837 protein-coding genes, 6 tRNA genes and 11 pseudogenes (1 of these 854 running past the window's edge) are annotated in these 922746 nt (G+C 65.9%); 495 read left to right on the forward strand and 359 right to left on the reverse strand.

Going from position 1 to position 922746, the window contains the following annotated elements; all coding sequences use genetic code 11:
* Positions 1-12: 12 nt before the first annotated feature.
* The gene (locus LQ955_RS14395) at positions 13-768 is read right to left on the reverse strand and encodes an SDR family NAD(P)-dependent oxidoreductase (protein WP_231025191.1); all 756 of its coding nucleotides are present in this window, start codon (positions 766-768) and stop codon (positions 13-15) included.
* A 120-nt stretch (positions 769-888) separates the two neighbouring features.
* On the opposite strand from LQ955_RS14395, the gene LQ955_RS14400 reads away from it, so the two are divergent.
* Positions 889-1587: a TetR/AcrR family transcriptional regulator gene (locus LQ955_RS14400; RefSeq protein WP_231025192.1), complete on the forward strand. Its 699-nt coding sequence runs from the start codon at positions 889-891 to the stop codon at positions 1585-1587.
* A complete protein-coding gene (locus LQ955_RS14405; protein WP_231025193.1) occupies positions 1584-2873 on the forward strand; it encodes an alpha/beta fold hydrolase in 1290 nt (429 codons plus the stop codon). Before LQ955_RS14400 ends, LQ955_RS14405 begins: the two co-directional genes overlap by 4 nt.
* Before the next feature lie 513 nt (positions 2874-3386).
* Here LQ955_RS14405 and ald read toward each other — a convergent pair.
* Positions 3387-4505, reverse strand: a complete 1119-nt coding sequence (gene ald, locus LQ955_RS14410; protein WP_231025194.1) for an alanine dehydrogenase — start codon at positions 4503-4505, stop codon at positions 3387-3389.
* Between the two features lie 136 nt (positions 4506-4641).
* On the opposite strand from ald, the gene LQ955_RS14415 reads away from it, so the two are divergent.
* Positions 4642-5124, forward strand: a complete 483-nt coding sequence (locus LQ955_RS14415) for an Lrp/AsnC family transcriptional regulator (RefSeq protein ID WP_231025195.1) — start codon at positions 4642-4644, stop codon at positions 5122-5124.
* A gap of 235 nt (positions 5125-5359) precedes the next feature.
* Here the strand turns inward: LQ955_RS14415 and LQ955_RS14420 are convergent, their stop codons facing one another.
* On the reverse strand, positions 5360-6184 hold the full coding sequence (locus tag LQ955_RS14420) for a nucleoside/nucleotide kinase family protein (RefSeq protein ID WP_231025196.1): 825 nt from the start codon (positions 6182-6184) through the stop codon (positions 5360-5362).
* Positions 6185-6452: 268 nt separating this feature from the next.
* On the opposite strand from LQ955_RS14420, the gene LQ955_RS14425 reads away from it, so the two are divergent.
* Positions 6453-7415 carry an HAD family hydrolase gene (locus LQ955_RS14425; RefSeq protein ID WP_231025197.1) on the forward strand — a complete coding sequence of 321 codons (963 nt, stop codon included), beginning with the start codon at positions 6453-6455 and terminating at the stop codon, positions 7413-7415.
* 167 nt (positions 7416-7582) lie between these two features.
* On the opposite strand, the gene LQ955_RS14430 is transcribed toward LQ955_RS14425, so the two are convergent.
* The 5 genes from LQ955_RS14430 to LQ955_RS14450 form a co-directional block, all read right to left on the reverse strand.
* Complete coding sequence (locus tag LQ955_RS14430) at positions 7583-8599, reverse strand: adenosine deaminase (RefSeq protein ID WP_231025198.1); 1017 nt, start codon at positions 8597-8599, stop codon at positions 7583-7585.
* Positions 8600-8846: 247 nt separating this feature from the next.
* A complete protein-coding gene (locus LQ955_RS14435; protein ID WP_231025199.1) occupies positions 8847-10271 on the reverse strand; it encodes an amidohydrolase family protein in 1425 nt (474 codons plus the stop codon).
* Positions 10272-10317: 46 nt separating this feature from the next.
* Entirely contained in the window at positions 10318-10893 is a 576-nt protein-coding gene (locus LQ955_RS14440; RefSeq protein WP_231025200.1) for a cupin domain-containing protein, read from the reverse strand.
* 80 nt (positions 10894-10973) lie between these two features.
* Entirely contained in the window at positions 10974-12398 is a 1425-nt protein-coding gene (locus LQ955_RS14445; protein WP_231025201.1) for an NtaA/DmoA family FMN-dependent monooxygenase, read from the reverse strand.
* A 51-nt stretch (positions 12399-12449) separates the two neighbouring features.
* Positions 12450-13052: a TetR/AcrR family transcriptional regulator gene (locus LQ955_RS14450; protein ID WP_231025202.1), complete on the reverse strand. Its 603-nt coding sequence runs from the start codon at positions 13050-13052 to the stop codon at positions 12450-12452.
* Positions 13053-13250: 198 nt separating this feature from the next.
* Between LQ955_RS14450 and LQ955_RS14455 the strand changes: the two genes are divergently transcribed.
* The 9 genes from LQ955_RS14455 to LQ955_RS14495 all read left to right on the forward strand — a co-directional run bounded on the left by LQ955_RS14455 (position 13251) and on the right by LQ955_RS14495 (position 22296).
* Complete coding sequence (locus LQ955_RS14455; RefSeq protein ID WP_231025203.1) at positions 13251-14393, forward strand: ABC transporter substrate-binding protein; 1143 nt, start codon at positions 13251-13253, stop codon at positions 14391-14393.
* A gap of 79 nt (positions 14394-14472) precedes the next feature.
* The gene (locus LQ955_RS14460; protein WP_313788355.1) at positions 14473-15315 is read left to right on the forward strand and encodes an ABC transporter ATP-binding protein; all 843 of its coding nucleotides are present in this window, start codon (positions 14473-14475) and stop codon (positions 15313-15315) included.
* Positions 15308-16195, forward strand: a complete 888-nt coding sequence (locus LQ955_RS14465) for an ABC transporter permease (protein ID WP_231025204.1) — start codon at positions 15308-15310, stop codon at positions 16193-16195. The genes LQ955_RS14460 and LQ955_RS14465 overlap by 8 nt, the downstream gene beginning before the upstream one ends.
* Positions 16195-17088: an ABC transporter permease gene (locus LQ955_RS14470; RefSeq protein WP_231025205.1), complete on the forward strand. Its 894-nt coding sequence runs from the start codon at positions 16195-16197 to the stop codon at positions 17086-17088. Before LQ955_RS14465 ends, LQ955_RS14470 begins: the two co-directional genes overlap by 1 nt.
* Before the next feature lie 99 nt (positions 17089-17187).
* Complete coding sequence (locus tag LQ955_RS14475) at positions 17188-17958, forward strand: nucleoside phosphorylase (RefSeq protein ID WP_231025206.1); 771 nt, start codon at positions 17188-17190, stop codon at positions 17956-17958.
* Between the two features lie 172 nt (positions 17959-18130).
* Positions 18131-19111 carry a nucleoside hydrolase gene (locus tag LQ955_RS14480; protein ID WP_231025207.1) on the forward strand — a complete coding sequence of 327 codons (981 nt, stop codon included), beginning with the start codon at positions 18131-18133 and terminating at the stop codon, positions 19109-19111.
* On the forward strand, positions 19108-20127 hold the full coding sequence (add, locus tag LQ955_RS14485; RefSeq protein WP_231025208.1) for an adenosine deaminase: 1020 nt from the start codon (positions 19108-19110) through the stop codon (positions 20125-20127). Before LQ955_RS14480 ends, add begins: the two co-directional genes overlap by 4 nt.
* 138 nt (positions 20128-20265) lie before the next feature.
* Positions 20266-20682 carry a hypothetical protein gene (locus LQ955_RS14490; protein ID WP_231025209.1) on the forward strand — a complete coding sequence of 139 codons (417 nt, stop codon included), beginning with the start codon at positions 20266-20268 and terminating at the stop codon, positions 20680-20682.
* Between the two features lie 150 nt (positions 20683-20832).
* Positions 20833-22296: a DUF6421 family protein gene (locus tag LQ955_RS14495; RefSeq protein ID WP_231025210.1), complete on the forward strand. Its 1464-nt coding sequence runs from the start codon at positions 20833-20835 to the stop codon at positions 22294-22296.
* A gap of 24 nt (positions 22297-22320) precedes the next feature.
* On the opposite strand, the gene LQ955_RS14500 is transcribed toward LQ955_RS14495, so the two are convergent.
* Together LQ955_RS14500 and LQ955_RS14505 are read right to left on the reverse strand one after the other, a co-directional pair.
* Positions 22321-22671, reverse strand: coding sequence for a nuclear transport factor 2 family protein (locus LQ955_RS14500; RefSeq protein ID WP_231025211.1), 351 nt, complete (start codon positions 22669-22671; stop codon positions 22321-22323).
* A gap of 140 nt (positions 22672-22811) precedes the next feature.
* Positions 22812-22982, reverse strand: a complete 171-nt coding sequence (locus LQ955_RS14505) for a hypothetical protein (protein WP_231025212.1) — start codon at positions 22980-22982, stop codon at positions 22812-22814.
* A gap of 127 nt (positions 22983-23109) precedes the next feature.
* Between LQ955_RS14505 and LQ955_RS14510 the strand changes: the two genes are divergently transcribed.
* From LQ955_RS14510 to LQ955_RS14520, 3 genes are all read left to right on the forward strand, one after another.
* Complete coding sequence (locus tag LQ955_RS14510) at positions 23110-24213, forward strand: threonine aldolase family protein (RefSeq protein ID WP_390623490.1); 1104 nt, start codon at positions 23110-23112, stop codon at positions 24211-24213.
* Between the two features lie 109 nt (positions 24214-24322).
* Complete coding sequence (locus tag LQ955_RS14515) at positions 24323-24955, forward strand: nitroreductase family protein (RefSeq protein WP_231025214.1); 633 nt, start codon at positions 24323-24325, stop codon at positions 24953-24955.
* 63 nt (positions 24956-25018) lie between these two features.
* The gene (locus tag LQ955_RS14520) at positions 25019-26035 is read left to right on the forward strand and encodes a zinc-binding alcohol dehydrogenase family protein (RefSeq protein WP_231025215.1); all 1017 of its coding nucleotides are present in this window, start codon (positions 25019-25021) and stop codon (positions 26033-26035) included.
* Positions 26036-26040: 5 nt separating this feature from the next.
* On the opposite strand, the gene LQ955_RS14525 is transcribed toward LQ955_RS14520, so the two are convergent.
* Positions 26041-27735, reverse strand: a complete 1695-nt coding sequence (locus LQ955_RS14525; RefSeq protein WP_231025216.1) for a M28 family peptidase — start codon at positions 27733-27735, stop codon at positions 26041-26043.
* 124 nt (positions 27736-27859) lie between these two features.
* Between LQ955_RS14525 and LQ955_RS14530 the strand changes: the two genes are divergently transcribed.
* The gene (locus tag LQ955_RS14530; protein WP_231025217.1) at positions 27860-29038 is read left to right on the forward strand and encodes an aspartate/glutamate racemase family protein; all 1179 of its coding nucleotides are present in this window, start codon (positions 27860-27862) and stop codon (positions 29036-29038) included.
* A gap of 11 nt (positions 29039-29049) precedes the next feature.
* On the opposite strand, the gene LQ955_RS14535 is transcribed toward LQ955_RS14530, so the two are convergent.
* Positions 29050-31221, reverse strand: a complete 2172-nt coding sequence (locus LQ955_RS14535; RefSeq protein WP_231025218.1) for an ATP-dependent Clp protease ATP-binding subunit — start codon at positions 31219-31221, stop codon at positions 29050-29052.
* A gap of 126 nt (positions 31222-31347) precedes the next feature.
* Here LQ955_RS14535 and mptB point away from each other — a divergent pair, with 126 nt between their 5' ends.
* Complete coding sequence (gene mptB, locus LQ955_RS14540) at positions 31348-32997, forward strand: polyprenol phosphomannose-dependent alpha 1,6 mannosyltransferase MptB (protein ID WP_231025219.1); 1650 nt, start codon at positions 31348-31350, stop codon at positions 32995-32997.
* On the opposite strand, the gene LQ955_RS14545 is transcribed toward mptB, so the two are convergent.
* From LQ955_RS14545 to dnaK, 6 genes are all read right to left on the reverse strand, one after another.
* Positions 32936-33814: a Cof-type HAD-IIB family hydrolase gene (locus LQ955_RS14545; protein ID WP_231025220.1), complete on the reverse strand. Its 879-nt coding sequence runs from the start codon at positions 33812-33814 to the stop codon at positions 32936-32938. The genes mptB and LQ955_RS14545 overlap by 62 nt on opposite strands.
* A gap of 116 nt (positions 33815-33930) precedes the next feature.
* Positions 33931-35433, reverse strand: a complete 1503-nt coding sequence (locus LQ955_RS14550; RefSeq protein WP_231025221.1) for a YncE family protein — start codon at positions 35431-35433, stop codon at positions 33931-33933.
* A gap of 58 nt (positions 35434-35491) precedes the next feature.
* Positions 35492-35908: a heat shock protein transcriptional repressor HspR gene (locus tag LQ955_RS14555; RefSeq protein WP_231025222.1), complete on the reverse strand. Its 417-nt coding sequence runs from the start codon at positions 35906-35908 to the stop codon at positions 35492-35494.
* A gap of 87 nt (positions 35909-35995) precedes the next feature.
* Positions 35996-37000, reverse strand: a complete 1005-nt coding sequence (locus LQ955_RS14560; protein WP_231025223.1) for a DnaJ C-terminal domain-containing protein — start codon at positions 36998-37000, stop codon at positions 35996-35998.
* Positions 36993-37706: a nucleotide exchange factor GrpE gene (locus LQ955_RS14565; RefSeq protein WP_231025224.1), complete on the reverse strand. Its 714-nt coding sequence runs from the start codon at positions 37704-37706 to the stop codon at positions 36993-36995. Before LQ955_RS14565 ends, LQ955_RS14560 begins: the two co-directional genes overlap by 8 nt.
* Before the next feature lie 2 nt (positions 37707-37708).
* On the reverse strand, positions 37709-39577 hold the full coding sequence (dnaK, locus tag LQ955_RS14570; RefSeq protein ID WP_231025225.1) for a molecular chaperone DnaK: 1869 nt from the start codon (positions 39575-39577) through the stop codon (positions 37709-37711).
* 204 nt (positions 39578-39781) lie between these two features.
* Between dnaK and LQ955_RS14575 the strand changes: the two genes are divergently transcribed.
* Positions 39782-41113, forward strand: a complete 1332-nt coding sequence (locus LQ955_RS14575) for an MFS transporter (RefSeq protein ID WP_231025226.1) — start codon at positions 39782-39784, stop codon at positions 41111-41113.
* Here the strand turns inward: LQ955_RS14575 and LQ955_RS14580 are convergent.
* The 6 genes from LQ955_RS14580 to LQ955_RS14605 form a co-directional block, all read right to left on the reverse strand.
* A complete protein-coding gene (locus LQ955_RS14580) occupies positions 41103-41969 on the reverse strand; it encodes a prenyltransferase (protein ID WP_231025227.1) in 867 nt (288 codons plus the stop codon). The genes LQ955_RS14575 and LQ955_RS14580 overlap by 11 nt on opposite strands.
* Positions 41966-42283: a lycopene cyclase domain-containing protein gene (locus LQ955_RS14585; RefSeq protein WP_231025228.1), complete on the reverse strand. Its 318-nt coding sequence runs from the start codon at positions 42281-42283 to the stop codon at positions 41966-41968. Before LQ955_RS14585 ends, LQ955_RS14580 begins: the two co-directional genes overlap by 4 nt.
* Positions 42280-42651, reverse strand: a complete 372-nt coding sequence (locus LQ955_RS14590; protein WP_231025229.1) for a lycopene cyclase domain-containing protein — start codon at positions 42649-42651, stop codon at positions 42280-42282. The genes LQ955_RS14585 and LQ955_RS14590 overlap by 4 nt, the downstream gene beginning before the upstream one ends.
* The gene (crtI, locus tag LQ955_RS14595; RefSeq protein ID WP_231028159.1) at positions 42651-44645 is read right to left on the reverse strand and encodes a phytoene desaturase family protein; all 1995 of its coding nucleotides are present in this window, start codon (positions 44643-44645) and stop codon (positions 42651-42653) included. Before crtI ends, LQ955_RS14590 begins: the two co-directional genes overlap by 1 nt.
* Before the next feature lie 101 nt (positions 44646-44746).
* A complete protein-coding gene (locus LQ955_RS14600; protein WP_231025230.1) occupies positions 44747-45676 on the reverse strand; it encodes a phytoene/squalene synthase family protein in 930 nt (309 codons plus the stop codon).
* On the reverse strand, positions 45673-46743 hold the full coding sequence (locus LQ955_RS14605) for a polyprenyl synthetase family protein (protein WP_231025231.1): 1071 nt from the start codon (positions 46741-46743) through the stop codon (positions 45673-45675). The genes LQ955_RS14600 and LQ955_RS14605 overlap by 4 nt, the downstream gene beginning before the upstream one ends.
* 124 nt (positions 46744-46867) lie before the next feature.
* On the opposite strand from LQ955_RS14605, the gene idi reads away from it, so the two are divergent.
* Positions 46868-47407, forward strand: a complete 540-nt coding sequence (gene idi, locus LQ955_RS14610; RefSeq protein ID WP_231025232.1) for an isopentenyl-diphosphate Delta-isomerase — start codon at positions 46868-46870, stop codon at positions 47405-47407.
* On the opposite strand, the gene LQ955_RS14615 is transcribed toward idi, so the two are convergent.
* From LQ955_RS14615 to LQ955_RS14630, 4 genes are all read right to left on the reverse strand, one after another.
* Positions 47388-48032 carry an HAD-IA family hydrolase gene (locus tag LQ955_RS14615; RefSeq protein ID WP_231025233.1) on the reverse strand — a complete coding sequence of 215 codons (645 nt, stop codon included), beginning with the start codon at positions 48030-48032 and terminating at the stop codon, positions 47388-47390. The two genes, idi and LQ955_RS14615, sit on opposite strands and share 20 nt — an antisense overlap.
* A gap of 167 nt (positions 48033-48199) precedes the next feature.
* Positions 48200-49255 carry a hypothetical protein gene (locus LQ955_RS14620; RefSeq protein ID WP_231025234.1) on the reverse strand — a complete coding sequence of 352 codons (1056 nt, stop codon included), beginning with the start codon at positions 49253-49255 and terminating at the stop codon, positions 48200-48202.
* Between the two features lie 59 nt (positions 49256-49314).
* Positions 49315-49923 (reverse strand): dCTP deaminase, encoded by a 609-nt coding sequence (gene dcd, locus LQ955_RS14625; protein WP_231025235.1) that lies wholly within the window; start codon positions 49921-49923, stop codon positions 49315-49317.
* Between the two features lie 366 nt (positions 49924-50289).
* Entirely contained in the window at positions 50290-51870 is a 1581-nt protein-coding gene (locus LQ955_RS14630; RefSeq protein WP_231025236.1) for an FAD-binding oxidoreductase, read from the reverse strand.
* A 698-nt stretch (positions 51871-52568) separates the two neighbouring features.
* Between LQ955_RS14630 and LQ955_RS14635 the strand changes: the two genes are divergently transcribed.
* Entirely contained in the window at positions 52569-54266 is a 1698-nt protein-coding gene (locus tag LQ955_RS14635; protein ID WP_231025237.1) for a phosphatase PAP2 family protein, read from the forward strand.
* 156 nt (positions 54267-54422) lie between these two features.
* Here the strand turns inward: LQ955_RS14635 and LQ955_RS14640 are convergent, their stop codons facing one another.
* Positions 54423-55556: a LysR family transcriptional regulator gene (locus LQ955_RS14640; protein WP_231025238.1), complete on the reverse strand. Its 1134-nt coding sequence runs from the start codon at positions 55554-55556 to the stop codon at positions 54423-54425.
* Between the two features lie 89 nt (positions 55557-55645).
* Here LQ955_RS14640 and LQ955_RS14645 point away from each other — a divergent pair, with 89 nt between their 5' ends.
* A complete protein-coding gene (locus LQ955_RS14645; RefSeq protein ID WP_231025239.1) occupies positions 55646-59146 on the forward strand; it encodes a bifunctional proline dehydrogenase/L-glutamate gamma-semialdehyde dehydrogenase in 3501 nt (1166 codons plus the stop codon).
* A gap of 40 nt (positions 59147-59186) precedes the next feature.
* On the opposite strand, the gene LQ955_RS14650 is transcribed toward LQ955_RS14645, so the two are convergent.
* Together LQ955_RS14650 and LQ955_RS14655 are read right to left on the reverse strand one after the other, a co-directional pair.
* Positions 59187-59759 (reverse strand): helix-turn-helix domain-containing protein, encoded by a 573-nt coding sequence (locus tag LQ955_RS14650; protein ID WP_231025240.1) that lies wholly within the window; start codon positions 59757-59759, stop codon positions 59187-59189.
* A complete protein-coding gene (locus tag LQ955_RS14655) occupies positions 59729-60283 on the reverse strand; it encodes a helix-turn-helix domain-containing protein (RefSeq protein WP_231025241.1) in 555 nt (184 codons plus the stop codon). The genes LQ955_RS14650 and LQ955_RS14655 overlap by 31 nt, the downstream gene beginning before the upstream one ends.
* Positions 60284-60420: 137 nt before the next feature.
* Between LQ955_RS14655 and LQ955_RS14660 the strand changes: the two genes are divergently transcribed.
* The 13 genes from LQ955_RS14660 to LQ955_RS14720 all read left to right on the forward strand — a co-directional run bounded on the left by LQ955_RS14660 (position 60421) and on the right by LQ955_RS14720 (position 76731).
* Positions 60421-60741 (forward strand): antibiotic biosynthesis monooxygenase family protein, encoded by a 321-nt coding sequence (locus LQ955_RS14660; protein ID WP_231025242.1) that lies wholly within the window; start codon positions 60421-60423, stop codon positions 60739-60741.
* A gap of 29 nt (positions 60742-60770) precedes the next feature.
* Positions 60771-62816 (forward strand): hydantoinase/oxoprolinase family protein, encoded by a 2046-nt coding sequence (locus LQ955_RS14665; protein WP_231025243.1) that lies wholly within the window; start codon positions 60771-60773, stop codon positions 62814-62816.
* Between the two features lie 3 nt (positions 62817-62819).
* Positions 62820-64523, forward strand: a complete 1704-nt coding sequence (locus LQ955_RS14670; protein ID WP_231025244.1) for a hydantoinase B/oxoprolinase family protein — start codon at positions 62820-62822, stop codon at positions 64521-64523.
* Between the two features lie 93 nt (positions 64524-64616).
* Complete coding sequence (locus LQ955_RS14675) at positions 64617-65639, forward strand: sugar ABC transporter substrate-binding protein (RefSeq protein ID WP_231025245.1); 1023 nt, start codon at positions 64617-64619, stop codon at positions 65637-65639.
* A gap of 42 nt (positions 65640-65681) precedes the next feature.
* Positions 65682-67208: a sugar ABC transporter ATP-binding protein gene (locus LQ955_RS14680; RefSeq protein ID WP_231025246.1), complete on the forward strand. Its 1527-nt coding sequence runs from the start codon at positions 65682-65684 to the stop codon at positions 67206-67208.
* Positions 67205-68155 carry an ABC transporter permease gene (locus LQ955_RS14685; RefSeq protein WP_231025247.1) on the forward strand — a complete coding sequence of 317 codons (951 nt, stop codon included), beginning with the start codon at positions 67205-67207 and terminating at the stop codon, positions 68153-68155. The genes LQ955_RS14680 and LQ955_RS14685 overlap by 4 nt, the downstream gene beginning before the upstream one ends.
* A gap of 42 nt (positions 68156-68197) precedes the next feature.
* A complete protein-coding gene (locus tag LQ955_RS14690) occupies positions 68198-69430 on the forward strand; it encodes a metal-dependent hydrolase family protein (RefSeq protein WP_231025248.1) in 1233 nt (410 codons plus the stop codon).
* Positions 69427-70341: a dihydrodipicolinate synthase family protein gene (locus tag LQ955_RS14695; RefSeq protein ID WP_231025249.1), complete on the forward strand. Its 915-nt coding sequence runs from the start codon at positions 69427-69429 to the stop codon at positions 70339-70341. The genes LQ955_RS14690 and LQ955_RS14695 overlap by 4 nt, the downstream gene beginning before the upstream one ends.
* The gene (locus LQ955_RS14700; RefSeq protein WP_231025250.1) at positions 70338-71498 is read left to right on the forward strand and encodes an NAD(P)/FAD-dependent oxidoreductase; all 1161 of its coding nucleotides are present in this window, start codon (positions 70338-70340) and stop codon (positions 71496-71498) included. Before LQ955_RS14695 ends, LQ955_RS14700 begins: the two co-directional genes overlap by 4 nt.
* Positions 71495-72586: a (2Fe-2S)-binding protein gene (locus LQ955_RS14705; protein ID WP_231025251.1), complete on the forward strand. Its 1092-nt coding sequence runs from the start codon at positions 71495-71497 to the stop codon at positions 72584-72586. The genes LQ955_RS14700 and LQ955_RS14705 overlap by 4 nt, the downstream gene beginning before the upstream one ends.
* Complete coding sequence (gene hydA, locus LQ955_RS14710) at positions 72586-73968, forward strand: dihydropyrimidinase (protein WP_231025252.1); 1383 nt, start codon at positions 72586-72588, stop codon at positions 73966-73968. Before LQ955_RS14705 ends, hydA begins: the two co-directional genes overlap by 1 nt.
* Before the next feature lie 99 nt (positions 73969-74067).
* A complete protein-coding gene (locus tag LQ955_RS14715) occupies positions 74068-75321 on the forward strand; it encodes an ornithine cyclodeaminase family protein (protein WP_231025253.1) in 1254 nt (417 codons plus the stop codon).
* A 192-nt stretch (positions 75322-75513) separates the two neighbouring features.
* Positions 75514-76731, forward strand: coding sequence for an epoxide hydrolase family protein (locus tag LQ955_RS14720; RefSeq protein WP_231025254.1), 1218 nt, complete (start codon positions 75514-75516; stop codon positions 76729-76731).
* Between the two features lie 96 nt (positions 76732-76827).
* Here the strand turns inward: LQ955_RS14720 and manD are convergent, their stop codons facing one another.
* From manD to LQ955_RS14750, 6 genes are read right to left on the reverse strand one after another with little or no spacing between them, the layout of a single operon-like run.
* Complete coding sequence (gene manD, locus LQ955_RS14725; protein WP_231025255.1) at positions 76828-78066, reverse strand: D-mannonate dehydratase ManD; 1239 nt, start codon at positions 78064-78066, stop codon at positions 76828-76830.
* The gene (locus LQ955_RS14730; protein WP_231025256.1) at positions 78063-79535 is read right to left on the reverse strand and encodes a mannitol dehydrogenase family protein; all 1473 of its coding nucleotides are present in this window, start codon (positions 79533-79535) and stop codon (positions 78063-78065) included. Before LQ955_RS14730 ends, manD begins: the two co-directional genes overlap by 4 nt.
* Positions 79532-81022 carry a glucuronate isomerase gene (locus LQ955_RS14735; protein ID WP_231025257.1) on the reverse strand — a complete coding sequence of 497 codons (1491 nt, stop codon included), beginning with the start codon at positions 81020-81022 and terminating at the stop codon, positions 79532-79534. Before LQ955_RS14735 ends, LQ955_RS14730 begins: the two co-directional genes overlap by 4 nt.
* A 4-nt stretch (positions 81023-81026) precedes the next feature.
* The gene (locus LQ955_RS14740; protein ID WP_231025258.1) at positions 81027-81485 is read right to left on the reverse strand and encodes a hypothetical protein; all 459 of its coding nucleotides are present in this window, start codon (positions 81483-81485) and stop codon (positions 81027-81029) included.
* On the reverse strand, positions 81478-82233 hold the full coding sequence (locus LQ955_RS14745) for an Asp23/Gls24 family envelope stress response protein (protein ID WP_231025259.1): 756 nt from the start codon (positions 82231-82233) through the stop codon (positions 81478-81480). Before LQ955_RS14745 ends, LQ955_RS14740 begins: the two co-directional genes overlap by 8 nt.
* On the reverse strand, positions 82230-82787 hold the full coding sequence (locus LQ955_RS14750) for an RNA polymerase sigma factor (protein ID WP_231025260.1): 558 nt from the start codon (positions 82785-82787) through the stop codon (positions 82230-82232). Before LQ955_RS14750 ends, LQ955_RS14745 begins: the two co-directional genes overlap by 4 nt.
* Positions 82788-82945: 158 nt before the next feature.
* Here LQ955_RS14750 and LQ955_RS14755 point away from each other — a divergent pair, with 158 nt between their 5' ends.
* From LQ955_RS14755 to LQ955_RS14780, 6 genes are all read left to right on the forward strand, one after another.
* A complete protein-coding gene (locus LQ955_RS14755) occupies positions 82946-83395 on the forward strand; it encodes an Asp23/Gls24 family envelope stress response protein (protein ID WP_231025261.1) in 450 nt (149 codons plus the stop codon).
* Positions 83392-83583, forward strand: a complete 192-nt coding sequence (locus LQ955_RS14760; protein WP_231025262.1) for a DUF2273 domain-containing protein — start codon at positions 83392-83394, stop codon at positions 83581-83583. Before LQ955_RS14755 ends, LQ955_RS14760 begins: the two co-directional genes overlap by 4 nt.
* On the forward strand, positions 83580-84032 hold the full coding sequence (locus tag LQ955_RS14765) for a hypothetical protein (protein WP_231025263.1): 453 nt from the start codon (positions 83580-83582) through the stop codon (positions 84030-84032). The genes LQ955_RS14760 and LQ955_RS14765 overlap by 4 nt, the downstream gene beginning before the upstream one ends.
* Entirely contained in the window at positions 84029-84694 is a 666-nt protein-coding gene (locus LQ955_RS14770) for a hypothetical protein (RefSeq protein WP_231025264.1), read from the forward strand. Before LQ955_RS14765 ends, LQ955_RS14770 begins: the two co-directional genes overlap by 4 nt.
* Complete coding sequence (locus LQ955_RS14775) at positions 84691-85296, forward strand: hypothetical protein (RefSeq protein ID WP_231025265.1); 606 nt, start codon at positions 84691-84693, stop codon at positions 85294-85296. The genes LQ955_RS14770 and LQ955_RS14775 overlap by 4 nt, the downstream gene beginning before the upstream one ends.
* Before the next feature lie 171 nt (positions 85297-85467).
* On the forward strand, positions 85468-85611 hold the full coding sequence (locus tag LQ955_RS14780) for a hypothetical protein (protein WP_231025266.1): 144 nt from the start codon (positions 85468-85470) through the stop codon (positions 85609-85611).
* 166 nt (positions 85612-85777) lie between these two features.
* Here LQ955_RS14780 and LQ955_RS14785 read toward each other — a convergent pair whose 3' ends face one another.
* The 17 genes from LQ955_RS14785 to LQ955_RS14865 all read right to left on the reverse strand — a co-directional run bounded on the left by LQ955_RS14785 (position 85778) and on the right by LQ955_RS14865 (position 106029).
* Positions 85778-87868, reverse strand: a complete 2091-nt coding sequence (locus LQ955_RS14785) for an ATP-binding cassette domain-containing protein (RefSeq protein ID WP_231025267.1) — start codon at positions 87866-87868, stop codon at positions 85778-85780.
* Between the two features lie 73 nt (positions 87869-87941).
* Entirely contained in the window at positions 87942-89183 is a 1242-nt protein-coding gene (gene mmsB / locus LQ955_RS14790; protein ID WP_231025268.1) for a multiple monosaccharide ABC transporter permease, read from the reverse strand.
* A complete protein-coding gene (gene mmsA, locus LQ955_RS14795) occupies positions 89183-90715 on the reverse strand; it encodes a multiple monosaccharide ABC transporter ATP-binding protein (RefSeq protein WP_231025269.1) in 1533 nt (510 codons plus the stop codon). Before mmsA ends, mmsB begins: the two co-directional genes overlap by 1 nt.
* A 115-nt stretch (positions 90716-90830) precedes the next feature.
* Complete coding sequence (gene chvE, locus LQ955_RS14800) at positions 90831-91916, reverse strand: multiple monosaccharide ABC transporter substrate-binding protein (protein WP_231028160.1); 1086 nt, start codon at positions 91914-91916, stop codon at positions 90831-90833.
* A 107-nt stretch (positions 91917-92023) separates the two neighbouring features.
* The gene (locus LQ955_RS14805) at positions 92024-92821 is read right to left on the reverse strand and encodes an L-ribulose-5-phosphate 4-epimerase (protein ID WP_255713614.1); all 798 of its coding nucleotides are present in this window, start codon (positions 92819-92821) and stop codon (positions 92024-92026) included.
* Positions 92818-93021 carry a hypothetical protein gene (locus LQ955_RS14810; RefSeq protein ID WP_231025270.1) on the reverse strand — a complete coding sequence of 68 codons (204 nt, stop codon included), beginning with the start codon at positions 93019-93021 and terminating at the stop codon, positions 92818-92820. The genes LQ955_RS14805 and LQ955_RS14810 overlap by 4 nt, the downstream gene beginning before the upstream one ends.
* Before the next feature lie 234 nt (positions 93022-93255).
* A complete protein-coding gene (locus LQ955_RS14815; RefSeq protein ID WP_231028162.1) occupies positions 93256-94272 on the reverse strand; it encodes a LacI family DNA-binding transcriptional regulator in 1017 nt (338 codons plus the stop codon).
* A gap of 173 nt (positions 94273-94445) precedes the next feature.
* Positions 94446-94796 carry a Rossmann-fold NAD(P)-binding domain-containing protein gene (locus LQ955_RS14820; protein WP_231025271.1) on the reverse strand — a complete coding sequence of 117 codons (351 nt, stop codon included), beginning with the start codon at positions 94794-94796 and terminating at the stop codon, positions 94446-94448.
* 245 nt (positions 94797-95041) lie between these two features.
* Positions 95042-96601 carry an FAD-binding oxidoreductase gene (locus tag LQ955_RS14825; protein ID WP_231025272.1) on the reverse strand — a complete coding sequence of 520 codons (1560 nt, stop codon included), beginning with the start codon at positions 96599-96601 and terminating at the stop codon, positions 95042-95044.
* 4 nt (positions 96602-96605) lie between these two features.
* On the reverse strand, positions 96606-96764 hold the full coding sequence (locus tag LQ955_RS14830; protein ID WP_231025273.1) for a hypothetical protein: 159 nt from the start codon (positions 96762-96764) through the stop codon (positions 96606-96608).
* 88 nt (positions 96765-96852) lie between these two features.
* Positions 96853-97926: a ketopantoate reductase family protein gene (locus LQ955_RS14835; RefSeq protein ID WP_231025274.1), complete on the reverse strand. Its 1074-nt coding sequence runs from the start codon at positions 97924-97926 to the stop codon at positions 96853-96855.
* Entirely contained in the window at positions 97923-99827 is a 1905-nt protein-coding gene (locus LQ955_RS14840; RefSeq protein ID WP_231025275.1) for a dipeptide ABC transporter ATP-binding protein, read from the reverse strand. The genes LQ955_RS14835 and LQ955_RS14840 overlap by 4 nt, the downstream gene beginning before the upstream one ends.
* Positions 99824-100804: an ABC transporter permease gene (locus LQ955_RS14845; RefSeq protein WP_231025276.1), complete on the reverse strand. Its 981-nt coding sequence runs from the start codon at positions 100802-100804 to the stop codon at positions 99824-99826. The genes LQ955_RS14840 and LQ955_RS14845 overlap by 4 nt, the downstream gene beginning before the upstream one ends.
* Positions 100805-100901: 97 nt before the next feature.
* Positions 100902-101855 carry an ABC transporter permease gene (locus tag LQ955_RS14850; protein ID WP_231025277.1) on the reverse strand — a complete coding sequence of 318 codons (954 nt, stop codon included), beginning with the start codon at positions 101853-101855 and terminating at the stop codon, positions 100902-100904.
* A 5-nt stretch (positions 101856-101860) separates the two neighbouring features.
* The gene (locus tag LQ955_RS14855; protein ID WP_231025278.1) at positions 101861-103519 is read right to left on the reverse strand and encodes an ABC transporter substrate-binding protein; all 1659 of its coding nucleotides are present in this window, start codon (positions 103517-103519) and stop codon (positions 101861-101863) included.
* Positions 103520-103588: 69 nt separating this feature from the next.
* On the reverse strand, positions 103589-104848 hold the full coding sequence (locus tag LQ955_RS14860; protein ID WP_231025279.1) for an acyl-CoA dehydrogenase family protein: 1260 nt from the start codon (positions 104846-104848) through the stop codon (positions 103589-103591).
* Positions 104845-106029: an LLM class flavin-dependent oxidoreductase gene (locus LQ955_RS14865; protein ID WP_231025280.1), complete on the reverse strand. Its 1185-nt coding sequence runs from the start codon at positions 106027-106029 to the stop codon at positions 104845-104847. Before LQ955_RS14865 ends, LQ955_RS14860 begins: the two co-directional genes overlap by 4 nt.
* 570 nt (positions 106030-106599) lie before the next feature.
* On the opposite strand from LQ955_RS14865, the gene LQ955_RS14870 reads away from it, so the two are divergent.
* Together LQ955_RS14870 and LQ955_RS14875 are read left to right on the forward strand one after the other, a co-directional pair.
* Positions 106600-106971: a hypothetical protein gene (locus LQ955_RS14870; protein WP_231025281.1), complete on the forward strand. Its 372-nt coding sequence runs from the start codon at positions 106600-106602 to the stop codon at positions 106969-106971.
* Positions 106972-107194: 223 nt separating this feature from the next.
* Positions 107195-107605, forward strand: a complete 411-nt coding sequence (locus tag LQ955_RS14875; protein ID WP_231025282.1) for a hypothetical protein — start codon at positions 107195-107197, stop codon at positions 107603-107605.
* A gap of 120 nt (positions 107606-107725) precedes the next feature.
* Here the strand turns inward: LQ955_RS14875 and LQ955_RS14880 are convergent, their stop codons facing one another.
* Positions 107726-108961, reverse strand: a complete 1236-nt coding sequence (locus LQ955_RS14880) for an IS256 family transposase (RefSeq protein ID WP_231028163.1) — start codon at positions 108959-108961, stop codon at positions 107726-107728.
* A gap of 181 nt (positions 108962-109142) precedes the next feature.
* On the opposite strand from LQ955_RS14880, the gene LQ955_RS14885 reads away from it, so the two are divergent.
* The 3 genes from LQ955_RS14885 (at position 109143) to LQ955_RS14895 (ending at position 112552) form a co-directional block, all read left to right on the forward strand.
* Positions 109143-109601, forward strand: coding sequence for a hypothetical protein (locus tag LQ955_RS14885; RefSeq protein ID WP_231025283.1), 459 nt, complete (start codon positions 109143-109145; stop codon positions 109599-109601).
* Positions 109602-110528: 927 nt separating this feature from the next.
* Positions 110529-111527, forward strand: coding sequence for a putative oxygenase MesX (locus LQ955_RS14890; RefSeq protein WP_231025284.1), 999 nt, complete (start codon positions 110529-110531; stop codon positions 111525-111527).
* The gene (locus LQ955_RS14895; protein ID WP_231025285.1) at positions 111524-112552 is read left to right on the forward strand and encodes a methionine synthase; all 1029 of its coding nucleotides are present in this window, start codon (positions 111524-111526) and stop codon (positions 112550-112552) included. Before LQ955_RS14890 ends, LQ955_RS14895 begins: the two co-directional genes overlap by 4 nt.
* On the opposite strand, the gene LQ955_RS14900 is transcribed toward LQ955_RS14895, so the two are convergent.
* The 3 genes from LQ955_RS14900 to LQ955_RS14910 are packed head-to-tail and all read right to left on the reverse strand — an operon-like array spanning position 112549 to position 115667.
* The gene (locus LQ955_RS14900; RefSeq protein ID WP_231025286.1) at positions 112549-113379 is read right to left on the reverse strand and encodes a sulfurtransferase; all 831 of its coding nucleotides are present in this window, start codon (positions 113377-113379) and stop codon (positions 112549-112551) included. The genes LQ955_RS14895 and LQ955_RS14900 overlap by 4 nt on opposite strands.
* A 53-nt stretch (positions 113380-113432) precedes the next feature.
* Positions 113433-114329 carry a LysR family transcriptional regulator gene (locus LQ955_RS14905; protein WP_231025287.1) on the reverse strand — a complete coding sequence of 299 codons (897 nt, stop codon included), beginning with the start codon at positions 114327-114329 and terminating at the stop codon, positions 113433-113435.
* A gap of 12 nt (positions 114330-114341) precedes the next feature.
* Positions 114342-115667 carry an LLM class flavin-dependent oxidoreductase gene (locus LQ955_RS14910; protein ID WP_231025288.1) on the reverse strand — a complete coding sequence of 442 codons (1326 nt, stop codon included), beginning with the start codon at positions 115665-115667 and terminating at the stop codon, positions 114342-114344.
* Between the two features lie 125 nt (positions 115668-115792).
* Between LQ955_RS14910 and LQ955_RS14915 the strand changes: the two genes are divergently transcribed.
* A complete protein-coding gene (locus LQ955_RS14915) occupies positions 115793-117214 on the forward strand; it encodes an O-acetylhomoserine aminocarboxypropyltransferase/cysteine synthase family protein (protein WP_231025289.1) in 1422 nt (473 codons plus the stop codon).
* A gap of 60 nt (positions 117215-117274) precedes the next feature.
* Here the strand turns inward: LQ955_RS14915 and LQ955_RS14920 are convergent, their stop codons facing one another.
* Together LQ955_RS14920 and LQ955_RS14925 are read right to left on the reverse strand one after the other, a co-directional pair.
* Positions 117275-117529 carry a HigA family addiction module antitoxin gene (locus LQ955_RS14920; RefSeq protein ID WP_231025290.1) on the reverse strand — a complete coding sequence of 85 codons (255 nt, stop codon included), beginning with the start codon at positions 117527-117529 and terminating at the stop codon, positions 117275-117277.
* A gap of 16 nt (positions 117530-117545) precedes the next feature.
* Positions 117546-117824: a type II toxin-antitoxin system RelE/ParE family toxin gene (locus LQ955_RS14925; protein ID WP_231025291.1), complete on the reverse strand. Its 279-nt coding sequence runs from the start codon at positions 117822-117824 to the stop codon at positions 117546-117548.
* A 235-nt stretch (positions 117825-118059) separates the two neighbouring features.
* Here LQ955_RS14925 and LQ955_RS14930 point away from each other — a divergent pair, with 235 nt between their 5' ends.
* From LQ955_RS14930 to LQ955_RS14940, 3 genes are read left to right on the forward strand one after another with little or no spacing between them, the layout of a single operon-like run.
* Positions 118060-119832: an MDR family MFS transporter gene (locus LQ955_RS14930; RefSeq protein WP_255713618.1), complete on the forward strand. Its 1773-nt coding sequence runs from the start codon at positions 118060-118062 to the stop codon at positions 119830-119832.
* Positions 119833-119855: 23 nt separating this feature from the next.
* Positions 119856-120302: a MarR family winged helix-turn-helix transcriptional regulator gene (locus LQ955_RS14935; RefSeq protein WP_231025292.1), complete on the forward strand. Its 447-nt coding sequence runs from the start codon at positions 119856-119858 to the stop codon at positions 120300-120302.
* Complete coding sequence (locus LQ955_RS14940) at positions 120302-120961, forward strand: TetR/AcrR family transcriptional regulator (RefSeq protein WP_231025293.1); 660 nt, start codon at positions 120302-120304, stop codon at positions 120959-120961. Before LQ955_RS14935 ends, LQ955_RS14940 begins: the two co-directional genes overlap by 1 nt.
* A 118-nt stretch (positions 120962-121079) precedes the next feature.
* Here the strand turns inward: LQ955_RS14940 and LQ955_RS14945 are convergent, their stop codons facing one another.
* Genes LQ955_RS14945 through LQ955_RS14955 form a run of 3 tightly spaced genes read right to left on the reverse strand, consistent with a single transcriptional unit; the run spans position 121080 to position 123746 of the window.
* A complete protein-coding gene (locus LQ955_RS14945) occupies positions 121080-122252 on the reverse strand; it encodes an acetyl-CoA C-acyltransferase (RefSeq protein WP_231025294.1) in 1173 nt (390 codons plus the stop codon).
* Positions 122249-122977: a CoA transferase subunit B gene (locus tag LQ955_RS14950; RefSeq protein WP_231025295.1), complete on the reverse strand. Its 729-nt coding sequence runs from the start codon at positions 122975-122977 to the stop codon at positions 122249-122251. Before LQ955_RS14950 ends, LQ955_RS14945 begins: the two co-directional genes overlap by 4 nt.
* Before the next feature lie 55 nt (positions 122978-123032).
* Entirely contained in the window at positions 123033-123746 is a 714-nt protein-coding gene (locus tag LQ955_RS14955; RefSeq protein ID WP_231025296.1) for a CoA transferase subunit A, read from the reverse strand.
* A gap of 197 nt (positions 123747-123943) precedes the next feature.
* Here LQ955_RS14955 and LQ955_RS14960 point away from each other — a divergent pair, with 197 nt between their 5' ends.
* Positions 123944-124741, forward strand: coding sequence for an IclR family transcriptional regulator (locus LQ955_RS14960; RefSeq protein ID WP_231025297.1), 798 nt, complete (start codon positions 123944-123946; stop codon positions 124739-124741).
* Between the two features lie 120 nt (positions 124742-124861).
* Here the strand turns inward: LQ955_RS14960 and LQ955_RS14965 are convergent, their stop codons facing one another.
* Complete coding sequence (locus LQ955_RS14965) at positions 124862-126532, reverse strand: GMC family oxidoreductase N-terminal domain-containing protein (RefSeq protein WP_231025298.1); 1671 nt, start codon at positions 126530-126532, stop codon at positions 124862-124864.
* On the reverse strand, positions 126525-127160 hold the full coding sequence (mftR, locus tag LQ955_RS14970; protein ID WP_231025299.1) for a mycofactocin system transcriptional regulator: 636 nt from the start codon (positions 127158-127160) through the stop codon (positions 126525-126527). The genes LQ955_RS14965 and mftR overlap by 8 nt, the downstream gene beginning before the upstream one ends.
* Positions 127161-127305: 145 nt before the next feature.
* Here mftR and mftA point away from each other — a divergent pair, with 145 nt between their 5' ends.
* The 8 genes from mftA (at position 127306) to mftF (ending at position 134675) form a co-directional block, all read left to right on the forward strand.
* Positions 127306-127422, forward strand: coding sequence for a mycofactocin precursor MftA (gene mftA / locus LQ955_RS14975; protein WP_231025300.1), 117 nt, complete (start codon positions 127306-127308; stop codon positions 127420-127422).
* Between the two features lie 28 nt (positions 127423-127450).
* A complete protein-coding gene (gene mftB / locus LQ955_RS14980) occupies positions 127451-127753 on the forward strand; it encodes a mycofactocin biosynthesis chaperone MftB (RefSeq protein WP_231025301.1) in 303 nt (100 codons plus the stop codon).
* Entirely contained in the window at positions 127750-129069 is a 1320-nt protein-coding gene (mftC, locus tag LQ955_RS14985; protein ID WP_231025302.1) for a mycofactocin radical SAM maturase, read from the forward strand. Before mftB ends, mftC begins: the two co-directional genes overlap by 4 nt.
* 6 nt (positions 129070-129075) lie before the next feature.
* A complete protein-coding gene (locus tag LQ955_RS14990; RefSeq protein ID WP_231025303.1) occupies positions 129076-130014 on the forward strand; it encodes an AAA family ATPase in 939 nt (312 codons plus the stop codon).
* A gap of 6 nt (positions 130015-130020) precedes the next feature.
* Positions 130021-131001, forward strand: coding sequence for a vWA domain-containing protein (locus LQ955_RS14995; protein WP_231025304.1), 981 nt, complete (start codon positions 130021-130023; stop codon positions 130999-131001).
* Positions 131002-131080: 79 nt separating this feature from the next.
* Positions 131081-132280: a pre-mycofactocin synthase MftD gene (mftD, locus tag LQ955_RS15000; RefSeq protein ID WP_231025305.1), complete on the forward strand. Its 1200-nt coding sequence runs from the start codon at positions 131081-131083 to the stop codon at positions 132278-132280.
* On the forward strand, positions 132277-133185 hold the full coding sequence (gene mftE / locus LQ955_RS15005) for a mycofactocin biosynthesis peptidyl-dipeptidase MftE (protein WP_231025306.1): 909 nt from the start codon (positions 132277-132279) through the stop codon (positions 133183-133185). Before mftD ends, mftE begins: the two co-directional genes overlap by 4 nt.
* Positions 133182-134675 carry a mycofactocin biosynthesis glycosyltransferase MftF gene (gene mftF / locus LQ955_RS15010; protein WP_231025307.1) on the forward strand — a complete coding sequence of 498 codons (1494 nt, stop codon included), beginning with the start codon at positions 133182-133184 and terminating at the stop codon, positions 134673-134675. Before mftE ends, mftF begins: the two co-directional genes overlap by 4 nt.
* A gap of 236 nt (positions 134676-134911) precedes the next feature.
* Here mftF and LQ955_RS15015 read toward each other — a convergent pair whose 3' ends face one another.
* The 3 genes from LQ955_RS15015 to LQ955_RS15025 form a co-directional block, all read right to left on the reverse strand.
* Complete coding sequence (locus LQ955_RS15015) at positions 134912-136063, reverse strand: NADH:flavin oxidoreductase (protein WP_231025308.1); 1152 nt, start codon at positions 136061-136063, stop codon at positions 134912-134914.
* A gap of 218 nt (positions 136064-136281) precedes the next feature.
* Complete coding sequence (gene fgd, locus LQ955_RS15020) at positions 136282-137283, reverse strand: glucose-6-phosphate dehydrogenase (coenzyme-F420) (RefSeq protein WP_231028165.1); 1002 nt, start codon at positions 137281-137283, stop codon at positions 136282-136284.
* A 109-nt stretch (positions 137284-137392) separates the two neighbouring features.
* Complete coding sequence (locus tag LQ955_RS15025) at positions 137393-138430, reverse strand: alcohol dehydrogenase catalytic domain-containing protein (RefSeq protein ID WP_231025309.1); 1038 nt, start codon at positions 138428-138430, stop codon at positions 137393-137395.
* A gap of 249 nt (positions 138431-138679) precedes the next feature.
* Here LQ955_RS15025 and LQ955_RS15030 point away from each other — a divergent pair, with 249 nt between their 5' ends.
* On the forward strand, positions 138680-139678 hold the full coding sequence (locus LQ955_RS15030; protein WP_231025310.1) for a zinc-binding dehydrogenase: 999 nt from the start codon (positions 138680-138682) through the stop codon (positions 139676-139678).
* Here the strand turns inward: LQ955_RS15030 and LQ955_RS15035 are convergent.
* Positions 139638-140516, reverse strand: coding sequence for an HpcH/HpaI aldolase/citrate lyase family protein (locus LQ955_RS15035; RefSeq protein WP_231025311.1), 879 nt, complete (start codon positions 140514-140516; stop codon positions 139638-139640). The two genes, LQ955_RS15030 and LQ955_RS15035, sit on opposite strands and share 41 nt — an antisense overlap.
* A 114-nt stretch (positions 140517-140630) precedes the next feature.
* Between LQ955_RS15035 and LQ955_RS15040 the strand changes: the two genes are divergently transcribed.
* Together LQ955_RS15040 and LQ955_RS15045 are read left to right on the forward strand one after the other, a co-directional pair.
* Positions 140631-141740: an NAD-dependent epimerase/dehydratase family protein gene (locus tag LQ955_RS15040; protein WP_231025312.1), complete on the forward strand. Its 1110-nt coding sequence runs from the start codon at positions 140631-140633 to the stop codon at positions 141738-141740.
* The gene (locus LQ955_RS15045; protein ID WP_231025313.1) at positions 141737-143026 is read left to right on the forward strand and encodes an MFS transporter; all 1290 of its coding nucleotides are present in this window, start codon (positions 141737-141739) and stop codon (positions 143024-143026) included. Before LQ955_RS15040 ends, LQ955_RS15045 begins: the two co-directional genes overlap by 4 nt.
* A 16-nt stretch (positions 143027-143042) precedes the next feature.
* Here the strand turns inward: LQ955_RS15045 and LQ955_RS15050 are convergent.
* A pseudogene (locus LQ955_RS15050) lies at positions 143043-143267 on the reverse strand (SDR family NAD(P)-dependent oxidoreductase); the annotation flags it as partial.
* 68 nt (positions 143268-143335) lie between these two features.
* On the opposite strand from LQ955_RS15050, the gene LQ955_RS15055 reads away from it, so the two are divergent.
* Entirely contained in the window at positions 143336-144151 is an 816-nt protein-coding gene (locus LQ955_RS15055) for an alpha/beta fold hydrolase (protein WP_231025314.1), read from the forward strand.
* A gap of 69 nt (positions 144152-144220) precedes the next feature.
* Here the strand turns inward: LQ955_RS15055 and LQ955_RS15060 are convergent, their stop codons facing one another.
* The 9 genes from LQ955_RS15060 to LQ955_RS15100 all read right to left on the reverse strand — a co-directional run bounded on the left by LQ955_RS15060 (position 144221) and on the right by LQ955_RS15100 (position 153112).
* A complete protein-coding gene (locus LQ955_RS15060) occupies positions 144221-145033 on the reverse strand; it encodes a crotonase/enoyl-CoA hydratase family protein (RefSeq protein WP_231025315.1) in 813 nt (270 codons plus the stop codon).
* A complete protein-coding gene (locus tag LQ955_RS15065; protein ID WP_231025316.1) occupies positions 145026-146222 on the reverse strand; it encodes an acetyl-CoA C-acetyltransferase in 1197 nt (398 codons plus the stop codon). Before LQ955_RS15065 ends, LQ955_RS15060 begins: the two co-directional genes overlap by 8 nt.
* A gap of 52 nt (positions 146223-146274) precedes the next feature.
* Complete coding sequence (locus LQ955_RS15070) at positions 146275-147039, reverse strand: SDR family NAD(P)-dependent oxidoreductase (protein WP_231025317.1); 765 nt, start codon at positions 147037-147039, stop codon at positions 146275-146277.
* Positions 147040-147110: 71 nt separating this feature from the next.
* Positions 147111-147956, reverse strand: a complete 846-nt coding sequence (locus tag LQ955_RS15075; protein WP_231025318.1) for a mesaconyl-C4 CoA hydratase — start codon at positions 147954-147956, stop codon at positions 147111-147113.
* Between the two features lies 1 nt (position 147957).
* Positions 147958-149202, reverse strand: coding sequence for a cytochrome P450 (locus LQ955_RS15080; RefSeq protein WP_231025319.1), 1245 nt, complete (start codon positions 149200-149202; stop codon positions 147958-147960).
* 11 nt (positions 149203-149213) lie between these two features.
* A complete protein-coding gene (locus LQ955_RS15085) occupies positions 149214-149690 on the reverse strand; it encodes a nuclear transport factor 2 family protein (protein ID WP_231025320.1) in 477 nt (158 codons plus the stop codon).
* 48 nt (positions 149691-149738) lie between these two features.
* Entirely contained in the window at positions 149739-150293 is a 555-nt protein-coding gene (locus LQ955_RS15090) for a hypothetical protein (protein WP_231025321.1), read from the reverse strand.
* A gap of 263 nt (positions 150294-150556) precedes the next feature.
* The gene (locus LQ955_RS15095; protein ID WP_231025322.1) at positions 150557-152110 is read right to left on the reverse strand and encodes an aldehyde dehydrogenase family protein; all 1554 of its coding nucleotides are present in this window, start codon (positions 152108-152110) and stop codon (positions 150557-150559) included.
* A gap of 180 nt (positions 152111-152290) precedes the next feature.
* Positions 152291-153112 (reverse strand): mycofactocin-coupled SDR family oxidoreductase, encoded by an 822-nt coding sequence (locus LQ955_RS15100; RefSeq protein WP_231025323.1) that lies wholly within the window; start codon positions 153110-153112, stop codon positions 152291-152293.
* 246 nt (positions 153113-153358) lie between these two features.
* Here LQ955_RS15100 and LQ955_RS15105 point away from each other — a divergent pair, with 246 nt between their 5' ends.
* From LQ955_RS15105 to LQ955_RS15115, 3 genes are read left to right on the forward strand one after another with little or no spacing between them, the layout of a single operon-like run.
* The gene (locus LQ955_RS15105) at positions 153359-154504 is read left to right on the forward strand and encodes a sugar ABC transporter substrate-binding protein (protein WP_231025324.1); all 1146 of its coding nucleotides are present in this window, start codon (positions 153359-153361) and stop codon (positions 154502-154504) included.
* Positions 154501-156033 carry a sugar ABC transporter ATP-binding protein gene (locus tag LQ955_RS15110; RefSeq protein ID WP_231025325.1) on the forward strand — a complete coding sequence of 511 codons (1533 nt, stop codon included), beginning with the start codon at positions 154501-154503 and terminating at the stop codon, positions 156031-156033. The genes LQ955_RS15105 and LQ955_RS15110 overlap by 4 nt, the downstream gene beginning before the upstream one ends.
* Positions 156030-157055 carry an ABC transporter permease gene (locus LQ955_RS15115; protein ID WP_231025326.1) on the forward strand — a complete coding sequence of 342 codons (1026 nt, stop codon included), beginning with the start codon at positions 156030-156032 and terminating at the stop codon, positions 157053-157055. Before LQ955_RS15110 ends, LQ955_RS15115 begins: the two co-directional genes overlap by 4 nt.
* A gap of 83 nt (positions 157056-157138) precedes the next feature.
* Here the strand turns inward: LQ955_RS15115 and LQ955_RS15120 are convergent, their stop codons facing one another.
* From LQ955_RS15120 to LQ955_RS15160, 9 genes are all read right to left on the reverse strand, one after another.
* Positions 157139-157996, reverse strand: a complete 858-nt coding sequence (locus tag LQ955_RS15120) for an enoyl-CoA hydratase/isomerase family protein (RefSeq protein WP_231025327.1) — start codon at positions 157994-157996, stop codon at positions 157139-157141.
* The gene (locus LQ955_RS15125; protein ID WP_231025328.1) at positions 157989-158699 is read right to left on the reverse strand and encodes an enoyl-CoA hydratase/isomerase family protein; all 711 of its coding nucleotides are present in this window, start codon (positions 158697-158699) and stop codon (positions 157989-157991) included. The genes LQ955_RS15120 and LQ955_RS15125 overlap by 8 nt, the downstream gene beginning before the upstream one ends.
* Positions 158700-158702: 3 nt before the next feature.
* Positions 158703-159671, reverse strand: coding sequence for an enoyl-CoA hydratase/isomerase family protein (locus LQ955_RS15130; protein WP_231025329.1), 969 nt, complete (start codon positions 159669-159671; stop codon positions 158703-158705).
* The gene (locus LQ955_RS15135; RefSeq protein ID WP_231025330.1) at positions 159668-160990 is read right to left on the reverse strand and encodes a CaiB/BaiF CoA transferase family protein; all 1323 of its coding nucleotides are present in this window, start codon (positions 160988-160990) and stop codon (positions 159668-159670) included. The genes LQ955_RS15130 and LQ955_RS15135 overlap by 4 nt, the downstream gene beginning before the upstream one ends.
* Positions 160977-163172 carry an acetate--CoA ligase family protein gene (locus tag LQ955_RS15140; protein WP_231025331.1) on the reverse strand — a complete coding sequence of 732 codons (2196 nt, stop codon included), beginning with the start codon at positions 163170-163172 and terminating at the stop codon, positions 160977-160979. The genes LQ955_RS15135 and LQ955_RS15140 overlap by 14 nt, the downstream gene beginning before the upstream one ends.
* 120 nt (positions 163173-163292) lie before the next feature.
* A complete protein-coding gene (locus tag LQ955_RS15145) occupies positions 163293-164492 on the reverse strand; it encodes an ABC transporter substrate-binding protein (RefSeq protein ID WP_231025332.1) in 1200 nt (399 codons plus the stop codon).
* A gap of 58 nt (positions 164493-164550) precedes the next feature.
* Positions 164551-165273 carry an ABC transporter ATP-binding protein gene (locus LQ955_RS15150; RefSeq protein WP_231025333.1) on the reverse strand — a complete coding sequence of 241 codons (723 nt, stop codon included), beginning with the start codon at positions 165271-165273 and terminating at the stop codon, positions 164551-164553.
* A complete protein-coding gene (locus LQ955_RS15155) occupies positions 165270-167114 on the reverse strand; it encodes a branched-chain amino acid ABC transporter ATP-binding protein/permease (RefSeq protein WP_231025334.1) in 1845 nt (614 codons plus the stop codon). Before LQ955_RS15155 ends, LQ955_RS15150 begins: the two co-directional genes overlap by 4 nt.
* Positions 167111-167977, reverse strand: coding sequence for a branched-chain amino acid ABC transporter permease (locus tag LQ955_RS15160; RefSeq protein ID WP_231025335.1), 867 nt, complete (start codon positions 167975-167977; stop codon positions 167111-167113). Before LQ955_RS15160 ends, LQ955_RS15155 begins: the two co-directional genes overlap by 4 nt.
* A gap of 217 nt (positions 167978-168194) precedes the next feature.
* Here LQ955_RS15160 and LQ955_RS15165 point away from each other — a divergent pair, with 217 nt between their 5' ends.
* From LQ955_RS15165 to LQ955_RS15185, 5 genes are all read left to right on the forward strand, one after another.
* Positions 168195-169394 (forward strand): CoA transferase, encoded by a 1200-nt coding sequence (locus tag LQ955_RS15165; RefSeq protein WP_231025336.1) that lies wholly within the window; start codon positions 168195-168197, stop codon positions 169392-169394.
* Positions 169391-170302, forward strand: coding sequence for an alcohol dehydrogenase catalytic domain-containing protein (locus LQ955_RS15170; protein ID WP_231025337.1), 912 nt, complete (start codon positions 169391-169393; stop codon positions 170300-170302). Before LQ955_RS15165 ends, LQ955_RS15170 begins: the two co-directional genes overlap by 4 nt.
* Positions 170299-170784, forward strand: coding sequence for an HtaA domain-containing protein (locus LQ955_RS15175; protein ID WP_231025338.1), 486 nt, complete (start codon positions 170299-170301; stop codon positions 170782-170784). The genes LQ955_RS15170 and LQ955_RS15175 overlap by 4 nt, the downstream gene beginning before the upstream one ends.
* Before the next feature lie 71 nt (positions 170785-170855).
* Positions 170856-171848 carry a PDR/VanB family oxidoreductase gene (locus LQ955_RS15180; protein WP_231025339.1) on the forward strand — a complete coding sequence of 331 codons (993 nt, stop codon included), beginning with the start codon at positions 170856-170858 and terminating at the stop codon, positions 171846-171848.
* Positions 171849-171972: 124 nt separating this feature from the next.
* Positions 171973-172440, forward strand: coding sequence for a MarR family winged helix-turn-helix transcriptional regulator (locus LQ955_RS15185; RefSeq protein ID WP_231025340.1), 468 nt, complete (start codon positions 171973-171975; stop codon positions 172438-172440).
* Here the strand turns inward: LQ955_RS15185 and LQ955_RS15190 are convergent.
* The 3 genes from LQ955_RS15190 to LQ955_RS15200 form a co-directional block, all read right to left on the reverse strand.
* Entirely contained in the window at positions 172427-173692 is a 1266-nt protein-coding gene (locus tag LQ955_RS15190) for a cytochrome P450 (protein WP_231025341.1), read from the reverse strand. The two genes, LQ955_RS15185 and LQ955_RS15190, sit on opposite strands and share 14 nt — an antisense overlap.
* Positions 173693-173702: 10 nt before the next feature.
* Complete coding sequence (locus LQ955_RS15195) at positions 173703-174230, reverse strand: VOC family protein (protein WP_231025342.1); 528 nt, start codon at positions 174228-174230, stop codon at positions 173703-173705.
* Positions 174231-174301: 71 nt separating this feature from the next.
* Positions 174302-174808: a nuclear transport factor 2 family protein gene (locus LQ955_RS15200; protein ID WP_231025343.1), complete on the reverse strand. Its 507-nt coding sequence runs from the start codon at positions 174806-174808 to the stop codon at positions 174302-174304.
* Positions 174809-174916: 108 nt separating this feature from the next.
* Here LQ955_RS15200 and LQ955_RS15205 point away from each other — a divergent pair, with 108 nt between their 5' ends.
* The 3 genes from LQ955_RS15205 to LQ955_RS15215 all read left to right on the forward strand — a co-directional run bounded on the left by LQ955_RS15205 (position 174917) and on the right by LQ955_RS15215 (position 176791).
* A complete protein-coding gene (locus LQ955_RS15205; protein ID WP_231025344.1) occupies positions 174917-175855 on the forward strand; it encodes a DMT family transporter in 939 nt (312 codons plus the stop codon).
* Between the two features lie 121 nt (positions 175856-175976).
* On the forward strand, positions 175977-176657 hold the full coding sequence (locus LQ955_RS15210) for an enoyl-CoA hydratase/isomerase family protein (RefSeq protein ID WP_231025345.1): 681 nt from the start codon (positions 175977-175979) through the stop codon (positions 176655-176657).
* Between the two features lie 63 nt (positions 176658-176720).
* Positions 176721-176791 (forward strand) — tRNA-Gly (locus tag LQ955_RS15215).
* Between the two features lie 56 nt (positions 176792-176847).
* Here the strand turns inward: LQ955_RS15215 and LQ955_RS15220 are convergent.
* Positions 176848-177546 (reverse strand): FadR/GntR family transcriptional regulator, encoded by a 699-nt coding sequence (locus LQ955_RS15220; protein WP_231025346.1) that lies wholly within the window; start codon positions 177544-177546, stop codon positions 176848-176850.
* A 200-nt stretch (positions 177547-177746) separates the two neighbouring features.
* On the opposite strand from LQ955_RS15220, the gene LQ955_RS15225 reads away from it, so the two are divergent.
* From LQ955_RS15225 to LQ955_RS15240, 4 genes are read left to right on the forward strand one after another with little or no spacing between them, the layout of a single operon-like run.
* On the forward strand, positions 177747-178859 hold the full coding sequence (locus LQ955_RS15225) for an ABC transporter substrate-binding protein (RefSeq protein ID WP_231025347.1): 1113 nt from the start codon (positions 177747-177749) through the stop codon (positions 178857-178859).
* Positions 178859-179575 carry a purine-nucleoside phosphorylase gene (gene deoD / locus LQ955_RS15230; protein ID WP_231025348.1) on the forward strand — a complete coding sequence of 239 codons (717 nt, stop codon included), beginning with the start codon at positions 178859-178861 and terminating at the stop codon, positions 179573-179575. Before LQ955_RS15225 ends, deoD begins: the two co-directional genes overlap by 1 nt.
* The gene (locus LQ955_RS15235) at positions 179572-180990 is read left to right on the forward strand and encodes an amidohydrolase (RefSeq protein WP_231025349.1); all 1419 of its coding nucleotides are present in this window, start codon (positions 179572-179574) and stop codon (positions 180988-180990) included. Before deoD ends, LQ955_RS15235 begins: the two co-directional genes overlap by 4 nt.
* Positions 180991-181049: 59 nt before the next feature.
* Complete coding sequence (locus LQ955_RS15240) at positions 181050-181748, forward strand: helix-turn-helix transcriptional regulator (protein ID WP_231025350.1); 699 nt, start codon at positions 181050-181052, stop codon at positions 181746-181748.
* A 47-nt stretch (positions 181749-181795) separates the two neighbouring features.
* Here LQ955_RS15240 and LQ955_RS15245 read toward each other — a convergent pair whose 3' ends face one another.
* Entirely contained in the window at positions 181796-182224 is a 429-nt protein-coding gene (locus tag LQ955_RS15245) for a VOC family protein (RefSeq protein ID WP_231025351.1), read from the reverse strand.
* A gap of 119 nt (positions 182225-182343) precedes the next feature.
* Between LQ955_RS15245 and LQ955_RS15250 the strand changes: the two genes are divergently transcribed.
* Entirely contained in the window at positions 182344-182916 is a 573-nt protein-coding gene (locus LQ955_RS15250; protein ID WP_231025352.1) for an NADPH-dependent FMN reductase, read from the forward strand.
* A gap of 80 nt (positions 182917-182996) precedes the next feature.
* Here the strand turns inward: LQ955_RS15250 and LQ955_RS15255 are convergent, their stop codons facing one another.
* Positions 182997-183800, reverse strand: coding sequence for an alpha/beta fold hydrolase (locus LQ955_RS15255; protein WP_231025353.1), 804 nt, complete (start codon positions 183798-183800; stop codon positions 182997-182999).
* A gap of 68 nt (positions 183801-183868) precedes the next feature.
* Here LQ955_RS15255 and LQ955_RS15260 point away from each other — a divergent pair, with 68 nt between their 5' ends.
* The 5 genes from LQ955_RS15260 (at position 183869) to LQ955_RS15280 (ending at position 188088) form a co-directional block, all read left to right on the forward strand.
* On the forward strand, positions 183869-184192 hold the full coding sequence (locus tag LQ955_RS15260; RefSeq protein WP_231025354.1) for a hypothetical protein: 324 nt from the start codon (positions 183869-183871) through the stop codon (positions 184190-184192).
* 87 nt (positions 184193-184279) lie between these two features.
* Positions 184280-185275 (forward strand): thioredoxin-disulfide reductase, encoded by a 996-nt coding sequence (trxB, locus tag LQ955_RS15265; protein WP_231025355.1) that lies wholly within the window; start codon positions 184280-184282, stop codon positions 185273-185275.
* A 42-nt stretch (positions 185276-185317) separates the two neighbouring features.
* A complete protein-coding gene (gene trxA / locus LQ955_RS15270) occupies positions 185318-185644 on the forward strand; it encodes a thioredoxin (protein WP_231025356.1) in 327 nt (108 codons plus the stop codon).
* A 156-nt stretch (positions 185645-185800) separates the two neighbouring features.
* Positions 185801-187120, forward strand: coding sequence for an aminotransferase-like domain-containing protein (locus LQ955_RS15275; protein ID WP_231025357.1), 1320 nt, complete (start codon positions 185801-185803; stop codon positions 187118-187120).
* A gap of 2 nt (positions 187121-187122) precedes the next feature.
* The gene (locus LQ955_RS15280) at positions 187123-188088 is read left to right on the forward strand and encodes a D-alanine--D-alanine ligase family protein (protein ID WP_231025358.1); all 966 of its coding nucleotides are present in this window, start codon (positions 187123-187125) and stop codon (positions 188086-188088) included.
* A gap of 272 nt (positions 188089-188360) precedes the next feature.
* On the opposite strand, the gene LQ955_RS15285 is transcribed toward LQ955_RS15280, so the two are convergent.
* The 8 genes from LQ955_RS15285 to rpmH form a co-directional block, all read right to left on the reverse strand.
* Positions 188361-189389: a ParB/RepB/Spo0J family partition protein gene (locus LQ955_RS15285; protein ID WP_231025359.1), complete on the reverse strand. Its 1029-nt coding sequence runs from the start codon at positions 189387-189389 to the stop codon at positions 188361-188363.
* On the reverse strand, positions 189382-190290 hold the full coding sequence (locus tag LQ955_RS15290) for a ParA family protein (RefSeq protein ID WP_304961240.1): 909 nt from the start codon (positions 190288-190290) through the stop codon (positions 189382-189384). Before LQ955_RS15290 ends, LQ955_RS15285 begins: the two co-directional genes overlap by 8 nt.
* A gap of 163 nt (positions 190291-190453) precedes the next feature.
* Positions 190454-191080 (reverse strand): 16S rRNA (guanine(527)-N(7))-methyltransferase RsmG, encoded by a 627-nt coding sequence (rsmG, locus tag LQ955_RS15295; RefSeq protein WP_390623491.1) that lies wholly within the window; start codon positions 191078-191080, stop codon positions 190454-190456.
* A 188-nt stretch (positions 191081-191268) separates the two neighbouring features.
* A complete protein-coding gene (locus tag LQ955_RS15300) occupies positions 191269-191781 on the reverse strand; it encodes a Jag family protein (protein WP_231028166.1) in 513 nt (170 codons plus the stop codon).
* A gap of 71 nt (positions 191782-191852) precedes the next feature.
* Positions 191853-192827 carry a membrane protein insertase YidC gene (gene yidC, locus LQ955_RS15305; protein ID WP_231025362.1) on the reverse strand — a complete coding sequence of 325 codons (975 nt, stop codon included), beginning with the start codon at positions 192825-192827 and terminating at the stop codon, positions 191853-191855.
* Between the two features lie 8 nt (positions 192828-192835).
* Positions 192836-193192: a membrane protein insertion efficiency factor YidD gene (yidD, locus tag LQ955_RS15310; RefSeq protein ID WP_313788356.1), complete on the reverse strand. Its 357-nt coding sequence runs from the start codon at positions 193190-193192 to the stop codon at positions 192836-192838.
* Positions 193189-193551, reverse strand: a complete 363-nt coding sequence (gene rnpA / locus LQ955_RS15315) for a ribonuclease P protein component (protein ID WP_255713620.1) — start codon at positions 193549-193551, stop codon at positions 193189-193191. The genes yidD and rnpA overlap by 4 nt, the downstream gene beginning before the upstream one ends.
* Positions 193552-193576: 25 nt before the next feature.
* Entirely contained in the window at positions 193577-193714 is a 138-nt protein-coding gene (gene rpmH, locus LQ955_RS15320; RefSeq protein WP_055810406.1) for a 50S ribosomal protein L34, read from the reverse strand.
* A 320-nt stretch (positions 193715-194034) separates the two neighbouring features.
* Here rpmH and dnaA point away from each other — a divergent pair, with 320 nt between their 5' ends.
* The 14 genes from dnaA to LQ955_RS20250 all read left to right on the forward strand — a co-directional run bounded on the left by dnaA (position 194035) and on the right by LQ955_RS20250 (position 207978).
* The gene (gene dnaA / locus LQ955_RS15325) at positions 194035-195456 is read left to right on the forward strand and encodes a chromosomal replication initiator protein DnaA (RefSeq protein WP_231025363.1); all 1422 of its coding nucleotides are present in this window, start codon (positions 194035-194037) and stop codon (positions 195454-195456) included.
* 372 nt (positions 195457-195828) lie between these two features.
* Positions 195829-196974, forward strand: coding sequence for a DNA polymerase III subunit beta (gene dnaN / locus LQ955_RS15330; protein ID WP_231025364.1), 1146 nt, complete (start codon positions 195829-195831; stop codon positions 196972-196974).
* 9 nt (positions 196975-196983) lie between these two features.
* Positions 196984-197871, forward strand: a complete 888-nt coding sequence (gene gnd, locus LQ955_RS15335; RefSeq protein ID WP_231025365.1) for a phosphogluconate dehydrogenase (NAD(+)-dependent, decarboxylating) — start codon at positions 196984-196986, stop codon at positions 197869-197871.
* A gap of 9 nt (positions 197872-197880) precedes the next feature.
* Entirely contained in the window at positions 197881-199068 is a 1188-nt protein-coding gene (recF, locus tag LQ955_RS15340) for a DNA replication/repair protein RecF (RefSeq protein WP_231025366.1), read from the forward strand.
* Positions 199061-199579, forward strand: a complete 519-nt coding sequence (locus LQ955_RS15345) for a DUF721 domain-containing protein (RefSeq protein WP_231025367.1) — start codon at positions 199061-199063, stop codon at positions 199577-199579. Before recF ends, LQ955_RS15345 begins: the two co-directional genes overlap by 8 nt.
* A 122-nt stretch (positions 199580-199701) precedes the next feature.
* The gene (gene gyrB / locus LQ955_RS15350; RefSeq protein WP_231025368.1) at positions 199702-201663 is read left to right on the forward strand and encodes a DNA topoisomerase (ATP-hydrolyzing) subunit B; all 1962 of its coding nucleotides are present in this window, start codon (positions 199702-199704) and stop codon (positions 201661-201663) included.
* A 71-nt stretch (positions 201664-201734) separates the two neighbouring features.
* A complete protein-coding gene (gyrA, locus tag LQ955_RS15355) occupies positions 201735-204293 on the forward strand; it encodes a DNA gyrase subunit A (RefSeq protein ID WP_231025369.1) in 2559 nt (852 codons plus the stop codon).
* Entirely contained in the window at positions 204286-204693 is a 408-nt protein-coding gene (locus LQ955_RS15360) for a DUF3566 domain-containing protein (protein WP_231025370.1), read from the forward strand. The genes gyrA and LQ955_RS15360 overlap by 8 nt, the downstream gene beginning before the upstream one ends.
* A 51-nt stretch (positions 204694-204744) precedes the next feature.
* A tRNA-Ile gene (locus LQ955_RS15365) sits at positions 204745-204818 on the forward strand.
* 30 nt (positions 204819-204848) lie between these two features.
* Positions 204849-204921, forward strand: a tRNA-Ala gene (locus LQ955_RS15370).
* A gap of 235 nt (positions 204922-205156) precedes the next feature.
* Positions 205157-205672, forward strand: coding sequence for a DUF3800 domain-containing protein (locus LQ955_RS15375; protein WP_231025371.1), 516 nt, complete (start codon positions 205157-205159; stop codon positions 205670-205672).
* Positions 205673-205720: 48 nt separating this feature from the next.
* Complete coding sequence (gene istA, locus LQ955_RS15380) at positions 205721-206926, forward strand: IS21 family transposase (RefSeq protein WP_231024711.1); 1206 nt, start codon at positions 205721-205723, stop codon at positions 206924-206926.
* Positions 206926-207702, forward strand: a complete 777-nt coding sequence (gene istB / locus LQ955_RS15385) for an IS21-like element helper ATPase IstB (RefSeq protein WP_231028119.1) — start codon at positions 206926-206928, stop codon at positions 207700-207702. Before istA ends, istB begins: the two co-directional genes overlap by 1 nt.
* 87 nt (positions 207703-207789) lie before the next feature.
* Positions 207790-207978: a DUF3800 domain-containing protein gene (locus LQ955_RS20250; RefSeq protein ID WP_390623492.1), complete on the forward strand. Its 189-nt coding sequence runs from the start codon at positions 207790-207792 to the stop codon at positions 207976-207978.
* A gap of 136 nt (positions 207979-208114) precedes the next feature.
* On the opposite strand, the gene LQ955_RS15390 is transcribed toward LQ955_RS20250, so the two are convergent.
* Positions 208115-208636 carry a hypothetical protein gene (locus tag LQ955_RS15390; RefSeq protein ID WP_231025372.1) on the reverse strand — a complete coding sequence of 174 codons (522 nt, stop codon included), beginning with the start codon at positions 208634-208636 and terminating at the stop codon, positions 208115-208117.
* A gap of 142 nt (positions 208637-208778) precedes the next feature.
* On the opposite strand from LQ955_RS15390, the gene LQ955_RS15395 reads away from it, so the two are divergent.
* Positions 208779-209318 (forward strand): peptidylprolyl isomerase, encoded by a 540-nt coding sequence (locus LQ955_RS15395; RefSeq protein WP_231025373.1) that lies wholly within the window; start codon positions 208779-208781, stop codon positions 209316-209318.
* Positions 209319-209556: 238 nt separating this feature from the next.
* Entirely contained in the window at positions 209557-210219 is a 663-nt protein-coding gene (locus LQ955_RS15400) for a rhomboid family intramembrane serine protease (protein WP_231025374.1), read from the forward strand.
* A gap of 110 nt (positions 210220-210329) precedes the next feature.
* Here LQ955_RS15400 and LQ955_RS15405 read toward each other — a convergent pair whose 3' ends face one another.
* On the reverse strand, positions 210330-210572 hold the full coding sequence (locus LQ955_RS15405) for a cell division protein CrgA (protein WP_231025375.1): 243 nt from the start codon (positions 210570-210572) through the stop codon (positions 210330-210332).
* A gap of 96 nt (positions 210573-210668) precedes the next feature.
* Here LQ955_RS15405 and LQ955_RS15410 point away from each other — a divergent pair, with 96 nt between their 5' ends.
* Genes LQ955_RS15410 through LQ955_RS15420 form a run of 3 tightly spaced genes read left to right on the forward strand, consistent with a single transcriptional unit; the run spans position 210669 to position 212457 of the window.
* Positions 210669-211652, forward strand: coding sequence for a class E sortase (locus LQ955_RS15410; RefSeq protein WP_231025376.1), 984 nt, complete (start codon positions 210669-210671; stop codon positions 211650-211652).
* 5 nt (positions 211653-211657) lie between these two features.
* Entirely contained in the window at positions 211658-211819 is a 162-nt protein-coding gene (locus tag LQ955_RS15415) for a hypothetical protein (RefSeq protein ID WP_231025377.1), read from the forward strand.
* Complete coding sequence (locus LQ955_RS15420) at positions 211816-212457, forward strand: anthranilate synthase component II (RefSeq protein WP_231025378.1); 642 nt, start codon at positions 211816-211818, stop codon at positions 212455-212457. The genes LQ955_RS15415 and LQ955_RS15420 overlap by 4 nt, the downstream gene beginning before the upstream one ends.
* Positions 212458-212527: 70 nt before the next feature.
* Here the strand turns inward: LQ955_RS15420 and pknB are convergent, their stop codons facing one another.
* The 7 genes and pseudogenes from pknB to LQ955_RS15465 all read right to left on the reverse strand — a co-directional run.
* Positions 212528-214243, reverse strand: a complete 1716-nt coding sequence (gene pknB, locus LQ955_RS15425; RefSeq protein ID WP_231025379.1) for a Stk1 family PASTA domain-containing Ser/Thr kinase — start codon at positions 214241-214243, stop codon at positions 212528-212530.
* A gap of 43 nt (positions 214244-214286) precedes the next feature.
* Positions 214287-216053, reverse strand: coding sequence for a serine/threonine-protein kinase (locus tag LQ955_RS15430; RefSeq protein ID WP_231025380.1), 1767 nt, complete (start codon positions 216051-216053; stop codon positions 214287-214289).
* Positions 216050-217507, reverse strand: a complete 1458-nt coding sequence (locus tag LQ955_RS15435; RefSeq protein ID WP_231025381.1) for a peptidoglycan D,D-transpeptidase FtsI family protein — start codon at positions 217505-217507, stop codon at positions 216050-216052. The genes LQ955_RS15430 and LQ955_RS15435 overlap by 4 nt, the downstream gene beginning before the upstream one ends.
* Before the next feature lie 4 nt (positions 217508-217511).
* Positions 217512-218939, reverse strand: coding sequence for an FtsW/RodA/SpoVE family cell cycle protein (locus LQ955_RS15440; RefSeq protein ID WP_231025382.1), 1428 nt, complete (start codon positions 218937-218939; stop codon positions 217512-217514).
* On the reverse strand, positions 218936-220276 hold the full coding sequence (locus LQ955_RS15445) for a Stp1/IreP family PP2C-type Ser/Thr phosphatase (protein ID WP_231025383.1): 1341 nt from the start codon (positions 220274-220276) through the stop codon (positions 218936-218938). The genes LQ955_RS15440 and LQ955_RS15445 overlap by 4 nt, the downstream gene beginning before the upstream one ends.
* A gap of 35 nt (positions 220277-220311) precedes the next feature.
* A complete protein-coding gene (locus LQ955_RS20255) occupies positions 220312-221106 on the reverse strand; it encodes an FHA domain-containing protein FhaB/FipA (protein ID WP_449342974.1) in 795 nt (264 codons plus the stop codon).
* Positions 221107-221642: 536 nt separating this feature from the next.
* A pseudogene (locus LQ955_RS15465) lies at positions 221643-222308 on the reverse strand (FhaA domain-containing protein); the annotation flags it as partial.
* A gap of 232 nt (positions 222309-222540) precedes the next feature.
* On the opposite strand from LQ955_RS15465, the gene LQ955_RS15470 reads away from it, so the two are divergent.
* Positions 222541-222627, forward strand: a tRNA-Leu gene (locus tag LQ955_RS15470).
* Between the two features lie 106 nt (positions 222628-222733).
* Here the strand turns inward: LQ955_RS15470 and LQ955_RS15475 are convergent.
* Positions 222734-223846 carry an IS1249 family transposase gene (locus LQ955_RS15475; RefSeq protein ID WP_313788357.1) on the reverse strand — a complete coding sequence of 371 codons (1113 nt, stop codon included), beginning with the start codon at positions 223844-223846 and terminating at the stop codon, positions 222734-222736.
* Between the two features lie 202 nt (positions 223847-224048).
* On the opposite strand from LQ955_RS15475, the gene LQ955_RS15480 reads away from it, so the two are divergent.
* From LQ955_RS15480 to LQ955_RS15490, 3 genes are all read left to right on the forward strand, one after another.
* On the forward strand, positions 224049-224288 hold the full coding sequence (locus tag LQ955_RS15480; RefSeq protein WP_231025385.1) for a helix-turn-helix domain-containing protein: 240 nt from the start codon (positions 224049-224051) through the stop codon (positions 224286-224288).
* Positions 224281-225522: a HipA domain-containing protein gene (locus tag LQ955_RS15485; protein WP_231025386.1), complete on the forward strand. Its 1242-nt coding sequence runs from the start codon at positions 224281-224283 to the stop codon at positions 225520-225522. Before LQ955_RS15480 ends, LQ955_RS15485 begins: the two co-directional genes overlap by 8 nt.
* 105 nt (positions 225523-225627) lie before the next feature.
* The gene (locus LQ955_RS15490) at positions 225628-226311 is read left to right on the forward strand and encodes a hypothetical protein (protein ID WP_231025387.1); all 684 of its coding nucleotides are present in this window, start codon (positions 225628-225630) and stop codon (positions 226309-226311) included.
* A gap of 11 nt (positions 226312-226322) precedes the next feature.
* On the opposite strand, the gene LQ955_RS15495 is transcribed toward LQ955_RS15490, so the two are convergent.
* A complete protein-coding gene (locus LQ955_RS15495; RefSeq protein ID WP_231025388.1) occupies positions 226323-226547 on the reverse strand; it encodes a hypothetical protein in 225 nt (74 codons plus the stop codon).
* Positions 226548-226721: 174 nt separating this feature from the next.
* Here LQ955_RS15495 and LQ955_RS15500 point away from each other — a divergent pair, with 174 nt between their 5' ends.
* Positions 226722-227024, forward strand: coding sequence for a helix-turn-helix domain-containing protein (locus LQ955_RS15500; RefSeq protein WP_231025389.1), 303 nt, complete (start codon positions 226722-226724; stop codon positions 227022-227024).
* A gap of 256 nt (positions 227025-227280) precedes the next feature.
* On the opposite strand, the gene LQ955_RS15505 is transcribed toward LQ955_RS15500, so the two are convergent.
* Positions 227281-228039: an HAD hydrolase-like protein gene (locus tag LQ955_RS15505; protein WP_231025390.1), complete on the reverse strand. Its 759-nt coding sequence runs from the start codon at positions 228037-228039 to the stop codon at positions 227281-227283.
* A gap of 90 nt (positions 228040-228129) precedes the next feature.
* Here LQ955_RS15505 and LQ955_RS15510 point away from each other — a divergent pair, with 90 nt between their 5' ends.
* Positions 228130-229515, forward strand: coding sequence for an SLC13 family permease (locus LQ955_RS15510; RefSeq protein ID WP_231025391.1), 1386 nt, complete (start codon positions 228130-228132; stop codon positions 229513-229515).
* 237 nt (positions 229516-229752) lie between these two features.
* Here the strand turns inward: LQ955_RS15510 and nucS are convergent, their stop codons facing one another.
* Both nucS and LQ955_RS15520 read right to left on the reverse strand, forming a co-directional pair.
* Positions 229753-230448 carry an endonuclease NucS gene (gene nucS, locus LQ955_RS15515; RefSeq protein ID WP_231025392.1) on the reverse strand — a complete coding sequence of 232 codons (696 nt, stop codon included), beginning with the start codon at positions 230446-230448 and terminating at the stop codon, positions 229753-229755.
* Between the two features lie 134 nt (positions 230449-230582).
* Positions 230583-231869 carry an MFS transporter gene (locus tag LQ955_RS15520; protein ID WP_231025393.1) on the reverse strand — a complete coding sequence of 429 codons (1287 nt, stop codon included), beginning with the start codon at positions 231867-231869 and terminating at the stop codon, positions 230583-230585.
* A gap of 162 nt (positions 231870-232031) precedes the next feature.
* Here LQ955_RS15520 and LQ955_RS15525 point away from each other — a divergent pair, with 162 nt between their 5' ends.
* The 4 genes from LQ955_RS15525 to LQ955_RS15540 all read left to right on the forward strand — a co-directional run bounded on the left by LQ955_RS15525 (position 232032) and on the right by LQ955_RS15540 (position 235340).
* Complete coding sequence (locus LQ955_RS15525; RefSeq protein WP_231025394.1) at positions 232032-233114, forward strand: LacI family DNA-binding transcriptional regulator; 1083 nt, start codon at positions 232032-232034, stop codon at positions 233112-233114.
* Positions 233115-233208: 94 nt separating this feature from the next.
* On the forward strand, positions 233209-234198 hold the full coding sequence (locus tag LQ955_RS15530; protein ID WP_231025395.1) for an MBL fold metallo-hydrolase: 990 nt from the start codon (positions 233209-233211) through the stop codon (positions 234196-234198).
* Between the two features lie 120 nt (positions 234199-234318).
* A complete protein-coding gene (locus LQ955_RS15535) occupies positions 234319-234942 on the forward strand; it encodes a nucleotidyltransferase domain-containing protein (RefSeq protein ID WP_231025396.1) in 624 nt (207 codons plus the stop codon).
* Positions 234939-235340 (forward strand): hypothetical protein, encoded by a 402-nt coding sequence (locus tag LQ955_RS15540; RefSeq protein WP_231025397.1) that lies wholly within the window; start codon positions 234939-234941, stop codon positions 235338-235340. The genes LQ955_RS15535 and LQ955_RS15540 overlap by 4 nt, the downstream gene beginning before the upstream one ends.
* An 11-nt stretch (positions 235341-235351) precedes the next feature.
* On the opposite strand, the gene LQ955_RS15545 is transcribed toward LQ955_RS15540, so the two are convergent.
* On the reverse strand, positions 235352-236719 hold the full coding sequence (locus LQ955_RS15545; RefSeq protein ID WP_231025398.1) for an MATE family efflux transporter: 1368 nt from the start codon (positions 236717-236719) through the stop codon (positions 235352-235354).
* Between the two features lie 179 nt (positions 236720-236898).
* Here LQ955_RS15545 and LQ955_RS15550 point away from each other — a divergent pair, with 179 nt between their 5' ends.
* From LQ955_RS15550 to LQ955_RS15560, 3 genes are all read left to right on the forward strand, one after another.
* Positions 236899-238899, forward strand: a complete 2001-nt coding sequence (locus LQ955_RS15550) for a M13 family metallopeptidase (RefSeq protein ID WP_231025399.1) — start codon at positions 236899-236901, stop codon at positions 238897-238899.
* A gap of 8 nt (positions 238900-238907) precedes the next feature.
* Positions 238908-239804: a serine hydrolase gene (locus LQ955_RS15555; RefSeq protein ID WP_231025400.1), complete on the forward strand. Its 897-nt coding sequence runs from the start codon at positions 238908-238910 to the stop codon at positions 239802-239804.
* 100 nt (positions 239805-239904) lie between these two features.
* The gene (locus LQ955_RS15560) at positions 239905-241698 is read left to right on the forward strand and encodes a lamin tail domain-containing protein (RefSeq protein ID WP_231025401.1); all 1794 of its coding nucleotides are present in this window, start codon (positions 239905-239907) and stop codon (positions 241696-241698) included.
* 118 nt (positions 241699-241816) lie between these two features.
* Here LQ955_RS15560 and LQ955_RS15565 read toward each other — a convergent pair whose 3' ends face one another.
* The 3 genes from LQ955_RS15565 to LQ955_RS15575 form a co-directional block, all read right to left on the reverse strand.
* Positions 241817-242248 carry an NUDIX hydrolase gene (locus LQ955_RS15565; protein ID WP_231025402.1) on the reverse strand — a complete coding sequence of 144 codons (432 nt, stop codon included), beginning with the start codon at positions 242246-242248 and terminating at the stop codon, positions 241817-241819.
* Positions 242245-242943, reverse strand: a complete 699-nt coding sequence (locus tag LQ955_RS15570; protein WP_231025403.1) for a GNAT family N-acetyltransferase — start codon at positions 242941-242943, stop codon at positions 242245-242247. The genes LQ955_RS15565 and LQ955_RS15570 overlap by 4 nt, the downstream gene beginning before the upstream one ends.
* A 117-nt stretch (positions 242944-243060) precedes the next feature.
* Complete coding sequence (locus LQ955_RS15575) at positions 243061-244386, reverse strand: glutamyl-tRNA reductase (RefSeq protein WP_231025404.1); 1326 nt, start codon at positions 244384-244386, stop codon at positions 243061-243063.
* A gap of 92 nt (positions 244387-244478) precedes the next feature.
* On the opposite strand from LQ955_RS15575, the gene LQ955_RS15580 reads away from it, so the two are divergent.
* From LQ955_RS15580 to LQ955_RS15635, 12 genes are all read left to right on the forward strand, one after another.
* On the forward strand, positions 244479-245729 hold the full coding sequence (locus LQ955_RS15580) for a uroporphyrinogen decarboxylase (protein ID WP_390623390.1): 1251 nt from the start codon (positions 244479-244481) through the stop codon (positions 245727-245729).
* Positions 245730-245881: 152 nt separating this feature from the next.
* A complete protein-coding gene (locus LQ955_RS15585) occupies positions 245882-247501 on the forward strand; it encodes a protoporphyrinogen/coproporphyrinogen oxidase (protein WP_231025405.1) in 1620 nt (539 codons plus the stop codon).
* 94 nt (positions 247502-247595) lie between these two features.
* Positions 247596-247982 carry a hypothetical protein gene (locus tag LQ955_RS15590; protein ID WP_231025406.1) on the forward strand — a complete coding sequence of 129 codons (387 nt, stop codon included), beginning with the start codon at positions 247596-247598 and terminating at the stop codon, positions 247980-247982.
* Positions 247983-247993: 11 nt separating this feature from the next.
* A complete protein-coding gene (locus LQ955_RS15595) occupies positions 247994-248479 on the forward strand; it encodes a phage holin family protein (protein WP_231025407.1) in 486 nt (161 codons plus the stop codon).
* Positions 248472-248825 carry a DUF3618 domain-containing protein gene (locus LQ955_RS15600; RefSeq protein WP_231025408.1) on the forward strand — a complete coding sequence of 118 codons (354 nt, stop codon included), beginning with the start codon at positions 248472-248474 and terminating at the stop codon, positions 248823-248825. Before LQ955_RS15595 ends, LQ955_RS15600 begins: the two co-directional genes overlap by 8 nt.
* 49 nt (positions 248826-248874) lie before the next feature.
* Entirely contained in the window at positions 248875-249675 is an 801-nt protein-coding gene (hemQ, locus tag LQ955_RS15605; RefSeq protein WP_231025409.1) for a hydrogen peroxide-dependent heme synthase, read from the forward strand.
* 29 nt (positions 249676-249704) lie between these two features.
* Positions 249705-251009 carry a ferrochelatase gene (locus tag LQ955_RS15610; RefSeq protein ID WP_390623494.1) on the forward strand — a complete coding sequence of 435 codons (1305 nt, stop codon included), beginning with the start codon at positions 249705-249707 and terminating at the stop codon, positions 251007-251009.
* A gap of 40 nt (positions 251010-251049) precedes the next feature.
* Entirely contained in the window at positions 251050-252054 is a 1005-nt protein-coding gene (hemC, locus tag LQ955_RS15615) for a hydroxymethylbilane synthase (protein WP_231025410.1), read from the forward strand.
* A complete protein-coding gene (locus LQ955_RS15620; RefSeq protein WP_231025411.1) occupies positions 252054-252845 on the forward strand; it encodes a uroporphyrinogen-III synthase in 792 nt (263 codons plus the stop codon). The genes hemC and LQ955_RS15620 overlap by 1 nt, the downstream gene beginning before the upstream one ends.
* 124 nt (positions 252846-252969) lie before the next feature.
* Positions 252970-253998: a porphobilinogen synthase gene (gene hemB, locus LQ955_RS15625; RefSeq protein ID WP_255713621.1), complete on the forward strand. Its 1029-nt coding sequence runs from the start codon at positions 252970-252972 to the stop codon at positions 253996-253998.
* 22 nt (positions 253999-254020) lie between these two features.
* Entirely contained in the window at positions 254021-255475 is a 1455-nt protein-coding gene (gene hemL, locus LQ955_RS15630) for a glutamate-1-semialdehyde 2,1-aminomutase (RefSeq protein ID WP_231025412.1), read from the forward strand.
* A gap of 4 nt (positions 255476-255479) precedes the next feature.
* Positions 255480-255866, forward strand: a complete 387-nt coding sequence (locus LQ955_RS15635) for a hypothetical protein (RefSeq protein ID WP_231025413.1) — start codon at positions 255480-255482, stop codon at positions 255864-255866.
* An 18-nt stretch (positions 255867-255884) separates the two neighbouring features.
* On the opposite strand, the gene LQ955_RS15640 is transcribed toward LQ955_RS15635, so the two are convergent.
* The 5 genes from LQ955_RS15640 to LQ955_RS15660 all read right to left on the reverse strand — a co-directional run bounded on the left by LQ955_RS15640 (position 255885) and on the right by LQ955_RS15660 (position 264508).
* A complete protein-coding gene (locus LQ955_RS15640; protein WP_231025414.1) occupies positions 255885-259226 on the reverse strand; it encodes a hypothetical protein in 3342 nt (1113 codons plus the stop codon).
* Positions 259227-259229: 3 nt separating this feature from the next.
* Entirely contained in the window at positions 259230-261626 is a 2397-nt protein-coding gene (locus LQ955_RS15645) for a hypothetical protein (protein WP_231025415.1), read from the reverse strand.
* A 72-nt stretch (positions 261627-261698) separates the two neighbouring features.
* The gene (locus LQ955_RS15650) at positions 261699-262676 is read right to left on the reverse strand and encodes an MDR family oxidoreductase (protein WP_231025416.1); all 978 of its coding nucleotides are present in this window, start codon (positions 262674-262676) and stop codon (positions 261699-261701) included.
* Positions 262677-262790: 114 nt separating this feature from the next.
* Positions 262791-263609 carry an ABC transporter permease gene (locus LQ955_RS15655; RefSeq protein WP_231025417.1) on the reverse strand — a complete coding sequence of 273 codons (819 nt, stop codon included), beginning with the start codon at positions 263607-263609 and terminating at the stop codon, positions 262791-262793.
* Positions 263606-264508, reverse strand: a complete 903-nt coding sequence (locus LQ955_RS15660) for an ABC transporter ATP-binding protein (protein ID WP_231025418.1) — start codon at positions 264506-264508, stop codon at positions 263606-263608. Before LQ955_RS15660 ends, LQ955_RS15655 begins: the two co-directional genes overlap by 4 nt.
* A gap of 160 nt (positions 264509-264668) precedes the next feature.
* Between LQ955_RS15660 and LQ955_RS15665 the strand changes: the two genes are divergently transcribed.
* Positions 264669-266426 (forward strand): LssY C-terminal domain-containing protein, encoded by a 1758-nt coding sequence (locus LQ955_RS15665; RefSeq protein WP_231025419.1) that lies wholly within the window; start codon positions 264669-264671, stop codon positions 266424-266426.
* A 215-nt stretch (positions 266427-266641) separates the two neighbouring features.
* On the opposite strand, the gene LQ955_RS15670 is transcribed toward LQ955_RS15665, so the two are convergent.
* Both LQ955_RS15670 and trhO read right to left on the reverse strand, forming a co-directional pair.
* Positions 266642-267427, reverse strand: coding sequence for an isocitrate lyase/PEP mutase family protein (locus LQ955_RS15670; RefSeq protein ID WP_231025420.1), 786 nt, complete (start codon positions 267425-267427; stop codon positions 266642-266644).
* 4 nt (positions 267428-267431) lie between these two features.
* Positions 267432-268406 (reverse strand): oxygen-dependent tRNA uridine(34) hydroxylase TrhO, encoded by a 975-nt coding sequence (trhO, locus tag LQ955_RS15675; RefSeq protein ID WP_231025421.1) that lies wholly within the window; start codon positions 268404-268406, stop codon positions 267432-267434.
* 391 nt (positions 268407-268797) lie between these two features.
* Between trhO and LQ955_RS15680 the strand changes: the two genes are divergently transcribed.
* On the forward strand, positions 268798-270408 hold the full coding sequence (locus LQ955_RS15680) for a hypothetical protein (RefSeq protein ID WP_231025422.1): 1611 nt from the start codon (positions 268798-268800) through the stop codon (positions 270406-270408).
* Between the two features lie 72 nt (positions 270409-270480).
* Here LQ955_RS15680 and LQ955_RS15685 read toward each other — a convergent pair whose 3' ends face one another.
* The 3 genes from LQ955_RS15685 to LQ955_RS15695 are packed head-to-tail and all read right to left on the reverse strand — an operon-like array spanning position 270481 to position 275161.
* The gene (locus tag LQ955_RS15685) at positions 270481-271695 is read right to left on the reverse strand and encodes a magnesium and cobalt transport protein CorA (RefSeq protein ID WP_231025423.1); all 1215 of its coding nucleotides are present in this window, start codon (positions 271693-271695) and stop codon (positions 270481-270483) included.
* On the reverse strand, positions 271692-273560 hold the full coding sequence (locus LQ955_RS15690) for a phytoene desaturase family protein (protein ID WP_231025424.1): 1869 nt from the start codon (positions 273558-273560) through the stop codon (positions 271692-271694). Before LQ955_RS15690 ends, LQ955_RS15685 begins: the two co-directional genes overlap by 4 nt.
* On the reverse strand, positions 273557-275161 hold the full coding sequence (locus LQ955_RS15695; protein WP_231025425.1) for an MDR family MFS transporter: 1605 nt from the start codon (positions 275159-275161) through the stop codon (positions 273557-273559). The genes LQ955_RS15690 and LQ955_RS15695 overlap by 4 nt, the downstream gene beginning before the upstream one ends.
* A 71-nt stretch (positions 275162-275232) precedes the next feature.
* On the opposite strand from LQ955_RS15695, the gene LQ955_RS15700 reads away from it, so the two are divergent.
* The 3 genes from LQ955_RS15700 to LQ955_RS15710 all read left to right on the forward strand — a co-directional run bounded on the left by LQ955_RS15700 (position 275233) and on the right by LQ955_RS15710 (position 277849).
* Complete coding sequence (locus LQ955_RS15700) at positions 275233-276162, forward strand: TetR/AcrR family transcriptional regulator (RefSeq protein WP_231025426.1); 930 nt, start codon at positions 275233-275235, stop codon at positions 276160-276162.
* Between the two features lie 135 nt (positions 276163-276297).
* On the forward strand, positions 276298-277434 hold the full coding sequence (locus LQ955_RS15705; RefSeq protein WP_231025427.1) for a DNA-3-methyladenine glycosylase family protein: 1137 nt from the start codon (positions 276298-276300) through the stop codon (positions 277432-277434).
* A gap of 103 nt (positions 277435-277537) precedes the next feature.
* Positions 277538-277849 carry a helix-turn-helix domain-containing protein gene (locus tag LQ955_RS15710; RefSeq protein WP_231025428.1) on the forward strand — a complete coding sequence of 104 codons (312 nt, stop codon included), beginning with the start codon at positions 277538-277540 and terminating at the stop codon, positions 277847-277849.
* On the opposite strand, the gene LQ955_RS15715 is transcribed toward LQ955_RS15710, so the two are convergent.
* Positions 277816-278280 carry a DUF1990 family protein gene (locus LQ955_RS15715; protein ID WP_231025429.1) on the reverse strand — a complete coding sequence of 155 codons (465 nt, stop codon included), beginning with the start codon at positions 278278-278280 and terminating at the stop codon, positions 277816-277818. The genes LQ955_RS15710 and LQ955_RS15715 overlap by 34 nt on opposite strands.
* A 233-nt stretch (positions 278281-278513) precedes the next feature.
* Here LQ955_RS15715 and LQ955_RS15720 point away from each other — a divergent pair, with 233 nt between their 5' ends.
* On the forward strand, positions 278514-282869 hold the full coding sequence (locus LQ955_RS15720) for a proline dehydrogenase family protein (protein WP_231025430.1): 4356 nt from the start codon (positions 278514-278516) through the stop codon (positions 282867-282869).
* Positions 282870-283043: 174 nt separating this feature from the next.
* Here LQ955_RS15720 and LQ955_RS15725 read toward each other — a convergent pair whose 3' ends face one another.
* Together LQ955_RS15725 and LQ955_RS15730 are read right to left on the reverse strand one after the other, a co-directional pair.
* Entirely contained in the window at positions 283044-283604 is a 561-nt protein-coding gene (locus tag LQ955_RS15725) for a GntR family transcriptional regulator (protein ID WP_231025431.1), read from the reverse strand.
* A 62-nt stretch (positions 283605-283666) separates the two neighbouring features.
* Positions 283667-284095 (reverse strand): Lrp/AsnC family transcriptional regulator, encoded by a 429-nt coding sequence (locus LQ955_RS15730; RefSeq protein WP_231025432.1) that lies wholly within the window; start codon positions 284093-284095, stop codon positions 283667-283669.
* 177 nt (positions 284096-284272) lie between these two features.
* Between LQ955_RS15730 and ddaH the strand changes: the two genes are divergently transcribed.
* The 6 genes from ddaH (at position 284273) to LQ955_RS15760 (ending at position 290886) form a co-directional block, all read left to right on the forward strand.
* A complete protein-coding gene (gene ddaH / locus LQ955_RS15735) occupies positions 284273-285193 on the forward strand; it encodes a dimethylargininase (protein ID WP_390623391.1) in 921 nt (306 codons plus the stop codon).
* Entirely contained in the window at positions 285190-286491 is a 1302-nt protein-coding gene (rocD, locus tag LQ955_RS15740; protein ID WP_231025433.1) for an ornithine--oxo-acid transaminase, read from the forward strand. The genes ddaH and rocD overlap by 4 nt, the downstream gene beginning before the upstream one ends.
* Before the next feature lie 179 nt (positions 286492-286670).
* Entirely contained in the window at positions 286671-288155 is a 1485-nt protein-coding gene (locus tag LQ955_RS15745) for a peptide MFS transporter (protein WP_390623392.1), read from the forward strand.
* 48 nt (positions 288156-288203) lie between these two features.
* A complete protein-coding gene (locus LQ955_RS15750; RefSeq protein ID WP_231025434.1) occupies positions 288204-288893 on the forward strand; it encodes a pentapeptide repeat-containing protein in 690 nt (229 codons plus the stop codon).
* A 50-nt stretch (positions 288894-288943) separates the two neighbouring features.
* A complete protein-coding gene (locus tag LQ955_RS15755; RefSeq protein ID WP_231025435.1) occupies positions 288944-290437 on the forward strand; it encodes an MFS transporter in 1494 nt (497 codons plus the stop codon).
* The gene (locus tag LQ955_RS15760) at positions 290434-290886 is read left to right on the forward strand and encodes a MarR family winged helix-turn-helix transcriptional regulator (protein WP_231025436.1); all 453 of its coding nucleotides are present in this window, start codon (positions 290434-290436) and stop codon (positions 290884-290886) included. Before LQ955_RS15755 ends, LQ955_RS15760 begins: the two co-directional genes overlap by 4 nt.
* A 187-nt stretch (positions 290887-291073) precedes the next feature.
* On the opposite strand, the gene LQ955_RS15765 is transcribed toward LQ955_RS15760, so the two are convergent.
* A complete protein-coding gene (locus LQ955_RS15765) occupies positions 291074-291373 on the reverse strand; it encodes a putative quinol monooxygenase (RefSeq protein WP_231025437.1) in 300 nt (99 codons plus the stop codon).
* A 174-nt stretch (positions 291374-291547) separates the two neighbouring features.
* Here LQ955_RS15765 and LQ955_RS15770 point away from each other — a divergent pair, with 174 nt between their 5' ends.
* A complete protein-coding gene (locus LQ955_RS15770) occupies positions 291548-292486 on the forward strand; it encodes an NADP-dependent oxidoreductase (protein WP_231025438.1) in 939 nt (312 codons plus the stop codon).
* A gap of 889 nt (positions 292487-293375) precedes the next feature.
* Here the strand turns inward: LQ955_RS15770 and LQ955_RS15775 are convergent.
* Positions 293376-293867: an FBP domain-containing protein gene (locus LQ955_RS15775; RefSeq protein WP_231025439.1), complete on the reverse strand. Its 492-nt coding sequence runs from the start codon at positions 293865-293867 to the stop codon at positions 293376-293378.
* 466 nt (positions 293868-294333) lie between these two features.
* Positions 294334-295920: an aminotransferase-like domain-containing protein gene (locus tag LQ955_RS15780; protein WP_231025440.1), complete on the reverse strand. Its 1587-nt coding sequence runs from the start codon at positions 295918-295920 to the stop codon at positions 294334-294336.
* A 127-nt stretch (positions 295921-296047) separates the two neighbouring features.
* Between LQ955_RS15780 and LQ955_RS15785 the strand changes: the two genes are divergently transcribed.
* The 5 genes from LQ955_RS15785 to LQ955_RS20040 all read left to right on the forward strand — a co-directional run bounded on the left by LQ955_RS15785 (position 296048) and on the right by LQ955_RS20040 (position 300197).
* The gene (locus LQ955_RS15785) at positions 296048-296215 is read left to right on the forward strand and encodes a hypothetical protein (protein ID WP_231025441.1); all 168 of its coding nucleotides are present in this window, start codon (positions 296048-296050) and stop codon (positions 296213-296215) included.
* On the forward strand, positions 296212-297138 hold the full coding sequence (locus LQ955_RS15790; RefSeq protein ID WP_231025442.1) for a PhzF family phenazine biosynthesis protein: 927 nt from the start codon (positions 296212-296214) through the stop codon (positions 297136-297138). Before LQ955_RS15785 ends, LQ955_RS15790 begins: the two co-directional genes overlap by 4 nt.
* Before the next feature lie 93 nt (positions 297139-297231).
* Positions 297232-298461 (forward strand): pectinacetylesterase family protein, encoded by a 1230-nt coding sequence (locus LQ955_RS15795; protein ID WP_231025443.1) that lies wholly within the window; start codon positions 297232-297234, stop codon positions 298459-298461.
* A 23-nt stretch (positions 298462-298484) separates the two neighbouring features.
* A complete protein-coding gene (locus LQ955_RS15800; protein WP_231025444.1) occupies positions 298485-299882 on the forward strand; it encodes a M18 family aminopeptidase in 1398 nt (465 codons plus the stop codon).
* Positions 299883-300071: 189 nt separating this feature from the next.
* Entirely contained in the window at positions 300072-300197 is a 126-nt protein-coding gene (locus LQ955_RS20040; protein WP_255713623.1) for a hypothetical protein, read from the forward strand.
* Here the strand turns inward: LQ955_RS20040 and LQ955_RS15805 are convergent.
* On the reverse strand, positions 300183-300554 hold the full coding sequence (locus LQ955_RS15805) for a VOC family protein (protein WP_231025445.1): 372 nt from the start codon (positions 300552-300554) through the stop codon (positions 300183-300185). The genes LQ955_RS20040 and LQ955_RS15805 overlap by 15 nt on opposite strands.
* 60 nt (positions 300555-300614) lie before the next feature.
* Between LQ955_RS15805 and LQ955_RS15810 the strand changes: the two genes are divergently transcribed.
* The 4 genes from LQ955_RS15810 to LQ955_RS15825 are packed head-to-tail and all read left to right on the forward strand — an operon-like array spanning position 300615 to position 304036.
* Positions 300615-301367, forward strand: coding sequence for a helix-turn-helix domain-containing protein (locus LQ955_RS15810; RefSeq protein ID WP_255713624.1), 753 nt, complete (start codon positions 300615-300617; stop codon positions 301365-301367).
* Entirely contained in the window at positions 301364-302329 is a 966-nt protein-coding gene (locus tag LQ955_RS15815) for a hypothetical protein (RefSeq protein ID WP_231025447.1), read from the forward strand. Before LQ955_RS15810 ends, LQ955_RS15815 begins: the two co-directional genes overlap by 4 nt.
* Before the next feature lies 1 nt (position 302330).
* Positions 302331-303599: a glutathionylspermidine synthase family protein gene (locus LQ955_RS15820; protein ID WP_231025448.1), complete on the forward strand. Its 1269-nt coding sequence runs from the start codon at positions 302331-302333 to the stop codon at positions 303597-303599.
* Positions 303596-304036: a hypothetical protein gene (locus LQ955_RS15825; protein ID WP_231025449.1), complete on the forward strand. Its 441-nt coding sequence runs from the start codon at positions 303596-303598 to the stop codon at positions 304034-304036. Before LQ955_RS15820 ends, LQ955_RS15825 begins: the two co-directional genes overlap by 4 nt.
* On the opposite strand, the gene LQ955_RS15830 is transcribed toward LQ955_RS15825, so the two are convergent.
* The gene (locus tag LQ955_RS15830) at positions 304013-305107 is read right to left on the reverse strand and encodes an amidohydrolase family protein (protein ID WP_231025450.1); all 1095 of its coding nucleotides are present in this window, start codon (positions 305105-305107) and stop codon (positions 304013-304015) included. The two genes, LQ955_RS15825 and LQ955_RS15830, sit on opposite strands and share 24 nt — an antisense overlap.
* Before the next feature lie 22 nt (positions 305108-305129).
* A complete protein-coding gene (locus tag LQ955_RS15835; protein ID WP_231025451.1) occupies positions 305130-305759 on the reverse strand; it encodes a VC0807 family protein in 630 nt (209 codons plus the stop codon).
* Positions 305760-305921: 162 nt separating this feature from the next.
* Between LQ955_RS15835 and LQ955_RS15840 the strand changes: the two genes are divergently transcribed.
* The 7 genes and pseudogenes from LQ955_RS15840 (at position 305922) to LQ955_RS15870 (ending at position 313890) form a co-directional block, all read left to right on the forward strand.
* A complete protein-coding gene (locus tag LQ955_RS15840) occupies positions 305922-306362 on the forward strand; it encodes a MarR family winged helix-turn-helix transcriptional regulator (protein WP_231025452.1) in 441 nt (146 codons plus the stop codon).
* A gap of 540 nt (positions 306363-306902) precedes the next feature.
* Positions 306903-307556: a hypothetical protein gene (locus LQ955_RS15845; protein ID WP_231025453.1), complete on the forward strand. Its 654-nt coding sequence runs from the start codon at positions 306903-306905 to the stop codon at positions 307554-307556.
* Between the two features lie 1129 nt (positions 307557-308685).
* Positions 308686-309207 (forward strand): annotated as a pseudogene (locus tag LQ955_RS15850) (transposase); the annotation flags it as partial.
* A 448-nt stretch (positions 309208-309655) separates the two neighbouring features.
* Complete coding sequence (locus LQ955_RS15855) at positions 309656-310159, forward strand: MarR family winged helix-turn-helix transcriptional regulator (protein WP_231025454.1); 504 nt, start codon at positions 309656-309658, stop codon at positions 310157-310159.
* Positions 310160-310269: 110 nt separating this feature from the next.
* Positions 310270-310845: an isochorismatase family protein gene (locus tag LQ955_RS15860; protein ID WP_231025455.1), complete on the forward strand. Its 576-nt coding sequence runs from the start codon at positions 310270-310272 to the stop codon at positions 310843-310845.
* Positions 310842-312398 carry an MFS transporter gene (locus LQ955_RS15865; protein WP_231025456.1) on the forward strand — a complete coding sequence of 519 codons (1557 nt, stop codon included), beginning with the start codon at positions 310842-310844 and terminating at the stop codon, positions 312396-312398. Before LQ955_RS15860 ends, LQ955_RS15865 begins: the two co-directional genes overlap by 4 nt.
* A gap of 133 nt (positions 312399-312531) precedes the next feature.
* Positions 312532-313890 carry a lactonase family protein gene (locus LQ955_RS15870; RefSeq protein WP_231025457.1) on the forward strand — a complete coding sequence of 453 codons (1359 nt, stop codon included), beginning with the start codon at positions 312532-312534 and terminating at the stop codon, positions 313888-313890.
* 261 nt (positions 313891-314151) lie between these two features.
* Here LQ955_RS15870 and LQ955_RS15875 read toward each other — a convergent pair whose 3' ends face one another.
* The 4 genes from LQ955_RS15875 to LQ955_RS15890 all read right to left on the reverse strand — a co-directional run bounded on the left by LQ955_RS15875 (position 314152) and on the right by LQ955_RS15890 (position 318223).
* Positions 314152-315333, reverse strand: a complete 1182-nt coding sequence (locus tag LQ955_RS15875) for a choice-of-anchor D domain-containing protein (protein WP_231025458.1) — start codon at positions 315331-315333, stop codon at positions 314152-314154.
* A gap of 74 nt (positions 315334-315407) precedes the next feature.
* Positions 315408-317018 carry a hypothetical protein gene (locus tag LQ955_RS15880; protein ID WP_231025459.1) on the reverse strand — a complete coding sequence of 537 codons (1611 nt, stop codon included), beginning with the start codon at positions 317016-317018 and terminating at the stop codon, positions 315408-315410.
* A 177-nt stretch (positions 317019-317195) separates the two neighbouring features.
* Complete coding sequence (locus LQ955_RS15885) at positions 317196-317894, reverse strand: SDR family oxidoreductase (RefSeq protein ID WP_231025460.1); 699 nt, start codon at positions 317892-317894, stop codon at positions 317196-317198.
* Between the two features lie 92 nt (positions 317895-317986).
* Complete coding sequence (locus LQ955_RS15890; RefSeq protein WP_231025461.1) at positions 317987-318223, reverse strand: hypothetical protein; 237 nt, start codon at positions 318221-318223, stop codon at positions 317987-317989.
* Positions 318224-318270: 47 nt separating this feature from the next.
* Here LQ955_RS15890 and LQ955_RS15895 point away from each other — a divergent pair, with 47 nt between their 5' ends.
* The 3 genes from LQ955_RS15895 (at position 318271) to LQ955_RS15905 (ending at position 320033) form a co-directional block, all read left to right on the forward strand.
* On the forward strand, positions 318271-318780 hold the full coding sequence (locus LQ955_RS15895) for a MarR family winged helix-turn-helix transcriptional regulator (RefSeq protein WP_231025462.1): 510 nt from the start codon (positions 318271-318273) through the stop codon (positions 318778-318780).
* Between the two features lie 225 nt (positions 318781-319005).
* A complete protein-coding gene (locus LQ955_RS20265; protein ID WP_390623393.1) occupies positions 319006-319596 on the forward strand; it encodes an ArsR/SmtB family transcription factor in 591 nt (196 codons plus the stop codon).
* Positions 319593-320033 carry an SRPBCC family protein gene (locus LQ955_RS15905; protein ID WP_231025463.1) on the forward strand — a complete coding sequence of 147 codons (441 nt, stop codon included), beginning with the start codon at positions 319593-319595 and terminating at the stop codon, positions 320031-320033. Before LQ955_RS20265 ends, LQ955_RS15905 begins: the two co-directional genes overlap by 4 nt.
* Here LQ955_RS15905 and LQ955_RS15910 read toward each other — a convergent pair.
* From LQ955_RS15910 to LQ955_RS15935, 6 genes are all read right to left on the reverse strand, one after another.
* Positions 320030-320398 carry a TraR/DksA family transcriptional regulator gene (locus LQ955_RS15910; RefSeq protein ID WP_231025464.1) on the reverse strand — a complete coding sequence of 123 codons (369 nt, stop codon included), beginning with the start codon at positions 320396-320398 and terminating at the stop codon, positions 320030-320032. The genes LQ955_RS15905 and LQ955_RS15910 overlap by 4 nt on opposite strands.
* 126 nt (positions 320399-320524) lie before the next feature.
* The gene (locus LQ955_RS15915; RefSeq protein WP_231025465.1) at positions 320525-321304 is read right to left on the reverse strand and encodes an HAD-IIB family hydrolase; all 780 of its coding nucleotides are present in this window, start codon (positions 321302-321304) and stop codon (positions 320525-320527) included.
* A 117-nt stretch (positions 321305-321421) separates the two neighbouring features.
* The gene (locus LQ955_RS15920) at positions 321422-323413 is read right to left on the reverse strand and encodes an FUSC family protein (RefSeq protein WP_231025466.1); all 1992 of its coding nucleotides are present in this window, start codon (positions 323411-323413) and stop codon (positions 321422-321424) included.
* A 559-nt stretch (positions 323414-323972) separates the two neighbouring features.
* Positions 323973-325538: a hypothetical protein gene (locus LQ955_RS15925; RefSeq protein WP_231025467.1), complete on the reverse strand. Its 1566-nt coding sequence runs from the start codon at positions 325536-325538 to the stop codon at positions 323973-323975.
* A gap of 478 nt (positions 325539-326016) precedes the next feature.
* The gene (gene murJ / locus LQ955_RS15930; protein ID WP_231025468.1) at positions 326017-327633 is read right to left on the reverse strand and encodes a murein biosynthesis integral membrane protein MurJ; all 1617 of its coding nucleotides are present in this window, start codon (positions 327631-327633) and stop codon (positions 326017-326019) included.
* A complete protein-coding gene (locus LQ955_RS15935; RefSeq protein ID WP_231025469.1) occupies positions 327626-330301 on the reverse strand; it encodes a DUF6049 family protein in 2676 nt (891 codons plus the stop codon). The genes murJ and LQ955_RS15935 overlap by 8 nt, the downstream gene beginning before the upstream one ends.
* 261 nt (positions 330302-330562) lie before the next feature.
* Here LQ955_RS15935 and LQ955_RS15940 point away from each other — a divergent pair, with 261 nt between their 5' ends.
* Positions 330563-331990 carry a CCA tRNA nucleotidyltransferase gene (locus tag LQ955_RS15940; protein WP_231025470.1) on the forward strand — a complete coding sequence of 476 codons (1428 nt, stop codon included), beginning with the start codon at positions 330563-330565 and terminating at the stop codon, positions 331988-331990.
* Here LQ955_RS15940 and LQ955_RS15945 read toward each other — a convergent pair.
* Positions 331987-333060: an inositol-3-phosphate synthase gene (locus LQ955_RS15945; protein ID WP_231025471.1), complete on the reverse strand. Its 1074-nt coding sequence runs from the start codon at positions 333058-333060 to the stop codon at positions 331987-331989. The genes LQ955_RS15940 and LQ955_RS15945 overlap by 4 nt on opposite strands.
* Positions 333061-333115: 55 nt before the next feature.
* Positions 333116-334333 (reverse strand): glycosyltransferase, encoded by a 1218-nt coding sequence (locus tag LQ955_RS15950; RefSeq protein WP_231028174.1) that lies wholly within the window; start codon positions 334331-334333, stop codon positions 333116-333118.
* Between the two features lie 207 nt (positions 334334-334540).
* Between LQ955_RS15950 and rpsF the strand changes: the two are divergent.
* The 7 genes and pseudogenes from rpsF to LQ955_RS15985 form a co-directional block, all read left to right on the forward strand.
* Positions 334541-334870 (forward strand): annotated as a pseudogene (gene rpsF / locus LQ955_RS15955) (30S ribosomal protein S6); the annotation flags it as partial.
* 171 nt (positions 334871-335041) lie between these two features.
* Positions 335042-335575, forward strand: a complete 534-nt coding sequence (locus LQ955_RS15960; protein WP_231025473.1) for a single-stranded DNA-binding protein — start codon at positions 335042-335044, stop codon at positions 335573-335575.
* 33 nt (positions 335576-335608) lie between these two features.
* Positions 335609-335872: a 30S ribosomal protein S18 gene (rpsR, locus tag LQ955_RS15965; RefSeq protein ID WP_104245567.1), complete on the forward strand. Its 264-nt coding sequence runs from the start codon at positions 335609-335611 to the stop codon at positions 335870-335872.
* A gap of 10 nt (positions 335873-335882) precedes the next feature.
* Positions 335883-336335 carry a 50S ribosomal protein L9 gene (rplI, locus tag LQ955_RS15970; protein ID WP_231025474.1) on the forward strand — a complete coding sequence of 151 codons (453 nt, stop codon included), beginning with the start codon at positions 335883-335885 and terminating at the stop codon, positions 336333-336335.
* A gap of 427 nt (positions 336336-336762) precedes the next feature.
* Positions 336763-338139 carry a replicative DNA helicase gene (gene dnaB / locus LQ955_RS15975; protein WP_231025475.1) on the forward strand — a complete coding sequence of 459 codons (1377 nt, stop codon included), beginning with the start codon at positions 336763-336765 and terminating at the stop codon, positions 338137-338139.
* A 430-nt stretch (positions 338140-338569) separates the two neighbouring features.
* Positions 338570-339199, forward strand: coding sequence for a hypothetical protein (locus tag LQ955_RS15980; RefSeq protein ID WP_231025476.1), 630 nt, complete (start codon positions 338570-338572; stop codon positions 339197-339199).
* A complete protein-coding gene (locus LQ955_RS15985; RefSeq protein ID WP_231025477.1) occupies positions 339196-339504 on the forward strand; it encodes a hypothetical protein in 309 nt (102 codons plus the stop codon). The genes LQ955_RS15980 and LQ955_RS15985 overlap by 4 nt, the downstream gene beginning before the upstream one ends.
* A 411-nt stretch (positions 339505-339915) precedes the next feature.
* Here LQ955_RS15985 and purB read toward each other — a convergent pair whose 3' ends face one another.
* The 5 genes and pseudogenes from purB to LQ955_RS16010 form a co-directional block, all read right to left on the reverse strand.
* Positions 339916-341295 carry an adenylosuccinate lyase gene (gene purB / locus LQ955_RS15990; protein ID WP_231025478.1) on the reverse strand — a complete coding sequence of 460 codons (1380 nt, stop codon included), beginning with the start codon at positions 341293-341295 and terminating at the stop codon, positions 339916-339918.
* Between the two features lie 142 nt (positions 341296-341437).
* A pseudogene (locus LQ955_RS15995) lies at positions 341438-341950 on the reverse strand (low molecular weight protein-tyrosine-phosphatase); the annotation flags it as partial.
* Positions 341951-342144: 194 nt separating this feature from the next.
* Positions 342145-342558: a phage holin family protein gene (locus LQ955_RS16000; protein ID WP_231025479.1), complete on the reverse strand. Its 414-nt coding sequence runs from the start codon at positions 342556-342558 to the stop codon at positions 342145-342147.
* A 7-nt stretch (positions 342559-342565) separates the two neighbouring features.
* The gene (locus LQ955_RS16005) at positions 342566-344044 is read right to left on the reverse strand and encodes a nucleotide disphospho-sugar-binding domain-containing protein (protein ID WP_231025480.1); all 1479 of its coding nucleotides are present in this window, start codon (positions 344042-344044) and stop codon (positions 342566-342568) included.
* Entirely contained in the window at positions 344041-346674 is a 2634-nt protein-coding gene (locus tag LQ955_RS16010) for a glycosyltransferase (RefSeq protein WP_231025481.1), read from the reverse strand. The genes LQ955_RS16005 and LQ955_RS16010 overlap by 4 nt, the downstream gene beginning before the upstream one ends.
* A 211-nt stretch (positions 346675-346885) precedes the next feature.
* Here LQ955_RS16010 and LQ955_RS16015 point away from each other — a divergent pair, with 211 nt between their 5' ends.
* The 14 genes from LQ955_RS16015 to LQ955_RS16080 all read left to right on the forward strand — a co-directional run bounded on the left by LQ955_RS16015 (position 346886) and on the right by LQ955_RS16080 (position 359443).
* Positions 346886-347992 carry a histidinol-phosphate transaminase gene (locus LQ955_RS16015; RefSeq protein ID WP_231025482.1) on the forward strand — a complete coding sequence of 369 codons (1107 nt, stop codon included), beginning with the start codon at positions 346886-346888 and terminating at the stop codon, positions 347990-347992.
* Positions 347993-348061: 69 nt separating this feature from the next.
* Positions 348062-349183, forward strand: a complete 1122-nt coding sequence (locus tag LQ955_RS16020) for a thiamine pyrophosphate-dependent dehydrogenase E1 component subunit alpha (RefSeq protein ID WP_231025483.1) — start codon at positions 348062-348064, stop codon at positions 349181-349183.
* Entirely contained in the window at positions 349183-350169 is a 987-nt protein-coding gene (locus LQ955_RS16025; protein ID WP_231025484.1) for an alpha-ketoacid dehydrogenase subunit beta, read from the forward strand. Before LQ955_RS16020 ends, LQ955_RS16025 begins: the two co-directional genes overlap by 1 nt.
* 33 nt (positions 350170-350202) lie before the next feature.
* On the forward strand, positions 350203-351579 hold the full coding sequence (locus tag LQ955_RS16030; protein ID WP_231025485.1) for a dihydrolipoamide acetyltransferase family protein: 1377 nt from the start codon (positions 350203-350205) through the stop codon (positions 351577-351579).
* Between the two features lie 63 nt (positions 351580-351642).
* Entirely contained in the window at positions 351643-352572 is a 930-nt protein-coding gene (locus LQ955_RS16035; protein WP_231025486.1) for a metal ABC transporter solute-binding protein, Zn/Mn family, read from the forward strand.
* Positions 352569-353402 (forward strand): metal ABC transporter ATP-binding protein, encoded by an 834-nt coding sequence (locus tag LQ955_RS16040; protein ID WP_231025487.1) that lies wholly within the window; start codon positions 352569-352571, stop codon positions 353400-353402. The genes LQ955_RS16035 and LQ955_RS16040 overlap by 4 nt, the downstream gene beginning before the upstream one ends.
* The gene (locus tag LQ955_RS16045; protein WP_231025488.1) at positions 353399-354283 is read left to right on the forward strand and encodes a metal ABC transporter permease; all 885 of its coding nucleotides are present in this window, start codon (positions 353399-353401) and stop codon (positions 354281-354283) included. Before LQ955_RS16040 ends, LQ955_RS16045 begins: the two co-directional genes overlap by 4 nt.
* A gap of 10 nt (positions 354284-354293) precedes the next feature.
* A complete protein-coding gene (locus LQ955_RS16050) occupies positions 354294-354716 on the forward strand; it encodes a Fur family transcriptional regulator (protein ID WP_231025489.1) in 423 nt (140 codons plus the stop codon).
* A 173-nt stretch (positions 354717-354889) separates the two neighbouring features.
* Positions 354890-355126: a 50S ribosomal protein L28 gene (gene rpmB / locus LQ955_RS16055; protein WP_188680163.1), complete on the forward strand. Its 237-nt coding sequence runs from the start codon at positions 354890-354892 to the stop codon at positions 355124-355126.
* Entirely contained in the window at positions 355126-355293 is a 168-nt protein-coding gene (rpmG, locus tag LQ955_RS16060) for a 50S ribosomal protein L33 (protein WP_136640251.1), read from the forward strand. Before rpmB ends, rpmG begins: the two co-directional genes overlap by 1 nt.
* Before the next feature lie 3 nt (positions 355294-355296).
* Positions 355297-355602 carry a 30S ribosomal protein S14 gene (gene rpsN, locus LQ955_RS16065; protein ID WP_116416349.1) on the forward strand — a complete coding sequence of 102 codons (306 nt, stop codon included), beginning with the start codon at positions 355297-355299 and terminating at the stop codon, positions 355600-355602.
* 157 nt (positions 355603-355759) lie between these two features.
* A complete protein-coding gene (locus LQ955_RS16070) occupies positions 355760-356047 on the forward strand; it encodes an HU family DNA-binding protein (RefSeq protein WP_231025490.1) in 288 nt (95 codons plus the stop codon).
* 134 nt (positions 356048-356181) lie between these two features.
* Positions 356182-358140 carry a cytochrome c oxidase assembly protein gene (locus LQ955_RS16075; RefSeq protein ID WP_231025491.1) on the forward strand — a complete coding sequence of 653 codons (1959 nt, stop codon included), beginning with the start codon at positions 356182-356184 and terminating at the stop codon, positions 358138-358140.
* A gap of 22 nt (positions 358141-358162) precedes the next feature.
* A complete protein-coding gene (locus tag LQ955_RS16080; protein WP_390623395.1) occupies positions 358163-359443 on the forward strand; it encodes an ATP-dependent DNA helicase in 1281 nt (426 codons plus the stop codon).
* Positions 359444-359501: 58 nt separating this feature from the next.
* Here the strand turns inward: LQ955_RS16080 and LQ955_RS16085 are convergent, their stop codons facing one another.
* From LQ955_RS16085 to LQ955_RS16100, 4 genes are all read right to left on the reverse strand, one after another.
* Positions 359502-360266, reverse strand: a complete 765-nt coding sequence (locus LQ955_RS16085) for an alpha/beta fold hydrolase (protein ID WP_231025493.1) — start codon at positions 360264-360266, stop codon at positions 359502-359504.
* An 84-nt stretch (positions 360267-360350) separates the two neighbouring features.
* Entirely contained in the window at positions 360351-361004 is a 654-nt protein-coding gene (locus LQ955_RS16090; protein ID WP_231025494.1) for a biliverdin-producing heme oxygenase, read from the reverse strand.
* Positions 361005-361033: 29 nt separating this feature from the next.
* A complete protein-coding gene (locus LQ955_RS16095; protein WP_231025495.1) occupies positions 361034-361345 on the reverse strand; it encodes a DUF2470 domain-containing protein in 312 nt (103 codons plus the stop codon).
* Positions 361346-361356: 11 nt separating this feature from the next.
* The gene (locus tag LQ955_RS16100; RefSeq protein ID WP_231028032.1) at positions 361357-362349 is read right to left on the reverse strand and encodes an IS481 family transposase; all 993 of its coding nucleotides are present in this window, start codon (positions 362347-362349) and stop codon (positions 361357-361359) included.
* Between the two features lie 219 nt (positions 362350-362568).
* On the opposite strand from LQ955_RS16100, the gene LQ955_RS16105 reads away from it, so the two are divergent.
* A complete protein-coding gene (locus LQ955_RS16105) occupies positions 362569-363087 on the forward strand; it encodes a DinB family protein (RefSeq protein WP_231025496.1) in 519 nt (172 codons plus the stop codon).
* Positions 363088-363195: 108 nt separating this feature from the next.
* Here LQ955_RS16105 and LQ955_RS16110 read toward each other — a convergent pair whose 3' ends face one another.
* Both LQ955_RS16110 and LQ955_RS16115 read right to left on the reverse strand, forming a co-directional pair.
* Complete coding sequence (locus LQ955_RS16110) at positions 363196-363879, reverse strand: dienelactone hydrolase family protein (RefSeq protein ID WP_231025497.1); 684 nt, start codon at positions 363877-363879, stop codon at positions 363196-363198.
* A complete protein-coding gene (locus LQ955_RS16115; RefSeq protein ID WP_231025498.1) occupies positions 363872-364429 on the reverse strand; it encodes an SRPBCC family protein in 558 nt (185 codons plus the stop codon). The genes LQ955_RS16110 and LQ955_RS16115 overlap by 8 nt, the downstream gene beginning before the upstream one ends.
* 180 nt (positions 364430-364609) lie before the next feature.
* On the opposite strand from LQ955_RS16115, the gene LQ955_RS16120 reads away from it, so the two are divergent.
* Positions 364610-365977 carry an MFS transporter gene (locus LQ955_RS16120; protein WP_231025499.1) on the forward strand — a complete coding sequence of 456 codons (1368 nt, stop codon included), beginning with the start codon at positions 364610-364612 and terminating at the stop codon, positions 365975-365977.
* 5 nt (positions 365978-365982) lie between these two features.
* Here the strand turns inward: LQ955_RS16120 and LQ955_RS16125 are convergent, their stop codons facing one another.
* On the reverse strand, positions 365983-368502 hold the full coding sequence (locus LQ955_RS16125) for a phosphoketolase family protein (protein WP_231025500.1): 2520 nt from the start codon (positions 368500-368502) through the stop codon (positions 365983-365985).
* Between the two features lie 214 nt (positions 368503-368716).
* Here LQ955_RS16125 and LQ955_RS16130 point away from each other — a divergent pair, with 214 nt between their 5' ends.
* The gene (locus LQ955_RS16130) at positions 368717-369670 is read left to right on the forward strand and encodes an IS1595 family transposase (protein WP_231025501.1); all 954 of its coding nucleotides are present in this window, start codon (positions 368717-368719) and stop codon (positions 369668-369670) included.
* A 404-nt stretch (positions 369671-370074) separates the two neighbouring features.
* Positions 370075-370716, forward strand: coding sequence for an alpha-ketoglutarate-dependent dioxygenase AlkB (locus LQ955_RS16135; RefSeq protein ID WP_231025502.1), 642 nt, complete (start codon positions 370075-370077; stop codon positions 370714-370716).
* Positions 370717-371021: 305 nt separating this feature from the next.
* Here LQ955_RS16135 and LQ955_RS16140 read toward each other — a convergent pair whose 3' ends face one another.
* Both LQ955_RS16140 and LQ955_RS16145 read right to left on the reverse strand, forming a co-directional pair.
* Positions 371022-371453 carry a hypothetical protein gene (locus LQ955_RS16140; protein WP_231025503.1) on the reverse strand — a complete coding sequence of 144 codons (432 nt, stop codon included), beginning with the start codon at positions 371451-371453 and terminating at the stop codon, positions 371022-371024.
* A gap of 110 nt (positions 371454-371563) precedes the next feature.
* Complete coding sequence (locus tag LQ955_RS16145) at positions 371564-372076, reverse strand: GNAT family N-acetyltransferase (protein WP_231025504.1); 513 nt, start codon at positions 372074-372076, stop codon at positions 371564-371566.
* Between the two features lie 58 nt (positions 372077-372134).
* On the opposite strand from LQ955_RS16145, the gene LQ955_RS16150 reads away from it, so the two are divergent.
* Both LQ955_RS16150 and LQ955_RS16155 read left to right on the forward strand, forming a co-directional pair.
* Entirely contained in the window at positions 372135-372599 is a 465-nt protein-coding gene (locus LQ955_RS16150; RefSeq protein ID WP_231025505.1) for a GNAT family N-acetyltransferase, read from the forward strand.
* A 265-nt stretch (positions 372600-372864) separates the two neighbouring features.
* A complete protein-coding gene (locus tag LQ955_RS16155) occupies positions 372865-374376 on the forward strand; it encodes an MDR family MFS transporter (protein ID WP_390623495.1) in 1512 nt (503 codons plus the stop codon).
* Between the two features lie 97 nt (positions 374377-374473).
* On the opposite strand, the gene LQ955_RS16160 is transcribed toward LQ955_RS16155, so the two are convergent.
* From LQ955_RS16160 to LQ955_RS16170, 3 genes are all read right to left on the reverse strand, one after another.
* Positions 374474-374887 (reverse strand): hypothetical protein, encoded by a 414-nt coding sequence (locus LQ955_RS16160; RefSeq protein WP_231025506.1) that lies wholly within the window; start codon positions 374885-374887, stop codon positions 374474-374476.
* An 88-nt stretch (positions 374888-374975) separates the two neighbouring features.
* Positions 374976-375704 (reverse strand): alpha/beta hydrolase, encoded by a 729-nt coding sequence (locus LQ955_RS16165; protein ID WP_231025507.1) that lies wholly within the window; start codon positions 375702-375704, stop codon positions 374976-374978.
* A 15-nt stretch (positions 375705-375719) separates the two neighbouring features.
* On the reverse strand, positions 375720-376097 hold the full coding sequence (locus LQ955_RS16170; protein ID WP_231025508.1) for a hypothetical protein: 378 nt from the start codon (positions 376095-376097) through the stop codon (positions 375720-375722).
* A 175-nt stretch (positions 376098-376272) separates the two neighbouring features.
* On the opposite strand from LQ955_RS16170, the gene LQ955_RS16175 reads away from it, so the two are divergent.
* From LQ955_RS16175 to LQ955_RS16190, 4 genes are all read left to right on the forward strand, one after another.
* Complete coding sequence (locus LQ955_RS16175; protein ID WP_231025509.1) at positions 376273-377133, forward strand: DUF1206 domain-containing protein; 861 nt, start codon at positions 376273-376275, stop codon at positions 377131-377133.
* 141 nt (positions 377134-377274) lie between these two features.
* Positions 377275-378228, forward strand: a complete 954-nt coding sequence (locus LQ955_RS16180) for a ketopantoate reductase family protein (RefSeq protein ID WP_231025510.1) — start codon at positions 377275-377277, stop codon at positions 378226-378228.
* Positions 378218-379234: an SLAC1 family transporter gene (locus LQ955_RS16185; RefSeq protein WP_231025511.1), complete on the forward strand. Its 1017-nt coding sequence runs from the start codon at positions 378218-378220 to the stop codon at positions 379232-379234. The genes LQ955_RS16180 and LQ955_RS16185 overlap by 11 nt, the downstream gene beginning before the upstream one ends.
* 31 nt (positions 379235-379265) lie before the next feature.
* Positions 379266-379457 carry a PLDc N-terminal domain-containing protein gene (locus LQ955_RS16190; RefSeq protein ID WP_231025512.1) on the forward strand — a complete coding sequence of 64 codons (192 nt, stop codon included), beginning with the start codon at positions 379266-379268 and terminating at the stop codon, positions 379455-379457.
* Positions 379458-379566: 109 nt separating this feature from the next.
* Here LQ955_RS16190 and LQ955_RS16195 read toward each other — a convergent pair whose 3' ends face one another.
* Positions 379567-379782, reverse strand: a complete 216-nt coding sequence (locus LQ955_RS16195) for a hypothetical protein (protein ID WP_231025513.1) — start codon at positions 379780-379782, stop codon at positions 379567-379569.
* Positions 379783-379925: 143 nt separating this feature from the next.
* Between LQ955_RS16195 and LQ955_RS16200 the strand changes: the two genes are divergently transcribed.
* Positions 379926-380684, forward strand: coding sequence for a DUF2510 domain-containing protein (locus tag LQ955_RS16200; protein WP_231025514.1), 759 nt, complete (start codon positions 379926-379928; stop codon positions 380682-380684).
* 81 nt (positions 380685-380765) lie between these two features.
* On the opposite strand, the gene LQ955_RS16205 is transcribed toward LQ955_RS16200, so the two are convergent.
* Positions 380766-381293, reverse strand: a complete 528-nt coding sequence (locus LQ955_RS16205) for a nucleoside deaminase (protein WP_231025515.1) — start codon at positions 381291-381293, stop codon at positions 380766-380768.
* 68 nt (positions 381294-381361) lie between these two features.
* On the opposite strand from LQ955_RS16205, the gene LQ955_RS16210 reads away from it, so the two are divergent.
* From LQ955_RS16210 to LQ955_RS16225, 4 genes are read left to right on the forward strand one after another with little or no spacing between them, the layout of a single operon-like run.
* Positions 381362-381913: an EXPERA domain-containing protein gene (locus LQ955_RS16210; RefSeq protein WP_231025516.1), complete on the forward strand. Its 552-nt coding sequence runs from the start codon at positions 381362-381364 to the stop codon at positions 381911-381913.
* Between the two features lie 2 nt (positions 381914-381915).
* Positions 381916-384198, forward strand: coding sequence for an MMPL family transporter (locus LQ955_RS16215; protein WP_231025517.1), 2283 nt, complete (start codon positions 381916-381918; stop codon positions 384196-384198).
* A gap of 53 nt (positions 384199-384251) precedes the next feature.
* Entirely contained in the window at positions 384252-384476 is a 225-nt protein-coding gene (locus LQ955_RS16220; RefSeq protein WP_231025518.1) for a type II toxin-antitoxin system VapB family antitoxin, read from the forward strand.
* The gene (locus tag LQ955_RS16225; RefSeq protein ID WP_231025519.1) at positions 384473-384877 is read left to right on the forward strand and encodes a PIN domain-containing protein; all 405 of its coding nucleotides are present in this window, start codon (positions 384473-384475) and stop codon (positions 384875-384877) included. Before LQ955_RS16220 ends, LQ955_RS16225 begins: the two co-directional genes overlap by 4 nt.
* Positions 384878-384991: 114 nt before the next feature.
* Here LQ955_RS16225 and LQ955_RS16230 read toward each other — a convergent pair whose 3' ends face one another.
* Positions 384992-385633 carry a malonic semialdehyde reductase gene (locus LQ955_RS16230; RefSeq protein ID WP_231025520.1) on the reverse strand — a complete coding sequence of 214 codons (642 nt, stop codon included), beginning with the start codon at positions 385631-385633 and terminating at the stop codon, positions 384992-384994.
* A gap of 89 nt (positions 385634-385722) precedes the next feature.
* Between LQ955_RS16230 and LQ955_RS16235 the strand changes: the two genes are divergently transcribed.
* Entirely contained in the window at positions 385723-386187 is a 465-nt protein-coding gene (locus LQ955_RS16235; protein WP_231025521.1) for a winged helix-turn-helix transcriptional regulator, read from the forward strand.
* Positions 386188-386261: 74 nt separating this feature from the next.
* On the opposite strand, the gene LQ955_RS16240 is transcribed toward LQ955_RS16235, so the two are convergent.
* A complete protein-coding gene (locus LQ955_RS16240; RefSeq protein WP_231025522.1) occupies positions 386262-386876 on the reverse strand; it encodes an NADPH-dependent F420 reductase in 615 nt (204 codons plus the stop codon).
* Between the two features lie 136 nt (positions 386877-387012).
* On the opposite strand from LQ955_RS16240, the gene LQ955_RS16245 reads away from it, so the two are divergent.
* The 3 genes from LQ955_RS16245 (at position 387013) to LQ955_RS16255 (ending at position 388829) form a co-directional block, all read left to right on the forward strand.
* Positions 387013-387525, forward strand: a complete 513-nt coding sequence (locus LQ955_RS16245; protein WP_231025523.1) for a MarR family winged helix-turn-helix transcriptional regulator — start codon at positions 387013-387015, stop codon at positions 387523-387525.
* A gap of 75 nt (positions 387526-387600) precedes the next feature.
* Positions 387601-388473, forward strand: coding sequence for an aldo/keto reductase (locus LQ955_RS16250; protein WP_231025524.1), 873 nt, complete (start codon positions 387601-387603; stop codon positions 388471-388473).
* Between the two features lie 116 nt (positions 388474-388589).
* Complete coding sequence (locus LQ955_RS16255; protein ID WP_231025525.1) at positions 388590-388829, forward strand: hypothetical protein; 240 nt, start codon at positions 388590-388592, stop codon at positions 388827-388829.
* Between the two features lie 71 nt (positions 388830-388900).
* Here the strand turns inward: LQ955_RS16255 and LQ955_RS16260 are convergent, their stop codons facing one another.
* Together LQ955_RS16260 and LQ955_RS16265 are read right to left on the reverse strand one after the other, a co-directional pair.
* A complete protein-coding gene (locus tag LQ955_RS16260; RefSeq protein ID WP_231025526.1) occupies positions 388901-389803 on the reverse strand; it encodes a class I SAM-dependent methyltransferase in 903 nt (300 codons plus the stop codon).
* A gap of 173 nt (positions 389804-389976) precedes the next feature.
* Positions 389977-390849: an SDR family oxidoreductase gene (locus LQ955_RS16265; protein ID WP_231025527.1), complete on the reverse strand. Its 873-nt coding sequence runs from the start codon at positions 390847-390849 to the stop codon at positions 389977-389979.
* Between the two features lie 131 nt (positions 390850-390980).
* Here LQ955_RS16265 and LQ955_RS16270 point away from each other — a divergent pair, with 131 nt between their 5' ends.
* Positions 390981-391400, forward strand: a complete 420-nt coding sequence (locus LQ955_RS16270) for a winged helix-turn-helix transcriptional regulator (protein ID WP_231025528.1) — start codon at positions 390981-390983, stop codon at positions 391398-391400.
* On the opposite strand, the gene LQ955_RS16275 is transcribed toward LQ955_RS16270, so the two are convergent.
* From LQ955_RS16275 to LQ955_RS16285, 3 genes are read right to left on the reverse strand one after another with little or no spacing between them, the layout of a single operon-like run.
* A complete protein-coding gene (locus LQ955_RS16275; protein WP_231025529.1) occupies positions 391330-391719 on the reverse strand; it encodes a helix-turn-helix domain-containing protein in 390 nt (129 codons plus the stop codon). The genes LQ955_RS16270 and LQ955_RS16275 overlap by 71 nt on opposite strands.
* Positions 391720-391762: 43 nt before the next feature.
* The gene (locus LQ955_RS16280; protein ID WP_231025530.1) at positions 391763-393019 is read right to left on the reverse strand and encodes an alpha-hydroxy acid oxidase; all 1257 of its coding nucleotides are present in this window, start codon (positions 393017-393019) and stop codon (positions 391763-391765) included.
* Complete coding sequence (locus LQ955_RS16285; RefSeq protein ID WP_231025531.1) at positions 393012-394076, reverse strand: FadR/GntR family transcriptional regulator; 1065 nt, start codon at positions 394074-394076, stop codon at positions 393012-393014. The genes LQ955_RS16280 and LQ955_RS16285 overlap by 8 nt, the downstream gene beginning before the upstream one ends.
* A gap of 154 nt (positions 394077-394230) precedes the next feature.
* Here LQ955_RS16285 and LQ955_RS16290 point away from each other — a divergent pair, with 154 nt between their 5' ends.
* From LQ955_RS16290 to LQ955_RS16385, 20 genes are all read left to right on the forward strand, one after another.
* On the forward strand, positions 394231-395613 hold the full coding sequence (locus LQ955_RS16290) for a bifunctional glycosyltransferase family 2/GtrA family protein (protein WP_231025532.1): 1383 nt from the start codon (positions 394231-394233) through the stop codon (positions 395611-395613).
* Positions 395613-397865, forward strand: coding sequence for an ArnT family glycosyltransferase (locus LQ955_RS16295; RefSeq protein WP_231025533.1), 2253 nt, complete (start codon positions 395613-395615; stop codon positions 397863-397865). The genes LQ955_RS16290 and LQ955_RS16295 overlap by 1 nt, the downstream gene beginning before the upstream one ends.
* 309 nt (positions 397866-398174) lie before the next feature.
* Positions 398175-399041, forward strand: coding sequence for a PfkB family carbohydrate kinase (locus tag LQ955_RS16300; RefSeq protein ID WP_304961244.1), 867 nt, complete (start codon positions 398175-398177; stop codon positions 399039-399041).
* Between the two features lie 429 nt (positions 399042-399470).
* Complete coding sequence (locus LQ955_RS16305; protein ID WP_231025534.1) at positions 399471-400352, forward strand: transketolase; 882 nt, start codon at positions 399471-399473, stop codon at positions 400350-400352.
* Positions 400349-401344: a transketolase family protein gene (locus tag LQ955_RS16310; RefSeq protein WP_231025535.1), complete on the forward strand. Its 996-nt coding sequence runs from the start codon at positions 400349-400351 to the stop codon at positions 401342-401344. Before LQ955_RS16305 ends, LQ955_RS16310 begins: the two co-directional genes overlap by 4 nt.
* Positions 401337-403148, forward strand: coding sequence for an FGGY family carbohydrate kinase (locus tag LQ955_RS16315; protein WP_231025536.1), 1812 nt, complete (start codon positions 401337-401339; stop codon positions 403146-403148). The genes LQ955_RS16310 and LQ955_RS16315 overlap by 8 nt, the downstream gene beginning before the upstream one ends.
* Complete coding sequence (locus tag LQ955_RS16320; protein ID WP_231025537.1) at positions 403145-404134, forward strand: sugar phosphate isomerase/epimerase family protein; 990 nt, start codon at positions 403145-403147, stop codon at positions 404132-404134. The genes LQ955_RS16315 and LQ955_RS16320 overlap by 4 nt, the downstream gene beginning before the upstream one ends.
* A gap of 150 nt (positions 404135-404284) precedes the next feature.
* Positions 404285-405259, forward strand: a complete 975-nt coding sequence (locus LQ955_RS16325; RefSeq protein ID WP_231025538.1) for a sugar-binding transcriptional regulator — start codon at positions 404285-404287, stop codon at positions 405257-405259.
* A gap of 208 nt (positions 405260-405467) precedes the next feature.
* Positions 405468-406313, forward strand: coding sequence for an NAD-dependent epimerase/dehydratase family protein (locus LQ955_RS16330; RefSeq protein ID WP_231025539.1), 846 nt, complete (start codon positions 405468-405470; stop codon positions 406311-406313).
* Between the two features lie 84 nt (positions 406314-406397).
* On the forward strand, positions 406398-407228 hold the full coding sequence (locus tag LQ955_RS16335) for an HpcH/HpaI aldolase family protein (RefSeq protein ID WP_231025540.1): 831 nt from the start codon (positions 406398-406400) through the stop codon (positions 407226-407228).
* 203 nt (positions 407229-407431) lie between these two features.
* Positions 407432-408976: an ABC transporter substrate-binding protein gene (locus tag LQ955_RS16340; protein WP_231025541.1), complete on the forward strand. Its 1545-nt coding sequence runs from the start codon at positions 407432-407434 to the stop codon at positions 408974-408976.
* A gap of 94 nt (positions 408977-409070) precedes the next feature.
* Positions 409071-410033, forward strand: coding sequence for an ABC transporter permease (locus LQ955_RS16345; protein WP_231025542.1), 963 nt, complete (start codon positions 409071-409073; stop codon positions 410031-410033).
* Entirely contained in the window at positions 410026-410886 is an 861-nt protein-coding gene (locus LQ955_RS16350) for an ABC transporter permease (protein ID WP_231025543.1), read from the forward strand. Before LQ955_RS16345 ends, LQ955_RS16350 begins: the two co-directional genes overlap by 8 nt.
* Complete coding sequence (locus tag LQ955_RS16355; protein WP_231025544.1) at positions 410883-411776, forward strand: ABC transporter ATP-binding protein; 894 nt, start codon at positions 410883-410885, stop codon at positions 411774-411776. The genes LQ955_RS16350 and LQ955_RS16355 overlap by 4 nt, the downstream gene beginning before the upstream one ends.
* Positions 411773-412582, forward strand: coding sequence for an ATP-binding cassette domain-containing protein (locus tag LQ955_RS16360; RefSeq protein ID WP_231025545.1), 810 nt, complete (start codon positions 411773-411775; stop codon positions 412580-412582). Before LQ955_RS16355 ends, LQ955_RS16360 begins: the two co-directional genes overlap by 4 nt.
* Positions 412575-414002, forward strand: coding sequence for a neutral/alkaline non-lysosomal ceramidase N-terminal domain-containing protein (locus LQ955_RS16365; RefSeq protein WP_231025546.1), 1428 nt, complete (start codon positions 412575-412577; stop codon positions 414000-414002). Before LQ955_RS16360 ends, LQ955_RS16365 begins: the two co-directional genes overlap by 8 nt.
* Positions 413999-414889 (forward strand): SDR family NAD(P)-dependent oxidoreductase, encoded by an 891-nt coding sequence (locus LQ955_RS16370; protein ID WP_231025547.1) that lies wholly within the window; start codon positions 413999-414001, stop codon positions 414887-414889. The genes LQ955_RS16365 and LQ955_RS16370 overlap by 4 nt, the downstream gene beginning before the upstream one ends.
* The gene (locus LQ955_RS16375; RefSeq protein ID WP_231025548.1) at positions 414886-416598 is read left to right on the forward strand and encodes a dihydroxy-acid dehydratase; all 1713 of its coding nucleotides are present in this window, start codon (positions 414886-414888) and stop codon (positions 416596-416598) included. Before LQ955_RS16370 ends, LQ955_RS16375 begins: the two co-directional genes overlap by 4 nt.
* A gap of 26 nt (positions 416599-416624) precedes the next feature.
* A complete protein-coding gene (locus LQ955_RS16380) occupies positions 416625-417542 on the forward strand; it encodes a dihydrodipicolinate synthase family protein (RefSeq protein WP_231025549.1) in 918 nt (305 codons plus the stop codon).
* A complete protein-coding gene (locus tag LQ955_RS16385) occupies positions 417539-418504 on the forward strand; it encodes an SMP-30/gluconolactonase/LRE family protein (RefSeq protein ID WP_231025550.1) in 966 nt (321 codons plus the stop codon). The genes LQ955_RS16380 and LQ955_RS16385 overlap by 4 nt, the downstream gene beginning before the upstream one ends.
* Positions 418505-418563: 59 nt before the next feature.
* On the opposite strand, the gene LQ955_RS16390 is transcribed toward LQ955_RS16385, so the two are convergent.
* Positions 418564-419358, reverse strand: a complete 795-nt coding sequence (locus LQ955_RS16390) for an IclR family transcriptional regulator (RefSeq protein ID WP_231025551.1) — start codon at positions 419356-419358, stop codon at positions 418564-418566.
* A gap of 96 nt (positions 419359-419454) precedes the next feature.
* Between LQ955_RS16390 and LQ955_RS16395 the strand changes: the two genes are divergently transcribed.
* The gene (locus LQ955_RS16395) at positions 419455-420768 is read left to right on the forward strand and encodes a GNAT family N-acetyltransferase (protein ID WP_231025552.1); all 1314 of its coding nucleotides are present in this window, start codon (positions 419455-419457) and stop codon (positions 420766-420768) included.
* A gap of 15 nt (positions 420769-420783) precedes the next feature.
* On the opposite strand, the gene LQ955_RS16400 is transcribed toward LQ955_RS16395, so the two are convergent.
* The 9 genes from LQ955_RS16400 to LQ955_RS16440 all read right to left on the reverse strand — a co-directional run bounded on the left by LQ955_RS16400 (position 420784) and on the right by LQ955_RS16440 (position 435246).
* Positions 420784-422190 (reverse strand): type II toxin-antitoxin system HipA family toxin, encoded by a 1407-nt coding sequence (locus tag LQ955_RS16400; protein ID WP_231025553.1) that lies wholly within the window; start codon positions 422188-422190, stop codon positions 420784-420786.
* Positions 422190-422411 carry a helix-turn-helix transcriptional regulator gene (locus tag LQ955_RS16405; RefSeq protein WP_231025554.1) on the reverse strand — a complete coding sequence of 74 codons (222 nt, stop codon included), beginning with the start codon at positions 422409-422411 and terminating at the stop codon, positions 422190-422192. The genes LQ955_RS16400 and LQ955_RS16405 overlap by 1 nt, the downstream gene beginning before the upstream one ends.
* A 116-nt stretch (positions 422412-422527) precedes the next feature.
* On the reverse strand, positions 422528-425221 hold the full coding sequence (locus LQ955_RS16410) for an alpha-L-rhamnosidase (protein WP_231025555.1): 2694 nt from the start codon (positions 425219-425221) through the stop codon (positions 422528-422530).
* A 97-nt stretch (positions 425222-425318) separates the two neighbouring features.
* Positions 425319-426959: a rhamnulokinase gene (locus LQ955_RS16415; RefSeq protein ID WP_231025556.1), complete on the reverse strand. Its 1641-nt coding sequence runs from the start codon at positions 426957-426959 to the stop codon at positions 425319-425321.
* 85 nt (positions 426960-427044) lie between these two features.
* On the reverse strand, positions 427045-429081 hold the full coding sequence (locus LQ955_RS16420) for a bifunctional aldolase/short-chain dehydrogenase (protein ID WP_231025557.1): 2037 nt from the start codon (positions 429079-429081) through the stop codon (positions 427045-427047).
* The gene (locus LQ955_RS16425; protein ID WP_231025558.1) at positions 429078-429956 is read right to left on the reverse strand and encodes an aldo/keto reductase; all 879 of its coding nucleotides are present in this window, start codon (positions 429954-429956) and stop codon (positions 429078-429080) included. Before LQ955_RS16425 ends, LQ955_RS16420 begins: the two co-directional genes overlap by 4 nt.
* 4 nt (positions 429957-429960) lie before the next feature.
* Positions 429961-431130, reverse strand: a complete 1170-nt coding sequence (gene rhaI, locus LQ955_RS16430) for an L-rhamnose isomerase (RefSeq protein ID WP_231025559.1) — start codon at positions 431128-431130, stop codon at positions 429961-429963.
* Positions 431127-432593 (reverse strand): L-fucose/L-arabinose isomerase family protein, encoded by a 1467-nt coding sequence (locus LQ955_RS16435; RefSeq protein ID WP_231025560.1) that lies wholly within the window; start codon positions 432591-432593, stop codon positions 431127-431129. The genes rhaI and LQ955_RS16435 overlap by 4 nt, the downstream gene beginning before the upstream one ends.
* A 28-nt stretch (positions 432594-432621) precedes the next feature.
* The gene (locus LQ955_RS16440; RefSeq protein ID WP_231025561.1) at positions 432622-435246 is read right to left on the reverse strand and encodes an alpha-L-rhamnosidase; all 2625 of its coding nucleotides are present in this window, start codon (positions 435244-435246) and stop codon (positions 432622-432624) included.
* A 300-nt stretch (positions 435247-435546) separates the two neighbouring features.
* Between LQ955_RS16440 and LQ955_RS16445 the strand changes: the two genes are divergently transcribed.
* The 11 genes from LQ955_RS16445 (at position 435547) to LQ955_RS16495 (ending at position 450229) form a co-directional block, all read left to right on the forward strand.
* Positions 435547-436458, forward strand: a complete 912-nt coding sequence (locus tag LQ955_RS16445) for a carbohydrate ABC transporter permease (protein ID WP_231025562.1) — start codon at positions 435547-435549, stop codon at positions 436456-436458.
* Positions 436458-437279: a carbohydrate ABC transporter permease gene (locus LQ955_RS16450; RefSeq protein WP_231025563.1), complete on the forward strand. Its 822-nt coding sequence runs from the start codon at positions 436458-436460 to the stop codon at positions 437277-437279. The genes LQ955_RS16445 and LQ955_RS16450 overlap by 1 nt, the downstream gene beginning before the upstream one ends.
* Positions 437280-437344: 65 nt before the next feature.
* Complete coding sequence (locus LQ955_RS16455; protein WP_231025564.1) at positions 437345-438622, forward strand: ABC transporter substrate-binding protein; 1278 nt, start codon at positions 437345-437347, stop codon at positions 438620-438622.
* 122 nt (positions 438623-438744) lie between these two features.
* A complete protein-coding gene (locus LQ955_RS16460) occupies positions 438745-442794 on the forward strand; it encodes a hypothetical protein (protein WP_231025565.1) in 4050 nt (1349 codons plus the stop codon).
* 82 nt (positions 442795-442876) lie between these two features.
* Positions 442877-443938, forward strand: coding sequence for a LacI family DNA-binding transcriptional regulator (locus LQ955_RS16465; RefSeq protein ID WP_231025566.1), 1062 nt, complete (start codon positions 442877-442879; stop codon positions 443936-443938).
* Between the two features lie 47 nt (positions 443939-443985).
* Entirely contained in the window at positions 443986-445806 is a 1821-nt protein-coding gene (locus LQ955_RS16470) for a circularly permuted type 2 ATP-grasp protein (RefSeq protein ID WP_231025567.1), read from the forward strand.
* Complete coding sequence (locus tag LQ955_RS16475) at positions 445800-446732, forward strand: alpha-E domain-containing protein (RefSeq protein WP_231025568.1); 933 nt, start codon at positions 445800-445802, stop codon at positions 446730-446732. Before LQ955_RS16470 ends, LQ955_RS16475 begins: the two co-directional genes overlap by 7 nt.
* Positions 446729-447574, forward strand: coding sequence for a transglutaminase family protein (locus LQ955_RS16480; RefSeq protein ID WP_231025569.1), 846 nt, complete (start codon positions 446729-446731; stop codon positions 447572-447574). The genes LQ955_RS16475 and LQ955_RS16480 overlap by 4 nt, the downstream gene beginning before the upstream one ends.
* A 70-nt stretch (positions 447575-447644) precedes the next feature.
* Positions 447645-448505, forward strand: coding sequence for an alpha/beta hydrolase (locus LQ955_RS16485; RefSeq protein ID WP_231025570.1), 861 nt, complete (start codon positions 447645-447647; stop codon positions 448503-448505).
* Between the two features lie 122 nt (positions 448506-448627).
* Complete coding sequence (locus LQ955_RS16490) at positions 448628-449044, forward strand: hypothetical protein (RefSeq protein WP_231025571.1); 417 nt, start codon at positions 448628-448630, stop codon at positions 449042-449044.
* A gap of 135 nt (positions 449045-449179) precedes the next feature.
* Positions 449180-450229, forward strand: a complete 1050-nt coding sequence (locus LQ955_RS16495; protein ID WP_231025572.1) for a lipoate--protein ligase family protein — start codon at positions 449180-449182, stop codon at positions 450227-450229.
* Between the two features lie 38 nt (positions 450230-450267).
* On the opposite strand, the gene LQ955_RS16500 is transcribed toward LQ955_RS16495, so the two are convergent.
* A complete protein-coding gene (locus LQ955_RS16500; protein WP_231025573.1) occupies positions 450268-450555 on the reverse strand; it encodes a GNAT family N-acetyltransferase in 288 nt (95 codons plus the stop codon).
* Between the two features lie 77 nt (positions 450556-450632).
* Between LQ955_RS16500 and LQ955_RS16505 the strand changes: the two genes are divergently transcribed.
* Complete coding sequence (locus tag LQ955_RS16505) at positions 450633-451505, forward strand: DNA-methyltransferase (RefSeq protein ID WP_231028177.1); 873 nt, start codon at positions 450633-450635, stop codon at positions 451503-451505.
* A gap of 103 nt (positions 451506-451608) precedes the next feature.
* On the opposite strand, the gene LQ955_RS16510 is transcribed toward LQ955_RS16505, so the two are convergent.
* On the reverse strand, positions 451609-453384 hold the full coding sequence (locus LQ955_RS16510; RefSeq protein WP_231028178.1) for an MDR family MFS transporter: 1776 nt from the start codon (positions 453382-453384) through the stop codon (positions 451609-451611).
* A 211-nt stretch (positions 453385-453595) separates the two neighbouring features.
* Between LQ955_RS16510 and LQ955_RS16515 the strand changes: the two genes are divergently transcribed.
* Both LQ955_RS16515 and LQ955_RS16520 read left to right on the forward strand, forming a co-directional pair.
* Positions 453596-454471, forward strand: coding sequence for an amidase domain-containing protein (locus tag LQ955_RS16515; protein WP_231025574.1), 876 nt, complete (start codon positions 453596-453598; stop codon positions 454469-454471).
* Between the two features lie 109 nt (positions 454472-454580).
* On the forward strand, positions 454581-455492 hold the full coding sequence (locus tag LQ955_RS16520) for a M15 family metallopeptidase (RefSeq protein WP_231025575.1): 912 nt from the start codon (positions 454581-454583) through the stop codon (positions 455490-455492).
* Between the two features lie 156 nt (positions 455493-455648).
* Here the strand turns inward: LQ955_RS16520 and pgm are convergent, their stop codons facing one another.
* Entirely contained in the window at positions 455649-457277 is a 1629-nt protein-coding gene (pgm, locus tag LQ955_RS16525; RefSeq protein WP_231025576.1) for a phosphoglucomutase (alpha-D-glucose-1,6-bisphosphate-dependent), read from the reverse strand.
* 151 nt (positions 457278-457428) lie between these two features.
* Here pgm and LQ955_RS16530 point away from each other — a divergent pair, with 151 nt between their 5' ends.
* Both LQ955_RS16530 and pheA read left to right on the forward strand, forming a co-directional pair.
* Positions 457429-457785: a hypothetical protein gene (locus LQ955_RS16530; RefSeq protein WP_231025577.1), complete on the forward strand. Its 357-nt coding sequence runs from the start codon at positions 457429-457431 to the stop codon at positions 457783-457785.
* A gap of 18 nt (positions 457786-457803) precedes the next feature.
* Positions 457804-458799 carry a prephenate dehydratase gene (gene pheA, locus LQ955_RS16535; RefSeq protein WP_231025578.1) on the forward strand — a complete coding sequence of 332 codons (996 nt, stop codon included), beginning with the start codon at positions 457804-457806 and terminating at the stop codon, positions 458797-458799.
* A 194-nt stretch (positions 458800-458993) separates the two neighbouring features.
* On the opposite strand, the pseudogene LQ955_RS20045 reads toward pheA, so the two are convergent.
* A pseudogene (locus LQ955_RS20045) lies at positions 458994-459140 on the reverse strand (putative Ig domain-containing protein); the annotation flags it as partial.
* A 43-nt stretch (positions 459141-459183) separates the two neighbouring features.
* Positions 459184-460158 carry a diacylglycerol/lipid kinase family protein gene (locus tag LQ955_RS16545; RefSeq protein WP_231025579.1) on the reverse strand — a complete coding sequence of 325 codons (975 nt, stop codon included), beginning with the start codon at positions 460156-460158 and terminating at the stop codon, positions 459184-459186.
* Between the two features lie 59 nt (positions 460159-460217).
* Here LQ955_RS16545 and serS point away from each other — a divergent pair, with 59 nt between their 5' ends.
* The 5 genes from serS to LQ955_RS16570 all read left to right on the forward strand — a co-directional run bounded on the left by serS (position 460218) and on the right by LQ955_RS16570 (position 465916).
* Positions 460218-461495: a serine--tRNA ligase gene (gene serS / locus LQ955_RS16550; protein ID WP_231025580.1), complete on the forward strand. Its 1278-nt coding sequence runs from the start codon at positions 460218-460220 to the stop codon at positions 461493-461495.
* Positions 461492-462343 (forward strand): HAD family hydrolase, encoded by an 852-nt coding sequence (locus tag LQ955_RS16555; protein WP_231025581.1) that lies wholly within the window; start codon positions 461492-461494, stop codon positions 462341-462343. The genes serS and LQ955_RS16555 overlap by 4 nt, the downstream gene beginning before the upstream one ends.
* Positions 462344-462441: 98 nt before the next feature.
* Entirely contained in the window at positions 462442-463959 is a 1518-nt protein-coding gene (locus tag LQ955_RS20310) for a virginiamycin B lyase family protein (RefSeq protein ID WP_449342975.1), read from the forward strand.
* A 168-nt stretch (positions 463960-464127) separates the two neighbouring features.
* A complete protein-coding gene (locus LQ955_RS16565) occupies positions 464128-465780 on the forward strand; it encodes a virginiamycin B lyase family protein (protein ID WP_231025583.1) in 1653 nt (550 codons plus the stop codon).
* 51 nt (positions 465781-465831) lie between these two features.
* Positions 465832-465916 (forward strand) — tRNA-Ser (locus LQ955_RS16570).
* 952 nt (positions 465917-466868) lie between these two features.
* On the opposite strand, the gene LQ955_RS16575 is transcribed toward LQ955_RS16570, so the two are convergent.
* Together LQ955_RS16575 and LQ955_RS16580 are read right to left on the reverse strand one after the other, a co-directional pair.
* The gene (locus LQ955_RS16575; RefSeq protein WP_231025584.1) at positions 466869-467180 is read right to left on the reverse strand and encodes a hypothetical protein; all 312 of its coding nucleotides are present in this window, start codon (positions 467178-467180) and stop codon (positions 466869-466871) included.
* A gap of 127 nt (positions 467181-467307) precedes the next feature.
* Positions 467308-467673, reverse strand: a complete 366-nt coding sequence (locus tag LQ955_RS16580) for a DUF4190 domain-containing protein (protein WP_231025585.1) — start codon at positions 467671-467673, stop codon at positions 467308-467310.
* Positions 467674-467830: 157 nt separating this feature from the next.
* Here LQ955_RS16580 and LQ955_RS16585 point away from each other — a divergent pair, with 157 nt between their 5' ends.
* The 3 genes and pseudogenes from LQ955_RS16585 to LQ955_RS16590 all read left to right on the forward strand — a co-directional run bounded on the left by LQ955_RS16585 (position 467831) and on the right by LQ955_RS16590 (position 468710).
* Entirely contained in the window at positions 467831-468271 is a 441-nt protein-coding gene (locus tag LQ955_RS16585; RefSeq protein ID WP_231025586.1) for a hypothetical protein, read from the forward strand.
* Between the two features lie 73 nt (positions 468272-468344).
* Positions 468345-468488: pseudogene (locus LQ955_RS20270) on the forward strand (MauE/DoxX family redox-associated membrane protein); the annotation flags it as partial.
* A gap of 69 nt (positions 468489-468557) precedes the next feature.
* On the forward strand, positions 468558-468710 hold the full coding sequence (locus LQ955_RS16590; RefSeq protein WP_231025587.1) for a hypothetical protein: 153 nt from the start codon (positions 468558-468560) through the stop codon (positions 468708-468710).
* Here the strand turns inward: LQ955_RS16590 and LQ955_RS16595 are convergent.
* A complete protein-coding gene (locus LQ955_RS16595) occupies positions 468707-469351 on the reverse strand; it encodes a hypothetical protein (protein WP_231025588.1) in 645 nt (214 codons plus the stop codon). The two genes, LQ955_RS16590 and LQ955_RS16595, sit on opposite strands and share 4 nt — an antisense overlap.
* A 139-nt stretch (positions 469352-469490) precedes the next feature.
* Positions 469491-470465 carry an AraC family transcriptional regulator gene (locus tag LQ955_RS16600; RefSeq protein WP_313788358.1) on the reverse strand — a complete coding sequence of 325 codons (975 nt, stop codon included), beginning with the start codon at positions 470463-470465 and terminating at the stop codon, positions 469491-469493.
* A 389-nt stretch (positions 470466-470854) separates the two neighbouring features.
* Between LQ955_RS16600 and LQ955_RS16605 the strand changes: the two genes are divergently transcribed.
* The gene (locus tag LQ955_RS16605) at positions 470855-471835 is read left to right on the forward strand and encodes an AraC family transcriptional regulator (protein ID WP_231025589.1); all 981 of its coding nucleotides are present in this window, start codon (positions 470855-470857) and stop codon (positions 471833-471835) included.
* 349 nt (positions 471836-472184) lie between these two features.
* Here LQ955_RS16605 and LQ955_RS16610 read toward each other — a convergent pair whose 3' ends face one another.
* A complete protein-coding gene (locus tag LQ955_RS16610) occupies positions 472185-472853 on the reverse strand; it encodes a sugar transferase (protein WP_313788359.1) in 669 nt (222 codons plus the stop codon).
* 245 nt (positions 472854-473098) lie between these two features.
* Here LQ955_RS16610 and LQ955_RS16615 point away from each other — a divergent pair, with 245 nt between their 5' ends.
* The 3 genes from LQ955_RS16615 (at position 473099) to LQ955_RS16625 (ending at position 475721) form a co-directional block, all read left to right on the forward strand.
* Positions 473099-473569, forward strand: coding sequence for a hypothetical protein (locus LQ955_RS16615; RefSeq protein WP_231025590.1), 471 nt, complete (start codon positions 473099-473101; stop codon positions 473567-473569).
* A gap of 265 nt (positions 473570-473834) precedes the next feature.
* Positions 473835-474512: an HAD family hydrolase gene (locus tag LQ955_RS16620; protein ID WP_231025591.1), complete on the forward strand. Its 678-nt coding sequence runs from the start codon at positions 473835-473837 to the stop codon at positions 474510-474512.
* A 96-nt stretch (positions 474513-474608) separates the two neighbouring features.
* Positions 474609-475721: an LLM class flavin-dependent oxidoreductase gene (locus LQ955_RS16625; RefSeq protein ID WP_231025592.1), complete on the forward strand. Its 1113-nt coding sequence runs from the start codon at positions 474609-474611 to the stop codon at positions 475719-475721.
* 26 nt (positions 475722-475747) lie between these two features.
* Here LQ955_RS16625 and LQ955_RS16630 read toward each other — a convergent pair whose 3' ends face one another.
* The 4 genes from LQ955_RS16630 to LQ955_RS16645 form a co-directional block, all read right to left on the reverse strand.
* Complete coding sequence (locus LQ955_RS16630) at positions 475748-477118, reverse strand: lactonase family protein (protein WP_231025593.1); 1371 nt, start codon at positions 477116-477118, stop codon at positions 475748-475750.
* 153 nt (positions 477119-477271) lie between these two features.
* Positions 477272-479233: a primary-amine oxidase gene (locus LQ955_RS16635; RefSeq protein WP_231025594.1), complete on the reverse strand. Its 1962-nt coding sequence runs from the start codon at positions 479231-479233 to the stop codon at positions 477272-477274.
* On the reverse strand, positions 479230-479967 hold the full coding sequence (locus LQ955_RS16640) for a GntR family transcriptional regulator (protein ID WP_231025595.1): 738 nt from the start codon (positions 479965-479967) through the stop codon (positions 479230-479232). The genes LQ955_RS16635 and LQ955_RS16640 overlap by 4 nt, the downstream gene beginning before the upstream one ends.
* A gap of 41 nt (positions 479968-480008) precedes the next feature.
* Entirely contained in the window at positions 480009-481274 is a 1266-nt protein-coding gene (locus tag LQ955_RS16645) for an aspartate aminotransferase family protein (protein ID WP_231025596.1), read from the reverse strand.
* A 358-nt stretch (positions 481275-481632) separates the two neighbouring features.
* On the opposite strand from LQ955_RS16645, the gene LQ955_RS16650 reads away from it, so the two are divergent.
* From LQ955_RS16650 to LQ955_RS16705, 12 genes are all read left to right on the forward strand, one after another.
* Positions 481633-482619, forward strand: a complete 987-nt coding sequence (locus LQ955_RS16650; RefSeq protein ID WP_231025597.1) for a phosphotransferase — start codon at positions 481633-481635, stop codon at positions 482617-482619.
* Positions 482620-482629: 10 nt separating this feature from the next.
* Entirely contained in the window at positions 482630-484675 is a 2046-nt protein-coding gene (locus tag LQ955_RS16655) for a hydantoinase/oxoprolinase family protein (protein WP_231025598.1), read from the forward strand.
* Positions 484676-484692: 17 nt separating this feature from the next.
* A complete protein-coding gene (locus LQ955_RS16660) occupies positions 484693-486417 on the forward strand; it encodes a hydantoinase B/oxoprolinase family protein (RefSeq protein WP_231025599.1) in 1725 nt (574 codons plus the stop codon).
* Complete coding sequence (locus tag LQ955_RS16665; protein WP_231025600.1) at positions 486417-487652, forward strand: NAD(P)/FAD-dependent oxidoreductase; 1236 nt, start codon at positions 486417-486419, stop codon at positions 487650-487652. The genes LQ955_RS16660 and LQ955_RS16665 overlap by 1 nt, the downstream gene beginning before the upstream one ends.
* Positions 487653-487821: 169 nt before the next feature.
* Positions 487822-488958 carry a substrate-binding domain-containing protein gene (locus tag LQ955_RS16670; protein ID WP_231025601.1) on the forward strand — a complete coding sequence of 379 codons (1137 nt, stop codon included), beginning with the start codon at positions 487822-487824 and terminating at the stop codon, positions 488956-488958.
* A 30-nt stretch (positions 488959-488988) separates the two neighbouring features.
* Complete coding sequence (locus LQ955_RS16675; RefSeq protein WP_231025602.1) at positions 488989-491523, forward strand: ATP-binding cassette domain-containing protein; 2535 nt, start codon at positions 488989-488991, stop codon at positions 491521-491523.
* 12 nt (positions 491524-491535) lie between these two features.
* Complete coding sequence (locus LQ955_RS16680; protein ID WP_231025603.1) at positions 491536-492564, forward strand: ABC transporter permease; 1029 nt, start codon at positions 491536-491538, stop codon at positions 492562-492564.
* Positions 492561-493973, forward strand: coding sequence for an amidase (locus LQ955_RS16685; RefSeq protein WP_231025604.1), 1413 nt, complete (start codon positions 492561-492563; stop codon positions 493971-493973). The genes LQ955_RS16680 and LQ955_RS16685 overlap by 4 nt, the downstream gene beginning before the upstream one ends.
* Positions 493970-494872, forward strand: a complete 903-nt coding sequence (locus LQ955_RS16690) for a hypothetical protein (protein WP_231025605.1) — start codon at positions 493970-493972, stop codon at positions 494870-494872. Before LQ955_RS16685 ends, LQ955_RS16690 begins: the two co-directional genes overlap by 4 nt.
* Positions 494869-495831, forward strand: coding sequence for a choline/ethanolamine kinase family protein (locus LQ955_RS16695; RefSeq protein ID WP_231025606.1), 963 nt, complete (start codon positions 494869-494871; stop codon positions 495829-495831). Before LQ955_RS16690 ends, LQ955_RS16695 begins: the two co-directional genes overlap by 4 nt.
* Before the next feature lie 78 nt (positions 495832-495909).
* Complete coding sequence (locus LQ955_RS16700; protein WP_231025607.1) at positions 495910-496419, forward strand: nuclear transport factor 2 family protein; 510 nt, start codon at positions 495910-495912, stop codon at positions 496417-496419.
* Positions 496420-496426: 7 nt separating this feature from the next.
* On the forward strand, positions 496427-497464 hold the full coding sequence (locus tag LQ955_RS16705; RefSeq protein WP_231025608.1) for a phosphotransferase enzyme family protein: 1038 nt from the start codon (positions 496427-496429) through the stop codon (positions 497462-497464).
* Here the strand turns inward: LQ955_RS16705 and LQ955_RS16710 are convergent.
* Complete coding sequence (locus LQ955_RS16710) at positions 497418-498179, reverse strand: DMT family transporter (RefSeq protein ID WP_231025609.1); 762 nt, start codon at positions 498177-498179, stop codon at positions 497418-497420. The genes LQ955_RS16705 and LQ955_RS16710 overlap by 47 nt on opposite strands.
* A complete protein-coding gene (locus LQ955_RS16715; protein WP_231025610.1) occupies positions 498176-499549 on the reverse strand; it encodes an NtaA/DmoA family FMN-dependent monooxygenase in 1374 nt (457 codons plus the stop codon). Before LQ955_RS16715 ends, LQ955_RS16710 begins: the two co-directional genes overlap by 4 nt.
* 337 nt (positions 499550-499886) lie before the next feature.
* Here LQ955_RS16715 and LQ955_RS16720 point away from each other — a divergent pair, with 337 nt between their 5' ends.
* The 4 genes from LQ955_RS16720 to LQ955_RS16735 all read left to right on the forward strand — a co-directional run bounded on the left by LQ955_RS16720 (position 499887) and on the right by LQ955_RS16735 (position 506513).
* Positions 499887-501380: an NAD-dependent succinate-semialdehyde dehydrogenase gene (locus LQ955_RS16720; RefSeq protein ID WP_231028180.1), complete on the forward strand. Its 1494-nt coding sequence runs from the start codon at positions 499887-499889 to the stop codon at positions 501378-501380.
* A 131-nt stretch (positions 501381-501511) separates the two neighbouring features.
* On the forward strand, positions 501512-502780 hold the full coding sequence (locus LQ955_RS16725; RefSeq protein ID WP_231025611.1) for an S-layer homology domain-containing protein: 1269 nt from the start codon (positions 501512-501514) through the stop codon (positions 502778-502780).
* A gap of 98 nt (positions 502781-502878) precedes the next feature.
* The gene (locus LQ955_RS16730) at positions 502879-505626 is read left to right on the forward strand and encodes an alpha/beta fold hydrolase (RefSeq protein WP_231025612.1); all 2748 of its coding nucleotides are present in this window, start codon (positions 502879-502881) and stop codon (positions 505624-505626) included.
* Positions 505623-506513: an ABC transporter permease subunit gene (locus tag LQ955_RS16735; protein ID WP_231025613.1), complete on the forward strand. Its 891-nt coding sequence runs from the start codon at positions 505623-505625 to the stop codon at positions 506511-506513. The genes LQ955_RS16730 and LQ955_RS16735 overlap by 4 nt, the downstream gene beginning before the upstream one ends.
* Positions 506514-506516: 3 nt before the next feature.
* Here the strand turns inward: LQ955_RS16735 and LQ955_RS16740 are convergent, their stop codons facing one another.
* A complete protein-coding gene (locus tag LQ955_RS16740) occupies positions 506517-507095 on the reverse strand; it encodes an NAD(P)H-dependent oxidoreductase (protein ID WP_231025614.1) in 579 nt (192 codons plus the stop codon).
* 138 nt (positions 507096-507233) lie between these two features.
* Here LQ955_RS16740 and LQ955_RS16745 point away from each other — a divergent pair, with 138 nt between their 5' ends.
* Positions 507234-508223: a GlxA family transcriptional regulator gene (locus LQ955_RS16745; protein WP_231025615.1), complete on the forward strand. Its 990-nt coding sequence runs from the start codon at positions 507234-507236 to the stop codon at positions 508221-508223.
* Here LQ955_RS16745 and LQ955_RS16750 read toward each other — a convergent pair.
* Positions 508202-508831 (reverse strand): TetR/AcrR family transcriptional regulator, encoded by a 630-nt coding sequence (locus tag LQ955_RS16750; protein WP_231025616.1) that lies wholly within the window; start codon positions 508829-508831, stop codon positions 508202-508204. The two genes, LQ955_RS16745 and LQ955_RS16750, sit on opposite strands and share 22 nt — an antisense overlap.
* A gap of 147 nt (positions 508832-508978) precedes the next feature.
* Between LQ955_RS16750 and LQ955_RS16755 the strand changes: the two genes are divergently transcribed.
* From LQ955_RS16755 to LQ955_RS16780, 6 genes are all read left to right on the forward strand, one after another.
* Positions 508979-510475 carry an MFS transporter gene (locus tag LQ955_RS16755; RefSeq protein ID WP_231025617.1) on the forward strand — a complete coding sequence of 499 codons (1497 nt, stop codon included), beginning with the start codon at positions 508979-508981 and terminating at the stop codon, positions 510473-510475.
* A gap of 70 nt (positions 510476-510545) precedes the next feature.
* Positions 510546-510773, forward strand: a complete 228-nt coding sequence (locus LQ955_RS16760; protein WP_231025618.1) for a hypothetical protein — start codon at positions 510546-510548, stop codon at positions 510771-510773.
* Between the two features lie 47 nt (positions 510774-510820).
* A complete protein-coding gene (locus tag LQ955_RS16765; protein WP_231025619.1) occupies positions 510821-511552 on the forward strand; it encodes a TMEM175 family protein in 732 nt (243 codons plus the stop codon).
* 100 nt (positions 511553-511652) lie between these two features.
* Positions 511653-512267, forward strand: a complete 615-nt coding sequence (locus LQ955_RS16770; RefSeq protein WP_231025620.1) for an LOG family protein — start codon at positions 511653-511655, stop codon at positions 512265-512267.
* A gap of 38 nt (positions 512268-512305) precedes the next feature.
* Entirely contained in the window at positions 512306-513427 is a 1122-nt protein-coding gene (locus tag LQ955_RS16775; protein ID WP_231025621.1) for an AI-2E family transporter, read from the forward strand.
* Between the two features lie 23 nt (positions 513428-513450).
* A complete protein-coding gene (locus LQ955_RS16780) occupies positions 513451-513807 on the forward strand; it encodes a VOC family protein (protein ID WP_231025622.1) in 357 nt (118 codons plus the stop codon).
* Positions 513808-513857: 50 nt separating this feature from the next.
* Here the strand turns inward: LQ955_RS16780 and LQ955_RS16785 are convergent, their stop codons facing one another.
* Positions 513858-515423, reverse strand: a complete 1566-nt coding sequence (locus LQ955_RS16785; RefSeq protein ID WP_231025623.1) for a glycoside hydrolase family 43 protein — start codon at positions 515421-515423, stop codon at positions 513858-513860.
* Between the two features lie 16 nt (positions 515424-515439).
* The gene (locus tag LQ955_RS16790; protein ID WP_231025624.1) at positions 515440-516447 is read right to left on the reverse strand and encodes a LacI family DNA-binding transcriptional regulator; all 1008 of its coding nucleotides are present in this window, start codon (positions 516445-516447) and stop codon (positions 515440-515442) included.
* 148 nt (positions 516448-516595) lie between these two features.
* On the opposite strand from LQ955_RS16790, the gene LQ955_RS16795 reads away from it, so the two are divergent.
* From LQ955_RS16795 to LQ955_RS16825, 7 genes are all read left to right on the forward strand, one after another.
* Positions 516596-517882 (forward strand): extracellular solute-binding protein, encoded by a 1287-nt coding sequence (locus LQ955_RS16795; RefSeq protein WP_231025625.1) that lies wholly within the window; start codon positions 516596-516598, stop codon positions 517880-517882.
* A gap of 11 nt (positions 517883-517893) precedes the next feature.
* Positions 517894-518910 (forward strand): carbohydrate ABC transporter permease, encoded by a 1017-nt coding sequence (locus LQ955_RS16800; RefSeq protein WP_231025626.1) that lies wholly within the window; start codon positions 517894-517896, stop codon positions 518908-518910.
* Complete coding sequence (locus tag LQ955_RS16805) at positions 518910-519818, forward strand: carbohydrate ABC transporter permease (RefSeq protein WP_231025627.1); 909 nt, start codon at positions 518910-518912, stop codon at positions 519816-519818. The genes LQ955_RS16800 and LQ955_RS16805 overlap by 1 nt, the downstream gene beginning before the upstream one ends.
* A gap of 4 nt (positions 519819-519822) precedes the next feature.
* Positions 519823-522138, forward strand: a complete 2316-nt coding sequence (locus LQ955_RS16810) for a beta-xylosidase/alpha-l-arabinosidase (RefSeq protein ID WP_449342976.1) — start codon at positions 519823-519825, stop codon at positions 522136-522138.
* A 77-nt stretch (positions 522139-522215) separates the two neighbouring features.
* Entirely contained in the window at positions 522216-523535 is a 1320-nt protein-coding gene (locus LQ955_RS16815) for an alpha/beta hydrolase family protein (protein WP_231025628.1), read from the forward strand.
* 79 nt (positions 523536-523614) lie between these two features.
* Positions 523615-524307 carry an alpha/beta fold hydrolase gene (locus LQ955_RS16820; RefSeq protein ID WP_231025629.1) on the forward strand — a complete coding sequence of 231 codons (693 nt, stop codon included), beginning with the start codon at positions 523615-523617 and terminating at the stop codon, positions 524305-524307.
* A 278-nt stretch (positions 524308-524585) separates the two neighbouring features.
* Positions 524586-526229: an HNH endonuclease signature motif containing protein gene (locus tag LQ955_RS16825; protein WP_231025630.1), complete on the forward strand. Its 1644-nt coding sequence runs from the start codon at positions 524586-524588 to the stop codon at positions 526227-526229.
* Between the two features lie 126 nt (positions 526230-526355).
* Here the strand turns inward: LQ955_RS16825 and LQ955_RS16830 are convergent, their stop codons facing one another.
* Positions 526356-526745, reverse strand: a complete 390-nt coding sequence (locus tag LQ955_RS16830) for a DUF6855 family protein (protein WP_231025631.1) — start codon at positions 526743-526745, stop codon at positions 526356-526358.
* Between the two features lie 85 nt (positions 526746-526830).
* Here LQ955_RS16830 and LQ955_RS16835 point away from each other — a divergent pair, with 85 nt between their 5' ends.
* A complete protein-coding gene (locus LQ955_RS16835) occupies positions 526831-527613 on the forward strand; it encodes a Pr6Pr family membrane protein (RefSeq protein ID WP_231025632.1) in 783 nt (260 codons plus the stop codon).
* On the opposite strand, the gene LQ955_RS16840 is transcribed toward LQ955_RS16835, so the two are convergent.
* Both LQ955_RS16840 and LQ955_RS16845 read right to left on the reverse strand, forming a co-directional pair.
* On the reverse strand, positions 527610-528161 hold the full coding sequence (locus LQ955_RS16840; protein WP_231025633.1) for a YbaK/EbsC family protein: 552 nt from the start codon (positions 528159-528161) through the stop codon (positions 527610-527612). The two genes, LQ955_RS16835 and LQ955_RS16840, sit on opposite strands and share 4 nt — an antisense overlap.
* Positions 528162-528181: 20 nt before the next feature.
* On the reverse strand, positions 528182-528934 hold the full coding sequence (locus tag LQ955_RS16845) for a sulfite exporter TauE/SafE family protein (RefSeq protein WP_231025634.1): 753 nt from the start codon (positions 528932-528934) through the stop codon (positions 528182-528184).
* 59 nt (positions 528935-528993) lie between these two features.
* Between LQ955_RS16845 and LQ955_RS16850 the strand changes: the two genes are divergently transcribed.
* The 9 genes from LQ955_RS16850 (at position 528994) to LQ955_RS16895 (ending at position 537780) form a co-directional block, all read left to right on the forward strand.
* Positions 528994-529728, forward strand: coding sequence for an IclR family transcriptional regulator (locus LQ955_RS16850; protein WP_231025635.1), 735 nt, complete (start codon positions 528994-528996; stop codon positions 529726-529728).
* A 111-nt stretch (positions 529729-529839) separates the two neighbouring features.
* Entirely contained in the window at positions 529840-530637 is a 798-nt protein-coding gene (gene pcaH, locus LQ955_RS16855; protein ID WP_231025636.1) for a protocatechuate 3,4-dioxygenase subunit beta, read from the forward strand.
* Complete coding sequence (gene pcaG, locus LQ955_RS16860; protein WP_231025637.1) at positions 530630-531277, forward strand: protocatechuate 3,4-dioxygenase subunit alpha; 648 nt, start codon at positions 530630-530632, stop codon at positions 531275-531277. The genes pcaH and pcaG overlap by 8 nt, the downstream gene beginning before the upstream one ends.
* Positions 531264-532718, forward strand: coding sequence for a lyase family protein (locus LQ955_RS16865; RefSeq protein WP_231025638.1), 1455 nt, complete (start codon positions 531264-531266; stop codon positions 532716-532718). The genes pcaG and LQ955_RS16865 overlap by 14 nt, the downstream gene beginning before the upstream one ends.
* Positions 532715-533995 carry a bifunctional 3-oxoadipate enol-lactonase/4-carboxymuconolactone decarboxylase PcaDC gene (gene pcaDC, locus LQ955_RS20125; protein WP_313788361.1) on the forward strand — a complete coding sequence of 427 codons (1281 nt, stop codon included), beginning with the start codon at positions 532715-532717 and terminating at the stop codon, positions 533993-533995. The genes LQ955_RS16865 and pcaDC overlap by 4 nt, the downstream gene beginning before the upstream one ends.
* 432 nt (positions 533996-534427) lie before the next feature.
* Positions 534428-535126 (forward strand): 3-oxoacid CoA-transferase subunit A, encoded by a 699-nt coding sequence (locus LQ955_RS16880; RefSeq protein ID WP_231025639.1) that lies wholly within the window; start codon positions 534428-534430, stop codon positions 535124-535126.
* A complete protein-coding gene (locus LQ955_RS16885; protein ID WP_231025640.1) occupies positions 535116-535784 on the forward strand; it encodes a 3-oxoacid CoA-transferase subunit B in 669 nt (222 codons plus the stop codon). The genes LQ955_RS16880 and LQ955_RS16885 overlap by 11 nt, the downstream gene beginning before the upstream one ends.
* Positions 535781-536956, forward strand: coding sequence for a thiolase family protein (locus LQ955_RS16890; protein ID WP_231025641.1), 1176 nt, complete (start codon positions 535781-535783; stop codon positions 536954-536956). The genes LQ955_RS16885 and LQ955_RS16890 overlap by 4 nt, the downstream gene beginning before the upstream one ends.
* 29 nt (positions 536957-536985) lie before the next feature.
* Positions 536986-537780 carry an IclR family transcriptional regulator domain-containing protein gene (locus LQ955_RS16895; RefSeq protein WP_231025642.1) on the forward strand — a complete coding sequence of 265 codons (795 nt, stop codon included), beginning with the start codon at positions 536986-536988 and terminating at the stop codon, positions 537778-537780.
* Between the two features lie 42 nt (positions 537781-537822).
* Here the strand turns inward: LQ955_RS16895 and LQ955_RS16900 are convergent, their stop codons facing one another.
* From LQ955_RS16900 to LQ955_RS16910, 3 genes are read right to left on the reverse strand one after another with little or no spacing between them, the layout of a single operon-like run.
* Positions 537823-538836 carry a phosphotriesterase family protein gene (locus LQ955_RS16900; protein WP_231025643.1) on the reverse strand — a complete coding sequence of 338 codons (1014 nt, stop codon included), beginning with the start codon at positions 538834-538836 and terminating at the stop codon, positions 537823-537825.
* Positions 538833-541124 carry a N,N-dimethylformamidase beta subunit family domain-containing protein gene (locus LQ955_RS16905; RefSeq protein WP_231025644.1) on the reverse strand — a complete coding sequence of 764 codons (2292 nt, stop codon included), beginning with the start codon at positions 541122-541124 and terminating at the stop codon, positions 538833-538835. The genes LQ955_RS16900 and LQ955_RS16905 overlap by 4 nt, the downstream gene beginning before the upstream one ends.
* Positions 541121-541450, reverse strand: a complete 330-nt coding sequence (locus LQ955_RS16910; RefSeq protein WP_231025645.1) for a hypothetical protein — start codon at positions 541448-541450, stop codon at positions 541121-541123. Before LQ955_RS16910 ends, LQ955_RS16905 begins: the two co-directional genes overlap by 4 nt.
* Positions 541451-541518: 68 nt before the next feature.
* Here LQ955_RS16910 and LQ955_RS16915 point away from each other — a divergent pair, with 68 nt between their 5' ends.
* Positions 541519-542544 carry a phosphotriesterase family protein gene (locus LQ955_RS16915; protein ID WP_231025646.1) on the forward strand — a complete coding sequence of 342 codons (1026 nt, stop codon included), beginning with the start codon at positions 541519-541521 and terminating at the stop codon, positions 542542-542544.
* Between the two features lie 73 nt (positions 542545-542617).
* Here the strand turns inward: LQ955_RS16915 and LQ955_RS16920 are convergent, their stop codons facing one another.
* On the reverse strand, positions 542618-542980 hold the full coding sequence (locus LQ955_RS16920; RefSeq protein ID WP_231025647.1) for a cupin domain-containing protein: 363 nt from the start codon (positions 542978-542980) through the stop codon (positions 542618-542620).
* Positions 542981-543119: 139 nt separating this feature from the next.
* On the opposite strand from LQ955_RS16920, the gene LQ955_RS16925 reads away from it, so the two are divergent.
* Entirely contained in the window at positions 543120-544457 is a 1338-nt protein-coding gene (locus LQ955_RS16925) for a Rieske 2Fe-2S domain-containing protein (protein WP_231025648.1), read from the forward strand.
* Complete coding sequence (locus tag LQ955_RS16930) at positions 544450-545988, forward strand: glutamine synthetase family protein (protein WP_231025649.1); 1539 nt, start codon at positions 544450-544452, stop codon at positions 545986-545988. Before LQ955_RS16925 ends, LQ955_RS16930 begins: the two co-directional genes overlap by 8 nt.
* A gap of 43 nt (positions 545989-546031) precedes the next feature.
* Here LQ955_RS16930 and atzF read toward each other — a convergent pair whose 3' ends face one another.
* The 5 genes from atzF to LQ955_RS16955 are packed head-to-tail and all read right to left on the reverse strand — an operon-like array spanning position 546032 to position 550455.
* On the reverse strand, positions 546032-547759 hold the full coding sequence (atzF, locus tag LQ955_RS16935) for an allophanate hydrolase (RefSeq protein ID WP_231025650.1): 1728 nt from the start codon (positions 547757-547759) through the stop codon (positions 546032-546034).
* Entirely contained in the window at positions 547756-548397 is a 642-nt protein-coding gene (locus LQ955_RS16940; protein ID WP_231025651.1) for an urea amidolyase associated protein UAAP2, read from the reverse strand. The genes atzF and LQ955_RS16940 overlap by 4 nt, the downstream gene beginning before the upstream one ends.
* Entirely contained in the window at positions 548394-549254 is an 861-nt protein-coding gene (locus LQ955_RS16945; protein ID WP_231025652.1) for an urea amidolyase associated protein UAAP1, read from the reverse strand. The genes LQ955_RS16940 and LQ955_RS16945 overlap by 4 nt, the downstream gene beginning before the upstream one ends.
* Positions 549251-549910 carry a cysteine hydrolase family protein gene (locus LQ955_RS16950; RefSeq protein WP_231025653.1) on the reverse strand — a complete coding sequence of 220 codons (660 nt, stop codon included), beginning with the start codon at positions 549908-549910 and terminating at the stop codon, positions 549251-549253. Before LQ955_RS16950 ends, LQ955_RS16945 begins: the two co-directional genes overlap by 4 nt.
* 26 nt (positions 549911-549936) lie before the next feature.
* Positions 549937-550455, reverse strand: a complete 519-nt coding sequence (locus LQ955_RS16955) for a RidA family protein (protein WP_231025654.1) — start codon at positions 550453-550455, stop codon at positions 549937-549939.
* A gap of 82 nt (positions 550456-550537) precedes the next feature.
* On the opposite strand from LQ955_RS16955, the gene LQ955_RS16960 reads away from it, so the two are divergent.
* Positions 550538-552136: a gamma-glutamyltransferase gene (locus LQ955_RS16960; protein ID WP_231025655.1), complete on the forward strand. Its 1599-nt coding sequence runs from the start codon at positions 550538-550540 to the stop codon at positions 552134-552136.
* A 79-nt stretch (positions 552137-552215) separates the two neighbouring features.
* Here the strand turns inward: LQ955_RS16960 and LQ955_RS16965 are convergent, their stop codons facing one another.
* Positions 552216-553241 carry an integrase core domain-containing protein gene (locus LQ955_RS16965; RefSeq protein WP_231025656.1) on the reverse strand — a complete coding sequence of 342 codons (1026 nt, stop codon included), beginning with the start codon at positions 553239-553241 and terminating at the stop codon, positions 552216-552218.
* Between the two features lie 109 nt (positions 553242-553350).
* The gene (locus LQ955_RS16970) at positions 553351-554586 is read right to left on the reverse strand and encodes an MFS transporter (protein ID WP_231025657.1); all 1236 of its coding nucleotides are present in this window, start codon (positions 554584-554586) and stop codon (positions 553351-553353) included.
* Between the two features lie 101 nt (positions 554587-554687).
* On the opposite strand from LQ955_RS16970, the gene solA reads away from it, so the two are divergent.
* The gene (gene solA / locus LQ955_RS16975) at positions 554688-557039 is read left to right on the forward strand and encodes an N-methyl-L-tryptophan oxidase (protein ID WP_231025658.1); all 2352 of its coding nucleotides are present in this window, start codon (positions 554688-554690) and stop codon (positions 557037-557039) included.
* A 67-nt stretch (positions 557040-557106) separates the two neighbouring features.
* Here the strand turns inward: solA and LQ955_RS16980 are convergent, their stop codons facing one another.
* Complete coding sequence (locus LQ955_RS16980; protein WP_231025659.1) at positions 557107-557826, reverse strand: GntR family transcriptional regulator; 720 nt, start codon at positions 557824-557826, stop codon at positions 557107-557109.
* A gap of 187 nt (positions 557827-558013) precedes the next feature.
* Here LQ955_RS16980 and LQ955_RS16985 point away from each other — a divergent pair, with 187 nt between their 5' ends.
* The 21 genes from LQ955_RS16985 (at position 558014) to LQ955_RS17085 (ending at position 582318) form a co-directional block, all read left to right on the forward strand.
* Complete coding sequence (locus LQ955_RS16985; protein ID WP_231025660.1) at positions 558014-560071, forward strand: primary-amine oxidase; 2058 nt, start codon at positions 558014-558016, stop codon at positions 560069-560071.
* A complete protein-coding gene (locus LQ955_RS16990) occupies positions 560010-561032 on the forward strand; it encodes a PDR/VanB family oxidoreductase (protein WP_231025661.1) in 1023 nt (340 codons plus the stop codon). The genes LQ955_RS16985 and LQ955_RS16990 overlap by 62 nt, the downstream gene beginning before the upstream one ends.
* Positions 561033-561051: 19 nt before the next feature.
* Positions 561052-561765 carry a hypothetical protein gene (locus tag LQ955_RS16995; protein WP_231025662.1) on the forward strand — a complete coding sequence of 238 codons (714 nt, stop codon included), beginning with the start codon at positions 561052-561054 and terminating at the stop codon, positions 561763-561765.
* Positions 561765-563321 (forward strand): GMC family oxidoreductase, encoded by a 1557-nt coding sequence (locus LQ955_RS17000; protein WP_231025663.1) that lies wholly within the window; start codon positions 561765-561767, stop codon positions 563319-563321. Before LQ955_RS16995 ends, LQ955_RS17000 begins: the two co-directional genes overlap by 1 nt.
* Complete coding sequence (locus LQ955_RS17005) at positions 563318-563746, forward strand: hypothetical protein (RefSeq protein WP_231025664.1); 429 nt, start codon at positions 563318-563320, stop codon at positions 563744-563746. The genes LQ955_RS17000 and LQ955_RS17005 overlap by 4 nt, the downstream gene beginning before the upstream one ends.
* Positions 563743-564138 (forward strand): VOC family protein, encoded by a 396-nt coding sequence (locus LQ955_RS17010; RefSeq protein ID WP_231025665.1) that lies wholly within the window; start codon positions 563743-563745, stop codon positions 564136-564138. Before LQ955_RS17005 ends, LQ955_RS17010 begins: the two co-directional genes overlap by 4 nt.
* Complete coding sequence (locus LQ955_RS17015) at positions 564138-565151, forward strand: aldo/keto reductase (RefSeq protein WP_231028183.1); 1014 nt, start codon at positions 564138-564140, stop codon at positions 565149-565151. Before LQ955_RS17010 ends, LQ955_RS17015 begins: the two co-directional genes overlap by 1 nt.
* 58 nt (positions 565152-565209) lie before the next feature.
* Positions 565210-566967 carry a gamma-glutamyltransferase family protein gene (locus LQ955_RS17020; protein ID WP_231025666.1) on the forward strand — a complete coding sequence of 586 codons (1758 nt, stop codon included), beginning with the start codon at positions 565210-565212 and terminating at the stop codon, positions 566965-566967.
* Positions 566968-566982: 15 nt separating this feature from the next.
* Entirely contained in the window at positions 566983-568377 is a 1395-nt protein-coding gene (locus tag LQ955_RS17025) for an amidohydrolase (RefSeq protein WP_231025667.1), read from the forward strand.
* Positions 568374-569828: an amidase family protein gene (locus tag LQ955_RS17030; RefSeq protein ID WP_231025668.1), complete on the forward strand. Its 1455-nt coding sequence runs from the start codon at positions 568374-568376 to the stop codon at positions 569826-569828. The genes LQ955_RS17025 and LQ955_RS17030 overlap by 4 nt, the downstream gene beginning before the upstream one ends.
* A 108-nt stretch (positions 569829-569936) precedes the next feature.
* Positions 569937-570851 carry an ABC transporter permease gene (locus LQ955_RS17035; RefSeq protein ID WP_231025669.1) on the forward strand — a complete coding sequence of 305 codons (915 nt, stop codon included), beginning with the start codon at positions 569937-569939 and terminating at the stop codon, positions 570849-570851.
* A 4-nt stretch (positions 570852-570855) separates the two neighbouring features.
* A complete protein-coding gene (locus LQ955_RS17040) occupies positions 570856-571701 on the forward strand; it encodes an ABC transporter permease (RefSeq protein WP_231025670.1) in 846 nt (281 codons plus the stop codon).
* The gene (locus LQ955_RS17045) at positions 571698-572768 is read left to right on the forward strand and encodes an ABC transporter ATP-binding protein (protein ID WP_231025671.1); all 1071 of its coding nucleotides are present in this window, start codon (positions 571698-571700) and stop codon (positions 572766-572768) included. Before LQ955_RS17040 ends, LQ955_RS17045 begins: the two co-directional genes overlap by 4 nt.
* Before the next feature lie 12 nt (positions 572769-572780).
* Positions 572781-574235: an aldehyde dehydrogenase family protein gene (locus LQ955_RS17050; protein ID WP_231025672.1), complete on the forward strand. Its 1455-nt coding sequence runs from the start codon at positions 572781-572783 to the stop codon at positions 574233-574235.
* Between the two features lie 127 nt (positions 574236-574362).
* Entirely contained in the window at positions 574363-575478 is a 1116-nt protein-coding gene (locus LQ955_RS17055) for an extracellular solute-binding protein (protein WP_231025673.1), read from the forward strand.
* A gap of 15 nt (positions 575479-575493) precedes the next feature.
* On the forward strand, positions 575494-577128 hold the full coding sequence (locus tag LQ955_RS17060) for an amidohydrolase (protein WP_231025674.1): 1635 nt from the start codon (positions 575494-575496) through the stop codon (positions 577126-577128).
* Between the two features lies 1 nt (position 577129).
* The gene (locus tag LQ955_RS17065; protein ID WP_231025675.1) at positions 577130-578656 is read left to right on the forward strand and encodes a GMC family oxidoreductase; all 1527 of its coding nucleotides are present in this window, start codon (positions 577130-577132) and stop codon (positions 578654-578656) included.
* A gap of 49 nt (positions 578657-578705) precedes the next feature.
* Positions 578706-579551 (forward strand): class II glutamine amidotransferase, encoded by an 846-nt coding sequence (locus LQ955_RS17070; RefSeq protein WP_231025676.1) that lies wholly within the window; start codon positions 578706-578708, stop codon positions 579549-579551.
* 102 nt (positions 579552-579653) lie between these two features.
* Positions 579654-580607 (forward strand): intradiol ring-cleavage dioxygenase, encoded by a 954-nt coding sequence (locus LQ955_RS17075; protein ID WP_231025677.1) that lies wholly within the window; start codon positions 579654-579656, stop codon positions 580605-580607.
* Positions 580608-580682: 75 nt separating this feature from the next.
* Positions 580683-581231, forward strand: a complete 549-nt coding sequence (locus LQ955_RS17080) for a universal stress protein (protein ID WP_231025678.1) — start codon at positions 580683-580685, stop codon at positions 581229-581231.
* A 124-nt stretch (positions 581232-581355) separates the two neighbouring features.
* On the forward strand, positions 581356-582318 hold the full coding sequence (locus LQ955_RS17085) for an ROK family protein (RefSeq protein WP_231025679.1): 963 nt from the start codon (positions 581356-581358) through the stop codon (positions 582316-582318).
* A gap of 89 nt (positions 582319-582407) precedes the next feature.
* Here LQ955_RS17085 and LQ955_RS17090 read toward each other — a convergent pair whose 3' ends face one another.
* The 4 genes from LQ955_RS17090 to LQ955_RS17105 all read right to left on the reverse strand — a co-directional run bounded on the left by LQ955_RS17090 (position 582408) and on the right by LQ955_RS17105 (position 586295).
* Positions 582408-582719, reverse strand: coding sequence for a hypothetical protein (locus LQ955_RS17090; protein ID WP_231025680.1), 312 nt, complete (start codon positions 582717-582719; stop codon positions 582408-582410).
* Positions 582720-582826: 107 nt separating this feature from the next.
* Complete coding sequence (locus tag LQ955_RS17095) at positions 582827-583765, reverse strand: NAD(P)-dependent oxidoreductase (RefSeq protein WP_231025681.1); 939 nt, start codon at positions 583763-583765, stop codon at positions 582827-582829.
* A gap of 156 nt (positions 583766-583921) precedes the next feature.
* On the reverse strand, positions 583922-584872 hold the full coding sequence (locus LQ955_RS17100; protein ID WP_231025682.1) for a ferritin-like domain-containing protein: 951 nt from the start codon (positions 584870-584872) through the stop codon (positions 583922-583924).
* A 112-nt stretch (positions 584873-584984) separates the two neighbouring features.
* Complete coding sequence (locus tag LQ955_RS17105) at positions 584985-586295, reverse strand: LPXTG cell wall anchor domain-containing protein (RefSeq protein ID WP_231025683.1); 1311 nt, start codon at positions 586293-586295, stop codon at positions 584985-584987.
* A gap of 344 nt (positions 586296-586639) precedes the next feature.
* On the opposite strand from LQ955_RS17105, the gene LQ955_RS17110 reads away from it, so the two are divergent.
* The 9 genes from LQ955_RS17110 to LQ955_RS17150 all read left to right on the forward strand — a co-directional run bounded on the left by LQ955_RS17110 (position 586640) and on the right by LQ955_RS17150 (position 601170).
* Positions 586640-593551: a PA14 domain-containing protein gene (locus tag LQ955_RS17110; protein WP_231025684.1), complete on the forward strand. Its 6912-nt coding sequence runs from the start codon at positions 586640-586642 to the stop codon at positions 593549-593551.
* A 1676-nt stretch (positions 593552-595227) separates the two neighbouring features.
* On the forward strand, positions 595228-595872 hold the full coding sequence (locus LQ955_RS17115; protein ID WP_231025685.1) for a hypothetical protein: 645 nt from the start codon (positions 595228-595230) through the stop codon (positions 595870-595872).
* 62 nt (positions 595873-595934) lie between these two features.
* Positions 595935-596342 carry a hypothetical protein gene (locus tag LQ955_RS17120; protein WP_231025686.1) on the forward strand — a complete coding sequence of 136 codons (408 nt, stop codon included), beginning with the start codon at positions 595935-595937 and terminating at the stop codon, positions 596340-596342.
* 537 nt (positions 596343-596879) lie between these two features.
* Positions 596880-597209, forward strand: coding sequence for a hypothetical protein (locus LQ955_RS17125; protein WP_231025687.1), 330 nt, complete (start codon positions 596880-596882; stop codon positions 597207-597209).
* 428 nt (positions 597210-597637) lie between these two features.
* Entirely contained in the window at positions 597638-597880 is a 243-nt protein-coding gene (locus tag LQ955_RS17130) for a hypothetical protein (RefSeq protein WP_231025688.1), read from the forward strand.
* A 297-nt stretch (positions 597881-598177) separates the two neighbouring features.
* Positions 598178-598768, forward strand: a complete 591-nt coding sequence (locus tag LQ955_RS17135) for a hypothetical protein (RefSeq protein WP_231025689.1) — start codon at positions 598178-598180, stop codon at positions 598766-598768.
* 210 nt (positions 598769-598978) lie between these two features.
* Positions 598979-599440 carry a hypothetical protein gene (locus tag LQ955_RS17140; protein ID WP_231025690.1) on the forward strand — a complete coding sequence of 154 codons (462 nt, stop codon included), beginning with the start codon at positions 598979-598981 and terminating at the stop codon, positions 599438-599440.
* A gap of 147 nt (positions 599441-599587) precedes the next feature.
* The gene (locus tag LQ955_RS17145) at positions 599588-600376 is read left to right on the forward strand and encodes a hypothetical protein (RefSeq protein ID WP_231025691.1); all 789 of its coding nucleotides are present in this window, start codon (positions 599588-599590) and stop codon (positions 600374-600376) included.
* Positions 600373-601170 (forward strand): dienelactone hydrolase family protein, encoded by a 798-nt coding sequence (locus tag LQ955_RS17150; RefSeq protein WP_231025692.1) that lies wholly within the window; start codon positions 600373-600375, stop codon positions 601168-601170. The genes LQ955_RS17145 and LQ955_RS17150 overlap by 4 nt, the downstream gene beginning before the upstream one ends.
* A 77-nt stretch (positions 601171-601247) precedes the next feature.
* Here LQ955_RS17150 and LQ955_RS17155 read toward each other — a convergent pair whose 3' ends face one another.
* From LQ955_RS17155 to LQ955_RS17165, 3 genes are all read right to left on the reverse strand, one after another.
* Complete coding sequence (locus tag LQ955_RS17155; protein WP_231025693.1) at positions 601248-602294, reverse strand: MBL fold metallo-hydrolase; 1047 nt, start codon at positions 602292-602294, stop codon at positions 601248-601250.
* A gap of 24 nt (positions 602295-602318) precedes the next feature.
* The gene (locus tag LQ955_RS17160) at positions 602319-603734 is read right to left on the reverse strand and encodes an ion channel protein (protein ID WP_231025694.1); all 1416 of its coding nucleotides are present in this window, start codon (positions 603732-603734) and stop codon (positions 602319-602321) included.
* Between the two features lie 242 nt (positions 603735-603976).
* On the reverse strand, positions 603977-604366 hold the full coding sequence (locus LQ955_RS17165) for an SHOCT domain-containing protein (RefSeq protein ID WP_231025695.1): 390 nt from the start codon (positions 604364-604366) through the stop codon (positions 603977-603979).
* A gap of 107 nt (positions 604367-604473) precedes the next feature.
* Between LQ955_RS17165 and LQ955_RS17170 the strand changes: the two genes are divergently transcribed.
* Both LQ955_RS17170 and LQ955_RS17175 read left to right on the forward strand, forming a co-directional pair.
* Positions 604474-605220, forward strand: a complete 747-nt coding sequence (locus LQ955_RS17170; RefSeq protein ID WP_231025696.1) for a hypothetical protein — start codon at positions 604474-604476, stop codon at positions 605218-605220.
* 76 nt (positions 605221-605296) lie between these two features.
* A tRNA-Ser gene (locus LQ955_RS17175) sits at positions 605297-605386 on the forward strand.
* 341 nt (positions 605387-605727) lie between these two features.
* On the opposite strand, the gene LQ955_RS17180 is transcribed toward LQ955_RS17175, so the two are convergent.
* From LQ955_RS17180 to LQ955_RS17190, 3 genes are all read right to left on the reverse strand, one after another.
* Entirely contained in the window at positions 605728-607473 is a 1746-nt protein-coding gene (locus tag LQ955_RS17180; RefSeq protein ID WP_231025697.1) for a DUF262 domain-containing protein, read from the reverse strand.
* Positions 607474-607604: 131 nt separating this feature from the next.
* Positions 607605-608540, reverse strand: a complete 936-nt coding sequence (locus tag LQ955_RS17185; protein WP_231025698.1) for a hypothetical protein — start codon at positions 608538-608540, stop codon at positions 607605-607607.
* A gap of 59 nt (positions 608541-608599) precedes the next feature.
* A complete protein-coding gene (locus LQ955_RS17190; RefSeq protein ID WP_390623496.1) occupies positions 608600-609562 on the reverse strand; it encodes a DNA methyltransferase in 963 nt (320 codons plus the stop codon).
* Between the two features lie 978 nt (positions 609563-610540).
* Between LQ955_RS17190 and LQ955_RS17195 the strand changes: the two genes are divergently transcribed.
* The gene (locus LQ955_RS17195) at positions 610541-611932 is read left to right on the forward strand and encodes an ApeA N-terminal domain 1-containing protein (RefSeq protein ID WP_231025700.1); all 1392 of its coding nucleotides are present in this window, start codon (positions 610541-610543) and stop codon (positions 611930-611932) included.
* Positions 611933-611987: 55 nt separating this feature from the next.
* Here LQ955_RS17195 and LQ955_RS17200 read toward each other — a convergent pair whose 3' ends face one another.
* Positions 611988-612854: a PIN domain-containing protein gene (locus LQ955_RS17200; protein WP_231025701.1), complete on the reverse strand. Its 867-nt coding sequence runs from the start codon at positions 612852-612854 to the stop codon at positions 611988-611990.
* Positions 612855-614032: 1178 nt separating this feature from the next.
* Here LQ955_RS17200 and LQ955_RS17205 point away from each other — a divergent pair.
* From LQ955_RS17205 to LQ955_RS17215, 3 genes are read left to right on the forward strand one after another with little or no spacing between them, the layout of a single operon-like run.
* On the forward strand, positions 614033-615403 hold the full coding sequence (locus tag LQ955_RS17205) for a hypothetical protein (RefSeq protein WP_231025702.1): 1371 nt from the start codon (positions 614033-614035) through the stop codon (positions 615401-615403).
* Positions 615404-615431: 28 nt separating this feature from the next.
* On the forward strand, positions 615432-616097 hold the full coding sequence (locus tag LQ955_RS17210; protein WP_231025703.1) for a histidine phosphatase family protein: 666 nt from the start codon (positions 615432-615434) through the stop codon (positions 616095-616097).
* The gene (locus LQ955_RS17215) at positions 616094-616738 is read left to right on the forward strand and encodes an AAA family ATPase (RefSeq protein ID WP_231025704.1); all 645 of its coding nucleotides are present in this window, start codon (positions 616094-616096) and stop codon (positions 616736-616738) included. Before LQ955_RS17210 ends, LQ955_RS17215 begins: the two co-directional genes overlap by 4 nt.
* 195 nt (positions 616739-616933) lie before the next feature.
* Here the strand turns inward: LQ955_RS17215 and LQ955_RS17220 are convergent, their stop codons facing one another.
* The 5 genes from LQ955_RS17220 to LQ955_RS17240 all read right to left on the reverse strand — a co-directional run bounded on the left by LQ955_RS17220 (position 616934) and on the right by LQ955_RS17240 (position 620660).
* Positions 616934-617194 (reverse strand): Txe/YoeB family addiction module toxin, encoded by a 261-nt coding sequence (locus tag LQ955_RS17220; RefSeq protein ID WP_231025705.1) that lies wholly within the window; start codon positions 617192-617194, stop codon positions 616934-616936.
* Positions 617191-617442: a type II toxin-antitoxin system Phd/YefM family antitoxin gene (locus LQ955_RS17225; protein WP_231025706.1), complete on the reverse strand. Its 252-nt coding sequence runs from the start codon at positions 617440-617442 to the stop codon at positions 617191-617193. Before LQ955_RS17225 ends, LQ955_RS17220 begins: the two co-directional genes overlap by 4 nt.
* A gap of 163 nt (positions 617443-617605) precedes the next feature.
* A complete protein-coding gene (locus tag LQ955_RS17230) occupies positions 617606-618787 on the reverse strand; it encodes an ABC transporter substrate-binding protein (RefSeq protein ID WP_231025707.1) in 1182 nt (393 codons plus the stop codon).
* Between the two features lie 110 nt (positions 618788-618897).
* On the reverse strand, positions 618898-619542 hold the full coding sequence (locus LQ955_RS17235; protein ID WP_231025708.1) for a flavin reductase family protein: 645 nt from the start codon (positions 619540-619542) through the stop codon (positions 618898-618900).
* Positions 619539-620660, reverse strand: coding sequence for a DUF1989 domain-containing protein (locus LQ955_RS17240; protein ID WP_231025709.1), 1122 nt, complete (start codon positions 620658-620660; stop codon positions 619539-619541). The genes LQ955_RS17235 and LQ955_RS17240 overlap by 4 nt, the downstream gene beginning before the upstream one ends.
* A gap of 108 nt (positions 620661-620768) precedes the next feature.
* Between LQ955_RS17240 and LQ955_RS17245 the strand changes: the two genes are divergently transcribed.
* From LQ955_RS17245 to LQ955_RS17260, 4 genes are all read left to right on the forward strand, one after another.
* Positions 620769-621509: a GntR family transcriptional regulator gene (locus tag LQ955_RS17245; RefSeq protein ID WP_231025710.1), complete on the forward strand. Its 741-nt coding sequence runs from the start codon at positions 620769-620771 to the stop codon at positions 621507-621509.
* A gap of 112 nt (positions 621510-621621) precedes the next feature.
* Positions 621622-622296 (forward strand): FadR/GntR family transcriptional regulator, encoded by a 675-nt coding sequence (locus tag LQ955_RS17250; protein ID WP_231025711.1) that lies wholly within the window; start codon positions 621622-621624, stop codon positions 622294-622296.
* 86 nt (positions 622297-622382) lie between these two features.
* Positions 622383-623291 (forward strand): fumarylacetoacetate hydrolase family protein, encoded by a 909-nt coding sequence (locus LQ955_RS17255; protein ID WP_231025712.1) that lies wholly within the window; start codon positions 622383-622385, stop codon positions 623289-623291.
* On the forward strand, positions 623288-624079 hold the full coding sequence (locus LQ955_RS17260) for an SDR family NAD(P)-dependent oxidoreductase (RefSeq protein ID WP_231025713.1): 792 nt from the start codon (positions 623288-623290) through the stop codon (positions 624077-624079). The genes LQ955_RS17255 and LQ955_RS17260 overlap by 4 nt, the downstream gene beginning before the upstream one ends.
* A gap of 41 nt (positions 624080-624120) precedes the next feature.
* Here LQ955_RS17260 and LQ955_RS17265 read toward each other — a convergent pair whose 3' ends face one another.
* The 6 genes from LQ955_RS17265 to LQ955_RS17290 form a co-directional block, all read right to left on the reverse strand.
* Complete coding sequence (locus LQ955_RS17265; protein ID WP_231025714.1) at positions 624121-625893, reverse strand: ABC transporter ATP-binding protein; 1773 nt, start codon at positions 625891-625893, stop codon at positions 624121-624123.
* 6 nt (positions 625894-625899) lie between these two features.
* Complete coding sequence (locus tag LQ955_RS17270; protein ID WP_231025715.1) at positions 625900-628257, reverse strand: glycosyl hydrolase family 95 catalytic domain-containing protein; 2358 nt, start codon at positions 628255-628257, stop codon at positions 625900-625902.
* Between the two features lie 23 nt (positions 628258-628280).
* Positions 628281-629183: an amidohydrolase family protein gene (locus tag LQ955_RS17275; RefSeq protein WP_231025716.1), complete on the reverse strand. Its 903-nt coding sequence runs from the start codon at positions 629181-629183 to the stop codon at positions 628281-628283.
* Between the two features lies 1 nt (position 629184).
* On the reverse strand, positions 629185-630516 hold the full coding sequence (locus LQ955_RS17280) for an L-fuconate dehydratase (protein ID WP_231025717.1): 1332 nt from the start codon (positions 630514-630516) through the stop codon (positions 629185-629187).
* Positions 630513-631505, reverse strand: coding sequence for an aldo/keto reductase (locus LQ955_RS17285; RefSeq protein WP_231025718.1), 993 nt, complete (start codon positions 631503-631505; stop codon positions 630513-630515). The genes LQ955_RS17280 and LQ955_RS17285 overlap by 4 nt, the downstream gene beginning before the upstream one ends.
* Positions 631506-631707: 202 nt before the next feature.
* Positions 631708-632421, reverse strand: coding sequence for a FadR/GntR family transcriptional regulator (locus LQ955_RS17290; RefSeq protein WP_231025719.1), 714 nt, complete (start codon positions 632419-632421; stop codon positions 631708-631710).
* A 432-nt stretch (positions 632422-632853) separates the two neighbouring features.
* On the opposite strand from LQ955_RS17290, the gene LQ955_RS17295 reads away from it, so the two are divergent.
* From LQ955_RS17295 to LQ955_RS17315, 5 genes are all read left to right on the forward strand, one after another.
* Entirely contained in the window at positions 632854-633633 is a 780-nt protein-coding gene (locus LQ955_RS17295; protein ID WP_231025720.1) for a carbohydrate ABC transporter permease, read from the forward strand.
* An 11-nt stretch (positions 633634-633644) separates the two neighbouring features.
* Positions 633645-634565, forward strand: coding sequence for a carbohydrate ABC transporter permease (locus tag LQ955_RS17300; RefSeq protein ID WP_231025721.1), 921 nt, complete (start codon positions 633645-633647; stop codon positions 634563-634565).
* Positions 634566-634626: 61 nt separating this feature from the next.
* Positions 634627-635865, forward strand: coding sequence for an ABC transporter substrate-binding protein (locus tag LQ955_RS17305; protein ID WP_231025722.1), 1239 nt, complete (start codon positions 634627-634629; stop codon positions 635863-635865).
* Between the two features lie 102 nt (positions 635866-635967).
* Entirely contained in the window at positions 635968-638412 is a 2445-nt protein-coding gene (locus tag LQ955_RS17310; protein WP_231025723.1) for a glycoside hydrolase family 2 protein, read from the forward strand.
* 47 nt (positions 638413-638459) lie between these two features.
* A complete protein-coding gene (locus LQ955_RS17315; RefSeq protein WP_231025724.1) occupies positions 638460-640463 on the forward strand; it encodes a beta-galactosidase in 2004 nt (667 codons plus the stop codon).
* 21 nt (positions 640464-640484) lie between these two features.
* On the opposite strand, the gene LQ955_RS17320 is transcribed toward LQ955_RS17315, so the two are convergent.
* Together LQ955_RS17320 and LQ955_RS17325 are read right to left on the reverse strand one after the other, a co-directional pair.
* On the reverse strand, positions 640485-641909 hold the full coding sequence (locus LQ955_RS17320) for an MFS transporter (protein ID WP_231025725.1): 1425 nt from the start codon (positions 641907-641909) through the stop codon (positions 640485-640487).
* Between the two features lie 161 nt (positions 641910-642070).
* Complete coding sequence (locus tag LQ955_RS17325) at positions 642071-642718, reverse strand: response regulator (RefSeq protein ID WP_231025726.1); 648 nt, start codon at positions 642716-642718, stop codon at positions 642071-642073.
* Positions 642719-642774: 56 nt separating this feature from the next.
* Between LQ955_RS17325 and LQ955_RS17330 the strand changes: the two genes are divergently transcribed.
* Positions 642775-644208, forward strand: a complete 1434-nt coding sequence (locus tag LQ955_RS17330) for a GAF domain-containing sensor histidine kinase (protein WP_231025727.1) — start codon at positions 642775-642777, stop codon at positions 644206-644208.
* 101 nt (positions 644209-644309) lie between these two features.
* Positions 644310-645200, forward strand: a complete 891-nt coding sequence (locus LQ955_RS17335) for an aldolase/citrate lyase family protein (protein WP_231025728.1) — start codon at positions 644310-644312, stop codon at positions 645198-645200.
* Positions 645201-645309: 109 nt separating this feature from the next.
* Here LQ955_RS17335 and LQ955_RS17340 read toward each other — a convergent pair whose 3' ends face one another.
* Positions 645310-646446, reverse strand: coding sequence for an ABC transporter permease (locus LQ955_RS17340; RefSeq protein ID WP_231025729.1), 1137 nt, complete (start codon positions 646444-646446; stop codon positions 645310-645312).
* A gap of 123 nt (positions 646447-646569) precedes the next feature.
* Between LQ955_RS17340 and LQ955_RS20090 the strand changes: the two genes are divergently transcribed.
* Entirely contained in the window at positions 646570-647142 is a 573-nt protein-coding gene (locus LQ955_RS20090; RefSeq protein WP_304961250.1) for a TetR/AcrR family transcriptional regulator, read from the forward strand.
* 26 nt (positions 647143-647168) lie between these two features.
* Here LQ955_RS20090 and LQ955_RS17355 read toward each other — a convergent pair whose 3' ends face one another.
* Positions 647169-648068, reverse strand: a complete 900-nt coding sequence (locus LQ955_RS17355) for a LysR family transcriptional regulator (RefSeq protein ID WP_231025730.1) — start codon at positions 648066-648068, stop codon at positions 647169-647171.
* A gap of 239 nt (positions 648069-648307) precedes the next feature.
* Between LQ955_RS17355 and LQ955_RS17360 the strand changes: the two genes are divergently transcribed.
* From LQ955_RS17360 to LQ955_RS17375, 4 genes are all read left to right on the forward strand, one after another.
* Positions 648308-650314: a flavin-containing monooxygenase gene (locus LQ955_RS17360; protein WP_231025731.1), complete on the forward strand. Its 2007-nt coding sequence runs from the start codon at positions 648308-648310 to the stop codon at positions 650312-650314.
* A 108-nt stretch (positions 650315-650422) separates the two neighbouring features.
* Complete coding sequence (locus LQ955_RS17365; RefSeq protein WP_231025732.1) at positions 650423-651289, forward strand: isocitrate lyase/PEP mutase family protein; 867 nt, start codon at positions 650423-650425, stop codon at positions 651287-651289.
* On the forward strand, positions 651286-652599 hold the full coding sequence (locus tag LQ955_RS17370; protein ID WP_231025733.1) for an amidohydrolase family protein: 1314 nt from the start codon (positions 651286-651288) through the stop codon (positions 652597-652599). Before LQ955_RS17365 ends, LQ955_RS17370 begins: the two co-directional genes overlap by 4 nt.
* Positions 652592-653425, forward strand: coding sequence for an SDR family oxidoreductase (locus LQ955_RS17375; RefSeq protein ID WP_231025734.1), 834 nt, complete (start codon positions 652592-652594; stop codon positions 653423-653425). The genes LQ955_RS17370 and LQ955_RS17375 overlap by 8 nt, the downstream gene beginning before the upstream one ends.
* 96 nt (positions 653426-653521) lie before the next feature.
* On the opposite strand, the gene LQ955_RS17380 is transcribed toward LQ955_RS17375, so the two are convergent.
* From LQ955_RS17380 to LQ955_RS17410, 7 genes are all read right to left on the reverse strand, one after another.
* Entirely contained in the window at positions 653522-654160 is a 639-nt protein-coding gene (locus LQ955_RS17380) for a PaaI family thioesterase (RefSeq protein ID WP_231025735.1), read from the reverse strand.
* Positions 654161-654243: 83 nt separating this feature from the next.
* Positions 654244-655794 carry an AMP-binding protein gene (locus LQ955_RS17385; protein ID WP_231025736.1) on the reverse strand — a complete coding sequence of 517 codons (1551 nt, stop codon included), beginning with the start codon at positions 655792-655794 and terminating at the stop codon, positions 654244-654246.
* Between the two features lie 58 nt (positions 655795-655852).
* On the reverse strand, positions 655853-656998 hold the full coding sequence (locus tag LQ955_RS17390; RefSeq protein WP_231025737.1) for a CaiB/BaiF CoA transferase family protein: 1146 nt from the start codon (positions 656996-656998) through the stop codon (positions 655853-655855).
* 137 nt (positions 656999-657135) lie between these two features.
* Positions 657136-658062, reverse strand: coding sequence for a cytochrome b/b6 domain-containing protein (locus LQ955_RS17395; protein WP_231025738.1), 927 nt, complete (start codon positions 658060-658062; stop codon positions 657136-657138).
* The gene (locus tag LQ955_RS17400) at positions 658063-659025 is read right to left on the reverse strand and encodes an electron transfer flavoprotein subunit alpha/FixB family protein (RefSeq protein ID WP_231025739.1); all 963 of its coding nucleotides are present in this window, start codon (positions 659023-659025) and stop codon (positions 658063-658065) included.
* Between the two features lie 12 nt (positions 659026-659037).
* A complete protein-coding gene (locus LQ955_RS17405; RefSeq protein WP_231025740.1) occupies positions 659038-659817 on the reverse strand; it encodes an electron transfer flavoprotein subunit beta/FixA family protein in 780 nt (259 codons plus the stop codon).
* On the reverse strand, positions 659817-661004 hold the full coding sequence (locus tag LQ955_RS17410; RefSeq protein ID WP_231025741.1) for an acyl-CoA dehydrogenase family protein: 1188 nt from the start codon (positions 661002-661004) through the stop codon (positions 659817-659819). Before LQ955_RS17410 ends, LQ955_RS17405 begins: the two co-directional genes overlap by 1 nt.
* Positions 661005-661174: 170 nt before the next feature.
* On the opposite strand from LQ955_RS17410, the gene LQ955_RS17415 reads away from it, so the two are divergent.
* Both LQ955_RS17415 and LQ955_RS17420 read left to right on the forward strand, forming a co-directional pair.
* On the forward strand, positions 661175-661855 hold the full coding sequence (locus LQ955_RS17415) for a GntR family transcriptional regulator (protein ID WP_231025742.1): 681 nt from the start codon (positions 661175-661177) through the stop codon (positions 661853-661855).
* A gap of 317 nt (positions 661856-662172) precedes the next feature.
* Positions 662173-663660 carry an MFS transporter gene (locus LQ955_RS17420; RefSeq protein ID WP_231025743.1) on the forward strand — a complete coding sequence of 496 codons (1488 nt, stop codon included), beginning with the start codon at positions 662173-662175 and terminating at the stop codon, positions 663658-663660.
* A 97-nt stretch (positions 663661-663757) separates the two neighbouring features.
* Here LQ955_RS17420 and LQ955_RS17425 read toward each other — a convergent pair whose 3' ends face one another.
* The 4 genes from LQ955_RS17425 to LQ955_RS17440 all read right to left on the reverse strand — a co-directional run bounded on the left by LQ955_RS17425 (position 663758) and on the right by LQ955_RS17440 (position 667207).
* Positions 663758-664897, reverse strand: coding sequence for a CaiB/BaiF CoA transferase family protein (locus LQ955_RS17425; RefSeq protein ID WP_231025744.1), 1140 nt, complete (start codon positions 664895-664897; stop codon positions 663758-663760).
* Positions 664894-665730 carry an HpcH/HpaI aldolase/citrate lyase family protein gene (locus LQ955_RS17430; RefSeq protein WP_231025745.1) on the reverse strand — a complete coding sequence of 279 codons (837 nt, stop codon included), beginning with the start codon at positions 665728-665730 and terminating at the stop codon, positions 664894-664896. The genes LQ955_RS17425 and LQ955_RS17430 overlap by 4 nt, the downstream gene beginning before the upstream one ends.
* Positions 665727-666275, reverse strand: a complete 549-nt coding sequence (locus tag LQ955_RS17435; RefSeq protein WP_231025746.1) for a MaoC family dehydratase — start codon at positions 666273-666275, stop codon at positions 665727-665729. The genes LQ955_RS17430 and LQ955_RS17435 overlap by 4 nt, the downstream gene beginning before the upstream one ends.
* 80 nt (positions 666276-666355) lie before the next feature.
* Entirely contained in the window at positions 666356-667207 is an 852-nt protein-coding gene (locus LQ955_RS17440; RefSeq protein WP_231025747.1) for an isocitrate lyase/PEP mutase family protein, read from the reverse strand.
* A 146-nt stretch (positions 667208-667353) separates the two neighbouring features.
* Between LQ955_RS17440 and LQ955_RS17445 the strand changes: the two genes are divergently transcribed.
* The 11 genes from LQ955_RS17445 (at position 667354) to LQ955_RS17495 (ending at position 680251) form a co-directional block, all read left to right on the forward strand.
* Entirely contained in the window at positions 667354-668247 is an 894-nt protein-coding gene (locus LQ955_RS17445; protein ID WP_231025748.1) for a LysR family transcriptional regulator, read from the forward strand.
* Positions 668248-668350: 103 nt separating this feature from the next.
* Positions 668351-669271, forward strand: a complete 921-nt coding sequence (locus tag LQ955_RS17450) for a sigma-70 family RNA polymerase sigma factor (protein WP_231025749.1) — start codon at positions 668351-668353, stop codon at positions 669269-669271.
* Positions 669272-669552: 281 nt separating this feature from the next.
* Positions 669553-670497 carry an alpha/beta hydrolase gene (locus LQ955_RS17455; protein WP_231025750.1) on the forward strand — a complete coding sequence of 315 codons (945 nt, stop codon included), beginning with the start codon at positions 669553-669555 and terminating at the stop codon, positions 670495-670497.
* Positions 670498-670511: 14 nt separating this feature from the next.
* Positions 670512-672158 carry a flavin-containing monooxygenase gene (locus LQ955_RS17460; RefSeq protein ID WP_231025751.1) on the forward strand — a complete coding sequence of 549 codons (1647 nt, stop codon included), beginning with the start codon at positions 670512-670514 and terminating at the stop codon, positions 672156-672158.
* 98 nt (positions 672159-672256) lie between these two features.
* Positions 672257-673093: a mycofactocin-coupled SDR family oxidoreductase gene (locus tag LQ955_RS17465; RefSeq protein ID WP_231025752.1), complete on the forward strand. Its 837-nt coding sequence runs from the start codon at positions 672257-672259 to the stop codon at positions 673091-673093.
* On the forward strand, positions 673093-674568 hold the full coding sequence (locus LQ955_RS17470; RefSeq protein ID WP_231025753.1) for an aldehyde dehydrogenase family protein: 1476 nt from the start codon (positions 673093-673095) through the stop codon (positions 674566-674568). The genes LQ955_RS17465 and LQ955_RS17470 overlap by 1 nt, the downstream gene beginning before the upstream one ends.
* A gap of 62 nt (positions 674569-674630) precedes the next feature.
* Complete coding sequence (locus tag LQ955_RS17475; protein ID WP_231025754.1) at positions 674631-675329, forward strand: hypothetical protein; 699 nt, start codon at positions 674631-674633, stop codon at positions 675327-675329.
* Positions 675330-675453: 124 nt separating this feature from the next.
* On the forward strand, positions 675454-677454 hold the full coding sequence (locus LQ955_RS17480; protein WP_231025755.1) for a flavin-containing monooxygenase: 2001 nt from the start codon (positions 675454-675456) through the stop codon (positions 677452-677454).
* Complete coding sequence (locus LQ955_RS17485; RefSeq protein ID WP_231025756.1) at positions 677451-678302, forward strand: patatin-like phospholipase family protein; 852 nt, start codon at positions 677451-677453, stop codon at positions 678300-678302. Before LQ955_RS17480 ends, LQ955_RS17485 begins: the two co-directional genes overlap by 4 nt.
* Positions 678303-678500: 198 nt before the next feature.
* The gene (locus LQ955_RS17490; protein WP_231025757.1) at positions 678501-679289 is read left to right on the forward strand and encodes an HpcH/HpaI aldolase family protein; all 789 of its coding nucleotides are present in this window, start codon (positions 678501-678503) and stop codon (positions 679287-679289) included.
* Positions 679286-680251: a cyclase family protein gene (locus tag LQ955_RS17495; protein WP_231025758.1), complete on the forward strand. Its 966-nt coding sequence runs from the start codon at positions 679286-679288 to the stop codon at positions 680249-680251. Before LQ955_RS17490 ends, LQ955_RS17495 begins: the two co-directional genes overlap by 4 nt.
* 80 nt (positions 680252-680331) lie before the next feature.
* On the opposite strand, the gene LQ955_RS17500 is transcribed toward LQ955_RS17495, so the two are convergent.
* Together LQ955_RS17500 and LQ955_RS17505 are read right to left on the reverse strand one after the other, a co-directional pair.
* Positions 680332-683556, reverse strand: a complete 3225-nt coding sequence (locus LQ955_RS17500; protein WP_304961251.1) for an MBG domain-containing protein — start codon at positions 683554-683556, stop codon at positions 680332-680334.
* A gap of 87 nt (positions 683557-683643) precedes the next feature.
* Entirely contained in the window at positions 683644-684240 is a 597-nt protein-coding gene (locus LQ955_RS17505) for a TetR/AcrR family transcriptional regulator (protein WP_231025759.1), read from the reverse strand.
* Positions 684241-684345: 105 nt separating this feature from the next.
* Here LQ955_RS17505 and LQ955_RS17510 point away from each other — a divergent pair, with 105 nt between their 5' ends.
* From LQ955_RS17510 to LQ955_RS17520, 3 genes are all read left to right on the forward strand, one after another.
* The gene (locus LQ955_RS17510; protein WP_231025760.1) at positions 684346-685590 is read left to right on the forward strand and encodes an MFS transporter; all 1245 of its coding nucleotides are present in this window, start codon (positions 684346-684348) and stop codon (positions 685588-685590) included.
* Positions 685587-686369, forward strand: a complete 783-nt coding sequence (locus LQ955_RS17515; protein ID WP_231025761.1) for an aldo/keto reductase — start codon at positions 685587-685589, stop codon at positions 686367-686369. The genes LQ955_RS17510 and LQ955_RS17515 overlap by 4 nt, the downstream gene beginning before the upstream one ends.
* Before the next feature lie 61 nt (positions 686370-686430).
* Positions 686431-687405: an aldo/keto reductase gene (locus tag LQ955_RS17520; RefSeq protein WP_231025762.1), complete on the forward strand. Its 975-nt coding sequence runs from the start codon at positions 686431-686433 to the stop codon at positions 687403-687405.
* 1 nt (position 687406) lies between these two features.
* Here the strand turns inward: LQ955_RS17520 and LQ955_RS17525 are convergent, their stop codons facing one another.
* A complete protein-coding gene (locus LQ955_RS17525) occupies positions 687407-688243 on the reverse strand; it encodes an aldo/keto reductase (protein WP_231025763.1) in 837 nt (278 codons plus the stop codon).
* Position 688244: 1 nt separating this feature from the next.
* Positions 688245-688640 (reverse strand): putative quinol monooxygenase, encoded by a 396-nt coding sequence (locus LQ955_RS17530; protein ID WP_231025764.1) that lies wholly within the window; start codon positions 688638-688640, stop codon positions 688245-688247.
* Between the two features lie 225 nt (positions 688641-688865).
* Between LQ955_RS17530 and LQ955_RS17535 the strand changes: the two genes are divergently transcribed.
* From LQ955_RS17535 to LQ955_RS17555, 5 genes are read left to right on the forward strand one after another with little or no spacing between them, the layout of a single operon-like run.
* A complete protein-coding gene (locus LQ955_RS17535; RefSeq protein ID WP_231025765.1) occupies positions 688866-690017 on the forward strand; it encodes a sugar ABC transporter substrate-binding protein in 1152 nt (383 codons plus the stop codon).
* Between the two features lie 53 nt (positions 690018-690070).
* Positions 690071-691588: a sugar ABC transporter ATP-binding protein gene (locus tag LQ955_RS17540; protein ID WP_231025766.1), complete on the forward strand. Its 1518-nt coding sequence runs from the start codon at positions 690071-690073 to the stop codon at positions 691586-691588.
* A 43-nt stretch (positions 691589-691631) separates the two neighbouring features.
* Positions 691632-692672, forward strand: coding sequence for an ABC transporter permease (locus LQ955_RS17545; RefSeq protein ID WP_231025767.1), 1041 nt, complete (start codon positions 691632-691634; stop codon positions 692670-692672).
* 43 nt (positions 692673-692715) lie between these two features.
* The gene (locus tag LQ955_RS17550) at positions 692716-693102 is read left to right on the forward strand and encodes a putative quinol monooxygenase (RefSeq protein ID WP_231025768.1); all 387 of its coding nucleotides are present in this window, start codon (positions 692716-692718) and stop codon (positions 693100-693102) included.
* Positions 693103-693121: 19 nt separating this feature from the next.
* Positions 693122-693487 (forward strand): putative quinol monooxygenase, encoded by a 366-nt coding sequence (locus LQ955_RS17555; protein ID WP_231025769.1) that lies wholly within the window; start codon positions 693122-693124, stop codon positions 693485-693487.
* A 35-nt stretch (positions 693488-693522) separates the two neighbouring features.
* On the opposite strand, the gene LQ955_RS17560 is transcribed toward LQ955_RS17555, so the two are convergent.
* From LQ955_RS17560 to LQ955_RS17585, 6 genes are all read right to left on the reverse strand, one after another.
* The gene (locus LQ955_RS17560) at positions 693523-694461 is read right to left on the reverse strand and encodes a LysR family transcriptional regulator (protein WP_231025770.1); all 939 of its coding nucleotides are present in this window, start codon (positions 694459-694461) and stop codon (positions 693523-693525) included.
* A 52-nt stretch (positions 694462-694513) separates the two neighbouring features.
* Complete coding sequence (locus LQ955_RS17565; RefSeq protein ID WP_231025771.1) at positions 694514-695899, reverse strand: NAD-dependent succinate-semialdehyde dehydrogenase; 1386 nt, start codon at positions 695897-695899, stop codon at positions 694514-694516.
* Complete coding sequence (locus LQ955_RS17570) at positions 695896-696855, reverse strand: fumarylacetoacetate hydrolase family protein (protein WP_231025772.1); 960 nt, start codon at positions 696853-696855, stop codon at positions 695896-695898. Before LQ955_RS17570 ends, LQ955_RS17565 begins: the two co-directional genes overlap by 4 nt.
* Positions 696856-696857: 2 nt before the next feature.
* Positions 696858-697151: a putative quinol monooxygenase gene (locus LQ955_RS17575; RefSeq protein ID WP_231025773.1), complete on the reverse strand. Its 294-nt coding sequence runs from the start codon at positions 697149-697151 to the stop codon at positions 696858-696860.
* A 132-nt stretch (positions 697152-697283) separates the two neighbouring features.
* Positions 697284-697766 (reverse strand): RpiB/LacA/LacB family sugar-phosphate isomerase, encoded by a 483-nt coding sequence (locus tag LQ955_RS17580; protein WP_231025774.1) that lies wholly within the window; start codon positions 697764-697766, stop codon positions 697284-697286.
* Between the two features lie 15 nt (positions 697767-697781).
* A complete protein-coding gene (locus LQ955_RS17585) occupies positions 697782-698915 on the reverse strand; it encodes a VOC family protein (RefSeq protein ID WP_231025775.1) in 1134 nt (377 codons plus the stop codon).
* On the opposite strand from LQ955_RS17585, the gene LQ955_RS17590 reads away from it, so the two are divergent.
* The 5 genes and pseudogenes from LQ955_RS17590 to LQ955_RS17610 all read left to right on the forward strand — a co-directional run bounded on the left by LQ955_RS17590 (position 698899) and on the right by LQ955_RS17610 (position 703575).
* Positions 698899-699786: a LysR family transcriptional regulator gene (locus LQ955_RS17590; protein WP_231025776.1), complete on the forward strand. Its 888-nt coding sequence runs from the start codon at positions 698899-698901 to the stop codon at positions 699784-699786. The two genes, LQ955_RS17585 and LQ955_RS17590, sit on opposite strands and share 17 nt — an antisense overlap.
* Positions 699787-699913: 127 nt before the next feature.
* Positions 699914-701041: pseudogene (locus LQ955_RS17595) on the forward strand (FAD-dependent monooxygenase); the annotation flags it as partial.
* Positions 701042-701106: 65 nt separating this feature from the next.
* Positions 701107-701589: a cupin domain-containing protein gene (locus LQ955_RS17600; RefSeq protein WP_231025778.1), complete on the forward strand. Its 483-nt coding sequence runs from the start codon at positions 701107-701109 to the stop codon at positions 701587-701589.
* A 16-nt stretch (positions 701590-701605) separates the two neighbouring features.
* Positions 701606-702400 (forward strand): SDR family NAD(P)-dependent oxidoreductase, encoded by a 795-nt coding sequence (locus tag LQ955_RS17605; RefSeq protein WP_231025779.1) that lies wholly within the window; start codon positions 701606-701608, stop codon positions 702398-702400.
* A gap of 8 nt (positions 702401-702408) precedes the next feature.
* Positions 702409-703575, forward strand: a complete 1167-nt coding sequence (locus tag LQ955_RS17610) for an alpha/beta hydrolase family protein (RefSeq protein ID WP_231025780.1) — start codon at positions 702409-702411, stop codon at positions 703573-703575.
* A gap of 16 nt (positions 703576-703591) precedes the next feature.
* Here the strand turns inward: LQ955_RS17610 and LQ955_RS17615 are convergent, their stop codons facing one another.
* Together LQ955_RS17615 and LQ955_RS17620 are read right to left on the reverse strand one after the other, a co-directional pair.
* Positions 703592-704257 (reverse strand): hypothetical protein, encoded by a 666-nt coding sequence (locus LQ955_RS17615; protein WP_231025781.1) that lies wholly within the window; start codon positions 704255-704257, stop codon positions 703592-703594.
* Positions 704254-705696, reverse strand: coding sequence for an MFS transporter (locus LQ955_RS17620; protein WP_231025782.1), 1443 nt, complete (start codon positions 705694-705696; stop codon positions 704254-704256). The genes LQ955_RS17615 and LQ955_RS17620 overlap by 4 nt, the downstream gene beginning before the upstream one ends.
* A 222-nt stretch (positions 705697-705918) precedes the next feature.
* Between LQ955_RS17620 and LQ955_RS17625 the strand changes: the two genes are divergently transcribed.
* Both LQ955_RS17625 and LQ955_RS17630 read left to right on the forward strand, forming a co-directional pair.
* Positions 705919-706818: a LysR family transcriptional regulator gene (locus LQ955_RS17625; protein ID WP_231025783.1), complete on the forward strand. Its 900-nt coding sequence runs from the start codon at positions 705919-705921 to the stop codon at positions 706816-706818.
* Positions 706819-706925: 107 nt separating this feature from the next.
* Entirely contained in the window at positions 706926-707765 is an 840-nt protein-coding gene (locus LQ955_RS17630) for an isocitrate lyase/PEP mutase family protein (protein ID WP_231025784.1), read from the forward strand.
* Between the two features lies 1 nt (position 707766).
* Here LQ955_RS17630 and LQ955_RS17635 read toward each other — a convergent pair whose 3' ends face one another.
* The gene (locus LQ955_RS17635; RefSeq protein WP_231025785.1) at positions 707767-708765 is read right to left on the reverse strand and encodes a Gfo/Idh/MocA family protein; all 999 of its coding nucleotides are present in this window, start codon (positions 708763-708765) and stop codon (positions 707767-707769) included.
* A gap of 109 nt (positions 708766-708874) precedes the next feature.
* Here LQ955_RS17635 and LQ955_RS17640 point away from each other — a divergent pair, with 109 nt between their 5' ends.
* Positions 708875-709525 carry a dihydrofolate reductase family protein gene (locus tag LQ955_RS17640; RefSeq protein ID WP_231025786.1) on the forward strand — a complete coding sequence of 217 codons (651 nt, stop codon included), beginning with the start codon at positions 708875-708877 and terminating at the stop codon, positions 709523-709525.
* A 157-nt stretch (positions 709526-709682) separates the two neighbouring features.
* Here the strand turns inward: LQ955_RS17640 and pgi are convergent, their stop codons facing one another.
* The 3 genes from pgi to LQ955_RS17655 form a co-directional block, all read right to left on the reverse strand.
* Entirely contained in the window at positions 709683-711413 is a 1731-nt protein-coding gene (gene pgi, locus LQ955_RS17645) for a glucose-6-phosphate isomerase (RefSeq protein ID WP_231025787.1), read from the reverse strand.
* Between the two features lie 100 nt (positions 711414-711513).
* Positions 711514-712965, reverse strand: a complete 1452-nt coding sequence (locus LQ955_RS17650; RefSeq protein WP_231028186.1) for an ABC transporter permease — start codon at positions 712963-712965, stop codon at positions 711514-711516.
* A 2-nt stretch (positions 712966-712967) separates the two neighbouring features.
* Positions 712968-713714, reverse strand: coding sequence for an ABC transporter ATP-binding protein (locus LQ955_RS17655; RefSeq protein WP_231025788.1), 747 nt, complete (start codon positions 713712-713714; stop codon positions 712968-712970).
* A 288-nt stretch (positions 713715-714002) separates the two neighbouring features.
* Here LQ955_RS17655 and LQ955_RS17660 point away from each other — a divergent pair, with 288 nt between their 5' ends.
* The 4 genes from LQ955_RS17660 to LQ955_RS17675 all read left to right on the forward strand — a co-directional run bounded on the left by LQ955_RS17660 (position 714003) and on the right by LQ955_RS17675 (position 717485).
* Positions 714003-714596, forward strand: a complete 594-nt coding sequence (locus LQ955_RS17660; protein ID WP_231025789.1) for a toxin-antitoxin system HicB family antitoxin — start codon at positions 714003-714005, stop codon at positions 714594-714596.
* Between the two features lie 40 nt (positions 714597-714636).
* Complete coding sequence (locus tag LQ955_RS17665) at positions 714637-715491, forward strand: DUF4097 family beta strand repeat-containing protein (RefSeq protein ID WP_231025790.1); 855 nt, start codon at positions 714637-714639, stop codon at positions 715489-715491.
* Positions 715492-715677: 186 nt separating this feature from the next.
* A complete protein-coding gene (locus LQ955_RS17670) occupies positions 715678-716640 on the forward strand; it encodes an ATP-binding cassette domain-containing protein (RefSeq protein WP_231025791.1) in 963 nt (320 codons plus the stop codon).
* A complete protein-coding gene (locus tag LQ955_RS17675; protein WP_231025792.1) occupies positions 716637-717485 on the forward strand; it encodes an ABC transporter permease in 849 nt (282 codons plus the stop codon). Before LQ955_RS17670 ends, LQ955_RS17675 begins: the two co-directional genes overlap by 4 nt.
* A 134-nt stretch (positions 717486-717619) precedes the next feature.
* Here LQ955_RS17675 and LQ955_RS17680 read toward each other — a convergent pair whose 3' ends face one another.
* A complete protein-coding gene (locus tag LQ955_RS17680; RefSeq protein ID WP_231025793.1) occupies positions 717620-719356 on the reverse strand; it encodes an AMP-binding protein in 1737 nt (578 codons plus the stop codon).
* A 135-nt stretch (positions 719357-719491) separates the two neighbouring features.
* Here LQ955_RS17680 and LQ955_RS17685 point away from each other — a divergent pair, with 135 nt between their 5' ends.
* The 5 genes from LQ955_RS17685 (at position 719492) to LQ955_RS17705 (ending at position 726182) form a co-directional block, all read left to right on the forward strand.
* On the forward strand, positions 719492-720928 hold the full coding sequence (locus tag LQ955_RS17685; RefSeq protein WP_231025794.1) for a flavin monoamine oxidase family protein: 1437 nt from the start codon (positions 719492-719494) through the stop codon (positions 720926-720928).
* Positions 720925-722304, forward strand: a complete 1380-nt coding sequence (locus LQ955_RS17690) for an NAD-dependent succinate-semialdehyde dehydrogenase (RefSeq protein WP_231025795.1) — start codon at positions 720925-720927, stop codon at positions 722302-722304. Before LQ955_RS17685 ends, LQ955_RS17690 begins: the two co-directional genes overlap by 4 nt.
* Positions 722305-722354: 50 nt before the next feature.
* A complete protein-coding gene (locus tag LQ955_RS17695) occupies positions 722355-723884 on the forward strand; it encodes an NAD(P)/FAD-dependent oxidoreductase (RefSeq protein WP_231025796.1) in 1530 nt (509 codons plus the stop codon).
* Between the two features lie 115 nt (positions 723885-723999).
* Positions 724000-724920, forward strand: a complete 921-nt coding sequence (locus LQ955_RS17700; protein ID WP_231025797.1) for an IclR family transcriptional regulator — start codon at positions 724000-724002, stop codon at positions 724918-724920.
* Between the two features lie 77 nt (positions 724921-724997).
* Complete coding sequence (locus tag LQ955_RS17705) at positions 724998-726182, forward strand: 4-hydroxybenzoate 3-monooxygenase (protein WP_231025798.1); 1185 nt, start codon at positions 724998-725000, stop codon at positions 726180-726182.
* 146 nt (positions 726183-726328) lie between these two features.
* Here LQ955_RS17705 and LQ955_RS17710 read toward each other — a convergent pair whose 3' ends face one another.
* Positions 726329-727765 carry an NtaA/DmoA family FMN-dependent monooxygenase gene (locus LQ955_RS17710; protein ID WP_231025799.1) on the reverse strand — a complete coding sequence of 479 codons (1437 nt, stop codon included), beginning with the start codon at positions 727763-727765 and terminating at the stop codon, positions 726329-726331.
* A 14-nt stretch (positions 727766-727779) separates the two neighbouring features.
* Complete coding sequence (locus LQ955_RS17715; protein WP_231025800.1) at positions 727780-728943, reverse strand: ABC transporter substrate-binding protein; 1164 nt, start codon at positions 728941-728943, stop codon at positions 727780-727782.
* Positions 728944-729144: 201 nt separating this feature from the next.
* Between LQ955_RS17715 and LQ955_RS17720 the strand changes: the two genes are divergently transcribed.
* Positions 729145-729708 (forward strand): helix-turn-helix domain-containing protein, encoded by a 564-nt coding sequence (locus tag LQ955_RS17720; protein ID WP_231025801.1) that lies wholly within the window; start codon positions 729145-729147, stop codon positions 729706-729708.
* Positions 729709-729755: 47 nt separating this feature from the next.
* Here LQ955_RS17720 and ppk2 read toward each other — a convergent pair whose 3' ends face one another.
* Positions 729756-730697, reverse strand: a complete 942-nt coding sequence (gene ppk2 / locus LQ955_RS17725) for a polyphosphate kinase 2 (RefSeq protein WP_231025802.1) — start codon at positions 730695-730697, stop codon at positions 729756-729758.
* Between the two features lie 115 nt (positions 730698-730812).
* Here ppk2 and LQ955_RS17730 point away from each other — a divergent pair, with 115 nt between their 5' ends.
* Complete coding sequence (locus LQ955_RS17730; RefSeq protein ID WP_231025803.1) at positions 730813-731169, forward strand: PRC-barrel domain-containing protein; 357 nt, start codon at positions 730813-730815, stop codon at positions 731167-731169.
* A gap of 150 nt (positions 731170-731319) precedes the next feature.
* On the opposite strand, the gene LQ955_RS17735 is transcribed toward LQ955_RS17730, so the two are convergent.
* Together LQ955_RS17735 and LQ955_RS17740 are read right to left on the reverse strand one after the other, a co-directional pair.
* Positions 731320-732096 carry a helix-turn-helix domain-containing protein gene (locus LQ955_RS17735; protein WP_231025804.1) on the reverse strand — a complete coding sequence of 259 codons (777 nt, stop codon included), beginning with the start codon at positions 732094-732096 and terminating at the stop codon, positions 731320-731322.
* Positions 732090-733184 (reverse strand): substrate-binding domain-containing protein, encoded by a 1095-nt coding sequence (locus LQ955_RS17740; protein ID WP_231025805.1) that lies wholly within the window; start codon positions 733182-733184, stop codon positions 732090-732092. Before LQ955_RS17740 ends, LQ955_RS17735 begins: the two co-directional genes overlap by 7 nt.
* A 248-nt stretch (positions 733185-733432) precedes the next feature.
* On the opposite strand from LQ955_RS17740, the gene LQ955_RS17745 reads away from it, so the two are divergent.
* The 8 genes from LQ955_RS17745 to LQ955_RS17780 all read left to right on the forward strand — a co-directional run bounded on the left by LQ955_RS17745 (position 733433) and on the right by LQ955_RS17780 (position 741259).
* Positions 733433-733747 (forward strand): putative quinol monooxygenase, encoded by a 315-nt coding sequence (locus LQ955_RS17745; RefSeq protein ID WP_231025806.1) that lies wholly within the window; start codon positions 733433-733435, stop codon positions 733745-733747.
* Positions 733744-734814, forward strand: coding sequence for a Gfo/Idh/MocA family protein (locus LQ955_RS17750; protein WP_231025807.1), 1071 nt, complete (start codon positions 733744-733746; stop codon positions 734812-734814). Before LQ955_RS17745 ends, LQ955_RS17750 begins: the two co-directional genes overlap by 4 nt.
* Positions 734815-734862: 48 nt before the next feature.
* Positions 734863-736062, forward strand: a complete 1200-nt coding sequence (locus tag LQ955_RS17755) for a Gfo/Idh/MocA family protein (RefSeq protein WP_231025808.1) — start codon at positions 734863-734865, stop codon at positions 736060-736062.
* A gap of 46 nt (positions 736063-736108) precedes the next feature.
* On the forward strand, positions 736109-737134 hold the full coding sequence (locus LQ955_RS17760; RefSeq protein ID WP_231025809.1) for an autoinducer 2 ABC transporter substrate-binding protein: 1026 nt from the start codon (positions 736109-736111) through the stop codon (positions 737132-737134).
* A 72-nt stretch (positions 737135-737206) separates the two neighbouring features.
* Positions 737207-738760: a sugar ABC transporter ATP-binding protein gene (locus LQ955_RS17765; RefSeq protein WP_231025810.1), complete on the forward strand. Its 1554-nt coding sequence runs from the start codon at positions 737207-737209 to the stop codon at positions 738758-738760.
* A gap of 2 nt (positions 738761-738762) precedes the next feature.
* The gene (locus LQ955_RS17770; RefSeq protein WP_231025811.1) at positions 738763-739797 is read left to right on the forward strand and encodes an ABC transporter permease; all 1035 of its coding nucleotides are present in this window, start codon (positions 738763-738765) and stop codon (positions 739795-739797) included.
* Positions 739794-740897 (forward strand): ABC transporter permease, encoded by a 1104-nt coding sequence (locus LQ955_RS17775; RefSeq protein WP_231025812.1) that lies wholly within the window; start codon positions 739794-739796, stop codon positions 740895-740897. Before LQ955_RS17770 ends, LQ955_RS17775 begins: the two co-directional genes overlap by 4 nt.
* Before the next feature lie 89 nt (positions 740898-740986).
* The gene (locus tag LQ955_RS17780; protein WP_231025813.1) at positions 740987-741259 is read left to right on the forward strand and encodes a CPBP family intramembrane glutamic endopeptidase; all 273 of its coding nucleotides are present in this window, start codon (positions 740987-740989) and stop codon (positions 741257-741259) included.
* A gap of 51 nt (positions 741260-741310) precedes the next feature.
* On the opposite strand, the gene LQ955_RS17785 is transcribed toward LQ955_RS17780, so the two are convergent.
* Positions 741311-742141 carry an aldo/keto reductase gene (locus tag LQ955_RS17785; RefSeq protein ID WP_231025814.1) on the reverse strand — a complete coding sequence of 277 codons (831 nt, stop codon included), beginning with the start codon at positions 742139-742141 and terminating at the stop codon, positions 741311-741313.
* A gap of 202 nt (positions 742142-742343) precedes the next feature.
* Here LQ955_RS17785 and LQ955_RS17790 point away from each other — a divergent pair, with 202 nt between their 5' ends.
* Complete coding sequence (locus tag LQ955_RS17790) at positions 742344-743690, forward strand: L-serine ammonia-lyase (RefSeq protein WP_231025815.1); 1347 nt, start codon at positions 742344-742346, stop codon at positions 743688-743690.
* Here the strand turns inward: LQ955_RS17790 and LQ955_RS17795 are convergent.
* The 3 genes from LQ955_RS17795 to msrB form a co-directional block, all read right to left on the reverse strand.
* Positions 743681-743836 (reverse strand): hypothetical protein, encoded by a 156-nt coding sequence (locus LQ955_RS17795; RefSeq protein ID WP_231025816.1) that lies wholly within the window; start codon positions 743834-743836, stop codon positions 743681-743683. The two genes, LQ955_RS17790 and LQ955_RS17795, sit on opposite strands and share 10 nt — an antisense overlap.
* Before the next feature lie 71 nt (positions 743837-743907).
* On the reverse strand, positions 743908-744426 hold the full coding sequence (gene msrA, locus LQ955_RS17800) for a peptide-methionine (S)-S-oxide reductase MsrA (RefSeq protein ID WP_231025817.1): 519 nt from the start codon (positions 744424-744426) through the stop codon (positions 743908-743910).
* A gap of 2 nt (positions 744427-744428) precedes the next feature.
* Positions 744429-744887, reverse strand: a complete 459-nt coding sequence (gene msrB, locus LQ955_RS17805) for a peptide-methionine (R)-S-oxide reductase MsrB (protein WP_231025818.1) — start codon at positions 744885-744887, stop codon at positions 744429-744431.
* A 248-nt stretch (positions 744888-745135) separates the two neighbouring features.
* Between msrB and LQ955_RS17810 the strand changes: the two genes are divergently transcribed.
* Complete coding sequence (locus LQ955_RS17810; protein WP_231025819.1) at positions 745136-746320, forward strand: Fic family protein; 1185 nt, start codon at positions 745136-745138, stop codon at positions 746318-746320.
* Positions 746321-746324: 4 nt separating this feature from the next.
* Here LQ955_RS17810 and LQ955_RS17815 read toward each other — a convergent pair whose 3' ends face one another.
* Complete coding sequence (locus tag LQ955_RS17815) at positions 746325-747536, reverse strand: cupin domain-containing protein (RefSeq protein ID WP_231025820.1); 1212 nt, start codon at positions 747534-747536, stop codon at positions 746325-746327.
* Positions 747537-747828: 292 nt separating this feature from the next.
* Here LQ955_RS17815 and ppsA point away from each other — a divergent pair, with 292 nt between their 5' ends.
* Together ppsA and LQ955_RS17825 are read left to right on the forward strand one after the other, a co-directional pair.
* A complete protein-coding gene (ppsA, locus tag LQ955_RS17820; protein ID WP_231025821.1) occupies positions 747829-750276 on the forward strand; it encodes a phosphoenolpyruvate synthase in 2448 nt (815 codons plus the stop codon).
* A gap of 2 nt (positions 750277-750278) precedes the next feature.
* On the forward strand, positions 750279-750557 hold the full coding sequence (locus LQ955_RS17825) for a hypothetical protein (protein ID WP_231025822.1): 279 nt from the start codon (positions 750279-750281) through the stop codon (positions 750555-750557).
* On the opposite strand, the gene LQ955_RS17830 is transcribed toward LQ955_RS17825, so the two are convergent.
* Positions 750544-751050, reverse strand: a complete 507-nt coding sequence (locus LQ955_RS17830) for a MarR family winged helix-turn-helix transcriptional regulator (protein ID WP_231025823.1) — start codon at positions 751048-751050, stop codon at positions 750544-750546. The genes LQ955_RS17825 and LQ955_RS17830 overlap by 14 nt on opposite strands.
* 59 nt (positions 751051-751109) lie before the next feature.
* Between LQ955_RS17830 and LQ955_RS17835 the strand changes: the two genes are divergently transcribed.
* The 3 genes from LQ955_RS17835 (at position 751110) to LQ955_RS17845 (ending at position 753661) form a co-directional block, all read left to right on the forward strand.
* Positions 751110-752084: a DMT family transporter gene (locus LQ955_RS17835; RefSeq protein WP_231025824.1), complete on the forward strand. Its 975-nt coding sequence runs from the start codon at positions 751110-751112 to the stop codon at positions 752082-752084.
* Positions 752085-752122: 38 nt separating this feature from the next.
* On the forward strand, positions 752123-752494 hold the full coding sequence (locus LQ955_RS17840; protein WP_231025825.1) for a VOC family protein: 372 nt from the start codon (positions 752123-752125) through the stop codon (positions 752492-752494).
* A 105-nt stretch (positions 752495-752599) separates the two neighbouring features.
* Positions 752600-753661: an LLM class flavin-dependent oxidoreductase gene (locus LQ955_RS17845; RefSeq protein ID WP_231025826.1), complete on the forward strand. Its 1062-nt coding sequence runs from the start codon at positions 752600-752602 to the stop codon at positions 753659-753661.
* A gap of 95 nt (positions 753662-753756) precedes the next feature.
* On the opposite strand, the gene LQ955_RS17850 is transcribed toward LQ955_RS17845, so the two are convergent.
* Positions 753757-755196, reverse strand: a complete 1440-nt coding sequence (locus LQ955_RS17850; RefSeq protein ID WP_231025827.1) for an MFS transporter — start codon at positions 755194-755196, stop codon at positions 753757-753759.
* A 249-nt stretch (positions 755197-755445) separates the two neighbouring features.
* On the opposite strand from LQ955_RS17850, the gene LQ955_RS17855 reads away from it, so the two are divergent.
* Positions 755446-755856 carry a (R)-mandelonitrile lyase gene (locus LQ955_RS17855; RefSeq protein ID WP_231025828.1) on the forward strand — a complete coding sequence of 137 codons (411 nt, stop codon included), beginning with the start codon at positions 755446-755448 and terminating at the stop codon, positions 755854-755856.
* A 12-nt stretch (positions 755857-755868) separates the two neighbouring features.
* On the forward strand, positions 755869-756246 hold the full coding sequence (locus LQ955_RS17860) for a DUF2255 family protein (RefSeq protein WP_231025829.1): 378 nt from the start codon (positions 755869-755871) through the stop codon (positions 756244-756246).
* Between the two features lie 201 nt (positions 756247-756447).
* Here LQ955_RS17860 and LQ955_RS17865 read toward each other — a convergent pair whose 3' ends face one another.
* The 3 genes from LQ955_RS17865 to LQ955_RS17875 all read right to left on the reverse strand — a co-directional run bounded on the left by LQ955_RS17865 (position 756448) and on the right by LQ955_RS17875 (position 758598).
* Positions 756448-757347: a helix-turn-helix transcriptional regulator gene (locus LQ955_RS17865; protein WP_231025830.1), complete on the reverse strand. Its 900-nt coding sequence runs from the start codon at positions 757345-757347 to the stop codon at positions 756448-756450.
* A gap of 104 nt (positions 757348-757451) precedes the next feature.
* Positions 757452-758123 (reverse strand): TetR/AcrR family transcriptional regulator, encoded by a 672-nt coding sequence (locus tag LQ955_RS17870; protein ID WP_231025831.1) that lies wholly within the window; start codon positions 758121-758123, stop codon positions 757452-757454.
* 82 nt (positions 758124-758205) lie between these two features.
* Positions 758206-758598 (reverse strand): PPOX class F420-dependent oxidoreductase, encoded by a 393-nt coding sequence (locus LQ955_RS17875; protein ID WP_231025832.1) that lies wholly within the window; start codon positions 758596-758598, stop codon positions 758206-758208.
* Between the two features lie 157 nt (positions 758599-758755).
* On the opposite strand from LQ955_RS17875, the gene LQ955_RS17880 reads away from it, so the two are divergent.
* Both LQ955_RS17880 and LQ955_RS17885 read left to right on the forward strand, forming a co-directional pair.
* A complete protein-coding gene (locus tag LQ955_RS17880) occupies positions 758756-760072 on the forward strand; it encodes an ATP-binding protein (protein ID WP_313788362.1) in 1317 nt (438 codons plus the stop codon).
* Between the two features lie 76 nt (positions 760073-760148).
* Entirely contained in the window at positions 760149-760679 is a 531-nt protein-coding gene (locus LQ955_RS17885) for a methylated-DNA--[protein]-cysteine S-methyltransferase (RefSeq protein WP_231025834.1), read from the forward strand.
* 112 nt (positions 760680-760791) lie between these two features.
* Here the strand turns inward: LQ955_RS17885 and LQ955_RS17890 are convergent, their stop codons facing one another.
* The 6 genes and pseudogenes from LQ955_RS17890 to LQ955_RS17915 form a co-directional block, all read right to left on the reverse strand.
* On the reverse strand, positions 760792-762294 hold the full coding sequence (locus tag LQ955_RS17890; RefSeq protein ID WP_231025835.1) for an NAD-dependent succinate-semialdehyde dehydrogenase: 1503 nt from the start codon (positions 762292-762294) through the stop codon (positions 760792-760794).
* Positions 762291-762521 (reverse strand): annotated as a pseudogene (locus tag LQ955_RS17895) (3,4-dihydroxyphenylacetate 2,3-dioxygenase); the annotation flags it as partial. The pseudogene LQ955_RS17895 and the gene LQ955_RS17890, both read right to left, overlap by 4 nt.
* 45 nt (positions 762522-762566) lie before the next feature.
* Entirely contained in the window at positions 762567-763979 is a 1413-nt protein-coding gene (locus LQ955_RS17900) for a pyridoxal phosphate-dependent decarboxylase family protein (RefSeq protein ID WP_231025836.1), read from the reverse strand.
* 113 nt (positions 763980-764092) lie between these two features.
* Positions 764093-764692 (reverse strand): mismatch-specific DNA-glycosylase, encoded by a 600-nt coding sequence (locus LQ955_RS17905; protein WP_231025837.1) that lies wholly within the window; start codon positions 764690-764692, stop codon positions 764093-764095.
* 19 nt (positions 764693-764711) lie between these two features.
* Entirely contained in the window at positions 764712-765137 is a 426-nt protein-coding gene (locus tag LQ955_RS17910) for a TA system VapC family ribonuclease toxin (protein WP_231025838.1), read from the reverse strand.
* Positions 765134-765382: a hypothetical protein gene (locus LQ955_RS17915; protein ID WP_231025839.1), complete on the reverse strand. Its 249-nt coding sequence runs from the start codon at positions 765380-765382 to the stop codon at positions 765134-765136. The genes LQ955_RS17910 and LQ955_RS17915 overlap by 4 nt, the downstream gene beginning before the upstream one ends.
* A 291-nt stretch (positions 765383-765673) precedes the next feature.
* Between LQ955_RS17915 and LQ955_RS17920 the strand changes: the two genes are divergently transcribed.
* Positions 765674-767962: a transglycosylase domain-containing protein gene (locus tag LQ955_RS17920; protein WP_231025840.1), complete on the forward strand. Its 2289-nt coding sequence runs from the start codon at positions 765674-765676 to the stop codon at positions 767960-767962.
* A gap of 122 nt (positions 767963-768084) precedes the next feature.
* Here LQ955_RS17920 and LQ955_RS17925 read toward each other — a convergent pair whose 3' ends face one another.
* The gene (locus tag LQ955_RS17925) at positions 768085-768891 is read right to left on the reverse strand and encodes a hypothetical protein (RefSeq protein ID WP_231025841.1); all 807 of its coding nucleotides are present in this window, start codon (positions 768889-768891) and stop codon (positions 768085-768087) included.
* A gap of 101 nt (positions 768892-768992) precedes the next feature.
* Here LQ955_RS17925 and LQ955_RS17930 point away from each other — a divergent pair, with 101 nt between their 5' ends.
* On the forward strand, positions 768993-770012 hold the full coding sequence (locus LQ955_RS17930; protein ID WP_231025842.1) for a PHP domain-containing protein: 1020 nt from the start codon (positions 768993-768995) through the stop codon (positions 770010-770012).
* Between the two features lie 154 nt (positions 770013-770166).
* On the opposite strand, the gene LQ955_RS17935 is transcribed toward LQ955_RS17930, so the two are convergent.
* Positions 770167-770934 carry an SDR family oxidoreductase gene (locus LQ955_RS17935; RefSeq protein WP_231025843.1) on the reverse strand — a complete coding sequence of 256 codons (768 nt, stop codon included), beginning with the start codon at positions 770932-770934 and terminating at the stop codon, positions 770167-770169.
* Positions 770935-771006: 72 nt separating this feature from the next.
* Between LQ955_RS17935 and LQ955_RS17940 the strand changes: the two genes are divergently transcribed.
* Positions 771007-771615 carry a TetR/AcrR family transcriptional regulator gene (locus LQ955_RS17940; RefSeq protein WP_231025844.1) on the forward strand — a complete coding sequence of 203 codons (609 nt, stop codon included), beginning with the start codon at positions 771007-771009 and terminating at the stop codon, positions 771613-771615.
* A 131-nt stretch (positions 771616-771746) separates the two neighbouring features.
* On the opposite strand, the gene LQ955_RS17945 is transcribed toward LQ955_RS17940, so the two are convergent.
* Positions 771747-772307 (reverse strand): TetR/AcrR family transcriptional regulator, encoded by a 561-nt coding sequence (locus tag LQ955_RS17945; protein ID WP_231025845.1) that lies wholly within the window; start codon positions 772305-772307, stop codon positions 771747-771749.
* Positions 772308-772417: 110 nt separating this feature from the next.
* Between LQ955_RS17945 and LQ955_RS17950 the strand changes: the two genes are divergently transcribed.
* Together LQ955_RS17950 and LQ955_RS17955 are read left to right on the forward strand one after the other, a co-directional pair.
* Positions 772418-772939: a tautomerase family protein gene (locus LQ955_RS17950; RefSeq protein ID WP_231025846.1), complete on the forward strand. Its 522-nt coding sequence runs from the start codon at positions 772418-772420 to the stop codon at positions 772937-772939.
* A 227-nt stretch (positions 772940-773166) separates the two neighbouring features.
* Positions 773167-774198 (forward strand): isopenicillin N synthase family dioxygenase, encoded by a 1032-nt coding sequence (locus LQ955_RS17955; protein ID WP_231025847.1) that lies wholly within the window; start codon positions 773167-773169, stop codon positions 774196-774198.
* A gap of 32 nt (positions 774199-774230) precedes the next feature.
* On the opposite strand, the gene LQ955_RS17960 is transcribed toward LQ955_RS17955, so the two are convergent.
* Positions 774231-775319: a LysR family transcriptional regulator gene (locus LQ955_RS17960; protein ID WP_231025848.1), complete on the reverse strand. Its 1089-nt coding sequence runs from the start codon at positions 775317-775319 to the stop codon at positions 774231-774233.
* 74 nt (positions 775320-775393) lie between these two features.
* Between LQ955_RS17960 and LQ955_RS17965 the strand changes: the two genes are divergently transcribed.
* Positions 775394-776353, forward strand: coding sequence for a DMT family transporter (locus LQ955_RS17965; RefSeq protein ID WP_231025849.1), 960 nt, complete (start codon positions 775394-775396; stop codon positions 776351-776353).
* 4 nt (positions 776354-776357) lie between these two features.
* Positions 776358-776681, forward strand: coding sequence for a hypothetical protein (locus LQ955_RS17970; RefSeq protein WP_231025850.1), 324 nt, complete (start codon positions 776358-776360; stop codon positions 776679-776681).
* 180 nt (positions 776682-776861) lie between these two features.
* On the opposite strand, the gene sufU is transcribed toward LQ955_RS17970, so the two are convergent.
* From sufU to LQ955_RS17985, 3 genes are all read right to left on the reverse strand, one after another.
* Positions 776862-777305 (reverse strand): Fe-S cluster assembly sulfur transfer protein SufU, encoded by a 444-nt coding sequence (gene sufU / locus LQ955_RS17975; protein ID WP_231025851.1) that lies wholly within the window; start codon positions 777303-777305, stop codon positions 776862-776864.
* Positions 777302-778639 (reverse strand): aminotransferase class V-fold PLP-dependent enzyme, encoded by a 1338-nt coding sequence (locus LQ955_RS17980; protein WP_390623403.1) that lies wholly within the window; start codon positions 778637-778639, stop codon positions 777302-777304. The genes sufU and LQ955_RS17980 overlap by 4 nt, the downstream gene beginning before the upstream one ends.
* A 150-nt stretch (positions 778640-778789) precedes the next feature.
* The gene (locus LQ955_RS17985) at positions 778790-779551 is read right to left on the reverse strand and encodes an META domain-containing protein (protein ID WP_231025853.1); all 762 of its coding nucleotides are present in this window, start codon (positions 779549-779551) and stop codon (positions 778790-778792) included.
* Between the two features lie 180 nt (positions 779552-779731).
* On the opposite strand from LQ955_RS17985, the gene LQ955_RS17990 reads away from it, so the two are divergent.
* A complete protein-coding gene (locus LQ955_RS17990) occupies positions 779732-780388 on the forward strand; it encodes a DUF4865 family protein (RefSeq protein ID WP_231025854.1) in 657 nt (218 codons plus the stop codon).
* Between the two features lie 85 nt (positions 780389-780473).
* On the opposite strand, the gene LQ955_RS17995 is transcribed toward LQ955_RS17990, so the two are convergent.
* Entirely contained in the window at positions 780474-780920 is a 447-nt protein-coding gene (locus tag LQ955_RS17995; protein ID WP_231025855.1) for a YdeI/OmpD-associated family protein, read from the reverse strand.
* A 131-nt stretch (positions 780921-781051) separates the two neighbouring features.
* On the opposite strand from LQ955_RS17995, the gene LQ955_RS18000 reads away from it, so the two are divergent.
* The gene (locus LQ955_RS18000; protein WP_231025856.1) at positions 781052-783364 is read left to right on the forward strand and encodes an acyltransferase family protein; all 2313 of its coding nucleotides are present in this window, start codon (positions 781052-781054) and stop codon (positions 783362-783364) included.
* A 37-nt stretch (positions 783365-783401) separates the two neighbouring features.
* Positions 783402-784328, forward strand: a complete 927-nt coding sequence (locus LQ955_RS18005; protein ID WP_231025857.1) for an AEC family transporter — start codon at positions 783402-783404, stop codon at positions 784326-784328.
* A 64-nt stretch (positions 784329-784392) separates the two neighbouring features.
* Here the strand turns inward: LQ955_RS18005 and LQ955_RS18010 are convergent, their stop codons facing one another.
* Positions 784393-785229: an exodeoxyribonuclease III gene (locus LQ955_RS18010; RefSeq protein ID WP_231025858.1), complete on the reverse strand. Its 837-nt coding sequence runs from the start codon at positions 785227-785229 to the stop codon at positions 784393-784395.
* Positions 785230-785304: 75 nt separating this feature from the next.
* Between LQ955_RS18010 and pyrE the strand changes: the two genes are divergently transcribed.
* From pyrE to LQ955_RS18025, 3 genes are read left to right on the forward strand one after another with little or no spacing between them, the layout of a single operon-like run.
* Positions 785305-785856, forward strand: a complete 552-nt coding sequence (gene pyrE, locus LQ955_RS18015; protein WP_231025859.1) for an orotate phosphoribosyltransferase — start codon at positions 785305-785307, stop codon at positions 785854-785856.
* 5 nt (positions 785857-785861) lie between these two features.
* Positions 785862-786671: a septum formation family protein gene (locus LQ955_RS18020; RefSeq protein WP_231025860.1), complete on the forward strand. Its 810-nt coding sequence runs from the start codon at positions 785862-785864 to the stop codon at positions 786669-786671.
* A 53-nt stretch (positions 786672-786724) separates the two neighbouring features.
* On the forward strand, positions 786725-788746 hold the full coding sequence (locus LQ955_RS18025; protein WP_231025861.1) for a DUF2207 domain-containing protein: 2022 nt from the start codon (positions 786725-786727) through the stop codon (positions 788744-788746).
* 261 nt (positions 788747-789007) lie between these two features.
* Here the strand turns inward: LQ955_RS18025 and LQ955_RS18030 are convergent, their stop codons facing one another.
* Positions 789008-789574 carry a TetR/AcrR family transcriptional regulator gene (locus LQ955_RS18030; RefSeq protein WP_231025862.1) on the reverse strand — a complete coding sequence of 189 codons (567 nt, stop codon included), beginning with the start codon at positions 789572-789574 and terminating at the stop codon, positions 789008-789010.
* Between the two features lie 151 nt (positions 789575-789725).
* Here LQ955_RS18030 and LQ955_RS18035 point away from each other — a divergent pair, with 151 nt between their 5' ends.
* Entirely contained in the window at positions 789726-790454 is a 729-nt protein-coding gene (locus tag LQ955_RS18035; RefSeq protein WP_231025863.1) for an MBL fold metallo-hydrolase, read from the forward strand.
* 232 nt (positions 790455-790686) lie between these two features.
* Here the strand turns inward: LQ955_RS18035 and LQ955_RS18040 are convergent, their stop codons facing one another.
* Both LQ955_RS18040 and LQ955_RS18045 read right to left on the reverse strand, forming a co-directional pair.
* The gene (locus tag LQ955_RS18040) at positions 790687-791487 is read right to left on the reverse strand and encodes an HAD-IIA family hydrolase (RefSeq protein WP_231025864.1); all 801 of its coding nucleotides are present in this window, start codon (positions 791485-791487) and stop codon (positions 790687-790689) included.
* Positions 791488-791652: 165 nt separating this feature from the next.
* Complete coding sequence (locus LQ955_RS18045; protein WP_231025865.1) at positions 791653-792009, reverse strand: hypothetical protein; 357 nt, start codon at positions 792007-792009, stop codon at positions 791653-791655.
* A gap of 100 nt (positions 792010-792109) precedes the next feature.
* On the opposite strand from LQ955_RS18045, the gene LQ955_RS20130 reads away from it, so the two are divergent.
* Together LQ955_RS20130 and LQ955_RS18055 are read left to right on the forward strand one after the other, a co-directional pair.
* The gene (locus LQ955_RS20130) at positions 792110-792997 is read left to right on the forward strand and encodes a metal-dependent transcriptional regulator (protein WP_313788363.1); all 888 of its coding nucleotides are present in this window, start codon (positions 792110-792112) and stop codon (positions 792995-792997) included.
* A complete protein-coding gene (locus LQ955_RS18055; RefSeq protein ID WP_231025866.1) occupies positions 792994-793500 on the forward strand; it encodes a hypothetical protein in 507 nt (168 codons plus the stop codon). Before LQ955_RS20130 ends, LQ955_RS18055 begins: the two co-directional genes overlap by 4 nt.
* 133 nt (positions 793501-793633) lie before the next feature.
* On the opposite strand, the gene LQ955_RS18060 is transcribed toward LQ955_RS18055, so the two are convergent.
* Positions 793634-795109 carry an Nramp family divalent metal transporter gene (locus LQ955_RS18060; RefSeq protein ID WP_231025867.1) on the reverse strand — a complete coding sequence of 492 codons (1476 nt, stop codon included), beginning with the start codon at positions 795107-795109 and terminating at the stop codon, positions 793634-793636.
* A gap of 94 nt (positions 795110-795203) precedes the next feature.
* Between LQ955_RS18060 and LQ955_RS18065 the strand changes: the two genes are divergently transcribed.
* From LQ955_RS18065 to LQ955_RS18110, 10 genes are all read left to right on the forward strand, one after another.
* Entirely contained in the window at positions 795204-795857 is a 654-nt protein-coding gene (locus tag LQ955_RS18065; protein WP_231025868.1) for a TrmH family RNA methyltransferase, read from the forward strand.
* Positions 795858-795885: 28 nt separating this feature from the next.
* Complete coding sequence (locus tag LQ955_RS18070) at positions 795886-797298, forward strand: YncE family protein (RefSeq protein WP_231025869.1); 1413 nt, start codon at positions 795886-795888, stop codon at positions 797296-797298.
* 217 nt (positions 797299-797515) lie between these two features.
* Positions 797516-798904 (forward strand): YncE family protein, encoded by a 1389-nt coding sequence (locus LQ955_RS20095; protein ID WP_304961252.1) that lies wholly within the window; start codon positions 797516-797518, stop codon positions 798902-798904.
* A gap of 160 nt (positions 798905-799064) precedes the next feature.
* The gene (locus tag LQ955_RS18080; RefSeq protein WP_231025870.1) at positions 799065-799871 is read left to right on the forward strand and encodes a L,D-transpeptidase; all 807 of its coding nucleotides are present in this window, start codon (positions 799065-799067) and stop codon (positions 799869-799871) included.
* A 369-nt stretch (positions 799872-800240) separates the two neighbouring features.
* Positions 800241-800579, forward strand: a complete 339-nt coding sequence (locus LQ955_RS18085) for a DMT family transporter (RefSeq protein ID WP_231025871.1) — start codon at positions 800241-800243, stop codon at positions 800577-800579.
* Positions 800580-800594: 15 nt separating this feature from the next.
* The gene (locus LQ955_RS18090; protein ID WP_231025872.1) at positions 800595-802031 is read left to right on the forward strand and encodes an MDR family MFS transporter; all 1437 of its coding nucleotides are present in this window, start codon (positions 800595-800597) and stop codon (positions 802029-802031) included.
* 23 nt (positions 802032-802054) lie between these two features.
* Positions 802055-802996: an ABC transporter ATP-binding protein gene (locus LQ955_RS18095; protein ID WP_231025873.1), complete on the forward strand. Its 942-nt coding sequence runs from the start codon at positions 802055-802057 to the stop codon at positions 802994-802996.
* Positions 802993-803844 carry an ABC transporter permease gene (locus LQ955_RS18100; RefSeq protein WP_231025874.1) on the forward strand — a complete coding sequence of 284 codons (852 nt, stop codon included), beginning with the start codon at positions 802993-802995 and terminating at the stop codon, positions 803842-803844. Before LQ955_RS18095 ends, LQ955_RS18100 begins: the two co-directional genes overlap by 4 nt.
* A 95-nt stretch (positions 803845-803939) precedes the next feature.
* Positions 803940-804998, forward strand: a complete 1059-nt coding sequence (locus tag LQ955_RS18105; protein WP_231025875.1) for an ABC transporter substrate-binding protein — start codon at positions 803940-803942, stop codon at positions 804996-804998.
* A gap of 149 nt (positions 804999-805147) precedes the next feature.
* Positions 805148-806875 carry a molybdopterin-dependent oxidoreductase gene (locus LQ955_RS18110; RefSeq protein ID WP_231025876.1) on the forward strand — a complete coding sequence of 576 codons (1728 nt, stop codon included), beginning with the start codon at positions 805148-805150 and terminating at the stop codon, positions 806873-806875.
* Between the two features lie 606 nt (positions 806876-807481).
* On the opposite strand, the gene LQ955_RS18115 is transcribed toward LQ955_RS18110, so the two are convergent.
* From LQ955_RS18115 to LQ955_RS18150, 8 genes are all read right to left on the reverse strand, one after another.
* Positions 807482-809629: a YhgE/Pip domain-containing protein gene (locus LQ955_RS18115; protein WP_231025877.1), complete on the reverse strand. Its 2148-nt coding sequence runs from the start codon at positions 809627-809629 to the stop codon at positions 807482-807484.
* Positions 809626-810612: a hypothetical protein gene (locus LQ955_RS18120; protein WP_231025878.1), complete on the reverse strand. Its 987-nt coding sequence runs from the start codon at positions 810610-810612 to the stop codon at positions 809626-809628. Before LQ955_RS18120 ends, LQ955_RS18115 begins: the two co-directional genes overlap by 4 nt.
* Positions 810609-811307 carry a TetR/AcrR family transcriptional regulator gene (locus LQ955_RS18125; RefSeq protein WP_231025879.1) on the reverse strand — a complete coding sequence of 233 codons (699 nt, stop codon included), beginning with the start codon at positions 811305-811307 and terminating at the stop codon, positions 810609-810611. Before LQ955_RS18125 ends, LQ955_RS18120 begins: the two co-directional genes overlap by 4 nt.
* Before the next feature lie 73 nt (positions 811308-811380).
* Positions 811381-811779 (reverse strand): type II toxin-antitoxin system VapC family toxin, encoded by a 399-nt coding sequence (locus LQ955_RS18130; protein WP_231025880.1) that lies wholly within the window; start codon positions 811777-811779, stop codon positions 811381-811383.
* Positions 811776-812027 (reverse strand): type II toxin-antitoxin system Phd/YefM family antitoxin, encoded by a 252-nt coding sequence (locus tag LQ955_RS18135; RefSeq protein WP_231025881.1) that lies wholly within the window; start codon positions 812025-812027, stop codon positions 811776-811778. The genes LQ955_RS18130 and LQ955_RS18135 overlap by 4 nt, the downstream gene beginning before the upstream one ends.
* Positions 812028-812108: 81 nt before the next feature.
* The gene (locus LQ955_RS18140) at positions 812109-812294 is read right to left on the reverse strand and encodes a hypothetical protein (protein ID WP_231025882.1); all 186 of its coding nucleotides are present in this window, start codon (positions 812292-812294) and stop codon (positions 812109-812111) included.
* Between the two features lie 102 nt (positions 812295-812396).
* Complete coding sequence (locus LQ955_RS18145) at positions 812397-813104, reverse strand: AfsR/SARP family transcriptional regulator (RefSeq protein ID WP_231025883.1); 708 nt, start codon at positions 813102-813104, stop codon at positions 812397-812399.
* Positions 813105-813282: 178 nt separating this feature from the next.
* The gene (locus LQ955_RS18150) at positions 813283-814614 is read right to left on the reverse strand and encodes a hypothetical protein (protein WP_231025884.1); all 1332 of its coding nucleotides are present in this window, start codon (positions 814612-814614) and stop codon (positions 813283-813285) included.
* A gap of 221 nt (positions 814615-814835) precedes the next feature.
* Here LQ955_RS18150 and LQ955_RS18155 point away from each other — a divergent pair, with 221 nt between their 5' ends.
* Both LQ955_RS18155 and LQ955_RS18160 read left to right on the forward strand, forming a co-directional pair.
* Positions 814836-815300: a DUF3151 domain-containing protein gene (locus LQ955_RS18155; RefSeq protein WP_231025885.1), complete on the forward strand. Its 465-nt coding sequence runs from the start codon at positions 814836-814838 to the stop codon at positions 815298-815300.
* 4 nt (positions 815301-815304) lie between these two features.
* Positions 815305-816606 (forward strand): adenylosuccinate synthase, encoded by a 1302-nt coding sequence (locus tag LQ955_RS18160; protein ID WP_231025886.1) that lies wholly within the window; start codon positions 815305-815307, stop codon positions 816604-816606.
* 73 nt (positions 816607-816679) lie between these two features.
* On the opposite strand, the gene LQ955_RS18165 is transcribed toward LQ955_RS18160, so the two are convergent.
* Complete coding sequence (locus LQ955_RS18165) at positions 816680-817699, reverse strand: IS3 family transposase (protein WP_313788399.1); 1020 nt, start codon at positions 817697-817699, stop codon at positions 816680-816682.
* Between the two features lie 456 nt (positions 817700-818155).
* On the opposite strand from LQ955_RS18165, the gene LQ955_RS18170 reads away from it, so the two are divergent.
* Genes LQ955_RS18170 through LQ955_RS18180 form a run of 3 tightly spaced genes read left to right on the forward strand, consistent with a single transcriptional unit; the run spans position 818156 to position 819958 of the window.
* Positions 818156-818317, forward strand: a complete 162-nt coding sequence (locus LQ955_RS18170) for a hypervirulence associated TUDOR domain-containing protein (RefSeq protein ID WP_231025887.1) — start codon at positions 818156-818158, stop codon at positions 818315-818317.
* A 23-nt stretch (positions 818318-818340) separates the two neighbouring features.
* A complete protein-coding gene (locus tag LQ955_RS18175; RefSeq protein WP_231025888.1) occupies positions 818341-819288 on the forward strand; it encodes a linear amide C-N hydrolase in 948 nt (315 codons plus the stop codon).
* Complete coding sequence (locus LQ955_RS18180; protein ID WP_231025889.1) at positions 819278-819958, forward strand: hypothetical protein; 681 nt, start codon at positions 819278-819280, stop codon at positions 819956-819958. Before LQ955_RS18175 ends, LQ955_RS18180 begins: the two co-directional genes overlap by 11 nt.
* Positions 819959-820033: 75 nt before the next feature.
* Here LQ955_RS18180 and LQ955_RS18185 read toward each other — a convergent pair whose 3' ends face one another.
* Positions 820034-820561 (reverse strand): hypothetical protein, encoded by a 528-nt coding sequence (locus LQ955_RS18185; RefSeq protein WP_231025890.1) that lies wholly within the window; start codon positions 820559-820561, stop codon positions 820034-820036.
* A 232-nt stretch (positions 820562-820793) separates the two neighbouring features.
* Here LQ955_RS18185 and LQ955_RS18190 point away from each other — a divergent pair, with 232 nt between their 5' ends.
* Entirely contained in the window at positions 820794-821402 is a 609-nt protein-coding gene (locus LQ955_RS18190; RefSeq protein WP_231025891.1) for an SRPBCC domain-containing protein, read from the forward strand.
* Positions 821403-821497: 95 nt separating this feature from the next.
* Here the strand turns inward: LQ955_RS18190 and LQ955_RS18195 are convergent, their stop codons facing one another.
* From LQ955_RS18195 to LQ955_RS18205, 3 genes are all read right to left on the reverse strand, one after another.
* Positions 821498-822217 carry a hypothetical protein gene (locus tag LQ955_RS18195; protein WP_231025892.1) on the reverse strand — a complete coding sequence of 240 codons (720 nt, stop codon included), beginning with the start codon at positions 822215-822217 and terminating at the stop codon, positions 821498-821500.
* The gene (locus LQ955_RS18200) at positions 822214-822684 is read right to left on the reverse strand and encodes a GNAT family N-acetyltransferase (protein WP_231025893.1); all 471 of its coding nucleotides are present in this window, start codon (positions 822682-822684) and stop codon (positions 822214-822216) included. The genes LQ955_RS18195 and LQ955_RS18200 overlap by 4 nt, the downstream gene beginning before the upstream one ends.
* 319 nt (positions 822685-823003) lie before the next feature.
* Positions 823004-823612 carry a maleylpyruvate isomerase family mycothiol-dependent enzyme gene (locus LQ955_RS18205; protein ID WP_231025894.1) on the reverse strand — a complete coding sequence of 203 codons (609 nt, stop codon included), beginning with the start codon at positions 823610-823612 and terminating at the stop codon, positions 823004-823006.
* Between the two features lie 61 nt (positions 823613-823673).
* Between LQ955_RS18205 and LQ955_RS18210 the strand changes: the two genes are divergently transcribed.
* From LQ955_RS18210 to LQ955_RS18230, 5 genes are all read left to right on the forward strand, one after another.
* Positions 823674-824093, forward strand: a complete 420-nt coding sequence (locus LQ955_RS18210) for an organic hydroperoxide resistance protein (RefSeq protein WP_231025895.1) — start codon at positions 823674-823676, stop codon at positions 824091-824093.
* 118 nt (positions 824094-824211) lie between these two features.
* Complete coding sequence (locus LQ955_RS18215) at positions 824212-825171, forward strand: DMT family transporter (protein WP_313788364.1); 960 nt, start codon at positions 824212-824214, stop codon at positions 825169-825171.
* Between the two features lie 121 nt (positions 825172-825292).
* Positions 825293-825664, forward strand: a complete 372-nt coding sequence (locus LQ955_RS18220; protein WP_231025896.1) for a chorismate mutase — start codon at positions 825293-825295, stop codon at positions 825662-825664.
* A gap of 69 nt (positions 825665-825733) precedes the next feature.
* Complete coding sequence (locus LQ955_RS18225) at positions 825734-825958, forward strand: ribbon-helix-helix protein, CopG family (protein ID WP_231025897.1); 225 nt, start codon at positions 825734-825736, stop codon at positions 825956-825958.
* A complete protein-coding gene (locus LQ955_RS18230; protein WP_231025898.1) occupies positions 825955-826317 on the forward strand; it encodes a type II toxin-antitoxin system PemK/MazF family toxin in 363 nt (120 codons plus the stop codon). The genes LQ955_RS18225 and LQ955_RS18230 overlap by 4 nt, the downstream gene beginning before the upstream one ends.
* Positions 826318-826328: 11 nt before the next feature.
* Here LQ955_RS18230 and purL read toward each other — a convergent pair whose 3' ends face one another.
* The 5 genes and pseudogenes from purL to purS all read right to left on the reverse strand — a co-directional run.
* Positions 826329-828683 carry a phosphoribosylformylglycinamidine synthase subunit PurL gene (purL, locus tag LQ955_RS18235; protein WP_231028188.1) on the reverse strand — a complete coding sequence of 785 codons (2355 nt, stop codon included), beginning with the start codon at positions 828681-828683 and terminating at the stop codon, positions 826329-826331.
* Between the two features lie 231 nt (positions 828684-828914).
* Positions 828915-829550 carry a DUF559 domain-containing protein gene (locus LQ955_RS18240; RefSeq protein ID WP_231025899.1) on the reverse strand — a complete coding sequence of 212 codons (636 nt, stop codon included), beginning with the start codon at positions 829548-829550 and terminating at the stop codon, positions 828915-828917.
* A 526-nt stretch (positions 829551-830076) separates the two neighbouring features.
* Positions 830077-830220, reverse strand: a complete 144-nt coding sequence (locus LQ955_RS18245; RefSeq protein ID WP_231025900.1) for a hypothetical protein — start codon at positions 830218-830220, stop codon at positions 830077-830079.
* 110 nt (positions 830221-830330) lie between these two features.
* Positions 830331-831044 carry a phosphoribosylformylglycinamidine synthase subunit PurQ gene (gene purQ / locus LQ955_RS18250; protein WP_231025901.1) on the reverse strand — a complete coding sequence of 238 codons (714 nt, stop codon included), beginning with the start codon at positions 831042-831044 and terminating at the stop codon, positions 830331-830333.
* Between the two features lie 149 nt (positions 831045-831193).
* Positions 831194-831433, reverse strand: a pseudogene (purS, locus tag LQ955_RS18255) (phosphoribosylformylglycinamidine synthase subunit PurS); the annotation flags it as partial.
* Between the two features lie 130 nt (positions 831434-831563).
* Between purS and LQ955_RS18260 the strand changes: the two are divergent.
* From LQ955_RS18260 to LQ955_RS18280, 5 genes are all read left to right on the forward strand, one after another.
* Positions 831564-832040 carry a Fur family transcriptional regulator gene (locus LQ955_RS18260; protein ID WP_231025902.1) on the forward strand — a complete coding sequence of 159 codons (477 nt, stop codon included), beginning with the start codon at positions 831564-831566 and terminating at the stop codon, positions 832038-832040.
* Between the two features lie 45 nt (positions 832041-832085).
* Complete coding sequence (locus LQ955_RS18265) at positions 832086-833615, forward strand: catalase (protein ID WP_231025903.1); 1530 nt, start codon at positions 832086-832088, stop codon at positions 833613-833615.
* Between the two features lie 322 nt (positions 833616-833937).
* Positions 833938-834582 (forward strand): PadR family transcriptional regulator, encoded by a 645-nt coding sequence (locus LQ955_RS18270; protein WP_231025904.1) that lies wholly within the window; start codon positions 833938-833940, stop codon positions 834580-834582.
* A gap of 46 nt (positions 834583-834628) precedes the next feature.
* The gene (locus LQ955_RS18275) at positions 834629-836332 is read left to right on the forward strand and encodes a DHA2 family efflux MFS transporter permease subunit (protein WP_231025905.1); all 1704 of its coding nucleotides are present in this window, start codon (positions 834629-834631) and stop codon (positions 836330-836332) included.
* 298 nt (positions 836333-836630) lie between these two features.
* Complete coding sequence (locus LQ955_RS18280; protein WP_231028189.1) at positions 836631-837812, forward strand: mechanosensitive ion channel family protein; 1182 nt, start codon at positions 836631-836633, stop codon at positions 837810-837812.
* A 95-nt stretch (positions 837813-837907) separates the two neighbouring features.
* Here LQ955_RS18280 and LQ955_RS18285 read toward each other — a convergent pair whose 3' ends face one another.
* The 4 genes and pseudogenes from LQ955_RS18285 to LQ955_RS18300 form a co-directional block, all read right to left on the reverse strand.
* Positions 837908-838900 carry an IS481 family transposase gene (locus LQ955_RS18285; RefSeq protein WP_231028190.1) on the reverse strand — a complete coding sequence of 331 codons (993 nt, stop codon included), beginning with the start codon at positions 838898-838900 and terminating at the stop codon, positions 837908-837910.
* A 127-nt stretch (positions 838901-839027) separates the two neighbouring features.
* Positions 839028-839294 (reverse strand): annotated as a pseudogene (locus LQ955_RS18290) (carbohydrate-binding module family 20 domain-containing protein); the annotation flags it as partial.
* A 44-nt stretch (positions 839295-839338) separates the two neighbouring features.
* Positions 839339-840445, reverse strand: a complete 1107-nt coding sequence (locus LQ955_RS18295) for a tyrosine-type recombinase/integrase (RefSeq protein WP_231025906.1) — start codon at positions 840443-840445, stop codon at positions 839339-839341.
* Entirely contained in the window at positions 840445-841215 is a 771-nt protein-coding gene (locus LQ955_RS18300; protein ID WP_231025907.1) for a helix-turn-helix transcriptional regulator, read from the reverse strand. Before LQ955_RS18300 ends, LQ955_RS18295 begins: the two co-directional genes overlap by 1 nt.
* 94 nt (positions 841216-841309) lie before the next feature.
* Between LQ955_RS18300 and LQ955_RS18305 the strand changes: the two genes are divergently transcribed.
* The 19 genes from LQ955_RS18305 (at position 841310) to LQ955_RS18385 (ending at position 851411) form a co-directional block, all read left to right on the forward strand.
* Positions 841310-841501 (forward strand): helix-turn-helix transcriptional regulator, encoded by a 192-nt coding sequence (locus LQ955_RS18305; RefSeq protein ID WP_231025908.1) that lies wholly within the window; start codon positions 841310-841312, stop codon positions 841499-841501.
* Positions 841501-841824 (forward strand): hypothetical protein, encoded by a 324-nt coding sequence (locus tag LQ955_RS18310; RefSeq protein WP_231025909.1) that lies wholly within the window; start codon positions 841501-841503, stop codon positions 841822-841824. Before LQ955_RS18305 ends, LQ955_RS18310 begins: the two co-directional genes overlap by 1 nt.
* Positions 841821-842102: a hypothetical protein gene (locus LQ955_RS18315; RefSeq protein WP_231025910.1), complete on the forward strand. Its 282-nt coding sequence runs from the start codon at positions 841821-841823 to the stop codon at positions 842100-842102. The genes LQ955_RS18310 and LQ955_RS18315 overlap by 4 nt, the downstream gene beginning before the upstream one ends.
* Positions 842099-842896, forward strand: a complete 798-nt coding sequence (locus tag LQ955_RS18320) for a hypothetical protein (RefSeq protein ID WP_231025911.1) — start codon at positions 842099-842101, stop codon at positions 842894-842896. The genes LQ955_RS18315 and LQ955_RS18320 overlap by 4 nt, the downstream gene beginning before the upstream one ends.
* The gene (locus LQ955_RS18325; RefSeq protein ID WP_231025912.1) at positions 842896-843111 is read left to right on the forward strand and encodes a hypothetical protein; all 216 of its coding nucleotides are present in this window, start codon (positions 842896-842898) and stop codon (positions 843109-843111) included. The genes LQ955_RS18320 and LQ955_RS18325 overlap by 1 nt, the downstream gene beginning before the upstream one ends.
* Positions 843108-843314: a hypothetical protein gene (locus LQ955_RS18330; RefSeq protein WP_231025913.1), complete on the forward strand. Its 207-nt coding sequence runs from the start codon at positions 843108-843110 to the stop codon at positions 843312-843314. The genes LQ955_RS18325 and LQ955_RS18330 overlap by 4 nt, the downstream gene beginning before the upstream one ends.
* A 51-nt stretch (positions 843315-843365) precedes the next feature.
* Complete coding sequence (locus LQ955_RS18335) at positions 843366-843866, forward strand: hypothetical protein (protein ID WP_231025914.1); 501 nt, start codon at positions 843366-843368, stop codon at positions 843864-843866.
* A complete protein-coding gene (locus tag LQ955_RS18340; RefSeq protein ID WP_231025915.1) occupies positions 843863-844204 on the forward strand; it encodes a hypothetical protein in 342 nt (113 codons plus the stop codon). Before LQ955_RS18335 ends, LQ955_RS18340 begins: the two co-directional genes overlap by 4 nt.
* A 29-nt stretch (positions 844205-844233) precedes the next feature.
* The gene (locus LQ955_RS18345) at positions 844234-844533 is read left to right on the forward strand and encodes a hypothetical protein (protein WP_231025916.1); all 300 of its coding nucleotides are present in this window, start codon (positions 844234-844236) and stop codon (positions 844531-844533) included.
* Positions 844534-844735: 202 nt separating this feature from the next.
* On the forward strand, positions 844736-845038 hold the full coding sequence (locus tag LQ955_RS20275) for a helix-turn-helix domain-containing protein (RefSeq protein WP_390623497.1): 303 nt from the start codon (positions 844736-844738) through the stop codon (positions 845036-845038).
* Positions 844974-845594: a hypothetical protein gene (locus LQ955_RS18350; protein ID WP_231025917.1), complete on the forward strand. Its 621-nt coding sequence runs from the start codon at positions 844974-844976 to the stop codon at positions 845592-845594. Before LQ955_RS20275 ends, LQ955_RS18350 begins: the two co-directional genes overlap by 65 nt.
* Before the next feature lie 2 nt (positions 845595-845596).
* Complete coding sequence (locus LQ955_RS18355) at positions 845597-845842, forward strand: hypothetical protein (RefSeq protein WP_231025918.1); 246 nt, start codon at positions 845597-845599, stop codon at positions 845840-845842.
* A 2-nt stretch (positions 845843-845844) separates the two neighbouring features.
* Complete coding sequence (locus LQ955_RS18360; protein ID WP_231025919.1) at positions 845845-846249, forward strand: DUF7426 family protein; 405 nt, start codon at positions 845845-845847, stop codon at positions 846247-846249.
* On the forward strand, positions 846210-846338 hold the full coding sequence (locus LQ955_RS20315) for a hypothetical protein (protein ID WP_449342977.1): 129 nt from the start codon (positions 846210-846212) through the stop codon (positions 846336-846338). Before LQ955_RS18360 ends, LQ955_RS20315 begins: the two co-directional genes overlap by 40 nt.
* A complete protein-coding gene (locus LQ955_RS18365) occupies positions 846335-846676 on the forward strand; it encodes a minor capsid protein (protein WP_231025920.1) in 342 nt (113 codons plus the stop codon). Before LQ955_RS20315 ends, LQ955_RS18365 begins: the two co-directional genes overlap by 4 nt.
* Entirely contained in the window at positions 846676-849492 is a 2817-nt protein-coding gene (locus LQ955_RS18370; RefSeq protein WP_231025921.1) for a hypothetical protein, read from the forward strand. The genes LQ955_RS18365 and LQ955_RS18370 overlap by 1 nt, the downstream gene beginning before the upstream one ends.
* A gap of 31 nt (positions 849493-849523) precedes the next feature.
* Complete coding sequence (locus tag LQ955_RS18375; RefSeq protein ID WP_231025922.1) at positions 849524-849970, forward strand: hypothetical protein; 447 nt, start codon at positions 849524-849526, stop codon at positions 849968-849970.
* Positions 849971-849984: 14 nt separating this feature from the next.
* On the forward strand, positions 849985-850776 hold the full coding sequence (locus LQ955_RS18380; RefSeq protein WP_231025923.1) for a hypothetical protein: 792 nt from the start codon (positions 849985-849987) through the stop codon (positions 850774-850776).
* Positions 850777-850811: 35 nt separating this feature from the next.
* A complete protein-coding gene (locus LQ955_RS18385; RefSeq protein WP_231025924.1) occupies positions 850812-851411 on the forward strand; it encodes a hypothetical protein in 600 nt (199 codons plus the stop codon).
* Here the strand turns inward: LQ955_RS18385 and LQ955_RS18390 are convergent.
* Complete coding sequence (locus LQ955_RS18390) at positions 851408-851980, reverse strand: hypothetical protein (RefSeq protein WP_231025925.1); 573 nt, start codon at positions 851978-851980, stop codon at positions 851408-851410. The two genes, LQ955_RS18385 and LQ955_RS18390, sit on opposite strands and share 4 nt — an antisense overlap.
* A 2-nt stretch (positions 851981-851982) precedes the next feature.
* Entirely contained in the window at positions 851983-852486 is a 504-nt protein-coding gene (locus LQ955_RS18395) for a hypothetical protein (protein ID WP_231025926.1), read from the reverse strand.
* Between the two features lie 377 nt (positions 852487-852863).
* On the opposite strand from LQ955_RS18395, the gene LQ955_RS18400 reads away from it, so the two are divergent.
* The 3 genes from LQ955_RS18400 (at position 852864) to LQ955_RS18410 (ending at position 854661) form a co-directional block, all read left to right on the forward strand.
* Positions 852864-853808: a hypothetical protein gene (locus tag LQ955_RS18400; RefSeq protein ID WP_231025927.1), complete on the forward strand. Its 945-nt coding sequence runs from the start codon at positions 852864-852866 to the stop codon at positions 853806-853808.
* Between the two features lie 179 nt (positions 853809-853987).
* Entirely contained in the window at positions 853988-854152 is a 165-nt protein-coding gene (locus LQ955_RS18405; protein ID WP_231025928.1) for a hypothetical protein, read from the forward strand.
* Positions 854153-854220: 68 nt separating this feature from the next.
* Complete coding sequence (locus LQ955_RS18410; protein WP_231025929.1) at positions 854221-854661, forward strand: hypothetical protein; 441 nt, start codon at positions 854221-854223, stop codon at positions 854659-854661.
* Between the two features lie 138 nt (positions 854662-854799).
* Here the strand turns inward: LQ955_RS18410 and LQ955_RS18415 are convergent, their stop codons facing one another.
* The 6 genes from LQ955_RS18415 to LQ955_RS18440 form a co-directional block, all read right to left on the reverse strand.
* On the reverse strand, positions 854800-857199 hold the full coding sequence (locus tag LQ955_RS18415) for a glycoside hydrolase family 15 protein (protein WP_231025930.1): 2400 nt from the start codon (positions 857197-857199) through the stop codon (positions 854800-854802).
* A 109-nt stretch (positions 857200-857308) separates the two neighbouring features.
* Entirely contained in the window at positions 857309-858196 is an 888-nt protein-coding gene (locus tag LQ955_RS18420; RefSeq protein WP_231025931.1) for a VOC family protein, read from the reverse strand.
* Positions 858197-858288: 92 nt separating this feature from the next.
* Complete coding sequence (locus tag LQ955_RS18425; protein WP_231025932.1) at positions 858289-859293, reverse strand: hypothetical protein; 1005 nt, start codon at positions 859291-859293, stop codon at positions 858289-858291.
* 39 nt (positions 859294-859332) lie between these two features.
* Complete coding sequence (locus tag LQ955_RS18430) at positions 859333-860235, reverse strand: heme ABC transporter ATP-binding protein (protein WP_231025933.1); 903 nt, start codon at positions 860233-860235, stop codon at positions 859333-859335.
* Positions 860226-861293 carry a FecCD family ABC transporter permease gene (locus tag LQ955_RS18435; RefSeq protein WP_231025934.1) on the reverse strand — a complete coding sequence of 356 codons (1068 nt, stop codon included), beginning with the start codon at positions 861291-861293 and terminating at the stop codon, positions 860226-860228. Before LQ955_RS18435 ends, LQ955_RS18430 begins: the two co-directional genes overlap by 10 nt.
* Before the next feature lie 83 nt (positions 861294-861376).
* Positions 861377-862564: a heme/hemin ABC transporter substrate-binding protein gene (locus LQ955_RS18440; RefSeq protein ID WP_231025935.1), complete on the reverse strand. Its 1188-nt coding sequence runs from the start codon at positions 862562-862564 to the stop codon at positions 861377-861379.
* Between the two features lie 212 nt (positions 862565-862776).
* Here LQ955_RS18440 and LQ955_RS18445 point away from each other — a divergent pair, with 212 nt between their 5' ends.
* The 3 genes from LQ955_RS18445 to LQ955_RS18455 all read left to right on the forward strand — a co-directional run bounded on the left by LQ955_RS18445 (position 862777) and on the right by LQ955_RS18455 (position 868438).
* Positions 862777-865947 (forward strand): HtaA domain-containing protein, encoded by a 3171-nt coding sequence (locus LQ955_RS18445; protein WP_231025936.1) that lies wholly within the window; start codon positions 862777-862779, stop codon positions 865945-865947.
* A 60-nt stretch (positions 865948-866007) separates the two neighbouring features.
* The gene (locus LQ955_RS18450; RefSeq protein ID WP_231025937.1) at positions 866008-867270 is read left to right on the forward strand and encodes a multidrug effflux MFS transporter; all 1263 of its coding nucleotides are present in this window, start codon (positions 866008-866010) and stop codon (positions 867268-867270) included.
* Between the two features lie 73 nt (positions 867271-867343).
* The gene (locus LQ955_RS18455) at positions 867344-868438 is read left to right on the forward strand and encodes an LLM class flavin-dependent oxidoreductase (RefSeq protein ID WP_231025938.1); all 1095 of its coding nucleotides are present in this window, start codon (positions 867344-867346) and stop codon (positions 868436-868438) included.
* Between the two features lie 212 nt (positions 868439-868650).
* Here LQ955_RS18455 and LQ955_RS18460 read toward each other — a convergent pair whose 3' ends face one another.
* The 5 genes from LQ955_RS18460 to LQ955_RS18480 form a co-directional block, all read right to left on the reverse strand.
* Positions 868651-869085, reverse strand: a complete 435-nt coding sequence (locus LQ955_RS18460) for a hypothetical protein (RefSeq protein WP_231025939.1) — start codon at positions 869083-869085, stop codon at positions 868651-868653.
* Positions 869086-869220: 135 nt separating this feature from the next.
* Positions 869221-870168 (reverse strand): hypothetical protein, encoded by a 948-nt coding sequence (locus LQ955_RS18465; RefSeq protein WP_231025940.1) that lies wholly within the window; start codon positions 870166-870168, stop codon positions 869221-869223.
* 19 nt (positions 870169-870187) lie between these two features.
* The gene (locus LQ955_RS18470) at positions 870188-870625 is read right to left on the reverse strand and encodes a hypothetical protein (protein ID WP_231025941.1); all 438 of its coding nucleotides are present in this window, start codon (positions 870623-870625) and stop codon (positions 870188-870190) included.
* Between the two features lie 153 nt (positions 870626-870778).
* Entirely contained in the window at positions 870779-872236 is a 1458-nt protein-coding gene (gene purF / locus LQ955_RS18475; protein WP_231025942.1) for an amidophosphoribosyltransferase, read from the reverse strand.
* A 175-nt stretch (positions 872237-872411) separates the two neighbouring features.
* Positions 872412-874370 carry an esterase-like activity of phytase family protein gene (locus tag LQ955_RS18480; protein ID WP_231025943.1) on the reverse strand — a complete coding sequence of 653 codons (1959 nt, stop codon included), beginning with the start codon at positions 874368-874370 and terminating at the stop codon, positions 872412-872414.
* A gap of 194 nt (positions 874371-874564) precedes the next feature.
* Between LQ955_RS18480 and purM the strand changes: the two genes are divergently transcribed.
* A complete protein-coding gene (gene purM / locus LQ955_RS18485; RefSeq protein WP_231025944.1) occupies positions 874565-875707 on the forward strand; it encodes a phosphoribosylformylglycinamidine cyclo-ligase in 1143 nt (380 codons plus the stop codon).
* Positions 875708-875813: 106 nt separating this feature from the next.
* Here the strand turns inward: purM and purD are convergent, their stop codons facing one another.
* Entirely contained in the window at positions 875814-878147 is a 2334-nt protein-coding gene (gene purD, locus LQ955_RS18490; protein ID WP_231025945.1) for a phosphoribosylamine--glycine ligase, read from the reverse strand.
* Between the two features lie 456 nt (positions 878148-878603).
* Between purD and LQ955_RS18495 the strand changes: the two genes are divergently transcribed.
* Both LQ955_RS18495 and LQ955_RS18500 read left to right on the forward strand, forming a co-directional pair.
* Complete coding sequence (locus LQ955_RS18495) at positions 878604-879047, forward strand: sterol carrier family protein (RefSeq protein WP_390623498.1); 444 nt, start codon at positions 878604-878606, stop codon at positions 879045-879047.
* Between the two features lie 368 nt (positions 879048-879415).
* Positions 879416-879976 (forward strand): hypothetical protein, encoded by a 561-nt coding sequence (locus tag LQ955_RS18500; protein ID WP_231025946.1) that lies wholly within the window; start codon positions 879416-879418, stop codon positions 879974-879976.
* 244 nt (positions 879977-880220) lie between these two features.
* Here LQ955_RS18500 and LQ955_RS18505 read toward each other — a convergent pair whose 3' ends face one another.
* From LQ955_RS18505 to LQ955_RS18515, 3 genes are all read right to left on the reverse strand, one after another.
* Positions 880221-880451 (reverse strand): DUF3073 domain-containing protein, encoded by a 231-nt coding sequence (locus LQ955_RS18505; RefSeq protein ID WP_231025947.1) that lies wholly within the window; start codon positions 880449-880451, stop codon positions 880221-880223.
* Between the two features lie 143 nt (positions 880452-880594).
* Entirely contained in the window at positions 880595-882760 is a 2166-nt protein-coding gene (locus LQ955_RS18510) for an APC family permease (protein ID WP_390623499.1), read from the reverse strand.
* A 129-nt stretch (positions 882761-882889) separates the two neighbouring features.
* Positions 882890-884083 (reverse strand): hypothetical protein, encoded by a 1194-nt coding sequence (locus tag LQ955_RS18515; RefSeq protein ID WP_231025949.1) that lies wholly within the window; start codon positions 884081-884083, stop codon positions 882890-882892.
* 61 nt (positions 884084-884144) lie between these two features.
* Here LQ955_RS18515 and LQ955_RS18520 point away from each other — a divergent pair, with 61 nt between their 5' ends.
* Entirely contained in the window at positions 884145-885071 is a 927-nt protein-coding gene (locus LQ955_RS18520; RefSeq protein ID WP_231025950.1) for a putative Ig domain-containing protein, read from the forward strand.
* A 162-nt stretch (positions 885072-885233) separates the two neighbouring features.
* Here LQ955_RS18520 and glpK read toward each other — a convergent pair whose 3' ends face one another.
* From glpK to LQ955_RS18535, 3 genes are all read right to left on the reverse strand, one after another.
* The gene (gene glpK / locus LQ955_RS18525; RefSeq protein ID WP_231025951.1) at positions 885234-886754 is read right to left on the reverse strand and encodes a glycerol kinase GlpK; all 1521 of its coding nucleotides are present in this window, start codon (positions 886752-886754) and stop codon (positions 885234-885236) included.
* Positions 886755-886815: 61 nt separating this feature from the next.
* Positions 886816-887583: an MIP/aquaporin family protein gene (locus LQ955_RS18530; protein ID WP_231025952.1), complete on the reverse strand. Its 768-nt coding sequence runs from the start codon at positions 887581-887583 to the stop codon at positions 886816-886818.
* A 185-nt stretch (positions 887584-887768) separates the two neighbouring features.
* A complete protein-coding gene (locus LQ955_RS18535; RefSeq protein WP_231025953.1) occupies positions 887769-889544 on the reverse strand; it encodes a glycerol-3-phosphate dehydrogenase/oxidase in 1776 nt (591 codons plus the stop codon).
* Between the two features lie 174 nt (positions 889545-889718).
* On the opposite strand from LQ955_RS18535, the gene LQ955_RS18540 reads away from it, so the two are divergent.
* A complete protein-coding gene (locus tag LQ955_RS18540) occupies positions 889719-890696 on the forward strand; it encodes a sugar-binding transcriptional regulator (RefSeq protein WP_390623406.1) in 978 nt (325 codons plus the stop codon).
* Positions 890697-890708: 12 nt separating this feature from the next.
* On the opposite strand, the gene LQ955_RS18545 is transcribed toward LQ955_RS18540, so the two are convergent.
* Both LQ955_RS18545 and LQ955_RS18550 read right to left on the reverse strand, forming a co-directional pair.
* Positions 890709-891188, reverse strand: coding sequence for a DUF4262 domain-containing protein (locus LQ955_RS18545; RefSeq protein ID WP_231025954.1), 480 nt, complete (start codon positions 891186-891188; stop codon positions 890709-890711).
* Positions 891189-891374: 186 nt separating this feature from the next.
* A complete protein-coding gene (locus tag LQ955_RS18550) occupies positions 891375-892319 on the reverse strand; it encodes an aldo/keto reductase (RefSeq protein WP_231025955.1) in 945 nt (314 codons plus the stop codon).
* Between the two features lie 137 nt (positions 892320-892456).
* On the opposite strand from LQ955_RS18550, the gene LQ955_RS18555 reads away from it, so the two are divergent.
* The 5 genes from LQ955_RS18555 (at position 892457) to LQ955_RS18575 (ending at position 904483) form a co-directional block, all read left to right on the forward strand.
* Positions 892457-895873, forward strand: coding sequence for an efflux RND transporter permease subunit (locus LQ955_RS18555; protein ID WP_231025956.1), 3417 nt, complete (start codon positions 892457-892459; stop codon positions 895871-895873).
* A 99-nt stretch (positions 895874-895972) separates the two neighbouring features.
* Entirely contained in the window at positions 895973-896593 is a 621-nt protein-coding gene (locus tag LQ955_RS18560; RefSeq protein ID WP_231025957.1) for a TetR/AcrR family transcriptional regulator, read from the forward strand.
* 11 nt (positions 896594-896604) lie between these two features.
* Complete coding sequence (locus tag LQ955_RS18565; protein WP_231025958.1) at positions 896605-899688, forward strand: MMPL family transporter; 3084 nt, start codon at positions 896605-896607, stop codon at positions 899686-899688.
* The gene (locus LQ955_RS18570) at positions 899685-901763 is read left to right on the forward strand and encodes a YhgE/Pip family protein (RefSeq protein WP_231025959.1); all 2079 of its coding nucleotides are present in this window, start codon (positions 899685-899687) and stop codon (positions 901761-901763) included. The genes LQ955_RS18565 and LQ955_RS18570 overlap by 4 nt, the downstream gene beginning before the upstream one ends.
* 284 nt (positions 901764-902047) lie before the next feature.
* Positions 902048-904483 carry a DEAD/DEAH box helicase gene (locus LQ955_RS18575; protein WP_231025960.1) on the forward strand — a complete coding sequence of 812 codons (2436 nt, stop codon included), beginning with the start codon at positions 902048-902050 and terminating at the stop codon, positions 904481-904483.
* Positions 904484-904811: 328 nt separating this feature from the next.
* Here LQ955_RS18575 and LQ955_RS18580 read toward each other — a convergent pair whose 3' ends face one another.
* Complete coding sequence (locus LQ955_RS18580) at positions 904812-905441, reverse strand: TMEM175 family protein (RefSeq protein WP_231025961.1); 630 nt, start codon at positions 905439-905441, stop codon at positions 904812-904814.
* A gap of 98 nt (positions 905442-905539) precedes the next feature.
* On the reverse strand, positions 905540-906448 hold the full coding sequence (locus tag LQ955_RS18585) for an EamA family transporter (protein WP_231025962.1): 909 nt from the start codon (positions 906446-906448) through the stop codon (positions 905540-905542).
* A gap of 153 nt (positions 906449-906601) precedes the next feature.
* Here LQ955_RS18585 and recQ point away from each other — a divergent pair, with 153 nt between their 5' ends.
* The 3 genes from recQ (at position 906602) to LQ955_RS18600 (ending at position 911426) form a co-directional block, all read left to right on the forward strand.
* Positions 906602-908551, forward strand: a complete 1950-nt coding sequence (recQ, locus tag LQ955_RS18590) for a DNA helicase RecQ (RefSeq protein ID WP_231025963.1) — start codon at positions 906602-906604, stop codon at positions 908549-908551.
* A gap of 249 nt (positions 908552-908800) precedes the next feature.
* Entirely contained in the window at positions 908801-910951 is a 2151-nt protein-coding gene (locus tag LQ955_RS18595; RefSeq protein ID WP_231025964.1) for an acyl-CoA dehydrogenase family protein, read from the forward strand.
* 85 nt (positions 910952-911036) lie between these two features.
* Positions 911037-911426, forward strand: coding sequence for a hypothetical protein (locus LQ955_RS18600; protein ID WP_231025965.1), 390 nt, complete (start codon positions 911037-911039; stop codon positions 911424-911426).
* Positions 911427-911453: 27 nt separating this feature from the next.
* On the opposite strand, the gene aqpZ is transcribed toward LQ955_RS18600, so the two are convergent.
* A complete protein-coding gene (gene aqpZ, locus LQ955_RS18605; RefSeq protein WP_231025966.1) occupies positions 911454-912251 on the reverse strand; it encodes an aquaporin Z in 798 nt (265 codons plus the stop codon).
* A gap of 249 nt (positions 912252-912500) precedes the next feature.
* On the opposite strand from aqpZ, the gene LQ955_RS18610 reads away from it, so the two are divergent.
* The 7 genes from LQ955_RS18610 to LQ955_RS18640 all read left to right on the forward strand — a co-directional run bounded on the left by LQ955_RS18610 (position 912501) and on the right by LQ955_RS18640 (position 919067).
* Complete coding sequence (locus LQ955_RS18610) at positions 912501-913496, forward strand: ABC transporter ATP-binding protein (protein WP_231025967.1); 996 nt, start codon at positions 912501-912503, stop codon at positions 913494-913496.
* Complete coding sequence (locus LQ955_RS18615) at positions 913493-914323, forward strand: ABC transporter permease subunit (RefSeq protein WP_231025968.1); 831 nt, start codon at positions 913493-913495, stop codon at positions 914321-914323. Before LQ955_RS18610 ends, LQ955_RS18615 begins: the two co-directional genes overlap by 4 nt.
* Positions 914324-914362: 39 nt before the next feature.
* Positions 914363-915697, forward strand: a complete 1335-nt coding sequence (locus LQ955_RS18620) for a sensor histidine kinase (RefSeq protein WP_231025969.1) — start codon at positions 914363-914365, stop codon at positions 915695-915697.
* On the forward strand, positions 915694-916473 hold the full coding sequence (locus LQ955_RS18625) for a response regulator (RefSeq protein WP_231025970.1): 780 nt from the start codon (positions 915694-915696) through the stop codon (positions 916471-916473). The genes LQ955_RS18620 and LQ955_RS18625 overlap by 4 nt, the downstream gene beginning before the upstream one ends.
* Before the next feature lie 79 nt (positions 916474-916552).
* Positions 916553-916891, forward strand: coding sequence for a hypothetical protein (locus LQ955_RS18630; protein ID WP_231025971.1), 339 nt, complete (start codon positions 916553-916555; stop codon positions 916889-916891).
* A 38-nt stretch (positions 916892-916929) separates the two neighbouring features.
* Positions 916930-917886, forward strand: coding sequence for a prolyl aminopeptidase (pip, locus tag LQ955_RS18635; protein ID WP_231025972.1), 957 nt, complete (start codon positions 916930-916932; stop codon positions 917884-917886).
* Positions 917883-919067 carry a carbohydrate kinase family protein gene (locus LQ955_RS18640; RefSeq protein WP_231025973.1) on the forward strand — a complete coding sequence of 395 codons (1185 nt, stop codon included), beginning with the start codon at positions 917883-917885 and terminating at the stop codon, positions 919065-919067. Before pip ends, LQ955_RS18640 begins: the two co-directional genes overlap by 4 nt.
* A gap of 117 nt (positions 919068-919184) precedes the next feature.
* Here LQ955_RS18640 and LQ955_RS18645 read toward each other — a convergent pair whose 3' ends face one another.
* Positions 919185-920747, reverse strand: coding sequence for a DHA2 family efflux MFS transporter permease subunit (locus LQ955_RS18645; protein ID WP_231025974.1), 1563 nt, complete (start codon positions 920745-920747; stop codon positions 919185-919187).
* 80 nt (positions 920748-920827) lie between these two features.
* Here LQ955_RS18645 and LQ955_RS18650 point away from each other — a divergent pair, with 80 nt between their 5' ends.
* A complete protein-coding gene (locus LQ955_RS18650; protein ID WP_231025975.1) occupies positions 920828-921433 on the forward strand; it encodes a TetR/AcrR family transcriptional regulator in 606 nt (201 codons plus the stop codon).
* Positions 921434-921451: 18 nt separating this feature from the next.
* Here the strand turns inward: LQ955_RS18650 and LQ955_RS18655 are convergent, their stop codons facing one another.
* Positions 921452-922746: the 3' portion of a hypothetical protein gene (locus LQ955_RS18655; RefSeq protein ID WP_231025976.1), read on the reverse strand. The gene runs 253 nt beyond the window's last position; 1295 of the gene's 1548 nt are visible here — the last part of the coding sequence; its start codon lies off the right edge, out of view; it ends in the stop codon at positions 921452-921454.

A 922746-nucleotide genomic window follows, 5' to 3' on the forward strand; every position in this document is an offset into this window, starting at 1 on the left:
ATTACCACATGCTCACTGAGCCGCGTATCCACCATCGACGAGGTGGTAGCTGCCGCTGATGAACGACGCGGCGTCGCTGGCCAGGAAGGCGACCAGAGCGGCGACCTCTTCGGGCTGGCCGAGGCGGCCGAGGGCGTGCTTGGCGGCGAGGGCGGCCTGAACATCCGCATCCATATTGTTGTCGATCAGGGGCGTCTTGATGAAACCGGGGCCCACGGCGTTGGTGCGCACGTTCTGGGCGCCGTACTCGAGCGCAGCGTTCTTGGTGAGGCCGAGCAGGCCGTGCTTGGCGGTGACGTAGGCCGACGACGAGGCGATTCCGACGCTGCCGAGCACCGATGCCATGTTGACGATGGATCCGCCGCCGTTCGCCGCGATGGCCGGCAGTTGCGCTTTGAGGCCGTAGAACACCGAGTTGAGGTTGATCTCGATGACCTTGCGCCAGCTTTCGATCGAGTAGTCGCCGATCGAGGCGGCCTCGCCACCGATTCCGGCGTTGTTCACCGCGATACGCAGGGGCGCGAGGGCATTCGCCGCAACGACACTGGCATCGGCGAACGCCGGGTCGGAGACGTCGCCGACAAGGGCTTCTGCCGTGCCGCCGGCCGCGCGGATCTCATCGACGACGGCCTGCGCGGGCTCCTGTCGAACATCCGTCACCAGCACTGCGGCGCCGTTCGCCGCGAGCTCGAGCGCGACAGCGCGCCCGATACCCGATCCTGCTCCCGTCACGATCGCCGAGCGGCCCGCAACATCGTAAGTAGCCATGATTCTTTGTTCTTCTTTCGGTTGTGAATTCGTTGTCGGCGCTGAAGCGCTCGACACGTTCTATCGTACTCTTGTTATCCGACAACTGTTGTTTATGGCCATGATCGGTACACTGGGCCAATGGATGCTCGCCAGCGCCGCAGCCGCGAGAAGTTGCGCGTCGCCCTCTTCGAGCTGGCCTCGGGGCAGCCGGCGAGCGAACTCACCGTGTCGCAGCTCGCAGCCCTCGCCGGCGTCAACCGCTCGACGTTCTACGAGCACGCCTCCTCGCCTCAGGCGCTGCTCGAAGAGCTGCTTCGTGCCGAGCTCGACGCGGCGCGCCAGCAGTACCTCACCGACATCGCGCCCGGCAATGAGGGGCGAGCGATCTCCGCAGTCACTCGCGCCGTGCTGCTGCACATCGACGAGCACGCGGCGATCTACCGCTTCGGGCTCAGCGAACAGAGTGGCGAGTCGAGTTTGCACGCGCTGCTGAGCGCGCACTTCGAGGCGTCGATCCGGATGCTCGTAGAGACCGGCGCCGTGTCGATTCACGACAGCGCGGCGGGGCCGTCTGGTGCGGCCACGGGCGCGGTGGGCGCGTCTGGTTCGCCCCCCAACACGGCGGCGGCCAGCCCCGCGGGCGCGGCGGGCGCCAAAGCCACCGCCACCGCCGACACGCCTGCGAACCCGTCGCTCGCCGAGTACGCGGCGCGCTACATCTCGAGCGGAACCGTCGGCGTCATCACGGTGTGGCTGAACGGTCCCGAGCCGCGTGACGTCGACGCCGTGCTGCACGCGTACGGGCAGCTGCTGCCGGGGTGGTGGCCGGCGTCGTGAGCGGGCGCGTCGGCGGGTCGCGGCGGGCGAGCCGGGTGCTGCGCGTCGTGGTGATCGTGGTCGTGACACTGCTGGTGTGCATCCTGACCGGCAGTTACTCGTCGATCGAGCGGCGGCTGGTCGAAGGCGCCTACGACAATCTGACCGAGGCGCCGTTCTACGAGCTGCCGAACCCCGTCACGCCCGGCGCGCCCGGCACGCTGGTGCGCTCGGAGCGGCTGCCCGGCGCACCCGATGGCTCGCAGGCGTGGCGCATCATGTACCACTCGACCGATGTGCTGGGGCACGACATTCTGGTCTCGGGGGTGGTGTTGGCGCCGACCGGGGCCGCGCCGGCCGGGGGGCGCACGATCGTGTCGTGGGGGCATCCGACGACCGGCGCGGCCGTGCAGTGCGCCCCGTCGCTGAACGTGGAGCCACCGAGTCTGATGGGGCTGATCGATCCGTTCGGCATCGAGGGCCTCGGCGAGCTGCTCGCGGCCGGGTACGTCGTTGCGGCCACCGATTATTCGGGCATGGGCGTCGCGGGGCCGGATTCGTACCTCATCGGCACGACCGAGGGCAATAACGTTCTGGATGCCGCGCGGGCCGCGCGGCAGCTGCCCGAGACCGGCGCCAACAGCCAGCTGCTGCTCTGGGGGCACTCGCAGGGTGGGCATGCGGTGCTGTTCGCGGCTCAGGATGCCCGAACCTACGCTCCCGAACTCACTCTGCTCGGCGCCGCCGTCGCCGCCCCCGCCACTCAGCTCGGCAACCTGCTGAAGGCCGACATCGGCGACGTGTCGGGAGTCTCGATCGGGTCTTACGCCTTCACCGCATACGCCGCCGTGTACGGTCCGTCGACGCCGGGCGCCACACTGTCGTCGATTCTGACGCCCGCCGGGGTCGCGGCGACACCCTCGATGTACTCGCTCTGCTTGCTCTCACAGAACGCGCAGTTGCACACGGTCGCGGCGCCGCTCATCGGAAACTACCTCTCGGGCGACCCGACCGTGGTGCAGCCCTGGGCGACGCTGCTCGCTTCGAATACACCGGGCGCGACGGCGTCGCCGGTGCCGCTGCTGGTGGCGCAGGGCGCAGACGACACGCTCGTGCGGCCCGCCGACACGGCGTCGTTCGCGCAGTCGGAGTGCTCGCTCGGAGCCTCCGTCACCTACCTCAGCGTGCCCGACACGGGGCACGGGCTCGTGGCGTTCCGTACGCTCACGGTGCTGCTGCCGTGGTTCGCGCACCTCGCCGCCGGCACTCCCCTGCCGCGCGGCGTGCCGGCCCCGCTCACCTGCTGAGCCGCGCGGTGCCGGCGCCGCTCACCGCTCACCTGCCGAGCCGCGCGGGGTGCCGCTCACCTGCTGAGCCACGCGGGGTGCCGGCGCCGCTCACCTGCTGGGCCACGCGGGGTGCCGCTCACCGCTCACCTGCCGCGCATCGCTTCGGACGCCGCGCCTCAGCCATCCCTCCCCGCTGCCTCCACCTCCACTCCCACTCCCTCCACTCCCGACGCACTCGGTTTTGCGCAGAAGCACCCAAGACGCCGCGTTTAGGTGCTTCTCCGCAAAGCGGCTCCGGCGGAAGGTCGACGGGAGGCGGGGAGGGCGCGGGGGCGAGGGGCGAGGGGCGCCGGCGGAGGCGGGCGGGTCGGGCCGAGGGAGCGGACGGGTCTGCCCGAGGGGGCGGGAGGGCGAGGGGCGCCGGCGGAGGCGGGCTGGTCAGGCCGAGGGAGCGGACGGGTCCGCCCGAGGGGGCGGGCGGGTCGGGCGCAGGCGGGTCAGGCGCCTGCGAGGGCGGGCCGGGGCGGCGGGTCAGGCGGCGGCGGCCTCTAGGGGCGGGGTGTAGGGGAGGCCGAGGGCGGAGGCGACGTGCGCGTTGGTGACGGCACCCGAGTGGATGTTCAGGCCGGAGGCGAGGGCGGGATCATCCTGAACCGCCTGCCGCCAGCCCTTCTCGGCGAGCGTGATGACGTACGGCAGTGTCGCATTGGTCAGCGCCGTGGTGGAGGTCTCGGGCACCGCGCCCGGCATGTTCGCGACGCAGTAGTAGATACTGTTGTGCACCTCGAACGTCGGATCGTCGTGGGTGGTGGGGTGGGATCCCTCGAAGCATCCGCCCTGGTCGATGGCAATGTCGACGAGCACCGATCCGGGCTTCATGGCGGCGACCATCGCGTCGGTCACGAGCTTCGGGGCGGCGGCGCCCGGAATGAGCACCGATCCGATGACGAGATCGGCGTCGCGCAGTTGCGCGGCGATCTCATACGCCGACGAGGCGCGGGTCTGAATGTGGCCGCCGAACTGCACCTCGAGCTGGCGCAGGCGCGGAAGCGACACATCGATCACGGTGACGTCGGCGCCCATGCCCAGGGCATCCGCCGCCGCGTGTTCGCCCGCCACACCGCCGCCGATGACGACGACCTTCGCCTTGGGGGTTCCGGGCACGCCGCCGAGCAGGATGCCGCGGCCGCCCGCCGCGCTCATCAAGTGGTACCCGCCGACCTGCACCGAGAGGCGCCCGGCGACCTCGCTCATCGGCTGCAGCAGGGGCAGGCTGCGGTTCGCCAACTGCACGGTCTCGTACGCGATCGCGGTCGTGCCTGAGGCGATGAGTGCGTCGGTGCACTCCCGCGACGCTGCGAGATGCAGGTAGGTGAAGAGCACCTGGCCGGCGCACATGCGGCCGTACTCCTCGGCGATGGGCTCCTTCACCTTGAGCAAGAGGTCGGCCTCGGCCCACACGTCGTCGGCTGTGTCGGCGATACGCGCACCCGCCGAGACATAGTCGTCGTCAGTGATGCGCGAACCGAGACCGGCACCGCTCTGCACGACCACCTCGTGCCCGCGGCGCACCAGCTCGTGCACACCGGCCGGGGTGGCGGCGACGCGCTTCTCGTTGTTCTTGACCTCTGCGGGAATTCCCACCAGCATCGTCGTCTCCGTCTGTTTGCACGAGTCTCTTGGCGTCCATTCTGCAAAATGCTCGTTTCCTGGAGATTAAGTGCGAAGATATTGCTGAAATGCGATGCTTTGCCCGACGATAGTTCGAGAATGGATGCTCAGGGCCATGGTTAGTTCGAAGAATCCACGGGCATCCGCGGCCTGGAGCGACGAGCTCGACGACATCGACACCCAGCTCGTGGCGCTGCTTCGGGCGAATGGACGGATGCCCAACAGCCGTCTCGCCGAAGCCGTCGGCATCGCGCAGTCGACCTGCATTACACGGGTGCGCTCGCTCGAAGACCGCGGCGTCATCACGGGGTACACCGCGCGAACCTCGCCGGCAGCGCTCGGGCTCAGCCTGCAGGCACTCATCAGCGTGAGCATCCGGTCGGGAGCGCGGCGCGGTATCACGGCGTTCAGCACGGAGATCCGGGCGCTGCCGGAGGTGGTGGAGCTGTTCTTCTTGGGCGGGGCGGAAGACTTTGTGATCCACGTCGCGACGCGTGACAGCGACCATCTGAGGGAGTTCGTGGTGTCGAATCTGTCGGCGCACGTCTCGGTTGCCTCGACCCGCACGAGCATCGTGTTCGAGCACGTGGTGAACTGACTCGCGCTCGGTGCGGGGCGGCGTCGGCTCGCGCGGCAGCGGCTGCGGCTGTGAGTGCGAGCGCAGCGCTGCGGCAGCGGCTGCGGGTGTGAGTGCAGCTGCTGCTGCGGGTACGGCGGCGGCGAGCTTGCTCGCGTACGCCGCGCATCAGGAGGGGCGGCTGTTCGTGTCGACTCTCCGCACGAGGCGTGAAATGTCCTGACTGAGCGGCCGGCGGCGATGGCCGCCGCTCTGGTTAGCGAGAAGCTGGAGGCATTCCCGTGACAGCGTCGATCACCAGATCGGCGCCGGATGCGGTGGGTTCGATGAGGGCGGCATTAGCGCCGTCGACGGATTCGGCCCAGCGCCGCGCTTCGGCCTCGGTGCGCCCGAAGCGGGTGTGGCGGGTGACGAGGCGGCGCATCCGTTCGTCTGCAGGGGTGGCGACGAACCAGGATTCGGCGAAGAGGGGACGGGCGAGCGACCAGGGCGGCTCGTCGACGAGTAGGTAGTTGCCTTCGACGACCATGAGGCGGGCATCCGGCGCCACCGCGATCTCGCCGGCGACGGGCTCGTCGATGCGGCGGTCGAAGCCCGGAGCGTAGACGGTGTGGTCGCGCTCGGCGTGCAGGCGGCGCACCAGTGCGAGGTAGCCCCAGCCGTCGAAAGTGTCGATGGCGCCCTTACGATCGTGTCGCCCGAGTGCGTCGAGCGTGGCGTTCGCGAGGTGGAAGCCATCCATCGGCAGGTGCACGGCGATGGGGCCGGCAGGGGCCAGGCCGTCAGAGGGCGGGTCGGCGGCGCGCGGGTCGGCGGGGGCCAGGCCGTTGGGCCGCGGGCCGGCAGGGGCCTGGCCAGCGGCGCGAGAGCCGCGCGGGAGCGGGCCGGCGGCGAGGGGGCCGTCGGCGGGCAGATGCTCGGCCAGCGTATTGACGCGGGCGACGAGTGCGGCGGCGAGGGTGGTCTTGCCCGATCCGGGGCTGCCTGCGATGGCCACGATGATGCGAGGCTCCTGCGGCTGCGACCGCGACTGCTCGCGCATCAGGGCCATGGCGCGTCGGGCCAGGTCGTCGAGGTGCACGGCTTCAGCCTACGGCCACACCCTCCGGCGGGCTTGGCCGCGGTTCGGATTCGTGGGGTGCCACCGCTGGGGCAGAAACGGAGGAGATTTCGAGGGGGTGGGGGCTATAGCCCGGCACCCCCTCGAAATCTCCGCTGTTTTTCGGCGGGACACAACCCGCGCGGCGGCGGGGCGCGACCGGTGTCGCGGCGGGGCGCGAGGCGTGCGACGGCGTGGCGGCGGCGGGACGCGAGGCTGCGGCGGTGCGGCGGTGCGGTTAGATCGAAGCATGGCCGCGACATACACCCACGTGCTGGTGCTCGACTTCGACGGAACGGTCTGCCTCGGCGACGGCCCGGTGTTCGCGTACGCCCGGCTGCTCGACGAGGCGGTACGCGATACGGGTGGCATCGTGCTCGCCACCGTCGAACGGTTTCTGGGCGAGACGGATGCCCGGGCATCCACGGTGCCGCCGGCTAAGACCGCCACGAACGCGACCACCGGCCATGCGCCGGGCACTACCGGCCTTACGCCAAGCTCCACCGACCACGCGCCAGGCCCCACCGACCACGCGCCCAGCTCCACCGACCATGCGCCGAGCCCCGTTAGCGGCACTCCGGGCTCCACAGACCACGCGCCCGGCCCCATCGGCCGCGCACCCGCCTCCACCGAAGCCGCAGCGAACGGCGCGCCTCGGCTGACCTCCGCCGAGGCGCTCGCCCTCGTGGCCGGCAGCGTGGACGGGTACGAAGCGGCCGAACGGCTCGGCCGCGCGCTCGGTGCGACAGACGCACAGCTCGGGGCCGCATACGCCGGCAGCCGCGAGGAGCTGGCGAGCGGCGCGATCGAGACGCACGCACCCGACGGACTCGCCGCACTACTGCTCGGCCTGCCCGGAACGACGCAGGTCGTGCTGGTCACGAACGCTCCCGAGAACGGGGTCACGCAACAGTTGGTGCAGCTGGGGCTCGCCGACTGCTTCGCCGAGCTCGTCACCTCGGCAGGAAAGCCGGCGGGCATGGCGCAGATCGTCGCCCGTCTGCTCGCCCAGAATGAGCTGAGCGAGCATCCGCAGCGCCTGCTCAGCGTCGGCGACATCTGGCGCAACGACCTCGCCCCCGCGACCGGTCTGGGCTGCGCGACGGCGCTCATCGAGCGGCACCCGGCGCCAGCGGATGCCCGGCCCACCTACCGGGCCGACGACATTCGGCGGCTCTACCCGGCTATCGCGGCCTGGGCCGCCACGGGCTGACGCGAACTTCTCGCGCGCCCCCACGCGCCGCCAGCCGCGTGCCGCTCACCATCCACCGCCCGCCGCCCGCCGACTGCCCGCGCATCGCGGGGGAGTTTCGTCGGAGATCCCGCCGCATGTCGACGTATTGCGGGCAGCGTGCCCCAGCTCCGACGAAAGCACCGTGCTTATGCCGCGCGCCCCGCCACCCACTCGGCGATCTGCGTACGCAACTCGGCCTTGCGCGCGGCGGGCGCGAACGATGCCTGCACCGAGTTCATCGCGAGCGCCGCCATCGCCTCGTCGCTGAACCCGAACGTGTCTTGCACCGCCCGATAGTTGTCGCCGATGTAGCCGCCGAAGTACGACGGATCGTCGGAGTTCACGGTGACCAGCAGGCCGGCCTCGAGCATCCGGGGCAATGGATGCTCGGCCATCGTGTCGACTCCGCGCAGCCGCACGGTCGAGAGTGGGCACACCGTGAGCGGAACCTGCTCGCGGCGCAGTCTTTCCACGAGCGCGGGGCTCTGCAGGCTGCGGATTCCGTGGTCGATGCGCTCGCACTTCAGCGCGTCGAGCGAGCCTTCGACGAACTCGGGGCCACCCTCTTCGCCGGCGTGCGCGACGCAGTGCAGGCCGAGGTCGCGGGCCCGAGCGTAGACCTGCTCGAAGAGCTCGGGCGGGTAGCCGACCTCGGTGGAGTCGAGGCCGACCCCGATGATGTCTCCGGCGAGCGCGCGGGATGCGACCGCCTCGAGCGTGGCGAAGGCGCTCTCGACGGGAAGGTCGCGCAAGAAGCACAGGATGAGGCCGCCCGTGATGCCGAATTCGGTGGCCGCATCATCCAGTGCCCGCTTGAGGCCGTCGATGACGGTGTCGATCGCGACGCCCCGGGCGGTATGCGCCTGCGGGTCGAAGAACATCTCGACGTGGCGGAGGCCCTGGCCGTGGGCTTTGGCGAGGTAGGCGGCGGCGAGGTCGTAGAAGTCTTGCTCTTCGCGCAACACCACGCTGCTGGCGAAGTACACGTCGAGAAACGACTGCAGATCGGTGAACTCGAGCCGGCTGCGCAGGTCGTCGACACTCTCGAACGGCACCTCGATGCCGTTGCGTTCGGCGAGCGCGAACACCATTTCGGGCTCGAGCGTGCCTTCGATGTGCAGGTGCAGCTCGGCCTTGGGCAGCTCATACATCGCGTGCGTCATGCTCTCCATTCTCCCCGGTTTCGCGCGTCGCTTTCGGCTGCAAAGCGGCCCTCATTGTGGCGAATATCGACGCGCGAGCAAGAAGTGGCGACGGGGCGGTGGGCGGGCGGTGGCCGGGCGGAGTGGGCGGGGCGGTGTGGATGGGGAGGCGGGGCGGGGAGGACGACGGGGCGCGGGCGCGTCAGACGAAGAGGCGCGACTCGCTAGCCGAAGAGACGGGGCGCGTCAGACGAAGAGACGCGACCCGCTAGCCGAAGAGGCCCGCGGGGCCCGAGGGAGAAGCGGCGGCGACGGAGGCGAGGTAGGCCGAGCGACGCTCGAAGAGACCCGGAACGACGGCACGGGCATCCGCGATGAGTGACGCGAGGTCGGCGGTCACCAGCTCACCGCCCTGAACGAGCACACGACCATCCACCATCGTGAGGTCGACGTCGCTGCCGCGCACCGCGTGCACGAGGTTGTGGTGGATGTTCGCGTACGGGCCCGAGGCGATGATCGGCGTCATGCGGGGCGTGTCGGTGCGCACGGCAATCAGGTCGGCCTTCTTGCCGGGCTCGAGCGACCCGATGATCGGGGAGAGGCCGAGTGCGCGAGCACCGCCCATGGTCGCCATCTGCAGCACGGGCCAGCTGTCCATCGCGGCGGCGTCCATGGTGCGCAGTTTGCCGAGCAGCGAGGCGACCTTCATCTCCTCGAACATGTCGAGGTTGTTGTTCTCTTTCTCTCCGTCGGTGCCGATTCCGACGGCCACCCCTGCGGCGAGATAGTCGGCGACCGGAGCCATGCCGCTGGCGAGCTTCATGTTGCTCACCGGGTTGTGCGAGACGCCCACGCCGCGCCGCGCAATGAGGTCGATCTCGGCCCCATCGAGCCACACAGCGTGCGCGATCATCGCCCGCGGAACATCGAAGAACCCGAGCTTCTCGAGCGCGAACATGGGCCGCGCGCCGTAGCGCGCCTCGAACTCGGCGACCTCGATCTGGCTCTCGCTGCAGTGCGTGTAGAAGCCGGTGTCGTACTTATTCGCGAGCGCGATGGCGCGCTTCTGGCCGGCCTCGTCGGCGTAGAACGGATGCTCGAGCCCCACACACGGGTAGATGCGGCCGCTGGCTCCACCGCCGAGGCCGCTGGCCGCGCCGCCGCCACCCGGTGCGCCGCCCCACTGCTCGAGCATCGTCTCGTTGTCGTCGAGGGTGTCGAAGTAGTCGTAGTCGGGGTGGGCCCCCACATAGTTGACAGTGACGAGGCGGTTGCCGAGGGCATCCGCCGCCCGGGCGCTGCCCTGCATGTAGCGCCACATGTCGACGACCGTGGTCGTGCCTGAGAGCAGGCCTTCGGCGTAGCAGAGCCATGACGCCGCTTCGGCTTCGTGCGGCCGCAGCACACGATGCATCGGGTCGATGTGCAGGCGCAGCCATTCCCACACGGGCAGGTGTTCGGCGGTTCCGCGCAGCACGCCGGAGTGGTGGTGTGCGTTGACGAGCCCGGGCATGAGCAGACGGCCGGGCAGGTCGACGACCTCGGCTTCGGGGTAGGCGACACGAAGAGCAGATGCCGCACCGACGGCCTCGATCTGAGCGCCCCGCACGAGTACAGCGCCGTCGGCGATCACGTCGAGATCCGCGTTCATCGTCACCACGAAGTCGGCGGTCAGCAGCTGATCGGCGGTCACTCGAGGCGCACCTGTCGGGCGGCGCAGGCCTGCGTCGACGAGGAGCTCACTCGGCGAGCATCCACGCGTCGTACGAGAAGCCCGGCGATACGACGCAGCTCACCAGGGTCTCGCCGTCGCCGGGCAAGGTGCGCTGCCAGACCTTCGGCGGTATGACGACCTGCGGATGCTCGTCACGAGCGATATCGCCCCCGAGCGTCATCATCCGAGCGTTCTCACCCGAGAATGCAGGCGCGTCGCCGCTGCCACCGAGCTGGAACATGACGGGGTCGGGGCCGTGCCAGAACCAGATCTCGTCGAATTCGACCCGGTGCCAGGCCGACGCCTCGCCGGACGGCAGAAAGAAGTAGATAGAGGTAGCTGCCGGGCGGGGGCCTGCCGCGGCCGCGCTGCCGTCGCTCACCGAAACGCTCGCCGGCGACGCCCAGGTGCGGCGATACCAGCCGCCTTCGGGGTGCGGCTCAAGCCCGAGGCGCGCGGCCATCGGCGGAACGTCGACCCATTCGATCAGCCGGCCGTCTGCCGTTCGGCGCGCCATGCGGCCCGGGCCGCCTGCTGCCTCAAGACCCGCCGCATCAAGATCCGCGCTCTGGCCGGTCGGCCTACCCCGCTCGTCGATCACGCTTCGCCCCCACCCCTCGCTCGTCTTGGGTCAATCTAACTCTCGCTTGCGTGACAGATGTGTGACTGGCGCCGACCTCATTACTCTGCTATGGGCCCTGCTACCGCAACCGCGGCCGGCGAGATTTTGAAGCGCGTTCCCGGGTGGTCGGCCGAGAGATGAGCACCCGGCCGGCCCAGCATCTGCTCACGCAGACTGCCGTGACCGGGTTCGGCGGGCATCCGGCCGCGTCGGTGCAGCTCGGGCACAACGAGCGTGGCGAAGTCTTCGAGATCAGACGGCGGAAAGATCGGCTCGAGCAAGAAGCCGTCGAGATCGGTGGCATCGATGAGCCGTTCGAGCTCATCGGCCACCTCGGTGGTGCTGCCGACGAGCTGCAGTCCGCGGGTGCCACGGCCGCTGAGCTGGTCGAGAATCTGACGCACGGTCGGGGCCGCGCTGCCGTCTCGGGGAACGAACCGGTCGATGTTGCTCTGCCCCATCTGCCCGATGGGGCCGCCGGCGTCGAGAATCTGAGTGAGGTCGCGGTCGGGGTCGAGCGAGAGCAGGTCGATGCCGGTATTGCCGGCATAGAGCACTGCCACCACTTCATCGGTCTGCATATCGTCGAACTCTTTGCGCAGAGCGACAGCTTCGTCGTGCGTCGGCGCGACTGTGACGGTGAGACCGACGAGAATCTTGAGGGAGTTCGGGTCACGCCCCCACTCGGCGGCCTTCTGCCGAATGTCGGCGACGTTCGCCGCCGTGGCCTCAACGGTCGTGCCCTGCACGAAGACACACTCGGCATTTCGGGCGGCATACGCCCGACCCCGGGCCGACGTTCCGGCCTGAAAGAGCACCGGCGTGCGCTGCGGCGACGGATCCACCGTGAAATACCCCGACGAGCGAAAGTGCTGCCCTGTGAATTCGTGCCGATGCAGCTTGTCGCGATGAGCGAGAATCTGGGCATCCTTATCGCCGACGAAGGCGTCGTCTTCCCACGAGCCCTCCCAGAGCGTCATGGCCAGGTCGAGGTACTCGTCGGCCTGGTCGTAGCGCGCGTCGTGAGCGTTCATGGTCTCGTGGCCGAACAGCTCGGCCACGGTGTTCTGGGAGGCGCCGGTCACGATGTTCCAGCCGATGCGGCCGCCCGTGAGGTGGTCGAGGGTGGCGAAGCGGCGAGCGGTCTGCACCGGATGATCGAGCCCCGTCGAACTCGTCACCACGAAGCCGAGGCGCTCGGTCTCGTGTGCGAGGGCGGCGATCATCAGGGCCGGATCCATCGACGGAAAGTTGATGCCGCCACGAGCCGCCATCTCGGGCAGGTCGCCGCCGATCGACGGAAAACCGAAACCGTCGGCGAAGAACAGAAAGTCGAACCCCGACCGGTCGAGCAGCTTCGCCACGCCGATCCAGTGGTCGAGTTCGTGAAAGCGCAGCGACTCGCTGCGCGGGTGCGGCCAGCTCAAGGTTCCGCCGACTTGGGGGCCGGCGACTTCGAATACTCCGAGGTGAATCTGCTTCATGGCTCCAGTGAACCAAATGGTTCATCGGATCGCCAGTCCGGAAACACAGACTTAATACGACGGTCGATTCTGTAACGCGGACGAGACATCGGCGGCGCGGTCAGACAGCGCACGGGTCGCTTCGCGGGCGGCGCGATCGATGACGGCCGGGTCGCCGCCGGTGAGCAGGGTCGCCTGAAAGCCGCGCCACAGCGCGACGACTTCGTGGGCGAAACGTGTCGCTCGGGCGGGTTCGACGCCGGAGTGCTCGAAGGCAGCTGCGACGTGCTCGATCCATTGGCTGCCGACCTCACCCAAGAAGGCGTCGAAGCGCTGCTGCTCGAACCCGGCAAGGCCGAAGATCTCGAAGAACAGTCGGTGAAACGGCAGGTTCGCCGGGTCGGAGATCGTCTGCCACGCTGCCAGGAGGCGATCATCCAGTGGGCGCGACTCGTCGTCGAGACTGGTGATCACGTGCGCCATCGACGGAAATCGTGTCTCTGCGCCGGCGAGCGCAGCGACGATCAGCTCCTCGCGGCTGCCGAAGTAATACAGCAGCATGCGGTTGTTCGAGTCGACGGTCGCGGCCAGGCTTCGCAGCGTCAGCTGCGTGACGCCGTGCTCGAGTACGTAGTCGACGATGCGCTCGAGCAGAGCCTCCTTCTGATCGGTCATGCGTCGACGCCAGTTCGCTCGGTCATGTATCGACGGTAGTTCATAGGCTTCTGCAGCGAAGGCAACACTCACGAAATGCGGCGGTAACAATCGCGGTCTAGCGTTTCACGGATAAAGCGAACGCGCCGTTACGACGGCGCGAGAAACACAGCACTTCGCTGCACCACACCCTGCGAACCCGATTTGGTTGGAGTTTTCATGAACGCATTCACCCCGCCCCCCGTGATCACCAAGCAGTTCGATCGCCGTGGTTTCTTGCGCATCGGCGGACTCAGCGCCCTGGCCGTCGGCGGCGCCGCCGTTCTGGCCGCGTGCAGCACCGGCTCCTCGACGTCGACCAGCACCTCGGCAGCCACGGGTGCCGCGACCGCAGCACCCGGCAGCCTGGGCACCATCGCCCTGCAGCTCTCATGGATCAAGAACATCGAGTTCGCCGGCGAATACTTCGCCACCGAAAAGGGTTACTACACCGACGCAGGTTTCGAAGCCGTCACCCTGCTCGCCGGTGGCGGCCAGACCGGCGCCGAAGAGGCCCTGCTCTCGGGCCAGGCACTCGTCGGCCTCTCGTCGCCGTCGATCACCGGCCCCTCGGTCGAACAGGGCGCTGCGCTGAAGATCATCGCGTCGACCTACCAGAAGAACCCGTTCTGTCTGCTGTCGCTGGCCGAGAAGACGCCGATCAAGACGGTCGCCGACCTCAAGGGCAAGAAGATCGGCGTGCAGTCCGGCGGCAACCAGACCATCTTCGAGGGCTTCCTCGCCGCGAACGGCCTGACCGACGCCGATGTCACCCTCGTGACCACGCAGTACGACATCTCGCCGCTCGAGACCGGCGCCTACGACGCCCACATGTCGTACACCACCAACGAGCCGATTCTGGCCGCGAAAGACGGCTTTACTCCCGTGGTTCTGGGCTTTGCCGACAACGGGCTTCCGTTCGTCGCCGAGACGTTCACCGTCACGCAAGACACCATCGACAACAAGCGTGACCTGCTCAAGGCGTTCTTGGTCGCCGAGATCAAGGGCTGGACCGACGCGGTGAAAGACCCCGCACAGTCCGCCACCTACGCCGTCACCAAGTACGGCGCAGACCAAGACCTCGACCAGACCGAGCAGACGTCAGAGGCGACGGCGCAGAACGCGCTCATCGTCACTGCCGACGTCAACTCGAACGGTCTGTTCACGATGTCTGACGACCTGATCGCCGAGAACATCAAGTCGCTCACCTCGATGGGCACGACCGTCACGGCCGACCAGCTCTTCGACATGAGCCTGATCAAAGAGGTCTACGCCGAGAACCCCGACCTCATCACCACCTTCACCATCCCCACCGCCTCATAAGCGCCCTTCGGCGAGCCGATGTGGGGGTGCCGCTCGCCGGCATCTCCACATCGCACGAAAAACACAAAAGTCAGGAACCATGGTCACTTCGTCTGTCAGCGCCGCGGTGTTTGCTACAAGCACCCCCGCGGAAACACCGGAACTCGCCACCGGCATCAACATTCAAGGGTTGACCAAGACCTTCTCGATGGGCCGCAAGTCTGTGCAGGCCCTGTCTTCTATCAACTTGGGTACGAAGAAAGACTCGTTCCTCTCCCTGCTCGGCCCGTCTGGCTGCGGTAAGTCGACCATCCTGCGCGTCATCGCCGGGCTTGAGAAGCCCAGTGCCGGCACCGTGATCGTGAACGGCAAGAACGCCAGCGAGATTCAGCGCGGCCATGAGACCGGCATCGCGTTTCAGGATTCGGCACTTCTGCCCTGGCGAACGGTCACCAAGAACATCCGACTGCCCCTCGAAGTGGCCGGAATCACCCCCAAACCCGGTCTTGTCGACGGCCTCATCGATCTCGTCGGCCTGAAGGGCTTCGAGAACGCCAAGCCCGCCCAGCTCTCGGGCGGTATGCGCCAGCGCGTGTCGATCGCCCGCTGCCTCGCCGTCGAACCGACCATCATGCTGCTCGACGAGCCGTTCGGCGCTCTCGACGACATGACCCGGCAGCGGATGAACGTGGAACTGTTGCGCATCTGGGGCGAGAAGCCCGCAACCACCTTGATGGTCACGCACGGAATCAGTGAAGCCGTCTTTCTCTCCGACGTCGTCGCGGTGATGAGTGCGCGGCCCGGACGCATCGCTGAGGTGGTGGAGATCAACCTGCCGAGGCCGAGGCTTCCCGAACTCACGCGCAGCCCCGAATTCCACGCCTACGTCGACCAGATCTCCGAGATTCTCTTCGGTGCGCACGGAACGGTCGAAGATGACTGATCTGCGTGAGCAAGAAACCGAATACGCCGAGAGCCTCGCACTCGGCGCCGAAGAGGCGACCGGCGCGAACCGCCGCTCGTTCTTAGGCTCGTTCAACAAGATGCCGCCCTGGATCGGCGCAGTCATCGGCATCGTCGTCATTCTGATCGTCTGGCAGATCGTAGCCGTGACCGCGTTCTCGGTCACCGGATCGGTGCCACCACCCCTCGAGGTGTTCGCCCAGCTCGTGCACGACCTCACCGACAGCATCTACTGGAACGCCATCGCGGTGACCAGCATGTCGGCGCTCTGGGGCTTCATCTGGGGCAACTTGATCGCCTTCTTCTTGGCGTTCATCGTGCTGCTGATTCCGTGGTTCGAAGGGCTGTCTACTCAGCTCGCTGTGGTGTGCTCGTGCATCCCGTTGACCGCCATCGCGCCGATCGTGACCCTGCTCTCACCGGCCGGCAGCCGCACCACGTCGATCTTCTTGGCGGCGCTCAGCGTGATCTTCACGACCGTCATCGGCACGCTGCTCGGGTTGCGGGCGGCGAGCGAGACACAACTCGACGTCGTCAAGGCGTACGGCGGGTCGAGGTTCACCCAGCTGCGCAAGGTGCGTCTGATCGCCGCTGTGCCGAGCATCCTGGCCGCCCTGAAGCTCGCCGCACCGGCGGCGTTTCTCGGCGCGGTTCTGGGTGAATACTTCTTGCTCGGGGTCGACTCGGGTATCGGCATCCAGCTGCTGGCCGCTCAGGCGACAGCAGCCTCGGTCAAACTCTGGGCGCTGGCGCTGATCTGTGGCGGCATCGCGGGCCTGGCTTACTTCGTGATCGGCCGCATCGGTCACCTCATCACGCCGTGGTCGCAGGGCGACTCGCGCGCCGGAGAGGGCTTCTGATGGCAACCGCAGCTCCCGTTCAGGCACCTATGGTGTCACGCGCGATGGTCAGCGAACAGACCGCAGGCACGATCAGGTACGTCTTTCGGCGCATCGGCACCACCGTTTTGACCATTGCCATCTCGAGCGCCATTCTGGTGATTCTGTGGAGCCTGGCGATTCAGGTTCTGCACGCCAACCCGTTCATCGCGAAGACTCCGGTCGACGTGTTCAACTACCTCTTCGTCGACGCCCCCAAGAGCAAGACCACGGCGGCCGAGAATCGCGAACTCATCTCGGGCTTGCTCTGGGTCACGCTCTTTCACGCGCTGATCGGCTTCATTTTCGGTGTCGGTTCGTCGATCGTCATCTCTGTCGCGTTCACGCTGATTCGGCCGATCGAGTTCATGTTCATGCCCATCGCGATGCTGCTGCGTGTGGTTCCGTTGCTGGCGATGGCTCCGGTGATCTTCTTGATCTTCGGTAACGGGCTCGTCACAGCAGCGTTCATCGGCGGCATCGTGGTGTTCTTCCCGCTACTGGTGAACCTCACACTCGGGTTCCGCTCGGTGAGCGCCCAGTCGGTCGACCTGGTGCGGGTCTACGGCGGAAGCCGCTGGACCATCATGCGCAAGGTCGCCATTCCGACGGCCCTGCCGTACTTCTTCGCCTCGATGCGCATCGCCGTTCCGGGTGCTATCACCGGCGCGATGCTCTACGAGTGGCTGTTCACCTACGAGGGCCTGGGCGCCGCGATCACGACGGCCAAGTCACAGTCGCTCTACAACGAGATCTGGGCCATCGTGGTGGTGATCACGGTGACGTCGATTCTGCTCTACACGATCGCGACCTTCATCGAGACGGCGGTGCTCGCCAAGTGGGGTCCGAACGCCGGCAAGTCGACCGGGCGCTGATACCTCGGGCGCTGATACCTCTCGAGCTCGCCGGCGCCGCCGGGCATCCGTCGCCACATCACGGCGCAGCCTCCACACGCACGACCAGAAAGAACCGTGATGGCACAGATCATCGATAAAGCACAGGCCGGGCAGAATGCGCGGCAGTACCACATCGGCATCGCGCCGGGCGAGGTCGGCACGGTGGCGCTGCTGCCGGGCGACCCGTTCCGAGTTCCGCTGATCGCCGAGTTTCTGACCGACGTCACGGAGGTCGCACACAACCGCGAGCACCGCACCATGACGGGGTTCTACAAGGGCAAGCTCATCACCGCGACCTCGACGGGGATGGGATGCCCGTCGACGGCGATTGCGGTCGAAGAGCTTGCCCGGGTCGGGGTGACCTCGTTCATCCGTGTGGGTTCGTCTGCGGGGCTGCAGCCCGGCGTGAACCCGGGCGACCTGCTGGTGAGCGAAGGGACTCTGCGTAACGACGGCACCACCGCCGCCTACGCCCACCCCGGTTTTCCGGCAGTGCCCGACCTCGAGCTCACGCTGGCGCTGCGTTCTGCGGCACTGGCTCTGCCCGGCGCCGGAACCGACTACGAGGTGCTCAGTGGCATCAACGCTTCGGATGATGCGTTCTACGCCGAGACGCCTGCGTGGATCGCCGAACTGAACTCGCTGGGCATCCTGAACGTCGAGATGGAGTCGTCGGCGCTCTACGTCGTGTCGAGGCTGCGCGGGCTGCGGGCCGGCATGATCTGCGCATGCTCGTCGAACCTCGTCGACGGCACGAGCCTGTACGACCACGACGCCGGGGCGCTCAAGCGCGGCTGGCAGAACAGCATCGTCGCGGCGCTCGACGCGGCCGTGGCGCTCGACCTGTGAGCGGCGAACCCACGTCTGTTGGCCGCGCGGCCTCCGTTGCTCGCGGCCACCTCACGGTCGCCGATTTTGCGCAGATGCACCTAAGACGGGCGCCTTGGGTGCTTCTGCGCAAAGCGGGCGGCGCCGGGCATCCGAAGCCCAGGGTGTCGGGCGGGGCGGGTACGGTGATCGCATGAGCGAAACGACCAGGCGCATCATCGTCGACACCGATACGGGCATCGACGACGCCTTGGCGCTGCTGTACCTGGCGGCGCAGCCCGAGGTGGAGTTCGTGGGCGTGACGGCCGTCTACGGCAACTGCATCACCGAAGACTCGCTGCGCAACATCGCCTACGTGCTGGGGCTGGCGGGGCGCACGGGCATTCCCGTGGCGCGCGGGGCCGCAGCACCGCTGAACGCCGAGCCGCACATCGCTCACTACGTGCACGGCTACGACGGGCTCGGCGACGTGCTCGCCGCCGAGGCGCGGCCGCTGCCCTCGACGCTCGTTTCGCAGAGCGCCGCCGAGTTTCTGGTCGAGCAGGCGCGGGCGCATCCCGGCGAGTTCGAGCTATTGACTCTCGGGCCGCTCACGAACATCGCGCTGGCCCTGCGGGTCGAGCCTCAGCTGCTGACGCTGTTCCGGTCGATCACCATCATGGGCGGCAGCGGGCCCTTCCCCGAACTCGGGCAGAGCGACATGTTCGACGCGAACATCCAGAACGACGCGGATGCAGCGCGGCTGGTGTTCTCGGCCCCGGCGACCCGCCGAGTGATGGTGGGCGTGAACGCCACCGCCCAGGTCGTGACCGACGAGCAAGACATGGTGGCGCTGCACCGCTCGGGAACGGCGACCGGAGTGTTCTCGGCCGACATTCTCGAGTCGTACCTCGACTTCTACCGGCTCGCCTGGGGGCGCCGGGTGAGTCCGGTGCACGATGGGCTCGCCGCCGGGCTGATGCTGCACCCCGAATGGATCGCCTCGAGCGTCACCGGCCCCGCGAACATCACCGACGACGGGTTCACCACCCGTGCCCGCATCATGCAGACGGCCGAGGGACGCACGGTGCCGTGGCCCATCGATGCGGTGCCCGACACGATCGCCGTGACATCCATCGACCCCGCTTTTCACTCCGCATTCATTCACGCACTGATAGGAACCGCACCCCGATGACCGATATCGTGACCGAAACCGAGACCTCTACCCGCGACCTGGCGCTCTTGCCCAAGGGCCATCTGCACCTGCACATGGAGGCGGCCATTCGCGCCGAAAGCCTCCAAGATATGGGCGAGGAGGCAGACATCTACATCGAGATGCCCGATCTGACGCAGACCTACAGCGACTTCACCGCGTTCAGCAACATCTACCGCAGCATGCTCGCCGTGCTCACAACGCCGGCGAACCTCTTTCGGCTCATCGACGAGGCGGTCGAAGACGCCGCGCGTGAAGGTGTCGTGTACGTCGAGTTCGGTGCCAGCCCGCACTTCTACGCCGAGACCTTCGGCTCGACGGAGGATGCCCTGCAGATCATCATCGACACGTGCGCCGCAGCGGGCGAGAAGCACGGCGTCGAGATCGGCCTGATGATCACCATCGACCGCACCAACAGCGTCGAGATCGCGAACGCCTACGCCGAGATCGCCGCCTCGTTCGCGGGTCGGGGCGTGGTGTCGTTGGGGCTCGCGAACGACGAGCGCGGGCATCCAGCAAAAGACTTCGCAGAGGCCTTCGCCATCGGCAAGGCGGCCGGCCTGCTCTCGACGCCGCACGCGGGCGAGCTCGCCGGGCCCGAGCAGGTATGGGAGGCCGTCGAAGCGCTGCACGCCGACCGCATTCTGCACGGCGTGACGAGTGCGCAAGACCCGGCGCTGATGGCGCGGTTGGCCGCCGACGGAATCTGCCTCGACGTGTGCCCCACGTCGAATCTGCTGCTCTCCGTTGTGCCCGAGATCGATGCCCACCCGCTGCGCGTTCTGCTCGAGGCGGGCGTGCGCTGCTCGATCAACGCCGACGACCCGGTGCTGTTCGGGCCGAACATCCTCTCGGAGTACGAGCTGTGCCGCAGCGTGCTCGGGCTGACGGATGCCCAGCTCGCCGCTTGCGCCTGGAGCTCCATCGAGTGCGGCGGCGCCTCGCCCGAGCTCAAGGCGCAGGCCAAGCTCGGCATCGACGCCTGGCTCGCGAGCTGAGCTCTCGAGATCGACTTTGCGAAAGGGGCCCCAAGAATCCGATCTTGGGGGCCTTTTCGCAAAGTGGATTCCGCTCGGGCGGCTCGGGCGGCGGGGGTGAAGGTGCTTTCGCGTAGGCGGGGCACGTAAAATCGGCGGGTGACGAATACCGAGCCTGCACCCTTCGGAAAGAACGACCGGGGCAGCGGAAAGCTGCGCGACTACCAGGGCAGCCTGCTGCCGAAGAACGCACGGGTGACCATTCAGTTGGCCGGGAGCGATCCGCATGCCGAGGTCATTCGCGAGGCGAAGAGCCGAGGCGCCTCGACCATCGAAGCGTTCATCGCCCCGCGCACTGTCGAAGAAGAACGCACGGATGCTCCGATGCCGGTGCGGCTGTTCATCCAGTCGCGCATGACCGACGTCGTGGGCTGGATTCCGCGAGGGCTCGAGGCGCCCGTCATCGACACCCTGAGGCGCCTCGAAGAGCCGGGACGCTCACCTCGCGTGCCCACCGCCATCGTGTCGACGCGTCACGGCCTGCGCGTGAACCTGCTCATCGGCCAAACGCGCTGATCGGCGTCGAAAGCTCCTCGTACGCAGACATTGGGCGCCCGAAAGCGGCGTGGTGCAACAAAGCGGCCAGAACGACACGAAAACACAGCCGTATTTTGCTTAGGGTCGATACACACCCACCAACACTCTCGCGCACGATCGGAGGTTCACATGCACCAGTCCACGTCTCAGCACCCGAAGCCCCAATTCACGAAAGACGCCATCACCGGCGAACCCGAGGTCGTCGAAGACGAGCGCGACGACCGCGACGCGGGCGGCGTGAGCCGGGCATCCGTCTCGCCCGCGTGGGCCACCCTCAAGCAGGCCGTCACGACGCTGCGCGGTTATCAGCGCCCCGACGGCTCCGTCGACCCGCTCGTGTCGGCGCGCAGCCGCGAGGTGCACGAACTGGTCGACACCATCGTCGACAGCCTGCGCGCACTCACCGCCGACTTCGCCCACGACGCCGACTACCTCGCCGCAGCGGTACGCGACTTCGAGCGCTGGGTGAACGACGGCTTCGGTGTTCCCGACTTCTACGATTCGCTGGTGGCCTTTCACCCCGAGGCCGGGCGAGTGGATGGTCGGCGGCACGTCGTCGTCTTTCCCATGTATACGCAGAACGGCAGCTCCGACAAGCTGTTCGAGGCCGTGGCCATGGAGGTCATCTGGCCGTCGTTCGTCGCCGAACTCGAGGCCGGCGACTACTCGAACAAGCTGTTCGTGCCGATCCGGTTTCTCGATTTCACCGACGGGTACGACACCAATTCGGCCGTGCTCTTTCCGGAGACCGTGTCGATGCGCGCCGTTCCGGCGTTCACCTGGGGCGCCATCTTCGCCGACCGCGAGGCTGCGCGTTTTCGCGTCGTGGTGCGCGAAGCCGCAGCGGTCACCCGGCTCGAGCTTCCGGTGGGCGCGCAGCAGCTGCTCGACGACCAGGCGCTGGCCGAAGAGACTTTCGTGATGTGGGATCTCATTCACGACCGCACGCACATGCGCGGCGATCTGCCGTTCGATCCGTTCATGATCAAGCAGCGCATGCCGTACTTCTTGTACACGCTCGAAGAACTGCGCTGCGACCTCACGGCGTTTCGCGAATCGGTGCGCATCGAGCGGTCTAGCGAGGGTGAGTACTCGGCGAAGGCCGTCGAGACGGCCAAGCGAGTACAGTACGCGATTCTGTTCGACCGCATCTTCCGGTTCGCCCTTTCGGGCACTCGCGTGCGCAACTACGACGGGCTCGGCGGCCAGTTGCTGTTCGCCTGGCTGCACCAGCGTCACGTTCTGCACTGGACCGACACCCGTCTCACCATCGACTGGCCCGAGATCGCAGACCAGGTCATCGCTCTCGGTGCCGCCATCGACGACCTGTACTGGCGCTCGATCGACCGGCCGAAGACGGCCCACTGGCTCGCAGCGTACGACCTGGTGTCGTCGGTTGTAACGCCGAATCCGGCCTCGGTGTGGGCGAAGGGCCCGGATGCCCTGCCCCTCGACGGGCCGCCGAAGGGCCTGACCGACGCGGTCTTGCCCGACGAGTTTCCGCTGTCGATGTTCTACGAGGCGCTCGCCAAGAAGATGGGCGACGTCGTGGAGGGTACCTCGGGCATCACTGCGGCTGGCGTCGCGCGCTAGCCGCAGCGCGGGTGCGCTGCGGCGTCAGCCCTGGATGAGCACGCTCGTGATGCGGCCTTCGGCCGTTGTGAACACGAAGCTGCCGCCGCCGTTGTAGCCTTCGCCGCTGACCTTGATCTTCACCTCGAGGCCACCACGGCCATCCGTGGCCGGGCAGGTGCCGAGCACGGCGATGCGGCTGTGCACCCCGATGTTCTCGGCCACGTTCCACTCGGCGATCTTGTCGAGCCCGCGAAACACCCGCCCCCAGTCGTTCAGCACCGCCGCCGGAGCGAAAGCCGCAAGAAAGGCCACGGTGTCTTCGCTGTTGGTTGCGTCGAAGAACGCGCGGATGGCCGGGTCGAGGCCCTGCAGCGTGTCTGTGGTTTCAGGCATGCGTCGAATCTACTGATGTGGTTGGCACGATCAAGCGGTTGACACAAGTCGGCCAGATGAACGCTGTGCGAACTTCTCATCGGCCTAAATACCGGGCGGCCCACCAGGCGCGCGCCGCAGAGGCGGCGGCGCAGGCGTCTTCACGGCGCGAACGTCGACGCCGGCTGGCCGGGGATGTCGGGAGCAGGCCCGGTGACGACGGCGGGTGCGCCGGGCACCACGTGCGAGACCGCGAGCGTCAGCGGCACCAAGATGACCGCGAGAATCGCCAGCGTCACAACGATGAAGATCACGTTCCTGACCCAGCGCATGCGGCGGCCTCCCGGTCTCCACTCTGCACGGTTGCCCGGCAGAAGTACAGTCGCCGCCGCCGAACGCCCGCGCGTTCGCAAACCGGTTGCGCCGAACGCAAGACGCGTGCGCCCCGCCTGCGAGAGACTGGATGCCGTGACCGACGCCGAAACCACCACCTCCCCCCTCGCCTTCGACCCCGCGACGCGCCTGCACGACCCCGCGTGGCGCGGATTCGCGTCGGACAACTATGCCGGCGTGCATCCGCAGGTCATCTCGGCTATCGCCGCCGCGAACGAAGGCCACCAGATCGCGTACGGCGAAGACGCCTACACGGCCAAGCTGCAGGAGGTCGTGAAAGGTCACTTCGGCGACGCGGCAGAGGCGTTCCCGGTCTTTAACGGCACGGGCGCGAACGTGGTCGGCCTGCAGTCGATGCTTCCGCGCTGGGGAGCGGTCGTCTGCACGGCGACCGCGCACATCCATACCGACGAGAACGCCGCGCCCGAGCGGGTGGGCGGGCTCAAGCTGCTCACGGTCGAGACGCCCGACGGCAAGCTCACCCCCGAGCTCGTCGACCGCGAGGCCTGGGGCTGGGGAGACGAGCACCGCGCCCAGCCGCTGGCGGTGTCGATCACGCAGACCACCGAACTCGGCACCTGCTACACGCCCGACGAGGTGAGGGCGATCGCCGAACACGCGCACGCGCACGGCATGACGCTGCACATGGACGGCGCGCGCATCTCGAACGCGGCCGCCTACCTCGGCGTTCCGCTGGCGGCTTTCACGTCAGATGCGGGCGTCGACGTGCTCTCGTACGGCGGCACGAAGAACGGCCTGCTCTACGGCGAGGCGGTCGTGGTACTGAATGAACGGGCATCCGTTGGCCTCACCTACCTGCGCAAGCTCGACATGCAGCTCTCGTCGAAGATGCGATTCGTCTCGGCCCAGCTCATCGCGCTGCTCGGCACCGATCTCTGGCTCGAATCGGCCACCCACTCGAACGCCATGGCGCAGCGTCTGCGCGCCGCGGTCGAACGGATGCCCGGGGTCACCATCACCCGTGACACCCAGTCGAACGCGGTGTTCGCCATCGTGCCGCCCGGGGTGGCCGACGCGCTGCGCGAGACTTTTCGCTTCTATGACTGGAACCCGGCCACCGGTGAGGTGCGCTGGATGTGCGCGTTCGACACCACGGAGTCCGACGTCGACGCCTTCGCGGCGGCCCTCGAAGCACTCTTGCCGCGCTGACGGTACTGACAGGGTTCATGCGGGTGCATGGAATAACGAGCGAGTAGTTTGGTTTAAGCAAACAAGAGGCAATGGCGCCTGATCGAACACCACCGAGAAGGAGCCACCCATGACGCTCACCAACGCCACCACCCCGAGCCCGACGGCCTCGTCGAGCCCGTCGACCACCGGCCGGATCGCCGAAACGAGCGTGCCGATTCTCGACGTGCTCACCGAGCGCTGGAGCCCGCGCTCGTTCGACGTCACCAGCGACATCGCTGAATCGACCCTCACCGCAGCCCTCGAGGCCGCGCGCTGGTCGCCTTCTGCGGCAAATACCCAGCCGTGGAAGTTCATCGTCGCCCGTCGCGGCACCGCCACCTTCGACCTGATCAATGCGAACCTAATGGGCTTCAACCAGGCCTGGACCCCGAACGCCAGCGTACTGATCGTCGCCATCGCCGAGGTCATCGACGAAGACGGAAAGCCCCGCCGCTGGGCTCAGTACGACCTCGGCCAGGCCGTGGCGCACCTCTCGGTGCAGGCTCACGCCGATGGATTGCACGTGCACCAGATGGGCGGCATCGAGGTCGAGGCCCTGCGCGAGACGTTCGGACTCGGCGAGCGCTGGGAGCCGATGACCGTCACCGCGCTCGGCGTTGTCGCCCCCGCCGACGCCCTGCCCGACGAGAAGTCGCGCGAACGCGAGCTCGCTCCCCGCTCGCGCAAGTCGCTCGACGAGATCATCGCCGTCAACGACTGATCCGTCACCGGAGGCCGCCGTCAAGCGATGGTTTCGGCCCGCTCGACCCGCCATGCTGGAGTCATGACTGACGACACCATGTGGGCCATCGGCGCCTACCGCGGACTGCCGATTGACGACCCCGCGAGCCTCCAAGACCTCCGGATGCCCGTTCCCGAGCTGCGCGAACATGACCTTCTGGTCGAGGTTCTCGCTGTCTCGGTGAATCCGGTCGACGTGAAGTCGCGCGCTGCGCTCGAGCCGAGCGACGAACCTACCGTTCTGGGCTATGACGCTGCCGGTATCGTGAGCAAGATCGGCTCGGCCGTCACGCTGTTCGCGCCCGGCGACCACGTCTTCTACGCCGGCTCGAACGACCGGGCCGGCTCGAACGCGCAGTTTCAGGCCGTCGATGAGCGCATCGTGGGCCGCAAACCCGCGTCGATCCCGTTCATCGACGCGGCCGCGCTGCCGCTCACCTCTCTCACCGCGTGGGAGACGCTCTTCGAACGGTTCGGGTTGACGTCAGAGAGCACGGGCACCCTCTTCGTGGTCGGCGCGACCGGCGGGGTCGGGCTCGTGATGCTGCAACTGGCCGAGGCACTGCTGCCGGGCATCCGGGTCATTGCAACGGCGCACGGAGAGGATGCCGTACAGCACGTCACCGAACTGGGAGCCGAGGCCACCGTCGACCATCACGCCGACCTCGAACCGCAGCTGCGGGCGCTCGCTCCCGACGGCGTCGAGTACCTCTTCACGTCGAAGTCGAAGGGGCAGATCGACCTGTACGCGGCTGTCGTCGCAACCGGCGGCCACATCGTCGCCATCGACGACGAACACCAAGACCTGTACGCGCTCAAGTCGAAGAGCATCGCCTGGCACTGGGAGTTCATGTTCGCCAAGCCCACGCAGCAGGCTCCCGACTTGATCACTCAGCACGAGGCGCTCAACGCGGTGGCCGACCTCGTCGACTCCGGGCGGATGCTCTCCACGGCGTCAGACCGCCTGGCGCCGCTCGACGCCGCGACTCTGCGTCGAGCTCACGCCCTCGTCGAAGGCGCAGGCACTCGCGGCAAGGTCGTCGTCGCTCTGCACGACTGACCCCGCTACGACGTACCGGTTTTCTTTTTCATTCGAACAGGCAGAAGCGCCAGCAGAAGCCCCGCTGCCACCAGAAGCGCGCCGAACGGCGCCCCCGTGCGCATCAGCTCACCCGAACCTGTGGCGGCAAGGTGAGTCTTCGCCTGGGCGGAGTCGACGGGCGCGGAATCCGCACGTGCAGCGGCGGTCGGCGTCGTCGTCGGCATCGGCGTTGCGGTCGGGGCCGGGGTCGGCTGCGCGCCGTTGATCGCCGACGTATCGTTCGCCAGCTCACCGACAACGGTCGCGATGGCGCCGCTCATAATGCCCAGAGCCTGCTTGTTCACCTTCGAGACGGTGTCGTTCGGCGTGTGATAGTTCGGGTCATGCGGCATGCCCGCGGTTCCGCCGAACAGCACTGCCTCTTTCGCGGTCTTGACCTCGTCGGCCCCGGTGAACAGGCCCGAGGCGGGGATTCCGGCCGTGATGAAGCCCTCGTAGTCGCTTCGCCCGTCGAAGGCGGTGTCGATCCAGGGCTGTCCGGCCTGGTCGAAGTAGTCGGTGAACGCTTTCTCGGTGGCGATCGATCCCGGCGGAATCGGAACGCCGTCGGGCGCCTTGTACGTCGACTCATCGGCGTCGTACACGCTGATGATGTAGTTCGGCGAGGCCACCATGTCGAAGTTCAGGTAGGTCGCGATGTGGCCGATCTCGGCCGGATCGTTCTTCTTCAGGTCATCGACATAGTGCGTCGAGCCCACCAGCCCCGCCTCTTCGCCGCCCCACCACGCGAAGCGCACCCGGTTGGTCAGTGGTCCGGCCGCCGCAAGCTGCACGGCCGTCTCGAGAATGGCCGCGGATCCGCTGCCGTTGTCGTTGATGCCCGGGCCTTCTGACACCGAGTCGAGGTGCGCGCCGACCATCACCGTGTTGTCTGGATTTCCGGTCGGTGTGTCGGCGATGATGTTGAACGAGTCGATCACCGTGACCTTCTCGCCCACGCGCAGCGACACCGTGACCGGCCCGTCGCCCAGTGCCGACGTGATGGCCGCGCCCTCCTGCTGGCTGACGCCGACCATCGGAACGTATCCCGATCCACCCTGAGCGAGACTGCCGCCGATGGTGCCACGGGTGTTGTTGTACACGATGACGGCCGCGGCGCCCGCACCGGCCGCGGCGAGGTTCTTGGCCGCGTAGGTGCATCCTCCGCGGCTGACGACGGCGACTCGACCCGAGACATTCACGCCCGCCCAGTCGTCGGCCGAGCATCCGGTGGCCGTCGCTGGCTCGACGGCCTGCACGCCGACAATCCCCGCATCAGGAGTGCTCGGGCTGAGCTTCAACGGTGCGCCGACCACGGCGAGCGGATGCCCGCCCGAATCGGTGAGCGTCAACGCATAGGTGTCGACGCTCTCGGTGAACTGGAACGGCTGGCGTCTCGGCGTGTACCCGGCCGCCGTCAAGACGCCCTCGATGTAGTCCCCGCTGGCGGTGTAACCCGAGGTTCCGATGGCGCGGTTGCCGCCGTTCGCATCGGCGATCGTCTGCAGCGCATCGAGGCGGCCCATGATGCCGCCGACGGTCACGCTGCTTCGCAGCGCCGCCACGTCGATGCCCGATGTCGCTGTCGCGCCGGCCGACAGCGGGCCAGCCGCCACTCCCAGGCACAGCACGACGATGCCGGTACCCGATGCGACGATCGCGCGGCGCCGTCTTGCCATCCGACACTCCCCCTGTGAACTCCTGATGTCGATGACGTTAGCGCACGGACCGCTCCAACGCCCCCACCCAGCGGGCAGAACGAGCAGACCGCTCAATCGAGCATTCCTGAGCTATAATCGACTTATGACTGGTGAGCCGTCGACGATCGGCGGGCACTTTCTCGATGCCGACGCGCGCAATGTCGTCTTCATCGCGCCGAACGACGAGCCCTTCGATACTGAGCGGCTGATGGCAGCGAGTTGGCAGACCGCACATCCGTCGACCATCGTGGGCGCCGCGCCTGCGTCGACCCTGCATCGCGCCGACGGCGAAATGCTCTTTCGCACGCAGACTGTTTTGCTCGCCGAAGGCGGTGCAAGAACGGGCCGGGCGGTCGAGTACAACAGACACTCCACACCGATCATCGACATTCCCGCCTGTGGTCGATTATTCGAGCGACTCCTGAACAGGCCGCTCGATTCGACTCAATTCGACGTCTCGGCGGTGGTGGCCGCCGAGATGCTACTCGCCCAAGGTTTTGGGGCGACCGTACGGCCGGTCTCGGTTATCGGCTCGGGAACATTCATCGTCGGCACGACCCCTTTCGGCGAATTGCCATATACCGAGATCGATCAACTCGAGGTAACGATCGTGCTCCCTGGAAGCGACGTTCGGCTCGGCGACTCCGCACTGGCGTCGCATTCCTCGCGCGGATACCCCGACACGGCGATCTTCTGCGCGATGACGGGGTCGGGCAGCGTCGATGCGTGGAGCCGTCACCCTCACCGCTCGGCGAGCCTGCTGGCAGAGACCATCGAACGGCTCGAGCAGCGGGCAGCGCGGCACAGCGCGTATGTGCTCGGAGTAGCAACGCGTCCCTCCGAAGTGCGGTCGAACTCACTCCGGCCGCGAAGTCACCCACCGCATCCTGTCGTGACGATCGCCGAGGGAGCTGCTACGACGGTCGAACTGCTCGGTCGGAGTGCGGCGTTTCTCACCGCCTCCGATGGCGAAGCGGGCGCGACGCGAGCTCTGCTGGCGACGATTCGGCCGAATACCGAGCATCGAGTGCTCTCGCTCGGATCGCGACTTTCATCGTGCATGCTCGAGCCGGCCTCGATTGCCGAGCGCCTGGAGCAGCTGTGTCACGAAGCGCTTGCCGACGGCAGCTTCGACGCCGTCGTTCTTGCGAGCCCCGGGCTCTATCCGTTGGTGCAACCACTACGCAACAGCCTGGGGGTCACCGTCATCGATGGCGTGGCCGCCGGCATCGCACTGGCCGAGAGCATTCTCACCCTCAACCGCCTCACCGACGACGGGTAAGAGGTTCGGCGTCAGTCGTCGAGCACGAGGTCGGCGGCGGCCGGAGCGACCGTGAGGCCCGAGCCGTCGGCGGCGAGACCCACGTAGACCGTCTGGCCGTCGCGAATGGTGCCGCTGAGCAGCGCCATCGAGAGGCGGTCGTCGATCTCGTGCTGCATGAGTCGGCGCAGGGGCCGGGCTCCGTACACGGGATCGTACCCGCGGTCTGCAAGCCAGGCCCGGGCATCCGGAGTCACTGCCAGCGACAGCCCGCGCTCGGAGACTCGGCGCGCGAGACGGTCGACATAGAGCGACACGATCTGCGAGAGATCGTCGTGAGAGAGTGCCGAGAACACCACGATGTCGTCGAGCCGGTTGATGAACTCAGGTTTGAACGACTGGCGCACGATCTGCATGACGAGCTCTTCTTTCGAGGCGTCGGAGAGCGATTGGTCGACCAGGTACTGCGAGCCGAGGTTCGAGGTCAGAATCAGAATGGTGTTTCTGAAGTCGACCGTACGACCCTGCCCATCGGTCAGCCGCCCGTCGTCGAGCACCTGCAACAGCACGTCGAACACCTCGGGGTGGGCCTTCTCGATCTCGTCCATCAGCACCACCGAGTAGGGGCGGCGGCGCACCGCCTCGGTCAGCTGACCACCCTGCTCGTACCCGATGTAGCCGGGAGGAGCGCCGAGCAGCCGAGCCACCGAGTGCTTCTCGCCGTACTCGCTCATGTCGATGCGGATCATCGCCCGCTCGTCGTCGAACAAGAACTCGGCGAGCGCCTTGGCCAGCTCGGTCTTGCCGACACCGGTCGGGCCCAAGAACATGAACGAGCCTGTGGGCCTGTTCGGGTCTGAGATTCCGGCACGGGTGCGACGAACCGCGTCGGCAACGGCGCGAACCGCGGCCTTCTGGCCGATCAGCCGCTTGCCCAGCTCGTTCTCGAGGTTCAGCAGTTTCTCGGTCTCTCCCTGGGTGAGGCGGTCGACCGGAATACCCGTCCAGGCCGCGATCACGGCGGCGATCTCCGAATCCGTGACCTGGTCGCTCACCATCCGCTCGACGTCAGGGTTCTGTTCCGCGCTTTCGGCCTCGCGCAACTCACGCTCGATCACGGGAATCTCGCCGTACAACAACTTGGATGCCCGCTCGAGGTTACCCTCACGCTGCGCCTTCTCGGCTGCCATGCGTGCGGCGTCGAGCCTTGTCTTGAGTTCACCGACGCGGTTGAGCACCGCGCGTTCGCGATCCCAGCGCTCTTGCAGAATGCCGAGCTCCGCCTGGCGCGCGGCCAGATCGGATCGCAGCTTCTCGAGCCGCAGCTTGCTCGCGTCGTCTTTCTCTTTTTTCAGGGCGAGCTCTTCGAGCTTCAGCCGGTCGACACTGCGGCGCAGCTCGTCGATCTCGACGGGGGCCGAGTCGATCTCCATGCGCAGGCGCGAAGCCGCTTCGTCGATGAGGTCGATGGCTTTGTCGGGCAGCTGACGGCCCGTGATGTAGCGGTTCGACAGCGAGGCGGCGGCGACCAGCGCGGCGTCGGCGATCGACACCTTGTGGTGCGCCTCATAACGCTCTTTCAGCCCGCGCAGAATGGCGATGGTGTCTTCGACAGACGGCTCGCCCACGAATACCTGCTGAAAACGGCGCTCGAGCGCGGCGTCTTTCTCGATGAACTCGCGGTACTCGTCGAGCGTGGTCGCGCCGATGAGACGCAGTTCGCCGCGGGCCAACATGGGCTTGAGCATGTTGGAGGCCGCGACAGACCCTTCGCCGCCGCCCGCACCCATCAGCGTGTGCAACTCGTCGACGAAAGTGATGATCTGGCCGTCGGCATCGTTGATCTCTTTGAGCACGGCCTTCAGCCGCTCTTCGAACTCGCCGCGGTACTTCGCACCGGCGACCAGGGCGGCGAGGTCGAGCGAGACGAGCTGCTTGCCCTTCAGCGAATCGGCGACGTCGCCCGCGACGATGCGCTGAGCGAGCCCCTCGACCACGGCCGTCTTGCCGACGCCGGGCTCGCCGATGAGCACGGGGTTGTTCTTGGTGCGCCGGGTCAGCACCTGACTGACGCGGCGGATCTCGGCGTCTCGACCGATGACGGGGTCGAGCTTGCCGCTGGCGGCGATCTCGGTGAGATTGACGCCGTACTTCTCAAGAGCGCTCTGCTGCTCTTCATTCTGCTGACCGCTTTGCGGCTGCATCTGGGTTGCACCTTTCGTGAAAAACTTGAGTCGACCTAACTCAAGTTTAGCGAAAACGCTGGCCCTCCGCCACTATTTACCGCACGGTCATGCCCTTAACAGGTGGTACCTCATAGAGTATTTACAGTGAAGAGTATTTTGAGGCGAGAATTGGGCTCACCGCTCATTCTGGGGCTGGTGGCTTCGCTCTTCATCGCGCTCGGTTCGCTGGGGGTCGGCTGGATCGGTCCCGGATCCAACGTGCTCAGCTGGCCCGTGATCAGCACGTTGCGCTCGAGCGACGTGGCGGGCTACATCCTGTCGATCGTGGTCATCGCCGCGAGCATCCTGCTCATCATCGCCTGGCTGAAGCTCGGCGTTCAGTTGCGCAACGAGCCTGCGGAGGGGCTGCGCCGGGTCATCACGGCCTCGGTCGCCTGGGCCGTGCCGCTGGCGTGTTCCGTTCCGCTCTACACCCGTGACATGTTCGCGTACGTGGCGCAGGGCCGGTTGATGCTCGCCGGGTTCAACCCGTACAACGACGCCGTCTCTGCGCTTCCCGGCTGGTTCAACATCGGGGTCGATCCGATGTGGGCGAACGCCAAGACCCCGTACGGGCCGCTCTTTCTCTGGATCGAACAGATGATCATGGGCGCGGTCAACACGTCTCCCATCACCGCAATCGCCCTGTTCCGGTTGATCGCCGTCGCCAGCGTCGTCGCGACCGCGTTCTTCGCGTATCGCATCGCCCGCCTGCGTGGCGTCGAACCGGCCAAGGTGCTCTGGCTGGTCGCGGCCAGCCCGCTCATCATGTTCAACTTCGTGGTCGGTGGCCACAACGACGCGCTCATGCTCGGACTTTTGGTAGCAGGCATTTACTACGCACTGAAGAAGCACCCGATCGTCGCGACGCTGCTGGTCACGGCCGCCATCGGCGTGAAACCGATCGCCCTGCTCGCGCTTCCGGTCGTGGGAATCATCTGGGCCGGCCAGAACCGCACCCTGCGCAGCACGATCAAGTACTGGCTCGCCTCCTTCGTGCTCTCGGCAGCTGTTCTCGGCGTGCTGGGCTGGATCACGAACGTCGGATTCGGCTGGGTCTTCACGCTCGCCACGCCCGGCTCCGTGCAGCACTGGTACGCGCCGGTGAGCATCGTCACCGGCGCCTTCGGCGGCACGCTCGACGCGCTGGGACTCGACAGCACCATGACGGTCGAGGTCATCAAGCTCATGGCGCTCGGGCTCATGGTCGTCTTCGTGGCCTGGATTATGTTCACCATGCGCAAGATCGACCCGCTCATGCGCCTCGCCCTGGCCTTCGCCGCCGCAGTGCTGTCGTCGACGGTCATCCATCCTTGGTACGCCGCCTGGGTCATCGTGCTGTTCGCGCTGGTGGGTCTCAAAGAGGGCATTCAGACGCACCTCGTCGTCGCCGGCTCGATCTTCTTCGCGTCGCTCAGCATCGCGGAGACCATGGACATTCCCGACGCCGTTCAGGGCGATGTGGTCTCGCAGATCATTCGCAATGCCATCATCAGTGCCGGCGCCGTGGCGCTGATCTTCGCGTACTGCCTCCACGAAGACCTGTCGTTGCCGCGATTCTTGCGCCGCCTGCGCGGCCTCTGGCAGCAGCGAGCGGATGCCCGTGCGGCTCTTCGCGCTCAGAGTGCTCCAGCATTCACGGGCGTCACGCGCGGCTCCGCAGACCGCCGAGAGACCGCCGAAGTTCGAGGGGTCAGAGACCCAGCTTCTGAACCCAGTACGACAGAAACGCCGCGCCCGCCTCGTCGTGGATGAGGTCGCCCTCGACGATGACCTGGTACGGGCGTTCGAGCAGGCCGTCGGCGGGCCGAACATCCACGTGAGCTACGTCGTAGCCGGCCGCGTGCAGATAGTCGGCCATCTTGTAGTCGCTGCGTGAGTCGCCGACCGAACGCCAGACGTGCGGAACCTCGCCGTGTTCGACGAAGTAGCTGAGCGCGCGTTCAGCGCCACGGTCTTTGTCGAGAGTCACCGATTCGACATCTGACGAGATGATCGTGGGGTCGATGCGATAGGGCACGTCGCCCGCGGCATTCGGTACCTCGCGATCACCGTATCGCGCACCGAGTCCGTGCTCGACCAGGGCGTCGAAGGCGGCCTCGTTGTAGAGCGGTTGCTGCTGCTGAAAGACCGCCGCGTCGACCTCGTGCCGCTGCTCCACCGACACCATCGCCCGTTTGGTGTTGTCGAAGAACATCGTCTCAGCGAATCGCTCGTCGACCACCCGGCGAATCTCGTCGGCGAAGTACTGCGGCAGGGCGACGGTGTTGTCGACCTCGACCGGCCCCGCACCCTGCGGCCCCATGGTGAACCAGACCGCGCCCTTTTCGCAGACCACGAACATCCGCCCGCCCGCGGCGAGCGCATCGGCGAGGCCCGCGGCCATCAGGGGCACCACGACCTGCTCGCGCACGAAGGTGTCGCTGCGCCCGGTGATGAAGGCGATCGGCACGCCGGCGGCGACCAGCTTCACTAGGTCGCCCGGAATGCTCGGCTGCACGATCGATCGGGTCACCGGCGAGGCGATCGGACCGTCGATGTCGAGAAGAAGTCCGAGGGGCGCAATCGTCATGCCCCCATTCTCGCAGGCGCGTTCTGCCAGTCCTGACAGACGCGTGGCCCGTCATCACGCAAACGATCAGACTGCCGCGCTCACTGCGTCGACCATGACTCGAACGTCAACGCCGCTTAGCCGTCCACGCGGGGTAGATGGCCGTCGGAAGTGCCAGCCGGGCCTCCGGTCGGAATCGGCGAGGGCGGAGATGGCGTGGGCGTGGGCGTGGGAGCCTCGGCGACATCGATCGTGAACCTGCATGTCGCAGCCGGGTCGACGGTGTTATCGGCCGACACCGTGAACGTGAAATGGCCCGCCTTCTGAGGCGTTCCAGACAACACCCCGCTCGACGAGAGCACGAGCCCGGGCGGAAGGTCTGTGGCTGGGGCGCTGAAAGACGGTGTCGGCGTACCGCTCGCCGCGATCGTCACGCCGACGTAGGCGATACCAACACTTCCGGAGGGAAGCGGGCCGGCAGGAGTGGTGATCGTCGGGCTCGTCTCGTTCTGAAGCACCGACACTGTGCCAGCTTCGTGATTGGCTACGTATGCGCGACCGTTCGTCGGATCGGCAGCGACGCCCCAGGCCCCGTCTCCCGACGAGACATGAGGGATCACTGACGTCACCGAGGTGCCAGCACCAGAAGTGTCGATCACTGAGACGGTACTGGCGCCCCCAGACACGCCGAAACCGAAGTTCGTCACGTACGCTCGGTTGAGAACGGGATCGACTGCAATGCCGGTCGGGTCGTAGCCAATGCTTGCCGGGCCGTTGGGAATGACTTTCAGCACCGTGGTTCCCGAACTCGCCGTGTCGATGACCGAGACTGTACCGTCGACATTGTTCGCCACATAGGCTCGATTGTGGCTCTCGTCGACGGCGACACCCCACGGTCCACGCCCGATGCTCTGAGCGCCGGCCGGGATGACGTTGATGACCGACGCGCCCGCGCCAGACGTATCGATGACCGATACCGTGCCGTCGAGGTTATTGGTCACGTACGCACGACTGTGCACGGAGTCGATAGCGACACCGGCGGGGAAGCTCCCGATGCCGTTAGCCGCGTGTGGAATGACGGCAGTGACTGCGGTGCCGGCACCCGACGTGTCGATGACCGAGACTGTACCGTCGACGTTGTTGGTCACATAGGCACGACTGTGCGCCACGTCTACAGCGATGGCGTCTGCGCCCGCGCCGATACTCGTCGGCCCGTGGGCGATGACGGCGGTCACCGACGTTCCGTTACCTGTTGTGTCGATCACGGAGACGGTTCCGTCGGTGTAATTCGATACATACGCCCGGTTGTGCACACTGTCGATTGCGACCCCGGTAGGCGAGGTACCGATGCTTGTCGCGCCAGACGGAATGACCGCGACGACAGCCCGGCCAGCCCCTCTGGTGTCGATCACGCTAACGGTGTTACTGAGGTAATTCGTCACGTACGCGCGGCCGTGCGCCGAATCCACAGCGATAAATGACGAACCGCTGCCGATGCTCGTCGCACCATGCGCAATGACTCCCGCGACGACCGTGCGCGACGCAGCCTGAGCCGAACTGACCGCGCCGAACGCTATGAGTGCGATCACGCTTACGCCCGCCACGATCTGTGCACCGCGAGTCTTCTGAGAAACCTTCATTGTCGAAGAATACTCGATATCTGTTCCGCGCGCCAATTGAGTAGTCGCACTGGATCTCTCAGGGGCGCCAGACCACGACTTCAGTGCGGCGCTGGGTGCGGGAGCCGCTGCGCAGCGAGACAGCGCCGCCCTCGGTGCCGGCCGCGAAGACCCGGCGACCGGGGCGGGTGAGAAGCTCGTCGGCGAGGGCGCTCTCGAGCTCGCGCACGCGGGTGGCGAGCTGCTGGTTGAGGTTCTCGAGGTCGAGAATGCGCCTGATGCCCTCCAGCGAGATGCCCTCGGCACCCAGCCGCGCTATCTCACGCAACTGCATCACGTCGCGCAACGAGTACCTTCGCGACTTGCCTGCGGTGCGCTTCGGAATCACGAGCCCGAGACGGTCGTACTGCCGCAGCGTCTGCGGGTGCATCTCGGCCAGCTCGGCAGCGACAGCAATGGCGAACAGGGGGGCCTCTTCATTCACGGGAATGCTCATGGTGCCCTCCTGTTCGCCCTTCGCCGGCTGGTTCGCCGGGTTCCGGATGCTCGGCGGTGCCAGCACGGCGACCGCCCTCGTCCATTTCTACTCGTGTGCTTTCGCGAGCAGTTCGGCCCGCGGATTCTCGTTCGGTTCGAGCGCGTGGAAGGCCTCGAGGGCCTCGCGCGCCTCATCTGACAGGTGCGACGGAACCGCGACCTGCACGACGGCGAGCAAGTCGCCCGTGCCCTTCGCTGTTTCGACGCCCCGGCCTTTGACGCGCAGAACGCGCCCACTGGGGGTGCCCGCGGCAACCCGCAGCTTCACGGGGTCGCCTCCCAGCGTCGGAACCTCGATGGTCGCACCGAGCGTCGCCTCGACGAACGTGACCGGCACGTTCACTCGCAGGTTGAGCCCGTCGCGCTCGAAGACCGGGTGCTTGCGCACCGATACTGTTAGCACGATGTCGCCGGTCTCGCCGCCGTCGGGGCTCTTCTCGCCCTTGCCGCGCAGCTTGATCTTCTGCCCGTCGGAGACGCCGGCGGGAATCTTCACCGTGATGGTGCCACCTTCAGACGTCTGCAGCTTGATGGTGTCGCCCTTGGTGGCGGTGACGAAGTCGACCGTCGTGCGGGCGCTGATGTCGCGCCCCCTGGTCGGCCCGCCGAAACCGCGAAAGCCGCCGCTGGGTTGTCCGAAGCCTTGGCTGCCGCCGAACATGCCGCCGAGCAGGTCGTCGTAACCGGCCTGCTGATACGAGTAGTTGGCGTTGCTCGCGCCGCCGCCCCGGGCTCCGCCACCACCGAACATGCCGCCGAAGACGTCTTCGAACCCGCCCGACTGGCCCTGGCCACCCGCCGTGAAGCGAGCACCAGAACCCATCGCGCGAATCTGGTCGTACTCTTTGCGCTGTTCGGGGTCGGAGAGAACCGAATTGGCCTCGCTGATCTCCTTGAACTTCGCTTCGGCCGATGCGTCACCGGGGTTGGAGTCCGGGTGAAACTGCCGCGCCAGCTTTCGATACTGCTTCTTCAGGTCGGCCTCGGTGACGTCTTTCGACACCCCGAGCACCTTGTAGAAGTCTTTATCGAACCAATCCTGGCTAGCCATTCGGCACCGCTACGACGACTTTGGCCGCACGGAGCAATGACGACCCGAGGTAATACCCCGTCTCGACCACATCTGCCACGGTCTCGATCTGCACATCAGCGCTGGGCTGCTGAAAGATCGCCTCGTGGATCTGCGGGTCGAACATGTCGCCCTTGGCGCCGAACGGCGTCAGGCCGAAGCGTTCGACGCCGACCCGCAGCTTCGCCACGATGGAGACGAACGGACCCTCGGCGAGGTCGCCGTGCTTTTCGGCACGGTCGAAGTCGTCGAGAACCGGCAGCAGAACCTTGACCACTTCGCCGACCGTGCGCTCACGCTCGATCTCGCGGTTGGCCTCGGTGCGCTTACGGTAGTTCGCGTACTCGGCGGTCACCCGCTGCAAGTCGGCCAGACGCTCGGCAGCCAGGTCGGAGTCCTGGGTCTCACCGGCACTCACGGCCTCGAGAAAACTGAGGTCGTCGTCATTCAACTCGCCCTCGCCCACGGTCTCACCTTCTCCTGCTGCTTCGGAATAACCTTCGTCGTCGTCTTCGGCAGTGTGCGTCTCGACATCGGGGCCTTCGGCCTCGATGAACTCCGCGTCACTGACTGACTCACCCGTCACCGGGTCTGTTGCATCTGCACCAGACCCGGTCGGGTTCTGCAAGCCGTCAGACTCCTCGTCGCCGTGGTTGTTACCGCCATGCTTTGATTCGTCTTCGGCCATTGTTACTTCTGCTCTTTCGACTCTTCGTCGTCGACAACTTCTGCGTCAACAATATCCTCGTCAGAGGGTGCCTCTTCTGCGGGCTGCTCACCGGCAGACGCCGCAGCGGCCTCTTCGGCCTGCGAGTTGGCGTAGATGGCCTGGCCGAGCTTCGACTGGCTCTCGTTGAGCTTGTCGAACGCGGTCTTGACCGCCTCGTCGTCGTCGCCTGCGAGGGCGCTCTTCAGTGCATCCACATCGGCCTGCACCTCGGTCTTGACGTCTTCGGGCAGCTTGTCTTCGTTGTCTTTGATCAGCTTGTCGATGGAGTACGCGAGCTGCTCGCTGGTGTTGCGAACCTCTGCGGCCTCACGGCGCTTCTTGTCTTCGGCCGCGTGCTCTTCGCCTTCGCGAACCATGCGGGCGATGTCGTCTTTCGACAGGCTCGAACCACCGGTGATGGTGATCGTCTGCTCTTTGCCGGTGCCCTTGTCTTTCGCAGACACCTGCACGATGCCGTTGGCGTCGATGTCGAAGGTGACCTCGACCTGCGGAATACCCCGCGGAGCCGGCGCGATGCCGGTCAACTCGAACGTACCGAGGTTCTTGTTGTCACGAGTGAACTCACGCTCGCCCTGAAAGACCTGAATGGCCACCGACGGCTGGTTGTCGTCTGCGGTCGTGAAGGTCTCGCTGCGCTTGGTGGGAATGGCGGTGTTGCGATCGATGAGCTTGGTCATGATGCCGCCCTTGGTCTCGATGCCGAGCGACAGCGGGGTGACGTCGATGAGCAGAACGTCTTTACGCTCGCCCTTCAGCACGCCGGCCTGCAGTGCGGCACCGACTGCCACGACCTCGTCGGGGTTGACACCCTTGTTCGGCTCGCGGCCACCGGTCAGCTTCTTGACCAGAGCGACGACGGCGGGCATACGAGTGGAGCCACCGACGAGAACGACGTGCGAGATGTCGGCGACCGAAACACCGGCCTCCTTGATGACGTCTTGGAACGGCTTCTCGGTGCGGGCCAGCAGGTCAGCGGTGAGCTCTTCGAACTTGGCGCGGCTGAGAGTCTCGTCGAGGTTCGCCGGGCCGCTCTCGGTGAGCGAGAGGTAGGGCAGCTGGATGCTCGTCGAAAGTGACCCCGACAGCTCCTTCTTCGCCTGCTCTGCGGCCTCCTTGAGGCGCTGCTTGGCGATCTTGTCGTTCGAGACGTCGACACCGGTCGAGTCTTTGAAGCGCTTGACCAGGTAGTCCACGATGCGCTGATCCCAGTCGTCGCCACCGAGGCGGTTGTCGCCCGCGGTGGAACGAACCTGAATGGTGCTGAAGTCGTCGTCTTTGCCCACTTCGAGCAAGCTCACGTCGAAGGTACCGCCACCGAGGTCGAAGACCAGAATGAGCTCGTCTTCTTTACCCTTGTCGAGGCCGTACGCGAGCGCGGCAGCCGTCGGCTCGTTGATGATGCGCAGAACGTTCAGACCCGCGATCTCGCCGGCCTCTTTCGTGGCGTGACGCTCGGCGTCGCCGAAGTAGGCGGGCACGGTGATGACGGCGTCGGTGACCTTGTCACCGAGGTACGACTCTGCGTCGCGCTTGAGCTTGGCGAGAATACGCGCCGAGATCTCTTGCGGGGTGTACTTCTTGTCGTCGATGGCGACAGTCCAGTCGGTGCCGATGTGGCGCTTCACACTGGAGATGGTGCGGTCGACGTTGGTGACGGCCTGGCGCTTCGCGGTCTCACCGACGAGCACCTCGCCGTCTTTGGTGAACGCGACGACAGACGGAGTGGTACGAAAACCCTCCGCGTTGGCGATGACGGTGGGTTCTCCACCTTCGAGCACGGATACAACCGAGTTGGTGGTTCCGAGGTCGATTCCTACGGCACGAGCCATGTGCTTTACTCCTTCTTGGCCTGACGGCCGGCTAAAGATGCATCAGACTCAGGCGTTGTCAACCCGATGGGCCTAACGTTGAGTCTTATAGGCTCAAGTTTACTCGGGCATCCGCTGGTGTCAAGTCGAAATGCTAAAACTTGAGTGTTATCGACTCAACTTTCAATACACCTCCGGTTTACCCCCCGCCGGTACTGTGTGCTCATGACAGCAACGGCGGCAGAATCGGCTGAGCCCACCACCATCATTCCGCGTTCGCGCGTGCTCGCGTGGGGCCTGTGGGATTGGGGCAGCGCCGCCCTGAACGCAGTGGCGACCACGTTCGTCTTCACCGTGTACCTCACCGGCAACAGCACCAGCCACCCGTTCGGCGACGAGACCTTCGTGTCGGCACAACTCGGCTGGACGCTGGGAGTCGCCGGGCTGTTGGTTGCCCTCCTGGCACCCATCACCGGGCAGCGCTCCGACGCGTCGGGGCGGCGCAAGTTCTGGCTGGCGGTGAACAGCTACATCGTCGTGGTGATTCTCGCCCTGATGTTCTTCGTGCAGGCGTCGCCGAACTACCTCTGGCTCGGCTTGCTGCTGCTGGCAGCCGGCACGCTGTTCTTCGAGTTCGCGCAGGTGAACTACAACGCGATGCTCTCGAGCGTTTCGACCCGGCGCACCATCGGCAAGGTCAGCGGCTTCGGCTGGTCGATGGGCTATTTCGGCGGCATCGTGCTGCTGCTGATCGTGTACTTCGGCTTCATCCACCCGGATGTCGGGCTGTTCGGTGTGACGAGCGCGAACGGGCTCTCGGTGCGGGTGTCGATGCTGATCGCGGCCATCTGGTTCGGCATCTTCGCGTTGCCGGTTCTGCTCGCGGTTCCCGAATATCACGCGCCCGCCGCGGTCGCGCGCAAAAAGGTCAGCTTCTTCGCCTCGTATGCCCGGCTCGGCCGCGACATCGCCCGGCTCTGGCGCGAGAGCCGGCAGACGCTCTACTTTCTGATCGCCAGCGCGGTGTTTCGGGATGGCCTCACCGGCGTCTTCACGTTCGGCGGCGTGCTGGCTGCCGGCACCTTCGGCTTCTCGCCCTCCGAGGTGATCGTGTTCGCCATCGCGGCCAACGTCACCGCCGGCATCTCGACCGTGGTGGTCGGCCGGCTGGATGACCGGGTCGGCCCGAAGCCGGTGATCGTCGCCGCGCTGATCGGGCTGGTGATCTGCGGTCTGGCCGTGTTCTTCTTGCACGACGCCGGGCAGACCGCGTTCTGGATCTTCGGGCTCGCGCTGTGCCTGTTCGTCGGCCCCGCGCAGTCGGCTTCGCGGTCGTTCTTGGCCCGCATGATTCCGGCGGGCCGTGAGGGCGAGATCTTCGGCCTCTACGCGACCACCGGCAAGGCGGCCACGTTCCTCGCGCCGACCGCTTTCGCCATCTTCGTGTCGATCGGCGGCGCGCAGTATTGGGGCATCCTCGGCATCGTGCTGGTGATCGCCGTCGGGCTCGCCGTGCTCATTCCGGTTTCGGCGAAGGCGATCCGCATCAACTCGTGAGCAGCCAGTACCAGATGAGCAAGAGGGTCACGACAAAACCCGTGATGAAGTTCAGGTAGAGAAAACGGCGCCATCCGCGGTTGGCGTGTTCGGCATCCGCATCGGTGATCGACCAGAACGGCAGCACGCTGGCGGCGTAGGGCAGCGCGAGTAGCCCGGCGATCGGGCCGGGCCAGGCGGTGAACAGCATGAGGATGCCCGCGAGAAGGTACGCGGCGAAGGCGAATCGCACGGTCATCCGGCCGCCGATGACCGTGGCGATGGAGGCGATGCCACCCTCACGGTCGGCCACGATGTCTTGCACAGCACCGAAGGCGTGGCTGGCCATGCCCCATAGAAAGTACCCCACGAGCAGGGCCCACAGTGCCGGGGTGAAGGTGGCGCCGGCGAGCACCAGGCCGTAGACGGCGGGGCTCACGAAGTGGGTGCTCGAGGTGAGCGAATCGACGAATGGGCGCTCTTTGAAGCGCAGTCGCGGGGCGCTGTAGGCGATGACGGCGAACACGCTGACGGCGAGCACCAGCCACGACAGCGGCGAGCCGACGATGACGAGGTAGACCAGAAACGGGATGTTCGTGGCGGCCGCCGCGATGAGAATGGGCCGGTGCAGGCGCTTGCTGAGCACCGCACCCTCGACGCCGCCCTTGCGGGGGTTTCGCAGGTCTGACTCGTAGTCGAACACGTCGTTGATGCCGTACATGGCGAGGTTGTAGGGAATCAGAAAGTAGAGAGTGCCGAGAACGAAAGTGAGGTCGACCTCGCGGGTGGTGAGCAGGTAGCCGGCGGCGAACGGAAACGCCGTGTTCACCCACGACAGCGGCCGCGACGACAGCAGTACCTCGCCGAGCTTGCTCATTTTCTCTCCCTGCGGCTGCCGTCGCGGGCGGGCAACAGCGCCCAGAGAGCGGGCAGCAGAAGCACCGCGCCCAACGCGTAGGCGAAGTCTTCGAGCGGGGCGACGCCGATGAAGACGCCCGAGATGAGGGCGCGGTTGTATCCCACCAGGCCGATCGAGATCATCACGTTGTCGAAGACGGCGGTGATGACGAGCAGGATGATCGCGGTGACCACGAGCGGCAGAATCCGTGGGCGACGGCGAACGATGCGGGCGACGACCGCCAGCAGAACGGCGGCGGCGAGAAAGAAGGCGTTCAGGCCCCAGTAGGTCATGCGTCGCCGCCGGGGGTGCGCGAATTCGTGCCGGTGCTGGTGGTCGCGCCCGTTCGGCGGCTGCCGATCATGCGGCTCACCGCGGCGAACAGGTTCATCGTGAGGTAGCAGAGCAGGGTCAAGAAGAAGAGCTCTTCGAGCGGCAGCTCGTGGCCGACGAGGATGCCCGTCATGAACGAGGTCTCGCCGCGAAAGAAGATGCCCAGGCCGATGCCCGACACGTCCCAGGCGAGAAAAAACAGCACCCCGACCACCAGCACGATGGCTGCCCGGCGAGCGTCGGCCCAGAAGAAGAGGCGAAACCGGCGGTCGAGCGCGACCATTCCGGTGAGCGCCACGAGCAGGCCGAGCAGGTAGAGCACGGCCATCAGGCGGAGTCGGGGGTGGCGGAGGTGGGGGTGGCGGCCGAGTCGGGCGCCGCCGCAGGCGGGGTGGGGGTGGCCGGCGCGGCGGAGGGCGGCTGGTCTGGCGCGGGACGCGGCGAGAGCGGGGGCTCGGGCAGGGCCGTGGTGGAGGTGTCGCCGCGCAGGCGCTTGATCACGAGCTCGGCGCTGATGAGGCACATCGGCAGGCCGATGCCCGGAATCGTCGATCCGCCGGCGTAATAGAGGCCCTGCACCTTCTTACTCACGTTTCCGGCGCGGAAGAAGGCGCTCTGGCCGAGGGTGTGGGCGGGGCCGAGGGCCGTGCCGTTCCAGGCGTTGAGATCGGAGGCGAAGTCGGCGGGGCCCACTGTGCGGCGCACCGTGATGCGCGAGACGAGGTCGGGAACGCCCGCCCAGCTCGCGATCTGCGCGATCGCTTCGTCGGCGATGGCTTCGACCTGGGGGGAGCCCGTGCCGTTTTCGCCGCCGTGTCCGATGCCTGGATCCGCCGGAATCGGCACGAGCACGAACAGGTTCTCAGAACCCTCGGGTGCCACCGAGGCATCCGTCGCGCTCGGGCGGCAGACGTAGATGGAGGCGGGGCTCGGCACCGACGTCTCGCCGCGCTTGCCCAGGCCGGCGATTCCCGTCTTGCCGAAGATCTTCGTGAAGTCTTCTTTCCAGCTCTTCGTGAAGAACAGCGTGTGGTGCAGCAGCTCCGGCAGCTCGCCGCTGACCCCCAAGTAGATGAGCACGGCGCTCGGGCCGGCCGTTTTCTTCGCCCAGTAGCTCGCCGGGTAGGTCTGCAGTTCGGGCAGCAGCATCGTCGTCTCGACATGCTCGAGGTCGGCCGCGGCGACCACGATGTCGGCGTCGAGCGAGTGCGCCGTTCCCGCGTCATCGAGATACTGGATGCCCGAAACGCGGGCCGGTACCGCACGGCTCTTCGTGGTGCCCTCGCCCCCGGTCGTCGACCCCGCCGTTGTGCTCGCAGCGGACCCTGCCGGGCCCCCCGAACTCGAGCCGCCCGCGACCGCCGGCTGCGTCGTGGACGCAGCACCGCCGTGCCGCACTGCGTCGTACTCGACCTCGCCCTCGAGCACGCGGCGCAGCTCGTCACGGTCGATGACGTTCGTATCGAATTCGTGCGTGTCGTAGTCGTAGGGTCCGGGAGCGGGCACCGGAGGTGCTGCCGCCACCGCCTCTGCCTCGTCGTCGGTCGTCACGATGCGGCTCACGGCGGCGCCCGTCACGATTTCGACGCCGGCCTCGATGGCCAGCTGCGTGATGGTCTCGATCACGCGGTTGAGCCCGCCCTGCGGATAGAGCACCCCGTCATCGAGGTCGAGGTGGCTCATCAGGTGATACATGCTCGGTGTGGAATACGGCGACGAACCCAAGAACACGGCCGGGTACCCCAAGATCTGAAGCAGCCGGGGATCGCGTACCGTTCGCCCAGCAAAGCTGTTGAGCGACTCGACCAGCAACCGAACTAGGCGCGGCGACCGCCGGGCGACGGGACCCTTGAGCAACGGGCGCAGGTCTTCGAAAGTGGAGTAGAGGAAATATTCCTTGGCGAGCATGTACGTCTCGGCTGCCGAGTCGAGATACCCCGCCATGCGCACGCCGGAGCCGGGCTCGAGCGACTCGAAGAGCTCGAGATTCTCATCACGTGACGCCGCGATGTCGATGGCGTTGTGTTCGTCTTGAAAGTGCACACGATAGCCGGGGTCGAGCTTCTGCAGGTCGAGTTGATCGGCCGCCGTGGTGCCCATCAAGCGGTAGAAATGGTCGAACACCTCGGGCATGAGGTACCACGAGGGCCCGGTGTCGAAGCGAAAGCCGTCTTTCTCCCACAGGCCGGCGCGGCCGCCCACCTGGTCGCGCTTTTCGACAACGGTGACGCGGTAGCCCTCGCGCGCCAACAGGCCGGCTGCCGCTAGACCACTGATGCCGGCACCGATCACGACGGCGTGCGGCTTCGCGCCCCCCAGCATCGAATCGAACGACGACTCGGGGCCCGTGGCCTCGGCGAACTCCGTCAGCCGCGTGATCTCGACGGTTTCTGCGTCGTCGAACGGCATCTCGTCGTCGGGGTTCACACGGGCTCCTTGGTCGGGGGATGGTTCGGGTGGCCGGGTGCCAGGTGCTGCGGGGGCTGTCTTGGCAGCCGACCTGCGGCGGCCGAGGCCGCAATGCGCAGCTTCACGGGGTTGGGCACCCTGATGCGCGTCTCGGCCAGCACCGAGGCCGGTGTCGACCGCAACCTCGTGGTGAGTTCATCGAACAACCCCTGAGCGAGGGCGACCGCCCGTCTGCTGGATGCTGGCAGATCGTGCAGCACCGCACGGGCGATGCGCAGGTCGTTGTCGATGTCGTCGAGGATGGCCGACTTCGCCCCCTCGCTGAAGGTAGCGACGTTGACCCCGGGAAAGTAACTGCGCCCGAGCCCCGCGAAGTCGGCCGAGAGATCGCGCAAGAAGTTGATCTTCTGGAACGCGGCGCCGAGGTGCCGGGCTCCGTCGACGAGAGCGGCCCGCCGGGCATCCGGAACTATATGCCCGCGCAGGAATGCAGCCAGGCACATCAGCCCCACCACCTCTGCAGAGCCGTACACGTAGCGGTCGAAGCTCTCGGGCGTGTGCTCGATCTCGGTCAGGTCGGCGCGCATCGAAGCGAAGAACGGCGCCACAAGCTCGGCTCCGAAACACACCTCGCGGGCGGTCAGGGCGAAGGCGTGCACGACGAGGTTCGTGCTGTAGCCGACCTCGATCGCTTCGAGCGTCTCAGCCTCGAGGGTGTCGAGCAGCCGGGCTATCGCCGAGGGCGAGAGCGACGCCGAGGCGGCAACCCCGTCGACCACTTCGTCGGCCAGGCGCACCAGGGCGTAGATGTTCTCGACATGCTGCCGCACGTCTCTGCCGAGCAGCCGCGAGGCCAGGCCGAACGAGGTGGAGTACCGATGGATGACGATGCTCGCGGTCTCGGCGGCGACCATGTCGTACAGCGAGCGGGCAGCAGACGTCATCGCACCCTGTCGAGAACTGAGTCGAGCACCGGGCGGAATTCGTCGCGAACCGTGTCGGGCAGGGCGGGCGAGTCGAGCTCGGCCAGCGCCTTGGTGCCGAAGTCACGCGCAAGGCCCTCGGCATAGGCTCGGGCACCGCACTCTTCGAGTTCCCGGCGCACCACCCCGGCCTGGGCGCGGGTCAGGTCGGGCAGCCCGAGCCAGCGGGAGATCTCGATCCACTCGGGGCGACCCGACGCGTACGCGATGAGCACGGTGCGTTTGCCCTCACGCAGGTCGCCGATGGTCGTCTTGCCGGTGGCGGCTTCGTCGCCGAAGACGCCGAGCAGATCATCCACTATTTGGTAGGCGATGCCCACGTAGCTGCCGAACGCCGCAAGCGACCGCACCGCGTCGTCGGATGCCCCGGCGAGCACGGCGCCGGCTTCGAGCGGGGCCTGGAACGAGTAGACGGCCGTCTTCAGCCGCTCCATGTCGACCACTTCGTCGACCGTGGGCATGGACTTGAGCTGAGAGAAGTCGACGTCGACGAGTTCTCCCGCCGCCGAGGCGAACATGGCTTCGTCGAAGATGTCATGCAGCCGCTGGCGCATCGCGTCGGCGACGCCGGCCTTGTCGATCATGCGGAAGGCGTTGAACAGTGCCAGGTCGCCCGCGATGACGGCCACCGAGAGCCCGCGGTGTTCGGCCGCGGGCACCGGAATACCCGCGGTCTGCGCGAAGTCGCGGTAGACGCCTGAGACGTTGACGCCACCACGGCGAATGAAGTCGCGATCGATGACGTCGTCGTGCACGATGAGCGCCGTGTGCAGCAGCTCGAATGCGGCGCCGATGTGCGCCGCGGCTTCGTAATCCGTTCCGCCGAGCGACTCGTAGGCCCCCATGACCATCGACGGCCGAAAGCGCTTGCCGCCCGAGGTGTTGCGCTCGAGGGTCTGCCACAGCGTCAGGTATTGCGAGCCGACCGCTTCGGCCCGCACCTTCGAGAGGGCGAAGAAGCGATCGAGCACAGCGTCGACCTGGTTCTGCCTGCGCTCTGCGGCAACCGCAAGGTCTGAAGGGTCCACAGTGCGAGCGTAACCCACGAGACTCGAACTGAGCGGGAGGCGGTCAAGCCCTTGCAATGGCGGCGCCGACCTGCTGTGCTGGATGGTAATGCTCAGCAGGCTGTCTAATCGCGAGAGGAGCCTCATGACGCTGGTACGAGAACAAGTGGTGCTTCTTTCCGAAGACGGCGAGCCCATCGGGGTGGCCGACAAGGCGCTGGTGCACACGGCAAATACCCCGTTGCACCTGGCCTTTTCGTGTCACGTGTTCAACGAGGCGGGGCGCATTCTGGTGACGCGACGAGCGCTGGCGAAGCGCACGTGGCCGGGCGTCTGGACCAATTCTTTCTGCGGGCATCCGGCACCCGGCGAAGCCATCGCCTCGGCGGTGAGTCGCCGCGCTGCCGCCGAACTCGGGGTCAGGTTGGCCACGGTCGAGCTCGCGCTGCCCGACTTTCGCTATCGCGCCGTCGACGCATCCGGGGTCGTCGAGAACGAGATCTGCCCCGTGTACATCGCCACGGTGACGGATGCCTTGCTGCCCAACCCCGACGAAGTGGCCGAGACGCAGTGGGTCGAGCTCGACGCATTGCTCACCGCCATCGAGACCACGCCGTGGGCGTTCAGCCCGTGGCTCACACTGCAGCTGCCGCAGCTGGTCGCGCTTACGGCGCTGTCAGCGTAAAGCCCTGCGCCGTGAGAGTGACGACGACCTCCGAGAGGCGGTCGACCACGAGGTCGGCGTCGAGTTCTGCGCGAGTGTGAGTGCCGACCACGGCGACGGTGAAACATCCGGCCGACTTCGCCGCGGCGAGCCCAGCCGGGGCGTCTTCGAAGACCACGCAGTCGTGCGGGTCGACCCCGAGGCGCCGGGCGCCTTCGAGAAACGGGTCGGGGTGGGGCTTGCCGCGAGAGGTGTCGTCGATGGTGACGACGGTGCGGGGCGCCGGGATGCCCGACCCCGCGATACGCGCGGCCGCGAGCCGGCGCGTGCACGAGGTCACGATGGCCCGGCGCTCGTCGGGAAGGGCCGCCAGTAGTTCGGTGGCGCCGTCGAGCACGAGGATGTCGTCGACGTCGGCCAGCTCGAGCTGCTCGACCCGTTCGAACGCCTCCTCCACCTGCTCGGGCGGCACGAGCGCCTCGATGATCTGGCGCGCAGGGCGGCCGTGCATGCCGACGCGGAAGGAGGGATCCATCTGCCACTCCTCGCCCCAGCGGGTCCACGACCGGTCTACGGCAGGGGTGGAGTCGATGAGGGTGCCGTCCATGTCGAACAGGGCGGCGGCGAAGGATCGGGTGGTGGTCACCCTTCGAGGCTATCGCGGCAGGGTGGGGCGGGGGCGCGGAGGTGGGCGGGCGGGCGGGCGGCGGCGCGAACGGGTGATGGTGCGTCGATGCATGGCGGCGGGGCACGAGTGGGGGCGGGTGACGCGCGCGTGACTCGTCACCCGGCGGGCTACGCGCGCGCCACGCGTCAGCCGGCGGGCTGGGAGGAAGGGGGGTTGGTGACGGCGAGTGCGAAGGTGCCGTCGGTGTTCCAGGTGGCGGCGAAGTGCACGACCGTCACGAGCTGCGATCCCGACCGCGGGTTGAGGTTCGTCGAACTCGTCACACCCGCCTGCAGCCCGTTGCTGAGGGTGAGCAGCACGCTCTGGCAGGTCTCGCCGAAGTCGGCATCGCCGCCGAACACGACCAGGCAGATGCGTCCGTCGGGGGAGAGGGCGGCGTAGGCGGAGCCGGGGGTGTACTGACCGCGGCTCAGCAGCCGGTAGGTGGATTCGACGGTGTCGCCCGGAATCGCGACGGCCGGATGATCGGCCGCCGTCTGCGCGACGGTGAAGATGAGCGCGGGCGACATGGCGGCGCTACCTCCCAGCGGCGACCGCGAGGAGCCGTCTGAGCCGAAGCGCTCTGAACCGCTCCCCGTGGCACTCGTGGGGTCGGGATCGCTCGTGACCGATTGTGTGGCGTTCGAGTACTTGGTGCTCGCTCCGTCGCTGTTCAGGGCGCCGGATCCCGAGGGCCCGTAGCCCAGGCCCGTGCTGTCGCCGGCCGCCCCGACCCCGGCGGAATTCGCCGAGTCGCCGCCGATGCCGTACGAGCTCGAGGCGCCCGTGCTCCTGCCGTTGCCGGCCAGCCCTGTGCCCGTGCCGCCGGTGCCGCCGCTGCTGCCGCTGCCGCTACCCGAGCCGCCGCTGGGCGCGCCGCTCGGCGACGCCGACGCCGAGCCCGCGAGTGAGCCGCCCGGCCCTCCCGAAGTGGCGTAGGCGGTCACGCCGAAACCGATCAGAACGGCGACGGCGGCCGTGATGGCGGTGGTGCGAAGAATCCTGAGGCGTCGCAGACGCTCGGCAGCGCGGCGCGCGCGGCGCTCGGCGTCTGCCGACGAGCGGGCTTCGGCCGCGCGGTGAGCAACGACGGCGTCAGCGGCGAGCTGTTCGAGGGTGGCGAGGGCGAGCATCCGCTCGTCGTCGGAGCTGTCTCGGGCATACGCCACCCGTTTCAGGCGGGCGGCGTCGGCTTCGGGCACTCACCCATTGTCTCTCGGGCTGCCGACGCGCAACCCCGGCGTCGCGTTTTCGCGTCGCGCTAGTCGTGGCCGCCCAGCGTCGGCTGGTCTCCCGAGACGTCGGTGCGGTGAAAGTTGAGGTGCGAACGCGAGGCGGTCGGGCCGCGCTGGCCCTGGTAGCGCGAGCTGTACTGAGTAGACCCGTACGGATGCTCGGCGGGAGACGAGAGCTGAAAGAAGCACAGCTGGCCGATCTTCATTCCGGGCCAGAGCTTGATGGGCAGGGTCGCGACGTTCGACAGCTCGAGCGTGACGTGCCCAGAGAACCCGGGGTCGATGAATCCGGCGGTGGAATGTGTGAGCAGGCCCAACCGGCCGAGCGAACTCTTGCCCTCGAGGCGGGCCGCGATGTCGTCGGGCAGGGTGACCTGCTCGAACGTCGAGCCGAGCACGAACTCGCCGGGGTGCAGGATGAACGGCTCGTCGCTCTTGGCCTCGATGAGCCGGGTCAGCTCGGGCTGATCTTCTGCCGGGTCGATGAAGGGGTACTTGTGGTTGTCGAAGAGGCGAAAGAAGCGGTCGAGTCGCACGTCGACGCTCGACGGCTGAACCATGGCGGGCTCGTAGGGAGCCAGCCCGACGCGCCCGCTCTCGAGTTCTGTTCTGATGTCGCGGTCACTGAGAAGCACGGCGCCAGCTTACCTTTCGCCCCGCGCGGTGCGGTGGCCTCGGCGTCCTCGGCAGCCTCGGCAGCCGGCCGGCGGGCATCGCGGTGCGGTGTGTTGCGTCGCGCATCGGGCTCGAGGCGAGCATCCGCGGTACTTTGGCACGCCCGCTGTGGTTCGAACTACCGCAGACGCGCCCAACTACCGCGCCGACGGGCGTCGTGGTGCGTCGGGCTCGAGGGGAGCATCCGCGGTGCTTTGGCACGCCCGCGGTACTTTGGCACACGCGCGGTACTTTGGTGCGCGCGCGGTGGTTCGAACTACCGCAGATGCGCCCAACTGCCGCGCCGGCGCCGAAGTACAGCGCCGGCGCGAACGGGGGCGGCGAACTCAGAACGACTGGGGCTGGGTGAAGAGGCCGTGCGGGTCGTACTGCTGCTTGAGCTGGGTGAGGCGAGGCAGGTTGGCGCCGAAGTAGGCGGTGGTGGCGTCGGGAACGGTGGCGTCGCAATAGTTCACGTAGGCCCAGTTCTGCCAGTGGTTCGTCATGGTGGTGCGAAAGCCGCGAACGTAGGCGTCAAAGGGCGCCGGGTCTGCTCCGACGGCGAAGGTCGCGGTGTACTGCACCGTCATCAGGGCTTTTCGGTGCACGAAAGCGGTGGCGCTCGGGTCGATCGTCGCCACGACGCCGCCCAGGGCATCCATCGAGATGCCGCCCTCGGTCATGCCCGAAACGTTCTGCGCCGCGTTCACCTGGGCGATGAGGTCGCTGATACCCGAGGCGTCGAGGGTCGTGTAGCCGATGTTGGATGTTCCCGACGAGGGTTCGCGGGTGAGCGACCCGCCCGGGCCGGTGTTGCACTGCGCGATGGGGGTGTTCTGGCAGCCGGCCTCGATCATCATCGCGTCGACGTACGTGTGATGGAACGACTGGTTCGTGCTGGGCGACGCACTGACCCCAGTGAGCAGAGGGGCGATCTGGGTGGAGAGGTCGCCCTGGTCGCCGATCCAGGTTCCGGAGACCGAGACGCTGGGGTCGCCCTGGTGCGTCTCGCCGCCCAGCAGCTTCAGGGTCGACCAGAGGTTGTTGTCGGCGCTCGGCGCCCAGGTCTGCCAGGCCGCGATGACGTCGGCGGCGGCCGACCAGGGCCACTCGACGTACCACGTGGTGACGGGAGGAGCCGCCTGCGTGGTGAAGGTGAGGCCGGTGACGATGCCGAGCTGCCCGCCCCCGCCGCCCTGGCAGGCCCAGAACAGGTCGGCGTCGGTCGTCGCGCTCGTTTCGTGCACGGTGCCGTCTGCGGTGACGATCTCGACGCCGGTGAGCTGGTCGCAGGCGAGGCCGAAGGCGCGCACGAGCACGCCGACTCCCCCGCCCAGGGTGAGGCCGGTGACGCCGACTGTCGCGCAGGATCCGCCCGCGATGGCCCGGCCCGCGTTGCCGACCGTGTTGTAGACCTGGGCGAGGGATGCGCCGGCCCCCACCTGCACGGTGGATTGGTCTTGGCTGAGCGTCACGTCGGTGAGAGTCGCCGTGCTGATGACGAACGAGGGCGCAACACCGGAACCGGCGGCGCCGCCCGCCGACCAGCCCTCGTAGTTGTGTCCGCCAGCGCGCATGGCAAGGGGCAGAGCGTATTTCGTGGCGAACGCCAGCCCCGCGGCGACATCTGCCGCCGAACTCGCCTGCAGGATGCCCAGCGGCTGTGCGTCGTCATAACGCGGATTCTCCGTGGGCTTCACGCTGCCGTAGGCCGCATCAGCCGGCAGCACGACCGTGCCTTTCACCTGGGCCTGGAGCGCTGCCCAGTCGGGCGGGCCGGCGGGGGTCTGTGTCGGCGTGCCTGTGGGGGTGCCGGTGGGGCTGCCGGTCGGCTGCGGGCCGGGGCTCGAGCACGCGGCGAGCAACGATGCGGCCGCGACCGAGCTGCCGGCCGTGAGCAGAAACTGCCGGCGTGAGAGGGGGCTCATGCAGGCCAGCCTAGGGCGAGCGGGGGTCGGGCGCGGGGAAGGGGGAGAAGGTGGCGGAGTGGCGGCGGGCGGCGCGGTGGGGTAGCGCGGCGGCGGCACGGGGTGGCGCGGCGCGGTGGTGCCGTGCCGTGGGGGGGACGGCGGCTGCGCGGTGCTGGAGCGCGGCGGGGGTCGCTCGGTGGGGTCGCTCGGGGTGTCTCGCGGTGGCGGCAGCCCGAAACAGCGGAGAATTCGAGGGGGTGGAGGCTATTGGGCGGTACGGTCCCGGATTCTCCGCTGTTTTCGACGGGCCACGCGGTCGGGGCGCACGTGGCGGGCGGCGGGCTCGCGCGGTGGGGTGGCACGATGGCGCGGTGAGGTCGCGCGGCGGGCGGGGTGGCGGGCGGCGAGTGGCTACGGCGGCGGCAGCGCGAAACAGCGGAGAATTCAAGGGGGTAGCGGCTATTGGGCGGTACGGTCCCGGATTCTCCGCTGTTTTCGACGGGCCACGCGGTCGGGGCGCACGTGGCGGGCGGCGGGGTCGCGCGGTGGGGTGGCACGATGGCGCGGCACGATGGCGCCGTGAGGTCGCGCGGCGGGGCGGGGTGGCGGGCGGCGTAGACACAGGGCCAGCAGCGGCACCGGCGCATGACCCCCGTTAAGGTGCCAGACACCTGCGGTTCGCCTGGGCGACAACCGGGGCGAATAGCGTCGCGGGCATGCGTCTTTCACCCTCTAAACGAGTTGTTGCGCCGATCGCTGCGGCCGCAGCCCTGGCCCTGTTCGTCGGCATTCCTTCCGCGGCCAACGCCGCGGCCCCTTACCCGAGCGACCCCACCTCGCCGAACAGCACCGTTCCGAACCTCATTACTCTGCTCGGCGGCTACAACGCTTTGTGGCAGTCGAGCGGAACGAACGATCTGCACGGCACCGTCAAAGACGCCGACGTCTTAGCGCAGAACGACAAGCTCGCCGTGTGGATCAACACCAACGCAACCGCCGACGAGCAGTTCAAGGCCCTGCAAGACGCGGAGTACGAGAACGCCACGAACACCGCCTACGACCAGTCGATCACCATCTCGACGGCCCTCGGCTCGGTGCTCGGCCCGCTGTACGTCAGCGGCCGACAGAGCGACGCGCTTCCGCTCACCAGCGCCCTCATCAACAGCTCGAACGGAACCAGCGGCGCCTACGTCGGCACCAGCGCTGCGAAGGCGAACTTCAGCTACCCGCGGCCGTATCTCCCGACCGACCCGGCCACGCCCGCAGTAGCCGGCGACGCCGCCAGCTGTGCACCAGACCTCGAGAACGCCTCGTCGCTCACCAGCAATCGTGTCGGCCAGCCGTACGCGAGCGCCACGGGCAACCTCTCGATCGTGCGCGTGGCGCCGACCACAGACACCACGGGCGAGTTCTCGTCTAACGACGTCGCTCTCGACGCGGGATACGGCACAGCGGGCATCTGCACGGGCGGGTCGTTTCCGAGCGGACACACCACCACGGCCTACCAGGCGGGAATCACGCTCGCCACGCTGCTGCCTGAGCTCGCTCCGGAGATCTTGACCCGGGCATCCGAAGCCGGAAACAGCCGCATCGTGCTCGGCGTGCACTACCCGATCGACATCATGGGTGGTCGCATCGACGGCGAGGCCGCGCTTGCAGCGCGCTGGTCTGACGAGCAGTACCGCACCGAGGTGCTGGAGCCGGCCCGCGCCGAGCTCGTGAGCTACCTCGAGCAGAAGTGCGGCAATACGCTCGCCGCGTGCATCTCGAGCGAGTCGGCGTATTCGTCGAACCCGTACGGCGGTAAGGCGATTCCGGGTGGCACGGCGCAGATCGTCACCGACCGGGTATCCGCTGTGTCGGTGTATACCGAGCGTGAGACCTACGGGCTGCCGCAAAGCGGTGCGACCGGCCTGGCCGCGTCGGTGCCGGCCGGCGCGTCGAATCTGTTGCTCACGACCTTTCCGACGCTGACGGATGCCCAGCGAACCTCGGTGCTCGCGCAGACCGAGATCGCGTCGGGGTATCCGCTCGACCAGTCGCAAACGGCCGACGGATCGTGGCAGCGACTCAACCTCGCGGCTGCCACCAGCGCGACGGTGTCTCTCGCGGCCGACGGGGCCGTGACGGTGACGTCGACCGGGGGTCAGGCGGCGGTTGTGGCGGCGCCCACGCCCACGCCGACGCCCACGCCTTCTGCCTCGGGCTCGGCCTCTGCGTCACCGTCGGCCAGCGCGGCTCCGGTTGCGGCCGGATCGGGATCGGGATCGGGCTCGGGCTCTTCTGGGTCGCTGGCGAACACCGGTGTCGACGCGGTGCCCGCGGTGGCGCTGAGCGCCGGTGCCCTGGCCCTCGGCGGTCTGGCGTTCGCGTTCGCCACGATGGCCCGTCGCCGCCGCGCCGCGAAGCGCTAGAGCCCCAGGCGCCAGGCGCCGAGCCACCAGAATGCAACGAGCGCGATACTTCCGGACGAGATGAGCCGTTTCAACGGTCGCTCTCGTCCGGAAACCTCGCACTCGGGAGGGGGGCGATCAGCAGGGCAGCTGGGAAGCAGGGCAGCTGGCGATGGGTCAGAACCGCGCGGCAGACTGCTCGAGGGCGGAGCGCACGGCCTCGACGGCCGGCGACTGCAGCCCGGCTTCGCGCTGGGCGGTGAAGATGGTGCGGTGCGGATGCCCGGCGAGCGCCAGCAGCGTGCAACTCACTTCACGCCCCGCCCAGAGCAGATTCGGCAGCAAGGCAACGGCGTTGCCCGACTCGACGAGGCGGATGTGCGTCTGCAGATCTGCGGTCTCGTAACGCACATCGGGCTCGAAGCCGGCCGAGCGGCAGAGCTGTTCGGCGAAGTGGCGAGAGGCTGTTCCGGCGGGTTCCATGACCCAGGCTCGGCCCCGGGCATGCTGAATCGAGGTGAGCGCAGGTTCGAAGTCGGCGTCAGTCGCAGGGGCAGTGATGGCAGTGGCCGTGCGGCCCGGCGCCGCCACGACCCCGTGGCCGGGTGACTCGGCAAAGGGGGCCGGTTCGCGAGCCGTGAGCTCAGGCGTCAGCCCAACCGCAAGTGGACGCGCGGCCGCACCCACACGCGAAGCCGCAGGCCCAGGCACACGCGAAGCCGCAGGCCCAGGCACACGCACAGCCACAGGTACGGATACGCGCCCAGACGCAGGCCGGGCCGGCGGCACCGCCAGCATGATCTCGTCTGAGGTGAGGTCACGGCGGTGCAGTCCGGGCAACCAGGCGACCGAGTGCGCGGGATACTGCTCGGCGATGACCAGGTCGAAGTCGCGGGCCCAGGTTTCATGCAGGGCTTCTTCGGGCTCCTTCTGCACCATCTCGACCCTGACCTCGGGGTGCTGTTCGGCCATGCGCAACAGTGCCTCGGGCATCAGCGCGAGGGCCGCCGATTGGAAGACCGCGACCCGCACGCGACCCCGGATGGTCGTGTGCGACGCCTGCAATTCGGTTTCAGCTCGCTCGAGCACGTCGGCGAGCTCGCCCGCGGCCCGCACGAGAATGTCGGCCTGCGGCGTGAGCTGTACCCGGCGGCCGACCTTTCGGAACAGCGTCGTGCCCGCCTCTTTCTCAAGCAAGGTGAGCTGCTGCGAAACCGCCGACGGACTGTACTTCAGCGATTCGGCGACCGCGGCCATGGTGCCGCGGATCGACAGCTCGCGCAGCAGTTCGAGGCGGTGCGGGTCGAGCATCCGGCTCTCCTCATACGTCAGCTGAGTTGATGAATATGCGTAAGAAACGTTCGCTTTTGCTGATGTCAGCTTAGACGAATACTGGGTGCATGACTGATGTAGCCGATGCGCTCGTGACTGTGACAGACAACGCCGCCCTCACCGACGCGACGACTGCGCTCGTCAGGCGGTGGCTGAGCGAGGCTTCTGACATTCCGGTCGACACCGCGGGCGCCCGGCTCGCCGGCGTGCTGAAAGACCCGGCCGGCCTCGACTTCACCGTCGGCTTCGTCGACGGAGTCGTGCGCCCCGAAGACTTGCGGGTCGCCGCGGCAGCGCTGCGGTCGATCGCACCGAACGTTCCGGCGTTCTTGCCGCTGCCGATGCGTGCAGCGGTCAGGCTGGGTGGCACAATGGCTCCGCTGTTGCCGGGAGTCGTGGTACCGATTGCCCGCCGCGTGCTGCGCAACATGGTCGGCCACCTCGTGATCGACGCGACCGACGCGAAACTCGGCCCGGCCATCGGCAAGATCAAGAAGAACGGCGTGCGACTCAACGTCAACCTGCTCGGCGAAGCCGTACTGGGCAAAAAAGAGGCGCGACGACGCCTCGACGGCACCCTGCGCCTGCTCGGCCGCGACGACATCGACTATGTGTCGATCAAGGTCTCGTCGACCGTCGCTCCGCACAACCCGTGGGCCTTCGACGAGTCGGTCACCGACATCGTGCGCGAGTTGACCCCGCTCTTCGCCCGGGCGGCGGCGGCCAGCCCGGCCAAGTTCATCAACCTCGACATGGAGGAGTACAAAGACCTCGACCTCACCATCGCGGTCTTCACGCAGATTCTCGACCTGCCGCAGTTCACCCACCTGGAGGCCGGAATCGTGCTGCAGGCCTACCTGCCCGACGCTCTCTCGGCCATGCAGCGCCTGCAGAGCTGGAGCGCCGCACGCCGAGAGCGTGGGGGTGCGGCCATCAAGGTGCGGCTGGTGAAGGGCGCCAACCTGCCGATGGAGCAGGTCGAGGCATCCCTTCACGGCTGGCCGCTGGCCACCTGGGGCACGAAGCAAGACACCGACACGAACTACAAACGAGTGCTGCACTACGCGTTGCAGCCGGCCCACATCGTGAACGTACGGGTCGGCGTGGCCGGTCACAACCTCTTCGATATCGCCTACTCGTGGCTGCTGGCCGGGCAACGCGGCGTGCGCGAGGGCATCGAATACGAGATGCTGCTCGGCATGGCGCAGGGGCAAGCCGAGGCGGTTCGCCGCGAGGTCGGGTCGCTGCTGCTGTACACGCCCGTCGTCTCGCCACGAGAGTTCGACGTGGCGATCGCGTACCTGATTCGCCGCCTCGAAGAAGGCGCGTCGAGCGAGAACTTCATGTCGGCGGTGTTCGAGCTGTCGCAGAATGAGGGCCTGTTCGAACGAGAGCGCCAGCGTTTTCTGGCGTCGGTAGCGGCACTGGATGATCGCACGCCCGACCCGCACCGCGTCACCTCTCGGTATGCGGCTGTACCCGCGCCGGGCTTCGGCTCGTTCGAGAACACCTCGGACACCGACCCCGCGGTTGCCGCGAACCGCTCGTGGGGCGAGGCGGCGCTGACTCGTTCGCGCACCTCTGTGCTGGGCGTCTCGACCATCGACGACGCCCGGGTCGGTGATGCCGCCGCGCTCGACGAGGCCATCGCCGACACGCATGCGTCGAGCAGTTCGTGGGCCGCGCTCTCGGGCGACGAGCGTGCCGAGGTGTTGCACCGCATCGGCGACGAACTCGAGTCGCGCCGCGCCGACCTGCTCGAGGTGATGGCGGCCGAGGCAGGCAAGACGCTCGATCAGGCCGACCCCGAGGTGTCGGAGGCGATCGATTTTGCGCACTACTACGCCGAGTCGGCGCGTGAGCTCGACGCGGTCGACGGCGCCGAGTTCTCGCCTGCGGCCGTGACGCTTGTCACCCCGCCCTGGAACTTTCCGGTCGCCATTCCCGCCGGCGGCGCCCTCGCTGCGCTTGCCGCCGGCTCGGCCGTGCTCTTCAAGCCGGCCGCACTCACCGAGCGCTGTGGAGCCCTGATCGCCGAGGCCGCCTGGGCGGCGGGGGTGCCCCGTGACGTGCTGCGGCTGATTCAGCTCGACGAGCAGACCCTCGGGCGTTCGCTCGTCTCCGACCCGCGCATCGATCGCGTCATTCTGACCGGCGCGTACGAGACGGCCGAGCTGTTCCGCTCGTTCCGGCACGACCTGCCGCTGCTGGCCGAGACCAGCGGAAAAAACGCCATCATCGTGACCCCGTCTGCCGACCTCGACCTCGCCGTGAAAGACGTCGTCGCCTCGGCCTTCGGGCACGCCGGCCAGAAGTGCTCGGCTGCGTCGCTCGTGATTCTCGTGGGCTCTGTCGCGACGTCTGCGCGCTTTCGCGCGCAACTGCTCGACGCGGTTGCCTCGCTCACCGTCGGGTACCCGGCCGACTCGGGCACGCGCATGGGCCCGCTGATCGAGCCCGCCGCTGGAAAACTGCTCACCGGCCTCACTGAACTCGGTGCGGGCGAGCAGTGGTTGCTGAAACCCCGCAAGCTCGACTCGACCGGCCGTCTCTGGAGCCCGGGCATTCGCAGCGGCGTCGCTCGCGGATCGGCTTTTCATCGTGTTGAATATTTCGGGCCTCTTCTCGGAATCATGACCGCCGCCACCCTCGACGAGGCGATCGCATTGGTCAATGATGTCGACTACGGGCTCACCTCCGGCCTGCATTCCCTCGAACCTGTGGAGATCTCGCGCTGGTTGTCGACTGTGCAATCAGGCAACCTCTACGTGAACCGCGGGATCACCGGTGCCATCGTTCGCCGGCAGCCCTTCGGCGGCTGGAAGAAGTCGTCGGTCGGAGCCGGAACCAAGGCCGGCGGCCCGAACTATCTCGTGGGGCTCGGAACCTGGCGACCGACGGTGTCGACCGCGGCCGGCCGTGAGGTGTCGTCGCCAGCCGTGCAACGGCTCATCGCGGCGGTCATTCCTCGCCTCGGCGACGACCTCGGTGCGGGCGCCGCCCTCGACGCAACCACAGCCCCCGGCGCCGCAGCCGCCTACCTGCGCCGCGCGGTTCGCAGCGACGCAGCGGCCTGGCACGACTCCTTCGGGGTGGCCCGCGACGTGTCGGGGCTGTCGGCCGAGCGCAACGTCTTTCGCTACCTCCCTGTCGAAGAGCCCGTGCTCATCCGCCGTGCCGCGGGCGAGCCTGCCGTCTCGCTCGTGCGCGTGGTCGCCGCCGGCGCCCTCGCCGGGGCACGGATGATCGTGTCGACGTCTTCAGACGACACCGTCGACCCGGGCATCCTCACCGCCCTGCGCGAACTCTGCGAAGCCGTCGTCGTGGAGAACGACGAGTCGTGGCTCACCCGAGTCGCGCGAACCCACGTTTCGCGAGTTCGACTGCTCGGGGCATCCGCTTCATCGGTGACCGCGGTCACGGGCGGTCGCCCCGACCTCGCAGTGTACGACCAACCGGCAACCGAGGCCGGGCGCCTCGAGCTGCTGCCGTTCTTGCGCGAGCAGGCGATCGCGATCACCGCGCACCGCTTCGGCACCCCCGACCACCTCACCGACGCTCTGCTCTAGCCAGCGCCTGCATGAGCCGCGACCGCTCTCGAGGTGCTCGCTAGAACTGCTGCGCCGGTGCCGTCGCCCAGAGCAGCCGAGCGGGCCCGAGAGCGCGAGCCGAGGCCGAGTGCGGCGTGCGAGCGTCGAGCGCATCTTCGGGCCCTAGTTCGTAGACCACGGCGTCGATACTCACCACCACGCTGCCCTCCAGCACGAAGACGAACAGGTCACGCGCGCCCGGCGGCAGCGAGAACTCGATTGAACCCGCATCGGCGAGCGCCTCGGCGAAGACCTCGAGCTGCAGCATCGGGTGAGAGAGCTTCGCCGCCTCACCGGGTTCGACCGGAATGCGCGACGTCTGAATGACCAAGCGGTCTTCGTCGCGGGTCAGCTCGGCCAGCGAGGTACGAAGCGCCGTGGCAATGCGTGCGAGTACGGGGAGAGACGCCAGCGTCTGGCCGTTTTCGATGTTCGAGAGGTGCGAGACCGACATGCCGGCGAGTTGCGCCGCCTGGCTGAGCGTGAGATTCGCCGCTTTACGCTGCGCCCGCACGGCTTCGCCGATTCGTACGGCGAGGCGTGTCTTCTCGCCGGGTTCGCCTATCGAATCAGTGCCGGCGATACGAGCCATAAGAGTTCCGTTTCTGAGTCGACGATGAGCTTGTGGTCGGGGTGGGGTGAATAGTGGATGCACTCCCCCGGACCGAGGTGATACTCCTTCTGGCCGAACAACACGGTCACCTGGCCCCGCAGAATCACGGCGAATCGTTCCCCATAATGCAGGTACGTGCCGCCGTTCTCCGTTTGAAAGAGCACGTGCCGAAGCGCGGTATACGACGGGTTGTCGAACCGCGACGACAAGATCTTGTAGCTCTCGGCACTGTCAGACGAGATCATCAGTCGGTTGACGTCGTTGGCGCGGTGCACCACCACAGCCGGCTTCTCTTCTTCGGGAAAGAACGCCGACACGTCGGCGCCCAGCACGGCGGCGATCACCGAAAGCGCGCTGATGCTCGGAATGATCGATCCGTTCTCGATGCCCGAGAGAAAGCCCTCACTACACGCGGCGCTCGTACCGAGTTCTGCGAGGGTGAGCCCCCGATTCTTGCGGAGTTCTTTCAGGCGCGGACCGATGTTCGTGAGTATCCAGTCCACGCACTCCGACCTTTCGTTTCCAGTACATTTCGCTCGGGTAAAACGAGGGTTACGTATAGCGAAATTCTTCTAGGTTTTCTTATTTGCGATGTTACTTTGCGAATAGAGAAAAAATTACCACGACCGAGAGTGCTCCCATGATCCGTTCTTTTCTTTACCTTAACGTTCAGCCCGGCAAGCGAAACGACCTACTCGAGTGGTACCGCGAGGTGGGCTCGCTCGAGAAGGCCGTCGAACTCGCCGGCTGCAGAGGCACCGAGATGTACTTCGTTCCCGAAGACGAGAACCTCGTGCTCGTCACCGCCCTCTGGGCCGACAGTGACGGTTATCAGGGCTGGGTCGAGAACCCCTGGCGCCAATCGCTCTCCGCGGGCCTCAGCGAGTTTCTCGACGCCGAGTTTGCTCCGGATGCCCGGGGTTACGTCTACGAAAGTGTTCTCTCGGCTCCCACCGACTGACCCGCCGCGCAATCGACGAAAGATCTGAAATGGCAAAATACCGCGTCTCTATGGACATCGGCGGAACCTTCACCGACGTCATCGCCTTCAACGAAGAAACCGGCGCCTACTCGGCCGGCAAGGCGTCCACCACACCCGACGACCTGACCCGCGGCGTCTTCGCCGGCCTTGCCCAGGTCGTCGACTCGCCCGAAGACATCTCCTTCATCGTGCACGGCACGACCCAGGGCCTGAACGCATTTCTGCAGCGTCGCGGCGAGAAGGTCTTGCTCCTTGCGACCGAGGGTGCCGGCGACATCTACCAGATCGCCCGCGGTCACCGCACCCGGCTCTACGACGTGCGCTACCGCAAGCCCGAACCGCTGGTCAGCCGCGCCGACACGGTGGAGATCGGCGGTCGCCTGGGCCCCGACGGCTCCGTGCGCACCCCGCTCGACGTCGAGCAGATTCGTGCGGCCGCCCGGCGCTTCAGCGCCGAAGGGTTCGGTGCGATCGCCGTCGGCCTGCTGTTCAGCTACGTCAACCCCGATCACGAACTCGACGTCGAACGCATTCTGCGCGACGAACTCGGGCCCGACGTGCAGATCACCCTCTCGCACCAGGTCGCCCGCGAGTGGCGCGAGTACGAGCGCACCTCGTCGGCGGTCATCGACGCCTACACCGCACCGATCGTGCGCCGTTACCTCACCAACCTGCAGGCCGAAATGCTCAACCGCGGCCTGTCGGTGACCCTGCACGTGATGCAGTCCTCCGGCGGCATCATCAACGCGAACTCGGCTCGCGAGATGACACTGCAGACCCTCTTCTCAGGGCCTGTCGGCGGTGCGGTGGGCGGTGTGGCCCTCTCGGAACGCCTCCGCAAACCGAATCTCATCGGCGTCGACATGGGCGGCACCTCGTTCGACATCAGTCTGGTGGTCGACGGTAAGCCCGACGTGAGCAACGAAACCGAGCTCGAAGGGTTTCCGTTGCTCATGCCGGTGGTGAACATCCATACCATCGGCGCCGGCGGCGGCTCCATCGCCTACGCCGAGTCTGGCGGCCTGCGCGTCGGCCCCGAGAGCGCGGGCGCCAACCCCGGCCCGGCGAGCTACATGCGCGGCGGAACCAAGCCCACCGTGACCGATGCCAACCTCGTTCTCGGCCGCGTCGACCCGACCTGGTTCGCCGGCGGAACCATGACCCTCGACAGCACCGCGGCCGAGACCGCGGTCGGCACGCTCGCCGACACCCTCGGCCTCGACCTGGTGCGCATGGCCGAAGGCATCTGCGATGTGGCCAACGCCAAGATGGCTCAGGCCATTCGCAACATCACCGTCGAACGCGGCATCGAACCTCGCGACTTCTCGCTGGTCGCCTTCGGCGGTGCCGGCCCGATGCACGCCGTGTTCCTCGCTCGCGAGCTCGAGATCGGCGAGGTCATCGTGCCGCCGTTCCCCGGCGCGTTCTCGGCGTGGGGCATGCTCGAAACCGAGGTACGCCGCGACTTCTCGCAGTCGTATTACGGTGCCCTCGCGGCTGCCGACCCCGGCGAACTGGATGCACTGCTCACCCGCATGGCGAGCGATGGCGTCGCCGCGCTCGAGTCAGACGGTCTCGACGCCGAGGCGATTCGGCTCGAATACTCCCTCGACATGCGTTACATGGGGCAGGAGTACACCCTGACCATTCCGATCGGCGAAGACGTGGCACCTACCCAGCCCGACTTCGTCGCAGCGGCCTCCGAGCGCTTCGACACGGCGCACGCCGGTCGCTTCGGGCATTCCAACCCCGGAGCACCGGTGGAGGTCGTGACCCTGCGAGTCGCAGCGTTCGGTCAAATGGAACGGCCCACGCCGGCGCCGACCCATGCGACCACCGACACGAGCTACCCATTCGAGACCCGCGACATCGTGTTCGACAAGGCGGTGTACCCCACCCCGGTCATCCGCCGCGACGTTCTGAAGCCCGGGATGCTCGTCGAGGGGCCGGCCGTCATCGTGGAACAGACGGCGACCACCGTGCTGCCACCCCACACCAGATTGAGCGTCGACCCGCTCGGTTCGCTCGTCATCGCCGTCGACAAGGAGGCCTGAGTCATGTCAACCACCATCGCAACAGCACCCACCAGCACCATCGACCCCATCACCACCGAGATCATCAGATCGGCGCTCAATTCAGCCGCCGACGAGATGAACTCCACGCTCATCCGCTCGGCGTACACGCCCGTCATCTACGAGATGAAAGATTGCGCGGTCGGGCTGCTCGACGAGAACCACAAGACGCTCGGCCAGTCTGCGGGCCTGCCCATCTTCTTGGGCAACCTCGAGATCGTCACCGAGTACACCGAGGCTCTCTACGGTCGCGAGGTGTGGAAAGAGGGCGATGTATGGATCGTCAACGACTCCTATATCGCCGGCACCCACCTGCACGACATGACGGTGTTCGGGCCGGTCTTCGCCGACGGTGTGCTCTCGGGCTTCTCGACCTGCCGGGCGCACTGGCTCGACGTCGGTGGTAAAGACGTGGGCTCGACGATGGATTCCGTCGATATCTACCAGGAGGGTCTTCGCGTGGGCGCCCTCAAGGTGATGTCGGCCGGGGAGCTCGTGCCCGACGTGGTCGACCTGCTCACTCGCAACAGCCGCTTCTCCTACCCCGCCCGCGGCGACCTGTTCGCACAGATCGCCTGCGTGAAGACGGGCCAAGACCGACTCGGCCGCATCATTCAGAAGTTCGGTCACGAGACGGTGTCGGCGGCCCGCGACGCGATCTTCGCCCAGACCGCTCGATTCGAGCAGGCCGTGATTGCAAGCGTGCCCGACGGCGAGTACTTCGCCGAGGGCACGATCGACAGCGACGGCAACGGATCAGACCCGAAGTGGGTTCGCGTGAAAGTCATCGTCGACGGCCAGAACATGATCATCGACCTCACCGAGAGCGACGACATGGCCGCCGGTCCCGTGAACTGCGGCGCCTCGCAGGCCATCTCGGCCGCACGGGTCGTCTACAAGCTGCTGATCAACCCTGACAACCCGGTCGACGGCGGCTCGTTCAGCACCCTCGACGTGATCGTGCGCGACGGCTCGATGCTCGGGGCCATCGAGCCCGCGCCGTGCGAGTTCTATTTCAGCCCCCTCGGTCTGCTCATCGACCTCACCATCAAGGCACTCGCGCCGGTGATTCCCGACCGCGCCGCGGCCGCGTCGTTCGGCGACTCGATGATTCTCGGCCTCGCCGGGGTGGATCCGCGCACCGGCTCGCCCTTTCTCATCCACGAGCCGACCGTGGGCGGCTGGGGCGCCTGGGAGACCGGCGACGGGCAAGACGGGCTCATCAACAGCGTGAATGGATCGCTGAAAGACATGGCCATCGAGATCATCGAGACCAAGTACCCGATCCACATGCTGAAGTACGGCTTTCGTCCGGACTCGGGTGGCGCCGGCGAGTTCCGCGGCGGCAACGGCGTCGAGCGAAAGTACCTGCTCGAGGTCGACAGTGCACTGCTGTCGCTGTGGTTCGAGCGTTCGATCACACCCGCCTGGGGCCTGAACGGCGGACACGACGCCACCCCGCCGGTGGTCGTCGTGAACGAGGGCCGCGACGACGAGCGCACCATGCTCAAGGTCAACGCGCTCCGGGTCAAGCGCGGCGACGTCATCACCACTCGAACGGGAGGCGGCGGCGGGTACGGCGACCCGAAGAACCGCAGCCGCGCCCTCATCGAACGCGACCTTCTCAACGGCCAGCTGACTGCTGCCGGCGCCGTCGAGAAATACGGCTACACCGCATCCCCTGAATAGCACCGCCCCTTCGAATAGCACCACCCCTTCGAAATAGCACCACCCCTTCGCACCATCCCTCTCCAGCACCACCCGACTGAAAGAGATGCACTGATGAGAACTCGAACACTGAAGAAGATCGCCGTCACGGCGATCGCTCTGGGAGCGGTTGTGGGCCTCGCGGCCTGCTCCACTCCCGAGACCTCGGCCAGCAGCACCAGCTCGAGCACGGGCAGCGCCGACACCGCCGGCAAGATCGCCTTCTTCGGCTTCTCTGCGGCGAACTCGTTCGCACAGGCCAGCTTCACGGGCATCCAGAACTACGCGAAAGCGAACAACGCCTCGGCGACGTTCCTCGACGGCAACTTCGACTCGGCCACCCAGGTTCAGCAGATTCAAGACGCCACCACCTCGGGTCAGTACAACGTGTTCATCGTTCAGGCCAATGACGGCACCGCGGTCATTCCGGCCGTGCAGGCCGCGATCGCCAAGGGCATCACCGTCGTCGCCGAATTCACCCCGGTCGGCACCAAGTACGACACCTCGGAGTCTCAGGTGCCGGGCATGTACTACGTCGGCGATGTCATCACGAAGAACGGTGCGGCCCTCGGCCAGATGGGCCTCTCGGCCTGCGCCGGAATCAGCCCGTGCACCGTGGCGTACCTGCAGGGCAACGCCGCGCTTCCGCTCGACAACGCCCGCACCACAGCAGTGGTGAACGCCCTTCAGGCCGGCGGCGCAACCGTGGTGAGCAACTTCACCGGCGGCTACACCGCTGACACCGGGCGCACGGCAGCACAGGATCTGCTGCAGGCCGACCCGAACGTGAACGTGATCATCGGGTCGAGCCAGGCGATCGCCGGTGTGCAGTCGGTTCTCCCGGCCGGCAGCACCGTCAAGCTGATCGGAAACGGCAGCTCGACACAGGCCATCACGGCCGTGCAGAACGGCACCTGGTTCGGCACGTACGACATTCCCGAGGGCGAAGCGGCTGCACTTGCCGCCAAGGTCGGCCTCAGCGTTCTGCGCGGCGGCACCGAGCCCACCGGAATCGACACGGGCGACACCCTGACAGACGCACATCGCATCGGCACGAAAGACACCCTGGTGGGCGTGGTCGGCGACTACAGCGACTGACCCAGCCACACGGCCGACTCGAGCACCTGAGACGAGAACGACATGAACGACGAGTTTCTGCGCATCGACAACATCACCAAGTCGTACGGTGGCAACACCGTGCTGCATGGAGTGTCGCTGAGCTTCCGCACCGGGCAGGTCTACGGCATTCTCGGTGAGAACGGTGCCGGCAAGTCGACTCTGATCAAGATCATCTCGGGCCTCGAGTCGGCCGAAAGCGGAACCATCACGGTCGACGCCGAGACGGTTCACTTCGGTGCCCCGCGCGACGCTCTCGCGCGGGGCATCTCGGTCATCACGCAAGAACAGACCCTCGTACTCGACCGGTCGGTCGCCGAGAACGTGATGCTCGGCCACCTCGACCGAAAGTTCGGCTTCGTCAGCGAACGGGCCACCCGCAAACGCTTCGACGAGCTGCGCGACCGGGTCGGGTTCACGGGCCTCAAGGCCGGTACTCCGGTGCGTTCGCTCTCGATCGCCACCCGCCAGCAGGTCGAGATTCTGCGGGCCATCGCCCACGGTTCGCGATTGATCATCATGGACGAGCCCACCGCGATTCTCTCGAGTGTCGAAACCGAGCAGTTGCTCGCCCTCATCCGGCGGCTAGCGTCGACCGGAATCGTCATTCTGCTCATCTCGCACTTTCTCGAAGACGTGCTGGCCGTGGCGAACGAGGTGACCGTGCTGCGTGACGGCACGGTCACCTTCTCGGGGCCAGCCGAAGGTCAGACGACGCAGACTCTCACCCGGCACATGGTCGGCCGCTTCGTCGACGCCGACCACCGCGAACCAGCCCCTGCGCCCGCCGACGCACCCGTGCGACTGGATGTTCGGGGCATCACCCGCTCCGACGGAATCGGCCCCGTATCGCTCTCGGTGCGGGCCGGAGAGATCGTGGGAATGGCGGGCCTCATCGGCTCCGGACGCACGGAGGTCGCGCGGGCGATCTTCGGGGTCGACCATTCGACCGCGGGCGAGGTGTGGCTTGACGGCGAGCGGCTGAAGCTCTCGACTCCGCGCGAAGCCATTCGCCGGGGGATGGCCATGGTGACAGAGAACCGTAAAGAAGATGGATTGTCGCTCATCCACTCCATTCGCGAGAACGCCACCATCATCGTTCGCCGAAGGTATTCGCGTGCGGGCCTTCGAACGGTGGGCAAAGAGAAGGCGGCCGTCACCGTCGCCACCAAGCTCACCGAGGTGAAAGCGTCATCGATAGAACAGCCGGTGTGGACGCTCTCGGGCGGAAACCAGCAGAAGGTGCTCTTCACCCGCTGGACCATGAAGCAGCCCGGCGTGCTGATTGTCGATGAGCCCACCCGCGGCGTCGACGTGGGTGCAAAAGCTCAGATTCATCAACTGATCAGAGACCTGGCCGCGCAGGGCATCGCCGTGCTGGTCATCTCGTCAGAAATCGAAGAGGTCATGGGGCTTTCGCACCGCCTTCTCGTCATGCGTACCGGGCGCGTCGTCAACGAATTCCGTTGGGGCGAAGCCGACCGGCAACAGGTCATCGAAGCCGCCTTCGGCGGCGTGCCAGCACCAGCAGGGGAAGGCGAAACACTATGAACGGCCTCGTTACGCGACTGAAGGCGAACGCCCGCGACTACGGCATCGTCTTCACCGCCATCGCGCTGGTGATCATCTTGTCGACCACCACTACGACCTTCTTCACCCAGCAGAACCTCGTGAATCTCTTCGACCAGATGGTGGTCGTGGGCATTCTGGCCTGTGCGGTCACCATCGCCATGATCGCCGGGGTCATCGACCTCTCGATGAGCGCCATTGCGGCGGTCAGCGCCATCATCGGCGCCACCGCGATGAACGCCTTCGGTATCGGGCCCGGCGTCGTGGTCGCCATTCTGGTGGGTGTCGCCCTCGGCGCGTTCAACGGGCTCGCGGTCACCTACGGCAAGGTCAACGCCTTCATCGCAACTCTGGCCACCGGCATGATGTTCCGCGGCTTCGCCGTGGTCATCACGGGCGGGCAGATCGTGGCCATCAACAACCCGGCTATCGCCGACCTCTCCAAGCGAGGGCCGATACTCAACATCACCTGGGCGTCGTGGGTGCTTCTGCTTGTCGTTCTGATCACGGGAATCATGCTCTGGCGTTCCGTCTACGGTCGAACGCTCTATGCCGTCGGCGGCAACCCCGCCGCCGCGCGCATCTCGGGAATCAGCGTGGGCTGGGCGCAGACGAGTGCCTTCATGATCTCGGGCGGTCTCTCGGCTATCGCCGGCGTGGTTCTCGCGTCGCGCTCGGTGTCGGCGCAACCGAGCATGGGCACCGGGCTCGAATTCACCGCCATCGCCGCCGCTGTCATCGGCGGCGTGAGTTTCGCGGGTGGCCAGGGCGCCATCTGGCGGGCCATTCTCGGTGTTTTTCTGTTGCAGATGATCGCCAACGGTTTCAACCTGCTGGGCCTGCCGACCACCTTTCAGCAGGTGGTACAGGGGCTCCTCATCCTGGTGGCGGTGGCGGTCGACCAGCTCATCCGCCGCCGAAAGAGTTAGCGCGTCGTCTTCTGCCCTTCCGTACTCGATCTAAGGAACACCGTGACCGCTTCACTGCTCATCACCGACGCGCTCGTATACAGCGGGCCCGATACCGAACCCTACGAGGCGAGCATTCGCATCGATGACGGGTCGATCACCGAGATCAGCCCGGGCAGGTTCTCTGCGGGCGGCACCGACCCGGGCATCCCGAGCCTGAACGCTGCCGGGCGGTTTCTGATGCCGGGCCTCATCGATGCCCACTTTCACGCCTACGCCGACACGCTCGATGGCCTCGCACAATCGGCGCAGCCGCTGAGTCTGTCGGGAATCGCGGGCGCCCGCCGGCTGACCCGCGCTTTGCGGCGCGGCTTCACGACCGTGCGCGACGTGGCCGGCGGCGACATGGGCATTGCAAAGGCCATCAACACCAAACTGTTCGCCTCGCCGCGGTACCTCTATACCGGACCCGCACTCAGCCAGACGGGCGGGCACGGCGACCAGCGCCCCGGCGACCTCGACATCTGCGTGCACGGCACACACGTCGGCCGTGTCGTCGACGGAGTCGAGGATGTTCGGCTCGCCGTGCGCGAAGCGTTCCGTGCCGGCGCAACCGCCATCAAGCTCATGACAAGCGGCGGCGTGCTATCCCCCTCCGACCCGCTCGAGAACGCGCAGTTCAGCGCAGACGAGATCAGGGCCGCCGTCGACGAAGCGACCCGCCGCGGCACCTACGTCGCCGCTCACTCGTATTCGCCTGCCTCGATCACCCATTCGATCACGAACGGAGTGCGCTCGATCGAGCACGGCAACCTACTCGACGAAACGACCGCACAGCTGATGGTCGAGTACAACGCCTATCTCGTGCCCACTCTCATCACCTATGACAGCATGGCCCGCCGTGGGGTCTCACTCGGGCTGCCCGACTATGCCTACGAGAAGAACAAGCTCGTTCTCGAAGCCGGGCAGCGCGCGATCGAGATCGCCAGGAATGCGGGGGTGCCGATCGGCTGGGGCAGCGACCTGCTCGGCGACCTCGAAGAAGAGCAGCTCAACGGGCTGCGCCTGCACCTCGAGGTGGAGACAGTCGGCAACACCATCGACTCCATCACCCGGGTGAATGCAGATCTGCTGAACCGGCCCGATCTGGGCCGCATCGAGGTCGGATGCCTCGCCGACCTCGTGCTGCTCGAGCAGAATCCGAACGAGACGCCGCAGGCACTCTGGAACCTCGTCGACCGCACGGTGATCCAGTCGGGAAGCGTGTTCGACCCCTATGAAAGGACTCAGCTGTGAGCGATCTCACCCCCTGGCGCGGTTACTGGCCGGCCGCGACCACCCCGTTCCAGAAGGCGGGCGCCCTCGACGAGGTCGCCTGGGGTGAGCAGATCGACCTCTACACGTCGTTCGGCGTGCACGGGGTTCTGGTGAACGGCAGCTCGGGTGAGTGGTTTTCGCAGACTGTCGCCGAGCGCAAGAGGGTCGCCGAGGTCGCGGTGGAGCACGTGAACGGCGCGTATCCGGTTGTCGTCGGCTGCAGCACCTTCACACCTGACGCTGTGGTCGAGCTGGCTGATCACGCCGCTGCCGCGGGCGCCGACGGCGTGCTCTTCACCCCTCCGCCGTACGCCGCGCCGAGCGAGCGCGAGATCTTCTTGTTCTACGAAGAAGTCGCTGCTCGAACCAATATTCCGATAATGGTATATAACTGGCCTCGCGGCATTTCGCTCGACATGTCGCGAGAACTACTGGGCAGGCTCGCCCGGCTCGATGGCGTCGTGTCGATCAAAGACAGCACGCCCGACTACGGCAGGCACCTCGAGACTCTGGCAGCGCTGGGCACGGAATCGGTCTTCTTCGCCAACTACATCAGCCGTCTCGGCATCGGCGTGATGTCGGAACTCGGTGGCAGCGGCAGCATCGAGGGAGGCGCTCTCTGCGCCGCCGAAGGCATCGCGTTCTTCAACAGCTTCTGGGCCGGCGACCTCGAGGCAGCGAGAATGCACGCAACGGTTTACGAAGCGCAACTCGCGTCGTTCATCGGATACAACTTCGGCGGTCGCTTCGGCTCACAGATTCCGCAGATCAAGGCGGCGATGCGCATGTTGGGGCAGCCCGGCGGATACAGCCGGCGCCCGTACCAGGAACTCGACGAGGCCGGCCTCGCGGGGCTGCGCGCCAACCTCGTGGCGCAACACCTGCTGTGACCACCTCGGTGCTGATTGTGGGTGCGGGCATCGTCGGATGCTCGGCTGCCCACTACCTCGCCGCCCGGGGTGTCTCGGTGACCGTGCTCGACGCGGGCGCCATCGGTGGGCAGGCCTCCACCCAGACGGCCGGCAACCTGCACTTTCAGCTCAGCTACACGGCGATGAAAGGATCCAAGGCAGAGTTCGAGCAGCACACCAAAATACTCGAGCTCAACCTCGACGCCAATCGGCGCTGGCGCGAGCTTGCCACCGACTTTTCCGGCGCCATCGACATCACCCAGAACGGCGGCGTGGTGGTCGCTGAGACCGACGGCGATCGTGACGCTCTACGGCAGAAGAGCGAGCTGGAGCGCCGCGCGGGCTTTACCACCACCTACCTCGACCGGGAAGAGCTCGCCGAGCGGGTTCCCGAGGTCTCCGACACGATCGTGGGCGGCTCGTGGCATGCCGACGAGGGCTGGGTGAACGCGCGCACGGTGTGTTACGAGCTGGCCCGCCGGGCCGAATTCGACGGAGCGCAGTTCGTTCTGAACTCGTTCGTCACGGGCATCCGGCGCCGAGGCGGCAGCTGGGCGGTGCGCGCCGGCGATCGGAGCTTCGTCGCCGACACGATCATCGTCGCGGCCGGAGCATGGACGCAGAAGGTCGCGGCGCTCGCCGACGCCGTTGTTCCCATGCATGCTTCCGCACTCACGATGAGCGTGTCGAACTCGTCCCCGCCCATCATGTCGCGGCTGGTGATGCACGCATCACGGCCGCTTTCACTGAAGCAGGTCTCGTCGGGCAACGTGATGATCGGCGGGGGCAGACGGGCGACCTTGCTCGAAGCCGCGTCGCCACTGGGCTGGTCGACGGAACCGGTGCTCGAGAGCATCGTAGGCGGCATCGACGACTGCGGGCGGGTGGTTCCGGCCGCGCGGGGGCTGTCGGTCATCCGCTCGTGGCAGGGGCTGCTCGGCTCGCCGGCCGACGAGATTCCGGTGATCGGCGAGGTTCCCGGGCGGCCCGGGATGATCGTGGCGGTCGCCGGGCACACCGGATACACCCTCGGACCCAGCTGCGGCTGGGCCGCGGCGCAAATCGCCATGCGCGAGCGCACCGACGTCGACGCTGCTCGTTTCACTCCGAGCCGTTTCGCGGGGGCGAGTGCATGAGCGGCGCACTGAATGCTGATGTGGTCATCGTCGGGGCCGGACACGCTGGGCGCGCGGCGGCATCGTGGTTGTGGAATGCCGGGCTGCGGGTGATCGTGGTCGATGAGTCGGCGGCGCCAGCGGAGCCGCCGCGCGCAGGGCGGCGGAAGCCGCACACGGTACGGTGGCCGAGTACGGGGCCGGTGCACCCGCCGACACGTCGGCCGGTTCGATATGCGTCGGCGGTCTGGGCGGTCGAGCGCACCGACGGAGCCTTCACCGTGCATGTTTCGCGGGCGGGGGTCGGGGTCCAGACCGGGACCGGGACCGGGTTCGGGCGAGAGGTCATCGTGTGCCGAGCCGTGCTCATTGCGACGGGGAGCGCAGAGGTGCCGATGCTCGGCGGTGGGTCGTCGAGGCGAAGCGCCGCGAGTCATCTGGCCCGCGCTACCGGATGCGCGGCAACCTACGACGACCTGCGTGGCGGCTGGGTGGTCGGCCACGATCGCTACCAGCGCACCACAGTGGCCGGAATCTCTGTGGCCGGCGATGTCTGCGGTCTCCGGAGCCCCCGTGGCGCAGAACTGCAGGGTCGACTCGCCGCCATCTCCCTCGCGCGCGGCCTGACGGGGCGAGCCCACACGGCGGCCGAGCGACGAACGCGCGCTTCACTCGGCCGACGGGCCCTGCTGACTCGAGGCCCGCTTTCAACCCTCATGCGCAGACGATCGCGCATGTCGGCTCAAGACCGCGCCGGCTCCGTGCCGGGCGACGCCATCGTGTGCCGGTGTGAGGGCATCACGCTCGGGCAACTGGATGCTCGCCTCGAAGGCGTGCCGGGCATCCAGAACCTCCGCGATGTGAAGCTCGCGACCCGTGCCGGAATGGGCGGGTGCCAAGGCACCTTCTGCGAGCCGCTGCTCAGAGAATTGTGCGCCGGGAGGGTGCCGGGGCACGCCACGCTCGCCGGGGTCGACCCGGGTGGCCTCACGCCGCGCATCCCCGTGCGGCCGCTGCCGATAGGCGGCGAGGTCGTCGAGGGTGTCAGCCGATCATCCACTGCGCGCGACATCACCCCCACTAGCTCCCCACTGAAAGGCTCTCGCTGATGCAACGAACACTTCTCTCTGGCGGCCAGGTCGTGAATTCCGCCTCGACGCAGACCGCCGACGTACTCATCGAAGACGGCCGCATCGTCGCCGTGGGCGAGCTGGCGGGCGTCGTCGGCGAGAACTGCGAGCGCATCGACGTGCGCGGCAAGCTTCTCGTGCCGGGCGGCGTCGACGTGCACACTCATCTCGAGTCGCCGCTGAACGGGGCCCCGACAGCCGACGATTTCGAGTCGGGAACGATTGCCGCAGCCTGCGGCGGCACCACCACCATCGTCGACTTCGCGGCCCAGGTGAAAGGCCAGACCCTGCTCGACGCGCTCGAGGTGCATCACGACAAGGCTCGCGGCAAGGCAGTGATCGACTACGGGTTTCACATGTGCGTCACCGACCTGGTGAGCGGCAAGCTCGACGAGTTCGCCGAGGTAGTGCAGAGCGGCGTGAGCAGCTTCAAGGTGTTCATGGCCTACCGCGGAACGCTGATGGTGAACGACGGCGAGCTCTTCGATGTGCTGCGCACGGCGGGGCGCCTCGGTGGCCAGGTGTGCGTTCACGCCGAGAACGGCGACGTGATCGACCGGCTCGCCTCCGACCTCGTTGCCGAGGGTAAGACCGGCCCGAAGTCACACCTTCTCTCCAGGCCGCCGGAGACCGAAGTCGAAGCAGTCGTTCGAGCGATCGCCATCGCAGACATGGCCGACGCACCCATCTATTTCGTGCACCTCTCCACCCAGGGCTCGGTCGAGGCAGTCGCCGAGGCGCGCTACCGCAATGCGAGTGTCGCCGGCGAGACGTGCACGCACTATCTCACGCTCGATCCGTCGCTGTACGACCAGCCCGGGTTCAAGGCGGGCGAGGTGGTTCTGACACCGCCGCTGCGCGAGAAAGTGCATCGCGATGCCCTGTGGCGCGGCCTCAACACGGGAGACGTGAGCGTCGTCAGCTCCGACCACTGCCCCTACTGCCTCGCCGAGAAAGAGCGCCTCGGAGCCCACGACTTTCGCGAGATCCCCAACGGCGGCCCCGGCATCGAGCACCGCATGAGCCTGCTGTACGGCGAGGGCGTGCGCGGCGAGCGCATCACCCTCGAGAAGTACGTGGAGCTCACGTCGGCGGCCCCCGCGAAGCAGTTCGGGCTCTACCCGAAGAAGGGCGTCATCGCCGCCGGGTCTGACGCCGACATCGTGGTGCTCGATCCTGCCGGCGAGACCACGATCAGCGCCGCGACTCAGAACCAGAGACTTGACTACACGCCGTACGAGGGCTGGGTGTTACCGGGTCGAATCGAGCAGGTGTTCTCCCGGGGAGATCTGATCGCAGCATCCGGAACCTATGTGGGCGCGCGCGGGCGGGGAAACTACCTGCCGCGGGCGACGGTGTGATGCCGGAACCGCTGGCGCTGCTGTCGTCGCGGCAGAAGTCGCGGTCATGTCATCTGTCATCGCTGTCATGGCTGTCATCGCTGAGCTGCTGAGCCTCCGGTGCTGTTACTGAGCGCGAGCGACGTCGCCGAGCTTCTCACCCTCGACGCCGTCTTCGAGGCGACGCGTGAAGCAGCGATCGCGCACAGCGAGTTTCGCACGCAGCGAATCGCCCGAACCGCGCTTCAGCTGCTGGCGCGCGGTCGCTCTGAGAACGCGGCGCGGCCCGCGACACCGGATGCCCGGGGCGAACTGCTGGTCATGCCCGAGGTCGTCGATCAGAGCGTGTTCGCGGTGAAGACCTGGCATTCGTTCGAGCATTCGTTCGAGCATTCGGTCGCGGGTTCGGGCGTACGTTCGGGCGTACGTTCTGGCGCGGGTTCTGGCGCGGGTTCTGCATCGCGGCTCGCGCAGACGGGTTCGCTCATCTACCTGATCGACGGCGAGTCAGGCGAGCAGGCGATTCTCGACGGCTCGCAGATCACCGACTGGCGAACGGGAGCGTTGTCTGGTCTCGCGGCGACACTTTACGCGCCCGAGAATTCACGCCGGCTCGCCGTCATCGGCACGGGTCGCCAGGCACGCAGCCAGGCGCTCGCACTGGTGCACGCCGTGCCGACGCTCGAATGGGTAAGTGTGTGGTCACGGTCACCCAGGCGACGAGAAGACTTCGCGGCGCGGCTGACCCGCGACCTCGCCGAGATGTCGGCCGCGGGGTCTCGCCCGGTCGCAGTGACGGTCACGGCAGCCAATTCGGCGCCCAAAGCTGTCATCGGGGCTGACATCGTGGTCGCCGCTACCACCTCCACCCGGCCTGTCGTCATCGACGCCTGGCTCGCGGGCCCGGTTCTCGTCTGCGGCGTGGGCAGCCACTCGATCACCGCGGCCGAGATCGACCCGCGCGCAGTCGCCCGAGCCGACACGGTGGTGGTGGACACCATCGCGGGTGCCGTCGATACCTCGGGCGACATCTCGCTCGCCATCGCGCGGCATGGACTCGACCGGGCGCGGGTGGTGGAGCTCGGGGCAGTGCTGGGTGCGGTCGGCGGCGTTGAGGCCGGCGGCGGCGAAGGCGTCGGCGGCCGGGGCGTCGGCGGTGAGAGCAGCGACGTTGGTGTCGGTGTCGGTGCCAGTTCCGGTGTCGGTGCCGACGGCGAATCTGCGGCAACTCGCGCTGGCCACGCCCGGCGCGACGGAATGACCGTCTTCAAGAGCGTCGGCTTCGCGGCGGCCGACGTGGCTGTCGCTGCCGCGGTGACTCGCCTCGCCGTCGCTCGCGGCGCGGGAACGCGAATCGAGTTGTCGGCACAGTAAGAGGCGCCGAACGAGCACGACGCGAGAGATCGGGTCTGGGCTGAAGGATGTCTCGCCACCTCATTCACTTACCCAATTCGCTCGAAGTGGCGAGACATTCTCATATTATTCATTGCCGGAGGATGCGTCAACACTGGTGAAGGCTCGCCCTTCAGGACAAGAAACGTCCTATTTGCGCGCGAGGCTGTGACCATGACGAACACAGACATCGTTCCCTTCAGCATCGCGATCGCGCAGGCCGAGCTGGATGACCTGCAGTACCGCCTCGACCACGCCCGGTTCGAGCCACCGCTGCCCGGCACCGAACCCGGCACCGAACCCGGCACCGACCGCGGCCCCGACGCGTCCGCCACCGACGACTGGAGCACCGGCGTGCCCGTGGCCTACCTGCGCGAGCTCGTCGACTACTGGCGCACGCACTACGACTGGCGCGCCGAAGAGGCGAAGCTCAATACGTTCGAGCAGTTCACGACGGTGATCGAGGGGCAGAGCATCCACTTTCTGCACGTGCGGTCGGGCGAACCGGATGCCGTGGCCCTCGTTCTGACGCACGGCTGGCCCGGCTCGTTCGTCGAGTTTCTCGACCTTGTCGGGCCGCTGACCGACCCGGTGGCGCACGGTGGCAGGGCAGAGGATGCGTTCGACGTGGTGATCCCGAGCATCCCGGGGTTCGGTTTTTCGAGCCCCGTCACCGGGCCGAACTGGGGCACCGAGCGTATTGCGGGCGCCTGGCTCGAGCTGATGACGCGGCTCGGCTACGAGCGGTTCGGGGTTCAGGGCGGCGACCTCGGCTCGGCTATCTCGCCCGAGATCGCGCGGCTGGCGCCCGACCGCGTGATCGGCGTGCACGTCAACGGGTCGCTCGGGATGCCCGTGTGGGCGGTGAGCGACGAGGAGAAGGCCTCACTCACCGAGCTCGAGCGCGACCGGGTGGCGCGGGTCGAGGCGTTCATGCGTGAGGAGTACGGGTACATCTCTATTCAGTCGACACGGCCGCAGACCCTCGGCGCCGGGCTCACCGACTCGCCCGTGGGGCAGCTGGCGTGGATCGTCGACAAGTTTCGCGAATGGACTTTTCCGCGCGCGGCGCTGCCCGACGCCGTTGTCGGCCGCGACAGGCTGCTGACCAACGTGATGCTGTACTGGCTGACGCGCACCGGCGGGTCGGCGGCGTGGATCGGCTACGCCCAGCTGGCCGCATGGGGTGCAGCCAAGGCCGTCTCGGGGGTTCCGACCGCGGGGTTGATGCTCGCGCACGACGTAGGCATTCGGCGTTACGCCGAGCGGGAGAACCGCATCACGCGCTGGACCGACGTCGACGTGGGCGGCCACTTCGCCGCACTCGAGCAGCCGGGCATCCTCGTCGACGACCTGCGCGCCTTCTTCGCCCCGCTACGAGCGAGCCGATAGAGAGTCCACCGCCAGCCATCACGCTCGACGGCCTGCCGGGACGCCCGGCGGGGACGGGCGAAGCCAGAAATAAACACCACGGGCGAAGCCAGAAATTTACCAGTCGTGCACGGTGCCATCCGCCAAGCGATTGTACGGCAGGTAAGCCTTCACGTAGGGGTATTTGCCCGCTTCATCCACATCGAGCGAGACGCCGAGACCCGGCTCGGAGCCCGGGTGCAGAAAGCCGTCTTCGAACGTGAACGATTGCTCGAAGACGGCATCCGTTTTCGCTCCGTGCTTCATGTACTCCTGAATGCCGAAGTTGTGGATGGCCAGGCCGAGGTGCATTGCGGCCGCCATACCGACCGGCGAGACATCCGTCGGGCCGTGCATGCCCGACTTGATCTGGTATTGCGAGGCGTATTCGAGCAGCTTCTTGAGGTGCGTGATGCCGCCGGTGTGCGTGACGGCGCTGCGCACGTAATCGATGAGCTGCTCGCGGATGATCAACTGGTAGTCCCAGATGGTGTTGAAGATCTCACCGATGGCCAGCGGCGTAGTTGTGTGCTGGCGCACGAGCCGCAGCGCCTCCTGGTTCTCGGCGGGGGTGCAGTCTTCGAGCCAGAACAGGTCGTAGGGCTCGAGCGACTTGCCGAGCTGCGCGGCCTGAATGGGCGTCATGCGGTGGTGACCGTCGTGCAGCAGCGGAAGCTCGGGCCCGAACTCGTTGCGCACCGCCTCGAACACGGTGGGAACGTGGCGAAGGTAGCTGCGGGTGTCCCAGTCTTCTTCGGCGGGCAGCGCGCCGCGCTGGGCGGGCTCGTGGTCGTAGCGCACGCCCGAGTTGGCCTCGTAGGTCGCGTTCGAGGCGATGCCGTAGATCGACTTTAGGCCGGGCACTCCGGTCTGCACCCGAATCGCGCGGTACCCCTGCTCTTGGTGGTCGCGAATCGAGTCGAAGAGCTCGTCGGTGGTCTTGCCCGAGGCGTGTCCGTAGGCGAGCAGGCCGGTTCGGGATGCCCCACCGAGCAGTTGGTAGAGGGGCATGCCGGCCGCTTTGGCCTTGATGTCCCACAGTGCCACGTCGACCGCGGCGATGGCGGCCATCGTCACAGGGCCGCGCCGCCAGTAGGCGCTGCGGTACAAGAACTGCCAGGTGTCTTCGATGCGGCTCGCATCGCGCCCGATCAGCAGCGGCACGATGTACTCGGTGAGGTACGTGACCACGGCGAGCTCGCGGCCGTTGAGCGTGGCATCGCCGAGGCCGGTCAGGCCGTCGTCGGTGGAGAGTTTCAGGGTGACGAAGTTACGATCGGGGCTGGTGACGATCACTTCTGCTTTGTCGATGATCATGGGTTCTCCTTCTGCGACAGGCTCTGCCACGTCGCTTCGCTGCGGTCGACCAGATTGAGGAACGAGGAGTCGCCGCCGAGCGCCGCGTCGAGCGCCGTCACCGCCTCGACGGTCGACAGCGATTCGGCGATCTCGCCGCTGTGACGCGACCAGGCCAGCCACGCACCGACGGCGTTCGCGCAGGCGGCTGCAGGATGCCCGGCAGCACGCTCGCGCTCGGCCACCGGTAAAACGCGCAACTGCAGCTTCGTGGCCGCGTTCTGGCCGATCTGCTCGAGGTGGTGCTCGATGCGCGGGTTCTCAAAGCGCTCGAGCAGGGCCGCGCGGTAGGTGTCGAGGTCGAGGTCGGGGCTCGAGGTGGCGGTGAGGTGGCGGGCATCCTCGTTCCAGAGCGCTTCGACGGCCTCACGGCAGACCGGGTCGAGCACGGCTTGGGCGACGGTTGCGTGACCGCGGAGGCGGCCCGCGGCTGCGAGCAGCGTGTGGGCGCCGTTGAGCATCCACAGTTTTCGGTTCTCCCACGGCTCGATATCGTCGACGAAGCGAGCGCCGGCGGTATGCCAGGCCGGTCGCCCGGCGGGAAAGTCGCCGCTCAGCACCCAGTCGGTGAAGGGCTCGGTGACGACGGGGGCGTCGTCGATCCAGCCGGTGGCGCGGGTGACGTCGGCGCGGTCGGCCGGGGCGCTGCGTGGAGTGATGCGGTCGACGGAGGTGGAGACGAACGAGACGTTCTCGCGCATCCAGTCGCGCAGCGGTTCGGCGTTGCCGGCGGCCATGGCGGCGGCGACCGCCGCGGCGAGCTCCTCGAGCGCCGCGCGCACGACGCTCCCGTTCCCCGGGATGTTGTCACACGGCACGATAGCAATCGGCGACCCTCCCCCGCGCCGCCGCGCCTCGAGCCCCACCAGAACCCGCCCCAACGCCGTGCGCACCTCGCCGAGCCCGTCGACTTTGCGAAAAGGGCCGTTCCCGACGAGGTTTGGGGATCTTTTCGCAAAGTCGACGGAGAAGAGCCGGGTGAGTTCGTTGATGTCGTGGCGCACGTCTTCGGCGGCGAGGTTCAGGCGGGAATCGGGGCGGAGGTGGTAGGCCGATTCGGTGATGGTGAGGGTGAGCACGGCCACCGCGGGCGACGCGAGCAGGCGGATGAACGTGAGCAGGTCGCCGCCGGTGTGGGCTTCGACGATGCTGTCTACCACCTCGAAGCGGTCGGTTTCGGCGCCGCGCACGATGAGGGTGTAGAGGCCGTCTTGGGCTTCTAGCGCGCCGGCGAGGGCGGTCGAGTGGCCGGTGAAGGCGGCAATTCCCCACTCGGCGGCGTCGTCGGCCCGCGCGGTGTACCAGGCCTGGTGGGCGCGGTGGAACGCTCCGAGCCCGAGATGCACGAGGCGCACGGGCGGCTTCTGCCGGGCGTCACCCCGCTCAGCACGAGCAGCTCGAGTCAGAAGGGTGGGTGTGACGTCGCTCACAGCTTGAACACCGCCCGCGGAATCGTGGTCACCAGGTCGCGCACGATGGTCTCTGCCGCAGAACGCGTGATGCGGCCCTCGTGCACGAGTCGGGCCACGAACCCGGCATCCACTCGGCGAGCCGTGTCGTGGCGGGCCGGAATCGACAAGAACGCACGAGTGTCGTCGATGAAACCGGATGACCGGTAGAACCCGGCCGTCTCGGTGGTTGCGGCGCGAAACCGCGTCATGGCGTCGGGCGCATCGAGAAACCACCACGGAGCCCCGATGTACACGCTCGGATAGAACCCGGCCAGCGGCGCGATCTCGCGCGAGTATGTGGTCTCGTCGACCGTGAAGAGCACGAGATGAAGGCTCGGCTCGAGGCCGTATTTCTCGAGCAGGGGGCGGAGTCCGCGCGTGAACGTGGTGGCTACGGGGATGTCGTGACCTGTGTCGGGCCCGAAGCGGTTGAAGGTCGCCGTGCTGTGGTTGCGCAGCACCCCGGCGTGCAGGGTCATGACGAGGCCGTCGTCGACGCTCATCCGGGCCGACTGAAGCAGCATGTGGCCGCGGAAGACCCGCCGCTCGCCGGCATCGGCCGTGCCGGCCAGGGCCGCCTGAAACAGACGCTCGGCCTCGACGGCATCAAGATCGACGGTGAACGGCTCGAGCACTCCGTGGTCGGCAGAGACGGCTCCGTGCTCGATGAAGTACCGGCGGCGCTGTTCGAGAGCGCCGAGGTAGCCGGCGAACGTGGCGGAAGCGCCGGTGCGGGCGAGCAGGGTGGCGACTCCCTCGGCGAACCCGCGGGCATCCGGGTCGAGGTAGCGGTCGGGCCGGAACGTGGGCGCCACGGCCCCGAACTCCGCGCTGCCGCCTGCGCTGCCACCCGCGCCACCTCGCGGGCCACCGCCCGGCGCGCCGCCAGCCGACCCGGCGCCGAACCCCGCCGCACCGAACCCCGCGGCGCGCAGCGCATCGTGCTGGTCGAGTTCGTCGAGCGGATCGTCGGTAGTGGCCAGAAACTCGATGCCGAACTGGTCGAACAGCGCCCGCGGCAGAAACGCGGGCGAGGCGAGCCGCTCAGCGACCTGGTCATAGATCGTGTCGGCCGTCTCGGCGCTCACCTCGAGTTCGATGCCCAGCACCCCGGTGAGCTCCTCGTCGAGCCAGTACCCCGACGCGGTGCCGGCGAACAGCTGCCAGTTCGAGGCCAGCAGGCGCCAGGCCTCGCGCGGGTCGAAGTGGATGCCGCCCACGCCGAGCGCGCCGAGGTCGACGCCGGCGGCATGCAGCAGGCGCGTGACGTAGTGGTCGTGCGTGACGAAGAGCTCGGCCGCGTTGGCGAACGCACGATTCTCGGCGAGCAGCCGGGCCGGAACGTGTCCGTGCGGCGAGATGATCGGCAGCCCGCTCACGCTGTCGTAGAGTTCGCGGGCGGTTCGCCGAAGGGCAGGATCGCTCGGCAGAAGCCGGTCTGGGTCGCGACGCTGCGAGAGGTACACGCGTCTAGCCGACCATGCCGATGCGCACGGTGATGTGAGCGGGCAGCGCGCCGATCGAGGCGAGGTACTCCCGAACCGCTTCGTGTGCCGCCTGTGCGGTCTCCCGCGCCGACGAGTCGACGCCGACACCGATCACCGCGGTGACGGTGGTGACCGCGGCGCCGGAGCCGGCGCCAGCGCCGGCGGGGTCGGCGGGGTCGGGGTCGGCCGGGTCGGTGGCGCCAGCGGTATAGGCGGCGGCGGTCGCATCCCCGGCCTCCGTCGCGGCGGCGTCCGCAACGACCAGCGATACCGACACCAGGGAAGGCACTTCGACCAGGGTGGTCGCGGCGAGCACCCGGCCCACCACCGCTGCCGGCAGAGAGGCGCTGGGATACACCGCCACCACACCCGGAACGGAATGCAGCAGATCTTGCAGCGCCTGAGCAACAGCCCGGCTCGGTGTCTCGACGGCGTCAGACATCGGCACTCCCCTCAACATCGGCCCGGGCATCCGGAGCCGCCGGCTGCACGTCGTGCACCGTGACGTCGACCGCGATCACGTTGAGGCGGGTATGCCGGGCCAGATCGGCCAGAATCGCCTGCCGAACGACCTCGGCCGTCTGCCGGATACTCTGCCCCCACAACACGCTGGCATCGACTTCGACCACCACGGGTTCGCCGGCAACGGTGACGTCGCCGACGAACCGGCAGCGCCCGATGAACAGCCCGGGTACGCGGTCGCCCGCGGCGCGCACGATGGCCCGCACCGCGCCCTCGGTGATGACGAGGTTCGACGTCGTCGACTCTGCCTCGAGCAGCGGAATGTCGCGCCCGGCACGGGCCTGCAGGCTGATCTGGTTCAGGATGCCCGAGACCCACCCCTCGTCGACCCCCGACTGCGACGCCTCGTCGTCGGCGGCCAGCTGAGCGGTCAGCGCACGCAGTCGGGCGATCGCCGCGAGCGCGATCTGGCAGCCCGCGGAGTCGTCGATCGAGGCGTCGGGCGGCGTGAGACCGGCGTCGTAGTAGTCCGCGAGTTCATCGATGGTGTGGCCGTTGAGGTCGGCGCTGGTGAGCTCGAGACCGCCCAGCACGAGCGCGTCGTCGGCGGGAAGGCCTGTGTCGGCGGGAAGGCCGGTGCCGGCGGGAAGGCCGGTGCCGGCGGGCACACCGGGCACGCCGACGGCGCCGAGGCTCTCGGGAGGGGTCTGGTCGTTGATCGGGGTCATCGCCATGCCTCCATCTCTGAGATCACGCGCTTTCGCGCCCGTGACAATAAGCCTCGCACCGTGCTGACCGGCAGGCCGAGCTCGTCGGCGATGTCGTCGTAACTGTAACCCGCGACCTCCTTCATCAGCCAACACTGGCGCTGCTGCTCGGGCAGACGGGCGAGCACACGCGAGAGCTCGGACTGCACGGCGTGGTGCTCGGCGACGGCCTCTGGCGAGTGCTGAACGGGCGCCGGCAGAGCGCGGCCGGTCGAGGAGTCGAGCTCGTCGTGCGGGTGCCGGGCACGAATGCGGTCGAGGGCCTTGCGGTTGACGATGCGCATCATCCAGCTCTTCACGACGCCCGGATCAGACAGCGAGGGCAATTGCTGCCAGGCCGTGATGAAGGCGGCCTGAACAACGTCGTCGACCTCATCGGTCGATTGGAGCATCCGCCCCGCGTAGCCGCGCATGAGGCCGGCGTAACGACGCACCAGAACCTCGAACGCACGAACGTCACCGTCTGCGGCGCGACCAGCGAGAGTTCGGTCGTCGGCGTCGGAGATCGGTGCCACCCGCCACCGCCTCTCACGAAACGCGGCAGAGGAACAGCCGCACTTCAACACAACTCTTGCACCGAGCGTGACGAATGCCCTACTGACCGCGTCTTACTGGCAACACCCCATCATCGCCCATCACCGTGGGCCGATCAATACAGTTCAGGAGCACCATCATGGCGAACACGTCAAGCACCCCCGTTGCATCCACCCCCCTCGGCACGCCGCTCGACTCGCAGACCACCTTCGGCAAGACCGTGATCAACGACAGCGTCGTGGCGAAGGTCGCCGGCATTGCGGCCCGCGAGGCATCCGGAGTGCACGCCCTCGGCGGCGGCGCGGCTCGCGCGCTCGGCGCCATTCGCGGCGTCATCGGCAACACCGACCTGTCGCAGGGCATCAGCGTCGAGGTCGGCGAAACCCAGGTCGCGGTCGACGTCGCCATCGTCGCCGAGTACCCGGTTCCGCTGCAGGTCGTGGCGGCGGATGTTCGGGCCGCCGTTATTTCTGCCGTCGAGACCATCATCGGCATGGAGGTCACCGAGGTCAACGTGACCGTGAACGACGTGTACATCGCCAGCGAAGACAACAGCAGCGACGACCAGGGCGAGGCGCGAGTCCAGTGACCGCCACGAAGTTCGGCATCATCATCGGGGCGGTTCTCGCCCTGGTCTGGATCATCTTCGGCTTCTGGGCGTTCTTCTTCGTGTTGATCGCCATGATCGTCGGAGCCGTCATCGGCCGATTCGTCGATGGCAAACTCGACGTCGGCACTCTCGTCGGAGCGTTCCAAGGGAAACGCTCCTCGTCGTGACGGCCGCGCAAGGCGCGGTCGCGCGTGGCGTGCCGTTCGGCGGAGCGCTCGGACGCGCCCCCGGTGACACAGTCGGGCGCGGGGCCGAAAACGCTCTCGACCGCGCTGGTTCGCGCGGGCGCACCCGCGTCACGTCGAAGGCCATCACCCGAGTCGCGACCGCGCTCGGCGCCGAGGCACTCGACGTCGCCATCCGCAGCGTGAGCGTGCGTTTAAGCGACGACAACGGGATGCTCGCGGTCACGGTTTCGGGGCCCATCAGGGTATCCGCGCTGAATGACCTGGTCGACGCCGCAGTGGTGTCGCCCGGAGAAACGATCCTCGAGCGCTGCGAACGGGCGCAATCGCACATTCGAGAGGTCACCTCGGCATTGACCGGCGCGAGCATTTCGCGGGTCACCGTTCACCTCACCGGTATCGAAACCACCCAGAAGGAGCGCGTGAAGTGAGCGCCACAACTCCGAGCGAGGTCAGAACTCCCAGAGCTCCCGCGGCGAACACCAGCTCGCACTCGCCCGCCGCCGAGAACAGCGCGGGCACAGCACGGTTGTACCGCCGGGTCGCCCGGCGCGAAACGCACTCGCCGCGGTCGACGGTCGCCATCGTGCTCGCTGTGCTCGTGCTGCTGTTCTTCGTGTACGGCGGCACCGAGATCGTGCTCAACATGCTCGGGCTGCGCGCGCTCGTCGCGAGCCCGACGCAGGTGGCCGACGCCATCGGCGCCGCGACCACCGACGACAGCGGCACCGTGCTCGCCGTGGGTATCGCCGCAGCGGTCATCGGCCTGGTCTTCGTGCTGATCGGCCTCACCGGCGCCAGGCGCGCCAGGCATCTGCTGCCGGATGATCGATCCGTCGTCGTGGTCGACAACGAGGTCATCGCCTCCGCCGTCGCCCGGCACGCCTCGCTCGCCGGCGAAGTCGACCCCGACAACACCCTCGTCACCGTGACGCATCGCCGGGCTCAGGTTCGGCTGACGCCGTCGTCCGGGCATCCGGTCGACCGTGCGGCGGTCGTCGCGGCCGCAGAGCGCGAGCTCGCCACCGCGCAGTACCAGCCCGCGATCTCGGCGAGCGTTCAGATCGCCAGCCAAGGAAAGGTCGGAGCATGAACAGCACCAATCGCGGTGCGAACCGCCTCGTGATCATCGTGTTCGGCCTGGTGCTGATGGCGCTCGGGGCGGCAGCTATTCTCGCCGCGACGCCGACCGTCGTTCGTGACAACTGGGCCTCGGGGTACGCGTCGACACGCTCGACGATCGTCTCGTGGCTGCAGCAGACGCCGCTGAACGGGCCCGGCACGAGCTGGCTCTGGCTGATCGGTCTCGCCGCTCTCGTGGTGGTCGGGGTGCTGCTCGTGCTCTTCATCACGCGGCAGGGGCGCGGGCACACGGGCCTGCTCTACTCGCAGACGCCGTCGTCGGCTGGCCAAACCCTCGTCGACGCCGCGGTCGCGGAGCGGGCGCTCGGCGATTCCCTGCGCGACCGTCCTGAGTTCGTCACGTCGAACGTGTCGACATACCGGGTCTCGCGGCAGCCGATGCTCAAGATCTCGGTCACGTGCCGTCGCGGTGTTTCACCGCGCGATGCGGTGGCGGTCGTGACGGGCCGCCTGCGCGCCTTCGACGCCTTGTTCGGCCAGACGACTCCCGCGCTCATCCAGGTGAGCGGCGGCTTCCGCGCACGCACCACCCGCGCGACCCGCATCGGCTGACGCCCGCCGGGTCGCCCGCGTAGCCCAACCTCCCGGCAACACAAAAAGTAGGAGGATTCGACACCGTGACGGCAATAGGCCGACACCGTGTCGAATCCTCCTCTTTTCTCGAAGCCATGGCCGGGGGATCGTGAGAGAATTGACACTTCCCGAATCGAAGCAGGCCCTACCGTGAGTTACACCCCACCCGAAGAGCCCGGCGAACCGGGCCAGCGCAAGAAGCCGTCGAACGGGCGCATCGCGGTGTGGGTGGGTGTCGCCGCTGTTGGGCTCTACTTTCTCATCTCGGGCATCATCGGTATCGTCACCCACTGATGCGCGGTAGTTCGGCGCCACCGCGGTAGTTCGGCGCCACCGCGGTAGTTCGAAAGGGTGCGGATGCGCCCAACTACCGCATCTGCACGGCGGCGAGTCGAGACACCGAACCGGCTAGGCCAGGGGGTTGGGACAACCGGCTAGGCCAGGGGGTTGGGACAACCGGCTAGGCCAGCGGGCGGATCATGGTCGCCAGCAGGTTCTGCGGCGACGCGTCGAGGGTCGAGATCTCGGCCGTGATGCGGCCGTCGACCATCGTGTAGACGCGGGTGGTCATGACCAGCAGCTCCTCGATGTCGGCCGACACGAGAAGAACCGCCGTACCCGAGGCCGCCAACTGCACGATGAGGTCACGCAGCTGCAACGCGGCATCCGGCGCGACACCCCGCGTCGGATGATCGAGAACGACGACCTTGGGCCGGCGCTCGGGCGGCTGGTCGAGCCAGATCTCGAGCGCCTCGCGCGAGCGGGAGCCGGGCCCGCCGCTCACGCCGCTCACGCCGCCCGCCCCGGCGGCACCCGAGCCTCCGCGCCCGCTACGGCGAGCGCCCCCGAACTCCGCGATGGCATCAGCGCTGGAATCGGTGGCCGACGGCTCAGCGTCGAGGTCGTCCAGTCCGGGGCCCGCACCATCGGCGCCGTCGGCCCCGCCGGTAACCCGCGCACCACCACGCGCACCACCGGCACCACCACGCGCACCATCTGCATCGCCGACACCACGCGCACCGCCGCTCCCACCGGCACCCCGCGCACCATCGGCATCGCCGACACCACGCGCACCGCCGACACCACCACGCCCCCCGCCAGCCCCGCCGACGCCACCCACCGCATCGCCGACACCCCGCGCACCGCCGACCCCGCCAACACCACGCGCATCGCCGGCCCCGCCGACATCACCACGCCCACCGCCGGCCCCGCCAGCACCACTCCGCGCACCACCGACAGCACCCCGCCCGCCGCCCGCCCCGCCGAGACCACCCGCCGCATCGCCGCTGCCGGGCATCCGCGCCCCCCGCACGATGTCGGAGATGCCCCCGAGCCTGAACGCGGGCGCCGCCGTGCGGTAGTCGCGTTTGCGATCAATCAGCCCGAGGCGCGCCAGCCGCGCCAGGGTCGACGGCGAGATGCTTGAGGGCAGGCCGCCGAGCAATCCGAGGTCATACGTGGTGTTGGAGTCGGTCGCGAGGCTGAGGCCGGCCGCGATCGACTCCGCCGGGCTGCGCGCGGCGAACGGATGCCCGCCCAGCAGAATCTCGCCCGACACCGCCGGCCCGTACGACCGCCCGAACAGGCTCAGGGCGAGCTCGCTGATTCCCGAGCCGTCGAGCCCCGCGAGCCCCACGATCTCGCTGGCCCGAACCGTGAGCGACACGTCGCGCACCACGGCGAGCGCAGGGTCGAGCGGATGAAACGCCGACCACCCCCGCACATCGAGCACCACGGGCCCCGGCTCGATCGACTCGTGCCGAATGCGGCGCACCACGTGGATGTTCGTGGTCATGTACCCCACCAGCCGCGCTTCGACGGCCGCAGCCTCAGCCCCCGAATCCTCGAGCCCACCACCACCGCCCGCCACCCGCAGCGTCTCCACCGCGCTCCCCCGCGAGAGCACCGTGATCGACCCCGCCACCCGCAGCAGCATGTCCGCCCGGTAGGTCGCCACGACCACCGTGACGCCCGCGGCCGCCAGCCCCGCGATACCGCGTGCGACGAGGGCGAGCCCCCGGGCATCCAACCCGCTGAACGGCTCGTCGATGAGCACGATGCGCCGCCCCGCCACCAGCGCGCGTGCGAGTTCGATCACCCGTCGCTCGCCCGCGTCGAGGTCACCCGCGGGCTTGCGCACCGGCACGGCCGGCAGCCCGAGGCGGGCGAGCAAGGCGCCCGACTCGGCGTACATGCGGCCGAACCGAACGATGCCGCCGAACGACTTCTCGCGCCCCAGAAACACGTTCTCGGCCACCGACAGATGCGGCACGATGCTGGGCTCACCACGCACCACAGCGACGCCGGCCGCCTCTGCGGCAGCATGCCCCGCGAACGACACGGCGACCCCGTCGATCTCGAGCCGCCCCGCCGTCAGGGGCAAGTACCCGCCGATGACCGCGAGCAGCTCCGACGCTCCCGACAGGTTCTCGCCGAGCACCCCGTGCACGCCGCCGCGTGCCACCTCGAACGACACAGAACGGATGCCCGTGCCCGCACTCGACCGGGCTGAGATCGAACTCAGCCGCAGTGAGAGCGGGGGCACGGGCATCCGTTCAGGCTAAACGAAACGCGGCAGATACGCAGAGGCAAACACAGATGCACCGCAAAGCGAACGCAACCGCCTACCGACCACCCGACCGCCGCTTGTTGTACACGTCGAACGCCACGGCGAGCAGCAGCACCAGACCCTTGACCGCCTGCTGCCACTCGATGCCGATGCCCATGATCGACATACCGTTGTTCAGCACACCGATGATCAGACCACCGACAATCGCGCCGCCGATCGTTCCGACGCCGCCCGTCACCGCCGCACCACCGATGAACGCCGCCGAGATGGCTTCGAGCTCGAAGCCGTCACCGGCTTTCGGCCCGGCCAGGTTCAGACGAGCCGTGAACACCAGACCGGCAAGCCCCGCGAGAAAGCCCATGTTCACGAACAGCCAGAACGTCACGATGCGGGTCTTGATGCCCGAGAGCTCCGCCGCGTGCAAGTTGCCGCCGATGGCGTAGATGTGCCGGCCGAACACCGAACGGTTCATCACGATGCCGTAGATCAGAATGAGAACCGCGAGCACGATCAGGGTGACCGGGATGCCCTTGAAAGTGGCCAGAGCGTACGCGAACAGCAGCACGGCGGCGGTCACGAGCACCAATTTGGCAATGAACCAGCCGAGCGGCTCCACGGCCTGACCGTAACTCTGGCGCCCCCGTCGCGTGCGGATCGACTGCACCACCAGCACCACGATCGCAATGATTGCGACACCGATGGTGAGCGGGTCGACCTGCAGCTTGCCGAAGACGTCGGTGATGAATCCGTTGCCCAATGCCCGGTAGAAGTCGGGGAACGAACCGATGTTCTGGTTGCCGAGCACCACAAGCGTGAGTCCGCGGAAGATGAGCATGCCGGCCAGCGTCACGATGAACGCCGGTATGCCCACGTAGGCGATCCAGAAGCCCTGCCAGGCTCCCACCAGGGCGCCGATCGCGAGCGACAGCACAATGGCGAGCCAGGCCGGCAGCCCCATGCTGACCGCGAACACACCCGAGAGCGCCCCGACGAAGGCGGCGACCGACCCGACCGACAGGTCGATGTGGCCCGCCACGATGACCATCACCATACCGATGGCCAGAATCAGGATGTAGCCGTTCTGAACGATGAGGTTCGACACGTTCTGCGGCCGCAACAGCACGCCGTTCGTGAGGATCTCGAACACCACCACGACCAGAATCAGCGCGATGAAGATGCCGTTCTTGCCCAGGTCTGACAGAACATGGCTGAGCGAACGGGTGAACTTGTTGTCGACCGGGTTGACCCGGCCGCCGGCGGCAGTGTCGTCTGCCGGCTTCGTCTCGAGATCGGACATCAGATTCGTTCCTTTTCCATGGTCATGTACTTGATGAGCGTTTCGGGGGTGGCCTCGGCGATGGGCACCTCACCGGTGATGCGGCCCTCGGCGATGGCGTAGATGCGGTCGCAGATGCCGAGCAACTCGGGCAGCTCGCTCGAGATCACGATGACGCCCTTGCCCTCGGCGGCCAGCCGGTTGATGATCGTGTAGATCTCGTACTTCGCGCCCACGTCGATGCCGCGGGTCGGCTCGTCGAGAATCAGCACGTCGGGGTCGGAGTAGATCCACTTGCTCAGCACGACCTTCTGCTGGTTGCCGCCACTGAGCTTGCCGACCTTCGAGAGCACCGAGGGCGCCTTGATGTTCATCGACTTTCGGTAGCCGTCGGCGACCTCGTACTCCTTGTTGTCGTCGACCAGACCGCCGCGCTCGAGCTTCTTCAGCGAAGCCATCGAGATGTTGCGCTTGATGTCTTCGATGAGGTTGAGCCCGTAGAACTTGCGGTCTTCGGTGGCGTAGGCGAGCCCGTTGGCGATGGCCTCCGACACCGTGCGGGTCTTGATCTCCACGCCGTGTTTGAACACCTGCCCCGAGATCTTGGTGCCGTACGACCGCCCGAACAGGCTCATCGCGAACTCGGTACGGCCGGCGCCCATGAGGCCCGCGATGCCGACGATCTCGCCGCGCTTCACGTTCAGATTGACGTTGTCGACCATGATTCGCGAGGGGTCTTGCGGGTGGTACGCCGTCCAGTTCTCGACGCGCAAGATCTCCTCGCCGATGTGCGGGGTGTGGTCGGGGTACCGGTGCTCGAGGTCACGGCCCACCATGTCTTTGATGATGCGCTCTTCGGTCACATCGAGCTTCGGAATGGTCTCGATGGCCTTGCCGTCGCGAATGACGGTGACCGTGTCCGAGATCTTCTTGATCTCGTTGAGCTTGTGGCTGATGATGATCGACGTGATGTTCTGGCCCTTGAGCGAGAGAATCAGGTCGAGCAGATGATCGCTGTCTTCGTCGTTGAGGGCGGCGGTCGGTTCATCCAGAATCAGCAGCTTCACCCGCTTCGAGAGGGCCTTCGCGATCTCGACGAGCTGCTGCTTGCCCACGCCGAGGTCGAGCACCTTCGTGGTGGGGTTCTCCCGCAGGCCGACACGCGCGAGCAGCTTGGAGGCCTCGGTGTTGGTCTTGTTCCAGTCGATCAGGCCGAACGGGCCCTTGATCTCGTTGTTCAGAAAGATGTTCTCGGCGATCGACAGGTAGGGGCTGAGCGCGAGCTCTTGGTGGATGATCACGATGCCCTTGGCCTCGCTGTCGCGGATGTCGCGGAACTCGACCGTCTCGTTCTCGAAGACGATGTCGCCGTCGTAGGTACCGAACGGGTAGACGCCGCTGAGCACCTTCATGAGGGTCGATTTGCCCGCGCCGTTCTCACCGCAGATCGCGTGCACTTCACCGCGAGCGACGTCGAGGGTGACGGCCTGCAGGGCTTTGACGCCCGGAAAGGTCTTGGTGATGTTACGCATTTCCAGAATATTGGTGGTCACAATATGTCTCCTTCAATGGTGTAGCTGCGGATGGTGTGGATGTTCGGGTCCGAGAATGCCGGCCCGCCCGTTCGACGGGTCGGGCCGGCACGCTCAGTGAGTGGGTTCGGGCTGACTAGCCGTTGACCTGTGCCGCGGTGTAGTAGCCACCGTCGATCAGCACGCTCTGAATGTTGTCTTTCGTCACGACGACCGGCTGCAGCAGCTGCGAGGGAACGACCTTCACGCCGTTGTCGTAGGTCTTGGTGTCGTTCGTCTCCGGCGTTCCACCGGTCAGCAGGGCGGTTGCCATGCCCACAGCGACCTTCGCGAGCTCGCGAGTGTCTTTGTAGATGGTGGAGTACTGCTCGCCCGCATTGATGGCCTTGACCGAGTCGAGCTCGGCGTCCTGACCCGTGATGATGGGGATGTCGGCCGTGGTGTACCCGGCCGAGGTGAGAGCCGAGATGATTCCTCGCGAGAGACCGTCATAGGGCGAGAGAACGCCGTTGACCTTGGATCCGTCGGAGTACGTCGACGTGAGGATGTTCTCCATGCGGGCCTGGGCGGTAGCCGGATCCCAGCGCAGTGTCGCCACCGTGTTGAAGTCGGTCTGACCGCTCTTCACGACGATGGTGCCGTCGGCGATGTAGGGCTTGAGGGTCTCCATGGCGCCGTTGAAGAAGAACGTCGCGTTGTTGTCGTCGGGGCTGCCGGCGAACAGTTCGACGTTGAACGGGCCCTTCGTGCCGGTCTTGTTGCCGGTCGCGTCGAGAACACCGAGCCCGGTGAGCAGCGAGGTGGCCTGCTGAACGCCAACCTTCTCGTTGTCGAACGTGGCGTAGTAATCGACGTTCGGCGAGTTGCGAATCAGGCGGTCATAGGCGATGACGGGAATGTCGTTGTCTTTGGCGTTCTGCAGCGTGTTGGTGAGCGTCGTGCCGTCGATCGAGGCGATGATCAGGGCTTTTGCGCCCTTGGTGATCATGTTCTCGATCTGGCTGACCTGGGTGGGAATGTCGTCTTCTGCGTACTCGAGGTCGACGGTGTAGCCGGCCGCTTCGAGCTGCTTCTTGATGTTGTCGCCGTCAGCGATCCAGCGCTCGGACGACTTGGTGGGCATCGCGACGCCGATGAGGCTGCCGTCGCCGGCGGCTGCTGCGCCGCTCGAGGAGGTTCCCGATGAGGAGCCGCCCGCGCATCCGGCCAGTGAGACCACCATGGCCCCGGCGGCCAGAAGTGAAAGTACGAATTTTTTCTTCACTGTGTGTCCTTTTCTGTGTGTGAATGACTTCGTTGTCAGCAGGTGTGCTGTGGTGAAGGTGTTTCTCATTCCACCGGCGTCGCGCGTTTGCGGGGCCGGGGGGCTTTTTTCGCGCCGATCGGCGCAAAGGTCGTGGTTTCGCCGGGAGGCGAAGCGGAGGGCGAGCTGAGGGCGGGCGGCACCCGCGCGTAGAGCGCGTCGATCGTCGACACCGCCAGCGGAACGGGCTCGCCGAGCTGGCGCGAGATGTGCACGGTTCGAGCGGAATCTTCGGCCAAGACCGCGCGTCGCACGGCCCGCTTCGCCGTGGAGCCGACCGTGAAGACGCCGTGGTTCTGCAGCAGCACGGCCCGCGACCGCTGAGCGGTCAGCACAGCGACGAGCGACGAACCGATGGCGACGCCGTCGACGAGTGCCAGCGGGTCGGCTTCGGCCAGCGGAGCCACCGGAATCTGGCCGCCGAACTCGTCGGCCATGGCGGTGAGCACACACGGAACCGCCTCTCCCCGCGCCGCCCAGGCCGTGGCGTAGGTGGAGTGCGTGTGCACGACCCCGCCGATCTCGGGAAGATGCCGGTAGAGGTACGCGTGCGCCGAGGTGACGGCGGTTGGGGCACGCTGGCTGCCGAGCGTGTTCACCACCACGTCGCCGTCGAGGTCGCACAGAATCATGTTCTCGGGGCTCAGCTCGTCGTAGCTCACGTCGGTCGGCTTGATGACGAACAGGTCGGCGCCGGGCACGCGTGACGACACCGATCCGCTCGTCCAGACGACCAGTCCGTAGCGCACCAGTTCGTCGTGCAGGCGTGCCACTTCGGCGCGCATGCGGGCGATGGCGACCTCGATCTCTGCTCCGAAGTTCACGCCGTCACCTCGCGGTGGGTATGCGTGGCCGCTGCCGCTGGCGGCACCGCGAGCGGCGCAGAGGTCGGCGAGTGGATGCCCGCCAGAACCACCGCGAAAGGAGCGACCAGCCCGTGGCCACCAACGAGCCGGCCGCCGTCGAAACCAGATTCGGCGGTCACGCCGACGGAGTTCTGGCTGTGAGCGAAAACGACATTCACGCGTCAAACTCCTTTGTCTGGTCGGGTCTGGGCAGCACAAATCAACCGCTGTGCGGTGTCGATGCCATCCGATTGTGACTTTCATGTGAACGGTCACATCGGGCTGCCCTTATGGTGCCCCACGTTCGCCGAACATGTCAACCCGGGCTTCAGTCACGTTTTGGTAACCGCGCGAAAACGCGCCGCCGGGCATCCATTCGCCGACGGCGAAGCCGACTGGTCGCCCCGAAAGGCTCAGAAGATCGGCGGGGCGGTGCTGCCACGAACGATGAGATCAGGCACGAGGCCGGGTTGCGCGGCGATCTGATCGTCGAGAGTGCCCAGCAGCAGGGCGATGGCCCGGCGGCCGAGTTCGGCGAAATCCTGCCGAACCGTGGTGAGCGGAGGCCAGAAGTGCGCCGACTCGGGAATGTCGTCGAAACCCACGACGCTCACGTCGCGCGGCACGTCGAGCCCGGCCTCGCGAATGGCGTGGATGAGCCCCAGCGCCATCTGGTCGTTCGACGAGAAGATGGCCGTGAAGTCGCGCACCCGCAGCAACTCGCGGCCGGCGTAGTAGCCGAACTCGGCCGTCCAGTCGCCGAGAATCGGCGCGGTCGCGGCGACATCGCGGTCAGACATCTCCGAGAGAAAGCCGTGCATGCGCGCTTCGGCCTCGATCCAGTCCTGCGGGCCGGCGAGGTGGTAGATGTTGCGATGTCCGAGGTCGATGAGGTGCCGGGTGGCGAGGCGCGCGCCAGTGATCTGGTCGACCGAAAGCGCGTTCTGCGAGGCCACAGTGCTCTGCAGCGTGACGAACGGCAGCGAGATGTTCATGTCGTGGAACGTCTCGAACACGCGCACCTGCGGCGCGATCACCACGAGACCTTCGACCGCCTGGTCGAGCAGGTGATTGAGGCCGCGCTCGATCGAGTCGCGATCCGTGCCGTCGAGGTTGACCGTGTTGACGAAGTATCCCTCGGCGCGCGCGGCCTGCTCCAGAGCCTGGATGCTCGACGCGGGCCCGTACATCGACGCCGCCGACGCCAGCACTCCGATGGTCTGCGACCGGCTCGTGACGAGCACGCGGGCGGCGCGGTTGGGGCGGTACTGCAGATCATCCATCACCTGCTGCACACGGGCTCGGGTCTCGACCCGAATGCTCGGGTGGTCGTTCAGAACCCGCGAGACGGTCTGGTGCGAGACCCCGGCGAGCCGTGCGACATCACGGATGCTCGGCGCTCGGCCCGCCCGCGACTCGTCTGCCACGATCTGCTCGTTCTCGTTCGGAGCCGCAAGGAGCGACTCGGTTCGTGCGTGCTGATGACGCCGCGTGCGCCAATGTGCACGGTCACATCGCGGTGAAACCCATTATGGCGCGGGTCGCCGACCCACGCGAACACCCAGCATGTTACTGTCACATTTCTCAGAAATCGATGTGACAGTCACATTTGCGCCAGCCACCAGCGAAAACGGAGGAGCATTCGATACCGTGGGCCGCGGAGCGCGTCACGCCCTCGAATGCTCCTCTGTTTCTGCGAGCAGGGCCTGCGACAAGGCCCACAGGCGGCGAGCAGCACCGAGGTGGCGGCGCCCTGCTCGACCGTCTTCACCGAGACCCCAGTGGTTCCTGCCGGATCGAACGTGGCGGGCGGCAGAGCCAGGTGGCGGCTCAGGTTGGTCGCCGCGATGCGCCCGGGGTTCAGTGCGTTCACCACGATGCCGTCGGCCCCCCAGCGCCACGCGGCTTCGACGGCGAAGAAGATGTTCGCGGTCTTCGACTGGCTGTACGCCACCCACGGGTCATACGGGGTGCGCGCGAAGTCGACGTCGACGTGATGATGGCGATCGGCGGCGTGACTCCCATCTCGCAGCACGAGAACCAGCGCGAACTCGCCACCCGCCTCATCGACATCGTCATCGCCGGGCTGGCGGCCCGCTAACGGTGGACAAATAAGGAAATACTGCCTGCCGCGCCACCTGCGGGCTCGCCGCCGCGTATTTCCTTAGTTATCGACGGCAACCATCGACCGCGTCGAGCCTAGATGGCCTTGCCGGGGTTGAGGATGCCGTTCGGGTCGAACAGGGTTTTGACCTCGCGCATGAGCTGCCGGGCATCCGCCCCCACCTCGCGCTCGACCCAGCCGCGCTTGAGCAGACCGATACCGTGTTCGCCCGTGAGCGTTCCGCCCAGTCTGAGCGCGAGCTCGAACAGCTCGTCGGCGGCGGCCTGCGCCTCGGGCGGCACGGTCGTCACCGCGACGCCCCGCGCCCCGGGAATCAGAATGATCGGATGCACGTTTCCGTCGCCGGCGTGCGCAAAAGCGTAGATCTCGACCCCGGTACGTGCCGAGATCTCGGCCACGCCTTCGAACGCCTCGGCGAGCCGCGAGCGCGGCACCGCGATGTCTTCGATGAGCGCCCAACCTCGCGCCTCGATGGCCGGCAGCGCATCGCGGCGTGCGGCCGACAAGGCGGCGGCGGTTGCCGGATCGTCGCTGGTCTCGACCGAGAGCGCGGTGCGGCGCAGCACCTCGGCGACCACGTCGATCTCTTCGAGCGCGCCGAATCCGTCGGTCTGCACGAGCAGAAATGCTCCGCCACGGGCCGCCAGATCGGTACCGCGAAGGTCGTCGATGGCCCCGAGCGTCTTGCCGTCGACGAGCTCCACGACGCTCGGCCGCACGCCCGCTGTCGCCAGGGCGACGGATGCCCGTGCCGCCGTCGCCACGGAATCGAAGAAGGCCGCCGCCGTCGCCTGCGCGATCGGTCGCGGCAGCAGGCGCACGGTCGCGCCGACCACCACGCCCAGAGTGCCCTCGGAGCCGACGAAGAGCGAAAGCAGGTCGTAGCCGACCACGCCCTTGACGGTTCCGGGGCCGAGATGCAGCTGCCGACCATCGGCCAGCACCACGTCGAGCGCCAGTACGGCGTCACGCGTCACGCCGTACTTCGCGCCCCGCAGACCGCCGGCGTTCGTGGCGATGTTGCCGCCCACCGTCGAGAGCTCGACGCTGCCGGGGTCGGGAGCGAAAAAGAGGCCGTGGGCGGCCGCGGCCCGGTCGAGATCGGCCGTGATGACCCCCGGCTCGACATACGCGGTGCCGTCGACGGGGTTGATTTCGCGAATCGCGTTCAGCGCGCTGAGGTCGAGCACGATCTCCCCCGCTCCCGCAACGGCGCCGCCCGTGAGACCCGATCCGGAGCCGCGCGTCACCACGGGCACGCGGTGCGCGTTCGCGAAGGTGAGGGTAGCGACGACGTCGTCGACCGAGTGCGCGTACACGACGGCTGCCGGATGCCCGGCTCCCGCCGTGCCGGAGCGGTCACTTGCGACGGCAGCGGTCTGCTCCGCGCCGACAGACGCCGACGAGACGGACTCGAGCAGCAGCTGAAGGGTGGCCGCGTCGATCGGTGAGGCGTGAGCGGCGGCGGGGTCGGCATGGTCCGCGACGGCGACGGCGACGGCGCCGGCGTCAGCCTCGGCCACGGTGCCAGCGGCGGCATCGGTCACAGCGGCAGCGGCGGCATCGTTGGCCTCGGCGGGGCCGCCTGCGGCGGGCACGTCTTCGAGCAGTTCTGGCGAGGGCAACGTCGTCACACCGTCACGCTACCGTCTCTGTCGCGACAGCGCGCGGTACCACGGGCGCCACGGGCGCCACTGGCCCCACGGGCACGACGAGGGTGCCGCGGGCGGCGATGCCCTCTGGCCCGTTCCATTCCGCCACGCGCACCGGACTCTGCACCGCTACATCATTCGTCATGCTGACATTCTCTTTCTCAACTACTCCATCGAGCTACGAGTTTGGGCCGGTGCTGAGCCGCTTCACCGACACAAACTCGTAGCTCGATTCAGGTCAGGGCTTCGGCGACGGGCTCGCGAGCAAACGCAGGCACGGGCTCGCGAGCAAGCGCAGGCACCGGCGCTGCCGCTGCGGCATAGAGCTCGGCGATCGGCACGCGCCCGGGGGCAGCGCCGTCGCGGGATTCGGCACCCAGAAGGCGCTGCAGCCGCTCGTTGAGCGGAGCATCCACCCCGGCCAGCCGCGCCGCCAGCACGACTTCGCCGTTGAGGTAGTCCACCTCGCTCGAGGCGCCGCGCGCAAAGCTCTGCCAGGTCGACAGGCGGCCGAGGGTGTGCCCGGGCACCGGCTCGACCGTGAGCGAGCGACTGTTACTGCCCGCTGCGGTCACCGCCGCAGCATCCGGAACCGCCACCCCCGCGGCCGCCAGCACCGCCGTCGCCTCTGCGACCACGAGCTTGCGCGCCTCGGCACGTTCCGCATCGCTCGCGTCGAGCACATCGAGCCCGTTGACCACGTTGCCGAGCAGTTTGCGCGCCTTCCAGGCGCGAATGTCGTGCACGCTGCGCACGTCGTAACCGGCGCTCAGAAGGTCGGCGACGTACCGCTCTTGCTCGTCATCTGCACGCGGATACCGCCCGAGCCATGCCACACCCACCGTCGGATACGACGGTGAGACGACCTCGCCCGGCGACAGATAGCTCGCCGCGATGCCGATCGAAACCCCGTACACCCGAGCGAACCGGCGCAGCGCCAGGTCTTCGGTGCTGAGGCCGTTCTGAAAGGTCAGAATGGGCAGATCGGCACCGAGCAGCGTGGTCTCACCGTTGGCATCGAGCACGGGCAGCCAGGCCCACGTGCTGAGAACCGCCTCGGCATCTTGGGTCTTCGTCGCCAGTACGAGTACGTCGTCGTGCCGCAGCTCGAGCTCGTCGGGCGAGCCGACCACGGCCACCGGCACGGTCTCGGTGACGGCCGGCCGACGCACGGTCAGCCCACGGCTCCGGATGCTCGCGAGATTCTCACCGCGTGCAACGAGTACGGCGTCGATACCCGCGAGGTGCAGCTGGGCGGCGAGGGTCGCGCCGATCGCGCCCGCCCCGATGACAACGTACCGCGTCATGATGGGACCTCCTCACGTGAATCGGTAGGTGCCGACGCGGTGCCCGACGCCACGCCGGAAGAAGCCGCGGAAGACGTGGCCGCGGCGACCGACGCTGTGCCGGAAGAAACGGCGCGAGACGTGGCCGCGGCGACACCGTCCCTCGCCGGCGCTACGGCCGTCGACCGCCCGGGAATCGCGTCGAGCAGCGCCTTCGTGTAGTCGCTCTGCGGGTTCGCGAACACGTCGATGGTGGCACCCTGCTCCACCAGCACCCCGCGGTTGAGCACGGCGACCCGATGGGCCAGCTGGGCTACGACCGCGAGGTCATGCGAAATGAACAGGTAGCTGAGCCCGAGCTCGTCTTGCAGCGTGGCCAGCAGCGTCAGAATCTGCTCTTGCACCGACACGTCGAGCGCCGACACCGGCTCGTCGAGAAACACCAGGTCGGGCTTCAGCGCAAGTGCCCGCGCAATGGCGACTCGCTGGCGCTGCCCGCCCGAGAGCTCGGCGGGGCGGCGGTCGGCGAAGGCAGTCGGCAATGCGACCTGATCGAGCAGTTCGCGCAGGCGGGCCGAGCGGGATGCCCGATCCCCCACGCCGAACGACACGAGTGGCTCGAGAATCGACTGCCCGACCGTGAACTTGGGGTCGAGCGACGAGAACGGATTCTGATGCACGAGCTGAAACCGCTTGCGCAACGGACGCAGCTCGCGCCAGCCCGCGTCGGTGATGTCGACGCCTTCGAACAGCACTCGGCCGGCTGTGGGTTTCTCGAGCCCCAGCGCGACACGCAGCGTGGTGGTCTTGCCCGACCCCGACTCGCCGACCAGCCCGACGGTCTGGCCCGCGGGTACATCGATCGACACCGAGTCGATCGCCCGGAACGTACGCTGCCCCTCAGGTGAGCGCGGCAGCCGGTAATCTTTCGTGACTCCGACGATCGAGAGAATCGGCGTGGCCGTCTCGGCGGCATCGGCAGCGGCAACGGCGGCAGGCGCGCCCGCGCGGTCGGCGACCGCAGCCGAACCGCCCGCATGCCTAATCTTCACCCGCCCGTCGCTGCTCAGCCCCGGCGCCGCGGCGATCAGCCGCCGTGTGTAGTCCTCTGCCGGCGCCACCAGAATCTCGGCCGGCCGGCCCTGCTCCACCACGCGGCCGCCCTGCATCACCAGCACCCGGTCGGCGCGGTCGGCCGCGACACCCAGGTCGTGCGTGATGATGAGCAGCGAAATGCCGCGATCCCGAACCAGCGACTGCAGGTGGTCGAGAATGCGCTTCTGCACGGTGACATCGAGCGCGCTGGTCGGCTCGTCGGCCACGATCAGCTGCGGCCGCCCGGCCAAGGCGATGGCGATCAGCACCCGCTGCCGCATGCCGCCCGACAGCTCGTGCGGGTATTGCCGTGCCCGAAGTACGGGGTTGTCGAGGCCTGCCGCTTCGAGCACCTCCACCACTTCGGAGTCGAGCGAGCGCTTCGGCACGTCTCCGCGGCGGCGAACCGCCTCGGCCACCTGCGGCCCGATGCGCAGCGTCGGGTTGAGGGCGACCATCGGGTCTTGCGGTACAAGCCCGATCACGCGGCCCCGGATGCTCCGCAGCACCTTCTCTGACGCGTGGGTCGTGTCGGCGCCATCGATGCGGATCGACCCGCCCGACACCTCTCCGCCGCTCGGCAGCAGCCCGAGCAGGGCGTTCGCCGTGGTGCTCTTTCCCGAACCGGACTCGCCCACGATCGCGACCGTCTCGCCCGCGGCGATGGCCAGCGTCAGGTCGGAGACGGCGGCAGACTTGCGCCCCTCGCGGCTATACGTCACCGAGAGATTGGTGATCTCGACGATGGGCGTCTGCCGGGCATCCGGAGCGGTGACGACACCTTTCGAATCCGCGAGCCGAGGCACGCCAGTCACCTGCGCGCTCATCGCTGCAGCTCCTCGATCGACTTCGAGATGTGGTTCAGGCTGAACACCACGAGCCCGACGAAGAGCCCGGGCAGCAGACTCAGCCACGGCGAGGTGATCAAGAAGTTGCGCCCGTTCGCGATCAGCGTGCCCCACTCGGCCGCGGGCGGAGCCGCACCGAAGCCCAAGAAGCTCAGCGCGGAGATGGCCAGAATCGCCACACCGAAGTCGAGCACGGCGAGCACGAACACCGGCCCCCACGAGTTCGGCAGAATGTGCCGCACCAGAATGCGCAACCACGACGCGCCGCCGGTGCGAGCAGCCTCGATGTACGGCAGATTCTTCACCTTCAGCACCTCGGAGCGGGTGATGCGGGCGAACCCGGGCACGATGCCCACTGCGACCGCGATCGAGATGGGTATCGTTCCGAAGCCAAGCGCAGTCACGATGACCAGAGCCAGCAGCAGACGCGGAATGGCCAGCATCACGTCGACGAAGCGCATGAAGATCACGTCGATCCAGCCGCCGAAGAAGCCGGTCACCACGCCGAGAGCAAGGCCCACGATGATGGCGATCGCCACCGCGGCGAGCGTCGCCTGAATGGTGAGCGTCGACCCGTACAGCACCCGGGTGAACAGGTCGCGACCCAGTTCGTCGGTGCCGAACAGGTGCGCGAGACTCGGCGCCTTCAGCTTGTCGACCGGAACCGTCGCATACGGGTCGTAGTGGGTGAACACGAACGGAAAGACCGCCGAGATGATCACGAAGACGATGAGCAGTATCGCGACGACCAGTCCCGGCCGGCGAAGCACTCGGCGTGCGGTGTAGGCGAATCGCTCGCGCCTGGCGCTGCGAGCGGCGACCGGATGCCCGGCCTTCGCCGCGCGCTCAGCATCGCTCGCCGCGCTCTCGCCCGGTGCATCCGGAGCGTCGTGAGGCGCAAAGGTGCGCTCCTCAGCCTCTTCGAGACTGGTGGTGAAGGCGGTATCGAGTGCCATGGTGTGCCTTTCGACAGTGGGTCGAGGTGCGGGAGGTCGAGTTACGGTGGGCCGAACTGCGGAGGGTCGAGCTGCGAGAAGCCGGGGGTCGAACAGATCAGGTGACGCGCTGCCCGTGCACGATGCGAGGGTCGAGCAGCGGATAGATGAGGTCGATCACGAGGTTGACGACCACGAACAAGGCGGCAGCCATCACGACGATGGCCTGCACCACCGGAATGTCTTGCGCCAGCACCGACTCCTGCGCCAGCTCGCCGATGCCGTTGCGAGTGAACACCGTCTCGGCGACCACCGCTTCGGTGAGTGTCGCCCCGAGCAGCAACCCGAGCAGGGTCAGCGCGGGCAGTGCCGCATTGCGGAAGGCGTGCTTCCACTGGATGACCGAACGTGACAGCCCCTTGGCCCGGGCCGTGACGACATACGGTTCGGCCAGCGCGTCTTCGAGGCTGCGGGTCAGCACCTGAGCGAGCAGGGCCGCCGTCGGAATCGCCATCATGATCGAGGGCAGCACCAGCGACTGCGGGCCCTTGTCGCCGGTAGCCGGAAACCAGCGCAGCTGAAAAGCGAACACCTGAATGAGCAGCAGGCCCACGAAGAACGGCGGCAGCGAGACGCCGATGGAGGGCAACCGAGAAAGAGCGACCTTCAGCCACTTGACGCGGGCGAACACCGCGAGGGATGCCGTACCCACGCCGAGCACGATGGCCAGTGCCACGGCAGAGGCGCCGAGTGCGAGCGTCGACGGCAGCCGTTGCGAGAGCAGCTGCGTCACCGGAACGTTCTTCGAAATGGACTCACCGAAGTTGCCCGTCACGAAATTGAACAGCTGCGTGAAGTACTGCACGTACACCGGCTGGTCGAGACCGTACTGGTGCTTGAGGCTGGCCAGCTGCTCGGGGCTGACCTGGGTCACGTCGACGTTCCCGGCCGCGAGCAGCAGCTGTACCGGATCGCTCGGCAGGAGGTAGAGCACGATGAAGGTCACCGTGTAAGCCGCCCACAGAACGAGCACCGCCTGCAATACGCGGCCGGAAACGTAACGTGCGTACATGATTTCTACTGCTCCAACCAGATGTCGTTCGCGCGGAGGAACGCCTCAGAGGTGAAGGCGAAGCCGTGCACCTTCGGCGAGACCGCCGAGACCTGGAGGCGCTCGTAGAGCGGGAAGGTCACACCCGCGGTGATGAGCGTCTTCTGCAGATCGGCGTAGGCGGCGGCACGCTGCGTGTCGTCGGTCGTCTGCAGTCCCTTGGCGAAGTCCGCGCTGATCGTCGCAGCGGTTGCCGCGTCTTGGCTGTTGACCGCGGTGGGGGCCTTGGTCAGGGCCTGGTCGAAGACAGAACCCAGCACGCTCGGATCGGCCCTCGTGTAGTACGTGCCCACCAGGTCGTAGTCGCCGGCGGCGGTCTTCTGCGTGTACTGAGCGGTGGTGACCACGTCGAGAGTGAGGTCGATACCGGCCTGCTTCAACTGGTCTTGCAGCAGCTGGTCGCCGGCTCCGCTCGTGGTGAGCGGTTCATCCAGTGTCAGCTTCTGACCGTTCTTGTAGCGGTACCCGTCGGGGCCGACGGCCCAGCCGGCCTGGTCGAGCAGTTTCTTCGCACCGTCGAGGTCGAAGGCCAGCAGGCTCGACTCGTCGGTGGCGAACGGCGTGGTCGACTCGACCGGGCTCTTCACCACGGGGTAGTCCGCCCAGAACACGGTGGAGGCGTAGGTCGGCCGATCGATGGCCTTCTGCAGCGCCTGGCGAACCAGCGGGTCGGAAAGCGGCTTGGTGCCGGTGATGTTCGAGGTCAGCACGTAGCTGATGCCGGGCAGCGCGCGGGTCTCGATGGTGTCGCCGGCCGCCTTTAGCACCTGCTGGTCGGCGTCGGAGATCGGCAGTCGCGGCCAGGCGATGTCGATCTGGCCGCTCGACAGCTCGCCGTTACGAACGCTGTCTTCCTTGATGTAGGTGACATCGATCGCGTCGAGGTAGGCGGCGCCCTCGTTCTTCACCAGGCTCGACGGCCACGCATAGTCGGCACGCTTCGTCAGGTGCGCGCTCGTTGCGGCGGTGTAGTTGTCGAGCGTGAACGCACCCGAGCCGATGATCGCCCCGGCGCAGCGCGCCTCGGGGGTCTCCTGGTAGGTCTTCGGGGCCAGGATCGCCAGCGTCGTCGTGGAGGTCGCCTGCAAGAAGGCCGCGTTCGGCGTCTTGAAGTTCACTTGCACGTGGGTCGGGTCGATCACCGTGGTCGAGTCGTAGCCGGCGAGGTAGCTGACGCCGAGCAGCGACTTGGCGCCGAGGGCGTAGGTCGCATCCAGGGCCGTCTTCACCGCGGTGGCGTCGAACTTCTCGCCGTCGCTGAATGTGACGCCGTCGCGCAGGGTGAAGGTGAACTGGGTGGCGTTGTCGTTCGTGGTCCAGCTGGTGGCCAGCCACGGCACGATCTTGCCGGTGTCGGGGTCTTGGTCGGTGAGCGAGTCGGCGATCTGGCGGTCGATGGAGCGCGACTCGATCCAGTACACCTGGTTCGGGTCGATGCAGCCCTGCTGGTCGTCCCAGAAGGCGAGCTTGAGGGTGCCGCCGGCCACCGGGGTCGCGGTGTCGCCGGTCGACGAGGCGTCAGACGACGACCCCGAGCATCCGGTCAGTGCGGTGAGGGCTGCGATCGTGACGACGCTGGCGGCGACCGCCCAGCGACGTTTCAGTCGGAGTGGATTAAACGACATGGTTCTGTGATTTTCCTTGCTGTGGAGTGGACAGGTGGTGCTGGTGAGCAGGCGTCGGCGCGGAGCGCGTCAGACGACCGGAGAAACGTACGAGGCGAGAACGCGCTTGCCGGCGATCAGCAGAGCGGCGTCGTCTTGCGGGGGGTGCACCCGCGAGCACAACACGTCGCGCAGGTGGCGCTCGAGCGGATTGTTGCGGGTGAGGCCCGGGTTGCCCAGGGCGCCGACCGCGGTCTGCACGGCAGTAATAGAGGAGCGGGTGATGATGAGCTTCGCGAGCAGCGAGCGCTGCAGGGCATCCTGATCGCCTTGGTCGATGCGCGATGCGAGGCCGTAGAGCACTTCTTCGGCCTGCACCAGCTGCGCCTCGATCTCGCCGGCGATCGACTGGATGCGCTCAGTCGTGGCGATCGGCCGCCCGAGCGAGCTCGGAACCCGCTCGTTGGTGAAGGTCGTGAAGAACTTCTGCGCGGCGCGGGCGACGCCGAGGTAGAGAGCGCTGATCGAGAGGCCGATGCCGCCGGATCCGCCCTTCTCGTTCGGCGCCTTCGACAGGGGCACACCACGGAAGTTCTCGAACGGAACCTCGACGTTCGTGTAGATGATGTCGTGCGTGCTCGTGGCGCGGAGGCCCAGGTGATCCCAGGTCTTCACGATCTCGATTCCCGGCGTGCCCGCGGGAACGATGACGTGGCCGATCAGCGGGTCTTCGTCATCGGTGGCGGCCCAGACCGCGTGATAGACGAGCCCCTCAGAGCCGGTGCCGAAGCCCTTGTGACCGTTGAGCAGCCAGCCGGTGTCGGTGCGCTCGACGCGTGTGGCGGGCAGGCCGCCGCGGGCCGGAGCGCCCAATTCGGGTTCGGCGCGGATGGCGTTGACCAGCGACGGGCGCTCGAGCGATTCGGCGACGAGCCGCTCATAGACGCCGGCGGGCCAGAGTCCGCGGTCGGCTTCGACGCCGCCGGTCGCCGCGGTCGACTGCGCCTGAAAGACGTGCTGAAAGACCGTCATCGCCGTCAGCAGGGCGACCGACGGGTCACCCTCGCCGAGCGCCTGAAAAACGCGGGCGAACTCGCTGCTCGACACGTTGCGGCCGCCGTAGACCTCGCCGATGCCGAGTCGTAGCAGCCCGGCATCGTGCACGACCTGGATTCCCGCCCAGGGAAAATCGCCGGTGCGGTCGTATTCGGCAGCGGTCTCGGCGAGTTTCGCGGTCACCGCGGCGAGGGCTGCGGGGCTGGTGTCGACGGGCGGCAAGAGTGTTTCTGCGCCGGTGCTCTGCTGGGCATCCGCCCGGCCGTCACCCGGCCGCGATTCGAGCAGGGTCATGACCGAACGCTCGCTTCTGCCAGCGCAACGCTGCCTTCGGCGAGACCGCCGAGGTGCTCGGCCTGCAGCGAGCCCTTCTGGCCCGTGCGTTCGCGGTGCGCGAGCTCTTCGCGCACCAGGGGGATGACGTAGCGGCCATAGTCGACCGCGTCGTTGAGGTTGTCGTAGCCGCGGATCGAGATGAGGTCGGCGCCGAGGTCGACGTAGTCGAGAATCGCCGCGGCCACCGTCTCGGGTGTGCCGACGAGAGCGGTCGAGGCGCCCTGAGCTCCCGTGGCCGTCGCGGTCGGAGTCCAGAGAGCGCGGTCGTGCAGGTCTCCGCCGGCCGCGATGTTCAGCAGGCGCTGCGAGCCGACGTTGGCCGGCGCGTTGCCCGTGGGCACCTGGCGCCAGAGCGAACCCTTACTGGTTCCGCCTGTGGCCCGCTCCTGCAGAATCGAGAGCGTGTTGTGCGCCTTCTCCCAGGCGAGCTCCTCGGTCGGCGCGATGATCGGACGGAACGTCACCCAGGTGCGCGGCGTATCGGTACGACCGGCGAGACGGGACTGCTCCGCGACGCGGTCGATCTGCTCCTGCGTCTCTTTCAGTGGCTCGCCCCAGAGCCCGAAGATGTCGCCGAGCGCTCCTCCGACCCGGTAGGCGTCAGCGGATGATCCGCCCACCGAGATCGGAATCGTACCGTTCACCGGCCGGACCACCGACACGAAATCCTCGAACGAGTAATACGTGCCCTTGTGGTCGAAGCGCTCGGTGTTGTTCCACACCTTGCGGAGAATCTGGATGTACTCCTCCTGCCGCGCGTACCGCTCGGTCTTGTTCAGGCGGTCACCCTCCCGCGCCTGCTCCGCGTCACTGCCGCCTGCGATGAAGTGCACCACGGCCCGGCCGTTGCTCAGCTGATCGAGCGTCGCCAACGCCTTCGCGGCCACCGTCGGGTAGATCGTGTTCGGGCGCAGAGCGATGATCGGCTTGATGCGCTCGGTGTACTGCGTGACCGCCGCGGCGATGGTGAACGGGTCGTGGCCCGGCGAACCGTAGGGCACCAGCGTGTAATCGAAGCCGCCGTCTTCGAGAATGCGCGAGTAACGCTTCAGGTAGACGGGGTCGAGCCGAAAGTCATTGACGCCATTGATCTCGTTGGCGGCGTTGACGTTGATGGCGCTGATGAATTCGACAGACATGGGTGTGCTTTCTGATGGGGGCCGGCGGGGCAGATGCCGAAAACGGCAGAGAGAACAAACGTGGCAACGAGCCGCGTCAGTGCGGGAGAGAGGTGAGGGTGATCAGGCGGCGAAGCTCGAGCGGAGCCTCAGGCTGCTGAACACAGACAGGAACATCGACACGCGACGCTCCCGCTCAGCATTCGTGCGCGCATCATCGACTCAGCCGCAACGGGCGAGGTTTCGAGAGCGATCACGGACATAACCCCAAAACTACTTCGCAGTCCCAAAGGGCGTCCAACTGTATTACCTAATGTGAATCGATCAGCCCCAGCGATGGTTCGCCGCCGCCGTCTCTCCATCGATCGTGCACTTGATCTTCCTCGCGCAGACGCTTATTCTCTTTCGGGGGGCAAAAACAACAAATAGTCGCTTTTGCCATGATTGGTTTCGGGGCTCTGTTAATGGCGTTAATGGCGCACGTTCGCTCTCTTGTCGTGACCGCACTGACGGATCTCACTGTCAGCATGGAAACAGCGTCACGAGGAAGAGTCCAAGCAACCACACCTCGATCACTTGGGATCTCGGGCAATGAGCATAGGTGCTGAATCTCCCGAGCTTGTTGGCATTGACCTCGAAGACAGCTCTGTACTGAACGTCGAGTCGTTCCCATCGAATGTATGGATCTCGTTCGACTTCGTGCTCACCGAGGAACATCCAAGTTACGCGCCGCCCGACACTGATTCCCAGTTCTGCTTTAGACGAGGCAGAATTGTGTTCCACGGCGTTACGCATTGCGATTGGTCGCGTCAGGGAGAGTTAGTACCAGCACGAGACGCCAACAATGAAATCGACTACGGCCATCTCGATGAGTTTTCAAATCAAGGTAAGCGGTACTCGGTTTCGGGCGAGTTCGGTGCAATGAAAATCGACGCTGATCGCTTTGAGGTCGAGCTTGAGTGATTTAGCGACTGATTCTGATAGGTCGAGTAAACCGTCTACGGTCTTCTGCCGCTTCTATGCGCGATTAGTTCAGCTGCCCGCGATACTCCGTCCGACGAAGCCCAAGAAATGGGTCTGATGGACAGAATTCTGTTCAGTTCGATACGGGCGGGACCAGGGTTATCTTCAACGAAGACAACCCTTGGCGTAGTGCCGCATACTACCCCGGTAAATGAGGTGCGCAATGGGTGACAACACGCTCGACAACGTCATGGTGAGCCTTTCCGATACGCGCGAGATCAGGTTATCGAAGCTCTTAAGTGCGTGGAGTCAGCATGTCGAGCGATTGCGAAATGAAGTCATGACAAGTAATTCGGATTCCTCTTGGACCCCGCACGACCTTGTTGCTGCGCTGATTTTACGAGATCGAGTCTCTGATGCGCTCAACGAATTTCCCCTTCTTTCTGACGCCGCCAACGCAGCCGGACTAACTGCGGCTGATCGGGTCTTCAAGGCGATCACGATTGAAGATCCCGATGAACTGGTGGTCAGCTTCGCTTCGAAACAACGTCCTGCTCAGTGGTGGTGGAGCCGCTTGCCAAAGAGCGGTTCGATAAGGGACGATCTCGTGGCATTCGGCAGGAATTTTACGTAGAACAGTGATGAGCCCTGCTGGATTTGAGGTATGAGCAGGGGTCCGGAATGGCAATGAGATCAGGTCACGTCCCGTTGTGTGGTGGAGTTTCTCGACACCGTGCGGGGATCAATTCATTGATTATGCGGCAGCGAGTTCTGGGATAACAACCACCTCCTCGACCTCGTTGAGTGTGGTGTCGAGTTCCTTCATTGAGGCTTCGGAAAAGTAGCGTCGCTCGCCGGCTTCCCATTCGTCGTGCTGCTCGACGAGGACAGATCCGGCGAGGCGGAGCATCGCTGCTGGGTTCGGGAACACGCCGACGACGTCGGTGCGGCGTTTGATTTCTTTGTTCACCCGTTCCAGCGGGTTCGTGGACCAGATCTGACGCCAATGCTTCGGCGGGAAGCTCGCGAACGCGAGCAGGTCCGGGCGGGCGTCGTTCAGCATCGTCGCGACTTTCGGGTGGGAGCGTTCCAGCATTTTCGTGACCTCGTCGAACTGGCCGTTCACGTGCTCTTTGTCGGGTTGGGCGAAGATCGTGCGAATGATCGAGCCAACCATCTCCTGCGATCCTTTCGGGATCACCGCGAGCACGTTGCGCATGAAATGCACCCGGCACCGCTGCCACGACGCACCCTGCACCGTCACGGTGATCGCCTTGATCAGGCCGGCGTGCGCGTCGGAGATCACGAGCCTCACGCCGTTCAGGCCGCGGGCTTTCAGGCCGCGGAGGAACTCGGTCCAGAATGCCTCGTTTTCGCTGTCACCGACGTCGAAACCGAGGACTTCACGGTGCCCGTCAGCGGCGACACCGACCGCGACAACGATCGCCTGTGACACGACCCGATGATTCACGCGTGCTTTGCAATAGGTTGCGTCGAGGAACACGTACGGGTACGCCTGCCCGGCAAGGTCGCGGTCCCGGAACGCAGCGACCTCGGCATCGAGGTCAGCGCAGATGCGTGACACCTCCGATTTCGATATCCCGGTGTCGGCGCCGAGCGCTTTGACGAGATCGTCGACCTTTCGGGTCGAGACGCCGTGCAGGTACGCCTCCATCACGACTGCGAACAGTGCCTGATCAACCCGTCGGCGGCGTTCCAGCAGCGACGGGAAGAACGTGCCCGCCCGCAGCTTTGGGATCTTCAGCTGCAGATCCCCAGCCGTTGTGCTCAGCAGGCGTTGCCGGACCCCGTTTCGTTGCGTGACCCGATCGGTACTGCGTTCGTAGGGTCCGGCGCCGATGAACGCGGCAGCTTCCGCGTCGATCAGCTCTTGGTACAGCGTTTCGGTCGCGACCCTGACCCGGTCGCTGACATCAGTGAGTTTCAGTTGGCCAAGCAGCTCGAGCAAGGCAGAATTATCCAGAGCCATCGTGCGTGAGTCCATTCCATGAGTAGCTTTAGTCGGTGCTCATCGACCATCGCACGATGGCTCACCACGTCGACAACACGACGCTCAGCTAGCCAAAAATTCCACCACCCACGGGGACGCAACCTGAGATCACCAACGCTGGACAGAATTCATCACCCTTCCTCAAGTGAAAGGTGAACATATGGACATGGGATTTTCGGCACTCGAGATTCGAGATGGTTCGCTGCTCTTTCTTGAAAAGTTCGAGACCACCGCTGGCGACGACCTGACCACTTTGATCGGTGACACCGATCGAAGTGTCTGGGCGGACGGAGGAACTACTGACCCCGCGGCTTGGTTCAACTGGATCAGATGCCTGTGGCTGATGAAGGGGATATCCAGCGTGTGGAAGGGCGGTCAGAAGGTAGAAGTGCAAACCGATACCGGAGATCTGGCCGTCTTAGAGTGGCTGCCGTGTAGGAATACCGACTGGCCGCCGGGATACGATGCGGTGGCTGTAGGGCGTCCGTTTACAGAGCTATCGGGATTTGAAATGTTTGTTTCCGCTTTGCGAGAATTTGACTCACGCGGAACCGCCGGAGGGATTAAGCAATTCCGGTCAAACCTTTCCGATTCGGGGTGGCCCTCGGTCCACTTGTAGATCGGGTTTGCGAAGGGAAGCGTAGCTCGCCCAGAACAGTGAGCGCGCCGGGGACAACCCGTTAGATGCGCAAACTTTTCACGGTTTACCACGCCTATTTCTACGAAACTGATGGTTGGGATACCAGGTAAATGACGGGCTCAAAGATAGCGATAGAGCAATGGTCTTCGGTAGAGGATCGCCCCTATGAGAACCTCTTGCCTATAGTTTCTGCGCTTGTGGGGAAGGGCAATGAGGTCATTGGGCAAGATTTCGTTCTGAACAAAAGTGGCTGGATCTGTCAGCTCAAGCGTGAAGTAGACACCGAATTCGTAAGAAGAACGTTTGCCCTTCCACCAAACATCGAGGTCGGGCCATACGACGCAATCTTGGATCGATTTTCATGGTCAGTGATTCAAGGTCCGAGGGCACTTGAACTCATGCGAATACGATGACCACCGATTTTCGGGATGCTTCAGGCAACGCCCGGGATCACCGAATGTTGAATCGGAATCTAAACCACCCACATTGAGCCGGCGTCTTCGACCGCAGCGGAACGCATCCGTTCCTAAGACCCACGAAGGCGACGCTTTCGTATCCTTTGAGATATCTCGGGGCGGCTCCCTGGCAGCGAACACCTGGGGTGGCTACAAAGTAGATATCGACATCCAAACTGGAGAGGTTAGGGGCTCCACGTTTGTCAAGTAGCCAGCAATGCTCGACGGCCCAAGAAGGCCAATAAGGTGGAAAGAGGGGCTCTGGCCCGTCATGGGTCGAAATGTTACGGGCCACGACTTGTGAACTGGCCTCGCAGACGGTTACTGTCGGGGGGATCGCAGCACGACGCGAAGCCTTGCGCCCGGGTGAAGAACACCGGGCACGCGCTGCGGCTCCCTGAACAACAATTCAGCGGGCCGCTTTGGCTCGCCCGAACAGAATCGGTCTGTCGTGCATCTAGCATTCTCACTTGAGAGCACTCGTTTCGACGAGAACTATCGCCCCCGCAGCGATACGCGCATTACGACGAACTTCGCCAACCTCGCCCGGGGCGAGAATCGTGAACAGAACCTGCGCAGCGCGCTGACGATGATCGACAACCGGATGAACGATCTCGCCTCGTCGGAGAACGAAAGCGGCGATCGATACTCGCTCGAACTCGACATTATCTCTGTGAGCGTCGAATTCGATGGCAGTCTCGACGCGCTGCCGCTGATCGAGGTACTGCAGACGACGATCGTGGACCACCGATCCGGCGAACGTGTGCCGGGCATCGTGGGCAACAATTTCTCGTCGTACGTGCGGGACTACGACTTCAGCGTTTTGCTCCCCGAGTACACGAGTCAATTCGGGCCCGGCCTCCCCGACGACTTCGGAGACCTGCACGGAAACCTGTTCAAGAGCTTCGTGCGCTCCGACTGCTACGCGCAGCATTTCGCCAAGCCGCCCGTCATCTGCCTGAGTGTCTCCACCAGCAAGACATACCACCGCACCGAGAACCAGCACCCGATTCTGGGCGTCGAGTATCGGCAGAGCGAGTACTCCCAGACAGACGCGTACTTTGCGAAGATGGGATTGCAGGTGCGCTTCTTCATGCCGCCGAACAGCGTGGCGCCTTTGGCGTTCTACCACCTCGGCGATCTGCTCGGCGACTACACCGACCTCGAGCTGGCCTCCACGATCAGCACGATGGAGACATTTCAGAAGATCTACAGGCCAGAGATTTACAACGCGAACTCCGCGGCAGGGGAGTCGTATCGGCCGAGCCTTCACAATCCGGATTTTTCGGCGATGCCGATCGACTACGACCGGGAAGAGCGCAGCCGACTGGGGCTCGAGCAGGGCAGGTTCGCCGACGAGCACTTCATCACGCCGCACAAGGCAGCCCTCGAACAATGGTCGACTGACTTCGCGCTGCATTATCTCGATCTGCAAGGAGAACGGCTGTGAACAAGCTTCTTCCCACCTCAACGGCCGGCAGCCTGCCCAAGCCCTCGTGGCTCGCGCAGCCCGAGACTCTCTGGTCACCCTGGGAGCTGCACGATGAGCAGTTGGCCGAGGGCAAGAAGGATGCCCTGCGGCTCTCTTTGGCAGACCAGCGCGAGGCCGGCATCGACATTGTGAGCGACGGCGAACAGACCCGCCAGCACTTCGTCACCACCTTCATCGAGCACCTCGGCGGAGTGGATTTCGAGAGACGTGAGACGGTCAGAATCCGCAATCGTTATGACGCCTCCGTGCCGACGGTGGTCGGCGCTGTGACCCGCGAGCGGCCGGTCTTCGTCGACGATGCTCGGTTTCTTCGCGAGCACACCGACCAGCCCATCAAGTGGGCCCTCCCCGGTCCGATGACCATGATCGACACCCTCTACGACGCTCATTACCGCAGTCGCGAGAAGCTGGCCTGGGAATTCGCCGCCATCCTCAATGAGGAGGCCAAAGAGTTGCAGGCCGCTGGCGTCGACATCATCCAGTTCGACGAGCCCTCCTTCAATGTCTTCTTCGACGAAGTGAACGACTGGGGCGTCGCCACTCTGGAGAGGGCCATCGAAGGGCTCACCTGCGAGACAGCCGTGCACGTCTGCTACGGCTATGGCATCAAGGCGAATACGGATTGGAAGCAGACTCTGGGCCAAGAGTGGCGTCAATACGAAAAGATCTTCCCCAAGATTCAGGCGTCGGGTATCGACATCGTCTCGCTCGAGTGCCAGCACTCGCACGTGCCGATGGACCTCATCGAGCTCATCCGGGGCAAGAAGGTGATGGTCGGGGCTATCGACGTGGCGACCACCACCATCGAGACGCCCGAAGAGGTGGCCGATACTCTGCGTGAGTCACTTCAGTTCGTCGACGCCGACAAGCTCTACCCCTCCACCAATTGCGGAATGGCACCCCTGCCCCGGGGCGTCGCGCGAGCCAAGCTCACGGCGCTCGGAGCAGGGGCAGAGATCGTTCGAAACGAGCTCTCCGCTTAGGCGCCGGTGGCGACGGGTCGGTCTGGGGTGTTCGACCAGGCCGACCACGAGCCGGGGAACAGGGCGGGCTTGAAGCCCGCGAGAGTCAGAGCCACCGCGTCGGCCGCTGCCGTGACACCCGAGCCGCAGTAGACGCCCACCGGGGCATCCGGTCGCACGCCCGCCGCCACGAACTGCGCACGCAGCTCGTCGGCCGGTAAGAAGTGCCCGTTCGCGTCGACATTCGCGGTCGCCGGCGCATTGAAAGCCCCGGGAATGTGGCCGGCCCGCGGGTCGATCGGCTCGACGTCGCCGCGGAATCGCTCCGGGGCGCGGGCGTCGAGCAGCACGCCCACCTCGGGGAAGGCCGCGGCCTCGTCGATGGTGAGCGTCGGCAGCGAGCCGTACTCGAGTGTCACGTTTCCGGGCGTGACGTTCGACTCGCCCGACTCGAGCTCGTAGCCCGCGCCGGTCCAGGCGCGCAGCGAGCCGTCGAGCAGCTTCACATCGGCGATGCCGGCGTTGGTCAGCAGCCACCAAGCCCGGGCTGACGAGAGGTTCTTGAGGTCGTCGTAGACCACGACCGTGTCGCCGTCGTTGATGCCCCAGCTGCGGGCGGCAGCCTGCAGGTCGGCGATCTCGGGCACCGGATGCCGGCCCTCGGCCGGTTCGCCGTGCCGGGCGAGCTCGGTGTCGAGATCGACATATACCGCTGTGGGAATGTGCCCTTCGAGGTAGAGCGGATGCCCGGCGGGGCCGCCAAGGCGCCAGCGAACGTCGAGCACCCGAACGGGTGCGCCCGAGTCGATCAGCGACTTCAGTTCTTCGGCGGTGGTGAGAATCGACATGGTGCTCCTTCTATACAGGTTCGATGGGAGAGGGGTAGACAGCGAACGGGTGATCAGAACGACGACGGATGAATAGAGACCAGGGGCGGCGGCGCCACCGTGTGCGTGGCGAAGAACTCTTCGAGGGCCACCAGCGCCACCTGCTCGATCTCCACGTCGAGCCCGCGCCGCGTTGCGAGCCGCAGCGTCATCATCCCCAGCGACGGCAGGTCACGCCGAACGATGAGCCCGTCAGGTGGATGCCCGGCGTTCGGCATCGCGGCAACGCCGAGCCCCGCACGGGCCGCCGCGATGACGCCCTCCAGACTCGTCGACTCGGCGACCACGGTAACGGTGCGCCCGTGTGCCGTCAGCACCTCGAGCGCGCGCTGGCGCATTCCGCAGGGCGCGACGTAGGCGACGAGTGGCCACTCGTCGGAATCGGTCGGCGGCGACCATCCGGGGGCCGAGTACCAGTCGAGCGGCAGAGTGCCCACCGGGCTGCCGGGAGCATCGGGAGACAGGCCGAGCACGATCGCCAGGTCGATGGCGCCGCGAGCCACCGCGTCTTCCATCTGCGTCGAGCGATCGATCAGAAACTGCACCTTTCTGTCGGGAAAGGCGTCGCGCATCGTCTCGAGCAGCTGCGGCAGAATCTGGTCTGCGGCCGTCTCGGTCGAACCGATCACGATGGTGCGCTCGTGCGACACATCGAGACTGAGCAACGCATCGTCGTGCACGGTGAGAATCCGCCGGGCCTGCACCAGCAGCCGATCGCCCGCGGCGGTGAATGCCGCCTGACGCCCGGCCTTCTCAACGAGAGTCTGGCCGAGCTTGCGCTCGAGCAGCCGCACATGCTGGCTCACCGTGGGCTGGCTGAGGTGCAGCGCCGAGGCCGCGCGGCCGAATCCGCCGCAATCCGCGATCGCGACGAAGGTGCGCAGCTGCACGATGTCGAGGCTGTCGGCCACTAGACGCACATCCTAGAAGTCCTGAAGATTGGCGCGCAGGCCGCCACCGCCGAAGGAGTCACGCAGGATGCCACGGCCTCGCAGTTCGGGAACGACCTCGTCGAGCATCCGGTGCAGGGTGACGGGGTGCAAGTCGCCGTTGATGATGAAGCCGTCGTTGTCGGCGGTCTCGCCGAGCCCCTCCACGAAGTCGGCGAACTGGGCGGCGGTGCCGACGAAGCCCGAGCCGTCGGAGAGCCTGCCTTTTCGGGCCTTGCGAGTGGCGATCTGCCGCAGCGTGTCGTTCTCGAGATCGCCGCCGCGACCCACCAGGTTGTTGATGGTGCCCTGCGACACGTGCGGGGCGAAGACGCCCGGGCCGAGGGGGCGGTCGAGGTCGAGCACCGTCAGGTCGGTCTCGAGATCGCTCGACTGCGCCGCCAGCACGCTGACGAGCACCTCGTCAGACGGATGCTCGGACTCGAGCACCAGCCGGTCGACTTCTGCGTCGCTGTCGACGATCTCCGGCTTGATCACGAACAGAATCTTGATGTCTGACGGTCGCCGACCGTGCGCCACCGCCGAGTCGTGGATCTTCTGGCGATAGGCCCGCACGCTCTCGGTGTCGAGCGACGCGAGCGCCAGTTGCACATCGCTCTGGTGTCCGGCGAACGCCAGCCCGCGGCCCGATCCGCCGGGCGAGACCACCACCGGGTCGCCGACACCCTCGTCGAAGGGCAGCGCGTTGAGCGGGCCGTCCAGGGTGAAGTACTCGCCCTCGTGGTGAAAGGCGTCGAGCTTCGAGGCGTCGGCGAACTGGCCGGTGGCCTGGTCGCCGAGGTAGGCGCCCTCGCCCCAGCTGTGCCAGAGCCGGCGGATGACGCTCAACCACTCTTCGGCACGATCGTACGCCGCGTCGTGGCCGAGCTCGTCGAGGCCGAAGTGTCGTGCGCTCTTCACATCGGTGACGACGTTGACGCCGAAGCGGTTCGAGCTCAGGTGCGCAAGCGTGGCGAACTGCCGCGCTGCGACGTACGGCGGGTAGGCGCCGGCGTTCACGGTCGGTGCGACACCGAGGTGGGATGTCGCGGCGAACAGGTAGGGCGCGAGCAGCAACGGGTCGTGCTTGGGGCCGCCATAGGCCGAGTTGACGCGCAGATTCAGCGTTTCGGGCGAGCCGAGCGAAAGCGCGTCTTCGATGATGAGCAGATCGAACCCCGCCTGCTCGAGCTCACGCGCGGACTGCTGGTAGATGTCGGGGCGCTGCCAGGCGTAGTTCCAGCGGTAGTCGGCGCGCCCCCACGCTTGTGGTCCGAAGCCACGACCGAAGAACCAGCCGAAGTGTTGCAGGTGTGCCATGCATCTCAGTCTGTTCGACTCTGGGCTGCACTCGCGCCAATGTTTCGTTGTGTGAATTCGCGACTGGGTGTTGCGGCCATACCCCCGTAGCGTTGCCCAATCGAGAAAGAGCACGGAAACGAACAATGACCACCACCCAGCAGGCCTACGGCGAAGACAATTTCGGGTTCAGCACCGAGCAGGTGCACGCCGGCGAGATCACCGGCGGCGACTTCGGAGCACGAATCACCCCGATCTACCTGACGGCCGGGTTCGTTTTCGACTCCTTCGACCACGCCCAGCAGCGCTTCGCGGGCGAAGACGGCGGACTGGTCTACACGCGCTACGCCAACCCGACGAATCAGGCCGTCGAGGCCAAGCTGACCGCGCTCGAACACGGAGTGGATTCGCTGCTCGTGGCCAGCGGACAGGCAGCGATCACCGTCGCCCTGCTCGGCATACTGAAGTCGGGTGACCACTTTCTCTCGACCCCGAGCCTCTACGAGGGCTCGAAAACGCTCTTTCGCGAGAACTTCGAGCGCTTCGGCATCGAGGTCGAGTTCGTCACCGACCCACACGACCTCGACGAGTGGAAGCGCCGCGTGCGCCCCAACACCCGCGCCATCTACGGCGAGACCATTCCGAACCCGAAAAACGACCTGATCGACATCGACCTCGTTGCCGGCTTCGCACGCGAACAGGGCCTGCCGTTCGTCATCGACAGCACGGCGTCGACGCCCTACCTCATCAGGCCCATCGAGCACGGCGCGAACATCGTCGTGCACTCGGCGAGCAAGTTCTTGAGCGGCCACGGCGCCTCGCTCGCGGGCGTCGTTGTCGACGGCGGAAACTTCGATTGGGCACGCTACCCCGAGAAGTTCCCGCAGTTCTCCACGCCGACAGACGGCGAGGGCAGCCCGACGCTGGTCGAGCGCTTCGGCGCCAAGGCCTACCTCGAGTACACCCGCAGCATCATCGCCGGCCGCCTCGGCCCCACACTCTCGCCGCTGAACGCCTTTCTGCTGCAGCAGGGGCTCGAGACCCTCTCGCTGCGGGTCGAACGGCACTGCCGCAACTCCCTCGCCGTCGCGACCTGGCTCGAGCAGCAGCCCGAGGTGCTCTCGGTCGACTACCCGGGACTAGCGTCGAATCCCTCGCACGCCATCGCGGTGAAACACTATCCTCGCGGCACCGGCTCGGTGTTCGGGTTCACGCTGCGCGGCGGTCTCGACGACGCTCGCACGGTCATCGACGCGGTCGAGTTGTTCAGCCGCATGTCGCACATGGGCGACGTTCGATCGCTCATTCTGCACCCCGGCACGACCTCCCACGCTCACCTCAGCGAGACGCAAAGACTCGAGCTGGGCATCCACCCCGGCCTCGTGCGCCTCTCGATCGGGCTCGAAGACGAAGCCGACCTCATCGACGACCTCGAGCGCGCCTTCGCCGCCCTTCGGCGCACGGATGCTCTGCTCGAGCGCGCGCAGTCCGTCCTCCCGACGCCCTCCGCCGCCGCCCCCGTGCGCACTCCCGTGGCTCCAGCTCCCACCCCGCAAAGCGCGTTCTGACGCCTCGCGTTCACGTGCGCTCCGTTTCGCGTTCGTGTGCGCGCAGTTTCGGGTGTCGAGTCAGCTCGCTTTGGCGCGCGCCTGTTCGAGGTCATACCGCATCTGCATCTTCAGCCACAGCTCGGCGGTGCCAATGTGGTTCGCTTCGAGGGTCAGCGCGAGCTTGGTGCTGATGCTCGCATGACCGTTGAGCACTCGCGAAAGCGCGGGGCGAGACATACCTAGCTTCAACGCCGCCTCCACGACGGTCAGCCCGAGCCCTTCTTCACCCAGCTGCTCGGCAAGCACTTCGCCCGGATGCGGCCTGTTGTGCATCGTCACATTCTCCTCTTCAGTGATAGTCCAAATAGTCCACGAGAATCACATCCTCGTCATCGAAAGCAAAGATCACCCGCCAGTTGCCATTCACCCTCACAGAGAACATTCCGGCCAGCTCTCCCTTCAACGGGTGAAGGTCGAAGGCAGGCAAGTCGGCACCGGCGGGTGTGGCCGCGTCATCGAGAGTCGCGAGAATCAATCGCAACCTTCTCGCATGCTGCGGCACGATTCCCTTTGCAGACCCTGTCGCGTAGAACACGGCAAGACCTTTGTGAGCAAAGCTCTTGATCACCTGACTACTGTAACGCGTAACGGCACGGAGTACCACCCCGTCGCGCGTTTGTCGGCAGACGAACGTCTTCAAGAATCACTTTTTCCTCCAGTCAGGCGCCAAGGCCCGATCCTTTCAGTTATTTGGGTATTCCTCATCTTATGATGCCGTGAAGGTGCCGACAGAATGGAGAAGCGGTTGGTTGATGCGCGTCAATTAACTCCTTATAGTTGACGCAGATCAATTAGGGAGCATAGTGGCGACAGACATCACCGAGACCGTGAACGAACCGGAACTCGCGGCTAAGACGAGGCGACAGGTTCTCGTGCCGCTGTCGGGACTGCTGCTGGGCATGTTCGTCGCGCTGCTGGCCAGCACGGTCGTCTCGAGTTCGCTGCCGAAGATCATCGGCGACCTCGGCGGAACGCAGTCGGGTTACACCTGGGTGGTCACGGCCACGCTGCTCGCCACGACGGTGAGCACGCCGATCTGGGGCAAGCTCGCCGACCTGACGAACCGCAAGCTGCTCATTCAGCTCTCGCTGGTCATCTTCGTCGTCGGTTCGGGGCTCGCGGGCCTCTCGCAGAGCACGGAGATGCTCATCTTCTTCCGCGTGCTGCAGGGTCTGGGCGCCGGCGGTCTGACCGCTCTCGTTCAAGTGGTGATGGCCGACATCATCCCGCCCCGTGAGCGCGGGCGCTACATGGGCCTGCTCGGTGCGGTGATGGCCGTCGCAACAGTCGGCGGTCCGCTGCTGGGCGGCGTGATCACCGACTCGGCCGGCTGGCGGTGGAACTTCTACATCTCGGTGCCCTTCGCGGTCGTGGCGATCATCCTGCTGCAGAAAACGCTGCACCTGCCGACCGTGCGCCGCAAGGTGACCATCGACTACCTCGGCGCTGTGCTCATCGCCGGGGGCGTCTCGTTGTTGCTGATCTGGATCACCTTGGCCGGCAACAACTTCGAGTGGGGCTCGGTCACGAGCATCGCCATGGTGGCCGGAGCGGTGGTGCTGCTCGCCGCGGCCGTGGTCGTCGAACTCAAGGTCAAAGAGCCGATCATCCCGATGACCCTGTTCAAGAACCGCACTTTCTACCTCGCCGTCATCGCCAGCATCTCTGTGGGCGTCGCCATGTTCGGCACCTCGGTCTTTCTCAGCCAGTACATGCAGCTCGCCCGCGGCAAGACGCCGACCGAGTCGGGTCTGCTCACCATTCCCATGATCGGTGGCGTGCTGGTTTCGTCGGTCATCATCGGTCAGGTCATCAGCCGCACCGGCAAGTGGAAGCGCTACATGGTGGCGGGCTCGATTCTGCTCACCATCGGTCTCGCCCTCATGGGCACGATCCGTTACGACACGAGCTTCGTTTTGGTGGGCGTCTACATGTTCGTAATGGGAGCCGGCGTCGGCATGGTGATGCAGAACCTCGTTCTCATCGTACAGAACGCAGTGGATGCCCGGCAGATCGGCACCGCAAGCGCCTCCGTCGCGTTCTTCCGCAGCCTCGGCGGCACCATCGGAGTGTCGGTGATGGGCGCGGTGCTCGGTTCGCGCATCACCACGCTCGTGACCCAGGGGTTGGCGAACATCGGAATCGACCCCTCCCAGCTGGGCAGCAGCGGAAGCATCCCCGAGCTCAGCACGCTGCCCGCGCCGATTCGAACGGTTGTCGAGTCGGCGTACGGCGAGGGCATCGGAGATGTCTTCTTGCTCGCTGTTCCGCTGGCGCTCATCTCGATCGTCGCCATCGCCTTTCTGCCCAACCTGAAGCTCGGCAACAAGACTTCGGTCGAACAGCTCGCCGAGCAAGAGTCGGTCGCCGAGATGCTCATCGCGGCGAGCGGGGCCGAGGTCGCCGGCGACACCACGAGCGAGGCGCTGCTCGACGAGTACGACACTGCACCGACATCCGCTTCGCCGCAGACAGCAGGAGGCGCGTCAGCTGCCGGTGCCGCTGCCGCTGCACCCGACTCCCGACGAGCCGCGCGAGCAGCGGAAGCGACGGGCGGCAGTCAGGAACGTTCCTGATGCTGGCGCCTACGATGGGGGTCGTGGAGCCGAAAATACGCAGCGAGGCCATCGGTTCGATCGAAGACGCCATCGGCCGACTCATCCGAACCGTACGCACGAATCTGAGCGACAACGCTTCGGCGTTCGCGCCGGGCTTGACACCGAGCGCGTATTCGATCATGAGCGTCATCGATCGGATGCATCCCGTCACTCCGGCGGCGATCATCGAGGCCACCCGTATCGACAAGAGTCTGGTGAGCCGCCAGCTGAGAATCCTGAAAGACGGCGGCTTCATCACCAGTGCGCCCGATCCGCACGACCGCCGAGCAGATCTCTTCTCGCCGACACCCGACGCTGGTGCTCGATTCGCCGAGATCCGGTCGCAGAACCGGGCACGGTTCGCCAGCGGATTCGATAGCTGGAGCGAAGACGAGCTCACCACCTTCGCGACCCTGCTCGACAAGTTCATGGGCAGGGCGGAGAACTGATGGTGACCGCACCCGCAGCCCCTGCTTCTGGCGAGAGAGCCGTCGACGATCTGGCCCCCGCGCCGCCCTCGTTGCGGGAGCGAAAGAAGCGCGAGACTCGGCTCGCCATTCACGAATCCGCCTTGCGTCTGGTGGCCGAAAACGGCGTCGAGGGGGCGTCTGTCGACGCCATCTGCTCAGAAGCCGGCGTCTCGGGCCGCACGTTCTTCAACTATTACCCGTCGAAGTTCGCCGCCATCGTGGGCATCGGCGCCGTGCAGATCAGCGACGCCCAGCGCGCGGAGTTCTTACGCGGTGCCGGCGAAAAGAATCTGATGCGTGACCTCTGCCGGTTGATGGCTCAGCTGAGCGAGAGCAGCGGCGACCTGGCTGGAGAGTCGCGCGACAATGCTCGCGCCGACCGCCAGACGCTGCGTGAACTGCTCACCCGCAGGCCCGAGCTCGTGCCCGGGTTGTTCACCATGATGCTCGATCTGCGCCACCAGTTCATCGAACTCGCCACACTTCGAACCAGCCCCGACCGCGCCCGGTTCGCCACCTCGTTGCTCATGGCGGCGCTCATCTGCTCGCTCGACACCCCGCTCGACCCTCGCGTCGACAACCTCGAGCACTGGCTCTTCGATGCCGTGCACACCATGCAGGGCATCGACAACTCCTGACAGCGACCTCTTCGGACGAGAGGAGCCGCCGCGGCGGTCGCTTTCGTCCGAATCGGTCGCTCTCGCGGGCGGCGCGGCGCGTGGTGCGCGGGCGGCGCGGGGGCGGGGGCGGGGCGGGTCAGAGGGACTGCAGGATGACCGCGGAACCCTGTCCGCCGCCGCCGCAGATGCCGGCGGCACCCACCGAGCCGGATCCGAGAGCGGCGAGCCGCCGGGCAAGGTGACCCACGATGCGCGTACCGGAGGCTCCGATGGGGTGACCCAGGGCGATAGCGCCGCCATGGGCGTTCACAATGGATTCGTCGACCCCGAGCATCCGCGTCGATTGAACCGAAACGGCGGCGAACGCCTCGTTGATCTCGACCGCCGTCAGGTCAGACGTTTCGAATGACGTCTTCGCCAGCGCGGCCGTGATGGCATTCGCGGGCTGCGCGTGCAACGTCACGTCGGGGCCCGCGACAAACGCGTGGGCCAGCACGCGCGCGATCGGCGTGACACCGAGGCGTTCGGCTGCCGCCTCGCTCATCAGCACGATGGCGGCGGCGCCGTCGGTGATCTGCGACGAGCTGCCGGCGGTGATGGTTCCCGATGCGCCGAACGCCGGCCGCAGACCGGCAAGCGATTCGGGCGTCGTGTCGGCGCGCAGCCCGTCGTCGGCCGATACCGTGGTGGTGCCCTTGCGTCCGACGATCTCGAACGGAGCGATCTCGCCGGCGAGAAACTCGGTACTGGCCGCGAGAGTCTGGTGGGAGCGTGCCGCCCAGGCGTCTTGGTCGGCACGGGTGATCGCAAGGCCCTCGTTGCGCTCTTCGGTCGAGAGGCCCATCGAGCGCTTCTCGAAGGCGTCGGTGAGCCCGTCGTGCTCCATGGTGTCGATGAACTCGATCGCACCGTACTTCTGGCCCGCGCGCGAGCCCGACCAGGCGTGCGGGGCGAGCGTCATCGACTCCTGGCCTGCCGCGACGACCACATCCGCCTCCCCCGCGTTGATGAGACGCACGGCGTTGACCACGGCCTCCATGCCTGAGAGGCACACGGCGTTGAGGGTGATGGCCGGTACGGTCAGCGGGATGCCCGCGCCCACGGCCGACTGACGCGCCGGGTTCTGGCCCGCCCCGCCTTGCAGGACCTGCCCGGCGAACACCATCTGCACAGCCGAGGCCTCGACCCCGGCCGCGGCGAGCGCCGCCCGGATGGCGTGGGCACCCAGCTCGGTCGCCGGAATCGACGCGAACACGCCGTTGAACTTCACGAACGGCGTGCGTGCGTAGCCCACGATGACGGCGGTCATCGGGCCACCGCCGGTGCGACGCCGGTGTTCGAGTCGGCTGCAAAACGGGCATCCATACCGCCCGCCGGGCCCGAAACCCCGACCTCACCGTCGAGCTCGACCGTGAACGGCGCGCCCGTCTTCTGCTCGAGCTCGTCGAGAGTGACACCGGGCGCAACGGCACGCAACACGAGACCGTTGGGGGTCACGTCGAACACCGCGAGGTCGCTGATGATGCGCTGCACCACCTTGGCGCCGGTGAGCGGCAGGTCGCACTTCGCGACGATCTTGGCTGAGCCGTCTTTGGCGTTGTGCTCGGTGATCACAATCACGCGGGGAGTTCCGGCGACGAGATCCATCGCGCCGCCCATGCCCTTCACGAGCTTGCCCGGAATGGTCCAGTTGGCGAGGTCGCCGTTGGCCGCGACCTGCAGGGCACCGAGAATGGCGATCTGTACGTGGCCACCGCGAATCATCGAGAACGAGGTGGCCGAGTCGAAGAAGCTGCCACCATCGACGAGGGTCACCGTCTGCTTGCCGGCGTTCACGAGGTCGGCGTCTTCTTCGCCTTCGAACGGAAACGGACCCATGCCGAGCAGACCGTTCTCGCTCTGCAGGGTGACGGTCACGCCGTCGGGGAGGTGGTTGGCGACCATCGTCGGAATGCCGATTCCGAGGTTGACGTATTCGCCGTCGTGCAGCTCTTGGGCGGCGATTGCCGCCATCTCATCGCGTGACCACGCCATGGTTTTGCTCTCTTTCGTTGTCGTTCGCGGGGAAGGTGCGCGGGTCGGCTGCGTGTCAGCCGGCGACCGCGACGCGCGGTCTGACGGTTCGCTGTTCGATCTCTTTGACCCGGTCGGTGGCCTGCACCAGGCGCTGAACGAAGATGCCCGGGGTGACGATGATGTTCGGGTCGATCCATCCGCCGTGCACGATCTCTTCGGCCTCAGCGATGGTCACCCGGCCCGCGGTTGCGACGTTCGGGTTGAAGTTGCGGGCCGCGTGGCGGTAGATCAGATTGCCGGATTCGTCGGCCCGGTACGCATGCACGAGGGCGATGTCGGCGACGATGCCGCGCTCGAGCACATACGTCTCCCCGTCGAACTCGTGCAGCTCTTTGCCCTCGGCCACGGGGGTGCCGACGCCCGTCTTCGTATAGAACCCGGCGATGCCCGCCCCGCCCGCCCGAAGGCGTTCGGCGAGCGTGCCCTGCGGCACGAACTCCACGTCGAGTTCGCCGCTGAGGTACTGCTGGGCGAACAGCTTGTTCTCGCCGACGTACGAGGCGAGCACCTTGCTCACCTGGTGGTTCTCGAGCAGAATGCCCAAGCCCTTTCCGTCGACGCCCATGTTGTTCGACACGATGGTGAGCCCGGTCGCGCCGCTGTCACGCACCGCTTCGATCAGGTCGTAGGGGTTTCCGCTCAGGCCGAAACCCCCGACCGCGATCGTCGCACCGTCGTGAATGACGTCGCGCACGGCATCCGCTGCGCTCTGCCAGATCTGCGTCATCTGCACTCCTTCGTGTGTGGCCCGAACAGCTGCCCAGAAAGTGGGCAGCCCTCGATGCTCTCGTGAACATACGCGCGCGCAGTCACGCCGGTCAACGGATGCCCGCCCAAGTGTTTGCAGTGTGGGCGAACTTCGAGGCACCGTCCGTAATATGGACACATCGAGGACATATCTGAGCCCGCCGAAGGAGATCACCGATGGCCCAAGCACTGCAAGGAGCTCAGATGATCGCGCGCGCCGGGCTCGTTCTGCGTGCCGTCAGCGCGCGTATGCCCGACGGAGTCTCCACGGCCGACGTGGCTCGCGACACGGCGCTTGCTCGCCCGACGGCTCATCGGCTGCTCGCTTCGCTGGCGGCCGAAGGGTTTCTCGACCTCGACAGCGCTCGGGGTCGCTGGTTTCTCGGCCCAGAACTGTTTCTGATGGGATCGCTCGCGGCCGAGCGCTATGACATGACCGACCTCGCGCGTGACAGCGTGGAACTCTTGGCACGCGAGACCGGCGAGAGCGCCTTTCTTTCGGCCCGCCGCGGATACGAAACCGTGTGCGTGACGCGGGTCGAGGGCAGTTTTCCCGTGCGATCGCACGTGCTGTACGAAGGCGTTCGGTTTCCGCTGGGCGTGGCATCCGCAGGCCTGGCGATCGTGTCGTTCTTGTCGCCGGCCGAGATCGACACCTATCTTGCGGGCGACCCGCTCGTCGAGCGCTGGGGCGAACCGCACTCGGCAGCCGCGCTGCGCAAGCGGATCGCCGAGACGCGCTCCCTCGGTTACGCCGTCAACCCGGCCTTGATCGTCGAGGGCAGCTGGGGCATGGGCGCCGCCATCTTCGACGACTCCGGCCGCCCGATCTGGGCGCTCAGCCTCACCGGCATCGAATCCCGTTTCGCCGCCCACCGCCGCCCCCAGCTCGGCAAGCTCCTGCTCGAGCAGGCCCACCTCGTGACCCGCCGCCTCACCACCCGCGCCGTCTCCTTCACCCCGCCCCGCCGCTAGGCCCCTCGTCTCACACACTTCCCCAACGTTGATGAGGCCGTTATGGCGCGAGTGAGGCGCCTATAGCGACCTCAAGATGGGCGTAACGGCCTCACCTTCGCGCGTGCCGCTCCTCGTTGTTCAGAGGCCGCGGGCCATGAACGAGGCGACGAGTTCGCCGATGAGCACGGCGGTAGCGGCGGGGCCGCGCAGGGGGGCCGTGGGCAAGATGGAGGTGTCGGCGACACGCAATCCCGTGACGCCGTAGACGCGGCCGTACTGGTCGACGACCGCGAGGGGGTCGGATTCCGCACCCATCTTCGCGCTGCTGCACAGGTGGATCGCGGTGCCGAGGTGCCCGAGCATCCACTCGTTCAGCCGTGCGTCGTCGTCGAGCAGGGCCGAATCGAGTTCGGTGAGCGAGCGAAAGACGTGCGAGAACGGCCGCGAGCGCAGCAGGGCGACGGCCGTGCGCACGCCTTCGCGCATGCGGGTGAGGTCGTCGTCGGTCGAGAGGTAGTTGTAGTCGATGCGCGGAGAGACGGCCGGGTCTGCCGAGACGAGGGAGATCGAACCGCGCGACGTCTCGTCTTGCACCGCGACCAGCAGCGCGAGGTCGTTGCGGTGCGCGAACTGTGACGCGAATCGGCGCAAAGAGACACCGCGCATGGCCCGCGCAGACCGCAGCGGGTGCCGCAGAAAGCCGCGCGCGCCCGAGAGAACCGCCCACGAGCTGCCGGTGAGCAAGAACCCGGTCGGCTTGATCATCGGCAAGATCTCGATGTCACCTCCGCTCGCCCCGGCACCGGCCGCGCCAGTCCCGGCCGCCTGAAAGTTGAGGCAGTCGGCGAGCGACTGGCTGGTGCGGTAGTCGACCACACCCCGCCGAGGCTGCCAGCCCACCGAGACCTCCGGATGATCGCAGAACTCCGCCCCGACCCCGGCCCTGTCGGCGACCACCGTGATGCCGAAATCGTCGAGTTGCGCACGCGGCCCGATGCCCGACAGCAGCAGCAGGTGGGGAGATTTCACGCCACCGGCGCTCAACACGATCTCGCGCCCCCGAATCACGCGAACGGATGCGCCCTGCTCGACCTCCACCCCCACCGCCCGAGTGCCCTCGAAGACCACCCGCCGCACGAACGAGTCGCCCTGCACCGTGAGGTTCGGGCGCCCGAACACCGGTTCGATGTAGGCGATGCCGGTGTTGCGCCGCACCCCGTCGATGACGTTCATCGGCACAGGGCCGTACCCGGGCATCCCCTGATCGTTCTTGTCGGGCTCGCCGCGAAACCCCAACTCTGCGGTTGCTGCCGCGAACGCACGCGTCGCCGGGTTGCTCTGATCGGGGCGGCGAATCGCCATCGGGCCCGCGTCGCCGTGCACGGCTGTGGCGCCGTAGTCGAGGTCGTTTTCGAGTTTCTGGTAGAACGGCAGAACCTTCTCGTACGCCCACTCGTCGTTGCCGCCGGCGCTCCAGCGCTCGAAGTCTTCGCGCCGAGCCCTGATGAAATAACCGCCGTTCACGCTCGACGACCCGCCGAGAATCTTGCCGCGCGCAATGGAGTACGGCAGCTTCGGGGTGAGAAACCCGGTGAACGACCAGTTGTTCGCGTGCCCCGGCATGGCACCCTCGACGGTTCCCCCATCGAGCAACGAGGGGGGAAAGTCGCTCGCCGTACGCGGCACCGGGCCCGCCTCGAGCAGCAGCACCGATCGGCCCGCGTCTTCGCTCAGGCGGGCGGCCAGCGGAGCGCCCGCAGCGCCCGCGCCGACGACGATGACGTCGTAGACCGCGGGCCCATCACTCATCGAACGACGCGACGCGCTTCGAGACGAACGCCACGGCGATGGCTTCGTACGATTTCTCCATCAGCTCGTCGAGCTGGGACTCGTCGTCTCGCAGCCACGCCTCGTAGGCAGCGAGAGACGCGCCCAGAAGCGCCCAGCCGATGGCCTGCGGAGTGAGGTCGTCGGGGGCGAGCCCCATTCGGGCCGCGGCGTATTCGGCGATCACGTGTCGCCAGGCCTCATAGCGCAGCGCCGCGTGCGCCACAAGGGTCGGCACCGTCAGCAAGAGCGTCATGCGCCGACGGTGGTAGGCGACCTCGTCGTACGGCAGGTGGTTGAAGTGGATGACGGCCATTCGTAACGCGTCGATCAGCGCCACGTCATTCGGAATCTGGTCGAGATAACGACGCATCTGCTCGAGTTGCGACTCGAAGTCGCCCCATGGCACATCGTTCTTCGACACGAAATACCGAAAGAACGTGCGCCGCCCGATTCCGGCCGCTACCGCGATGTCGTCGACCGTCACCGACTCGAATCCGCGCTCGATGAAGAGGGTGAGTGCAACGTGGCTGATCTCCGCCTGCGATGTCGACGGCTGCCGCCCCGAGCGCGGCTTGACGACCACTGACTCTGAGCCCGACGACGACATGTTCTCTCCCCGGCCACCTTGTCGGCCTTCCCTCTTATTATCGCTCTTATCGAGATTGCTCTTCCATTCGGCACTCGGTGCCAGTACAGTGATTTTTGTCACAGCTAGACGCCCAATGAAGTCCGTTCGACATGAGGAGAATCCCATGAACAGCAGTGAAGCCGTAACAGCCGAACCCACCACCGAGACGGTCGACGAAGTCATCGAGTCTGATTCGCTGGTCGAAGAGGTCTCGATCGACGGTATGTGCGGCGTCTACTAAGCCGTTCACCGTGCCCCCCGTACTCGCAGTGTCTATCGATTTAGACAGCGCGTGGGATCTGCATCCGCAGGTCTCGGTCAGGCCCGAACCATTCGGCGCCTTGCTGTACCACTTCGGTACCCGCAAACTGTCGTTCCTGAAAGACCGCACGCTGTTGGCGGTCGTTCAGTCTCTGGCCGACTCGCCTTCTGTGCGTGCGGCCTGTGTCACTGCCGGCGTCTCTGACGCCGACCTGCCCAAATATGCACGGGCGCTCGACACGCTCGTCATCTCGTCAATGGTTATCCAAAGACCGGTCGTTGAACCACCGGTCGCCGAAAGGGCCTCATGACAATCCTGGATGCACGTCCCGAAGCACAGGTGGGCACGAAGCAGTCTTTCGGCCGCACCCCCGCGCCCGCCTCGGCAGACACGCCGAAGCCCGGTCGTCTCGTCGACCTCTTCGAATACGGCCTGGACTCCCCGATCTGCCTCACCTGGGAGCTCACCTACGCGTGCAATCTCTCGTGCTCGCACTGCCTGTCGAGCTCTGGCCGTCGTGATCCGCGCGAGCTGACCACCGAAGAGGCGAAGGGTGTCATCGACGAGTTCGAGCGCATGCAGGTGTTCTACGTGAACATCGGTGGCGGCGAGCCCACCATTCGGCCCGACTTCTGGGAACTCGTCGACTACGCCTCCGAACACCATGTCGGCGTCAAGTTCTCGACGAACGGCGTGAAGATCAGCCCCGAGATCGCCCAGCGCCTCGTGAACAGCGACTACGTCGACGTGCAGATCTCTCTCGACGGCGCGACCGCCGACGTCAACGACTACGTACGCGGCCCCGGCTCGTACGACACCGCGATGCGGGCGATGCAGAACCTGTACGACGCGGGCTTCGAGAACTTCAAGATCTCGGTCGTCTGCACCCGGCAGAACATTCCCCAGCTCGACGAGTTCAAGGCCATCGCCGACAAGTACAAGGCGCAGCTGCGCCTCACGCGGCTGCGTCCATCCGGTCGCGGCGCCGACGTGTGGGACGACCTGCACCCCCTGCCCGAGCAGCAGAAAGAGCTCTACAACTGGCTCGTCGCGCACGGCGAAGGCGTGCTCACCGGTGACTCGTTCTTCCACCTCTCCGCCTACGGTGACGCCCTGCCGGGTCTGAACCTCTGCGGCGCCGGTCGCGTCGTGTGCCTCATCGACCCCGTTGGCGATGTGTACGCCTGCCCGTTCGCGATTCACGAAGAGTTTCTCGCCGGCAACGTGCGCTCCGAAGGCGGATTCCAAGAGGTCTGGCGCAACTCCGAACTCTTCGCGCGGCTGCGCAACCCGCAGACCGGCGGTGCGTGCACCTCGTGCTCGTTCTTCGACTCCTGCCGCGGCGGCTGCATGGCCGCCAAGTTCTTCACCGGGCTGCCGCTCGACGGGCCCGACCCGGAGTGCGTGCGCGGCTTCGGCGAAGACGCGCTTACCAAGCGCAAGGAGATCGACAGCATCCCGAAGCCCGACGGCGACCACTCGCACAGCACCGTTCGCGGCCCACGCCGAGACGGCAAGCCCGTCACGAAGTCGCGGCCCGTCAACCTCACCCTCTCGCTGCGGCGCCCCGAAGCGCCACCGGTCAGCGCCTGCGAAATCGACCCCCTCGCCGGATTCCGGCCGTAAGAAGACATGTCTGAACTCGAATCCGTCGACGAACTCGCCCCGATCGACGTCTCTGCAACGCGCGCCCGAGTCGCCGCGCACCTCGTCGGCCGCGAGCGTGAACTCGAGTTGACGCTCGCTGCCGTCGCCGCGGGTCGTGACATCGTGCTCGAAGGCCCACCCGGCACGAGCAAGACCACGATGCTCAAGGCCATCACCGAAGAGTGGGGCATTCCGCTGCTCTTCGTCGAGGGCAACGCCGACCTGACACCCGCGAAGCTCGTCGGGCACCACAACCCCGCCCGAGTGCTGCGCGAAGACTACAACGCCGACAACTTCGTCGCCGGCCCGCTCGTCGAGGCCATGCGAGACGGCGGATTCCTCTACATCGAAGAGTTCAACCGCGCCCCCGAAGACACGCTGAACACCTTGCTGACCGCCATGGCCGACCGCGCGATTGCCATTCCGCGCGTCGGCACCGTCATCGCCAAGCCGACATTCCGCGTCATCGCGTCGATGAACCCCTACGACAACGTCGGAACGACCCGCCTCTCGACCAGCGTGCACGACCGGCTCAACCGACTGGCGGTCGACTACCAAGACGCGGCTGCCGAAGAGGGAATCGTGCGCCTTCGCACCGGTGCGAGCGGCCCGCTCGCCGACCGGCTCATTCCCGACGCCGTCGCCGTGACGCGCATGACCCGTGAACATCAGGATGTTCGGCAGGGCTCGAGCGTACGAGGAGCCATCGACTGCGTGCTGGTCGGGCTGCAGCTCGCCGAACTGCGCGGCATTGTCGACCCGACCGACGAGCGCTACACCGAACTCGTCTACGACGCGATGATTCTGTCGCTCTCCGGGCGCATCCATCTCGACGAGTCGGTCGAGCTGACGCCCGAAGCTGTGCTGCGCGAGATTTGGGAAGACCACTTCATTCTGCTTCCCGCCGCAGCCGATCCCGGCTGAAGAGAAGTGGCCCTCGATTCCCCCATCACCCGTAAATCGGGGATGGGCAAAGCGCGCACTCTGCGCCCGCTGACACGCAAGCCGAAGAAGCTCGACGCGGAACCGACCGTGTTCGAGGCGAAGCCCGGTGCCGGTGGTCCCGTCTTTCGCGCGGCGAAGCAGGGAGCATCCGCCGCCAAGGGCTCGACCCGCGGCTCGGCCGACCCGACGTCGACCGACGACGAGGGCGAACTCGAGCTGGCCGTCGCGGCCGAAGTGCCCACCGATTCGAGCGCACGCGCACTCGCACGTCAGATCACCGCACGCCTGGCGATTCCTCGGCCGAAAAAGAACGCGCAGGCCAAGCGCGGAGCCGGGTCGCTCGCCAGCCTGCCGTACCGCGGCGGGTCAGATGAGATCGACCTCGACAAGACGATCGAGTTGCTCGCCGAGCATCCGGTGCCCGACGACGAAGACATCATCGTGCGCGACCGAGTTCGCACGAAGCGCTCCGTTGTGCTCGCCGTGGATGTCTCGGGCTCGATGAAGGGCGACCGCTTGCAGTCCGCAGCGGCCACCGTCGGCGCCGTTGCGGCCGAGCTGCAGAAGGATGCGCTCTCGGTGATCGCCTTCTGGTCAGACGCAGCCGTGCTGCTGAACCTCGGGCAGCCCGTCAAGCCGATGGAGCTGCTCGACTCGATACTGCGGATGCCCGCCCGCGGCCTCACGAACGTGTCGTTCCCTCTCGAGCTCGCCGCCCGCCAGCTTTCCCGGGTGCCGGCTCGGGATGCCCGGGTGATTCTCTTGTCGGACTGCGTGCACAACGCCGGCCCCGACCCGCGCATCATCGCGGCACGACTGCCCCGGCTCGACGTGCTCATCGACGTGAGCGCCGAGAAAGACGTCGAGCTCGGTCGCGAACTCGCTTCTGCAGGGCACGGCACCGCCCGGCTGGTGCACAACTATCGCGATGTGGCGCCGGCGCTCAGCGCCATCTTCCATTCCTGACTCGAGCCGTCTCTAACGCCCGAGTCACCCACCATTTCAGACCCGAACACAGCACACGAATACAAGGAGACACGACCACATGGCTAAGAACGCCTGGTTCGAAACCGTTGCCGAAGCGCAGCGGCGCGCGAAGAAGAGACTGCCCAGCTCGGTGTACGGCGCCCTCGTCGCCGGCTCGGAGAAGGGCATCACGTACAACGACAACATGAAGGCGTTCTCGCAGATCGGGCTCGCCCCGCACGTCGCCGGGCACAAGGCCGAACGCGACCTGAGCACGACGGTGATGGGCATTCCGATCTCGCTGCCCGTCATCATCTCGCCCACCGGCGTGCAGGCGGTGCACCCCGACGGCGAGGTGGCGGTGGCCCGGGCATCCGCCAACCGCGGCACCATCATGGGGCTGAGCTCGTTCGCGTCGAAGCCCGTCGAGGCGGTCGCCGAAGCGAACCCGAACACCTTCTTTCAGATGTACTGGAGCGGTTCTCGCGACGCCATGGTGCAGCGCATGGAGCGGGCGAAGGCGGCCGGCGCCAAGGGCCTCATCTCGACCCTCGACTGGTCGTTCTCGAACGGGCGCGACTGGGGCAGCCCCACCATCCCTGAGCGCATGAGCCTCAAAACGGCGATCTCGTTCGCCCCGAACGTGCTGCCGCACCCGAAGTGGCTGCTCACCTTCGCGAAGTCGGGCCGCATTCCCGACCTCACTGCCCCGAACCTCACCCCTCCTGGTGGCGAGGCCCCGACCTTCTTCGGCGCCTACTATGAGTGGATGCAGACCCCGCCGCCCTCCTGGGAAGACGTGGCCTGGCTGCGCGAGACCTGGGGCGGCCCGTTCATGCTGAAGGGTGTCTCGCGGGTCGACGACGCTCACCGCGCGGTCGATGCCGGCGTGACGGCGATCTCGGTCTCGAACCACGGTGGCAACAACCTCGACGCCACCCCCGCCACCATTCGGGTGCTGCCGTCGGTCGCTAACGCGGTCGGCGACCAGATCGAGGTGCTGCTCGATGGCGGAATCCGCCGCGGCAGCGACGTCGCCAAGGCACTCGCCCTCGGCGCCCGCGCCGTGATGATCGGCCGCGCCTACCTCTGGGGCCTCGCCGCCAACGGCCAGGCCGGTGTTGAAAACGTCTTCGACATTCTGCGCGGCGGTCTCGACTCGGCCGTGCTCGGGCTCGGCCACTCGAACATTCACGAACTCAACCCCGAAGACCTCGTGATTCCGTTCGACTTCGAGAAGACGCTCGGCGGGTCGCACCCGCTCATCCCCGCGAAGTGAGCGAAGTCGGCCGGCGCGATCTGGCAACCCTCTCGGTGACGACGCTCGGCGTCGGCACCCCGGGGGTGGCGGATGCCCGGCCGACCGTGCTCGTTCCGACCGGGTCGACCGAGCAACACGGGCCGCACCTGCCGTTCGCCACCGACACCGTGATCGCGGCGGCGGTGGCGAGCGCCGTGGCCGAGCGGCTCAACACGTCGGCGGACGCGGAGGGTGCCGCCGGGTCTAGTGCTTCGGTGTCTGGTGCCTCAGCATCTGGTGCCTCAGCATCTGGTGCCTCAGCATCTGGTGCCGCCGCATCCGGCGCTTGGGCGCCTGGCGCCTCGCATTTTGTCGTCGCCCCAGCGCTGCCCTACGGCGCGAGCGGCGAGCACCAGCCGTTCGCCGGAACCGTGTCGATCGGCCACGACGCCTTGAAGGTCGTTCTGGTCGAACTGGTACGCTCGCTCTCGACGTGGGCGGGGCGCATCGTGTTCGTCAACGGGCACGGCGGCAATGTTCCTTCGCTCATGGAGGCCGTCATGGCCATGATCGGCGAGCAGCACAGCGTCTCGTGGGTGACCTGCAGCGCTCCCCTGGCCCAGTCGCCCATCGATCCCGCCACCGATTCGCACGCGGGCCGCATCGAGACGTCGCTGCTTCTGCACCTCGCGCCGAGCACGGTCGACATGGCCCTCGCGGTGCCGGGCAACACCGATACTCTCGGCACTCTGCTGCCCATCATGCGCACCGGCGGAGTTGCGGCCGTCTCGCCCAACGGGGTACTCGGCGACCCGACCAACGCCACTGCGGCAGAGGGTGCCCAGTTCTTCGAAGCGATCGTGTCATCGGTAACCGACCTGATCGCCGGCGGCGCGACGGATGCCCGCGGGCGCCTCATCGCACGGCAGAGCACCCCCGCGTGAGCGTGCCACCCGCGCCGGCCGTCGCGTCTGCTCTGCCGCTCGGCTTCACCGTCGCACTGAACCACCGCGTTCGCGTCAGAGAGAACGGCCGCGTGCTCATCGGCGGATCGCCGACCCGAGTGCTGTACCTCACCGAGGCGGCTCAGCGCCTCTTCGTGGGCCGTCGCCTCGCGGTGTCGAGTGCCGCTTCCCGCACGTTGGTCAACCGGCTGCTCGACGCGGCGATGGCCGAGCCCATCGAAGAGACGCTTCCGGAGTTCGGCGACGACGACTTCACCTGGGTCGTTCCGGTGCGCGACCGGCCTGCCGCGCTCGAGCGGCTGCTGCAGAGCCTCGGCCACGGGCATCCGGTGGTCGTCGTCGACGACGACTCGAAAGAACCGGCGGCCGTCGAAGAGGTGGCTCGGGGGTTCGGCGCGCGCTATCTGCATCTCGACGTCAATGTCGGGCCCGGCGGTGCGCGCAACGCTGGCCTCGCCGTGGTCGAGACACGGTTCGTCGGGTTCGTCGACTCCGACATCGTGATCGAGCCGGGGGCCGCCGAGATCTTGCTCAAGCACTTCGTCGATGACCACGTCGCTCTCGCTTGCCCGCGCGTGCTCGCGCTGCCCGAACCGGGCGGAACCGGCTGGATCGCCCTCTACGAAGAGGCCCGCTCGTCGCTCGACCTGGGTCGCCGGCCGGCCACCGTGCGACCGCGCTCCGAGGTCTCGTGGGTGCCGAGCGCGTGCCTGGTGGCGCGCGTGGCCGCGATCGACGGTGGCCGTGGCCGGGACAGTGGCCTTGGCACCGGCCGTGGCACCGAAACCGACGGGGCCGACTCGACAGCGGGCTTCGCCGCCGGGCTGCGCGTCGGCGAAGACGTCGACCTCGTCTGGCGCCTGGCCGAAGCCGGCTGGCGCGTGCGCTACGAACCCGCTGCCACCGTGCGCCACGAACACCGCACCGAACTCGGCGACTGGATGCTGCGCAAAGCGGTGTACGGCACCGGGTCGCTCGAGCTCGGCCGTCGTCATCCGCACGACATCGCCCCGGTCATCCTGGCGCCCTGGAGCGCCGCCCTCGTCGCCGCCGTACTCGCCCAGCGCCGCTGGTCGCTGCCCGTCGCTGCCGGTCTTTTCGTGTATGCCGCCGTCGGCATACGTCGCAAACTCGGCAGCAGCAGCCACCCGACCCGTCTCGCCATCACCCTCACCGCGCAGGGCACATCAGCCGCGCTCTCGCAGGGAATGGCCCTGCTGCTGCGGCACTGGTGGCCGCTCACCCTCGTCGGCTGTCTCTTCTCGAAGCGTCTGCGCCGCGCGGCGGTCGTCGCGGGCGTGGTCGACGCCGCCATCGAGTGGGTGCGAACGGATGCCCGGCTCGACCCCCTGCGCTTCGCTCTCGCCCGCCGGCTCGACGACCTCGCCTATGGCGGAGGAGTGTGGTTGAGCGCCATCAGGGGCCGCTCGGCCCGCGCCCTGCTGCCCGACATTCGCCGCAAGCGCTGACCCGCAAGCCGTATCGGGGCGCTGACCCGCCCCGACAGTCGCCCGGCCGGCTTCCCGCCACGCGCCCGTCATGGTCAAACAGCATCGGGGGCTTCGGTCGGAGACCAGCGGCTATATCCACGTATTGCGCGCATGTGCACTCTGCTCCGACCGAAGCCCCATGGAGTCACGGCCGGGGTGGGGTGACGGCGACGACTTACGACCGCCGGCAACGGCCGGCGGCCGACGGCGTGCTGTCAGTACAGCGTCGCCTCGTGCTCCTTCTCATACGCGCGGATGTCGCCCACCCGGCCGGCCCGCAGCTTCTCGGTGAACTCGGGGTCGGAGAGCACTGCGCGACCGAGCGCGACGAGGTCGAATTCGCCCCGCTCGAACAACTCCACCAGCGGCGCGATCGACAGCGAAGGCTGACGGTCGTCGCTCGCCTCCATGAAGGCACCGGCGACACCGACCGAGCCGAGGGCGATGGTCGGCAGGCCGGTGAGGTGCTTCGTCCAGCCGGCGAGGGTGCGGTCTGATCCGTCGAACTCAGGAAGCCAATAGCGCCGGGTCGAGGCGTGCAGCAGAGTCACGCCGGCGTCGACGAGGGGCGTGAGAATCTCGTCGAGCTCGGCTGCCGTCTCGGCGATGCGGGCATCGTAGTGCCCGCCCTTCCACTGCGAGAACCGAAAGTCGATGGGGTAGTCGGGCCCGACCTCGGCGCGAATGGCTGAGATGACTTCGGCCGCGAGCCGGGTTCGTCCAGACGTCTCACCGCCGAACCGGTCGGAGCGCCGGTTGGTCGCCGACCACAGAAACTGGTCGAGCAGGTAGCCGTGTGCCCCGTGCAGCTCGACGCCGTCGAAGCCGACCCGCTGGGCATCCACCGCGGCCCGAACGAACGAGGCGATGATCTCGTCGATGTCGGCGGCCGTGGCCACCTCGCCGCGCGGCTGGCCGTTGGCCGAGAGAGCCGACGGGCTGATGATCGGGGCGCTCGGGTTCAGCGGCGACTGCTGCGAACGAGTGACGCCGAGGTGCCAGAGCTGCGGAAAGATGCTGCCGCCGGCGGCGTGCACCGCGTCGACGACGACCTTCCAGCCCGCGAGCGCTTCATCGCCGTAGAACAGCGGAATGCGGTCGCTCGACCCGGCAGACGGATGATCGATGTAGGTGCCCTCGGTGACGATCAGCCCGAGGTGCGGGGCCCGGCGCGCGTAGTACTGCACCACGTCGTCACCCGGAATGCCGTTCGGCGACTGCGCCCGAGTCATGGGCGCCATCACGAACCGGTTCGACAGGCTGAGCTCCCCCGAGCGGAACGGGCTGAACAGCGGCGCGGGGTCGGTGTCGTCGAGAAGCGTGTGGATGATCGGTTCGGTGCCTGTGGCTGGTTCGGTTGTCGTCATAATGATGCGAACCCGCCGCCCGCGCCAGAGATTCCCCGAGGTTTCGGCGCGAGCGCGGTGGTTCGGCGCAGGCGCGGTGTTTCGGCGCCAGCGCGGTGGTTCGAACTACCGCGCACGCGCCGAAGTACCGCACCTGCGCCAAACCACCGCGCTTGCGGGCGACGGGCTCAGACCCGCGAAAGCCAGAGGGTCCACGAAAGTCAGTGGGCCCGCGAGGGTCAGAGGGCGCGCAGCAGGGGGGCGAGGTCGCGCTCGAACTGGGTCGCGAAGCGTTCTTGGTCGGCACCGGGTCCGTGGAAGACGAGGTGGTTGAAACCTGCGTCGACGTAAGGCTTGATCTGGGCGAGGGCGTCATCGGGGTTCGATACGACGATCCAGCGCTTCGCAACCTGCTCGATGGGCAGCGCGTCGGCCGCCTTCTCCATCTCGATGGGGTCTTCGATGTCGTGCTTCTGCTCGGGCGAGAGTGACAGCGGGGCCCAGAACCGGGTGTTCTGCAGGGCGGCGTCGGGGTCGGTGTCGTACGAGAGCTTGATCTCGATCATCCGGTCAATGTCGGAGTCGGTTCGCTCGGCCTGGGCCAGCCCCTCGGCGACCGCGGGGAGAAGCTTCTCGGTGTAGAGCTCCATGCCTTTACCCGAGGTGCAGATGAAGCCGTCGCCCGCGCGCCCGGCGTACCGCGCCACGACCGGGCCGCCGGCCGCGATGTAGATCGGCACGCCGCCCTCTGGCACGTCGTAGATGCTCGCGCCCACCGTGTGGAAGTATTCGCCCTCGTAGTCGACACGCTCGCCGGTCCAGAGTGCGCGCATGAGGTCGACCGCCTCACGCAGGCGCGCGAAGCGCTGCTTGAAGTCGGGCCATTCGCCCACGAAGCCGGTGGCGATCTCGTTGAGCGCCTCGCCCGTGCCGATGCCGAGCATCACGCGGTCGGGGTACAGGCAGGCGAGAGTGGCAAAGGCCTGCGCGATGACCGCGGGGTTGTAGCGGAACGTCGGTGTCAAGACCGATGTACCGAGCTGGATGCTCGTGGTGCGCTCGCCCACGGCCGCGAGCCAGGCGAGCGAGAACGGGGCATGCCCACCCTCGTGCCGCCAGGGCTGAAAGTGGTCGCTCACGGTTACACTGTCGAAGCCGTGTTTCTCGGCCTGCACCCCGATTTCGACAAGTTCTCGCGGGCCGAACTGTTCGGCAGATGCCTTGAGACCGAGTTTCACGATGCGCGACTCCTTTGTAGATGGCGACTCTTCACTCTACCGAACGGGTCTGACGACCGGCCCGGCCCGGGCCGGTCGACCGGGCGGATGCACCGTGCGCGGACGCACCGCGTCACGGCTGCACCAGCACCTTGAGTGCCGAGCGGTCATCCATCGCCCGATAACCCGCCAAAACCTCGTCGATCGAAACCGTGCGGTCGAAAACGCGGCCCGGCTCGATGCGCCCCTCGAGCACGTCGGGCAGCGCGGCCTCGATGTACGCACGAACGGGCGCGGGGCCCCCGGTGAGGGTGATGTTCGCGCCGAACAGGGCGTTCCAGCCCACGGGAGCGCGGTTGTACTGCGGAACACCGACGCGCGAGATCACGCCGCCCGGGCGCACGATGCCGTAGGCCTGCTCGTACGCCGGCATGAGGCCGACCGCCTCGAGCACGATGTGGCTGCCCTCGCCCCCGGTGAGCTCCCGCACGGCGGCAACACCCTCTTCACCGCGCTCGGAGACAACATCGGTGGCACCGAACTCGACACCGAGATCAGTGCGGGCGGTGTGCCGGCCCATCAGAATGATACGTTCGGCGCCCAGCCGCTTCGAGGCGAGCACCGCCGAGAGCCCCACGGCGCCATCTCCGATCACCGTGACCGTCTTGCCCGGCTCGACCCGCCCCTGGCGAGCGGCATGGTACCCGGTGAGGTACACGTCAGAGAGAGTGAGCAGCGAGGGGTAGAGCGCCTCATCGACGGCAGCCGGGACTTTCACCAGCGAACCGTCGGCCTGCGGTACCCGAATAGCCTCGGCCTGACCGCCGCCGACACCGCGGGCGCCGTAGTACCCACCGTGCGGGCACGAGGTCTGCACGCCTTCCCGGCAGAAGACGCAGGTGTTGTCTTGATACGTGAACGGAGCGATGACGAAGTCGCCCGCCTTCACGGTCGACACCGAGCCGCCGACCTCTTCGACCACTCCGATGTACTCGTGGCCCATCGGCTTCGGGTACCGCAGATCTTGCGCGGTGTGGAACGGATGCAGATCTGACCCGCAGATGCAGGCGAGCGTCACGCGCACAATCGCATCGGTGGGCTGCTGGATGATCGGGTCGGGCACGCTCTCGACACGAACATCGCCGACACCGTACAGATAAGTCGCTCTCATCCCCCCAGTTTTGCAGACGGTGCTGCCACCCGTTGTGGCGCGACCGACCGCCTCGCACCTCCTCGGGTGGCTTCCGCACGATCGACTTTGCAAAAAAGCCCCCAAAGACGCGCGGAAAGGGGCTTTTTCGCCAACTGGATCGAGACTTGCGAGAGGCTACGGCACCGGCTGAACATGGTTGACTAGTTCGGAACGGGAGAGGGAGGGAGTGGGAGAGAAAGAGGGAGAGGGAGGGAGGGGTTGCCGAGAATGCTGAAGCGGACGATGCGGGCCGCGCGCCTGCTGCCCGGCGCAACGAGGCTGACCATCGGCGACGTTGCGGTGCCGGTGGTGCGGCCGGGCTGGGTTCTGCTCGAGGTGCGGGCGGCCGGGCTGTGCCATACCGACATCCATGTCATGCACGGTGTCGAGTTCAGCACGAAGCGCGGAGCCGACTACGCGATCAAGCGCCCGCTGATTCTCGGGCACGAGGTGGCCGGCATCGTTGTCGAGGTCGGATCCGGCGACGACGCCGCACTCCTCGGCACACGGATGGCCGCGGGCGGCTGGGCCGGGCCGAGCACCACCCCGGGCATGCACTTCGACGGCGGTTTCGCGTCGTACTGCCTCATTCCGCGGGGCAAACTGGTGCCCATTCCCGACGCCGTCGACTTCGATGCCGCGGCCGTCGCCACCGACTCCATCAAGACCGCATACACCGCCGTGCGCCGAACCGCCGGGGTGCGGTCGGGCGAGAACGTCGGCATCATCGGGCTCGGCGGCCTCGGCATGAGCGCGCTGAGAACGGCGGTTCTGCTCGGCGCCAGGGCGTACGGAGTCGACATCAGCGCAGCCCGCCGCGACGCCGCTCGAGCAGCGGGGGCCACCGACTGCTTCGAGAGTGTCGACGAACTCACCGACGCGGGAGGAGTCGGTGTCGACGCCATCGTCGACTTCGTCGGCGGCGAGACCACTGCCGCCGCGGTCGAAGCGGTGAACGAGAACGGACGCGTGGTGCTCGTCGGCCTGGGCGACACCAGCCTCACGATCGACCCGCGTGCCCTCGTGCTCGGCCGCAAGTCGCTGATCGGCTCACTCGGGTCGCAGAACACGGCGGATTTTGTGGCCGTACTCGATGAACTCGGCCGCGCGAACCTGACCCCCGAGATCGAGGTCATACCGTTCGACGACCTCAACGCCGGCTACGACAGGCTGAGCAGGGGCGAGGTCAGTGGCCGGCTTGTCGTGCATCCGCCGCAGCCTGCCTGAGCAGGATGCCCTTCGCCCGCTCGGTGACGGGGCGATCGACGAGTTGACCCCGCACCTGAGCCGCCCCACCTTCTGCGGCGAGCACCTCGGTCGCCCAGGCGACCTGGTCGACGGTGGGCGCGAAGCCCGCCGCAATCGGCTCGAGCTGGGCCGGATGGATCGCGAGCATGCCCCCGAATCCATTTCGCCGGGCGCGTGCCGCAGCGGTGCGCACCTTCTCGCCGTCGGTGATCTCTGTCGACGGAGACTCGACGGGAGCAGACCCGTCGCCCAGCCGGCCGGCCAGCACGAGGCGGTCGCGCGCGTGATCGAGCACAGAGGAGTCGGGCTCCGCCCCCACATCGAGCGCGAAGTCGAGGGCACCGAAGGCCAGCCGAGTCAGCCCGGGAATCGCCGCGATCTGCTCGGCGGCGGCCACCCCGCGCGCACTCTCGATCAGCGCGATGAGGGCGAGTTCGACCGGCAGTCGCCGGCGCAGATCGTGCAGCGCAACGGGGTCTTCGGCCTTGGCGACCATGAGCCCGCTCAGGCCGTGACCCGTGAGCATCGTCAGGGAGAGCAGCGCGGTGATCTGGGCTTCGAAGAGCGGCGAGCCCGACGGATGCACGCGCACCAGTGCCACGATGTCGGCCTGCTCGTGTGCAGGCCGAGCCGAGAGGGTCGACACCGTGTTCGCCAAAGCAGCATCGGCGTTCGCCGGGGCGACGGCGTCTTCGAGATCGACGATCACCGCGTCGGCACCCGCAGACGCGGCCTTGACGAAGCGGTCGGGCCGATCGCCCGGTACGAACAAGAAGGTCACAGCATCGCGAGGATGCACGTGGAAGGAGTGCTTCACGTAACTACTATACATAGCTAACTATTTTCATTAGATTACAGAGCGAGCACTCATCGGGGAGTGCTTCTGCGCATTCGACAGGGGTGCGCAGTGCAGACGAAGAGGTGAACAGCAGTGGGTCGATCTGTCGTGGTGGTCGGAGCCAGCGGGCTCATCGGCAGTGCTGCTGTTCGGGAATTCGCCGACAACGGCTGGCACGTCACCGCCGTCTCACGTCGACGGCCCAACGTGCCGGCCCAGACCCCGTACATCCACCTCCCGCTCGATCTGCTCGATTCGACCGCAACCGCCGAGGCTCTGAAGGGTCTGGCGCCGGTATCGCACCTCGTCTACGCCGCCGCCTTCGAGAAGCCCGGTCTGGTTGCCGGATGGTCGGATCCCGAGCAGATGCAGACGAATCTGCTCATGCTGCAGAACGTGCTCGGGCCGCTCACCGCCGCCGGAAGCCTCGAGCATGTCACTACCATGCAGGGAACGAAGGCGTACGGGGTGCACCTGCATGCCATCCCGATTCCCGCGCGAGAGCGGTATGCACGTGACGACCACGCCAATTTCTACTGGCTGCAAGAAGACCTTCTGAAGAGTTCGGCCGCCCAGAACGGATTCGGCTACACGATCTTTCGGCCGGTGCAAGTGGTCGGACCCGCCTACGGCGTGGCCTACAGCACCCCTCCGGTGATCGGCGCCTACGCCGCGATCTGCCGCGAGGAGGGGCTGCCGTTCGGCTTTCCGGGTGGCAACATCAACCCCGTTCGGCAGTCGGTCGACGTCGAACTCGTCGCGCAGGCGATTCGCTGGGCAGCCGATGCGCCCACCGCACGGGGCCAGCACTTCAACCTCACCAACGGCGAAGTGTTCTCGTGGCAAGAGCTCTGGCCCTCGTTCGCCGAGGTGTTCGGCATAGAGGCGGCAGAGCCCAGCCCCGTGAGTCTTGGCCGCTTTCTGCCCGAACACGCCGAGACGTGGAACCGCATCGTGCGGCGCTACGACCTTCAACCACTGTCGATTCTCGACGTGGTCGGCAAGTCGCACCTGTATGCCGACTACACCTTCGGCTTCGGGGTCGAGACCCAGCCACCCCCTTCTCTCGTGAGCACTGTCGCGGTGAAACAGGCCGGCTTCGGCGAGGTACGCGACACCGAGGCCGTGTACCGCAACGCGCTCGAGTCGCTGATCGCGCAGCGAGTGCTGCCGGGCATCCACCCGCTTTCTGCCGGGAGATGACCGAGCCCGGCGCGGCGGTCTCACCCGACACGCCCCGACCGCTCGGTCCGATACTGCGCCAGCTGACCCCCTCGGTCTTTCTGCCCGCGATGATCTACGAGATCGGCAATGGCGCGATCGCCCCGATCGTGGCACTCACGGCCGTCGGGCTCGGTGCCTCGCCGGCGCTGGCCGCACTCGTCGTGGGATTCTTGGGAATCGGGCGGGTTCTCGGCGACATTCCGGCGTCGTGGCTGGCCGAGCGCATCGGTGATCGGCGGGCGATGGTGGTCGCCGCGTCTCTTGAGACCGTGGCGCTGCTCGGCTGCTTCTTCAGCCCCTCCATCGCCCTCTTCGCTCTGGCGCTGTTGATCTCCGGCATGGCGACCGCCACGTTCTACCTCGCCCGGCAGTCGTATCTGGCCGATGTCGTCGCCGTGGCACACCGGGCCAGGGCCATGTCGACGCTGGGCGGTTCGCACCGCATCGGGCTCTTCATCGGGCCGTTCATCGGGGCGCTCTTCGTGGGAACCTTCGGTCTCTCCAGTGCGTACCTCGTGGCCATCGGGGCGACCATAGCGGCGGCGGTACTGCTGCTCTCGATCGCAGACCTCGAGCCGCCGAGCCATACCGCCGCCGTGCGTGCAGACAAGTCGACCCGGGCCGTGCTGTTCGAGCACCGCCTCGTCTTCTCCACCCTGGGAGCGACCATGATCGGCTGCGGCGCAGTGCTGGCCGCGCGGCAGACCGTCGTGCCGCTCTGGGCCGAACACCTCGGCATCGGGCCGGCAGAAACGAGCCTTATCTTCGGCACCGCCGGCGCCGTGGAGATCGTGCTCTTCTACCCCGCCGGCAAGGTCGCCGATCGGTTCGGCCGGCTCGCCGTGGCTCTGCCCTGGATGATCGTGCTCGGTGCCGCGATCGTCGCCGTTCCCTTCACGGTGGGCCCCCTCTCGCTCACCGTGGTCGCCATCGTTATGAGCATCGGCAGCGGAATCGGCGCAGGCACCATCATGACGCTCGGCGCCGACGTGGCTCCGCTCATCGGGCGCCTGCGTTTCATCGGCATCTGGCGAGTACTCAGCGATTCGGGGTTCGCGGCCGGCCCCGCCGTGCTGTCACTGATCGCCGTCACGACCTCGCTCGCCGCCGGCATCGTGGTCATCGGTTCGGTCGGGCTGGGGGCAGCGGTTGCGCTGCGCGTGTTCGTGCCGCGGCACACCGACACGCGCCCCTCTCAGCCGCCGCGGACGCCGCGACCTCCCCAACCGCGGCCGCCGCAACCGCCACCCGAGCTGCTCGACTGATGCGGCCGCCGAGCTGCTGGCGTGCCGTCGCGACCGCTGCGACGCAGTCGTTCGGGTCGGCCAGGTCGGCGGTGAACACCGAAACGTCGGCGCCGAGATCGCTCGCCTGGCGAGCTACGTCGGCCAGGGCATCCGCGTTGCGGTCGACGAGTACGAGGCGCGGGGCGGGTTCGCGTGCGGCCAGCAGCGCGGTCGCACGCCCGACGCCACTCGCGGCGCCAGTGATCAACAGTCGTGTCATTCGGGCTAACCCTGCTTTCGTCCGTTGAGATACTACACCTAGCTAACTAATATCTGTAGGCTGGTCATATGCCCTTTCTGAAGACCAACGGCGGCGAGATCTACTACGAGAGCAGCGGAGAACGCGAGAACCCGGCGCTCGTGCTGCTGCACGCGGGCGTTGCGACGCTTCGCATGTGGGATGCCCAGGTCGACGACCTGGCAGCCGACCACTTCGTGCTGCGGTTCGACTCGCGCGGCTACGGCCGCACCACGAGCGACGAGAATCCCTATCGTGAGCACGACGACACGATCGCGCTGCTCGACCACCTCGGCATCGCCTCGGCGACGCTCATCGGCGCGTCGAGGGGCGGCATGATCGCGGTCAATACTGCCCTCGAGCATCCCAATCGGGTAGCCGGGGTCGTCACGATCGGGTCGGGCATCGAGGGGTTCCCGGCGACCACATTCACCCCAGAAGAGCTCGCGTGCTTCGAACAGATCGCCGCCCTCAAAGCGGCAGACGACACAGCGGCAGCGAAGGAGGCGGAGCGTCGGCTCTGGGCCTTCGGCCTCGACCGCCGCGCCGAAGAACTCGACCCCGGCTTCATCGCGCTCGTCGCCGAGCTCGATCGCCCGAACCTCGAGCGAGCAGCCGAACGGCTCACCGCCCTGCCGCTGGAACCCTCGGCCTACAGCCGGCTCGAGACCCTCGCGGCACCGGTTCTGGTGACTGTGGGCGACTTCGATGTATCGCGCATGAACATCATCGCCCGCGCCCTCGTGCAGACTCTGCCTCAGGCCGAGGCCGCCCACTTCGCGCACTCGGCCCACCTGCCGAGCGTCGAAGAGCCGGCGGAGTTCTTACGCGTGCTGCGTAGCTGGCTGGGCCGCCACGCGCTCTGAGCCGGCTTACGAGGGCCGGGCTAGACGCGAGCGAGCTGGCGGTCGAGCCAGGCCAGTGTGCAGGCCGCCTCAGCGCGCCTGCCAGACCGGCGGCCGCTTCTCGACAAAGGCCTGCGCACCTTCCACCGCGTCTGCCGAAGCGAAGATCTCAGCCACCGTCTGATCGATGTCGACCCACGGCTCGTCGCGCCAGGCCGACTGATTCGCCCCCTCGTAGACGAGGCGTTTCGTCGCCTGAACGGCCAGCGGCGCATTCGCCGCCATCACCTCGGCCAGCGCGAGCGCAACGTCGACGTGAGTGCCGACCGGCGCGACCTCGTTCACGAGCCCCCACCTCTCGGCGACCTCCGCCGAGACCGGCTGGCCCGTGAGCAGCATACGCAGCGCGACCTTCTGCGGAATCTGCTGCGCAATACGCGGCACACCGCCACCCGCGGCGAACAGCCCTCGCGTGACCTCGGGCAGGCCGAGCCTGGCGCCCTCTTCGGCGACCACCAGATCGCAGGCCAGCGCGATCTCGAGCCCACCGCCGAGCGCGAACCCGTGCACCGCGGCGATGATCGGTTTGGCCGAGAAGTGCCGCACGAATCCGGCGAACCCCCACTCGGCGTGCTCGGGCGGAATCAAGCCCTCACCCGCACCGAGGGCCTTCAGGTCTTGACCGGCGCAGAACGCTTTGCCCGCGCCGGTGATCACGCCCACCCGCAGGTCGTCGTTCTCGTTCAGCAGCTCGACAGCGGCACCGAGCGCCGCCGCGAGCTCGTAGTTCACCGCATTACGCGCCTCGGGCCGGTTCAGCGTGATCAGCAAAACGTGCCCGCGGCGTTCGGCTCGAACGACTCCGTCGAGCAACACCCCCGATTCACCGGCCTGGTCAGTCATTCGCCTTCTCCTTCGGCACACGGATGATCAGGGCATCCCCTTGGCCCCCACCGCCGCAGAGTGCGGCCGCGCCGACTCCTCCGCCGCGCCGCTTCAGCTCGAGCGCCAATGTGAGCAGAATGCGGGCACCCGACATTCCGATCGGATGCCCGATCGCGATCGCTCCGCCGTTGACATTCACCCGGTCGAGATCGATTCCAAGCTGCGCCGACGACGCGAGTGCGACCGCGGCGAACGCCTCGTTGATCTCGATGAGGTCGAGATCTGACGGGTCGATGCCCTCTCTCGTGCAGGCGAGAGCGATGGCGTTCGCCGGCTGCGACTGCAGACTCGAATCGGGGCCGGCGACCATTCCGTGCGAGCCGATCTCCGCCAGCCAGGCGATTCCCTGGGCCTCGGCCGCGTCTTTGTCCATGATGATAAGGGCACAAGCGCCGTCGGAGATGGGCGACGCATTTCCGGCCGTGATGGTGCCGTTCGGCCGAAACGCCGGGCGCAGAGTACCGAGCGTGCTGACGGTCGTCTCGGGCCGAATGCTTTCGTCGCGGCTGACGAGAATCGCATCGCCCTTGCGCTGCGGCACCGACACCGGCACGACCTCGTCGTCGAACAACCCGTTCTGCCAGGCAGCGGCTGCGCGCTGATGCGAGGCGGCCGAGAAGGCGTCTTGCGATTCTCGGCTCACCGGATCGTCGTCGTTGACCCGCTCAGTGAGCAGGCCCATCGCCTCATCGGTGAACGAGTCTTCGAGCCCGTCGATCGCCATGTGGTCGACCATCGTGATCTCGCCGAACTTGGTGCCCGTGCGCGACCCTTTCAGAAGATGCGGCGCGCGTGTCATCGACTCTTGACCCCCTGCGACGATCACCTCGAAGTCACCCGTGCGAATGAATTGGTCGGCCATGATGACGGCCTGGATGCCCGACAGACACACCTTGCTCACTGTGGTCGAGGGCACCGACATGCTCACCCCGCCCTTTTGTGCGGCCTGCCGCGCCGGCAACTGACCGGCCCCGGCGGTGAGCACTTGGCCCATGATGACGTACTCGACGGCGGAGGCGGGAACCGCGGCGCGTTCGAGAGCGGCCGTGATGGCGATTCCGCCGAGGTCGGCGGCGTCGAACGACGAGAGGCCGCCGAGCAGCTTTCCGATGGGGGTGCGCGCCCCCGCCACGATGACGGAACTCATTGTTGTACCTCTTTCACTTCGATCCTTCGCGAAACCGTGGGCCGATCGGTGCTCACTGCGGGGCCATGCGCAAGGCGCCGTCGAGCCGAATCGTCTCGCCGTTGATGTAGTCGTGCTGGGCGATCATCAGCACGAGCTTCGCGTATTCCTCCGGCCGGGCGAGGCGATGCGGAAAGGGCACTCCGGCGGCAAGGGAGGCGTTGACCTCTTCGCCGAGCGCGGCCAGCAGAGGAGTGTCGACGATTCCGGGTGCGATCGTATTGACCCGGATGCCGTACCGGGCCAGGTCACGCGCGGCCGGGAGGGTCATGGCGATCACGCCGCCCTTCGAGGCCGCATACGCGATCTGGCCGATCTGGCCCTCGTAGCCGGCGATCGACGCCGTATTCACGATCAGGCCACGCTGGCCGTCTTCGTCGGGTTCGGCACGGGCGATGACCTCCGCCGCGAGCCGAAGAACATTGAACGTGCCGACGAGATTGATAGAGATGGTCTTCTCGAACAGACCGAGCTCGTGGGCGCCCTTCGACGAAATGATGCGCCGAGCCGGCGCGATTCCCGCACAATTCACCGCAAGCCGAAGTGGCGGATCGGTGGCACCGATGGTCGACAGCGCCGCGAGAACCGCTTCTTCGCTGGTGACGTCGGCGCCGACCAACCGGATGCCCGCACGGTTCTTGCCCGCATGTGCCTCCACTGCGCTGGGCAGGTCGAGCCCGATCACCGACGCACCCTCTGCTGCGAGTGCCGCGGCGGTCGCCGCGCCCAACCCCGATGCAGCGCCTGTCACCAGCGCAGTGATTCCCGAGATCTGCATGATTTCTCCGTTTCGTTAGTGCTGTGACGTCGTTAGTGCTGTGACGTCAGTCGAGTGTGAGTGCGGTGGCGTCAGTTCACTGCGGTGACGTCACCGCGAGCCACGAACGTACCGCAATCATCGACGACCCGTACGCTCGCGTTACCATCGTCATCGGTCGGTTCGCCGACGGTCAAGATCTGTGCGCCGGTCGCCGGCTTGAGCAGCCGGTACGCGAACTCGTGGCCGATCAGTTCGGTGCCGCGAGCGCCCAGAGCCGCCGCCATGAGCAGAATCTGCAGCGGCCCATGGATCACGAGCCCCGCATGCCCCTCCGACTTCGCAAACGCCTCGTCGTAGTGGATGCGATGCGAATTCGACGTGTACATCGAGAACAGGAACAGCGCGACGGGGTCGGCCGCGAACCGAAGCTCCTCCGAGAGCAGCGCCGGGGCGGGGGCTGCCGGCTCATCGCGCGCGACTCGTGGCACTCCTGCCCGGGCATTCGTCGGCGCGGCCGACAGCGGCCGATAGACGATGTCGTGCTCCTCGCTCACGACGAGTTCACCGTTCTGCGCGAATTCGTGGCGCACGGTCACGAAGGTCAGCGGGCCCGACGAGCCGACCTTCTCGACGGTCTTCACCACCCGGCTCGTCTTGGTCGTCTCCACGCCGAACGCCAACGGGCGCACGTGCTGGGTGCGGCCCCCGGCGAACATGCGCGAGTGGGGCGTCTTCGGCGGCTCGGGCATTCCGTGCAACGGATGCCCGTCGACACCGAGTTCGTCTCTGCGCCACCGATCAAGGAGGTAGATGGCGTGCCACATCGGCGGCAGGCCCTCGCGGACATCGCCGAGTTCAACACCGAGAAGCGCCCCGAGCGCGACGGCCGGTTGTACCTGCAGCACCCCCGTGTGCGTCACAACTCCCGAGGTCATCTCAGAGCACGACTCGCAGCTCTTGGGGGGCCCGCATCTTGACACCCTCTTCGACCGGCACAAAACCGTCGGCAAGGCGCATGTCAGGAAAACGGTCGAGCAGCGCGTTCACGCCGATCTCGAGCTCGTTCTTCGCCAGCATCGCTCCGACGCAGGCGTGCACGCCGAAGCCGAACGCGAAGTGCTCGCCCGAACCGCTGAACGCCTTATCGTGCTTGAAGTCGGTGCGGTACGGATCGAACGTCTCTGCGTGTTCGAAGCGACGCTCGTCGCGGTTCGCCGACGCCATCACGAGGTGCACCAACGAGCCCGCCGGAATGGCGACTCCCTGAACTTCGACATCTTCTGAGACGACACGGCCATTCATCTGCGACGGCGGCGTGACTCGAAGCGTCTCACTGATCACCGGAGTCACGAGGGAACGGTCATCCCGAACCGCCTCGAAGAACGACCGATCGGTCAGAATGTGCCGAAAGATGCTGCCGAAAGTCTTGTCGGTCGTCTCGGCGCCCGCGTTGAGCAGTTGCGTGGCGTGCGTCTTCACCTCTTCGTCAGAGAGTCTTTCGCCTTCGACCTCTGCCGTGGCCAGGGTAGAAATGAGGTCGGTACCGGGGTTCGCCCGGCGTTGCTGGATGATCGGGTCGAGGTATTCGCGCAGCTCGACCCGAGCCTGAATACCGTTGCTGTGCACCTCGGGGTCTTTCGTGAGGTTGGCCAAGAAGGCGATCATGTGCCCGTACCAGCCGAGAAATTTGCTCTCGTCTTCTTTCGGCAGGTCGAGCATCGCCATGATCACCGAGACCGGCAGGTGGTGCGCGAAGTCTTCGAGAAGGTCGACCTCTTTGCCCGGTTCCATGGTCTCGATCAGCCCGTCGACGGTGTTCTGTACACCGCCGTCGAGAATCTGCCTGACGTTGCCTCTGATCAGGGGCATCCAGCTCTCAAGGCCCTCGCCCTTGAAGTTCGGGCTCACCAGCGCACGCTTGCGGGCGTGCTCACGACCTTCGAGCTGCAGCAGGCTGCGGCCGAACACCGGCTCGAGCTGCCACTCGTAGTTTCGCGAGGTGAAGACCGGGTTGCGATACGCCGCAGCGACGTCGGCGTGACGAGTGATCAAGAACGACTCGGTGCTCTCGTCGTAGTGCACGGGGTCGTCGGCGCGCAGCGCGCGGTAGACGGCGTACGGATCGGCCGATCCCTCTGGCGAGAGAAGAAGAGGAACGTTCGATGCAGTGATCGTAGACATGATCTCTCGATTCAGAACGCTGGCAGAAGCTGGATGTCTTCGCCGGCGCTGACGAACCAGCGCGTGACGTGGCGCTTGAAGAAACGCCACTTACCGTCGGCGCGGCGCTCGTACTCGTCGTCGTACGTGGCAGCGACGAAGCTGACCTTGCCGTCGTGGTGCTCGCAGATGGCGAAGCAGTCACTGCGCCCGGTGGCGGTGTCGGGCGAGGTGAACTCGACGACGTGGTTGGTGGTCCAGTGGTTCGTCGTCTTCCACGCGGCGTCGATGACCACGAGCGACTGCCGGATTCCCTCGGTGTTGAAGAAGTCACCTCGGCCGCCCGGAATCAGGTACGAGGCGTCGTCGTGCCAGAGCGTCATGAATTTCTCGACGTTCTGGCGATCGACGCCCTCGCAATACGCCGCCACCAGTGCGCTCAACTCGGTGCGGCTTTCGATCTCGTCGATGCGCTGCTCGAGAGACTTCTGTGCGGTCGTGGTGGTCATCTTCATACTCCCTTGTATTAAGCGGTGGTGCGTAGCAGGCGCGTCAGATCAGCGCAGGCGGTCGGGGTAGTCGGCGGGCAGGTCTTCGGCCGGCAGCGGTTCGATGTGGGCATCCACAACATAGCGGTCTTCGCCGAGCGCCTTGCCCTCGTCGTTGAACTTCCAGAAGACCACCGTGCGGCCGGCCAGCATGTAGTGGCGGCTGCTGTCGTCGTCTGCGTCGACAAAGCCGAGCTCTTTGGCGACGGCGGCGGTGAGAATCTGGCGGTACGAGCCGTCAGACATGATCTCGTCGTCGGAGATCATCAGGCGGTCTTTGATCGATTCGATGACATACGAACCGCTCTCGACCATGTGCTCGTAGTTCTCGACGACGGCCTTCATTCCCTTGGGCCCGGTGTCGCCGAGCACATTGTTGAACACGCCGAATTCGTGGTACTGCGGGTCTTCGCAGAGCGACGGGATGACCAGCGAGAGGTCGGCGATGACTTCACCCTTGGCGTGCAGAACGACCGCATCGAGCTGGCGGCGCTGACGCTCGTTCTGCGCCTTGTGCATGTGCGGTTCGTAGCTCTTGTAGGTGAGACTTGCGTCGAAATTCATCTTTGAATACTTCCATTAGAGAGAAACCCGAAGGGTTCCTCGAACCGGATTCGTAGGGGGCGGCTTCTCGAGTTCGAGTGCCGCCTTCTTGAGATACGTTACTATGTGAACTAATTTGAATCAAGCCGGATCGGCAGTTGTTTTGCGGCCTTTTCTGCGAAGTCGCGACGGCCGCGCGACGACCGCAGACAGCGGCGCCGAACGACAGTGTCGGCCCGCCGCAGAGGCAGGGCCGACACTGTGTTCATCACGTGCAGAGACGCTCAGCTCGCGTCGCGAGGAGTGCCGAGCACCAGCCCATACTTCGCAAGGCGCGAACCCTGGGTCGAGACGCTGAGCAGAATCGTCTTCTCTTCGGTGTAGTCGTTCATCGCAGACGAGCCGAGTTCGCGGCCGACACCGCTCTGCTTGTAACCGCCGAAAGGGTACTTCGATGTCGCGCAGTGAAAGTCGTTGATCCAGATGGAACCGGCTTCGATCTGACGTGCGACGGCCAGGGCCTTCTCGATGTCTTCGCTCCAGATGCCTGCGGAGAGCCCGTACTCGGTGTCGTTCGCGATCTCGATCGCCTGCTCGAGCGAGTCGTACTTGATGACCGTCAGCACCGGACCGAAGATCTCTTCACGCGCGATCTTCATGTCGTTGGTCGCGTCGACGAAAATCGTGGGCTCGACATAGTAGCCGTTCGCGAACTGCTCCCCTTCGGGAACGCCGCCGCCGATGACGACGCGCGCGCCGTCGGCTTTTCCCGATTCGATGTACGCCAGAACGCGCTTGCGCTGGTGATCGCTCACCAACGGGCCGACGTCGGTCAGGGGGTCGAGCGTGTCGCCCAGTCGCATCGTCTTGACTCGGGCAATGAGTCGGCTCACGAACTCGTCGTGAATCGACTCCGGCAGCAGCAGCCGCGTTCCCGACTCGCACGCCTGACCGGAGTGCATCATGAACGCCCAGATCGACCCATCGACGGCCGCGTCGAGATCAGCGTCTTCGAGAATGATGTTCGGGCCCTTGCCTCCGAGCTCGAGCACGACGGGCTTCAGGCGGGCGGCAGCGGCGGCCATCACCGTGCGGCCGGTGGCCGTCGAACCCGTGAACGAAACGTGTGAAACGTCTTTGTGCTCGGTGAGGTAGCTGCCGACATCTCTGCCCTCGCCCGTCACCACATTGAACACGCCGTCGGGAAGACCGGCGTCAGAGAGCGCCTTGGCCAGCTCCAGTCCCGTCACCGGCGTCTTCTCGTCGACCTTCAGCACGACGGAGTTACCGGCCGCCAGGGCCGGGATGGCCTTCCAGATCGCGAGCGCGGTCGGAGTGTTCCACGGCACGATGCCGAGGCAGACGCCGATCGGCTCGCGGCGCAGAATGCCCACGGCGAGCATCGGCTCCAAGACGGGCCCGGGGCGTTCCCACTCGAAGCGGCGCAGGTCTGCTGCGAACTGCCGGGTGTCTGCCACCGGCGAGTAGACACCGAACACGGCGCCCAAGCGCACGGGGATGCCCGATTCCTTTGTCGTCAGCACAGAGAGTTCGTCGATGCGTGCTTCCCATGCCGAGGCGAAACGCTCGAGCACGTCGGCGCGCTGTGCCGGCGACTGGTTCTTCCAGACGCCCGACTCGAACGACTCTTTGGCGGCCTTCACTGCGGCATCTGCGTGCTCGCGATTGCCTTTCGCTGCGGTGGCTACCAGTTCACCCGTTGCCGGGTCGATGATCGTGTAGCGTTCGTCGCTGTCTACCCACTGGCCGCCGATGAACAGCGGGTAATGCTTGATCTGCTGAGAGTCGAGGCTGGTCTCGGCTGTTTCAGACGTCATTGTCATGTGAATCCCTCACTCGTGATCTGGGTGTTCTACCAAGAGACGGGCCTCCGCTCGGAGACCGTCCCAGTCATCCTTTACCACGTGAACCAATCTGTCAACGAGTTCGTCGAATTAACAGCAAGAGCGCGCCCGGAGCTACCCGGACGCGCTCTTGTCAGAACTCGCGACAGCGTGTTACTTCACGCTGAATCCGGCGTCGACCGGAAGCGAGATACCCGTCACGTAGCGGCCATCGTCGCTGACGAGAAAGAGAATCGCGTTGCTGATGTCGACCGGGTCGACCATGCCGATGGGCATGAGGTTCGCGGCAGAGGCGACTCCCGCGGGGTTCTCTTCCATCCACCGGCCGAGGGCGTCGTTCAAGATCATGCCCGTTGCCACACCGGTGGGGTGCACCGCATTCACTCGAATGTTGTGAGGAGAGAGCCAGTTGGCGTACGTGCGCATCAGACCCACGACGCCGTGTTTCGCGGCGGCGTAACCGAGCCCTGCCGGGGATCCGTCTCCGCCTCGGCCCGACGACCCCTGGGTCGAACTCGTGAGCACGATGGCGCCGCCGGCATCGCGCGCGACCATGTCGGGAGCGATGAGGCTGATCGTGTTCCACACGCCGACGAGGTTCACGTCGATCACGTCGCGAAAGATCTCTTCGGGTGAGAAGTCTTTAACGCCGTGGTGAATGATGCCGGCGTTCGGCAGCACGATGTCGACGGGGCCGAGCTCGGCGACGCCCGCCTCATAGACGGCCTTGAGTGCGGGCTTATCGCGAACATCCGCCTGCCGGGCGTAGATGCGTCGGTCGAGGGCCTCGACCAGGCGAACGGTCTCGGCCAGGTCTTCCGGCGTCGAGAGCGGGTAGGGCACCGATGCGATCGGCGCGGCGATGTCGACAGCGATGATGTCGGCGCCCTCTTGCGCGAGACGGATCGCGTGGCTTCGGCCCTGGCCGCGCCCGGCGCCGGTGATGAAGGCGACTTTGCCGTCAAGTTTTCCCATGATGTCGTTCTCTCTCTTTCGTGAGGTAGGCGAACTGGGTCGAATCTGAGTCTTCAGTGATCCAGCCGGTGACGAAACGCTACACCATGCAAACTAATTTATTTCAGGTTGATTTCAACGTGAAAGCATCGATAGACAAATTTAGTGAACATGGTGTAGCTTCGCGCTTACCGATTGCGCGATGACGACCTTCGGGTCTGCTCGCGAACGGCCACATCACCCTTTCCCCTTCGAAAGTAGGAAGCAATGAAGCTTCACAGCAAATGGCTCTTTGTGAGCGCCGCCGTGATCGCCGTTATGGCGGTCTCCGGTTGCAGCTCAGGAGACGACACCACCGCGAACGCCGGCAGTTCTGCCGCCACGGGCGGCAATCCGAATGCCGCAGCTGCGGCAGCGTACGTCGCTCAGGTCGAGGCATCGCCGACCGGCATCGGCTACAACTCGCCGATCACCGGCACAGCGCCGACCGGCATCAACGCGGCGATTCTCGAAAACAGCACTGCGGTCAACCAGCGCACAGACCAAGAGCTGGAGCACGCGCTGAAAGACCTGGGCTGGAACTACACCGTCGTGCCCATCGGCAATGGCGCTGAAGACCCCGCGACAGCGTTCGATCAAGCCCTCGACGCCAAGCCCGACATCGTGTTCTACTCGGGCTACAGCAGCGCACAGTTCAGCGCCCAGCTCGCCCGGGCCGGCCAGATGGGCGTCAAGGCAGTTGCCAGCTGCATCAACGACCCCGCCACCTCAGTGCTCATCGGCGTGGTATGCGACCCGGCCTCCCGAGACCTGTCGGCCAAGGCCACTGCTTCGTATATCGCCGCCCACGGAACCGGCAGCGACCACGTTCAGCTGTACGTTTCGTCGACCTTCCCCATCGATCAGGCCTACGGCGAAAGCTTTCAGAAATGGATGACGCAGCTCTGCCCGGGCTGTGAGGTCACCTCGAACAGCTTTCAGATCAGCGACATCGGCACCAAACTGCCCGGCGACGTGGTCAGTGCGGTTCAGCGTGATCCGAAGACCAACTATGTGATCTTCTGCTTCGGTGACGCGATGACCGGCGTCGTGCCCGCGCTCGATGCCGTCGGACTCACCAGCCAGGTGACGCTCGGTGGGGGTATCCCGGGAACAGAGCAATATGCCAGGCTCAAGGCCGGTGACAGTGACTTCTGGTTCCAAGACAACACGCCGTGGATCTCGTACCGCTTCGCCGACATCGCTGTTCGCAACCTGTTGGGCGAAGACACAGGCGTCGTGACGAACGCACCTTTGGTCAGCCAGCTGCTGACCAAAGACAACATCAACACGGCCGTGTTCAGCTCTGATGGCTACTGGCTCGGCTACAACGGGTACAACGCCGATTACCTGAAGCAGTGGGGCTTGAAGTGACACTCGGCACCGCTGTCGAGCCGGCTCTCGCCGTCTCTGGCTTGACGAAGACCTTCGGCGGCTCCCGCGCCCTCGCTGACTTCTCGGTCGAGATCGCGCCCGGCGAGATCCATGCGCTCGTCGGCGAGAACGGCTCCGGCAAGTCGACCTTCGTGAAGTTGCTCTCTGGGCTATACACGCCCGACAGCGGTGCCACCATCACGGTCGGGGGCCAGCCGCTTCAGGCTGGCGACCCGGCCGCGTCGCACGACGCCGGGCTGCGGTTCGTACACCAGGATCTCGGCCTGATCGCCGAACTCGACTCAGCCGAGAACCTCGCGTTGGGGGTGGGTTACGGAACAAAACTCGGTCGCCCCATTCGCTGGCGCAAGCAGTATCGCGCCGCTCAGATCGCCCTGGGCGCTCTCGGATACGACATCGACGTGCGGCTGCCGCTGTCGAAACTGACCCCGAGCGAGAGAACCGCGATCGCCATTGCGCGAGCCACGGCCGTGAAACCCGGGTCCGACCAGCCCCGGCTTCTTGTTCTCGACGAACCGACGGTGAACCTGCCCGGCCCAGAGGCAGACCGGCTGTTCGAGTTGATGTACAAGCTCCGCGACGCGGGGCTGGCGATCATCTTCATCTCGCACCATTTCGACGAGATCTTTCGGGTGGCCTCGAAAGTCACCGTGCTGCGCGACGGGCGCAGAATCGCCACCGAACCCATCGAGAATCTGACACATACCGGCCTCGTCGAGATGATGCTCGGCCGAAGTGTCGAAGAGCTCGAACTGGACTTTGTCGACTCTGTCGGGGATCCGGTCTTGAGCATCGACGACCTGGCCGGGGGTTCCGTCAGCGACTTCACCATGACGCTCCGTGCAGGCGAGGTCGTCGGCATCGCCGGCATCACCGGCTCCGGCCGCGAAGACGTGGCCCGGCTCGTTTCGGGCGATGCCGACCACCAAGGTCGCATCGCGGTGAACACGTCGGCGCTGCCGTCTGGCGATCCGCACGCGGCCATCTCCGCGGGTGTCGTCGCGGTGCACGCCAATCGGCAAGCGAGCTCGACCATTCCGCAGCACACGATTCGTGAGAACCTCACCATCGCAGGTCTGGGCCAGTACCTGCGGGCGGGCCGCATCAACACTCGAGCAGAGAAGGCAGATGTTGCTCGCCTCATGGAGGTGTTCGACATCCGCCCCCGGCAATCCGAGAAAGAGATCGGTCTTCTGTCGGGCGGCAACCAGCAGAAGGTCATGATCGCCAGGGCGTTGCGATTAAAGCCCACGGTTCTGGTGCTCGATGAACCGACCCAGGGTGTCGACGTCGGCGCGCAGGCCGCGATCCATCGTCTCATCGTCGATGCCGCGAACGACGGCATGGCCGTACTGGTGTGCAGCTCAGTGAGCGAAGAACTGGCCACTCTCTGTGACCGAGTTCTCGTCATGAACGGCGGGTCGGTGAGTGCTGAACTGCACCGCCCGCTGAACCCCGATCAAATAACCGCATCCACGCTCAACCGGCAGAAAACCAAGACGAAATGACATCGAACACGACAGTGAGCTCGCCGAAATCGCAGAGTCCACTTCCCCAGCCCACCCCGCTTCCCGAGCAATCGACAAAACGCCGATTCTCGTTCGGGTTCGACCGGTTCAGCGGCATCTACATCTTGGTCGCGCTGATCATCATCTACAGCATCTTGTTGCCGAGCACCTTTCCCACACGGCAGACCTTCGTCGGTGTGGCGGGCGACCAAGCAGTGACGGCCATCGTCGCTCTCGCCTTGATCGTGCCCTTGGCGGCAGGCGTGTTCGACCTCTCGGTCGCCGCGCTGCTGGGGGCTACGGTCGCCTTTGTCGTCTGGCTCCAGGCTCACGGTTTCGACCCCGTCTCCTCGATCGTGATCGCGGTGGCGGCAGGGCTTGTGATCGGCATCGTGAATGCGTTCGTCGTGGTCAAGCTGCGGGTGAACTCGTTCATTGCCACGCTCGGCATGAGCAGCATTCTGGCCGCGGCCGCCTACTGGCTCACCGACGGCCGAACCATCGTCGAGGGCATCGCGCCGTCGTTTCTCACCCTCGGGCGCAACCAACTGCTCGGCGTGCCACTGCCCGTGTGGTACCTGCTCGTCATCGCGCTCGTGCTCTGGTACGTCTTGGAGTTCACCTCGTTCGGCCGTTTTCTCTACGCGACCGGCGCCAATCCGCGCGCATCGCGACTGGCCGGCGTGCGCACCGATCGCCTCGTGGTGCAGTCGCTGCTGATCTCGGCCCTGCTCGCCTCGGTCGCCGGAGTGATTCTGGCGGCAAAGGTCGGTGTCGCAAGCCCCGAGATCGGGCCGTCGTACTTGCTGCCCGGTTTTGCAGCTGCCTTCTTGGGCTCGACGCAGATCAAGCCGGGGCGGGTCAACGTGCTCGGCACCATCGTCGCGGTCTACCTGCTCGCGGTCGGCGTCAAAGGCCTGCAACTGCTCGGCGCAGAGAACTACCTGAGCAGCCTGTTCAATGGCATCGCGCTGATCGTCGCGGTCGCTTTGGCGGCACGTTCGAGTCGCCAGAAAGAGTAGCCCGACGCTCCCGCCACAGGAAAAGGGGAAGAGCACGCCACTCGGCTGCTCTTCCCCTCCTTTTCTGTGCTCCCGCGTAGCAGTTACCGTTCGCCGCGCGACGACTTCAGTGCGGACTCGGCGCCCTCGGCCCGAAGCTCGCGCAAGAAGTTGTACTCGTCGGGCTGAAAGTGAATGTTGCTGAGCGACGCGCTGACGACCGTGGTCGCCGCGAACGACAGATCTATGCCCATCTTGGCCAGCGACGCGAAGACCGCGTACTTCTCACTCACGATTCCGTCGCGCATGATCGATGCGCACATCGTCGCGAGCTCCTCGACTTTGGCGCTGCGGTCGGCAGCAGAACCTGTCCAGTCGATCAGGCCGTACGACAGGGCATCCTGAGCAGACCAGTTCAGACCGAGGAACATGAGATCTTTCGCGCGCTTGAGGCCCACCAGGGCGATCAGCAGCGACAGGTCACCGTCGGCGCCCACGTTGCGCCACCGCGGGTTGCCGAAGCGGGCATCGTCTGAGGCGACAACGAGGTCGGCGCAGAGCGCGAAGTACAGCCCGGTTTCGAGGCAGTCGCCCTTTGCCTCGACAATGGTGACCTTGCGGCATTTCAGCAGCCGCGAATACAGCCCCTTCGGCCCCCACCAGTTCTCGTCGAGCGCGATGAGCCTTGCCCGCTGACTCGGATGCTTCTTCACCGAGCCGCCCGGGGCGTCGAGGTACTGCCGCCACACTTCGTCGGGATCCCACCCAGAACTCAGATCGTCGCCGACCGAGCTGAGAACGACGACCTTGATGTCGTCGTCGCTCTCGACCTGGTCGAGATAGCCGCAGATCGCGGCCGCCATCGGTGCGTCTATGGCATTGCGCGCCTCGGGCCGCCGCAGCGTGATTCGGGCGATGTGCGCCGCGCGATCGAGGTCGAGGGTGACGCGCGATTCACTCATGGGTTTCACCGTGACTCACGAGCAGACCCGCCGAGTAGAAGCTCGCCATGTCGAATTCCCTTCCGACGCCCGACGCATCGAGCACCGCTTGTTGAAGCATTTTGGTCATGACCACCCCGTCGAGCGGCATCAGTGCGGCCGATGCCGCCATGTCGAGCGCGGCAGAGGCGAGCCGGTCGCGGTCGACGACCCGGTTGACGAGCCCGAAGGCGTCGGCCTGCGCGGCGTCGATGGCGTAATCGCGAATGAGCCAGGCCTTCGCTCTGTTGAGCCGTATGGTCAGCGCCGCGAGCACGAAGTTGGCTTCCGGATGCTCGGCGAACGGTGACGCGAAGGTCGCGTCATGCGCCGCCACCGTGAGGTCTGACGAGAGCACCAGCAGGCTGCCGGCACCCGAACACTCTCCCGCCACCTCGGTGAGAATCACCTTCTTCGAAAACGTCATGCTCTGATAGAGAGCTGACGCGCCGGAGACAGTGCGGCTCCAGTCGGTGAAGATGAGCGCGGGGTCGGGGTCGGGTGCGAGCTGAGCGGGCGCGAAGTCCCCTCTGCTGCGCAGAACGATCACCTTGACGAAGTCGTTGTCAGAAAGGTCGACCACGGCATTCCGCAACGCAGTGGTGAAGGCGATGTCGCCGCGGTTCAGCGGCGAGAAGTCGTCGACCTCGATGATGCCGATCCAGTTGTCGATCGTGATGTCCACGGGTCAACTCCTCTCTACAGCGACGGGTGCGGATGCTGCGGGCGCCGCGGCTGGGGCCGACGCCGACACCGTTTTTGTCACCCGCGGGTCTGCCGCGCCCTGCCGCTTCTTGTCGGCGTCGAGCGCGCCGCCCACGCCTACCTCTTTGGCGGTCTTCCAGAAGTCCAGTTCGTCGGGCGCGGTCTGCAGAAAGTGCGAAACGAGGAGACCGGTGATCGACGGCACGCTCGTGTCCATCACGCCCTCGGCAGCCTTTATGCGGGCCTTGAGATAGAGCAGCTTCTGCAGTGGCTTGGCGGCGATCTCTTCAGCGACACGGCGCGCCGCCTCACCGAGGTCGGCGGCCGAGGCGGTCTGATGAACCAGCCCGAGGTCTTTCGCCTCGATTCCGGTCATCGGCATCGCCGTGAATCCGGTTCGCCTCGCGGCCTTCGTGCCGAGAATGCGGTTGATGTGCACGCTGGCCACGGCACCGGCCGGGCCGAGAAAGCGGGCCTCGAGGGCGCCGATCTTGGCGTCGTCGCTCGCGATCACCACGTCGCACTTGCACGCGATCATGAAGTACGCGGCGGCGGCGCAATAGCCGTGGATCTGGGCAATCGTCACCTTCGATGAACGAGAGATGGCCTGGCTGAAGCCGAGCCTGCCCCACGCCATGTCGGCACCGTATCGGTAGCCCACATTCAGGGTGCGCCGGCGTTCGTGCGGTCGGCGTTGACCCCATTCTTCGTTGATCTCGTTGCCGCTGCAGAACGAGCGGCCGTTGCCGCGAAAGACGATGACCTTCACATCGGTGTCGGTCTCCGCCTCGGCCATGAGATCGGTGATGCGGTCGCGCATGGGCACGCTCATCGCATTGTGCTTCTCGGGCCGATTCAGAGTGATCGTCGCCACGCCCGTCTGCCGGTCGACCTCATACAGCACGAGGCCGGGTGCGGCCGCGATGCTCTGTTCCGTGCCGTAGCGCGTCATCGTTTTTCTCCTGACTCGGCGTCGTCTGTATAAACCTCGATGATGCCCCGGCTCACAAGGTCGCCGATTTGGTCACGACTGAGGCCGGCGATGAGCAGTTCTTCCACGGTGTCTTCGCCGAGTTCGGGCGTCTGCGCACCGACTCTTCCAGGCGTGCGCTCGAGGTGAAAGGGCAAACCCACGGTCTTGACCGTGCCCCATTTTCGATCGGGCTGCTCGACGATGTAACCGTTCGCCAGGGCATCCGGATCGTCGGCCAGGTCGAGAAAGCTGTTCACCGGGGCGACCGGAACACCATTGGCCCGCAGAATCTCGACCCACTCATCACGGCCCTTGGTCAGAAACGTCTCTTCGATCAGCGGCTCGAGAATGTCGCGCTGCTTCTCTCTGATGCGGCTCTTCGCGAACCGCTCGTCGTCGTACAAGTCTTGCCTGCCGAGCGCGGTGGTCAGGTGCACCCACAGTTTCTGATCGGTGGCTGCGATGACGAGCCATTTGTCGTCGCCGGCTTTGAAGGCGCCAGAGGTCGAGGTGACCCGATTACCGCCCAGTCTGAACACCGTATCTTGATCGAGAGCGATGGTGACCTCGGCCGTGTGCAGACCGATAGCCGCCCCCATCAGCGATGCGTCGACCCGCTGGCCCTCGCCGGTGCGCTCACGCACGAAGAGCGCGGTGAGCACCGCCATCGCGAGGTACATCCCGCCTGCGGTATCGGCCAGCCCGCGGGTGGCAAGCCGCGGCTCGCCGTCGAGACCGCGGTTGAAATCAGAGACGCCCGAAACCGCCTGAGCGACCATGTCGAACATGGGTTCTGCCGCGTTCGGCCCGTAGGGCCCGTAGCCCGAAGCCGCTGCGAAGATGACCTTCGGATTCACGGCGCGCACCTGGTCGTAGCCGAGCCCCAACCGCTCCATCACCCCGGGGCGGAAGTTCTCGATGACCACGTCACACGTCGCAGCCAGCTTCAAGATGAGCTCGCGGCCCTCGTCGGTGGTGATATCCACCGCCATGGAACGTTTGCCCCGGTTGAGGCTGTGAAAGAAGCCGCCGAACCCGGCCGGCGACAACCGCAGCCGCCTGTCCCACTCCCCGCCGGGGCGTTCCACCTTCACGACTTCGGCGCCGAGATCGGCGAAGATTCGTGTGGCGTAGGGTCCCTGCATAAAGCGGGTGAAGTCGAGTACACGGATGCCGTCGAGCGCTCCCGCCGGCAGCGTGTTCGGTGGCGTCGCTGTCGACTGCTCCGTCTTCGTCTGCTCTGTCTTCGTGGATTCAGTCTTCGCGGACTCTGTGATCCTGGGCTCAGTGGTCGTCACTGTCGGCCTCCGTCGCATCGATCGTGGAGACGAGCACATCGAGGCTTTCGACAACGCCATTGCTGATGCGCAACGGGTTCACCTCGAGTGCCTCGAGTTGGCCGCCGAGCGAGAGCGCGGCGCGGCTGATGGCCAGAATGCTCTCGCTGAGCGCATCGAGATCGACTGCCGCCGTTCCTCGAGCCCCCTTCAGAAGCGCCGATCCCTTGAGCTCATTGAGCATCTCCACGATGTCAGACGCGACCACCGGAAGAACCCGGATGCTGCTGTCTTTCAGCGTCTCGACCCAGATTCCGCCGAGCGCCACCGTGAGTACCGGTCCGAACGTCGGGTCGACGGTGACGCCGACCAGCAGCTCGAGCCCGGGTTCGCGCATCGGAGACACCAGCACGCCGCGAATGTCGGCGCCCGGAACGTTCGTGGTCGACGAGCGGATGATGCGGCCGAAGGCCGACCGCGCGGCATCCGCATCGGTCACACCGAGCACCACCCCGCCGACGTCGGACTTGTGCGGAATGTCTCTCGAGCACACCTTCATCGCCACCGGGCCGCCCATCTCGGCGACCGCGCGGGCCGCATCGTCGGCCGTCGTGACGAGTCGGGCGGGCACCATGGGCACACCTGCCGCTTCGAGCAGGTCGCGACCGGATGCCTCGTCCCACGTTCCAGCCGGCACACTCGCGCTCTCGCTGAGGGGCAGTTCGAGGGATCCTTCGCGCCCGAGAATGCTCTCGCTCTGGTCGATCCAGCGCATCATGTACCCGATCGACGACATCGCGAGGTCGACACCCGGCAAGAGGTAGATGCCGTTGTTCTGCAGCAGGTCTCGCGGGTATTCGTGCACATCGAGCGCCGTATTCGACGAGAAGAAGATGGGGACCGGTGACGCCTTCGCAATCTGCCCGATGATCTCCATGCGGCTCTCGATGAAGACGGGATCGCTGGGCTTGACCGGCGGCAGGGGGGTCATCATGGTGAACATGAAGTCGATGCCCGAGTCTTCGGCCGCGATCTCCATCAGGTCGTCTTCGGCCTTGGTGTGCCGCGGGCGCTCACGGGCGTGGCCGAAGCCGGTGGTGTCGAGGGGGTTGAGGGTCGAGGCGAACGGCGGCAGCATCTCGCGCAGCCGATCGACGGTGTCCTGCTGCCACTCCGGCAGAGGCAGATCGTGGTTGCTCGCGAGATCGGCGATCACGTTGCATCCGCCTCCCGACGACGTGACGACACCCATGCGCCTGCCCCGAGGCCGGCGATCGGTGTAGCCCAGCAGCCCGACCGTCGAAACGAGTTCTTCGAGGCTCTCGACACGCACGATTCCGGCCTGCTTGAAGGCGGCATCGACGACGGCATCGTTGGTCGCCATCGCTCCGGTGTGCGCCATGGCCGAGCGCATGCCCTCTTCACTTCGACCGGCCTTGTAGGCGACGATCGGTTTGCCCGCCTCGAGCGCACGGTGTGCCACCTCGATGAATCGGTCGGGGTCACGCACCGTCTCGAGAAAGAGAGCGATGGATTTCGTCGACTCGTCGCCGACGAGATAGTCGAGAACGTCGAGCGTGTTCATCACCGCCGAGTTGCCGAGCGAAGCCCACGTGCTGACGCCCACGGCATGGGCCTGGGCGAATTCGTAGGTCGCCCGCGAGATCGAGCCGCTCTCGAAGACGGCGCTGACCGGGCCGGCGACGGGAGCGTAATGCGACGCGACCGCCCACGGCGCGATGCCGAGCGTGCCGTTGATGAAGCCGATGGTATTCGGGCCCATGATCGTGATGTCGAGTTCTTCTGCCGCACGCTGCAACTCGAACTGTCGCAGCTGCCCCTCTTCGCCCGCCTCACCGTAACCGGCGGCGAGAACCACAGCATTGTGGATGCCCGCGGCCGCTGCGTCTTCGAGAATCTCGATGACCCGGCCGGGCCCGACCATGATGTAGGCCATGTCGACCGGCTCGGCGAGATCGCGGAGCGTCGCAACCGTTCTGTGCCCGAAGAGCTCGGGGTACTTCGGATGCACGAAGCAGAGTTTGTCGACCCCGCCGCCCAGTCGCAGACTGTTCATGAGGTTGATCGCCCAGCTCGAGCTGTTCGAAGCGCCGACGATGGCGATGCTGCGCGGTTCGAGAAATGCCCGGATTCGATCCGGCGTGACGAGCGCTCTGCGAGCGGTGAGTTCAGCGACGGCCATGACGGCCTCCTTACGGTGATTATGCTGTGGTCCAGAATTAGTTTACCAGGTTCATCAATTCAGGTGAAGAAAGCCCGCCTCGACTTTCTGTGACGAGGCGGGCTTACACCGGTCGTGCGGTTATGGCTTGAAGGCCACGAGCAACTGCGTCGACGGGTCGTACTTCAACGTCACCATCTCGTCTTTGAACGCCTGCGTGCTGTTCGCAAACGACATGGTGCCGCCCTCTTTGCCCGAGACGCCTTCGAAGGGAGCGATTCCTTTGAGAGCGGCGCTCAGAGCGTCACCGTCGGTGGAACCCTTGGTCACGTCGAGGGCCTTGGCCAAGAACGTGAATCCGTCGTAGGTCTCGCCGGCCGCCTCAGAGAGACCGCCTGCCGCCTGGGCTGCAGTTCCGCCGTTTGCGGCCGCGTACTTCGCTGCGAAGTCGGCGTAGAGGGGTTTGTCGGGTTGCTTGTTCTGAATGCTGTACACGGGAATGGTCTTGTACGCGTCACCGCCGATGCGAAGAGCATCGGGAGCGACGGGAGACGAGAACCCGATGAGGGGAACCACGAGCCCTTGCTCGTTCATGGTCTTCACCATCAGACCCGCGTCAGCGGCCGACGACCCGACGATGATGACACCGTCGGGCTTCTCTCCAGCCATCGTCGCCACGGTCGACGAGAGATCGGTGGCATTCAGGGTGTAGCCGACGGGAGCGAGCGCGTTCACGCCCTTCGCCTTCAGCGCCTGGTCGATCGGATCTGACAGGGTCGAGCCCGACGGTGAGTCATCATGCACGACGAGCACATTCTTCAGCCCGAGGTCAGAGGCGGCTTGGGCCATCTGGTTGGGGTAGTCGGACTGCACGTGATCCGTGCGGAAGACATACTGCGAACCGTCGGTCAACGCGGGCGAGATCGTCGACGTCGACATGAAGACGATCTTGCGCGGATCGGTCAGTTGCCGAATCGCCAGACCCTCGATGGTCGTGTATGCACCGGCGACGATCTCGGCGCCATCGACAGTGAGGGCGCGTTGTGTCACCTGGGCTGAAGCATCAGCGGTGAGTTGGTCGTCGTAGGTCTTCAGCACGAGTTCGCGACCGCCGGCGCCGCCTTTGGCGTTGATCTCGTTGACGGCAAGCGTGGCCGCGTTGACCATCTGCTCTGCCGTCGCCTTGTTACCGCTGGTCAACGGAACGGGGAATGCCACGACAAGCGGCTTACCGGTGAAGGTGCCGCCGGAGGAGCTCGACGTCGAGCCTCCCCCGCTGCAGCCGGCCAGAAGCAGCGCAGCGGCGACGGCAATCGCTGCTGGTGCGATCAATTTCTTCATTTTCACTCTTTTCTCGAATAGGTAGGGCGTTTGGTGCGATGTGAAGTTGTGGCCGGGCCTACCCGAAGTAGGCCGAGTTGAGCGCGGCGCCGGTCAGGGCATCCGGAACGCCTTCGGCCGAAATACGGCCCTCGCGCAGAACGATCATTCGCGAGCAGGCGCGCGCGACGCGTTCGCTGTTCTGCTCGACGATCAGCATCGACATGCCCCGTTCGCGCAGCGCCCCGAACGACTGGTAGATGCGATCGATGATGAGCGGCGCCAAACCGAGCGACGGCTCGTCGAGCAGTAACAGCTTCGGGTTCTGCACGATGGCGCGCGAGACCGAGAGCATCTGCTGCTCTCCGCCGGAGAGCAGACCCGCGAGTTGGTCTTTTCGCTCGAGCAGAACGGGAAACAGTTCGTAGATGAGATCGCGCACCTCAGCCAGCCGCTTGCGCACCTCGGCCGGGCGCAGCAACATGGTCGAAAGCTGCAGGTTCTCATCGACCGTCAGCGGGCGGATGACCCGGTGGCCCTCGGGCAGAACCACGATGCCTCTGCGGGCGAGCGACGCCGTTCCGGCACCGGCGATGTCGGCGCCTTCGAAGAGGATTCGACCGGAACTCGGCTTCAGCGCGCCGCTGATCGACGACATCAGCGTCGATTTGCCAGCACCGTTCATCCCGACCAGACCGACGACCTCACCCGCGCCCACGGTTAGGGAGATCTCGCGCAGCACCGGGCTGTGGCGCCCATACGCGACGGTGATGTTCTGAACCTCGAGCAGTGGCGTTGTCACTGTGGCACTCCTAGGTAGGCAGAGATGACTTCGTCTTGCGCGAAGACCTCGGCGGGGGCGCCGTGGGCGATGATCTTGCCGGTCTGCAAGACGTAGATGCGATCGCAGGCGGCGTTGATGAGCGGCAGGTTGTGGTCGACGAGCAGAACGCCGATCTCACGCTCGGAGAGCATTCGCACAATGGCCGCGACTTCGTCGCGCTCGAACTCGGTGAGTCCGGCGCCCGGCTCGTCGAGCAGCAAGAACGACGGTTCGAGCATTAGATTGCGGGCGATCTCGATCATGCGCAGCACGCCGTAGGGCTGAGCGCCCGCGGGATGCTCGGCTCGCCCTGCGATATTGAAGTCGGCGAGCAATTCCATCGCCCGGCCCCTGATGCGCTCGTCGTCGTGTCGCGCCCGGGGCGAGTAGATCGTCTGACCGAACGCACTCGCCTTCGCTCGCCCGTCACCGCCCAGCATGACGTTCTCGATGACCGAGAGGTCGGGAATGTACTTCGGGCTCTGAAAGGTGCGCCCGATTCCCCGGCGAACGATCTCTGCCTGGCGCTTGCCGATCAGCTCCACGCCGTCGAGCTGAATCGAGCCGCCCGACGTCGGCACATCGCCCGTCGCCGTATTGAGCAGCGTGGTCTTGCCGGCCCCATTCGGGCCGATGAGACCCACGACCTCGCCCGTCGAGACCTGAACGCTGGCATGATCGACCGCGGTGTTGCCGCCGAAACGCACACTCACGTCGTTCAGGGTGAGGTGCCGTACCTGACCGGTCCGCTCGGTGAGCACAAGCCTGCCGGCGCGATCGATACCCGAGACGGCCTCTGCAGACCCGGCCGGCGCATCGGGCGCCGAGACGGTCGGCTCGACGCGCCCGATGCGGCCCTTGACCCGGGCCCAGAGATCGCTGAACGCACCCGCGATACCGCCGCGAGTCAGAATCACGAGCACGAGAATGCCGATGCCGTAGATGAGGTCTTGCGCCGAGCTGGTGGCCAGCGAGAGTTCGTCCATCACGACGAGGGCGGCGACACCGAACAGCGGGCCCCAGAAGTATCCGGCGCCTCCCAGGATGACCGCGAGCAGCAGCGCGATCAGTCGGGTGAAGCTGAAGGTGTCCAAGTCCATCACCAGCTGAAAGTGCGCGAAGAGAACGCCCGCGAGCCCCGCTAGCGCACCAGAGAGCGCAAAGGCCACGAGTCGGGTGGAACTCGACGAGATGCCCACAGCCGAGAGGATGCGCGGACCCTCCCGCAAGGCCGTGAACTTGCGGCGCATTGCCGAGTGCTGAATGCGGAGCATCAGTTCGAAAACCAGCCACGCAAACACGGCGACGAGCCAGTAATAGGCGGGCAGGCCGCCGATCAGCAGAACTCCGAAGAAGCTCGGCGAGGGAATCAAGAAGATACCGATGGTTCCACCGCTGAAGTCTTTCCAGTTCACCACGACCTCGGCCAAGGCGAGTGCGAAGGCCAACGTCTGAATGGCGAGAAAGACCTCACTCAGTCTGCGAGTCGGCAGCGCCACCAAGACCGAGAGGCCTGTCGTCACCGCTACGGCGAGCATGAGGGCGATCCAGAAGTTCAAACCGAACTTGACCTCGAGAAACACGCTGGTGAATGCGCCGAGCCCGTACGTCATCACCAGCGCCATGTTGAAGATGCCGGCATACCCGTAGATCAGGTTGAACGCCACCGTCAAGATGTAGGCGATGAGCGCAGCGCTGGCGATGTGCACCAGGTACGCGTTGCCCGAAACGATCAAGCCGATCAGAACGAGCACGACGGGTGCGGCGATCCGCAAGGTGGCAGGGCCCCGCAAGCGGCGGGTCACGGTTGCGGTGGTCATACTCGTTCCGCCGTTCCTCTGAAGGTGAAGAGGCCGTTGGGCCGAAAGATGAGAACGACCGTGAGCACAATGAACAGGGCCGTGAGTTGCAATCCGGGGCCGACGAACGTATCCATCGCAGTCACCGCCGCACCGGCGACGACGGCACCGCCGACCGCGCTGAACAGCGAGTTGAGCCCGCCGATGACCGCACCGACCAAAGAGAACAGCAGCAGAGTCGGTGCGACTTCGACAGAGACGCTGGCCAGGCTGGCCTGAAACATGCCTCCGATCGCTAGGCAGATGCCGGCGACCACCCAGGCGAGCAGCTGAAACCGGCTTCCGCGGATGCCGTAGATCGCGGCGAGTTCCTTGTCGTGCGAGACCGCCGTCAGCGATCGGCCGACGAGAGTTCGATCGAGCAGAAACCAGAGCACCAGAAGCAGCACCGCCGCGAGCACGATGACGAGAATCCGCTGGGTGGCGGTGCGATAGCCGAAGATGTCGACCGTGCCCGAGATCCAGGGCTGCACCACGGTCGGCGCTCCGCCGAAGATCGTGCGTGTGACGAAATTGAGAATCAGGCCGACACCGAGCGAAGCGAGCGTGAGGCCGATCGGCGAGACTCCGCGACGCTGCGCGGGCCGAATGGCGACGTAATAGGTGATGGTGCCGACGACTCCGCCGGCGATGAGGGTGAGCAGTGCGCCGATGAGCGAATTCGTGGCGGCAGTCCACGAAGCGCAGGCGGCAGCTGCGAAGATGGCAACGTATCCCGCGCCGAAATTCACCACACCGCCGACGCGATAGACAAGACTCACCGAGGCCACCATCGGCACGAGCACAGCTGAGGCGGATAGCACGGCGATCAAAAAGACGATCATCGAGACTCACTCCCTTGTAAGTACAAAAATACATAACAACGACAATAGTTAGCGTTGTTAAGTGTTACGAAGCAACCTACATCAATCGCACCGACGTCACTAGTGACGACGAAGCTTTTTTGCCGGTGCTACACGAGAGAAATTCGTCTCGACAGCCCCGGCGACATAAAGTTAACCTAGTATACGAATAGTTCATTGCGACACAAGGAGGTTTCTCGTGGACTCAGCGCAGCGGCCACGCACAGGCCCGCTCAGCGACCTGCACATCATCGATGTGTCGACGTATGTCGCGGGCCCCTCGGCCACACTGACCCTGGCGCAAATGGGGGCCGATGTCATTCGTATCGATCCTCTTGGCGGCGCACCCGACACCCGCCGCATGCCGCTCGCCCGCGATGGCAGCAGTCTCTATTGGGCGGGCCTGAACCGCGGCAAGCGGTCTGTCGAACTCGACCTTCGTTCGGAAGAGGGTAAAGACACGGTGCGTCGGCTTCTGGCGACCGAGGGCGAGGGGCGCGGCATCGTCATCACCAACGCGGTCGGCCAAGACTGGCTGTCGTACGATCAGCTTCGGCACACCAGATCCGACCTCATTCACGTTCAGCTCAACGGGCGCAGCGACGGCTCTTCGGCGGTCGACTACACCCTCAACGCAGAGACGGGCCTGCCGCTCATCACCGGCCCGGTGGGTACGAGTCTCGCGGTCAACCACGTTCTGCCGGCCTGGGATCTTCTGGCTGGCCGGCAGGCCGCGCTGGCGATACTCGCGGCGGAGCGCGCTCGAGCGAAAACCGGGCTCGGGCAATCGATCAGCGTCACTCTCGCCGACATTGCCGCAACGACGCTGGCCCAGCTCGGCTACGTGGCCGACGTCGTGCTGAACAACGCGGAACGCAAGCGAGAAGGCAATTCGCTCTATGGCACGTACGGCGCAGATTTCACCACAATCGACGGCGGCCGATTCATGATCGTCGCCCTCACCGGCCGGCATTGGCGCGGCCTGGTCGCACTGACCGGCGTCGAAAACGCCGTCGCCGGCATCGAATCGAGTCTGGCCATCGACTTCGGCGACGATGAGGTGCGCTACACCTATCGTGATCTCGCCTCGGCACTCTTCGCCCCGTGGTTCGCCGCGCGCAGCAGCGCTGAGACTCGGGCCCAGCTGGCCGCGAGCGCCGTGCTCTGGAGCGAGTACCGCACGGTTCGCGAGATGGCCATCGCGCCCGACGGGCTCGTTCGGCAGAGCACGCTCTTCGACGATGTCGACCACCCGGGCATCGGGGTCTACCCCGTGCCGCGGCAGGCAGCGACGATGAGCGGATGGTCGGCGGCACCCGCAACACCCGCCGCCTCGATCGGTCAGCACACCGAAGAAGTTCTCGCCGAATGGCTCGACTCCCAGAAGATAGGCCGGTGACCGTTGTGCGTGCCGTGCAATTCGACTTTCCCGGTGGCCGCGAGACGCTCCGTTACCGCGAAGCCCCCGAGCCCGAACTGGCCTCCGGCGAGGTCTTGGTTCGTTTCGAGGCCTCGGCCGTGAACCCGGCCGACCTCAAGATCAGCGGCGGCAGCATCGCGCCGCGTGCCGGAACGTCGCCGTACACACTGGGCTGGGACATCGTCGGCACGATAGAGCGGCGTGCTGACGGTGCTGAGACGTTCGAGGTGGGCGACAGGGTCGTCGGCATGGTGAGAATGGCTTCGACCGGGCGCGGTACGTGGTCGCAATTCGTCGCGGTGCCCGCCGCATCCATCACCCTGGCACCTGCGGCCATCGAGCCGGCCGTGCTCGCCCAGCTGCCTCTCGTCGGCCTCACTGCCCTGAAGGCGATCGAAAAACTGGCGCCGTCGGCCGGCGACCGGGTTCTCGTGGTCGGCGCCGGCGGAGCGGTGGGCGGCTGCACGGTGCAAATGCTCGCCCGCCTCGGGGTCGAGTGCCATGCCCTCGTGCGCACACCCGAGCAGGCAGAGCAGCTCCGCACGAACCCGTCGATCGCAGCCGTCTACTGTGGCGAGGCCCCTGCCGATTCTTTCCATTCGATCATCGACGCCGCGGGAATCGATGCCTCCGCTGCCGTGCGGGCCGGCGGTACCTATATAACGTGCGTGCCGGGAACCCTGCCTGATCAGCTCGAGTCGAAGGGTGCGGCCGGAGCGACGGCGATCGTGCCCGAATCGGGTTCTCAGATTGCGCTCTTGCTCGACCATCTCGCAGACGGCAGTCTGCACCTGCAGAATCCCGACATCTTTCGACTCGACGATTTCGAAGCCGCGCTCACCTCGTTTGCGAGCCGCACCGGCCGCCGCACGGTACTCGTCGCATGACCGGGCCGACGGCGATTCGCCTCGACTGGGCAATCAAGCAGAGTTTTCTCGAATACGTGTCTGGTCTCGACGATGGCGAGATCAGCGCCGCAGAACCAGCGACCGTCACGGGCCTCGGGCCGTTCTCGTTCACCGCCGAGGCAGACCAGCGCCTCGACATCGCCACCGGATTCGGTGTTCTTCGATTCCGCGGCCGCGCGGTCGTGAGCGGGCACTTCGGAATGATGAGTGTCACCATCACCGACCCCTGGGTGCAGATCGATGGCGATGGCGCCGCACTGACGATTCCCGACCCAGACCGCGATCCCGCCTCGGGCAAGCGCATCGAGATCGTGCGTCTGGCCGTCGAGGAGCCCTTTGCGCCGCAGGGCTTCACGGGCATCCCCTCGACCCTCACGGTAGAGGCGATCGGCGTCTTCAACGGGCAATACCAAAGCGGCACCGAGATGGATCCGGTCACGATCGTCTTTGCGACGCCGTGATGACCGACACGCGCACGACAGGGGCGCCGCGCCCCACTCCACACATTTTCGTCACATCGGAGGTACTAACAATGGCAACCCAGTCTGACCACGTCGTCGAGCGTGAGGCGCCGAACGACCCCAACGCCCGGCTTTCGCTCGTGGTCGAAGGGCGCACCGTTGAGGCAGATCGAGTCGTCTCGCTGACTCTGGTCGACCCGTCGGGCGCCAGCCTGCCGCGATGGACGCCCGGCTCCCACATCGATCTGCATCTCGGCGACGATCTGATTCGTCAGTACTCTCTGTCGTCGAGCACCTCCGACACCGAGAAGTGGCGCGTCAGCATTCTCAAAGAGGTCGACGGGGGTGGCGGCTCGCACGCCGTGCACGAGACCATCGCCGTCGGGTCGCCGGTCACCGTGAGCCTGCCTCGAAACAACTTCGTGCTGCAGCCCTCGAAGAACTACGTGTTCGTCGCCGGCGGCATCGGCATTACTCCCATCGTTCCGATGATCGAATCCGCAGAGCAGAGTGCCGCGAACTGGAACCTGGTCTACGCCGGGCGCACGCGCTCATCGATGGCATTCGTCGAAGACCTGGCCCATCACGGCGAGAAGGTCAGATTCGTCACCGGCGACACCGACGGCCGGCTGGATTTCGCCGCCTACTTCGCCGAGGTGCAGCCCGACACGCTGGTCTATGCCTGCGGGCCGGAGTCGTTGCTCACGGCGCTCGAGGCCGCAACCGCGCACTGGCCCGTCGACAGCCTGCACACCGAACGATTTGTCGGCAAAGAGATCGACGAATCGGCGGATGTCGACTTCGAGGTCGAATTCGCCGACAGCGGTCTGACGCTCACCATTCCAGCCGGGCGCTCGATTCTCGACATCGCAGAAGAGAACGACCTGCCGGTGATCTCCTCCTGCGGTGAGGGCACGTGCGGCACCTGCGAAACCGTGGTTCTGGCCGGGCTGCCCGACCATCGCGACTCGATTCTGACCGACAGCGAGAAAGCCGCGAACAAGTCGATGTTCATTTGCGTGTCGCGTTCGGTTGGGGGATGCCCGTTGAAGCTCGATCTCTAAAATTGCACACCACATGAACAACTCCGTATATTGTTGCCATACTTGCGCGGCCAAGCAGGCCCGCCACAACAGTGAGCCGAACACCTATGAACTCTGGCATCGTCTTCACCTCGGGCAGCGCCCGATGACGTCTGGCTCTGTTCCCGACGATTCCCCCGTCTCACAGACGAACCTGATTCGGCTGCGAATGGCGCTCGGCCGGCTGGGGCGCCTGCTGCGCCAGCAGAACAACGATGGCCTGCCCTACGCGCTCATCTCGCTCATCATGACGATTCACCGGCTCGAACCGGTCACAGCGAAAGAGCTGGCCGAGAGCGAGGGCGTCACACCGCCCGCGGTCACGCGTTCCCTCAATCGCCTGTTCGAGCTCGGTCTCATCTCTCGCGAAGAGGTCGCGACCGACCGGCGTGCTCAGTCGATTCGTCTGGCAGACCTGGGCGAGGCGAAGCGCATCGAACTCCTCGAAAAGCGAGAGATCTGGCTCACCGAGCACATCGACCAGCTCTCACCCGACGAGATCACCAAGTTGATCGACGCTCTGCCGGCACTCGAGAAGCTCACCAGCCTGCAGGTCACCGTCATCGAGCGTTGAGCACCAGCGGCAGCGTCAGGGGCGTACGAAGCGAGCGGCCACCCCACTCGAACGGCTGCTCGGCGAGCTGAGCATCGGGAAAACGCTCCGCCATCTGCCGGAACAACGCGACCGCCTCCATGCGCGCAAGACCGGCGCCGAGACACGAGTGGGTGCCCATGCCGAAACCGATGTGCATGCGGCTCTCTCTGCGCTGAATGTCGAGCGAATCGGGGTTCGTGAACACCGACGGGTCGCGGTTCGCCGCCGCGAGCACGCCGATGACGGTGTCGCCGACCTCGATCTGCACGCCGTCGATCTCTCGAGCCTGCGCTGCGACATAGGGCAAGAAGTGCGCCGGTGTGACGAAGCGGGTCAGTTCCTCGACCGCCTTCACGGCCAGGTCGGGTTCTGCGACGAGCGCCTCCCACTGATCGCGGTTGGTGAGCAGACTCAGCATTCCGATCGTGAGCAGATTGCTGGTGGTCTCGTGCCCGGCGAAGATCATCAGAGCGACCATCGCCTTCGACTCGTCGTGGGTCATCGCTCCGGAGCGCTCCGAGTCGATCAGCGCCGCGATGAGGCCGGTTGTCGCACCGGATGCCCGCTGCCTCTCGAGCAGCGATTCGATGTAGTCCATCAGCCCCCTGTAGGCGTCGGCCCCCTCTAGGGCGGACTCCTCGGAATCGGCGTTGAACTTGTTCTCGGCGATACGTTTCGCCCACTCGTGAATCTGCTCGAGATCGCCCAGAGGAATACCCAGCAGGTCGCCGAGCACCGTCAGCGGAAGCGTGTACGCGAAGCGCTTGAAGTCGACGACACCGTCGACCGCAGCCAGCTCGTCGAGCCCCTGAGTGACCCGCGCCGTGACCTTCTCCTCCATCTCGGCCTTCAGCGAGCGCAGGGCGAACGGGGGTTGAACCAGGGCCTTGATGCGCGGATGGTCGGGCGGATCCAGTCGCACCAGCTGCTGAAACTCCTGATCGAGCACAGCATCGAAGGCGTCGCGCCCTTCGACGGAGAAGCGCTCGCGCGCCTCTTCGTAACGCTGAGAGTGCTTCGTCGCGGCTCTGCTGTAGAGCAGATTGTCGTCTCCGAGCAGCTCTCGAACGTCTTTGTACCGGCTCAGCACCACGGCGTCGCTCAGCCGCCAGACCGGATGCTCGTCGCGCAACTGGTTCCAGGTGGGAAACGGATCCGCGAGCATCTCCGCATCGCCGGCGAGCAGCAGCTGCACGCGCTCCTGCAAAGGAAGATCGACCTTGTTCGTCATAGTGACGACCTCAGACCGTCTTCGCAGGCAGTACGAACGGGTTCTCGAACGGCACGCCATTCGCCTCGGCCGCTTCGCGAATCCAGTCGCCGATCTCTGCGGCGATTTCGTGCGAGACGAGCTCGATCCACATGCCGGGCGCGTCGTCGTTGTAGTGGAACGTGGCGCGGGCGATGCCCCCGTTCTCGTCGATGCCAGAAAGCTCTCGCCGGTAGCCACGCGATTCGAGGTCTGCCGCTGCGCCGACGAGGTCATCCGTGAAGTAGCCGAGATGGTGCACGTACCGGCCGCCGGTCAGGTTGAGGTAGGGCGACGCGTCGATCTGCTCGAGCAGTTCGATGTAGTGCGGGCCCTGCAGGGAGTAGGTGAAGCGCACCTCGCGCCCGACAACCCCATCGGGGCACAGCAGCGGCACCGTCGAGGTGCGGGGCGGTGCCCACAGCAGGTCGAGCGCAGGGCCCATCCGATCCATCGCCTTTTGCAGATCATCGACGATGATTCCGGTGTGATAGAGCTTCAGCATCGGCTTTGATGACATGGCTTCCTCCAGTGAAAAGCATGCGCCCGAAACGGCGTCACACAAATACTACACATAGCTAACTAGTTCTTCTACTGCGCTATCGTGCTCTCGGCGAAGAGGGCATACGACCGGTCGTCTGGCAGCCGGGCGCTGCTCTCGCCGATCGTGATGTCGGCGACAATCTGCTCGTACACGAAGTCGCGCCGGTAGAAGCGGCTGTCGATGGCCCAGCGGCCGTCGCGCTTCGACAACGCATCGAGATAACGACCGTAGACGCTGCGCACGATGAAGTCGTCGCCCTCCTGACGAATGAGGGTGGCGTTGACGTAGGTCTCGCTCGCGGCGTGGTCGCCGTTCACTTCGATCGTGTAATTCGACATCTGATGATGGCTCGTCACGAGAGTGCGGTTGTATTCGTTCAGCCAGTCGATGAGGTCGTGGCCGGAGCCGGTGAAAATGCCAGGCCCGTAGTCGCCCACACCGTCTTCGTGAAAAATCGAGTAGCCGATCTCGTTGTCGACCCGATCCATGGCGCGAAAGTAGCGGAGCAACACGTTCTGTATTTCTTGCTGCGCAATCACATCGTCGAGAGTCATCACAGAGTCCTTTCGTCATTGTAAGGAGGGAGTTCCCCGGCCTAGCATATGACTACTTTACCAAGCTAACTAATGAAAGTAGGATGTTCGGCGGAGGTTGATTGCATCGTGGCACGTATCCCCGGGGCGTGGCCGAACGTACTGCGCTTCGCAGCGATGGTGCTCGTTTGGGGCTCGAGCTTTCTGCTGATCAAACTGTCGCTCGGGGCCTTTTCGGTGCCGCAGATCGCCCTGCTGCGCGTGTTCTTCGGCGCCACCGTGCTGGGCATCATCATGCTGACGACTCGCCGCAGACTGCCGCGCAGCCGCCGATTGTGGGGGCACATGGCCGTCGTCGGGGCCGCGCAGTGCGGGCTTCCCTTCATCATGACGGCCTGGTCGGGGCAGTATCTGCCGAGCAGCCTGTCGAGCATCTTCAATGCCATCGCCCCGACGATGACTGTCGCCTTCACCCCTCTGCTGCTGAAAAGCGAGCGCCTGACTCGAGTGCAGGTACTGGGCGTGGTCATCGGCATCGTGGGGGTGCTGGTCTTGATCGGTCCCTGGCGGTTTCTCGATCTGTCACACCTGGCCGATACGCTTCCGGCACAGCTGGTCATGCTCTGTTCCGCTACGGTTTACGCGTTCGGTCTGGTGTACATGCGCCGTTTCGTCTCGGTGTCAGGCCACGATGCCGTCACCATCTCGTTCCTGCAAGTCTCACTGGCCTCGCTTCCGCTGCTCATCCTGATTCCCGCGGCGGTCACGGTCTCGGTCACCTTCAGCCTGGTGCCGGTCGGGGCGATCCTGATTCTGGGCTGCATCGGCACCGGGGTCGCCTACATCTGGAACACGCGCATCGTGCGGGACTGGGGTGCAACGAGGGCCTCGACGGTCACCTACCTGATGCCGATGGTCGGCGTCATTCTGGGCGTCGTGGTGCTCGGCGAAACGATCGACTGGAACGAGCCGATCGGGGGCGCGCTGATTCTCGCGGGCGTGGTCACCAGTCAGCTCGGTGCCGCGCACCGCCGCGCGGTCGGCGTCTCTTCGCCCGTCGTCACGTGACGCCCATCGCCCGCCGGAGCCGATCGGCCGCTAGAAGCCCAGCCCCTGCAGCAGCTCGAGGCCGCGCTCGGCCCAGGCGGCATCAGCATGCTGTGTCGCTCGCGGCGCTACGATGTCGGGCATGCACCTCGACAAAGCCGGGTCGGTCTTCATTTTGCGACTCGATGAGACAGAGAACCGATTCAACGTGGAGTGGGTCGCCGAGTTCATGCGCCTGTTCGACACAGTCGAAGCACAACCGGGCCGCAAGGCACTTGTGACGGCCGGCGTTGGTAAGTTCTGGTCGAACGGTCTTGATCTCGACGGGGTGCTCGCGAATCCCGAGAGCGCCGGTGCGCTCGCCTCCGTCGTGCACGAGATGCTCGCGCGGGTTCTGAGCGGCAATCTTGTGACGATCGCGGCCATCCAAGGCCATGCGTTCGCGGCCGGGGCGATGCTCGCGCTGGCACACGACTACCGTGTCATGCGCGCAGATCGTGGCTACCTCTGTCTGCCCGAGGTCGACATCAAGATTCCCTTCACCACCGGAATGACCGCCCTGCTCACCAGCAAGCTGACCCCGAACGTCGCTCGCGACGCCATGGTGACCGGGCGCCGCTATGCAGCCGAAGCGGCGCTGGCGGCCGGACTCGTCGACGAAGTCTCGAACGAGTCAGAGCTGGTCGACCGCGCGGTGGAACTCGCCGAGTCGCTTGCCGACAAAGATTCGAGAACCGTCGCCGCCATCAAGTCAACGCTCTACGCCGAGCCGCTGCGGGCTCTGCGGCAAAGCGATGGCAACGCGCTCGACCTGCCCCGCTGATTTTCCCGCGACGCCGGAACGAGGCCCGCGACCGCACTGCTATTCTTGAAGCGCTTCACACATGCGGATGTAGTTCAATGGCAGAACTTCAGCTTCCCAAGCTGATAGCGCGGGTTCGATTCCCGTCATCCGCTCCGAAACAGCCGGGCAGCGATCATCCACTGCCCCGCTACACCCGAGCGCAGCCGAATCAGGCGTCGGCGATCATTCCACGCACGCTGACGAGATGCTCGATCATCAGCCGCTCGGCATCGGCGACGCGACCGCCTTCGACGGCCTCGTAGATCGCGAGGTGCTCGTCGTGGGCGAGACGCCGTGCCTTCTTCGTGCGGTGGGAGTCGATTTCGACGTCGCTGGTCCACTCCATGGTCATGGCGTGCAGGCGAGCGATGAGCAGATTGCCCGAGGCCTGCGCGAGAAGCGAGTGAAACCGCAACGACTGCTCGAGTGAGGCCGATGGGGTGAGGTCTTGTGCCGTGGTAGCGAGATTGTCACGCAGCTGGGCGAGGCTGGCACGCGTTGCGCGAAGGGCTGCAAGGCCGGCAGCACGCGGCTCGATGAGCTCGCGCAGTTCGGTTGCGTCGCGCAGGTGCCCAGGCGCGATGAGGGTGTCGAGGTTCGCCAGCTCATCGGCGGCCGTCGTCGGGCCGAGCACGGTGGTTCCGCGACCCTGCTCGCGGGAGATGAGGCGGCGGGATTCGAGTTCGCGCAACGCTTCACGAAGGGAATTGCGAGAGACGCCGAGCTGAGTCGCCATCTCTCGTTCGGGCGGCAGTCGCTCACCGGGAGTGAGCTCACCGCTCGTGATGAGCGCTTCGAGCCGCTGCACGATCGACATGCTCACGCTGCGCGACTCGTGCTCGATCGTGAACGAGACCTTGCCTGCCACTCTGCACCTCCGTCGATCGAGTCTAGTGGGCATGGGCCACTCAAGTGGTAGTACCAAAGGGCCAATGTTTCGGGCGGATTTCGGGGCCGTAACCACTGTGAAACCATCTGCGGCCACGACGGCTGTCACGCGATCGCAGTGGCTACTATCGAAAATAGGTAGGGCCAATGATCCAATTTGCACAAACTCCTGGAGGAATCATGTCGTCGTCGTTTCAGGCCGGAAAGAATCTGGTCGACCGCCGCGGTTTTCTGCGCATGGCCGGACTCACCGGAATCGCCGTCGGTGGAGCCGCGGTGCTCGCCGCCTGCAGTTCGCCGAGCTCAACGTCGGTAGCGGGGTCGGCCACGGCCTCCGGCGCGGCGAACTACGGCACGATCGCCTTGCAGTTCTCGTGGATCAAGAACATCGAATTCTCGGGCGAGTATTTCGCAACCGAGAAGGGCTATTACACCGACGCGGGCTTCGACGCCGTGACGCTGCTCGCGGGCGGCAGCCAGACTACCGCTGAGTCGGTGGTTCTCTCGGGCCAGGCACTGGTCGGGCTCTCGTCTCCATCGATCACCGCACCCTCGATCATCAATGAGCAGGCCCCGCTCAAGATCATCGGCGCCACGTACCAGAAGAATCCGTTCTGCCTGCTCTCCCTCAAGGAGAAGACTCCCATCGCCACAGTCGCCGATCTGAAGGGCAAGACGGTGGCGGTGAATCCTGGTGCCGACGGAATCTTCAAGGGCTTTCTCACCGCGAACGGCCTGTCGAGCTCCGACGTCACGATGGTCGCCGCGCAGTACAGCGCGAGCATCATCGAGACCGGTGGCGCCGACGCCTATCTGGCCTATGTGAACGACGAGCCCTACTTGGTGCAGGCCGACGGCTTCACCCCGGTCATCCTGTCGCTCGCCGACAACGGACTGCCGTTGGTGGCCGAGACTTTCACCGTGACTCAAGACTCGATCGACACGAAACGCGACCTGCTGAAGGCGTTCTTGGTCGCCGAGATCAAAGGCTGGACCGACGCCATCAAAGACCCCAATCAGTCGGCCGACTATGCGGTCAACAAGTACGGCAAAGACCAAGGCCTCGACCTGGCCGAGCAAGTGAAAGAGGCAAACGGCCAGATTCCGGTCGTCGTCACGGCCGAGACCGACACGAACGGACTATTCACCATGTCGGACGCCCTCATCAAGGCGAACATCGACGCACTCGGGGCAATGGGTTACACCATCGCAGCTACCGATCTCTTCGACCTGACCCTGCTCAAAGAGGTCTATGCCGAAAACCCGTCGCTCATCGTTCCGCTGGCGAGCTGATGCCGACTCCGCATATCGAGGCCGCCGCCGGAGACTTCGCACCGACCGTGCTCATGCCAGGCGACCCGCGCCGAGCGAAACGCATCGCAGAGACATTCTTCGACGCCCCCCGACTGGTCACCGAGGTGCGCGGCATTCTCGGCTACACCGGCACGTACGAGGGGATGCCCGTTTCGGTGCTCGCGTCGGGCATGGGCATGCCGTCGATGACCATCTACGCCACCGAACTCGTTCGCGAGTACGGCGCCCGCACGCTCATCCGCGTCGGCACCGCCGGGGCCCTGCAGCCCGATATCGGCCTGGGCGGCATCATCGCAGCATCGGCAGCCCACACTGACTCCAGCATGAGTCAGCTCCGGATCCCCGGGGTGAACTTCAGCCACAGCCCCTCCTTCGCGCTGCTGCGCGGCGCCGCAGACGTGGCGGATGAGGCGGGTCTCACCCTGCACGTCGGCCCGGTCTTCAGCACCGACCACTTCTATCTGCAGCGCCCGGGGCTCATCGAGGCACTCACGGCGCACGGGGTGCTGGGCGTCGACATGGAGGCGGCGGCGCTCTATGCCGTCGCCTCCAGCGAAGGCGTGCGCGCGCTCGCTCTGCTCACGGCCAGTGATTCGTTCGTGACAGGCGACGTCATGACTCCCGAAGAGCGCGAGACGGTCTTCGAGAACACCGTGCGTTGCGCTCTGGGTGCCGCGCAGGCGGTCGCCGCGTGACCGGTGCCGACGCCGATGCCGCTGGCGACGCCGCCGCCGACCCGGGTGGCAGCTCGACCCCGGTCACCGCCGATCTGGTCATCGCCGATCTGGTCATCGAAGACGTCACCGCGCTGGTCCACGGTGTCGACGGGGCCATCTCGTTTCTCGATCACGCCACCATCGTCGTGACGAACGGTGCAATCGCGTCGGTGTCCGCGGGGGTACCCGCAGGTTCGGTGGCCGCGACCGAGCGCATTCGGGCATCCGGCCGCCTGGCGATGCCGGGCTTCATCAATTGCCACACGCATTCGCCGATGGTGATGTTTCGGGGCGCTGCCGAAGACATTCCCATCGAACGGTGGTTCAACGACTTCATCTGGCCGATGGAGGTGAACATGACCGACGACGACGTCGAGGTGGCGGCACGCCTGGCTGCGGCCGAAATGATCCAGTCGGGGGTGACGACGTTCGCCGATCACTACTTCTCGATGCCCACCATCGCGCGCGTGGTCGACGAGACGGGCCTGCGGGCCAACCTCGGCTCCACATTCTTCTCATCTGACAGCACCGGCCTCGAAACGTCGCTCGACTTCGCCCTGACCCACCGAGGCGCTGCCGGCGGCCGCATCACGACTTCGCTCGCCCCGCACGCGCCCTACACGGTCACCGACGCCGACCTCGCCCTGACCGCCGCAGCCGCACTCGCGAACGACCTGATGATTCACGTGCACGCCGGCGAGACGCGCAAACAAACGCACCAGACCCGCGACCGGCGCGGAAAGACGCCGGTCCAGATTCTCGCCGACACGGGAATTCTGCATGCCCGAACCCTCATCGCCCACGGAATCGGCATCATGCCCGAAGATTCCGTGGCGCTGCTCGCCGCCGCCGACCACGTGGGCGTCGCCACGGCGCCGCGCGGATATCTGAAAGAGACCGCCGACACCACCCCCGTGCGGCTGCTGGAATCCCTCGGGGTCGCGGTGGGCCTCGGCACCGATGGCGCCGCCTCGAACAACACGCTCGACGTCTGGGAATCGATGACCTTTCTCACCCTGGTGCAGAAGGCCTTCGAAGGTGACCCCACCTGGCTCACCTCAGAGCACGCTCTGCGCATCGCAACCCTCGGCAGCGCCCGCGCGATCGGCCTCGCCGGCGTGATCGGCTCGCTCGCCCCGGGTCACCGCGCCGATATCGTTCTGGTCGATCTCGACAACGCTCGCAGCCAGCCCATTCACTCGATGGCGAACACCATTGTGCATGCCGCGCGCTCGTCTGACGTGGTCACCACCATCGTCGACGGGCGCATCTTGATGCTCGAACGGCAACTGACGACCATCGACCTGCCCGCGGTGATCGCCGACCTACGGCCGCGCCTCGACCGTCTTACCGAGCGCGACCACGGCGAGTCTCTGCAGAGCTACGGCATCTGACTCGGTGCCGTGCCGCCTGAGCTCGGCACCAGTCGCATCACCCGGCTAGCGTTGACGGTGTGAATCGTACCGCCCGGCTCTACGCCATCGTCGAGCAGTTGCGCGCCGTGGCACCCCGGCCGCGCAGCGCCCGCTGGCTCGCCGAGCGCTTCGAGGTGAGCCAGCGCACCATCGAACGCGATGTCAGCGCCCTGCAGCAGTCGGGCACCCCCATCTGGGCCGAGCCGGGCCGCACCGGCGGGTACTGTCTCGACTCCGGCCGCACACTGCCGCCGATCAACTTCACTCCCGATGAGGCCGTGGCGCTCACGGTCGGGCTCCGGATGCTCGAAGACTCGCCCTTTCGTGCCGCAGGCCTTTCGGCGCTGCAGAAGGTGGTCACGGCCATGCATCCGGCCGATGCGGCGTCGGCGCGCGACTTGGCCGAGCGCATCCATCTGCTCGGGGACGGGCATCCGGTGCCCGGAGTTCCCCGGAACGTAGCCGACGCGCTCTCGACCGGGCACGTGCTGCGCATCGACTACGTCGACAAGTCGGGCGGCGCCACCCAGCGCGACATCGAACCGCTCGGCTACGTCGGCTCAGGCGCGCACTGGTATCTGCTGGCCTGGTGCCGCCTGCGCGACGGCATCCGCGCGTTTCGCATCGACCGCATCGGGGACGTCTTCGTGCTGGCAGAAACGCCCGCGCCACGCACGCTGAGCGCCACAGACCTCGAGATACCGTTCGGGGTGCTCACGCGACTCGATCTCGACTAGCCGGGTGGCCACGCCGCCGGCTCGCCGCGTCGCCGAGGTGCCCGCCGTCAGCGTTGCACCGCGAACTTCGCCACCGCCTCAGGCGACACCGGCGTGAAGAAATTCACCAGTGTTCCATCGGGGTCGCGCACCAGCAGCGAGCGGTTTCCCCACGGCATGGTCGTCGGCACTGTCACCACGTCAGAGACCCAGACGCGGAGCTGTTCGTAGAGGGCATCGACGTCGTCGACGAGAAACTCGATGATGGCGGTGTGGTTGTCGGCCGGCCTCGCCGCACCCGGCCCGAACAGCCCCACGGTGCGGGTGCTGCCGATGGCCAGAGTGCCGCTGGCCACACCGCCTTCTGTGCCGGTCGTCGTGCGCACCTCGGCGAAATCGTCGGTCGACCAGGTCGCCGTCGTCTGCAGCGCCCGCTCGTAAAAGGCCACAAGGGCGGCGACGTTGTCGGTGATGAGTCGAATCGAGACGAGATTCATGAACGTAAACCTTTCGCAGAGCTGTCGAGAACCTCTCGACACGCTCCAGTCTCTCGGCCCGCCGCGACAACCCCCTGTCGGTGTTTTGCGGCAACTATGCTGCTGACTGGAGGTACAACATGGTGAAACTGATGATCGTGGTCGGCAGCGTGCGCCCCGGCCGGGTCGGTCTGCCGATCGCCGAGTGGGTCGCCGAGGCCGCCCGAACGCACGGCGGTTTCGACGTCGACTTCTGCGACCTGGCCGAGCTCGCCCTGCCGTTCATGGATGAACCGAAGCACCCCCGCCTGCACGACTACCAGCACGAGCACACCAAGGCCTGGAGCGCCCGAGTCGCCGCCACCGAGGCCTTCATCTTCGTCACGCCAGAGTACAACTACAGCTTCTCGCCCGCGCTCAAGAACGCGATCGACTACCTTTTTCGGGAGTGGCACCGCAAACCCGTCGCCTGCGTGACCTACGGCGGAGCATCCAGCGGCACCCGTGCCGTGGCGGCCCTGCGCCCGGTGATGGCGGCGACCGGCATGGTCAACGCAATGGCCGGCATCGAGATCGGTTTCGTCGCCACCCACATGCACGAGGGCGCCTTCGAGCCGACGGATGCCCATTCCGCCGCCCTGGCGGCCGTCTTCGCCGAGCTGGCCATCCTGGCCCCCGAACTCGCCGCCCTGCGCACCAGACTCTTCGGCTGACGCACCGACCGCCGTGCGCCCATGAGGTCGTTACGACACTCGTGAGGCCGTTACACCGACCTCATTTGGGCACCGCAGTCTCAGGAGTCACGTACGCGGGCGAGAAACTCCTGAACGGGCTCGATGACGCCCGCCGAGGGGCGCAGCGTGCTGCCGTGGTCGCGCCCGGGCAACGGCACGAATGACGCGTGCGGCATGAGCTGCGCGGCCCGTTCCGAGTCGCGAAAGGCTCGCCGATCTTCCGTACCGGCCAGCAGCAGCGTCGGCGTCTGCACGTGAGCGAGCCGCTCTTCGACGAGGCCCTGCTCGACCTCCACCTGCCGAAAGTACGCCTGAATGGCCACCGCGTCGTTCGCCAAGAACGCTGCTGTGGTCGCCGGGTCGATCGGCCGCCCCGACGCGTCACCCCAGCCGTCGAGAAACGCCTGCATGCCCCCGGTGCCGAGTGCTTCGTCGTATCCCTCGAAGAACAGCTTGCCCACGCTGCCACCGGGAGCCCGGTACGAGCCGCCGGCCGAAACGAACGAGCGCAGACGCTCGGGGTGCTGATCGGCAAGAGAGAACCCGGCCCGCGCCCCAAACGAGTACCCGAAATAGTGCGCCGAGTGGATGCCCGCCGCAGCGAACACGGCCAGCAGGTCGCCCACCACCAACTCCATGCGGTACGCGCTCTGCTCGTGTGGCTTGCCGCTCAGCCCGTGCCCCCGCAGATCGACGAGAATCAGGCGGTACTCCTCGCGCAGCGCCTTCACGTACCCGAGGCCGCGCCAGATCGCCCGCGACAACCCCGAACCGTGCACCAGAACGAGCGGAATACCGTCGGCCAGACCCGCCTCCGTATAGGCGATTCGGGTGTTATCGACAGGATTGAAGGCTTCGCTCACCCCTCAATTTTGCCGCGTCGAGGCAGAGACCCTCGCCAGATCGCCGTTACTCGGTCAGAATGAGCACCATGACCGCAGAAAGTGATTTCGCCTCGATTGCCGACGATCTGGCTCCGGCCGGTGTCGTGCTGGGCCAGATGTTCGGCGCGAAGGCGCTGTACTTCAACGGCAAGGCACTCGGCTGCCTGCTGAGGAGCAACAACGCGGTCTTCAAGCTGGGGCGAGCATCCGCTGCCCACGCGGCAGCGCTCACAATTGAGGGCGCGACGCTGTTCTACCCCGGCGGTGGAACGAGGGCTTTCAAAGACTGGGTTCAGGTGCCAGAAGCGCAGTCGCAACACTGGCCCGAGTTAGCTGAACTTGCGCTGAATGCGGCCACAGCAACCCCCTGACGGCCGGAATACCGGGCGGTTAGTATTGGTTGAACGCTGCAGAGACAAAATACCGGCGCTCTCACGCCGCATACGAGGAGCTTGTCGATGAGACAAATAATCATCATTGGGTCTGGCCCCGCAGGGTTCACTGCAGCCGTTTATGCCGCTCGTGCCGGTCTGCAGCCTCTGCTCATCGCCTCGAGCGTCGAGGCCGGCGGCGAGCTCATGAAGACCACCGAGGTTGAGAACTTTCCCGGTTTTCCCGAAGGCATTCAGGGCCCCGAGCTGATGACCAAGCTCCAAGAGCAGGCTGAGAAGTTCGGCACCGAGGTGCTGCTCGACGACGTGACCGCTGTCGACTTCTCGGGCGACATCAAGAAGGTCTCTACCGGCTACAGCGGCGAGTTCGAAGCCCAAGCCGTGATCTTCGCCACCGGATCGGCGTACCGCAAGCTCGGCCTCGACGACGAAGAGCGTCTGTCGGGCCGCGGCGTCTCGTGGTGTGCCACCTGCGACGGGTTCTTCTTCAAGAAGAAGACCATTGCCGTGATCGGTGGTGGCGACTCCGCCATGGAAGAGGCGACCTTCCTCACCCGCTTCGCCGACAAGGTGTACCTCATTCACCGCAAAGACTCGCTGCGGGCATCCAAAATCATGCAAGAGCGTGCGTTCGCGAACGACAAGATCGAATTCGTCTTCAACTCCGCTGTCGTCGGCATCAACGGCGAGAACACCGTCGAAAGCCTCACGCTCGAGAACACCGTGACGGGTGAGACCAGCCAACTGGATGTTCAGGGGCTCTTCGTGGCCATCGGCAACGACCCGCGCACCCACCTGGTGCACGGCCAGCTCGACCTCACGGCCGCCGGAACCATCGCGGTTCAGGGCCGCTCGTCGAAGACGAACGTCGCCGGGGTATTCGCCGCCGGTGACGTCATCGACGACACCTACCGTCAGGCCGCTACGGCCGCCGCTTCGGGCACGGTCGCCGCACTGGATGCCGAGCACTACCTCGCGGGTTTAGCTGAGGCCGGCGCCATCGCCGAGCTGCGCGACGCCGAGCACGAGATCAGCCTCGTCGAAGCAATCGCAACCCGCTGAGCACACTTTTCACCCACCTGAAGATTTGAGAAAAGAGAAACTATGTCAAACGCAAAGGCAGTAACCGACTCGAGCTTCGACGCCGACGTCATCAACTCCGAAGACACCATCATGGTCGACTTCTGGGCCGAATGGTGCGGCCCCTGCCGCGCCGTCTCGCCCATTCTCGACCAGATCGCCGAAGAGCACTCCGACAAGATCAAGATCGTGAAGCTCAACGTCGACGACAACCCGCAGATCGCTGCGAAGTACCAGATCACCTCGATTCCCGCCATGAAGGTCTTCCGTGGCGGCGAGGTCGTCAAGACCATCATCGGCGCGAAGCCGAAGGCTGCCCTCGAGCACGACCTGGCCGACTACCTGGCCTAGAGCTCGACGAAGTCGGGGTCCGGGCCGAAAGGCTCGGGCCCTTTTTCTTTGCACTCTGTGCCGCACGCCGCAGCACACTCGGCTGTCCCGTCAGCCGAACTCAGACCCCTCCCCATATTCGATAGCATGTAATTTCGCCTCTTTCTGGAAGTGCACGTGAGCAGCCAAACGACCCCGAACCCCGGTACGAACCTCGACCCCTGGTACGACAACTACGCCGACCGAGCCGCCGGCCTCTCTGTCTCCGAAGTTCGGGCCCTGTTCGCCGTCGCCTCTCGCCCCGAGGTCGTTTCGCTAGCCGGTGGCATGCCCGCCGTCTCCGCCCTGCCGCAAGACCTCGTGGTCACGGCCATGAACCGCGTCATGCGCGACGAGGGCTCTATTGCGCTGCAATACGGATCGGGCCAAGGCGTGCCACGATTGCGCGAACACATTCTCGAAGTGATGGCTATGGAGGGCATCCGGGGCAGCGTCGACGACGTCGTCGTCACCACCGGGTCACAGCAGGCGCTCGATCTCATCACCAAGCTCTTCATCAACCCCGGCGATGTCATTCTCGCCGAGGCCCCGAGTTACGTGGGCGCCATCGGAGTGTTCCGCTCGTACCAGGCCGATATTCAGCACGTGCTCATGGATGACGACGGCTTGATTCCGGATGCCCTGCGTGAAGCCATCACGCGAGAGAAGTCGCTCGGCAAATCCATCAAGTTTCTCTACACGATCCCCAATTTCCACAACCCGGCCGGTGTGACTCTCACCGCCGCCCGGCGCACGGAGATTCTACAAATCTGCCGGTCAGAGGGCATTTTGGTGCTCGAAGACAACCCCTACGGGTTGCTCTACTTCGACGAAGCACCCCCCGTGCCAATGCGCAGCACCGAAGACGAGGGCGTCGTCTACCTCGGCTCGTTCTCGAAGACTTTCGCCCCCGGCTTCCGGGTTGGCTGGGCGATCGCCCCGCACGCCATCCGCGAGAAGCTCGTACTCGCCGCCGAGTCTGCCATTCTCTGCCCCAGCGCCTTCAGCCAGCTCGTCATCTCGGAATACCTCGAAACGGCTGATTGGCGTGCGCAGGTCAACACGTTCCGCGGGGTGTACGAAGAGCGCAAGAACACCATGGTCGCGGCGCTGAAAGAGTACCTGCCCGATCTGCACCACACGAACCCGAACGGCGGATTCTACGTCTGGCTCACCTTGCCCGACTTTCTCGACACCAAGCAGATGCTTCCTCGCGCCGTCAAAGAGCTGGTCGCCTATACCCCGGGCACGGCGTTCTACGCCGACGGCGGCGGGCGCAACAAAATGCGGTTGTCGTTCTGCTACCCCACTCCCGAACAGATCAGGGTGGGCATCCGTCGCCTGACTACTGTCATCAACGGCGAGATCGACCTGCTCGAGACCTTTCACGAGACCGGGCCCCTGCAGACCATCCGCTCGACCCGCTCGTTCTCTGCCCCACCACCAGACATGGACTGACAATGACCGATTCTTCGCCCGCCCGCACCGTCGTCGTACTCGCCGGGGGCATCTCGCACGAACGTGAAGTCTCACTGCGCTCCGGCCGTCGCGTGGCCGACAGCCTGTTGCAGCGTGGTCACCGGGTCATCATGCGCGAGCCCGACAGCTCGCTGCTGAGCTTTCTCGCCGACACCGACGCAGACATCGTCTGGCCTGCCCTGCACGGTGCCAGCGGAGAAGACGGCTCACTTCGGGCCCTGATGGATGCCCAGGGCATTGCCTACGTCGGTTCACAGTCGGCGGCGGCACAGCTCGCCTGGCACAAACCGACCGCGAAGGTTCTCGTCTCCCGCGCGGGGTTCGCCACACCCGACTCGATCACCCTGCCCCGCGAGACATTCCGCGAACTCGGGGCCTCGCAGGTGCTCGACGGCGTGATCCGACACCTCGGCACACCCCTGGTCGTGAAGCCGGCGATGGGTGGGTCTGCACAGGGCGTCACCGTTGTCGAGTCTGCCGACGAGCTTCCGCGTGCGGTCGTCGATGCTTACACGTATGGCGAGACGGCGCTCATCGAGCGCAAGGTTCTCGGCACAGAGATCTCGGTCGGCGTACTCGACACCGGCGAGGGCCCGACCGCCCTTCCAGCAGTCGAAATCGTGCCGCGATCAGGGGTTTATTCTTACGAAGCGCGCTACAACGCCGGCGAGACACAGTTCTACACGCCGGCCAGACTGGATGATCGGGCAGCTGCCGCGGCCGCCGAAGCCGCGCTGGGCATCCACGCCGCGCTCGGGCTGCGGCACATCTCGCGCGTCGACCTCATCGTCGACGCCGAGGGCACGCCGTGGTTTCTCGAAGTGAACGTGCTGCCGGGTCTGACCGAGACGTCGCTCGTGCCGCAAGGAATCGTCGCGGCTGGACTCGACCTCGGCGCGGTCTACGAGGCGCTCGGCGAGGCCGCCATCCGCGACGCCCGGGCGTAGCTCGCTCCGCGCGGGTTTCGCTCGGCGAGAGAACCCTCTGCGGCCGAGAGATGCCGTTTGGCTGGCTTCTCTCGTCTCCTCCGGCTTCTCTCGCGCCCTCCTCGCCACGCTCGGGCTGGATGCGCGGGAGCGCGACCTTTCCGGACGAGACGAGCCGCCCCGCCTATCGCGTTCGTCCGAAAGACTCGCTCTCGCCGAGTCCTGCACGTGAAAACCACGGGTCCAGCGCAGGACGTCGCCGCAGGATGCCCGACCCGACCGGCCGGCTCGATCTACTCGAACCGCGGCCGCCGTCCCGCCGCAGCCGAGTTCGCCGTGTCGTTGCCGCCACGCGCGCCGAATCCCTCGTCGCCGAGCTCGCCCAGAATGCGGTTGAGATCTTGAATCGTCGCAAAATCGATGACGATCTGGCCTCGCGTCGCCCCGAGACTCACCCTCACTCGGGTGTTGAGCCGATCGCCCAAGCGTTCCGCGATCTCGTCGAGGTGATCGTTGCGGCGGCCTGCCGTAGGCCTCACCCGCTTCGCCTTCGGGGCTCGGGATGCCGCGGCCTCCGCCGCGCGAACAGACAGGTCCTCGTTGACGATCTTGTCAGCGAGCCGCGCCATCTCGTCCGCATCGACTACGGACAAGATCGCTCGAGCGTGGCCGGCGCTCAGCACACCGGCGGCCACGCGCTTCTGCACCGACGTCGGCAGCTTCAGCAGCCTGATCGTGTTCGTAATCTGCGGTCGTGAGCGGCCGATTCGACCGGCAAGCTCCTCCTGCGTGATGCTGAAGTCCTCAAGCAACTGCTGGTAGGCCGAGGCCTCTTCCAACGGATTCAGCTGTGATCGGTGAAGGTTCTCGAGAAGGGCGTCGCGCAGCATGTTCTCGTCCGCGGTTTCCTTGATGACAGCAGGGATCGTGGCCAGTCCGAGCTCCTTCGTCGCCCGGAGGCGCCGTTCACCCATCACCAGTTCGTACCGCTGCACCGCAGAATCCTCGCCCGCGTCGCTGGTCTCGCGCGGCAGCTCCCGCACGACGATCGGCTGGAGAACGCCGACTTCGCGAATGGACTTCACCAATTCCGCGAGATCGTCTGCGTCGAACTCTGTGCGGGGTTGCTTCGCGTTGGGCACAATCAGGTTCGGATCGATGCTCGCCAACTTCGCACCAGGAACGGAGACGAGTTCCGTCTCACCCGCACCTCTCTCGGCGAAGAAGATGTCGACGGGGCTTCCACCTCGGGTATCGTCGACTGTCGTCGGGATCAGAGCGCCGATGCCGCGACCGAGTCCGGTGCGCTTGGGGTTAGCCATGTGATTGAGCTCCTTTTCGTGCCATTTCCGATGCTGCTTCAAGATAAGAAAGTGAGCCGGTCGACTGCGGGTCGTAACTGATGACGGTCTGGCCGTAACTCGGAGCCTCCGAAATGCGCACAGAACGAGGGATGATCGACGTCAACGTCTGATCGGGAAAGTGGTCGCGAACATCGTCTGCGACCTGGGCGGCAAGCCGGGTTCGTCCGTCATACATCGTGAGCAAGATCGTCGAAACGGCCAACGTGGGATTCAAGTGTCGCTCGATCAGTGAGATGTTCGAGAGCAACTGACTCAAACCCTCGAGCGCGTAATATTCGCACTGAATGGGGATCAGCACCTCTCGGGCCGCCACGAACGCGTTGATCGTGAGTAGGCCCAGAGACGGCGGGCAGTCGATGAACACGTAGTCGTACGGGGATCCGGACTGTTGCTCACGCACTAGGTATCGGTCGAGACTCTTCCGCAGTCGCACCTCTCGCGCTACGAGGGGAACGAGCTCGATCTCCGCCCCCGCGAGATGGATGGTCGCCGGAACACAGTAGAGGGCGTCGAATTCGAGACTCTTCTGTACCACATCGTGCATCTCTGCGTCGCGAACGAGAACGTCGTACACACTCAAGATCTCCGCCCGGTGGTCGATGCCGAGCGCCGTGGACGCATTTCCTTGCGGGTCCAGGTCAATCACGAGCACCTTCGCACCAGATTTCGCAAACGCGGCGGCGAGATTGACCGTTGTGGTGGTCTTGCCTACTCCACCCTTCTGGTTTGCGACGGTGAAGACGCGGACTTCCGCTGGCCGGGGGAATTCCGCGGCGGCTATCGCCTTTCTCCGCTTCGACAGCTCGGTGATCTCTCTCATCAGAGGAGACTCATCGAATCCAGTCGTGTCTTTCGTCATACACTCTCTCTTTGCGGATGTTTCACGTGAAACTTTACGGACGCCCCGCCATCGAATGCCGTCGCCACACGCCACCGTACGATCCGACCATTCGCAGCCCGGTTACGGCACTCGCAACCACAAGCAACGAGTCGAACCGCTCAGGATGTTTCGGGGCCCGACTTCAGCCCACTGTTGCCCGAATCACGCGGGTTGTGTCGTCAACCAAACCTACCCCGAGCTCAACGACCTCAACGTCACTCAGTCGGTATTTTCGGATGGCGGTCTGAGCAGACTCGATCTCTCTCTCCGCACCTGTACCCTTCATCAAGACGAGTTCGCCGCCCTTCCGAACCAGCGGCGCACACATCGGGATCAGCTTGGCGAACGCGCTCACCGCACGAGCCGTGAGCTGATCGAGTCCGATCTCTGGGGACACATCTTGAGCTCGCGCCCGCAGCACCTCCACGTTCTCGAGCTTCAACTCGGCACTTTGATCTTTGAGCCACTTCACCCGTCGCTCCATCGGCTCGATCAGAACGAAATCAACATCGGGGCGAGCGATCGCTAACACAAGGCCCGGCAACCCTGCTCCACTGCCGACGTCGCCTACCCGGCCTACACGCAACAGAGAAGCCAACAGGGCACTGTTGACGATGTGCCTACTCCACAATCGAGGAAGTTCAAGCGGCCCGATCAGGCCGAATTCCTCACCGTGTTTCGCGAGGTTGTGGGTGAACTGTCGTGCCACTGGCAGCTGCGCACCGAAGAGCTCCGCCGCCACAGCCGGCTCGGGCTCGAGCTGCCGCAGGATCGCCTCGTAGTCCGGGCGCACGCCAGCAGTACCAGCGGTCGCCTCGTCGGGCTGTGCAGGCTTAGAAGTCATGGTGTAGGCAATCCAACCTCGGTGCGTGTTTCACGTGAAACATTCGGCTCTCGGTCGACAGCAGCCGTTCTGGCACGTCAGCAGCCGATCTAGCGGACAACGGCCGTCCGACGCTAGGAAGCAGAAACGACCGTGTGACGATCGCGCCCATCGCCCTCTGACGCCGAAACATAACCACGAGCGGCCACCAAGTCGTGCACAACCTTGCGCTCGTACGACGACATCGGCTCCAACGAAACCGACGAAGAGACACCGGACTCGATGCGCTCGATCGCCTTCTCTACCAGCCGTGACAGCTCGGCTTCGCGAATCTGTCGGCTGCCACCAACGTCGAGGATTAGACGGGAGAAGCCGCCCGTCTTCGTCTGAACGGCCAGCCGGGTCAACTCCTGCAGCGCCTGAACGGTGTCGGGGTTCGAGAGAAGCCGCAGGTTACTGTCTTCCGAAGAATTCACAGATACATAAGCGCGGCCCGCCCGCGCATCGATATCGATGTCTCCGTCGAGATCACAGATATCCAGCAACTCTTCGATGTAATCCGCGGCGATGTCACCCTCGTCTTCGAGGGATTCAGAACGCGCGGGAACCTCCGAAGCAGATTCAGACTCGCCCGTGTTCGACTCCACGACGTCGCCGCTCTCGTTCACAGACTCTTCGGATACCCACTGCTCCGTGGGGGTGATCTGGCTCACGTCACTCACTTCTTCTCACCTTGCTTCTTTGCTCGATTCTTGCTCACAGGCTGTTGGCGCTGTGTGGGTTTCGGGGTCTCGATGACGACATGATTGATACTGCCATCGGCAGCCGTGTCGATATTGAGCTTGCCCTTCTTAGCCAGCCGGATCTCGCGGGCCTTCGCCGCTTCACTGCCGGGCGTAGGCATGTTTCGAATGACCAGGAACTGCTGACCCATGGTCCAGAGGTTCGACGTCAACCAGTAGAACATGACACCGAGCGGAAAGCTGAAGCCCGAGAACGCGAAGACCAACGGAAGGATGTACAGCAGAATGCGCTGCTGACGGAACATCGGGCTGTTCTTCGCCTCAGGCGACTGGTTACGCGACATGATCTGAAGCTGGGTGATGAACTGCGAGCCCGTCATCAGAACGACCATCACCACAGCGATGACCATGACCGCGACGTCACCGGTCTGCGTGGCCTGCTGAAAGCTCTCGTGCAGGGGAGCGATGCCGAAGAGCTTGGCGTTACCGAACTGCTGGGCCAGGCCGGCGTTCAGCGGGCCGACGCCGGCGTTACCTTTTTGGGCGTCGTTCAGCACGGAAAACAGCGAGAAGAAGATCGGCATCTGCAACAGCAGAGGAAGACACGAACTCAGAGGATTCGTGCCCGTACGTTTATACAACTCCATCGTCTCTCGCGACATGGCCTCGCGCGAGAACTGGTCTTTCTTGCCCTTGTACTTATCCTGAATTTTCTTCAGTTGTGGCGCGACCTCGAGCATCTTGCGCTGGCTCTTGATCTGCCGCACGAACACCGGAATCAGGGCGGCCCGAATGACGAGCACCATGCCGACGATAGCCAGCACCCAGGTAATACCCGCCGCCGGGTCAAGACCGATCCAGCTCCAGAACGCGTGGAAAGCGACGAGTAGAAGCTCCACCACCCACTTGATGGGCCACAGGATCGTACTGATAAAGCCGGGGATGTCCATGTTTCGGGCTAGCCCTTTCTTTGGCTGTTGGCTACGACGAAACCGAATCTGGTGACACGGAAGTAGTTGTGAGGCGCTGGGGGAGCGTCATCGACGCCACCGGCAGACCAGGGGTTACATCTGAGAATGCGGTATGAACCCAGGAGAATGCCGAGAACGAGCCCGCGCTGCTGAATCGCCTGCAGCGTGTACGACGAACACGACGGGTAATAACGACAGACATCTCCGTACAAAGGCGAGATCGTCGCTCGATACCCTCGCAAGATCAGAACGGCGATATTGCGTGGAACCAAGAACAACCACCACGCCACCGATCTCAGCCAGTGGATGCCCGGCCGCACCGACGCGAGAGAAAGAGCCGTCATGACGACTCGATGCTCGACGAAGACGTGAGCAACGACGACTTGATCAACGCTTTGCCTAAATCATTGCTCAATTGCGCATACGAGGCCGTAGCCGCGTTCGGAAGAGCTCGGATGACGACATCCGCACCGGGAGCAACATCGACACGAACCGCGTAGCATGCGGCCTTGAGCCGTCGCCGAATGCGATTGCGCACCACGGCGTTACCGACCTGCTTCGACACGATGAATCCGAAGCGGGTGTCGTCGCTACCGGTTCGACGAACGTAAACCACGCCAGTAGGAACGGTGAACCTGGCACCTCGACGCACAGCAGCGCGGTAATCGTCTGCTGTTGTCACACGCGCGTTCTGAGCCAGCACCAGCTGCGGAATCAGTAAAGCGGGATTACGCGGAGAGTTCGGTGCGGCCCTTACGGCGACGCGCCGACAGAATCGAGCGGCCGGCACGCGTACGCATGCGCAGACGGAAGCCGTGCACCTTAGCGCGACGACGGTTGTTCGGCTGGAAGGTTCTCTTGCTCATTTTTTGTCTCCGTGCCCAGCAGTGAGCGCCGGGAAGCTTCATTAGGTGTGCCGATGCACACAGGTCAACTGATTAAAACTACGGCTTTGAATGCGAATGGTCAAACTCCACGCGCCCAAACGCACAATTATCCACAGTCAGCACTCAGCGGGGTGTTATGACACGCGGACAGGGGAGACAATGAACTTGATCTCACTCGTGCCAGTCACTAGCTTAGATCCCTAGGTTTGTGACAGTGATGTGGGGAAGCGGTCACGCACGTTCTTCGTTCCTCTTTCCCGTATCCACACGGTAGACCTTTGCTTTTTGACAGGAGTTCCATGGCCGACGATCCCGGTTCACCGGAAGCCAACTGGCGCACGGTTCTCCAGACTCTGTCGACCGACGAGCGCATCACACCGCAGTTGCACGGATTTCTCGGGCTCGTCGTGCCGAAAGGCATCATGGCCGGGTCGTTCTACCTCGAGGTTCCGAACGACCTCACCCGCGGGATGCTCGAACAGCGCATTCGCGTTCCGCTGCTGTCGGCACTGGGCAAACTCGATGACTCGTACGGAGTCACGAACTTCGCCGTGGTGGTCAACCCCGACATCGGGGGCGACGATTACTTGCAGCCGGCGGAAATCATCGAGGTGCTGCCCCCCGTCATACCCGACACCAGCCCCATCCAGGAGACAGTCGGTCCGCTTCGCAACAACGACACTCGGCTGAACCCGAAATACAGTTTCGACAACTTCGTCATCGGCGGCTCTAACCGGTTCGCCCACGCGGCCGCCGTAGCCGTGGCCGAAGCACCCGCGAAGGCCTACAACCCGCTCTTCATCTACGGTGACTCGGGCCTCGGCAAGACTCATCTTCTCCATGCCATCGGTCACTACGCCATGAGTCTGTATCCGGGCGTTCGTGTGCGTTACGTCAGCTCCGAAGAATTCACGAACGACTTCATCAACTCGATCGCCAACAACCGCGGGGCGGCCTTTCACTCCCGGTACCGAGACATCGACCTGTTGCTCATCGACGACATCCAGTTCTTACAGGGCAAAGCCGAAACGCAAGAGGCGTTCTTTCATACCTTCAACACTCTTCACGATCACAACAAACAAGTGGTCATTACGAGCGACCTTCCGCCGAAGCACCTCACCGGTTTCGAAGATCGCATGCGCACGCGGTTCGAGTGGGGACTGATAACAGATGTTCAGACCCCCGACCTCGAAACGCGCATCGCCATTCTGCGCAAGAAGGCGCAGAGCGAAAAACTGCAGGTACCCGACGAGATCCTCGAGTACATGGCCTCGAAGGTGTCGTCGAACGTACGCGAGCTCGAGGGCACCCTCATCCGTGTCACCGCGTACGCCAGTCTCACCCGCAACCCGGTCGATCTCGCGCTCGTACAGACTGTGCTCAAAGACCTGATCACGCTCGACGACGACAATGTCATCGCACCGGTCGACATCATCGGGCACACCGCCGAGTACTTCAAGCTGTCGGTCGACGACCTCTACGGCTCCTCGCGGTCGCAAGCCATCGCTACGGCCCGCCAGATAGCCATGTACCTCTGCCGCGAGCTGACCAGCCTTTCTCTGCCGAAGATCGGGCAGTTGTTCGGTGGGCGCGACCACACCACGGTCATGTACGCGAACAACAAGATCGGCAAGCTGATGACCGAGAAGCGCTCTATCTACAACCAGGTCACGGAGATCAGCACTCGCATCAAGCACAATCAGCGCTACAAAGGCGTCTGACGTTCGGCGAATAACACCGATTCGGGAGTTTCCACACAGTGTGCACAAGCCTGTGCATAACTGGCCCCGAAGTGTTGATCGAATGTGCAGAGCTGTTAGCGAAGCGATCGACTGGAGTTCTGCACATGCTCGTAATTACAAAAAGTTTGCACGTGGTTTCTACATCTCACACCGTTGTAGTTCCAGCGTGATTACAGTGATTTCGAGCAGTTGTGCACATATCCACGTCGGTTAAGAACATTAATCATTAATCTCTCTCTTCATCGATCGATAACTTTTGCACCTGAGCAATCGGGCGACACAACACGTCCAGCACGACCCCGGGCTACCGGATAGCATTGACCGACAATTACGTTCAAACTGAGGTGACGCGTGAAGTTCCAAGCCAACAGAGACGTTTTCAGCGAAGCCGTGTCATTCGCCGTCAAGCTTCTGCCGCAGCGAACCACACTGCCGATTCTGAGCGGTGTTCTCATCGAAGCCAGCGGAGACGGGCTGACACTCTCGTCGTTCGACTACGAGGTCTCGTCGCAGACTCAGATCACGGCCGATGTCGAAGAACCCGGGCGTGTGCTCGTCTCCGGCCGGCTGCTCTCTGACATCGCGAACCGTCTGCCGAACGCCCCGGTGCGCTTCTACACCGAAGACACCCACATCATCGTCACAGCCGGCTCGGCGAAGTTCACCCTTCTGAACATGCCTGTCGAGGAATATCCGAGCCTCCCGATCGTCTCCGAAGAATCGGGCCTACTCAAGGCCGAAGACTTCTCTGCCGCTATCGCGCAGGTCGCCGTTGCTGCGTCGCGTGACGACGTGACGCCCGTGATCACCGGTGTGCAGCTCGAGATCTCCGACAACAGCCTCTCGCTCGTCGCGACCGACCGGTACCGCGTCGCGGTGCGCAACATCGACTGGGATTCCGGTACCTCCGACATCACGGCGGCGACGGCCCTCGTTCCGGCTCGTACGCTGCAGGAGATCGGCAAGACGTTCGGAAACAGCGGCACGATCTCCGTCGCCATCACGAATACCGACGAGCGCGAGCTCATCGCCTTCAAAGCAGACCGAAAGACAGTGACGTCTCTGCTCATCAAAGGCAACTTTCCGCCCGTCAAGAGACTGTTTCCTGAGACCGTCGACAACTACGCCGTCATCAACACTGCTGACCTCATCGAAGCGACGAGACGTGTGTCTCTGGTGCTCGAACGTGAAGCAGCGCTGCGGTTCACGTTCACGATCGACGGTGTGACGCTCGAAGCGATCGGATCCGAGCAGGCACAGGCCTCCGAATCGATCGACGCACTCTTGACCGGAACCGACACCGTCGTCTCGCTGAAACCACAGTTCTTGCTCGATGGCCTCGGCGCGGTGCACTCGGAATACGTTCGCATCTCGTTCACGAAGACCGACAACCCCAACAAGCCGGGCCCGGTACTCATCACGAGTCAGTCGTCGAAAGATCAGCCTGGCTCAGACGATTACAAGTACCTTCTTCAACCCAATCTGTTGCTTCGTTAGGAGATCATTGTGAACCTCGGACTCATCGGCCTCGGCAAAATGGGCAACAACATGCGCGAGCGCCTGCGTAAGGGCGGCATCGACGTCGTGGGCTACGACAGCAATCCGGCGGTCAGCGACGTCGCCGATCTGGCTGCACTTGCTGCAGCTCTGCCTACTCCGCGCATCGTGTGGGTCATGGTTCCGTCGGGCGCCATCACCGATTCGGTGATCACCGAGCTCGCCGGTGTTCTCGAAGACGGTGACCTCATCATCGACGGCGGCAACTCGCGATTCACCGAAGACTTCAAACACGCCGAGCAGCTCGCTCCCCAGGGCATCAGTTTTGTCGATGCGGGGGTCTCCGGTGGTATCTGGGGTCTCGTCAACGGTTACGGCCTGATGGTCGGCGGCAAGCAAGAAGACGTCGAGCGCGCCATGCCCATCTTCGACGTGCTTCGACCCGAGGGCCCGCGTGCCGAAGGATTCGTGCACGTCGGTGAGGTCGGCGCCGGTCACTACGCGAAAATGGTGCACAACGGCATCGAGTATGCGTTGATGCAGGCCTACGCCGAGGGCTACGAACTGCTCGACACCAAGAAAGACATCATCAAAGATGTCACCGGAACGTTCAAAGCTTGGCAGCGTGGCACCGTCGTGCGCTCCTGGCTTCTGGAGCTACTCGTCAAGGCGCTCGAAGAAGATCCGGAATTCGACGACATCGAAGGTTATGTCGACGACTCGGGCGAGGGCCGCTGGACCATCGAAGAGGCGATCGAGAATGCCGTTCCGGTGCCGACCATCAGTGCATCCATTTTTGCCCGGTTCGTTTCACGCCAGAAAGACTCCCCGGCGATGAAGGCCGTCGCCGCTCTGCGCAACCAGTTCGGTGGTCACGCAGTGAAAAAGGTCGACTAGCCCAACACGATGCTGGTTCGTCATCTCAGCCTGACCGACTACCGCAACTACGCCTCAGCCGAGGTGGCCCTGCGGCCGGGTGCCAACCTCTTCGTCGGTAGCAACGGGCAGGGTAAGACGAACCTCGTCGAGGCACTCGGCTACCTGAGCACGCTCGGTTCGCATCGAGTGTCGGGTGATCGGGCGCTGATTCGAAGCACGGAGCAGTCCGCGATCATCCGTGCTCGGTTGGAGAACCAGGGTCGGGAGCTGTTGGTCGAGGTGCAGATCAATCGCGACGCGGCCAACCGCGCCCAGGTGAATCGTTCCGTGGTGAAGGTGCGCGAAATTCCGCGCTACTTCTCGAGCGTGCTTTTCGCCCCCGAAGACCTGGCGCTCGTGCGCGGTGAGCCGTCGGGCCGGCGTCGGTTTCTCGACCAATTGCTCGTGGCACGTATTCCGCGCCTTGCGGGCGTGATGACCGATTACGAGCGTGTGCTGAAGCAGCGCAACACCCTGCTGAAGTCGGCGAGGTCGTCGGGACTCAAAGGGGCGCAGTTGACAACGCTCGACATCTGGGACGAACGACTCGTCGCACTCGGTTCCGAGATCATCGTGGAGCGCGAAGCGTTGGTCGGCCGATTGCGGCCGCACGTCGAATCCGCCTACCTGGCTGTGGCGGGTGCCGACCATTCGCCCCGGCTTGCTGTTCGATTGAGTATTCTAGGCACGCTGGTCGACGACGATGACAGTGCTCCGACGGAATCCCTCGATGTGGTTCCGTCGGGTTCTCTTTCTGACAGGTCTGATGTCGAACAGCAGTTCCGCGCCGCGCTGGTGCGGGTTCGCCGCCAGGAGCTCGATCGTGGCATCACGTTGAGCGGGCCGCACCGCGACGATGTCTATTTCGAATTGAACGGCCTGCCGGCCAAGGGATACGCGAGCCACGGCGAATCGTGGTCGTTCGCTCTTGCAGTGAAACTGGCGTCGGCCGAGTTATTGCGCACCGACTCGGTCACGGGCGACCCCGTGGTCATCCTCGACGACGTGTTCGCCGAGCTCGATGCGGCGAGGCGATCCAGACTCGCGATGGCCGTCGGCGACTACGAACAGGTTCTGATCACGTCGGCGGTGTTCGACGATGTTCCCGAACAACTCACCGCACATACGGTGCACATCTCGGCTGGCACGATCGTCGACGAGGCTGTTGATGCCTGACCTGATGCCTGACGAGACCCCGGCACCACCACTGAGCGAATCACGTTCGGTCTATCTGCGTTTCAAACGGGTCTTCGGCGACGCCTCGGCCACCGTTCGGCCCAACGCGCGCAAGAATCGCGCACCCGCCGGTGAATCGGTGCCCTACGGGCTGGGCCGCGACCCCAAGGGCATCAGTTCGGTCATGGATGGTCTCACCAACGATCTGGGCTGGTCGGGGTCACTGGCGAAGTCCGATCTGATGCTCGCCTGGCGCGAGATAGCCGGTGACGAGACGGCGGAGCACAGTCATCCGACAGAAATAACGGACTCCGTTTTGAGTGTTCAGTGTGATTCCACAGCGTGGGCAACACAATTGCGATTGATGCGTTCGATGATCATGACGCGCATCGCGAACGAGTACCCGGAAGCGGGCATCCAATCGATTCGGTTTCTGGCACCAGACGCTCCCTCGTGGAAAAGAGGTTCCAGATCAATTCCAGGGCGGGGTCCACGCGATACTTACGGCTGACAAGGCAAAACAGGTCACCCTACCGAAATAAAGCCCGCAGAACGCCCGCAAAGCGACCGAATGGGGTGGATGTTTGGTAGAATAAAGGGTCGCCCTTTCCGTGCTTTGGAGCCAAATAATCTATGACATCCCCACTAGACCAGTCTGACTCCGAAGACGAATACGGCGCAGATGCGATCCAGATTCTCGAGGGTCTCGAGGCGGTTCGCAAACGCCCCGGAATGTACATCGGGTCGACCGGCCCCCGGGGCCTGCATCACCTTGTCTACGAGGTCGTCGACAACTCGGTCGATGAAGCGCTCGCGGGCTATTGCGACACCATTCTCGTCACCATGCGCAAAGACGGCGGCATCCGTGTCGTCGACAACGGCCGAGGTATTCCGGTCGATCTGAATGTCAGCCAGAACAAGTCGACGGTAGAGGTCGTGCTCACGATTCTGCACGCCGGCGGAAAGTTCGGTGGTGGCGGGTATTCCGTGTCGGGTGGACTGCACGGCGTGGGCATCTCCGTGGTGAACGCCCTCTCGTCCGAACTCGACGTCGAGGTTCGCCGACAGGGTCACGTGTGGCGGCAGAGCTACAAGCACGGCGTTCCGCAGGCACCGCTGTCGCAAGACGAGGTCTCGACCGAGACCGGTACGACCACCACGTTCTGGCCCAGCGCCGAGACGTTCGAGACCGTCGAGTTCGATTACGAGACCCTGCGCGCGCGGTTCCAGCAGATGGCGTTCTTGAACAAGGGCCTGCGCATCACACTCACCGACGAGCGCGGCGAAGAAGACGTGGTCGTCAGTTATCTCTATGAGAAGGGTCTCGTCGACTATGTCGAGTACCTGAACCGTGCCAAGAAGAACGAACTCGTGCACGACGAGGTCATCTCGTTCGAGAGCGAAGACACCGATCGTAAGATCTCGCTCGAAGTGGCGATGCAGTGGACGAACGGGTACACCGAAAGCGTTCACACCTACGCCAACACCATCAACACTCACGAGGGCGGAACGCACGAAGAAGGTTTTCGTGCTGCACTCACGTCGTTGGTGAACCGCTACGCGCGGGAGAAGAGCATCCTGAAGGAGAAAGACGAGAACCTCAGCGGCGACGACGTTCGTGAGGGTCTGACCGCGGTGGTCTCGGTGAAGCTCGCCGAGCCACAGTTCGAGGGCCAGACTAAGACGAAGCTCGGCAACACCGAGGCCAAGGCGTTCGTTCAGCGTGTCGCCGGTAAAGAACTCGCCGACTGGTTCGACCGTAACCCCACGCAGGCGCGCGACATCATCCGTAAGGCCATCCAGGCGTCGCAGGCTCGCATGGCTGCCCGCAAGGCTCGCGAACAGACCCGTCGTAAGGGCCTGCTCGAAGGCGGCGGCATGCCGGGCAAGCTCAAAGACTGCTCGAGCCGCGACCCCGCGAAGAGCGAGATCTTCATCGTGGAGGGTGACTCGGCCGGCGGGTCGGCCATTCAGGGCCGAAACCCCGAGACCCAGGCCATCCTGCCTTTGCGCGGCAAGATCTTGAACGTCGAGAAGGCCCGGCTCGACCGCGCCCTCGGCAACAACGAGGTTCAGGCGATGATCACGGCGTTCGGCGCCGGTATCGGCGAAGACTTCAACCCCGATAAGGCGAGATACCACAAGATCGTCTTGATGGCAGATGCCGACGTCGACGGTCAGCACATCACCACGCTGCTGCTGACCCTGGTGTTCCGGTACATGCGCCCGCTCATCGAGCTCGGTTACGTGTACCTCGCCATGCCGCCGCTGTACCGCTTGAAGTGGACGAACGCGCCGCACGAGTACGTGTACTCCGATACCGAGCGCGACGCTCTGCTCGAGCACGGTGCTGCGGCCGGCAAGCGCATTCCGAAAGAGAACGGCATTCAGCGCTACAAGGGTCTGGGCGAGATGGACTACCGCGAGCTCTGGGACACCACGATGGACCCCGACACCCGCACGCTGCGCCAGATCACGCTCGACGATGCTGCTGCGGCCGACGAGATATTCTCCACGCTCATGGGTGAAGATGTCGAGTCTCGGCGCAACTTCATCCAGAAGAACGCGAAAGACGTTCGGTTCCTCGACATTTAGGCGCAGATGGCGAACGGTCGCGTTGCTGCGACCCCGGGCATCCCGTGCACTTCAACGACAGATAGAGAACGATGACTGACGAAACCCCCACCGGCGACCAGCAGGCACCCGACTCGAGCGGCGCCATCACCGACCGCATCGAGCAGGTCGACCTGCAGCTCGAGATGCAGCGCTCGTACCTCGACTACGCGATGAGTGTGATCGTGGGGCGCGCGCTTCCGGATGTTCGTGACGGCCTGAAGCCAGTGCACCGTCGTGTGATCTACGCGATGTACGACGGCGGTTACCGGCCCGACCGGGCCTTTTCGAAGTCGGCTCGTGTCGTCGGCGAGGTCATGGGGCAGTTCCACCCGCACGGTGACACCTCGATCTACGATGCACTGGTGCGCCTCATCCAGCCGTGGAGCCTGCGCTACCCGCTCGCTCTCGGCCAGGGCAACTTCGGTTCTGCCGGCAACGATGGCGCAGCCGCGCCGCGATACACCGAGACCAAGATGGCTCCCCTCGCGCTCGAGATGGTGCGTGACATTCAAGAAGAGACCGTCGACTTTCAAGACAACTACGACGGCCGCACGCTCGAGCCTGTCGTGCTGCCGGCCCGCTTTCCGAACCTGCTGGTCAACGGGTCGGTGGGTATCGCGGTGGGCATGGCCACGAACATCCCGCCGCACAACCTGCGTGAGGTCGCAGCCGGCGCCATCTGGTACCTCGAAAACCCCGACGCCACGCGCGAAGAGCTGCAAGACGCGCTGATCCAGCGCATCAAGGGCCCCGATTTTCCGACCGGTGCCCAAATACTTGGGGTCAAGGGCATCCACGATGCCTATCGCACGGGTCGCGGGTCGATCACGATGCGCGCTGTCGTCAGTGTCGAAGAGCTACAGGGGCGCACCTGCCTCGTGGTGACCGAGCTGCCGTACCAGGTGAACCCCGACAATTTGGCGATCAAGATCGCCGAATTGGTGAAAGACGGCAAGGTCGCCGGTATCGCCGACATTCGCGACGAGACGTCAGGTCGAACGGGTCAGCGACTCGTCATCGTGCTCAAGCGCGACGCCGTGGCCAAGGTGGTGCTGAACAACCTCTACAAGCACACCTCGTTGCAAGAGAACTTCGGCGCGAACATGCTGGCGATCGTCGACGGCATTCCGCGTACGCTGCCGATCGACGGTTTCATCTCCGAGTGGGTCGCTCACCAGATCGACGTCATCGTTCGGCGCACCCAGTTTCGGCTGCGTGAGGCCGAAGAGCGCATGCACATCTTGCGCGGGTATCTCAAGGCACTGGATGCTCTCGATGAGGTCATCGCGCTCATCCGTCGTTCAGACACCGTCGACGACGCCCGAACGGGCCTCATGGCGCTGCTCGAGATCGACGAGATCCAGTCGGATGCGATTCTTACCATGCAGCTGCGCCGTCTTGCGGCGCTCGAGCGCCAGAAGATCCACGACGAAGCTGATGCACTGCAGGTCAAGATCGACGAGTTCCACGTGATTCTGGGCAGCCCGGCGCGTCAGCGCGAGATTATCGTCGAAGAGCTCACCGAGATCGCCACGAAGTTCGGTGACGACCGGCGCACCGAGATCATGTTCGGGTTCGACGGCGATATGAACGTCGAAGACCTCATCCCGGAAGAAGAGATGGTGGTGACGGTCACGCGCGGCGGCTACATCAAGCGCACGCGTAGCGACAACTACCGCAGTCAGCACCGCGGTGGTAAGGGCGTCAAGGGCGCCCAGCTGCGCGCAGACGACGTCGTCGAACACTTCTTCGTGACGACCACGCATCATTGGCTGCTGTTCTTCACGAACAAGGGGCGCGTCTACCGCGCCAAGGCGTACGAGCTGCAAGAGGCGGGTCGCGATGCGAAGGGCCAGCATGTTGCAAACCTGCTTGCGCTCGCGCCCGACGAGCAGATCGCGCAGATTCTCGACATTCGCGACTACAAGGCGGCGACCTACTTGGTGCTCGCCACTCGCGAGGGGTTGCTGAAGAAGACGGCGCTGAGCGAGTACGACACGAATCGCTCGGGTGGCATCATCGCGATCAACCTGCGTGAAGACGATGAGCTCGTCTCTGCGCTGCTGGTCGAAGAAGATTCGGATGTTCTGCTCGTCTCCAAGCTGGGCATGTCGATTCGCTTCACCGCGTCGAACGAGTCGTTGCGCCCGATGGGCCGGTCGACGGCGGGCGTGATCGGCATGAAGTTCCGCGAAGACGATTACCTGCTCGACGCTTCGGTCGTGTCAGAGGCCGGTTTCGTGTTCGTGGTGACCGAAGGCGGGTACGCCAAGCGCACGTCAGTCGACCAATACCGCGTTCAGGGCCGTGGTGGTCTCGGCATCAAGGTGGCGAAACTGCAGGAGGAGCGCGGCGAGCTCGCCGGCTCGCTCATCGTCGACGAGGACGACGAGGTCTTGGTGGTTCTTGCCAGCGGCAAGGTGGTACGCTCTGCCGTGGCCGAAGTCCCGGCTAAAGGCCGAGACACCATGGGTGTTGTCTTTGCACGATTTGCCGATGAAGATCGCATTATCGCGCTGGCCAAAAACACCGAACGCACCGTAGTTTCGGAAGACTCTGCCGAGGTAGAGCCCTCGGAAGATGCCGGAGAGGAAACCATCGATGAGTAATGTGGCCGAAAAACTCGCCAAGAAGTCATCTAGACCCGCCCAGACCAAGCAGGTGCGCCTGCGTCTGGTGTACGTCGACTTCTGGTCGATTCTGAAGCTGTCATTCCTCTGGTCGATCATTCTCGGCATCATCACGGTCGTGGCGGCGTTCCTGATCTGGTCGTTGCTGAACCAGACGGGCGTGTTCAACTCGATCAACAGCGTTCTCACAGAAATCGCAGGCCAGGGCAACTTCAACCTGAACGACTTCGCTTCGCTCGGCCAGGTCATGGGCTTTGCGGTGATCGTCGCGATTCTCGACGTGATTGTGATCACCGCGCTCGGCGCGATCGCAGCGGTTCTTTACAACCTCACGGTGAAAATCACCGGCGGAGTCATGCTCGGTTTTACGAACAAGTAGGTTGTGGGTAAGATAACAAGGTTGCGATTTACGGTTGCAACAGCCCACCACGGGGGTATAGCTCAGGCGGTTAGAGCGCTTCACTGATAATGAAGAGGTCCCAGGTTCAAGTCCTGGTACCCCCACGAAAGGTTTCCACAAGAAACCTTTCACCCGGGGCCTTAGCTCAATTGGTAGAGCGCCTGCTTTGCAAGCAGGAGGTCAGGAGTTCGATTCTCCTAGGCTCCACTGTGTTTATTTCTGGCTTCGCCCGTCCCTGCCGGGTGAACGCTGCGAAAAGCCGACCGAGCGCGGTCGCTCGGCTTTTCGCCTATCGGGGTTGACGTTCTTCGTGTGTTAGTTTTCTGGCTTCGCCCGTCCCTGCCAGGCGAACGCTGCGGGAAACCAACCCAGCGCGGTCTCTCAGGTTCTCACCTTCCGCCCTCTTGATAGGGCTAGAGCGAGATTCCTGAGAAGATTAGGAATGCTCGTTTCTTACGTCGATGAGTCTTATAGCGATGACTTCTACTTCATTGCTGCCGCAATCGCGCCTCGCGAGACCTGGGAGCGTGTAGCGAAGTCATTCGTTGAGATTCGAGGTGCGACTGCGCGACTCCACGGGACTGCACTGGACATCGAGTTGCACGGACACGAATTGATGGGAGGGAAGGGTGAGTGGACGATACTACGCGGACGTCATCGAGAAGCGGCGGGCGTGTATTTGGCTGCGCTCAAGATATGTCGAGTAGAGGGAGTGAAGTATGTGTTTCGGGGGGTCGATCTTGTGCGCCTGCGTAAGCGCTACGCGAAACCGGCCGCACCCCACGGCATAGTCTTCGGCCACCTTCTCGAACGTATTGATGACTACGCCAAGCGGCTCAACGAAGACGACAAAGTTATTGTCATAGCAGACGAGATCGCGACACAGGCAGTGCACCAAAAAGAATTTGAGTCATACACGCTGACGGGAACTCCCGGCTACCGTGTCGGCGACGCTTGAAAACTGAACAGTAGCGACGTTTGAAAAGTGAACACTCACGATTGGAGAGTGATCACTTTGGAGGATTGGGCGTTGATTCGTCGTCTGGCAGCGGATGGGGTTCCGAAGGCGCGGATCGCAGCGCAGTTGGGTATCTCGCGGACCACGGTCGTGAAGGCGGTGGCGTCGGAATCGTCACCGAAGTACGAGCGGGCACCGGCCGTGACGTCGTTCAGCGGGTTCGAGGATCGGGTGCGGTCTCTGCTGCAGGATGTTCCCTCGATGCCCGCGACAGTGATCGCGGAGCGGGTGGGCTGGCCGGGGTCGATCACCTGGTTCCGACAGAACGTGGCCAGGTTGCGGCCGGAGTATCGGCCGATCGATCCCGCGGACCGACTGCTGTACGACGCCGGCGATCAGGCGCAGTGCGATCTATGGTTCCCGCCGGCCGAGGTGCCAACGCAGGGCCGGACAGCGCCGTTACCGGTGTTGGTGATCGTGGCCTCGCACTCGAGGTTCATCACGGCACGGATGCTGCCCTCGCGGACGACACCGGACCTCGTCGCCGGGATGTGGTCTTTGCTCGCGGAGCAACTCGGCGCGGTACCTCGGCGACTGATCTGGGACAACGAGGCTGGCATCGGCCGCCGGAACAAACTCGCCGAGGGAGTGACAGGGTTCACCGGGGCGTTAGCGACGAGGATCGTGCAGCTGAAACCATTTGATCCCGAGTCCAAGGGCATCGTCGAACGCGCCAACGGATACCTCGAAACGTCGTTCCTCCCCGGCCGACGCTTCGCATCACCGGATGACTTCAACCGACAGCTGACCGAGTGGCTGCCACGCGCGAACAACCGGAAAGTGCGGTCGTTGAACGCACGCCCGGTCGACCTGATCAGTAACGATCGGGCCCGGATGCTGCCATTGCCGCCCGTCGTCCCGACGTTGGGGCATCAGAACCGGGTCCGGCTCGGCCGCGACTACTATGTGAGCATCGCAGGGAATGACTACTCCGTCGACCCGACAGCATCAGGCCGGATGATCGATATCCGCGCCGATCTATCGCACGTCACGGTGCGGCAAGGCGATCGGCTGGTGGCCTCACACGATCGCGAATGGGGCTCCGGGATTATCGTGACGGCACCAGAGCATGTTCAGACCGCAGCGCGGCTGCGTGCGGAGTTCCAACAACCCAGGCCCTCGGGCTCCGAGGAACTCGAGCTCGTGCGTGACCTCGCCGATTACGATCGTGCGTTCGGGATCGAGGTCGCGTGATGGACGACGCTACGAAACAGATCGTGCACCTCGCGACCGCGTTGAAAGCACCTCGGATCAGAGACGCCGCCAGCAGGCTCGCCGATCATGCTCGCGACGCGAGCTGGAGCTATGAGGAATACCTTGCCGCGGTTCTTGACCGGGAAGTCGCGGCGAGGAACGCGTCCGGCGCGCAGCTCAGAATCCGTGCCGCGGGGTTCCCTGCACACAAAACGATCGAGGACTTCTCGTTCGAGCATCAGCCAGGGATCCGCCGTGACCAGATCACCCCGCTCGCTGCGGGCGGCTACCTCACCGAAGCTCGGAACGTCGTGCTCCTCGGGCCGCCCGGAACAGGGAAAACCCACATCGCGATCGCGTTGGGCGTCGCGGCCGCCGGACATGGTCATCGTGTGTTGTTCGCGACCGCGACCGAATGGGTCACCCGCCTGCAAGACACCCACCGGGCCGGGAAGCTGCCCGACGAACTCAAACGGCTCCGCCGCTACGGGCTGATCATCGTCGATGAAGTCGGCTATCTGCCCTTCGAGCAAGACGCAGCGAACTTGTTCTTCCAGCTCGTGTCCTCCCGCTACGAACACGCGTCGCTGATCCTGACCAGCAACCTCACCTTCGCCAAATGGGGTGACGTCTTCGGGGACCAGGCCGTCGCAGCAGCGATGATCGATCGAATCGTGCACCACGCCGACGTACTCACACTGAAAGGCGCGAGCTACCGACTCAAGAACGCAGGCATCGACACACTGCCGTCTGTCAAAGCCGAAACACGCAGCTAAACTACCGCCACACCGTTCACTTTTCGAACGTCACAATGGCCCAGTTTTAGACCGTCGCCGACATACCGCTCGAACCGGCTCTCACGCATCGCTACCCCTATCCACTTCACGTCGTCGAGGACCAGCGCAGGGTTGCAGGCCGCCGACCTTGCCGCATATTTTCATCATCGCCGCTGCACTAAGGAGGAGCACCATCCCGCTGCGCGCGCGACGATGGCGAGACTGGCTCAGGAAGTCAGTCCGGCCACAGTTCATGATTGGGTATGGCTGCCCTGAAGGTGAGGGCTCGCGTTCTGGAGTCAGATAAGAACCAGAGATTGTTAAGAAACTAGGGCCCCGCAAATGCGGGGCCCTAGGCTGGCGACGTACCGAAGTACGGCCCGTCGTGCTAAAAAGCATACACTCCCAAGTGTTAGGAAGCGGGGGGAGTGTCTAGCTCGTCTTCGCTGATCCAGAGCTCGTCGTCGGCGCGGAAGGTCTGCCAGACGGCGTAACCGATGCCGGCAGCGGCTACGACGCCTGCGGCAATGGCGAAGTAGAGGCCGATCGAGTGGCCCTTCTTGACGGGGGCAGGCGGCTGCAAGCGCGCGAGGGCGCCCTTGACGAAGGCGTTCTCTGACACGCCGAGAGCGGCAGCGGCAGAACCGACGCTGCCGCCGACTGCGGGGAAGACATTAGAGCGGAGCTTGGTGCGAACCTGGTCGCTGGCGTGCTTCGCCGATGCGACGTTGCGGGCTGCGTTCTGTGCGAACTGGCTCGAAGCGGCTTGTACGCGAGGAACGACCTCTTCTTTGGTCAGCGCTGCTGCCTGGAGCTTCGCCTCGGCGGCGACATGGTTGGCGCGGGCGAGGATCTCCTGCTGGTCGAGCCACAGTTCTCCTGCGCTCTTGCGCAGGCGCTTGAGCGCCTTCGTGCGCTTACGGGTGAGACTCATAGAAACCTCCATCGGCTGAGAACGGCGTTCGCCTCAATCTTGCCATGCTATTGCGCAGGCCCGCGCATTCGCATGCTGACTATCGGCTATCTTTACGCTGAGGCTCGACTGAGTGCAACCCGCCATGTGTGAGAATTGAGGCATGGCCAAGCACACCCACGTCGCAACGCTCCACACGAACCTCGGCGACATCACCGTCAACCTCTACGGCAACCACGCACCAAAGACCGTCAGCAACTTCGTCGGGCTCGCGACGGGCGAGCGCGAATGGACCGACCCGAAGACGGGTGCGGCCACCACGGCGAAGCTGTACGACGGCAGCATCTTTCACCGCATCATTCCCGGGTTCATGATTCAGGGCGGCGACCCGCTCGGCAACGGCACGGGTGGTCCCGGTTACCGTTTCAACGACGAGATCAGCCCTGAACTCACCTTCGCGGAGCCCTACATTCTGGCCATGGCCAACGCGGGCATCCAGGGCGGCCAGGGAACCAACGGTTCGCAGTTCTTCATCACCGTCGGCGCGACCCCGTGGCTGCAGGCGAAGCACACGATCTTCGGCGAAGTCGCTGACGACTCGTCGAAGCGCATCGTCGACAAGCTGGCCGCCGTGGCGACCGACTCGTACGACCGGCCGCTCGACGCCGTTGTCATCGAGAGCGTCGACATCACCGAAGCCTGATCTTCGCTTTGAGTCAGCCGTTGCCGAGGTGAGCTACACCGACACGTCACAGAACTACTGCTACCGTCACCCCGACCGGCAGAGTTTTGTGCTGTGCCAGCGGTGCGGCCGAACGATCTGTCCGCAGTGCCAAGTTCAGGCTGCGGTCGGCGTGCACTGTGTCGAGTGCGCTCGGTCTGATCGCAACGAGCAGCAGTACAGCCGGCCGCCTCGACTGGTTCGTGCCGCCAGGGCGACGGTGCGATCATCCACCGCCCCGGTCGTGACGTACGCCATCATGGGCGTCACGGTGCTGATTTTTCTGCTCCAGCTCATCCCCGGGCTCGGCGTGACGAATGCGCTGCTGTACGCGCCTGTGTACACGCAGAGCGGATCGGGCTTTCCGTTCGAACCGTGGCGCATGCTCACCTATGCGTTCGTGCACACGCCGTTCACCATCAGCAATCCGTTCAGCATTCTGCACATCGCACTGAACATGTACTCGCTGTTCATCTTCGGGCGTGTACTCGAGCCGATCATCGGGCGCTGGCGCTTCGGCGTGCTGTACGCGCTGTCGGCGATCGGCGGTGCGGTAGCCGTGGATTACCTGTCAGGCCCGCTCACACCGGTCATCGGCGCATCGGGCGCGATCTTCGGCCTGATGGCTGCGACGTTCATGGTCGCGCGCAAGATGGGCGGCGGCGGAATGCAGCAGCTCGTCGTTCTGGTGGTGCTGAACCTGGCGATCGGTTTCTTCGTTCCGGGTATCGCCTGGCAGGCGCACGTCGGCGGGCTGCTGTTCGGGGCGCTCATCGGGCTGATCATGATGGAGACACGCCAACGTCGTCAGCAGACGATGCAATACCTGCTTCTGGTCGGAGTTGCGCTGCTCATCGTGGTGCTCACGGTCGTGCACGCCTGAAAGTTATGCACAGGGTTATTCACACTGGGGATAATTACATCGGTGTAATTGCCGTGTTGGCCTGAGTTGGTGCGGATCACTCGCTACGAGCGATTGCTGGGCGACTGACGTCAGCGCCAGCGAGTGGTCATGAGAAAGCCCACAAAGGCCACGCCGAAGCCGATGAGGATGTTCCAGCTGCCCAGATCGGGAATGGGGAACGTGCCCTGGCTGACGTAGAAAACGATGATCCAGGCGAGGCCGATGAGCATGAAGCCGAACATCACGGGCTTGTACCACACGGGGTTCGGTGTGGATTCGTCGCTCGAACGTTGAACGACTTGCTGGGAAGATCGGGTCTTGTCGCGGGCCATGCCGACGATTCTAGCTGGGAATGCTGCACAGACGTTCAAAGACGGCGTGAAGTAGCCTGTTAGTAACTCAGCTTCGCGTTACCTTCGTCTTCTACTATGGATGCCGTGCCAGAGATTCCCTCACCTTCTGATGAACCGCCGACACGGCGGTCACTGCGTCATGCCCGCGAGCAGCAGGCCGCCCGTGGATCGGAAGAGCCGGCGGCCGAAGACCTCTTTGCAGACGACGCGGCCACCGAAGCGCAGGAGTCTGAATCTGGCGATTCGCCCTCTGCCAATTCACCCTCTGGCGATTCGCCGAAGCCCGCCAAAGGCGGATCGGTCGTGCGCTCGGTCATCGGTATCGCGGGCGAGGTGCTCATCACGGCCGGGGTTCTGGTTTTTCTCTTTCTCGGCTGGCAGCTGTGGATTCAGGGCATCGCTCTGAACAGCGCCCAGACGAGTGAGGCTTCCGGGCTGTCGCAGAGCTGGAGTGCATCCACTGTCGGCCCGACCGCCCCCGAACCATCTCCCGCGGCCACGGCGGGAGCCGGCTCCCCGACGACCCCGGTCGGCGGGGGTTCTGCGCCCGTGGTCATGACCGCCCCGGCAGAGACGTCGCAGTTCGCCGTGCTCTATGTTCCGCGGTTCGGTGCCGACTACAAACGCACCATCAGCCAGGGGGTCGACGCCAAGACGGTGCTCAACGCCGGCGGTGCGGGTCATTACGAGCAGAGTCAGATGCCGGGTGACATGGGTAACTTCGCCATCGCCGCCCATCGTGATGGCTGGGGCAGCCCGTTCATCAAGATCAACGAGCTTCAGGTCGGCGACCCCATCTATGTAGAAACCCAAGACGGCTGGTACACCTACCGCTTTCGTGATCTCGAGTACGTGAGTCCCGACGGCGTCGACGTGCTGAGCGCCGTGCCGCAGGCTCCGGATGCCGCACCCACTGATCGGCTCATAACACTGACAAGCTGCAACCCTCTCTACATCGCGTCGGAGCGCATCATCGCCTACGGAGTGCTCGAGTCGTTCACCCCGCGAAGTGATGGGGCGCCGGCCGCGATCGCCGGGCTCACCGGAAAGGGGGCCTGAGGCTGATGTACGGCGCGTTATGGCGGGTTTTGCCCGGGCCGGTGTGGCTTCGCATCGTGATTCTGCTGGTTGCTCTGGCGGTGCTGCTCTTTGTGCTGTCGACGTGGATCTTTCCCTGGGTCGACGGGGTGTTGACCCCGAGCCAACCCGTTACGGTTAACCAATGACCCGCGTACTCGTGATCGACAACTACGACAGTTTCGTCTACACCCTGAACGGCTATCTTCACCAGCTCGGGGCAGAGACCACGGTGTTGCGCAACGACGCTTTCAGTGCCGACGACGCCGTCGCGGCGTTGGCCGACTACGACGCGGTGCTGATCTCGCCCGGGCCGGGCAAGCCGTCGGAGGCCGGGGTGTCGATTGCGATGGTGCGCGCGGCGCTCGAGACGCAGACTCCGCTGCTCGGCGTGTGCCTCGGGCATCAGGCCATTGCGGAGGCCATGGGTGCGACGGTCACCAATGCCGAAGAGCTGATGCACGGCAAGACCAGCGTCATTGTGCACGACCAGAGCGCCTTCTACGACGGCGTTGCCCAGAACTTCACCGCGACCCGCTACCACTCGCTCGCTGTCGTCGACGGCACGGTTCCGGCGACGCTCGTGGTGACGTCTCGTACCGAGGGCGGCGTCATCATGGGCCTGCGGCACGAAAGCGCTCCGATTTATGGCGTGCAGTTTCATCCCGAGTCGGTGCTGACCGAGGGCGGATACCAGATGCTCGCGAACTGGCTCGCGGTGGCGGGGCTCGCGTCGGCCAAAGAAGCGGCCGTTTCGCTGAGCCCGCTCATGAGCGCGGCCGGCTGATCGGTCTGGCGCACGTCGTACCGGCTGGGCGAAATCCCGTTGAGCCGAGTCCCGTTGAGCTGAATCCCGCTTACTTGGCGGTGCAGTACTTGAGGTCGATGCTCGACTTCTGCGGTTGGTCGCCGGCCTCGAGAGACTGGTACGTGACCTGCGTGCCGGTGAACGGGGTGAGGGCAGCACAGGCCGTCTCGGTATCGGTGTCAGACGTGACAGTGAGACTGAGCCCGGTGAGCGTGGACTGCGCGAGGTCGAGGGGCTGACCGACCACCGACGGCACGGTCACCAGGCCATTCGAGACCACGAAATTGATGGTGTCGCCGACGAAGCTCTGGCTGCCGGCCGCGGGTGACGTACTGATGATCACGTCGGCCGGCACGGTGGGCGAGTTCTGTTTTGTAGTCGAGCCGATGACCAGGCCCAGGGCCGTCAGTTTGGTACTCGCGTCGGCCACCGTCGTGGCCGAGACATCGGGTAACGTCACCGCCTGCTTTCCGGTCGAGACGTACACACTGATCAGCGTCTGCGTCTGAACGATGGTTCCCGACGGCGGGTCGGTGTTGATGACGTCGCCGGCAGGGATGGTCGGGTCTGTCTTGTCGAACCGCTGCGTAACGAGATTCAGCTGCTGCAGGGTCGAGTTAGCGCTGTCGTAGGTCTGACCGGTGACCACGGGAACCTGCCGTGAGGTGACCGGGATGATCGTGGTCTCGCGCAGACTGAACACCCAGAACAGGATGGCGACGAGAATGACGGCCACGCTGGCGATGCCCGCCCAGATCCAGATGACGGGCGGGCGCGACTGAGTCTTAACGGCATAGTCGTCGTCGCCTGCGAGCTGGGTGAGCGCGGAATCCGACCCGGCCGAGAGAGTCGGCGGGGCACCGAACAGCGACGCCTGAAAGTCTTCGGCGGGCAACCGCTTAGACGGGATCTTGCCGGCGCCGGCGATCTCCAAATCGGTCTTGAAGTCGGCGGCACTCTGAAAGCGAGCGAAGCGGTCTTTGGCGAGAGCGTGGGCCACGACCTGGTCGAGAGCGGGCGAGACCTTCGGGTTCACCGAGCTGGGCGCGACGGGCGCCTCGCTGACGTGCTGGTACGCCACGGCGACCGGCGTCTCGCCACGGAACGGCGCGCGCCCGGTGAGGAGCTCGAACAACACGATGCCGGTCGAGTAGAGGTCGGTACGGGCATCCACCGACTCGCCCCGCGCCTGCTCGGGCGAGAAGTACTGCGCCGTACCGAGAATCGCGGTGGTCTGAGCGACCGTCGCAGACGAGTCGGAGATGGCGCGGGCGATGCCGAAATCCATCACCTTGACCTGGCCCGAGTTGGTGAGCATGATGTTGCCGGGCTTGATGTCGCGGTGAACGACCCCGGCGCGGTGCGAGTACTCGAGCGCCGTGAGAATGCCGTCGGTGATGCGCACGGCTTCGGCGGGGTCGACCGGGCCCTGGCGTATCAGGTCTTTGAGCAGGATGCCCTGCACGAACTCCATGACAATGAAGGGCACGATCGCTTCGGCGCCGCCGGGCTCGATGACACGCTCTTCGCCGGCGTCGAAAACCCGCACGATGGTCGGATGCGCCATGCGTGACGCGGCCTGCGCCTCTTGCCGAAAGCGGGTGCGAAAGATGGGGTCGCCTGCGAGCGACGACTTCAACAGCTTGATCGCCACCTGCCGGCCGAGTCGCTCGTCACGGCCGACGTATACGTTCGACATGCCCCCGCGCCCGATGATGTCACCAATGCGGTATCGCCCTGCGAGGAGGCGATTGTCATCGGTCACGGTGAAACTCCTGGAGAAGGGTTGCGGGCGGTCGGAGAGCGGGTTACGGAGTGGCGGAGGGGCTCGGGCTGACAGACGGTGTGACCGCCGTGACGGACAGCGACAGCGCGGGTGACGACGCCGACTGCAGGCCCGACGAGGCGCCCGATGCGGTGCAGGTCACCTTGTACGACACGTTGATCGTCTGCGCGGTGGCCGGAGCGATGAGCGTGGCCTGCGGATTCGCACCCGGCGCAACCGCCACGGTCGCCGACCCGGGGTCGAGGTCGTAGCTCGAGAGGCTGTAACCCGACGGGCAGCTGTAGGCGGACCAGCTCACCACGAAGGTCGAGTTGGTCGTCACCTTCGCCGGAGTCGCGGTGGGCGTCGAGGTCGGAGCGGGCGGCGCGACTGTTGCACCGTAGACCGTGAGGTCGATGGTGGTGCCCTTCGCGACGTTGCCGACCGGGCTCGCCTGGTAGACGACGTCGACCATGTCGGCGCTCGGTGCCGCGTTCTTCGTGACCCGGTTGGCGCCGAGACCCTGCTGCTGCAGAACAGCGGATGCCGCATCGAACGTCTTGCCGATCAGGTCTTTCTCGTTCACGATGACGGTGTTCGGCGTAGCCGTCGGGGTGGGCGTGGGTGTCGGAGTGGGTGTCGGCGACGGGGTCGACGAGGTGGTGGCGCTCGAGGTCGGCGTGGCCGTTCCCTTGTTGCTCGTGGCAAGCGCCACGATGGTGCCGATGAGCACGAGCGCGAGAATGATGATCAAGACGATGAGCGGCCAGGTCCACGGGCTGCGCTTCTTCTTCACGGGCTCGGGTTCGCCGCCCTCACCTTCGGGGGGAACGAGTGCTGCGGTGGGCGGCCCGGATGCTCCGCCCGAGGTTCCGAGTACGGTGGTGGCCTGCGTGGGGTCTGCCGCCGTCGGCATGAGAACCGTTGCGGTGGCCGGGGGCAGACCGTGGCCACCCAGCACGGCAGGAACAGCCGCGGCGGCCAGAGCGATGTCACCCTGACGCAGCGCGCTGGCCGCGCGAGCCAGAGCTGCCGTCGACGTGGGGCGGTCGGCCGGCTTCTTGGCGATGCACGACATGACCAGGTTGCGCACCGGTTCGGCGATGGTGATGGGCAGCTCGGGCGGGGTGTCGTTGATCTGCGCCATGGCGATGGCGACCTGCGATTCGCCGCTGAACGGGCGCTTGCCCGCAAGACATTCGTACGCGACGATGCCGAGCGAGTAGATGTCGGTGGTCGACGACGCCGACTGGCCGCTGGCCTGCTCGGGCGAGAGGTACTGCACGGTGCCCATGACCTGGCCGGTCGCGGTGAGCGGAACCTGGTCGGCGATGCGGGCGATTCCGAAGTCGGTGATCTTGACCCGGCCATCCGGTGTGATGAGCAGGTTGCCCGGCTTGATGTCGCGGTGCACAAGACCGGCGTTATGCGCGGCCTGCAGAGCCGAGGCCGTCTGCGCGATGATGTCGAGCACTCGGTCGGTCGAGAGCACGTGCTCGCGCTCGAGGATGACCGACAGCGCTTCGCCCGGAACGAGCTCCATCACCAGGTAGGCACTGCCCTCTTCTTCGCCGTAGTCGAAGACGTTGGCGATGCCTTCGTGATTGACGAGGGCGGCGTGCCGGGCTTCGGCGCGAAAACGCTCGAGAAACCCGGGGTCGCCGAGGTATTCGTCTTTCAAGATCTTGATGGCGACATTGCGGCCGATCACAAGGTCGGTCGCCTGCCAGACTTCGCCCATGCCACCGATTGCGATACGAGTCGACAACTCGTACCTTCCCCCGAAGGTGAGCCCTGCTGTGGGTCTCATTTATTCAGCACCGCCTCAAGTACTTTTTTGGCGATCGGGGCGGCAACGGTGTTGCCCGACCCTGATTGCCCCAGTTTGCCGCCATTTTGAACCACCACTGCGACGGCAACCTGGGGGTTGTCTGCAGGGGCGAAACCTGTGAACCAGAGGGTGTACGGATCGCCCGTCCCGTTCTCCGCAGTTCCTGTCTTACCGGCCACACTGACTCCATCTATTCTTGCATTAGTCGCCGCGCCGGAATTGACAGCCTCGACCATCCACGACGAAAGTGTCGAAGCTGTTATAGAAGTGATGGGCGTGCTGAGCGTTTTCGCCTGAAATTGCTGCAAGACGGTGAGGTCGGGCGCCGAAATCGTGTCGACCAGGTTCGGCTGCATGATCACACCGCCGTTGGCCACCGCCATCGATTGCTCGACGATCTGCATCGGCGACGACCGTACGTTCGCCTGACCGAACGACGACAGCGCGAGTTGCGCTGGGTCGTCTTTCAGCGGCGGAAACTGGCTGGCCTCGACAGGGATGGGCGAATCGAAGCTCGAGTTGTAGCCGTAGGCGTTCGCCATGTCGGTGAGGTTCTTCTGGCCCATCATGACGCCCAGCTCGGCCATCGGAATGTTGCACGAGAGCACGAAGGCCGTCTCGATCGAAACCGTGTCTCCGGGGCCGCAGGTTCCGCCGCCGGCGTTCGAGACGACGTGATCGCTGCCCGGCAGCTGGTATCCCGACAGGTTCGGCAGCTGGGTGTTGCCGGGCAGACCGGCGTTCTGCAGCGCTGCCGACGACGTGACGATCTTGAACGTCGAGCCGGGCGGGTCGAGGTTTCCGTCGAGGGTGCGGTTGATGAGCGGCTGCGCCGGATCGGTGTTCAGGGTGTTGTAGGTCTTGATGACCTCGTCGGTGTCGTGCACCGCGAGGGTGTTCGGGTCGTAGTCGGGTTTCGAGACCATCGCGAGAATGCGCCCCGTTTTCGGCTCGACGGCGATCACGGCTCCCTGCTGGTCGCCGAGCGCGTCGTACGCGGCCTGCTGGATGGCCGGGTCGATGGTGAGCTCGACCGATGCTCCTTGCGGGTTCTGGCCCGTCACGATGCTGTTGAGCTGGCTCAAGAACTGCGACCCCGACGTTCCGGCGAGTTCGTCGTTGAGGGCGGCCTCGATGCCGGTGGAGCCCTGGTCGAGCGTGTAGTAGCCGGTCACCGCGCTGTACAGCGGCCCGTTCGTGTAGGTGCGCTGGTACTTGTACTGATCGTCAGAGGGCACCGACTGGGCGATGGGCTGACCGGCGACGAGAATCGGACCGCGCTGCTTCGAGTAACTCGCGTAGATGGTTCGAGCGTTGCGCGAATCGTTGGCCAGGGCATCCGCTGAGAAGAACTGGATGGTCGTGACCGACAAGAAGAGGGCGGCGAACATGGCCAGAATGACGATGGTCACCCGCTTGAGTTCACGATTCATAGCTCTACACCACCAGCCTTGGCTGACTGCGAACTGTGTCTGACAGTCGTAAGAGCAGGGCCACGATGATCCAGTTCGCCACCAGCGACGAGCCGCCCGCAGCCAAGAACGGCGTTGTGAGACCGGTGAGCGGAATCACACGGGTGACGCCGCCGATGACGATGAAGCACTGCAGCGCGACCACGAACGTGAGCCCGACGCCGAGCAGCCGGCCGAAGTCGTCGGTGCCGGCGAAGCTGATGCGCAGGCCGCGCGCGATGAAAAGCAGGTAGAGGCACAGAATGACGAACAGGCCGGCCATGCCGAGTTCTTCGCCGAGGCTGGCGATGATGTAGTCGCTCTGCGCGAGGGGTGTGATGCTCGGGCTGCCCTGGCCCAGCCCGGTTCCGATGAGGCCGCCGTTGGCGAGCCCGAACAGCCCTTGTACGAGCTGGTAACTGCCGCCGATGGCGTCGTAGTTGACAGGATCGAACGGGTTGAGCCAGTTGGCGAAACGGTCGTTGACGTAGGTCAGCACCTGGCTGGCGATGAGCGCGCCGCCGAGGAATAGAACAAAGCCGATGATCACCCAGCTGAGCCGAGCGGTCGCGACGTACAGCATGACCACGAAAAGCCCGAAGTAGAGCAGGGCGGTGCCGAGGTCGTGCTGAAAGATGATGACGGCCATGGATGCCGCCCAGATGACGAGAATCGGTCCGAGGTCGCGGGCACGCGGAAAACGCATGCCGAGAAACTTGCGGCCGACCATCGACAGGCTGTCTCGGCGCGACACGAGGTAACCGGCAAAGAAGATGGCCAGCGCGATCTTCGCGATCTCACCGGGCTGAAAAGAGAACGGGCCGATGCCGATCCAGACGCGGGCGCCGTACACCTCTTTGCCGATGCCGGGCAGAATCGGCAACAGCAGCAGAACGCCCGAGATCACCATGAAGACGTAGGTGTAGCGCTGCAGCACCCGATGGTTGCGCAAGAACACGATCACCAGCAGGGCGATGATGATGGCGACGGCGCTCCACACGACCTGGCGCTCCGAGGTGCTGTCCCAGCCGGTGGCGCCCTGCTCGATGTCGATGCGGTAGATCTCGGCGATGCCGATGCCGTTCAGCAGAGTGGCGATCGGCAGGATGAACGGATCGGCGTTGGGGGCGACGAAGCGCAGCGCGATGTGCATGCCGATGACGAGCACCGAAAGGCCGACCCCGAGCAGAGCGACCTGCCCGAAATCCACCACGCCCTGGGCACCGAGTTGCACCATGACAACGGCTGCGCCATTGATGACGCACGCGAACAGCAGCAGAAAGAGCTCGAGGTTGCGCAGTTTCTCGGGTACTCGGATGCGACGGAGGGGACGGGCATCCGGTTTCTGAACGGGCGACGCCGTGGTCAGCGCGTCGACCCCGCCGGCGTTGTTCATCGCAGCATTGTTGGTCATGGGGCCACCGCCGTGGGCGTCGGGGTGGGCGTGGGTTTCGGTTTCGGCGTTGCAGTGGGGGTCGGGGTGGTCAGGTCGCCCGTCGGCGGCACACCGGTGATGACGGCGTTCTGCAGCCGCTCGACCACGGCCTGAGCCCCGGCGACCGAGTCTGCGCTGATGGTCGAGGCGACCTGGGTCTGGGTATACGCGGGCAGGGTGTTGACCGCGATGCCTGTGTCTTCGTAGACGTGCGAGAGGGTGATCGGGCCGAGGGATTGCTGAATGCCTCGGTAGATGGCCACGTTTCCGTTCGATTCGCCCACGAAGTAGCGCGTCTGCGTGTAGTTGTAGCCGATGAGCAGGCCGGCCACGATGGCGATCAGCGCGATGATGCTGCCGATCAGCCAGGTGAGCTTGCGGCGCCGGCTGCGACGGCGGTCTTCGTCGATGAGTTCGTCGAGATAGTCGTCGCTCTGCGCCTCGAAGTGGCTGGGCTGGGCGAGGCCCGTGGTGCGCGGGTGCAGCCATCCGGTTGGCGTTCGCGAGGCACGGCGCCCCGGGGCGGCATCGAAGGCGATAGGGCGTGATGCTGCACCGACCGTTTGAGCGATGTAGGTGCTGCCGGTGAACGACTCGCTGATGTCGACGATGACAACCGTGACGTTGTCGGGCGCGCCGTGATCGAGGGCCTCTTTCACCAGCAGATCTGCGACGGCCTGCGGCGACGGATTCTCGGCGAGAGCGGCGGCGATGTCGTCGTTCTCGACCACGCCGGTGAGGCCGTCGGAGCAGAGCAGCCAGCGGTCGTTCGGCCGGGTATCCATCACCTGCAGATCGACGTCGGGCGTCGAATCCACGTCGCCCAGCACGCGCATCAGCACAGAGCGACGCGGATGCACCTTCGCCTCTTCAGCCGTGATGCGCCCGTTGTCGACCAGGCGCTGCACGAAGGTGTGGTCGGTGGTGATCTGGGTGAGTTTGCCGTCGCGGTAACGGTAGATGCGCGAGTCGCCGATGTGCGCGAGCGCGACGCTGTGGCCGACACGCACGAGTGCGCTGAGCGTGGTGCCCATTCCGGTGAGCTCCGGATGCTCGTAGACGGCCTCGGCCAGAATCGCGTTCGCGCTGACGATGGCCTCCTGCAGCGCGAACTCGGCGTCGACGGCCGAGCTGTACTCGCCGTCGATCTCGAGCAGTTTGTTCAGCGCGAGGGCGCTGGCGACGTCGCCGCCGGCGTGGCCGCCCATGCCGTCGGCCACGGCGAACAACGACTGGCCGGCATAACCGGAGTCCTGGTTGTTCGAGCGCACCTTGCCGACATGCGACACGGCTGCGCTTTCAGTGACTAACGCCATCGTCTGTTCTCTGTTCCCGGCCGCGTCGCGTACCGTCAGCGCCGCAATTCAAAACTGGTGGCACCAATTTTGATGGGCGTGTTGAGCGGAACGGGAGTGGGTTGGGTGACGCGCTTACCGTCAAGAAAAGTGCCGTTGGTCGAGTCGAGGTCTTGAATGACCCACTCGTTGTTCCAGTTGAGCAGGCGCGCGTGATGCGTGCTGGTGTAGTCGTCGCGGATGACCACGCTCGAGTCGGTCGAACGGCCGATGGTGAGCGGGTCGACGCCGAGAGCGATCTCGGTGCCGCTCTTGACCCCGGAGGTGATGATGAGCCTGTGGGCATTGCTGGTGGTGGCTCGCGGATGCACGCCGGCACTCGAGCCCTCGAGTGGTGTGAACACCGGCACCTTCGACTGCGGGGCCGGGGTGACCGGATGCGGGTCGCTGAGCGGTTTCGCCGTGGCAGCCGCGCCGACGATGAGGCCGGTGAAGCCGCCGGGGGCCTGAGAGGCCGGGGCACCTGCTGCTGCGCCAGCCGCGCCTGCTGCGGCGCCGACTGCTGGGGCGCCGACTGCTGGGGCTCCGGCGTGGCTGGATGAGCGTGCGCCGGCCGATGCTGCGCTCGCGTTCGGAGCTCCGGAGCTGACTGCCGCGCCTGCGGCGGCGGCGCCGCTCTGCACGTTGGTGCCGGATGCTTGTGCCGGAACGCCCGCGTTCGCCGGGTCGCGGAGTTTGCGCACCCGCTGACCGAAGAGGTCGGAGCGCATGGCATAGACGATCACGAAAACGAAGACCCACAGCAGGGCGAGAAAGCCGAACCGCAGAATGAGCAGGGTGAGTTCGCTCATAGATTCCACCGGAATCCACCGGGCTCGGGCGGCTTCTTGTCGTCAGAGCTGACGCGGGGTGCGGGTTTTTCGGTGGGCGAGGCTGCGGCAGGGGTGGCTGCTGCGGGTGCGGAGGGCGCTGCGGGCGCAGGTGCGGGCTTGGCTGCGCGGCGCGCGGGGGCGGGCTTTGCGCGCCGACGTGCGGCGGGGGGCTGCTCCTGCTCGTGCTCGTGGTGCTGCAGCGGCTGCGGCTGCTCCGCCGAGCCGGCAGGCTGTGCGCTCGGCGAGGGCTGCTGCGCGGGGGCTTCTGACGCAGCCGGCTGCTGCGGTGCGGGGCTTTGTGCGAGGGGGTCGGGGTCGGGCATCCGCTCGGCCGCGGCCGGGGAGGGGGCCGGGGGTGCCGACGCTGCTGAAGGTGCATCGGCTTGAGCGGGCGAGACGGGCGCCGCGGCTGCAGCGTGCGGGGGAAAGACCGGGGCGGCCGCAGGGTTGCCCGGGGCGGAGAAGAGGGAGGGGGCCGCGGCCGCGGCGTGGGCGGAGCCCTGCGGAGGGGCGCTTGCCGACTGGGCGAGCACACGGAAGACAACGCGGGTGCGGCCGATCTGAATGACAGAGTCGGGCGTGAGAATCGAGCGGCTGAGCGGCTGCCCGTTGAGCTGGGATCCGTTGGTCGAGTCGAGGTCGCGGGCTTCGGCGTTCTTGCCGTCCCACAGAATCTCGAGGTGTTTGCGCGAGATTCCGGTGTCTTCGACCGTGATGTCGGCCTCGCGGCCGCGCCCGATGATGGTGCGGCCCGTCGTGAGAGGGTGGCGCTTGCCGGCGACGTCGAGCACAGGAACCCAGGTGACGTCGCGCTGGATGGTCGAACTGTCGATCTCGAGAACGCCGGTGCTGAGCTTCGGGTCTTCGACGAGCCCGACGCTGAGCCCGCCCGCGAACTGAAAGCCCTGGTCGGCGGAGTGCTTCTGCACGATGCCCGTGAGGTCGTCGATGAGAGTGGGGCCGAGCGCCGCCATGCGCTGAAAATCGGCCGGAGCCAACCGCACGTCGAAGCTGTTGGGTACGAGTATGCGGTCGCGCGAGACGATCGCGGCCTTCGTGTCGAGCTCGCGCTTCAGCGCCGAGCCGATCTCTACCGGCTGCAGCCCCGAACGAAAGGTCTTGGCGAACGCACCGTTGACGGCGCGCTCGAGACCCTTCTCGAAGTTGTCCAGGATTCCCACACGTCTCCCATATTCTGTGTGATTCTGTGCCAGATCTGCGTGTACCGGCGCATCGTCTTGCACTAGGCGCCGGCATGGATGCTAAGACAGATGTTACTGGCCGCAGGTGTAAATTGAGTGCGGCGTGACTCTAGCACCCCTTATTCAGGGGCAGCTTGGTGTGGGATTCGGTTCAGCTTATGTTCGGCCCGGTTTCGCATTCTGTGCCGTCGGTGCTAATCTCGCTGAGTTGGCGCGAGTGGCGGAATTGGTAGACGCGCACGGTTCAGGTCCGTGTGTTCGTAAGGACGTGGGGGTTCAAGTCCCCCTTCGCGCACCAGCAGTAAGGCCCCTGGCCGGGTATCCCGGTCGGGGGTCTTTGTCATTTGCTCGCGTCGATTCCGCCGCGGGTTATAGGCAAGATCGTGTGGATGGGTTCGGGCGTGTCATGATCGTCCTGCCCAGCCTGCGCGGGTCCAGAGGCCTTCTTCGGCGTTGAGTCCGGTGTCGTAGAGGGTTGGCGTATCGGGCTCCTCGGCTGATTCGGGGGTCGGGTGTGTGGGGTTCGCGGTGTGCTGGTTGGCGTGGCTGAGGGCGTCGTTGATGCTGAGTTCGTGCAGGGTCAGGTACCACTCGGCGGCGCGTTTCATGTGGGGTTCGGTCATGCCGCGGTGGGCTCGGAGTCTGGCGCGGATTTGGGCGTTGATGCCGCCCTCGAGTGGGCTCGTGGTGCGCGGGTTGCCGTAGGTCACGTAGGTGAAGAGGGTGCCGTCTTTTGTGACGCGTGCGAGGAGTTGCCATGCTTTCCGGAGTCGTTCGTGGGTGAACCAGAACTTCCCGTCCCGGATCACGGTGCGTTCTTTGGTGAGGTGCCCGAAGGCCTGCCACCACTGATCCAGCTGTACCCGCCATTGAATGGCGTCATCGGTGGTGTGCACTTTAGAGAGTGCTTTGGAGAGGCCGAGCAGGGCGCGGCCGGCGTCGGTTCGGGGTTTGAAGGTCAGGTGCCGGCTGATGTTCATTTGGATGTGGAACAGGCAGCGTTGATGTTTCGTCTCTGGCCAACACTTCCTGATCGCTGATGGCAGGCCGGTGCCGCCGTCGGACACGATCACCGCAGGGGCGGGGATCTGCTGCAGGAGCGCTGTCCAGGCGGCGACGGATTCGCTTCCGCACCATTGCCAGCCGAGGACGTCGAGTTGGTCACTGACCGCGATGAGGAGGCACCAGGTGCCGACCCAGAGCCCATCGACGAGGATCGCGTGATGTGTTTTCGTCGATGGGCCGAGGGTGGGTTGGATATCCCAGCACCAGGCTGTCTCGTACCGGAACGACCGGCCCGTGCTGGTGTCGCCGAGCCGTGGTTGCGGCTCATTGCTGCTGAGCCATTCCAGGAACCGGCGCAGCTGCTCCCGCCTGGTCACGTCCGGTCGTTTGCGAACTGCAGACGAGCCGCAGTTCGGGCATCGCCAGCGCTGAGTGCCAGCCGCGGTGCGGCCGTTCTTCACCAGCACGGTTGCGCATATCACACAGGTCGTCGTGTTCGAGGGAAAAGCCACACCCAAGGGTGCCCGACCATAACAACCCCCGATTCAGCCCGGAACCACGCGGCTAAACACCAATCCCATCCACACGTTTCCGCCTATAACCCTCCGCCGCGCAGCCAGACTACGAAATTCACATCAAGAGCCATGACTACGATATCGTAGTCATGATGACAGATGAGGATTTTGTAGTCAGCAAACGCCGAGGAGGACTGGAATGCTCAGGGGCACGATCAACAGCCCAGACGAGTTGGGCCGAATGCTGCAGCAAGGGCGTCTGCTGAAGGGACTCACTCAGCGCGAGCTGGCGCAGGAGCTGCATGTCACCCAGCGGTACATCCACGAGATGGAATCGGGAAAGCCGACGTTGTACGCCGATCGGCTGTTCGACTTCATCAGGGCGACGGGTCTCACCTTGGCTGTCGAGATAGACGAAGGCGAAGATGCGGATGGCTGACCTTGTCGTCGAGTTTTATGGTGTCGAAGTCGGGCATCTTGTGGGGAGGGACTCGCGCACATTCGACTTCGAATTCAGTCGCGCGGCGTTCGATCACTTCGAGTTGGGGAGCAGCATCCTTTCGGAAGCGGTGCCGCTCGCGCGCATTCAGAACAGGGCGCGAGCGGGTCGGCGAAGAAATTTCTTTGCCGAGCTCCTGCCCGAAGGCGAACTGCTCGAATACATGGCGGCTGAGGCCGGTGTGTTCTCGTTCGATGTGATCTCGTTGCTGGCGCAATTCGGGCGGGATGTCGCCGGGGCGCTCGAGATTTACGACCCGGAGAGGCCCGGAGAGCCGCGGACACCGATGGCGGTGCCTTTGACCGCAGACGGGGTAGGAGCGCTGTTGAACGATGTGCGACGAAGTCCGTTGGGCAATCGTAAGTTCTACGGCAAGTCATCGCTCGGCGGAGTTCAGCAGAAAATCGTTCTCGCGTTGATCGACGGTGTATGGAATCAGGTCATAGACGGGCATCCATCGACCCACATTCTGAAAACTGCACCAATAGATCAGCCCACGGTTATTTTCGACGAGGAATACGCCTCGCGAATCTGCCGCGAAGTAGGCATCTCGTCATTCACGGCGGAGATTATCGACTTTGCTGGTACATCGGCGCTGGTTATCGAACGGTACGATCGTTCGTCAGCCAGCCCGACCGGTCGCATTCATCAAGAAGACATGAATCAGGCGCTGGGCGCGAGCCGCAACGAGAAATACCAAGAGCTCGGCGGCAAGGTCAGTCTTGCGAGAATCGCCTCCGTCTTCGCAAAACGAAGAGACGCCGAGTCGCTTCGACGCTTGCACGCGCTCAATGTCGTTTCGCTCGCCGTCGGCAATCTCGATCTCCACGCGAAGAACGTCTCGATGGTGCATCCGTTCGGAGCTCCGGCCTCACTTGCGCCTGCGTACGACGTCGTGCCGCTCGCGCATCATGACAATGACGGGCGAGTGGCGCTCGCGGTGAATGGCAAGTACCGGCATTCCGAGATCACCCTTCTCGATGCCGCAGCAGAAGCGACGGCGTGGGGGCTCGCTGATGCCGAGAGCATCGCGCGGGACGTTGTGCGCCGAGTGCTCGAGGTCACCGAAGTCGAGGTTCCTGACGATCGAAGCCACCCGGGGCTGATCTCAGACATCAGGCGATTCTGCTCAAACCTGCTGGATAGGCGGGGTGCGGGCAGTCGCCGAGACTGAACGGGACAAACGCTGCAAGACGCGGGTGTCAGCGGTGGACACGATAGTAGAAAGATGAAGCAAACTCGACATACTCCGAAATCATCGCAGAACGAACCTCTGCGGGTGAGCGTCGTCGTCTCGGCGCGGGAACGGCGAGACAGGGCCGCTCAGCTCGCTCTCTCGCTACTGGGCCTCGTGATTGCAATCTGCGCGCTTTATCTGTCGTTCGCTTCGAATTCGACCGCAGAGGCCTCGCTTCAGAAGTCTGATCAGTCGCTTGCCGTCGCGTTAGATTCCGCCCAGCGATATCAGCTCAGCGAGTCGTTCAGCGGCTGCTTTTTCGGTATGTCATTCAGCACTCAGATGGGGCCGATCGCGCCGGGAGAGATTCGACCTTCCACTAATGGTGCCGACCGGTGGGTTGTGCTGACGAACACGGGGCGACTCCCGGTCTCTATTCTGGGGATCACTGCTCAGATGACTGTTTCCGGTCAAACCGTCGAGGTCGGGTACTCCTTCTTGCCATTGTCGACGGCCGGTTCACTTGAACCCCAGACCGGGCCGATCTACCTTGAGCCGAGCCAAGCGGTCGCGTTGCATACGGCGCTGGAGGTGCCGGGTAACAGCAATGCGGTGAAACGCTATGCGTACCTCCTCGCCGACGCGACCAGCGACCCGATCGAGCCGAAGATGACTGCCGGAGCCGGTGAAGTGCCTGCCGCTTTGGCGGGCGATTTCGCCAGACTGGGTGCCAGCAACTTCGACGCCTGCAGGCTGACTGACGCTCGCCCGAAGCCAGACAACTAGGCGATGTGACGTCAGGTGCGCAGGGTGAAGTAGTAGAGGAAGGCACCGAACGCGGCGAACATGCCGCCGAAGGCCGCGATGGCTCCGCCGAGCAGGGCCGTGAAGATGGAGCCGGTGGCGAAGACCAGGCCGAGGGTGAGCACGAGGAGTCCGAACGCCATGATGAGAAAGCCCCACGAGAGCAGGGTGGCGTACGCGGGGCGGCGCGGGGTGAGAACGGATTCTTCGTCGGTCATGACGCCGAGCTTACCGGCGGGCATCCGTTGGGCGGTACGGGAGGTCGCGCGGCAACGGCGGGTGGATGCTCGGTGGCCGATTACCGAGCGCAATACATTTGACATACCTGAGGTGTAAAAGCAATGGGTATGTGCACTCTGGCAGGCGAACATTGCGGCAAGTAGTCATGAGGTATGGCTGATCCGCATTCCGAGGCGTCGCGCATCGTTGGCGAACGCATCCGTGCCACCCGCCAGAAGCTCGGGCTGAGCCAAGAAGATGTCGCCGAGCTGTCGGAGATGCATGTCACGAACGTGGGCAAGATCGAGCGGGGCCAGTCGAATCCGAGCCTGTCGACGCTGGTGGCGCTCGCCGCGGCGTTGAATGCCGACCCCGGAGTGTGGGTCGCGGGGCTGACGGGGGCGATGATCCCCGGGCGCACACATCAACTCAGCGCGGCAGAGCTCATTCGCGAACGCAGGTTGCGCGGGGCCTGAGCCGGGCGACCGGATGCTCGGCGAGCGTTCGGGGCGGGCATCCGGTCTCGCCTGGTGCACCGCGCCGGACGCCGGTAGGCATCACCGTCAATCGCCCTCGCCCTCGCGTTTGCGCAGAAGCACCTCTGCAGCAGGTTTTGGGTGCTTCTGCGCAAACTCGATCGAGGTGAGCGCCCACCATTCGTGCGGCTGGGGAGCACGGCGGCGGGAGCCGCGGCAGAACTAGAGCAGCACGGCGGCGGGAGCCGCGAAAGAGCTAGAGGAGCAGGGCGCGGAGCTGGTCGACCGAGTGCACGATGGCGATGGCGCCGGCGGCCTCGGCGGGAGATCCGTAGCCCCACTCCACCATGATGGGCGGGATGCCGTGTTCGGCGGCGCCCTCCATGTCGTGCATGCGGTCGCCGACGAGCACCAGATTCGAGAGGTCGACGTGGGCCGCGCGCAGGCGGGTGAGGGCTTCGTCGATGACGTCGGCCTTGGCGCTGCGGGTCTCGTCTTCGCTGGCTCCGGTGATGACGGCGAAGCACTGGGCGAGGTCGAGGTGGTCGAGAATGCGATTGGCCTGCACCTCTGACTTCGAGGTGGTGATGGCGAGCGGGATGCCCGCGGCGTGCAGCTGGCGCACGAGCCCGACCATGCCGGGGAAGGTGACCGCGTCGTCTTGCGGCCCCTCGCTCGCGGCGAGCCCGCGGTAGACGAGCAGGGCTTTCTGGGCCTCGGATTCGTCCATGCCGGCGACGAGCTCGAAGCCTTCGAGAATGGGCGGACCGACGAAGTGCACGAGGTCGGCAGGCGCGGGTACCGGGTAGCCCATGGCGAGCAGAGTGCGAGACAGGCGGCCGATGATGCCGGGGGCGGAGTCGGTGATGGTTCCGTCGAGGTCGAAGAGGATGCACGACCACGGCTTGTGCGGGCCGGCGGGCGCGGGTGCGGGCGCGGGTGCGCCGGCTGCGGGCTGCGCGCCGGCTGCGGCCGCGCTCTCGGGTGCGACGTGGGTCTCGGGTGAGCTAGTCATTTGGCGCAATTCTAGAGGGCGGGTGTTACGAGTTCGTTCACGTGGCAAGGGGTGAGATTCGCGGGGCGGCCGCGTGTAGTGTGCACTCTTATGCAAATGGGCTCCGCGGGCGGCGACAGCGACGCTCCTGACCGCGCTGACCTGCGCGCGGGTGGCGGCGCTGACGCGCGCTCGGGTGGCGGCGATGGTGCGCGCGCGGGCGGGGGCGACGGTGTGCGTGCGAGCGGCGGCGGTGGCGCGCGCGCGGGCGACGGCAGCGGTGTGCTCGCGGCCGGCAGCGGCAGTGGCGGCCGCACGCGCCGCGTGACGCCCGGCCGGGTGTTCGTTGGGGCGCTCGTACTTGTTGCTGCGGTCGTGGTGGTCACGGGCATCCTGCCGCCCGCCTCGTCGGTCGCGCTCGCCGAGCGGGTGGGGCCGGTGCTCGGATTCGTCGTGGCGATCACGGTGGTCACCGAGTTGGCGGCCGATGCCGGGCTGTTCTCGGTGGTCTCCGACCGGCTTGCCGCGTGGGGTCGCGGTCGGGTGTGGATGCTCTGGGTCTTTGTGCTCGTTCTGGCAACCGTGAGCACGCTGTTCTTGTCGCTCGACACCACCGCGGTGCTGGTGACGCCCGTGGTGGTGCTGCTCGCTCTCAATGCGGGCATTTCGCCGATTCCGTTCGCCGTGGCGACGGTGTGGCTGGCGAATACGGCATCGCTGCTGTTGCCGATCTCGAACCTGACGAATCTGCTCGCGGCCGAGCAGATGTCGGGGGGATCGCCGGCCGGGTTCGTCGCGGTCGTATGGGCGCCGGCGCTGGTGGGAATCGTGGTGCCGGTGGTGTTGCTCTCGCTGTTGTTCCGCAGGCGGCTGCGCGGCGCGTTCACCGTACCGGCCGCGACGGCGGTGCGTGACCGGCGGCTGCTGGTGGTCGCGGGCGTTGTCGTGCTGGTGCTGTTGCCGCTGCTCGTGTCGGGTCTGCCGGTGTGGATTCCCGCCACGGCCGGCGCCGTGGTGCTGGTTCTGGCGTTCGTGCTGCGGCGGCGGTTCGAGCCGCTGACGTGGCGGCTGGTTCCGTGGTCGCCGGTGGCGATCGCGGCGGGGCTGTTCGTGATCGTCGAGGCGGCGCAGGTACACGGACTGTCGACGCTCGTCGGCAGCGTCGCGGGTTCCGGCTCCTCTTTCTTTGCGCTGCTGCAGCTCTCGGGCCTCGGGATGCTCGCGGCCAACGGCATCAACAACCTGCCGGCGTACCTCGTGCTCGAGCCGGCTGCCGCGGGTTCGTCGGTTCGGCTCGCCGCGCTGCTGATCGGGGTCAATCTGGGGCCGCTGATCACGCCGTGGGCGTCGCTGGCGACCCTGCTCTGGCATCAGCGCGTGACGTCGCTCGGGGTCACGGTGTCGTGGCCGCGCTTCATGCTCTTCGGTGCGCTCGCCGTGGTCGTGACGGTGCCCCTCGCGGTTCTGGCGCTGTGGCTGGCCTCGGGCACTCCGTAGCTGCCGGCGGCGGCGAGTTAGACGAGGTCAGCTGACGGCGGCGACCGGACTTTTGCGCAAAACGGTATCGATTGAACGCGGCGACCGCGCTCGTCGCGTTCAATGAGGGTAGCGGCCAAGGGGTGGGATCGATCATCTAGTCGCAATGCTGCGCCGTCCCCACCGGGCCCCTCCACCCGCCGCAAGCGGCGCGCGGAGCCTCCGGCCGGCGTGGGCCCAGAGGCGGCGGCGCACCAATCAGAACAGCATCGAATCCGAATTGTCTAGGCCGCGCATCGCGTCGTAGTCGAGCAGGAGGGTGCGGATGCCGCGGTCGTGCGCTAGCGTGCGGGCCTGCGGCTTGATCTCCTGGGCGGCGAAGATGCCGGTCACGGGGGCGAGGTGCGGGTCGCGGTTCATCAGCTCGAGGTAGCGGGTGAGCTGTTCGACCCCGTCGATGTCGCCGCGGCGCTTGAGTTCGACGGCGACGGCGGCGCCGCTGGCGTCGCGGGCGAGGATGTCGACTGGGCCGATGGCGGTCATGTACTCGCGGCGCACGAGGGTATGGCCTTCGCCGAGCAACTCGATTTGCTCGGCGAGCAGCTTCTGCAGGTGGGCCTCGACGCCGTCCTTCACGAGCCCCGGGTCGACCCCGAGATCGTGCGACGTGTCGGTGTATACCTCGTGAATCGACACCACGAGAAGATCAGCCGTTTTCGCGTGGGTGACCTTCCAGAGTTGGGTGATGCCGGCATCCCGTTGTTCCTCGTCGGGTTCGATCACCTGCAGGGTGCACGGCGGACTCATCCAGTTGAGCGGTTTATAGGAGCCGCCGTCGGAGTGCACCAAGATGCTGCCGTCGTTCTTCAGCATGAGCAGCCGGGTGGCGAGCGGCAGGTGCGCGCTCAGCCTCCCCGCGTAATCCACGGCACATTTCGCTATAACAAGTCGCACCCACCGAGTTTATGCACACCAAGCGAGGTCGGCAGAATGCGGCGACCGCGCTCGTCGCATTCTGCGTGCTCGGCGCACCAAGAATCGCCGATCCAGTTCTGCCCGCAGTGCGCCGCAGAGGCGGCGGCGCACAATCAAGCGCTGAATCTGCCGGTGCGCTCGCGGGCAGCGGGGGCCGCGAGCGCGGCGAGCACGAGCAGAACGAGCACCACGAAAAGGGCGTTCAGGATGCCGAAGTGCTGGCCGAGAAAGCCGAGCAGCGGGGGCCCGGCCAGAAACGCGATGTAACCGATGATCGCGACGGCACTGACCCGGGCGGCGGCGGTTTTCGGGTCGTCTGAGGCCGCCGAGATTCCCACGGGAAACCCGAGCGATGCGCCGATTCCCCACAGCGCGGCACCGATCATGGCCGTGGGCAGACCGGGCGCCAGGATGAACGCGAGCAACCCGATCGCCCCCACCAGAGCTGAGATGCGCAGCACCGGCACCCGCCCGAACCGGTCGAGAACGGGGCCGCCCGCGATGCGGCCGACGGTCATCGCCACGACGAACACGCCGAACATCAGCGCGCCGGTGGTGTTGTCTTCGTGGTGGCCGTCGACGGTGGCGAGCGCGATCCAGTCGTTTGCTGAGCCTTCGGCGAACGCCATACCGAGGATGATCAACCCGATCAAGAGCAGCCGGGTATCGGCCCACACTGAGAGCGACTCTTTCACGCGCATCCGGAACGGAGTCTTGGCGCTGGTGGAGGGGTCTTCGACGTCGACGGTCTGCGGGATGAACCGCACGACGATGACGCCGGCGACCACGATCAGCACGGCCATGAGCCCGAGGTTCCAGCTCACGGGGACGTTGAGGGCGGATGCCGCGGCCCCGAGCCCGGCTCCGACCACGGTGCCGAAGCTGAAGAAGGCGTGCATGAGCGGCATGAGTGTGCGGCCGATGGCGCGCTCGCTTGCGGCGCCCTCCACGTTCATCTGTACGTCGAGCGATCCGTTGCCGAACCCGAAGATGGCCAGAAAGAGGGTGGCGAGCGCGGGCTCGGGAAGGATCGCGGCGCTGATTCCGACCCCGGCGAGGCCGACGGCGGCGATGGTGAGCGAGAAGACGATGCCGCGCCGCGGGCCGAATGCGGCCAAGATCTGCGGGGCGACGACAAGCCCGATGATCGACCCGATCGACAGGCCCAGGATGACCAGGCCGACCGCTGCGGTGTCGAGATGCAGTTGATCGCGCACGGCCGGCAGGCGTGCAACCCAGGTTGCCATCGACAGGCCGCTCAGAGCGAAGATGATGAAGACGGCGTTGCGCCAGGCGATGAGGTGGCGCGGCGTCGATGCCGGAGTGCTCGGAGTGCTCACCGCGGTCGCGTCGGCATCGGGCGCCCCGAGGGGTGGGCGGGCATCCGCGGGCTGGGGCATGGTGCATCCTGAGTCTTCGAGTGGGGGCCGGCCAGAATCGAATCGATTCGATCGGTGTGCACTACGCTATTCGATGTGAGTGCACAGAATCAACCTCACGCGGCGAAAGCAGCGAAAGCGGCGCATGCGGCGAGTGCAGCGAGAGCGGCGAACACGGGCCAGGTGACCCACACGGCCCGGTCGACCCTGGCCGACGTCGCGAAGCGAGCCGGGGTATCGGGCTCGACGGCCTCGCTCGCGTTCAGCGGCGGATCCATCTCGGTTGCCACGCGCGAGCGCGTCATGACGGCGGCTCGCGAACTCAACTATTCGGGCCCCGACCCGCGGGCGCGGTCGCTGCGGCAGGGGCGCTCGGGCATCGTCGGGGTGATCATCGAAGATCGGGTGTTGAACTCGTTCCGCGACCCGATGACGCTCGCCGCGCTCGACGGCATCTCGCAAGAGTTGGGCGAGGGCAGCGGGATGCTCTTACTCACCGCTGTCGGAGATGGAGAGTCGACCATCCAGAGTGCCGTCTTCGACGCGGCCATCTTCATGGGCTGCAGCCCGCACCTGGCGCGGTCGATCGAGATCATGCGGCAGCGCAACATTCCGATGGTGGCCATCGAGGGGCAGGCGTTCGACGGCGTTCTGGCGGTGAGTCTTGACAATCGTGAGGCCGCTCGGCAGATCGCGCAGGTGGTGCGTGATTTCGGGCACACCCGCGTGGCCACGGTGACCCTTCCGCTCGATGCGCTGCGGTCGCTGCGCTCTCTCGACGACGAGATCGTGGCAACTGCGACCACGGCCGTGTCGATCGACCGGCTCGAAGGTGCGCGCGACGTCTTTCCGGGCATCGAGGGTGTCGTCGCCGCGAGTTCGTCGAGCGAAGACGGCCGTGAGGCGGGATTGCGCCTGTTGGCCGGGCCAGACCTGCTCGCGGCCCCGGCGTCGAGCCGGCCGACCGCGATTCTGGCGCAGAGCGATCTGCTCGCCGTCGGCGTGATTCGCGCGGCCGAGCAACTCGGGCTCGCGGTTCCGGGCGACCTTACGGTCGTGGGCTTCGACGGGGCCCGCATCGAGGGATTCAGCGACTACGAGCTCACTACGATGAAGCAGCCCGCCACCGAGAAGGGCCGGGCGGCAGGTGCTGCGGTCACGGCGCTGCTGGCGGGCGAGCCGGCGGCAGACGTGTCGTTCGCGTCGGTGCTGCGCATGGGCAATACGGCGGGGCCGGTTCCCGTCGCCTCTCTTGCGATTTCGTAGGAGAATCGGCAAGGGTGCCGGGCTATAGACGCCTGACCGTCGATATCTCCTCCGAAATTCAGCGACTGGTCGTGCCCGCGTAGGCTCCTTACTTATGCAGCTCACCATTCTCGGATCCGCTACGCCGTACCCCGTGCCCGGCAACGCGTGCTCGGGGTACCTGCTGCAGGGCGGCGCGACTTCCCTCTGGATCGACGCCGGTACCGGCACGCTCGCCGAGCTGCAGCGGCACATCGCTCTCACCGACCTCGACGCCATCTTCATCTCGCATCGGCACGCCGACCATACGGCTGACCTGCTCGTGGCGTACTACGCGCTGCGGTTCAGCTCGCTGTGGGGTGGCGCGGCTGGGTCTGGGGTTGCGGCTGGGGCTGGGGTTGCGGCTGGGGCTCGGTCTGGGTCTGCGGCTGGGGCTGTGTCTGGTTCTGGCGCTGCGTCGCAGTCGCACGCGCGGCGCCGCATCCGCGTGTTCGGGCCGGAGGCGCTGGCCGAGCGCCTGGCCGAATTCCTGGGTCCGGATGCTCTGCAGGGCCTGCACGAGGTATTCGACTTCACCGAAATGAGCGGGTGGGCAGACGCCGTCGTGGGCGACCTGGCCCTCTCGTGGGGCCCGGTCTCGCACGGAGTCCCTGCGTTCGCGCTCACCGCGACCGGGCCCGCCGGTGCGTCGATCGGCTCAAGCTCAGCCGTCGCTTCCAGCGACACTGCGACGCTCAGCGACGCCGGTGCCGCTGCGCCCTCGAGCGACCGTGTCGGCGGCACTTCGCCGTACACCACCCCCGTCCTCACCTCGACCTTCACGTACTCGGGCGACACCGCACCGTGCACCTCGCTCGTCGAGATGGCCGAAGAGTCGAGCGTGCTGCTCTGCGAGGTCGGCTACAACCGCGACGCCCTCGGCGAGCCGGCCGTGCACCACACTCCCGAAGACGCCGGTCGCACCGCGACCGCCGCCGGAGTCTCCACGATCATCCTGACCCACGTCGCCGACGACCTCGCCCCCGCCGACGCTGCCCGCCGTGCCGCCGCCCACTTCGCCGGCACCATCGAGCTCGCGACTCCCGGACGCGCCTTCGCCCTCTGACCTCACTCGCGCGATCGCTCAGGCGAGAGTGCACTTCAAGTTTTATAGACGAGCGCACACTTTTCTAGACAACCGTCAACTTAAGTGTAACGATGGAACTCGAGCGCGGGAGGAGACGACATGCGACTCCAGAATCCGTTTGCGGCTGTCAGCACGACGGGGCTTGACTCTCAAGTGCTGACCGTGTTGGCTAGAATTGAGCAGTATTTGACTATTGCTCAGATTCATCAACTGTTACCCGAGGAAGGTTCGACGCAAGGGGTGCGCAACACGGTAGTTCGTCTGACCGAGCAAGGAACTCTGCTTGAACGTGCCACGGGCCGCAGCGTCGCCTATGCGTTCAATCGGGATCACTTGTTGGCCGATGCAGTGCTTCGTATTGCCAACGCGAAGAGTGAGCTGGTCGACCGAATGCGCGAGAGCATCGCCGAATGGGAGTTTGCGCCGCTGACGGTCAAGATCTTCGGGTCGGCAGCTCGAAATGACATGCGTTCGGAGAGCGACATCGACGTGCTCATCGTCGCCGCAGATTCGGTGAGCGAAGTCGTGTTGGAGGCGTCAGTCGGCAGGTTCGCATCGCTGGCGAGCCGGTGGACCGGCAATGACGTGCGCCCGCTGGTGTACCGCAGTTCAGAAGTGGGTCCGGCCAGCATTTTCACTTCGATTCTCGAGCACAGCATCGATGTTTCGGGAGAACCGACGTGGCTTCGTAGGCACGTTCGAAAGGAACGTACGGCGGCGTGAACCCGCGAAGCTCGAAAATCAGAACGATCATCGCGGACAAGGCGGTGCAGCAGGGCCGGCTCGCGAAGGCCCGACAGTTCATGCTCGTGGCAGATGAAGCTCGGGAACTCTCCGACGGAGATGGCGTTTCCGACGCCGCTGTGACGCTCTACGTCCACGCTGGCATCGCCGCGGCCGATGCGATTTGCGCTGGCGCCCTCGGCAGGCATGCTCACGGTCAAGACCACCAAGATGCGATTGCGTTGCTCGCCTCAGTCGACAAGCAGGCAGCTACTTCTCTGAGCGTTCCGCTGGGCATGAAGACACGCGCCGGTTACGGGCACGATCCGATAAGCGAAACAAACCTGACCCGCGCCGAACGTGCTGCGCGGTCGCTGGTAGAGAACGCTTCGCTGTAATCCTCAGCGCGTCAGCGCGAAGCGCCGCTGAGCATCCACCGATCCCCGCGAGCCCGCAGCCCCAGCGTGAGCGCCCGCGCGCCCATGTAGCCGTACCCGAAGGCGGCCCAGAGCCAGACGAGCGCAGCGTCTCCGGGCGGGTGAAAGAGCACCACGAGAGCCAGCAGCGGCGCGTAACACGCGATGTTCACGAGACCGGTGAGCGCGAGGTACCGGGCGTCGCCGGCGCCGATGAGCACTCCGTCGAGCACGAACACGTACCCGGCGAGCGGGATGCCGACGGCCATGGTGAGCACCGTGACCGTGAGCGCGTGCTGCACCTCGGCGCTCGGCGAGAACACCGGCCCGAGCAGCGGCGCGATGAGCGCGAGCCCGGCGCCGAGCACGAACCCCGAACCCAGGCCCCACCGAATGAGCCGCCGCGTCACCAGCGCAACGCGCGGGGCATCGCCGGCACCGAGCCCGTGGCCGATCATCGCCTGCCCGGCGATGGCGAGAGCATCCAGTATGAATGCCAGGGTCGAGAACACGGTCAGCGCGATTTGAAAGGCCCCGAGCTGCGCCACGCCGAACGTCGCCGCTACCGCGACCGTCGCAAGCATCGCTGCCCGCAGACTCAGGGTCCGGATGAACAGCCACCCACCCGACGAGGCGGCCGAACTCACGCCGTCGAGCCCCGGCCGCAGCCGGGCACCGGATGCCCGTGCGGCCCGCACCGCAATGACGATGTAGACCGCCGCCATCGCCCACTGCGCCACCACGGTTCCGGCCGCAGAGCCTACGATGCCCCAGCCGAGCCCGTAGATGAACACCGCGTTGAGGCCGGCGTTCGCGGCGAATCCTGAGACGGCGACGACGAGTGGCGTGCGGGTGTTCTGCAGCCCGCGCAGCAGTCCGGTCGCCGCGATGACGAGCAGCATGGCGGGGATTCCGGCGAGCGAGATGTGCAGGTACGTGACGGCGTCGGCAGCGACGAGCGGATCGTTCGTGAAGAGGCCGACCACGCCGCCCGAGCCGAGCAACCCGAGCGCGACCACCACGATGCCGAGCCCGAGGGCGAGCCACATGCCGTCGATGCCGGCGCGGATGGCCCCGGTTCGATCGCCAGCCCCGAGCCGGCGCGCGACGGCCGGCGTGGTGGCGTAGGCGAGAAACACCAGCAGCCCGATGGCGGTCTGGATGATCGCACTCGCGATGCCGAGCGCCGCCAGCGGTACCTCGCCCAGGTGCCCCACGAGGGCAGTATCCGTCAGCAGAAACAGCGGCTCGGCGACGAGCGCGCCCAGCGCGGGCCCGGCCAGCCGCAGGATGTCCCGGTCGAGCTCCCGGCGCAAGCCCCGCGCGGCGCCGTGGCTTCGTGCTGGCGGCTTCTCGGGCATCCCTTCACCGTACCCCCGCCCCCTCGTGCCGGAACTCCCTCCTCGACTTTGCGAAAAGGCCCCCAAAAACCAGCGGATGGGGGCCTTTTCGCAAAGTCGATTGCGGGGAGGGCGAGGAAGAGGGGAGGGGGGCAGGAGGCACCCAGCCAGATGTCTGGAGGGCTGGGTAGGGTTGGGATATGACCAACTCGGGTATCGATACCGCAGATTTTGACTCCAACACCCGCGCGCAAGACGACCTGTTCCGGCACGTCAACGGAAAGTGGCTCGCCGAGACGCCCATCCCCGACGACAAGGCGCGCTGGGGCTCGTTCTACGAGCTGGCCGAGGCCGCCGAGAAGGCCGTGCAAGAGATCATCGTCGAGGCGCAAGACGCCCCAGAGGGCAGCGAAGAGCGCAAGTTCGGCGACCTCTATACGAGCTTCATGAACGAAGAGCGCATCGAAGAGCTCGGCACCACGCCCATCGACGGGCAGCTCGCGCTGGTTGACTCCATCGAAAGCGTCGAAGACCTGGTTCGTACCGTCGGCCGGCTCGAACGCCAGGGCGTCGGCGGGTTCTTCGGCACGTTCGTCGACAACGACCCGGGAAACCCCGAGCGCTACCTCGTCTTTCTGAACCAGGGCGGCATCTCGCTTCCCAACGAGAGCTACTACCGCGAAGACAAATTCGCCGAAATCCGTGTCGCCTACCTCGCACACGTGCAGCGGATGTTCGAACTCACCGGCGCAGGCGTTGGCGCCGAAGCGGGCGAGGGCAGCGCCCCGCTGCGAGCCCAGAACGTCTTCGACCTCGAGACCGCCATCGCCGCGCACCACTGGGACAACGTTCGCACCCGCGACGCCCAGGCCACCTACAACCTGCTCTCGTGGGCCGACCTGCTCGCCCTCTACGAAGGATCGAAGCCCGAAGGCGCCCCCGCCGGCGCCCTCACGCTCTGGCGCGACGCACTGGATGCCCCGGCCGGCGTCTTCGACGAGATCGTCGTTCGCGAGCCGAGCTTCATCGAGGGCCTGGCAGAGCTCGTCACCGAAGACCGCCTCGAGCAGTGGAAAGACTGGCTCTCGTGGAAGGTCATCCACGGCGCCGCGGCACTGCTGCCCGCCGCGTTCGTCGAGGAGAACTTCGACTTCTACGGCCGCACCCTCACCGGCACCCCCTCGATGCGCGACCGCTGGAAGCGCGGCGTCTCGCTCGTGGAGGGCGCCATGGGTGAGGCCGTGGGCCGCATCTACGTCGAACGCTACTTTCCGTCGACGGCGAAAGCTGCGATGGATGTTCTGGTGGCCAACCTCATCGAGGCCTACCGCCAGTCGATCACCGACCTGTCGTGGATGACACCCGAGACCCGCAAACGCGCCCTCGAGAAGCTCGACAAGTTCACGCCGAAGATCGGCTTCCCGGTGAAGTGGCGCGACTACTCGGCCCTTGCGCTCGACGCCGAGAGCCTGTTCGCGAACGTGCGCGCCACGAGCGAGTTCGAGTTTCAGCGCGAGCTCGGCAAGGTGGGCAAGCCACTCGACCGCGACGAGTGGTTCATGACGCCGCAGACCATCAACGCGTACTACAACCCCGGGTTCAACGAGATTGTGTTCCCCGCCGCGATTCTGCAGTACCCGTTCTTCGACGAGACACGAGATGCCGCGGCCAACTACGGCGCCATCGGCGCCGTGATCGGCCACGAGATCGGGCACGGGTTCGACGACCAGGGTTCGCGGTTCGACGGCGACGGGCGATTGACGGACTGGTGGACATCCGAAGACCGTGAAGCGTTCGAAAAGCTGACCGCTTCGCTCATCGAGCAGTACAACGCCCTCGCTCCCGCGCAGGTACCCGACCAGCACGTGAACGGTGCATTGACGATCGGTGAGAACATTGGCGATCTCGGGGGGCTTGGCATAGCGTGGAAGGCGTACTTGATCTCACTCGACGGCGAAGAGCCGCCGGTGATCGACGGTATGACCGGTGCCCAGCGGTTCTTCTTGTCGTGGGCGCAGGCCTGGCAGCAGAAGTCGCGCGATGAAGAGGTGATTCGCTTGCTGGCGATCGATCCGCACTCGCCGAACGAGTTTCGCTGCAACCAGATCGTGCGCAACATCGGCGAGTTCTACGAGGCCTTCGATGTTGTCGACAGCGACAAGCTCTGGCTGCCCGAAGACGAGCGCGTCACCATTTGGTGAACACCCCCATGCGAAAGAATCGGCGAAGTGATCGGCCTGACCTGCCCAGCGGCCGCAGGTCGGCGCAGACCCATGACACCGACACCTTTCGGCGGGGATTCGTCTCGCTGACGAAGCTCGCCCTGTCGGGTGTGCAGATCACGGCATCGGCCATCGACGTGTCGACCGAGAAGGTGCTGTTCTCCATCGACGACCACCTCTCGGTGCCCACGGCCGGGCTCGGAAAAGTGCTGCTGCTTATCGAGGTGGCGGCCCGGCTGACCCAGCGCGACCCCTCGGCGCACGGGCTCATGGAGCGCACCGTGGCCGACTCGGCCGCCGACATGGGGCTGTGGCAGCACCTGCAGGTTCCGACGCTGCCGATCGGCGACCTGGCGGTGCTAGTCGGGGCGACGAGCGACAATCTGGCGACCAACGTGCTGCTGCGGCGAATCGGGCTCGACGCTGTGCGGGCTCGCGGCGAGGCGCTCGGGCTGTCGCGAACGTTTCTGCTCGACACGGTGCGCGATTTTCGCGGGCCGGATGACGCACCGCACTTCTCCGTCGGTTCGGCCCGCGAGCTCGCGACCCTGTTCCGCAACCTGGCTGAGGGGCACGTTGTCGACGTCGCCACGAGTCAGCAGGTGCTCGCCTGGCTCGGGCTGGGATCCGACCTGTCGATGGTGTCGAGCGCGTTCGGGCTCGACCCTCTGTCGCACCTGCACTCGGACCACGGGCTGCTGCTCGTTAATAAGTCCGGGTCGGGCCCGGGCATCCGGTCGGAAGCGGGAGTGCTGCGCGGCCCGCGGGCGAGTGTCGCCTACGCCGTGACCATGCGTTTCAACGACGAGGAGCTGACGGGCCGGCTCGCGGTGCTCGACGGCATGCGCACGCTGGGCACCGACATTCTGGAGTACGTGTACTGATGCTCCGCGCGCCGCGCTCCCGTATCGCATCGCGGTGACGCAGCTCTTCAGCGTGCGTTAACCTCGCGTTCGCCGCGCCGCGACACAGTAGACGAAGCCTGTGAAGGCTCACATCGTCTACCGCTCCCCGAAGGGCCGAAACCACATGACACACACCTGGCGGCCGAAAACGGCCGTGCTCGCCTCGCTGGCTCTGGCCGTTCCGCTGCTCGCCGCGCTTTCACCCGTTGCCGCCACGTCTGCCACGGCGGCCACCCCGCTGCCTTCCCTCGTTGTGAACGAGGTCGACGCAAGCGGCGTTCCGCAAGACTGGATCGAGCTGAAGAACGTCGGCGCCGCTCCCGTCGACGCCTCGGGGCTCGTGCTCAAAGACAACAAAAACGATGACCGTTATGAGATTGCGGCCGGCACGATCATCCCGGCCGGTGGCTACGCGAGTTTCGACGTGGCGGACTCCTTCGGTCTCGGCAAGGGCGGCGACGCCGCGCGGCTCTACCTGAACGACGGCACCACCCTGGTCGACGGATTCACCTGGGCCTCGGATGCCGCGCCCGCGACCTGGGGCCGCTGCCCCGACGGCACCGGCGCCTTCGCCGTCACGAAGACGGGTACGAAGGGTGCCGCGAACGACTGCGCCACCACGACCCCGCCCCCGACTGACCCGACGACTCCGACAGTTCCGGATGCCCTGCAGTGGCCGGGCAGCGCCGATGTCAGCACAGCAAACGTGCAGAACTTCTTCGGCAGCAACATGAGCGGCCTGAGCTACGAACTCGGCGCGAACGGCAGCCCCGACACGCTCTGGGCCGTTCAGAATGGCGGCGGTGACGGAGACGTCTCGAAGCTCCCGGGTGGCCCGACCACGTCGGCCATGTACCGCCTGCAGAAGAGCGGCGACAACTGGGTTCCCGCCACCGACAACGGCTGGGGTCTCGGAAAGACGCTCCACTACACCGACGGCACCGGCAACGTCGACGCCGAGGGTGTGGTGCACACCGACGCCGGAACGTTCGTCTCATCCGAGCGCGACAACGCCAACAACAAGATCAGCCGGCCGGCAGTGCTGCGGTACGACACCTCGGCGGCCGGTACCTCGCTCACGGCAGCTGTCGAGTGGAACCTCGTATCAGACCTGCCTACCGTCGGAGCGAACCTGGGACTCGAGGGCATTGCGTACGTTCCCGATTCGTACCTCACCTCGAAGGGATTCGTCGATGAGAAGACGGGCGCGGTCTACAACCCCGCCACGTATGCGAACCACGGTGACGGCCTCTACTTCGTGGGGCTCGAAGGCACCGGATCGATCTACGCCTACGCGCTCGATCAGACCGACGGTTCGAAGTTCACGCGGGTCGCCACGATCGAAAGCGGATTCCCGTCGATTATGGAGGTGCAGTACGACCCCGAGAAGGCGGCAATCTGGGCGGTCTGCGACAACACCTGCGGCGGCCAGTTCGCTGTTCTCGATGTCGCGCAGACCGGATCCGACGCGGGTCACTTCGCCGTGACCACGGTGTACAACCGCCCGGCCGGCCTCGGTGACTTCAACAACGAGGGTTTCGTGACCGCGCCCCAGGCACTGTGCGTGAATGGCGTCAAGCCCGTCATCTGGGCCGACGACGATCAAGACGACGGCTACTCGTTGCGCGAGGGCACCATCGACTGCGTCGTCGCCGTCGTGACCGATCCGACGGATCCGACCACCACGCCGACGGCTCCTGCTGGTGCAGGCTCGACCGGATCGGGCTCGACCGGTGCGGCAACCGGCACGACCGGGGCCGCGCACTTGGCGAACACGGGCGCGCAGCCGGTGGTTCCGGCAGCGGTAGCACTGTTCGTGCTGCTGGCCGGCGCGGGTGCGCTGATCGTGCGGCGGCGGCGCGCTCGGGCCTGACGCCCGGGGCCTGCGCCGAAGCCGGCCGCCGCGGATAACTGAGGACATAGGGCCCGCCATCTCTATCTGTGGCGCGGTGGCGAGTATCTCCTCAATTATCCGCGGCCCTGCCGGCAGTTCAGTCGATGAGGCCGAGTTCTGCGAGGCGGCGCAGCGTCTCGACGCCGGCCGGCGGGCAGCGGAACGCATCGGCCGACGTGACCCAGTGCACGGCGTCGACCTCGGCAGAGGGCGTGGGGTCGTCGGGCGTGGTCGCTTCGAACAACGTCATCTCGACCATCCGCCCCTCCGGTTCGCCGTGGGCCTGCACGCGCACGGTGAACAGGCTCCGGATGCTCTGCTCATCAAGCACGACGGCGACCTCTTCGCGGCTTTCGCGCACCACTGCCTCGACCGGGGTCTCTCCCGTGTCGATCTTGCCGCCGGGAAGGAACAGCACGTCGCGCCCACGGGCCGTCACCATGAGCATCCGCCGCTCGCGGATGAGCACGAGGGCGGCGACGCGGATGGGCGGCAGTGCTGCGGCGCCGCCGGACGCGGGCGTGGTCATGCGCGCTGCGCTCGGCGGGCAGTCCATTCGTTGCGCAGAATCGCGAAGATGGCGGTGTCGGCGAAAGCGCCCTTGGTGAAGATGTCTTCGCGAAAGTGCGCCTCCTGGCGCATTCCGAGGCGTTTGGCCAGCGCGGCGGAGGCATCGTTGCGGGGGTCGAGGTCGGCGGTGACCCGGTGGGCGTCGAGTTCGGTGAAGGCGAAGTCGAGCATCCGTTCGGCGGCTTCGGTGGCGTAACCCCTGTGCTGAAAGTCGGGGTGGAAGGCCCAGCCGAGCTCGGCCTGTTTGTTCGCGACGCTGCGCAGAAACACGGTGAGGTCGCCGATGACGCGGCCGGGGGTAGTCTCGCCGGGGCCGGAGTTGGTGGCGCCGGCGGCGGTAGCGGTAGTGACGCTGCTGGTGGTGGCGCCGGCGGGGCCTCCCGCGATGCCCGTGTCGTCGGCGCGCAGGCTCGGTTCGCCGGGAAGAACCACGGCCAGCACGAGAATGTCGTTGTCGTGCTCGAGGCTCGTCATCGGCAGCCGGCGGGCCAGATGCTCGCGCGACTGTTCGCGGGTGCGCAGCTCCCAGAGCATGAACTCCACGACCTCGGGGAGGCTCTGATACGCGTACACGTCGTCGAGATCGGTCTCCGTGAAGGGCCGCAACACCAGCCGCTCGGTGTGAATCGGTTCGGTGACGGTGACCTTCGGCATGCTCTCAGTCTACGAAAACGTCGAGGCGCGGTACTTCGGCGCACGCGCGGTAGTTCGAAAGGGTGCGGTTGCGCCGAACGTGCGCGCATTCGAGGGCGCCCGGGCCGGGCCGATCGGCTAGGCGGTGGCTGAGTCGGCGCCCGGGTGCGCCGCGCGCTCGGCGGCGCCGAGCTGAGCCACGGGCGCGACCGGCGCCTCGGGGGTGACACCGAAGAGCGCGGTGAGTGCGGCGGTGAACGACTCGCCCTCGCCGGCACGCGCGAGTTCACGCGCGCGAACCGAAGGGGTGTGCAGCAGCACCCCGACGAGGTGCCGCAGCGCGGCCTCGGTCTCGGGGGTGTGGTCACCGCGATCGTGGGCGCGGGTGATCTCGGCGTCGAGCACGTCGAAGAAGTGCGAGCGCAGTGCGACGACGGAGGGCGTAACCGCGGCCTCCGTTCGGGCGGCGGTGAACTCGGCGGCGGCCTCGTCGACCATGGCCCGGGCGCTCTCGGTCGACGCGAATTCGTCGATGGGGGCGTGCAGGCTGATCGTCTCGAGGTCGAGCAGCTCGACGCCGGGCAGGTGCGCGACCGCGGCGTCGACGTTGCGGGGCATACCGAGGTCGATCACGAGGCGGCGCTGCAGGGCATCCGCTGCCCGGCCGGCGGCGACGAAGTGCGAGCTCGTCAGCACGACGGTGGGCGATTGGCTGGCGGTGACGATGATGTCGCTGTTCGCGATGGTCGAGACGAGTTCGTCGTCGAAGACCTGGGCGATGTCGTGGCGGGCGGCGAACGGCGCGATGCGGGCCGTGGGCGAGTAGACGGTCACGTCGGTGACGCCGCGCTCCTGCAGGGCGAGCAGGCTGACCCGTGCGTACTTTCCGGTGCCGACGAGAAGCACCCGGGCCTGCGCCCAATCGGTGACGCGACTTTCGGCCAGCTCGAGGGCGAGGCGAACGAGTGAACGGCCCGCTGCGCCGACACCCGTCTTCGTCTTGACGTCGCGCGAGGTGTGGGATGCCCGCTGAAAGAGCCGCTCGAGCGCCGACGATGTGGTGCCTTCGACGCGTGCGGTCTGCAGTGCGCGGCGTACCTGGCCGGCGATCTCGTCCTCGCCGACGACGACGGATTCGAGCCCGCTCGACACCGAGAACAGGTGCTCGGCGACGGCATCGCCCGACAACACAGTGACGGCGACGTCGACATCGGCCGGGTCGACATCGGAGGCGGCGCTCACGGCGTCGATGACCTCGCGGGCGGCAACCGCGCAGCCGGCGGTCAGCGGTTCGTCGACATCGAGGTAGGCCTCGAAGCGGTTACAGGTGGCCAGCAGCACGGCACCCTGGATGAAATCGCTGTTCTCAACAAGAGAAGGAGCGACAGACGGTGCGCCGATAGAGAGCTTCTCGAGAAGAGTGAAGCTCGCGTTGCGATGGCTCGCAGTCAGGCAGATCAGCACCAACTCATACTAATAGCGTTTGCGTGTTTATTTGACGTGATGTAGAACCACTCAGATTCGTGCGTGCAGAAAACTTTGACACACTGTATGGCGTGACTTCAGACACAGCACTCGCCCGCGACATCTCAGCGCTTCCCGAAGCGCATCCGTTGCAGAGCGGCCGAACATCCGCGAGCCCGCTCATCACCACCTACCAGGGGGTGCGCGGCGACGTGACCCCGGTGTGGTTCATGCGGCAGGCTGGGCGCTCGCTGCCCGAGTACCGCGAGTTGCGGGTGGGCACCGAGATGCTCGATGCCTGCCTGAATCCTGAGCTGGCCAGCGAGATCACGTTGCAGCCGGTGCGCCGGCACGGGGTAGATGCGGCCGTCTTCTTCAGCGACATCGTGGTGCCGATGAAGCTCGCCGGGGTCGATGTGAGCATCGTTCCGGGGCGCGGGCCGGTGCTCGGGCATCCGGTGCGAACGGCGGCGGATGTTCGTGCGCTGCCTCCTCTCGACGAAGCCGCCCTGGCGCCGATCTCCGAGGCGGTCGCGTTGACCGTCGCTGCCCTGGGTGACACGCCCCTCGTCGGTTTCGCGGGAGCCCCGTTCACCCTGGCTGCGTATCTCGTCGAGGGTGGTCCGTCGAAGGATCACCTCGCCGCCCGCACCCTCATGCACGCCGACCCCGCGGCCTGGGCGGAGCTCATGGAGTGGACCGCGACCATTACGGGCGCATTCTTGCGGGCGCAGATTCTCGCGGGTGCCAGCGCCGCGCAGCTGTTCGACTCGTGGGCGGGGGCGCTGTCGCTGGCGGATTACACGTCGAAGGTGGCGCCGGCATCTGCCGCTGCGCTGTCGAGTGTGCACGGGCTGACGTATACGGCGTCGGGATTCGGCGCGACGGGTTCTGCCGGCACGAGTGATCCGGCCGCGCGGGCTTCGGCACGCGCATCCGGAACCGCGGGCGGCCCCGGCGCGGGTGGCTCCGGCGCGAGCGGCCCCGGCGCGTCACCCGTGACTACACGTACCGTGCCCATCGTGCACTTCGGCGTCGGAACGGGCGAACTGCTGAAGGCGATGCACGAGGTCGGCGCCGACGTCGTGGGCGTCGATTACCGCATTCCGCTCGATGAGGCATCGCGCCGGCTCGGCGGCGACGTCGTGGTGCAGGGCAACATCGACCCCGCTCTGCTGGCAGCTCCGTGGCCGGTGCTCGAGGCGCACGTTCGCGACGTGCTCGAGCGCGGAAAAGCGGCCCCGGCGCACGTGCTGAACCTCGGCCACGGTGTTCCTCCCGAGACCGACCCCGCTGTGCTCACCCGCCTTGTCGAGTTCGTACACTCCTCTCCCCTCACCTGACTCATGCCCGCTCGCACCCCTCGCTCTTTCGTTCGCGCGTCGAATTTGGCTGTAATGGCGGGCGCTTTCCGTACATTTTCGACGCGCGAAGCGGGTTCGGGAGCCGGCCCGGGAGCAGGTCCCGGAGCAGGAGCAGGAGCAGGAGCACGAGCGTGAGCGTGGGTGGCACTGTGCGCAAGAGCGTGGTGGTGGTCGGCGCGGGAGTCGGCGGGCTGGTGGCAGCGCGGGAGCTGGCGCGCAGCGGGTTCGCCGTGACGGTCATCGACGGGGCGGCGACCGCGGGAGGGTGCGTGGCGACACATTCCGTTGCGGGCATACGTCTCGATAGTGGAGCCGAGAGCTTCGCGACACGGGGCGGCACAGTGGCCGACTACCTCGCCGAACTGGGGCTCGGCGACCGTCTCGTGACGCCGAACATCCGCGGTGCCTGGCTGCAGCTGCAGGGCAAGGCCGCTCCGCTGCCGAAGAACACGCTGCTGGGCATCCCAGGCGTTCCGCTGGCGACGGATGTTCGGGTGATTCTGGGCTGGTCGGGCGCGATCCGCGCCCAGCTCGACCGCGTGCTGCCCTTTGTGCGCGTTCGTAAAGAGGCAGACCTCGGCGACCTCGTGCGCCGCCGCATGGGCCGGAAGGTGCTCGACCGCCTGGTCGCGCCGGTCGTCTCTGGCGTGCACTCCGCCCACCCCGACCTGGTGGATGTTCAGGCTGTCGCCCCCGGACTCACCACCGCCATGACGAATCAGGGCTCGCTTTCGGGTGCGGTGATGTCGCTGCTGGCGCGCCGCGGCCAGGCCCCCGCCGACGCCGCCGATCCTGCCGGGGGCGGCCGCCCGGCGCCCGGCTCCGCGGTCGGCGGCATCGACGGCGGAATGTATGGGCTCGTCGAAGCCCTCGTCGCGGACTGCGAGCGCCTGGGCGTCAACCTCCAGCTGGGCGTGGGCGTCGAAAGTGTGCGGCGGGTCGAACTCGCTCGTCCGCGTGCCGCAGAGCAGAGCGCGTCGCCCGAAGAGGCGGCTGCCGCCGGCTCTGCCGCTGACGCTGATACTGGCGCCGCCGAATGGATGACCGTACTCACCGACGGCAGCGTGCTCGGTTCGCACGGGGTGATGATCGCGGCCGGCTTCCGTTCCGCCCTCGACCTGCTGCGAACGATCGCCGATGCCGGGACGAAGCCCTCCGTCGAGGCTCGCCTGAGCGGCGAGGCCCCGCTCGACACGGATCGCGCTGATCTCGCAGCCGTCACCCGCACCGAGCGGTGGCCGGGCTCGAGCGCGGTGACCCTCGCCACGATCGTGCTCGACTCCCCCGAACTCGACGCGGCGCCCCGCGGAACCGGCGTTCTCGTGGCCGAAGACGTGACGAACGTGGCGGCCAAGGCGCTGACGCACGCCACCGCGAAGTGGCCGTGGCTCGCGCGAAACGCGCAGGCCGAGCATCCGCACCGCCACGTGCTGCGCCTCTCGTACGGTCGCGGCGGTCAGCCGGCTCCGCCCGTCAGTCTCGCCCAGGCCCTCGCCGACGCGAGCACACTGCTCGGCATTCCGCTCGGCGATGGCCAGGTGCGCGGCTTCGCCCTCACCGACTGGCGAGACTCGCTTGCGTTCGCGACGGCCGGCCACCGCGCGCGGGTCGACGGGCTGGTCGAGGCGGTGCACGGGCATCCGGGGCTCGAGGTCTGCGGAGCCTGGATTTCGGGAACCGGGCTGGCCTATGTCATCGATGGAGCACGCGTCAAGGCCCGGGAGCTCTCGCACCGGTTGACCAGCTCATAGGGCTACGATTTATCTGGAGAGTTGGCGTAACCCCTGCGGTCACGCCCTCTCGAAAGCGTCACAACGAGCGACTCAACGACTGATTGGAGTAATCATGCGCGGAAAGCTGCTTTTCGTGGTCGGCCTGGGTGCGGGCTACGTTCTCGGAACACGAGCCGGCCGCCAGCGGTACGAGCAGATCAAAGCCGGTGCCGACAAGGTCTGGTCGTCGCAGCCCGTTCAGGCCGGTGTGGGCCAGGTGCAGGGTTTTGCCAACCAGCAGGTCGACAAACTCTCGGGCAAGCTCGCCGATCAGATTCGCAAGGTGCTCGGGCAGCTGCTGGGTCTCGACAAGGGCAGCGTCGAGGTGACCGTGGTCGCCAAGCGCCCGGCGCGCCCGACCAACGGCGGGGCCGCGACGACGAATGGCAGCGCCGTGGTGACCGGTGTCGACGGTGACGCCGCGCACACTCCCCCGGTTTCGACCACGGTCGCCGAGTAATCGGCAGCGACATGGCTGACACGCGCAGTACGGATTCGGCCGCACCGGGCCAGCCGAGCACCGGGGGCGACACGCGTCGTACCCGGCCTCATACGAACAATCCGAAGACCAAGCAGTCGCTGGCCGAACTGGTCACCGCGCTGCCCGGACTAGTGACGGCTCTTGTCAAAGACGAGATCGCGCTGCTCAAGGCCGAGGTCATCAGCCGGCTCACCAAACTCGGCGTCGGCGCGGGTCTCATCGTGGCCGCGCTGTTTTTGCTGTTCTTCGTGTTCGCGGTACTGGTTGCAGCCGCCGTTCTCGGCATCGCCACTGCACTGCCGGCCTGGCTGGCCGCCCTCATCGTGGCCGCCGGGCTCTTCGTCATCGCGGCGATTCTGATTCTCGTGGGTGTGCTCTCGATCAAACGCGGCATCCCCCCGGTGCCCGAAGAGTCGATCACGAGCCTCAAGAAAGACCTGAACGCCGTCAAGGGACTGGGTGAGACGCATGAGTGACCACGAAGCACCACTCGACGCACCCCTCGGAGCAGCGTCGAAAGCCGCGGCCGCAGGGCTGAAGAAGAACCAGCCGCCCGCTCCCGAGAAGCCCGCCGACACGCGCACACGCGACCAGATCAAGCTCGACGTGGTGAAGAACCGCAAAGACCTCTCTGACACGCTCGACGCCATCGAGTTCAAGCTGAACGTGCCCAAGCAGGCTCGCTTCGCAGCAACACGAGTCACCGAGAAGTTCGAAGAGCTCAAGCGGGAGAATCCCGCTGTTCTCGTCGCCGGGGCTGCCGCTGCGGCGGCGGTATTGGGCGGCGTTGTATGGCTGGGCATCCGCGCCGTTCGGCGCTGAGCGCCTGACAACGGCCGGCAGGCGTGCCTCTCGGCCAAGAAAGAAGAACATGACAGACCCGACACCCGATCGGGCGCAGAGCCCCGCCGACTCGAACGATTCTGCCGGCGCAGTCGCTGACGGCGCTGCACTGCAGCCGTCGTCGATCGCCTCGACCAGCGAACCCCTCGGCGACACCGTCACCGCCTACACGCTCTGGGCCGTCTTTCGCCGCAACCCCGGTTCGACACAGTTCTTCGACGGGTACGACGTTCCGTCGATCGTCGAAGAGCTCGACGGTGCCGTGCTGAGCATCGAGAGCGAAGAGGTCACTCTGCGCGGCTGGTATGACGTGTCGGGCCTGCGCAGCGACGCCGACCTCATGGTGTGGATTCACGGCGAGACGCCAGAGACCCTGCAGTGGGCGCTGCGCCAGCTGCGCCGCACGGCATTGCTGAAGGGTCTGCTGCCGGTGTGGAACGCCATGGGCGTGCACCGCGACGCCGAGTTCAACAAACGCCACATGCCCTCGTTCATGCTCGGCAAGCCCCCGCAGAGCTGGGTCACGGTGTACCCGTTCGTGCGTTCGTACGAGTGGTACCTGCTGCCCGAGGCCGAGCGCAGCCAGATGCTGCGCGACCACGGCATGAAGGGCGCCGCGTTTCGCACCACGCTCGCCAACACCGTCGCCAGCTTCGCGCTGGGCGACTACGAGTGGATTCTCGCGCTCGAAGACGACGATCTGCTGAACCTGGTCGACATGATGCGTGATCTTCGCCAGACGGATGCTCGGCGGCACGTGCGCGAAGAAGTGCCCTTCTTCACCGGCCGCCGCATCGGCACCGCCGAAATCGTCGAGGTGTTGCAGTGAGTGATCTGCCCGGCGTGGCCGACACCGGAATCACTGCCGCGCCCGCTTTCGCTACGGCGCAGACCCCGGCTGAGGCCGTCGAGGCCGCCGGTACCGCCGCCGTCGTTCGCGGCGCCACTGCTGCAGCCGCATCGGGCCCCGAGCACGTCGAGGTTCCGACGGCCTACGACGCGATTCTGCTCGCCTCGTTCGGCGGCCCCGAGGGCCAAGACGACGTCATTCCCTTCTTGCGCAACGTCACGCGTGGCCGCGGAATCCCCGACGAGCGTCTCGAAGAGGTCGCCCATCACTACCGCGCGTTCGGCGGCATCAGCCCCATCAACGAGCAGAACCGCGAGCTGAAGGCCGCGCTCGAGGCCGAGCTCGCCTCGCGCGGCATCGACCTGCCGGTGCTCTGGGGCAATCGCAACTGGGCACCCTACCTGCCGGCTGCGCTGACTGAGGCGCACGAACGCGGCTTCACGAAGCTCATCGCCATCGGCACCAGCGCTTACAGCTCGTACTCGAGCTGCCGACAGTACCGCGAAGACTACGCCAAGGCTCTCGACGAGACCGGGCTGAACGGGGTGCTGCAGATCGACAAGGTGCGGCAGTTCTTCGATCACCCGGGGTTCGTCTCGCCGTTCATCGACGGGGTTGCTGCGGCGTTCGACGAGATCGAACAGGCCGTGCCCGGCATCGACCTGGCCACCGAGGTCGAGGTGCTGTTCTCGACGCACTCGATTCCGATGGCCGATGCCGAACGGTCGGGGCCGCGCGAGCGCGGGTTCGGCGAGGGCGGGGCCTACGAGGCTCAGCACCGGGCGGTTGCCGAGGTGGTGATGGCTGCGGTGGGCGCCGGGCGGGCATCCAGCCGCCCGGCATCGGCCGAAGGCGCTGCGGTGCGCGACGCCGACGTGGCCACCGCGGAGAGCGGACTGCCGCAGTGGCAGCTGGTGTTCCAGTCGCGCAGCGGGCCGCCTACGCAGCCGTGGCTCGAGCCCGACGTGAACGACGTGATCGCCGGCTTGCCGGCACGGGGCATCCGTGCCGTGGTGATCGTGCCGCTCGGTTTTGTGAGCGACCACATGGAGGTGAAATGGGATCTCGACCGGGAAGCCACCGACACTGCCGCAGATAACGATTTGTACAGTGTTCGGGTACCGACGCCCGGAGTGCATCGCGAGTACGTCAGCGGCCTGATTGACTTGGTTCTCGAACGAGTGAACGGCGTGCCCACCGCCGAACGCCCCGCTCTCACGGCCCTCGGTCCGTGGTACGACGTCTGCCGCTCGGGCTGCTGCGAGAACGTTCGCCTCGGCTTCAAACCGGCCCTCGCGGGGTTGACCCCGTAAGCTCTACAGATTTGCACCCCAACCGAATCGCTCGAAAGTCATGACCCGAACCTTACGAATCGCCACCCGGGGCAGTGCCCTCGCTCTTGCCCAGACCGGCATGATCGCGGCAGAGCTGACCCGGCTTACCGGTGTCGAGGTGCAGATCACAGTGGTGACGACCGAGGGTGATACCTCACGGGCATCCCTCGCCAGCATCGGCGGCACCGGAGTGTTCGCCAGCGCGCTTCGCGCCGCCCTCGTCGCGGGCGAAGCCGACCTGGTGGTGCACTCGCTGAAAGACCTGCCGACCGCGCCGTACCCGGGGTTGCGGCTCGCCGCGGTTCCGTCTCGTGAAGACCCGCGTGACGCGCTCATCTCGCAAGGCGGCCTGACTCTCGACGAGCTGCCGAAGGGCTGCCGCATCGGAACGGGTTCACCCCGCCGGGTCGCTCAGCTATTGAGTCTGCGACCGGATGCCACGGTTGTGGACATTAGAGGTAATGTCGACACCAGGCTGGCAAAGGTGTCGAGCGGGGAACTTGATGCCGTGGTGCTTGCTGCCGCTGGTCTCACCAGACTGGGCAGGCTCGACGCTGTCACCGAGTTCTTCGATCTTGCACTGTGGCCGACCGCACCGGGCCAGGGCGCACTGGCACTTGAAGCGCGCGAGGAGGACAGCATTCCCGAGTTGGTCATGATCGACGATGCAGACACGCGTCTCTCGATAACCGCCGAGCGCGCCGTTCTCGCCGCGCTCGAAGCCGGATGCACGGCTCCCATCGGGGCGAACGCCACCGTGACGCGCCCCGCCTTCTCTTCTTCTGCGTTCGAGCTCACTCTGACGGCTGCGGTGTACAGCGCCGACGGCGAAGAGGAGCTCGGCAGCAGCCAGTCGGTTCGGCTCGGCGGAGCGCTCGCCGAGGCGGTGGCCGGCGCCGGGCTCGCCGACCCGAGCGCGGCCTTCGCTGCGCAGGTCGAAGCGGCAGAAGCGCTCGGTCGCGCGGTCGCCGCACAATTGCTCGATGACGGCGCCGCAGAGCTCGCCGAGTTGGGGGCGCGCTGATGTCGATCTCGACGAACACGTCACCCACACCGAAACCGCTGCAGGGCTGGCGCGTGCTCGTGCCGCGCGGTGGGCCCTGGGGGCACGGTGTCGCGAGCGATCTGCGCCGATTCGGGGCGACCCCGATCGTGGCTCCGCTCATCAACTTCGCGCCGACCGACGACGCTCCGGCGCTCGAGAATGCTCTGCAGCGACTGGCTGCGGGCGATTTCGACTGGCTCACGGTGACGAGTGCCACCACTGTCGATGTGCTTTCGGCACACCGGGCAGAGGTTCCGGCATCCACTCGCATCGCCGCCGTCGGCGAGACGACCGCGGCCGCCTTGACGGTAGCCGGCTACAAGGTCGACCTGGTTCCGCTCGAAGACAACTCGGCGAAGGGGCTGCTCTCAGAGATGAAGCAGTTCGAAGAGGCCGGGGCGTCGCTTCGTATTCTCACGTTGCGCAGCGAACTGGCGAAGCCGGTGCTGACGAACGGGCTCATCAAGCGCGGGCACTCCGTGGAGTCGGTGATCGCGTATCGCACCATCGGTGTGCCGGTCGACCCGAACATTCGCGAAGAGATCGCGGCGGGGTTCATCCGGGCGATTCTGGTCACGTCGGGTTCGGTCGCCGAACAGGTACAACTGCAGCTCGGGCCGATTCCCGAAGGCACTATCGTCGCGTGCATCGGGCCGGTGACGGCTCAGGATGCCCGTGCCTACGGCCTGCGCGTCGACGTCATCGCCGAGGAACGCACCGCCGAGTCGCTCATCGCGTCTGTCATCCAGGCGGCGCTGCAGTCGCGCTGACGCGCTGATCCGCTGATCCGCAAGCCTTCTTCCTCCTCTCGCCCCGCGCCGTCTTCGTAGCTCGATTGAGCTGGCGGCGGAGGCGCGGACGGAGAGTTCAGCGGGGGCGCGTAGGGTTTAACGCATGAGTTCTCTTGGTTCCGGGCGCGGTGGGTTCGATGGCGGGCGGAGCTGGAACTCCAGCGTGCGGCCGCGGCGGCTGCGGGCGACTCCGGCGATGCGGCGACTCGTTGCCGAGACACGGTTGAACCCCGCCGAGCTGGTGCTGCCCCTTTTTGTTCGGCAGGGCGACGAGCCGCGTGCGCTCAGCTCGATGCCGGGCATCCTGCAGCACACCACCGAGAGCGTGCGGGCTGCCGTGAATGAGGCTGCCGATCTGGGGCTCGGCGGCGTGATGCTGTTCGGGGTTCCCGACGAGAAAGACGCTATCGGATCAGGCGCGACCGACCCCGACGGCATCTTGAACGAGGCCACCCGGGTGGTCGTCGCCGAGGTGGGCGACGCGCTCGTGGTGCAGACCGACCTCTGCCTCGACGAATTCACCGACCACGGGCACTGTGGTGTGCTCGACGCCGAGGGGCGCGTCGACAACGATGCCACCCTGCTGCGCTACCGCGACATGGCGCTCGCGCAGGCCGAAGCCGGCTCGGAGCTGCTGGGGCTCTCGGGCATGATGGACGGCCAGGTGGCCGCCGTGCGCGATGCGCTCGACTCCGAGGGCTTCACCAATACCGCGATTCTCGCCTACTCGGCCAAGTACGCCTCGGCGTTCTACGGGCCTTTTCGCGAAGCGGTCGGCTCATCGCTGCGCGGCGACCGCAAGTCATACCAGCAAGACCCGGCCAACCGGCGCGAGGGTCTCTACGAGACTCAGCTCGACCTCGAGCAGGGCGCCGACATCGTGATGGTGAAGCCCGCGATGAGCTACCTCGACGTACTGGCCGACGTGGCGGCGATGTCGCCCGTTCCCGTGTGGGCCTACCAGGTGTCGGGCGAGTACGCGATGATCGAAGCCGCGGCAGCGAACGGCTGGATCGATCGGGAGCGCGCCGTCTTCGAGTCGGTCACGAGCATCCGCCGCGCCGGGGCCGACGTGGTGCTGACGTACTTCGCGCCCGAGATCGCTCGCGCGCTGCGCGAACCGCTGGCGTGATGGTGTCGGAAAGGAATTGAACGTGTCTGAGTCCGATGTGTTGTTCGCCAGAGCGAACGTTTCGATACCGGGCGGCGTCAACTCGCCCGTGCGGGCCTTTCGTTCGGTGGGCGGAACACCGCGGTTCATGGTGTCGGCCCGTGGCGCGTACATCACCGACGCCGATGGGGTCGAATACGTCGACCTGGTGAACTCGTGGGGGCCGGCGATTCTCGGCCACGCGCATCCGGAGGTCGTTGCTGCGGTTCAGGATGCCGCAGCGCGAGGCCTCTCGTTCGGCGCCTCGACTCCCGCTGAGACCGAGCTCGCTGAAGCCGTTCGGGCCCGCATGTCGGTGGCTGGTCTCGCCCCCGTGGAGAAGGTTCGACTGGTGTCGACCGGTACCGAAGCAACGATGACGGCCATCCGTCTGGCACGAGGATTCACCGGCCGCGACCTGCTCGTCAAGTTCGCCGGGCACTATCACGGGCATTCGGATTCGCTGCTCGCCGAGGCGGGATCGGGCCTGGCCACGCTCGCGATGCCCGCGTCGGCCGGGGTCACCGCGGCGACGGCCGCCCAGACGCTGGTGCTGCCGTACAACGATCTCGATGCCGTGCGCGAGGTGTTCGCCGCGCATCCGGGTCGTATCGCAGCCGTTATCACCGAGGCTGCGGCCGCGAACATGGGCGTGGTCGCGCCCGACGCCGCCTTCAATGCGACGCTCGCGGACATCGTGCACGAGAACGGTGCGCTGCTCATTCTCGACGAGGTGCTCACCGGGTTCCGGGTGGGGCCGGCGGGGTGGTGGGGGCTCGAGGTGACGGGCCGGTCGCTCGGTGCGTCGGTGTCGTCTGGTGGCGGGACGGATGCCCGGCGTGCAGCCGCGAGCGCGAGCGGAGCGTCGACTCCCTCGGCCGGCGCAAACGCGCGCGACCTGGGCGGCGAGCTGCCCTACAGCCCCGACCTGTTCACATTCGGAAAGGTCATCGGCGGCGGCATGCCACTTGCCGCGCTCGGTGGCCGGGCCGACGTGATGGACTACCTTGCTCCGGTCGGTCCGGTGTACCAGGCAGGCACGCTCTCGGGTAACCCGGTGGCCGTCGCCGCGGGGCTCGCCACCCTGCGCCTGGCCGATGAGGCTGTTTATGCGAAGCTCGACAGTGCGGCATCCACTGTCTCGAACGCCGTGTCGGAGGCGTTGACCGCCGAGGGCGTGGCGCACTCGGTGCAGCGCGCCGGCAATTTGTTCAGCTTCGCGTTCGGCGAGTTCGCGGGCGGGGCGGGGCCCCGCACGTACGCTCAGGTGCAGGGCCAGGAGTCGTTCCGCTACGCGCCGTTCTTTCACCACATGCTCGACGCGGGCGTCTCGCTTCCGCCCTCGGTCTTCGAGGCGTGGTTCGTGTCGGCGGCACTCGACGATTCGGCCATCGATCGTATCGTCTCGGCGCTTCCGGGCGCGGCTCGTTCCGCTCGCGAGGTTTCCCAGGCAGGATAGGGGCATGGCAGTTCTGTTCGTGCACCCCGATCGTTTAGAGATCAGGCTGACGCGAGCCGAAAAGCTCATGTCGCTCAGGCGCAGCGATATCGAGGTACCGCTGGAGAGCATCCGGTCGGCCGCGCTGACCGACGACCCGTGGGTGTGGGTGCGCGGAATCCGGGCGCCGGGCACCGCGATTCCGCTCACGCTGGCCGTCGGGTCGTGGAAGTACCACGACGGCAAAGACTTTCTGCTCATCAAAGGCACGCGAACGTCGGTGGTGATCGACCTCGAGAACGCGGAGTTCTCGCGCATCATCGTCACCACGAAGCATTCGCTGACGCTGCTGCGGGCCCTGCGCCTGCCACCGTTGGAGTCGGCGGGAGCGACGCAGATCGTCGCCGACTGACGCTCAGGCGGCTGGTGCTCAAACGGCTGCGGTGGCAGTGGCTGCGGTGGCGGGCGCGGCGGTTGCGGGCGCGAGAGGGGCGGCCGCGAGGCTGGCTGGCGCGAGGGTGGCTGGCGCGAGGGTGGCGCGCCGATCATCCGTCGCGGTCGTGTGCTCCACCTCGCCTGACGGGCCCGCTGTGGTTGCTAGCGACACTTCGGTAGATGCGCCGACTTCAGTTGGCTGGCGCAGTTGGCTCGACGGGCGAGCTTTCGGAGCTGCCCGCGCCTCGAGCGCCGTCAGCGCCTTCAGCTCACGCGACACCACCTCGGCGGCCGCCCGGTCTGCGGTCAGCAGCTCGACACTGCGCCGGTATTCTGCGTGAGCCTCGCTGCTGCGACCGGCCCCGGTGAGCATTCGCGCCGTGAAGAGACGAACCAGGCCGGCGGATGACCGCTCCCCCAGCCGCTCGTAGAGGCGCGCCGACCGCCGCGCCATCGCCAGCGCTTCGGCATCGTGCCCCAGGGCATCCAGCCCGTGCGCTTTGGATTCGGTGATGCTTGCGACGAGCGTGTCGAGGTCGAAGGCGTGCTCGTCGGCGACCGCGATCGCCTCATCGAACGTGTACAAGCCGTCGGGTTGCCCGAACTCGCACTGCGCTTGGCCGAGCAGGTGCAGGGCGTCGACGAGCTCCCACGGGGCGTCGAGTTGACGTGCTTGCGTCACCGTCTCGTGCAGCACCTCGATGCAGCTGTCGTCGGCCGAGTCGAGCAGCAGTCGCCCCAGCGCCAGGCCGAGCCGCACGCAAGCCCGAGTGTCGTGAGCCGTCGCGGCGCGCGTGAGGGCAGCGCTCCAGCAGCAGTAGGCGAGCTCGTCGTCGTCGGCTTGCCGGTAGGCGTGCCCGAGCCAATAGAGAACCTCGCTCAGCTCGGAGTCCGAACAGTGCGCTCGCACGCTGCTCTCGAGCACGCTGTCGAGTTCGATGGCCGCGTCGGCTCCGTTGCCGGCCGTGATCAGCGCCCGCGCGAGGCGAAAACGGATGACGCGGGTCTCGGGGTGGTTGATGCGATCGGCCTCGATGACCGCGTGCCGCCAGGCCTCGGCCACCCCCGCCTGAACGCCGAGCTCTTCGAGCAAGAGGGCGAGTCGGCTGCAGGCGTCGATGACCCCGCGGCTGTACCCCAGCTCGAGGTAGAGCGACAGCGCGCGGTCGGCGTCGGCGATGCCGGCGTTCAGCTGGGAGAGGCCGTGACCGGCGGCGGCCCGGAGCAGAAGCGCATTGGCCCGGGTCGCCCGGTCGAGGGTGTGTCGCAACAGCCGATTCGTGGTCGCTCTCAGCCCGTCGAAGTTGTTCTCGGCGAGCTGGGCGTGTGCGAGCAGCACCAACGGACGCTGCACGTCGTGGTTGTCGGGGTCATGGCCGCAGAGCCTCACGGCGGTGAGCATGAATTCGGCGGCCTCTGCGGCGCGGCCCTGCCGGAGTCGCAGCGCCGCGAGGGCGTTCAGGATGCACACCTCTGCTTCGGCATCGAGATGCGCCTTGCGCGCAGAATTCAGTGCGTGTTCCAGGGTGCCCGAACCGGTCGCCTGGTCGGCGCCGAAGAGCGGTAGCCCGACCTGCAGCTCGACCTCGGCCAGGTCGAGGCGTTCGTCTGCGATGAGTACATCCGCGCGGAGCCCCGCAAGCCGTTCGGCTTTCTCGGTGTTGTGGTTGTTCAGCGCGAGGCTTATCTCGAGCGCGTAGAGGGCGGCTTCGGTGCGGCGGCGGTACCGGTCGCCGTCGGCGTGCGCGCCGGCGTGGTCGATGGGGTCAGCGCCTGCACGGGCGGTGGTGTTCGCGCCCGAAAGGGCGTCGAAGCGGGCTGTGGGGTCTGAGTCTGCACGGTCGTCTGTGTCTGTGTCTGTGTCCGTGTCCGTGTCCGTGTCCGTGTCCGTGATGCGAGATTCGGTGTCGAGTGCCTCGTGTGCCAGACGGATGGCCGTCGCAGCACCCTGTGCGTCTTCTACGGTCGCTCGTTCGCGCGCCAGCAACAGCCAGATTCCACTGGTGGGCGCGTGTCCCGATACTTCGTCTCGTGGAAATGCCGCGAACGGAACGCATGACGAGTCGGCGCTCGCGACATCGATCGGTTCGGCGACGAAAGAAACGTGCGCGGGAGTCGGGAGACTCAGCGCACTCCCTGGGCTTCCCGGTGTCGCTCTCGCTAAGCGCGCCTGCACGGCAGGCCGCAGCGGAATGGCATGCGGGGGGTCTGCGTGAATCCGATCTCCGAACGCGTGGTTGCCGTTGCGCTCGTCGAATTCCACCGCGATGCGTGTCGCCGCGCGACGGCACAGGGGCGCAAGGGCGGCGGCGGTGAGCGATGCGTCGAAACGGTCATCCGCTGCCAGCATTTCGCACAGCCCGCCGAGGGCGCCGGGGGTCGGTTTCGGGCCGGTGATGGCCGACGGGCGGATGATCGTGTCGCCGCCTCCCGCCGCAACCATCGCCTCGAGCAGCGCTGCCATTGCCGAAAGCATCTCGGCCTGTGCGGCGGCGTTGAGCGGATCAAAACCGAGCCAGCCGAAGTGTCGTTCGAGTAGCGTTCGGCCTTCGTCGAGGTCGTGGGTCATGCGGCAATAGTCGATGTGCCGGGCGATCAGGCCCAGGTAGCGCGGGTTGGTGCGGATGAGGGCGTAACCGAGCTGATGCGAACGGGCGGCCTTTTTCGGCTGACCGGCTCGCAGGTAGGCCAGAAGGCTTCTCGCGTACGAAAGTTCTGGTTCGTGAGTGCACGACTGTGCGTCGTCGAAGAGCAGGTCGTAGACGTGGGCGGCGTCGTCGTACCGGCCGTGCTCCATCAGCGCCGTCGCTCGTTCGCTCTGCCGGCACGTCAGACACGGGGAATAGTCGTCGAGCCCGACCTCTGCGAGCCTGCGCTCAGCCGTACGCCGATCGGCCTCGGTTCCGATGAGGCGGGCGACTCTGACTTGGGCGAAGCGAAGGCAGCTCAACCCCTGGCCGTTTCGCTCGAGCATCGACCTCAGGGTCGCGAGAGACTCCACGATGACGTCGAGGTCGAATTCGGGGCTTGAGGCAACCGCTTCGGGAATAGTGGTGAGCTCCCAAAGCAGGTCGAGAGTGTCGATCTGCGCCGGAAAGCGTTTCGGGTCGGAGACGTGCTTCGCGAGACACCAGTCGGCGGCCTCGAGCCTGGTCTCGGTCTCACCGCCGAGTGTCGCCGCCGAAATCAGCCGGAGTCGAGCGGAGTAGGCGAGTTGGTCGGCGTCGATCGTCTCGGCGATCGAGATCGCTTCGGCGAGCAGCAGACGTTCCAAAGCGCCGGCTCGCAGGCCATCGGAGGCGGCAAGCAGTCGCGCAGCGTGTTCTTCGGGCTGCATTGCTCAGTACGGCAGCCGGCCGAGCGTTCGGCCGGGGCTCCAGGTCGAACGCTCGGCCGAAATGGCGGGCGGGGCGGAGGCCGACGGTTGAGAGCTCGGTTCGGGCGGCGGCGTCAGCGTCGGTTTCGGCGCAGGCGTCGCGGTGGGAGAGGCGGCCGCGGGTCGTTCCGGGGCGGATGATTGGGGTCGGCCAGGCAGCACGGTAGGCGTGGATGTGTTGGGCGGTGTGAGTGGGGCGGCGGGGGTGGATGTGCTGGGCCGAGTGGGCGAGACGGGGGTGGATGTGCTGGGCCGAGTGGGCGAGACGGGGGTGGTTGTGCTGGGCCATGCGGATGAGCCGGCCCGTGTGGAGGTGTCGGGCTGGGCGCCATCGACGATCATGGCGGGGCTCGATGCAGACTCCGTCGCCATCACGCCGCCCACCACGGCAGCGGCCACCGTCGCGGTGCCATTTGCGACCGCGGCCGATGTGATCAGCGCAGTGGCGCCGCTCGCGGACGGCCCAGCAGCCACGGCCGACGTGACCACGCCGGCCGCAGGAGCCGCGCCCGACGTGACTCCGCCGGATGCGGGAGCCAGGGCCGACGCGACCGCATCGCCTCGAAGGGCAGCCTGCTGCGCGGCCGGAGAGAGCGTATCGACGAGGATGCTGCGGCCAGGGTAGTTCGACACCGCGGAGCAGAGGCGTTCGAGCAGGCCCGCTGCGAAGGTGAGACGCCAGAGAACGGCGAGCGCCAGCGTGCCGACGACGATGGTGACCGGCAAGAGCCAGTGCAGGCGCGCGCCTGGAACGGCAACCGCATCGACCGCCGTGGCCGCACCGAAGAACCATCTCGCCACGGGCGAGCCCGCAGCCGCGACCGCGACCGTGCACGAAACGGCGACAGCGATACCGCCGATGCTCAATGCCAGCGTGCCCGCCGCCGACACCGGCAGCAGCAGCCAGCGCAGCGCGGTGCCGAGCAGAAGGCAGGCCGCGACGAGAGCCAGCCCGACGCCCCCGAGGCCGACCTCGACGAATGCCGACGGCGGGGCGCCCGCCACGAAGGAGGCGAATCCGTTCGCTGCGGCGTTGGGAAGGGCATCCGCTGCGCCGTTCGACAAGACTGCGCCGTTCGGCGCGACTGCACCGCTCGACGGGAACAGAGCCGACCAGCTCGCGGGCAGAGTGACGAAGCGGCCGAAGACCCACGCGCCACCGAAGCCCAGAAGTGCGAGCACCGCCCCGCCGGCCAACAGCGCGAACCGCGTCGAGAGCAGATCAAGCCTCAGGCGGGCGACCGCCATGCCTGCGAGGTAGAGGCAGACCCACGGCAGAAGGGTGGCGAACCCGTTGGTCACCGGGGTTTGTGAGTTCTGAAAGACGACCATTGCGGCGGTGGGTGTGACAAGCGCGCACGCCCCGGCGATGGTGAAGAGCAGCGTCGACCCGCATCGTGCGAAGGCCAGCTCGGCGAGCGTGAGCAGACCGATGTAGATCAGCAGGCCCCCGGCGAAGAGTGCGGCTGGCACGCTCAGCGCCACCACGAGCGCGAAATGTGCCGGTGGTGCGGGGCTCGATGGCGTGAGCGAGAGCCCTTGCCACGCGCCGGAGCCGAACCGCCCGACGAGATACCCGGCGGTGAGCACGCCGAATCCACTGAGCAAGAAGATCACCGAGCGGGCGAGCGTGCGAAGTCGTGCGCGCAGTTGCGGCACGCCGTCGAGGCCCTCGTATCCGCCCGACAGAAGGCTCGCCGATGCTCCCGCGACGAGGGCGAAGACGACGCCGGCGAGCACCAACAGGCTACCGCTGCCCCAGAGCGTGGGCCAGGTGGAGGGTTCGAGGAGCTGGATGCCGGTGGCAGGGCTGCCGCTCGCGCCGGAGACGCACAGTGCGGCGAGACCCGCGACCAACAGAACAACGCCGAAACCCCGGGCCGTGTCGATGCCGATCACCCGGCCGGCGTCGCCGAAGAGCCGCCTCATCACGGCACTGCCCTGCGCTTTCGCTGCGGATCGCCGCTCAGCGGGGTGCCCGAGGTCAGGATGCCCGGCATCAGCGGCGGCGAAATCAAGAGAGCGAGCGGCTGAACGAGGCTCCGTGGACCGAGTCTCTACGGTGCGAGGTTCTACAGTGCGAGGTTCTGTCGCCCGAGGATCTGCGGTCGCACCGGGTGCGACTGCGTCGTCGCGACGAACTGCGGCGTCGCGACGAACTGCGGCTTCGCGAAGAACTGCGGCTTCGCCACCGGCACCCGGCAGCTTTGCCACGCCCACGGAGTACACGCCACCGGAGTACGAGCCGCCCGAGCCGCCCGACCCACCCGACGCGCCGTTCGCCTGGCCGTTCGCCGGCGCGCTCGCCTGGCGACGCACGCCACCAGACGCGGCGCTGCGGTGCACAAACGATACCGCCATGCCTGAACTCCTCGAATAAACAACTCTCGAGAAATCATCATAGCCGAGGTTTACTCAGCACAAGCCATGGAGTTACCGACGAACGTCGATAACGGTGCGCCCCCGCACGCGGCCGGCGAGAATCTCCGCACCGGCGCCGATCACGTCGCTCAGCCCGATGGTGGTCGTCATCGAGTCCAGCAGCTCTCCGTCGAGTTCGGCGGCCAGTGCTGCCCAGGCGCGCTCGCGCAGGTCGAGCGGAGCCTCTACCGAGTTCGCGCCCGACAGCGTCACCGCGCGCAGGATGAACGGCATCACCGTCACGGGCAGGTCGGCACCCTGTGCGAGGCCGCAGCTCACCACGATTCCGCCGTAGTTCGTCTGGGCGAGCACGTTCGCGAGGGTCGCGCTACCTACCGAATCGATGGCGGCCACCCAGCGCGCCTTCTGCAGCGGTTTGCCGAGCTCGCCGAACTCCGCGCGGTCGATCACGGCGCTCGCACCGAGTCTGCGCAGGTAGTCGCCGTGCTCGTCGGCGCGCCCGGTCGAGGCGGTCACCGCATATCCGCGTCCCGTCAGCAGCGCGACGGCGACCGACCCGACTCCACCCGCTGCTCCAGTGACCAGCACGTCGCCGTCGGCGGGGTGGATGCCCGCCCGCTCGATGGCCAGAACGCCGATCATCGCGGTGAAGCCGGCCGTACCGATGGCGGCGGCCCGCTGCGGGGTGAGGCCTTCGGGCAGGTGGATCAGAGCATCCGCTCGCACCCGGGCCCGCTCTGCAAAACCGCCGAACGCGCGTTCACCCATGCCGTCGCCGTTCAGCAGCACGCGGTCGCCCGGCGAGAAGCGAGGCGATGACGATGTTGCGACGACGCCCACGACGTCGATTCCGGGGATGAGTGGCCAGGTGCGAACGACACCGCGGCTGCCCGACAGAGCGAGTCCGTCTTTGTAATTCAGGCTCGAGTACTCGACATCGATCGTGACCTCCCCCGGTTGCAGAAAGTCGTCGTCGACCTCCCTGATCTCGGCGGGCACACCTTCATCGACCACGATCGCACGAACCATGCCTCCACCCTACGGTGCACGCACGCGAGGGAATCCACTTCGCGAAAAAGCCCCTATTCCGTCACGTTTGGGGGCTTTTTCGCGAAGTCGATCGCGAGTCGGAAGGGGGGAGGGTCAGGTGACGTCGCGCCGCCAGGAGGTGAAGTAGCCCAAGACCGCCGCCACGACGGCGTAGGCGGCGAGCACGAGAGCGCCCTGCCACCAGTCGAGCGCTACAAGAGTGGGTGCCGAGAGGGAGTAGAAGCTCGACCCGACCAGGGCGTCGCTCGCCGAACCCGGCAAGAACTTGCCGATCGACGCGCTCCAGTCGGTGAGACCTGACGCGAAGCGCAGAATCGGCTCCACGAACTGGGTGAATGCCAACACGATCACGATGGCCGCGACCTGGCTCGGAATAAGGGCTCCGAGCCCCACGCCGACCGCGCACCACAGCGCCATGGCGAGAACGGCGCGGGCGACGAGAGCCCAGATGCTCGACGAGCCGAGCTGCGCATCTTGGCCGAATACCGCCATGATGCCCGACCCGGCGCCCACCGAGCCGATCATGGCGAAGACGCCGAACAGCGCACCGAACACGAAGAGCGCCACGAGCTTGGCCACCAGGATGCGCCCGCGCTTGGGCGTGGCCAAGAAGGTGGGCGTCAGCGTCTTGTGCCGAAACTCGCCCGTGGTCACCAGGGCGCCGAGCAGAACGGGAAAGACGTAGCCGATGGATGATCCGAAGCTGTAGATCAGCGGTGCACGCTGGGCGTCGCTGATCTGCGGTGCGCGTGCGGCACCGCCCGAACCCGTGCCGACGACACCGAGAATCGCCGTGAGACCGCCGGCGACGAGCGCGACGTAGGCGACCATGATGATCGCGAGGATCCACCACAGCCGCGTGGTGGTGACCTTCGTGAATTCGGCGTGGATCGCCCTCCCGAACGACCTCACAGCGCCCCCTCCTCGCCGACGAGTGCCAGAAACGAATCCTCGAGCCCGGCGTGCTTTTGCGAGAGCGAGCTGAGCGGGATGCCCGCGGCGAAGGCGATTCGGCCGATTTCGGTAGCGTCGGCGTTGTCGACGATCACGCCGCCGCGCAGGCTGCGGAACGCGTATCCGGCGGCCTGAAGAGCCCAGCCGAGCCCCTCGCGATTGGGTGAATCGACGATCACTTGTTTGCTCTCGACCATGTCGAGGCTGGCGAGCGTGCCGCGATGCACGAGTTTTCCATGCGCGATGATGACCACTTCGTCGACGCTCTGCTGCACTTCGGAGAGCAGGTGCGAGCTCACGAGCACAGTTCGCCCCTCGGCGGCGAGCTGCCGCAAGAAGAGGCGGATCCAGCGGATGCCCTCCGGGTCGAGCCCGTTGATGGGCTCGTCGAGCACCAGAACACCGGGGTCGCCGAGCAGCGCATACGCCAGGCCGAGCCGCTGTCGCATGCCGAGCGAGTATCCGCCGACGCGGCGATTGCCGTAGCTCTCGAGTCCGACCTGCTCGAGCACGAGGCCGACGCGCGCTCGCGGCAACCCGGCGGCCTGGGCGTAGACCCGCAGGTGGTCTGCGGCCGTTCGGCCGGGGTGGAAGCTGGCCGCCTCGAGCGCCGCCCCCACCGTTCGCAGCGGCGACGAGAGGTTGCGGTAGGTCGTGCCGCCGAAGGTCGCCGATCCGCTCGTCGGGGTCACGAGCCCCAACAGTATGCGCAGGCTGGTGGTTTTTCCGGCGCCGTTGGGGCCGAGAAACCCGGTGATCTGGCCGGGCTCGACCGAGAACGAGAGGTCGGAGACGGCCTCGACGGAGCCGAAACGCTTGGTGACGTTGGTGAACTCGATGGTGACGCTTTCGGCCATCTCGTCCTTTCAGTAACCTGCGGATGATTGCCCACCAGCCTATGCCCAGGCCATGCCGTGAGCGGCATATTTCGCAGTGGATGCTCGGGGTGGCCGTTCGGGTTGCTTCTCGGGTTGGCATCTCGTCGCGATTCGTGCCCGCGTGCTTTACGGTTAACGCATGGCGGGAAGCGTTCTCGATGAGGCAGGCAGGGCGTCCGAGCCCGCGCCCGAGACCGCGGTCGAGGCCGAGCTGGCGACGCAGGTGGCGAACCCCGGGCATCCGGAGCCTGCGGCGACTGCCGATGCCGCGCTTGCCGACGCCGCGACTGCCGATGCCGGGGTCGGCGCTGTCGCTGCGACTGCCGCCGGGCATCCACTCTCGGCGCCGCACATCGAGCCGCTGGAACGAAAGGCGCCGACGCCGTTCGACCCCGCCGTGGCCTCCGCGTCTCTTGCGCCCGCCCTGCCCCCGAAGAGAGATCGGCGCGAGCGGCTCATCGCCACGTTCGACAACGTCTTCTTCTTTCTGGGCGCGGCGGCTGCCGCCTGGCTGGCCTATCTGGTGTTGTCGCAGTCGTTCAGCCACGGCCTCGAGTACCTGTGGTTTCTGATCGTCTTCTATGCCGTGCTCGCGTACTTGTTGCTGCCGCGGCTGCACAGCATGCTGACGCACATCTACGTTCCCGACTACTTCATCGGGCGTGCGCGCACGAACGAGGGGCTGCTCGGCGACCCCGTGAACCTCTCGCTGTTCGGGTCGGAGGCGCAGTTGCACACCGCGATGCTCGCCGCAGGCTGGCACCGTGCAGACGAGGTCGGCTTTCGCAGCGCGCTGCGTATCGTGACGTCGACGCTCACGCGGCGCAGTTACTCCGATGCGCCGGTGAGCCCGTTGTACCTGTTCGGCCAGATCCAAGACTTCACTTACCAGCAAGAGGTCGACGGCAACCCGGCAAAGCGCCACCACGTGCGGTTCTGGAAGACGCCGGAGGGCTGGCTGCTGCCCGGCGGGTACGAAGCCGAGTGGATGGCCGCCGGAACCTACGACCGCAACGTCGGTATTTCGCTGTTCACCTTGCAGGTGACGCACCGCATCGAACGCGAGACCGACCGCGAACGCGACCACATCGTCACCACGCTGCGCGATGCGAACCCCGAGGGCGTGTTCACGGTCATCCGTAACTTCTCGACCGGTTATCACGCGGTGAACGGCGGTGGTGACGCCATCACGACTGACGGTGACCTGCCGATCGTCGACCTGCGCGGGGTGCCGGTGTCGGCCGAGGGCGCCGCCAGCGCCGAAGAAGTGGATGCCGCACCGCTGCCCGCGGACGCGTCGCTGCTCGGGCAGGTCGTGCTCACCACGGCTCGCGACTCGGCGTCTTCGAACCGGGTGAAGCGGCCCATCTCCATCTATCTGAGCTACCTGCTGATGATCATCCGCGGTGCGATCGGCGCCGGATCGGTGATCGCGGTATTTGCGGACTGGGCGGATTCCGTGGCGTCGGTCAGAATCGAGTTGCCGTCGGGAGCGGGTGTCGACGCCGACCAGCTGGCCGACATCGCCGTGTGGATCATCGTCGGACTGGCCTCGGCGGCGTTCATCGGGTACATCGTGCTCGCGCAGCTCGTGTTCGTGGGGTACAACTGGGCGCGCTTCTTGGTGATGACGCTCAGCCTCATCACGGTGGCCGGTGTCGCGGTCGATTTCGTGAACCGTCAGGCCGATCTCACCCTCGCGACGGGCCTGATCAACCTCACGTTCGACATTCTGGTGCTCTTCGCCCTATCGAGCGCGGATGCCCGCGTCTTCACCCGGGAGCGCCGCCTGCGCCGCAAGGCGCGTCGCGCCGCCCGCGCTGCGACCGCTCTGGCGGCGGGCGCTGCCGCTTCTGCCGCGGGGCAGGGCCAGCCGCCCGCGATCGCCGCGCGCTGACGCCGCGCAGTGACGCCGCGCGCTGACGCCGCGCACTGACGCCGCGCAGTCTGGCTGCGTGCTGACCCCCGCACCCTCGTTGCGCTGACTCTTCCCGTACTCGTTGCGCGCTGCCCGCGTTTGTCGCGGGTCGCACACTTCGGCGCAACCGCTACGGCTCGAGCAGCCGCGGAAGCTCCGAACTGCGCGTGCGCGAGGCGCCCCGCGCACTCACGTCAGTTGAGCGCGCGGGCGTTGTCGGGGAGGGCGCCGCCGCCGTAGAGCGAGACCGCGAGGTCGGCGAGGGCGGTGAGGGCGACTCGCTGGGTCCAGGGGCCGTAGGAGATGCGGGCGACGCCGAGGGTCTGCAGGGCGGCGGGGGAAAGCGACCCGGGAACGCCGATCACGCTGATGCGCTGTGGGCCGATTCCCTCCACTAGTCGTTCGACCGTGGGGGCGTCGAGCTTGCCGGGCACGAAGACGCAGGCGGCGCCGGCGTCGAGAAACGCGCGCCCCCGCTCGATGGCGTCGGCCACGACCTCGTCGTGCGGCCGAGACCCGGCGCGCAGAAAGGCGTCGGTGCGGGCGTTGAGCACGAAGTTCACGCCCTCCGCCCGGCCGGCGGCGACCACGGCGGAGACTGCAGCCACCGAATCGGCGAGCGGCTTCATCTGGTCTTCGAGGTTGGCGCCGACGATTCCGACGCCGATGGCTTTGCGCGCAGTTTCGCCGGGGGCGCCGTACCCCGCTTCGAGGTCTGCGCTGACCGGCAGGCTCGTTGCGGCGGCGATGCGGCCGATCATGTCGATCATCAGCTCGACGGGAATCTGCTCGCCGTCTTCGTAGCCGTAGAGCGCGGCGATACTGTGGCTGGCGGTGGCGAGCGCAGTGGTCTCGGAGATGTCGGCGACGGCCTTGGCGCTCACCACATCCCACACGTTCACGACAGAGAGAATCTCGGGCGAGGTGTGCAGTCGAAGCAGTTCGTCGGCCTTGTGCTGAAGCGAGGGAGTGGTGTTCATGCCTTCAGCCTAGGTTCGTGCGGGCCGCCACGGCAGGGTTGTCCGCTGTATCTGTGTGAAACTCGCACACGGGCTCAGCTGTGGAGGAACAGTCTTCGCACACGACGAGCTGCGTACGGCACGACGAGTCACTGCAGTTGCGCATACGGCTCGTGGCCGCAGAACAGCGGTAACAGGCACCGATGACACGGGCATTCGGTGTGAAATCGAGCGCCATACGTTCGTCGAACACGTACAACGAGCCCTGCCAGAGCCCGGCGTCGCCGAAGGTCTCGCCGTAGCGAACGATTCCGCCGTCGAGCTGGTAGACGTTCGAGAACCCACGCGCCACCATCAGCGACGAGAGCACCTCGCAGCGGATGCCTCCGGTGCAGTACGTGACGACGGGTTTGGATTTGAGGTGGTCGTATTTTCCGCTGTCTAGTTCGGCCACGAACTCGCGGGTGTTGGCCACGTCGGGCACTACGGCGCCTTCGAAGCGGCCGATCTCGGCCTCGAAGGAGTTGCGTCCGTCGAAGAAGACGACTTCGTCGTCGGCCTGCCTCTGTTGCTCGACAAGCGCGTGCAGTTCTGCCGGTGAGAGTTTGGTGCCGCCGCCGACGACTCCGCGGGCATCCACCTGCAACTCGTCGGGGGCGCCGAAGCTCACGATCTCGTCGCGTACTCGCACGCTGAGGCGCGGAAAGTCGGCCGAGAGTCCCTGCGGTGCGGCGGGCGTGGCAGTCGCGGCGTCGAAGCCGGTGCCTTCGCTCCACTTCACGTCGAGGTTCTTGAAGGCGGGGTACTCGCGGGTCTTGCGCAGGTAGGTCTTGACCGCATCGAGCTCGCCGCCGAGCGTGCCGTTGATGCCCTGCGTCGAGATCAGGATGCGGCCGCGCAGTCCCAGCGACTCGCACAGGTCGCGCTGCCAGAGGCGCAGCGCGTCGGGGTCGGGCAGCGGGGCGAACACGTAGTACAGGATGATCTTGGGTACCGCCATGCGGCGATTTTACCCGTGGCGCCTGGGTGTGTGCGGGGCGGCTGGGTGCGGCCGGCAGGTGCGGGCGGGGGGGATGCCCGGCGGTACCGCTTCGCGGCGGGGGGATGCCCGGCGGCACCGTCTCGCCGGAGAAATGTAGGAGATTCCGCACCCGTGAGCCGCATACGCTTGGGCGGGGTCGAATGCTTCTACGTTTTCGCCATCGGGCAGCGGCGCCTCCGTGCGGACACGGCAGCAGCTGCTCGGCTGCCGAGTTGCGAACCACACTCAATTAAGTGATGATTCCTCAATGGCGTCAATAATCAAGCACACGTTCCGGGCTCGAGCCGCATCGTTTTCAGCAGGCTCGGTGGGATGGAGCCCTCGACTCAGGGTCACTCTTCAGGGGCCCGTGCCCGCCGGTGCAAGCATTGTGTGGGCAGCCGCCCGGTCGGACGAGCCTCTGTGGTTCGAGCATCGGGTCGCTGTTCCTGAGCTTGCCGAATCCCAGACGACGACCGTCGACCTCCAGCATTGGGAGGTCGACGGTGATCTGGTGATGGCCGACTCGGTATTCCTTTCGCTGCAGCTCGTTTCCGAGCTCGAAGGCGTCGTTGAGTTGTTGCCCCACGGGTTTCTGGCCGTCGATGCCATCACCGGAGAGCATCGCTTCGCCGTCGACAACGACTGGCTCCTAACCACGGCCTTCGTGGCACTCGACGTGGTCGACGAGTTCGACGCGCCCAAGCTCGCGGTGACGATGTTCCTTAAAGGCGCGGTCGATGCCTACCAGCTCGAGGCGCACTGCTTCTACAACGGCGCTCGGTTCGCCGCGGCATCAGACGTCGAAACGCGATACACGTTCACCGCGAGCGACGGATCCGTCGTGGGGCAGGAGGTGGTCGCCGAATTCGATGCCGTGCGCGGCTGGAACAACCTCAGCGACTCGGGCTGGGGTGGCGACTGGCACCTGCTCGACGCGAACGACGGTCAGTACGAGGTGAAGCTGCTGCGCGATTCGCGGGTGGCGCGGGTGGTGGCCTTCACGGTGCAGGGTGGGCGCATCGTGGTGCCTGAATCCGGCGCCGAGACCGCGGCCTGGGGCGCCGACTCGTCTGCGATGCGCGGCGTGGAGTTCTCGCCCGAATTCGGTGCGGTCATCGTGCTGGACGCTTCGGTGCACGGCGACCTCGACGGCGATTGGAGTGCGGGAAGTTCGCCCGTGTTCTACGCCGTATCGGCCGGGCCGCAGGCGAGCATCGACGACGTGTACGCCCAGCGTGTCGAGCGCCCGAAGCCTTCGCTCGCAGCGCTCGACGACGAAACCGCGCGGGCTTTGCAGGCCTACCTCGACCGGGTCGAGCGACTCCTCGCCACCTGGGAGGCAGACCTGATCGGCGCAGACCTGATCGGTGCCGAAGGTCCGTTCGACTACTCCCAGGTGCTGGCGGCCGAAGCGGTGCTGCGCGAACGACCCGGATACGACGAGCTGGCCGCGGCCGTGCATCACGTGCCCGACGCGCACGAGGTCGATCGGGCTTTCGCTCTCTCGCCGAGCGCGGGTGAGCCCGTAGACGCGTCTAGCCAGCCGTGCACGCTGGGCGCTCTGCGCGACCGGATGCTCGCCCTCTTCGCCGCCGCCGAAACGCGCGTCTCGGCCGCAGCAGGTGCAGAAGACGACGAGCTCGCGCCCTACCGCTCACTGCTCTCGGGCGACAAGCTCTCCCTCTTCGAGGACCACCCGGCGAACAGCTTCGTTTATACGACGATCGGCGGCCGGATCATGCGCACCCCCGAAGAGGTCGCCGAAGCCGAGTACTGGTTCTTCGAAGGGCCGACCGACGTGCCGAGCACCGCCACCGTCGAGGGTGTCGACGTGCGTGTCACCGTGCGCGGCTGGCGTGTGCGTGGCTGGCGATTCGCCGACGACGGCATCATTGTCGGCGCCGTGGAATTCTCGGGTGTTGGCCAGACGGCCCCCTCGTCGGCCTTTCGTTTCGCGCCTCCGCCGACGAAAACGTAGGAGATTTGGCACCCGGGGGCGCTATACCCCGGGGTGGCGGCGATCCTCCTATGTTTTTCGTGGGCGGCGCAGCTAGAGCCAGCCGCGGCGCTTGAAGACGAAGTAGAGCCCGACGCCCGAGGCGAGCATGAGGGCGAGGGCGAAGGGGTAGCCGAGAAACCACTTGAGCTCGGGCATGTTGGTGAAGTTCATGCCGTAGATGGCCGCCACGAGGGTGGGCGCGAATAAGACGGCGGCCCAGGAGGAGATCTTCTTGACCTGCTCGCCCTGGGCGAGGCTGGTCTCGGTCATGCGGGTCATCTCGTCGTTCTGCTTTTGGGCGATGAGGGTCGAATGCACGGTGAGGGCGTTCTGGAGCAGGGTTCTGAACGATTCCGAGCGGTCGATGACGCGCAAGACGTGGTCGAGCACGTCGCGCAGGTGACGTTTGACCTCGAGCACCCCGAGGTCGGAATGCGCGCGTGAGTCTTCGTCGAGTACCTTCTCGTCGGCGGCGGCACGGGAATGCTCGGCGGAGGCCGATGCCGAGTCGCTCTGCCGAGCATCCGGTGCACCGCCGACGGCGCCCGGCGCACCGCTGAAGGCGCCCGGCGCGCCGGCCTCGTCGAGCCCCTCGAGCAGGCGCCGCAGAATCTCTTCGAGCGGATGCGTCGCGCGCTGAAACTCGATGACCTCGCGCAACAGGTCGTAGATGCGCCGCGAGACTTCGCGGTCTCCGCTGAAGAGCTGGTCTTCGATCTCATCGATGTCGTTCTCGAGCCCGGCGATGACGGGCGCGTAGTCGTCCACGATGAGGTCCATGATGCCGTAGAGAATCATTCGCGGTCCGCCGGAGAGAAGCTCCGGATGCTCCTCCAACCGCTTTCGAACGGCCCCGATGTCGGGAAAATCACCGTGCTTCACCGAGACCACGAAGTCGGGCCCCATGAACACGTGCACCTCGCTGAACTTCACCTTCTCGACGTCGTCGAGGTATTTCGCGGGACGCAGCACGACGAACAGCGTCTCGCCGTAACGCTCGAGCTTGGAGCGCTGGTGCCCGGTCAGCGCGTCGGTCACGGCGAGATGGTGCAGGCTGAGCTCGTCGGCGACGGCCTGGAGCTCGGCACGATCGGGGTGCACCATGTCGATCCACGCGACGCCGTGGTGCTCGCGCATCACCTCGAAGGTCTCGTCGAGCGTGCGCGGTTCGGCGGTGCGCTTTCCGTCGACGTAGACGGCGTTGTCGGTGATGCTCGAGTCTGACTTTGTCGCTTCTGTGGGCGCGTTGGGCTTGGTGTCGGTCATTCGGGGTGCTCCTCTTCGGTGTCTCCCCCGGCGGCGGTCGCGGCGAGTGGATGCGCGGCTGCCCCTGTGCCGCCGAGCGGGCGGTGTTCTAGCCCCCGCTGCTCGAGCACCGCCATCGCGGCGTTGTGCCCACCGAGGGCGCTGACCGCTCCGCCGCGCCGGGCGCCGGATCCGCACAGCAGCAGCTGCGGGTGCGCCGTAGCGACTCCCCAGCGCTCGGCGGCGGAGTCGAGGGGCGCGTCGTCATCGACGAAGGGCCACGACAGCGGTCCGTGAAAGATGTTGCCGCCGGGCATCCGCAACGCCTCTTCGATGTCGAGGGTCGTCTTGGTTTCGATGCACGGTTCGCCGTTGGCGCCCAGCAGCAGGCAGTCTTCGATCGGCTCGGCGAGCACGCTGTCGAGCGAGGCGAGCACGGCGGCCTGCGCCGTAGCCCGAAAAGCGCCGGGTGCGTCGACGCCCTCCGCAGCAGCAGCGGCAGCGGTCGCGGCCAGGCGATGCGGAACCTGCAGCGCGAAGACGGTGAGTGTCTGGGCTCCGGCGGCCTGCAACTCGGGCGACAGGATGCTCGGGTCGGCCAGTGAGTGCGCATAGATCTCGCACGGCAGCGGGTTCGGCAGTCGCCCTGCGGCCGCCTCGTCGTACGCGGCATCGAGCTGGGTGTACGTCTCGTTGATGTGGAACGTTCCACCGAAGGCCTGCTCGGGCGTCACCCGTGCGTCGCGCAGTCGCGGCAGCCGCGCGAGCAGCAGGTTCACCTTCACCTGGGCGCCCTCGGGCGCCTTCGGCACCGGTAGGGCACCGGATGCTCCGCCGGCCTCGAGCAGCCGGTTCAGTTCGAGCGGGGCGACGTTGGCCAGCACGGTGGTGGCGTGGAGGGTGTGCTCGGCGTGATCCAGAACGTAACGAACTTCGGGTGAGGCGGTGGGGCCGCCCGAGTGGGTCGAGGGTTCGCCGGCGGCAGCGGAACCGCTCGAGGTCGGCGCCCCCGGTACCGTACCGCCGGGCATCCGCACCGTCGGCACGGTACCGCCGGGCATCCGCGCGCCCGGTACCGCGCCGCCGACCATCGTCACCGCCGTCACCTCGGCGCCGGTGACGATGGTCGCGCCCGCCTTGAGCGCGACCCGGCGCAATTCGTCGGTGACGGTGCCCATGCCGCCGATGGGAATGTTCCACGAGCCGTCGCCCTGGCCGATGAGGTGGTAGAGAAAGCAGATGTTCTGCTGCAGGTCGGGGTCGTCGAGGCGGGCGAAGGTTCCGATGAGGGCGTCGGTAGCGATCACGCCGCGCACCACGTCGTTCTGCAGGTGGCGCGTGATGATCTCGCCGATGGGGCGCTCGATCATGGCGTGCCAGGTGTTGTCGGCTCCGACGAGTTCGCGGGCATCCGATCGCCGGCGCAGCGGCTCGGTGAGTGTGGGCCAGAGCTTCTCGGTGAGGTCGCGGCAGTGGCGGTAGAACTCGTGAAAGAGGTCTGCGTCGTCGCCGGCGCCGATGCCGGTGAACGACTCGCGGGTCGCCTCGAGGTCGGCCGTGTCGATCAGCAGTGCACGGGCGGGGTCGCCGGGCACGGGCGTGTACGACGAGTAGCGGCGTTCGGCGAAGGCGAGGTCGAGCCCGAGGTCGTCGATGATCTGCTGCGGCAACAGGCTCACCAGGTACGAGTAGCGCGAGAGGCGGGCATCCACCCCGGCGAAGGGAGCCGTCGAGACGGCCGCGCCGCCGGTGGTGGGCAGGCGCTCGAGCACGGTGACGGCGAGCCCGGCGCGGGCGAGGTAGGCCGCCGCAGCGAGGCCGTTGTGGCCGCCGCCGACGATGACGATGTCGGTCGCGGCGCTCTCGGGCGGCTGCTCTGCGTTCACCCCTTGAGCATAGGACTCGAATCCTGTGCGGCAGGGGTGGGCGTCGGCCGGGTTGACACGACGGGCTCGGCGGGCAGTGCTGGCGCCGGGTTGGCCTGCGTCGGCAGCTCGGGTTGCTCGGGTTGCGCGGGCTGCGCAGGCCGCCCTGGCCGGCCGGGCAGCGCGAACGACAGCGCCATCGCCAGCACCGTGAACCCGATCGCCCACCAGAACGCCTGGTCGAACGCCGACGCCAGAGCTGCAGTGCCCGGTCCGGCCGCCGCGCCGCCCGTTACGCCGCTGCCGCCAGCACCGCTGCTGCCACCGGCCGCCGCGACCGCCGTCTCGAGAATCACCGCGAGCACCGCAACACCCACGGCCCCGCCGATCTGCGTCGCGATGCGGGTCAGGATGCTCGCATGAGGCACCTCGTGTCGTTCGAGCCCGATGAAGGCCACCGCCATCAGCGGAATCGTCACCGCTCCCAGCCCGAACCCGCGCAGCAGCAGCGCACCCATCAGCACCCATTCGTTCGTTGTGGCGCCAGAAAGCGCGAACGGAACCGTCGCAAGACCTACGATGGCGAACCCGACGAAGGTGACCGCCCGGGCGCCAATGCGATCGGTGAGGCGGCCCGCGAGGGAACGGCTGAAGAACGTTCCGATGCCTTGCGGCACCAGCAGCAGGCCGGCCCCGAGCGCGTCGAGTCCGCGTACCTCCTGCCAGTACAGCGGAAGCAGAAGCATCGCGCCGTACAGCGAGGCGCCCGAGAGAAAGAGGAGGGCGGAGGCGGAGGCGACCGGGCGGTGTCGGAACAGCCGAACATCCACCAGCGCCCGCTCGCCGCGCCGGGTGGCCGTCATGGCGAACGCCACCAGCAGCGCGGCGCCCGCGATCAGCGGAATCAGCACGTCGGCGCGGGCGAAGGCACCCGGCTGGCTGACGTTCGAGAGGGCGTACAGCACCCCGACCAGCCCGGGAGACAGCAGCACCAGCCCGACGAGGTCAAGACGAATGGGCGTGGGCCGGGCATCCTTCGGCAGCATTCGCCAGGCGAGGATGAACCCCACCACACAGAACGGAACGTTCACCCAGAACAACCATCGCCAGTCGAGCGAGTTCAGGATGAGCCCTCCGAGCACCGGGCCGAGCACGGGACCCAGTACGGCCGGCAGACTGACGGCCGACATGATGCGGCCGAGGTTCTTTCCGTTGGCGGCCTGCATCACGAGCGTCGACATGAGGGGCAGCATCACCCCGCCGCCGATGCCTTGCAGAACGCGGAAGGCGATGAGGCTCTCGGCGCTCCAGGCCAGGCTGCAGAGAATGGAGCCGATCATGAACACGGTGAGGGCGAACATCCAGAGCCGCTTGCCGCCGAATCGGCTCTGACCCCAGCCGACGAGCGGAATCGTGACGCCGAGCGCGAGCAGGTACCCGGTGCTCACCCACTGGATGGTCGCGACCGAGGTATTGAGTTCGCGGGCGAGGGTCGGCAGGGCGACGCTCACGATGGTGGTGTCGAAGATGACCGCCATGGCGCCGACGATGACGACGGTGGCAATGCGGATGACCGCGGGATCGATGCGGTCGCGCTCGGGTTTCGCTGCTGCTGTGCTCATCGGGTGCCTTTCTTAAGGTACAGGCGTGTATCTTCTGGCGCCAGCGTAGCGGGGCGCGATAAGATGCACAAGTGAGTCTTGATGCGAGTGCCCGGCGTGGGGCTGTGGCGGCGGTGGGGACGGCTGAGGCTGGGCGGGCCGAGCCCGCGCAGGCCGCCGACGCCACTGAGCCTGCCGACGCCGCGGAGCATGCCGACGCCGCGGAGCACGCCGTGCCCGCGCAGGCTGCCGACGCCGACGAGCCCGCCGCGCCCGCCGAGCGTGCGCAGGCTGCCGACGCCGCGGAGTACGCCGTGCCCGCGCAGGCTGAATACGTGGCGCCTGCCGAGCCTATGCAGGCGCCCGACGCTGCGGAGCCCGCCGAGCCTACGCAGGCGCCCGACGCTGCGGAACCCCCCGAGCCGGCACGCCGCCGCCGCGGCCAAGAACTCGAAGACGCCCTGCTCGAGGCCGCGTGGCTGCAGCTCGTCGACGGCGGCTACGGATCGTTCACCGTCGACGCCGTCGCCGATCTGGCCGGAACCAGCCGCCCGGTGCTCTACCGGCGCTGGCCCGACCGTGAGGCGCTCGCGCTCGCCGCGATCCGGCATGCCTTCGAGCAGGCCGATCGCCCCGACTTCGACACCGGATCGCTGCGTGGCGACCTCATCGCCTACCTGAGCTACGCGAACGACACACGTCTCGAGTTCGCTGCCGTCGTGAGCGCCCAGCTCGGCTCGTTCTATCGCGACACCGGAACGAGCATGGCCGACCTGCGCACCTTTCTGCTCGGCGACAGCGCCGGCTCGGTGATGGATGTGATTCTCGCCCGCGCCGCGGCCCGAGGCGAGGTCGATCTCGCGCGCATCACGCCGCGTGTCGCCGCTGTTGCGTTCGATCTCTTTCGTCACGAGGCACTGATGACCATGAAGCCGGTGCCGCAGCCGGCGATGCTCGCCATCGTCGACGACATCTTCTTGCCTCTGGTGCTGTTGCCCGGTGCGGCCGCCCGCGCCAACTGAGGCTGATGTGACACGACTGCGGTCGTCATAGCTGGCTCACTCAGGCCGTGACTACCTCAACTGGGGCTTGGGATGGGGCTCGGGCGGGGCGGGCGAGCGCGACTGTCAGGGGAACGATCTAGTCTGCTGAACACGATGGATGCCCTGCTCGAGTCGCCCGCGCCACTGACCACGACGTACCTGTCGTCGCGCGCGCTCAACGTGCGACAGACGGTCGGGCCGCTGCTGCGCGGTGCGACGGAGCCGACCATGCGCCTGACGCCGAACGGGTTCTGGCGCGTGATGCGTACGCCCGACGGGCCCGCGACGCTGCGTGTCGAGGTGGGAGGTTCCGGTGCGGGTGCGAGTGAGAGTGCGAATGCGGGTGCGAGTGAGGGTGCGAATGCGGGTGCGAGTGTTGGTGCAAGCGCGGGTGCGGGTGCGCCGGCGATGGCCGAGGGCGCGCATCACGCGCGCGTCGTGCACGCCTCGGCCTGGGGCGAAGGCGCCGAGTGGGTGCTCGATGCGCTGCCCGCGTTGCTCGGGCACGGCGACTCGTGGAACGACCTCGACCTGTCGCGCGTGCCACTGCTGGCCGAGGTGCGCCGCCGCAACCCGGGCATGTGGCTGACCCGCACGTCGTTGGTGTTCGAGTCGCTCGTGCCGAGCATCCTGGAGCAGAAGGTGACCACCGTCGAAGCTCGCCGATCGTGGCATTACCTGCTGCGAAAGTTCGGCGAGCCTGCGCCGGGGCCGGCGCCTGAGGGAATGCGCGTGCAGCCGTCAGCGCGCGGCTGGGCCATGATTCCGTCGTGGGAGTGGCACCGGGCCGGCGTCGGCCCCGACCGCTCGCGCGCGATCGTGATGGCGGCGGCCGTCGTGGCGAGCCTCGACCGCCTGGGCGCCGCCTCGCCCGCGGTGTCGCGCGACACCAACGTGCCCGACGGCGAACTGCCTGGCGAGCTGCCTGGCGGCGCGGCGTCGACCGGCGGCCCTTTCGCCGACGTGCTCGAGAAACTGCAGACCCTGCACGGCGTCGGCCCGTGGACGGCCGCGGAGACGAGCCAGCGTTCGCACGGGCATCCGGATGCCGTGAGCGTCGGCGACTACCACCTCGCGGCCCACGTCGGCTGGGTTCTCGTCGGAAAGCCCGTCGACGACGACGGCATGCTCGAGCTGCTCGAGCCCTGGCGCGGGCAGCGGCAGCGCATCGTGCGGCTCATCCTCGCCAGCGGCATCGCCAAACCGCGCTTCGGGCCCCGCGCGACCATCCAAGACCACCGCGGGCACTGAGAGAAGCGAGCAAAACGATGCTTGGCGCCGCCGTCGACGTTGACGGAATATGTGTTGAGTCACATAGTGGGGAGAATGGAAGCATTCGGCACCCGGAGATCACATGGTCAAGCAATTCGATGAACTCGCCCAGCGGGCGAAGGCCGGTTGGTCGAGCGACACGCACGACGTCCACGCCACCACGTCTGCCGAATTCTCTGCGCGGGTAAGCGAACAGGTTGAACTCGGGGCCGAGATCGCGTCGGCGCGCAAGGCGCTTTCGCTCAGTCAGGCTGCGTTGTCGGAGTTGTGCGGCATCCAGCAAGCGGAGATCAGCCGAATCGAGCGCGGCGTCGGCAACCCCACCGCCGCAACTCTTCTTCGCCTTGCGGATGCGCTCGGTCAGCGCCTTACGTTGGTCTCGCTCGCAGGCTGACGGCGGGCAATGGCCAGCAGGTTCCGGCGAAGCACCCGGCCCAGGGCTACTCGTGCCAGCGGGCCAGCGGCGCGCATCCACCAGGCCGCGGGGCGCCAGACCACGCGGATGACCACGCGCACCTGGCCGGTGGAGTTCTGTTCGACGTGGTAGCTCTTCCATCCGAGCTGCGGATGCCCGGTCAGGGCCACGTGCGAGAAGCCGGCCTTCGTGGGGGTGTCGGTCACCTCGTAGACGCGGCAGATCACCCGGGGCCGAAGCGGCCCGAACGGAATGCGGAACACCGACACGGCGCCCAGCTCGACCCGCGGCGGAACGTCGACGAACACGAAGCCCGAACCGCGCTGCACCTGCCACGTGAAAAGCGCTTCGCGGGCGAACCCGAAGAACGCGGCCGTGTTCGGCGCCAGGTTCTCGATTGCGGGCCTCATTCGGCCATTGTCTCAGGCGCTGCGCCGAGGGTCGGCATGCAAAAACAGAGGGGATTCGGGGGTGGTGCAGCGTATGAGGCCGTTGAGGTGCAGATTCTCCTCTTTTTCGGCACCGAGTCTCTCGAGGGCAACGCGCTGGTGGTTCGGGCTGACGGTGCGGTTGGGCGGAGACACTCCGCGCCTGGGGTGTGGATGACCGGGGTTCTCGGTCGCGTGCGGGATAGTGTCGAAGCATGGTCGACGTGGCACACGAACCCGCCTCGGAGGGGTCCCCGAACGACTCCGGGCTGGCGCCTCGGATAGTGGACTCGGTGGCCACTCCCGTGGCCGGTGACTCCAGCCCCGACGCCACCCAGGTGATTGAACCGCTGCCCGCCGATCCCGACGCGACGCAGGTGATCGAACCGCTTGACCCCGAGTTCTTGGCCTCGGGTGCGGGCGAGGAGTCGGCGGATGACGCCGCAGACGCGACCGTCAGCAACTTCGCCCCCGCCGCCGATGCCCCCGCCGCCGACCCCGCCAGCGCCGACACCGCCGCCAGAGACGCCGCCGACCCTGCGGCCGCTGATGCTGACGCCGACCCCGCCGCCGACCCCGGCCTCGCCGGCCTCGGCACCGCCGCCGTGGTGCTGGCCCGCCGCTGGCTGGCCGAGAGCGCCGACGCCCCCGTCGACGAGTCGGCCGCCCGTCTCGCCGGGGTGCTCAAAGACCCGAACGGGCTCGCCTTCACGGTGGGCTTCGTCGACGGCGTCGCCCGGCCCGACGACGCGGTGGTCGCCGGCAAGAACCTCGAGCAGCTCGCCGCCATCACGCCCGAGTTTCTGCCCCCGCACCTGCGCAGGGCCATCCGACTGGGCGGATCGCTCGGTGAGGCGCTGCCCTGGGTGGTCGTTCCCACGTCGAAGCGGGTGCTGCGCCGCATGGTCGGGCACCTCATCGCCGACGCGAGCCCGCACAAGCTCGGCAAGGCCATCGCGGCACTGCGAGCCGATGGCGCGCGCCTCAACCTCAACCTGCTCGGCGAGGCGGTGCTCGGCGAGCGCGAGGCGCAGAACCGCCTCGCCGGAACCCTCGAACTGCTCGCCCGCGACGACGTCGACTACGTGTCGGTTAAGCTTTCGTCGATCGCTGCCGACCTGTCGCTGTGGGCGTTCGACGAGACGGTCGAGCGGGTCGCGAACAGCCTCGTTCCGCTCTACACGCTCGCGCTGCCCGGCGGCGGCAGTGCATCCGGTGCGCCCGGCGGCCGCCGAGCATCCACTTCTCCCGCCAAGTTCATCAATCTCGATATGGAGGAGTACGCCGACCTCGACCTCACGATCGCGGTGTTCGAGAGGGTGCTCGAGCGCCCGCAGTTCCAGCACCTCGACGCCGGAATCGTGCTGCAGGCGTACCTGCCCGACGCGCTCTCCGCGATGCAACGCCTGCAAACGTGGGCGGCAGCACGCGTCGCGAACGGCGGGGCGCCCATCAAGGTGCGGCTCGTGAAGGGTGCGAACCTCGCCATGGAACGTGTCGATGCGATCATCCACGGCTGGCCCCTGGCCACTTGGGGCAGCAAAGAAGAGACCGACACGAACTACAAGCGCGTGCTGAACTGGGCGCTGACGCGCGACCGAACGGATGCAGTACAGATCGGCATTGCCGGCCACAACCTGTTCGACATCGCCTTCGCCTGGCTGCTCGCCGAGCGCCGTGGCGTAACCGACCGAATCGACTTCGAGATGCTGCTCGGCATGGCCACCGGGCAGGCGGACGCGGTACGCCGCCAGGTCGGCGGGCTGCTGCTGTATACGCCCGTGGTACATCCGCGGGAGTTCAACGTGGCCATCAACTACCTCGTGCGCCGCCTCGAAGAGAACGCCAGCGACGAGAACTTCATGTCGGCCGTGTTCGACATCGGCACCGACCAACCGGCGTTCAACCGCGAGCGCGACCGGTTTCTCGCGTCGCTGGCCGCACTTGAGGCCGAGCTGGCGGAGGCTGCGCCGGGCGAGGTGGATGCTCGGGCCGAGGCGGCGCTGGGCGAAGTGGATGCCCGGGGCAAGGTCGCGCCCGGCGAGGTGGATGCCCGGGGTGGCGCGGAAACCGGCGAAGTGGATGCTCACGCTGAGCCCGAACCTGAGCCTGAGCCTGAGCCTGAGCCCGAACCGGCGCCCGAACCCGCCGTCCCGCTCCCCCGCCGAACCCAGAACCGCGCCAACCCCGACACGCTCACGGCCCCGCCCCGCGGCGAGTTCGCGAACACTCCCGACACCGACCCGAGCCTGCCGGCGAACCGGGAGTGGGCGCGGCACATTCTGTCGCGCGTGCCCACCTCGCGGCTCGGGGACGACACCATCGCGGGCGCCCTGTACGCCGATCCCGAGCTGCTCGACGCCGTCATCGAGCGCACCGCCGAGGCCGGCCGCAGCTGGGGAGCGCGCCCTGCAGAAGAGCGCGCCGCCGCTCTGCGCCGCGCCGGGCTCGCGCTCGAGGCCAACCGTGATCTGCTGCTCGAAGTGATGGCGAGCGAGACCGGCAAGACCCTCGCCGAGGGCGATCCCGAGGTCAGCGAGGCCGTGGACTTCGCCCGCTACTACAGCGTGCAGGCGACCGAACTCGAGCAGGTCGACGGCGCGACCTTCGTGCCCCCGACGCTTATCGTGGTGGCTCCGCCGTGGAACTTTCCGGTCTCGATTCCGACGGGCGGAGTGCTCGCTGCGCTCGCCGCGGGGGCGGGTGTCGTGTTCAAGCCGGCCCCCCAGGCGCGCCGCTCGGCGGCGGTCATCGCCGAATCGCTTTGGGAAGCGGGCATCCCGCGCGACCTGCTGACCCTGGTGGATCTCGACGAGAACGACCTCGGCCGGCACCTCATCACGCATCCGCTGGTCGACCGCGTGATTCTGACCGGTTCGTACGACACGGCGGCGCTGTTCCGATCGTGGCGGCCCGACCTGCCGCTGCTGGCCGAGACCAGCGGAAAGAACGCCATCATCGTCACGCCGAGCGCCGACCTCGATCTCGCCGCCGAAGATGTGGTGAAGAGCGCGTTCGGGCACGCCGGACAGAAGTGCTCGGCCGCGAGCCTCGTGATTCTCGTCGGGTCGGTCGCCCGCTCGGCACGGTTCAAGAACCAGCTCGTCGACGCGGTCAGCTCGCTTCGCGTCGGGTATCCCATCGACCCCGCCGCGCAGATGGGCCCGCTGATCGAGCCCGCGGCCGGCACGCTGCTGGATGCCCTGACCACCCTCGGGCCGGGCGAACAGTGGCTCGTGCAGCCGCGGTCACTCGACGAGACGGGCCGCCTGTGGTCTCCGGGCGTGCGCACGGGGGTCGCCCCGGGGTCGGCGTTCCACCGCACGGAATACTTCGGGCCCGTGCTCGGCATCATGCACGCTCCCACCCTCGCGGCGGCGGTGGAGCTGCAGAACGCCGGCGAATTCGGGCTCACCGCGGGCATCCACTCGCTCGATGCGAGCGAGATCGACCAGTGGCTCGCGAGCGTCGAGGCGGGCAACCTGTACGTGAACCGTTCGATCACCGGCGCGGTCGTGCGGCGCCAGCCGTTCGGCGGCTGGAAGCGCTCGGCCGTCGGATCCGGAGCCAAGGCGGGCGGCCCGAACTACCTCGTGCACCTCGGCTCGTGGGTCGACGAACCCGGGCAGGCGGGCGACGACATCAGCCTCGCCCCGCTTGCTCCCACGGTCGCCGCTCTGCTCGAGGCATCGACCGGCGGTCTCGACTGGCAGCAGTTCGAGGTGGTGCGCCGCGCGGCCGTCGGCGACGAGGATGCCTGGCAGAACTTCTTTGCGCCCACCGATGTGTCGGCGCTCGGGGTCGAGCGCAATGTGCTGCGGTATCGGCCGCTTCCGGTGCTCGTGCGGCTCTCGGAGGGGCAGCCGCTCGGGTCGCTCGTGCGGGTGCTGGCCGCGGCGACGCGCGCGGGTGCGCCGCTCGTGCTGAGCACGGCGCTGAAACTGCCGCGTCCGCTGCGCGCCCTGCTCAAGGAGCGCCGCGTGAAGGTGTTCGTCGAGAGTGACGCGGAGTGGCTGGCGCGGGCGTCCGCCGCGTTCGGGCCTGCAGCGCGGGGTGATGCCGGCGCGGCCGGTGGGGCTACTTCGGCGGCCGCGGTCGGGGCGCGCACGTTTGGCGCATCCGCGCCCGCCCGAGCAGGCGCGGATGCGCCGAACTCCGGCGTGTCGCGAGGCGGGCGTGGGCGAGACGGGCAGGCCGGCAGACCGGGTGCGGCGGGTGACGGCGTCGACTTCGGCATCGGCTCGGGAGTAGCGGGCGACGGGCTCGGGCTCGACGGCGAACTCGTGCCGGAACGCATCGCCACCGTCGGCGGCGACCTCTCCGACTCAGCCGGCCTCGGGGCGGCCGTCGGCTCGTCGCCCGTGACGCGCATCCGGATGATCGGGGGAGACCCGGTGGCCCTCGCTGCCGCCCTCGGCGGAAGCCCCGACGTGGCGGTCTACGCCGGCGAGGTCACCCGTTCTGCGCGCATCGAGCTGCTGCCGTTCGTGCGCGAGCAGGCCGTCAGCATCACCAACCACCGCTTCGGCAACCCGAGCCCGCTCGCCGCGGGCATCCTGCCCCTCGAGTAGTCCCTGCCCGCTGGTGCGGCCCGCATCCCGTGCCCGAGCACGCTGCACGCTGCACGCTGCACGCTGCCCGAATCCGCGGTAGTTCGGCGCTTCCGCGGTAGTTCGAACCACCGCGAAAGCGCCAAAACACCGCGCATCCCCGGGGCGGAAAGGGGGAGGGGTCACGGGGGCGCATCAGGAGGGTGGCGCGGCCCGCAGGGCGGCCTCGACGAAGGCCAGGGCATCCGTATCGGCGACACCGAGCTCGCGGATGCGCGCGGCGAAGGTGAGCGCCGCCGCCTGGGCCTGGCGCGCCGGGCCCTCCCCGACGGGGGCGACGGTGGTGCCGTTGCGTCCGCGGGTTATGACGATCTCGTCGCGCTCGAGCTCGCGGTAGACCTTCGCCACGGTGTTGGGCGCCAATCCGAGAGCGTCTGCCAGGGCGCGCACGGCGGGCAGGCGGATGCCCGGCGCGAGTTCACCGCCTGACACCGCCTGCACGATCTGCGCCCGCAGCTGCTCTGACGCGGGGGTACGGGGTTGGGCATCCACACTCACCCGAACTGCACCCACCAGCGTCGTGGACGCGACCTCGGCTGCCGTGCCCGCCGCGGTCTTACCGCCTGTCGTGCCCGCCGCGGTCTTACCGGCTGCCGTGCCTGCCGCGGTCCTACCGCCTGTCGTGCCCGCCGCGACCCTGCCGCCCGGAGTGACCGCAGCACTCACCGCGCTCTCGCTGTCACCCGTGACGCTCACGGCGCCCCCGCTCTGCCACCGCCGCCGCCAACTGCCGCCTCCACCACCCGCGCCGCGCGTGGTCAGCGCTTGATGAGGTTCGACAGCACGATGGCGCTGCGGGTGTGATCCACGTTCGGAGCGATGCGAACCCGTTCAAGTGCCAGCTCGAGGCTCGGAATGTCTCGCGAACGCATGTGCACGATGGCGTCGGCGCTGCCGGTCACGGTTCCGGCGTCGACGACCTCGGGCACGCCCGAGAGAATGCGCTTGAGCTCGGCGGGGGCGACCGTGCCGCGGCAGAAGAGTTCGACGTACGCTTCGGTCACCTTGCCGTCGAGCGACGTGTCGAGTTGCACGGTGAAACCGCGGATGATTCCGTCGGAGATGAGCTTGTCGATGCGGCGTTTCACCGCAGATGCGGAGAGCCCGATGACCTGCCCGATGTCACCGTAACCGGTGCGCGCGTTGAGTTTGAGCAGGTCGATGATGCGAAAGTCGAGATTATCCACTGGGCGAGCATACGCCGCTTTCTTGCAGCAGGAGACATTCTGCGCACTTTTTCAGCGCACAACGCTCGACTATTGACATATCCGGCGTGTAACACTATTAGCGGCGTGCTCCCCGGGAGCCAAGTAGGACAGTGTCCGCCATCCACCCCACAGCTTCATAAGCGCAGGAGGATGCCAATGTCTACCCCGTTCACCGCAACCGTCTCACCGGTTTCACCCGCTGCCGACGCAGCCACCGGCCCCGCTGCCGAAGCAGCCACCGGCACGGCCGAGCGCCGCGCCAGCCCGCACACGTACCTGATGTGCCGCCCCGACTACTTCACGGTGACCTACAAGATCAATCCGTGGATGGATCCGGCGATCCCCACCGACACGAGCCTGGCGCTGCGGCAGTGGCAGGAACTGTACAAGACCTATATCGCCCTCGGCCACACCGTCGAGCTCATCGACCAGATCGAGGGCCTGCCCGACATGGTCTACTCGGCCAACGGCGGCTTCATCATCGACAACATCGCCTACGGCGCGAGCTTCACGCATCCCGAGCGGCAGGCAGAGGGCCCCGCGTACATGCGCTGGTTCGCCGAGCACGGCTACGACGTGCGCGAGCCCGCCAACGTCAACGAGGGCGAGGGCGACTTCATGCTCGTCGGCGACACGATCCTCGCCGGCACGGGCTTTCGCAGTGCATCCGATTCGCACGCCGAAGTGGCCCGCATCTACGGCCGCGAGGTCGTCACGCTGAACCTCGTCAACCCGAACTTCTACCACCTCGACACCGCGATCGCCGTGCTCAATGAGGGCGCCGGCGAGGCTCCGGATGCCGCGACCATCGCCTACCTGCCGAGTGCCTTCGACGCCGCGAGCCGCGCAGAACTCGAGCGGCGCTACCCCGACGCGATTCTGGTGAGCGAGACCGACGCCGGCGTGCTCGGGCTCAACTCGATCAGCGACGGATACAACGTGGTCATCGCCTCCCGCGCCACCGGCTTCGAGGCGCAGTTGCGAGAGCGCGGCTACAACCCCATCGGCGTCGACCTCAGCGAGCTTCTGCTCGGCGGCGGCGGAGTGAAGTGCTGCACCTTGGAGCTGCGCCGATGACTGCCGCACGCACGGAGAGCCCGGCCGCGGGCATCCACTCGTCGGGTGAGAACGCCGCGACCCCTAGTGACTCGTTCGTGGAGGGGTCGGTGGGGATCACCGACGAGGCCATCGCCCGCGAAGAAGCCCACGCGGCCCACAACTATCACCCCCTGCCCATCGTGGTGGAGTCGGGTGACGGCGCGTGGGTGACCGCCATTGACGGCCGCCGTTACCTCGACTGCCTCGCCGCCTACTCGGCGGTGAACTTCGGGCACTCGAACCCGGTGCTGCTGGAGGCGGCTCGCGCGCAGCTCGGCCGCATCACGCTCACCTCGCGCGCCTTCCACAACGACCAGCTCGGTCCGTTCGTGGAGGCGCTTGCCGAGCTCGCCGGCAAAGACATGGTGCTGCCCATGAACACGGGCGCCGAGGCCGTCGAATCCGGGCTGAAGGTCGCGCGCGCCTGGGGATACCGCGTGAAAGGCGTGCCCGACGGGCTGGCGAACATCATCGTGGCCGACGGCAACTTTCACGGTCGAACGATCTCGATCGTGAGCTTCAGCGACGACCCGACGGCGCGCGACGGCTTCGGGCCGTTCACGCCGGGGTTCCGCTCCGTTCCCTACGGAGACGCCGACGCGCTCGCTGCCGCCATCGACGAGAACACCGTCGCCGTGCTGCTCGAGCCGATTCAGGGCGAGGCCGGCATCATCGTGCCGCCCGCCTCGTACCTGCCTGCTGTGCGCGACATCTGCACGGCGAACAACGTGCTCATGATCGCCGACGAGATCCAGTCGGGCCTCGGCCGCACCGGAGCGACCTTCGCCTGCGACCGGGTCGGCGTCGTGCCCGACCTGTACCTGCTCGGCAAGGCACTCGGCGGCGGCATCGTGCCCGTGTCGGCTGTGGTCGGCAACGCCGACATCCTCGGTGTTCTGCAGCCCGGCGAACACGGATCCACCTTCGGCGGCAACCCCCTCGCCGCAGCCGTCGGCCGCGCCGTGGTCGACATGCTCGCCACCGGAGAGTACCAAGAGCGAGCGGATGCCCTGGGCCAGCGTCTCGCGGCGCGCCTGACGGCGCTTCTGGGTCACGGGGTCGTCGCCGTGCGCACCGCCGGGCTCTGGGCCGGAATCGACATCGATCCCGCCCTCGCTACCGGCCGTGAGGTCTGCGAACTGCTCATGCAGCGCGGCGTGCTCGCCAAAGACACTCACGGTTCGACCATCCGTCTCGCCCCGCCTCTCGTGGTCTCCCCCGAAGACCTCGACTGGGCCGTAGACCAACTCGAGGCCGTGCTGGCCACCCTCCGCTGAGCGGGCGAATCGACTTTGCTGAAAAGCACCTAAAAGCGGGCCGGGGAGGTGCTTTTTCGCAAAGTGGATGGTCGATCTGGAGTGCGCCCAGCGTTGGTAGCGGGATAAAGAAGACAGCGATTATCTAGTCGCCCCGTGCGCCGCAGGGGCGGCGGCGCACAAATGGATACAGTGACCGGGTGAGCAACGTAGACACGGGGATCAAGGTCGACGACGAGCGACCCGCGGGTAACGGGAAGACGTTCTTCGGGCAGCCGCGGCAGCTCGCGAGCATCTTCGGGGTCGAGGCGTGGGAGAGGTTCTCGTTCTACGGCATGCAGGGCATCCTGCTGCTCTACCTGTTCTACCCCGCGTCGCAGGGCGGCCTCGGTATTCCGAAAGACACCGCGACCGGAATCCTCGGCGCGTACGGCGGCGCCGTGTACCTCTCGACCATCCTCGGCGCGTGGCTGGCCGACCGCATTCTCGGCTCCGAACGTGTGCTGTTCTTCGCCGCCGTACTCATCATGCTCGGCCACATCGCGCTCGCGGCTCTGCCGGGCGGCGGCGGTGTGGCGGTCGGTCTGATCTGTATCGCCATCGGTTCCGGTGGCCTCAAGGCCAACGCGACCTCCATCGTCGGCACCCTTTACGCAGCGGATGATCCGCGGCGCGACGCCGGATTCTCGCTGTTCTACCTGGGCATCAACCTCGGCGCCTTCGTGGGGCCGCTGCTCACCGGCCTCGCCCAGACCACTTGGGGCTTTCACGTCGGCTTCGCGCTCGCCGCCGTCGGCATGGCCATCGGACTCCTCCAGTACAGCTTCGGCCGCAAGAACCTGCCGAAGGTGGCGAGCGTGGTTCCCAACCCGTTGCCGGCAGACCGTCGTCGTCGGGTCATCATCGTCGGGGTCATCGCGGTGGTCATCATCGTCATCGCCGTTGTGACCGGGGTGCTGAACGTGAACAACCTCGTCACCGTGGTCATCGCCGTGACACTGATTGCTGCGATCGCCTATTTCGCGATCATCCTGAGCAGCAAGAAGATCACGAAGACCGAGCGCAGTCGCGTCTTGGCTTTCATTCCGCTGTTCATCACGAGCGTCGCCTTCTGGTCGCTCTACCAGCAGCAGTTCACGGTTGTCACCCTCTACGCCGACAGCCAGCTGAACCTCGATCTGTTCGGCTGGCAGATGCCGGTGCCGTGGGTGCAGTCGATCAACCCGATCTTCATCATCATCTTGTCGGGAGTGTTCGCCGCCATCTGGACCAAGCTGGGCAACCGCCAGCCGCTCACTCCGTTGAAGTTTGCGGGTGGAGCGATCGTGATGGGCATCGCCTTCTTGTTGTTTCTCCCGTTCGCCAACGGCGGCCCGGCATCGACCCCTTTGCTCGCGCTGGTAGGCATCTTGCTGGTGTTCACCATCGCCGAACTGCTGATCTCGCCGGTCGGCCTCTCGATCTCGACCAAGCTGGCCCCGCAGGTCTACCGCACGCAGATGGTGGCGCTGTTCTTTCTGTCGGTGGCGCTCGGCACCGCCATCTCGGGCCAGCTCGCCTCGTTCTACGACCCGAACAACCAGGTGCCCTATTTCGGCATTCTGGGCGCCATCGCCATCGTCGTGGGTCTGCTGCTCGCCGCGATCACGCCGTTCGTGCGGCGCCTCATGGCGGGCGTTCGGTAGCGCAGCGCGCGTCACCCCGCCCCGGGCATCCGGTCGTAGGCTGAACGCATGCCACCGAAGAAGCCTGCGGGTCGCGGCACCGCGGGTACCGCCTCGCCCACGATCGACTTCGTCGAGCCGAGACCCGAACGGCTCAGCGCCGGTGATCCCGAAGGTCTGCTGGCCGGCGACTACCGCGAGGGCGAGCTGTTCGAGGGCGCCGACCTGAGCGAGTACGACCTCGCCGGATGCTCGTTTCTCGAGTGCCGGTTCGACTCCGTGACTCTGACCGACGCCGAGCTGCGCGGCAGTCGTTTCATCGAGAGCGTCTTCGTCTCGACGTTCGCGCAGAGCCTCAAGGCGGCCCGCACCACCTGGCGCGACGTGCGTTTCGACAGCCCCCGCTGGGGTTCGGCCGAACTCTTCGACAGCGAGCTGGAATCGGTGCACCTGCACGGCGGAAAGATCGACTACCTCAACCTGCGCGGCTCCCGCCTGACGAACGTGATCGTCGAGAACTGCACGATCGGCGACCTCGATCTCGGCGGATTCACGGGCGATCGGGTGGCGTTTGTGAACTGCCGCATCCAGACCCTCGATGTGACGCGGGCACGGTGCCTCAACGTCGACCTGCGCAGTTCGGAGTTCGACGCCATCCACGGCATCGCGGGTCTCGCGGGCGCCACGATCGACGATGCCCAGCTGTCGCTGCTGGCTCCCCTGCTCGCCGACCACGTGGGCCTGCGCGTCGAGCCGTGACGGCCGGCCCGCCATTTGACTCTGGATAGTTAACACATCACAATAGTTGTGTGACTACAAGTATAAGAGCGACCCCGACCGGATCCGGTGACGATGTCGGCGTCGATGCGGCACGACCCGATCGCCGCCTCACTACGCCGAAGGGCCTGATTCTCGGCATCTGCTGCCTGAGCCTGTTCATCGTGTCGATGGACGCGACGATCGTGAACGTGGCCCTGCCGTCGATCGGCACCGATCTGAACGCGTCGGTCTCCGACCTGCAGTGGATCGTGGATGCCTACACCCTCACCATCGCGAGTTTTCTGCTGCTGTCGGGCTCCACCGCAGACCGGCTGGGTCGGCGCCGCGTGTTTCAGGTGGGCCTCGCCGTGTTCAGTCTGGGGTCGCTGCTGTGCAGCATCGCCCCGAGCATCGGCTTTCTCATCGGCGCCCGCGTGCTGCAGGGGCTCGGCGGGTCGATGCTGAACCCGGTGGCCATGTCGATCATCACGAATACCTTCACGATTCCCAAGCAGCGGGCTCGCGCCGTCGGCATCTGGGGTGCGGTCGTCGGTGTGTCGATGGCCTTCGGGCCGATCGTGGGGGGCGCGCTGACGCAGACCGTGGGATGGCGTTCGGTGTTCTGGGTGAACGTTCCGGTGGGCATCGCCGCGATCATCCTGTGTGCCGTCTTCGTGCCGGAGTCGAAGGCGGCGAAGGTGCGCACGTTCGATCCGCTGGGCCAGCTTTTTGTTCTCGTCGCCCTCTTCTCGCTCGTCTTCGGGCTCATCGAAGCGCCGCGGCAGGGCTGGGATTCGCCGCTCATTCTCGGGCTCTTTGTGCTTTCGGGCGTTGCGGTTGCGCTGTTCATCCGGCACGCCCGCCGGGTCGCTGAGCCGCTGATCGATGTCAGATTCTTTCGCAGCTTTCCGTTCACGGCCGCGACTCTCACGGCCGTCACCGCGTACTCGGCGTACGGCGGCTTCTTGTTCATCAACGCGCTCTACCTGCAAGACGTGCGCGGGTTCTCGGCCTTCGATACGGGCCTGCACATGCTGCCGCTCGCCATCGCGACGCTCATCGCCTCGCTGCTTTCGGGGCGGCTGGTCGGGCGGTTCGGAACGCGCCCGTCGCTCATCATCGCCGGGTCGCTCATCACGCTGGGGTCGCTCACGCTGACCCTTTTGACTCCGGTCACCCCCGAGTGGACGCTTGTCGTGTCGTATGTGCTTTTCGGCCTCGGTTTCGGGGCGATCAACGCGCCCATCACGACCACAGCCGTGTCGGGAATGCCCCGCGCGCAGGCGGGTGTGGCCGCAGGGGTCGCCTCTACGGCCCGGCAGAGCGGCATCTCGCTCGGCGTCGCGCTCGCCGGAACGGTGACCGCCGCCGGCGCGAGTGCGGTGTTAGGCGCGCCGTTCGTGTTGTCGACGCACGTGTTCTGGTTCATCTGTGTCGGATGCGGCGTCGCCATACTGGCACTCGGCATCGCGGCGACCACCAAATGGGCGCGCGCGACGACCGAACGCATCGGTCACCTGCTGCAAGAGCCGAGCGCATCGTGAGCCGCGAGGTCACTCCCGCCGACGAGGTGTGGTCGGCGCTGATGAACCTCACCACGCACAATCTGCGCGAGTGGCGCAAGGCGGTGAGCGACGAACTCGACCTGCCGTTCGGCCGGGTGCGCGTGCTGCGCCGGCTTGGCGAGCGCCCGATGGGGATGAAGGAGCTGGCCGAGGCCTCGGGCATCGACGCTCCGGCTGCGACCGTGGCGGTGAACGACCTCGAGCGCAACGGACTGGTCGAGCGCCTGATCGACCCCGCGAACCGCCGCGCCAAGACGGTGTCGCTGACGGCGGCCGGGGTGGATGCTCTGGCCCGGGTCGATCGGGTGCGTCCTGCCGCGCCGCCCGCGTTCGCCGCCCTCGACGAGGCTGACCTCGAGGCGCTGCAGGGCATCCTCGATCGCGTGGAGCGCCATGCCGCGGTGGATGCGCCTGCCGCCGGGCGCTAGCGGCGCCGTTGGCGTGGGGATCGGGTCGCCTCGTCGCCTCGCCGTCCCGGGGCGGGTCGCCGCCTCGTCGCCTCAGGTCGTCGCCTCGCCGCCTCGGGTCGGCTCAGCGGGTGCTTCGGTCGGAGATCCCGCAGTATGGCGACGTATTGCGCGCATGTGAACCCTGCTCCGACCCAAGCGACATCGATCAGGCGCCGAGGCCGCCCACGACCTCGAAGGCGAGTGACGTCATGTCTCCGGTGAGCATCGGGCGGGCATCCGCTATCGCCGCCTGAACCGACGGCAGCTGCAGCGACGCCGCGTGGGCCTCGTCGCTCACCCAGCGTTCGCTGACGTAGACGACGTCGGGATCGGCGGCGTTGGTGCCGACGAGGTACTGCAGGCAGCCGAGTTCTGCCAGGGCGGATTGGTCGGTGAGCAGCAGGCGAATGACGTCGTCGCGGCGGCCGGGTTGTGTGCGCAGGGTGGCGGTGTAGCTGAAGGTCATGGGTTCCAGCATGTCGGGTCTGGCCTGGGAGCGGAAGCGGCTGCAGCGATCGCTCCCTGTGCGATTGGCCTCCTCGGAGCCGCACAATTCTCCACAGAGCATGGTGCCATCGAGTTGTGCACAGATTGCTCCGCTAGCTGAGAGTCGGGCAGACGAGTGGGTACCGTTGAGGGCATGAAAGCAATGATTTTCGAGACGTATGGCGGCCCCGAGGTTCTGCACGAGGCCGAGGTACCGACACCCGAGCTGAAACCGGGGCAGGTCTTGGTGCGGGTGCGCCTCGCGGCAGTGAACCCGTACGACCTCAAGCTGCGGTCGGGTGCAATGCAGCAGAACGTGCATCCGACGTTTCCCGTGATTCCGGGCAGTGAATTGGCCGGTGTCGTTGCGGCAGTAGGGCCTGCTCTCAAGTCGAGCGTCGTCGAGTCGACCGTCTGGCCGCCGCTGCAGGTCGGTGATGCGGTGTTCGGCTGGGGCGTAGGTGGCTCTTACGCCGAGTTCAGCGCGGCGAAAGCTGTCATTCGTAAACCAGAAGACCTGCACTGGGAAACGGCCGCCTCCCTCGTGGTGGCGGGCGCGACGGCGCTGCGATGCCTGCGGCAGCTCGCCGTCACCAGCGGCGAGACTCTGCTCGTGCACGGAGGGGCAGGCGCGGTCGGCTCGGCCGCCGTGCAGATCGCCGTTCACGAGGGCATTACGGTCATCGCGACCTGCAGCGAACGCGACGCCGAAATCGTGCGCGAGTTCGGCGCCCACCCCGTGCGTTACGGCGAAGGGTTCGTCGAGCGTGTGCGCGAACTCGCACCCGACGGGGTCGATGCGGTGCTCGACACAGCCGGCGCCGGAACGCTGCCCGGTTCGATCGAACTCGCCGGCGGGGTCGATCGAGTGCTGACGATCGCCGATACCGCCGCCTTCGCTCTCGGGGTCACGTTCTCGGGCGGTGGCGCGGGCGAGCAGACTCCGGATGTTCTGCAGAAGATCGCCGACCTAGCGCTGTCAGGCGTGCTCACCCCGCCCCCGACTCGGCACTTCCCCCTGACCGAGGCGGCGCAGGCGCAGGCGGCACTGGCCGCCGGCGGTTTTAGGGGAAAAACCCTGCTCGACGTCTAGCTCGACGCGCGTCGTCTGTCGTCTGTCGTCTGCCGTGCGCTGCGTGCCGTTCCCGGCGAGTCGCGTCGTACCCCGCGAGTCGCGTCGTACCTCGGAGTAGCGAATCGTGTAGCACCCCGTTCGTCGTGCGCTGAGTGCCGTCCCCGCGAGTCGCGTCGTGCCCCGCGAGTCGCGCCGCACGTCATGCGCCGCCCGTCGAAAGCGATAGCTGCGGACGAGGGCGACAGGTGCGCTGGTCGCTCTCGTCCCGCCGCCGCCGAGGGCGACACTTGCGGACGAGAGCGAGGGGTGCGCTGGTCGCTCTCGTCCGTATCGGTCGCGCTCGCCGCGCGAGGCGGCGGCCAAGGTCCCGGCCCCGCCGCCCGCCCTTCGGCCGCCCCCGTGCGGCCGTCACCCCGCGCCCCCGACCCGCCCCCGCACCCGACCCGCCCCCGCCCTCGCCCTTCGGCCGCGCTACGTGCCGTCCCCGTGAGTCGAGCCGCGCGTCGCGTCGTACGCCGCGCGTCGAGGGCCGCCCGTCGAAAGCGGTAGCTGCGGACGAGGGCGACAGGTGCGCTGACCGCCCTCGTCCGCGCCGCCGCCGAGAGCGACACTTTCGGACGAGAGCGAGGGGTGCGCTGGTCGCTCTCGTCCGAATCTGTCGCGTTCGCCGCGCGAGGCGGCGGGCACGCCCCCCCCGCCCCCGTGCCGCCGTCAACCCGTGCCGCCGTCACGCCGCGACCACGACCTGCCCCTGGCCGCGCTTCGTGCCGTGTTCGCGAGTCGAGCCACGCGTCGCGTCGTACGCCGCGCGTCGAGTGCCGCCCGTCGAAAGCGATAGCTGCGGACGAGTGCGACAGGTGCGCTGGTCGCTCTCGTCCGAATCTGTCGCGTTCGCCGCGGGCAGGCGTCAGGCGCCGTCGCGCACGTCGCGCACGAAGTTCTGCACGTGCATCCGCAGTGCCTCGATGCGGTGCTGCCGCGCAGCCTCGACGTCGAAGCCGATGTAGGCGACCGGCGGCCGTTTGCGCACGTTCGCCGAGCACTCGAAGTGCGAGCAGACCAGGGTTCCGATGGTGTTTCCGTTGCGGCCCGCCTGCCCGGCGCGCTTGGCGGCGAAGAGCACCACGTCGTTGGGCAGCAGCACGTCTTCGCACCAGGCGCACTGCGGTCGCGACCGCACTTTTCCGTCGGACTGCCGGAGCACGATGCCCATCGGCACCCCGTCGAGGTGTGTGAAAACGTAGCCGAGGCCCGGAATCTTGGCATCACGCCAGCCGAGGTAGTCCAGCTTGTCCCAATTGAGGGTGGAGAGCTCGGGCGGCAGGCTCAGGTTGGTTCGTTCCTTCAGCGATGCGTTGACGAACGACGTGCGAATTTCTTGTTCGGTCAGGGGGAGCATGATTGTGATTCCTCGTCAGTTGGCCAGCCCGCCGGCAGTGGATGCTCGGGTCGAGGCTGTTCCGAATATGTACGGCGCGCTTGCACAACCCGTCGGGGTGCGGTGCGCAGACGTCGTTACGGCACGAATAGTGCGATGCGAGCCGTACGACGCGAACAGATCGGGTGACGCGCTACCTGCCGCCGGCGAAGAAGGCGCCGACGACCCCCTGACGCCCCGAGGGCTGACGAAGAGCGGTAGCTGGTTTCACGCCAGCAACTATACGCCCGCTCGCCCAGCGGATTCACGGAAGAGCGCCCGCGACCGTCTGTCCCCCCGGCCCTGCGCCCGTGCCCGTCTGTCGCCCGGCCCGGCAGGCCCTGTGCCCGCGAGCCGCGCGGGCCATGCAGACGAGTGGATCGCCGGCCCGCGCGCACCGGAACCGTACCGCACCCAGCCCGACCCTAGCCCGCCGGGCACGCTGGGCTCAGATCATGTCTGCGAAAGCCGGCAACTCGGCCGAGAGCGCCAAGCCGGAGATGTCGCGCCAGGCGAGCTGTAGAGCATCCACTGCCCGTGAGGTTTCGACGGGCAGCAGATTGATCGGCAGGCGCAAGAAGCGCTCGAAGGCTCCGTCGATGCCGAACCGTGGGCCGGCGGTGATGAGTACACCGCGCGTGCGAGCCGCGAGAACGAGTTGCGAACTCGCAGGTCGGCCGAGGTTCACCCAGGCGCACAGTCCGCCATCGACCCGCGGAACCTGCCATTCGGGCAGGGCGTCGGCCAGCGCGCCGAACAGCGCGTCGCGCCCGGTGCGAAGCTCGGCCTGGCGCAGAGGAAGCAGCTGCGCGGTCTGCGGCACGAGATTCGCGGCGACGAGCTGCTCGAAGATGGGCGTGCCGATGTCGCTCGAGGCACGGGTGCCGAGCAGGCGGCGGATGAGGGGGCGGGATGCCCGGATCCAGCCGATGCGCAACCCGCCCCAGAACGTCTTGCTGGTCGAGCCGAGGGTGATGACGTCGCCGAATGTGGCGAGCGGCGCGGGGCGTTCGGGCGCGATGCTGCGGGTGTCGGACTTGCCGGCGGATTCGGCGCCGCCCGTAACGCTGCCGCTGAGGGAGCTGCCTCTGCCGCCGCGGGAGCTGCCCCCGAAGCCGACACCGTGGACGCGACCACCGGGCTCGTCGATCGTCAGCTCGGCCGTGGTCTCGTCGGCGACGAGCACCGTGCCACTGCGCTCGGCCGCCGCGACCAGCCGACGGCGCAGGTCGTTGCTCATCGATGCCCCCGTGGGATTCTGGTAGTCGGGCATCAGATAGGCGAGGGTGGGTGCGGTGCGCTCGAAGGCCTGAAACAGCGCCTCTTCGTGCCAGCCGCCGGTGTCGCCGCCCGCGCCCCCGCTGGCCCCGCCGCCCGCACCCGCCGCCGTCACTGAAACCGGAACCAGCCGAGCGCCGGCCGCGATCAGCGTGTCGGCCGCATGCGGATACGTCGGCGTCTCGACGATCACCCGATCACCCCGCGTGATCAGCGTGCGGGCGATGAGCGTCAGCGCCTGCAACGCACCGCTGGTCACCATGATCTCGTCGGCCTGCGTCGGCAGGCCGCGCTCGGTGTACCGATCGGCGATGGCCTGGCGCAGCTGCGGCAACCCGAGCGGCTCGTACCCGAGGGTCGCGAGGTAGGGCCCGATCTGCGTGGCGGCCTGCTGCATCGCCGCATCCACCCCCGCCAACGCCGGCAGCGCGGCCTGGGTGAAGTTGATGACGCCGGTGCTCACGGGCTGCTCGACACTCTCGACCGCCGGGTTCTTCGCGATGCTGCCTGAGCCGCGCACGCTCTGCAGATATCCGGATGCCCGCAGCTCGGCATAGGCGGCCCCGATCGTGCTGCGGCTCAGGCCCAGCCTCTCGCTCAGTTCACGTTCGGCGGGCAGACGGCTACCGCCCGGAACACGCCCGTCGGCGATGAGCAGCCCGATGCGGTCGGCGAGGGCCTGATAGGCGGTGCCCTCGGTCTTCCACTCGCCCAGCATGGCGTCGAGAGCTCGGGCAGACAGGTGAAGGGCGGTCATGCGACCAGTTTACGCGGATTGGTCTGTTGACGCCAGGCCAATTCTGCAATTGGATTGGCTTTATCGACGTTGGACTGGTGTTCGACCGGCATGCTCGAACGGAATCGGGCGAATGGAGTGAGTGGTGATGGTGTTCTTGGTTATTCTCGGCCTGATTGGTCTGGCCGGTATTGGAGCGACGTTCTACGCGATCGCCCGTGACGGATACGCCCCGGCTCGAACGCGTGACGCCGCCTTCTATCGGTCGACTTTCGACTACTCTGCAGATCACACGACGAAAGAGACCGCCAAATGAGCGACCCGACCATCCGCCCGTTCGCCCAGGTAGACGTCTTCACGAGCGTGCCGTACCGCGGAAATCCGCTGGCCGTCGTGCTCGACGGCACCGGCCTCGACGACGAGCAGTTGGCTCGGTTCGCCAACTGGACCAATCTCTCTGAGACCACATTCATTTTGCCGCCCACCCCTGAGGGCGCTGCGGCGGGCGCGGACTACCGCGTTCGTATCTTCACCGTGAACACCGAGCTGCCGTTCGCCGGGCACCCCACACTCGGCACGGCGCACGCGTGGCTCGAAGCCGGCGGCGTGCCTCGAGACGCCGACACCATCGTGCAGGAGTGCGAGATCGGCCTCATCCCGATCAAGCGCGACGGGTCGCGCCTCGCGTTCGGCGCGCCGCCGCTGCGTCGCAGCGGAGCCATCGGCGATGCTGACCTCGCCCGAATCGCCGGCGTTCTCGGCATCACGGTCGACGACATCGTGGACTCGAACTGGATCGACAACGGGCCCGGCTGGTCGGGCATCCTGTTGCGGTCGGCCGAGGCTGTGCTGGCGCTCGAGCCCGACTTTGCGGCGCTGAACGGGCAGTCGATCGGCGTGGTGGGGCCGTACCCCGCGGCGCGATCGGGTGCATCGGGCGCATCGGCCGGCGCGGGCGGCGCGAGCGGCGCGGGCGCGCAGGGTGCAGCCGAGCATCCGCAGTTCGAGGTGCGCGGATTCGCCGGGGCCGCCCAAGTGAGCGAAGACCCCGTCACCGGCAGCCTCAACGCCGGCCTCGGGCAGTGGATGATCGGGGCAGGCCACGCCCCGTCGACCTACCTCGCGGGCCAGGGCTCACGCCTCGGTCGCGACGGCCGCATTCACATCGCCGAGCTCGACGGCCAGGTCTGGGTCGGTGGCGACACCGTGACGTGCATACGGGGAACCGTGCGGTTGTAGCCCCGTTGCGGAGTGAGCTGCGAGTTCTGGTGGGCTGGGCGGGCGACCACCCACCAGAACTCGCAGCTCGATGGCGCGTGCGATGATGAAAGCGTGACATCCGAGCCCCGAGCCGACAGCGACGACGCGACGAAGCCGCGCAGCAGCAGCACCCGGCGGCGGGTCGTGAACGTGGTGGCCGCGGTCGTGGCGAGCATCGTCATCATCGCGGTGATCGCCGTCGCGGTGGGTGGGCTGTTCCTCATTCGGCCGGGTTCCGTGTCGACGCTGAGCGCCGCCACCACGGGGCAGTGGAGCAAAGTCACCCTGCCGCAGCCCGCCGAGAACGGCGACGGCTCGCCGTACGACATCTACGTGAAGCCCGGCTCGAGCAAGAATCTCATCATCTTCTTCGGCGACGGCGGCCTCAGCTGGAACGAATCCACCGCCGTTCAGCCTGTCACCCTCGGCTCGAGCATCTTCGGCGGCGGCAACTTCTTCTCGCCCAACGTTCCGTTCTACGTAGCGAATACCTTCGGCGGAGTGCTCTCGAACGAAGCCCGCAATCCGTTCGCCGACTGGACCACCGTGTACGTTCCCACCACCACCGGCGACCTCGGCATCGGCGACGCCACCGCCAAGTTCATCGTGAGCAGTGGTAGCGGTACCAACGGCCCGAAGACCGTGACTGCGCGGTTCAACGGATACAACAACTCCTCGGCCGCCCTCGACTGGGTGTATCAGAACGTGGCGGCACCCGGCAAGGTCATGGTGGCCGGCGGCGGCACCGGAGGGTTGACGGCATCCTTCTGGCTCAGCAAGGTGGGTGACCACTACTCGTCGGCTGCGTTGTACGAGTACTCCGACAGCGCGTACTACGCCGCGACCCAGCTCAGCGACGTGATCGACCCCGTGTGGGAGGCGAAGTTCGAGCAGCGCTTCGGCTTCACGTTGAGCAGGGCTCCGCTGAAAGACGCGGTGACGTTCAACACGGCCCGCTTCGGCGACCGGCTCACGACGCTGATCTCGCAGACGCTGCTCGACAAGACCGACGCGACCTTCTCGGCAGACCTCGACGACGGCTATTACACCGTTCAGGCCGGCTCCGACTGGAACTACAGCATGAAGCAGACCATGCGCGCCCTGCTCGGCGCCGACCAGCCGCCGGGCCTCTTTCTCACGGACTACGGCGCGAACCAGTACGGCGAGACGGCGCACATTCTCTCCACCAACCCGAGCTTCTGGCTCGCAACGCAAGACGGCGTGGCGCTCGACCAGTGGCTCGCGTCGGCCGTCATCAACGACGACGCCCGCAATGCAGGGGTCGACTACCTCTACCACTAGAACGTGCGTGGTTGACTGGGCAGATGGATGCCGCACCAGACACTGACCGTTACACCGACGACTTCGCCGCCTTCATTTCCGCGTCGCCCTCGTCGTACCACGCCGCCGCCGAAGCGGGCCGTCAGCTCGCCGCGGCCGGATTCGCGCGGCTCGTCGAAACCGAGGAATGGCCTGAGCCGGCCAGAGCCGGCGGGGCGGGCCCGCGCGGCTTCTACGTCATCCGCGACGGCGCCATCGTCGCCTGGATCGTGCCGGCCGGGTCAACGGCATCCACTCCCTTTCGCATCCTCGGCGCCCACACCGACTCGCCCGGCTTCAAGCTCAAGCCCAAACCCACCATCGGCGCCTACGGCTGGCTGCAGGCCGGCGTCGAGATCTACGGCGGCCCCCTGCTGAACTCCTGGCTCGACCGCGAGCTCGAGCTCGCCGGCCGCCTCGTCACGCGCGACGGCGCCGAGCACCTGGTACGCACCGGGCCGTTCTTGCGCATACCGCAGCTGGCCATCCACCTCGACCGCGACGCCAACAACGGTCTCACCCTCGACCGTCAACGCCACACCACCCCCGTCTTCGGCGTCGGCAACGCCTCGCAGGCCGATCTGGTCGACCACCTCGCGCGCCTGACCGGCGTCGACGGGCTGACCGGCGAGGATGTCGCGGGCTATGACCTGCTCACCGCCGACACCGCGGCTCCGCGGCGCTTCGGCCTCCACGAGAAGCTCTTCGCGGCGGGCCGCATGGACAACCTCTCTTCGGTCTTCGCCGGCCTCCGTGCGCTGCTCGCCACGTTTGCTTCGGCCGCGTCGACGCCCTCACCGGCACCTGCCTCAGGCGGGGTGGATGCCGGGCCGGCGGATGCCCAGCCGCCCATCAGCGTTCTCGCCGCGTTCGACCACGAAGAACTCGGCTCCGAGTCGCGGTCGGGAGCGAGCGGGCCGCTGCTCGACGACATCCTCACCCGAATCGCTGGATCGCTCGGCGCCACCACCGAGCAACGCCTGCGCGCCTACGCCGGCTCGTGGTGCTTGTCGGCCGACGCGGGTCATGCCGTGCATCCGAATTACCCGGAGAAGCACGACCCGGTGAACCGTCCGATCGCCGGTGGCGGGCCGCTGCTGAAGATCAACGCCAACCAGCGCTACGCAACGGATGCGCAGGGTGCGGCTCTGTGGGCAGCCTCGTGCGCTCAGACCGGAGTGACGTACCAGGAGTTCGTGTCGAACAACGCGGTTCCCTGCGGCTCGACCATCGGCCCGCTCACTGCGACGCGCCTCGGTATTCGCACGGTCGACGTGGGGGTGCCCCTGCTCTCGATGCACTCGGCGCGCGAGCTCGCCCACGTGGATGATCTGGCCGCCCTCGCGACGGTCGCGACGGCCTTTTTCGCGCCCGCGGCGCCCGGCGCGCTCACCGCCGGCTGATCTTGCGGCTTTAGCCGGCTGAGGTGTTGCTTTGAGCGGGCACGCATTTGCATGCACATTCATCAAAATGTCCCCGTTTATGTGGACTGCTTAATAGCGAGCGAATCCCTAGGCTGATCGGGCGGGGAGAGACCTAGACCCAGTTTGCCGCCGCGGCGATCGAAGTATGGCCAATGGGGGATGTCGCGCGTGACGGAACAAGGCGAAGGGCCACAGCGCCGCTTTCGGGCACCCCGCTACCTTCCGCAACTATTGACCATCGGGGTGTTCGTGCTTGCGGCCGTCGTGGCCTACCTGCTCTTAGAGATGCGCTGACGGCGGCACAGCCGTCGGCACTACGAGGCACCACTCGTTGCCCTCCGGGTCGAGCAGCACCTGGAACGAGCCGGCGGTGTCGCTGTGGATGCCGCCGGTGCGGAGGGCGCCGAGGCGTTCCGCTTCGGTGATGGCGGGGCCCAGATCATCCACTCGCACGTCGAGGTGTACCCGGTTCTTCACCGTCTTCGCCTCGGGAACCTTCTGAAACGACACCTGCGAGAAGCCGGGCGGCAGAATGTACCACCAGGCGTCGTCACGCCCCGTCGGTTCGCCGCCCAGGATGCCCGCCCAGAACGTCGCGAGCGCTCGCGGGTCGGCGCAGTCGAACACCACTTCGTCGATGACTCCGATCACGCTTCGAGCCTAGCTGCGTCTCGCAATTGCGGATGCGCAAAGTAGTCTAGACTAATCCTCATGACGGCCGCCGAGACGATTCGAACTGTGAGAGCCCTTAATGGCCTCACGCGCACTCAACTTGCGCACATGGCCGACGTATCTCCCTCGACAGTCACCAGAATCGAAGCCGGCCAACTGGATCCCACCTATTCGATGTGGGAGAAGCTCCTGAACGCTGCGGGCTATCGGGCGGGTGTGACGATCGAGTCCGTCGCCGACATCTGTGCAGTGGCTGCCGCCCGTGAGATGCTCACGGGCGCGAGTTTCGAGCTCCCCGAAACCGGGCCGTGGAGGGAACGGTGGCAGAGGGCGGGTTTGTCTGGCGCAAGATTCGTACCAGAGATCGCTCTGCAGGCGGCAGCGGCTAGTCCGCTTCGAAGTCGCCCGGGTATGCGCACCGCCACGTACGACAGGTCGTGGCAACAGATCGTGCGCGACTTTCGGGCCAACCATGTGCAGTATGCGATGAGCGGGCTGAACGCTGCTGAGGGGGGAGATCGGTGGTCTGGCTCCACTTCACCCGTGATCTACGTCGAGAATGTTTCGAAGGCTTTCGAAGTGGCGTCGCTCACGACGCCCTCGCCGGGGGAGCAGGTTCTGACCATCCTGCCGTTTGACGAGGTGTCGAGGCGGGGTGTGTGGAGAGACGCCGCTGACTTCAGCTGGGTCGACCGTATTCAAGCTCTTATCGATTCCTATGGCGGTCCGGGCCGCATGGCCGACAACGCAGACGCGATCGCCGAACGAATCGGAAGAGAACTCGCTGCATGACCGATATCGGGAGTGCTGACTACGGCGCTCAGCGGTTCTCTCAGGATTCCGGGGAGGGCGCGTCGGCATCTCACTTTCGATTCGGCGCCGAACTCGTGCAATCGCGGAAATTGCTGCTTGAGGTCTTGACAGCCTTTGAGGGGCAGAAGGAGGCGCTCACTGTCATCGGCGCGCACGCGGTGTTCGAGCGCGTCAAGCACATGACCGGCGATCTCGCCATGGATAGCACACGCGACGCCGATGTCGCTGTGCTGCCGCAGCTTGTGACAGCCGTGCCGCAAGTCGGAGAAGTGATGGCATCGCTCGGTCTCGAGCTGGCTTCGCCTTCGCGTCCCGGCGTTTGGGGGCGCAGTAGTGATTCTCGAGGTGACCTGCACGGTCGACTCACGATCGACCTCATTGCGCCGGCCGCCCTCGCGGGTAACGGGCGCCGAGCGGCGAGAATCGAAGGTGAGCACGGCAAGAACAGCGTGTCGAAGACTGCTGGTGTAGAACTCGTGCTGGTCGACCGAAGCCTTTTGACTCTGGAATCATTCGACACCAGTGGTGCGAGCGCAGAGGTGTACGTCGCGGGGGTCGCCGCCTTGCTCTGCGCGAAGGCGTACAAGTTGCATGATCGGCTGAATGCGCGCGAATTGGTCCGCAAGCCCGATCGGCTCAGACCCAAAGACGCGGGTGACATGTGGCGACTCATGAAGGTGAGCGCGGGGGCAGCCGTTCGCGCCACCTTTGATGAGGCAGCTGCAGACCCGCGCATCGGTGAAGCGGTGGCATTGGGCGCTCAGCACCTGAACGAACTTGCGACGAATCGAGCCTGGCTGCCTCAACTCGCCGTACTCCACCTTCGAGACACGTACAACGAAAAAGCGGTACGCGGGGTCATCGACGAATGGATTGGTGCGTTCGGCCGCGCAGAGCAAACGTCGCAGGCTGCTGGCCGTCCATCGGGCACAATAGGGTGAAATGAAGAGAGTGACGAGCGAGCCGCGCCCGAACTGGCGCGAGCGATGCGACGAAGTCGGGTTCAGCTTCTACGACCTAGAGTCAGAAGGCGGCAGGCCCTACTGGAACGAGGCGGCGGCCTACAGCTTCACGAGCGCCGAGATCGACACTCTCGAGACTGCGACCCAAGAGCTCTTCGACCGCTGCATGGAGGCCGTCGAGGTCATCGTGCGGGCCGGCCGGTTCGCCGAATTCGGCATTCCTCCGCGCTTTCATGAGCTGGTGCGCGCCTCGTGGGATGACGATGACCCCACGGTTTATGGGCGGTTCGATCTCATCATCGATGCGGCGGGCATCCCGAAGCTGCTCGAGTTCAACGCCGATACGCCGACCTCGCTCGTCGAGACCGCGGCCGCTCAGTGGCAGTGGCTCGAAGAGGTGCGCGGCCCCGAGGCCGACCAGTTCAACAGCCTGCACGAGCAGCTCATCGAACAGTGGATGCACATCCGCACGGCTCGTTGGGGAGTGGCCGCCGGCGCCAGGCTGCACCTCGCGTCGCTGCACGACAGCGGAGACGGCGAGCTCATCGTCGAAGACTTCGACACCGTGGCCTACATGGCCGAGACGGCGAAGGCGGCGGGGTTTGACCCGAAGCTCATCTTCGTCGAAGACATCACGTACAGCGTCGACAGGTCGAGTTTTCTCGATGGCGACGGGGAGATCATCCAGCACATCTTCAAGCTGTACCCGTGGGAGTGGATGATCAACGAGCAGTTCGCCGGATTCCTTCTGCCGAGACGCGGCACCACGAACTGGGTCGAACCCCTGTGGAAGCTCTTGCTCAGCAACAAGCAGTTGCTCGTCGTCTTGTGGGAGCTGTTCCCCGGGCATCCGAATCTGTTGCCTGCGTACGCCTCGGCCTCGCCGCTCGCGGGCCGCGCGTACGTCAGCAAGCCGCGCCTCGGCCGCGAAGGAGCCAACGTGACGATCGTCGATACTGATGGTGCGGTGCTCGAGCAGCAGCCCGGCGGCTACGGCGAGGAGGGGTTCGTGTATCAGCAGCGCGCCGACACCGTGACGATCGATGGCAAGAATGTCGTCATCGGCAGCTGGGTGGTCGGCGAAACACCAGCCGGCATTGACATTCGCGAGACCTCGAGCCTGATCACCGGAGACCTCGCCGAGTTCGTACCGCACTTCATCGAGGACGCCCTCGACGCCGCTCTCGACGACGAAGAGGATGCTCGCGACAGACCGCTCGGCAGCCGCGACAACAGGGCCGCCGAATGACCCGCCGCCACGCCGGCTCCGGCTCGGTCACCGTGACGGGCATCGCCCGAACTCACCGCACGGCTAGCGCGGGTAGCGCGAGTCGCGCGGGGCTCACCCGTGGCGCCAGTGCGCTCTCGATCGCCGCCGTAGCCGTGCTGCTTGCGGGCTGCGCCACCAGCGATGACGGTGTTGTTCTCGAGGGCGCTGACGGCAACAACTACGTGGTTCCCGACGGAGCGGAACGGCCCCAGTACGCCACCCGTGAAGACTGCATCGCCGACGTGACCGAGCAGATCGCCAAGCTCCAGGCCGAGGGCGAATCCATCGGCGACGACCCGAACACCCTCTGCGAGGAGTCGAGCCGCTACCCGGTCGGGCATGTTGGTAACCCGCGTTATACGAATAGGTTGAGTTCCGGCAGCGGAGGCTCCTCAGTGACCGTCTGGTTTGCGTGAAACAATGCGGGTGCCGTCGATCCAGACGCCTTGAATGTTCCGTGTCGCTTGGATATCGGCCGTTGGGTCGCCGTTAACGAGGAGAAGATCGGCTCTTTTTCCGGCCGCGATAACACCGCGGTCGCAGAGTTTGAATTCTCTCGTGGTGAGGCTGGTCGAAGCAGCCAGGGCCTGAGTGGGGCTGAGTCCGGCGGCGACGAGGAGGGCGAGTTCGTCGTGGGCGGAGGATCCGTGTTTGGGCATGAATGGTGTCGCGGGTGCCGAGTTGGCGTCGGTGCCCATCAGAATCGTGACTCCGGCGGAGTGCAGCGCCCGTACGGAGTCTCGGGCGTGTTCGTAGGTGAGGGTGGGACGCATGCTGGCGATGCCGTGCATCATGGTCAGCGTGGGTATGACCACGGTGTTGGCGGTCCGTAGACGTTGCACCAGGTCATTGTCGAGTACCGCGTCCAGCGGTGCGTGCGTGATGATGTCTACACCTGCGTCCAGCGCAACCCGGTAGGCGCCGGTCGTGACGGAATGGGCGATGACGAGTAGTCCGCGGTCGTGGGCGGCCGTGACGATGGCGTCAACGGTTGGTTGGTCCATGCCCTCGGGTGGTGCTGCTTCGGTGATGATCTTGATGTAGTCGGATCCTTCGGCGAAGCGTAGTTCGACGAAGCGGCGGCCCTCGTCGGGTGTGATGACGATTCCGTCGACCGGGAATCCTGGAATTCTGGCGTGGTTGCCGCCGGGACCGACGGCGGGGATGCCGGCGCTGCGGATCTGAGCTACGCCTTTTTCGTGGCGCATTCGGTCCACGAACGCGACAGGCCAAGCTGCCATGTCCAGCCCGGTTGTAACGCCCCAGTGAGCGAGTTGCGCGAGGTCGTCTCGGGCGCGGGTGTGCATGTGGGCGTCGATGAGGCCGGGCAGGAGCGTGCATCCTGTTCCGTCGATGGTTTCGTCTGCATGCAGCGATTTGCCGGTGCCCGTCAGGTCGAGGCGGCCGCTTTCGTTGATCGCGACGCGCTGAGGGTGTGTGAGGCTGCTTCCGGTGAAGAAGTGGACGTTGTCGATGACGGTAGTCATGCGAGCTGCGCTTTCTGTTGGGTCACTGCATCGCCGGTTGGGCGTGGCGGGAGCGGAAGAGTCGGATGATTCCGATGGCGCCGCCGACAAGGATGATGGCGCCAACCGCCCTGCTGGCCTGTGCGAAGGATGCTGTCGGAAGATATAGCGCCATCAAGGTGATGGCGGTGGCGTGGGCGACGAGCACCAGGCCGGCGATAAGTGTCACGAGCCGCAGCGACTTGGTCAGCGCAGCCGTCTTGACCGGATCAGCACTGGTTGTGTCAGGAGTGTCGTTTCTGGAGGTGAACCGGAAGATCGTGTTGCCAAGAGGTTTGCCGACGGCCACTGAGACGAGAAGGATCAGGCCTGCAGGGCCTGTCAGCAATGCCTCCTGGAGTTTGAGTACGAACTGGTTCTCTCCGGTGAGTACGTAGACGATCAGCATGACAACGAATGAGACAACCGCGATCAGCCCGATCGGATCGAGCCGACGTGTTCGTATCAGTTCGATGAGAGTGAAGACGGCCGGAATCGCGGCACCGATTACCAGGGCGATCGTGTAGCCGCCGACATACGGGGGCAAGAATACGAATACGAGGGTCGGTACGACAAGATTGACGACGACGCTCAGTACGATGCGCCACAGTCGGTCGCGACGAGTCAGGTTCATAATGTTCCTCCAAAGAGAGCAAGCCTAGATGTCTTTCCAGATTGCTTTCTCAAAAGGTATAGTGTGTGAGGATCGCCGTCAAGAGGAACCAGGTAGAGGATGATCGCCAGGGATGCACGAGAGGGTTACATTGATCCCCTCGTGGCCCAGATTGCTGGGTCAATGGCCGAGCTGACGCCAGGGTCGTTCGAGCTCACCCGTCAGATAGCCCGGCTCGCCGGAATGCTCGAGGGCGTGCTGCAACCGCAACTCGCGAACGCCGGCCTCACCCGAGCTGAGTACGACATCTTGGGCACGCTCAAAGCCACCGCCCCCGACTATCGCCTGCGGCCAACCGACCTCAGCCGACGTGCGATCCTAACCTCGGGCGGCACCAGCAACGCAATTCGCCGTCTCGAGGAGCGCGCCCTCATCAGCCGCGCGAAGGACAGTGAAGACGCCCGAAGCAGCTGGATTCAGCTCACCCCAGAAGGGCGCACACTAATCGACTCCACGCTCGCCGCCGTGTCACGCGGCGCATCTACGCTATTCCATCCGGCCGCGCACCTGCTCCCACAATCGAACCAGGCCCTGGCCGACGTGATCGCAGCGTTGGCCCAATAGCTGACGTGAGCCGCGACCTCTCATGCGAAAGGATTTGTAACCGGCAGAATTTCGCGTATCGCTTCGATGTGCCCAGCCGCCCTCACTTCACCGCCCTCAGAGTATCGAACATATGTTCGAGTAACCAGCCGGTCCGTCTGGCATGAAGCAGGCCGCTTCGCGCGCTTGGTCAGTCGAGGAACGCAGATCTAAGAATCCGCGTGTGAAAGGTCTTGCTTGCCGCCGCAAATGGGTGTATCCATTTGCGTATCCCATCGACGTCGGTGGGCCAGCACACAGTAGCTTTGGGGGCCGACACTGAGTGCTTTCTCTTTTTCTGACCGCGCATTTTATTCTCCAACAGTCCGGGCTACTGAGTCTGTGCTGCCCGTCAAGGCATTGCCAGCTCCGCCGCCGCCCAATGCTTCCGGCCCCCTCAACCTCAGTCACCCGGCGCAGTCCGGTGACCACAGTGCATGCTGGTGGTATTGGGGCGGGAACCCTAACAGCCAGGGAATCACCTGCACGGTGAATTTCTAATCGCGACGAAGTTAGGAATCGATGATGAATAAGAAGACTTCAGAATTTCTCCGCAACTCACTGACGCTGCGCATTGGCGTCGCGGCCGCCGTCGCAATTGGCGCTATCGGCGCAGTCAACGTGGTCTCAGCAAGCGCCAGCCCTGCAGTCGTCCCCAGTGCGGCCCCAGTTAGTCCGGCATCAGCAGGAGAGTTCACGACCACAGTTTTCGGGTCGCCGGTCGCTGTCACAGACAAACTTCCCGACATTATTGACGGCGATTCGATCGGAACGGCAGGCATTCAACAGTCGTCTGTGAGGTTCCTCGGCACAAAATCCGGATCTAGCTACTGGACTGCGCTAGGGCAAGCCGACGAAATATGCCTTGTGGCATTCGTGTCGACCGACGATGTCGCGAGTTCAGCGTGCGCGTCGCCTTCGACATTCAACGCGCAAGGTGTCGGGCTACGACTGTTCGGTCCAACCCAGGGCACTGAAGGCTATCTCGTCCCGGACGCCTCGGCGCTCAAGGGGGCAGCGCTGGTGGCGGTAGTTCCGAATCTGGTCACTATCGACCCTCTCGCAACCGCTGCCACACGTGCGTCGACTACGGTTTCAGGGAGCAAATTCCAGCTAACTCTGCTGCCTCCAGCCGCGGCCAGTGAACTGCCAGCGAAGTTCAAGGCAGCAGACTGAGGACCATGAGATTTCGGCTCGCGATCGCGCTCGTCGCCTGTTTGGGTGCAACCGCACTCAGTGGTTGCACCCAAACTACAAATACACCGACTTCATCATCGCCTGCTCCCAGCACGTCCGCGGAAACAAACGTCGGCGTTATCCTTGAAAACTGGCTCAGGAGCGTAGGGGGCGATGATTTAGAGACGTTCTGCGGGCTCACAACCGTGGACGGCACCAATGATGATAAGTCGAGGTGTGAAAATGCTCTCTCGACGATACGGGCCAACACTGATGCGTCGCAGACCGACTATGGAATGGCAACCGTGGACACTCTAATTGTGCAAGGCGACACGGCCAGTATCTCAGGCCAAGCCGTGCACCTCCCCGCGGGCTCTACGGCAGTGCTAAAACCGCCCTATGTCCTCCAGCGCCAGGCCGGCGCGACACAAGGGGTCTGGCGAGTAGTAGTCGATTCGGGACAAGTCTCAGCTACCAATTAATTACGGCGTGGAGCTTGCCGGTCTGATCGAGACAATACGCAGAGGTCGCTAACGCGACAAAGCCTGCGGCGTCAGTGGCCCATGCGCCTTTGTCGATGAGCGCTTGGTGGCTGAGCTCCAGCCGGAGTCTCCCGGTTGCTCCAGGCAGCGCAGACCTGAGCGCCGCTACGTCGGAGCGAGTCATCCTGCCAAGCATGAAATGAACTGATCGCCCTGACTGATTTGAAGAATTGGGTTTCGGGCAGGGTCGGATGGGTACCCGCGCAAACGGTTAGCGCGAGCGCGTTGACCGCGACCAGAGCGATTGCAATACGTCGTCTCATCGTTCCCCGTCGTGATTCTGGGCGCGGAAAGCGCGGAGGGAGTTAGATTCGCCTGCACGAAAGGGCAAAAAACCCGCGGTATTCCGCGTGATGCAGGGTGCCGCGTAGCGGCTCAGAATTCTTTGAGCGCGTAGCGCGCCTGGTCGGCCGGCTGACCGAGAATGTCGGCGTGTCGGCTTTGCATACTGTCAGGCCCCGTCTGCATGATGGGTGCAGGAGAGCCCCGCGGGAGTCTGGCGGGGAAGCTGATTTGTGGGTTAGGGTCTGCTGAGCTTTTTGTTGACTGTTTTCCTTGTTACGCGGCCACGCTGACCGCGTTCTTGGATGAAGGAGGTGACAGGGCGCGCGCCAATGCGTTCGCCCGGCCATCCAGGGCATCCACGATCGAAGGAACGCGCGTTCTGGGCGGTCATCGCGACGGGTGTGTTACCGACCGAGGCTGGTGTCGCTATCGGCGTGTCTCCGGTCGCGGGCTCGCGATGGTTCCGAGAATCAGGCGGTATGTCGCCTTATTCCTGGCCCGCGCCGTCGGGCCGTTACTTGTCATTAGCGGAACGCGAGGAGATCGCCATCCAGAAGGCGTTAGGCAAGGGCGTTCGTCAGATCGCAGCGGTTCTCGGGCGTAACCCCTCGACGATCTCTCGTGAGTTGCGACGAAACGCGGCGACTCGCGGCGGGAAACTCGACTATCGGGCATCCGTCGCGCAATGGAAAGCCGAGCTGTTTGCCAAACGACCAAAGCTCGCCAAGCTGGCCGCGAATCAGCGCCTGCGCACATACGTTGAGGAACGTCTTGCGGGTGGTGTCGAGCGTCCCGACGGGACGTTCGTGCGTGGCCCTGGCACAGGATGTCTAACCCCGGGTTAAATGGAGGTTCTTGATTCCCTGGAAGGGTAAGAATCGTGCCTGCGATGAAGAAGTATCCGCCCGAGTTGAAAGAGCGGGCTATCCGGTTGGTTTTGGACTCCGTTGACGAGAACGGTGGCCGTCGTGGAGCCTTTGAAATCGATTGCGGGCAAGCACCCGTCGGTCGGCTGACTCAATAATTTCGAAACCCATCACTCTGTCTGACGGAGGAGTGATAAACGTTGAGTTCCCTGCAGGCAACCAGGTGGCGATTTTCAAGGTCTCGGATTTGAGTTCCTGAAGTTGGACTGCTCAGGACGGGAGCCTCTGACCAGCCCCGTGTTAGATGCATCGTTGGGGGAAGTGTCTCGCGATTTCTGCCTGCACGGTCGGCAAAAATGAACAGATAACTGTACAGATAGCTGCATAGTTGTGTTAGCCTGGGGCCATGAGCAAGCCAGCCGACACTTCGGGTTCCGCAACGGCAGCCGCCCCGCTTGCCCCGCACGCCGCACCCGCGCAGGTGGAGCACGACACAACAGCCAGCGAGCTGCGGGTCGTGCTCGGCCAGCTGACGCGGCGCCTGCGCGAGCAGGGCAATGGAGGCAGCGACTACACGCATTCGCAGGGCAGTGCCCTGCTGAGGCTCGAGCGCGAAGGGCCGCAGACCATCAGCGACCTTGCAAGAGCCGAAGGCGTGAGGCCGCAGTCGATGGCGGCAATCGTTCAATTCTTGCTCGAGGCAGGGTACATCGAAGGTTCGCCCGACCCGAAAGATGGGCGCAAGACGCTGCTTTCCATCACCGACGAGGCCCGCGCCAAGTTCGCGAGTGGGCGTCTCGCGAAAGAAGATTGGCTCTTTCGCACCATCAGAACCACGTTCACGGACGACGAGCGGCAGGCGCTCGCCACGAGCATCCCGTTGCTGCGGCGTCTCGCCACGTCGCCCTGACGCAAAGGCGTCTCGCCACGTCGCCCTAGCCGCCACCAGGCTGCCTTGCCCGATCTTTCGGGCGGCTTCGCCATGCCCGAAAACTACTTCATACAACACAAGGAGCCCCCATGCCCATCACCGCCCTCGACGAACGTACCGCCCTCATCGTGATCGACCTGCAGGCCGGAATCGTGAAGATGCCGGTCATCCATCCCATCGACGAGGTCATCGCGCGTTCGGCCGCGCTCGCCACGGAGTTTCGCCGCCGCGGCCTGCCGGTCGTTCTCGTGAGCGTCGACGGCCGGCCCGGTGGGCGCACCGACGTCAACGGCGGCAGCGCGGGCACACCTTCGGCTTTTCCGGCCGATTGGCTTCCGCTTGTCGACGAGCTCGACCCGCAGCCTACGGACATTCGCGTCACGAAGCAGACGGGCAGCGCGTTCGTCAACACGGGCCTCGACGAGAAACTGAAGCAGCTCGGCGTCACCCAGGTGGTCGTCACGGGAGTCTCGACCAGCAACGGGGTCGAATCGACGGCGCTGTACGCGTTCAATCACGGCTACCACGTCACGATCCCGACGGATGCCGTGACCGACGGAAGCGCAGAATCCCACTCCTACTCGGTCGGCACCCGCTTCCCGCGCATCGCCGAAACCGGCACCACCGACGAGGTGCTTGCACTGCTCGCCAGCGCCCGCTCATGAGCTCGCCCGTCGGGCCGTCGGGGCCCGCGGCAGCGAACGACGCCGAGGTGAATGCTCGCCCAGCCTCCGCAGCAGGAGCCCACCCGGAAACTGCGACACCAGACGATCGCGGCGGCGGAGCGGCACCGGATACGCCTACCGTGCCAGGAACCGCCTCGGGGCCCACCCCGGTTGCTGCGCCGCCCACTCCGCCCACCAAGCCCTTCGGCTGGCGCTTCACCGCACCCCTGCTGCTCGGCAGCACCCTCAACCCGATCAACTCGTCGATGCTCGCCACCGGGCTCGTTTCGATCGGCCTCGACTTCCACACCGGCCCCGGCCAGACCGCCACGCTCATCTCGGTGCTCTACCTCTGCAGCGCCATCATGCAGCCCACCATGGGCAAACTCTCGACGCTCTTCGGGCCCCGCCGGGTGTTTCTGGCGGGCATCATCATTCTGTTCGTGGCGGGCGTGATCGGTGCCACGGCGCCCGCGTTCGGCGTTCTCGTGATCTCGCGCGCCCTCATCGGCATCGGCACCTCGGCCGCCTACCCCACCGCCATGGCTCTCGTGCGCCGTCGCGCCGACAGCGTCAACATGGGCGTGCCGACCCGGGTGCTCGGCAACTTCTCGATCGCCGCGCAGATCACCACGGTGTTCGGCCTGCCGCTCGGCGGTGTGCTCGCCGGAACCTTCGGCTGGCGTGCGCTGTTCTTCGTGAACATTCCCCTGGCACTCGTCACGTTCGTGCTCACTCTGGTCGGCGTGGCGAAAGACGAGCGGATGCCGCGCAGCAGCCGAGGCTCGATCCTTCGCGCGGTGGATGTGCCGGGCATCCTGCTGTTCGCCGGTGCAGTCACGAGCGGGCTGCTGTTTCTCGGCAGCCTGGCGTCGCCCACGTGGTGGCTGCTGCCGGTGGTGGTCGTGGTGCTGGCGGCGTTCTTGCTGTGGGAGCGCCGAGCATCCAGCCCTCTGATCGACGTGCGGATGCTCGGGGCCAACCGTCCGCTGCAGAGAACGTATCTGCGGCAGACGCTCGTTTCACTGGGCATCTACTCGACCCTGTACGGCACGAGTCAGTGGATGGAGCAGTCCGCCGGCCTCACTCCCACCGAGGTGGGGCTCGTGCTGCTGCCGCTCTCGGGCTTGAGCATCATCATCGCGCGGGTCGTGTCGCGCCGGGGCTGGGTGCGCTGGCCGCTCATTCTCGCGGGTGTCGCGCTGCTGCTTTCGGCGCTGGTGATGCTGTTCGTCACGGGGTCGTCGGGCATCCTGGTGCTCATCGGCATGTCGCTGCTGCTCGGTTTCGTGAACGGATTCAGCGGATTCGCCAACCAGGCCGCCCTGTACACGCAGGCGCCGGCGGGCGAGATCGCGGTCGCGTCGGGGCTGTACCGCACGTTCGCCTACATCGGAGCGATCTTCTCCTCGAGCCTCATCAGCATCACCTTCGGTGCCGAGGCGACGGATGCCGGGTTGCACGTCTTGGCGTGGGTGCTCGGCGGTATCGGGGCTCTCGTGCTGCTGCTCGCCGTGTTCGACCGCGCCATTCCCGCGGTGGCGGCCAAGTAGCTGCTGCCGCGCCCGCGCTGCTGGTGAGAGAAGCCGGGACGGACGAGAGAAGCCGGTGCAAGGGCTTCTCTCGTCTCGACAGTCTTCTCTCGGTGGCGCTGAGGCCGAGGTGGGCTACTGGCAGGATGGAGGCATGGAGCCTTCGCGCGAGATCTGGGTCGGAACGTACACGACTGATTCGGGGCGTGATGGGGTCGGGATCGGGGCGCTGCGCCTGAGCTCAGGTGGCGCGGTGCGCGCAGATGCAGCCGTGAACGGTGTGCCTGCCACGGTCGCCGGAGATGGCGCCACCGGCTCGGCAGGCGCGACCGTCGAGGTGGGCGGAGATGCCGTGACTGGCGCCGCTGCCTCGCCAGGCGTGATCGCCGCGGTGGCCGGAGATGCCGTCACTGGCATCACCGCCTCGACCGGCGTGACCGCCGAGTGGCTCGGCCGGGCGGTGGAGGCTCCGTCGCCCTCGTTTGTGGCCGTGCATCCATCGCTGCCCATCGTCTACGCGGTCGCCGAGCGCGCCGAAACCGTTGCCGCCTATCGCCGCGTCGATGCGAGCGTGGCCGGTGGCGTCGGCGCCGGTGACACCAGCGCAACCGAGAGCGTCAGAGAACCCACCGGTGTGCCGCAGCTCGAGCCGTTCGGCGAGCCGTGGCCAGCGGGCGCGGCCGTCTGCCACATTTCCGTCGACCCGCAAGGCCGATACGCCGTCGCCTGCTGCTGGGGCGACGGCCAGGTGGTGCTCTACGAGCTCGACTCCGACGGCGCCATCGTCGATCGTTTCGTCGGCACTCCCGCGACCGACCCGCACGCTGAGGCCGCCGCTGCCGAGGCAGATGTGGCCGGGATGCTCGCCCGCACCGGCTTCGCTGCGCGCACCAGTCGCGCGCATTGTTCTCTCGTGCTGCCCGACGGCCGCATCATGACCACCGACCTCGGCTTCGACCTCGTGCGCGTCTGGACGTTCGTTCCCGGCGCCGGCCTCGCCCTCGACCACGAACTCGAGCTGCCGTTCTGGTCGGGCCCGCGGCACCTCGTGGCGCACCCCAACGGATCCGTGCTCATCGTCACCGAGTACTCCGTCGAGGTCGTCGTGCTCACGCCGCAACCCGCCGGCAGCGCGGAGCCCGCGGCCTCGGGCCTGCCCCGGTACACGGTTGCCCAGATCTCACCTGCGACCGCCCGGGGCGCCCGACCACTCGACGGTGGCGCCGAGATCGCCCTCAGCGATGACGCCCGTTTCGTGTACGTGACGGTACGCGGGTCGAACAGCGTCACGACTCTGCGAGTGGATGATCGGGGTCACGTGCATCCGCTCGCCGATCTCTCGACCGGGGGCGACTGGCCCCGTCATCACGTCGTGCTGGGTTCCGCACTGCTCATCGCCCACGAACGCTCGAGCCAGGTCACCCTCTTCGCCCTGGATGCGTCTTCAGGCCTCCCGTCGGGCCCCACCCAGCAACTCGCCGTCGAGGCCCCCACCGCCCTGATTCCCGCCTGACACCCCGCGGAACCTGCTCGCCGGGGCCGGTTGGCTGGGGGTGCTCGACATCGATCCTCGATTGCGCAAACCACCCGCTGGTCGCGCTCGGATCGCTCCGAGCCCGACAGCGGGAGCCGAATGACCGCGAGCCCGGCCTCGTGGGGAGAAGCCGGGCTCGCGGAGTCGGGATGGCGTCGAACGGCGGTGACCGCTGGGTGGTCGCGCCGGTTCTGGCGGAGGGATTTCTGGCGGAAGAGGCTCTGGCGGGGCGCCTTACCTCTACCGGCGGCGGCCGCGTTGCACGGAGCGGCGGTACGCCAGCGCGAGCAGAAGCACGGCGGCTCCGAGCGACGTCGCCGCCGCCCCGATGAGTACCGGGCTCTGCGTGGCGAGGCCCGTGCTCGCGAGCTGTGCGTCGGCGCTCGAAGACCCGCCGGTTCCGCCGCCGCTACCGCCGATGCCCGCGCTGCTTCCGGTTCCGGTTCCGGTTCCGCTGCCGCCCGAGCCCGCCCCACCTGACCCGCCGGTGCCCGGCGTCGGGGTCGGAGTGGCCGTCGGGGGAGCAGTGGGCGGACTCGTCGGAGGCGACGTCGGCGGAACGACAGCCGTCGCCGCCCCGGTCAGAGCTGTCTCGACGATCACGCTCGGCGGCTCGGGATCGTTCGTGGCCTGCGTACCGACGATTCTGAGCACTCCCGACATTGTCTCCTCGCCCGCCGGTGCGTATGTCAGATCGAATGTCGCCGAAGCGCCGGGGATATAGTCGGCTCCTGCATCTCCGAATGACGAGTTTGAGATGGTGACGTCAGGTATCGGCGTGCCCGATGTATTCACGACCGAGATGCCACTGTTCTTGAATCGAAGCGGGATGATGCCGTCGTTGACCAGAGTGATCGTCTGGGTGGTCGATTTGCCGACAGTTACCGACCCGAAGTGCACCGGGGCGCCGACGATTTCGAAGTGCGCAGGGTCGGTCGCGAGCGACTGGCCCTGGAAGCTGAGTACAAGGGAGATCGGCGTATCAGTGTGGTCGGCATCGGTGACCGCGACGGTGATGTCTTGCCGGGAGTTGGTGCCAGCCGAGGGAGCAGTGTACGAGACCGTGAAGCTGGCGACTCCGAGATGATGCACGCGGTCGGTAGAGCTGAACGTGAAGTTGCCGGCCGTGAAAGGAGTGGTGAGCAGCCCCAGCGTCGACGGATCGATTCGAATGTCGTCGTCACCCGTGTTCAGCAGGTCGAAGCGCTGGGTGACCACCGTGCCTTGCTTTACCGCACCGAAGTCGGTGTGGCCCGAAGCGACGGCGATGTCGAATGGGGCCGCCTGAGCGGGCGTTGCGACACCGACGACGGCAGCAGCGATCGCTGTGACACCGAGAAGTACGGCCGCGGGCCGTGCGACGCCGCGCGCCCGCAATACACGAGGGGACGAGCGTCGCCATAGTCGAGAGAGAAGAGCCATGCGATCCGCACTTTCGGTTCGTAAGTTGGTGAGCTTACGTCACGATAGTACAAAGGCGAACTTTACTCAAATAGCTACTTCGCGCGGGGAGGCTCGCCCCCGTCGGAGATGACTTCGGTGTCGCGTTCCGCGATCACGAGCGTGTCTGCGTCGCCAGCCGCAGCCTCCGGAACCACTTCGGCCAGAGCATCCACCCGCCCCTCCGCCGCAACCTCCTCCGCCGCACTCGCAGCCACCGCCTCCGAGGGAGTCAACTTGTCGGCCGGCACCAGCTCATCGACCGGCCGCTGCAGCAACTCCACCAGAATCAGCACGATGACGGCGCCGAAGAGGGTCCAGAAGATGCCCGCGGGCGTGATCGGCCGGTTCAGCAGAATGATGAGCGCCCCGATCACCGCCACCGCGGCCCGGATGACGTAGCGCAGCTTGTAGACCCATTCGCCGAACACGCCCGTCGTGAATCCGCGAGACGCCGCGGCACCACGCAACCACGCGGCGCCCGACGCCGCCAGCGAACGGAGCGCTCGAGGCGCACGATACGGCCCCGCAAGCCAGCCCACGACAGCCACCACCACCGCGAGCACAGCGATTGCCGTCGCACTGCTCGACACCAGCGAGAGAATGTGCGTGTAGAGCGTGTCGGCGACATCGCTCGGTATGTACGTCGGAGACACCGCCCCGATGAAGATGATGTGCCCGATCGCGACCCCCGACGCCGTGGCGATCATCGCCAGAGCGAGCGCCACCGCGGCCCAGATCAGCGCAAGCGACCGCCGCCGCGCCACGAGAACGCCCGCGATCAAGAACAGCAGAGCGATCCACGGCAGCCAGGATCCTACGGCGATCGCCAGGTTGTAACCGAGCTGCGCCTGCACGACCGAATCCGATTGGGCGATCACGATCGTCTGATTGATGTCGGGAATCTGCGCCGCGAACGTCACCCCGCGATCGACGAGCACCTGTTTCACCTGGGCGATGATCGGCCCGAGGGCGATTCCGACCTGCCCGTTGCCGTCGATGGTGAGCGCCGAATTCGGGTTGTTCTGCATCGCAGAGATGAGCTGATCGTGACTGGTGGTGAGCGCCTGCCGCCACACGTCCGCGAACGCATCCGACTGAACGAACGCACTCACTGCGTTCGTCATGACGCTCCGGATGCCGTTGGCCGCCACTCCCTTGAACGAATCCAGTGCCGTGGTCGCTGCCGGCCCCAGACCGAGGCCTGAGATCGAGTCGAACACGTCAGAGGTGAGCTTGTCGATGTCGATCTTCTGGTCGATCGCTGACACCACCTCGGTGGTCACGTAGGCCTGCACGGCAGGATCCTTGGCGAGCGGAGCGAAGGTATCGACGAACGTCGTGGTGTCGGCGAGCTGCAGCTTGGCCCAGTTCGCCACAATAGCGACGGGCGAGAGCAGCGCGCCGATGAGGATGAGCACGGTCGCGAGCAGGGTCCAGCCGCGACCGCGCGGCTTGCGCACGCGCGGCTCACCAGAGCCGGAACCGCCGCCCCGGGCATCCGGAACCGCCGCCTGCACCGAGGCGACCTGCAACTCGTCGCGCAACGTGGTGTTCTCGTCGCGCAGTTGCTCGACGAGCTGCTCGAGTTGCGCCTTCGTCAGCTGTGCCATGTGTGCCGCCCCGTTCTGCCCCGCACCGCACGACTGCGATCGGCGGCTGCTCACTTGAACAGTATCGCCAAGGCGACGGCGGGCGGGAGAGAAAAGTCACACGTCATCCGAAGCGGATGATCGCCGGCGGCGGCGCCGGGCGAAGTGGATGCTCGGGGTGTGGCCGCGCCGGCGAAGTGGATGCTCGGGGTGTGGCCGCGCCCGGCGAAGCGGATGCCCGCCGCTTACGTCTTACGCGAACTGCGGGTACAGCGCCTCGATCGGTGCGGCGAGCCCGCGCTTCACATCGGTCGAGATCTGGTCGGCCAGCACCTCGAGCTCTCCCGCCTCAAGTCCGTCGTACGCCGCCGAGACGATGTCGGCCGGGTCGCTCTTCGCGGCGTCGATGCCGGCCGTCATGGGGGTGTCGGCGTAGCCGAGGTGCAGCCCGGTGACCTGCGTGCCCTGCGGCGCGAGCTCGATGCGCAGCGAGTTCGTCGCCGACCAGAACGCCGCCTTCGAGGCGCTGTAGGCGCCGGCCAGGCCGATCCAGCTGAGCACGGAGTGCACGTCGACGAACGCCCCGCCGCCGTTGGCGCCGACCACAGGAGCGAACCCGCGCGCGACGTTCAGCGCGCCGAAGAAGTTGGTCTCCATGATGCGCCGGATCTCGCTCATCTCGCCCGTGGCGATGGGCGCGTTGCCCGAGACGCCGGCGTTGTTGATGACGATCGTGGTGTCAGCGGCCGCGGCTGCTGCGGCGGCGACGGATGCCTCGTCGGTCACATCGAGCGCCAGCGCAACGACGCGCTCGTCACCCCAGTCGCGCGGCGAACGGGCGGTGGCATACACCTTGACCGCTCCGCGGGCGAGGGCCTGGGTGACGAACTGGATGCCCAGGCCTCCGTTCGCTCCGGTGACGAGAACGGTTGCGCCTGCGAGTGATGTCATTGGTTGCTCCTGAGTCGTGGGGTGAGGATGTTGCTCACACTCGACAACCGTTCCACCTGACTTGGATATTCCCACTCAGGCGGAATTCTGCCTCAGGGGCAATAAAGCTGTGTGCGCACGCCCGAACGGTCGACGTCGTGCAGCGACATCGGCTGCCCGCAGAGCGGACACGCCCCGGCTTGGGCCCGGCGCGCCTTCGACTCGGCGGACTCGGTGTCGATCGGCCCGAGGGGCGGCGGGCCGAGGTAGGGAAAGAGGCGTTTGTTGAGCCAGTTGCCGACACCCCCGGCCTCTCGTATGGTGACCTTATGCGTTTTGTTCGTGCCCATATGATTAGTGTACTAACTAAATGCTTCGACCAGAAGGGTTTGAACAAATGACCGACGCCCAGGCGGCAGCGAACGATGCGACGGCAGCGAACGATGCGACGGCGCCTGCCCCCGTGGCCGCCGAGCCGAACATCCTCGCGCTCGAGAACCAGGTGTGCTTCGCGCTGGCCATCGCCGCTCGCAACGTGATCTCGCTGTACCGTCCGCTGCTCGAGCCGCTCGGGCTGACGCATCCGCAGTACCTCGTGATGCTCGCGCTCTGGCAGCAGAGCCCGCGCTCGGTGCGCAACCTCGCCACGGCGCTAAGTCTCGAGCCGGCGACGCTGTCGCCGCTGCTCAAGCGGCTCGAGGTTGCCGGTTACGTGACTCGTGAGCGCAGCTCGTCAGACGAGCGGATGCTCGACCTCACCCTCACGCCCGCCGGAGCCGCCCTGCGCGACACCGCGCTCACCATTCCGCCGCGCGTGGCCTCGGCGCTGAACATGAGCGTGCCCGACCTCGAGCACCTGCGCACCGTGCTGCACGGCGTGATCGCCGCGACATCCTCGCCCCTGTAGCCCGCCCCGCTGCCTCCTCCGCCTGACGCTGCCCCTCCGCCTGCGCAACTCTCCCGGGTTGCATTTTGCGCAGAAGCACCCATGGGCGGCGTCTTAGGTGCTTCTGCGCAAACCCGATAACGATCCAGGCCGGTTGATGGGCGCGGGTTGACTGGCGGGTCGGGGAGCGAGTATATTCAACTCAGCGGTATAGAACTAAGTAGTTGAATACGGAGGGAGCCGAACATGCCGACCGACCAGTTGAGCCGCACGTTCGCGGCTCTCGCCGACCCCACTCGGCGCGCCATGCTGTCACGCCTCACTCGGGGCGAGGCGACCGTGGGTCAGCTCGCAGAACCGTTCGACCTCACGTTCGCCGCCGTCTCGAAGCACCTACGCGTTCTCGAGCACGCCGGGCTCGTCAGTCGCGGCCGCGATGCGCAGTACCGTCCGGCACAACTGGATGCTCGTCCGCTCGCCGCCGCATCCGGCTGGATCGGCGACTACGCCCAGTTCTGGCACGACAGCTTCGACACCCTGGGCGACTACCTCGGCCGCCTGCAAGGCTCCCCTGCTCCGGGCGAGGCGCCCGCCGCGCACGCCGTTCCGGCAGCGCTGGTCCCAGCTGCGCCAGCTGCGCCAGCTGTCCGAGCTGCGCCGACCTCCGCGCCCGCCCTTCTCGCTCCCGCCGCGCCAGCCCCGCCCCCCGCCGCGCCAACCACTTCCGCCACCCCGACCGCGCCAACCACCCCAGCCACCCGCGCCACCCGCGCCACCCCCGCCACCCCTTCGACCACCCCCACCAGCCGCACCCACCCCAGAGGAGACCACTCATGACCGCCGGAATCACCATCACCCGCACCTTCGCCGCTCCGCGCGACCTCGTCTACGCCATGTGGACCACCCCCGAGCACTTCTCCGTGTGGTTCGGCACCGATGCCGTGGAGATCCCGCTCGACTCCGTGGCCATGAACGTCGAGGTGGGCGGCGACTGGAAGGCCACCATGCACCTGCCCGACGGAAACCAGATCAACTGGGTCGGAGAGTACCTCGAGGTCGATCCGCCCGCGCGCCTCGCCTTCACCATGACCGACGACCCGTCGAACCCGGCCCGTGAGCCCGTCACTGTGACCCTCGTGGAGGTCGACGGCGGCACCGAGATGACCATGACGCAGAGCGGCGGCAACATCACCGAAGAGCAGTACGCCCAGACCATCGTGGGCTACAACGCCTTCTTCGACGTCATGCAAAAGCTGCTCGCTGCGCAGGTTTAGGTCTGGCGGGCGCAGGTGATGCAGAGCTCGGCTGCGGGCAGGGCATCCAATCTGTCGGGGGCGATCGGCTGACCGCACCGGATGCACGTGCCGAACGTTCCCGCAGCGACGCGCTCGAGGGCGCCCTCCACGGATGCCGCACGAGCCTCCAGCTCGGTGCTCAGCCCGCTGATTCGCGACCACTCCGATGACAGCGTCGGACCCTCCGGGTCGTGCTCGTCGTCGGCATCCGACCCGCTTCGGGCTGCGCGCACGTCGTCGAGCGACCCGGCCATTCGCGCTGCCGCAGCCGTGATCTCGGTGCGCTGCCGGTGTAGTGCTCGTTCGAGTGCGGCGAGCTGGGCATCCGTGAGTCGTTCGGCCATGACCCCGGTAATGCTACGCCCGTGCCCCGTGCCCCGTGCCCCGTGCCCCGTGCCCCGTGCCCCGCCCGCCGCCACCGACGCGCTGGCATGGAGCGAGCGCCTGTTCAAGGCGCCCGCCGCCACCGCCTACGAGGCGGCCGCAGCCGCCTGCAGCTCGGGGATGAGCTTCTCGAGGTACGCCGCCGTGTCGTGCCAGCCTTCGACCGCGACGCACTCCACGCCCAGCACCTTGACCGGATAGTCGTTGCCGTCGGGGTCGAGTCGATCGCCCACGAAGATCATGTCGTCGAGTGAAATGCCGGTCAGGTCGGCCAGCTTCTTCATGCCGTAGGCCTTGTCGATGCCCTGCCGAGTGATGTCGACCGACGTCGACCCGCCCGAGCGCACCTCGAGGTCGGGCAGCTCGGCCTGAGCCGCCTCGCGCAGGGTGTTCTTCTTGACCCCGGTCGGATCCCACGCCGTCTTATCGGCCACCGGCGCCTGCTGGCCGAGGGCCGAGAACGTGATCTGCGAGCCGCGGTCTTCGAGGATCGGGCCCCAGGTCTTGGTCTCCCAGTAGCCGAGCTCGCGGGCGACGCGCTCGACCACCTCGAGGGCGCGAGACTTTTCGTCGTCGGTGAGGTTCTGGGCGTAGATCTGATTCCACGCGCCGTCTTCGTAGCGGTAGTACTGAGTGCCGCACGTCGGCATGAGATGCAGTCGCTCGAGGGCTTCGTCGCTGGCGCCTTGCAGGTTGTCGATGACCTGCATTTCGAACTGGGCGATCTGGCCGCCTGAGATCACGCACACCTCGACGACGCCGAGCAGTCGTACGAGGATTTCGGCCATTGCGGGGTCGAGTGGCGATTTCGACGGAGCGAGGGTGTCATCGAGGTCGAAGGCAACCAGCCGGGGGAGGGTCGTCACGAATGTGTCCTGTCGTGTTCATTCTGGCGCCGCTCATCTTCGCGGCGCGGTCGTCGCGGTTTCGTACCAGGGTATTCGACCTCGCCCTCCAGCGCGATTCGACGGGCGGGGCGGGGGTCAGGCCTGCACGAGATCGTCGACGAGCAGGGCACGTACCGTGCCGACCGCCGCCAACGCTGCGGCCGTTCCTCTCGGCGCCGCCTCGCCCGAGACGGGATCGGCACGCGGAGTGCTGGCGAGGGCCCGGCGCGCCTCGCCCACCGCGCGGGCGAGCGCTCTGAGCCGGGCTCGGGCGACCGGATGCCCGCCCTCCGCCATGAGCGCAACGAAGCCCGATACCAGCGGCTCCAGCCCCGCCACCGCGTCGATGAGGTCCGCCTGGTGCGTGCCGTGCGTAACCCGCGAGCTGCGAGGGCTCACACCGATGCCGCCGCCGGTTCCCTCGACGGTGCCGCCAACAAGGCCCATGCCCCCGCCGCCCTCGGAACCCCGCCGCCTGCCGGGCAGGCCCGCAACGAACCGCCGGTGCACGCGCACGACGCGGGCGACCTGCTCCAGGCGCTCGAGTTCGGCCGAGAAACGCTCCAGCGCGGCGGAGCGTTCCGCGGGTTCGCTGCGCGGGTGAACGACCGTCGAGAGTTCGGAGAGGGCATCCGCGAGCCGTCGCCTGACGACGGCCTCCGTGCGAACGGGCAGCACGAACCACGACGCGAGCACCCCGCAGAGGGCGCCCACGACGATGGCCACCACGCGCTCGCCGAGCGTCACCCCGGTCGTGAGCGCCGTGACGCCCGCCGTGACGCCCGCTGCGGCGCCGGTCGCCCCCTGCACCAGTGTCAGGATCACCGTGACCGCCGCCGCCCAGAACGCGTAGTTCACGTCGCGCAGCCACAGTCCGAAAAAGAGCATCGTGAAGACCGCGAGCGTGATCAGGGTGCCGTCGGCGTGGCTGAAATCGGTGTTCGAGGCCGTGATGCTCTCGGTCAGCGCGACGGCAGCTACGGTTCCGGCGATCGCTCCGGCGACCCGCAGGATGCTCTTGTACACAACATCGCCGCGCCCGCGATTGCCCGCGCACACGATGAACGCCGTGAGCACCACCCACCCCCAGTGATCGGGAAACACCAGAATCCCCACCACGAACGCCGCCGTGAGCGCGACCGCTAGTTGCACGGCCATGCGTGTGCTCGCAGGCATCCTGTTGCTCGCGGGCGTGCTGTTGCTCGCCGGCGTGCGCCGGGGTTCGGATGCCCGGCCGCCGCCCCCAGCGCCCGGCGCCGTCGAGCGGCCCGCGCCGGCTGCCGCGTTCGTCGAGCGCCCACCGCCCTCGGCCGCCGCGGGAGTGGCCCGGGGTGTCGTGCGCGCGTCGCGTGGCTCGGGGCTGGTCGTCGCTGCTCCGGAGCCTGCCGCCGCGTCCTCGCCCACGCCGCGCGCAGCGGGGTCGGTGTCCTCCGCGTCGGATACACCCTCCCGGCCTCCGCCCGCGCCGCGCTGCGCGGCCGCATCGAGCACGTCGTCGGGCATACCGTCGGCACGGGCATCCAGCCGCACCGCGGCATCGGCGTCGGGCCGGGGCAGCAGGCCGGTGAGCCGCGCCAGCGCTTGAGCGATCTCCACCCAGCCCACCGCGACGACCGCCGCCACGACTCCGGCGGCCAGCGCCAGCCACGGAGACAGCGTGCTCGGAAGCCGCACCGGCACCACAAGCACCGCCATCAGCGGCAACGACACGACCGATCCGAGGCGAGATGCGACGGGCCCGTACCGCCGCACCCACACGGACAGCGACAGCACCACCACAAAGACGGCGGCCCCGACCGGAAACGCCGAGCGAAAGAGCCACGCCACCCCCGTCGCGGCGACCGAGATGAGCGGGATGCTCGCGAACCGCAGCACGCGCACACGCCGGCGCGCCTGCGCGGAGAGGCCCCGGGCGGGCCTGCTGTCGCTGCGAGAGAAGGTGATGGCGAGCACCGCGGCGAGCACGGCGGGCGTGACGCCGATGCCGAGCGGGATCCCGCCGACCCAGAGCGTGAGGAAACTCGCCACAACGGCCGCCATCGTCACCGCGGCCCGGCGCAACAGCAGCAGCCGCGGATCGAACGACATTCGGCTCCGCACCCCGCTCACGACGGGAATCTTACGCCGCTACCCGCCTGCGGGTACTGCACGTGTTCGGCTCAGGCCGCATTCCCCGCCCCCGCCCCCGCGCCCGCGCCCGCCCCGCCACCTACCGCCCTACCGCCATCGAGCGTTTTCTCGATGCAAGAGCCGCCCGGGTGCCGTCTCGCGCACTTTGGAGCACACCGCGCGCACTTCGGATCAACCGCGCGCGCTCGAGCAGGCGCGCATGCGCCGAACTGCGCGCACCCCTCTCGCTCACGGATTCGGCCGACCCTCTTCCGACCCTCTTCCGACCTGCTGCCGGGCGGACCCCCTGCCGAGCCGTGTACTCAGTCGCCCGCTTCCGGGCCGACTACCGAGCCGCGCACAGGGCTGAACCGCTACCGAACCGCTACCGAACCGCTACCGGGCCGAGCCACCACCGGGCCGGTACCGGGCCGAGACGCCTGCGGGGCCGACCCGCTACGACCCGCGCCCGGGGTCGATCGCTACCGAACCGAGTTCGGGCTGACCAGCTACCGGGCCGCGCAAGAGGCCGACCCGCTCAATCGGCGAGTAGCACGAACGGAACGCGACCCGACGCGACCCCGTTCACCTGAACCTCGAGGGCGTGCTCGCCGGGGTGGTACACGCGCGTGGTGATGCGTCTGAACGAGTGGCGGCGCGCATAGCTGACCCGCTCGCCGGGGGCGAGCGTGGTGGTGGCGAGCTTGAAGACCTTTGCGGTCTGGGTTCCGTTGGCCTTGCGGTGCTGCACGATGTAGTCGATCACCAGGGTCGCGGGCGTGGCCGTGGTGTTCTCGAGGGTGACCGAGAACGGCAGCTCGCCCCCGATGGCGACCTCGGCGACGCCAACCCGCGCGGGCTCAGCGGTGCCGCCACCCGCGATGTCGTGTGATGCCCCTTCCGCTGCGGTCCGACTCGCTGCGGCCCGACTCGCCACCGCTCCTCCCGCCGCGCCGCCATCCGCACCCGCGCCGTCGATGCCCGCGCCGGCACCTGCGCCGTCGACCACCGCGCCGGCACCTGCGCCGTCGACCACCGCGCCGGCACCTGCGCCGTCGACCACCACGCCGAGCACCGGCCCCACCACCGTGACACCGTGCTGTGGATCGAAACCGAACAGGGCGAGCGTCGGCCCGTGCCCCTTCTTCACGAGGGAACGCAGCCCGTGCCGAACCACCCGGGCCGTGTTCTCGTCGGGAGCGAGCATCCACTCGGCCGCGACCTGCGCCGCAAGGTCGGGGCTCTGCCGGCTGAGATCGTTGAGGTGGTTGGCGACCGAGCGGCGCACGTAGTCGCTCTCATCGCGGTACATGGCAGAAATGATCGGCACGGTCGCGTATGGGTCGGCGAGCAACGCGGGCACCCTCTTCGCCCACGGCAGGAACGACCGCGTACCTTCGCTGGCCAGCCGCCGCACGTGCGGGTCGGGGCTCGTCACCCAGCTCTGGATGATCGGCAGCGCCCGCGCCAGATCGGCCTGCAGCAGCGGGCGAATCGCGAACTCCGCCGTGAGCCGAGGTGTCAGCGCCGCCAGCAGCTCGAGCGCCGCGTCGAAGTCGCGGTCGGCGGCCAGCGGCGACCCGTCGCCCGCCGTGGAGCCCTTGGCGTCGATGCGTGCCGCGCGGATTGGCCCGGCGACGGCCGCGTTACCCGTGGAGCCCTGGTTGCCGGTGCGTGCCGCGCGGATTGGCCCGGCGACGGCCGCGTTACCCGTGGAGCCCTGGTTGCCGGTGCGTGCTGCGCGCGAAGGCCCATGACCGGCCGCGCCGGGGGCCCCGCTCGCGGCAGGCGCCCGGCTTTCGAGCGTGCGGGCGGTCACGGCCTCGGTGATGGGCCAGATCATCCACCCCGTGAATCGCGCGTCACCCATCGCCCCGCGCACCACGGCGTCGAACTCGGCCGCCGACCCCGGAACGTCGGCGAGCAGCGCGTCTTTCAGCAGGTCGCTGCGCTCGCGCAGGGCGAGCGGGGTCGGCGCATCGGCCGCGAGTGCCGGGCGGCATGACTCCAACGCGGCGAATGGATGCCCGGGGCGAACCCCGTCGAGCACGTCGATGAGTCGCGAGAGCACGTCGGGCCCGAGGAGTTCGTCAGCGGTTGGCACCCACCCATCCTGCCGCGCACCCCCGACACTCGCTCGCGGAACGCGCCCGTTCGCTCCTCAGCCCTCGCGCGCAAGGACTCGCCGAGGGAGAACGGTCGGAGCTCAGCGAAGCTGTCGACGTATTGCGCGCATACTGGCTCAGCTCCGACGGAGGCGACGGGCGGGGGCGGCCCCCGCCCCGCCCCCGCGCTCCCGGCGACCACACGACGACCCCGCCGCGCCGCGCGCAGCCCTCGCGCGCAAGGACTCGCCGAGGGAGAACGGTCGGAGCTCAGCCAAGCAGTCGACGTATTGCGCGCATACTGGCTCAGCTCCGACGGAGGCGACGGGCGACGGGCGGCACCCGCCCCCCCGCGCTCCCGGGATCGCGGAGACCACACGACGACCCCGTCGCGCCGTCGCACCGTCGCACCGTCGCGCGCCGCTACCGCCGCTACCGCCGCACCACCGTGCAAGCCCCGCACCGACGCGCGCGCCGCTACCGCCGCCGCACCCGCGCCAGGATCGGCCCGACCGCGTCGCTGAGCTCCGACGACCGCAGCACTCGCAACGCCACCGCGTAAACCGCCGCCATCACGGCCCCGATGACCACCATCGCCACGATCGCCTGAATGCGCCCTGACAGCGCGAACCCGGTGTCGGATGCCCCACCAAACAGCACGAACACCACGACACCGGCGGCCGACGCCGGAACAGCTGCCAGGGCATCCTTCGCGAAGCTCACAATCGTGCGGCGAGCGTTGCCCGAAAGCTTTCGCCTGATCAGCACTGCGATCAGAATCGTCTGCAGAATGCCCGCCAGCGAGAGCATCAGCGCCACACCCACGCCACGCCACTCGACGGGTACGACGAACAGCACCACCAGAGCGCCCGCACTGAACACGATGCCCTGAAACAGCGTCGTGAAGAACGGCGTGCGCGTGTCGCCCAGCGCGAAGAACGCGCGCTGCAGCACGAACAGTATCGAGAACGCCGGCAGCCCGATCACGAACGCGATGAGTACATCGCCGATGGCCGCCGCCCCCGCCGTCGAATCGATGATGACGCGCCCGAACGGGTACGCCACCACCACCAGCACAATCGCCGCGAGAACCATCATCACGGTGATCTGCCGGATGCTCGCCGACACATCAGCCCGCACCTTCGCCAGGTCGCCCCCGGCCGCGTTCTCGCTCATCCGCGTGAAGTACGCGGTCGCGATCGACACCGCGATCACCGAGTGCGGCAGCATGAAGATCAACCACGCATTTCCCAGCACGGCGACGGATGCATCGGAGTCGGTCGATGCCGTAGCGACAACGTTCGTCTCCACGAACCCGGCCGCGGTAGTCACCAGGATCATTCCGAACGACCACCCCGCGATGCGGCCGGTCGCCCCGAGGTTGACGCCCCGCCAGCGGAAGTCCGGCCGATACGTCAGCCCGACCCGACGCCAGAATGCGAACAGAATGAGGCCCTGCAGGGCGATTCCGAGCGTTGCGGTTCCGGCGAGCAGGGCGATCGACGAAGGCGTCCACCAGCTGATCGACCGGAGCCCGTTCGGGTCGGCGCCGTAAACGCCGATGAACACGATCAGGCCGGTCAGGGCCACGATGTTGTTCAAGATCGGCGCCAGCGTGAACGGGCCGAACGAATTACGCGCGTTCAGCACCTCGCCGAGGATCGTGTAGACGCCGTAGAAGAAGATCTGCGGCAGACACCAATACGCGAACGCCGTTGCCAACGCGGCCTGGTCTGCAGGAAGTGCGTGAGCCGTGATCGAGACGAGGAACGGTGCCAGAATCGTAGCGATGACCGTGGTCACGGCCAGCAGCAGCAGCGAGATCGTGACGAGCTTGTTGATGTAGCCGCGCCCGCCGTCGGCGTGCAGAGCGCTGCGCACGATCTGCGGCACGAGTACCGCGCTGAGCGCACCGCCCGCCACGATGACATAGATCGTGTTCGGCAGCTGATTGCCGATGGCGAACATGTTGCCCGAAATGAACACGCCGATCGCCTGCGCCAGCACGATCGCTTTCAAGAAGCCCAGGATGCGCGAGGCGACGGTTCCCGACGCGAGCAGTGTGCTCGACCGCGCTATGCTCCGCTCAGCCATCGCGTCCGTCTCGCTCGTCGCCCGCGGCGGAGTCGTTGCCGTCGTTCCCAGCGTCGTCCGCGACATCCGTGCCACCGCCGGTGGCCGCTGTGTCGGCTGTGGCGCCGGTCGCCGCGGCCTCAGCATCGCCACCCGCGCCACCCGCGCTACCCTCCGCCGCCGCAGCCCGCCGCGCCCGCAGCCGCTTCCGCACCTGCCGCACGACGCCGAACGCCAGCAGCAGCACCGCGAGAATGCCGATCACGAGGGTGCCGATGCCCTCCCAATCGGCGCTCACGTTGATCTGCAGCGGCTCGGCCTGGCTCACCAGCACGCCGTTCTTGTTGTACAGCTGCAGCCCCAGCTCGACCTGACCCGTCGCGACAGCGGCCTTCACCGGAACCTTCGCCGTCTTCTGCGAGTGCGCCTCGATGGTCACGTCGATGCTGCTCGGCTCCACCACGAGCCGCCCGTTCGAGGCCGTCACGTTCAGCGTCACCGTGACGGCCTGGTCGAGGTCGTTACTGATCGGCACCGGAACATCGCCGTTCGTCGCCAACAGATTCACCGTGCTGCCGTCGACGATCTGAACCGACGTCAGGGTCGTGCTCGCCGCCTTGTCGTAGCCCGCGATCGCTGCCGCCGCTTTGTCGCTGTCGTCGAGCCACGATTGCGCGAGCACCGTCAGAAGGCTCGCCCGCTGCTTGCCCGTAATCAGCTCGGGCTCGTCGATCACCGGCGCGAAGTCGCTCACCTGGTGCTCGGCCGTGAGCATCGACGAGACCGCGGCGACCCGATCGGGCGACTCCGGGCTGTCGACCAGCGTCACGCCGGCCGTCTGCGGCGCCGTCAGAACATCGGCGAGCGGAACCTCCGCCGCCCACGGCAGCGTCTCGACCGTATCGAGCGTGTGGGTGACGGCGAAGGTCGATGAGGGGGCCGATCGTCCGAGGCTCGCAACGAGCGCCGGGGCAGTGCCGCCGGCCTGTGCGGTGATGATGGCGAGCTCGGCCGAGACCTCTGCCAGGGCAGCGTCACGAGGAGCCTGGGTCGGCGCGCCCACGGCGTTCTGCAGGGCATCCGTCAGCTGAGCGTCAGCCACGATCACGTTCGACGAACCGATGGTGGTCGGCGCATTCGGCGTCGCGCCCGCCTCTGGCGTGCTCACGTTCGTCGAGCTCAGGATGCTCGTGCCGAGCCCGCTGGCGGCGAAGTACTCGAGGTCGCCGGTGCTCACCGTGCCCGAGGCGGGCCAGGCGATGTCGGTGCGGGTGTAGTTCCACGCGGTGAGGTCGGCGAAGGTCGGCAGCGCTCCCGCCGCGGGGGAGGAGGTGGAGGTGGGGGCGGGGGTGGCCGCGCCCGGGGCGCTCGCCGCGCCCGTCGAACCGGCGGAGCCGGCCGCGCCCGTCGAACCCGCCGCGCCGGCCGCCGGAGCGAGCGGATCGATCGAGCTCACCTGCCCCGGCAGTGCGAACGGATCGGGCGACGGCAGCGTCTGAAAATTCGTCTGACTCAGCGCATAGTCGAACGAGGTCGGTGCGAGCAGCGCCGGCGCCCCGGCTGCCCGCTGCACCGCGAGATCGGCATCGGCGTAGGCGAGCTCGAAGGTCGGATTCGCCGCCGCCGCCAGCTTCGCCAGCCAGTTCAACGCCGACTGGGGGGCGGCGGTGCCGAGCACCCTGATCGAGACGATCACCAGGGGGTCGATGGCGAGCGTGACCGGTCGACCGATGACCCCGTCGAGCTTCGTGGTGAGCACTCCGCCGGGTGCGGTGTCGGCGGCGAGCTGCGTCGCCGTGAGCAGCCCGGAGCTCGACGGCGGCACCGTCAGCGGCATGATCAGTCCGATCGTGGCCCCCGTTGCCGGAGCACCCACCGACCACGTGACGACGCTGGTGCTCCACACGCCGCTCGCCAGCGTGTCGGCCCCCAGGGCCAATCCGGTGCCGGTTGCGGTAGCCGAAGCGAGCGCCTCGATTCCGTATGCGCCCCAGGCGCCGAGCGCCAGCTGGGCGGCGGGAATGGATGCTCGCAGCGTCGCTGTCGTTCCGGGCGCGATCCCGGGGCTGACCACGTCGACGGCCACGGTGTTGGCGCCCTGCACGGGCGCGGGCTGGGCGGACGCCGTGGATGCCGCCGAACCCGTCTCGCCCGACGTCGCGGCCGGCGACGGGGTACTGGTCGCCGCGTCTTGCGCACCTTCGGCCGTCGTCGTGGCCGCGTCGCCCTCAGCCGTCGAGCTCGCCCCGAGCCACGTCGACAATTCGGCGCGCGTCGACAGCTGTGTGCGATCGAGCCACACGTGCACGATCGTGGCGGGCACCACCTCGGCGGTGTTGTTGCTCAGTGTGACCGTCAGTCCGAGGTCTTGGCCGGCCGCGAGCGTACCTCCGTTATCGGGAGCGAGCGCAAGCGTGAGCGCCCCCGGCGTGGCCGCTTCGGTGCTGCCGGGCGTCGGCGTGGGGGTCGTATCGGCGTTCGCCGCGAGCGGGGAGCCGAGCATCCCGAGCAGCATCACGATCAGCCCGACGACGGCGATCGACCCCGCCCGCAGCCGTCGCGCTTCGCGCGCTGAGGCACCCGAACGGGCTGCTCTGCGCGACTGAGGTCGGCCGATTCCACCCGCCACGATCGGCCAGAACGGATGTTCGGGGCCGCGGCCGGCGCCCGAAATACCCGACCGCTCCATACCTGCGATTGTAAGGGCTCCCGCCTGTGAAGCCGGATTGCGCTTGCGCCGCGCGCCCGCGTGGTCGGCGGAACGCGGCGACCGCGCTCGTCGCGTTCCGCGTCTGGGCCCACGCCTCCCGGAGGCTCCAAGCGCCGCTCTCGGCGGTTGGAGTGGGGGGTGGGGAGAGCGGCCAATGCGTCGGATCGAGCATCCAGTCGCACAGTGCGCCGCAGCGGCGGCGGCGCACTAATAAACACAGGGCTGCCGTAAAGTAACGGGGTGCGTTCGGTAGTGGAATCAATGAAGGCCCTGGCCGACCTGGCGGCCCAGCCGCCGGTCTCTGCGGTGGCGCGCGCGTTCGCCGCCGCCGGGCACGAGCTCGCCCTCGTCGGTGGACCGGTGCGCGATGCATTTCTCGGCCGGCCGGTGCACGACCTCGACCTCACCACCGACGCCACGCCCGACCAGATTCTGAAGATCATCGCCCCCCTCGCCGATGCCCACTGGGACATCGGCCGGGCCTACGGAACCATCGGCGCGCGCATCGGCGGCGAGACCGTGGAGATCACCACGTACCGTTCCGACGTGTACGACCAGGTCACTCGTAAGCCCTCGGTCGAGTTCGGCACCTCACTCGAGGCCGATCTGCTGCGCCGCGACTTCACCGTGAACGCCCTCGCCCTCAAGCTGCCCGAGCTCGTACTCGTCGACCCCTCGGGCGGCATGGACGATCTGCTCACCGGCACCCTCCGAACCCCGTCTACGCCCGAGGTCTCGTTCGGCGACGACCCCCTGCGCATGCTGCGCGCCGTGCGCTTCACCGCGCAACTCGGCTTCGAGGTCGATGACGAGACCCGGCATGCGCTCACCGACATGGCCGAGCGCATCACCATCATCTCGGCCGAGCGGGTCAACGAAGAGCTGAGCAAGCTGCTGCGCTCGCCGTCGCCCCGCCGCGGCATCGAGCTTCTCGTCGACTCCGGCCTTGCCGAATTCGTGCTGCCCGAGATTCCCGCGCTGCGTCTCGAGACCGACGAGCACCACCACCACAAAGACGTCTACCAGCACAGCCTCACCGTGCTCGAACAGGCCATCGACCTCGAGAACGAGCGGCACCCCGGCGAAGCCCCCGACCTCACCTTGCGTCTCGCCGCGCTGCTGCACGACATCGGAAAACCCGCCACCCGCAAGCTCGAGCCCGGCGGAGTCGTGTCGTTCTACCACCACGATCTCGTCGGAGCGAAGCTCGCCAAGAAGCGCCTGCGCGCCCTCCGCTACGACAACGACACCATCGCCGATGTGTCGCGTCTCATCGAGCTGCACCTGCGCTTCTTCGGCTACACCGACGGCGCCTGGACCGACTCTGCCGTGCGCCGCTACGTTCGCGACGCCGGCCCCCTGCTCGAGCGACTGCACATGCTCGTGCGAGCCGACGTCACCACGCGCAACCGCCGCAAGTCCGATCAGCTGGCGTTCGCATACGACGACCTCGAAGACCGCATCGCCCAGCTCGCCGAGCAAGAAGAACTCGACTCGACCAGACCCGATCTCGACGGCGAACAGATCATGAGCATCCTGAACCTGAAGCCCTCCCGTGAGGTCGGCCAGGCCTACACGTTCCTGCTCGAACTGCGTCTCGAAGAGGGCCCCCTCGGCGAAGAAGAGGCCACCCGCCGCCTCCTCGCGTGGTGGGAATCGCGCTCTTAGGCCGAGTGCTCGGCTATGAAATCCTCGAGTGCAGTGCGCGCCACGTCGTCGGGCAGCTGCACCGCGGGGCTCTTCATGAAGTAGGCCGACGCCGCCTCGAGCGGCCCGCCGAGCCCCGCGGCCCGCGCAATCGCGGCAGCCCGAACCGCGTCGATCACCACTCCGGCCGAGTTCGGCGAATCCCACACCTCGAGCTTGTATTCCAGGCTGATCGGCGCATTGCCGAAGCCGTGGCCCTCGAGCCGCACGAAGGCGAACTTACGGTCATCCAGCCAGGGAACATGGTCGCTCGGGCCGATGTGCACGTCACGCTCGGGCAGGTCGATGTCGATGTTGCTCGTCACCGCCTGCGTCTTCGAGATCTTCTTGGACTGCAGCCGCTTGCGTTCGAGCATGTTCTTGAAGTCCATGTTGCCGCCCACGTTCAGCTGATACGTGTGGTCGATGGTGATTCCGCGACTCTCGAGCAGCCGGGCGAGCACCCGGTGCGTGATGGTGGCGCCCACCTGGCTCTTGATGTCGTCGCCCACGATCGGCAGACCCGCATCGCGGAATCGGGATGCCCAAACAGGGTCGCTCGCAATGAACACGGGCACGGCGTTCACAAACGCGACCCCCGCGTCGATGGCGGCCTGTGCGTAGAACCGCACCGCGTCTTCAGACCCCACCGGCAGGTAGCAGACCAGCACGTCGGCACCGGATGATCGAAGCTCGCCCACCACGTCGACGACGGGCGCCTCCGACTCTTCAACGAGTTCGCGGTAGTACTCGCCGAGCCCATCGAACGTGGGCCCGCGCTGCACGGTGACGCCGGTCGGAGCGACCTCTGCGAACTTCAGGGTGTTGTTCTCGCTCGCCCAGATGGCGTCGGCCAGGTCGGCGCCGACCTTCAGGGCATCAACATCGAAGGCGGCCACGAACTCGAGATCTCCCACGTGGTGCGGGCCGAACTGCACATGCATGAGACCGGGCACGGGATGATCGAGCGGGGCGTCGCGGTAGAACGTCACCCCTTGAATCAGCGAATTCGCGCAGTTCCCGACTCCAGCGATGGCGACTTTGACACTCATCTAAAACACTCTCTCGACTACAAAATCTCTCGACGTGAAGATAACGGATGTAATGCTATGCCGTGAGCTGGTTGTAGAGCGCAAGGGTCGTATCGGCTGTGACGTGCCAACTGTGTTGAGATCCGTATTCCGCCGCCGAAGCCGACAGACGTGCGAGCGCACCGGGCGTGGTGAGCAGGTGTGTCACAACGCGGGCCCAGCGCACCGGGTCGCGGTCGTCGAGCAACACCCCGCTGACTCCGTCGAAAACCGAGACCGCCATGCCTGACGTTCGGGTACTGACGACGGGCGTTCCCGACGCGGCAGCTTCGAGCGCCACCAGACCGAACGTCTCGCTGTGCGACGTCAGCAGCAACAGCGACGCCTGGCGCATCAGCTCGGCGACCTGGGCTCGCGTCTGCGGCCCGGCGAACTCCACCCACTCCGCGACCTGCAGCTGCGCGGCCAGCGTTACCAGGCCGTCCGCATACGACTCTTCTCCCGGGGTAGGGCTGCCCGCAATGACGAGCATCGGGCGTACGGCCCGGTCGATGGCAGCAACGGCGCGGATCGCCAGCTCGTACCCCTTCAACGGCTGGATGCGGCCGATGGCCAGCAAAAAGGGCTCCCGGGCCGAGTCGCCTTCGCCGACGCCGTGCTCGTTCGTGACGCGGTCGCCGGCGTACGCAGGGCGCTCGGGATGGAACAGCGCAGTATCGACGCCCGGCGAGATCACGTGCATCCGTTCGGGCCGCGCGCCGTACTCGGCCTCGATCGCCGCACGCTCGGCCGGAGTAGACACGATCGTCGCGGCCGAGCGCGTCACCAGAAGCCGCTCGGCGTTCAGGCGCGCCTGAGGTTCTGGGCGATCATCCGCCCCGCGTTCGACGTTCTTCAGCGCCGCCACCGTGTGCAGGCTCTGAATGTGCGGGCAATGGTTCATGGTGGCGACAGGCAGAGCGGCGAGCCCCGACAGCCAATAGTGCGAGTGCAGCACGTCGAACCGCGGCAGCGCCGCGAGGGCGGACTGAAAGCGGCCGACGATGGGCGGCAGGTCTTCTTTGAGCAGTTCGTGCGGCGGCCCGGCGTCGAGAAACCGCACAGGCACGCCGGCCCGGGTGCGCTGGATCTCGGGTTGCTCGGGGCTCGTGCGCCGCGTGAGAAGCTCGACCTCGACACCCCGCTCGGCCAGAGCTTCGGCGAGGGCGACGACGTAGACGTTCAAGCCGCCCGCGTCTCCGATGCCGGGCGCGGCCAGCGGCGACGTGTGCAGCGAAACCAGGCCAACGCGCATCGCACTCACGCTGACACTCTAAGGGTTGAAACTCTCTCAACGACGCTTTTGTTATCGGGTCGGGTCTGTTAGGCTCTCTAGGTTGTCTACGCCCAGTGGGGTTCTCCCACCGCGGGCGCAGACGTATGCACACACCCTCCTGCTACAGAACGTCTGTAGCCGATCTAGTCCAAAGGAGGTGGGTTAGTGACGCATCAGTACGAACTCATGGTCATCCTCGATCCAGAAATCGACGAGCGCACCGTGGCTCCGAGCCTCGACAAGTTCCTCAACGTCATCCGCAAAGATGGTGGCACTGTCGACAACGTCGACATCTGGGGCCGACGTCGCCTGGCTTACGAGATCAACAAGAAGACCGAGGGCATCTACGCCGTCGTGAAGCTGACCGCTACGTCGGAATCCACTGTGGAGCTCGACCGCCAGCTGAAGCTCTCCGAAGCCGTCATGCGCACCAAGGTGCTGCGTGCCGAAGAGGCCATCGCTCAGGTCGCAGCAGAGTCGAAGCGTAAAGAAGAGAAGGCTGCCCGTGCGGCTGCCAACCCGAAGGCGTCGGCACCCAAGGCTGCTTCCGCTTCGGCACCTAAGGCAGCCGCCGCCCCTGCGGCTGCGGCATCGGCACCCGTCGCTCCTGCCGCTCGCGCTGCAGCTGCCGTCAGTGCCGCTCCGAAGGCGCCTGCTGCTGCCGCAACGGCTGCCGAGTAGTCGCTCATGGCTGGCGAAACCGTAATCACCGTGGTCGGTAACCTCACCGGCGACCCCGAGCTGCGTTACACGCAGAACGGGCTGGCGGTTGCCAACTTCACCATCGCTTCCACTCCTCGCACGTTCGATCGTGCGTCGAACGACTGGAAAGATGGCGAAGCACTGTTTCTTCGCGCAAGCGTGTGGCGTGAATTCGCCGAGCACGTCGCCGGATCGCTCACGAAGGGTGCCCGTGTCGTTGCGACCGGTCGCCTGCGTCAGCGTTCCTACGAGACGAAAGAGGGCGAAAAGCGCACCTCGATCGAACTCGAGGTCGACGAGATCGGCCCTAGCCTCCGGTACGCCACGGCCCAGGTGACGCGTGCGTCGTCGGGTGCGGCATCCGGTGGCCGTGGCCAGTTCGGCGGCGGCAACGGCGGCGGCGGCCAAGTAGCCGGCGGCGACGAGCCGTGGGCAGCGAGCGCTCCCGCGTCGGCCACCAGCGGTGGCGGCGACGTGTGGAACACGCCCGGCAGCTACAGCGACGAAACCCCCTTCTAAACTTCACCATTTTCAGAAAGCAGAACAACAACCATGGCAGGAAAGAGCAGCGGCGACCGCCGCAAGCCGATCCGCAAGGGGAAAGACGGTAAGAACGCCGCCCCCGCGAAGTCGATTCGCGTCGGCGTGATCGATTACAAAGACGTCAACACCCTTCGCAAGTTCATCTCCGAGCGCGGAAAGATTCGCGCCCGTCGTATCACCGGCGTTTCCGTTCAGGAGCAGCGCCTCATTGCCCGTGCAGTCAAGAACGCTCGCGAGATGGCCCTGCTGCCATACGCAGGCTCGGGCCGGTAGGAGCTAAACCATGTCAAAACTCATTCTCACCCACGAGGTCACTGGCCTCGGATCAGCCGGTGACGTCGTCGAGGTCAAGAACGGCTTCGCCCGTAACTACCTGATTCCTCAGGGCTTCGCCGTGACCTGGAGCCGCGGTGGCGAAAAGCAGATCGAATCGATCAAAGCCGCTCGCGTCGCTCGTGAGCTCGCGACCATCGAAGAGGCCCAGCACCTCAAGCAGGTTCTCGAGAACAACACCGTCAAGCTCGCCATCAAGGCCGGCAAAGAGGGTCGCCTGTTCGGTTCGGTCAAGACCGGTGACATCGCTGACGCGGTGTCGGCTGCCGGCTTCGGCCAGGTCGACAAGCGCAAGATCGAGATCACCTCGCCCATCAAGTCCGTAGGAACCCACGAGGCATCGGTTCGTCTTCGTGACGACCTGAGCGCGACCATCACCATTCAGGTGGTTGCAGCTAAGTAGTAGTACCTGCATTTATTGATGCGCCGCCGCTACTGCGGCGCATCGCACGGGGAGTCCCGGCGCTCTACCAAGCGCTGGGGCTCCCCTTCTTTGTGCCGAAAGTCAAGTGTTTTGTGCACAGGTCGTTATGGATTTGTGAACATTCAAGTGCGTGTCTAAACATCCACTTATCAACAGCCTGTGACAAAGTAAATGTGCTGGTCAGAAACACAGTCGGCGTGAAAAGATTTCCTGTTTCCACATCTCATTCCACAGGTTCTGCACAAGACGCGCGGCGTTTCTCCGATTTAGTGCACAGAGTTATGCACAGGGTGATTTGGCACACCTCGCCCGTCCTTTCTAGTCTTAGGCAGCTTGCCCCCCGACCGGGGCTGCGCCAGCAGTGTCGGTGGCGAATGCGAGTCTGTTCACAACTGAAGGAGTACGGGTGTCAATTGCTCATCTCGGCCTGACCGGCGACCAGCGCGGCGGCACTGAGAGCCGCGGGCACGAGCGCACCCCTCCGCACGATCTGCTCGCCGAACAGAGTGCCATCGGCGGCATGCTGCTCAGCAAAGACGCCGTCGCCGACGTCGTCGAGGTGGTTCGGGGCGCCGACTACTACATTCCCAAGCACGAGCTCGTCTTCGACGCCATTCTCAACCTCTACTCGCACGGCGAGCCGACCGATGTCATCGCGGTCACCGACGAGCTGACCAAAACGGGCGAGCTGTCGCGCGCCGGCGGTGCGGAATACCTGCATACGCTGACGAGCCTGGTGCCCACAGCCGCGAACGCGGGCTACTACGCCTCCATCGTCGCCGAGAAGGCGATTCTGCGCCGCCTCGTCGAGGCCGGCACGCGCATCGTGCAGATGGGCTACGCCAGCGAGGGCGAGGTCATGGACCTCGTGAACAACGCCCAGGCCGAGATCTACGCCGTCAACGGCAACACCGAGACAGAAGACTACGTGCCGCTCACCACGGCCGTGAACGCTGCCATCGACGAGATCGAAGCCGCGAAAGGCCGCGAAGGCCAGATGACGGGTGTGCCGACCGGATTCGCCGAACTCGACTCGCTCACAAATGGGCTGCACCCCGGCCAGCTCATCATCGTCGCCGCCCGCCCCGCCCTCGGCAAGTCGACGCTCGCACTCGACTTCGCCCGCGCCGCGTCGATCAAGCACGACATGCCCTCGATCTTCTTCTCGCTCGAAATGGGCCGCAGCGAGATCGCCATGCGCCTGCTGTCGGCCGAGTCGTCGATTCCGCTGCAGAGCATGCGCAAGGGCACCATCGAGAACCAAGACTGGACCAAGATCGCCGCCACCCGCGGCCGCATCAACGACGCGCCGCTCTACATCGACGACAGCCCCAACATGACGCTCGTCGAAATCCGTGCGAAGTGCCGCCGGCTGAAGCAGCGCGTGGGGCTCAAGATGGTCATCATCGACTACCTGCAGCTCATGACCTCCGGCAAGCGCGTCGAGTCGCGCCAGCAAGAGGTGAGCGAGTTCTCCCGTGCCCTGAAGCTCATGGCGAAAGAGCTGCAGGTGCCCGTCATCGCGCTCTCCCAGCTCAACCGTGGCCCCGAGCAGCGCGCCGACAAGAAGCCGGCGCTCTCAGACCTGCGCGAATCGGGTTCGCTCGAGCAAGACGCCGACATGGTCATCCTGCTGCATCGCGAGAGCGCCTACGAAAAAGACAACCCCCGCGCCGGCGAGGCCGACCTCATCGTGGCCAAGCACCGCAACGGCCCGACGGCCACGGTCACCGTCGGCTTCCACGGTCACTTCTCCCGCTTTGCGGATATGCCCCGCGCGTAGCGCGCGGCATATCCGCGCGGTGTTTATTTGTGCGCCGCCGCTTCTGGGCCCACGCCGGCCGGAGGCTCCGCGCGCCGCTTGCGGCGGGTGGAGGGGCCCGGTGGGGACGGCGCACCGTGCGACTGGATGCTCGCTCCGCCGTTCTGGCCGCTACCGACACGGAACGCGGCGAGCGCGGTCGCCGCGTTCCGTCGATTCCGGGGGCGCGGTGCGATTGGATGCCACCCGCCATCCTTCTCGCGCCGCCTTTCGTGAGAGCGGTGGCTGCGGACGAGAGATGCCGGTGCAACAGCATCTCTCGTCCGGAAGAGTCGCTATCGCGGTCGGATGCCGCAGGGTGGAGCCATCGGGATGGTGGTAGGCGAGGCGGCGGACCGGGCGCAGGCACCCAGCTAACGCGCCGTACAATGGAGGGTCAGCAAGCAACGGAATGAGGCCGCTTCTCTTGAGCGTCGAGCGTGAACACGCGCCGGGCCGCTCGCCCTACTGGGGCGTACCCGTGGCCCGGGCGATCCCGGCCTTCGTGGTCGCCGCCTACCTCACGTTCACCGAGAACCACTCGCCGCAGGTGGGGCTCTTCGTGTTCGGCGCCTACGCCGTCGTCGAGTCGTTGTTCGTCGCCGTTCTGTCGGCGCGCTTCGTCACGGGGCGGGTCACGCGGCGAATGTTCATCGCTCAGGGTGTCGTCGGCTTCATCATCGGGGTCGTCGCGCTGGTGTTCAACGCCGGCGGAACCCCCTTCTTTCTCTACACGGTCACGCTGTTCGCGGCCCTCACCGGGTTTCTCGAGCTGTACAGCGGCCTGCGCGTGCGTTCGTCACGGGCATCCGATTCGGCCGTCGACAAGCTCGCGGCCAAAGACTGGATCGCCGCCGGCGCTTTCACGGCTCTGCTGGCTCTCGTGTTTCTGATCATTCCGCTCGATGTGGTGACAGCGGTCGGCCTCTTCGGCGGCTACGCCGTGATGCTCGGCATCTACCTCGTCATCGGCGGACTCTCGCTGCGCTGGGGCCCGACACCAGCGGCACCCACCTCGCTGAGCCAAGAATCGACATCGTGACCGAACCCGTGCAACCTGTTCCGCCGACCCGCAAAGAGATCCTCAAGCCGGTCGAGCTCATCGTCATCTCGCTCATTCTGGGTCTGTTCGTGGGCCTCGCCGTGCTGCTGTCGACCCGCCAGCCGCTGCTCGCGCTGGTGTTCTTCGGCATCGCGTTCATCGTGTCGCTCGTCGTGATCGCCATGTTCACCCTCACCTTTAAGCCGAACGCCGCCGAGCAGCAAGAGCTGAACGATGACGGTGACGGCAGTCCCGGATCCGGCACCCCTCGCCCCTACCTCGGCCCAGGGCCGAAGGGGCACTGAGTTTATTTGTGCGCCGCCGCCTCTGCGGCGCACGGTGCGACTGGATCTTCGTGTCGAGGTTTTGGCCGCTACCAGCGCTGAACGCGACGAGCGTGGTCGCCGCGTTCAGCTGATTTCGTGTTGTGCGCCGCCGCTTCTGCGGCGCACTGTGCGACTGGATCTTCGTGTCGAGGTTTTGGCCGCTACCAGCGCTGAACGCGACGAGCGTGGTCGCCGCGTTCAGCTGACCTCGGTTGGTGCGCCGCCGCTGCCGCGCCGGAATAGTGGCCCCTTTGGCGCTCGCCCACTTTGCGCAGAAGCACGTTTGGGCGCGATTTTAGGTGCATCTGCGCAAACTCGACGGGAGTGAGGGACGCGCGGTCCGGGGGAGCGCGCCGGGCGGGGCGCAGCACAACGGCGCCCTGAGTACACCTACAGAATGTAGTCCACGAGCGAGCCGGCGATCCCCGTGTACGTCGAAGGCGTGAGCGCGATCAGGCGCGCCTTCGCCTCGTCGCCGATGTCGAGGCCGGAGACGAACGCGACGAGGTCGGCCTGGCCGATCTTCTTGCCCCGGGTGAGGTCTTTCAGCAGCGCATAAGGGTCGGTGATGGAGCTGCGCCCCGCCGTGATCTCGGCGCGCACGACGGTCTGGATGGCTTCGCCCAGAATCTCCCAGTTGTCGTCGAGGTCGGCGGCCAGAAGAGCGCTGTTCAGCGAGATCGAGCCGAGCCCACCGCGGATGTTGTCGAGCGCGAGCAGCGAATGCCCGAGAGCGACCCCGATGTTGCGTTGCGTGCTCGAATCGGTGAGGTCCCGCTGCAACCGCGACGTCACGAGAGTCTGCGACAGCGAGTCGAGCAGCGCGCTCGACAGCTCGAGGTTCGCCTCGGCGTTCTCAAAGCGGATCGGGTTGATCTTGTGCGGCATGGTCGACGACCCCGTCGCCCCTGCCACCGGAATCTGGGCGAAGTAGCCGAGCGAGATGTAGGTCCAGATGTCGGTGCACAGATTGTGCAGCACGCGGTTGGCATGTGCAATGCGCGAGTACAGCTCGGCCTGCCAATCGTGCGACTCGATCTGCGTCGTGAGCGGGTTCCAGGTGAGCCCGAGCGACGTTACGAACTCCGCCGAGATACCAGGCCAGTCGAGCGACGCGTCAGCCGCGAGGTGCGCGGCGAAGGTTCCGGTGGCGCCGCTGAACTTCGCCAAGTACTCCGTCGACGAGATCTGCGCCACGATGCGCTCGAGCCGGTACACGAACACCGCGAGTTCCTTGCCCATAGTGGTGGGCGTCGCGGGTTGGCCGTGGGTGCGCGCCAGCATCGGCTGGTCGCGGTAGAGCACGGCCTGCCGCCGCAGTTCTTCGATGACGAGGGTGAGGGCGGGCATCCATACGCCCGTCACCGCCTCGCGAATCGTCAGCGCATACGAGAGGTTGTTGATGTCTTCGCTGGTCGCCGCGAAGTGCGTCAGTTCGGCGACCTCGGTGAGGCCGAGTGACTCGAGCCGATTGCGCACGAGGTATTCGACGGCCTTCACATCGTGCCGCGTCACCGCCTCGAGTGCCGCGAGCTCGTCGATCTCGGGCTGCCCGAACGACGAGGCCAGGTGCCGCAGGCTGCGAATCTGCTCGTCGGTCAGCGGCGCCGACCCCGCGAAGGAGCGCCCGGTGAGGGAGATGAGCCACTCGACTTCGACCTGCACTCGGGCGCGGTTGAGCCCCGCCTCAGAAAGGTACTCGCCGAGGGCACTCACAGCGGGGCGGTAGCGGCCGTCGAGCGGGCTGAGCGGTTGGGGGGGCAGTGACATGGTTCTAAGCTCCGAGACTGGTTTCGCCGGGGCGGGCGGTCGGTGTGGGCAAAGGTGCCTGAGGGGCTTGTGCGAGGTGCGACGGCAGCCGAACTGCAGGCTCGTCTGCCTGCGGCTGCAGGATGCCCGGGGCCTCGTTATGGCGTAACGCCGGCTCGAGCTGGCCATACAGAGCGCGGCAGCTGCGCTCGACCGAGCCGAGCACCTCGTCGAACATCGCGCTGTCGGCATAGTAGGGGTCGGGAACGTCGAGCACTCCGCCGCCGTCGGGGTCGAAGCTCGCCAACAGCCTGATCTTCGACCGATCGGCATCGGTGTGCGCCCAGGCCCGAACGACACGTTCGTGGCTGCGATCGAGCACAATCACCAGGTCGAGTTCGTCGAACCATGCCGGATCGAACTGCCGCGCCCGATGCGACTGCCCGTCGTAGCCGCGCTTGTGCAGGGCCTCGATGGTGCGCGGATCGGCCTTCTCGCCGACGTGCCAGTCTCCGGTGCCCGCAGACGTGACGACGATGCGGTCGTCGAGCCCGCCCCGGCGCACGAGGTCGCGCAACACGACCTCTGCCATGGGCGAGCGGCAGATGTTGCCCGTGCACACCATGCTCACGCGAAACACGCCGTCATTCGGCGAGGATCGCGTGGGGGTGGGCATGGCTCCAGTCTATTTTGTGCGGAGAGCCCCGTTGGTGTGCCGCGAAAACGGCGGAGATCTCGACACGGTGGCGGTGTATAGCGCTTACCGGGTCGAAATCTCCGCTGCTTTCAGCGCTGACGAAGCCCCGTGGTGGTGGCGATGGGCCAGCGCGGCGGCTGCCCCGTGGGTTGCCGCGAGGGCCGCCCCGCGGGCTACCGTCGGCCGCTCGAGTGGCCGACGCGGAAGATGGCCTTCAGGATGGCACCGATGATGGCGCTCAGAATCGCCAGAACGAGGGCGCCGAGAATGGCCGACCAGAAGAAGCTGTCGACCTTCAGGCCGAACCCGAACCATCCGGTCACCCAGCTGGCCAGCTCGAGCAGAAACGCGTTGACGATCAGCGAGATGAGGCCGAGCGTCAGAATGTACAGCGGAAACGCCACGATACGTATCGCGGTGCCGATGATGCCGTTGACGATGCCGAAGACCAGCGCCACGAAAAGTAATGTCACGACCCGAGCGAAGTCGTTGTCGGCATAGGGAACCAGCGTGACGCCCGTGACGATCAGAGTCGTGAGCCAGAGCGCGATGGCGTTGGTGACGAGGGAGACGAGAAAGCGGGCCATGCCTCAACTATGGCAGGTGCGCGGTGGGCGGCATAGTGCCGATCGTGGGCCCGTGCTCGAGGCCCGGCGGCCACCCCGATTCCGGATCCGCCTCCGAATTCGGCTCCAGTTCGAACTCCGACGCCGGTTCGAGGCCCGACCCCGGCCTCGGCTCCGACCCCGACTCCGACGGCGACGCCCGAACCCAAGCCTCTGCACCCGTCACGAACGAGTACGCTCGCGCCGGCCCCGGGTTGAACTGCAACGTGGCCCCCAGCGCCTTCGCGACCGCCGGGGCGAGTCCGCCCAGAATGCGCACGATCGACTCCCGCAGCTCGGTCGACGTGGCGGTGTTGGGGTCGAGCGCCTCACCGAGCCCGCAGACCTCGATCGCCCGCGCCCCGGCGAACTGGTCGGTCGAGAAGGGCAGCACAAGCAACGGAACTCCGGCGCTCGCCGCCTCGGTCACACTGTTGTTGCCGCCGTGCGTCACAGCCAGCTGAGCCTGTTGCAGCAGCGTCACCTGAGGCAGGTAGGCGCGTACAAGCCACCCCGAGGGCACATCGGCGAAGGCGGCGGGGTCGGAGCTGCCGGTCGCGAGGGCGACACGCACGGGCAGGTCGCGCAGAGCATCTACGACTCGCAGCAGCACATCGGTGCGCTCCGAGAGAAAGCTGCCGAAGCTCACGTACACGAGCGGCGTGCTCTCGCGCAGGAGCCATTCGTCGACCTCCGGGTCGAACGCTTCGGCGCGCACGGCCGAGCCCAGAAAGACATGCGGCGAAAGCAGGGCTGTGCGTTCAGGCTCGTGCAGGGCCTCAGGGTAGTTCAGCAACAGCACGTCACCGACCTCGGCAAATGCGTCGCGAGAGGGCGGCAGGCTGTCATTCAGTTCGGCGAGAGCGGCATTCCACTGCCGAGTGAACTCGTCGCGCACGTTTTCATTGACGCTTCGCAAGTGCGCGATGTCACTGGCCGAGGGGCTGAACGCTTCTGGCCAGGCGGGTGGATGCCCGTAGACCTCGTCACCGACAGGCAGGGCCGACGGATGCCCGAGTACAACATCGGCGTACGCGATGCCTGCGGCGCGCAGGCCCAGCCGTGCCCCGAACGCGAGGTGATCCACGAGGATCTGGTCGGGCGCGACCTCGTTCACCACAGCCTGAACTCGGCGCGCGTTCTCCACAGGATCGAACAAAAGGTCGGTGCTGCGGGCTTCGGCCTGGAATCGTAGGGTCTCGATCATTCCCACCCGGGTCGCATCGAAGAACCCTCGAAGGGCGTCGTCTTCGCCCTTCGGCTGCTCGTCGGCGCGAATGACGCCCGGGTTCGATCCCCGACCCAATTGGAGGTTTATTCGTGAATACCCGAAGCTCTCGACGATCGACGCCGTCGCGGGGCCCGTCGCAACGACCACCCGCTCGCCAGCGTCGCGCCACGCTGTCGCGAGGGTCGCCAAGGGCAGCAGGTGTGAGGCGTAGTCCGGGCTGATGACCAGCAGCGTCACGACTCGGATCCGTTCGCCAGTGCGGAGAAGTGCGTGTGCTCAGGCCTGTGTTGCGTGGCGGCCGTTCGGTAGACGTCTGCGAGAGCGGTCGACATGGCGCCGATCGTGAATCGATCGCGAACGAGGGCTTGTGCCTGTTCGACGCGGGCAGCGTCGGCACCGAGTTCGAGCAAGGGATTCACGCCGGCGAGCGCGAGGGCGTCGTGCATGCCGCGCCGCACTCCTGCCGTGGTTCGTGTGTCGACCAAGAACCCGGTGGTGCCGTCGGCCACATAGGTGGCCGGCCCGCCGCCATTCGGAGCGATCACCACCAAGCCGGTCGCCAGCGCCTCGAGCAGCGCGATTCCGAACTCCTCCTTGACACTGCCGCACACGTAGATGCCGCCGGGGGCGCTCAACCCCGGGCGCCCGAAGCGCACCGCGGCGAGCCAGCGCGCCACGACGTCGTTCGGGCGATGGCCGGCGAGCAGCAGGCCGGCCCGGGCATCCGGATGCTCGGTGAGGGTCTGCTCGATTCGATCGAGTTGACCGCGTTCGTCTGCCGACGGGTTGCGAAGATCTCCGCCCACGATGAGCAGGTTGCTCGTCGAGCTCAGCACGGCGTCGCTCGCCCACGACTCCACGATGGTGGCCATGCCCTTCACCGGGTGCAGCCGGCCCACGCTGATCGCCAGGGGGAGGCCGCGCCGGGCGGGAGGCAGGCCGGTGAGCAGCGCGCCGAGGGCCGTGAAGGCGTCGCGGCCGGTGCGCTGCTCGGTGCGGGGGTTGGTCCGCAGTTCGGGGCGCTGCTCGGCCGCTGCGGTGGATTCGGCCCGCGTTTCGCCCTGAGTTTCGGCCCGCGATTCGGCCTGCGCTTGGGCGAGCGCCTCGGTGACCACCGAGACGTCGATGCCCTCCGGCACGACGGTGTAACGGCCCGCGTCTGCCGCGATGTCGATGCCGAGCAGCCCTTCGAGGTCGCCCGCCAGGTCGGGGCGCGGAAAGAGCACTTTCTGGTCGGCCTGTGCGGCCAGCTGCGCCACGAGGTACGCCCGGTACCAATAGTGCTCACGCGCATCGGCCTCGCCGAATGTGCCTCGGGTCAGGGTTCCGGCCATGTCGAGAGCGTGGATCACCGCGTGCGGGTCGGGTGCCAGGGTGAAGACGACCGGAATGCCCAGTCGCGTGGCGACGGTCGCGGCGGCAAGGCTGCCGACATCGGCCATGCGCAGATGCAGAACATCTACGGGGCCGAGTGCGAGAAGCGCGCGCCGGATGCCTCGCTCCGCCGCCACTCTCGCCGGCCACGCGCGGGCCGAGGGCAGGGGTTCGGCGAGCAGCGGAATCGGAGCGAACACGTGGTGCGGTTCGGTGCTGCCCGTGCTGCCCGTGCTGCCCGTGCTGCCGGCGCTGATGCCGCTAGTTCTGCCGACGTCGCCGGTGCCGCCGCTGCTGCCGAGGATGCGGATGCCGCCAGCAGTGCGGCTGCCAGCGGTGCCGGTGCCGACGCTCGTGTCTTGAGCCGCGATCGCGCCGCCACCTGCTCCGTCGCCGACGCTTGCGCCGAACCCCATTCCCTCTGCATCCGGCAGCGCAGCGAGCGCAGCTGCGGCCGAACCTCGCGACATGGTGATGACCCGGGCGATCTGCGGGCTCGCGACGAGGGCGTCACCGAGCCGCACGAGCAATGTGGCAATGCCGCCGTTGTCGCCGGCACCCGACTGTGTCAGCTCACGATCGATATCGGCGTGCAGAAAGAGTTGCGCCACGGTGAGCCCGCGTTTGTCTTCCGCAGACGCGCGGCCGACAGCGGAACGCACACGCTCCGGCGGGTTCAGCCAGAGTTCAATGTCGTATGCGGCGAGTCGAGCGACGTCGCCGAGCGCGCCCGGTTCGTCGATGTAGCGCTGCACCGTGCGCAGCGCGGCGTTATCGGTCGTGCGATCGGCCAGCGCGGCCAGCGCGGCACAGCGAACCGTGACGTCTTCGTGTTCGTCTGTGGCGAGAGCCACCAGCACTCGACCGGCGACCCGCCCGGAGACGAGACCCAGCGTCTCTGCCAGCCGTGCACGAGACCCGTCTGCATCCGCCGCGCCCGCCCCCGCCCCAGACACCGATCCCGCAACCAGCGCGCCCTCGAGAGTCAGCGCCACATGGTCGGGCGCCGTTGTGGCCCAGTGCTGCAGCGTCGACTGAGCAAGTGCGCCCGTGAATCCGCCGGCGCAAACGGCTCCGACGAGCCGCGCAATGGCGTCGAGCCGCGGCAGGCGCTCGGCCATGGCCCACGCCGCGTGTTCGCGTACGAAGGCGCGATCGTCAGAGAGCAGGTTGGAGAGGGCGATCTCAGCCGCGTCGTCGAAGATCCGCGCCAGTGCGTGAATGGCCGCGATGCCCGTCACCGTGTCTGAGGGGTCGCCCACCATCGCGAGCAGGGCTGCGACCGACCGGTCGCCGAAACGATCGACCGAGTCAGCAAAACGCTTGGCGGCACGCATCGCATCGACAATGAACGGCGTCGTGTGCAGGTCTGCAAGCGCGCTCTGCTGCTGCGGGGAGGAGTGGATGGTCATGCGGGGTGTGCCTCGAATCGTGGGGTCGAGCGCGCCGAAGCGGTCGTCGTTCGTCGTCGCCGCGGCACCAACTCTTGGCACCCGCGGTTTCAGGGGTTCGGAGCACTCGCCGCAGTGGCTTGCCCGCGCCGCGGAGTTCAGGCCGGGGTCCGGGGCCTGACTGATCAGTGCGGCTGAACCCTATTGAATTCGGTCGCCGAAATCGGGGCAATCCCTTGACAGGGGGCCAGCCGTGCCGACCAGGCGGGTCGATCCCCTCGAACCGCGCAGCCGGGTGAAATAAGATGACCGGATGACCGCGCCCGACTCACCCCCGATCAAACTGCGCCCGGAGATCATGGCCCTCCCTCCCTACCGGCAGGGTAAGGCGGTCGAAGGCGGGTTCAAGCTGTCGTCGAACGAGAATCCTTTTCCACCGCTGCCGGGCGTGCTCGCGGCTGCAAACGAAGCCGCCGAGACTCTGCACCGTTACCCGAACGGGTTCGCTCCCGAGTTGTCGGCCCGACTGGCCGAGCGGTTCGGCGTCGCGCTCGAGCAGGTCATCGTCGGTGCCGGGTCGGTCTCGTTGCTGGCCCAGCTCGTCATCGCCGCGGCGGGCGCCGGCGACGAAGTCGTCTACTCGTGGCGATCGTTCGAGGCGTACCCACTCTTGCCGCCGATGAGCGGGGCCACGAGCATCCAGGTGCCGAACCTGCCCGACCATCGGCATGACCTGCCTGCGATGGCGGCGGCGGTCACCGATCGAACCCGGCTCCTCATCGTCTGCACGCCGAACAACCCCACCAGCACCATCGTGACCAAGGCCGAGTTCGCGGACTTCATGTCGCAGTTGCCGAGCGACCTGCTCGTCATTCTCGATGAGGCATATACCGAGTTCGTGACCGATCCCGACGCGGTCGACGGCAAAGAACTGGTCGGGCAGTACCCGAACCTCGTCGTGCTGCGCACGTTCTCGAAGGCCTACGGGCTGGCCGGTCTGCGTATCGGGTACGGCATCGGCCCGGTCAGCGTGATCGACGCGGCGCGCAGCGCGAGCATTCCTCTGGCGGTCACGAATCACGCCCAGCTCGCCGCTATGGCCTCGCTCGATGTCGAAGACGAGCTCCTCGAACGCGTCGGCCACATTGCAGCTTTGCGCACCACCATCGTGCAGGGACTCGCCGAGCAGGGCTGGCAGGTTCCCGACCCGCAGGGCAACTTCGTCTGGCTGCCTACGGGTGATTTCACCGACGAGGCGGCCGCCATTCTGGTCAGTCACGGAATTATGGCCCGACCTTTTCACCCCGACGGAATCCGTATTTCGATCGGTGAGCGCGATTCAGTGGAGAAACTCCTGTCATCTACACAAGAGATTGTTCAGAACCTCTCAAAGAGAGGTCTCTCCCAGCCGATACGTTAGAAGCTGGCACGGAGTCAGAACCATGCACAGCACCGAAGCATGCACAGCGATAGAAGTAAGAGGCAGCCAGTGGCAGAGCGAACTCCCGCGGTTCAGTTTCTTTCGATCGACGGAAAATTCGCTCCGAACGAGGCGGCCGAGCAATACCTGCCCTACCTCGCCCATCTGACCGAGAGTGATCACCAGCAGTTCTATCGCGACATGGCGATCACTCGCCGGTTCGACGAAGAGTGCACGAATCTGCAGCGTCAGGGCCAAATGGGTCTGTGGCCGCCGAGTCACGGGCAGGAGGCCGCGCAGGTCGGCTCGGCTCGCGCAGCACGATCTCAAGACGTGCTGTTTCCGACCTACCGCGAGCACGCCGTCGCGCTGGTTCGCGGCGTCGACATTCTCGACATCGTGCAAGTGATGCGCGGCACCAGCCTGGGCGGCTGGAACCCGAACGACCCGAAGAACGGCAATTTTCGCAACTACACGCTCGTCATCGGGTCGCAGACGCTGCACGCCACCGGCTACGCGATGGGTGTCGCTTTCGACGGCGCGGTCGGTACGGGCGACCCTGAGGTCGACACCGCGGTCATGGTCTATTTCGGGGACGGCTCGACGAGTCAGGGCGACGTGAGCGAATCGTTCGTCTTCGCGGCGTCGAACCAGACGCCGCAGGTGTTCTTCTTGCAGAACAATCAGTGGGCGATCTCGGTGCCGGTCTCGACTCAGTCGCGCATACCCCTCTATTTGCGCGCACAGGGGTTCGGAATCCCGAGCGTGCAGATCGACGGCAACGATGTGCTGGCCAGCTATGCCGCCAGCAAGAAGCACCTCGACGAGGCGCGCTCGGGCGAGGGGCCGGCCATGATCGAGGCGCTGACGTATCGCATCGGTGCACACACCACGTCAGACGACCCCACTCGTTACCAGACGCCCGAGCAACTGGCGCATTGGGTCGCGCGTGATCCGATCATCCGCTTCGAGAGCTACCTGCGCTCGCAGGGTGCGCCCGAGCAGTTCTTCGCCGATACCGTCGTCGAAGCGAACGACTTCGCGGCCGATCTGCGGCACCGCACGCTGGCCCTCGAGGCTCCGACGCTGGCGTCGATGTTCGAGAACGTCTATGCCGAGCCGCATCCGCTGACCAGCGATCAGCTCGCCTGGCTCGACGCCTACGAACTCTCGCTTCGAGAGGGAGTCTGATGGCCGCGTCAGTCGAAGAGCTGCCCCTCGCCAAAGCTCTGAACGCCGGCCTGCGCGCCGCGATGGCGACGGATGACCGTGTTCTGCTGATGGGCGAAGACATCGGTACCCTTGGCGGCGTTTTTCGCGTCACCGAGGGTCTGCAAGACGAGTTCGGAAAGAAGCGGGTGCTCGACACCCCGCTCGCCGAGTCCGGAATCGTCGGAACGGCGATCGGCCTCGCCATGCGTGGTTATCGGCCGGTCTGCGAGATTCAGTTCGACGGGTTCATCTTTCCCGCGTTCGACCAGATCACAAGCCAATTGGCCAAGCTGACGAACCGAACGGCAGGCGCCGTGCACATGCCCGTCGTCATTCGGGTGCCCTACGGCGGCCACATCGGTGCCGTCGAGCACCATCAGGAGAGCCCCGAAGCCTATTTCGCTCACACCGCGGGACTGCGAGTGGTGAGCCCGAGCACGCCGAACGACGCGTACTGGATGATTCAGGAAGCTATTGCTTCTGACGACCCGGTGATGTTCTTCGAGCCCAAGAGCCGATACTGGCCGAAGGGCCCTGTCGACTTCACGTCGAGCGCGGCACCGCTGCACGCGACCCGCGTGGTGCGCACCGGAACCGATGTGACGCTGCTCGCGCACGGGGCCATGGTCTCGACGCTCCTGCAGGCCGCCCAGGTCGCTGCCGACGAGGGAGTGAGCGTCGAGGTGCTCGACCTGCGATCGCTGAGCCCTGTCGACTTTGGCCCGATCATCTCGTCGGTCGAGAAGACCGGCCGTCTCATCGTCTGCCAAGAGGCACCGGGCTTTGTCAGCGTGGGGTCAGAGATTGCCGCTACGGTCGCTGAACGGGCGTTCTTCTCCCTCCAGTCGCCGGTGCTGCGTGTTTCGGGTTTCGATACGCCCTACCCGGCCTCGAAGATCGAGACGTTCTACCTGCCAGACGCCGACCGCGTGCTCGATGCGATCGACCGCTCACTCGCCTACTGATACGCGCTTCTTCACCCAGAGAGCTGGAGCTCCATGAGAGAATCACTGTTCTTACTTCCCGATGTCGGCGAGGGTCTGACCGAAGCCGAGATCGTCACGTGGCGGGTCGCGGCAGGCGACACCATCGAGATCAATCAGGTCATCGTCGAGATCGAGACCGCTAAGTCGCTCGTCGAGCTGCCCTCGCCCTACGAGGGTGTCGTGCGCGAGATTCTGGTGGGCGAAGGCAACACGGTCGAGGTCGGCACCCCGATCATCCGCGTCGCCAATGAGGCCGAGGGCGGCGTCGAAGAGGCCGAGATTCCGCAGGTCGTCGCCGAGGTTGCCGCGACGGTCGTGCACGAACCAGAAAGCCTGCCCGGCGCTGTTCTCGTGGGCTACGGCAGCAAAGGTCACGTCACGAGCCGCCGCCGATCGCGACTGGTTCCCCCGGTGGGTCTCGCGGCGGGCACCGACGTAGCTCGCGCAGGGCTCACCGCCACCGCTCCGACCTCGGGGGCACCGGTCGCTAGCCGCCCGGTCGGGCACTCGTCGCCGGTGCTCACCGGGCTGCCGATCATTGCGAAGCCGCCCATTCGCAAGCTGGCCAAAGACCTCGACGTCAGTCTGGCCGAAGTCACCCCGACCGGCCCGATCGGCGACATCACCCGTGAAGACGTGGTCAGGCACGCTTCGCAGGCCAAGGTGTTCCACAACGTCGAGACCCCGCAGTGGGCGGATGTTCGTGAAGAACGAATCCCGGTGAAGGGCGTTCGCAAGCAGATCGCCAAGTCGATGGTGACCAGCGCTTTCACCGCTCCGCACGTGAGTCTGTTCGTCGATGTCGACGCCACGCGCACCATGGAATTCGTGAAGCGGCTGAAGAACTCCGCCGACTTCGCAGGCGTCAAAGTGTCACCGCTCCTGATCATCGCGAAGGCCATCATCTGGGCGGTTCGGCGTAACCCGATGGTGAATTCGGCGTGGACCGATCGCGAGATCATCGTGCGCAATTACGTGAATCTCGGTGTAGCGGCGGCGACTCCGCGCGGGCTGCTCGTTCCGAATGTCAAAGAGGCGCAAGCGATGACGCTGCTCGAGCTCGCCTCTGCGCTGGAGTCGTTGACGCTGACCGCGCGCGAGGGCCGCACGAGCCCCACCGACATGGCCGACGGAACAATCACCATCACCAACATCGGCGTTTTCGGCATGGACACCGGCACGCCCATCCTGAACCCCGGCGAAGTGGCCATCGTCGCTCTCGGAACCATCAAACAGCGCCCGTGGGTCGTCGACGGCGAAGTGCGCCCCCGCTTCGTCACGACTCTCGGTGCCAGCTTCGATCACCGAGTGGTCGACGGCGACGTGGCGAGCCGCTTTCTGGCGGATGTCGCGGCCATCGTCGAAGAGCCGGCGCTCTTGCTCGACTAGGTACCGCTTGTCGAGCGGCTAACGCTTTTGACAATCATTATCAATAAGCCCTAGCATCGGAGGGTGCTCACCCGACTCTCCCTCCCTTCAGCTGTTCTGGTCTCTGCCGCGCTTCTGGCCGGGCTGGCCGGCTGCGCTGGTGCCTCTGCCACGGCCGAGACAGGCGGCAGCCCCGGCGCGACCATCAGCGTCGTGGCCTCGACCGACGTCTACGGTGACATCGCCGCTCAGATCGGCGGCGATCGGGTCTCGGTCACGTCGCTCATCGACGATCCGAACAAAGACCCGCACGAATACCAGGCGAGCGGCCAGAACCAGCTTGCGGTCTCGAAAGCTGACATCGTCATCGAGAACGGTGCCGGGTACGACGACTTCATCGACTCGATGCGCTCGAGCGCGAAGAACCCCGACGTGGTCGTGCTGAACGCTGCGAAGCTCTCTGGCTTCGATCTCGAACCTGCCGACGGAGACTTCAACGAGCACCTCTGGTACGACTTTGCGACCGTGCAGAAGGTTTCGACCGCTCTCACCGACGCACTCAGCCGAATCGACCCGAGCGACGCCGCGACGTTCGCCGCAAACGCCGCGACGTTCGCCTCGGGGCTCGATGGGCTGACGGCCACCGAGTCAGACCTGAAGGTCACCGCGGCAGGCCGAGGCGTTCTCATCACCGAGCCGGTACCGCTTTACATGCTCGCCGCGATCGGCATGGTGAACCGAACACCCGAGGCCTTCAGCAGGGCCGTCGAAAACGACTCCGATGCTCCGCCCGACGTTCTGGCGGCGACGACCGGCCTGCTTGCCGCGCACCAGGTCGCGATTCTCGTCTACAACTCGCAGACCAGCGGTGCACAGACCGACGCCGTGCTCGCCGCGGCCGCGGCGGCGTCGATTCCCGTCGTGCCGGTGACCGAGACCCTGCCCGCCGGCGACACCTACCTCTCGTGGATGACGCAGAACCTCGCCGCCCTGAAAGTTGCTCTGACCACATGACCGCCGCCGACTCTGACAATCTGCTGGCCGGGCAGCCCGTTCTGCGGCTCGCCGACGCCTCACTCGCCTTCGGTTCACGCACGCTCTGGAGCAACCTGAACCTGCGGGTCTCGGCGGGAGAGTTCATCGCCGTCATCGGGGCGAACGGATCGGGCAAGACCAGCCTCTTGAAGGTCATTCTGGGGCAGCAAGAGCTTTCCAGCGGAACGGTCGAGTTTCTCGGGGCGCCCGTGTCGCGAGGCAACAGGCGTATCGGCTACATTCCTCAGCAGAAGCTCGCCGACGATGGAACGCCGCTTCGCGCGCGTGACCTGGTGGGTCTCAGCCTCACCGGGCATCGCTTCGGTTTTCCGTGGCCGTCGCGTCGCCGCCGTGAGCAGGTCGACTCGCTGCTCGACTCGGTGGGCGCCACCGCGTACGGCAACGTCTCCATCTCGCACCTCTCGGGAGGCGAGCAGCAGCGGCTGCGCGTCGGGCAAGCGCTCGCCGGTGACCCGGCGCTGTTGCTCTGCGACGAACCGCTGCTTTCGCTCGACCTCAACTATCAACGTGCCGTCAGCGAACTCATCGACGCTCAGCGGCGCGAACGCGAGCTGGGCGTGCTGTTCGTGACCCACGACATCAACCCCGTGCTGGGTATGGTCGATCGGGTGCTGTACCTGGCCGGCGGCCGCTTTCGCATCGGTACACCCGACGAGGTCTTGCGTTCGTCAGTGTTGAGTGAGCTCTACGGTTCGCCGGTCGACGTCATTCGTTCGCAGGGTCGTGTCATCGTGGTCGGAACGCCCGACGGCCCGCACGAGCATCCCGACGCCGGAGACGCAGCATGACGGGCGACCTGTGGTCGCAGATCTTCAATTTCGACAACTACGGCGAACTTTTCGTACTGCTGCAGAACTCGATCATCGCTGGCGCCGTGCTCGGCGTCGTCGGCGGCCTGATCGGCGTTTTTGTGATGTCTCGCGACATGGCGTTCGCTGTGCACGGCATCAGTGAACTCTCGTTCGCCGGGGCATCCGCAGGTCTGCTCTTCGGCGTCGGGGTGGTGGAGGGTTCGATTCTGGGATCTCTGGTCGCGGCCGCCGTCATCGGCCTGCTGGGTGCTCGGGCCCGTGACCGCAACTCGATCATTGCCGTGCTGATGCCGTTCGGGCTGGGCCTCGGAATACTCTGTCTGTCGCTGTACCCCGGTCGCACCGCGAACAAATTCGGGTTGCTCACCGGCCAGATCGTGGCGGTCGACGACCCGCGGCTCAACTCGCTGATCGCCATCTCGATCGTCGTCGTGATCGGCCTCGCCGTCGTCTGGCGGCCACTGATGTTCGCGAGCGTCGATGCCGACGTTGCGTCGGCCCGCGGCATCCCGACGCGGTTTCTTTCGCTGTACTTCATGCTGCTGCTCGGGCTCGCTGTCGCGGTGTCAGTGCAGATCGTCGGCTCGCTGCTGGTCTTGTCGATTCTCGTCACCCCGGCCGCGGCCGCCCTGCGGCTGTCTTCGTCGCCCGTGCTGGTGCCCCTGCTCAGCACGATCTTCGCGGTGGTCTCGCTCGTGGGGGGCATCATGCTGGCTCTGGGCGGGTCGATTCCGATCAGCCCGTATGTCACGACCATCTCGTTTCTGATCTACGTGGTCTGTCGGGTCATCGGGGGGCGGCGAAGTCGGCGGGGCAATACAGGGCGAACCGCCGCCATAATGCCCGTGAAAGGCTAAAATCATGGTCATGCAACGCAACACGTGGCAGCGCGAAGCCGTGCGTTCTGCCCTCGATACACAGATGGGCTTCGTCAGCGCTCAGAGTCTGCATTCGAAATTGCGGGGTTCAGGATCGCACATCGGTCTCGCTACGGTCTACCGCGCGCTGGGAGACCTGGCGAGCGAGGGTCAGGCCGATTCGTTGCAGTCGCCCGAGGGTGAGAACCTCTACCGCGCGTGCTCGACCGGGCATCACCATCACTTGATCTGCCGCAGTTGTGGCCTCGCCGTCGAGATCGAGGCAGACGACGTCGAAGCGTGGGCGAAAAAGGTCGCCAGCCTGCACGGTTTCACGCAGGCGGAGCATGTCGTCGACGTGTTCGGATACTGTTCATCGTGTGTGGCGCCGTCGCCCGAAACGGCTGCGAACCCCGTCAGCGCGCGGAAGTAGCGCCCGCCCAGCTTGCGTAAGCCCCCTGCGTCACGTAGCATTGGACGCTGATCGAGTGGTATCTCCACTCGCATGTACGCAAACCCTCCCTTCTTCTGTTTCGGGAGAGTTGTGCGTGCCGACAAGAAAACTTGGGTAGGGCATTTCAGCCCTACGGTAATTGGAGGAAAACCATGGCCGCAGTGTGCCAGGTGACCGGAGCCGTTCCTGGCTTCGGGCACAACATTTCGCACTCGCACCGACGCACCAAGCGTCGTTTCGACCCGAATGTACAGAAGAAGACCTACTACGTTCCGTCACTTCGACGCAACGTCAACCTGACGCTTTCGGCTAAGGGCATCAAGGTCATCGATGCTCGTGGCATCGAGGCCGTCGTCAAAGAGATCCAGGCACGCGGGGTGAAGCTCTAATGGCAAAGGCACAAGACGTACGCCCGATCATCAAGCTCCGCTCGACCGCCGGAACCGGGTACACCTACGTGACCCGCAAGAACCGTCGTAACGACCCCGACCGCCTCGTGCTGAAGAAGTACGACCCGGTCATCCGCAAGCACGTCGACTTCAGAGAGGAGCGGTAACACATGGCTAAGACAAGCAAGATCGCAAAGAACGAGCAGCGCAAGGTCATTGTCGCTCGCTGGGCAACCAAGCGCCTGGAGCTGAAGAAGGCTCTCGTCGACATCAACGGAACCGACGAGTCGCGTGAAGCAGCTCGTGTCGGTCTGCAGAAGCTTCCCCGTGACGCTTCGCCGGTGCGCGTGCGCAACCGCGACGCTGTCGACGGCCGCCCCCGCGGTCACCTCTCGAACTTCGGCATCTCGCGTGTTCGTTTTCGTGAAATGGCTCACCGGGGCGAGTTGCCGGGCATTACGAAGTCAAGCTGGTAGGTTACCCTCGGTCGCCTGAGCGCGCCAGCCCTCCCTCGGAAGGGTCGGTCGCCCAGGCGAAATGTGGCCTCTCGGGCCATGCCGTGCTTTACTGCTTCACTGAGAACTACAAAAAATTTGCTGCCTCTGCAGCAGGATGGTCCGAGGAGGACACTAAATGGCTGATAAGTCACTCAACAAGACCGAGCTCGTCGCTGCCGTCGCCGCCGCGTCTGGCCAGACCCAGACCGCTGTCAACGAGGTGCTCGACTCCTTGTTCACCACTCTCGCCGACTCGGTGTCGAACGGCGTGAAGGTCACCATCCCGGGCTGGCTCGCCGTCGAGCGCACCTCGCGTGCCGCTCGCACCGGTCGCAACCCGCAAACCGGCGAGGCCATTCAGATCGCCGCCGGCAACTCGGTGAAGATCAGCGCAGGCAGCAAGCTCAAGGCTGCCGTCAAGTAGTTCTGCTTTTCGAGAAGGGGATTCCGGCTTCGGCCGGGATCCCCTTCTTTTTTGCACAGCCGGAGCACACCCGGCGTTATGCACAGATGGCCGCTCGGGCGGGCTTCCCAGGCAGGCTGACGTAGGGTTGACGGGTGCCAAAAGTCATTCGCATCGTGGGGCCCGCCGCCCTGGTGGCGGTGGCTTTCGTCGCGCTCATCTTCGGCCTGCAGTACGGCGGCGGCGCCACCGCGTTGCTGCTCGAAGACCCGGGCCCCCTGGTGCGCTTCGGGCTGCCGATCGCTACCCTGTTCGTCAACCTCAGCGCCTCCTTGACCATCGGGGCGCTTCTGCTCGCGGTGTTCGTGCTGCGAAACGACAAGCCCGAATTCGCTCGCGCCCTCGACGTGGCGGCAGCGGGGGCCGCGCTGCTCACCGTATCGGCCGCCATCACCGGTTTCTTGAGCTTCTTGAACGTGACCGCATCGTCGGCGAGTCTGGACTCGAAGTTCGGTCAGATTCTCGGTCAGTTTCTCAGTGACGTGCCGCTCGGCCAGGCCTGGCTCGAAACCACTCTCATCGCTGCGGCGGTCACCGTGCTGTGTTTCGCCGTGAGAAATCTCACAGGCCTCGTCTTCGTGGGCGTGCTCGCGGTCATCGCCCTGGTGCCCATGGCCCAGCAGGGGCACGCTGCGGGCACCGACGGCCATGACGCAGCGATCACCGCTTTGTTCTTGCATCTCTTGTTCGCTGCGGTCTGGCTCGGTGGACTGCTGACCCTCGCGCTTCTGTCGCGGCAGCTCGACAATGCGCGGCTGGTCGAAGCGGTTTCGCGGTACTCGACCGTTGCGCTGGTCTGCTTCATCGTCGTAGCGACCTCGGGGTACGTGAGCGCCGAGCTGCGAATCGGTTCGCTTGATCGGCTGCTCACGCCGTACGGAATCCTCGTTCTCATCAAGGTGGCGGCCCTTATTGTGCTGGGGCTCATCGGCGCGATGTACCGACGGCTGCTCATTCGGCGGCTGAACGACGGTCGTGGGCGTGCGGTGTTCTGGCGCATCGTCGTTGCCGAACTCGTGTTCATGGGCGTCGCATCGGGTGTCGCGGTGGCGTTGGCTCGCACGGCCACGCCCATTCCCGAAGTGCTGCCGAGCAGCCCGACGCCCGCAGAGATCATCACTGGGTCACCGCTGCCCCCCGAGCTGACTTTCGCGAGCTATTTCACGCAGTGGAACTTCGACCTGCTCTGGCTGCTCATCTGCGGTTTCGGAATCTTCTTCTACATCGCCGGAGTGGTTCGGCTGCACCGCCGCGGCGACAAATGGCCGATCTACCGCACCGTTCTGTGGATAGCCGGCATGCTGTTGTTGTTCTACGTCACCAACGGCTTCATGAACGTGTACGAGAAGTACCTGTTCAGCGTGCACATGATGGGCCACATGGTTCTCGCCATGATGATTCCCATCTTGCTCGTCTCTGCCGGGCCCATCACTCTCGCCATGCGTGCCATCAAGAAGCGTAACGACGGCACCCGCGGCGCTCGCGAATGGCTGCTGCTCGCCGTGCATTCGAGGGTCGGCGAGTTCTTAGCCAATCCCATCGTGGCCGCTGTGCTCTTTGCGAGCAGCCTCATCGTGTTCTACTACTCACCTCTCTTCCGGTGGGCCACAACCGACCACATCGGGCACGAGTGGATGATCGTGCACTTCTTGATCGTCGGCTACCTCTTTGCGCAGGCCCTCATCGGCATCGACCCGGTGAAGCGCAAACTGCCGTATCCGTTCAAGCTGCTGCTTTTGCTCGGCACCATGGCCTTCCACGCCTTCTTCGGGTTGACGCTCATGACGGGCTCGGGACTACTGCTCGCCGATTGGTATGGCTCCATGGGGCGCGCCTGGGGCGTCAGCGCCATTGCAGACCAACAAGCCGGCGGCGGCATTGCGTGGAGCATCGGAGAGATTCCGACCGTTATTCTGGCAATCGTGGTGGCCATCCAGTGGAGCAGAAACGATACGAAAGAGACCAAACGTCTCGACCGCAACGCCGACCGCACGCACGACGCCGAGTTGAACGATTACAACGCGATGCTGCAGCGGCTCGACAAGACGCGATGAGCGGCGCGGCAGAACCGGCGGGGTGGGCATCGTGGCGAGGGTAGGCGCTCCCGAGCTCTCTGCTGAGCAGAAGCGTGTCTTCGACCTCATCGAGGGCACGAAGAGCCATGTCTTCGTCACGGGCCGGGCGGGTACCGGAAAATCCACCCTGCTGAACCACTTGGCGTGGAACACCGAGAAACAGCTCGTCATCTCTGCCCCGACCGGGGTCGCCGCGCTGAATGTGGGTGGGCAGACCATCCACTCGCTCTTTCGGTTGCCGATCGGCGTCATCGCCGACCACGACATCGAGCAGGGCGGCGACGTGCGCAAACTGCTCAACACCATCGACACGCTTGTCATCGACGAGGTATCGATGGTGAACGCCGACCTCATGGACGCGATGGACCGCAGCCTGCGTCAGGCGCGGCAGCGGCCCCTCGAGGCGTTCGGCGGAGTTCAGGTGGTGCTGTTCGGCGACCCCTACCAGCTCGCGCCGGTGCCGGGCGATTCCGATGAGCGGGCGTATTTCAGCGATCACTACTCGTCGATGTGGTTCTTCGACGCCAAAGTATGGCGCGAGGCGACGCTCAACATCGTCGAGCTCACCGAGATTCATCGGCAGCACGACGACCAGTTCAAGTTCATGCTGAATGCGGTGCGGCAGGGCATGGTCACCAAAGAGATCGCCGACGTTCTGAACGGCGCCGGCGCGCGAACACCGCCGACCGACGGAACGATCACTCTCGCGACGCGAAACGACTCCGTCAACCGCATCAATGCCGAAGCGCTCAAGCGGCTCAAGGGGCCCGTGAAGACGGCGAAGGCTCAGGTTTCCGGCGACTTCGGTGGTCGGGCGTTTCCGGCCGACGAGAACCTCGAGCTGAAGGCGGGCGCTCAGGTGATGTTCTTGCGCAACGACTCAGACCAGCGCTGGGTGAATGGCACGGTGGGAACCGTGACGAAGATCTCCGGTTCTGTCTGGGTCGAGGTCGAGGGTGAGGTGCACGAGGTCGAGCCCGTGAGTTGGGAAAAGTACAAGTACAACTACTCTCAGACGAGCAAGCAGCTGACCAAAGACGTGGTGGGGGAGTTCACGCAGTTTCCTCTGCGGTTGGCCTGGGCGGTGACCATCCACAAGTCTCAGGGCAAGACGTACGACTCGGCGATTGTCGACCTGGGCTCCCGGGTGTTCAGTTCGGGGCAGACCTACGTGGCGCTCAGCAGGCTCACGTCTCTCGAGGGTCTCTACCTGACGAGGCCGTTGCGCCCGTCAGACATCATCGTCGATGCGAACGTACAGAGGTTCATGCGGCGCGGTTGAGCCGGGCATCCGCTGGCGACCAGTCGTTCAGGCGGCGCACCGACGAGTGCGAGATGCGTCAGGCGGTCGCCGCGACCGCGGCCACCACGGCCTCTGCCAACTCGTCGGGCCGTGAGAACTGCGGCCAGTGGCCCGTGAGCAGCTCGACGACCGTCAGAGCGTTGAGTTTTGTCAGTTCGGCGAGAAACGGTGCGCCCTGCTCGGCATAGTCGTTCAGCTGAGCTGCCGTGAGTGTGCACGTGATCACCGTCGACGGAATGTCGAAGCGGCGCGGGTCGCTGACCGCCTGCAGGTCTTTCGACACACGGCTGGGCTCGGCGATGGCGTTCGCCCTGAACTCCTCGAGCAGCTTGGGAGTGAGGCCGACGAGTTCGTCGGGGTCGAAGAACTCCCAGGCCGGCAAAGGCATTTCGCCGCCGACCTCGGGAATGTTCGGATTGATGGCGAGACCCGCGGCGAGCGGGCCGCTGTCGACGTAGACGATGCGTGCGATTCGGGTGGGGCGCTGGTCGGCGGCCGCGTAACTGATGGGGCCGCCACCGCTGTGGCCGACGAGAACGATGTCGGCCGCGGTGCGGTCGACGCTTCCGTCGTGGTCGAATGTGTCTGCCGCCGGGTGCCCGCCCGTGCCTACGGCATCGATGGCGGCGACAACGGCCGCCACCTGGTCGGCGAGCGTTATGCCGCTGCGGTCGGCATCGGCCGATTCGAGCCCGGGCAACGTCAACGCGTGCACCGAATGCCCGGCGTCGACGAGTGCCGCTGAGACCGGTGACCATGACCAGGCGCCCAGCCAGAATCCCGGAACCAAGATGACGTTCATGGTCGTCCCCGCTTACTGTCTGTGTCGCCCATCGGCTGCGCTGCTTACCGACTGCGCCGCCTGACGACTGCGCTGCCTGTCGAGCTATGCCGCGGCCGCTGCTTTGGCGTCGGCCAGGTCGATGAACAGCTCTGTGTTGAAACGATACGCCTCGATGACCTCGTCGATGACCCGGTCGCGTTCGTCGGCGCTCCAGCCGACGGCGTCGAGTTGCGCACGGTAGGTCTCTTTGAATTCGCGTGGCTTCGCTATGTCGGCGAAGAGGTAGAAGCCCACGCCGTTGGTCTCGAACCCGAACTGACGCTGCATGAGAGTGCGGATGACCTGGCCACCCGACAGGTCGCCGAGGTAACGCGTGTAGTGGTGTGCGATGAAGCCGCCGGGCCAGCGTTCGCCCACCTCGTTGATGCGCGCCACGTACCGCGCCGTCGTGTTCAGCGGGGTGATCTGTTCGAGCCAGTCGTCACCGATCAGAAACCGCAGGTCTTCACGAATCGCGGGCAGCCGGGTGAGTTTGGGCGAGATGAACGGGGCGGCCGTGGGGTCGTCTGCCATCTTCTCGGCCGCGGATTCGATGGCCTCGTAGATGAAGTAGTGCTGCGCGACGAGCGCAATGTAGTCGTCGCGGCTCCCCCTGCCGCTCATGAGATCGCTCATGAAGCCGGCCCCTTCGCTCTCGCCGTGGCCAGACCACGTGCGCTCGCGCAGGGCCTGCGAGAAGGGGATCACATTCGACACGTCGGCTCCTAGGTAAGTGTACCCTAACCTTACTCGACGCCGTGGCGGGGCGGAAGACCGAGGGCTGCGCTCGCCGAATCGTAGAGGGCGACGATCTGCTGCCGAATCTCAGCGCGGGACTCTATGGCGCCGGCAGGCCACGGGATGACGATCTGGGTGCTCTCGTCTTCGGGCACGAGCCAGGCGCTCCAGGTCGCGCCCACCGAGTCGAGGTCGATCATCTCGGCGCGTTCGGCATCGGGAGCACCGAACGCGCGAACGATGACGAGGTTGTCTTCGGGGTGGTCGTTGTTCATGTGCGCGAGTATCGCGCCGACGACGTCGGCAGAGAAAGTGGTCATGGCAACACACCCTAGCTGTACTGCTCAGGGAGGTTGGTTAACCGGCTGATGGGTGGGTGGCTTCCGATGGCGGTGTGGGGTCTGTGGTGATTGTATTCATGGAGCCATGCGGGGAGGGCGTTTCGGCGCGCGGTTTCGGTGGGGTAGAACCGTTTGTAGGCCCACCCGTCGGCGAGGGTGCGGTGGAATCGTTCGATCTTCCCGTTCGTTTGGGGCCGGTACGGCCGGGTCTTTTTCGGTGTGATCCCGAGTTCCGCGCAGGTATCGCGCCAGAGATGCGACTTGTACGCTGACCCGTTGTCGGAGAGCACTCGTTGCACAGTGACGCCGCGGACGGCGAACCAGGACACCGCCCGCTGCAGCACGGCCACGGCGGTGGCGGCGGTTTCATCGGCGTGGATCTCGGCGTACGCGACCCGGGAGTGGTCATCGATCACGGTGTGCACGAACTCTTTCCCCGGCCGGGGTTCATAACGAGCATCTCTGACAATCCCGACGGTAGCGGCCCGGTTCCGGCGACCTTGCTGCCGGCCAACGTATCGGTGCCCGCCCCCGTCAGGAATGTTGCCGAACTTCGTGACATCGACGTGGATCAACGAGCCCGGAGTGTCATGTTCGTAGCGGCGGACGACCTCACCGGTGTGTTTATCGATGTAGCCGAGCCGGTTCAGCCGACACCGCACGAGAACGGCGTGCACTGTTGATGCTGGCATCCCGAGCTTCGCGCCGATCGCGACCGGGCCCAGGCGCTGCTTCCACCGCAGATGCCCAATTTTCCGCACGAGCTGCTGCCGGGTCCTGGTTGGGCTGTAGTGCGGACGAGAAGAACGATCCACGACACCCGCTGCGCCCATCGCCGCGTATCTGTCGGCCCAACGCTTCGCCGTAGGCCAGGAAACATTGAATTGCGCCGCGGCATGAGCGACGGGCCAGCCGTCATCGATTATCAGGCGCGCGATGCGGAGACGGTGACGTGGGGTGAGAGCTGCGTTAGCGTGAGACACGAGGGCCCTTTCAGGTCGGTAAGTGGTTGACTGAGCAACTCCACTTTCGCCCCGGGGGCCCTCACCCCATTCCAACAACTACAGCGAGTCGTCACACCGAATCAACCAACCTCCCTGAGCAGTACACCTAGCCGGGCATCCGCGACCCTGGCAGGTTTACGCGGAACGCTGGCGAGAATTCGCGGGGCTCGCCCCCGAGGTTCTTTCTATGCTGTTGAGATGGTTATCGTTCCCGACACAAAAAACTGGACCTGGGTTCTCGAGCGGGCCTGCCCCGAGTGCGGCTTCGACTCCTCGGCGACGGCGGCAATCGACGTGCCGCGTCTCACTCGCGAGAACGCAGCGGCCTGGCCGGCCGTGCTCAAGCGCGCCGACGTCGCGGTGCGGCCCGACGCCGAGACCTGGTCAGCCCTCGAATACGGGGCCCACGTGCGCGACGTGTTCCGCATCTTCGCGGGACGACTCGCTCTGATGCTCGCCGAAGACGACCCCGAGTTCGCCAACTGGGATCAGGATGCGACCGCCGTCGAAGAGCGCTACAACGAGCAAGACCCGGCTGTTGTCGCAGCCCAGCTCGTCGAGGCGGCCGAGTCGCTGGCCTCGGCGTTCGAGCGTGTGCCCGATGGTCAGTGGGGCCGCACCGGGCGCCGCAGCGACGGATCCGGTTTCACCGTCGACACCTTGGCGCGCTACTACATTCACGACCCCGTGCATCACCTCTTCGACGTGCACCGCTGACTCTGATCCGGTGCCCGGCGCCGGTCTGCGGCGCCGGTCTGCGCCGTCGAGCTACGGAATCGGGCGGGTGCGGCGGGCGACGACCCGCCCGATTCCGCAGCTCGACGGCTATTCTTCGAGTTGCTCCTGCAGAAAGTAAGTCGAGCGGGCGAAGGCGAGAGCTGCGGCGTTCTTGTCGAGCCGGTCGAGCAGGGTGGCGTTGGCGAAAAAGCTCGAGGTTCCAACGTAGGTGTGCCGGCTGACCGGCGTGCCCATCTCCTTCAGGCGGCTCACGAACGAATCCGCCGGATGCCCGACGCCCCACTCGCCGTTTTCGCTGTAGTTGAGCAGCACGGGGCAGGGCACGATGCCCGGCTCGTCGTCGCCGAGGCCGGCGCAGTAGGCGATGACCGCGTCGACCGAACCCGACTGCGCCAACCTCAGAGCGAGCCAGCCGCCCACCTCGAAACCGAGAAGCCCGACCTTCGTGCTCTGACTCTGGATGCTCGCGTCGGGTGCCCCGTCGAAGCCGTGCCCGCGCCCCAACTCGACGGCGTCTTCGAGAGCGGCCAGCGCGAAGCCGATGTCGATGCCGCCCCGCAACTCGTCGGCCCCCTCGGCCTCGATGGTGGCTAGACCGTTGAAGAGGTCGGGCACGACGACGTAGAAATCACGACTGGCCAGTGCCGTTGCGTACGACTCGAGGTAGGGCAAGCGCCCGAAGCTGTCGTGCACGACGACTACCGAAGGGTTTCCCGGTGTTCCGAAGGTCAGTGGCCAGCTCGGCGACGGAATGTCGATGAACTCAGGCACTCTCGCGCTCCGCGCCGTCGGCCCGGCGTTCGTCGACGATGGCGGCCAGTACGTTGCGCATCGATCGTCGCATGTACCGCATCCAGAGCGGGCCGATCAGCCGCCGAACGACGAACGTGCGCCCCGGCAGAGGGCGGTAGGCGTAGGCCCACGTGATGCGGGTGCGGCCGGTGGTGCCGGGCGCGTAGGTCCAGCGGGCCGTCGCGTCAGAGACGATGTGGCTCAGTAGACCCGTGAATTTGGTGACGTCGTAGTCGAAGTAGCCGGTCGAGGCTTCGCCGGGCGGCGTTGTCTCGTGGGCGCTGTGCGGGCGAACGTACCGCACGATCTCTTCGCGAAAGGTGCCCCCGTCTGAGAGACGCACCGTTCGCGAATCGCCGATGCGGTCGTACGTCTCGCCATGATTCTCCGCTGAGGTGACGGCGGGAAGCACCCCGGCGAATCCGGTGAAGAGCGTGCTGTCGTCGCGCGGCACCACCACGTCGAAGGCGAACCGTGGCTCAGAGAAGCTCACGCCCACGACGGTGAACAGAACCGGCTTCGGTTGCATAAGTGAGGCTCTCCGCGAGGGGTCGAATCAGTACATCCACTCTACGACGTACCGCTCGGCAGTGTGTTTTCGGGTTGCAGGGCGCCCTCGCGCCGCGGGCGCGTCGCCTAAACTAGAGGCGTCGACCCCGAGCAGCCGGCGAGCATTCTCGCCTTCGATGGTCGGCCAGTGAGGTTCAGCGTGTCTTCTGCGCGCATTCGTTTCTTCGGCTCGTACGCCGACATTCTGCGGGTCCCCGGTTCGGTGCAGTTCGTCGCGGCCGGCTGGCTCGGCCGCATTCTGCGCTCGACGTCGGGCATAGCCACGATTCTGCTGGTCGCGGGCCAGACCGGCAGCTTCGCCCTCGCGGGTGCCGTCGCCGGAACCATCGTGCTCGGCATCGCCGTCGGTGGCCCGCTGTGGTCGAGGGCGGTGGATGCCCGGGGCCAGCGTCTCATCGTGCCGTTCAGCCTGGCGGCTACCCTGGTCGCGGCCGCCGCGCTGGTGACGACCGTGCTGCTCGGCGCCCCCGTCGCGACCTGGTTCGTGTCGGCGTTCGCCCTCGGAGCGGTGTCGATCGACATGGGATCACTCGTTCGTGCACGCTGGCGCTACCTGCTGTCGGCCCCTGCCGAGCAGCACACCTCCCTCGCGCTCGAATCGGTGAGCGACGAACTCGTGTTCGTGGTCGGCCCGCCGGTGGTCACACTCGTCGCGGCGACGGCCGGTACCGTGGTGGGTTTCGCGGCCGGAGTGCTGGCGACGCTGGTGGGTGGCTTCTGGCTGTGGTCGCAGAAGAAGACCACGCCACCGGTGCGCGGGCGCCGCGTCACCGACGCCGTGGTCGGCGCCCAGTCCGCGAACAATGCGCCGTCTGCGGTCGGCGCCCTAGCCGCGATCGACCCCGCGGCCGCGATCGGCTCCTCGTCTGCGCAGGGTCGTCGCCGCTTGCGCCTGCCGTCTGGCGTTGCACCCCTGTTGCCCATCTACCTGGCGGTCGGGGTCGTCTTCGCGTCGATCGATGTCGGCGCCGTGGGGGTTTCGCGTGAGGCCGGGCAGACCTGGCTCGCAGGAGTCATTCTCGCTGTCTTCGCCGTCGGCAGCGTCGTGGCAGGCTTCGCGTTCGGTCCGCTCAGCGCCCACTGGGCACCGACCACGCGAGTGCTGGTCAGTACGGTGGCCTATGCCGTGGTGGTGCCGAGCCTGCTGTTCTTTCACACACCGGCCGTGGTCGCCAGTCTGATCTTCGTGGCCGGGCTGGTCACAACTCCGGTTCTCATCTCCGGCACGTCGCTCATCGCGTCACGAGTCGACGAGTCGCGGCTGACCGAAGCGCTCACCTGGCCGTCGATCGGTCTATCGCTCGGAGTCACCGTGGGCGGCGCCATCACCGGCATTGCCATCGACGGCGGCTCCGCGTTCAGTGCGTTCGTCGTGTCGGCGTGCGCTGCCGCCGCCGTCGGTCTCTTCGGGCTGGTGCATGCGGCGATCTGGCGCCGCCGAGCATCCGCCGTTGGGCTGGCTGCGGAGGCGTCAGATGATGTCGCTGCCGACGCAACGGCTCCCTGAGCGGGTCACACGTTGTCACCCCCGGTATCGTCGGCCGTCGTGCTCTGCTGCGAGAGGCCCGTTCCGTTCGATCGAGACCAGCTCCAGTCGGCCACGATGGGGATGTCTTCGCCATGCTCGCGCGTATATGCCCGTGCGCGCATACGGGCGTCTTGCATCTCTTGCCGCAGTTCGGCGGCCACCACGGCGAGGCCGGGCACGCGATCGATGACATCCATCACGAGGTGATACCTGTCGAGGTCGTTCAGCATCACCATGTCGAACGGCGTCGTGGTTGTGCCCTCCTCTTTGTAGCCGCTCACGTGCAGGTTGACATGCCCCGTGCGGCGGTACGTAAGCCGATGGATGAGCGACGGGTACCCGTGATAGGCGAAAACTACGGGCTTGTCGGTGGTGAAGATGGTGTCGAACTCCTTGTCGGCGAGACCGTGCGGATGCTCGCTGGCCGACTGCAGCCGCATGAGGTCGATCACGTTCACGACCCGCACCTTCAGCTGCGGGAGGTGCTCGCGTAACAGAGCGGCCGCGGCGAGTGTCTCGAGTGCGGGCACGTCTCCGGCGCAGGCGAGCACCACGTCGGGTTCTTCGCCGGCGACCTCTGTGCCCGCCCACGGCCAGATGCCGAGTCCGCGAGTGCAGTGCGCGACGGCCTCAGGCATCGTGAGCCAGTTCGGGGCCGGCTGCTTTCCGGCGACGACCACGTTGATGTAGTCGACCGAGCGCAGGCAGTGGTCGTACGTGCTGAGCAGGGTGTTCGCGTCGACCGGCAGGTAGACCCGCACGACGTCGGCCTTCTTGTTGACCATGTGGTCGATGAAGCCGGGGTCTTGGTGGCTGAAGCCGTTGTGGTCTTGCCGCCAGACGTGAGACGAGAGCAGGTAGTTCAACGAGGAGATGGAGCGGCGCCACGGAATGGTACGTGAGACCTTCAGCCACTTGGCGTGCTGGTTCGCCATCGAGTCGATGATGTGAATGAACGCCTCGTAACAGTTGAACAGGCCGTGCCGGCCGGTCAGCAGATACCCTTCGAGCCAGCCTTCGCACTGATGCTCCGAGAGCATCTCCATCACCCTGCCGGCGCGGGCGAGGTGCTCGTCGATCGGCCAGATGGCCGAGTTCCACTGCTTCTCGGTGCTCTTGTAGACCCCTTGCAACCGATTGGAGGCGGTTTCATCGGGGCCGAAGATACGAAAGTTGTCGGGGTTCTTCTCGATGACGTCGGCGAGCCAATCGCCCAGCACCTTCGTGGCCGAGTCGTCGGTGGCACCCGGGCTCGGCACGTCGACCCCGTAGTCGCGAAAGTCGGGTAGATCGAGTTCGCGCCGCAACAGGCCCCCGTTCGCGAAGGGAGTGGCGCTCATGCGCAGCTCACCGCGTGGTGCCAGGTCGGTGATGAAGTCGAAGGGTGCCCCGCTCTCGTCGAAGAGCTCTTCGGGCTTGTACTTCTTCAGCCAGTCTTCGAGAATGCGCGTGTGCGCTTCGGTGTCGCGGGCATTCGCCAGCGGAACCTGGTGCGCGCGCCAGGTGTTCTCGACGGGCAGGCCGTCGATCTCCTTCGGGCAGGTCCAGCCTTTCGGAGTGCGCAAGATGATCATGGGCCACCGAGCTGTGCCGGTGAGACTGCCGTCTGCGGCCTGGCGTTTGATCTCGGCGATCTCGTTGAGCACCTCGTCGAGCGTTTCAGCCATGCGCTGGTGCACGAGCAGGGGATCTTCGTCGTCGAAACCGCCGGAGACGATGTGCGGGTTGTGCCCGTAGCCCCGCATGAGGTCGAGCAGTTCGTCTTCGGGGATGCGCGCCAGAACAGTCGGGTTGGCGATCTTGTAGCCGTTCAGATGCAGAATCGGCAGTACGACGCCGTCTTGAGCGGCGTCGAGAAACTTGTTCGAGTGCCAGCTCGTCGCCAGCGGGCCGGTCTCGGCCTCGCCGTCGCCGATGACGCACGCCACCAACAGGTTCGGGTTGTCGAAGGCAGCGCCGTAGGCGTGGCTGAGCGAGTATCCGAGCTCACCGCCCTCGTGAATCGAGCCCGGCGTCTCGGGCGAGTCGTGGCTGGGAATGCCGCCGGGAAACGAGAACTGCCGAAAGAGCCGCCGCATGCCCTCTTCGTTTTTGCCGATGGGGGAGTAGACCTCGGAGTACGTGCCGTCGAGGTAAGCGTTCGCCACCATGCCAGGACCACCATGCCCCGGGCCGGTGACGTAGAGCGTAGCCTGTTCGCGCTGCTGAATGATGCGGTTGAGGTGCGCGTAGACGAAGTTCAGGCCCGGCGTGGTGCCCCAGTGCCCGAGCAAGCGAGGCTTGATGTCGTCGCGACTCAGGGGCTCTTTCAGCAGCGGATTGTCGAGCAGGTAGATCTGCCCGATAGAGAGGTAGTTGGCTGCGCGCCACCAGGCGTTGACCCTCTGCAGTTCTTCGCCTTCGAGTCGTTCTGGGGCCCGAACGGGCCACGGCTGCGACGCTCCGTGTGACGTCTGAGCCTCGATGCCGTCAAAGGTCGTCGAGACCTCGGCTGTGTCTGTCATGACTGAACCCTCCTGTGTGCGGGCAGTGCCCACTCGGCATGGTCTATCTGCCTCAGCCTAGGCATGCCGCCTGGTAGAGGCCAGAGGCGCAATGGTGTCGAGCAGGCCAACACCGCTTGAACACACGAATGAGGCTCGGTGCGCGTCGAGGGCGATTGAAGAGAACATCGAACATATGTACTGGGTATCTGCTTGGGTGAAGTAACCTTTGAGTATGGCTGAACATTCGGGCCCGTTGCCTGGTGTGGACTATCCAGGAACATTTCCTGAATTCCAGGAGTGGTTCTCGACCGAGCGGGGTTGTTTTGATTTCCTCGCTGGTTTGCGGTGGCCGGGTGGGTTCGTGTGCCCGAAGTGCGATGCGACTAAGTTTTGGCGCACGGGCGACGGGTTGTGGATGTGTCGGGTCTGTCAGCGGCGCACGTCGGTGACGGCGGGCACGCTCTTTGATCGCACTCGTACGCCGTTGCAGACCTGGTTCGCTGCGGCGTGGTTCATCACGGCGCAGAAGAACGGGGTCTCGGCTCTCGGGTTGCAGCGGGTGTTGGGGTTGAAGTCGTATGAGACGGCGTGGGCGTGGATGCATAAGTTCCGGCGTGCGATGGTGATCCCGGGCCGTGATGTACTCACGGGCACGGTCGAGGTCGATGAGACCTTCGTCGGCGGCATCAGCCGCGGCAACGCGGGCCGTTCCTCGTCCAAGCTCGGTGTGATGGTTGCCGCGGAAATGCTCGGCCCCAGAAAACTCGGCCGAATCCGGTTGGAGCCGACACTGAAAGAACCGCTCGCGCTCGTCACGTTCGCCACGCGTACCGTCGAGCCGGGGTCGAGGATCAAAACGGACGGCGCGAGAGAGTTACGCCGGCTGTCGGGGCTGGGCTATCAGCATGATTACTACACGCAGCTCGGTGGTACGAAACCTGCGCATGTTGACCTGCCCGGGGTGCATATCGTTGCGTCGTTGTTGAAGCGTTGGTTGCAGGGAACACTGCAATATGGGGCATCCTCTGATCACCTCGCGTACTACCTGGACGAGTTCACATTCCGCTTCAACCGGCGTTCCGCGAAAAACAGGGGCCTGCTGTTCTACCGGCTGATGAGCCAGGCGGTGAACACCGAACCCCACCCGCTGCCCAGCCTCGTTAGCGATCAACCCCTCTGGGAGTGAATCGAGCGATGCACTCGCTACATTCGGCGGTGCCCATTCATGACGCGAAGTACAACCCTGGCCAACGTCCACGCTGCAACAGGGATTGCAATGGCAAAAGGAAGCCCGAAGGTGATCGCAGCTTGGATATCACTCTTCATGGCAGAGTCCGGTAGAAAGTGCACAACAACTGAGAAGATCAATACGGGCGTGAAGACCCACCAGAATGCCGATCGCGACCGATGGAGAATTCGATACCAGCGATCTCGTCCAGCCGCCCTTGACACCGCCGACTTTTTTGCATCCTCAATCGCAGAAGATCGCCAAGCATTCATTGCTTCATCATAGTTGAGTGATTATCATTACGTTTGCTTCACCTAAGCAGATACCCAGTACATATGTTCGAAACTCGCTAGAGTCGGAGTATGAATCTCGCGTATCAAATGTCGTTGTTCGACGAACCCGGCGCCGCGCCAGAACTGCAACCTCTCGGCGGCACGGTCGAACGGGTCGAGCTCGGTGAAGGAGCGTGGCTCGACGTGCGGCCCGGCTGGGTGACCAACTCCGACGAACTGTTCGAGCGCCTCGCGTTGCAGGTGCCGTGGAAGGCAGATGCGCGGCCGATGTACGACAAGGTGGTTGCTGTGCCGCGACTGGTTTCGTGGTTCGGCCCGCGCGACTCGTTTCCTGACGGTCTGCTCGATCGTGCGCAAGACGATCTCAACGACCACTATGGTCGCCCGAAAGACCAGGTCTTCGAAACCGCGGGGCTGTGTTTCTACCGCACGGGAGACGACAGCGTCGCCTGGCACGGCGACCGGGTCGGCAGACTGATCGACCGCGACACCATGGTGGCGATCGTCTCGGTGGGAGCCGAGCGAACTCTCTCGCTTCGGCCGAAGGGCGGGGGTGAGGTGCGCCGGTTCGTGGTGAGCCACGGTGACCTGGTGGTGATGGGCGGCAGCTGCCAGCGCACGCACGAGCACGCGATTCTGAAGACCAAGCAGGCGGTGGGTCCGCGCATCAGCATTCAGTTCCGGCCGCACTGGAAGCGCCTCGGCGCGTAGTCGTCGGCAAGGGCGTGGCGTTGCGTGCGCATGTGCGGCGGCGAGCACGCGCCGTCGCGAGTCATTGCCGTGCGTTTCAGCGGAGATATCGACCCCGTCGGCGCCACATAGCCTCACCAGGTCGAATTCTCCTACGTTTTGCGCCTGCACCACGGCGCCGAGGTGCCGGCGCGGGTAGTGCCGACGCAGGCTCCGACCACGCGGGTAGCGCCCCCGCAGGCCGTGCCCACGCGCGCTCCGCCGACGCAGACGGTGCCGCTTGAGGCCGTGCCGCCCGGGACCGTGCCGCGTCGGGCCGAGCCGCATCAGGCCGCCGCCCGCAGCTCGGCCGGACGCAGCACTCGTACGCCGCGCGAATGGCACAACAGCTGCGCCCGGAGCGGAATGCCGCGCCGTTCGCAGTGCTCGGCGAAGGCGGCCGCCCAGCGGGCGTCTGTGGGGGTGGGTGAACCGCGGCCCTGCCGCTCCCACACCGTGACGAGCTGGCTGCCGCCGCGGTCGAAGAGCATTCCGGCTGCGAATGCGGCGAGATTGTCGACCTCGAGCTCGGTGGGCTCTGGCCTCAGGTCGTCACACGGAATCGCGACGGGCAGCTGGCGTTCGTCGGAGTCGAGGAGCAGGAGCCATACCTGGCTGCGGCACGCCGGCCCCATGCACGAGAGCACCCGTTTTTCGAGGAGGCGGTCGGTGGTGAGCGGTTCGCTGAGCGGATCTTCGGTGGTGGTGAGAGTTGTCATGCGTCGATGTTCGGCCACGGGCATCCGCTCGCCGGCCGTTGGGCCGCCGATTGTGGAGAACTCGCCGTGATCGACGGTTGTGTACAACGACGACTACCGTGTGCGACCGGTCAGAGCGGCTTGCGCATCTCCATCTCACGCTGATGCGGGTTCAGAATGTAGGGAAACAGTCGCCCGGTCGCCACGTAACCGCGTCGTTCGTACGCGGCGATCGCTCGCGCGTTCTGGCTGTGCACGTGCAGAGTCAATGTGCTGGAATGCCCGCGCGCCCACTCTTCGATGCCCTGCATCAAGGCGTCGGTGACCCCGCGCTCTGTTCCGCGGTAGTCGGGCGAGACGTAGACGCCCACGAGCATCGGGCCCGCTGTGCGATCGATGTACCCGCCCATGGTGCCTACCCAACGGTCACCGGCAGCAGTGTCGATGGCGGCGAGATTCGCGCCGGTTCCTGTGGTTCCGCGGCCGCCGCGCTCGCGCCAGTACTGCTCGCCCTGCAGCTTTGCAGATTCGAGGGTGTCACCGAATGCGATCGGAGTGTCGGCCAGCATCTCGAGGCGCAGCGCGCGTACATCGACCCAGTCTTCGGCCGTCGTGGGGCGAACGATGATGTCAGCGAGACGCACGTCTTGAGCCTACGCGTACGAGACAAAGTGAACCGCGAGGGTGCGAGACAATTGAGTGGTGAGCATTTCGATCGAGCGGGCAGAGTGGTACGATGCTGACGGCGAGAGGCTGCGGCAGGCTCAGCGTGACGAGCTCGACAACCGGTATGGCGCCGATACCGAACCGGGAACGAAGCCATCGGCCGACGACATCGAAGTCTTTCTGATCGCCCGCACCGAAGACGGTGCCGCCGTCGGTTGCGGTGCCCTGCGACTGCTTGCTCAAGGTGCAGCCGAGATCAAACGGATGTTCGTGGTGCCGGCCGCGCGCGGCACCGGAGTCTCGACGCGCATTCTGGCCGCCCTCGAGGCCGAAGCGGTGGCGCGAGGCATCGCGGTGCTGCGCTTAGAGACCGGGCCGGCCCAGCCCGACGCGGTGCGGTTCTATGAGCGCGAGCAGTATGTGCCCATTCCTTGTTTCGGCTACTACGCGGACTCGCCGCAGTCGCTCTGCTACGAGCGCCGTCTCGAGCAGGCGAGCTAGGCAGGCGAGCTAGGCGGGCATCCGCTAGCGCACAAAGGTCTCGCGCGCTAATGTGAACAGCGTACACATGAGGAACGGTCGACGTTGTCGGTGGTCTGAGGTAACGTCTGCCGCAACCAGAAGTTCATGTTCGCGGCGGAATAATGCCGCGCATCCCGCGCTTTGACCCAGCACGGGCTATCCCTCCCCTTCATCGCTTGCATCGACAGGAGCCACGTTGGCCGACGACACACTCCCCGACACCCGGGCTGCACACGAGATTCGCATCGCGAGCGAAGCGCCGACCGAGGTCTTCGTCGACGAAACCCCGGCGGCCTCTTCAACATCGACTGCGGCCGGTCTCGATGCGCAGAACAAGCTCGATGCGCGCAACAAGCTGGTCATCGGCATTCTGCTGGTGAGCACGTTCGTCGTCATTCTCAACGAGACGATCATGAGCGTGGCTCTGCCCAAACTCATGTCGAGTCTCGACATTCCCGCCGAGCAGGCGCAGTGGGTGACGACCGCGTTCATGCTCACGATGGCCGTCGTGATTCCCATCACCGGCTTTCTCTTGCAGCGCTTCAATACCAAGCCGGTCTATGTCGCGGCGATGACCCTGTTCAGCATCGGCACCTTGCTCGCCGCCAGCGCACCCGGCTTCGAAATGCTCATTGTGGGCCGGGTGGTTCAGGCGTGCGGCACGGCCATCATGATGCCTCTGCTGATGACGACCGTCATGACGCTGGTTCCGCCGTCGTCGCGAGGCCGCACCATGGGTAATATCTCGATCGTCATCTCGGTGGCGCCGGCAATCGGCCCGACCATCTCCGGCCTGATTCTGAGCGTGCTCGACTGGCGCTGGATGTTCTGGCTCGTTCTGCCCATCGCCCTCGCGGCGCTTGTACTTGGTGCGCTTCGCATTCCGAACGTGACGACGCCGCGCAAGGCGCCCTTCGATGTGCTTTCGGTCATCCTGTCGGCCTTCGGTTTCGGCGGTCTGGTGTACGGGCTCACCACCATTGGCGGGGGCAGTGCGGTGGGGTGGATGCCCGGCTGGGCCCCGCTCGCCATCGGGCTCGTGGCGCTCGCCCTGTTCGTGCTGCGCCAGCTGCAGTTGCAGCGTAGCGACCGCGCTCTGCTCGACCTGCGCACGTTCACGTCGAAGAACTTCACGCTGTCGATCATCATGTTCGCAATCAGCATGATGGCGCTGTTCGGCACCCTCATTCTGCTGCCGCTGTACCTACAGAACGTGCTCGGCCTCAGCACCCTGTCGACCGGCTTGCTGCTGTTGCCCGGTGGGCTTGTGATGGGGGCGTTGGCGCCGCTGGTGGGCCGCATCTACGACAAACGCGGGCCGAGCATCCTGCTCATCCCCGGCGCTTTCGTGGTGAGTGCGGTGTTGTGGTGCCTCACCATGGTGACCCCGACCACTCCGGTGTGGATGGTGCTGGTCGCCCACGTGGTGCTCAGCGTCGGCCTCGCGCTGCTGTTCACTCCGCTCTTCACCGCCAGTCTCGGCTCGCTGAAGCCGGCGCTGTACTCGCACGGCTCTGCCGTGGTCGGAACGGTGCAACAGGTGGCGGGCGCCGCGGGCACGGCGTTGTTCGTGACGATCATGACCACGCGGGCGACGACGCTCGTGGTGTCGGGCGATTCGCCGGTCGTGGCGCAGACCGACGGAATCGCAGCGGCGTTTCTCGTAGGGGCGATCATCTCGGTTGCCGCGATCGTCGTGGCGTTCTTCGTGCGCAAGCCGGCCGATGTAGAAGGCGGCGTGCCGGTCGGGCACTAACACGTCGCCAAGCATCAACACGTCGCCAAGCATCGACGCGTCGTCGGGCGCGGTCACGCGGTGTCACGCGATCATGCCATCGGGCTGTCGCCGAGCCCTAGATGCTCGCCAGCGCGTCGCGGTCTGGGCGGAAGGTCACGAAGCTGCGCAGGGTGCTGATCGGGTCGTCGGTCGCTGCCGCGGCCCGCATGATGAGGCCTGCCTCGTCGTCGTCGAGTTGTTCGCTGAGCACCGGCCCGGCCACCTGTTCGCCCGAATCGGTGAGCACGGTGAGAATCACGAGGCGTAGGCCTGTCTCGTGCACGGCTCGAGAGAGGTAACCGATGAGGGTTCCTGACCCGAGTCTCGTGCCGACGACGTCAGCGGCTTCGGGTCGCTCGGTTTCGCTGAGCAGCACGGCGCCGGCGCTGGGCCGACCCGGTGGCGCAGCGATGTCGATGGCCTCGCCTCGCCGATTACTGAACTCGAAGACCCGTGTCTCGCTGCGGTAATTCACTCTGATCGATTGCATGCCTTACCCCTCCTAAAAGTACCCCCCGAATGGGAGACACGAGAAGAAGCGATTCATTACGCGAAAGCGCAAGAAAACTTCAGAGGGCTCACGTCGAAGGGCGCGCGCAGGCGACCAGAACACGCGCCAATTCGTCGGGAATCGACAGCGCAGACAGGTGTCCGCCGTCGACAACGACCGGCTCGATGCCAAGCCGATCTCGACTTTGCCGTTGCATGAAGGGCAGCGGAAAGAGCCGGTCGTATCGACCCGCGATGACCCGTACATCCACCGCAGGCCAGGCCGCGGCCTTCCACGCAGAGGCGAAGATGTTCTCGCTTTGCACGGGCTCCGCACGCGCAAACGCCTCCGCGGTGACCTCGGCGGGCACATCGTGAAAGAAGATCTCCCGCGCGTCGAATTCGGCGTCGATCGGCCGCCCCTCGCTCGCAGCGTACTCGGCGGTCGCTTCTCCCTGGTCGGTAGCTGCCCACCACGCACCCGCCGTCTCGCCGGGCGCGGGAATCATCGCGGCGACGAAGATGAGCAGCCGAACATCCACTCGCTCGCAGACCAGCACGCCGGTGAAGCCGCCGAGCGACTGGCACACCACGACGAGGTCGTCGTCGAGCGGATGCCCGGCGGCGCTGCCCAGCGAACGATGCTCCTCGACCGCCCGAACCACCGCATCCGCGTAGTCATCGAATGTTGCGTCATCGTCGGCCGCGGGAAGGTCGGGCGTGACGACGCCGAAACCCGCCTGCCGAAGAAGCGGCGCGACTCGGTGCCAGTACCAGGCCTCACCTCCCGCGCCGGGGATCAGCGCGAAAGTGGTCATGCCCGGGCGGCGTCGCTAGGCGAAGATGCGGAAGTTCGCCGAGATGCGGTTGACGGGCATGTAAAGCGCGAGCAGCGGAACCAGAATGCGCAGCGTGTACGTCATCACCAAGATCTGGCCGAAATCGGCGATGGCGAACAGCCCGATGGCGATGAGGCCGAAGAACAGGGCGCGAACGGCGGTACGAGCCCAATCGATGAGGAGCATCGAGAACCCGACGGAGAGCAGCACCAGCCCGGTATCGACGACGAAGGCGCCGGCCTGGGGGTCTGTCACGAGGTGCGCGATGCTGAACAGCACGATGGCGACGGCCCACATGAGCACGAACGTGAGACCGGCGAGTGGCTTCGGCAGCGGCTTACCCGGAGCCTTGTCGATGATGTTGGTTACCACGCGTGTTGCTCCTCTGGTCTCGCACCTGTGCCGCTACGGCCGTGTTCGCTCTGCACAACGACGAATGCACTGTGCACGAACACAACCAGCCTAGAGCCTGGTGGCGCGCGTGGCATACGCCCGGGCATCCTGCAACCCCCGAAGTCTCTTTCCCGGTCGCAACTACGCTGAATGGATGACCGGCTCCTCTGCCACGAAAGCCGCCGATACGGCCCGAAACAGCACCGCTCTGCGGCTTCTCGCTCGGCTCGGATACGCCGTGAACGGCCTGCTTCACGTGCTCATCGGCATCATCGCCATCTCGATCGCCGTCTCGTCGGGAGGCGGCGCGAACGGGTCGGCCGGCTCGTCGGGTACATCGGGCGGCACCGAGGCCGATCAGTCGGGGGCGCTGTCGCAGCTCGCGTCGAACCCCGCCGGCGTCGTGTTGCTCTGGGTGATCGTCGTCGGGCTGTTCGCGCTCGGCCTGTGGCAGATCGTGCAGGGCTTTCTCGTTCGCCAGAGCGACGCGAAGAAACGCTGGGGCAAGCGCGCCTCAGAATTCGGCAAGGCCGTAGCCTATCTCGCGATCGGTGTCACAGCGCTGACCTTCGCGCTGGGCGGCAGCAAGAGTTCTTCGAGCAGCAGTCAGAGCGCGAGCGCTCAGCTCATTGCGACGCCGGGCGGGGTGATTCTGCTGGTGGTGATCGGTCTCGTGGTGTTCGGAATCGGCGTGTTCTTCGTGGTGCGGGGAGCGACGAAGAAGTTCACTAAAGACCTCACTGTTCCCGCCGGCGCGACCGGTCGCGCTGTGGTCGGTCTCGGAGTGGGCGGATACATTGCCAAGGGCGTCGCGCTGGCGGTCGTCGGCGTGCTGTTCGTCGTCGCCGCTTTCACGCTCGATCCGTCGAAGGCGAGCGGAATGGATGGCGCTCTGATGGCACTCGCGGCGCTGCCGTTCGGCATGGTCATCCTGATTGTGGTGGGCGCGGGCCTCATCGCGTATGGGCTCTATCTGGGTGCCCGGGCGCGGTGGGGTGACCTCGAAGCGAGCTGATCGGCGACTGTAATGGTCGGCGGGCGTGCTGGTCGGCGCCCGCGCTGGTGGCCGGCGGTGCTGGTCGGCGGCCGCGCTTGTTCGCCCCTGCTGATTCGTGGCGTGCGGTAGCGTTCATTCCAGCGAAGGGAAGGGTGTGCCGTGCGCATTCTGATTGTGGGAGCGGGCGCCGTCGGCGGCTTCTTCGGCGCAAAACTCGTCGACGCCGGGCGTGATGTCACGTTTCTGGTGCGCGAGTCGCGCGCTCAGCAGCTCGCCCGCGACGGGTTGCGCATCCGCCCGTTCGAGGGCGACGAGTCGACTCTCGAGGTTCGCACGATCACTGCTTCGCAGCTCGCCGGCGGCCCGGCCGAAGGCGCTGGGCGTGACAGCTTCGACGTGATTCTGCTTTCGGTCAAGGCGTACGCCCTCGAGCAGGCTCTCGACGACATCGCCCCCGCCGTGAGCGACTCGACCGTCATTCTGCCGGTGCTGAACGGAATGCGGCATCTCGACATGCTGCGCGATCGGTTCGGTGCCGCGCGCGTCTGCGGCGGGCTCTGCCTCGTGGCGACTCAGCTCGACTCCGATGGTGCTGTTCGTCAGGTCGGCCCGGGTGCGTCCCTGTCGTATGGAGAGTTCGACGGGTCGCGAAGCGACCGGATGCTCGCGGTAGATGCCGCGTTCGCCGACGCGGGTTTTCGCGCCACTCTGTCGAGCACCATCGAGCACGACATGTGGGAGAAGTGGATGCTGCTGGCCGCCGGCGGCGCGCTGACCACGTTGTTGCGGGGAACCGTGGGCGAGATCGTGGCGGCGCCGGGCGGAGTGGCCGCTGCCACGTCGATCGTCGAAGAGACCTTCGCTGTGGCGTCGGCCGCGGGGTTCGCGCCGCGCGAGGCGGCCCGGCGGCGCACGCTGGCGACGCTCACCGAGGCTGGCTCGTCGTTCGCGACCTCGATGTTCCGCGATCTTCGTCAGGGCCGCGATGTCGAGGCCGACCAGATCGTCGGCGACCTGGTCGCGCGGGGGCAGGCGCGGGGTGCGGCGGTGCCGATACTCGAGCTCGCATACGCGGGTCTCGTCGTGTATCGCGAGTCCCGTCATGTCGGCTGACCGCCCCCGCGGGCGCATCGGCCGGGTGCGAAACGCTCGACGGCGACCGCGCGGCCTCGGTCTCAACCTGTTCGCGGTGCCGCTCGGCCTGGCCGGCCTCGGCGGAGCCTGGACCGCCGGCGCAACGCTGCTGGGTGCACCGACGTGGCCCTCCGAGCTGCTGTTCGCGGTCGCGGGCGTGATCTGGGTCGTCTTCTCGGTCACGTACATCGTCGAAGGTTCGGTGCGCTACGGGGCCTTTCGGGCCGATCTCACGCACCCAGGCATCGGGCCCTTCGCCTCGTACATACCGGTCGTGGGCATCGTTCTGGCGACGCACTACGGGCAATACGTTCCGGCCGCGGCGCCCTGGATCATGGGCGTGCTCGTCGCGGCTTTGGGCACCGTAGCCGCTCAGCTCTTCGCGCACTGGATCGTCGGTGACCTGCACATCGACTCGCTGCATCCGGGTTACTTCTTGCCCGTGGTGGCCGGCGCGTTCATCGCGAGCATCGGCCTGAGCAGCGTCGGGGCGCACGAGGCCGCGGTCGCGGCCTTCGGAGTCGGCGTCTTCTTCTGGCTGGTCGTCGGCACCGTAGTGACCGGGCGCTTGATGACACGAAGTCAGCTGCCGGATGCGGTCAAGCCGACCCTGGCCGTACTGCTGGCCCCACCGGCGACCGGCGGAATCGCCTGGTTCGCGGCATCCGGTGGCGTGTCAGGGCCCATCGAGTTCGCTTTCGCCGGGGTGGTGGTGATGATGCTTCTCGTGCAGATCGTGCTGCTGCCGGAGTACCGCAAGATCGCCTTCAGCCTGGCCTTCTGGGCCTTCACCTTTCCGGCGGCGTCGGCAGCGAACTTCTCCGTGCGCTGGTTTGCAGCCTCACCTTTCGCGGGCTGGCAGGCCGTGGCGTGGGTTGTGCTGGGGGTGGCGAGCGCCATCATCCTGGCGATTGCCGCCCGGTCGATCGTTTTCGTCGTGGCCGCGCGTCGGGCCAGGCGGTCGGGTCTAGCTACAATGACGTGACGCGCTACCCGAGCGCAGAATGGGGTGCCCTGTGGAACCGATCTCCGCCTCTATCTTCAGCATCATCTTTTTCATCATCTTCATCGTGACCATCGTTTCAATCGTGCGAAACCCGAATCATGGCGCGTTCGGCAAGTTCATCTGGTTTCTGGTCGCCTTCTTCCTCAGCGTGCTCGGCTCGATTCTCTGGCTCGTCTTCGGTCGCGGTCGCGTGCGCCGCTGACGCTCACGTTTACGCTGAAAGAGCGGAGAATTCGAGCGGGTACCGCCGTATAGCGCTTGCCGTATCGGAATCTCCGCTGTTCTGCGACGACCGCCGCCGGGAGCGAACGTCAGGGGTGTTGCTGCGCGGCGCGACGGGCGAGCATCCGGGGCGCCAGCCAGACGAGGGCGATCGTGCCGACGACGGCGCGCACCGCGGCGAACGCCAGCACCCACCAGCCCACGGGGCGGCCGCTCGCCAGAAGCGCGACAGCGATGAGCGCCAGCGCGACATCGGCCGCGTACGGCACTTTCAGCCAGAACAGCAGGCGTTTGGCGGGGTCCATGCGTCTATCTTCGCTCCGGATGCCCGGGTCGGGGCCTTGCGTCGGCCGATGCACAGCGATTTCGTACTAGCATCCGCAGAAGAAACTTCCGCAACAGCGTCTCGCAGCCTGCCGGGCAGACGACACTTCGCAAAGGACTGCGCATGAGCGACAACTCACAGATCAACCCCGCACAGATCAACCCCGCACAGATCAACCCCGCACAGATCAACCCCGCACAGCCCAACCCGTTCGAGCCCAACCGCGGCGCGGCGGCCGTCGGCTGGTATCCCGATGGCGCAACGCCCGGCGTGCTTCGCTGGTGGAATGGCGTTTCGTGGACGGAGCACACGCAAAGTGTTGTCGCCGCTTCGCCGTACCCCGCAGCCGTATACCCGCCCTCCGCTGGGTACCAGACGGCGCAGACGCCCCAGGTCGCCCCCGGAACGTCGCCCTACACGCCGTTCATCTGGGCGATCGCGCTGCTGCCGGTGTTGTCGTTGATCGGTTTCGCCGCCTGGGATCCTTCGGGATTCGTCGACTCGATCGTCGCGCAGTCTGCTCGTAGTGCGACCACAGGTTCGCGTCTCGGAGCCAACGCGGCGATTTACGCGAATCTCGGGCCCGGCTATGGCATCACGGTTGCCATCAGCTGGCTGTCGTACGCGGCAACCGTCATTCTTGCGTACTTCGATTTCCGTCGGCTTGGCCGGCGCGGCTATGCACGGCGCTTTCACTGGGCGTGGAGCTTTCTCGGGCCGATTGTCTATCTCATCGGCCGCTCGGTGGTCGTCCGCTCACAGGTCGGCCGCGGCCTGGCCATTCTCTGGATCTACATCGGGATCGAAGTGCTCAGCGTGGCGATTTTCACCACGCGTTTGATCATTGCGTTCGTGGCGGCCGCGCCTCTGATGCAGCGCTGACGCCGCGAGCCGGAGCGCTGACGCCGCGAGCCGGAGCCCCACCGGTGTGCGGCCCCCGCGCCGCATGAGGCGGGTGCCCGCTCAGCCCCAGAAGCCCTCGTGCGCCACGCGAGCCTCGGCCGAGATCGCGGGGCCGACGACGGTGATCGGGCGCTGCCCCGCGTTCAATACGATGCGGCTGTCGATCGACATGGTGGGGTTTTCGGGGTTGTCGCCCGTGAGTTCGTGCAGCTCGGCTTCCGACATGGCGAAGACGACCCGGCCGATTCCCGACCAGTAGATGGCGCCGGAGCACATGGCGCAGGGTTCGCAGCTCGTGTACAGCGAGTAATCGCCGAGGCGCTCCGCTCCGATCTCGCGCCAGGCGAGGCGCACCAGGTTCGTCTCGGCGTGGCCGGTGCAGTCGTTCTCGGTGTTGACCGTGTTCTCGGCCGACAGAACGACGACGCCGTCGGGGTCTGTAAGCACCGCGCCGAAGGGGTGGTTGCCGGCTTCGACGGCACTTTTCGAGACCGCAATGGCCTCGCGAAGCAGAGCCAGGTCGGCCTCGGTCGGGGCGGGCGAGGCGTGCGCGTCGGGTGAGGGCGTCGGGTTCTGCTGTGAGGTCATGAACGACAGCGTAGGGCCACGCCCCGGGCATCCGTGACCCGCCGACACGGAATCGGTAGCATGAGGGTGTGTCAGAGACCAGCACCCCGGTTGCGGCCGCCGTGAGTTCGGCGACCACCGCGAAGCCTGCCTCACTGCCGCTGGCGAAGCGCCCGTTCGACATCGTCTTCGTGGTGTTCTTCTCGATCTTCTTCGTGACCTGCCTGATCAGCGACGCGATTCCGACGCTCGGCATCGCTCAGACACCGGATGCTCCGCTCATCTTCGCGCAGTGGAACTACGCCTACTCCTCGGCCAACGACCCGCTGTTTCTGCACCCGCCGTTCTGGATGCGCATCGTGACAGGCCTGTCGGCTTTCGTGTACATGCCATTCTACGTGCTGCTCGTGCTGGCGTTCATTCGTCGCTGGAACTGGATCCAGCTGCCCGCCGTGATCTACGCGACCATGATCGCAGCCCTCACCGGCATCGTGGTGTTCGGCGTCGAATTCTTCGGCGAACCCGAGTGGCGCACGCCGCATCCGGGAGTTTTTCTGCTCTACAACGGCGCGTATGTGCTGATTCCGTTACTGTTGCTCATTCGCATGCGCAAGCCTCTGCCGTTCACCAGAAAGTTCTGACTATGAAGGCGCTGCCTCCCCGTTGGTTGCGCATTCTGCTGCCGCTCGTCGTCGTCGGAATCTGGATCTTCATCTCGTCGCAGGGCGGACCGACCTTCGGCACGATCAGCGAGGTCACGAACAACGACCAGAGTTCGTATCTGCCGGCCAGTGCGGAGTCGACGAAGGTGCAGTCGTTGCAGACGCAGTTCTTCGGCTCTGACACCGTGCCCGCGATCGTGCTCTACACAAGCGAGGCGACCATCACGCCGGCAGAACAGGCCTCGGTCGCGAGCGATTTGTCGGCGATCGGCGAGATCGCGGGCATCCAGAGCGTTTCGCCGGCGGTACCGTCGACCGACGGGCACGCGCTTCAAGCATTCGTCGCAGTCGACTCGAGTGCCGACGGATCGACCGTGGTCGCCGATATGCGGTCGGTGCTGTCGAACGACCCGATCGCCGGGCTGACGTCGTACGTGACCGGTCCGGCTGCGCTGGGCGCGGACTTCGGGGCCGGGTTCGCCGGAATCGACGGCATCCTGCTGCTCGTTGCGCTCGCCGCCGTGTTCGTGATTCTGCTGATCGTCTACCGTTCGCTGCTGCTGCCGGTCATCGTGCTGCTCACCAGTGCGTTCGCTCTGACGGGCAGCATTCTGCTGGTGTACGCGGTCGCGAAAGCCGGCTGGGTGACGGTGACCGGGCAGAGCCGGGGCATTCTGGCGATTCTGGCGATCGGAGCCGCTACCGATTACTCGCTGCTCATCGTGTCGCGCTATCGAGAGGCGCTGCGGTTCGAACCCAGCGCCTGGCGGGCCATGACGATCGCGCTGCGGCGCGCTGCCGAGCCGGTAGCGGCGTCGGCTGCGACCGTGATTCTCGCGGTGCTCTGCCTGCTCTTCTCCGACCTCAACTCGAACAAGGGGCTCGGGCCCGTGGCGGCCATCGCCATCGCGTTCTCATTCTTGGCGGCGATGACGGCGCTGCCTGCCATGCTGCTGCTCGCGGGTCGGGCGGCGTTCTGGCCGTTCATGCCGAAGGCGATCGTTGCCGCGCCCGGCGACGGGTTGCCGTCGGCGTCGGCGGCTCCGGATGCCCGGGGGGCCGCTGCTCTGGGCACCCTCGATGGCGCTGCCGGTGCCGTCTCGCCCGCGAGCGTTGCGCCGCCCACCCCGGCCGTACCCGCCGCCGCGCCGCGCATCGCTGGACTCTGGGGTGCCGTCGGCCGCCTCATCGCCCGCCGCCCCCGCGTCACCTGGATCGTCACGGCCGTGCTCCTCGGCGTCTTCAGCCTCGGTCTGCTGCAGCTCAGCGCGAGCGGCGTGCCGCAGACCGACCTGCTGCTCTCGCAGTCTCAATCGGTCGATGGGCAGAAGGCGCTCGCCCAGCACTTCGACGCGGGCAGCGGGAGCCCCGTGGTCGTGGTCACTCCGCAGTCGCAGGCGGATGCGACGCTCGCCGCGGTTTCGGCCATGGCGGGGCTCACCAACGCGTTCGTGTACAGCGGGTCACAGGGTGGGGGCGCGACGAGTGCCGCATCCGGTGCCCCCACCGCGCCGCCGGTCGTGGTCGACGGCCAGGTTCTCATCGAGGCCACCCTCACCGACGCACCCGACTCCGACGCGGCGCAGAACGTGGTGGTCGACCTGCGCAACACTCTCGCGACGGCATCGCCGGGTTCACTCGTGGGCGGCCAGACCGCCCTGAGCCTCGACACCAATACGACCGCTCAGCGCGACCTGGCCACGATCATCCCGATCGTCTTGCTGGTGATTCTCGTGATTCTGATGCTCTTGCTGCGGGCGATCGTCGCGCCGCTGCTGCTGATCGCAACCGTCGTGCTCTCTTACTCGGCCACGCTCGGCATCTCGGCGGTCGTCTTCAACCACGTGTTCGATTTCGCTGGCGCCGACCCGTCGGTTCCGCTGTTCGGGTTCGTCTTCCTAGTGGCCCTCGGCGTCGACTACAACATCTTTCTCATGACGCGAGTGCGCGAGGAATCGATGCTGCACGGCACCCGCCCGGGCATCCTGCGCGGCCTCGCCGCCACTGGAGGCGTGATCACCTCGGCCGGTATCGTGCTGGCGGCGACGTTCGCAGCGCTCGGGGTTGTGCCGATTCTGTTTCTCGTGCAGATCGCGTTCATCGTGGCGTTCGGCGTGCTGCTCGACACGTTCATCGTGCGCTCGCTGCTCGTTCCGGCGCTCGCCTACGACATCGGCGCCCGCATCTGGTGGCCGTCGAAGCTCGCGCGCACCTCGGGTTCGCATCACGTGAAGCCCCACGCCCAGCAGCCGCCCGCGAGGTGACTCGGCAGCCACCGCGTTATATACTGCTCTATATAGGGGAAGGTGATTGAGGAATGACCGTGACATCCATAGACATCAACCCCGCCGAGCTCAAGGTCGCCCGAGAACTCGTCGGAGCCGCCAGCAATAAAGAGACAGTCGACATCGCACTGAAGACGCTTATTGCGATCCGGAGGCAGCCCGCCGTCGTGAACCGAATTATTACGCGCACCTTTACAGACGACGAGCTCGACAGCGCTGCGAACGTGCCAAGCGGTTTATCGAGCCCCGCGGCTTGAGTACGTATCTCGTCGACAACAGCATCTGGATGAAGGCGGGTCGCAGCCGAAACATAGCCACGCGGCTGGTGGAGCTGTCGCCACGTCACCTCATTATCACCTGCCCGCCGCAGGTACTCGAGTACTGTCACTCTGCGCGGAGCCCGGCCGAATATCTCGAGTTGCGTGCCGATATGGATGAACTGCTGACCGCTTTTGTTCACCCCGACGCGACTGCCGCGCTGGATATTCAGCAGTCATTGTGGATGACCGGGCGCCCGCGAGCCGCGGCTGCCTTCGACTGTCTGATCGCGGCATACGCCGTGGTCAACGATGCCGTCGTATTGAACAGCGATCGTGATTTCGGGCACATAGCGGATGCCCTGGGTGGGCGTCTTCGCCAGGAGTACATTGCCGAGTAGCCGCGCCGCGTTCGTCAGCTGGCTGATACCTGAAACGGAGGAGATTTCGACAGGGTGCCGGGCAATAGCCCTCACCCCATCGAAAACTCCTACGAAATCACGCCAGCCGCGCGGCTAGGCCCAGCGCACCACGTCGGAGTGGTCGAGACGCGGCAGGCGGTCGCGAAAAGCGCCCTCGCCGGGGTGACCGATGTTCACGACGAGAATGGTGCGCCACGGGCTGTCGCCGAAGAACTCGGTGTCGATGGCGTCTTTGTTGTAGCCGAGCATCGGCCCGGCGGCGAGGCCGAGGGCGCGCACCGCGAGAATGAAGTAGCCGGCTTGCAGCGCCGAGTTGAACTGCGCCGAGTTCGTGCGCGCTTCTTCGTTGGCCTCGAACATGTCGGTCATCGGCGCGGCCATCGCCTCGGGCAGAACGTTCGGCAGTTGCGTGTGAAAGCGCGAGTCGAGAGCAAGCACGGCCACGGCGGGTGCCGCAGCGGTCTTGGCCTTGTTGCCCTCGTTCATGTGGTCAACGAGCCTGGCGCGACCCTCGGGGCTGTTCACGTAGAGAACACGCAGCGGCTGAAAGTTCGCCGAGGTGGGGGCCCAGCGCGCGAGCTCCCAGATCTCGGCCAATTCGGTCTCGGTGACGGGTGTCTCGGCGAACGCATGCGCGGTGTGCGCCTCGGTGAACAGGGCTGCGCGTGCGGCAGCGTCGAGCGGGGTCAGCGCGCCCGTTCGGTCGAATTCGGGGGCTTCTGCGAGGTCGGTCACGTTTACTCCTTAGAAGTGTGTCACTAGTAAAAACAAAGTAACTACACACAACCTAGCACCTGGCCTGTGCGACTTGGTACACTCGAAGAATGAACATCCGTTCGGCAGCATTCGAGCGCATCGACGCGCCGGTCACGCTGGCCGCGGCGCCCACGGCGGCTTCTTCGGCGGCGCCCTCGCACGAGCCCCGCGCCTGTGACGGCGCCCTCGTGCGGGCGTTCGGTTTTCTCGGCAAGCGCTGGAACGGCGTCATTCTGGGCACGCTCGCCGGCGGACCCATGAGCTTCAGCCAGCTGCGCCGCGGTGTCAACGGCATCAGCGATTCCGTGCTCTCTGAGCGTCTCAGCGAACTCGCGGGCGCGGGCCTCATCTCCCGGGCAGTGGATGCCGGACCCCCCGTCACCGTGTCATACCGTCTTGCCGCTTCGGGCGAGGCGCTGCTGCCGGCAATGAAGGCGCTCACCATGTGGGCCCGCGAGAACATTCCGGCCGACGAGCAAGTGGATGCACGGGCATCCACTCACCCGAAGGCAACCGAGCGAGCCGTTCAGTAGCTCGGTGCGCGTAGGCGCGACTCGCTCGGCCGGCGCGACTCACCGGCCGGCGCGACTCTCTCGGCCAGTGCGACTCACTCGGCCAGTGCGAATCCGCTGGTCCATGACGTCGCGCCGCCTGCGGCGAGGGTGAGCTGCAGAAAGCCGAGCGCCTCGAGCTCGTGCGCCCGCTTGAGCGACCCCGCGTCGACCGACTTGAGTCCGGCGTCAGAAACGATGCCCGCCAAGAGCGCCTTCGAGTTTGCGTCGTCACCGGCGATCAGCACGGTGGTTCGCTCGCCGCCGACCGACTTGGTGCTGAGGGTGCTGGCGAAATTCGTATTGAACGCCTTGAGAACGTGCGAAGCGGGGACGAGTGCGGCGATCTCGGCAGCGGCCGAACCGCCGACGGGAACGACCAGCGCGTCGAACGTCTCGAAATCGAGCGGGTTGGTGAGGTCGACCACGGTCTTTCCGTCGAGCTGGCCCGCGTAGGTCGAGAGTACGTCGCCGACGGCGCCGTACGGCAGTGCCAGAATCACGATCTCGCCCGTGATGGCGTCCCCGATGGTGCCGGCGACGGCTCCGTCGACCACGGCAGCGGCCGCTGCGTCGCGAGTCAGAATCTGCACGGCGTGGCCTCCGGCGAGGGAGAGAGCCGCGATCGCGCTGCCCATGTTGCCTGCTCCGATGATGGTGATGTTCGTCATGATGTGCTCCAGGTGTGCGGACGCCGGCAGTCGCCGGTAGCTTCCGGCTTCGGTTGAGGCATCCAATTTAGTTGTTGATACAACTAACGTACTTTCGAACAGTTGTTGCGTCAAGTAAATGGCGTAGAATGCTGGAATGGCAGATGGAGCGACAGACCGCACGGGCGACGGCGGAGTGCGTTGGCTGACGCCCGAGCAGCAGCGCGCGTGGAAGAAGTTCATCTCGGTCGTCGAACTGCTGCCCGGCGTGCTCGACACGCAGCTGCAACACGACGCAGATCTGACGCACTTCGAGTACTTCACCCTCGCGATGCTCTCGGAGGCGCCGAATCGCACCTTACGCATGACCGCGCTCGCCTCGCTCACGAACGCGACACTGCCCCGGCTCTCGCACGTCGCTACCCGACTGGAGAAGCGCGGATACCTCGAGCGCTCGCCGTGCCCCGAAGATCGCCGGGCGACGAACGCGTTTCTCACAGATGCGGGTTTCGAGAAAGTTCGCACAACCGCCCCCGGGCACGTCTCGACGGTTCTGGCCAATGTCATCGACCCGCTCACCCCCGAAGACATCAGTGATTTCGACCGAATCATGAGTCGGATGCTCGCAAAATTAGACCCGGACGACCGGTTTCAGGCGAAAAACGAATAAAGCCGATCGGCGTAACGTTCTGGGTAAGCGAACCGCTCACGGATTCGCCCTAGCCCATTCGAAAGAAGACACGTTATGACTTCGACCACTACAACGCCTGCTGCCGCCGCTGGAACCTTCGACATCGGCGGTGACCTCACCGTGAACCGGCTCGGTTACGGAACGATGCAGCTCACCGGTTACGGGGTGTGGGGCTGGCCCGATGACCACGACGGAGCCGTGGCTGTTCTGCGTCGCGCTGTCGAGCTCGGCGTGAACCTCATCGATACGGCCGACGTGTACGGTCCGTATGTCACCGATGCGTTCATCCGTGAGGCCCTGTACCCCTACGCCGAAGGTCTGACCATCGCCACGAAGGTGGGATTCACGCGACAGGGTCCGAACGAATGGATTCCGGTCGGGCGCCCCGAGTACCTCCGTCAGCAGACCGAACTCAACCTGCGCAACCTCGGGGTCGATCGCATCGACCTGCTGCAGTTGCATCGTGTCGACTCGAAGGTGCCGCTCGAAGACCAGATCGGCGAGCTGAAGAAGCTGCAAGACGAGGGCAAGATCCGCCACATCGGCCTCTCCGAGGTGAACGTCGACCAGGTCGAGGCCGCCCGGGCGATCGCCGAGATCGCCTCGGTACAGAACTTGTTCAACCTGACGAACCGGTCTGCCGAAGACGTGCTGACCTATTCAGAGGCGAACGGCATCGCGTTCATCCCATGGTTTCCGCTGGCAACCGGCAAGCTCGCCGGCGAGGGTTCGCCGCTCGCCGAGATCGCGGCCCAGCACGGCAGCTCGCCCAGCCAGCTCGCACTCGCGTGGCTGCTGCGCCGTTCGCCCGTCATCCTGCCGATTCCGGGAACGTCGTCGGTCGAGCACGTCGAAGACAACATCGCTGCTGCGGCCATAGAACTCAGCGACGACGAGTACGCTGCACTCGACGCGTTGGGCGCTTAGGCGCGCAGGTGCTTAGGTACGCTGTCTCGGCAGCACGCGAGACGGGTGTCAAGGGGTTTTCGCCCTCGCCCGTGAGTAGCAGAATGAAGTCAATACTTTGATGGGAGCCATTGGTCATGCGCGGTAAAGTCACGTTCGTTTTTCTGGTCATCGTCGCCTTCTTGGCATACGTGCTCGGCGCGAAAGCAGGCAAGGCGCGGTACAAGGAGATCAGCACGGCGGTCAACAGCTTCTGGAACGACCCGCAGGTGAAGAAGGCGCGCGTCCGCGCGCTGAAGAGCGCCAAGCAGGCGACTGCAGACGCAACGAAGGCCGCCGAGAAAGCAGCGAAGAAGGCCTCGAAGCGTCTCGGCTGAGCGTCTGGGCGAGTGTCTCGGTTAAGCGACTGGGCGAGTGTCTCAGTTGAGCGCCTGGGCGAGCGTCTCGGTCACGCCCTCCGAGCGAGCGTGACTCGCGTCTCGTACGGCATGAGGTAGCTCGTGCGCCCGGCCAGTTGAGGGTGCGTGTCGAGAAGTTGAGCGACGCGCTCGAGCATCGCGTCGCGCTCAGCGGGCTGCATTGCGATCACGTAGCTGCGCGAGGTGATCATCGCAAACAGCTGGTCGCGGCTCAGCTCGTTGTCCCAGCCGAAACGAGCGTGCTCGAACGCCACCATGGGTGGGTCGATCGACGGGCTGATCGTGTCGTACTCTTCTGCGCCCGACGCCCCCATGATGTCGCTGAGGCGTGCGACCCAGTCCACGGTGTTGTCGCGCATGTTCCAGACCAGCGCGAGCACACCGTCTGCCTTCAGCACGCGAGCAACTTCGGCCGAAGCCGTCGGCACGTCGACCCAGTGCCAAGCCTGCGCGAACGTCACGAGGTCGGCGCTGGCGTCAGGCAGGGGCATGTGCTCGGCGGTGCCGCTCACCGCGACAACCGACGGAAGATTACCCGCGAGCGTCTGGCGCATCACGGCGTCTGGTTCTACGGCGGTGACCGCGAGACCCCGCGAGACCAGAGATGCGGTGAACTTTCCGGTTCCGGCGCCCACGTCGACGACGGCCAGTGGATGCTCGGCTAGACCCGGCGCCGCGGTGTACCCCTGCGTCGCATGACCCGTCTCGGCATGACCGGGCTCGGCGAGCGGGAATCGGGATCCTGCGGGTGAACCGCCGGGAGCGGCGTCATCCGGCGGGGCGACCACGGGTTCGGTGTCGGCGGGTGAACTGCCGGGAGTGGCCTGCGCGAGCATCCACTCGACCGCCGCGTCAGGGTAGCCAGGCCGGCCGCGCTCGTAATCGCTGACGTTCTGCCCGAACGAAAGGGCGTGGGTGGTATCGCGAGCCATAGTGCCTCCAAGCGGCGCGGCCCGATGGCCGGCGGCCACTCCCAGTCTACGAAGCCGCCCCCGATTCGAGCCCCGTGCGCTGCCCGGGCCGCTCGCGACCTGGCGCGCCCGCCACCCTGGCGCGCCCGCCACCCCGGCCCGTCCGCAGCGCAGCCCAGCCCGGGGCCAGCGCCCTACAGGTACTCGCGCAGGGTGTCGGCGAGCGGGGTGGTGGGCCGGCCGATGAGGCGCGAGAGGTCGTCGCCCGAAGAGTCGAGCAGGCCATCGCGGATGTTCGCGTCGAGGTTGGTGAGAAACCAGATCGTGCCGTCGTCGAGCCCTGCCTCGCGCAGAATCGCGGCGTGCTCTTCGGTAGAGACCGAGTTGTAGGCGATCTCGCGCCCCAGCAGGTCGGTGACAACGGCCGCGAACTCGGTGCCGGTCCAGGCGACGTCGCCGTTGAGTTCGTACACCTTCCCGAGCGCGCCCGGGGTGGTGATGACGGCCGCGATCGCGTCGCCGTAGTCCGCGCGCGAGGCGCTCGCGACGCGGCCCTCACCGGTGCTGGCGAGGTAGACGCCCGACTCGACGACCTGCGGCAGCGAGCGGCCGTAGTTCTCGTTGTACCAGTTGTTGCGCAGCACCGTGTGGGCGACGCCCGACTGCTGCAAGTACTCCTCGGTGGCCTTGTGCTCCGGCGCCAGAATCAAGGCGCTGCTGTCGGCGTGCGGTGCACTCGTGTAGACGATGTGGGTGATTCCTGCGGCCTTGGCGGCGTCGATGGCGGCGGCGTGCAGCGGAACACGGTTTCCCGGCTCGCTGGTCGACACCAGCACCAAGATGTCGGCGCCCGCGAACGCGGGGATGAGGGTGTCGGGCTCGGCGAAGTCGAGAACGGCGGTGCGTACGCCGAGCTGCTGCAGGGCATCCACTTTCTCTGCGCTGCGACCGGCGGCGACGATGTTCGACGCGGAGACGCCGCGGGTCAGTAGCCCGTCGATCGCGGCGCGGCCGAGGCCGCCTGTTGCTCCGGTGACAACGATGGTGGGGGTGGGGTAATCGGTCATGATTTTCGTCTCTCGGTTCTTCGAACGGGTGCTCGCCGAGGTTTCACGGCGGCGGTTTCATGAATGCCAACTCAGCGTAGCCGCGAGTGCTTCCCAGTGGGAGGTACCCACTATTAGGTAAGCTGCTTACCATGACGATCACCGCTCCCGCCCAGACGGCCCGCGACCGCGTCGGGTCGGTGCTCGGCCCGACCTGGCCCGAGGGCACGGCGAACGTCTTCTCGTCCGCGTGCCCGAGCCGAACGGTACTCGATCACATCACCAGCAAATGGGGTGTGCTCATCATCGTCGCCCTGGCAGATGAGACGCTGCGGTGGGGCGAACTGCGCCGAACGATCGACGGAATCAGCGAGAAGATGCTGGCGCAGACCCTGCGCGTGCTCGAGAACGACGGCCTCGTGCTGCGCACGGTACACGGCACGGTTCCGCCGCGGGTCGACTATCGGCTCACCGATCTCGGCCGCGATCTCTGCGAGAACCTCATTTCGCTTCTGGGGTGGGTGTCTCAGAACGCTGCCGCAATCGTTTCGACTCCTCGAGGTAATGCATAGCGTCTGCCAGGCGAAACCGTCGGTGAGTTCCGCGATATTCGACCGGAATCGTGCCGTTGTTGGCAAGGCGCAGCAGATACGTGGCTGAGATGCCGATGAGTTCGGCGGCCTGCGAGGTCGTCAAGAGCGTGTCGGTCGAAGCGACCACCACCGCGTGACCCTCGGCGAGGCGATCGAGCAGGTCGAGCACGGCGTCGAGCGCGGGCTCCGGTAGTTCGCGCTTGCCCAGGGCGGTGCGGATGCCCGGCAGCCCCGCCGCGAGCCGAGTACTTTCGGCGCTCGACAGTGCGGCGGTCGCGCGCTCATTCAGTGCTGGCATGCCTCCACGCTACCCCGGGCATCCGGTCGTCGCGTGGACACCGTCAGACGAGTTCGGCGGCCGCGGCTCGAGCACGCGGGATGAGCCGCTCGAGCTGAGTGACGTGCTCGGGGGTGAGTTCTTCGAGCGAGTTCACACCGAGCAGGCGCATCGTGCGCACGATCTGTTCGGAGAGAATCTGGATCATGCGGTCGACACCCTCGCGCCCGCCCGCCATCAGCCCGTAGAGGTAGGCGCGGCCGACCAGCGTGAAGCGGGCGCCCAGCGCCACTGCGGCCACGATGTCGGCGCCCGACATGATGCCCGTATCGAGGTGCACCTCGTATTCGTTTCCGACCTCCCGAACCACTTCGGGCAGCAAGTGGAAAGGAATCGGCGCACGGTCGAGCTGGCGCCCACCGTGATTCGAGAGCACGATGCCGTCGACGCCGAGATCGGCGAGCCGACGGGCATCCGCCACGTTCTGCACACCCTTGACGACCACCTTGCCGGGCCATTGCGCCTTGATCCAGGCGAGGTCGTCGAAGGTCACGGTGGGGTCGAACATCGAGTCGAGCAGCTCGCCGACGGTGCCCGACCAGCGGTCGAGCGAGGCGAAGGCGAGGGGCTCGGTGGTGAGAAAGTTGATCCACCATTCGGGCCGGGGAATCGCGTTGATCACGGTGCCGAGCGTCAACTGTGGCGGAATCGAGAAGCCGTTTCGCTTGTCACGCAGCCGCGCGCCGGCCACGGGCACGTCGACCGTCACGAGCAGGGTATCGAAACCGGCGGCCGCGGCCCTGTCGACCAGGGCCATCGAACGGTCGCGATCTTTCCACATGTACAGCTGAAACCAGTTGCGGCCGTTCGGGTTGGCTGCTTTCACGTCTTCGATGGCGGTGGTGCCCATCGTCGACAGCGAGAACGGGATGCCCGCGGCCGCCGCGGCCGAGGCGCCGGCGATCTCTCCCTCGCTCTGCATCATGCGCGTGAAGCCCGTCGGTGCGATACCGAACGGCATCGAAACGGGCGCTCCGAGCACATCCCACCCGGTGTTCACCGTCGAGACGTCGCGCAGAATGGCGGGGTTGAACTGAATGTCTTCGAACGCCTGCCGGGCACGCGCCAGGCTGATCTCGCCCTCGGCGGCGCCTTCGGTGTAGTCGAACGCGGCCTTCGGCGTGCGGCGCTTGGCGATGTCGCGCAGGTCCGCGATGGTCAGCGCGCCAGCCAGGCGGCGCCGCTTGGCGTTGAGGTCGGGAGTCTTGAACTGCATCAGGGGCGCAAGGTCGCGCACTTTCGGAATGCGACGGTCAACCATGGGTCGTGCCTTTCGTGGGTGGTTCGGGGGAGTCTGTGGGGTGCGGATGCACGGGGTCGGCCGCGAGCTGCGAGTGGTCGGCATAGGCCTCTGCGTTGGCCTCGAGACGCGGATGCACGGCCTCCGCGTCGGCCGCGACCTGCGGATGCCCGAACCCCGCTTCGGCGTAATACCCGGTGATGTGGCTGTTCACCGCGGCGCGCGCGGCGGCCGAGTCACCGGATTCGATCGCCGCAACGATCGCGCGGTGCTCCCGCTTGAGGCGTGCCGCGGTGGCCTGCCACGAGGTGAGGTTGGCCACGCCCGCGATGGAGTAGCTCTCGATGGAGTCGCGCAGGCCCGTCATGGTGGCGGCGATCACCTGGTTTCCGGCCGCCATGGCGAGGGAGAAGTGAAACTGGGCGTCGAGCGCGAGAAACTCGGGCGGTGCGGGGTCGCCGGCCTCCATCGCATCGAGTAGTTCGAGCGCTGGAGAGAGGTCGGGCATCCGCTCGCCCGTTGTAGTCGGGGGTGGGGCCGACGCATTCGCTGCCGCGCCCGCCACCGGCTCGGCCCGTCGCGCGCCCGCCACCGGCTCGGCCCGTCGCGCGCCCGCCACCGACTCGGCCCGTCGCGCGCCCGCCACCGACTCGGCGAGTTGCGCGGCGATGGCGGTCTCGAGGATGAGCCGCGTGCTCACGACGTCATCGACCCGAAAGCCCTGCGCCGCGACCTGCAGACGGATGAGCGACGACATACCGCCGGAGGGGCGGGCGATGATGATGGCGCCCGACTCCGGCCCCGATCCCGTCTGGGTGCGCAGCAGCCCGAGAACTTCGAGCACACGCAGCGCTTCGCGAACGGATGATCTGCCGACGCCGAGCTCGGTCGCCAGAGTGCGTTCGGAGGGCAGGTGGTCGCCGGGCAGCAGAGTGCCGGCCAGCAGTTCGCGTTCGATGTGGGCGAGCACGTCTTCCCAGGCACGCGTTGCTGCGCGGGCCACCGGTGCGGTCGTGACGGATGGCGTCGGGGCCGAGATGGTGCCGGTTGTGGGGGTCAGGGCGTTCACCTCGATCATCCATTCGTTGCTCGCGAGGCCATGCGTGTGGTCAGACCACTGTGGTCAGACCACACGTTACCCCAGAATGCTTGCTGAGCCAACCCTCAGGTGCCATAGACGACTCATAGCAAAACGACAGAGCCCCGTGAGTTCGCCGGGCGAGAGTAGCAACATGAACCCGCAGCAAGCCACACTCGCTCTCGATGTTGTCGTGCCGGTCTATAACGAGCAGGTCGCCCTCGAGCCCAGCATCCGCCGCCTCACGGCCTACCTCACCGAGTCGATGTCGGTGCCGTGGCAGGTCACAATCGCCGACAATGCGAGCGTCGACGCCACCCCAGAGATCGCGGATGCGCTCGCCGCCGAGATCGCCGAAGTGCGCGTGGTGCACACCCAGCGCAAGGGGCGCGGTCATGCGCTCAAGCTCGCCTGGGGGTCGTCGGATGCCCGGGTGCTCGCCTACGTCGACGTCGATCTTTCGACCGACCTCGCTGCGCTGCCGCCGCTTGTCGCGCCGCTGCTCTCGGGGCATTCCGATGTGGCGATCGGCACTCGGCTCTCACGGTCGTCGCGGGTGGTTCGCGGCGGCAAGCGCGAATTCATCTCGCGCAGTTACAACGTGCTGCTGCACGGCATGCTCGGGGTGACATTTTCTGACGCGCAGTGCGGGTTTAAGGCCATCCGGGCGGATGTCGCGGCTGTGCTCTTGCCGCTGGTGCACGATGACGCCTGGTTCTTCGACACCGAGTTGCTGGTCATCGCGCAGCGGTCTGGCCTGCGCATCCACGAGGTTCCCGTCGACTGGATCGACGACCTCGACTCCCGCGTCGACATCGTGCCGACCATCAAGCAAGACCTGCGCGGAGTGTTCCGGGTCGGGCGTGACCTGGCTCGCGGCGTGATCCCGGTGCAGTCGGTGTACGCCGAGCTCGGGCGGTCGCCGATCGGGCGGGTCGCGCGGCCGTCGTTCCTCGGTCAGGTGGTGCGGTTCTGCATCGTCGGCGGGCTCTCGACGGTGGTTTACGCGCTGCTGTACCTGCTGTTTCAGGGGGCACTGGGAGCGCAAGCTGCCAACTTCAGCGCACTGCTCATCACGACCATTGCGAATACCTGGGCGAACCGACGGTTTACGTTCGCGATTCGAGGGCCCGAGCGTGCTGCCGTGCACCAGTTTCAGGGGCTGACCGTCTTCGGCATCGCCTGGGCCATCACGTCGGGTTCGCTGCTGGCGCTGAACGCCTTTGCGCCAGGGGCACCGACCATCGTGGAGCTCATCGTGCTGACGGTGGCGAACCTCGTGGCGACCGTGCTGCGGTTCGTTCTGTTGCGGCGCTGGGTGTTCCGGGCGCCGCGGGCTGCGTCGCCGGATGTCTCGCACCTCTCCTCCACATCGGGGCAGGAGCCCGAAGTTTCCACAATCGGCCGTGGTTCGTCTGCCCCCGACCTCGGTGACAGCGAGACTCGTCGGCAGGCGACGTCGTCTGGCCCGACTTCTTCGCAGACCGCCTCCTCACCTTCCTCAGCCGCCCCCTCGCAGAAAGCCACCGCCGCCTGATGACCACAAGCACTCTTCCGAATCCCGCTGCCCCGGGCATCCCCGGCGCAGCCGGCACGCCTGTGCTCGTCGGCGGTTCGAACGTCGGCAATTCGAACGTCGGCGGTCGCGCGCGCGGCTTTGGTCGCTGGCTCATCCGGGGTAACGCCGCTCATCCCGCCTGGGAACGCCCCGCGTTTCTCGGCCTCATTCTGCTGACGGCTCTCGCGTACCTCTGGAACCTCTCGGTGAGCGGCTACGCGAACGAGTTCTACAGCGCCGCGGTGCAAGCCGGGTCGCAGAACTGGGAGGCGTTCCTCTTCGGTTCGTCTGACGCGGGCAACTCCATCACGGTCGACAAGCCACCGGCCAGCCTCTGGCTGATGTCGCTCTCTGTTCGGCTGTTCGGGCTCAGTTCGTTTGCGATTCTGCTGCCCGAGGCGCTCATGGGGGTCGCCACGGTCATCCTCGTCTACCTCATCGTGCGCCGTCACTTCTCCCCCGGCGCGGCCCTGCTGGCAGGCGGTGTTCTCGCCAGTACTCCGGTCGCGGCGTTGATGTTCCGCTTCAACAACCCCGATGCGCTGCTGGTGCTCTTGCTCACGGCGTCGGTGTACTTCACCCTGCGCGCCATCGAGAGCGGAAAGATGCGCTGGCTGCTCTTGGCCGGGGCGATGATCGGGTTCGGCTTTCTCACCAAACAGCTGCAGGCCTTCGTGCTTCTGCCTCCGCTCGCAGTGGCGTACGCCTGGGCGGCGCCGGTGAAGTTCGGCAAACGGCTTCTGCATCTGCTCGGCGCGCTCGCGGCCGTCATCGTGTCTGCCGGGTGGTGGGTCGCCCTCGTCGAGCTCGTGCCAGCATCGATGCGGCCTTACGTGGGCGGCTCGCAGAACAACGACTTTCTCGAGCTGACGTTCGGTTACAACGGATTCGGCCGCCTCACCGGCGCCGAGACAGGCAGCGTCACCGGCGGTGGAGGTACTGCTGTCGGCGGCGGCCAATGGGGAGCGACGGGAATCACCAGGCTGCTCGACGGCGAGTTCGGCGGCCAGATCGCCTGGCTCATCCCGGCCGCGCTTGTGCTCATGGTCGTGTCGTTCGTGCTGCTGCGCAGGCAGAAGCGAACGGATGCCCGGCGAGCCATCTTCGTCATGTTCGGCGGCTGGCTGGTTCTCACCGGGTTGCTCTTCAGCTACATGGCCGGCATCTTTCACGCGTATTACACCGTCGCCCTGGCGCCCGCAATCGCCGGGCTTGTCGGGGCGGGCGCCGTGCTGCTCTGGAACACCCGGCGATACCTGTGGGCGCGCTTGCTGTCTGCCGCGCTCGTTCTGACGACCGGCATCTGGGCGTTCTCGCTGCTGACCCGTGCGGCGGACTGGCTGCCATGGCTCAAGTTCGTGGTTCTGGTGCTCTCGATCGTTAGCGCGGGGCTGCTAGTGGTGCGCTGGAAGTGGCGCCCGCTGCGCATCACCACCATCGTGGTGTCACTCGTCGCCGTGCTTCTGGCGCCGACCGCGTACACGCTTCAGACGATTTCGACGGCGCACACCGGATCGCTGCCGACGGCGGGGCCGGCGGTGGCCTCGTCGACCGGATTCGGCGGCGGAGGCGGGTTCGGCCGCGCCGGTGGAACCGGAGCGCGGGGGGCGAACGGGCAGGCTGGCGCGCAGGGCGGTACCCGAACTGGCGGTGGAGCGCCTCCCGGGTTCGGGCAACAGGGCGCCGGGCAGGCGCCCGGGGCGGGTACTGGTACTGGCGCTGGCACGGGCACTGGTACGGGGAATGGCGCGACAGGCGGTACGGGCACGGGAACGACTGGCGGTACGGGTACGGGTACGGGAGCGACCGGCGGCCGCTTCGGCGGCGGTGGCGGATTCGCGGCCGGCGGTGGCGGGCTCTTGGGCGGCGCGACCGTCAGCTCTGCACTGAGTTCGTTGCTCGCGGCCGACGCGTCGAACTACACCTGGGCCGCCGCGACGGTCGGCTCGCAGAACGCGGCGAGCTACCAGCTCGCGAGCCAGGCGGCGGTCATGCCGCTCGGCGGGTTCAACGGAAGCGACCCGTCCCCGACCCTCGAGCAGTTCGAGCAGTACGTGGCGCAGGGCAAGATCCACTACTTCGTCTCGTCGGGTACGATCGGCGCCTCGAACGGCGGCAGCTCCGACGCCTCGCAGATCGCGAGCTGGGTGGCGTCGAACTTCACGGCGACGACTGTCGGCGGCACGACCGTCTACGACCTGACGGCGGGTGCAGCCTCGGCGACGAGCTGATGCACTGACCTGCACGGCCGCCTCGGGCCGGGCGGGGCGGGGCGGCGGCGCGACACCCGTCGAGTTTGCGCAGAAGCACCGAACGAGCGGCGGTTGGGTGCTTCTGCGCAGAACCGATGAACGGATGAACGGATGGGCGGATGAAGGGGTGAGCGGATGAACGGGAGTTCGGTTTCGGGCGTGCGCGGGTAGGCTGGCGGCAGTGCCGTGGAGGGTGATCGTGCGCGCGAGAGGGCGTGCACGTGGCTGCTGCAGCCGCGCATGATCCTGTGCGAGAAGCGCGGCGCCGCGCGACGAAAGGGGCCGCAGGTGGGCCGGGTGTTTGTGGTGGGGTCGGTGAACGTCGATTCCGTGGTGCGAGTGGTGCGGCATCCACTGCCCGGAGAAACCGTGCGCGGGTCAGACCTCGAGACGTTCTGGGGTGGCAAGGGAGCGAACCAGGCCGTGGCGGCCGCCGAAGCCGGAGCCGAGGTGGTCTTCGTCGGTCGAGTCGGCGACGACACCGAGGGCGAGTCTTATCGCCGCAGGCTCGCGTCGCGTTCGGTCGACGTGCGATCTCTCACTGTCACCCGCGGAGTCACCACCGGGCACGCCATGATCGCCGTCGACGAATCCGGCGAGAACACCATCATCGTGTCCCCGGGGGCGAACGCGAGAGTCTCCTTCGACGATCTCGAGGTTCTGCGCGGGTCAGGTGGCCTCGACACCACTGATACCGCCTACGACTCCGAGCCCTCGGGCCTGACCGCAGAAGACGTGCTGCTCGTTTCGCTCGAGCTCGATCTCGAGGTCGTTGCAGCGGCGGTGCGAATCGCCGCGGATGCTCGCGCACGAGTCGTGCTCAACCTCGCGCCGTTCGCGTTGCTGTCCGCCGACGTGCTGGCAATGGCCGACCCCGTGGTGGTGAACGAACTCGAGGCAGACGAACTGCGGGCATCCGCAGCCGACCTTCCCTCGCTGCTCGTCACCCTCGGTTCCGCGGGCTCGCGCTGGGGCGAGGTGTCGGTCGCATCCGCTCCTGCCGAGACGGTGGTCGACACGACCGGCGCCGGAGACACCTACTGCGGAACTCTCGCCGCGCGCCTCGCCGCCGGCGACTCGCGCGCGCAGGCCATGCACGCGGCCAGCGCGGCCGCCGGCCGCTCTGTCTCCTGGCTCGGCGCCCAGCCCGCCTGACATGCAGCCCGCCTGACATCAGCCCGCCTGACGCCCGTCAGAACGAGACCGTGATCACGCCGCCCGAGCAGCGCCGCCCGATCGCCGCACTTGTATGCGAACTATCTCGAAGTGGCGATGTACAACGTGACAAGCCCTTGATCTTGGCGTGAAGGCCCTGGTTGCTGCTTGTACCGCGCCGTAACGGGCGCGTCACCCCGAGCATCTCGGCAGGTATTGAGGTACATCTTGCCGAATTGAGCCGCTTGTAGCGACCTCGATTGCGGCGTAACGGCCTCACTCGGAGTGCGGTGGGCCGCCGGGCGTTGACACAGAGGCCGAATGCTGTCACGATTGAGTATGTTCGATCAGTAGTGAATAGATATGCAAGGCGAACATCAGGAACACGAACACACAACCCCGACAGGCACGAGAAGGAACCCCAACCGCATGTTGACCACAGACCCAGCCCAGGTCGAGCAGTGGCGCGAACTGCGCGACCGCGTCGAGAACGCGTCGAGCGCCGTCGAGCGTGACGCCGAGCTCGCCGGTTCCGCCAGGCGCACCCGCCGCAGCGTTGTGAACATGATCTCGCGTGCGGGCCTCGGGCACATCGGTGGCGACTTCTCGGTGACCGACATTCTCACCACGCTGTTCGACTACACCCTGCGCATTGACCCGGCTGATCCGGGCAAGGCCGGGCGCGACCGGTTCATCCTCAGCAAAGGGCACTGCGCGGCAGCGCTTTACTCGACCCTCGCCTTCAGCGGGTATTTCGACCCGGCTGAGCTGTCGACATTCATGGCTCCGCTCAGTGCTCTGAACGGGCATCCGAATCGCAACAAAGTACCGGGCGTCGAAACCAACACCGGCCCGCTCGGCCACGGGCTACCCGTCGCCGTCGGGCAGGCCATCGCGGCAAAACTCACGGGCAGCGGCGCTCGAGTATTCGTGGTGATGGGCGACGGAGAGATGCAAGAGGGCAGCAACTGGGAGGCGCTCATGTCGGCCTCGCAGTACAAGCTCGACAATCTCGTCGCCATCGTCGACCGCAATCGCCTGCAGCAGGGCGCGCGCACCGAAGAGACGAACGCGCTCGATCCGCTCGACGAGAAGCTCGCGTCGTTCGGTTGCGAGGTGCGCATCGCCGACGGGCACGACTACGCCTCGCTCATCGCCGCTTTCGCCCCGTCGACCACCGGCAAACCGGTCGCTGTGATCGCCAACACCATCAAGGGCAAGGGCGTTTCGTTCATCGAAGACCGCGTCGAGTGGCACCACAAAGTGCCGTCGGCCGAGCAGGTTCGCCTGGCATTGGAGGAGCTCGCGTGAGCATCGAAACAACACAGCAGGTGCAGACCGAGGCAGAGCGCCTCGCCGCCGCCCCGACGTATGACAACCGCACCGCCTTCGCCGACGAGCTCATTCAGCTGGCACGACAGGATGCCCGCATTGTCGCCGTGTGCAACGACTCCGTCGGCTCCTCCAACCTCACAGCCTTCCGCGACGAATTTCCCGATCGGCTCATCAACGTGGGTATCGCCGAACAAGACATGGTGGGCGTCGGAGCAGGTCTGGCCAGCTCGGGCCTCATCCCGTTCGTGTGTGGCGCTTCGCCGTTCCTCACCGGCCGCTCGCTCGAGCAGGTGAAGGCCGACATCGCCTACAGCCAGCACCCGGTCATCCTCTGCGGAATGAGCCCGGGTATGGCCTACGGCGAACTCGGCCCGACACACCATTCGGTCGAAGACCTGTCGTGGCTGCGCGCCCTGCCGGGGCTCGACATCGTGGTACCGGCCGATCGGCAGCAGACCCGGCAGGCCGTGCAGGCAGCCGTCTCGAACCCGCGGCCCACGTTCATCCGCGTCGGCCGGCACAAGGTGCCCGATGTGTCTATCGAGGGTGCGCCGCTGGTGCGTGGCGAATTCCAGACGTTGCGCGACGGGCGTGACGTCACACTGATCGCCACCGGAACCCTGGTGTCTCGTGCTCTGGTTGCTGCTGCCGAGCTCGAGGCCGCGGGTGTCAGCGTGCGCGTGCTGAACGCGTCGTACATCGCGCCGCTCGACGTCGCGGCGATCGCCGCTGCGGCGCGCGAGACGAGTGCCATCGTGACCGCCGAAGAAGCGAACATCGCGGGTGGTCTCGGCGCCGCTGTCGCGGGCGTCGTCAGCCAGCTCGAACGCGGTGCGCGGGTGCCGCTGCGTATTCTGGGACTCACCGAGTTCGCGCCGACCGGCAGCACCGACTTCTTGCTCGAGTACTTCAATTTGACCGCGACCCACCTCGTCACCGCTGCCAGGGAGGCGCTTGCCGATGCCTGAAGCCGGGTCGCGCGACACTGAGGTCGCGCCGCCGACCGTTCGTGCCGGCGCGGGCCGGGACGAGCTCGGCCAGGACGGCGCGAGCCGCGACGAGGTGAGCCGCGACGTCGTGATCGCCATCGATCAAGGCACGAGCTCCACCAAGGCGATCGCCCTCGACCGCACCGGTCGGGTCATCGCCAGCGCTTCGGTTCCGCTCGACCAGTCGCATCCGGAGCCCGGCTGGGTCGAGCAAGATGCCCGTCAGCTGCTTGCGAGCGTGCACCAGGCCCTCGCCGACATCGGTGCAGCCCTGGCTGCGGCGGCCGCGAGTGAAGCGCGCCCGGGTGAAAGTGGCCACGACGCGGGCGCTTCGGGAGAAGCCCGCACCGCCGGCAACCGAGTCGCCGCGCTCGCGCTCTCGAACCAGCGCGAGTCCGCCCTCATCTGGAGCACCGTCACCGGCGAACCCCTCGGCCCCGTGCTCGGCTGGCAAGACCGCCGAACGATCGCTGCGGCCCAAGACATCGCGGCGGCCGGATACGGCGATCGTGTGCGCGAAATCACCGGTCTGCCGCTCGACCCGATGTTTTCGGCGCTCAAGTTCGCTTGGCTGCTCGACGAGGTCGACCCCAACCGATCACGTTCGCGCGCCGGTGAGATCGCGCTGGGCACGGTCGACGCGTTTCTGCTGTTCACGCTGACGGGCGAGCACCGCATCGAACTCGGCAACGCCAGCCGCACTCAGTTGCTCGACCTCGCGACGCTCGAATGGAGTCCCGAGCTGCTCTCGCTCTTTCGCATTCCGCGCGAGGCGCTGCCGAGAATCGCGGCGTCGAACGAGCCCTCGGCGCCGGTACGCGGGGTGGATGCTCTGCCCTTTGGCACCCGCTTTCACGCCGTTCTCGGCGACAGCCACGCGGCGCTCTTCGGCCACGGCGCCCGCGAACCCGGGGCGGTGAAGGTCACACTGGGCACCGGATCGTCGATCATGGGGCTCCTTCCTTCTCCCGCGGCCCCTTCTCCTGCGGCAGCCGGCCTCGTCACCACCGTTGCGTGGGGGGCGCCGGATGCACGGCTCGCGTTCGAGGGCAACATCCTCTCCAGCGGGTCCACCGTCACCTGGCTCGCCGACCTCTTCGGCATCACCCCCGCCGACGTCTTTTCGCTAGCAGCGACCACGCCGCTCGCTCCCGACGACGGCGTCGACCTCGTGCCTGCCTTCGCCGGCCTCGGCGCGCCCTGGTGGGACGAGTCGGCCCGGGCCGTGATCACAGGTTTCGATCTCGGCGCGGGTCGCGAGCAGCTCGCGCGCGCGGCCGTCGAGTCGATCGTTCTGCAGGTCGAAGATGTGCTCTCGGCAGCAGAGGCGAGCCGCGATCGCTTCGACACCATCGTGATCGACGGCGGCCCCGCCGCGAACGACGATCTCGCCCAACTGCTTGCCGACCTCACGCAGCGCCGGGTCGAGCGGCCGTCGGTCGCCGGGCTGTCCGCCCTCGGTGCGGCTCATCTCGCGGGAATCGCCGCCGGGGTCTTCACCGACGAAGAAGTACTTGCGTTCGACCGCGGCAGCACCACCTTCGTGCCACAGGTTAGCGCGGCGCACGCGGCATCCCGCCGGGCACGCTGGCTCGACGCCGTGGGCCTCGCCCGATCATCCGGTGTCCGCACCTCCAGTGCCCGCACGTCGACTGAGCCGGCCCCTCGGTCGAGTCGGAGCCAGCACCCGGCATCGAGCCCGAGCCAAGACCAGGCACCGAGCCCGAGCAGCGACCCCAGCGTCTCACACCACCCGTTTCCGATGAAAGAGAGCACCCCATGACAAGCAACCAGAAGTACGGGGCCGGCATCTGGCACTTCGCCACCTACGTCGACCGCTACGCCACCGACGGCTACGGCGAACCGCGCAGTGTGATCGATGCCATCGACATCGCCGGTCAGGTGCGCGACCTCTCGGTGGTCGACCTCAACTACCCCTACTTCGGCGGCGAGTTCACCAACGAGCAGGTCAAAGAGGCACTCGACCGCAACAACCTGGGCGTCATCGGCATCACGCCCGAAATGTACACGCGCGAGTTCGCCAAGGGCGCGTTCACCAACCCCGACCCGGGCGTGCGGCGCCGCGCGAACGAGCTCATCAATGAGGCAGCCGACGTCGTGCGCTTCTTCGGCGCCGACTACGTGAAGCTCTGGCCCGGTCAAGACGGCTGGGACTACCCGTTCCAGGTCGACCACGGTGCGCTCTGGAAGAACTCGCTCGACGGCGTCGGCCAACTCGCCAGCGAGAACCCCGACCTCAAGTTCGTCATCGAGTACAAGCCGCGCGAGCCGCGCGTGCACATGAGCTTCGACTCCGTATCGCGCACGCTGCTCGGCATCGAGAAGATCGGGCTGCCGAACGTGGGCATTCTGCTCGACTTCGGCCACGCGCTCTTCGGCGGCGAATCGCCGGCGGATTCGGCTCAGCTCGCCATCGACTACGGGCGCCTGTTCGGCATGGACGTCAACGACAACCTGCGCCAGTGGGACGACGACATGGTCGCCGGCACCGTTCACCCCATCGAGCTGTTCGAGTTCTTCTACACGCTGCGCAAGAACAACTGGGAGGGCGTCTGGCAGCTCGATCAATTTCCGTTCCGTGAAGACAGCGTGCAAGCGGCGAACCACGCCATCGACTTCTTGAAGGCGGCCGACCGCGGGCTCGAGAAGCTCGACTTCGCGGCCATCCAGGCGGCGCAAGACAACCACGATTCGCTCACCGCGCTGGCCCTGGCGCAGCAGGCACTCTTCTCGAGCTACGCCGAGTAGGCTCGCGATTTCTGCGGAGAATTCGAGGGGGTGGGCCGCATACGGCGGTGCCCCCTCGAAATCTCCTCCGTTTTGTCGGCGTGACGGCGGGCCCGCCGTCCGAACCGACACGGTGACGGCGGCAAGAGCGCGCGAATGTACTCTGTGAGCATGACCTTCGATCGCGCCGCGGCCTCTCGGCTGCCCGTCGATCGCCTTTCGTTGCTCACCAAGATCGCGCGCATGTACCACGAGCAGGGCCTTCGCCAGCCCGAGATCGCCGAGCGGCTGCACATCTCGCAGTCACGGGTGTCGCGGTTCTTGAAGGAGGCCGTCACGCTCGGCATCGTGCGCACGATCGTCGTGGCACCCGAGGGCGTGCATTCCGAGCTCGAAGACGCGGTTCGGGCGAAATACGATCTCGCCGACGTGGTGGTCGCCGACGAAGCGCCGACCGAACAGGGCTTGCTCGCCTCACTCGGCAGTGCCGGTGCCGCCTACCTCGAGACCACGCTCACGGGCAATGACCAAGTCGGCATCTCGTCGTGGTCGTCGACGCTGCTCGCCACGGTCGACGCGATGGCTCCGCGCACGGTTCGCACGGCATCCAGCGTGGTGCAGGTGCTCGGCGGGGTCGGCAATGCCACCGTGCAGATTCAGGCGACACGACTCGCCGATCGTCTGGCGGGCGTGACGGGTGCGAAGCCCATCTTCTTTCCGGCTCCCGGCATCGTCGGCAGCGCGGCAGCCCGTGATGCCCTTCTCGCCGACAAATACATCGCGCAGGCCGTGGCGGCCTGGCCCTCGCTCACGACGCTGCTGGTCGGAATCGGCAGTCTCGAGCCGTCGACCCTGCTGCAGAGCTCGGGTAACGCGGTGACACCGGATGATCAGCAGCAGTTGCGCGCATCCGGAGCTGTCGGCGACGTCTGCCTGCGCTTCTTCGACGCCGACGGTGCCCTGGTTCAGACCGACCTGCACGACCGGGTTCTCGGCATCTCGGTCGATGAATTGCGTGCGATTCCCCGCACCATCGGCATCGCCGGCGGCGAGCGTAAACACGAGGCCATCCGCGCCGCTGCCCGCGGCGGCTGGATCGACGTACTCATCACCGACGTCGCCACCGCCCGCTTTCTCGCCGCCTGACCCGTCCACCTATCGCGAGAGCGATGCTTGCGGACGAGAAGAGCCGCCGCGGCGGTCGCTCTCGACCGGAAAAGTCGCTCTCGAGGCGGCGCGAGCGGCGCGGGGCGGGGAGCGGCGCGGCGCGGGCACTCGGGGTGAGAGAATTGAAACGTGTCACAGCGACGTGCGAAGGCTGCGACCCACGATCATCCACTACCGAGGAGAGACAGTGCGTATTGCAGTAACCGGCGGATCAGGAAAGCTCGGCTCGACCGTCGTCGCGTATCTGCGCGAAGCGGGTCACGAGGTGTTCAACCTCGACGTGAAGGGCGCCCGTGAGTACGGCACGATCCGCGTCGATTTCACGAACTACGGCGAAACGGTCGATGCGCTGATGGGCGTGAACGACCGCTACGACGGGCTGGATGCCCTGGTGCACTTGGCCGCGATACCGGCGCCGAGCATCCTCAGCGATGTCGCGACCTTCGACAACAACATGGTGTCGACCTTTCATGTGCTGCAGGGCGCCAAGCGTGCCGGAATCAAGAACATCGTGGTCGCCTCGAGCGAGACTGTTCTGGGGCTGCCGTTCGACGTGCCGCCGCCCTACATTCCGGTCGACGAGGAGTATCCCGCCCGCCCCGAGAGCGTCTATTCGCTCACGAAGCACCTCGAAGAGCAGCTGGAGATCGAGCTCACGCGCTGGGATCCCGACCTGAAGATCGTGGCCTTGCGCTTCTCGAACGTGATGTACGACGAGGACTACGCCGAGTTCCCCTCGTTCGACGCCGATGCCCGCGCCCGCAAGTGGAACATGTGGGGCTACATCGACTCGCGCGACGGCGCCCAAGCCGTCTTGAAGGCTCTCGAATGGAACGGAAAGGGCTTCGAGCGCTTCATCATCGCGGCTGCTGACACCGTGATGAGCCGCTCGAACGCGGAGCTGGTGGCCGAGGTCTTTCCCGACACGCCTATTCGCGGCGAACTCGGCGAGAACACCACGCTGCTGTCGATCACGAAGGCGCGCCGGGTGCTCGGGTACGATCCGCAGCATTCGTGGCGCGACGTTCAGTAGAGGAGAATTTGGTGATAGCGACCGCAGTGCGGTAATACAGAACACATCTGCCCCGTCTAGCGCGAAGAGAAAGCTGTGTCTGTAATGACCGATGACTACCTGGATTCCCGGCCGCGACACTGGCGCGAATGGGCTCAGCGCCCGGCGTTCGGGCTCTGGAGCTGCACCGATTCGCTCAGCGACATCGGCATGCTCGCGGGCGTCGGATTCGATTACCTCTGCGTTGATCTGCAGCATGGCATGCTCGCCCCCGCCGATCTGCGGCACGCATCACGACTGCTCAAGCCGACCTTCACCACCTGTGTCTCCCGGGTGGCCTGGAACAGGCCCGAGCTGATTATGCAGGCATTCGACTTCGGCGCCGAGCTCGTGATCGTTCCGATGGTGGATTCGGCCGAAGCGGCAGCAGCGGCCGTCGAGTGCGCCGCGTACCCGAGTGTTTCGGCGCCGAGCAGCGGCAGAGCTCCGACGAATGGCGGGGCGCGCAGCTGGGGCCCGCTCTGGCCCGACACGACGCTGCTGCCCGATGCTGCCAATTCTGCAGTCGGCTGCCTGGTCATGGTCGAAACCGCACTGGCGCTCGAGAACCTCGACGAGATCGCCGCAACACCCGGTCTGGCCGGCATCTATATCGGGCCTAACGACCTCGCCCTCAGTCTTGGGTTCGGGCGTTCGACCTACCTCGACGAGCCCGCCATCCACGATGCCCTCGATCGTGTTGCGGTGGCCTGCCGCTCGAATGGCATCATCGCAGCTCTGCACTGCTCGTCGCCCGAGATGGCAAAATACTGGGCTGACCGGGGGTTTTCTATGCTTACGAGCGGCACTGACACGTCTCTATTCGCGACAGCGGTATCGTCGCTCGCGTCTGCCCTTCGGGGCGAGCAGGTGGGTGCGCCTTCCGGGGGATATTAGACGATCATGCTCTGGTGATGAGGCCTCCCGTTTCGAGCGGGGGGCCTCATGCATTTGTATCCAACAGATTAAATCTGTCGCGAATGTCGATTTCAGCTTGTGCACCGCGCGGTCGCTGAGCACAATGATCTGTAGAACAGAATCCAGTTCTGTAATACCGAACTTACCCTCCTGAAATTCTCCTCTCTGAAAGGCGACAGCCCATGACGCGTGTAGTACACAAACACCGACTGCGAGCAGCAGCCGGCCTGGTTCTGGTGGGCGCGCTAGCGCTGACCGGATGCTCTGCCGGCGGCTCGGCGAGCAGCACTTCTTCTGCCGCGAGTTCGGTGCTCACCGTCGGTGCCTCGTCGGGCATTCCCCAGCTGAACCCCGCCATCCGAACCTTCGCGTTCGAGGAGACACTGTTTCCGCTGCTCTGGACGGGCCTGACGAAGTGGGACGCGGCCGGCAAGATCCAGCCCGACCTCGCGGCGAGCTGGACCAGCAACACCGACGCCACCTCGTGGACCTTCAGACTGAACCCGGGCGCCAAGTTCTCTGACGGTTCCGCCCTCGACGCCCAGGCTGTCGTCGACACGTTCAACTACTACCTCGACCCGTCGACTGCCACACAGGAGTCGAACAAGCTCGCCACGATCTCGTCGGTCACGGCCGTCGACCCGACCACGGTGCAGTTCACGCTCAAGGCGGCGAACGCGTTCCTTCCCGAGTCGATCACGGGGGTGCGAATGATCAAAGTGAGCGATCTCGCCGACATCAACTCCAAGCCCATCACCTCCGGCCCCTACACGGTGTCGGCTTTCACGCCGGACAGCACCGTGACCATGGTGCAGAACCCCGACTACTGGGGCACGCCCGCCAAGGTGAAAGAGATCGACCTCGTGAAGACGGCGGATTCGACGTCGGCTACCACGAGCATCCGCTCGGGTGACATCAACGTGCTGGCGGGGCTCGCGCTCTCTGACGTGTCGTCGTTCAACGGTGACAGCTCTGTGACGCTGGTCAAGCCGCAGAGTCTCAGCCAGGCGGTGACGTGGGAGGTCGACATGACCAGCGCTCCGTTCAACAATCTCGCCGCACGGCAGGCGCTCGCCTACGCGACCGACCGCGCCACGATTCTGAAGACGGCGTACTACGGTCAAGGTGTCGTTTCAGACACGAACACCATGCTCGCGCCGGACAACCCCTTCCACGCCACCGACCTGCAGTCGTACCCGTACGACCTCGACAAGGCTAAAGCGCTGTTCGCTCAGGCCGGTGTCACCGATGGATCGACGCTGACATGGTGGAGTGCATCCGCCTTTCCCGAGCAGGCGGCTGCCGGCCAGATTCTGCAGGCGTCGCTTGCGAAGATCGGCATCAAGCTCGACATTCAGACGAACGACACGGCGACGTGGGCCGCGAAGTTCTACCCCGCGGGGCAGAGCTACCCGGGTTACATCATCGCGAACTATCAGTCCGTACCTGCCTCACCGGCGTTCTCGATGAACTTCTTGCTCTCGGGTCGCTGCGAGTGCAATTGGAACAGCACCGCCTACGACGCTGCCTTCGCCTCTGCGATCGCGACGACCGACACCGCTGCTCAACAGGCCGACTGGGATGCCGCACAGAAGCTCGAGAATGAAGAGGTGCCACTGATCACACCCGTCATCTCGGCTCCGGTCGCCGCGACCTCGTCGAGCGTCTCGGGCGTCTGGCTCGAGGGTGGCGGACAGGTTCATCTCGAAGACGCCAGCGTCAACTAGCAACGAACTACTTCTTCGGGGTGTTCGGCGCCTACCCAAGGCCGAACACCCCGAAGAAGTCTCCCCTTCAACACTCCCGAGAGGAGACGCCGAGATGGCCAGAGCCGTACTCGCCCGCGTCGGCTGGAGCATCGTCATCGTGCTGGCCAGCACGGTGCTCGTTTTCGTGATTCTGCGCGTTCTGCCGGGCGACCCGGTGCTCGCACGCCTCGGCGCAAGCACTCAGATCGACCAGGCCACCCTGCAGCAGTTGCGCGAGCAGGCCGGCTTGACCGGCCCCCTCTATCAGCAGTACCTCACCTGGCTGTTTCACGCTCTCGGTGGCAACCTCGGCTCGTCGTACTTCAGCCAGCAGCCCGTCACTGACCTCATCGTGGCACGGCTGCCCGTGACGCTCGAGGTCACCGCGATTGCGGTGCTGTTCACTCTGATCATCTCGATTCCGCTCGCAGTCTGGGCGGCGGCGCAACCGAACTCGCCGGCCAACCGCATCATCGGCCTGGCCACGTCGGTCGGCATGGCGGTTCCAGTGTTCATCATCGGCATCGTTCTCATTCTGATTTTCTCGCTCGGGCTGCACCTTCTGCCAGCTCGCGGTTATGTCGCGTTCAGCGCCGATCCGGCCGAGAACCTCACCCTCATGTTCTTACCGGCGCTCACGCTCGCCCTGGTCGCTTCGCCTCAGCTCGCCCGCTTCTTGCGAGCATCGATGCTTGATCTCTGGCAGGCGGATTTCGTGCGCACCGCCGAAGGCAAGGGTGCCCCGAACCGCGTCGTGGTCGTGCGACACATTCTGCGGAATGCGCTCGTGCCGTTTCTCATTCGGCTCGGCGTCATCGTGGGTTACACCCTCGGCGGGGTCGTCGTCGTCGAGTACATCTTCGGCCTACCGGGGCTCGGATCGCTGGCTATCGATTCCGCCAACAAGCGCGACTACGCAGTGCTGCAGGGCGTGGTGCTCGTGATCGTCGTGCTGTTCATCCTGACCACCCTGGTCGTCGACCTGGTGCATCGCCTCGTCGACCCGCGACTACGAAAGCAGGCTGTTCGTGGCTAGTGTTCCTGTGCGACTCGTGCCTTCTGGGCGGTCGAAGGTGATGCGCTTCATCGCGCGCATTCCTGTCTCGGGGTGGGTCGTGATCGCGATCATCCTGCTCTGCTTTCTGGGCCCGCTCGTCATACCGTTCGGGCCGAACGACCTCGGAGTGGGTGAACCCTTCGAGACGCCGAGCGCCGCGCACTGGTTCGGCACCGACGACCTCGGCCGTGACCTGCTCGTTCGAGTGCTCGCGGGTGGTCAGATCTCGCTGACGGTCGGCATTGGTGCCACCGCGCTGAGCCTGATCGTCGGGCTGATCTGGGGCACGACCGCCGCCGCGTACGGCGGCTGGGTCGACACCGTACTCATGCGCACGGGCGACGCTGTGATGGCGATTCCGCAGATTCTGTTTGCGCTCGTCTGCGTCGCCGCCTTTCACCCCAGCGTCACCTCGATGACCCTCGTCATCGGACTGCTGCTCGCACCGACCACGGCGCGACTCGTGCGCAGTACGGCTGTCTCCGAGCTCACCAGCGACTACGTCACCGCCGCCCGGGCCACCGGAGCCGGCCGTGGGCGCATCATCTCGGTCGAGGTGCTGCCCAACATCGTTCCGCCTGTGCTCGTGCAGGCGGCCACGAACCTCGTCGAGGCGATCATGCTCGAGGCGACCCTGAGTTTCGTCGGCCTCGGCATCCAGCCGCCGGATGCCTCGTGGGGAACCTTGCTGCTGCAGGGCTACGCCAAGATGTACAACTCGATCTGGTTCATGGTGTTTCCGGCGGCGGCCATCATCGTGACGCTGGTCGCCCTCACTCTGCTGAGTGAACGACTCGGAGCGATGTTCGATCTGAAAGAGGTGGGCGAATGACCGGGAAGCCGGCAGTCTCCGTTCGTGACCTGGTGGTGTCGGTGCCGACCAGAACAGGTGTGCGCGACCTCGTCGACGGCATCTCGTTCGACGTTCTGCCCGGCCGAGTGCTCGGCATCGTCGGGGAGTCGGGAAGCGGCAAGTCGTTGACCGCACTGAGTCTGATGCGACTGCACCGCGCGCCGGTCGCCATTCGGTCGGGTTCGATCACGGTCGCCGGCGACGATGTGCTGGCTATGAGCAGAAAACGGTTGAACCGCTATCGCGGCACGTCGACCGCCATGATCTATCAGAACCCGATGTCGTCGCTGAACCCCGTTCTGACCGTCGGCGCGCAGGTCGCCGAGGCTGTGCGGCTGCACTCGAAGCTCGACCGGGCTGCGGCGCGCAGAAGGGTTGAAGAGCTGTTCGCAAGCGTCGGCATCGATCGGCCGGCCGAACGGTACGACCTCTACCCGTTCGAGATGTCGGGCGGAATGCTGCAGCGCGTCGTCATCGCGATGGCGATGAGTGGCAGCCCCTCGTTACTGATCGCTGATGAGGCCACCACTGCGCTCGACGTCACCACGCAGGAGACGGTTCTCGACCTGCTGCGATCGCTCGTCGACGGCCGGCAGATGGCCATGGTATTCATCACGCACGACCTCGCTGTGGCGTCGGAGTTCTGCGACGACATCCAGGTGATGTTCGCCGGCCGCATCGTCGAGCGGGGCACCGCCGAGCAGATTTTCACGAACCCGCTGCACCCCTACACGCAGGGACTGGTTGGTTCGCTCTGCACCCTCGACATGCCGCTCGATCGCCCGATCACCACGATGCCGGCCGACATCAGAGCGCTGAGCGAGACGATCGCGCCTATCGACCACGCCACACTGGGAGCCCGCGCATGACGAACGATCTCGTACCCGCCCCCGTCATCGTGGCCGAGGACCTTCAGCTGACCTTCGCCCAGGGCAAGCGGATGACCCGTGCCATGGATCACGTCAGCTTCACTGTCGAGCGCGGCACGACACTTGCCCTCGTGGGGCAGTCAGGCAGTGGCAAGACCACCACGGCTCGCACCATTCTCGGTCTGCAGCGCCCCGACAGCGGAGTGGTTCGCGTCTGCGGCCAAGAGGTGCACGCGCTGAAGCCCGCTGAGCTGCAGAAGCTCCGCCGGCGCATGCAGGTCGTGTTGCAAGACCCGTTCGGTCAGCTGAATCGTCGCCACACGGTGCAACGCATCATTGAGGGGCCGATGGTCGCACACGGTTACCTCGATGCCCCCGGGCGTAAGCAGCGGGCCACAGACCTGGCAGATGCCGTGGGCCTCACGCTCGCTCAGCTGGGCCGCAAGCCGCAGGAGCTGTCGGGCGGCCAGTGCCAACGTGTCGCCATCGCCCGGGCGCTCGCTGTGAATCCCGAAGTCGTGGTGCTCGACGAGGCCGTCTCGGCGCTCGACGTATCGGTGCGGGCTCAGATTCTGAATCTGCTCAGCCAGCTGCAGCGTGACATCGGGCTCACCTATCTCTTCATCACGCACGACCTGGCCGTGGCGCGGTACATGTCGCACAACATCGCGGTGATGAACGCGGGCCGCATCGTCGAGTACGCCCCGCGCGAGCAACTCTTCGCCGACCCGCAAGACCCGTACACGCGGGCGTTGCTCGCCGCCATTCCCCAGGGAATCCACCGAAAGGGGCTCGCCGATGTATGAGTCTTCCGCGCCGATACTGCAGGATGCCCGCCCGAGCGTCTCTTCGTTCACCCCGCGTGAATCGGCGATCGTCGTCGGCACGGCGGTCGTGGATATCACTCCTCCCGTGGGCATCAGGGCGCACAATTGGGGAGCGGCGCGCATCGGTCACGCCACCGGAGTGCACCGCCCTCTGACTGCCAGCGCTCTCGCTCTGCACGACACGGCCGCAGGCGCCTGGCGGTACATCGTGACGGCCGATCTCGGCTGGTGGCACAGCATCGCCGTGTATGCCGGGGTATTCGACCCGATCGCGGCAGCCCTCGACGCCACCGATCAGACCCTGCTGCTGCATCTGGTGCACACGCACGCCGGCCCGTCGCTTGCTGAGGGAGAACTCGGTCTACCCGGCAGCGAACTGGTCGAGCCGTACCGCGAACGCCTCGTCGAGCAGATCGTCGAGGCGTGCCGGGCCGCTCGCGAGGCAGCCGCCCCGCAGGTCGTGACCTGGGCCTATGGGCATTGCGACATGGCGGTCAATCGTGAGTTCGCCTGCGGTGACCGCGAGGTGCTCGCTTTCAATCCGACACGGACGGCTGACGACACCGTGGCGGTCGGTCGCGTCTCCGACTCCTCGGGGGCTGTCACGGCGGTGCTGGTCAACTATGCCTGCCACCCCACGACCCTAGCCCACGAGAACTCGCTGCTCTCGCCCGACTTCATCGGGGCGACCCGAGAACTCGTCGAACGCGTCACCGGGGCATCCTGCTTCTTCTTTCAAGGTGCCTCAGGCGATCTTTCGCCGCGCGAGCAGTACTCACCCGGCACCGACCTCGCCGACCGGCACGGTCGCTCCCTCGGTCACGCGGTGCTGTCGACTCTCGAGACGATGTCGGCGCCCTCGACTCGGCTCGAGTTCGCCGGAGTCGTCGAGTCGGGCGCCCCGCTCGGAATCTGGTACGCCGAGCCGGCGGAGGCGAACTCCGAGCAGGTGTTCCTGTCGGGCAGTGTCGAGCTGGAGTGCCGCCCGGTCGTGAGTGCGGCCGAGCTCGCCGAGCGCTGGGCGGGCATCGATCCGCTCGCGGCTCAGGAGCGCATCGCGCGCTCGCAACGCCTCGCCGACGGCTACCGCACCGGGCTGACCGCCGAGCATCCGGTGTGGGTGTGGCAGCTGGGCGACGCCGTTTTCGTCGCTCAACCCGGTGAAGCATTCTCGAAGCTGCAGCTCGAGCTGCGCGAGCGCTTCGCTGACCGGATGATCGTGGTGCTCAACCTCACGAACGGACCAGGCTTCATGTACCTTCCCCCGACCCAGACCTACGACGTCGACTCCTACCAGGTGTGGCAGACCTTGCTCGCCCGCGGAGGACTCGAGCGCGTCATCGCCTTCGCGTCCGACCTCATCGAGACGCTCCCCGCCCCGCGCCCGGTGCTCGCATGACGGCCGCAAAGGTCGCCGTCGTCACCGGCGCGGCAGGCGGCATCGGCCGGGCAATCGCCGAAGACCTGGCCCTGCACGGCTGGGCGCTGGTGCTCGTCGACACGAATGAACTCGAACTGAGCGCCGCCGAAGAAGAATTCGGTCGCCTCACGCGAGTCGCGGCCGTGGTCGGCGACGTCGCAGAGCGCGCAACTCATGTTCGCGCCGCCGACGCGGCAGCGACGCTCGGCGCGCTCGTCGGCTGGGTCAACTGCGCGGGAATCACCATTCGTGAACCTCTGCACGCCGTCACGGCATCGGTCGCCGAGCGCGTCATCGGGGTCAACCAGTTCGGCACACTGTGGGGCACAAGTGTGGCGCTCGAGCGGATGCTCGAAGCAAGCGAAGCCACGGAGACCGCTGCGGACGCCGATTCCGCCGAATCCTCTTCCGCCGTTGCCCCCGCCAACGCCGCCCGCCGCCGCACCCGTGGTGCCATCGTCAATATGTCGTCGGTGCACGCCCACAGCTCCTACGCCGAGTTCGCCGTCTACGAGATGACCAAGGCGGCTATCGAGGCCCTGACGCGCAACGCTGCCATCGCCTATGGAGCGCAGGGCATCCGGGTCAATGCGGTGGCGCCCGGAGCCGTCATGACTCCCGCGCTCGAGGCCTCGTTCGCGTCGGCCCCAGACCCGGCGGGCGCCCGGCAGGATCTCGCCGACAAGAGCGCACTCGGCCGTATCGCCGACGCGAGTGAAATCGCATCGGTGGTGAGGTTTCTGCTCTCTGACGACGCCTCGTATGTCACGGGTCAGTCGATTCTGATCGACGGCGGCTGGGCATCCATTCTCGGTCGTGACTCGACCGACCCGAGCAGGCGCCGCACCTCAGGAGGTTCCGAATGACGTTTCGAAGCAGGGCCTGGATCGACGGCGATGACGAGGTTGCGATGTCGCACCGGGTCGCCCTGCGCCTCGACGACGTCGACCGCGGCAAGCCCGTGGTGGGCATCGCCGACACCGCCAGTGCGCTGAACCCGTGCAACATCGGGTTCACCCGGCTCATCCCCGAGATCGAGCGCGGAATCCGCGATGCCGGCGGAGTGCCGGCCCGGTTTCCCGTGATGTCGCTCGGCGAAGACCTCATGAAGCCGAGCGCAATGCTCTACCGCAACCTCGTCGCGATGGAGCTCGAAGAGACGGTGCGCGCCAACCCGCTCGACGGCGTGGTCTACCTCGCCAACTGCGACAAGAGCGTTCCGGCCTCGATCATGGCGGCCGTCACGACAGATCTCCCCTCGTTGCTGCTGCTCGGCGGCGCTCGCTCTGCTCCGCTGTTCAACGGCAAACCGCTCGGAACGGGCACCGATCTCTGGCGTGCGCTCGACGAACGCCGTGCCGGGCGAATGGACGACCAGCAGTGGCTCGGCCTCGAACGCACTCTCTCGTGCACCGGCCCCGGTGCCTGCAACACCATGGGCACGGCATCGACGATGGCCATTCTCACCGAGGTGCTCGGCATGAGCCTGCCGGGAACGGCCGGGCTGGCCGCCGTCGGTGACGAACTCATGGTCGCCGCCTACCAGACCGGCGTCGCTGTGACGCAGGCTGTGCTGGCCGACGAACGGCCGGCGTCGCGCCTCACGCAGGTCTCGCTCGACAACGCGATCCGCACCCTTGCGGCGGTGGCGGGGTCGACGAACGCGGTCATCCATTTGGCGGCGATCGCGGGCCGACTCGGCCTCGATGCCGGGTTGGAGCGCATGGATGCTCTGTGGCACGACATCGATCTGCTGGCCGATGTCGAGCCGAGCGGAACTGGCCTCATCCACGACTTTCGTCGAGACGGCGGAGTTCCGGCGCTCGTGGCGGCACTCGGCGACCAGTTCGATACCAGCGCCCGGTCGGGCGACGGTCGAGCCTGGGCTGTGGCCGCGGCATCCGCCCCCCAGCCGACGGGTGTGATTCACTCGCGCACAGACCCGGTGGCGAGCGGCCCGACGCTGGCCGCAGTTTTCGGCTCGCTCGCCCCGACCGGTGCCGTTATCAAGACCGCCGCAGCGACCTCGAGTCTGCTCAGCCACACCGGGCGCGCTCTGGTCTTCGACGACTACGCCGACATGCGCGAGCGACTGGATGATGAATCCCTCGTCGTGACCGCCGAAGACGTCATCGTGGTGCGCACCTGTGGCCCGGTCGGCGTGCCGGGAATGCCGGAGTGGGGCATGGCACCCCTTCCGAAGCGGCTCGTCGAGCAGGGCGTCACCGATATGGTGCGCATCAGCGACGGGCGCATGAGCGGAACCAGTTTCGGCACCGTGGTCTTGCACGTCTCGCCGGAGTCGGCGGTTGGGGGCCCGTTGGCGCTCGTCGAAGACGGCGACCTGATCGAGCTCGATGTCGTGACGCGTCGTCTCTCGCTTCTCGTCGACGAGAGCGAACTCGAGCGCCGCCGTGCCGAATGGCGACCATCGCCGCCGCGACACCTGCGCGGCTGGCCGAAACTCTATGCCGAGCATGTGCAGCAGGCACCCGACGGGTGCGATCTCGACTTTCTGGCGGCACCGTCGCCCGAAACCCGACGCTTCATCGAGCCCGTCGTCGGCCGCTCGTGAACACCTCAATGAATGGAGCAACACCCATGACACAGCCCACGCCGATTCGGGGAGTGCTGCCCGTGGTGCAAACACTCTTCGACGACACGGGAGCCATCGATTCTGCGGCGATGGTCGGCGAGCTCACGTGGGTGCTCGACCAGGGGGTCGCGGGGCTCACCACCGGCATGGTCAGCGAGATCTTGCGCCTCACCGAGGGCGAGCGCCGGGAGCTGAGTGAGGTCGTCGTCGGTGTCGCTCGCGACCGCGGGGCGCTCAGCATCGTCAGCGCGGGCGCCGAAAGCACCCGAACCGCGGTCGCCCATGCGCGTCATGCCGAGTCGATCGGTGCCGATGCCGTCATGGCGATTCCGCCTATCTCGGTAGCGCTCGACGACAGCGAGACCTTCGCCTATTTCGCGGCGATCGCCGACGCGACCACCATCGGGCTGGTCGTGCAAGACGCGAGCGGATACGTGGGGCGGCCCCTGAGCATCGAGGTGCAGGTCGAACTCTTCGAGCGCTACAGCGACCGCATCTACTTCAAACCGGAGGCCGCGCCGATCGGCCCACGCTTGTCGGAGCTGCGCAATGCGACCGGCGGCGAAGCACGGGCCTTCGAGGGTTCGGGCGGCGCCGCGCTCATCGACAGCTACCGGCGCGGCATCGTCGGCACCATGCCGGGCACCGAGGTGTGCTGGGGAATCCAGCGCATGTGGCGCGCCGTGACCGAGGGTGATTGGGCGGTGGCGTACGCGATCAGCGGTCCGTTGAACGCGATGGTCAGCCTGCAGACCAGCATCGACACCTATGTGGCCATCGAGAAGCACCTGCTCGTGCGGCAGGGTGTCATCGCGTCTGAGGCAGCACGGCGCCCGCTCAGTTTTGTGATCGACGGCGAGACGCGGGCCGAGGTCGATCGGCTGTTCGATCAGCTGAAGGTCGTCGCACTGGAGCATGCGTGACATCTTCGGCGCGTGAGCTTCGTACGGATGCTCGCACCTGGTTCGTGACGGCCGCCGACCTGGTGGGCCCGGCTGTGCAGGCGCTGGTGGCTCGGGTGGCAAGCCCTGTAGGCGCCCGTTCGTCGGCGCTCGGCGAATCGCCGTTCTGGGACCACCGCGACGAGACGCTGTATTGGGTCGACATCGTCGGCGGCCGGTTGTGTGCCTGGTCTGGTGCGGGAGATCCGATAGAACGTCTCACAGGATGCGCCGGAATGAGCCTCGTTCGCGGTGCGAGTGACCAGAGCGGCACGGCGCTGTTGATCGCCGCACCCACGGGTGTCTCGGTGATCGGCGGCAAAGGCATCATCGAGTATGGGCGCCCGGCTTCGATGGCTGCGCAACTGCGTTTCAACGACGGCGAGTGCGACGCGTTCGGCCGCCTGTGGATCGGAACCCTCGATGACGAGGCCGCGGAGCCGGGTCGCCTCTACTCGCTCGACCCCGACGGTGGCTGGCTCGAGCACCTCCGTGACCTCGACTGCCCGAACGGAATCGGCTGGAACCCCGACGGCGTGGTCATGTATCTCGTCGAGTCGGTGAGCCGGCGAATCCTCACGGCCGATTTCGACGTGCAGACGGGCAGCCCGTCGCGGTGGCGCGTCGCCGTTCAGTTCGACCCGGCGGGGCCCTTGCCCGACGGCCTCACCATGACGGTCGACGGCGCACTGTGGGTCGCCTTCTGGGGCGGCTCCTGCCTCGTGCTTCTCGATGCGGAGGCGGGTCGTGTGCTCTCGCGCGTCGAGGTACCCACCCCGCTCGTCACGTCGACCGTCGCGGCGCGCGGCGGTATCGAGATGTTCGTGACGACCGCACGGGCTCCGGATGCGCGCCCTGACGACCTCGCGGCCGGTCGCCTCTACCGCTTCAGCTCACCGGTCGCGGGTGCCGCACAGCACCGCTTCGGCAGTCGGAGCGCTTAGCGCAGAAGTGGCGCGGGGGGCAACTGGAACGCCCGGCACGGTCAGAACGGTCAGAACGGTCAGAACGAGACGGGCTGAAGCCGCTGCTCGACGCGCGACGCGTGCTCGCGGACGAGCTCCGCGACACTCGCCGGGTTCTCCTGCAGCACCCCGATCTTCACCCCGGTGACGCTGATCGCGGCGAAAGGACGGCCGTCTGCATCCCGAATCGGCGCCGCGATGCAGATGATGCCTTCGGCGTCTTCTTCGTCGTCGGTGGCGTAGCCGCGCTCGCGCGACACCTTCAAGTCGGCCAGATAGGCGTCGACCGTCGTGAGAGTCTTCGCGGTGTTGGCGGGCATGCCGATCTCTTCGAGATATCGCCGCACTTCATCGTCGGGCAGCACCGACATGAGCGCCTTGCCGAGTCCCGAACGGTGCGGCCACTCCTTCTCGCCGAGCCGCAGGTCGAGGCGAACGGAGTCGGGAGCATCCACTCGCGCCACCGCGACGGCCCAACCGTGGTCGAGCACCGCGACCCGAGCGGTGAGGCGGGTGTCTTTCGACAGCGACCGCAGCTCGGGCAGGCACACGTCGGCGACGGTGGTCTGGGTTGCTGCGTGCTGGCCGAGGCGCACCAGCGAGAGACCGAGCCGGTAGTTGCGGTTCTGCGTTCCGGTGGGGTCGGTGGTGACGACGCCGAACGAGGCAAGCGTCTGCAGCAGGGCGAATGTGCTGCTCTTGGACATCTTCATCTGCTGGGCGAGATCGGTGAGGCTCATGCCGCTCGTACCGGCTTGCTTTTCGAGCAGCTGCAGAAGCGTCATCGCCTTAGCGACACTCTTGACCACGTATTTCGGATCGGGCTCTGCCACGAATTCTCCAGATCATCGTTCGGTGACACAGAACATTTCAACATCTCAACTTAGCGAACATTGCGGGCGTGATGGGCTGACGCGAAGAATAGGCGCATGCCAGACGCCCGCCCAGCTACACGATTCACCATCGAACGGATCGCCATCCCGACTGATCTCGACGCAGAGGATGCCCGTGACTTCGTGGCCTCGGTCGAAGTGCGCAACGCGAGCGAATGCCGCGCCTACGGCACCGAGGAGGTCGCCAACCCCGCGGCGGAGCTGCTGCCGCAGTGGAACGATCCCTTCGCTCCCAAAGCGGTATGGGTGGCCAGGCTCGACGACGGCGGTGACAGCAGTGCTCGCAGCGGCGGCGGCAGCGACAGCGGCGGCGGCAGGGTCGACGGAGGCGCCGGCGGGGGCAGGGGAGGCGCCGGCCGCATCGTGGCGCGCGCCGTGCACGAGTCGCAGCTCGGCAGCGAAAGCGACATCGGCTGGATCGACATCGACGTGCATCCGCAGTTCGAGCAGCGCGGCATCGGCCGGGCGCTCGCCGAAACCGTCGAGCGGTACGCCCGCTCCCTCGGCCAGCAGCGGCTGATCTGTTACGCCGTCTCGCCGCCGGAGCCCCGGGCCGCGGCCGCCCCGGTTCAGACCGGGCCACCCGCGTTAGGCTCGGCTCCGACTGGGTCGTCTGCGTCAGGCCTGGGCTCGTCCGCGCCACCCGCGTTAGGCCCGGCGCCAGCCGCGCCACCCGCGCCAGGCCGCACGGTCGTGCCGCCGACCGGCTTCGGCTCCGTGCCCGCGAACAACCGCGAAGTGCGCTTCTTGCTGGCTCGCGGCTACCGTCTGGAGCAGGTCGAGCGCGCCAGCCGCTTCGCCCTGCCGGCCGATCCCGCGACGCTCGCAGCCCGACGCGCCGAGGCTCAGAGCGCGGCCGGCCCCGGCTACCGCGTGCACTCCTGGGCGGGCGCGACCGCGGCATCCTGGCTCGACGACCTCGCCTGGCTGCGCACTCGCATGTCGACGGATGCTCCCAGCGCCGGCCTCGACGAACCCGAAGACGTATGGAACGCCGACCGTCTGGCCGCCGATGAGCAGCGGGCTGCGGCTGCCACCCGAACCACGCTGACGTCGGTCGTCGAGCATGTTCCGTCGGGCCGGCTCGTCGCGTTCACCCAGCTTGCGGTTCCGAACGACGTGTCACGCGCGGTGGGCCAAGAAGACACTCTCGTTCTGCGTGAACACCGCGGCCATCGCCTCGGCATGCTGCTCAAGACCGCGAACCTCGAGTTTCTCGAAGACACGGCTCCCGGGCATCCTTCTGTTCTCACCTGGAACGCCGAAGAGAACCGCCCCATGCTCGACGTCAACGAGGCCGTCGGCTTCGCCCCCCTCGGCTACGAGGGCGCCTGGCGCCTCGACCTCTGACGGAGGCTCTTAGCGTCAGTTGCTCGGCTGCTTCGAGGCGAAGCGGCCCCCGTTGCCGCTGAGACCGACGTTCTTACGCCGCGGCTGCGTTATCGCCCGTGCCTCCGGCCGAAGATGCGCGGCGAGCGAACGCGAGGTGGTCGCGTGGATCTTCGGTAACAGCTCGGCACTTCGGCGTGCGACTGAGTCAGTCAGCCGGGCCGCGAAGTCACGATCATCACGTTTGAGACGAGATGCCGAGGCTGCGGCGGAGAAAGCGTCGGCAACGCTTTCGCAGAGCTCGATCATTCGTTCGCGAACGACGTCTGTATCGAGCGAGATGCCCGTCGCTTCGCGAAGAATGTGTCGCGGCTCGATCTCATGCACGCGATAGCGCCCCGCCATCGACATAGCGAGCTTCACCTTTCGGGCGGGCAGGTCGTCGTAGGGGAGTGAACTCGCGACGTCGTAGAGCGGCGCGAGGGTCGTGCCCCGCGCGGTGTGCAGGAGCGAGTAGTTCTTTGCGTGTGCATCGGTGCCAGAGATGATCCAGTTGAAAATGTTCGCATCGAAGAATCTGCGGAGGGCGTCATCGCGGCTGCTGCGGTTCACAGCACGTCGAATAAGGTCTGCGGTTGTTGTAATGCCTGGTCCGCCCTCGTTCTGGTACTTCAGGGCAGGGTGGATTCCCGCCGCCTGCAAGACGTCTTCCTGATGAATACGATTGATGTGCCCATCTGCGAAATCGCGGTCATATCGTTCGATCACGATCGCACTCTCGCCGCCGAAATCGTGTATCTCAGACTTTGCGGCGTTCAGGCCGAGTTGTGTGGCCGCCACTAGACAGAGGTGCTCGTCCACGTCTTGGTGGGAGAATCCCGCCACGCCCGGCTTCACGATATGTGTCGTGGGTTCACCGCCCCAGGGCAGTCGCCAGCCGTCGGCGTCTCGGAGCAGGGCGAACTTCGCTTGCGCTCCGGCCAGGCTGAAGTTGCCGTCGTGAAGCGACGGCACAAGCCACGCGAGTGGATCGCCGTGCATAGCGCGAAGATGAGCCGCGATGACGCGGTCATCGAGCGGGTCTGAGCCGCCAGCCGCGTCGAGAACCGTTTCGTCGACTTCTGAAAGCTGTACGGCACCGGCGGTGTCGAGCCCGACGTGGCGCAGCAGCGAAAGCGCGTTGCGCGGATTCGCCCCGAACATCTCGCCCCAACGAACCAGTACCGCGCTGTTGTCGGGCAGCAGGCCCCACAGAAAATTCTCGGGGGCGGTGCCTGTGTGCACCTTTCGCGACTTGGGGAGTGATTCTGAAAGTTGGAGACGCCCGCTCGCTTCGCGCCACTCATCGTCGAATTCGAAACTGATTGCGCCGTCTGTTTGGCGAAACCAACCCACACGAAAGCCGTGCAGATACGCGGTGAGTTGTGTGACAGACCGCGCCATTATTGGTCGTCTCGACTGAGGTCAGGGGTGAGCTTCAACACCTCGAGCAGCGCCAGAACGGTATCGAGTCGAGCGACCGGGGCGCTGGCGCCGGACTCGAAATTGACAAGCCACTGTCGGCTCTTACCGAGCGCGTTGGTGACCTCAGCCTGGGTCAGGCCGAGCTCCAGGCGCCTATCGCGCGCAATATTCGCCCAATCGCGTGCCTCGTCGGCGATCACGGCCCCGCCTCTCCCTTGTCATGTCCGTCAAGTCTGACATGGCGGGTGATGTCCGTCAAACCTGACATCGCGCCTCATGTCCGCCACAGCTGACTCTTGCGGCTGGCGGGCTCGCGTCACAGGGCGGCAGTGAACGAGTGGATGCCCGGGCCGACGTGCAGCAGACGACCATCGGGCAGGTCGACGGTGGCCGTCGCGCCGATGGGCACTGTCACGTCGACCGACAGCGTGCCCGCCGCGAGCGACCAGGAGATGGACGCCTCGCCGTACGGCGTCTCATGACGAGCCGACGCGCGGGTGAGGCCGCCACCGGGCCGCGGCCGGAACGAAATCGAACGGTAGCCCGGCGCGGCGGGGGCCAGGCCGGCGACGACACGATGCAGCCAGTCGGCGACGGCGCCCAGGGCGTAGTGGTTGAAGGAGGTCATCTCGCCCGGGTTGACGGTGCCGTCGGCCAGCTGGCTGTCCCAGCGCTCCCAGATCGTGGTCGCGCCGTTCACGACGGTGTAGAGCCACGACGGGCAGTCCTGTTCGAGCAGCAGATCGTACGCCCGCGATACGTTGCCCGTGTCGGTCAGCGCGTCGGAGACGACCGGAGTGCCGGCGAACCCGGTTGCGATGCGGTTGCCCGCTGCGGCGACGAGTTCCGACAGGCGCGCCCCGGCACCCGCCAGCTGTGTCTCGGAAGGGAGCAGGTCGAACTCGATCGCCAGCGAATACGCGGTCTGGGCGTCGGAGGTGAGTCGGCCATCCGCAAGCACGTACTCAGCGGCGAAGGCGGCGCGCACCTGCGCGGCCAGCGCGAAATAGTGTGTGGCGTCAGACGTGAGCCCCAGCACCTCGGCCGATTTTGCCAGGTGAAGGGCCGACCAGGCGAAATACGCCGTCGCGACGAGGTAGCGGTCGGTCAAGGCATCGGCGGGGTCGTGCGGCGGGGCGGCCGGATCGAGCCAGTCGCCGAGTTGAGAGCCCGAGTTCCAGAGGTGGGAGGGCCCGGCGAGCCGGTCGACGAGGTCGACCCACTTTTTCGCGCTGTCGTATTGCGCGGCAAGCACTCCCTCGTCGCCGAAGCGCTCGTAGAGCACCCACGGCGTGAGCACGGCGACGTCGCCCCAGACCGCGCCGGGTCGAATCGGGGTCCACATCTCGCCGCCCGGAATCACCGGCACGTACCAGGGCACCGTGCCGTCTTCGAGCTGCTCGGCGGCCACGTCGCGCAGCCACGACGAAAGCATGCCTGAACAGTCATATAAGAAGGAGGCGGTCGGCGCGAAGACCTGGATGTCGCCCGTCCAGCCCAGACGTTCGTCGCGCTGGGGGCAGTCGGTGGGAATGTCGACGAAGTTGCTGCGCGTGCTCCAGACCACGTTCTCGTGCAGCCGGTCGACCAGCGGGTCGGAACTCTCGAACCACCCGGTGCGCTGCATATCGGTGTGATAGACGCGAGCAACGATGTCGCCCGCCGCCAGCTCGCCCGGCCATCCTGTCACCTCCGCATAGCGAAAACCGTGGATGGTGAAGCGCGGCTCCCACACCTCTTCGCCCTCGCCCGAGAGGATGTACGTGTCTTCGGCCGCGGCGCCCCGAAGCGGGCGGCGGTATAGCTCGCCGTTCTGGAGGACTTCGGCGTGACGCAGGGTGATGACGTCACCGCGCGATCCCTTCACCCGAATGCGCAGACGCCCCGAGAAGTTCTGCCCGAAGTCGAGAATGGTCGCCCCGCGCTTCGTCGTTGTGGTCACCGGCGACAGCTCCTCCGTGCAGCGCACCGGCGGCCCTTGCGGAGCGACAAGCACCGACGCGTCGTGCGGTGCAACCGCCACGGGCGAGAACTCACTGGCGTCGAATCCGGCCCGCGACCATCCGGCCACGGAGATGCGTGCGTCGTACGTCTCGCCGTTGTAGAGCTCGGTCGCGAGCATCGGACCGAACCCTGCTTGCCACGACCCGTCGGTAACGATCGACTGCATGCTTCCATCGGCATATGTCACTTCGAGCTGCGCAACGAGCGCGATGTCGGTGCCGTAGAGATTGCGGTGGCCGCCGTTGAATCCGTACCGACCGCGGTACCAGCCGTCGGCCAGCCAGGAGCCGATGGCGTTGGCGCCGGCCTCGAGCTGCGAGGTGACGTCGTAGGTGTAATAGCGCAGGCGTTCGCCGTAGACGGTCCAGCCGGGGCTCAGGGCGTCATCGCCGACGCGGGTGCCGTTGATCTCGACCTCGTAGAGTCCGTGGGCTGTCACATAGAGCCGCGCCGAAGCGATGTCGTCGTCGAGCACGAACTCGCGTCGGACCAGTGGCGGGCGCCGATCGGCGTCGGGGTCTTCGGGCCAGGCGGGGCCGACGGCGAGAGCCGTCCAGTCGGAGGGCTGCAGCAGCCCGGCTTCGACGACGCCTGGAGCCGACCACTCTGACGCGACGGCTTCCGCGGCGCGAAGCGCGGTGTTGCCACCCTCGCCGACGTGCTCACGGGCATCCGCGTTCTCGGGGTCGGCCGGGGTGCCGTGACCGAACTCGGCGCCGCTGCCCCCACCCCAGACACGCACCCGTACGGCGGCGCGCTGCCGCGAGACGAGCGGACCCGCGGCGGCGGGCCACCGCACGAGCACCGATTCCGCGGATTCGACGCGCCCGGTCGACACGGTCTCGCCGCCTCGCTCGACCGAGATCTCGTAGGCGGATTGCACCCAGCCGGCCTCGCCGGTGATCTTCCACGAGAGCCTCGGTTCGGGCTCGCCGATGCCGAGTGCGCTGTTTCTGCTCGCTGAGTTGTGGTGTTCGAACGTGGGGGCGGCGACGGTCACCGTCATGGTGTCTCCTCGGGGGTCTGGGTATCGGGGTCGTTCTGCGCGTCAGGTGAGATCACGATAAGCCGTCCGACAGCACTTCTTTCGTCGGCTGCGATGGCTAGCGGCGGGCAGCGGGGACGTAGCGGCGGGGCTCGAAGGTCGAGGCAACGAGAGCGCGCATGCTCTCGAGAGTGCCGCCGATCATCCCGGCCGCTCGGCCCTGCACGAGCACGTTGCCGAGGGCGGTCGCCTCGACCGGGCCGGCGAGAACGGTTCGGCCGGTTCGGTCGGCGGTGAGCTGGCAGAGCAGGGTGTTGAGCGATCCGCCGCCGACGATGTGGATGGTCGTGATGCGCTTGCCCGTGAGCTCTTCGGCCTGCGCAATGGTGGCCGCGTAGTCGGCCGCGAGGCTCTCGATGATGGTGCGGGTGAACTCCGCGGGGGAGTGCGGAGCGGGCATCCCGTGCTCGGTGAACCATGCTGCGATGCGGGCGGGCATGTCGCCGGGCGGCAGAAACCTGTCGTCGCCGGTGTCGAATGTCGCGACGGAGCTGCCGGCGCCGGCTCCTACGCCTGACCCCGCGCCGGAGACGGCCGCCGCCTGAGCGAGAAGCGTGGCGAGGTCGATGGCGGAGCCCGATTCGCGCTCCCAGGTGCGCACCGACTCCGAGAGCAGCCAGAGCCCCGAGACGTTCTTCAGGTACCGAACGCGGCCGTCGACCCCGCCTTCGTTGGTGAAGTTCGCGGCCCGCCCGGCCTCGCTGATCACCGGATGCTCGAGCTCGACTCCCACGAGCGACCACGTTCCACTGGAGATGTAGGCGAAGTCGTCGCCCGTCGCCGGAACCGCCACCACGGCCGACGCGGTATCGTGCGATCCCACGGCGACCACGTTCAGCTCGCCCGAACGTGAGCCCGATCCGGAATCTCCCGCCGCGCCGAGCCCGAGCTCGTTCGCCACCTCCGGCAGCACCGAGCCCAGCACCTGCCCCGGCTCGATGAGCGCCGGCAGCAGCGACGCGGGGATGCCGACGCGTTCGAGCAGTGCGGTATCCCACCGCCGCGCATTCGGGTCGAGCAGCCCCGTGGTCGAGGCGTTCGTGATCTCGGTGCGCAGCTGCCCGGTGAGCCAGTACCCCAGCAGGTCGGGAATCAGCAGCATGCGGTCTGCCACCGCGAGGTCTCCGGATGCCCGGTCGGCAGCCAGCTGAAACACGGTGTTGAACGGCAGATGTTGCAGCCCGTTGCGCGAGTAGAGCTCGTCGGCGCTGATCAGCTGCCGCACGGCCTCGACGCCGGCCGCGGTGCGGTCGTCGCGGTAGTTGTAGGGGGACCCGAGCATCCGCCCGCCGCGCAGCAGCGCGTAGTCGACGGCCCACGAGTCGATGCCGATCGACGCAATCTCGGGCTCGTCGTGCACGGCGGTGCGCAGCCCCTCAACCACGTTGCGGTACAGCTCGAGAATGTTCGACCGCAGCCCGTACCGTGCCTCGCCGCCGCCCCCGTTCCCCCTGCTGCCCGAGAGCGACGGTTGCGGACGAGAGCGACCGGTGCGCGGGTCGCTCTCGTCCGATTGTGTCGCACTCGCGCCGGAAGCCTCGAGCGAGGCCTCGGGCGAGCCCTCGAGTACTCGCACGGGGGTGTTCGGAAAGCGATGAACGGCGCGCAGCTCGAGGGTGCCGGTGCCGACGTGCCCCGCCATCACCCGCCCGCTGGTCGCCCCCAGATCGACCGCCGCAACACTCCCGGCGCGGGTCATCGACTTCTCGAAATGTGCTGCAAAACCGGTGCTTTTGGGGCCTTTTCGAGAAGTCGATCGCCAGGCAGGCGTGCGGAGAGGTTCGTCATCGCAGGAAGGCGGCGGCAACGCCGGCGTCGACGGGGATGTGCAGGCCCGTGGTGTGGGTGAGGTCGTGGCCGGTGAGTACGGCGACGGCGTTCGCCACGTGCTCGGGCAGTACTTCGCGGCCGAGAATCGTGCGCTTGGCGTAGTACGCGCCGAGCTCCTCTTCGGGCACGCCGTACACGGCGGCGCGCTTGGCGCCCCAGCCGCCGGAGAAGATGCCGGATCCGCGTACGACGCCGTCGGGGTTGATGCCGTTCACCTTCACGCCGTGCTCGCCGAGTTCGACGGCGAGCAACCGCACTTGGTGCGCCTGGTCGGCCTTGGCCGCCGAGTACGCGATGTTGTTCGGGCCGGCGAACACCGAGTTCTTCGACGAGATGTAGATGATGTCGCCGCCCATCTGCTGGTCGATGAGCACACGAGCTGCGGCGCGAGACACCATGAACGACCCCTTGGCCATCACGTTGTGCTGCAAATCCCAGTCGGCGTCGGTGGTCTCGAGCAGCGGCTTCGACAGCGACAGTCCGGCGTTGTTCACCACGAGGTCGAGCCCGCCGAACTGCAGCACTGTCGCGTCGATGGCGGCCTGTATCTCCGAAGCCGAGGTGACGTTGGCCTGTACGCCGATGGCGACATCGGTCGAGCCGAGTTCTGCCGCGGCATCCTGAGCCTTCTGCAGGTCGAGGTCGGCGATCACGACGCACGCGCCCTCGGCGGCGAGCCGGGTGGCGATGGCTTTGCCGATTCCGGATGCCGCACCGGTCACCAGCGCGACACGGGTCGCGTGCGACTTCGGCGCAGGCAAACGCTGCAGCTTGGCCTCTTCGAGCGCCCAGTACTCGATACGGAACTTCTCGGCCTCGTCGATCGGCGCGTACGCCGAGAGCGACTCAGCGCCGCGCATCACATTGATGGCGTTGATGTAGAACTCGCCGGCGACCCGCGCGGTCTGCTTGTTCGCGCCGTACGAGAACATTCCGACTCCCGGAATGAGCACGATCGCCGGGTCGGCGCCGCGCATCGCGGGCGAGCCCTCGACCTTGTTGCGGTCGTAATACGCCGCGTAGTCGAGCCGGTACTCAGCGTGCAGTTGCTTCAGCCGCGCGATCGAATCCTCGACCGAGGCGTCAGCGGGCAGGTCGAGAATCAGCGGTTTGACCTTCGTGCGCAAGAAGTGGTCGGGGCACGAAGTGCCCAACGCTCCGAGCCGCGGATGCTCGGCAGAACCCAAGAAGTCGAGTACCACTGACGCATCAGTGAACGAGCCCACCATCGGGCGGTCGACCGACGCCAGCCCGCGAATGGTCGGGGCCAGAGCCGCGGCCTTCGCGCGCCGCTCGGCCTCGGGCAGCGCGCCGTAGCCGTCGAGCGCCGGACCGAAAGGCAGGTCGCGCCCGTTCGCCTCGATGTAGGCGGCAGCGGTGTTGATGATCCAGAGGCTGTTCGCCTCGGCCTCGTCGCTGGTGTCACCCCAGGCCGTGATGCCGTGGCCGCCGAGAATGCACCCGATAGCCGAGGGATTCGCCGTCTTGATCGCCGCGATGTCGAGCCCGAGCTGAAAACCGGGCCGGCGCCACGGCACCCACACCACCCTCGAACCGAAGATCTTCGCGGTGAGTTCTTCGCCGTCTGCGGCCGTGGCGATGGCGATGCCGGAATCCGGATGCAGGTGGTCGACGTGCTTCGCATCGACGAGGCCGTGCATGGCGGTGTCGATCGACGGTGCCGCCCCGCCCTTGCCGAACAGGGTGTAGTCGAACGCGGCGACCATCTCGTCTTCACGCTCGACGCCCGGATAGACGTTCACCAGCGAACGCAGCCGGTCGACGCGCAACACGGCCAGGCCTTGCTCCTTCAGCGTGCCGAGGTCGCCGCCGGAGCCCTTCACCCACATCAGTTCGACGTCTTCACCCGTCACGGGGTCTTTCGAAAGCCCCTTCGCCGACGTGTTGCCGCCGGCGTAGTTCGTGTTCTTCGGGTCAGAGCCGAGCCGGTTCGAGCGAGCGATCAGCTCTGCAGCGGTGGGGTTCGTCATGAGGGGAGTTCCTGTTTCTGTGAAGTGGGTTGGAGAAGCTCAGCCAGCTCGCGCTCGAGCGTCGGCCAGCAGTCAGAGGGAAGGGCGAGCGACGCGGCCGCTGCCGAGTCGGTGATGGTGGCCGGCGAGGTCGAGCCGACCACCGGCACGAGCACGGGGGATTGATGTTGCAACCAGGCCAGCCAGAGCTGCTGGGGTGAGATGCCGAGCGAGTCGGCGATGGCGAGCGACTCCGGAAACACGTCGCGTGAGCCTGCCAGGCCCCGCTCTGACTTCAGGGGCGAGTAGGCGAAGTACGTCATCCCGAGCGCGGTCGCCTGCTCGAGCACCGGCCGGTCATCCTGCCGAAACGGCGAGAAGCTGTTCTCGACGGCGTCGAGCGGCGCCTCGGCGAGCGCGCGAGACAGGAGTTCTGTGTCGACGTTCGACACTCCGATGCGCTCGATCTTGCCCTCGGCCTGCAGCTCGGCGATGGCGCCGATGCTCTCTTCGATCGGCACTCGGGCGTCGGGCTTGTGCAGGAGAAAGACGTCGAGACGATCTACCCCGAGGGCGTCGAGACTGCTCTCGACGTCGGCCCGCAGTGCCGCGGGGCTGCCGTCTTCTGCCCAGACGTCGTGCGACAAGCGGTAGTGACCACCCTTGGTGACGACGGTGATGTGCTGGGCATCCAACCGCTCGCTGCCGTACGCGACAAGGGCGCGGGCGATCAGCTTCTCGTTATGCGCGCCGTCGTCGACGGTCGTGTAGGCGCGGGCAGTGTCGATGACGCGCACCCCCGCGTCGAGGGCGGCGTGAATCGTGGCGATCGACCGAGGCTCATTCGCGTGAGCATCATCGGTGATCGACCACGAGGCGCCGCCCACTGCGATCACGAGGTCAGGCTCCCCAGCTCGACTGCGTGCCGCCGATACGATTCTCGGCGATGGCTTTCTGGTACCCGGATTCGGCGTACGCCTTCATCGGGTCGGTCGGCAGGCCGCGGCCCTCGCGCCAGGCGGCGAGGTCGGGGCGCACGTCGGTGTAGAACGCATCCATCAAGATGCCATTGGCCAGCATGACGTCTTCGGCGTTCTGAGCGGCGTCGAGTGCTTCGGTGTCGACGATCAGCGCGCGGGCCGTCATCTCTTGCACGTTGAGCACCGAGCGGATCTGCCCGGGAATCTTGTCTTCGACGTTGTGGCACTGGTCGAGCATGAACGCCACCGGCGAACCGGGGCCGTAGCCGCCACCGCGCACGACCTCGAACAGAATACGGAACAGCTGGAACGGGTCGGAAGCCCCCACGATGAGGTCGTCGTCGGCGTAGAAGCGCGAGTTGAAGTCGAACGAGCCGAGCTTGCCGAGGCGCAACAGCTGCATCACGATGAACTCGATGTTCGTGCCGGGGGCGTGGTGGCCGGTGTCGAGGCAGACCATCGCCTTGTCGCCGAGCGCCGAAACCTGGGCATAGGAGGTTCCCCAGTCGGGAATGTCGGTGTGGTAGAACGCCGGCTCGAAAAACTTGTACTCGAGCACGAGGCGCTGTTCGTCGCCGAGGCGGTCGTAGATCTTCTGCAGCGACTCGGCGAGTCGGTCTTGCCGGGCACGCAGGTCGCCCTGGCCCGGGTAGTTCGTGCCGTCGGCGAGCCAGATCTTGAGGTCGCGCGAGCCGGTCGCATCCATTACATCGATGCACTCGAAGTGGTGGTCGATGGCCTTCTGCCGGATGGCCGGGTCGATGTGCGTCAGGCTGCCGAACTTGTACGCGTCGTCTTGGAACGTGTTCGAGTTCACCGTGCCGAGCGAGACGCCGAGGTCTGCGGCGGTCTGCTTCAGGGCGACGTAGTCGTCGACCTTGTCCCACGGAATGTGCAGCGCGACCACCGGGGCGAGCCCCGTCAGCCGGTGCACCTGGGCGGCGTCGGCCAGCTTCTCCTGAATGGTGCGCGGGGTTCCGGGCGTGCTGAACACCTTGAACCGGGTGCCGGAGTTGCCGAACGCCCATGACGGCAGCTCGATGGCCTGCGGCTCGAGCTGGCTGAGTACGGTGCTGCTGAGGGTGCTCATAGGGGTGTTCCTTCTGTATTCACGGTGACTTGACGAAATTCGATGCCGAGCAGGCTCGCGGCGGCGCGAAAGTCTGCTGCGCGGTGCCCCACGGCGAGGGCCCAATGGTGGTCGGTGCCGGTGGCGCTCCAGGCGTCGACCCACTCACCGGGGTCGCAGCCGAAGTCGACACGCGACGTAGTGTTTCCGATGGCGAGCAGCGGCCCGGGCACGACGGTGCCCTCTGAGGCGACGAAGACGTACTCGCCGCCCGGGTCTTGGCCCACCCCGAACAGGGTGACCGGCCCGTGGTTCACGTCGAACTCGACGCTCACCCCGTAGCCGCGCTTGCCGTGGTAGACGCCGAGCCCGCGCAGCAGCGGGTCGCGAGAGCTGATGGCGAGGTGAGCCGGGCCGTCGTGGCCCATCTCGACTACGTTGTCGAAGAAGTTGAGCGCCTGAATCTCGGTGAACGATCCGCCCGCGCCGAGGGCGTGTGAGGCGAGCATCGCGATGCTGGTGCGCAATTCGTACTCGCCGACGGCCGGTAGCCCGCGGGCGGTGAGCAAGGATGCCCCCAGAATCATTCCCGCACCAAGACGTTCGTGCAGTTCGCCGCCGAGACCCCGGTGGTAGTAGGCGAGGGAGTCGAGGTCAAAATCCTCTACCAGGCGGTCGAGCCCGACAGACACCTTGGCTCCCCACGCGAAGTCGTCGTCGTTCACGGAATCATCAAGGGTGAAGACCTCACGGGCCAGCGCCATGCGATCGGCGACCTGGGCATCCGTCACCTCGTCGACCCGCACGCGCAGGTCGTCGAACTCGAGAATCTCGATGTGCGACCCGAACGTGGTCGACACCGTCGTGAGGTCGGTCGAAACATCCAGCATTCCCGGGTAGAGGTGGCCCATGAGGCCGTGCCGAGCGTTCGAGAGTCGCGCCTTCACGCCGGCGGCGTGCACCCAGCGCTCGATGCGCAACCAGGCCGACTCTTGCTTCAGGTACCCCGAAACGGAACGAAACGGGATGCCCGCCCGACGGAACACGTTGGCGACCTCGGGCACCGGGCACTGGCCGCAGTAGGCAAGCCACTTTCCGGTGTCGAAGTTGGCGTGATCCATGGCCTCGGTGGGCTGCAGGTCGATGACCAGCACCGGCGTCTTCGAGCGCTGCGCGATCGGCAGCACCATCGAGCTGGTGAGGTAGGTCGACAAGAACATCACGATGAGGTCGCAGTCGGCCACGCGCAGCTTCTCGGCGGCGACGAGGCTCTCGGGGGCATCCGAGACGAAACCCGCGTCGACCACCTCGGCGTCGAGGGCATTGAACCGGTCGGTGATGTAGGCCGCCGAGAGCTTCAGCTGCGGCAGCAGGTCGGGAAACTGGGGCCAGTAGGTGCCGAGACCCCCCGACACCAGGCCGATGCGCGTCTTGCGGCGCTCGAACGGCACTAGTGCGGGGTGCAGGGGGTTTGCAGTAGACATGAGCTTTTCTGGTGGAATCGGGCGCGGGTCAGCCGACGAGCTCGGCAGCGCGCAGAACAGACGTGAACTGGTGACGGCCCGAGAGCACCTCGACGGTCTCGCCGCCGGGAACGACTACGGTCGCCACCGCGCCCGGCGGAACCTCGATGTCGAGAGTGAAGTCAGAACCCTCGAGCTGCCAGGCGCTCGAGATGCGGCCGCGCACGCTGTCGTAGTGCGCCGAGGCGGAGGTGAGCGAGCCGCCGACCCGCGGAGCGATGACGAGCCGTTCGTACGCGACCGAATCGGGCGCCTGGTCGATGCCCGCGACGTAGCGGTAGAGCCACTCGCCGACCGAGCCGAGCGAATAGTGGTTGAAGGAGTTCATCTCCACCGACTGGAAGCCGGCGTGCTCGGTCCAGCCATCCCAGCGCTCCCAGATGGTGGTTGCACCCTGGCGAACCGAGTACAGCCACGAGGGGTACCGGTCGGTCTCGAGCAGGGCATAGGCCAGATCGTCGCGACCGATCTCGCTGAGCACGGGGCAGAGCAGCGAGACGCCGACGAACCCGGTGGTCAGCAGCCCGTCGTGTGCTTCGATCGCCTCGACGAGGTGATGCTTGGCTGCCTCGCGCTGTTCGCCCTCGACCAGGTCGAACGCGAGAGCAAGCAGGTAGTCGGTCTGGGTGTCGCCCTCGAGGCGGCCGTCTTCACCGGTGAACGTCTCGCTGAAGACCGTCTTGATGCGCGCCGTGAGGTCGGCGTAGTGCTCGGCATCGGCGGTCTTGCCGAGGGCGGCGGCCGACTTCGCCACGAGCTCGGCGGAGTGCGCGAAGTACGCCGTTGCCATCAGGGGGCGCGGGGTGAGCGCGTCGATCTGCAGCCAGTCGCCGTAGTGGTTGCCCACGCGCTTGGTCCAGATGAGGTTCGGGTTGTGCTTCTCGACGAAGTCGACCCAGCGGGTCATCGACTCGTACGAGGTCTCGAGCAGACGCCGGTCGCCGTACACCTTGTAGAGGTGCCAGGGGATGATCACTCCCGCGTCGGCCCAGGCGGGTGCGCCGTCGTAGAAGAACTGCGAGACCACGGGGGCCACGTCGGGGAACGATCCTTCGGCCGATTGGGCCCCCCGAACATCCGCGAGCCAGCGGGTGAAGAAGGCGGCGACGTCGGCGTTGAGGGCGGCGGTGGGCAAGAAGACCTGGGCGTCGGCCATCCAGCCGAGGCGTTCGTCGCGCTGCGGGCAGTCGGTGGGCAGCCCCGCGAAGTTGCCGCGCTGGCCCCAGCGGATGTTGCTGATGAGCTGGTTGACGTCGGCGCTCGAGGTGGTGATCTCGCCGGCCGGCGGGGTGGCGCTCGACAGGACGCGGGCGGTGACCTTGTCGAGTGCGGCGGGCTTGCTCAGCCCGTCGATCTCGAGGTAACGAAAGCCGTGCATGGTGAATGTCGGCTCGAACACGTTCTCGTCGGCACCGGCCGACACGTACACATCGCGCTGCTGGGCTGTGCGCAGATTCGCTGTGTAGAGCTCGTCGTTCTCGAGCACCTCGCCGTGGCGCAGGATGATCGACTGATCGGCAGCGAGAGCGCCGAGGTCGACGCGCACCCGCCCCACCAGGTTCTGGCCGAAGTCGTAGAGCGCGCGGCCGTGGGCATCGATGACGACGGACTTCGCCGACACCTCGTCGATGACCTCGATGGGGGCGTCGACCTCGGCGATGAAGGTGGCGAAGTCGTTCTCGCGGGTGGCCGCCGGGGCCCAGCCCGACGAGGTGTCGTAGCCGGGGCTGGTCCAGTCGCCGAGGTCACGACGGGCATCCACGTATTCGCCCATGAGCAGGTCGGTGTAGTGGATGCGGCCGTTCGCGGTCTGCCACTCGTCGTCAGACGTGATGGTCGAGGTCGAGCCGTCGTCGTAGGTGATCTCGAGCTGAGCCCAGGCCTCAGGCGAGACGCCGTAGTGGTTGCCCTGGCGGCGTGCGTCGAATCCCACGTAGCCCGACCACCAGCCGTCGGCCAGCAGGATGCCCAGGGCATTGTCGCCCTCGTGCAACTCGTTCGTGACGTCGTAGGACTGGTACTGCAGGCGCTGGGTGTACTCGGTCCAGCCGGGGGCGAGTTCGGCGGTGCCGAGGCGCTTGCCGTTGAGGTGCGCCGTGTAGATGCCGTGTGCGGTTGCGTAGAGCCGGGCGCGGGCGACGCCGGGCTTGACCGTGAACGAACGGCGCAGGTGGGCGGCCGGCGGAACGTGGCGCACCGCCGTGGGAATGTCGTCGTCTTGCGGCGGGTCGAACTCGCGTTCGGGGGCGTCGTAGGTGTTGTCGACGGCGACCCAGAGGCCGGCGAAATCGGTGGGGCTGAGCAGGGCCGTCTCGAACCACGACGACGCGGCTTCTAACTCGTCGCCGTGTTCGTCGCGCAGCTCGAGAACCCAGGTGTACCGGGTGCGAGAGGCGAGTTCGCCCTCGTAGGCGACACTGTTCTGGGTCGGAGAGATCCAACCGGATGACCACGAAGAGCCCTGGTCGCTCGACACCGTGAGGCGGGCCGCCGTGGCGTTCGCGCCAGCTGTTTCGCTGCGCAGACGCCAGCTGAAGCGGGGCTCGAGTGTATCGATGCCAAGGGGCGTCTCGCGGTACTCAGTGCGCAGATCGTAGGCCTGAAGAGAGCTCATTGTGCGTTGTGATCCTTCATCGTCGAATGCAGGTCTACCTTGACTCTGCACGACAACAATTATCACAATCGAAACGTTTCACAAAGCTCGGACAGAAAAATGATGGCCGACTTGTTATCTGATTCGACTCGGTAATCGGCGCAATAATCCCCGTAAACACGGGCATGTCGATTTCCAAAGTCTCGATTGAGGTGCAATCTCTGGCTCGGACTTGACTATTCGAGCATCCCCTGCGTAAGTTGTGCAGAGTTCAAAACTGAAACGAATCACAGACGATTTACAAACGACGAGGAGGTCGTAATGGCGTTAGACCGACCCGTACGGCGGCGCAAAGGCGGCATCGATCTGAATCACAGGCGCGGCCTCTGGCTGTTCTTGGTACCTGCTGCAGCGATCTACATCTTCATCGTTCTCTACCCGAGCATTCAGGGCGCGGCCCTGTCGTTCACCGATTGGAACGGGCTCGACCCGGTTAAGAACTTCATCGGCTTCGACAATTATGTGAAGCTCTTTCACGACCCCAAGGCACTCGCGTCGGTGTGGCACACACTGATCATCGCCTTCACGATCACCATCGTGCAGAACCTCGTCGGCCTGCTTCTCGCACTCGGTGTCAACTCGAAGATCAAGTCGCGCAACGTACTGCGCGTGGTCTTCTTCGCCCCCGCCGTGATCACCCCGGTGGCGACCGGTTACCTCTGGCAGAACCTGCTCGGCCAAAAGGGCGCGGTCAACGAATTCTTCGGCTTCTTCGGCATTCCGCCGGTTACCTGGCTCGGCAATCAGAGCACCGCGATCTGGGCCATCTGCGTGGTCATCATCTGGCAGTTCGCCGGGTACTCGATGGTCATCTTTCTCGCCAACTTGCAGGGCATTCCGCAGGAGGTCATCGAAGCCTCGATGGTCGACGGCGCCGGCCCCATCCGCCGCTTCTGGAGCATCATTCGGCCAGAGCTCGCTCCGTCGCTCACCATCAACCTCATGCTGTCGATCATCGGCGGTCTGAAGATCTTCGACCAAGTCTGGGTCATGACAGGAGGCGGGCCGGGTGGATCCACGGAGACCATGTCGACCTTCCTCTACAAGAACGCCTTCCAGTTCGGCGACTTCGCCTACGGCATCGCGATCGCTGTGGTTCTGGCCATTCTGGTGGGCATCATCTCCGGCGGGCAGTTCGTCATTCTCGGCCGCCAGAATCGTGGGAGTAAGTAATGCAGCGCTATACCTGGAAAACGGGCATCCTCGAAGCCGTGATGATTCTCACGGCGATCATCTTCTTCATTCCGCTGTACGTGCTCATCGTCACCTCGCTCAAGGAGCCGAACGACCCGACGGGCTCCCTCGCCCTGCCGGCGAAGTTCACCCTGCAGAACTTCGCCGACGCGTGGAATCAGGGTCACCTCGGCAATGCTCTCGGCAACAGCGCCATCGTCACCATCTGCAGCGTCGTGGTTCTCATCGTGTTCTCGTCGCTCGCGGCCTACCCCCTGGCTCGCATCACTCGTACCTGGTCGAAGCTGGCGTTCTTCGGATTTCTGATCGGCCTGCTGCTGCCGTTTCAGCTCGCGCTCATTCCGCTCTACCAGACCATGCGCGACCTGCACCTGCTCGGCACGGTCTGGGCACTCGTGCTCTTCTACGCCGGTCTGCAGATGCCGTTCTCGATCTTCTTGTACACCAGCTTCTTGCGGGCACTGCCGATCGAGTACGAAGAGGCGGCCGCCATCGACGGTGCCGGCCTGCTCACGACGTTCTGGCGCATTCTCTTTCCGCTGCTGCGGCCGATCACCGGCACCGTGGCCATCTTGAACGTGATCACGATCTGGAACGACTTCTTAACGCCGCTGCTGTATCTCAGCGGTAGCGGGCAGCAGACGGTTCCCGTGGCGATCTACGCGTTCGTCGGCCAGTACGTGTCGCAGTGGAACCTCGTGTTCGCCGGCCTCATCATCAGCATCTTCCCGATTCTGCTTGTGTACTTCCTGCTGCAGAAGACGGTCATTCAAGGCTTCGCCAGCGGCCTCAAAGGCTAAACCCGCACGGCGAGAACGGCTCGGGCTTTTTGTTCGGGCACCCCCACCACAAAGGAGACAATCACATGCGCTACAAAGTAGTAGGCGCCCTAGCGGCGAGCACTCTGCTCGTCGCTGGTCTGGCGGCCTGTTCGAACGACACCGGCAGTTCCTCGGGCTCCGGTGGCTCCAGCACCGTCACCTGGGCACTTCTGACGAGTGAAAAGCCCGCGGCCGACCTCGTCAAGGCGGCGTACGAAAAGGCGAACCCCGGTGTGACGATCAACTACACCATCTCTGACGTCGACAACTACCAGACCACTACCCGCACGCAGCTCTCGAGCGGCACCGCACCCGACGTGATCTACACGTGGGCCGGCGACGGCAACCCGATGGCGATGACCGTCGTTCAGAAGGCCGGCCTCATCGTCGACCTGTCGAACGAGCCCTTCGCCTCGAAGATCCCCTCGGGAATCGCGCCGGTCACCTCGATCGACGGCAAGACCTACGTCGCACCGATCACGTTCTCAGGCATCGGCGCCGCCTACAACCAGACGGCGATGGATGCCGCGGGTCTGAAGGCACCCACCACCTGGACCGAGCTGTTGGCGTTCTGCGGCTCGGCGAAGTCGATGGGTAAGTCGGCCTTCGCGCTGGCCGCGGGTACCCCGTGGAACACGCAGCTGATTCCTTATGCGCTGACCCCGACCCTGGTGTACGGCCCGAACCCCGACTTCGCAGCTCAGATGTCGGCCGGCAAGGCCACGTTCGCCGACAGCGAGTGGAAGACCGCCTTCGACAAGTACAAGCAGATGCAAGACGCTGGCTGCTTCCAAGACGGTGACCTCGGTACGTCGTATGAAGACGCGCTGAAGCTCGTCGCCACTGGTGATGCCTTCGGCTCGGTGCAGGTCAACTCGTCGATCGCCGCTATGCAGCAAGACGCCGCGAGCGGAACGCAGTTCTCCTACCTGCCGATGCCTGCCAACGATGACGCGACTTCAACGCGGATGGCCGGTGCCGTGGGTGCCTCCTACGCGGTGAACGCTGCTTCGAAGAACAAAGACGCCGCGATCAAGTTCGTCGACTGGCTCGCGTCTGACGAGGGTTCGACGGTGTATGCAACGGCTGTCGCCGGTATCCCCGCCATTCCGAGCACGACCTTCAAGGCCGACCCGCTGCTGGCTACGTTCATCAAGTACCAGACCGACGGCAAGACCGACCCGTTCATGGATCAGCTCTGGCCGAACTCGAAGGTGCAGCAGGTTCACTTCGAGGTTCTGCAGCAGCTGCTGGCCGGAACGTTGAGCTCTGAAGACGCGCTCAAGCAGATGGATGCCGCCTACGCCGAGGGCGAAGGCTAAGTCTCCACCCGGGAGGGCCTGGCTCGAGGTTCGAGCTGGGCCCTCCTTTTTCATACCCAGGCACAACCCCTCTTTTCATACCCAGACACACCCCATCGGCAGAAAGAAGCACTGTTTCACCCATGTCTGAAGACCTCGTTCGTCGCTTCGAAAACCCAGACCTGTCTTACGGCCCCGTACCCCTGTGGTGGTGGAGCGGCGAGAAACTCGACTCCACTCGGTTGCGCTGGCAGATGCAACAGCTCGTCGATCAGAACGTTCGCCAGGCCGTGGTGATGAACCTGGCCCCGACGGGTCCGCTCTACGGCGCCCTGGCCGACGACCCCGCCTTCATGTCTGACGAGTGGTGGACCATCTTCGAGCGGGCCTGCGTCGACGCCGACGAGCTCGGTTTTCAGATCTGGCTTTACGACCAGATCGGCTTCTCGGGCGCGAACATTCAGGGCCACCTGGTGGCCGCAGATCCGACCCTCGCGGGCCAGGCTCTCGGTCAGGTTCGCATCGACGTGTCGGGTGACGTGAGTCTCGCCGCCCCTGAGGGGTCTGTCGCGCTCGGCGCCTGGTACATCGCGCCCGGCTCGGCGACCTCGACGCCGGTCACGTTGCGCGGAAACGGTGCCACGTATGCCGCCGACGGCGGAGAGCTCGTGGTCGCCTTCGTCGCGACCCGCGGCTTCGACTACTTCTCACGCAAGGCCTCGGCCGCGCTCATCGACGCCGTGTTCGGCGCCTACTCGCGCCACGTCGGCCAGTGGTTCGGCACGGCCATCGGCGGGGTGTTCCAAGACGAGCTGCCGGATATGCCCAGCTGGTCATCCACCTTCGCCGCCGAGTTCGAGGCGGCGAACGCCTACTCGGTGCTCGAACTTCTTCCTGCCCTCTGGGGCGACCCGCTCTTCGAGGGCGCCACGCGCGACGCAGGAACCGTTCGTGTGGACTACCACCGCACCCGCGCGCGCCTCGGCGAAGAGGCGTTCTTCACCCCACTCGCCGAATGGCTGAAAGGCGCCGGGCTCGAGTGCGGCTTCGACCAGCAGACCCCGGCGCGCGAAGGCGACCCCGCCGGTGCCACCCGGCTCTACGGCGACTATCTCGCCACGCACTCGCAGTACGGCATTCCCGGCAGCGACCACTGGGGCGATTCCAAGATCCACAGCTCGATGGCGCACGCCAACGGTCACGAGCGCGTCTGGATCGAGTCGTTCCACTCCTCAGGCTGGGGCGGAACCCTCGAAGAGACCTATGACTGGCTGAGCCCCTACTTTCGCCGCGGCGCCAACCTCTACGACCCGCATGCGGTGTACTACTCCACGCGGTCGGGCTGGTTCGAGTGGGCTCCGCCGTCGACGTGCTGGCGGCAGCCGTACTGGCCGGCCTACGGGGAGTTCGCGCTGGCGATCGCCCGCGTGTCGTCGACCCTCACCATGGGGCAGCACCGGGCATCCACTGTGCTGTTCTACCCGACCGAAAGCGCGCAATTCGATGTGACGGTGGATGGTCGTGACCTCGGCGAGGCCCGGTCGACGGCGCACTACCACCAGTTGAACGGCGCCACCTCGTGGTTCGCCGAGCGACGCGGACTTCTCGAGAGCGCCGGCGTCGACTACGACATTCTGGGCAGCGACACCGTTGCACACGCGGCCATCGAAGCCGACGCGGCCGGTGGTGCCGAGCTTCTCATCGGTTCGGGCCGATTCAGAAACGTCGTGCTGCCGGATGTTCGGGTGCTGTCGGTCGCGACCGCCCGAGTACTGCTCGACTTCGCTGCGGCGGGCGGCGTCATCGTGGCCAGCGGCGAGACGCCGAGCGTGTTCACGAACGGCGACGCGGCTTCGACCGCTGCCGTCACACTGGGATTCGCCGCGGCCCTTTCGGCTGGTTCGATAGCGGTTGTCGCCGACACCGCCGAGGTCGCGGGTGCGCTCGCCGACTCGGTGGTCACCGTGCGTGCCGACGCTCCCACGATGCTGCGCTCGGTGGGCGACGCCCACCTCATCGCCCTCATCGCCCACGACGAAGAGACCGGAACGGTGCAGCCCTTGCTGCCCGGCTTCGAAGATTCGGCGTGGATCGAAGGCGGCGGCAGCTTCAACTGGAAGGTCTACTGGCACGACCTGAGCACAAAGGGCTACACCTTCGTGCCGCCCACAGGCCGAACGTTCACTGCAACGGTCTCCGGTCTCGGTGCGGGCGACCTCACCGTGCAGCAGTGGGATGCGCGCACCGGCAAGCGCTATGCGGTGCCGTTTACCCGCTCGGCCGGCGAGATCACTGTCACCAGCGAGTTCAGCAGCGGTTCGGTCGAGTTTCTGGTGATCGCGCCAGAGCTGCCCGAGCCGACGGGCAAGCGCACCGGCGACGTTCTCGACACGCTGGCGCTCGATGGAGCGTGGCGCGTACAGGCCGAATCGACGCTCGACAACCAGTGGGGCGACGTGGGTCCGGTCGCTGAGACCGGGGTGATTCCCGTGCAGGTGTGGGAGTTCATTCACGAGACCGACGAGCCCGGTGCGGTGAGCGGGCAGAAGGTGACGGCCACGTTCGGGCCGTTCGCCGATGTTGCCGGCCCGATCGACGCCGCGGGCGCTGCCGGTGCTGCCGGTGCCGCGCCCGAGTGGAAGCCGGCCGTCTGGTCGCTCTCCCGCGGCATTCAGAACGACGTGATTCACGACGAGAGCCTCGGTCCGAACGGCTACGTGCCCGAAGAGTTCGTGAGCTTTCCCGACACCACGGCCGGCGAGGTCTACCGGCTGCGCACTACCATCGCGGTGCCCGAAGGCCCGGCGCTCACTCTGGTGGTCGGCAGCAACGCCGTGCGCCGGGTGCTGCTCGACGGTCTCGAGGCGCCGGTGGTCGGCGCGGGCTACCTCAGCCACACCCCTGTTTCGCCGAACGACAGCCTCGAACTCGAGATCGAGCTCACCTCGGTGGTCGACGGAACCGTGCGCCTGTCTTTTGCGCTCACGTCAGACACCGAGGCGTACCAGCGCCCCGAGTGGATCGTGGCGACCGACCCGTTCTCACGCTCGACCGGCGTCAGCTTCGAGACGACCTTCGAGGTCGACGCGCAGGCGCTCGCCGAGGGCGGGCTCGACACACGCATCCAGGTGTCGAGCGAGGCCCCCACGATCATCCTGGTCAACGGCGTCGAGGTAGGCCGTCAAGGTGATTTCGACCCGTACAGCGTCAAGCGATTCACCCGGGTTCACCCGTACGACCTCGCAACCGTTCTGCGCGGCGGGCTCAATTCCATCGTCGTGAACTGCGTCGACGTGGGGCGGCCGGTCGCCATTCGGGTCGATTCGGTTCCCGCTGCCGACGCCGGTCTGGGGCTGGCCACCACGCTCGACTGGGCGATGACTCGCGAGGGTCTGCCGGCGCCGTTCGGGCTGCGGCTCGCCCAGTACGAAGACCCGCGCTACGGCTGCATCGTGCCGCGCCCGCATCCCTTGCAGGCCGCGACGTGGCTTGAGACCGAGGCGGCGAGTAGCACGGTCGTGCCGTTGGTTCCGGATGCCCGGGCGGCAGCCGGGCGCACAGAACGCCTGACGTTCGACGTGCCGGTGGGCGCCACCCGGGTCACCGTGCCCACCGTGGTTCCCTTCGAGGTGGCGGCGACTTCGGTTGCGGCCTCGACAGCGAGCTCGGTCGAGCGTTCGGGCAACACGCTCGTCTTCAGCGCCCCGGCCGAACCCGGCACCGAACTGACGCTCGTCTTCGCGCCCGCCGACGGCCGCCGGGGCGGGGCTCTGCTCGACGCCGCGCTCACGGTCGAGACCGCTGAGGCAACGGCCGACCTGGTGCCCTGGCACGAACTCGGCCTCGGCTCGCTGGGCGGTGCGGTGCACTATCGCCGCACGGTCGACTGGAAGCCGGGGGCCGCAGACGCCCGCGCCGTTCTCGATCTCGGAATCGTGCGGGGCACGGCGAGTGTCTCGGTCGACGGTGAGCTCGTGCAGACGCTGTTCGCGGCGCCCTTCACGGTCGACCTCACCGACGCGCTCAGCGCAGAGGCGACGCATGACGTGACCGTGACGGTTCGCGGCACGCTTGCGCCCTACATGCAGTACGCTTCCCCCACGTCGGCTGTGATGGCGGGTCAGACCGTACACGGTCTGTTCGGGCCCGTGGTGTTGCAGACGCATGGGGTGGCGGTTACGGCGGGCTCGTAGCACCTCGACGAAGTCGGCATAAGCAGTATCCAGCAACAAATGAAACGTGTAACACTACAGCCAGAGTGAGGAGGGCCGGCAGATGGCCGCAGTGAATGTGCGCGATGTCGCCGCGTTGGCGGGCGTTTCGCTCGGTACGGTGTCGAACGCGCTCAACCGGCCCTCCCGCGTTTCACCAGACACGTTGTCGCGTGTTCAAGACGCGATCGACAAGCTCGGATTCGTACGCAACGACGCTGCCCGGCAGCTGCGGGCGGGCCGCAGTCGCAGCATCGGGCTCGTGGTGCTCGACATCGGCAACCCCTTCTTCACCGACCTGGCCGAAGGGGCTGAAGACCGGGCATCCGAAGCCGGCTTCGCGCTGTTGCTGGCCAACAGTCACGGCAACGCGACGCGGGAGACGGCCCACCTCGAGCTATTCGAAGAGCAGCGCGTGCGCGGCATGCTCATTTCGCCGGTGGCCGAGATCTGGCCGCAGTTGAAGCGGCTGCGCTCGCGCAACATTCCGAGCGTGCTGGTCGACCGGGCCATCTCCGACTCGTCGTTCTCGTCGGTATCGGTCGACGACGTCGCCGGGGGAGAGCTGGCGGTCGCCCACCTTCTGGCCATCGGGCGCCGGCACATCGCGTTCGTGGGCGGCCCCACGCGCATCCGCCAGGTCTCCGATCGTCTCGAGGGCGCCGGCCGCGCCATCGGCGGCACCAACGGCGCCACGCTCGAAGTTCTCGGCACCCAGCGACTGACCGTGCTCGAGGGGCGACGCATCGGCGAGCTCATCTCGAACCGGGCACCGGCCGACCGCCCGGACGGCATCTTCGCCGCCAACGACCTGCTCGCGACCGGCATCCTGCAGGGTCTTACCATGTTGCACCGTCTCAAGGTGCCCGACGACATCGCCCTCATCGGTTACGACGACATCGCCTTCGCTTCGGCGACCGTGGTGCCGCTCACGTCGATCCGCCAGCCCAGCGGCATGCTCGGGCGCACGGCCGTCGACCTCTTGCTCGCCGAGTCAGAAGAAGCGGATGCCCGTGAAACCCACGAACCGCAGCAGATTCTCTTCTCGCCCGAACTCGTCGTGCGCCAGTCGACAGGCGCCGTCTCTGCCACCGAGCAGGCGACGGTCGGCGCCGCTGTTTCGTGAGACGCGTCAGAAACACACCGGCAACACGTCCCCGCTAGGCTCGCACCATGGTTGACCTGTTCGCCGGCTATGGCGCCACTCTCTTGCCCCGAAAGCCGATCAAGGGGGCGAGCGCGTACGACGAAATGTTCCCGGAGCCCGACTCGTCGTCTCCGGTCGAAGCGCGCGCGGCGTATAAAGACATCTACAACGCTCTGGCACGAATGACGCAAGAAGAACTGCGTGGGCGCACCGACGCGCTCGCCAGCTCATACCTTGCGCAGGGCGTGACCTTCGACTTCGCCGGAGAGGAACGGCCCTTTCCACTCGACGCCGTTCCGCGGGTCATCGAACAGAAGGAATGGGTCGACGTCGAGAAGGGCATCAAGCAGCGCGTGCTGGCGCTCGAGGCCTTTCTCGCCGACATCTACGGTGCGCAGAACGCCATCCGTGACGGGGTCATTCCCGCGGGGCTGGTCAGTTCATCCAGTCACTTTCACCGTGAGGCCGCGGGCATCGTCTCGGCGAACGGCGTGCGCATCCAGGTGTCGGGCATCGACCTCATTCGCGACGAGAAGGGCGGCTGGCGCGTACTCGAAGACAATGTGCGCGTGCCCTCGGGCGTGAGTTACGTCATCTCTAACCGCCGCGTGATGGCGCAGACGCTGCCCGAACTCTTCGTGTCGATGCGGGTGCGGCCCGTGGGCGACTACCCCAACAAGCTGCTTCAGGCGTTGCGCGCGGCAGCTCCCGAGGGCGTCGAAGACCCCAACGTGGTGGTGCTGACTCCGGGCGTCTACAACTCGGCCTACTTCGAGCACACGCTGCTCGCCCGGCTGATGGGCATCGAGCTCGTCGAGGGCCGCGACCTGTTCTGCAGTGGCGGCCGGGTGTGGATGCGCACGACGGCAGGTCCCACACGCGTCGACGTGATCTACCGCCGCGTCGACGACGAGTTTCTCGACCCATTGCAGTTCAGGGCCGATTCGATGCTGGGCTCGCCGGGCATCCTGCTCGCCGCCCGACTCGGCAACGTCACCATCGCCAACGCGGTCGGCAACGGAGTCGCAGACGACAAGCTCGTCTACACCTACCTACCCGACCTGATCAGGTATTACCTGTCAGAAGAACCCCTGATCGCCAACGTCGACACCTGGCGGCTCGAAGACCCGGGAGCGCTCGAAGAGGTGCTCGACCGGCTCGACGAGCTCGTGGTGAAGCCGGTCGACGGATCCGGCGGTAAGGGGCTCGTGGTGGGCCCGGCCGCCTCGCCGAAAGAGCTCGAAGCGCTGCGCAAGCGGCTGATCAAAGACCCGCGGGGGTGGATAGCGCAGCCGGTCATCCAGTTGTCGACCATTCCGACACTGGTCGAAGACGGCATGCGGCCGCGCCACGCCGACCTGCGCCCGTTCGCGGTGAACGACGGCAAAGACGTCTGGGTGCTGCCCGGCGGTCTCACCCGCGTGGCGCTGCCCGAGGGTGAGCTCGTGGTGAACTCGTCGCAGGGCGGCGGGTCGAAAGACACCTGGGTCGTGGGGTTCGCCGGCGGCTTCTCGCCGGTCGACGGCACCGCGGTGATCGCCCAGAACATTCAGGGGCTCGTTGCCGACCAGGCCGCCAACACCCAGGCCATCCCGATGGTCAAGCACGTGCCCGACCAGTCCCCCTACGACAAGCCGCGCTCGCACCAAGACCAGCAAGAGCAGCAGCAACAGCAGCGCAGCCCCCTCGCGCTCGGTCTCCCCCTCCCTCTCCCCCTCCCCCTCCCCCTCCCGCGCGCCCTAGGCGGCGAGAGCGACGCTTTCGGACGAGAGCGACCGCCCCGCCCGTCGCGCTCGTCCGCAAAGGTCGCGCTCGGCAACACCGAAGGCGAGGCGGGCGCATGCTGAGCCGCATCGCGGAGTCGCTGTTCTGGATCGGGCGCTACATCGAGCGCAGCGACGGCACCGCCCGCATTCTCGACGTGCACCTGCAATTGCTGCTCGAAGACCCGTGGATCGAAGAGAACCTGGCCTGCCGCTCGCTGCTCGCGGTGATGGGCAGCGACATCCCCCCGGATGATCATGAACTGACCCGCGCAGATGTGCTCGCTATTCTGGCCGTCGACCGCACCCAGCCGGCGTCGATCGCGTACTCGCTCGGCGCCGCCCGCGAGAACGCCCGCCGGGCTCGTGAGATCGTGTCGACCGAGCTGTGGGAGTGCCTCAACACCACTCGCGCCCGTATGCCGCGCAAGATCGCCGTGGAGAAGACGCACGAGTTCTTCGCGTGGGTGCGCGAGCGTTCGGCGCTCGCCGTGGGCATTCAGGAGTCGGCTGCTTCGCGCGACGAGGCCTGGCACTTCTTCACTCTCGGGCGCTCGCTCGAGCGCGCCGACATGACGGCCCGGCTGCTCGCAACCCGCAGCCTCACCGAGGCGAGCGGGCCCTCGTGGACCACGATTCTTCGCTCCTGCGGGGCCTACGAGTCGTACCTGCGCACCTACCGCGGCGTGCCCAGCGCCCGTAACGCCGCCGAGTTCCTTCTTCTCGACAGGCTCTTTCCCCGCTCGATTCTGTTCTCGGTGACCCGCGCCGAACAGAGTCTTCGCGACATCGAACCCCGCAACACCCGGCTCGCGGTGACGGATCAGGCGCAGCGCCTGCTCGGCCAGATCCGCAGCCAACTGGAGTACCGACCGATCATGGACATACTGCACGACCTGCCGCACCAGATGGATCTCGTGCAGGAGGCGACCAGCGAGGCCTCCGAGGCCATTCGCCAGCGCTACTTTCCCACCAACACCGCTCCGAGCTGGGTGGGTGAGCACGTATGACCCGCCTGCGCATCAAGCACGTCACCGGGTACCGCTACGAGGGCGAGGTCGCCGCGTCGTACAACGAGGCGCGCATGCTGCCGGTCTCGAGCGAGGGCCAGTTCGTGCTGTTCTCGAACCTCGACATCACGCCGCTGTCGTCGAACCACTCGTACCTCGACTACTGGGGCACCCGGGTGTCGTCTTTCGAGGTGCTGACTCCGCACGCAGAATTGTCGCTCACGGCCAACTCGCTGATCGAGGTGCGGCCCCGCGAGCATCCGTCGCACCAGCTGTCGTGGGACGACCTGGCCGTCGACTCTGCGAAGGTCACCTCGACCGTCGAGCAGATCAAGCAGACGAAGCTGACCGACCCGCCAGCCGAGGTCGCCGCGCTCGCTTCGGAGATCGCGAACGGATTCAACAACCCGTGCGAGGCCGCGCTCGAGATCTGCACCGAGATCGGGCGCCAGGTCGAGTACATGACCGGCGTCACGGGTGTGCACACCAACGCTCGCGAGGCCTGGGTCGAGAAGCGCGGCGTCTGCCAAGACATCACGCACATCGCCCTCGGCGCGCTGCGGTCGGTCGGCATTCCGGCGCGGTATGTGTCGGGGTACCTGCATCCGAAGCCCTCGGCGCCCATCGGCGAGACGGTCACGGGCGAATCGCACGCCTGGGTGGAGTGGTTCTGCGGTGAATGGCGGGGCTTCGACCCCACGAACCAGATCGACATCGGCGACCGGCACGTCACCGTCGGGCGGGGGCGCGACTACAACGATGTCGCGCCGTTGCGCGGGGTGTACGCGGGGCCGTTCGGGTCGCGGTTGTTCGTGAAGGTGGAGATCACGCGCGAGGCGTGATCTCGTAGCACAGATCGAGACGCGCGGTGACAGGTGAAGCGCTCTCAGAAGTGTGAGGCATGATGGGGGAGTGCCAACATTCATCGACGAATCCGGCGTAGCAATCACCTACTACGTCTGGGCCGTCGAGCGGCCGCGTGGCATCGTGCAGATTTCGCACGGACTCGGCGAATACGCCTCCCGTTACGCTCCCCTCGCCCGTGATCTCAACGAAGCGGGCTACACGGTCTACGCGAACGACCACCGTGGCCACGGCCAGACGGGGCTCGATCAGCACGCCGGCGACCACAGCCAGCTGGGGCGTCTCGGGCCTGGAGGTCTGCGAGCGACCATCGCGGGCATCCGTCAGTTCACCGAACTCATTCGCGCGAAGCACCCCGGCATGCCCATCGTTCTGCTCGGCCAGAGCTGGGGTTCGCTCATGGTGCAGAAACTCATCAACACCTCATCGGCCGGGTACGCGGGCGCCGTGCTCGTCGGCACGGCGTACCGGATGCCCGGGTCGATGGATGGCGGAGACCTCAGCCGCAGGCACCGCCCCGCGGGCGGCGGCGGTCACGGCTACGAGTGGCTGAGCCGCGACGTCTCTGTGCAGACCGCGGCCGCGGCCGACGAGCTCATGTTCGAGGCCAAAGTTCTCAAACTCTTCGGTGTGCGTGACGGGCTGCGCCTGTTCGGGCGCCCCGCATCGTCGTTCGCCACCGACATCCCCATTCTCATCCTGGCCGGATCCGACGACATTCTCGGCGGCGAGCGCAGCGTTCTGAAGCTCGCCGACGCCTACCGCCGACGCGGCCAGCTGCACGACGTCACCGTGAAGGTCTACCCGGATGCCCGCCACGAAGTCTTGAACGAGCTCAACCGCGACGAGGTCGTCGCCGACCTGATCGCCTGGCTCGACCACCGCCTCGTGCTCCCCGCCCAGCGCTGACCCCGCTTTTTCTGCGATTTCGCTGAACAGGCGTAAGGGAACGCCGAGCTTCAACTCTCTTTCGGTGAGCGCAAACGTGCGCCCGATGCCCTCGGCATCCACTCAACCGAAAGAAGTTTCTCGTGAATCTCAAACAGTCCGTTTCTCGTCTCGCCGTGTGCTCCGCTGTGGCCGTCGGCCTCTTCGTCTCCGTCGGCACGGCAGCCGCTGCCCACGCCGAGACCGATCCCAACAACCAGCCGGCCCAAGTCGAGACCGCCGGCACCGACAGCGGCATGTTCGGTATGCACAGTGGCGGGGACGGCTATGACACGTGGGGTAGCTACGACGGCGGAGCTCCAACTGTCGATGCGGGAGACCTCCCTTCAGATCTGCAGGCGTACTTCGGTTCAGAGGGCTACATCAGTGGCGACAACCAATACGGCTACACCCGCACTGACCGCACCGATGTCACCGTCGGTGACCTCGAGCAGCTTCAGGTTTACAAAGCGAACTGCTCGATCGATGCTTACGACCGGTCGATCCAGTGTGACAACTGACAACGGCCTCGCCGAGGCCTTCAGGTTGCGCAGAAGCACCTAAAATGCCGCCGGGAGGTGCTTCTGCGCAAAACGGACGACGGGGTGCGACGGGCGCAGGGGTGCGGGGGTGTGGGGCGTGGTTAGGCTGGGGGGATGCATGGTGAATACAAGGTGCCGGGCGGAAAGCTCGTGGTGGTCGACCTCGATGTGGTCGACCAGAAGCTGGCGAACTTTCGGCTGGCGGGCGACTTCTTTCTCGAGCCCGACAGTGCGCTCGACGATATCAACGCCGCAGTGAACGGTTTGGCGGCCGACAGCGATGCGGCTTCAATCGCCGCCGCGATCAAGGCCGCGCTGCCGAAGGATGCCTCGTTGCTGGGCTTCTCGGCCGAAGGCGTCGCCGTGGCCATCCGGCGATCGCTCGCCAAGGCCACGAGCTGGCGGGATTACGACTGGCAGATCATCCACTCGAAAGCCGTACCGCCCGTCATGCAGATGGCGCTGGATGAGGTGCTGGCGGTCGAGGTGGGCGAGGGGCGCCGGCAGCCGACGCTGCGCATCTGGGAATGGGATGAACCGGCCGTCGTCATCGGCAGTTTTCAGTCGCTCAAGAACGAGGTCGACCCCGAGAACGCCAAGAAGTACGGTTTCGACGTGGTGCGCCGGGTCAGCGGCGGCGGCGCCATGTTCATGGAAGCCGGGTCGGTGGTCACATACTCGATCTACGCGCCGGCCGATCTCGTGCAGGGCCTGAGCTTCGCTGATTCGTACGCGTTTCTCGACGAATGGGTGCTGGTGGCGCTGAAGTCGCTGGGCATCGACGCGACTTACGTTCCGCTGAACGACATCGCGAGCCCCACCGGAAAGATCGGCGGCGCGGCGCAGAAGCGCCTCGGTAACGGCGCAGTGCTGCACCACGTCACCATGAGCTACGACATCGATGGCGACAAGATGGTGCAGGTGCTGCGCATCGGTCGCGAGAAGATGAGCGACAAGGGCACCAAGTCGGCAGCCAAACGTGTCGACCCGTTGCGCAGCCAGACCGGCCTCAGCCGGGGCGAGATCATCGACCGGATGATCGCGACCTTCACGTCGCTCTACGGAGCCACCCCCGGCGACATCACCGACGACGAGTACGCCAAGGCCGAGCAACTCGTGCGAGAGAAGTTCGGCACCCGCGAGTGGATCGAGCGCGTTCCCTAACCCGCACGCTCGTGTCTGAGAGCAGGAGCACGCACGCCTCAGCCGCGCTCGACCAGCTCGTGGTATTCGGTGTGGGTGTTGATCCACTCGGCCACATACGGGCATTGCGCCACGACTTTGAGCCCGGTCGAGGTACGTACGTCTTCGAGCGCACCCTGCACGAGCACACCGGCGATACCTTCGTGCCGCTGCGCCGGATCCACCTCGGTATGCGTGAAGACGATCTCATCGCCGTGCAGGCGGTAGTCGACGAGCCCGGCCTCGACGCCGTCTTTCAGCAGAACATATCGGCTCTTGTCGGGCTGATTCTGAATCTCGGTACTCATGATGACCCGACAGTACGCCTCACCCCTGGGTGGTGCCAGCACATTCGTGGGGCTGTCACAATGAAAGAATGCCTGCTATGCCGCCCGCCTCCAAACGGGTTCCGGATGCCCAGCAGCACGGCGCCGGGGGCCGCATCATCCAGGCGAACAACCTCGACGTTCTGCCCACCCTCGCCAGTGGGTCGGTGACGCTCATCTACTTGGATCCGCCGTTCAACACCGGCCGCGTGCAACGGCGTCAGGGCACGACGGCGGTTCGGGCATCCGCCGGTACCGGCTCGATCACCGGATTCAAGGGCAACAGCTACGAGCGCATCAAGGGCGACCTGCTGCGCTACGACGACGTCTTCGAGAACTACTGGGAGTTTCTCGAGCCCCGCCTGCTCGAGGCCTGGCGCCTGCTCGCCGACGACGGAACCCTCTACCTGCACCTGGACTACCGCGAAGCGCACTACGCGAAGGTGCTGCTCGACGCTCTGTTCGGGCGCGAGAGCTTCTTGAACGAGATCATCTGGGCCTACGACTACGGCGCGAAAGCCAAGACGCGCTGGCCCACGAAGCACGACACGATTCTGGTCTACGTGAAGAACCCCGATGCCTACTATTTCGACTCGGCGACCGTCGACCGCGAGCCGTACATGGCTCCCGGCCTGGTGACGCCTGAGCGTGCCGCGCGCGGAAAGCTGCCCACCGACGTGTGGTGGCACACCATCGTGTCACCGACCGGACGCGAGAAGACCGGCTACCCCACGCAGAAGCCCGAGGGCATTCTGCGCCGCATCGTGCAGGCGTCGTCGCGCGAGGGCGACCTCGTGCTCGACTTCTTCGCCGGCAGCGGCACCACGGGCGCCGTCGCGTCGGCCCTCGGCCGCCGCTTCGTGCTCGTCGACCAGAACCCCGAAGCCATAGCCGTCATGCGCCGCCGCCTGCCCGCTGCTGCCTTCGAGTAGCAGCCCCCGCGGCCATCCGGTCTCGCATCGATAGGGCGATATCTCTCCGAAAGCAGGCGCTTTAGGAGAGATCGTGCCCTATCGATCGGGTAGAACGGGTGGCTCAGCCGTGGCGAGGGCGCCGTGGAGACTCTGCACCGATCGAGTCGATCGTGATCGAGGCCGGATCCGTCTGCTCCGACGACGTGCCCGGCTCGATCATCGCGCCGGCCAGGTTCGCCGCGGCGAGTGCTTCGGCGGCCAGAACGTCGTCACGGGCATCCAGATCGCTCGCCTCTTGCATGGCCGACTTGGCGCGCAGCGGCGGGGCCTTGAGGAACAGCGCGAGCACGAAGGCGACCACGACGACGGCCAGCGTGATCCAGAACACGGCGGCGATCGCATACGCGAAGCCAGAGAGGAACGGGAACGCCAGGCGTGGGTCGATCACGTTCAAGAACGCCGTGTCGCCGTTCAGCGCGTTGCCGATGGCCGTGAGGTCTTGGGTCTGAATCCAGCCCAGAATCTGCGTGTTCGCGGGGTTCGACTGCACCGCCGGGTCTTGCGCCGCGGCCGCGATGCCCGCTTGTGTCGACGGCCACGAGAACGCATCGGCCACGGTCGTGGGCAGTCGGGTGAAGATGAACGAGAACACCACCGCCGTGCCCAGCGTTCCACCGATGGAGCGGAAGAAGGTCGACGACGATGTAGCTACACCGATGTCGCGGGGCCCCACGGAGTTCTGCGACGCGATGGTGAGCGTCTGCATCATCTGGCCGAGCCCGAGGCCGATGACGAACATGCCGAGCATGACGTACCAGAGGTCTTTGTCGACGGTGAGGAACGTCATCATGAAGAACCCGACCGCCATCAGCGCGGTGCCGATCACCGGGAACTTCTTGTACCGACCCGTGCGCGCGATCAGCTGCCCCGACACGATCGAGGCGATCATGAGCCCCAAGATCATCGGCAGCATCAAGAAGCCCGACGCGGTGGGCGTCGCGCCTTTCACGATCTGCAGGTACAGCGGAATCGTGAGCAGCGCGCCGAACATGCCGAAGCCAACGAGCACACCCAGAATCGTCGCCACCGAGAACGTCGACGACTTGAACAGCTTCAACGGAATCAGCGCGTCGTCGCCCATCCTGCGCTCGATGAGAATGAAGACGATGATTCCCACGCCGGAGAGCACGTAGCAGAGCCAGGCGCCGCCCGAACCCCAGCCCCACTCCCGGCCCTGTTCGGCGATGAGCAGCAGCGGAACGAGGGCCAGAATCACGGCGGCGGCACCGAACCAGTCGATGCGAACATGGTCACGTTTCGTGTGCGGCAGGTGCAGGTTCTTCAACACGATGGCCAGCGCCACGATGCCGATCGGAATGTTGATCAAGAACACCCAGCGCCAGCCGGTGATGAACAGAATCTCGTTCGAGCCCGAGAGCAGACCACCCAGCAGCGGGCCGATGACGCTGGCGATACCGAAGGTCGCCAAGAAGTAGCCCTGGTACTTCGCCCGCTCGCGCGGAGCGAGCATGTCGCCCATGATGGCGAGCGGCAGCGCCATGAGGCCACCGGCGCCCAGGCCCTGCAGGCCGCGGAAGACCGCGAGCTCGTACATCGACGTCGAGAGGCCCGCGAGCAGCGACCCCACCAAGAAGATGGTGATGGCGATGATGAACAGCGGCCGGCGGCCGAAGATGTCCGAGAGCTTGCCGTAGATCGGCGTCGAGATGGTCGACATGATGAGATAGGCCGTGGTCACCCACGCCTGCAGGCTCAGCCCGTGCAGGTCGTCGGAGATCGTTCGCATCGACGTTCCGACGATGGTCTGGTCGAGAGCCCCCAAGAACATGCCGGCCATCAAGGCCACGATGATCACCAAGATCTGCCGGTGATTCATCACCCCGCCGGCATCTTTGATCTGCTGGGCTCGGGCCTTACCCGTAGTTGATGCGCGCGACATAGTGTTCCTGACCTGGCAAAACGGCACATTGGATGACCGAGACAAAAGTTTGCGGTGACTGCAAAGTTACACCCGCCGAAACTTCGCTGCAAGCCGACTGACACCTCCTCCTTAGCTCGCTCATAGGCAGTCGTGATGGTCTGGATCGGTGATAACAACCCGTCGAGCATTCCTTACCCTGGCCGCCGGATCGGGGCTGATGGCGCTGGCCGGCTGCGCGGCGCTGAGCGCGCAGGGCGAGACGAAGGCCCTGTCGACCCCCACGATGACTCCCACCCCGCAGGTCACCGCGGCGAGCGTCGCGGTCGGGTCGCTCTGCGGGGGAACGACGGTGAGCCTGACCGGCCAGGTGCTGACCGACGTGGTGTCGGTTGCGGTCGGGGCGAACCCCGCGACATCCGTCACCGTCGTCGACGACAACACGGTCAGCTTCGTCACCCCCGCGGCGGTCGACTACCAGCCCGCGAACGCCGCGATCACCCTCACGAAGGCCGACGGATCCGTCGTCGACAGCACCAAGCAGTTCTCCTATGAGGCCGTGACGCCGGTCGACAAGCAGCTGCAGTACGCCTTCACCTACTGGCAGAACTACAACCTCGCCGACTGGGGAATCTTCAGCGACAACGACTGCGGCAACTTCGTGAACCAGACCCTGGTCGCCCGCGGCTGGGCGCAGAACGACGACTGGTACAGCGACTACGTCTCCGACGGCGACTACAGCCTGAGCTGGATTCGCGGCACCGAGATGGACGACTACCTCGCCTCCCGCAGCGACACCACGCGGCTCGAGCTCGCCGATCGCGCCGCGTTGACGGTGGGCGACGTGGTGATGTTCGACTGGGACCCGCAGAACGACAACGGCCCCGACCACACCATGGTGGTCTCCCGCCTCGACACCAACGTCGACGGAACCATCGCCGTGAAGCTCGTCGGCCACACCGTCGATGCGCAGTTCCGCGACCTCGACACGGCCATCACGGTCGACAACCCCGGCGGAACGGCGCACTTCTACCACCTGGCCTGAGCCGCGGCCGCGGGCGCGGGCGCGGGCGCCTGAGCCTGGTGTCCGCTCGGCTGAGTCGGGTGCGCGGCCGCTGAGCCGGGCATCCACCCGCCTCGCCTACACTGGGCGGGTGTCGAATTCGCCCACGCCAACCCCCGGTCGGGCACCGGATGCTCGGCCCACCAGCACCGCACGCCGTGTCATGGCGGCCTCACTCGTGGTCATCGTGGTCGCGCTGCTCGTCGGCGTCACGGTCATCGCGGTGAAGTTTCTCGGCCCGCAGCAGCTCGCCGCGGTGACCGCGAGCTCGTCGCCCTCGGCCGCCGCGACGCCTACTGCGTCACCGACTTCGTCGCCGCCGCCGACCGCGACCTCGACAGCCGTTCCGAGCCCCACGCCGACTCCTACACCCGCGGGCTTCAACAAGAGCCAGTACTCGATAGACGACCCGAACAGCATCTGGGTCGTCGTGAACAAGCTGCGTCCGATCGCCGACGGGGCCGACTTCGTGCCGCCGAACCTCGAGAAGATTCCGCCGAACATGCAGAATCCGTTCGGGCATAGCCTTCGCACCGACACCATCGACGCCCTGCAGAAGATGTTCGACGCAGACCAGGCCGAAATCGGCACGACACTCGTTGCTCAGAGCGGCTACCGCTCGTTCAGTTCGCAGACGGACGGCTACAACGGGTACGTGCAGTCCCTCGGCCAGGCTGGTGCAGATGCGACGAGCGCGCGGCCTGGCTTCAGCGAACATCAAACCGGGCTGGCCATCGACATTCTCGACACCACCGGCGGATGCTCGACCGACGGAACGTGCTTCGGAGACACGTCGTCGGGCAAGTGGCTTGCAGCTAACGCGTACCGATTCGGGTTCATCCTGCGCTACCCCGCCGACAAGACCGCGGTCACCGGGTACGAGTACGAGCCCTGGCACTTCCGCTACGTGGGAGTCGACCTCGCGACCGAGATGCACAACACCGGCATCGAAACGCTCGAGGAGTTCTTCGGGCTGCCGCCCGCGCCCGACTACGCCGGCTGACGCGGGCACCGAGGCCCGGGCATCCGGTGGCCGACGCCGCCTGAGTACCCCGGGCATTCGCTGCCCTCGGCGCACTCGCGCGTCGCTGTGTGCCGCAAAGCGATGGGGATTGCGGCCAAAAACGATGCGCGACAAGCGCGAGTCGGGTGGCGCGACTCAGGCGGAGCCGAGCGCCGCGTCGACGATGAGCTTCGCCTCAGCCTGCACCTGCTTCAGGTGCTCGGACCCGAGAAACGACTCGGCGTAGATCTTGTACACGTCTTCGGTGCCCGACGGGCGCGCGGCGAACCAGGCGTGCTCGGTGGTGACTTTCACTCCACCGACGGGTGCGTCGTTGCCGGGCGCGCGGCTGAGCTTCGCGGTGATCGGCTCACCGGCCAAGGTATCGGCGGGAATGTCGGAGCCGTCGAGCTTGGCGAGCTGCGCCTTCTGCGCCTTGGTTGCCGCGGCGTCGATGCGCTCGTACACCGGGTCGCCGAATTGCTCGACGAGCGCCGCATAGTGCTGCGACGGGGTCTTGCCGGTGACGGCCAGAATCTCGGAGGCGAGCAGGGCGAGAATGATGCCGTCTTTGTCGGTGGTCCAGACGCTGCCGTCGAACCGCAGGAACGAGGCGCCCGCCGACTCCTCGCCACCGAAGGCGACGCTCCCGTCAATGAGGCCGGGCACGAACCACTTGAAGCCCACGGGCACTTCCCAGAGCCGGCGGCCGATCGAGGTCGCAACCCGGTCGATCATGGAACTGGAGACGAGGGTCTTGCCGATCGCGGCATCCGGTCGCCAGTCGGTGCGGTTCTCGTACAGGTACTGAATCGCCACGGCGAGGTAGTGGTTCGGGTTCATGATGCCGGCGTCGGGGGTGACCACGCCGTGCCGGTCGGCATCCGCATCGTTTCCGGTCGAGATGTCGTAGTCGTGGCGGCGCGCCACCAGGGAGGCCATGGCGTAGGGCGACGAGCAGTCCATGCGGATCTTGCCGTCCCAGTCGAGCGTCATGAACGCCCACTGCGGGTCGACGGTGGTGTTGACCACGTCGAGGTTGAGCCCGTACCGGTCGCGAATGAGCTCCCAGTACTCCACGCTCGCGCCGCCGAGTGGGTCGGCACCGATGTGGATGCCCGACTCGGCGATCTTCGTCATGTCGATCACTCGCGAGAGGTCGCTGACGTAGTTCTCGCGAAAGTCGTAGGTGTCGCTCGGTATGGCCTCGCCGCGCAGCACGTCGACGAGGTCGGCGGCGATGATCTCGTTGGCCCGCGCGGCGATCCAGCTGGTGGCGTCGGAGTCGGCCGGCCCGCCGTGCGGCGGGTTGTACTTGAATCCGCCGTCGCGCGGCGGGTTGTGGCTCGGAGTGATGACGATGCCGTCGGCCTGGTCGACGTGGCCGGTCTCGGGGTGGTTGTAGCGCAGAATGGCGTGCGATACGGCGGGGGTCGGGGTCCACGAGCCGCGCGAATCCGTCCATACCGTCACGCCGTTCGCGTTCAGCACCTCGAGCGCGGTGTCTTCTGCGGGCTTCGACAGCCCGTGCGTGTCGCGGCCGATGAACAGCGGACCGGTGACACCCTGCGTCGCGCGGTACTCCACGATGGCCTGCGTGATGGCCAGGATGTGCGTCTCGTTGAATGCGGTGTCGAGCGAGCTGCCGCGGTGCCCGCTCGTGCCGAAGATCACCTTCTGTTCGGGGTTCGTCACGTCGGGCTTGAGCTCGTAATACGCGCCGACGAGCGCATCGATGTCGACTAGATCTTCGGGTAGGGCCTGCAGCCCGGCGCGCTCGTTCATGCCCCAAGTCTGGCACTTCGTGGCTCCTGCGCGCAGGCACTTGCGCAGCCTGAGAATTTGGCGCATTCGCCGTAATAATTCGGCCGAATTCGCCTCTCTGTATGTGTCGGGCGCAAACGTGCCCATCGAACTTGTCACCGAGGAGAATTGCGTGAACACATCATCCAACCGACTTCGCCGCCTAGCGGCGTCAGCGCTCGTCGCTCTGTCTCTGGCAGGCGGCCTCGCCATGGCCGGCTCGACCGCCGCGAACGCGCAGGGTGCGATTCCGTGCATGCGTGATGGCAACGGCGTGTGCCATGGTTACGGATCCAGTGGGGGCGGCGCATCGAGCGATCCGTGGGTGGCCAACCTGTTCTACGACGTGTATGGCAGCTACAACAACGTCTACGCGCGAAAGAACGGCAGCGACGTCGACCAGACGTACGCGAACTACCTCGCCAGCAACCTCCACTTCAAGAGCTGCAACGTCAAACCGGGCTTCAGCAAGCTCGCCTTCTGCAACTAGTGCCTTAGGCTCGGGGGCATGCCTGAAGTGCCCGAAAACGCCACCGGGGCGCAGACGCCCCACGCCGAGAATGCCGCGCCCGCCACCGACACATACAGCTACCTCGGCCCCACCGGCACGTTCACCGAAGCGGCACTCGCGCAGGTGCCCGAGGCGCGCGGCAAGGTCTGGCGCAGCGTCAACAACGTGGGCGAGGCGCTCGACGACGTGACGAGTGGGCGCAGCGTGGCCGCCATGATCGCCATCGAGAACTCGGTGGAGGGAGGGGTCAGCGCCACGCAAGATGCGCTGGCGAACATCCCGAACCTGCGCATCGTCGGCGAGTATCTCGTGAAGGTGCAGTTCGCGCTGGTGGCCCGGCCCGGCATCGAGCTCGCAGACGTGCATGTGGTGAACGCGCATCCGGTCGCCTATGCGCAGTGCCGCAGTTGGCTGGAGACGAATCTGCCGACGCACGGGCACATTCCGTCGACGTCGAACGTCGCCAGCGCCTCGAGCCTGTTCGAGAGCGATCTGGCCGACGCGGCCATTGCGCCGCCGAACATCGTCGACCATTACGACGTCACGGTGCTCGCCGACAACATCGGCGACAACCAGAACGCCGTGACGCGCTTCGTGCTGGTGGGGCGCAATTCGGCGCTGCCTGCACCGACGGGAGCCGACAAGACGAGCATCATCGCCGAGCTGCCGGAAGACCGTTCGGGTGCGCTGCTCGAACTGCTCGAGCAGTTCTCGACGCGTGGGGTGAACCTCAGCCTGCTGCAGTCACGCCCCATCGGCGACGCCCTCGGCCGGTACCGATTCGTCATCGATGCCGACGGGCACGTGCTGGATGAACGGGTTGCCGACGCCCTGCTGGGCGTGCGGCGGTTCAGCCCGAACGTCATCTTCTTGGGCTCGTACCCTCGGGCCGACCGGGCTCCGGTCGAGTACGTCGAGCGGTACGACGACGAGGTGTTCATCGAGGCCCGGGACTGGCTGCGGTCGCTCATCTCGGGCGAGCCCGACGCCTGAGCCGGGCATCCGGCCGCCGCGTCGCCCGGGCTGGGCATCCGCCCGCGCCCCGACGCCGAAAACAGCGGAGAATTCGAGGGGGCAAGCGCTACGGGCCGGTACCGTGTCGAAATCTCCGCTGTTTTCGGGCCACGGCCGCGAAACCGCCGTGGCCTTTGCCGGTAGCTGTCGCCGCTGGAGTCGGTGACCGTGACGGTGTAGTCGCGGGCATCCGTGCCCTCTGAAGTCGCAGCAGAAATGCGGAAGGTATAGAAGCCTGCGGCGGTCGGGGTGCCCGAGATGACCCCGCTGACCTTATCGAGGGTGAGCCCGACCGGCAGCCGCCCACCGGCCAGCGTGAACTGGGTGGCCGCAGGCGCGGCCGCAGACCCGCCGGCCGCAGACTCAGACCCGAACCTTCAGCGCCCCCGGGTCGACCCACACGTGGATGGCGCTCGCCGCGCCGAAGGAGTCGCCGTCGAGCTGTATCTCTTGCGGCTTCTCGAGCTTCAGCCGCAGGTCGCGCCCGCGACGGTAGACGACGTCGTCGACGTCGGGCGACCAGTCGATGAGCTTGCGCCCGGCGGCCGAGCGGCGCAGCACTCCGTTCTCGATGGTCACCTTGTTCCAGACGCGCACCCAGCCCAGCGCGCCCTTCGGCCTGATGGCGAGAAAGTCGAGCACCCCATCGTCGGGCTTGGCGTCGGGAATGAGCAGGATGCCCCCCGGCAGAATTCCGCAATTGCCGGCCATCACCGAGTGAGCGCTGACGCTGCGCCAGCCCTCGCCGTCGATGCTGACCTTCATCTTGACGGCTTGCAGCTCGGGCAGTGCGCGCATGGTTCCGCCAATGTAGGCCAGCCAGCCGAACGCCTTCTTCATCCGCGGGTTGGTTTTCGCGATCATCTTCGCGTCGATGCCGAGCCCGCTGATCACCAGAAAGACGTGCGTCGACTGCCCACCGCCGGGTCGGTCGATCTCGATCAGGCCCAGGTCGATCGAACGGTCGTAACCGCTGAACATCAGGTCGATCGCCGCGTCGAAGTTGAGCGAGATCGACAGATTGCGGGCAAGGAGGTTGCCGGTTCCCGACGCGAGTAACGCGAGAGGAACATCCGTTCCGCGCAGCGCCTCGGCGACGGCGCGCACGGTTCCGTCGCCGCCCGCGGCCATGACGACGTTCGCTCCGCCCTTCACCGCCTCTGCCGTGAGCAGTTGACCGGCATCGTCGATGGTGGTTTCGAACCACTGCGTCTCGCCCCAGCCGTGCTCAGCAGCGCGGGCCGCGACCGTCTCTTTCAGCTTGTCGATGTCGACCTTGAGTGGGTTGTAGACGACGGCGGCATGCCTGTCGGCCTCTGATTCCCCTGCGGCGGTCACATTTTCAAAGGTACGGCATCCGCGCGGGCCCTCCGGCGCGGTTGGCTAGGATTGTTCAGGTGATCGATCCCGTTCTTCTCCGCGAAAACCCCGAAGCCATCAAGCACTCCCAGGCGGCGCGGGGCGCGTCGACGGCGCTGGTCGATGAGGCACTTCTGGCCGATGCCGAGCGCCGGGCATCCATTACCGACTTCGAGAACCTGCGTGCCTCGCAGAACACCTTCGGCAAACGCGTCGCGCAGGCCGCCAAAGAAGAGAAGAAGGCCTTGGTTGCCGAGGCCCAGTCGCTGGCCGCCGAGGTCAAAGCCGCGAGCCAGCGGGCGACGGATGCCGAGCAGGCCTTTCTCGCCATCACGGGCCGCATCGCCAACCCCATCATCGACGGCGTTCCCGCCGGCGGCGAAGAGAACTTCGTCACGCTGCGCGAGGTCGGTCAGCGCCCGACGTTCGACTTCGAGCCGCGCGACCACGTCGAGCTCGGAGAGCTGCTCGGCGCTTTCGACCTGCAGCGCGGCGCCAAGGTCAGCGGCGCGCGCTTCTACTTCTTGACCGGAATCGGCGCCCGCCTCGAGCTCGCGCTCATGAACATGGCCCTGAACAAGGCGCTCGAGAACGGATTCACCCCGCTCATCACGCCAACGCTGGTGCGCCCCGAGATCATGCGCGGCACCGGGTTCTTGAACGAGCACGCCGACGAGATCTACTACCTGCCGGCCGATGACCTCTACCTCACGGGTACGAGCGAGGTGGCGCTCGCCGGGTTCCACTCCGACGAGATTCTCGACCTCACCGAAGGCCCGCTGCGGTATGCGGGCTGGTCGACGTGTTACCGCCGTGAGGCGGGGTCTGGCGGAAAAGATACGCGGGGCATCCTGCGCGTGCATCAGTTCAACAAGCTCGAGATGTTCACCTACGTGCTGCCCGAGAACGCCGAGGCAGAGCACCAGAAGCTGCTCAGCTACCAAGAAGACATGCTCACCGCGCTCGGCCTCAACTACCGCGTCATCGATGTTGCGGCCGGCGACCTCGGCTCTTCGGCCGCGCGCAAATTCGATATCGAAGCCTGGGTGCCCACCCAGGGCACCTACCGCGAGCTCACCTCCACCTCGAACTGCACCACATACCAGGCACGGCGACTGGATGCCCGCTACCGCACCGAATCGGGCAAAACCGCCCCGGTCGCCACCCTCAACGGCACCCTCGCGACTACGCGCTGGATCGTCGCCATTCTCGAAACCCACCAGCGGGCCGACGGATCGGTGGTGGTTCCCGAACCCCTGCGCCCCTACCTGGGCGGCCTCGAGGTCATGGAGCCACTGACGGGGCGGCGCCCGTGAGCCCCGACGCGCCGGCCGACGCCGAGGCCGCTGCCGGGCATCCCGTCGCCGACCCCTGGCTCATCACCCTCGACATCGACGGCACGATTCTGCACGAAGACGGCTCGATCTCCGAGGCCGTCATCGACCAGGTCGCCCGGCTCTCGGGCCTCGGCCACGAGATCATGCTCGCCACGGGCCGCTCGGTCGCCGCCACACTTCCGGTGCTCGACCTGCTCGGCATCACTCCCACCTACGTGGTCTGCTCGAACGGCGCCATCACGCTGCAGCGCGACACGGATGCTCCGCTCGGCTATCGGCGAGAGATCGTCGAAACGTTCAACCCCGGGCCGGTGCTGACGCAGATCCGCGGCTTTCTGGCCAACGCGCACTACGCCGTCGAAGACGAAGAGGGCTACTTTCGCTACACCGGAGAGTTTCCGTCGACCTCGATGGGCGTCGGCGGTGAGCAGGTACCATTCGAAGATCTGCTCGACATCGACGCGACGCGAGTCGTCGTCATCTCGCCCGGCCACGACATGGAGGACTTTCTCGCCGTCGTCGAGAGCATGGGCCTGCACCGCGTCTCATACTCCATCGGCTGGACGGCCTGGCTCGACATCGCCCCCGACGGCGTCAACAAGTCGACCTCGCTCGAGCGCGTGCGGGCGCTGCTGGGCATCCCGACTTCCCGACTGCTCGCGGTCGGCGACGGTCGCAACGACATCGAGATGCTGCTCTGGGCGGGAGCGGATGGTCGTTCGGTCGCCATGGGCCAGTCGCCCGACGACGTTGCGGCGGCCGCCACGGAGGTCACCGCCTCGGTCTATGACGACGGTCTCGCGAAGGCGCTCGCACAGCTCTTGTGACGCCGCTTTGAGACTTCCTCGTTAATGAGGTACGCTCACTCGGTGGCTAGAACCTCACCCGGAGGTTGCGCTCGAGCCACGCGGCCGAAAGCTCACCCATGAAACGATTTGCGCTTGTTCTGGCGCCCGCATGCGCTCTTTTGCTCGCTTCGACCATATTCGGTGCGTCGGCAGCATTTGCGGTCCCGGTCACTCAGGACCCGCTCGCGACCGTTGGTGTGGGGTCGAGCCCACGCAGCATTGCGGTGGGTCCGAACGGAGATTTCTACACCGCGAATTTCGGCTCGAGCGGCATCGCTGGGTTCGATGCGACCGGCGAAAATACACTCGGTTACGAGCAATTGGGCCCGGGACGGGCTCCGGCCGGAATCGCGCGTGACAGTCATGGAGCGCTGTGGACAGCGAATTCAGGCACGCACTCCGTGTCGCAGTATATTTCTGGACACTCACACCCAGATGAATTCGATCTGGGCGGAGCGATTCGACCTGCTGCAATAGCGATCGACCAGTCTGACAACGTTTACACCGCAGATGCCGGCGGCGATTCCGTATCGAAGATCTCCCCATCGGCGGGGGTTATTCTCGGCGACTGGGCGCATCTCGAGGCCAATGCTGCCCCCAAAGGAATCGTCACAGACTCACTCGGAAACGTCTATACAGCCAACACTGGAAACGGTACCGTCTCGAAGATTACTCCGCTTGGAGTCGTCTCCGAGCGGTTCGCCGTATTCTCGCCCGGCGATGGCCCTGACGCGATCACCGTAGACAGTCACGGGATGCTCTATGTGGCTAACTACACGGCTGGCTCTGTGGTGAAGATCGACTCTTCAAAATCCGCTGGGGCCAACATCGTCACGACATTCAGTCTCGCACCGGACGCGCGCCCGATGGGTATCGCCGTCGACTCTCGTGACAACGTGTATGTCAGCGAATCCGGCACGAACGAAGTCGCCCTCATTCCGGCGGGGAGCACGAGTGCCCCGGCGACTATCATGACGTTGGCAAGCAATGCGGGTGCGTCGGGTATCGCGGTTTCATCGACGAACGAGGTTCTGGTCACAGGATTTGGCTCCGGCACGGTTTCGTCGCTCGATCTCGCACCGGCGATCACCACTGCGACCGTGCCCGACACGGCGGTCGGCGTAGCATACTCGTCATCGATAGCGGGCACTGGCGTCGACCCTCTCGGCTTCAATTCCGACGATCTGCCCGCTTGGTTGCATCTAGACGGAGAAACAGGGGCGCTCACGGGCACCCCGACGACGGCGGGTCCGGTGTCGTTCACTGTCATCCTGGGCAGTCCGGCGGGGCCAGCGGCAGTGAAAGAATTCAGCTTCACGGTCAACGCCGCCGCTACGGGTGGGCCGGGTGGTTCGACCGGCGCCGGAGGCTCCGGGGGAGCGGGAGGATCCGCGGGTACCGGGTCCGGTGGCTCGGCCGCAACGGGCGGCGGCGCGGTCGGCGCCAATAGCACCGGAATCACGACCGGCGCTGCGACACTCGCGCACACCGGTGCCAGCGCATCGACGGCGCTCGTAACCGGTGGAGCGGCCGCAGTCGTGCTCCTGGCGGGCCTTCTGCTGGCAGGGATACGTCGCCGGCTCAACCGCGCCTGACCTGCAACGGCGCGCCTGAACTCCGCGGTGCGCCTGAACTCTGTACCGCGACGAGCAGGTCGCGACGCGCCGAGTGAAAATACCTGATCCGTTGTAATACCTGAGATATGCTCACCCCTATTCGGGGGGCAATGAGGCCGTTTTCGGCCTGATCTAAGGGGTAACACAATGATCAAGTTCAGGTATCTATCTATCATTCCGGTCGCCGCACTCGCGGTCACCGTCACAGGCGCCGGAGCCTTCGCGTTGCCGGTCGTCGCAGGGCCGGTCATCTCGACAGGCTCTGGCACAGCTCCGGCTGCCATCACCATGGGCGACGGCGGCGAGTTCTTCACGGCGAACGGCAACGGCACTCTGTCGTCATTCGCCGCCGACGGCTCGGCCGGCGCCTTCGCACCGGTCGTGCTGGGCGCTGGCACTGCGCCGACCGCCCTCACGTTCACCGCCGCCGGTGTCATCGTCACGGCCAACTTCGGCAACCACACCGTCAGTCGCTACAAACCCGGGGTCGACACGACTCCCAGAACGTACAACTTGGGTCCGAACACCGATGCCTGGGGCGTCACCCACGACGCAGCCGGCAACATCTTCACCGCCAATACCATCGGCGATTCCATCTCGAAGATCTCGGCGACCGGTGTCTTGACGGTCGAGTACGCCAGTCTCGGCACCACCATCGCTCCCAGGGGAATCGTGGCCGACGCGGCCGGTGACGTGTTCACCGCGAACTTCGCCAGCAGCACGGTTTCAGAGGTTACGGCATCCGGAACCGTCATCGCCACCTTCGCCGAGCTCGACCCCTGGTCAGCGCCCACCGCAATCACCATCGATTCGCACGGAATGCTCTACGTGGCCAACGTCGGCCACAACACGGTCACCAAGGTCGACTCGTCCAAACCGGTCGGCAGTAACGTCGTCGCGACCTACGCGTTGCCTGCCGGCTCGGAGCCCTGCGCCATCGTCACCGACGTCGCCGACAATGTCTACATCGCGAACGCCGACGGTGACTCGGTCAGCGTGATCGCGTCGGGCGCCACGACCGCAGAGCTGTTGCAGCAATTCGACAACGGCTCGGGTCTCACGGGCCTGGCGGTGACTCCGGATGCCCGGCTGCTCGTCACCGCGTCGACCGGCTCGAGCATCCACTCTCTGACCCTCGCGGCCGGCCTTGCTCCGAAAACGCTGCCCACCGCGGCGGTCGGGGTGCCGTACCACGCGACACTCTCGCCCACCGGGGTCGGCGCCGTCACGGTTTCGGCTCGGGGATCCTGGCCCGCGTGGCTCACCCTGGACTCCTCGACGGGAGAACTCGGGGGAGTGCCGCCGGCCGATGCCCCCGCTTCACTTGCCGTCTCTGCGGTCGCGTCGAGTGCGCTCGGCGTGAGCGCCGCGCAGCAGTTCAGCATCGACATCCGCGGAGGGAGTGGGGCCGGCACGCCTACGCCCACCCCTACGCCCACCCCTACGCCGACCCCGACGAGCACGCCGACCCCCACGCCGACGGCTAGCCCGACAAGCACGCCGACACCGACGCCCTCCGCAACGCCGACGCCGACCCCGACGCCTTCTTCGAGCGCATCCCCGGCACCGCGCACGACTCCTGACCCGACCTCGCGCCCTGCCCCCAACGCCGTCGGCGCGGGCGGAAATTCAGGCCCGGGCTCAAGCGGCTCAGACCCTTCCGGTGGCACCCGCGGCGCAGCCCGCACTCTCGCCAGCACGGGTTCCGACCCGACCGGTTTGATCCTCGCCCTGATCGTGGCCGACGCCTGCATCGTCATCGGCCTGACCATTCGAATTCTTCGGAGGCGCATCCGCTAAGATCGGAGCTTGTTCGGCCGCGCTCGTCTTCGGATCAGCGCGACCGAGCAAGGAGGGCTGTCCGAGTGGCCGATGGAGCCAGTCTTGAAAACTGGTGGGCGGAAACGTCTCGTGAGTTCGAATCTCACGCCCTCCGCAGTGAAACCCCTGGTCAGAGCGCTATTTGTGCTGCCCGTGCCTACATCTGAAAATTATCGCGTCCGCATCGACGGCAATCTCGAGACACTGCAGTCGTCACCGCAGGGTCTGACGACCTCGGCTCCCCAATCGTTTACTCGGGTCCGAAATGCTGCGAGTGAGGATGATCCGTTAGAGGATTCACGGACTCGGGGTCACTGGCAGGGGTGGCGGCCGGTGCCAGCGCGGTCGTCGGATCTGTTGATGATGTTGTCGGGGCTTGAGGGCGACCTGCTATCTGGGGAATGCAGCTGTCGAGCTCGCGCTGGCGGTAGTCCACATTGCCACCCCAGTCGCAATCGCAGCTATCACGATGACCGCTCCTACTGCCCCGAAAACGGCACCCTTCGTTGGAAGCTTCCGGGTTGCTGACATCAACTGCCCACCGGTCACACCACACACCGGTAGCGGGGTTGTGTGTGCACCAGGCCATCCGGCTGCGGATATGCCCGCTGACGTGGGGCGCCCTGCCTGAATGTAGGCCAGGTATCCCCCTGCGCCTGCGACGCCGGTTACAAGTGGCAATAAGACAAGCACCAGCATCGAGCTGACGTGATCGGCATCCTCGAATACCACTACATGGTCGTGCTCACAGACAACGAGATGCGCGTCGATGAGAGCCGCGTTCTTGGAAGACAACTTGTCAAGCGTGTACGCAGCGAAAAACCCGATCACCCAAGCACATGCAGGATCGTGCGACTTCTTCAAGCGCGCCTGCACCCAGGCTGTTCGGAGCCCTTCTTTCGCCCTGCTGACCAACGCGGAGACCGAGTTCGCCGAGAGACCGAGCAGCGGCCTTATCTCGCGCAGCATCATCGCTTCGATCTCGGAGTACCAGAGCACCTCATGCCACCGCCTCGGCAAGCCTCGCACTGGTCGCTCGGCCCTCGCTCGAGCCAATCCGTAGCAGCTTATGCGCCGGTAGCCGGCGGGAGCGAGCCCGTGGGTCGCGTTGCGGTGACGGCCACGATCTCGGCGTTGAGGCTGTCAAGGAACGTCACGAGCCCGACGAGTCGACGTTGATCGGGCACGAGGCCTGTGACGCGGGTGAACCCGTCTCTAGCGTCGGCGGTGAACTCGGGATAGGCGCCCAGCAGATAGCTCCGCAGCGTCCCGACGACGACAACTTCGATGTTGCGAGCGAACAGGCTCGTAGCTGGTGTGAAGCGGTGGTAGCTTCGAATGTCGATTACTCGCTCGTTCTCTGTGCGCCGAGTGGTCATTACGTCAGCTTTCTAGGGCACGTACGGTGCGTACCCTCATCCGGTAGACGCGTCAGCTCCGTTTTTGTGACGCAACCGGGTACGCATTTGTCGTCCGCGCGCTTGACGGCCCGAACAATCTCGTGCCTCAGCCGGTGAAGATGCTCGACGCGGCCACGGCAGGTGATGAGGTGAGGCCGGCGACGAACAGAAGAACGGCAATCAGAATACCGAGGGCCACTCCGACATACCCGATAAACGTGCCTGCGACTGCGAACGAGTAGCCCCGCGAGCCGGTTCGTCTGATCCGTCGGAGCGCGATGTGGCCAACGATCACGGCGCACACGGGTAAGACGAACGAGCAAACGAGAGAAACGATCGCGAGCACGTTCATCGGGGGGTGCGTGGTCGGCAGGTAGGGGTTATGCACGTTTCTGGCGAGTGCCGGGTCGAAAGGCGGCGGGGGCGGGAGCTCTGGCGTGCAGCCAGGTGCGGCCGCGCTCGATTCGGTCATGGTGCTCCAATGAGTCGGTCGCTGAGGTGGGTGGTTTCATCACTCAGTGATGAGACGGTCGAGGGGGCAGAATGTGACGCCGATGGGTCACTGTTTCGCTGATCGAGGCCCGACCTGCTTGAAGGCCGGCACTCTCGGCGCGCTCACAACTCAGGCTGTGGTGCTCGGCAACAAGGGGGCCCTGCTGTTCGCTGGTGCTTTGGGTCTAGACAGCCGAAACTGCGACCTGACCGTGTTCAAGCCGGCGTACACCTCGATCGTGACCAGCGCGACGCTGACGATGAGCGATGGCACTACTTACACTGGCACGGGGCTCGGTACCGGAACGGGAACCTTTGGTCAGCTCGGAGCGCTCCCGGGCAGCTTCCTGTTCAACAATATTCATTTCCCGAACGGTGCCTACCTAGCCAACAGCAACCCGGTAAGACCAACGAAGATCAGCGTGATCGTAAACGTGATCCTGATTGGGCTACCGGGTCTGATCTCGATCACCTGCCCGGTGGTTCTGACATGGAACTTGAGCGTGTTCGGCGTCGGCACAGTGATCTTCGGCGCGGGTACGATCAACTACACCGGCACAGCCACACCGGCATCCTAGAAGCGCTACGACAGGATGTGGCTCGTGGTTCGGCGCCTCTGCGGGGGTTTGGTGGTCGGTCTCTCTTGTCGCGACGGGGTTGCTTGTTGCGCTCACCGTATTGGTAGCACGCGTGCTGATTCGAGCAGACGAGGTGAGCTGCAACTGTTTCGGCGCACGTGAGACTGTGACACGTCGCACGTTCGTTCGGAATGCAGTCCTTAGCGCAGCCGGGATCATGCTACTCATCAGCCCGCCAAGTGGGCCATCACCACTTGTCACGGCCCTGGGAACGAATCCTGCGCTGGTGGTGGGTGTGTTCCTGGCCGCAGGCGTCGCTGTGCTGCTGACGGTGTTCTCGCGCAGCGCCCAGAACGATGGATTTCCGGGGCCGCGATCACCCGGCACTGAGGTGCTGGAGATCCCGGCCGTGAGCCTCTTCGACGGCAACAACGCTTAGGGGTGCGGGGCGTCGGTGAGGATCACGTTGGTGTTGTTGATGGTTGCCGGGTTTCGGATGAGCACGACCGGGGTCGAGTTGACTGTCGCGTAGCGCTGAGTGATGACGGTCTGGCCGGCGTAGTAGGGGCTGCTAGAGCGGAAGTAGAAGTTGATCGGGATGTTCGTGGTCGAACCTGTCGCAACCACGGCACCGGTGTAGGTGGATTTGTACACTCGGTAAGTCACACCACTGACCACCCGCGTGGCGCCGGTGTTGGCCAGCGTCGACCACGACGGGTTACTGCCGGGAAGCGCCGTGAAGGTGGGTGCGGGCCAGCCCACTGAGATGAGCACTTCGATGTAGACGCCTGCGACGCTGTCGCCGGCTGACGTTCCCGTGACGCGTAGGTATTGAACGGCAGCGCTGGAGCTGCTGGCGTCATATTGGAGTGCACCGGTCGCGGTCTGGCCTTGAGCGGTCGGGTACCAGCCGACACCGAAGCTTGACTCGATGGCATAGCTCGGAGGAACGACCGACGCGGCGGCCATGGGTGCGGCGACAGCGATCGCGACGACAGGAATCGACCACGCAGCAGCTTTGGTTACTTGTCGTCGGGTGAGGTCGTCAGCTGATTTTGGGATGCTGTGTTCGTTGTCCATGTATTTCTTCCTCTTTCTGATGAATAGTTCGGGGGTCGGTTGTTAGAACGGGCGTCGTGGTGAGTGGTGAAGAACCGACACCCGTGGCTCGGTGCGAGTTCGCCAGTGAATTGCGGCAGGTTCCGAGCATCTGATTCGGTCATCCGAGGAGCCTCTCGCTGCCGGCGTTGAGGGCACGGAGATTATCGCGGTATTCAGATACTGTCTGGCCGTGCACTGTCAGAAACCGTGCTCTCAATGCCGCAGTGGACGCGAAACCGGTGCGTGCCGCGATCAATGGCAGCGTCAGCCGCTTCATCGGCGGGGTTTCGATGAGGCGTGTGGCCTCAACGATTCGAGCGTTTGCGATCTCCTTCGCGACCGACGTATCAGCGTCGCTGAACGAGCGTTGCAAACTCCGCAGCGAGCAGTGCAGCTCTTGGGCCATTCGAGTCGGGCTCAGCAGAGGGTCATCGGCCCGGCGAATGATGAGATCCATAGCTCTCGCGCGAAGGCCTGCGCTCGCTTCAGTCGGCTCGAGCTCGAAACCGAACGTCTCGAGCAACAAGCCGGTGACCAATTCGTTGAGGGTGCGTTCGATGATGGTCGCTGAGTTGCCCGAGGTCGGATTCGACGCACGAATGATGGTCGCTGCAAACGCCAAGACCGCGGAGTCGAGGCCGGTGGCACTGGGGGCGATGAGCGGGCCGTCTGCGACTCGAATACCTCGATTTCTGATCACGCTGGGAGGTATCCCGATCACGAGAGTGGATACGTCAGCGTCGTTCTGGCCGGCGAGGCTGTTCCGGCTCGTGCTGAGGAACGCGTTGCCTGGGCTCAGCTGGACGGTCTCGCCGAAGCGCGCAGCCACGGTCAGCCCACCACTGAGCAGGAAGCCGAGCTGGTAGTCGAGATGCGGGCCTCGCTCGGCGGGCTCGATCATCATGGGGCTATGTGAGGTCTGCGTGATCGAGGTTTCACCGAATATCGCACGGCGGGCTTCAAACCGGAATGGCACACGGGTGGACACGTAAGTCCCGGCAAACCGAGTCGACGGAACGTCGGCATGGGGGCCAGCTTCCGCTATGCGGTCGAGGATGTGATGCATCTGCGGAACGGAGAGTGGTTTCCACATTGCCGTGCATACTCCTTACCGAATTCGTGATGTCATTTCGCGCCGAGGCCATGACCTCGCGACACAATCTGGCATGTGAAATCTGCCCAGGTCCGGGGTTTCTCGGAGGTTGGCAGATAGCAAAGCCACATCCGTCACGATTCGGCACCTCGCCCGAAGACCGGCCATGCAGGGCACGTGCGGCCGTGTCTCATCGGACGGAGTATTCGTGGACACATTGACTGCACGAGCACTGGCCCGGGCCCTCTGATGGCACGTTGGTTCAGGAAACGAGAACACAGAACGCCCACAGCTATACCGACGCCTAGCAGGGTCGGACGAGTGGAGGAATAATGGTGTTGAGCGCGGACGAGTCGTGGGGACTTCGATCGCATGAAGCGGGGTCGCCGGTGCCTGAATCGCAAGACGAGCAATTCGGACCGCGTCTTCCGGTTCACGTCGACGCCTCGGGCCGCGCGGGTATTTCCGCGCTGGCCTGGCATTCACTGATCATCACCGAGCATCCCGACGCATTCCGATCGACGGTAACCGTCGCGGTCTACCCGTCGCTTTCGGTCACCCGAATCCTGCAGACACCGGTGCGCGTCGAACGCTCGCAGCAGATCACCGATTCGATCAGGGTCGGTACCATCTTTTGCTTCCTTCGCGCCGGCAGGCTCACGGCCGAACAGGGTGGAAACACGGTGCGGATGAGCGCCGGTAGTCTGGTGGTGCTCAGCGGATACCAGCCCTATGTGCTCACATCGGAGACATCAGTCGATATGACGCAAGTGCTGATCTCCCGCGGCAACCTTGTCACCTTCGGGGCGGCCGACTATCGCGGCGGCGTGCGCGAACTACCCCGCACCACCCTGGCGCGCTCAACCTACCAATTTCTCTCGACGTTCACCGACGACCTGCCACACCCGGAGACGGCGACGGGCACGTCGTCTGAGCAGGCGTTGCGAGCGATGCTCGCCGGCATACTCAACGACGCCTCTGAGACGAGAACGGTCACTGCAGCAGCAGATGTGGCGCGCTCCGTGCACGTGACCGACTACATCAACACCCACAGCCGCGACGCGACACTGTCGCCAGATACTGTCGCGGCCGCGTTGAATGTCTCACTCCGTCAGGTGCAACGCGATCTCGCGTCGTCGAACAGCACCTTCACCGAAAAGGTCAGAGCGCGCCGGCTGCGCGACGCCATCGACCTGCTCCGCGATCCGAGCTGGGCCGGCACGACTCTCGACGTCATCGCCGCGACCACGGGGTTCGGTACTCTGTCTCGCATGCGGCGGGCGTTCCAGGCCGTGCACAGCAGCACACCGCAGTCTTTCCGGGCGAACATACCGCCCACCGGCAACGCTGGGATCAGTTCTCCGTTCTGACGCCGGGCTCGGGCTGCAGCTGCTCTCAACCAGTGCCGGCACGGTATCGCGTCAATTTCGTCGCTGGTTTCTGCCATGGTGCCGACAACGTCGTTCGATGGCTGCCGGTGGACGTTAGCGTGAACCCGTCACGATCGTGCCAACCGGAACGTTCCACGCAACCGGCTTTGGCGATTCGTGCTAGGCGGATCACACCGATTCGTGAAGGCAGGGCACGTCGGATTCGGGTTCCGGTGCCCTGCTCTACCGCCCCCGATCCGCGGCAAGGCTCTCTGTTGGCTACCTCAGTCGGCCGCAGGAGTGTGACCAAAATGCAGGCGCGTCGCTGACATTCTGAATCTGGTGGCCGTCAGTACGCTCCGCGACCGCCGAGCACGGCGCGGGCCGTCTTGGCGAGGATGCGCGCGTCGGTGCGAAGTGACTGCGTTTCGACGTACAGCAGATCTAGTCGAACTGACTCCTCCCAACTCAGTGTCGATCTGCCGCTCACCTGCCAAAGCCCGGTCAGTCCAGGCTTGACATGGAACCGGCGGTGCACGTGCGGCTCATAATGTTCGACCTCGGACCGGAGCGGTGGGCGCGGCCCTACGAACGACATATCCCCCCGAAGCACGTTGACCAACTGTGGAAGTTCGTCAATCGAGTAACGGCGGAGGAACCGGCCCACACTCGTGATCCGCGGGTCATGCGTCATTTTGAACAGCACCGAGTTGCCCGCCGAGGCGTCCGCTGTGCGCTCCCGCGCGCTCTCCAGGTCGCCCAGCCTCGCTTCGGCGTCAACGACCATCGTGCGGAACTTCAGCATCGAGAAGGAGCGACCGTGCAAACCAACTCGGCGTTGCCGGAACAGCACCGGCCCATCACTGCTTGTTTTCACCGCAACCGCGGTCACAGCGAAGACAGGCGCCAATCCAATCAAGAGCAGCAACGCTGCAACAGAGTCGGTCGCCGACCGCGCCACAGCGACTCGCTGCGGGGTGTAGTTGGTGGTGACGCTCTGATGGGCGATGTCGGGCATCCGGTAAGCCTGCCTATTCTTCGTGCCCCGGTTCGGGTAACCAGATTCCAGCACCGAGAAAAGCTACCGCCGTACATGGTGCTTCGGTCACGCTTGGCGCGGAATGGGACTCAACGCGGCAGATTCCAGAACCTACTGTTCTGCGCCCGCGCTAGATCAGCGTCACGAATCGAACAAAACCGCGTCCTTCCTGTCGAGCAGCTACCCGGCCCTCAGCCACCTCGAAGATCGGAAGTCCCCACTCCATGAACCCTTTCCTCTCCCTACTCCCGGTCGGCGTCATCGGCGCCGCCGTGCTCGTCGGGCTATTGGTCGGGCTCGCAGTCGCCAAGAGTCCGTTGAAGCGAAGCCAACACAGAACCCGAACGGTGCTGGTCAAAGCAGTCATCAACGCAGGCCGCACCGCTGCACGGTGGCCGACACTCAACGAGGGCGAACGTAGCGCCGCCAAGAACCAGGCAGCGCGTCTCGACTTCATGGTCCGGGTGTCAGGTCTCCGCGGCGCGAACACAGTTGCTTCCTGGACGAGGCACAAGCTCAGCCAGATTCGCCGAGACGCAATGAATGGTCACCCTGACGAAGACCTGTTGGCCGACTTCGAAACGCAGCTCAGCGCATGGCACCAGCATCCAAGCCGCCGGACGGCGCTATTCCGCGACTACGTCGAACTCTGGGAACGCACAGCGATCGGCCTGGAATTGGACGTGCGGCTCTAATTATCCGAGCGCCACCGCACTGGCGTCTTTACTGTCTCCAGATCACGGCCTCGAATAGCGACGATGTCAAGCTCTTCGAAGGTAGCAACGCCTTAGTCGCGCGAATCATTGACGATGGTCGAGAAGAAGAGCTATGGCACGTCGCAAGTCGGCAGTCACCGGCGGCCAGCGCCAGTAACAAGCCATTCATCAGGCCGAGGCGCGCTGTTACTCTGCGGAAACGTCTGCGCGCAGACGTCATCGAGCGAGCCGTCAGAATGAGTGGATGAACGGTTCCGAGGTTTCGCCCGAGCGTCGCACTCCTGCAGCGGTGCTCTGGGACATGGACGGCACCATCGTCGACACCGAAGAGTATTGGACGCAGGCTGCAGAAGAGATCGTTCGCGCGTGGGTGCCGGGCGGGCATCCTCGTCTCGCCAACACTCTGGTGGGAATGAGCCTGCCCGACGGGGCTGCCGCGCTGCAGCGGCTGGGGGTACCGCTCAGTATTGACGAGATTGTGCAGGCGCAGTTGCAGCTCGTCATCGAGAAGGTCACGCGTCACGGTCTCGTGTGGCGGCCCGGTGCGCGTGAGCTTCTTGCCGAGTTGAACAGCGCCGGAACGCCGCTGGCGCTCGTCACGATGTCGTTTCAGGCGTTCACCGAGCTGGTGGTCGCGGCGCTTCCAGAAAACACGTTCGCTGCCCTGGTTTCGGGCGATCTGGTCGAGCACGGCAAGCCGCATGCCGAGCCGTATCTGGTGGCCGCGAGGATGCTCGGGGTCGAGCCGGGCGACTGCGTCGCCATCGAGGATTCGCCGATCGGCCTCGAGTCGGCGCGGGCGGCGGGGGTTTCGACCATCGGGGTTGCGTGTTACGTGAATCTCGACGGTTCCGACGCCGATGCGCTGTGGAGCACACTGCTCGGGCGGGGTCTGGAAGACCTGAGATTGCCGCTCGAATAAGGCCGGAAACAAACCATTCATGGAACAGGAAAGCACGTTAACACCGCGGAAACGTGCGAGGCCGGGTCGCCTTCGATGCCCCAGGATACTGAAGAGATGAACGCGATTTTCAGCGACAACAAGCTCAAGTTGGGTCTTTTCGGCACGAACGGCGGCGCCACGCTGTCGAAGGTGCCCGAGGTTTGGCGGCCCACCTGGAAGCAGATCGTCGAGACCGCCGTTCTGGCCGATCGGGCCGGCTTCGAGGCCCAGCTCGCCTACGCGCGTTGGAAGGGCTACATTCCCGGCGACCCCACGCAGGGCCCAGGAATCGTGATGGATCCGTTCACGTGGGCGGCGGGGCTCTCTCAGCTCACAAGCTATTCGACACTGATCGCGACGACGCATGCCACGACGATGCACCCGATCACCGCCGCGAAGCAGACTGCGACCCTCGACCACATGTCGAATGGTCGGTTTGCGCTCAATATCGTCGGTGGCTGGAACAAGCTCGAACTCGACATGTTCGGCACCCCCATCAAGGAGCACGACGCTCGTTATGAAGAGCTCGACGAGTGGTGGGCGATCCTGAAGAAGCTCTGGACTTCAGAAGACGAGTTCGACTTCGACGGCGAGTACTTCACGATCGTCGAGGGGATGTCGCGGCCGCAGCCCTTGCAGAAGCCGCACCCGCCCATTCTTAACGCGGGCGGCTCACCCCGAGGAATGCGCTTCGCAACAGAGCACGCCGACGTGTGCTTTGTCATTCCACAGGTCGGCGCGCTCGACAAGGTGCGCGGTCAAGTCGACGCCTACAAGAACGCCGCGCGCGAGCACGGCCGCGAGGTGCAGGTGTGGACCTACTGCGCCGTCTCGCAGCGCGATACCCGCCAAGAGGCCGAAGACTACCTGCACTATTTCGCCGTCGAAATGGAAGAGACTGAGCTCGTCGACGCCTGGTCGGCGGGCCTTCTCGCCCAGACGAAAATCGTCGACCCCGCCGTGATGAGTGAGTATCGCCAGCGTTTCGCGGCCGGTTCGGGCGGCCCCATTCTGGTCGGTGACGCCGTCGACATCGCCGATCAGATGCAAGAACTTAACGAGCTGGGCATCGACGGCATTCTGCTCACCTGGCCCGACTTCTCTGACGGGGTCAAGCGCATCGTGGCCGAGGGCGGCGTGCTCGCTGAGCTCGAGCGCCGCGGTCTTCGCCAGCCCTTCCGCGGCTGAGCGCGCCGCGCTGGATTAGTTGTCGGCTATCCGCTCACGGTAGGCAGGTGGCCAGTTGGTGCTCCGGGATTTTGCGTGGGAGTTGCGGTCGGTGTCGTAGTGGGCGGGGTGGTTGGGACCGGAGTCACTGTGAGCATCATCTGTTGCGTTGCGGCAGGGTCAACCTGATTGCGTGCGACCACGTCAAACGCATAGGTGCCGGGTGCGGCCGTGATCATGCCCGTAATCAAGCCCGTTATGGAGTTAATCTGCAGGCCTTGAGGCAGCTGGGTTCCGGTCGCCGGAACGAGGCTGAATGTCGCTGCAGGTGTACCGGTGGCTTGAACCTGGTGGCTGATGCTGGATCCTTGCATGACTGACGGTAGGGTCGCCGACGATGTGATGGTCGGAGCGGTTGGGGTCGAGAACGAGGTGACGGTTCCATCGACGGAGTTGATCACGAACCCGGTATGGATCGTGGGGTCGATCGCAATCCCGGTCGGGCTGTCTCCTGTTCCAAATGTTTGAGGTGGTGTTGGGCCGCCAAACTGGTTGATGGTGTTGTCGCCGAGGTTGGATGAGTAAACCGTGCCGGTGTTGGGGTCCACGGCAACACCGACGGGATTCTTCCCGGCGTTCGTGAATGTTACTTTCGCCACCGAGGCCGAGGAGTCGTACTGGGCAACGGTCTTGTCGAGATTGTCGGTGATGTAGGCGATGTGGGTTTTCTCGTTGATGGCAACGCGTACCGGGTGGTCGCCGGCGATGTGCTCGGCGATCTCAGGTGTAAGTGAGGTGTTGCCGTCGAATTGGGACACGATCGAGTCTGAGGTGCTGACCGCGATGACCTCATGGGTACTGGAGTCCACGGCGATACCGCTCGGGCCGTTGCCCAGAGTAGCAATGTTGGTCAACTTAACGGCCCCGGTTGTCGCAGTACCGTCGAATTTCACAACCTTAGCGTCGACCTCGCACGCGACGAAGACAAAATGCGTGCTTTGATCGACCGCGATGAACTGCGGAGACTTCCCGACGTGTAGCACGCGGGGTGCGGCTGACAGGTCGCCTCCGTCGAACACTGAAACGCTGTTGTCGAATGAATTCGCTACGAAAACGGAATGTGTTGAGGTGTCGACAGCGACGCCAATTGGCTCCGCGCCAACTGCGGTGGTCGTCACTTTGGGTGAGGCTTGGTCACCATCGAAGGAGGAAATGGTACCGTCCGCACGGTTCACGACATAAACGGTGTGCGTGCCGGGATCCACCGCTATCGAGGCAGGCGCCGAGCCGACGGTTACTGACGCAGGTGGTGCAGCTTGGGCGGAGTTGTCCGTGACAAGGAGGAGCGCCGCCGCTATCGCCGCAGTGGCGCCGATCGCTGCCGCGCGAGAAGTGAGAGAAAGTCGATAATGTGACATTTGTCTACTATATCTCAACAAATGAGGAATACTAGCGGTCTTAACTCGGGGCCTTCGCTCAAATAAAATCGCGACGAGACCACACGCGCGTGGTTGTCCCAAACGATCCTCTACTTCGAGACGGACGCGTGGCCCGCTGCATCGCCAGCCTTGTCAGGGGTGCGGATGCCCGTGGCCGGCGCCGTGGCCGTGGTGCGCGTGCGATCCGCCCGCCTCTGGCGCATTCAGCGCGGGGTTGAAGTCGAAGAAGCCGACGGGCTTCAGGGTGAAGCCGGCGTAGTCGACGGGCATGATGGGCCAGTCTTCGGTGCGCGGAAAGTGGGTGAGCCCGAAGGTGTGCCAGAGCACGACGTCTTCTCCGTCGAGCGGGCGGTCGCCGGCCGTGTAGCCGAGCAGGCCCTCGTTTCCGGGGCTCTGGTTGGGAAATTCGCCGGCCGACCAGCGCTGCGTCTTGTCGTATTGCGTCACCCAGAGGTGGTGCTGGGCGAACGAGGCGCGGTTGGCGATCGTGCTGGAGGGATCCGCCAGCAGCGCAGGCATTCCCTGCGGAAAGAGCCCGTACGCCACGTTCTCTCCGACGTAGTTCTGTTTGTCGGGGTTGCTCACGATCCAGTGCCTGAATTTCAGGTTGTCGGCGTCACGGCAGGCGGTGAGTTCGCTGGTCAGGCGCGTGCGCTGCGGGCGGAAAGCGTTGCCGTGCTCGTTGCCGGGCCCACGTGGCACGCGCACGGCATCCACTTCGTCGACGACGTTGCGGTCACCGTCGACGGCGAAGTCGAGGCGTGCAGAGAAGAGGTGCTGGTGGTACGAGGCGCCGAGGCCGGGTGCCATGTGAGTGGTGTAGCCGCCGGGCCGGTAGGCCGACGTGAACACGACGCCGGTCGCCTTGGCCTCGAGCTGAATCGTGCCGTCGAGGGAGAGGTACCAGTAGAACCCGTAGTCGTAGTTGCCGATGGTCACGAAGAACGAAATGACAAGGCGGCGCTGCCGGCGCGTCTCGTTCATTCCGTTGAACAGGTCGGTGTGCTTCCACAGCACTCCGAAGTCTTCTTCGTGAATGCAGATCGCGTTGGTGATGAGCCGCGGGTTTCCGGTCTCGTCGGCGACAGTTACATCGACGTAGGTGATGTCGCCCAGGCAGTCGCAGCCGAGTTCGAGCGAGTTGGTGTACCGGCCGAAGATGTATTCGCCCTGGTCGAAGTAGTTGATCCAGAACCGGGCGGGGGCGGGGTCGCCGTAGGGCACGACCATCTCGGGAATGGATGCTCGGTGCAACACAGGGCGAAGAGCCTCCCCCTCGCGAAACCCCACTTGGTGCAGAATCATGCCCTCGCGCACGTCGAAGCCGAAACGCAGCTCCCAATCGGCCCACTGGATCTTGTTGCCCTCGATGGTGAAGCTCGGCCCCTCGGGCTGGCTGATTTCGATCGGCTTGAGGTCGGTGCGTGCAGGCTTGCCGAAGGGCGGCGCGTTCCATTCGCCGCGCTGCTCGGGTACCGGCAGCACCTCGGAATCCACGACCTCGAACACCTCGCCCGTGGTCATGTCGACGTGCGCGACGACCCCGTCGATCGGGTGGGCCCAGGGCAGGTCGTGCTCGTCGAGCTGCAGAAAGCCGAGCACCCGGCACAGGCGCCGGCCCTCTTCGTTCGGCCGGCCGAAGTTGCCCGCCGAAAGAGGAACAGCCCTAACCCTTTCAGGGTCGATGCCCCGCCTGCCGAGCGCCGCGCGCCACTCGTCGCTGGCGAGCAGCCACCCCTCGACCTCGGCGAACTCCTCGTCGAGAATGCCGGGCTGGCCTTCGGTGACGGGGTTGATCGTGCGCTGAGAGACGAGCGTAGACGTCGTGACGTCGACCTCGATGACAGTGCCGATTCCGGTGGCGCGTTCGAGCAGCACGGCCGCGATCATCCGCCCGACGACTGCACCGGGTGTACCCGCCTCGAACGCGCGAAGCTCAGCCTTCGACGGCTCGACCAGCCCGACGTAGGCGAACCGGGTACTGGGCATCAGCAAGCCGGCTTCGGCTGCCGTGACGCGCAGAACGTCGATGTCGCTCGCTTCGAGCAGGGCGAGCGGATGCCCGGCGTGAACCTCGCTCGTCGGCTCGCTCACGAGCGGGTTGCCCGCTTCCAGCGGGCGCCCAGCCGCTGCATCTGAATGCGCGTGCGGTCTGATCGGAAGAGGTCGTGCGCGAACTCCATGACGGCACCGTTCGTGGCTGTCGTCGTGCGCCAGATCTGAAAGACGGGGGTGCCGATTTCGATGTCGAGCACCGATGCCGCATACGAAGCCGCGGCCGCCAGATCGATGGTCTCGTGCGCCTCTGCAGTCTCGAGCCCGTAGTCGTCGCGCAGCACGTCGTAGAGCGATTCGGTCAGATCGTGCTGCAGCAGCCCGGGAACGAGGTCGGCCGGAATCACGGCCGTGTCGAGTGACCACGGAATGTCGTTCGCGTCGCGTCGGCGCACGAGACGAATCACGTTACTGCTCTCGGAGAGCCGCAGCGCCCGCTGCTCGTCGGGTGCGGCCAGCCCGACCATCGCGCGCAAGACGGTGGTCGTGCACCGGAATCCCTGCTGGCGCAGCATTCCGGGCACCCCGACGATGGTGTTCAGATTGCGCTCGATACGCCCGTCGGAGACGAAGATGCCGCCCTGGCTGCCCATCGCGCGGCGAATCTCGTCGTCGGCCTCCATCACCTCGAGGGCGGCTCGCAGGGCGGAGCGCGGTTCGTTCAGGCGCTCGGCGAGTTCTCGCTCGCTGCCCAGCCTTTCGCCCGGATGCAGTTCGAGTCGACGGATTTCTCTGCGAATCCGTGTGACTATTTCGCCGGTTCGCGTTTCCATGTTCGCAACATCATACGTTGGGCCCATCTGAGCGACACTTGTCATGAACCGACCTCGGTGAGTACCTCGTCGAGCGCGGTCACGAACCACTCGATGTCGGGCTGCTGGAAGGCCAGCGTCGGCCGAATCTTCAACACATTGCCGTACGGCCCGGCCACCGACGTGAGCACTCCACGAAAACGGAGCCCCTCGATGACGTCGAGCGCGAGTGGGCCTGCGGGCGACTTCGACTCACGGTCGAGCACCAGCTCGATGCCGGTGTACTGACCGGCGCCGCGCACGTCGCCGATCGCCTCGTGGGTCTCGGCCAGCGTGGCGAGCGCTGCCCGCAATTCGCCGCCGACCAGACGAGCGCGCTCTTGCAAGCCTTCTTCTCTGATGATGTCGAGCACGGCTTGCGCGGCCGCAATCGAGACGGGCGTGCCGCCGAACGTGTTGAAGTAGGGAATCTTCGTGCTGAATGCCTCGAGCACATCGGGTCGGGCCGCCATGCCCGAGATGGGCATGCCGTTGCCCATCGGCTTGCCCATGGTCACGATGTCGGGCACGACGCCGTGACGCTCGAAGCCCCAGAAGGCGTCTCCGGTGCGGGCGAATCCGGGTTGCACTTCGTCGGCGATGAAGACGCCGCCATTCAGGTGCACGACGTCGATGGCCTGCTTCAGCATTCCCGGCTCGCCGGCGAAGACCCCGTCTGACGAGAAGATGGAGTCGGCGAGCAGCCCGGCGAAAACGATTCCATCGGCGCGCATCGCGTCGATGGTCTGCTGCAGTGACTCGGCGAATCGCGCCCCCACTTCTGCTTCGCTGTACGGGGGGCGGTACGCGTCGGGCGGGGCGACGGTTCGTGCGTGCGGGTCGAGGGCTTGAGCGTTGCCCAGGGCGGGGGAGTGCGCACTCGTCAGCTCGGTATTGCCGTGGTACGACTCTCTCGACAGAATGATGCCGGTGCCGCCCGTGTAGGCGCGCGCCACTCTGATCGCCAGATCGTTGGCTTCCGATCCGGTGCACATGAACATGATCTGACTGATCTCGTCGGGCATCGTGGTCAGCAGGTCGTCGGCGTAATCGACCAGGCCGGCGCTCAAATAGCGCGTATGAGTATTGAGCGTCGCGGCCTGCTCGCTGATCGCGGCGACGACGCGGGGGTGGCTGTGGCCCACACTCGGAACGTTGTTGTACATATCGAGGTACTTGTTGCCGTCGGCGTCCCAGAGGTAGGCGCCCGACCCGCGCACCAGATGCACGGGGTTGCGGTAGAACAATCGGTACGAAGCGCCGAGGGTTGCCTCGCGTCTGTCGGTCATTTCGCGAGTCGTTTCAGACAGAGCAGCCGAGTGCTCCGAGCGAAAGCTGTTCATGTCCATGATTGACGACCGGGTCACCATTGGCGGCTCCGTTTCTCTCTGACCGGCACGATTCTTGAGGTCGTGCGGCAAACAAATGAGGGTCTGGATGACCCTCATGACTATCGTCGTTGGTCTGCCTCGCTCGGGTGCTGCCGCATGTTTCATGCGTGTTACAGGGCCGCGTCGGGGAGTGAATGGTTTATTTCGCATGTAAACCACGGGTAAAAACACCCGTTCGGGCGGTATCGCCCTTCGACCCGCAACCTACAGTCGGTTACACCCCACAACCTCACCCCCTCGAAGGAGGCGATCCACTATGTCTGCATCCGTTGAACTCACACCAGAAATCGCCGCCGAGCGCCTCGAAGAGGCAATGGCTCGCTTCGTTGGAACGGTTGACTGGCACGCCGAGACCCTCGCCGCCGGCTTGACCAACCGCAGCTGGATCGTGCGTATAGAAGGAGCAGACCCGGTCGTCGCGCAGTCGCTGATGGATGCAGACGGCGCACGAAGCATCGGAATCGACCGTGAGCGTCAGTACGCCGCCGCCGATCTGGCCGCGTCGCTCGGCATCGCACCACGGATGCTCGTGCGATACCTCGACCTCGGAGTCGTCATCTCGGAATTCGTCGTCGGCACCACGTTCTTCGACGCGACAGAGCTTCGCCCTCGCGCCATCGTCGACATCGCTCGCTCGTTGCGCACACTGCACGCCGTAGAGCCCGACCCGAGGTTCGAGAACGACATCACGGTGCCGATGTCGGGAACGCGGCTCATTCGCGAACGCGCCCGATCGGCCAACCCGCAGATGTTCGCCGAATTCTCGTGGGCCATCGACCCGATCGAGACCGTCGAAGAGCTCTACCGCGGCCGCGACCTCTGCCTGCTGCACAACGATCTCACGGACGGCAACATTCTGGTCGGCCCGGTCACCCGCCTGGTCGACTGGGAGTACTGCGGGCTCGGTGACCCTTACTCCGATCTCGGCGACTTCGCCGGCAAGTGCGAGCTCAGCGTCGACGAAGAGCTCGTGCTCATCGAGCACTACCAGGGTGAATACGACTGGCAGGTGCACGCCTGGCTGAGGCTGTACCGCTATATCAACGTGGTGCGCGAAGCCCTGTGGGGCATCCGTATGACCGAGATCGGCAAGTCGGAATCGGATTACGACGCCTACGCCCGCTTTCGCTTCGCGCAAGTAGGCGACTACATCGGCGGCGCCGAGTTCAGCTGGGCCGTCGAGTCGCTGCGTGCGGGTCTCGACCTGGCCGCCGAATCACCCTCTTCTCCCCGTCAGAAATAGGAGCGACACCATGGCACAGCGTTTGGGAATCGACGTCGGAGGCACGTTCACCGATGTCGTTGTGGTCAAAGACGATGGCACCGTTGCGGTCGAGAAGGTTCCGTCTACGCCGGGCGACCCATCGCAGGGCATCTTCGACGGCGTTCGTAAGATCGAGGCCAGCCGGGGCATTGTTCCAGCAGACATCACCATCTTCGCCCAGGGCTCGACCGTTGCGACCAACGCGCTGCTCGAGTTCAAACTTCCGAAAACCGCACTGATCGTGACCGCCGGCTTCGCCGACGTGCTCGAGATCGGCGACCAGGTGCGCATCGACGCCTTCGACTTGCGTGTCGACCGGCCGGCTTCGTACGTCACGCGTGACATGGTGTTCGAGATCGAAGAGCGTGTCGACCGCCTCGGCAACGTCATCACCGAGATGACCGATGAAGCGGTCGATGCTGCTATCGATGCCGTCGTCGCTTCGGGGGCCGAAGCGCTGGCCGTGTGTTTTCTCTTCAGCTTTCGAAACCCCGAGCACGAGCAGCGCGTCGCCGAGCGGATGCGCGAGCGTGCGCCCGGCGTCGAAGTGGCCATTTCGAGCTCCGTCGCACCTGAGCTCGGCGAGTACGGCAGAGCGAACACCACCGCCGTCAGCGCGACCCTGCAGCCGCTCATCGCCCGCTACATGAACCGCATCGTGCAGGGGTGTGCCGAGGTCGGACTCACCAGCCCTACCTACGTCATGCAGTCCAACGGCGGCGTCATGTCGATCGGCGAGGCGGCCGAGAACGCACACCGCATGGTGCTCTCCGGCCCCGCGGGCGGCGTGCTGGCGGCGACGAAGGTGGCCGGCACCTCGGGCCAGCGCAACTTGATCACGTTCGACATGGGCGGCACGTCGACCGACATCGCGCTCATCGCCGATGCGAAGGCCACTCTGGTGCGCCAGACCGAGTTCGATCACAAGCCGCTGCTGGTGCCGCAGTTCGACATTCACACCATCGGGTCTGGCGGCGGTTCGCTGGCCCGGGTCGACGAGTCGGGCCTGTTGCGCGTCGGTCCCGAGAGCGCAGGCGCCCAGCCGGGCCCCGCGTCATACGGACGCGGAGGCACGAGGCCGACGACGACCGACGCTCAGGTCGTGCTGGGCCGTGTCGATCCCGACCGCTTTCTGGGCGGCGAGATGAAGCTCGATCTCGAAGCAGCGCGCACGGCAGTGCAAGTGCACATCGCCGACCTTCTCGATGTCAGCGTCGAAGAGGCCGCCCTGGGTATCTTGCAGGTCGCCGACACCGTCATGGCGAAGGGCGTACGCGTCGTGAGCGTCAACCGCGGCTTCGACCCGCGCGACTTTCACGTTCTGCCGTTCGGCGGGGCAGGCCCCATGCACGCAGCGAGCGTCGCGCAGGCGGTCGGCGCGGTCGGCGTGCTCGTTCCGCAGAACCCGGGCATCTTCTCGGCTCTCGGTATGGCCGGTGCCGACCTCAAATACGACTACACCCAGGTCATCGACGAAGCCGTACTGAACCTCGACATCGAGTCGTTGCAGAGCGTCATCGAATCGCTCATCGAGAAGTCGGAGACGCGGCTGCTTCCGGCCGGCGCCGAGCAGATCGTGCACGTTCGCCAGGCACGCATGCGATACGCCTGGCAAGACAACGACCTGGTCGTGCCGTTCATCGGCGACACCCTTACCGAGACCGTTGTGGCCGACGCCGTCGATGAGTTCCACCGCCGGCACCAGTTCGAGTTCGGCCACAGCGACCCCGAGGGCCTCGTCGAGATCGCGGCCGTCGGCATCGAGTCGACCGGTCTGCTTCTCGAGGTCAACCTCGGCGGGGGCGACGGGTCGGGTGTCTACACCGCAGAGACCGATGTCGTGAGACCGGTCTACTTCGAAGAGACCAAGTGGGTCGATACGCCCATCTTCGAGCGGGCATCCCTTCTGCCCGGAGCATTCATCGAAGGCCCGGCCATTATCGAGGAGCGCGAGGCCACGACCGTCGTGCCGCCCTTCTCCACCGCCGAGGTCGATCGCCACCTCAACATCGCCATCACGTTCGTTCAGCACTAGGCCGAAGGAGAGAAATCATGAGCATGCTCGCCGAAAGCGTCTCGTCAGGCGTCACCGCCTACCCCTGGAAGACCGATGCCATCACCACCGAGGTGGTGCGCCACGCCCTTGAGACCATCGCCGATGAGATGGGCACGCAACTGCGCCGCACCGCGCTCAGCGTCGTGATCAAAGACATGCGCGACTACGCCTGCGCCGTCATGGACAGTCAGGCGCATCTGCTGGCGACCAACCTGACTCTGCCGACCCTGCTCGCGTCGATGCAGCCCGCGTTGGCCGTGTGCATCGAGAAGTGGGGCGCCGACATCCACCCCGGCGACGTGTTCATCACCAACCACCCGTACAAAGGCTGCGCGCACTCCAACGACGTGCAGATCTTCGTGCCCGGCTTCGACGCAGAAGGCGAGCTGCTGGGCTTCACGGGAACCATCGCTCATCACGCTGACTGGGGCGGAACCGTTCCCGGAACCGTTCAGTCGGCAGCCCTGAGCGTGTTCGAAGAGGGTGTGCTCTTTCCGGCCCTCAAGCTCGAATTCGCCGGAGTGGTGAACACCACGATCTACGACATCATCGGGGCGAACACTCGCTACCCGTCGCAGAACTTCGGTGACCTGCGCGGGCAGGTCGCTGCGGCACGGGCCGGCGCACGGCGCCTCGAAGAGCTCTTCGCGAAGTACGGCACCGAGCGTGCGAACCTGGCCTGCGACGACCTGCTCGGGTACACCGAGATGCGCACTCGCCGGGCGATCGAGCGGCTGCCCGATGGCGTCTACACGGCAGACGGCTACCTCGACGACGACGGGGTCAACCGCGGAACGCCCGTGCGCATCGCCATCTCGGTCACCGTTTCGGGCGACGAGATGGTCTTCGACTTCGAGGGCACCGACCCGCAGATGCGCAGCGGCATGAACGTGCCGTGGGCGACCACGCTGTCGGGAATCCAATATGCCGCTCACTGCATACTTCCCGCCGACATTCCGTTCAACGGCGGCTGCAACGCACCGCTCACAGTGAAGGCCCCGCTCGGTTCGCTGCTCAACCCCACGATGCCCGCCGCCGTGGGCGCACGGCACATCACCTCGCAGCGCATGGCATCGGTCATCACGAAGGCACTCGTACCGATCGCACCCGAGCGCACCAGCGCCGAATGGTCGGTGGGCTGGCCCTGCTTGTTCGCCGAATCGTGGTCGCCCAAGACCGGCGAGGGCGTGGCGGTGCTGCTCAACCAGGGCGGCGGCGCCGGGGCGAAGAGCACCGGAGACGGCGCCGACGGCCTCGACCCGCACATGTCGAACTGCGTACTCGTGTCGGCAGAAGCTGTCGAGTCGGGCTATATGCTCCGCGTCGAACGGATGGAGCTCGTCGCCGACTCGGGCGGCGCCGGAGCCTACCGCGGCGGTCTCGGTATTCGCGGCGACTACCGCAACATCTCCGACAAGACGATGTACGCCCGCACCGAGGTCGAGCAGAACACCGAAGCGTTTCTTCCCCAGGGGCTCGACGGGGGCGCGGTCGGGTCGAAGACCTCGTCGACGATGTTCGACGCCGAGGGCGTCGAGACCGTTGTTCCGCCGAAGGAGACCACCTACCTCAAGCCGGGCGAGATTCTGAGCCTGCGCGCCGGCGGTGGCGCCGGCTACGGCGACCCGAAGGCCCGCCCGCGCGAGCTCACGCTGCGCGACCTCGAATTGAAGAAGATCACGGCAGAGGCTGCGGCAGCGATTTACGGAGTCGTGGCCTGATGACCGAATCGTTCGATTGCCAATACCTCATTGTCGGTGCGGGGGTGTGGGGAACATCCATCGCCTACCACCTGGCCGAGCTGGGCGCGACCGATGTCGTCGTCATCGAGCAGTGGGATGTGGCTGACGGCAGCAGTTGGGCGGCCGCCGGCTTCGTCGGGCAGATTCGTCACCTGCCGAGCGACGTCGAGATGGTGCGGTATTCGGCCGAGTTGTATGCCGGCCTCGAGGCGGATTACGCCGGCAGCATCGGCTGGGGCGGCGAAGGCAGCCTGCGGCTGAGCTTCACCCCCGAGCGCACCGCAGAATTCACCGAGCTCGTGAGTCTCGCGCAAGCGCACGGGGTGGATGCCCGGCTGGTGTCGCGCGCCGAGGCCGCCGAGCTGGCGCCGACCATGGCTCTCGACGGCGTCGAAAGCGCCATCTGGGTGCCGACCGACGCCTCGGTCGTGCCGGAACGTCTCGCTCGAGCACTGGCCGGACTAGCCCAGCAGAGCGGCGTGCGTCTGCTTACCGGAGTGGTCGCACAGCGCTTTCGGATGGGCAGTGACGGAGTCGAGGCGCTCGAAACAGTGTCGGGCGATATCAGAGCCGAGCACTACATCGTCGCGTCGGGAATGTTCACTCCGCTGCTCATCGGTACCGCAGGCCTCGGCTTTCCGATCCTGGGCCGCCAGGCGAACTACGTGGTCAGCAACCTGGTGCCCGAAAGCCGCCTGCGGCCCATGCCCACCGTTCGCATGCCCGACCTGCAGATGTACGCCAGAGCCAACGACTCGCGTATCGCTGTCGGGGCCACGCGAAGCGCCCCCACGTACGAACTCTCCGAGAAGATACCCCGCGAGCGTCGCTTTCACATCAATGTCGTGAGCGATCTCGGGGGTGCGGTTCAGGATGCCCAGCGGCTCATTCCCGCCCTCGAAGAGTTCGGGCTGAGTCACGCGATGAAGGCATGGGAGTCGGCGACGCCCGATTCTCGATTCATCGCCGGTCAAACCGTGGTACCCCAGATCTGGGTCGTCGCGGGCGGCCAGGGTTATGGAATCGCTGCCGCCGGGGGTCTCGGCCGCGCGCTGGCCCGATCGCTCACCGGTACCGACCCCGGCATCGACATGACGCCGTACGCGCCGGGTCGATTCGGCTCGCAGACCCGTGCCCTCGACGGGGCCGGACTCGAAGAACTGAGGCAGAGGCGTACCGATCGGTATGCCATCGCCTCGGTAGTCGCCAGCTGACGAGACTACCCACTCGTCAGTGTTCTATCGCTCCACCGCTCCATAGCCCCACCGCTCCATAGCCACACGGCTCTACAACTCCACCGTTCTACAGCCCCACCGCTCCATCCGTTCCACCCGATATGCGATGTACCCGAAATGCACCTCACAGCGAAAGGTAATGAACATCATGCGGAAACGAAATCTACTCATCGGGGCGGCGGCACTCGCCAGCGCCGTTCTGGTTCTGTCGGGGTGTGCGCCGAGCAGCTCCACGAGCGCCGGCTCTACCAGCGTCGCATCCAGTGCAGAAGCCACGGCGCCCACCGACTCGACCGAGGGTTACGACATCACCAAGCTCTGCGGCACCGACCCGATCAAGGTCGCGCTGCTCGATGGTGCCGGTGGTCACACCTGGCGCAACATCAACCTCGAAGAAGCCAAGGTCGAGGCCGCGAAATGCCCGAACGTCACGCTCTCGTATGCTGACGCAGGCGGTGACGCCTCGAAGATGAACTCCAACATTCAGGGCTTCGTCGCCCAGGGGTACAACGTGATTCTCGACATCGCGGACTTCGGCACTGCCGAGCTTCCGGCGCTTCGGGCGGCGACCAAGGCCGGCGTTACGACGATCGTCTACTACAACGCACTCGAAGGCACCCCCGGCGTCGACTACACCGAGAACGTGACCCTCGACAGCGAGGGCATGGGTGAGGCGCAAGGCGCCTGGATCGCTGCGAACGCCAAACCCGGAAACGTGGTGGTGCTCGGTGGCCCCGCGACCTGCTCCTCGTGTCAGGCGCTCTACGACGGAGTCGCAAAGGCTCTCGCGGGCAACTCGAAGTTCACCGTTCTCGGTGACGGCAAGGTGACGGCGACCGACTACGACCCGACGAAGGCCCAGCAGGCCGTTGCAGGGTTGCTCGCCAGCTCGGGCAACATCACCGCCGTTGCGGGCGACTACGGCGTGATCGCCGATGACGCACTGAAGGCGTTCGCGGCTGCGGGTGCTCCGGCTCCCGTGCTGGCCACGGCCAACGGTCAGAACTCGCAGTACTGCGACTGGGCGACGTCGAACGCTGCAGGAACGGGCTACCCGTTCGCTTCATGGGAGGGCGGCCTCACGGTCGTCAAGGTGGCGCTGCGCGCCGGTCTCGCCGACTACAACAAGATCGACGACCCGGAGCCCAAGGTCATTCTGCTGAACAAGCTGATCGACACCCAGGCCGGAGTGAACCCGCCGGCGTGCGACACGACTCTGCCCGACGATGCAGACATGTTCAGCGGTCTCACGCCCGCGCAGATCAAAGAAGCCGTCAAAGGCTGATCGTCTAACACAACAGTACGAGGAGAGCACATGACAACCATCGACTCGACTCAGCCCTCTGCGGTGCCGGCGCACTCCGCCGGCACCGCGGCAGGGCAGTACCGACTGCAACTTCTCGGCGTCAGCAAGTCGTTCGGGCCGGTGCAGGCGTTACGAGACGTCACGCTCGAAGTTCGTTCCGGTGAGGTGCACGGCCTGATCGGCGAGAATGGCGCGGGCAAGTCCACGCTCATGGCGGTGGCCTCTGGTGCTCTCAAGCCCGATGTCGGTTCTGTCGTCATCGACGGGGCCGAGATCGACGACGACCCGTCGTTGGCGCGGTCGCTCGGGCTCGCCATCGTGCGGCAGCATCCTGCGCTGTTCCCCGAACTCACGGTGGCAGACAACCTGCTCTTCGGCGCCACAGAGTCGGAGCGCAAGAAGATTCAGAACCTGCACCAGTGGGCAAGGGAGTGCATCAACGCGTGGGATGACCGGCCCGACATCGATACTCGTGCGCGGGTGTCGACGCTGAACCCCGAGCAGAAATTCGTGCTCGAAATCAGCCGGGCGCTCTTCGAACGGCCGCGCGTTCTCGTTCTCGACGAGCCCTCTGAGCACCTCGGTGCCGAGGGTGTCGACAGGCTCTTCGACAAGGTCAGAGAGCTCGCGGCCGAGGGCAGTGCGGTCGTCTACATCTCGCATCGCATCCGCGAGATCAGAGACATCTCGGACCGCGTCACCGTCTTGCGCGACGGGGTGAACCGCGGCACACGTACGACCGCAGAACTGAGCGAAGCCGAGATCGTCAGCCTGATCATCGGCCGTTCGCTGGGGGCGACTTTTCCTGAAAAGCCGCCGGCGTCGACCTTCGATTCGCTCACACCGAACCTGGTCGTGAAGAATCTGACGGGTGCCCAGTTCACCGATGTGAGCTTCGAGATAAAGCCCGGCGAGATCATCGGCTTCGCCGGAATCGACGACAACGGGCAAGCCGATATCGCCCGGGCTCTGGCCGGCCTCGAATCGTCGACAGGCACGGTGAGCGTCGGTGGTCGAAAGGCCACCACGCGCACCCCGACGACCGCCGTGCGCAGCGGCATCGCCTACATTCCGGCGGATCGCCAGAAAGAGGGCATTTTCGCCGATCTCTCGGTGCGCTTCAACTCCATGGTTCGCGGCATCGACCAGATCGCGAAGTTCGGGTTCTTCTCGGCGACGACCGAAAAGGAGACGGCGCGGCAGGCTCTCGCTCAATACTCCGTCAAAGCGGCATCTCCCGAAGCCCCGATGACGTCGCTCTCCGGCGGAAACCAGCAGAAGGTCGTGATGACCGGAGCCCTGCTGGCAAAGCCTTCGGTCATCGTGGCCGATCAGCCCACGCAGGGCGTCGATGTCGGCGCCAAGGCCGAGATCTACGCGCACCTGCGCTCCATCGCCCGGGGCGGCAGCAGCGTACTCGTGCTGTCGTCAGACAATACCGAGATCGCGGGAATCTGCGACCGGGTCTACGTGATCTCGCGTGGCCAGATCGTCTCGACGATCGTGGGCGGTGATGTTCGTGAAGAGACCATCACCGACGCCGTGCTCCGAGCGGAATCACGTCGCGAGCATGTGCGGCGCTCGCCGGCTCGCTGGAGCCGACTGCTCGACAACGACCTGACTCCCACGCCGATCTTGGCGGTGCTGATCATCGCCCTTGCCGTGTTCACGCAGTTTCAGAACGACAACTACCTCTCGACGCGCAACATCACGTCGGTGCTGTCGATCGCCGCGGTGCTCGCTGTCGTGACAGCCGGGCAGAGTGTCGTGATGATGCGCGGCGGCATCGATCTGTCGGTCGGCGCGGTCATGAGCATGACGACGGTGATCGGATCTTTCTACATCATCAAAGACGGTGGCGTCGCCTATTCGATCGTCGCCTTCGTCATCATCGCTGTGATGTGCATTTTGACCGGCTTGGCGAACTGGGCGCTGATAGATCGGCTGAAGGTGCCCGCGGTGCTCGCGACCTTCGGCACCTGGACGTTTCTGGCGGCGATCGCACAGATCATGCGGCCGACGCCGGGTGGTCTGATCTCGACAGACGTGGTCGATGCTCTCTCGCAGAACTTCGGCATCATCCCGATCGCCCTCATCGTGGCCGTCATCGTCATCGTGCTGCTCGAACTCTGGCGAAGCCGCACCTGGAGCGGTAAGCGTCTGCTCGCGGCGGGCAACGACCCGACGACGGCGGGCCGGCTCGGCATCAGTGGGTCGCGCACGGCGCTGTTCAGTTACGTGATCTGCTCGCTTCTCGCGGGTCTGGCCGGAGTGCTGCTGATCGGTCAGGTCGGCAGCGGCGACCCGACCAGTGGTGAGGCCTTCACGCTGCAGAGCGTCGCGGCAGCGGTGGTGGGCGGCGTCAGTCTCTTCGGTGGGCGCGGCAGTTTCATCGCCGCGTTCGTCGCCACGATTCTGCTGACCCAGGTGCGCACCGTGACCTCGTTCTTGAATCTGAGTCAGGCCTGGCAAGACATACTGTTGGCCCTGGTAACGGTAGGCGCGGTGTTCGTCTACTCGATACTTCGACGCACTCGCGCCTAAGGAGAAGTGACCATGAGTACACCAACTCTTGAAAGCACCACCACGACGACGGTCAGCGAGCCGAAGCGACAGCGCACGGTTTCGCCGTACATCTGGGTCTGGGTGGGCGTTGTGCTCGTCTACCTGCTCACTCTCGTTGTGACGCCCAACCAGGCTTCGCTCACTGGTCTGAGTGCCGCAACGCCCTACATCGGCCTGCTCGCCTTCGCCGCCGTGGGTCAGTCGCTGGTGATCATGCAGCGGGGCATCGACTTCTCGGTCGTCTCGGTGATCATTCTGACCGGCATGATTCTCGGCAAGCTGTCGACAAGTGGAATGAACCCGATTCTCGCCATTGTCATCACGCTGGCGATCGGTGCGGTCATTGGTCTGGTGAACGGCTTGGTCGTGGTCTACCTGCGGCTGACTCCGCTGGTCGCCACTCTCGCCGCCAACGGGTTGTACTTGGGCATCGCCATTCTGCTCAGCTCGGGCGCTCCCGTTCCGGTGACCCACGAACTCGAGGACTTCGCGGATTCGACGTGGTTCGGGGTGTCGCCGATTCTGCTCATCGCCATTGTCTTCGTGGCGATTCTCGTGGTGCTGATGAACCGCACCGTGCTCGGGCGCAGGTTCATCGCCTCCGGAGCCAACCCCTTGGGCGCACGTGCCGCCGGCATCGCGGTCAATCGTTACGCGCTCACCGGGTACTCGGCCGCCGGGTTCTGCTACGCAGCGACCGGTGTGCTGATCTCCTCGTATGTCGGCGACTCGCGGCTGACCATGGCAAGCGACTACCTGATGACCTCCATCGCAGCGGTGATCATCGGAGGAACGGTGCTCACCGGCGGCCGAGGCAGCTTGGTGGCGACGTTCGGCGGCGCGGTGTTCATGACACTGCTGGGCCAGTTCGTTCTCGCGGCGGGCGTCTCTCCGGCCGTGCAGATGCTCATCGAGGCGATCGTGTTCATCGCAGCGATCACCCTTCCGACCGCCCTGATCAGGGCTCGACGACGCCGAGCGGTGGCCGTTCCGGTTGCCGTGCCCGCGACCACGTCATGACCGACCTTCGGGTCGACCTGACCAGAGCATCGGCTACCGATCTCGGTGCGCTCTACCGCACCGGCCAGGCTTCGCCGATCGATGCGACAGAACAGGTGCTCGCGGTCGCCCGCATCGCCGGCGAGCGGCACAACGCCGTCTCTGAGCTGAACGAGCAGGGGGCGCGAGCCGCGGCCGAGGCCAGCGCTGCGCGGTGGAGAGCCGGGCATCCGCTCAGCGAACTCGACGGCATACCGGTGTCGGTGAAAGACAGCTTTCACGTCACCGGGCTGGCTCGCCGGCACGGAAGTGCCGTGCACGAGCCCGTGACCAGCACGAGCGACAGCGCTCCGGTGCGGCGGATCGTTGCGGCCGGCGGAATCGTGATCGCGAAGACGACCATGCCCGACTTCGGCATGCTCGGCTCGGGAATCAGCAGCGCGTACGGAACGGTGACTAACCCGTGGAATCCGGCGATGACGCCGGGCGGATCGAGCTCAGGAGCAGGTGTGCTGCTCGCCACGGGAGCGGGCCCGCTCTCACTCGGCACCGACATCGCCGGGTCGGTACGACTCCCCGCTGCTCACTGCGGGCTGGTCGGCTTCAAGCCCACCCAGGGGCGCATCGGCTACGCGCCGGCGAGCACCGTGCGAAGTGCCGGCCCGCTCGCTCGCACCGTCGACGACCTCGGGTTGGTGCTGCGCGTGGTCGGCAGACCCGATGCGGCCGACATCTTCTCTCTGCCAGGCGTCTACGAGAGCAGCAGCGATCGCTTCGACCCGGCGGGCCTTCGTGTCGGTCTGGTCACCTCGATGGGAATCGGCATGGCTCCCGGCCGGGAAGAAGCGGATGCCGCACAGGCCGTCGCCCGCATGTTCTCGGTTGCGGGCACGAGCGTCGAGCCGGTCGCCATCGGTCTCGACGGTCGCGACGATCGCGCGTTGCGAACCGTGTTCGCCATGCGTGGTGCGCTCGAACTCCACGGAGTCTCGGCCGAGCGCAGGGGCCTGCTGCCGCCGTCGATCGCCGAACTCATCGAACCGACCTACGATCTTTCGGCCCTCGCCTACGCTCGCGCGCTCGATCGAGTCGAGGTCGGGCGCGAGACGGTACGGTCGGCGCTCGCCGCGTTTGATCTGATCATCACTCCCGCCGTCTCAGTTGCCGCGTTTGCGGCCGAACTGCCGGCACCCGCGGGCGCCGAGTCGACGCTGGCCCACGCACAGTTTCTCGCGTGGTTCAACCAGACCGGTCAGCCTGCGGGGGTGGTGCCGCTCGGTCTGAACGAAGAGGGAATGCCCATCGGCGCCCAGCTCGTCGGCCAGCGCGGACACGACGCGCTTGTCATTGCCGCGATGCGCTGGGTGGAGTCGAACACGTCGCCCTTGCCGTTCCCCTTCATCGGCTCGACGAGCGGCGGCGACGAATGACAGCCGTGCGCTGGGAGACCACCGACATCGTCGCGGGCGGGCCGGGCTGGTGGTCGGGAAACTCCGTTATCGACGCCGGCGTGCGCGATGGCACGCACCTGATTCGCAAGACGCCGCGTGAGCATCTCGGGCTCATCGTCACCGATCCCGGTGCGCAATTGCGCCTGAAAGTAGCTCTGGATGCCTCGGGCTTGGGCCCGGCGGTGATCGAGCTCGACGACGTGCCGGAGGGCGCCGCCGGCGCAGACCATGCCATCGTCATGGAAGATCTGCGGCCCAGCCATCGCGTCGCAACGCTCGGGCGGTTGGCGGCACCCGGCCTGGTCGATCGTGTCATCGACGCGCATCGCGCCGTCGCAGACCTGCAGCTCGACCTGCCGACGCTGAACATCTTCGATGAGCTGCGTCGGTTGCAGGCGGTTGTGGCGGCCGAGGGCAGCAGCGCTCCGGCAGATTCGGCGGCGATCGAGGCCGCTGTCGCCTCGCTGGAGGCGACCTTGCCGGCAGACCAGCTTGTTGCTTCGCTCGGCGATGCGACCGCGGGAAACCACCTCATCGCAGACGACGGCGAATCGATCAGCCTGGTGGGCGGCACTCTCGCCTGCGTTCTCGACCGGCGGCACTTGGCGGGCATCCTGCTGGCCGAATTCGGCTGGTTCTGCGGCGACCCTCACGACATCGTCGAGCGAGCATTGGGCTCGACGGATGCAGACGACTTTCGTTCGGCCGTGCGGTACTCCCTTCTCGAAGACCTGCGCTGGGGGTACATCTCGCGCATCGCGACGGCACGCAATGCCGACGACTCGTTCGTCTCGAGCTTGTACGGCATGTGGCGGGTGCGCCGCGCGATGTTCACCATGTCGCAACCCGGATTCGACGACTGGAGGCGGGCAGCGTGATCACCGAACGCGCCGACCGCGCCGCACAGAAGAGCACCGAGTGGCACCGTCTCGATTCGCCTGAGCTGGCGCAGCTGCTGCCCGGCCTGCCTGAGTGGCCGTGGGCCGGGCGTCTGGCGCTCAGCCCCATCGGCGGTGGCCTCAACAACCTGAATTGGCGGCTTCAGGTCGAAGACGGCAGCGAATACTTTCTGAAGGTTCCGGGTGCCGGAACCGAGCTGTTCGTCGACCGTCGGCTCGCAAACGAGGCCGCCGTCAGCGCCTCGACCGCGGGAATCGCGCCACCGGTCGCCTACTTCGATCTGGGCTCTGGCATCGAGGTCACCGGCTTTCTCGCGGGTTACCGATCGCTCACCGAGATCGAAGTCTCGACGACCGATTTCATCTTCGAGGTGGTGGCGACCCTGAAGAAACTGCATGCACGCCCCCTGCTCTCTGGCACGCACACGGCGTTCGACGTGATCAGAGAGAGTCTCGACGGGGTGCGGTCGGCATCCATCGTTCTGCCCCGCTGGGCAGAAGACGTGATCGGTGCATGGTTCGACGCCGAGGCGGCCATCACGGCTGCGGGGTTCGACCTCGCGCCCTGCCACAACGATCCGAACTTTCCGAACTTCATGCACTCGCCGGGGCGTTCGCTGCAGCTCGTCGACTACGAATACTCCGCCAACAACGACCCGACCTATGAACTCGGGGGCGTTCTCGGGTTCTACGGGCTGCACGACCGCACCCGCCGGGCCCTGCTCGAGGAGTACTACGGGGTCTACACCGCCGCGGCCGAGGCCCGTATGTGGTTGATGACCGTCGGATTGCTCACTCGTTTCGGACTGTGGGCGGCGATGTACGCCCACACCCGAGATGCCGACTACGACTACCAGAAATACGGGCTCGTCTACTTCTCGTATGCGGCCGCGATCGTTCGCGACCCGCGCTGGCCCTCGTGGCTCGCTCAGGTATGACGCCGAGAACTCTTGCAACGACCGGAAATCACAACAGATCGAATCGCCACAGAACTCATCACAGAACGGAGAAGACCCATGGCAGAGAAGACCATCGAAGAGCGCCTTCAGGTACTCGAAGATCGCGAGGCCATCGCGCGACTGAGCTACGACTACGGGTTGCTGTGCGACACGGGCTACCCGGTGCAGCAGATCGTGGACATGTTCACCGACGATGGCGCGTGGGTGAGCAACATTCTCGGCGAGTTCTACGGCAAGGCCGAGCTGACTTCGTACTACACGAACATCCCGACCATCCAGGTCTGGGCTCGGCACCACCTCGTCAACCCGGTGATCGATGTCGACGGCGACGAAGCGACCTGCCGCTTCTTCATGGATGTGGTCTCGACCCAGGCCGGGCGTGACGGCGCGCCGAACGTGCCCATCATCTTGACGGCGACCGAGCACGTGTCGCTGCGACGAACCCCGGAGGGGTGGCGCTTCGTTCGCTTCGACGTCGACATTCACCAGATGTCGTCGCTCGAGAAGGGCTGGGTCGCAGAACCGTATTACATCGACCCCGCGCTGTCCGGTCCGAGCCAGGGGTAACCAGATCATGGAACAAGTGACCTCGCCCATGGCGATCTTCGATGCGGTTCAGCGCGGTGGTGCCGCGCCCGACTGGGTGCGCGACGGCGTCGACCGGGCGTGGCTGGGCGGTAACGGGCATCCGGATGTCCGGCTCATCGCCGTCTCAGAGAACGCGACGTTTCGCGTGCTGATCGACGGTGTTCCGAGCATGGTCGTGCGGCTCAGCCAGCCCGGCTACGTGGGCGACCCGGCCAACGTGCGCAGCGAACTGCAGTGGATCGAAGCGATCGCCGCCGAGACCGCCATCGACACGCCGGCCCCGATTCGCGGCACCAACGGCGAACTGGTGCAGTTTCTCACCTCGCCCGACGGGCGCGAGTGGATGACCGTGGCCTTCGAATTCGTGACGGGCCGCATTCTCGAAGAGGACACCGACCTGGTTCCGTACTTCGCCCCGATCGGTGCGGCGACCGCTGTTCTGCACCAGCACGCGCGAGGGTGGACGAAGCCTGCCGGCTTCGTGCGATTCGACTGGACGCTCGATGACATGGTCGGCGAGAACGCTCGCTGGGGCAGCTGGGAACGCGCCGCGCTGACCGACGCCGACCGCGAGGTGCTGCGCCGCGCGCAGACTCAGGCGCTCGGCGTGCTCGCCGACCTGGGCCCCGCGGTGCTCGAGCGGGGGCTGATTCACGCCGATCTGCGGCCGTCGAACATCATGATCGAGGGCGACGCCCTCACCATCATCGACTTCGACGACAGCGGCTTCGGCTTCTATCTCTACGACTTCGCCGCCGCACTCACCTTCTACGAGCACCTGCCAGAGGCCACCCGAATGGCCGCGAGCTGGCTCGAGGGCTACGCCCAGGTGTCGCCGCTGACTCGCCCGCAACTCGAGGCCGCCGCCGCTCTCTCTCAGATTCGGCGCCTGACCATGCTCGGCTGGAGTACAACACACCGCGAGGATTCGCTGCCGCCCGATCTGTGGAACGCGAACCTGCCGGGCACCGTCGAGGTCAGCGCGCGGTATCTGCAGACGCCACTCTGGCTGGTCGAGGCCTGACGCCGGCCGCCGTCGTGCGCAGCGAGGCGAGCAGAATGCCCCCTGCCACGACGGCGATGCCGATCCATCCCGCGGCGGTGATGCGCTCGCCGAGCACGAGCACGGCGAGGATCGCCGCGACTGCGGGGTCAGAGAGCGAGAACGTGGTGGCGAGGCTGGCCGGCACTAGCCGCAGGCCCTTCGCGTACAAGATGTACGCGGCACACACGGGTAGAAGAGCGAAGTAGAGACCCACCGCGAAGGCGTTCCAGCTCATCACCAGAGGTGCCCCCAGGGCGAACATGAGTGGCACGAGGATGATCGATCCGCCGCCGAATAGGGCACCCATGGCCGCCGTGGGCGAGGCCCCGAGCGCCATCAAGCGGCGGGACGAGTATGCCTGGAACGTGTAGGCGAGCCCCGCCGCGGTGGCCAGGGCGATGGCCACCGGCAGGTTCGTGGCCGGGGCCTCGGCCGAGCGTGAGCTGCCGAACGCGAGCAGTGCAACGCCGATGATCGCGACGATGGTGCCGGCCAGCCAGGGGAGCGAGAGACGTTTACCGTCGAGCGTGCGTTCGACAAGTGCGGCGAAGACGGGGGCTGAGCCGAGCGACACCACGGTGCAGGTCGCGATGGAGCCGAAGGTCAGACTGGCGTAGAACAGCAAGGGGTACCCCGCGATGCACGCCGACCCCACCACGACCCACAGCAGGCCGGCCAGGGGAGCCCGTGTCACACTGTGACCGCCTTGTACGCCGCTGCAGGGTGCGACTCGGCGATGCGCGTGTGGCCGGCGCCGAAGATGTTCTCGCGCAGCGTTGTTCCTTCGTACTCCGTGCGGTAGCGTCCGCGCCGCTGCAGCTCGGGCACGACGAGGTCGCGAAAGTCGGTGGCGCTGCCGGGGTAGAGAAACGAGCGCAGCAAGAAGCCGTCGAGGTCGAACTCGTCCATCCACTGCTCCAGCAGGTCGGCGACGTGCACCGGGTCACCGACGGCGACCATCTTCTCGGCAGCCAGGTCTTTCACGTGGTCGAGCAGGTCGCCGATGGTCCACTCCGGCCCTCTGGCGTACGTGGCCGTCTCTTCGCGCAGGCCGTCTTCGGCCAGCGCGTCGATGACGAGTTTGTCGCGCGGGTGCTTCAGCGGGTCGAAGCCGTTGAGGGCGTTCTCATGTGCGAGATAACCGTCGACTTTGGTGAACTTCTCGAACTCGGCGAGCTTCTGCCGCGCCTCCTCCTCTGTCTTGCCGACGATGATGCCGCAATACGCCAGCACCTTGAGGTCGTCGCGGCCGCGGCCGAATCCCGCCGCCTTCGCGCGCAGGTCTGCGATCGACGCGCGAAATGCATCGTCTTCGCGGTTGATCATGAACGAGACCTCGGCGTGTTTGCCCGCGAACTCCCGGCCCCGGGTCGACATGCCGGCCTGAAAGATCACCGGTGTGCGCTGGATGCTCGGATCCCACAGCGCCGGGCCCGACGACGAGTAGTGTTCGCCCACGTGATCGATGCGGCGCACCTTCGAGGGGTCGATGTACTCTTGCGACTCGCGATCGGCGATGACGGCGTCGTCGTCCCACGAGCTCTCCCAGAGCTTGTAGCAGACCTCCATGAAGTCTTCGCTGCGGTTATAGCGATCGCGGCTGAGACCGGCGTCGACGCCGAAGTTCTCTTCGGCATTCTTCAGAAACGACATCACGACGTTCCAGCCGGCGCGGCCGTCGGTGATGTGATCCATGGTGGCCATGCGCCGGGCGTGGCCGAAGGGCGGCTCGAACGTCGTCGAGATGGTCGTGGCCCAGCCGAGATTCGTCGTCGCGGTCATCGCGGCGGCGGCGACGAGTAACGGGTCGAGCACGGGTACGTGCATGCCCTCGCGCAGCGATACCTCGATCGAACCGGTGTACGAGTCGGCGATTCCGAGGCCGTCGGCGAAGAACAGGGCATCCATTTTCGCCTCTTCGCAGATGCGCCCGAGCTCTTGCCAGAATGAGACCTCGCGAAACCGGTGCTTCTGGCTCTCGGGGTGCGCCCACAGGCCGTAGTCATTGTGCGCAAGGGTGGGCATGGTCAGCAGGCTGACATGGATCTGTCGTTTGGCGTTCACTCTCGATATCCATTCTTTTCTGGGAATGCGGATACGCGAGTCGGGGAAGGTGAACGGTTCAGTATGGGCACAACACGACCAGCTGCGCACCGGAATTCCGCCGAATTTACACATCAGAAACCATCTCGTGTGCGCGAAACAAGCCATTAACCGGGCCCGCGCGGCCGTTAACACGAATGAAACGTGGCGGCCCAGCGCCGCCCGGTCGAGCGTTCAGACTTGAGGCACGTGGGTCGGGGGATCTGCACATGAACGAAATGACAGGAGCCTCTGCATGAGCACTATCGACGTGAGCGCCGTCGGCGCGAGCACGATCGCCGACGTACCCGGCAACGGGATGCTCGACCAGCCAGACCCGTCGGCGCTTGCCGCCTCGCAGCGCGTGCTCGACGAGCTTGTGCCGGGGCTGCGCATTGCGGGCGCTCTGGTCTCGGGTGACAGGAACACGTTTGCTGTGGCCGACCCGGCGACAGCACAGCCCATTGCTGCCGTCGTCGATGGCACGCCCGACGACGCGCTCGATGCCGTGGCCGTCGCCTACGAGTCCGGTCGCGCGTGGGCAGCAACCAGCACCCGCCACCGCAGTGACGTGCTGCACCGTGCCTACGCGATCATGATCGAGCAGCGCGAGGCGCTCGCCCTGCTCATCACCCGAGAGATGGGCAAACCGCTCGCCGAGGCGCGCGGTGAAGTCACCTACGCCGCGGACTACGTGCGCTGGTACGCCGAAGAGGCGTTGCGGCCCTCGGGTACCTCGCGGCCCGGCCCCGAGGGTGACGTTCGACTGCTCACCTCGCGTGCGCCGGTCGGAACGTGCTTGCTCATCACGCCCTGGAACTTTCCCATGGCGATGGCCACGCGCAAGATCGCGCCGGCGCTCGCTGCAGGATGCTCGGTGATACTCAAACCGGCGGATCTGACGCCGCTGACGAGCCTTCTCGTCGCCGATATCTTTCAGCAGGCGGGCGTTCCCGACGGCCTGATCAACGTGATCACCACGACAGATGCCGCCGCCCTGAGCCGCGCGGTGATGGCCGATCCGCGCGTTCGCAAGGTGTCGTTCACCGGTTCGACGCCCGTCGGCCGCACTCTTCTCGCGCAGGCCTCGCCGAACGTGCTCAAGACATCGATGGAACTGGGCGGCAATGCGCCCTTTCTCGTGTTCGACGACGCCGATCTCGACCGGGCCGTCGAGGGCGCGATGGTCGCGAAGCTGCGTAATGGCGGCCAATCGTGCACCGCTGCGAATCGTTTTCTCGTGCAAGAGGGCATCGCCGACGCCTTCGTCGAGGCGTTCAGCGAGCGGATGAGCCGTGTCGTCGTCGGAAACGGACTCGCCGCAGGCGTTGAGCTCGGCCCCGTCATCGATGAGCGCGCGCTCGACAAGTGCCGTCGCCTCGTTGCTGACGCCGTCGCTCGCGGCGCTCGTGTCGTGACCGGCGGTCACGCCCTCGAATCGGAGGGGTGGTTCTTCGAGCCGACGGTGGTCGTCGATGCGCCTGATTCGGCTGAGATAGCTCACACCGAAGTCTTCGGCCCCGTTGCATCCATTTCTCGATTCAGCACCCAGGGCGAGGCCATCGACCGGGCGAACGACACTCCGTTCGGCCTGTCGGCCTATGTCTTCACGCGCGATCTCGACCGTGCTTTCACGGTGGCCGAACGGCTGGAGACGGGCATGGTCGGCCTCAATCAGGGCCTGGTGTCGAATGTCGCTGCACCGTTCGGCGGCACGAAGCACTCCGGTCTCGGTCGCGAGGGCGGAGCTGAGGGGCTCGAGGAGTACCAAGACGTGCGATACTTCGCCCTCAACCGGCGCGAGACCGCCTGATCGCTCGCGCCGCTGCCGATGGATGAAGGTGCGCTCGCCCTCCTGTACGAGAGCGGCGGTCGTGCGGTCATCACTCGGGCTCTGCTGTCGCCGTTATGGTAGAACTCACATGAAACCTCCGAGGGGCAGTTGTGAAACGTAAGACACTCATCGTTGTGGCGACGGTGGCCGCGATGACCGTTATCGGCTCGCAGCTGGGCGCTTCGGCACTCCCTGCCCCGACGAGCTATACGATCAGCGGCCACGTGACGCTCGGCACCCAGTCGGCCGGAGCCGGGCAAGCGACAGTGACGTTCCTCACCGGAACGGTGAGCGGCGAGTACCTGCACGAGGTACCGACCGATGCATCCGGCAATTTCTCTTTTCAGCTCCCCTTGCGAACGCCGTTCATCTACGAGGTCGAGAACACGGGCCCGGGCAACTACGTTCCGTACTATTCGGCGCCCCTCGTGTGGCCGTGGTGCGCGCGCACCGACTGGATCGATCCGACCGGCGACATGACGGGCCTCGACGCCACGCTCTCACCAGGCAGCGCGATCGTCGGCACCGTCACGAACGCGGCCGGCAAGCCTCTCGGTGATGTGGAGGTATCGGCCCAAGATCGGACGAGCTGTGTCTCGCCGCAGGGTACACTGCTCGGCTCACGCATCGATGCCTCGAATACCGATGAGACGGGCACATACCAGTTGCGAAACCTGGCCCCGTCGACAACGTTCGACGTTCTGTTCTGGGACGACAGCGGTGTCTACGGGTCGCAGTCCATCCGTACTTCTACCGGAGCGAAGGGTGAGTCGACGACCTTTCACATGGTGCTCGGTGATTCCGCTTTCGCCGATGTGACCGACCCGACCGCGACCTTCTACCCGTACATCCAGTGGATGGCCGCGAAGGGCCTCTCGACCGGAAGCACAAACCCCGCCGGCGGCAAACCGCTCTTCGAGCCTCTCGACCCGATCTCCCGGCAGGCCTTTGCCGCGTTCCTCTACCGTTACTCGGGTCAGTCTTTCACCCCGCCTGCGACCCAGACGTTCGCCGATGTGACGCCGTCGAATCCGTTCTATACGGCCATCGAATGGATGTCAGCCGAGGGCATCTCCACGGGCACCCTTCAGCCCAGCGGCAAACCGCTCTTCGAGCCCGACGCGAACATCTCCCGGCAAGCGACCGCCGCGTTTCTCGGCCGATACGCCGGAATCGCGGCCACACCGCCAACGAATCAGGTGTTCGCCGACGTGCCGGACAACGCCACTTTCGCAAACGCGATCGACTGGATGGGCGAGCAGCACATTTCCACCGGCACGCCGCAGGGCGCAGGACTCCCGCTCTTCAAGCCCACCGACGATGTCACTCGTCAAGAGGTCGCCGCTTTTCTCTATCGTTACGACGGGCTGGCCGGCTAGCAACGGTAAAGGCGCCCGGTCTCGACGGTTCGGCCGATTCTAGGGTGCTATGTTGGGCCGACTGGAGGAGCCTCCAGGTGTTCCGCTGAGTGCAGGGGATGGGCATCGTGCGCCAGGGTCGTGTCGTTGCCGGTCGACGGCGGCCGCGCCCGCGCTTACTCGCCGTAGCGGCGAGTGCCGCTGCCAGCGCTCTTCTTGCACTGTGCGTCGGCGCGTCGCCGGCGGCGGCCGTGACTGCCGCATCCGCTGCCGGGGGCGACGCGTCAGGGGCGTCAGCGGTGAGTGCGGCCGTGAGTGCGGCCGTGAGTGCGGCCGTGATAACCGCCGCACCAGAGGTGCGCTCCTTCTTCGTGCCCGTACCCGAGTCTCCCGGCAGCAGCAGCACCATTCAGCTCGACGCCGACCTCTATACGCCGGCCGAGACGCCGGCGCCGGCGGTGCTGCTCGCGCATGGGTTCGGCCAGACCAAGACCGACCTCGCTCCCGAGGCGAAAGAGCTGCAAGACGCGGGCTATGTGGTGCTGACGTACACCGCGCGTGGGTTCGGCCAGTCGGGCGGATCGATCGGGCTCGACTCGCTCGACGGCGAGGTTCCGGATGCCCGGGCTCTCGTCGACGTTCTCGCGAGTGAACCGGCGGTGCAGAAGGTCGACGGCGACCCGGTCGTCGGCGCGGTCGGCGGGTCGTACGGGGGCGCTCTCGCCCTCATGCTCGGGGCGACGGATCCACGTATCGACACCGTGGTGGCCGCCATCACGTGGAACGATCTGGCGCAGGCGCTCGTGCCGAGCTCGGCGGGCAGTGTCGTCGGCGGCAGCGGCGGCGCCACGGCAGCAACGCCTGGCCGCGACTTCAAGTCGGGCTGGGCGTCTCGGCTCTTCGGCGCCGGCATCAACGCCTCGAGTCCCTGTGGGCGGTTCACGGCCCAGTTCTGCGCGCTCTACCAGAACCTGATCACTGGAGGGCAGCCGAGCGCTGCCGATCTGGCCCTGCTGCAGCGCTCCTCGCCGTCGACCGTGCTCTCTGGCATGCGCGCACCGACCCTGCTGTTGCAGGGCCTGCAAGACAACCTGTTCGGCCTCGACCAGGCCGATGCGAATGAACGGCAGATCGCGGCAGCCGGGGCGCCGGTTCAGGTGCAGTGGTTCAACGGAGGCCACGACGGCGGCGGCATCGCGGGCACCGACACGATCATCCAGTCGTGGCTCGCAAGCCATCTGAAGGCGAACGAGCCCGTGCCGTCGACGTTCAGCTATGCGGTGCCGCCGAGCGCCACGACCTTCGCCCAGACGATCACCGCGGCGAGCTACCCGGGGCTGAGCGGATCGGGCCAGAGCGGATCGGCCCAGAGCGGATCGGCCCAGAGCGGATCGGCCTCAAGCGGGCAGATCACCCTTTCGGGCGCCGAGGCCACGATCGTGAATCCGCCCGGTGGGCAGCCTGCCGCGGTCACCGGGCTTCCCGGGCTCGACACCAGCAGCGTGGCGGGCCGAACCGCTGTGGGGCTGCTGGGCGCGGGCAATCCGCCGGCCGAGCAGGCGTCGTTCGTCTCTGCCCCCTTCGCTGCGGCGGCCGTGCTCGCGGGTGCAGCGACCGTGCGCGTACATGTGGCGCCGACGTCATCGACGCCGCCGGGCGAAGCGCTGCTGTACGCGCAGCTCTCGGTGAGCAGCGGAGACGCGGTGCGTGTGCTGCCCGGCGGGGTGGCGCCGATCAGCGTTCCCCTGACGGCCGCGGGCGCCGATATCGACGTGACCCTGCCCGCGACGGCGTACAACTTCACTCCGGGTGATCGATTGACGCTGACCATTCGTACGACCGACTCGCAATTCGAGGGAGCGGCGACTCCGGCCGCCTACACGGTTGCGGTTACCGGGCCGCTCAGCCTGCCGGCCGTGGCGCCCACGGCCACCGACCAGAGCGAGGGCCGACCAGACCTCGGGGTTCTGATCGGCATCGCGGCGACGCTGTTGGTGGCCATCGCGCTGATCGTGGTCGCCGTGGTGCGCAGTCGGCGCGACGCGAGTTCGACTCCGGATGCTCGCCGCACGCCGGCTGGCGGCGCCCCCACTGACACCGGCCTGGCTCCCGCTGCACTCGCTGAACGAGCACCCTCTGCCGAGCCACCGCCTCTGCAGATCCACGGCCTCAGCAAACGCTTCCGCTCCGGTTTTCTCGCGGTCGACGACGTGTCGTTCACCGTCGAACGCGGACAGGTGCTCGGCCTGCTCGGCGAGAACGGTGCCGGCAAGACCACCACGCTGCGCATGGTGGTCGGCCTCCTCCGCCCGGATTCCGGCAGCGCAACAGCGTTCGGCCAGGTCATCAGCCCCGGATCTCCGGTGCTGGCGCGGGTCGGCTGCTTCATCGAAGGCCCCGGATTTCTGCCCCACCTGTCGGGCCGCCGCAACCTCGAGCTGTACTGGGCGGCCACCGGTCGCCCGCGGGCAGAGGCGCACTTCGACGAGGCGCTCGCGGTCGCCGACCTCGGGGGCGCACTCGCCAAGCCCGTACGGGGTTACAGCCAGGGCATGCGGCAGCGCTTGGCCATCGCGCAGGCCATGCTCGGGATGCCCGATCTGCTCGTTCTCGACGAGCCGACCAATGGGCTCGATCCGCCGCAGATCACCGCCCTGCGCGGCGTGCTGCGGCGCTATGCCGAGTCTGGTCGAACGGTGATCGTCTCGTCGCACCTGCTCGGCGAGGTAGAGCTCACCTGCACCCACGTGGTCGTCATGACGCACGGCCGCGTGGTCGCCGCGGGCACGGTGGCCGATGTCGCCGGCGCCGGTCACCTCGAAGAAGCGTTTCTTTCTCTCATCGGAGCTACGGAGCCGTCGGCATGAGCGCGCACGACATCGTGAACACGAACGCTGGCAACGAGGCATCCGCTGCCCGGCGTCGACCGCGAACCACGATGCCCTTCCGGGTCGAGCTGGCGCGCCAGCTCAGTCAGTGGCGGGTGCGAATTGTGCTGCTCATTCTCGTGCTGATACCCGTCATCGTGCGAATCGCCCTGCTCATCGGCGGGCCGCCCACCACCAGCAGCAACAGCAATTCGGCGACCACTCTCGTCGCCCTCGCGCAGGTGAGCGGCGGCACGTTCGCCGCTTTCGTGCTGCAGCTGACTCAGGGGTTTCTCGTCACGCTCATCGCGGCCCTGCTCTATGGCGACATGATCGCGGGCGAAGCGTCGCGCTCAACCCTGAAGTACCTGTTGACGATTCCGGTGCCGCGGATGCGGCTACTCGCGGTGAAGGTCGCCGTCGCCTCGACCCTTCTGCTGGCCGGGCTCGCCGCGTTGACGGTGGTCGCTCTCGTCGTGGGGGTGTTCTCGTACGGGCCCGGCGGAATCCAGGTTCCGGGTGGCCCCGAGCTCGCGCTCGGCGATTCGATCGGCCGCCTCGCCCTGTCGACGGCGACCGGCGCCTCGGGCCTGCTCTGGGCGGCCGGGCTCGGCACCCTGCTGACAGTGGTGGCCAACAGCCCGCTCGCGGCGGCCGGGGGAGTCGTGCTCGCCTCGATTCTGTCGCGGCTGCTCGACTCGATTCCGACGCTCGGCGACCTGCGCATCGTCTTGCCGACGCACTACTCCACCGCGTTCGCGCAGTTCTTGACGGCACCGACCGATCTCGCTCCGGTGGCGGATTCGGTGCTTTCGGGGCTGATCTGGGCGGTAGTGCTCGGAACACTCGCCGCCTGGTGGTTCAGCCGCAAAGACATCTCGGGCTGATCGTCACGCGGCGGCGGCCTCGGCAGTAGTGGCGGCAGCAGCGGCGGCGGATTCTTCGCCCGCCTCCTGCAGAAGCAGCTGGAACGCGGCCGTCACGTCGACCAGCTGCTCGTCGCTGACGTCTCGTGCACCGTGAATCACCAGGGGAGTCGCCCAGGTCATTCCGAGCCGGTGCGCCGTTGCCTTGAGGGGCGCGAGAATGGCCTCGTACTCGAAGCTGTGCAGCTGGCCGGGGTGGTAGCCCGCTTCGGCCCCGCCGGTGGTGGTGACCACGCGCAATGTCTTGCCGGTGAGTGCTCCGGCGCCGCCGGTTCCGTAGGCCCAGCCGCGCGCGAGCACGTCGTCCATCCACGCTTTCAGCACGGCCGGTGGCGAGTACCAGTAGGTGGGGTAGAGCAGAACGACGTCGGTCGCGGCGCTGAGCGCCTGCTGCTCGGCGCGAATGTCGAACGTGCCGTCGGTGCGCAGCTCCGAGAGGATGCGCACATCGACGTCGGGCACCACCCGAGCCGCGGCGACGAGAGCCGCGTTGAGGTGAGAGGTGCTGAGGTCGGGGTGTCCGACGATCAGAGCTGTTGACATTCTGCTTCCTTCTGGGTCGTTGTCATCACGAGGATGCTCTGCAATTCTGCTCCCGGGCGCGCGGGTGCACTACGTTTCGGCGTGCCGCGTGACGCTCAGATCCTGCCGAGATCGATGCCGATACCGTAGGCTCGCGACGTGGCCACGCATGCTCGGCCCCCGCGACGCGTGGGCATACTCGCTCACGACGACGTCACGATGATCGACATCGCCGGGCCCGCCGACGTGTTCTCGCACGCGAATAGTTTCGGCGCCGACTACGAGACGGTGCTCGTCTCGCCCGACGGCGCCGACGCGGTCATGTCGAACGGATTGGTGCTGCGCGTCGGTGTGGCGGCGGCCGATGTCGCCGGCCTCGACACGGTGATCGTTCCCGGCGCTTATGGCATGGTCGGGCATCCGTTCGTCCCCGAGCTCGTGGCTGCCGTCGACCAGCTGACCGCCCTCTCGGCCCGCGTCGCCTCGGTTTGCACGGGGTCTTTTCTCCTAGCCGAAATCGGGATGCTCAACCACCGCAAGGCCACAACACACTGGACGCAGCTGCAGCGGTTCCGTGCTCGGTTTCCGGCCGTCGACGTTCAAGACGACGTTCTCTACGTTCGAGACGGCACCATCACGACGGCCGCCGGAATCGGCTCGGGGCTCGACCTCGCGCTCACCTTCGTCGAAGACGACTACGGGCCAGATCTGGCGCGAAAGGTCGCGCGCCAGATGCTGATCTTCACGCAGCGCCCGGGTGGGGTGTCGCAGTTCGCCGCCGCCTCCCGTTTCGCGCCAACGGAGAACCGCCCGCTTCGTGCCCTGATCGATGCGGTCGTCTCCGATCCGGCTGCCGACCACTCTGTGGCGGCGATGGCTCGCCGCTCGCATGTCAGCCCGCGGCAGCTGGCTCGCCTGTTCCACGAGGAACTGGCCGTCACCCCGGCGCGCTACGTCGAGACGGTTCGGCTCGAGGCTGCGCAGATGTTTCTGCAGCGTGGGCTCACCGTGCAGGCAGCAGCTGAACTGTCGGGCCTCGGCAGCGACCAGACCCTGCGCCGAGTGTTTCTCAGCCGCCTCGGTTACACCCCGTCGGTTTATGCCGAGCGCACCGGCTCGGTTTCGAGTCAGCCGGCGAGCAGGGCCTGAAAGACCTGGCCGAGCGGGCCGGACAGGTCGTCGGCGCCGGCGGAGGCGACCGGCTGCACGGCGGCCGAGGTGCGCAGCATCACAACACCGAGCATGGTCGCGATGGCGAGCTGAGCGCGCAGCAGAATCGGTGCGGTGGTCGGGTCGTCGGCGCGCCAGCCGGCGGCCGCGGCCAGCTGCTGGGTGAAGTGCTCCATAGTTCTGCGGCGAATGCGGTCGGCGTTCTCATCGCCCGAAGAGCGAAGGAGCAACAGCAACTGCAGCGGGTCGTCGCCGTCGGGTGCGTTCACGACGTGCTCGATCAGGCTCTCGATCACCTCGGCGATGTTGGATGGCCGGTCGGGAGCACGGGTCTGAGTGTCGAGTTCGTCTGAGGTGCGCAGCATGCACGCCTCGAACAGGCCCTCTTTCGACACGAAATAGCGGTTGATCAGCGCGACGTTGACTCCCGCATCCGCCGCGATCTGCCGCACTGTGGTGGCCCGATAGCCGTCGGTTGCGAACCGGCGGCGGGCCGCGCGCACCAGGGCGCGCCGGGTCGCTGCGGCGTCGCGCCCCGAGCGGATCAGTTCATCGTCGGCGCTCGGTGCGGTGTCAGAGAGTGTCATCGTTGACCCCAATGTCTCGTTGCTCATGGATCTCGCCTTCCCCGTGTATTTTACCCGCTCTGAGCGAGAAGTAAACCCATGTTGACATCGCAGGTCGGGTAAGGAATACTCGTCAAGTCAGCGACTGCTTACATCACGAGGAGACCCATGTCTGCGACTACCCAGAACCCCGCAACGGGGTCGATTTCGACTCAGCCGGGCGAGACCGCGAAGGCGCCACGCGCGCGCGGAACCGCAATCATCTTGTTCCTCTCGCTCGGCGGGCTCTCGTTCGCCGTTCTTCAGTCGCTCGTCGCCCCGGCGCTGAGCACGATCGGCAACGATCTCGGCGTCACGACGAGCGACGCGAGCTGGGTGCTCACGGCGTACCTGCTCTCTGCGTCGGTGCTGACCCCGATTCTCGGGCGCCTCGGCGATATGGTCGGCAAGCGCAAGATCATGATCATCGTGCTCTCGCTGCTCTTGGTGGGTACGGTGCTCGCGGCCCTCGCGCCGAACCTCGGCGTGCTGATCATTGCGCGCATTCTGCAGGGTGCCGCCGGCGCGGTCATGCCGCTCTCGATCGGTATCGTTCGCGACGAGCTGCCGAAGGATCGCGTCAGCGTGACGATCGGCTTGCTCTCGGCCATCTTCGGAATCGGGGCGGGCGTCGGCATCGTTGCGGCCGGCCCGATCGTCGAGGCGTTGTCGTGGCACTGGCTGTTCTGGCTGCCGGCGATTCTGGTCGTGATTGCGCTGCTGGGTGCCATCTTCGGTATTCCCGAGTCGCCGGTGCGCACACCCGGTCGTCTCGATATTGCCGGTACGGGCATCCTCTCGGTCGGGTTGGTCTCGCTGCTGCTGGCCATCAGCGAGGGCGAGAAGTGGGGCTGGGGTGACGGCAAGACGATCGGCCTCATCGTGCTCGGGGCCGTTGCGCTCATCGTGTTCGTCTTCGTCGAGTTGCGCGTGAAAGAGCCGCTGATCGACGTGCGGCTGTTCAAGCACCGCGGAGTCTGGACGGCGCACGTGGTGGCTCTGGCCTTCGGTTTCGCGATGTTCGGCACGTTCATCCTGGTGCCGACCCTGCTGCAGCTGCCGACGGTTCTCGGTTACGGATTCGGCAAGAGTGTCAGCGAGGCCGGGCTCTACCTGCTGCCGACCGTCGTGGCGATGGTCGTCGCCGGTGTGGTGGCGGGCATGCTGATCCGCCGTATCGGGCCGAAGATTCCGATGCTCATCGGTGGTGTCGCGGTGACGATCGCCTTCCTCCTTCCTGCGCTCGGTCACAACGAGAGCTGGCAGATTCTGCTCTCGGGCGTGCTCACCGGTATCGGCATCGGCATGGCACTCGCCGCGTGTTCGAACGCGATCGTCGAGGCGGTGCCCGCCAAGCAGACCGGTGAGGCGATCAGCGCGAACACGGTCATCCGTACGGTCGGTAGCAGCATCGGTACGGCTGTGATCGCTGCGCTCATCTCGTCGAACGTGTCGGCGCAGGGTGCTCCGCTCGATCAGGCATTCACGATCGGATTCTGGGTCTCGGCCGGAGTCGGTGTTCTCGCTATTCTCGCGGCGCTGGTCGCGCCGGGCGTGCGTGCGCGCCGCCGTGAAGCCGCAGAGGCCGGGGTCGACGACTTCGAAGAGCTCGCTGCGCACGCCTGACATCGCGCCGGCTTGAAATCGGGCCCGCCGTGCCGACGGTGGGCCCGAAGCCTTTTGTAGGATCAACAGCATGGATGATCCCACGCAGGAGCAGCTCGAGTCATCAAACAAGCTGCAGAAGCGAACCGTCGGCGACGAGATCCGGTTCTACGTGAAGAACGTGCGCGAGCACTGGCCCGCGGTCGTCGAGCAGCACCCCGACGCCGCCGGGCACGAAGCCTGGTTCACGCGAGACGGAAAGTTCCACGCCACGCACAACCAGTTGCGCCGCGACGCCATGCTCGGCGGAATCGTCTAGGCGCGTTCGCGGCCCGGCGCGGCTCGGTGAGGCGAAGGCGGTATCGCATGATGGATGCTCGGCGGAAGTCGTGGCGTGCGCGTGCCGTGCGGCGCGGCTCTCAACCCGGCCGCGACCCGGTCGAGCAGGCCCCCCTCGGGCAACCCGGCAGAGTCGACTCCGAGCGTGACCTCGGCCGCCTCGTCACCTTCACCGACGCGGTCGTCGCCATCGCGATCACCCTGATCGTGCTGCCGCTGGTCGAGTCGGCTCGTGAACACGCGACCGAGCCGGCCATCGACTACCTGCGGTCGGATGCCCTGAACATCATGGCCGCGGCCCTGAGTTTTGTCGTCATCGCCACCTTCTGGAAGCAGCACCACCGGCTCTACAAACACGTCGAAGTTCCGACTCGGGGCCTCGTGAACGCGAACCTGCTGTGGCTTGCCGGCATCATCTTTCTGCCCGTGCCGTCGGTGCTGACGCTGGGCAATCCCGACGCCGACGCCCTCGGCTCGGCCATCTACGTCTTCACGATTCTGATCTCGCAAGTGGGGGTGCGCATCCAGGAGCTTCTGCTCGTGCGCGGCGACTGTTTCGAGCCGGGCTTCGCCCCCGTCTCGCGCTACCTCTGGGCGCACTGGATCACGGTCGCCCTGACCGTCGTAGCGCTCGGCCTCACCATCGCCTTTCCCAACCTCGGCCCGTTCACTCTCGTGCTTCTGCTCTTCTCGCGCCCCATCAATGCGGCGGTGCGTCGCGGCCAGACCGCCGTCGAGCGCGAGCGTCGCATCCTCTGACTCCGGATGCCCGCTCCTCACCCCTGCCGCGGCGGCGAGGTTGCCCTTTCGGCTGAAAGACTAGAGGCACCGCTGCAACGTGCCCCCGGAGGCTCTGACGATGACCGAAACAGATCGATTGCGCACGATCGCCGTGTTCTGCGGCTCGAGTGCCGGCAACGACCCCGTCTACCTCGAGGCCGCGCGTCACGTGGGAACGACCCTCGCCGAGCAGGGCATCGGGGTTGTCTACGGCGGTGGTCACGTGGGCCTGATGGGCGCGGTGGCAGATTCGGCGCTCGCGGCCGGCGGCCACGTCACAGGAGTGATTCCGCAGTCGTTGCACGACCGTGAGGTTGTGAACGACACCGTCTCCGAGCTGTTCATTGTCGACAGCATGCACGAGCGCAAACTGCTGATGGCCGAGAAGTCCGATGCGTTTCTCGCCCTGCCCGGCGGGCCGGGCACTCTCGAAGAGATCACGGAACAGTGGACCTGGGCGCAGCTGGGCATCCATCAGAAGCCCTGCGGGTTTCTGAACGTGGCCGGCTACTACGACCCGCTCATCACGCTGGTCGAGACCATGCGCGAGCGCGGTTTCACGCACCCGCGGTACACCCGGATGCTGCACTTCTCCGAATCGATCGAAGACCTTCTGACCGTCTTTCGCGACTACGAGCCGCCCGAGCGGGTACAGGCGTCGCCCGGCGACGAGATGAGCCGAGCAACGCCGTGAGCCGAGCGATGCCGTGAGCCAGCGGCTACCTTAGGGGAATGAGCCAAGCCGACGCCGACAGCGATCCGCCCCCAGCCGGCAACGGTCTCGCGCCCGCAACCCGGGTGCTGCTGACGCTCGGCGGCGCGGTCCTGCTGATCGCGGGGCTCTCGCTCGGCCGGGAGGTCGTCGGCCCGTTCGTGCTTGCGGCCGTGCTGGTGATCATCGTGCATCCGCTTCGCAAACCGCTCGAACGCCGGGGAGCACCGTCGTGGCTCGCCACAACGGTGGTGATCGCCGCCGCTTTTCTGATTCTCGCGGTGATGATCGCCCTTCTGCTGCTGGCCGCGGCGCAATTCGTCTCGCTGCTGCGGTCGAGCACGGGCCAGCTCTCGACGTTGCTGAGTACCGTCAGCACTTCACTGCAGGGCCTGGGAATCGACTCCTCCGACCTCACCGCGGCGGGCGGATCGCTCAACCCCGATACGATCCTGGGCTTCGCAAAATCGATCGGTGGGGCCGTTCTCGGCGTTGCGACGGCGTTCTTCTTCATCCTGGTCTACGTCATCTTCATGGCTGCCGACGCGGCGCAGTATTCGCGCATTCCCGACACCTTCGCGAGGCGAAAGTCGGCGGTCATCGCGTCGATGACGGGCTACACCAGCAACGTGCGCCGTTACTTCGTCGTGAATGCCATCTTCGGCCTCGTCGTGGCCGTGCTCGACGGAATCCTGCTGATTGCTCTCGGGGTTCCCGGCGCGCTCATCTGGACCATTCTGGCCTTCGTCACCAATTTCATCCCCAACATCGGCTTCGTTCTCGGCCTGATTCCCGCCGCCGTTTTCGCTCTGCTTTTCGGGGGCTGGGTCGCCGCCCTCATCGTGGTCGCCGGGTACTGCATCATCAACGTCATCATGCAAGAACTCATTCAGCCCAAGTTCGTGAGCGACGCCGTGAATCTCTCGCTCACCCTGACCTTCGTGAGCGTGATCTTCTGGTCGTTCGTCATCGGCCCGCTCGGGGCGATTCTCGGTGTTCCGCTCACGCTGTTCGTGCGAGAACTACTGATCGGCACCGACCCGGCGGCGGCCTGGCCGCGGTGGCTCACCGGTGACCGCCGGGCGGTGGATGATCGGGTCAGCCTCTCGCCAGGCGACGACGCCGCGCATCCGGCTGCATAATTGTTCGAACCGGGAGGTCGACCATGACAGTGACAGCAATCGGCGGGCTGTTCTTTCGCAGCCGCGACCCCGAGGCGCGTGCGGCCTGGTACCGCGAGCATCTCGGCATCGAGGCCGGCCAGACCGACGTCTGGCAGCAAGAAGCCGGGCCCACTGTGTTCGCCCCGTTCCCGGCCGACACCGACTACTTCGCGGCCGACCAACCGTTCATGCTGAACCTGCGCGTGACCGAACTGGATGCCCTGGCCACCGCCTTGGCCGCCTCGGGCATCGCTGTCGAACGCCGCCCCGAATGGAGCGCCACCGAGTACGGCAGTTTCGCGCGCATCCACGACCCCGAGGGCCTGCCCATCGAGCTGTGGGAGCCGCCGGCGGCCTGAGCCGCAGGTCGACGCCACCTCGTGCCACAGCTCGACCCGTCGCGGCGCCTTCAAGCGGGCCGCGGCTCCGGATGCACGGTCAGAGTGACGCGGTCGACATCGAGGTAGCCGCCGCCGGTTCCCACCGCGAACGGACCTACCCACACGCCCACGAATCCACGGGCGGGGTCTGGCACCAACGCGCTGAGGTCGGCTTCGGCGAGCGTCGCCCCGTCTATGGTGATGTGCGCCGACAGGCCGCGAACCTCGATGCCGAGCTCGACGCGACGGCCCGCCAAGCCGGGCGCTTCGGCTAGTGCGGTGACCTCGCCGGCGCGAGCCGAGCGGCTGAGCACAGCGCCTGAATCGTCGACGCTCACCTCGAGAAACGCTTGTTCGCTCGTTCTCAGCAGCAGGCCCCCGCGAACGCCGCTGCTGTCCGCCGGAACCTCGACGACGGCGGTGATGTCGACATTCTCGGCCGGCAAGCGCCTGCCCAGAAACGACTGAGCGGTGAGCGAACCCGGTTCTGCGCCGGCGCTCAGCCGCACGTGCCCGGGGCGGGCGTCACGACGCGCGAACGACGACGGATGCCGCCCGACCCCGTTCCACGCACCATCGAGCCCGGCGCCATCCCCGGCGCCCCCGAAGTCGTCGTCGAACACCGTCTGCCGCGGCGCCTGGTCGGGTAGCCCCGGCCCGTCGTTGACGAAGTGCACGCGCCCGTCACCGGTGGCGAACACGGGGCGCCGGTCTTGCCAGTCGACCGGCACGAGGTAGGTCTGGCGGCCGAGGAGCCCGTCGCGACCATCCACGGGCCGCGTTGCGAGCACGGTCGCCCACGTTCGGCCGCTCGTGTCGTCGACAAGATCGGCGTGGCCGACCGAGGCGATGGGGGCTTGCTCACCGAGGTCGCGGTGGGTGAGGCGCGGGTTGGCCGGGTCACCTCTGTAGGGGCCGGTGATCTGGTCGGCGTAGGCGACGCAGACCGCGTGATCGCGGGCCGTTCCGCCCTCGGCTGCCACGAGCATCCACCCGCCGCCCGGCCGCGGAACCAGGTGCGGACCCTCGGCCCAGACCGCCCCGACGAGCGCGCCCTGCCAGAGCACGATGGGCGTCGACACGGGCTGCAGAGAGTCGGCGTCGAGCTCGACCAGCCAGACGTCGGTCTGCCCCGGCCACTGCGGGTTCGGCGCCGGCTGGGTTCCGGTCAGCCAGACCCGGCCGTCGTCGAAGGTGAGCGAGGGGTCGAATCCGCCGACGCCGTCGATCCACACCGGGTCAGACCACGGCCCGGCCGCTTCGACCGCCGTGACCACGAAGTGGCCGGTGCGACCGCCCCACGAACCGTCGTCGGGGCCGACCACGGTGCACACGACGAAGAAGCGCTCGCCGTCATGGCGGATGGTCGGGGCGAACAGTCCGCACGAACCGGGCAGCCCAGCGAGGTCGAGTTGGCCCGGCCGCTCGATGGCGTGCCCGAGCGGCGCCCAGTCGACGAGATTCGTCGAAACGTGAATCGGCAGCCCTGGTAGGTACTCGAAGGTCGAGGTCACGAGGTAGAACTCAGCGCCGACCCGGCATACGCTCGGGTCGGGATGGCAGCCGGGCAGAATCGGATTGAGATAGCGGCCCACACGGGCTCCTTTCGGTTTAGCGGTGCCCCACCCGCGGCGGTGCGGTGGTGGCGCGACGAACGAGTTTGGTCGGCAGCAGCACGTGGGTCGCCGAGAGCGGCTCCCCGGCCATCAGCGCGGTGAGCATTTTGGCCGCCGTCTGGCCGATGCTCTGCATGGGCTGACGAACGGTGGTGAGCGGCACGGCGAGTCGCGAGGCTTCTGGCACGTCGTCGAAGCCGACCACCGAGAGATCGCCCGGCACATCGAGCCCGAGGTGCCTTGCCACCTCGATGATCGAGATGGCCGAGAGGTCGTTCGCCGCGAACACCGCGGTGGGGCGGTTACGCTGCGCCAGGAGTTCACTCGCGGCATCCCGCGCGGTCGCCGCGTCGTAGAAGCCCACACGCACCAGTGTCGGGTCAAAAGGGATGCCGGCGGCCGAGAGCGCATCGCGATAGCCGGCATCGCGCAATCTCGACGACTTGAGGTCGGGTCGCCCGGCGACGAATCCGATGCGGCGATGCCCGAGCCCGATGAGATACGCCGTGGCCTCGTGTGCGCCGCCGCGGCTGTCGGCCTCGACAGTCGGAAGATCGGCGCGCCCGGTGTGGGGGTCGACGGCCACGATCGGCACGTCGGCCGTGACGTTGACCACGGTGGGGGTCACCATGATGGCGCCGTCGATCAGCGTGCCGCTCAGACGACTCAGCGAACGCCTCTCCCAGCCTTCGCCGTCGCCCTGCCGCGATCCGCTATAGGCGAGCAGGTCGTAGCGCGATTCGCGCAGCCCCACCGCGACGCCCTTGAGAATCTCGGCGCTGAACGGCTCGAAGTCAGCGACCAGCACCCCGATGACTCCCGTTCTGCGTGACCGCATGCTGCTGGCAATGAGGCTAGATTCGTAGCCGAGATCAGCGACGACTTCGAGTACACGCACCGCCGTATCGGGCGCGACGCCGTACCGCCCGTTGACCGCCTTAGAGACGGTCGCGACAGAGACGCCGGCCGCCGCAGCGACGTCGTGAATCGTTGCTCGCACCATGGTGAGGCCGACACTACCTGTACGAAAAGGTTTTCGAAAAGGGTTTCGAAAACGTTTGACGAAGTTTGTTATCGCTTGCAACATTAACCACGCCCAGCATCCGTACACCGACGGGTGCGACTCAACGAAGAGATTGGTTGCACATCACATGAGATTCACAAAGGTCGTCGCGGGTTCCGCGGCGGTGCTCCTCGGCCTGCTTGCGCTGAGCGGATGCTCGTCGTCGGGCTCACCGAGCGCAAGCGGCGGCGATGTCACTCTGACGTTCTGGCACAACTCCACCACGGGGGCCGGAAAGCAGTACTGGGAAGACACCGCCGCCGCGTTCGAGAAGCTGCACCCGAACGTCAAGATCGAGATTCAGGCCGTTCAGAACGAAGAGATGGACGGCAAGCTGCAGACCGCGCTGAACTCCGGCGACGCCCCCGACATCTTCATGGCACGCGGCGGTGGCAAGCTCGCCGACGTGGTGAAGGCGGGTCAGGCCATGGACATCACCAGCGGCATCAGCGACGCCTCCAAGTCGGCGGTCGGCAACTCGCTCTCTGCCTTCGCCATCGACGGCAAGAACTACGGGATGCCGGTCGCGGTACTGCCTTCTGGCATCTTCTACTCGTCCGACCTCTTCACGAAGGCCGGCATCACCACCCCACCGACCACCATCGACGGCCTCGAAAAGGCGGATGCCCAGCTCACCGCCGCCGGAATCGACCCCATTGCGGTCGGCGCTAAAGACGCCTGGCCCGCAGCGCACTGGTACTACAACTTCGCCTTGCGCGCCTGCTCGCAAGACGTGCTCAACGCCGCCGCAGAGAGTCGCAAGTTCGACGACCCGTGCTGGCTGACCGCGGGCAAGAACCTGCAGGCATTCATCAACACCAACCCCTTCAACGACGGCTTCCTGACCACCGCGGCCCAGCAGGGCGCCGGATCGTCGGCCGGTCTGCTTGCCAACCACCAAGCGAGCATGGAGCTGATGGGCGCGTGGGATCCGGGTGTCATCGCTTCTCTCACGCCCGACACGAAACCGCTCTCCGATCTCAAGTGGTTCCCCTTCCCCGATGTTCCGGGTGGTGCGGGTGAATCCGGTGCCATGATGGGCGGCGTCGACGGATTCTCGTGCTGGGTGAATGCGCCCAAAGAATGTGTCGACTTCTTGAACTTCATGGTCGAGAAGTCGAACCAGGAGGCCTATGCCACGGCGTTCCAGACCCTTCCCGCCTCGCAAGACGCACAGAGTGTCGTCACCGACCCCGCGCTGAAAGACGTGCTGGCCGCCTACAACAAGGCGCCCTACGTCTCGGTCTGGCTCGACACGCTCTACGGCCAGAGCGTCGGTAACGCGCTCAACGTCGCCGTCGTCGACATGTTCGCCGGCAAGGGCGATGCGCAGGGCATCGTGGATGCCGTGAACGCCGCGGCCGCGAAGTCGTAGGAGCCCCGCAGATGGCATTTCTCCGCGAAGACACGCAGACCACCGCGATTGCACCGGGGAACTCCGGCCCGGCAGGGGTGAGCGCTACCGCGCCCGCCCCTGCCGGGCCGCGGCGGCGCACCCGGTCGAAGTGGCCCGCGCGCGGCGAACTCGCGCTGCTGCTCGGCCCGGCGCTGATCGTGTTCATCGCGTTCGTGCTGCTGCCGGTCGCTCTCGCCGCGTATTACGGATTCTTCAGCTGGTCGGGTTATGGGCCGGCGACCGATTTCATCGGATTGCGCAACTATGTGACGATTCTGACCGACCCCGATTTTCACCAGGCGCTCTCGCACAACGCCTTCATCGTGGTGATGTCTCTCGTCGTTCAGGGCCCCATTGCCATCGGCGTCGCGTTGCTGCTGAACCGAAAGCTGCGGTTCCAGTCGCTCATCCGGGTGCTGATCTTCGTGCCGTATGTCATCTCCGAGGTCGTCGTGGGGCTCGGCTGGAGCCTCATGCTCCAGTCCAACGGCGCCGTGAACGACCTGCTCGACAAGGTCGGGCTCGGTGCGCTCGCCACCGACTGGCTCTCGAACCCGAGCATCGCGATCTGGACGCTGCTGGTGATCATCACGTGGAAATACGTGGGATTCGCGGTGATTCTGTTTCTCGCCGGGCTGCAGGGAATCCCCGAAGAGATCACCGAGGCTGCAACGATCGACGGCGCGAGCTACTGGCAGATCCAGCGGCACATCGTTCTTCCGCTGATGGGGCCGACCGTGCGCATCTGGGCCTTCTTGTCGATCATCGGGTCGCTGCAGCTGTTCGATCTCGTCTGGATCATCTGGGGGCAGTACGTCGCCTCCACCGCGGGCACCTCGACCATGGCCACCTACATGGTGGCTAACGGACGCAACGCCGGCAGCTACGGGTACGGCAGCGCCGTCGCCGTGGTCATCTTTCTCATCTCGCTCATCGTCGCGCTGGTCTATCAGCGCTTCGTGCTGCGCCGCGACACCGCCGGCGCGATCACTGGAGGCAACATCTGATGGCTATCGCCGCATCGATCGAGACCGGCGGGCGCCGGGCGGGCGCCGGGGCGCCTGTAGCAGCGCCGAAACCCAAAGACTCCAGAAATCGTGGCCGGCGTGCACCGGTCACCATCTACTTCGTCGCTCTGATCGTGGTGGGGCTGATGCTGGCCCCGGTGGCCTACATCATTCTCGGGGGGTTCCGATCGAACTCCGAGATCACGGTCGACCCGTCAGGACTGCCGGGAACGTGGCACTGGTCTAACTACACCGACGTGCTCTCGAGCCCCTCGTTCTGGACGCAGGTCGGCAACTCCGGCATCGCCGCGGTGGCCACCACCGGGTTCGTCGTGGCGCTCGGCCTGATGGCCGCTTTCGCGCTCTCGCGCTACGCGTTCCGCGGGCGCGGCGCTGTTTACGCACTCTTCACCGCCGGGCTGATGTTCCCTCTTACGGTTGCCATCACCCCGCTCTACATCTTGGTGCGCACGCTCGGCCTGATGAATTCGCTCGGCGGCGTCATCGTTCCGCAGATCGCCTTCGCGCTGCCCATGACCATCATCATTCTGGTGCCGTTTCTCTCGGCCATTCCGAACGAATTGCAAGAGGCTGCCGCGATCGACGGCCTCGGCCGCCTCGGCTTCTTCTGGCGAATGGTGCTTCGGCTTTCTTTGCCGGGGGTGATCACCGTGGGCATCCTCGCGTTCATCGGCAGCTGGAACGCCTACATGCTGCCGCTGTTCATCTTGAACAACGAGGCCGCCTACACGCTGCCGCTCGGCACGCAGGCCTTCGCCTCTCAATACGCGGTCGACACGGCGAAGGTTCTTGCCTTCACCTCGTTGTCGATGATTCCCGCCCTCATCTTCTTCAGTCTGTTCGAACGCCGCATCGTCGGCGGGCTCACCGGCGCGGTCAAGGGCTGAGCGCGTGAGCATCGAACAGACCGAAAGTGCCGTCGAGGCATCCGGTGTCTCTGACCGCGTGCGCGCACTGGTCGCCGACATGACCCTCGACGAAAAACTCGCTCAGCTCGTGGGGTTCTGGGTCGACCAGGGTGATGAGGTCGTCGCCCCGATGGCCGGTGAGAGGGTGGTCTCGACCCGGTACGAGGATGCCACGGCGAACGGCATCGGCCACCTCACCCGGGTCTACGGAACCCGGCCCGTCGACCCGGTCGAGCGCGCGAACTGGCTGTGGAACGAGCAGCGGCGCCTGCAGACAGAGACCCGCCTGGGCATCCCCGCCCTCGTTCACGAAGAGTGCCTCACCGGCCTCGCTGCGTGGAAGGCGGCGACCTTTCCGACTCCGCTCGCCTGGGGCGCCGCATTCGACCCCGAGCTGGTAGAGCGAATGGGTGCCGCGATCGGCCGATCGATGCGGCAGCTCGGCGTGCATCAGGGTCTCGCGCCGGTGCTCGACGTGATTCGCGACCCGCGCTGGGGGCGGGTCGACGAGTGCATCGCCGAAGACCCGTACGTCGTCGGCACCATCGGCACGGCTTATGTGCAGGGCCTGCAGGGCGAGGGTGTGCACGCCACGCTCAAGCACTTCGTCGGTTACTCCGCCTCGCAGGCGGGGCGAAACCACGCGCCGGTGCACATCGGTCGGCGCGAGTTCGAAGACGTCTTTCTGCCGCCGTTCGAGATGGCGGTTCGGCTCGGCGGCGTGCGGTCGGTGATGAATTCGTATTCGGAGATCGACGGTGTTCCCTTGGCCGCAGCGCCCGAAGTTCTCACCGGCATCTTGCGCGAGCGCTGGGGTTTCGACGGCGTCGTCGTCTCCGACTACTTCGCGGTGGCCTTTCTGCAGAGCATGCACGCTGTCGCTTCCGATCGAGGACACGCGGCCCAGCTCGCCCTCGAGGCGGGCATCGATGTCGAGCTACCCAGCGGCGATACCTATCTCGAACCTCTCGCCGAACGCGTGCGTGAGGGGCTGGTGCCCGAGGCTCTCGTCGATCGTGCGGTGCTTCGGGTGCTGGCGCAGAAAGAGGAGCTCGGGCTGCTCGACGCCCGCTTCGACGAGCCGCCCACGCACATCGATCTCGACGACGCCGAACATCGCGCCATCGCGCGCGAGCTCGCCGAAGAGTCGGTCGTGCTGCTCTCGAACGACGGCCTGTTGCCGCTCGGCGAACCCGCACGCATCGCCCTGATCGGCCCGAACGCCGACAGCGCCGAAGCGCTCATGGGCTGTTACTCCTTCGCCAACCATGTTCTCGCCCACCACCCGGGAACGCCGTTCGGTTTCGAGATTCCCACGATTCTCGAGGCGTTCGGCGCCCGGTATCCCGGTGCGGTCATCACCAGCGCCGACGGATGCTCGGTCGAAGGTTTCGACGCAAGCGGCATCGCCGCCGCGGTCGACGCCGCGCGGGCGAGCGACGTCGCGATCGTCGTCGTCGGCGACCGCGCGGGGCTGTTCGGGCGAGGAACGGTCGGCGAAGGCAACGACGTCGAATCGCTCGAGCTGCCGGGCATCCAGCGGCAGCTGGTCGAGGCCGTCGTCGCGTCGGGTACCCCCGTGGTGATGGTCGTGCTCTCCGGTCGCCCCTACGCCATCGGCTGGGCTCTCGACGGGCCTCATGCTCCGGCTGCTGTCGTGCAGTCGTTCTTTCCCGGCGAAGAGGGTGCCACGGCTATCGCTGCCGTTCTGGCGGGTGACGTGGTGCCCTCGGGTCACCTGCCGGTCTCGCTGCCCCGGTCGGCAGGCGCCGAACCGTTCAGCTACCTGCACCCGATTCTCGGGGGCCCGAGCGAGGTGACCAGCGCGGACAGTACTCCGGCGCGACCCTTCGGCTTCGGGCTCAGCTATACGACCTTCGAGCGCACCGAGCTGTTCGTCGACCCCGAGGTGCCGACCGACGGCACCATCTCAGCGACCGTGCGCGTGCGCAATACCGGCAACCGGGCTGCAACCGATCTCGTTCAGCTTTACGGGCACGATGTACTCGGCAGCATCACGCGCCCGGTCGCACAGCTGCTCGGCTATCAGCGGGTGCAGCTGGCGCCGGGCGAGGAGGCCGTTGTGCGATTCGAGGTGCCCGCGGCTCTGCTCGCCTTCACCGACCGGAATTTCGAGAAGGTCGTGGAGCCGGGGCAGGTCGACCTGTGGGTCGGCGGGTCGTGTGTCGACGAGCAGACTCGGGCGTCGTTCGTGCTGACGGGGGCCGTGCATCCGGTCGCCGGCGAGCTGCCGGCGGTCACGGGCGTGACGGTGGTGCGCGCCGCGGTCAGGGTGTGACGCGCGCGGGCGGGCAGTGGAGTCTGTGTTGGCGCCGCGTAGGTGACAGGTCGCTGTCGCGCTGCCAGAGTTGATGCATGAACGCCGTCACGAACAGCTTCTCTGCAAATCCCGACTACGACTTCGAGATTCGCACCGCCCTGGGGCATGCCGTCGAGGGTGCATCGGAGCCCGGCGAGGTGCTGGCGGCGACCGCAGGCATCAAGAAAGGCGACCACAAGGGCTGGTTCGGGGCCTGGAACGGTCTCGCGACGCGAACGCTCGCCACGGCACGGGCGGCGGATGCTGCGGGGCATCGGGTGAGCGCTGCCCAGGCGTATCTGCGGGCATCCGCCTACTTCGGCGTGGCCGTCGACGCCATCAGCGCCCTCGACGACACGACCGCGCTCGGTCCGACGTTCGCCAGCCAGCGGGCGGCGTGGAACTCGTTCGTCGACAACGCTTCGGTCGAGGTCGAGCGGGTCGAGATTCCGTACGAGTCGGCGACGCTGCCGGGGTACTTCTTTCGGTCGGGGGCTGGGGCTGGTGTTGCTGCCGTTGCTGGGGCTGGGGCGGCTGCCGGTGCTGCTGCGCCTGCTGGCTCCGCCGAGGCTGCCGCCGCGCCTGCTTCGGCCGCTGCCGCGCCGACGCTGGTCGCCGTCAACGGCAGCGACGGCTCGCTGGCTTCACTCTGGGCATCCACTGTGTCGGCTGCACTGAAGCGCGGCTACAACGTACTCATGTTCGACGGCCCGGGGCAGCAGTCGCAGCTCTTCGACCGCGGCATTCCGTTTCGCCCCGACTGGGAGAACGTGCTCACGCCGGTGTTCGATTTCGTGGCGGCTCAGGCGGGCGTCGATCCGAGCCGCATCGCCGTCTACGGAATCAGCCAGGGGGGATACTGGGTTCCGCGCGCGATCGCGTTCGAGCACCGCTTCGCCGCGGCGATCGCCGACCCCGGCGTGGTCGACGTCTCCTCCTCGTGGATGGGGCACCTACCCAAGAGTCTCACCAAACTGCTCGACGAGAAGCAGAACGAGAAGTTCGACAGAGAAATGGCTTTCGGCCTGAAGTTCTCGCCCGAATCGGCTCGCACCTGGAACTTTCGGACCCGGCCCTACGCCACGACCGGGTACGCCGAGACGCTCGACGCCGTGCGAGCGTATAACGTCGCCGACCTCGCCGCGCAGATCACAACCCCGCTGCTCATCACCGACCCCGAGGGCGAGCAGTTCTGGCCGGGACAGTCGGAGCAACTCGCAGCGCTGACGCCTGGCGTGTCGACGATCATCCACTTCACCGCGGCCGAGGGCGCGAGCGGGCACTGTCAGCCGCTCGCCCGCACGCTCACGGCCGAGCGGATGTTCGACTGGCTCGACGAGAGGCTTGCGGCGCGGCGCGGCGCTGAGCTGAGCTGAGCTGAGTTGAGTTGAGTTGAGCTGCGTCGGCTCGAGCCGAGGTGTGGTGCCGGAATGACGCCGGGTGCACACTGAAGTCATGTCGACTTACGTTCTGGTTCCGGGAGCCTGCCACGGCGGCTGGTGGTACGACGATCTCGTCGCAGAGCTTCGCGCACGTGGTCATGAGGCCGAGGCCGTCACGCTTGCAGGGCTCGAGGTCACGGCGGGTGCGGGTGGGTCCGATGCGGGTGGCGATTCCAGTGCAGTGAACCTCACGACTCATATCGACCAGGTAGGTCGTGTCGTCGAGCGTGCCGCGGCCGATGCGGCAGAGGGCGTGGTTCTCGTCGGCCACAGCTATGCCGGAACCGTGATCACGGCGGTCGCCGACAGGATGCCCGGGGCGGTGCGCGCGCTGGTCTACCTTGATGCGTTTGTGCCCGAAGACGGTGACAGCTGCTACAGCATGACGAACGATGAACAGCGCGCGTGGTACATCGAGGGCTCGGGGCGTACCGGTCTCGCCGTCGACCCGCTGCCGTTCTTCGATGAGCGTGCGCGGCCGCATCCGCTCGCCTCGCTGGTGCAGCAGGTCTCGCTGTCGGGTTCCTGGGCCGCGGTGCCGACGAAGGTCTACGCCGCGGCCGAGTGGCCTGGCGAGTCTCCGTTCGCGTCGTCGATCGCTCGGGTGCAGGCGGATCCGGTCTGGGACTTCTACCGCTGGGCGACCCGCCACAACGTGATGCACGATGGGCCCGCGCGCGTACTGGAGCTGTTGCTGCCGCTGTGAGGAGATCTGAAATATCGCGCTAGTTTGCCGTGTCTCGACCAACAGATCGTTGATTGGCGAAAATATCGGCTACCAACCGCCTCGGGGAGGTGACTTGTCGGGTCTCCGTGTCGGTAGGTGCTGATATTTATGGTGGTGCGGTAGGTCGCTTGGTGGCAAGCCCGGCAGGGCGCGGCAGCCCGGGATGCTTCGGGGTGGGTGTTTTCGGGGTGCGAATTCCCGTGGTTCGGAGCCACTTTGTTAGTGAGAATACCTCGGGATTGTGGTATGATCGGTCTATGCCCGCAACACCCCCTCCGCCCACCAGCAGCCCGGCCGGCAGCACCGACCGTGCTGCTGACGAGCATGTTCGGGTGTCGTTGGGTGTGCTGTTAGCGGAGGCAGTCGCGGCGTGTGGTGAGTGTGGGGTGTTCCGGGCTGCCGCGCCCTGCGGGCTTGCCGACGAAGAATTATTGGCCGGTCTGGTTGCGGTGGAGCGGCTAGGCAGGCTGGTGGACGGGTTGCGTACGCAGGTGGCTGGGGATATCGCCGACCGGAGCAGACACGAGCTGGGGGAGGAGTCACTCGCACGCAAACAGGGGTTCGCGAACGCCGTCGAACTGATCGTGGCCAGCACCTCGGTGTCACGGTCGACGGCTCGGGCGCGAACGAAGCTCGGTGGGCAGGTGCTGCCGTCGGTTGTGGTCGGGATGCCGGTCCCGTCGAGGTTCCCGGAGGTCGAAGACGCTCTACGGTCGGGTCTGATCGGTATCGATACCGCAGAAGCGATCGTTCGCCCGCTGGGGGAGGCTGCCCCGAACTGCGGCACCGAGGAGATCCGTGCGGTCGAACGGCAACTCGTGCAGTGGGCTATCGACGGTATCGGTGGGGTGGGGTTCGGTGCGGATGATATTCGCGGCCTCGCAGTCCGGGCCAGAGAGTCGCTCGACGCGGACGGTGCCGAACCCCGATACAAGGACTTGGAAGCGAAACGCGGTCTGACGTTCTCGAACACCCGCTCAGGCTGTGTCCGTGTGAACGGGGTGCTGACGCCGGAACAGGGCGGGGTATGGATGGCTGTTGATCACGCGATCTCCAGCCCCCGAGTTGCCGGCCACGTCTCCTTCGACCCCGGCACACCCAGCGCCAACGCCGACGCCGATGCCGGAGCCGACGCTGGAGCCGATGCTGGAGCCGGCACCCTCGCCCTCGCCCTCGCCACCGCCACCGCCACCGCCACGGCCACCGATGCTGCCGCTGAGGCGGTAGCGGTCGATACGCGTACGCTGCCGCAGCGGCGGGTGGACGTGTTCACCGAGGTCATCCGGCTCGCGGCGGGGTTGTCGGGGATGCCGCTGATCAATGGTGCCCGGCCGGTGCTGAACATTCACGCGACCCTCGAGGATGTTGTCAGTGGGCGTGGGGTGGGCTGGATCGATGGCATCGACGAACCCGTGCCCGCGTCCGTGGTCGCGCAGACCCTCTGCCACGCCGACATCGTCACGACCGTGTTCGGTGTGCACGGGGAAGTGCTGCACCTGGGGAAGGCGAAGCGGTTTTTCAGTGCAGCGCAGAACCGGGCGTTGGCGAACCGTGACGGCGGGTGCGTGTGGAAGGGCTGTAACCGACCACCGCAGTTCTGCGAGAGCCACCATGTCGTGGACTGGAAAGACGACACCTACGCACCCGGTGTGACGGATGTGTGTAACGGGGCGTTGCTGTGCAAGTTCCACCACAACCACCTCCACACCGCCGACTGGAAACTCGTCATGGTCGACGGGGTGCCACATCTGATCCCACCGAAATGGGTCGACCATCAACAACGACCACAACGGTGCCGACAAACATCAGACCGCCTCAACAACCCTGACCCGCCGACGGTATTCAACCCACGAAGACGCGACAGCACACCCATGCGCCCCAGATTCACCGACGCCGAATAGCCGCCGCACGCCGGACGCCGGACGCCGCCGCCGCATGCCGGACGCCGCGCCGCCGCCGCATGCCGGACGCCGCGCCGCCTCCGGCCGCCGCACGCCGCGCCCCGACGCCCGACGCCACCTGTTGAGCTACAGCGCGCGCACCGAGTTGTTGCGCGGGGTGTGTGTGAGTTCGGCGCGACCCAGGTGCTCGAGCAAGGGCGGCAGGTACATGCCGAAACGACCTCGGTATCCCTTGCGCAGGCCGTACCAGCCGCCGACGGGGTTGGCTTCCGACCGTCCCCACGCCTCGACGGTGCCTTCGGCGGCGGGTTTCTGTTCATCCGCGGCGCCTAGCGGCACCCACTCGGCTTGCTCGACGAGCCAGGCGTGCAGGTCGTCGATCGCACGGGCCTGGTACTTCAGCTGCGTCGAGCCGACCTGGCAGACCAGTTCGTCGCCGGCGATATACATGACGTAGTTCGACGAGCCGGGAGCCGTGGTGAGCTGCCAGGGATCGTCTTTGGTTCCTTCGGCCACGAGAGCGCCTCCTCTAGGTGATGGTTGCACCCTATCGCTCGCGCGTCAGCCCCGCAGAGAATTCTTCTCCGCTAGCGTTAGGTGCATGACTACCGGGGGCAACGGGGCAGTAGCAAGCGGCAATGAGCGAACCCAGACCGGGCGAACCCAGGCCGGCCGCATCTGGTTCGGCGCGATCGCCGTGGTCGTCGCGTTCTCGCTGGTGGTGCAGCTCATTCTGATCTTCACGGGTGGCCAAGACGCGAACTCCGGGTCGAACGGAACGGGCGAAAGCCTGGCGACGCGACTCGTGCGGCTGTTCAGCTTCTTCACGATTCAGAGCAACCTGTTCGTGCTCGGCACGTCGATTGTGCTGGCGCTGAACCCTGCGCGTAACGGTCGGGTGTGGCGGGTGCTGCGAGTGGATGCTCTGCTCGGCATCATCATCACCGGACTGGTCTACGAGACCATCCTCGCGCCGCTGGTGCATCTCACCGGGTGGGCGCTGGTGGCGACGATCGGCTTCCATTACATCTCGCCGTGGGCGACCTTGATCGGCTGGCTGCTGTTCGGGCCGCGTCCGCGCATTCCCTGGACGGCGACGGCGTGGGCCTTCGTCTGGCCGGTGCTCTGGCTGGTTTACACGTTCGTGCACGGAGCGGTGACGGGGTGGTACCCGTATCCGTTCCTCGACGTCGATACGATCGGGTTCGGTGATTCCGCACGCAATTCCGCGGTCATCCTGCTGATCGGCGTTCTGATCGCCGCGTTACTGACGGTGATCGATCACCGACTGCGCGCGGTGCCGACCGAACCGGCGGCTACGGCAGCTACGGCGGGTACGGCGGGTACGGCGGCTACCAACCGGGACGGGGCCGCGAAGCCCTAATCGACCGGAATCGGATTCGCCAGACCCTCGACGAACTGCACGCCGGGTAGGCGCTCGAGCAGACGACCGGGCAGCAGAATCTTCGAGCGCCGCATTCCCGAGCCGATGATGACCGCAGGTTCGTCGCCGACGCGGCTGTCGACGTAGACCGGCCAGGCGGCGGGCAGGCCGATGGGGGTGATGCCGCCGTACTCCATGCTCGTCAGTTCGACGGCTTGCTCCATGGGCAGAAACGATGCCTTGCGAACATCCAGCAGTCGCTTGAGGGAGCCGTTCACGTCGGCGCGGGTGCTCGCCAGAATGACGCACGCCGCGATCTTTTCGAGACCTTCGCGCCGCCCGCCGACGATGACGCAGTTCGCGAGCCAGTTCTGCTCGAGGTCGAACGCCTCGCGAGTCGCGGCGGTGTCGGAGATTGCGGGATCGATCTCGACCACCGCGACGTCGTCGAGCAGGCCGAGGTCGGTCAGAACGGCCAGGGTCGGTGCCGCGAGAAGGTCGGTGCGTGTCGAAGCGGGAACGCCGGTCAAGGTGCCGAGAGTGATCACCGATCCAGCGTAATCCCGTGTCAGTGCTCGACGAACAACCACACTGCCAGAGCGAGACCGCACGCCGCGATGAGCACGCGCAGAACGGCGGCCGGCACTCGCCGTGCGACCGACGGCCCGATCAATCCGCCGATCACCGCGCCGATGCCGAGCGGCCAGACCGCGGGCCACACGACCGTTCCGACGACGGCGAAGAGGATGGCCGGCAGAATGTCGGAGGCGACGAGAATGACGTTCTTCAGCGCGTTCGCCCGGTGCAGCACCGGTTCTTTGCTGAGCAGCAGCAGCGCGATCATCAGAATGCCCGACCCGGCACCGAAGTACCCGTTGTACACCGCCACTCCGGCGCCGGCGGCGCCGATCGCCGCGCGACTCGCGGGTGCACCGCGCCTCGCCTGCCAGCGCGCGATGGCTGGTTGCAGCAGCAGAATGACCGATCCGGCCGCGACGAGAAACGGCACGACGCTGTCGAAAACGCTGCTCGGAGTGACGACCAGCAGAACCGCGCCACCGAGCGAGAACAGCACGGTGGGCGGCAGCCACGTTCGTAGCGTGCCGGAGTGCCCCACGATGTCGGGCCCGGCTCGCAACGCCGAGCTGAATCCGCTGCCGAGCAACGCGACCGAATTGGTGACGTTCGCCGCGAGCGGCGGGATGCCCACCGCCAACAGCGCCGGATACGCGACCAGCGACGTGATACCCCCGGCGGTGCCGATGATGCCCGCGACGACCCCGGCCTCGAGGAGAAAGAACCACTCGGTCGCCGTCTGCATACCCCCACCCTGCCAGACCTGCGTTACCGTGGAGGCGTGAGCAGCAGGGAGGCAGCGCCGTGACCGACGGCCTGCTCGTGCGCGCCGCGAGTGTGCTGCGTGTGTTCAGTTCCACGCGGCCGAGCCTCACCCTCACTGAGATCTGCGCCCTGGCGGGCCTGCCCCGTTCGACGACCCAACGACTGCTGATGCAGTTGCTCGATGTGGGGCTGCTGACCCGGGCCGACGACCGGTACACGATCTCGACCGCGCTCTGGGAGATCGGCGAGCTCGCGCCGGTCAGCCTGAACTTGCGCGAACGAGCGCTGCCGTACCTGAACCGGCTCTACGAGGCAACGGGAGAGAATGTGCATCTCGCGGTGCTCGACGGATTCGACGCGCTCTACGTCGCTCGTGTGGTGGGCCCGAATGCGGTGCCGACGGTGAGCCGCATGGGTGGCCGGCATCCGCTGCACACCACCGGCGTCGGAAAAGCGCTGCTCGCGTTGCAGAACGAGGAGTTCCTGATGGCGTTCTTCGCCCGGCAGCTCGAAGCGCCGACGATGTACTCGATCACGTCGCAAAGCGCACTGCGCGCCGAGCTGGAGGCGATCGTGCGTGACGGCTACAGCCGAACGAGCCAGGAGATGACCCTCGGCAATGTCTCGTTAGCCGTTCCGATCACGACGGGCCCGCAGCTTCCCCTGGCCGCCGTGGGTGTTGTCACGCACCTGACGCGCTCGAATCCGAGCCGCATGATTCCGTTGCTGAAGAAGGTGGCTGCAGAGATCTCGGAGCAGTTGCGCGACGGGTGAATCCCGCTCAGTGTGCTCCCGCTCAGCAGGATTCCCGCTCAGTGGGATTGTTTCCTTGTTCGTCAGCGATGCGCCTGACACTCTGACGCTACCAACCGTCAAAGGGGACCGATGCCAAACGAAACTCCGGATCCACCGCACCTCGCGAGCCAATCCACCATCTCGGCCGAGATCGCCGCGATCAGCGCGCAGGCGAAGGCCGCAACCGCCGCAGGTACGCCGCCCGAACTGCAGGCCCGGCGCGACTACCCGCCGTACCGCAGCTCAACGCTGCGGCATCCGACGCACGCTCTGGTGAAAGTCGATCCCGAAGAGATCGAGCGCACATCGCCGGCTTTCGGGCACACCGACGTCGACGACTACGAGGCCGACCTGACCGTTCAGCATTCCGGCGAACCGCTCGGTGAACGCATCATCGTGACGGGCAAGGTGCTCGACGGCGAGGGACGCCCGGTGCGCAACCAGCTGCTCGAGATCTGGCAGGCCAACGCGTCGGGTCGTTACGTGCACAAGCGCGACCAGCACCCCGCGCCGCTCGATCCGAACTTCACCGGCGTCGGCCGCGTGATCACGGGCGACGACGGCAGCTACCGGCTGGTCACCATCAAGCCGGGCGCGTACCCGTGGAAGAACCACACGAACGCCTGGCGACCGGCGCACATCCACTTCTCGCTGTTCGGTACCGCGTTCACGCAGCGGCTGGTGACGCAGATGTACTTTCCGGGCGATCCGCTGTTCGCGCTCGACCCGATCTACCAGTCCGTGGTCGACCCCGCGGCCCAGCAGCGCATGGTGTCGCAGTACGACCACGACGTGAGCGTGCCCGAATGGGCCATCGGATATCGCTGGAACATCGTGCTCACCGGCCCGAAACAGACGTGGATGGAGCAGGATGATGACCATGAGTGAGCAGACTGCGGACAGCACGGCGGTGCCAGAGACGGTGGCAGAGCCGGCCCCCGCGGAGTTCGTGCAGACGCCCTCGCAGACCGTCGGCCCGTTCTTCGGTTACGCCCTGCCCTACGACGGTGGCGGCGACATTGTGAACCGCGTGAATCCGGTCGCCATCAGAGTGCACGGGCGAGTGTTCGACGGCGCCGGCGTCGGGGTTCCGGATGCCCTGATCGAGCTGTGGCAGCCCGATGAGTCCGGGCGCATCAGCGACGAACTCGGCAGCCGCGAACGAGACGGTTACACCTTCACCGGCTTCGGCCGCACCCCGACCACGCGGGCCGGCGACTACACCTTCACCACCGTCAAGCCGGGCGCGGTCGCCGGTGCCGACTCGGGCGCCCCCGCGTACGCGCTGGTCACGGTCTTCGCGCGCGGGCTGCTGTACCACCTGTTCACTCGCGTCTACTTCATCGACGAGGAGGCGCTGAGCGATCAGGCCGCGTTCGACGCGCTCGTCGAGGCGGATCCGCTGCTGAAGTCGGTCGACCCCGGCCGCCGCGCGACACTCATCGCGGTCGCCGACGGGGCCGATTCGTACCGGTTCGACATTCACCTGCAAGGAGAGAGCGAAACGGTGTTTCTTGACTTCGACTGACCTGCTCGATCCACTCGGGGTCAACGGCGCCGCCGACGAGATCACCGGTGACGAGGCCTGGCTGCGGGCCCTGGTTGCGGCCGAGGTCGCTCTGAGCCGGGCGCTTGTCGCGGCCGACCTGGCCCCCGAGTGGATGCTCGGGGTCGCGGCCGCGCTGAACGACACATCGTGGCTCGACCTGCCGGCGCTCGCCGCGGCCGGGCGCTCGGGCGGAAACCCGGTCATCCCGCTGGTGAAGCTGTTGCAGGCGCGGGCCGAAGGGCTGCACGCCGGTGCGGGCGAGTATGTGCACGTCGGCGCGACCAGCCAAGACATCATCGATACCGCCGCGATGCTCGTCTCCGCGAGAACTCTCGAGGCCGTTCGCGAACACCTCGTCGGTCTCGGCGGCGGTCTCGCCGCTCTCGCTGACACGCATCGGCGCACGCCGCAGGCCGGCAGAACGCTCGGCCAGCACGCCTCACCCACCAGCTTCGGTTTTGTCGTCGCCGGCTGGCTCGACGCCGTCTCGACGCTCATCGAGCGGGTCGCGGATGCCCGTTCCGGGCTTCCGGCCTCGCTCGCCGGTGCCGTCGGAACCCTGTCTGTTCTGAGTCAGGTCGCCGCCGAGCGCCTGCCCGGGCATCCCTCGGTCGACACCGTCGTGTCGACCTACGCGCGCGAGCTCGGGCTGGCCGCGCCGCGCATCAGCTGGCACTCCGACCGGTTGCCGATCGTCGAAGTGGGCTCGGTACTGGCAGCGGCGACGGGCGTGGCCGGATCGATCGGCGCCGCGGTGGCCGAGTTGTCGCGCACCGAGATCGGCGAGCTCGGCGAAGGACTGGCCGAGGGGCAGGGCGGTTCGTCGGCCATGCCGCACAAGCGCAATCCGGTCGGATCGGTGCTGATCGTGGCGGCCGCTCGGCAGACCCCGGGACTGCTCTCGACGCTCTATGGCAGTCTGCTCGTCGAAGACCAGCGCGCCATCGGCGGCTGGCATGCGGAATGGCAGACCCTGCGCGAGCTGCAGCGGCATGCCCTGTCGAGCGTCGCCGCCGCGGATGCTCTGATCGACGGCCTGCACGTCGACGCCCGGCGCATGCGCGCGAACCTCGACCTGACACACGGGCTGCTCTACTCCGAGCGTGTGTCGGCCCTGCTCGCCGAGCGCATCGGGCGTGCGCGCGCGTTCGAACTGGTTCGACAGGCGTCGGCGGCGGTATCGGCTTCGGCGCCCCTGAGCGCTGTGCTCGACCAGCAGCTCGCCGCCGAGGGTTTCGCGCCCGACGATTCGGTGCGTGTCGCCGTGCGTAGTGCCTTTGACGCCGACTCGTTCGTCGACCAGACCTCGCCGGCCATCGATCGAGTGCTCGCGCGTTTCACGGAGGTCACAGCGACCTCACCCGTCACAGCGACCTCACCCGTCACAGCGACCTCACCCGCCAAGGAGACCCAGTCATGACCGTTCCCGTTCTGCGTTGTTCCGTGCATCCGGTCGCCAGTGGTGCGCCGAATGCCGAGCTGCTCGTGCTCGGCCCGTCTCTGGGAACGACCACGTCGCTGTGGTCCCCGGCGCTGGCCGAGCTCTCGCAGAACTATCGGGTGCTGAGGTACGACCTGCCGGGTCACGGCGACAGCCCGGCGGCCACAGAGCCGTTTTCGTTCGCCGAGCTGGCGGAGGCGGTGCTGGCCTTGGTCGATGCGGTCGGCGGTGGGTCGTTCCACTATGCCGGCGTTTCGATGGGCGGTGGTATCGGGCTGCAGCTGGCGGCTGACCACGCTGGTCGCCTGCGCAGTGTGAGCGTCATCTGCTCGGGCGCCAAGTTCGGCGTGACCGACGGATGGATCACTCGTGCGGCTCAAACCCGCGCGAGCGGTACGGCCTCACTCGTGGGAATCAGTGCCGAACGCTGGTTCGCGCCCGGGTTTCTGCAGCGCGACCCGGCGCACGGAACACGCGCTCTGAACGAACTGCTCGACATCGATGACGAGTCGTACGCGCTGTGCTGCGATGCGCTCGGGGTGTTCGACCTGCGCGATCGGGTGGCCGACATCTCGGTGCCGGCGCTGTGCGTCGGGGGCGAGTTCGACGTCGCAACGCCGCCCGAGGGCGTGCAAGACCTCGCCGCCGAACTCGGTGCGGCCTACGTACTCGTCGCCGATGCGGGGCACCTGCCCGCGCTCGAGCGGCCGGCCGAGGTGGCGGCGGCGGTGCTCGGCCTCGTCGATGCGGTGGTCGCCGGTGGCGTCGCGGGTGGCGTCGCAGGTGGCACAGTGGCAGCCGGCACGGGCGTGGTCTTGCCCGGCGCTTTCGCAACTACGCCCGCCACCTCGCCCGCTGGCACCTCGCCCCTTGCGACGGGTGCCGAGATCTACGACGCCGGAATGATCGTGCGGCGCGAGGTGCTCGGCGACACGCACGTCGACGCCGCCAACGCGAAGATCACGCCAGAGACGGCCGACTTTCAGAACTTCATCACCCGCTACGCCTGGGGCGAGATCTGGACCCGCCCCGGCCTCGACCGCCGCACCCGCAGCTTTCTCACCCTCGCCTGTCTCGTCACCGGCGGTCACGAGTCCGAGCTCCGGATGCACGTGCGTGCCGCCCTCACGAACGGGCTCACCCGCGCCGAAATCGCCGAGGCCCTGCTGCACACCGCCATCTACGCGGGCGTTCCCGCCGCCAACTCCGCCCTCGCCGCCGCCCGCGAGACCTTCGCCGCCCTCGACGCCGAGTAGCCCACCGCACCCCGCCGCCGCCTCACCGCACCCCCCACCCCACCCCATCCCGCCCCCGCCCCCGCTTCACCGCACCCCCCCGCCCCGCCCCCGCCTCACCCCATCCCGCCCCCGCCGCCTCACCGCACCCCCCACCCCATCCCGCCCCCACCCCGCCCCACTCGGTGAGAGCGAGTGTTTCGGACGAGATGAGGCGCCGCGGCGGTCGCTCTCGTCCGGAGATGTCGCGCTCGCGCGAGAGATGGGCGCGCGGGGGCGGGGAGAGGGGGCGGGGAGAGAGGGGGGTGCGGGTGGCGGGGTAGCGAGACGGAGCGTATGATCGAGATACGAACTTTGGTTCGAATGGCGAACATGAGCGAGAGGGTGCGAACGGGCATCCGCTGCCGGGCGAACAGACCAACAGATGAACGGGCGAGAGGGCGAAGGAGCGCGATGATCTCGAAGATCAGCGAGAGTGCGGCGGCGGCGCTCGCCGACATTGCCGACGGGGCGACCATCATGATCGGCGGGTTCGGTCTTGCCGGCCAGCCCGTTCAGCTCATCGACGCTCTGCTCGAGCAGGGGGCGAGCGACCTGACCGTGGTGAGCAACAACGCGGGCAACGGCGATACGGGGCTTGCCGCGCTGATCGGCTCGAAGCGCGTGAAGAAGATCATCTGCTCGTTTCCGCGGCAAGTCGATTCGTACATCTTCGACGGGCTGTACCGCGCGGGCGAGATCGAGCTCGAACTGGTGCCGCAGGGTAACCTCGCCGAGCGCATCCGGGCTGCGGGCGCCGGCATCGGGGCGTTCTTCACGCCGACCGGATTCGGCACCACCCTCGCCGAGGGCAAAGAGACGCGGGTCATCGACGGGCGCGACTATGTGCTCGAGCATCCGATCTTCGCCGACTTCGCGCTCATCAGCGCCTACCGCGCCGACCGGCTCGGCAACCTGACCTACCGCAAGACCTCCCGCAACTTCGGCCCCATCATGGCCAGCGCCGCCGCCGTGAGCGTGGCGCAGGTCGACCGCATCGTGCCGCTCGGCGACCTCGACCCCGAAGCGGTCGTCACACCCGGCATCTTCGTGAACCGCGTCGTCGAAACGGGCGACCGCTTCGAGAGAGAGGAATGGGCCGATGTCCGGTAACTCCTGGAGCCGCGCCGAGATCGCGGAACGCCTCGCCCAAGACATTCCCGACGGGGCATATATGAATCTGGGCATCGGATTGCCCACGCTCGTCTCGAACTATCTGCCGAGCGATCGCGAGATCATTTTGCACACCGAGAACGGGATGCTCGGCATGGGCCCCGAGGCCGCAGCCGGCCACATCGACCCCGACCTCGTCAACGCCGGCAAGATTCCGGTCACCGAGCTGCCCGGCGCCTCGTACTTTCACCACGGAGACTCCTTCGGCATGATGCGCGGCGGCCACCTCGACGTGTGTGTGCTCGGGGCGTTCCAGGTGTCGCAGACCGGCGACCTCGCCAACTGGAGCACGGGCGCGCCCGATGCTATTCCGGCGGTCGGCGGCGCGATGGATCTCGCTATCGGCGCCAAGAGCGTCTACGTGATGATGGAGCTCGCGTCGAAGAGCGGCGCCTCGAAGCTCGTCGACGTGTGCACCTACCCGGTGACCGGCATCGGCTGCGTCACGCGCCTCTACACCGACCGGGCCATCTTCGACCTCGGCCCCGACGGAGCGACGGTCATCGAGCTGGTCGGCGACACGACCGTCGACGAATTGCGCGAGCTCACGGGCCTCGCGCTCAGTACTTCGCTCGCTAGCCTGAAAGGCGCATCATGACCGGCAGTTTCATCTTTGACGGCATTCGTACTCCCATCGGTCGTTTCGGTAAGTCGTTGGCTGGGGTGCGGCCGGATGATCTGGCCGCTCATGTGGTGAAATCGCTCGTTGAGCGCCACGCAGACCTCGACCCGGCGAGGATCGACGACGTTATCTTCGGTGACGCGAACGCGGCCGGTGAAGATAACCGTGACGTGGCGCGGATGGCGTCTCTGCTCGCGGGGCTGCCCACATCCGTTCCCGGTGTCACCGTGAACCGGCTGTGCGGCTCGGGGCTCGAGTCGGCGATTCAGGCTTCGCGGGCGGTTGAGGTCGGTGATGCCGATCTGATTCTGGCGGGCGGTGTGGAGTCGATGAGTCGTGCGCCGTGGGTGTTGTTGAAGCCCGAGCGTGCGTATCCTGCGGGTTCGGAGACGTTGCACTCGACCACGTTGGGCTGGCGGATGATCAACCCGAACATGCCCGCCGAATGGACCGTACCGCTCGGTGAGACGGCGGAGATTCTCGCGGACCGGTACAGCATCAGTCGTGAGCAGCAAGACGCGTTCGCGGTGCGTTCGCATCAGCGTGCGGCGGCGGCGTGGGATGCCGGTGTGTACGACGACGAGATCGTCACCGTGCCCGGTACGACGCTGACCCGTGACGAGGGGATCCGTGCCGATGCGTCGTTGGAGGCTCTCGCGGGGCTGAAGCCGGCGTTCCGGCCGGCGGATGTCGGCACCGTGACGGCAGGCAACTCGTCGCCGTTGAACGATGGTGCGGCGGCGATGTTCATTGGTGCGGAGGGTGCGCTCGAGGGTGAACCGTTGGCGCGGATCGTGTCGCGGGCGGTCGCGGGCAATGATCCGAACATTTTCGGTATCGCACCCGTCGAGGCGGCGAACAAGGCGCTCGCCCGGGCGGGTAAGACGTGGGCCGATGTCGATGTGGTGGAGTTGAATGAGGCGTTCGCGGCGCAGTCGTTGGCGTGCCTGCAGTTGTGGCCGGAGCTCGACCCCGAGATTGTGAACATCGACGGTGGGGCTATTGCTATCGGGCATCCGCTTGGCGCGTCGGGCGCACGTATTCTGTTGCACCTCGCTCGTGCGCTCGAGCGCCGTGGCGGTGGGGTCGGGGTGGCCGCGATCTGCATCGGCGTGGGCCAGGGCCTCGCCGTGGTGCTCGAACGCTGAGCATGCGCCCCTGCCGTTAGCATGAAGCCGTGACGCCCGCCGAGATCGACCCGCCCGAGCCGAGCGACCAATACGTGCAGTCACTCGTTCGCGGGCTCAGCGTGATCCGGGTGTTCGACGCCGATCACGCCGAGATGACTCTGTCAGAGATCGCGGCGCTCACGAAGCTGACCCGGGCCACCGCACGCCGCTTTCTGCTGACGCTGGTCGAGGTCGGCTACATGCAGACGGATGGTCGGTTGTTCTCGTTGACGCCGAGAGTGCTCGAGCTGGGCTTCAGCTATTTGTCGGCGCTCGGACTGCCCGAGATTGCGCAACCCTCCCTCGAACAGCTCTCGCGCACGACCGGCGAATCGAGTTCGGCGTCGGTGCTCGACGGCGACGACATCGTCTACGTGGCCCGCGTCGCCGTGCGGCGCATCATGAGCGTCTCGATCAGCGTCGGCACCCGCTTTCCGGCGTACACGACCTCGATGGGGCGCGTGCTGCTGGCCGGTCTGGCACCGGATGCCCTGCAGCAGCACCTCGACTCTCTGGTGTTCGAGGCGAAGACCCCGCACTCGGTTCGCGACCGAGCCACCCTCGAGGCGCAGCTCGCCGAGGTGCATTCGCAGGGGTATGCCATCATCGACCAGGAACTCGAGCTCGGGCTGCGCTCCATTGCGGTGCCGGTGACCTCGGCCGGCACCACAGTGGCGGCGGTGAACGTGTCGGTCTCGGCGGGAACCTTCACGGTCGAGCAGATGCGTGAACGCCTGCTGCCGCCGTTGCTCCGAGCCGCAGGCGATATCGGCGCCGGGCTTGACGTCGCCTCTCGGCGCTAGATCCTCGCCGTTAGTTCCTCGCCGCTAGTTACCAGCCGGTTGCTACTCGCCGAACAGCACCCGCCGCGGGTTGTCGGTGTGAATGTGGTGCAGCACCTCCGCGTCGATGCCGGCGGCCACGGCGCGCTCGGCGAACTCCTCGAAGACGAAGGTGAGCCCCGGGCCGCCGAGCGCGGCCTGCTGGTGGCGCTCGCTGACATCGTTCGAGAGCAGCAGCTTGTCGGCGTATCCGAGGTCGACGAGCGTCTTGAAGTAGTCCACACGCCGCTGCAATTCGTGCTCGGCGACGTGGCCACCCGCTTTGCAGGCCATCATGCAGTCGTACTGAACGTAGACGCCGCGGCGCAGCAGATCGATGGAGTACTCGACGTTCTTCACCGTGTCGGAGTGCCCGACCACGATGCGCTCGGGCTCGACTCCTTCGGCGGTGAGAATGTCGATCTGCGCCTCGCCCGTGGCGAAGGTCGGGGCGTGGGTCGACACCATGCGGCCGGTCTCGCGGGCGGCGCGGCCCGCGGCGCGAAACGATCGCTCTTCCTGAGCGGTGATGTACGGCAGGTTCGAGGCGATCTCGCCCAGAAAACCAGCGCGGATGCCCGTTCCCGGTATCTCGTCGAGAATGTCGGCGATCAGAAAGTCGGCCATCTCGCTCGTCGAGGTTCGGTCGAACCATGCGGTGTCGAAGTAATCGCAGAAGTAGTGGCCCGTGCCGAGCACCACGTTCACTCCCGTGGCCCGCGAGAGTTCGGCGGTGGCGAGCACGTTGGCCACCGAGCGAGAGCCGGTCACCGGGTTCTGCCGAAGCTGCGCCTGATCTTTCGTGTAGTAGATCGGTGCCGCGAAGTTGCTCAGCTCGCCGTTGGTCATGTCGAAGAGGGTGCTGCCCCCCGCCTCGGCGAAGCGGCGCAGATCTGCCTCACGCTCCTGCCACACCGTCATGTACCCGCCGCGGGACTCGGTCGGCGTCATGTTGATGAACACGTGTTCGTGCGTCAGCGTCACACCCAGGTCTGCCGGAGCGAGGGGCCCGGTCGCCGATTCGATGTCGATGCTCACGGGGCCAGCACCTCGCCGCCCGAGACGAAACGGTCGAACACATTGCCGAGCAACACCGAGACGTCGTTGCCGTAGTTCTCGTTGACGAGTGATCCGGCGAAGGCGATGGAGCCCACCGAGAACACCGCGCCGCCATTCTCGCGCGGCACGAGCACCAGGTCGGAATGCACCTTGGGGTTACGGCGCCCACCGAGCACCCGGCTGGTCATGTTGAAGTTCTCGCGCGCCTCGAGCACGTCGTCGGAGTGTCCGACAGAGGTCGCGAGCACCACGGCATCGTCGGCGGTGCCGTGCAACGGATTCGCCGCGTCGATCTCGAGCCCTGCCGCGCCACCGGAGGTTCCGTAGGCGCCGAAGTCGCGGTTGTGCACCCCGTCGAAGACCCACGCTGCGGGCGAGGTCTCGTCGACGAGCATCCGGTACCCGGCAGAGCCCGAGGTCTTGCCGGCCGCGACGAAGCCGACGCCGAAGGTCTTCTGCGGTGGGCGGCCACCGAAGCGCCAGATTCCGCCCTGCTGGCCGGTGAAGCTGAGGTGGTATTCGCCGGCGGGGGCAAGCCAAGCCTGCGTGCCGCCCCAGCGGCGGATCTCGACGACCTGCTCGTCTTCGGGGTCGAACCCGGTGACCCAGTACATGCCGTTGCCGCCCATGTACATGACCCGGCCGCCGCCAGCGACGTAGGTCTCGTAGGCCTCGAGAATCTGCCGAGATGCATACTCGGGGTGGGTACCGGTCAAGACCGTCTTGTAACGCGACAGCAGCTCGGCCCCCTCGCGGTGCAGGTCGAGATCGGTCACGATGTCGACGGTACGACCGGTGGCGTCGAGCCAGTCGATCAGCTGCAGGTCGCCGGTGAACTGCCAGACGGGCCCGTCGTGGTTGTAGACGGTCGCGCGCATGGTGAGAATCGGCCGGCGCCAGCTCGAGAAGCAGACCCCGTGACCGTCGGAGTGGCCCTCGTACATCGAGAGGCCGAGCTCGCGGTGCGAGTTGCGGTACATCCACCACTTGTCCATCACCGGCACGGCCTGGTCCCACACCTGGGTGCGCGGGCTGTCGACGCCGACGTGGTCGTTCGCGTAGGCGAGGTACGAGTTCGTCGGCAGCACGAGCACGGCGTCGTTGGTCGTCACGCCGAGCGGCGGGCGCACGATGAGCGGAACACGGTCTTCGAGTCCGTCGTTGTCGCGCAGCACTAGGGCGTACACGCCACTGGGCAGATCGTCGGGTACGACGAACGACGCTTGAGACTCCCAGCCGCAGTCGGTCATGTCGGTGCGGTGAAAGTGGATGGCCGAGTACTGATCGGGCACGTAGCGAAAGTCGAACGTGTCGCCGTTCCAGCTCGAGCCGATGACCCCGCGTGTCGGGTGGTTGACGCTGGTGCCGTGGCGCTCGTTGCCGCTCACGTCGTGAATGTGGCTGGGCTTGCTGACCCCGGCGTGGGTGATCTCGTTCGCCAGGTTCCACGCGGCGACGACCTTCGGATGCCCGGTCAGCTCGGCCACGGACTCCGTGCTCGAGGCTCCGGCGGTCGTCGGTACGGCCGCCGCCACCAGCACCGGGTTCTCGATGACGCCGTCGAGGCTGTCTTGCGGAAACCGGCCTTCGGCCAGCCACGACGCGCCCCAGAGCAGGGGTGCGTCGAGAGCCCAGGCCGGTTCGCCGTCGAAGAGATTCGTCACCGACGGAATGGCCGGCACGCCGGAGACAACTCGGTTGCTCTCGAAGGTGCCGGCGGGGTCGACCACGAGGGCGACAGTGGATGCCACGGGGTCGACGGTCGCGCGGGCGGTGTACCAGCATCCATTGGTCAGCAGCACCGTCGTGGTGGCCGTGACCAGACCCGCCGACGTCGCCAGAGTGAATTCGAGAGCGCCCGCCGGAGTGATGCCGAGCGACCAGCCCGCATCGCCCGAGTCGGAGCGCTGGGCGAGCAGGGTCTGGGCCTCGTGCCCGACATAGGTGGGCATGAAGGTGAGCGCGAGGGTGAGGCCGTCGGAGTAGTCGTCGTTCGGCGAGGCCGGTACGTTCACGTACGAGCCGACCGCGCTGGGCTGGTCGAGAGCGACGCCAGAGAGCTGGCCGAAGCCGTCGACGAGCTGCTCACGGCGTTCGACGCCCGCACTCGGAATCTCGAGAGCGTAGAGGCGCACGAGGTCGGCGGTCCAGGTCTCACCCGTCGCACTCACAAAGAGCTGCACGGTGTCCCCGGGTTTAGCCGACACGACGTCGGTGTAGCCCATCAGGCCGCTGGGAACGAGGATCTCGCTTTCGGGGGAGCTCATGCGAGGGCACCATAGTCTTTCAGTCGAAGGCGGAAGACGGCGTGTTCGGCTTCGCCGCGGGTGGCGTAGACCGTCGCCGGGTAAAGCAGCACGGGGGAGCCGCCGGGCTCGTCGACGCGTGTGCCGAGCAGAAAGCCGTCGGCGGTTTCGAGAACGATGTACCGCGGCAACTCGCTGTCGGGGCTGCGGCGCAGAAAGTCGAGCACCTCGACCATGTCGGGCGACTGCGGGCCGAACGGCCGCTGTCGTTGCTCCTCGAGAAGTTCGTCGGTCACGAGTGGTTTCACTCGATTCTCGAGAATGTACTTGTCGTTTTCAGAGAGCACTGCTTATCTCCACCGGGTCTGCGGATCCTGCTCGGCTAGCAGGATCCATTCGAGTATATATTGGATCCATGATTGAAACTGTGCTCGGCCCGATTCCTGGCCACTCGCTCGGGGTGACTTCGATGCACGACCATGTGCTGGCGGACTCGTCGCGGTTGCAGCGTGCCGGTACGCTGCCGGCCCCCGCCGATGAGCGGGTCACCATGCAGAACCTCGGCTACCTGCGCTGGAACCAGCTCGCCTTCGCAGACAACCTGCGTCTCGACGATGTGCAGATCGCGATCGATGAGTTCGGCGGCGCGGTCGCTGTCGGGCAGCAGGCCGTCGTCGATTCGACCTGCTGGGGGCTCGGGCCCGATCATGCCGGGCTGCCGGCGATTGCACGGGCGTCGGGGATGACGATCGTGAGTTCGTACGGTGCGTACATTCCGCGAACGTTACCACCGCACATCGCCGCAATGAGCGAGAAGGAACTCGAGGCCGATCTTCTGGCGGCACTCACCGATCATGTGCCAGGAACGAATTTTAAGGCCGGCATCATCGGCATCATGGGTACAAGCGGCACGGTGGCCGACGACGAGAAAGCGCAGCTGAGGGCGGCCGCCCGTGCGGCGCTGCACGCTGGTGCAGCGGTGACCGTTCGGCTCGATCAGCACGAACGGCCGGGGATCGACGTGCTCGACCTCCTCGCGGCCGAGGGTCTCGACGCGTCGCGTGTGGTCTTCACGAACGCAGACGAATTCATGGATGCCGAGTACTGGACCGCATTGAGCGCCGCAGGGGCGGTGCTCGAGATGTGCTTCGGCACCGAGGCGGGGCAGCGGGGGCGTGTTGAGAACCCCTCTGACCACGAGCGCATCGACTTCTTCGTGGACTTCGTCGGCGGGCATCCGCTGAGCAGACACACGCTGGGCGGCTCGAACTGGACCAAGACCCAGCAGCGACACTATGGCGGCTACGGCAACGAGCACCTTCTGGCGCGCATCGTGCCGGAGCTGGCCGACCGGGGAGTCTCGCGCGAGCGGCTCGACCAGATGCTCGTGGGTGAGCCCCGGCTGCTGCTCGACCGCGATGCGGTGCTGGCCGCCGGCTGAGACGAGGGCCGGGTCGAAGGCTCGGTCGAAAGCCCGGTCGGCGGCCAGCGCGGCGGCCAGTTCGGCAGCATCGTCAGGGCTTGTAGACGACGTACACCTTGCGCAGGGTTTCGTGAATGGTCCACACGCCCTTCCAGCCCACGGGGAAGTAGGCGGCGGTGCCCGCCACGATTTCGGCCGGCTCTCCGCCGTCTTCGAGCGCGGTCATGTGCCCCGACACGACGTGGATGATCTCGCCGCGGTTCGAGAAGTCCCAGCGGGAGACGCCGGGCTCGCACTCCCAGATGCCCGAGATGATCTTCTTGTCGTCGGTGGTGAACTCGACTTTGCTGCGCACGAGAATGTCGCCGCTGAGCGGTTCGGCGCCGGGCAGGGCGAGCAATCGTTCGGCGAGATCGGCGGCGGGCGTCTGAGCGGGGTCGTAGGTGAGCGTCATAAGAAAATCTCCAACCAGTTGGTGGATCCGAGCGAAGAGATTTCGGATCCAGATTCCTCGAATGTGGCTACAACCGCATCCGTATGACAAGATTGTATCCAAGAACCACTACTTTGGATTCACTTGCTGGAGGCTTGACGTGCTGAGACCTGAAGAGAACGACCTTCTGACCCAGACAGGCCCGGGAACACCGCTCGGGCAGATGATGCGCGCCTATTGGCAGCCCGTCGCCCTCGTATCGGAGATGCCCGAAGAGCGCCCGGTGAAGGCCGTGCGCATCATGAGCGAAGACCTGGTGCTGTTCAAGCGCGAGGGTGGCTGGGCGCTGACGAGCCGGTTCTGCGCGCATCGCGGGGTCGACCTGTCGTACGGCCGCCTCGAAGACGGCGGCCTGCGCTGCCTCTACCACGGCTGGTTGTACGGGCCCGATGGCCGGTGCAAAGAGCAGCCCGCCGAGCCGCCGCACAGCAAGTTCATCGACAAGATCCGCATTTCGTCGTACACCTGCGAAGAGCGCAACGGCATCATCTTCGCCTACCTCGGCGCCGGCGACCCGCCGCCCTTTCCCGCTTTCGACTGCTTCGACGCGCCCGACGAATACACCTTCGCCTTCAAGGGCCTCTGGGAGTGCAACTGGCTGCAGGGCGTCGAGGGCGGAATCGACCCGTCGCACGTGTCGTTTTTGCACCGCTTCATTCAAGAAGACCCCCGCGAGGTCTACGGCCAGCAGTTCAGCGAAGAGGTCGAGGGCACCGGCAAGAAGCTGTCGATGCTCGTCGGCGAGAGCTACCGGCCCGACATCGAGGTCGAGAGTGCAGAGCACGGCTTGCGCGTCTTCGCCATTCGCCAGCTCACCGAACAGATGAAGCACGTTCGGGTCACCAACCTGATGTTCCCCAATGCGTTCGTGGTGCCGTTCGGCAACACGAAGGTGTTCACGCAGTGGCACGTTCCGATCGACGACAACAACCACTACTGGTTCATGGTGCTCTACGACTTCGCCGAGAAGACCGACAAAGAGACGCTGCTCGCCCAGCGCATCTCCGAGGTCACGCTGCCCGATTACCGCCCGATTCGCAATCGCTCGAACAACTGGGGCTTCGACGCCACCGAGCAGAAGGAGCTCACCTTCACGGGTATGGGCCTCGACATCAACGTGCACGACCAGTGGGCTGTCGAGAGCATGGGCCCGATCCAAGACCGCACGGTCGAGCGCCTCGGCGTGAGCGACCGCGCCGTGACGGCGAACCGCCGCCTGCTGCTGAGGGCGCTCGAACAGTTCGAAGCGGGCAACCCGCTGCCCGCGCATCCGATCGACGACGTGCAGGCGAAGAGCTTCGTCGGCCCGCTCGCCGTCGACACGATCGCGCCCACCGAGGGCTGGCAGGAGCACTGGCGGCTGAAGGAGCAGGAGCGCCGCGCCGCGTCGCCGTGGGCCGCCCAGTCGTCGACCGAAGTGGAGTCTGTCGATGCGTAACGTGGATGAACGGGCCGTCGCCGAGGGCGGCGGGGGCATCACCGCGCGGCCCATGCTCGCCTCTGAGCGAGGGGGCTTCATCGACCGGCACGACCTGTGGAGCGAGGCCCAGTATGCCGCCGCCGGCCAGTTGCGCCGCGTGGTCGACGAGGTCGGCATCGAGCTCATTCGCATCTCGTTCGTCGACCAGCACGGGGTGCTGCGCGGCAAGACCGTGACGCGGGATGCCCTGCCGGGCGCCCTGCGATCGGGTATCACCGCACCGTCGTCACTGCTGCTGAAAGACTCGTCGGGCAAGTCGGCGTACGCCGTGTTCGAGGCCGACCCCGGTGTGGGAACCCGCGGCTTCGCCGGCGCCGGAGACATCGTTCTCGTGCCAGACCCCACCACGTTCCGCGTCGTGCCGTGGGCTCCCAAAACGGCGTCGCTGCTGTGCGACCTGCGGTTTCCCGACGGCTCAGAGGTGCCGTACTGCACGCGGAGCATTCTGCGTCGCGCCGTCGACGTGCTGGCCGAGGAGGGGTACGCCCTCACCGTGGGTGCAGAACTCGAGTTCCACGTCTTTCGGGCCGTGGATGTCGGTGTGCAGCCCGGGCAGATCGGCAAGCCGGGGGCACCCGGCGAGGCGCCCACCGTGGCCCCGGTGTCGCCGGGCTCGCAGTTGCTGCACGAAGAGACGCTCGACAGCCTCGACGACCTCGTGCAGGCGCTGAACCACAACCTGAATCTGCTCGACCTGCCGTTGCGCTCGATCGAGCTCGAATTCGGGCCCAACCAGCTCGAGATCACCATGGCGCCGGGGGATGCCCGCGAGGTCGCCGATGCGGTCGTGCTGGCCCGCACGGCCATCCGTCAGGTCTGTCGTCGTCTGGGGTATCACGCCACCTTCATGTCGAGGCCCCAGGGTGCCGAAACGGCCTCTGTCGGATGGCACTTGCACCAGTCGCTCACCTCGACCGAGACCGGGGCGTCGGTGTTTCCGCCCTCGGAGGCGGCCTACGACGAGCACGGTCGAGTGCTTTCGGAGACCGGCCTGTTCTATCTGGCCGGTCTGCTCGAGCACGCCCACGCCACGGCACCGTTCACGACTCCGACCGTCAACGGCTACAAGAGATACCAGCCGTTCTCGCTCGCACCCGACCGGGTGGTGTGGGGCATCGACAACAAGGGCGCCATGATTCGGGCCATCGGCCGGCCGGGCGACGCGGCTTCTCGCCTCGAGAACCGGTCGGGAGAACCCGCAGCGAACCCGTACCTCTATATCGCCTCGCAGATCGCGGCCGGGCTCGACGGAATCAATCGCCAGCTCGAACCCGCCGCGGCATCCGAGAACCCGTATTCGTCCGACGCCGTTCGGCTGCCGCGAACGCTCGGGGTCGCACTCGACGCGCTCGAAGGCGACTCGTACCTGCGTTCGTTCTTCGGCGCGGATGTGATCCAGTGGTATCTGACGCTCAAGCGCAGCGAGTTCGACCGCTACCAGGCGGCCGTGACCGACTGGGAGCAGCGCGAGTACTTCACCATGATGTGAGCGCGGCGTGCCGGCGCCGGCGCTCGCCGGCGCGCGGGCGATGTTATGCGCCGCGTCGCTTCCAATCACCAGAAGCGATGACCGGCTTGCCGACGGTCGCCTGCTGCTCGCAGAGGTAGCCGAGCACCTCGGCACCATCGTCGAGCGTGACCCAGCCGAATCCGAGCGGAGGCCGGCTCTCGGCCAGCAGCGTGGCGATCGCGGTTTCGGGAACACGCCAGAGCTCGCCGGTCACCACGGAGTCTCCGCCGTCTTTGACCATGCCGGGTCGGTGCAGGGCGTCTTCGAGATCGAAGAGTGTATAGCCGGGGGCGGTGCGTCTGACTCCGGCAGAGACAGCGCCCAGCCGGGTCAGCCGGCCGTTCGCCGGCATACCGGAACGGTGCGCGCCGACCACGAACAGCTCGCGCCCGCGGGTGACGCGGAGCGCAGCTCCGGCCCCGACCCCGACCCCGACCACGGCCTGCAGGTCGCGGGCGACGTCGAACGCTACCCGGTCGGCGAATTCGCGAGCCAACACCATCGCGCCGACGTTCTCTGCGGGCTCGCCCGAATCGATCGGAATCGCCGCTGCGGGGTAACCGAACAGGTTGCAGAAGTTCGTGAACGATCCCAGCCGGGAGTTCACGGCGATCGGTGCCGCGGCGACTTCGGCGAGGGTCGGGTGGTGTGTCGTGGTGGGCAGGAACAACACGTCGGCTTCGCCGAACGCCGCCTGGGCCTCGGCCCGCAATCCGCGGAGGGTCTCGATGTCACCGGCCAGCCGGTGGGCCGGCAGGTCGCCGGCGCCGCGGATGATCGACGCGACGATCTCGTCGGTCTCGCCCGGGTGCGCCTCAACGAACGCACCGACCGCTGTGTAGCGTTCCGCGACAAAGGCGCCGTCGTAGAGCAGCCGGGCCGCTTCGAGAAACGGCGTGAGGTCGATCTCGACCACCCGGTAGCCCGGGTCGTCGCGCAGCCGTGAAACCGCGAGATCGAACGCCGTGCGCCAGAGCTCACTGAGGGCCACCAGATCGGCCGCCCGGGGAACGGCCACGACGACGGGGGTCTGCGCCGCTCCGAGGGGGGCCCACTCGGGAAAAGCGCGACTGAACGGATCCGCCGCATCGGGTCCGGCCATCACGTCGAGCACCAATGAGGCGAGGTCGAAGGAGGTGCTGAAGACGGTCGGGCAGTCCAGGCTGCGGCACGCCGGCACAACCCCGGTCGTCGGAACGATTCCGGTGCTCGCCTTGAGACCGACGATGCCCTGCAGGGCCGCGGGAACCCGGCCCGACCCGGCCGTGTCGGTGCCGAGCGCGAAGTCGACGAGCCCGAGAGCCACGGCGACGGCCGATCCCGACGACGAGCCGCCCGAAATGCGATCCGGATGCACGGCAGAGCGAACCGCGCCGTAGGGGCTGCGGGTTCCGACCAATCCGGTGGCGAACTGGTCGAGGTTGGTCTTGCCCATGACCACCGCGCCTGCGGCGCGCAGCCGGGCGACCACCGTCGCGTCAGCGGCGGGCGAGAAGGCGAAGGCCGGGCATCCTGCTGTCGTCGCAAGACCGGCGACGTCGATGTTGTCTTTCACCGCGAAGAGCAGACCGGCAAGCGGCAGGCGCTCTCCGGCCTCGACCCGAGCGATCTGGCGCGATATCTCCGCCTGAACCTCGGCTTCTGGGCGCAGCGAGATGAAGATCTCCGGGCGATCGGCGGCGGCTATTCGGGCGTAGGCGACAGCGACATGGTGCTGCAGGGCCCCGCCCAATGCGCTGCGTCTGTTCACGAGCCGGCGGTGACGATGATACGCACCGGAGTCGGATCGAACCCGTTGCACGGATTGTTGATCTGCGGGCAGTTCGAGATGAGCACCAGCACGTCGCGCTCGGCGCGCAGCGTCAGGCTCTTTCCGGGCGCCGAGAGCCCGTCGACGATGCCGAGTTCGCCGTTCGGTTCGACGGGAACGTTCATGTACCAGTTGATGTTGCTGACCAGGTCGCGTTTGCCGAGGCCCCATCGTGCCCCCTCGGCGAGAAAGTTCTCGACGCAGGCATGCTGCGGAACGGTGTGATGCCCGTACCGCAGCGAGTTGGACTCCTTGCTGCACGCGCCGCCGATGGTGTCGTGGCGCCCCACCTCGTCGTGCGTCACGGTCATCAGCGGTGCCGAGGCGTTGTCGAGCAGAACCGAGCCGGTGGTCAGGAAGATGTTGCCCTGCCCGGCGATCGTCTCGGCGGCTCCATAACGCAGCGCCGCGTCGTGAGCGTCGTAGACCAAGAAGTCGACGGCCTGGTTACCCTCGAGATCGATGATGGTCAGCGACGACCCGGCCGTGACATGAGCCGAGTACGGCGCTCGTGCGGCGACGGTACGGTCATCCAGCACCGTCGCGGAGGCCAGTCGCGCTGGCAGATCGTCGTTCATCGAAGGCCTCCTCTGGCACCGAGATAGTCGAGAGTGTTCGCGTAGGCGCGGGCTGCCTCGGGGGCGGTTTCGGCGACGGCGGAGAGATCGTCGTAACCGACGGCTGAGCCGGCCCAGGCTCGCACTTTGACAGGTGAATTCGAATACAGCTCGCGGCCGTCGAGCGGATGAGCGGCGTTGGCGATGAGCGCCACGACCGGCAGCTCGATTTGCAGTTGTACGCGTGCACCCGCTCCGGCCGATCCGGTGAAGCGCACCGTGCCGTCGGGGTCGACGGTCGTGCCCTGAAAGAACGTGACCCCGGTGTGGATGTCGCGGGGCTGCAGCCCGTGCTTGGCGGCCGCGAGAATGAGCAGCTCCCGCCCCGCCGGGGTGGCGCTCTGCGCGGCGCCATCGCCGTAGCGCCGGGTATTGCCCCGCAGGGTGGAGGCGCCGGCGAAGGCATCGTGATGGCCCGAGGTGTCGGCGACGATGGTCGCCAGCGCCCGCCCGCGGTCGGAGAGCAGCACGCTGCCCGCGGCGAGGTACGCCTGCCACTGCACCTTGAGGGTGTCGGCCACGTTGAGGCGCTCGCTCGTCTCGTCGCGGTTGAAAAGCAGCAGATGCGCAGCCGCATCGCCGTCGAGATCGGTCAGCTCGAGCACGGTGCCGCGGTCGAGCACGGCGGTGGTGTAGTTGCCGGCCGCGACGGTTTCGGCGAGCATCCGGTCACCCGGTGCGATAGCGGCGGCCCAGTCGGGTGCCCGTCGCGCCGGAACGGTGGGCATCTCGTCGGCGACGGTGCCGCCCTGCGCCCGAGCATGCAGCCGGGCGCCGGCGGGCGACGACGTGCTGCTGGCCGGCTGCGCGGTCGTCACGCGCCGGCCCCGGCGGGAGTGCTGAGTGCGGCCGGTGCGGCGAGCACGGCCGGTGCCGGTGCCGGCAGCGTGTCGAGCCACTCGTTGACGCCGTCGCTGGTCACCAGCGCATCGCGCTGCAGGTACTCGATGGCCTCGAGGGCCGCGGTGTGCGCGCGCTCCGAGGAGCCGCCGACACAGTCTGCGATGACACGCACGCGGTAATCGTGCTGGTGGGCATCCACGGCCGTGTAGTGGATGCAGACGTCGGTCAGCCCGCCGACGAGCAGCAGAGTGTCGGCCTTGTAGGCCTTCAGTACGATCTCGAGTTCTGTACCGAAGAAGGCCGAGTAGCGACGCTTGCGAATGACGAATTCGCTCGGCCGGGGTGCGAGCCACGGGGCGAGTTCGGTCTCGTTCCAGCCTTCGATGCAGTGCGGGCCCTCGGCGCCGTCGAGTTCGCGGCCGATGTCGATGAGGTCGGGCTTGTGCACTTCTTGAATGAAGACGACGGGCACCCCCAGCTCGCGGCACCGTGCGATGAGCGCCGCGACCTTGGGGCGACGGCCCTCCCGGCCCGACATGTGTGGAATCTCGGTGCGCGACTCGTCGAGGGGCGTACTGCCGCCCTGAATGTCGACGACGATGAGAACGGGGGTGCCGACGATGTCGATCATGATGCTCCTAGGTTCGGTTCTGGCAGTCAGGTGGCCGGGTGCGGGTGCGAGTGCGGGTGGGCTTCGAGTTCGACCCAGAGCTCGAAGCAGTTGCCGCGCGAGAGGCTCGCGACGCCGATGGATGCCCGGCCGGCGACTCCCGCAGCTCTGCCGAACACGTCGATGAAGAGTTCGCTGGCCCCGTCAGAGACGAGGTGCAGGTCTTCGAAGTCGTCGTTCGTGCGCAGAAAGCACAGGTTGCGCCCGATCGCCTTGACCTCGTCGAGCGAGCCCAGCGCGAGGCGCATCAAGCCGAGGGCGTTGATCGCCGAGAGGCGAGCGGCGGCGTAGCCTTGCTCGATGCTCAGGTCGACACCGAAGCGGCCCGGGTTCAGGCGGTTGCCCTCGCGGTCTTCGGGCGTGACGCCGCTCAGCAGAACAAGATCGCCGACACGGTGAAAGCCCTTGACCATGCCGTAGCGGCCGCCGTAGACCGGGTTGGCGTAGTCGGGAATCGAGAGTCCCAGCTCGAGCACGCGTTGCTCGGGGGTTTTCGGGTCAGACAATAGTTCGCTCCTGCTGGTGTCTCATACTGGACGTACGCATCCAATCTTATCATTTGTGGATCCAATCTTGAGGACGTCGACCATGACCCCATCGCCCGAGGCTCAGCCCGAGCCCCTCGTTACGCACCGCCGTGTCGCGCTGGCCGCGCCGCACTACCTCGCCACTCGGCTCGGCGAGCAGGTCATCCGCGAGGGCGGTGGCGCTGTCGAGGCCGCTCTCACGGCGGCGGTTGCTCTGACGGTGGTCTACCCGCATCAATCCTCCCTCGGCGGCGATCTGGTCGCGTTGGTTCGCGACCCCGCGGGCCGCGTCGCGTCGTACATCTCGGTGGGGCGCACCGCGCAGGGTCTCGACGCGGCGGCGGTGCCCCGAATGGATGATCGCATCGCCGGTCGCGGAGCGCACACCGTTACCGTTCCCGGTGTGGTCGCCGGCTGGGTGGCGATTGCGGGGGAGCGCTTTGCGCCGGCCCTTGCGCGCGCGTTCGAGCGGGCATCCGTTCTCGCTCGCGACGGGTTCGAGGTGTCGCCGGGGCTTGCGCGAGCGCTCGCCGATACGTGGCCGATCGTCGGGGCAGACGCCGGCATGAGGCAGGTGTTCGGCCGAGCTGCGGTCGGCGCCGGCGGCGACGCCTCCGCCGAACCGCTGCGGGCCGGCGACCGTCTGGTTCAGCCGCAGCTCGCCGACGTGCTCGAACTCTTGGCCCGCGACCCGCTCTCGTTCTACACGGGCGAGGTCGCTGAGCGGGTCGCATCCGCCCTCGCCGAGGCGGGCAGCGCGCTCACGCTCACCGATCTGGCACAACACGCGGTCGACACGAGCCCGGCGCTCAGTGCGGTCGCCGACGGAATCCGGTGGTCGGTTGCGCCCCCGCCCAGCCAGGGCATCGCCTTTCTGGCCGTGCAGAGTGCCCGGGCATCCGCACCCGCCGTTTCGCTCGTCGACCGTTCGGTGCTCGAATTGTCGATGCTCGCCGCATCGGTTCGTGATGCCCGGCTGGGCGATCCGGCGTGGGCCGGAGGGCCCGATGCGCTTACTCTCGACGGCTACCTGCGTGACATGGCACGTGCTGCCGGGGCCCTCGATCTCGCCGTCGAGCGACCGTCGGGCGACACGGCCGGAATCACGGCGCAGGACTCCGACGGCTGGTCGGTCAGCATCGTGCAGAGCGTCTACCAGACTTTCGGTTCGGGCGTCTGCGACCCGGGCACGGGCATCGTCTTTCACAACAGGGGTGCTGCGTTCAGCCTCGAACCCGGGCATCCCGGTGCCCTGGCCGCGGGGCGCAGGCCCCCGCACACCCTCACGCCCGTGCTCGGCGCGGCCCCGAACGGTGACGTGCTCGCGCTCGCCTGCCAAGGCGGGCGCGCCCAGCCCTGGATTCTGGCGCAACTCAGTGCCGACCTGACCGACAGCGACATCCCCATCGAAACCACGCTCGCCCGCGACCGCTTCGTGTTCGGAGGCCGCGACATCGGCGAGCCGGGCCCGACGATCGCGGTCGAGTCGGCAGACGTTCCCGACGACGTTCGTGAGGTGGCCGAACGGTGGGGGTGGCGCACCCACGCACTCGGCGAGCAGGTCGACGTCGCCGGTCACGTGCAGGTGACGCGGATGCTCGGTGGCACCCTCTCGGCCGGCACCGACCCCCGCGCCGACGGTCTTGCCGTGGTTTCCTGACGCTCGTCTCGATCCACTTCGCGAAAAAGCCCCTAACTTTGCGTTGTGATGTCTCAGGACGTTGCTGACAATTGATGTCTCATGACCCTGCTGACGGTTCGGGTTTTTTGCTGTTGGGGTGGGTGTTCGTTATGCGGTGGCCGAGTTTGCCGTTGCCGAGGTAAGTGTCTGGTGCGGCGAGTGGGTGTGTCGCGATGAGAGTTCCGTGGGGTGTTTTCATGCCGAGGGATTGGTGCGGGCGGTGTTCGTTATAGAGCAAGTCGAATTGGTCAAGGAGGAGCTGTAGCTCGGTTAGGTCGTTCGCAGGTTGTCGGGCAGCGAGCCATCGGGCGAGGGTCGAGTGTCCGCGTTCGTTCTTGCCTTGGGTTTGTGGGTGGGCGATGGAGGAGGCGATAGTTTGCACGCCGAGGCTGCGCATCAGGGCGGTGAGTTCGCCCGTCCATCCGCGACGTGAGGGGTTCAACGCGTTCCCGTTATCGGTGAGTAGTCGTTGGGGTATGCCGTGCCGGGCCATACCGATAGTGACGACTCTGACGGCATCCTGGGCGTTCTCGGACCGGGCAGCGAGGGACGCGATCTGGTATCGGGCATGGTCGTCGTTGAGTTGAAAGATCGCTACGATCAGGCCGCTGGCGAGCGTGTAGTCCGTCGCGTCGAGCTGCCACAGCTCGTTCGGGGCCGCGTATTCGAAACGGATGAAGGTCCCTTTCGGACGTTTCTTCGGTTGCGCCGTCACGACTCCGTTCCGGGTGAAGATCCGGGCCAGCGTCGCCCGTGACGGCGCCTGAATGCCGAGCTTTTCAAGCTCGTACTTCACAGAGATCGGGCCGTTGTCCCAGCCCTCCCCAGCGAGCCGGGCACGAGCCTCGAGGGCCAGCCGCTCGATCAGCTCGGAGACCTTCGCCGGCGACGTCTTCGGCCGACTCGAGCGCGCCACGAGCGCGTCCGGGAGACCGGCCCCAGCAATGTGTTTCCGAGTGGCGTAGAACCACTCCCTGGACACGCCGTGTTCCCGGCAGAACCGGCTCACCGCACCCCGGGGTGCGTCGTCGGGCCACGAGGCAATAATCAGGCGGAGATCGGTACGGGACGCATCGTGACTCATACCCCGATCGTCCAGCCCCACCCCACGAACTGTCAGCAAGGTCCTGAGACATAACTGTCAGCAAGGTCCCGAGACCGAAGTGTCAGATAACCAAAGAGACTTCACACCCCTAACTTTGCGTGTTTGGGGGCTTTTTCGCGAAATGGATCGTGCGGGAGGCGCGCCGCGAGGCCACGATGACGATGACGAGGCCGACAAGTTGCAGGGCGGCGGCGGCGAGGAAGGCCGCCGAGCTGCTGATCTCTGAGGTCAGGATGCCTCCGTAGAGCGAGCCGACCGCGGTGCCGAGCGAGGTGAAGGTGCCGAAGATGCCGAGGCCCGTACCGCGGCGGGCCGGCGCCAGGTCTTCGGAGGCGAGCATGGTGAGCGCCGGGTACAGCGGGGCGAAAGCGAAGCCGAGAATCACGGCGGCCGCGGCCGCGACGGCGAACGTGTCGGCCACGGCGAGAAGCACCAAGGCGACAGCGAGAAGCACGAGGGAGTACCCCGAGGTGCGCAGTGCGCCGAGTCGATCGGTGATGGAGCCGATCAGCAGCCGCGCGCCGATGACGCTCACGCCGAAGACGGTGAAGACGCTCGCCGCACCGAAGAGACCGCTGGCGGCGATGCCCCGCGACTGCAGGTGAATGATCAGAAAGGTGAGAATCAGGCCCTCGGCCGACCATGACAGCGCCGAGACCACGCCGGGCAGCGCCACGACCTTCAGCGCGGCGGTCCACTCGCTCATTCGTTCTCGCCCGGTCATCCGTTTCGCCGCCCGCGGCTCGATCTCGGGCGAACGAACGGGCGCAAGGGCGAGAACGGAGAGGCCTAGCAGGGCGGCGCAGGCGAGCCAGATGCCGGCGAACGAGGCGGTGTCGTACGCCGCCTGACCCAGCTGGGGCCCGACGGCGAGACCGATCCAGACTCCGATTCCGTAGAGGCTGAGGGCACGACCTCGGTCGTTCTTGGCGGTGGTCGAGACCACCCAGGCGGCGCAGATGGTGTTCACGGCGGCGCCGACGATGCCGAACAGCGATCGGCTGATCGTGGCCATCGGCAGCGAGAAGGCCACCAGCATGAGCAGAATGCCGAGGGTGCCGACAATGATCGCGACGATGAGGGTGGTCTTGTACCCCCAACGGTCTGCGAGCGTGCCGACGAGCGGCTGACTGGCGAGTCCGACGATCGACCCGATGCTGATCACGAGCCCCGTGGCGGTGGCGTCGCCGCCCAGCTGAGAGTGGATGAACAGCGGCAGTAGTGGCGTCGCTGCGCCACTCGACACCGCGATGAGGGTGGAGACCACCACGAGCAGCCAGAATCGACGCCCGAGGGCCCCGGAGGGGGTGAAATGTGACGTCATGAGGGGAAATTGAACCCCGATACGGTCATTTGGGATCCAAAATGCTAGTGTTCGTATCCATACGGTCATCATGACGGCAGAAACGGTAGGAGTCCAATCACATGCACCACTTGAACGCTGCCGGTGCTTCGATCCCGACGAAGGCTGTGCTCGAGGGTGTGATTTCGCACCTCACGCTCGAAGCTGAGATCGGCGGATACGCCGCAGCCGCCGCCCGGGCGACGGCTCTGCAGGCCGTCTACGGCAGCATCGCGCGGCTGATCAACGCGCATCCCGACGAGGTGGCGCTCGTCGAGAGTGCGACCGTGGGATGGCAGCGACTGCTCGATTCCCTGCGGCTCGAACGTGGTGCGCGAGTGCTCGCCACGCGCTCGACCTACGTCAGCATGGCGCTCAATCTGCTGGAGCTGGAGCGCAGCCGAGGCATTCAGGTCGAGATTCTGCCGAACGATGAGTCGGGCGGTGTTGATCTCGACGCCCTCGAAAAGGCCCTCACGCGGCCGGCCGCCTTTGTCACCGCGTCGCACGTGCCCACGTCGTCGGGGCTCGTCGAACCCGTCGCGGCGATCGGGGCGCTTGCGCGAGCCGCGGGGGTTCCGTTCATTCTCGATGCGACGCAGTCGGTCGGTCAGTTGCCGATCGACGTCGAGGCCATCAATGCCGACGCCCTGTTCGCGACCGGCCGCAAGTTCTTGCGTGCGCCGCGCGGCACCGGCTTCTTGTACGTCTCACCGCGCTTCGACGGTCTGCTGCATCCGCTGGCACCGGATGTTCGTGCCACCGACTGGACAGGCGAACGCTCGTACACGTACCCCACCTCCGCGCTGCGCTTCGAGACCTGGGAAGCGTCTCACGCGCTGCGCCTTGGTCTCGGCACGGCGGCCGATGAGCTCGAGTTGCTCGGTGTTGATGTCGTCTCGGACTATGTGGGGCAGCTTGCGCGTCTCATGCGAGAGCGCCTTCGAGACATTCCCGGGGTCGTCGTGACCGATCCGCCTGCGGCAGACGGCAGCGCTATTGTGACTTTCGTGCTCTCTTCGGAACAACCGCAGCAGACGGCGAAGCGGCTGAGCGCCGCCGACGTGCACACGCTCGCGGTGCCCGCGACTCACGGCCAGTGGGATCTGGGTGCTCGCGGCCTCGAGCGGGTCGTACGGGCATCCGTTCACACCTACAACGGCCTCAGCGACATCGACGCTCTCGAGGCGGTCGTGCGCGAAGGCGCGCCGGGCGCAGCCCGGCCGGCGACCGTCATCGCTCTGGCCCCGGCGCCGGGGGTGGTGGATCCGGCCGTTTCGCCGGCGGCGAGCACGGCGAATGCGGCGAGCCAACGCCTCGCGGGTTCGGCCCGCACGGCCGACGTCGTGGTCATCGGGGCCGGAATCTACGGCCGATCGACGGCGTGGGCGCTCGCTCGAAAAGGGCAGTCGGTCATTCAGCTCGAGCAGTTCGGGCCGACGCACACCGAAGGCTCCTCGCACGGTGAGACGCGCATGATCCGCCGGGCCTACCCCAACCCCATCTGGGACGAGCTCGTGACGGGTGCGTATGCAGCCTGGACCGATCTCAGCGCGGCGGCGCAGACCGAGCTCGTCTCGATCACCGGCGGTGTCTTCTCTCGGCCGGCGAGTACGACGCCCGGCATGCGCGGGCCCGGAACGCGCCCGATCTCGGCCGACGAGGCGGCACAGCTGTATCCGTCGCTGCGTGTTCCCGAGGGGAACGAGAGTCTGTACGACCCCGCCGCGGGCATCTTGCGCGCCAGTGCCGCGATGACCGCTCTGTCGACCCTCGGTGCCGCTGCCGGAGTGCAGACCCTCTTCGACACCAGGGTGCTCTCGTGGAGCGAGTCGTCGTCGGGCGTGGTCGTCACGACGAGCGAGGGGGAGATCCATGCCGCCAAGCTCGTCGTCTGCGCCGGGCCGTGGACGAGCGCGCTGGTGCCGGAGTTCGACTCTCAGCTCACCGTGACGCGCATCGTCAACGCATACATCGGTTCCTCGGTGCCGGCCGCCGCAGCGCCGCCGAACCTGGGCGTGTTCTCGGTGGAGACTGGCGACGCTGGGCTGCTCTACGGCTTCTCGGCCTTCGAGGGCCGAGGCATCAAGGTCGGTCTTGACGATGGTCCGGTCGATGATCTGACCGCTGCCAAGCGCCCGGTGTCGGTCGAGGAGCAGAATCTGCTGCGCACTCTCGTGCGGCGTTACGTGCCCGCCGCCGACGGCGCGGTCGAGGATTCGCTCTCGTGCCGGTACACCATGGCGCCGAACAGCCGCTTCGCCGTGGGTGCCGTTCCGGGCCGCGAGAACGTGCTGATCGCGGCCGCGTGCTCAGGCCACGGCTTCAAGTTCGGCCCGGTGCTGGGAGAAGCGCTGGCGGATCTCACCGTGGGAGTGCCTCGACCCGACACCGCTTTTCTCGCGCCCGAGCAGATGCTGAGCCCGGCCGGCTGATTCGCCGCGAGGGTGCCCGGCCCCACCGCGAAGGATGCCAGATCCCGCCGCGAAGGGTGCCCGGCGGTCAGCCCGTGAAGACGGTCGAGGAGCGCCGCTCGTACCAGTGCGCGATCTGCTCGCCGGCACTGATGACATGGGCGCGCATCTCGGCTCTCGCCGCGGCCGTGTCGCCATTCGCCAGTGCTTCGACGATGCGGCCGTGTTCGCGATAGTTCTCGTCGCGATGACGGGGATCGTTCTGCAGAACCAGGGCCGACACGTTGCGGGGAAAGGTCTCGTTGATCTCGTTGATGGCGCGGGTCAGGCGCAGGTTCGCCGAGGCCGTGTAGATCAAGGTGTGGAACCGGTCGTTCTCGCCGCCCTGCGCCGGCAGGCCGTCGCGGCCCTCGGCCTGCGCGAGCGAACGCTGGTACATCTCGTCGTTGACCACCCGCAGCTGGGCGATCTCGTCGTCGGTGACCCGAGATACGGCACGCTCGGCGGCGAGGGCTTCGAGTTCGGCGCGCACCTCGTAAGCCTCGCGCACCTCCCACGGTGCGGGCACGCGAACCACCGCACCACGGTTGGGTACGACCTCGATCAGGCCACCGACCTGCAGCTGGCGCAGCGCTTCGCGCACCGGAGTGCGGCTGACGCCGAACGATTGGGCGAGTTCTGCCTGCCGCAATTGGGCACCGATCGGAATCTCTCCCGACATGATGAGGGCGCGGATGCGCGAAGCGGTCTCGTCGACCAGGGCATTGCCTGACGCGGGCACCGATGGCGGCGTAGTCGTCGATGTCATCTGACGGGTTTCTCCTCACCCCAAGAACACTCGGGACACAATAGAAGCCCCTTTGGATACGACCGTATCAGGTGGCGGCTGCTCCCTGACCGACCAACTCCCCAAAACGAGGGTGTCGAGGTGTGGATACAGAAATGTTATTATGGGATCCAATTGACACTGAACGATAAACCGGAGCCCGTTCCTCATGACAGACACTCACCAGCTGACACCCACGTCGAAGACTCACCCTCTCGACCCGATCACGGCAGGTGAGATGAGCTCGGCGATCGCGCTGCTCAGGAAGGATGATCGGCTCAGCCCGCTCGTGCGGTTCTGGGGTGCGACCCTCGACGAGAACCACGCCCGGGCTGTGCTGGCCGAAACGGAGCAGCCGGGCATCCGCAAGCTGCAGATCGTCGCCATCGACAGCGGAAACCGTGCGGCGTGGGAGGTCGACGTGTGGCTCGGCGGTGCGCACGAGCGCCTGGAGTGGAAGGAGATCGACTTTCGGCGCCCGGGAATCACCTCCGAAGAGGCGCGGGCCGCGGCGCATGCGTGTCGAGAGAGCCCGGAATTCCAGGCCGTGATGGCCAAGCGGGGCGTCACCGACATGTCGTCGCTCGTCATCGACGCGGAGTCGATGGGCGGATTCGTGCCCGAGAAGTACGCCGACCGCCGCGTGACGTGGGGAACCGTGTGGTACCGCACCAGCATCGAAGACAACGCGTACGCTCGGCCGGTTCAGGGCGTCGTGCCGATCATCGACATGACCACGATGGAGATTCTCGAGGTCGAAGACCACGGCGTGGTGCCGATCTCCGACGAGGCCGGAGGTATCGAGCCGGGCGATTGGGGAGACGACCGACCCGGTCTGAAGGCGCTCGACATCGTGCAGCCCGAGGGGCCGAGCTTCGACGTCGACGGTCATGCCGTCACGTGGCAGGGCTGGAGCTTTCGAGTGGGGTTCACTCATCGTGAGGGTCTCGTGCTGTACGACCTTGCCTTCAAGGGCCGTTCGGTGCTGAAGCGCGCGGCGTGCAACGAGATGTACGTGCCTTACCTCGATTCGAATGCAACGCAGTACCGCAAGAATTTCTTCGACTGGGGCGAGTACGGCGCCGGCCCGCTCACGAACTCGCTGGAGCAGGGCTGCGACTGCCTCGGTGTCATCCGCTACCTCGACGGAATCGTGCTCGGTGGCGACGGCTCACCGCGCACCATTCCGCAGGCGATCTGCATGCACGAAGAAGACGACAGCGTGCTCTGGAAGCACATGGATCTGCGCCGCGACGTGGGCCAGGTGCGGCGCTCGCGCCGGCTCGTGATCTCGAACTTTCAGACCGTGGCGAACTACGACTACGGCTTCTACTGGTCGCTCTATCAAGACGGCCGTATCGAGCTCGAGGTGAAGCTCACCGGCATGCTCTCGGCCTCGGGCTTCGAAGACGGTGACGAGGTGCGTTATGGCCGCGTCGTGTCGAAGAACGTGCAGACGCCGACGCACCAGCACTACTTCGGAATCCGTCTCGACGCGGCGGTCGACGGAGAGAAGAACCGGCTGGTCGAAGAGCATGCAGAGGGCGAGACCGACGAATCCCTCGACCCGTACGGCAACGCGGTACGCAACGTGCGGGTTCCGCTGCTGAGCGAGAGTGTCGCGGCGCAGCGGGTCGATCCCTCGATTGCGCGGCGCTGGCGCATCGAGAGCGCGGATGCGGTCAATCGCTACGGTGAGCCGACCGCCTACCGGCTGAGCCTGCCCAACACCGTGCGCTCGTACAGCCGCCCGGGTTCGGTGATGGCCAGGCGTGCGCCGTTCATCCACCAGCACCTGTGGGCCACCCAGGCAGACCCGAGCGAGAACTTCATCGGCGGGCAGTACCCGAACAACGCCGAACCCGGCGAAGACGGGGTGCACGTCTGGCAAGAGCAGAATCGCTCGCTCGACGGCGAAGAGATCGTGCTCTGGGCGGTTATCGGCACCCATCATTTTCCGCGCCCGGAGCAGTGGCCGGTGATGCCGGTGGATCACGTCGGGCTGTCGCTCGAGCCCGACGGGTTCTTCGACCGCAACCCCGCGATGGACATCGCCGCGCCGGCGCACGGCGCGCATGGTGCGCACGGCGCCGACAGGTGCGCGCACGACGCGTCGAGCCACGCCGGGCACGATCATGCCGGGCACGACAACGTTGGGCACGACCATGCAGGCCAGGACCACTCAAGCCACGACCACGCCGCCGGCGGGCACGACGGTGGCCACTAACGCCGAGGTCGCCGCCCGTCTCGTCACCGTGACGGGCCGGCGTCAAGAGAGTTCGCGGGTCGTCTCGCTCACCGTTCGGGCGACCGGCGGCGGGTTGCTGCCCGAGTGGCAACCCGGCGCCCACGTGGCCGTCGAGATTCCCGACGGCTCGGTGCGGCACTATTCGCTCTCGGGCTGGCCCGGGCAGCGTAACGAGTACCGCATCGCGGTTCTGCACGAGCCCGACGGGCGCGGCGGCTCGACGTATCTGGCCGAGAACGTCGCCGTCGGCGACACTCTCACCCTGCGCCAGACGGCGAACCATTTCGCTCTCACCCCCGCTTCCGAGTACCTCTTCATCGCCGGCGGCATCGGCATCACCCCGCTGCTGCCGATGATCTACGCGGCCGAGGCGCAGGGCAAGCCGTGGCGACTGGTCTACTACGGGTCGTCGCGCGAGCATATGGCCTTTCTCTCCGAGCTCGCGGTCTTCGGCGACCGGGTCGAGATCGTCGCGAAAGACGAGGCGCCTGCCGCCTCGACGCGCGTCGAGGCTCTTGTGGAATCGGTCGCGCCGTCGACGCAGGTCTATCTCTGCGGCCCGCAGCGCCTGCTCGATGCCGCACGGGAGGCGATGGCGACGCAGGGCACCGCGGGGCGGCTGCGCTTCGAGCTCTTCGAGGCCCCCGACGCGGCGGCAGAGGCCGTCGACGACGGGTCGTTCGAAGTGCACCTTCAAACGTCAGACCTCACGGTCACGGTCGGGCCGGAGCAGAGCATCCTCGAGGCCGTTCGCGAGGTGGGCATCGACGTGCTGAGCGACTGCGAAGAGGGCATCTGCGGCAGCTGCGAGACCGCGGTGGTGTCGGGTGAGGTCGACCACCGTGACTATGTGCTCACGCAGCAGGAGAAAGATGAGAACCGCTGTTTGATGATCTGCGTGTCGCGTGCGGCGTGCCCGATTCTCACCCTCGCCTTGTGAGTGCCGTCGGGTGAGCGCGATGGATGCCCTCTCTGCCTTCTCCGTTCTTTTCGCCGTGACGGCGGCAGTGCTCGCCGTCTGCGCGGCCATGCAGGCCCCGATGACTCGACGCTCGAGGTCGGCCTTGCTCGTGCCCGCCGCGGTGATGGCGCTCGCGATGGCCGACTCGGCGCGCGGCGCAGAGGCGTCGATGGCGGCGGCAGGATGGTCGGCGGTGCTCATCGCGACCGCCTTCGTCTCGCTGGCCGCCGCCCGCAGGCCGTCGCCCGAACGTCATGTCATCGTGCACCGTGCGCTGCTGTCGATTCTGATGGCCGGGTTGCTGCTCGTGGCTGCCCCCGGTACGAGCTCGGCGGTCACGGGTATTGCCGGTGCACACGCCGGGATGAGCTCCGCCGGTTCGTCGTTCGCCTCACCGGTCTCGACCCTCGACGCGATGTTGGTACTGGTGCTGGGCGGAGGAGTGGCGGTCTGCTCGGGCTATTGTGTGCGTGAGATCGTGCGGGCGCGCACCTCGCGCACCTCGCGCACCGCCCGCACCTCGCGCACTCTGCATACCTCGCGCACTCCGCATACCCCGCGCACAGTGCGGGTCGCGACGATCGCGGCGAGTACCCCACTCGCGCACCGCGGCGGCACCGTGGCGCTCGCCGAAGTCTCGTTCATGACGCTCTCGGTGATCACGATGGCCGGCATGGCTGCGACCGCCCTCGTTGCGGGAATGTCGATGTAATGCACGAGACTGCAGATGTCGTCATCGTCGGCGCGGGCCCGAGCGGTGCGGTCGCCGCGCTGCGGCTGGCGCAGGCGGGGCTCGACGTGCTCTGCCTCGAACAGGGCGACTGGCCGCCGCAGAGTGGGGTCGGTGCGTCGCAGCAGTGGGAGCTCGCCGGCCGTGGGCCGGCCCACTTCAGCCCCAACCGCCGGGCGACCCCGACAGACTTCGCCATCGACGACCGCGACTCCGACATCGACGTATTGAACTACACGGGGGTCGGCGGGGGAACAGTGCTGTGGGGCGCGCAGTGGGAACGGTTTCTGCCCTCCGACTTTCGGGTGCGCACCCTCGACGGTGTCGCCGACGACTGGCCGCTCAGCTTCGACGATTTCGCTCCGTACTACGCGCGGCTCGATCGGCAATTCGGGGTGGCAGCAGAGCCCGGAGATCCCGCCTTTCCGCTCGGCGGCGACGCGCCATACCCGGCGCTGCCGATCATGCCCCTCGGCGAGAAGATCGCCCGCGCCCACAATCGGCTCGGCTGGCACTGGTGGCCCGGCCCGAATGCCGTCGGCACTCCAGAGCAGATGGCGGATGCCCGGGCCAACGGCTACCCGCCGAGCCTTCGTGCCCGCGTCGGCGACACGCACTGGCCGCTGGCCGTCGCCGCCGGTGCGAACCTGCGCACAGGCGCAGCGGTGCAACGAGTGCTGCTCGACCGGGCAGACCACGCCACCGGAGTGCTCTGGCGTTCGCGCGACGGCCGCGAACACACGGTCGCCGCCGGCACGGTGCTTCTGGCGGCCGGAGGTATCGGCACGCCGCGGCTGTTGCTGGCCTCGGCCGGCGCCGAGCATCCGCAGGGCCTCGGAAACAGCTCGGGGCTCGTCGGCCGGCGCCTCATGCTGCACCCCTTCACGCGCGTGGTCGGCCTGTTCGACGAGCCCTTCGACGAGGTGCAGGGGTATTGGGGGCAGCTCGTGCACAGCCTCGAATTCGCCGAGACAGACCGCTCGCGCGGCTTCGTGCGCGGCACGAAGTGGAATCTCGGGCAGGGTTTCGGGCCGGTGGTGGCGGCGCTTCATCCGTGGCCCGACGCGCAGAGCTGGGGCCCGGCCGTCGCCGAGCACGTGCGGCGTTGGTCGGGTCGGGCCGGCATCTGGGGCATCACCGCCGACGACCTGCCCGACGAGAACAACCGCGTCGAGCTCGACCCCGTGCGGTGCGCGGCTGACGGGTTACCCGTGCCGGTCATTCGCTACACCGCGCCGGCAGATGCGCTGCGGGCGCTCGCCTACAGCACCGAGCGCGCAGCCGAATCGATGCGCGAGGCGGGAGCGACAGAGGTTCTGACCACGGGGCCACTGCGCGGGTTCGGCTGGCATCAGCTCGGTACGGCCCGAATGGGCGATGATTCGGCGTCGTCGGTCGTCACCAGCGAGGGGCGACTGCATGACGTGCCCAACGTGCTGGTGATCGACGCGAGCGTGTTCGTGACAGGCTCGTCGCTGAACCCCACCTTGACCAGCTCGGCGTTCGCGCTGCGTGCGGCAGAACGGATGCTCGCATGACAGTCGTCACGCTGCGCAGCCGTGTGGCGGCCGTTCTCATCCCCGCCGGCGCCCGACTCGTCGGGGCCGGGGAACTCGACATCGATGCCCGTATCGGCGCCGTGCTCACGGCCATTCCGGCGCTGGTCGCTCCGTTCGACCGGGCGCTTGCGACGGTCGCGGCCGCTGCGGGGGCGGGGGCGGGGGCCGCGGCGGCCGAGTCGCTCTCGCCGGCCCTCGCCGCGCTCGAACGAAGCGACCCGGCGGCCTTCGCCGCCCTGCGCGAGGTGACCGTCATCGCGTGGGCGACCAGCGACGACGTGCAGCACGCTCTCCCGCTCGCGCCCCGAGTGCCGCTCGACGTCGAGCGCTGGCGGGCATCCGACGACCTGCTCGACCCTGTACGCCGACGAGGCGCCATCTGGCGCAGAGAAGAGCCGTTATGAAAGCCGCCAAAGCCGGAATCGACCTGGGTATTGTCGTGACCGATCACGAACCGATGCTCGCCTTCTATTCGGGGGTGCTCGGCCTCGAGGTCGTCGGCGAACGCACCACGGGGTGGGGAACGATGGTCGAGCTCGCCTTCGGCGAGACAGTGCTGCGGCTGTTGAAGCCCGCAGCCGACGCCGCACCCTCTGACGGAGGCATGCTCGCGGTGACCGGCTTTCGTTACCTCACCTTTCCGATCGAACCCGGTGATTTCGACGCCACCCTCGCAGCCTGTGTCGCTGCCGGGGCGCCGGTCACGAGCGCCGAAATGCGTGCCGGGGAGGTGCGCTTCGTCATCGTGGCCGATCCCGAAGGCAATAGCGTCGAGCTGCTGAGCCGGGGCGCGTGATGCAGACGCGCGCGCTCGGCCGCACGGGTATGCAGGTCACCCCGCTGAGTCTCGGAGCCATGATGTTCGGGCCGACCGGCAATGCCGATCGCGAGGAGTGCGTCACGATCATCCACCGTGCGCTCGATGCCGGTATCAACTGCATCGACACGGCCGACCTGTACTCGCGGGGCGAATCCGAGCGCATCGTGGGGCAGGCCCTCGCCGGTGGCCGGCGGCAGAACGTGGTGCTGTCGACGAAGTTCCACGGGCCGATGGGCGACGACCCGAACATGCGCGGGGCGTCGCGCCGCTGGATCGCCCGCGCGGTCGAAGACAGCCTGACCCGGCTCGGTACCGACTACCTCGACGTGTACTACGTGCACCGGCCCGATGCCGACACCGACTTCGACGAGACGCTCGGTGCGCTGAGCGACCTTGTGCACAGCGGCAAGATCCGGGCGATCGGCACCTCCACGTTCGCACCGTCGGCCATCGTCGAGGGCCAATGGATCGCCGAGCATCGCGGCCGTGAACGCGTGCTGGTGGAGCAGCCGCCGTACTCGCTGCTGACGCGCGGCGTCGAAGCGGAGGTCTTGCCGGTGTGCGCCGAGTTAGGTCTCGGTGTCACGGTCTGGGGCCCGCTGGCCGGCGGTTGGCTCTCGGGTCGCGCGGTGCCCACCGACTCGTCGCGGGCCGCACGTTTTCCCGACCGGTGGGATCCGTCCGTGCCCGCCAACGCCGCCAAGCTGCGGGCGGTGGATGCCCTGGCCACTCTCGCCGCGGAGGCAGGGCTTTCGCTCATCCACCTGGCCCTCGCCTTCGTGCTCGAGCACCCGGCGGTGACCTCGGCGCTCATCGGGCCGCGCACCCTGCAGCACCTCGAGAGTCAGCTCGGGGCAGCGGAGGTTCGGCTCAGCACCGATGTGCTCGACGCCATCGACACGATCGTGGCGCCCGGCACCACGTTCAACCCCGCCGATCTCGGTGTCGACGTGCCGGGCCTCGCCGTCGCGGCGCGCCGCCGCCGGTGATCACGATCAGATTGGATCCAAAGTTGGGTAGGAGTGGATCCAAGATGTAGGATGAGGCATGACCGAATCGCCCGCCACTCACGAATGGTTAGCCCCGCGTAAGACGCTGTACGGCACGAAGCACGCCGTCTCATCGGGGCACTACCTGGCGTCGGCGGCCGCGTTCGCCATTCTCGAAGCGGGCGGCAACGCGGTCGATGCCGGATGCTGCGCGGGCATGGCGCTCGCAATTCTGCATGCCGATGAGGTCAACTTCGCGGGCGTGGCGCCCATCATGATCCGTCTCGCCGACGGCACCACGGTGAGCCTCGACGGGCTCGGCGTGTGGCCGGCGAGCATTCCGGCCGACCTGTTCATGACCGATTACGACGGAACCATTCCCACCGGCATCTTGCGCACGGTCGTGCCGGCGGCGCCCGACGCCTGGATCACGGCGCTACGCGATTACGGCACCCTGAGTTTCGCGCAGGTCGCCGAGGCGTCGATCCGGCTGGCCCGAGACGGGTTCGCGGCCTTCGAACTGCTGGTCGAGGGCATCTCGAAGCGGCACCGCGGGTATCGCAAATGGCCCGCCAACGAGGCCATCTACCTGCCGGGCGGCGAAGCACCGGCGATCGGGGATCGGTTCGTGCAGACCGACCTCGCCCGCAGCATCCAGCTGATGGCTGACGCGGAGACCGCCGTGCTTGCCGAGGCTCACGCTGACGGCGACGTGGATGCCCGGCTCGCCGGCCTCGAAGCGGCCCGCGCCGTGTTCTACGACGGCGAGCTCTCCGAGATGATCGTGAACTACCACGAGCAGAACGGCGGCTACCTCAGCCGCGACGATCTGAAGTCGTTCCGCAGTCGGTACGAGAAGGTCTACTCGACCACCTGGCGCGACCTCGAACTGCTGACCTGCGGGCCGTGGTGCCAGGGGCCGAGCCTCGCTCAGGCGCTGCTGATTCTGGAGGAGGTGGGGCTCGACGGGCTCGAACACAACAGCCCCGAATACATTCACACCGTGGTCGAGGCGCTCAAGGGCGTCTTCAGCGATCGGGAACATCTGTACGGCGACCCCGCCTTCGTCGACGTCGACATCGACCGGCTGCTGTCGACCGAGCACGCGGCGGCGCGCGCCGCACAGATCGACCCCGCACGCGCGAACCCGGGGCTGCCCGACCTCATCTTCGGTACGCCGCAACCGCTGCCGGAGCCGCAGTCGTACGACGAAATACCCATCGTCGGCGAGGGCGGCACCTCGTATGTCTGCGTGGTCGATCAGTGGGGCAACGCCTTCTCGGCGACACCGTCGGATGGAGCATCCACCTCTCCCGTCATCCCTGGAACCGGCTTCGTTCCGTCGTTGCGCGGGTTGCAGTCGCGGCCCGATCCGAAGCACCCGTCGGGTGTCGCCCCGGGCAAACGGCCGCGGCTCACGCCGAACCCGGCGATCGTCGTCACGGCCGACGGATCGGTGATGCCGTTCGGCTGCCCGGGCGGCGACATGCAGGTGCAGGCCATGCTGCAGGTGTTTCTCAACTACTTTCACTTCGGCATGGAGCTGCAAGAGGCCGTGAACGCGCCGCGATTCTCGACCTGGAGCTTTCCGAACTCGTTCGCCCCCTTCGACTATCTGCCCTCGCGGCTCATTCTCGAAGACCGTTTCGCCGACGAGACCATCGCCAGCCTCCAAGCCAAGGGGCACGACGTGCGACGCTGGCCGGCGTATACCCGAGAGGCAGCCGCTGTGGAGGCGATTCTGAAGAACGCTGCCACCGGATTTCTCGAAGCCGCCGCCGACCCGCGTCAGCCCGCCACCGCCTACGTCGCCTGAGCAGAAGGGCCTTTCATGCCTGTCGTCCCCGAATTCGACTCCACCCCCGCTGCCTACCGCATCGTGGCGGGAGCCGTGCGCACGATGAACCCCGAGCAGCCGACGGCCGCGGCCCTCGCGCTCCGAGGCGACCGCATCGTGGCGGTCGGCTCGCTGGCCGAGGCCACGGCGGCGTGCCCCGTCGGCACCCCGGTCGAAGACTTCGGCGACGCCACGATACTGCCGGGCTTCACCGACGCCCACCTGCACATGCAGCGCGGCGGTCTGAAGCTGCTGCTCGAGATGGGTGATGCCGAGCACAGCCTCGACGACTTCATCGCGGTGATGAACGAGACCGGGCTGAAGTCCAGCCCCGGTGACGACGTCGAACCGACGATGGATGCCCGGCTGACCGGCCTGCGCCGCATTCAGCCGTTGCTGCACTCGCTCGGTTTCACGGGCATCATCGACCCCGCGGCGACCGACCTCGAGCTCGCGGGCTACGAGCGCGCCTATGCCGAGGGTGTGCTCACGATGCGGGTTCTGGCCATGCCGTATCCGAACGTCGGAGACGCAGACAACCCCACGATCGACGCCGCCATCGAGCGATTGCGAGGGGTGGGCATCCGCACCGGTTTCGGCGACGATATGTTGCGCATCGGCGGCATCAAGATCTACTTCGACGGCGAGGGCATGAAGGGGGAGGCTTTGCTGCCCGAGCCGTGGCCGGAATCGGGCGAGGTCGGGGTGCAGCGTATTCCGACTGCTGACTTCGAGAAGCTCGTGGAGTTCTGCGCGGCCAACGGCTGGTCGGTCGGCGTGCACGCTGTCGGTGGCGCGGCAAGTGCCGCCGTGGTGCGAGCGTTCGAGAAGGCCGATGCGATCAGCCCCATCGCCGGGCGGCAGTGGCAGGTCATCCATGCCTATCTCGAGACGAGCGATGACACCATGACACGCGCGGCCGCGATCGGCGCCGTGGCCAGTGTTCAGGCGTCGATCGCGCTGCGCAATGCTGCGGGGCTGGTCGGCAAACTAGGCTCCCGAGCGGAGCGCGTGAACCCGCTCCGCTCGTGGATCGACTCCGGCGCCGTGGTGGCGCTGGGGTCGGACGGACCGTTTTTTCCGTTCGACCCGCGCGAACTCATGTGGTCGGCGATCACACGCCGCATGCGCGGCCGCGACGAGCAGTTCGCGCCCGACGAGGCCATCACCGCCGAAGAGGCGCTGCGCGGCTATACCGTGAACTCGGCGATCGCGGCGTTCGCGGGCGACCGGCGAGGCCGGCTCGTGCCGGGATGGCTCGCCGACTTCACCGTGAGCGACGCCGATCCGCTCGCGGTGGAGCCCGAGCAATTGCTCACCGCCCGCACCCTGCACACCACGGTCGGCGGCCGCACCGTGTTCACCGCGGCTACAGCACCGCGCTCGTGATCGACACCTCGGTCTGCGAGCTGTCTGCCGTCGATCAGGAGCGGGCGCTGCGGCGCGGCAGCATCACGGCCGTGGGTCTGATGGCGGCCTTTCTCGAGCGCATCGCGTGGCTGAACCCGGCGATCAACGCCATCGTCTCGCTCGACGTCGATCGGGCGATCGAGTCGGCAGAGAAGGCCGACGCCGCGGCGGCCGGCGGTGAACCGCTCGGCCTGCTGCACGGTCTGCCGCTGGCCGTGAAAGACCTCATGGATACCGCGGGCCTGCGCACCACGTACGGTTCGCCGATCTACGCAGACCACGTGCCGACGACAGACAGCCTGCTCGCCCAGCGACTGCGCGACGCCGGCGGTCTGATCATTGCAAAGACGAACGTGCCCGAATTCGGGGCCGGCTCGCACACCTTCAACCCGGTGTTCGGCGTCACGCGCAATCCGTACGACCTCGGCCGATCGGCCGGCGGCTCGAGCGGGGGAGCGGGGGCAGCGCTCGCGGCGCGCCTGCTGCCGGTCGCCGACGGCTCAGATCTCGGCGGTAGCATTCGCAACCCGGCCTCGTTCGCCAATCTGTTCGGTCTGCGCCCCACCGCCGGGCGCGTGGCGTCGGCCCGGCCCGGCAACGCTTACGACCCCGCTTCTGTGCTCGGGCCTCTCGCCCGCAGCGTCGAAGACCTCGCCCTGCTGTTCGATGCGATCGCCGGGCCAGATGATCGGGCACCGCTTTCGCTCGCCGACGAGCGGCCGTTCTCCGGCCGGCCCGCGATCAGCCTGCGGGGCGCGCGTGTCGCCTTCTCGTACGATGTCGGCGGGCTCCCGGTCGAGGCTTCGGTGCTTTCGGTGATGCAGCAGGTGCGCGTGCGCCTCGAGGCAGAAGGAGCCGAGGTCACCGACGTCGAGCTTCCGCTTGCCGACGCCGACTTCGTGTTCGAGACCTTTCGATCGCTCGAGTTCTTCGACGAGCACCGAGAACACCTCGCGCAGCACGCGCAGCTGGTGAAGCGGGCCGTGCGGGATGACGCGGGCTGGGGAGCAGCGCTGACGATAGACGACATCACCCGTGCCGGCACCGCACGCACCAGCTTGTATAGGGGAATGCAGACGCTTTTCGGCAGGTTCGACCTCGTGGTCGCCCCCACCTCGCAGGTGACCCCCTTCGACGCCGACATCGAATACCCGACCGAGATTGCAGGCCAAGCGCTCGACCGGTATTACGAATGGCAGCGCTCGTGCAGTCGAATCACCGCGACCGGCATGCCGGTGCTGGCGGCGCCGGGCGGATTCACCGACGACGGGCTGCCGGTGGGCATCCAGTTCGTCGGCCCTGCTCGCGCGGAAGCCAGGTTGATCGGGTACGGTGTCTCGTGGCAGCGGGCCATCGCCGACGTGCTGGCTCGAAAGCCCACCTTCAGAAGCGCACGGGCGAAGCGCCAGAACCCGCACAGTCAGCGTTAACGAGTACGAAACATCGCCGTAACGTTATCGGATCCAGAGTTATATAGATTGGATCCAAGTTGCGACGGGCCCGTCGCAACGAGACTCCCTCGAAGGAGGATAACTCTCGTGAGTGTCTCAGCTGCTGTGCTCCCCGAAGTGCTACCGCGTGCCGAGATCGAACCGCCCGTCGCCGGACCGACCCGTCGTCGGCTCGCACGTATTCCCGGTTCGAAGGCCGAGCGACGCTGGCTGCTCTGGCCGCCGCTGATCTTCTTCATCGTCGCCCTGCTGCTGCCGATGATCGCCCTGGTCGGCCAAGCGCTCAACGGTAAGAAGGGCAACGCCTTCGCCGAAGCGCTGTCGATGTCGTCGTTCACCGATGCCGTTGTGCGCACCGTGCTTCTCGCGGCGATCGTCACCGTCATCACAGTGATCGTCGGGTATGTCTACGCCATGGGTGTGGCGACCGCGCCGAACTGGCTGAAGGCCGTTCTGATGGCGGGGCTGCTGCTGTCGCTCTGGACCTCGATCATGGTGCGTTCGTTCGGCTGGATGCTCATCGAGTTGCCTAAGGGCGCCATCTACTGGTTCATGGGCCTGTTCGGTCTGGCCGACAAGCCGCTCGAGCTCTACCAGACGACCTTGGCGATGTACCCGGCCATGGTCGCCGTGATGCTGCCGTTCGCGGTGCTTCCTCTGCTCTCTGCCATCAACGGACTCGACCGCGAGCAGCTGAACGCCGCCACCGTCTTCGGTGCCGGCCCGCTGCTGACTTTTCGCAAGGTGATTCTGCCCTCGGTCGCACCGGCCGCCATCAGCGGCGGAGTACTCGTCTTCGTAATGTCGCTCGGCTTCTACGTCACGCCGCTGCTGCTGGGCGGGCCGAAGAACATGACCGTTTCGGTGATCATCAACACTCAGCTCAACACGGCGAATCGGCCAGACCTGGCAGCGGCCATGAGCATCTTGCTCGTGGGCGGAACGATCGTGATCTACCTGATCGCCGACAAGTTGTTCAACGTGAGCGAGAAGTGGGGCTGAGCCGATGACCGATGTTTCTCTGCGGCGGGCGATCGGCCCGTTCCGCTCGCCCCTCTTGATTCTCGCGATTCTCGCGAGCCTGCTGTTTTTCATTCCTTTCTTCGTCGTCATCGCTACCTCGTGGACGAGCGGGTCGTTCCTGCTGTTTCCGCCCACGGGCTTCTCGCTGCAGTGGTACGAATCGGTGATCGGCGACAAGCTCTGGACCGACCCGTTCAAGCTGTCGCTACTGGTCTCGCTCATCTCGACGGTCATCGCCGTCGTACTCGGCACCCTCGGTGCCCTCGCACTGCGGCGCATCCGAAGCCGAACCGGTGCCCGGCTGCTTCGCACCATGTTCATCGTGCCGATGGCGCTGCCGCCCGTCGCGTACGCCGTCGGCCTCTACTCGGTCAACAGCACTGTGCGTATCTTCAAGCCCACCCTGACCGCGATGATCGTCGGCGAGGCGTTGCTCGTCATGCCGTACGTCTTCGTTCTGGTCTCGACCGCGCTCGGCAACAGCGACCCCGCTCTGCGGCCGGCGGCCGCCACGCTCGGTGCATCGTGGCCGTTGATTCTGTGGCGGGTCGAACTGCCCCCGGTGCTGCCGAACATTCTCGCCGGCGCCGTCTTCGCGTTCAGCGTCGCCTTCGACGAAGTCGTGCTGCCGGTGTTCCTCACGCCGGTGGGTCAGGTCACTCTGCCGCTCAAGATGCTCACCGCATCACAAGAGGCATTCTCGCCACAGCTCACGGCGGCCTCGACCCTCATTTCGCTGCTCGCCCTGATCGTGCTGGGCGGCGTGAACCTGTTCTCCAACCGACGTGCCCGACGGGCACGCGCTAGCGCAAAGGCGAAACTCGCATGACCGTCGCTCTCTCGATTCAGGATGTTCGGGTCACCCTCGGCCACAACGAGATACTCAAGGGTGTCAGCCTCGATGCTGCGCCCGGCGAGTTCGTCACGCTGCTGGGCGCGAGCGGCAGCGGCAAGTCGACGTTGCTCAACGTCATCGCCGGGCTTCAGGCGGTGAACGGCGGGCACGTCACGTTCGACAGCAAGAACGTCGAGAAGATGCCGCCGCGCAAGCGCAAGGTCGGCGTGGTGTTTCAGTCGTATGCGCTCTTTCCGCACATGACCGTCGGTGAGAACATCGGTTTTCCGCTGCTGGCGGCCAAACGCCCGGCCGCCGAACGGCGTCGGGTCGCGCAAGAGATGCTCGACCTCGTGCAACTCTCGCCGATGATCGACCGCGAGCCTGCTTCGCTCTCGGGCGGCCAGCGTCAGCGCGTCGCGCTGGCCCGTGCGCTCGCGTCGAACCCGGGCATCCTGTTGCTCGACGAGCCGATGGCCGCACTCGACAAGCAGTTGCGCGAGCAGATGCAGGTCGAGATCAAGCGCATTCAGCAGCAGGTCGGCATCACCACCCTGTCGGTGACGCACGACCAGGCCGAGGCGATGACCATGTCAGACCGGGTCGCCATTATGCACGAGGGCCAATTCGTGCAGGTCGATACTCCGGAAGACCTCTATCGTAAGCCGATCAATATCTACGTCGCCGGCTTCTTGGGGGAGGCGAACCTGTTCCCCACGGTCGGCCGCGATCTGCTGCCCGATGGAGTGCGTGCCGGCCAGACGGGCACCGCGGTCATCCGGCCCGAAGACCTGGCCGTCATCGACTCCGGTGTGTCGACCAGCCGCTGGGTGGTCGAAGGCCAGCTGCGCATCCTGAGTTTTCAGGGCAACCGATTCCGCCTCGAGCTCACCACTCCGAGCGGAAACCGCATCGTCTGCTCGCTTCCGCCGCACGCCGACGTGACCGGTCTCGTGCCCGGTTCGACCGTTCGGCTCGGCTGCGTCGACCCCGACCGCATCCACATCATCTCCACCACCGAAACCCGCGAGATCGTGCCCGCTCTGGAGCACGCCGCATAACAAAGGAACATCATGCGCAACACCCTTCCCGCCTTGGCCGACGCCCAGCAGCTGTTCATCGACGGGAGGTGGGTGCAGGCGGAGGGCCGTGAGCTCTTCGATGTCATCGATCCGGCGACCGAAGCGCTGCTGACTCAGGCGGTTCAGGCGACGGCCGCGGACGTCGACGCGGCCGTCGCCGCCGCTCACCGTGCGTTCGTCGATCGGCGCTGGAGCGGGCTGGCTCCCGTCGACCGCTCACGCATCATGACGCGTATCGCCGACCTGATCGAGCTGAACGTCGAAGAGCTCGCCGTTCTCGAAACCAGAGACAACGGCAAGCCCATCGAACGCTCGCGGGCCGACACGCAGAACGCAGCCAACGCGTTCCGCTACTTCGCGGGTGCACCGAGCCGACTGGTCGGCAAAGTGATTCCCATCGACGGCGGCGCGAACCTCGCCCACACGCTCATCGAGCCCGTGGGTGTTGCGGCGCTGATTCTGCCCTGGAACTTTCCCATCATGACGGGCAGCTTCAAGATCGCGCCCGCTTTGGCCGCCGGATGCCCCGTGGTGGTCAAACCCGCCGAACAGACTCCGCTCACCATGCTGCGGCTGGCGCAACTGATCAGCGAGGCGGGAGTTCCCGACGGGGTGTTCAACGTGCTGACGGGTGACGGTCGCGTGGGCGCGGCGCTCACCGAGCATCCGGATGTCGCGAAGATCTCGTTCACCGGATCGACGCTGGTCGGCGGCATCGTGGCGCAGGCGGCGGCGAAGTCGTTCAAGCGCGTCACGCTCGAACTCGGCGGCAAGAGCCCGAACATCATCTTCGCCGATGCCGATCTCGACTTCGCCGTCGCCACCGCCATGCGGGCCTCGTTCGGCCACTCCGGTCAGATGTGCACGGCGGGCAGTCGCCTGCTGGTTCAGCGCTCGGTTCTCGAGGAGGTCACCGCGCGGCTGAAGACGGCCGTCTCGAACGTGCGCATGGGCGACGGGCTCGCTGGTGGCATCTCGGTCGGCCCTCTTGTGTCAGAAGAGCAGCGCCAGCAGGTGCTCGGGTACATCGAGGCGGGCAAGTCTGACGGCGCGACGCTGGTCGTCGGCGGAGAGGCGCCGGAAGGGCCGGGGTATTACGTTCAGCCGACTCTGTTCACCGGAGTGCGCAACGACATGGTGATCGCCCAGGAGGAGATCTTCGGGCCGGTCGTCGGCGTCATTCCGTTCGACGACGAGGCCGACGCCGTTCGCATCGCCAACGACACCCGCTACGGGCTCGCTGCGGCGGTCTGGACGACGGATCTCGCCCGCGCTCATCGCATGGCCGCCGCGATTCGCGTGGGCACCGTGTGGATCAACACGTACAACATCTTCGATGCCGCGCTGCCCTTCGGCGGAGTCAAAGAATCGGGCCTGGGGCGCGACCTCGGTGACGACGCGCTGCTCGCGTTCACGGAAACAAAGGGCGTCGTTATCGCTTTGTAATACAGATTTGTTCAAAACGGATCCATAAATTGGACTTAGGATCCCAAACCCAATAATGTGGATCCAAATTGTTCAAGTGACAATCCGCGGCCACACCTGCGCCGCGATAACCCGGGAAAGGGACGCCATGCCTGCAGCATTCGTACGCACCACCCGCACCACAGCCCGACGCCGCCGGCGCGGGATCGTCGCCGCCGCGATTTTCGCGGTCGGCGCCCTCGCTTTGTCTGCCTGTTCGAGCGACGGTAACGCGGCGGTCTCTACCGCAGCCGGTTCGTCGAGCGCGGCCGCCCTCAGCGGCCAGGTCGTCTGGGCCGACTACGGCGGACCGACGAACAAGGCGCGCTACACCTCGTACTTCGACGACTTCACCGCTTCGACCGGAGTGTCCGTCACGTCGGAGGTGATCAACGACGCCACGATGAACACCATGCTCACCGGCGGCGAGGGTGAATACGACGCCATGCACGTGGGCCTCGACAGCGTTTACAAGTACCAAGACAACCTGCAGCAATTGCCTGCCGGTACAACGCTCGACGACGCTATTCCCTCTGACATCAACCAGTACGCCTTCGGCACCTTCATCGTCGGTCACGCTCAGGGGTACCTGACCAGCACCTTCCCGAACGGCGGCCCGAAGACCTGGGCGGACTTCTTCGACACCAAGAAGTTCCCCGGAAAGCGCGCGTGGCCGGGCAGCCCCGGCAGCTACGACAGCACGTGTGAAGTTGCACTGCTCGCCGACGGCGTGGCGCCGGCCGACCTCTACCCGCTCGACCTCGCTCGTTGTGACAAGAAGATGGACACGATCAAGGACGACATGGTGTTCTACACCTCGTACCCCGAGATCCAGACCCTGCTCGCCTCAGGCACCGCTGCGATCGCGATGGGCCCGAGCGGCCAGTTCGCGGCACTGCGCAACTCCGGTCAAGATGTGACCGTTTCGTGGGATCAGGCCATCGCCTCACCGAACACCATCACCATTCCGAAGACCGCGCCCGACAAGGCCAACATCTTCGCTCTGGCGCAGGCGATGAGCGACCCGAAGGCGCAAGCTGCCTTCGCGAAGCTCACGAACTACGGCCCCGGAAACACGAAGGCGTTCGACTACATGGATCAAACGACGAAAGACAACGTCGTGAACTCTCCGTCGCACACGAACATCGTGTTCCAGAATTCCAAAGCGAGAGCGGCCCAGACCGACGAACTGCTGGCGAATTACACCAAGTGGCTCGGCCAGTAGCACCACGCTGAACACATGCCCTCGACACCTCCCTCCGAAGACGAACTGACCCTGGTTCTCGGGTCGATCAGAACGCAAGACCCTGATCGGCCCCAGGCCTCGGCCATGCTCGTCCGCGGTGACCGGATCGTCGCGATCGGCTCTCTCGCCGACGTGGCCCCGGCAGGTGTCGAGGGCATTCGTGTGCACCACGCCATCGGTACCGTGGTGCCCGGATTCATCGACTCGCACGTGCACACCATGATCGTCGGGCTCGAACGGCGCCGGCTCACGGTTTCGGAGGCCGGCTCGATCGCCGAGGTGGTCGAACTCATTCGTCTTTACCTCGCGGCGAATCCCGATCTCGACTGGGCCGTGATCGGCGCACACTTTCACGAAGAAGACCTCGCCGACGGTCGACTGCCGAACCGCCACGATCTCGACGCGGTGTCGGGAGGTGTCGCGCTCTATCTCGACCGGCGCACCCACGACGCCATCGTCAACACTGAGGCGCTGCGCCGTGCCGGGATCACGGCCGAGACGCCCGACCCGGAAGGCGCCTCGATCGAGCGGGAGGCCGACGGGCATCCGTCGGGCATCTTGATCGAACGACCGGCCGCCGACCTGGTCTTCTCGCAGATTCCTGCCCTCACACCGGAGGAGATGCGGGTAGCGCTTCTCGAGGCGCAGAGCTATCTGCATTCGCTCGGCATCGTCGGCGCCAGCGAGCCGGGGCTGGTAGCTGCCGAGATCGCTGCCTACCAGAACCTGTGGGCCGAAGGGCTGCTGTCACTGCGCACGATGGCCATGCCGCTCGGCGACACCTCTCTTGCGCCGGACACGTTCATGGACGGTCTCGAGGGCCTCGGTGTACGAACCGGTTTCGGCGACGAGACGTTGAAGGTCGGCCCGCTCAAGATCTACCTCGACGGCACGGGTGGCTTCAGCACGGCGCTCCTCTCGCGCGACTGGCCCGGGCTCCCCGGTTATCACGGCACTCAGGTATGCCCGCCAGAGACGTTTCGGGGCCTCGTCGACCGGTGCGCCGCCGGAGGCTGGTCGGTTGCGGTGCATGCCGTCGGTGACGAAGCCGTGCGTTTCGCCCTCGAGTGTTTCGCCGAGGCCGACAAGCGCCGGCCGATCGCGCCCTTGCGATTCTCGATCATGCACGGCTATCTCTGGCCCAGCCACGAGAGCATGGCCGAAGCTGCGCGGCTCGGTGTGACCCTGTCGACACAACCCGCCATGCAGTGGCGGGTCGGCGCGGGCATCCAGCACCGGTTCGGCCAGATCGCCGAAGACACCGCGCCGCTTCGCGACTGGTTCGACGCCGGCGTCGAGGTGGCCGCCGGCTCTGACGGCCCCGATTTTCTGATGGCGCCGCTCTTCGGTATGTGGCAGGCCAGGTCGCGTCGGGTGCGCGGGCTGGATGCTCCGCTCGGCCCCGCGCAGGCGGTGACGGCCGAAGAGGCTTTCGCCATGTACACGACTTCGGGCGCACGTTATGCGTACGCCGAAAACTCCCGGGGGCGCTTGGCACCCGGATACCTCGCCGACTGGGTCGAGCTCGCGCTCGACCCGGTGACGGCCACACTAGACGAACTCGAAGAGAAGAAGGAGCATGCCGTGAAGCGGACTGTTGTGGGCGGACGTGTTGTTTATGGCCAGTGAGATGAGCGAGCCCGTGCTGCCGGCCGAAGCCGAGTACATCGTCATCGGGGGTGGAACCGCCGGTAACGTGGTCGCCGCGCGACTGGCCGACGACGGCGCCGACGTGCTGGTGCTGGAGGCCGGCCCCGATTTCGGCCCGTTCGGTTCGGCCGACTGGCCCGCCGATATTCTCGACGCCACCCGCCTCGGCCACAGCAACGACTGGGGCTACGATTCGGGCGATACCCTGCCCGAGAAGGTCGCCTTCGAGCGGGCCCGCGCCATCGGCGGAAGCTCGGACTTCAACGGAACCACTCAGACCTGGGGCCACCGGCTCGACTACGACGGCTGGGCGGCCGCCGGAAACGACGGCTGGTCGAGCGACGACCTCACGCCGCTGTTCGACGAGGGCACTCGAAAGATGCGGGTGAAGCGGTACACGGCCGCCGAACTCACGCCGTGGCAGTACGCCTGGTACGACGGAGGCACCGAGATCGGGCTGCCGAAGCTCGAGACGCTCAACAACCTCGACGAGACGGTCGGATTCGCCCCCGAAGACAACAACATCGTCGACGGAATCCGGTACAACACCGCGTTCGCGTACCTCGATCCGGTGCGGGCGCTGCCGAACATCCGCATCGTCGGTGAGGCCCACGTCGCCCGCGTGCTCATCGAACACGGCGCGGTCGTCGGCGTCGAAGTGCACTGGCGTGGTGACGTTCACATCGTGCGTTCGAACAAGGTCGTCGTCGCGGGCGGGGCGTACAACTCGCCGCAGGTGCTGCAGCGTTCAGGCCTCGGGCCGGCGGCGGTGTTGAGCGGGTTCGAAATCCCGGTCATCCAGCAGCTGGCGGGCGTCGGCGAGAACCTTCACGATCAGCCGTTCGCGCTGATGAGCTGGGCGGGCAGCGACCGTATGGAGGCCGACATGCAGAAGCTGCGTGACACCGGCTGGGCGCCCGACGAGCAGGCCATGGCCAAGGCTGCGTCGAGCTTCGATCCCGACGTGTTCGACATGCACTTTCTGCCCTACAGCCCGAGCCACCTCTTCAACCGCAAACGCTGGAGCTGCGGCGTCGGGGCGCTGCTGCCGGAGTCTCGCGGCTACGTGCGCATCACGAGCCGCGACCCCGAGGCGAAACCCGTGATCGATCACCGCTTTCTGAGCGACCCCGAGGGTCAGGATGCCCGCGTGCTCGCCGAGGGAATGCAGCAGTTGCGCGCCATCGCCGGAGCCCCGCGGAATGCCGCACTGTTCGGTGCGGAGATCTATCCGGGCCCGGAGGTGGGCAGCTACGAGGCGCTCGTCGCCCACGTGAATGCGAACCCCGACAACTACTGGCACCCGGTGGGCACCTGCAAGATGGGGCCGGCGAGCGACCCGACGGCTGTCGTCGACAACCGCGGAAAGGTACACGGCATCGAAGGGTGCTGGGTGGCCGACGCGTCGATCATGCCGCGCATTCCCCGCGCGACGACCGCGATGCCGGTCGTCGTCATCGGTGAACGGATCGCCGCCTTTCTGCTCGAAGATCGGAAGGCGCGCTGACGAGCCCTGATGGCGCGGGCGGCTGACCGTGTCGAGAATGCTCGCCGTCGTGAGCGCCGAGCCCCTCGGGCTCGAGGCGGCGGTCGGGCCGCAGATCGCCCATGACTTCGAGGCGCTTTCGGCACTGCACGCCGACGGCTGGGGTGAGGCGTGGCTCAGTGACGACACGCCCCCCGGCGTGCGGGGCCGAGTTCGGCTCGACCGCTACGCCGACCGGTCTGCCGACCGCTCTGCCGGTCTGCCGACGGGTTGCGCCGCCGATCGTTCTGCCGCCGGCGACGGGCCCGCGAGCCGGGCCCGGCTGCTGTACCTGCGCTTCGCCAGTCGTGGGTCTGCCGTCGAGCGGGCGAACGTTCAGCCCTTCGTCGCGTCTGGGCTGGCCTTCGCTCACAACGGCGCCCTGCCGCGACCGGATGCCCTGCGAAAGTTGCTCACCCCCGAAAGCAGCGCCGGCCTGACGGGTACGACCGACAGCGAGCTGTACTTCGCGCGGCTCCGAGAGCACGTGGCTCGCGGCGACGGCGCTCGAGCTGCTCTCGCCGCGGCGATCAGGCAAACGGTCGCTGAGCTGCGTGGGCTCTACCCCGAGGCCTGCCTCAATACGATGCTGCTCTCACCCGACGCCCTCTTCGTGGTGCAGTCGGCCGGCTCTGTTCCCGTGCCCCTGGGGGCCTTCGCCGCTCGCGGCGCGGCCGGCGAGAGCCTGCCACCCGAGCACGACCACCGCTACAACAGGCTGGCGTGGTGTCGACGCCCGCCCGCTGGGCCGACTCGTACCGGCTCTGTGGTGGTGGCGACGGCGGGCGTGAACACGCAACGCTGGCTCCATTTCACCGAGAACACCGTCACGGTCTTTCCGTTCGATCAGAGCGAGCCACGCACCTCCGACCTCTGACGGCCCTTTTCGCTTTCATTGGAAGCTCAAAGAATGTGCCAAGTGCGCAGATAGCCGGGTGGGGTGTTCTGGGTAGACGCGATTCTGAGAAGAGGTACAGAAATGTCCGAACGAAACCGACCCGGCCCGGCCGAACCCGAGCAGCGCGACGACGCCGAGCAGCGCGACGACGCCGAGTGGCGCGACGCCGACGGCAACGAGATCGATGAAGACGACCGGGGTCTCGTCTACGACATCCGCACCCTCGTGAACCGGCGCCGGGCTCTCGGCCTCTTCGGCGGAGTCGCGATGGTTTCGCTGCTCGCGGCGTGCGCCACCGATTCGTCGTCGGCGAGCTCGACCGGCGCAGCCACAGCCACGGGCACGGCGACGGCGACGCCGACGCCGAGTGCGTCGAGCTCGGCGAGTGCGAGCGCCACTGCGACCGCCGATCTCACCGAGGTGCCCGATGAGACGGCCGGTCCGTACCCGGGTGACGGGTCGAACGGCGTGAACGTGCTCGACGATTCGGGAATCGTGCGCAGCGACATCCGCTCGAGTTTCGGGTCGTCGACGACGACCGCCCCGGGGGTGCCGCTGAACATCCAGCTGACCGTGCGCGACGTCTCCACCGGCAACGCCCTCGCGGGTGCGGCCGTGTATCTCTGGCACTGCAACCGTGACGGGGAGTATTCGCTCTACGGCTCGGGAGTCACGAACGAGAACTATTTGCGTGGCGTGCAGCAGGTCGATGCGAACGGAACCGTGACCTTCACCTCGATCTACCCGGCCGCCTACTCGGGGCGCTGGCCGCACATCCACTTCGAGGTGTACAAAGACGTCGCAACGGCGGTGGCCTCGGGGCCCATCGTCAAGACCTCGCAGATCGCGATGCCCAAAGAGGCCTGCGACCTGGTCTACGCGACGACAGGATACGAGCAGAGCGTGCGCAACCTGGCCTCGACCAGTCTCGCGAGCGACAACGTCTTCGGCAACGACAGCGGTATCCACCAGATCGCGAGCATGTCAGGATCGGTCGCCGCCGGCTATACGGCAGCTCTCACCATCGGGGTGTGACCGAGGCCTCGTCTGTGCGAACTGCCCCTTGTACCGGGCGGATGCGCGTGACAGGCTCGCATCAGAAGGAACACCATGAACGCTTCACTCTCGCCCGACGCTGCGGCAGACGGCGGTGCATCCAGTGCACCTGTGATCGTCGTGGGAGTCTCGCCGCACGTGCCGAATGCTGTGCTGGAACAGGCCGTCGTGTTCGCGGCGCACTTCGCAGCGATTCTGGTCTTCGTTTACGTCGATGCGGGCCGTTACGTCGTCGCGGTCGGTGCTGACGGCGTCGAACTCACCGAGCCGATCGACCCCGACCTCGGTGACGACGAGGCGCAGGGTTTTCCTGCCGAGTTACGCGTTCGTCTCGAGAAGAGTTGCGCCGACGCCGGCCTGCCGTGGCGAACGGCCGTGTCTGCGGGTGACCCTGCCGACGCGCTCGACCGCGCCGCGCAGGCACTGGATGCGGTTGCGATCGTGGTGGGAACGCACCGCGCCAGCATGCGGTCGACCGTGGCCGAGTTCTTCACCGGCTCGGTCGCCGTGCACCTCGCCCACCGGCAGGCTCGCCCGGTGATCGTGGTTCCCGTGGTGGTCGCGGCGTCGAACGACGCGCTTCCGTGGGTGACCGAGGGGTGACCGAGTTCTGATCTGCTCCGGCCATCCGGGCGACGGGAGTCGGTAGAGTCGGGTAGCCGGAAACGTGGTCGGCGGCGTGGTCGGCAACACGGTCGGCGACGGGTTCAGGCGCGAAGGGGCAAGCGTGACGGCAGAGCAGGGTGAGGCGGTTCTCGCCATCGACCTCGGTGGAACGAAGGTCGAGGCGGCAGTCGTCTGGGCCGACGGCAGCATCGCCGACGGCACCCGGCATCGTGCGCCGACGGGCGCCGACCGTACCCGTGAGCAGATCGGCGACTCGATCGCCGAGGTCATCGCACGCGCTCTCGCCGCTTCGCCGGCACCGGTCGTCGGTGTCGGCATCGGCTCGGCCGGCCCGGTGTCGCTCGCTCACGGCACCATTGCTCCGGTGAACATGGTCGCCCTGCACGGCTTCGACCTGATGGGCTTCGTGCGCGCACAGGTCGACCTCGGCCGACCGGATGCTCTGCCCATCGTTCTGCGCCTCGACGGCACTTGCATCGCCCTCGCCGAGCACTGGCTCGGCGCCAATGCCGGCATCGACGACTGCATGGCCATGGTCGTGTCGACCGGTGTCGGTGGGGGAATCGTCTCGGGCGGGCGCCTCGTGGCGGGCAACAGCGGCAACGCGGGGCACATCGGCCAGCTGCAGGTCGCGCGCTTCAGTGGAGTGCACGGTGACCCCTCGCACACGCTCGAAGCGCTGGCCTCCGGCCCGCGGTCGGTGGCCTGGGCGCAGGGTCAGGGCTGGGGCGGAACCACGGGTGAGGATCTCGCTCGCGACTACGCCGCCGGCAATGAGGTAGCGGTGGCGGCGGTGCACCGCTCGGCGGCGGCGGTCGGTGAGGCGATTGCCAGTGCATCCACTCTTCTCGACCTGAAGCAGGTCGCCATCGGTGGGGGCTTCTCGCGCGTCTCGGCCGACTACGTCGAACTCGTGGCGGCCGCGGCCCGCTCGGCGGCCTTCCTCGGTTACGCCGCCGACGTGCGCGTGGTTCGGGCGGCCCTGGGCGACGACTCCCCGCTCATCGGTGCGGCCGCCCTCGTCTTTCGCGCCGACGTGGTCGCGTCTGCTCCCGCGCCGTGAAAACGGCGGAGATTCCGGCCCGGTGCCCGGCTATAGCGACTGCCCTGGCGAAATCTCCGCCGTTTTCGCGCGGGGGCGGCAGGCGGGGGTCAGGCGGTGCCGATGAAGGAGCGCAGCTCGCCCGCGACTTCGGCGACGTCGGTGTCGCGGGCCTCGGCGAGGCGGCTGATGAGCCACGAAGTGAGCACGATCGAGGCGCCCACGAGGTCGCTGGCATCGATGATCGAGTCGGGGTGGCGCTCGCCGTCGTAGGTCTCGAGGTCGTCGGGCTCGACGAGTAGGGCGAGCGCGAGGTCGAGGGCGAGCCGGTTCTCGTCGTCGCTCTTGTCGGGGCTCTGCGACACGACCGCGTCGAGCAGCACGGACGCCGCGAGGCGTCCGGATTCGGGCATCGCAGCCATGTGTTCCCCTTCACAGAGTTGCATTTTCGTTCGAGTCGGTGCACGCGCTCTCACCCATTATGGCACCACCTCGGGGGGCGAAATGTGCCGAGGAGGCCGGCGTTACCTCAGGTGACGCGATTTGTGAGTTCGCCACCGGTTCGCAGCGCCCGCACGTTCTCGAGCACGAGCCGGCTGGCCCCCTGAGGCCGCCCGCCAGCGATGTGCGGGGTCAGAATGACTCCGGGCGTCTCCCAGAGCGGGGAGTCGGCGGGCAGCGGTTCGGTCTTTGTGACGTCGAGCGCGGCGACGCGCAGGCGGCCATCCGTCAGCGCCGCGATCAGAGCAGTTTCGTCAACCGTTGCACCCCGCCCGGCGTTCACGAAGACCGCCCCCGGCTTCAGGGCGGCGAAGAATGCGGCGTCGTACGTGTCACGCGTTTCGGGCGAGCCGGGCAGCAGCGACACGAGCACGTCGGTTCTGCCGAGCAGATCGCCTAGAGCATCCGCTGCCACCACGTCGAAGCCGTAACGGATGCCCGCGGTGTGCGCTACTCCGGTCACGTCGGCCCCGAGCATCCGGAGCAGCGGCGCGAGCCGGCCCGCGATGGAGCCGAAGCCCCACACCACCACGGTGGCGCCGTCGAGCGTGAAGTGCTGATGCGTGCCGGGGGCGGCCTGCGCTCGGGCGTAGTCCGAGAGCCAGGTGTGCTGCTGCTGCGCCTCGAAGAGTTCATCGAAGCGGCGTACTGCGGCGAGGATGAGCGCGAGGGTGTGCTCGGCGACGGGCCCGTCGTGCAACGAGCGGCCCGAGGCGATGGCCACATCGTCGCCGAATCCCGCAGCGACGACCGCGTCGGGCCCGGCGGCGAGGGTCTGCACGAGCCGCAGCTTGTGCAACCTCGCAGCGGCGTCGGCGAGGTTGTCGGCGCTGTTGTTCCAGGCGATGAGCACTTCGGCGTCGAGCTGCCCGTCGTCGAAGGGCTCGCTCGGGTCGTAACCGACCACCTCGAGGTCGGGGTCAGCGGCGAGGTCGAGGGTTGTGGAGGTGGGCACGAGAATCTTCATTCCGTTCAGCCTAGCGAGGGGGGGGGCGGTCGCGCGGTGGCGCTCAGGTTGCGGATCGCGAAGGAGGGCCCCACCATCGGTGAGGCCCTCCTTCGTCGAGGTGCCGGCTAGCGCGAGGTGCCGGCTAGCGCGAGGTGCCGCTAGAGCGAGGTGCCGCTAGCGCGAGGCGGCGGCCCCGCCGCTGGTGTTCAGCGTGCCGTTGACGCCGCCCGGAAAGAATCCGCCGCTGGTGACCGCGTTCGGGTTCAGGTACGCGATGTTCAGCACCTGACCCGGAGTGCGGCTGAAGGTGATGCCGTTCTTGTCGGTCGGTACCAGGTTCGCGACGCCGTTGATGGTGATGCCCTGGTCGAGGTCGGTGGATCCGTCGAGGCTGTCACGGGCATCCGAGATCTTGTTGGCGATTCCCTGCGCCTCGACGCCCTGTGCATAGAGGGTCGTACGCACGATGCCGGCGTGGTACGCCTCCACCGAGAGGATGCCCGCAGCGGCTTCGAGGTAGGTCTTGTTGGTGATCAGCGGTGCCGCTCCTTTATATGCGGTGACTCCGACGTCTTCGAAGATGAAGGCGCCGAGCAGAAAGTGCAGATCGTCGGCGTACGGGTCGAACGTCTGACCGGCCGTGATCACGCCGGCCGCCATTGCTGCGGCCGTGAAGGCGTCGGAGATGTTGATCGCCGGCCGAGCCACGGCAGCCGAACCGAGGGCGGCACGCAAGAACGCGACGTGGGCTTTCTCGTCGGCGGCGATCTCGGCCGCATACGCCTTGACGGCTGGAATCTGAAAGTCGACCTGCCGGCCGCCGGTGACGGCTCCGGGGGTGCCTTTGCCCCCGATGAGGCTCGACGGCAGGCCCGATCCGGTGACGGCCCGCAGGTAGAACTCGGCTTCGAGGTATTCGAGGTTCAGCGCGAAGTTGAGAATCGAGCCGTCGCTGATCGGCGCGGCCGCGGCCTGGGTGACCGCGGCGGCGCCCATGGCGGGCAGCAGCACAGCGGCTCCCACGCCGGCGGCACCGAGTCCGGCCGCCGTCAGCAGAGCGCGGCGGTCGAGCTTGGTTTCGGCGCTTCGGTTGATGGCGTTGGTGATGAATTTATCGTCGAACATGATTGCTCCAGAATGTTGTTGTTTCGCGATGCTCCTGCGCGAGCATCCTTGTCAGGATTCGTTCTGCGGGGATTCGATCGGTACAGCAGTGAAACGGATGAAGCGGGTCTGGCTAGACGTTGGCCTTGCGACGCCGGGCGAGGAACAGACCTGCGCCAGCGAGAAGCAGAACTCCCGCGATCGACCCCATGCCCACGCCGTCGAGTCCGGTCGAGGCGAGCTGGCTGGTGTTCGAACCCGTGCCGGTGCTGCCGGTAGTCGAACCCGCACCGGCGGCCGTGGTGGTCGTCGGAGTCGGGGTAGGCGTGGGCGTCGGATCGGCGGTCACGGCGAACGTCGCGGTGCTGGTGCGAGCAGAGCGAACCCCGGTCAGCGTCACGGTGTAGGTTCCGGCGGCCGCACTGGCCGGCAGAATCAGGGTATCGGCGTAGCTGCCATCTGTTTCGGCGGCGAACAGCTGGTCGGGGCGCGTGCCGCCGAGCGTCACAGGGGCGCCCGACGGATCTGTCACGGCGAGCGTGAGCTCTTCAGAGGGGCTGTAACCGGCGGCCGTCAGGGCGACTCCGGCCGCGGCGCTCGCCGTGACCGTCTCCGTGGTCGGGGCGAGGGTCAGGCTCAGCGGAATGAGCGGCACGGGGGGCGTCGCGAAGAAGAACGCTACGGCCTGCCGGGTCGCGCCGGGCAGCTCGTTACCGTCGGCATCGGTCTGGTAGACCAGCACGCGAACACCGTCGAACGGGCTCTCAGAGGTCGCGGTGCCGCCGCCGGGTTCGTAGTCACTGAAGTCTGTGGTGATGCTGAAGGTGCCGTCGGCGAGAATCGTTCCCGTTCCGGCGGTGTCGTTGTGACCCGAGCGCCCGGTGTACTGAATCTCTACGGTGCTGCCGGGTGTGCCGGTGCCCTCGAAGGTCGGCGTAGCGCTGTCGACAGTGCTGCCCACTTCGGGCGACGTCACCGCGAACGGAGTCAGCGGCACGGCCGGGTTCGCGAGCGTGAACGTGACGGGCACGGTGCTGACCACGGTGGCCGCATCGTCGTCGGTGACCTCTTCGACAGCCACGGTGACAACGGTCTGGCCGGGTGCCAGGTCGCCGAAGTTCGCGGTCGTCGACCAATTGCCCGAGGCATCCACATCGGCCCCGCCGAACACGGCGGGCTGGTCGGGGCCGCTGACACCCGTGTAGAGAATCTGCACGGTGTCACCGGCGGCGAGGCCTGCGCCGGCAAAACCGACGAGGTTCGGCACACCGCCGTCGGGCACATTCGTGTCACCGTTCGCCGGTGTCGTCACCGAGAACGCGTCTGCAGCGAACGCAGCGGGTGCGAACGCGAGGGCCGGAACGACGGCGATCGAGGCGGATGCACCCACGATCATCAGGCGGGTGAACAGCTTTTGGGGGCGCGGCAGAGATCTCTCTCGCATCGGGGGCTCCTGGGTTTGTAGGCGACAAAGGAAGAAGCGCCCCCTGCGACGGCGGCTCACTGCTGAAGGTATCCCAGAAGCTGTGAATTGTCGATGGAATTCTCACGATCGGGCGAGCGGATACTCGGAGAGGCCCCTTCGCAAAGGGGGTGTGTCTCGCGCCGTTCTCGTGATTTGCTTTAATGAGACTTGCTCGACTAGTGTCTCTTTCGGGGGTCGGCCGTGTTATCGGCAGGTCGCTTCGAGTGCGGGGTTCTGTGCCGGTGTTGTCGGGGTTTGGCGTTTCTCGGTCTGTCTTTTCTGGGGTGCTGTCTGTTGTTGTGGCGACAGGCTTGATTGTCGGCGTGGCGGTGCCTGCACAGGCCGACGACGACTCGACGGGTGGTGCGGGGGCGTCGTCGCAGCCGGTCGCGCCGGTTGAAGATTCGGCGGCTCCTGTTGCGGTGCCCGCGCAAGTGCCATCGACCGAGGTGTCGGATTCGCCGACGGATTCTGCGGCTCAAGAGGTGACTCCGGCTCCGGTCACTGACCCGTCTGACCCGTCTGGGGCGGCCGGCGCGTCTGGCGCATCTCCCTTGGGCGGCGGGGTTTTCGACCCGGATGGTAAGCCGATCGTGGGGTCGGATGAGTTCTCGACGACATACGCGGCTGGTCCGGCGGGATCGAGGGTGACGGTCGTGTCTGCGGCGCCGGTGAATGTGCAGGATGAGTCGGGTGCGTGGGTGCCGATTCAGACCGACCTGCAGTCGACGGGTGCGTGGGGGTGGCTGGGGCAGGGCGGTGCGACGGTGCGGGCGCATCCGTTGCATCCGGTGTTCTCGCAGTACGCGTCTGACCAGAACGTGCTGAGTGCGACCAAGAACGGGCACACGATCGGGTTCACTCTTTCGGGCGCGGCGCAGAGTGTGTTGCGGCGGGATGTGTCGCCGTGGTATGAGACGAAGAATCATCTCGAGTACGAGAACGTGTTTCCGGGTACCGATTTGACGTATGACGTGACGGATTCGGCTGTGAAGGAGGTCATGCGGCTGGATGCTCGGCCCGCTACGACGCCGACGTGGACGTGGGTGGTCGATGCGCCGGGGCTTGTGGCGACGAACGACACCGATGGTGGCATTACCTTCTCGGACTCCACTGGTGCGCCAGCGTTTTCGATTCCGGCGCCGGTGATGTGGGACTCCTCGGGCGTTGACGGGCAGAAAGGCGACGCGTACGCGGCGGCGCACCTGGCGCTGCTGCAGGAGGGCGACCACTATCTGGTGAGTGTGCAACCGGATGCCGCGTGGCTGAGTGACCCGGCGCGGGTGTTCCCGGTGTCGGTGGATCCGACGCTGGGTTCGAGTGACAGTGATTCGGAGCTGGCCTACAAGTCGAATGGTCTGACGAACACGAACAATCACGCGTGGGTCGGTAACTCGAACAACGGCGGCGTGTGGCGCACGATCGTTCACTACAACTACGAGCAGTTCTTCGGTAAGCAGGTGCTGCAGGCGCAGATCGGTGTGACGGGTGTCAGCACGGGGTATAGCGGCGACGCGTACACGGGCGGTATTTTCACGGTGCGGTGTCACGGCTTCGATTGCGCGGGTGACAGTGTCGGTGCGTTGAATGTCGGGGCCGGTGGTGGGGCGACGGATCCGTCGGACGCTCGCCTCTCGAGCACGATCGCGGGGTGGGTGCGTAACCATAACTCGGGCTACGAGCTCATGCTCGGCGGTGACGAGACCCCAGACACGTACACGTTGAAGGTCATGGATACGGCCCTGTATGTGTGGTGGAAGGATTACCCGACCACGGGAAGCACGCCGTCGCCGGCGAATGGTGCGACGAATCAGTCGTTCATTCCGACCCTGCAGGTATCAGGGGCGACAGACCCGGAGGGCACGGGGTTGGCGTATTACTACCGGTTGGGTACGAACCCGAACCCGGAGGTCTCGCCGATCATCGACACGGGCTGGATCTCGAACTCGTCGTTCCAAGTGCCGAACAGTTATCTGCCGCCGAACACGACGTATTACTGGAAAGACTATGTTCACGACGGGTACGACGGGTGGTTAGGCGGTTCCGGGCTGGCGTGGTCGCCGGTCTATAGCTTCACGACGGCGAATCCGGCTGTGCCGTCGAAGGCGTCGGCGGTGCCTGTCGATAAGGCGATCGTGACGACGACGCAGCCGACGTTTAGCGTCGCGGCGGCGGTGCATCCGAACGGGTTGGCGTTCACGTACGCGTTCCGGGTGACGACCTCGGCCGATGCGTCGTCGGGTCAGGTGCTGCAATCCGGCTGGCAGTCGGGTACGTCGTGGACTCCGCCAGACGCGACGTCGTTGCAGGACGGCTCTACGTATTGGTGGTCGGTGCTCACGAAAGACAGTGCGGGGCAGTGGGGCCCGCAGTGGGTGAACAGTTTCACGATCAATAAGCGGGTCGGTTCCGGCGGCCCGTCGCCTGTTGATAGTGCGGGGCCGGTGTCGGTGAATTTGGCGAACGGTAACGTGAACATGCAGTTCACCTCGCCAACGGTCTCGACTGTTGGCGGGCCGATGGGGATGTCGTTCAGTTACAACTCTCAGGCCCCGTCGAACGCGGGCCTTACGGGTAAGTACTACAACGCGAACTTCACCGGCCCGGCGACGGCCACGTCGTTCGATATGACGGGTAAGCAGCCGGTGTTGACCCGCACGGATCCGGCGATCAATTTCAACTGGGGTACCGGTTCGCCGTCCGCGGGAATGGTCGACAAAGACCACTTCATGGTCGATTGGTCGGGCTTCATCAAATCGCCCGACTCTCCGGCAGCCGCTTACCAGATCGGATTCCTGCGCGACGACGGGGTCAAGGTCTGGGTGAACTCGGGCCTGCTCATCGACAGCTGGAACGATGCGTCGGAGACGAGCTGGGGTGCGGGCACATGGTTGTCGACGACGCCGGTGCCGATTCATGTGCAGTACTTCGAAGACACCGGCGGCGCGGCCCTGAACCTCATGGCCCGCCCGGTGGGGAGTACCGGGTCGGGGTTCGTGATCCCGTCCTCCTGGTACCAGAAGAGCATCGATACGCTGCCGACAGGGTGGTCGTCATCGACCCCGCTCGCGGGCCCTTCCGGGTTCTACTCCTCAGCGCAGGTCGACGAGGGCTCCGTGGTGCTCACCGATGCGGGCGGGGCGAAGCACTCTTACGCGAAGAAATCTGCTGGCGGGTACACGCCGCCTGCGGGGGAGAACGGCATCCTCACCGTCGACGGGAGCGGCCAGGTGTCGTTGACCGATGAGGCGGGCACCGTCTATCTGTTCAACAAAGACGGCAAAGTTTCGCAGGTCTCCTCGCCTGACGACGTGAAGCACCCGGCCGCGCCGGTGGTGTCGTTCCGATCATCCACGGGCGCGGTCGATACGATCAGCGACCGGCTCTCCGCCGTGTCAGGTTCGTCGCCTGTTACGTACTCGCGGCAGGTGAAGTTCGTGTACACCACCGACACGCCAGCATCGGTCGGGATGGCGGCGGCTGATCAGGTCTCGGGGCGGGCGTGCAAGACGGATCCGTCGTCGTTCACGGTCTCCGCCAAACTGATCACCGGCCCGCTGCTGTGCCGCATCATCTACCCCGGGCATGTCGCCGGAGCCGCAGACATGACCGATATCGAGTACGACACCAACGGCAACCTGATCCGCATCACGAACCCCGGTAACGCGCAGACCTCGTTCTCGTACGACGCGGCGGGTCGGGTCGTGACCGTCAGGAACGTGCTCGGTAACGACTGGCTGCTCGCCGACACCAGCCGCACCCCGACGAACGCGAACCGCACCGACATTACTTATGACACCAAAGGCAGGGCGATCCAGGTCGCTTTGCCCGCCCCTGACGGGGTGACCGCGGCCGATAAGCCGACGAAGAAATACACCTACGGCGACACCCTGACCGCACCGGTCGCGAACACGACCTACGTCGACGTCGTGACCTACACGACCGGCGCGACAGGCACCCCACTGACCGGTTCCGTCGTCGGTTCGGGGCATGCGCAAACGGTGACGTATGACGCCGCGTACCGCACGCTGACATCGACCTCGGCGTCGGGGCTCGTCTCCTCGGCGGTGTGGAACGCGAAAGACGAGACCCTGTCGGCGACGAACGCGCAGGGCCTCGAGTCGACGACGTTGTACGACTCGCAGGATCGGGTGACCGACACCTACGGGCCTGCGGTCGCGTCGTGTTTCGCCGCGGACCGCACCCCCACGAGCGCCTGCACGTCGTCGACGGCGCACTCGCACACCGGTATCGATGAGGGCCTGAACAGCCTCAACGTCGGGTACTACACGAACGGTTCCCTCTCGGGGGTGCCGGCCGCGTATGGTCTTGGCGTCGGTGGCGCGGGAGGCAGCATCGTCAGAAACTGGGGCACCACGCTGCCCGACCGGGCCATCACCTCCGCCGTGTGGTCGGCGAACCTCACCGGCACGATCACGTTCCCGCAGACCGGTACGTACGCGTTCCAGACCTACGCCGACGACGGCACCAAAATCTGGATCGACAACACCCTCCTCGTCGACAACTTCGTTCTGTCAGGCGATCACTGGTCACCCGTCGGGTGGATCACTGCCACCGCGGGCCAGACCCTCCCGATCCGGGTGGGCTACGAGAACGCCGGCGGTTCGAACGCCCACCTCGAGCTGCTCTGGGCCACCCCTTCAACCTCGCTGGCCGCGATCCCCGGGTCTGCGATGAAACCGAACTACGGCCTCACCACCTCGACCACAACCTCCGACTCGGCCCCGACCGGAATAACCGGCATCAGCAACGCGCAAGTTCCCTCGCTGACCACATCCACCAGCTACGGATCCTCGCCGTGGCTGGGCCAGGCCGCATCGACCAGCGTCGACCCGGCCGGCCTGAACCTCACCACACAGACCGCATACGAGACATCCACGGCCGGGTACCAACGCAGGGTCAGCTCGAAACTTCCCGCAGCAGTCGCTTCCGGCGCTGCGAACGCGGCGACAACGTATGGGTATTACTCCGACCAGTCGGGTTACGAAACCTCGTTCAGCCCGGCGCTGACCACCCCGGTATGCGGTGTACCCCTCGGCACCAAGCAGTGGGGCATGCCGATGACGACCACCACCCCAACCCCCGGCACGGGCACTCCGATCACGTCTCGGGTCGTGTACGACGCACTCGGCAGGGTCGCGGGCACCAAAGCGTCGACCGACACCGACTGGCAATGCACCACCTACGATTCGCGTTCGCGGGTGACATCCGTTGCCTATCCCGCGTACGGCGGCCAGCCCGCCCGTACTGTCACCACGAGTTACGCGGTCGGCGGCAACCCGCTCGCCGGCAGCGTGACCGACAACTCCATCGCGGCGACAACAACGAACGCGGGCACGATCAGCACCTCGATCGATCTGCTGGGCAGGCAAGTCAGCTACACCGACGTGTGGAATACCGTTACCACGCCGACATACAACGCACTCGGTCAGGTCACGAAAACTGTTATCGCAGCGAACAGCTCGTCCGCGACGACGACAGAAGAATTCACCTACGACATCGAGGGCAGGGTCACGCAGCAGAAAGACAACGGGGCCGTCATCGCCACCCCGACCTACGGCACCGCCGCGGGTGTGACCCTCGGCCAGGTCACCGCCGTGTCCTACCCCTCCGGTGTTGGCGGCGCTGGCAACGGCTCGAGCGTTGCCATCACCAGAGATCCGAACACGGGCGCTACGACTGGTGAGGCGTGGGCGTTCCCGACCGGGCAGCCCGGCGTCACCGACACGGTGATCCGTTCGCAATCGGGCAGGATCCTCCGAGACAGCACGCAGGATGGCACGGCGGCAGTGCAAGACACCACGTACTCCTACGACGCCGCAGGCCGCTTGGTCACGGCCCTCCTTCCGGGACACACGCTCACCTATCGGTACGCGGCGTCGGGTGGTTGCGGTGTGAACGTGAAGGCCGGCATGGACGGCAACCGCACCTCCAGCACCGATGTTGCCGCTGGTCTCACCACGACGAACACCTACTGTTACGACAACGCCGACCGCCTCACCTCGTCAACCGTCACCTCGCCCGCCGCAGGGGCGAATCCGGTCAGCGCCGGCATGACGCCCGCGCAGCTTGCCTATGACAGTAACGGCAACACCACGACACTCTCGGACCAGACCCTCGGCTACGACGCCACTAACCGGCACATGAGCACCGCCCTCGCCTCCGGCACCACCATCACCTATGCGCGTGACGCGACCGACCGTGTCATCTCCCGCACCACGGTGGTGCCCGGCACGGGCCCAGGCACCGGAACCTCCACCGTCTACTACCTCTACGACGCGGGCGGTTCCCCCGTGATGGTGAAAGACGGCGCCGGTAGCCCCTCGAGGATGCTCGCCCTTCCCGGCGGCGTCAGCGTGGTGGTTCCCCCGGCGGGTGACCAGTCGTGGTCGTACCCGAACATCCACGGCGACATCATCGTCACCGCCAACCAGGCTGGCACCCGCTCTGCGCAATACCGATACGACCCCTTCGGCCAACCCATCACCCCCGCCGGAGTCATCGGCACCACCACCGCAGACGACACCGTACCGTCCAACCTCCCCGGCACCGCCGACTACGGCTGGCTAGGCAGCGCCGACAAGCTGTACGAGCACGAAGGCAGCACCGCGACCATCGAAATGGGCGCCCGCCAATACGTCCCCGCCCTCGGCCGCTTCCTCGGCACCGACGCCGTCGAGGACGGCAACTCCAACGCCTACAACTACCCCAACGACCCCATCAACAAAACCGACCTCAGCGGCAATCGCCAAGACTGCGGTTCGACCTGCAGTCCCGCGGCCGTTATGGCTGGATTGGCCGTCGGTTCTAGCCCTTTGGCTACCTCGCTGAGGAACGGACCGGTAGCCAAAGAGCGACTGAAGGAATCGCTCGAGGGCCCCTATTCCTTGCCGAACCCAAAGTTCATCTCGGGTGCAATCAACCTGGTCTGGGGCGGTTACAAGGTGTTAGTCGGATTGGAAGTAATTGCCTACGGCGTGGCGGCCGATGCAACAATCGTTGGAATACCGATTGGCGGGGCTGCCGATGTGGTTGGGGGCTACAACATATTAACCGGTGGATTTCGCATGCTTCGCGGGGCAAATCAGCTAAGCGATGCCTTTAGCGAGCCGGAAGTGGTCGAGGAAGATCGACTCAAGTATGGTCTTGACATCTTCTGGGGCATCTCTCCGAATTTTGACAAGATCGAGAACTTCCTCGGAGGCTTATATTGAAACCAATTGACTTGGGCGTTCTCGGCACCGTTGTCTTTCTGCTCATCCGCGGAGTCCTGATGTGGGTCCTTGTTCCGCTTGGCGTAGTTATCTGGCTCGTAAGCTCTCCGTATTTGCTGTGGCGCGGGGCAGGGCTAGGTCGGTTCTTGGGGTGGTTAGACGCCAACTTTATCGTTCTGCTCTTGCGCACACTCTTGCGGCCATTCGCTGATTCGGAGCTACCCCGTTGGATTCCGTTCAGGGACATCAGGTTAGTCAGGCACCGGATCGGACTCGCGGGGCCCTGGAAGCCGGCGCGCTGATGGGAAGTGCTAACCAAGGCGGTCCCGTGAGCCGCGTACCTGGTCGCGGCCGGCAAATTATCGGGCCACGACCCTGGTCCAGGAGATGACCTCTCTCCATACGCCGGCGCGTATGGAGAGTACAGTCCGGCCTCCAATGCTGGACCCGGAGGTTGGGTGCAGGAGCCCAATCCGGCAGCTCGGCGTCGAGAGGTTACACGTTTTGAGCGGCTGGGTAATCGCGAAATCGGAGGAGACAAAACGTCATGACAGCTTCAAATTGGGCGGGTCTCATCGTGGGGGTCGTCGTAGTCCTTGGAGGATTCTTGCTAGCGCGATTTCGCGAACAGTATGCGAAGTTCAACGCGACATCGCAGAGATTTTTTGGCCCCGTAGGTCGCCCGGCCGCACGGGCCTCTACTCCTGGACTTTATCTCGTTTTAGGGATCTTGATCATGGCTTTTGGCGTTGCGATTGGAGTCGGAAGTGTCGTCACGGCCAACCAGTAATGACGTTCGGCTACACGACAGCAGCTCCAGCGCCATTCTGTTCGCGGTGGGGGGTTGCTCGTCATTTAGTTCCGAGGCTTCGTACCGCTTGATCAATGCGGCTCCGTCTCCATACCTCGACAACAGCGGCACCGTGGATGTTACAACGACCGCGACGTCTGTGAAGTTTGTGGTGACCGGCTTCTTCGGCGGCCCAGGATCTACGATCACCTTCACTCCCGTCGCAGCGAATGGCCAGATATATCTACAGCAGGACGCTTGGGTCACCAGGTCGGACTTCGCCGTGGTAGAAGGCGTCCTTCTCAACGGGGCTCAAGGAAAGTGGAGTGAGCAAGCTCAGAACCTAAGGATCCTTCTTGGTCAATAAAGATAGGCGAGCGCGATCAGACAGTGCGGTTTCACCCGCGCTACCTAAGTTCCTACTGTTGTGCGGGGGCGCCGTTTGCGGGGTCATGGCGGGAATTTGCTTCGGGCTCCTGATCGTCTATTCCGATCCATACGCACAGAAGACGCCTGGTACGTCACTCATTTACGCGATCATCAACGCCTTGATACTGGGATTCGCAGGCGCCTTCGCGGGATGGATCGTTGGGCTATTGACGTATTTCGTTCAGCGGCCGATCTCCCACCTCCGAGCCAACAGCGTGGTCGGAGCCTTATTGGTTGCCGGATCATCTGCGCTAATCACCGCTGGAGCATTCCTACTCGGGGAAGCGATTTTCCCCGGGTTGGGGCCGTTCGGGTACGTCGGCGGAATTCTCGTCGCAGGAGATTTTCTGATTGTCGCGACTCTGGTTTTCGTCAAGCAGCCGGGGTGTTAACCATGGTGGATCGTAAAAGTCGGTGTTTCGGCTTGTCAGTGAAGCGCAGAGTGGCGATTCCCGGGATGCTGATCAATCTCGGCGTCATCGTCGCGTACCTGGGCGGTGTGCTATTCGTCTGTCTTCGACTACTGAGAGCCGCTTCCGATGGCCGAGAGGGTGTCGCCGTATGGACTGCCGCGGTGATCGTGGTCATCGGCGCGGGAACACTGTTTGCGTTCCTCGTGCCGCTCCTGCGACGAAACCGCAAGTTGAGGCGACGCCATCCGGAGTCGCTGGTCTTTACGGCGCTCCTCGAGGGACCGACCCGAGCTGGTCTCAATCAGATTGCGGCGACACGAGGTGAAAGTTCATTTCCGCCACGTGGCGGATATCCATGGCTCTCAGTTCTCGTCGATCGAGGCGGAGTAAGCATTCGGGGAACCACTTCGACAAATCTGAGCGACCCAGACGTCTACCTACCCGTCGAGGTCATCACGGCTGTCGACGTGTCAAAGTTTCGTAGCGTGGGAGTGATCGAATCCGGAGTGCTGCTGAGCTATCGGGGCGCCGATGGCCTGACTGCTCAGCTGGTCATTCGCCCGGCCTCTCGAATCTTCTGCCTTTTGTCGGGGTCGGGGAGCCGTGCAGCGAAACGCCTGCGTGTGCGCATCGAGGAAACCCTTGGGTTGTGCTCGCCAAGCGAGGGGGGAACTCGATCATGGGATTGAGCTGGAAGATAAATGAGCACGCACACGTTCGTCTTAGGTCCCGGCTCGTTCCCTATTCCGCTGTGGCCGGAACCTTGCTCGCTGCACTGCTGGGATTTCTGCAGGTAGCCAACACGTTCACCCCGGATAACGCGAAGCTCTTCTTAGGCTACGCAGTCATCTTTGGCGCGCTCTGTGCGCCGTTGGGACTACTTTCCGGCCTCGTTGCCGGCATCTTTGCGGGTCTTGTCTTCACGCGGGTTCGCCCATTGCGGCGCTCCTATCGTGAGTTCGTCGTCGTGTCAGGATCGCTGATTGTTGGCAACGTGCCAGGTCTTATCGCCGCGATTTGGCTATCCGGGATCTTCGCACTAGAGACGAAGTCTCCGTCAGGGCTTCTTACTGTGGAATTGATCTTCGCGACAATGAGCCTCGCCGTAGGAGGTGCGGTTTGGGTGCGAAGAAATGAAACGTCTCTCAACAAGAGCTAATGGCTACTCCGACGCGCACTCTCTTCGGAGGGTTGTGTTGAAACCAGTGCACTTGGGTGTTCTCGGCACCGTCGTCTTTCTGCTCATCCGCGGAGTCCTGCTGTGGGCCCTTATTCCCCTTGGCGCAGTTGTCTGGCTCGTAAGCTCTCCGTATTTGCTCTGGCGTGGAGCAGGGCTAGGTCGGTTCTTGGGGTGGTTGGACGCCAACTTTGTCGTCTTGCTTGTGCGCACACTCTTACGGCCATTCGCCGATTCGGAGTTACTCCGTTGGATTCCGTTCAGGGACATCAGGTTAGTCAGGCACAGGATCGGACCTCGCGGGGCCCGGGAGGCCGGCACGCCTATGGGAAGTGCTACCCAAGGCGGTCGCGTGAGCCGCGTACCTGATCGCGGCCGGCAAATCATCGGGCCCGGACCCTGGTCCAGGAGACGACCGCGCTTCATACGACGCTTTTCCCCAGATGCACTGGTCGAGTTTCGCCGGAATAACGGCCAGCTACCTGACCCGCTGGACGTTCGAAGCAGAGGTATCGGTTGATGCCAAATCAAAGAAAGAGATTTTTGCGTCTGTGGGCCGTCATCGGATTAGCAGCGCTGAGCACCGTTCTGTCGACTACTGCCCTGTACGCAGGCGGCAACCTGAGCGTCCTCTTGCTGTCAGCCATTCTCGTTTTTCCCTTCAGCCCTTTCCCGCTGATTGTCATTTTCTTCCTTTCGGTACCCCTGATATTGATCTTCGGACAGACGACTGGCCTAGTTCTCCTTCTTCTATTTCTTTTCGCAGCGAACCTGCTCGCCGCCGGGCTCCAGCTCGTGCTCTTACATGCGGTACGCAAGCGCTGGATGAAAGCTCGGTCGAAGTTGTGAGCATCATGAAGCGCTTCGATCGAGACCCGCCGCAGTACACGACGACCGGATGCAACGCGTCTTCATCACCAACGTGCCGAATGAGTTCTGACTAGTGCGAAGCTGTTCGGCTCGCAGAAACGGAGGATGCCATGGTTCTAATCGGAATCATAAAAATTGCCATTGGTTTGGTTGTGTTGGCTATCAGCATCGCGGTCTACCGACATCGGAAGTTCATAGCGAACGCAAACGCAACCGCTCTCACGAACTTTTTCGGCAAGCTCGGTGCTGCACCTGCGAAGGCCTCAACGCCAAAATGGATTGGATTTACCTCGATAGGTGCAATGATCGTTGGCTCAATATTCATCATCCAAGGAATATCCAACCTTGTCTCCTAACTACGGATTCCTGTCGTCGCGTAGCTGGAGTCCTATCGATGGAGCGCCTGGATGATTAGCGGTAACTGGACAGGACTCGTTGCTGGCATTCTCATCGTGCTCGCCGGGATCGTCATGGTCTTTGGTCGGAAAAGGGTTGCTAAGTGGAATGCGGAGCAGCTTCGTGCTTCCCGTGCGCCGACCCGCGAGGCGGCTGCGAAAAACTCGACGCCCGAGCGTTTTTTGCTCATAGGGATCGGCTTCATCGTCTTCGGTGGCGTCACCGCGTGGTCCTGCATCGTAGCCTTACGGTGAACCCGTCGGGCCACGTAGATTCAGGGCACAGGGTGACAGATCTCTATCCACGGCTACGGTCATCACGACAATCCTCGTCGTCGACAACGTTGAATCGTAGTGGGGAGACTGCTGAAGGATCTCGGCGTAGCGAAATCAGCGCTCAGCGCAAGCATCGTGGTGAGTTTGAACAAAGGACTCGCATGCAGATAAGCCACGTTCCGATGCTCGTTGGCGGAATCGTCCTGGTCATATCAAGCGTCCTGATCATTCGCCCGGCCTCGCCGGTGCCGGTCTTCCAGGATAAGGATCATTGACATGACCGCATTCAGGCGAATCATCTGGTGCCTCTTGGCAGTAGCCGTATTGGGTTTGGTTGTTAGGGCAATCGCCAGTCCCGATCCGGGTTCCGTTGGTACTTTTTCGAGTCTCCTTGGAGCGCTCGGATTAGTTGCTCTCGTCGTCGTCGCGGCCGCTGCAGGGTCGTCAATCAGAATTGCATCACAAAACCGGTCGCTGGAAGACCTTAAGGCGACGACGCGTTCACCGTTCGGATTCGTAGCGCGTCTCAGGTCTGAGACATACACGACGATCAAGGCGTCGAGGGCGGCCTTGAAAAGGCCGATTGGCTCGAGTGCTCTCAACGTCGTAGCGTCCGAAGAAGCTCTCGAAATGTATTGGCCTTTCCGGTCCTCGCCGCAGCAACATTTTTTATCGCTGGCGTGGGACGACATTGTCCAGATTTCGTCGATTCGCCATTCGCTTTTGTTACCTGGCGAGATCGTAATTTTCGTCTCTGATTTCGTGGAACCCATCAGCCTGCTTGTCGTGTCTAGGTCACTTGTGAGGCGCCAGTCAGAAATTGATCAAGTAGTGGCTACGCTCAAGACTTTTGTGCACACCCATTAGGTCGTCTCTCAGGCGGAGGAGTGCTTGCGTTCGCATGAGTTCAATTCGCGACTGGGGAAGCACTTCCGCACATACACATGACGAGGAGCTTGAGAAGGCGGGGAAACGCCTTCACCGCCATCCGGGTGGTCGACGGCGGCTTCTATTGCTGGGCTCGCCGACAGAGGGAGCTTGTCCGCGAAGTGCGAATGGTAATAGAGGAGGTGGCGCGTGGCACGAGTCCTGATTCCAGGTAGGTCGGCGGGCGCGCTGGCCGTGACGCAAAACACTCTCGCCTGCATGACGTTGACTCTTTACGCTGCTCTGATCTTCGCCTTCATTCTCGATGCACAAAACTACAAGCCGCTCGGGTTGATCGTCGTCTTCTTTTTCCTCATTTCGGGGGCGTTGTGCGGGTTTGCGACGCTCATTCTGAGCGTCGTTGTTTCCTACCGAGCATCGAATGAGATCAGCTATGGGTATACGACGCTACCGAGGCGAAACCGACACGTTGAACAGCTCGATCCTGCGACCGGGCGAACAATAAGCGCAGCCGGAGAACCGTTTCTCGACTCCGCAACTAGTAGGCAACGCATTGCTTCGGGGTTTGATTTGTCTGCTGACGGGCGCGCGCCAATCATTCCGGCGTACACAAGCACCCGCCGGTCTTGGTGCAGTATGTGGCGACCGTGATCTCTGCCCTCGGCGCGATTCTCGTCGTGCTTGTCAGGCTGGGGATCATGTGACCATCAACAGAACCCGTCATGCTCTAGATTCGACCGGGACCTGCCCAAGTAGGCTTGCCAGGGGCACAGAAACACCTCGAGTGAAAGTCAGGCGATGAGCGACGACAAGGCGGGCAAGCGCGAGAACGCTGCGCGGCAGGCCGCCGACAAGGCCGCGAATAAGAAGGCCGCGCGTCAGAAGGCGAAGCGCGAAAAGGCGGCTCGCGCGGCGTCGAAGAGCGCTTCGAAGAACACAGCGAAAAGCACCTCGAAGAAGGGCGCCAGCAAGCGCGCCCGGCGCTCGTACTTTCCCGTGGATGCCCCCACCGTCGCCCGGGCGGTAGAAGAGGGCGTGCTCATGTCACGCACGGCCCTCACGATGGCCACGATGAACCACATCATCATCGGCGCCGTGCGAGACAAGGTCGACTACGACTCCGCCGAGGTGCGCCGGTTCGTCGAGGCCGAGTTGCATTCGCTCGCGCTCGAGCAGGCGGGGCTGGCCGAGCACATGAAGAACCTGCAGCTGGAGTTTCCGCCCATGCCGAAGAAGTCGCGCACGGTCGCCGACTACCAGTGGCTCACGCAGCGAAGAGTCACGTACTCGGCACTCTCCTCTGAACTCGCGCAGCTGCAGCACGACGACGCCTTTCTCGACGAGGCGGTCGACGCGTCGCAGAAGTGGGCGTGGTCGGAGCTGAGCCGTGCCATCGAAGGCCAGCTGGATGTCACGGCCGACCTGCGCTCCTCGCCCGACTATGCCGCCGAACGCGAAGAGCGTATGCGCGAGCTGCGTGAGGTCGACCTCGCCGCGCTGATCGCCGCGGCCGAACTGGATGCTGCTGCCGGCCCTCTCACGATAACGCCAGAGCCGAAGCGCAAGCAGGGCAGAATGGAGCCATGACCGCACCGTTCGCTGCGCCCCTGTCTGAACCCCTCGAATCACTGCTCGCTGCGCAGCCTGAGAACGATCCGGTCTCGGCGCAGGCGGTCGCGTTCCGCGCGGGTGACGTCGATTTCGGGTCGTTCGTGGCGAGGCCGAGCGACGATAGCGCCACGGCAGAATTACGGCCGGCCGTGCTCATCATCTCGGACTGGTCGGGGCTCAACGACCACGCGCGGGCGCGGGCCGTCATGCTCGCCCGGCTCGGGTACATCGCCATGGCGGGCGACGTTTACGGCGGCGGGGTTCAGCTGCCGCCCAATGAGGCCGGCCCCGCGGCCGGAAAGTTCTACGGCGACCCCGAGCTGTTCCGCGCGCGCATGCTCGCCAACCTCGAACAGGTGCGCTCGCTGCCCGGGGTCGATCCTGACCGCATCGCGGTGATGGGGTACTGCTTCGGCGGATCCGGATCGCTCGAGCTCGTCCGTACCGGAGTAGAGCTGGCGGGCGTGGTCAGCTTTCACGGGCGGCTGCAGTCGGGCATCCGCGCCGGCCTGGGTGACGTGCGCACACCGATTCTCCTGCTGACCGGGGCGAACGACCCCGTGGTTCCCGACGACTCGGTCATCGATTTCGAGAACGAGATGCGCGAGGCCGAGGCTCCCGACTGGCAGGTGGTGAGCTACAGCGGAGCGATGCACGCGTTCACCATGCCCGAGGCGAACGCTCCGGATCACGGTGCCACGTTCAACGCCCGCGCGAACGAGCGCTCATGGCAGGCCATGCGGGCGTTCTTCGACGAGATCTTCGCCTGACGCTGACACTGACGCTGACGCTGACGCTGACGCTGACGCTGACGCTGACGCTGACGCTGACGCTGATACTGCGGCGCTCAGCGCGCCCGCTCCATGTGCCACGCGGTCTGCGCCAGCGCCGACCGCAGCATCGGCCCCTGGAGGTTGTTCCAGCCGGCGGTCCAGTGCAGTCGTGACGCGACGCTCCACACCGAGGCGGACGGGTCGTCGGCCAGTACCGCTGCCGCCTCGCGTGATCGGCGCAGGTGGTGCTCGGCGAGCTCGGCCCGCCGCTCGGCAAGCCCGGTGAACCGGTATCCGTGGCCCGGCAGAACCTCGTAGTCGTCGTAGATCGCGATGGTGTCGAGCGCCTCGAGGTAGTCGGTGACCGGGTTGCTGGGCGTCTGGGCGCCGAGCCCCAGGCCCGAGAAGATGGTCGGCAGCACGTGGTCTCCGGTGAAGAGCACCTTCTCGCCCGGCAGCGCGAGGCAGACCGATCCGCTCGTGTGCCCGGGCGTCAGAACGACCCGGATGCCCGTCGAATCGGTGCCGAGGCCGTCGCCGGGATGGGTGCCGAGGCCGTCGCCGGGATGGTCGCCGAGGTCGATGCCGAGATCGTCGCCCTCATCCAGCAGCACATCGGACTGCAGCGGAGCCTCAACAGGCGCGGACTCAGCCTCGGCGCCGAAGTTCACGTCGAGTTCGGCTCGCCGATCATCCGGAACCCCCCACGAATCGACCTGCACGCGCGCCGCGCGAAGCGCCTCGCGCGGGTCGACATTGAGGGCGAGCTGGTCGATGCGCGAGAGCTGCAGCCGCGCGGGGGTTTGTGCGCGATAGCGCGCGGCCATTCCGATGTGATCGCGGTGCAGATGGGTGATGGTGACCGAGACGACGCGCGAGGGTGAACTGCCGAGGTGTTCGAGCGCGTCGAGCACACGCTGCCAGTTCTCGTCGGAATCCCAGCCCGGGTCGATGACGTGCACGCCCCCCGACACGTCGACGACCAGGTAGCTCAACACGACCGGCAGATGTTTCATCGGCATCGCCAGTGGCAGCGCCCACACGTTGGGTCTCACCTGTTCGAACGGGGCCAGCGTGCCGGCCCCCTCGGCCTCGAAAAGTGCTGTGCTGGTTGCTTTCACGCCTCGCCTCTCTGCACAAGCACTCTACGCCGAGCCACCCGCGGCGACCGCCCCACTGCCGCTCGCTGGGGCCCCCACCGTGTCGCCAGGTACGTACTTGCCCAGCATCTCCGGTGCCCGCGACACCATCAACCACACCGGCAGAATGACCACGCAGAGCAGCCCGAGTATCGTGACGTCGCCCACGACGCCCACCGCGACGAACAGCGCCAGCCAGCCGTCGCGAGCAACGGCGAGAACGACCCCGAGCACCCCGCCGGCGATCGCCAGCGTCACCGGGATGCCGGGGAACAGCGCGCTCGCCATGAGCCCGACCGCCACCCCGATGAACACCGAAGGAAAGATGCGGCCACCGCGAAAACCGGCAGCCGCGGCAATGACAAGTGCGGCCGCCTTGACCAGCGTGATGACCGTCAGCTGGCCGAAATCGTAGTTGCCCCGATCATCTACCAGCGTCGCCATCTGACTCAGCCCCTTGAACAGGGTGATCTGGCCGCCGATCGCGCCGAGCACACCCAAGATGATTCCGCCGAGAGTCACATACACAATCGGGTACTTGAGTGAGTGAAAGAACCGGTGGATGTGCGGAAACACGAACACCATCACCAGCCCGAGCACGGTGGCTGCCACCGCGACCCCGAGTGCTTCGACGAAGTAGATCGGCTGCATGTCGCCCAGCTTGGGCACGTTCACCGTGAGCGAGGTTCCGCCGAGAAATCCCATGGTGAGGGCGCCCGCTCCGGCGGCTGCCAGGGGCAGAAAGAGGCGATCCCACAGCGCGCCACCCGATTTCAGGGCGGCGACCACCCCGGTGAACAGCAAGGCCGCGGCGACGGGGGTGCCGAACAGGGCCCCGATGGTTCCGGCCGCTGTCATGAGCAGAATGAGGTCGGCGGGCACCTTCGGCATGAGGCGCGCGAGCAGCGCAACCAGCACGGCGGTGTTGATGGCGATGATCGGGTTCTCGGGCCCGAGGCTCACGCCGCCGGCCAGCGCGAGCACCGTCACGAGAATCAGGCTCGGGATGACCGCGAGCTTCAACGGCGGAGCGATCAGTTCGGTCGTGGCGGAGTCACGCGCGCCGTGGCCGGGTACGAGCCAAATCACCAGACCGATCGCGACACCCGACAGCGTGAGGATCGTGAAGATGAACCAGCCGTTGTCGGGGTTCAGGCCCGTCGCTGCGGGAAACGTCGACCAGACGTAGTGCTCGAGCCGGTCTGACACCCACTCCAGCGCCCACAAGATCAGCGCGGAGACGACCCCGATGATGACGGCAGGAATCGCCAACAGGGCCAGGGTGCGAATCGGGGGTACGCCCGCCGCGTTCGGGGCTGCCGCAGTGCCGGCGGAACCCCGTGCATCCGGTGCCGCAGTCTGCGGCTGGGCGTGCGGCTCTGATTTCGGCTCTTCGTGCGGCGCCGGCTCGGTCGTGCTCATCTGCCCCTCGATCCCGAGTGCGTGATCGCCCGCACCTGAGTTGAACTTTAGGGCATCGGTGCGCGCCGATTCGGTTTCACGACGTCAGTCCTACTGAAGGGATGATTCGCTTGCTGCCGCGTTGACGTGCCGCCTCGACGACTCCACACTCTGGAGTAGTCCTCTACCAGTCGGGATCCGTCGTGAGCAGTGTCGCCCGTTTCGCCCTTGGTACCCGTGCCGAAGCGATCGGGTGCCCGGATTCAGGCCTTCGGCGTGCCAGAAAGCGCGTGCGCCTTGAGGCTCTCGTACTCGGCCTGAGTGATAGCGCCGGAGTCGAGCAGCGTCTTGGCCTTTGCGATGTCGTCAGTCGGAGTCGTGCCCGCGACCTGGCGAATGTAGCTATCCGCGGCCGACTGGGCCTGCTGCTGAGCCTTCTGCGACCGTTCGGCCATGCCTCGGCCGCGCGCGATCAGGTACACCAGAGCGGTCAAGAACGGCACGAAGATCAGGAACAGAACCCAGATCGCCTTGAACCAGCCGTTCAGCTTGTGGTCGCGAAAAAGGTCTCCGATGATCGCGAAAAGCGCGAACAGGTATGCGATGAACGCGAACGACCAGAAGAACGTCTCGACGATGCCCCAGAAATCCATGAACGTAACCCTCTCTGCATGCGGCCGACCCCACGGGCTGCCTTTCAGGCTCGAATCTAGCGTATTCACGACTCCTCCCGCCCGCCCTCGTAACGTAAGGAACAACCATGACCGATTCACCCGAACAACGCCCCGCTGAACCTGCGCCTGAGTCCGCTTCTGCGTCGGCTGCTGGGCCTGCTTCTGGGCCCGCCTCTGCGCCTGCAGTTGCGCCTCCTTCTGCACCCGCGCCGCAGCCCGGCGTCAGCCGTGGACTCTTGATCGCGGTCGCTGTTATCGTCGTCGTTCTGGCATTCGGCGCATCCTTTCTCGGCGCGTCTCTGGCCAACCGCAGCGCCACGGTCGCCGAACCTGCTGCGGTCACGGTCACCCCGACCGCCGAGCCCAGCATCAGCGCCGATGAGGCCGCCGTGATCGCCGAGGTGCTTCCGGCGGGTGCGGATGTTCGGGCCGGAACAGGCACGCCCGCTGCGACTGCTGGCGCCGACGGTGACGTCTACATCGACATCTCGAATGCGAACGTCTACATCAACCGCGACGGATCGTGGGTTCTCGCGGGCAACATTCGCACCTCGGCGGCAGAGAACCTCGCGGGGGCCGATGGCGCCGCGGGGGCCGATGGCACACACGGTACCGACGGTGCCACGGGTGCGACCGGCGCCACTGGCGCGACCGGCGCTCCGGGTGCGACCGGTGCCGCAGGTGCCCCGGGAACCAGCGTCGCACTCGGCACGGGAGCCCCGACGCCGAAAACCTGCACCACCGACGGTGACATCTACGTCGACACTCTCGTTCCGACCTTCTACGACTGCACCGCAGGTGTCTGGACGAGCTTCGGCCCCGCCGCCGAGTAGCCGCCCCGACCCGATGGGCGCCGGCGATATAACGTCGGCGCTCATTCGGCTATGATTGCTGAGGTTGTAAAACCAAGGAGCTGTCGCATAGTTCGGCCTAGTGCACCACCCTGCTAAGGTGGAGTGCCCTTAATGGGCACCGTGGGTTCAAATCCCACCGGCTCCGCTCGTAAAATGCCTGATCAGGGCGCCGGTTCGTGCTCACACGGTCGAGTCTGCCCGCAACTCAACCACTTCATGTGATTCATTCGCTTGTTTGATCGCGACCAGGCTGTGCATCTCGGGGCTCTGGCTCCGCGGCTCGGCGAGATCAATTCTTGTGTCTCAAGAAGTCCTCTGGGTGAGCGTGAGACGCGCCGGTCTACGAGACGAGATTTCGAGACATCAGCACCGGCCCAATCTCGGGTGACTTTACCGCGAAGATCAGGTGCCCCCGATGACTCATAATCCATTAGGTTTTCGAGACAGCCCGCAACAACTAGAACGTAGCGCGAACCGCGCTGCTTGTCATTTGGGGTCGCGCGGCCAACACAGAATGGCAAGTGCCGCCAGACCACTTTGACGATCGGCGATGCTCTTTTCGGTCCAGTCTGCCCAGACTGACGCCTCGTTAGTTAACTCAATAGATGACGACGCCAAAATGGGCTGCTTCGCTGCCCAAGCCTTGTTCCCAATTCGGGCGTTCTTCCCCCTCTGAAGCAGGGCATGATTTCCCACCCGATCGACCCAAAGCTTCTTGCCGTCGGCAGTGAAGGACGGCCACTCCGCTTGTTTCGCGTTCTTGGGGAGAATGTGCTCCAGATTAACCGCGTCAACGTCCGCGTTCACGACCAGTTCAGGGTCAAAGTCACCCCTCTTTTGAAGCTCAAGCGCTCGGAGAAGGTAACGCGAAAGCTTGGCCGTCGTTTTCCATTCAGCAAACTCAGCTCGGAATAGTTCATCGGAGGGAATGAGCGATCCGATCTTTGTCTTGGTTAGCAACTCCGCCGTCGAGGTAACGGATTTTTTGCGGACCTCTAAAGCCGCTTCACAGAACGCCGCCTCAGCCACACCTCCACTCAAGCTCCCTGCGCACAACATACGCACAGACCACGAAACGAGAGTGGTCATGAACTTCTCGATTTCCTTCGTCGAGAATGTCGGAATGACGGCCATAATGAGTGGCCGATAGCGTTCGATTTGTAGGTCAGCGATCACATCAGCAGCATTGGCTACTTTCGCTGAATAATCTCCCCAGAAGTCACTATCGGAGTGCAAGATGGCGTAATAGAGTCTCGATGCGGTCTCAAGCTCCAGGGTGAATTGCACGGCGGACGCCGAGTCGAACACGATGCTCTTCAGCTTGCGATAGACGTCACGTTCACGAACGAGACCATACTTTGAACTGAGCAGATGGCGGGCAAAGTTAGTGAAGGATTGATTTCCCACTTTCTCGATCCCCAGGTTACTGAGTGTGAGGCTCCAGTTTTTTTGTACCTCCGCCAGGCGCTGGTCACCCGCTTGGCTGAACAGATAGTTTTTGAGCAGGTCGGCGACCGTTAGATCAGCGCCTCTATCGTTCAGCGTTTCGAAGATCGAGAAGGCGTCTGACTCGCTGGGCACGGTGATTGCGACGACCTGCACTTGCTTGTCGAGCCACGTCTCGAGTTCCGCGAGCTTCGGCTCCCAACTGGTGCCGTGTGCCTTTGCGAACTCGTCGACGCGATCTCGCAAATACAAATATGCAGATTCGATGAGGTTCTGGCTGAACCCGACCGGCGTGACGTCCTGCCTTCGCACAACCCGGTTCTCGTAAAACTCTCGGTCGTCGGTATTGAGGATCAATTTTGGTTGGTCCTTTTTTGCTACCTTGTCGTACTTTCCGAGGTAATCGGATTGAGTCGATGCCGCTGCGGCCGGCTCGCCGCCGGACTCACATTTGTCGCGAATCGCTGCCAACAGCAGCGATGCAGTGGCGAGACGCTGTTGCCCGTCGATGATCAAGTCACGACCAGCCCCACCGACTCCATCCGCGGCAATCACGACCGTTCCCAAGAAATAGCCGGCCTGATTGTTGAAACTTGCGTTCAGGTCTTCCCAGAATTCCACGACTTGGAACTTGTCGTCGGGGCCGATGCTGGAGGCTGCGTCTTTCTGGGCAGTAACCCACGAATAGGAACGCTGATAGATCGGGACAGCGAGAGATCGAGTACGTAAGAGCTCGGCAACGCCGAGGGCCTTGTAGTCTAAGAAGTTTTCTTGAGGCACAACCACGAGAACTCCTACCGTTTCGGTAACGACCTACCCGACAATAGCGCTTCTGGTAGTTCATTCGCTTTCGTTCAAAGGCGGTTAGGGGGCCCCGTAGACCCTTCGCACCTCGGCCCCGCCTGTCCCGTAAGAAGTCATGACGCGGAGTCACCCTCGACTGGGCCACCTTCAACTAACTCAGTGAGACGGCGCAAGACGGCCACAAATTCGCTTTCGCGAAAGGAGTCGCGGATCGTGCTTGTTCTCGTCAACGCGCGGCCGATCGCGGCATCGACGTCACCCGAACTTGCGTTGTCCGAGTATGTCTTGAAGAAGGACACCCAATGTTTGGCCTCTATGCCCGCAACGACAGTGCCGAGCATCTGTTCGCAATAGTCCTTCATAAGGCCGGGCACGCGGGCTATCCGGCCGAAATTGCCGCCGCCGTCGTTCTTCGGCTTGTCCGACATGTTCGTCTTACCCGCAGGGTATGGGACGACGTCTGGCGGGGAGGTGATGCCATTGTCGCCTGTAGCTTTCGAACCTCTCAGATTCTCCCAGTAGTGGTTTCGAAGGTCTGCAGCGTGCTGGGCCTGTTCGATGAATGGCTCGTACACGACAGGAACTCCTGAGAGCACGTTTGAGAGCCGCCACGGAACCACTACCAGCAAGTCGTATGGCGTCGCTGCGTTTCGGGTCGCCGTATAGCGGAACGAGGGTTCTCCTTCTTTGCTGAGCAGGTACCAGCCCTTTAGTTCGATCCCGAGCACTGGTGATGGCTCGCCTGCCGATCGGCTCACCAGGCGAACGTCGGGGAAGGACTGACTCGAACGTTCGAACCCGTACTCGTCCCATTCGTTGTCGGGGTCCCACACCCCGCGGATTCGATTCAACGTCGAGACAGTCTGGACCTCAATCGTGCCGCCCAGAACGCTGTTCAATGAGAACAGGTCGCCTGCCTCGAGCCCCTCGATGGAGGTTGTGGTCTGGAAATAGATCGGGAGGGACAACAAGGCATCGCGAACGTTGCCGACCAGCTTCTCGCGCTTTGGGTCGTCGCCCGGGAACTCGACTCTGGTTGGCCTGGCCACAGTTGCTGCGTGAACTGCCGGCGGCAACACTGAATTGGACGCGGCAGCGTCCGATCCAGTCACGCGTTCACCGCTGTCAGTACCGTCGAACTATTTGCGGCAGCGCGTAACCGGCCTTCGGCAAGATCCTGGAATGACTTGTGGATCTCGGCTACGTAAGCGCGACGGCCAAGAGTTACTGCCGCTACTGACGCGGACGCCAGGCCCCCGAATGGTTCCCAAACAACGTCTCCAGCGTTGGTGACGGCCCCGACTTGTCGTTCCATGAATTCGAGCGGTTTTTGATTCAGGTGCGCGGCGGAAGCGAGAGAGGGGTTGTGAACGCGTGGCGCAGACCGCTCCATGTTCCCCTTAACCCGTTCTGAATCGTGCAAAGAAGGACGCGACCACACGTTTGTAAGCCCGTGTGCGTGATTCCATGTATATCGAAGGGCGTCCCACTCGGGCGCAGTCACTGCGTTTTCTCCGTCGATGGAGAAATATGGGCGGCCATCGCGGTTACCGTGTTCGAGCGCGTACGCGGCCAGTTTTTCGACCATGGCGCCTGGTGGCCAATACCACAGCCAGTCCTGAGTCAAATATTTCCGAGTCGCCGCGTTCTTCACCCCGCATGCCTCGTTCGCACGATTGAGCGCGAGGCCCGCGCGCTGCCATTCGTGCCTCAACCAAACTTTCGGGCTCATCGGCCCTTCGGGTGCGTCGATCATGAATCGCCGCTGGTACAGAACCAAGACCTCCGACACAACGGGCATGCGCCGAATGGTCTTGCCGTTGACGTTCCCAGCGATGTGGGATACACCCTTATCCCAGGTGATGGTCTGCACGTACTCCCAACCGTGAGCAACTAGCAGTGGGTGGACTGTTGCCCAGCCGATCTCGGTATTCCAGAACCACAGGGTGCTCGCCGGGGTGGCAGCCATATCCCAGGCCGCGACGTGAGGGCGGTACCAATCGACGAGGTCATCTACGCCAGTGGTGTCTCCGTGAAACCCACGGACCCCATACGCACCGTCTGAGATGATCGTGGCGGGCGCCGGCCATGACGAATACGCCTACAGGACGTTCCCTCGATACAGTTCGAAAGGTTCTCTTAGATTCACGACTACCACCTAATTAGAGTAGCGACGAAGCACCGGCGTTAGGCGGCCCGGCTCGCCGCCACATTGATGTGACCTGGGCTAAGGGGCGGGTCTGTGGAACTAGGACCGATTTTCGGCTCAGCGGGTGAGGCGAGTGCCACAGCCTACGCAAATCACGGCGCTGAGGGTGCAGTCTCGACCACAGCCATTCCAATCCCTGCAGGTGTGACACTCTTCCTTATCGTGCTCACTGCCCGCAGCTTTCCAGCACCCGTTGCAAATCCACGAACCCCCACTATTTCTCCACGGCGGTGCGTGCTTTTGACTCCGGAGGTGGAACGGATCGATTACGTGGTAAGAACCCCACGATGTGTAAAGGCTGCCGCCAGACTCAACGTGCAGACGATGCTGCTCGTACTCGGCGCTGATCCAATCAAGCTCAGCTTGGGCTGCGGCATGTTTGCCCAACGCTGCTTCGAATGCGTCCGCGTCGACGAGCCACCGGTTGCCGATTTTCAGGATCGGCACACTCGTAGATTGGCCTCCGACGAGCTGCCGGGTATCGCCGAAGTCTGCTTGACCCCGCCGCTGAGCTGCGCTACGCCACCAGTCGTAAGAATTACGCGGTGAGCCAGGCTGTCGTTGAAACCGTTCTAAGGCATCGCGCAACGGAATCGTTGTGAGGCCACCAGACACCAAGCCCATCGCTTCATCCAATCGTTTCGCCAAGCATAGATTCTGCGTCCGACACTGACGGGGCACAGACCTCACCGGGCAATGGGCCCTCATGGGTGATCTTCGAATTCTTTTCGGACATCCTGCTTCGGGTGAGAGTCGCTGACGTCAGTCCGCCGGCGATTCCTTCTTGTGCATCACACCTGCCAAACTCACTACAAATGAGAAAATGATTGGAGCGCAACTGTGCAGCGCTTATACGGTCTGTGGTGGGAGCCCGGCAGCAACGACAAGGTACCCGGCGTCCTCACGGTGCACGACGACGGTGGCGGCGAACTCGAACTGGTCGGTGGCTTCGTACTGCGCGAATTCGAGGAACCCGTGCCTGGCATAACTACCTGGCCTAACAAGCGCCGTGATACTCCTGTGCTTCTCGGCGACGCCGACGGGAAGCGAATCACGCTCGTCAACTGTATTCCCACTTTGACCCGAGGCGGACTCGGCGATACCCCAACGTTTCAACGGTTCCTAAGTGACCAGGTACTGATCGGCGCCTGGCTCGAGGCTCGAGACGAGCCCGCCTTTCGTGACGCCTACATCAGACTTGAAAACCTCACCGCGTGGAGCGCACTCAAGTCACTCTCTTACACCGTGGATCGATCGAAGGAGAATGGTTCAACAGCCACCATTCGGCCAAGCGAAGAGGAATCCGTCGAGGTCGACGGGTGGAAATACACGTTATCGATGTCGGAGCGAGGTTTTCGGTACATGCGCACACGGCAGACCACCACTGTGTCAGGCGACGTCACTGCACGAGTCGTCGTACAGCCGCCCGACGGCACGTCAATGATGGAGATCAACCACCGCGTTCACGAGCTTTCAGACCTACTAACCCTAGCGACGGGTAAACCGAGCGGACTCATCTCGCTCACTTTGACGCACATGGAAGCCGATGAGTGGACAGAACCACGAGGGTCGGACACTACTATCCACAAACTTCCCATCCCGGTCGAGGTGTTCGGCCGACGCATCTACGACGCGTCTCCAGACGAGCCGGCACACCCGACCCACGAATTCCGCTTCACACTTGACGACATGCCTTTCGCAGAACTGATGCCACGATGGCTGAAGATCCGACGTGAAAGCCCCGCCGCCTGCAACGTGTACTTCGGTTCTGAATACGCGCCTGCCACATACACCGAGATGCGCTTGTTTTCGATGGCGGTCTCCGCCGAGGCGCTGCATCGTTCGTCCTTCGGCGAGAAAGGCGCCGACGCTTCCGACAGCTTCGTCACTGAAGCACGCAGCATCATCAAGAAGTCGTTCGAAAAGGGACCCCTCCGCGAGTGGGTGTTGCAACGCACGCAACCTGGAGCAACTTTCAAGGAACGAATGCACTACCTCGCCGCGGTACCCGATGCCCAGGCTGTTGCAACCCTGATACCCGACATCCCAGACTGGGCTCGGAAGCTGACCGCAGCTAGAAACGGTGTGGCACACAACGCTGGAGAAAAAATTACCCCCGAGGCCAACCGGCTTTTTGCACAAACACGCAATCTAATCGCGCTCGTCATGATGAGCCGGCTCGGGTTGCCCGCTGCGACCCAGCTCCGGGCGGCGACCGAAACCATGCTCTAATCGCCCAGGGCGTTGATCCTCGTTGTGCCGTTGACTTGAAGTGGTGCAAGCGTTGTTAAAGATCATCGTGGATAGGGCTGAAAGCAGTAAGGCCCGACTTCCGAGCTCGGAACAACATCGCCTGATCGTAGGTCGCCAGGGCGACGTTCTTAGCGTAAGCCTGAAGTTCTAACGCGCGATCGATGATTTCGAGGTCCGCGCTGTGGAGCCGGATATGGTCTGACTCGTCGATCAACAGAGTCGCATAAAGGTTGACTGACTCCACGCCTGAGCCGATCGTCTCCAGGGTGGTGAAGGTCGACTGGCCCGTGAATTCGCGGTCGAGCATCTTCAGTGCTGTGCGAGCAAGCGCACGCGCTTGCAGCTTGTCGCCATTCACATACATTGCGTTGTTGCTGTTCTTGAGTCGATCTAGCTCTTCCACCACGATTATCGGAATAGCTAGTGCGACTCCTTCGTGCGGGAACGCATCTACTGCACCATGCCAGGGGACGCTAGCAAGGTCCCCCGAATGCCGGAGAAGCGTATTCGTGTCGAGCACTATCGCCTGTTGGGCGGCGCCCGCCATTCCGAACTGGTTGATGGCCCACGATTGTGATCTTCGCCTTATCGAGTCGGCGGCAGCCTCGAAATCAGCTATCCGTTCCTGAACCTCCAGGGTGACGATCCCGACCAAAACTTGGCCACCAACTGCAGAAGTGTTCACAGAAAGAAGGGACCAGTACCTTTGGGTGGTAATTAGCGAGTCCACTGACGACGGAGTGATATAGCTTGCTAGCACGCGCGCGTGTCGAGTTGCCCACTCTTGATACTCGCTGATCACCCTGCCGCCGCCCCCGAGCACGTTATTTGCTTCTCGCAGAGCTTCGGCAATCGCCTCGAGCAGTGACGTGGCCCGGATTCCCGGGCGAAGTTGAATCATATTTAGACCGTAGCGTTACCCAGACGTCATCGAGCCAGCTCATTCCGAGACATGTCTAGTCCGGGAATGGCGGCTCATCTCCGTAAATCGCTGACGCCACCCGACGAGACGCCGCCATTCCTGCACGTCTGGACGAACTGGATGGGCTGCCAATTCGAGCCGAATTCGTCGATCGGTAGACAACTCGATCTCGAATGATCGTGCCGGCGTAACGGCCAGCTGGATCGAACACCCGACCGCCGCGAATGCGGCCAAGGTAGATGCCCGAACGTGAAAACAACCGGTCGCCGTCCCGCTTGAGCGGTCGGCCCTGTTTCGTATATAGACGTTCCATTCTACGATCATGCTCCTGGCCACCGACACCCCTCAGACGTCGCGTGCTGTCGGGCCTTTAGTAGTGCCTGCCGTTTCGTATTTATTGTGAATCATGAAATCAGGCTCTTGACATAATCCCCGGTATCGGGCCTTCAACTGTGTGGTCTGATTGCGGTGATGACGGACCATACGTCAAGTGCTCCTGAATGCCCTACCTTTGTCGGCGACGATGAGTGGGAGGCGGCGCTGCTCACGCGGCGGTGCCGGCCGCTCTCGCGGGTTTGGTTTGCTCCGCTGCCTGAGACGTCCGGCTGGGTGAACCGTCCCGGTTTTCATACCGACATTTGAAGCATAGTATCGCCGTCCGTAGTGCTCGAGGCTGTGAAACTCGAGGTAGATGTGCAGCCGGTCGTTGTTGTGCCCGTCGAACGGTGATCCTTTGGCTATTGCTTCGTTCTTATGCAACCCCATCGCGGTTTCCGCGGCGGCGTTGACATATCCTCGTATGAAGCTGGTCGGGATCAGCCGGTCAACTCGGGGGCCAAATCGAAGATTCGTGGCGGCGTCGATTGCGGCCTTGTTCGAATGCAAATTCAGCGGATCACTGTATCGACGCATGGGCACCTGCTCCGGCCGAACTCGTCTTCGGGGTTGGAGCCGGATCTAGCGCGGCGAGGACAGGGCTGCGCGGGAGCTCCGAATCCTGATCACGCTCGTCTTATCACCTTCGTCTGTGTCGAATTGCGTCGGCACGTCAAATAGATTTCTTGACGACGTGGGGTGAAAAAAGCCATCATGATCGTTGGTGTGCCACGAGGCAATCGGATCTCCTCGGGCGGAGAACTTCGAAGCCGGAGGTAATAATGCAACGCTCTGACGCGGTGCTCTTCTCTGCGGCACACGGCTTCTACAATTTCGCTGTTTCGCGCAACACTTTCGACCGCAGCCTCTATTACAACTTGCTGCTGCAACCCGCACTCGCCATACCCGATCACTACTTTCTGCAAAAGTCATGGGTAGGAGCTCACCTCACCGAATACCGTAGCCGAGACTCGTGGATCGAGGTCGGGCTTCGTGGCGGATTCATTCAGCCCTACTTCAGGCGAGAAGGCAGCTCTTTGACATCCCTGCTTTCCGAGATGGAACGGACGGATCGGCGAGGGTTTGACGATGCCGCCGAAGATATCGCCGACCGGTTAGACCGGACTTCGTTTCAGCCACTTCACTGGTCCTCAGGGACTAACTCGAAGACCTTTGGAAGTTCGCTTCAACGGTTTCTCGCTTACGACGAACCACCGGCTCTGGAATTTCAGGCCGACCCCGCCGATTTCAGAGGGTTCTGGTCGCGGAGCCGAGAATGGATTAGCGAGGAGCTCGACAGTGCAGCAGAGCGATCGTCCGGATTGCTGCAAGGCGACGGTATTCTCCTCAGTCAGCTGATACAAGTCGCTGGCGAACGCTTGCTGGGACCGGACTGCGGACGAATTTCGAGTGTGGATGCGTTACTCACGTTGGTGCGTGAACGGGTCGGATACCAAGCGGCGCAGGATCTCAGGGTCTACCTGACTTGCGCTTGCGAACTTTACAACCGAAGCTTGGCCGACACGATCCTGACCGCGCCGGGTAGCCCGAGGTGGAGCTACTACGTCGCCGCGATGGACCTCTGGCTGGACGATGTTTCAACTATCCAGGAGGACATTGACCAGGAGGACCCCGAATCCCCGCATGTCTTCGATGTTTCAATTCAGCTGCCTCATGTCCAGCATCTCCGAAACGTCAGCGGCGACACATTGCTCGCAATCCGGAAGACAGCAGCTTGCGAACGCTACCTCGAGTCTTTGGCGTATTGGCGGTCAGCTCCGAAGAACCAAACGCTTCAGAACGAGCTCGTAGAAACCCTCCATCGCTACACGATGGAGATCAAGAAGCTCGTCGGAAAAGAGGTCGGAGCTTTTGCGCTGAAGCCGCAATTCATATCGAACGCCATCGATGTCAGTCGGGTATTCAAAAAAGTTCCGAATGTGCTTCAGGGCTTTCTCGCGGTCTCCGTACCAACAACCAGCGCTGCCGCAGCCAGCGGACTCGCTTCCCCCTACCTGCCTGCTGGCCTTGCCACTCTTTTCGCGCTGCAAACCATCGTCAAGAATCGATCCCCAGCGCAATCTGTGGAGATAATGCTGTCCGATCTAGACGGAGCCAGAATGTACCCCGACGTGACCATCAGTCGCGCATAATTTGATTCTGACTGACGCGACCTCGACGATGACGATTGCACGCCTGACATCCCAGACCACGGAACTCATTCTCGTGCGTCACGCAGCCAGTACGCGGGCACAGGTCGGCATCTGGGGCAGGCTTTATGATGCTCCCCTCGCCGAGGGGTTTGAGTCTCAGATGGCCTTAACGCGAAGTAAGGCCGACTTGCAATTCTTGAGCCGAGACCGGATTATTTCCTCGCCTCTTCGGCGATGTCTCGAGACTGCCGCCTTCATCTTTCCTGGAACGGCGCCAGAGGTAGTTCCAGAATTTCGGGCATTTCACTCCGGAGATTTTGAGGCGGTAAGCGAGTCGTTCATCCAGCTCAACTACCCTGAGTACCTCGACATGACATTTCGGGGCAGGTTCTTGAACCCGAGACACGGCGAGGAGAGCATCGAAGCTCAGGTAAGACGCATTGCTCGCGGACTCGCGCGCGTCCTTGCCGATCACGACACAACTATAGTGATTGTTACTCATTATAGTTGTTTGAACATCATCGCCAACCTCGGTGTTCGGAACTGGGATATCAATAGCCATGCCGATGGCAAATACGACGTTGCCCTGGGTTCCTACTTCCGGCTCACTATTGATCCGGTGGCGGTTCTCAGTGACATTGAAGATCAACTGGCGGATGTCAGCGATGAGTACACAGAAGGGTTGTCACTATGACGGTGGATGAGTTGTTCGAGAGTCCTAGTCGGAAGTTCGTCGTGTTCGAGGGGTACGACGGTTCCGGCAAGTCGACCTTGATAAATGCCCTCGTCTCGTCCGAAGCGACCGGGTCGGTTCGGGTCGTGGGTCGGAAGAAAGAGTCGGAGCTCGTGGAGATCGCGAAGGTGTTGGAGCGAGACGATCTCCGGCCGGATCCGCGCGCTGAGATGCTTCTCCGAATTGCGGTGGAGGTGGAGCGACTGAACATTATTTCACGATCGCTGCTGACGCATGATGTTGTCGTGTGCGACCGAGGGCCGATCAGCATGATCGCCTGGTTTAGATACTTGGAGGTCCCTTCCAAGGCGTATGAAGGGCTCCTCGAAGAACTCTGGAGCTTTTACCGCGACTCGGTCACGGTCGTGTGCCGGGCAGATTTCGCTACATGCTGGCAGCGCTCGTCTGGCAGATTAGGTCAATCCCGCAAAGACCGACTAGGTGAGGACGCTAACCGGCGCTTCTTTGACCAGTATCAAGAGACCGTCACGTCCTCGGGCGCGTCGATCGCATTGATCGACATTGACACCGTGAATGCGGATGTCTCTACATCGCTGGACGAGGTACTCGAAGCGATGAGATCAAACGGCATTACTTCATAGGCGGTCTGCAACGTTTTTGAGCGAGGCGACTGGGCAACGGCTGCGTTTTGCACGCACGCAGTTGTTCTGGCGATGTACAGCCTCTCAGGCATTCACTCCGACCACATGCAGCTTAAAGTCTTGAGGCTCATTTGCGCTGATAATCTATATTACGTCTCCATTGCGGAGAATCCGCGACGGTCGTGCGAGCAATGCCTAGTAGTGATCGCGGGCCTGGAGGATGACGATGTGGTTGTCTGTGACGTAGTAGACGAGCCGGTTTGCGTCGTCGATGCGCCGGGACCAGGCACCGCTGAGGATGTGTTTCAGAGGTTCGGGTTTGCCGATGCCCGCGAACGGATCGCGGAGCGTGTCCGCGATGAGTTGATTGATCCGCTTCAGCGTCTTTCGATCCTGGGTCTGCCAGTAGACGTAGTCTTCCCACCCGTGTGCGTCAAAGGCTAACTCGCGGCTCACGCGTCAAGGAGGTCGTGCTTTTCGAACTCGCCTCGCCTGGCGCGCTCGATTGATTCGAGCAAGCGTTCCGCATTTGCTGGGTTGCGCAGCAGGTAAGCGGTCTCGGTCATGGCGTCGTAGTCGTCTTTCGACATGAGCACAGCGTTGCCATGCTTGGATACAACTTCGACGGCCGTGTGATCGTCGTTGACTTGCTGAATGAGCCCGAACAAGGTCTTACGTGCTTCCGTCGCGGTCAATGCGGTCATGGTGTCTCCAAAAGTAATGTACTGAATAGCGTACCACTCAGTGTGATGTGCTAGGTCGGCTTAGTTCTAGGCTTCAAATCTCACCGGCGCACGACAACCCCCGCACATCCCCGTGAATACAGGGAAGTGCGGGGGTTGTCGCTCTCGCGCTGAGGGCTCGGCCTCAGAAGCCGATCGAGGGGTCGATGAACTTGTTCGTCACGATCGCATCGGGTGTAAGCCCCGGAGCAACCGCTTTGCCTTGTGCCGCGAAGAGTGGCGTCGTGATGTCGATGATCTTCTGCACGCGGTCGAGGTCGAAGTTGCCGACGGTCTTGTCTGCACCGTCGCCGACCAGGCCGAGGTCGACCTGGGCCTTGGCCGAGTAGGCGGCGACACCGGCGCTGTAGACCCATCCGTTGTTGAACTCGCTGACCGCTTTCACGATGAGGTCGTTCGTGGCGGCGGGGTCTTTGTAGTAGTCGACGGTTGCCTGCTGGAGCACGGGAACGAGCTTCGTGAGGCACGGTGACATTTTGTCGAGGTCTCCGGTGCGAATCGAGAGAGCCGATGCGTAGATCGGGTATCCGGCGTCATTGATGAGTTGGAAGGCGACCGGTTTGTCCCACGCATCGACCTCGTGCTGGTACACGTAGGGCTCGACGGTCGCGAAGCCCTGCTGGGCATCCTTACCGCCCGCGGCCACGAAGTTGGCGGGCGTGCCGTCGTAGCTGCCGTCGACGTTGGCTGCTTTGAGGATTCCGCTGCCGGTCAGGTAGTCCATATAGGTGGCGCCGCCGAAGTAGCGCACGACGGCGTCGGTCTTGCCGAGGTCGGCGATGGTCTTGACGTTGGGGTAGGTGGCCGGATCCCACATGATGATCTGCGGCCCGACCTCGAACGGAGCGAACACTGCGGTGGTCGGTTGGTCGGCAGAGAGCTGAACGGCCTCGTCGGTGTTCGCGTAGCCGAGGGTGATGGTCGGATCCGCGTATTGCTGGCTCGTCACAGATTGGAACCCGATCGCGGGCCCGCCGGAGCGCACCTCGACATTCACGCCGGTGTATGCACCGCTGGCGTAGAGCGGGCCGGAGACAGCCTTCTTGTTCGAGTCGATGACGGCGCCGGGGCCGATCAGCTGATAGAGGTCGCCCTGCTCGGCTTCGGGGTTCCAGTCGGTCTGAATGACGATGTTCGCCGGGCAGACGCCGGAGAGATCGACGGCGCCGATGGCAGCGTCAGAGGTGGCGGAAGCGGATCCTGCGGGCGTGGCGCTTGTTGCGCAGGCGCTGAGAGCGACGGATGACGCGAGTAGCACCGCAGCTGCGGCCGATGCGCGCAGGAGGGGTGTGCGGGTGGTGCGCATGGTGGGGCTCCTTTGGGTGGGGGTGGTCTCGGTGGTGGTAGTAGTGGCGACGGTGGTGGGCAAGGAGTCGAGCGGTTCGCGCCGCGGTGTCGCGTGCTGATGCGGATGTGTCAGAGGCGGTCGATAATCGTCGTCGCCGAGGCGCTTCGCGAGCCGTCGTGATCGATCAGAAATCTGTCGCGGGTCGTCGTATAGAAGCTGGCGCCGAAGCGCGCGACCGGAAAGTACTGTGACAGGTTCACTCGCCAGAGGTCGGTATCGATCAGGTCGTCTCTCGTGTGCAGCGAAACGATTCGGCCGATGAAGATTTCGCGGCTGGTCGTTTCGATTTTCTCGTGCAGCACACACTCGAATGCGACCGGAGCCGACTGGATGGTGGGAGCGGAGACGACACGTGAGGCGATGGTGCCGAGGCCGACGGCATCGAGTTCGCTCGTTCCGTGCGGCATGGTCTCGCTGCACCGGTCCGCGGTGTGGGCGAGGGCCTCGTCGACCATGTGCACGACGAACTCGTTTGTGAGGTCGATGTTCTGCGCGGTGTCTTTCTGACCGCCTCCTGCGGTTCTGTTGAGACTGATGAGCAGCAACGGGGGTTCTTCGCCGAGCATGCAGAACATGCTGAACGGGGCGGCGTTGACGACCAGGTCGGCGTCGACGGTGGTGACGAAGGCGATCGGACGCGGCACGATGAGGCTGGCCATCAGCTTGTATCGTTCGTACTCGCCGATCTTGTCGAAGTCGATGTCCATGGTCATGCCGAGTGTGCCGTGGCCCACCATGCGAAGACGACGTCGCGAAGCGCATCGCCCGCAGTGAGGTAGAGGTCGCGGCGCCAGAGCGTGTCGAGTCTGCGGTGCGTTTCTTCGTCGAGAATGACTTGCAGCTCGTCGTAGACGATGGGGTCGTTCGTGAATGCCGGCACGTATGACTCGTCGCGGGCCAGTTCGCGGTCGAGACGGATGTTCGGCTGCCTGAATTGTGCCGGAGTGCGCTGGGTGTCATAGGCCAGGAGTTCGGGTACGGCATCCAGATCGGCGCTCGAGGCCTGAAATCGCTGGATCTTCAGGGGTTTGATCGCGAAGTTGCTCGTCTTCATCACGTCGGCACCGCAGACATTCGGTACGGCCAGCACATCCATGACGGCGAGGAGCTCGACGTAGTCGCCGGCGACCGATGCCTGGCGGCCGATGCGGGGCAGGCCGTCGACGACTTCAGTGCTCATGAAGAAGTTGAAGGAGTCGTGCACGTCGTCGGGCGTGAGGCCGTATTCTCGCTGCGCTTCGGCCTGGATGTCTGCGCAGTTTGTGTGGGCTGCGTAGCCGTACACCGTCTCATAGAGGTTCGCGCTGCAGCGAGGAAACACGACATCGTTGCAGTGCGCCGTGTCGGTGAGCAGGTACATCATTGCGCGTTCGCGCGGGGGAGACGACCACAGGAAATCGCCGGCACCTGGATTGATGCCGTGCAGAGTGCGTGTGCGGCCGGTGTGGAAGAACTCGCGATAGTCGTGCAGATTGAAGCAGTTGAAATCTACGCACTGCGCCCCGGCGATCTGCTCGATGCGCAGCACCTCGCCGGCGGCGACCTCGATCGCCTTGCCCGTTCCCGGTCGCAACACGAACTCGTCGAGCAGCAATCGGGTCGATCGCTCGGTCGCAGAAAGCCGGCTTCGCCACTCGAATGGGCGACCCGACACCGAGGGCACGGTCAGCGTGCTGAACTCGCCCGAGGAGGTCTCTGCGACGGCGCGTCGCACCAGCAGGTCGATGGAGGGGGCTTCGCCTACGGCGACCGAGCGCGTCAGCAATGCTCGTTGCTGCTGATTCAGCGAGACGGTAACGGTGGGAGAAGTGGATTGAAGCGCAGAGTGCATGGTTTCAGTATGCACTATCGACGGTTTCGGTATACGTAAACACCATGTTTCGCATACGTTACGAACAGAATTCGTCGACGAAAGTCGCTGCGTCGGTAGACTGGTCGGGTGCCCTCAGCCTTCTCCGCAGACCACGACGCCAGCCGTGCATCCGATTCGACGCTGCGATCGCGCCGAAGTGCCTCTGCTTACTCCGCGCTGCGCGAGGCCATCATGGAGAACGCACTGAAGCCGGGTATGAAACTGCCCGAAGAAGACCTGGGAACGCACTTCGGCGTCAGCCGAACACTCATTCGCGCGGCGCTCGCCCAGCTATCCCTCGAAGGCCTCGTCGACATCGGCAAGACCAAATCGGCGACCGTCGCGCAACCGACGAAGGCTGACGCGCTCGAGGCCTTCGAGGTGCGGCGTGCGCTCGAACGCGAGGTGTGCCGGTTGGTCGCGAATCGCTGGAACGCGGAGATGGGCGAGACTCTCGCAGCCCATCTCGCTGCAGAGAAGGCTGCATCAGACGAGCACAATCACAAGGTGTCGATCAGGCTCGGCGCGGAGTTTCACATTCTGCTCGCCGACATGGCCGGCAATGCTCTGCTGCGCCGGTACCTCTTCGAAGTCGTCGGGCGAACGACCCTCATCCTCGCCGTCTACGGCCAGGCTCACCCACAGCAAGACAGCCTCGACGAACACATTCTGCTGGTCGAAGCCCTCGGCCGAGGCGATTCGGCCGCGGCCGAGGCGATCGTCGACGCGCACATCCAATCGGTCGAAGACCGTGCTCTCGGCGGAGCCGACTCCGACGAGTCCCCGCAACTCGCCGAAATTCTCAGCCGGTACTCGAGACCGAGCTAGGCGCACTCATGCGACTGTTCCGGGTGCGCAGAGATCGGATGTAAGCCCGTCTGTTGACTCCATCGCGCGGTTTCGGCGGCTGGGCCGAGACAGCGCGGAATAAGATGCGCTCATGGCAGTGACAGACGAAGCGATCGCCCGCATTCGTGAGATGGTCGTGCAGGGCGAGCTGCGGCCCGGCGATCGGCTGCCGCCGGAGAAAGAACTGAGCGAGCGGCTGGGGCTCTCGCGCAACTCGTTGCGCGAAGCTGTGAAGGCCCTCGAACTCATTCGGGTACTCGACGTGCGGCGCGGCGACGGCACCTATGTCACCAGTCTCGAGCCCGGGCTGTTGCTCGAGGCAGTGCAATTCGTCGTCGACCTGCATCAAGACCAGTCGGTGCTCGAGCTTTTCGAGGTTCGCCGAATTCTCGAGACCTCGGCGGCGGCGCTCGCCGCGCAGCGCATGACCGTCGAGAACATCGAGCACCTGCGGGCGTCGGTTTCGGAGGCCGCTGGGTTCGACAAGGTCAACGACCTCGTGGCGCACGATCTCGATTTTCATCGACGCATCGCGGAGGCCAGCGGCAACACGTACCTCTCCACCCTGCTCGAGGCGCTGAGCAGCAAGACCGTTCGAGCCCGCCTCTGGCGCGGAATCACCGAAGAGAACGCTGCCAGCCGCACTCTGTCGGAACATGAAGGCATCGTGCGTGCGATCCACGCGCGAGACACCGAACTCGCTCGCGCATTGACCACCGCGCACATTGCCGGCATCGAGGGGTGGATCCGGCGCTCACTCGGCTGAGCGATCTCGACCGATTGGTATCTCGTGCAGCCTAAACATAGGATGTCTTTCAGAACCTCAGAGCACAGCTCACCAGAAAGTCAGGTATGAAACTTCTGCGACTCGGTCCTGTCGGCCACGAAATCCCCGTCGTCGTCGATGACAACGGCGTTCCCTTCGTTCTCAGTTCGCTCACCGCCGATATCGACGGGGCGTTCCTCGCCCGCGGCGGCATCGACGAGGTGGCCCGAGCACTCGCTGCCGGCTCGCTCGAACGGCTCGGCGATCCGGCTGACGGCAGCGTGCTTCGCGTGGGCGCGCCGATCGCCCGGCCCTCCGCCGTGATCTGCATCGGAATGAACTACGCCGCCCATGCGGCGGAGTCGGGCTCCCTGCCGCCGAAAGACCTCGTTATCTTCTTCAAACACCCGAATACCGTGGTCGGCCCGTTCGACACCGTGCTGATTCCGCCGGGCTCGACGAAGACCGACTGGGAGGTCGAACTCGCCGTCGTCATCGGCCGTCGTGCACGGTACCTCAGCAGTCCCGCCGAAGCGCTCGACGTCATTGCCGGCTTCGCCGTCTCGAACGATGTCTCTGAGCGGGAGTACCAGATCGAGATCTCGGGTGGTCAGTGGAGCAAGGGCAAAAGCGCAGAGTCGTTCAACCCGCTCGGCCCATGGCTCGTGCCCGTCAGCGAGATCGGCGACGGTTCCGGCCTGCGCATCAGCTCGACCGTCAACGGCGAGCCGCGGCAGGATTCGTCGACCAGCGACCTCATCGTCGGGGTGGCCGAGATCGTCTACCAGCTCAGTCAGTTCATGGTGCTCGAGCCGGGTGATCTCATCAACACCGGCACGCCCGAGGGTGTCGCGCTCTCCGGCCGGTTCGACTACTTGGCGGCGGGCGACGTGTTCGAGTGCACGATCGAGAAGCTCGGCACGCAGCGCCAGCCCATCGCGCAGGGCCAGCCCATCGCGCAGGGCCAGCCCATCGTGCAGGGGAAGGCATCATGAGCGAAAGCACGCAATTCTCAACCGAATCCGCATCGGGCGGCGGCAGTTATCACGGGTTGATCGCTGCGGTCACGGGCGGGGCATCCGGTCTCGGCAAAGCCATCGCCGAAGAACTGCACCGCCGCGGGGCCCGAGTGTTCTGTCTCGACCTGAACGCCGACGCCGTCGAGGCGCCGCTCACGGGTGTGACGTGCAACATCGGAGAAAGGGCCAGCGTCGAGGCGGCTATCGCCGAGGTCGTCGCTGCGGCGGGCCAGCTCGACATCGTTATTGCGAACGCGGGCATCGGCGCCCAGGGCGACATCGAAGCCAACGACGACGACGAGTGGATGCGCGTGCTCAACATCAACGTGATCGGATCAGCTCGAACCGTGCGTGCCGCCATGCCGCATCTTCGCCAGTCGAAGCACGGCGCCATCGTCTTCACCTCCTCGATCGCGGCGTGGGCCGGCCTGCCTCAACGGGCCCTCTATTCGGCGTCGAAAGGCGCGATCTCGGCCATGACCCTCGCCGTGGCTACCGACTGCCTGCCGCTCGGCATTCGGGTGAACGCCGTGGCGCCGGGCACCGCCGACACGCCCTGGGTGGGCCGCCTGCTCGATTCGGCGGCGAACCCCGAAGCCGAACGGGCCGCCCTCGAGAGCCGGCAGCCGACGGGTCGCCTGGTTCAGCCGAGCGAGGTCGCGGAGGCCGTGGCGTACCTCGCGTCGCCGACCTCCGCAAGCACCAACGGCGTCATTCTGGCCGTCGACGGCGGCATGTACTCGTTACGACCGCGCACAGCATAGGCGGGGTTCGGCGAGTTCGAAACAGCGCGGCGTCTCGTCGGTCAGGCAGACTGCACGTGATGCAGCCGGCGGTAGCGGCCATCGCGGCTCAGCAGTTCGGTGTGCGAACCGATTTCTGCGATGCGGCCGTTCTCCATCACGACGATTCGGTCGGCCGAGCGAATGGTCGACAGGCGATGCGCGACAACGAGGGTCGTTCTGTCTCTCATCAGTCGCTGCAGCGCGTCTTGAATTTTCACCTCTGATTCGGAGTCGAGCGCCGACGTCGCTTCGTCGAGAAGCAGCAGGCGCGGGTCTCGGATGAGTGCCCGGGCGATCGAGAGTCGTTGCCGCTGACCCCCGGAGAGCAGCGCTCCCCGCTCGCCGACGATCGTGTCTGCCCCTTTGGGCAGCGCGTCGACGAATTCGGCGGCATTCGCATTCACCAACGCATCGCGAACCCGTTGGGGCGATACATCCGGCAGACCATAGGTCACGTTGTCTAACACCGTTCCCTCGAACAGCACCGATTCTTGGGGCACGACAGAGACGAACCGGCGCACTGTTCGCAGATCGAGAGTCTCCATGTCGGCTCCGTCGAGGTAGACGTGGCCACGTGTCGGTCTTATGAATCCGAGAACCAGGTTGAGCATGGTCGACTTGCCCGACCCCGACGACCCTACGAGGGCGATGGTCTCGCCGGCCCGGATTTCCAGATCGATGTCGCGAAGTGCTGCGGTGCCCTCGTCGCCGTAGTGAAAGGTGACGCCGCGCAGCGAAACGTTTCCGTCGAACGATTCCACCTGAGCTTTTCCGTCGTTTTTCTCGAGGTCGGGGTCTTGCATCACCTCGGCTATCGATCGTGCGGATTCGGTTCCTCGCGCGATGACCGGCAGCACCATCAAGATGTTCGTCAATGACCCTGTCAGCAGAGCGAAATATGAGCTCAGCAAGACGACTTGGCCCGCAGTGATGGGCACGGTCTTGCTGATCGCGAGCCACGCAGCGAGAACAAGACAGCCAAAACCCAGTGTCTGGAATGCGATCCACGAGAGCGCGGAGAACTTGCTATTGAGCACGTCGAGTTTGAACCCGGCCCGCTGAACGCTCTCGGCGCTCGTGGCGACTCGGTCTCGCGCGACGCCCTCCAGCCCGTGCGCGCGGGTGATCGGCATCAGCGTCGCCATTTCGCTGACTCGCACAGAGAGGTGTTCGACTTCTTTTCGAAAATCTTCGTTGGTGCCGGCGCTTCGGCGTTGGAGTGTTCGCCGCAGCATCAGGGCGAGAGGGATGGTCAGCGCGTAGATCGGCAAGAATGCCGGCACGTTGATCGCTGTCATCACGAGAGCGCCGATGAGCACCGTCGTGGCCGAAAAGATCGGTTGGTGGGCCTGCTGCAGCATGAGCTCGATGTTCTCGACGTCACGCACCACTTTGGTATGGATGATCGCCGAATTCGCCCGACTGTGAAACCCGATCGACAGCAGCTGCAGACGCCCCGTCAATTCGTTTCTCAAGTGTGACCCGACCCCGCGAACGGCGCCCATGAACAGGCGGGTGTAGCCGACATGACCGGGGTAGTTCTGAATCACCGCGACGACCCCGACGATCGTCCAGGCCACCAGCGACCGGGTCGGGCCGCCCGCGACGACGATGTCGATCACGCTCGCGGTGACGACGGGCATGATCCAGACCGGCGAATCTTTCACGACGAAGACCAGCATCGACAGCAGAACCCGAGCCCGGTTCGGCTTCAGCAGTCGAACCACCGACATCATCGGGTGGTCGGGGTCGATCAGTTCGGCTTCTCGGGGCGACCCTTGTGCACGAGACATCGCTTCTCAGACCTGCGGCTCAAGTCGATAGGAGTCGCCGGCTGACGCCAGCCACGACACGCGCCGCCGCCCCGGCGGAGCCAGCAGTGGCGTCGCGGCGACGGCGCCCTCGAGTGCGTCAGACACCACGATCGGCTCGATCGTCGCCGGTAGATCGAGAATCAGCGGCCCATCATGCCGCGTGCGTACGACGACGGAGACCAGCTCGTGATCAGCCCACTGCACGTCGACCTCGTTTCCTCCGCGGGCACGGATGCCGTGGATGCTGCCGGTCGGCCACGACTTCGGAATCGCCTTCAGCACACTGATCGTTCCGTCATGACTCTGCACAATGAGTTCGGCGATTCCGGCGATCGCACCGAGATTCCCGTCGATCTGAAAGATCTGACCACCGGGCCAATCGGGGTGCGGGTGCAGATCGAGCAGCGACGCGGAACTCAGCTTCGTGAGCAAGGTATCGATCGACCGTTCCGCCAGGTCGGCGTCACGCAGTCGGGCGGCGAGGCAGAGTATCCAGGCCTGACTCCAGCCCGTGTATCCGCTTCCGTGCTCGAGACGCGCCCGCAACGAGCGGCGAGCGGCCTCAAAATCGTCGGGGGTCTCTATTTCGGTGATCCGGGTGCCCGGAAAGAGGCCATAGAGGTGTGAGAGGTGACGGTGGCCGGGTTCCGAGGGCACCAGGCCACCGTCGCCCCACTCGAGCAGAGTGCCGTCGGAGCCGATGCGCGCGGGAGCGACACCGGGCAGGGTGAGGCGCACTCGCTCGACCAGGGCCGGGTCGGCTTCGGGAGTGGCCGAGGCCAGCGCCAGGTAGTGGGTGAAGAGTTCGTAGACGAGCTCTTGGTCCATTGCGCTGCCTGCGGTGACACTCGCGGTCACGCCGCCGACGGTGAACGGATGCTCGGGCGACGTCGATGGGCTGAAGACCATTCCGCGGTCGTCGGTGCTCACCAGCATGCCGAGGGCGAAGCGGATGATCGCTTCGAACGTCTCGAGCGTTCGGGCATCGGCGGCCGGCGCCTTCGTCTCGAAGGCCAGGTTGTCCCACGTGTGCGCGCACAGCCAGAGCAGGGCCGACGGCCAGTTCGACCACTGCGGACGACCGGCTACGGGCGCACTCCAGCGCCAGATGTCGGTGTTGTGGTGCGTGGTTGCTCCGTTCAGACCGTAATACTCCATGGCCGAGTCCGTGCCGCGAACCGCCAGGTCGTGAATCAGTTCGAGCAGGGGCTCGTGAAGGTCGGAGAGCCCCGTTAGTTCAGCACCCCAGTAGTTCATCTGGGTATTGATGTTGGTCGTGAAGTTCGAGCTCCAGCCCGGCCGAACATCCACATTCCAGATGCCCTGCAGGTTGGCGGCAACAGTTCCGGGGCGCGAACTCGATATCAAGAGGTAGCGTCCGAAGTGAAAGAACAGCTCTGCCTGGGCGGCGGCCGCCGTCTTCGAGGTCGACAGATCAAGATCGACCCGGTCGAACAACTGTCGGTACTCCGAGCTGTGGCGCTCGCGGAGTTCGTCGATCGACCGCTCGCGGGCGCGGGCGACCCGTTCGAATGCCCGTGCCGCAAGATCGTCGAGTGCGGCGCTCGGCCGTTCGTCGTAACCGCGATACCCGGTCTCGACCGCGGCAATAAGCCGAGTTTCGCCGTCGTTCACCCTCTCGACGATGACGCAGACAGCGAATCCCATGCCCGCGTCGACGAGCCCATCGGCATCCGGTGGGTCGGTGGCGTAACGAACGGCGTCGGGCTCGTCGATGTAGTTCGGCAGAACCGAGGCCGGCGCGCGGCCCGTGACGGTCATGAGGTGTGCGCCGCCATCCATTCGGTGCGTGATCTCTGTGTGCAGGTGTGGGCTGTCGAAGCTCGGTGGGCTCCACGAAGCGGATGCTCCGCTCACCGTCGCCACAAGCACGCCGTCGGGTGCCGAGACGAACGATTCGAGCGAAACCAGCCCGACGGCGGTCGAATACTGCGTGGTCGAGATGGCGTCGGCCACGTTCAGAACACGCTGATAGTCCGCACCCGGAGCTACGCCGTCAGACGCGTAGTCCCAGAGCAGCCCTCCCACCGGCTGATACGACTGCGTCCAGCCGTCGCTTTGCAGGTCGACGGCAGCCGCATCGGCGGCTCGATAGTCGCATCGGGCGATCGCCGCACGAGTGGAGGCGAGTCGTGCAGCGCCGTTGCCGGAATTCGAGGGGTTCGTGGGCCCCCCAGACCACAAGGTGTCTGCATTGAGGTCGAACCGCTCTTGTCGCGGTGTGCCGTAAACCGCCGCGCCGGTCGAACCATTTCCCAGAAGAAACGAGTCGACGAACAACTCTGCGGGCGAACTAAGAGCAATGCGATAGCGGTGTGCCATGGCCGTAAGATCCTGTGTGTTTTCTAGAGGGTCGGAAGAGAGGATTCGGCGCGGGAACTGCTCACCGCGCTGGCGAGACGTTTCGGGTCGATCGAGTAGAACCGCGCGGCGGTTCCGCCGGTGAGTTGTTCGCGCTCGGTCGGGCTCAGCTCGCTGAACAGGCCCGACAGAGCCTGCCAGACCCGGTCGTAACCGCCCGCAGTCAGCGAGATCGGCCAGTCGCTTCCGAACATCAATCGCTCGGGCCCGAACACCTCGACCGCGCGCCAGAAATAGGGTCTGATCGACTCGGAGGTCCACTCCTGAGGCGCTCCCGCAGAGGAATAGAGACCAGAGACTTTTGCGAACACCTGAGGGCTCGCGGCCGCCTTCTCGATCAAAGTCCACCACGGCTCTCGATCGTCGCGCCCGATCGGTGGTTTCGCGAGATGATCGATCACCACCTGCAATGCGGGCGAGCGACGAACCAGTTCAGCTACGAGCATCACGTGCTGGGGCAGCACGGCGGGCAGATCGAAGGTCAGGCCGTGGTCGGCGAGAACGTCGAGGCTCGCAGTCACCCGATCGTCGAGCAGCCAGGCGGGATCGGGGTTGTCGTGAATCAAATTCCGCACGCCGACGATGGTCGGATCGGCGGCGAATTCCTCTGCGAGCTCACGGGTGCGACGGGGGTCGTCGAGCGGCGCGAAAGCGACTATTCCGACGATTCCCGGGTGCTGGGTCGCGGCCTCCCGCATGAGCGCCGTGTCTTCGTCGTTGTCGGCCGATTGAACGAGAACGGTCGCTTCGATGCCCGCGCGCTTGCGAGCCGCACCGAGTTCACCGAATCCGAACGGCCGATCAATCGACGCCAGGTCGGAGCCGAGCCAGTCATACCGGGCACGCCCGGGATCCCAAATGTGTTGGTGGGAATCGATGACGACCATGTCACACGGCTATCTCTGCTGCTAGGGGGTGGGCGGCCCGCATCCAATACTCGCCGTTCGGGTAGGAATATTCTTCTACCGACTCGGCCCACATCTCGGCACTGTAGCCGGGAGCGGTAGGGATGACGTACGAACCGTTCGCGACGATACAGGGTTCGACGAAGTGTTCGTGCAGATGATCGACGAATTCCGTGACCCGATTCTCGAGCGTGCCCGAAACGCATACGTAGTCGAAGATCGAGAGGTGCTGCACGAGTTCGCAGAGACCGACGCCGCCGGCGTGCGGACAGACGGGCACGCCGAACTTCCAGGCCATGAGGTAGACCCCGACGATCTCATTGATGCTGGCAAGCCGAGCCGAGTCGAGCTGGCAGAAGTCGATCGCCTCAGCTTGGAACATCTGCTTGAACAGCACGCGGTTCATGCCGTGCTCGCCCGTGGCGACGCCGATCGGAGCGACCGCACGCCGGATCGCAGCGTGCCCGAGAATATCGTCGGGGCTGGTGGGCTCCTCGATCCACAATGGCTTGAACTCTGCAAGCGACTTCATCCATTCGATGGCTTCTGGAACATCCCACACCTGATTCGCGTCGATCATGAGATCGGCATCCCACCCGATGACGTCGCGAGCGATGCGCAATCGCCGAACGTCGTCAGCCTTATTCGCACCGACCTTGACCTTGAAATGGCGATACCCCTCATCGACGGCTTCCTGAAGCAGCCTTCTGAGCTTCTCGTCGCTGTAGCCGAGCCAGCCGGCACTCGTCGTGTAACACGGGTAGCCGCCGTTGGCTTCTAGAACGGCGATGCGACTGGCTCGACCCGATTGCTTCTCGGTGAGAATCGCCACCGCTTCTTCGCGCGTCAAGGCGTCGGAGAGATAGCTGAGGTCGGTGGCGTCGACGAGTTGCTCGGGCGACATCTCGGCGAGCAGGCGCCAGAGCGGCTTGCCGGCGACGCGTGCCGCGAGATCCCACACCGCGTTCATCACGGCTGCGGTCGCCAGATGAACGACCCCCTTCTCGGGCCCGAGCCAGCGAAGCTGCGAGTCGCCTTGCATCGTGCGATAGGTCGCACCGAGGTCGCCGACAAGCTCCTCGACCGTGCGCCCGACCAGGGGGATTCCTCGCTGACGGGCCGCCTCTACGCACAGATCGTTGCCCCGACCGATGGTGAACGTGAAACCGTACCCCGAGATCGTCGGATCATCGGTGTGGATCACCACATACGCCGCGGAGTAGTCACCGTCTTTGTTCATGGCGTCAGAACCGTCCGCGCTGAGCGAGGTCGGAAACCTGACGTCGTGAGCCGTCACGGCGATGATGGTGGTCATGCTGCTCCTGAAGTAGAAAGTGGTAGGGAGATGAGGTCGCGCTCGGCGAGCGCATCCCAGAGTTCCTGGGGTGCCGTGACCGATCCGCGCGCGGCGTTCTCGCGAACTTGTTCTGCCGATCGAGCTCCGAGAACCGTCGAGACGACCACGGGGTGCAATCGCGCGAAGGCGACGGCGGCCTCAGCAAGGGAGAGATCGAATTCTGCGCAGACGGCTGCGATGGTGTTGGCGCGCTGAGTGATCTCCGCCGGTGCAGGGGCATAGTTGAAGTGATCCCCTGGCTCCGCATGCGAGCGGGCAAGGATTCCCGAATTGTAGACGCCGGCCGAAACGATTCCGACACCCCGACTCTCGGCGACGGGAAAGAGGTCGAACCACGCGCTCTGATTCAACAGCGTGTTGCAGCCCGCCACCATGACGAGGTCGATATCGCTCTGGCGAATGAACTCCGCGGGCATCGCGCTCTGATTCATGCCGACTCCGATTGCTCGCACCACGCCTTGATCGCGCAGTTCGAGCAACGCTCCGACCCCGGTCGTCGATGCTTCGGGCCAATGGTCATCGGGATCGTGCAGGTAAGCGATGTCGATGCGATCCAGACCGAGCCTGCTGAGGCTCTGCTCGATCGAGCGCAGAACACCGTCTCGGCTGAAATCCCATTCGCGAACCATCGTCGCGGCAACGTCGAAGCCTTCATCGTCGGTCCGCCGCCCGTCATCGCGACTCGGCACCAGCAGGCGGCCGACCTTGGTCGATACCACGTACTCGTCGCGCGGAAAACTCGCGAGCGCCTCGCCGAGACGGCGTTCCGAGAGCCCGAGGCCGTAGTGCGGGGCCGAATCGAAATAGCGAATGCCGGCGTTCCAGGCGGCGGCGACAACGGCATGCGACTGTTCGTCACTGATGGCACCGAACAGATTGCCCAGCTGCGCAGTGCCGAGTCCCTGTTCGGTCAGCCTCAGGTCACCCCGCGTCGTTCGCTGTCGCATAGCCCACTCCAAGAATCACTCAGCCGCATCAATACATTAGATCAATTACTTCGATTGACGCGCACTTTCGGCTGTGATTCATGACTATACCCTCAATAGTCAGATGAATGAAGAAGAAATGAGTGAGCGCTGGGCGCTCCCGGTCCGCTGAGGGTGACTCGGAGAGTGATCGAACGAGATGCGCGAGTGATGTGCGCCCGTGTCAGGTGCTCGGTGAACCGGCGGCTTTGTCTTGAAGAAAATCTTCGACGGCGTAGAGGTGAGAAGCCATACGGATTCTGGCTCCCTCGGCATCGTGTTTCTGAAGCGCGGCGAGAATGGCCCTGTGCTCCGCCCGCGTGGCCTGCACTGCCCCATCCTCAGAAATCGCTCGCCAGAGCCGGTCGCGAATCGTGCGGCTCGCCAGCGCTTCGATGAGGGATTCCAGCACTGAATTTCCACTCGCTCGCGCGATGAGGCGATGGAAGGCGATGTCGGCGTCCATCATGTGTTCGTAGTCGATCTCGGCCATGGGATCGGTGATCGTCTCTTCCATGCCGCTGAGAAGATGGCCCGCTGCCGCCAAGTCGGCTTCGCTTATACGCGTGGCTGCCTGAAACGCCGCTTCCGACTCCAGAACCCGACGCACGGTCTGCAGATTCGCGCCGGCTTCTGGCGACTGCAATTCGACCGCAAAGCTCATCGGCGCGAGAAGCATGCCGGGATCGAGTGAGGTGACATAGGTGCCGTCACCTTGCCGCGTCTCGAGCACACCCATGATCGCCAGCGCGCGCACTCCCTCTCGCAGAGAACCTCGCGAGACGCCGAGCTCCGAAGCGAGGTCTTTCTCGATCGGCAGACGGGCACCGGCCGAGAGCCGACCGCTGGTGATCATGTCTTTGACGCCGGCGACGACGATGTCTGTTTGGCTCAACATCTGACCAGTTTAGGCTTGCAGAGGATCCAATCCGCTCCGTCAGACAAATTGATCCAATGTATTTGCCGTGGTCATAAGATCATATGAATGACCACAATAATTCGGCGGCATCCTGCTCTTCTGGGGTGCAATTGCAGGACGGCGGCGAAAAAGATTAGATGAATTGCTTGCGGGCGGGTGTGCGGCTTGCTAGCCTGACGTCAGAAAGTTCATGGCGCAAGGAGGCGACGCGTGTCAATAGCGAGTAAGCGACCACCAACGCTAGTGGGTTCAGTCGGAGTATCTGGCGCAGTGGGTGTGCGAGGCAAGCGGTCGGTGATCCGCTACTGGCGTGAGTATGTTTCGATCGCGCCATTTTTTGTGGTGTTCCTGGCCTTTTCCATTATCCCACTGGGTTTTGCTGTCTGGCTCAGCACCCAGAAATGGGATGGGTTGGGGCAACCCCAATACGTCGGGTTGGCTCAATGGGAGCGGCTTTTCACCACCGGTGACTTCTGGTACGCGGCCGGCAACACCTTCCTGATCTTTGCGCTCGGCATGATTCCGGTCGTGATCGGTGCGCTGATCGCAGCGGTGGTGCTTTCACAGCCGCGGCTTCGGGGGCGAGCGTTCTATCAGTCGGCGTTCTTCCTGCCGCAGGTCACCTCGCTGGTTGTTGTGGCGGTCGTATTCCAGGCGCTCTTCAGCACTCGGTTCGGACTCGTGAACGCGGTCGCCAAGTTTTTCGGGCTCGCCCAACTCGATTGGCTCACCAACCCGTGGGGTATTCGAATCGTCATAGCGCTCATGATCATCTGGCGGGGATTCGGCTACTTCTTGGTTGTCTTCATGGCCGGGCTCACTGCTATCGATACATCATTGTTCGAAGCCGCACGCATGGACGGAGCCGGTCCGCTGCGAATGTTCTCGTCAGTGACCGTTCCGCTTCTGCGGCCGACGCTGATCTTCGTCGCTTTGACAGGCACCATCTCCGGGCTGCAGATCTTCACTGAGCCGCAGTTGCTCTTCAGCGGAACCGGAGGTCCGGGCCAAGCAGGGCTCACCATGATGCTTCTGCAGTATCAGTATCTGGGCGGTCCGGGCGTCACAGCGGCAACGGCTCCGGTGCACACCGATCTCGGCTATGCAACCGTCATCGGCTGGGCGATCTTTCTCATTCTCATCGGAATCGCCGCGATTAACGCCCGACTCCTCCGAAGCTCCAACGACTAAGGGAATTGCTCATGAGTGCACTAACGACAACCCCGCCCGTCGACGTTCAGCCGCCCGCGCCGCAGGAAAAGAAGCCGCAATCTGTTCAGAAGATTCGACGGCACTCCCGGCCCGGGGTCGGGCGGGTGAGCACGCACGTCATCTTGATCTTCGGGGTGATCGTCTTCGCGTTTCCGTTCTACTGGCTCGTGGTCATGGCGACGAGTTCGACCAGCGATATGTTCTCGTTCCCGCCACGTCTGATCCCGGGCGATCAGTTCTTCGCCAACTTCGCAAAGGTGCTCGAAGGCTCCGACTTCTGGCATTCCTTCTTCAACTCCGTCTGGCTCACCATTGTCGTATCTGGTACGCAGCTCTTTCTCGCTGCCCTGGCGGGCTATGTGTTCGCGAAGCGCAAATTCCCCGGGCGTAACCGGCTGTTCGCGGCTCTGCTCATCACGCTCGTACTTCCCACTGGAGTATCCCTCGTGCCGAACTACGAGATCTATTCGCAGTTAGGGTGGCTGAACACCTTCTGGCCGCTGATCATCCCCACAGCCGTCACGGCGTTCGGAGTCTTCTGGATGCGCCAGTCGGCATCGGCGGCGATTCCCGATGAAGTCATCGACGCCGCGGGCATCGACGGGGCCGGATTCTTTCGCACCTTCTGGAGCATCGGCCTCCCGTCGATGAGGCCTGCCCTTGTCGGCCTGGGGATCTTCCAAGTGATGTGGACGTGGAACGACTACCTCTGGCCTCTGCTTGTTCTGGGAGACCCGTCGCAATTCACGCTTCCCATCGCAATCCAGCAATTGAATGGAAACTACGGGTCGGTCGACTACTCCGTCGTCATGGCAGGCACTCTCGTCGCCACAATTCCGCTTATCGCGCTCTTCCTCTTTCTGAGGCGGACGATTCTCGAGAACGTCGCCGGGGGCGCGGTCAAAGGCTAAGGCGTTCTCACCAAACAAACCTCGGCACGCAGCAGTGCTGAAACCTAGAAGGGTATAGAAAATGCATTCACATCTCAGACGATTCGGCGCGCTCGCGGTCAGCGGTGCGTTACTCGTCACGCTCGCCGCGTGCAGCGGATCCAGCGGTGGCTCGTCGTCGAGCAATGACATCGAGATTTGGTATCGACCGGGCTCGCTGCCCACCGCCTCGATCAACGGCGTTCAAGCGCAGTTCCCGCAGGCGAATATCAAGCTCGTCAAGACGCCCGACGTCGATACGAAACTCCAGTCCGCACTGCGAACCAACTCGGGCATCCCCGACATCGCGGTGGCGAACATTTTCGTTCTCGCTTCGGCATCTGACAAGTTCGCCAATGTCGATGACTACGGATTCAAAGACGTCGCTGACCAGTACCTGGGTTGGAAGGTGACGGCAGCGCAAGACTCGACCGGGCGTCAAATCGGCATCCCCATCGACATCGGGCCGGAAGGTTTCTTCTATCGTGCTGACAAATTCGCTGCAGCAGGCCTGCCCACAGACCCGGCGCAGGTGAGTGCGCTGGTTTCTACCTGGGATGGTTACGAAGCCACCGCGAAGAAGCTCACCGATGCAACAGGATCGTTCGCGTGCGATTCGGCCGGTGCATCCATCTATACCCCCGCGGTGTTCGCACAGGGGTACTACTACTACGTCGACAAGCAGCCGGCGCCGGCCGATCCGATCAACAAAGATGCCTTCACGAAGGCCATCGCGGCGGGCGAGAACGGTTTGTGCCTGAACGCAGAACCGTACTCGACCGACTGGAGCGCCGGCATAGCGCAAGGCACGATGGCCGGCTTCGTCGGCCCTGCGTATGAGGCAGCTCTCATTCCGCCCGCAGGCGGCGACGGTTCGGGGCAATGGCGGGTTGCGAACGCTCCGGGCGGCCCGTCTGCCCAGCAGGGGTCGAACATCTCAGTGTTCAAGGCGTCGAAGAACCCGACGCTGGCAACCCAGATCGCAGAATGGATGACCAACCCCACCAACCAGGCCGCGGGGTACAGCGCTGACGGGCTCTTTCCCTCCACCCCGAGCTCGTACACGATGTCGCAGATGCAGACGCCTGACCCGTTCTACGGGGGCCAGGTGACATCGACACTCTTCGCGTCCGTCGCCCAGGCAGCACCGACCGTGTTTCAGGGCCCCAGCTCGACGGTCATGCAGTCAGCATTCTCCACTGCACTGACTGACGGGATAACGAATAAGCAGAGCGCCGACGATGCCTTCGCCGCTGGGCTAGCGAAAGCCACAGCTCAGTAGACACCGCATAGCGCAAAGCAAGGGGGTGGAGCGGCTCCGCTATCAGGGCCGCCCACCCCTCTCGCCTGCTCTACGAGGCTCACGAACACGCAAGGAAATTCAGTGACCGAAACACCCTCTCGTCGAAAAGAACTGCTCAATCGCTCGTGGAAGTTCACGTACGGCAGCCCCGCCGACGCGGTCGAGCCGGCGTTCGACGACGGAGCGTGGTTCGACGTAGGGATTCCGCACTCCTTCGGCATTCCCTACTTCATGCAGACCGAGTTCTATGTCGGCTGGGGAATGTACCGCCGACAGTTGCACATCGGCGACGCCGACCTCGAGAAGCGGGTAGCGCTGGAGTTTCAGGGCGTCTTCCAAGACGCTGAAGTCTTCGTGAACGGTGTGAGCGCCGCCCGTCATCTGGGCGGATACACCGCATTCGAGGTGGATGTGACGGAACTGCTGATCGCCGGCGAGAACGTGATCGCGGTGCGCGTCAGTAACGAGTGGAATGCGAGGCTTGCGCCGCGGGCCGGGGAGCACGTTTTCAACGGCGGAATCTACCGCGACGTGAGTCTGATCGTCTCCGATCCCGTGCACATCGCGTGGTACGGCACGTCGATCACGACGGTGTCGCTCGATTCGGGTTCTGCTCGCCTTTCGATCGAGACTGAGATCGAGAACGAGACCGCCGAGCATTTCAGGGGAGTGCTCCTCGGGCACGTGTCAGATGGGGATGGCAACGTTGTCGCAACGGTCGCCTCTGACTGCGAGGTTGGCCCGGGATGCTCGGTGAAAGTGCATCAAGACCTGGCACTCGATGGTGTCTTGCCGTGGCATCCCGATCACCCGTATCTTTACCAGCTCGACCAAGCGATCGAAGACGACGACCGTGCGGTAGACACGGCGGTGACCGAGTTCGGCGTGCGCACCATTGAATTCACGAGTGATCGCGGCTTTTTTCTGAACGGTGAGCATGTGTGGATCAACGGAGCGAATGTGCACCAGGATCACGCGGGCTGGGGTGACGCCGTCACGCACACGGCGATGGCGCGCGACGTTTCTCTGATCAAGCAGGCGGGAATGAACTTCATCAGGGGTTCGCACTATCCGCATCACGAACATTTCGCGACTGAGTGCGACGGGCAAGGCATGCTGTTCTGGTCTGAACTGCCGTTCTGGGGCATCGGCGGAGCGAACGCCGAGGGCTTCTGGAATGCCAGCGCCTACCCGATCGTCGAAGCTGATCGCGAAGAATTCGAGCAGAGCTGCAAGCGTGCGCTCGCCGAAATGATCAGGGTGAATCGTAATCACCCCAGCGTCGTTGTCTGGAGCACCGGCAATGAGGTGTTCTTCAGCGACGACAGCGTCATCCCCGAAGCCAAGAACCTGACACGAGAGCTCGTTGAACTGGCGCACGCCATCGACCCCAGCCGACCCGCTGCCGTCGGTGGAGCTCAACGGCGAGACTTCGACGCGCTGGGCGACCTCGCCGGATACAACGGTGACGGCGCCGCGCTGTTTCACAACCCGCCGTGGCCGAACATCGTCTCGGAATACGGCAGTGCCATCGAATCCGGTTCAGGAAGCTACTCAGACCGCTACACCGACGGGGTCGAGGTGCCGCACGAGTGGCGCTCGGGCATTGTGCTGTGGTGCGGCTTTCATCACGGAAGCATCGTGCCCGAAATGGGCTCGATGGGCTTCATTGATTACTATCGACGCCCCTTGCGCTCGTGGTACTGGTACAGAAACGAACATCGAGCAATCGAGCCGCCCGTGTGGCCGGAGCCCGGCACGGCCGTGTCGATCGCCCTCACAACAGATCGCGGCGAGATCTCGACCGACGGCACAGAAGACTGCGTGATCGGGGTCGAATTCCTCGATCGGAACGGAATCGTGGTGACCGAGGAGCGCTCAGTCACGATCGAGGTCGTCGAAGGCGGGGGAGTGTTCGCGACCGGACCGACGATCACGCTTTCGCCGAGCGACAACGGAATACGAGAGGGTCGCGGCGCGGTGGAGTTTCGCTCCTACTACGCGGGAATCAACAGGCTTCGGGCTCGTGTCGACGGCCTTCCGGCTGCAGAACTGACCGTCGTCGCGCACGGCGGTGAAAAGTGGAGCGGTCAAGCTCGAAACATCGCAACCGGCCCCCCGACCCGAATCGGGCTACGGGCGGATGCCTCGTCACGCGTGCTTTCAGAGAAGCGACCGGTTTTCAGCAGCGGGGCAAGAAGCGATCGGCCGGCGAACCTCGTCACCGATGCCAGCGACCCGCGGGGATGGATAAGCATCGACGCACTCCCCGGTTCATGGTTGCGTGTTGATCTCGAAGGGGTATGGAATATCCACGGTATCGCCATCGACTTCGTCGGCGACCAGCACGTGCCCTACCGGGTCGAGACGGTGAACGTCTCAGACGACCGCACTGTCGTGGCGCGGTCGGTGGCGCGACAAGGATCGGTGAACCATATCCTTGCGGGCGAAGTCGCACGGTCGGTGATCGTGACGTTTCCCGAGGCGGCAACCGAAGTGGCGTACATCAGCATCGAAGGTAGTTGACCGGCTCACGCCGGAGACTCACTCGTCAACACGAAGAAAGAGACAGCATGCCAATCTGGTTCGGCGGGGACTACAACCCCGAGCAATGGCCATCAGATGTGTGGGCCGAAGACGTCACCCTGATGCAGCGCGCAGGCGTCACGATGGCCACGGTCGGGGTCTTTTCGTGGGCGAAGCTCGAGCCCCGAGAAGGGGAGTTCGAGTTCGGCTGGCTCGATGAGGTGCTCGATGGGCTGCATGCCGGCGGTATTCGTGTCGATCTGGCTACGGCCACCGCTTCTCCGCCGCCCTGGCTCACGCACGCCTATCCCGAGGTACTGCCGGTCACCGCAGAGGGAGTGACGCTCGGGGGCGGTTCCCGGCAGCAGTATTCGCCCTCGTCGCCGGTCTACCGGCGCTTCGCGACGCGGCTTGTTCGCCAACTCGCCGAGCGTTACGGCGAACATCCTGCGCTCGAGATGTGGCACATCGGCAACGAGTACGGCTGTCATGTGTCGCACGACTACTCCGACGTGGCAGCGGCCGCCTTCAGGCTCTGGCTGCAGGAGAAATACGGCGACATCGGCGCACTCAACTTCGCCTGGGGCACGGGGTTCTGGTCACAGCAGTACGCAGACTTCGAAGAGATCTACCCGCCGCGCGCGGCACCCACCTACCTCAACCCCACACAACTGCTCGACTTCGATCGATTCTCGTCGCGTCAGCTGCTCGAGTGTTATCTCGACGAAAAGCGGATTCTGCGAGAATTGACGCCGCAGATTCCCGTGACAACCAACTTCATGGGGTTCTTCAAGGGTGCGGACTACTGGGAATGGGCGCCCCACGTCGACATCGTCAGCAACGACAACTATCCCGACCCTGCCGACCCGGAATCGTCGCAGACGGCCGCCATGGTGTGCGACCTCATGCGATCGCTCGGCGGAGGTGCTCCGTGGATTCTGATGGAACAGGCGACCAGTGCCGTCAACTGGCGAACGAGCAACGCGCCCAAGAGGCCGCATCACATGCGTGCGGGGTCGTATCAGGCCGTGGCGCGCGGAGCAGACGGGATTCTGTTCTTTCAGTGGAGACAGTCGGTTGCCGGTGCCGAGAAGTTCCACTCGGCACTGCTGCCGCACGCGGGCCCGCAAACGAGAGTCTTTCGAGAGGTGGAGGAGCTCGGAGCCGAACTCGCCGGTCTCGGCGAGGTACTCGGCAGTCGCCTTACGGCACACGTCGCAATCGTCTTCGACTGGGCCAGCTGGTGGTCGCTGGAACAAGAGGCAACGCCCGCCGATATCGACTATGTGAAGCACGTGTTCTCGTGGTACCGCGAGCTTCTGCGCAGAAACGTCGCTGTCGACTTCGTGAAGCCCGGCGCATCCGTTGACGGGTACAAGGCCGTGCTGGTGCCCGCGCTTTTCGCAGCGAGCACGAGCGATCTCGCGGTCTTGTCAGACTATGCCGAGCACGGCGGCAACCTTCTCGTCACCTTCCAGTCCGGAATAACCGACGAGAACCTGCACATCACCGAAGGCGGCTACCTGGGGTCGTTGCAGAAGACGCTCGGCATCACGGTCGAAGAGTTCGCGCCTCTCGCAAGCGCCGATCCGAATGCACCGGTCGAGTCGGTCATCGAAGGAGAGATCTCAGGATCCGTCGCGGTCTGGCGCGAATACCTTCACGCCGATGACGCTCAGATACTGGCCTCGTTCGTCGACGATCTGGCCGGCTGGCCCGCGATCACTCGACGACAGACCGCCGAGGGAACTGCCTGGTACGTCGGTACCTGGCCCTCTGCGGCTGTCATCGAGTCCATCGTGGGTGCGCTGCTTGAAACGGCGGGCGTCGACGGTGTGTTGGATCCCGTACCCGGCCTCGAAGCGGTGCGCCGAGGTGAGTTGGTCTTCGCTCTCAACCACGGATGGTCGCCCGTTGAGCTCTCTCTCAGCGGAACGGACATCCTCTCTCCCGGAGGGGCCGGAGGGGCCGGAGGGGCCGAAGGCACGAAGCATGCGCTCGAGGCGCAGGGTGTCGCCATTGTCGTGCCCGCGGCGGAGGTGGCGGGATAACACCCGATTCGCGAAATCGGCCTACTCGGCTACGAGCGAATCGGGCATGGGCTGCGAACGTTCCCCCGCAAGCTCGGCGATGCGCGCTCGTCGTGCTGCGACCACGCCGACGCGCGGGCCGAGGGCTGCGATGATGCCGAACAGTACGACGAGCAGAATGAACCACGTGAACACGCCCTCGACCGCGAACGCCGTGAAGATCACGCCGATCAAGAGTGAGTTGATGATGCCGCCGAGCCGGGCGAATCCATTGGAGAATCCTGTTCCCACGGCGCGGATCTCCGTGGGGAAGATCTCGGTGGCGTAGGTGGCGACACCGCTGGCGATGACCGCCGTAGCGAGAGAATTGACGATGCCCGCGAGAATGATGACGACGACGGAATCGATGTATCCCATAGCGGCGAATGTGACGGCGACGACAATTGCGCAGCCCACGAGGAGCCACTTGCGTTCGAATCGGTCGATGATGAACAGCCCGATGACGCCTCCCGCTATTCCCGCGAACGTGAGAATGAACGTGATGCCGAGCGCACTCGCCGCAGGGTAGCCACGCTCGATCAGGATCGTGGGCAGCCACTGGCCGACTCCCGCCTGAAGCGAAAGCATAAGAAAGAAGAGACCGGTTGCGATGAGCGTGCGACGAATGAATCGCGGCTTGAAGATCGCCCATAGTGACGATTTGGTTGCTGTCTTGACCTCTTCTACGATCGGTTCCGGCAGCGTCACCTGGGGGTGGGCGGCCTGAAACTGCCGTTCGAACTTCGCCACGAGGCGTTCAGCTTCGTCGCTGCGGCCCCGAGAGGCCAGCCATCGTGGCGACTCCGGCAAGACCTTTATCGCGATCGCTGCCACGATGATGCCCAGCCCACCGGCCACGAACACCAGATGCCACATTCCGGCTGGCACCACCACGAGTGAGAAGCCCACGATGAGCGGAGCGCCGATCGTGCCGACCGTCAGTACGGTCGCCATCATGCGCCCACGGAACGACTTCGGAAAGAGCTCGTTCACCAGAACGTAGAGAATCGCGCTTGTGGCGGCGATCCCGACGCCAGTCAGTACTCGAGTGATGGCGAGCACCTCGAAGTTGGGGGCGATTGCCGAGCCGAGCGAGCCGAGCGAGAACGTCGCAACGGCGACGAGGATGACGGTCTTTCGGCCGAAGCGATCGGCGAGGCGGCCTCCCACGATCGCGCCGACGAACATGCCCACATAGACCATCGACGTGAGAACGCCGAGCGACTCGAGGCTGAGACCCCAGGCTGCCCGGATGCTCGACGCGACGAGCGAGTACGCCGAGAGATCGATGACGTCGAAGGCGAAGAGGGCGGCGAGAATCACCGCAATCGCGCGATGAGACTTTGTGAGATGCGAGAGACGATCGATCCGGGCTCCGATGCGGAGTGCTTGATTATGGTTGTCTGTCGTTGGAGCGGCAGCGGTCATGGGGGCCTCCTTGCCCTTCTGGCGGATTTTCGACGGCGCGAGCAGCACGCAGCTCGGACCTCGTTGTTGCAATGCTGTCGTGGATCCGGAGAGATTCTCGACTGTCAGACGTCGCGAACCTCACGAGACGAATGTCTCGGTTCAGGTGTTGTCGGCGAGGCTCAGGCCTGGTCGTTACCGCGCCCGCCATCGAGGGCCCAGAGGGCCAGCTGGATGCGAGACTCGAATCCCAGTTTGCCGAGAACATGGCTCACGTGGGTTCGCGCCGTGCGTTCGCTGATGAACAGCTCGTGGGCGATGTCGAGGTTCGACATGCCTTGCGCCACGAGGGTCACGACCTCGCGTTCGCGCGGAGTCAACGACGGCACGTCGGGGTCGAGGCTGCCTTGCGCGAGCTGAACGGCGAGTTCGGGATCGACGTACTGTCGACCGTTTGCGGCCGCGCGGATCGCTTCGAGAATGCTGTCGGGGCGAGCGGATTTCTTGACGTACCCGGCGGCGTCGAGGTCGAAGGCGCGGCGCACTCGCTCCGAGTCTCCGTATGCGCTGAGAACGATGACGCGTGGCGGATGCGAGAGCGATTTCACCTGCTGAAGCAAGTCGAATCCGCTCAATGCGGGCATCATGAGATCGGTCAGCAGAACGTCGACGCCGTTGCTCTCGTCGAGAGAGATCAGGTCGCGAATCGCGACGTGCCCGTCGCCCGTCTCGCCGACGATAGCCACGTCGGCCGCGGTGTCGAGAAACGCGCTCAGCCCGCGCCGAACGATCTCATGGTCGTCCACCAGGTAGACGCGGATATGCGGCATGGCAACCTCGGTCTCTGCGCTCAACGCCGTCAGGCGTTCTGATGCACAATAGCCGTATGGCCGACCGCCCGCATAATCGCTTCAGCACGCCGGGCGCCGAGGCGTGCGTCGATCGCGAGGGCCGGTTGATCGGGGGCGACCCTCGTGCCTTCGACCTCGTGAGAGGCCGGGGTAGCACCGTGAAAGTACCGGATGCAGGCCGCACCGGCTGGGCGATCGACATCGATTCCCGAACGGCGGTCGAGATCCGCCCGTGCGTCGACGGGTTCGTGTTGTCGGAGTACGTGGATGTCGCGACCGAGCTCAGTGCCGACGATCTCGATCGGGCGGACTCGGCGAACCTCATCGCCGTCACCCAGACCACCGGTCTTGATGCGGCGGTTCGCATGATGTGCTCCGACTACGCGCGCGCGACGAGCTTGGTGGCGCCGACGCTCGTGCTGATCGACCGTGATGGCAGCCCCACGTTCGCCGGCGGCCTTGTCGCCTCACACGAAGCACTGGCTGCAATGGAGCGCGCTCGTCGAAATGGGGCGCCGATGGTGATTTGGCAGGCATTTCAAGAAAATCGTGTGATTCTCGACCCGAACTGGTTCGAGGTGGCGCGCAGCGACAAGCGGTTCGCCCCGGTGAGCGACTTGTTCGGCGTCAATTCGCGGGGCGGAACCTTCATCGCGATTCCCTTGCGTATCGATCACCGACCGGTCGGTGTGCTGTCGGCGATCCATCAGCCCGGCGAGCAGCTGACGGCGTCGAGACTGATGGAGTTCTGCCTGCTCGCCGACCGCATGATGCTCGCGATGAGGTACTCGGAGGCGATTCGCCGTTCTCGTGCACTCGGGGCCAACGAAGAACGGTCGCGCATCCATGAGAATCTGCATGCCACCGTCGCTCAAGACGCGTTCGTTCTCTCGCTCGAAGTCGCCAGGGTCAACGCCGTGGCCGACGAGCCGACTCGTGCCCAACTGGTGAACCTCGATGCGATGTCGGAGCAATTGCTCACCGACGTTCGAGCCGTTATCGACGATGCCCACGTCACCGAGACGGGCGCAGACATCACCGCTCGAGTGGGTGTGCTCGTTCACGAGGCGAGAACTCGATCGTCTGCGACCGTCGAGGTCGAGATGGATGTCGAATGGAGCGGTCTCAGCTCCCGATTCGGTGATGACATCATTCGAATCATCGCGGAGGGCCTGCGGAATGCGGTGAAGCATGGCGCGCCCTCAGAGATCGCGCTTCGGGTGCGGCTGGAGCGAGACACGGGCTTGCTCCGGCTGACGATCGTCGACCGCGGCGACGGCTTGCGCAGCTCCCCGCAGTCCACAGGGGTCGGTTTGAGCCTTGTGCGCAGGCTGGTCGAACAGCGGGGCGGAACCGTCACGGCAAAGTTCGATAGCGGCGGAGGGCGCCTGGCTGTCGCCGTGCCGGCTGAGTACGAGTCTGAATGGGCCGTCGCCCAGCGGTTCTTAGAACGTTCGCGCAAACCCTGACGAGAATCGCGACAATTGTCGCGCACGGGGTACGTCAGAGCGCCGATTTGCTCACGCGCGATTCCTGGAATGGTCGAGAGTGAATATACAAAGGAGTACCTATGGCATCGCCCGCGCGCGTGAATCCACTCATCGATCTTCTCGAAGACGACAAACCCATCTTCTGCTTGTGGGTGAACTATTACGGGGTGGGAACCGACTATCAAGCCGCAACCGCCATTCAGGCGAATCCGAATTACGACTTCATTCTTTACGACCTCGAACACCAGCCCTACAACCTCGATCAGCTGCGAGGGTTCCTTCAAGATCTGCTCGACCCTGCGACCATCGAAGCGAACGGTCGCCGAGCGATCAAGCCGGTCATCCCGAGGCTCCCGGCTGCTGGGCGTGAGCTCAATCAGTGGGTCATCAAGCAGGTGCTCGACACCGGTGTCGCGGGGCTCATGTTCCCGCACATCGAAACCGCAGAAGAGGCCCTGCACGCTGTGGCTGCGGCCCGCTACGCCCAGCGACCGGATGCCGCGGACTTCGAGCCGGAGGGTAAGCGCGGCTACAGCCCCGCCGTACCCGCCCGCTACTGGGGCCTGAACCAATTCGAGTACGAATTGAAGAGCGATATCTGGGGTCTTGACCCCGACGGCAACCTGCTTCTCATCTTCATCATCGAGAGCTACCGCGGGGTCGAGAACGTGCGCGAAATCGCGAAGGCTCTGACTGACGCCGGTGTCAAGGCGATTCTCTGGGCCGGCGGTGGCGATCTCGCGCTCTCTTACGGCGAGCCGGTTTACGGCGGCGATGCTCCCCGCACCGATGCCGGAATCGACGCCATCCTGGCCGCGGGCAAGGAGTTCGGTCTGCCCGTCGGCATGAACGGCTACCTAGACGCCCAGTCGGACTTCGACAAGGGCGCTCGCGCCTTCTTCACAGTGGGGCCGGCCTCCTTGGGAGTGGCGCCGCTTTCTGAAGAGGCCCGAAAGGCGCTCGGCCGTTGAGCACCTTCGACGGCGGGCATCGATAGCACTGCGACGCAGCTGGATGCCCGCGAGTTCTTCTTCGCGGCATCCAGCTGCATCAGACCGACCTTGTGGCCTCGACGAGTGACTAGCTGCCTGCACCCACTACCTCGGCGTGCCGATGTTCTTCGGACGTAGCGCTTTCGGCGCTGGTGGGGAGCGCCTCCGCGGTGCGCTCGGCTGTCGCCTTGCGCACACCGAGTACGGCCGAGAACCCCAGAGTGATGAGCAGCCAGATGCCGAGGTGGGAGAGCCAGGGCCACACGTTAGCGCCACCGAAGTAGATGATCGATCTGATCGGTTCCATCGCGGCCGACCCCACCCAGAACGAATGCACGCCCTGCCAGAACCCGGGAAGGAAGTACTGCGGTATCGCCCCGCCTGAGCTCGGGAAGTTGAGAAAGATCACCAGAGTCATCACGAGGAAGATGGCAGCCTGACCCAGCAACTGGTTCGCGACGATCGTGATAGCCCCGACCGTGAAGGTATACACCGCGGCGATGGCGAGCACTGCGGCGATCGCGCCGAAGCCGACACCGTAGCTGCCGACGAAAATGCTCGAGAGACCGAAGACGATCGCCGGCACGGCGACCGCGGTTGCACCCAGAAGCGTGTAGCGGTTGCGGAGCTTCATTTTCGGCGCGACCTGATAGAACACCGTCATGGTGAGGTATCCGCCGATGGTGCAGATGATGAACAGATAGAACAAAGCGGTGCCGGTGCTGTCGTTCGACGAGAGCGGTGCAAGGTCATCGATCGTAGCGGTGGTCCCCAGCTGCTGGGCGATTTGCTGACCGACCCGCTCGACCGTCGCGGTCTGCACCCCGCCTGCGCCTGACGCGATGTGGATCGTCACCGTGGGCCCGATTTCGATGGCGCCGATGGCATCACGATTCATGATGGAATCTACGGCTTCGGTGACCGAGGCTGTCGTAGTGATGGTGAACGCGTCACCGCTCTGCTGCAGAATTCCGTCTTCGATCGCCGATGTCTGGGCCTGCTGGCCCACGATGATCAGCGGAGCATTCACGGGGTGAGGGGCGTGGAATGCGCTGACATAGCAGATCGTGAACATCACGATGAAGAAGAGCGGCAGAATGAGCCCGCTCGCAATGGTGACCCACTTCGGTGACGATTTGGGCGGCGTGACCGCCTCGGCGAAAGACTCATCGACCGGATCGAGATCGACCTTATCGTGGCGCGGGGCGGATGGAGTTAGTGTCATGTGCTGATCCTTTGGCAGTGTTCACGTGGAATTTCGATAAAGTGGCGACGCTGCCTGGATCAAGTGTCATCGTTGATTACACTTTTGTCAACATTGATTACACTCATCGCGAGAGGAGGCCCAGTGTCTAAAGCGAACGAGACCCCATTCGATAGATCGTTCTACGTCAAGAAAGCGATTCGCGAGGCGGCGGCTGAGCTCTTCGTGAGAGACGGGTACGCTGCGACGGGGATCCGCGACATTGCGGCGACGGCAGGAACAGACCCGGCCCTTGTCATTCGGCACTTCGGGTCGAAAGAGGCTCTGTTCCTGGCGACGATGACAGTCGGCTCGACGTTCGGCGACATCATGGCCGGCCCTATCGACGACCTCGGTGTGCGGCTCGTGCAGTATCTGCTGAGCGAGGCAGGAACGACGGCCATCCGCGGTGTCTTCGTGGCGCTGACCCGCGCTTCAGACCGGCCAGAGGTCAAGGCTCAGTTGCAGAACAGTGTTCAGCAGGCATTTATTACGCCTATCGCGTCTCGGCTCGATACGGCCGACGGAGAGCTGAGGGCAATGCTGTTCGGCGCGCAAGTGGCAGGGCTGATGAGTGCACTGTGGGTGCACGAAGATCCGCGTTTGGCCCGTGCAAGCACCTCGAGCATCGTCGCCCTGTACGGAGGCTCCTTGCAGCAGCTGCTCGACGCGCCGTAGTCACTCATCGTCTACGGCGTGGGCGGCTAGAGATCGAGCGGCGTGACGAAGCGCTTGCGCGCGAGCTCGAGGATCGGGCCGAGATCGCTGTCTCGATCGCGATTCACCCGCCAGCAGAGGTAGGTGATCGCGTGCTCCGCCGCCGAGTGGAGCGGCCGAATGACGACACCGTCGCCGGCGAGGTATTTGTGCCAGGGGGCGCTCGGGTTCGCGAGGGTGAGGCAGCATGATCCTCCCTCGGCGATGATGGCCGGGATTCCGCCGATGATGTCGGAACTCACCGGCACGACCTCCCTGATGTTTCGGAGGTACTCAGCGAGCTGAGGGGCGGTGGGGTCTGCGCCGGGTTGGGCCAGCAGACGAAGTCCGTCGAGGTCGCCCGGGCTGACAGAGGTGAGTCGCGAGTACTTGGGTTCGTCAGGCAGCGCCATTCCCGGTTCTTCTCGCAGCACGGCAAGATAGTCGAGACGACGGTCTTCGCTTCGCCGATTGACCAGACCGAACGCGAGCCTTCCGCTCACGATCTGGTCCATCTGCACAAACGAGTCGAGGGGCTCGAGGCGCACGTCGGCAGTCGGCTCGATCTCGTGGATGACCTCGTCGATGAGGGCCCGGGTCAGTTCCGGAGGAACCGATCGAATTCCGACGTTCAGTTCGACGTGCCCGCGTATCCGTCTTCGCGCCTCGCGCTGCATCTCGTCGACGTTCTCGAGTATGCGTGACGCATACGGAAGCAATGACAGCCCCAAGGGGGTCAACTCGACTTTTCTGGTCGCGCGAATGAACAAGGCACCCCCCAGTTCGCTTTCGAACTGCTGGATGCTGCGACTGAGCGGTGAGGCGGAGATGTTGAGATTCTCCGCTGCCCGAGAGAAATTCAAGGTCTGTGCCACAGCGAGAAAGTGCCTGATGTGACGAAGTTCCATGTGGGCAGTATGGCGAACTGCCGCCGGGTATGCAATGAATCCTTCGGTTACCGGGGCGCACCACGTCAGGGCGAATTTCTCGTCAGATATTATCTATTGGTGAATAGGCGCTGTAAATACTGAGGTGTGCTGTCGGTCTTCTGGTAATTGATGAAAGTCAATAAGATATATTAGTCATCACACAGACCTCGTCCTGCTCGAAATGAGAAGGGCAGAGGCGCTCAACGAAGAGGAGAAGCATGTCTCAAGGCGCCATCCGTTCAGAGTTCACCCACAACGTCGCCCGTTCGGTGATCGACGCTGAAGAGTTCAGAGAGCATGCACAATCGGCCAGCACCGCGCAGCTGCTGCTCGTGGCGGTGCATGTCACCGCCGATCCGACGCTGCTCGATCGTTATGAGAATCGTGTGGGCAGGCCGGCCGCCCTTCCCCTGGGTGGCGTGGTGCCTGCGCCGGTGCCCGCCGAAGCCGGGGTGCGGGAAGAACTGTTGCAGTTGCTCGAAGAGACGCTGACGAGCCACGAACAGCCGGAATATCTGGCGGTGCCCAGTCGCGAAGACTTCTCTCGCATGAGCACGGTCGCGGTGGGAAAGCCCATCAAGCAGACCCAGATCGACATGAACCTCGAGCAGGCCGGGTTCGTTCCGGATGCACGAAGCATCGAGCCGACGAAGAATCCGCCCAAGACGCTGAACCTCGCCATCATCGGTGCGGGAATGACGGGCATCGACGCCGCCGTCAAAGCGACGGATCGTGGCTTCGAATGGGAGATCTTCGCGATGGATTCTGGCATCGGCGGTTTGTGGTGGTCCCAGACGTATCCGGGCGTCGCAGTCGACACGCCGTGTGTCTACTACTCGTTGTCGTGGGAGGTCACGCCCGACTGGAGCAGGCACTATCCGCTCGGAGCGGAGTACAGTGCCTACCTTCAGAACATCGCAAAGAAATACGAGCTCGAGAAGCACATCAATTTCAACTCGGAGATCACTCGCATGGAGTGGCTCGAGGCAGATCAGGTATGGGAGCTCACCGTCTTCTCGACGGTCGACCACACCAGTCGAAAAGTTCGTGCGGCGGCCGTGCTCACCGCCGCCGGCCACCTGAATCGGCCGAACTATCCGCAGGTGATCGGTCGTGAAGACTTCGCAGGCGAGTCCATCCACACGGCCGAGTGGCGCGATGTGTCGCTCGAGGGCAAACGGGTCGGTGTCGTCGGCGTAGGAGCAGCAGGCGTACAGGTCATCTCGGCGATTGCGCCGAAGGTCGGCGACCTGACGGTCTTCCAGCGCCAGCCGGTCTGGTTGTCGCAGAACACCATGGGCGATGGCGCGGTGAGCGACAGTGAGCGGTGGTTGCGGCGTCACCTGCCCTACTACCTGCACTGGGCGAGGCTCTCGCTCTTCGCTGGGGTGAACTCGATCAGCCACCTGATGAATGAAGTCGACCTCACTTGGATGTCGGAACATGACACGTCTATCTCCGAGATCAACGAGATGGTGCGGCAGGCCTGTCTGCGCTACATCGACGAGGCGTTCGGCGAGGATTCCGAGCTGGCGAAGAAGGTCACTCCCGACTTTCCGTATGGCGGCAAGCGCCCCGTACGCGACCCGGGCGACGACCGCCCCGGCGGCTACTACTGGGCGCTCAAGCAACCGCACGTGCAGCTCGAGACCTCTGGTCTCGCGCGCGTCGTTCCGGAGGGCATCCTTACGGCCGACGGCGTCGTTCATGAGCTGGATGTGATCATCTGGGCGACGGGCATGACCCTCGACTTTCTCGCACCCGTCGAGATCGTGGGCCTCGATGGCGTCACGCTCCGAGAAGCGTGGGAGGACTACCTGCACCCGCGCGCGTATCTCGGTGGCATGGTTCCCGGCTTTCCGAACCTGTTCGTCAACGACGGCCCGCACACCGGTGTTGCCAATGGCGGCGCGGGGCACAACTTCATGGCAGAGACCGTGAACCATTTCATCTTCGAGGCGTTGCAGCTCGCCGTCGAGAACCAGGCGACGTCGATCGAGGTCACGCAACAGGCGTACGACGCGCACACCGCCGAGCTCGAAGAGAAGATGTCGCACTTGATCTGGATGCACGACGACAAGGCCAACACCTATTACCGCAATCCCGCAGGCTATGTCATCTTGCCGAGCCCGTTCTTGCCGGAGGATTACTGGACGAGGTCACGCAAACCCGACCCCTCGGCGTTCGTGCTTCGGGAGGCGAGCGACGCCGAAGCCGCCGCTTGATTGCGTCTCTATGAGCAATAAAGAGTGGTCAAATCGGTCGTGGATTATTGCCATTGGCAGTCATAGAGTCAAGACAGAACCAAACCACAGAGAAAGCGAATTCCCTCAATGTCGAGTCCACTCAGAGACCTGATCGCCCTTCACAAACCTCTCGTCGCACCGTCGATCTACGACGGCATCTCGGCGGCAGTACTCCGCGACACCGGCTTCTCGGCCGCCTATGTCGGCAGCTATGCCACGGGCGCCACGAAGTATGCCGTTCCCGACATCGGCTACATCGGTGTCGAAGACATGGCCGACCAGATTCGGCGATTGGCCCCTATCGCGAACGTACCGCTCATCGTTGATGGCGAAGGCGGCTGGGGCAATCCCCTGCACGTCGCCCGCTCCATCAAGATACTCGAGCGCGCCGGGGCGGCCGCCATTCACATCGAAGATCACGAGTTCGGCAAGCACATCGTGATGAACCCGCGCATCATTCCCGTCGGCAAGGCCGTCGACAAGATCAAGGCCGCGGTGGATGCCCGTGAATCCGAAGATCTGATGATCATCGCTCGCACGGATTCGCCCGGAACCGAGGGTGCCGAGGCCGCTCTCGATCGCCTGTTCGCGTACGAGCAGGCGGGGGCAGACGGACTGTTCTACGCGGGCATACCCGACGCCGCGGTGCAAGGGCGCCTCAAGGCAGAGAGCAACGTGCCGATCTTCGGTGTCGACTTTCCGGGCCAGAGCGCAGAAGAACTCGGCAACCTGATCGACGTCGTGTTGTACTACGGCATCTCGCACCTCGTGACACGGGCTGCTCTGCAGCGCGCATTCACCGTGCTCGCCACCGAGGGCTCCACGGTCAGCCTCGAAGAGGAGCTGGGTGGCATTCCGGGAATCATCGGCTTCGACGACTTCTTGGGCGTACCTGCCGCTCGAGTGAAGGCTGGCCAGTACGGCCTGCTCGACGAGGAGGGTTCGGCGAAATGACGAAGAACTCTTCCACCCTGTTTTTCGGGGCGAATGTCATCGTCGGCGATGGTTCGGATCCTGTCGAAGGCACCGCTCTGCTCGTGAAGAACGGTCTGATCGTGGGCTCGGGCAGCGTCTCGAACCTGGCGGTTCCCGACGATGTCGAGCGAGTGGATCTCACGGGGTCGACCATCATGCCGACCATCGTCAACCCGCACATCCACGCCGGCTATCTGAAGGGCGCCTCGACCGAAGCGGTGAACTTCTCCCGCGAGAACATCCTCGACCACCTTCGGAGGTTCGTCTACTACGGCGTGAGTGTCGTGCAGTCGCTGGGAACAGACCGTGACGATATCGAACTCACGATCAGGAATGAACAGCGTTCTGGGGCCTTGAACGATCCCGAACTCGCGTTGCTGTTCAGCGCGTCCAGGGGAATCGCGGCTCCGACACCCGGGCAGGAGAACGGCGGCGCCTTCTTCGCCCCCGACGCGATTTTGGAGGCGGCGACACCCGAACAGGGTCGCGAGCACGTGCGATTGCTGGTCGAGAAGAACCCCGACGTCATAAAGTTCTGGGTCGACGATCGCAACGGCACGAAGGTCAAGATGACCCCCGATGTCTACGCCGCGATCATCGATGAAGCCCATCTGCTGGGCAAGAAGGTCATCGCCCACATCTACGAGCTCGACGATGCCAAGGGCGTCGTGCGCGCCGGCGTCGACGGAACGGCTCACATGGTGCGCGCTCCCGGCCCGGATGAGGAATTGCTCGCGCTGATGACCGCGAATGACTCGTTCGTTTTCACGTCGATGAGCATTCAGAAGATGATGGTCGACGGTGACGGCTGGCTGGATGATGCTGCCCTCGCCGAGACAGTGGATGCGGCAACACGCCAGAGCTTCAAAGCCATGATCGGCCAGGCGTCGCCAGAGATCGCAACCATGATGACCTCGGGTTACCGTGTGCTCGAGGCGGGTCTGCTGCAGTACCACAACGCTGGAGTGCGAGTTCTGCTCTCGGGTGACACCGGAGTCATCTCGCAATTTCCGGGATTCGCCGAGCACCGCGAGCTCGAAGCCATGGTGCTCGCGGGCATGCCAGCGGCCGACGCAATCGTGTCTGCAACTCTTCTGCCCGCGCAGATGCTCGGCCTCGACGACCGCGGGTCGCTCGAGGTCGGTAAGCGCGCCGACTTCATCGTGCTCGAGGCGAATCCGCTCGACGATATTTCGAACACCAAGAGGATCGCCGACGTGTACATCGCCGGCTCGAAGATAGACCGCGGCGCACTGCGCGCGGGTTTTCAGGAGGAACACCATGTCTAAACCAGTTCTCGTTGTCATCGGAGCGGGCGGGATGGGCGCTGCTATCGCCCGCCGGCTCGGCTTCGGAAAAACGCTCGTTCTCGCCGATTTCGCCGAGGCTCCGCTGCAGCGACTCACGGAATCGATGCGCGGCGACGGTTACGATGCCATCGCACAGACGGTGAATGTCAGCGACCGCGAGTCGGTAGCCGCACTCGCTGAGGTCGCGGCCGGCCTCGGGCCGGTCACGGGCGTCGCCCACACCGCTGGGCTCTCACCGGAGCAGGCTCCCGTTGCTGCGATTCTCGCCGTCGATCTGGTCGGCGTCGCAATTGTGCTCGACGAATTCCAGCACGTCATTGCCGAAGGTGGCGCTGGTGTCGTGATCTCCAGCATGGGCGGTCACATGGGCAACTATCCGGTCGAGGTGCAGCAGGCGCTTGCCGCGACTCCGACAGATGAACTGCTGAATCTGCCGTTCCTCGCTGCAGACGTTCTGACGAACGCCGGCGCGGCCTACTCCATCGCGAAGCGAGCGAACCAGCTGCGGGTAACGGCTGCGGCCGCGACGTGGGGCGAGCGGGGTGCGCGAATCAACTCGATCAGCCCCGGCATCATCTCGACGCCGATGGGACAGCTCGAACTGGCAGGCGCCGGCGGCGCAGGCATGCGGGCGATGCTCGAGGCCTCGGCGACGAAGCGACTCGGTACTCCTGAAGACATTGCGAACGCGACGGAGTTCTTGCTCGACCCGCGATCCAGTTTCATCACCGGCACAGATATTCTCGTCGACGGCGGAGTCATCTCTGCGCTTCGTTCCGGCTTGCTCACCATCCCTGGGGTGTGAGGCAAGAAGCACACCAGCAACCAGACGCACGAAAACGAAGGGGCTTCCCGACACGATGTCGGGAGGCCCCTTCGTTGTTCGATCGCGTGGCTCGGGTCAGCTCGCCGGCGTGCTCATCGCATCCATCTGTGCCTGACCGACCTCGATGAAGAGCCCGTCGGCTTCGGCAAGCAGGAGGTCATCGAGATATAGACCCGCCCACGCGCTGATCTTGCGTCCGTCGCGGCCCAGGCAGCGAGCCTCGATGCGCAGGTTTGTTCGCAGGGGAGTCGGCTTGCGGTATCGAATAGTGAGGGTGCCCGTAAGCGCACCCATATCTGCCACGAAGTTGGCCATGCCGAGCGAGTCGTCGAGCGCAGCGGCTACGTACCCGCCATGCACCAAGCGGGGCGGCCCCTCGTATTCCTGCGCGAAATTCACGGTTCCGCGAATCTCGCGAGGGCCACCCTCGGGGCCGTCGACCACCTCCATCAGAACAGGTGGGGCAAGCGGATTGAACGCGCCTGAGACGGGATTCGACGCGAAATAGCGAAGCGGCGACATTGCGACGCGTTCGGATTCGGCGCTCCCGGCGAGATCTGCGATCGTCTGTTCGAGCTGGGTCAGGGCACTGCGAGCCCCTTCGTCTGAGAACCTGCCTGAATTAGCGAGACCGATCAATTGCCGAATCGTCGCGGCCAGTCGGGCACTGGTGCTGTCTGCGAGGTCGGGTGTGAGGGGGCCGAGTTCAACCATTCGATGTCTCTTTTCGGGCTATGGATTCGTGCACGTGGGGATCTTTCTCTTCAGAGTGCGTCGACGGTTCCGAACCGAACTCACTAGGCGAGCGCGTTCGGGCGATCCGCCCAATAGGCGTCGCGAAGCAGTCGTTTGTACAGTTTGCCGGTCGCAAGCCGAGGAAGCTCGTCGACGAAGTCGACGCTGCGAGGGAGCTTGAATCGGGCGAGCTTCTGGGCGCAGAAGGCGATCAGTTCCTTTTCCAGCTCAGGGCCCGCTTCGACTCCGGGGACGACCTCGATCACCGCCTTGACCTCTTCGCCGAAGTCGTCGTTAGGCACGCCGATCACCGCGGCATCCATGACTTTCGGATGGGTGATCAACAGGTTCTCAATCTCTTGGGGGTAGATGTTGACGCCGCCCGAGATGATCATGAAGCTCTGTCTGTCGGTGAAGTACATGTATCCGTCGGCGTCGAAGTACCCGATGTCGCCCGCGGTGGCCATCTGCCCGGTCGGGTCGTACGCTGCGGCGGTCTTCTCCGGATCGCCGAAGTACTCGAAGTCGGCGCCGGGGTACCAGATGACCCCGGGCGTTCCCGGCGGCAGTGCGTTTCCTTCTTCGTCGAGAATCACCGGATCGCCGAAGAGCGGCCTGCCGACGGTGCCTGGATGAGCGAGCCACTCCTCGCTGTTGCACGTGTACATGCCCATGCCCTCCGTGGTTCCCGCGTATTCCACGATGATGGGGCCGAGCCATTCGATCATCGCGTATTTCACGGGCACGGGGCACGGCGCTGCGGCGTGGATGACGAACTCGAGCGACGACACATCTGCCGCGGTGCGCACCTCGTCCGGCAACTTCAGAAGGCGGGTGAACATGGTCGGTACGACCTGCGAGTGAGTGACGTGGTATTTCTCGATCAACTCGAGAAAGAACGCCGCGTCGAACTTCTCCATGATGACCGATGTCGCGCCCAGCCGAATGGCGGCGGCGACGCTCGATTGCGGCGACGAGTGGTACAGAGGCGCAGGGTTCAGGTACACCATGCCCTCGCGAAACCCCCAGCGGTCGACCGCGAAGCTGAGTGCGGTCTTCTGGTCGTCGCCAGGCCCGGCGTCGACCAAGCCGCGGTATATGCCCTTCGGGCGGCCTGTTGTACCCGACGAATACAACATCGCCTGCCCCATGCGCTCGTGCTCGATCGGCGTTGTCGGGAACGGTTCGATGGCTTCTTCGTAGCGTTCGAACCCGGGAACGTCGTTCACCGCGTCGACGATGAGCCAACGCTCCACAGCGGGGCAGAGCGCCGGAAGCTGCACAGCCACCTCGAGCTTGGCTGCCGACGTGATCACGACCTTTGCGAGACAGTCGTTGATGATGAAGGCGGCCTCGTCGGGCGACAGAAACGAATTGACCAGCGTGTAATAGAGACCGCTGCGTTCGGCGGCACCTTCGCATTCGAAAAGTCGGGCATTGTTCTCCATGAAGTACGCGACATGGTCGGCGTATTCCAGGCCCGATTGCTCGAACAGGTGGGCGAGCCGGTTCGAGTTCGCTTCATACTCGCCGTACGTGACGGTCCGCCCGCTTTTCGCCATGATGATGGCAGGTCGGTCGGCAAATTCCAGTGCGTCTTTTCCAGGGTACATATCTGCTTATTCCTCTTTGAATGTGGCGGTGATGTAGAGCTAGGTCGGGTGCGCTTTGTTACCGGATCGCTCCAGAACGGCGAAGTTCAGCGATTTCGGGCTGCGTGAATCCCCACTCGGCGAGTGCCTCGTCGCCGTGCTGGCCGGGGTTGGGCGGTGGCCTGCGAATCGAGCTCGGAGTGGCGCTGAATCGAGGCGCCGGCGAGGGCTGCACGACGCCAGACACTTCGGTGAAAGTCTGTCGATGCACGATGTGCGCGTTCTGCGGCGCCTCGGCCATCGACAGCACGGGAACCACGCAGGCATCGGCCTCGGCGAAAAGTTGCGTCCATTCGTCGCGCGTCTTGCTCAGGAACGTCGAGGCGAACAGCTTCTTCATCTCGGGCCACGCCCGGCCATCCATCTGTTTCGGCAGTGTCGCCTCGTCGAGGCGTAACACCGCAAGCAGGTTGGAGTAGAACTTGGGCTCAACGGCTCCGACTGCCATGTATCGGCCGTCGGCGGTCTCATAGACCTCGTAGAAGTGCGCTCCGGTGTCAAGGATGTTAGTTCCTCGCGGCCCCCGCCACATGCCCATGTTCTTGATGCTGTGCATCATGGTCATGAGAATCGCGGATCCGTCGACCATCGCGGCGTCGACGACTTGACCTCGGCCGGTTCGCTGAGCGCTGATGATGGCGGCCAGCATGCCGAACGCGAGCAGCATTCCACCACCGCCGAAGTCTCCGACGAGGTTGAGCGGGGGAGTGGGCGCCTGCCCTGCTCTGCCGATCGGTTCGAGGGCCCCGGCTACCGCGATGTAATCGATGTCGTGGCCCCCGAACTCGGCCAACGGTCCGTCTTGGCCCCAGCCGGTCATGCGCCCGTAGACAAGCTTCGGGTTTCGAGCGAGACATTCTGCCGGCCCGAGACCGAGCCGTTCGACGACACCGGGCCGGAAGCCCTCCATCACGCCGTCTGCGCGGCTGATCACGTCGAGTGCCAACTCGACGCCTTCGGGCGTCTTGAGATCGATCGCAACGGAACGGCGCCCCCTATTGAGCATGTCGGGATGAGCGTCTTCTCGGGGCGGATACGTCGCCTTGTCTGCCCGGTCTATGAGCAAGACGTCGGCCCCGGCATCGGCGAGCATCATTCCGGCGAAGGGGGCGGGGCCCAGACCTGAGATCTCGACGATCTTGATGCCTTCAAGTGCTCCGCTCACTCGTGCGCCGCGGTTACTCGGAAGGAGGATTCGATCACGGGATGCTCCTTTGCATATGCGGACGATCTCAGCGCGGGCGATCGTGGGCCCGGCTGATCGTCTAAGTATATTATACTTTCTATATTAATCAACTCACCCTAGCGCCGGACCGAGCCGGTTCTGCCTGCCACCGACGTGAGAATCGACGGCCGCGCGGCCACCCAGGCCAGGGCCATCACGACGATCGACGCGGCGAAGATGCCGAAGCCCCACCAGGACTGGTCGTCGCGCCCGGCGTACATGTGGTTCAGGTTGCGTAACGCGCCGGTGGCGAGAACCAGGGTCACGTGCACGATGACGAATACAACGAAGGCGATCATGACGGGAAAGTGCACGGCACGCGCTGCTGTGATGGGATACGCCTTCTCGATGCTGTGAAACCGCGCGGCTAGCCCTGGCGCCATTCGAATCCCGGTGAGCAACGCCAGCGGCGCGGCAATGAAGACGATGAAAAAATACGACAACGTCTGCAGCGCGTTGTAGTTCACCCAGCCGTCTTCGGTCGGCCAATTCAACGATGCATACTGGATGCCCGCCGAGATGGCGTTGGGAAAGATGTTCCAGTTCGTCGGCACGATGCGCACCCACTGACCGGTCGCGAAGATGAGTGCGAAGAAGACGATTCCGTTCACCACCCACAGGCTGTCCATGCTCAGATGCAGCCACAGAGGCAGCGAGATGCGAACGGGAGGGTTCTTGGTCTTCACGAGACCGGAATTGTTTCGGGTCCAGTACGCTCGCGGGCGCTTCGTCGTGCGCACTTGCCAGCCGGTACGCACAATGAAGAGAAGAAAGAACGCGTTCAAGAAGTGTTGCCACTGCAACCACGCAGGGAAGCCCACCGGAGACCCTGCGGGGAGCCCGGATTCCCCTGGATAGTCGATGAGGAACGATGCTCCTGCCGGCGACGAACGAAAGACGTTCGCGAATACCACGATCACCGCGAGTGCCGCGAGTGCGACCGGAACGATCCAGGTGAGGCGAAACCATCGGCTCTGCCTGAACCGCGACCAGAGGTCTGCCATTCAGCTCTTCCTCGCGTTCACCGCTTCGATCAACTGCGGCACCACGCTGAAGAGGTCGCCGACCACACCGAAGTCCGACACGTCGAAGATCGGCGAGTTCGCGTCTTTGTTGATGGCGACGATCGTCTTCGCGCTTTGCATTCCGGCCTTGTGCTGAATGGCCCCAGAGATGCCCAGCGCGACGTAGAGATTCGGCGAGACCGTGACTCCGGTTTGTCCGACTTGCATCGAGTGGTCGACGTAACCGGCGTCGACTGCCGCGCGTGAAGCCCCGACAGCCCCGCCAAGGGCGTCTGCCAGTTGCTCGACCAGCGAGAACTTCTCACGCGATCCGAGTCCGCGCCCGCCAGAGACGACGATGTCGGCTGCCTGCAGACCGGGCCGGGTGGATGATCCGCCCTTCTCGTGACGCGCCGCGACACTCGTAGTCGGGGCTGTGTCCGACGATGTGTCGAGCGAATGAACGCGCGCGACCACAGCCGGCAGCGTGTTGTCGATCGAGTGTGGCCGCAGCGAGATGACGGAAATACCCTTCGCCGTTCGGGTGGTGACGAGGTAGGCCCCGCCGAACGCCTGTTGGTTCACGGTGGCGTCGCTCTCGATTCCGACCACGTCGGCGTGGTAGGCGCCGGCCAGCCGCACCGCGATGCGCGCGCCGATCTCGCGACCGTCGATGGAGTTGCTCACGACGATCGCGGCAACTGATCCTGCGGCTGCCGCTGCCGCAGCGAGTGCCGCGACCTGGGTGGTCACGAGCGTCGCACCCGCGTTGGAGATCTCGGCAACGTAGACCGTCGAAGCGCCCAGCGCCCCGAGGGCGTCGGCGAGTGAGGCAGAGGAGCCCGGTTCGCCGACGACCACGGCGGCGGGTTCGCCGAGAAGTGCGGCGGCGGCCAGCAGTTCAGACGAACCGCTGTCGGGAAGCCCGCCGGCCAGTTCGATGAGCGCAAATGACTGTGACAAGAAAATCGTCTCCTAGATGAGTTTTGCTGCGGCGAGATAGTCGGCGAGTTGCCTCGCGCCGGTGCCGTCGTCGGTGATGATCGTGCCGGTCGTACGCGCCGGCTTTTTTTGCACGCTCTGCACCACAGACCACGCATTGTCGCCGCCGACTTCGTGGGGGGCGATACCCAGATCTGCGATCGTCACCGTCGAGACCGGCTTCTTTCTCGCAGCCCGGATGCCCTTGAAATTCGGAAAGCGGGCTTCGGCGATCTGTTCCGTGACCGAGACGACGGCGGGCAGCAGCGCGCTGACCTCGACGTGTCCGCCCGATGTGATGCGTTCGCCGCTCACGACCGCTCCATGAACGTGCAAGGTGCGAACGAAGGTCACCTGCGCGTAGTTCAGGCGTTCGGCGAGCATTGCCGAAAGGGCTCCAGTTCGGCCATCCGTCGACTCGTTTCCCGCGATGACGAGGTCGAATCCGTGCGGAGAAAGCGCGGCGGCGATGGTGAGCGAGGTTTGCACGGCGTCTGACCCGACGAGTGCATCGTCGAGAATGTGGATACCCGAGTCGGCGCCCATCGCGAGTGCCTTGCGAATCGTGTCGACAGCCTGGGCCGGACCCATGGTGACCACGGTCACGGTACTGCCCGCATTGGCCTCGGCGACGAGGAGTGCAGCTTCGACCGCCTTCTCGTCGATCTCGTCGATGACCACGTCTGCGGAGCGTACGACGCGTTTCGTCGTGGTATCGATGACGCGATCTTCCCAGGTGTCGGGTACCTCTTTGACGAGTACCGCGATCTTCATCAGAGACCCCCGCGCGAGATGAGCTGTTGGGTGATGACGTTGCGCTGAATCTCGTTCGTGCCCTCGCCCACGATCATCAGAGGCGCATCTCTGAAGTACCGTTCGACGTCGTACTCCGTGGAGTACCCGTTTCCACCGTGAATGCGGATGGCATTCAGGGTGATCTCCATCGCCGCCTCCGAGGCGAAGAGCTTCGCCATCCCGGCCTCGAGATCACTGCGCGCGCCGCTGTCATAGCGGGCGGCGGCGTACTTGGTGAGCTGTCGAGCGGCGGTCAGCTTTGTCGCCATGTCGGCGAGGTAATTGCTGATCGACTGGTGTTCCCACAGCTTCTTTCCGAACGTCTCACGCTCTTGGGCGTATCGCAGTGAGTCTTCGAAGGCTGCGGTGGCGACACCGAGAGCTCGAGAAGCGACCTGGATCCGGCCGGTCTCGAGTCCCTTCATCATCTGCCCGAACCCCTTGCCGGGAACCGCTCCGAGAATCGCATCGGCCGAGATGCGATAGTCGCTGAACGAGAGCTCGACGGCTTCGACGCCCTTGTATCCGAGTTTGGGGAGGTTGCTAGACACGGAGAGGCCCTCGCCATGGGTGGCCAAGACGATGGACATGCCCTTGTACGGTGGATTCGCCGCCGCGTCGGTCTTGCACAACAGCGCGATCACGTCAGAGCGCCGGCCGTTCGAGATCCAGGTCTTTGCTCCATTGATGACCAGATCGTCACCATCGCGGCGCGCGATGGTGCTCATCGCCTGCAGATCAGAACCGCCGTCAGGTTCGGTCAAGGCCATCGTGGCGCGGATCTCGCCGGTGGCCATCTTGGGCAGATAGTGCTCTTTCTGCGCTTCGGTGCCATAGATCGTCAGCAGTTTCGCCACCACGGTGTGGCCGCCCATCGCCCCAGCCAAGCTCATCCAGCCACGCGCGAGCTGCTCGGTGACATCGACATAACACCCCATCGAGACAGGCATTCCGCCGTATTCTTCAGGCACGGCCAGACCGAAGATGCCGATCTGCCTCATCTGCTCGATCCACTTCTCGGGATACTCGTTGCGGTGCTCCATCTCGCGCACCGTTGGCTTCACTTCGCGGTCGATGAACTCCTTGACCGTGGCTACGAGAAGAGCCTCGTCTTCTTCGTTCGCGCTGAGTTCCTCCGCCGAGCGTTCGTCCACTAGTCCGGTCATTTGGGTCTACTCCTTAGGGGGCGAATCGGTTTATATAGAATATATTAGGACATTTTCGCATCCGCCGTGCGCATTCCTGCCGAATTCTCTCGAGCAAACAAGCGCATGTCGTCGGGGCGCTGCGGTCGAGCGGGCGGCATCACGCGATACTCTGTGCTCAGGAGGATGATGTGACTTTTCAGCCACAGAGCGTAGGTAGTCGCTCGCAGCTGAGCGACGATGCGTCTGCGTACGTTCGAAACCTGATCATGTCGGGGCGGCTGCTTCCGGGCGATTCGGTTCGACCAGAAACCATCGGCGAAGCTCTGGGTATTTCGACGACACCTGCTCGGGAGTCTCTGCAGGCACTGCGCGTCGAAGGTTTTCTCTATCTGTATCCACGGCGCGGTTTCATCGTCGCCCCGCTCACGGGCCAAGATATTCGCGACTTGTTCACGGCCCACGCGTTGATCGCAGGGGAGCTCGCTGCGCGGGCGACCGATCGCGCGACGCCTGATCAGATCGCTGAACTCGAGGCTCTGCACCACGAACTTCTCGCCGCCGCTCGCCGTCGCGACCTGGTCGTGCTCGAAGAGAAGAACCACGCCTTTCATCGCCAGATCAATAAGATCGCCGATGCCCGCAAGATCTCGTGGGTATTGGGCCTGATCGGGCGGTACGTTCCGCATCTGTTCTACTCGCAGATCGAAGGCTGGCCGGCGACGACGACGAAAGACCACTCCGAGATACTCGGTGCGATCACCTCGGGTAACCGAGAGTCGGCTCGAGCGGCCATGGCAGACCACATCGTGCATTCCGGCGAACTCCTCGCGACGGAATTCGATCTTCGTTCGGCTGCCGGCGAGAAGTGACCGCTTAGCGGTGTGACGCTCGTCGAATCGGCGACGCATCGTTCTCGAGAGCGCGGTCATCGGGCGGCGGCAAACGCGCATCCGGACTATTTCGGCAATGCACCGTGCGCGATTCGGTCGTGGACGTGACGCGCTGCAGCTTCTAACGTCAAGAATTACCGGCGAGCGCAACGTGGCCGTCGGTATGGCTTCAGCAAACACGCTTCCCTTCTGCATATAATTTGCATAATATATCTTAATCGATCCGACTGCGCCGCGGCGCCACCGTCGGATGACACATCTCGAACCGCTCTCCAACAACGTAGTTAGGACAGTTCATGACATCTCTGACCCCACCGCCTTCGGTGAAACTCAGGCCGTACGCAGTGATCGTCGCCATCTTCATGGTGATCGAATTCACTGGCGTTTTCGAACAGGTCATGGTCTACACGGCCATTCCGACCCTGATGAAAGCGTTCCAACTCGATGCCGCTGCCATTTCCTGGGCGGTCACGGTCTTTCTTCTCGTGGGTGCCGGCACAGCAGCCATTGCGGGACGACTCGGTGACATTTACGGCCGAAAGAAGGTGCTCGTCGCTCTGATGATCATCTCTGCTGTCGGCTCCATCATCAGCATCATCGCAGGCAACTTCGAAGGCATTCTCGTCGGCCGGGCGCTTCAAGGTACCAGTGCCGCCCTCTTCCCGCTGTTGGCTGGAATCGCGCGAGAGACCGTGCCCGCACCGCGGGTGCCTGTGCTCATCAGCCTGACGACTGGTGTGTCTATCATCGGTGGTTCGCTTGCGGCCCTCGCGGCCGGCATCCTGCTCGACACCAGCGGCTGGCACAGCATCTTCGTGGCTTCGGGAATTCTGGCCATCATCGCGCTGCTTGTCGCCCTCGGTCTGCCGCGATCTGTTGTCTCAACCGAGCCTCGCGCTCGGCTCGACATTCTGGGGGCAGTCGTCATGGCCCCCGCCATCGCGGCGATTCTCTTCGGGGTGAACACGGCGCGCTCCCAAGGAGCGAGTGCCCTGGTCATCGGATTGATCGGCATCGGCGCTATTCTCTTCGCCTTCTGGATCGTCTGGGAACTGCGCATCAAGAACCCGATGTTCAACCTTCGCCTGTTCAAGCGGCGCTCGCTGGTGCTCACCCTGGTCGCGACGGCGGCCGCCGGTCTCGGCATCTTCGCGGCGACCGCCCTGATCACTCCGATCCTTCAGCAGAGCCCCGCATCGCTTCCCGTGGGGCTCGGCCTCACGCCGACGGAGGCCGGCCTGTACGGCCTGATCTCGGGAGTCCTCGGGTTTGCTCTCTCGCCGGTAGGCGGACGGATCGCCAGCAAGTTCGGCGCCAAGGTCACCTTGGCGCTCGGCTTCGGAATTGCCATCATCGGCAGCGTTCTGTTCATCTTCTCGGTTCACAGCCTGCCCCTGTCGATCGTCGCCGTCGTGGTGACAGGTCTGGGAACGGCGCTGATTCTGGTCGGTATTCCGAACATCATCGTCGAGCTGGTGTCAGCCAGTGACACCAGTGAGGCCGTCGGCCTGATCTTCTCGGTCGGTCGCACGCTGTTCGCCGCTATCGGCACGGCCATCGTCGGTATCATTCTGGCCTCGAGCACAGTACCGGGAACGACGGCACCCTCGGTCGCGGCCTGGAATTCGACCCTCATCTACGTGATCATCACTGCGGTCATCGGCCTCATCGTGACCATCATCATTCGCAAGGTGAAGCCGATGGATCAGCGCGGCACGGTTGTGGAAGCCGTCGCCGAAGTGCAAGCTGAGGCCGCGTCCGAGAATCCCGTCATCTCGCACTAGCTGGGCACAGCACAAGGGCCCTTCTGCTCTCTTTCATCATGAGGAGCGCAAGGGCCCTTGTGCGTGCGAGTTTGCAGCTCGTCGTGATTCGACTTCGTCAGTCTCTGCTGAGCTCATCGAGCACGCGGTCGGTGTCTTCGCCGAGCGCGGGCACCTTGCCCATGCGGTACTCGAAGTCTGCCGTCGTAACGGGAGGGATGAGCGACCGGATCGCACCGGCCGAGGTTTCGACATTCTGCCAGCGGTTTCGCTCTGCGAGCTGTGGATGCTCGGCGAACCCCCTCATATCGCGAAGCGCGGCGTTCGCGATGCCCGCCGAGTCGAGGCGTGCGAGTATCTGCTCCGACGACAGACCGCGGAACACGGACTCGATCTGGCGGTGAAGCGCGGGGCGGTTCGTTACCCTGAGGGTGTTCGAGAGGAAGAGATCGTTCGCCGCGACATCCGGTGCATGCAACACTGTCTCGCAGAAGGCGCGCCACTCTCGCTCGTTCTGAATTCCGAAGAACACTGTGCCGTCGGCGGTGGGAAACGGCCCGTATGGCGCGATGGTAGCGTGCTGTGCCCCGCTGCGGGGCTGCTGGGTGCCACCGTATTCTGCGTAGAAGTAGGGTTGAGCCATCCACTCGCCGAGTGCCTCGAGCATCGAGATCTCGAGCGTCGAACCCGCACCGGTGATCGAACGCTGGATGATCGCCGTGAGGATTCCGGAGTAGGCGTACATTCCCGCGGCGATGTCGGCGATCGAAATGCCGGCCTTCGCCGGTGCTTCTGGAGTTCCGGTCACGCTGAGAAAGCCGGCCTCGCATTGAATCAGCAAGTCGTAGGCTTTCTTGTTCTCGTACGAGCCGCCTCGCCCGTATCCCGAGATCGAGGTGTGAATCAGACGGGGGTTGAGCTCTCGGGCTTCGGCCGGCCCCAGGCCGAGGCGCTCGACGGCGCCGGGGGCGAGGTTCTGTACGAAGACATCTGCCCGCGATACGAGCTTCTTCAGAGCGCTCTGCCCCGAGTCGGATTTGAGGTCGAGAACGACGCTCTCTTTTCCGCGGTTCAGCCAGACGAAGTAGCTCGCCAGACCTCGAACGCTGGTGTCATAACCACGCGCGAAATCGCCGGTATCGCGCTCGATCTTGATGACTCTCGCACCGAGATCTGCCAACTGACGCGTGGCGAAGGGAGCTGCGACGGCCTGTTCGATCGATACGACGGTGATGCCGGCGAGGGGGAGTCCGTTCATGAGGCGGCTCGCGCGAGCAGCTTGCGGGCGCGCTCCACGACGGGCCGGTCGACGAGTTGGCCGTCGACTTGCGATGCGCCCGATCCTGCCGTGACAACCGCCTCTGCCCAGCGCACCTGTTCGGGAGTGGGCGCGAACGACTCTCTGATGAGGGGTAGTTGGCGAGGATGGATGGCGAGCATGCCGCCGAAGCCCATGTCGTTCGCGCGTCGAGCCAGGGCGCGCACGGCGACTGCGTCAGAGATCTCGACCGAGGGCGACTCGAGAGGGCCCGGCAACTGCGCCACACGAGACGCCAGCACGAGCTGAGCGCGGGCGAAGACACTTGTCTCGCTGTCGGGGCTCGCACCGACATCGAGCGAGAAGTCGACCGCACCGAAGGCGAGTCTGGTGACGCCGGCAACGGAGGCGATGCTCGCAACGGCGGCAAGCCCTCTCGCCGATTCGATCAGCGGTATGACGCTGAGTTCGGCGGGCAGCAGTCTGCGCATACGAGCAACGTGCTCGGCACTCTCGGCCTTCGCGAGAACGATTCCGAGCAGTCGATGAAGCGGTGACGAAACGAGTTGTTCGATGGCTGCAAGATCGGCCGAGAGCCGCTCGCTGGCGTCGGGGCTGATGCGCACAAGGGCGGGCGGATGCTCGGCTTCGGTCAGGGCCGCGATGGTGTTCGCGCGTGCCGCCGGTGCCGACTCGCTCGCAACGGCGTCTTCCCAGTCGATGATCACGACATCGGCGAGCGAGTGCGCCGCTTTGAGAAAACGTTCCGGCCGGTCGCCGGGAACGAAGAGAAAGGAGATGGCTGACGCGACATCCACCAGCGTGTCGCTCACCTGTCGTTGGCCAGGTGCATCTCGGCCAACGACGATTCATCGGGCCGGTTGCCTTCAAGATGCGGACCGAAACCCTGACGGTACACCATGAACGTGCGCTGGTAGCGGATGACCACGACGCCGTGCTGGTTGTAGCCCTCTGTGCCCACTTTGACGATTCCGAGAGTGGGTTTCGAGCCCGACGGGCGAACCGACAAGACGGTCGATCGTGAATAGATCGTGTCGCCTTCGAACACCGGGGCGGGCAGTCGAACCTCGTCCCAACCGAGGTTGGCGTAGACGTTGAACGAGAGGTCGATAGTCGATTGCCCCGTGACCAGCGCCAGAACGAACGTCGAGTTCATCAGGGGCAGCTTGTATTCGGTCTGCTTGGCGAATTCGGCATCCAAGTGAGTCTTCGACGTGTTCTGCGTCACGAGCGTGAACCACTGATTATCGGTCGTGGTCAGCGTGCGTGCCATCGGGTGATAGTAGATATCGCCGACCGTGAAGTCTTCGAAGTATCGACCTTCCCAACCGATGACGACTCTCATTGCTTCAGACACTGCTGACTCCCTTGTTCGATGCGGTGTCCTCATAATATATTATGTTTGATAGGGGACTCGCATCCTCGGAGCGACAGGTCTCAGTCGAGCAGCCCGTATTTCGCGGCGTTCTCGCGGGCATCCGGAATGCCCAAAAAGTCGTCGTAGCCGACGATTCCCGCGATTCCGCCGAACCCCTCTTCGAGCGCGACGGCGGAATCGTCGCGAGCCAAGGTGCTGAAGGCGTTTCGGAGCCCCTGAGTGGCGGCCATATGCCCGATCGCGTAATAGAGCACGACGTCGACGCCCGAGGCGAACTGGTCGGCGTTGGTGAGCCCTGGAAAATTGGTGTTGAACAAGGGCACTCGACGTTCTGCGTTGAGTCTGAGGCGCGACGGCTCGTCGAGCATTCCAGCGACGAAAATTCCATCGGCGCCGGCCTCTTGATAGGCCAGAACCCGGTCGACGGCCGCCTCAGGGCCTTCGCTGCCTGACGAGTCTGTGCGGGCGATGATCATGAACTCATCGGATGCCCGGGCGTCGAGCGCCGACTTGATCTTATCGACGGCGGCCTTCGTCGAGATGACGCGGGGCTTAGCCGTGATGTGCTTGCCGAAGTCATGGTCTTCGATGTGGGTCGCAGCGGCCCCGGCCCGCTCGAGAATTCTCACCGAGCGCGCGACGTGAAGGGGATTGCCCCAGCCGCCTTCGCCGTCGACGATGATCGGTACGTCGGCGACGGGGGCGAGACGTCGGACTTGGTCGGCCATGTCGTCGACACCGATGTACCCGATGTCGGGGAGCCCGTACTTGGTGGCACCTGTGCCGTAACTGCCGATGTACGCAGCTTCGAATCCGAATTCTTTGAGCACGAGAGCAGAGATCCCGTCGTAGATCGACGGAGCGACGACGGGTTTGCGTGAGGCGATGAGGTCTCTGAGAGACGCAGCCATGAGAGCGACCTTTCTTGTGGCGTTTATGGGTGATCACCGCTGACCATCCCTGACCACAGGAGTATTCAGACTCTAGGAGTCCTTCGATTCAGAGTCCACGACCAAGATCGGGTGCGATTAGAACACATCGGGTCATAATGGTGCGTATGGACGTACGTCACCTCCGACATTTTCTCGCCGTAGCAGAGGCGCTCAACTATTCGCGCGCTGCTGAGCGATTGATGATGGCGGCATCTCCGCTGAGTCGCAGCATCCAGCAACTGGAGTTGGAGATCGGCGGGGCGCTGTTCGTTCGCGGCACTCGCAAGGTGGCGCTCACCCCGCTGGGCATCGCGTTGGTTCCCCACGCAGAGAAGACAATTGCCGACATGGACGCCCTGCGCCGGGAGATGAATAAGCGCCTGCAGGGTTTTGCCGAATACTACGTCGGAATCAGATCGGTGCCGTCGGAACTCATCACGGGTCTGATCGGGGTGGTCAAGCGGGTCGACCCCTCCGCATCGGTACGCCTCGAGTCCCTCGACTCTTTCGCTCAGATGGACAGGCTGATCAACGGCAAGCTGACGTTCGGGCTCGTCAATCGGCGAGTGGATGACCGTCGACTCGACTACTGGGAGGTGCTGCGCGAGACACCGGCGCTCGCCCTGCCCAATCGACCTGAATACGCAGAGCTCGAAGAGGTTCGGCCCGAGAACTTGCGGGGGCTTCGTCTTCTGCTGCAGCCCGGCACCGCACCGTTCGGCAGTGAATTCGATCCGTATCGGGAGACCGTGACGGAACTGGTTCCCGTCGAGACCGAAATCATCGGGGGTCTTTCGGCGATGATCGCGGCCGGGGATTCGTGTTGTTTCACGATGGCGAGCCCGAAATCGCCCTGGTACAAATACCTCGCCGGCGACGATGTCATTATTCGGCCTCTGGCAGACTCTCCGAAGTCGTCGACGTATTTGGTCTGGCGGAGCGACCGTGACACCGAGAACGACCTCGGGCCGACGATCAGCGCAGCTCGCGATTACTTCGATCAGCCCGTCGAGAATTGAGGTAGTCAGACCTGTTGGGCAATAGTCTGCCGCTCAAACGGTCGTAGACACGGCCTGATCTGACGATTATCGTCACAGATGGTCGTATTGGAAGGAAGCCGCAATGGGCTCATTCAGTAGTCCGATGCAGGGGGGCGTCGTTTCTGAACTGGCGTCGAATGCCAGAGCGTTCCCGGTTCTGTCTCGAAGCGAAGTCGCCGAACTGGCTACGGCGATCGACGTCGGACTTCTCGCTCGCGAGCGCCTTGAGACGTCGATCGAACTCGACGATCGTGATCGAAGCGACCTCGCCACGCTGGTTTCGCTCGGTCATACGGCCTTCATTCGGCTGATGCACTGCAACCTCAGACTCGTCGTTTCGATCGCCGCCCCCTTCGCCCGGCTCGGCGTGCCGCTCGGCGACCTGGTCCAGGGTGGCAACATCGGCCTGCTGAACGCGGTCTGGCGGTTCGATCACAGCAAAGGCTTTGCCTTTTCTACGTACGCGACATGGTGGGTGCGCAAGGCGATCAGCGACGAGATATCGGCAGCACGCATCATCCGGCTTCCGCATAATGCCCAGGTGCGGTTGGCGCAACTGACCCGCACTGAGGAGTATCTCGAAAGCGAACTGGGAAGGGCGCCGCGGGATATCGAAGTCGCCGACGATCTCGGAATGGATCTTGTGCGGCTGAAAGACTTTCGTTCGGCCGTGCGTGAACCGAACTCCCTCAACACCCTCATCGAGGGAACAGACATCGAGGTGGGCCAGATTCTGGTCGACCGCAACTCCCCGTCCCCTGAAGGTCTCGCCGAGACTCAGGAGATGACCGACGTCATTCGTTCGGCTGTGAAGACCCTCGCGCGCGACGAGAGTGCAGTGCTCGAGATGCTCTACGGGCTCGATGGCTCGGATCCTTTGTCGTATCTGACGACGGCTGATGTGCTCGGCGTGGCCCCTCGCGACGTTCGACGGCTGGAGTCGATTTCGCTCGCCAAGCTCGCGCATCCGAGCAGACGAGCTGTGTACAAAGATCTGGTCTGAATCGAATTTCGCGATGCTCTTAGCCGAAATGTGTTTCTTTCATTGACGGGACTATTAGTTCGGTGCATACTGGCTGCTATAAGAGCTTGAATCGACTAGTTGCGCATCAATGATCAGCTGCGGACCCCGTCGAATCGGCAAAAAATCCCCCAGATTATCTGCCCTGAATCGTATCGATGGAAAAAATTCGGGTTCAGTAGGCGCGCACCGTCGCGCGTCTCCGTAGGGCAGATGTCTTCTCACAGCACGACTAAAAGTCTCTGTTGACGAAAGGTCCATACGTGGCACTCGACCAAGCAACCACCCAATTCCTGACCCAAATGGCCCAGTTCGGCGGAAAACCGCTCGAACAAATGACTCCCGCTGAGGCGCGTGCGGGAGAACCGATGATGGCGTCGATGTTCGGCGCCGGCGCTGACATGGTGCGTGTCGAGAACACCGTTCTCGACACGGCTGACGGCGATCGGTTCAGGGTACGCACTCTCGTTCCACACGAACACCCACGCGGCGTCATTCTCTACCTGCACGGCGGCGGCTGGGTCGTCGGCAGCATCGACCTCTACGACGCGGTCGCCCGATCTATCGCTGCAGCGACCGGATATGCCGTGGTGCTCGCCGACTATCGCAAGGCGCCCGAGCATCCGTACCCGGCGCCGGTGGATGATGCGTGGCAAGCTCTTGGCTGGGTCTCAGACCACCTCGAGGCGATCGCCGGCGGCGTGGTGCCGCTGGTCGTGGCCGGCGACAGCGCAGGGGGCAATCTCGCCGCAGTGATCAGCCAGCGCGCTCGCGACGAGGAAGGTCCTGCCATCGCGGCTCAGGTTCTGATCTATCCCGTCACCGATGCCGATCTCGATCGGCCGTCGTACGTCGATCCCGCCAATCAGCTCGCCCTCACGCGGGCCAGCATGGCGTGGTTCTGGGATCACTACGCGGCCGAGGAACTGCGCGCAAACGCAGATGCCAGCCCGTTGCGGGCGTCGAACCTGGCGGATCTGCCCCCGGCGATCATTCTGCAAGCGTCAGACGATGTGCTGCGCAGCGAGGGCGAGGCCTATGCCGCCGCGCTCGAATCAGCCGGAGTGCCGGTGCGCCGACAGGTCTTCGACGGCCAGATGCACGGGTTCTTTCACATGGTCAACATTCTCCCGGCCAGCGCAGACGCTGTCGGCTATCTGGCCGAGTCGCTCGAATTGACGCTCGTTCCAACCACCGCGAAGAACTGAAGGGACTCATCATCATGCAAAAAGGCACGCGTAACGATTCCGTCGTCGATGCAGTCATTGTCGGTGCGGGTTTCGCCGGAATGTACCAGCTGCACAAGCTGCGCAAGCTCGGCCTTCGCTCGAGGATTGTCGAAAAGGCGGCGGGGGTGGGCGGCACGTGGTATTGGAACCGCTACCCGGGGTGCCGATGTGACATTCCGAGCCTGTTCTACACGGTCTCGTACACACCAGAGATCAACGACGAGTGGAGCTGGCCTGAGCGATTCGGCACTCACGCCGCGATCAGGGAGTACATGGAGGAGATCGCCCGGCGCGAAGACATGCTGAAAGACATCTCGTTCAGCACCGTACTCACGGGCGCCACGTGGAACGACGAGACATCGCGTTGGACTTCGGTGACCGATTCCGGCGAAGAGATCGAGTCGCGGTACCTCATTCTCGCGACGGGTGCCCTGAGTGAATCCCGTGTGCCGGCGATTCCCGGACTCGACGGCTTCGAAGGGCGCTGGTTTCACACGGGCCGCTGGCCGCACGAGGAGATCGATTTCACCGGTCGACGGGTCGCACTCATCGGCACGGGTTCGACGGGAGTGCAGACGCTTCCCGTCGTCGCCGAACAGGCGGCAGAGGTTCTCGTGATCCAGCGCATGCCTAAGTTCGTTTTGCCCGCGGTCAACGTAGCGGTCAGCGAAGAAGAGGCCAGGCCGGTCAAGGATGCCTACCCGGTGCTGCGTGCCATGGCCAGGCGTGGTGACTACGGAACGCCCTTCCCTGTGCCGACCACCAATCTGCTCGACTACCACGGCGACGAGCTGCAGGCCTACTTGGAGGAGCGCTGGAACGCCGGAGACATCGGCGGGTTCGTCACCTATTTCGCCGACCACCTCGGGCTCAAAGTTCAGGAGGTCAACGACATCGTCGCCGACTTCTGCCGGGGCAAGATCCGTGAAATCGTCGAAGACCCTGCGACCGCAGAAGCTCTCGTGCCGTACGGCTACCCCATCGGCATCAACCGCATCATCGTCGGTACGAACTACTACGAGACCTACAACCGTGACAATGTCACGCTGCACAGCGTCGTGAACGATCCGATCGTCGAGATCACAGCGCACAGCATCAAGACCGAGAATGCGGAATTCGAGGTCGACGACATCATCTTCGCGACCGGATACGACGGGTTGACCGGTAGCTTCACGTCGATCGATGCTCGCGGCCGCTCGGGCGTCTCCATCAAGGAGAACTGGGCTGACGGACCGAAGACCTACCTCGGCATGCAGATGAGCGACTTCCCGAACCTCTTCCTCATCACCGCGCCCGGTGGTCCGTCGGTGTTGTCGAACGTCATCACCACGACTGAACAGAGCATCGACTTCATCTGCGGTCTGATCGAACACGCCGAAAGCGTGCACGCCGACACGATCGAGGTGGATGCGCATTCGGAGGCAGAGTGGATGGATCACGTGGCCGACGTCGCCCAGGAATCGCTCTACCGGTTCGCGGCGAATGCCAACTCCTGGTACACCGGCTCGAATGTGCCCGGAAAGAAGATCGTCTTCATGCCGTATGCCGGTGGGGTCGGCCGTTTCGAGTCGGTACTCGAAGAGGTCGCCGCAGACGACTACCGCGGTTTCCACCTCGAGGGTGCAGAAGTCTCCGCCTGAAGAAACGGATCGAGGAGCGATCGCACGGCCACCACGGGTCGAAGGCACCGCAAACCACACACCGAGCGATTCGTCGCACGAAATAAAGGAGGCTCGCAATGGGGCGAGTAGAAGGAAAAATCGCACTGATCACAGGAGCGGCACGAGGGCAGGGCCGCAGCCACGCCCTGCGACTCGCCCAGGAGGGGGCAGACATCATCGCCCTCGACATTTGCGATCAGATCGACAGCGTGCCATACGGCATGGGAACCTCGGATGATCTTGCCGAGACTGTTCGGCAGATCGAGGCGCTCGACCGGCGAATCGTCGCCAGTCAGGCCGATGTGCGTGACTACGGCTCCGTCAAGGCGGCGATCGATGCCGGCGTTGCGCAGCTCGGGGGCATCGACATCGTCAGCGCGAACGCGGGCATCTTCAGCTACGCGTCGCTGGATGAGCTGCCCGAACAGCAGTGGCAAGACATGATCGACGTGAACCTGACCGGGGTGTGGCACACGGTCAAGGCGGCCGTGCCGCACCTGCGAGCCGGCGGTAAGGGCGGATCCATCATTTTGACCAGCTCGGTCGCCGGAATCCGCTCCGGCCAGCACATCGGTCACTATGCTGCAGCGAAGCACGGCGTGATCGGATTGATGAAGACCTTCGCCCTCGAACTCGGCGCCGAGAGCATCCGGGTCAATTCGGTGCACCCCACCTCGGTGAACACCGACATGATCATGAACCAGGCGACCTACGACCTGTTCGCTCCCGACCTGCCACCCGAGGAACGCACCAAAGAGAACGTCGCGCCACGGATGGGTGCGGGGAACATTCTGCCCACACCGTGGGTCGAAGCGGTCGATATCTCGAACGCCGTGTTGTTCCTCGCGTCAGACGAATCACGCTTCATCACCGGTGTGCAATTGCCGATCGATGCAGGAGCGCTGATCAGCTGATGAGTATCGCTGTGGATCACATCGAAGCCAAGACGTCGCTTCCAGAACCCGGCCAGCTGATCGGCGGCGAATGGGTCACCACAACCACCGGCGAGAGCCTGCGGCGCGTCGATCCCTCGACCAACGAGCTGCTGCTGGAGTTTCCGGCCGCGGGGCAGAAAGAGGTCGACGATGCGGTGCGAGCCGCACGCCTTGCCTTCCCCGCATGGAAGCGAACTCCCGTCAATGAGCGGCGCGGCATCCTGCTGACCATCGCCCGGTTGCTCAGCGAGAGCGACGAGCAGATGAAGACGATCGTGGCTCTGGAGACGGGCAGCCCACGCTCGGTCTTCTCCGTCGCCCCGGCGGTGGACTGGTGGGAGTACTACGCGGGCTGGGCCGATAAGTTCGCCGGCGAGCTGAACCACGGCTATCCCGGCCGGTCGCTCAGCTACACCCGATACGAACCATACGGCGTGATCGGAGCGCTGATCCCGTGGAACGGGCCGCTCAATGTCGCCGCGATGAAACTCGCCCCGGCGCTGGCGGCCGGCAACTGCGTCGTTCTGAAGACGCCGGAGCTGAGCCCGTTCGCCGTGATGCGACTCGCGCAGATCTGCGCCGAAGCCGGACTGCCGGCCGGCGTTCTGGGCGTGCTCAACGGTGGCCGCTCGGTCTCGAAGGCGATCATCGATCACCCTGACGTGAAGAAGGTGTCATTCACCGGCGGCCCGTCGACCGGCACCCAGATCATGGCGCGCGCCGCCGAGACGCTGACTCCCGTTGTCATGGAGCTCGGTGGCAAGTCTGCGAACCTGATCTTCGCCGATGCCGACCTCGACAGCGCCACCCTCATGTCGACGATGATGGGTGCTGTGCTCGGTGCGGGCCAGGGATGCCTCTTCCCGACCCGGCTGCTCGTGCAAGACACGGTATACGACGACGTGATCGCCCGGGTGCAGGCCATCGCCGAGAACGCGCCGCTGGGCGATCCGCTCGATCTGACGAAAGTGATGGGTCCGGTCATCGGTGAGGTGGCGTTCGACCGCATCATGGACTACATCGAGATTGCGCGAAACGACGGCTCGAGTCGGCTCGTGACCGGCGGAAAGCGTGTCGGCGGCGACCTGCAGAACGGGTTCTTCATCGAACCGACGATCTTCGCCGACGTCGATAACAGCAGTCGCATCGCTCAGGAGGAGATCTTCGGCCCGGTGCTCAGCGTGATCAAGTTCCACGACGAGGCGGAGGCGGTGAGTATCGCAAACGACAGCACGTTCGGCCTCGGCGCCTATCTGCACACGCAAGACGTGGCGCGCGCGCACCGTGTCGCCGATGATCTCGACGCGGGTTGGGTCGGCATCAATTCGTTCCCGCCCCTGAATCCCACCTCGCCGTTCGGCGGCGTCAAGTCGAGCGGCTTCGGGCGAGAGGGCGGTCGCGCCGGCATAGAGGAGTATGTGCACCACAAGAGCATCAGCGTGCCGATCGACTGATGAGTGCTCGGCTATCGTCTCACTCACCGTGTGTGCCGATAGCCGAGCCCTATCATTGAGCCATGGCAGACGACGGCGACGAATCGGAGCGCTCGGCGCCCGGGTTTCTTCCGGCCACCGCCTACGCCGTTCTGGGCGTTCTCTCGGTGCATCACGAGGAACTGACGCCGTCGGAGATCAAGGTGCGGGCTTATTGGGACTTCCGGAACTTCTACTGGTCGCCCGCGGTGAGTCACATTCGCCGGGAGCTCGCGCGCCTGCTCGAGCTCGGGCTGGTCGAGCAACGCGCGGTGGACCTCAGCAAGGATCGCATTACGCATCTGTACCAGAGCACGCCCGAAGGCGATCGAGCGCTGGCCCACTGGGTTTCTGAGAGCCCCGTCAGTGAAACCGTCGTCGTCAAGAACTCCGTGCTCTTGAAGGTGTACTTCGCCGACAGCGAGTCTGCGCCGGCGGCCCTGGCTGTCATCGACGCCCGTTTGACCGAGGTCGACGAGGCGATTCGCACAACGCAGTGGGGTCATCGTCGAATGGTCGAGCTCGGTATGTCCGAGAATCCTGCGCTCCTTTTTCCGCGGGCGGTCAACGACCACATGCTTCGTGCGCTCTACTTCGAACAGGGCAACCTTCGACAGCTTCGAGACACCATCGTCGGTTTCGACGCTGAGGCGTTCAGCCACGACGAGACGATCAAACGCCTTCCGATTCGGCCGCGCCGAGAGCCGATCGATGAGAAGGAAGGCCCGGCCGCCTCGGAGTGACCGCGCTGACCCGACATGATGCTTTTGAACCGAGCTTCATATATAATGTTTAATGTCGTGCCTCGAAGTGCTGTCGAGATTGTGGGGCACTCGCGCGGTCGCTCAACGAAGAGGAGAAGCATTCATGATCACATCGAGACTCAGCTCGGAGTTCACTCACACGGTGAAGAAGTCCGTGGTGTCGGCGGAAGAGCTGCGCGCGAACGCGGCCGAAGCACCGGAGTATCTGTTGTTGCTGTCCGCGGTACACGCCACTGGCGACGTTTCGCTGCTCGACCGCTTCGAGTCGCGTGTCGGCGTGCCGATCAGCTTGGGATTCGTAGCGAGCGCGGGCGGCGCCTCGGCCGAGCCGGGCGTGCGTGAGGAACTCCTGCAGATTCTCGAGGATGCGCTGACCCGCGAGGATCAGCCCGAGTACCTCGGCGCCGAAGACCGTGCGTTGTTCGAGCGGATGCAAGACATTGCCGTCGGATTCCCGGTCAACCGCGCGCACACGGACATGAACCTCGAGCAGGGCGGGTGGGTACCGGATGGCCGGTACGTCAGCCCGACCAAGTCGGCGCCTGCGGGCTTCAAGGTCGCGATCATCGGCGCTGGCATGACGGGTATCGATGCGGCGGTGAAGGCCACCGACCGCGGCATCGAGTGGGAGCTGTTCGAGAAGGCGTCGGGGGTGGGCGGCTTGTGGTGGTCTTCCCGGTACCCTGGCGTGGCCGTCGATACCCCGAGCGTCATCTACTCGTTGTCGTGGAACGTCACACCCGACTGGAGCAAGCACTTTCCGCTCGGCAAGGAGTACCGGGCCTATCTCACCCAGATCGCCGAGAAGTTCGAGCTGGAGAAGCACATTTCGTTCAACTCGGAGGTCACCCGAATGGTGTGGCTCGAGCAGGAGCAGCTCTGGGAACTCACGGTGCTGTCGACAGACAACTCCAGCCGTACCGTGCGCGTCAATGCGGTCATCGGTGGGGCAGGGCACCTGTGCCGCCCGAATTACCCGAACGTCGAAGGCATCGAAGATTTCGCGGGGCAGTCACTGCACACCGCGACCTGGATCGACGATGTCTCTCTCCAGGGCAAGCGTGTCGGCGTCGTCGGGGTCGGCGCGGCCGGGGTGCAGGTGATTTCGTCGATTGCGACCGAGGTCGATCACCTGACGGTCTTTCAGCGTCAGCCCGTCTGGCTCGGGCGCAATCAGCGCGGCGACGGTCTGGTCAGTAACAGCGAGCGGTGGCTGCGTCGCCACGTGCCGTACTACCTGCACTGGGCGCGCACCTCTGGGTTCATCCAGTCCAACGCGCTCGTCGGCGCCATGAACAGGGTCGATCTCGACTGGATGGCAGAGCATCCGGATTCCATCTCGGAATGGAACGCGATGGCTCGCCAGGCCGGCCTCGACTACATCAACGACACGTTCGGCGATTCGGAACTCGGAAAGGCGGTGACTCCCGACTTTCCGTTCGCAGGCAAACGTCCGGTAGGCGATCCGGGCGGTGACGGCCCTGGCGGGTACTACTGGGCGCTCAAGCAAGACCACGTCGACCTTGAGCTCTCGAGCATCGCGCGCGTCGTTCCCGAAGGAATTGTGACGGCTGACGGCACGCTGCACGAGCTCGACGTGATCGTGTGGGCGACGGGTCAGCTGTTCGACTTCATGTCGCCGGTCGAGATCGTCGGTCGCGACGGTGTGACGCTGCGGGAGAAGTGGGAGGACTACCTGCGCCCGCGCACGTTCTTCGGCGGATCGATTGCAGGATTCCCGAACTTCTTCATGAACGACGGGCCGCACACCGGCGTGGCGAATGGCGGTGGTGGGCACAACTTCATGACCGAGACGGTGAATCACTTCATCTTCGAATCGCTGCAGTTGCTCATCGAGAACGACGCGACCTCGATCGAGGTGACGGAGGAGGCCTACGACGCACATACGGAGGCGCTCGAAGAGCAGATGTCTCACCTCATCTGGTCGCACGATACGAAGGCGAACACCTATTACCGCAACGCGCGCGGGTACGTCGTGCTGCCGAGCCCCTTCGAGGTGAGCGATTACTGGCGTCGGTCTCGTGAGCCCCAGGCGGCGGACTTCTCGCTGCGTTCGTCGGCCGACGCGGAAGTCGCAGCGTGAGCGACACGACGCGCGTCGTGATTCTCGGTGGCGGCGGAGTGGTCGGAATCGCGTGGGAGATCGGCGTGCTGGCCGGCCTCAAAGAAGCCGGCATCGATCTCGCCCAGCACACGGACGCTCTCATCGGAACGTCAGCCGGATCGTTCGCGGCGACGCTGATCGCGAGCACGGCCGACCTCGAAGAACGCTACCAGGCGCAGTTCGGCCCGGCCGAGAACGAGGTCAGCGCCACGATGGCCCCCGAAGTTCAACAGAAGTACCAAGAGGCCTACATGGCCAACTACGGGCAAGCCATCCCTCTTGCCAAAGCGTTCGGTGACATCGCCAAGACGGCCGAGACGATCAGCACAGACCTGCGCACCAGCGTCGTGGCGACCCGTCTCGGCATCAACGACTGGCCGGACAACGACCTCCTGCGCATGACGTCGATCGACGCCGACACGGGCGAACTCGTACTGCTCGACCGGCACTCCGGACTCTCGATCGTCGAAGCCGCGAGCGCGACAGGTGCGGTTCCCGGAATCTGGCCGATGGTCGTGGCCGGGGGGCGCAACTGGATCGACGGCGGCATGATCTCAGCCGCCAATGCACAGTTGGGCTCGGGCTACGACCGTGTGCTCGTCATCGCACCGGTGGCCGAGACGAACGGTGGTTTCGACTCCGTCGAAGCGGCCGCCGAGAAACTCCGCGCATCGGCCACGGTCGTGACGATCACGCTCGACGACCAGGCGAAGGAGACGATCGGCACGAACTTTCTCAACCCCGAGTTCCGCGCAATCGGTGCCGAAGCAGGGCGCGCCCACGCACTCCGGGCCGCCGATGAGGTGCGCGCGACCTGGCTTGCGTAGCGCGTCGAGAGGCAATCGAGACAAATGACCGATGTTCGAACGCCAGGAGTTTGTGAGTCTGGACGTATCGCGATTGCGCACAGGAGCGCTTTCGGCGATGCGATCAGAGTACGCAATTCCGCTTAAGGAGATAACGCCGTGTCCAACATTCATCGTCGAATCAGAACAAAATTGGAGTCGGGCGGTAACGCGTTCGGAGTGACGATTCAGTTACCCAGCGCCGACGCGGTCGAGCTGGTGGGGCTCACTGGTTACGACTTCGCCTGGATCGACGCAGAGCACGGGACTCTCGATCTCAGCGACATCAACGCGCTCATTCGTGCGGCCGACGCGGTCGACATCGACGCGATCGTGCGCGTGCCCGACCACAACCCCTCGTTCATCCAGCGCGTCTTAGACGCGGGCGCCACCGGCATCATGGCTCCGCACATCCGTACGCTCGAGGATGCTCGGGCCATCGTTGCAGCCGCGAAATTTTCGCCCGAAGGAATCCGGGGCGCCTGCCCGTCGACGCGTGGCGTTGGTCACCTGGCGCTCGATTGGAAGAAGACGTACCGCACAGCCAACGACGATGTTCTCGTGTTCGGCCTGATCGAAGACATCGAAGGCGTCGAGAACGTCGAATCGATTGCGAAGGAGTCCGGCCTCGACGGGCTGGTCTTCGGGCCGTTCGACCTCTCGATGGCACTGGGACTCGAGGGCGATGTGGCGCATCCGCAGATCGAGGCGATGCACACTCGCGTCATCGAGGCCGCCCGTGATGCGGGAATCCAGTACATCGCCATTCCGAGCTGGGAGTTCGGGGGATACGAAAAGCTCATCGCCAACGGGGTGCGCATGTTCAACGTCACCGGAGATCGCGGCGCCCTGTACATGTCGTTCATGGGTGCGCTGGCCGAATCCCGCGCCAAGATCGCCGAACAGACCACCATCGCCGAGCAGCCGAAGGCCGCAGAGCAGACCGACCTGGTAGGAGCAAACCGATGACCATCTCGACACCTGTGACCACACCCACCCAAGACGAGGTCATCGGCTACATCGACTCGTTGTCGAACTGGGGCCGATGGGGCGAAGACGACCGTCTCGGCACCCTCAACCTGATCACCCCCGAGGCCCGAATCCGCGCTGCGCAACTCGTAAAAGACGGTACGGTCGTTTCTCTGTCTCGCAACATCGATCCCGACGACGCCGATCCGCTGGGCACGGGGTTGGCTGTCGTGCAGCGGTTCATGGGAATCGGCGAAGCCGAGCACCACATGGGCAAGGGAACGGTGCGCTTCGACGGCGTCACCGAATACGTCGGCATCGCCGCGCACGGATCGAACACGCACCTCGACGGGCTCGCGCACTATTCGTGGGACGGCAAGAACTACAACGGTTTCGGTGCCGATCAGATCACGTCGATCGGGGGCTCGAAAGCGCTCTCGGTGCATCACGCGAGCGACGGCATCGTGACGCGGGGCGTGCTGCTCGACATCCCTGCTCTGCACGGGGTGCCGTGGCTGCAGCCGAGCCATGCGATCACGCCCGAAGAGCTGCTTGCCGCGGAAGAACGCCAGGGCGTCACGGTCGGTTCCGGCGATGCGCTTCTCGTGCACACCGGTCACGCCGCGCGTACGTACGCTGAGGGCCCGAACTCGCCCCGTAATCCGAATCAGCCGGGCTTGCAGGCGGCGTGCCTCCCGTTTCTGCGTGAGCGAGATGTCGCTGTGATCGGCGGCGATGCGATTCAGGATGTTCAGCCCTCGGGCTACGGACTCGACATGTTGCGCCCCATCCACACCGTCGGCCTCGTCGCGCTCGGTCTGTGGCTGATCGACAACATGGAGCTCACTGATCTCGCGGCGAAAGTCACAGAGACCGGCCGGTCGGAGTTCTTCTTCGCCATGCTGCCGTGGCGCATGGTCGGGGTGACCTCGAGCGCGACGAACCCCATCGCCCTCTTCTAATCTGAACGCCACACCCCGCCCCCTCCACACCCAGCCCCCTCCACAGGCCGGTCGTGGAGCGGGCGGGGTGTGGCGTTTTGCTAGGGCGTACGGCGTCGACGAGCGCGGGTGAACACGACTGCGCTGGTTCCGAACGCCGCAGCGCTCAGGGCGAGAAGCAGGAGCGAGAGCGGGGGAGCGGTACGACCGGTAGCCGCGAGAGACTGCGCGTGGCCGCCGAGCGATGAGGTGCCGTCGGAGCCCGCTGTTACGTCGGCAGGCGGTGAGCCTCCGCCAGACGCGCCGCTGCCCGATCCGCTACCGCCGGCCGCCGCGCCGCCACCCGGGTCGCCCGGCGCGGTCGTGCCCGCGGCATCCTGAACCGTCAGCGTGCCGGCCACGTAGTACGGCGCGTAGTCGGGGTTCGAAAACCCTGAGCAGGTTGTGGCATCGGGGTAGGTGCCGGCAGGGGTTGCGGGGGTGGCGTCGACGGTGCAGGTCACGGTGAGGCCGAGCGATTCGGGAGTGTCGCTGCCGATGAAGGGGGAGTACTCCGGCGTGATCGTTGGTGGCGCGGATCCTTGCTCCATCGAGACATCGGGCGCCAGAACCTCGATCGGCGTCGGCGTGACCGTCACGAAGGTGGCCGCTGAGAACACGCGCCCCTCGGAGGGCGTGTCGCCCGTCGCGTTGTAGACCAGTGCCTTATAGAAGGTGCGATCGATGCTTACGCGCGCGTGCACCACGTACTGCGACGACTGCGCGAGCGGAATGGCCGTGTAGGTCACGTCGTCACGCGAGGAGTACCACTGGTAGCGCACCTCGGGGTTGCCGGAGGCGGTCACGCGCAGAGTTCGCTGCTCACCCGACTCGATCGAGAGCCGGCCGCCGAATGAATCGACAGCGGGCGCGTACTTCTCGACCGCAATGGTCTGTGAAACGCGCTCGGCGGGTGGGTACAACCCCGATCCGGCCTGGTCTGCGTACACCGTGCAGGTGCCTGCGAAGGGGGTAGAGACGTCAGACGCGAACGACACCAGGCCGTCGGGCGCCACCGTGCACCAGGAGGCGCTCGACGCGTCGGCCTGGAACACGACAGGTTGACCGGATGCTCCTCCCGTCGCCTCGGCGCTGTAGACGTCGCCCACATGTGCCAGGTCAGGGGCGTCGCTCGTGAACGTGATCACCTGCGCGGCAGCCGCAACCACGAGCGTGCCCGGTCGGTAGTCGATGTCGTAGTGCGGCGAGCTCTGGCCGGTGCAGGTTATCGCGTAACGTCCGGCGGGGAGGTCGGGACCGGCTGCCAGTGATGTCGAGCACAACAGGGTGCCCTGCAGGGAGCCGGGCCCGTCGCCGAGCCGGAAGCCTTCGTCGCCCGCGCCGTAACTCGCGGTGAACTCGGGCGCCTCCGTGCCGAATGCCATCGTCTTGTCGTCGGCCGTCACGACGAGCCGCGCCTTCGTCACGGTGAGTACCGCGATGTTCGACTGGGTCGTGCCGTGCCCGTTCGAAAAGAGCACCCGAAACCGTGTGCCCGACGGCGTATCTGCCGGGGGCTGATAGCTGCCTGCGGTGGCGCCCGGAATGTCGGTGAAGGGGGTGTTCGTGTCGGCCGACACCTGCCACTGCGAGGCCGGATCCGGATTCGAGACGGCGGCCGCGCGCAGAACGGGCGGTTGGTCTCCGTAGACGATGGTGGCCGACTGCGGCTGGGCGACGACCACCGGCATCGTGATTGCTTCGACCGTCTGGTCGAGCGGCGAACTCGTGCTCGGCTGAAAGATCTCGGTGCGCGAGGTGAAGCCGCTGAAGGCCGCCGTCACCTGGTAGACGGTCGGTGCGAGATAGGGGTAGGCCACCGTGGCGAATCCGTTGACCACGGATGCCGTGCCGAGCGGAATGACCGTCGACGGGCTGAACTGCGGTCGCGCGGTGAAGGTGACGGTGCCACCGTTCGGGTGCTCCGCCCTGGTGTCTCGGACTTCGGCGGTGAACGTCACTGTGTCGCCACGCAGCGCCGGATTCGGTGTCGACGATAACAGGGTTGCGGTGGCCGAGGTGAAGAACGGCGTCACCGTGTGGGTCGCCGATGCCGAACTCGCCTGGAACACCGCCTCGCTCGTATCGACACCGCTGTAGGTCGCGGTCAGCGTCGTGTCGCCGACCGGAAGTGTATCGAGGGCGAAGCTCGCGGTGCCGGCGGCCACCGTGGCGCTGAGCACGGCGCGGCCCGGAATCTGCAGCTGCACGGTGCCGCCCGTGGCCGGTGCTCCGCTTGTGCTCTGCACGTGCACGGTGGCGGTGAGGTCGTCGGAAGGCAGGCTCGGGTCGGGAGACACGCTCACCGTGGTCACCGTCGGGTAGATCGGCGCGACCACCACAGACGCGGCGCCGGCGTCGGTCGAACCGTTGAGCAGGGTGCCGGAGGGATGGTCGGGGGTGGGTGCCGCGGTCGGGATGTACGGGGGCAGGTAGTTGGATCCGCCTCCGCCCCCGCCCGAACCGCCGTTCTGGCCGCCGCCCCCTCCGCCCCCGCCGTAGAACCCCGATCCACCCGATCCGCCGACCGTGAACGTGCCCACCAGTCGCGCGTTGCCGGCGGCGCCCCCGGTGAGGTAGCTGCCCGCGCCGCCGGGGGTGCCCGGATCGCCAACCGCACGATGGCCCGCGGCGCCCCCGTTGCCGCCGCTCGTTGCCGTGCCGGCGCTGCCGCCCGCGCCGTCTTGGCGGTCGTTGTCTCCGCCGTCGGCGCCGTTCTGGCCCGCGGCCCCTCCCGCGCCGCCGTGGCTGTCTCCGTTGAAATCGCCGCCGCCTCCGCCCCCGCCGCCACCACCCGCAACGGCAAGCAGGGCCGACGTCGGGAATTCAGACGCCGGATGCGCGCCCCCCGGGCAGTACGGAGACGGATCGATGTTCGACACGAACGATCCGCGCCCACCGAGACTCTGGCCCGCCGGCTCCCCCTCAGAGGTGGCCATCAACGCCGACGCCGCAGCGAGCCACAACTGCTGGCCGGGCTGCACCGGCACCACCGCCTGCACGATTCCGGCGTCGCCGCCCGTGCCGCCCGCAGCCGAAAACGCGTGACCCGCGGCCCCCTTCTGCCCGACGACCGTCATGCGCACGAACGTCACCCCGGCGGGCACCGTGATCGTCGAGCTGGCGCAGGCGGCGGTCGAAGTCGGGTCGGCTGGCGAGCTCGGCTCAGCAGCATCCGCTCGCACCGCGGGCAGCGACGCGAGCAGACCCACGGCGAGCGTCACCGAGAACGCGAGGGTCAGCGCACGGGCGCGGCGGCCGGCACGAACGGCGGCGGTTCTGGGCATGGTTCATCGTCGCAGACTCTGGGCTGCGGCGCCTTCGCAATACGGGCTGACGAGCGTGCGGTGAAACCAATCAGCACGCAACCGCGTTTACGGGCGTGGTGTCGGGGCGAGGGCGCGCCGGGCCAGCTCGACGAGATGAGCGCGGTACTGGGCGCGTAGTTCGTCGTTCACCTCGGTGCCCATCACCATCTGGGTGATCTGGGGTGCCGCGACGAACCAGCTGACCAGGCTGATGAGGCTCATGACCACGAAGCGGGGGTCGAGTGTGCTGTCGATCGCGCCGACCGCCTGGGCGTCTGCAACGGCTTTCACCTTGTCGGCGTAGTGCTCGGTGCGGGCAGCGCGGTGGGGAATGGCGTCGAAGGAGAAATGCGCGGTCTCGTGCTGCACGAGCTGCAGCACGTCGGGATTCGCGACCATGAAGTCGAAAAGGTCGCCGATATAGTCGCCCACTCGCTCGGGATGCAGTTCGACGGCCTCGGCAAGGTCGGTGAGCCGTTGCTGAAGAACTTTGGCGAACAGTTCTTCTTTGTTGCCGAAGTAGCTGTAGATGAGGGACTTGTTGGCTTCGGCCGCTTCGGCAATACGATCCACCCGTGCGCCGGCGATTCCCTCTGCGGCGAATTCCGCGACCGCGGCGTCGAAAATGCGTTGGGTGGTTTTTGTTCTGTCGTACGGTGGCACGGTCACCATCCTCTCAGCGCTGGGGAATTTCTCGACCAATCGGGAACAAATCTACTCGGATCTGATTATAACTAACGAGTTGTTTTTAATTGTAGGGTGGATGGTATGAGTGAACTAGCGGCTGACCAGGGCTGGACGAGAAGACTTCTTGTTCTCTCCATAACCGCAGCGGTGGCAGTGAGCGTGATCTACCTGCCGCAATCGCTGTTGACGAACCTCGCGGCGAATCTGGGTGTGCCGACAAGTCTCGCAAGCGTCGTCGCGACGACCGTGCAGGTCGGGTATGCGCTCGGCATTCTGCTGCTCGTGCCCCTCGCCGACCGCGTGCATCCTCGGCGCCAGGTGACAGTGCAGTCGATCATCCTCGCTGCTGCGCTCGTCGCCTCAGCGCTGATGCCCGAGGTCGTGAGTGTCGCCATCGGGTTCTTGATCGTCGGCCTCGTGGCCAACATTGCACAGGTCATCATTCCCGCGGCAGGCAGGCTCTCGCCTGCATCGCGCAAAGGGGCGACGACGGGCACGCTTGTCGGTGCTCTACTGATCGGCATCTTCGGCGGCCGAATCGTCGCCAGCCTTCTTGTCGGGGCCATCGGCTGGCGCTGGGTGATTATCATCTTCGCGGCCCTCGTGCTCGTTATGCTCCCCTTTGCACGACGGGCACTGGATGCCCCGCTCCCGCTCGAGGGAGCGCCTCGCAGCTACGGCCGACTGCTTCTGTCGACGCTGGCACTCGCTCGGCGCAGTCCGACGCTCGTTCAGTCGGCGATCATGCAGTTCTTCGTCTTCGCTACCTTCAACTCGATCTGGACCGTCATGGTCTTGCATCTCACGGCCGCTCCGTTCGGGTGGAGCGTTCTGGCCGCGGGCCTCTTCGGTCTCGTTGGTCTTGCGGCCGGCATCGTCACCCCGTTCAGCGGTCGTTTCATCGACCGGTTCGGCGCGCTTCCGGTAGCCGGCGGGTTTCTCGCACTGATGCTCGTCAGCGTCGTGCTGACGATCTTCGATTCGAGCAACATCATCTTCTTCGCTATCACCGTGTTCTTCGCGACGTGGGCGAATCAGTCGATTCAGTCGGCGAACCAGAGCCGGGTGCTGCAGACGAATCCCGGCGCTTCGGCGCAGGCCAACACTCTGTTCATGTTCTTCGTGTTCCTCGGTGGTTCCGTCGGCGCGCTGCTCGGCCCGATCGCGTTCGCTGCCGGCGGTATGACACGGGTCGCCGAACAGGGAACCGTCTTCGTGCTGATCGCCGCTCTCACCTGGATGATCACGACCCTCGTGTCACGACGCGGGGCGCGCACGAGCCAGGAGCCGATGAACGGCCAGAATAAGAAGGGCGCAACCGCATGACCTCGACAACGACCCCGATCATGCTGAACTCCGGTGCAGCGATGCCGCCGATCGGCTTCGGCTGCTGGCAGGTCGGTCGCGCCGCGATCGCCGAAGCAGCACGGGCCGGCTACCGGGCCTTCGACACCGCAACGTTCTACGGCAACGAGAAACAGGTCGGCCAGGCGATCGGTGACGCGGGCCTGGCCCGCGCAGATGTCTTCGTGACCACAAAAGTGTGGCGCAATGACATGGGGTACGCGGGCACGCTGAAGGCCTACGACACCTCGCGGCGCCTTCTTGGTGTGGAGTCGGTCGACCTCTACCTCATCCACTGGCCGCAACCCGACGACAAGCTCGTCACCGAGACCTGGCGTGCGATGGAGCACCTGCTCGATCGGGGTGAGGTGAAATCGATCGGAGTCTCGAATTTCGAGGAATCCGATCTCGACCTGCTCGCGCGGCACTCCGACGTCGTTCCGGCTGTCAATCAGATAGAACTGCATCCACTGCGCCAGCGAAAGCGGCTCGTCGCCGCCAATACGGCCCGCGGAATCGTCACGACGGCATGGTCACCGCTCGGCCAGGGCGGCCCCGTTCTGCGCAACCCGGAGCTGAAGAGTGTTGCCGCCGCCCACGGCGTCAGCGTCGCGCAGGTCGTGCTGCGGTGGATGCTGCAGAAGCAGATCGTCACCATTCCCCGCTCGGGCAATGCCGAACGCATTGCCCAGAACATCGATCTCGACGGCTTCGAGCTGTCGCCCGCCGAGGTCGCCCGCATCGACGCCCTTGCGAACTGAAGCTCCACTGCACGCGAGAGTCTCACCCCACCCCGCCTCATCCCTCACGAAAGGACTCACCATGAGCACCACGCCCACAACCGCGACACGAGCACGTATCGGCACTTCAGACCTCGAGGTATTCCCGCTGGCCCTCGGCGCGAACACCTTCGGGTGGACGTCGGACGCCGCGTCGTCAGAGCTCGTGCTGAATGCGTTCGTCGAAGGCGGAGGCAACTTCATCGATACCGCCGACAGCTACTCTGCCTGGGTACCGGGCAACACGGGCGGGGAATCTGAGAGCATCATCGGCACTTGGATGACCGGCAGAGGCAACCGCTCCGATGTTGTCATCGGCACCAAGGTGAGCCAGCACCCCAGCTTCAAGGGTCTCTCCGCGGCCAACATCGCCCGGGCATCCGATGCCTCGCTGAAGCGTCTCGGCACCGACTACATCGACCTGTACTACGCCCACTTCGACGACGAAACCGTGCCGCTGACCGAAACTGTCGAAGCGTTCAACGCTCTCGTGGTCGCCGGTAAGGTTCGATTCGTCGGTCTCTCGAACTACAGCGCCGCCCGAGTCGCCGAATGGATCACGATTGCCGAGTTGCGCGGCTACGCTCTGCCGGTGGCGTTGCAGCCGCACTACAACCTCGTACACCGTCGACAGTTCGAGGGAGAACTCGCTTCGGTCAGTGCCAGCCATGAACTCGGCGTCGTTCCGTATTTCTCCCTCGCCAGCGGTTTTCTGACGGGAAAGTACCGCACGCGTGACGACTTCGCCGGCACCGCTCGCGAGAAAATGGTCGGCCCGTATTTCAGCGACGAGGGACTTGCTGTCGTCGACACGCTCGCGCAGATCGCCGCGGCACACGACGTGGCGATGAGTTCGGTCGCCCTCGCCTGGCTACGCAGCCAGCCACAGGTGGTTGCCCCGATCGCCAGCGCGCGCACGCTCGAACAGCTGCCTGATCTGATGGCATCGGCGACCCTCGGTCTGAGCGACGCCGAACTCGTTCAGCTCGACACCGTTTCGGCGCGAGTGCCGGCGTGAGTCAGACGCGAGCGCGAAGGTCGAAGAGGCCACCGGCGTAAGGCCGATTGAGGTCGTCGATACGAACCAGCTCGTCGGCCGCGAGTTCGAATCCGTCGAGGTCGATGTTCTGCGAGATTCGGCTCGGCGTGTTCGATCGGGGCACCGCGATCAGGTGCGACTGCCTCATCCAGCGCAGCACGACTTGCGCGACGGTCACCCCGTGTGTTGCCGCGATCTGCAGCAGTGTCGGGTCTGTGAGCACCTCGTTCCGAAAGAACGATCCGTTGCCCCCCAGCGGTGACCAGGCAGAAGTGGCGATTCCGCGCGCCGCGTTCACAGAGACCAGATCCGGCCGCTGCTGTAAGGGGTGAAGCAAGATCTGGTTCACGGCCGGCGTGACGTCGAAGTGCGAAGCCAACAGATCGAGATCGGATTCTTCGAAGTTCGAGACCCCGATGGAGTTCACTTTGCCTTGTTCGAGCAGCTTTTCCATCGCCTTCCAGGTCTCGGTGGTCATGCGTTCGTCCCATTGCGGCCAGTGAATGAGGTAGAGGTCGATGACATCGACACCGAGATGGGTGCGCGAGGTCTCCCAGGCAGAAAACGTGCCTTCATACGACATGTCGGGGCGCGCGATCTTGGTGGTCAGAAACATCTCGGCCGGGTTCATGCCCGCCTCCAGGATGCCCGCAGCGACCTCGGCCTCGTTGAAGTAGAAGGTCGCTGTATCGAACGCGCGGTACCCGGCGCGTGCCGCCGCCGCCACACCCTCGCGGCCGACTTCCCAGGTTCCGAAGCCGAGGAGCGGCATCCGCTCGCCGGAGTTCAGCGTGACCTCGGCACCGTGATCTGCCATCTCAGCCCGCCCAGACAACCGCGTGAAGCCGGATGGATTCGTCTTTCGGCACGAATGCTCGGTGCTCGAGACTCATGACGTATTCCGACTGGTGATAGAACTCGTACGTCACCTCGAGGCCAGGAAGCATCTCGGGTGTGAACAGTTTCTCTGGATTCGCCTCGAAGTACGCGATGCGGCTGCGGTGATGGCTGTCGTAGATTTCGGCTGACTCCCACAGCTCGGTGATGACCACGACGTCGGGTCGCCCCGGCGCCTGCAGAGTCTCGTAAAAGAGGCAACCAGGCTCCTCGCGCGAGCGCTCGGCGGTCTCGATGAGATCGGTGATGAAGGCGTCGCGCGGGCCGACGAATTTCGTCAGGTCGAACGTGACGATAACTCTGATGTGATGTGCCATCAATCTCCATTGCTCGAAAGGCTCACGCTGCTGTGAGTTCACTCTATGTGCCGTGAACCACGCGAAAACAGCCGCTCACACCGATACCTACCATCAGAAAAAAGAACCATCGCGTTTTTGCGCCCGATGGTCTACTGATAACGCGTTAGCAGGAAAGCTAACCGAAATTATCGGCAACGGAGCCAGTTCACTGCGGTTCCGGCCACCTCACAGCGGGAGACCAGAGTGAAAACAAGAAAGATCTTGACGATTGCCAGCGCGACGATAGCAGCGGCGCTTCTCGTCACCGGATGCGGCACCACCTCGACATCGTCGAGCACAGCGTCGACGGGCCCGACTTCGGCCGAGGCCAAGGCGGCGTTGGCAACCGCCTACGCAGGCCAACTCGGAACGTTCCCCACCGAACCCGTGTCGGTGACCCCGGGAATCAACCTGTTCATCATGTCGTGCGGGCAGTCCCAGCCCGGCTGTGCGCTTCCGACGGCCGCGATGGAGGAGGCGGGTAAGGCCATCGGATGGAACGTGACCGTCGTCGACGGGCAACTCAACCCGACGGGCTTCGCCACGGCCATCGGACAGGCGGTCAGCGGTGGAGCGAACGTGTTGATTCCTGTGGGCATCAACTGCAGCAGCGCGCAGCAGGCGTTCATCGCGGCGAAGGCCGCGGGAGTGATCGTCGTCGGCGGCGGTGGATCGGATGACTGCGTTGCGCCAGACGGCCAGCCGGTGTGGACGTCTGAACTCATCGCGTTGCCAGACACCACGCTGAAGCAGTATTGGGAGCTACAAGGCAGGTTGCAGGCCGACTATCTCATCGGCGCTACCAACGGTACGGCGCAGGTGCTCTCGTTGAACTTCACTGACGAAGGCTGGGGAAAGTGGATCACCGACGCGTTCACGAAAGAACTCGCGACGTGCTCCGGGTGCTCGATCGTGTCGACCCTCGACTTGTCGAACAATGATTTCGGGTCGGGAACAGCGGCACAGAAGTTCTCGACTGCACTTCTCGGCGCGCCGTCTGCGACGGCCATCCAAGTGCCCGTCGACGGGTGGATGCCCGGGGGACTCGCCGCAGCGGTCGTGCAGTCCGGTCGGCAGGGCAGCCTGACCGTGATCGGAACGAATGGTGGCGCCGGCAACTACGATCTGATCCGCTCGGACAAGGGCCAGACGGCGACAATCGGCGTGCCGACCGATCGATCATCGTGGGCCTCGGTCGACACCGCCGCGCGGGTCGTCGCGAAGCAGCAGATCGTGCCGGAAGGGTTGGGAGTCCAGGCCGTAGACGCCACCCACAACCTGCCGCCCGAGGGTGAGAGCTACGAGGGTGTCACCGACTTCAAAGCGCTCTACCTCAAGCTCTGGGGCAAGGGCTGACCAGTCGAAACCCGGAAGGGGCGGCCGCCACTGTGCCGGCCGCCCCTTCGCGGGTGTCTCAGCTCGCACTAGACCTGCACGACCTGACCAAGCACTTCGGCGGTACACGAGCACTTGAAGGGGCCGAGCTGACGGTTCGACCCGGAACGGTGCATGCGCTTCTCGGCGGCAATGGATCGGGCAAGAGCACGTTGATCAAGATTCTCGCCGGAGTGTATGAGGCGGATGCGGGCTCACTGAGCATTTTCGGTCAGACCCATGCCCTTTCGGCGTACCGACCGGCCACGGCCCACGCCGCAGGTCTTCGGTTTGTGCACCAGGATGTCGGGCTGTTCGACGAGCTGTCGGTTGCCGAGAACTTTGCGCTCGATGCCGGATACCCGACCGGCCGGTTCGGTGGCGTGAAATGGAAGGCACTGAACGAACACGTTCGAGGGGTGCTGGCTGAGTACGAACTCGATCTCGACCCGACGACATCTATTCATGCGCTGTCGGCCGCCGACAGAATCATGGTGGCAATTGCCAGAGCGCTTCAGGATGCCTCGGGGGACCGACTGATTCTTGTTCTCGACGAGCCGACCGCCAGCCTTCCCGAGCACGAGTCCACTCTCTTACTGAACCGCATCAGGAGGCTCGCCGATGCAGGTCAGACGATCATCATCGTCAGCCACCGGCTGAACGAGATTCGGGCCGTCGCAACGGATTACACCGTGCTGCGAGACGGCACGACGGCCGGCACTCTGGTCGACGCGCATCCCTCTGACGACACCTTGATCACGATGATGGCCGGTCGGTCGCTCACCGCATTGCGCCCGCAGCCCGCCCCGCAGGCAGCCACCGAGCAATTGGTCAGGCTGCAAGGCATCTGGGTGGGTCCGCTGCGCGGAATCAACCTCACCGTCGACGTCGGGGAGATCGTCGGAATAGCCGGGCTCTCCGGCTCCGGCCGCTCGACGATTCTGCGAACCCTCTTCGGGCAGATACGTGCCGATTCGGGTGAAATCTTTTATAAAGGAGTGCCCTTCAGACCCGCCCGCATCGAGGCGGCCGTACGAAGCGGCATCGCCCTCGTTCCAGAGGATCGCGGCCGGGAGGCGGCGTTCGCCGACTTGGACGTCATCGACAACCTCTCTGTCAGTGTGTTGCGGCGGTATTGGCGCCGTCGTGGCATGGCTAACGGGCGAGCGCGTCGAGACGCTCTGGCGCTCATTCAGGAGTTCGGAGTCAAGGTTCGGGGCCCCGAGGCGATGTTCTCGTCGATGTCGGGCGGCAATCAACAGAAGGTCATTCTGGCTCGCTGGATGCAGCGAAATCCTGACCTGCTGCTTCTCGACGAGCCCACTCAGGGAGTAGACGTGATGTCTCGAGCCGACATCTATGCGTCGATCCGACAGGCCGCTCAGACCGGATGCTCGGTCATGATCGCGTCATCAGACGTCAATGAACTCAACGCGCTCTGCGATCGAGTGCTGGTGCTGCGAGACGGCGTGGTGGGCGACGTGCTGAGGGCCGGGCGCATGGACCCAGAAGAGATCTCGGCCCTGATCATCAAGCAACCCGTCACTCCATGACAACCGACTCACCACTTACCACGTACCGGGCAGGGAAAATCCAATGAACGATGTGAAAGAAATGCCGACCTCGACCGCTGAGGTCTCGAAGCCAGAATCGCCCGCCTCCGCCGGGCGGCGACCGCAGAGATCGTTCGTGATCTTCGCTGAGCGGTATGCGCTGTTGATTCTCACGCTGCTGCTCGTCGTCTTCTTCTCCGTCATTCCGGCGACCCACGGCTTGTTCGCAACCGTGGCCAACCTGAATGTCGTTCTGGGCAGCCAGACCGTCTACGCGCTCATCGCGATCGCGGCACTCTTTCCGCTTCTCTGTGGGTATTTCGACTTCTCTGTGGGCACCGTATCGGCGGTCTCGACGACGCTCGCCGCGGGTCTCATGTCGAAGAACGACGTTCCGCTCGGGCTGGCGATCGTCATCAGCTTGGTCGTCGGAGTCGGAATCGGCTTTGTGAACGGCCTCTTCGTCGTGCGATTCAAGCTCAACCCCTTCGTCAGCACTCTCGGCATGGCCACCCTGCTGGGCGGGGGCATTCAGTGGTACACAGGCGGCGCGACGATTTTTTCGGGAATCGCACCCGCTCTCACCGACTTCGGGGCGGCTACGCTCTTCGGAATTCCGGTGGTGGTCTACGCCGTCGCCGTGGTGGCGCTCGTTGCCTGGTATGTCACCCGGCAGACGCCCTTCGGCCGTTCGCTTTATGCCATCGGGTCGAATCCGACGTCAGCCACGCTCGTCGGTCTGCGAGTGACCCGCAACGTCTGGGCGACGTTCATGATCTCTGGTGGCGTTGCCGCCTTCTCGGGCATCATTCTGCTCGCTCGAACGGGCAGTGCGACGGCAGACAGCGGAATCAGTCTTCTCTTCCCCGCTCTTGCGGCCGTATTCTTGGGCACGACCGCCATCAATCCGGGCTTCTTCAATGTGTGGGGAACGATCATCGGCGCTCTGTTCGTGGCCGTGGCGGTGAGTGGTCTTACGCTCAGCGGCGCGCAGAGCTGGGTCTCGCCCGTCTTCAACGGGGCGGCCCTCTTAGCAGCGGTCGGTCTGTCGTCGTACCTGCGCAAGAGACGACTGGCCGGATGATGAGTTCAATGGAACGACCGCGGTACATAGATAGAGGAGTGAGATGACTGAACCACGAGTGCGAGTCTTCGTGTTCGTCGACCTGTCTGAGGTGGAGGGGGGCGCAGCAGACGCCTTTCTGCAGAACTCGCTGACCCAGAACGCGGCACTGCTCGCGCAACGAAGAGGGTGCCTCGAATACGAGACGTTCCAATCGCTCACCGAGCCTCGTCACCTGCATGTCACGGAGCTCTGGGAGTCCGTGGCGGCGTACGACGAGCATTGGGCTGCCCAGCAAGCCGAATTCGCCGAGCGCAAAGGTTTGCCGCCGCGGATAGAGGGCATTCGCGTCAGTTTCGAGTTTTACCAGCAACAACTGATGCAGTACACGGGAGAGCACTGGGTGAGTGTCGACGATTCACGTCGTTCGAACTCGATCTGGTGGCCGTGAGCGAGAGAAGAGAGAAACAATGACTGATCAGATCAGGGTGTTGGTGGCCGTTGACTTGCGCGACGTCGATGCTGCCGTTGCCGAGCAGATGACGGCCCAGGTCAGCGACGCCAACCGAGAACGTTCGCACCGTGCAGGGTGCCTGCAGTACGAAACGTATCGGTCGGCCAGCAATGCCGATCACGTTCACATCGTCGAGCTGTGGGAGTCGATGGAGGCCTTCGACGCTCACTGGAGAGTGCAGAGCGCGAGCACCACGCCCGAACCTCCAGCGGGCATCCGTATCGAGACCGAATTCTACAAACGACAGGTCATGGAGAGCTCTGCAGGGCACTGGCAGTCGATCGATCCCCAGGGGCGTTCCGCGATCATCCGGTGGCCGTGACTGACGTACGCAGCGCCTGGCCCGAAAGGGCGTGGCTAGGCGCTGAGTTCGTCGCCGTTGGGGAACTCGACGATCTCTGCTGCCTCGCGCAATACGCCCACAAGCCATTTCAGGGCAGGATCGGCTGACTTCGAGGGGTGCCAATGTGCTGCCTCGACGAGGGTGGCCGGCGACAGCGGTGTGTCGACGATGGCCAGGTTGAGCAGGTCGAGATACCGCAGGGCGAGGCGCTCGGGTACATAGGCGATGAGGTCGGTACCGCTGACCATGAAGGGAACCAGCAAGAACCCCTGAACGCTGACGGCGACCCGCACGGTGAGGCCTGCACCAGACATCATCTCGTCGACGTGCGTGAGGGTGCTCTCGCCGAAGTTGCTGATGACGTGACTGAGCTCCGAAAGGTCGTCGAGAGTAAAGGCACCGCCGCGGATGCGCGGATTGTTGGCACTCGCGATACAGACGAATCGATCGGTGAAGAGCGAGCTGCGCGTGCCCGGAACGCCTCGGCCGGTGCCGACGATGATGAGATCCCGGCGCAACAGATCGTTCGTACTGACCACCTGCGTGGTCGGCAGCGCCTCGAATTCGACACTTGTGCCGGGCGCCTGTTCGGCTAGCAGCGAGAACAGGGGCCGGGTGATCTCTGAGAGCACGTAATCCGACGATGAGATCAGGAATCGCCGCGTGCTCGAGAGCGGGTCGAAGGTCGGCAGCACGTCGAGCGTACGCTCGATTTCGATCATCGCTTCGTGCACGATCTCCTGCATCGCTGCGGCCTTCGGAGTGAGCTCGTAACTGCGGCCGACGCGCACCAACAACGCATCGTCGAACTGTTGGCGCAGACGTGCGAGAGCACCGCTCACTGCGGGTTGCGTCATTCCGATTCGGTCACCGGCGCGCGTGAGATTGCGGTCGATGAGAATGGCGTCGAGCACAACGATCAAGTTCGCGTCGACACGCTTCAGGTCGGTCACGTACCAGTCCTCATCGTTGAACTCCTGGCGCCGATTCTAGCGGAACCGGCCCTCACGACGGCATGGCGCCGGCCCACACCGCCCGCACGTTCATGAATTCGTGAATACCCTCGATCGAGAGTTCGCGGCCGTAGCCTGAAAGCTTGACGCCGCCAAAGGGCAGCCGCGGGTCTGACACGACGACGCTGTTGACAAAGAGCGCCCCCGAGTGGATTCCGCGCCCGAGATCGAGCCCAGCCTGCATATCGGCTGTCCATATGCTGGCGGCCAGACCGTACGGAGTATCGTCGGCGAGCTCGATGGCGTGGGCCGCAGAATTGGCCCGCACCAGGGCGAGCACCGGACCGAAGGTCTCTTCTCTGAAGACGGGCATGTCGGGGGTCACGTCGGCGAGCACGGTCGGAGCGTAATAGTTGCCCTCGCCTTCGAGCCGGTATCCGCCGGTCAGCACTCGAGCGCCCATTGCGACCGATTCATCGACTTGTCTCGCGATGTCGTCGACGAACCCCTTCTTGGCCAGCGGGCCGAACTGGGTGGCGTTGTCGAGGGGGTCACCGATTCGCAGCGACTCGACGGCCGGTACGATCATCCGTTCGAAATCGTCGATGACCGCGCCTTCGACGATGAACCGTTTGGCGCACAGGCAGCTCTGGCCGGTGTTGACGAAGCGAGCGCGTACGGCCAGCGGGATGATCGCCTCGACATCGGCGTCGGCCAGAATCACGAACGGGTCTGAGCCGCCGAGCTCGAGCACGGTCTTCTTGAGGGCACGGCCGGCCGCTTCGGCTACCGATGCGCCGGCGGCTTCGCTGCCGGTCAGGGTCACGGCTGCTATCCGATCGTCGGCGATCAGCTCGTTCACCATCGAATGTTCGCCCAGGACGAGGGTCGTGAAGAGGTGGGCCGGAAAGCCGGCGCGCTCGAAGAGGCTCTGCAGTGCGAGCGCGGCGCCCGTGACGTTCGAGGCGTGCTTCAAGAGCCCGCCGTTGCCGGCGAGCAGCGCGGGCGCGGCGAAGCGTACGACTTGCCAGTAGGGAAAGTTCCAGGGCATCACGGCGAGTATGACGCCGATCGGCTCATAAGCGACGAACGAGCGCACGGCCTCGGTCGAGACCTCTTTCGGTGAGAGGAATTCGTCGGCGTGGTCTGCGTAGTAGTCGCACGTCACCGCACACTTGAGTACTTCGCCGCGAGCTTCGGTGATGGGTTTGCCCATCTCCCGGCTGATCACCGTGGCGTGATCGTCGACCTCGTCGCGGAGGAGACGGGCCGCGACACGCAGCCGGTCGGCCCGACTCGCGATGGTGGTGTCTCGCCATTGCCTTTGAGCGGCCACAGACTGATCGAGCAGGCCGTCGAGGTCGTGCCGGGCGAGCGTCGGGTACGAACGGATGACCGAACCGGTGCTCGGATCGACGGTGGTGATGGTTGCGCTCACGCGATGTCCTCTGGTTTGCGGCGCCGGGCGGCCGGCACGGCGACCCCCGTGCTCGACTGCGGTGTTATGCGGTTCGTGATGGTACCCAGGCCCTCGACGGTCATGCTCACGACGTCTCCGACTTTCAGCGGCCGAGGGCTCTGAGTGCCGGTACGCCCCCACAGCTCGGCGAGTGCGCCGCCGCCGCAGGTTCCCGTTGCAAGCACGTCGCCGGCACCGACCAAGGCTCCACGCGACGCGTGTGAGACGAGCTCTTCGAACGACCAGCCCATATTCGCGAGGCTGTCGCTGCCGATGACGGTGCCGTTCACGGAGACGCTCATCGCGAGGTTCAGGCGATCGTTCGAGCGAAAAGAATCGAGCTCGTCGGCGCTCGTGATCCACGGGCCCATCGTGTTCGCGAAGTCTTTGCCTTTCGAAGGCCCCAGATTCACTTGCATCTCACGCCGCTGAATGTCTCGCGCCGACCAGTCGTTGAAGATGGCATAGCCGACGATGTGCTCACGGGCCTGTTCGGGCGTGACATCCCGCGCCGCCTTTCCGATGATGGCCGCCACTTCGAGTTCGAAATCGAGTGCCTTCGTGAGCGGCGGCATCGGAATGTCGTCGTTGGGCCCAGTGAGTGACCACGGGTTCATGAACAGAAACGCCGGCGCTTCATACCAGGCATCGGCGACTCCGGCCTGACCGGAGACGCTCTTCGACACACCGACGACGTGCTCCTCGAATGCGACAAAGTCTCGCATCGCGCGCGGCTGGATGGTCGGCAGCAGCCGCACGTCGGCCAGCGGTGCACGGTGTTGCCTTCCGGCAGTGGCCTCGGCGAAGTCGCGCTCCTCTTTCGGTAGGGCGAGGATGGCGAGGGGGTCAGTGCCGTCGGGGAGCGAGTGCAGGTGCCCGTGCCTGACGATGCCGACGTGCTCGAATCCGTTGTGTTCGTAGCGTGCGATCTTCATGGCTAGACGTCGAGGGTCTCGTAGATCTCCCGTACGCGCGATTCGAGCTCGGGAATGGCCTTGCCGAGTGCGTGCTCGATGAAATGGTCGTAGGTCGCGTGCGCTGCGAAGGCATCGGCATCTTTGTAGACCTCGAAGATGCGAAAGACGTTCGGCACGGCCGGGTCGACGTAGGACTGATAGTAGATGTTGCCTGGCTCGGTGCGGGTGGCGGGGGAGAGCTGAGCGATTGCTTCACTCACGATCTCCTCGCTTCCTGGCTTCACGGTCCAGATTGCGTTGCAGACGAATGCCATGATGCTTCCTTTCAAAGAAGACGACGTTGTTCCTACGGAAACTTCATTCAGGTTATGGGTGGGATCGTGGGCTGGTGCATTGCGAGACTGCATGGCTGCTATTGGCGATCGCTCGTGGCGCGCAGCCGGGAATCAGGCGATCGCCCAGCCCTCGATGGTGCCGGCCGACTCGTACTCGGCCGTGTAGATGATGCGGCGCACATCGTCTGCGTCGACGAGAAAAGGGCTGCTCAGAAAGGCTTCGACGATGGCCGTCGAGAGAGCGGAATTCGTGAGCTCGACGCCGATGGCGAGCACGTTGGCGTCGGCATGGGCGCGGGCCAGAATCGCGGTTTCGGGGCTGGTGGCGAGCACGGCCCGCACTCCAGCCACTTTGTTCGCCACGATCGCCTCGCCTGCGCCGGTTGCACCGACGACAACTCCGCGCACGTCGATGCCGCGGTCTTCGTCTTCGACGACGGCCTGCGCACAGGCAATGGCGTACGCGGGGTAGTCGTCACCGTGGTCGAAGGTCTCGGCGCCGTGGTAGACGACGTCGCCTTCGCGCTCGAGGCGCTCGATGAGCGAGTGGGCGAAAGCGAAGCCGGCCGAATCGGCCGAGAGATGAATGCGCACGATATTTCTCCTGGCTCAGACGGGCGGCGCTACGAAAAGACCGGCATCGACATCGTTGAATGATTCGCGGGCGACGTACTCATTCATCTCGTTCGCGGTGCCCCACTGGTCTTGGGTGTGAACGTTGTCGACGTCGAGAATGCTCGGATGCCACGCATCTTCATCTTCGATCGTGGCGAGTTCTGTCGTGTACTCGATGGTGTTGCCCTGCGGGTCGATGAAATACGCAAAGGTATTGTCGCCGGCATTGTGGCGACCCGGCCCCCACACCATGCGGGCTCCGGAACGGAGGATCTTGCCGGTGCCGCGCATCCATTCTTCGATGCCCCGCATTTCGAACGAAGCGTGGTGCAACGACGCGTGCGGACCCCGTGCGATGGCGAACGAATGATGGTGATCGTTGCAGCGCATGAAGTACATCAGATCGCCCATGGTCTTGCTGTTCAAGGTGTCTGACAGCGCGAATGCCAGTCTCTCCTCGTAAAAGGTGCGTGTGGCTTCGGGATTGGTGGAGTTCACGACCACGTGCGACAGGCGTACCGGAACGGGTTCGCGCGCTTCGATCTTGCGATGCGGCCGAACCGCGACGTCGGAGGAGATCTCGATGGTGCGGCCGTCGATGTCGAAGAATCGAAAGCCATAACCGCCGCCCGGCTGGCTGAGGGCTCGTGGCTCGTGAACGATCTGCACGCCCGCCTCTGCCAGGTTTGCAGCGAGACGATCGACGTCGCTCGCGCTGGCTGCGCCGAACGAGATCAGGTCGATGCGCTTCGTGCCCTTGCGAATTCGCAGAATGTACTGTTCAGGCGAACCCTCGGCTGCGAGGTACACCGTATCGTCGCTGCGAGAGACCTCGGTCAGGCCCCAGTGACGGGTGAAGAAGTCGACCTCTCGCTCGAGTTCGGGCACCGCCAGGGCCAGATAACGCAGATGGGTGATGAGACGTTCGGTCATGTAGTGCTCCTCGGTAGCCGGTCTGCTCCTCTGCAGACCCGCCGCTTCGAAACTAGGCGTGCAGCGTCGCGGCGAAAAATCTGCGTTTCGCATACCAGCCATGCCGATCGAGTTCGTCGGGCCGCCCGGAGTGCGCATCAGCGGTGGATAAGATGTCGCCCGAGGCAAAGGAGCGTCAATGAATCTCGCAAGCAAAGACCTCAATCTGCTCGTGGCACTGCGGGCGCTTCTCGAAGAGGCGAACGTGACTCGCGCTGGTGATCGGCTTCAGGTCGGGCAGTCGGCGATGAGCGTTTCGCTTTCGCGGCTACGACTGCAGTACAACGATGAACTGCTCGTGCGTGTCGGCAGGGACTACGAATTGACCCCGCTCGCCAGACTGTTGCTGCCCCAGGTTCAGCGCACCGTGCCGTTGATCGAGCAGGCCCTGGGCAGTGAAGGGCCGTTCGACGCGGCCAACTCGAGGCGCACTTTCGTCATTCAGCTCACCGACTACGCCGCACTCGAGTTGCGCGACTTGTTCAACCGGGTGCTTGCCGCCGCGCCAGGGGTGCGTATCGACATACTGCCGCTGCCCGAGCAGCCGACCTCCAGCGAGAAAGAGTTGCTGAAGAACGACTTCATCGCTGCCGTTCCCGGCATCGGCATCGATGGCGACAGTGCGGTGTTGTTCACCGATCACTACACCTGTCTCGTCGACCGTAACAACCCTGCCCTCGTCGACGGAAAGCTCTCGTGGGAGGCCTTCACGGCTCTTCCGCAGGTGGTCTGCGACTTCGGCCAGGCACATCACACCCCGGCCGATCGTCGTCTGCGCGAGCTGGGGTTCGCGCGTCAGCCCCGCGTCACGACGACGAGTTTCGTCACGGTTCCCTCGATCGTCTCGGGTACAGACCTCGTCGGTGTGATTCCGCGCCGTCTCGCCGATCGGCTCGGTGCTTCGACCGGCACGGTCGGAGTGGATGCCCCCTTCGGGGCGGTCGAGATCATCGAGACGCTGTGGTGGCACCCCAGCAAGTCGCACGATCTCGGTCACAAATGGTTCCGTGAAACGCTGCAAGGGTGAGATACCCGCGCTGATCCACGGGTATGCGAAGAGCGCATAGTTGCCATCGTAGAAATCCGGTTCCGCCGATACTCCGCCTCCCCTAGCGTCGTTCCAGCAGCAGAGTCGTGCAGAAGCGGAATGGAGACGGCCAACGATGCCCGTGAAAAAAGTACTCGTCATTGGCGGGGGAGTGACCGGAACGGTCGCTGCGGCGGCACTCGCCCAACGGGGAGTCGAGGTGACCCTCATCGAGATCTACCCGCGCTGGTCGCGCGCCGGGCACGGCATCACCGTTCACGGCAACGCCCTGCTCGCCCTTCAGAGCATCGGCGTCGCCGAGGCGGTCATCTCGCGTGGGGTGCCGTTCAACAACATCGTGATCGGCGATGCGGGCGGCGCAATTGTCGCCGTCGTGCCGACACCGCACACAGGCGGGGCCGCTCTGCCGGCAACCCTCGGAACCCTCCGTTCCGACCTTCAGGCGGTGCTCGTCGAGCGGATCGACGAGCTGGGTGTCGACGTTCGGCTCGGTACGACGGCGACCTCGTTCACTGACACGGGTGATGCCGTGGAAGTGCAGTTCTCGACGGGCGACCGTGATTCGTACGATCTCGTCGTCGCGGCGGATGGCATCAAGTCGAGCACCCGCGAGTATCTCGGCATTCCGGAGCGACAGGCTCCGAGCGGCATGGGTATTTGGCGATTCGTCACCGCTCGCACGCCAGAGATGTCGTCGTCTGCCGTGTACTACGGTGGTCCGCACTTCAAGGCCGGGTACGCACCGATCTCCGAAACCGAGTGTTATGCCTATGTGCTGACCGATCCGCAACTCGTGGTCGGCGAGCGCACTGACACCGAAATGCTCAGCGAACTGCTGGCGTCGTACCACGGTGTGTGGGACCACGTCAGATCGGGCGTCGATGCTGACACGTTCGTCAACTACCAGCCGATCGAATGGCTGAACGTCGAAGGCCCGTGGCATCGCGGCAGAGTCATTGCCATCGGCGACGCCGTGCACGCCTGCCCTCCGCTCATCGCTCAGGGCGCTGCGATGTGTGCGGAAGACGCGGTGCTGCTCGCCGAATACGTCACCCGTGACGGCGACATCGACGTGCTTCTCGCCGAGTTCGAGGCCCGACGCAAACCGCGTGTGAAGACGGTGGTCGACAGCTCGATGAAGATGGTCGACTGGGAGCTGCATCCCGATCTGCCGGACTCAGACGCGCCGGGGCTCATGGCGTCGTCGCTGCAGCTGATATCGGCGCCGGCGTGAGCGCGCTGCCCGAGGGCACGATTCCGCGTCGGGTCGTGACTGGGCATGACTCCGAAGGCGTGTCGGTGGTTCTATCAGACGGGCCCGTGCCGGTTCACCGAGTGATGCCGCAAGACGGCGTCGGATTCTATGAGATCTGGCAGACCGATGTCATGCCGGCGCCGATCGACCCGATCGAAACGTCAGAACCCACCGAGCGGTCGCTCACGGTACCCCCCGGTGCCAACGGAACAAAGATTCGCATCAACGAATTCTTTCCCGGGCACGTCGGCGAGAACAATCTTCAGTCGCCCGTACACCGCACGGAGTCGATCGACTACGGAATCGTGCTCGAGGGGGAGATCGTGCTCGCCCTCGACGAGAGTGAGGTCACTCTTCGCGCCGGCGATGTGGTCATCCAACGGGGCACCGTGCACGCCTGGGCCAACCGAACCGACCGCGTCGCCCGGGTGGCATTTATTCTCATCGACGGCGCCTTTCAGAGCGAACTGCTCGAATTGCTCCCAGGGGTACGCGACGGGGTCATGCGCAATGGCCCCCACGACTGAGAGCCGGCATCACGTCATGAACCAACCGATTTCACTTCCCGGGCTGACCGGCAAGATCGTCGTGATCACCGGCGCGGCAGGAGGGCAGGGTGCAGCAGAGGCCCTTGTGCTGGCAGCGAGCGGTGCACACGTCATTGCCACCGACGTCGCCGAGGAGGCGCCCTCTTCGTTGCAGCATCGCTCGGCCGGCCTCGCTGGCACCATCGACTACCTCCGGCTCGACGTCGTGAGCGAGGGCGACTGGGCCCTGCTCGCGGCCGGCTTAGGTCGCGTGGACGGCTTGGTGAACAACGCAGGTGTGCCGTTCCGCGCGAGATTGGGTGAGATCGACCTCGCGGACTGGAATCGCGTGCTCGCAATCAACCTGACCGGACCGATGCTGGGCATCCAGGCTCTGTCGCCGCTGATGACGCGTGGTGCATCCATCGTCAACGTGGGATCGTCGGCCGCGCTGACCCCGCACCATACCGTCGCGTACACCGCAAGCAAGTGGGGTCTGCGCGGCCTGAGCGCCGTTGCGACGACCGAGTTCGGTCATCGCGGCATCCGCACCAACATCGTGCACCCCGGTTACATCGAGACGCCGATGATGGCGAACGCTTCGACGGCGATGACGGCAGCGCAGCTCGCCCTCACTCCACTCGAACGCACGGGGGAGCCCGAAGAGGTCGCAGCAGTGGTCGCCTTTCTGCTCTCGGATGCGGCGTCATACGTTTCGGGCGCAGAGATTCCGATCGACGGCGGCTACACCTCATCGAGGGGAATCAAATACATGTCAGACACGATCGCTGCGGCGACCGCACAGAAGTAAGGCAATCGATGTTCGAATATTTTCCCGGAAACTACGTCTGGAATCTCTCCGTCGTCGCCACTCTCAACAATGGCGGATTCATCGATGAGGTCGACCGCGCGTGCAAACCGGTGCTGCAGGCCTCGCAGAATGGCGATGACGCGGGCACCGAGGAACTCTATGCGTCGTGGGAGGCGGTGGCTAACCGGCTCACTGATTCCGCTCGAGCCGATGAGTCCGACGGGCGAGCGATCGCCGCCGCCGACAAATACTATCGGGCCAGCCTCTACACCTCTCAGGCGGAACGGCTGCAATCGCCGCAGTGGCCGGGGCGGAATGCCGCGTACCAGAAGTCGATCGATCTGCTCTTGAAGCACGTCGAGCTCAGTGGCAAGAACCTGCGACCTGTCGAGATACCGTTCGAAGGGGCCTCGTTTCCTGCGTACTTCGTTGCGGCCGAAGCGCTCGACGGCCAGCCGGCTCCCGTCATCATCCAATGGAACGGGCTCGATTCGACCAAAGAGATGATGTATTACTCCGGGTTCTCTGCAGAACTCGCTCGGCGCGGCATTTCGACGCTGATGGTCGACACGCCCGGCACGGGCGAGGCGCTTCGACTGCGGGGTCTCACCTCACGCTTCGATACCGAGGTGTGGGCGGCCGCCTGCATCGATGTTCTCGAGACGATGCCCGAGGTCGACCCCGACCAGATCGGTATCGTCGGGTGGTCGCTCGGGGGATACTACGCGCCCCGAGCGGCCGCCTTCGAAAAGCGTCTGAAGCTGGTCGTCGCATGGGGTGCCAACCACGATTGGGGGGAGGTTCAGCGCGGGCGACTCAATCGAGAGGGCGAGAATCCCGTTCCGCACTATTGGGATCACGTGCGCTGGGTGTGGGGCGCCGACTCGATGGCTGAATTTCTGGCGATCGCCGACGAGGTATCGCTTGACGGTGTCGTGGAGAAGATAACCGTTCCGTTTCTCATCACGCACGGAGCCAACGACCGTCAGATCAACGTGAAGTATGCCCAGCGCAGTTACGACCAGGCCGTGAACTCACCGGAACGCGCGCTGCGCATCTTCGCCGATCCCGAAGGGGGAACGGAACACATCAGCATCGACAACATGCCTGTGGTCTCGGCGTACATCGCCGACTGGATCGCCGACACCTTTCGTGCTCAGCGCCACCCGTTATGACGCGCCCACGAGGCGTCTAGCCTCCGAGCTCAGCCGTCGAAAGGCGCTTCGCGGGAGTGAGCGCGATCTCCTTCATATAGGCGTTGATGCTTTCCAGTCGCACGCGCTGGGGGTCCCCGTAGTAGTCTTTCTGGCCCTCGGACATGAACGACGAAAAGTCGTTCTGCTCAGTCGTGAATGCCCAGGTGAAGACATTCGACAAACGATCGGCGACCGCGAAAAGCAAAGCGAACCGGTATTTCTCGCGAACGGCGGCGACTTCTCGCCACACCTCGAGAAACTCGTTCCAGTCGCCTTGGATGCTGTAGCGGCGCATGATCGTCATCTTCGACAGCGTCTCGTCGTCGGCTGTCGGCAGATGCTCAGCGACCACCGCCGTAACCTCGACACCCGAAGCGTGAGGTGCGAGTCGTTCGCTCAGTGTCGAAAGGGTGATCGCTGCTGCGGCCGGGTCTGCCACGCGCCACAGGCTGGTGTGGATGCGGCGCGCACCCGTGTCACTGGCCCGATTCTCGTTGAGGTTGTACACGAGGCCGGTGCCGGTTTCGAGATAGGCGTCGAGCAGTTCGGCTCCGTCAGCGACGTGCGAGGCGGCATCCTGACCCCAGGACTCACCGAACTGCTCTTCGTGGCCTGGCCGCACCGAGATGTTGCGGAGCAGCAACAGATCATTTGCCGTCACTGGCCGACCTTGCTGGTGGTTGTCGGGCCGTGAGCCTCGGCCCGGTTCTCGAGTATTTCTTCTTGCACTTCGGCGATCGCCTCGATCACCTCGCCGCGCTGATCCATCGGCTTCACCTTACGAATGAAGAGAGTGACGACCAGGGCCAGCAGCGCGGTAGCGCCGATGTAGGCGAGTACCGTCGCCCAGGCCGAGTAGGTGGGCGCTGTCGTTCCGGGCACGACCGACGAGGCCAGCAGAATGCCGACAACTGTCGTGCCGACGGCGCTGAAGAGCGTGCGCGCTACCTGGTAGACGATGCCGATGGCCTCACCGGTGTTCTGGGGTGGCACGACCTCGACGATGAGGTTAGGCAGACCGACGAGAATAAGCGACGTACCGACCCCGGTGAAGATCGTCGCGATCACGGCCAGCGGCAGGTTGTGCACCGCGACAAGGAACCCGGCGAAGCCGATGAGCGCGACGATGATGCCGATAGCGAGCGTGATCTTGGCGCCGTATTTCGCGGCCACCTTCCCGCCGATCGGCGAGAGAATGAATCCGATGATTCCGGTGACCAGCCCATAAAGGCCTGCGACGGTGGGGGTCAGCCCCAAGCCCACCGGCATGCTCGTCTTTCCCTGCATGAGGATCGGGTTCAGCAGCGCTCCAGCTCCGAACACGCCGAGCCCTATGAAGGCGGTGGTCACAAGCACGAGCGTGAGTGCTCGTTGCTTGAAGAGGCGCAGGTTGAACATCGGGTTCTTGATGCGCAACTCCCACACGATCCAGAAGGCGATCAGCGCCAGGCCGATGACGATCAGAACAATGGCGAACGGTGTCATGCCCGACCGGGACGAGTTGAACGCGAAGAGTATGGCAGCGACCGCCGGAGCGAGCACGACGGCGCCGACGATATCGAATCGAGTGCGTTCGAACGGCGTGACGATCGACCGGGGCAGACCGGTCGCGGCAGCAAGTGCGCACAACGCGAGTACTCCAGAAGCGAGAAACATCACGCGCCAGTCGCCGAGGTCGAGCAGCACTCCCGCCACCAGGGCGCCGACAGAGCCGGCGATGGATGCTGTGCCCGTCGTGATTGCGATCAACACGGGCACGCGGGGAGCAGGGACGACTTCGCGGGCGATGCCCACCAGCAACGGAAAGAGCGCGGCGCTGGTACCCTGCAGCGCACGACCGATCAGAATGCCTTCGAAGTTTCCGAAGACCACGCTGATCACCGAGCCCGCGGCAGAGATCGCCATCATGATGATGAGAATCTTTTTTCGCCCGTAGATGTCGCCGAGCCGCCCAGAGATCGCGGCCGTTGCTGCGCCCACGAGGAGAAAAACGGTGATCACCCAAGAGATAGTGGCGGTGTCGATATTGAAGACCCCCATGAGGGTCGGAATCGCGGTGTACACCATCACCTGTTCGAAGATGCCGGTGGCTTCGATCAAGATGAAAATGGCGACAATAACCGCGTAGGGCCTGACTTTCACGGGTGGTAAAAGGGCAGAGGCAGACATCGTTATCTTCCTGTTCAGTTGGGTGCGGGGCGTGCCGAGGGCCGTGAGATTGGTTCACCTCGGTGCAGTATTCAGACACTAGAGGTCGGGCATAGGCGAAGTCCACGACCGAATTGCGCGGGTATTGCGCTGAAATAGGTCATGATTTGAATCATGGATGTTCGACACCTTCGTCATTTCTTGGCCGTTGCTGAGACTCTCAACTACACCCGTGCGGCCGAGAATCTCGTGATGGCCGCCTCGCCTTTGAGTCGCAGCATCCAGCAGCTCGAACTCGAGATCGGTGGAACGCTGTTCGCCAGAGGAACCCGCAAAGTCGAGCTCACCCCGCTCGGCATTGCACTCGTTCCCTATGCCGAGAAGACGCTGGCCGACTTAGACGCACTTCGTCGCGAAATGACCCGAAGGCTGCAGGGTCACCGCGAGTTCGATGTCGGATTACGATCGCTGCCGCTCGAGTTGACGAATGCGTTCATCGCCGATGTGGTCAAGGCGGTCGAGCCCGAAGCGGTGGTGCGCTTGCATCCGCTCGAGTCCTACGCTCAGATGGAGCGCATCCTGAATGGGCGATTGGCGTTCGGCCTGGTGAACAGACGAGTGGATGATCGTCGGCTGGAGTATTGGGAGCTCTTGCGGGAGACGCCCGCGATCGCCCTGCCCGACATCCCGAGGTTCAGCGAGCTGACGGAGGTCACACCCCACGATCTGGTCGGGATCCGGTTGCTCATGCAGCCGGGGGCCGGATCGTTCAGCCCAGAGACGCAATTGTTCGCCGATGCGGCGGCCGAACTCGTACCCGTCGAGGCGGAGATCGTGGGAGGTCTCTCCGCGATGATCTCTGCCGGAGACTCCTGTTGCCTGACGTTGGCGAACCCCTCATCCCCCTGGCACAAGTACCTCTCCGGCGACGGCGTGGTCATACGTCCACTCGCCGGCGTTCCGGCAAAGGCGTCGACCTATCTGACGTGGCGCACCGACCGAGACGTTGAGGCCGACTTGACCCCCGTCATCGAGGCTGCGCGAGAGTACTTTGCCGAGCCGTGGGAGTTCTAGTCGCCGATTGCGACTCTGATTGCACTAATGACGGGCCGAATGTGTCGTAGACGAGCGTCGAACATGCCGTTAGCGTCGTAATCGAATTCCGCGAAAGGAACGCCGCAATGGTGCGCACACTTCAAGACGTTATCGCCAGCAACTCTCCCCTGATCGTTCCCTCGATCTACGACGGCATCTCTGCGCTTCTCGTGCGCGAACTCGAGTTCGACGCAGCGTACATCGGCAGCTACGCCACGGGTGCGACGAAGTACGCAGTGCCGGATATCGGGTACATCGGGCTCGAAGACATGGCTGACCAAGTGCGCCGACTCGCCCCGATAGCCGGTGTTCCGGTGATCGTCGATGGCGAGGGGGGCTGGGGTAATCCGCTGCACGTCGCCCGCTCGATCCGCGTTCTCGAGCGTGCCGGTGCCGCCGCTACCCACATCGAAGATCATGAGTTCGGCAAACACCTGAGCCGGAATTCACGCATTCTGCCCGTGGGCCAGACGGTCGACAAACTCAAGGCGGCGCTCGATGCCAGGGAGTCGGAGTCGTTCATGATCATCGCGCGCAGCGATTCACCGGGAACGGAGGGCCCGACCGCGGCGGTCGACCGCCTTCTGGCCTACCAGGAGGCCGGCGCCGATGGCCTCTTCGTCGCGGGGTTCCTCGACGAAGATTCTCACCGCCGGCTGAGGGCCGAGAGCACCGTGCCGATCTTCCAGCCCGACTTTCCGCAGCACAGCGCCGCCGACCACGCCGCGCAAAGTGCAGACGTGGTGATTTACTACGGCGTCACTCACATTGCAGCCAAAGCCGGCATGAAGAACGCGCTCGAGACGCTGAAGCGCGAATCGTCGACGATCGCCATCGAACGTGAGCTCAGTGTGGGCGGATTCGACGAATTCCTCGGCATTGAGGATGCTCGCGTTCGCGCCCGCGCGTACGACCTCATCGATTGACTCACTCCGAGGGGTATCGAAGCCCGATCTCAGCTCGAATGCGGTCGAGGGTGCGCATCACCCCGAGAGTGTCGGCCCACGGAACGACGTCGCTCTCGGTGCGACCGCGCTCGAGCTGTTCGTGCACGTGCAGCACCTCGTAGCGGAGGCCCGCGCCGACGATCGGTGTCTCAAGACGCCGAGTGTCGAGAACGCCCATCTCATCCGTCGTGTGAACAACCGTGACCGAGGTCGGTGCGTGGTGGGGGAGCGGCAGCTGAATGAATCCGTTCGTTCCGTAGATCGTCGCGGTGTTGTCGAGCAGTGTCGTCATCGATGATCGCACCGTGGCCAGACCTCGGTCGAAGGCGAGCACCGCCGCCGTGTCGAGGTCGATGCCACCGCTGCCGAAGACGGTGGTCGCGGTGAGAGTGCGGGGCTCTCCGAGAAGCCATCGCGAAAGCTGCACCGGGTAGAAGCCCATGTCGAGCAGTGTTCCACCGCCGGCGTCGAGGTCGTGCATCCGGTTGGGGATGCCCGGAGTCTGCGGCACGGCGAAGCCGAAGTTGGCATCGAGCCCGACGACGTCGCCGATCTCGCCGGCATCGACGAGCGCTCGCAGTGTTTGATAAGCCGGAAGAAAGCGCGACCAGATGGCTTCCATCACGAAGACGCCTCGTGCCTGCGCGGCATCGACGATGTCGCGAGCTTCTCGTTCGTTGAGGGCGAAGGGCTTCTCGAGCAGAACATGTTTGCCTGCGTGGATGTACCGCAGAGCAGCCGCGCGGTGTGCGGTATGGGGGGAAGCCACGTAGACGATGTCGATTTCGCTGTCGTCTGCCAGCTGTTTGCCTGACGCGTATCGCTGAGGGATGCCGAACTCGTCGCCGAAGCGAGCGGCGGATTCGGCGGTTCGGGAGGCGACCGCGGCCAACTCGGCGTCGGGTACCTCTGCGAGGGCGGCGGCGAACTGGTGTGCGATCGATCCTGTCGCTGAGATGCCCCACCGTACGCGTGTCATTCCGAAGAGCGTATACCCGTTCGGTTTTGGTGTCGCACCATTTTGCGCCTTGCCACCCGCGGCGGCGGCTGTAGGGTTTTGTGAAGCGGGCCAGCAGCGAGGAGTGACGATGTCGTCAGTACGGGTACACAATTTCTCTATTTCTCTCGACGGCTACGGCACCGGCGAGGGGCAGAGCATCGACGCGCCGTTCGGGCACGCCGGAATGCGCCTGAACGAGTGGGCGTTCGGCACTCGCACCTTTCGTGACATGCTCGCTCCCGGCGAAGGCGGCGGCTCGTACGGGGTCGACGAGGCGTTCGCCAGCAACTGGGCCGAGGGCATCGGCGTCGAGATCATGGGCCGCAACAAGTTCAGCCCGTACCGCGGGCCGATGGATGAGGCGTGGCAGGGCTGGTGGGGCGAGAACCCACCCTTTCACACGCCGGTCATCGTTCTGACGCACCACCCGCGGCCGCCGCTCGAACTCGGGGGCGGCAACACCTTCTTCTTCGTGGATGCGGATGCACCGACGGCACTTGCGCAGGCGCGCGAACTCGCGGGCGACCTCGACATCAGAATCGGCGGCGGGGTCGACACCGTGCGCCAGTTTCTCGCAGCCGACCTCATCGACCGCATGCACCTCGTGGTGGTTCCGATCGTGCTCGGGCGCGGGGAGAATCTGTGGCAGGGGCTTGAAGGCATTGAAGCGCGCTTCGACATCGAGTCGACGCCGTCGCCCAGCGGTGTCACGCATCTCACCTTCACCCGCCGCGCCTGAGTCGCGCGGGCATCCTGCGCCGCGAGGGCGACTCTTCCGGACGAGATGAGCCGCCGGGGCGGCCGCTCTCGTCCGGAAGAGTCGCTTTCGCGATGAGGCGGGGCGGAGGCGGGGCGGGGGCGGGGCGGGGGCGGGGAGGGAGGGTGCGAGCGGCGGGCTACGCGCCGCGCAGGGCGAGGTAGGCGGCGATGAGGGACTTGGTGGACGCGTCTTGTGAGGCGAGGGCATCCGCATCGCCCGCCACCGCGGGGGTGACCTGCAGGGCGAGCTGCTTGCCGAGCTCGACGCCCCACTGGTCGAACGAGTCGATGCCCCAGATGGTTCCCTCGGTGAACACGATGTGCTCGTAGAGGGCGATGAGCTGGCCCACGACGCTCGGCGTGAGCGCGGGCGCGAGGATGCTCGTGGTGGGCTTGTTGCCGGTGAACACCCGAGCGGGTACGACTGCTTCGGCGGTACCCTCGGCGCGCACCTCGTCGGCGGTCTTGCCGAACGCGAGGGCCTTGGTTTGGGCGAAGAAGTTCGCCATGAAGAGGTCGTGCACGTCTTGCCCGGGCTTCACGGCGTGCCCGTCGCCCGTGTTGTCTTTCAGCGGATGCGCGGGGTTCGCCACGGCGATGAAGTCCGCTGGAATGAGCCGCGTGCCCTGGTGGATGAGCTGGTAGAAGGCGTGCTGGCCGTTCGTGCCCGGCTCGCCCCAGAAGATCTCGCCGGTGTCGCTGGTGACGGGGGAGCCGTCCCAGCGAACGCTCTTGCCGTTCGACTCCATGGTGAGCTGCTGCAGATAGGCCGGAAAACGGTGCAGGTACTGCGCATACGGCAGCACCGCGTGGCTCTGAGCGCCGAGAAAGTTGGTGTACCACACGTTCAACAGCCCCATCAGCACGGGCACGTTCCGCTCGAGGGGGGTGGTGCGCATGTGCTCGTCGATGGCGTGAAAGCCCGCGAGAAAGTCGCGCCAGTTGTCGGGGCCGATGGCGATGACCACCGAGGTGCCGATGGCCGAGTCGACCGAGTAGCGGCCGCCCACCCAGTCCCAGAAGCCGAAAGCATTCTCGGGATCGATGCCGAACGCTGCCACCTTGTCGAGCGCGGTCGACACGGCGACGAAGTGCTTCGCCACGGCGTTCGTGCGATCATCCTCGCTGTCGGAGATGGCGCCGGATGCGCCAAGCCGCTCCCAGAGCCACTGCCGAGCCAGGCGGGCGTTCGTGAGGGTCTCGAGGGTGCCGAAGGTCTTCGACGCCACAATGAAGAGCGTGGTCTCGGGGTCGAGATCGGCCGTCTTCTCGTAGATGTCGCTCGGGTCGATGTTCGAGACGAAACGGCACTGGATGCCCGCCTGCACATACGGCTTCAAAGCCTCGTAGACCATGACGGGCCCGAGATCCGACCCACCGATGCCGATGTTGACGACCGTCTCGATGCGTTTGCCCGTGACGCCGACCCATTCGCCCGACCGCACCTTCTCGGCGAAGGTGAATACCTTGTCGAGGGTTTTGTGTACCTGGGCGTCGATGTCTTCGCCGTCGACAACGAACCCGAGCGGCGGCACCAGCCCTTCGCCGTCTTTCGGGCGGCGGAGGGCGGTGTGCAGAACGGCGCGGTCTTCGGTGACGTTGATGTGTTCGCCCGCGATCATCGCCTCGTACCGGCCGGCGACGTCGGCGTCTTTCGCGAGCTGAAGGAGCAGGCCCAGAACCTCTTCGGTCAGCAGCGACTTCGACAGGTCGACCGTGAGATCGGCGGCCTGAAAGGTGTACGTCGAGGCGCGCGAGGCGTCGGCGTCGAACCAGCCGCGCAGGTCGGGCTCGAAGTGGTCGGCGATGCCGGCCAACTGCTTCCAGGCGTCGGTTGAGGTGGAATCGAGAGGAACGGATTCGGTCATGAAACTCTCCTTGACGCCGGCGCGGTGGTGGCCGTTCCCACCTTATTACCTGACCGGCCCCTTACACGGGCCCTTGTACCTGAGCCACGTATTCGACGGGTCAGTCGAAGCTCCGCAACGCCTCGGCGGGGGCAATCCTGCTGGCTCGCCTGCCGGGCAGAACCGACACCAGCACCGAGAAGAGCAGCGTTGCGCCGAGAATGATCACAACGAACCAGGGCGAGATGACCGGCGGCATGAATCCCCGAACACCGAACGTGGCATTGGCGCCCACGAAACCGTAGAGAACACCGAGCAACAGACCCAGCACTGCGCCGATGCTCGACACGATGAGACTCTCGGCCACGATCATCCGCCTCGCCTGCCGTGCCGTCAGGCCCACCGAGCGCAGCACCGCGATCTCGCGACGGCGTTGGATGACCGACAGGGTGAGCGTGCTGGCGAGCCCGATGGCGGCGACGAGCACCGAGAACGAGGTGAGAATGTAGACCACGGTGAGCATCGCGGTGATGCCCTGCGACACCTGCTGCAGTTCTGCGGCGTCGCCGAAGTAGTCGCGCAACTGGGTGATGTACATGTCGCCCGCCACCGTGAACATGGTGATCAGCGTGATGCCGATCACCACGGCGACGATGCTGCGCGCGGTGCGCATCGCATCCAGCCGCAGGTTCGCGCCTGCCAGAACGAGTTCGCCGCGGCCTGTTGCGCCGCGGCCTCCCTCGTTTCGGCCCCCCTCGCCTCGCGCGGCAGTCCGGGTGATGAGCCCGGCGGCGACGACAATGAGCGGCGCTGTGAAGGCCGGTGCGCCGAGAACGATGCCGAGAATCGACAGGGTGCCGCCCGGAAAGGCGACCACCAGACCGATCGGAGAGGCGAGACCCGCGATCAGGCCCAGCGCGAGAAAGACGAGCCCCGCAACGAAGAGGGCGATTCCCCAGCGGCGCCGGCGGCGCGTGACCTCGGTCGGCTGTCGCCTGCTTTCGGCCACGCTGTGGGTGGCCTCGACGGGCGAGACGCTCGCGACGCGCTTGGCGCCGGCCGCCGCAGCGAGCGTCGAGACCACGAGACAGACGACAGCGGGAACAACGAAGACCTGCCCGGCCGGAACGAAGACGAGGTGCGCATCTGTGCTCGCGTTCAGTATGGCGATCGCGGCCAGCGCAAGCGCGACTCCGGCGGCCACGCCCACCACGCCCCCCGCTATGCCGACGGCGAGTCCGTCGATTCGGGATGCCCGGCGAACCTGGCGCGAGGTGGCGCCGACCAGGCGCAGCAGCGCAATGTCGCGGATGCGCCCTGCGTACACGGCCTGGAACGTGCCCGAGATCACGATGGCAGCGGTGAGCACGGCGATTCCGAGAAAGGCCGCGCCGACCGAGGTGAGTGCGACCCGCACCACGCCGTCGTCGTCGAGTCCCGTGTTCTGCAGTGCGCGCACGAAGACCTCGATCGATTCGAGCAGGAGAACGGCGAACGCAGCGACCACGGCGACCACGGCGACGCTCGCCGCATAGCGGCCCGCCGATACGCGCAGCTCTCGCAGCGCCCACATTCTCACGAGGCGCCGCCCACCGTGCGCCGGGCGATCTGTTCGGTGGTTCCGCCGGCCCAGTCGTCAACAATCACGCCGTCGTTCATGAGCACCACGCGGTGTGCATAACTGGCGGCGCCGGGGTCGTGGGTGATGAGCACCACGGTCTGCCCATACTCGGTCGGGGCCGAGCGCAACAGGCTGAGAACCTCACTGCTCGACACGCTGTCGAGCGCGCCCGTCGGTTCGTCGGCGAAGATCACGGCAGGGCGCGTCGCCAGCGCTCGGGCGATCGCCACCCGCTGTTGCTGCCCGCCCGAGAGCTGCTGCGGGCGGTGGTCGACCCGGTCGCCGAGGCCGAGTCGCTCGACCACGAGGTCGATCCAGTGCGTCGTTTCGGCGTCGATGCGCGAACCGGCCAGCAGAAACGGCAAGCGGATGTTCTCGATGGCCGAAAGCGCGGGCAACAGGTTGAACGACTGAAACACGAATCCCATCCGTTCGCGTCGCAGAATGGTGAGCTGTTCATCTGGCAGCCCGGTGATCTGCTGCTCGCCGAGCCACACGCGCCCAGCGGTGGGAACGTCGAGCCCGGCCAGCATCTGCAGCAGGGTCGACTTGCCCGAACCCGACGGCCCCATGATCGCGGTCACCTGGCCCTCGGCTATCTCGAGGTCGACCTGCCGCAGCGCGTGCACCGGCGAAGCGTCGTCGCCGAACGTCTTGGTCAGGCCTCGAGCGGTCACAGCGGCACGGGAAACTGATGTCATGCCTGCCACTGTATGAAGTGGCTGGCGGTAGCGGATCGTGCTGCAGAACACCCTTTGCGCCCGCTCATCGGCACGCCATCGTCCCCCGGTGCTACTTTCTTCGTGCCACTGCCCTCGTCGAGCTACGAGTTTGTGCGGGTGGCGCGCCTGCTCACCCGCACAAACTCGTAGCTCGAATGAAGGCGGAGTCGACGATGGGGTCGGCGCGCGTGCGGATGCGCGGACCGGGATCGATCGCCGCGAAATTCGCGCTTGACTATGACACCGCAGTGGTGTCATAGTGGTGTCATGGAATTGGAACGATACGTCGCCGAGCTTCGTCAGCAGTTGGCCTCCGCCGCCGCCAGCGGGGGAGAGGCCACTCGGGCGCTCGCCGAGCAGCTCAGTTTTTCGCTCGATGCGGCAACGCGGCTGGTGTTGCTCGAAGCGCTCAGTGAAGCAGCGGGCGAGATTACGCGCGAGATCGCCCCGGGATCGGTCGAAGTGCGGCTGCGCGGGCGCGATCCGGAGTTCGCGGTATCGGTGGCCAGTCAGCCTGTGTTCGCCGAACGTTCGGCGGGTGTGTCGAATGCAACGTCACCGGATGCCGCATTCGGGGTGGCGACACCACTTGTGACACCACGCGATGTCGAACCCGCTCTCGAGGCGTCGCAGCCCGACGGGATCGGGGCAGACCTGAGAGACGACGTTTCGACGTCGCGCACCACGCTGCGACTGCCCGACCAGCTGAAGGGGCGAGTCGAAAAGGCTGCCGCCCACGAAGGGCTCTCGCTCAACACCTGGCTGGTGCGGGCGATCGCCGATGCGCTCGAGCCGAAGGCGCGCCGCGGCGCTCAAAAAGAGAGCCGATCGAACAACTCCTTCACCGGCTGGGCTCGCTGACCGGGCCCTCCCCTCCGACTACGCACGAAAGAAGATGCTCATGATCGTCTACGACACACCCCGCCCCATCGACGTCTCTGTGACCCTCGGGGTCGGCGACATCGAACTCACCGCCTCCGACCGCATCGACACTCTGGTCGAGGTGGCACCCAGCCGCCCCGGCCGGGCCGGCGACATCTCGCTCGCGAAGGAGGCGACCGTGCGCTTCGACGGCGGCCGCCTGACCGTCGTCGTTCCGAAGCGGCTCAATCTATTCGGGCCCGGCGACTCCGTCGATGTGCGTATCGAGCTGCCGAGCGGGTCGACCGCCACGCTCGTCTGCGCGTACGGCGGCGTGCGAACGCGCGGCAGGCTCGGCGACAGCGACATCACCGCCTCGTACGGTCGCGTGCAGGTCGCGAGCACAGGGTCGCTGCGGCTCAAGGCACCCTATGGCGAGGTCGAGATCAACGAGGTCGCGGGTGACCTCGACCTGACGGCCGGGCACGCGCGGCTGCAGATCGCACGCATCGTCGGCCGGGCGAACATCCGCGGGTCGCACGGTGACATCGAGCTGGGTACTGTCGGCGGCGATGTGGATGCTCGCACCTCGGGTGCGGTGACCATCGGATGCCCGGGGGGCAACGTCTCGATTCGAACCGCCTATGGCGCCCTGCGCATCCGCGAGGTCGGCACGGGAACGGTGCGGCTCGAGAACGGCTACGCCGGCATCGAGGTTGGGGTGCCGACCGGTACCGCCGCCTGGATCGATGCCGCCTCGAAGCAGGGCATCGTGCGCAACGAGCTCACCAGCGAGAACGGCCCCGAGGGTGCCGAACGCACCGTCGAGCTGAGGTTGCGGGCGAACTACGGCGACATTCTCATCCACCGTGCGGAGCCGGCCCGGGTGAGCTGACCCGCGCCGCGCCGCGCCGCGCTCTGCGACACCCGCGCCTTACCCGGGCGCAACAATCCATCGCGTGCCCGACCGGGCGCGACGATCTACCGCGCCCCAACCAGGGCGTCGCTCTACCGCGCCCAACCGGGGCGTCGCTCCACCGCGCCCAATCGCGCGCGACGATCCACGAAGAAGGGAACAGCAATGACCACGGCCATCCAGACCCGCGCCCTGCGCAAGAGCTTCGGGTCGCAGACCGTGCTCGACGGAATCGATCTCGACGTAGAAGAAGGCAGCGTCTTCGCCCTGCTCGGCCCGAACGGGGCCGGCAAGACGACCGCGGTGCACATCCTCTCGACGTTGCTGCCGCCCGATGCGGGCACGGCAACCGTCGGCGGACGAGACGTGACAACCGACGCCGACGCCGTTCGCGGGCTCATCGGGCTCACCGGACAGTTCGCCGCCGTCGACGGCCTGCTCACCGGCGAAGAGAACCTCATGCTCATGGCCCGGCTGCGCCACCTCGGCGCCACGGCGGCCAAGCACCGCGTGGCCGAGCTGCTCGACCAGTTCGACCTGACCGACGCCGCGCGCAAGCCGCTCGCCACCTACTCCGGAGGCATGCGCCGCCGCCTCGACCTCGCCATGACGCTCGTCGGCGACCCCCGGGTGATCTTTCTCGACGAGCCCACCACCGGCCTCGATCCGCGCTCGCGGCAGACCATGTGGAACATCGTGCGCGACCTCGTAGCGCGCGGCGTGACCATCTTTCTCACCACCCAGTACCTCGACGAGGCCGACGAGCTCGCTTCACGCATCGCGGTGCTCGACGGCGGGCGCATCGTGGCGACCGGCACACCCGACGAGCTCAAGCGCCGCATCCCCGGTGGCCACGTGCTGCTCGCCTTCGAGACTCCGGATGCCCTGACCTCCGCCGCGCGCCTGCTGAACCTTTCGGCGAACGACGATGAAGCCCAGCGCGCCGAACTCGAGCTGAGAGTGCCCATCACGAACGACGAGGTCGGAACGGTACGCCGCGTACTCGCCCTGCTCGACGGCGGCGGGGTGCCGCTCGAGGGGCTCTCCATCCATACGCCCGACCTCGACGACGTGTTCTTCGCCCTCACCGGCCAACCCGCTACGACGCTCACAACGGAGGCATCATGACCACTCTCACGAGCACAGGCACTGTGCGAAACACCGTCGCCGACTCGACCACCATGCTGCGCCGCAATCTGCTGCACATGGTGCGGTACCCCGGGCTCACGGGGTTCGTGATCGGTATTCCGGTCATCCTTCTGCTGATGTTCGTGTACGTCTTCGGCGGCACGCTGGGGGCAGGCCTGTCGCCTGACGTCATCGGTGTCAGTGCGGCCGGCGGCGGAGGTGGCGGAGGCGGAGCCGTGCAGCAGTACCTCGCGTATGTGCTGCCGGGCATCCTGTTCATCGGCATCGCGGGCATCGCCAATGGTGCGTCGATCGGCGTCGCCATGGACATGACCGAGGGCATCGTCGCCCGGTTTCGCTCCATGGCCATCTCGCGCACGGCCGTGCTGACCGGGCACGTGCTCGGCAACACGATTCAGGGCCTGCTGGTGTCGGTGATTCTCATCGGCGCGGCACTGCTGATGGGATTGCGCCCGACCGCGAGCCCGCTGGGCTGGCTGGGTATCGCGGCGATTGTGGCGCTGGTCAGTTTCGCGGTGTCGTGGCTGGGAGTGGCGCTCGGGGTCTCGGCCAAGACGGTCGAATCGGCGAGCAATACGCCCATGGTGCTGTTGTTGCTGGTCTTTCTCGGCAGCGGGTTCGTGCCTGCGAGTTCGATGCCCGGCTGGCTGCAGGGTTTCGCTCAGTACCAGCCGTTCACGACCTTCATCGAGACGGTGCGGGCACTGATGTTCGGCGCCGACCCGGGGCTGAATCTGTGGCTCGCACTGGGCTGGGCCGTGCTGCTCGGGGTAGTCGGCTACGTCTGGGCGCGAACGATGTACGTGCGCAGGTCGGTGCGCTGAGCGCTCCCCTCGCCACCGTCGCCGTCTCATGGCGGGCAACGCCGGCGACTTTGCGAAAAGGCCCCCAAGAAGTGTCGTTTAGGGCCTTTTGCGCAAAGTCGAATACCTCCGCGTGGCGCGGGAGCGAATCCCGCTCAGTGCCGCCACTCCGTGCTGATCGCTTCGCCGCGGTCGAAGGCCGCTTGCTCGCGCTCGCGCAACTCCACCCGGCGGATCTTGCCCGAGATGGTTTTCGGCAGCTCGAAGAACTCGATGCGGCGTACCCGCTCGAACGACGAGAGCTGGGCGTGCGAGTGCGCGAAGATGACCTCGGCCGTCGCAGCGTCGGGCGCCCAGCCCTCGGCAAGGGCGACGTAGGCCTTCACGACGCTGTGCCGCGTCGCATCCGGAGCCGGCACGACGGCAGACTCTGCAACGGCGGGATGCTGCAGCAGCACACTCTCGACCTCGAAGGGTGAGATCTTGAAGTCGGACGACTTGAAGATGTCGTCGGTGCGGCCGACGAACGTGATCGTGCCGTCGTCGGCGAGCACCGCGACGTCGCCGGTGTGAAAGTACCCGCCTGCCCGCGAGGCGGCCGTTCGTTCGTCGTCGTTCAGGTAGCCCGACATGAGATTCGCGGGCTCGACGCTGAGATCGAGGCAGATCTCGCCCGTCGCGGCAGGCGCCCCGGTGAGCGGGTCGACGATCGCGATGGCGACGCCGGGAAGCGCCCGGCCCATGGCACCCGGCACGACCTCGCCGCCGGGCGGGTTGGCGATGAGCGCGGTGGTCTCGGTCTGTCCGTAGCCGTCGCGGATGGTCAGCCCCCACGCCTCTTCGACGGCGGCGATGACGCCGGGGTTCAGCGGCTCGCCGGCCGAGAGGGCCTCGTGCAGTGCCCGCGGTTTTGTGCCGAGATCACTCTGGATGAGCATCCGCCACACCGTGGGCGGCGCGCAGAAGGTCGTCACCCGGTGCTGGTCGAGTCGCTCACGCAGGGCGACCGGATCGAAGCGGCCGTAGTTGTAGATGAACACCGTCGCCTCGGCGTTGAACGGTGCGAAAAAGCAGCTCCAGGCGTGTTTTCCCCAGCCCGGCGAACTGATGGCGAGGTGCACATCATTCGGGCCGATGCCCAGCCAATACAGGGTCGAAAGGTGGCCGACGGGGTAGGAGGCCTGGGTGTGCACGACCATTTTGGGCTTCGAGGTGGTGCCCGAGGTGAAGTAGATGAGGCTCGGGTCGGAGGTATCGACGGTGACCGAAGGCGCGATGCCGAGGCCCTCGAGCGAGTCGTCGTAGTCGAGCCAGCCGTCGGGGAGTGCGGTCTTGCGAGTGCCGTCGCCGGCGCCCGGACGGCCGACGCTGACGCTCGGACGGCCGTCGTTCGCTCCGACGACGATGCGCTCGAAGTCGCCCTCGACGCCCGTGAATCGGTCGATCACCGAGACGTCGGCGATCACGTGGCTCACACCCCCGCGCACCAGTCGGTCGTCGAGATCGGCCGGCGAGAGCAGGGTGGTGGTCGGCAGGATGACCGCTCCCAGCTTCATGATGGCCAGCATCGACTCCCACAGCTCGACCCGGTTGCCGAGCATCAGCATCACGTGGTCACCCTGCTGCACCCCGACGCTGTCGAGCCACGCTGCGACCTCGTCGCTGCGCCAGCGCAACTGGTCATAGCTGACCTTCGTCTCGCTGCCGTCTTCTTCGACGATGTGCAGGGCGAGGCGTTCGTTGCCGACGGCGATGGCATCGAACCAGTCGATAGCCCAGTTGAAGTGCGGCCCGACGTCTGGCCACTCGAAGGCCGCAGTGGCGGCTGCCGCAGCAGTGCGGTGCTCGAGCAGGGTATTTCGGGCGGCCCGGAAGGTCTCGGTCGCGTTCATTCCCTCAGTCTGGCGCACCGTGGCTGGGAAAAAAGCCGAGGCGTGGAGCCGGTGCTATCGAAAAGCTCCGTATTGATGGCAGAATGTAAGCGAATCCGTCGCCGTGATGGCGCAGAAGCTACGAAATGAGTTGTCATGCAGCGATTACACCGTGACGTCGTGATTGTCGGCGCGGGAGCGACGGGGCTGACCGCCGCCGTGCAGTTGCAGCAAGCAGGGCTTTCGGTTGTGGTGCTCGAAGCGCGCGACCGGGTCGGCGGTCGTGTCTGGACCAACGCTATCGACGGGCAGATGTACGAGATCGGCGGCCAGTGGGTCTCGCCCGACCAGACGGCGCTGCTCGAGACCCTCGACGAACTCGGACTCGGTACCTACTCGCGTTTTCGTGACGGCGAGAGCGTGTACGTCGGGCCCGACGGCGTGGCGAAGCGGTTCACGGGCGACATCTTTCCGGCAAGCCCGCACTCCAGGGCCGAGATCGAGCGACTGATCGGTCTGCTCGACGAACTCGTCGCCGAGATCGATCCGGCGGCGCCGTGGCAGCACCCCCGGGCATCCGAGTTCGACCACATCTCGTTCGCGGGCTGGCTCGAGCAGCACAGCGACGACGACGAGGCGCGCAAGAACGTCGCTCTCTTCATCGCCGACGCCATGCTCACGAAGCCGGCGCACTCGTTCTCACTGCTGCAGGCGCTGCTGATGGCCGCCAGTGCCGGCAGCTTCAGCCACCTCGTCGATGCGGACTTCATTCTCGATAAACGTGTCATCGGCGGCCTGCAACAGGTGCCGCTGAAGCTGGCCGAACAGCTGCCGCCCGACGATCTGCGGCTCGGGCAGGCGGTGCGGGGCATCCGCTGGTCGTCGGCCGCGCTCGCCGATGACGCGCTCGCCGCAGAGGGAGGTGACGCTGGGCCGGTGGAGGTGTACACCGATGATCTGACCGTCGTCGCGCGCCGGGTGATCGTGGCCGTGCCGCCGAACCTGTACAACCGCATCGAGTACACACCGAACCTGCCGCGCCTTCGCCAGCAGTTGCAGCAGCACCAGTCGCTCGGTCTGGTGATCAAGGTGCACGCCAGCTACGAGACACCGTTCTGGCGCGAAGACGGGCTTTCGGGCACCGCGTTCAGCCCGTACCAGGTGGTGCATGAGGCCTACGACAATTCCAACTACGGCGAGACCCGCGGCACGCTCGTCGGGTTCGTCTCCGACGAGAAGGCCGACGCGGTGTTCCGGATGCCCGTGGCCGAGCGCAGGCAGAGCATCCTGAACTCGCTCGCCGCCTACTACGGGCCGCGCGCGCTCGACCCGGTCGTCTACTACGAGAGCGACTGGGCCGCAGAGGAGTGGACGCAGGGCGCCTACGCCGCGAGCTTCGATCTCGGCGGGCTCACCCGCTACGGGGCGCTGCAGCTCGAGCCCGTGGGGCCGCTGCGCTTCGGTTCGAGCGACCTCGCCGCCGAAGGCTACCAGCACGTCGACGGGGCTATCCGCGTGGGGCGCCGCCTCGCCGCTGAGACCATCACCAGCCTTGAGTCAAGCGCATCCACTGCCGAAGGAGACACCGAATGAGCCACTACGCCGTCATCAATCCCGCCACGGGCGAGACTGTCGCCGAATACCCGACCATCACCGATGAGGCGCTGCAGCAGGCCATCACCTCGGCCTCCGCCGCCTACGAGAGCTGGTCGCGAAAGGTCGCTGTCGGCGACCGTGCCGCGCTGATCGCCCGCGTGGCGGCGCTGCACACCGAACGCCGCCTGCAGCTGGCCGAGATCGTGGTGCGTGAGGTCGGCAAGCCGCTCGACCAGGCGCTGGGCGAAGTCGACTTCGCAGCGGCGATCTACCAGTACTACGCCGACAACGGCGCGGACTTTCTGGCCGACGAGCCGATCGAGCTCTCTGACGGCGATGGTTCGGCGTTCATCCGTCGCGGCGGTCTCGGCGTGCTGCTGGGCATCATGCCCTGGAACTTTCCGTACTACCAGGTGGCGCGCTTCGCCGGGCCGAACATCGTGGCTGGCAACACCATTCTGCTGAAGCACGCGCCGCAGTGCCCCGAGTCGGCCGCGGCCATCGCGCAGATCTTCGACGACGCCGAATCCGAGCTCGGCGCGCACGACTCGGTGTACGTGAACATCTACGCCAGCAACGAGCAGATCGCCACCGTCATCGCGGATGCCCGTGTGCAGGGTGTCTCGGTGACGGGCTCCGAGCGGGCCGGGGCCGCCGTGGCCGCGCTCGCGGGCAAGCACCTCAAGAAGGTCGTGCTCGAGCTGGGCGGGTCGGATCCGTTCATTCTGCTCTCGACCGACGACCTCGACACCGCCGTGCAAGACGCGGTGAACGCGCGGCTCGACAACAACGGCCAGTCGTGCAACGCCGCGAAACGGTTCATCGTCATCGACTCGCTGTACGACGAGTTCGCGGCGAAGTTCACGTCGCTGTTCACCGCTGCGCAGCCGACCGACCCGATGGCGGAGGGCACGCTGCTCGGCCCGCTCTCTTCAGCCGCAGCGACCGATCGGCTCGAGGAGCAGCTCGGGCGGGCCGTGTCGCAGGGTGCGACAGTGCTGGCGTCGGGAACCCCCTCGGGTAACTTCTTTCCGCCCGCGGTGCTCGCCGACGTCACCCCGCAGATGGATGCCTATCGCGAGGAGTTCTTCGGCCCGGTTGCGGCTCTGTACCGCGTGCCCTCGGAGGAGGCAGCCGTTGCCCTCGCCAACGACACTCCGTTCGGGCTCGGCTCGTACGTCTACACCACCGACCCCGAACAGGCGCTGCGGGTGGCCGACGGCATCGACGCGGGCATGGTGTGGATCAACCTCGTGCTCGGCGACGCCGCAGAACTGCCGTTCGGCGGTGTGAAGCGCTCGGGTTCGGGCCGCGAGATGGGCCGGTTCGCCATGGAGGAATTCGTGAACAAGAAGCTCATTCGTATCGCCTGATCCGGGCATCCGCTCGCCCCGGGCGGCCGCGTCACCCAACGGAGAACCCGATGAGACCCACCCACGACGCTGCGGCACACGACACCGTCTTCGAGCGGCAGCGCCCCGCTGCGGCAGCTGTTGAGCAGGCGCTGGCGGGAGCCCGGCGCAGCGCGTTCTGGCTCGACGACATCGCGCTCTCGCGCACCCGCTTCGAGGCGCTGCGGCACACGATCGACGCCGACCTCGTGATCGTCGGCGGCGGGTACACCGGGCTCTGGTCGGCACTCCGAGCGCTCGAACGGCAACCGGATGCCCGTGTGGTCGTGCTCGAAGCGGGCCGTGTCGGCTGGGCGGCGTCGGGCCGTAACGGCGGATTCTGCGAGGCCAGCATCACTCACGGCGACGAGAACGGCGAGAACCGCTGGCCAGACGAGATGCAAACCCTGCGGCGCCTCGGCGACGAGAACCTCGATGCCATCGAACAGACGGTGGCCCGGTACGGCATGAAGTGCGACTTCGAACGCACCGGAACGCTGACCGTGGCAATCGAGCCGCACCAGGTCGACTGGGTGCAGGGTGACGGTTTTCTCGACGAGGCGGCCGTGCGGGCGGAGGTCGCGTCGCCGACCTACCTCGCCGGGTCGTGGAACATGCGGTCGACGGCCCTCGTGCATCCGGCGAAACTCGTGACCGAGCTCGCTCGTGTGGTCACCGAGCGGGGCGGGCAGATCTTCGAGGGCTCGCGCGTGGTCGGCCTCGGCGGCGCCGGTCGACGTGCCGGACAGTCGGCCGCGGGTGCGTGGGATCCCGCGGGTGCGTCGGGTACCGCGGGTGCGTCGGCTGCGTCGGCTGCGTCGGGTGCCTCGCCCGGCAGCGTCACCGTGCGAACCGCGAGCGGCGGCACCGTTCGCGCCGCGCGCGCCGTTCTCGCGACCAACGTCTTTCCGTCGTTGCTGAAGCGCAACCGCGGCATGACCGTGCCTGTCTACGACTACGCGCTGATGACCGAGCCGCTCAGCGACCACCAGCTCGCCTCGATCGGCTGGTCGAATCGGCAGGGAATCGCCGATCTGGCGAACCAGTTCCACTACTACCGGCTGAGCGCCGACAACCGTATTCTGTTCGGCGGCTACGACGCGGTCTACCATTTCGGCAGCAAGGTCCGGCCCTCGTACGAAGAACGGGCTTCGAGCTATTCGACCCTCGCGAGTCACTTTCTCACCACGTTTCCGCAGCTGACGGGCATCCGGTTCGCCAACGCCTGGGCGGGGCCGATCGACACCTCGACGCGGTTCTGCGCCTTTTTCGGCACCGCACGCGGTGGCAGCGTCGCCTACGCGGCCGGATTCACGGGTCTCGGTGTCGGAGCGAGCCGGTTCGCGGCCGACGTGGTGCTCGACCTGCTCTCGGGTCAGCCGACGGAACGCACCGAGTTGCGCATGGTGCGTGAGCGGCCGCTGCCCTTTCCGCCCGAACCGGCCGCCTCGATCGGCATCAACCTGACCCGCTGGTCGCTCGACCGGGCCGACCACCGGGCCGGCAAGCGAAACCTGCTGCTGCGCTCGCTCGATGCCGTGGGGCTGGGGTTCGATTCGTGAGCGCGGGCCCCCGCAAAACAGCGGAGATTTCGCGAGCGTAAGCCGTATACGGGCCCACGGTGTCGGATTCTCCGCTGTTTTGACGGAGGCCTGCCCCGCCGCGTTAGCATGTGCCGTGGCCAACGAACACGACAGCCGCTCGGTCGCGAGCAAGCTCTTCGCGATTCTCGACGCCTTCGACGCGCCGCAGCCCACGGGTGGTGGGGCCTCGTGTGCGGCGCCCCGCGTGGCCGCCGCACACGCATCGGCCGCCGCACACGCGTCGGCCACCTCGCGCGCGGCGGCCAGCGCGCGACCGTCGACAGCAGCGGACCCAGCCGCGACCCCGCCGCGGGCCGCCCCCGCCCCCGCCCCCGCCGCCACCCTCACCCTGACCGCCATCGCCGAGCGCGCCCGCCTGCCGCTCTCCACCGCTCACCGCCTCGTCGCCGAGTGGGTCGCCTGGGGCGGCCTCGTGCGCGACGACGACGGCCGTTACTCGCTCGGCCTGCGCCTCTGGGAGCTCGGCGTGCAGACCCCGCCGGCCCGCGACCTGCGCGCGACCGCGCTGCCCTACCTCGAAGACCTCTTCGAGGCCACCCACGAACACGTTCACCTCGCCATACTCGACGGTCGCGACGCCCTCTACCTCGAAAAGCTCACGGGCCACGACGCGGTACCCGTCATCTCGCGGGTCGGTGCCCGCCTGCCGTTGCATTCGACTGGTGTCGGCCTCGTTCTGCTGGCATACGCCCCCGCCGACGTCATCAACGGGTACCTGGATGCCCCGCTCGCCGGCTTTCTGCCGAACACTGTCACCTCGGCAGAGCAGCTGCGCCGCCGCCTCGCCGAGGTGCGGGCGACCGGAATCGCCCAGATGCGCGACGAGATGACCCCCGGCTCGTCGTCGACCGCGGCACCCGTGCGCGACCGCACCGGTGCTGTCGTCGGCGCCGTCTCCGTGGTGATCCGCACCACCGACTCGTCGCCTCACCAGAACGAGGCCGTCGTTCGCCTCGCCGCGCGCGGCATCAGTCGCGCCCTCGGCTTCCGCTGAGTGGAAGCAAGCCCCACGGCGGCGGGCACGCAGGAGAAGATGACGATCATCCTGTCACCGTCGCTAGGGAACACACCATGCCCCACCTCACCACCCGCGTCGCCATCGTCGGCGCCGGCCCCGCCGGACTGCTGCTCGGCTGGTCGCTGCACCGGGCCGGCATCGACTTCGTCATTGTCGAGAACCGCGACCGCGACTACGTGCTCGGCCGTATTCGCGCCGGCGTGCTCGAGCAGGGTTCGGTCGAGACGCTCGAGCGGCTCGGCGTCGGTGCCGGGGTGCAGGCGAACGGCATGGTGCACAACGGCATCTACCTGCAGTACTCCGGCGAGCGGCACCACATCGACTTCACCGAACTGCTCGGCCGCACGGTCACGATCTACGGCCAGCAGGCGGTGGTGCACGATCTGGTCGAGGCGCATGACGGCGCGGGCACGCCCGTCTTCTACGACGCGAACGACGTCGCGGTGCACGACCTCACCGGGTCGCCTTCGCTGACCTTCGAGCACGACGGTCAGCCGTACACGGTGAACGCCGACTTCATCGTGGGGGCCGACGGCTTTCACGGCGTGTGCCGCCAGTCGGTGCCGGCGGATGCCCTGCAGAGCTACGAGCGGGAATACCCTTTCGCCTGGCTGGGCATTCTGGCCGATGTCGCACCGTCGACCGACGAGCTCATCTACGCCTTGCACGACGACGGATTCGCCATGCACTCGATGCGCTCGCACACCGTGTCGCGGCTCTACGTGCAGGTCGACCCCGCCGACGACATCGCGAACTGGTCGGATGCCCGCATCTGGGACGCCCTGCACACCCGTCTCGCCGTGCCGGGCTGGACCCTCGACGAAGGCCCCATCACCGAGAAATCCATTCTGCCGATGCGCAGCTTCGTCGTCTCGACGCTGCAGTACGGGTCGCTCTTTCTCGTCGGCGACGCGGGTCACATCGTGCCGCCCACCGGAGCGAAGGGGCTCAACTCGGCGATGTCTGACGTCTCGCAGCTGAGTGCCGCGCTGGTGTCGCACTACGCAGGCACCGATACGCTGCTCGCGGCGTACAGCTCCACCGCGCTGTCTCGGCAGTGGAAGGTGCAGCAGTTCTCCCAGTGGATGACCGACCTGCTGCACAAGCGCCCCGAAACCGATGCCGCGGGAGCCTTCGACTACCGCAGCCAGCTCGGCCGGCTCGACTACGTCACGCACTCCACCGAAGCGAAGCGCTCGCTCGCCGAGCAGTACACCGGCCTGCGTCTCGACGTCTAGCCGGTGCCGCACCCGCGGCTAGCCTGCGCCGTGCCTGCGGTGGCCGTCACCCGCGCTCGTGCGACCACGGCGCCGAGTTGAGGGTTCTGTACCCACCTCAACTCGGCGCCGAGGTCTCACGAGACACGGGCAACGTAACGCTACGCTCAGGCCACTTCGAGGCTCTCGGGCTGCCGGTCATCCGTTGCCGCAGCACCCGCACCCGCGACATCCGCACCGCCCGCGCGGTGTGAAGCGCCCGTGTGCTCGGCCGGCAGCCGCTTGTGACCCTCGCCGAAGAGGTGCTCGCGCAGCGTGGTGCCCTCGAGCGACTCCTTCGCGAGCCCCCGTGCGCGGAACTCGGGCAGCAGCAGGTCGATGTAGTCGTCGTAGCTGCCCGGCACCAGGTAGGGCTGAATAGCGAACCCGTCGGCCCCGGTCGCCTCGATGAACTCCTCGACCTGGTCGGCGATCTGCGTGGGCGAGCCGACGAAGATCGTGCCGTTGACCCCGTTACGCCGGTAGTCCTCGATGATCTCGCCGACCGTTGCGGGAGCGACATCGTCAGAGCCGGCGAACCGTTCGACGCTGCTCTGCCCCTGCTCGGTGCGTACGCCGCCGAGGGGTTTGTCGGGATCCATCGCGAGCAGGTCGATACCCGTGAGCGTGGCGTAGAACGCCGCAGCCGACTCCTTGGTCGAGTAGCTCAGCATCACCTCACGCTTGGCCAGCGCTTCTTCTTCGGTCGGCGCCGTGACGAATCCCGCGCCGATCAAGAACTTGATCGAATCGGCGGCCCGGCCGTAGCCGACGGCACGCCGCCGAATGTCGGCGATGTTCGCCGCGACATGCACCGGGTCTCCGCCGGCGAGAAACACCGCTTCGGCGTAGCGAGCGGCGAAGTCCTTGCCAGGACCTGACGTGCCGGCCTGCACCAGCAGAGGAGTGCGCTGCGGCGACGGCGGAACCGTCAAGAACCCGTCCGACTTGAAGTACGGCCCGTCGTGATGGGTTTCGTGCAGCTTCGTCGAGTCGGCATAGACGCCACTCTCTTTGTCGATCACGAGCGCGTCATCTTCCCACGACCCCTCCCACAGCTTCAGCGACAGCTGCAGGTGGTCGTCGGCGATCTCGTATCGCTTGTCGTGGGGAATCATGGTCTCACCGAACAGGCGAGCGGATGCCGCTTGGCCCGATCCCGTCACGATGTTCCAGCCGATGCGGCCCTTCGTGAGGTGGTCGAGTGTGGCGTACCGGCGGGTCAGCGACTGCGGTTTCTCGGTGGTGGTCGAGGCCGTCACGACGATTCCGAGGTTCTTCGTCGCCGCGGCGATGGCCGACACGAGCACCAGCGGATCCGCCGCCCCGATGTTCGCGTCTGACACCCTGATGTCGAAGAACCGGTCGGAGGCGTCGGGCGCGCCGTAGGCGTCGGCGAAGAAGAGAAAGTCGAAGCCCGCCTCATCGAATTTCTTGCCGAGCTCGACCCAGTGGTCGACATCGAGGTAGTGCGTGGAGGTGTTCTCGGGGTGTCGCCAGCTGCCGTAGCTCGTGCCTGCCGGGCCGAGCTGCTGAAAGATGGCCAGGGTCAGGGGTTTTGTCATGGTGCGGGGCCTTTCTATTTGCCGAAACCGATGGACTGGTCGATGAACTGGTTCGTATAGATGTCTGACGCAGCGAGCCCGCTCTTCGCCGTGACGCCTTCGCCTGCCAGAATCGGCGTCACGATGCTGATCATCTTGGTGACCCGGGCATCGTCGAAGTCGCCGACGTAGCCGTTCGTGCCGTCGCTCGCGATGTTCAGAGTGCGCACCTCTTTCGCCGCATAGTCGGCGACATCGGCTCCGTATACCCAGCCGGTGTTGTACTGGGTCACCAGGTTCTGAATCAGCGCGTTCGTGGCAGCCGGGTTGGTGTAGTAATCCACGTCGGCCTGCTGCAGAACCGGCACGAGCTTGCTCAGGCACGCCGAATCAGTGCTGAGGTCGCCCGTGCGAACGGCCAGGGAGTTCGCGTAGCTCGGCCAGCCGGCGTCGGCGAACAGCTGGAAGTCGACGGGTTTGTCCCATGCGGCGATGTCGTGAGCGTAGGTGTACGGCTCCGAGGTCGCGTATCCGGTCTGGCCGGATTTGCCGCCGTCTGCGACGAAGTTGCCTGCCGTGCCGTCGTAGTTCTTCGTGATCTGGCTCGCCGGGTAGAGACCGGATGCCGACATCCAATCGACGCCGACGGAACCGTCAGACGCGATGAGGTTGGCGCCGGTCTTGGCGAGGTCGCTGATCGTCTTCACATTCGGGTACGTCGCAGGATCCCAGAGAACGACGCTCGGGTCGACGTCGAACTGGGCGAAGACGGCAGTGGTCGGCAGGGTGGACGAATCCTGGATTGCTTCGGCGGTGTCGACGTAGCCGAGCATGATGCTCGGGTCGGCGTACATCTGCGCGCTCGCGGTCTGGTAGCCGATGGCGGGGCCGCCTGTTCTGATCTCCACGTTGACTCCGGTGGGGAGTCCTTTGCTGTAGAGAGGCCCCGAGACGATCTTCTTCGAGGCATCGATCGTGGGGTTCGGGCCAAGCAGCTGGTAGAGCGTTCCGTGCTCGGATTCAGGGTTCCAGTTGGTCTGAATGACCACGGTCGCCGGGCACGAACCCGACAGGTCGACGGCCCCAGCAGCCGCCGTCTCGGCGGGTGCCGCCGAGCTGCTGCTCGCGCAGCCTGACAGGGCGATTCCGGCTAAACTGACAAGGCCCACCAGGGCCGCGAGTTGTTTTCTCTTTTTCACAGGACCACGTCTTTCGTAAAGAGGGAAGGCGACACCGTACCGATGCAGCGATTTTTACGGGGTAAACATTTGCTACGGTAGGTGCTGGTCGTTGCATCGCGATTTCTCGCATGTTTCGAGCGGGTAACCAGTTGTGAGGAGATTCAGCTGAGCGAGGCAGTCGGCCGTAATACGGTGCCCCTCGACCACGATGCGGTGGTCATGGGCGAGCTGATCAGAGCCCGGCGCAAGCACAAGGGGCTGACCCTCAAAGAGCTCGCCGTGCTGTCGGGGCTGTCGCATCCGTTCATCAGCCTGGTCGAACGCGGTCGAGCCCGGCCGAGTCTGCCGTCGTTCGCCAGTCTCGCCCGTGCCCTCGACACCACACCGGTCGATCTGCTCGCGGCCCTGAACCCGCCTCCCAGCTCTGCCGGGCATCCGGAGCTGGTCACGGTCACCCGCAGCTCGTCACGTGCGCCTAGCTACGGCAACGGCTCGGGTCAGCTGCTGATCTCTGCGCCGGGCCGGGTGCGAATGATGGAGGTGCACTCGGAGGGGGTGCCGACGGAGCTGCGGCTCAGTCATGACGATGTCGACGAATACCTCTACATTCTCGAGGGCAGCATCGAAGCGCACGTAGATGATCAGCGGCACGTTCTCGGTGTCGGCGACACGATTCGGGTGCCCGCCGGCAGCCTGCACAACTGGTGGACGAGCGACGGGCAGCCGTACCGCCTGCTCATGACGAGCGTCAGCGTCGAGAAGGCCTCAGGCGAGGCCGGCTGAGGTGAGGCCGAGTTCGATCGGCACCGGTCGGTGCCGGAGCCGACGGCTCAGGCGGCCGAACCGGCCGGCGTCGTGGCCGATCCGCTCTCACCGCGCTCGTACACCTGCGCCGCCGACCCGACGATCTTGGCGTCGGGTGTCGACACGACGAGTGCATCTTTGTTCTCGTAGTCGAAGAGCGAGAGCACGTGCCGCATGGCCTCGAGCCGGGCGCGCTTCTTGTCGTTGCTCTTCACCACAGTCCACGGGGCGGTGTCGGTGTCGGTTGCGGCGAACATGGCCTCTTTCGCGGCCGTGTAGGTGCCCCATTTGTCGAGCGAGGCGATGTCCATGGGGGACAGCTTCCATTGCCGCACAGGGTCGACCTGCCGAATGGCGAAGCGAGTGCGTTGTTCGTCGGCCGACACTGAGAACCAGAACTTGATGAGGTCGATGCCGTCGCCCACGAGCATCCGTTCGAAGGCCGGGGTCTGGCGCATGAACTCGTCGTACTGCTCATCGGTGCAGAAGCCCATGACACGCTCGACCCCGGCGCGGTTGTACCACGACCGGTCGAACAGCACGATCTCGCCGACCGCCGGCAGGTGCTGCACGTAGCGCTGAAAGTACCACTGGGTCTGCTCGCGCTCACTCGGCTTCTCGAGCGCAACGGTGCGCGCCCCGCGCGGGTTGAGGTGCTCGGTGAAGCGTTTGATCGTGCCGCCTTTTCCGGCTGCGTCGCGGCCTTCGAACACGATGACGAGGCGTCTGCCGTGCGCCTTGACCCAGTTCTGCAGCTTCAACAGCTCGATTTGCAGCAGCCGCTTGACGAGCTCGTACTCGTCGCGGTCCATGCGGTAGTCGTACGGGTAGCCCTCTCGCCAGGTGTCGATCGCCGCGCCGTCGCGGTCGACCAGCACGGGGTCGTCGTCGTCATTGTCGAGCACGGTGAATCCGAGCACGTCACTCAGATCGGGGGCAGGCAGATACGAGTTTTCGCTGTTCGTCACGATGCCGCATCCTAAAGGCCTCTGGTGACGAGCAGGTGAACAGGCACGCGGTGCCGCTCGGCTGAGCTAGCGTGGAGGCAGCAGCCGGGGTGCCCTGGCAGAGACGGGGTACCGGATGTTCGATGCAGAGAACCTACGCGACTGGATCGGCCTCGCCGTGGTCGACCAGAAAGACGACAAGATCGGCACGCTCGAGAGCGTGTACTTCGACACCTCCGCCGATGTGCCGTCGTTCGCGACCGTCAAGGTGGGTATTCTGAGCGGTCAGAAGCTGGTGTTCGTGCCGCTCGCCGGCGCTCTGGTGGCGCCCAAACATGTCAAGGTGATGTTCGACAAGAAGAAGGTCAAAGAGGCGCCGTCGATCGCTACCGACGGCGAGCTCGACGCCGCCAGCGAGCCGGGGGTGTTCGCCTACTACGACCTGGCCTACGAGACCGGTTCGGGCGGCGAGCGTCGCCTCGGCCGCCGCTGAGCGCGCCCGCCCGCGCCGCCGCCCGCCCCGCCCAGGCTTCGGTTCCGCGGTGGTTTGGCGCCCGCGCGGTAGTTCGAACTACCGCGCGTGCGCCGAAACACCGCGCCTGCGCCGAAACACCGCGCGGGCGCGGGGGGCGGCGAGAGCCGCTTACGGCGCGGCGGCGTCGGGGGTGGTGATGCCCTCGGCGATCGCCTGGAAGGCGAGGGCCGCCTGCCGCACGGCCGCCGCGAGGCGGCTCACTCCTTCAGCGTCGAACTGGTCGGCGGGCACGGTGGCGGTGACGGCGCCGAGCAGCGTGGCGCCCACGGTGATCGGGTACGCGATTTCTGCACCGCGTTCGGAGCGCAGGTTGCTCATGGTGAGGTCGCCGTTGCTCCGCGCGAGCCGCGATTGTGTGCGGGAGATCTCGGCGAGGCCCGCGTCGTCATTGGTCAGCATTCCCGAGAACGCGTCGAAGTGGGCGCGCAGGTCTGCTGCAGAGATGCCGGCGAGAAGAGCGAGCCCTGCGCTGCTCGAAACGAGCGCGAGCCGGCGCCCCGGGCGCGGGGTGAGCGGAATGTTGAGCCGCCCGTGTCGCACCGCCAGACACAGCACTTCGTCGCAATAGAGCGCATCGAACGTGACAGTGACGCCCGCCAGATCGTCGATCTTGTCACACGTCGCGACAAAATCGTCGATGATCGGAATGCCCGCGGTGAAGCCCGTCGCCGCCTGACTGAGCGCGCGCCCGAGAATGAGCCGCCCGTCGGGCTGCCGACGCAGAAAGTGCTCTTGCTCGAGGCTCGAGCAGAGGTCTGAGCCCGAGCTTCTGGCTATTCCCGTGCGATCGGAGATGTCAGAGACAGTGGATGCCCCGTGCTGGGCCACATGCTCCAGGATCGCCACCGCTCGCGGTATCGCCGGTGAGCGCACCGTTTCTACCACGGCTCGTACTCCTTCGCGTTCTCGGCCGACACGATCTCGCTCGGCAGCAGCACCGTTCCATGTGCGGGCTGAAACCCGGAGCACAGGGCGATGCCGAGCCGGAAGGCCGACGCCACCAACGCCGTCGGGCTCTGGCTCGACGTGCTGACGTGCAGGCTGCCGTCGACGATCTTCTTCACGATGTCGGCCGAGCCGTCGACGCTCGAGATCTTGGGGGAGCGCCCCGCGCGTTCGCTCGCCGCGGCGACGCCCACCGAGGTGGGGTCGTTCACCGCGAAGAAGGCGTCGATATTCGGATGCTCGGCCAGAATCTCACTGGCGACACGCTCGCTGCTGACGCTGTCGTTGTTCGCCCGGCCGTAGGCCACGACCGACAACTGCGGATACGACCGCAGCGCCTCTCGAAACCCCTCGACCCGGTCGGCGATAGCGGTGACCGGCATGCCGTCGACGATGGCGATGCGCGCGGGGCGGGTGAAGGTGCGCCCGAGATAGCGGGCCGCCAAGGCGCCGGCCAGCGAGTTGTCGGTGGTGATGGCGAGGTCGGCGCCGATCGCGTTGGCGTTGATAGCAACCACCGGGATTCCCGCTTCTCGCGCTCCGGCGGTGGCCTCTTCCAGCCCGTGCGAGGTCACCGGGTCGACGATGACCAGATCGACGCCGCTGGCGACATAGGCGTCGATCTGTCGCGCCTGAACGGCGGTGTCGTAGTCGGCCGATTCGGCCACGAGCTGGATTCCGCGTTGCGCCGCCTCGAGCCGCGCTGCGCGCAGCTCGGCCAGGTAGAAGTCGTTCGTCACCGACGGCACGGTCAGGCCGATTCGTCGCACGAGCGGCGTTTGCGCGCCCACGGCGGCCCCCAGTTCGACCGCTGCAACACCCAGCCAGTAGCGACCGTCGGTTCCGCGGCTGAAAATCCGGTCGGCGGCCAAGGCCTGGCAGATGCCCATGACGCTGCTCTTCGGCGCGCCGATCGCCTTGGTGATCTCGGAAAGGCTGAGGGGGCGCGGCGATGCGCTCACGACTCGCAGAATGGCGGCAGCCCGCCCGATGGCGGGAACGCGAGCGGAACCGTGCGCCTGAGCCATACCCTCCCCGCCTTCGTGGATGCGGCTCCCGACGTGCCAGGGGTTGCCAGCTATAGGCATCTCACGAGCCCCCACAACGATACATGTTCGTCTTCCTTGACATTCCGATTCGCGCCCGTCTACAGTGGTGTCGTTCCACCACACGAACAGTAGAACGATATATGAAACAGCTCAGAAAAACAAGATCTCGCCCGCCAGCGAGAATCCGGGCGCTGCGACCAGCGCCGCCACGAGAAACAGAGGAATCAATGACGAAGCCCGGCTGCACCCTCACCGCCACGCTGCAGGCCAAGCCTGAACGGCGTGAAGAATTGCGCGATCTGCTCGAGTCGTTCGTGCCGAAGTCGCGCTCAGAAGACGGCTGCATCGAATACGTGCTGCAGGTCAGCGACGAAGACGAGAACACCTTCATGTTCTATGAGAACTGGGTGTCGAAAGACCACCTCGACCGCCACATGGCGCTGCCGTACCAGCTGGAGTGGTTCGAGCGTCAGCCCGAACTGCTCGCGGCCCCGGCCCGCATGCACTTCTACACGCTCGTCACCGACTACGCACGCGCGTGAGTTCTGACGTGACGACGGTCGTGGATGCCCAGCACTCCGTTCCCGCTCTGACGGGTACGGTGCGCTGGGGTGTGCTCGGCTCGGCGTGGATCAACGAGGTGGCTATTCCGGGCATCCTGCGGGCGCCGAATGCCACGCTCGCCGCTGTTTCGAGCCGTCGGCCCGAGCAGGCGCAGCTCGACGCCGAGCGTTGGGGTGCCGAGAAGGCCTACAGCTCTTATGACGAGCTGCTGGCAGACCCCACGATCGACGCCGTTTATATTCCGGTGCCGAACGCCCTGCACGTCGAGTGGACCGTCAAGGCGCTGCAGGCCGGCAAGCACGTGCTGTGCGAGAAGCCGCTCGCTCTGGGGCTGGCCGAGGCCGAGCTCGTCGCGGCCGCGGCTGCCGAAGCCGATCGTTACGTGCTCGAGGCCTTCATGTACCGCTTCGCACCGCGCTGGCACCGTGCCGCAGAGATCGTGGCAGAGGGGCTCATCGGCGAACCTCGTGTCGCCCGCCTGTCGATGGGATTCAAGCAGTTCTACGAGGGTTACAACATAAGGTTCGATCCGGCGCAGGGCGGCGGCGTGATCTGGGACATGGGCTGCTACGTCGTGAACAAGTCGCGCATGATCTTCGGGCGCGAGCCTGTCTCGGTGTCGGCAACCGCGTTCACTCGGCCCGGCGAGAACGTCGAGACCACGGCGAACATCGTGCTCGACTTCGGCAACGGCCAGAGCTCGGTGTGCAACGTGTCGTTCGACTACATCAACACCTTCAGTCTCGACGAGATCGTCGGCACCGATGGCTGGGTGAACATGCCCGGTACCGGTATGCGCGGTGAGCCCTACTCCCAGTTGCAGTGGTATCGCTGGGACGACGAGCTGTTCATCGACGGAGCGGTTCCGGTCGTCGAGACATTCGAGTTCAGCGACAACTTCGAACTCGAGGTGCAGCACCTGAGCGAAGCCATTCTCGCCGGTCACGCACCGAAGTACGGCGCAGCGGATGCCCTGGCCAACGCCCGCGTTCTCAACGCCGTCTTCACCTCCATCGCCGAAAAACGGCTCGTCGAGCTCGGCTGAGCCGGGCCGAACACCCCCACCCCACCCCGACGACAAGGATGTCGAACAATGTTGACCTTTGACCCCAGTGGCAAACCCGAGCTGGGTATCGGCATGGTCGGTCACGGTTTCATGGGCGCCGCGCACTCGCACGGCTGGCGCAGCGCGCCGCACTTTTTCGACCTGCCGTTCCGTCCGAAGCTCGTGGCGCTGGCCGGCCGTAGCCCCGCCGCTCTCGAGCGTGCGGCGGCCCAGTACGGCTGGGCATCCACGACCACCGATTGGCGAAGTCTGCTCGAGCGCGACGACATTCAGGTCATCGACATCTGCGCGCAAGGCGACGCCCACGCCGAGATCGCGATCGCTGCGCTCGAGGCTGGAAAGCACGTGCTCTGCGAGAAGCCGCTCGCCAATACCGCGGCCGAAGCCGAGACCATGGTGGCTGCCGCAGCGGCGGCCGCGCCGCACGGAGTCATCGCGCGGGTGGGCTTCACCTATCGTTTTGTACCCGCGGTGTGGCTCGCGCACGACCTCATCGCACAGGGGCGTATCGGGGCGATCCGTCAGGTGCGGGCGCAGTACCTGCAAGACTGGCTCGCCGACGACCTCACGCCGATGAGCTGGCGACTCGACAAGGCGCAGGCGGGGTCGGGCGCGCTGGGTGACATCGGCGCGCACATCGTCGACCTGGCCCAGTTTCTGACCGGCGAGCAGATCACGGCGGTCGCCGGCTCGCTGCACACGTTCGTCACACATCGCCCCGCCGCGAGCGAGAACGCCCGCGCCCTCGGCGGCAGAGGCGCGGAAGACGCCCCGAAGCTGCCGGTGACCGTCGACGACACGGCCGTGTTCACGGCTCGGTTCGAGGGCGGGGCCCTCGGAACGTTCGAGGCGACGCGCATGGCGACGGGTCGCCGCAACGTGCTGCGCATCGAGGTGAACGGCACCACCGGGTCGGTCGCCTTCGACTACGACGACTCGTCGGCGCTGCAGTACTACTCCGCCGCAGACGACAGTCTCACGCAAGGGTTTCGGCGCATTCATGCGACTGGCCCCGATCATCCCTTCGCCGAAGCCTGGTGGCCCGCGGGGCACGGGCTCGGCTACGACCACGGTTTCGTTCACGAAATCGCCCGGTTCGTCGACGACATCGCCGATGGCGGCTCGCGAACCCCCACCTTCTCAGAGGGACTGCACGTTCAGCGTGTGCTCGAAGCGGTCGAACGCAGTTCGGCCGACGAGTCGCGCTGGAGCGCTCTCGCCTTCTGATACCCACACAGTCAGAATTCACCAAGAGATAAAGGAAACAGGTTCAATGAAGATCCAGAAGAAACTCACGATCGGGGCGGCGGCAACGCTTGCGCTGGCGGTCGCCCTCACCGGCTGCACCTCGAAGAACGCCAGTTCGGCGTCGAGCACCGGCGGCAGCGACAAGATCACGGTCGCGTTCGTGCCCAAGCTGCAGGGCATTCCGATTTTCGAGGCGATGGATGCCGGTGGCAAGGCCGGCGCGTCCACCCTCGGCAGCACGTGGCTGTACCAGGGTGCCACCTCTGACGACGCGGCCCAGCAGGCCGACATCGTGCGCGGCTTCATCCAGCAGAAGGTCAGCGCCATCATCGTGGCGCCGAACGACCCCGATTCGATCGCGCCCGTGCTGAAAGAGGCACAAGACGCGGGCATCAAGGTGCTCACGTCAGACACCGACGCTCCCAATTCCGTGCGCCAGGTGTTCGTCGCCCAGGCCAGCGACAAGGGCATCGGCGACGCGCTGTCAGACCAGCTGGCCACCGCCATGGGCGGCTCGGGAGAGTACGCCATCGTGTCGTGCGGTGAGACGGCCAACAACCTCAACGCCTGGATCGCCGAAGAGAAGTCGTACATCGGCGCGAACCACCCCGACATGACTCTCGTCGACACCGTGTTCGCCGGCGAAGACCAGGCCAAGAGCGCTCAGATGGCCACCGACCTCATCAACGCGCACCCGAACCTGAAGGGCATCATCGGCGAGTGCACCACCTCGGCACCGGGCGTGGCGCAGGCCGTTCGTGACGCCGGAAAGATCGGCGTCGTGCACACCGTGGGCGTCGGCACTCCGACCACCATGAAGCCGTATCTCGCCGACGGCTCGTCCTCGGCCTCGGTTCTCTGGGATGCCACGGCCCTCGGCAACCTCGCGAACTGGGCGGCTGTTCAGCTCGCCCAGGGCAAGACGTTCGCCGCAACCAACAACGTCAGCACCGACCTTCCTGCCGTCGCCTACGACGACAGCACCAAGACGCTGCTGCTCGGGCCGCCGCTGATCATCACGACGGCCAACGTCGACCAGTTCAACTACTAGTCCGGTCAACGACTAGTCCGTTCATCCACCTGCCCGTTCACACCTGAACGGCACGACCCGAAGAAGGGCGACATGGAACTCGAAGCTGAATCGATCGACGGGCGAGTGGATGCTGCGGCCTCCCCACCCCGATTGAAAATGTCAGGCATCTCCAAGCGATACGGAGCCGTGCGTGCCATTCGTGAGGCCGACATCACCGTGCGCCCGGGTACCGTGCACGCGCTGGTCGGCGAGAACGGCGCGGGCAAGTCGACGCTCATCAAAATCCTGTCGGGGGCGGAAGCCCCCGACACGGGTTCGATCGAGATCGACGGGGTCGCACAGGCCATCGCGACGACCTCTGATGCGATGGCTCTCGGAATCGCCACGGTGTATCAAGAACCGCAGCTGTTCGCCGAGCTCAGCGTCGCAGAGAACATCTTTCTGGGCCGGGAGATCCGAAAGGGCGGCCGTGTCGACTGGCGGGCGCAGTACGAGCGTGTCGCCGAGCTGCTCGCGCTGATCGGGCTGCCCGCGCGATTCGCGACCGAGCTCGTGGGTGACCTCTCGATCGCCGAACAGCAGCAGGTGTCGATTGCGAAGGCCCTGGCCAACGAGGCGCGCATTCTGATTCTCGACGAACCGTCGGCGATTCTCACCGACGCCGAGATCGAGTTGCTGTTTCTCGTCGTGCGAACGCTGGTGAGCCGGGGAGTCTCGGTGATCTACATCTCGCACCGTCTCGACGAACTCATGAAGATCGCCGACGAGGTGACCGTGATGCGTGACGGTCGCACGGTGTCGACGCACCCCATCGAAGATCTGAGCGTGCGGCAGATCGCCGAGCTCATGGTGGGCGGCATTCTGAACGACGAGCGAGCCGAGCGCGAGACGGCGCCCGGCGACGTGCGGCTGAAGCTGACCGATCTCGCGCTCGGCCGCCGCTTCAATGGGGTGAATGTGTCGGTGCGAACCGCCGAGATCGTGGCCCTGTACGGACTCGTGGGCTCGGGTGTCGCCGACATCGCGAACACCATCTTCGGCATGGCTCGCGCCACGGGTGGTTCGATCGAACTCGACGGCGTCGCCATCGCCCCGTCGTCACCGCGCGCGGCCCAGAAGCTCGGCATCGCGTACCTGCCGGCGAACCGCAAGAAAGAGGGCATGTTCTCCTTTCAATCGATTGCCTTCAATATCTCTGCGGGGCACCTGCGGCTGTTGAGCACTCTCGGCATCTGGGTCGATACCGGCCGGGAGAAGAAGGTCGCGTCGGAGATGATCACGCGGCTCGCCATCAAGACCCCGAACCAGCGTCAGGCCGTGGGGGCACTTTCAGGCGGAAACGCGCAGAAGGTCATCCTGGCCCGTCAGCTCGTCGAGCGACCCCGGCTGCTGATTCTCGCCGAGCCGACGCAGGGTGTCGACATCGGCGCGAAAGAAGAGATCCACCGGCTGATCGTCGAGCTGGCCGAAGCGGGTACCGCCGTTCTCGTGGTCACGAGCGATCTGCCGGAGGCGCTCCGGGTGGCCGACCGCCTGATCGTGGTGCGCGGCGGTAAGACGACGGTCGAATTCGACAATTCGGCGACGCAGGTCGATGTGCTCGCCGCCGCGGCAGGTTCTGCCACCGAAGAACTGAGGAACTGAACATGACGACTCTGCTCGAGCGCCCCGACGCCCCGCCTACTCCGCCCGCGCCTTCGCGCACCCGAAAGCGCATTCTGCCGCGCGCGGTGTCGGGCCAGGAGTGGATTCTGCTCGGCGTCATCGCCGCACTCTGGATCGCCCTCGGCGCTTTCACCCCCGCGTTTCTTTCGGCGAACTCGATTCAGCCGCTCTTCGCCTACGTCACGCCGATCTGCCTGATCGGCATCGGAATGACGATCGTCATCACCACGGGCGGCATCGACGTGTCGGTCGCGGGCATGCTGCTCGTCTGTGCGGTCGTGACGGCGAAACTGCTCGTCGATGTGGGCGTCTCGCTCGGGGTGGCGGTTGCCGTCTCGGTGCTGCTCGGGGCGTTTCTCGGGCTGCTGAACGGGTTGCTGATCGCCTACGGGCGGGTGCATCCGATCATCATCACGTTCGGTACCGCCAACATCTTTCTGTTCATCGGGCTCACGGTGTTCGACTCGAAGGTGATCAACGGGCTGCCTTCGACGCTCGAGTGGTTCGGGCGGGGCGAGGCCGGGCGCACGCTCGGGTTGCCGCACGCGTTCGTTCTGACGATCATCCTCGTGGCCATCGCCTGGTGGTGCATGCGGCACACGGTGATCGGCCGGCACTTCTATGCCATCGGCGGTGACCCCACGGCCGCTCGGCTCGCGGGAGTCAAAGTCGAACGGCTCACGGTCATCGCCTATGTCACGACGGGAGCGATGGTGGGGCTCGCGGCCGTCATCACGCTGGCCAGCGGCACCTCGACGCTCGAACCGTCGGTCGGTGCCGGTCAGGAGCTTGCGGTGATCGCCGCCGTCGTCATTGGCGGCACGTCGATTCTCGGCGGTCGCGGCTCGGTGTTCGGCACACTGCTGGGTGCGATTCTCGTGCAGACCGTGTCGTCGGGGGTCACCCAGCTCGGCTGGCCGTCGCAGCTCAGCGAGCTCTTCGTCGGGGTGTTTATCATCATCGCCGTCGGCACCGACATACTTCGCCAGCGAGCCAGAAAAGGAAAACGGCTATGACTAACACGCTCACCGATCGGGCCGCGACGAAGCACCCCGAACCGAACACTCCGACCGAGCGAGAGGGTCTGCCCGCGCGCATCGTTCGGCTGATTCTCACGCAGCGCATCGTGTTGCTCGGCCTGCTGCTGGTGATTCTGCTGGTGGTGATGTTCTCGCTCGACGCGGCCGGTCAGCTCAGCGGATCGTTCGACACCGACTACCTCGCGTCGTCGCTCATCAACGTGGTGCCACTCGCAATGCTTGCGGTGGCCGAGATGGTGGTGATCGTCAGCGGCCGTGGCGGCATCGACCTGTCGGTCGGCGCGATCGTCTCGCTGGCGGGCATGGTGTTCGGGTTGTCGTATGGCGAGTGGGGGTGGCCGATCTGGCTGGCGATCATCGTCGCGGTCGCTTTCGGCGGCCTCTGCGGTGCGGTGAACGGGTTCTTGATCGCCTACCTGGGCTTCCCCGCTCTGATTGCGACCCTGGCGACGTTCTATGCCTACAAATCGCTGGCGCTGGTGATCAATAACCAGGCGCCCGTGAACACCAAGCCGATTCAAGACCTGTACTCGTCGGCCCAGGCGGTGCAGCTGCCGATCATCGGCGAGTACATTCCGAACTTTCCGCTCGGGCTCTTCACCTTCTTGATTCCTACGCTGCTCGTCGCCTGGCTGCTCATCACCAAGACCACCTACGGTCGGCGGCTCTTCGCCATCGGCACGAACGACGTGGCGGCGAAGTGGGCGGGCATGAACGTGGCCTCGACCAGGGCTCGGGCCTACGTCATCTCGGGGTTGCTCTCGGGTCTGGTCTCGGTCGTGACGGTCGCCCAGTTCGCCTCGGCCAGGCCGGATTCCGGTGTCTCGGGCAATGGCATGGCCCTCCCGGCGATCACCATCGCGGTGCTCGGTGGCGTGGCGATCACGGGGGGAATCGGGCGCATCTCGGGGCTCGTGCTGGCCAGCCTGCTCATCGTCTGGCTGAACGCCGGCCTGCTGCTGCTCATCGCTGGCAACGCCAGCGGGCGGTACCAGCTGCTCGCTCTCGGCGCAGTGCTCGTGTTCGCGGCCGTGCTCAACGGCATCACCAGCCGAAGATACAGCGGCGCGAAGTAGCAGGCGTGTCTAGCACGTGAGTCGCTCGTCGTCGGCATGCAATGCTCGACCGGCGCCCGCCCTGCGGTGCCGACGGAGATGAGGCGAGCGTGACCGAGAAACGAGACCTGCACCGTGACGATCGCTTCGGGCGTCAGCTCGAGCGCCGCGACGCGCGTGACTTTCCGTTCTACAACGGGCAGCCGGTCGAGGTGGCGACCTGGAAGTGGATGGGCATCGGCGTCGCGCGGCTGGTGCTGACGCTGGCCTTCATTCGCACGAAGAACATTCTGGTGTCGACCGGCGCGCACATTCTGAACGACTGGGGTGGGTTCACGTTCGCATTGCTGACCGGTCTAGCGGCCGCGGGGGCGACCCGCTGAGCCGGCCGGCCGCCGCGGGCGCGCCCTGCTGAGCCGGGTCGGTCGCCCGACCTACTGCTCTTCGTGCACTCGAGGGTCGCCGCCGAGGCGGCCGCGGGAGAGCGACGAGATCGCGGCGAGGTCGTCAGGGCTCAGCTCGAACGAGAAGAGGTCGAGGTTCTGCGCTTGTCTGGCGGCGTCCGCGCTCTTCGGAATCGGAATCGAGTTCAGCTGAACGTGCCAGCGCAGCACGGCCTGTGCGGGCGAGACGCCGAGTCGGCTCGCTACGTCTACGACGACGGCTTCTTCGAGGATTCCCTTGCCCTGACCCAGCGGGCTCCACGCCTCGGTGGCAATGCCGGCAGCAGTGTGAAACGCCCGCAGTTCGTGTTGCGGAAAGTACGGATGCAGCTCCACCTGGTTGACCGCCGGGAGTACCCCCGTTTCATCCGCGAGCCTCGTGAGGTGATCTTCGGTGAAGTTCGAGACCCCGATCGAGCGGATGAGGCCGTCTTTCTGCAGCGCGATCATCGCGCGCCAGGAGTCGACGTAGCGGTCCACGCTCGGGTTCGGCCAGTGAATCAGGTAGAGATCGACGTACTCGAGACCGAGCCGTTCGCGTGACTCGGTGAATGACGCGATGGTCGAATCGAACCCCTGGTGCCGCCCGGGCAGCTTGGTGGCGATCTGGATGCTCGAGCGCACTTCGCCCGATTCGGCGAACCCCCGCCCGACCCCCTTCTCGTTGCCGTAGTTGTACGCCGAATCGATGAGTGTGTACCCGGAGGAGATGGCACCGGCGACCGCCGGCTCCACTGCACGGTCGTCGAGTGGGTAGGTGCCGAATCCGACGGAGGGCAGCGAGTTCCCGTCGTTGAGAGCGATTGTGGGAACGGTGGTCATGACATGGTCTCCTGGCACTGGCTGGGTCATCGGCAGAGCTGCACGATTGTGTTTCATATTTCGTATTAACTATCGAAATATGACTCGATAAGGCTAGCCAACTCGCCGGTCGGCCGTCAAGGCGCCGCTCACGTGAGCGGCGCCGGAGTCAGTGCTACCGTGACCTGATGACCTCGAGCACCGCTGCAGAGTCGGCGAAACCATGACCGGCATCTACGTCTCTGCCCTCGACCTGTTCTCCATCGGTATCGGGCCGTCGAGCTCACACACGGTCGGGCCCATGCGGGCGGGGCGGATGTTCGTGGACGAGCTCGCCGCATGCGGCCTGTCGCGCTCCTTCGACCGCCTGACGTGCACGTTGCACGGCTCTCTCGGTGCGACCGGCATCGGGCACGGCACGCCCGACGCCGTGATCGCGGGGTTGCGCGGGCGGGTGCCCGAGACGTGTGATCCTGCCGAGGTGCACGGGTCGTGGGAGGAGCTGGGGCAGGGCGAGACGCTCTCGGTGGCCGGCGTGCCGCTGACCCGCCACGACATCGTGTTCGAGCCGTTCGCGCGGGGGTACGGGCATCCGAATGCCCTGACGCTGACGGCAGAGCACGAGGGCGTGACGCTGCTGACGCGCACGTATCTGTCGATCGGCGGCGGTTTTGTGCTCACGGCGGATGCCGCCCCCGAGGCCTCCGCTCTGCCGGCACACGTGCCGCTCTCGGCGTACGCGAACGCAGACGGCCTGCTGCGAGAGGCGCAGGGTCGCTCGATCGCGGCCGTCGCTCTCGACGACGAGTTGCAGATGTTCGGTCGTGACGCGGTCGACGAGGGTCTCGACGCGATCTGGGCCGCGATGAGCGCGTGCGTGCGTGCGGGACTGTCGACGCGGGGCGGTCTTCCGGGTGGACTCGGCGTCACACGTCGGGCAGCGGATGCTCATGACCAGCTGTCACGTCGGCCCCTCGGCTCCGTGTCGGCCGACGAGTGGGTGGCCGTCTACGCGATGGCGGTGAACGAGGAGAACGCTGCCGGTGGCCGGGTCGTCACGGCCCCGACGAACGGTGCAGCGGGCGTCGTACCGGCGGTGCTGTACCACCTCGTGCACGAGGGTGCGTCTGACGCGGACATCCGGTGCTTTCTGCTCACCGCTTCGGCGATCGGCTCGATCGTCAAAGCCAACGCTTCGATCTCGGGAGCAGAGGCGGGCTGCCAGGGCGAAGTCGGCACCGCGTGCGCCATGGCGGCCGGCGGCCTGTGCGCCGTCTGGGGCGGCACCCCGGAGCAGGTGGAGAACGCCGCCGAGATCGCCATGGAACACCACCTCGGCCTGACCTGCGACCCGGTCGGCGGGCTGGTGCAGATTCCGTGCATCGAGCGCAATGCGGTCGCCGCGTCGACCGCTCTTACGGCCGCGCGCATCGCCCTGCTCGGCGACGGGCACCACGTCGTGTCGCTCGATACCGTGATCGAGACGATGCGCCAGACCGGCAACGATATGTCGTCGCGCTACAAAGAGACGTCAACCGGCGGCCTTGCCGTCAACGTGCCCTACTGCTGACGCCGCTCGTCGCAGATCTGCGCGCGAATGTGAACGGGGTCAGACCGCTGGGGCATCTTCGTCGGCCACGGGGCGCCCACGTTCTTCGCCATCGGTATCGCGCTGAAGAACGAGGAGTAACCGAGAATCGGCAGGCCAAATGACAATCGCGCCGAACCCTGAGTGAGCGGTTCGGCGCGATGCGTGTAGTGCGGTGAAGCGGATGCTCGGGTCAGCGTCAGCTGGTGAGCTGCTCTTCGCGGTGCGGGAGCTTCCAGCCCGGGCGCACGTAGTGGCAGGTGTAGCCGTAGGGATCTTTCTCCAGGTAGTCCTGGTGCTCCTCTTCGGCCTCCCAGAAGGCGCCCGCGGGCTCGACCTCGGTGACGACCGTGCCGGGCCAGATACCCGAGGCGTTCACATCGGCGATGGTGTCGAGCGCCACGCGCTTCTGCTCATCGGTGGTGTAGAAGATGGCCGAGCGGTAGCTGCGGCCGACGTCGTTGCCCTGACGGTTCTTGGTCGACGGGTCGTGAATCTGAAAGAAGAACTCGAGCAGGTCACGGTAGGAGATGAGCGCGGGGTCGAACTCGATCTCCACGGCCTCGGCGTGGTCGCCGTGGTTGCGGTACGTGGCATTCGGAGTGTCGCCACCCGAGTAGCCCACGCGAGTGGAAAGCACTCCCGGGCGACGGCGCAGCAGCTGCTGCGCACCCCAGAAACATCCGCCGGCGAGAATTGCGGTTTCAGTCGTTGCCATGATTAGGACTCCTTGGTGTCGAACAGGCTGGTGTAGTCACCGTAGCCCTGGGCCTCGAGCGAGCCTCGGGGGATGAACCGCAGGGCGGCGGAGTTGATGCAGTAGCGCAGGCCGCCCTCGGCGACGGGGCCGTCGTCGAAAAGGTGACCGAGGTGGCTGTCGCCGTTGGCCGAACGCACCTCGGTGCGCACCATGCCGTAGCTCTTGTCGTCGCGGCGAACCACGTTCGCGGAGTTGATGGGGCGGGTGAAGCTCGGCCATCCGGAGCGGCTGTCGTACTTGTCGGTGGAGGCGAACAGGGGCTCGCCCGAGACGATGTCGACGTAGATGCCGTCTTCGTGGTTGTCCCAGAATTCGCCGGTGAAGGCGGGCTCGGTGGCGCTCTGCTGGGTGACCGCGAACTGCTCGGGGGTGAGCTGAGAAATCGCGGTGAGGTCTTTACGGTACTCGGTGGTAGTCATAGAGTCTGGCTCCTTGAGGATTGCGCCGCTGGCTGCGGCGGTCATTGATTACAACCACGAAGGGGTGCAAATAGTTCCCGCTGACGCGGGCCGTCGGTAGGAATTCGGCCTGTTCTCTCTCGTGAAGCGTTGCCCGATTCGGCCATTCGTCGAATACTGGCAAACTTGAATCACCGTTGTCTGCATTCAAGTAGAACGCGATTCGCTTGAATTACACTCTTGTTAGTTCAAGTTAACTTGGGAGCGAAATGGATGTCGAGCGTCTCGGACAAAGCTCGCTAGGAGACCTCGTGCCGATCAGTGGCACCGACCGGGCTACTGGTGGCAGCTTCAGTCATTTCGCCTTCGTAGCCCGCCCCCTCGCAGAGGAGCCGCAGCTGACTAATGAAACCTGGCGCGCTGTCTCAAGAGCCAATCACGCATTGGGTCGCCTTCAACAGGGTTCTTTGATCGTCAAGAATCCAAGCATTCTGCGGCAACCGACTTTACGGCGGGAAGCGCAGAGTACGTCTGCGCTCGAAGGCACGTTCGCGCCGCTAGAAGAAGTGCTCGCGGCGAACGTGATAGACCAACCCAACAGGTCTCTCGCCCTGCGAGAAGTTTTGAACTACGTGCACGCAGCCGAAATTGCGTTCGATTCGCTTGCAGAGGGAAGGCCCATAACCGTCGGCCTCATCGAGGATCTGCATGCACAGCTAGTAGCGGGAACCGCAGCAGACACGAGTGATGCCGGAAGGATTCGCTCGATTCAGGTGGCTATCGGCACGCAAGGTGGTGGGATCGATCAAGCACGGTTCATTCCTATGCCGCCGGGGACCACTCTCAAGGCAGCGTTCGGTGATCTCGTAGAGTGGATTCGCCGAAGTGAGAACGACGTAACCGATCGAGATCCGCTGGTCGCTGCGGCCATGACGCACTATCAGTTTGAGACAATTCATCCTTTCAACGACGGTAACGGGCGGCTCGGACGACTGCTCATTGTGCTTCAGCTCCTGCAAGATCACGCGTTGACCGAACCCTTGCTCAGTGTCTCACCGTGGTTCGAAGCTCGACGAAGCCAATATCAAGACGCGCTCGCCGAGGTCAGCATGACTGGAGACTGGAATGCGTGGGTCACGTTTTTCGCGCACGGTCTTGAGGCTTCGGCAATCGACACCGCGCGGCGGCTCGAGTCGCTGTTGGCTGTCCAGCAGCATTACCACGACGTACTTCGTGACGCGAAGGCTCGTGGCATTGTTCGCGATATCGTCGATTATCTGATTGCATCCCCGTACGTCAGCATTCGAAACCTCGCCGACCTGACAGGGGCGACTTATCAAGCTGCCAGCACGGCCGCGAATAAGCTCGTCGACCTTGGAATTCTCGAAGAGACATTCAGCCAGAACGTGCGAGTCTTCCGTGCAAACGAGGTTCTGGCGGCGATCTTGCAGTAGCACGTCAGCGTATCGGGGTGATTCCCTGGGTGTCGCGGGGGAAGCTAGCGAGCACCTCTTCGGGAATGTTGAGGTGCGCCGAGACGAGCGCCGGGGGCAGGTGGGCGAGCCAGTTCGCCAGCGAGACTTCTTCGTAGTGATCGCTCTTGAAGGTCTCGATGTAAATGAGCTGTTCGTCGCCGGTGTTCTCGACGTAGTGGCCGAAGTTGCGGCCCACAACCCCCACGTCGCCGGCCCGGAAGTCGGTGGTATTGGCGTGCGGCCCGGTGTTGAAGACGGTCATGCGGCCCTGGCCTTTGAGGTAGTACTGCCACTCGTCGGCGTTCGGGTGCCAGTGCAGCTCGCGCATCGAGCCCGGCTCGAGCACGGTGAGGGCGGCCGCGACGGTCTTCGAGGCTGGAAAGTTCGTGCTGTCGGCGATCTTGATGCTGCCGCCACTGTTCTGGCGCACGGGCTCCGAGCGAGAGAGGCGGAAGATGACCGCCTCGGTGGCCCCCCAGGTGACCCCGGCGGCGGCCTGATCGGCCTCGAGGCTGCCGGGTTCGTCGCCCGGAAAGATCCACAGATTGTGCAACGGGATGTCCGCGAACACCTCCTGGGCCACGCCGAAGTTCTTCGCCAGAACTTCGGGCGGGGTGTGCGCGAACCAGTCGGTGAGCAGCAGGGTGTTGCTCTCGGACTGCGCACCGTCGTCGAACGCGAGCACGAACTCGGCGCCGTCGGGGCCCAGGCCCTGCAGCGAGTGCGGCAGGCCGGCCGGAAAGAACCAGAGGTCGCCCTCTTCGACATCGTCGACGCTCGGCAGACCGGTGCGGCTGAGGGTCGTAACGCGGCACTTTCCACGGGTCATGATGGCCCACTCCGCGGTCTGGTGCCAGTGCAGCTCGCGGATGCCGCCTGCCTCGAGGTACATGTTCACGCCGGCGATCTCGTCGGAGATGGCGAAATCCTGCTGGGTGAGCTCCCGCGCCCAGCCGCCACGCTGCACGCGACGGGGCGAGATGTTGAACGACGACCAGAAGAACGGTTGGGTGCTGATATCGGTGGCCGGGGCATCCATCTGGTTGGGGAACTGGCTCTCGATCACCGGATTCTGCGGGCCGGTCATCGTGGTGCTGGCGGCGTCGTCCGCGGTGTTGATCTCACCCTCTTGGGGCAGGTCGGGGTCGCCGAAGACGGGCGTTTCGTGGTGAGCGGGGGTGTCGTTCGATTCCATGCCTCCATGAAACCGCTGACACCGCATCGCGCGCTAGATGCGCAGCTGCTCCTGGCAGAACCACTTTCGGCGCTCGGCGGCGCGAGGATGTTCGGCTTGTCGCTCTCGACCGGCAAAACTGGCCCCGTCGTCTGAGAGGCGCGCAAGAAAGTGTGCTGAAGCTTTTCGCATTGACAAGAACGGCGATTCTTTCCCCGGGCCCACCTCATTATCTTGACGTCGAGAGAGCGAAGATCGAAAGGCGAACACCAGTCGCATACCCCCCCCACACCCTTCACGAAAGGTCTCGCCAATGTCTGCCGATATTCTGTGGCTCTCTGATGTGCGTCTCGACGATGTTCCCTCTGTCGGTGGCAAGAATGCCTCGCTGGGCGAACTCATTCACAATCTCTCGGCGGCCGGAGTCAAGGTGCCGACGGGATTCGCCACGACGGCAGATGCCTTTCGCCGGTTCTTGTCGACGACGGGCCTCGAAGACCGCATCGCCGAAGTGCTCATCGGGCTCGACGCCGAAGACACCGAGGCTCTCGCGAAGGCGGGGGCGAGCATCCGCGCCGACATCATGGCGACTCCGCTGCCCGAAGACATCGAGGCGTCGCTGCGCGCGTACTACGCGGCGCTGACCGTGGACGAGAGCCCCGAGCATCCGGTGTCGTGGGCGATTCGTTCGAGTGCGACGGCCGAAGACCTGCCGGATGCGTCGTTCGCGGGGCAGCAGGAGACGTTCTTGAACATCCGCGGTATCGACAATGTGCTGCAGGCCGTGCACGAGGTGTTCGCGTCGTTGTACACCGACCGGGCGATTTCGTACCGCGTGCATCAGGGTTTTGTGCACGCGGAGGTTGCGCTGTCGGTGGGGGTGCAGCGGATGGTGCGTTCCGACCTTGCCGCGTCGGGTGTGATGTTCACGCTCGATACGGAGTCGGGGTACGACGGTGCGGTTCTCATCACCTCGGCGTACGGGCTGGGTGAGGGCGTGGTTCAGGGTGCGGTGAACCCTGACGAGTTCACGGTGTACAAAGCGGCGCTCGCGGCGGGCAAGCCGGCCATTTTGAAGCGCACCGCCGGGGCGAAGGCCACGAAGATGATCTACACGGCCGACGCTGCGGTGGGCCGCACGGTCGAGTTCGTGCCGGTGCCGGCCGACGAGGCGCGGATGTTCAGCCTCACCGACGACGAGATCGAGACCCTGGCCCGGCACGCTGTGGCGATCGAGAAGCACTACGGGCGCCCGATGGATATCGAGTGGGCCAAAGACGGTGTCGACGGGCAGCTGTACATCGTGCAGGCTCGCCCCGAGACCGTGATCACGCGGCGCACGGGCCGTACCGAGCGGTTCCACCTGGATGCCCGCGGCACGGTTGTGGCCGAGGGGCGCGCCATCGGGCACAAGATCGGTGCGGGGCCGGTGCGGGTGCTGACCTCCATCGCCGACATGCACCAGTTCCAGACCGGTGACGTGCTCGTGGCCGACATGACCGATCCCGACTGGGAGCCGATCATGAAGCGCGCCTCGGCGATCGTCACGAACCGCGGCGGGCGCACCTGCCACGCCGCGATCATCGCCCGCGAGCTCGGGGTGCCGGCGGTGGTCGGCACGGGTGACGGTACGCTCAGGCTCGTCGACGGGCAAGACGTCACGGTGTCGTGCAGCGAGGGTGAGACGGGGTACGTATACGACGGCATTCTCGACTACACACTCGAGCACGTGGAGCAGGGTGATCTGCCCGAGATTCCCGTGTCGGTCATGATGAACGTGGGCACGCCCGAGCAGGCGTTCACGTTCGCGCAGACCCCGAACGACGGGGTCGGGCTGGCACGGCTGGAGTTCATCATCAACCGGCAGATCGGCATCCACCCGAAGGCGCTGCTCGCAACGGGCGACGAAGCGGCCGAGCTGGGGCAGGATGTCGCGGCGGTGATCGCCGAGCGCATCGCGCCCTACGCCTCTGCAGAAGACTTCTTCGTGAAGCGGGTCGCGGAGGGCGTCTCGACCATCGCGGCGGCGTTCTGGCCGAACCCGGTGATCGTGCGCATGTCGGACTTCAAGTCGAACGAGTACGCGAACCTCGTGGGCGGCACGACGTACGAGCCCGAAGAAGAGAACCCGATGATCGGGTTCCGCGGGGCATCCCGGTACGTCTCGCCGGAATTCAGGGAGTGCTTCGACCTCGAATGCCGGGCCCTGAAGTACGTGCGCGACGAGATGGGTCTCACGAACGTCAAGATCATGATTCCGTTCGTGCGTACCGTGTCAGAGGCCGCTGGTGTGATCGCCGCGCTCGGTGAGAACGGGCTGGCGCGCGGGCAGAATGCGTTGCAGGTCGTGATGATGTGCGAGGTGCCCTCGAACGCGCTGCTCGCCGACCAGTTCTTGGACCACTTCGACGGGTTCTCGATCGGGTCGAACGACCTCACCCAGCTCACGCTCGGTGTCGACCGCGACTCCGCCGTCATGGCCGGCTCGTTCGACGAACGCGACCCCGCGGTGAAGCGGCTACTCAGCATGGCCATCGAGGCGTGCCTGGCTCGCGGCAAATACGTCGGTATCTGCGGGCAGGGGCCCAGCGATCATCCGGATTTCGCCGAATGGCTCATGGAACAGGGCATCGGCTCGATCTCACTCAACCCCGACACCGTCGTACAGACCTGGCAACGGCTCGCTTCGCTGCCTGCGGCCACCCACCCCATCACGCCCGGCCACGTTCCGGCCGAGCTCACCGCGACTTCGGCGGAGTAGAGGTGGCATCGGCGGTGGTACGAAACACGCGCAAGTTCTGGCAGGGGTGGCAGTTGCTCAGCCGGCACCCCGAGGGCGCGACGCATCGGCAACGGCCTCTGGCTGCCGGATGCCTCGTCGCAACCTGCGCGGCCGCGGCCGACGAACACGTGACCGTCACCGAGGGAGGCCTGCCGATTCGCTTCGCGGTGTGCCGCGAACACTGCTACGACATCAGGTGGAACGCGCTCGAGCCCACCACCGCGCGCGACCGCATGCGCAGCATGATCAGCCTCGCCTAGGCGGCTCGTAGAGCGCGAGCCAGCGGGTGAGTGTGGTCTCGAGTGAGGTGCGGTCGGCGGCGCTCAGCTGGTCGACGAGGCGGCGCTCGTTGGCCATGTGGTCGGTGAAGGCGGCGTCGATCACGCTGACACCGCGCGGGGTCAGCGCCACGACCCGGCGGCGCCCGTCGCCATCGGCGTTGCGGCGCTCCACGAGTCCGGCGGCCGCGAGGCGGTCGAGCCGCTTCGTCATGGCGCCGGTGGTGACCATCGTGTGTTCGGCCAGTTCGCCGGGAGCCCGCTCGTAGGGAGCGCCGGCACGGCGTAGCGCCGCGAGCACATCGAACTCGCCCTCGCCGAGGCCGTGCTTCTCATAGACCGCCGTCAGCTCGGTCGTCAGGTGTGCGGCGAGCCGGTGCAGGCGGCCGATGACGCCCTGCGGGGTCACGTCGAGGTCGGGGCGCTCGCGCTGCCAATCGTGCTGAATGCGCGCGACGCGATCGAGTTCCGTCATGACTCGACTATAGCTTCCCAGGAAGGTATAGTCGCTTCCATGGAAGCTATATGGGCGCGATGAACTCTGATCGTTCGCGGTACAAGTGGATGCTCGTCACAGCGATCGCGCCCGTGGCGTGGGGTTCGAACTACTTTGTGACTCGCCAGTTTCTGCCGCTCGATCATCCGCTGTGGGGTGCGGTCATCCGCGCTCTGCCGGCGGGGATCCTGCTGCTCGCCCTCACCCGATCGCGCCCGCGCGGCTCGTGGTACCTCAAGTCGCTCGTGCTCGGCACGCTCAACGTGGGGGCGTTCTTCGTGCTGATCTACCTCGCGTCGCAGCTGCTGCCGTCGAGTGTGGCGTCGACCATCATGGCCACCTCGGCCGCCGTACTGCTGTTGCTGGCGTGGCCGATGCTCGGCGACCGGCCGACGGTGCTGCCGGTGGTCGGTGCGGTTGTCGGGTTCGCCGGTGTGGTGGTGATGCTGCTCGGCGGTGGTGGCAGCATCAACCCGCTCGGCGTGGTTGCGTCGTTGAGTGCGATGGTGCTCTCCTCGGTGGGCTTCATTCTCACCAAGAAGTGGGCGGTCGGGCAGAAGACGCTCGCCATCACCTCGTGGCAGCTCATCGCCGGTGGGCTGCTGGTGCTGCCCGTCGCGCTGATCGTGGAGGGTGGGCCGCCGTCGATAACGCCCACTGCGGCGATCGGCTTCGCCTACGTGACCGTTGTTGCCACGGCGCTCGCGTTCGTGGCATGGTTCACCGGTTTGCGGCACCTGCCGGCGGGCACGGTCGGGCTCGTCGGGCTGCTCAACCCGGTGACGGGCGTGCTGCTCGGCACCCTCGTGGCGGGCGAGGTCTTCGGCTGGCGGCAGGCGGTGGGCACGGCGCTGGTGCTGGCCGGGGTTCTGATCGGGCAGCGTCGTCGCGCAGCCCGATCCGCTCTCGCCGTGCCCGCCCCCTCCACCTTTCGCGCCCCCTCCACCGGCATCGAGAGGGCGATTTCTCTCCCAAGATCTGCGCTTTCGGAGAGAAATCGCCCTCACGATTGACCGGAGCTGGGCGCGGGCATGCGACTTATACTCGAGGCATGATCGGCACACTCGACGTCGTAGTACTGGACTGCCCCGACCCGGCCGCGCTCGCTGCGTTCTACGCCGAGCTGCTCGGACTCGAGAAAGTGGTCGAAGACGCGGACTGGGTCGAGCTGGTGGGGTCTGGGCCCGGTGACAGCCGGCCGATCGTGGCATTTCAGCGGGTCGACGACTACACCGCGCCGCAGTGGCCGGGTCAGGCGGTGCCGCAGCAGATGCATTTCGATGTCAAAGTCGACGACCTCGACGTGGGCGAGCGGCAGGTTCTCGACATCGGGGCGACCGCGACGGGTTCGGGTGGGGAGACTTTTCGGGTGTATCTCGACCCGGCCGGGCATCCGTTCTGCCTGATCAACCCGAAGGACTGACCCTGATGACCGCCGCGGTGGCGACGAGCTTCCTGCCGCTGTTCACGGCGGGCGGATGATCGGGGCGCACTCGTCGCGCCTGTAGCGTTATAGCGAGAGGTGACCATGACTGACGCTGCACGCCCGCTCACGCGGCTCGGATTCTTGACGATCGGCCTGTTCGACCCCGCGGACCCCTCGGGCGGACACGAGAGCACGCTGCGCATCATCGAGCTCGGCGAACAGCTCGGCTTCGACAGCGCGTGGTTGCGCGACCGGCACCTGCAGTACGGCATCTCGTCGCCGGTGGCCGTGCTCGCCGCCGCGACGCAGCGAACGAGCCGCATCGAGCTCGGCACGGCGGTGATTCCGCTCGGGCTCGAGAATCCGTTCCGGCTCGCCGAAGACCTCTCGACGGTCGACGTGCTGAGCGGCGGCCGGCTGAATCCGGGCGTGAGCGTCGGGCCGCCGATGCACTACGACGCTCTCAAAGAGCACCTTTACCCCGACTCGTGGGCGGCAGAGAACTTCACGTACGAGCGGGTCGAGCGGCTGCTCGCGGCGGTGCGCGGCGACGCCATGAGCACTTTCGAAGGAACCCAGGGAATCGAGACGTTCTCCACGAGCATCCAGCCGCATGCCGCCGGCCTGATCGACCGCATCTGGTACGGCGCCGGCAGCCTCTCGTCGGCCGCCTGGGCCGGCGAGCACGGGCTCAACCTGCTGAGCAGCAGCGTGATCAAGGCCGAAGAAGACGACGACTTCGCGCGTATTCAAGCCGCGCAGATCGCGCTGTTCCGGTCGAAGCACCCGCTGGGGGAGGCCGCGCGGGCCTCGCAGGGGCTGGTGGTGATTCCGACCGATACTGCGACGCCCGAGCAACGAGCCAAATACCACGCCTACGCCGAGAGCCGCTTCGCGCGCACGACCAGCCCGCAGGGCCCCGCCCGTATGCTCTTCGCGCCCGACATCGTCGGCTCGAGCGAGCAGCTGGCGGATGCCCTGCGAGCCCACGCCGGATTCTGCAGTGTCGATGAGGTGGTCTTCGCCCTGCCGTTCAGCTTCGAGCACGACGACTACGTGCAGATTCTCACCGACATGGCCACCCGCCTCGGCCCGCTGCTCGGCTGGAGCCCGCGCCCGAGCCCGAGCTCGCACCCGAGCCCGAGCCCGAGCTCGCACCGCTGACCGGACCTTGCGCCCGTTACAACCAACTTCGCGCGTCGAGTTCTGCCGCACAGCGACGCTGTAAGCGGCAAAACTCGACGCGCGAGATGGCAGAGCTAGAGCGCGACGGGGTCGAGCTCGGCGATTTCGGTGGCCTCGGCTTGGGAGACCTTGACGGTGGGGGAGAGCAGGGCGATCACGATGTTCGCCGCAGCGAAGACCGCGGCGACCAGCAGGCCGAACTGGAAGCCGTCGACCGCCGCAGCGACGGGAGCAGTGCCGCCGGCCATCGCATCTGCGATGTGCGAGGTCGCCAGCGTCGTGATCACCGCGAGCCCGAGCGCGCCGCCGACCTGGTAGCCGGCGTTCAGAACACCGGATGCCGCACCGGCGTCATCACGATGCACCTTCGATTGCGCCGCCACTTGGGCCGGAACACCCATCGCGGTGATGCCGAGGCCGAACAGCACCAGCCCGGGCAGCAGGCTCGTGGCGTAGGCGTCGGTCGCGTCGGCGCGGGAGAGCAGCAGTAGTCCGACCACGCTGATGAGCGCCGCCACAATCTGCACCGGTCGCGTGCCGAACGTCGTCACGAAGCGTGAGGCCGCGACGGCGCCCACGATGGCGGCGATGCCCATCGGCAGAAAGGCAAGCCCGGTGTCGAGCGCCGAGAGCCCGCGCACCTGCTGAAAGAAGATCGCGGTGAGAAAGAACATCGAGAGGAACCCGGCGCTGTTCAACCCGAGCGCGACGACCGAGAGCGACAGGCTGCGCGTGCGGAACAACCGCAGCGGAATCAGCGGCGCGGCCGACCGCGACTCGACGAACACGAACGCACCGAGCAGCAGCACGCCGCCAGCGAGCAACCCGATCACCTCGATCGACCCCCAGCCGAGCGGTTCGGCGCGGATGACGCCGAGCATAATGGCGAGCAGTCCGGCTGTGCTGAGCACAGCGCCGGCCACGTCGAAGGTGCGGCGACCGGTGGTCTCGGCGCGACTCTCCCGCACGATGAGGAATGCCGCGATGACAACAAGCACGCCGATCGGCACGTTCACCAAGAACACCCAGCGCCAGCTGAGTGCGTCGACCAGAACGCCGCCGAGAATAGCGCCCAGGGTGCCGCCGAGTCCGGCGAGCCCGCCCCACACACCGAGCGCGATGTTGCGGCGCCGGCCGTGCTCGAACGTGACCATCAGGATGGTCAGGGCCGAGGCCGAGAGCATCGCTCCGCCGAGGCCCTGCACACCGCGGAAGACGATCAACTCGAGCGGCGACGTCGCCAGCCCCGCCGCGAGCGACGAGAGGGCGAACACGATGAGTCCGGCGACGAAGACGCGCCGCCGCCCGATGAGGTCGGCCGAGCGGCCGCCCAGCAGCAGAAAACCACCGAAGATCAGGGTGTATGCGCTGATGACCCACTGCAGATCATCCGGAGCGAAGTTCAGGTCGGTCTGCATGTTCGGCAGTGCGACGTTCACAATCGTCACGTCGAGCACCACCATGAACTGCGCGATCGCGAGCACCACCAGGGTGCTCCAGGGGCTGCGTCTCATTGTTCGTCCTTCTTCCAGCCGAGGCTTCCAGTAGAGCTATGCGGCGTACGCTTACGTCGTACATTTACAACGTACATGTGCAGCGTATAGGAATGCAAGACGAACGAGCAAGACGGCGACGCAAGGGGGCACTGCCGGTACCCGTAACGACCGGAACTCCCGCACGTGCTCGAGATGCCGTGAAATGGTTCGTGCCAGCAAACAATTCGTGCCAGCAAACAATTCGGCTAGTAAACAAGGAGTACAAGAATGAGCACAGCCCAGCAGTCGAAGACCCCGACCGTCAAAGGCCCCGCCGAGTGGTTCAGCGGCGATGTGTATTTCAACGCCTACTACGCGGGCCGGGAGCCGTCGCGTGTTCGGCTCAATCTCGTGCGCTTCACTCCGGGCGCGCATACCGCCTGGCACAAGCATGCCGTCGGCCAGACGCTGCACGTGACCGAGGGTTTCGGCTACGTGCAGTCGCGGGGTGAAGAGCTCATCGAACTGCACCCCGGCGACACCGTCTTCACGCCGGCCGGTGAGTGGCACTGGCACGGGGCGACCGCCGACAACTTCATGTGCCACCTCGCGCTCTGGGAGGCGCCTGCGCCCGAGGGCGGCGAACCCGAAACGGTGTGGGGCGACAAACTGACAGACGCAGAATATCCGGCGGAGTAGGAGACTGTAGCAATGGCATCCTGGACCACGAACGAACTGCGGCAAATCGATGCGGCGACCGAACTGCGAGTCGCTTCGCAGCGGCCGGATGGATCGTTTCGGCCTTACACGACCATCTGGCACACCACGCTCGGTGACGCGCTGTTCATCCGCTCGGCACACGGGCCCGAGAACGGCTGGTTTCGGCGCGCTCTGGCGAGCGGCGTGGGGCGCATCAGCGCGGGCGGCGTCGAGAAAGATGTGACCTTCGAGCTCGCCGATGCGTCGGTCAGGGCCGAGCTCGATGCCGCGCTGCACGCCAAGTACGACCGGTTCGGGCCGGGACCGATCGCGGCGATCACGGGCGACGATGTGCTCGAAACGACGCTGCGCGTGATGCCGCGCGACTGACTGCCCGGCGGCGCGGCGGGCGGCGCGGCGGCGGCCCAGGTGATCGGAAGGCGGCGAGGCGGTGCGGGTGGCGGCGCGGGAGGCGGCGCGGCGGCGGCCCGGGCGACCGGCGCGCGGCAAGAGCGACCGGCGCGCGGCAAGAGCGACCGGCATGCGGCAAAGTCAGGAGCCGAGCATCCGCGGTCGTCGCCGCTGGCGACGTCAGAGTGCTTGTGCCTCGCGCTCGGCCTCGGCGCCCTCGGCGGCCCCGGTCGTCTGCTGAGTGGCAGCCCACGACGCCAGCACTTTGAGCGCGTCGGCGGTCGGCGACCCGGCGGGCGCGGTGTAGACGTTCATCACCAGGCCGGGCTCGCTCGGCAGCTCCAGCGACTCGAAGTTCAGGTCGAGGTCGCCGACCACCGGGTGATGGATGCGCTTGACCCCACTGCGGTGATGCATGACGTCTCGCGACGCCCAGCGCTGGCGAAAGACCTCGCTCTGCGTCGACAGCTCGCCGATGAGGTTGATGAGCTGGGGGTCATGCGGGTGGCGGCCCGCCTCCAGCCGCAGCATCGCGGCCGCGTCGTTGGCGATCTGGTCGTAGTCGCGCCAGAACTGCCGCGCCGCGGGGTTCAGATAGGTGAAGCGGGTGGTGTTCACCGGGCGCCGCGGGTCGTCGAACACCGGGGAGTAGAGCGCTCGGCCCATCGTGTTCGACGCGAGAATGTCGTGGCGTGCGTTGCGAACCCAGGCCGGGGCATCCGATACCGCTTCGAGCACCTGGAGCACGGCGGGTCGAACCGACGCAGCGGGGCGCTGCCGTGGCACCCGCACCGGTGTGGCCGCACGGGCCAGATCGAAGAGGTACTCGCGCTCGGCCTCGTCGAGCCGCAACGTGCGGGCCAGCGCATCGAGAACGCTCTCTGAGGCTCCGGCGAGGCCGCCGCGCTCGAGGCGAACGTAGTAGTCGACCGAGACGCCGGTGAGCATCGCGACCTCTTCGCGGCGCAGCCCCGGCACCCGGCGATTGCCGCCGTACGCCGGCAGCCCCGCCTGCTCGGGAGTGATGCGGGCGCGACGAGAACTCAAGAACTCGCGGATCTCCGAACGCGTTTCAGCCATGAGTCCACGCTAAGCCTTCGCGTCGTGAAGCGGGAGGCACTGCGACTACCTGCCAGCCGGTCGGCGAGAGGCCGACGCTCGAGCTGCGACGCGGCTCGACGTGGCTACGCGGGCTGGATGCCCCGGGTGCCGGCCACGAGAAAGTCGATGCCGCGCGCGAAGTACACCTCTTCGCTCGGGCAGAACAAGAAGAACTCGGTCGACTCGAGCAGGGTTGGGTACTTCTTCGGGTCCATCGACTCGAGCGTCGCCCGCTTCGTGCGAAGCTCGGCGTCACGGGCGTCGACATCGAGCCGCTTGTCGTGACCGGGCTCCATGGCGACGAGTTCGACGATCGAGCAGAGCAAAAACATTCCCGTCTGTGCGGCTTCGGCCGGTGAGAACCGGGCAGAACGCAGCAGCGCGATCACTCGCTCGGCGATGGCGAGGCCCGGCTCCGACTTCATGATGCGTGACGGCACCATCTCAGCGGCGAGCGGATGCCCGCGCAAGGCCTCGAGCAGCGCGACGAGTACGGCGCGCAAATCGGCATCCCACGCGGCGACCGGCTCCGGCAGCTTCACTTCGGCGTAGATGCGCTCGGCGATGCCGTCGAACAGTGCCTCTTTGTCGGCGAAATGCCAGTACAGGGCCATCGGGGTGACCGAATTATCGGTTGCGACGCGCCTGATCGTGACGGCGTCGAGCCCCTCGCGGTCGGCGAGTTCAAGCGCGCTGGCCGAGAGTACCTCGCGGCTCAGTCGCTCGCGGGTCTTCGGTTCGCGTACGGCGGGCATGCACATACTATACCGCGTACAGGTGCGTCGGGGCGAAGGGGGCTGCCGAGCATCCGCTCGCCTGCCGGATGCTCGCCGAACGCTACTGGCTGGTGGTGTGCTCGATGCTCATCACCAGAATGACCCGGTCGGCGCTGTCGGGCGGCGGAGTCTGCTCGGGGTTGCCATAACGCTTGCCGAGCACGACGTAGAACGCTCCGGTGGGGTCGGGCACCGCTTCGATGAGCTTTCCGCGCACCTCGAGATAGCGGAACGGATTCGCCGGGTCGATGACCATCAGCGACATCGTGGGGTTGAGCTGCAGGTTGCGGTACTTGGCACGCTTCGTGGTGTGCGTGAAGCGCAGCACCTCACCGTCGTAGAGGAACCACATGGGGTTCACCTGCACCGTTCCGTCGGGCCGAATGGTGCCGAGCGCCGCGTAGTTCGCGTCTTCGAGCAGGTGGGCGTAGTCGGCGGGTACGGTCGCGGTCATGGCTCGATACTAGCGGTAATCTGCGAAACGGAATGGTTTGACGCTGCGAAATGGAATGGTTTGATGCTGCGAAATGGTAGAGTTTGATGCTGCGAAATGGCAGCGTTTGATGTGAAGAGGGGTTCGAGCCGGTGATATGGAAGGGTGGTGCTCCGTGATGGCTAGACGCTTCACTAGTGAATATGCCGAGTATTCTTCACCTGTGCCATACCTTCCCCGAATTGTCGATGCCGAGCTCTCGGAATCGATCGCTGGTTTGCCAGCTGTAGCGATTGATGGGCCTAAGGCAGTGGGTAAAACCGCCACTGCCTCCCGAATCTCTCGTTCGACTATTCGAGTCGACCGAGACGACGAACGCGCTCTGCTTCAGGCTGACCCTTCACGTCTGTTGCGCCTCGAGCACCCGCTCTTGCTCGATGAGTGGCAGCTGTTCCCCTCGCTCTGGGACACCATTCGCCGCAACGTCGACGACGATCCGACGGCTGGCAGCTACATTCTGACGGGAAGCGCGAGCCCGACCGATAGCCGCATTCATTCCGGAGCAGGGCGCATCGTGCGTTTGAGAATGAGACCGATGGCCTTCTCTGAGCGCCAGCTCGCAACGCCGTCGGTGAGTATGCGCGACCTCCTTGCCGATTCGGCGACACTCGTCTCCGGCGAGAGCCCGGTCACCATCACGGCTTATGCAGATGAGATAACCCGATCGGGCTTTCCTGCCATCAGGGCGCTTGAAGGCGTGCACGTGGGAAAGGCCCTCGACGGATATCTCGCGGCGATCGTCGACCATGATTTCGCGGAGGCTGGGTTTACCGTCAGAAGGCCGGCAGCCTTACGGGCGTGGCTGGCGGCGTATGCCGCAGCCAGTTCGACCACGGCAACCTCAGACGCGATTCTTCACGCTGCCACTGCAGGTGACTCGACCAAGCCTGCGAAAACCACGGCACAAGATTATCGAGAGGTGCTGACGCGATTGTGGCTGCTCGACGAAGTGCCGGGGTGGGTTCCCACGCGCAACCGGCTCAGCCGGCTCGGCCAGGCGCCGAAACACCAGCTCGCCGACCCCGCCCTAGCGGCCAGGCTGATGGGCGTTTCAGCCGACGCTCTCATCAATCGAGCTTATGTCGGCGTACCGCAACTGCGTGATGGCCCCCTGCTCGGCGCGCTCTTCGAATCGCTCGTCACCCTCAGCGTGCGCGTCTGTGCGCAAGCATCGGGCGGGCGGGTAAGCCATCTGCGCACCCACAGCGGTGACCGCGAGATCGATCTGATTGTCGAGAGAGAGGATGGAAAAGTTCTGGCGCTCGAGGTGAAGCTCGCGGCTACGGTCGACGACAACGACGTTCGGCATCTGAAATGGCTTCGAGAGAAGATCGGCGACGACCTCCTCGATGCCGCAGTTATCACCACGGGTAAGGCAGCGTACCGTCGGCCTGACGGCATCGCGGTGATTCCACTGGCGTTGCTCGGCCCGTGATGCGCGACTGAGGTGGCCACAGCGATGTCCGATGGGTGCCAGTGGATGCTCGGGGGCGGCGGGTAGCGTGGGTGACATGAGCATTCGCCACAGCATTCTCAGAACGCCGCAGATCGGCGAGGTCATCCTGGTCGCCGAACGCCGCGATGGCGATGGCGCTGATGCACTGGTCGGGGTGTACTTTCCGGGGCACTGGACCAAGCCCGATTTCGGGGCGTTCGGCCCGGCGGTCGCCGAGGGCGACGACATACTGCTCGCCGAGGCGGCGACACAGCTGCGCCAGTACCTTGCGGGGGAGCGCCGCGAGTTCGACGTGCCGATGGCCCTCGCCGGAACACCGTTTCAAGAGCAGGTGTGGGCGATGCTGCAAGAAGTTCCCTATGGCGAGACGACCACGTACGGCGAGCTCGCCGAACGGCTCGGCGGCCGTTCACTGGCGCGGATGGTCGGGCAGGCCGTGGGGCACAATCCCCTGTCGATCATGGTCGGCTGCCACCGCGTCGTCGGCGCGAACGGATCCCTGACCGGATACGCGGGTGGCCTCGAGCGCAAGGAGTTCCTGCTCACCCTCGAGGGCTCCGCCCTCGCCCCGAGCCGCCTCTTCTAGCCCGCCCGCGCCGATCCACTTTGCGAAAAGGCCCCCAAGAGTGCAGATTTGGGGGCTTTTTCGTCAACTGGATTTCGAACCGAGGGGCGCGCGCGGGAGGGGCGCGCGCGGGTCAGCGGGGGATGAGGGTGTACTTGGTGGAGAGGTACTCGTGGATGCCCTCGAGACCACCCTCGCGACCGAGGCCCGACTGCTTGACGCCACCGAAGGGCGCGGCGGCGTTGGAGATGATGCCCACGTTCAGGCCCATCATTCCGGTGTCGACGCGGTCGATCATCCGCTGCCCGCGGGCGAGGTCTTGGGTGAAGACGTAGGCGGCGAGACCGTATTCGGTGCCGTTCGCGAGCTCGACGGCCTCGTCTTCGGAGTCGAATTCGACGATGGTGACGACGGGCCCGAAGATCTCTTCGCGCAGAATCTCGCTGTCGCGGGTGACGCCGGTGAGCACGGTCGGCTCGTAGAAACTGCCGCTCGTGTCGTCGACGCGCGAGCCGCCGATCACGAGGCGGGCGCCGCGAGAGATGGCGTCGAGCACGAGCGAGTCGGCCTTGTCGACCGCCTTGTCGTTGATGAGCGGGCCGATGTTCACGCCCTCGCCGGTTCCGCGCCCGACGATCATCGCGCCGACACGTTCACTGAGCCGCGAAGCGAAGGCGCCGGCCACCGAGGAGTGCACGATGAACCGGTTGGCGGCCGTGCAGGCCTGCCCCGTGTTGCGGAACTTCGCGGCCACCGCCCCGTCGACCGCCTTGTCGAGGTCGGCGTCGCCGAACACCACGAACGGGGCGTTGCCGCCGAGCTCCATCGAGGTGCGAAGTACGTTGTCGGCCGCCTGCTTCATGAGCGCCACACCCACCGGCGTCGAGCCCGTGAAGCTGAGCTTACGCAGGCGCGAGTCGGCGATGATCGGGTCTGACACGGCCGCCGAGTTCGACGTGGTGAGCACGTTCACGACTCCCGCGGGCAATCCGACCTCTTCGAGCAGCGCCACGAACGCCAGGGTGGTGAGCGGAGTCAGCGCCGCGGGCTTGATGACCACGGTGCATCCGGCAGCCAGCGCGGGCGCGATCTTGCGCGTGGCCATGGCGAGCGGAAAGTTCCACGGCGTAATGAGAAAGCACGGCCCGACGGGGCGCTGCGAGACCACCATCGTTCCGGTGCCCTCGGGGTTCTGCCCGTAACGCCCGGCCACCCGCACGGCCTCTTCGCTGAACCAGCGCAAAAACTCGCCGCCGTACGTGACCTCACCGCGCGCCTCGGCGAGCGGCTTGCCCATTTCGAGCGTCATCAGCAGCGCGAAGTCGTCTGCCCGCTCGGTGAGCAGGTCGAACGCCCGCCGCAGTATCTCGCCGCGCACGCGCGGGGCAGTGGATGCCCAGCTCTGCTGCGCCGCAACCGCAGCGTCGAGCGCGGCGATGCCGTCTGCCGCAGTCGCACTCGCGATCGTCTTGATGCGCGCGCCGGTCGACGGGTCGAACACGTCGAGAGTCGAGCCGTCCGCGCTGTCGACCCACTTGCCGCCGATGAACAGCCCGCTCGGCACCGATTCGAGCAGAGCGTGCTCGCGGGCATCCGTACCGCCCACCGTGGACGAAAGAGAAGAGGTAGTGCTCACAGTTGGGCTCCGATCGTGAAGCCGGCGGTCTGGTCGTCGGCGCGGGTGTACAAGAATCCGTCGGCGCCGATGGTGACATCGGCCTCGCGGGCGTCGGTGCGTTCGACCGGCTCGACGGGGTTTCCGTCGAGATCGAGCACCGTTGACGCGTTCGTGTACCAGCTTGGCACGACCGGGCTGCCCCGCCAATCGCGGCGCTGGTTGTGATGCACATGCCAGAGAGGTACTCGGACTCGTCGAAGAGAGCCTTTACCGCGTTCCGAGCGCGGCACTCACGTCAGCTCCATCGCCCGGCGAACCGCCGCGACCGAGAAGGCCACGTCGGCGGCGTCGGTCGACCAGTTGCTGACCGAGATGCGCAGTACGTCGCGGCCGCTCCACTTCGACCCGGACATCCACACCGCCCCCTCGGCGATGAGCCGTGCGGTGACCTCGCGGGTGCGCTCGTCGCTGCCGAAGCTGAGGCACACCTGCGTGAAGACGACGTCGTTCAATACGGAGACGCCGGGCAGCGCGGCGAGTTCGGTGGCGAGCGACTGCGCGTTCGCGACCAGGCCGTCGATCAGTGCAACAAGACCGCTGCGGCCGAGCTGTTTGAGCGCGGCCCAGACGGGAACCCCGCGCGCCCGTCGCGACATCTCGGGCGTGAGATCCATCGGGTCGGGCGCGTCACCCGTCGCCCGGATCAGGTACGCGGTCTGCGTGCCGAGAGCGGCGCGCGCGACGCCGGGGCGCGACACGATCGCCACGCCACAGTCATAGGGCACGTTGAGGGTCTTGTGGGCATCCGTCGCCCAGGAATCGGCGAGCTCGACGCCCGCGAGCTGAGCCCGAAGCGACGGGCTCGCGGCGGCCCACAACCCGAAGGCGCCATCGACGTGAACCCAGGCGCCGCGTTCGTGCGCCAGCGTAATGGCCTCGGCCATCGGGTCGAAGGCGCCCGAGTGCAGGTTTCCCGCCTGCAGGCACAGGATGATCGGGGCGGGCGTCTCTCCGAGGGTCGCCGCTTCGTGCGCGACGGCGTCGAGGGCCGCGCGCAGCTCGTCGACCACGATGCGCCCCTGGTCATCGGCGGGAACGACGCTCGGCGCGCCGAACCCGAGGTATCGCAGGGCGAGGTCGACCGAGGTGTGTCGTTCGGCGCTGGCGAGCACCGTGATGCGCGGGCTGCCGCTCATGCCCTTCGTGTTCACGTCCCAGCCGACGCGGTCGAGCAGATACGCCCGGGCGGGGGCGAGACCGGTGAAGTTGGCCGTGGTCGCGCCGGTGGTGAAGCCGAGCTCGGCCGTCGCAGGAAGGCCGAGCGCCTCGAGCAGCCACTCGCCCGCGACCTGCTCGATCGCCGCCGTTGCGGGGGAGGCATAGCGCATCGCAGCGTTCTGATCCCAGGCGCTGACCAGCCAGTCGGCGCCGAGCGAGGCGGGCAGTGTGCCGCCGATGACCCAGCCGAAGAAGCGGCCGGAGGGCATCGCCATGAGCCCGGGCTCGGCGAGCCGCGCCAGCTCGTCGACCACCGTCGCGGGGTCGGTCGGGGAATCCTGCAGCGGGCCCGCGAACACGGCGTGCATTTCGTTGACGTTGGCGCTCGGTGCGACCTTACGGTCGGGTATGGAGTCGATCCACTCGAGCGCGCCCGCCGACGCCCGCGTCAGTGCGGCGTGAAAGTCGTCGGGGTTCGCGGTCATGGCAGTCTCCTCCGTCGCAGACGGCAGGCACCACCGCCCTGACACCGATTGTGCACCGCTCGCGGCAGTCTGTGAAGGGTCACATCCGCCCCGATGCCCAGGCGGCGGGCTGGTCAGACCGTGGGCGGGTCGTAGACGGCGATGCCGGCGGCGATCGCCACCTCGCGGTACGTGGCGGCGAGCACGGCGAGCGGCGCGTGCGCATTGAGCCCACTCGGGTTGGGCACCACCCAGAGCGGCGCCCCGCCGAGCGTCTCAGGCTGGGGCCCCACAACGGCCTTCGGGCGCCCGAAGGCGGCGCGGTAGGCGGTGATGCCGAGCATGGCCACGATGGTGGGCCCGATCATCCGCACCCGTTCGTCGAGCAGCACAGCACCTTCACGAAGCTCGGCCGGCGACAGCTCGTCGGCGCGAGCGGATGCCCGGGCCACCAGACTCGTGATGCCGATGCCGCGCTGCTTCAGCTCGGCGAGGTCTTCGGGCTTGAATCCGTTCGAGGCCGAGATCTGCTGCCTCGTGATGCCGGCGCGGTACAGCGCCGGATAGAACCGGTTGCTGCCCCCGCCGAAGTGCGCCTGCACCGCCACCGCACGCAGCCCCGGGTTGATGCCCACGAACAACAGCCGCACCTCGGGCCCCACCAGATCGGGCAGCGTCTGCCCCGTGAAGCCCTTGAGTTCGGCCCGCGTGACGGTCGTGCGGGTCGGGCTCACGCTCACTGGTCGACGCCGATCATCCTGGCATCACGAGCTCAACCCCCGTGAATCGCCGAAAATCGCGATCGAATGACCCCACCGGGCAGGCCAATGATCGGGCAACGGCCGCGATGTACGCATCGCTGACGAGGTTAGCGCTTGCGCCCGCCTCTCGACTGACGTCTTCGAAGAGCCGCAGCCCGCCTGCGATGCCGGGAACGGATCGATAGGCGGGGCTTTCAGTCAGCGCGGCGACGAAGCCGAAAGCCTCGTCGAGGGTCGAGGGCACCTCGAAGATGTGCGAGTTTGTGACGATTCGAACGAATCCGACCCAAACGAAGTCGGGAATGACTACAGCCGATTCGGCGGCGAAGATGTTGATGAGCCATGGCCGAGCGAGAATGTGATGCGCGTGGTCTTCACGGAACGCGGCAATGAGCACGTTCACGTCGAGCACGATCATGCGATGTCTGCACTGGCGTCGAGGGCGTCGAACAGGTCGCGGTTCGAACTGGGGTCGATGTCGTTTCGCATTCCGGTTCCCCGTGCGAATGTGGGCGGGTCGAACCGTGCGGCACTGGTTCGGGGCGCCGCGATCTCGTTGCGTAGGGCGGACTCGACGTATTGCCCAAGCGTGACGCCGCGTTCGCGAGCGCCTTTCTTGGCGCTGTCGAGCAGGGCGTCGTCGATGGAGACTGTCGTTCTCATGCAACGAGGATACACCCTCCGCGCATCACAAGCATCACTCTGAGCGCACCACGCGCATCATTCGCACGTGCATTCACGCGCCTCCGCATCACGGAGGGAAATCGTCGGCACTCGATGTACGCAGGGGTGCGTCTGGATCCAGAGGCTCTGGGGTGTTTGACATCACATTCTGAGTACATTCATAGCTGCCCTACCCCAGGGCTCAGGTCGCCGACGTAGCGTCGGGTACTGGTCGCGGGAGTGGGGCACACTTCTGCGCGCCGCCTGTTCGTGCTCTATAGATCGGTGTGTATGCCAGCCCACAAACGTAAGACGACCGGTGTTCTCGGGGCCATTCTCGGCCTGGTCGGGGTGAGCGTGGTCGCCGGCGTGCTCGTCACGGCCGTCGTCACCCCTGCCGTGGCAGTGACGGGCGTGGCGGTCGACAGTTCGCTGAGCGTGTTCCAGAACCTGCCGAGCTACATCAAGCCCGACACGCTGAGCCAGACGTCGAGCATCTACGCGCAGAACTCCGACGGCTCGCAGACCCTGCTCGCCTCGTTCTACGACCAAGACCGTCAAGAGGTCGGCTGGAACGACATCTCGCAATACTTCAAAGACGCGATCGTGTCGACCGAAGACCCGCGTTTCTACGTGCACGGCGGCATGGATGTTCAGAGCACCGTTCGGGCGTTCGTCGCGAATACCGTGTCTGGCGGCATCACCTCGGGCGCATCCACTATCTCCCAGCAGTACGTCAAGAACATCTTGGTGCAACGCGCCGAAGCCATCAGCGACCCGACGCAAGAGGCCGCGGCCTACGCCGACGCCACGGCGACCACCACCGACCGCAAGCTCAAAGAGATGAAACTCGCCATCGGGCTCGAGAAGGAATACAGCAAAGACGACATTCTGCTCGGCTACATGAACATCGCCCTCTTCGGCGGGCGCGTCTACGGCATTCAGGCGGCTTCGCAGTATTACTTCGGCGTGAACGCGAAAGATCTGACGCTGCCCCAGGCGGCGAGCCTGGCGGCAATGGTGAACGAGCCCGAAGGCTTGCGCATCGACATCGCCGATAACATTCCGGCCAACAAGGCGCGCCGTGACGAAGACGTGCTGGCCTCGATGCTCAAAGAGCACGCCATCACGCAGGCCACCTACGCCGCGGCCGTCGCCACCCCTGTCACCCCGAACATCACCGCGCCCTCGACCGGCTGCCAGACGGCGACCAATGGCGCGGGCTTCTTCTGCGACTACGTCAAAGACATCATTCTGAACGACAAGACTTTCGGTGACACAGCGGATGACCGTACCAACGCCCTCAACAAGGGTGGCTACAAGATCATCACGACCCTCGACACGAAATTGCAGGCCGCCGCGAATCAGTCGGTGAGCGACTACGTGCCGCAATCCATGTCGTCAGTCGACATCGGCGGCGCGTTCGTCACCGTGCAACCGGGCACCGGCAAGGTGCTGGCCATGGCGCAGAACAAGAATTACAGTCAGGATCCGTCGGCCGATCCGGCCACGAACACAGCGATCAACTACAGTACCGATGCCGCGTACGGCGGCTCGACCGGGTTCCAGAATGGCTCGACCGAGAAGCTGTTCGTGCTGATGGACTGGCTGAAGACCGGGCATTCGCTCGGCGACATCGTGAACGGGTCGAACAACCAGAAGTTCACCGCCAACAACATCACGAATAGTTGTGGTGACACGGTCAGCGGTACCTATACCGCCGGTAACGATGCGGGGGAGTCGGGCGGCAACGCCTCTGTGCTCACTCAGTTCGAGGACTCCGTGAACAACGCGTTCCTCAACATGGCGTCGAAACTCGACCTGTGCGACATCAACTCCATCGCCTCGGCGTTCGGCATGCACCGGGCCGACGGTGCGAACATGGACACCGGCCTCTATGCCACCGTGCTCGGCGGCAACGAGGTCGCCCCGCTGACCATGGCGGCCGCCTACGCCGGTGTGGCCAACAACGGCATGTTCTGCTCGCCCGTCGCCATATCGAGCATCACCGATTCGACCGGGGCAGCGGTTGCTGTGCCACAGAGCACCTGCACGCAGGCCATCGACCCGAAGATCGCCCAGGCCGCGCTGTACGCGATGCAGGCGGTCATCCAGAACGGAACGGCGACCCCCGGCAACCCGGGCGACGGCACCCCGCACTTCGGCAAGACCGGAACCACCGACGCCGAGAAAGACGTCTGGCTGGTCGGCGGCACGTCGAAGCTGGTCTCTGCTTCGTGGGTCGGCAACGTGACCGGCAACGTCTCGATTCGAAACACGGCGGTGACCGGCGGCAACGGCGACACGGTGTACAGCGGCCTCTCGCGGCTGTACGTGTGGAAAGAGTTCTACGAGAACGCCGCCGACTCGTACGGCGGCGACAGCTTCCCGGCCCCGAGCTACAGCTACACGCGCAACACGGCGCCCGCGCCCGCGCCGACCCCGACGGCCACTCCGACACCGACGCCCACCCCGGCCCCCACGGCGACGAGTGGTGCTGATGCAGGGTCGGGCGGCAGCGGCAGCGGCGGCTCCGGCTCGGGTGACGCAGGCAAACCGACTCCCTCGGCGACGCCCTAATCCGACGGGCTGGCCGCCCCAGCGGCGGTTCCCTCACTCGCGCGTCGATTTTCGCCGCAATGCCGGCGTGTTAGCGGCAGAAATCGACGCGCGAAGGAGGCCGCGGTCGCGGCCGGCTCGAGTCAGGCGAGGCTGACCGGGGCCTGCTCCGGCGCATCCGGGGCAGCGGATGCCTCGGCGGCAGCCTTCTGGGCCGCCTGCGCCCGCCGCATGGCGTGATGGTGCGTGCCGCGAATGGTCACGATGCCCACGATCGCCACCCACACCAGAAACGGAAACGTCGCCAGCGCCGTCACGCCGGGCCCGCCCGCCGAGAACAGGTCGGTCGAGCTCGTGCCGTTGAACATGGCCGGCACCGTGACGAGGTTCAGCGCCGCTACGACGAAAGCGAGCCAGCCTGTCCAGCGCGGCAGCGTCGCCGACGCGAACGTGACGTAGCCGGCCGCGGCAACGACAAGCGCCGTCATCACGCAGCCGATCGAGCCGAACATGAGAATGTGTCCCTCGGTGAGCGCCCGGATGACCGTTCCATCGGCCTGCTGCTTCACGGTGTCGAGCGCTCCTCCGCCGTCCATCGCGTCGCCGACGAGCGTCACGGCCACGAAGATCAGTCCGGCGCCGTAGCCCAGGTCGGCCACCCATCTCATGTCGGTGCGTGCCCGAACGATCAGGTGCCGAAAGCTGGCGAGAAACACCACGAGCGCCGCCATCAAGAACGTGTCGATGAAGATCACGAGCAACGTCGGATAGGCGGCCCCGGTCATGAACTGGCCGAGCGCTGCCTCGTCGTCGAGCGGTGGAGCCGCCCCGACTCCCAACGACGCGGTCAAGAATTCGGCCGTCATCAGACAGGCGACGGCGATGGCCGAAATGCCCGTCCAGCGGCGAACGTCGGGTTTCATCGATTCGGGTTGCAGAAGTGAAGCCATGGGGGGTCTCCTTCGGGTGCGCAGGTGTGTCAAGTAGAGCAGCCAGAGGGTGCGTCTGACAATCGCGCGCGGCGAGGGCATCGGCGGGGCATCATGGAGTCATGAACCCCGTCGATGCCCTCAACGAGATCGCGTTCCGCCTCGAGTACGACCGCGCACCGGGGTTCAAGGTGCAGGCGTTTCGCCGGGCATCCGGCACGATCGCGGTGTGGTCTGCCGACGAACTCGCCGCACGGGCATCCGATGGCCGGCTGAAAGCGACGAAGGGCATCGGGGCGAGTACGTTCCAGGTCATCAGCGAGGCCCTCGAGGGGCAGGTGCCGGCGCGGCTCGTGGCGCTGCGCGAGGCAGCCACGTCACCGCTCACGAGCGCCGGCGAGGGCCTGAAGACGCAGATTCGCGGCGACCTGCACACGCACAGCGAGTGGTCTGACGGCACCACCTCCATCGAGCTGATGGTGGATGCCGCACAGATGCTCGGCCGCGAGTACTTCGCGCTCACCGATCACTCGCCGAACCTCACCGTGGCGCACGGGCTGACCGCCGAGCGCCTCACCCAGCAGCTCGAGATCGTGGCCGAGCTCGATCGGCAGTCTCCGGGCGTGCGAGTGCTCACCGGCATCGAGGCCGACATTCTCGACGACGGAACCGTCGATCAGACCCCCGAGCTGCTCGAGCGGCTCGATGTGGTGGTGGCGAGCATCCACGGCAAGTTGCGGGCCGATAAGGGCACGATGACGAAGCGGATGCTCGGGGCCATCACCGACCCGCACACGAACATTCTCGGGCACGCCACCGGCCGGCTCATCGAAGGATCGCGCGGAACGCGACCGCCCTCGGAATTCGACGCGAAACGCGTCTTTGCGGCCTGCGCCGAGAACTCGGTGGCCGTCGAGATCAACGCCCGGCCCGAGCGCACCGACCCGCCCGACGACCTGATCGCGGTGGCGCTCGCGGCCGGCTGCCTGTTCAGCATCGACTCCGACGCTCACGCCCCCGGCCAGCTCGGCCTGCTCGACTATGGCATCGAGCGTGCCGCGGTGCTCGGCGTGCCCCCCGATCGCATCGTCACCACCTGGCCTCTCGCCCGCCTGCTCGACTGGTCGCGCGCCCGCCGCTAGCCCGCCCGCTCGTCGGTGGCCCGCCCCACCGACTTTCATCTCGCGCGTCGATTTTTGGCGCTTCACTGGCCTGATAGCGACCAAAATAGACGCGCGAAACGGTGGGCTATCAGCGCGGACCGCCGGAGGACGTAGCGCCGGAGTGCGGGGCCGATCAGGCGATGCCGCCGTTGACGTAGAGCACCTGGCCGTTGACCCAGCGGGCGGGGCCGGCGAGGAAGGCGACGCTCTCGGCGATGTCGTCGGGCGTGCCGAGCCGCTCGAGCGGAGCGAGGGAGGCGATGTGATCGATGACCTGCTGCGGCTTTCCGTCGAGAAAGAGCGGGGTCGCGGTCGGGCCCGGCGCGACCACGTTCACCGTCACGTCGCGCCCCCGCAGCTCACGCGCCAGAATCAGCGTCATGCCCTCGACCGCGCCCTTCGTCGCAGCGTAGGCGGTGTACGTCGGTTGCTGCAGCCGCTCGACCGACGTCGAGAAGTTGATGAGAGCGCCGCCCGGTCGCAGGTGGCGTGCGGCGAGCTGCGAGACCACGAAGGTTCCGCGCACGTTGGTGCGCATCATGGCGTCGAAATCGGCCAGGTCGAGGTCGACGAGCGGGGCGAGCATCATGATGCCGGCCGTGTTCACCACCACGTCGATGCCGCCGTAGAGCTCGGTCGTCTTCTCGAAAAGTGCCGCCATCTGCGTCTCGTCGGCCACGTCGCCGCCGAGCGCGACCGCCGTGCCGCCCGACCGGATGATCGTGTCGACCGTCTCGTCGGCGCGTGACGTGTTGCCGGCGTAGTGCACCACCACGGCCATCCCGTCGCGCGCGAGCCGTTCGGCGGTCGCGCGGCCGATGCCGCCCGAGGCGCCGGTGACGATGGCGACGCGGGGCACCGAGCTTGTGGTGCTGCTTTCAGTTTCTGTTTCGTTGCTCATGGTTAGCCTCCCAATATGTGGACGATAAGTACACATCTACAAATATAGACGCGGAGTCCATATACTTCAAGGGTGAGCGAAGAATCCGTCGACGGCGCCCGTCGGGCCCGGCCCGGCCGCGGGCGCCGGCCCGCCGCCGAGGTGCGCGAAGCCGTGCTCACCGCCGCGGCGGCGCAACTCTTCGAAGGCGGACTCGCCGCGGTGACGTTCGAGAAGGTCGCCGCTCGTGCCGGCGCGAGCAAGATGACGCTCTACAAATGGTGGCCGACACCGGGATCCCTCGCCTTCGACGCGTACTTTCACGCCGTGGAGGCTACGCTCGCGTTTCCCGACACGGGCGGCATCGAGCGCGACCTGCGCACGCAGCTGCACGCGTTCGTGGGTCTGTTGACGGGGTCGGCCGGCCCCGTGATCGCCGAGCTGGTGGGCGCGGCCCAGTCGGATGCCGTACTCGCCGAAGCGTTCGCCCAGACCTACACGCGGCCGCGCCGTCTGCTCGCGGTTCAGACGCTGCAGACGGCCCAGCGCCGCGCACAGATCCGCCCCGACGTCGACCCCGAGGTTGTCGTCGACCAGCTCTGGGGCGCCTGTTACCACCGCCTGCTGCTGCCCGACCAGCCCCTCAGCCTCGACTTCGCCGACGCCCTGCTCGCCAACCTCTTGCGCGGCATTCGCGCCTGAGCATCTGCCCGTCGCCGCACCCCCGCCCCGCTGCGCGAAAAAGAGGAGATTTCGTGGGGGTGAGGCCGTATCACCGTCAGCCCCGCGAAATCTCCGCTGTTTTCGCGACCGGCGCAGTGGCTCGACGCGGGTCAGGCCTCGAGGGCGGCCGCCTGCGCTAGAAGCTGCTCGGCGACGAGCTCGAAGGGCTCGAGGGTCTGCTCCGCGCGGCTGAGCACCACTGCACCCTCGGTCGAGGCGATCAGCAGCGCTGCGAAGCGGGAGGCGGCGAGCTGCTCCAGTCCACCGGAGACCAGCAGCTCGGTTAGTCGAAGGCGCCAGGCGCGAAAGACGTTCGCCGTATGCGACAACAGGTCGGGGGAGTCGGTCGCCACGGTGACGGCGAGCACCGAGCATCCGGCCGTGTACTGAGAACGAACAAGCACGTGACGCCACATGTTCACGAAGTGCGCGGTGATGTCGACGGGTGACGTGCCCGGTGCGCTCGAGAGCAGCGCGACCGCGTGGGCGCCGGCGAGCTCCACGGCCTCGGCTACGAGCTGGTCTTTGCCGTCGGGAAAGTGGTGGTAGATCGATCCGCGGGGGGCTCCGGTGAGCTCGAGTACGCCCGAGAACGACGTCTCTTGCAACCCGCGCTGGGCGAGCAGGCGCGCCGCACCTTCGACCATGCGACGCCGGGTGTCTGCGGCCACCGGATGTTCCCTTCTCACGCGCTCGTGATGCGACTGTCGCGCACCTATGATTCTCATCATATTCGAGCTTGACTATGACGTGCGTCATAGGGCATGATCGACAGGTCACTATGACGGCCGTCAGAATCGCGGCCGACCGGATGATGCCCACCAGACTTTTCTCGAAGGAGCCCACCCTCATGCCCATGATCGACGTCTACGCCACCGCCGGGACGTTCGCCGACAAGCACCAGCTCGCCGTCGACCTCGCGTCAACCGTGATGGCCATCGAGCAGGTGCCGAACATCCCGATGTTCCGGCAGAACACCGCCGGCTTCGTGCACGAGTTGCCGGCCGGCGATCTGTCGAACGTCGACGGTGACACGAACTACGTGCGCGTGCAGGTGCTGACCAACGCGGGCGCGCTCGATCGCGAGAAGCAGCTCGCCGTCGTGCAGCAACTCACCGACCTCGTGGCTGCCGCCGCCGGTGACCCGACGCTCGTGAACCGCACCTGGGTGCTGCTGACCGAGGCCGTCGCGGGCGGCTGGGGCCTGTCGGGCCACGCGAACACGAACGACGAGCTCGTGACGGCCGCCCGCGCCCAGATCGGCGCGCTGCAGGCCGCCGCTGCCGCCTCGAAGGCCGAGTAGCGCCGCCGAGGTACCGCGCTCCGCCGCGCCCGCGCCCCCGCGTCCCGCGCCCCGCCTCCTGCGTCGGATTTGCGCAGATGCACCTTCTGCCGCGTTTATAGGTGCTTCTGCGCAAACTGCGCGGCCCGAGCTGCCGGGGCGGCGCCGGTGAGCGGCGCCGGTGAGCATCGGACACGCTCGCAGCGTAACAAAGGGCCCCACCCGACGGGGGAGTGAAACACTTAAGGGTGCTTTCTTCACTGCCTGTCTTGGACTTCTCCCGCCTGAACGCCTCACCCGAAGAGGCCGCGGCCTTTCGCGACGACCTGCGCCGCGTGACGCACGACGTCGGGTTCTTCTACCTCGTGGGGCACGGTGTTCCGCAGCGGTTGATCGACCAGGTCGTCGACCTGTCGCGGCGCTTCTTCGAGCTGCCCGAGGCCGACAAGCTCGCCATTGAGAACGTGAACAGCCCGCAGTTCCGCGGGTACACGCGGGTCGGCGGTGAGCTGACGGCGGGCGGAGTCGACTGGCGCGAGCAGATCGACATCGGCCCCGAGCGTCCCGCCGCCCGAGCGGGGGTGGATTCGGCCGATCCCGATGCCGAGTACTGGCGCCTCGAGGGCCCGAACCTGTGGCCCGCCGCGCTGCCTGAACTCAAGCCGGTCGTCGAGCAGTGGAACGCCGAACTCAGCGCGGTGTCGCTGCGGTTGCTGCGCGAGTGGGCACTGGCGTTGGGAGCGCCTGGAGATTCGTTCGACGAGGCCTTTGCCGATCATCCGTTTCCCCTCACCAAGATCGTGCGCTACCCCGGCGAATCGGTCGACACGCCCAAGCAGGGCGTCGGCGTGCATCGCGATGGCGGCGTGCTCACGCTGTTGCTCGTCGAGCCCGGCAAGGGCGGCCTGCAGGTCGAGCACGAGGGCGAGTGGATCGAAGCGCCGCCCATGCCAGGCGCGTTCGTCGTGAACATCGGCGAGATGCTCGAGCTCGCCACCGGCGGGTACCTCAAGGCCACGCTGCACCGCGTGCAGTCGCCGAAGGTCGGCTCCGACCGCATCTCGATTCCGTTCTTTTTCAACCCCGGCCTCGACGCGCGGATGCCCGTGCTCGACGTGAGCGACGAAGTGCGTGCCGGCGCCCGAGGTGTGTCGGTCGACCCGACAGACAGCCCCATTCTCGAGACCTACGGCGACAACGTGCTGCGCTACCGGTTGCGGGCGCACCCGAACGTAGCCGAGATCTTTCACGCCGATCTGCTGCACCCCGCCGCGGGCTGACGTCGCGGCGCCCGGCCGGCTGGGTGGCCGAGCTACCGAGCGTACGCGGCCGCTTCTGAACGGAGGGCCGCGCAGAGCCTGGCGAGGCCTGCGTCGGCGGCCGAGGATGCCCGCGTAGCGAGATAGTCGTACCGCGACACCGGCTCGGCGAGATCGAGCAGTCGCACGCCGCCCGGAACATCGACGGCACCCAACTGAGGAATCAGCGCAACGCCGGCCCCGGCGGCGACGAAGGCCAGTTGCACGCTGAAGTCGGTCGCCTCGGCGACGACGCGCGGCTCGAATCCGGCCAGGCCGCACGCGCGCTGCACCATTTCGTGGCAGGTGAACTCGCGGCCGGGCACGATCCAGTCTGCGTTCGCATACTCTCGCAGGTCGACGCCCGAGTCGGCGCCGCCGCGCGTGCTCTGAGTATCGAGCTCGAGCTCGCGCCCGGCCAGGTACACGGGCTCCGTCAGCAGCGGTGTCGTGACGAGCCCCGCCCGGTCGATGCGCGGCACATTCGAGTACGAATGAGCTACGGCTAGATCCACATCGCCGCCGGCGAGGGCAGGGAGGGAATCGGTCGGTTCGAGCTCGATCAGGCTGAGCCGGATGCCCGGGGCCAGCGTCCCACCGCCCGGTGAGCCAATCTTCGGTTGCGCAGTGTGCGGGGTGGCTCTCGGGGCGCCTCCCGAGGTGCCGCCCGGCGCGCCGGCCGACTGCCTCTCGCTCGACTGGCTACCGGCTGTGCCGGGCGCGCCGGCCGACCAACCCGCGCCCGAGGTGCCGCCCGCCGCCAGCAACCGGCCCCACGCCGACGCGACCAGCGACCGCGCGATGGTCGGGAACGCCGCCACGCGGTACCGTCCCGTCGCACCCTCGCGCAGGGCCGAGACCTCCATCTCTGCCACGCTCATCAGGTCGCCGATCTGTCGCGCGTGTTCGGCGAGCACCGATCCGGCGGCGGTCAGCGCGACTCGCCGACCCTGCCGCTCCGTCAGTACGACGCCGAGCTCACGCTCGAGGGCGGCGAGCTGCATCGAAACACCCGGAGCGGTGAGGTGAAGTGATCGAGCGACCGCGGCGATGGTGCCGAGTCGGTCGAGTTCGGCGAGCATCAGCAGCTTTCGGGCATCCATCACCTAGCAATACTTACGTATCAGAGCAGTAAAAGTAAATGGATATTATTTCCGACACGGCACAGACTCGGAACATGCCCTCTTTTCGCGTACTGGCCGCCGGACTCTCGGTCGTCGTGTTGTGGGCGAGCGCCTTTCCGGCCATCCAGGTCGCTTCACCCGAGCTCGGCGTGGTCGGGTTGTCGGTCGCGCGGCTGGCGATTGCGGCCGTCGCTCTGCTGGTCGTCGCGCCGTTTCTGCACGTGCGGCTGCCCCGCCGCCGCGATCTGGGTCTCATCGTCGCCTGCGGATTCTTCGGAATGACCGCGTACCAACTGCTGCTGAATTGGGGCGAGTTGTCGGTGCCTGCCGGAACCTCGAGCATCATCGTGGCCGCGGCGCCGCTGGTGTCGGTGACCATCGCCGTGATCGCCTTCGGGGAGCGGCTCAGCCCGATCCGCATCGTCGGCAGCGCGGTGGCGATCGCCGGCGTTCTCGTGGTGTGCCTGGCGCGGGCGGGAATCAGTCTCTCGGCCTCGGTGTGGATCGTCGTAGCCGCGATGCTCGTGCAAGGCATCTATCACCCGCTGACCCGGCCGCTGCTGAAGCGCTATTCGGGGCTCGAGGTGGCGACGTATGGCATGGTGATCGGCACCGTGATGACGCTTCCGTTTGTTCCCTTCGGCCTCGAACAGTTGCTGTCAGCGCCGCCGCCGGCCTGGCTCGCAGCGGCATACCTGGGTCTGCTGCCCTCGGCGCTGGGCTTCGTGCTGTGGGGGTACGCGGTCGCGCGGCTGCCGGTCGTGGCATCCACGTCGTTGCTGTACCTGGTGCCGCCGGTCGCGGTGGGCATCTCGTTCGTCTGGCTGGGGGAGCTGCCGGTGGCGAGCGAGTTGGTGGGCGGACTCATCGTGATCGCCGGAGTGGTGCTGGTGGGCCTCGGCGACAGGATCAAGCGGTCGGTGAGCGGTTTGTCATTTAGGGGAGAACGATCAGCATCGGCGGCTAGCGTGAATGTGCACCGTGAAGAGACGGCGCAACGACCGAAAGTGTGAGCGCATGGCGGGGCTGTTCAGCAGGCGCACGCGCACAGCGTCATCGGGAGTGCAGCTGTTCGACGCCCCGGCACGGGTGCCGTCGAGCCGTGCGACCGCCATCGCTTTGACCGTGGCGACGGGCGCGCTGCTGGTCGTGACGGTTCCGCTGTATTTCGTGTTTCTGCTGAACAACATCGGAGACGTCTTCGTCATGATGGCGAATCTGCGAGCCGCGTCGGCGAGACGTGACGCGCCGAACGATGAGGCCGACCCCGAAGACGACCCGCACGACGGGGCTGACCCCGACGACGACGACCCGCACGATGACGTCGATTCCGACGGCTGACCGGCGCCGCGCGAGAGCCGCAGCGACAGCGACCGAGACAGTTGCGGTCGAGATGAGCCGCCGCGGCGGTCGCTCTCGTCCGAAACAGTCGCCTTCGCTCGGGCTAGCCCCGGGCGGCGGGAGAGTGCGCTGGCGGGGGCGTGCGGTGGCGTGCGGTGGCGCGGCGGCGCAGCGTGCGGGCTAGCGGGCGCGCAGCTGGAGCAGGGCGTCTTCTGCCGCCACCCAGGCCAGCATGGCGCACTTGACGCGCGCGATGTACTTCGAGGCGCCGCCGAGAACAACGGCGTCGCCGAGCAGTTCTTCATCGGGCTCGATGGTGCCCTTCGAGCGCATCGCCACGCGGAACACGTCTATACGCTCCGACAGCTCGGCCGTCGTGAGGCCCGGAACCAGGTCAGACAACAGCGACGCCGACGACTGCGAGATGGCGCAGCCCTGCCCCTCCCACGTGAGCGACCCGATCACGTCGCCGTCGACGTGCAGTTGCAGCGTGATCTCATCACCGCAGGTCGGGTTCACCTGATGCGAGTGGGCGTCTGACGTCTCGGTGAGACCGAATCCATGGCGCTCTTTGGCGTGGTCGAGAATGACTTGCTGGTAGAGGCCCTGCATCTCTCCGCTCATGAGCGGGCCCCCGTGCTCGTAGCCCCACCGAAGAACGTGACGGCGTCGGCGACGCCCGTGAGAAAGCGATCCACCTCGTCATCGGTGGTGTAGAGATAGGTGCTGGCGCGAGTGCTCGACACCACTCCGAAGCGGCGGTGCAACGGCTGCGCGCAGTGGTGGCCAACTCGAACGGCGATGCCCCGGTCATCCAGAAACTGCCCGATGTCGTGCGAGTGGATGCCCGCGACATCGAAGCTCGCCAGCCCCACCCGCTCGTGTCCAGCCTGCGGGCCGAGCACCTTGACACCGTCGATGGCGCTGAGGCCCGTGACAAGCCGTTGGCCGAGCTCTGCTTCGCGGGCATGGATGCGGCCGAGGCCCACCGACTCGAGATACGCGACGGCCCGACCGAGCGCGATGGCCTGGGAGACGCGCTGGGTTCCGGCCTCGAAGCGCTGCGGAGCCGGAAGGTACGTGGCCTGCTCCATGGTGACCGAGACGATCATCGATCCGCCGGTGAGGAACGGCGGCATGGCGTTGAGCAGATCGCGCCGGCCGTAAAGCACGCCGACGCCGGTCGGGGCGAGCATCTTGTGCCCCGAGAACGCGGCGAAGTCGACACCGAGCTCGACGACGTTCAGCGGCAGATGCGGTGCGGACTGGCAGGCGTCGAGCACGACCAGCGCGCCCACGTTGTGGGCGAGCGCCACAAGCTCGGTGACGGGGTTGATCACGCCGAGCACGTTCGACACGTGCGTGAAGGCGACGACCCGCGTGCGTTCGCCGATGATCGCAGCGGCCTCATCGAGGCGCAGGGCACCATATTCGTCAATCGGAATATACTTCAGGCTCGCTCCGGTGCGAGCCGCCAATTCTTGCCACGGGAGCAGATTCGCGTGGTGTTCCATCTCGGTGACGACGATCTCGTCACCCGGCCCGAGGCTGAATTGCCGGGCATCCGCACCCCCTCGACCGAGGCTGGCGTTCGAAAACGCATAGGCAACGAGGTTTATGCCTTCGGTGGCATTCGAGGTGTAGACGATCTCGTCCTCGGCCGCACCGACGAAGCGGGCGACTGCGGCCCGGGCGTCTTCGAAGCTCTCGGTCGCCAGCGCGGCAAGAGTGTGGGCGCCGCGGTGCACGGCTGAATTCTCGTGCAGATAGTACTCACGCTCGACGTCGAGCACCTGCAGCGGCTTCTGGCTGGTGGCGCCCGAGTCGAGGTAGGCGAGCGGATGCCCGTTCACCACTTCGTTCAGAATCGGAAAGTCGAGGCGCAGCCGTTCGATGTCGCTCGCAGTGAGTGGTTCTGCGGTGCCGGAGTCTGCTTTCGGAGTGGTGATTGTCATCACCTTCCAGCTTAGGCACGCCCGCGCGGTGTGGCCCCCCGTATTACGAGTTCGGCGCTCCGTATGTCGCGGGCTGGCAAGACGTGTTGGGGCTGGCTAGACGTGCTCGAAGTGGCTAGACGTGTTTGGGCGGGCTAGACGTGCTCGAGCTGGCTACATGTCCTTGAGCTGGCCGAGCACCGTTCCGTCTGCGGCCGAAACCGTCATGACCGAACCTTGCACGGTGGCAGACGCCGCTCGGCTCAGCCACGTGTCGACACCCTCGCAGAACATCATGGTCGAGGTGACCTTCGAGAAGGTCACCGATTGGCTGCCTCCGCTGCCCGGTGCCCAGCTGCCACCCATGACGTTGCAGCCGTCGTTGCCGCTGAACGTGCGGTCGGCCGAGATGGAGAGGAAGGGCGACGTGGGGGTGCGGGTCTCGGTCCAGTAGCCGATCGGCCAGCCCTGCGGGCCGACGGTCGGGTCGGTGGAGCGAACCAGAGTGGTTGACGTGGTGCCGTTCGAGCTGTCGATCGTCAGGTAATCGCCGTTGACCGCGACATGATCGGCAAGAGTGACAGACAACGGAATCTGCGCGCCCTCGCACGCCATCATCGTCGACGGGCCGGCGGTCGTCGTCATGACTCCGGCCGCGTTGACTGTCCACGTGCCCTCGACCCGGTTGCAGCCATCGGAGGCGATCCAGGTGTTGTCTTGCACGAATGCGACGAACGGCTGCTCGGGGGAGTCGTACTTCTCTTGCACAGTCCACACGCCCACGAGCTGGCCCTGCTGGAAGCCCGCTTCGACCGCGGCATCGGCTGCCTGCGAGGCCGGCGGCGTCAAAGGCTCGGTCTCGGCCGAGCATCCGGTCAGAACGATTGCTACTGCCGCGGCAGCCGCAAGAATCGCGAAGGGAGTGAGTCGAGCCATGAAGTGCCTCCGATTGTCATTCGCACAGTATCGCGTGCGCTCATTTCACGGCAACTTGACGGGCCGCTCACCGTTGGGATGTAACGGATTCGTTGTCTGCGCCGGGCACTCCGCCCCCGCGGCATCCCCGTCTGCGCGAGCTTCTCTCGCCGGATGCGGAGGGGGCCGGTACGATGGGGCATGCTCGCCATGCAGTACCAGATCACGTTGCCGGCCGACTACGACATGGGCATCATCCGTGACCGCGTCGCGACCCGTGGGCATGCGCTCGACCAGTACCCGGGGCTCGGGCTGAAGGCGTACCTGATCCGCGAGGCCGGTGTGCACGGCTCGACGGTCAACCAATACGCACCCTTCTACCTCTGGAACGCGCCGCTCGCCGCGGGCACCTTTCTCTGGGGCGGCGACGGATTCGGCGGCATCCTGCGCGACTTCGGCCGCCCGGTGGTGCAGACCTGGGTGGGTGCGGGCTTCGCGCGGGGCCCGGCCTTTGAGGCGGCGCCCACCGTGGCGCTGCGGTCGATCATCCACGTGGCTGACGACGCCGACCCGCAGCCGCTGGTCGCTGCGCGAGTGGATGCTCTGCCGGCCCTCATCGAACGGCCGGGCCTGCACTCGGTGGCCGTCGCGGTCGACCCCCGCACCTGGCAGCTTGTGCAGTTCAGTCTCTGGGTGGGCGACCCCGTGCTGGATCAGGCCGGCTCGGGCCCCGCCCCCGCCCCCGCCACTGGCCATGCCGGCGCTGGCCCGGCCGTTGCCGGAATGGGATCTGACGTCGAGCGCTACGAAGTGCTGCACCTCTCCGCGCCGGGCCTGGCGCGGCTCGCTCGTCGGTAGCGATCGTGCGGGTTGCGCAAAAGCATGTTCAGTGCCGGTTCTGAGTGCTCTTGCGCAACGCCGGCGGTGACGCTTCGGGGCTGTACTAGAGCTTGCCCTCGGCGAGTTTGGCGACCGAGGATGTGATGCGGCGCTGGCGGGTCTCGGAGGTCTTGGCGTCGTCGATCGGAACGGTGAAGCGGCGCTTGTTCGAGTACGAGAGCGTGTCGAAGAAGGTGCGAGCGGCGGGTTCGGCATCGAGGGCCGCCGCGAAATCGTCGGGCACGGTGACCTCGCGGGGCTGGTCGTCGAGCACGATGTCGACCTCGATGGTGTCGCCGCCTTCGATTCCCGCGCCTTTTCGTACCTCGGCGCTCACCGGCAGCATGATTTCGCCGCGGTAGGGCGTTACGGTGCTGCGGTAGGTGTAGCGGTTGATCGTGACGGCCACCGCGTGCCGCTTCGCGGTGCCGAGCGCGTCATAAACGTCTTGTGGCACCACGATTCCGGTAGCCGATTTGCCGCTCTGCTTGAGCACGGTCTCGAACTTCATACGCACGAGTATGGCCCCGGGCATCCGCTCTCCACAATCTCACTTTGCACAATCGGCGAGTGGGTCTGAATATGCACAGACGGGCGGGTGTGCACGGTTCGCTCAGAAGGCGCCAAGTAGCATGGGCACCTATGAACTCGACGACCACCCGCGGCGAGAACGTCGCCAAGCGCGGTGTTCCGGCGCACTTTCTGCCCCATGTTCAGGGCCTGCGCGCCATCGCCGTGCTGCTCGTGGTCATCTACCACTTCGAGCCCGGGCGGCTCACCGGCGGGTACATCGGCGTCGATGTGTTCTTCGTCATCTCGGGCTTCTTGATCACCCAGCAGCTTTCGCGCGAGCTCGAGCGCACCGACCGCATCAAGCTGCCGAGCTTCTGGGCGAAACGCGTGCGGCGCCTGCTGCCGGCGGCGCTGCTCGTGCTTGCCTTCAGCACGGTCGCCACGCTCACGATCATGCCGCTGAGCGCACTCGCCGAGAACCTCAAAGAGATTCTGGCGAGCACGTTCTACGTGGAGAACTGGGCCCTGGCCGCGAACTCGGTCGACTATCTGGCGGCCTCGGGTGATGCCTCGCTCGTGCAGCACTACTGGTCGCTGTCGCTCGAAGAGCAGTTCTACGTGGTCTGGCCGATTCTGCTGCTGGGGGCGTCGTTCTTCGGGGTGAAGCGGCTGGCCACGAAATACGGGGATCGCGGCCGCTGGAACGCGATGATCGCGCTGGTCGTCATCGCGACCGTCGTCTTGTTCGTGCTCTCTGTCATCGCCACGAACAACGACCCTGCATCTGCCTACTTCGTCACGTATACGCGCGTCTGGGAGTTCGGCGTGGGCGCACTGCTCGCGTTGATTCCGCGGCTGCGGCCGACGCGCGGCTGGTTCGTGAACGTGCTCGGTTACGCCGGGGTGCTGGCGATTCTCATCGCGGGGTTCACCTACGACCGCAACACGCCCTTTCCCGGGTACGCGGCACTGGTGCCGGTGCTGGGTACGGCGGCGGTCATCGTGTCGCACCGCTCGGAACGCTGGTTCGACATCGGGCGCGTGCTGAGCACGCGGGTTCCGCGGTTCTTCGGTGACATCTCCTACTCGCTATATCTCTGGCACTGGCCGCTCATCGTCATCGCACCCTTCATTCCGGGGTGGGGGCTCTCGATCTTCAACCGCGTCATCTTGTTCGTGGTTGCTGTGGTGCTGGCGTGGCTGACGAAGAAGTTCGTCGAAGACCCCACCCGGCAGTGGAAGTTCTGGACCGTGCAGCGGCCCCGCCCGCGCATGACTTTCACGTTCATGCTGGCGGGAATGGCGGTGCTGACGCTGCTGGTGTCGAGCGTCTGGGTCGTGCAGCAGCCGAAGTACGACGCTGCGGCGAGCCAGCTCGCGAGTACGGTTGCCGACCCGCCGGCGTGCTTCGGGGCGGCGACGGGGCCGTGGCCCGAGGTCACAAGTTCCGCTGGAGCAGGTATTCTCGGGCCGACCGGGGTAGCGACGGTCGCGAGTGGTGTGGGCTCGGTCGGAGGCGCGACCGCCACGGGTAGCGGGGGTGGGAGCGGTAGTGGCGCGGATGGTGCCGGCTCCGAGGCAGTAAGCGCGGCGGCCGCGGGAGCCGTGGTGATCGACGGCGGGGTGGCGTGTCCGAACCCGGCGCTGGCCGACACGATCATCCCGTCGCCCGGGTTCGGCAACGCCGACCGGCCGTCGAACCCCGAGTGCCTCGTCACGCTGAACGACTCCGGGTTGTTCGCCTGCCACTTCGGCTCGACTGCGGCCGGCGCGAAGCGGGTGGCGCTCATCGGCGACAGTCATGCGTACGCGCTGCTGGCGCCGTTCATCCAGCTCGCGAACGACAACGGATGGGCGCTGACGACCTATATCAAGGGCGGATGCCCGTGGAACACCGAGACGATGCCCGGGGTCGATGCGTTCTCACGCTCGTGCAACGCGTGGCGCGACAACCTCACGGCCGAACTGGCCAGCGTGCAACCCTACGACGTGGTGTTCACGGCGGCGCTTGCCGACGCCACGGCTCCGGGCACTTCTGCCGACGGGCAGGCGCTCGCCGTCGGGTTCAGCGGCGCCTGGAAAGAGGTGACCTCGAAGGGCACTCCCGTGGTCACCATGGTCGACAACCCGGCCTGGGCCGACGACCCCAACAAATGCCTGCGCATCTCTGACGCGGCTGACTGCACCGAGCCGCGGGCCGACGGCCTCGTTGCCGACCCGCCGGTAGCGCTTGCTGCTCAGGCTTCGATCGCGGCCGGGCAGAACATCACCCTGCTCGATTTCAGCAACATGTTCTGCACGGCGACCGACTGCGCCGCCGTCATCGGCGGGGCGAACGTGTACCGCGACCCCGACCACCTCACCAACACCTTCGCGACAACGCTGTCGCCCTTCTTGAAAGCTGCGCTGGTCGGGGCGATGACGCCCGCCACGTCGCCGTGACGGCCGCGCTTGCGCGTCGCCATACTGTGAGCGGCGCATGATCGGGGTGCTGACCGGCTTCGCCATCATCGGAGTCGTGATTCTCGTCGGTTATGTGGTGCAACGCATTCACGTGTTGCCGGCGGATGCCGCGGTCGCGCTCAACCGCTTCGTCTACTTCATCGCCAGCCCCGCGCTGCTGTTCACGGTGCTGGCCCGCGCCGACCTGAGCGTGATCTTCTCGTCGTTCTTGGTCGTCACGATCGTCTCGGTCGTCATCACCGCGGGAGTGTTCCTGGCGCTTTCGCGGCTGTTCTTTCGCCGATCTGCGGCGCTGACAGCCCTCGGCACCGCTTCGGCGTCGTACGTCAACGCGAACAACATCGGGTTGCCGGTGGCGGTGTACGTTCTCGGCAGCGCGCAGTTCGTGGCGCCGGTGCTGATGTTCCAGCTCATCATCATGGCGCCGATCCTGCTGACCGTACTCGACGTCTCGACGCGCGAGAAGGTCTCCATCGGCACGATCGTGAGTCAGCCATTCCGCAACCCGATCATTCTCGCTTCACTGGCCGGCCTCGTGGTGGCGCTGCTGGGCATCCACATTCCCGACCAGGTGCTCGCGCCGTTCGTGCTGATCGGCGGGGCCGCGGTGCCGACGGTGCTCATCACGTTCGGCATGTCGCTGGCCGGTCGGCGGCTGTTTCCGGCGGGAGCCGATCGGCGCGAGATCATTGTCGCGGTGGCCATGAAGAGCGTGCTGATGCCGGTGGTCGCCTATCTGTTCGGCTCGCTGGTATTCCATCTCGACTCGATGCACCTGTTCGCGGTGGTGGTGCTCGCGGCGTTGCCGACGGCGCAGAACATCTTCAACTACGCGTTCCGGTTCAATACGGGCATCGATGTCGCGCGCGACGTCGTGCTTCTGACCACCATCGCGGCCCTGCCCGTGCTGCTCGTGATCTCCGCCTTGCTGGCGCCGGCTTGAAATCCACTTGTCGAAGAAGCATCCAAACTGCTCCTTCGTAGGTGCATTTGCGACAAATGGATGGTCAGCCGAAGATCATCGGGGTGTCTTCGCCCTCGAGGTCGAGATCGAGGTCGACGACGACGGGCACGTGGTCGCTGGGGGCGTCACCCTTGCGTTCGTTGCGGTCGATGCGGGCATCCGTCACCAGCGAAGCGAACGGCGCCGAACCCATGATGAAGTCGATGCGCATGCCCTCGTTGCGGGGAAAACGCAGCTGCTTGTAGTCCCAGTAGGTGTACCCGGTCGGCACGAGCGGGCGCACTACGTCGGTCAGGCCCAGCTGCTCGAACTCGGCGAAGGCGGCGCGTTCGGGCGGCGAAACGTGCGTGGCACCCTCGAAGACCGAGAGATCCCACACGTCTGAGTCGAGCGGGGCGACATTCCAGTCGCCCATCAGTGCGAGCGGCTGATCCGGATGCTCGGCGAGCCACTTTCGGGTGTCGTCTGCCAGCTGCTGCAGCCAGGCGAGCTTGTAGTCGTAATGCGGATCGCCGAGCATCCGCCCGTTCGGAACATACAAGCTCCAGAGCCGAACGCCGTTCACCGTGACGCCGAGGGCGCGGGCCTCGGACGGCAGCACGCCGTTCTCGTCGGGCTTGCCGAAGCCGGGAACGCCCTCAAAACCGACGGTCAGCTCCTCCATCGGGAGCCGGCTGGCGAAGGCGACGCCGTTCCACTGGTTCAGCCCGTGCAGCTCGACCTCATAGCCGGCCTCGGTGAACGGCTCGAACGGAAACTGCGACTCCTTGCACTTGATCTCCTGCATGGCGAGCACGTCGATGTCTTCGCGCACCAGCCAGTCGGTGACGCGGCCCACCCGGGCCCTGATGGAGTTCACATTCCAGGTCGCAACACGCATACCGCTAGCCTATGCGGGCCGCCCGACACTCACCGTCTGGCAGCGGGCGGGCGGCGGCGCACATAAACTTGCAGCGTGACAGACGACGCAAGGCAGCAACTCATCAAGTACATTGCCGACGAGGCGGTGTTTCACGGGGACTTCACGCTCTCGAGCGGTAAGAAGGCGACGTATTACGTCGACCTGCGCAAGGTGAGCCTCGACCACCGTGTCGCTCCGCTGATCGGGCAGGTCATGCTCGACGTGATCGCCGAGATTCCTGACGTGTTCGCCGTCGGCGGCCTCACCATGGGTGCAGACCCGGTGGCGGCGGCCATTCTGCACCAGGGTGCCGCCCGCGGGCTCAGTTACGACGCCTTCGTCGTGCGCAAAGAACCCAAAGACCACGGCCGCGGCAAGCAGGTCGAAGGCCCCGACCTCGAGGGCAAGCGCGTCGTTGTGCTCGAAGACACGTCCACCACCGGCGGATCCCCCCTCAAGGCCATCGAAGCCCTCGAGAAGGTCGGGGCGATCGTGGTCGGCGTGGCCGTCGTGGTCGACCGCAACACCCAGGCGCGCGAGCGCATCGAGGCGGCCGGGTACCCGTACTTCTACGCGATCGGCCTCGCAGACCTCGGGCTCAGCTAGCTCCGGTGCAGTCCGACCAGCCCGAAGAACCGGCGGCGCCTTCCGACGATGCGGCGCCCCGGCCTTCCGAGCGGGCCGATGCCTCGGTTCCGGATGCCCGGCCGACGCCGCCCGAAGGCTCGGCCGCGCCCGCGATCGACTCCGCACCAGCTACCTCCGCACCAGCTACTGCCGCTTCGAGAGCCTCCACCGCGCCACCATCGCCGGCGGCGCGGGCCGGGGTGCATCTTCCGGCTGCGAGACGGCGGTCACGCGCGGCCGTGCCGATTGCGGTCGTGACGGTCGCGGTACTTGTGCTGGCCGGGCTGTTTCTGCTCGGAACACGGCTGCCGGGCATCCTGACCGCCGCCCCGGCCGCGACACCCACGCCGACCCAGACGCCGACGCCCACCCCGACTCCGACTCCCACGTCGACGGCGGGCCCGCAACTCGCCGGAACCTACGACTGGAGCGACCTGCGCGGCGGAGAGTGCATCAGCCCCTTCGTGTCGGCCTGGCAGCAGAAGTTCACGGTGGTCGACTGCGCCGTGCCGCACTACGCGCAGGTCATGAGCACGGGTTCGCTGAGCACCGACGCGGCGGCAGCCTACCCCGGGCAAGACGCGATCAAGCAGCAGCTGAACCTGCTCTGCCAGACGCCGGCGAACTTCAACAGCGCGATTCTGAGCGCGTACCCCGACATTGTGTGGCAGGCGAACTACCCGGTCAACGACGCACAATGGCAGGCGGGGCTGCGCAACTACTACTGCTTCGTCAGCCGCTCGTCGAGTCTGCCGATCGCGGGCAACTTTGCCCCGCCTGCCTTCGGCGGGTAGGTTCGAGGGGTTCGGCGCATAATCGAGCGCCGCTCAGAGAAGGGTCGTCGGGAATGATGCGCAATGCTCTGAGCAGGCTCGCGGCGACCGTACTGGCGGTCGGGGTCGTGTCGGGCGCGCTGTTCGGCGGCGCTGCGGCGGCCCAGGCAGCACCGAGGTCGCAGGCAGCACCGCAGGCGCAGGCCGCACCGCTGGCGCAGGCCGCACCGCAGGCGCAGGCCGCCGTCGGCACGGGCGCGAGCTCGTGGACCGTCTCCGCCGGCGCGAGCTCGTCAAATACCTCCGCCGGCGCGAGCGCGTCGACCACAGGCGGCGTCGCCGCCATCGGCACCGACGTGAACGACTTCACGTTCAACAGTTTCTCGGGCGACTACACGCTCGGTCGCGATGCGCAGGGCCACTCCACCCTGACGACCATCGAGACACTGGATGCCCAGTTCCCCACCTCGAATCAGAACCACGGCATACAGCGCGCCATCCCGACCAAGTACGACGGGCATCCGACCGACGTGCACATCGTGAGCGTGACCGACGGCGACGGAAACCCCCGCTCGTACACCACCGACACCAAAGACGACCTGCTCTTTGTCACCGTCGCAGCCGACGACTATGTGCACGGATCGCAGGTCTACGTGCTCACCTACACGCAGACGAACGTCACGCAGTACTTCGCCAATACGAATGACGACGAGTTCTACTGGGACACCAACGGAACGGCGTGGCAGCAGCCCTTCACGAGCGCCACGGCGACCGTGCACATTCCGGCCGACCTGGCTTCGAGCCTCACCGGCTCAGCCTCGTGCTACTGGGGGTACTCGGGGTCTTCGACCACCTGCGAGATCGCGCAGACCGGTGGTACGGGCGCAGGCACGGCGGCCGCGACCGACACCACCTTCACCACCACCCCCCAGGCGCTGGATGCCCAGCAGAACGTCACCGTCTCCATCGGGTTTCAGCCCGGCACCTTCACCGCGCGCGACGACTCGTTCTTCGCCTCGCCGGCGGCCATCGCCGCACTCATTTTCACCGTACTCGCCGTGCTGGTAGCGATCGGATCGATCATCCTGCGCTTCACGGTGCTGAAAGACGCCCCGGGGCGCCCGACGATCATCGCCGAATACACCGTGCCGAAGGGTGTGAACCTCATGCTCGCCTCGGTGATCATCAAGGCCGACAAACGTGCGCCGGCCGCGAGTTTCGTGAGTCTGGCTGTGCGGCGCAACATCCAGATCGTGCAACAGGAGAAGTCCGGCTGGGGCGGCACGACGTATTGGCTGCGGCTCACGAGCCTCGACGGGCTCGACGACACCGAGCTCGAACTCGTGAAGCTGCTGTTCGGAGAATCGCTGCAGCTCGGCGCCTGGAAGCAGATCGAGAAGCAAGACACTCCGCTCGGCAAGGGCATCTACGCGCTCATGCAGGGCATGCGGCGCCGGGTGGTGACCGACGGATTCGTGCGCGGGGGAACCACCATCATCAGTGCTCTATTCGCGCTCGGTGTTCTCGTGGCCGGCGGGCTCGCGTTTCTGACGGCGTCGGCCGCGCTGAGCGACGATTTCGGGGGAGCGGTGCCGTTCATCCTGATCGGCGTCTGCATTGTCGCCGCGATCACGGTATTCGTGGCCGGCTTCAAGAAGCCGCTCACGGCGAAGGGCGCTGAGCTGCGCGATTACATCAAGGGGCTGGAGCTATACATCCGGCTGGCGGAGAAAGACCGTTTTGCCATGCTGCAGAGCCCAGAGGGAGCGCTGAAGACGCAGGTCAACGCGCCCGACTGGGGCCAGGTGGTGAAGATCTACGAGAAGCTGCTGCCGTACGCCGTGCTGCTGAACCTCGAAACGGAGTGGGCCAAGGTGCTCGGCACGTACTACGAGAACCTCGGATCGCAGCCCGACTGGTACGGCGGCAACGTGGGGGCGTTCAACGCGGGGCTCTTCGTGGGCACGATCGCGTCGCTGTCGAACGTGGTGGACGCGAGTCTCGCCTCGAGCACCTCCTCGAGTTCGAGCGGCGGATCGGGCGGTGGCGGCTTCTCGGGCGGCGGCGGTGGCGGAGGCGGCGGTGGCGGGGTCTAGCGCGATCCATCTGGCCCGGCTGGGTCTAGCGCGATCCATCTGGCTCGGCGGGATCTCTCCTCTGCGCTCGTGAGGCCGTTGTCACACGAGTGAGGCGGTTGTAGCGGCCTCAACTCGGCGCAGGTGTCTCACGAGCCGGGGCCGGCGCGAAGGGGCAGGCCCAGGGTGCGGGGCGAAGTGCGGTGCGAGGGGGCGGTGCGAGTGGTGGCGCGAGGGGGCGGCGAGTGGATGCCCGGGGTGCGGTTGGCGCAACGCGCGCCGTCAGGCGGCGAGGGCCGCGGCGAGTCGGGTGATGCCGAACTCGAAGGCGCGGTCGACGTCGCCGCCGAGCTGAAAAGCGCCGGCCAGTTCCATGCTGATGAACCCGTTCGCCCAGGCGGTGACGGTGCGCGCCGCCTCGAGCGCATGGTCGGGGCCGGCCAGCTGGGCGGTCGCCTCCATGATGGGGTGGGCGGCTCGCGCCAGGAGGGTCACGTCGGGACGAGTGAGGTCGGGCGAGGGCGTGAACATGAGGTGAAAACCCGCAGGGTTCGCGAGGGCGAAGGCACGGAACTCGTGCGCGAGTGCGATGAGGTGCTCGCGGGCATCCGGTGCGGGCTCGATCGTCGCCGCGGTCTTCAGGCGCAGCGCCAGATCGTTCACGGCCGACTCCGCGATGAGCCCGATGAGCTCGTCGCGGCTCTTCACCCGTTTGTAGAGTGAGGGTGCGCGCACGCCGACCCGGCTGGCGACCGCCTGCATGGTGAGCTTCGAGGCGCCCTCGGCCTCGAGAATGTCGCGGCCGGCGCGCACGATGTCGTCGAGGGAGGTGCGATCGGGGGTGGGCATGACGGGCCGCCTTTCTCGCCGCGCGAAGCACGGCTTTCGCCGCAGGGCTGCCGGCGATCCTTCGCATGGCTATTGACATTAGCCATGATGGCTACGTACAGTAGCTATCACGCAAGCATAGCGAACACTCACCTCCCGAATGGAGATTCCGATGAAACTCGGCCCCTCGCTCTACCGCATCGGCAACGACATCGTCGCCGCCTACCTCGTCGTCACCGACGAAGGCATTACCGTGATCGACGCCGGGCTGCCGGGCATGTACGCCGATCTGAAGGCCGAGCTCGCATCGATCGGTCGCTCGCTGGGCGACATTCGCGGCGCGATCATCACGCACGGCGACAGTGACCACATCGGATTCGCCGAGCAACTGCACCGCGAGACCGGCGCGCCCATTTACATTCATGAGGCCGACGCGGCCCGCTCGAAGGGGCTCGAGAAGTCCAAGTCTTCGGGAGGCCACATGAAGATCGGTCCGACGCTCGGGTTCGCGGCCTACAGTCTGCGCAAGGGCATGATCCGGCCGAAGTACCTCACCGAGGTGGTCGAGCTGAAGGGTGGTGAGACTCTTGATCTGCCCGGAGCTCCGCAGGTCATCCGGATGCCCGGGCACTCGCCGGGCAGCATCGCCGTCTATTCGCCCGTCGCCGATGCTGTGTTCGTCGGAGACGCTCTCACGACCCGTCATGTGCTGAACGGACAAACCGGAATGCAGCCTGCACCCTTCACCGACGACCCCGCCGAGGCGCTCGAGTCGCTCGCCCACCTCGAGGGAATCACCGCGACGTGGGTGCTGCCCGGCCACGGCCCCGCCTACAGCGGCGGCACGGCGGCCGCCGTGCGCGAGACCCGCGCCGCCGCGGCTGCTGCGCCCGCGCGCTGACGCCGCCTGCGCGTGGCCGAATCCGCCGCGCGGGGCCGAGCCCGCCGCGTGGCCGAGCCCGCCGCGCGTGGCCGAGTCCGCCGCGCGTGGCCGAGCCCGGCACGCATGGCCGATCCTGGCGCCCGTGGCCGAGCCTGGCAGCTGTACGTGCCGGTTTCGGCCGCTGGAGCCGATCTCGCGCGGCTAGGTGTACTTGGCGCCGGGGCCGGGCGCCCGAACCCGGTGGCGGTGCTCAGATCTCGTCGGACTCGACGGGCTCGGGCGAGAGCAGCTCGTAGACGCCCTTGAGTATCTCGTCGGGGCGGAACGGGTACTTTGCGATCTCGGCCGGGTCGCTGATGCCGGTGAGTACGAGAATCGTGTGCAGCCCGGCTTCGATTCCGGCGACCACGTCGGTGTCCATGCGGTCGCCGATCATGCCCGTGTTCTCCGAGTGCGCACCGATCTTGTTGAGGGCCGACCGGAACATCATCGGGTTCGGCTTGCCGACCACGTACGGCTCCATGCCGCAGGCCTTCGTGATGAGAGCGGTGACCGCGCCGGTCGCCGGAAGCGGGCCCTCGGCACTCGGGCCGGTCGCGTCGGGGTTGGTCGAGATGAAGCGAGCGCCTGCCGTGATCAACCGGATGGCCCGGGTGATGGCCTCGAACGAGTAGTTTCGCGTCTCGCCGACGACCACGAAGTCGGGGTTCTGGTCGGTGAGAATGAAGCCGGCCTCGTGCAGCGCGGTGGTGATGCCCGCCTCGCCGATGACGAAGGCCGACCCGCCAGGCTGCTGCGACTTCAGGAAGGCGGCGGTTGCCAGAGCAGACGTCCAGATGCGCTCTTCGGGTACCTCGAGGCCGGAGGCGAGCAGGCGCGCGCTCAGGTCACGCGGGGTGAACATCGAGTTGTTCGTGAGCACGAGGTAGGGCTTGCCCTCGTCACGCCACTGCTGCAATAGCTCGGCGGCGCCCGGCAGAGCTTGGTTCTCATGGACGAGCACGCCGTCCATATCGGTCAGCCAACATTCGATTTCGTCACGACGAGACATGGCGCTCCTTACGGGTGATCACCCCAAGGGTACTGCGCGGCGTTCTTGTGCGCCTGGGAGCCGCCGATGCTCCGGCTGAGAGCCGCCCGCGTTGCCGCGCACTGCTCTCGCGCTGAAGAGCGGCCGCGCTGCAGCCGCGCTTCCCCGCCGCCGCGCCGGAGCGTCTCAGGCGGCGGTGTGGTGCCCGATCTCGATCGTCACAACGGTGAACTGCGTGTTCGGGCCGATCACGAGCAGGTCGACCCCAGTGCTGTGCAGCAGCGGAACAAGCTCGGTCTCACCCGACGCGACGATCTTCCGCGTTTTCGCCCGAAAGATCTCGGCCATGCCGGCGGTGGCGAAATAGCGGTTGCCGCCGTGATGAACGGTGCGTGAATACGCGGGTGCAGCAACTGCGTCGTCGGCGGCGGCCTCACGAAGGGGTCGAGGTCGATCATCCGCTTCGCGCTTGATCACCTCTGTTTCGATGATCGGTTTGAGCGCGAAACCTGCGGGCTGAGAAGAATTTTGTACTCGGTGCACGAATACAAATTTAGATAGGCTAACTATTTTTCGGCAGGGATTGAAATTACGCCGATCGTGTGTCAGCAGCGCACGCGCCGAGCAAAACTACACTGGGCCTATGCCCGTTTCGAGTCTCACCACCGCGGCCCAGGATTACCTCAAGGTGATCTGGGCGGCCTCCGAATGGTCGAGTGAACCCATCACGGTCAAGCAGCTCGCCGACCGCACGGGTGTGAGCACTGCGACCGTCTCCGACGGCATTCGTAAGCTCGCCGGGCTCGGGATGCTCGAGCATGAGCCCTACGGAAGCATCGAGCTCACCGACTCCGGCCGCTCGGTCGCCGTGCAGATGGTGCGGCGCCACCGGCTCGTCGAGACGTTTCTCGTGGAGATGCTCGGGTACTCGTGGGACGAGGTGCACGACGAGGCAGAAGTTCTGGAGCACGCCGTGTCGGACACGCTCGTCGACCGCATTGACCGGCGCCTCGGGTTTCCGGCGCGAGACCCGCACGGCGATCCGATCCCGTCGGCTGCGGGAGATTCGGTTCGGCTCGCCGCGGTGCGGTTGAGTGCGGCGGACGCCGGGCATCCACTCGTCGTATCGCGCATCTCGGATGCCGACGCGGAAGTGTTGCGGTACGCGGCCGATCGCGGGGTGCTGCCGGGAGTGCGGCTGACCGTGCTGGCGGCCTCGGATGCTGCTGCTGCGGCGGCGGCTGCTGCGGCGGCGCCGGGCGATGGTGGAGTGGCGGTGAAGGCGGCGCCTGCCGGGGCGGCCGATGTTGGGGCGGCGGCTGGTGGCGTGAGCGCGCCGAGCGGCGCGGGTGCAGCGGTCGGCGCGGCCGAGGCGGCTGCTGCGGCGGCGCCGGGCGATGGTGGAGTGGCGGCGAAGGCGGGGCTCGCCGGGGTGGATGTTCGGGTGGCCCTTGACGGCGACCCCGAGCATCCGGTGGCCATCGTGCAGCGCGCGGCCGACGCCATTTGGGTCACGGAGGTCGAGGCGTGAGCGGCGGCTCGGCGACCGGCGCGGGGCAGCGGGTGCTGTTTCGCGAGGTCACCCCGGCACCCGCCTGGATTCGTGTGGTCGGTGTTCTGGCGCTCGCCGCGGCCGTTCTTCTCATCGTGGATGCCACGCTGATCGACCCGTCGTCGTTCCGGGGCGGCGGTGCGGTGGCCGCCGTGATCGGTGCCGTCGTGCTGATCGCAGTGGGGGCGCTCGCGCTCGTGGTGCGCATCGCGGTTGTGGTCGATGAGACGCAGGTTGCGCTGGCGCTCGCGCCGGTGTGGCGGGTGCGCTTCGCTCGCAACGACGTCGACTCGGCCAAGCCCGTGTCGATCGTCGCGCGTGACTACGGTGGAGCCGGCTACCGGGTGCTGCCCGCGGGCAAGCGCGGCCTGCTCTTCACGTCAGGGCCGGGAGTCGCCGTGGTGCGCCGCTCGACGAAGATCAGTTACACCGTGCGAACCGAGCGCGCGACCGAGCTGATCGCGGCGCTCTACCGCCGCTGAGCGCGAGCATGCGACCGCTTGCGCCGCCTCGCGCCGGAGCCGGCCTCGCGGGAGCCGCCGGTCTCGGGCCGTGCCGCGCCGCGCCTCGCCGCACCGTCTCGTGAGGCCGCCGCGCCCGTGGTGAGGCAGTGCGTCAGCCGCCGAGTCCACCGGAGATCGTGAGGCCGATGAGGGCCAGGTTCAGCGCCACGATGAGCACCGCGACGCCCCAGCACAGAACCCGCACGGGGAGGCGGTTCGCGAAAGTGCCCATGAGCATCCGGTCGCTCGTGAGGCGGATCAGCGGAATCAGCGCGAAGGGAATACCGAGGCTCAGAAACACCTGCGACAGCACAAGCGCCCAGGTCGGGTTGACGCCGGCGCCGAGAATGATGAGCGCCGGGATGAGCGTGATGACCCGTCGCAACAGCAGAGGGATGCGCACCCGCAGCAGCCCCGCCATGATGGTGGCGCCCGCATACGACCCGACCGAGGTCGAGGCGAGGCCCGAGGCGAGCAGTCCGACGGCGAAGATGACGCCGATGGTCGGCCCGAGGGCGGCGGTGATGGCGGCGTGGGCGCCCGCGATGGTGTCGGTGCCGGTGACTCCGCCGAGGTTGGCGGCGGCGGTGAGCAGCATGGCGATGTTCACGGCGCCGGCCAGAATGAGGGCGGCCAGCACATCCCACTTGGTCGCATGTAGCAGTCGCCGGATGCCCGCCGGTGCTCTGCCGCCGTGCAACTCCGTCGCGTTCCCGGCCGTGTCGGCACTAGCAGCTCGTCGAGCTGCGAGTTTGTGCGGGTGTTCCGGGCTCGCACCCGCAGAAACTCGTAGCTCGATGGGGGTGGTGGGAGTGCTGGGCGCCACGTGCCGGTCGCGCGCCAGGGAGGAGTGCAAATAGATCGCATGCGGCATGACGGTGGCACCGAGCATCCCTGCGGCGAGCAGAACGGTGTCGGTTCCGGCGAAGCGGGGTACGAGACCGCCCGCTGCCTCGCCCCAGTCGACGGGGCTGACGAAGAGCCCGGCGAGAAACCCCACGGCGATCACCGCGAGCAGCGTCATGATGACGGTCTCGAAGGGGCGCTGCCCGCGGCGCGACTGCACCGCGAGAATGGCCATCGAGATGACGCCCACGATGAGCCCGCCGAGCAGAAGGGGCAGGCCGAACAGCAGTTGCAGGGCGATGGCTCCGCCGATGACCTCCGCGAGATCGGTGGCCGCCGCGACGAGTTCGGCCTGCACCCAGAACGACCGGCGCGACCACTTTCGCATGCGCCCGCCGAGCAGCTCGGGCAGGCTGTGGCCGGTGACGATGCCGAGCTTCGCCGACTGGTACTGGATGATCATGGCCATGCCGTTCGCAGCGACCAGCACCCACACCAGCAGGTAGCCGTACCGTGCCCCCGCGGTGAGGTTTGCGGCCACGTTGCCGGGGTCGACGTAGGCGATGGCGGCGACGAACGCGGGGCCGAGCAGAAAGAGGAGGCGCGGGGTCGTGCCGGCTCGGGAGCGCGGCTTGCTGGGGGGCGCTGCCGGGCTTGAGGCGCTTGTGGCGCCTGTGGCGCTTGTCGCCGCGGGGCTCGGGCCGGTTGGCCCCGCCGTTTCCGTTCGCTGTTCCAGCGCCATTCCCCGAGTATGGCACGAAATGTTAGACGCGTCTAACATTTCTCCGACGCGCCTCGATTCTGCGCCCTCGCCGGGCATCGACTACCTTGGGGCTGTGTCAGACGCGCCTCGCTACCCTCCGGTCGACAACCCTTCGATCGAGCTCTCCACCAACGGTGTGGGACCGTGGCGAGGCGAGCTTCCGACGGAACCGTTCTACGACCCCGAACTGCTCGAGCGCGGTGATTCGCGCAATGTGATCGATCGCTACCGGTACTGGACGATGGAAGCCATCGTGGCCGATCTCGACCAGCACCGGCATCCGTTTCACGTCGCCATCGAGAACTGGCAGCACGACATGAACATCGGCTCGATCGTGCGCAGTGCCAACGCTTTCGCTGCCGACACCGTTCATGTGATCGGCCGCAAGCGCTGGAACCGTCGCGGTGCCATGGTGACCGACCGCTATCAGCACATTCAGCATCACGAGACCGTCTCGTCGTTCGTCGCGTGGGCCGAAGCGGATGCTCTGCCGATCATCGCGATCGACAACGTTCCGGGATCCGTACTCATCGAAACTTTTGCGTTTCCGGCGCGCTGCGTGCTGCTGTTCGGGCAAGAAGGACCGGGTCTCACGGCTGATGCCGTCGCGGCCGCGTCGGCCGTCGTCGAGATCAGCCAATTCGGCTCGACCCGCTCGATGAACGCGTCGGCAGCGGCCGCGGTGGCGATGCACGCGTGGGTGCTGCAGCACGTCTCATTTGGATAATTGACATTTAATCAGTTACCCTCGTCGCATGTCACTTCACCATGCTCAGATCGTGTTCCGGGGAGTTGTTCGTACCGCCTGCATCGCTTCTGTGGTCTCGCTGTCGGCGTTCGGCATCGTGTCGTCGGCGAGCGCCGCGACCACGCACTTCGGGCCGGTGGCGCCGCCCGTCGCTGTGGGGCAGAAGCCAGTGGCCGTCGCCATCGACGACAACCTCAATACGGCGGGGCACAAGCAGGTGTATGTGGCGAACTCCGACTCTGATTCGATCAGCGTCATCGACGCGACGACTCGTCTCGTGACGAATACGATTCCGCTGGTCACGGGCGCCGACCCGAGCGCCATTACGATCAACCAGGCCGACGATCTTGTCTTCGTGGCCGAATATGGACTCGACGCCGTTCTTGTCATCGGCGGAAAAACACACTCTACGTTGACTTACACCAAGGTGGGTTCGAAGCCCGATGCTCTGGCGTGGGATTCGGTGCAGCATCGGGTCTACGTCGCAGATTACGGAGATGGCACCTTCACTGCTCTCGCCGACAGAACCGGTGGGTACCTCGGGTCGGTGGGCGTCGGGTCTGGCGCGAACAGCAAGCCAGAGGGCATCGCATTCGATTCGAAGGCGAATCGCATCGTCGTCGCTGCGCAGGGTGACAACAAGGTGTATCTGATCGACGGGAGCAAGGGCACCGTCACCGCTTCGCCGACGACCTTCCATAGCCCGAACGCGGTCGCCGTGAATTCTCAGAGCGGCGAGGCGTACGTCGCGAACTACGACAGCAACACCATCACGGTGATCGACACGACCGATGGCACAGAGGCCATCGGTTCGCCGATCACGGTCGGCAACAACCCGAATGCGCTCGCGGTCGACGAGACCACCAACGCGGTCTACGTCGCGAACCTGAATTCGTCGGTCTCCGTCATCACGCCCTCGAAGACGAGCACGGATCTCGACGTGGCGACGGTCGAACTCCCGGGCGATCATCCGTCGGGTATCGCGGTCGACCCCGCCACCGGTGACGTCTACGTTTCGAACCAAGGAACCGGCGTCGATTCGGTGTCGATTCTGGGTACGGTGGTGAGTCCGACAATCACGTCTGGCGCGCCGAGTGCGGCCACCGTGGGCGACCCCTACAACTTTCAGTTCACGGCGACCGGCACTCCTTCGGAGATCACGTACAGCGCCACGGGCGACCTGCCTGCCGGCTTTCGGCTGGTCAACGGTCAACTCGTCGGAACACCTACGGCGAGCGGATCCTTCACGTTCACGCTGCACGCCTCGAACGGCGTCGACCCCGAGGCGACGATGCAGTACACGCTCACCGTGAACCCGGTGTCGCCCCCGACGACGCCGACGCCCATCCCGACTCCGGCGGCGACCGGCGGAGCGACCACCACGGGCAGCGTTCCCTACCTTCCGCAGGTCGCGGGCTGATCTGGGCGGCAGACAACTAAGCGGGCCTGCGCGTGCGGGCCCGCCTTTCGTCGTGCGGTGTAGTGCCTTGTAGTGCTGTGCTGTGCTGTGCTGTGCTGTGCCGTGCCGTGCCGTGCCGTGCCGTGCTGTGCTGTGCTGGAGGGGATGCTGTCGGCGTTTGCTTAACTGATGATTAATCGACTAACCTCGTCGTATGTCACTGAAACATTCTCATTCTTTGTCGCGCAGCCTTACGCGCGCCGCCTGCATCGCCACCGTCGTCGGGCTATCGGCCTTCGGCCTGGCTGCTTCGGCGAACGCTGCAACGACGCACTTCGGCCCCATTCCGGGTTCGCCCGTTTCGGTCGAATTGAAGCCGGTCGCCGTCGCGTTCGACAACAACGTCAATCCGCTCACCCACCACAAGCAGGTGTACGTCGCCAATTCCGATTCCGATTCGATCAGCGTCATCGATGCTTCAACGCACCTCGTGACGAACACGATCAGTATCAGCACCCACAAGGACGCGAAACCGAGCGCCATTGTGATCAATCAGGCTGACGACCTCGTCTTCGTCGCTGCGTATGAAGATGATTCGGTCACCGTCATCAACGGCCGCACGAACACAATTTCGAGCACGGGTGACCCGGTGGGCGTGGCGCCCGACGCCCTCGCATGGGATTCCGTGAATCATCGCGTTTACGTCGCCGACTATGGCGACGGCACAGTTACGGCCCTCGATGACCGCACGGGCGCACTATTTCCACTCGAAGGCTTCACTGTCGGGTCGGGCGGCGCGACAAGCAAGCCCGAAGGCATCGCGGTCGACTCTGTGAACAGAAAGATCGTGGTCGCCGCCCAAGGCGACAACGCGGTGTTCGTCTACGACGCCGACACCCCGACCACGTATGTGCGGCTCAGCGGAACGTTCGCAAGCCCCAACGCCGTGGCGGTCGATTCGAGCCGGAGCCGGGCGTACATCGCGAACTACGACAACGACACCGTAAGTGTCTTCAACATCGCGACGAGCGCCGAGGTTTCGGGATCGCCTATCGCCGTCAGTGCGAATCCGAATGCACTCGCGGTCGACCCGAGCTCAGGTACCGTGTACGTCGCCAACTTCAACGCTTCGGTACTTTCTGTGATCGACCCGACGTCGTTCTCCGTGACCGGGGCCGGCCCGGTCGGGGCCAAGCCCTCCGGTGTGGCCGTCGCCGGCGACGAGATCTACGTCTCGAATCAGAAGGACAACACGGTTTCGATTCTCGGCGCGACAGTGAGTCCGACGATCACGTCCGGCGCGCCGGGCGCTGCGACCGTCGGATCGTCGTACAACTTTCCGTTCGCCGCGACCGGAACCCCGTCTGCGATGACGTTCTCGGTTACCGGTTCGCTGCCGGCCGGGGTCACCCTGGTCGACGGAGCGCTGGTCGGCACGCCGACCGAGAGCGGGGACTTCACGTTCGCGCTTCACGCTTCGAACGGCGTCGATCCCGACGCGACCATGAGCTACACGCTGCATGTGAACGCCGCAGCGGTCACCCCGACACCCACGCCGACACCCACGCCGACTCCGACGCCCACGCCGACTACCCCAGGTGGCCACCTGCCGCAGGTCGCCGGCTAAAGTGCGACACCCCCGAAACCTGGGTCAGCTCGACGCGCAGAGGGTGAGACGCATCGCGAGCGCGGCGGTAACCACCGTTGCGCTCGCGATAGCTCTGAGCTCGTGCGCGATGTTCGAAGCGCCGCCGCAGACGACCGGAGCGGCAGCAGCGACATCTTCGATGGCGCCAGCTGAGGTCTATGTTGCTCCGACAGCCGATGCGATCGCTGCACTGCCCGAGGCCAAGTACAACGCGACCATCGCCGGGCTGATGCCCGCGGGGCAGTCGGCGGCAGCCGGTTCCCCTGCAGCCGGTTCCCCGGCGACCGGGACCCCTGCAACCGGGTCCCCGGCGACCGTACCCGGGGCCGCAGCCACCTTCCACCTGAGTGTCGACGCGGCGCTGTACGGGGCAGACCGCGTGACGCCGGTCGCGCGACTGGCGGCGTCGAACTTTCTCGGGGATCCGACGGTGGTGGTGCCGGTGCAGACCGTCGGCGACTGGACGCTCATCTTGACGCCCAGTCGGCAGGCGCTTCCGTCGGCGAACAACGGCAGTGCCCCGGCGCAGACCACAGCCTGGATCCGCACGAGTCTGCTCACGAAAGACGCCGACCTGGTCAGCCACATCGACGTCTCGCTCGGTGGGCAGACGCTCACCATCGTGACGCCGGGTCAGCCCGATCAGTCATTCGCGGTGGGCGTCGGCGCGCCCGATACTCCGACACCCACGGGCGTCACGGGGTACATCCAGGCCCGCTATCTCGACGCGAGCCAGGGGGAGTCGGTCTACCCGATCCAACTCACGTCGCTGCACTCCGCCGCGGCTGATGAACCTTTCGGGGGTTCCGACGGCGGACTCATCGGAGTGCACTTCGAACAAGAGAACACCGGCCAGATCTCGCACGGGTGCATCCGTCTGCCCGCCGACGCGATCACCGCCGTCAACGCGCTCCCGCTCGGAACCCTCATCACCATCACGGCCTGAGGCGCCACTCCCGCCGGCCCCCACACCGAGCCGCGGGACGCCATCAGACCGATGCGCCCGACGCCACCAGCTCGGGTGCCCGATCTCGCCTGGCCGTCCGAGCCGCGGCGCAGACCGTCACGCGCGGTGGTTCGGCGCACATGCGCCTGTTCGAGGTACCGCGCTTGTGCCCAACTACCGCAGCTACGCCAAAAGGGCGCAGACGCGAACGATGAGGCGTCCGGAGAGGGCGAGAGAGCACCGAAGGAGCACCGAGACGGCACCAAGAGCGCACCGAGCCAGCCCCAAAGGAGCACCGGGCCAGCCCCAAAGGGGCACCGAGATACCACCAACGACGTGCCCACCGCGGCGCAGACCTAGGCTGGGGGCGTGGGGTACCTGTTTCTGGCTCTGGCGATCGTCTCCGAAGTCGTCGCCACGGCCTTTCTGAAGTTCACGTCGGGCGAGGGCGCTACCTTCGCCAACCGGTGGTGGGCTTACCTCATCGTCGTGGTCGGATACGTGGCGAGCTTCGCGATGCTCGCCCTCACCCTGCAGAAGGGCGTGCCGCTCGGAATCGCCTACGCCGTCTGGGGCGGTGTGGGCATCGTGCTGGTCACGATCATCAGTTGGCTGGTATTCAAGGAGTTTCTGAGCTGGGTACAGATCGCCGGCATCGTGCTCGTCATCGGCGGCGTGCTGCTGCTGGAGCTCGGCGTCAAACGTTGATGGGCCTGTACTGACGTGGATGCTCAAAACCCTGCCGACGGCGAACGAATTGCGAGCCCGCACCACCAGCGCAACATCGCCCTGCTCGTCGCCGGAACCTTCTTCATGGAGAACCTCGACGGCACCATTCTGACCACGGCCGCCCCGAGCATCGGCGCGGACTTCGGCGTCGCATCGCTCAGCATCGGCGTCGCGATCACGGCCTACCTGCTCACGCTGGCGGTGCTCATTCCGCTGAGCGGCTGGCTCACCCAGCGGTTCGGAGCGCGACGCATCTTCTTGACGGCGATCGCCGTGTTCACGCTCGCCTCGATTCTCTGCGCGCTCAGCCAGAACCTCACCGAACTGACAGTCTTCCGCGTGCTGCAGGGCGTCGGCGGGGCGTTGATGGTGCCGGTCGGCCGCCTCGCGGTGTTGCGCATCACGAGCAAGGCCGACCTGATCCGCACGGTTGCGTTGCTGACCTGGCCGGCGCTCGCCGCGCCCGTCATCGCGCCGCTGATCGGCGGGATCCTCAGCACCTACGCGAGCTGGCACTGGATCTTTCTTATCAACGTGCCGCTCGGCCTGGTCGCGTTCGTCGTAGCCGCGCGCATCCTGCCGCGCGAACAACGTGAAACGCCACCGCGGCTCGACTGGCTGGGGCTCGGCCTCACCAGCGTCGGGCTCGGCGTTCTGGTGTATCTCGGTTCCCTTCTCGCCGGCACCGAGCAGAACGCGGTAGAACTCATCGTGCTCGCGGTTGTCGGCCTCGGGATGCTCGCACTTGCGACGGCGCACTTCTTGCGCACCAGCACGCCGCTGCTGCGACTGCGGTCGCTTCGCATCGAGACGTTCCGGGTGTCGAACGCCGGCGGCGCCGTGTACCGAATGACGTTGTTCGCGGTTCCGTTCTTGCTGCCGCTACTCTTTCAAGACGAGTTCGGCTATTCGCCCGTGCTGGCCGGAACACTGGTGCTCTTCGTCTTCATCGGCAACTTCGCGATAAAGCCGCTCACCACGCCCATGCTGCGCCGGTTCGGCTTTCGGCCGGTGCTCGTGGCGGCGACTCTGGGGGCGGCGCTCAGCATGGTGCTCTGCGCTTTTCTCACCGCGGAGACTCCGCTGGTCGTCGTCGCGGTGCTGCTCGTCTTCAGCGGGGTTGCCCGTTCGACGGGCTTCACGGCGTACAACACCATTGCGTTCGCCGACGTTCCGCAGTCCGAAATGACCGACGCGAACACCCTCACGTCGACCCTGCAGCAGGTCGCGGCCGGCTTCGGAGTAGCGGTGGGCGCCGTGGCACTGCGCGCCGGCGAGGCGACCTGGGGCGGACTCGGCGCGTTTCAGTTCAGCTTTCTCGTCATCGGCGCCATCACCCTGGTCTCGACGGTCGAGGCGTTGCGGTTGAGCCCGAACGCGGGAGCGAACATCCGCCCGCCCGCCGCCCGCGGCCGCGTAAAACGGGCGTAACAGCCCGGCCGTATAGTCGAGTGGTGACCGACTCCGACTCCGACCGCCTCGTCGTGACGGGCGCGTCGAAGTCGTACGGCCGCCCCGGATCCCGCCGCGAAGCGCTCGCCGCGGTCGACTTCGAGATGACGCGCGGCCAGTTCGTGAGCATCATCGGCCCGAGCGGATGCGGCAAATCGACCTTGTTGCGCCTCATGGCGGGCCTCGAGCATCCCGATACCGGAAGCGTCAGCATCTTCGGCAGCACCCCCGCCGAAGCCTCGGCGGCCAAACGCATCGCGTTCATGCCGCAGGTTCCGGCGTTGCTGCCGTGGGCGAGCGTGCTCGCGAACGTGAAACTGCCCTCGCGCGTGAACCGGCGAGCGGATGCCCGGCGCGGCGCCGCCGAACGAGAAGCCGCCGAACGAGAAGCCGCCGAACGAGCAGCCGCCGAACGGCCGGATGCCCGCCCGAACGCCGCCCACCCGGCCGCCGCGGCGCCCGGGGCCCTCGCCGCACCCCCGCGCCCGCAGCCCACCCCGCACGCAGCGGCCGATCCCGTGGCTCTGCTCACCGAACTCGGACTCGGCGACTCGTTGAGGGCCCTCCCGCACGAGCTCTCGGGTGGAATGCAGCAGCGCGTGGCCATCGCGCGCGCCTTCGCGACCCAGGCCGACCTGTTGCTGATGGATGAACCCTTTTCTGCCCTCGACGAATTCACCCGCGAATCCACGCAAGACCAACTGCTGGCGCTGTGGTCGAAGCTCAGGAGCACGGTGGTTTTCGTGACGCACTCGGTGCCCGAGGCGGTGGTGCTCTCGGATGCGGTCGTGGTGATGTCACCGCGGCCCGGCCGCATTGCCTCGATCGTGCCGATCGACGTTCCGCGGCCGCGGCGCAGCGGACTGGTCGAGTCGGCGGCGCTGCATGAATACGAAGACCTCATCCGCGAGAAGTTGCGTCTCGCCGGGGTGGAACTCTCGTGAGCGACGAGCAGGCCGCACCGCGTGCCGAGCGAGGCAACCGTGGTGGGCGCGCTCAGCGTGGCGAGTGGGGAGTGACCCGCTCGCGCTGGTCTCCCGCCTTCTGGCTGCCGACCGTGGTTGCCGTGGTGGTCGCCGGCGTCATCTGGGAGTGGGTGGCGATCAACAACCCCTACCTGCTTCCGCGCCTCGGCCAGGTGGGCCTGCAACTGGTCACCGAGACGCCGTTCTACCTCGAGAACGCGGGCGCAACGCTGAGCGAAGCGCTCATCGGTCTCGCCATCGGGCTGGTGTCAGCCTTCATCGTCGCCGTGCTCGTCACGGAATCGGGGCTGCTGAGGCGAGCGATCATGCCGCTGGCGATCATCCTGAACGTGACGCCGGTCGTGGCGATCGCGCCCGCCCTGGTCGTGGCGTTCGGGTTCGGGCCGGCGCCGAAGCTCATCGTCACGGCGCTCATCACGTTTTTCCCGATTCTGATGAACCTCATCACGGGGCTCAATTCGGCCGCGGTGCCGGTGCTGCAAGTCTTCGAAACCCTGCACGCGTCGCGGCTCGAGATTCTGTGGCGGTTGCGGTTGCCCGGCAGCCTGCCGTATCTGTTCGCGGCCCTTCGAGTCGTGTTTCCGCTGTCGCTCGTCGGCGCAGTCGTCGCGGAGTTCTCCGCGCCCGGCGCGGGCAAAGGGCTCGGCACGGTGATCAGCGTGGCGTCGGCCAACTCGCGGCTCGCTGTGGTGTACGCGGCCATCGCCTGCCTCGCGGCGATGGGATCGCTGCTGTTGCTCGTGGTGATCGTCGTCGAGCGGCGCGTGTTGCGCTGGCACGAGTCGCAGCAGTCCCGCCGATCGTGAAACACTTGACTCCCGACAGAACGGACACCATGCTGACCCGCTCGCACCGCCCTGGCCGCTCCCGCACGCGAATTTTCGCGACTGTCGCCGCTGTATTGGCCGCAACCGCGTTAACACTGAGTGGATGCTCATCCTCCGCCTCGGGCCCGGTCAGCTCTTCGGCGCCCGCCTCCGGATCCGCCATCTCGGCCGAGCGCTGCGCCCAGAACAAGGCCGCCGGCACCATCAACTACATCACCGGGTATCAGTACCAGGCCTCGGCGAGCATCCTCGACGTTCTCGCGGCCAAGCAGCTCGGCTACTTCGACGCCCTCTGCCTCGACGTGCAGATTCAGCCGGGCACGGGTGACACGGCCGCGAACGCGCAGCTCGTCGCGGCCGGAACCGCACAGCTCACCGACCTCGGCGGCGACGCAGATCTGTTGCGGTCGCAGGCGAACGGGGTCGACGTGACGGGCATCGCGACCTACGGGCAGGTGCCGATCGCCACGCTGATGACCATGCCCAGCATCACGAACCTCAAGCAGCTCGACGGGACCACACTCGGTCAGAAGGGGCAGCTGCCGCCCGAGATCCAGACCATGCTGGTGGATGCCGGTGTCGACCTCGGCTCCATCACTCAGGTGGTCGTGGGCTACGACCCGACCATCCTGCCGCGTGGTCAGGTGCAGTCGCTGACCGGGTACAAGTCGAACGAGCCGCTGACGTTGAAGGCCGACGGCACCGACGTGACGCAGTGGAACCCGGAGGATTACGGCATTCCGGGCACGTTCGGCACGGTCGCGGCGAACCCGGCGTTCATCACGGCCAACCCGACGGCGACCGAGGACTTCTTGCGGGCATCCTTTCACGCCTACGACTACTGCCTCACGAATGCCGCCGAGTGCGTCGGCTACGCGGGCGCCCTCTCGGGTGCGGGCTACGACGTCGACCACAACGTGCAGGTCTGGCAGACGGAGACGGGCCTCGTCACGAAGTCGCAGCCCGCCGGAACGCCGCTCGGGTCGCTCAACTCCGACCTGATGGCGAAGGAAATCACGTTCCTCGTCTCGAGCGGTGTTCTGCCGAGCGCCCCCGACCCGGCGAAAGCGACCGACTCCTCCTTCCTCAAGGCGATCTACAACGGCACCGACCTCATCTGGCCCGCCCCGTAGCCCACGCCCCGCCCTCTCTCGCCCGGCCGGTGGATGATCGAGCTACGAGTTTGTGCGGGTGGTGAGCCGTGGCACCCGCACAAACGCGTAGCTCGATGGTGATGGCGGCTTCAGGCTGGCATACAGGCAAGCGCGCCTAATGTGAACGTATGCGACGCAATGTGTGGGCTGCCCTGACGGGTGTGGTCGCTGCCGCCGCTGTGCTTGCGTCGGCCGAGCTCGTCGCGGTGTTTCTGAGCGCCGAGAGCAGCCCGCTGTTCGCCGTCGGTTCGCTGATGATCGACCTCGCGCCGCCGGGCGTCAAAGACCTGATGATCTCCCTGTTCGGCACGGGCGACAAGGCCGCGCTGCTCACACTGCTGGCGATCGTCATCGTGATCGGGGCGTGTGCCGCCGGGCTGCTGCAGTATCGTCGGCCGCCGTGGGGCATTGTGGTGCTGATCGTGTTCTCTGCCATCGCGGTGATCGCCGTCACGACGCGGGAGGGGGCATCCGGTTTCGCCGCCGTACCCACGGTTGTGGGCATGTTCGTCGGAGTGCTCGTCTTGCGCGCCCTGCAGCAGCGGCTGAAGCGCTGGGAGTCGCGCGAAGAGGGAACGCGCAAACGTGCGGCAGCGGCCGCTGCCGTCATCGCGAGCGGCGTCAGCGTGCCGATCGCCGCCGAGGTGGCGAGAGACCCGGCGGCCTCCGATCCGCCTGAAGACGGCGCACCCGACCCCCGGGTCAGTCGACCCACCGTGACGCGCGAATCGCCTGTACCGCCCGGCCCGCGGGTCACGCCCGGCGTGCGCACCGGGCCCGCCTCCTACGAACGTCGCCAGTTTCTGACCTTCTTCATCGTGGCAGCAGCGGGGTCAGCCATCGTCGGCCTCGGTTCGCGCCTGATGAATGCCACGGCGGCGGCGGTGACGTCGGCTCGAAACGCCCTCGTTCTTCCGGCGCCCGCGACGCCGGCCCCGGTCATCCCGTCGGGTGCAGAGCTCGGCCTCACGGGGCTGAGCCCGGTCATCACCCCAGCGGCCGACTTCTATCGCATCGACACAGCGTTGCAGGTTCCGCAGCTCAACCCCGACACCTGGAGCTTGCGCATCTACGGCATGGTCGAGAACGAGGTGACGCTGTCGTTCGCCGACGTGCTCGCCCTGCCGCTCATCGAAGACACCGTCACGCTGACCTGCGTGTCGAACGAGGTCGGCGGCGACCTGATCGGCAACGCGACCTGGCTCGGCTATCCGCTGCGCGACCTACTCGCGCGAGCCAAGCCCACGGCCGGGGCCGACATGGTGCTCTCGAAGAGCTCCGACGGCTTTACGGCGGGCTCGCCGCTCGAGGTGCTGCAAGACAAGAATCGGCAGTCGATGCTGGCGGTCGGGATGAACGGGGCGCCGCTGCCGGTCGAGCACGGTTTTCCGGCTCGCCTCGTGGTGCCGGGGCTCTACGGATACGTCTCGGCCACGAAGTGGGTCGTCGAGATGAAGGTGACGACGTTCGCTCAAGACATGGGGTACTGGACTCCGCGCGGCTGGAGCGCCCTCGGACCCATCAAGACCTCGTCGCGCATCGACACCCCGAAAAACGCCTCCGGCCAGAGCGCCGGAACGATCCCCATCGCCGGCGTCGCCTGGGCGCAGCACACCGGCATCACCAAGGTGGAGGTGCAGATCGATAACGGAACCTGGGCCGAGGCCACCCTCGCCGACGCGATCTCGGCCGACACCTGGCGCCAGTGGGTGTTGCCGTGGCAGGCCACCTCGGGAGATCACACGATCGCCGTGCGGGCGACGGATGCCTCGGGTTACACCCAGACGCCCGACGAAGCCCCGCCGGCCCCCGACGGCTCGACCGGGTACCACACCATCCAGCTCACCGTGCAGTAAGCGGGCGGAGGGCGGGGCGCCGCGTGCGGCCCGGACGGCCGCTCGCTCTCTGCGCCGCGCATTGATTTGGGCGGAGAAGTAGCCATGGCTATTCCAGTTGTGGCGGGTGGCGGGTGGCGGGTGGGTGCCTGGGGGCGGGTGGCGGGTGGCGGGCCGGGTGGCAGGTGGGGGTGCGTCTCGGCGCTAGCCGGGTGATCCGTTGTGCGGAGAAGCACCCAAAGGTGCGGGTTTAGGTGCTTCTCCGCAAAGCCGATCGGTGCGGGCGGGTGGGCGGGTGGCGGGTGCCGGGCCGGGTGGGGTGGCTGGGTGCGTCTCGGTGCTAGCCGCGTGATCCGTTGTGCGGAGAAGCACCCAAAGGTGCGGGTTTAGGTGCCTCTCCGCAAAGCCGATCGGTGGGGGCGGGCAGGCCGGTGCCTGGGGGCGGGTGGCGGGTAGGGGTGTCGGGCTGGGTGGCGGGTAGGGGGTGCCGGGCTGGGTGGCGGCGGGTGGGTGCATCTCGGCGCTAGCCGGGTGATCCGTTGTGCGGAGAAGCACCCAAAAGGGCGGGTTTAGGTGCTTCTCCGCAAAGCCGAGCGGGGCGGGCAGGCAGGCGGCCGGGCAAGCCGCTCAGCCGATGAGGGAGGGGCGCAGGTCGCGCAGGGTGCGGGAGCGGGTCGCGCGACTGGCGAGGAAGTACGTGAAGGCACCGGCCGCGAGCAGCCAGATCGCCAGCACTCCGGCGTCGTTGAGCGCCAGCATCATGTCGCCGCCGTACATGAGCTGCCGCATGCCGTCGACGGCATAACTCATCGGCAGGGCGTGATGCAGCGCGGCGAGCGGCCCGGGCAGCGTCTGCCACGGGAACGTGCCACCCGCCGTCACGAGCTGCACGACCATCAGCACGAGCCCGATGAACTGCCCCACGCTGCCGAGCCACACGTTCAGCGCCAGGATGATCGCTGCGAACGTTATCGACGTGAGAATCATGAAGGCGAGCATCCCGGGCGCATTCGCGACCCCGAAGCCGAGCGCCAGCGTCACCACGAGGTAGACCGCCACCATCTGCAGCGCGCCCAGCGCGGCGGGCGCGAGCCAGCCCGCCAGCGCGACTTTCAGCGGCGCACGAAGCGCCGTGAGCGCCCGCTTCGACAGCGGCTTGATGATGAGGAACAATGCGTAGATGCCGATCCAGGCCGCGAGGCTGATGAAGAACGGGGCCATGCCGGCGCCGTATGTGGTGGCCTTCGTAACCGAATCGGTGTCGACCCGGGCAGGCGTGGCGATGACCGCCGCGGCCGTCTGCGCCTGGTCGCCGGTGTAATTCGGAACCTGGGCGAGCCCCGAAACGAGCCCGTCACGCAGTTTGTCGACGCCTGTGTTCAGGCTGGCGGTGCCGGTCGCGAGGGTGGCGCTGCCGTCGGCGAGCTGCTGGGTGCCGGTCTTGAGGGTCGCAGAGCCGTCGGCGAGTTGCTGCGTTCCTGTGGCGAGCGCGGCGGCGCCGGTGGCGAGCTGCTGGGTTCCGTCTGCGAGGGTGGATGCCCCGTCAGAAACCTGCTGCGTGCCCGACGCGACTTGCGCGGCACCACTGCTGGCCGAACTGATGCCTGCGCTCAGGGCCGGTGCGGCATCCGCTAGTTGTTGAGTGCCTGCGGCCACCAGGGCAGCGCCCGACGAGAGGTCGGAGATCTGGCCGTTCAGCGTCTGCACCTGGCTATTGCCCGACACGATGGCGTCGCCCACCTTGTCGAGCTGGGCGAGAATGGCGTTTTTCTCCTCGGTGGTGAGGGTCGTCTTGTCGAGTTGCTCCACGATGTTGGCCCGAACGGTGGGAACCTCGTTCGCAGCGTCTTGTACCGTCGCGGCAACAGGCGCGGCGCCGTCGGCGAGTTTCTTGTTGCCGTCGGCGACCTTCTGCGCGCCCGAGTTGAGCGTGGCCGTCTGGCTGGGCAGGCTCGAGGACTGGCTGTTCAGGGTGCCGAGCCCGCTGCTCAACTGCTGCGCGCCCGTGTTGGTCTGCGCTGCGCCGCTGGCGAGGGTCGAAGCGCCCGTTGCCGCCTGGGATGCTCCGCTCGAGAGAGTGGATGCTCCGCTCGCCGCGGTGGCGGCCCCCGAGGCCAGATCGGCGGCGCCCGAGTTCACCTGCGCGGCTCCGCTGGCGAGACTGGATGCTCCGGCCTGCGCCTGCGCAGCGCCATCCGCCAGCTGGTTCGCGCCGTCGACAGCAGTACTCAGGTTCGAATGGATGGTCGCGAATCCGTTGAGAAACTGCAGCGCCGCGGCCTCACCGACTTGCTGCGAGATGCTCAGCCGTACCTTCTCGGCAACGGTTCCCGCGATGGTGCTGGCGAGAAAGCTGTTGGTATCGTTCGTGGTCAGCTGCACAACCGCCTGTTGCGGTGTTGCCGTGCCCGACGAGGTGAGCAACGTGGAGAAGTCGGGGCCGAGGGTCAGAATGAAGTCGTAGGTGCCGTCTTTGATGCCGCTGGCAGCCTGGTCTGAGGTGGCATCGATCCAGTCGACGCTGCCGTCTTTCATCAGCTGGTCGTGCACCTGCTGGCCGTAGTTCACCTGCTTGCCGTCGACGGTGGCCCCGGTGTCTTGCACAACGAGGGCGACCGGAATGTTCTTCACGTTGCCGTACGGGTCGCTGTTGGCCCAGAGGTAGAGGCCGGCGTAAATCACCGGAACGAGCATCAGCGCCACCAGGGCGAGCCGAGCAAGGCTGGTGGCGGTCAGCCGGCGGAATTCGCCGGTGACGAGGGTGACGATTTTCATGCGATGCCTTTGTTGTGTGCTGAGGTGGCGCGGGCGTCGCTGGCTGCGCTGGAGGGGTCGGGGGTGGTCGGGGTGTGGGGCGCCGCGGGCGCCGTGTGGGATCGGGGTGCCGCAGGGGCCGTGGGGGTGCTGGGCGCCGCAGGGGCCGTGGGGATAGCCGGCGTGCGTGTCGCGGCTGGGGTGGTTGCGGTGCGGACTGTCGCGGGGGGCTTCGCCCTGGCTGGTGCCGGTGAGGCGGCAGCCGGTTCGGCTGGGGTGATGACTTCGTCGGCGGGCTGCTGCAGGGCATCCGTTTCGGCGCGGCCGGCGGCCTCGGCGTCTGCGGCGGCCTGGCGCCGGGAGGCGGCGGCCTGGCGCTCGAGTTCGGCGAGCCGGTCGCGCTCGAACTGCGCGCTGACGTCGCGCACCACCGAGATCGAGGCCTCGCTGGCGATGACGAGCACGGCGAGCCCGCGCAGTGCGAGATCGGAGGCGATCGCCCACCAGTCGAACGGATCGCCGCCGTGCCGATCGGGGGACGTGAGGACGACACCCTCGATGCCCGGGCGCGATACGGCCAGTTCGCTCAGGATGCGCAGTCGCACCATCGGCGGAACGTTCTGTGTCTCGAAGTCGGCGTACTGCGCCGCGTTCAGTTCGGTGAGCGCGTCGAGGGCGGCGCTTCGAGAGTTCGGTCGATCGGCGAACATCAGTTCTTCGCGTACGACGGCGGTCAGGCGCAGATCGGCGACCGGCTCGCTGACGTCGGGAGCATCGACGATGGCGGTGACGGTGCGCAGCGCCGTGGGGTCGGTTCGGTCGTCGAACAGGATGGTCCCGGCATCCGGAGCCATGCGGCCCGTCGCCAGAAGGGCAAGCACCGTGGGGCGGCGCGCGGTCTCGATGACCTCGAGCGTGACCGCGCCCGATTCGTAGCTGAGCGAGGTGGCGGGCAGATTCTCGCCGTCATGGCCCTTCGAAACGCGGTTCAGGATGACCTTCATAACGTGCTCGTTTCGGATCGGGTGAGGGGTGCCGGGGCACTCGGCTCCGGGCGGAGGAGGGGCGACTCGCTGAACTGCAGCTCAGGGTGATGTTTGACGACCGCGGCCGCCTCGTGCCACGAGAGCCCGGCCGTACCGAGCGTCGCGAGCATCACGAGGCGATGCCCGTCGGCGTTGGAGAGATTGGCGCGAATGGCCTCGTCGAGCACCGACAGCGCGGCGCCTTCGATGAGGTTGGCGAGGGTGAGGGCATCCATGTCGCCGCGCAGTTCGCGGGCGACGATTCCGCGTTCGACGATGGCGAGCAGCTTCGATCGCACGGGGCGGAGGGTCTCGGCGAAGGTCGCGCGCTGCGGCCCGCGCACCGCAAGCTGGGCCATGACGCGCACGTTCTCGACCTCGCTCCACAGGCGCGCGCCGATGAGGGCGATGGCCACGCGTGAGTCGATGTGGTCAATGTGCGCCAGTGCGGCGGTGACCCGCTGTCCGCCGAGCGTCTGGATCTCGCCGATCAGCTCGTCGCGCGTAGCGAAGTGCCCGTAGATCGAGCGGCGAGAGAGCCCGGCGCCGGCCGCGATGGCCTCGAGCGAGGCCTCCGGATCGCGGTTGAGCAGCACCCGGGCTGATTCGAGAATCGCGATGCGGTTCTCGGCCGCATCGCGCCGCGGTGGCTTCGGAGAAAGAGTGGTTTGCACCCCTCCATCATAATAACTTGCACACCACTGTGCAAGTTATAATGGCGTATGAACTTCGCCCCCGGCGACGATGTCAGCGCGGAACCACGACGTTCATGCCCCGCGCCACTGCCGAGTCGATCTGCCGGGAGTCGTACGAGATGAACTCGTCTGCCGTGATGTGTTCGGCCGTGGCAATGTGCAGCGCGTCGAGGCTCCGCAGGTTGCTCGCCGGCAGCATGAGGCCCGCCTCATGGAACGTCTCGCGTTCCATGTCGACGATGGTGAGTCTTCGCAAGACCCCAGTCGCTGCTTGCTGGCTGAAGCCCACCCGATGGGCCATACGGCGTAGCTCTGTCTCGAGCAACGTTGAGGAAGCGACGATGCCGCCGGGTTCGCGCGCCCGAAGATCGAGGTGCGCGACCAGTGCGTCACTCTCGTCTTCGTCGACGAGAAGCTTGCCGACGGCCGAGCTGTCGAGATAAACGATCACCGATCGCCCCGCAGATCGTCGAGCACGCTCGTCACCGGTTCCCGTGCGGGCACGCGCGCAATGTCTGCAAAACTCGGGGCGACGCTCGGCGGCCGAGAACGTACACCCGCCAGGGGGAGCAGGTTCACGGGCGCAAGAGTGGCGACGATCTTGCCATTGTTCGTGATCATGTACGTTTCACCCACCTCTACCCCGCGCAGGATCTCACCGCTATTGTTGCGGAGCTCGCGGTGTGCAATTGTTTTCATGTTTCGAAGTGTAGCACGCGTAGCACGGTGATGTGAGAAAAAGTCGATACAATCCCCCGGTGGTTCCAGGGAGGAGGAAATTCAGGCGGTCAGGCGCTCGGGCATCCTGAATTCGAAGACTTCGACCCAGCCCTCGCCGAAGCACTCGACGCACAGCCGAACGTCGGTCTCGTACTCGTCGTCGACCACGAAAGGCTGCATGGGGTCTGCCCCCGAGCCTTCGCAGCGCTCGCAATCTTCGTGTGTGGTGACGCGTTGTGTTTGCATGCTGCCATTGTGCGCGCACCCTCCGACATCGGCCGGCAAGGCCTATGGAGAGTCGCGGAACCCCGGTGGTGAGTCGGAAGGCTGGCACCCGACCGCCGCGCGTCAGGCCGACATGTCGCGCACGAGAACCGAAAGCAGTGGCGTCGGAGCGAGCCCGAGCGAGTCGAGAAGGAGGCTCGAATATCGGTCGAAGACGCGCAGGGCCTCCGACTGATTGCCCTCGGCGATGTGCACCTTGATCAGCGCCGCCTGTCCGCTCTCGCGCAGCGGATCGGCCACGATCGCCGCCCGTGCGGCCACCCCGGCTTCGGGCAGCCGGCCATCTTTCATGAGCAGCCGCGACTGTGTTTCGAGTCCGTTCAGTCGTAACGCTCGCCAGTCCTCGGCGGCCGCCAGCACCCAGTCGTCGTACCAGTCGGGCAGCAGCTCTTCTGAGAGGGCCGCGACGGCCGCGGGCGCGATGTCGGCGGCAATGGCTGATCCTTCAGCGGGCAGCAGCCGCAGTGCAAGTGCGTGTGAGGAACGCAGGTCGACGCTCACCGTGTCGGCCAAACGAAGGCTGGCGGATGCCACGTGCACGAGACCGCGCGTGGGAGCATCCATTCGCGCCAGCGCCGTGCGCAGGCTCATGGCGGCGTGACTCTCGGTGGCGTCTGGCCACATGATGCCGGCCATGCTGATACGGCCGACCTCACGTGCGTTGATAGCGAGGTAGGCGAGCAGTCGGCGCGTGGTCGATGACACCGAAATTGCGGCGCGAGCGTCGTCGGTCAGGGTGAAGCCCCCGAGTACGGTCAGTTCAGCAGCCATGCGGCGCCCCTTGCAATGGGATCGGCGGAGTGGGCCGCCCGTGCTCGAGGTCTTGGAGCTGCCTCGAACTCTACTCGCGCGTCGCGGCGGGTGCGCGGTTCAGGGCAATTTCACGGCTGGGCGGTGACGACCGCATGCCCGCCCGGCTTCCCTCGGGCGGGCGGGCATGCGGTTCCTTCTACTCGTGCCGGGCTGCGCGGCGGCGGAACGCGGTGACGGCGGTGATTCCGAGAACGCCGAGCAGCAGTGCTGCTCCGCCTACGCCCAGAGCGGGCGCAAGGGTCATGCCGGTTTCGGCCAGGCTGCCCGTGCCCGAATTACCTGAGCCGCCGGATCCGCCGGCAGAGCCTCCTGAGCCGCCCGAACCTCCAGAGCCGCCCGATCCGCCGGCTGCCGAGATGACGGCGGCGGAGGCGCTTCCGGTGTCAGTCGTGGCGGCGGGCGAGGTCGTGATGACGCTGGCCGTGGGGGTCGGTGTAGGCGTGGCTGTGACGGTCGGCGTCACGGTGGGTGTGGGCGTCACGGTTGGTGTGTCGGTGGGTGTGGGCGTCACGGTCGGCGTGTCGGTCGGTGTGGGTGTGATCGTCGGGGTGTCGGTGGGGGTGGGGGTGTCCGTTGGTGTGTCGGTCGGGGTCGGAGTGTCCGTGGGTGTGTCGGTCGGGGTCGGGGTGTCCGTGGGTGTGTCGGTCGGCGTCGGCGTAGTCGTGGGGGTATCGGTCGGAGTCGGCGTGTCCGTCGGCGGAGTCGACGCCAACGGCAGAATCACGTTCGTCACCGAGCTGGTGCAGGTGACCGTCGCGCCTCCGCCGTTGCCGGATCCGTTGCACTGGTTGATCGTCACCGGCAGGCTCGAGCTGGCGGTCGACAGGGCGTCGACCGTGCAAATGACCCGTTCGGTTCCGCCGCCGCCGTTGCCGGATCCGTTGCACTGGGTGACGGTCGCACTCGTGGTGTTGCCGGTCGGGTTGCACAGCAGGGTCGGCTCGGTTCCGCCGCCGTTGCCGGATCCGATGCACTGGTTCACGGTGGCGGGCGTGGAGCTCGCCGCGCCGGTGATGTTGTTGGTGACGATGACCGAGCAGGTCACCTGGCCTCCGCCTCCGTTTCCGGCGGTGTTGCACTGGTCCACGGACGCGACGAGTGAGCCCGAGGTGGTGGTGTCGGTGGTGCACGTGGTGGCGGCGTTCGCGGCACCGACGCAGATTCGAACATCCACTGTCGACGACTGCGTGCTCGTTGCCAGATTGAGGTTGTTCGTGACGGTCACGTCGCACGAGACGCCCTGGCCGCCGGCGTCGCCGATGTTGTCGCACTGCGCGACGGCAGAAGGGGTCGCGGCCGACGCGCTCTGGTTTGCACCCAGTGCGGTGACGCTCAGGGCGATGAACGCAACGAAGAGCATGATCGTCGCGATGGCCCCGATCGAGGCGAATGACAGCCTGCCCGGTTGACCGTGACGCCCTCGCGAACGCCGTGCGGTGCCTGATGCCTGTACTGTAGTGCTCTTCATGAGCGCCCCTCCTCTGCCAGATACCCCTCGTCAGGGTGAGTCTCGTATGGGGGGTGTGACACAGGCGTGACACCAGCGTGACTCTGGCGTGACACCGTTGGGCAGATACGTGTTCGGCGCCTCCTCCGGCAGCCGCCGGGCATCCGGATGCTCGGCTCGACGCTCGCGCATGCCGCCGCCGGGCATCCGGATGCCGACCCACCGCTTTGATAGGATCGAGTGTGACCGGCGAAAACCTTCTTGGCGTGCCCCCGACCCTGCTGAACCCCGACGACGGAGTGGCTGAGGCGCTCGCCGCCGAACCCGCCGGCGACGGTTCGAACTCGCGCCAGCGGCTCGAGGTGATCATCCGCAGCTTTCCCACCTCCTCGCTCGTGTGGGCACTGCTCTCTGACGAGGCGTTCGCCGCAGGCGAGGTGATTCCGTCGTACGCCTACGCTCGGGTCGGCTACCACCGCGGGCTCGACGCCCTGCGAAAGGGCGGCTGGCGCGGGCAGGGCCCCGTGCCGTGGTCGCACAAACCGAACCGGGGCGTGCTGCGCTCGCTCTACGCGCTGCGTCGCGCGGCCGAGGCCATCGGTGAGGCCGACGAAGTGACGCGGCTCACCGACTTTCTGCAGATGTCCGACCCCGGCGCCGTCGCGGCGATCGAGGCCGAAACACACAACACCCCCGAAGGGCTCTGAACACATGCCTGCAATCGTCTTGATCGGTGCCCAGTGGGGCGACGAGGGTAAAGGCAAAGCGACAGACCTGCTCGGCAGCCGGGTGGATTACGTCGTCAAGTTCAACGGTGGCAACAATGCCGGCCACACCGTGGTGATCGGTAGCCAGAAGTACGCTCTGCACCTGCTGCCGTCGGGCATCCTGACTCCGAACGTGACGCCGGTCATCACCAACGGCGTGGTGGTCGACATCGAGGTGCTCTTTCACGAACTCGAGGCGCTCACGTCGCGGGGGGTGGATGTCTCGAGGCTCCTCATCAGCGCCAACGCCCACGTCATCACCGCCTACCACCGCACACTCGACAAGGTCACCGAACGGTTCCTTGGCAAGCGCCAGATCGGCACGACGGGCCGCGGAATCGGCCCCGCGTACGCCGACAAGATCAACCGCGTCGGCATCCGCATTCAAGACCTCTTCGACGCGAACATTCTGCGGCAGAAGGTCGAGGGGGCGCTCGAGCAGAAGAACCACCTGCTCGTGAAGGTGTACAACCGCCGTGCGATCGCCATCGACGAGGTCGTCGACGACCTGCTCTCGTATGCCGAGCGGCTGCGTCCGATGGTCGCCGACACCTCGCTCGTGCTGAACCGCGCACTCGACGAAGGTAAGACGGTGTTGTTCGAGGGTGGCCAGGCCACGATGCTCGACGTCGATCACGGCACCTACCCGTTCGTGACTTCGTCGAACGCGACGTCGGGCGGAGCATCCACGGGTTCGGGCGTGGCGCCGAACCGCATCGACCGGGTCATCGGCATCGTCAAGGCGTACACGACTCGGGTCGGGGCGGGGCCGTTCCCCACCGAGCTGTTCGACGAGTCGGGCGAGTTCTTGCGCGCGAACGGTTTCGAGTTCGGCACCACCACGGGCCGACCGCGGCGCTGCGGCTGGTACGACGCCCCCGTGGCGCGGTACTCGGCGCGCATCAACGGAGTGACCGACTTCGTGCTCACGAAACTGGATGTTCTGACCGGCCTTTCCGCGATTCCGGTCTGTGTCGCGTACGACGTCGACGGTGTTCGGGTCGACGAGGTTCCGGTCTCGCAGAGCGACTTTCACCACGCCGTGCCCATCTACGAGGAGTTTCCGGGCTGGAGCGAAGACATCACGGGCGCGCGCACGTTCTCCGATCTGCCGGTCAACGCGCAGAACTACGTGCTCGCCGTCGAGGCCATGAGCGGCTCGCGCATCTCGGCCATCGGCGTGGGCCCGGGTCGCGAGGCTATCGTCGTGCGGCACGACCTGCTGGGTGCGCCCGACCCGGCGTAGCCGGCGGCGGTCTGCGTGCGACCTCGGTGTTGTGCGGTAGTTCGGCGCATCTGCAGTAGTTCGACGGTGTTTGTCAACCTGTGTGGGACAGTTCGGTGGTGGGTTGGTTGATCCAGGTGCGGATGTTGATGATTTCGGCTTGTGGTCGGCGGTTGTAGCGTTCGGGGTGTTGCTGGTAGGCGGTGTTCAGGAGGCTCTGGCGGCGGTTGCGGTATATCCGCCAGGTGCCGTTGTGCACGGTCTCGGGTGTGTAGTGGCCGATCCCGGAGTGGTGGTGTTCGGTGTTGTAGGAGCGGATGAACGCGTCGATCCAGTGTCTGGCGTGTTCGAGGGTGTCGAACCTGCGGGGGTAGTCGAGGGCGTATTTCATGGTTTTGAACTGGGCTTCGGAGAATGGGTTGTCGTTAGACACGTGAGGGCGGGAATGTGACTTCACGATCCCGAGGGTGCCTAGTGTTTCGGTCATCAGATCGGAGGTCATCGAGGGTCCACGGTCGGCGTGTAGCACCTCGGGGACGCTGTTCGCAGCGATCGCGTCGGTGAGCATGGCGACGGCGAGGGTGGCGCGTTCAGCGTCTTCGACGCGCCAGCCGACGACGTACCGGGAATACACGTCAAGGATCAGGTACAGCTTGAAACTGCGGCCCCGATCGGTGCTGGGCAGCATCGTGATGTCCCAGGACCACACCTGATTCGGTCCCGTCGCGCAGAGCACCGGGATCACGGCCGGCGGATGGGTGGCCTGACGACGCCGGTCACCGGTGAGCTGCCGTTGGCGCGCGATTCGGTGCCAGGATGATTGGGACGCAATGTAGATACCCTCGTCCAAGAGCCGATAGAACACCGCCGTCACGGACAGGTCCGCGTACTCCTCGTCACACAGATACGCCACGATCCGGGCGCGTTCCTGAACTGACAAAGCCGCTGGCTGGAACCGATCCGACTGCGGTACCGGTGCTCGATGTCCTCGCGGTCGATGCCTGCGCCGATACCAGGACGCTCGCGGTACCCCCGCGGCCGCGCAGGCGGCGGACACGCTTAACCCGGCGGCGACGAGTTCGGCGACGGCGGTTTCCTGGATGCTGGTTGCAATGGTTCCGGCTCCGCGCTCTCGGCAAGTTTCTCCAAGAGCGCGTGCGCTTTTCCCACGGACTCTAACGCGGCTTCCAGAATGTCCCTGTCGGCCTGCGCTTTCGCGAGCTCTTTGCGGAGCCTGGCTATCTCAGCGCTCTGCGTGCGTGGTGTCATCGCCCGTCCCAAGACCCGATGGCCCGTCGGTGAGGGCCCGAACTCCTCATTATCGCGAGCGAACGCCCACCGCGCCACACTGCCACGATCCACCCCATACCGGCGCAGCACCTCACCCCGAGCACCCCGCTCAGCAGACTCATACGCCGACACGATCTCCAGCTTCAACCCCACCGGACGATGCCACTTCAAACCCATCGACCTCACCACCAGCACACCACCAATCTGTCTCACCACAGGCTGACACAGAGGGCGAACCACCGCGCTTGCGCCGAACCACCGCGTTTGCGCCGAGGTACCGGTGACGTACGCAAAGGGCAAGGTCGAGAAGAAGATCACCTCCGACACGCACGCGGCTAAACGCGACGTGAAGGCGTCACCGGATGATCCGCAGTACCTCGTCAAGAGTGACAAGAGCGGCGGCGAGGCTGTGCACAAGCCCGGCGCCCTCAAGAAGCGGTAGCGGCATCCGGTAGCGTAGCGACCATGTGCACGCGCATCTTCTGGAACGACAACCCGGTGGCCAAGACCGTGAGCCGCTGCATGGATTGGGCGGTGAGCGACGAGCCCGACCTGTGGTTCGTTCCGCGCGGCACCGCACGCACCGGCGGTGCCGACGACGCGGAGCATAACCACTCCTGGGTGTCGTCGTACTCGAGCGTGGTGCTCAGCATGTGGCGCCTCGGAACGGTCGACGGGCTGAACGAGAAGGGTTTGGCCGCGCACGCGCTCTACCTCGACCCGACGCCGGTGATGTATGCGGACGACGACGGCCGGCCATCCGTCGCCAATGCACTCTGGGTGCAGTATCTGCTCGACAATTTCGCGACGGTGGCCGAGGCCATCGCGGCCATTGACGACGTGCGCATCTCGTCGCGCCTGTTGCGCGGGCAGCAAATGGGCGTGCACATCGCGATCGAAGACGCGAGCGGCGACTCGGCGATCATCGAGCCGATCTCGGGCTCGCTCGTCGTGCATCACGGCTCCGAGTTTCAGGTCATGGCGAACTCGCCGACGATGGATGCCCAGCTGGCCAATCGCGCCCGCTACAGGCCGTTCGGGGGCGAGTTGCCGCCGCCCGGCGACATCACCTCGCTCGACCGTTTCGTTCGCGCCAGCTACTTTCTGCACTACCTGCCCGAGCCCGAGAACGTGGAACAGGCCGTTGCCGGGGTGTTCCAGCTCATTCACAACGTCGCCGTGCCGTATGGGGCGCCGTACCAAGACGGTGGCGTGTATCCCACCTGGTGGAAGGCGGGCGCAGACCTCACCAACGGCACGTACTACTTCATGTCGACCCGCAGCCCGAGCCTGTTCTGGGTGTCGCTCGACGACCTGAAAGACGGCGAGACGGTGCTCTCGCTGAATCCGCGCGACGAAACGCTCGTGGGCGACGCGGTAGCGCACTTCGAGCCTGCCGAGCTTGTCTACTGACGCGGGTGGGCCGGGCGACGCGGCTCCCTCGGGTGGGCAGGCTGGGCCGGTCGGCCCACACCGCGAGCCGGGCCCGGGCGGCGGCGTCGCGCCCGTCGCACCCGCGCAGACGTTCGGCGGGCGCCCGGTCATCCAGCTCACCGACGCCGAGCTGCTGCGCTACCGCCGCACGCGCCTGACCAGCGCCATCTCGTACTCGGCCTGCCTCATCCTGCTCGCCACCGGCCCGGTGCTCATCGCCACCGCCTTCGCCCGAGACGAGATCATCGAGGACTTCGGCAACGCCGTGTTCGTCGCGCTCGGTTCGCTCGTGCTCCTCTCGCTGGTGCTGTTCGTCATCGAGCTGATGGTGTTGCGCCGGTACCGCTCCGTTACCGCTTATCGCCAGCATCTCGGCGACGCTGCGACCGTCGAGATCTCGAGTTTCGGCATGTTCGTGCTCAAAGAGATCGAGCTCGTGGTGCTGCGGGGCATCCTGCCGTCGGTGACTGCCGCGAGCCTTTTCGTGACGGTGCTGCGCCTCACCTCGAAAGACGCTGCGTTCGAGCAGCAGCAGCTCTTTCAGTACTACGTATTCGCCTACTTCGCGCTGTTCGGCATGATAGCCATCGCGCTCGGCGTTCGCCGGGTCTATCTCGACCAGGAGACGCGAAACAAGATCGCCGCCTGAGCGCACAACCGAAGCACATAAGCGTGCCGACGGCGACGGCGGCCGACCGTTCGGGTTCGAGCTAGCGAGCCCCGATCATCCGGCCCGCCCCGCGGCCTGCCGCTCGGTGTAGTACGAGACGCGGTTCAGGGGCACCGGATGCTCGACCTCCGCCCACGACGAACCACGCCGTAGCTCCACGAAGTACTCGCCCGGAAACAGTTCGACGGCCAGGTCGTCGTCGGCCGTCGGCAGCCGGTGCGCAGGCGTGACTGAGCTGAGGGCGACGCGAACGTAAGGCACCGGAGCATCCGGGTCGTTCCGCACCATGACCGCCCACTCGCGTGGCCGCCCCGGCGCCGGCGCGGCATCTCGCGCGTCGTTTTCTGCCGCAAAGCCGCGCCCATTCCGGCCCATTTCGACGCGCGAGCGGGGCTCGACAGACGGCTGCAGGCGTACCTCGAGGGCGTAGGGCAGCACAAGGTCTGCGCGCACCGTCGCGCTGAGGCTCAGCCGACCGATGGTGGCGTCGCGCAGAGTGCTCTCGAACTGCTCCTCGGTGCCAGGCAGGTGTGCCCCACGCGCGACCTCCACCTGCAGCGCAGCCACCTCGTCACCGATCATGGCGCCACGCTACAACCCACGCGCGGGCGACGCCACCCCGGGCATCCACCGCACGGGCCGAGCCACCTCGACCACGATTCCCATCGGCTCGTGGCCGAGAATGTGGCCTCGACGATGGTCGGATCGGGTACGGATTCGACCGACACATTCTGGGTGCCTAGGTAAGAGCTCTCATTCGGCATGTCTCCGGTGCTCTCCTCGGCGGCGGCACGGGTTGACGTACTCTGGCTGCATGACAACCGAACTTCAGCGTGTGAGCATTTCGACGGGTGTGGATGCTCAGACCACCGTCAGAATCGAGCGCGATTTCGAGGCGACCCCCGACGTCGTCTGGCAGGCTCTCGTCGACCCCGCCGTGCTGCGACTCTGGGCGCCGCATACCGCAGAGCACACGCTCGACATGACGGGGCCAGTGACGCTCACGATGCTGGCCGACGGAAACGGCGACGACCAGCCGGTCGACGTGCAGGTACTGGTGGCGAAGCCGCCGCATCTGCTCAAGTACACCTGGGGCCCCGATGTGCTGCGCTGGGAGGTCACGGCCGATGTGACGAGCGAGGGGCTCGAAGTGCTGCTGGGCGACGTGAATCCCGGTGGCGGCGAAGACGCCGACTCTGGCTGCGTGCTGGTGCTGCGGCACACGCTGGGCGACCCGGCGATGGTGTCGGCGGTAGCTGCAGGGTGGCAGCTCTGCTTCGACGTGCTCGAGACGGTGCTGGCCGGGCATCCGGAGGCCCCGCGCCGCGGCGCCAACGCTCTGCAGTACGGCTGGCGCGAGCTCAACGAGCGCTACGCTGACGAGCTCGGGGTGAAGCCGTCGGTGGTGTTTCCGCCCGAGTAGTCGCAGGCTGGCGGATGCCCGTGGCCGGCTCGGGCGTCGGGCGTCGGATGCCCGTGCGCGGCTCGCGCGTCGGGCGTCGGATGCCCGTGCTCGACTCAGGGCGCGATCAGGGGCGTCGGCGTCTCGTGCACGCACCCCGGGGGTTCGGAGTTTCCGCTGATCGAGAAGTCTTCGCACGTGAGAAAGCGCGCCTGGTTGGCTCCGAGAACGTATGACGCGACGGCGATGACCAGAACTGTCAGAAAAACCAGCACCTTGCCCCGTCGCGGAACCTGGTCGCTGATGTCGGGCCAGATCACGCGGGCGAGCACCCAGATCATGGCGGGAATTCCGATGATCACGAGCAGCAACCCGGCGAGGCCGACGATCGCGGCCCAGAAGTTGCTCGTGTCGTCGGGCACCGCGATGGTCAGCACGAGCCACAGCGTGGGAAGCAGCAGGGTGAGGGCCGTCCAGCCGATGCGCCTACGCGCCGCGGGCACCAGCATGACCACGAAGAACGCCGCCGTCGCTGCGACCCAGACGCGCAGCAGTGTGTCGAAGAAGATCTCGCCCCAGGCGCCGAGCGTGAAGGCAGGCCACCAGACGGCGAGGCTCATGCCGACGACGATCACGCCGAGCGACTGGTACGGCAGCGGTTGGCGGTGCGGTTTCGCCGCGGGCGCAGCGGCAGTGGCGGGTGCGGGGGCGGGTGCGGCTGCGGCGGGGGCGGCGGCGGCCCAGCCAGTGTCGGCGGCTAGGTTCGCCGCGGTCGGTGGGGTGGGCGCCAGTTCGGCGCCAGAGTCGGCTGCCGCGGGCGGTTCGGTGGCGGTCACGAGTCGAGCGGCTTCCACATGGTGATGGCCGTGGTGGTGTAGTCGAGCGATCGGTAGAGCTGCTGAGCGACGGTGTTCGTGCCGAACACGTTCAGCCCGAGCTTGACGGCTCCTCGCTCGCGCGCCGCCGGTTCGGCCAGCTGCATCGCGGCGAGCCCGTACCCCTTGCCGCGGTGCCCCTCGTCGATCTCCACGTCGAAGACCCACCATTCTTGCGGTCGCTTCTCGTCGAGCGGGCCCAGCCAGAGCACCCCAACGGGATGACCGTCGGCGACAACCTCGAACACGATGTGCGGTTCGGCGGGGCGATCGCCAGGAAAGTACTGCTCGCGCGACTGCCGCGCCTTCGCGGCCGCCTGCTCGGGGGAGTCGCCGTTGGCCAGGCGCTCGGCCTCGTAGTGGGCGTTGCTCACGTCGAGCCAGCCGCCGATCATCTCGTCGGGCATCTCCCGCAGCGTCACACTCATGCGACTACGGTACCCGCGCCGAGCGCCCCGAGCTGCCGCGCCGTGCCGCGCCGCCGCCCGGTCCCGCGCCACCGTCCCGTCCCGCCCCGTCCCGTGCCGTCCCGTGCCGTGTCGCCTCATCCCGCGCGGCTCAGTTTCCCGCCGGCGCTGCCCCGCCACCTCACCCCGCCGCGGCGAGAGCGGTGGTTGCGGACGAGCGAGTGCGTTCCACTGGCATCTCTCGTCCGAACGAGTCGCTCTCGCGAGCTGCGAGCGGGGCGAGCGAGCTGCGAGCAGGCGCGGGCAGGGGCGCGCGGCGGCTCGGGCCGGAGGCCGGGCGTCAGACGACGGTGAACCCGGGAGTGAGCGACGCGCGGCCCCTGAGCGCGAGCAGGATCTCCTCGCCATATCCCGCCCGCGAACCGATGCGGGCCGCGAGCGAGGTCGCATCGGTCACACACTCCACGGATTGGCCGTGTGGTTGCCCCCCGGCTCGCCCGATGTCGATGGAGTGCACCACGAGCTCGAAGATCCGGGTGCGCAAGTATTGCGAGAGTTCGATGCCGTGCCCGCCCACCGACACCACACGGCCTGCGGGCGCCGAAGCGATCGCGTCGCTGGCGCGCTGCAGAGCATCCGTTATCTTCTCGACCGGATTCTCGCCCAGCCAGATGCCGGCCTCCACACCGCGCGCGGCCACCGATTCGGGGTCGGCGAAGTCGCGGTAGACGAGCGCGTAATAGTCTTCGGCGGTGGGCAGCCCGACACGCGACACCTCGTCGTGGCCGAGGTAGGTCTCCACGGTCAGAATCGCGCGGGTGGTGTGGCCGACGAGTGCCCGCACATCCCACGAGCCGAGGCCGGGATCGCCCCATTGGTCGTCACGGATGCGCCCCACCAGCTCGACGAAAGCGGTGGCGGCCTGGTGGAAGATGGCGACGTTGCCCATGGCTCCATCGTGGCACACGCCGAAGGGCATGCGTGGCCGAAAACTATGATGGACTGAGGGTATGGAAGCTCTCTACACCGCAATCGCCCACGCCTCAGGCGGAGGCCGCGACGGACACGTTCGCAGCGAAGACGACAAACTCGACCTCGACACCCGCCCGCCCAAAGAAATGGGCGGAACCGGCGAGGGCACCAACCCCGAGCAGCTCTTCGCTGCCGGCTACTCGGCGTGCTTCTTGAGCGCGCTGCACGCCGTGGGCAAGGGCCTCGGCGTCGACACGAAGGGTGGCGAAGTCTCGGCGAGCGTCAGCATCGGCAGCAACGGTGAGGGTGGCTACGGCTTGGCGGTCGAGCTCGACATCTACCTGCCGAACGCCACGCCCGAGCAAGCGCAACAGGCTGCGGATGCCGCCCACCTGGTGTGCCCGTACTCGAACGCGACGCGTGGCAACATCGAGGTCACCATCGCCACGGTGCAGTAGCCTCGTGCAGTAGCGCCGTGCAGTAGCGTCATTCTCCACAGCGCCCGACGCACGTAGTTCTGCACACGGGCACCGGATGCCCGGGGCCAGTGTCGCTCATCCGCGATAGTGTCGCTGGGTGAACCAAAGCTCCGCCGCACCAGCCACTCCGACCGTTCCGACTGCTCCGATCCGCAGCCCGCGCATTGTGCTGCAGTTCGTGGCGATGGGCCTCGTCTGGGGCAGTAGCTTTCTCTTCATGAAGGTCGCTCTCACCGGCGTCGGTTTCGGGCAGGTCGCCTGGGCCCGGCTGGTGTTCGGGGCGCTCACCCTCGGCATCATCGTGCTCGCGGGGCGGCATCGGCTGCCCCGCGAGCCCATCGTGTGGCTGCACTTTCTCGTGCTGGGTGCGGTCGGCTGCGCGGCGCCCTTCCTGTTGTTCGCCTGGGCGGAGCAGTACGTGTCGTCGAGTCTCGCGAGCATCTACAACGCGGTCACGCCCATCATGACCGCCATCATGGCGACAGCGGTGTTCCGGGTCGAGCGGCTGAACTCCAGCCAGGTGACGGGAATCGCTCTCGGAATCCTCGGCACCGTCGTCATCATCGGGCCGTGGGGGTACGCGGCACTCAGCGGCGATCTCGTGGGGCAGTTCGCCTGCCTCGGCTCGGCGGTCTGCTACGGAATCGCCCTCAGCTACACGCGCAAATTCTTGAGTTCGCGGTCGATCGCGGGGGTGCCGTTCGCGTTCATGCAGGTCGGTATGGGTGCTCTCGTTCTGCTGGTGCTGACTCCGTTCGTGGCGCTGGGGCCGATCATCCTGAGCCCGCAGGTGGTTCTCTCGCTGCTTGCGCTCGGTGCGCTCGGAACCGGTGTCGTCTATGTCTGGAACATCAACGTGCTGCGCTCGTGGGGGCCGACATCGGCGTCGACGGTGACGTACATCACGCCGGTGGTCGGAGTGATTCTCGGGGTGCTCGTTCTCGGCGAGACGTTCACCTGGAACGAGCCGGTCGGTGCGGTGCTGGTGTTTCTCGGCATTCTGCTGACGCAGAAGCGCATTCGGCTCTGGGCGGGTCGGCCGCGGCTGCCGGCCTGAGGGTGCGCTGCTGGCCTGAGGGAGCGCTGCTGGCGCTGAACGTGCGCTGCCGGCCCCGGCGATGCGTCAGACAGTGCAATAACTCAGGTTCGCGGCGCCCCGACCCAATAAAGTTTTGACTATGACCGTGAACCCCATCGACGATGACGCCGACGCCCGCGAGACGGCGGAGGCCCTCGAAAAACTCGAGTCGATTCGCGAGAGCATCGATAACGTCGATGCCGCGCTCATCCACCTGCTCGCCGAGCGCTTCAAGTTCACCCAGAAGGTCGGCCGGCTGAAGGCGGCACACGGTCTGCCTCCGGCTGATCTCGCGCGCGAGGCACGGCAGATCAAGCACTTGCGCGCGCTCGCCGAAGAGTCGCATCTCGACCCCGAGTTCGCCGAGAAGTTCTTGAACTTCATCGTGGCAGAGGTCATCCACCACCACGAGCGCATCGCCGCCGACACCGGCGCGATAACCATCGTCGCGGTCGAGACCCTCGACGACTAGTTACTGCGCGTGAGGCTGCGCGGGAAATTCGGGAGGTCACGAGTGGTAGCACCGCGGTAGCATGGTGGTATGACTACCAAGCTGAGCGTGAGTCTCTCGGAGAGCGACGTCGAGTACATCGACGAATTGGCACGTGCCAAATCGGGCAACCGCTCGGCCGTCATTCACGACCTTGTTCGCATTGCCCGTGAGAAGCGCGCGGTAAGCGACTATTCCCTAGCTGCGGATGAGTGGGCGAGTTCAGGCGATGCGAAGCTGTGGGAGGGAACGGCGTCTGACGGTCTCAGCGCGTGAGGCGCGGACACGTCGTTGCCGTCAGGCTCGACCCAGCCGAGCCAGGCGAGGCAGCGAAGACGCGACCATGTTTGGTCGTCAGCAACGACGGCGCGAATGAATCGGCAACCAGCGTGGGGCGTGGAACCATCACGATCGTGCCGGTGACCACCAACGTGTCGAATGCACACGGTGAGTTTCAGGTTCTCGTCGATGACGCGGAGGTGCTCGAGTCGATGGGGCTGTCGAGTACGTCGAAGATCCAGGCAGAGCAGGTGCGAACGGTTTCCGTCGAACGCCTTTCAGGAATCCGCGGCTATGCGCCGGGGTGGATCATGCAGCAGGTCGATCACGCTTTGAGATTTCACCTGTCGTTGTAGTCGCCGGGCGGCTACGCCACCGTCGCGCCGAAGCGCGCCGGCAGGGTACCGCGGTGCGCGGCATAGAGCTCGGCGATGGGAATGCGGAACTGGCCCTGAATGTCGAGTGCGGCATCCGTCACCGGAGTCGGCTCGATACCGATGCCGACCGCCGACTCCGACGAAGCGAACCCCGCGCCGGCATCCGTGACCCCGATGCGCAGCACCGGGTAGCCGCGACCCTCGCAGAGCCCCATGAACTTGACGTCGTCTTCGCGCGGAACCGACACGATGACCCGCCCCGTCGATTCGCTGAACAGCGCCGTTGTGAGGTCGATGCCATCGCGCAGCATCAGCTCTTCGAGCCACACCCGCGCACCGACGCCGAAGCGCATCACGGCCTCGGCCAGTGCCTGTGCGAGGCCCCCGTCCGCGAGGTCGTGTGCCGAAGCGAGCAGGCCCTGCATGGCTCCGGCGTGCAGCAGCGCACCGAGCGCTGCCTCGCGAGGCAGGTCGACGAGCGGCGGGCGCCCGCCGAGGTGGTCGTGGATGGTGCCCGCCCACGCCGAACCGTCGAGCTCGGTCGCAGTCGTGCCCAGCAGGTAGATGTTGTTGCCCTCGTCTTGCCAGCCGCTCGGCACGCGCCGGGCGACATCGTCGATGACGCCCAGAACGCCGACCACGGGGGTCGGGTGAATGGGCGCGCCGCCGGTCTGGTTGTAGAACGACACGTTGCCGCCCGTCACCGGGATCTCGAGCTCGAGGCATCCGTCGCTGAGCCCGGCGATCGCCTGCGAGAACTGCCACATGACCTCGGGATTCTCAGGGCTGCCGAAGTTGAGGCAGTCGGTTACGGCGGCAGGCACCGCGCCCGTCACCGACACGTTGCGATATGCCTCGGCCAGCGCAAGCTGCGCACCGAAGTACGGGTCGAGCTGGCAATAGCGCCCGTTGGCGTCGGTCGCGATGGCGAAGCCCAGCCCTGACGTCTCGTCGACGCGCACCATGCCGCCGTCGTCGGGGAACGACAGCGCCGTGTTGCCCATGACGTACCGGTCGTACTGGTCCGTGATCCAGCTCTTGCTTGCGAGGTTCGCACTGCCGAGCAGGGTGAGCACCTGCGCGCGCAGCTCGTCGGAGTCGGTCGCGCGCGGCAGCACGGCGGCGGTGTCTTCGTGCAGCTTGTCGATCCAGCTCGGGTACGCGACCGGCCGGTCGTAGACCGGCCCATCCACTGCCACCGTGCGCGGCTCGACGTTCACGATCTGCTCGCCGCGCCAATTGATGATGAGACGCCCGGTGTCGGTGACCTCACCCAGCACGCTGGTCTCGACATCCCACTTCTCGACGACCTTCAAGAACGCGTCGAGTTTCGACGGCTGCACCACCGCCATCATGCGCTCTTGGCTCTCGCTCATGAGAATCTCTTCGGCGGTGAGCGTGGGGTCACGCAGCAGCACCTTGTCGAGCTCGATGTACATGCCGCCGTCGCCGTTGCTGGCGAGCTCGCTGGTCGCGCACGAGATGCCCGCGGCGCCGAGGTCTTGGATGCCCTCCACCAGCTGCTCCCGGAACAACTCGAGACAGCACTCGATGAGCACCTTCTCGGCGAACGGATCGCCCACCTGCACGGCCGGGCGCTTGGTGGGTCCGCCCGACGAGAACGTGTCGCTGGCGAGAATGGATGCCCCGCCGATGCCGTCTCCGCCGGTACGAGCCCCGAACAGCACGACTTTGTTGCCGGTTCCGCTGGCGTTCGCCAGGTGGATGTCTTCGTGCCTCAGCACCCCGACCGCGAGCGCGTTGACGAGCGGGTTGCCCTGGTACACCTTGTCGAAATACGTCTCCCCGCCGATGTTCGGCAGCCCGAGGCAATTGGCGTAGAAGCTGATGCCGCCCACGACGCCGTGCACAACACGGGCCGTGTCGTCGGAGTCGATGTCGCCGAAACGCAGCTGATCCATGACGGCCACCGGCCGCGCACCCATCGAGATGATGTCGCGCACGATGCCGCCGACACCCGTGGCCGCGCCCTGGAACGGCTCGATGTAGCTCGGGTGATTGTGCGACTCGACCTTGAACGTGACGGCCCAGCCCTCGCCGACATCGACGACGCCCGCGTTCTCGCCGATGCCCACCATGAGGTTCTTGCGCATCTTCTCGGTGGTCTTCGACCCGAACTGGCGCAGGTAGATCTTGGAGCTCTTGTACGAGCAGTGCTCGCTCCACATCACCGAGTACATCGCGAGTTCGCCGCTCGTGGGCCGCCGCCCCAGAATCTCGCGGATGCGCGCGTACTCGTCGGGCTTCAGCCCCAGCGCCGCGTACGGCTGCTCTTTCTCGGGTGTCGCCTCGGCGACGCTGACGCTGTCGACGGTCGGGCGGATGCTCTCGACGGTCGAGCGGGTGCTGTCGACGGTCGAGCGGGTGCTGTCGACGGTCGGGCGGATGCTCGTGGGGCTGTCAGACACGCGGGAGGGCTCCTTTGGGGGCGGCAGTGTTGCGCGCCAATTCTACTCGGGTGGTGTCCGGTGTTGTCGGGTGCTCGGGCCATGACGAAGTAGCGCAGGCCGCGCACCCTGCTCGCGCGTCGATTTCGGTCGGTCTGAGTTGCGCATTCAGGCCAAAAGCGACGCGCGAGATGCGTCGGTGGGCGGTGGCGGTGGCGGTGCGTAACCCCGCGTCAAGAGCGTTCTGCGAATGTGCTCGGCGGTCTGAGCCGGGTCGCGAAAGAGGCCCTTCTTACGGACCCGAATGACCGACCATCCGGCGTCGTACAAATCAGCGATGCGTGTCTGGTCGCGTTCGTATTGCGTCGTGTCTGTGCGATGTTGGTCTCCGTCGTACTCGACCAATACACGCGGCCGGCGATAGACCAGGTCACCCCAACCCAGGGACCGGCCGCGGTCATCATGCATCTCCACATTCAGTTCGGGTTCGGGCAGACCCGCGCGGAGGATCAGCAGCCGCAGTCTCGTTTCGGTGGGGGAGGCCGCGCCGACGCGGCTCAGCGCCGCGGCCGCCAGCAGCGCACGACGACCTCTGCGCCCGAAATGCTCGGCGTAGCCGTTCAACTCGTTCCTTTCCACGAGCGGTCTCGGGTGAGGGTTGTACACAGGATGCTCGCGTTCGACCCACAAGGCGCCGTCAGCGGCCGCGACCAGATCATCGGTTCCGAGACAGGAAGCGAGCGTGCACCAGGTAGTGGCGGCATCACTCACCGGCAGCCCGAACCTCACCGTGATCGTTGCCATGACGTCGCCCACCTCGTGAAAGGCGACACCGTCGGTGCGTACCCGCGCGCCTCGCATGGGCGACGAGATATGTAGAAGCTCGTCCCCGTTGAACGGGCGGGGAAGGGGCAGCGCCCACAAGCGTGCTGCCGTGAGGTGACTGAAGTACTGGTCTGTGCGAAGTCGTGGGAGGTACGCGCGGCAGAGTTGCTCCGCAGAAGTGATGGGGCCGTATGTCGACCGCACTCCAGTGAATGGAGTGGCAAGGTCTTGCCTACGCAGTCTGCCGTTCGAGAGACCAGCGCGATGGGCTTGAGCGACCGAGAAGGCCGAGTGCTGAAGAGATGGGGGCAGGGGAGACGGTTTGCGCACGCGCTCAGAATGCCTCAACAGCCCATCGTGCCCACGAAGTTATCCACAGCCGCGACCTCGCGCAGGCCGTCGGATGTCGCGGCCGGTCTCTCGCGCGTCGATTTTCGCCGGTAAGTCCCGCCGATTGCGGCAGAAAACGACGCGCGAAGAGGGGAAAGCGGACGAGTGAACCTGGCTACTCGTCGTCGGTCATGACCGGCACTTCGACGGTCGAACCGTCACCGCTGTTGCTGGTGGGCCCGATCATCCGCTCGCCCAGCCGTTCACGGGCCCCGTCGAATTGCTCGAGCAGCGGTTGCAAACGGCTCGGGATGCTCATCTCACCACCCTACGGGGCGACCCCGTTCGGCAGAAGACGCAGTCACGCAGGCGCGGGCATGCGGCAGCTGCCGGGCGGCGGTCAGCCAGCAGTGGTCAGGCAGCGCGGGGTCAGGCGGCGGCGAGCAGGCCCGCGAGGGCCGACGCGAAGAGGGGGAGGCCGTCGGTACCCGAGCGCATGGCGACGCGGGTGTCGGGGCCGAAGCCGGGCTCGACGGCGTGCTCGGGGTGCGGCATGAGGCCCACCACGTTGCCGCGAGCGTTGGTGACGCCGGCGATGTCGTTCATCGAACCGTTGGGGTTCACCTCGAGGTAACGAAAGACGACGCGACCCGAATCTTCGAGTTCGGAGATGACGTCGGACGAGGCGATGAACCCGCCCTCGCCGTTCTTCAGCGGAATGGTGATCTCTGCCGAAGCCGGGAACGCGTTGGTCCACGCCGTCGAGGTGTTCTCGACGCGCAGCCGCTGGTCACGGCAGATGAAGGTGCCGTGGTCGTTGCGAATGAGGCCGCCGGGCAGCAGGTGCGCCTCGGTGAGCATCTGAAAGCCGTTGCAGATTCCGAGCACTGGCACACCGCGGTTCGCGGCATCCACGATCTCGCTCATGATGGGCGACAGGCTCGCGATGGCACCCGCCCGCAGGTAGTCGCCGTAGCTGAAACCGCCGGGCAGGATGATCGCGTCAACGCCCTCGAGATCGTGCGAGCCGTGCCAGAGGGGCACCGCCGAAGCCCCGACGAGACGCACGGCCCGTGCCGCGTCACGATCGTCGAGCGAGCCCGGAAAAGTGACGACGCCGATGCGCGCAGACGAAGCGGCCATCAGGCGAGACCCTCGCTGATCTCGTCGTCGAGCTGCTGCTCGGTCTCATCCGAGGTGGCACCGGCGGCCGCGTCGAACGACGTGTCGCTCGTGACGTTTCCGGTTGCGAAGTCTTCTGCGGCGTCGAGACCGAACCCGTCCGCCCCGGCGAAGTGCACGCTGATCACGTCTTCGATCACCAGGTTCGCCAGCACCTCGTCGGCGAGGGCGGCGACTTCGGCCAGAATCGCGTCGTCTGCGGGCCCGTCGACCTCGATCTCGAAGCGTTTGCCGACCCGCACGCTGTTGATCTGCGAGCGGCCGAGGCGAGCGAGCGCGCCGGCGACGGCCTTGCCCTGCGGGTCAAGAAGCTCGGCTTTGGGCATGACTTCGACGACGATGGTAGGCACCGGAGACTCTTTTCGAACGGCGGGCGAATGCGTTCATTCTACGCGAGCGGCCGGCCGCGTACGGGTGAGTCCATCCCGAACTGAGCCATTCTTATTATGAATTGTTCACAATAAGTGTTTAGCTGGTCGCATGACGTCCGAGCCAGCCGACAGCATCCGTGCCGCCGGTCTGCGCGTGACGACGCAGCGTCTCGCGGTTCTCGAAGCACTGGATGCCCTGCCGCACGCCGACACTGACGCCGTGTTCCGCGCGGTGCAGAAGCAGCAGCCCGACATCACGGTGCAGTCGGTGTACGTCGTGCTCGGTGCCTTGACCGAGGCCGGACTCATCCGTCGCATCGAGCCCGCGGGATCGCCCGCCTTGTACGAACGGCGCATCGGCGACAACCACCATCACGCCATCTGCACCTCCTGCGGTGCGGTGCAAGACGTCGATTGCGCGGTCGGCCATGCGCCGTGCCTGACACCGTCGGAGGCGGGCGGCTTCGCCATCGCAACCGCCGAGGTCACCTACTGGGGGCTCTGCCCCGACTGCCAGGCGGCCCAGTCGACGCAGCCAGCCCAGTCGACGCAGCTAACGCAGCCAGCCCAGGCGGCACAGACCTAATCGTTACTACGCAACTGAAATCACTACGAAACCGATGGAGAGAATATGACTGAGTACACCACCACCAACTCCGGCGCCCCCGTCGCGAGCGACGACCACTCGCAGAGCGTCGGCGCCGACGGCGTCATTCCGCTGCACGATCACTACCTGGTCGAGAAGCTCGCGCAGTTCAACCGCGAGAAGGTGCCCGAGCGCATCGTGCACGCCAAGGGCGGCGGCGCATTCGGCACCCTCGAGATCACCGACGACGTTTCGGCCTACACTCGCGCGGCACTTTTTCAGCCCGGCGTGACCACCGAGGCGCTGGCCCGTTTCTCGACCGTCGCCGGCGAGCAGGGCAGCCCCGACACGTGGCGCGATCCGCGCGGTTTCGCGCTCAAGTTCTATACGACCGAGGGCAACTACGACCTCGTGGGTAACAACACGCCCGTCTTCTTCATTCGTGACGGCATCAAGTTTCCTGACTTCATCCATTCGCAGAAGCGGTTGCCGGGGTCGCACTTGCGCAACAACGACATGCAATGGGATTTCTGGTCGCTCAGCCCGGAGTCTGCGCACCAGGTGACCTGGTTGATGGGTGACCGAGGGTTGCCGGCATCCTGGCGCCACATGGACGGCTTCGGTTCGCACACCTATCAGTGGATCAACGCCGCGGGCGAGCGGTTCTGGGTGAAGTACCACTTCAAGACCAACCAGGGCATCGAGATTCTGTCGCAGGAGGCCGCGAACCAGATCGCGGGCGAAGACGCCGACTTCCACATCCGCGACCTCGGCGAGGCCATCGACCGGGGCGAGTTCCCCTCGTGGACGCTCTCGGTGCAGATCATGCCCTACGCCGATGCGGCGACCTACCGGTTCAACCCGTTCGACCTCACGAAGGTGTGGCCGCACGGCGACTACCCGCTGCACCGCGTCGGAACGCTCACGCTGAACCGCAACCCCGAGAACTATTTCGCCGAGATCGAGCAGGCCACGTTCGCCCCCTCGAACTTCGTGCCCGGAATCGCGGCCAGCCCCGACAAGATGCTGCTCGCGCGCATCTTCAGCTACGCGGATGCCCACCGCTACCGCGTCGGAACCAACCACGCCCAGCTGCCGGTCAACGCCCCGCATGCCGCCCCCGTCAACTCGTACTCGAAAGACGGCGCGGCGCGCTACGCGTACAACCCGCCGTCGACGCCGGTCTATGCGCCGAACTCGGTGGGCGGCCCGGCTGCGTCACCGGATGTCGCTGCCGACAGTGCGGGCTGGCAGAACGACGGTGAGCTGCAGCGCACCGCGGCTACCCTGCACGCCGAAGACGACGATTTCGGCCAGGCCGGCACCCTCGTTCGCGAGGTGCTCGACGACGCAGCTCGCGAGCGGCTCGCGAACAACATCGCCGGCCACGTGGGCCAGGTCACCATCCCTGACATCAAGGCGCGCGCCCTGCAGTACTGGCGTAACGTCGACGGCTCGCTCGCCGACCGTGTCGAGGCGCTGCTCGCCGAAGGCGACATCGACCCCGACGTCGCTCCGCCGAACGCCGCCGGCCTCAACCAGGAATCCGCGGCTGACGTGGCGCTGAACGTCTAACGTTGTAAATCGAGCTGCGGGTTTGTGTGGGTGTTCAGTACCGACACCCGCACAATCCCGCAGCTCGATTGTGGGTCACCGGGCCGAGCTTCGGCGGGCGCGTTTCTCGGCGTCTTCGCATACGGCGCCGGTGGGATGCCCGTGGTGGGCATCCAGGCTGTGGTGCTGGTGCTTCTCGCCCTCGCCGTTTGGCTGCTGGCATATCGCACCGCCGCCGCGCGAAAGATGGCTTGCGCTCGACCTGAGACCGGCGTATATTCCATGTGGAATAGTTCACACCGAATAATTCGTCCGGAATATCGTTCGAACAGGAATCTCGCGCATGGCCCCGGCAGCTCTCACTCCGCTCAGTCTCTCTGCGCTTGCGCTGTTGACCGAGTCGCCGATGCACCCGTATGAGATGTACCAGCTGCTCATCAAGAGATTCAAGAACGAGATCGTCAAAGTGCGCCCGGGGTCGCTCTATCACGCGGTCGACCGGTTGGCCCGCGACGGCTTCGCCGCCGTCGTGGGAACAGGCCGCGACGGCAGTCGCCCAGAAAAGACGACCTACGAGATCACTCCGGCGGGCCGGGCCGCGCTCGAGGCCCGCGTCAGCGAGCTGCTCGAGACGCCGGCGAACGAGTATCCGGAGTTCGAATTGGCGATCAGTGAGGCTCATAACCTGCCGAGAGCCACGGTCATCCAGTTGTTGTCGGTTCGGCTCACGCGGCTGCGCGAGCAACTGTCGGTGGTGCGTGATCTGATTTCTCAAAAGAGCGCACAGGGTGCCTTGAAGCTGTTCTACCTGCACGGCTCGCATCGTGAAGCACTACTGACCACAGAGATCGCCTGGATCGAACAACTCGTCGCCGACCTGACCTCGCACGACATCGTCTGGCTGGACGACCCGGACTTCGATCGCGCAGAACACGTCGCGGCTGAGGCGCACGCCGAATACTCTCTCGCTTCGGCACCCACACCTTAACGACTTCACAATCACAAACGTGCAAACACAAATGTAAGGAATACCAATGGAAACCATGGCAAAGCCGTGGCCCGCACTGTGGACGCTGGTGATCGGGTTCTTCATGATCCTGGTCGACAGCACCATCGTCTCGGTCGCAACACCGGCCATTCAACGGGGACTCGACGCTGACATCAACGCTGTCGTCTGGGTCACGAGCGCCTACCTGCTCGCCTACGCCGTGCCGCTGCTCATCACCGGCCGCCTCGGCGACAAGTTCGGCCCGAAGTATGTGTACCTCACCGGGCTCGTGATCTTCACGCTCGCCTCGCTCTGGTGCGGGTTCGCCGGAGACATCAACACGCTCATCATCGCCCGTGTCGTGCAGGGCCTCGGTGCCTCGCTGATGACGCCGCAGACGATGGCGGTCATCACGCGCATCTTCCCGGCGACCAGCCGCGGCCAGGCCATGGCGCTCTGGGGTGCCGTCGCCGGTGTCGCAACGCTGGTCGGACCGATTCTGGGCGGTGTGCTCACCGACGGGCTCGGCTGGGAATGGATCTTCTTCGTGAACGTGCCGATCGGTGTGGTGGCCTTCATCCTCGCGCTGAAGTTCGTGCCGGTGCTGAAGACGCGCGACCACAAGTTCGACATTCTGGGTGTGGTGCTCAGTGCTATTGCGCTGTTCTGCATCGTGTTCGGCATTCAAGAGGGCGAAACCTACAACTGGGGAACCATCACCGGCATTATCTCGGTGTGGGGGCTCATCATCGTGGGCATCGTCTTCTTGGGCCTGTTCATCGCCTGGCAGTTTCTCAACAAGGGCGAGCCGCTGCTGCCGCTCAAGGTCTTCCGCGACCGCAACTTCTCGCTGGCGAACGTCGGCATCACGGTGATGGGGTTCGTCATCACCGGCATGGTGTTGCCGTTCATGCTCTTCGCTCAGGATGTTCGTAGCCTTTCTCCCACGCAGGCTGCTCTGCTGCTCGTGCCGATGGCAGTGTTCACCAGCGCTCTGTCGCCGGTGGTCGGCCGTCTGGTCGATCGGGTGCATCCGCGCATCCTGACGCTGTTCGGCTTTCTCACCCTCTCGGGTTCGCTGTTCTGGGAGAGCGCACTGATGACGCCGACCGTGGAACTGTGGATGCTGCTCTTCCCGCTCGGCCTGCTCGGTGTCGCCAACGCGTTCATCTGGGCTCCGCTGTCGACGACGGCGACTCGTAACCTCAACCCGCAGCTCGCCGGCGCGGGTTCGGGCGTGTACAACACGACCCGCCAGGTCGGTGCTGTCATCGGTAGCGCGGCGATCGCCGCACTCATGCAGTCGCGTCTGACGGCCCTGCTTCCGGCGGCCGCCGGCGGCGGCGCCTCTGCCGGCGAAACCGGTGCGCTGCCCGATGTGGCGAAGGCCGGTTTCGCAACGGCGATGTCGCAGGCGATGCTGCTGCCGGCCATCGTTGCGCTGCTCGGCGCGGTCGCGGTGCTCTTCTTCGCGAAGCCCGCCGCGCGCACCTGGGGCCCGTCGTCCGGTGCCGCCGCGCCCGCCTCTGCCGGTGAGGGCGTCGCGGCCACCGCGACGGCCACGGCCCGTGCTGCTGCGCCCGCGAGTGCCGCGTCTGGTGCGGCTGGTACGGCTGCGCCCGCTAGTGCCGCGGCTGGTGCTGCTGCGCCCGCGAGTGCCGCGTCTGGTGCTGCTGCGCCCGCGAGTGCCGCGGCTGGTGCGGCTGCGCCGGTGGCCGCCTCCTCGCCCCCGCCTCCCGCCACCGCCTGACCCGCATCCACTTTGCGCAGAAGCACCCAAGTCGCGTGTTTTGGGTGCTTCTGCGCAAAACGGCGTGGCCTACGCGCCACCCGGGCGGCGCCCCGCGCCGAGGCTGCGCTCAGGGGTTACGGAGGTTCGGGCACAGGAGCGTGACAGGCTGGAGGCACCGAAGTTTTGTGCGGCGCCGCTCGAAACCCATCTCACGAACCCGTGAAGGATGCGTTTTTTGCCCGAATCTCTTATGCCGTCGAATGTGATCGCCGACGGTTCCTTTCTCTCGGTGCTGAGCCTCCCTATGCTGAGCGATATGCCGTGGCTGCAAGCGCTCGTCTACGTTCTGATCGCCGTCGTTCTCGCCGTTGTCATCACGGCGGTCACGGCCTTCGTCGTGCGGCGTATCGCCCGCAAGAAGGCCTGGGCCGGCCTGCTCATCAAACGGGCGCGGATGTCCTTCCGCATCTTCTTGCTGGTACTCGCTCTCTGGGCGGCGGTACAGGCCACCGATCTTGACCCGGGATGGCGCGAAGGGCTCAGCCACACGTTCCTGGTGCTCTCGATCGCGTCGGGCACGTGGCTGGTCTGCGCCCTCGCGATCTTTCTCGAAGACCTCGGGCTCGCGCGGTACCGCATCGACGTGGCCGACAACCGGCATGCCCGGCGGTTGCGCACGCAGGTGCTGATCATCCGGCGCATCACGGTCGTCGCGGCGGTGCTGCTGGGGATCGGCGCGATTCTGCTCACGTTTCCCGGCGTCTCGGCGGCGGGCGCGAGCATCCTGGCCTCCGCTGGGCTGATCTCGATCATCGCGGGTCTGGCCGCCCAGTCGACGCTCGCCAACGTCTTCGCTGGAGTACAACTCGCCTTCAGCGACGCCATTCGGGTCGACGACGTCGTGATCGTCGAGACCGAGTGGGGCCGCATCGAAGAGATCACCCTCACCTACGTGGTCGTGCACCTGTGGGACGACCGGCGTATGGTGCTGCCGTCGACCTACTTCACCACCACGCCGTTTCAGAACTGGACCCGCAAGAACTCCGAACTCATGGGCTCCGTCGAGTTCGATCTCGACTGGCGCGTGCAGCCCGACGCGATGCGCGACGAACTGCACCGCGTCATCGAGAAGACCGAGCTGTGGGATCACCGCGTGGCCATTCTGCAGGTGACCGATGCGGTGGCCGGGTATGTGCGCATCCGGATTCTCGTGACGGCGGTCGACGCCCCGACACTCTTCGATCTGCGGTGCTACGTGCGCGAATCGATGGTGAGCTGGGTGCAGCAGGTGAGCCCGCAGACGGTTCCGCACGCGCGAGTGGAGCTCTCGGAGACGCCGCTCGAGACCGACGCGCCGCGCACGAAGACGGCGCGGTCGAGCACCCCGCCGGATGCCCTGTTCAGCGGCGATGCCCGCTCCGAGTTGCGCGGCAGCCAGTTCACCGGCCCGGTCGAGGTGCAGAACGTGACGCCCGACACCCCGGTCGACGAGCCCTGACATCGACGAGCCCAAACATCAACGAGCCCTCATACGGAACGCCCCGCCGATTCGCAGTTCGGCGGGGCGCTCCGGGCTTCGGAGGCTCGGCGGGGCTAGTTGTACTGCTCAGGGAGGTTGGTTAACCGGCTGATGGGTGGGTGGCTTCCGATGGCGGTGTGGGGTCTGTGGTGATTGTATTCATGGAGCCATGCGGGGAGGGCGTTTCGGCGCGCGGTTTCGGTGGGGTAGAACCGTTTGTAGGCCCACCCGTCGGCGAGGGTGCGGTGGAATCGTTCGATCTTCCCGTTCGTTTGGGGCCGGTACGGCCGGGTCTTTTTCGGTGTGATCCCGAGTTCCGCGCAGGTATCGCGCCAGAGATGCGACTTGTACGCTGACCCGTTGTCGGAGAGCACTCGTTGCACAGTGACGCCGCGGACGGCGAACCAGGACACCGCCCGCTGCAGCACGGCCGCGGCGGTGGCGGCGGTTTCATCGGCGTGGATCTCGGCGTACGCGACCCGGGAGTGGTCATCGATCACGGTGTGCACGAACTCTTTCCCCGGCCGGGGTTCATAACGAGCATCTCTGACAATCCCGACGGTAGCGGCCCGGTTCCGGCGACCTTGCTGCCGGCCAACGTATCGGTGCCCGCCCCCGTCAGGAATGTTGCCGAACTTCGTGACATCGACGTGGATCAACGAGCCCGGAGTGTCATGTTCGTAGCGGCGGACGACCTCACCGGTGTGTTTATCGATGTAGCCGAGCCGGTTCAGCCGACACCGCACGAGAACGGCGTGCACTGTTGATGCTGGCATCCCGAGCTTCGCGCCGATCGCGACCGGGCCCTGGCGCTGCTTCCACCGCAGATGCCCAATTTTCCGGACGAGCTGCTGCCGGGTCCTGGTTGGGCTGTAGTGCGGGCGAGAAGAACGATCCACGACACCCGCTGCGCCCATCGCCGCGTATCTGTCGGCCCAACGCTTCGCCGTAGGCCAGGAAACATTGAATTGCGCCGCGGCATGAGCGACGGGCCAGCCGTCATCGATTATCAGGCGCGCGATGCGGAGACGGTGACGTGGGGTGAGAGCTGCGTTAGCGTGAGACACGAGGGCCCTTTCAGGTCGGTAAGTGGTTGACTGAGCAACTCCACTTTCGCCCCGGGGGCCCTCACCCCATTCCAACAACTACAGCGAGTCGTCACACCGAATCAACCAACCTCCCTGAGCAGTACAACTAGTACGTGCCGGTGTACGTCACGTCACCTGACGCGGGGAGTGTCTTCGTGGTGTTCGGCGGCGACTGCCAGTGGATCGAACCGTCGGCGCTCTTCGTGAAGAACTTGTACTCGATGCTCGAGCCGGCAGGCAGTCCGACGCGCACAGACCAGTTCGGGTAGGTCGCCGACGACAACCGGATGGCCTTGTTCGTGTCCCAGTTGCCGAGCGCCGCGCCGGCGCCCGAGACGTAGAGGGTGTCGCCCCAACTCGTCGATGCGTTCTCGGTGAACGCTACTCAACCCTGCAGAACATAGGGGGTTAAGGGGTTTAGGCCTGTTCGGTCCGCGCAGAGTCCGCAGGAATCCCAATGGCCGACTGCATCAGACCACTAGCGGCCACTCGGGTTCGGTCTTCGGCGTTTGGCCAAAGGTGCGAGTAGGTCGCGAGAGTTGTAGTCGCGCTTGAGTGGCCGAGTGCTCTCTGAACGGTGACGACGTCGCATCCGGCCGCAATGAGGCCAGAGGCGTAGAAGTGCCTGAGATCGTGGAGTCGGATGTCGGCGAGCCCAGCATCCCGCACGGCCTTGATCCACCAGTACCGCATGGTGCTTTGGTGCGGCGGCATGCTCTCATCGCCGACGAAGAGCCACTGCTCGGTGCCGTAAACGCCGATCTCTCGTACGTGTTTCGAGAGCATCATGACAAGTTCGTCTGGCAGGTATACGACGCGCTCGGAGCCGTATTTGGGCGGCGTGATATCGATCCGGCCCGGGCTTGGGCGGTGGACTTGCCGCTGCACGTGAAGCTGTCGGCGCAGGAAGTCGATATCTGCGAGCTGCACGGCTGACGCCTCACCTAGCCTCAGTCCCGCGAAGGCGCAGAGAGCGATGAACGGCCGGAACCAATCGCCGGAGGCCCGCAGAAGAGCCCCCACGGCCTCCGGGCTCGGTATCGCCATCGAGTACTCAGCCTTGCGAACTCGGGGGAGCGTGACGCCCTCTGACGGGTCGTTTCCTATCACCCGATCACGCTTCGCGCCTCTGAGTACAGCTCGCACGTTTCTGGTGCGCGTGCGAATCGTTCCCGGCGCGAGCTTCGCATCGACCATCACCTTGACCCACGACTCAACGTGCGATCTTCGAACCCGGCCGAGCTCGATGTCCGCGAAGGTGCATGTTCGAACCGCGAGACTCATATTCCTCGCCGTTCGGGGGGCCCAGACCTGCCGGCTCGACCACTCCGCGAAGTATGAAGTCAAGGTGACCTTCCCCGCCCGAGGGTCTACGTAGGTGCCGCTGATGACGGCCGCAGTGATGCCGTCCAGCCACCGCTGAGCGTCGATCTTCCGTTCGAAATGCTTCGCGTGCTCTTTGCCCTCATCGTCACGGTACCGAGCCCGCCACGACCCGTTAGGCCTCTTCTGAATGCTCGCCATCAGAAGCGCTGCTTGGTATCTGTCTTGTCGTTGACGACAAGACCAAGCCAATCGGCCCCTTCACGATGCTCGCCATCGATTTCGCCGAAATGGACGAGGACATCGCGTTCGAAATCATCGTCGCTGGACTCGAATTTCTCATTGACAACCAGTCCACGCCAACCCACGGTCATCATGCTTTCGGCGAGCAGCAGCATTCGCGACATCACCCATGGGGTCAATCCAGTGCGCCATTCTTCATGCTGGACTCGAACATTCTCTTCGACAATATCGACGGGATCTGAGTTGTCGAGGAGTGTCTCCTCGACATATCCGAAAAGGAAGTCGTCGACGTCGTTCGCCAAGATAGTTCGGCGATACTCGTCCAAGTCCCCGGATTTCGAATAGGGATACTTGCGATCCAATTGCATCGCCGTAAGCATCCGCGCATGCGTTAGCTCCTGGGCGGCGTCGCGAAGCTGCTTGATGCGATCGTTCAGATATTGTCTCGACTCTCGTAGTTCGGCCATGTTCGAGGACTCCGCCAAGTCCTCCACGCGGCATTCGAGTAGTCGAGCGACGGCGATTGCTTCCGAGGCTCGTAGAGCGCGCTGTCCGCTCTCGATCCGGGCGACGGTCGTTTGATGAAATCCGGGCACACCGATCTCCGAAAGGCGTTGAGCCAGCTCGAGTTGCGACCATCCGACACGCTCACGCATGCGCTTTACGTTGCGGGCGAAACTGCGGTCTACGGCTGCTGTCAGATCTTCCGCATCTACTTCGTTTTCCATCGTGTATCGAGGTTCCCACGAAATCGCATTGCGCGTCAACACATTTCGACATATGCTGATTCGTGTTACCTAACAAACACGAATGGAGGAGAAATTGGAATCAGCAATTGCGCTGTACACGCTGAGCGAGACGGCCAAGCGTCTTCGTAAATCGGACGCCCAACTCCGATGGATGATTCACCAGGGCACCGCTCCCAAGTCGGCGCTCATCGGCGGTCGAAGAATGTTCCGGGAGTCCGATGTGGTCGACTTCATCAACAAGGCGTTCGCTGAGGATGTCGCGTGATGAGCGTCGAGTTCAAGGGCAAAGTTCGGGCGCGGGACGGTGAGCCCTCATGGGAAGCCGCTGCTCGCCAGAACGACGAGAAAGTGGATGCGGTGAAGGACGCCATCGTCTACCTGCTCAACGCTTACGGTAAATCGACCGACGAAGAGCTGGTCGATTTGTATGAGGCGTACGTCTTCACGAACCCGTCGACGCCGCCTGTCACCCCGCAAAGTGTCAGGACACGACGCCACGCGCTGTTGCTCGAGGGTCGCGTGGTCAACACGAACGAGCGGCGGCGCACGCGGTCCGGCAGCACCGGGGCAGTCTGGGCGGTCAAATGAACATCCCCGAGACTTTCCATCCCGAGTGGTCCACCTCGCCGCTGCGAAACGCTTTGCCAATCAGCGAGTGGTCTGAGGTGCAGAAGATGCGTCTCGAAACCTGGCTGGTCTTCTTCGGGCCGATGCCCGCCGCGTGGATGACCGACGCAGATGCTCGCGCAATTCTCGGCGTAAAACGACTGCCGTCACCGAAAAGAAAAGCCCTCGAAATCCTGGCAGATCCCGAGGGCAACAATCCGAAATCCCAAACCGCTAAGCAAAGGAACGAATCGAAATGAACTCTACAACCAGTGTACCGACGCCCACCGACAACCGCACTGCCTACGAGAAGGCCATAGCCGAGGCTTCAATGCCGATCGAGAAGGGTTCGGATCGCTACAACGAACTTCGCGCCTGGGTCGAGACGGATCGGCCGCGCTGGCTAGGCATCTGGGATGACCTCGGGCCGGAGGCGCTGGGCGAGATGTACGCCTCGCACTTCGGCCCCGACACAGCGATGTTCAAGGGCAAAGAACCTGCGTGGGCGAACCTCGAATTGTCCGACTCCGAGATCTCGATGAAGCCCAACGGCAACCCGACCGCTGTTTGGGTCTCCGACCACCTCGTAGATGAGGCAGGCGTCACCGTCATGATTCGCAGGGACGACGAATACGACGTCGACCGCGACGAAACAATCGAAGGCCCGGTTGTGATCGACCTTTTCTCGGAGGAAGTCCGAGACGTCGAAGACGGCATCCGCGATCCTGATCTCGCTCGACGCATCGCGTTCGGTCTGCTGCGGGCAGCCGACGAACTCGACTCGATTCTCGGGAACGTGCAGACGCCCGAAATTGAGCATGTGCCGGAAGACCCGCGGATCGGGGCCACTGCCTACGAGGACATTCCGATTCGAGCAACGACGGTAAACGCAGTCTTCGACATCATCAAGAATCCCTCCGATGCTGACGAATGGTATCTGAGCCCGTTCATGCGCCAAGAGGGCGCGATGACGCTGCCAGAGGCGCAGGTGTTCGCGGTCGAGCTGCTGAGGGCGGCAGAGCTCGTTGAGCGGCTGAACGGTGAGGTTCGCTGATGCCCTACGCGACCACTGGGAAGACCGGGGACGAGCTGTCGGTGGTACTCGTTTCAGGCGAAGACGAGATGACCGTCGACTTCATCACGACCGAAGAGGCTCGCTACCTCGCGATCAAGCTCATCGAGATGGCTCGGAAGATCGATGATGTCTGTCAGGCAGACCCCATCCCGGTCGAGCCAAAAATGAAGTTCGAGATCGTGGGCACTCGATGACGACCATCGTCGATGCCAGATTCGCGGGCGGCTCGATACGGGTCGAGCCTTCTGTTATCGCTAGCGACATGGGGCCGGGGGTCGCCGCGCTTTTCCCGGGCTACGAGCTGATTCTGTTCTCTGAAGAGGCTGTGAGGCTCGGGGTGGCCCTCATAGCGGCCGCGCACGAAGCCGAACGCGAACCCGTCAGCGACTGGCCGTAAAAATCGGCGGGGCATCCGGAAGGGTGCCCCGCTACTCGCCGTGGAGGTGACATGACAGACGCACGAATGCCCGAACGGTATCTCGTCGACCGACGCGTGAACCGGCTCACTGACGCCGGCTTCAGGGCGTTCGTAACCGCGACGATGTGGAGTGTTTCAAACCGCACAGACGGCCTAATCCACCCGGAGGACTTGCCACTCATCCGAGGTCTGAACCAGAACACTCTCGCCGAGATGCTCGCGGTCGAGTTGTGCACAAGAACTGATGAGGCATGGCTGCTCGTCGACTTCTCCACCACGCAGACGAGCAAGCACGACTTGGAGGTGCTCGACAACATGCGACAGGCGGACCGCGAGAAGAAGCGCCGATCGAGAGCGTCTAAGCGTGAGTCCCCTTCCTTCTCTGACAGTCCCGGGGACGGTACCGGGGACGTGTCCCCAGGACAAGACAGGAGAGGACAGGCAAGGGAATCAGAGGCAACACCGAGCACGAAAAAAGCAGCAATCGAGTGGCCAGTGGCCGAAATAGGGAAGGGCAGGGTGGCGTCGTGAAGACACCAGATCGTGTAGTAACTGAGCTTGATGAAATCCGGCACGCAGTGATGAGGAGCGCCGTGGATATTAGAGACGCTGAGTCTAAGGCTGCCTCTGCTGATGAGGACTTTAGGCGCGAGTGGGCGGTGGCGTATCGACGGGCTGAGGGGTCGGTGAAGGATCGGGAGGCGGTGGCGGATCTGGACACGATGACGCTGCGGAAGGAGAAGAACGCCGCCGCCATCCAGGTGGGATATCTGAAGCGGCGTGCGGCCGATTTGGAGACCGTGCAGACCAATGTGCAGACCCAGGCCCGCATGGTGGATCTGACGTTCCGAGCGCCGAGGGTCTCATGAGTCCGGAGGCGGCTGCGCACACAAGGGAGATGATTCGCCTGATCGCGATGTGCTTCGAGAATCCTGAAGTTGACGTTGCCGAGTTGATGCCGGAGTTGGCCGGGTATGCGATCACCACGCCTGACCCTCCGGTGACGCTCGCGTTCATCGCCGCACTGTCGATCCTGAACTACGCCTCGAATCGGACTGAGTCGCCGATGGATCATGCTGGGGTTCAGGCTTATGTCGAGAACGCGCTCTCAGTGGTCGAGTTCTCGGTCGTCGTGGGCGACGCGCTCGATGGCATGGATGACCAAGACCCCGATTTCGGCGACGACAAGGTCTTGTGACGACGTCGTGACCGATGATGACCGCAGTCGCCTCGAGGTGCTGTTGCAGCCGGATGGGTCGGTGCGTGTGCCGGCCCGGCTCGCTGACTGGTTCCTCGGGGCGGCGGTGCGTGACATCAGGGGCATGCGGCGCCTTGGGCGAGGCGGCGGCCTCGCGGATGACGTGATCGCGACGTTGGAGGCGTTGCAGATCGCGTCGGTCATGAACTATTCGGATGAGGGTTCGGGTAAACGAACCCCTGATCAGGACCCGAATAGTGTCGTTAGTGGTGATGCAACGGGATGGTTGACCTCCGCGGAAGCTGCCGAGTTGTACGGGTGTTCGGCTCGTGCGATTCAGAAAGCTTGCGCGGCGGGTCGACTGTCCGCCCGGAAGACGGGTCACGACTGGTGGATTGCACGCACCGATTTCGATGACTACCGATTCCGGAGAAGCGAACATGACCGACACGATGGTGACCGCGGAGCACGTGAAGCTCGCGGAGAGGGAAGCGGCCGAGGCTGAAGCGCTCGTCGCCAGTCTCGAGCAGGCGGTGATCAACGGTGACGAGTCGGTGACCCCGGAGCAGCTGCAGTCCTCGGAATCGCTGTCGCGGTTCGCGTCGCTCAGAGCCTCTGCAACACGTCTCAGGGCCGAACGCGACCGCATCGCCGCTGAAGTCGCCGCGCGCCGAGATCTTCGTGTCGAGATCGAATCGGCCAGCACAGCCACCGCGACGGAACTCACCCGACTGCTGAAGGCTGTCGAAGACGCCGTCCAGACGTTCGTCGATCGAACCGAGGGCCACGACGAACGCGTTCGCGAGTGGGGCCAGCGTTTGAGGGCCTTGGGAGTCCCGGAGATGGGTCGCCCGTCAGCCGCTCATGAGGGACTCGGGCTGAGCGCAGTCGGTGACATCCTCGCCGGCAATACCCGAGTGCAGCAGATCAACGGCCCACACATTCTGAACCTCATCTTCCGTCACTTCGAAGCAAGCGGCGGCCGGCTCGTGCCCGCCGACCCGCAACGACGGGAGGCAGCGTTCGCGCTGCTTGCCAGCCTCGGCGCAAAGGAGGAGTGACCGTGGCTGACCAGAAGACAGAGGCGTGGGTCAAGACGGCCACACCCGAACAGATCGACACCGCACACCGAGCTGGTGAACTCGAAGCTTTGCTCGGCAGAGACGCAGCGCGGCAGGCCAAGAACCCGACCACCGACGCGGACTATGCAAACTCACTCGGCATCAGCGTCGAGGAATTCGGCCACATCGAAGACGCCGCAGTGCTCGAGAAGATCTCCAACCATCTGACCGCGAAAGGCGTGGTGTAACCATGACCAAGTTGACCGACAGCGTTGCCGAAGAATTCGGCGGAGACATCCCGCCCAGGCCGTCAGCAGCCGAGGATGCCGTGAAGGTCGTCAATACCCTGGTAGATCTTGCCGAGATCATGGACCCGCTGATGTCGTTCCCTCTCAACGGCAAGGTGTACACCCCGCCTCCGATTCTCATCGAAACGGGCGCGAAACTGAACGCCCTCATTCGGGGCGACGACGGCCACGACGAATCAGTGGAAGCGTTGTGGCGGCTTCTGCTCGGCCCGGTGTGGGACGAAATGGTCGCGGATGGGGTTTCGGCCAAGTCAGCCGAACGCGCGTCGCGCTCACGGCCCTCGCTGACTACCAATACGGTCGACAAATGGCCGAGGCGACGTGGGAAGCAGGCGCCGATCCGGTAAAGATCGCTGCGCTCCTCGAAGCCAAGTCACAGCCCGAACCTGCGCCCGCGAATCGTGCTGCACGGCGGGCCAAGCCGAAGGCCGCATGATGCTCGAGTGGAGCATCGACATGAGCGGGCTCGACGCGCTCGACGAACAGATCGCCTCACTCACCCCGATAGCTGTCGGCCGCGGAATGGAACACATCCGCGCAGTCTCAGCACCGCTCGTGCCGGTTCAGACAGGGCACCTTGTCGGCTCAGCGTCCGTCACTGTCGAAGGTGATGAGGCAAAGATCGTCTACCCCGGCCCGTACGCGCGGTATCAGCACTACAAGCTCGGCCTACGCCACACACACGGTCAGCCACTTTTTCTCGAGCAACCGATGTTCAGCGAATCAGAGGCCGTCATGCAGATCATGGCTGAAACCCTCGGAACGGCGTTCTGATGAGCGACGGCGAAACCACCGTCGGCTCGATCAAGGGCATCCTGACCCTCGATCGAACCCAGTGGGTCGAAGCGCTCGGCCTCACCAAGCGGGAGGTCAATGAACTTGGCAGCATGCATCCCGACATCAAGGTCGGAGCGAATGTCACCGCGGCCCTCGCCCAGCTCGAGACCCTTCAGGCAGCACAGGCACGGCTGAACGGGTCTAAGACCGGGCTGTCAGTCTCCGGGCCGTCATCGTCATCTACAGGGCAGACGGTGGCGGCCTGGGTTGCAACACAAAGACTAGCTGCCGAGACCGCGGAACTCGCTCGTGCGCAGGCTGAGGCGGCAGGAACCGCTGGCGAAGAAGCTGCTGGTGAAGAAGCCGTAGCCGCATCCACGACACGAGCCGCGAACGCGGGCCAGCAGAACAACTCCCGACTCGTGACCATGGCGGCAGCCATCGCGGCGGTTCTCCCAATGATGGCCCCCCTCGCGGCCGGAGCAATCGGGTACGCAGGAGCCCTTGGCGGGATGGGTGTTGCCGGGGTACTCGCCCTGTTGGGCATCCGGAACGAGATCAAGAACAACACCGACGCCGGGGCAGCGTATTCGTCGGGGCTTCAGTCACTGAAGGGCAACCTCGACACTCTCTCGTCGACGTCAGCCCTGACGATGCTGTCGAGTTTCCAGAAGGTCGTCGCGGAGTCCAACTCGGACATGCCGTTCCTGAACCAGGAAGTCGGCAAGTTCTCCGGGCTACTCGGCCAGACCGGCGGGAACCTCTTCACCGGGGCGATCACCTCGGTACGGGTTCTCAGCCCACTGCTGCTCACGGCCGGCGCATACGTCGAACGACTCTCAGAAGACTTCGACAGGTGGACGCAGGGCAGCGGGCTTCAATCGTTCACTTCCTACGCCATGGGCGCGTTGCCGACGGTTTCCGCGTTTCTCGGTTCTCTCGCCACCGCCGTTCTACACGTCATCGAAGCTCTCGCCCCGATGGGCACCGTTGGCTTGGAGGTTCTGACAGGCGTATCGAACGTCATAAGCGGAATGCCAGTGGGTGTTCTTTCAGCGCTGATCTCCGCCGTCACGTGGGGGACCGTGGCATTCAAGGCGTGGGGGTTCATCGTCCCCATGATCGACGGCATCAAAGTGGCCGTGGCCACGCTCTCTGGCACCGTGGAGGCTTCACTGGGGCCCGTGGGGTGGGTAGTGGCGGGCGTCGCAGCCCTGGCCGCTGTGTTCGTGTCAGTGACCGCCTCGAGCAAGCAGGCGACCGACGCGCAGACCGATTACACCGCAGCAATCGAGGCCGACTCTGGTGCGATCGGCACGAACATCACCGCGCAAGCTGCGAAGGGCCTCGCAGACGCCAACGCCTACGAGGCCGCGAAGCTGCTCGGGATCTCGACACAGGATCTGACACAGGACGTGCTCGGCAACGCAGACGCACACAAAGTCGTAACCGAAGCCGTCGACAAGGCCCGGGCGTCATACGCGGTGGGCGCGCTGACGGTACAGAACTCGACCGGCTCGTACCATCAGATGAGTGATTCGCAGATCGCGACCGCGCAGGCCGTCGACACAGTCACGGGTGCGGTTCAGTCGCAGTCGGAGAAGCTGCAGGCACAGATCCAGACCTACAACGACACCCAGACCGCCATCGGTGGGGTGACGCTCTCCACAGACGCGCAGAAACTCGCGTTACAACAGAACGCGGCCGCGACCGGGCTCACGACGTCGGCATACCTTGCCGCGATGCAGGCTCAGGCAAACATGGCTCAGCAGGCCGCTGCCGCTACCGCACAAATGCAGCTCGAGAACGACGCGGCGGGCCTTCTGAAGCAGGCGTTCGATGCCCTCAACGGCAAGACTCTGGATGTATCGACGGCCAACACTCAATTCCACTCGGCACTCCTCAACGTGAGCGATGCGCTCACGAAGAACGGGTCGACGCTCGACGAGAACACGCGTGCCGGCCTCGACAACGAGACACAAATCCAATCAGCCATCAAAGCTGCACAAGCGCACGCAGAGGCGGTGAGCGGGGGCACGAGCCTCACGAGAGATGGTACCTCGGCCTACATCGCTGACCTCTCCGCGCTCCGAGACCACATCGCCGCAGTGGGCGGTGACACCACCGCCATCCAGGCGATGATCGACAACATCGGTCAGATCCCCCAGTCACACACGACAGACATTGAGGCGAAGACCGACTCCGCGAACGCGAAGATCGACGCGTTCAACGCCGAGCTCGCGAAGATCAGAACCACGATCCCGATCGACGTCATCATGACCACCACGCAGGTCACGAACTACGTAAACAACCAGCTCCCGCAACAGGGTGACGGGTCTTTGCTCAAGAAGGCGGACGGGGGAACGATCCAGCACTTCGCCGGAGGTGGTACTTCCGGCGGTACAGCGTTCGGGCCTGGAACGTCGAAGTCGGATTCGATCGCCACGATGCTTTCGCTCGGCGAAGAGGTGATCCAGGAGCCCTACGCCTCGGAGTGGCGGCCGGCCTTGAAAGCGATCAACGCGGGCGATTCCTACGCAAGCGTCATGGCGTCAATGGCTGGCATGTCGTCCGGGCAGTTTCGTCCGTCTGCAGGTATCGCAGGCATCGCGTATCAGCCGGGCGGCGGCGCATCGGGCGTTGCGTCGTCGTCCTCTCAAAATCCCGCTCCTGACCGGCCAATCTACATGGATGGAAGCCTGTTCGGGGTGCTGCGGGAACTGGCGAACGGTGAAGCCCATATCGTGCTCAACGATTCCGCTAAATCGCGTGCAACGACCGTTTCCACGGGTCGACAAAGAACCGGAATCTAGTCCACCAACCAAACAAGAGGAGATAGACACTATGGCATTTATCGATCGGGCTGAGGTGCTGCTTCAGACACTCAAGAACGCGGCACTCGACATGGAAGCCGACCTAGGAAAGGCTTCAAGAACGAACGTCGACTGGCCGGATCTCGGGGGCGTGGTACTGCTCGTCGACCCGGTCTGGAGGCATAGTGAGGGCGAGCTCGATGTCGCACGGGAGAGATTGACTCGTGACTTCCTGGTCGGTCATCACCGAAACGCACAGCAGGGCAGGCACTTACTCGAGGAGATGCTTCGTGCCCAGGCCGAGCCGAGTACCGAGATCGAGGTCGTGACCGATGATGACGTGAAGTACCGCACCGTTCTCGCCGACCCGCTCACGACGGACGAGCAGGCGGTTGTCGATCAGATTACCGCTCTCGTCGACCAAATCAAGAGCGTGACCGACCACGCCTCAGCGCAGGCCCTCACCGCAACCATCTAAAGGAGACCCTGATCATGGGTGTATTGCAATCGCAGAACCCCGACCGCACCGTTCGCCTGGAATCGGAAGCGCTCGTGTCGTCACTCCACCTCGGCAACGACCCGGTGGACGTTTTCTCTGGCCCAGCCCGGCAGGCGCAGAGCGCTGTCACCGCGGCGTACCAGGTCACTGAGCGGGTAACCAACGCTCTGCAACAGGTCGCGATGTACAAGAACACCACCCTCACCCCTGAGGCCGTGGAGGCCGTGAAGGTGGACGCACAGGACGTGCTCCTCGGATACCTCCGAGACCGCGCTCGAACGTTCGACCAGAACGCGCTCGAAGCGCGCACCGAGGCGGTGAAAGCGGCCGAACCCTACAAGCCGAAGCTCGCTCCCAACGATCTCGCCCAGCTGACACGTACCGATCAGGCGTGGAACAACAGTGTGAAGCCGATGCTCGACGACGGTAAGCAGTGGGATCAGATCGTGCCCATGCTCGACACTGACGGGCTGCTCGCTGTGCAACGATTCGCCCCCGGCCACATCGCACTCAAGGAGGGCAGCGATGCGGTGCCTCAGACGATCGCCGGAATCAACCGGATGACCGCGAACCGGCTCATTGACGTCGCCCCCGAAGGCGACGCACGCACCGCGTTGCAAGTGGAACGTGACACCCAGAAGTTCGCCGACGCCGCACGAGTCGCTACCGCAACTCTCGCGACCGTGGATGCGGCCCGCAACCTGATCACCGCGGGGATGAGCGTAAAGCGAGTCACGTTCGACGTCGGGGCGCAGCCAGGCGTAGCAGCGGCCACCGCCGCATAGCCCGGATGGTGCACGGTACCGGCCCCGAACCGGGCGTGATGTGGATCGACGGCAACGAGAAGCGCGTCCGCGCGAAGCAGCTCGAGATGTTGTCCATCGACGAACGCTCGGCCGAGCAGTGGGTCAACGCCATGCTCGAGCTCGTCTCACGCAACCTTGGCGACGAGGAGTTCACGAAGGAACGAATGGCCCGACTGCACGCCTGGGAGAAGCAACGCAAACGCGAGCAGCACAACCTCCACTACAAGTACGACCCGCGGCGACGTAACCCGAAACTCGTCGAACGCGACACCCGCCGACAGTTGGAAGTATGGCGGCGACGTCTCGACGAGAGAAGCGCTCAGCTCGCCGCCCTGACGGCCGCCACGTCGACAGAACCTGACCGGCCGGCGCTCATGCCTCCCGAGACCCCACCCGCCCCACAACCGCGGCCAGCGGCACGAGAGCGCACTCCTGTCAGGTCGCTTGATGGCGTGTCCGCGGCTAGTATCGCCATGATCAGCGCTGACACCGGGATCGCCGAGCTAGAGTTCGCTACCGACGACGAGATCAGGCGTGAGTACATGATCGGCTCGGGCCTTGATGCTGAAACGGCGCAACTCTACGTCGACATGCTCAACAAGGTAGCGAACTAGCCGATCTTCGTCCAGGTGCCGCAACGACTTGTGGTGAGATTATCGCCCTGCTTGAGAGTGATGGTCACGGGACCGCTGACGATGTTGTTGTCGATGATGTTCGCACCGGCACCAGTACCATCCTTGAACACGTAGTAGCAGTTGGTCGCCGAGTTGACGTGGTAGACGCCGGGTTGCACGTCAGTACCGACTACGTGCACGCCGTCACCGAACTGCCCGGCCTGGACGATCGTCTCAGCCGCCTTGACAGCGGTTTCACGCGCGGTGACTGCGGACTCCCGTGCGGCGACGTCTGCTTCATCTTTCGCCGCCTTCGCTACTTGGGCTTGCATCGATGTGAGATTGGTCTGTGCCTGCTTCAAACTGTCGCCAGTCGCAGCAACGGCAGCGTTGGCCGAGTCGATCTGCGGTTGCATGTTCGACGCGGTCACCTGCCACGCGATGATCGGCCCAGCCGCAATCAGAACCAGGGCGACGATGCCGGCGATCAGCGTCGAACGTCGGACGCGTTTCCTGGGCTGCTTTGCCGGCTCTGGTTTCGGTTCAGCGGTGTCTAATTCATCCGTCATGATCAGCAGGTGGTGTCGCTGGGGAGATTCAGGTGCAGTCTGATGCGTTGCGCTGCCACCGGATCGCCAGAGCCCTTGTAGATGACGAAGTTCGCGTCAGAGACAGTCGCAGCGGCGGCAACCTGGCTCGCGTACTGAATCTGCGCGAGTAACTGGTCTCGAACCGTCTTGATGTCGGTCGCCACACTGTCAGGCCAGATAGTCATAGGGTCGTCAAGGATCAGCGCACCGGCCCGTGAAGTATCCGAGATCTTGCCCGCAGCAGCCACCACTGTCGGCAAGTCATCGCCCTTCAGGGCTGCAGTGAGGCCGTCCGCTGCAGTGTTACTCGGGCAGACCGCAGACAAGTACAGCTTGCCAGCCGCATCCGTCGTGAGAACAGTCGGTGTTGGCGTGGGAGTCGACGTGACCTCAACCGCCGCGGGAGTTGCACCGGTCTGAGCGGTTGACGTACAACCTGCCAGAAGTAAGGCGACGACGACGAACGGAATAGCGAGACGCTTCATTGGTTCCCCCCAAGATGTTGAGGAAAGCCTAGCGATAGAACGCATGTCGGCGGACGCCCCCAAACGAGGCACCAGCAATGAACTACACGCGCAACGCGCGCACGCGCATGGATCCACTTCGAACGTTCGCCATTCGACTGCAAAAGGCCCGACTCTTCGCGCGCGCGTTTGCGCATCAACCGGTTGACCGTGAGTCGTTTTGAATTACACGCGCATCACGCGTCACGCGCGCGCATGGGGCACGTCGACTGGTCGAGTGTGGGGTTTTGAACTACAGGCGTAGCGCGCGTGCGCGGGGCGAGGTGTATTGGGTCAACGACAGGTCGTCCCGATGTCCCGTTGCATTCGACCTTGCGATTACCTGTAGATTCCATCTCATGCCTGAGAATTCGACTGATGTCGTCGTGGACACTTTGACGCTTCGCTTTGTAGGGGAAGACGAGGACGGCACAGAGCTCCACGAGCTCCGCGCTTCTCACGTCGCCGAGGTGTTGCTGGGCTTGGTGGGCTTGACGAGTGATTTCGAGAAGGCAGGCGTATTCAACGACGAGGGCCTGGCTAACTCTGAGGTCCTGGTGAGGCCGGCCCAGGAAGGCTCATTCCTGATCGAGGTCGTTCGGATCATCACGGATAACTTAGGGGCGCTCCCAGCCGTTGGTGTCGCTCTAGGAGTGCCAACGTTGAGCCAAGTTATTTGGTGGGCGACTAAGTCGGCGCGAGCTGACGTGCGGGACTACGAGCGGTTGGATAACGGCCTAGTCAAGGTGTACTGGCAGGACGATACTGTCGACGAAATTCCAGTCGAGGCATGGGAGGAGTTGCAGAAAAGGAAGCGACGTCGAAAGAGTCAGCTACGGCAGATAATGGCTCCCCTCAGCGACAACCGGGTGACATCTCTCGATGTCGCCGGTACACCGGAGAATGATGTTGAGGCACCCGAAGATATTCCCGAGCCAGAGGTGTTCGTGCTTTCTCGGGATGACTACAATGCAGTGAAGCCGGATGATGAGATCGACGAGAACTCGGAGTTCATCGAAGTAGAGGCTCAGATGTCCGCCATCGATTTTGATGATCCGACCAGATGGAAAGTCAAGACTGATGGCCACAGCAGATCGGCAGCAGTAGAAGACTCGGCGTTTCTCGCTCGTGTCGCTGCTGGCCTAGCTATTCGCAAGAGCGATATCTTCAGGCTAAGAGTTCGCATCGATACCACTGTCAAAAATGGACGCTCCACCAGTAAATGGACCGTTCTCCACGTCGAAAGCTATAGGAGGGCTGCAGGTGACGACGAACCAACAACGCCACTCGCACCGTCGGCTTGATGTAGCCAGCCTCCTTCTCTTACTCTCGGGCATCGCCTCCGGAGTACTTACCCTTTGGCTAATTTCTGCCACAGGCGTGAATGCTGTTGTGCTGATTCCGTCGATCGTCGCGGCCACCGTAGGAGCGATCCACATCACTAAACGCCAGGCGCCTCACCACGACTAAGTCATCCGACTGCATGATCAGCGACTGCGACGGAGCGGCCACTGAAGAGGTCACGATCAACGACGCCGGTCTACTCCTCGTCTACGCGGTCTGCCCCGAGCACCTCGAGGCGGTGCGATCGGGCGCATGGTTGCGCGAGTCGAGCGACCCGAAACGCGGGCTCATCGGGCCAGCGTGACACCTGATAGTGGGTCTGTCGCTCCAGCGTGTCAATGCGTCAAGCTCGGGGGCATGAAGGAACCACTGATGACCGTGCACGCGTGGCTGCCCGACCGAAGATCACTATGTGGTCGGAGGGAAAGGCTGTTCACTTCGGGTTATACAACGATGAGCACGGACGAGAAGCTAGCGGTCTTCGACGCCGATGACACTGCCCCGATTTGTGGGGCCTGCGTGGTCATGCTGGACGTGCTGAGAGGCCATCTGGCGGTGATGGAGGCGGGCGGTCGACCGTTGTGGCCTGATACGCCGGCAGAGGGCGTGCGAATACTCAAAGACACGCTCTGGGCCTTCGAATTCGACACCGAGCGGGTAGCTGATGACATCGCGACCGAGGTCAAGGACTGGGGAATCCTGTCTCTCGGGTACGACAAGCCTTACCTCAAGGAGGCAGCGGCCGTACGAAAGAGAAAGCGAGCCGACTCTCGAGCGAAACTAGCTGAGCAGACTGCGGATGGCTCAAAGTAAGTAACGTGGGATCTCATGCTCGAGTCCGCAGCGAGTCCGCCGCATGGCCGCAAACGTCCAGTTTCCGACCACCACCGCCAACCACCCCAAACCGCGGAATAATGCGGATCGCAGCTAGTCGCAATGCTAGCCAATCATCTAAGTGGCGTTCTCGGTGAAGGTCACATTGACCTGGTTCGCGTAGCGCGCAGCAACGATCTTCGGGGTGTCGACGTTCGCGGGGGTTCCGGCGTGATGCGGAGCGCTGATCGAGATCGCGAGCCGGATGAACTGCGCCTCGGCCCAGGCCAGCGGAGTCGCCGAGTTCGTCGACTTGCCTTCGGTGAAGCCCGCGGCATCCGCCGTGTCCCACACCTGCTCGGGAATCATGAAGCCCTCGTTGGCGGTTGCAGCCATCGTGGCCAGGTCGGCCTGCGCTGCAACGGTGTTGCCATTCGCGAGTTCGTACTCGCCGCGCTCGCCGGTCAGCACGGGCCAGGCGCGGCCGACGGTGCCCTTGACGCCGTTGTCGAACGGCGCTCCAGTGGCCGTCTCGCCGTAGCCGTCTTCGCTGTAGCGGTGCCAGACCGGTCCGACGCCGGGAATGTCGGTTTTGAGAATCGAGTCGGTCACGGCGACTGAGGAGGCCACCACCGCATCGTTCGCAGGCTTCACACCCAGGCGCGTCAACTCCAGAAAGCTCGGATCGAGTTCGTCACGGGCATCCAGTTTCAGCCAGCCGTTGCCGTCGGTGATGGTCTGGTTCTCGTCGGGGGCGCCGTTGCGGTTGATGCGCTCGTAGTGCGCCGCGAAGCTGCCGGTGTGCGTGACGGTCCACGATTCGACGCTGGCCTGCCAGTTGTCGGCGGTGTCGAGGTAGGTCTTCGCCCGCGCAGTGTCGCCGTTCCTCGTGGCGATGTCGGCGGCGGAGACGAGGCCGGCGATTTCGGCCGCGATGGTGGCGGGCGAGTATCCGCCTTGTTCCTCCCAGCGCTCTTGCGGCGTGTTCGCGCCGTGCGCCACCAGGTAGTCGGCCGACAGCTTGACCTTCGCCCAGGTGGCCGCATCCACAGCTCCCAGCTGGTCGGCGAGGATGGCCGGGTCGGCGATCTCGTCGTACTGCAGTCCGAGCAGCGTGGGGATGTCTGCCCCGTCGACGGTCGAGTTGTGCGGAATGGCGCCGTCGCTGCGCTCTTGCGTGTTGAGAATGTAGTTCAGCGCGCGCAGGGCGCCGGCCTTGTCGCCCGCCGCGGCGAGGGCTGTCGCGGTGTTGGTGAGGTCGCGCGCCCACACAGCGTGATACCCCGGAGCGTTGCCCGACCGCGCCTGACCCCACGGGGTCGAGAGCGAGGCGACGAACGCCCCCGGGTGCTGCTTGTCTTCGTGCGCGCGCAGGGTCATCAGCGCCACGTCGTACTGCTTCAGCAGCGCGGGGGTCGTCGAGACGCTCGCCGGTGCGGGGTTCAGTGTCGTGAACCACGAGTGCCAGCCCGCGCTGTAGGCCGACTCGCGGTTGGTGAAGCCTGCCGCGAGTGACGCGGCCGCAGCGTTCTGCGCCTCGGCAGCGGATGCCCCGAACCCGAGTGCGAGGGTGAACGAGGTGTCACGGCCGACCGGTACCTCCGCCGTCTGCACGATGTTGCCCGCTGTCGTCGCGGAGTCGTAGATGCCGGTCAGCTTGTGGCTGGTGGTGAGCTGCTGGAATCCGTCGCTCGCGTCGCCGCTGTAGCCGGTGGTCGTCGTGCTGAAGGCCAGTGACGAGGCCAGGGCACTCGACGCGGTGCTGCCGGAGGCGACGAGGGTGGAGCCGCCCATGCCGGCCGAGCCGCCCGTGTCGGCGTCGGCGTTGCCGAGCGACGGGTTGTAGAGGGCGTAGAGGTGCAGCGGGGTCGTGCCGGTGAGCTGCTCGAAGTGTGTCGAGATCAGCACGGTGTTGCGGTCGGGGTCGGTGACGTAGGTCTTCGTGAGGCGGTACGAGCCGTTCTTGGCGGTGTCGACCTGGGTGTACTCGAGCGACTGGCTGTCGTTGACCAGCACTTTCTGGTCGGTGTCGCTCTCTTCGACGCTCGTGTAACTCGAGTTGTCGGTGACGATGTACTGCAGGTCGCGGGTCTGCGGGCTGTCGGCCGTGGGGTAGAAGACCTCGGTCATCTTTCCGGCGCCGAGGGTGTACCAGACGCGCGACTTCGAGGTCGACGGGTCGGCGGCGAAGGAGGTGCCGAGGCCCACCTTGTCGCCACTGGTCCACGTGGAGGTGACGCCGGGGCCGCCGGGCGCGACGAGCGTGGCGGGCGACGTAAGCGCGGTGGTGACGACCGACGAGGCGGAGGCGGACGCGGATGCGGATGCGGAGGCGGAGGCGGAGGCGGGCGCAGCGTTGGCGGCGGCGATCTGGCTCGCGCAGAGCGGGGCGGCCATCACCGCAGTGAGCGCGGCCGTGGCGAGGGTGGCGCGGGCGAGGCCGGCGAGCGGCATGTGCGCGGGCATCCGGTCGTGCATTCGGCTGCCGTGCGCTCGGCTGCCCCGCAGCCGGGCCGATGAGGGATTGCGTCGTTGCATTCACGTTTCCTTGGGGTGTCGGCCCGCGGAACGCGAGCGTCTACCTGAAGAGAGTGAGAAGCCGGGCATCCATTACGCGACTTTGCCGCGGAATCGTGCGACGCTGGCGCTACTGAGCGACGGCCACTTTCAGCGTGCTGCCCCACGGGTCTTCAATGCTGAGACTGCGCCCATCGTCGGCGAACGGGGTGGCGTAGTGGGTGAGGCGTTCCTGGAGTGAACCCAGATCATCCGGAGTCGGCACGTGGATATCGACCTCGGCGAGCCCCAGCGCGAGGCCGCGGCGGCCGGCGCCGGCGCTCTCCCAGGTGTTCATGGCCATGTGGTGGTGGTACTTGCCAGCCGAGATGAAGAGTGCGCTGCCCGGAATCTCGAAGGTGCTCTCGAAGCCCAGCCGCTTCACGTAGAACTCCTTGGCGGTGGCGGTGTCGCCCACCGAGAGGTGCACGTGGCCGACGGATGCCGCGCCGAACCGGGGCGCACCGGCCGTGACGGCGCGCTCGGCCGTCTCGGTGGTGAGGTTCTGCTGCAGAAAGCCGTTGGGGTCCACGTAGAGAGTGGTCATCTCGATCTGGCCGTGCAGCCAGCTCCACTCGGTGCGGTCGCGGTCCCAGTAGAGTTCGACGCCGTTGCCCTCGGGGTCGGTGAAGTAGAAGGCGATGCTCACCTTGTGGTCGGCGCTGCCGGTGAACGTGCCGGGGGCCTTCGTCGCCACCGAGTAGAGGGCCGCGGCGAGTGCTTCGCGCGAATCGAAGAGGATGGCCGTGTGGTACAGCCCCGCTGACCGCGGCGCCGCGTGCTTCAGCTCAGGTGCGTGCTGCAGGATGACCACGGGAACGTCGCCGCGGCCGAGTACGGCCACGTCGCCGTGCTGGCTGAGCAGGTCGAGGGTGACGGCGTCGCGGTAGTAGCGGATCATCGCGTCGAGGTCTGCAACGCGCAGCGTGACGGCGCCCATGCCGGTATCGGCGGCGAGCAGGTCTGGTGAGCTAATCATTGTAGCTACAACTATACCGCCCCGCGCGCTATTCCCGCCGGCTCTTCCAACGGTGGATGGTGGTGCGGTGCGGGGGTGGATGATCGGGCGGGTCAGGAGGCGGGCGGGGAGGGCGGCGTGGGGGTGTCGGCGCGGCGACGCCAGAGGAGGAGGCGCCAGATGGCGACTCCGAGCAGGGCGGCGAGCGCGATGGCGCTGCCGATCATCCCCCCCGCGCCCGAGGAGGAGCCTGCGTCGGCGGAGGCATCGGTGATCGCCGGGGTGGCTGTGGAGTCGCCTGGGGAGGCTGCCGAGCCGGCTCCGCTCGGATCGGTGGTTGCGGCGCCGGGGTCGGCCAGCGTGGTCATCGTGGGGTCGGGCGAGGCTTCGCCCGCCGAGCCGTCTGCCGCTCCGGCCGAGCCTCCCGCCGCGCCCGCGCCCGCACCGCCACCCGTAGCGCCTGCCCCACCCGCCGCGCCCGCGCCGTCCGCGGCCCCGCCCGCGGCCGTCGACGAGACGAAGGTCACCGGCGTGAAGGTCTCGTTGTTGGCGTTCGCCACTCCGTGTGCGCCGATGGTGATCACGCCGCACTGCTCGGTGAGGCAGTCGACCGTGGTGGTGTTGCCGTCGCGATCGGTGGCCTCGAACGACGAGCCGGCGACGGTGAGCGTCGTCGACCAGGTGCCGTCGGCGGCGATGTCGCCCCCGCTCGCTTGCGACTCGGTCGTGCCGCCCGGAAACGAGATGAACTGCTGGTACCCGGCGGGCTTCGACTCGTCGTCGACCTGGTACAGGTAACTCGAGCCGGTCGTTCCGCCTGCGCTCGGGCGCCAGTCGCCGGCGGGGTCGACCCAGCCGAACAGCAGGTAGATGCCGCCGAAGCCCTTCTCGATCGACTGGAATCCGCTGCCCGACACCGTCAGCGCTGTGACCGTGTCGGAATACGCCGTGTTGACAAGCGCGGGGTCGGCCGCCACCGCGACGCGCACGGCGGCGGCCCCTTCGGCGTGGGCCGGGGTGGCCGGCAGCGTGGTTGTGGCGGCGCAAAAGGCGAGTGCTGCCATCGTGGCCGCCGCGAGGGCGAGGGCTCTGAAGCGGGCGGGTGGGGCGGTGATCATCCGTGTTCCTTCGTGGGCTGGTTCGGGGAGGCGGCGCGCTCAGCGCACCGGCTGGATGATCGGGGCTCCAGAGCGCGGATGCTCGAGCACCTCGATCTCGTGCTCGTACACAAGGCTCAGCAGGTCGGCGGTGAAGACCTCGCGAGGAACGCCCGTCGCGGCGACCCGCCCGCCGTGCAGCACGGTCACGGTGTCGGCGTAGGCGGCGGCGAGAGTCAGATCGTGCAGCACGACGACGACCGCGCTGCCGTTACGGGCGCGATCGCGCGCCACCGTCAGCACCTGTTCCTGGTGGCGCAGATCGAGGGCGGCCGTGGGCTCATCGAGCAACAGGATGCCCGTGCGCTGGGCCAGCACGCGGGCGAACGCCACACGCGCACGCTCTCCGCCCGAAAGGCTCGGCACGTGCCGGTCGGCGAACGCGGTGGTCTCGGTGAGGTCGAGCGCCTCGGCCACGGCGAGTTCGTCGTCGGTGTCACGATCGGTGCCGAGCCACGGTGCGCGACCCATCTCCACCACCTGCTGAACGGTGAACGGAAAGAACACGGCGTTCTGCTGCAGCAGCACTCCGCGGTGACGGGCAAGTTCGCGGAGGGTCCAGGCGTCGAGCGGCCTCCCCTCGATACGTATCTCGCCGCGATCGGCGTGGGCGTCGCCGCTCAGCACCGATAACAGCGTCGACTTGCCGGCCCCGTTCGGCCCGACCAGGGCGTGAACCTCGCCGCGTGCCGCGCTGAGCGAGACGTCGTCGAGAATACGGCGCCCCTCGAGCGCAACGTGCAGTCCGCGCGCCTCGACGGCGCCGGCGCTGGAGCCGAGGGCGACACCTTCGGACGAGCGCGACGGGTGGGGCGGTCGCTCTCGTCCGAAAACGTCGCTCTCGCGCGGCCCGGGAGCCGCCAGCGCGGCTCCCGCCGGGAGCCCGCGGCGCCTCACGCCCACCCGCCCGACTTCGCGCGGGTGCGCCGCAGCAGCCAGAAGAAGAACGGCCCCCCGACCAGGGCCGTGAGCATCCCGATCGGCAGATCTGCGTAAGGCACCAGCGTGCGCGCGGCGAGGTCGGCCGTCGAGAGCAGCAGTGCGCCACCGAGGGCACTCGCGATGGTGAGCGGCAGATGGGCCGGCCCGATGATCATGCGCATCAGATGCGGAATCACCAGCCCGACAAACGCGATGATGCCGGTGAACGCCACCGCCACCGCCACGAGCAGGGCGACGAGGATGATCGTCGCCACCCGCAACAGCTCCACGTTCACTCCGAGGTGCCGAGCCGACCGCTCCCCGAGCGACAGCAGGTCGAGCCGGCGCGACAGAACCAGCGCGAAGACGATGCCGAGCAACGCCACCGGAAGCACCACCCAGACGTCGCGCCACATCGCCCCATTGAGGCTGCCGAGCTGCCAGAACACGATCTCTTCGCGGGCCTGGGTATCGCCGAAGAACAGCAGAAACGCGAGGGCGGCGCCCGCGACGGCGGTGACCGCCACACCCGTGAGAATGAGCGTAACGACCTCGGTCTTGCCACCCGCTCGGGCCGTGGCGTACACGAGAAACGTCGCGATGAGTCCCGCGGTGAAGGCGGTGAGGGCGATGGTCCAGTCGCCGGCAAAGCTCCATCCGAGCACGATCGTGGCCGCGGCACCCACGGCGGCGCCGGCCGAGACGCCGACGACACCCGGGTCGGCGAGGGGGTTGCCGAAAATGGCCTGCATGAGCATCCCGCTCACCGACAGCGCAGCACCCACCACCATGGCCAGCGCGATGCGCGGAAACCGGATGCTCCACAGCGCTTCTCGGCCGACTCCGCTCGCCGGTGCCGGGCCGCTGCTGATACCCAGCGCGTGCAATATCGACCCCAGCACCTGGTCGGGCGGGATGCTCAGCTGCCCCGTCGCGGCCGATACCACCACCACGACCACGAGCGCGACACCGAGCCCGGCGAACAGCAGCGCTCGCCGCCGCCGCAGATGCCGCTGCGCGCCGCTGCACTTCGGGAGCACAGCGGGCGAGGGCGATCCCTCGCCACGGTGAACGCGGATGGGCCCAGCGCCTCCCGTTCTCCTCCGGATCTCATCGGCGCGCGTCACGGGGTCGCCGCCGACGTGCGGGCGGCGGCTTCGGGCGCGTAGAGCGCCCGCGCGAGCGCGTCGAGCACCTCGGGGGTGCGGGTGCCGAAGCTCAAGACGTCGTAGTCGCTCATGTCGACGATGCGCCGCTTTTCGCCGGCCGGCGTCAGGGCGATCGACGGAACCTTCTCCAGCAACCCCTCGATGCCGCCGACCGACTCCAGCCCCTTGGTCATCATGAGAATGACGTCGGGCTTCGCGGCGACAATGGCCTCGGCCGTCATCGGCCGCATGTCGGTGATGCCGATCTCGCTCGCGACGTCGATCGCGCCGAGGCTCGTGATGAGGGCATCCGCCCCCGACTCGGCCCCGAAGATGTAATACACGCCCGCCGATCCACGCACGTAGAGGAACATCACGCGCACCCGGGCAGCGCGGTCGGCGGGAGCCAGCGCGGCGATGCTGGTCTCGGTGGCGGCGATGCGAGCCTCTACTTCAGCCGTGACGGTTGCGCCGGCCGACGACACTCCGAGAGCATCCGCCACGCCCTGAACGATGCTGCCCGCGTTGTCGATCGAGCGCTCGGGCGTCAGTACGACGACGGGAATGCCCGCGCCGCGCATCTGAAGCAACACATCCCATGGCCCGATCGACGAGTCGGTGACGATGACGGTGGGCGACAAGGCCAGAATCGCCTCCGCGCTGAGGGTATGGCCGCCCTGGGTCACCACGGGAAGGTCGGCCGCCTCGGCAAACCCCGTCGAGATGTCGCGGCCGACCACGTTGCCGCCGAGGCCGAGCGCGAACACCGTCGCCGCAAGCGTGCCCGACATGTCGAGCGCCAGAATGCGGCTCGCGTCGGTCACGGTGACGCTCGTGCCCTGATTGTCGACCACGGTCGTCGGCAGCTCTGGCACGGGTGCCGGCGAGAGCGCGGTTATGGTTTCACTCGGCAGGCACGCGGTCGTCGGCCCGGTGAGCTGTTTCGGGGGAGTGGATGCCCGAACCTCGCTGAGAGGCAGCTGAGTGCCAGAGGCGTCGGCACACGATCCGCCGGCCGCCGAGGCGCTCGCCGAGCCCGATGACGACGCACCGTCGCTGGGCTGACCCGTCGAGCAGGCGCAGAGCAAGAGGGTCGTAACCAGCACGACGGGCAGCAGCATCCGCGACCTGGCGGGCTTTTCGAGGCGGCGAACGAAGGGCACGCGGTAAGGCTACCCTAAAAATAGTTTGGTAAGCCTTACCTTAACTCGCTAGGGTCATCACTGCGGGGCGATTCCTGAGTGCTTACACAGTCTCGAGGCAATCGCACCCGCGCCACAGCACGTCACACCCCTCACCACACCTCGTCTACGGGAGCACTCGCATCGTGATATCCACCTGGGGCCGTCGCCTCACCAGACCGTTGAGTGCCGTCGTGGCACTCGTTCTCTTCGCCGGAATGCTCGTCTTCGGATCCAGCGTGGCAGCCTCGGCCGCAACGGGCGACGTCTCGGGAGCCTCGCTGAACTGGGGCTTCAAGTCGTCGTGGCGCGGGTATGTCTCCGGTGTTCCCGGCTCGTCGACAACGACCTCCGGCGGCGCGAGCGCGACGCCGACCCCCTACAGCTGGGGTGCTTCGACAGGCGGCTCGTTCGACGAGACGAGCGGCACGGGTGACGTGACCTTCGGCGGCAGCGTCACCTGGAAGGTGCCGGCGCACGGCATCACCATCACGCTCTCGAACCCCGACCTGACACTCACCAGCGCAACCGCCGGAACCCTCGCCTTCGACTACAGCGACAGTGCCGGAAACTCGGGCTCGGCCGTCTTCGCCGACCTCGACCTGTCGGCAGGCACGGCGTCGGTCTCGAACGGCGAGGCTACGTTCACGAACGTCGCCGCCTCGGCTGCGCAGGCGACCGTCGACACGTTCTCGGGCTTCTATGCACTCGGTGCGGCACTCGACCCCGTCTCGTTCACCCTGCCGTACGAAGAGGCGCCGCCCGCCCCGGTTGCCGTCGCGACCAGCACGACACTCTCGGCGACGCCCGCCGCAGCAACCGTCGGCGACGCTCTCAGCCTCACGGCCGCCGTCAGCCCTGTCGCCGCGGGAACCGTGCAGTTCTTCGACGGCACGGATGCCCTGGGCTCGCCGGTCTCGGTCGACTCCGACGGCACGGCCGCAGCCGCGCCCACGGCGACGCTCGGCACTCACTCCTACACCGCTCGGTTCGCGCCGGCCGACCCCACCGCCTTCGAGCCCTCGACCTCACCGGCTTCGGTCGTGACCGTCGCGGCCGCGCCGCCCGTCACCGTTCCCGTCGCCACGACGACGACACTCGTGACGACCCCGCTCGCACCCGTCGCCCTCGGGGTGAGCACCACGCTCACCGCAACGGTGGCTCTGGCTTCGGCTGATCCGGGTGCAGCGTCACCCGCCGGCACGGTCGAGTTCTTCGACCTGAAGGCCACGGAGGGCGGCGCTTCGACGCCCGTCTCGCTCGGCAGCGCGGAGGTGGTGGCCGGAACGGCTGCACTCAGCACGGCAGCTCTCGCTGCCGGCGGACACACCTTCACCGCGACCTACACGCCCCGAGCCGGAACTTCGTTCGTCAGCTCGACGGTGACGACGGCGGTGAACTACGGCGTGGTCGACACGACCGTGCCGACCGTCACTGCTCCGGGCGCGGGTGCCACGACGGTCACCGGAGTGAGCGCGAACTGGGACTATTCGGCCTACAGCTCGGAGTGGCAGAAGACGGCGAGCGGCAACATCGCGGTCTCCGGCCAGACCTTCGCCCTGACCGACGGAATCGCCGTCTACGACGCGCAGGGCACCACGGTCGACTTCACCGGGAGCCTTCAGGTGCTCGCGTACCCGCACTATGGCGGCTTCTGGGTGAAGCTCACCGATCCGACCCTGGCCATCGATGCCTCGGGCACCGGCACCTGGTCGGCGACGGTCACGACCAGCGACGCACCGGATGCTCCGGGCAGCCGGCTCGTCGTCGCCACGATCCACGGCGGGTCGTACCCCGACTTCGCGGCGACCGGTTCCGCGAACCTGGCTCTCGACTTCGCGAACACGACGGCCGCAGGCACGTGGTCGGTGTCGGGCGGCGTCGCCTACACGAATGCGTGGAGCAACGAGTTCGTGTTCGCCGTGCCGTCGAGCATCCGCTCGTTCTATTACACCTCGGGCACAACGCCGGCGCAGGCGAACAAGCCGCCGCAGCCGCTCGACCTGAAGTGGACGGTCGCGGTAGTGCCGCCGGTCGATCCGCCCGCAGCGTCGTCAGGTCAGCTGACCTGGGGATTCAAGAGCTCGTGGCGAGCGTACGTGAGCATGTTCGGCGGCAGGATCACGCCGACCGGCGGTGCTTCGATCACGCCAGAAGGTCTGTATACCTTCGGTCAGGCCGACGGCAGCGACTACGACCCGGCCACGAACGTGGGCACCGTGAAGTACAGCGGCACGATCGAGTTCGCGAACCCGTTGCACGGTTTCGATATGGCTCTGGCGAATCCGTGGGTCGTGTTCGGCGCCGACGGAAGCACGAAGCTGAGCGCCGAGACGTCGACCACGTCGACCTCGGGAACCACCGCGCTGACTCGTGTGGTGGTGGCCGATCTGAGCACCCCCGCGGCGACGCAGGGCGACGGTGATCTGCTGCTCTGGAGCGACGTGCTCGGTGTCTTCGCCGACACGCTCGCACCCGACGGCTGGGGCGACCAGTATGTGGGCGCGGCCATCGATCCGGTGGCGTTCAGCTACGGCGTCGCCGCGGTGGTGCCGCCCGTCGACCCGGGCCAGCCTGGGCAACCGGGTCAGCCGGGCGAACCCGGTCAGCCCACCTCGCCGCCGACCACCGCGCCGACCGAAGAAACGCCCGTCACCCCCGCCGTCGACGAACCCGCGCAGAAGGTCTGCCTCGCCCAACAGGTGAGCGGCGGAACCCTGAACTGGGGCGTGAAGTCGAGCTTCGTCTCGTACATCACGGGGTCGATCGCGAAGGGATCCATCAGCACCAGCGGCATCTCGTCGAGCGACGGTTTCACCTGGGCGGGCGGAGCCGGCACGTTCAACACCGAGGATTCGCGCGGCTCGGTCTCGTTCGACGGCTCGGTGCACTTCACCGGTCACGCCGGAGCCCTCGACATGACCATCGCGAACCCGCGGGTTCAGATCACGTCTGCCTCGTCGGCCGTGCTGGTGGCGGATGTCTCGTCGAAGGCCCTCGATGGCACCACCACGAGCGGCGCGGTGACGCTGGCAAAGATCGACCTCGGTTCGGCCTCGGCCTCGTCGGTCACGTCGACGCAGGCCCGCTGGGTGAACGCGTCGACAACGCTGACCTCGTCGGGTGCGGCATCGTTCGGCGGGTTCTACCAGGCGGGCGTCGCGCTTGATCCTGTGACGCTCACGCTGCCGCTGGGCGCCACGGTGGCCTGCGACGGGTACTCGGCCGCCGCGGGTTCTGGCGGGTCGCTCGCCGAGACGGGCGCGACGCTCACCCCGCTGTGGGGCGGTTTGGCCTTCCTCTTGGCCGGAATGGGCATCCTGAGCCTGCGTCGCCACCGCCGGAACGCGGTCGCGAAGAGCTAGCCTCAGCACGTCGCTCTTCGGTCATGTGCCCCTCGCCTAAGCTGTTCGGGGGAGGGGCACATGACCGAAGCTGTTTCTGCGCAGGGGGCTGCGAAGGCGCCGCGTTTGGTTCGGCGCGAACGGATGCTCGTGCTCATTCTGCTGGCGGTGATTCCGCTCAGCCAGATTCCCATCGATGCGTACACGCCGGCCATTCCCGACATGATCACCGAGCTGAACACGTCTTCCACGCTCGTGCAGAATTCGGTGTCGGCGTACGTGCTCGGCATGAGCATCGGGCTGCTGCCCATCGGCATCATCGCCGACGCGCGCGGGCGCAAGCCGACGCTGTTGGTGTGTCTGGGCATCCTGTTTGTTGCGAGCCTCGGCTGTGCGCTGACCGGCGACATCTATACGCTGCTGGCGCTGCGGTTCATCCAGGGGCTCGGGGGATGCGCGACGATGGTCATCGTGTACGCGATCGCCGCGGATTCGTTCCGCGGGGCGCGGCTCACGTCGATCTCGGGTCTGCTGGGAGCGTCGTGGGGTCTCGCCCCCGTGCTCGCGCCGGCGGTCGGCGGCCTGCTGGTGCAGTACGTGTCGTGGCGCGGCATCTTCGTGCTCATCGCGGTGCTCGCGATGGTGGCCGCCGCGGTGATCTTCTTCGTGCTGCCCGAGACGCTCGCGGTCGACCGCCGCACGCCGATTCGTCCGCGTGAGATCGGCGGCGTTCTCGCCGCGACCCTGCGGCGGCGAATCTTCGTCGGCCTCACGCTCATCTTCGCGGTGTTCGCCAGCGCCCAGCTCATGTTCGGGGTCGTCGCGCCGTTGCTCTACGAGACGCAGCTGGGGCTGACTCCGGCGTTCTACGGGCTGATCGCGCTGCTGGTCGGCGTGGCGAACCTCATCGGCGAGCTGTCGACGAGCTACTTCGCCACGCGCATCTCGGCGCGGATGCTCGGCTTCTCGGCGCTCGTTTCGTTCAGCCTTGGCGCGGTCATCCTGGCCGTCAGCGGCACTCTCGTGGGGCCGCATCTGCTCTGGATCACCCTCGGCGGGGTGCTGGCGCTCGCGGGATGTGGGGCGCTGTGCCCCCTCGCCTATGGACTCGTGATGGGGCTCTTCACCCGCAACCTCGGCCTGATCGGCGGGCTGACGTCGGCCGTGTGTTACCTGTTCGTCGCGGTAGCGATGGCTGCTGCCGCGGGGCTGCCCGACGATTCGCAGGCGCCTCTCGGGTACATCTACGTGGCGTGCGCCATTGCGGGGTTTGTGCTGCTGGCGCTGTGCCTGCCGCGACGTGCCACCTCACGTGCTGGTGTGCCCGACGCCACCATCGCGTGAGGCTGCGCCCCGGGCATCCATACGCTTGCATGAATTGGGGAATACTGCGGCGCGATTCTGCGCTGTACCGGGCATGAAGAAGCGCATCGGTTTTCTCTCGTTCGGCCACTATCAGCCCGTGCCCGGGTCGCAGGCGCGAACGGCGCGAGATGCCCTCATCCAGAGCATCGAGCTCGCCGAAGCCGCCGAAGAGCTCGGAATCGACGGTGCCTACGTTCGGGTGCACCACTTCGCCCGCCAGCTCGCTTCGCCGTTTCCTCTGCTCGCCGCCATCGGCGCTCGCACTTCGCGCATCGAGATCGGCACCGCCGTGATCGATATGCGCTACGAAAACCCGCTGTACATGGCGGAGGAGGCGGCCGCGGCCGACCTCATCAGCGGCGAGCGGCTGCAGCTCGGCGTGAGCCGGGGATCACCCGAGACGGCCCTGCGCGGCTCCGAGTCGTTCGGCTACGTTCCCGCCGACGGCGAGACCGATGCCGACCTCGCCCGTGCACACACCTCGCTGTTTCGCGCCGCCATCGCCGGTGCCGGTGTCGCGCACGCCAACCCGCAGATGACGGGCTCGTCGGGCGCGCTGGCCATCGAACCGCGCTCGGCCACGCTGGGGGAGCGCATCTGGTGGGGATCCGGCACCCGCGCAACCGCCGTCTGGGCCGCGGAGCAGGGCATGAACCTGCAGAGCTCGACGCTGCTCACCGAAGACACCGGGGTGCCGTTCGACGTGCTGCAGGCCGAGCAGATCGCGCTGTATCGGCAGGCGTGGGCATCCGCAGGTCACGACCGTGAGCCGCGGGTCTCGGTTTCGCGCAGCGTGATTCCCATCACCTCAGACCTCGACCGCCGCTACTTCGGTTCGGGTGCGGCCGGTGAATCGCAGGATCAGGTCGGCCATCTCGACGGCGGTCTTGCTCGCTTCGGGCGGTCATACACGGGTGAGCCCGACGTCATCGCCGCCGAACTCGCGGCCGACGCAGCTGTTCAGGCCGCGGACACCGTGCTGCTCACCGTTCCCAACCAGCTCGGCGTGGAATACAACGCCCACCTGCTCGAGCAGATCGCCCTGCACGTGGCCCCCGCCTTCGGCTGGCGCGCTGGAGCGGAAAGCGAGCATGCAGTGGATGCTCGCCGCGACGCCAGCACCGACGAAGCTATGCTTCGTCGGTAGCGCGAGCAAGTACTGCGCTCGCGCCTGACCGGCGCCTCCGCGGTAGTTCGGCGCCGCTGCGGTAGTTCGGCGCCCGTGCGGTAGTTCGGCGCTGCTGCGGTAGTTCGGCGCCCCCGCGGTAGTTCGAACCACCGCGGAGGCACCAAACTACCGCGCTCAGGTCACGCCGACCGGTCCGGGGGACTCGGGAATGGGGCACACGAGACGTCGAGTCAGAGGTGCTGCACCGACGCGGCCCGCCGCTCGAGGGCCGCGAGGCCGCGGAGCACGTACGGGCGGTACTTCGACGAGGTAATCCAGTGCGGCAGCCCCGTACCCAACCCGCGATTCGGTCGGTGATCTGCCGAAAGAAACCGCTGAAGGTAAGCGAGGTGCTCCGGATTCGCCGCCCACAGGCGGTGCCCGAGGCAGGAGATCTGCAGCCAGTACGGCAGCCCGAACGTTCGATCGGCCCCAACGGGACCCGCGCCGAGCATCCGAGCGACGGACGACTCGGCAGGTGGCGGATCGTCGGTCGTCAAGCCGCACGTCGTGCACGTAACGCGTGGCAGCGCGACGATCGCGAGCTCGTCGCAGGCGGGGCAATGAACCCACGCCCCGTCGACGGGTACCTCTTGCAGCGGCTTATTCGAGGAATGCTCGGACATGAGGAGAGTCTAGCTGCGTTCGCTGCCTCCTGCGTTCGCTGCCTCCTGCGTACGGTGCCTCAGTCGTGCGCGAGCGGTCGCACACGGATGGGCCCCACACAGGTGAGCCCCACCGGATCGCATCCGAACTCGCTGCTACGGCAGATCGAGCACAATCTGCTCTCGCATCGATCCGACGCGAGCGGGCACGGTGGATCCGGCCTTGACGAGGGGGAGATTCGCGGCAGCGATCGGTTGAAGATTCTGAACCGTGACCGGTGGCGAATCGGACCCGACGGACATGTTCACCATGAAACAGTCGTCGTCAGCGTAATTCTTGACGCCGATCACTTTCGCCGTGCCGAGGATCGTCACCGTTGTCGGCTGACCGTTCGAAAGCAGCCAGTCTCGGCTCCCCGGGCCGGTCGACCGGCCCAGGTGTATTGTCGGTGGCGGCGCAGCGACGTCGACGACGAAGTCACCCGGAGACGAGGGATCGATCCATACGGCGACCATGCACTGGCCCGCTGTGAGTTTCGGTAGAGCCGCTTGGGGAACGGATCGCCGCCCTCTCGCTTGGATCGGCGACGTGCCGTCGACGAACACCTGCATTCCGATGTCGCATTCGACCTGCTCTGCAGTGGCGTCTCCCCGCACCCGGAATTCGAGCACCCACCCCCGCCCGAGTTGCTTGCCTTCATGGTCACGAAGGTCGCTCGCCCGCTTCTCGGCGTAGTCGCGAGCGAGCTTCTTCTTGTCGGGAAGCTGGCCCCAGAGAATGACGTACTTTCGCGGATCGGCCGGATTCACCGAGACGGGCAGCTTCTGCCCGGGCGAGGGCCGGTCTCTCGTATTGACGATGCTGCTGAATTTCACCGCGGTGGCCTGGATTCCTGGCCCCGAGATGACCAGATCCATGCTGCAGTTCGTCATCAGGGCGCTACTCGTGTACGGCATCGAGACCGAGATGACCTCGGCAGTGCCCATGACCCCGTTCTTCATCGGTTTCGCGTTTGCCGTGCGCCGGGAAAAAAAGATGATGACGCCCCAGGTCGCTGCAATGGTGCCGGCTATCGGAATGGCGTACAGAAGGAAAGAAGGCATGGGGGCTCGGCTCGATTCGCTAAATGTGCTGTTCGCCGTCGCGTGCGCGCAGTTCGCTGGCGATCTGCTGGGCGCGAGCTTCGCCGACCTTCGTGGGGTCGGGCAGTTCGCCCCAGAGGATGACGAACTTCTGCGGGTTGCTCGGATTGATGGAGGCGGGAAGGGTCATTCCTGGCCGGGGCACTGTCGGAGTGTTGATCTCGGCAACGTATTTCGCCGCAGTCGCAGCGATTCCGGGGCCGGTCAACACCACGTCCATCCAGCAGAGTCCGGTTCCGCTGTTAGCTTGGTTATTGCTGATGCGCACCGAAACGACCTGAGCAGACCCTCGCACGCCGCCCGCAAGCGGTTTCGGGTGCGCTCGTCTCTTACCGCTGGCCCGAGCGGCGAAGACGATGAGAGCGAACATGCCCACAAAAGCAACGATGAGGCCGATGGTCCACAATGCGGCAAGCATGCCGGAGATTCCAATCTCGACGGCACTGATGCTTCGTCGATAGCTGAGCTTTAATCATCAGCTTACTACCGTACGAGCCTTATTTCGACGAAGAGTCACTTTTTGCAGCAATTGGGTGCTCGTTCGAACCGGAGAAGCCTCACCGGAGAATCCTCAGGAGTTCTGCGTGCGCTCCACCCACGAGAGGTACTCGGGCGAGACGGTGCCGGTGACGTAGTCGCCGGTGAAACAGCTCATTTCGAGGTGCTCGACCGAGGAGCCCTCGATGATGGCCGCCTCCATGTCGGCGACCTCCTGGTAGATGAGGTGGTCGGCACCCATGTACGCGGCGATTTCGGGAATCTTACGATTGTGAGCGACAAGTTCCTCGCGCGACGGCATGTTGATGCCGTAGACGTGCGGGTACCGAACGGGCGGGGCCGCAGAAGCGAAGGTGACCTTGTTGGCGCCGGCCGCCCGCGCCATGTCGACGATCTCTTTCGAGGTGGTGCCGCGCACGATCGAGTCGTCGACGATGAGCACGTTCTTACCCTTGAACTCGGTTGACATGGCGTTCAGCTTCTGACGCACCGACTTCTTACGAACAGCCTGGCCGGGCATGATGAACGTACGGCCGACGTAGCGGTTCTTGTAGAACCCTTCGCGGTACTCGATGCCGAGCTTCTGCGCCACCTGCATGGCCGCGGGCCGGGATGAATCGGGGATCGGCATGACGACGTCGATGTCGCCCGACGGGGTCCACTGCGCGACAGTATCGGCGAGGCGGTTGCCGAGGCGCAGCCGCGCCTCGTACACCGAGATACCCGACAGCACCGAGTCGGGGCGGGCCAGATAGACGAACTCGAACGAGCAGGGCACCAGCCGGGCATCCGGAGCGCACTGCTTCGAATACATCTCGCCGTTCATGGTGATGAACACGGCCTCGCCCGGCGCGACGTCGCGCACGACTTCATAGCCGAGGCTCTCCATGACGAGCGATTCCGACGCCACGACCCACTCGTCGCGCCCCGATTCGAGGGTGCGCTTGCCGAGCGTGAGCGGCCGGATGCCCCACGGGTCTCTGAACGCGAGCAGCCCGTGGCCCGCGATCATCGCAATGGTCGCGTACGAGCCCTCGACACGCTCATGCACGCGCGACACCGCGGTGAACACGGTTTCGGGCTCGAGGTCGAGGCCTGAAACCTGCTGCTGCAGTTCGTGGGCCAGGATGTTCAGCAGCAGTTCGGTGTCTGAATCCGTATTGAGGTGGCGGCGGTCGATGTGAAAGAGCTCTTGGGTCAGCTCACGGGTGTTGGTGAGGTTGCCGTTGTGCACGAGGATGATGCCGTACGGCGCATTCACATAGAACGGCTGCGCCTCTTGCTCGCTCGAGGCGTTGCCCTTCGTGGCATAACGCACGTGACCGAGGCCCATCGTGCCGAGCAGCGAGCGCATGTCGCGCGTGCGAAAAGCCTCGCGCACCTGCCCTTTCGCCTTGACGATGTGAAAGATGTCGCGCTCGGCGGTCGCAATGCCCGTGGAATCTTGCCCGCGGTGCTGCAGCAGCAGAAGAGAGTCGTAGACGAGTTGATTGACGGGTTCAGACGAAACGATGCCAACGATGCCGCACATGTTGTGGCGGGCTCCAGACGGTAGAGAAAACAGGCCGTTCTCTATTCTACGGCTGCCCGTCTGCGCGGTTCCCCCTGTTGGATGCTCGGCAGAACACAATCGAGCTACGAGTTTGTGCGGGTTGGGGCCAGCCCACACCTGCACAAACTCGCAGCTCGATCGAGGGGAGGGACGGCTACCGGGTGGAACGGGCCGCGCGGCGACGGGTCGCGACGAACGTAGCGGCACCGGCGAGGAGGAGGGCGAGGGCCGCGAGCAGGGGAACGGTGGTCTCGAGACCGGTGTTCGCGAGGGTTCCGCTGGCGGTCGAGGAGCCCGAGGTCGGGCCCGAACCCGAGCCCGAGCCGGCCGAAGCGCCGTCGCCGGGGGTGGGCGTCGGGGTCGACGTGCCCCCGCCCGCGGCAGCGGGCTCGACGGTGATCGAGACAGTCGTGGTCACCGGCGTGGCCGGCAGCTTCGAGGTGTCGACCTCGAGGTACTGGCCGTCATCCTGTGTTCCATCGGCGAGAATCTTGGGAACGAGCACGAACGGGTTCGAGACACCGTCTTCACTGCCGGAGAGCCCGAAGTCGCTGTCGTTCGAAATCAGCAGGGTGTGGGCATCCAGCGGGTAGATGCCTTCGATTTTGTCGTGGCCGAAGAAGGACCCGTCGGGGCTGAGGGTGCCGAGCGTGGCACCGAGGTCGAGGTAGAGCGACTTCGCCACGGGCGTGATGCCGCGGGTGGTGAGCGCTGCGGTGACGGCAGCCGTCGTGAACGGCGAGACTTTCGCCGCGAATCCCTCGACCGTGCTGGTTCCGGCAGGCAGGGCATCCGCAGTGGCGGACGCGGCCGCATCGGCCTGCGGCGCGGCATCGGTCAGCAGCAGCCCGCCGTTCGCGGCGTCGTACGTGCTGTTCGGCACAGTGGATGCCGGGCCGATGTCGGTCGCACCCGAGATGTCGATCTGGTAGATCTTCTTCGATACAGGCTTCGTTGCGGTCGCCGGCGGCAGGTTGCCGTCGCGCTCGTCGACCAGGAACGTGGTGTTCGACAGCGCCGTGATCTCGCTGGAGGCGATACCGAGCTTGCCCGGGTCGCTCAACAGATACGGGTATTCGCGCACCTGGCCGCCGTCGAGCGGAATCGTCACGAGCCGGGTGACGGGAATCGCCTTCGGCTTGATTCCGTTCAGATCGGCCTGCACGAGCGAGCTCTGCATGAGGCCGACGAGCGTCTTTCCGTCGGGCGTGATGGTGAGGCCCTCCAGGCCCTGGTTCGGGTTGCGCAGCTTCAGCTCGGCGGGCAAGGTGCCGTCGTAGGCCGAGAATCCGCCGATCTTGGTGCCGTTCGAGTCGAAGTGCCAGACGTAGGGTCCGTACTCGTCAGAGACCCAGAACGTGCCGTCGGGCAGGGCGACGAGGCCTTCGGAATCGAACCCGTAGGGCGAGCTCGGCAGCACGTTCCCGTCGAGGTCGGTGATTGTCTCGCCGGTCGAGGCCTGGGAGTTGACTTGCCCGTTGAGCGGGGTACCGTCGGATGCCTTCAAGGGAATGTCGCGCACGAGTGTGGCCTGACCATCCACCAGCTGGAACTCGCCGATGGCGGGGGTGAAGCTCGGAATGGCCTCGATCTTCGTGCCGTTCGGCCCGTCGACGTTGGGCCCGCGGTCGGTGAGCCCGTAGATGAACCCGGGCTTGCCCGGAACGGTGGTGACCGAGGAGCCGTAACCGCCGGCGCTGATGATGACGCCGCCGAATGTGCCGAGCGCGGGCAGATCGGTCGAGAACAGCTTCACGGCGTCAGAGCTCGAGACGGTGAAGGTGTCGGTGCCCGTGAACCCGGCATTCGGCGTATAGGTGTAGTTTCCGAAAGCGTCGATGCTGACGGTGCCGTTCGAGGGGGCGGTGTGTGCCAGCACTGCGTTGCCGTAGCCGGTGTTGTCGCCGAAGGCGTTGGCCGCAACGGCGGTGCCCGGGGTGGTCGACGAGCTGGCGTCGGCTGCGGCGGATGCCCGTACCGCACTTGCGGCGAGCGAATCGACGCCCGCGGGGCTGGCCTGGGCGGCCTGCGAGCCCGAAATGGCGAGCAGGGCTGCGAGGCCGAGGCCGGCGGCTGCCGCGCCGGCGCCCGAGAGTGCTGTGTGCTTACGCATGAATCTCCAATGAAAAGCGAATGTTCACAGACGCTAAGCGGTTGTGGTTTCCGGCGGTTGTACGAGAGGTGAACGACACTCCCGTGCTTGGTGGTTCGCGTTCGGCGTTCGGGAGCGAGGGCCGAGTACGTGCCGCTGGGCATCCGCTTGCCGCGTGCACCGCTCGTGAGAGCTGAGTCTGGGAGAATGGGCGCATGACGAACAGCTACGCCGAAGCCGGGGTCGACACCGCCGCCGGAGACCTCGCGGTCGAACTCATGAAGTCTGCGGTTTCGAAGACGCACGGGCCCAACGTGTTCGGCGGGTTCGGCGGCTTCGCCGGGCTGTTCGACGTGTCGGCGCTGGCGTCGTACAAGCGCCCGTTGCTGGCTACCTCGACCGACGGCGTGGGCACCAAGGTCGCTATTGCCCAGGCCCTCGACAAGCACGACACCATCGGGCAAGACCTGGTGGGAATGGTGGTCGACGACATCGTGGTGGTCGGCGCCCGGCCGCTGTTCATGACGGATTACATCGCCTGCGGCAAGGTCGTTCCCGCCCGCATCGCCGACATCGTGGCCGGTATCGCGCGCGGGTGCGCCGCGACCGGAACGGCTCTGGTCGGGGGCGAGACGGCCGAGCATCCGGGGCTGCTGGGGCCCGACGATTACGATGTGGCGGGTGCTGCGACCGGTGTGGTCGAAGCGGATGCCCTGCTCGGCCCCGAGCGCGTCGCCTCCGGCGACGTGGTGCTGGCGCTCGAGTCGTCCGGCCTGCACTCGAACGGATTCTCGCTCGTGCGGCACATTCTGGCCGGTGCCGGGGTGTCGTACACCTCGGTTTCGGATGATCTGGGCGGCGTGGTGGGCGAAGTGCTGCTGGAGCCGACGCGCCTGTACACGTCGCCGCTGCTGCGGCTGATCGGGGGTACGCCGGGGTTCGCCGCGGAGCCGCGTGCCGGTTATGACATCGCCGTGCATCCGGGGTCGGTGCATGCACTCAGTCACGTGACAGGTGGGGGCATCGCGGCGAACCTGGCGCGGGTGCTTCCGCGCGGCTCGTGGGTCGAGGTGGATCGGTCGACGTGGTCGCCGCTGCCGGTGTTCCGGGTGCTGAGCGAGTGGGCCGGCTCGACGCTGGAGTCTGCTGAGGGTACGTGGAACCTCGGCATCGGCATGATCGCGATCGTCGCGCCCGAGGCTGCGCACGCCGTCACGGCGGCGCTCACCGCAGACGGCATCCGCACCTGGCAGGTCGGCACCGTCAGCACAGCGCCGCGCGACTTCACCGGCTTCGAGCAGGGCGCCAAGGGTGTCGACGGCGGCGCGGTGCGCCTCACCGGCAGCTACGCACGCTGACTTCCGGCCGGGGCCGTCGACAACTAAGGAAATACGATCAGCCGAACCACTATGTGGCGCGGCGCACGGTATTTCCTTAGTTATCGAGCCGTTCGAGCAGGAACAGTCAGGCGGGGGAGCCCGTGAGGCGCTCGATGAGCTCGCGGTAGCGGCCGGCGGTGCGCTCGACGATTTCGGGCGGAAGTGCCGGAGGAGTGCCCGTCTTGTCCCAGTTGGCGGCGAGCCAGTTGCGCACGATCTGCTTGTCGAAGCTCGCGGTGCGGTCGCCCGAGCCGTAGGCCGCCGCATCCCAGTATCGTGACGAGTCACTCGTCAGCACTTCGTCGGCGAGGGTGATGTCGCCCGTGACGCGGTCGGCGCCGAACTCGAACTTCGTGTCGGCGAGAATGATGCCGCGCGTCTCGGCCAGCTCCGCGGCACGGGCGTAGATGCCGAGCGAGAGCCCGCGCAGCTCGGCCGCGACCTCGGGCCCGACCAGCTCGATGGTGCGCTCGTAGGTGATGTTCTCGTCGTGCTCGCCGAGGTCGGCCTTGAACGCCGGCGTGTAGATCGGCGTCGGCAGTTTGTCGCCGTCGCTCAGCCCGGGCGGCAACCCGATTCCGCAGACGCTCTGCGTGGCCTGGTATTCGACCCAGCCGCTGCCCGACAGATAGCCGCGAACCACGCACTCGATGGGGTACATCTCGAGCGACTTCACCACCATCGACCGCTCGGCGACATCGGCGGGAACGGTCGGCAGAACGATTCCGCCCACCTCACGATCGTTGCTCAGCACGTGGTTCGCGAATCCCTCGAGCTGCTCGAACCACCACCGGCTGAGCGTCGTGAGCAGTGCACCTTTGCTCGGGATGCCCGGCTCGAGTACGTAGTCGAACGCACTCACTCGGTCACTGGCCACGACCAGCAGCGCCGGAGCCTCGGCCAGCGCCGCACCGATGTCGCGAGCCACGTCGGTGCCGGCGGAGTGGCGCCCGGCACCACGTGGGTCGCTGTGCTCTGCGTTCACGGCGCCGCCTGCTTTCCCGGCGCCCGCTGCCGGCACGTAGATGTCGCGCACCTTGCCCGAGTACACGTGCTGCCAGCCCTCGATGACGGCCGGTGCCGCAGTGTCGCTCCTCACCGCAGAGGCGGCGCCGGGCGCGAGCGACTCGTCGACGCGGGAGGCGATGTCCGTGCGCGATTGACCACCCTCGAGTCGGATCTCGCCGAGGGCCTGGTACGCGCGGCGTCGCGCTTCTGCGAAACCGTCGCCGAGGGCTACGACGCTGAGCACGCGGCCTCCGGTGGTGATGAGCCGATCATCCTGAACCGCGGTAGCGGCATGCGCGAGGTGCACGCCCTCGACGGCAGCGGCCGCCTCGAGCCCGGTGAGTTCGCGGCCGGTGACGGGGGTGTCGGGGTAGTTCTCGCTGGCCAGCACGACGGTGATCGCACTCTGCGGCGAGAAGGTGGGGGGTGCGATGGTGGCGAGGGTTCCGGTGGCGGCAGCGAGCAACAACTCGCTCAGCGGAGTCTGCAGCCGGGGCAGCACGACCTGCGTCTCGGGGTCGCCGAAGCGGGCGTTGAACTCGATGACGCGGATTCCGGCGGGGGTGAGAATGAGGCCGCAATAGAGCAGGCCGATGAACGGGGTGCCTTCGTGCGCGAGCTGACGGATGGTCGGCAGCGCGATCGAAACCAGAACCTCGTTGACGAAGGCCTCTTCGCTCTCGAACTCGTCATCGAGCCAGGGCAGCGGCGAGTAGGCGCCCATGCCGCCGGTGTTGGGCCCCTCGTCGCCGTCACGCAGACGCTTGTAGTCTTGCGCGGGTGAGAGCGGCACGACCGTGTGCCCGTCGCTGACGAAGAACAACGACACCTCTTGGCCGTCGAGAAACTCTTCGATGAGCACGTCGCCGTGCGCGAGCCACGACTCGGCGTGCGCGAGGGCGGCGGCGCGGTCTTCGGTGACGAGTACGCCCTTGCCGGCAGCGAGGCCGTCGGCCTTCACTACATAGGGGGCACCGAAGGCGTCGAGTGTCTTCTCGACATCGCCCGTCGTGGCGGCACGGGAGGCGCGGCCGGTCGGGATGCCCGCTGCCTCCATGATGCGTTTCGCGAAGGTCTTGCTGCCTTCGAGAGCGGCGGCGGCACTGCCCGGGCCGAAGACAGCCACGCCGTGACTGCGCACCGCGTCTGCGACGCCGGCGACGAGTGGAGCTTCGGGGCCGATGACCACGAGTTCGATGCCGTTCTCGTTGACGAAGTTCGTGACGGCTGCAGGGTCGTTCGGGTCGATCGGGCGCGTTTCGACGTCGACGGCGATGCCGGCGTTGCCGGGGGCGACGATGATCTCGTGCGTGATCCCGTGCGTTGTCCCGTGCGATTGGCCCTCTTCTGCCAGCAGCGCGGTAACGATGGCGTGCTCACGAGCACCGGAGCCGAGAACAAGAATCTTCACTCGACGATTCTAGGGTGGGGCATGCGCGAAAACTTTTTCGAGAGATTTGTGAAAGTGGCGTAATGGATCGTGGCATGCGCGCTCTCTTATTCATGTGAGGCGGTCAATGCCTCGCAGACGTCGTGTGGCGGGGCTGTATCCCCCCTAGCAGTTCCGCCACACGAACACCCACGAACTCGTGCGGTGGCGGGCGCCCCCGGCCTGCCGCCGCACGAACCAGCTCGTGCGGCCTGAGCCCCCCCGCCTCAGCGCCGCACGAACCTTTCGCGGGGCGGGTTGCCATCCCCCAGCCCGCTCCGCGGAAGCACCCTGCCGTGTTCGGCCGGCACGGCCTCGCTACGCGGAGCCCGCCACACGGAGTCCCGCCGCGCGAGGGCGCGCCCCACTGGCTAGCCTTGAGGCATGGCAAGGGCACGAATCTCCGACTCGGTGGGGCTCGCGGCCGTCGCAGCGGCTCTGCCAGCTCTCCCAGCTCTCCCCGAAGTCGGTTCCGAGCGCGAGGCGGTTGCCCCCGAGCATCCGGTCGCCCCGGTCGCAGGCGGCGGGGTAGTCGGCGGCGGCCCTGATCGGCAGGCGGTCGTCGGCGGCGGGCCCGATCGTCAGACGCTCGCTACCGCGGTGCGCTACACGCTGCAGTTGCTCGCCGAACGGGCGAAGGGCAATACCGTTGAAGTTCGGGTACCTCCGTTCGGCGCTGTGCAGTGCATCGAGGGGCCCGGGCACACTCGCGGCACACCGCCGAACGTGGTCGAGACCGATGCGCAGACCTGGCTCGCGCTCGTCACGGGCTCCCTCGAGTGGATGCCCGGGGTCGAGTCCGGCCGCATCCATGCCTCGGGTCAGCGCGCCGACCTGCGCGGCTACATCCCGCTCACCGGCCTGCCCCGCCCCGTGGCCTGAGCACCCCAGCCCGAGGCGCCGACGTTTGGCGCACGCGCGGTAGTTCGAACCGGTGCATATGCGCCAAAAGTGCGCGCTTCGGCTCGCACTCGGCGCCGGAGTCGTTGCGCGATTCACGCCGCAGTCGATTCCCCCCCAGTCACCGGCCCGTCCTACCGCGGCGAGTGCTCGGCCGCGTCGCGCAGTTCGGAGCATCCGCGCCCGCGCGAGCAGCAGCGGTTGAACCGAACTGCGCGCCTTGGGTGAGTGATGGCGGTACGTCGTCGCGAATCGGCTCGCATGGGCGCGGGCGTGCGCTCGAGGGCGGCGAGCGGGGCGACCTTGTCGCTCGCAGGATGCCCGCGGCAAGTGCTGCGACAATGGAAGACGTGAGCGACACCCCTGAGCACCGCACCGCCGCGCGAAGTGCGCACGACGTCCAAACGCCGCACGACGGCGGAGATCGTGTCGTCGACGACGCACCCGTCACCGCCGCGCTGGCCAGCCCGACTGCGGCAGCCGCTCCGGCCGCCACGGCCGCGGCCGGCGAATCGGTATTCGGTGGCGTCGGGCGCGGCAGCCGAGCCGACGCGGGGCCCGACGTCGAGACGGCGGTCGGCGACCAGACGACGACCGACGTCGAGACCGTCGTCGGTGACGACACCGTCACGATTCATCGTGCGCCGCGGTACTTGCGGTTTATGATCGCAGGCGGCGTGGTGGGTGTTGTCGTCGCGCTGATCTTGACGTTCTCGTTCCCCGAGCCTGCCGGATTCGATTTCTCACAGGTGTTCGGGTTTCTGGCGCTGTTCTGCGGAGTCGTCGGGTTCGCGCTCGGTGCCGTCGTCGCATTGCTGGTCGATCGTGCCTCACGGCGGGCAGCCAAGACCATCGTGGTCGAACGCGTCGAGGGCGGCGAAGAACTCGATGGGCAGACCTCGGATGACTAGGGTGACCCTGGCCGGCAAACCCTGCTGACTGCGGCGGTCAACCCATAGCTACTGCGGCAGCCGTTCTATGACGAGGCAGCCGTTCAACGACAAGGCAGCCGTTCAACGACCAAGCAGCCGTTCAACGACAAGGCAGCCGTTCAACGACCAAGCAGCCGTTCGGCGACCAATCGACAGCTCCAACGACGAAGCCCCAGTTCAGGGGCGCGGCAAAACCAAGCCCCGCCGAACGACGCACCTCGGCTCAGGCGCGTTTCTGCTCGTCTGTCGGCACGTACTCGTCGAGTTCGTCGTCTAGTTCGAGGTCGTCGTCTAGATCGTCAGCGGTGTCGTATTTCGCCGCGAGGGCTGCGAAATCGGGCTCGGAGTGTGTTCCGAGTTCGCGTTCGAGTGCGCTGTAGTTGGTGTCGGGGCTGAAATACTTCAGCTCGCGCGCCACTTTGGTGTGCTTTGCTTTTTGACGGCCGCGCCCCATGCGAGACCCCCTCACCTTTCGGGCCGGGGGATTGGAGCCACCCGGATGAGTTGAATACGTGAAAAACTAAGGGTCAGTTTAGCACGCGGCATCCGAGCATCTTCTGTCAACAGGCACTATCGTGCCCGGGCTTGACGCGTGGGCTAGGAGTCGTTCGAGGATGACGTCGCAGCAGCCTTCTCTTCGGCGGTCTGGCGAACGATCTTGGCCTCCGCCGACGCTCCGATCGACGCGCTAGACCCCGCTCCCGCCGTCGCGCCAGACGGCCCTCCCGCCGTCGGGCGCGATCCCGTACCCGTACCCGTACCCGACCCCGCGCCCACACCGTTTTCGGACGCCGCCTTCGCCACCCACCGCGAATCCGGCGTCACAGTCGGCGTATAGGCCCGCTGCACGGGCCGCATGGGCTCACCCCGGCGTTCTTGACCGGGCAGCGGACGAGAGCGCCGCCCATAGATGAGCTCGCTGGAGTCGAGCAGCCAGGGCACCAGCGCGATGGTCACACCGTGCACCAGCATCAGCCGGCGGTTCAGGCGGCGCGACTTGTGGTTGTGCAGCAGCGCCTCCCACCAGTGCCCGACGATGTAGATCGGCGTGTAGACGGTGACGACCTCGGAGCCGAATTCGCTGCGATGCTTCTTGATGTACCCGCAGAGCGGCTCGGCGACGTCGCGATACGGCGAATCGATGATGCGTAACGGTACAGCGATGTTCTGATCGGCCCACTCCCGCTCGAGCTGCCTGGTCTGCTCTTCGTCGATGGAGATGTGTACGGCCTCGAGGTTGCTGTGTTGCGCGGCGATGGCGTAGTCGAGCGCCTTCAGCACGGGTTTCTGCATACGCCCGACGAGCACGATGGCGTAGTCGCCCTTCGCGCCGAACGTGGTGACCGGGTCGACCTCGATCTCTTTGTTGACGTCGCGGTAATACCTATTGATGCCGAGCATGAACATGTACAGAACCGGCATGATCACGAACACCAGCCACGCCCCGTGAGTGAACTTCGTGATGGTCACCACGATCAGCACGACGAACGTGAGCAGTGCGCCGAACGAATTGATGGTCAGGCTCCGGATGACCGCGGTGCGGTCGGGCGTGCCGCTTCGTAACAGGCGCACCCAGTGCACGATCATGCCCGTCTGCCCCAGGGTGAAGGAGACGAACACCCCGATGATGTACAGCTGGATCAGGTTGGTCAGCGACGCCTGGTACACCAGCAGAATGGCGCACGCCGCGAGGGCCAGCAAGATCATGCCGTTCGAGAACACCAGGCGGTCGCCGCGGGTGAGCATGGCCTTCGGCGCATACGAGTCCTTGGCGAGCACCGAGCCGAGCAAGGGGAACCCGTTGAACGCCGTATTGGCTGCGAGCAGCAACACCGCCGCGGTGGCTGCCTGAATGATGTAGAACATGACGGAGCTGTTGCCGAACACCGCCGACGCCACCTGTGCCATGAGACTTCGCTGCGGCACGTTGGCGCAGTCGACGAACCCGGTCAGTTCGCAGGCGTTCTCGGCGTAGTGCACGCCCGAGATGAGCGCGAGCGCGGTGAGTCCGGCGAACAGGGTGATGGCGATGCTGCCCATCAGCAGCAGGGTGCGTTGAGCGTTCTGAATCTTGGGGCGGCGGAAGGCGGGAACGCCGTTGGCGATCGCTTCGACACCGGTGAGGGCAGAGCATCCACTCGAGAACGCACGCAACAGCAGCAGAATGACCGCGACCTGCCCGAGGCTCTGCGCTTGCACGCCGTAGTGCGCCGATTCGGCGACCGGGGGATGCCCGAGAGCAGTCTGGGTGAGCCCGACGATCACCATCAGCAGCACACTGCCCACGAAGATGTAGGTCGGAATGGCGAAGGCCTTGCTCGACTCGGCGACACCGCGGAGGTTGACGGCGGCCAGCAGCACGACGAAGCCGATGGCCATCTCGACACGGAAGTCGTTCAAGAACGGCAACGCAGAGATGATGTTGTCGACACCAGAGGCGACCGATACCGCGACGGTCAGAACGTAGTCGACGAGAAGCGCGGAGGCGACGACGAGCCCGGCCTTCTCGCCGAGGTTCTTGTGTGCGACCTCGTAGTCCCCGCCGCCCGAAGGGTAGGCCTTCACGAGCTGGCGGTACGAGGCGACGACGACGATCAGCAGCAGGATGACCGCGCCGGCCACGATGGGGGCGAACGAGAGGAATGCGAGCCCGCCGATGAGCAGAATCATCAGCAGTTCTTGCGGTGCGTAGGCGACGCTCGACAACGGGTCGCTCGCGAAGATGGGCAGTGCGAGGCGCTTGGGAAGAAGCTGCCCCTCCATCTTGTGGCTGGGCAGCGGGTCGCCGATTATCCAGCGTTTCGCAGACCTGGGTTCGTTAGTCACGTGTGAGAACACTACACCGGAATATTTCCGGGTCAAATCGAGTTGATGGGGGGTTTTGAGCCCTGCTCAACCCGGTCGAAGAGCGACGTATGCCGACCGCACGGCGAGGGCCACCCGCGCCTCATCGAAGAGGGGGTCGTAGAACGCGGACTTGTATGCCGCGTTGCTCGTGGCAGACACCAAGAAGTTGAGCGATGACACGCAGCTGAGAAAGACAGCGGTTTTCACGAGAGCGACGTCGATGCCGGTCGCAACACCGAAGAGCTCGAGCTGCGGCGCTTGTGCGCCGAGCCACGACGCCAGAACCGCGGGCGAGAGGGCGACTTCGCCGAGCCCGACGAGAAAGGCAGCGATCAGCCCGGCGAAGATGGCCACTTGAGCGCCCTGGGCCAGCACGAGCACCGCCTGCAGGTTGGCGCGTTCCAGCCGGCTCAGGGGTGGCCCTGGAGCCGCTGAGACCGTCAGCAGTCGGGCCAGCTCGGTGCCTGCCACGAGATCGGTGCGTTCGTCGATGCCGATGCGATCATCCACCCCGTGCAGCTCGGCGCGGGTGATCGGCACGATGAACAGCAGCCCCAGCAGCACGAAGAAGGCGACCACGGAGAGCAGGCGGCCGAGCGACATCGTGTTGGTGACCGCCCAGATGGCCGGGGCGAAGAACGAGAAGAAGACCACGAGCATCAGAAGTGGCAACGCGCGAGTGCTCATCTCGCCGAGCGCTCGCAGCCGGCGAAGGGATGTTCGTACCGACCACGCGGCCAGACACCCCACCCCGGCCCAGGTCGTGAGCAGCGCGCCGCCGACCACGAGTAGATCGACCGCGGTGGCAGCGAGCGGCAGCCGCACGGCGTCTGACGGTGCAGGCGGGCCGGCTAGCCAGGGGTCGATGAGCAGAAAGTACGCGGTGACGAAGGCTCCGACCAGGCGCATGAACCGGGGGTGGGCGCGGAGCAGTCGCGCGGTGAACACGAATGCGACGGTGGGAGTTGTGATGAGCGCCGCTGCGGCTCCCGCCGCGAGCAGGGCGACCGTGAGGGTTGCGAGTGTGTCGTCGTTGGCGACGGTGACGTCGGTTCTGGCCAGCAGCCAGCCGGCGGCGTGCAGCGCCATCATGAGAACGAGGAACGGGGTGATGCGGGCGAACAGAAGGGCTCGTCTGCCCGGCGCCGCCACGAAGTACGGTAGCCCCTGTCGGCGCAGCCAGCACTCGGTGGGATGGGCCGTCGTCGCACCTCTGGCTTCCCGATCAGTGGCGTTCATCGATGGGACGACTGCTTCCGATTCATTGGACGAGGAAAAGTCAGTAGTCTATAGTCGAGCAATGATCACATACAAACTCTCCCGGTCGGGCGTGAGGCGCCTGGTCGCCGCAACCTCGCTCGGCGTGGCGCTCCTCGTGCCGATTGTGCTTGCCGCTCCTGCTGATGCCGAGTCTGCGACGTCGAGTGCCCTCAGCGCTCCGGTCGACACCCTTGTTCCCGTCATCTCGCCTCAAGCCATGCCCGATGCGACGGTCGGGCAGCGCTATTTGCACGCGGTGCGATTTGTCGGCACTCTGCCGGTGACGGTCACGCTTGTAGGCGATCTTCCTCCTGGCCTCAGTCTCGATTCGGCTACGGGAGTGATCGGCGGAATTCCGACGCCGACGACGAAGTCGGCCTACCAGTTCTACATCCGTGTGACCAACTCGGAAGGCTATGACATTGACGTCGTCCAAATCGGGATCACGAACCCATCGACGGTGCCGGTCATCACGTCGAGGGCGCCCGATGCCGGAACGGTCGGTAAGCCGTATTCGTACCGGTTCACTGCGTCGGGAGACCCGGCACCGACCTTCGCGGCGGTCACGACACTGCCCACGGGACTCGCGCTCGACCCGGTATCGGGCACCTTGTCGGGAATTCCGACGGTGTGCGGTTCGTACACCCTCGGAATCGACGCAAGCAATGTCGTCGGTCACACGGGCGAAGTCGACTATCCCCTGGCGATCGCGTGCGCATCGACGCCGACCCCGACCCCGACCCCGACGGAGACGGCGACTACGCCGCCGGTCGACCCGCTGGCCACGGCGACGCCGACGGCAGGATCGTCCGGCGCGGGCTCCGGCGGTACGGCGGGCTCGAGCCACGGAGGGTTGGCGAGCACGGGCCAGCCCGTGGCTGTAGCCGTGACGGCGGGTGCGGCGGCACTGCTGCTGGCCGCGATCGGCGGTCTGCTGGTCGTTCTGCGCAGGCGCAAGCGCGCATAGGTCCCCAGAAGCCAGCGGCTGAAAACACAGAAGAGGCGATCATCCGAAAGTGGATGATCGCCTCTTCTGCTTGTTACCAGCTACTCCTGGGTGTCAGCGCGTGAGCCGCCTTGGCGGCTCACTATAAACACAGCCCCAGGGTTGACGCTGATACCCGGGAATTTATTCCTGGGTATCAGCGTCAACCCAGTCGAGGGTCTTCGAGACGGCCTTCTTCCAGTTGCGCATCTGGCGGTCGCGCTCTTCTGGAGCCATGTTCGGCGTCCAGCGGCTGTCTTCCTGCCAGTTGGCGCGCAGGTCGTCCAGGTTGGCCCAGAAGCCCGTCGCGAGACCGGCCGCGTAGGCGGCGCCCAGCGCGGTGGTCTCGGCGACGACGGGGCGAACCACCGGAACGCCCAGAATGTCGGCCTGGAACTGCATGAGCAGGTTGTTGGCGATCATGCCGCCGTCGACCTTGAGCTCGGTGAGGTCGACACCCGAGTCGGCGTTGACCGCGTCGAGCACCTCACGGGTCTGGAACGCAGTTGCTTCGAGAGCGGCGCGCGCGATGTGACCCTTGTTGACATAGCGGGTGAGGCCCACCAGGGCACCACGGGCATCCGACCGCCAGTACGGCGCGAACAGACCCGAGAACGCCGGCACGAAGTACGCGCCACCGTTGTCGTCGACCGTCTTGGCCAGCTCTTCGACCTCGGGGGCCGACGAGATGATGCCGAGGTTGTCACGCAGCCACTGGATGAGCGAACCCGTCACCGCGATCGAACCCTCGAGCGCGTAGTGAGCAGGTGCGTCACCGAGTTTGTAGCCGAGCGTGGTGAGTAGACCGTTCTTGGAGTGCACGATCTCGGTGTCGGTGTTGAAGATCAAGAAGTTACCGGTGCCGTAGGTGTTCTTCGATTCGCCGGCGTCGAACGCCGCCTGACCGAAGGTGGCCGCCTGCTGGTCGCCGAGGATGCCCGCAATCGGCACCTCGCGCAGCAGGCTGTTGTCGCTGGCCACGCCGTAGACCTCGGACGACGACTTGATCGCCGGGAGCATCGACTTCGGAACGTTGAACGCCTCGAGAATGTCGTCGCGCCATTCCAGCGTCTCGAGATCCATGAAGAGCGTGCGTGAGGCGTTGGTGACGTCGGTGGCGTGAACGCCGCCGTCGACTCCGCCGGTGAGGTTCCAGAGAACCCAGCTGTCGGTCGTGCCGAAGATCAGGTCGCCGGCGTCGGCGGCTTCGCGTGCGCCGTCGACGTTCTCGAGAATCCAGACGATCTTCGTGCCCGAGAAGTAGGTCGCCAGCGGCAGGCCGACGATCTGCTTGAAGCGCTCGACGCCGCCGTCGGCCGCGAGGCGGTCGACGATCGACTGGGTGCGGGTGTCTTGCCAGACGATCGCGTTGTAGACCGGCTGGCCGGTCTTCTTGTTCCACACCACAGCGGTCTCGCGCTGGTTGGTGATGCCGATGGCCGCGATGTCGTGACGGGTCAGGTTGGCCTTGGAGAGTGCCTGCCCGATGACCTCACGAACGTTGTTCCAGATCTCGATCGGGTCGTGCTCGACCCAGCCCGCCCTTGGGAAGATCTGCTCGTGCTCCTTCTGCCCGCTCGCGACGATCGTTCCCTCGTGCGTGAAGATGATCGCTCGGGAAGACGTGGTTCCCTGGTCGATGGCGATGACGTATTGCTCGCTCATTTTTTCTAACTCCTTTGTTGTTGCGTTGTGCTGCTGTGATGAACCGTTGCCGACGTCAGTGTCAGGTCAGGATGGGCAGCAGGGGGATGGCGACGAAACCGGCGATGACGCCGCCGATGATCGGGCCGACGACCGGAACCCACGAGTACGACCAGTCCGAACCGCCCTTGCCCTTGATGGGCAGAATGAAGTGGGCGATGCGCGGGCCGAGGTCACGGGCCGGGTTGATGGCGTAACCGGTCGGGCCACCGAGGGAAGCACCGATGCCGATAACCAGAAGGGCTACAGGCAGGGCTGCGAGAGCGTCGAGGCCGCCGCCGCCCGAGTTGCGCGAGAAGCCGATGATGACGAAGACCAGCACGAAGGTGCCGATGATCTCGGTGATGAGGTTCCAGCCGTACGAACGGATCGACGGACCGGTCGAGAACACGCCCAGCTTGTTGGCCGGTTCAGGCTCTTCGTCGAAGTGCTGCTTGTAGGCCAGCCACACGAACACGGCACCGATGATGGCGCCGATGAGCTGTGCGCCGATGTAGGCGATGATCGTGAGAAAGTTCACGTCGACCTGGGTGGATGCTCCGCCGAAGTGGGTGGCGCCGTTCGCAACGAGGCCGAGGGTCACCGCAGGGTTGAGGTGAGCGCCAGAGGCGTACGAGACGATGACACCGGCGAAGACCGCGAGGCCCCAACCGATGTTGACCATCAGCGTGCCGCCGTTGAAGCCCTTGGATTTCGTCAGGGCGACGTTGGCGACGACACCACAGCCGAGGAGCACAAGCAGGGCGGTGCCCACCAGCTCCGATACGAAATCAATACCTAGATTGTCCACGTTGACCTTTCTTCTGTGACTGCTACGTCACGGTTATTGAACCCTCGCTGCGGTGCTCGGCGAGAGCTGCGGTGCGGAACCAGTTTGAAACCTAGTCCTGCACCGCAACCCTCAACAAGGCTCGCGAGGTGCACGTTCGTGCATATTTAGTGCGGTACTGCTGTGGTGCGGTACTGCTGCTGCGGTCAGGCCTTCTGCTTGGCCGGAGTCGCTGCCTTCGCCTCGAGCTTCAGCCCGTGGAAGAAGTCGAGGTCTTTCACGGCACGGCTGCGTTCGTCGGCCAGTGCTTCTGCCGACCATCCGAGTTGCTTGCCGATGATGGTGCTCAGCTCGTCGAAGACAGGCTGCGTCAGGCCGCCGACGAAGGCGACGATGGTGCGGCGCAGCACGACGTCGGTGAGGTGCACGACGTACTCGTTGGCGATGAGGTAGTCGATCTCAGCGGTGCTGTAGTCGGGCAGCGAGACCAGCGGGGCGTCGTCGGGGCGCTCATTGATGTACGCGATCACCGCGGAAGCCTTAGTGCCGTAGCGCTTCAGCAACTGGGCGGTGCGCTGCGGGGCGAGGCCGGCCGAGTGCTCGGAGACCCAGGCCTTGGTGGCCGAGTCGGTCTGCGGAAAACCGACGCCGCCGCCGATCTGCAGCGTCTCGGTGCTCACCGTGCGAGTCTTCTTGAGCAGCGCGAGCGTCTCGTTGGTGAGGTGCTCGCTGAGCGCGCGCCAGGTGGTCCACTTGCCGCCGACGAGCGAAAGCACGGGGGTCTTCTTGTCGCCCGAGAACACCGTCTGCTCGATGCGGTAGTCGCGCGACACGAAGCCGGGGGCGGTGTCGTCGTGCTTCGGCAGCGGGCGGATGCCCGAATAGCGGTAGACGATCTGAGAACGATCGACCGCGATCGTTGGGAAAACGTGCGAGACCAGCTTGAAGAAGTAGTCGACCTCTTCTTCGGTGCACACGCTCGGCTCGCTCGGGTCGGCGTCGATGTCGGTGGTTCCGACAAGTACGCGGCCGTTGAGCGGGTAGATCAGCACGATGCGGCCGTCGTTGTTCTCGAAGAAGATCTCGCCGCCGGCGCAGGCCTTGTAGAGCTCGGGGTTGTCGAGCACGATATGCGAGCCCTTGGTGCCGCCCATGTAGCTGGTCTGCTTGCCGAGGGCCTTGTTGGTGAGGTCGGTCCAGGGGCCGGAGGTGTTGACGATGACGTCGGCCTTCACGGTGAACTCGGTGCCGCTGACGGTGTCGCGCAGCAGAACGCCGCCCTCGCTGTCGCCGATGGCTTCGACGTAGTTGACGCTGCGCGCCTTGCCGTCGACGCCGGTCTTGCCGGCCGCGCGGCCATCGCCGACGATGTCGAGCGCGAGGCGCTCGGGGTTCTCGACTGCTGCATCGAAGTAGCGCGCGGTGTACTTGACCGAGTCACGCAGCTTCGGAAACTTCTGCATGGACTTCTTGTGACCCTTGAACTCGTGGCGAGGAACAGTGCCGCCGTCGCGCGAGAACGAGTCGTAGCCGGTCAGGCCGAGCTTGATGAGTAGAGCACCGCGTTCTTTCGTCTTGCCGCCCTGCTTGTGGGTGAGCAGGCGAAGAGGTGCGCTCAGAATGCCCGAGAACGTCGAGAAGATCGGGATGGTCGTGGGCAACGGCTTCACATAGTGAGGTGCGAGCTTCATGAGCCGGTTGCGCTCTTGCACCGATTCGCGCACGAGCCGGAACTCGCCGTTCTCGAGGTACCGCACGCCGCCGTGGATCATGTGGCTCGACGCCGCCGATGCACCCGAGATGAAGTCGTTGCGTTCGACGAGAATCACGTCGACGCCTTGCAGGGCCAGGTCGCGAAAGGTGCCGACGCCGTTAATACCGCCACCGATGACCAGAACCTGGGCGGTCGGGCGGTCGAGGATTGCTTGGACGTCGCTGCGGATGTCGTTCGTCGCAGCGGTGTCAGTGTTGTTGTCAGTCACTGTGTACTCGCCTTCGTGTAAGTCGCCGGTTGCGTCCGCGCAATCGTGTGACTCAATACATAATGGGAACGTCGTCACGTTTGGTCAAGCCTCTTGCACATACGTGCAGAGTGTGTATTGATTGGGCAGGTAGTCCGCAGTGAAAAGCGTTGGAGGCGTGCGATGAAAGCACCCGTGGCAGAACGTCCCGTCGAGCATGGGGCGGCCAGTGAACGAGTACGCGACGCGCTCAGAGCCGCGCATCTGTATTACATGCAAGACCTCACGATGGAGGCGATCGCGGCCGAGCTGCACACGTCACGATCATCCGTTTCTCGGCTGATCAGTTTTGCTCGTGAGGCAGGGCTCGTGGAGATTCAGGTCAAGACACCCGCCGAGCGCATCTCTACCGCGCTGCAGCGTGTGCAAGAGAAGCATCACGTGACGGTGCACGTCGTTCCGGTGCCCGATTCGGCCAATGAGGTCGATCGGCTCGAGCGGGTCGCGATGTCGGCCGCACGCATTCTCAACCAGTTCTTCGACTCGAACATGACCATGGGCATCGCCTGGGGCAGCACGATGAGCGCGGTTTCGCGCCACCTGCAGCCCAAGGTCACGCACAACTCGCAGATCGTGCAGCTCAATGGCGCGGCGAACACGCGCACCACGGGCATCGTCTATGCCAGCGAGATCATGAGCCGGTTCGGTACGGCCTACGGCGCATATGTGCAGCAGTTTCCTGTGCCGGCGTTCTTCGACGACCCGGCAACGAAACAGGTGCTCTGGCGGGAGCGCAGCATCCGCCGCGTGCTCGACATTCAGAAGCGAATGGATGTCGCGCTCTTCGGCCTGGGAACCCCGAACTCAGAGGTGCCGGGCCACGTCTACACCAGCGGTTACCTCGACGAGAACGACTTCGCGTCTCTGGCTGCCTCGAACGTCGTGGGCGACGTGGCGACGGTGTTCTACCGCGCCGACGGCTCGTCGGCCGACGTGCCCATGAACCTTCGCTCGAGCGGCCCGCCCCTCGATCGGCTGGCTCGTGTCTCGCGCCGCGTGTGTGTCGTGTCGGGCAAATCGCGGATGCCCGCCCTCCGTGGCGCGCTGGCGGCCCACCTCATCACCGACCTCATCGTCGACGAGGCCACCGTTCACGGCCTCTTGGACGATTAACGCTTCTAAGGCTCACTCGATAACACGAGGCCCGGGCAACCTTCCCCGCAGGGGCTGCTGGTCGGACGGAATCGAACATCCTTCGTTCCACGGAAAGCGCTTCTGCTTGTCGGGCCAGATCAGTTGAACCGCTTCGACCTCGCCGTACATCATGGTGGCCACGGCCAAATCGCTCCTGTTGGTGACCTCGATGAAGAACAAGAGCAGATTGTCAGCCGTCAGCGTGGTCGCCGCCGAATTCGCCGGAAATCGTGTTCCGGCTCGAACCTGTTCTCCGAGAACGTTGAGAAGTCGGTGGGCAGTATCGAGCGGCAGGCCATGGCAGAGCATCTCCGGATGACCCATCTCAGTTAGTCCGACGGTGTATGCGAATTGCGGCCAGATCTCCGACCCCTCACCCGCGAACACCTTCTGCACGAACCACCCGTGCTGGTCGACGATCGATCGCACCATGTCGCGGTACTCATTGCGCCCACCTGGGTGACTAGCCATCTTCGCTCCACTTCTATAGCTGAGAAAACATCACTATAGCGGTGTGAGGGGCAACGCGCAGCGCCGGGGGAGTTAGGGCGGAGGAGAGCGAACATGGCGACGTATTGCGGGGATAGTGCGGCATCTCCGACCTCAGCACCCGGCCGGGGGGCCAGCAGGTGGGTAGGGGTGCAGCGGGAGGCGGGGTCAGCCGTTCCAGGTGCTGACGGCGTCTAGGTGGGCGACCTCGTCGGGGGTGAGGGTGACGGCGTCGACGGCGAGGAGGTCGGGCACCTGGGAGGGGCGGGAGGCGCTCGCGATGGGGGCGACGACGGTGGGCTTGGCGAGCAGCCAGGCGAGAGCGGTCGTGGTGATGCTGGCCTCGTGGGCTTGGCCGATCTCTTCGAGGGCGTCGATGATGGCGAGGCCCGCCGGGGTCGCGTAGCGAGCAGCACCCTTTGCGCGCGCGGTGCCGGCGTTGTCGTCGGCCGTGCGGTACTTTCCGGTCAAGAAGCCGCTGGCGAGCGAGTAGTAGGGCAGCACGCCCAGGTTGTTGGCCGACGCGAGCGGGGCGAGCGTCTGCTCGAAGTCGTTGCGGTGCACGAGGTTGTAGTGCGGCTGCAGCGCCACGGGGCGGGCGAATCCGTTCGCGTCGGCGACGTCGAGCCACTGCTGAATGCGGTCGGCCGTGAAGTTCGAGAGGGCGTAGTAGCGCACCTTTCCGCTCTTCACGAGCGAGTCGAATGCCGCCGCCGACTCCTCGAGCGGAGTGTCGGGGTCGTCGTAGTGCGCCCAGTACAGGTCGATGCTCTCGACGCCGAGCCGGCCGAGTGAAGCGTCGGCGGCGGCGAGGATGTTCGCGCCCTTCAGCCCCAGAAAGTCGGGGTGCCGGCTGACCTTCGTGGCGATCACGAGGTCGTCGTGGCTTCCGCGCTCTGCGATCCACTCGCCGATGATTGTCTCGGATTCGCCCCCGTGGTTGCCCGGAACGAAGGCCGAGTACGAGTCGGCCGTGTCGATGAAGTCGCCCCCGCCGGAGGCGTATGCGTCGAGAATGTCGAACGATGCCGCCTTATCGGCCGTCCAGCCGAAGACGTTGCCGCCCAGGCAGAGGGGAAAGACGTCGAGTTCACTGAGTCCGATGCGTGCCACCGAAAAGGTCCTTTCGTAGAGTGCAACTTCTTCAAGGCTAGACCTGAGCATGCGTGAACAGATGCAAATGCGGGGCGCTGTGAAATGGGAGACTGAAACCCCACAGCAAACAGCTTCGCCGGCCCCGAGAGGGAAATGTGCACTTTCTCGCCGTCTTCAGCATGAAGAACCGCGCGCTCATCGCGCTCGTGACGATTGTCGTCGCCATTTTCGGCAGCATTGCGCTGACGAGCCTGAAGCAAGAGCTCATTCCGTCGATCGACTTTCCGCAGCTGGTGGTGTTGACCAACTACCCAGGCGCCGCCCCGGAGGTCGTCAACCAAGACGTGAGCGTGCCAGTCGAGCAGGCGGTGCAGGGCGTCGAAGGCATCGACACCACCTCGGCCACCTCGAGTACGAACCTCTCGATCGTGAACGCGACGTTCGTGTACGGCACGAACCTGGCCAACGCCGAGCAGAAGATCAGCCAGGCGATCAGCCGCATTCAGTCGACGCTGCCTGACGGCATCACTCCGCAGGTGCTGAGCGGCAGCATCGGCGATCTGCCGGTCATCCAGATCGCCGTCACCGGCGGCGACACCGAGAAGATGGCGGCGCAGATCAACGCGTCGACACTCACCGACATCGAGCAGGTGCCCGGCGTGCGGGCCGCGTCGCTGCTGGGCGATGTGGGCAAACGGGTGACGATCACACCCGACCCCGCCAAGATGACGGCAGCGGGGCTGACCGACACCTCGATCAAGAACGCGGTCGCGACGAACGGCCAGCTCATTCCGGCCGGATCGCTCACCGAGAACGGGCTGACCTATTCGGTGCAGGCCGGCTCGACGCTCGCGAGCGTCGCGGACATCAGTGCGCTGCCGGTGACTCCCACTAGCTCGACGGGCTCTGGCGAGGCCGGGGCTGCTGCGGCCGCAGCTGCCGCCTCTGCGGCAGGCGGATCGGTCAAGACCATCGGCGATGTGGCGACGGTCGCCCTCGTAGACAACCCGGTGACGTCGATCTCGCGCGTCAACGGACAGCCGGCGCTGACCATCGCCGTGACGAAGCTTCCGTCGGCGAACACCGTCGACGTGTCGAAGGGCGTGCGCGACCTGATCCCGTCGCTCGAGACGGCGCTGCCCGGAGCGACGTTCACGGTCGTGTTCGACCAGGCCCCGTTCATCCAGCAGTCCATCAACTCGCTCGCCGAAGAGGGGCTGCTCGGCCTGTTCTTCGCCGTCGTCATCATTCTCATCTTCTTGATGTCGATCAGGTCGACTTTGGTGACCGCCATCTCGATTCCGACCTCGGTGCTCATCACCTTCATCGCTATGCAGGCGGCGGACTACTCGCTGAACATCATCACGCTCGGCGCTCTGACCATCGCCATCGGGCGGGTGGTCGACGACTCGATCGTGGTCATCGAGAACATCAAGAGGCATCTGACGTTTGCCGAGGTGGGCGGCCCGATCACGGGCGCCCAGCGCTCTGCCGTCATCGTGGAGGCCGTTCGCGAGGTGGCCACCGCGGTGACCGCCTCGACCGTGACGACCGTCGCCGTGTTCCTGCCGATCGCGCTGTTCGTGCAGGGCACGACGGGAGAGCTGTTCAAGCCGTTCTCGCTGACCGTCACCATTGCGTTGCTGTCGTCGTTGCTCGTGGCGCTGACCATCGTGCCCGTTCTGGCGTACTGGTTCTTGGGCAGCTCGCACAAGCCGAAGAAGGCGAAGCGGGCTAAGAAGTCGGCTGCGGCGACACCGGATGCTCCGCAGACGCCTGCGCTCGCGAACACGTCAGACGCTGCCGGCTCCGACGCGGCCCCCGTCGACCTCGTGGCCGGTCGCCCCGTGCGCGACTCGCTCGCGGTCGCCACGGCTGCGCTCCCTCGCCGCAGCCGCCGACAGCCCACTGCCGTGGTCGACGACGAGAAGCCGAGCGCGTTGCAGCGCCGCTACCTGCCGATCATCAGCTGGACCCTCAAGCACTCGGTGGCAACCATGCTCATCGCGGTCTTCGTGCTGGCCGGAACGTTCGCGCTTGTGCCGTTCATGAAGACGAACTTCCTGGGATCCAGCGGGCAGAACACCCTCACGGTCACACAGACCGTACCCGTCGGCACGAGTCTCGACGCGCAGAACACGTCGGCGCAGAAGGTCGAGGCTGCGCTCAAGGGCGTCTCGGGCATCCAGACCGTTCAGGTGTCGATCGGGTCGAGCGGCTCGAGTCTTCGTGACGCGTTCGCGGGCGGCGGGGCGAACGCGATCACCTACTCGATCACGACCGACGAGAACGTGAACCAGGATGACCTGCAGAACACGGTGCGCACCGACCTCGCCGCGATTCCCGACGTCGGCCAGATCACCGTGGGCGCCTCTGCCGGATTCGGCGGATCGTCAGACATCGAGGTCGACATCACCGCCTCGAACCAGGCCGACTTGCAGACCGCCTCAGACGCGCTGCTCGCGTCGATCTCGAAGCTGTCGGGCATCACGCAGGCGACCTCGAACCTGGCGGCGACCCGGCCGTATATCGCCGTCGCGGTGGATCGTGACAAGGCGGCCGCAGCGGGGCTGAGCGAGGTCGCGGTCGGAACGCTGGTGTCGAATGCGATGCAGCCGCAGACCGTCGGCACGATCGGCATCGACGGTACGCAGCTCACCATCTACATTCAGAGCGACTCGACTCCGTCGTCCCAGGCCGACCTGGCGGCGCTGCAGATTCCGACAGTGGCCGGCCCCGTGAGGCTCGACTCGCTCGCGACGGTCTCGCAGCAGAACGGCCCCGACACCATTACGGAGTCGAAGGGCCTGCGCACGGCGGCGATCACCGCCACACCGTCGAGCGACAACCTCGGTGGCGCCAGCGCCGAGGTCTCGAAGGCGGTTGCGGACACCACGCTGCCTGCGGGCGCGGCAGCGACCCTGGGCGGCGCGACCTCCGACCAGAGCGACGCCTTCAGCCAGCTGGGCATCGCGCTGCTCGTCGCGATTCTGATCGTGTACGTGGTCATGGTCGCCACCTTCAAGAGCCTGCTGCAGCCGCTCTTGCTGCTGGTCTCGGTGCCGTTCGCGGCGACCGGCGCCATTGCGCTGCAGGTGATTTCGGGCATCCCGCTCGGCGTCGCCTCGATCATCGGCGTGCTGATGCTGATCGGAATCGTGGTGACGAACGCCATCGTGCTCGTCGACCTCGTGAACCAGTACCGCACCAGAGGGCTCCCGGTGCGGGAGGCGCTCGTTCAGGGAGCCATCCGCCGACTGCGGCCGATTCTGATGACCGCACTGGCGACGATCTTCGCCCTGGTGCCGATGGCGATCGGGCTCACCGGACACGGCGGATTCATCTCTCAACCCCTCGCGATCGTAGTGATCGGCGGACTGATCTCGTCGACCATCTTGACGCTCATCGTGCTACCGGTTCTGTACAACCTCGTGGAGGGCGCGCGTGAGCGTCGTCGAGTGCGGCGCGAGCAGCGTCTCGCCGACCGTCAGGCCGAGGCTGCGGGTCCGAAGCCGATTCTCGCGTTGTCGGCCGGCGCGTCGGCTGCGGGCGCTGACGCCGATTCCGTTTGAGAGACTTCTGTCTGAGAACGCCAGCATTCAGGCTGGGAGTCGACCTTGGATTCTGGCAATCGCCCAAATCCTGACCGAACGGTCAGCTACGGTGGCACCGTGAGTCACGCCGCACCCAGAAGTGAGCCAGCAGAAGAACTGCGGGCCGTCGCACTGCGTCTGTTCGTCGAGACGAGCTACGCGGGTGCCTCGCTGCAGCAGATCGCCGACGCGGCCGGTTACTCGAAGTCGAGCGTGCTCTATCACTTCGCGTCGAAAGAAGCCCTGCTCGAGTCTGCGCTGACTCCGGCGGTCGACAAGCTGGGCCTCGTGCTCGGCAGCAGCGTCGGCCGCATCGCCGACGAAGCCCAGCGGGCCGCCTTCGTCGAGGAGTTCATCGACTTTCTGCTTGAATACAAGCTCGAAGCACACATCATCATCAACCAGGGGCAGTCGCTCGCCGGCATCCCCACTATGGATCGGGCTCGTGACTGGATCACCCGCCTAGCTGGCTCGTTCGACAGCGAGATGTCGAGCGTGACCCAGCGCATCAGAATCGGGGTCGGCCTAGCCGGCGCCGCCTACGTGCTGGCCACTACTGCCGGTGACGCTACCGTTCACGATTCGATCGACGAGGTCAGAGCAGCCCTCATCGACGTTGTCTCAGAGCTCGTCTCGACCTTTTCTGCCCCCGCTCTTTCTGCCACTGCCCCTGCCACGCCGAACCGACTCACCCCTTAGGAGCCACGACCATGGCAACTCTGCTCTATCGCATCGGGCGCTTCTCGTACCGCCACTCGTGGCAGATTCTCGTCGCGTGGTTCGTGATTCTCGTGGGGATTCTGGGCGGTGGCCTCGCCCTCGGCGGCACGACGGTGAACACCTTCTCGATTCCCGGCACCGAGTCGCAGCAGGCGCTCGACAAGCTGACCGCGGTCTTCCCTGCCGCGGCCGGGGCGAGCGCTCAGGTCGTCTTCGAGGTTCCCGACGGCCAGACGGTGAACGATGCCGCAGACAAGACCGCCATCACGGCGACGACCGATGCGATTGCCAAGATTCCGCACGTCTCGTCTGTCATCGATCCGTATTCGCAGTACGCCGCCAACGCCATCTCGAAAGACGGCACGATCGCCTACGCCACCGTGCAGTTCGACGGGCCCACCACGAGCATTCCGCAGTCGACCATCCAGGCGGTCGAAGACGCGAAGACTCCGGCGACCGATGCGGGCATTCGTGTCGAATTCGGCGGCGACATCTTTCAGGCCGGATCAGTAGCGATCAGCCCGTCAGAGGGTCTCGGCGTGGTCTTCGCCGCCATCGTGCTGTTCTTCACGTTCGGCTCGATCCTTGCCGCCGGGCTACCGCTGCTCTCGGCGATCCTGGGTGTCGGTGTCTCGCTCGGAGCGGTGATTCTGGTCTCGGCGTTCGCCGAGGTGTCGAGCACCGCACCGACACTGGCCGCGATGATCGGCCTCGCGGTCGGAATCGACTACGCCCTGTTCATCCTGTCGCGCCACCGAACCCAGCTCGCGCAAGGCATACCACCGGAGGAGTCTGCCGCCCAGGCGGTCGCCACGGCAGGCAGCGCGGTGGCCTTCGCCGGCACGACCGTGATCATCGCTCTGCTGGGGCTGCTCGTCGTGGGCATTCCGTTCTTGAGCGTGATGGGTGTGGCCGCGGCCTTCGCCGTGTTCGTCTCCGTGCTGATCGCGATGACGTTACTGCCCGCGATCATGGGGCTGTTCAAACACCGCCTCGCGCCGAAAGAGGGCGGCCGCGTTCAGCGCCGCGCGCTCGCCGACCTGGCCGGCCACGGTGCACCCGAGGGTGCGGCGACCTCGGAGGACGCGGGCGCTTCGACCGCTGCCTCGACCACCGAATGGTCGCTCTCGGCCGAGGGCGCGGTGGATGCCCCGGAGCCCGGCTCGAAGGCCGCCAAACGCGCCGCACGTGCGGCCGCCGCCAAGCCCGTGGGCAAGTCGATGGGCGCGCGCTGGGTGGGCCTCGTGATGAAGGCGCCGATCGTGTTCGTCATCGTCGTGCTGGGAATCGTCGGAGTCGCATCGATTCCGGCGCTGAGCCTCGACCTGAACCTGCCGACGTCGGGTCAGCAGCCGCTGAACACCACGAATCGGCAGGCCTACGACATTCTCGCCAAGGGCTTCGGCCCCGGGTACAACGGGCCGCTGATCGTGGTGGCCGACATTACGCAGTCCACCGACATTCAGGGTGTGCTCACCAAGATCCACGACGAGCTCGGCACTGTGAAGGGCGTTACCTACGTGAGCCAGGGCGTGCCCGACTCGACCCTCGACACGGCGATCTTCCGGGTGATTCCGGATGCTGCGCCCGACTCTCCCGAGACGAAGGTCGTGGTGCACGACATTCGTGACATGAACGCGAAGATCACGGCCGATCTCGGCACGCCGATCGCGGTGACCGGAGCGACGGCCGTGGCGGTCGACGTCTCGAACGTGTTGACCGATGCTCTGCTGCCGTTCGGAATTCTCGTGGTGGGGTTGTCGATCATCCTTCTGGCCATGGTGTTCCGATCGATTGCGGTACCGCTGACCGCCGCCCTCGGCTTCTTGCTTTCGGTGGGCGCGAGCTTCGGCGTCTCGGTCGCGGTCTTTCAGTGGGGGTGGGGCGGCAGCCTGCTCAACATGGACACGACCGGGCCGCTGCTGAGCTTCTTACCCATCCTGCTGATGGCCATCCTGTTCGGGCTTGCCATGGACTACCAGGTGTTCTTGGTGTCGGGCATGCGTGAAGAGTGGGTGAAGACAGGTGACGCGCGAAGATCGGTGCGGGTTGGTTTCGTGCACGGCGCCCGGGTGGTGACGGCCGCGGCGCTCATCATGTTCTTCGTGTTCTTCGCCTTCGTGCCTGAGGGTACGGGTGCGATCAAGCAGATCGCCCTCGCGCTGGCCGTCGGTGTGTTCGTCGACGCGTTCCTCGTGCGCATGACGCTGATTCCGGCCGTCATGACCATGCTCGGCAAGCACGCCTGGAGCCTGCCGAAGTTTCTCGCCCGCATTCTGCCCAACGTCGACGTCGAGGGCGAGGGGCTGCGCGAGCACATCACGAGCAGCGCCTGGGCGTCGAAGCACACCGACGACGCCATCACCGCGCAGAATCTGGCCATCGCGGGGCTCGAGGGTGCCGTCGACCTCTCGGTGCCCTTCGGCGGGCTGCTCGTGGTGGGCGGCGACACGAGCTCACGCCGCCTGCTCGGTGCGACTCTCGCCGGCCGGCTACTGCCGGAACACGGCGAGCTGCAGATTCTGTCGCTGTGCGTGCCATCGGAGTCGGGTGCCATCAGCCGCCGGGTCTCGCTCGTCGACGTCTCCTCTGCACGCCCCGACCTCGATACGACGGTGGGCGCCGCTCTGCGTGAGCGCATCAGCTTGTCGAAGCACTGGCTCAACCCGTGGGTGTCGAAGGCCGAGGTGGAGAGGCGCGTGGCATCCATCACCCGTGCGCTCGAGCTCGTGCCGGGTGAGCGTGCGGTGACCGAGTCGACGACGCTCGGCGAGCTCTCCCCAGTCGCCTCTGCGGTCGTCTTCACCGAACTCGGCCTGGCCGACACGTCGGATCTGCTCGTCGTCGACACGGGCGACTTCGGCTCGCCCACCGACGAGACCGTCTTCTTGCGCGCCCTGGTCTCGCAGGTGCCGCCGCAGACGACGCTCGTCGTCGGGCTGCCGGCCCTGCCCGACGGGCTGGCTGCCACGCCGACCGCGCACGACCATGCGGCTACCGACCAGACTGCGCCGCGGCCCGTCAGCACTATCGAACTCTCTCACCCTGCCCGCCAGGAAGGATCACTGCGATGACGTCACCGCACTCCGCCGATACTCACATCTCAGCGGCGCCCACTGCCGAAGCCCCGGCACGCTCGCACCGGCGCCGCAGGGGGCTGTGGTTCGCCATCGGTCTGCTCGCTGTCATCGCCATTCCGCTCGCCGCGGCCGGGTTGTTCTCCGGCGCATTCTCGAGCGTGAGCACGAACATCAATAAGGTTCCGGCGGCGCTCGTGAACAACGACAAGCTGATCACGACGACCGCCGCCGACGGCACGAAGTCGACCGTCTATGCGGGTCGCGGTCTGGTCACCCAGCTCACCGGCCCCGACCCGAGCGGCTTCGACTGGAACGTCACCAACACGGCCGACGCTGCGGCCGGGCTCGCCGATGGCAAGTACTACGCGGTGCTCACCATTCCCGAAGACTTCTCGCAGCAGGTGAGCAGTCTCGGCACGCCGACTCCGCAGCAGGCGTCGATCGACATCGCCACCGACAACTCGCACGGTTACCTCTCGAGCGTCATTGCGACCACGGTCGGCAACTCGATTCAGGCCGGATTCGGCCAGACCGTGACCGCCCAGGTGCTGACCGGCGTCTATACCGGCCTCGGTACGGTCGGCACGCAGCTCTCGACGGCGGCCGACGGCGCAGGCAAGCTCGCCACGGGAGCGAACTCGCTCACCGACGGACTCAACCAGCTCTCGACCGGAGCCGCCAGTGCGGCCAGCGGCGCCGCATCGCTGAGCTCGGGCGTGACCGCCTACACGGGCGGTGTCGATCAGCTCGCCAGCGGTCTGTCGACCCTCGACGACAACGCCGGGAGCCTGTCGCAGCTGTCGAGCGGGGTGACGCAGTACACCGACGGCGTGAGCCAGCTCTCTGACGGCGCCGATCAGCTTTCGCCGGGCATCCTCGCCGCCATCTCGTCGAACCCGTACCTCACCGCAGCACAGAAGAGCCAACTCAGCGGCGGCTACTCGGGCCTGCAGAGCGGCCTCAGCCAAGCTTCCGGCGCCGGCTCGACCCTGTCGAGCTCGACCTCGTCGGGAGTGAGCCAGCTGCAGTCGGGCATCTCGCAGCTCTCGTCGGGCGCGAACCAGCTCTCGGACAACTCGGCTGCGGTCGATTCGGGCGCCTCCGGGCTCTCGAGCGGCCTGGCGCAGCTCGCGACGGGCACGCAGCAGTCGGCGGCCGGGTCGGCGCAGCTCGCCACCGGCATCACCACGCTGCAGACCGGTCTGCAGACCGGCGCGGATTCGCTCAAGAACAACACCGCGACCGACCCGGCTGCGGCCGCGAAGATCGCCGCGAACCCGATCGCCGTGAACGTCACCGCGATCAACCCGGTGAGCGGCATCGGTCAGGTCATCGGCATTCTGATCATTCCAGCGGGGCTGTGGATCGGCGCGCTCGCGGTGTTCCTGTTCTTCCGTCCGCTCAAGAGCGCCGTGCTCGCGAGTTCTGCGTCGACCACTCGTCTGGTGGCACGGGTGTTCGCCCGGGCATCCGGTCTCGGCGCAATACAGGTGCTGCTCGTGATGCTCTACCTGTATGTGTCGATGGGTGGGGGCTGGTCGACGCTGCCGGCCGCGTTCGGCTTCTCTCTGCTGGTGTCGCTGGCCTTCATGGCGTTCAACCAGTTCTTGACGACGGCCTTCGGGCGGGTCGGCATCATCGTGTCGCTCATTCTGTTCGCGGTGCAGATCGCGACCACGGCCGGGCTCTACCCCGTGCAGATTCTGGCCGGGCCGTTCCAGGTGGTGAGCGCGTTGTCGCCGATGAGTTATGCCGTCTCCGGGCTGCAGGGCATTCTCACGGGGGGCGATTCGGGGCCGGTGTGGACGAGCGTCGTGGTCATGGCCCTTATTCTGCTGGTGAGCCTGCTGCTGTGCGGCTTCGCTCTGGCGCGGCGGCGCAGTCCGATTCGCACGGGGTGGCTGCTGGTGGGGGCGGATGCTCGGCCGACGACTCCGCGTACACCCTCTTCCGACGATCCGTCGTCGGGCGAGGGGGTCGAGGCCGAGCATCCGGGGCACGCGCATGCTCATGCGCCCGGCGCTTCCGGCGCGTCTGCGCCTTCAGCGAAGCCGGGCCTCGCCACCTGACCCTCGCTATTCGGTGGCGGGTCGTGTAATGTTGACTGGTCGGCTCTTGACACCGCGATGTGCGGATGGGTTTGTAAGTCAGGTGGGCCGGTTTCTCGCACGTACGTGATGGGCGCGCTGCAATATGGATGCGGTGTGCAAGGTCCTGAAGTTTCAGGGCGTGCTGCGGGGAGATCACACGTATGTGAAACGGCCCCGGCCAAAGACTGCCCGGGTTCAGCAAATGTCAATCGCAAAGGTATTGACCGCTTTGCCATGCAAATTGAAAAAACCCGGAAAGAACTATGTCCGAATACTCGAAGAAGCCCGCCAACGGCGGCAATAAGTTCACGGGAGCCAAAGGCTCCTCTTCTGCAGCGGCCGGCTCGCGCAGCGCAGGTCACCGCGGCTACAAGCCCGCCGAGGCCGGTGCACCCAAGAAGGCTCGCTGGAACGCCGACGAGCGTGCCGAGCGCGGCTCTGCGCCCACGAACCGCGGCCAGCGCCCCAACTGGGAGCCGCGCGCGGCGACCCCGACGCGGGAGAGCAACTACAGCAACCGCGGCGAGCGCCCCGCTTACGGCGACCGCAACGACCGTGGCGCCTCGACGGGTCGTCCGTCGTACGGCGATCGTGGCGCATCCACTGGGCGCCCCTCGTATGGTGACCGCAATGACCGTGGTGCGTCGACCGGCCGCCCTTCGTACGGTGACCGCAACGCGTCGAGCGATCGCGGTGGGCGCGGCGAGCGCCCCTCGTATGGTGACCGTAACGACCGTGGTGCGTCGACTGGTCGTCCCTCGTACGGTGACCGCAACGACCGTGGCGCCTCGACGGGCCGTCCCTCGTACGGTGACCGCAACGCGTCGAGCGAGCGCGGTGGCCGCGGCGAGCGTCCTTCGTATGGTGACCGTAACGACCGTGGTGCGTCGACGGGCCGTCCCTCGTACGGCGACCGCAACGCGTCGAGCGAGCGTCCGTCGTACGGCGATCGCCCCGCTCGCACGGAGCGTCCGAGCTACGGCGACCGCGGTGCATCCACGGGCCGCCCGGCTTACGGTGACCGCAACGCGTCGAGCGAGCGCCCCTCCTACGGCGATCGCCCTGCTCGCACGGAGCGTCCGAGCTACGGCGACCGCGGTGCATCCACGGGCCGCCCGGCCTACGGTGACCGCACCGAGCGTCCGTCGTACGGTGACCGCCCGGCCCGCACCGAGCGTCCGTCGTACTCCGACCGGCCTGAGCGCACGGAGCGTCCCTCCTACGGTGACCGCCCGGCTCGCGCCGAGCGTACCGAGCGCCCCTCGTACGGCGACCGCGGAGCATCCGCCGGCCGCAGCGAGCGCCCCAGCTACAGCGACCGCCCCGCGCGTTCGTTCGACGACCGTCGCGACTCGAACACCGACCGTGCCGCTCGTGGCAGCGACTTCTACCCGAAGCGCGACAGCAACGGCTACGCAGCGGCTGGAGCCGTGGCATCCGGTGCCGCCGCCGGCCGGTTCGGTGCACAAGACGACGTCGTGCTCGAGCGTCTCGAAGCCGAAGTGACCACCGCGTCTGACGTGGTCGACAAGACCTTCGGCGACCTGGGCCTCGGCGACAACATCACCCGCCAGCTGGCCGGAATGGGTGCGCCTACGCCGTTCCCGATTCAGGCAGCGACCATTCCCGACGTTCTCGCCGGTAAAGATGTTCTCGGCCGCGGCAAGACCGGATCGGGCAAGACCATCGCCTTCGGCGCCCCGCTCGTCGAGCGCCTCATGGAGAACGACGGAGCCAAGGGCCGCAAGCCCGGTCGCCTGCCGCGCGCGCTCATTCTGGCCCCGACCCGTGAGCTCGCGATGCAGATCGACCGCACCGTGCAACCCATCGCCCGTTCGGTCGGCCTGTTCACCACGCCGATCTTCGGCGGGGTTCCGCAGTACAAGCAGGTCTCGGCGCTGCAGCGCGGTACCGACATCATCATCGCCACCCCCGGCCGCCTCGAAGACCTCGTGGAGCAGGGTCGTCTCGACCTCTCGCAGGTCAAGATCGTCGTTCTCGACGAGGCCGACCACATGTGCGACCTCGGCTTCTTGGAGCCGGTGCAGCGCATCCTTCGTCTGACCGCCCCTAAGAGCCAGAAACTGCTCTTCTCGGCCACCCTCGACAAGGGTGTCGCCCAGCTCGTCAACGAGTTTCTCGTCGAGCCGGCCGTGCACGAAGTCGCCGGCGAAGACCAGGCGTCGTCGACCATCGACCACCGCGTGCTGCTCATCGAGCAGCGCGACAAGCGCGCCATCATCGAGCAGCTCGCCTCGGGCGAGGGCAAGACGCTGATCTTCGCCCGCACCCGTGCGTTCGCCGAAGAGCTCGCCGAGAACCTCGACAACGCCGGAATCCCGGCCACGTCGCTGCACGGTGACCTCAACCAGTCGCGCCGCACGCGCAACCTGCAGCTGCTCACCAGCGGCCGGGTCAACGTGCTCGTGGCGACGGATGTTGCAGCCCGCGGCATCCACGTGGACGACATCAACCTGGTCATCCAGGCCGATGCGCCCGACGAGTACAAGACCTACCTGCACCGCTCGGGCCGTACGGGTCGCGCCGGCAAGCAGGGCACGGTCGTCACGCTGATCTCCAAGTCGCGTCGCCGTCGCATGGACGAGCTGCTCGAGCGCGCCGACATCGAGGCCGTCATGGAGCCCGCCGCCCCCGGCGACCGGCTCATCGATTCGCTGCAGAGCGTGGGCGCTGTATAAATTTGTGCGCCGCCGCTTCTGCGGCGCACAGTGCGAGTGGTTGCTCGAAGCTCTGTTTCGGCCGCTACCGACGCTGAACGCGACGAGCGTGGTCGCCGCGTTCAGCTGACCTCGTGGGTCGGGTCGGCTTCGCTTCGCGTAAAAGGGCTTCGGATGCTCTCGCCTTCGGGCGAGCATCCGGAGCCCTTTTTCGTACTTACGTGCGGCGGCGCACACTTCGGAGCAACTGCGGCTACTCGAGCGGGCGCGCATGTTCCCACCTGCGCGCCCCTTCGAGCTGGTGCGCACGTGCTGCAGTGGCGCGGACCCGCCGGCCGCGAGGGCGAAATCAGCTGATGGAAGCTTTGTCTTTGCCACGGGCGCGGCTGCGGCGAACCCATTGACGCTCGAAGAAGCCCGAGAAGAAGAGGATGAGCAGCGCCCACAGCCCGACGCCCGGAACGCTGACGGCGACGATGAGCGCCGCGGTCATGGCGACGGCGGGTATCAGAGCGGGCGAGAGCAGCAGACTGCCGCGCACCGATTCGAGCTGCAGTTCGGGCGTTCTGACGATGATCAACTGCTGCACAAGGCCGGCATACGTCGTCACGACCATCGTGCCGATGTAGAGCGCCGCTGTCACCGTGTTCGAACCCGAACTCTGCCCCAGCAGCTCGGTCGGGAACGGTAGAAAGGCGATGGTCAGCAGCCAGACGAAGTTCACCCAGACCATCGGAATGGTGTACCCGTCGATCGATCGGTACAGCCGGTGGTGGATCAGCCAGAAGTCCGCGATCACGGCAAAGCTGAGCACGAACAGAAAGAGCTGTTCGGAGTGGTCGGCGAGAAACTCAGCCGGTGAGGCGCTGCCGATGTTTCCGGCGTCGTCGACGAGCGGCAGGATGAGAAGCGTGACCGCGATAGCGATGACGGCGTCGCTGAGGTTGACCAGCCGGTCGTATCCGCGCTTGTAGACCATGCTGCCATTATCGCGCCTCGCGCTGTGCTCTTCACGCGATGCGGCCGCCGCGGCCCGCGCGGCCTCCGCCGTCTCCGCGGCGTCGCCACTCGCGCTCATCACCCGAGGGCGAGCATGCCTGCCGCGACGAGCGCCAGCACGAGGCCGACGGCCTGCACGGCGGCGATGCGCTCCCGCAGCACGATGGCGGCGAGCACGATGGTTCCGGCCGGATACATGGCGGTCAGAACCGACATCACGGCGAGGTCGCCGAGGTGGATGCCCGTCAGCAGCAACACGTTGGCGGTAGCGTCGAACACCCCGCAGCCGATGGCGAGCAGTAGTGCGGCCCGGGTGATGCGTGCAGGCCCGGGGCGGGCATCCGGTACCGCCGGGCGCCCGCGCGACGCCCGGCGACCGCGTGCCGCCAGGCGCCCGCGCAACGCCAGCACCCCCACCGCGCTGAAGAGCAGCGCGGCGTTCACTCCGCGGTTGAAGAGCAGCGGAACGATGCCCGAGTCTTTCGGCGTCTGGTCGATGAACACGAGAAACAGGCCGAGCAGCGCGCCCGACGCCGTCGCCATGAGCAGCGCCTTCGCCGAGGGGCGAACCGCACTCTTCTCGGGAACGAACCCCACGAGCACCACCGCCACCAGCGCCACAGCGAGGCCAACGTAGCCGAGAACCCCGAAGCGTGATCCCGTCAACAGGCCGAAAGCGAGCGGCACGATCGCCGTCATGATGGCCGTCAACGGCGACAGGATGCTCATCGGTCCGATGGCCAGGCAGGCGTACAGCAGCGAAAGTGCGACCGCCCCCGAGACCCCCGAAGCCGCGCCCCAGAGCACGGCCGGCCACGACCACGACCCGCCGAGCACTGGATAGACCGCGAGCAGAATCAGCAGCCCGGTCGCCGCGCTGAGGGCAGTGACGAGCACCGGACTCACCCGCTTGGCGGCCAGCCCACCGAGAAAGTCGGAGCCACCGTAGACGAAGGCGCCGACGATTCCCAGCACGACTGCAACCATTGAACCGAGCTTAGAGGGCGCACCGTGAGCTCGCCGACCTGGCCGCTGCGTGAAGAACGCGTCACAGATCGCCGTGATGTCTGTGGAGGGAAAGTTCTCCACAGCCTCGGCCCTCCCGGCGTTTCTGTCGGTGGGCGAACCTAAACTGAGGGAATGACTTTGAACCTGCAGGCCGGCGTGCCAGCGGCCGCATCGCCCGTCGAGGCCGCCGAGGCCCTGCGCGGCGCCGCGGCCGGCGTCTCCGACCCGGGTGACGCCGCCCTGGGCGCAGAGGCGCGCGCGGTACTCAAGCGTGTGTTCGGGTACGACGACTTCCGCGGCGATCAGGCGGCGGTCATCGAACAGGTCTCGGCCGGCGGTGACGCGGTCGTGCTCATGCCGACCGGCGGCGGCAAATCGCTGTGTTACCAGATTCCTTCGCTGCTGCGCGAGGGCACCGGCGTCGTCGTCTCACCGCTCATCGCGCTCATGCAAGACCAAGTGGATGCCCTGCTGGCCGTCGGCGTACGAGCGGCCTTCCTCAACTCCACCCAAGACTCCTTCGAACGAACCCGGGTCGAGAACGCCTATCTCGCCGGCGAGCTCGATCTGCTCTACGTCGCACCGGAACGCCTCGCCTCCGAGTCGACCAAACGCTTTCTCGAGAACGGCACCATCGCGCTCTTCGCCATCGATGAGGCGCACTGCGTCTCTCAGTGGGGGCACGACTTCAGGCCCGATTACCTCGGGCTGTCAGAGCTGGCCGATCGCTGGCCAGAGGTTCCGCGCATCGCGCTCACCGCCACGGCGACCGATGCGACGCATAAAGAGATCACGGAGCGGCTGAAGCTCGGCCGCGCGCAACACTTCGTGGCGAGCTTCGACCGCCCGAACATCCAGTACCGCATTGAGAACAAGGGTGAGGTCAGGCGGCAGCTGCTGTCGTTGATCCGCAGCGAGCACGACGGCGACGCGGGCATCGTCTACGCACTTTCGCGCAAGACGGTCGAGCAGACCGCGCAGTTTCTTGCGGCGAACGGCGTGAACGCGCTGCCCTATCACGCCGGACTCGACGCCGGCCTGCGCGCCCGAACGCAGTCACGGTTCCTGCGCGAAGACGGCGTGGTCATCGTCGCCACCATCGCGTTCGGTATGGGCATCGACAAGCCCGATGTGCGGTTCGTCGCGCACATCGACCTGCCGAAATCGGTCGAGGGCTACTACCAAGAGACCGGTCGCGCCGGTCGTGACGGCATGCCGTCGACGGCCTGGCTCGCCTATGGCCTGCAAGACGTGGTGCAGCAGCGGCGCATGATCGAGCAATCGCCCGGTGATCTGTCACACCGCCGAAAGCTGTCTTCGCACCTCGACGCGATGCTCGCGCTGTGCGAAACCGTCGACTGCCGACGGGTGAACCTGCTCGGCTACTTCGGTCAGCAGAGTGTGCCCTGCGGCAACTGCGACACCTGCCTGCAGCCGCCGCAGTCGTGGGACGGCACGGTCGCCGCCCAGAAGCTGCTCTCGACGGTGGTGCGGCTGCAGCGCGAGCGAAACCAGAAGTTCGGCGCGGGCCATCTCATCGACATCTTGCGCGCGAACAAGACGCCGCGCGTCGATCAGTACGGGCACGACGAGCTCACGGTCTGGGGCGTCGGCTCCGATCTCAGTGAACAGCAGTGGCGCGGGGTCGTGCGGCAGTTGCTCGCGAAGGGGCTGTTGGCTGTGAACGACGACGGGTTCGGCACGTTGGTGCTGTCTCCGACGAGTGCCGATGTGCTCAGCGGCGCGCTGACGGTGTCGATGCGCACCGAGTCCGAACGGGCATCCGGTGCCGGCGGGGCGGGCGGCGGGGGCGGTTCGCGGGCGGCGCGGGCGAAGGCCGCCGTTGCAGACCTGCCCGACGACGCGATTCCGCTGTTCGAAGCGTTGCGAGTCTGGCGCGGAGCCACCGCGAAAGTGATGGGCGTGCCCGCCTACGTCATCTTTCACGACGCGACGCTGCGCGAGATCGCGTCGCGACGCCCGGCTTCGCTGGCCGACCTCGAGGGCCTGAGCGGAATGGGTCAGAAGAAGCTCGACACCTACGGCGAAGAGGTTCTGGCGGTCGTTGCAGCGACGCCGTAGGCGCGAGGTCGGCGTGCCGTGTTTGTGTGACTTCTGATGTGATATTGCCCGCGGCTTGTAGGTTTCCGCACGTGTCGACGCGCTCGGTGGAGCGCGATTTGTAGCCCCGACACTGACCGTTTTGTGCCCGAAACGGCTGCTCGTACTGTTGCATCGACGAACGATTCTGCCGCCGGCGTCGTCGAAGCGACAGAGCACATCCAGAGCACATCCAGAGCACATCCAGAGCGCGAAAGACGAGGGCCATCGATGGCTAATGCGGTTGACACCACGGTTGAAGCAGGCAAGCGCGAAGCAGGCAAAGGCAGCGCCGCTTCGGCGCCAGCACCTCGTGGCACGGGCAAGCGCACCGCCGCTGGGCGCAAGCGCACCGCTCCGACGGTGCCGGCGACACCCGCGGCCGCGGTCGACGTCGAGTGGCTCGGCCACTACCTGCTCGGCACCTGGGCAGAAGCGCGACTCGAGTCCCGGCGCGTGGCGGGGCGGCCTGAGCTGCAGCGAATCGAAGGTCTCACGCTGCAGGAGCACCGCGAGCGAGTGTTCGGGCAGCTTCGTCTGCTCGTCGACGAGGGCGCGGTGAACAAAGCGTTTCCGAAACGGCTCGGTGGGCAAGACGACCACGGCGGCAACGTCGCCGGTTTCGAAGAGCTCGTGACTGCCGACCCGTCACTGCAGATCAAGTCGGGCGTGCAGTGGGGGCTGTTCGGTTCGGCCGTGCTGCACCTCGGAACCGAGTACCACCACGACACGTTCCTTCCGGCCATCATGAACCTCGACGTTCCGGGTGCGTTCGCCATGACCGAGACCGGGCACGGTTCCGACGTCGCGAGCATCGGCACCACGGCCACGTACGATGCCGAACGCAGCGAGTTCGTCATCAACACGCCGTTCCGCGGTGCGTGGAAGGACTACCTCGGCAATGCGGCCGTGCACGGAACTGCGGCCGTAGTGTTCGCCCAGCTCATCACCAAGGGTGTGAACCACGGCGTACACGCGTTCTACGTTCCGCTGCGCGATGCCGACGGCAGCTTTCTGCCGGGCATCGGCGGTGAAGACGACGGTCTGAAGGGTGGCCTGAACGGCATCGACAACGGCCGGCTGCACTTCAGCGCTGTTCGTGTTCCCCGAGTCAATCTGCTGAACCGCTACGGTGACGTCTCGGCCGAGGGTGACTACACCTCGTCGATCACGAGCCCGGGGCGCCGGTTCTTCACGATGCTCGGCACCCTGGTTCAGGGCCGTGTGTCGTTGGATGGAGCATCCACTGCCGCGGCGAAGGTCGCCCTGCAGATCGCCGTCACGTACGGCAGCCAGCGCCGCCAGTTCACGGCCGGCAGCGACACCAACGAAGAGGTGCTGCTGGATTACCAGAAGCACCAGAGCCGACTGATTCCGCTGATCGCGACCACCTATGCCTCGACCTTCGCCCACGAGGTGCTGCTGACGAAGTTCGACGAGGTGTTCTCTGGAGCGCACGACACCGACGCCGATCGGCAAGACCTCGAGACGCTCGCCGCCGCTCTGAAGCCGCTGTCGACCTGGCACGGCCTCGACACCCTGCAAGAGGCACGTGAAGCGTGCGGCGGGGCGGGGTTCTTGGCCGAGAACCGCTTCACCAGCCTGCGTGCCGACCTCGACGTCTATGCGACGTTCGAGGGTGACAACCACGTGCTTCTGCAGCTCGTCGCCAAGCGACTTCTGACCGATTACAGCCGAAAGTTCGCGAAGGCCGATGCTGGGGTGCTCGCCCGCTACGTTGTCGAGCAGGCCGCCGAGCGCACGGTGAACGGCACGGGCCTTCGCCGGCTGGCGCAGAACGTCACCGACCACGGGTCGACGGCGCGGTCGGTGGGCCAGCTGCGCTCGCCGAAGGTGCAGCGTGCGCTGCTGACCGATCGTGTCGAAACCATGGTCGCCGAAGTGGCAACTCGCCTTCGCCCCGCCAATAAGGCGTCGAAGAAGAAGGCCGCCGACCTCTTCAACGCGAACCAGAACGCGATGATCGAGGCCGCCCGTGCTCACGCCGAGCTACTGCAGTGGGAGGCGTTCACCGATGCGCTCGCGAAGGTCGAAGACCCCGGCACGAAGACCGTGCTGACCTGGGTGCGTGACCTCTTCGGGCTCGGACTCATTGAGAAGCACGCCGCGTGGTACCTGATTCACGGGCGCCTCTCGCCCCAGCGCGCGCAGTCGGTGAGCGACTACATCGAGCGCCTCACGGCCCGGCTGCGCCCGCACGCCCTCGACCTGGTGACTGCGTTCGGGTACGGCCCCGAGCATCTGCGGGCTCCCATCGCGTCAGGAGCCGAGCTCGAACGCCAGAACGAGGCCCGCGACTACTACCGCGACCTGCGCGCGAGCGGCAACGCCCCCGTCGACGAGAAGGCCCTCAAGCGCTGATTCTCGGCGCGGCTCAGGCCGGGAGGGTGGCATCTGCCCCCTCCCGGCTTTTTTCTCGCACGTTATTGCGTATGACGTACACACTGTGCTCGAAGCGGCGGGTGCGACCGGTGCGGCGGGCGGGGGCGGCGGCGGTCTGTTTGGCACTGCGAGCGGCAGCGCGTCGAGCGCAGCGGATGCCGCGCTCGACGACGTGGAGTTCGGCCTCGACCGCCTGCTCGACGGGGTCGAGCGCTACATCGGCCTCACCGGTGCCGAGCGTGACCGCGAGAGGCTCACCGCCTCTAACCAGGCGACGGATGACCGGCTCGGGTTCTACCGCAAAGACCCTGCCGTGCGCGAGGCCGCCCAGAAGCGCCGCGAAGCCGAGCAGAAGCTGCGCGAGGCCCAGAAGCGCGAGCGCGAACTCATCGCCAAGGCCCGCGAGCGTGCCACCAAGCAGGCCGAGAAAGACGCCGCCCGCTCCCGCCCCTGACCATCGTGTGCCGCCTCGTCAGCCTCGTCAGTTTTTCGACGGCGCAGACGAAGACGAGACGTACTTCACGCCGTCGAAGAGGTACCGGTAGCTGAAGCCGGCGATCAGCGCGCCGACGATGGGGAAGACGATGAACACCCACAGTTGCGCGAGCCAGTCGCCGCCGCCGTAGATGGCCGTGGCGATCGAGCGAGCGGGGTTGATCGAGGCGTTGTCGACCGGAATCGAGATGAGCAGCAGCAGGGTCAGTGTGAAACCGATGGCAATGGGTGCGAATCCGGCGACCGCGTGCCGCGCATTCGTCACCCCGAGAATCACGTAGAGGAACACGGCGGTGATGATGATCTCGATGATGATCGCAGCGGCCAGGTTGAACCCGCCGGGGGAGTGCGAACCGTAGCCGTTCGACGCGAATCCGCCCTTGACCGCGGCGTCGAGAAAGCCTGCGGGGCCGCCCGAGGCGAGCCCGAAGATCGCCGAGGCGCCGACGATCGCACCGACGAGCTGCGCCACGATGTACATCGGTACGTCGCGCCAGGCGAACCGATCTGCGGCCGCCAGGCCGAGAGTGACGGCCGGGTTGAAGTGCCCGCCCGAGATCGGGCCGAATGCGTAAGCGCCGATCATCACGGTCAGCCCGAGTGCGATCGCCACACCCAGAAAGCCCACGCCGAGTGGGTTACCGGCGTCGGAACTGGGAAACGCGGCCGAGAACACGGCCGTGCCGACGAGCCCGAAGACGAGCAGGAACGTGCCTACAGTCTCGGCGATCAGCCGGGCGAGGGTCGACGGTTCGGCCGGCGCCGGTGCTTCTGGATACGACATGGTTCCCCCAGGGATGAGAAAAGCACCACAGCGAGGAGTGCTGCGGTGCACGGATGTTCGGAAGGATGATCACGTAGAACATACCGGAAACGTTCAGCCGGGCACCATCTGGTACCCGGGTATGACAGGGACTGTTACGCCGGGGCAAAGTGCACACCCTGGGGGGATGCCCGGGCATCCGTTGGTCTTCTAGGCTCGAACCATCGCGACAGACCCATCACGAATCGCAGACCACGAGGAGCATCGACAGTGATCGAAGCACACGGATTGACCAAGAGATACGGGCCCAAGACGGCCGTCGACGGGGTGAACTTCACTGTTCGCCCGGGGCTCGTCACCGGCTTTCTCGGCCCCAACGGCGCCGGCAAGTCGACCACGATGCGCATGATCGTGGGGCTCGACCGACCCACGTCGGGCAGCGTCACGGTCAACGGCAAGAACTACAAAGACAGCCACGCCCCGCTGCACGAGGTGGGCGTTCTGCTCGACGCGAAGGCCGTGCACTCCGGCCGTTCGGCCTACAACCACCTGCTCGGCCTCGGCGCGACGCACGGAATCGGCGCGAAGCGGGTCAAGGAGGTCATCGAGATGACCGGCCTCGAGTCGGTCGCCAAGAAGCGCGTCGGCGGATTCTCGCTCGGCATGGGGCAGCGCCTCGGAATCGCCGCAGCGATGCTCGGCGACCCGGGAACGCTGATTCTCGACGAGCCGGTCAACGGTCTCGACCCCGAGGGTGTGGTGTGGGTGCGCGAACTCGTGCGCTTCCTGGCCTCGGAGGGCCGAACCGTGCTGCTCTCGTCGCACCTGATGAGTGAGATGGCGATGACCGCCGATCACATCATCGTGCTCGGCAAGGGCCGCATTCTCGCCGACGCGCCCGTTGCAGAGATGGTGAGCGCGTCGACCGTCTCGTCGGTTCGTGCGGTGAGCCCGCAGGCTTCCGACATCGCTCGTCTGCTGGTGTCGCCCGACGTGACCATCACGAGTGTGGATGCTCAGACGCTGCAGATCGTCGGTCTCACCTCGGCGGCCGTCGGTGAAGCCGCGGCTTCGGCCGGAATCGTGCTGCACGAGCTCACCCCCATCAAGGGATCGCTCGAAGACGCCTACATGAACCTCACCGCCGATGCGGTCGAGTACCGCACGGGCGCCTACGACCCCACCCAGAGCGGCGGGGCGCCGATCGCCTCAGCGCCCGCCGCTGCATCCACCGCCCCCACTTCGACCTCGGAGGTCTCCCGATGACGACCATCGCTTCGGCCCCCGCGGGCCACATCCACCACGCCGCCCCGAATGTGCACCTCTCTGTCGCAGGAATTCTGCGTTCCGAGTGGATCAAGCTGCGCACGCTGCGCTCCACGCTCTGGGTGTACGCCATCATGATCGTCCTGCAGGTCGGCTTCGGCCTGCTCGTCGTCTCGATCAGCGTCGGCCAGGCCGGGTTCGAGCAGCGAGCGGAGGCTCGTGCAGGCTCAGACCTCGCCACCCTCGGCGCCGTCAGCGGAATCGGGTTCACCCAGCTCGTGGTCTCCGTGCTCGGGGTGCTGGTGATCGCCGGCGAGTACTCGACCGGGCAGATCCGTTCCAGTCTGGTCGCGGTTCCCAAGCGCCTGCCGGTGCTCTGGGCGAAGATCGTCGTGTTCGGCGTCGTGACCTTCGTGGTCTCGTTCGTGGGAATTCTGATCACCTACCTCGTCACCGCACCGATTCTGGCGGGTGCCGGAATCTCGTCGAGTCTCTTCGACGATGGCGTGTTTCTGACCCTCGTCGGTGCTGCGGGTTACCTCGCGTTGCTCGGAATTCTCGCGCTGGTCATCGGCGCCGTGCTGCGCAACACCGCGGGCGGCATCGCGACGGCGCTCGGGCTGCTGCTCGTGCTTCCGGTGGTGCTCACCCTGATTCCCGCCGACTGGGCGAACTCGCTCGCCGACTGGCTGCCGGGAACCGCCGGCCGCGACATCTACTCCTCGGGCGGTGTCTTCGAATGGTGGCAGGGCCTGCTGATTCTGGTGGGCTGGATCGTGGTCATCGGGGCGGCCGCCGCCACCCTGTTGCGCCGACGGGATGCCTAGCCTCGGCTGCGTTCGCACGAAGTGCGGCAAGCTGAGCCTATGACTGACGTACGCGGGGCGGCCGCGGCAGACGACGAACTCCGTCTGCCGCGGCCGCCCGGCGTTTTTCGGCTGTTCTTCGCGCGGCATCCGTGGTTCGTCGACGGCGCTCTCGTGGTACTGTTCGCGGCGCCGGTGGCGCTCTACTTCGTGCTGCGGTTGGCCGGCGTAGGGGCCGGTCCGTGGCCGGTGCCCGTCACGATCGTGGGGGTCGTGAGCGCTGCCGCAATCGCCGCGGCCATTCTCTTTCGACGGGCGCATCCGCTCGTGCTTGTCGGGGTGGTGACCGTCGCGTTCTTCGTGGTCTTCCCTTCCTTCGGCCCGGTCATCTTTCTGCCGGCGTTGTACGCCCCGTATGCGGTGGCGGTCTACCGATCGGTGCGACTGTCGTGGGTGTCGTTCGGCATCATGGTGGTCGCGCTCGCCATCGCGAGCCTCATCGCGTCTAACGGGGCCTGGGCGGATGCCCTCGGCATGTCGCTCTCGTTAGGGTTTCTCATTCTCATCGCCACCCTCATCGGCGTAAACGTGGGCAATCGTAAGCGCTACGTGGCGGCGCTGGTCGATCGAGCGGCCCAACTCGCGCGCGAACGCGATCAGCAGGCCCTGCTCGCAACCGTCTCGGAGCGAGCCCGCATCGCCCGCGAAATGCACGACATCGTAGCGCACAGCCTCACCGTGATGGTCGCGCTGGCCGACGGCGCCGAAATGACGGCCGAGCGCGACCCGGCGCGGGCTGCCGCCGCCATGCGGCAGGTCGGCGAGACAGGTCGCACCGCGCTGGCCGACATGCGGGTGGTGCTCGGGGTGCTCGCCGAGCCGGTGGATGCCTCGCGGGTGACCGGTGCGCCCGGTACCCCCCTAGCGCCTGGTGCCCCGCTGGCGCCGCTTCCCGGTGCGAACGAGCTCGGGTCGCTCATCCAGTCGTATCGCAACGCCGGCATGGTGGTGCACTTCACCGTCTCGGGGCTTCCGGCGGTCGATCCGTCGCGTCAGGTGGCGGTGTTCCGCGTCGTGCAGGAGTCGCTGACGAACAGCCTGCGTTATGCGCCGAACCCGAAGCACGTGACGGTCGTGCTCGAAGAAGCGGAATCAGGCGTGACGGTACGGGTGACCGACGTGGGCACGAGTGGCGGTGACGGCAGCAGGCCCTCCGGCCAGGGCCCGGCGCCGGCTGCTGCGGCGGCGATGGTGATGACCGGATCGGGCCGTGGCATCATCGGAATGCGCGAACGAGTCGCAGCATTCGGCGGCACTCTCGATGCTGGGCCGACCGCGAGCGGCGGCTGGCAGGTGCTCGCCCACATTCCGAACGAGAAAGCGGCTGACTCATGACCGACATCCGCATTCTGCTGGTCGATGACCAGACACTGTTGCGGGTGGGTTTTCGCATGGTGCTCGAAGCCGAGCCCGGCTTCATTGTGGTGGGCGAAGCGGCAGACGGGGCATCCGGTGTCGCTGCGGCCGCCGAGCTCGAACCCGACGTCATTCTGATGGATGTTCGCATGCCGGTCATGAACGGAATCGACGCCACGGCCGCAATCGTCGCTACAGGTTCGGCCAGCCGCGTGCTGATTCTCACCACCTTCGATCTCGACGAATACGCGTTCGCTGCTCTGCGCCGGGGCGCCAGCGGATTTCTGCTGAAAGATGCTCGCCCCGCCGAACTCGTGGCCGCTATTCGGGCGGTCGCTGCGGGCGACGCGGTGGTTTCGCCGCGGGTCACCAAGCAGCTTCTGCAGTTGTTCGGCTCGAAGCTGCCGGCCGACGCGGCCGACGCGGCCGACGCGGCCGACGCGGCCGACGCGGCCGACGCGGTCGGTGCGGTCGGCGTGGGTGGTGCGGATGTCGCGGGGGAGCCGTTCGGCGAGGGGGAGAGCCCCGGGCATCCGCTGCCCGCAGCGGGCGACGCACGCCTCGACGCCCTCACCGATCGTGAGCGGGAGGTGCTTACGGCCATCGCCGAAGGGCTCACGAACACCGAGATCGCCGAGCGGCTCGTGGTCTCGGAGTCGACCGTCAAGACTCACGTGGGGCGTGTGCTCGCAAAGCTCGGCGCGCGCGACCGGGTGCAGGCCGTCATCATCGCGTACGAGACGGGCGTTGCCTGAACCGTCTCATCGGTTATCAGGCTCGAGCAGTCTGCGCAACGCCCTTGAACGTCGGGCCGCAGGTGGGGAGGGTAGAGGTATGAAACGAATCTCGTACAGCGGTGGGTCGTTTCTCACCACCGACGGCGTGGCCGACGCGCTGCTGCAATTTGTCGCCGCTCTCGGATCGAGCCATCGAGCCGAGGCGATCGAGATTCCCGTGGTGCACGACGACGGCGAAGAAGACACCGTTCAGCTCGTCATCGGTCCGGCGAGCGAGCTGGTGAGCATCACCGAATCGACGGCGTTCAGCGACCCCGACTCACGCGACGCCATCGCCCGTCTGAACGCTCGCACAGATCTGCTTCGCGTGCCCCGCCCTGTGGCGACGAAAGACCCGGGCTCCGCGGCGGCCGACTTCGACTTCGACGACCTGTAGCGCGCGCCGCCCGCCGGCCTCGCCCGTAAGCTCGAGGAATGCGAACGCTGTATCCAGAGATCGAACCAGACGAGATCGGCTTTCTGCCGGTGGGTGACGGGCAAGAGCTGTACTGGGAGACGTCGGGCAACCCCGCCGGCAAACCGGTGGTGTTCTTGCACGGCGGCCCCGGTGCCGGAACGAATCCGGCGCATCGACGGCTTTTCGACCCCGCGAAATACCGAATCGTGCTGTTCGACCAGCGCGGCTGCGGCCTGAGCCTGCCGCACGTGAGCGAGTCGGCCGACCACCTCGCCGCCAACACCACGTGGCACCTGGTCAGCGACATCGAGAAACTGCGCGAGCACCTCGGCATCGAGCGCTGGCAGGTGTTCGGCGGATCGTGGGGCAGCGCCCTCGGCCTGGCCTACGCCGAGACGCACCCCGAGCGCGTGACCGAACTCGTGCTGCGCGGCATCTTCACGCTGCGCAAGCGCGAGCTCGACTGGTTCTACGAGGGCGGCGCGGCCGAGATCGTGCCCGAGCTGTGGCAGAAGTTTCTCGAGCCGGTCGAGCACGCAGAGCGGCACCACCTCATTCGCGCGTACCACTCGCTGCTGAGCAACCCTGACCCGAGCATCCACGGCCCGGCTGCTGTGGCGTGGTCGACCTGGGAGGCGTCGACCATCACGCTGCAACCGCGGGCCGATCTGATCGCGACGTTCGCCGAGCCGACGTATGCCCTGGCGTTCGCGCGCATCGAGAACCACTATTTCGTGAACGAGGGCTGGTTCGACGAGGGGCAGTTGATTGCCAATGCCGGGGTGTTGCACGACATTCCGGGGGCCATCGTTCAGGGCCGATACGACCTCTGCACGCCGGCCGTCACCGCGTATGACCTGCACCGCGCATGGCCGTCGGCGTCGTACACGGTGGTCGGCGATGCCGGGCATTCGTTCGACGAGCCCGGAATCCTCGACGCCCTCATCGAAGCGACCGACCGGTTCGCGGCGTGAGCGGCGGCGCCGGTGGTGTCGGCGGCGCCGGTGGTGTCGGCGGTGTTAGTGGCAGCGTCGGTGGCGCGGGAGCCGCCGATGGCGCCGAGGTCGGGCGCGCGGATGCCCGGGGTGACGCTCCGGGCCGCGTTGTCGTTGTGGGCGATGCCCTGATCGACGAGTTTCGCGACGTCGACGGCGGCGCCGATTTCGTGGGTGGCGCCGGGCTGAATGTGGCGGTGGGACTGCGGATGCTCGGGGTGCCGACGTCGCTCGTAGCGATGGTCGGTGCAGACCACGATGGCGACGTCATCAGGCAGTACCTCGCCCGGTACGACGTGGCGCTGCTCGAGACGGTGGGGGAGTCCGGCACCTCGCGGGCGGTCTCTGACCGCACCGATGGAGAGCCGCGGTACATCTTCAACGAGGCCGCTCAGCGGCGGAGCCTGTCGTTCGACACGGTGTCTCGCGCGGCGCTTGCCGAGGCGGCGCTCGTTGTCGTCAGCTGCTTTCCGTTCGACAATCAGCAGCAGGCCGACGCGCTGTTCGGTGCGGTGGGCGGTGGCGGCGGCGGTTGGGCCGATGGCGGGGCTGAGGCTGGCGGCGGGGCTGGAGACGTGGTCGGCGACGCGATCGGCGACGCAGCCGCGGCGGTGGCGGGGCCGGCCGCGCGGCGGCTCGTGCTCGACCCGAATCCGCGCGGCGGAATGCTGAGCGATCGTGACGAATTCGTGCGCAACTTCGAGCGGCTCGCCGCGACGAGCCTGGTGACGAAGATCGGCGACGAAGACTGCGAGCTGCTCTACGGTGAGCCTCTCGACACCGTTGTCGAGCGGCTGCTGCGCGGCGGAGCCACGAGCGTGCTGGCCACGGCGGGGCGGTCGGGAGCGGGCATCCGTACCGCCCGTGGACTGCGTGTCGACGTGCCGATCGCCGCACTGGATGGCCCCGTGATCGACACGATGGGTGCGGGGGACGCGACCCTGGCGTCGACCGCGGCCTCGCTTTTCGAACTCGCGGTCGGTGCTTCCGCGGCTGGCGGGGCCTTCGCCGTCGGTGCTTCCGCGGCAGGCCGGGCCTTCGCGGGCGAGGCACCCGCAGTGCCCGCCTCGGAGGAGTCGTGGCTTGAGCTGCTCGAACGCGCCATGCTCATCGCCGCCGCGACCTGCCGCTCGCGCGGTGCCCTGCTGCGCCTGCCCTGACTTCGTTCGCGTCTCAACGTGACGTCGAGGTTGCGCAGAAGCACCTTCCCGAGCGTCGAAAGGTGCTTCTGCGCAATACGGGGCGATGCGGCCAAGGCGAAGTCGCGGGGCAGAGCGTCAGGGGGTGGGTTCGCGTACCAGCGCGTCGGGCGTGACGTCGGCGCCAACGGAGAGGGTGGCGTCGGCGTGGGCCGCATCCGCGGCCACCCCATCGGCCGGCGCCGCATCCGCGGCCACCCCATAGGCCGGCGCCACATCAACGTGAACGGCCCGACCCGCGGGCAGCAGAAACGCGATGAGCGCGGCCACCGCCAGCGCGGCGGCGCCCACCATCACGGCGGGAATCGCCGCATCCACATAACCCGTCGGCGTGAGCTGGCCACCGTGGCCTGTGAACACCGCGGTGAGCACCGCGATGCCGAGCGCTACTCCGATCTCGCGCAGCGTCGAGTTGGTACCCGATGCCTTGGCCTGATCGGCAGGCGCCATGTTCACCAGCACGGCCGACGATACGGGCGCGAACACGAGGCCCATGCCGATTCCGGCGAGCAAGAAGGGCCCGAGCATCGCAAGATACGCCGTGTCGGGCGTCATCACCAGCGCCAGCCAGAACAGCCCGGCGGCCTGCAACGCCAGCCCCACGATGATGAGCAGCCGCGTGCCGACCCGCGGCGTGATGAATCCGGTCAGGGGTGCGACGATCAGCGGGGCCGCCGTCCACGGGGTTGTCATCAACCCGGCTTCGAGCGGGCTGTGGCCCTGAACGATCTGCAGGTACTGAATGAGAATGAACACCGACCCGAAGATGCCGAAGCTGAACGTGATGCCGATGATGTTCGCTACCGTGAAACTGCGGTCACGAAAGAGTCGAAGCGGTAGCAGGGGGGCGGATGTGCGCGATTCCCAGAAGACGAACGCCACGAGCAGCACCGCACCTGCCGTGAGCGACCCGACGACCTCGAAGCTCGACCAGCCCGCGTCGTTGCCACGGATGATGCCGTAGACCACCGCGAGAACACCGGTGCCGACAAGTACGAGGCCCAAGACATCTGCCCGAAGGCGCGCCCCGAAGGTGTTCGGCAGGGCGAGCAGAGCGAGCGGAATCGCCACGATGCCGACGGGTACGTTCAGCCAGAAGATGGCCTGCCAGTTGAAGCCCTCGATGACGGCGCCGCCGATGAGCGGGCCGAGCGCCACGCCGAGGCCGGAGACGCCGCCCCAGATTCCGATGGCGAGCGGCCGCATCTTGGTGCTGACCGAGCCGACCAGCAGCGTCAGCGAGAGCGGCATGAGTGCCGCTGCCCCGACGCCTTGAAAAGCGCGGCCGACGATGAGCATCCACGACTCAGTGCTGAGCGCCGAGAAGATGGAGGCGGCCGTGAACAGCGCAATGCCGAACACGAACACGTTGCGGCGACCCAGGCGGTCACCCACAGCGACCGCCATGAGCATGAATGTGGCGAAAGAGAGCGTGTACGCATTCACGAACCACTGCAGCTCGCTGATCGAGGCGTTCAGGTCGGTGCGGATGACCGGCAGGGCACTGGTCATGATGAGGTTGTCGAGCGTGGCCATGAACATGGGCAGTGAGGCGGCGAGAATCGCGAGCCAGATAGGGATGCGGCGGCGCGTTGCGGCCGCGGTCGGCGACGGAGGAGCCGTGGCGAGTGATGAAGTCATTGTCGTCTCGATTCAGAGAGGATGTGGGTAGTTATCGAACGATTACTTAGACTTTAGTTATCAGCTGATACCATGTCAATATGGCTTCCGAACTTCCCCAAACGCGTATGCGCAGCGACGAGCGACGCGAGCTGATTCTGCAAGCGGCGACCGATGTGTTCGGCAAGAGCGGGTACGTCGGAACGACGACGGCCGACGTGGCGAAGGCCGCGGGCGTGAGTCAGCCCTACGTCGTGCGTCTGTTCGGAACCAAGGAGCAGCTCTTTCTTGACGTGATCAACCGCGCTCTCGCGTTGCTGCTCGCCGGGTTTCAGAGCGCGCTCGACGACACCGAATCAGAGGTGCCGCTCGAGCGGCGCATGGGGCTGGCGTACATCAACCAGCTGAACCAGCACGGACTGCTGCTCTCGCTCATGCATGCTTTCGTACTGGGGCGCGAGCCTGTCATCGGTGCCGCCGCGCGGTACGGCTTCATGGCGGTGTACCGCTTTCTGCGCGACGACGCGGGGTTCGACGTCGATCAAGTGCAGCAGTTTCTCGCGTCGGGCATGCTGATCAATACGATGATCGGGCTCGACATGGCCGACGAGTTCGAGGGCGACCCCGACGTGCGCGAGATGATGGAGTGCGCGTTTCCTGAAAAGCTCGACATGGTGCGTAAGCTCTCGGCCGAGCAGTCGGCCTGACGCCGGCGCAGTACCCGATCATCCATTCGGCAGCAACGAGAGCAGTTGCGCTTCGCCGAGCGGATGATCGTAGAAGAAGATGCTCGCACCACCGACCTCGACCTCATCGCTCGGGGTGAGACGTGCCGTTGGCGCGGCAAGGGCGACCTGTTCGCTGGAGCCTGCCGCAACGACGATCACGCCGGGACTCGTCTGCGCCACGGCGGCGCGGGCGGGCGGGTAGCGGTCGAACTCGATGTCGGCTACGGCGATGGATCCGGCGCTTGCTGCTGCTATGCGATACGACAGCCAGTAGGTTGCCCACGCGCCGGAGACGTGCTCACTCGCGAGGTAGCTCGAAATCAGATCGGCATCGTGGCCGAAACGTGCCGCTGGCGCGATTCCCGGCGCCAGCGGCGACGCGACGAGCTGATTCGGGCTCAACTCCGAGACCGACAGGGTCTGAGCGAGAACGACGGAGGTAGCCGCGACCGCGGCCGCCACAACGATCGGGATCACGGCCGTTCGAAGCCGACGGCCCGCCACAGCGACCAGCGAGGCGGCGCCGTAGCTGAGGGCGGGCAGCAAGAATTCGTCATACCGGTCAGCACTGCGGTCGACCAGGTTGCCTGACGCGGTCAGCAGCAGCAGAAACAGTGCGGCGCCGGCCGAGAGGGCGAAGGCGGCCCCGCTTGTGTCGTGCAGCGTTCGCAGCAGTACTGCGAGGAGAAGCACGGCTGCGGCGGCGGTCACGACCTTGGCGGGCGCAGTCTGGCCGAAGGGCAGCCCTGCGGGCAGCATCTGAAGCAGGAGCATTCGAACGCGATCGCTGAGGCCCCAAAGCGCGACCGGCGCCGAGGGTGAGAGGAGGTGCGAGCCTGACGCGCCGCCCAGGGTCTGCACCGCGGTGGCAACGAGGAAGGGCGCCGCGCCGAGCAGTGCGGTGGCGCCTATCGTGAGCAGTTTGCGCAGGCGTGGCGCCCTGCGCAGGTGCACGCCGACCGCCGGAACGGCCAGTGCGAATCCCATCGGAGAACGCCAGAGCGCGACGCCGATGGCGAGCCCGATCAGCGCCGTGCGAGCCGGTGGCGGCAGTCGAGTGGCGAGCTGGTCGTCGACGGCCAGCCAGATGGCCGCGAGGGCGAACAGAAGGCTCGAGGCGTAGAAGCCTCCGTCGTCAACCGACTGCCGCAGCAGAAAGGCGCCCGGAAACAGAAAGACAGTGAGCGCGACAAAAGCGGGCCCGCGGCCGAGAGACACGACAGCGATGCGCCACAGCAGCAGAGCACTCGTCAGCGTCATTACGAGTGTCACCCCGAGCACGAACAGGGGAG

Origin of the sequence: Subtercola endophyticus (genome assembly GCF_021044565.1) — a bacterium.
In the GTDB taxonomy this organism is placed as follows: Bacteria; Actinomycetota; Actinomycetes; order Actinomycetales; family Microbacteriaceae; genus Subtercola; species Subtercola endophyticus.

Coding starts and splice junctions, on each gene's coding strand:
- LQ955_RS16735 (WP_231025613.1), top strand. CDS start 505,623: ATGAGCGCGCACGACATCGTGAACACGAACGCTGGCAACGAGGCATCC.
- LQ955_RS16680 (WP_231025603.1), top strand. CDS start 491,536: ATGAGTACACCAACTCTTGAAAGCACCACCACGACGACGGTCAGCGAG.
- LQ955_RS16025 (WP_231025484.1), top strand. CDS start 349,183: ATGGCCGCGTCAGTCGAAGAGCTGCCCCTCGCCAAAGCTCTGAACGCC.
- LQ955_RS18625 (WP_231025970.1), top strand. CDS start 915,694: ATGACCGACATCCGCATTCTGCTGGTCGATGACCAGACACTGTTGCGG.
- LQ955_RS14875 (WP_231025282.1), top strand. CDS start 107,195: ATGGGTGACAACACGCTCGACAACGTCATGGTGAGCCTTTCCGATACG.
- LQ955_RS17655 (WP_231025788.1), bottom strand. CDS start 713,714: ATGACATCAGTTTCCCGTGCCGCTGTGACCGCTCGAGGCCTGACCAAG.
- ald (WP_231025194.1), bottom strand. CDS start 4,505: ATGCTGGTGGGAATTCCCGCAGAGGTCAAGAACAACGAGAAGCGCGTC.
- LQ955_RS16040 (WP_231025487.1), top strand. CDS start 352,569: ATGACCGCCGCCGACTCTGACAATCTGCTGGCCGGGCAGCCCGTTCTG.
- LQ955_RS17480 (WP_231025755.1), top strand. CDS start 675,454: ATGATCACATCGAGACTCAGCTCGGAGTTCACTCACACGGTGAAGAAG.
- LQ955_RS16245 (WP_231025523.1), top strand. CDS start 387,013: ATGGCAGATGGAGCGACAGACCGCACGGGCGACGGCGGAGTGCGTTGG.
- rplI (WP_231025474.1), top strand. CDS start 335,883: ATGTCAAAACTCATTCTCACCCACGAGGTCACTGGCCTCGGATCAGCC.
- LQ955_RS14775 (WP_231025265.1), top strand. CDS start 84,691: ATGAACAGCACCAATCGCGGTGCGAACCGCCTCGTGATCATCGTGTTC.
- LQ955_RS17090 (WP_231025680.1), bottom strand. CDS start 582,719: ATGGCTGCGATGCCCGAATCCGGACGCCTCGCGGCGTCCGTGCTGCTC.
- rpsN (WP_116416349.1), top strand. CDS start 355,297: ATGGCTAAGACAAGCAAGATCGCAAAGAACGAGCAGCGCAAGGTCATT.
- LQ955_RS17055 (WP_231025673.1), top strand. CDS start 574,363: ATGCCTGCAGCATTCGTACGCACCACCCGCACCACAGCCCGACGCCGC.
- LQ955_RS14585 (WP_231025228.1), bottom strand. CDS start 42,283: ATGACCTACTGGGGCCTGAACGCCTTCTTTCTCGCCGCCGCCGTTCTG.
- LQ955_RS18240 (WP_231025899.1), bottom strand. CDS start 829,550: ATGGCAACGATCACGGTGAGGTTCGGGCTGCCGGTGAGTGATGCCGCC.
- LQ955_RS18515 (WP_231025949.1), bottom strand. CDS start 884,083: ATGAACGCCACTGATCGGGAAGCCAGAGGTGCGACGACGGCCCATCCC.
- LQ955_RS17060 (WP_231025674.1), top strand. CDS start 575,494: ATGCCCTCGACACCTCCCTCCGAAGACGAACTGACCCTGGTTCTCGGG.
- LQ955_RS17265 (WP_231025714.1), bottom strand. CDS start 625,893: ATGTCTCGTGCACAAGGGTCGCCCCGAGAAGCCGAACTGATCGACCCC.
- LQ955_RS18410 (WP_231025929.1), top strand. CDS start 854,221: ATGACCGTGCACGCGTGGCTGCCCGACCGAAGATCACTATGTGGTCGG.
- LQ955_RS16085 (WP_231025493.1), bottom strand. CDS start 360,266: ATGAACGTCATCTTGGTTCCGGGATTCTGGCTGGGCGCCTGGTCATGG.
- LQ955_RS16920 (WP_231025647.1), bottom strand. CDS start 542,980: ATGACGCTCACCTACGACCCCGCTCAGACGCCCGCCGCCGATCTCGCC.
- LQ955_RS18175 (WP_231025888.1), top strand. CDS start 818,341: ATGTGCACGCGCATCTTCTGGAACGACAACCCGGTGGCCAAGACCGTG.
- LQ955_RS17965 (WP_231025849.1), top strand. CDS start 775,394: ATGCCCTCTTTTCGCGTACTGGCCGCCGGACTCTCGGTCGTCGTGTTG.
- LQ955_RS20310 (WP_449342975.1), top strand. CDS start 462,442: ATGAAACGATTTGCGCTTGTTCTGGCGCCCGCATGCGCTCTTTTGCTC.
- LQ955_RS14885 (WP_231025283.1), top strand. CDS start 109,143: ATGGACATGGGATTTTCGGCACTCGAGATTCGAGATGGTTCGCTGCTC.
- LQ955_RS15835 (WP_231025451.1), bottom strand. CDS start 305,759: ATGAACCTGACTCGTCGCGACCGACTGTGGCGCATCGTACTGAGCGTC.
- LQ955_RS18070 (WP_231025869.1), top strand. CDS start 795,886: ATGTCACTTCACCATGCTCAGATCGTGTTCCGGGGAGTTGTTCGTACC.
- LQ955_RS15390 (WP_231025372.1), bottom strand. CDS start 208,636: ATGAGTCTCACCCGTAAGCGCACGAAGGCGCTCAAGCGCCTGCGCAAG.
- LQ955_RS15420 (WP_231025378.1), top strand. CDS start 211,816: ATGACCCGCGTACTCGTGATCGACAACTACGACAGTTTCGTCTACACC.
- LQ955_RS14545 (WP_231025220.1), bottom strand. CDS start 33,814: ATGACGATTGCGCCCCTCGGACTTCTTCTCGACATCGACGGTCCGATC.
- LQ955_RS16890 (WP_231025641.1), top strand. CDS start 535,781: ATGACCGGCAGTTTCATCTTTGACGGCATTCGTACTCCCATCGGTCGT.
- LQ955_RS15080 (WP_231025319.1), bottom strand. CDS start 149,202: ATGTCTACGATCACTGCATCGAACGTTCCTCTTCTTCTCTCGCCAGAG.
- LQ955_RS17610 (WP_231025780.1), top strand. CDS start 702,409: ATGTTCGAATATTTTCCCGGAAACTACGTCTGGAATCTCTCCGTCGTC.
- LQ955_RS17500 (WP_304961251.1), bottom strand. CDS start 683,556: ATGCCCAGAACCGCCGCCGTTCGTGCCGGCCGCCGCGCCCGTGCGCTG.
- LQ955_RS18260 (WP_231025902.1), top strand. CDS start 831,564: ATGACGTCCGAGCCAGCCGACAGCATCCGTGCCGCCGGTCTGCGCGTG.
- LQ955_RS14550 (WP_231025221.1), bottom strand. CDS start 35,433: ATGAAGGTTTCTCAGAAGACTCGCGGTGCACAGATCGTGGCGGGCGTA.
- LQ955_RS15815 (WP_231025447.1), top strand. CDS start 301,364: ATGACCGATATCGGGAGTGCTGACTACGGCGCTCAGCGGTTCTCTCAG.
- LQ955_RS16650 (WP_231025597.1), top strand. CDS start 481,633: ATGTCTGCATCCGTTGAACTCACACCAGAAATCGCCGCCGAGCGCCTC.
- LQ955_RS17710 (WP_231025799.1), bottom strand. CDS start 727,765: ATGACAAAACCCCTGACCCTGGCCATCTTTCAGCAGCTCGGCCCGGCA.
- LQ955_RS14575 (WP_231025226.1), top strand. CDS start 39,782: ATGACAGCAACGGCGGCAGAATCGGCTGAGCCCACCACCATCATTCCG.
- LQ955_RS17290 (WP_231025719.1), bottom strand. CDS start 632,421: ATGTTGAGCCAAACAGACATCGTCGTCGCCGGCGTCAAAGACATGATC.
- LQ955_RS14505 (WP_231025212.1), bottom strand. CDS start 22,982: ATGCGCTGGGTCAGGAACGTGATCTTCATCGTTGTGACGCTGGCGATT.
- LQ955_RS16620 (WP_231025591.1), top strand. CDS start 473,835: ATGAACGGTTCCGAGGTTTCGCCCGAGCGTCGCACTCCTGCAGCGGTG.
- LQ955_RS14580 (WP_231025227.1), bottom strand. CDS start 41,969: ATGAGCAAGCTCGGCGAGGTACTGCTGTCGTCGCGGCCGCTGTCGTGG.
- LQ955_RS16240 (WP_231025522.1), bottom strand. CDS start 386,876: ATGACGAACATCACCATCATCGGAGCAGGCAACATGGGCAGCGCGATC.
- LQ955_RS16915 (WP_231025646.1), top strand. CDS start 541,519: ATGATTGAAACTGTGCTCGGCCCGATTCCTGGCCACTCGCTCGGGGTG.
- LQ955_RS16070 (WP_231025490.1), top strand. CDS start 355,760: ATGGCTGATAAGTCACTCAACAAGACCGAGCTCGTCGCTGCCGTCGCC.
- LQ955_RS15260 (WP_231025354.1), top strand. CDS start 183,869: ATGACCGCAGAAAGTGATTTCGCCTCGATTGCCGACGATCTGGCTCCG.
- LQ955_RS15435 (WP_231025381.1), bottom strand. CDS start 217,507: ATGAATCGTGAACTCAAGCGGGTGACCATCGTCATTCTGGCCATGTTC.
- deoD (WP_231025348.1), top strand. CDS start 178,859: ATGCCGACTCCGCATATCGAGGCCGCCGCCGGAGACTTCGCACCGACC.
- LQ955_RS17510 (WP_231025760.1), top strand. CDS start 684,346: ATGAGTGAACTAGCGGCTGACCAGGGCTGGACGAGAAGACTTCTTGTT.
- LQ955_RS20265 (WP_390623393.1), top strand. CDS start 319,006: ATGCCGACCGACCAGTTGAGCCGCACGTTCGCGGCTCTCGCCGACCCC.
- LQ955_RS14555 (WP_231025222.1), bottom strand. CDS start 35,908: ATGAGCATTCCCGTGAATGAAGAGGCCCCCCTGTTCGCCATTGCTGTC.
- LQ955_RS15960 (WP_231025473.1), top strand. CDS start 335,042: ATGGCTGGCGAAACCGTAATCACCGTGGTCGGTAACCTCACCGGCGAC.
- LQ955_RS17995 (WP_231025855.1), bottom strand. CDS start 780,920: ATGAAGTTCGAGACCGTGCTCAAGCAGAGCGGCAAATCGGCTACCGGA.
- LQ955_RS16030 (WP_231025485.1), top strand. CDS start 350,203: ATGAGAGAATCACTGTTCTTACTTCCCGATGTCGGCGAGGGTCTGACC.
- LQ955_RS14675 (WP_231025245.1), top strand. CDS start 64,617: ATGAGAACTCGAACACTGAAGAAGATCGCCGTCACGGCGATCGCTCTG.
- LQ955_RS15145 (WP_231025332.1), bottom strand. CDS start 164,492: ATGAAGAAATTGATCGCACCAGCAGCGATTGCCGTCGCCGCTGCGCTG.
- LQ955_RS18135 (WP_231025881.1), bottom strand. CDS start 812,027: ATGAAAACAATTGCACACCGCGAGCTCCGCAACAATAGCGGTGAGATC.
- LQ955_RS16685 (WP_231025604.1), top strand. CDS start 492,561: ATGACCGACCTTCGGGTCGACCTGACCAGAGCATCGGCTACCGATCTC.
- LQ955_RS15360 (WP_231025370.1), top strand. CDS start 204,286: ATGAGTAATGTGGCCGAAAAACTCGCCAAGAAGTCATCTAGACCCGCC.
- LQ955_RS17450 (WP_231025749.1), top strand. CDS start 668,351: ATGGGCTCATTCAGTAGTCCGATGCAGGGGGGCGTCGTTTCTGAACTG.
- LQ955_RS16285 (WP_231025531.1), bottom strand. CDS start 394,076: ATGATCGAGGTGAACGCCCTGACCCCCACAACCGGCACCATCTCGGCC.
- LQ955_RS15595 (WP_231025407.1), top strand. CDS start 247,994: ATGGCTGACACGCGCAGTACGGATTCGGCCGCACCGGGCCAGCCGAGC.
- LQ955_RS16420 (WP_231025557.1), bottom strand. CDS start 429,081: ATGACGAACCCCACCGCTGCAGAGCTGATCGCTCGCTCGAACCGGCTC.
- LQ955_RS16820 (WP_231025629.1), top strand. CDS start 523,615: ATGTCGACTTACGTTCTGGTTCCGGGAGCCTGCCACGGCGGCTGGTGG.
- purB (WP_231025478.1), bottom strand. CDS start 341,295: ATGTCACTGCCCCCCCAACCGCTCAGCCCGCTCGACGGCCGCTACCGC.
- LQ955_RS17865 (WP_231025830.1), bottom strand. CDS start 757,347: ATGGCTGAAACGCGTTCGGAGATCCGCGAGTTCTTGAGTTCTCGTCGC.
- LQ955_RS17050 (WP_231025672.1), top strand. CDS start 572,781: ATGCGCAACACCCTTCCCGCCTTGGCCGACGCCCAGCAGCTGTTCATC.
- murJ (WP_231025468.1), bottom strand. CDS start 327,633: ATGGCTGAGCGGAGCATAGCGCGGTCGAGCACACTGCTCGCGTCGGGA.
- LQ955_RS16655 (WP_231025598.1), top strand. CDS start 482,630: ATGGCACAGCGTTTGGGAATCGACGTCGGAGGCACGTTCACCGATGTC.
- LQ955_RS18040 (WP_231025864.1), bottom strand. CDS start 791,487: ATGTCTCGTCGTGACGAAATCGAATGTTGGCTGACCGATATGGACGGC.
- LQ955_RS18300 (WP_231025907.1), bottom strand. CDS start 841,215: ATGGAAAACGAAGTAGATGCGGAAGATCTGACAGCAGCCGTAGACCGC.
- LQ955_RS16970 (WP_231025657.1), bottom strand. CDS start 554,586: ATGACGTCACATTTCACCCCCTCCGGGGCCCTCGGGCGTCGATTCTGG.
- chvE (WP_231028160.1), bottom strand. CDS start 91,916: ATGGTGGTCTCACTGGCCGGATGCGCGGGCGGCTCCTCATCGGGAACC.
- ppsA (WP_231025821.1), top strand. CDS start 747,829: ATGTCTGCCGATATTCTGTGGCTCTCTGATGTGCGTCTCGACGATGTT.
- LQ955_RS18060 (WP_231025867.1), bottom strand. CDS start 795,109: ATGGCGCTGGAACAGCGAACGGAAACGGCGGGGCCAACCGGCCCGAGC.
- LQ955_RS16380 (WP_231025549.1), top strand. CDS start 416,625: ATGACACAGCCCACGCCGATTCGGGGAGTGCTGCCCGTGGTGCAAACA.
- LQ955_RS16480 (WP_231025569.1), top strand. CDS start 446,729: ATGACCCGCCTGCGCATCAAGCACGTCACCGGGTACCGCTACGAGGGC.
- LQ955_RS18010 (WP_231025858.1), bottom strand. CDS start 785,229: ATGCGTGTTGCGACCTGGAATGTGAACTCCATCAGGGCCCGGGTGGGC.
- LQ955_RS16195 (WP_231025513.1), bottom strand. CDS start 379,782: ATGGACCCCGCCAAACGCCTGCTGTTCTGGCTGAAAGTGCCGTACGCG.
- LQ955_RS17685 (WP_231025794.1), top strand. CDS start 719,492: ATGCAGCGATTACACCGTGACGTCGTGATTGTCGGCGCGGGAGCGACG.
- LQ955_RS16835 (WP_231025632.1), top strand. CDS start 526,831: ATGACTACCGGGGGCAACGGGGCAGTAGCAAGCGGCAATGAGCGAACC.
- LQ955_RS15185 (WP_231025340.1), top strand. CDS start 171,973: ATGACGTCTGGCTCTGTTCCCGACGATTCCCCCGTCTCACAGACGAAC.
- LQ955_RS14590 (WP_231025229.1), bottom strand. CDS start 42,651: ATGGCCGTGCTCTACCTGCTCGGCCTGCTCGTGGCGCTCACCGGAATG.
- LQ955_RS16790 (WP_231025624.1), bottom strand. CDS start 516,447: ATGGTGCGAGCAACGATTCACGACGTCGCTGCGGCGGCCGGCGTCTCT.
- LQ955_RS14645 (WP_231025239.1), top strand. CDS start 55,646: ATGACTGATGTAGCCGATGCGCTCGTGACTGTGACAGACAACGCCGCC.
- LQ955_RS16250 (WP_231025524.1), top strand. CDS start 387,601: ATGACTTCGACCACTACAACGCCTGCTGCCGCCGCTGGAACCTTCGAC.
- LQ955_RS17235 (WP_231025708.1), bottom strand. CDS start 619,542: ATGACCATGGACATCGACTTCGACAAGATCGGCGAGTACGAACGATAC.
- LQ955_RS15075 (WP_231025318.1), bottom strand. CDS start 147,956: ATGACCTCGGGAGTTGTGACGCACACGGGGGTGCTGCAGGTACAACCG.
- LQ955_RS16770 (WP_231025620.1), top strand. CDS start 511,653: ATGACCGAAACAGATCGATTGCGCACGATCGCCGTGTTCTGCGGCTCG.
- LQ955_RS14640 (WP_231025238.1), bottom strand. CDS start 55,556: ATGCTCGACCCGCACCGCCTCGAACTGCTGCGCGAGCTGTCGATCCGC.
- LQ955_RS14650 (WP_231025240.1), bottom strand. CDS start 59,759: ATGGCTCGTATCGCCGGCACTGATTCGATAGGCGAACCCGGCGAGAAG.
- LQ955_RS17695 (WP_231025796.1), top strand. CDS start 722,355: ATGAGACCCACCCACGACGCTGCGGCACACGACACCGTCTTCGAGCGG.
- LQ955_RS17885 (WP_231025834.1), top strand. CDS start 760,149: ATGAGCATTCGCCACAGCATTCTCAGAACGCCGCAGATCGGCGAGGTC.
- LQ955_RS17000 (WP_231025663.1), top strand. CDS start 561,765: ATGCACGAGACTGCAGATGTCGTCATCGTCGGCGCGGGCCCGAGCGGT.
- LQ955_RS16930 (WP_231025649.1), top strand. CDS start 544,450: ATGCGTAACGTGGATGAACGGGCCGTCGCCGAGGGCGGCGGGGGCATC.
- LQ955_RS17380 (WP_231025735.1), bottom strand. CDS start 654,160: ATGGTTGAACTCGGCCCCCTCACACCCGACCTCGCAGACAGCACCAGT.
- LQ955_RS16345 (WP_231025542.1), top strand. CDS start 409,071: ATGGCCAGAGCCGTACTCGCCCGCGTCGGCTGGAGCATCGTCATCGTG.
- LQ955_RS15510 (WP_231025391.1), top strand. CDS start 228,130: ATGCAAATGGGCTCCGCGGGCGGCGACAGCGACGCTCCTGACCGCGCT.
- add (WP_231025208.1), top strand. CDS start 19,108: ATGACCGATATCGTGACCGAAACCGAGACCTCTACCCGCGACCTGGCG.
- LQ955_RS15405 (WP_231025375.1), bottom strand. CDS start 210,572: ATGGCCCGCGACAAGACCCGATCTTCCCAGCAAGTCGTTCAACGTTCG.
- istB (WP_231028119.1), top strand. CDS start 206,926: ATGGACGACGCTACGAAACAGATCGTGCACCTCGCGACCGCGTTGAAA.
- LQ955_RS15105 (WP_231025324.1), top strand. CDS start 153,359: ATGAAGCTTCACAGCAAATGGCTCTTTGTGAGCGCCGCCGTGATCGCC.
- LQ955_RS17045 (WP_231025671.1), top strand. CDS start 571,698: ATGACCGTCGCTCTCTCGATTCAGGATGTTCGGGTCACCCTCGGCCAC.
- LQ955_RS17810 (WP_231025819.1), top strand. CDS start 745,136: ATGGATGTCGAGCGTCTCGGACAAAGCTCGCTAGGAGACCTCGTGCCG.
- LQ955_RS17305 (WP_231025722.1), top strand. CDS start 634,627: ATGCATTCACATCTCAGACGATTCGGCGCGCTCGCGGTCAGCGGTGCG.
- purM (WP_231025944.1), top strand. CDS start 874,565: ATGACGAACAGCTACGCCGAAGCCGGGGTCGACACCGCCGCCGGAGAC.
- LQ955_RS18360 (WP_231025919.1), top strand. CDS start 845,845: ATGACCAAGTTGACCGACAGCGTTGCCGAAGAATTCGGCGGAGACATC.
- LQ955_RS18480 (WP_231025943.1), bottom strand. CDS start 874,370: ATGCGTAAGCACACAGCACTCTCGGGCGCCGGCGCGGCAGCCGCCGGC.
- LQ955_RS15095 (WP_231025322.1), bottom strand. CDS start 152,110: ATGACGTCTGAAACAGCCGAGACCAGCCTCGACTCTCAGCAGATCAAG.
- LQ955_RS17790 (WP_231025815.1), top strand. CDS start 742,344: ATGACCGGCATCTACGTCTCTGCCCTCGACCTGTTCTCCATCGGTATC.
- LQ955_RS17575 (WP_231025773.1), bottom strand. CDS start 697,151: ATGGCATTCGTCTGCAACGCAATCTGGACCGTGAAGCCAGGAAGCGAG.
- LQ955_RS17365 (WP_231025732.1), top strand. CDS start 650,423: ATGTCGAGTCCACTCAGAGACCTGATCGCCCTTCACAAACCTCTCGTC.
- LQ955_RS15485 (WP_231025386.1), top strand. CDS start 224,281: ATGGCTGACCTTGTCGTCGAGTTTTATGGTGTCGAAGTCGGGCATCTT.
- pgi (WP_231025787.1), bottom strand. CDS start 711,413: ATGACCGAATCCGTTCCTCTCGATTCCACCTCAACCGACGCCTGGAAG.
- LQ955_RS17275 (WP_231025716.1), bottom strand. CDS start 629,183: ATGGTCGTCATCGATTCCCACCAACACATTTGGGATCCCGGGCGTGCC.
- LQ955_RS16600 (WP_313788358.1), bottom strand. CDS start 470,465: ATGTGGAAACCACTCTCCGTTCCGCAGATGCATCACATCCTCGACCGC.
- LQ955_RS18425 (WP_231025932.1), bottom strand. CDS start 859,293: ATGATCACCGCCCCACCCGCCCGCTTCAGAGCCCTCGCCCTCGCGGCG.
- LQ955_RS15055 (WP_231025314.1), top strand. CDS start 143,336: ATGCCCTTTCTGAAGACCAACGGCGGCGAGATCTACTACGAGAGCAGC.
- LQ955_RS16400 (WP_231025553.1), bottom strand. CDS start 422,190: ATGGCGCGGTCTGTCACACAACTCACCGCGTATCTGCACGGCTTTCGT.
- LQ955_RS14860 (WP_231025279.1), bottom strand. CDS start 104,848: ATGACCCTGCTCGAATCGCGGCCGGGTGACGGCCGGGCGGATGCCCAG.
- LQ955_RS18225 (WP_231025897.1), top strand. CDS start 825,734: ATGACTACCAAGCTGAGCGTGAGTCTCTCGGAGAGCGACGTCGAGTAC.
- LQ955_RS15375 (WP_231025371.1), top strand. CDS start 205,157: ATGCTCGTTTCTTACGTCGATGAGTCTTATAGCGATGACTTCTACTTC.
- LQ955_RS15530 (WP_231025395.1), top strand. CDS start 233,209: ATGCAGCTCACCATTCTCGGATCCGCTACGCCGTACCCCGTGCCCGGC.
- LQ955_RS17570 (WP_231025772.1), bottom strand. CDS start 696,855: ATGAAGATCGCACGCTACGAACACAACGGATTCGAGCACGTCGGCATC.
- LQ955_RS16125 (WP_231025500.1), bottom strand. CDS start 368,502: ATGACAGACACAGCCGAGGTCTCGACGACCTTTGACGGCATCGAGGCT.
- LQ955_RS18200 (WP_231025893.1), bottom strand. CDS start 822,684: ATGAGTGTGACGCTGCGGGAGATGCCCGACGAGATGATCGGCGGCTGG.
- LQ955_RS15840 (WP_231025452.1), top strand. CDS start 305,922: ATGGCCGAGCTGACGCCAGGGTCGTTCGAGCTCACCCGTCAGATAGCC.
- LQ955_RS16340 (WP_231025541.1), top strand. CDS start 407,432: ATGACGCGTGTAGTACACAAACACCGACTGCGAGCAGCAGCCGGCCTG.
- LQ955_RS17330 (WP_231025727.1), top strand. CDS start 642,775: ATGGCCGACCGCCCGCATAATCGCTTCAGCACGCCGGGCGCCGAGGCG.
- LQ955_RS14460 (WP_313788355.1), top strand. CDS start 14,473: ATGGTCACTTCGTCTGTCAGCGCCGCGGTGTTTGCTACAAGCACCCCC.
- LQ955_RS15750 (WP_231025434.1), top strand. CDS start 288,204: ATGCCACCGAAGAAGCCTGCGGGTCGCGGCACCGCGGGTACCGCCTCG.
- LQ955_RS18395 (WP_231025926.1), bottom strand. CDS start 852,486: ATGAAGCGTCTCGCTATTCCGTTCGTCGTCGTCGCCTTACTTCTGGCA.
- LQ955_RS17860 (WP_231025829.1), top strand. CDS start 755,869: ATGGCATCCTGGACCACGAACGAACTGCGGCAAATCGATGCGGCGACC.
- LQ955_RS16130 (WP_231025501.1), top strand. CDS start 368,717: ATGGCTGAACATTCGGGCCCGTTGCCTGGTGTGGACTATCCAGGAACA.
- pheA (WP_231025578.1), top strand. CDS start 457,804: ATGCCTGAAGTGCCCGAAAACGCCACCGGGGCGCAGACGCCCCACGCC.
- LQ955_RS16000 (WP_231025479.1), bottom strand. CDS start 342,558: ATGGCCCGCTTTCTCGTCTCCCTCGTCACCAACGCCATCGCGCTCTGG.
- LQ955_RS17375 (WP_231025734.1), top strand. CDS start 652,592: ATGTCTAAACCAGTTCTCGTTGTCATCGGAGCGGGCGGGATGGGCGCT.
- LQ955_RS14855 (WP_231025278.1), bottom strand. CDS start 103,519: ATGTCGTTTAATCCACTCCGACTGAAACGTCGCTGGGCGGTCGCCGCC.
- LQ955_RS15480 (WP_231025385.1), top strand. CDS start 224,049: ATGCTCAGGGGCACGATCAACAGCCCAGACGAGTTGGGCCGAATGCTG.
- LQ955_RS17935 (WP_231025843.1), bottom strand. CDS start 770,934: ATGAGCAACGAAACAGAAACTGAAAGCAGCACCACAAGCTCGGTGCCC.
- LQ955_RS15895 (WP_231025462.1), top strand. CDS start 318,271: ATGACCGACGCCCAGGCGGCAGCGAACGATGCGACGGCAGCGAACGAT.
- dnaA (WP_231025363.1), top strand. CDS start 194,035: ATGGCCGACGATCCCGGTTCACCGGAAGCCAACTGGCGCACGGTTCTC.
- LQ955_RS14500 (WP_231025211.1), bottom strand. CDS start 22,671: ATGCCTGAAACCACAGACACGCTGCAGGGCCTCGACCCGGCCATCCGC.
- LQ955_RS16415 (WP_231025556.1), bottom strand. CDS start 426,959: ATGACCCGCGCCGGGAGTGTTGCGGCGGTCGATCTGGGGGCGACCAGC.
- LQ955_RS16625 (WP_231025592.1), top strand. CDS start 474,609: ATGAACGCGATTTTCAGCGACAACAAGCTCAAGTTGGGTCTTTTCGGC.
- LQ955_RS16640 (WP_231025595.1), bottom strand. CDS start 479,967: ATGGAAACGCGAACCGGCGAAATAGTCACACGGATTCGCAGAGAAATC.
- LQ955_RS17230 (WP_231025707.1), bottom strand. CDS start 618,787: ATGCGCACCACCCGCACACCCCTCCTGCGCGCATCGGCCGCAGCTGCG.
- LQ955_RS18595 (WP_231025964.1), top strand. CDS start 908,801: ATGGCTAATGCGGTTGACACCACGGTTGAAGCAGGCAAGCGCGAAGCA.
- LQ955_RS17160 (WP_231025694.1), bottom strand. CDS start 603,734: ATGAGCACGACCGAGCCGGCGCCGCACGAAGAGCCGAAATCAGAGCCG.
- LQ955_RS20255 (WP_449342974.1), bottom strand. CDS start 221,106: ATGAGCGAACTCACCCTGCTCATTCTGCGGTTCGGCTTTCTCGCCCTG.
- LQ955_RS14850 (WP_231025277.1), bottom strand. CDS start 101,855: ATGTACGCACGTTACGTTTCCGGCCGCGTATTGCAGGCGGTGCTCGTT.
- LQ955_RS17875 (WP_231025832.1), bottom strand. CDS start 758,598: ATGACCGCGACCGTACCCGCCGACTACGCCCACCTGCTCGAAGACGCG.
- pcaG (WP_231025637.1), top strand. CDS start 530,630: ATGAGTGAGCAGACTGCGGACAGCACGGCGGTGCCAGAGACGGTGGCA.
- LQ955_RS17670 (WP_231025791.1), top strand. CDS start 715,678: ATGACCACGGCCATCCAGACCCGCGCCCTGCGCAAGAGCTTCGGGTCG.
- LQ955_RS17550 (WP_231025768.1), top strand. CDS start 692,716: ATGACTGAACCACGAGTGCGAGTCTTCGTGTTCGTCGACCTGTCTGAG.
- LQ955_RS14960 (WP_231025297.1), top strand. CDS start 123,944: ATGGCCCAAGCACTGCAAGGAGCTCAGATGATCGCGCGCGCCGGGCTC.
- LQ955_RS17990 (WP_231025854.1), top strand. CDS start 779,732: ATGCTCGCCATGCAGTACCAGATCACGTTGCCGGCCGACTACGACATG.
- LQ955_RS14515 (WP_231025214.1), top strand. CDS start 24,323: ATGACGCTCACCAACGCCACCACCCCGAGCCCGACGGCCTCGTCGAGC.
- LQ955_RS17255 (WP_231025712.1), top strand. CDS start 622,383: ATGAAACTTCTGCGACTCGGTCCTGTCGGCCACGAAATCCCCGTCGTC.
- LQ955_RS15090 (WP_231025321.1), bottom strand. CDS start 150,293: ATGAATTTCGACGCAAGTCTCACCTACAAGAGCTACGAACCGCACATG.
- LQ955_RS16165 (WP_231025507.1), bottom strand. CDS start 375,704: ATGACCACTTTCGCGCTGATCCCCGGCGCGGGAGGTGAGGCCTGGTAC.
- mmsB (WP_231025268.1), bottom strand. CDS start 89,183: ATGTCCGATCTCGAGACGAAGCCGGCAGACGACACTGCCGCCGGCGGC.
- LQ955_RS18630 (WP_231025971.1), top strand. CDS start 916,553: ATGAAACGAATCTCGTACAGCGGTGGGTCGTTTCTCACCACCGACGGC.
- LQ955_RS16465 (WP_231025566.1), top strand. CDS start 442,877: ATGGCCGCAGTGAATGTGCGCGATGTCGCCGCGTTGGCGGGCGTTTCG.
- LQ955_RS14685 (WP_231025247.1), top strand. CDS start 67,205: ATGAACGGCCTCGTTACGCGACTGAAGGCGAACGCCCGCGACTACGGC.
- LQ955_RS15550 (WP_231025399.1), top strand. CDS start 236,899: ATGACCAACTCGGGTATCGATACCGCAGATTTTGACTCCAACACCCGC.
- LQ955_RS17130 (WP_231025688.1), top strand. CDS start 597,638: ATGATTAGCGGTAACTGGACAGGACTCGTTGCTGGCATTCTCATCGTG.
- LQ955_RS18460 (WP_231025939.1), bottom strand. CDS start 869,085: ATGTCCGAGCATTCCTCGAATAAGCCGCTGCAAGAGGTACCCGTCGAC.
- LQ955_RS20130 (WP_313788363.1), top strand. CDS start 792,110: ATGCCCGTTTCGAGTCTCACCACCGCGGCCCAGGATTACCTCAAGGTG.
- LQ955_RS15565 (WP_231025402.1), bottom strand. CDS start 242,248: ATGACCACGCCCGCGTCCGGCGGCGCCGCAGCACTGCCGCCCATCCGC.
- LQ955_RS14470 (WP_231025205.1), top strand. CDS start 16,195: ATGGCAACCGCAGCTCCCGTTCAGGCACCTATGGTGTCACGCGCGATG.
- LQ955_RS16510 (WP_231028178.1), bottom strand. CDS start 453,384: ATGAATCACCGGCAGATCTTGGTGATCATCGTGGCCTTGATGGCCGGC.
- LQ955_RS15500 (WP_231025389.1), top strand. CDS start 226,722: ATGGCTGATCCGCATTCCGAGGCGTCGCGCATCGTTGGCGAACGCATC.
- LQ955_RS17410 (WP_231025741.1), bottom strand. CDS start 661,004: ATGACCGGACTAGTGGACGAACGCTCGGCGGAGGAACTCAGCGCGAAC.
- LQ955_RS17690 (WP_231025795.1), top strand. CDS start 720,925: ATGAGCCACTACGCCGTCATCAATCCCGCCACGGGCGAGACTGTCGCC.
- LQ955_RS18080 (WP_231025870.1), top strand. CDS start 799,065: ATGGCGCCAGCTGAGGTCTATGTTGCTCCGACAGCCGATGCGATCGCT.
- LQ955_RS15670 (WP_231025420.1), bottom strand. CDS start 267,427: ATGAACACCACTCCCTCGCTTCAGCACAAGGCCGACGAACTGCTTCGA.
- LQ955_RS17325 (WP_231025726.1), bottom strand. CDS start 642,718: ATGCCGCATATCCGCGTCTACCTGGTGGACGACCATGAGATCGTTCGG.
- LQ955_RS16395 (WP_231025552.1), top strand. CDS start 419,455: ATGCCAGACGCCCGCCCAGCTACACGATTCACCATCGAACGGATCGCC.
- LQ955_RS16705 (WP_231025608.1), top strand. CDS start 496,427: ATGGAACAAGTGACCTCGCCCATGGCGATCTTCGATGCGGTTCAGCGC.
- LQ955_RS15770 (WP_231025438.1), top strand. CDS start 291,548: ATGAAAGCAATGATTTTCGAGACGTATGGCGGCCCCGAGGTTCTGCAC.
- LQ955_RS14415 (WP_231025195.1), top strand. CDS start 4,642: ATGGTTAGTTCGAAGAATCCACGGGCATCCGCGGCCTGGAGCGACGAG.
- LQ955_RS16740 (WP_231025614.1), bottom strand. CDS start 507,095: ATGTCAACAGCTCTGATCGTCGGACACCCCGACCTCAGCACCTCTCAC.
- LQ955_RS18620 (WP_231025969.1), top strand. CDS start 914,363: ATGACTGACGTACGCGGGGCGGCCGCGGCAGACGACGAACTCCGTCTG.
- LQ955_RS17250 (WP_231025711.1), top strand. CDS start 621,622: ATGGCAGTGACAGACGAAGCGATCGCCCGCATTCGTGAGATGGTCGTG.
- LQ955_RS17985 (WP_231025853.1), bottom strand. CDS start 779,551: ATGGCTCGACTCACTCCCTTCGCGATTCTTGCGGCTGCCGCGGCAGTA.
- LQ955_RS17530 (WP_231025764.1), bottom strand. CDS start 688,640: ATGGCACATCACATCAGAGTTATCGTCACGTTCGACCTGACGAAATTC.
- msrB (WP_231025818.1), bottom strand. CDS start 744,887: ATGACTACCACCGAGTACCGTAAAGACCTCACCGCGATTTCTCAGCTC.
- LQ955_RS16280 (WP_231025530.1), bottom strand. CDS start 393,019: ATGGTTGACCGTCGCATTCCGAAAGTGCGCGACCTTGCGCCCCTGATG.
- LQ955_RS14455 (WP_231025203.1), top strand. CDS start 13,251: ATGAACGCATTCACCCCGCCCCCCGTGATCACCAAGCAGTTCGATCGC.
- LQ955_RS18565 (WP_231025958.1), top strand. CDS start 896,605: ATGGCAACTCTGCTCTATCGCATCGGGCGCTTCTCGTACCGCCACTCG.
- LQ955_RS18270 (WP_231025904.1), top strand. CDS start 833,938: ATGGCCCCGGCAGCTCTCACTCCGCTCAGTCTCTCTGCGCTTGCGCTG.
- LQ955_RS16265 (WP_231025527.1), bottom strand. CDS start 390,849: ATGACCGATTACCCCACCCCCACCATCGTTGTCACCGGAGCAACAGGC.
- LQ955_RS15195 (WP_231025342.1), bottom strand. CDS start 174,230: ATGTCATCAAAGCCGATGCTGAAGCTCTATCACACCGGAATCATCGTC.
- LQ955_RS16645 (WP_231025596.1), bottom strand. CDS start 481,274: ATGACCGACAGACGCGAGGCAACCCTCGGCGCTTCGTACCGATTGTTC.
- rpsR (WP_104245567.1), top strand. CDS start 335,609: ATGGCAGGAAAGAGCAGCGGCGACCGCCGCAAGCCGATCCGCAAGGGG.
- LQ955_RS14660 (WP_231025242.1), top strand. CDS start 60,421: ATGATCCGTTCTTTTCTTTACCTTAACGTTCAGCCCGGCAAGCGAAAC.
- trxA (WP_231025356.1), top strand. CDS start 185,318: ATGTCAAACGCAAAGGCAGTAACCGACTCGAGCTTCGACGCCGACGTC.
- LQ955_RS17660 (WP_231025789.1), top strand. CDS start 714,003: ATGGAATTGGAACGATACGTCGCCGAGCTTCGTCAGCAGTTGGCCTCC.
- LQ955_RS17260 (WP_231025713.1), top strand. CDS start 623,288: ATGAGCGAAAGCACGCAATTCTCAACCGAATCCGCATCGGGCGGCGGC.
- LQ955_RS14865 (WP_231025280.1), bottom strand. CDS start 106,029: ATGTCTGTCGAATTCATCAGCGCCATCAACGTCAACGCCGCCAACGAG.
- LQ955_RS16275 (WP_231025529.1), bottom strand. CDS start 391,719: ATGCCAGCACTGAATGAGCGCGCGACCGCCGCACTGTCGAGCGCCGAA.
- LQ955_RS17545 (WP_231025767.1), top strand. CDS start 691,632: ATGAACGATGTGAAAGAAATGCCGACCTCGACCGCTGAGGTCTCGAAG.
- LQ955_RS17930 (WP_231025842.1), top strand. CDS start 768,993: ATGAACCCCGTCGATGCCCTCAACGAGATCGCGTTCCGCCTCGAGTAC.
- LQ955_RS18455 (WP_231025938.1), top strand. CDS start 867,344: ATGAAGAAGCGCATCGGTTTTCTCTCGTTCGGCCACTATCAGCCCGTG.
- pcaDC (WP_313788361.1), top strand. CDS start 532,715: ATGACCGTTCCCGTTCTGCGTTGTTCCGTGCATCCGGTCGCCAGTGGT.
- LQ955_RS15190 (WP_231025341.1), bottom strand. CDS start 173,692: ATGACGAACAAGGTCGATCTTCCTTTGCAGGAGCGCGTGCAGCTGCTG.
- LQ955_RS17125 (WP_231025687.1), top strand. CDS start 596,880: ATGCCAAATCAAAGAAAGAGATTTTTGCGTCTGTGGGCCGTCATCGGA.
- LQ955_RS16260 (WP_231025526.1), bottom strand. CDS start 389,803: ATGGCTCGCGATACCACCCACGCCCTTTCGTTCGGGCAGAACGTCAGC.
- LQ955_RS15140 (WP_231025331.1), bottom strand. CDS start 163,172: ATGGCCGTCGCTGAACTCACCGCTCGCAGAGCGCTCGTCACGCCGGAT.
- LQ955_RS17445 (WP_231025748.1), top strand. CDS start 667,354: ATGGACGTACGTCACCTCCGACATTTTCTCGCCGTAGCAGAGGCGCTC.
- LQ955_RS16470 (WP_231025567.1), top strand. CDS start 443,986: ATGGTTGACCTGTTCGCCGGCTATGGCGCCACTCTCTTGCCCCGAAAG.
- LQ955_RS16575 (WP_231025584.1), bottom strand. CDS start 467,180: ATGACCACTCGGCGCACAGAGAACGAGCGAGTAATCGACATTCGAAGC.
- LQ955_RS17385 (WP_231025736.1), bottom strand. CDS start 655,794: ATGTACCCTGGAAAAGACGCACTGGAATTTGCCGACCGACCTGCCATC.
- LQ955_RS17630 (WP_231025784.1), top strand. CDS start 706,926: ATGGTGCGCACACTTCAAGACGTTATCGCCAGCAACTCTCCCCTGATC.
- LQ955_RS15660 (WP_231025418.1), bottom strand. CDS start 264,508: ATGGCCGAAAGCGTCACCATCGAGTTCACCAACGTCACCAAGCGTTTC.
- LQ955_RS17900 (WP_231025836.1), bottom strand. CDS start 763,979: ATGACCGCGAACCCCGACGACTTTCACGCCGCACTGACGCGGGCGTCG.
- LQ955_RS16760 (WP_231025618.1), top strand. CDS start 510,546: ATGGATGATCCCACGCAGGAGCAGCTCGAGTCATCAAACAAGCTGCAG.
- LQ955_RS16885 (WP_231025640.1), top strand. CDS start 535,116: ATGTCCGGTAACTCCTGGAGCCGCGCCGAGATCGCGGAACGCCTCGCC.
- LQ955_RS17460 (WP_231025751.1), top strand. CDS start 670,512: ATGCAAAAAGGCACGCGTAACGATTCCGTCGTCGATGCAGTCATTGTC.
- LQ955_RS18160 (WP_231025886.1), top strand. CDS start 815,305: ATGCCTGCAATCGTCTTGATCGGTGCCCAGTGGGGCGACGAGGGTAAA.
- solA (WP_231025658.1), top strand. CDS start 554,688: ATGCACCACTTGAACGCTGCCGGTGCTTCGATCCCGACGAAGGCTGTG.
- LQ955_RS17115 (WP_231025685.1), top strand. CDS start 595,228: ATGCTGATCAATCTCGGCGTCATCGTCGCGTACCTGGGCGGTGTGCTA.
- LQ955_RS18380 (WP_231025923.1), top strand. CDS start 849,985: ATGGGTGTATTGCAATCGCAGAACCCCGACCGCACCGTTCGCCTGGAA.
- LQ955_RS17095 (WP_231025681.1), bottom strand. CDS start 583,765: ATGAAGATTCTCGTGCCCACCTCCACAACCCTCGACCTCGCCGCTGAC.
- LQ955_RS17495 (WP_231025758.1), top strand. CDS start 679,286: ATGACCATCTCGACACCTGTGACCACACCCACCCAAGACGAGGTCATC.
- LQ955_RS15640 (WP_231025414.1), bottom strand. CDS start 259,226: ATGCAGCCCGAAGAACACGCTGCGCGACTGCTTGCCGCCTCCGATGGC.
- LQ955_RS15570 (WP_231025403.1), bottom strand. CDS start 242,943: ATGCCGAAGGTCACCGTCACCGAACCGATTCACACCGAGCGGCTGGTG.
- LQ955_RS17440 (WP_231025747.1), bottom strand. CDS start 667,207: ATGGCTGCGTCTCTCAGAGACCTCATCGCCTCACGCAAACCCGTCGTC.
- LQ955_RS18000 (WP_231025856.1), top strand. CDS start 781,052: ATGAACTCGACGACCACCCGCGGCGAGAACGTCGCCAAGCGCGGTGTT.
- LQ955_RS16565 (WP_231025583.1), top strand. CDS start 464,128: ATGATCAAGTTCAGGTATCTATCTATCATTCCGGTCGCCGCACTCGCG.
- trxB (WP_231025355.1), top strand. CDS start 184,280: ATGAGACAAATAATCATCATTGGGTCTGGCCCCGCAGGGTTCACTGCA.
- LQ955_RS15790 (WP_231025442.1), top strand. CDS start 296,212: ATGAGCGACCCGACCATCCGCCCGTTCGCCCAGGTAGACGTCTTCACG.
- LQ955_RS16475 (WP_231025568.1), top strand. CDS start 445,800: ATGCTGAGCCGCATCGCGGAGTCGCTGTTCTGGATCGGGCGCTACATC.
- LQ955_RS14495 (WP_231025210.1), top strand. CDS start 20,833: ATGCACCAGTCCACGTCTCAGCACCCGAAGCCCCAATTCACGAAAGAC.
- LQ955_RS18450 (WP_231025937.1), top strand. CDS start 866,008: ATGACCGAAGCTGTTTCTGCGCAGGGGGCTGCGAAGGCGCCGCGTTTG.
- rocD (WP_231025433.1), top strand. CDS start 285,190: ATGACTGCCGCACGCACGGAGAGCCCGGCCGCGGGCATCCACTCGTCG.
- LQ955_RS18405 (WP_231025928.1), top strand. CDS start 853,988: ATGATCAGCGACTGCGACGGAGCGGCCACTGAAGAGGTCACGATCAAC.
- LQ955_RS14945 (WP_231025294.1), bottom strand. CDS start 122,252: ATGACCGCCGTCATCGTGGGCTACGCACGCACGCCGTTCGTGAAGTTC.
- rhaI (WP_231025559.1), bottom strand. CDS start 431,130: ATGAGCACCCTCAGCAGCACCGTACTCAGCCAGCTCGAGCCGCAGGCC.
- LQ955_RS16580 (WP_231025585.1), bottom strand. CDS start 467,673: ATGACCGAATCGAGCGCGGCCGCACCTGGCTGCACGCCAGAGCTCCCG.
- LQ955_RS18570 (WP_231025959.1), top strand. CDS start 899,685: ATGACGTCACCGCACTCCGCCGATACTCACATCTCAGCGGCGCCCACT.
- LQ955_RS17370 (WP_231025733.1), top strand. CDS start 651,286: ATGACGAAGAACTCTTCCACCCTGTTTTTCGGGGCGAATGTCATCGTC.
- glpK (WP_231025951.1), bottom strand. CDS start 886,754: ATGAGCGAGCAATACGTCATCGCCATCGACCAGGGAACCACGTCTTCC.
- LQ955_RS15800 (WP_231025444.1), top strand. CDS start 298,485: ATGGATGCCGCACCAGACACTGACCGTTACACCGACGACTTCGCCGCC.
- LQ955_RS17680 (WP_231025793.1), bottom strand. CDS start 719,356: ATGAACGCGACCGAGACCTTCCGGGCCGCCCGAAATACCCTGCTCGAG.
- LQ955_RS18345 (WP_231025916.1), top strand. CDS start 844,234: ATGATTCGCCTGATCGCGATGTGCTTCGAGAATCCTGAAGTTGACGTT.
- LQ955_RS18470 (WP_231025941.1), bottom strand. CDS start 870,625: ATGCTTGCCGCATTGTGGACCATCGGCCTCATCGTTGCTTTTGTGGGC.
- LQ955_RS15155 (WP_231025334.1), bottom strand. CDS start 167,114: ATGACCACCGCAACCGTGACCCGCCGCTTGCGGGGCCCTGCCACCTTG.
- LQ955_RS17870 (WP_231025831.1), bottom strand. CDS start 758,123: ATGCCCGCCGTACGCGAACCGAAGACCCGCGAGCGACTGAGCCGCGAG.
- LQ955_RS16205 (WP_231025515.1), bottom strand. CDS start 381,293: ATGACCTCACAGCAGAACCCGACGCCCTCACCCGACGCGCACGCCTCG.
- LQ955_RS16235 (WP_231025521.1), top strand. CDS start 385,723: ATGAACATCCGTTCGGCAGCATTCGAGCGCATCGACGCGCCGGTCACG.
- LQ955_RS14475 (WP_231025206.1), top strand. CDS start 17,188: ATGGCACAGATCATCGATAAAGCACAGGCCGGGCAGAATGCGCGGCAG.
- LQ955_RS18265 (WP_231025903.1), top strand. CDS start 832,086: ATGACTGAGTACACCACCACCAACTCCGGCGCCCCCGTCGCGAGCGAC.
- LQ955_RS14840 (WP_231025275.1), bottom strand. CDS start 99,827: ATGAGCGCGCAGGTGACTGGCGTGCCTCGGCTCGCGGATTCGAAAGGT.
- purF (WP_231025942.1), bottom strand. CDS start 872,236: ATGTGCGGCATCGTTGGCATCGTTTCGTCTGAACCCGTCAATCAACTC.
- LQ955_RS15945 (WP_231025471.1), bottom strand. CDS start 333,060: ATGAGTGTCAAAGTCGCCATCGCTGGAGTCGGGAACTGCGCGAATTCG.
- LQ955_RS16990 (WP_231025661.1), top strand. CDS start 560,010: ATGCAGGCCAGGACCACTCAAGCCACGACCACGCCGCCGGCGGGCACG.
- LQ955_RS17765 (WP_231025810.1), top strand. CDS start 737,207: ATGGAACTCGAAGCTGAATCGATCGACGGGCGAGTGGATGCTGCGGCC.
- LQ955_RS17970 (WP_231025850.1), top strand. CDS start 776,358: ATGGCGGGGCTGTTCAGCAGGCGCACGCGCACAGCGTCATCGGGAGTG.
- LQ955_RS16460 (WP_231025565.1), top strand. CDS start 438,745: ATGTCTGAAGACCTCGTTCGTCGCTTCGAAAACCCAGACCTGTCTTAC.
- rpmG (WP_136640251.1), top strand. CDS start 355,126: ATGGCAAAGGCACAAGACGTACGCCCGATCATCAAGCTCCGCTCGACC.
- LQ955_RS17240 (WP_231025709.1), bottom strand. CDS start 620,660: ATGCACTCTGCGCTTCAATCCACTTCTCCCACCGTTACCGTCTCGCTG.
- LQ955_RS15665 (WP_231025419.1), top strand. CDS start 264,669: ATGGCGGGAAGCGTTCTCGATGAGGCAGGCAGGGCGTCCGAGCCCGCG.
- LQ955_RS18615 (WP_231025968.1), top strand. CDS start 913,493: ATGACGACCATCGCTTCGGCCCCCGCGGGCCACATCCACCACGCCGCC.
- LQ955_RS15210 (WP_231025345.1), top strand. CDS start 175,977: ATGCACCTCGACAAAGCCGGGTCGGTCTTCATTTTGCGACTCGATGAG.
- LQ955_RS18110 (WP_231025876.1), top strand. CDS start 805,148: ATGCGACGCAATGTGTGGGCTGCCCTGACGGGTGTGGTCGCTGCCGCC.
- LQ955_RS15980 (WP_231025476.1), top strand. CDS start 338,570: ATGAGGCCGCTTCTCTTGAGCGTCGAGCGTGAACACGCGCCGGGCCGC.
- LQ955_RS16805 (WP_231025627.1), top strand. CDS start 518,910: ATGGCTATCGCCGCATCGATCGAGACCGGCGGGCGCCGGGCGGGCGCC.
- purQ (WP_231025901.1), bottom strand. CDS start 831,044: ATGGCCGCTTCGTCTGCGCGCATCGGCGTCGTCACTTTTCCGGGCTCG.
- LQ955_RS16140 (WP_231025503.1), bottom strand. CDS start 371,453: ATGACAACTCTCACCACCACCGAAGATCCGCTCAGCGAACCGCTCACC.
- LQ955_RS14480 (WP_231025207.1), top strand. CDS start 18,131: ATGAGCGAAACGACCAGGCGCATCATCGTCGACACCGATACGGGCATC.
- LQ955_RS17405 (WP_231025740.1), bottom strand. CDS start 659,817: ATGAAGATCGCGGTACTCGTCAAAGAGGTACCCGACACCTGGGAAGAT.
- LQ955_RS14955 (WP_231025296.1), bottom strand. CDS start 123,746: ATGACGCAGATCTGGCAGAGCGCAGCGGATGCCGTGCGCGACGTCATT.
- LQ955_RS17730 (WP_231025803.1), top strand. CDS start 730,813: ATGTTCGATGCAGAGAACCTACGCGACTGGATCGGCCTCGCCGTGGTC.
- LQ955_RS17010 (WP_231025665.1), top strand. CDS start 563,743: ATGAAAGCCGCCAAAGCCGGAATCGACCTGGGTATTGTCGTGACCGAT.
- LQ955_RS17640 (WP_231025786.1), top strand. CDS start 708,875: ATGTCGTCAGTACGGGTACACAATTTCTCTATTTCTCTCGACGGCTAC.
- LQ955_RS17270 (WP_231025715.1), bottom strand. CDS start 628,257: ATGGCACACCGCTATCGCATTGCTCTTAGTTCGCCCGCAGAGTTGTTC.
- LQ955_RS18350 (WP_231025917.1), top strand. CDS start 844,974: ATGACCGACACGATGGTGACCGCGGAGCACGTGAAGCTCGCGGAGAGG.
- hemB (WP_255713621.1), top strand. CDS start 252,970: ATGAGTTCTCTTGGTTCCGGGCGCGGTGGGTTCGATGGCGGGCGGAGC.
- LQ955_RS15025 (WP_231025309.1), bottom strand. CDS start 138,430: ATGAGAGCGACTTATCTGTACGGTGTCGGCGATGTTCGTGTCGAGAGC.
- LQ955_RS14665 (WP_231025243.1), top strand. CDS start 60,771: ATGGCAAAATACCGCGTCTCTATGGACATCGGCGGAACCTTCACCGAC.
- LQ955_RS17920 (WP_231025840.1), top strand. CDS start 765,674: ATGCCAGCCCACAAACGTAAGACGACCGGTGTTCTCGGGGCCATTCTC.
- LQ955_RS18650 (WP_231025975.1), top strand. CDS start 920,828: ATGGCTTCCGAACTTCCCCAAACGCGTATGCGCAGCGACGAGCGACGC.
- LQ955_RS15935 (WP_231025469.1), bottom strand. CDS start 330,301: ATGGAGCGGTCGGGTATTTCGGGCGCCGGCCGCGGCCCCGAACATCCG.
- LQ955_RS14635 (WP_231025237.1), top strand. CDS start 52,569: ATGCGTCTTTCACCCTCTAAACGAGTTGTTGCGCCGATCGCTGCGGCC.
- LQ955_RS16720 (WP_231028180.1), top strand. CDS start 499,887: ATGCTCGACCAGCCAGACCCGTCGGCGCTTGCCGCCTCGCAGCGCGTG.
- LQ955_RS15120 (WP_231025327.1), bottom strand. CDS start 157,996: ATGAGTGAATCGCGCGTCACCCTCGACCTCGATCGCGCGGCGCACATC.
- LQ955_RS15520 (WP_231025393.1), bottom strand. CDS start 231,869: ATGCCCCAGCCCGCGGATGCCCGCCCACCCCTCGGGGCGCCCGATGCC.
- LQ955_RS15830 (WP_231025450.1), bottom strand. CDS start 305,107: ATGACTACCGTCATCGACAACGTCCACTTCTTCACCGGAAGCAGCCTC.
- LQ955_RS15130 (WP_231025329.1), bottom strand. CDS start 159,671: ATGACGCGCTACGGCACGGAACAGAGCATCGCGGCCGCACCCGGCCTC.
- LQ955_RS16175 (WP_231025509.1), top strand. CDS start 376,273: ATGACCGGCTCCTCTGCCACGAAAGCCGCCGATACGGCCCGAAACAGC.
- LQ955_RS14670 (WP_231025244.1), top strand. CDS start 62,820: ATGTCAACCACCATCGCAACAGCACCCACCAGCACCATCGACCCCATC.
- LQ955_RS15430 (WP_231025380.1), bottom strand. CDS start 216,053: ATGAGACCCACAGCAGGGCTCACCTTCGGGGGAAGGTACGAGTTGTCG.
- LQ955_RS15765 (WP_231025437.1), bottom strand. CDS start 291,373: ATGACCTTCAGCTACACCGCCACCCTGCGCACACAACCCGGCCGCCGC.
- LQ955_RS14830 (WP_231025273.1), bottom strand. CDS start 96,764: ATGACGAATGATGTAGCGGTGCAGAGTCCGGTGCGCGTGGCGGAATGG.
- LQ955_RS18320 (WP_231025911.1), top strand. CDS start 842,099: ATGAACTCTACAACCAGTGTACCGACGCCCACCGACAACCGCACTGCC.
- LQ955_RS17465 (WP_231025752.1), top strand. CDS start 672,257: ATGGGGCGAGTAGAAGGAAAAATCGCACTGATCACAGGAGCGGCACGA.
- LQ955_RS16780 (WP_231025622.1), top strand. CDS start 513,451: ATGACAGTGACAGCAATCGGCGGGCTGTTCTTTCGCAGCCGCGACCCC.
- LQ955_RS15785 (WP_231025441.1), top strand. CDS start 296,048: ATGGTGTTCTTGGTTATTCTCGGCCTGATTGGTCTGGCCGGTATTGGA.
- LQ955_RS16135 (WP_231025502.1), top strand. CDS start 370,075: ATGAATCTCGCGTATCAAATGTCGTTGTTCGACGAACCCGGCGCCGCG.
- LQ955_RS16215 (WP_231025517.1), top strand. CDS start 381,916: ATGAAGGCGCTGCCTCCCCGTTGGTTGCGCATTCTGCTGCCGCTCGTC.
- trhO (WP_231025421.1), bottom strand. CDS start 268,406: ATGGCGGTACCCAAGATCATCCTGTACTACGTGTTCGCCCCGCTGCCC.
- LQ955_RS16160 (WP_231025506.1), bottom strand. CDS start 374,887: ATGCAATCGATCAGAGTGAATTACCGCAGCGAGACACGGGTCTTCGAG.
- LQ955_RS15505 (WP_231025390.1), bottom strand. CDS start 228,039: ATGACTAGCTCACCCGAGACCCACGTCGCACCCGAGAGCGCGGCCGCA.
- LQ955_RS17025 (WP_231025667.1), top strand. CDS start 566,983: ATGCCTGTCGTCCCCGAATTCGACTCCACCCCCGCTGCCTACCGCATC.
- LQ955_RS18035 (WP_231025863.1), top strand. CDS start 789,726: ATGAAACTCGGCCCCTCGCTCTACCGCATCGGCAACGACATCGTCGCC.
- LQ955_RS16105 (WP_231025496.1), top strand. CDS start 362,569: ATGGTTATCGTTCCCGACACAAAAAACTGGACCTGGGTTCTCGAGCGG.
- LQ955_RS14535 (WP_231025218.1), bottom strand. CDS start 31,221: ATGCAGCCGCAAAGCGGTCAGCAGAATGAAGAGCAGCAGAGCGCTCTT.
- LQ955_RS16690 (WP_231025605.1), top strand. CDS start 493,970: ATGACAGCCGTGCGCTGGGAGACCACCGACATCGTCGCGGGCGGGCCG.
- LQ955_RS16360 (WP_231025545.1), top strand. CDS start 411,773: ATGACGAACGATCTCGTACCCGCCCCCGTCATCGTGGCCGAGGACCTT.
- LQ955_RS14450 (WP_231025202.1), bottom strand. CDS start 13,052: ATGACCGATCAGAAGGAGGCTCTGCTCGAGCGCATCGTCGACTACGTA.
- LQ955_RS18375 (WP_231025922.1), top strand. CDS start 849,524: ATGGCATTTATCGATCGGGCTGAGGTGCTGCTTCAGACACTCAAGAAC.
- LQ955_RS18005 (WP_231025857.1), top strand. CDS start 783,402: ATGATCGGGGTGCTGACCGGCTTCGCCATCATCGGAGTCGTGATTCTC.
- LQ955_RS18030 (WP_231025862.1), bottom strand. CDS start 789,574: ATGCCCACCCCCGATCGCACCTCCCTCGACGACATCGTGCGCGCCGGC.
- LQ955_RS15620 (WP_231025411.1), top strand. CDS start 252,054: ATGTCGATCTCGACGAACACGTCACCCACACCGAAACCGCTGCAGGGC.
- LQ955_RS14740 (WP_231025258.1), bottom strand. CDS start 81,485: ATGTCTGACGCCGTCGAGACACCGAGCCGGGCTGTTGCTCAGGCGCTG.
- idi (WP_231025232.1), top strand. CDS start 46,868: ATGACGCTGGTACGAGAACAAGTGGTGCTTCTTTCCGAAGACGGCGAG.
- LQ955_RS15920 (WP_231025466.1), bottom strand. CDS start 323,413: ATGTCGTTCGATCCGCGGCTGCTGCTGTTGCGCCGGGCCGCGGTGACG.
- LQ955_RS15715 (WP_231025429.1), bottom strand. CDS start 278,280: ATGAGGCCCGCAATCGAGAACCTGGCGCCGAACACGGCCGCGTTCTTC.
- LQ955_RS15395 (WP_231025373.1), top strand. CDS start 208,779: ATGGCCAAGCACACCCACGTCGCAACGCTCCACACGAACCTCGGCGAC.
- LQ955_RS15030 (WP_231025310.1), top strand. CDS start 138,680: ATGCTGAAGCGGACGATGCGGGCCGCGCGCCTGCTGCCCGGCGCAACG.
- LQ955_RS17950 (WP_231025846.1), top strand. CDS start 772,418: ATGACGGCCGTCAGAATCGCGGCCGACCGGATGATGCCCACCAGACTT.
- LQ955_RS14965 (WP_231025298.1), bottom strand. CDS start 126,532: ATGAGTGATGGGCCCGCGGTCTACGACGTCATCGTCGTCGGCGCGGGC.
- LQ955_RS15085 (WP_231025320.1), bottom strand. CDS start 149,690: ATGACCACCACGACCGCACAGAAGTCTCTCGAGCAGCGCATCGACGAG.
- LQ955_RS14915 (WP_231025289.1), top strand. CDS start 115,793: ATGACCACCACCCAGCAGGCCTACGGCGAAGACAATTTCGGGTTCAGC.
- LQ955_RS15015 (WP_231025308.1), bottom strand. CDS start 136,063: ATGACGACAACCGAACCAGCCACAGGCACCGAACCGATCATCCACACG.
- LQ955_RS17360 (WP_231025731.1), top strand. CDS start 648,308: ATGTCTCAAGGCGCCATCCGTTCAGAGTTCACCCACAACGTCGCCCGT.
- LQ955_RS15810 (WP_255713624.1), top strand. CDS start 300,615: ATGACGGCCGCCGAGACGATTCGAACTGTGAGAGCCCTTAATGGCCTC.
- LQ955_RS15555 (WP_231025400.1), top strand. CDS start 238,908: ATGCGAAAGAATCGGCGAAGTGATCGGCCTGACCTGCCCAGCGGCCGC.
- LQ955_RS15045 (WP_231025313.1), top strand. CDS start 141,737: ATGACCGAGCCCGGCGCGGCGGTCTCACCCGACACGCCCCGACCGCTC.
- LQ955_RS18310 (WP_231025909.1), top strand. CDS start 841,501: ATGAGCGTCGAGTTCAAGGGCAAAGTTCGGGCGCGGGACGGTGAGCCC.
- LQ955_RS16880 (WP_231025639.1), top strand. CDS start 534,428: ATGATCTCGAAGATCAGCGAGAGTGCGGCGGCGGCGCTCGCCGACATT.
- LQ955_RS15590 (WP_231025406.1), top strand. CDS start 247,596: ATGCGCGGAAAGCTGCTTTTCGTGGTCGGCCTGGGTGCGGGCTACGTT.
- LQ955_RS14565 (WP_231025224.1), bottom strand. CDS start 37,706: ATGGCCGAAGACGAATCAAAGCATGGCGGTAACAACCACGGCGACGAG.
- LQ955_RS15060 (WP_231025315.1), bottom strand. CDS start 145,033: ATGACTGACCAGGCCGGTGAATCGGGGGTGTTGCTCGACGGAGTCGTT.
- manD (WP_231025255.1), bottom strand. CDS start 78,066: ATGATCATCGACAAAGCAGAAGTGATCGTCACCAGCCCCGATCGTAAC.
- LQ955_RS17150 (WP_231025692.1), top strand. CDS start 600,373: ATGACCGCACCGTTCGCTGCGCCCCTGTCTGAACCCCTCGAATCACTG.
- mftA (WP_231025300.1), top strand. CDS start 127,306: ATGAACAGCAGTGAAGCCGTAACAGCCGAACCCACCACCGAGACGGTC.
- LQ955_RS16995 (WP_231025662.1), top strand. CDS start 561,052: ATGGATGCCCTCTCTGCCTTCTCCGTTCTTTTCGCCGTGACGGCGGCA.
- hemC (WP_231025410.1), top strand. CDS start 251,050: ATGACCCGAACCTTACGAATCGCCACCCGGGGCAGTGCCCTCGCTCTT.
- LQ955_RS15635 (WP_231025413.1), top strand. CDS start 255,480: ATGGCAGTTCTGTTCGTGCACCCCGATCGTTTAGAGATCAGGCTGACG.
- LQ955_RS20315 (WP_449342977.1), top strand. CDS start 846,210: ATGGCCGAGGCGACGTGGGAAGCAGGCGCCGATCCGGTAAAGATCGCT.
- LQ955_RS17200 (WP_231025701.1), bottom strand. CDS start 612,854: ATGATTCAACTTCGCCCGGGAATCCGGGCCACGTCACTGCTCGAGGCG.
- LQ955_RS16365 (WP_231025546.1), top strand. CDS start 412,575: ATGTATGAGTCTTCCGCGCCGATACTGCAGGATGCCCGCCCGAGCGTC.
- LQ955_RS18575 (WP_231025960.1), top strand. CDS start 902,048: ATGTCCGAATACTCGAAGAAGCCCGCCAACGGCGGCAATAAGTTCACG.
- LQ955_RS16220 (WP_231025518.1), top strand. CDS start 384,252: ATGACCGTGACATCCATAGACATCAACCCCGCCGAGCTCAAGGTCGCC.
- LQ955_RS15070 (WP_231025317.1), bottom strand. CDS start 147,039: ATGCAGATCTCGGGAATCACTGCGCTGGTGACAGGCGCTGCATCGGGG.
- LQ955_RS17830 (WP_231025823.1), bottom strand. CDS start 751,050: ATGACGGAACTCGATCGCGTCGCGCGCATTCAGCACGATTGGCAGCGC.
- hydA (WP_231025252.1), top strand. CDS start 72,586: ATGCAACGAACACTTCTCTCTGGCGGCCAGGTCGTGAATTCCGCCTCG.
- LQ955_RS17315 (WP_231025724.1), top strand. CDS start 638,460: ATGCCAATCTGGTTCGGCGGGGACTACAACCCCGAGCAATGGCCATCA.
- LQ955_RS18400 (WP_231025927.1), top strand. CDS start 852,864: ATGCCTGAGAATTCGACTGATGTCGTCGTGGACACTTTGACGCTTCGC.
- LQ955_RS17760 (WP_231025809.1), top strand. CDS start 736,109: ATGAAGATCCAGAAGAAACTCACGATCGGGGCGGCGGCAACGCTTGCG.
- LQ955_RS16845 (WP_231025634.1), bottom strand. CDS start 528,934: ATGCAGACGGCGACCGAGTGGTTCTTTCTCCTCGAGGCCGGGGTCGTC.
- LQ955_RS15775 (WP_231025439.1), bottom strand. CDS start 293,867: ATGCTCCCCCTGACCGAACAAGAAATTCGCACGTCGTTCGTCAACGCA.
- LQ955_RS18315 (WP_231025910.1), top strand. CDS start 841,821: ATGAACATCCCCGAGACTTTCCATCCCGAGTGGTCCACCTCGCCGCTG.
- LQ955_RS16795 (WP_231025625.1), top strand. CDS start 516,596: ATGAGATTCACAAAGGTCGTCGCGGGTTCCGCGGCGGTGCTCCTCGGC.
- LQ955_RS17815 (WP_231025820.1), bottom strand. CDS start 747,536: ATGGAATCGAACGACACCCCCGCTCACCACGAAACGCCCGTCTTCGGC.
- LQ955_RS16375 (WP_231025548.1), top strand. CDS start 414,886: ATGACGTTTCGAAGCAGGGCCTGGATCGACGGCGATGACGAGGTTGCG.
- LQ955_RS16200 (WP_231025514.1), top strand. CDS start 379,926: ATGAGCGACAACTCACAGATCAACCCCGCACAGATCAACCCCGCACAG.
- LQ955_RS16960 (WP_231025655.1), top strand. CDS start 550,538: ATGACCCCATCGCCCGAGGCTCAGCCCGAGCCCCTCGTTACGCACCGC.
- LQ955_RS17625 (WP_231025783.1), top strand. CDS start 705,919: ATGGATGTTCGACACCTTCGTCATTTCTTGGCCGTTGCTGAGACTCTC.
- LQ955_RS17425 (WP_231025744.1), bottom strand. CDS start 664,897: ATGAACGGACTCCCCCTCGCCGGCATCACCGTCGTATCGATCGAACAG.
- LQ955_RS17080 (WP_231025678.1), top strand. CDS start 580,683: ATGAACGCTTCACTCTCGCCCGACGCTGCGGCAGACGGCGGTGCATCC.
- LQ955_RS14755 (WP_231025261.1), top strand. CDS start 82,946: ATGGCGAACACGTCAAGCACCCCCGTTGCATCCACCCCCCTCGGCACG.
- LQ955_RS15890 (WP_231025461.1), bottom strand. CDS start 318,223: ATGGGCACGAACAAAACGCATAAGGTCACCATACGAGAGGCCGGGGGT.
- LQ955_RS14990 (WP_231025303.1), top strand. CDS start 129,076: ATGTCTGAACTCGAATCCGTCGACGAACTCGCCCCGATCGACGTCTCT.
- LQ955_RS17340 (WP_231025729.1), bottom strand. CDS start 646,446: ATGACACTAACTCCATCCGCCCCGCGCCACGATAAGGTCGATCTCGAT.
- LQ955_RS16455 (WP_231025564.1), top strand. CDS start 437,345: ATGCGCTACAAAGTAGTAGGCGCCCTAGCGGCGAGCACTCTGCTCGTC.
- LQ955_RS18245 (WP_231025900.1), bottom strand. CDS start 830,220: ATGAGCATCCCGAGCCGTTTGCAACCGCTGCTCGAGCAATTCGACGGG.
- LQ955_RS18465 (WP_231025940.1), bottom strand. CDS start 870,168: ATGCCTTCTTTCCTTCTGTACGCCATTCCGATAGCCGGCACCATTGCA.
- LQ955_RS18210 (WP_231025895.1), top strand. CDS start 823,674: ATGGAAGCTCTCTACACCGCAATCGCCCACGCCTCAGGCGGAGGCCGC.
- LQ955_RS15845 (WP_231025453.1), top strand. CDS start 306,903: ATGATGAATAAGAAGACTTCAGAATTTCTCCGCAACTCACTGACGCTG.
- LQ955_RS18150 (WP_231025884.1), bottom strand. CDS start 814,614: ATGAAGAGCACTACAGTACAGGCATCAGGCACCGCACGGCGTTCGCGA.
- LQ955_RS18140 (WP_231025882.1), bottom strand. CDS start 812,294: ATGCAAACACAACGCGTCACCACACACGAAGATTGCGAGCGCTGCGAA.
- mftC (WP_231025302.1), top strand. CDS start 127,750: ATGACAATCCTGGATGCACGTCCCGAAGCACAGGTGGGCACGAAGCAG.
- LQ955_RS16595 (WP_231025588.1), bottom strand. CDS start 469,351: ATGGACAACGAACACAGCATCCCAAAATCAGCTGACGACCTCACCCGA.
- LQ955_RS15290 (WP_304961240.1), bottom strand. CDS start 190,290: ATGACGAAAGACACGACTGGATTCGATGAGTCTCCTCTGATGAGAGAG.
- ddaH (WP_390623391.1), top strand. CDS start 284,273: ATGTCTACCCCGTTCACCGCAACCGTCTCACCGGTTTCACCCGCTGCC.
- LQ955_RS17210 (WP_231025703.1), top strand. CDS start 615,432: ATGACGATTGCACGCCTGACATCCCAGACCACGGAACTCATTCTCGTG.
- LQ955_RS15910 (WP_231025464.1), bottom strand. CDS start 320,398: ATGGCCGAACGACTCACGGATGCCCAGCTCGCCGCACTCGAACGAGCA.
- LQ955_RS15865 (WP_231025456.1), top strand. CDS start 310,842: ATGAGCTCGCCCGTCGGGCCGTCGGGGCCCGCGGCAGCGAACGACGCC.
- LQ955_RS14560 (WP_231025223.1), bottom strand. CDS start 37,000: ATGGCTAGCCAGGATTGGTTCGATAAAGACTTCTACAAGGTGCTCGGG.
- pcaH (WP_231025636.1), top strand. CDS start 529,840: ATGCCAAACGAAACTCCGGATCCACCGCACCTCGCGAGCCAATCCACC.
- sufU (WP_231025851.1), bottom strand. CDS start 777,305: ATGAGCGGAGAGATGCAGGGCCTCTACCAGCAAGTCATTCTCGACCAC.
- LQ955_RS15710 (WP_231025428.1), top strand. CDS start 277,538: ATGGTCAAGCAATTCGATGAACTCGCCCAGCGGGCGAAGGCCGGTTGG.
- LQ955_RS15780 (WP_231025440.1), bottom strand. CDS start 295,920: ATGACCGCCCTTCACCTGTCTGCCCGAGCTCTCGACGCCATGCTGGGC.
- LQ955_RS16665 (WP_231025600.1), top strand. CDS start 486,417: ATGACCGAATCGTTCGATTGCCAATACCTCATTGTCGGTGCGGGGGTG.
- dnaK (WP_231025225.1), bottom strand. CDS start 39,577: ATGGCTCGTGCCGTAGGAATCGACCTCGGAACCACCAACTCGGTTGTA.
- LQ955_RS15445 (WP_231025383.1), bottom strand. CDS start 220,276: ATGGCGTTAGTCACTGAAAGCGCAGCCGTGTCGCATGTCGGCAAGGTG.
- LQ955_RS18420 (WP_231025931.1), bottom strand. CDS start 858,196: ATGATTAGCTCACCAGACCTGCTCGCCGCCGATACCGGCATGGGCGCC.
- LQ955_RS16905 (WP_231025644.1), bottom strand. CDS start 541,124: ATGAGCTCCCCCGAAAGCGAGATCCTCGTTCCCAGCGGCCTGATGGGC.
- LQ955_RS14835 (WP_231025274.1), bottom strand. CDS start 97,926: ATGACGCGGTACGTTGTCATCGGGGCGGGCGCGATCGGCGCGACCCTC.
- LQ955_RS16630 (WP_231025593.1), bottom strand. CDS start 477,118: ATGTCACATTATCGACTTTCTCTCACTTCTCGCGCGGCAGCGATCGGC.
- LQ955_RS17880 (WP_313788362.1), top strand. CDS start 758,756: ATGGCTAGACGCTTCACTAGTGAATATGCCGAGTATTCTTCACCTGTG.
- LQ955_RS18520 (WP_231025950.1), top strand. CDS start 884,145: ATGATCACATACAAACTCTCCCGGTCGGGCGTGAGGCGCCTGGTCGCC.
- recQ (WP_231025963.1), top strand. CDS start 906,602: ATGACTTTGAACCTGCAGGCCGGCGTGCCAGCGGCCGCATCGCCCGTC.
- LQ955_RS17775 (WP_231025812.1), top strand. CDS start 739,794: ATGACTAACACGCTCACCGATCGGGCCGCGACGAAGCACCCCGAACCG.
- LQ955_RS17520 (WP_231025762.1), top strand. CDS start 686,431: ATGAGCACCACGCCCACAACCGCGACACGAGCACGTATCGGCACTTCA.
- LQ955_RS16295 (WP_231025533.1), top strand. CDS start 395,613: ATGACCACAAGCACTCTTCCGAATCCCGCTGCCCCGGGCATCCCCGGC.
- mftD (WP_231025305.1), top strand. CDS start 131,081: ATGGCTAAGAACGCCTGGTTCGAAACCGTTGCCGAAGCGCAGCGGCGC.
- LQ955_RS17065 (WP_231025675.1), top strand. CDS start 577,130: ATGAGCGAGCCCGTGCTGCCGGCCGAAGCCGAGTACATCGTCATCGGG.
- LQ955_RS18120 (WP_231025878.1), bottom strand. CDS start 810,612: ATGAAGGTCATCCTGAACCGCGTTTCGAAGGGCCATGACGGCGAGAAT.
- LQ955_RS17845 (WP_231025826.1), top strand. CDS start 752,600: ATGACTGACGCTGCACGCCCGCTCACGCGGCTCGGATTCTTGACGATC.
- LQ955_RS17475 (WP_231025754.1), top strand. CDS start 674,631: ATGGCAGACGACGGCGACGAATCGGAGCGCTCGGCGCCCGGGTTTCTT.
- LQ955_RS16815 (WP_231025628.1), top strand. CDS start 522,216: ATGAACGCCGTCACGAACAGCTTCTCTGCAAATCCCGACTACGACTTC.
- LQ955_RS16095 (WP_231025495.1), bottom strand. CDS start 361,345: ATGACCACTTTCTCTGCCGACGTCGTCGGCGCGATACTCGCGCACATG.
- LQ955_RS16505 (WP_231028177.1), top strand. CDS start 450,633: ATGCCGCCCGCCTCCAAACGGGTTCCGGATGCCCAGCAGCACGGCGCC.
- LQ955_RS17075 (WP_231025677.1), top strand. CDS start 579,654: ATGTCCGAACGAAACCGACCCGGCCCGGCCGAACCCGAGCAGCGCGAC.
- LQ955_RS18145 (WP_231025883.1), bottom strand. CDS start 813,104: ATGGCTGCTGAACTGACCGTACTCGGGGGCTTCACCCTGACCGACGAC.
- LQ955_RS15825 (WP_231025449.1), top strand. CDS start 303,596: ATGACCCGCCGCCACGCCGGCTCCGGCTCGGTCACCGTGACGGGCATC.
- LQ955_RS17225 (WP_231025706.1), bottom strand. CDS start 617,442: ATGACCGCATTGACCGCGACGGAAGCACGTAAGACCTTGTTCGGGCTC.
- LQ955_RS14880 (WP_231028163.1), bottom strand. CDS start 108,961: ATGGCTCTGGATAATTCTGCCTTGCTCGAGCTGCTTGGCCAACTGAAA.
- LQ955_RS18580 (WP_231025961.1), bottom strand. CDS start 905,441: ATGGTCTACAAGCGCGGATACGACCGGCTGGTCAACCTCAGCGACGCC.
- LQ955_RS18585 (WP_231025962.1), bottom strand. CDS start 906,448: ATGGTTGCAGTCGTGCTGGGAATCGTCGGCGCCTTCGTCTACGGTGGC.
- LQ955_RS15950 (WP_231028174.1), bottom strand. CDS start 334,333: ATGCGCGTTGGCCTGGTTTCGCTGCACACGTCGCCGCTGGCCGCGCCC.
- crtI (WP_231028159.1), bottom strand. CDS start 44,645: ATGCTGGGGGGCGCGAAGCCGCACGCCGTCGTGATCGGTGCCGGCATC.
- LQ955_RS17135 (WP_231025689.1), top strand. CDS start 598,178: ATGACCGCATTCAGGCGAATCATCTGGTGCCTCTTGGCAGTAGCCGTA.
- LQ955_RS14910 (WP_231025288.1), bottom strand. CDS start 115,667: ATGGCACACCTGCAACACTTCGGCTGGTTCTTCGGTCGTGGCTTCGGA.
- LQ955_RS18505 (WP_231025947.1), bottom strand. CDS start 880,451: ATGGGGCGCGGCCGTCAAAAAGCAAAGCACACCAAAGTGGCGCGCGAG.
- LQ955_RS15650 (WP_231025416.1), bottom strand. CDS start 262,676: ATGGTTCGTGCGATCGTGGTCGATGAAGGTGTGCCCGCCGAGATCAGG.
- LQ955_RS16675 (WP_231025602.1), top strand. CDS start 488,989: ATGACAACCATCGACTCGACTCAGCCCTCTGCGGTGCCGGCGCACTCC.
- LQ955_RS18190 (WP_231025891.1), top strand. CDS start 820,794: ATGACAACCGAACTTCAGCGTGTGAGCATTTCGACGGGTGTGGATGCT.
- LQ955_RS15245 (WP_231025351.1), bottom strand. CDS start 182,224: ATGAATCTCGTCTCGATTCGACTCATCACCGACAACGTCGCCGCCCTT.
- LQ955_RS17650 (WP_231028186.1), bottom strand. CDS start 712,965: ATGTGGGCGCTGCGAGAGCTGCGCGTATCGGCGGGCCGCTATGCGGCG.
- LQ955_RS16320 (WP_231025537.1), top strand. CDS start 403,145: ATGACAAGCAACCAGAAGTACGGGGCCGGCATCTGGCACTTCGCCACC.
- LQ955_RS17145 (WP_231025691.1), top strand. CDS start 599,588: ATGAGCGACGACAAGGCGGGCAAGCGCGAGAACGCTGCGCGGCAGGCC.
- LQ955_RS15285 (WP_231025359.1), bottom strand. CDS start 189,389: ATGGCTAACCCCAAGCGCACCGGACTCGGTCGCGGCATCGGCGCTCTG.
- LQ955_RS17855 (WP_231025828.1), top strand. CDS start 755,446: ATGAGCACAGCCCAGCAGTCGAAGACCCCGACCGTCAAAGGCCCCGCC.
- LQ955_RS18365 (WP_231025920.1), top strand. CDS start 846,335: ATGATGCTCGAGTGGAGCATCGACATGAGCGGGCTCGACGCGCTCGAC.
- LQ955_RS16050 (WP_231025489.1), top strand. CDS start 354,294: ATGCAACGCAACACGTGGCAGCGCGAAGCCGTGCGTTCTGCCCTCGAT.
- LQ955_RS14845 (WP_231025276.1), bottom strand. CDS start 100,804: ATGGCACTCGATACCGCCTTCACCACCAGTCTCGAAGAGGCTGAGGAG.
- LQ955_RS14445 (WP_231025201.1), bottom strand. CDS start 12,398: ATGAAGCAGATTCACCTCGGAGTATTCGAAGTCGCCGGCCCCCAAGTC.
- LQ955_RS16985 (WP_231025660.1), top strand. CDS start 558,014: ATGACAGACACTCACCAGCTGACACCCACGTCGAAGACTCACCCTCTC.
- LQ955_RS16610 (WP_313788359.1), bottom strand. CDS start 472,853: ATGCCCGACATCGCCCATCAGAGCGTCACCACCAACTACACCCCGCAG.
- LQ955_RS17215 (WP_231025704.1), top strand. CDS start 616,094: ATGACGGTGGATGAGTTGTTCGAGAGTCCTAGTCGGAAGTTCGTCGTG.
- LQ955_RS16315 (WP_231025536.1), top strand. CDS start 401,337: ATGCCTGAAGCCGGGTCGCGCGACACTGAGGTCGCGCCGCCGACCGTT.
- LQ955_RS18510 (WP_390623499.1), bottom strand. CDS start 882,760: ATGGAGGGGCAGCTTCTTCCCAAGCGCCTCGCACTGCCCATCTTCGCG.
- LQ955_RS15250 (WP_231025352.1), top strand. CDS start 182,344: ATGGTGAAACTGATGATCGTGGTCGGCAGCGTGCGCCCCGGCCGGGTC.
- LQ955_RS16775 (WP_231025621.1), top strand. CDS start 512,306: ATGAGCCAAGCCGACGCCGACAGCGATCCGCCCCCAGCCGGCAACGGT.
- LQ955_RS16435 (WP_231025560.1), bottom strand. CDS start 432,593: ATGTCTACTGCAAACCCCCTGCACCCCGCACTAGTGCCGTTCGAGCGC.
- aqpZ (WP_231025966.1), bottom strand. CDS start 912,251: ATGTCGTATCCAGAAGCACCGGCGCCGGCCGAACCGTCGACCCTCGCC.
- LQ955_RS14395 (WP_231025191.1), bottom strand. CDS start 768: ATGGCTACTTACGATGTTGCGGGCCGCTCGGCGATCGTGACGGGAGCA.
- LQ955_RS16255 (WP_231025525.1), top strand. CDS start 388,590: ATGCGCGGTAAAGTCACGTTCGTTTTTCTGGTCATCGTCGCCTTCTTG.
- LQ955_RS16750 (WP_231025616.1), bottom strand. CDS start 508,831: ATGACACTCTCTGACACCGCACCGAGCGCCGACGATGAACTGATCCGC.
- LQ955_RS15545 (WP_231025398.1), bottom strand. CDS start 236,719: ATGCCCGAGAAGCCGCCAGCACGAAGCCACGGCGCCGCGCGGGGCTTG.
- LQ955_RS16965 (WP_231025656.1), bottom strand. CDS start 553,241: ATGAGTCACGATGCGTCCCGTACCGATCTCCGCCTGATTATTGCCTCG.
- LQ955_RS17590 (WP_231025776.1), top strand. CDS start 698,899: ATGAATCTCGCAAGCAAAGACCTCAATCTGCTCGTGGCACTGCGGGCG.
- LQ955_RS17105 (WP_231025683.1), bottom strand. CDS start 586,295: ATGCGAGAGAGATCTCTGCCGCGCCCCCAAAAGCTGTTCACCCGCCTG.
- LQ955_RS15645 (WP_231025415.1), bottom strand. CDS start 261,626: ATGGCGGTATCGTTTGTGCACCGCAGCGCCGCGTCTGGTGGCGTGCGT.
- LQ955_RS17910 (WP_231025838.1), bottom strand. CDS start 765,137: ATGATCGTGCTCGACGTGAACGTGCTCATTGCCGCGTTCCGTGAAGAC.
- LQ955_RS15855 (WP_231025454.1), top strand. CDS start 309,656: ATGAGCAAGCCAGCCGACACTTCGGGTTCCGCAACGGCAGCCGCCCCG.
- LQ955_RS17320 (WP_231025725.1), bottom strand. CDS start 641,909: ATGACCGCTGCCGCTCCAACGACAGACAACCATAATCAAGCACTCCGC.
- LQ955_RS17335 (WP_231025728.1), top strand. CDS start 644,310: ATGGCATCGCCCGCGCGCGTGAATCCACTCATCGATCTTCTCGAAGAC.
- pgm (WP_231025576.1), bottom strand. CDS start 457,277: ATGAACGAGCGCGCCGGGCTGCAGGCCCTACCCGAAGATCTAGTCGAC.
- LQ955_RS20275 (WP_390623497.1), top strand. CDS start 844,736: ATGAACTATTCGGATGAGGGTTCGGGTAAACGAACCCCTGATCAGGAC.
- LQ955_RS16370 (WP_231025547.1), top strand. CDS start 413,999: ATGACGGCCGCAAAGGTCGCCGTCGTCACCGGCGCGGCAGGCGGCATC.
- LQ955_RS17665 (WP_231025790.1), top strand. CDS start 714,637: ATGATCGTCTACGACACACCCCGCCCCATCGACGTCTCTGTGACCCTC.
- LQ955_RS18330 (WP_231025913.1), top strand. CDS start 843,108: ATGACGACCATCGTCGATGCCAGATTCGCGGGCGGCTCGATACGGGTC.
- LQ955_RS17355 (WP_231025730.1), bottom strand. CDS start 648,068: ATGGAACTTCGTCACATCAGGCACTTTCTCGCTGTGGCACAGACCTTG.
- LQ955_RS16500 (WP_231025573.1), bottom strand. CDS start 450,555: ATGAGTACCGAGATTCAGAATCAGCCCGACAAGAGCCGATATGTTCTG.
- LQ955_RS14520 (WP_231025215.1), top strand. CDS start 25,019: ATGACTGACGACACCATGTGGGCCATCGGCGCCTACCGCGGACTGCCG.
- LQ955_RS18390 (WP_231025925.1), bottom strand. CDS start 851,980: ATGACGGATGAATTAGACACCGCTGAACCGAAACCAGAGCCGGCAAAG.
- LQ955_RS16825 (WP_231025630.1), top strand. CDS start 524,586: ATGCCCGCAACACCCCCTCCGCCCACCAGCAGCCCGGCCGGCAGCACC.
- LQ955_RS17840 (WP_231025825.1), top strand. CDS start 752,123: ATGATCGGCACACTCGACGTCGTAGTACTGGACTGCCCCGACCCGGCC.
- pip (WP_231025972.1), top strand. CDS start 916,930: ATGCGAACGCTGTATCCAGAGATCGAACCAGACGAGATCGGCTTTCTG.
- LQ955_RS18025 (WP_231025861.1), top strand. CDS start 786,725: ATGATGCGCAATGCTCTGAGCAGGCTCGCGGCGACCGTACTGGCGGTC.
- LQ955_RS14400 (WP_231025192.1), top strand. CDS start 889: ATGGATGCTCGCCAGCGCCGCAGCCGCGAGAAGTTGCGCGTCGCCCTC.
- hemQ (WP_231025409.1), top strand. CDS start 248,875: ATGACAGACCCGACACCCGATCGGGCGCAGAGCCCCGCCGACTCGAAC.
- LQ955_RS17020 (WP_231025666.1), top strand. CDS start 565,210: ATGACCGAATCGCCCGCCACTCACGAATGGTTAGCCCCGCGTAAGACG.
- LQ955_RS17285 (WP_231025718.1), bottom strand. CDS start 631,505: ATGCGACAGCGAACGACGCGGGGTGACCTGAGGCTGACCGAACAGGGA.
- LQ955_RS16355 (WP_231025544.1), top strand. CDS start 410,883: ATGACCGGGAAGCCGGCAGTCTCCGTTCGTGACCTGGTGGTGTCGGTG.
- LQ955_RS14600 (WP_231025230.1), bottom strand. CDS start 45,676: ATGACGTCTGCTGCCCGCTCGCTGTACGACATGGTCGCCGCCGAGACC.
- LQ955_RS18545 (WP_231025954.1), bottom strand. CDS start 891,188: ATGGCTAGTCACCCAGGTGGGCGCAATGAGTACCGCGACATGGTGCGA.
- msrA (WP_231025817.1), bottom strand. CDS start 744,426: ATGGCAACGACTGAAACCGCAATTCTCGCCGGCGGATGTTTCTGGGGT.
- rpmB (WP_188680163.1), top strand. CDS start 354,890: ATGGCCGCAGTGTGCCAGGTGACCGGAGCCGTTCCTGGCTTCGGGCAC.
- LQ955_RS17720 (WP_231025801.1), top strand. CDS start 729,145: ATGGGCGAGCTGATCAGAGCCCGGCGCAAGCACAAGGGGCTGACCCTC.
- LQ955_RS16290 (WP_231025532.1), top strand. CDS start 394,231: ATGAACCCGCAGCAAGCCACACTCGCTCTCGATGTTGTCGTGCCGGTC.
- LQ955_RS14425 (WP_231025197.1), top strand. CDS start 6,453: ATGGCCGCGACATACACCCACGTGCTGGTGCTCGACTTCGACGGAACG.
- LQ955_RS17165 (WP_231025695.1), bottom strand. CDS start 604,366: ATGGATTTCTGGGGCATCGTCGAGACGTTCTTCTGGTCGTTCGCGTTC.
- LQ955_RS16045 (WP_231025488.1), top strand. CDS start 353,399: ATGACGGGCGACCTGTGGTCGCAGATCTTCAATTTCGACAACTACGGC.
- yidD (WP_313788356.1), bottom strand. CDS start 193,192: ATGACGGCTCTTTCTCTCGCGTCGGTGCGGCCGGGCATCCACTGGCTG.
- LQ955_RS18295 (WP_231025906.1), bottom strand. CDS start 840,445: ATGGCGAGCATTCAGAAGAGGCCTAACGGGTCGTGGCGGGCTCGGTAC.
- LQ955_RS15860 (WP_231025455.1), top strand. CDS start 310,270: ATGCCCATCACCGCCCTCGACGAACGTACCGCCCTCATCGTGATCGAC.
- LQ955_RS14465 (WP_231025204.1), top strand. CDS start 15,308: ATGACTGATCTGCGTGAGCAAGAAACCGAATACGCCGAGAGCCTCGCA.
- LQ955_RS15695 (WP_231025425.1), bottom strand. CDS start 275,161: ATGAGCACAGCAGCAGCGAAACCCGAGCGCGACCGCATCGATCCCGCG.
- LQ955_RS17705 (WP_231025798.1), top strand. CDS start 724,998: ATGCCCCACCTCACCACCCGCGTCGCCATCGTCGGCGCCGGCCCCGCC.
- LQ955_RS15200 (WP_231025343.1), bottom strand. CDS start 174,808: ATGACTCTCGACGATGTGATTGCGCAGCAAGAAATACAGAACGTGTTG.
- LQ955_RS17925 (WP_231025841.1), bottom strand. CDS start 768,891: ATGGCTTCACTTCTGCAACCCGAATCGATGAAACCCGACGTTCGCCGC.
- LQ955_RS17300 (WP_231025721.1), top strand. CDS start 633,645: ATGAGTGCACTAACGACAACCCCGCCCGTCGACGTTCAGCCGCCCGCG.
- LQ955_RS17040 (WP_231025670.1), top strand. CDS start 570,856: ATGACCGATGTTTCTCTGCGGCGGGCGATCGGCCCGTTCCGCTCGCCC.
- LQ955_RS14785 (WP_231025267.1), bottom strand. CDS start 87,868: ATGCCCGTGCCCCCGCTCTCACTGCGGCTGAGTTCGATCTCAGCCCGG.
- LQ955_RS15065 (WP_231025316.1), bottom strand. CDS start 146,222: ATGAGTTCCGTCATCGTGGCGGGGGCGCGCACCCCCATCGGAAAGCTG.
- LQ955_RS15160 (WP_231025335.1), bottom strand. CDS start 167,977: ATGATCGTCTTTTTGATCGCCGTGCTATCCGCCTCAGCTGTGCTCGTG.
- LQ955_RS17785 (WP_231025814.1), bottom strand. CDS start 742,141: ATGACCACCGTTCCCACAATCGCTCTCAACGACGGGAACTCGCTGCCC.
- LQ955_RS14430 (WP_231025198.1), bottom strand. CDS start 8,599: ATGACGCACGCGATGTATGAGCTGCCCAAGGCCGAGCTGCACCTGCAC.
- LQ955_RS14745 (WP_231025259.1), bottom strand. CDS start 82,233: ATGACCCCGATCAACGACCAGACCCCTCCCGAGAGCCTCGGCGCCGTC.
- LQ955_RS18415 (WP_231025930.1), bottom strand. CDS start 857,199: ATGCAACGACGCAATCCCTCATCGGCCCGGCTGCGGGGCAGCCGAGCG.
- LQ955_RS18185 (WP_231025890.1), bottom strand. CDS start 820,561: ATGATCGGTGACGAGGTGGCTGCGCTGCAGGTGGAGGTCGCGCGTGGG.
- LQ955_RS16800 (WP_231025626.1), top strand. CDS start 517,894: ATGGCATTTCTCCGCGAAGACACGCAGACCACCGCGATTGCACCGGGG.
- LQ955_RS16980 (WP_231025659.1), bottom strand. CDS start 557,826: ATGACATCGACGACTACGCCGCCATCGGTGCCCGCGTCAGGCAATGCC.
- LQ955_RS17205 (WP_231025702.1), top strand. CDS start 614,033: ATGCAACGCTCTGACGCGGTGCTCTTCTCTGCGGCACACGGCTTCTAC.
- LQ955_RS16450 (WP_231025563.1), top strand. CDS start 436,458: ATGCAGCGCTATACCTGGAAAACGGGCATCCTCGAAGCCGTGATGATT.
- LQ955_RS17395 (WP_231025738.1), bottom strand. CDS start 658,062: ATGGCAGACCTCTGGTCGCGGTTCAGGCAGAGCCGATGGTTTCGCCTC.
- LQ955_RS15685 (WP_231025423.1), bottom strand. CDS start 271,695: ATGACCGACACCAAGCCCAACGCGCCCACAGAAGCGACAAAGTCAGAC.
- recF (WP_231025366.1), top strand. CDS start 197,881: ATGCTGGTTCGTCATCTCAGCCTGACCGACTACCGCAACTACGCCTCA.
- LQ955_RS17420 (WP_231025743.1), top strand. CDS start 662,173: ATGACATCTCTGACCCCACCGCCTTCGGTGAAACTCAGGCCGTACGCA.
- LQ955_RS18205 (WP_231025894.1), bottom strand. CDS start 823,612: ATGGGCAACGTCGCCATCTTCCACCAGGCCGCCACCGCTTTCGTCGAG.
- LQ955_RS15100 (WP_231025323.1), bottom strand. CDS start 153,112: ATGGGAAAACTTGACGGCAAAGTCGCCTTCATCACCGGCGCCGGGCGC.
- LQ955_RS17525 (WP_231025763.1), bottom strand. CDS start 688,243: ATGGCAGATCACGGTGCCGAGGTCACGCTGAACTCCGGCGAGCGGATG.
- LQ955_RS17170 (WP_231025696.1), top strand. CDS start 604,474: ATGACCGATTCACCCGAACAACGCCCCGCTGAACCTGCGCCTGAGTCC.
- rpmH (WP_055810406.1), bottom strand. CDS start 193,714: ATGAGCAAGAGAACCTTCCAGCCGAACAACCGTCGTCGCGCTAAGGTG.
- LQ955_RS18645 (WP_231025974.1), bottom strand. CDS start 920,747: ATGACTTCATCACTCGCCACGGCTCCTCCGTCGCCGACCGCGGCCGCA.
- LQ955_RS18275 (WP_231025905.1), top strand. CDS start 834,629: ATGGAAACCATGGCAAAGCCGTGGCCCGCACTGTGGACGCTGGTGATC.
- LQ955_RS16440 (WP_231025561.1), bottom strand. CDS start 435,246: ATGAGCTCTCTTCAGGCCTACGATCTGCGCACTGAGTACCGCGAGACG.
- LQ955_RS17605 (WP_231025779.1), top strand. CDS start 701,606: ATGAACCAACCGATTTCACTTCCCGGGCTGACCGGCAAGATCGTCGTG.
- LQ955_RS16615 (WP_231025590.1), top strand. CDS start 473,099: ATGAACCCTTTCCTCTCCCTACTCCCGGTCGGCGTCATCGGCGCCGCC.
- LQ955_RS16755 (WP_231025617.1), top strand. CDS start 508,979: ATGTCTGCGACTACCCAGAACCCCGCAACGGGGTCGATTTCGACTCAG.
- LQ955_RS14870 (WP_231025281.1), top strand. CDS start 106,600: ATGAGCATAGGTGCTGAATCTCCCGAGCTTGTTGGCATTGACCTCGAA.
- LQ955_RS17280 (WP_231025717.1), bottom strand. CDS start 630,516: ATGACCACCATCATCGCCGTGACGGCTCACGACGTCAGGTTTCCGACC.
- LQ955_RS14940 (WP_231025293.1), top strand. CDS start 120,302: ATGGTGACCGCACCCGCAGCCCCTGCTTCTGGCGAGAGAGCCGTCGAC.
- LQ955_RS16445 (WP_231025562.1), top strand. CDS start 435,547: ATGGCGTTAGACCGACCCGTACGGCGGCGCAAAGGCGGCATCGATCTG.
- LQ955_RS17915 (WP_231025839.1), bottom strand. CDS start 765,382: ATGAGAACGACAGTCTCCATCGACGACGCCCTGCTCGACAGCGCCAAG.
- gyrA (WP_231025369.1), top strand. CDS start 201,735: ATGACTGACGAAACCCCCACCGGCGACCAGCAGGCACCCGACTCGAGC.
- LQ955_RS18220 (WP_231025896.1), top strand. CDS start 825,293: ATGACCGTGAACCCCATCGACGATGACGCCGACGCCCGCGAGACGGCG.
- LQ955_RS14705 (WP_231025251.1), top strand. CDS start 71,495: ATGAGCGGCGCACTGAATGCTGATGTGGTCATCGTCGGGGCCGGACAC.
- LQ955_RS16325 (WP_231025538.1), top strand. CDS start 404,285: ATGACCTTCGATCGCGCCGCGGCCTCTCGGCTGCCCGTCGATCGCCTT.
- LQ955_RS15820 (WP_231025448.1), top strand. CDS start 302,331: ATGAAGAGAGTGACGAGCGAGCCGCGCCCGAACTGGCGCGAGCGATGC.
- LQ955_RS15720 (WP_231025430.1), top strand. CDS start 278,514: ATGGTCGACGTGGCACACGAACCCGCCTCGGAGGGGTCCCCGAACGAC.
- LQ955_RS14720 (WP_231025254.1), top strand. CDS start 75,514: ATGACGAACACAGACATCGTTCCCTTCAGCATCGCGATCGCGCAGGCC.
- LQ955_RS14950 (WP_231025295.1), bottom strand. CDS start 122,977: ATGGCGTGGTCACGCGATGAGATGGCGGCAATCGCCGCCCAAGAGCTG.
- mftR (WP_231025299.1), bottom strand. CDS start 127,160: ATGTCGTCGTCGGGCTCAGAGTCAGTGGTCGTCAAGCCGCGCTCGGGG.
- LQ955_RS18370 (WP_231025921.1), top strand. CDS start 846,676: ATGAGCGACGGCGAAACCACCGTCGGCTCGATCAAGGGCATCCTGACC.
- LQ955_RS15345 (WP_231025367.1), top strand. CDS start 199,061: ATGCCTGACCTGATGCCTGACGAGACCCCGGCACCACCACTGAGCGAA.
- LQ955_RS14530 (WP_231025217.1), top strand. CDS start 27,860: ATGACTGGTGAGCCGTCGACGATCGGCGGGCACTTTCTCGATGCCGAC.
- LQ955_RS17835 (WP_231025824.1), top strand. CDS start 751,110: ATGAACTCTGATCGTTCGCGGTACAAGTGGATGCTCGTCACAGCGATC.
- LQ955_RS15225 (WP_231025347.1), top strand. CDS start 177,747: ATGTCGTCGTCGTTTCAGGCCGGAAAGAATCTGGTCGACCGCCGCGGT.
- LQ955_RS16950 (WP_231025653.1), bottom strand. CDS start 549,910: ATGATCGACATCGTCGGCACCCCCGTTCTCATCGTCGTCGACATTCAG.
- LQ955_RS16270 (WP_231025528.1), top strand. CDS start 390,981: ATGACGATCACCGCTCCCGCCCAGACGGCCCGCGACCGCGTCGGGTCG.
- LQ955_RS16335 (WP_231025540.1), top strand. CDS start 406,398: ATGACCGATGACTACCTGGATTCCCGGCCGCGACACTGGCGCGAATGG.
- LQ955_RS16940 (WP_231025651.1), bottom strand. CDS start 548,397: ATGAACGACGATCTGCCAGCGCGACTGGCCTCCGCGACGGTGCTGGAT.
- LQ955_RS16185 (WP_231025511.1), top strand. CDS start 378,218: ATGTCGGCTGACCGCCCCCGCGGGCGCATCGGCCGGGTGCGAAACGCT.
- LQ955_RS15705 (WP_231025427.1), top strand. CDS start 276,298: ATGGATGCCCTGCTCGAGTCGCCCGCGCCACTGACCACGACGTACCTG.
- LQ955_RS17555 (WP_231025769.1), top strand. CDS start 693,122: ATGACTGATCAGATCAGGGTGTTGGTGGCCGTTGACTTGCGCGACGTC.
- LQ955_RS14525 (WP_231025216.1), bottom strand. CDS start 27,735: ATGGCAAGACGGCGCCGCGCGATCGTCGCATCGGGTACCGGCATCGTC.
- LQ955_RS15535 (WP_231025396.1), top strand. CDS start 234,319: ATGCGACTCCAGAATCCGTTTGCGGCTGTCAGCACGACGGGGCTTGAC.
- LQ955_RS16670 (WP_231025601.1), top strand. CDS start 487,822: ATGCGGAAACGAAATCTACTCATCGGGGCGGCGGCACTCGCCAGCGCC.
- LQ955_RS15180 (WP_231025339.1), top strand. CDS start 170,856: ATGGCAACCCAGTCTGACCACGTCGTCGAGCGTGAGGCGCCGAACGAC.
- LQ955_RS16730 (WP_231025612.1), top strand. CDS start 502,879: ATGGGCATCGTGCGCCAGGGTCGTGTCGTTGCCGGTCGACGGCGGCCG.
- LQ955_RS15440 (WP_231025382.1), bottom strand. CDS start 218,939: ATGACCAACAATGCTGCGATGAACAACGCCGGCGGGGTCGACGCGCTG.
- LQ955_RS17015 (WP_231028183.1), top strand. CDS start 564,138: ATGCAGACGCGCGCGCTCGGCCGCACGGGTATGCAGGTCACCCCGCTG.
- LQ955_RS17470 (WP_231025753.1), top strand. CDS start 673,093: ATGAGTATCGCTGTGGATCACATCGAAGCCAAGACGTCGCTTCCAGAA.
- LQ955_RS15115 (WP_231025326.1), top strand. CDS start 156,030: ATGACATCGAACACGACAGTGAGCTCGCCGAAATCGCAGAGTCCACTT.
- LQ955_RS15875 (WP_231025458.1), bottom strand. CDS start 315,333: ATGGCTCTTCTCTCTCGACTATGGCGACGCTCGTCCCCTCGTGTATTG.
- LQ955_RS18325 (WP_231025912.1), top strand. CDS start 842,896: ATGCCCTACGCGACCACTGGGAAGACCGGGGACGAGCTGTCGGTGGTA.
- LQ955_RS15495 (WP_231025388.1), bottom strand. CDS start 226,547: ATGACCGACGAAGAATCCGTTCTCACCCCGCGCCGCCCCGCGTACGCC.
- LQ955_RS16660 (WP_231025599.1), top strand. CDS start 484,693: ATGAGCATGCTCGCCGAAAGCGTCTCGTCAGGCGTCACCGCCTACCCC.
- LQ955_RS15410 (WP_231025376.1), top strand. CDS start 210,669: ATGGATGCCGTGCCAGAGATTCCCTCACCTTCTGATGAACCGCCGACA.
- LQ955_RS17635 (WP_231025785.1), bottom strand. CDS start 708,765: ATGACACGCGTACGGTGGGGCATCTCAGCGACAGGATCGATCGCACAC.
- LQ955_RS16015 (WP_231025482.1), top strand. CDS start 346,886: ATGACCGCGCCCGACTCACCCCCGATCAAACTGCGCCCGGAGATCATG.
- LQ955_RS16495 (WP_231025572.1), top strand. CDS start 449,180: ATGCATGGTGAATACAAGGTGCCGGGCGGAAAGCTCGTGGTGGTCGAC.
- LQ955_RS17960 (WP_231025848.1), bottom strand. CDS start 775,319: ATGGATGCCCGAAAGCTGCTGATGCTCGCCGAACTCGACCGACTCGGC.
- LQ955_RS15280 (WP_231025358.1), top strand. CDS start 187,123: ATGACCGATTCTTCGCCCGCCCGCACCGTCGTCGTACTCGCCGGGGGC.
- LQ955_RS17755 (WP_231025808.1), top strand. CDS start 734,863: ATGTTGACCTTTGACCCCAGTGGCAAACCCGAGCTGGGTATCGGCATG.
- LQ955_RS14900 (WP_231025286.1), bottom strand. CDS start 113,379: ATGTCGATTCTCACCACCGCCGAAGAACTGAAGTCGCTGATCGACTCG.
- LQ955_RS15905 (WP_231025463.1), top strand. CDS start 319,593: ATGACCGCCGGAATCACCATCACCCGCACCTTCGCCGCTCCGCGCGAC.
- yidC (WP_231025362.1), bottom strand. CDS start 192,827: ATGGACATCCCCGGCTTTATCAGTACGATCCTGTGGCCCATCAAGTGG.
- LQ955_RS15415 (WP_231025377.1), top strand. CDS start 211,658: ATGTACGGCGCGTTATGGCGGGTTTTGCCCGGGCCGGTGTGGCTTCGC.
- LQ955_RS14680 (WP_231025246.1), top strand. CDS start 65,682: ATGAACGACGAGTTTCTGCGCATCGACAACATCACCAAGTCGTACGGT.
- LQ955_RS17515 (WP_231025761.1), top strand. CDS start 685,587: ATGACCTCGACAACGACCCCGATCATGCTGAACTCCGGTGCAGCGATG.
- LQ955_RS17745 (WP_231025806.1), top strand. CDS start 733,433: ATGACGAAGCCCGGCTGCACCCTCACCGCCACGCTGCAGGCCAAGCCT.
- LQ955_RS15175 (WP_231025338.1), top strand. CDS start 170,299: ATGACCGGGCCGACGGCGATTCGCCTCGACTGGGCAATCAAGCAGAGT.
- LQ955_RS17850 (WP_231025827.1), bottom strand. CDS start 755,196: ATGAGACGCAGCCCCTGGAGCACCCTGGTGGTGCTCGCGATCGCGCAG.
- LQ955_RS16410 (WP_231025555.1), bottom strand. CDS start 425,221: ATGACGGTGACCGTCGCCGCCCCCACGTTCGAACACCACAACTCAGCG.
- gyrB (WP_231025368.1), top strand. CDS start 199,702: ATGACATCCCCACTAGACCAGTCTGACTCCGAAGACGAATACGGCGCA.
- LQ955_RS14920 (WP_231025290.1), bottom strand. CDS start 117,529: ATGCACAACAGGCCGCATCCGGGCGAAGTGCTTGCCGAGCAGCTGGGT.
- LQ955_RS15600 (WP_231025408.1), top strand. CDS start 248,472: ATGAGTGACCACGAAGCACCACTCGACGCACCCCTCGGAGCAGCGTCG.
- LQ955_RS15885 (WP_231025460.1), bottom strand. CDS start 317,894: ATGACATCACTCGCAGGCGCAACCGTTCTCGTCACCGGAGCGAACGGA.
- LQ955_RS16305 (WP_231025534.1), top strand. CDS start 399,471: ATGTTGACCACAGACCCAGCCCAGGTCGAGCAGTGGCGCGAACTGCGC.
- LQ955_RS17675 (WP_231025792.1), top strand. CDS start 716,637: ATGACCACTCTCACGAGCACAGGCACTGTGCGAAACACCGTCGCCGAC.
- LQ955_RS18280 (WP_231028189.1), top strand. CDS start 836,631: ATGCCGTGGCTGCAAGCGCTCGTCTACGTTCTGATCGCCGTCGTTCTC.
- LQ955_RS17740 (WP_231025805.1), bottom strand. CDS start 733,184: ATGGCTCAGGCGCACGGTTCCGCTCGCGTTCCCGCCATCGGGCGGGCT.
- LQ955_RS18335 (WP_231025914.1), top strand. CDS start 843,366: ATGACAGACGCACGAATGCCCGAACGGTATCTCGTCGACCGACGCGTG.
- LQ955_RS14630 (WP_231025236.1), bottom strand. CDS start 51,870: ATGAGCCCCCTCTCACGCCGGCAGTTTCTGCTCACGGCCGGCAGCTCG.
- LQ955_RS16700 (WP_231025607.1), top strand. CDS start 495,910: ATGGCAGAGAAGACCATCGAAGAGCGCCTTCAGGTACTCGAAGATCGC.
- LQ955_RS17005 (WP_231025664.1), top strand. CDS start 563,318: ATGACAGTCGTCACGCTGCGCAGCCGTGTGGCGGCCGTTCTCATCCCC.
- LQ955_RS16765 (WP_231025619.1), top strand. CDS start 510,821: ATGATGGATGCTCGGCGGAAGTCGTGGCGTGCGCGTGCCGTGCGGCGC.
- LQ955_RS17770 (WP_231025811.1), top strand. CDS start 738,763: ATGACGACTCTGCTCGAGCGCCCCGACGCCCCGCCTACTCCGCCCGCG.
- LQ955_RS15870 (WP_231025457.1), top strand. CDS start 312,532: ATGGAGCCTTCGCGCGAGATCTGGGTCGGAACGTACACGACTGATTCG.
- LQ955_RS18115 (WP_231025877.1), bottom strand. CDS start 809,629: ATGAAAATCGTCACCCTCGTCACCGGCGAATTCCGCCGGCTGACCGCC.
- LQ955_RS17100 (WP_231025682.1), bottom strand. CDS start 584,872: ATGTTCGACGATAAATTCATCACCAACGCCATCAACCGAAGCGCCGAA.
- LQ955_RS16115 (WP_231025498.1), bottom strand. CDS start 364,429: ATGCAACCGAAGCCGGTTCTGTTCACCGTCGTGGGCGTGAGCTTCTCT.